The sequence below is a fragment of the Bifidobacterium sp. KRGSERBCFTRI genome, assembly GCF_025908335.1.
In genome coordinates, this window is record NZ_CP109653.1 from 1,291,043 (window position 1) to 1,957,851 (window position 666,809).

The window sequence follows — 666,809 nt, forward strand, 5'->3', positions numbered from 1 at the left end:
CGGTGTTCGCCGCCGCCTTCGGCTTCGAGGCCGCCGGATTGTACGGGGCGGCGCTCACCAGCGCGAGCCTCGCGTTCCTTGGCGGTGGTTCCCTCATAGCCGGTGGCGCGGGAATGGCCGGCGGGACGATGCTCATCGTCGGCGGCGGGGCCGTGTTGGGCGCGGCCGGCGGCGCGGGAATGTCCGCGGCGGCGTCGATGGCGATGGCCACGAATGGCGACTACGTGTTGGAGGAATGCGCGAAACTGACCGCGTTCTGCAAGGACGTGCTCGTCAAACGGTATGGCGACCTCGCGTCCGCGTATGGGATCAACGTCGCGCTCAACAGGCGGATAATCGAACTCGAGGCAAGAACCGAAGCGGTCAGACGCGGCATACGCGACGGTGGGGCGGACGGGGACGGCGACGGGAAGGCCAGTCCCAAAAAGATGCTCAAGATACTCAATCGCAGCCTTAAATACATGAAACGCGCCAACAAGGAGCTGGTGAAGGTCCTGAAGGACGCGGGAAGGAAAAGCCGGCAGCCACTACTCGATCCAAGCCCCAATGAAAGCAAGCAGGGGAGCGTGGACATCGAAAGCGAAGGGGAATCCGCATGCGGGACGGCATCCGACCTATGAGCAATCCCAGCCTTAAACGGACGGGGCATGACATGGAGATACGCGAAGAACGCGTGACGGTCATGCCTGACTTGCCATGCACCACTTCACCCGTCGGCCCGAGCGATAATGGGGGTATGACGGAGGAAATGGTAAGAGCCGGCGTCGGATTTGAGCCAATATGCGCGAGGGGCTATGGGTACACGGTCACGCTGTGTGATGGTGTGGTCACCATCGAACGCGGCGGAATCGTCGCGTCCATGTACGGGTTCGCGCGGACCGAGATACCGGTCGGCAGCATCGTGGACGTGGCACCCGGCAAGGCGACGGTCTTCGCGAACGGCCTGTTCTGCCTGTCCGTGCGCACGTTGGACGGAGATACGCCGATGCTGGGCAGCGCGTCCGAGTCCCGCAAGTCGCCGTACTGCGCGATCTACACGAAAAAGCAGGAGAAGGATTTCCGACGGCTGTGTGACGCGGTGGAATCGATGCTGTCCGTCGATCCTCTGCCGGTCGCGTACGACCAGACGCCGGAAAGCCTTTACATGCGACAGCTCGCGTCGATAGCGGAATCGAAACAGCATAGGAAGGAAATGGGGTCGAAATGAAATACGGTATGAGGAAGCCAAGTTGAAAAAAGAGCCTGTCGGCACGTACGAAAGGTCGCGCGACGCGTGCTGTCAAAAAGGCGCTGATTCCAGGATACGGCAAAAAGGGCATGGGCTGGCTGCATCCCAAGCGCAAGCTGTACAACACCGTCTACCGGAAGACCACTTTCAGCCTGTTTGACCTGTTCAAATAAGAAAACCGTGATGGATTTATTAGATTTGGCCGTGCATAGAGGCGCGTCTACTGGCACGCCGGGATGATTTCGCCATCTCTGTTGATGAAACGCGCCGGTGACAGAGGCTCGTCCGACTCCAAGCGGTCCAGATACGCGAAGATGCGTTCCGGCGGTTGCTCCATTCTTGAAGGGACGAATTGGAACGTGGCGGGACGAATCCGCATGTCAACTCCCTGTTTTGCGAGCGCTCCTGTCAGTCGTTCGATGGGGTTGGTTCTTATGCCTTGTTTGATGGTTTGTGTGAGTGAGTTTTTGCATTGTGCGACGTTTTGTTTCCAGTCGCGCATCTTATATCCGGTGATGTTTTCGTGCCATTCGTAGTTGTCGCCTTTTGAATGTAGCGTCCATCCGGGCCATAGTGCGTTGAATGGGTTGATGGCCCAGTCGTCTTCGTAGATGGACCACCATTTTATTGTTTTGTTTATGTAGTCGATGTGGATGCCTTTTTCGGGTTGTTTGTTGTGTGTTTGGAGGTTCCATTGCCAGGGTTTGCCTTCGTTGCAGCCTTGGATGACTTTGTTGACGAGCGTATGCATTTTGTTGGGGCCGAGTAGGGCTATGTTTTCGAGGTCGATGTAGTTTCCCCAAGTGATTGTTTTGTTGTTTTCTGTTGTGCAGGAGAATGCGTCGGTTTCGTTGGATATGGTCCATGGGGCCATATCCGATGCGGCGTCGAAGTCGCCGAGGTCTTTGAACGAATGATCGGTGTAGATGATGTCTGTGTCGGCTCCGGTGGCGCGTAATGTGCCGCGTGTGTCTTCGGGGGACCAGATTGCGGTCCATCCTGGCCATGTCAGTTCGATCAGGGCGTTGATGAGCCGGGGAAGGTAGCAGCCTTCGCTTTCTTCGGCCCAGACGATTCGTTTGGTGGTCATATCGATGAACAGGGTGCCTTCGAGCCATGGCGCGCTTTTCATCTCTTGGGGGGTATCCACGCCGTATGGGGCCTCGTGGTCAACACCGCCGCGAACTGGCTGACCTGGCAGGGCTACCTCCTCTTCCTGATCGGCGGCAAGGACGGCAGCTGGGCATCCGCCAACCTCGGCGTGATCGTGGCGCTGCTTGTCGGCCTGTTCGGCGCGTTGGCGTTCCAGCGTGGAGACATCGCCAAGCAGGAGGCCGACCTGCCGGCATCCGAAACGGCGGATGCCATCGAAGCCAAGTGACGAACGGCGCGATCGCACAGGAAGGAACATACGATGATCGCTGAAGATGAGTGGCTGGTCGTCATCGACCGTCAGAAAGTATTCGCCGAAAGCGAATGGTCCGCTTGGGCCTGCGCCGACGGAACCTACTACGACACCAACGAAGCGTTCGCAAAACTGGCCAAGGCGTTCGGCGACCGCGTGGTCTACACGCGCTACGTCGCGCCGATTCCGCCAAAGGACGCCTGGGTCGACTACTTCAAGGACTGGCCGCAGTTCCTGGTACCGCCGGACGACCCGATGTACGACCTGACCGACGAGACCGCCGCCCTCGCCGAAGGCCATCAGGTGGTGGACCGCACCACATTCGGCAAATGGGGACAACAGCTGATCGACGCGATCGGCGGAGCCAAGAAAATCACGGTCTGCGGCGTGGCCACCGACTGCTGCGTGCTCACCACCGTGCTCGCCGCGGCCGATAACGGCGTGGCCGTGCGCGTTCCGGCCGACGCCTGCGCCGGCAGCACCCCGGAGAACCAGGAACTGGCGCTCAACACGATGCGCTTGTTCGAACCGCTGATCACGGTAACCGACACGGCGTCGATCCTGGCATAGCCGACAGCGGCTTTCCCGCATATCGATGGGTTCCGTGTTTTTCCGAAGGCCCAGGACTTTCGGGAAAACACGGAACCCATTTTTCCATTTCACGAGACTTTTGGCCGACATGTGGAATACCAGCCTGGAAACGCGCCGAACCATGTAATATCGCTTGCGGACACGGGGGCCATTATGGCTGAGAGGAAGCGACCGCTTCAACCGTATGAACGTATACCGGATAATGCCGGCGCACGGACGTCTCTCTACTTCCCGTGCCTTTGCATAAGAGAAAGGCACATACCTTTATGACTGAAGAAAACCAGTCTTCCGCAGTTCGCAAACCCAACGTCAAATGGCGTGTGGTCGACATCGTCGTGGCCGCGATTGTTGCCGTCGCATCCGGCGTGATCTTCTGGGCCTGGGACTTCATCTACGCCGTCCCGACCGCCCTGTTCGACAGCCTCACCCCGGGACTGGGCGGACTCTTCCATTTCATGTGGCTGTTCGCCGGCCCGCTCGTGGCCATCATCATCCGCAAGCCCGGCGCGGCCTTCTTCGGCGAAACCATCGCCGCGGTCATCGAAACGCTGCTGGGCAATCCATTCGGCGTGACGCACGCACTGCTGATCGGCATGGCCCAAGGACTCGGCGCCGAAATCGGCTTCGCGGTCTTCGCATACCGCAAGTGGAACCTGCTCACCGTGACCCTGGCCGGCGCGTTGACCGGCCTATCCAATGGCCTGTACGAGTGGGTCGTCACCGCCGGCTGGTCGACACTGCAAGGCGTTGTGTTCACCGTCTGCTGCGTCATCTCCGGAGCCGTATTCGGCGGAGCGCTCATGTGGTTCGTACAGAAGGCGCTCGCCAAAACCGGTGTGCTCGACCGCTTCGAATCAGGCAAGGCCGACGTCGTGGCCTGAACCACGCAACTCACAATCCAACAACAAACACAGAAAACATGCCGGCCGTCCGCCGGCGTATCCAAGAAAAGAGAAAATCATGACCAACCACGTTCCAGAAGCAACGAAACCCGCCAGTGGAGACTACGCCTGGCTGGGCGCGGAAGCCGGCTCCGTCGCCGACCTCATGTACATGCTCAACACCGAGGACTGGTACGACGCCATCAACTCGCGTTTCGTCAGCGAGCTGCTTGACGACACCTTGCCGGAATCCATCCTCAAGGCGTACCTGATCCAGGATTTCAAGTTCTATAACAACGGCATGATGGCGCGTCTCATCAAACTCGCCCCACGTCAGGAGACCAAGGACATGCTCGCGGCGCAATCGCAGTGGTTCGCCGACAACGAGGCCACCTACTTCGAGCACTTCCTCGAGGCCTATCACGTCAGCCAGGAGGAATACGACGCGACCGAACCGACCCCGGCCAACAAGGAGTACGGCGCATACCTCGACAGCCTGTCCGACAAGAGCTGGCCGGAACTGATCACCGCGATCTGCTGCATGGAATGGCTGTACCTCGCATGGGCCAAGCGCACCGTCGACGCCGACGTCATCCAGCAGGTGCCGGCGCACAAGGGCTGGGTCGACCTGCATGAAGGCGCGCACTTCCGCAAGTGGGTCGGCGACCTCATCTCCCTGGTCAACGAATACTGCTCCATCGATGGTCCGGAAGCCGAAGTGTTCCGCACCATCGTGCATCTGGAGCGCCGCTTCTTCGACGACTCCTACCCGCAGGAGTGAGCCTGCGATCCACGACCGCATAAGCCATGAGCCGGGCGCGTACGATCGATGTCGTACGCGCCCGGCTCATTTGTTGCGGTTCCGTCCGGAGCCCGGCTTCCTCGTGCGCGGCTGCCGCGCGGGGGCGGCCCGGCTACAGTGAAATCTTGTCGATACGCCGGAGCTCCTCGTCGCTGAACGAAGTGTTTCTAAGCGCACCGATGTTGTCGATCAGCTGCTGTGGACGGGACGCTCCGACCAGCACCGAAGCCACCATGCCGTCGTGCAGCAGCCAAGCCAGCGACATTTCGGCGAGCGTCTGTCCACGCTCGGCGGCCAGATCGTTCAGGTCGCGAATCTGCTGAAGCCGTTCCGGCGTCAACGCGCTCTGCTGCAGGAATCGTCCGTCATGTGCGATTCTGCTGTCCGCCGGAACGCCGTTCAGATACCGGTTGGTCAACAGTCCCTGGGCGAGCGGGGAGAAAGTGATGAGTCCCTTGCCAAGACGGTGCGCGGTCTCCTTGAGCCCATTGCGTTCCACGGTGCGGTCGAAGATGTTGTAACGGTTCTGGTTGATGATGAACGGCACATGCATCTCATCCAAAATGGCGGTGGCCTTCTCGAGTGTGGGGCCATCATAATTGGACAGGCCCACATACAGCGCCTTGCCGCTGTTCACGGCCGTGGCGAGCGCGCCCATGGTCTCTTCGAGTGGTGTGGATGGATCCATGTGGTGGTGGTAGAAGATGTCCACGTAGTCGAGGTTGAGGCGTTTGAGGCTTTGGTCGAGTGAGGCGAGCAGGTATTTGCGGCTGCCGAGGTCGCCGTAGGGGCCGGTCCACATTTCGTAGCCGGCTTTGGTGCTGATGATGAGTTCGTCGCGGTGGTGGTGGAAGTATTCGTGCAGGAGTCGTCCGCAGTTTTTTTCGGCCGATCCGGGTTCGGGGCCGTAGTTGTTGGCCAGGTCGAAGTGGGTGATGCCGTTGTCGAATGCGGTGAACACGATGCGGCGCATGGTGTCGTATGGGGTGGTGTCGCCGAAGTTGTGCCAGAAGCCGAGGGATATGGCCGGCAGTTTGAGGCCGCTTTCGCCGGCATGGTTGTAGGTCATGCTGTCGTATCGGTTTGGCGATGGCGTATAGACGGTGGTCGGTTCGAGCATGTTTTCTCCTTTGAATATGCTGCTCATGTCGTATCCGCAATCAACATACACGTCCGTTTGTCGTGCCGCAACATTGCGCAATACAATAAGGCGCATCGCGGTATTCGATGCGGTGGTAGGAGAGTGGCCCATGCGTGTGGAACATGGATTCGGTCCGGTTTGGGATGCCGGATCGCGCGTGTTGGTGTTGGGTTCCGTGCCAAGTCCGAAGTCGCGTGAGATGCGGTTTTATTATGGTCATCCGCGCAATCGTTTCTGGCCGGTCATGGCGGCTGTTTTCCATGATGACGGTTGTCTGCGCGAGTGCCGGGACCCGGACCAGATTGTGGGGTTGCGTAGGGATTTCGCTTTGCGTCACCATATGGCGTTATGGGATGTGATTGAGTCGTGCGACATCGATGGAGCGAGCGATGCCAGTATCCGTAATGCGGTGCCCAATGATCTTTCCCCGATAATCATGCGATCGAAAATCGCCCATGTCTTCACCACTGGCGCGAAAGCCGCGCAACTGTACCGTAAGCTCTGCGTTCCGCTGCTTCGGGCGCATGGATTGGACGGCATGCCGATGACGCAGCTGCCATCCACCAGTCCGGCGAACGCCAAAGCCGACCTGCCCGGACTCGTCGAAGCGTACGGATGCGTCGCACGCTCCGTTTCGCAGGCGTCGTAAGGCGTTTCCGACGGCTGCGGCATTGTCCGAACCCTATTTATACAATCACGGTTGCGTTGAAATCCGAAGCGTCCTCCACTAATCCGTCTGGAATGGACGTTTCCCGCGAAAACCAGCAAAACGGAAGGCGAAAGATGGCACTGAGCGCCGCAATCATCCTTGCCGCGGGCGAAGGCACCCGCATGCGTTCCAACAAACCGAAGGTGCTGCACACCTTGGCCGGCAAAACGTTCCTGAACCGTGTCATGGACTCCGTGGCGGCCCTTGACCCCGATACGCTCGCCGTGGTGGTCCACTACCAGGCCGAACGCGTCGCCGAAGCCGCACGCTCCTACAACGAGCACGTCACCATCGTCGAACAGGACGACATCCCCGGAACCGGCCGCGCCGTGCAATGCGCGATGGCGCAGCTCACGCAGAAGGACGATCTGGACGGCGCCGTGCTGATCGCCGCATCCGACATGCCGCTGCTCGACACCGACACGCTCGACCAGCTGCTCGCCTTCCACGAGAAAAGCGGCAACGGCGCGACCGTGCTCACCACCATCCTCGACGATCCGACCGGCTACGGCCGCATCATCCGCGACAGCGAAGGCAACGTGCTGCGCATCGTCGAACAAAAGGACGCCAACAGCAGCGAACTCGCCGTACGCGAAGTGAACACCTCCGTATACGTGTTCGACGCCAAACTGCTCGCCGAAGCCATCGCCAACCTCAAATCCAACAACGCGCAGGGCGAATTCTACCTGACCGACGCGCTCGAAGCCGCCAAAGCCAATGGAGCCGTCGGCGCTTTCGCCGCCCCCGACCCGCTAAGCGTGGAAGGCGTCAACGACCGCGTGCAGCTCGCCGCGCTCGCCAAGGCGCACAACAAGCGCGTGTGCGAGCATTGGATGCGCGAAGGCGTCACCATCCTCGACCCGGACACCACGTGGATCGAGGACGACGTGCAGATCGCACGCGACGCGGTGATCCTGCCCGGCTGCTTCCTCCAAGGCCATACGGTGATCGGCGAAGCCGCCGAAGTCGGCCCGTACACCACGCTGATCGGCGCCACCATCGACGCCGAAGCGCATGTGGAACGCTCCCGCGTGCAGGAGACGCACATCGGCCGCGCGGCCAACATCGGCCCGTGGACGTATCTGCGTCCGGGCAACGAGCTCGGCGAGGGAAGCAAGGCCGGCGCGTTCGTGGAAATGAAGAAGGCGCACATCGGCAACGGCACGAAGGTGCCGCACCTGAGCTATGTCGGCGACGCCGACCTGGGCGAGCACACCAACATCGGCGGCGGCACCATCACCGCCAACTATGACGGCGTGCACAAGCACCACACCACCATCGGATCGAACGTGCACGTCGGCGCGGGCAACCTGTTCGTCGCCCCCGTCACCGTCGGCGACGGCGTCACCACCGGAGCCGGCTCCGTGGTCCGCCACGACGTCCCGTCCGACTCCATGGTCTATTCCGAAAACACGCAACACGTAGTAGAGGGCTGGAAGCCCGAATGGGAGCGCTGAACATGCCTGCATTGCAAGATTCCATCGACGCCATCCGCATCGCCGCAGCCGCGGCCGACCGCATGAAGGCCACCGACATCGTGGCGTTCGACGTTACCGAACCATTGGCCATCACCGACGCGATGCTCATCGCCAGCGCCTCGAACGAACGCCAGGTGCTCGCCGTCGCCGAGGAAATCGAGAAGGACCTGTACCTCAAGGCCGGCAAACGCCAGCCGCGCTCCCGCGAAGGCCTGACCGAAGGCCAGTGGGTGCTGCTCGACTACGGTGATTTCGTCATCCACGTCATGCACCAGGAATCCCGCGAATACTACCGTCTCGAACGGTTGTGGAAGGACTGCCCGAGCATCGATCTGCAGCTCGAACACGCCGAGGGCGAGCAGGAGCCGACGGCTTCCAGCGAAGCGTGATTTTTCATCCATCATCGAAACGTGCCTTCCCGAAAATCCTGCGGAAGGCACGTTTTGGTATGCGCCGTCCCAGCAATCCGAATACGACGGCAGACAGGCAATAAATCGGAAAGACAACCGGCAGATAGGGGAGAGGCATGCCCAGAAACGTCGAACTCGACCATGATGAGACCATGACGCCACACGTGCGTTCCATCACACTGGTGCGCCACGGACGCACCGCATACAACGCGCAGCACAGGCTGCAGGGACAGATCGACATTCCGCTCGACGAAGTGGGTATGTGGCAGGTTCGCCAGACCGCGTCCGCATTGCGTGAACTGTACGTGGACCGTCATCCCGAAGCGGCATGCCAGCTGGTCGTCTGCTCCGATCTCAAACGCGCGGCCGCCACCGCCCACGCGTTCGCCGACCCGCTCGGACTCGACGTGCATCCCGACGTCCGTGTGCGAGAACGCAGCTTCGGCGATTGGGAAGGCATCGCCGTCGAAGAGCTCGCCAAACGGTTCCCCGAGGATTATCTGTCATGGGCCCAGTTCCGCGGCGGCGAGCTCAAGTATGGCGCAGAACCGAAGCAGAACGTCGGCAGGCGTGGCGTCGAGGCGTTGAACGATTGGGCGTCGAAGGCCGGCTCCGATACCGACCTGTACGTGTTCTCGCATGGTGCCTGGATCTCGCAGACGTTGCAGACGCTGCTGGGATTGAGCGAAGTGCATGGCGATTTCGCCGACATTCTGTCGATGCGCAACGCGCATTGGGTGCGGCTGGCGCCGTTGGAACTACAGGGCGCGCTGCGGTGGCGTCTGGTCGACTACAACCATGGTCCGGCGATCGCCGACACCGAGCAGTGGGAGCATCCGCAGCTATAGCCGCCGACGAAAACGGGGGATGACGCGCGTCCCGTTCCCAAGTTTTTTCCAAGCTTTTCACAGAATCGCAAGTTTTTTCAAAGCGTAATCGGCTACCGTCATGCTCTGTGAAGAATTTTTTCAAGGGCATATCGTTTTCATCGATTTTCGCGGGCGCGCTTGCCGCGGTGACCTCGTTCCTGCTGTCCGCAAAAATCGGCATCGCGGGATCGGTGATTGGCGTCGCCGCCGGTTCCATCGTCTCGGCCGTTGCGACGCAGGTGTACAAGAACGTGCTCAAGGCGTCGGGGGAGAAGCTGCAAAACGCCGTACCGTTCGTGACCAACGACAAGGACGGTACGGACGGTGCCGGCAAGAGCGGCGATGACGCCACCACGGTGATCGCTCCCGCCGAATCCGAGGGCGAGCAGACCAAGACGCTGTCCGCGGAGGAATCCGATGAGACCACGGTCATGACGTCCGTGGACGGGGATACGACCGCGGCGATGCCCGCAACGTCAGGCCGTGTCATTTCCTCCACGCAGGCCGGAGGACGCGAATCGAACATGCTTCCGGACAATGCCGGCGGAAGTATCCAGCATGCTGGACGCCGGGCGTCGTTTGACGCTTGGCTGCATGGCAAGCGTGCGCCGATCGTCATCGCGATCGTCAGCGCGCTTATCGGCGTGGCCGTGAGCGCCGGACTGATCCTCGCGTTCACGGGCGGACATGGAACCGATACCGTGGTGCGTGACATGGTCAACAGCAAGCAGACGCCGTCGGATGACAATGCCGGCGATTCCACCTACGGCAGCGGAAACAACGGCACGCAGGACAATATGCAGAACCAGTCCGGCACGACGGACACCGATAAGGATTCCACCACGAACTCCGACAGGAACAACGGCAAGGACACCGGGAAGAAGACGGATTCCACAACCGGCGGCACCGGAACGTCCACCGACGGCTCGGACTCGTCCACCGACACCGGAGACGATTCGAACAAGACGGATTCGTCCACGGACTCCACTACGCCATCCGACGGATCGACGTCAGGCACCAACAATTCGGGACAGTCGGGTACGGGGACGACCACCACGCCGAATGGTTCGGCATCCACGAACCAGAATCCGACGCCGAACGGTTCGAATCCCAATGGCACGTCATCCGGCACGTCAGGCAATGGGACGGACACTTCGAAATAGCCTATGAGGCATGTGTCCGGGGCTTTCCTCGACCACGTGCCCGACACGCCGCGAATTGCATGATTCTGCTCTGTGTTGTATCTTATACAAGGTTTGCAGAGCAGATATTGGGGCTATGGCGCAGCTGGTAGCGCATCTCCATGGCATGGAGAGGGTCAGGGGTTCGAATCCCCTTAGCTCCACGATTGGAAGGCTTCCGGAGAGATTCGGAAGCCTTTTTCTTTACCGTTTCCCGTCGGCTTCCGGGCAATCCGCTGATCGGATGCGAAAACCAAGAAAGCGAGAACCATGATCGACGAAGTACTGTTCCTGCGCCACGGACGCACCGCATACAATCTCGCCAGACGGCTGCAAGGACAAATCGACATTCCCCTCGACATCGTCGGACGGTGGCAGGCGGACCAAAGCGCGTACGAACTCGCCAAAACCTACTATTGGGCGAAAGTCGCGCATCTCGCCGAACATAACGACCAGCTCGCGCAACCCACGTATGAAGGCGCGCATCTCGCAGACATCAGCGAAATCAACAACGCGCCCGCCACGGCCCGCCGCATGCTCGTCGTCTCATCGGATCTGTTCCGCGCGCAGCAGACCGCGCACGCCTTCGCCGACCTCATGGGGCTGGACGTGGAACTCGACCCGCGTCTGCGCGAACGCAGCTTCGGCGAATGGGAGGGCATGACCCGCGAGGAGATCTGCGAGCATTACGCCGACGACTACCATTCCTGGCGCGCCCACACGGGAGGCGAAACCAAGCATGGCGTGGAAAGCCGCATCCATACGGGCCGACGCGGCGCGGAAGCCGTGCGCGACATCGTCGCCAAACACCATGACGAGACAATGCCTACCACATTGCTTCTCGTCGGCCACGGCTCATGGATCGTGGCCACCGTGGCGGTGCTGCTCGACATGGACCCCGACGATCTCAACAACGTCGGCGCGATGCGCAACGCCTTCTGGACGCGCATGACCCCGCACACCGACCCCAGGAACGCGGACCGTCCCACTTGGAAGCTTGAGGAATTCAACCAAGGCCCCGCCATCGCATCATTCGCCGACTGGGAGAACGGTCCCGAATCGTTGCGCGCGCCCGGCATGCCGCTGTGGAAGCCGATCATCCAATAAGCATCCAATACACGGCGCCGAAAACATCATCCAAAGTGAACTCTTGATGGAATCACCGCCGTCCGTACGGCAAATTCTCACGGTGGGACTATCCTTAATGAGGTTGTTTGCCCGACCATGCGGCGAGCCGGGAATCCGGCGATCGTTCCGCATGCGGATCGGGCTTCCGTACAGCGATAGAACGTTGGAAAGCGCGAAAGGCGGGTGAGAGACATGTTGAGAATGTTCAGAACGATTAACGGCCAGGTGGAGCAAATCCAAAAACCGGAGAACGGCTCCTGGTTATGTCTCTCGGCGCCCACCGACGTGGAGCTCGCCAACGTGTCCATGGAAACCGGCATCGACCTGGCCGACCTGCGCGCCCCTCTGGATGACGAGGAACGCTCGCGCGTCGACGTCGAGGACGACTACACGATGATCATCGTGGACATTCCTACCGTGGAGGAACGCGGCGGCCGCGACTGGTACGAGACCATCCCGTTGTCGATCATCATCACCCAGTCCGCCATCATCACCGTCTGCATGCAGGACACGCCCGTGCTGCACCCGTTCATGGAAGGCACCATCCGCGGCTTCAACACATACATGAAGACCCGGTTCATCCTGCAGATCCTGTACCGCAACGCCACCATGTACCTGCGTTACCTGCGCATCATCGACCGCGAAAGCGACAAGCTCGAACTGAAGCTGCGCCACTCCATGCAGAACCGAGAGATCCTCATGCTGCTGGAACTGAGCAAGACATTGGTCTACTTCACCACATCCCTCAAATCGAACGAAATCGTCATGGAGAAGCTGACCACGCTGCCGAGGCTCAAGCAGTATCCGGAGGATGAGGACCTGCTCGACGACGTCATCACGGAAAACAAGCAGGCAATCGAGATGGCCAACATCTACAGCGGCGTTCTCGCCAACATGACCGACGCGTTCGCATCGATCGTGTCGAACAACCTGAACAACGTGATGCGCATCTTCACCATCATCTCCATCACCCTGTCGATTCCGACCCTGATCTTCTCCATGTACGGCATGAACTTCCAGGAAGGCATGCTCGGCATGCCCCTCACGGACAAGCCATGGGGCTTCGCGGTGATCATCGGCATCTCACTGGTCCTTTCGGCGATCGTCACCTGGTTCCTCACCCGGTCGCGCATGTTCAAGTGACGTCCATGATGGGAAAAGCGCGATACGTGGCCGCGGCGGCATGCGCGGCATTACTTGCGGCCGGCGCCGGCGCGTGCGGCACATCGGTTTCCGTGGTGACCGAAGGCGCGGCGCAGGGGCCGACAATCGCGATAGGAGTGGCCGCCGACCAGCCGGGGCTTGGATACCTGCATGGAGGCGAATACTCCGGTTTCGACATCGACGTGGCCAAATACGTGGCGAAAACCCTCGGATACGCGGAAAAGCAGATCGTGTTCAAACAGCTGTCCCCGGCCATGCGAGCCTCCGCGCTCACCGACGGCACGGTGGACATGGTCGTGGATTCCTTCTCCATGGACGGGACCCACGATGGTGAGGCCGACGTCGCCGGACCATATCTGACGGTCCGGGAGGCGCTGCTCGTCCGCTCCGACAGCGCATCCGAAATCACCGGGACCGACAGCCTGTCCGATAAAACCGTATGCGCGGTCGCTGGAAGCGCGGCGGACGACAACATCCGCAACCGCACGAAAAACACCCGCACGACGGTGGCGGAACGCGACACGTATCCGCAATGCATGACGGCGCTGATGATCGGCGAGGCCGACGCCGTCGCCGCCGACGACGCGATCTCGGCCGGACTGGCGTCGAACAACACAGGCGACCATCTGAAGATCGTCGACGTTCCCGACACCACCTGGTCCTACGGCATCGCCGTCAAATCAGGACAGGACGAGCTGGTCGGGCAAATCGACGCCGCATTGCGCGCCATGGTCAAGGACGGCTCGTGGCAGAAGGCCGCGGCCGACATGGGCAAGTCGATCGGATACACGCCCGACGCGTCCATGAATCCGCCGAAGGCAACGGCCAAGGCCCCGTCCTCCGGCGCGTCCGCGGCATCGGAAAAATAACGGCGGCGCACGTGCCTGAATAGTGGTTGATTCCTTGCGAAGTGTCCAGTTGCGCGGCTAATTTCATGCACTATGAGTGACACTGAGAAAAGCGCGCAGGCGCAACCGAACGAATCCGCCGAACCGTCGTTCCGCTACAACGCGAAGCTGGCGCAGGGCATCGAAGAGAAATGGCAGAAGATCTGGGATGACGAAGGCACCTTCTGGGCCGCCAACGTCAACGGCGACCTGAAGGACGGCAAGGGCCATAACGCAGAAGGCCGCCCGTCCTACTTCGCGATGGACATGTTCCCGTACCCGTCCGGCAAGGGCCTGCACGTCGGCCACCCGCTGGGCTACCTCGCCACCGACGTGGTCAGCCGCTACCACCGCATGAAGGGTGAGAACGTGCTGCACGCCATGGGCTACGACGCCTTCGGCCTGCCGGCCGAGCAGTATGCCGTGCAGACCGGCCAGCATCCGCGCATCACCACCGAACAGAACATCGCCAACATGCGCCGCCAGCTGCACCGCATGGGCCTGAGCTTCGACAACCGTCGTTCCTTCGCCACCATCGACCCCGGCTACGTGCGTTGGACCCAGTGGATCTTCTCCCGCATCTACGACGCCTGGTACGACGAGGACGCCACCAACCCGTCCGGCTCCAGGGGCTGCGCCCGCCCGATCAGCACGCTCGTCGAACAGTTCGAATCCGGCAAGCGCGCCATCCCGGGCTTCGAAGGCAAGGCCTGGGCCGACCTGAGCGAAGCCGAGCAGGCCGACGTGCTCAACGACTTCCGTCTGGCCTACATTTCCAAGTCCCCGGTCAACTGGTGCCCAGGCCTGGGCACCGTGCTCGCCAACGAGGAGGTCACCGCCGAAGGCAAGTCCGAACGCGGCAACTTCCCGGTGTTCCAGCGCGAACTGCGTCAGTGGTCCATGCGCATCACCGCATACGGCCACCGTCTGATCGAAGACCTCGACACCATCGACTGGCCTGAGAAGGTCAAGCTCATGCAGCGCAACTGGATCGGCGAATCCCACGGCGCTTCCGTGCATTTCGACGTCGAGACCCCGAACGGCGTCAAGGACATGGAGATCTACACCACCCGTCCCGACACCCTCTTCGGCACCACCTTCGCAGTCGTCTCCCCGGAACACCACCTGCTTGAGGACGTGCCTGCCGAATGGCCGGCGGAAACCCCCGAGGATTGGAAGGGCGGCTACGCCACCCCGGTCGAGGCCGTGAAGGCGTACCGTCTGGCCGCCGAAGCCAAGACCGCCAAGGACCGCGTGGACGAGGCGGGCGAGAAGACCGGCCTGTTCACCGGCCTGTACGCCATCAACCCGATCACCGGCGCTAAGCTGCCGCTGTTCACCGCCGACTATGTGCTCATGGACTACGGCACCGGCGCGATCATGGCAGTGCCGGGCGGCGATCAGCGCGATTACGATTTCGCCGTCAAGTTCGGCCTGCCGGTCATCTACACCGTCAAGCCGCTGCCGGAATCCGGCGACGACCTCGCCAACTATGAGGGCAAGGCGCCGTTCGTCTCCCATGACGGCATCGTCATCAACTCCTCCATCGACGCGACCAAGGCCAAGGGCGATTCCCTAAGCCTCGACGGCCTGCGCGTGGACGAGGCCATCGACAAGGTCAACGCCTGGCTCGAATCCGCCGGCGTCGGCAAGGGCACCGTCAGCTACCGTCTACGCGACTGGCTGTTCAGCCGCCAGCGCTACTGGGGCGAGCCGTTCCCGATCGTCTACGGCGAGGACGGCACTCCGCACCTGCTTCCCGACGAGCAGCTGCCGATCAACCTGCCGGACGTGCCGGACTACAGTCCGAAGACCTTCGACCCGGAGGACGCCGAATCCGACCCGGAGGCTCCGCTGAGCCGCAACGAGGACTGGGTCAAGGTCGAGCTCGACCTGGGCGACGGCAAGAAGACCTACTACCGCGACACCAACACCATGCCGAACTGGGCCGGCTCCTGCTGGTACTACATGCGTTACCTCGACCCGACCGACACCAAGCACATGGTGGAGAAGGACGAGTTCGACTACTGGATGGGTCCGGACCACAACAAGACCGCCGGCAAGTCCGGCGGCGTGGACTTGTACATCGGCGGCGTCGAACACGCCGTGCTGCACCTGCTGTACTCCCGCTTCTGGCACAAGGTGCTGTTCGACCTCGGCTACGTCGACTCCATGGAACCGTTCCACAAGCTGTTCAACCAGGGCATGATCCAGGCATACGCCTACACCGACGACCGCGGCCAGTACGTGCCGGCCGCCGAAGTGGTGGAAGGTCCCGCCGACGCCAACGGCGAGCCGACGTTCACATGGAACGGCCAGCATGCCAACCGCGAGTTCGGCAAGATGGGCAAGAGCCTGAAGAACATCATCACGCCTGACGACATGTATGAGAACTACGGCGCGGACACCTTCCGCCTGTACGAGATGGGCATGGGCCCGCTGGCCGAATCCCGTCCATGGAACACCCGCAACGTGGTCGGCTCCATGCGTTTCCTGCAGCGCCTGTGGCGTAACGTCATCGACGAGACCACCGGCGAGGTGCGCGTCACCGACGGCGAGCTTGACACGAAGACGCTGAAGCTGCTTAACAACACGATCGCCGACGTGACCGTCGAGATGGAGGCCATGCGTCCGAACACGGCCATCGCCAAGCTCATCGTGCTCAACAACCATCTGACCAGCCTCGACGCCGTGCCGCGCGCCGCCGTCGAACCGCTGATCCTGATGCTCTCTCCGATCGCCCCGCACATCTGCGAGGAACTGTGGAGCAAGCTCGGCCACACCGAATCCCTGGCGCACGCCGACTGGCCGAAGGCCGACGAACGTTACGTCGGACAGGATTCCGTCACCGCGGTCGTGCAGATCAAGGGCAAGGTGCGCGCCAAGCTCGAGGTCTCCCCGGACATCGATCCGAAGGAGCTGGAGAAGATGGCGCTCGAAGCCGTCGCCGACCGACTGGGCGGCAAGGAGCCACGCAAGGTCATCGTCAAGGCTCCGAAGATCGTCTCCATCGTTCCCGCGGAATGATCTTCTGACGAGACGGCCCGCATAAGAGGACGCGGGTTCTTCCGCACCATGGCGACACGCCAGGAATGTGGATAACCCGCGTTCTCCGACCACAGGAGCCGTTTCGGCTGGACAGTATGCCCATGCATCCTCCAATGTTGGATGCATGGGCATATTTGCATTTTGCGGCACTCACCCCATCTGTGCCATCCACACGGCGGACGGCGGCACTGGCATGCCGGCCGCCACGAAGCGGCTGCGGGGATTGGGCATGCCCGAAAAACCGTCCCGACCCAACAGCCTTACGGCCATGGAGGCGCAATCGGACGAACCGTCCGCATCACACGAACCCGCACGACCGATGCCGCAGCGGAAGACGCATGACGCGAAACCGACATTGGCGGAGCTCGCCGGCGTCCGGCCGACGGACAAACCCGACGAGGGGGAGCGGCCGAAACGCGACAGGCCACGATTGGCGTTCCGCCCGTTCCACGCGCTCATGGCGATCCTCACTTTGTCGTGCGCGCTGTGCGCGAGCCTGACCATGCTCGTCCAACAGACGATCCACTACAGCGAACTGCAGCATTCACGGTCGCAGATACGCTCACAGGCCCAACAGCAGCCGCAACAGGCCCCGCAAACGGAACAAACGCCGGCACCGCAAGAAAACGGGCCGACGCAGGACGCGTCCACACCGGACAGCCATGACGGGCAAGACGGAGCGCAGCAATCGAACCAGCTTGACCTCAACACCGCAGACCTAGGCGAATTGCAGACCCTCAAAGGCGTCGGACCGGTCACCGCGCAGCGCATCCTCGACTATCGAACGCAGATAGGACGGTTCGACAACGTCGACCAGCTTCTGGAAGTCAAGGGCATCGGTTCGAAGACTCTGGCGAAGTTCCGTGACCAAGTGTGCGTGAGATGACGGGCACACGCGATTGGCTGACCAGGGAGCGCGGGAGCCGAGACTGGAGACTGCTGCCGGCCGCAATATGCGGTTGGGCGGCCAGTCTGGCCGCGCACGCCGGCTTCGCATATTGCATGTCGCATGACGGCATGCTCGGCGCTTTGCCGGCCGTTCTCACCTGCATGATACCGCTGGCGGTCCTGGCGGGACTGCCCTTCCCACGATTGCCGGCGTCCGTTCGACGACGGATAACGCTCTGGCATGCGAGCGTCACGGTCTGCGCGATCGCTGCGATGGTTTGCGCGGCAAGCGCGTTGACCTATGATTTGCTGCAATGGCGCGACCCGGCTTCTCGGGCGGCCGCGGAAGGCGACGCTTCCGTCGTCGTCACGGCGCGCGCCACCTCGCCGACCGTCATCTCCGACAGACGGTCGAACGACTGCCGTGCCGACGCGCGCATCACATCGGTCACCATCGACGGCGTACGGCAAACCAGTTCGGCACGAGCGCGTATATACGCGGACCGGCCTGAATGCGGCAAACTCAAACAGGACGGCACCTACAAGATCGCGGGCCGCATCTCCAAAGCGCGATACGGTGCCATGCCGTTGTGGCTGACCGACGTCACGACAGTCGAACACGTCAGGCCGCCAAACCTGCCGATGCGCGCCATCGGCATGATGCAGGAGGCGTTCTTCGTCCAAACCGCACGTCTTTCCGACCAAGGGAAAGTGCTCGTCCCCGGACTGACATTGGGTGTTCTCGGACAGGACTATGTGCCGGCCGAAGGCGATGGCACCGACATCGATTCCACATACGCCGCACAGGTGGAGGACGCGTTCCAAAGGTCCGGAATCGTGCATCTCATGGCGGTCAGCGGCGGCCATCTGGCCGTGACCGCCGCATTGGTGCGTTCCGTCTGCTCGTTCTTCCTTCTGCCGCGACGATTCACCGCACTGCTGGTCGCCATGTCGTACATCATGCTGTCGGCATGCGTGTTTCCGTCGGATTCGGTATCCCGCGCGCTTTTGATGGGATTGTCCGGCGCGGCATGCCTGTTCATCGGCAGACGAGGCCAGGCGATGGCGTCGTTGAGCTGGACCACATTGGCTATGCTGATGGCATGCCCGCACATGTCGCAAAGCTTCGGATTCGCCCTGTCCTGCGCCGCGGTGCTCGGCATCGTGCTGTTCGCCGACACCCTCAACGCATGGATGGAACCGGTCCTGCCACGGTTCGTGGCCGAGGCTCTGTCCATGACCATAGCGGCGCAAGTGTTCACCCTGCCGATCCAGGTGCTCATCGAACCGGAACTGCCGGTGTTCTCCATACCGGCGAATCTGATGGTGGCGCCGTTCGTGGGTTTCGCCACATTGGCCGGCCTGGCCAGTCTTGCCGTCTCATGGCTGATTCCGTGGCTCGGCCTGCAACTGGCCCGTGCGGCCTCCTGGGGCACCGCGGTCATGGAACTGACCGCCCTTGAACTGGGTTCCGGCAACCAGGCCACGATACCGTGGGCCGGAGGCGTCGGGGGAGCGGTCCTCGTCTGCGTGGTGGAAGCCGCCTGCGCGGCCGCCGCGATCATGACGCACCGGCTGTTTGGACAAATGATGGTCCAGGAACCCGATCTGCCCGGAAAACGTCTGATAGCCAACCCTGTGGAACGGCTGCGCATGTGGATGGAACGTACTCGGAAGGCATTGCGCGAACTGCAATGGGAGGAATAGGCCATGCCGGTTTTGTCCACCGATACAGCGAGATTGAATGGTATGCCGAAACCATCCGCAGCCACCACGCCCTTCCACCTCGTGTACGGAGGCGACTCGTACCTGAACGACCAGACGGTGCGCGACCTCAAACACGAGGCGCAACGCCGGTATCCCGACGCGGAAACCATCGAACTCGACGCGGCAAACGCCGACCATTACACCTTCGACGAAGCGGTAAGCCCATCATTGCTTGCGGATCGCGCCATCGTCATCGTCACCAACCTGCAGAACGCGGACGAAAAACTGGGCGACGCCATGGTCTCTTACTGCAGACAGGCGTGCAAGGAGCCGGCGGACGCGTGCATCGTCATCTGCCAGCATGAGGGCGGTGTGAAGGGCAAACGTCTGGTGGAGCAGCTCACCAAGGCCGGAGCGTACAAGGACGCTGTCGCCGACCTGAAGAAGCCCGAGGCCAAACTCAACTTCGTCATGCAATGCTTCGAACGGCGCAAACGCCGCGTCGAGCCGATGGCCGCGCAGCAACTCGTGGCCGTGTTGGGGGATAGGACCGGCGAGCTTGCGGCCATGGTCGGCCAGTTATGCTTCGATTTCGACGACAATCCCATGACGCTCGACCGCGTCAACCAATATCTCACCTCCAATCCGCAGGTGGATGGCTTCCGTGTCGCCGACCTCGCGTTGTCGGGACGTACGGCGGACGCGATCATCGCCATGCGATCGTCCGTGGAACAGGGCACCGCTCCGATCGCGCTTATCGGCGCGCTGGCCATGAAGCTGCGGACGATGGCGAAGGCGTCGGCGGTGCGTGCGGGCACCATTTCCACGGCCGAGGCGAAAACGAACCCCTGGGTGTTGAAGAACGCGACCCGGCAACTATCCGGATGGACGTCAAGCGGCATGAGCGCATGCATCCAGATGCTCGCATGGGCCGACGAGCAAAGCAAAACCAATGGCTCGGACCCGGTCTATGCTTTGGAACGGTCCATCGAACTGATCAGCCGCAAAGGACGTGCCGCATGAGCAACACCATTACCATCACAGCCGCCACCGGCGAGGACATGCAGGCGTTGGGGGAGCGTTTGGCGAAGCTTGCCCGTGGAGGCGACGTGCTGTTGCTGTCCGGTCCGCTTGGCGCCGGCAAGACCACGTTCGCGCAAGGGTTCGGCGCGGGACTTGGCATCGGAGAGCCCATCGTCTCGCCGACCTTCACCATCGCACGCGAGCTTGAGGGACGGTTCGCGGACGGTTCGCCGGCGCATCTGGTGCACGTCGACGCCTACAGGCTCGGCGGCAACGCCTACGCGCCCGGACAGGACACGGTCGGACGGCTATTGGACGAATTGGAATCGCTCGGCTTGGACGAGGAATTGGAGGATCCGGGCGAGCATACCGTCATCCTGATGGAATGGGGCGAGCAGATGGCCGCCGCATTGGCTCCGGAACGGCTTGAAATCCACATCGACCGTCCGCTTGACGCGCCCGCCGTGACCGCGGACGGCGAGCTGACCAGCGCGGGCGCACGCACGGTGACGTTGGTGCCGGTGGGCGCTGCCTGGGATTCGTTCGATTTCACCGCGGGAAAACGCTGACCCTGTCTAAGACGCATCCGACGTGGCCGACCGCACCGCATGCCGTGGCTTCCAGCGCCGGTTGTACAGTGGTTGGCAGTTTGGCACAAGGAGTTTTCAAGCATATGCAGACACTGGTGATTGACACCTCATATGGTTCGACCGTAGGCGTGGTCGGACATGAACCCATCGTCGAAACGGATTCGCGCACCCATGTCGAGAAACTGCAGGTGAACATCGCGCAAGCCGTCGAACAGGCTGGACTGCAGGCGTCGGACATCACCCGCATCGTCGTCGGCGTCGGACCGGCGCCATTCACCGGCCTGCGCGCCGGCATCGTCGCGGCCAAGGCATTGGCCTTCGCCACAGGCGCGCAACTGGTCGGACAGGACGTGCTCGCGCCGCAATGCCTGGCACATACTCAAGCTACGGACGATCGCCGCCATCTGACGCTTGCCGTCAACGACGCGCGTCGCCGGCAACTGTATTTCGCGCTGTATGACGGCGGCACCGTTGCGGACGGCGTCGGACAATCGCCCATAACGTTGATCGACATGGACATCGACTATCCGGATTCCATCACGATGCGCGTCAATGACGTTCTTACGAAGCTCGCCGACACGGGCAAGCCGTACGTCGTCGACGTCATCGGCCATGGTGCGGTCAAATACGCGCAGTCGTGGAATGCGATTGCCTCCCTCGGCGAAGTCGACGACCATGCTCTGCTCGACGAAGGCGCGGAAGGATTGGCGCGATTCGCGGCCTTCACCACCAGCGAACAGGCGTTGGCAGAACCGACCCCCGTCGAACCGTTATATCTGCGTCGTCCGGACGTGTCAGTGCCCAACCCGCTCAAGCATGTGCTCAACCATGCCGGCGCCGAACGAACGGAGTGACGGCACGCCCATGATTGTCGACCATTCCCAGATTCCGGAAGACACCGCCGTCGGACAGATCGCCGCATTGGAAAAGGACCTGTTCGGCCGCGGCGCGTGGAGCGAACAGTCCGTACGGCAGGAATTCCACGCTCCGGCACGCACGTATCTGCTCGACATTGAAGGCGATGCCGTACAGACGGCGGATCCCGTCGTCCGAGGCTACGCAGGCTACTGGTACGACGGCGACGACGCGGAAATCATGACGATCGGCGTCGGCAGACCATACCAACGGCAGGGGATAGCGGCGGCGCTTCTCGAAACACTGATCGTCTCGGCGCGTCGGCAGGGCGCCAAACGCATGCTTCTGGAAGTCCGCGTCGACAACGTGCCGGCATTGGCGTTGTACGAAAGGTTCGGCTTCACGCGGATGGGATTGCGCAAACGCTACTACCAGCCAGAAGGCATCGACGCGTACACCATGAGCCTCGACTTGGAGCCGCGCGTCGTCGGCTTCAGCGCAACAGCGGATACAGAGCACACTTCAGCAACACACACAACGGAGCAGCAATGAGCGAACCAATCGTACTCGGCATCGAATCGACCTGTGACGAAACGGCGGCGGCCGTGGTACAGGGACGCACCCTCATTTCCAACGTGGTCGCGTCCTCCATGGACGAGCACGCCCGCTACGGCGGCGTGATTCCCGAAATCGCCTCTCGCGCGCACGCCGAAGCGTTCGTGCCATGCGTCTCCAAAGCTCTGGCCGACGCGAACATGACGCTGTCCGACGTCGACGCGATCGCCGTATCCGCGGGACCCGGCCTCGCCGGCTGTCTCGCGGTCGGCGTGTCCGGCGCGAAATCGTTGGCATGGGCCGCGAACAAGCCGATCTACGGCATCAACCACGTCATCGGACATATCGCGGTGACGCAGCTGCAGTTCGGACCGTTCCCCAAGGACACGCTTGCGTTGATTGTGTCGGGCGGGCACACTTCGCTGCTGCATGTCGAAGACGTGGCGCGGCATATCGACGTGGTCGGCACCACGCTCGACGACGCTGCCGGCGAATGCTTCGACAAGGTGGCGCGTCTGCTTGGTTTCCCGTATCCCGGCGGCCCGCACATCGACCGTCACGCGCAGCTGGGCAACCCACATGCCATCAAAGTGCCTCAGGGCCTTACACAAGGCAAGGCGGGGCAGCAGCATCCGTACGATTTCAGTTTCTCCGGCGTGAAGACGGCCGTGGCGCGTTGGATCGAACAGCAGCAGGCGGAAGGCAATGAGATTCCCATCGACGACGTGTGCGCGTCGCTGGCCGATTCCGTCGCGACGGTGCTCGCCAGGAAGGCGATGCGCGGTTGCGAGCAGTACGGTTCGAAGACCCTGATCGTTGGCGGCGGCTTCTCCGCGAACTCCCAACTGCGCGCCAAACTGTTGGAGGTCGGAGCCAAGCATGGCGTCGAAGTGCGTATCCCGCAAATCAAACTGTGCACCGATAATGGCGCTATGGTGGCCATGCTGGGCGTGAACCTGGTGGAGAGCGGCGTGAAACCGTCCGAACCGGATTTCGCAATCGATTCCGCCATGCCGTTGACGAAGATCAGCATGTGACGGTAGTCCCGCCGCAGCAGGGGAGACACGCGCGGGATTTGCATTTTGCGTTTTACCGCGTATGATTCATGTCTTGTGCACAGCGCATTCCTGCGTAGCTCAGTTGGCAGAGCATCCGACTGTTAATCGGACGGTCACTGGTTCAAGCCCAGTCGCAGGAGCCATTCAAAAAATCCCCTTGGAAACAAGGGGATTTTTTCATTTTCAACGACTCTTGGCATTTTTGGCCACCCTTCATGTTTATCCGTCGGCGGAAGCCGTGGTTCGTCCAGCCGTCCATGCGTATGATGAACGCATCGGGTCAATCAAACAAAGGAAGGAAGTCCATCATGTGCACTGGCGTTCGTTTCTCCGACGAAGAGGGAAACATGTATTTCGGCCGCAACCTCGACTGGAGCTTCTCATACGGCGAAAGCATCCTGGCCACTCCACGCGGCTACCACTACGACAACGTGTTCGGCGCGAGCGGCAAAGCCACGCCGAACGCGGTGATCGGCGTGGGCGTGGTCATGGCCGACCGTCCGATGTATTTCGACTGCGCCAACGAGCATGGTCTGGCCATCGCGGGATTGAATTTCCCCGGCTACGCGGAGTTCGTGCATGAGCCGGTCGAAGGCACCGACAACGTCGCGACCTTCGAATTCCCGCTGTGGGTGGCACGCAATTTCGATTCCGTCGACGAAGTCGAGGAGGCGTTGAAGAACGTGACCCTCGTCTCCCAGATCGTGCCCGGCCAGCAGGAGTCGCTGCTGCATTGGATCATCGGCGACAGCGAGCGCAGCATCGTCGTCGAACAGATGGCGGACGGCATGCATGTGCACCATGACGACGTAGACGTGCTGACCAACCAGCCGACGTTTGGCTTCCATATGGAGAATCTGCGCAACTACATGTGCGTCGGCAACGAGATGGCCGAGCCGGCCACGTGGGGCAAGGCGTCCCTGTCCGCTTGGGGCGCGGGTGTGAGCATGCATGGCATTCCGGGCGATGTGAGCTCCCCGTCGCGTTTCGTGCGTGTGGCTTATGCCAACACGCATTATCCGCAGCAGGAAGGCGAGGCGGCCAACGTGTCTCGCCTGTTCCACACCCTTGGTTCCGTGCAGATGGTTGACGGCATGGCGAAGATGAGCAACGGCCAGTTCGAACGCACGCTGTTCACCAGCGGATATTCGTCCAAGACCAACACGTACTACATGAACACGTATGATGATCCCGCCATCCGCTCCTACGCGATGGCCGATTTCGACATGGATTCCTCGGAGCTGATCACCGCCGCCTGAGCATGCGTGGGCTTTTTCGTCCGTCGGTTCCCATACAGACGGACGAAAAAGCCGCACGATTGCCGAAACGGACATAAAAATGGAGTCGTGCGACAGATCCACTTTTCGGATACCGGCTCTTCCATTGCCCGCTCAATGCCGTTTGACGTCGGACCAATACGACACGCCGGAATATGGACTTCGAGCACTTTAAGTTTTTAGAGTGCGGGGTATGAGCAATACGACGACCACCTGGCACTCGATCCGTGAGGCGTCCATGATTTCCGGACTGCCCGAATCGACGTTGCGTTATTACGAGCAGATCGGCATCATCGATCCGATCGCCCGCGATCCGAGTTCAGGCCACCGAGTCTATTCGGACAAGGACATCGAATCGCTGACCACCATCGCATGCCTGGCGGCGACGGGCATGCCGCTTGAATCGATGCGCGAATACCTGAAGAACCGTTTCGACGGTCCGGAAGGCGCCCGACGGCAGATCGAACTGCTCGACGCGCAATCGCTGCGTCTGGCCGCGAACGCCGAGGCCCTGCGCATCCAGCAGGCGTACGTGTCGCTCAAATCGCTCTATTGGCGCGCCATCGCCGAAGGACACGAGGATGAGGCCAACCGAATTCTCGAGGAAAACAAAGACGTCATCGAAAACGTCAAGAAACAGCCCGGCAAGGGCGCGATCGCACGCTGAACATTCAGACGACGATGGCCGCTATCCGCACGCAACATTTCCGACGATAGAATGAACGCGGCATGCGGCGCGAAGACATCGAATGGAAAGGAAGCCATGTTCGAGGAACTGCATAGGAAGATGAACGCGTTCTGGAACAACGACAGGACGCTGTCGCAGACCGATCCGGAATATGTCAAGCTGTTTTCCGACTTCGCTTACGGGGAAGTGGTGAACGAGCCGGGCGCGAACCATCCCGATCTGGACGACCAGACCCGCTCCCTGGCGATCCTCGCGGCTCTGGTCGGCTGCCAGGGTCTCGACGCGTTCGAAATGATGCTGCCGGTCGCCTACGAGACAGGACTGACGTCCGTGGCCATCAAGGAGATGATCTACCAAGCCACCGCATACTGCGGATTCGGGAGAACCCTGCCGTTCCTGAAGAAGCTCAACGTTTTCCTTGGAGCCGCGAACGTGCATCTGCCGCTGGAGCCGCAGGGCACGACCACGTCGGAGACCCGCGCGCAGGCCGGAGAGGACAAGCAGGTCGAGATCTTCGGCGAGAACATGCGCGGATTCGCGCAATCCGGACCGGAGGAGACCCGGCACATCAACAAGTGGCTGGCCGACAACTGCTTCGGCGACTACTACACTCGCGGCGGACTCGACACCCGCGAGCGCGAAATGGTCACGTTGTGTTTCCTGGCCGCGCAGGGTGGTTGCGAACCGCAGCTTACGGCGCATGCCAAGGCGAATATGGTCGTTGGCAATGAGAAGGCGTTTCTAATCGCGGTGGTCTCGCAGTGCATGCCGTATATCGGCTATCCGCGTACGTTGAACGCGATTCGTTGCATCGATGAGGCTGTGAAGGGCTGACCTGCCCGTTAAAAACGCCGGCAAACAAACAAAGGGCTATCCGCCGAACAAGACGGATAGCCCTTCCTTATAGCTGATTGTGGATGGCGTGCTGTGTTTACTCGCCCCACACGTCCTTGGCGATGGATTGGACGAGTGCGATCTTGGCCCACTGCTGGTCTTCGGTGAGCTTGTTGCCTTCCTGGGTGGAGGCGAAGCCGCACTGGGTGGACAGGCACAGGCGGTCGAGCGGAATGTACTGGGCGGCTTCCTGGATGCGGGCCTTGATGGTGTCCGGATCCTCAAGGTCGGGCTTCTTGGAGGTGATCAGGCCGAGCACGACCTTCTTGTCGCCGGAGACTTCGGCGAGCGGCGCGAAATCGCCGGAACGGTCGTCGTCGAACTCGAGGTAGTAGGCGTCCACGTTCTCCTCGCCGAACAGTTTGGCCGCGACCGGCGCGTAACCTCCGGAGGAAAGCCAGGTGGAGTGGAAGTTGCCGCGGCACACGTGGGTGTTGATGACCAGGTCGTCCGGCTGGTCGGAGATCACGGCGTTGATGACGTCGAGGTTCTCCTGCTGCAGGCGTAGCGCGTCCTCGTCGCTCCAGCCGAGACGTTCGCGTACGCTCGCATCGCACAGGCGGGTCCAGGTGCAGTCGTCGAACTGCACGTTGCGGCAGCCGGCGGCATACAGGTCGGCGATGACTTGGCGGTAGGCGGCGACGATGTCGGCGGTCAGCTCGTCGTCGTTCTTGTAGAACTCGTCATACGGGTAGGCGGCCGCGTTGCCGGTGAGCACGAAGCGGGTCTGCGCGGGGGAGGGCATGGTCTGGCGGGCCACGGTGTTCTCGTCCTCGAACTGCTTGACGAACTTGAAATGTTCGACGAACGGATGGTTCTCGCCGGAGATTCTTCCGGTCACGGTGGCGGTGTCGGCCGGGGTCACCTCGTCGTGGAAGGCGACGCGGTGGGCTGCGGCGGCATGGTCCACGCCGTTGAAGCCCCACATGAAGTCGAAATGCCACCAGCCGCGGCGGAATTCGCCGTCGGTGATCACATGCAGGCCGGCGGCCTTCTGCTTGGCGACGAGTTCGGTGATGGCCTTGTCCTCGACCGCCTTGAGCGCTGCGGCATCGATTTTGCCGGCGGCGAAATCCTCACGCGCGGCCTTGAGCTCGGCCGGGCGGAGATAGGAGCCGACCACGTCGGCGCGGAACGGCGCGTTATGCGAGTATACCATTGAATACCCCTTTTTTTGGGAAAGCGACAAATACCTAGTGAAGGTTACACGCACGTCCCGAAACACGGGCGCACACGGCTTCTCGGCCAGTATTCGTGCTTGAATGGATGATGTTATCCGTTACACATTCGAGAATGGAAGGCAATGAGCGAATCGCGCGATCCCGCAGGCGACAGTACGACCACGAACAACATGGGGGAGGTGCGGGAAGCCGAACATCAGGGCGCGGCCGTCAAGGCGGCGTTGGGTGCGAACATTGGTGTCGCCATCGCGAAGCTGCTCGCGGCGTTCTTCACCGGATCGTCCGCCATGCTTTCCGAGTCGGTACATTCCATCGCGGATTGCTCCAACGAAATCGTATTGATGGTGGGTGGACGTTTCTCCAAGCGCAAGACGGACGGCGACCATCCGTTCGGCCTGTACCGTGCGAAGTATCTCGCCTCGTTCGTCGTGGCCACGCTGCTGTTCTTCGTCGGCGGTTTCTTCTCGACGTCCGAAGCGGTGAAGAAGCTTGTCGCGATCAGCGCCGATCCGGCATTGCGTGACGTGAACAGGATGGAACTGCTTGTCGCGTTCATCGTGGTCGTCATCAGCGCATGCCTGGAAGGATTCGGCCTGCACCAGAGCATCAAGGAGGCCAACGAGCGTATGGAACGCACGAACACGCCGCGTATGGGCGTGTTCCGTTTCTGGAGGCGCACCAAGTCCGCCGAATTGGCTTCGGTGATCATGGAGGACACGCTCGCTTTGATCGGCCTGGCGTTCGCAGGCCTCGGCATCGGTCTTGCTATCGCGCTCGACGACGAGGTGTTCGACGCGTTGGGCGGTCTTATGGTCGGTCTGGTCCTGATCGTCGGTTCGCTTCTACTGGCGTTCAAATCCGGTTCGCTGCTGATCGGCGAAGCCGTGGATTCCGATACGCGCGGGAAGATCGTCGAGGCGGTTACCACCACGCCGGGCGTCGAACGATTGCTGAACATGCAGACCGTGCACATGTCGGAGGACGACATCCTCCTGTGCGTCAAAGTGCAGACCAGCAAGCTCGACCGCGACTATGACGTGGAAACCGTCGACAAGATCGAGAAGGCCGTGCGCACCGCGTTGCCCTGGTACAATTTCGAGATCTACGTCGAGCCGGACATCTACAGCGCCAAACACGTGCACGCGTAACCGGTTCCCGCGTAACAGGAACCGTTCAATATGGGAAAGCCCGGACGATCTGATTCGTCCGGGCTTTCCCATATGCGTGTCGGAAATGGTGGAAGTGGGATTATTCCTCGGCCACCAGATCCAGGTAGGAGTCGTTCCACAGGTCCTCGTCGCCGTCGGGCATGAGCAGCACGCGTTCCGGATTCAACGCCTCGACCGCGCCCTCGTCGTGGGTGACCAGCACAATCGCGCCCTCGTATTTGGCGATGGCCTTCAGAATCTCGTCGCGGGACGCCGGATCCAGATTGTTGGTCGGTTCATCAAGCAGTAGCACGTTCGCGCGGCTCGTCACCAGCGTGGCCAACGCCAGACGGGTCTTCTCGCCGCCGGAAAGCACTCGTGCCGGTTTCAGCGCGTCATCGCCGGAGAACAGGAACGACCCAAGGATGGAACGTGCCTGTGTGTCGTCAAGTTCCGGTGCCACGTGAATCAGATTCTGCAACACGGTGGCGTCAAGGTCCAATGTGTCGTGTTCCTGTGCGAAATAGCCGATTTTGCAGCCATGTCCATATTCCACGGATCCGGTGTCGGGATCCTCCAGATGGGCGAGCAGACGCAGCGTGGTGGTCTTGCCCGCGCCGTTATAGCCCAGAATCACCACACGTGAACCTTTGTCGATCGCCAGATTCACGCCTGCGAACACGATGTTCGAACCATACGCTTTGGAGATGTCCTTCGCCATGATCGGCGTACGTCCGCAAGGTGCCGGCTCGGGGAAGCGGATGTCCGCCACCTTCTCCTTCTTCTGTGCTTCGGACGTGTTCTCCAGCAGTTTCTCCGCGCGGCGCATCATGTTCTGCGCGGCCACGGCCTTGGTGGCTTTCGCGTGCAGGCGGATGCCCTGCTGCATCAGACGTTCGGCCTTCTTCTCTGCGACTTCACGTTCGCGGCGGCGACGTTCCTCGTCGACCACGCGTTGGTGCAGGTAGGCCTTCCAGCCGAGCGAGTACATGTCGATCTGGCCGAGCTGTGCGTCCAGATGCCACACCTTGTTCACCACTTCGTCAAGCAGTTCGGTGGAGTGGGAGATGACCAGGAAACCGCCCTCGTATTTTTTCAGATAGCCGCGCAGCCATTCGATGGAATCCGCGTCCAAATGGTTGGTCGGCTCGTCAAGGATCAGCGTATCCGCATCGGAGAACAGGATGCGCGCCAGTTCGATACGGCGGCGTTGACCGCCGGAAAGCGTACCCAACTGCTGGCCCATCACGTCCTGCGGCAGGCCGAGACTGGCCGCCATCGCGGTCGCTTCGGACTGTGCGGCATAGCCTCCGGCCTTTTCGAAATCCTGCATGGCCTTGTCGTAGCGGTTCATCGCCTTGGTCATGACATCCGGATCCGGATCGGTCATGTCCTTTTCGGCCTTGCGTATGCGTTTGATGATGCTGGCGATGTCTCGCGCGCTCATCATGCGGTCCAGTGCGGTCTGCTCCGGGTCGGCGGCATGCGTGTCCTGTGGCAAATAGCCGAGTTTGCCGGAGACACGTACCTTGCCGGCGGTCGGCAGCATATCGCCGGTGATCACACGGGTCAGCGTGGTCTTGCCTGCTCCATTGCGTCCGACCAGACCGATCTTGTCCCCCTTGGCAACGTGGAAGTTGGTGGGATGCAGCAACGTGCGCGCACCGATCTGAATCTCAAGTCCCTGCGCCTCAATCGCCATGCCGTGATACCTCTAGTCTTTCGTGTTCCTTCAAACGCCAATCGAACATCATAGCGAACACCCGCAACCGTTTCACCTCATCTCACGTTTCATTTCCAAGCAGATGCCGGAGCAGTGATTCGCGGTGGTTGATGAAGACCCTGGTGATTTGATAGCTGTCCGTATCCTCATAATCGCAGGGATGGACGCCGTTTTCGTCGAATGACAGGATTTCCGCATCCGGCAGACCGAGCAGAATCGGCGAATGGGTTGCGATGATGAATTGCGATCCGTCGTTTGCCATTCGGTACATGTGCTCCAGCAGAGTCAATTGCCGCTGTGTCGAGAGCGCGGATTCGGGTTCGTCCATAAGATAGAGACCCTTTCCCGTGTGGGACAGGAGAATCTCCAGAAAACCTTCGCCATGCGACATCTCGTGCAAACGGGAGTGGAAAATCGACCGCAAAGATCACAGCGCCCTCGATCACCACAAATGGATCGAAAAACAGACCGATACCGCTTCGGGCGCCGCATACCGACAAATGAACAAGCGTCTTGAACGAGCACAGCGCACACTAGATTCACTAACCGTAGCGGCCAAACGCTACGACGGCGACATCTGGATCGACATACGGCCAAGCAACAGAAAGGAGCTCCTGCATCTCACGGAAGGTATTATCATATTCGGCAGCGGCAGGATGACCAGCTCGAACGATGCCGCGAGAACGCCAACACAATCCATACTGCATGCCGACGGACATCAATGGAAGGTCGCGCATAATCCAGGGATGAGTGGTGAAAAACCACGGATGCCAGGCGTCGCCATACCAAAACTCAGCATCGGACAGCAAGACCATATCGGACTGACCGGTGCCAACGGACTCGGCAAAACAACCGTGATGAACGCATTGCTGGACAGCATGCCGGAAGACTTGCCGCATCTGATCGTCCAGCAGCAAACGGGAGAAGCCGCGCTTTCTCAAACCATGAGACGACTCGCCGCATTGCAGGGTAAGGAACGCTCGCAGGTGCTGGCCGCCTTCGCCCAGCTCAACGCCGATCCGGATAAGCTGCTTTCTAACGAAGCGCCGTCTCCGGGCGAACTGCGCAAGCTCATGTTGTGCTTGGGCATTCTTGACCGGCCTCAGTTGATTGTCATGGACGAGCCGGCGAACTATCTTGACTTAGAGTCCAAGGTGGCTCTGGCAAGATGTCTTGCCGACTATCCGGGAGCATTGGTGGTGGCCAGTCATGATGAGTGGCCACCACCAAGTAGTCAGATAAGCCAAGCGATGACTATGCCATCGAAAGCGGGTTTGCGTTCCGCGTGATCAGGACGCGTAGGCCCGCTTTTTATCAATGCTGTACTAAAGCCAATCGTCATCGTATGGTTTCGACATCATGGCATGGTGCACGGTATTCCGTTGAACTTTAATATCCCTCGTCGATGAAGATCCATCCGTGTTCCGCCCGCGCGGAACCGGGATTCCACGCGTACCAGCTTCCCCAGCCATCTTGGGACGAGTTCTGCGAGCCCGCACGGCAAGAGATGTCATTGGACAGGTAAATCACATTGTCCATCCCGTATTCGTCAATGGCCGTGGAAATCGAAGAACTGCCACCGGAAGCCGTGACGTCGTGTTCGGCTGCAAGCAGCGTGGCCGAACGCTTTGCGTCATATCGGACGGCATCCACGCGGCAACCGTTCCAGGATTTCAGCCTGGCAAGATCCGCCTTCACCGCGCCGTCGATCTGGGATTCGTCGAACTTGCCCGTCGCGTTGATGCTGATCCGAGCATGACTGACATCGGCAGGCCGGAGTGGCAGGTAGACGAACCGGTACGCGCCGACAGCGCATGCCACGGCGGCGACGCATACCGATACGACGGTGATGGGTTTCTTGCTTTTCGTGGTCCGCATGATCCTCCCACATAACAGCTTTCCCTAAAGCATACAGCGGAAACGTGATAAGAGGAATGGATACCAAGACCAACAAGAACGCCCTTCAACGGATACTACGATGGAACGCGTCAAACAGGCGGAATGATTCCCCCGCTCCGCAAACGAGATCGGCAAACGACTCATGGTATTTGAATATGGACGGTGACGTTTTGACGCGTATAAAGCGTATAAAGCCGAATCCGACGAATCAGTACTGGAATGCTGCAAGGAGGGTCAGATGATATTGGCCGATGCCATCAATCTCGTTCTCGCCGAATATCCTGGAATGAAGGCGATTGGTGCCGCGGAGAGTGCCGATGCGTGAATCATCGGACTCGATTTCGCGTCTTCAACAGATGACCATCCGGTGCCGGGCACACCGAGCGTAGCGGTCGAAAAAACATCAGGCGTTCTGCATGACCTTATTCCGGGGACGGAAGATTTCTGGCATTACATGACCGGTGCCAAAAAGGTGACTATTCCTCGGATTTAAAATCCGCCTTAGTCTTCCCATAAGAGCTCCCGCCTTTCCCGCCTTCCGCGTGGAAGGCGGGAGCTTCCGTTATTCGCTGAGCAGTTTCGGCGTGAACGCCATGAACAGGATTCCCGCGGTGACGGCGAAGACGATGTCCGAAATCGGTTCCGCGCGGATCAGACGCCAAGCAATCCAACGGAAAAAGCAAGAGGAAAAAGACACGAAGAAACACGCCGGGCCATCTCATACCAGAGGATGAGTCACCCCAACATTTACGCCAAGGAATGAATACGACGGACGATGCCACGGACACGACCAGCCGTACTACCGTTGAAACCAACAACGGAAACGAAACCCACGCACACACACCACGCGTATCCCACACGCCCAGCAAAGGAAACCGGCCATGTCATACGTCCTCTACTTCAGCAAGCCATTCGCGCTCGCCATCGCAATCTGGCCATTCCTCTCACTCCTACTCACCCTGCCCGTGCTCGCACTGCTCTACCACCGCGACAACCGGCTACGCTTCACCTCCGCACTGACCGCATATCTCGTGGTGCTCTACCTCATCGCGCTCGCATGCTTCACCATGTACCCAATGCCAGAAAACCCGGCCACCTACTGCGCCGCCCACCATCTCAGGCCACAACTCAACCCATTCGAATTCATCCACGACATCCGAACCGACGGCATCACAGGCGTCATGCAACTGGCCATGAACGTCGTGTTCTTCCTACCGCTCGGCTACTTCATGAAACGCGTCTTCCGCTGGAAATTCGCCACGGCGTTGCCGGCCATGTTCCTCACCTCGCTGCTCATCGAAACCACCCAGCTGACCGGCATCTGGGGCATCTATCCATGCGCCTACCGCCTATTCGACGTCGACGACCTCATCACCAACACCCTCGGCGGCATACTCGGCTACGCCATGGGAAGCATTGTCACCCACTTCCTACCCCAACAGCGCATCGACGAAGACGCCATCACCACCGAGCCAGGCTTCGTGCGCCGCTGCGTGGCGCTCGCGATCGACCTGTTCCTTGTCGAAACGGCGTCGCTGTCCGTCACGGCGCTTATCTATCTGGTTGGCGTGCTGTTCGATGTGAACCGCGCGAACAACGTCAATGCGGCCGTCTCCGCCGTGGCCACCATCGTCATGTTCGTCCTGTTCGAAGGGATCATTCCGTGGAGGCGCGCCGGCCGCACGTTGGGCGGCGGTTTCACGCGCATGACGGTGGAGACCAGGGAACGTTCCGGCATGCGCAGGATCGTGTTCTATACGTTACGCGCGTTGGTGTTGTATTGCGCGGTCTACGGATTGTGGACGGACCGTGGCTTCTACGCGCTGCTCTTCGACATCGCGCTTATCGTGTTCTGGCGCGTTAAAAAGCGCATGCCGTACGACTATGTCTGACCGTCGTGCGGAGCTGCCGCGAGTCCGGCGCCGCAAAAACGCGACACGCCGGGCTTGCGCGATGGCGGACGCTCCTGTATATTTTCAACTCGTTGCCCACCAAGGTGGAAAACATGCGGACATAGCTTAGTTGGTAAAGCGCAACCTTGCCAAGGTTGAGACCGCGGGTCCGAGTCCCGTTGTCCGCTCCACAAAACGAAAGCTCCTGGGAGGGAGCTTTTCTTGTATTTCCGGCAGTCGCCGGCACCGGCGAATCCAATGGAATCCGATGCCGGCGGTCTTGTTTTTTCAGTCGCCGATGTTGTCGCGTGCCGGCGTGACCATCGTCAGCATCATGACGGACGGCTCCTCGGCGTATATCGCGTGCGGGATGCGGGTGGGAAAGTAGGCCAGGCCTCCCGGAACAAGCTCCACGGTCCTGCCGTTGCCCGTCACCTTAAGCCGTCCCTTCAGCGTCTGCACGAACACCGGCATCGCGGCCGTATGCTCGCTGAGCTCCTCGCCCGTGTCGAAGGAGAACAGCACCACGTTGCCTCCGGCCTTCTGCATGACGGTGCGGGACACGGTGGACCCCTCCTGAACGGAAATCATGTCCCCGAGGTCCTCGATGTATCCCAGTTCGATCGGTTCGGCCTCATTGCGTTCGTCGCTCATCATCGTCCTTCTTTGGTTGGTGGCAGGGATGCCTCCATCGTATCGTCTTCACGCCGGAGACACGGCATGTACGCGTGGAGGAAAAACGTTTGATCACGATGTGAACACACTCTTGCATCGAACGCGTTTATGGTCCAGACTTTTGCCTGTTCCATGAAAGTCGGCAATGTCGCCGGGGGCAAGTGGGACGAACGGAGGTATTAAGGAAATGAACGAGAACATCGACATCGACACCACTTTCGTGCCGGACGATTCCGCCAGCCATTCCTGGACGGAGCGCGACAGCGAGCTTGTGGAGGAGTATGCGGCCCAGCTCATGGCGATGAGCATCTGAGCGGACACGATCCGAAAACGTGGGGGACGCCTCTTCCGGAAACTCCGGAAGGGGCGTCCTTCCGTTTTTTCATTCCGCCGGGCCGAAACGCCTCCGGCGCGTCCGTAGCCACATGTGTGACTATGCTTTCCAGCCGTAGCGTTTGAGACGACCGGGAGGAGACCGCATGCCGACGGACGGAAAACCGAAAAACGGCATCGTCAGACAATTGTTCAGCTATGGCGGCGTTTCGGCCATGCAGACCTTCGTGGAATTCGGCGTGTTCGCCGTGCTTCAGCTGGCCGGCCTGCCGTTCCGTCTGGCGAATGCCGTGGCCGTCTTCTGCTCCGGCTCATTCAACTACGTCATGAACCGCAACGTCACATTCAAATCCTCGTCGAACTACGCGCGTTCGATAGCCATGTTCGTGGCCATGTACTGCTGGAACCTGCTGTTCTCCAACCTGATGATGGCCTGGATCCCCGGACTGCTCGGCTGGCCCACCATGGCGGTCAAGATCGTCACCATGGGCATGCAGGCGGTCTGGGGCTTCCTGCTGTGCCGCTACGTCATCTTCAAATGACGTTCGCGCCGGACGGTTTTCCCGCCGCGATCACGGGAAAACGGACATGCTATCTTACAATGGATGCGCATCGGGAAACTTGTGGCTAAGGGAAGGACGGGACGCCGTTGGCGGATGTAAGACGGGAAATGGAACGGCTCCGGCCCGTGTATGAGACCGGGGTGCTGCGATTGCTGCTGCGCGGCAATTCCATGCTGTACGTCGCGCTGCTGCGCTCCACGTTCGACCCGCTCACCGGCGAGCTGCCACGCGAGATCGTCGAGGAACGGTTCTCCCGCAGTCTGACCCGACTTGCGGAAACGGGCGATTACACGCCCAAGGAAGGGCAGACGTCCGCGGAAGCCGCGCACACGATCCTGCAGCAGCTGACGAAGGAAGGCGAAGGCGACTACGCCTGGCTCGCCAATTCGCTCGACGTCGCAGCCCACCGCTACCCGTACCGTCTCACGGCGCGCGCCCACCGTGCGATCGAGGCGCTCGACCGGCTCGAGGACACCACGAAAGCGCTGTCCGGAGCGCAGGCCAACAGCATCATCATGGAGATCGAGCATGCGCGCATGCAGCTGACCGTCGATCCCCGCGAACGCATCCGCCTGCTTGAACGCGACATCGAGGAGCGGCAAAAGCAGATCGACGAATTGAAGCACAGCGACACGTTGGACAGGCTCACCTCCCAGCAGGTGGGCGACATCATCGGCGTCATCCACAACACGCTGCGCGGCGTGCCGATCGACCTGCGCGAACTGGCGCTCGAGGAACGCGACAACGGCGACAATCTGCGCCGAAGCATGCAGTCGGGCTCCATCAGCGTGGAGCAGGCGCTCGGCACCTACCATGACGAATACCACAGGTCGTTCCACGAATCCGACAGCGGCCGGCGTTTCGAGGACGCGTTCCAGGTGATCGTCACCGACGAGGGACGCCGCGAAATCGACGAGGCGGTGCGAGACATCGCCCAGAACCCGTATCTCGAGGGCGAGCCTGGCATCCTGCTCGCCCAGGTACGCGCCGAACTCAAACGCATCTACGAGGGCATCGAGGACGTGCGCCGGCAGATCCGCATATCCGACGAGGCGGTGAGCCGTCTGGTGCGCCAGCAGACCGACACGCATTACCGCACCATGCTCGACAAGCTCCACAGACTGTTCGTGCGGGCCAGCGACGATGCGAAGACGCACCCCGGCTCGGACGAACGCCCATACCGTACGGACACCGGTACGGCGCAGTTCCAGGCATTGCCGTCCAGGCCGGCGAAATCGATGGCGCGCGCGGCCACGGCCGGATTGGACGACGCGCCTTCGACGAACGTCGACGCGCCGGACCTGAAGGCCATGGTCGAGATGTGCGGCCCGCGGCTGACGCACATGATCGGACTCATCAGGCGCGATCCGGTCAAAACGGCGGACGGCAGGTTCGTGGATTTCGCGGCGAGCTTCAACCGGCTGCCCCGGGAGGAACGGCGCGAAAGCGAGCTGATCGGCTTCCTAAGCGCCCTACGCACGCAGGACGGACCGGCAACCGTGGCATGGCATTGCGTATCCATCGACGGAGGCGAGCGCGTGTGGCGCACCAGGCCGATCCTCACCACCGAGGCGGCGCTTGACGAGATCATCGAGGAGGGATGAGCATGACGGACAACACCGACGGATTCGACACTGGCATCGGCATCGAAGAGGAGACAGGCCCGGAATCCGGCATGCCGTCCGAAGGGCCGGATATGACGAGGGACAGGCCGGCATTGTTCGACGGGGATACGGGAGACATGCCTCTTGAGGCGCGTATGGCCGCGATCGCGCTGAAACGCGAACGCTACATCGACGGCAGCCTGTACGACAGGGCGTGCCAGTACCGTGAGGCCGTGGAACGGTCGTTGAACAACGACATGCTCAGACTGGTCGACAACACGAAATACCGGATCATGTACGCGTCGCCGGTCACGGACGCGGAGACGAACATCCGCTCGTTGAAGACGCGTGTGAGCCTCACCCGCGAGGAGGCCGCCACGCTCGCGGCCCTGCGCATCAAGGTGCTGGAGTACGAGAACCAGAAGACGAAGCCGGGCGACTGGCTCATCAGCTTCGACGACATCCGCGCGCTGCTCGCCACGGGAGCGGGCTTCCTCACGGCCAGCAACGACGAGGAGGGCACGGCGAAGAAGATCACGTCCGTCATCTCGCGCATGCGCACCTACGGGTATCTCGCGGAAACGGGGGACGAGAACATGTACGTGCTCACGCCATTGGTGCCGATGGTGCTCGACCAGAAGCTCGCCGACCGGTGGCTCGGCTCCGATGATACGGACGGCGATGGTATGAAAGACGCGGATGGCGATGGTTATGACGATTCGTCCATCGGCGCGGATGGTGGCGATACTTCCGATTCGACCGGGACGGTTTCGTCCGGCGTCGAGCAGGACGCGTTCGATTTCGATTCGGCCGATGACGCTTTTGATGGGGGGAAACACTGATGGAAGACGGCATGAAAATCGTTTCCGACCGTTGGATGCTGCAAAGCCGGCAGATCGTCAACTGGGGCTCCTACGGCGGCTACCACGTGTTCCGCCCGTCCATGGACGATGCGATGCCGGTGACCCTGCTCGCCGGCGCGAGCGAATCGGGCAAATCCACGCTCGTCGACGCGCAGATCTCGCTGCTCTACCCATCCGGCACCCCCTACAATAAGGCGTCGAATTCGGGACGTTCGGAACGCAACGACTACACGTACCTGCGCGGCATGATCGGCATCAGCGACGGCGAAAACGGTGAGACCCCGATCTTCCTGCGCGGCAGGGACGCGGACGGCACCCCGCAGAACATCTGGGGCGCGATCGTCGACACATACGCGAACCGCAGCGACGGAGGACTGTTGTCCTGCGCAAAATTCCTCTACCTGACCGCAGGCGACGGGCCGGACGGACTGCGCCGCCAATACGTCACCTGGAACCAGACCATCGACCCGCGCCTCATGGACCGGCACCGCGACACGTCATTCACGCGAGGACTGATGGAACAGACCTACCCAGGATGCACGACGCACGTCAACGCGCAGGCGTTCCACGCCTCCATCTGGCAGGACATGGGCCTAAGCGCCGAAGCATGCAGGCTCCTGCACAAGATCCAATCCGCCGACGCGCCCTCCAAACTCGACGACATCTTCAAACAGGGTGTGCTCGACGTGCCCGAATCCATCCGGCTCGCCCGCGAAACCGTCGACGACTACAACCGGTTCAGTGAGAACTTCCACAGCATGGAAGACAAAATGGAACGCGTCGCCATCCTGCAGGACATACAAGCCCGCTACGGCGAATACGCCAAACAAGCCAGCGAACGCCGCGAATACACGCCCATCGACCCCGACCGCGAGCAAGGCGAGACGACGCTCGCCGCATGGACATGGTCGCGCATGGCCAGCGAAGTACGCGCCGGACTGCCATCGGCGCAACGCAAAGCCAAGGAATCCCAGGACGCCATCGACCGGTCTCAGCAGCGCATCGACGAACTCGACACGCAAATCGAAGCCGTCAAAGAACGCATGAACGGCATCGACGGCGGCAGCCTGCAGCAACTCGGCAAGGACTTCGAACGCGCACGCCAGGACGCCGACGAGGCGCGCAGACAACGGCACGCCATCGCCGAACGGTTCGAACGCGTCGAAGGCAGACTCCCCGCCGACGAGCAGACATGGAACGCCAAACGCGCCGCGCTCGCCTTGTCGCTCGACACGTACGACAAGCGTTTGGAAGACGCGCGATCCGAATACCAGCGGATGGTGGTGGAACGTCACGCCCGGCAGGGCGAACGCGACCTGTTGAGGCAGGATTACCGGCGCAAGATCGAACACAGGACGCGCATCAGCGACGACATGGACCATGCGCGCACGCTCATCGCACGGGCGACGGGCTTGGACGAGACGGAACTGCCGTACGTGGCCGAACTGATGGACGTGGACGAGGGGGACGAGCAATGGCGTCTGGCGATGGACGTCACGTACGCGCCCATCGCGCAGACCATTCTCGTGGACAAGCGGCATGAGCAGGGGTTCGCCGCGAAGGTCAGCGCGATCGATCCGACGCGTATGACGCGGCGTGCCTGGCGTTTCGTCGATACCGACGCGCAATACGATTCGGCCTGCAACGAGGGGTGGATGTCGTCGAAGCTGCGGTACAAGGAGGATTCGCCGTTCGTCGGATGGTTGAAGGAGCAGACCGCGTCGCAACGGTTCGACGCGCGTTGCGTGGAGGCGATCGACGACATGGACCGGGCCGAACGGCAGGTGCAGGTCGACGGGCAGATCAAATCCGGCGACCATGGATTCCATGGCGTCAAAGGCCTGCGTCAGGTCATCGGCTTCGTGAACGAACGGTATCTGGCCGAATTGGAACGCCAGCTTGACGGGGCGGAACGGGCGTTGGAGGACGCCGACCGCCGCGGCAGGCAGATGGCCAACGCCATGACTCTGCTGCAGGACGAGCATGAGCTCGCATTGACCGTCGCGGATCTGCCATGGGGCAAGATCGACGTGGACGGGCTCGAGACGAAGGCGGAACGGATCCGTCTGCAGATCGAACGGATCGAAAGCGATCCGGAACTGGCACAATTGCAGGACGAGTTGAAACAGCTGCTACGGCAGAAGGACGACGAGGGCAAGACCAGGTACCGTGCCGAAGCGGAATTGGAAAACGCGCAGCATGCCGTCCAGGCCGAACAGGCATGGCTCGACATGCATGGCGACTCCGATTTCGACGATGCCGCATTGTCCGACATGGTGTCGAATCTGCTGGCCGACACGTATGAGACCTGTTTCGACACGTCGCGTCCGCAGGAACGGCCGCAGCGCATCGCCGGCGGTTTCGACCGTGAGGGGACGGCGCCGTTCGACGTGCGCGTGCTGCGCAGAATCGGCAACACCGTGCGTGCGAGACTCCAGCAGATCGACGAGCGTGCCGTCCAATTGCGCGCCGACACGGAACGCGCCATGGGCGACTATCTGAAGCACCATTCCACGGAGGGCGACACCGTCATGGCGAGCGTGGAGGACTATCCGTATTTCCTTGACGAGCTCAAGAACCTCAACATGCTCGTCACCCGCGCCGCGACCGACGAGGAGTATGCGAACAGCGTCGAAAAGCTGTATATGAGCTTCCAACAGCTCAACCGCGCGTTCAACACCGACGAGGAGAACGTCAGGGAGCAGCTCGACCGCATCAACGGCATGCTCAAAGGCCAACAGTTCGGCCCCCGCGGCGGCAGGCTCTCGCTCCACGTGGACTTCCACCCGATCGACCGGCAGTTCAAATCCTCGTTGGGCCGCATCATGTCGAAGCTCGACGATTGGACACGCAACGCGCGCAGCAATCCCATGGAGACGCGCAAGGCGTTCGCAGGCTGCGAAACGTTCATCGGCAGGCTCCAGGCGGAACTCGGCCAGATCCGCGACACGAACGGCATCAAGGAATACGGTGCGCGCAACCTCGATCCACGCGTGCGCAGCTCGTTCTACGCGATCGTGCACCATAACGATCTGCCCGACGAACGCATCAGCTCCACCGGCGGCAAGTCCGGCGGCGCGTTGCAGGAACTCACCTCGTTCGTCTACGGCGCGGCCCTGATCTACCTGCTCGGCGGCGACCTGACCGGCAAGCCCACCTACACCACACTGTTCCTGGACGAAGCCCTCATCAAAGCCGACGGACGCTACACGAAACGCGCGCTGACCGTGCTGCCGCGCCTCGGCTTCCAGATCATCGTATCCGCGCCGGAAAGCAAAACCGCCGAAATCCTCAGCATCGCAGACAAAGCGTACGTGGCATACAAGGATCCCGCAACCGGCAACTCGTACCTGCAGGAGCTCGACCGCGAGCCGGCAACGCAAGCCGAAACACAAGACGCCACCGTCGAACAGACGCAACCCGCGACGGAGGCATAATATGGCAGCGGCCAGAAACACCACAAGCGAAACGGACATCCGCCGGAAACTCGACGAATACGTCGACGCCCACCTCACCAGGCACATGTACGACACCGACGAATCTTGGCCGCTGCGCAAAACCATCCGACTGCCCAAACAAGCCGAACTAGAGCAGCACTACAACCAAATCCGCGCCCAAAACGAAACCATCCGCGACTGGGCGCGGCAACACCACTGCGAAACCAGCGAAAAAACCAAAATCGTCTCCAGCGGACTCATCCAACAAAAAGCCCGCTCATCGACTCCGTGACCATACCCGACCTCGACACCGCCCTCCGCATCGCCACCAAACAAACCCGCGAACGCTACCTACGCGAACACGACCGCATGAGCGCGCTCGCCAAAGAATTCGGCCTCGAACCGGAGAACGCCATGAACGTCGCCAAAACCCTCAAAGACCACGACGACACCGACTTCCACCTCGTCATCCAAGCCGCCCACTACTTCGCAAACCACGACTGCCACACCATGACCCCACGCATGGCGCCCATCCCAGGATTCAGCGCCAAATGGCTCGGCACACCCAACTCCCAACGCCGCAAAGCGATATGCCAGCTCACCGGACAAGACAACCTCACCTTCCAGGAACGCCCGAACGAACTCCGACTACGCCTCATGGACGCCGAACACCACGACCAACCCGACCTCATCGTCACCCAACCATGGGTCCGCAGCCAGCCAACCGACATCGAACACGCCATCATCATCGAAAACAAAGACACCTACCAGGCCATGCCCACCGTCGAACACGCCATCTGCATCCTCGGCAACGGATACGCCGCAACATCACACATCACAACACTCCTGCCATGGCTCACCACCATCCCCAACATCATCTACTGGGGCGACATGGACGCCAACGGACTCGACATCCTCTCCAAACTACGCGCCACCGGCATCCCATGCACATCCATACTGATGGACACCACCGCATACCGGACATACGAACAATACGGCACCCAACTCGACGCCAAAAACAAACCCCTCACCACACAAACCCCACAACCCACACCCGGACTCACCACCGAAGAACGCAAACTCTACGAAACACTCTGCACAGGAACAGACATCCAATACCTACGCATCGAACAGGAACGCATCCCCATACGCGACGCCACAACCATCCTGCACGACCAACACCACTGGCCAATCGACATACCCGGCAACGACATACCAAACAACAACACCAAATAGAACACCTGTTCGAAACCACAACAAAAATACGCTATCCTATACAACAGAACAGGCAACACCAAGCGGAAGAACACCATGACAACCAAACGCAACAACACGACACACAACGAAGTCGTGGTCGAACACGTACTCACCAGCGACGCATTCCTCACACGCGAAATCAAAAAAGCCCCCATGAAAACAACAGGCGACTCACTCATAGCAGACCTCACACACCTACCCAACGACCTCAAAATCACCATCCAAGGCGCTCGCGAGCACAATCTCAAGAACGTGGACTTGGAGTTTCCTCGCAACCGCATGGTGGTGTTCACCGGCCTGTCGGGTTCGGGCAAATCCTCGTTGGCGTTCGATACGCTGTTCGCCGAGGGCCAGCGCAGGTATGTCGAATCGCTGTCGGCGTACGCGCGCCAGTTTCTGGGGCAGATGGACAAGCCGGACGTCGACTTCATCGAGGGGCTGAGCCCCGCGGTTTCGATCGACCAGAAGACCACGAACCGCAATCCGCGTTCGACGGTCGGCACAATCACCGAGATCTATGATTATCTGCGACTGCTGTTCGCCCGCACCGGCATTCCGCATTGTCCGGAATGCGGCGCCCTGGTAAGCGCGCAAACACCGCAGCAGATGGTGGACACGTTGCTGAAGTATCCGGAACGCACGCGTTTCCAGATTCTCGCGCCGGTCGTGCGCGGCCGCAAGGGCGAATTCGAGGATCTGCTCGAACTGCTGCGTGGCGATGGTTACGCGCGTGCGCTGATCGACGGTGAGATGCGGCAATTGTCCGATGACATCAAGCTCGCCAAGCAGAAGAAGCACACCATCGAAGTGGTGGTGGATCGTCTGGTGGTCAAGGACGGTATCCGCCAGCGTCTGACCGATTCCATCGAAACGGCGTTGAAGCTTTCCAAAGGCGTGGTCGTCGCCGATTTCGTCGATTTGGACGAGAAGGATCCGGACCGTCGCAAGCCGTTCTCCGAGAAACGCGCCTGCCCGAACGGCCATCAGCTGGAACTCGACGAGATCGAACCGCGCACCTTCTCCTTCAACGCGCCGTATGGCGCCTGCCCTGAATGCACGGGTATCGGATACAAGCTGGAAATCGACCCCGAACTGGTCATTCCCGATCCGGACAAGACGCTGAACGAGAACGCCATCGAACCGTGGGGCATGACCAAAGGCACCGGCGAATACTACCGCCATGTGCTTGAGGGACTCGGCGATGAGATGGGCTTCGACCTGGACACGCCTTGGAAGGATCTGCCCAAGGACGCGCGCGACGCCATCATGTATGGCCGCGATTTCAAGGTGCAGGTCTCGTACCGCAACCGTTGGGGTCGCATGCGCGAGTATTCCACCGGTTTCGAAGGCGTGGTGCGCACGTTGATGCGCCGGCATGACGAAACCGATTCCGACCAGATGAAGCAGTATTACGAGTCGTACATGCGCGAGGTGCCATGCCAGGCGTGCCATGGGCGGCGTCTGCGTCCGGAAGTGCTTGCCGTCACCGTGGACGACGAGTCCATCGCGGACGTGTGCGACATGTCCGCCGAACGGAGCCTCGCATGGATCAACGGCCTAGAACTCGAAGGCTCGGCCGCGCAGATAGCCGGCGAAGTCGTCAAGGAGATCCGCGCACGCCTCGGCTTCCTCAACGATGTCGGCCTGAACTATCTGACGTTGTCGCGTGCGGCGAAGACCCTGTCGGGCGGCGAGGCGCAGCGCATCCGACTGGCCACCCAGATCGGCTCCGGCCTGGTGGGCGTCATGTATGTGCTGGACGAACCATCCATCGGCCTGCATCAGCGTGACAACGAACGGCTGATCGGTACATTGCATCATTTGCGCGACCTCGGCAACACGCTGATCGTCGTCGAACATGACGAGGACACCATCAGAAACGCGGACTGGGTCATCGACATCGGTCCGGGCGCCGGCGAACATGGCGGCGAGGTCGTGTATTCCGGCCCCGCCAGAAAAATCACCGAAGCGCCACGCTCCATCACCGGCGACTACATCGCCGGCCGACGGAAGATCGAAGTGCCCGCCGCACGCCGCAAGACGCATAAGACCAAGCAGCTGCGCGTGGTCGGAGCCCGCGAGAACAACCTCAAGAACCTGAACGTCAATTTCCCGCTGGGCGTGTTCACCTGCGTGACGGGCGTGTCCGGTTCCGGCAAATCCACGCTGGTCAACCAGATCCTTTATCCGGTGCTTGCGGACAAGCTGAACGGCGCGCGCATCGTGCCCGGCAAGCACACGCGCGTGGAAGGCGTGGACCAGTGCGACAAGGTGATCCACGTCGACCAGAATCCGATCGGCCGCACTCCGCGTTCCAATCCCGCCACCTATACGGGAGTATGGGACAAAATCCGCACGCTGTTCGCCAAGACGCCCGAAGCGCAGGTGCGCGGCTATGGTCCCGGACGGTTCTCGTTCAACGTCAAGGGAGGCCGCTGCGAGGCATGCCACGGCGACGGCACGTTGAAAATCGAAATGAACTTCCTGCCGGACGTGTACGTGGACTGCGAGGAATGCCACGGCCAGCGCTACAACCGCGAGACTCTCGAAGTGAAGTACAACGGCAAATCGGTCGCCGACGTGCTGAACATGCCCATCGAGGAGGCCGCGCAGTTCTTCAAGGCGTACCCGTCCATCTCGCGTTACCTGGACACCCTGGTGCAGGTCGGTCTCGGCTATATCCGGCTCGGCCAGCCGGCGCCGACGCTGTCCGGCGGCGAATCGCAGCGCGTGAAACTCGCGACGGAACTCCAACGGCGTTCCACCGGCAAAACCGTGTACATCCTCGACGAGCCGACCACCGGCCTGCATTTCGAGGACGTACGCAAACTGCTGCTCGTATTGCAGGGATTGGTGGACAAGGGCAACACCGTCATCGTCATCGAGCACAATCTCGACGTGGTCAAATCCGCGGATTGGATCATCGATCTGGGGCCGGAAGGCGGTGACGGCGGCGGCACCATCGTCACCGAAGGCACGCCGGAGCAGGTCGCGCAATGCGAACAGTCGTGGACGGGCAAGTTCCTTAGGGATATGCTGTGACTGATTTCGAACGACACAGTCCGGACGTGTGGCGCAAAACGGCGGATGCGTTACGGGAAACCGCAGTATCGGACGCCGGCACCCAATCCGACGGCAGGGGAGTGAACAAGAACGGCGCGCCCCTGTTGGGGGATACTCGCGACCTGTTCCGTCCGAAAACCTCCGACATTCCCGCGCAGCCGGGCGTATACAAGTGGCGTGACGGCGAGGGGCGCGTCATCTACGTTGGCAAGGCCAAGAACCTGCGCAACCGGCTGACGAACTACTTCCAGCCGCTCTACCAGCTGCATCCACGCACCCAGACCATGGTGTTGACGGCTCGCAGCCTCGAATGGACGGTAGTGGGTACGGAACTGGAGTCGCTCACACTCGAATACACGTGGATCAAGGAGTTCGACCCACGATTCAACGTGGTGTTCCGCGATGACAAGACCTACCCGTATCTGGCCATCTCATCAGGCGAACGCATCCCACGCGTATGGGTGACTCGCAGCCGCAAACGTCGCGATACCAGATATTTCGGCCCGTACGCCAAGGTATGGGATCTTCGGCACAGCCTCGACGCGTTGCTGAAGACGTTTCCCGTGCGCACATGCTCGAAGAACGTGTTCCACAAGGCGCAGTTGACGGGCCGTCCATGCCTGTTGGCATCGATCGGCAAATGCTCCGCTCCATGCGTGAACCGTATCGGCGCTGACGAGCATCGCAGGATGTGCGAGCAGCTTGTCGGCGTGATGACCGGCCGAATCGGCAAATCGTATATCGCCCAACTGACCCGCGACATGAAGCAGGCGAGCGCCGAACTGGAATTCGAGAAGGCGGCCCGGCTGCGCGATCAGATCCAAATGCTCGGGACCGTGGTCCAGCAGAACGCCGTCGTGTTCGATTCGGATGTCGACGCCGACGTGTTCGGCATCGCGTCCGACGAGCTTGAAGCCAGCGTGCACGCGTTCTTCGTGCGGTCCGGATTAATTCGCGGCGAACGTAACTGGAGTGTGGAGCGAGTCGAAGATGTGAGCGACGCGGAGTTGATCGCCGATCTGATCACTCAGGTATATTCGGAAACCACGGGGGAGAGCGCGGCCGTCTCCGATTCGACCGTCGTGACCGAGCAGCGCAATGCGATCGGTTCGACACAGACCGTGACCGCAACGGATGCTATCGCCCGTGCGCAGGCCACGAAGGAACGCAACGAACGTCAGGAGCAGACGGGACGTGCCGACCTGCTGGCTCCAATCGCGCCTGTTCCCCGTGAGGTGATCGTTCCAATCGAACCGTCGCGCAGCGCAGGGCTTGAGCAATGGCTAAGCGGATTGCGTGGAGCGGCCGTCACCATCCGTGTAGCCAGCAGAGGCGACAAGAAACAGCTTATGGACCGTGCCAACGACAATGCCAAGCAGGCGTTGGCACGCAGCAAGATGAGCCGTATCAGCGATATGGGCGCACGTTCCGATGCGATGAACGATGTGACGAAGGCTCTTGGGCTTGAACAGGCGCCGTTGCGCATTGAATGCTACGACATTTCCAACACAGTCGGCGGCGCATTCCAGGTAGCGTCCATGGTGGTGTTCGAAGACGCGATCGCGAAAAAGTCGGAGTACCGCCGTTTCGCCATCCGAGGTGCGGACGGGCAGGGCGCGTTGGATGATTTGAGCGCATTGTATGAGACGTTGACCCGTCGTTTCCGCCATGGCAACATCGCCGGCGATTCCGGGGAAAGCATGGACAACGAGCGTCGGATGGCCACGCAAAATGATAGGTCGGATGGCACGAATGGTCCTGAAACGGATGCCGTGCAGCAGAACACCAACCGTCGCCATTTCGCCTATAAGCCGAATCTGGTCGTGGTCGATGGCGGCAAACCGCAGGTGATGGCGGCGGCCAAGGCGCTTGCCGACTGCGGCGTGGACGATGTGGCCGTCTGCGGATTGGCGAAGCGTCTTGAGGAGGTTTGGGTGCCGGATGACGACTATCCGATCATCCTCAAACGTCAGTCCGAAGGCATGTATCTGCTGCAGCGGGTGCGTGACGAATCGCATCGTTTCGCCATCACCTACCATCGTCAGACCAGACGCAAAGGAGCTTTGCGTTCCGCTTTGGACGACATTCCCGGCATCGGCGAAGCCTATCAGAAACGGCTTCTCAACCATTTCGGCTCCGTACGCGCCATGCGTGAGGCGAGCGTGGAGGATTTCGAACAGGTCAAAGGCATCGGCCATGCCAAGGCCGAGAACATTTACCAGGCATTGCATTCGTCCGTTGACATTGCTTCGAAGGCGGAGGATGCCCTCCGAACAGTGAAATCGGATGGAAACAGTCCGAAAGATGAAAAGAAATAGAATCTGTAACGAGCAATCGCTTCTGCGTTGCTAGCATGATGAATGGTGAGAGTAAGGGAGGGAACATGACCGAGGTGGACCATCGGTGCGCGGTCCTTGGCAAACCCATCGCGCATTCGCTTTCCCCTGTATTGCATAATGCGGCCTATCGAGCTCTAGGACTTGACAGCTGGTCGTATGGCAGGCACGAGGTCGGCGAGACGGAGCTTGAGGATTTTTTGGAGTCGCTTGATTCCATCTGGGCGGGACTGAGCCTGACCATGCCGTTGAAGAAGACCATCCAGCCATATGGCGTGCCATGCAACGCGTGGGCGAAAGAGCTGAAGGTGGCCAACACCGCCGTCTTCGACTGGTCTGGCGCGAACGATAAGAACGCCGCCATCCCTGCGATCAGGCTCTACAACACGGATGTGAAGGGAATTGAGCTCGCCTTCGAGCACTCGTATCGGGCACGTGGCATGCGGATGGATTCTGGACAAGACGGCGAGGCGGTGATCATCGGCAATGGCAACACCGCCACCTCGGCTTTGGCGGCCTGCACCGAGATGCCCCACATTGGACATGTCACCGTCGTGGCACGCCATCCCGATAAGAACGAGGCGCTTGAACCATTGGCGGAAAGCCATATGGGCGTCGGCTCCATAAGCATCGTCGCCATGGACCATGCGGTGAATCTGCTGTCCCATGCGGACGTCGTCATCAACACCATCCCCGGCCTTGCCGCCGATCCGATCGCCGAGGCGTTTGCCTCAGCCGGCATAGTCACGAACGGCACGCTACTCGACGTGGTCTATGATCCCCGCCCGACCAAGCTCATGCAGGCCTGGAGGTCATGCGGCGGCACCGCCATCGGCGGCGAGGAGATGCTGCTGTACCAAGCCATGATTCAAGTCTGGCTGATGACCGGCATATGGGACAACGATCCGCCGACCGAGCCCACCAGCCATCAGAAAGTCGAAGCATTGGAGCATGCCATGCGCTCCGCGCTTAAGGAGGCCCTGTGATGAACGAAAAGAACAACGCCGTCAACCAGGCAGGCAGGCATACGAGCGCGCCTTCTCCGGCCGCAGGCTTCGAAGTGCTGCTCATCACCGGCATGAGCGGCGCGGGCCGGTCCCACGCGGCCAACAGCATCGAGGACATGGGCTGGTATGTGGTCGACAACATGCCGCCGAAACTGCTTGTCCCGCTGGTGGACATGATGACCAGCTCCGGTTCGAACATCCACAAACTCGCCGCGGTCATCGACGTGAGGTCACGTGACTATTTCGACGACCTGTCCGCCGTGCTGAGCCATCTGGACGATCTTGGGGTGAAGACCCGCATCCTGTTCCTCGACGCCAGCAACGAGGTGCTCATCAAGCGCTACGAATCCGTGCGCAGGCCCCATCCGCTGCAGCAGGGCAATCGTCTGATCGACGGCATCCTTGAGGAACGCGACCTGCTGAAGAACCTCAAAGAGCACGCCGACATCGTCATCGACACCTCGGCATTGAGCATCCATCAGCTGTCCACGAAACTGTACGAGGGTCTGCTTGGTTCCGGACCGACCACGGTTTCCGTGCATATCTTCAGTTTCGGATTCAAATACGGCATTCCGATAGACGCCGATTTCGTGGCGGACGTCCGGTTCCTTCCCAACCCGTTCTGGGTGCCGGAGCTTCGTTCGCTGACGGGCAAGGACAAACCGGTCAGCGACTACGTGCTCTCCAGCGAGGGCGCGGAGGAGTTCCTTGACGCCTACGAGAAAGCCATCGCCATCGCCATCGAAGGTTATGCGCAGGAAGACAAGCACTATGTGACCATCGCGTTCGGATGCACCGGCGGCCAGCACCGTTCCGTGGCCATGAGCGAGGCCTTGGCCAAGCGCCTGCGTGCGCGTGGTCTCACGGTCTCCGTATCGGCCCGCGAGCTGGACAAGCGTTCGGCCGATTGATGACCGCATTGTGAGAAGACAGTATCCAAATACAAAGAAAAGCTGCCGGCTTTGTCCAAGTTATTCGGTATCACAGTAAGCCGGTAGCAGTGCGGGTCGAGTCCGCGACTCGCCTGAAATTATAGGGAAGAACAGGAAAGTAGGAGGTTGGCTCTTGGCTCTTCTGGATGACGTCAAAAGCGAGCTGGCCGCAATCGACAACGAGTTGCCCATCGCCAAAAAGGCACAGGCGACTGCGATGATTCGATTCGGCAATGGTTTGCACTCGGTGGATCACCACATTCTCGTGCAGGCGCAGCTTGATTCCCAAGACGCGGCCATATGGCTGCAGGACACCATCAGAAATCTGTACGGCCACGAAGCCACGCTTACCCCCGTTTCCAGGCAGACGCCGACCGGCGTGGTGCAGCGCTTCATAGTCCGCGTCCCCAAGGGCAGCGCGGCTCTGGTGCTGCAGACCGGCCTGTACAGCCGTTACACCAAAAACATGGTGCTGGGTCTGCCGGGCGACATCATCAACGGCAAGATCGCCCAGATCAAGGCCGCCTGGCGTGGCGCGTTCCTCGCAGGCGGACACCTGTCCGACCCGGGCAAGGCCAGCTATCTCGAAATCGTATGTCCGAATCATGAGGCCGCGCTGGCGCTGGTCTCCACCGCGCGTCGTCTCGGCATCACCGCCAAGCCGCGTAAGCTGCGCAGCTCCGAACGTGTGACGTTGCGCGACCCCGATGCCATCGAACGCATGCTCATCCTCATGGGCGCCCCTCATTCCGCCCGCGAATGGACCGGAAAGCGTTCCGACGGAGAGGCCCGAGGCAAGGCGAACCGTCTGGCGAACTTCGATGACGCCAACATGCGCCGTAGCGCCAAGGCCGCCGCGGAAGCCTGCGATAAGGTCCGCCAGGCCTTTGAAATCCTCGGCGATGACGTTCCGGACAATCTTAAATCCGCCGGCCAGCTCCGACTCGACCATGCCGACGCGTCCCTTGAGCAGCTGGGCCGTCTCGCCGACCCGCCAATCACCAAGGACGCGATCGCCGGACGTATCCGTCGACTGCTGCAATTGGCTGAGAAAACGGAGAAGGCACGCCGTCAAGCGGCCTGATTTTCGTTTCCGGAAACAAAACACCATGCGACTTTTCCGTCGTATGGTGTTTTTTGTTCGTTTGGGCTTGTATTATGCGTAAGTGGCAATATGGCCATTCCACGCTTACAAGCGGCTAGGAAAGGATATACATGAAGACACTCAAGGATCTTGGAGATCTCAAGGGCAAGCGCGTTCTGGTTCGCGCCGATTTCAACGTTCCGCTGGACGGCACCACGATCACCGATGATGGTCGCATCAAGGCCGCCCTGCCTACCATCAAGGCTCTGCGCGAACAGGGTGCGAAGGTCATTCTGATGGCTCATCTCGGCCGTCCGAAGGGCAAGGTCGTTCCGGAACTGTCCCTGGCTCCGGTCGCCGCCCGTCTCGGCGAGCTGCTCGGCATCACCGTTCCGCTGGCCGCAGATACCTACGGTGAGGACGCGCAGGCCAAGGTCGCCGCGATGAGCGATGGTGATGTCGTGCTGCTGCAGAACGTCCGTTTCAATCCGGAAGAGACCAGCAAGGATCCGGAGGAGCGTGCCGCATACGCCAAGAAGATCGCCGCCCTCGGCGAAGTCTTCGTGTCCGACGGCTTCGGTGTCGTGCACCGCGCACAGGGCTCCAACTACGACGTCGCCGCCGATCTGCCGGCCGCCGCTGGCCTGCTGGTCGAGAAGGAAGTCAAGGCACTGTCCCGCGCCACCGTGAACCCGGAGCGTCCGCTGACCGTCGTGCTCGGCGGCTCCAAGGTCTCCGACAAGCTCGGCGTGATCGACAACCTGCTGGACAAGGCCAACCGTCTGGTCATCGGCGGTGGCATGGCGTACACCTTCCTCAAGGCCAAGGGCTACGAGGTCGGCACCTCCCTGCTGGAAGAGGACCAGATCGAAACCGTCAAGGGCTACATGGAGCGCGCCGAGAAGAACGGCGTCGAACTCGTGCTGCCGACCGATGTCGTCATCAACCCGGTCTTCCCGAAATCCGATGAGGACATCGCTCCGGAAGTCGTGGCCGCCGACGCCATTCCGGCCGACAAGATGGGTCTGGACATCGGTCCGGAATCCCAGAAGCTCTTCCACGACAAGATCGTCGATTCCAAGACCGTCGTGTGGAACGGCCCGATGGGCGTGTTCGAGGTCCCGACCTTCGCTGAAGGCACCAAGGCCGTGGCCCAGGCTCTCGTCGATGCCACTGCTGCCGGCGCATTCACCATCGTCGGTGGTGGCGATTCCGCTTCCGCAGTGCGCAACCTCGGCTTCCCGGAGGATGGCTTCTCGCACATCTCCACCGGTGGCGGCGCCTCCCTCGAGTTCCTCGAGGGCAAGGAACTGCCGGGCCTGAAGGTGCTCGACTGATCTCAGAATCATGAAGGGGTGCTTCCTCATCAGTGGGTGGGGGAGCACCTTTTGCGTATTTCGCATACAATGTCACAAGAACGACCTTTCGCTTTGACGAGCACGGACGGGAGACGACGAATATTATGGGGCCGAAACGGATTCCTTTGGTGGCCGGAAACTGGAAGATGAATTTCGATCATCTTGAAGCGACGTATTTCGTACAGCAGCTTGCATGGAATCTTCGGGCCATCCATTTCGACTACAAACGTTGCGAAATCGCATTGATGCCGTCATTCACCTCACTCCGCAGCGTGCAGGTCGCCGTCGAATCGGACAATCTGAAAATCCGCTACGGGGCCCAAGCCGTCTCAGTCACCTCGCAGGGAGCGTTCACCGGCGACGTCTCCGCCGATATGATCGCCCATCTCGGCTGCTCGTACGTGATCGTCGGCCATTCGGAACGACGCAAATACCATCCCGAAGACGACGCGAACATCGTCGACCAGGTGAGGGCCGTGCTTGCTGCCGGCATGCAGCCGATACTTTGCGTCGGAGAAAGCTACGAGGAACGGCGCAAAGGCATAGAGCTCGATTTCGCGGTCGGCCAGGTGCACGACGTGACGCGGGACCTGTCCGATGAGGAGGCCGCGAAGCTGATTGTGGCGTACGAGCCGGTATGGGCGATCGGCACCGGCATGGTGGCTACGCCTCAGTCGGCACAGGACGCGGCCAGGGCGATCCGAAACGACCTGTCCGATACGTTCGGAACACGGGTCGGCGAAACGGTGCGAATCCTGTACGGCGGTTCGGTGTCCTCGAAAAACGCGGTGGAACTGATCAACGAGCCGGATGTGGACGGCTTCCTGATCGGCGGCTCCGCGTTGAAGGTCGATGAACTCACACGCATCTGCAAGCTGACATTGGAAACAACCGCCTGAAAACTTTTAAAAAGCATGGTTGGACGCTCGATTTTTTCAACACCATGCGCTATTATCAGAAACAGTGTTTACGAACTGGAGGTTCACCCGTGTCCGCTATGGCTACTGTCAAGCTTGTGCTGCAGATTCTTCTTGTCATCCTCAGCCTCTTGCTCACCTTGCTTATCCTTATGCACAAGGGTAAGGGCGGCGGTTTGTCCGACATGTTCGGCGGCGGACTCACCCAGAATGCGGGTTCCTCCGGTGTCGCGGAAAAGAACCTGAACCGTTGGACCGTCATCATCGCATTGCTGTGGGTGGCCATCATCATCGCCCTCGGTCTGATGACGAAATTCAACCTCATCTGATTGACGTAATTTGGTTTGGCCCATGACCGGCTTCACGGTCATGGGCCAAACTTGTCTCCGGCTAGATTGCTCCCGCAAAGGATTCAAATGACTTCGACAAACAACACCTATGATGACGTGACCATGGTCGTCGCCGATCTGGACGGCACACTGCTGCACGACGGAGAGACTTTCGAGGACCGTTTCCTGACGCAACGATCCATTGACAGCATCAACCGCATGCACGACGCCGGCATCAAATTCGTGGTGGAGACCGCGCGACCGGTCAGCACCGGCTACTCGTTCGTGCAGAAGCTTCCGGTTGACGCCGTCGCCTATCTCAACGGGGCGCTGTTGGATTTCAACCCCGTCTCGTCCGATTACGATATGCTCACCTCACCGACACTGCCGAAGGACGGACATCTGCAGAAGATCGGATTCTCTTCGAAAAGGGCCTGCGAGGTCTGCAAGTACCTGCTGGAGGAACTGCCTGACATGGAAGTGGGCATCGTCATGGATGATGTCAGGTACACGAATTTCGACGTCACGAAATACTGGAAGACGCAGACCTGGCGATACACGGATTTCGATGACGTTCCGGACGGCACCGCGGACAAGCTGATCCTGTTCCCGAACGAGGAGCAGTGGAAGCGTGTGGGACGGCTCATCCCCGACGATTTCGACGTGCATATCTCCGAAGGCTCGCTGTGGATGCTGATGAATCCGCAGGCCAATAAGGAGCATGCATTGAGCATCCTCGCCGATCGCATGTCGACGCCGTTGTCACGGACCGTCTCATTCGGCGACGATTTGGTGGACATCGCCATGCTTCGTGAATCCGGCAGGGGAGTGGCCGTGGCCAACGCGAATCCTGACGTGTTGAAAATCGCCGATGAGATCTGCCCTTCGAACAACGATGACGGCGTGGCCCAATGGGTTGAGAACAATCTGCTTTGACCGCCCCCCCACATGGAGTCTTTTCACGGAATTGAACTCATTCATGCAGCGGCATGAAACACATCCACCAAAATTGAACTCTTTGTCTTTCTTGGTGCCCTGTCGTGCTATTCTTTGAACTAGCTTTTGTTTAAATTGAACTGGAAGGATAGGCATGACGGAATCATTCTCGACCAGATTGAATGATGCCATGGCATTACGCGAGCTTAAACAGATTGATTTCGTTCATGCTGCGGAAAAGTTCAATATCAAGCTCGGCAAAAGCCATATGAGCCAATACGTCAGTGGCAAAACCGTTCCCCGTGCCGATATCGCGCATTTCCTTGCCGCGTATCTGCGGGTCAACGAGGATTGGCTGATGGGCAAGGATGTTCCCATGGAAGAGCATGCCGCGATTTTGCCGGATTTTGCCGGTGAACAGCCCGACCATGTTGACGATGCATCCGAGCAACCGACAGAAGGAAGAACCATGCGCACTTTTACGAAATCCCACAAGCTCGACAATGTGCTGTACGACGTCCGTGGACCGGTCGCCGACGAGGCCGCGCGCATGGAGGCCGCCGGCACGCACATCCTGAAACTCAATATCGGCAATCCGGCACCGTTCGGCTTCCGCACGCCGGATGAAGTGGTCTACGACATGTCGCAGCAGCTGCCCGACACGGAAGGCTATTCGCCGTCGAAGGGCCTGTTCTCCGCGCGCAAAGCCATCATGCAGTATGCGCAGCTGAAGAACATCCCCAACGTGTCCATCGACGACATCTACACCGGCAACGGCGTCAGCGAACTTATCAACCTGTCCTTATCCGCGTTGCTGGACAACGGCGACGAGGTACTCGTGCCGTCGCCGGATTATCCGCTGTGGACAGCTTGCGTGAATCTGGCCGGCGGAACCGCGGTGCATTACGTCTGCGATGAGGATTCCGAATGGTATCCGGACATCGACGACATGCGTTCCAAGATTACCGACAAGACCAAGGCGATCGTCATCATCAATCCGAACAATCCGACCGGCGCGCTGTATCCGAAGGAAGTGCTTCAGCAGATTGTCGATCTTGCGCGAGAGCACCAGCTCATGATCTTCTCGGATGAGATCTACGACCGTCTGGTCATGGATGGGTTGGAGCACATCTCCATCGCGTCCCTTGCGCCTGACCTGTTCTGCGTGACGTTCTCCGGATTGTCGAAGTCCCATATGATCGCCGGCTGGCGTGTCGGCTGGATGGTGCTGAGCGGCAACAAGCGTCTCGCCAAGGATTACATCGAGGGTCTGAACATGCTGGCCAACATGCGTATGTGCTCGAACGTGCCTGCGCAGTCGGTGGTGCAGACCGCATTGGGCGGCCATCAAAGCGTCAAGGATTATCTGGTGCCCGGCGGCCGCATCTACGATCAGCGCGAGTTGGTGTACAACATGCTCAACGATATTCCAGGCATCACCGCGGTCAAACCGAAAGCGGCGTTCTACATCTTCCCGAAGATCGATGTGAAGAAGTTCAACATCCATTCCGATGAGCAGTTCGCGCTTGACCTGCTGCATGACAAGCATATCCTCATCAGCCACGGCGGTGCGTTCAACTGGCAGGAGCCGGACCACTTCCGTGTGGTCTATCTGCCTCGTATCAGCATGTTGAAGGAGACCATCGGCGAGATCGGCGACTTCTTCAGCACGTATTGGCAGGCTTGATTTCCGGTTCGCTTTTCTTTCGATTATGGCCGCGATTTGATATCGCGGCCTTTTTGTCTTTCCGTATGTCTTCTGCGCGTATTATTCCGGCATACGTAAAAGAGGTCTCCATCAAAAGATGGAGACCTCTCGGCTTTTATCCGTTTAACGGTGCTGTATCAGCGAATGATTCAGCCGTTGACGCGGTCGATGCCAGCCTGGACGTCGGCGAGGACGGTGTCCCAGGACTTGATGAAGGCTGCGACGCCGTCAGCTTCCAGCTTGTCGGTGACATCCTTGATGTTGATGCCCAGATCGGCGAGCTTGTTCATGATGGCGTGGGACTCTTCGTAGGTGCCCTTGATGGACGGAGCGCCATTGCCGTGATCGGCGAGAGCGTTCAGGGTCTTCTCCGGCATGGTGTTGACGACGAACGGAGCAACGAGCTCGTCGACGTACTTGCAGTCGGAGTATGCGGCGTTCTTGGTGCCGGTGGAGGCCCACAGCGGACGCTGCTTCTTGGCGCCCTTGGCTTCGAGAGCAGCCCAACGCGGATCGTTGGCGAACTTGTTCTCGAACAGCTCGTAAGCCAGGCGAGCGTTGGCCACAGCGGCCTTGCCCTCGAGAGCCTTGGCTTCGTCGGAGCCGTTGGCTTCCAGCAGCTTGTCCACAGCGGTGTCCACGCGGGAGACGAAGAAGGAAGCGACGGAGCCGATGTGCTTCAGGTCGTGGCCGTTGGCGTCAGCCTGGGCGATGCCCTCGATGTAGGCGTCGATGACCTGCTCGTAACGCTCCAGGGAGAAGATCAGGGTGACGTTCACGGAGATGCCCTTGGCCAGGGTGGCGGTGATTGCCGGCAGGCCTTCGAGGGTGGCCGGAATCTTGATCATGGCGTTCGGACGGTTCACCTTGGCCCAGAGTTCCTCGGCCTGCTTCTCGGTGGCCTCGGTCTCGTGAGCCAGACGCGGATCCACTTCGATGGAGACGCGGCCGTCAACGAAATCGGACTTCTCGGCAACCTCACGGAAGATGTCGGTGGCGTTGCGCACGTCGGTGGTGGTGAGCTCGCGCACGGCGGTCTCAACGTCGACCTTGCCCAGTTCCTTCAGCTGCGGATCGTACGGGCCGACCTCGTGCAGAGCCTTCTGGAAGATGGACGGGTTGGTGGTCACGCCGACAACGTTCTTGTTGGCGATGAGATCCTGCAGAGAGCCGGACTCGATGCGGGAGCGGGACAGGTCGTCCAGCCAGATCGAGACACCGGAGTCAGAGGTGCGCTGAGTTGCTTCAGTCATTGTTTTTTCTCCTTGATACCTTTTTGGATCAAATCTTGTTTATCGGTGAAAGGGGAGGGGCACATGCTGTCGTGTCCCTCCCCGTATCATCACTTGGCGGCTTCGACTTCCGCGATGGAGGCCTTGGCGGCTTCCACAACGTGCTCGGCGGTGATGCCCAGATCGATCATGTTCTGAGCGCCATCACCCTGCAGGCCGAACTGCTCGATGGACACCGGCTTGCCGTAGGAGCCGAGGTACTTGTACCACGGCATGGCAACGCCGGCCTCGACGGAGACGCGGGCCTTGACGGCGGCCGGAAGCACGGCCTCCTTGTATTCGGCGTCCTGCTCCTCGAACCATTCCACGCACGGCACGGACACGACGCGGGCCTTGATGCCCTCGCCGGCCAGGGTCTTGGCAGCGGACACAGCCCACTGGACCTCGGAACCGGTGGCCATGATGATGACGTCCGGGGTGCCCTCGGTGTCGACGAGCACGTAAGCGCCCTTCTTCACGCCGTCCTTGGCCTTCTCAGCGGTCTCGGCGAGAACCGGGACGCCCTGACGGGTCAGAACCATAGCGGTCGGCAGGGTGTTCTTCTTCTCGAAGAAGTAACGGTAGGCTTCAGCGGTCTCGTAAGCGTCGGCCGGACGAGCGACCTCGAGCTGCGGGATGGCGCGGAAGGAAGCCAGATGCTCCACCGGCTGGTGGGTCGGGCCATCTTCGCCGACTGCGACGGAGTCGTGGGACCACACGTACAGGTTCGGAATCTGCATGAGGGCGGCCAGACGCACGGCGGAACGCTCGTAATCGGAGAACATGAAGAAGGTGCCGCCGTACGGACGGGTGTGGGAGCCCAGCAGGATGCCGTTGGTGATGGTGCCCATGGTGAACTCGCGCACGCCGAAGTGGAGCTGACGGCCGTACTTGCTGCAGTTCGGCCACTGCTTGGTGGCGCACTCAGCCGGGGCGAAGGTCTCAGCGCCCTTGAGGTCGGTCTTGTTGGAGCCGCCGAGGTCGGCGGAGCCGCCCCAGAGTTCCGGCATGACGGCTGCGATGGCGTTCAGAGTGGAGCCGGAAGCGCCACGGGTGGCGACGTTCTTGCCGACTTCGAAGGTGGCCTCGAGGTCGTCGATGGCCTTGTCGAAGCCTTCCGGAAGCTCGCCGGCCTTGATGCGGTCGTACAGGGCAGCCTTGTCCGGGTTGGCCTTGCGCCATGCGTTGTACTTCTCGTCCCATTCCTTGTGGGCTTCGAGACCGCGCTCGGCGACCTTGCGGGCGTGGGCGAGGGCCTCTTCGTCAACGTGGAAGGACTCCTCCGGGTCGTAGCCGAGGAGCTTCTTGAGGCCGGCGACGGCCTCGGCGCCCAGCTTGGAGCCATGGGAGGACGGGTCGTTGGTCTTGCCCGGGGTCGGCCATGCGATCAGGGTGTCGACCTTGATGAGCTTCGGCTGGTTCGGGGCGGCGGCGCGGGCCTTGGCGATGGTGTCGGCTAGGCCTTCGACGTCCTCCTTGTAGGAGCCGTCAGGCTGGATGAAGCTGAACTCGTCGGTGTACCAGCCGTATGCCTGGAAGCGCTTGAGCACGTCCTCGGCCAGCACCAGGTTGGTGTCGCCTTCGATCTGGATGCGGTTGGCATCAAAGATCACGGTCAGGTTGCCGAGCTGCTGGTTGGCGGCGAGGGAGGCGGCTTCGCCGGAGATGCCCTCTTCGATATCGCCTTCACCGCAGATGACCCAGATGTTGTGGTCGAACGGGGACTCGCCTTCCGGAGCTTCCGGATCGAGCAGGCCACGCTGGAAACGCTGGCCATAGGCGAAGCCGATGGCGGAGGCGAAGCCCTGGCCCAGCGGACCGGTGGTCATTTCGATGCCCGGGGTCAGGCCGTATTCCGGATGACCCGGGGTACGGGTGTCAGCGCCGCCACGGAAGTTCTTCAGATCGTCCAGGGTCAGGCCGTAGCCGGAGAAGTACAGCTGGACGTACTGGGTGAGGGAGGCGTGGCCACCGGAAAGAATGAAGCGATCGCGGCCTTCCCAGTTGGGGTCGTTCGGATCATGCTTGATGAAGTGCTGGTACAGGGTGTAGGCGATAGGCGCCAGGGAGACGGGGGAACCCGGGTGGCCGTGTCCCGCACGCTCAACCGCGTCGGCCGACAGGACCTTGGCCATCTTGATGGCGCGTTCGTCCAGCTCGGTCTCCTTGAATTCGGTCATGGATTACTTTCCTTCCAATTGGTCGGGCCGCGTATCCGGCTTGTGCCGAGCGCTCGACGCCCTCACATTGCGTTTCCCATAGTAGCGATGTGAGGTGACGTTGTGGTGAAATTTTGGCGTGTTTTGGTAGTTTGTGTGCTGTTAGCGCTCACAATTAACATTCGCGTGAACTTCAGATGTTCGTTTGTCGATATATCTCCCAATGCCAGTCGCCGCAAGGCTTTGCCGCATGAAGGAAACTACTCTGGAAGCGAACCGATTAGCACTCCGGGCGCCGGAGTGCTAAAACATTAAAAGAAGTTTTCCGGGTACGTCTCATCAGCGCCGTCAAACATAAGGCGTACCGGCACACACCTATGCATAAGGAGGCGCGCATGGCGCAATCAAGACGCATGCTGGTGTTGCGTGCCGTGGTCGAGGACTACATCCGTTCTCAGGAACCGGTGGGTTCCACCACACTGACCCGGGATCATGACCTCGGCGTCAGCTCCGCCACCGTGCGCAACGACATGGCGGCCTTGGAAGATGAAGGCTATCTTATTCAGCCGCACACTTCGGCCGGCAGGGTGCCGACCGAAAAAGGGTACCGTTACTTCGTCGACCGTTTGGCGACGGTCGTTCCGCTATCGGAGGCCCAGCGCCGCGGCATCAACAGCTTTCTGTCCGGATCGGTCAATCTGCAGGACACGCTGCAGCGGGCCGCCCGGCTGCTGGCGCAGATCACCGGACAGGTCGCCGTCGTGGCCGCGCCGTCACTGTCGAAGTCGACATTGCGGCATATCGAAATCGTGCCAGTGTCCATTAATACGCTGCTTGCCGTAGTGATCACCGATACCGGCCGTGTCGCGCAGCATATCCTCAACGTCACGAAATTGCCGGACGTGACGACGCTCACTCATCTGACCAACGAGATCAATACGCAATGCTCCGGCGTTTCGCTGACCCGCACGGCCGATTGCGTACGACAGATGGGAGCGCGCAAGGAATACCATGCGATCAGCACGCTTGCGGAAACGCTTGCGCAGGCCTTTGATGGCATGGCGGATGACGAACGCGCGAGCGAATTGTACATGGCGGGCACTTCACGGCTTGCGCATCAACGCACGGTGGCCGACCTGGCCCCGCTGTTCGACGCGTTGGAGGAGCAGGTGGTGCTCATGAAGTTGATGAGCTCGCTGAGCGAAACCACGCAATCCGACGGCGTCGGAGTGGCGATCGGTTCCGAAACGCACACGCCCGGTTTGCTGCACGCCTCAGTGGTAACCAGTGGCTACGGGCGTACCTCCGCGGCCGCCACGGACGGCGCGACGCATGCGGCCGCATCATCACAGACGGAAAATCAAAGCGGTGATGATACGCGGCAGGCGGGCGAACCGGTCGCATTCGTCGGATCGATCGGGCCGACTCATATGGACTACGCGGCGACCATGGCCGCCGTGAGGGCGGTCGCCAGATATCTGACGGCGTTCCTCGCCCACGATGAAGGTCAGCCGGCCGACTGACCCCGCCTTATGGCACAATGACACGCAGAACCAACAGGGAGAAAGAATAATCGTGACGGACTATTACGAAGTGCTGGGCGTCGACCGTTCGGCAAGCGACGACGAGATCAAAAAGGCGTATCGAAAGATGAGCCGCAAATACCATCCCGACATCGCAGGTCCGGAATTCGAAGACAAGTTCAAGGAAGTCAACAACGCGTACGATGTGCTGTCGGATCCTAAGAAACGGCAGATGTACGATGCCGGCGTCGATCCGAACGATCCGAATGCGGGCGGCATGCACGGCGGCGGATTCGGTGGCGGATTCGGCGATATGGGGGACATCTTCAGCATGTTCACCGGTGGCGGATTCGGTGGCACCGGCGGTGGACCGACTCCGCGCACCCAGCCGGGGCGTGACGCGCTTGTTTCCGCGACCATCGATTTGAAGACGGCGGTGTTCGGCGACACCACGCACGTCAAGGTCAACACGTTCGGCCTGTGCCAGGAATGCGGCGGCACCGGCTGCCAGAACGGCACACAGCCCACACAATGTCCCGACTGCCACGGTCAGGGATATGCGCAGCGCGTGGTACGCACCATGCTCGGCCAGATGATGACCACCGCGCCATGCGAACGCTGCGAAGGCCATGGAACGGTCATCGAGAAGCCGTGCCCGTCCTGCCTCGGCCATGGCCGCGTGCGCGTCACCCGCAATGTCGGCGTCGCGGTGCCGGCCGGCGTGGCGAACAACACCCGTCTGCGTCTCGCCAATCAGGGTGAGGTCGGCGAAAATGGCGGCGTCGCGGGCGATTTGTATGTGGATATCCGCATCAAGCCGGATGACATGTTCACTCGTGATGACGACGATTTGCATTGTTGGATCAAGGTGCCGATGAGTTGGGCCGTATTGGGGCACGAAGTCGAAATCGACACCTTCGACGGCAGGCAGACGCTGGATATCCCAGCCGGCAGCCAGCCGGACGATACCGTGACGTTGAAGAACCTCGGCGTCACGCATCTCGACGACAAGAACGAGCGCGGCGATTTGGTGGCGCACGTAGTGGTGGAGATTCCTAAGAAGCTGTCCGATGACGAGCGGGAGCTGATTGAGCGGTTCGGCGAGATGCACGACACGGACGCCCAGCATGTTGCCGTGAAGTCCCGTCCGTCGTCCGGCGCGAAGAAGGGGTTCTTCTCCAAGCTGAAGGACGCGCTGCGCTAGTTTTCGCAATCCAATCGAATACGGGACATATGAAAAGAAGTCCGTATCCCAACTCATAACCTTGGGATACGGACTTCTTTCACATCTGGCGTGACGGGTGATTCCCGCCTATTTGAGCAGCGACCTGCACATGGCGCGATACCGGCTCACATATCCTCCACCGAAGAACACGCAATGTCCTGCAATGGGGTAGAGCTGCCACAATGTGATGCGGTCCTGCCATCCGGCCTTAAGCGGATGCGCCGACTGATAGCCTTCGAGGATGTCCGTAAGATATGACATGCCGAACAGGTCGAGCATGGCAAGGTCTTCCTCACGGTGCCCACCGTGAGCCGCAGGATCGATAAGCACGGCTTCGACGTCACCGGAATCAGCAGTCCACATGACGTTGCCGCTCCACAGGTCGCCATGCACGCGTGCGGGCTTGTCGTTGGCGGCCTTGCCTAGGATGTCGGGCAAGGCGTCGATAACGGCTTCAGTCAGTTCCATGTCATAGTCGGTCAGTTCGCGACGTTTCATGCCGAGTCGTACCATCGGACGCAATCTGCCGTCCGCCAGATAGGTGGCCACATCATCCCAGGCACCGGCATTCATCGGGACGGGATCCTGCAACGGCCCGAAATAGCAGGTGCCGTCGTATCCAGTTGGAGCGGAGCCAAAATGTTCGGCACCGGCATCATGCATATGAGCTAGCGCAACACCGAAATCGCGCGCGGCTTGGATGGTCGGACCGCAGGCGTTCACGCGTTCAATGTCGAGATAATCCTTGCCCCAGTCGTATACGTCGACCACGCGTGGGCCGCCCTGCGATTGCGCCTCGCCGAGCCATTTGAGGCCACGTCCCTCGCATTCAAAGAAACCTTCGGGGCTGAATGCCCTGCTTTTGCGGTATTTGCCCATGCCGATGAGCCTTTCTCCCATGCCGGACATGCCGGCGTACTTTTGGCTCCATTGTGTGCATGGTTTGAGACAACTATGCCGGGATGCCTTGAAAACTAGACCCCTCTCGCTACTCTTGGTCACGGAAAAGCAGACGAAACCATATTTCTACGAACATAAAGAGGGTTCATGAATTTCTTCCAAGCGATTTTCCTTGGCCTGGTGCAGGCGTTGACCGAATACTTGCCGGTCTCTTCCAGCGCCCATATCCGTATCATCGGCGATTTGATGCTGGGCTCCGATCCGGGTGCCGCGTTCACCGCCATCATCCAGATCGGCACCGAGCTTGCCGTGATCCTGTATTTCCGTCATGACATCATCCGCATTCTCGGCGCGTGGTTCGGCTCCTTGTTCGGCAAGGAGGGCAAGGACTTCAAGAGCCGTATGGGCGCGCATAACCGCGACACGCAGATGGGTTGGTTCATCATCATCGGCACGCTGCCGATTCTGATTGCCGGTCTGTTGTTCAAGGACGCCATCGAAAGCACGCTGCGTAATCTGTGGATCACCGTTACCGTGCTGATTATCTTCGGTATTCTGCTGTGGGTGGTCGACGCCCGCGCCAAGCAGGTCAAGACCATGGATGAGATGACCTGGAAGGATGCGCTGATCTTCGGCATCGGTCAGATGCTGGCTCTGATTCCTGGCGTTTCCCGTTCCGGCGGCACCATCACCTTCGGCCGTGCGATGGGTTATACCCGTGAGGCTGCAGTGCGCGTGAGCTTCCTGATGGCCATTCCGGCCGTGTTCGGCGCGGGCATCCTCGAAGCCGTTTCCGCGGTCAAGGATGTGGCCGCAGGCAATGCGGGAATGTTCCCGGGCTGGGGTGCGACCATCGCGGCCACCATCGTGGCGTTCGTGGTCGGCTATGTGGTGATCATCGGCTTCCTGAAGTTCGTGTCCACTTTCTCGTACAAGGCGTTCGCCATCTACCGCATCGCGCTGGCCGTTGTCGTGGCTCTGCTGCTGATCTGCGGCGTGCTGCACCCGACGGAAGTCGTTGCCGCCGCGTAAGCGTGATTCGGCGTAAATAAAGCGAATCCCGGCCATCCGTAAGGCGGCCGGGATTTTTTTCGTCTGAGACCTCCTCCTGGAGGGGGAACGACTCAGACGCCGTTGCGTAGAAGTGATTCGGCCTCACGAAGCAGTTCCTCGCAGGCAGGCATGCCGTTCGAGGCGATTCGCTTCGCTCTCGCGTCCAAATCGTAATCATGTTCCAGACGAGCCAAATAGTCGCCGGCATGCATGTCTGACACCAATCCATCGGCGTCAGAACGCCATTGCATGGCCTTTCTGGTCAAATCTCCTTCAATAAGCGGATACTCGATTATTAAAGACAAGGCGCGCAGCAGCTCCAAAGTGCCTTGCATGCATTCGGTATTGGCATAGTAATGCGGTACGGATACCCATATGGATGTTGTCGGAAAGCCCGCTTCGGCGGCGAAGGCGTCAAGGATGTTGGGGATGCCCACCGGACCGTTGTATTCCCTGTCGGATTCGCATTCGCAGCCGCTTTTGGAGATGTCAAGCGGCAATGGCCGTGTGTGCGGGCATTCATCGAACATGGAGCCAAGCGTGATGACATCACTTACGTCATAGTCTTCTGCGACACGTAGCGTCTGCCTGCAGTATTCCTCCCACCGGTAATTGGGTTCGGGTGCGATCTGCGCAAGCAGGTGCAGCATGGGGGAGACGGCAATGTCATAGAAAGTCGTTTGCGGCCAGATGATGCGCTTACGCCCCTGCACGGAGCAGATCATGGGCCGGGCCACCTGATAGTCGTAGAAACCTTCGTTGTCAATATGGCGCACTTCCTGCGACTCATACCGGGACACCAAATGACGGACGACGTTCGTGGCCGCTTGGCTTGCATCGTTCCATCCTTCGAATGCGGCGATAAGTATCGTCTTGGGCATTGCGCTCTCCTCACACATGCTTTTAATGTATACCGAAAACGGGTGGTGTGACACGCGCTTCAGCCATCGGTGAATACGAATAAACCAAACCGCGACACGCTGACTTGCAAATTACACGAATGTGGTTATAGTAGATACTCGTGCTCACGCAGTGAATCTGCTGGAGACATGCGGACATAGCTTAGTTGGTAAAGCGCAACCTTGCCAAGGTTGAGACCGCGGGTTCGAGTCCCGTTGTCCGCTCTAAGGTTCCGATTGATTATCGACCTTTATGGTGGGTTAGCCAAGCGGTTAGGCAGCGGCCTGCAAAGCCGTATAGACGAGTTCGACTCTCGTACCCACCTCGCATCATGTGAGATTAGTTTTCGCATGTTGGCATGACCCGGGCGGTTGGCGCAGAGGTAGCGCACTTCCCTGACACGGAAGGGGTCACAAGTTCGAATCTTGTATCGCCCACTGGAGCATTGCTCCGTACAAATTAAGACTGGGTGATTGGCGCAGCGGCTAGCGCACTTCCTTCACACGGAAGGGGTCATAGGTTCGATTCCTATATCACCCACCGTTATCACAGCTCGGTTTTGCCGGTTTTTTGTTTCCATTCCTTTTCACGCTACTTCGTCAGATAAGAATGCAAGCATCGACGCGCCGGCAAAAACAGCGATCGACGAAAAACGATTCACCACATTACACAAGAATTGCCGATGAAAATACAAAGAATCAAACGAGAGAAGCATGACTTTTGCCAAACGCATTTCTAAAATGAGTATCGTAAACAGAAAAGAAAACAAACAAGACGCAAGGTGCGTCACAGCACGCCAGCAAGAAAAGGAAACATCATGAACAAGAACAAGATCTTCTCCGCAATCATGCGTGGCTTCGAAGTCAGCGGCATCAACGCTCTGTCTTCGGCTGCCGGCTCCTCTTCCGTCAACGGCGCTCTGCAGGAGATCATCGACACCCGCCGCTGATTTGGACACCACACACTGAATCCTTCTTGAAAAAGCCTGGAACGCGATTAAAAGCGTTCCAGGCTTTTTGTTCCCCGGCAAGCGGCTACAATTGCCTATTGTGAACGAGAGACAATTGAACCTCAACCAACCGGTTAAGGATATGGGCCCCAACGAATTGAAAGCGTACGCCGAGCTGGGGCAGAAACAACACGATGAGGCGAACCGCGAACTGGAACGACGCTGGCGCAGCTACGATGACATGCTGCCGAAGGACGAATTCGTATCCATCATCGACAAGAACGAACGGTAAATACCGTTCACAGTGTATGATTCGTGACCATGCCGGCCACAATACCGGCCAATTGCAAGGGGAGAGGGTAGAATGACAGCTATGACTGATCCGATTCCAAGCGCAGGCGAAACGACCATCATTGGTCTTCCTGCTATCACTGTACCGGTTACTTCCACCGGAGACCGTCCTCTGACGAAGGAGGACCTCAATACGATCATGCGTCTGGCCGACGGCACGGCGCTCCTGATTTCCACCAGGGGAGCGGTGTCCGGCTCGCGTTATCTCCTCGACGAGGACGAGATCACCGTGGGACGCGACCCGAGTTCCGACATCCTGCTGGACGATTCCACCGTCTCCCGCACGCACGCGGTGTTCCGCAGGATTAACGGAAATTATTCGGTGATTGACGCCGGCAGCCTGAACGGCACATACGTGAACCGTCAACGAGTGGATAGCCAGGAACTGAAGAACGGCGACGAAATCATTCTGGGCAAGTTCCGTCTCGTATATTTCACCAACAAGGCCGTCATTGCCTAATGAAACGCCCGATGCGGGATAAACTGTGAGTAACGGTTTTCCTTCAATCGCCTATGGGCTCCGAATGGAAGCTCATAGGCGATTGTTTTATGGCGTGTAGGAGAAGACAATGGACGGCGAGGCAGAACCAACAATGCGGTTGCATCTGCACGTGTCGCACGCGGTGCAGGGGGAGTTGTTCCCCTCCGCGGACGCGCAGTCCGTCACACGGGGCTATCGTGGTACGGTCGCGTCAAAAGTGGCGGGTATCACGTACCGCCAGCTTGACTATTGGGCGCGTAAACAGATAGTGGAACCATCCATCACCCCGTCGCACGGATCCGGCTCACGCAGATTGTATTCGTTCAAAGATGTGGTGATTCTTGCCGTTTCCAAAAGATTGCTGGATGCCGGAATCAATCTGCAGAACGTGACCACCGCCATCGGCTTCCTCGCGCAGCGCACGCCCGAACAGTTGGCCGGCATCACCATCATGTGCGATGGGCAGAATGTGCATGAGTGCACGGACAGCGAACAGATGGTGGCTCTGCTACAAAGCGGCAGAGCTGTGTTCGGGGTGTCCGTCGGATCGCTATGGCATCAGATCAAAGAGGCTCTAGAACATGAGGAATATGTCGATTTGACGAAGACGCCGGCATCGACAGACACCAATAAGGCCAATCGACGACATTGCCGCGATACGTATGAGAAAGAAGCTGGAATCGCGGCGCAAATCCCGCGCAGCAGCCTGATCGCATACAATTGGTACGATTCAGCCCGGAACATTCGAACGATATAACCCGCAGGGGAGTAGCGCATGCTTGATATTCTGCCGGCACTGTTGTGGATCATAGCCGCCGTCATCGCAGTGAACATTTGTTCGATTACTGCGATTCGAGGCAATCTGTTTTCCCAAAAACACCGCGATGTGCATCCGGTGCGTTGGTCGATCATCGCGCTGCATTTCACCTCATTGGTCATTGGCGCGTTGCCATATCCGGTATATGCGATGTTCAGGTCGGATTTCTCGGCGAAGTTCCGGCGTTTCTACGAACATGTCGGATGGCCGTCGGCTGCGGTGATGGCCATGCTGATCGCAGCGGAACTTGTTTTCATGTATCTTCAGGCCCGAAACGGCATGCACAGCGAGATGGAGCGGAAGCTCAATCAGGCCGTCAAATAGAAATCTGACATAACGTACATTATCGGCTTTTCAGGAATGACGTTTTCCAGGCTTGAGGAAGCGTCAAACACGCGGTTCTGACATAACGGCCTCCGTCACTCAATAAATAAAAACGTGGTTGCTGCCACGATATTGCGACAGCAACCACGTAACTGGCCTACAGCGTTTCCGTTTACGGACTCAGGCGAAATACTCCTCGACGGCCTGCGCGAGTTCATCTACCGAATCCAGAATACGGTATGCGCCATGGGCTTTGAGCTCTCCGGGCTCCGCATAGCCCCAGCCGCAGCCGAGGCAGTCCAAACCGCACGCCTTGGCGCCGTCGGCATCGGTCCAACGGTCACCGACCATCAGTGCCTTGTCTCCTGCGTTCTCGTCGAAATCGATGTGCTGGAAAGCCCAACGGATCACTTGGTCCTTGTCAAGACGGGAATTGTCCTCGCTGGCACCGTAGATGCCGTCGACCATGGTGTCCAAGTGGAAATGCTCGCAAATCGGAATGCATTGGTATTGCGGCTTGCAGCTGGCAATCGCCAGATAGTATCCGTCGGCACGCAGTTTGGCGAGCTGCTCCGGAATACCTTGGTAAATCGTGTTGTTCAGGCGGCCGGGGACTTTCTGTCCGGGATTGTTCGGGTCGTCGAACACGGCCTCGTCGGCGTAATACTTGCGGTAAATCCTCACGCCTTCGTCAAGCTTGTCATCCGGAATGCCGTTGCGTTGCATCGATTCGCTGATGGCCGGTCCAATGAAACGATGCAATTCGGCATCGTCCGGCACCGGATATCCCATCTCTTCGAACGCCTTGACAACGCAGCCAATGATTCCTGGATCGGATTTCGTCAGTGTGCCATCGAGGTCAAGCAGAACGACTTTCTTCGGATGTTCGGACATGGATCTGATTCTCCCCTTGGTTGTGTGCTATAAGAATTGATGACAGAAACAATTATGCCCGGTCTCAATGACCGGGCATTCGTTCAAGTGTCGTTCAACTGCAGGTCACTCGTAGTCCGGGAACCATCCGTCACGATGCATTTGCAGACGCTTCTCCAGCAAAGCCTTCAGTTCGTCTTCGGTACGACGTTCCATGAGCATGTCCCAGTGCGTGCGTGTCGGCTTGGCGATTTCATCAGCCTCGTCGTCATTGTCTCCTTCACGGTGCGCGACGGCGCCGCAGCGGCACTCCCACTCATCTGGGAATTCTGCGCCCTCAGCGAACGGCAGAATCGTACGATGGCCTTTCGGACACACGTATGCGACGTCGGTTCGCGCCGCAAAATCCACATTGTCATCGGATTCAAGCGACTTCGCACCGATGCTCATGCCTCGCAGGCTACGTTCCGCCATATTGCTTTTGCCTCCTTGATTATCTGCTTACTCTAAGCTACAAAACACTTCGGACGTGTCACTTATTCCCGGCGTCCGCGAAAACCGATCTCCCGATTGCGCACATGCTCAGTCGACACCTGAATAGGCGACGATGCCACGGTTGACGTTCTCGTACGCCTGTTTCGCAATCGGAGCGAGCGTTTCGGCGCGTTTACCCAGGTATGGTCCGGCCACGGCGATCTGCTGCAACACGTCGGCGAGACGTTTGCATCCGCGTACGAAATCGCCGCCGGTCAAATCGGTGCCGTACAGCACACGCGACAGGCTTTCGCCCTGAGCCCATTCGTAGACGACATCGGTGATGCCGAAATCAAGTTGGCGCGGCTCGTCGAGGGCATAGTCCTCACACAGCATGGCAATCGACGCGTGCACGCCTTTGAGCTGCGCCGCACAGACGGCGACGTTCCCCTGCATTCCTCCGGGATAATGGCGCGGCTCTCCCCCGCTGCCTCTGCGTGGCTCGTAAATCAACGACATGACGGCGCTGGCCAGCTCCGTCGCATCGAGTCCGTCGAACGCGCCATCATCGATCGCCTGGGCAAGCACCAAATCAAGCTCGCTGTACAAGTGCCGCAACAGCTGTCCACGTTCGGTAAGCCGGTAATCGATATGTTCTTTTGCGCCTTCATCAAGCCGATCGAGGTATCCGAGCTCGTTCAGCACATTGCAGATGCGGTCGAATTGACGTGCCACGGAGCCGGTGCGTGAATCGTAGCGGTGCTGCACACGTTCCAATTCACGCATTTCACGCGCCCACCGATGCCCCCATTTGAGATGCTTCTGAATATCGGGGCATTTGCGGCAGGGATGGTCCCTGTCTTTTTCGCGAAGCTCCGCGATACTCCTGTCAAGGTCTTTGAACGCTTCGCTTCGCGCCTTCTGCGTGCGGAACACCTCGTGCTTGAGTTTGCGTCGTTCGTTCTTTTCCAAGTCGCTCAAGCGCATGCGCAGCCGCATGAACTCCTTGAAGTCGCCGAACTCACAATCGAACGCCCGTTCGTATCCGTCCAACGCTTTGCGCAACGTATCCATCTGCGCTTCAAGCTGCCAGGCGGATTCGTTGGCCTCCCATTGCGCGAAGGAATGGTCAAGCGTGATGCGAGCGGTCTCGTAATCGCTGGAATTAAGCAGGTTGACGGCCATGTTGAACGTCGGTTTGAAACTGGAGTGCAGCGGGTACACGCGCTTGCTGGACAGCGCGGCGGCAGTGGCGGGAATGAAGCCATGATGGTCCACAACCACCGCATGGCCGATGGTGTCGATGCCACGTCGGCCAGCGCGTCCGGTAAGCTGGGTGAACTCCCCTGGCGTCAATCCGACATGCCCGGTCCCATCGAATTTCTCAAGTTTTTCCACCACCACGCACCGTGCCGGCATGTTGATGCCCAAGGCAAGTGTTTCCGTGGCGAAGACGACCTTCACCAGCCCCTCTTCGAACAGTCGTTCGACAATTTGGCGGAAGAGCGCCACCATGCCAGCATGATGCGGCGCGAATCCTTCCTCCAAGGCGAAGCGGAACTGCGAGAAATGCAAAGCCTTCAAATCCTCTTGACTGAGTTGGCCTTCGACCATCTCATCGACGATACGGCGGATGCGACGCACCTCGTCATCGGTGGTGAGTTCGAGTCCGGCGTTGATGCATTGTTCGACGGCCTGATCGCATCCGTTGCGGGAGAAGATGAAATAGATGCCCGGCAGGATGCCGAGGAAATTCAATTCATCAATCACGGCCCAACGACGTGGCGTATGGCGTTCGGGTCTGCGGGAATGGTCGTTCCATTTGCCGCCCTTGCCGCCCTTTCGTCTGTCGGGGCGCTGCTCTCCCCTACGTTTCGCGGCCTTGCGGTCGAGCTGATCGAGCCTGCTCACCAGCTGGGCGTTGAGCTTGTCTGTCTGATTGCCGTCTTTATCACGTCGATACAGGTCGATGAGTTCCGGTTCGGTGTGGTCGTCCGCCTGAACAAGCACATGCTGTTCCAACGGCACGGGCCGTTTTTCGGACACCACCAGCGTGGTGTCGCCACGGACCGATTCAATCCATTTGGAGAAGTCCTCGACATTCGACACGGTTGCGGACAGGCCGATGATTCTCACGCTTTGGGGCAGGTGGATGATCACTTCCTCCCACACCGGCCCGCGGAAACGGTCGGCGAGATAGTGCACCTCGTCAAGAATCACGTAACGCAAGGCGTCAAGCGTCATGGAATGCTCGTAGAGCATGTTGCGCAGGACCTCGGTGGTCATGACCACGATGTCGGCTTCGGAGTTGATGGACGTGTCGCCGGTAAGCAGGCCGACTCTGTCCGGCCCGTACGTTTCGACCAGATCATGGTATTTCTGATTGCTCAACGCTTTGATTGGCGTGGTGTAGAACGCTTTGACGTTACGCTCTTGGGCCAGATAGATCGCGAAATCAGCCACGACCGTCTTGCCGGCTCCGGTGGGCGCGGCGACGAGCACATTGTCGCCGGCTTCCAACGCATCATTGGCTTTGACTTGGAAATCGTCCAATTCGAATGGCATGGACCGTGCGAAACGAGACGAGACCGATTGGCGTTTGGCCTGCGTCTGTTTGAACGCCGCATAGCGTTGCGCGGGAGATAGGGCTGTGGTCATCTCGGCATCGTATGTGCCGGTGTCGTTATTGCCATGTCGACGATGATGAGTCATGGTTCCTTTTCGAATCAGTCGTTGGAATGTTTCCACTGCGCCCACTGCCGGGCATGACGGACGCGCTTTTCCTCACGGCGGCTGATGACTTCGGCATGAGCGTCGATATAACGATTGGCCGCGTCCTCAAGTGGACGTGTGAAGAACGGGGACGTGTTCTCCTTTGGTTGCGGCAACGGCTCGGACATGGCCTCGAAACGTTTGGACATGCGTCCGCCTACTTTGATGGCATCTTTGAACGCATGATATCCGCGGATGCATGCGTATGCGCCGCCGCCGACCAGCATCGTCAGCATGAACAGGACGAGTACCAGCCAAATCCACCAAGGCATAGCGCCTCCCCCGTCAGTCTTCGTTCTCTCGGTCGCCGACGCTCAGCTCATGCTGTGCTCGGGCGATGATCATCGTACGCAACGTCTCCGGCGCGACGGCAGTAATATGACGGGCGTGCGCGATGCAGAACGCGACATACCAGGAATCGGAAGACACAATCAGATGCACCTTCTCGCCTTCGCCGCATTTCTCGACGGTGGCTCCCGACAGGCTGTCGATGAACGACAGGTCGTCCTGATTGGTTATGAACACGGCAGGTGTGCCATTGTCGAAACTCCACTTGCGCAGTTCGGATGCGGGCACGTCCGGAAGGTCCACTTTTTCAGTGGGTTCGACCAGCTCCGCATGCTCGATGCGGGAGATGCGAAGCACCTGCCAGATACGAGGCTTGCCAGTAGCCTTGTTGATGGTCGTATCCGTCTTGACGAACTTCATCTTGTCCGCGGGCGCCGCGTTGGACACGTCGGTCCATACCGCCACGTAGTAAACGCCTTCGTCGACAAAAATCTTGTCTGGCGCCACTAGCTTGCGCTGTATACGGCCCGCACCGTCCGTATATTCCATGTCGAGCAGCATGCCTTTGGAGATGGCGCTCTTGACGATGGAGAAGTTCCTTGGTTCCATCTCGTATCCGGTCAGGCTCAGCCACGGCATGTCGCCAGGCTTGACGTGCTGGCGCAGTCGGCTGTACAGCGATTCCGCCTGCTCACGCAGCTTGTCCGGAAGCAAAGAGGAGTGGGCGAGATAGCTCACCGATGCTGTCAGCATGCTCAGGTACTGCTGGGAAATGCCGGCAAGGCGTTCAAGCCCCAGCGAATTCGTGGCGGAGACGATGCCTTCCGCGTCAAGCAAGGACCAATCGATATCGAAGAACTGGCTTCCGGCCATCTCGCCATCATCGGACACCGTGGTCAACGTGTTGATGTCCTTATGAATGATGTTGACGAACTTCTTCAATTCGTCATCGGACTTCGGCCTGCCGATGAATCGTTCCGCAAGTTCTTCAAGAGAGTATTCCTCACCCATGTGGGCGGACAGGAACAGCATCAGGCGAAGACGCCGATCGACCTCACTACCGGTCTGGAACGCGGAGTTCTTCTTCGGACGGCCCTTGCCTTCCTCGGTATCATCCTCATCAGTGCTGTTGCGGTTGATTTCCGGAGACACCACGGTGGAGCTGTCGGTGCCGGTGGATTCATCGGCCGGCACGAACTGCGTGGCCGCATGCAGCCGGCGGTTGAACGCGTCGACAGCCTCCTGAGGGCTCACTATGGACGCACCCGGATGAGACAGCACGAACATGGCCAGATCATCGGAGTCGGCGTAGGCGACATTGAGATGCTCGCCATCAACATCCACAGTGGCGGCGAAACGTCGCTGATCGACCACTTTGACCAGCTCGTCGGGAATGGATTGCGTGCCAAGACCCGGCGCGATGGAATCCAAGCCAAGTCCTGGAATCGGCGTCTGCGGCACGCGCGGCGCGGTACGGGAAGCGTGCTGGGGTTCGTGCGCAGGAGCCGAGGAAATCGACATGGAGCGCGCAAGGTAATTCGCAGCGGCAAGAATCGGCAGATCCTCGTCGCCGAACAGCAGACGCACGCGCGGCTCATCGCCAAGCTGCAGACGGTAGGAAGCGAAATCCTGCCCTTCTGACTTGGAGGAATATTCCGGCTGCCTTGATTCGATGGCGATGCCCATGGCGGCGAGCTTGGCGCGGTCACGCTGAAATTGCTTGGCGAAGGCGGCCTTCGCCGCTTGATCGGCGAGCTCTCCGTACGAATCGGCATACGCCTTCACACGTTGCGCGATCTGACGTGAGGTAAGCCATTGCGGAAAGGCTGAGGAGAGCACAGCCAACACATCAAGCTCATGCTTGCCCCATTTGTCGGAAAAACGTCGCCTACCGTTACTTCCCTCAGCCATTAGTCCTCACGTCTCGTTAACGTTTCTTTTTAAGTGCTTGGCCTCGTAAGCCGCACACAACATTCTATGATAGAGGTTTTTTAAGCGATTTGTGCCTATTTCACGAAAAAACATCGTTTTCGTGTTGCATGGCCGTCCAAAGTCAGACCCAATCGTCCGGTTCCACGCCCTGCGGGCCGACATATTCGCCATTCGGCACATAGCTTGGTTCGCCTTGATCCTCCAGTCGCGCGTCGCTAAACAGCATCACATCCCTGCCGAAGGTCCAATCGCCATCGATATCAACGGATTTCGCCGCGGCGAGCGAAGGCACACCGTATGGGAAACGGGCATCGAAATCGTGGATGTTCTTGTAATAGCGCGCGTCCAAATGGACGTCGGGGAAGATGTAGTTGCCGTCTTCCATCTCGTACTGGTCCGTCAGATGGAATCGGTCGGACCGCATGATGAACAAATCGTCAGTGGTCTTCACCGGCAGGAAACGCATACGGTCGACGCATACGCAGGTCGCGCCATCGAAAAGCGACACCGCGGCTCCCATGGCGGTCTCCAGCTGAATGACCGGCTCGCTGGTCGGATCGGTCGGGTCGACCGTCTTCTTATTGCGGATTACCGGAAGGGGAAGCACGCCGTCATAGGATGCGAGTTTCGCTTTCAGCGCATCGATACGCACCCAAATGCTGTTCGTGTTGAAGTACGGATGCTTGTCGATGTTCTGCGCGTCGTCCTTGTCGTCTGGATGGACCTGGCTCATCTCACGCAGCATCAGACGGCCCGTGGCCTTGTCTCGCACGATGTGGCCGCCCTTACGATCGGCTGGGGTGCGTTTGGCGACCTCGATCATGAACGGTGCGCCCGTATTCTCGAAATGCTGCGCAAGCGTACGGGAGGGACGCGCGCCCAGGTTGTCGGAATTGGAGATGAAAAGGTATTTGAACCCCTGCGCCTCAAGCGCGTCAAGCAGACCGGATTCCCAAATGGTGGAGAACAGGTCGCCGTGGCCCGGCGGGCACCATTCGAGTTCCGGATTGGCCGGGAAGCTGACGGGCATTCCCGTTTCCGCGCTGATCTTCGGCTCCTGATGCTGGATGATTTCCATCGGGATGTCTTCCTGATGGAATTTCTTATTGGTCTGCAGCACCTTCATGGTGTCTTTGGAGGTACGGAAGGAGTTCATCAGAGTCAATGGCAGATCGACGCCAAGTCTGGTCCGCGCGGTCAACACCTGTCCGATGATGATGTCGATGAAACGCATCTGCCGTGCCTTGTGGCGACGTACCGGCAGCAGCGACTTGGCGCAATCGAGTCCCATCGAAGTGCCAAGACCGCCGTTAAGCTTCAGGAACGCCGTTTTGGCGAACGCGTCAACGGCCTTGTCGTGATTGATGGTCTCATACACGTCATGGAAGCTGGGAACGCTGACGAGCGGTTCGACCTCGTCCTCACGAATCCAACTGCTGGCCTCCTCATTGCGCCAGACCTCGTACAGACGACGGAACTGGGCGATGGCCATGTCGGTCATTCCGTGCTTCCGCATCTTCGCGGCAGAGTATTCGAATACGTCCTCAGTCAATGTCTCTCCCTTTCGAACGGGCGTTGTTATTCGATGCGCTTATGCCATAATACGACATTCCGCCAAAATCGGGGGCATTTAGACACAGAACCAACATGAACTTCCGGTGGAGCAATTGCCGGAAAACCCTCAAATATCCGAAGCCAAACTCTCCGGAATGGATGCGACTCGCTTTCCGACACGATGTGTTTGAAAAACCGTAGAGATTATGCTATACTTCATATTCGGTGCTTTTCGCACCGTTCGGACCATAGCGCAGTTTGGTAGCGCACTTGACTGGGGGTCAAGGGGTCGCGGGTTCAAATCCCGCTGGTCCGACCAAGAAAGCCCGTCGCCCCGCCGTTTCCACAGTATTGAAACGGCGGGTTTTTCGTTATGTTTGGGCAGTGAACTGCGGCATACAGCCCCTCAGAATGGCATCTATCGGAGCCGGAAGCTGGACGTCAGGACGGTCTTGAGCGCATGCAAATATGTAGCCTGCGATATTTTTCATGTTTCTTGCCGTTTAATGCGATTAACGCATGGGTTCAGAGAGGTGATTCGGTTTGCAGCAGAACGACACGCAGCCACAGTTCGACGACGTCGACGAATTCGCCCATGTGTTCGATTCAACGCTTCCCGAAGATGAATGGAAGATTCGATTGCCCCGCGAGCTTGGCTTGGAAGCCCGCGAACGCGCTCGGCATGATGGCATCACGCTTACCGAATTGACCCGCAGGGCACTCTTGTCCGACGATTCCGATGGCTGTTCAGACGCGGTCGGCATCGGGCGCATGCCAAAGAACAGCGACGGGCGCAAACAGCTTGGCGACGAATGGAAGATCAAACTCCCCTACGCCGTAGGCCATAAGGCGCGGGCCAAGGCCAAGCAGGACGGCATTTCATTAAGCTCGCTCGCGCGCAGAGCCATAACGGGGTATCTCAGAACACGCAACCAGGATGAACATCCTCTGTTCTGACGCTGTCGGCCTAAGCTGTGCGTAAAGGAAAGCAAAAGCCGGCAACGACCCAGATTCAATAAGGCAGAGGGGCGTGCGCCATGGTCTGAACCAGGCGCACGCCCCTCTTCTAACAGTTCCGGTGGTTACTTGCGTTTCTTCTTCTCACGGACATTCACCGAAATCTGAATCGGCGATCCTTCGAAGCCGAATTCCTCGCGCAGACACCGTTCGATGTAGCGGCGATAGCCATGCTCCAAGAAGCCGGTGGCGAAGATCACGAAGCGCGGCGGTCTGGTGGACGCCTGCGTCGCGAACAGGATTCGCGGCTGCTTGCCGCCACGCAGCGGATGCGGGTGGGCAGCTTGGATCTTGCCAAGGAACGCGTTGAGTTTGCCGGTGGGGATGCGCTTGTCCCATGATGCCAAGGCGCCACGCATGGCATTGGCCAAACGATTGGTGTGCCATCCGGTCTTTGCCGACAGATTGACGCGCTGAGCCCAAGTGACGCGATTGAACTCGGTCTTCCACAGGCGTTCCATACGCTGACGGTCGAACTCGTCCATCAGGTCCCACTTGTTGAACACAAGCACGATGCAACGGCCCGCGTCCACGGCCTGGCTCATGACCTTCAGGTCTTGGTCGGAAATCGGCTGGGAGGCATCGAACAGCACCAAGGCAAGCTCGGAACGTTCGATCGCGGCCTGCGTACGCAACGAGGAGAAGTATTCCGCGCCGGACAGCTTGTGCAGACGACGTTTGATACCTGCGGTATCGATGAACAGCCAATCCTCGCCATCGACGGTGACGACCTCATCGACCGGATCTCGCGTGGTGCCCGCAAGATCGTTGACGACGGTGCGTTCCTCGTGGGCCAGCTGATTGAGCAGGGAGGATTTGCCGACGTTCGGGCGTCCGACCAGAGCCACGCGGCGCAGATGCGACGGCGTAAGGAAGCCGGATGTCCTTTCCGCTTTCTTCAACGAGTCGAGTGCGGCGTCAAGCAGTTCGCCGATGCCACGACCGTGCATGGCGGAAATGCCATACGGCTCCCCCAGACCCATCTTCCAGAATTCGGCGGTCAGGTATTCGCTTTCGCGATCATCGACCTTGTTCACCGCAAGCGTCACCGGCTTGCCGGCGGCACGGAGCATTTTGACGATGCGTTCGTCCGTGTCGGTGAGACCGACCAGACCGTCCACCACGAGAATCACGGCATCGGCAAGCTGCACGGCGATTTGCGCTTGGGATGCGATGGCGGATTCGATGCCTTCCACGTCGGTTTCCCAGCCGCCCGTGTCGACCAGTTTGAAATCGGTGCCGCACCATTCGGCGTCGTAGCTCACACGGTCGCGAGTCACGCCGGGGGTGTCCTCCACCACGGCTGCGCGACGGCCGAGAATACGGTTCACCAGAGTGGATTTGCCGACGTTCGGACGTCCGACCACGGCAAGTACGCCGACCGGTTTCGGACCATTCTTGCTTTCGCCACCAGAGAACGCCGTTCCATCGATCAGCTCCTCATCGCCTTCATCCAGCTCATAGCCTTCGAGGTTGGAAACGTACTGGCGGTATTCCTGTTCCTCGATGGCGTCGTCAACGATACGGACGAGCACGTCAAGGGTCTCGCCGAAGTTGAGATCGGAGTTGTCGACGGTCAACACGCCTTCCGCGGCGGATGTGAAGTTGGTGACTTTCGAATCGGCCTTGTCGCGTGCCGCGACATTTTCCGCACCCACACCCGAGACGGCCTGTCCGCTACGTCGGGCCTGACGGACCTCTTCACGCGCGGTAAGCAGGATGCGCACTTCGGCGTCGGGAGCGACGACGGTGGTGATATCACGGCCCTCAGCAACAATACCGGCGCCTTCGGAGAAGGAATCGACCGAAGCCTCTCGTGCGATGTAGGCACGTTGCGCGGCGATCAACACGTGACGCACAGGGATGATGTTGGACACCTTGGACACGTGCGAAGAGACCTCGGAAGAACGGATGGCCTCGCTGATGTCCTCGTCATCGGCGTACACCTTCGGATCGTCCGGATCGACGCTGATGTCGAAATGGCCGTCGGTGAAGAATTCGCCGACGGTTTCGGTGACGAGCTGCTCATCGATGGTTTCGGCATCCAAATCGATGCCTTTGTGCATGCACCACCAGGCGCAGGCACGGTACATCGCGCCTGTGTCGAGGTATGCGAAACCATAATATTTGGCCAGTGCCTTGGACGTGGATGATTTGCCGACGCCCGCAGGCCCATCAATAGCTACACGGATCACAGTCCCACCGCCTTGGATAGAGAACGGACCTCAGCCTGCGACAACACGCGATACGTGCCGCTTTTCAGGTCGCCGAGTTTGATCGGACCGATCTGCGTGCGTACCAGACGCTTGACGGGAAAACCGATCGAGCCGAAAATACGGCGCACGATGCGGTTCTTGCCCGAATGCAGCACGACCTTGACCAACGTGCTTTCGCGGCTGGAGTCGAGAATAGCGCAGCGGTCGAGTTTGATCCACCCATCGTCGAGCTTCACGCCCGTGGTGACGAGCCTGCGGCACACCTGACCGCTGATGCGTCCTTCCAGCGTGGCGATGTAGGTCTTTTCGACCTCATATTTGGGGTGCATGACGTGCTGGCTCAGTTCGCCGTCGTTCGTCATGAGGATTAGGCCTTCCGAATCATAATCCAGACGGCCCATGTGGAAAATACGCTCGTACTTGTCTCCGACGATGTCGCGCAAAGTGTAGCGTCCCTTGGGATCCTCCATGGCGCTCAGCACGCGTTTCGGCTTGTTCAACGCAAGCGTGACATGGTTAGGGTTCACACGCACGCGAGAACCGTCGACACGGACCTCCTGACGTTTCGGATCGACTCGGGTGCCAAGTTCGGTAATCAGCTCGCCATCGATCTCAACGCGACCATCGGTGATGATTTCCTCGCATTTACGGCGCGAGCCGAAGCCCGCCTGAGCGAGAAGTTTCTGCAGGCGAATGCCTTCATTGTCATGATTGTGCGCCTTGGCGGCGCGAGAATATGCGTTTGGCATCGTTCTCCCAACGTGGCCGGATAATACTTACAGGGACTGCTGGTAGTATGGCAGTCGTTTGGCGGCTTTCATAAAAACCGCAACTTGTCCACTATATGACAGAGGAAAGACTATGACTGCTGTTGAAGCAACGTCCGTAACAGAGGAAGAACAGAGCAAGCCACTGGCCCTTCGCGCAGGCGCGGAGCTGGTGGGAAGCTTCATCATCTGCTTCGCCATCTACTCGATTTGCACGCTTGGTTCCGCGATCTACGGCGTGAATATGGCGTTCATCGCCTTGCTGACAGGTTTGGTGTACGCCGCCGCCACCCTGATATTCGGCACGATTTCCGGCGCCCAGTTCAATCCGGCGGTCTCCGTTGCGGCGATGCTGTCCGGCAAAACCCATGTGCTTGACGGAGTGCTCTATATTATCGCTCAGGTGCTGGGTGGTATCGGCGCAGGCGCCGCCATCCGCTTCCTGCTGCCGACATCCGAGCAGGTAACGCTGAAAATCTGGCTGACGCCGGTCATTAACGGTTTTGACAAGAATTCCGTCTCCTATGCCACGCTCGGCAATTACGGCGTGTCCTTCAGCATCACTCTGGCCATCGCCGTTGAACTCGTCGCGGGCATCATCATCGTCGCCACCGCGCTCAACACCACCAGTGAATCCGGAAAGACCAATACCAGCCATGCCATCGCCATGGGTCTCGCCTACGGTGTCGGCGCCGCAATCTCCTATCCGGTAACAGGCGCCGCTCTGAATCCGGCTCGTGCCACTGGCATCGCCATCTTCGCCCAGAATCAGGGCCTTTCCCAAGAGCCTCTGCAGCAGCTGTGGGTGTTCTGGATCTGCCCGATTCTCGCAGCCGCCATCGTCTCGCTTGTGGCCATAGTCGCGTCCATGATCGGCACCAAGAAAAACGTTTCGGAAGCCGAGCAGGATTCCGAAACGCTGGAGACCATAGCCGACGACGCGTCAGACGATGCCGACGGGCACGAGGGCGAGCAGGATGAACAGTCCGACGCCCAGACCGATGCCGATGAAAGCGTCGAAGCCAACTGAACGGACTTTCCAAGGACTACGCTCGCGCATTACGAGTCTGATTAGTCCTGTTATGATGGCCGTCACCGCGATTACCGTGGTGGCGGCTTTTACATGGCCTAAGACCGCAAGCACTGTGGCTATAACCACCATTGCCGCAACGATCCATTCAAACCACGGCTTGCCTTCATGGTCTTCGGAAACGTAGGGATGACTCATATCGCAGGCCTTTCGTTATATGTCAACGCGCGTCCGCGCACGGAACGCAATCATAATAATAAAACGTGGCGTCCGAAACCAGCGAATGGTTTCGGACGCCACGTCATTTATCGCGCCGCGACGCTCCCAGCTTGCCGGTCGACGCTTCCACTGAACTCAGTGGAAGAAGTGTCGGGTACCGGTCACATACATGGTGACGCCGGCCTTGCGGGCCGCCTCGAACACTTCCTCATCACGAATGGACCCACCAGGCTGGACGATGGCCTTGACACCGGCGTTGATCAGAATCTCGGCACCGTCGGCGAACGGGAAGAACGCGTCGGACGCGGCCACCGCTCCCTTGGTGCGGTTGGCTCCGTCAGCCAGCGTGTTGGCACGCTCGACGGACAGATTGGCGGAATCCACACGATTGACCTGGCCCATGCCGATGCCTACGGTTGCCTGATCGTGAGCGATAAGTATGGCGTTGGATTTGACGCACCGGATGGCACGCCATGCGAACACCAGATCCCTGACGGTTTCAGCGTCGGCCGGCTCGCCGGAAACCAGCTTCCACGCGTTCGGATCGTCGCCTGGAGCGTCAATCAGATCGGTGGACTGCACGAGCAGACCGCCGTCAATCTGACGGAACTGGGTCTTGGTCTTCGGAGGCTCAGACACCTTCAGGATACGCAGGTTCTTCTTCTTGGTCTGGAGCAGTTCAAGCGCATCGGCGTCGTAATCGGGCGCGACGATGACTTCGGTGAAGATTGGACGAACACTTTCGGCCATTTCCATGGTGACCTTGCTGTTCGCAGCAATCACACCGCCATAGGCGCTCATCGGATCGCATGCGTGCGCCTTCTTGTGCGCCTCTGCCACGGTAGCGCCGATGGCCAGACCGCATGGATTGTTGTGCTTGACCACTGCGACGGCGATCTGAGGCGCGAAATCCCACACGGCACGCCATGCGGCGTCGGCATCGACGTAATTGTTGTAGCTCATCGGCTTGCCGCCAAGCTGTTCAGCGTGTGCGAAGCCGTTCTGGTTGAGCGGATCCAGATACAGCGAAGCCTGCTGGTGAGGGTTCTCGCCGTAACGCAGCACGTGCGCGCGGTCCCACGTACGGGTGAACGTGGCCGGGAACTTGGCCTCATTCACTTCGGTCTCGCCTTCGGAAACCGGCTGTTCGATGGACGCCGGCTTCGGCCAATGCTTCGCGGTCCACTCGTTGATGGTGGCGTCGTAGGCGGCCGTATGGGCGAACGCCTTTCCTGCGAGCCAGCGACGCTCATCAAGGGAGAAGCCCTCGCCGTTCTCGATGCGGGAGGCGACGAGTGCATAATCGTTCGGATCGGTGATGATGGCGACGGTGGCGCTGTTCTTGGCTGCGCCACGCACCATGGACGGACCGCCGATATCGATCTTTTCGATGGTGGCGGCTTCGTCAGCTCCGGAGCGGACCGTGTCGGCGAACGGATACAGATTGACGACCACCAGATCGAACGGCTTGATGCCAAACTTCTCGAGCTGGGAGGCATGGTCGGGGTTGGTCATGTCGGCGAGGATACCGGCATGGATATGCGGGTCAAGGGTCTTGACGCGGCCATCAAGGCATTCCGGGAAACCAGTGACTTCGGAGACCTCGGTCACTTTGACACCCAGCTCAGCCAGACGCTTCGCGGTGGAACCGGTGGAAACCACCTCGGTGCCCGCCTTGATGAACGCTTCGGCAAGTACCTCGATGCCTTCCTTATGGAAGACTGATACCAGAGCCCGTCGTATCGGTCGATTCGTTGTTGTCACCCTGATCCTCCTTGTTATTGTTGTTCGAGGCGACCGTGCGAAGCGCACGTGTTTCCTCACGGCTGTTTTCCGTGGATTCGGGGGCGGTCTCCCTCTTTCCACGTTCGCGTATACGCTTCATCATCCAGCGTATGGCGAAAAATATGCTCACGGCCACCAAAGTCAGCAGCCATGCGGAGAACAAACCCATGGCGGTGGGTTGTCCCACCTTACGGGTTGATGCGATCACGTCTACGCCGACGTGCGCAAGATGTTTCGATCCCAAGCCTCCGTTTCCCAAGGCGAACAGCAAGCTGGAAGCCACGGACACGACGGCGCTGGTAATCGAAAAAGCAGCAATCGGATAGGCAAAACTCAGCACAACGCGTTTGACGTCGATGTTCCGTCCTGATTCACCTACTCTGATATGGAATCCCTTATTAAACAACATGACGACCATGCCGGTAGCAAAAGCGGATGCCAATGGTATGCACATCAGCGCGATTCTCACCCAATCCGTCTCAACCGCCTGTGGCATCATACCGAAAAGAGGCAAGGCGGGGAGCCCGTCACCCTGTCCGGTCCATAATGTGAATTCGGCTAAATCGCCGATTGAGAAGCCGGCGCCGAAAGTCCATGAGACAGCCCAAATCATCAGATTCGGAAGCCATGCGAGCATACTGATCGTGGTAAGAATACGAGACCCGTTCTGCATGCCCGAAAGTTCATATAGCTTCGCTATCGATGATTGATTGCTTATTGCCCAAAAAACAACGACGATCAGACCGACCAGCAGATACGCCGCCTCCAGCAGCAGCCCTAGGACGGAACCGATGACCATGGTCTTTCGCACCGGCGATGACACATGAGATCGAATCCATTCGGTACAGGCTTGGGGCCATGACGCATTCGGAATCGCCGCGACCGCATATCCGAGGATGAAAACAAGCGCCGTTTTGATGGCGATCATCGTCATCGAATCAACGATTTCGATATTTATGCTTCTGGCGAAGAAGATGTTTACGGCTTCCCAAAAGACCAGACCGGCCGCGAATCCACGCAGACTCGTGCCGAATCTTCTGGCGAGCTGCGCGATAAGGGCGATAAGCAGTACCGTCAAGAGCAACGGCACAATCGTCAACGTGATGGCATCAGTCTTGAACCCGATACCTTGGCTGAGCAGCACCAACGCCTCGGTAAGAGGCACCGAGAAGGCGGAGAGATTGTCCCCGCCTTCTTCCATGGATATGACCAGAAGCATTAGGGCCATATAGCAGCCCAAGGCAACGGCGTAAATAATCATGGACACTGCCGCGACGGCAAGCCCTTTCAGCCAATACTTCAGGTTCGTCATCATAGCGATTGGGAAGCGAGCACCTCTCGCATGATTTCAGCGGTCTGTCCGGGAGTACGACCGACACGGATGCCAACGGCCTCAAGGGCTTCTTTCTTATCCTGCGCGGTGCCCTTGCCGCCGGAAACGATGGCGCCGGCATGGCCCATCTGCTTGCCTTCCGGCGCGGTGAATCCCGCGATGTAGGCCACGACGGGCTTGGTCATATGTTCGGAAGCCCACTTGGCAGCGTCCTGTTCGGCGCTGCCACCGATTTCGCCGATCATGACAACGGCTTTGGTGGCTTCATCGTTCTCAAAGGCTTCCAAAGCCTCCTGCAAGGTCGTGCCGACGATCGGATCGCCGCCCGCGCCAAGGCATGCGGTGAAACCGATGTCAGACAGCTCCCCCATCAGCTGATAGGTCAACGTTCCGGACTTGGACACCAAACCCAACGGGCCGCGGGACACGATGCCATCTGGAATAATGCCGAGGTTGCAGCCCTTGGCGTCCTTAGAAGATGGCAGCGTCAACAGACCAGGACAATTCGGCCCAACGATGCGCACGCCCTTACGCAAGGCCAACTCGACGAAATACGCGCTGTCCGCCACCGGAATGCCTTCGGTGATGACGACAATCAGTTCGATGCCGGCTTCAATGGCCTCAACGACGGCGTCCTTGGCGAAGCGCGGCGGCACGAACACGACGCTTGCTTTGGCTCCAGTGGCTTCGATGGCTTCAGAGCAGTTGGCGAACACGTGAATGGTGGCGTCCTCGCCATTTTTGGCTTCAGGGAAGGTGACGTCCAGCCCAGCCTTGCGGGCGTTCACGCCACCGACGATGTTGGTGCCGGCCTTGAGCATGCGGGCCGTGTGGGTCATGCCCTGATGCCCGGTCATGCCCTGGACGATGACCGGAGCGCCATCTTCAATGAAAAGCGTCATTTCAGCGAACCTCCTTGGCCGCGAAACGTGCGGCCTGCTGTGCGGCTTCCTCCATGGTCTGAGCGACGTGCAGGTTGGCGCGGCCGGCTTGGGCCAAAATGTTCAGACCTTCCGCCGCCGCATTGCCATCGAATCGCACGACGATAGGCTTGCTGCTGCCAAGTTCGTCAAGCGCCTCGAGAATGCCCTTCGCGACCTGTTCACACGAGGTGATGCCACCGTACACATTGATGAGCACGGATTCGACCTGCGGGTCGGACAGCACGATTCCAAGACTATTCGACATCACTTCGGCGGAAGCGCCTCCGCCGATGTCGAGGAAGTTTGCGGGCTTGACATTCGTGCCCTGATCCTCGCCTGCGCCTGACACCGCGTCAAGAGAGCTCATGACGAGTCCCGCACCATTGCCGATCACACCGACGGAACCCTTGAGATGCACATAATGCAGTCCATGTTCGCGGGCTTTTTGCTCATATGGATCGACATAAATCGGATCGGTGAAACGTTTCCAACCATCATGGCGGAACGATGCATTGTCATCAAGGGAGATCTTGGCGTCCAGCGCGCACAACGACTTGGAAGATTCGTCATCCGGATCGCCGATTTTTGCAAGCGGGTTGATTTCCACAAGCGTGGCGTCGTTCTCCTTGAAGCAACGCCACATTTTCAGCAGAATCTGCGCGGCCTGATCAACATCGGCATGATAGAAGCCGATGCTTTCAGCCATCTTGGTGGCCGCTTCCAAATCGAAATCGTCAAGAGCATCGATATGCAGACGCTTCACGGATTCCGGATGCTCTTTGGCGATTTCCTCAACCTCAGTACCGCCATTCGCAGTGGCGAGCACGTCGAAATCACGAGAGGATCGGTCCACTGAGATGGAGACGTAATACTCGTGAAGGATGTTCTTCGCCTCGGCCACCAGCACGCCGCTAACCTTGTGCTTGTGAATGGTCATCGGCAGAATGTCTTCCGACGCGAGAATGGACTCGTCACGGGTCTTGGCGAGCTTGACTCCGCCGGCCTGGCCACGGTGTCCAATCTTCACCTGCGCCTTAATCACATTGGGATATCCAATCTGGTCGGCCGCTTCGGCGACTTCATGGGAGTTCTGGGCGAATATTGCCTTAGGAGTCGGGATACCCTGTTCTTCGAGCAATTCCCTGGCTTGATACTCATAGAGATCCATGGATCATTCCCTTTGGTTGTTTGTTCTGAATGGTTGACGAAAACGGAGTTATCAGGCAGGCATGCACACCAGCGAGCTTGTCGGATAATCGCCTAGCGATTTCATGCCGTCAATACCGGTAAGTTCCATGACGAAGCTGAATCCAGCAACGACGCCTCCGCACTTCTCGATGAGGCTACGCGCCGCATTGGCGGTTCCACCGGTGGCGATCAGATCGTCGACGATCAATACGCGCACTCCCTCATGGACAACGTTGGTTTCGATTTCCATTGACGCCTGACCATATTCGAGGTCATAGCTTTGCGACATGGTTTCTGGAGGCAATTTGCCGGCTTTACGGACCGCGATAAACCCCTTTCCGAGACGGGCGGCCAACGCTGGACCGAACAGGAATCCACGGGCTTCAAGGCCGACGACCATGTCGAAATCATCGACGTCTACTGGCAATGCCGCTTCAAGGGCCCCCATCAAAATACCGAACGCGCGCGCATCAGCCAACACCGGCATGAAATCGCGGAATAGGATGCCCTCCTTCGGAAAGCCCGGAATAGTACGTATTTTCGATACAAGATATGCTGCGTCTTCGGCTCCAACTTTGTTCAAGCCCGAAACGGTGATATCCGATGCTGCCATGACAGTGGTTTCCTTCTACCTTGGTTTACGGCACTTTGAATTATAGGTTTCCCGTGCGAAAAAGAACGGCGAAAACCTCAAAAATGAGATTTTCGCCGTCTAAAAATCAAAGAAATCAATCGTTCTTCTGCTCGTCAATGGGCTGCTGAATAACATCGGCATCCTGTGCGGGCTCTTCAGTCGCGTCGACGACAGGCTTCTGGTCGGGCTCGTCTTCCTTGGATAGCGGATTGCCGTTCTCATCGACCTCATCATCATGCACGTATGCCGGACGGACATATTCACGGCTGATGGCGTTGAAGCCGAAACGCAGTTGCGATCCTTCGGAATCAACGACGATCTCCTCGTATTCCGTATCGACGGAAACGACCTTGCCGATGATGCCACCGATGGTGATCACTTCAGTGCCGGGCTGCAGACTAGAACGGAAATTCTGACGTTCAGCTTGCTGCTGCTTGGCTTTCTTGGACTGCCAGAACATCATGCCGAACATTACAACGATAAGAACAACGAGAAAAAGGATATCCAAAATAAACTCCTCGGAGTCAGGGTCTCAACCGGAACACATTACTCAGGATGTGAAGTCTATGACATCTCATTGACATCATATGCGGATTCGTCGGGAGTGATACCAAGATGCTCCCATGCCTTGCGCGTGGCCACGCGGCCTTTCGGCGTGCGGATGAGGAAGCCCTCACGTACCAGATACGGTTCGCATACCGTTTCCACCGTTTCCGACTCCTCGCCCACCATGGCCGCCAGATTGTTCAAGCCGACGGGGCCTCCGTTGAAATTGGTGACGATGGCCTTAAGCACTGCTATATCCAGACGGTCAAGACCTTCGGTATCGATCTGATAAAGCGCCAACGCCTCCTTGACATCATCGGGACGCACCGATTCGAGATCGTGCACGATGGCCCAATCCCTAACACGACGAAGCAGGCGGTTGGCAATTCTCGGCGTGCCGCGGGAACGCATGGCCAGTTGGCGAGCGGCCCCGTCCTCCAACTGGATTCCCAACACTGCGGAGGAACGCTCAATCAGCTTTTCAAGCTCCTCATGCGGGTAGAAATCCAGATGCGCCGTGAAACCGAACCGCGCACGCAGCGGCGAGGGAAGCATGCCCTCTCGCGTGGTAGCACCGATAACCGTAAACCGAGGCAATGTCAGCGGAATGGATGAAGCTCCAGGGCCTTTGCCGACCATCACATCAACACGGAAATCCTCCATGGCGATGTACAGCAGTTCCTCGGCGGCACGGGGCAGACGGTGGATCTCATCGATAAAGAGCACCTCGCCGGCGTCCAGCGAACTCAGAATCGAAGCCAAATCACCAGCATGTTGGATGGCGGGACCGGAAGTGACGCGGATTGGAACTTCCAATTCATTGGCCACAATCATGGCCAAAGTGGTTTTGCCAAGTCCCGGAGGCCCCGCAAGCAGGATATGGTCCGGAGGAACGTCACGTTTTCGAGCAGCATCGAGGAAAAGCTGCAACTGCGCTTTGAGCCTTGGCTGTCCGATGAATCCCTCGAGGATATGAGGACGAAGCTCCTCGTCGCTGACCGGTTCGTTGCCGACGGGTGCGGCGGAAACCATACGGAGGGATTCCTCGTTCGCCCCGGTGTTCGGCTGTTCGAATGTATCAGTGTTCGTCATAATGGTCCGTTTCATCTACCTCTATCCAACGATGTCAGCGCGAGCTTCAGCACGCGTGGAACATCCTTGGCGTTCAACGGCGTCTCGATTTGATTATCGGCGCAGACCGTCTGCACCGCATGGGCAGCGTCCTGCTGGTGCCATCCCAAAGACATCAGACCTTCGACGACCTGTTCGGCCCCAGTGTCTTCAGGAGTCGAAGCGGTTGCGGAAGAACCCTCAATCTGGCTCAGATCAATGGAACCTTTCAGTTCGAGGATGATTTTCTGCGCGCCTTTCTTGCCTAATCCCGGAGCCTTGGCCAACGCAGTGGCATCACCATCCGCCACAGCCCTCGCAAGTCGATCGGGAGGCAAAGTGGACAGCAACGATAGCGCGACTTTCGGTCCGATGCCACTGACCTTCTGCAATTGCAGGAACATGCGTTTCGAGGCCAGCGTGCCGAAGCCGAATAAAGTGATGGCGTCCTGGGACACATTCAACGAAGTGTAGACCTTGATTTCCTGGCCGGCGTGCATGGAAGCCAAGTCGGCGGATGGCATCCTGACCTCATAGCCGACTCCCCCGACCTCGATAATGGCCGATACGGCGTCTACCGACTCCACATGGCCACGTAGCATGCCAATCATTATGGACGTCTCCTTCGCACAGGTCTAGAACATCTGTTCGATACAGCTTACATGCCTCTGCGGACGCCTTGTCTGCGCGCTGCTTTTTGCGAAGCCTGCGCCCACTGTCGTTGCGCCGCCGTGAGATGCTGTTCGCGTTCGCCGCCTTGCAGCGCACCAGCCGGACGCAACGCGTGACAGATCGCAATAGCCAGCGCGTCAGCCGCATCAGCCGGCTTTGGCAGCGTGTTCAATCCCAATATCCGCGCCACCATACGTTCCATCTGGATTTTCTCTGCTTTGCCGTTGCCGGTGATTGCAAGCTTTGATTCCGTCGGCGTATGCAACGCCACAGGAATGCCGCGTTGCGCCGCAGCGAGCATCGCCAACCCTGCCGCCTGTGCGGTTCCCAGCACCGTGTTACGGTTTTCTTGCGCGAACACTCGTTCGATGGACACCGCATCGGGAGCAAATCGTTCGATTTTTTCCACCAAGCCGTTGTAGATGGCCAGCAGACGCAGATCCTGGGAGGTTTTTGGATCGGAACGCACCACATCCACGTGGATAAAAGAAAGCCGGCGGTATGCGCCGGCTTCAATCACGCCGACCCCGCAGCGAGTCAGCCCGGGGTCGACGCCAAGAATAATCACGCTGGATTACTCCTCGTCAAGCTGGGCCATGACCTCGTCGGAGGCGGTCCAGTTGGAGTAGATGTTCTGGACATCGTCCAGATCATCGAGGTTGTCGATGAGCTTGGAGACCTTCTGGGCATCCTCAAGGCTCAGCTCGACCTCGTTCTTCGGCATCATGACCAGATCAGCGGAATCGTAATCGAAACCGGCGTCCTGGAGAGCCTTGCGCACGTCGATCATGTCGGACGGATCGGTGATGACGGTGAATACCTCACCATCGTCGGTCACGTCTTCGGCACCGGCTTCGGCGGCCTTCTCGAACAGGTTGTCGAAGTCAACGCCTTCGGCCGGAACAACGATCTGTCCCTTGCGTTCGAAGTTGAAGCTCACGGAACCAGTGGTGGCCAGGGAGCCATTGCCCTTGGTCAGGGTGGAACGCACGTCGGCGGCCGCACGGTTGCGGTTGTCGGTGAGGCATTCGATGATCAGGCCAACACCTGCCGGGGCGTAACCCTCGTACACGATGTCTTCATAGTTGGCGCCGCCGGCTTCCTCACCGGAACCACGCTTGACGGCGCGCTTGATGTTGTCGGCCGGCATGGAGGCCTTCTTGGCCTTGTAGATGGCGTCATACAGGGACGGGTTGCCGTCGGGATCGCCGCCACCCATACGTGCTGCGATCTCGATGTTCTTGATCAGCTTGGCGAACAGCTTGCCGCGCTTCGCGTCGATGGCGGCCTTCTTGTGCTTGGTGGTCGCCCACTTGGAATGACCTGACATAATGCTCCTAGGCAGGTTGCGGATGTTTCAAACGAAATGATTCTAAAGCGGTTCGCCGACAAAATGCCGAATACGAACCTGTGGCATTTCGCTTTTCGAACTTTTGGATGGGGTCTGCCCCCGGCTGTGACTACCGCCGATATGTTTTCTCCCCTATGACCATTTGGCGCTTGGCTTCGAAGATGCGTTGGAATACGGTGACTAATCCCAATCCGGCCAACAGTATCATGGCGATGGCGAGCCACAATCCCTGACGCGTCAATCCGGTGATGGCCATGCCCACCAGAATGATGGTCAAGCGATCGGCACGAGTGGCGATGCCGTTTTTCACCTCATAGCCGACTGATTCGGCACGAGCACGGGCATATGAAGTGACGAACGATGTCATCACGGCCACCGCGGCGGCGGCGATACCGATCATGCTCGTATAGTCAGGCGTGTTGTCGATGGCCGTATGCCACCAGTCACGATGCATAAGAAAGAAGATGATCACGCCTACGAGCATCGCCCAATCAGCGATGCGATCGAGCGTGGAGTCGAGAAAAGCCCCGAATTCGGTCCCACCCGTGGTAAGCGCGGCGATCGAGCCATCCAACGAATCGGCAAGCACAAGCAGAGTCAGAACAACCGCTCCCCCAAATAGCCATCCGGTCACACCGGTGGCGATGGCCACGACGATGGTGCCGACAGCACCAATCACCGTCACCGCATTGGCGGTCAGTCCTATGGCGATCAACGCTTTGGCTATTGGCTCGATGAGTTTTTTGAACGGCGCACGAAGATGCTCAAGCATGTGTTACTTCCTTCTCGATGAGAAAATGAGAAACGGCGCACAAACCTCTTGTCGAGATTCGTGCGCCGTTTCACGGTTCATGGTCGCGTGCGACTTGTTGCCACCGGTCTCGCTCAGTCGGCGAGGGCGGCCTTGAAGTCGTCTGCGGTGTTGACCTGGACGCGCTTCTTGATTACGGTCAGAATGTTCGCCTTCGCCTCATCGACCGGCACGCCGTTCAACTGGCTGCCGTCGCGGAAGCGGAAGCTGACCGCGTTGTTGTTCATATCCTCTTCGCCGACGATGAGGATGAACGGCGCCTTGGACTTGGATGCGTTGCGGATCTTCTTGCCGAAGCGATCGTCGGACAGGTCGATCTCGCAACGGACGGTCTCCTCTTCCAAGCTGGCGATGAACTTCTGCAGGTGCGGGGCGAACTCGTCCGCGACCGGCACGCCAAGCACCTGGACCGGGGCGAGCCACGCCGGGAAGGCGCCCGCGTAATGCTCAAGCAGCACCGCGAAGAAGCGTTCGATGGAGCCGAACAGCGCGCGGTGGATCATCACCGGACGCTGGTGCGTGCCATCGGCGGCGATGTATTCGAGCTTGAAACGTTCCGGAAGGTTGAAGTCGAGCTGGATGGTGGACACCTGCCAGGTACGTCCGATGGCGTCACGGGCCTGCACGGAGATCTTCGGACCGTAGAAGGCTGCGCCGCACGGATCGTCGACCAAGTCCAAACCGGATTCCTTGGCGACCTCGGCCAGCGTGTTGGTGGCTTCCTCCCAAATCTCGTCGGAACCGACGTACTTGTGCGGATCCTTGGTGGACAGCTCCAGATAGAAGTCATCCAGACCGAAGTCCTTCAACAGGCCGAGCACGAAGGTAAGCAGGCTCTTAAGCTCGTCCTTCATCTGCTCGCGGGTGCAGTAGATGTGGGAATCATCCTGAGTCAAGCCGCGCACGCGGGTCAGGCCATGCACTTCACCGGACTTCTCATAACGGTACACGGTGCCGAATTCGAACAGGCGCAGCGGCAGCTCACGGTAGGAACGCTGGCGGGACTTGAAGATCAGGTTGTGCATCGGGCAGTTCATCGGTTTCAGGTAGTAATCGAAGCCTTGCTTGATGACGTTGCCGTTCTCGTCCTTCTCCTCGTCCAGACGCATCGGCGGATACATGCTGTCCTTGTACCACTGCAGGTGGCCGGAGGTCTCATACAGGCCGCCCTTGGTGATGTGCGGGGTCTGCACGAAGCTGTAGTGGTGCTTGCGGTGCATCTCACGGGAATAGTCCTCCATGGCGTTGATGACGGCCGCGCCCTTCGGATGGAAGACGGCAAGGCCCGGACCGATCTCATCCGGGAAGGAGAACAGGTCCATTTCCGCGCCGAGCTTGCGGTGGTCGCGCTTGGCGGCCTCCTCCAGACGGGTCTGGTATGCCTTCAGGTCCTCCTTGGTGGCGAAGGCGGCGCCGTAAATGCGCTGCAGCATCGGATTGGCCTCGCTGCCGCGCCAGTATGCGGCGGCGGAACGCTCGATCTTGAACGCCTTGATGTAACGGGTGTTCGGCAGGTGCGGACCACGGCACAGGTCCTTCCAAACCACATTGCCTTCACGGTCGACGTTATCGTAGAAGCTCAGTTCCTTGCCGCTGATTTCGGTGGCGGCTTCCGGGTCAAGATGCGCTTCCTTATCCTTGATAAGTTCAAGCTTGTAGGGCTGGTCGGCTTCCTCGGCAAGAGCCTCTTCCTCGGTCACCACGCGGCGGCGGAAGGACTGGGAGAACTTGATAATGCGCTGCATGCGCTTTTCGATTTCCTTGAGGTCCTCCGGAGTGAAAGGAGTCTCGACATCGAAATCGTAGTAGAAGCCGTCTTTGATGACCGGTCCAACACCAAGCTTGGCGTCAGGGCGAATCTCCTGCACGGCCTGGGCCATGACATGGGTTGCGGAATGGCGCATGATGGCCACACCGTCCTCGCTATCGAGCGCGATGGGTTCCACAACGTCGCCGTCGTGCAGCTCGGTATAGAGATCGCGGGGTTCGCCGTTCAAACGCACCGCGATGATGTTCTTGTCGTCGGAGAAGAGCTGGACGCCGGTCTGGTCTGCCGCCACCTCCTTCTTTTCGCCGTTGAGTGTGATGGAGATGGTCTGTTCAGCCATGAGTTGTCCTTTGCTATCGGGGTCCGCGTTACCAATGTGCAGGCCTGGACTATATATCAACGATGAACAAGATAGGGTCAAGCGCAGACAACGGCACGCCATTTCGGTGAACGGAAGAACAACGCTGATTGAATGTCGCGAAAGGAAAGGTCCTTTACTGTTTACTGTCCGATGACGTGCGCATATGTATACTGCGGAGCCTGACGTGTGGACTTGATCATCACTTTGTCAGAGGGGCTGACCGATACCGTAGCGCCATACTTCACTTTGAGCCGCGACCCGACGCCACCGGCCAGATTGACCGCGTTCTGCAGATTGTCGCTGTCGCCGATCGCGCGAATGGTGAATGGGGATTTCAGTTTGGTGCCATCGCAGACGAGACTGCCGGCCGTGCCACTGATGTAAGTGCTGGTTACCACGCGGACATTGTTGATCTCAATGACCTCGGCACCACTGTTGCGCAATTCCTCAAGCAACGTGAACAATATCGCGGAGTCAATCTTCTGTTTGGAACCCTGCGATATGCGGATGACCACGCCTTCTCCCGTAGCCGCGAGACGGCCGGATAGGATGCCGTTGGTCTGCGCGTTCTGCTTGGCGATTTCCGCGGCTTTCTCATTTTTGTCCGCGGTGTCTTTCAAAGCGTTCAGCTGGCTGGAGAGTTCGTTCTTACGCTGTTCGAGCTTTTGGACCTGAGCATTGGTCTCGCTGATGAGCTTGGTTAATTCATCTTCGCTCATCGTCTCATAGGTGGATGTCGTGTTGTTTATCTGGATCACATAGCCGAAGCCAAGCAAGGCGCACAATATCGTGACCAGAATGCTGGAATACAGTCGGGTTCGTGTGACCTTCGCATCAAGTGAGATTCGCTTCTTGGCCTTGACCATGGGGAACGCACCGGTTTGGGTGCTGTCATTGTTCTGGTCCTTGACCCTCTGCTCATGGATTCTGGACAGCATGTCCTTGCTGTTCGCGTCTTGTCCGCTCATACCGCATCAACCTTTAAAGATGAAGCGTCGAATGGAGGACACATTGGTAAAGATTCGTATGCCGAGCACTACGATCACTGCGGTCTGCAGCTGGGAGCCGACTCCCAACTGGTTGCCGAGGAACACCAGCAGCGTCGCGGTGATGACATTCGAGAAGAAGGAGATCACGAACACTTTATCGGAAAAGCTGCGTTGGAAATACGCGCGTGCGGCGCCTAGCAACGCATCCAACGCGGCCAATACCATAATCGGCAGATACGGTTGGAGCTCGATGGGGATGTCCGGACGAACGAATACACCGATTACCACGCCGATGATAAGTCCCAAGACAGCTGCCATTACTTGTCCTTCCTCACATGCGTCGTGTCGCCAGCCACTGCAGCATCAAGTGTAATCGATTTGCTTTTGCTTATCTGCGGATAGATGCCGGCCTTTTTGAAATCGTCATACAGTTGTTTCTGCGTTGTCTTGCTTACCGATTTCGCCAAGGTCGCCTGATTGCCTATCGCCTCGATTCGATATGGGCTTTGCACCGAATTGACTCCGATGAGAATCGTCGATCCGGCAGTTCGAATCGAGGTTTGCACGCCAAGGCGGTTGCCGTTGATCGCGATCGCCTCCGCTCCGGATTGCCATAGCAAGGAGACAAGCAGCTGCAAATCGGAATCGGTGACGACTCGAACCTGGCTGCCATTTTCTCTTGGCAGTGAGGAGTCGGCATTGTCGCCGCTGACGGAAAGCGGGTTGGCTACGGTCAGGACAATGCCTTCCCCTTGCACCGGAAGCGTTCCATTGACCATTTCATCATCCTGCATCGTCTGGTTTAGGGACCAGCTTGCCAAGGATTCCGATTCAGATTCGATTTGCGACCGCAAGTCGTTGACGTCCTTGGTGAGGTCGCCGACCCGCTTCGTTTGTTCGGTCAGCTGGCTTGCCAACTGCTTGCGTACTTCTTTGCGTGGGTCAGTGCTCAGCTGGCGCACGAAAACGCTTCCCGCGGCACCCACAGCGATGCAGATGAGGAACACCAGAATCCTGGTGGCCCAAATCGAAACCGCCGAACGTTTTTTAGTGGCCAGGCGGGAGTCCGAATACAGGACGTCCATCGGACGATTGGTCAAATCGTCAATAAGCCGAAGCGAATCGTCATCGACATGTCTATGGCGTTGCGGCATGGCGGGCATGGAGGCCGGTTGCACATGATGGGATGACAGGCCGGCGAAGGATGACGAAAAAATGGCACGATGCTTTGTGGGTACGTTCTCCGGGGAAACGGGGAACGACGCGAAACGTGGAGCATCGGACTTCATATATGCGTCAATCCTTGCTGTTTGTATCGTTCTTCAACAGTTGGATGCCTTGGCGCATGTAGATGTACCCTGCAAGCCAATACAGTCCAACGCCCCAGATTCCGGTGGCAAGACCGCATAGATGCAGTGTATCCGCAGCGGAGTTGGACCAGATGTCGGCGAAGATCAACGCGACGATGGCGATAAGCAGCATCGCGGTACCGGCCTTGCCTACGAAATGAACAGGCAATGGGCCATAATCGTGCTGCGCCAAAACCAGTATCAGAACAGCCATGATCAAATCTCGCAGGCCGACGACGATCAGCATCCACCATGGAATGATGTTCGCCACACCCAAAGCAAGAATGCTGCAGAAGATCAGCAGACGATCGGCAATCGGATCGAGAATTTGCCCGATTTTGCTCACCTGATTGAATGATCTGGCGATCAGTCCGTCCAAACCATCGGATATCGCCGATAGCGCAAGCACGACCAAGGCGGTCACCATCCTGTGATGAGAGACCAGCATCGCGATAAAAGGAATCGAAATGATTCTCAACAGGCTGATGAAGTTCGGAACCGTGAAATAGATGTCTCGCGGTTCCGGACTGTATTGCTTCTTAATAATCAGTTTGCTCATATTACGAGCAACACTACATTCTCGAAGCCTGCAACGCGGTGACTATTATGCCACGGGCACCAACTTCATACAACTGGTCCATAAGCTGGTTCACCTTCGCCTTCGGAACCACCACACGCACGGCCGCCCACTGCTTATCATGCAGAGGCGAAATCGTCGGGCTTTCGAAACCCGGAGTGATATCCACTGCGGCGGACACCTTCTCGACCGGAATGTCGTAGTCCATAAGCACATTACGCTGGGCAGTGAGCACGCCTTGCAGACGCCTGCTCAGAATCGTCAGACGCTCGTCATCCGCCTCAAGACGAGGGGAACGAATCAATACGGCTTCAGAGTGCATCAGCGGTTCAGCGAAAATGCGCAGTCCCGCATTACGCAGAGTGGTCCCTGTGGAAACCACATCGGCGATCAGATCGGCGACGCCAAGCTGGACGGACGATTCGACGGCGCCGTCAAGGTGCACGGTTTCCGCGTTGATGCCATGCTCGACCAGATAGTCGTGTACGAGCTTGTCGAATGTGGTGGCGACTCGCTTGCCTTCAATATCCTCAAGCTTGGTAATCGGCGAATCGTTCGGGGCTGCGAAACGGAACGTGGAGGCTCCGAAGCCAAGCTGCATATGCTCCTCCGCATCGGTGCCGGAGTTCACGAGCAAATCATGCCCGGTGATTCCAACGTCGATGGTGCCGCGACCGACATAGACCGCAATGTCGAGGGGACGCAGGTAGAACAACTCAACATCATTGTCGGGATCCTCCACGACCAACTGGCGAGGGTTGCTCCTCAAACGGTAGCCGGCTTCCGCCAGCATGTTCCAGGCGGGTTCGGACAGCATGCCCTTATTAGGCACAGCGATTCTTAGCATGTTTCTCCTCTAAAAAAGGCCACACCTTCAACTGGCATGGCCCCGGGTTTCTCACAGGTTCTTGTAGATGTCCTCGAGTGTGATGCCACGATCGATCATCATGACCTGCAGATGGTAGATGAGCTGGCTCATTTCTTCGGCCGTGCGATCAGCACCCTCATATTCGGCGGCGATCCAAGTCTCTCCAGCCTCTTCGACGATCTTCTTGCCGATGAAGTGCGTGCCTTTGGCAAGCTCGTCGACGGTCAGGGAACCGGCCTGCTTGGTGGCGGCTTTCTCGCTCAATTCCGCGAACAGCGATTCAAAAGTCTTCATATTCGTATGCTTCCTTGTATGGTGGGCGTTCACGCCTTGAAGGCTGCTTCGGCCTTCTCGCGGATGGAGTCGATAGCCTCGGCCGGATTCTCGGCACCGTACACGGCGGAACCGGCGACCAGCACATCGGCACCGGCTTCGGCAACGATATGGGCGGTCTTGGGGCTCACGCCACCATCGACCTGGATCTTCGTCTTCAGGCCACGGCGGGTGATTTCGTCACGCAGACGACGAACCTTGGTCATCTGGTTGTCAAGGAACTTCTGACCGCCGAAGCCCGGTTCGACCGTCATGATAAGCACCATGTCGAATTCGTCAAGGATGTCGAAGATCGGCTCGACCGGTTCGGCCGGACGGACCGCGAAGCAAGCCTTGCAGCCCATGTCGCGCAGCTGACGCGCAAGACGAACCGGAGCATGCGTCGCTCCCATATGGAAGCTGACGGAAGCCGCACCAAGCTTGGCGTATTCCGGAGCCCAACGGTCCGGATCCTCGATCATCAGATGCACGTCGACCGGAAGGTCAGTGACTTGGCAGATGCGAGCTACAATCGGCTCACCCAACGTCAGATTCGGAACGAAATGATGGTCCATCACGTCCACGTGAACGAGATCGGCGTTGGAAATGGCCTTAAGGTCACGTTCCAGATTGCAGAAGTCAGCGGACAGGATGCTAGGTGCGATTTGAATAGTCATGGTTCTCATTCTATGGAAGGTAATCGACTTGATGTTACTTGTTGTCGGACTGGTCATCGGCATATGAGACGGATGAGCCATCGTTTGCCGTGATTTCATCCTTGGTTTTCGTAAGGTTGGCCTTCGCGGTCGGGAGACCGGTTTCTCCATCCTCGACGAGGCTTAGCTCAATCTCGGTGACGGTGCGCAACTTCTCGGCAAGCAGCTCGGTGGACTTTCCCATCTGCTGAATAACGATGAAAGCCACCACGCCAAGCACGAACACCGCCATGGACACCCATACGTTGATGCGCACGCCAAGGAACTCGTGCGCGAAATCAATGCGCAGAGCCTCGATCCAAGTGCGTCCCACCGTGTACCACATGATGTATATGGCGAACAAGGACCCGGCCTTGAGTTTTTTCATGATTTTGGAACCAAGGAAAACGATGAGCGCAGCACCGATGAGATTCCAAATCATCTCATACAGGAAGGTGGGGTGGAACAGCGTGCCTGTCGGGCAGGTCGCTCCGTCATAGCATTGTTCGCTGTGACCGATGGCGCTTCCCTCCATATTCAACTTCAAACCCCAAGGCAAGGTCGTCGGCGCGCCGTAGAGCTCTTGGTTGAACCAGTTGCCCAGACGTCCCACGGCCTGCGCCACGAGCAATCCTGGCGCGACGGCGTCACCGAGCAGAGCCATTGGATAATGCTTGTGACGACACCATGCCCAAGCGGCAAGCGCTCCAAGCAGGACGCCGCCCCAGATGCCCAGTCCGCCATTCCAGATGCGGAACATCTCCACCCAATCGCCGGTCGGTCCGAAGAAACGTTCCGGAGTGGTGATGATGTGGTATATACGCGCACCGATGATGCCGCTCGGCACCGCGACAAGCGTGATGTCGAGAATCTGATCGAAATTACCGCCATATCGTTTCCAATGAACGGTTGTCATCCATACCGCCAGCACGATGCCGAGCAGAATGCACAGCGCGTAGAAATGGATGGTCACCGGCCCGATGGAAAACTGCGAAATGGTGGGTGACGGAATGTAAGCAAGTGTCATGGTTTCCTGATGGTAGTCCACGTATACGATATGGTACGTGGACTACCAGTATGTTGTCTTTGGACTGGTTCAGTTGCGGGCGTTGTGGATGCCTTCGGCAAGCTCCTCAGTCTTCGCCGCCAAGGCCTTGAGACCGGTGGCTTCGTCGACTGCATGCTTGCCGGATTCGTCAATCATGGTATGCACCAGAGCCGAGCCTACGATGACACCGTCCGCATACGATCCGACACGAGCCCCCTGTTCCGCGGTGGACACGCCGATGCCTACGCACACGTTTTTCGCACCGGCCTTGCGGGTACGGGCGACCAGTTCCTTCGGGGATGCATCGATGGTGGAGCGTTCTCCGGTGACGCCCATGCGGGCGGCAGCATAGACGAAACCCCGCGCATTGTCCGCAACGACTTTCAGACGGTCTTCGGTGGAATCCGGAGATACCAGGAAGATGCGGTCGAGTCCGTGACGGTCGGAGGCTTCGATCCACTCGCCGGCCTCGTCCGGAATGAGATCCGGGGTGATGAGACCGGCTCCACCGGCGTTTTCGAAATCACGTGCGAATCGTTCGACGCCGTAATGGAAGATGAGGTTCCAATAGCTCATGACCAATGGCACTCCCCCGGCGTTCGCCACTGTTTCCACCGCTTTGAATACGTTGGCGATTTTTTCACCATTGTCGATGGCGATTTGCGATGCCGCCTGGATGACGGGACCGTCCATGACGGGGTCGGAATACGGCAGCCCGATTTCGACCGCGTTCACGCCGTGTTCGACCATGGTGCGGAAAGCTTTGAGCGAATAATCCGGATCAGGGAATCCGTATGGCAGATATCCGATGAATGCCGGCTTGTCGGCGGCTTTGAATTCATCGAACATGGTTTCCGTCGGGCTTGGCTTGTGGCTGATGCCGAGTGGCTGGCCGGACGGCGTGGATGATGTTGCGTTCGTCATGATGGTTGCTCCTTTTCTCACTCGCCGTCCGCGTTGTTGCCTTGCGCGCCGTTGGATTCCAAGGCTTTGGCCTGCTCGTCGGTCAGGTATCCGAACCATTTGCCGGCGGTGTTCATGTCCTTGTCTCCACGGCCAGAGATGTTGATGATCATGACCGGATGCTCATACCCTTTGGCCTTGAGGTCTGCAGCTGCCTTGTACGCGCCGGCCACTGCGTGGGAGCTTTCGATGGCAGGGATGATGCCTTCGGTTTCGCACAGATCCTTGAACGCGCTCATGGCTTCCTGATCAGTGGCCCAGGAATAGTTGACGCGGCCGATATCCTTGAGCCATGCATGTTCGGGGCCGACGGAGGCGTAATCCAAGCCTGCGGAGATGGAGTACGTGTCAAGGGTCTGGCCTTCGGGGTTTTCCAACAGATAGCTCTTGGCTCCTTGGAACATGCCCAGTTCACCGGTACCTGGCGCGAATCGAATGGCATGGCGACCGGATTCGGGCCCGTTACCGCCGGCCTCGTAACCGTACAGGTTCACTCGTTCGTCATCGAGGAAGGCGTTCATGATGCCGATGGCATTGGAGCCGCCGCCGACGCATGCGCAGATAGCATCGGGATGGTCGATGCCATACCAATCCTGCAGCTGCTGTTTCGCTTCCTCTCCGATGATCTTTTGGAAGTCGCGCACCATGGATGGGAACGGATGAGGTCCTGCGACCGTGCCGAGCAGATAATGGGTGTCTTTGACGTTGGTGACCCAGTCGCGCAGCGCCTCGTTGATGGCGTCCTTGAGGATGCGATCACCCAAGGTGACTTCGACGACCTCCGCGCCAAGCATGCGCATGCGGGCAACGTTCAGCGCCTGACGGCGGGCATCGATCTGTCCCATGTAGATGCGGCACTTGAGTCCCAGCATGGCACAGACCGTGGCAGTGGCCACACCATGCTGGCCTGCACCGGTTTCGGCGATCACACGGGTTTTGCCCATGCGCTTGACCAGTAGGGCCTGTCCAAGCGCGTTGTTGATCTTGTGGGCGCCGGTGTGGTTCAGGTCTTCACGCTTGAGGAACACACGGGCATCAAGACCGGTTTTCTCCTTGAGCCTCTGCGCGAAACGAGGCGCTTCAGTCAATGGGGACGGACGTCCAACATACTGCTGGTTCAACCGCGCCAATTCCTTATGGAATTCCGGATCGGCCTTGGCTTCCGTATACACGCGTTCAAGCTCGTCGAGCGCCGTGATCAGCGCTTCCGGAACATAGCGTCCGCCAAACTGTCCGAAATATGGTCCTTCATGGCTTGCCAACGGGGTCTGTTCGGATGCCTTCACTCTTGCTCCTGCCTTTACTAATCGTTCCACTGCCTGCTCATGGTTGGCCGCGGTGGCCACGCCTTCTCCCACCAGCACCGCATCCGCGCCGGCACGGGCGTAATCCTCAAGCTCAACCGAACCGAACACACCGGATTCCGCCACGCGAATCACATCGTCCGGCAAATCCGCGGCCAGTTCGTTGTACTTGTTCACATCCACCTTGAGGTCTTTAAGATTGCGGGCGTTGATGCCAATGACCTTGGCCCCGGCATTGATGGCCCGTTGAATCTCCTCACGGGTGTGTGTTTCCACCAGCACCGTCATATTGAGGCTATGCGCGAGATCGAGCAGCGACTTGAGCTTGACGTCGTCCAATGCGGCGACGATGAGCAGCACCAGATCGGCACCATGCGCACGTGCTTCCCAAATCTGATATTCGGTAACGATGAAATCCTTGCGCAGCACGGGAATCCTCACTGCGGCGCGCACCTTGTCGAAATCTTCAAGAGAGCCAAGGAACCGACGGCCTTCAGTCAGCACGGAAATCGCGCTTGCACCTCCCTGCTCGTATTCGCGGGCCAAAGCGGCCGGATCCGGAATATCGCTCAAATGGCCTTTGGATGGGGAGGCACGCTTGATCTCGGCGATGACCGGAATGCCATCCGCCTTTTTCAGCCACTGGCGCGCATCGATTGGCGCTGAAGCCTCGAACGCCATCCGCTTGACCTCAGCGAGCGGCACGTTGTTTTCTCTTGATCGCTGATCCTCGACGGCTCCCGCCACCAATTCATCGAGCACAGACATTACTGCTTCCTTTCACAACACAATTGAACGGTCAGAATGTGACTCACAACTGGCGAAGCTGCGCGGCGATCTGTACCGCTTCAACGCTGGCTTCGGCCTTGTTGCGAGTCTCCTGCCACTCACTGGCCGGCACGGAATCGAGGACGATTCCAGCTCCGGCCTGCACGCTCGCTTCATGGTCGCGAATGAATGCAGTTCGAATGGCGATGGCCATATCGAGGTTGCCTGAAAAATCAAAATAACCGACGGTGCCGCCGTAAATACCACGGTCGGCCGGCTCAAGTTCATCGATAATCTCGATGGCGCGCGGCTTCGGCGCTCCGGACAGCGTCCCCGCGGGGAAGGCGGAAGTGAACACGTCGAACGCCGTCATATGCGGATCGACCTGCCCGGTAACAGTTGAGCAGATGTGCATGATATGGCTGAACCGTTTGATGTCCATCAAGGAAACGACTTCGACGCTTTCCGGACGGCACACGCGGCTCAGATCGTTGCGGGCCAGATCGACCAGCATGATATGCTCGCTGCGTTCCTTCGGGTCTGCCAATAGTTCCTTGGCGAGACGTTCATCTTCCTCAGGAGTGGCGCCTCGTGGTCTGGAACCGGCGATTGGGAAAGACATGGCATGGCCGTTGTCCACCTTGATCAGTGTTTCCGGGCTGGAACCGATGACGTTGAAATCACGTCCTTGAGCATCGGTGAGTGCCATGAAATACATGTACGGGCTCGGATTGAGGGTACGCAGCACACGATACACATCAAACGGATCGGCGGGAGAATCAATATCCAGTCGCTGCGAAATGACCACTTGGAACACATCGCCATCGATGATATGGCGTTTGGCCTCTTCAACGGAACGTTCGTAATCGCTTTTCTCCGTGCGGAATCGCAGTTGGGGCTGGCCGACCGACTCGTCGAGCACATTGACCCGGGCTTCGTTTTCGACGGGTGCGGCAGCCTTGCGCTGCATATCATCCAGACGTGCCAGCGCTTCATCGTAGGCGGCATCGGCACGAGTCGGACGGTCATCGACATTCACAGCATTGGCAATCAGCCATACCGAGCCAGACACGTGGTCGACTACTGCGATGTCCGTGGCGAGAGCCAGAACGGTTTCCGGCTGTCCGGTCTCATTCGGGGCTTCGGCACGGAGCGTCGGTTCCCAATGTCGGATGGAATCCCATCCGACAGTACCAACGAGGCCACTGGTCAGATTCGGCAATCCCTCGACGTGCGGAGCCTTCAATGTCTTCAGCGCGGCATGTGCCACTTCGACAACATCACCGTCGGTGGGCACTCCGACAGGCACCTGTCCCAGCCAATCGGCTTTGCCGTTGTTCGAACGCAGCTGCGCTATGGAATGCACGCCGATGAAGCTGTATCGACTCCACGCTCCGCCAAATTCAGCCGATTCGAGGATGAACGTACCGGAACGGCCTCCTGCGAGACGCTCGTAGAAGCCGACTGGGGTCAATGAATCAGCCAGCAAACGACGTACGATGGGGATGACACGGTAGCCTTGGTCGGCCAATTCATGGAACTGCTCACGGCTTGGCCATGTAGCACCCCACTTGAGGGTCTGTACGCTGCATTCGCTCACCGCTGACCCTCCTGTTCTTTGGTTCGATGGCCCACGACCACAGGCAGCTGTCCGCCTTCTTCAAAACAGGAACGTTTGCCGGTATGGCAAGCCGCTCCCACTTGGTCAACTTCTACCAGAATGGCATCTCCATCGCAATCCAGCGCGAAGGACTTCACATACTGGGCATGTCCCGACGTATCGCCCTTACGCCAATACTCCTGCCTGGACCTCGACCAGAATGTGACGCGTCCGGTGGTGAGGGTACGTCTGATGGCTTCGTCGTTCATATAGCCGACCATCAGTACCTCTTTGGTATCGAACTGCTGGATGACGGCCGCGACCAAGCCTTTGTCATCGTGCTTGAGACGCTGTGCGATGCGCGGGTCGAGAGTGGTGGTGTTGTCGTATGCTTCGTTGGTCATGATGGTATTGCGATTCGTTGTTCAGTACTACAGGGTTGGTTTGCGTAGTTTCCGTGGTTCTATTCAGCGTACGGTGTATCCGGCTGCCTTGATGGCGTCTTTGACTTCACCAATGGTGACTTTGCCGTAATGGAAAATCGAGGCAGCGAGCACGGCATCGGCGCCCGCCTCGATTGCCGGCGGAAAATCCGAGGCTTTGCCGGCGCCGCCAGAAGCGATAATCGGGATTTTGACTTCCTTGCGGACAGCTTTGATCATCTCCAGATCGAAGCCTTGTTGGGTGCCATCGGCATCCATTGAATTAAGGAGAATCTCCCCCGCACCAAGTTCTTGGGCGCGCTTGACCCACCAAATGGCGTCAATGCCAGTGGATTTGCGCCCGCCCATGGTGGTGACTTCGAAACCTGACTGCGTATGTCGTTCTCCCTGTTCGCGACGTGCATCGACGGACAGCACAAGCACCTGATTGCCGAATCGTTCGGCGACACGACTGATGAGGGTAGGGTCATTGATGGCCGCGGTGTTGACGCCGACCTTATCCGCACCGCAACGAAGCAGGGAATCGACGTCTTCAGGGGTACGTACGCCGCCGCCGACAGTCAGTGGAATAAAAATCTGTTCGGCGGTGCGGCTCACCACATCGACCATGGTCTGCCTATGGGAGCTTGACGCCGTCACATCAAGGAACGTCAGTTCGTCCGCGCCCTGGCGGTAGTATTCCGCGGCGAGTTCGACCGGGTCTCCTGCATCGCGAAGATTCTCGAAATGCACGCCTTTGACCACTCGTCCCGCATCGACATCAAGACATGGAATGACTCGGACCGCCAGTGACATGCTGCTCTACTCCTTCACGCATAACGGTTGCAATGATTGCAAGAGTAACCGCAATACGTTACGTCGGTTCATGCGGATTCCGAGTAGCGGACAGAACCGGGCCTTTCGGAGGAATCAGTCACGTTCTTTGGCTGCAAGCTGTCCGCATGCGCCATCAATGTCCTGTCCTCTGGTATCACGCAGTGTGGCTGTGATGCCAGCGTTATGGAGAATCTCAAGGAATCTACGCTCGTCTTCTGGTTTGGACGCGGTCCACTTCGATCCCTCGATCGGATTGAGCGGAATCGGATTGACATGCGCCCAATCATCTCCATAGTGGTTCAGACGCTTCGCCAGCAATTTGGCATGTTCCGCCTGGTCGTTGATGCCGCGCATCAAGGCGTATTCGATGCTGACTCGCCGTTTGGAAGCCAGATAATAATCATGCGCAGCGTCGAGCACCTGTTTGGTGTTGAAACGCTTGTTCATGGGCACAAGTTCATCGCGCAATTCATCGCTCGGCGCGTGCAGGGATACTGCGAGACGTACTGGGATGCCTTCTTCGGCCAGTTTCCTGATGCCAGGCACCACGCCAACGGTGGAAACCGTGATGTTACGTGCGGAGATGCCGAAGCCTTCGGGAGGCATGGAACTAATTTGGCGGACTGCGCTCAAGACGGATTTATAGTTGCCCATTGGTTCGCCCATGCCCATGAACACGATGTTGCTCAGTCGTCCGGAGCCTCCGGCCACTTCACCGTCACGCATGGCCTTCGCGGCCACACGAACCTGCTCAACGATTTCACCTGCGGACATGTTCCTGGTCAGTCCCAGTTGTCCAGTGGCGCAGAATGGGCAACCCATGCCGCAGCCGACCTGGCTGGAAATGCAAAGCGTGGTTCTGGTGGGATAACGCATCAATACGGATTCGATCAGCGACCCATCAAACAGGCGCCACAACGTTTTGATGGTGGTGCCTCCATCGGCGACTTGGCGTGTCACCTCATGGATGAGTTCCGGGAAGAAAGCTTCAGCCGCGTCGGAGCGTCTTGCCGCCGGAAAATCGGAAAATTCTTCCGCATTGACATCGAAATGGCCATAGTAATGATTAGCCAGCTGTTTGACCCTGAATTTCGGCAATCCAAGTTCCTTGGCCTTACCGATACGTTCCTCTTCGGACATATCGGCGAAATGCAGTGGCGGCTTGCCACGGCGGGCATGGTCTTTCGACAGCACATCCCGGAAGGCGCCCGAAGTGCCTCCAGGAGTGATGCCTGTTTCCGGCTGATCATTCATGGAATTCACGGTTATTGGCCCTTTCTCACATTCCGGTGGCCCACAGGAGCACGCACACGAAAGGAGCGCACAGGAGGATGGAGTCGACACGATCCATCACTCCGCCATGACCTTTAAGCAGATGGCCCATATCCTTAATACCAATGTCACGCTTCAGCATGGAAGCGCATAGGTCGCCGAAGGTTCCGGCTATACCGATCATGAAACCAGCGACAATAGGCACCCACCATCGAACCGTCCAAACGGATGGCTCGTAAGTGCAAAACATCACCACAAAAGAACCGGCCATGGCAAACAAGATGGATCCTGCCAGGCCCTCCCATGATTTCTTCGGTGAGATACGGGGACTGAGTTTATGTTTGCCAAGCCATGCACCTGCAAACAGACCACCGGTGTCACTCAGCGCGGGCATGAAGACAAGCATGATGGCATGTGCCACCGGATGACCGTTGAACGTCAACGGCATGATCAGGCAGGAGGCAAGCAGCGGAATGTACAGAACGGTGAACATGGAGACTGCCACATGGCTCAGTCGGCTGTGGCGCACTTCACCCTGTTCATGATTGAACGACGATTCGAGACGAGCACCTGCATCGGTGTGCGACAGTTTGTCCGCCACGGCCAGGGAAAGCCGACTGCCGAACGTCACCTTGGCACTTGCGGCGATCGCTACAAGCAGCAAGGAGGCCAGTACACAGACCGTCATAGCCACAATATGATGCTTACTGTAGTAGGTGGCCAGCAAAGTCACCGCGGAACATGCCCACAGCGCCACCACGGGAATATGCAATCCCGCGGTGGCGAAATCGACGCGCAGCTCCCACAATGCGAGCACCATGAACAGCACGACAAGATAGACGAACAAATCAACGCTGATCAACAGGCATGCCAAGATGATGGCGATCAGGACGACCGCCGTGGCGATGGCCTGCGGCATGTTGCGTCCGGTTTTCTTGTTGATGGCGTTAATGGCCTCTTCGGCTTCTTTTTCGCGTTGCTCCTGTTTTTCCATCGTGGTCTCTCCTGTGGTACCGTGCGTCGATTGATGATTATGGAGATTCGAAGGAATCAGACCTCCATGATCTCCTTCTGCTTGGTTTCCAGCAGAGCGTCAAGCTCGTCGGTGGTCTGCTTGGTGACCTTGTCGAGTTCCTTGAGCAGACGATCGCCTTCGTCCTCGCCCATGTCGCCGTCTTTGATGGCCTTGTCAAGGGATTCCTTGGCCTTGCGACGAATGTTGCGCACCGCGACCTTGCCGTCTTCAGCCTTGCCCTTGGCAATCTTGACATATTCCTTGCGACGCTCTTCGGTCAGCTCCGGCATGGTCAGGCGAATGACGTTGCCGTCGCGACGGGGGCTGGCTCCGAGATCGGAATCACGAAGCGCCTTCTCCACGGCGTTGGCCTGGGACGCATCGAAAGGAGTGACCGCCAAGGTGCGCGGCTCCGGAACACCGATGGTGGCAACGGCCTTCAGCGGGGTCGGTGCGCCGTAATAGTCAACGGTGATGCCGTTAAGCAGCGCCGGATTCGCACGACCGGTGCGAATACCGGAGAAGTTCTCCTTGGTGGATTCCACGGACTTGGCCATCTGCGCCTTGGCCTGATCGACGATAGTTGCCATTGTTTGCTCCTTTAATATTGTTGGTTTAATCGATATTCGGCTTTGAATGTCGTCACTCGGCGAGGGTGGATTCCGCGGTGGAAACCATGGTGCCGATCTCCTCGCCCAGCAAAGCCTGGGTCACATTGCCGGCGCCCTCGAGTCCGAAGACACGGATACGCTGCTTGTTGTCCCGCGCCATGGAAAGCGCCGCAGCATCCATGACCGCAAGATTGTCGACCAATGCACGGTTATAGCTCAACGTGGCGAAGCGCTTGGCGTTCTCGTCTTTGCGCGGATCGGCAGTGTATACGCCGTCCACGCCGTTCTTGCCCATCAGCACCTCATCGCAGTGGATTTCCAGAGAACGCTGGATGGACACGGTGTCAGTGGAGAAATACGGCATGCCTGCTCCGGCGCCGAAAATCACCACGCGTCCCTTTTCCAGATGACGAATGGCCTTAAGCGGAATGTACGGCTCGGCGACCTGTCCCATGGTGATGGCGGTTTGCACGCGCGTGGCCTGTCCCTCCTGCTCGAGGAAATCCTGCAGAGCGAGGCAGTTCATCACCGTTCCCAGCATGCCCATATAGTCGCCGCGGGAACGATCGATGCCGGCCTGCTGCAGTTCGGCGCCACGGAAGAAGTTGCCGCCACCAACAACGATGGCGACCTGCACACCTTGCTTGACCGCGGGAACGATTTCCTCCGCAATACGACGAACGACGGTGGTGTCGATGCCGACTTTGCCTCCGCCGAATGCCTCTCCGGACAGCTTGAGCAGTACCCTGCGGGGATTGTCGCCAGTGTTTTCGCCAGTCATGAAATGCCTTTCTTACCCGAAAACCCATGAAATTTACCGTTTTCAAGACTATCGGCAAACACAGACACCAAAACACGATGGGGTTTAGTGCAAAAAAATGTCCGCAATCCTGTTGGATTGCGGACATTGGAGATATGCCAAGCCCACGTTCGAAAGCGTGAGCTCAATTCACATCAGATTCACTCGGCGTCGCCCTTGCCGACCTCCACACGAGCGAAGGAAAGCGCGGTTCCCCCGACTTCCTTGAACAGGTCGCCGACGGTCTTGGACGGATCCTTGACGTACGCCTGCTCAAGCAGCACGGTCTCCTTGTAGAATGCGCCGAGACGGCCTTCCACGATCTTCGGAGCGATCTTCTCGATCACGGCCTCCGGCTTGCCCTTGCTCTTGAGCTCCTCCGTGGTCTTCTCGGTGGCCACGCGACGCTCGGATTCCAGCACATCAGCCGGAACATCCTCGCGGGTCAGCCACTGGGCGCCCATCGCGGAAATCTGCAGAGCGGCCTCATGAGCCACAGCAGCGCCGGCTTCATCGGTGGCAATCATGGCCACGATGCTCGGCGGCATCTCAGCGGACTTCTTGTGGGCGTAGACCTCGACATGCGGACCCTCGACCTTGGCGAACTGGCCTACCTTGACGTGCTCACCGAACAGAGCAGCGGCTTCCTCGACGGCTTCCTTCACGGTGGTGTCACCGGAGGCTGCTGCCAGAACCTCATCCACGGAGGATGCTTCGGCCTTGACGGCGTCATCGAGCACGCTGCCGGCGAATTCCACGAACTTCGGGGTCTTGGCCACGAAGTCGGTCTCGGAGTTCAGCTCGACCGCATAGCCGGTCTGGCCGTTGGCGGATTCGACAACGGTGGAGGCGATGGTGCCTTCCTGAGCCTTGCGGCCTTCACGCTTGCCAGCGGCCTGGATGCCCTTGGCGCGGATGATTTCCTTGGCGCGAGCCACATCGCCTTCGGCTTCGGTCAGGGCCTTCTTGACGTCCATCATGCCGGCGCCGGTTTCCTCGCGCACCTGCTTGATCAGAGCTGCAGTGATTGCTGCCATTGATTTGTCTCCTCTGAAAATTTGGTGATGCCCCGATGATGGGAGGCATAGCACCTCCCATCATAGAGCATGGTCTCACTCGGCCTTGGTTTCGCCTTCAGCCTCAGCCGGGGCTTCAGCTGCCGGAGCGCCCTCGGTGAGGAGCTCCTTTTCCCAAGCAGCCATCGGCTGCTCGGCTTCGCCTTCGGCCTTGGCGGCCTTGCCGGAACGCTCCAGCAGACCTTCGGCCACTGCGTCAGCCATGAGGCTGGTCAGCAGTTCGATGCCGCGGATGGCGTCATCGTTGGCGGCGATCGGATACTCAACGGATTCCGGATCGGCGTTGGTGTCGACGATGGCGACAACCGGAATGCCCAGCTTGTGGGCTTCCTCGACGGCCAGAGCTTCCTTGTTCACATCGACCACGAACATGGCGGACGGGGTGCGGTTCATGTTGCGGATACCGCCCAGCTGCTTAGCCAGCTTGTCCTTCTCACGCTCGAGGAGCAGCAGCTCCTTCTTGGTCAGACCGGAGCCGTGCACGTCGGTGAAGTCCATTTCCTCAAGTTCCTTGAGGCGGGAGACGCGCTTGGACACGGTCTGGAAGTTGGTCAGCATGCCGCCGAGCCAACGCTCGGAGACATACGGCATGTTCACGCGGGTGGCCTGAGCGGAAACAGCTTCCTGAGCCTGCTTCTTGGTGCCGACGAACAGCACGGTGCCGTTGTGGGCAACAGTGGCCTTGATGAAGTCGTAGGCCTTGTCGATCATGTCGAGCGACTTGAACAGGTTGATGATGTGGATGCCGTTGCGCTGGGTGAGGATGAACTGCTTCATCTTCGGGTTCCAACGACGGGTCTGGTGGCCGAAGTGCAGGCCTGCCTTCAGCATGTCGCTCATAGTGATCTGAGCCATGGTATTGCTACCTCTTTCTTTGTCGGTTCTTGCCTGGTCATGCGTTCCTGCGTGCAGCCAATGCCTTGCAGGCATCAGCCGACCGACACAGGTCGTCGCGAGCATGACGCGAATTGGTTGCGCACCGGTTGACAATAATTGGGCGGTTTGAAGCACTCGCGGCAGCGCTTCTCACCAAATTGGCGCACAAATACTAAAAATACCATGGGGCCACGTCTTTCTGACGTGGCCCCATGGTTGAATCGTCGTTCGCTGTTTCGATCACTTGCGATGGGTGCGCATGTAACGCATCGCCTCGCGGCGTTCTTCCTTTTCCAGACGATCAAGATAGACGTGACCGTCCAAATGATCAGTCTCGTGCTGCAGCATGCGGCCCATGATGCCATGGCCTTCCAACACTACCGGCTTGCCGTCCAGATCAATGCCCCGCACGCGAGCATAATCGGCGCGACGAGTCTTGTACCACAATCCTGGAACGGAAAGGCAGCCTTCATCGCCATATTGCTCTCCGCTGGCCTCCTCCAACACCGGGTTAAGCACATAGCCGATTTTGCCGTCGATATTGTAGGAAAACGCACGCAGACTCACGCCGATTTGGTTGGCGGACAATCCGGCGCGTCCCGGGTCATCAACGGTATCCAACAAATCCTGCACCAGATGGCGCACCGCGGGCGTGATCTCCTTGATGGGATCGCATGGGGTGCGCAGCACTGGATCAGGTACGACTCGAATCTCACGGATTGCCAAAATTAACGCTCCTCGTTGTTCTTGGTTGCGGAAGGCTCGACGGACGGTGCCGTCTCGTCATCCGGTTCATCGGACTGCTTCTTGATTCTCTCCTGCATGGTATCAAATGCCTGCCGAACCTTCGGGCTGACGGATTCAGAAGCCTGCCGCATGCTTTCCGACGCCTGCTTGACGGTTTCGGTGGTGCGGTCGAGAATCTGGACGGTCTTCGGCAACGGCCTGTTGGAGGGTTTTGGCGCGTAAATCACGTTTTCGATGACGTCTGCGTAGCGCTGCAGCACCTTGGGACGAACAACTTTCAGGCTTGCCGTCAAGGTGCCGTCCTGTTGGTTGAATTCCTCATCGAGAATCTCGAATTTTCGTACGGATTCCGCACGGGAAACGTTCGCGTTGGCCTTTTCGACATACTGCTGCACGAAAGCGCGCACGGCATCGTTTTCCGCTACCTGCTTCATGGACATATCGGCATCAAGACCCTGCTGGGAAAGCCAAGAACGAGTCATATCAGGATCCAGTTCAATCAAAGCGCTGATGAACGGCTTGCCATCGCCAATGACCACAGCATGGGACACGATAGGACAGGTGTCGATGATGTCCTCCATCGGGGCGGGGCTGACGTTCTTGCCTCCGGCTGTGATGATGATGTCCTTCTTGCGGCCGGTGATATACACGAATCCATCATCGTCGATGGCCCCCAGATCGCCGGTCCTCAGCCAACCATCAGGCATTTTGACTTCAGCGGTCTTCTCAGGATTCTTGTAGTAGCCAAGAAAAACATTGGGGCCCATGACCTGCAGCTCGCCATCATCATCGGTGCGCACACCCATACCCGGCCCGGGCTTACCAACGGAACCGACGCGATTCGCATTTTGCCAGTTGACGATCATCGGAGCCGCGGTTTCCGTCATACCGTACCCCTGAATGAACGTGATGCCATCCATGCCATTGAAGAAGTGGGCAAGGTCGACGTTCAGCGGGGCGCCGCCGCATGCCAGATATTTCAGGTTCGGACCAAGCGCGGAACGAATGGACTTGCCGACGACGGACATGAAGAAGGAATGCTCGGCTCGGGCCACCATCGAATGATGTCCCCCGTCCTGCTCGTCCTTGGACCATTGCACGAAATGATCGAACGCCTTGGCGAAGACCCTGCCGCGAATACCCGCACCGGCCTTCTGCGAGGCAGCGTTGTACACTTTTTCGAACACACGTGGCACGCCAAGCAAATACGTCGGTTTGAAACTGCGCAGATCGGCGAGCAGATGCTTGGCTCCAGGCAGATAGCCGACCACGCCTTGTCCGCCAATCGCCACGTATTGGATATAGCGGGCGAAGCAGTGCGCCAACGGCAGGAACAGCATCAACCTGTTGGGCTGGTACAGCATCTCGTCAAGAATGATGTAGCCATTGAGCACGATATGCGTGAAGTTGCGATGGGACAGCATCGCACCCTTCGGACGTCCCGTGGAGCCCGATGTGTAAACGATGGTGAGCATGTCGTCCGCCTTGATCCGGGCAATGACCTGATCAAGGGTATCGTCATCGACGCCCTCTCCGAAATCGGCAACCGCGTCAAGACCGTCCGCTTTGAAATTGAACACGTAACGCAGCCCTTCATGCATGTCACGAATCTGTTCGAGCGTCTGCGTGTGGGCGGAATCTCCAGCGAAGGCAATAACCGGCTCCACCTCTTCCACGATGGAAGCGGCCTGCTTGGCCGAATCGGTTTCATAAATCGGAACGCTTACCGCGCCGATGGCCGCGCATGCGAAATCGACCACACCCCACTCGTAACAGGTGGGAGAGTAAATGACCACCATGCTTCCGGCTTTGACTCCAAGACCGATAAGGCCCTTCGCCACGGCGCGCACACGAGCGAGCATCTGGCCTGCCGTCACATCATGCCATTGCCGAGTCTCATCATCCTGCCATTGTGCGATAAGATCATCCGGATTCTTCTGCGCACGACGCGACAGCAACGCATATACCGTGTCATCATCCGTGGTGCTGTAGGCCGGCTCTGGTACAAATTCTCTCAACATGGTTCTCTATAGTAGTTCCCGTATGCTTAAGGCACGCTGAAAGCCCTTGGCATCGACTGCGAACATCGACGCCAAGGGCTTTTTGCAGATTCCTACCGTATCATCGCATCAATGCGATCACCCGAAATCAGCCAAGACGCACTTCCACGTGGAGCCTTTGAGCCTGAATGCGGTGTTGCATCTCAACCGCGTTTCGCCGATGTTGAGCAAAGCCGCACATTCGAATTTCGTGGTCGAAGTCAACCAGCCGTTAATGGCGGACACGTTGATGGGAAGCAGACCAATCTTGGCATATAGATTTGCGTCTTCCTTCATATAATGGCCTATTATGGAAGCTGCGATTTTAAGCCTACGCATACAGTCCTCCGTTAGAATACGCTCTACATGCGCCGGCTTTTGCCGACCACGGAAGATGTCGATGGCATCGCACGACATGCGCGCGCCCAATAACGCCAAGGAATAGGCTTGCTTCGCGTCCCACGGTGTGGAATCGGACCGGATAACATGGAAGGGCACCCGCATACCGGATAATTGTGTTTCCAAAAACCCATCATATGAAGGAAGCTTCTCGACGGATTTTCCTATGCACTGCAGCCATTGGCCATTGTTTTCCGCTTCTTTAAGACCGACATACGAATCAGGGTCTGACGGTGGGATTTCGTCAGGCTCATTGCCTTCTATCTCCTTGTCGTCTTCCGGCTCCCGCTCAGAGCCGGACTGCCATTCCGGAGGTGAAACGCCATCGTCAGATAAGTCGTCCATTGCCATGGATCCCTCATTTCTTTACCTATTTAATGTCATCCAACTCTCTTCACTGAGAAGGACCAAAAACATTAATACATAAAGACAATCCCCCCGTCAAGTCGACGGAGGGATTGTGGATAACTTTTTTATCCACAGGACGAAGCTATCTGATCAGTGGCTCGAAGCGACCGTAACCGGACAACGTTGGAAGCTCTTCAAATCGACATAACCGGTCGTGGCCATGGCTCTGCGAAGCGCCCCAACAAAATTGGTGGTTCCGTCGGCGTTATGGCTCGGGCCGAACATGACCTCCTGCAAGGAACCTACGGTGCCCACGTTAGTGCGGAATCCGCGCGGCAACGTCTGGTGGCGGGCCTCGGCGCCCCAATGCATGCCTTTGCCAGGAGCCTCGGAGGCGCGTGCCAGAGGCGAGCCCAGCATCACCGCATCGGCGCCCAGCGCGAATGCCTTGACGAAGCTGCCGGAATCACCCATACCGCCGTCGGCAATCACCTGCACATAGCGTCCGCCCGATTCGTCCATGTAATCGCGGCGGGCCTCGGCGACATCGGCGATGGCTGTGGCCATCGGCGCGTGCACTCCAATCGTGTTGCGGTTGGCGGATACCGCACCGCCACCGAAGCCGACAAGCACGCCAGCGGCTCCCGTGCGCATCAAATGCAACGCAGCCGTGTAGTTGGCCGCGCCGCCAACAATGACGGGGACATCCAGGTCATAGATGAATTTCTTAAGGTTCAGGGGCTCATGGTCCTTGGAGACATGCTCCGCCGACACCACGGTGCCACGAATGACAAACAGATCGACACCGGCCTCAAGCACGGTGGAATAATAATCCTGCGTACGCTGCGGAGACAGCGCGCCGGCTACGGTGACGCCGGCATCACGAATCTCATGCAGACGTTCGACGATGAGTTCCGGCTTGATCGGCTCAGCGTAAATCTGCTGGATGCGTTCGGTGGCCTTGTCCGCAGACAGCTGCGCGATTTCGTCCAGCAGCGGCTGGGGATCGTCATAGCGGGTCCACAATCCTTCTAGGTCAAGCACGCCAAGCGCGCCCATCTTGCCCATGGCGATGGCCGTGGCCGGGCTGGTCACGGAATCCATCGGGGCGCCGATGACCGGCACGTCGAATTCATAGGCGTCGACCTGCCAAGAGGTGGACACATCCTGAGGATCACGGGTACGACGGGAGGGAACGATGGAGACATCGTCCAGCGAATAGGCCAGACGGCCCTTCTTGCCCAAACCGATTTCAATTTCCTGAGACATGGTTTCAAGGCTAATGCTCAGCTATGACAGTGCCTTCGCGCGTGTCCCCACGGTTTTGGACATTTCCATACGGAATTAACACACATGTAATAAGACGGAACCCATCACCTTCAATTCCGACAGGGAGGACAAACCATGGCCAAAATCAAGGTCGAAGGCAAAGTCGTCGAACTCGACGGCGACGAGATGACCCGTGTCATCTGGAAAGACATCAAGAACCGTCTGATCCTGCCGTACCTCGACGTGGATTTGGATTATTACGATCTGGGCATCGAAAACCGCGACGCCACCGACGATCAGGTGACCGTCGACGCGGCGAAGGCCATCCAGCGCGAACATGTCGGCGTCAAATGCGCCACCATCACCCCGGACGAGGCGCGCGTCAAGGAGTTCGGCCTCAAGAAGATGTGGAAGTCCCCCAATGGTACCATCCGCAACATTCTCGGCGGCACCATCTTCCGCGAGCCAATCGTCATGAGCAATGTGCCTCGCCTGGTCCCGGGATGGACCAAGCCGATCGTCGTGGCACGTCACGCCTTCGGAGACCAGTACAAAGCCACTGATTTCAAGGTTCCGGGAGCCGGCACCCTCACCGTAACCTTCACTCCGGAAGACGGCTCCGAGCCGATTGAGCACGTCGTTTACAATTATGGCCCTGACGGCGGAGTTGCCCAGGTGCAATACAACGTGAACGATTCCATCCGAGGTTTCGCACGCGCCTGCTTCAACTATGGTCTGATGCGCGGCTATCCGGTGTACCTGTCCACCAAGAACACGATTCTCAAGGCGTACGACGGCCAGTTCAAGGATACGTTCGCCGAGGTGTTCGAAAACGAATACAAGGACAAGTACGAGGCGGCTGGCCTGACCTACGAGCACCGACTCATTGATGACATGGTGGCAAGCTCCCTCAAGTGGCATGGCGGCTATATCTGGGCTTGCAAGAACTACGATGGCGACGTGCAGTCGGATTCCGTCGCACAGGGATTCGGCTCCCTTGGCCTAATGACCTCCGTGCTGATGACTCCCGACGGGCAGACCGTCGAAGCCGAAGCCGCGCACGGCACCGTGACCCGCCATTATCGCCGTTGGCAGAAGGGTGAAAAGACCTCGACCAATCCGATCGCCTCCATCTTCGCATGGACCGGCGGTCTGAAGCATCGCGCCGACCTTGACAACACTCCGGAAGTCAAGCATTTCGCCGAAACTTTGGAGAAAGTCATCATCTCCACCGTCGAAGGCGGACAGATGACCAAGGATCTGGCCATGCTCATCGGACCGGACCAGCCTTGGCTCGATACCGAGGGTTTCATGAACGCCCTCGACGAGAATCTGGCAAAGGCTCTGGCAGAGTAATCTATCTGAGCTGTCGAAAGCCCGTATGCGCAATCACACACGCGTACGGGCTTTTTGACGTCCGGATATTACAATCGATGGTCAGTATAAGGAACGTCTATTCTTCCGCAAAGGACATGGCATGATTCTGCATCGCACAATCCCGGCGAAACGTCTGCTCGCTCTGCTGGCATCGGTCTGCATGGCAACAGCCATGGGGGCCTGCTCGCCCAACGGTGATTCGCAATCGCAGCAACAGCCGTCATCACAATCCAGCGCAACAGCCGATGCCGGCAATGTGGCGATTTTCGCTCCGACAGACAGCATCACCATCTCTCAACAGACGCCATTGAGCAAATGGGAAAAACTCGTTCCCGAAATCGTGTCCTCGTTGAAACGGACCGGTGTCAAAAGCGGCGACATCACCGTGAAAACCGCTTCGAACCTCGACAAACAAAGTCAAAGCGTCCAAGACTATGTGGTGAATCACATCAACGGGACCGAGCATTCGTCCACGAAAGCCAAAACCACCTTGGTGGTGGCGCCTGTCGCCGAGATGCCGGAATCCGACAGGCAATACGGCGACTATGCACGGCATGATATCACGTGGAACTCCGACGCGTCGGATGAGGACGAACAGGATTATGCGCAATCAGCGCAACGGCTGGTTTCGGCGTTGCAGCTTGCGCAGAATGAAGGAATGAAGGTCGTTCTGATCTCCAATACGCTTCAAGGGTATGCGCCGGACGTGTACGTGCCGATGACCACGGCCGAGCAGATTGGAGAACTGCAAGCCAAAGAGCTCGTCAACAAGCTCGAGCTCGACAAGGCATCGTCCGATGCCCCCAAGCAAATCGAGGTACTACTCCCCTACGACGCGGCCGACGGACATGATGCCAAAACGGACACGTCCTTCGCCCAGAACATGTTCAAAGGCATCTGGAAAGTGCTCGAACCGTATTTCAAGGACGGCAAAGCGGCATCTCCTTCCGAGACGCTCACCGCTTCGACCACCAAGGATGACTGGCGGTCCGTGGCATTCGATTCGTCAAAAGCCGAACAAATCAAATCGGTGCTTGCCGAACGTCTCGACGCGGACAAGGACGATTCGCACCCTGTCCACCTTGATGGCGTCATCTCCTGCAACGACTATGTGGCGAAGAACATCGCCGACGAGTTGGACAAACTCGGCTACACAGGTTCCTCAGCCGATATCAACCCTTCCATCTCAATCTCCGGCATCGTGGACAGCATCACGGGCAAAAAAGACCTGAAACGGCAGGCAGTGCCTGACCCTGCGAAGACGTCGTCATCGGATGACGACAGCGATTCCGATAACAAGGAAAACGCAAAATGGCCGATCATCACCGGCTATGGGGCCTATATCAGTTCCATGCCGAACATCGTCAACGGCAAGCAATGGATGACCGCCATGGAGAACCGCAAGGCGTTGGCCGATGACATCGCGCAGACATGCGTGCGACTGAACACTTCGGGCAAACTTTCCAAACTCGGTTTCATCCGTTCCGCAACGGTCGAGGGGAAGAAAATTACGACCATCCATGAGGAGACATTGGCGATCAGCGCCGACAATCTCAAGAAAACGCTGATTGAACCCGGCTACATTTCGCTGGCGGATGCGGGCCTATGATTCTTCCGGGATTCTTCCGGGATTCTTCCGGATATGGTGGGGGCCGATGGCATCACTCGGATGTCACCGGCCCCCACCATATTTCGAACATCATTCGGCGTGAGCCGCCGGCTTCCTCGGCACGTAGATGACCTTGTCGATCAACGTCCGGTAATGTTCAACCACTGCCTGCCTGCGGGCCTTCATGCTCGGCGTGACCAAACCGTTCTCCTCAGTGAACTCGTCGGGAACGATTTCGAACTTGCGGATTGATTCGGCACGTGAGGCGAGCTCATTGGCTTTGTTGACGGCACGCTCCACTTCCGCACGCACAATGGGATTCTTCGAGGCTTCATCCAAATCAGCGACCTGTTCCGCTCCCTTGGATTCCAGCCATAGGTTCGTCTCCGCCAAATCAAGGGAGATGATTGCGGCGATGAATGGCTTGCGATCGCCGATCATGACGCATTGGCTCACCACCGGCGAAGTCATGATGGATGCTTCCATCTCGCATGGGGAGACGTTCTTGCCGCCTGCGGTGATGATGAGATCCTTCTTACGCCCGACGATGGAAACGAAGCCGTCATCATCAATGGAGCCGAGATCACCGGTATGCAGCCATCCATCGACAATTTGCTGCTTGGTAACGTCAGGATTGTTGTGGTATCCGGCGCATACGGCAGGGCTCTTTATGCACAGCTCCCCTTCTTCGTCGACCCCCATGGTCACGCCTTGCAGAGGCAAGCCGATGGTGCCGATCTTGTAGCCTTCGGTCGGATTGACACTCGAGGGGGCGCACGTTTCGGTCATGCCGTAGCCTTCCAATAGCGACAGACCGACACCGTTGAAGAAATGCGCGATAGAGGAATCAAGCGGCGCTCCGCCGGAGACCGCATACTCGACGTGGCCGCCGAACACTTCCATGATTGACGAATACACCAGCTTGTTGTACAGGGCATGTTTTGCGTTCAGCGCGAGTGGAATGCTCCCACCGGACTGCTGAGCATGCGACCAATCGCATGCCGTCTGGGTGGCGTCAGCGAAAACACGTCCCTTGAAACCGGCTCCGGCCTTCTGCGAGGCCGCATTGTAGATCTTTTCGAAAATCCGCGGCACGGCGAGGATGAACGTCGGTTTGAACGCCTTGAAATCGGCGAGAATGGTCTTCAGATTGCTGGACAGACCGAGTGAAACGTTTCCGGCAAAGCAGAAGAACTGCATGTATCGGGCGAATACATGGGCGAGCGGCAGGAACAGCAGCAGTCGACGATTCGGTTTCATGGCGATGTCCGGCATGGAGTTGACGCCGGAATAGGTGATGAACACGAAATTGGCATGCGTCAGTTCAACGCCCTTCGGGGTGCCAGTGGATCCCGACGTATATACGATGGTGGCTAGATCGGAGCCTTTGACCGCTTGTTCACGTTCAAGGAATTCGGCGTCGGAGACCGCGCGGCCGTATTCGATGATCGTGTCAATTGCACCAAGTCCGATGACGTACACGTCGCCAAGATCCGGGCACTGATCACGGACGGATTCGATTTTGTCGCGCTGGAAATCATCCTCAGCGAACGCCATCTTGACATTGGCATCATTGAAAATCATCTTCACCTGCGCCGGCGAATTCGTTTCATAGACCGGAACGGTAAGGGCGCCGATGGACATGATGGCCACATCAAGCGCGGTCCACTGCCAGCAGGTATGCGCGATAATGGATACCGAATCTCCAGGCATTACGCCACGAGCGATAAGTCCTTTGGCGAGGGCGACGACCTTGTTTTTGAACTCCGCAGCGGTGAACGCCGCCCATTCGCCCTGAGCGTTCTTGTATTCGACAAGATTGTCGTCAGGAGTGCGTTCCACACGCTCCTCAAGTACTGAGAAGATGTTTTTGTCCGAGTCAATTCCCTGTTCCAAAGGGCGCGTGTATTCCTTGATCATAAGCTTCTCGCTCCTCGAAATCTAATGTACAGACAGCATCATAGCCGGAATACCGCACTTTTTCTTTAAGGCCACGACCCCAGGAACAACGACAACACCCGTGGATATGGCCGTTACAACGGTTTCAGTTCAACCCGCATCGACCTCACTCTGCCCGACGGATCCGCATAATCACGTCCTCCGCTCTTGAGGCCCCAATGCAGGCATCCATCGGCGCAATGTTCCGAGCCACCTTCAACACGAGCGAAACGCTCCCCCTTGGCGATGACGGCCCCGACCGGTCGCGTAGTGACCGCGGGTTCAAACGTCGACGTCAGGCTTCCTGTTTCCGCACCGTGGCGAAGCGTTACCACGGATTTGCCCGCCACTTTGCCACTGAAGGCGACCACACCATCCGCGGGCGCGATGATGGCGTCTTGCGGCCGTGCACGCAAATCCAAACCGCGATGCCCAGGCAACCATTGTTTAGCCGGCGCATCATATTCGCCGATTACTTGCGCGTGCTCCAAAGGCCACTGCATTGATGTGCGGCATGCCGCTTGTGCGACTTCATGCGCCACGTCATCAGCCGATTGCGCGTATGCCGACGCCGTAGGTTGCGCGCAGCATATCGTGAACGCGATATTCGCCAATACGCATACGGCCATCGCCGCGGCGCACCGGTGCCGGTTGCGCTTGTCAATGTCATCGGACATCTTATTGTGTCGAACACGACGACGGTATTCCCATTTGTTCATGAGGCCTCCTGTGGTCCGCGTCTCTATCGGGAATCGATATCATGGCACGTTCGAAGACCGCCCGTCGACTTGGAACGACCTTGTGGTCGGAGAACAACACTTATCCACAGATGCCGGGCGTGTCGCGCCATGACATGCCAAAACGCCACCGAACGTGGCATACGATGGGACGCATGAGTGACAACACTACGCAACGCAAGGCATTGCAGCAGTTGGAGAGCGAGCCGTCCGAGGAACGCATCGCCTACTACCGCAAGCCATTCATGGTGCTATGGGCCGCCATTCAGGAGGCTTCAAGCGAGCTGCAGGACGATTACACGCTTTCACCCGAATTGTCCCAGTTATGGGTTGGCGAGCAAATACGGCAGGTTTCGGATTCGCTAGTGGATCGGCTCGCGGAAATCGCCGTGGCGCATGGCGAGTCAAAATCGAATGTGGCACGTGCGGCCAACGCAAGTCCCGACAACGTCATACGTCGCTTCCCTCGACTCAAGGCTGATGCGGCACACGACCGCACACTCATTGACGACGTGCTCGATTCGTTGGAATAGCAGCGAAAAGTTCTTACGGAAACAAAAAAGCCCTTGGAAAACCAAGGGCTAAAAAGCTCCTGCGACTGGGCTTGAACCAGTGACCGTTCGATTAACAGTCGAATGCTCTGCCAACTGAGCTACGCAGGAATATGTTCCGGAGTACCCGAAACTGCGCTCCTGCGACTGGGCTTGAACCAGTGACCGTCCGATTAACAGTCGGATGCTCTGCCAACTGAGCTACGCAGGAATGTTCCCACCGGAAGACTTAGCTTCCGTGCACAAGTCACATATATTACACGAATCAGCCATTTACGCAAATCATACGTATCACAGCGTGTCGCAACGTCACCATTCAAGCTCTTCGATATCCATCGGATGCTCGTTGACCTCAATCGATGACACACGTCCATCATGCATGCGAATTACACGGTCCGCAATCGGCGCAATCGCAGAATTATGCGTCACGATCACCACTGTCGCGCCCTTCTTGCGGCTCATGTCCTGCAGAATGCGGAGCACTTGCTTGCCGGTGTTGTAGTCAAGCGCGCCGGTCGGTTCGTCACACAGCAGAATCTTCGGATTCTTCGCCACCGCTCGAGCGATCGCCACACGCTGCTGCTCGCCGCCCGACAACTGCGCGGGAAAATTGTCGACGCGGTCCGCAAGCCCTACGTCGGCGAGCGCCTGTCGGGCGTCTTGTGCGTCGGGAACGATTTGTGAGGCGAGTTCCACGTTTTCGCGTGCGGTGAGGTTGGCGACGAGGTTGTAGAACTGGAATACGAAGCCGATGTCGGTGCGGCGGTATGCGGTGAGTTGTTTGGGTGTGTAGTTGGAGATGTCTTTGCCGTCGATGATTACTTGTCCTGAGGTGTTGGTGTCCATGCCTCCTAGGATGTTGAGCACTGTTGATTTGCCTGCGCCGGATGCGCCGAGGATGATGGCGAGTTCGTCTTGTTCGATGGTGAAGGAGACGTTGTCGTTGGCGGTGATGGTGGTGGATCCCATGTGGTAGAGCTTGGTGCTGTTTTTCATTTCGATGTATGCCATGTTCCGCTCCGTTTTCTTGTTTGGCGTCCATGCCGTTTTTGTTTGTTGTTTTTAATATACGACTAAAGTGGTGTTTGTGGTTCCACGCCGAGGGGAAGGATTTTCCATGGATGTCTCCGATGATGCCGACCGTTTGCAGACGTTGTTGTATAGTTCCTATTCCGCCGATGTTGTCCGGCAGTTGGAGCGTCCTTTGTTGGATGATGGTGTGCCGTTGATGCGTATGGCTGCTTCTGCGGTGGCTCGTGTGACGTTGTCGTTGCTTGATGATGAGGATTTGGATGTTGAGGATGCGCGGGTCACGGTGTTGGCTGGCGCTGGGGACAATGGTGGCGATGGCTTGTATGCGGGGGCTGAGTTGGCGCGTGAGGGTGCGCAGGTTACCGCGGTTGCTGTTGGCCGTTCGTTGCATGAGGATGCGTTTAGGGAGTTTGTTCGTGCGGGTGGGCGTGTGTTGGTGTTGGATCCGGCGGCTGATATTCCTGGGTGCACGTCTGGTTTTTCCGCGGGTGAGGCTGGTGAGCGGCTGCAGGCTGCGGTCGAGTGTGCGCGGGGTGCGCATGTGGTGCTTGATGCTATGACGGGGATTGGCGTGGCCGGCGCGTTGCGTGGTGTCGCTGGCACGTTGGCTTCGTCTTTGGGTATGGATGGCGTGTTGCCGGACAAGCCTGCGTTGCCGAACAATGACCCTTCCGCTGATTTGCCGTTGGTGGTGGCCGTCGATGCGCCGTCGGGTGTGGGTGTTGATGATGGTTCGTTGCCGGGGCCGTATATTCCTGCGGATGTGACGGTGACGTTCGGTGCGATGAAGCCGTGTGCGATGGTGCCGCCGGCTTCGTATGCTTGCGGACGGATCACGTTGGTCGATTTCGGTTTCGATGTCGATGATGCTGTTCCGTTTGCCGAGATGACGGATGGCGATTTTGTGGCGGATTCGGTTCGTCTTCCGTCTCTTGCGGATGGCAAGTATTCGCGTGGGGTGGTTGGTTTGGTGACTGGTTCGGCGCGGTATCCGGGTGCTGCCGTGTTGTCGGCGAGGGCCGCGGCGTGCGCGAATGTGGGCATGGTGCGTTATCTGGGGCCGCAGCGTGCGCAGGATATGATATTGGCCGTGTTGCCGGAGGCTGTGTTGGGCAAGGGCCGGGTGCAGTCGTGGGTGGTTGGATCCGGCGTGCCCGCCGAGGGTGACGTTGCTTCCGGTGATGACATGCAGCGTGCGACCATTGCCGCGCTGCTGGATCATTACGCGTTGGAGGATGGCGATGGCTCGCGGAACGAGCGGGCGGAGGGCATGCCTCCCATTGTGGTTGATGCCGGCGCGTTGGATTTGCTGCCGTGCCATGTTGTGCCGCAGGTCGTTATCACTCCGCATGCCGGCGAATTGGCCGCATTGCTGAATCGGTTGGATGCCGATATGGCTGATGTTGTTTCCAGGCAGTGGGTGGAGGCCCGGCCATTGCGGGCGGCGTTGCGCGCGCATGAGCTTACGGGGGCCACGGTGCTGCTTAAGGGCGCGGTCACCATTGTGGTTGGAGCTGATGGAGATGGGAACACGCGGATCATCCTGTCCGGGCGCGCGCCTGCCTGGATGGCCACCGCCGGTTCGGGCGATGTGCTGGCCGGCGTGTTGGGCGCGTTGCTGGCGCAGCAGGACGACATGCTGTCCGACGATCCGGCTTTGGTTCCGGAGGTCGCCGCGGCCGCCGCGTATATGCATGGGCTTGCCGGCGCGATGGCCAGCGGGTCGGAGCAGCGCGGATGGCATCGTCCGCATCTGTATGGGCATGCGGGCAAGACTCCGGCGAGCGCGATCGGGCATCCGATTGTTGCCGGTGATGTCGTCGCGGCTGTTCCCCGGGCTTTTGGCGAGCTGCTCCGCTGACCGTTTCGTGGAGGGTCATTCCACTGATTTCAGTGCTTCGAGCATGTCCACCGTTTCGAGCTGGCGGTATACGATCCAGCCGAGCACGGCTAGTACCACGGCCACGACGATGGCCGGGGCCGCCAATGCGATCCAGCTGATGGCGAGGTCGAACATGACTTCGTCGGGTGGCACTTCGGTGATGATGTATCGGTGCAGCCATTCTCCGAAGCCGTATCCGGCGAGTATGCCCAGCAGTGACAGCAGGATCGTTTCGCGGTAGATGTACATCGTGGTCTCGCTGGTGTGGAAGCCGAGCACTTTGATCGTGGATAGCTCGCGTATGCGTTCCGACACGTTGAGGTTGGTCAGGTCGTAGAGGATCACCACGGCCAGCAGCACGGCCACGAGAATCAGCACTTCCATGATCTGGTTGAGCGATCCCACGATTGTGGACACCATGTTCTTCTGCGTCGTGTTCTGCACGACGCCGCGCACGGCGGCCAGTTTCATGAATTTGGCGCCTTGGCGTTCCGTGTTGGCGTTGCTGTGGTCTTTCAGTCCGACCATGTATGCGTTTGTGCTGTACTGGTCGCCGAACACGTGTTCGTAGCATTGCGCGTTCATGAATATGAAATGGCCGATGTACATTTCGCTGATGCCGGCGACTTTGATGGTGCGTTGCGCGCCGTTTTCGTCGTTTACCGTGAAGGTGTCGCCGACCGAGACGTTGAGCATTTCGGCGAGCCGTTCGGAGATTACCGCGCCATTGTTGACCAGTATCTGTGGTTGGTGTGTTTTGCGGTCGCGTAATGTCAGGTATTCGTTGAAGTTGTATGCGTCGTCGATGGCCAGCAGGGTGATCGACTGCTTATCGTTCTCCTTGCCTGCGGTTTTCGACAGTTCCTCGTAGCGCACCGCTGTCGAGGATTGGACGGTTTTGCCCTTCAGCGTCGTGGCGATTTCCTCGCGTTGCGCGCTGTTGGTGTCGGATTCCTCGGCGACGATCAGGTCGTAGTGGATGAGTTCCTCGAACTGTCGGTTTCCTATCTGTCCGATCGAGGATTGGACGGCGAGGCCGGCCGTCAGCAGGAATACCGCTCCGCATACGCCGAAGATCGTCATGAACATGCGTGTTTTGTATCGGAAGATGTTACGGGCGGTCACTTTGTGTGTGAAATTCAGACGGTTCCATAGTGGTGGGAAATGTTCCAAAAGAATTTTCGAGCCTTTGGCCGGCGGCTTGGGCAGCAGTAGGCTCGCCGGTTTTTCGCGCAGTTCCTTGGACGCGGCCAGCCATGACGGCACGACGGCGCTTATCCATGCAAGTGCGAATGCGGCCATGGTGATCCAGGGGTGGAATTTGAGCATGATGTCCGGCATGGTGAATCCCGCGCTGTATGCGTGGGCGACGATAAGCGGCAGCAGCGTGTGGCCGGCGAGCACGCCGATGCATGTGCCCAGGGTGGATGCGGCGAATCCGTATACGGTGAATTTGAGCATCACATCCGCGTTGCCGTAGCCGAGCGCCTTCAACGTTCCGGAATTGGTGCGTTCCTCGTCCACCATGCGTCCCATGGTGCTGAAGGTGACGAGCGCCGCGACGAAGTAGAGGAAGATCGGGAAGATGTCCGCCAGTTTCGCCACGATGCCTTCGATGACCATGTACACGCGGTAGCCTTGCGAGGTCGGGCCTTCGCGGCGGCCGCTGACGGAATAGGCCGGGACTGTGAGATTGTCGATCTTCTCCTCGGCGAGGGTTATCTGCCGTTCGGCTTCGGATATCTTGCGTTCGGCTTCGGGCTTCTGCGCGTTGAATTCGGCGAGTTTGCTCTGGTATTCCGTTTCGGCCTTGTCGATGTCCCTCTGGCCTTGGATAAGCTGCGTGACGCCGTCTGCGACTTGCTTGCCGGCCTGCGACACCGCTTTGCCGAGCTCGTTTTGTTTTTCGGCCATCTGTTTGGATGCCTGTGCGAGATTGTCCGCATTGCTCCGATACGCCTGCGAGCCTTGGTCGAGCCGCGCTACGGCGTTCTGGTATTGTTGCAGTCCCGCATTGTAGGCGTTCAGCTGTCTGTTGTATTCGGCGCAGGCTTCGTTGTACTGGTTGATCGCCATGTCGTATTTGCCGCGTATTTGTTCGTAGAGTTTGCCGGTGATGCCGGTCTGTTCCCATTTGCCGAGCGTCGCGCCGACTTTGTCGAGCACGGTTTTGCTTGTTTCGAGTTGTTCTCGCGCCGCGTCCAGCTGCGTTTTGCCGTTCGCCAGCTGGTTCCATGAATCGGAGAGCTGGTTCTGTCCTTGAGCCAGTTGCGTCTGTGCCGCCTGCAGTTGCGTCTGTCCGGAGGCGACCGACGCGTTGGCCGAGGCCAGTTGCGCTTGCGCCGTGGCCAGCTGGGCCGCGGCCGCCGACCCTTCCTCCACTGCCTCGGCGCTGCCTTCGCTCAACTGGTCCTTGGCGTTGTCGATCTGCTGTTTGGCATCGTCCAGCTGCCGTTGCGCGTCGGCAAGCTGCTGTTTGGATGTTTTGACTTTGTCCTTGGCCTCGTCGATTTTCTTGCGCTGTTGGCTGCGTATCGTCGCTTCGCGGGCTTTTGGCTGGTTCGCGAGCAACGTCACGAGCTGATCCTTATGCTTCTGCACGGCATCGCGGTATTCGGCGCTCCAGTAGTCCAATCCCTCGGTGTCTTCGTAGGTCGCCCGGGCGATCATCTTCACGTCGGAATCGAACTCTCCCGGAACGGCCACGGCATAGCCTTTGAGCTCGCCGCCGCCGGCCGTGGATTGTCCCATGTTGAGGCAGGACAGAGTCTCGCTGGCCCGGACGAAACCGACGACGGTGAATTTGTGGTGGCGTAGCACGGTGCCGCCTGCGATGTCCGTTTTCTCGGTAACGTTCAAGGTGCTGCCGACGGCGAATCTGTCGCGTTCTTTCATGTCCAACGCGATTTCGCCGGTCCGCTTCGGCAGTCGTCCTTCCGTCACGTCATAGGTGGAGACGGCATCGGGTTTGGAATAGATGCGCATGCTCCTGTCGGTGCCGGAGATGACCACGTCCTTGAAGTACCCGTATTCGACTTCCTTGATGCCGTCGGCCTTGCCGATGATCCTCTCGTCGTCTTTGGAGATGCCGTAGTTGGAGACCACGGTGATGTCGGCGAGGTTGTTACGCCCGTAGAAGTCGGCGGCGGTCGCCTGCATGTCCGGCCCGGTGACCTTCAGTCCCACCAGCGCGAATGAGCCAAGCGCCATGAGGCATACGATGGACACGACCCGGCCTTTCGACTTGGACAGTGTTTGCCGGATGTCCTTCCACAGCATGCGTTTCACCATTCCAGCTCCTCGATGTCCATCGGATGCTCGTTGGTTTCGATTGATTTGACGCGGGCGTCGTGCATGCGGATCACCCTGTCCGCGATGGGGGCGATCGCGGAGTTGTGCGTCACGATCACCACCGTCGCCCCGCGTTTGCGGCTCATGTCCTGCAGGATGCGGAGCACCTGCTTGCCGGTATGGTAGTCGAGCGCGCCGGTCGGTTCGTCGCATAGCAGGATCTTCGGGTTCTTCGCCACGGCTCTCGCGATGGCCACGCGCTGCTGCTCGCCGCCGGAAAGCTGCGCGGGGAAATTGTCGATGCGGTCGCCAAGTCCCACATCGACCAGCGTCTGCACTGGATCGGCCACGTTCTTGACGAGTTCGGAGGCGAGTTCCACGTTCTCCTTGGCGGTGAGGTTGGCCACCAGATTGTAGAACTGGAATACGAATCCGATGTTGTTGCGCCGGTAATCGGTCAGTTGCTTCGCGTCGAAGTCCGAGATGTCGACGCCGTCGATGATGACCTTGCCTTCGGAATTCGTGTCCATGCCGCCCAGGATGTTGAGCACCGTCGATTTGCCGGCTCCGGATGATCCCAGAATGATCGCAAGCTCGCCGCGTTCGATGCCGAAACTCACATCGTTGTTGGCGGTGATTGTGATGTCGCCCATATGGTAGCGCTTGAAGCTGTGCACCATTTCGATATATGCCATCGTCGGCCCCTTCCTAATGCTTTCCACTAGGACACCCGTCTATTCAGACAACATGTTGATTTAATTTCGGATTGATTGTATGTTCGAAATGGTCGGCATGACAATCATCACAATCGCCGAAAACGTCTAGATTAGCCTTTTTCAAAACCCAAGCGAGCCTTTCCGCCCCAATGACTTTCAGGAAACGCCGCATGCGAAGACGAAAACGTCCTTCACGAACATGGGTACGGTACACTGGCGGAAGACAGACGCACGCTACAAGAAGGGTTTCCCGATGACCGTTGCAGTTCCGACCATCACCGACGTCGTTTTCGATTTCTGCGGAGTGTTGCTGGATTGGCGGACACGGGCATGTCTTGAAGGCAGATTCGACGACGCGACCGTCGACCGCATCTGCGCCGACGACGACCCCTGCGGCTTCTTCGGATACGAGGACCGTATGGACGCCGGGGAGGACTTCGATTCGATATGGCCCGATGTGGTGGCCGAGCAGGGAGAACGCGTCGCCGGGATCTTCCGTTATTACATCGCGCATTACGACGACGCGCTGCCACGCATGCTGCCCGGCATGGAGCGGCTGCTGCGCGATCTGAAGGCGGCCGGCTATGGCGTGTGGGGATTGACGAATTGGTCCCATGAGACGTTCCATTTCGCATTCGAGAAGTTCCCGCAGCTTGCCGAACTGCTGCAGGGCACCGTCGTCTCCGGCGTGGAGAAGATGCACAAGCCGAACGCCGACATCTACGAACTGGCGATGAGCCGTTTCGGCCTAAGCCCCGAGAGCAGCGTGTTCCTCGACGACACCGCGAAGAACGTCGCCGGGGCGCGGTCGGCCGGCATGCACGCCTTCCGTTTCGTCGACGCCGACCAGGCGCGCAGGGACCTGGAATCCTTGGGCGTGCGCGTGTGAGCGCGGCGGACGTGCGCCTGCGTCCCGCGGAACGGGCCTCGGCCATGCGCCCATATCATCGTCCGCTGTAGGCCGCACATCCACCGACCGCGTGTCCACTATGCAAAACGAAGCGCTATAAATCGTCGTTTCGTAAAGCGACGCTGGTATAAATGGGCGTTATGACCCTCCTTCAGCTGAAATACATCGTCAAAATAGTGGAATGCGGCTCCATGAACGAGGCCTCGCACGAGCTGTACGTATCCCAGCCCGCGTTGAGCTCCTCGGTGAAGGAGCTTGAGAACGAGCTCGGCATCGAGATCTTCACCCGTTCCTCCCAAGGCATCGCGTTGACCGTGGACGGCGCGGAATTCCTCACCTACGCGCGTCAGGTCCTCGATCAGGCGTCGCTGCTGGAGGAACGGTACAAGAACGCGAAACCCCGCAAACAGCTGTGCTCCGTGTCCACGCAGCATTACATGTTCGCCGTGGAGGCGTTCGTGGAGATGATCGAGTCCACCAAGTCCGACGAATACGAGTCCACCATCCGCGAGACCCGCACGAAGGACATCATCAACCAGGTGGCGAACATGCTTTCGGAGATCGGCATCATCTACCTGTCCGACTTCAACAAGGACGTGATCGGCAAGCTGCTGCGCGAGAAGCATCTCGAGTTCCATCCGCTGTTCCGCGCGCCGTTGCACGTGTTCATCTCGCGCGACAATCCGCTGGCCGGCAAGAAGAAGGTCACCATGGACGATCTGAAGCCGTTCCCGTTCATCCAATACGAGCAGGGCGAGGAAGGCAGCTTCTTCTTCGCGGAGGAGGCCGTCTGGCCGGAGTACTCCCCCAAGCAGATCAACGTGACCGACCGCGCCACGATTCTGAACTTCATCATCGGCCTGAACGGCTACACGGTATGCACCGGCATCGACAACGGCGATCTCAACAACGAGAAGATCGTCACCGTGCCGCTCGACACCGATGAGACGATGCTTGTCGGATGGATCACCAATGAGCGCGCGAAGCTGTCCAAGGCCGCCGAAACGTACTTGGAGAAGCTCAAGTCGGTGGTCGCCAGCCACGGCTACACGCTCATCGACTGACCCCGGAACAGAGGAACCACAACGAAAAGGCACTGTACTGCCCGAAAGCAGCACAGTGCCTTTCTGTCATATCCGAGATTATAACAGCCGATGAGCGCGGTTCAGCGCGAACGCCGCAGTCAGGCGCCGTACTGTTCCAGGTACGCGTCGGCGGCGGCCTTGATCTCCGGTGTGACGTACGGGGTGCCGTCGGCGTTCTGGATGCGCTGGCCGGCTTCGAAGATCTCCTTCACGTTGGCGATGGCGAACACCGGGAAGCCGAATTCGGCTTCGACGGCCTTCACCGCGGACGTGTCGGAATCCTTGGTCTTCTCCATGCGGTCCACGCTCAGTACCAGGCCGATGACCTCGACGTTCGCCTCGGCCTTGAGCTTCGGGATGACCTCGCGCACAGCGGTGCCGGCGGTCATCACGTCGTCGACGAGCAGGACCTTCATGCCGTCCGCAAGCTGCGTGCCGACCATCATGCCGCCGTCGCCATGGTCCTTCTTCTCCTTGCGGTCGAAGGTGTAGCCGACCTCCATGCCATGGGCGGACGTCAGCGCGATGGCGGTGGACACGCCCAGCGGGATGCCCTTGTAGGCAGGGCCGAACACGGTGTCGACATCCTTGGGCAGGTTGCCCGCCTCGATCTCCTCGACAATCTTCTCGGCGTAGAACGCGCCGAGACGGGCGATCTTGCGTCCGTCGTTGAATGCGCCGGCGTTGATGAAGTACGGCGACTTGCGGCCGGACTTCAATGTGAACTCGCCGAATTTCAACGCCTGCGATTCCAGCAGGAACTCGGTGAAACGATGGTCGAGCGATGCGGTCATTTGCTTGTTCTCCTTACATTGATCGATTACGAAATTTCAGCGCCAGGTCTCGCCTTTGGCGAGCTTGTCGGCGAGTTCGGGACGTTCGTCGAGCAGATCGTCGAGTTCGCGGGCCACGCGCAGCGGCGCGGTCGGCTCGAACAATGCGGCCGCGCCGACTTCGACGGCGTTGGCGCCGGCATACAGGTATTCGAGCGCGGTCTCGCCGGAGTCGATGCCTCCGATGCCGATGATCGGTATTTCTGGCAATGCGGCGCGCACGCGCCATACCGCGGCCAGTCCGACCGGCAGGACGGCCGGGCCGGACACGCCGCCGGTGACGTGCGTGATGACCGGCTCGCCGGTGCGGATGTTGATGCGCATGCCGAGCAGCGTGTTGATCAGGCTCAATGCGTCGGCTCCGCTTTCCACCGCGGCTCGTGCCGGCACGGTGATGTCGGTGACGTTCGGGGTGAGTTTGACGATCATCTTCTTGTCGGTGAGCTTGCGCAGTCTGGTGATGAGGCGGCTCAAAGCCACCGGGTCGGTGCCGACGCTCATGCCGCCTGCGGACACGTTCGGACAGCTCACGTTGATTTCCAGCATGTCGGCCGGGGAATCGTCGAGCTTGGACACGACTTCCGCGTAGTCGTCGTCGCAGTGTCCGGCGACGTTGGCGATGACGGTGGCGTTGATGGCCTTGAGTTTCGGCAGATCGTCCTCAAGGTAATGGTCCACGCCGGGATTCTGCAGGCCGACGGCGTTGATGTTGCTGGAGGGGCCTTCCGCAGTACGGATGCCAGGATTGCCTTCCCATGGCACCGGAGACACGCCTTTAGTGGTGACGGCGCCCAGCTGGCTCACGTCATAGAACCAGCGCACGGCAGCATATTGGAACGTGCCGGAAGCGGTCGCCACCGGATTCTTCCACGGGATACCAGCCACCTGGGTGGGATGCTTCCATTCGTGCTGTTCGTACAGGTTCGCATGTTGTTCTGCGGTCATGCTCACTCCCCCCATCCCAATTGTTCGCGGGTGAACACAGGTCCGTCCGAGCAGACCTTCAATCGTCCTTCGGCGGTGTCGACGGTGCACAGCACGCATGTGCCGTATCCGCAGCCCATGCGCTGTTCCAAGCTCAGCTGTGCCTCGATGCCGCGTTTCGCCGCCCATGCGGCGACGGCCTTCATCATCGGCAACGGCCCGCATGAGAGGATGACCGGCTTCAGCTCGCCGTTCACCAGTTCATTTTCAATACGGTCAAGGAGCGTTACGACATTGCCTTCGGATTCGTCGATGCTGTATGTCTTGTCCGCGTACCGGCCGACGTATCCGTCTCCGAAACGCACGTTGCGGTATCCGAACACCGCGGTGCTCGTCGACCCCTCCGATTCGGCGATGGCCTGCGCGGCGCGCACCAGCGGCGGCACGCCGAGACCGCCGGCCACCAGCACGTAGTTCGCGTTCTCCTTGGTGTTGAAGGAGTTGCCGAGAGGACCCATCACCCGAATGGTGTCGCCCGCACGCAATTCGGAGAATTCGGCGGTGCCTTTGCCGACGACGGCGAAGATAAGGCTCACCTCATCGCCATCCACTTCTGCCACGCCGAACGGGCGGGGCATCAGTCTGCTCGGATTGTTGGAATACACGTCGACGAACTGCGCCGGCTTGGCATGTCCCGCGATGAATTCGTCGCGGAATGTCAATCGGTACACGCCATCGGCCAGCATGCGGTTGTCGACGATTTCGACCGTGTGCCTGCTGGGGAAGAATCCCGCTTCCCTCGCCTGGCCGACGGTCGGCATGAACGTTGCTGCGGCGGTCATGACTCCCTTTCCTGTGTTTCGTTCGATTGTTCTGGTAGCTTACGGCAGTACCGCGCGCAGATTGTCGCGCATGTCCTTCGCGGCCTCGCGCGCCGATTCGGCGACCAAGTCAAGCGCATCGTCTGCGCTCATGGATTCGCTGTATTTGCTGGACTTCTTCCAGGCTCCGATGATGCCACGCGACGAATTGACGAGCGCGCCCATGCCGTCTTTGTCGAACATGCCGGCCACGCCTTGGGCGGTACCGCCCTGCGCGCCGTAACCGGGGACCAGGAAGAACGTGTGCGGCATGCGCGCCCGCAACGCCTTGCCTTCCTCGGGATGGGTGGCTCCGACCACCGCGCCGACACGGGAATACCCGTTCGCGCCGATGGTTTCGGCTCCCCAGCCTTCCACGAGGTCGGCGACATGCTCGTACACGCGCTCGCCTGAGGCGAGTTCGAGTTCCTGCAGTTCGCTGCTGGATGGATTGGAGGTGCGTACCAGTACGAAGATGTCCTTGTCGGCACCAGTGGCGGCTTCGACGAACGGGGTGATGCCGTCGGTGCCGAGGTAGGGGTTCACGGTGACCGCGTCCTCATGCCACGGGTCGAAAGCGTGCTCCCCCGCGTTCACACCGCTCAGATGGTGGGCGTAGGCGGCTGCGGTGGAGCCGATGTCGCCGCGCTTGACGTCGCCGAGGACGTACAGTCCCTGCTGTTTGGCGTATTCGCAGGTCATGCTGTAGGCGTCGATGCCGGCTGGTCCGAGCGCCTCATACATGGCGATCTGCGGTTTGACGGCCGGGACGATGTCGGCTACTGCGTCGATGATGGCGCGGTTGAATTCGAAGAAGGCGACGGACAGTTGGGCTGCCGGCGCTTCCGTCGGATCCTCCACCTGTTCGGCGATTTCCTCGGCGAAGCTGGCCACGACCTGATTCGGCACCAGCGCTTCGGTGGGGTCGAGTCCCACGACGCTTGGATTCTGCTTGTCTTCGATGGCTTCGATCAGACGGTCCATCAGTCCTCCTTGTCGATGCGGCTGAAGGCCAGCTTCGAGCCGATGATGGTGGCGAGCGGCCGGCCGGTGACCTGCCATCCGCCGAATGGGGTGTTACGTGCCGAGGAGTGGAACTTCTCCGGGTCGACGGTCCATTCCTCTCCGGTGTTCAGCACCACGAGATCCACCTGGTCGCTTTCGGGCACGCGGCCCAGATCAAGCACGCGCTTGGTGTCGTCGTCTCCCGGCACGGCGTCGGCGTAGTCGTCGAGTACCGCCGTGATGTCCGTTTTGTCGTGGCCCATGAGTTCGGCCGGACCGGTGGACATGAGTTCGATGAGACGTTCGTCGGAAATGAATCCGCCGTCGACAAGTATCTTGTGGCAGACGCCGTATGCGCATTCCAGCCCGATGATGCCGTTGGGCGCGTCGAGGAAGCCGAGTTCCTTCTCTTCCATGGTGTGGGGCGCATGGTCGGTGGCCAACAAATCGACCGTGCCGTCGGCGACGGCTGCGATGGTGGCCTGGCGGTCCGCTTCGGAGCGCAGCGGCGGGTTCATTTTGGCCAAAGTGCCGTACTTAAGCAGCGCCTCGTCGTTCAATGCGATGTAATGCGGCGCGGTCTCGCAGGTGATCGGAAGTCCTTCGGCCTTGGCTTTGCGGATGGCGTCGAAGGAGATCGCGGTGCTGACGTGCTGGAAGTGCACGTGCACGCCGGTTTTGCGGGACATGTCAATGTCGCGTTCGACGATTTTGAGTTCCGTGTCCTCCGGAATGCCTGGAACGCCAAGCTTGCGGGACACCGGACCGTCATTGACCGCGCCGGTGTCGTGGTGTTCGCAATGCTCGATGAGGTACAGTCCCGACTCCTTGACGTTTTCGAACACCTGTTCGAGAATGCTGGGGGTCACCGCGGAACCGTCATCGCTGATGGCGGTCACCGGATGCGCCAGCTGGTAGGCGTCCTTATGCTCGTCGCCATGTTCGGGCAGGTAGCCGATCCAGTCGGCCACTTCGGTGGCCTCATGGCCGGCACGCCCCTTTGAGGCGCATACGCATAGGTCGTAGCGCACCGGCAGTTTCACGCCATGAGCGGCCTCGTAATGCTGCAGGTAATCGATGACCGTGTCGTATTCGGCGTCGAGCACTTCGGAGGCGCCCGGCTGGCCGGCCTCCACCTTCACGCCATCCATGGCCGGCACGGTGTTTGGCATGATGAGCACGTTCGTGTATCCGCCGGATGCCGCCGCCGCGCAGCCGGAGATCATGGACTCCTTGTAGGTCTGTCCGGGATCGCGGAAATGCACGTGCGGGTCTTCGAATCCGGGGGCGATGGTCATCGCCGAGGCGTCCACGGACGCGTCCGTGTCGGAGGGGACGACGAGGTCAATGACTTCGCCGGTGTTCCAGACCTTGATGTCGTGAAGGGTGAGGGTCATGATTTCAGAACTTCGCTTCCTCGTCGCAGTAGTCGCAACGGTATTCCTGACGGTCGGAATGCACCAGATGGAACATCTGCACCGCAGGCTCGGTGGTGGTGACGCAGCGCGGGTTCACGCATTTGATGATGTTGACGACATGTTCCGGCAGGGTCGGCTTCTTCTTTTCGACGATTTTGCCGCCGCGGACGATGCCGACGGTCGCGGTGCGCGCCACGAGGCCGAGCACGTCGAGGTCGATGGATTCGGTCTCATCCTCGATTTTGATGATGTCCTTCGTGCCGTACATGTGGCTGTCGGCGTTCATGATCAACGCGAGTTTGGTTTTGGACGGGTCGATCTTCAGATACTCAAGTACCTTGAGCGCGGTTCCGGCGGGCACGTGATCGATGATGATGCCGTTCTGAATGCTGGTGACTTCCATCAGGCTTCAACCTCCTTGGCTGCGAGCGGTTCGTATCCCGGCAGTTCGTCACCGACCACCGAGCTTTCCAATGCCATGCGCATGAGCATACCGTTCTTGACCTGTTCGAAGTAGGCTGCACGCGGATCGTCGTCAACTTCCACGGCGATTTCGTTGACGCGCGGCAGCGGGTGCAGCACGGCCATGTCCTTCTTGGCGTACGCCATCTTGGCTTCGTCGAGGATGTAGGTGTCGCGCAGACGCAGATAATCGTCCTCGTTGAAGAAACGTTCTTTCTGCACGCGGGTCATGTACAGCACGTCAAGATCGCCGATGACGGAGACCAGATCCTTGACTTCGGTGTAGGAGCAGGATTCGGTGGCGTTGATGCGGTCAAGCACGTACTGCGGGGTCTTGAGCTCGTCGGGGCTGATGAGCACGAAGTTGACGTTGCCGAAGCGGCACAGTGTTTCGATCAGGGAGTGCACGGTGCGGCCGAAGGTCAGATCGCCGCACAGGCCGACGGTCAGGTTGGTGACACGGCCGAAGCGCGATTGAAGCGTGGCCAGGTCGGCGAGCGTCTGCGTCGGATGCATGTGTCCGCCGTCGCCCGCGTTGATGACCGGCACGGAGGCGGCGCGGGATGCGACCAGCGCGGCGCCTTCCTTCGGATGGCGGATGGCCACCACGTCGACGTAGTTGGACACCGTCTTCAACGTGTCGGCGATCGTCTCGCCCTTGGTGACGGAGGCGAGCTGGGCGCCGGCGAAACCGATCACCTTGCCGCCGAGGCGCAGCATGGCGGTTTCGAAACTCAGACGCGTGCGCGTGCTCGGCTCATAAAACAAAGTGGCAAGCACCCTGCCTTCGCAGGTGTGTGCCACTTCTTTACGATGGGAATCGATGTACTGCGCTTTGTGCAGCATTTCCTGAATCTGACGAATGGAAAGATCATCGAGAGTGATGACGCTTTTTCCGACCATCGGCGTTTCGACCGCCGGTTCGAGTACTGAGGACAACGGCTCACCTTTCATGCAACTTGTGGTTGAAGGTGGCCACTGAAAGTGACCTAGCCAACTATAGCCCGAAACACTGACCCGGAGCGTTCACCGCGTGTTCACCGAGCGCCCGCTCGAATCGTTTCATGAAAGGCCGTAGAACAGACGTTCCGTCACGTCGCGCGCCTTGCGCATTACGGCAAGCAGATCGTTTTCGAAATGCTGTCCGCGATTCGCGTCGTATCCGAGATAGACGGCGAGTCCTCCCAGCGAATACGTGTCATCCGGCAGGATATCCGCCTGGTTGACGCGCCCGCTCCACAGGTAGCTGCCGTTGCGCGCGGCCGTGCACATCCACCATGCGCGTCGCAATACGACGGCGTCGCCGGCGGAAACCAGCTTGCGCCGCTCCAACTCGTCCAACGCCTGCATCGTGCCGTTGACTCGCAGGTTCGCGTTGTCGCCGGCATGCTGCAACTGCAGCAGCTGAATCGTCCATTCCACGTCGGACAGACCACCTTTGCCCAGCTTCAGGTGACGGTCCCTACGCACGCCGCGCGGCAATCGCTCGGCTTCCATACGCGCCTTGAGCTTGCGTATTTCGGCGACCTGCGCCTCCGTCAAATCGATCTTCGGATAGCGCAGCGGGTCGGCGACGTTCATCAGGAAATCCTCGGCGAGCGCCGCGTCGCCTGCCGCGTATCGCGCACGCAGGAGCGCCTGTTGCTCCCATGTGCTCGCCCAGGAACGGTAGTATTCCTCGCAGGACGCGTAGGAGCGCACGAGGGGTCCGTTTTTGCCTTCGGGCCGCAGGTCCATGTCGAGTTCGATTTTGGGTTCGAGCGTGGTCGGTCCTTGCAGGATGGCGCGGAGGTCTTCCTGCACTTTGCGTGCGAAGAGGTTGGCTTGGTTGTCGTCGGCGTTATCGGACGGCCGGTAGATGATGATGACGTCGGCGTCGGAGCTGAAGTTCACTTCCCTGCCGCCGTAGCGTCCCATGCCGATGACGGCGATTGCCGCCGGCGCTTCGTCGAATCCCATTTCCTGCGTTTGGTGGCGGATGGCCCAGGTGAGCGATGCGTCGATGGCCGTGTCGTATACGTCGGTCATACCTGCGAGCGACGCCTTGTCGTCGATGACGCCGCTCATCCACCCTAGTCCGATGCGTTCGATTTCGTGGCGTCGCATGGCGCGGATGGAGTTGGCGAAGTCGTTGATGCTGCCTACGTTGCGTTCGAGGGAGGCGTGTGTCTGCACGTCGAGGCTTTCGCGCGAACGTGGCTGCAGGTCGTTGTCGCTGCCGAGCCAGGTGACGGATTCGACGGATTTGTTGAGCGCGTCGCCCAGGAACCGTGAATTGGACAGGACGTGGCACAGGCGTTGCGCGGCGGACGGCGAGTCGCGCAGGAAGCCGAGGTATTCGCTGTCCGTGCCAAAGTGTTCTTCGAGTTTGCGCCAGTTGAGCAGCCCCATGTCGGGGTTCTGCCCTTCGCCGAGCCATTGGAGGACGGCGGGCAGGAGGATGCGGTTGATTTTCGCGGCACGGGAGATGCCGGCGGTCAGTGCGGTGACGTGGCGCATGGCGGCGTCGGGGTCGGCGAATCCGATGGAGGCGAAGCGTTCCTGCATGGCGTTGGCGGACAGTTCCACTTGTTCGTCGTCGAGGCCGGCGTTGATGGGCAGCATGGGCCGGTAGTAGATGTCCATGTGCAGGTGGCGCACTTCACGTCGGGTTTCGTCGTATTTGTCGACGAGTTCCTCAGGGTGCATGTGGAAGGCCCGGGCGAGTCTGCGCAGTTCGAGGTTGTGGTTGAGTTCGTCGTCGTTGGCGTCGCGTTTGCGTTCGATGCCGCCGAGACTGGCTTTGCCGAGGTCCGGGAACAGGTGGGTGCGTTTGAGCGCCCACATTTGCTGGCGGTGTTCCATGACGCGTTCGAAGCGGTAGTCCCAGGAGAGCTTCTTGGCTTGTCTGCGTGAGACGTACCCGCCTTCGGCGAGGCGTTGCAGCGATTCGAGGGTGGAGCTGGTGCGCAGGGTCTCGTCGGCGCGGCCGTGGACGAGTTGGAGCATCTGCACGGTGAATTCCACGTCTCGTAGGCCTCCGCGGCCGAGTTTGATTTCACGGTCCTTCAGGGGCGCGGGGATGAGGTCTTCGACTCGTTTGCGCATCTGCTGGCAGTCGTAGACGAAGTTGTCGCGTTTGGAGGCGGTCCATACGAACGGTCGGGTCATGTCCATGTACGCTTGGCCGAGGTCGGGGTCACCGGCCACGGGGCGGGCCTTGAGCAGGGCTTGGAATTCCCAGTTTTCCGCCCACTGTTCGTAGTAGGCTTCGTGCGATTCGAGTTTGCGTACGAGCGGGCCGTCCTTGCCTTCGGGGCGCAGTCCGCCATCGATCTGCCACAATGTAGGTTCGGCGACGCCCATGATGACGGATTGGCATACGCGCTGCAGGGTGGTGGCCATTTTGGTGCCGACACGGTTGAGGGTCATGCCGTTGGTGTCCGCGTCCGCCGGTTCCACCACGTAGATGAGGTCCACGTCGGATACGTAGTTGAGTTCGCGTGCGCCGAGCTTGCCCATGCCGATGATGGCGAAGCGCACGTGTTCGCTGCTGTCCACTTCGTTGCGGGCGATGGCGAGCGCGCCTTCCAGGGCCGCGTCGGCAAGATCGGACAGTTCCTGGCTGATTCTCGGTTGTATTTCGATTGGGTCGTCCGCGGTGGCGTCCTGCGCCATGATGGCGGCGAGCTGTTTTCTGTAGGTCTGCCGTAGCGCGGTCGCCGCTTCGGCGAGTGGTTTCGTGGCTTTTGGCATGCGATTGTCGGCCGGGTCGGCACCGACCGCTTCGAGGACATGCGCGCGGCGTTGCGCGTGGTTGTACAGATGGCTTTCGCATGAGTCGCTGGCTGCGGCCATGACGAGTTCGGGGCGGAAGCGCATGAGCTTGCCCATTCCGTCGGACACGCCGAGCACGGTGACGAGTCGTACGAGTCCGGCGTCGTCGGTGATGACCTGGTGGAAGTCGCGGCCTTGGCTTTGCAACGCTTTGATGATGTCGACGAGGTTGCGTAGCGCGATGTCGGGCTCGCAGGTCTGTTCCAATGTTTTCATCAGCAGGCATAGCCGGTCGTCGTCGATGCCGTCGGCGCGCAACTCGTCAAGCAACGTGCGTGCCGTGTCCAGATCCTGCAATCCCGCCCGAATCAGATCGAGCACCTCAAACTGATGCGTAGAAGAAGCCATGGTTCCCATAGTAATCGTTCATATCCGTAAGTATGGCGAAAGGGACGGTTTCCGACAGTTGCCGGAAATCATCCCTTTCGTGTTTGTTGCATCGTCTGAATCAGACGAAGAATGGTTTGACGTTGGACCAGATGCGCCGGCTGACGCATGGATGGTTCATCGTGTACAGGTGCACGCCGTCGACGCCGCGTGCCGCCAAGTCGCAGATCTGTTCGGACGCGTAAGCGATACCCGCCTCTTTAAGCAGCGCGGTGTCGCTCCCCCACTTGTCAAGCAGGACGGCAAGTTTTTCAGGAACACGCGATTCGCACATCTTCGACATGCGCAGCACCGACTTCGCGTTCATCACCGGCATGATGCCGGCTTCGATCGGAACGTCGATGCCGGCGGCACGAGCCTTGTCCACGAATCGAAGGAAATCCTCGTTGTCGTAGAACAGCTGGGAGATGAGGTGGCTTACGCCCGCGTCGACCTTCTTCTTGAGATTGTCGATATCCTCCTCAAGCGTGGCCGCCTGCGGGTGCTTTTCCGGATAGCAGGCGCCGTAGATCTTGAGATCCGGACGCTTCTCGCGGATGTAGGCCGCCAGATCGCTCGCATGGTCGAACACTCCCGCCGGTTCGGCTCCTTCCACACGGTCGCCTCGCAAAGCGAGCACGCCGGAGACTTTGGCCTGGTCGAACAGGTCGAGCGCCTCATCCACGTCGTCTTTGTCAAGGTATTGCGCGGTCAGGTGCGCCACGGCCGGAATGCCGTATTCGTTCACCGTATGCGCGATGCGTGCGGTCAACGTGCGGTCGGACGATTTGCCGGTGCCGTAGGTGACGGAGATGAAGTCGGGGTCCAGCCCCTGCAGGCCATCCAACGTATCGTAGATGGTACCCACAGGGCTGGTGCGCTTGGGAGGGAACACCTCCAGCGAGAAGATTGGCGAATGCATGTGATTCCTTGGAAATCTTGCCTGTTTATGCCTATGCCGGCCTTACTTGGCGAGTTTGGCGCGCACGGCCTTGGCCGCTGCGACGAGGTTCTCCAGGCTCGGCCAGGTTTCGGCGTTGCCACGGGTCTTCAGGCCGCAGTCCGGGTTGATCCACACCTTTTCGACGTCCATCTTCTTCAGGATCTCGTAGATGCGGTCCTCGATCTCCTGTTCGGACGGAATGCGCGGAGAGTGGATGTCGTACACGCCCGGGCCGGCTTCGGTTTCGAAGTTGGCGTCGTGGATGGCGTCGAGCACCACAAGGTCGCCACGGGAGGCTTCGAAGGAGATCACGTCGGCGTCCATCGCGTCGATGTCCTTGATGATGTCGTTGAACTCCGAATAGCACATGTGCGTGTGGATCTGCGTGGTCGGCTTGACGGCGGAATGCACCAGACGGAACGCCGGAATGGCCCAGTCGAGGTACTTCTTGTGCCAGTCGGTCTTCCTCAGCGGCAGCTTCTCGCGCAGTGCGGCCTCGTCGATCTGGATGACCTTGATGCCGGCCTTCTCCAAATCGAGCACTTCGTCGCGGATGGCGAGCGCGAGCTGCTGGGTCTGCTGCTCGTGGGTGATGTCCTCGCGCGGCCAGGACCAATTGAGGATGGTGACCGGACCGGTGAGCATGCCCTTCATCACATGATCGGTGCGGGACTGCGCGTAGGCGCTCCATTCCACGGTGATCGGGTTGGCGCGGGATACGTCGCCCCACACGATCGGAGGCTTGACGCAACGTGTGCCGTAGGACTGCACCCACGCGTTCTTGGTGAACAGGAAGCCGTTGAGGTTCTGGCCGAAGTATTCGACCATGTCGTTGCGTTCGAATTCGCCGTGGACGAGCACGTCGAGGCCGATTTCCTCCTGATGCTTGATGCAGGCGTCGATCTGGTTCTTCATGAATTCGTCGTATTCGGCCTTGGTGATCTCGCCCTTGCGCAGCTTGGCGCGTTCGGCGCGCACTTCCTTGGTTTGCGGGAAGGAGCCGATGGTGGTGGTGGGCAGCAGCGGCAGGTTCAGCGCCTCACGCTGCTCCTTCTGGCGTTCGGCGCGTGCCGGCTGACGTACGAAGTCGGCGTCGGTAAGGCTTGCGATTCGCTTGGCGACCGCAGGATCGGCGGCGACGCGGGTGCCGTCGAACAGCGCCTGGTTGGCTGCGAGTTCGGCGGATGCCTTCTTCTCGTCGTCGGAAGCGTCGGCGAGCACGGCGACTTCGTGCAGTTCGTCGAGCTTCTGGACGGCGAAGGCGAAGTGCTTGCGCACGTCGTCGGCGAGACCGTCCTCGCCTTCGGTGCTGAACGGCACGTGCAGCAGGGAGCTGGCGGTGGAGACGGCCACGTTGGCGGTGACCTGCTTCAGCGCGTCGACCAGGCCGAGGCTCACGGCGTAGTTGTTGCGCCAGATGTTGCGGCCGTTGATCACGCCGGCGAAGATGGTGGTTTTTTCTGCCACGCCGTACTTTTCGACGGCGGCGAGGTTTTCGTCCTTGCCTTCGTTCAGGTCCAGGCCGATGCCGTCGAAGCCGAGCAGGTTGACGGTTTCGTACACGTCGGCGATGTGTCCGAAGTAGGTGTTGAGCAGCACCTTGACCTTGCCTTCGCGGGCGGGCAGGATCTTGGCGTACAGGCTCTTGAACAGTTCGACGTCGCCCGGCTCCTTGTCGAGCACGAGGTACGGTTCGTCGATCTGGATCCACTGCACGCCCAGTTCGGCGAACTTGGCGACGACTTCGGCGTACACCGCGGCGACCGCGTTGACGAGGCCCTTGTCGTAGTCGAGCTCCTCGGCCTGCGGATTGCGGGCGAGCTTGAGGAAGGTGTACGGGCCGATGAGCACCGGCTTGGTGGTGATGCCGAGCGCCTTCGCCTCGTTGAATTCGTCGAACGGCTTGGTGCTGTTGAGCTTGATGTCGGTGGCGGAGTCGATTTCCGGCACGAGGTAGTGGTAGTTGGTGGTGAACCACTTCTTCATCGGCAGGGCGGTCACGTCGCCCTTCTCGCCCTGATAGCCGCGACCCATTGCGAAGAGGGTCTCTTCCGGGTTCTCGAAGGCGAGACGCTGGTAGCGCTGCGGAATGACGTTGAGCAGGATGGCAGTGTCGAGCATCTGGTCGTAATAGCTGAAGTCGTTGCTCGGAATCAGGTCGATGCCGGCGGCCTGCTGCAGCTTCCAATGCTTGGCGCGCAGTTCCTTGGCTGTGGCACGCACCTCATCGAGGGTGGTGTTGCCCTTCCAATACGCTTCGATGATTTTCTTCAGCTCACGGTTCTGGCCGATGCGCGGGAAACCGGAGACGGAAGTAAGAGCGGACATGAATCCTCCATCTGATATGAACAATGCAACCCGCTCAAGCTATCACAAAACCGCCAGCTATAAGACATCAAGAAAATTTGAATGTCGTTATAAACTGTCCTTATAACGCAGTCCGTATGCCGTCTATATTCACACATTTATGTTTATGGATCAATAATGCAGAACAGCCCGGCAAGCGGATTTAACGCAATGTCTCGTATGCGTCGGGGTCTACGGGTTCCAGCCATTCATTCGTCACGTCGCCCGTGCCATCCGCAATCATGAACGCCAAATGGCTGAAAGCTTCGCGAGGGGCGGCACCGTGCCAATGCTTAACGTCCGGCGGAATACGGACGGCCTGTCCCGGTTCAAGCTCCTTCGGCTCTTCGCCCTCAAGCTGGTAGTAGCCACGCCCTCCAACCGCAATGAGAATCTGGGCCGCGTGATGGTGGATATGCCAGTGGTTCCGGCATCCAGGTTCGAACGTCACATTGTGGATTGACACTTCAGGCGCGTCAAGTACCGGCGCAAGCCAGCTCTGTCCGTCGAAATACTGGGCGAAACCGTCATTTGGTTCCCCAAGAGGGAACGCACTGGGATTGTTCATATGGGCTCTCCTATCCATCATTCTGAACATCGGTTCAGAAAGCACCATACAACCTTGAAGCCGCTTGAAGTCAAATCACAGCACTCTGCGGAATGCTCATCGTTCCGAATCAGCCCGGAACACGCAAGCCCTACTCGAAGTCTTTGGCGGTAAGCAGCGCGATGAGTTCGCCGCTGTGCAGCTGCCACTGGTTGAATGGCTCGTTCGAGCCGAATACGGCGATCGAGGCCGGGGACATGCCGAGATTCAGCAGGTCAAGCAACGTCGGATCGGATTCGGTGCTGGCCAGCCATTGGCAGGCGATCGAAATGGTCGGTTCGTGGCCAAGCACGAGCAGCGTGCGATGCTTTTCCTTGGTTTGCGCGAGCTCGTCGAACACGGATTGCACGCCGCCTTCGTACAGGCTTTGCCGGTAGTCGACTTTCGGATCGTCGCCGAACACCTTGAGCATGCGATCGCAGGTCTGACGGGCGCGGGTGGCGCTGGAGCATGCGATGCGAGTGGGCACCATTTTGAACGCCGCCAATCCTTTGGCCACGGCTTTGGCCTGCTTACGTCCTTTGTCGGTGAGCTCACGTCCCACGTCGCTGCCGTTGCCGCCGAACGGCTCGGTTTTGGCGTGGCGCATCGCCAGCAGCACATACTTGTATTCCTTGGCCTTTTTAGCGACCTTCTTCAGGCTCGTTCCCATAATCGCACGCTCCGATCCGGTTCCAGCGCCGCATTTCAAATGTCTAATGTCCATTGTCTCAGATTTTCCGCTGGGACATGGCATGAAACGCTCTAAATCTACTCCTTTATGGCTTCGACCTGCGCGTCGAGGTCACGCAGCACCTTGCGCAGCTTGCGATCGGAAATGTCACGCAATTCCAGATCCTCAAGCTGTTCGGCACGCTCCTCGGGCGTCAACGAATCGATGTCGGTCGTCGTGTCCTTCGTGGCACGGTCGCGTTTACGCAACGCCTGGAAGCCCGGAGCCATCGCGCGAGAAACCATGAGGAAACCGGTGTGTCCAATCATCTGGTGATCGGGACGGATGGCCAGTCCTTGCGCCTTCCAATTACGTTCCAAAGTCTCCTGCATGTCCGGCTCGGTCCAGCAGCCGACCTCGCGCAACGCTTCGGCAAGACGGCTCAACTGCGTGGTGGTGGTGACGTACGCGACGAGCACGCCGCCAGGCGCGATCACGCGATACGCCTGTTCAAGACGGTTCCACGGGTCAAGCATGTCAAGCATGATGCGGTCGAAGGAGTGTTCCGGCAAACCAGCCGCGACCGAATCGAAATCGCCGGTCCTCAAATCCCACCATGCGGGACGTTTGCCAAAGTAAACCGTCGCGTTGGCTTCGGCGACGCGCGCGAATTCCGAACGCATCTCGATGGTGGTGAGGCTTCCGCCCTCCCCCACGGCATCCAGCAGATTGATGCTCATCGCGCCCGAACCGGCTCCGGATTCCAGCACGTTCATACCGGAACGAATATCACCGAGCTGGATGACCTGCGCGATGTCCTTCGGATACATGATCTGCGCGCCACGCGGCATGGACAGCACATAGTCAGCCAAGCGCGGACGCATGACGGCGAACTCCCAACCACCGATGGCACGCGTTCCCTTCCACGGCTTGTTCGCGTCGCGTTCCGGATGCGTCTGGTTGACCTGAGCCTCACGTTTCGCACTCACCGTCACGACAACGGATCCTTCCGTCTGGCCAATCACATCATCATGCAGGATGATGCCATGCGAGGTCTGCGTCACACCACCCGGCACCAGCTGATCGGTGATTTTATTCGACCTGCGGTCCGTGAACTGCACTTTTTCACCGGCGGCAAGCGGCCCTCGACGCATGGTTTACGCTCCTTCGTACGTTCGTTCAGTATGCGATTTCACGACTATGGCTTACGATTGCAGACCGCATTCCACGGACAGCAACGAACCTATGCTACCGTATCCGCCGTCATACCGGCAGACGGCACGAAGCGACGGCAATGTGACGGCGACGTCGACATCACACCGCGTACGCGTTCCAACGACCATTCGCATGCGTGACCTTCAAATCCAATCCAAACACCTGGCTCAACCGTTCAGAAGTAAAACCATGCTCCAAATCACCCGTATATACGATAGTGCCCGGCGCCGGATCGTTGCCGGCGACGTTATCGGCATACGCATCCGCCTCGTTGCCGGTGATACGTCCCATGATCGCCACGTGGTCGAAGCCTTGCGGAATCTCCTCAAGACGGTGCGTCACCAGAATCACGGCGCGGTCAGACTGCTCCGCACCAACACGACTCAACGCACGCAAAGCAATCTCACGCCCACCCAAATCAAGACCCGTGGTCGGCTCGTCAAGAATCAGCAAATCGGGATCCGCCATCAACGCACGGCAGATAAGCACGCGAGTGCGTTCGCCTTCGGAAAGCTTGAACATCATCTTGCCTTCCAGGTATTCGATGCCGAATTCACGCATCAATGAGCGGGCTTTGGCGTAATCCTCGTCAGTATAGGTGTCGCGCCAACGGCCGGTGGTTGCGGTCAGCGCCGTCACGATGGCGTCAAGAGGATCTTCCTGCGGCGGGAACGCGCGTCCGAGTTCGGCCGAGCTCAAACCGATGCGGTTGCGGTAGGAGAACACGTTCACTTTGCCCAGACGTTTTCCCAGAATGTCGACTGTGCCTTCGGATGGGAATCCACGGGTGCTCATCATCTGCACCAACGTGGATTTGCCGATGCCGTTGGGACCGAACAGCACCCATTTCTCGCCTTTTTTGACTTCCAGATTGACTTTGGTGAGAATTACGCGCCTGCGGCGACGGAATTCCACATCGTCCAGTTTCAACGCGATGTTCTGTTCGTTCATGGTCCCCTCCATTTTCACAAACCACTTGGATACGATGATGCCTCCTGCCAGCATAGTGCGTCGGCAGGAGGCATTTCAGGATTATTCTGGCTGTCGATCAGCCGGATCGGTTATCCGCGATCAGACAGGTTCGGTTCTACTTCCGTTCGGCAAGCACGTCCTCGTAGACTTTGACGGTCTTGTCTGCGATGGACTCCCAGCTGAAGTGGTCGCGGGCGCGCTCGTAACCGGCCTGTCCCATCCGCTTCGCCTTTTCAGGGTCAGCCATGATGCGGTTGATGGCGTCGGCCATATCGTGCACGAATTTGTCAGGGTTGGTGGGGGTGCCAGTGCCGTCATGCAGTTGGTCGACCGGCACCAGATATCCGGTCTCGCCGTCGACGACGACTTCCGGAATGCCACCGGTCGCAGAGGCGACCACCGGCAGACCGCATGCCATGGCTTCCAGATTCACGATGCCGAGCGGCTCGTAGATGGATGGGCAGATGAATGCGTCGCAGCCATGTTCGAGTGCGTTGAGCTCCGGCTTCGGCAGCATCTCCTCAATCCAGATGATGTTGCCGCGTTCCTCGTCGAGCTTGGCGAAGGCGGTCTTGACCTCTTCCATGATTTCCGGCGTGTCGGGAGCGCCGGCGCACAGAACGACCTGGATGTTCGGGTCCACGAAGTGCAGTGCCTGAAGCAGGTACGGCAGACCCTTTTGACGAGTGATGCGTCCGACGAACAGCAAGGTCGGTTTGCTGCGGTCGATGTTGTAACGTTCGAACACCTTCCAGCCCGGATCGTCATCCGCCGGGGTTTCAAACTGGCTCATGGTGATGCCGTTGTGCACTACGACCACCTTGTCCGGGTCAAGGTTCGGATAGGCGGTGAGGATGTCCTCACGCATGCCCGCGGATACGGCGATCACGCGGTCGGCATGCTCGTAGGCGTCTTTCTCAGCCCAGGAGCTCAGATTGTAGCCGCCGCCCAACTGTTCACGTTTCCATGGACGGAACGGTTCAAGCGAGTGCGCGGTGATGACCAATGGGGTGTCATGCAGCATTTTGGCGAGATAGCCAGCAAGGCATGCGTACCATGTATGCGCATGGATGATGTCGGCATCAACGTCGTTGGCGATTTGCAAATCGACGCCAAACGTTTTCAGCGCACCGTTCGCATCCTCAAGCTCCTTCGGCACGTCGTAGCCGACGACAGTGAGCGACCCTTTCGGGTCTGTTCCGGGAATCGCGGGAATGTCGGCGGCCGTGCGCGGCCCGTCGAATGCGCGGACCGTCACATCGACACGTTCCGCCAGCACCTTGGAAAGCTCTTCGGCATGCACCCCCGCGCCGCCATACACCTTGGGCGGGTATTCACGCGATAGAATGTCAACCTTCATGTCTGTAATCTCCTCCTCGAGTCTTCCAGCGTTTCCTGTTCTACTGTAAAACATCAGACACGAAAAACACTCATTGTTTTCATCGTTTTTCAGAAAGTTCCATTCTTTTTCTGAAAAACGATGAAACAGCATTCTCGCATACCCTTTACGGTTAGTCGAAGTCAAGTAGCGCATACCTAAAATCCGATAGAAAAAGCGGTGAGACAAATGCTTCTGGTTGTCTCACCGCTTTCCATCGTTTTTGTGATCAGACGGCTGTTCCGTTTTGGTCGAGATTCGGATTGTGCTTCGGGTTGCCGGCCGTGAAGAACAGGCTCAGCACACCGACTGCGAAGACGATGGCGACTGTGGAGATGAGCCACATCGGATGCGACGGCAGCCACATGACCACGAGGAAGGCGATGGCCGACAGCGCAATCAGCACCCAGCTGGCCACACGGAACCATTGACGGACGGAATGGGGTGCCTTGAACATCTTCGGATTCTTGTAATCAGGATTGGTGTTCAGCGCGTTTTCCGTTTCCGTGACCGTACTGGCACTCGGCTTCCATGGCCCATCGGTGCCGTCCTGCAGACGACGTGACTTTTCCTGCAGCTGATACTCGTCCAACATGCCGGAACGTGCGCGGCCTTGGGTTTGGTCGTATTGCTGTGGCACTCCCCTGCGATTGCGCTTGGCTTGGGCACGTCGTTCTGCGCGATTTGGCATTAGTCACTCCTTTGTTGCATGGTGCTGGGATTACTTTACCGCATTTCGGGTGAAAAACAGGTGGCCCGGCTCACTATTCGCGAGCCGGGCCACCTCGTTCATACCCTTACAACAGTGTTGTCTATCGCGGCAGCATCATTGGACGCTTGGAAGCGACGATCGGTGCCGGCAGTTCGGTGGAGCCGGTAAGGTACTCGTCGACCGCGGCCGCGCAGGAGCGACCTTCGGAGATGGCCCACACGACGAGGCTCTGGCCACGTCCGGCATCGCCGCAGGCGAAGACGCCGTCCTGGGAGGTGGCGAACTTGTCGTTACGCGCCACATTGCCTCGACCGTCAAGGTCGACCGGCAGCTGATCCACCAGCGTGGTGGTGTCAGGGTGCAGGAAGCCCACGGAGATGAGCACCAGATCGGCGGGAATCACTCGTTCGGTGCCTGGCTGGCGGGTGAACGGCCCGTTCTCTCCTGGAGCGACGTTGACGACCTTCAGACCGGTGACATGTCCGTTCTCGTCGGCGACGAAGCCTTCGGTGGCGGTGGAGTTCTCCACCTTCACCTTGGCCTTGTCCTCGTCGGAGCCCTCGAAGTTGACCGAGTCGGTGTTGTACACGTATTCGGCGCGCTGCGTTTCGAAACCTTCCTTCATGGAGGAGGTTTCCTTGTACAGGCGGGCGAAGGTCGGCCATGGCTGGTTGGCCGGACGCTCCTTCGGTTCCTGCGGCATGATCTGCAGCACGGTGACGTCCTTAGCGCCTTGGCGCAGGGATGTGCCGAGGCAGTCGGAACCGGTGTCGCCGCCGCCGATGATCACCACATGCTTGCCTTCGGCGGTGATGTCGTTGACCGGCTTGACACCGTACACGCGACGTGTGGCGTCCGGCAGGAACTCCATGGCGAAATGGATACCCTTGAGCTCGCGGCCTGGAATCTTCATGTCACGCGGCACGGTGGAGCCGATGGCAACCACCACTGCGTCGTAGCGGGAACGCAGGTCATCCCAGGAGATGTCCTTGCCGATTTCCACGCCGGTGCGGAACACGGTGCCTTCGGCTCCCATCTGCTCGACTCGGCGGTCGATGAGGCGCTTGTCGAGTTTGAAGTTCGGAATGCCGTAACGCATCAGACCACCGATGGCGTCATCACGCTCGTATACGACCACGGTGTGGCCGGCACGGGTGAGCTGCTGGGCGCAGGCGAGACCGGATGGGCCGGAACCGACCACGGCAACGGTCTGGTCGGTCAGACGCTGCGGCGGCAGAGGCTTGACGTAGTCAAGGCTCCATGCCTGATCGATGATGGTGCGTTCGTCGTTCTGAATCATCGTGGCCGGCTGATGGATGCCAAGCACGCAGGCGGCTTCGCACAATGCCGGGCAGATGCGACCGGTCACTTCGGGGAAGTTGTTGGTTTCGGACAGACGGTTGTACGCGTCCTCCCACTTCTCCTGACGGACCAGATCGTTGAATTCCGGAATGATGTTGCCGAGCGGGCATCCGCTCATGCAGAACGGAGTGCCGCAATCCATGCAGCGGGCCGCCTGCTCGGTGGTCCAGGACTGCAGGCCGGATTCGGTGTGAACGTCGAACCAGTCCTTGATTCGCTCTTCAACGGGGCGTTCGGCCAGTTCGCGACGGGTACGGACCTTCAGGAATCCACGAGGATCTCCCATGTCAGCGCGCTCCTTCCATAACCTGCTCGTACACCTGTTCCCAGACGCCGGGCGTATTGAAATCGATGTTCTTCTCCTCGGCTTCCTTCATCGCCTTCTGCATGGCGAGGAAGTGCTTCGGAACGATGTGGGTGAATCGCTTGGCGCTGTTTTCCCAGTCGTCAAGCAGGGCCTTCGCGAAGGCGGAGCCGGTCTCTTCGGCATGCTGCTTGACGAGACCGTGCACCAGCTTGTCGGCATCGGCGTCAAGCGGCTCGAACAGCAGCGCGCCGTTGGTGGCGGCCGCCGGGTTGACCTGCTTCATGTCGAGGTCGAGCACGTACACGTTGCCGCCGGAGAAGCCCGCGCCGAGGTTACGGCCGGTGGAGCCGAGAATCACGACCGTACCGCCGGTCATGTATTCGCAGCCGTGGTCGCCCACGCCTTCCACCACGAAGGTGGCGCCGCCGTTACGTACGGCGAAACGTTCGCCTGCGCGGCCGGCCACGAACATTTGGCCGGAAGTCGCGCCGAAGCCGGTGACATTGCCTGCGATCACGTTCTCGTGCGGATCGAAGGTGATGCCGTCCTCTGGACGGACCACCATGCGGCCGCCGGACAGGCCCTTACCCGCGTAGTCGTTGACTTCGCCGTAGACGCGGATGGTTTCGCCACGCGGAATGAACGCGCCAATGGACTGGCCGCCGGCACCATGGAACGTCATGCCGATGGTGTCGTCCGGCAGACCTTCCTCGCCGTAACGCTTGGTGATCTCATAGCCGAGCATGGTGCCGAGCGTACGGTACACGTTGCGGATCGGCATTTCGATACGCACGGGCTCCTTCTTGTCAAGGGCTGGCTGGGCAAGCTCGATGAGCTTGTTGTCGAGCGCCTTGTCGAGCTCATGGTTCTGATCGATCGTCTTGTGCAGGATGGTTCCCGGAACCGGACCCGGCTGCATGAGCACGTTGCTCAGGTCGATGCCGTCGGACTTCCAACGCTTGATGGCTTCGTCCTGGTCGAGGCATTCGACATGGCCGACGGCCTCTTCCAGCGTGCGGAAGCCGAGCTGCGCGAGCAGTTCGCGGACTTCCTCGGCGATGAACATGAAGAAGTTGACGACATGTTCCGGCTTGCCCTTGAAGCGTGCTCGGAGCTCCGGATCCTGGGTGGCGATACCCTGCGGGCAGGTGTTCTTCTGGCAGGCGCGCATCATGACGCAGCCTTCGACGATCAGCGCGGCGGTGGCGAAGCCGAATTCCTCGGCGCCAAGCAGCGCGGCGATCACCACGTCGCGACCGGTCTTGAGCTCGCCGTCGCACTGCACGGTGATGCGGGAACGCAGGCCGTTCAGAACCAGCGTCTGCTGGGTTTCGGACAGGCCGATCTCCCACGGGGTGCCGGCATGCTTGATGGCGTTGAGCGGAGCCGCGCCGGTGCCGCCGTCATAGCCGGAAATCAGCACCACATCGGCATGGCACTTGGCCACGCCGGCAGCGATGGTGCCGACGCCGAATTCGGAGACGAGCTTGACGTGGATGCGGGCCTTCGGATTGGCCATCTTCGCATCGTTGATCAGCTGCTTCAGATCCTCAATGGAGTAGATGTCGTGGTGCGGCGGTGGGGAGATGAGCTCCACGCCCGGGGTGGCGTGACGTACCTTGGCGATCCACGGCGGAACCTTGGCTCCCGGCAGGTGGCCACCTTCGCCAGGCTTCGCGCCCTGGGCGAGCTTGATCTGCAGGTCGGTGGCATGCACCAGATAGTCGCTGGTCACACCGAAGCGGGCCGAAGCAATCTGCTTGATCTTGCTGTAGCGCAGCGGATCGTTGATACGATCCTCGGATTCGCCGCCTTCACCGGAGTTGGAGCGTGCGCCAATCGTGTTCATGGCAATGGCGAGCGTCTCATGCGCCTCCTGGGAGATGGAGCCGTAGCTCATGGCGCCGGTGGAGAAACGCTTGACGATTTCGCTGGCCGGCTCGACTTCGGAAATGTCGATCGGCTTGCGAGTGGACTTGAACTTCATCAGGCCACGCAGCGTCATCAGACGGTTGGAGGTGTCGTTGATGTGGTTCGAGTACTTCTTGAACAGGTTGTAGTCGCCGCGCTGGGTGGACTGCTGCAGCAGGAAGATGGCTTCCGGATCGTTCAGATGGTCCTCGCCGGTACGACGCCACTTGTAGTCGCCGCCGGTACGCAGGTTGCGGTGCGGGCGGGCGGTCCATTGGGTCGGATACGCCACGCGATGGCGGCTGGCGACTTCCTCGGCGAGCTCGTCGAGGCCGACGCCGCCCACACGGGACGTGGTGCCGGTGAAGTACTCGTCGATGACGTCCTTGTTGAGGCCGACCGCTTCGAACAGCTGCGCGCCACGGTAGCTCATGATGGTGGAGACACCCATCTTGGCCATGATCTTGAGCACGCCGGTGGACAGCGCGCGGGTCAGGTTCTTCACGGCGGTTTCCGCGTCGACCTTGAGGTAGCCCTTGCGGGAGAGGTCTTCGACGGATTCGAATGCCAGATACGGGTTCACCGCGGCAGCGCCATAGGCGATCAGCAGTGCCACATGGTGGATTTCGCGTACATCGCCGGCTTCGACCACCATGGAGATCTGCGTACGCGTGTGGCGGCGCAGCAGATGGTGCTGCACTGCGGAAGTGAGCAGCAACGATGGAATCGGACCCCACGCATAGTTGGAATCGCGGTCGGACAGCACCAGGAAGTTGGCACCGTTCTCAATCGCCTCGTCGATCTCCTGGAAGATCTCGTCAAGACGGTCCTTCAGTGCCTGTCCGCCGCCGGCCACCTGGTAAAGGCCCTTGACGATGAACGGCTTGTAATAGCCACCGAGAATCTTGGCGCGGTCGAGGCGCTTGAGCTGTGCCATCTCGTCGGAGTTGAGCACCGGCAGCGGGATGAGGATCTTCTTGGCGTGCAGTTCGGAATCGGCCAGCAGGTTCGGCTCGGGACCGATGGCGGATTCGAGGCTGGTCACGATCTTCTCACGTTCCCAGTCGAGCGGCGGGTTGGTGACTTGCGCGAACTTCTGGGTGAAGTAATCGAACAGCATGCGGCTGTGCTTGGACAGCGCGGCGAGCGGCGTATCGTTGCCCATGGAGCCGAGCGGCTCCTTGCCGGTGTTGGCCATTGGGGCGAGCAGCAGCTTCAGATCTTCCTCGGTGTAGCCGAAGGCGCGCTGACGACGCTGCACGGACTGACCGGAGTGGTTGACGTGCTCGCGCTTGGGCAGCTGACTCAATTCCACGGAGTTGCCTTCCACCCACTTGCGGTAGGGGTGCTGGCTGGCAAGAGTCTTCTTGATTTCCTCGTCGGGGATGATGCGACCCTCGTCGGTGTCGACGAGGAACATCTTGCCCGGTTCCAGACGGCCCTTGGTGACGATATGCTCCTCGGCGACTTCCGGCAGCACACCGGTTTCGGACGCGAGCACGACGTAGCCGTCATCGGTGACCTGCCAACGTCCCGGGCGGAAGCCGTTGCGGTCGAGCAGTGCGCCGACCTGGGTGCCGTCGGTGAAGATGATGTGCGCCGGGCCATCCCATGGTTCGATCAGCGTGTTGTTGTATTCGTAGAAAGCCTTGACGTCCGGATCGAGCTGGTCGTTGTTCTCCCATGCCGGCGGCAGCATCATGGAGATGGCGTGCGGCATGGAACGGCCGGCGAGGTGCAGCAGTTCGAGGCATTCGTCGAAAGTGCCGGAATCGGAATAGCCGGAGGTGGCGATCGGCAGCAGCGGCTTGAATTCACCGAGCAGTTCGGAACTCAGTCGGCCTTCACGTGCGGACAGCCAGTTGCGGTTGCCTTGGATGGTGTTGATCTCGCCGTTGTGCGCCAGCTGGCGGAACGGCTGTGCCAGCGGCCAGCTTGGGAACGTGTTGGTGGAGAAGCGGGAATGCACGATGGCGATTTTCGCCTTCATGCGCTCGTCGGACAGGTCCAGGAAGAAGGGCTTGAGCTGCATGGTGGTGAGCATGCCCTTGTAGGTGATGGTGCGTGCGGACAGGGACGCGAAGTAGATGCCCACCTCATGTTCCACACGCTTGCGGATGCGGAAGGTCTTGCGATCGAGCTCGATGCCACCGAGTTCGCCTTCCGGATCGGCCACGACCAGCGTCTTGAACGCCGGCATGCTGGCCAACGACTGCAGGCCGAGTCCGTCCGGATTGGTGGGTACGACGCGCCATGCGAGCACTTCGAGGCCCTCTTCGCGCACGATCTTGGAAATGGCCTGCTCCTGCTGGCCGGAAGTGGCGATGTCGCGATCCAAGAAGGCGATGCCCGCGGCGTAATGGCCTTCTTCAGGAAGCTCCACACCGGCGGTGGCACGCATGAATTCGTCAGGCATACTCATGAGAATGCCTGCGCCGTCGCCCGTGTTCTCCTCGGCGCCCACGGCACCACGATGGTTCAGATTGACCAGCACCTCGATGGCGTCATCGACGATCTTGCGTTCCGGACGCTTGTTGAGGGTGGTGACCATACCCACGCCGCAAGCGTCATGCTCGGCTCCAGGATCGTACATACCTTGGGAATCATGGATCGTCAGATCTAACGGGGCGTGGAAAGTCACCGAAACCACCTTCAATGTTTTTGGGCAAGAAAAGTCTTGCGGTTCTTTAATGCGTGGTTTAGAATACCGCGCCATTATGTCGGCAACGTTGCACGTGTCCATATAACGAATGGCTATTTTTGTCAATGCCTCGCAGAGGATTTAGCCCATGAACGCATACTTCGCATGTCATGCTCATGCGCACGCACTTCACTTATGCTCATTAACCCGGTCAGTCCAGTGTTTCCAACAGCTCCGTGATGATGGTGTCGTTGAGCAGTCGGCCTCGCAAAGTGGGTATGGCGCGGCCATCAAGCATTGTGATCAGCCCGTCGTGCTCAAGCTCAATCCATTTTTGCTCAGGAATCAAGTGGCTGAATTGTCTGGTGTCGAGTCCTTCACGAATGCGCAGGCCCAACATGATGGTCTCTTCGATGTCCTCGTCGGCAGTGATGCGTTCACTGCCGGCCCATGGCACATTGCCCTCATTGATGGCGGTGCCCCACAATCGCGGATGCGCGATATCCCAGGAGCGCAATCCTTTGCCGTCTTCGCAATCGCCATAATGCGAATGCGCACCGGGACCGAGACCGGCCCAATCGACGTTCCTCCAATAGCCAAGGTTGTGTTGCGACTCGTATCCAGGACGAGCCCAATTGCTAATCTCATACCATTCGAGGCCGGCTTCGGTGAACATCGTGTCGGCGATTTCGTATTTGTTCGCTTCGTCGTCATCGTCCGGTCTCGACAACGTGCCCGCCGCGATCCGTCGTCCCATTTTCGTATTCGGCGCGATGGTGAGCGCATATGCGGAAATATGGTTGACGCCCAAATCGATGGCGGTGCGGACGGATGTGCGCCAATCGTCAAGGCTCTCCCCCGGCGCGCCGTAGATCAGATCGACGCTGGAACGCATGCCTGCTGCATTGGCCGCTGCGATTCCGGCAGCGACGTTTTCCGGCGTATGCGTACGGTCGAGCGTTGCAAGCACATGCGGTACCGCGGATTGCATGCCGAAGGAAATACGATTGAAACCGCCGTCTGCGAGTTCTTTCACATAGTCGGCATTCACCGTGTCGGGATTCGCTTCGGTGGTGATTTCCGCGTCATCGGCGATGCCCCATGTGGCGCGTACCGCATCCAGCATGGCGACCAAATCGCTTGCCTTGAGTGTGGTCGGCGTACCGCCGCCGAAGAAGACGGTTGCCACCTTCGGCTCGTTGATACCGTGCGTTGTCTGCCAATCGCGGACAATCGCCATTTCGCGGATAACCATGTTCGCGTAGTTGCCGCGTGACGCGCCCGCGCCCATGTCCACGGCCGTGTAGGTGTTGAAGTCGCAATAGCCGCAGCGACGTAAGCAAAACGGAACATGAATGTAGATTTCGAACGTCACGAAAGGCTCAGCCTTCGGACTTCTGCGCGGCGCGAATCTTGTCCTTGGTGTCGCGGTCGTTGCCCGCTTCGCCGGTGGACAGGGCTGCGATGAACGCCTCCTGCGGCACTTCCACATGGCCGAGCATCTTCATACGCTTCTTGCCGGCCTTCTGCTTTTCGAGCAGCTTACGCTTACGGGAGATGTCGCCGCCGTAACACTTGGCGAGCACGTCCTTGCGCAGGGCGCGGATGGTTTCGCGTGCGATGATTCGAGAACCGATGGCAGCCTGGATGGGAATCTCGAACTGCTGACGCGGAATGAGCTCACGCAGCTTCTTGGTCATCATCACGCCATAGCTGTACGCCTTGTCACGGTGCACGATGGCGCTGAACGCATCGACTTTCTCGCCTTGAATAAGGATGTCGACCTTCACCAGATCGGCGGACTGTTCGCCATCCTCGTGGTAGTCGAGCGACGCATACCCCTTGGTACGGCTCTTCAGTTGGTCGAAGAAGTCGAAGACGATTTCGGCGAGTGGAATACGGTAATGCATTTCCACACGGTCGGCGGAAATGTATTCCATGGTGCCCATCTGGCCACGGTGGTCTTGGCACAGGTCCATCACCGCACCGATGAAATCCTTCGGCGTGATGATGTCGGCGGCAACCATCGGTTCGACGATCTTCTTGATCTTGCCTTCGGGGAATTCGCTCGGATTGGTGACGCGATGCACGGAATTGTCTTCCGCGGTGACCTCGTACGGCACGTTCGGCGCGGTGGAGATCAGGTCAAGGTCGAATTCGCGGCTCAAACGTTCGGTGACGATCTCCATGTGCAGCAAGCCCAGGAAGCCGCAACGAAAGCCGAAGCCCAACGCCACGGAGGTTTCCGGTTCGTAGATGAGGGCCGCGTCGTTGAGCTTGAGCTTGTCAAGCGCCTCGCGCAGTTCCGGATATTGCGCGTTGTCGATTGGGAACAGGCCGGCGTAGACCATTGGTTGCGGATCACGGTAGCCTTCGAGCGGCTCGGTAGCCGGATTTATGGCGGAGGTGATGGTGTCGCCCACCTTGGACTGGCTGACGTCTTTCGCTCCGGTGATCACATAGCCGACCTCTCCTGCGCCAAGCGCCTTGGTGGGCATCATGTCGGGGCTGATCACGCCGATTTCGATGGGGTCATGCGTCATGCCGATACCCATCATGTGCAGCTTCTCGCGCGATTTCAGTTCACCGTCGACCATACGAATGTAAGTGACGATGCCACGATAGGAGTCGTATACGGAGTCGAAAATGAGCGCGCGGGCAGGCGCGTCCGGATTGCCCGTCGGCGCGGGCACTTCGGCGACGATACGGTCGAGCAGTTCGGCGACGCCTTCTCCGGTTTTGCCGGAGACGCGCAACACGTCGGACGGGTCACAACCAATCAGGCCGGCGATTTCCTCGGCATGCTTGTCGGGTTCGGCGCTGGGCAGGTCGATTTTGTTGAGCACGGGGATGATGGCCAGATCATGGTCGATGGCCATATACAGGTTGGACAGCGTCTGCGCTTCAATGCCCTGCGTGGCGTCGACAAGCAGCACCGCACCCTCGCATGCGGCCAACGCTCGGGACACCTCGTATGTGAAGTCCACATGGCCGGGGGTATCAATCATGCCGAGTGTGTATTCGGTGCCGTCAACCGTCCACGGCACGCGCACGGCCTGCGATTTGATGGTGATGCCGCGTTCCTGCTCGATATCCATGCGGTCGAGGAAGCGATCGCGCATCTCGCGCTCCGGCACGATGCCACTCAACTGCAGAATACGGTCCGCCACCGTTGATTTGCCGTGATCGATATGCGCGATGATGCAAAAGTTGCGGATCAACGACTGATCGGTGTACCCGGGCTGATTATGCTGCTGCCCCACGCCATCCTCCTCTGGAAATATTCGACGCAAACGATTCTAACTGGTAGTGTCGGCATGTCCTTCCGCGACACTCTTATACGCATTGGCGATTTATCCGCGTGCCATGTTATCATCATCGTTTGTATGTCCTTATAGCAAACGTCGTTTGGAGAAATAGTGGCAAACATCAAGTCGCAGAAGAAGCGCGTTCTCACCAACGAGAAGGCGCACAAGCGTAACGTGGCCGTGAAGTCCAGCCTGAAGACTGCCGTTCGCGCCACCCGCGAAGCCATCGCCGCTGGCGATAAGGCCGCCGCCGAAGCCGCCTACAAGGTCGCAGCCCAGAAGCTCGACAAGGCCGCCGGCGCTGGCGTGATCCACAAGAACCAGGCTGCCAACCGCAAGTCCGGTCTCGCTGTGGCCATCAACGCTCTCTGAGTTTTCGTAACTCACAGCTTGTAAGAAGCCCCGCAGGAAAACCTGCGGGGCTTCTTCTTTTTTACATTTCGTGCTCTGTTGAAAATGCTCACTTACGCTTGATATCGTCATCATTCCGATCGGGATGGATGACCGGACGTTTGAGATATTTGGCTTCGCTCGGCAGGTAGGTGTTATGCCTGGCCAAAGCCCCCGGCAATTGAATGTCGAAAAACACGGAGATAAGCCGCATGGCCACCACCAGCACTACAATCAGCACATCAAGCACGACTTCGGCGGGAAAACTGACGATTCCCTCGTTCACTCCTTTACATACGAGTACCGTCAATACGCATCCAACGGCTGAAGGCACCGCGTACCAATGCTTGTCGCGGATCACCATGGGCACCTCGTTGATGAGCATGTCACGGATGAGTCCGCCGCCAAGTGCCGTGAACATGCCCAGGAACACTGCCGTGGTGCCGGACATGTGGTACATCATGGCTTTGGATGTGCCGTTGACGGCGTAAAGGCCCAATGCCAGCGCGTCCAATGACAGCATGGACCATTTGAGCTTGTCGACTTCGGGATAAATGATGGCTACGGCCACAGCTGCGAGCAGTGCGGTGATCACCAGCCCTTTGTCGGAGACGCCTGCGGGAGGAAGCGCTCCGAGCAGCACATCACGAATGATGCCGCCACCCAATGCGGTGAGCCATGTGGTGACAAGAATCGCAAAAATATCATAGCCTTTGCGTACGGCGGCGAGCCCGCCGACCATGCCGCAGCAGAAGGTCGCCAGATATTCGATACCTATGAAGAAGCCGTTGCTTTCCAGCGCCACTTCCATGGCCACTCCCCTTCCCTCACATATTTCTTTTCCAACCAGCTGTTAAAAATAGCACAATATGGGGCAAGAGCTGCAATAAAAGAGCCGGAGGGCGGCACGTACATTGTCAGACCATGTGAACTTGGCCTGAAGCACGCGCCACCCTCCGGCGGCCATTACAGCTATATGTCAGCTAATAATCGCTAACGGGAAAATCAGCAGACCTTCCACATCCAGTTGTGTGGGTCTTCGATCTCGCCAAGCTGGATGCCGAGCAGCTGGTTGCGCAGTGCGAGGGTGAACTCGCCGGAACCGCCGTCGGCGACGGTCACATCGAACTTCTCGGACTTGAAGCGACCGATCGGGGTGATGATGGCGGCGGTACCGCAGGCGAACACCTCGGTGACTTCGCCGGACTTGATGTCCTCAAGCAGCTGATCCAGGGCGATCATGGTCTCGACCACATCGTGGCCGTTGTCCTGGATGAGCTGGATCAGGGAGCGGCGGGTCACGCCCGGCAGGATGTTGCCGGTCAGGGACGGGGTTTCCACGTGGCCGTCCTTGTGCACGACCATCATGTTCATGCCGCCAAGCTCCTCCAGGTAGGTCTTGGTGGCGGCGTCGACGAAGCACACCTGCTGGCAGCCATGGTCGATGCCGGTGTATTCACCGAGCAGAGAGGCTGCGTAGTTGCCGCCGCACTTGGCGAAGCCAGTGCCGCCAGGGCCGGTGCGGAACCACTTGTCCTCGACCCAGATGCTGACCGGCTTCACGCCGCCCGGGAAGTACGGGCCGGACGGGGAGGCGATCACGCAATAATCCACTTCCTGCGGAGCGCGCACACCAAGGAACGGCTCGGAAGCGAACATGAACGGACGCATGTACAGCGTGTATTCGCGACGGGACGGAACCCAGTTCACATCACGCTTGACCAGTGCCGCGACAGAGCCGATGAAGTCGTCGATCGGCAGTTCCGGCAGGTACAGGCGCTTGGCGGAGTTCTGGAAACGCTCGGCGTTCGCGTCCGGGCGGAACAGCCAGGTGGAGCCGTCGGCGTGACGGTAGGCCTTCAGACCTTCGAAGCATTCCTGGGCGTAATGCAGAACAGATGCGCCCGGATCCATCTTCAGCGGCGCGTACGGCTCGATGCGACGGTCGGACCAGCCTTCACCCTTGGTCCAGGTCATGTGGGCCATATTGTCGGAGAAGACCTGACCGAAGGCCGGCTTGTCGATGAGTTCGGCGCGCTTGGCGTCGGATGCCGGATTGTCGTTCGGGAGCACGGTGAACTTCTCAGCGAGCTTGTCAAGCTCCGCCGGATCGTGATGATTCTGTTCAGTCATTCTTTACTTCTTCTAGTTGCATCAGCCACCCAAAGGCGGCCAGCGGTTATTGGTCTCCGGCGCTTGTGGCGCCGGGTTCTGGTATGTACTTTCTCACACCATAAACGCTTTCGATAACCGGCGTTCGCGATATGAGATAGCAAGAAACATAAGGAAACGCAAAGGTCCCCACGTGTTTTCACACACAGGGACCTTGTACTACCGATATGGCAGGCATATCGGAATCAAATCAGCTTGAGCAACGATCTCACTCAGCGTCAGCAGCCGGAGCGGCAGCGGCGTCAGCAGCCGGAGCGGCCTCAACCGGTGCGGCATCTTCCGGCACCTCGACGGTGACGACGGATTCTTCCGGATCCTCGACATCGAGTACGACGCCTTCCGGCAGCACAACGTCCTTGGCGAAGACCTTGGAACCATCGGTCAGGCCATCAACGTTGACCACGATCTTCTCCGGCAGGTTGGCCACATCGGCGCGGACCTTGAGCTCCTGGATGTCGACGAACGCGACGGCAGCGCCCTTCGGAGTACCCTCAACGAACACCGGCACCTCGACGTCGATCTTCTCGCCGGCCTTGACCTCGTAGAAATCGACATGCTCGACGATGCGCTTCACCGGGTTGCGCTGGACGTCCTTGACAACGGCCATCTTGGTCTCGTCACCATACTTGATGGTGAACAGGGCGTTGGTGTGACGCAGAGCCAGAGTGGTCTCCTTCATCGGCAGCTGCACGAAGGTCGGATCCTCGCCACCCGCGTAAACGGTGGCCGGGATGAGGTTCGCGACGCGCATGCGGCGGGCAGCGCCCTTGCCGAACTCGGTACGAGCAGCACCTTCAAGAGTGATGGTGGTAGCCATAATCAATATCTCCTTGATACATCGTTCTTATGTTTCGGCGCACCGACGAGCCGCATAGAAAACCCAAGGAGTTTCATATCATACGCCAAGTCGATAACGGAGGCGGAACCTCCCTCGCCAAGACAACAGTTATCTAGTATACATGGTGCCGCTGACATTTCCCTGCAATCAGAGGAGCAAGGTGCATAAAACGCGGACTATGCGCAAACCCACGTACAATCGTAGTCAGACAAGCACCAACCAGTGGTAAGGAATCAGAAAATGGCAACGACGCATGACCATTCCGCGCTCATCCGCAACATTCAGCTCGCGACTGGCGTCACGACCGTCGCAGCGACGGGATTGCTCGCGGCGTCAGCACATATGCTGTTCCGCTTTGCCATCGACACGCAGTGGAAGCATTCCATTTTCCATCAGGCGCTGATCGCTCCGGATCGCGAGGGAAAGATGAACCAAGGCGAGGCCAAAGAGGCCGGGCAATGGTTTTCCGAAACGAAACAGCCGGTATCCATCACCAGCCGCGATGGGCTTAAGCTGCATGGCTGGCTCTTCGATCCGGATTGCATCGACCCGACGCCGCATATATATGCCATCTGCGTGCATGGCTATACCGGAGCCCCTGAAGAACAAGCCAAATGGGCACACCGCTATGCCCGCATGGGCTTCACCGTCCTCACACCATCCCAACGGGCCCAGGATCTGAGCGAAGGACGATATGTAGGCATGGGATGGTTGGAGCGCAATGATCTGCTTGATTGGATACGGCTGATTGTGGATAGCGACGATCAAGCACGCATTCTCCTATTCGGAGGATCCATGGGAGCCACGACGGTGATGATGACGACCGGCACGCCGGAACTGCCACGCAATGTCATCGCGGCAATCGCTGAAAGCGGATACACTTCCGCCCGCATGGAATTCATAGACAGCGCGCGAGGCATGTTCCACATGCCAAAGCTTCTCGCCTCGGCATGTGTGGACGCGGCGGGTCTGATCTGCAAGCGCCGTGCCGGCTATGATTTCACCGAAGCGTCCTGCATACCGTCATTGCGGCATACGGTCATTCCGATGCTGTTCATCCATGGAGGAAAGGACCGCATGGTCAGCCCACGTTTCCTCGACATGAACTACAACGCCTGCTCCAGCATCGACCGCGAACGTCTGCTGGTTCCGGACGCCGATCATATGGAAAGCTCCGCCGTGGATCCGAAACGCTACTGGGACACCGTATACGGATTCATCCGTCGTTCATTCAAGATCTGACAGCCGAACCCCAAAAAATATAAGCGGTAATGGAAACGCCTCCGGCGAAAGATGGCGCCCCTCACCGCCCGAAGTTCTCAAGACATGCCCGATGCCCGTTCCGTCAGTGCCGTTCTCCCGGATTGCATATCTGCATGGCGACGCCATCCTCCATAATATGGAATCCATGCTTCTCATAGAACGTGGCATTCTTGCTTTCCTCAGGCATAACCTCGATATACAGGTAATCGTGGTACCGCTGCTTGACCATGCCGACAAGATGTCCGGCAATGCCGCGCCCTTGGTATTCAGGATCGACCAGCACATAGTGCATGTATGCCACCATCTCCGTGTCATCAAGCACTCGCACCAGACCCACCAGACGTTCGCCATCCCATGCGCTGAATACGGTGGATGACCCCATCAACGCCTTATGCAACCGTTCAGGATATTGACCGGACACCCAGCCGACTGAAAGAAACAGTCGCTGGGTCTGTTCCTTGGTGAATTTCTTTTCATCCGTATATGTGATAACCATATGGCAAGCATAGAATTGCCGGTATGAAACCGTCTCCTTCTATCTTTGCATACGAAACACAAGTGTCTCGGCCACTCCCCTCATGTATCGAAGTGCGCGGAGCCCACGTACATAATCTGAAAGACGTCGACATCGACATCCCGCTCAACAGCATGGTCGGCATAGCCGGAATCTCAGGCTCAGGAAAAAGCTCCCTCGCGCTTGGCGTGCTGTACGCGGAGGGATCACGACGCTATCTGGAAGCGCTATCGACCTATACAAGAAGACGTATGACCCAGGCAAGCCGCGCAACCGTCGACGAGGTGCGTCATATTCCGGCGGCATTGGCACTGCATCAGCGTCCATCAGTGCCTGGAGTCCGTTCCACGTTCGGCACAATGAGCGAACTGCTCAACAGTCTGCGCCTCCTGTTCTCCCGGATCGGATCGCACGTGTGCGAACACTGCGGAGCACGCAACCAACCCACGATGAACGTTGCCGCCGAGCTTCCGATGCATTGCACGTTCTGCGGCGGACTCATGCATCCGCCATCAGCGGAGGATCTCGCATTCAACGCCGCGGGCGCGTGTCCGACATGCTCAGGCACCGGAATCATGAGGGAAGTCGACCGTTCCGCCTTGGTACCGGATGAGTCGAAAAGCATTGACGAGGGAGCCGTGCTGCCGTGGGGATCGTTGATGTGGGATTTGATGAAGCAAGTATGCGGGGCCATGGGAGTACGTACCAACGTACCGTTCAACCAACTCACCGAACAAGAACGAGATATCGTGTTCGCCGGCCCAGCCATCAAGAAGCACATCCTATACAAGCCGAAAAAAGGCGACGATTTCGCCGAACTCGACTTCACGTACTACAACGCCGTATACACCGTGGAGAACGCCCTCACCAAAGCCAAGGACGAAAAAGGGCTTAAACGTGTTGCGAGGTTCCTCAAAGAGCGTCCCTGCAGCGATTGCGGAGGGACCAGACTTTCCGAACGCGCCCGCCAGCCACGTATCAGAGACATCAATCTGGCTCAGGCAACCGCGATGTCTCTGGACGCACTCGTTTCCTGGGTAGGGTCCGTGCCGGAATCGCTGGAACCACATATGCGCACCATGGCGAGCGCCATCTGTGAATCGTTCCTCAATACGTCACGGCGTTTATTGGAACTCGGTCTCGGGTATCTGTCCTTGGACCGCGCCGGAGCCACACTGTCCACCGGCGAGCGCCAACGCGTGCAGCTTGCCCGCGCCGTGCGCAATCGCACCACAGGCGTGTTATATGTGCTGGATGAGCCGTCGATTGGGTTGCATCCCGCGAATGTCGACGGACTGCTCGGTGTCATGCGTGACCTGGTGGCTGATGGCAATTCCGTGGTAGTGGTCGATCATGACACTCGGGTGCTGGCCGAAACCGATTATCTCATCGAGATGGGGCCAGGTGCCGGCGCAAAGGGCGGTCAGGTGATTGCGCAGGGAACGGTGCCGCAGGTGATTGATACCCGCGAATCGCGCATCGCGCCGTTCCTTGCCCAGGGTGGCAACGTTCATGACCGTGTGCGTGACAACATTGACGCCCATGAAATCTTCTCCGCAGGACGAATTCATATGGAAACCGACCGTCTGCATACCGTCGGCCCGTTATCGGTAGATATTCCCCGTGGACGGCTGACCGCCGTAACAGGGGTATCCGGTTCCGGCAAGACGACGATGGTACTGGAGATGTTGATGCCCGCTTTGCAGTCGCGGATCGACAGGTCGCCGCAGCCGACGCAGGTGCGGCTCCTCGAGGCGGACGGTGTGTCCAAGGCGCATCTTATCGATGCCACGCCTATCGGCGCGAACATACGTTCCACCGTCGCTACATATTGCGGCGTCCATGACGATCTTCGACGCGCGTTCGCAAAAACAGATGCTGCGCGGACCATCGGTCTGAAAGCGGGGGCATTCTCCTATAACACTGGCAAGCTGCGTTGCGCGACGTGCGACGGCACGGGATCGATTTCGCTCGACGTGCAGTTCCTGCCTGACGTCGATATCGAATGCCCGGCATGCCATGGCTCGCGGTATTCCGATGCAATCGCCGAGCTGAAGCTCCCCTGCACCGACGGAGTGGCGTATTCGATGCCGCAGTTAATGACAATGACCGTCGACGATGCCATGCCTGTCTTACGAGATGTCAAACCGATCCAAACGAAGCTTGCCACGTTGCATGAATTGGGTTTGGGCTATCTTGCGTTGGGCGAGCCAACTCCCGCGCTGTCGGGCGGTGAGGCCCAGCGTTTGAAATTGGCCAGCGAGATGGGGCGGAAACAGCATGATGCGGTATTCGTGTTCGATGAGCCGACAATCGGCTTGCATCCGCTTGATGTTCGCGTGCTGCTGCACGTATTTGATGAACTTGTAGCGAATGGCGCGACGGTGGTCGTCATCGAACATGATTTGGACGTGATTGCCAATGCGGACTATGTGGTGGATATGGGACCGGGCGGCGGTGAAGCAGGCGGACGCGTAGTATGCGAGGGAGCGCCTTCTCGGATCGCCGCATGTCCGGAAAGCGTCACTGGACGATACCTACAATCGTCGCAATGCTGATATTGTCCCATCTTCGGGCATCTGCAGTCAGTCTGATGATGGGACAGGCAGTTCCCGCCATGCTTGAAGATGATGCAGCGCACGTACGATGTTGCATTGATCAAGTAACGTCCCTTCAGCGGCGCACATGGTGGGATACCACATGCGATGGCGGAGCGTGGCTTGTTTGCCAGTACCTTTGATGAGTTCGCCTTCATCAGAGGCATATTGAAAATGCAGATGACTGAGCAGTCCCCCGTGTCTGAGCGCGGAGCGTTCAGGCATGGGCTCCATCGCGATGAGTACGGCGAAGGGATCGGAGGCACCGGCATCGCTAGCGTGGAACACATAGCAGGGTTTGCCTTCCAGCCCCTTGTCGTGCACATGATCGAGCCGATATTCATGTGTTGTGATGGGGGTGCGTTTTTCGTCCAGCCAAGTCAGGTTAAAGCCTGCGACAGCATCATCGTCGCCAACTGCGGACGGCTGCTCGATATGCCATCCACCAATGCGGAATCGCCACTCCTTGCCCGAGGTTTTGCAGGCTTTTGCCCAGAAGCGTCGCGCATCGCCGAGCATCATGATCGCGAACAGCGGCTTGGATCGCATGGCTTTCGTCGAATCCTTCCAAGCCCGGTCAAGGTTCGGGTCATGATTGTTGATCAAATGTTCGAAGCTAATCCAGTCTCCCAGCCAATCGTTCACATTGAAGTCCATGCCAGACGATCCTCTTCTTCTCCCTGTTCGTTATGCAGTTCGTCTTCCAGCGCTATGATGCGGTCGCACCATAGCGCTGCAAGCTCATAATCATGTGTTACGACCAACACCGCTTTGCCACGGTCCGCGAGCTTTCGCAGAAGTCCGCCGACTTGGGTCATATGCAACCGGTCCAGTCCGCTGGTCGGTTCGTCCAAAACAATGAATCGCTTATCGCTCATCAAAGCGCAGGCTATAGCCAGCCTCTGCTTTTGACCGCCGGATAAACTCATCGGGTGGCGCTGCACGGAATCCAATAGGTCGAGGTCTCGTAGCACAGCATCGCATCGGTCACGCACAGCGTCATCCATCCCATCAAGTCCCAGTAATGCCTCTTCCCGAACACTATCGGAGAAGAGCTGGTAATTGACGTCCTGCATGACGAGAAATCCGGCACGAGTCAAAGCGCCGCGGCTCGCTTTCGTCCCATTCAATAGCACCATGCCGTTCAACGGAGCGGCAAGACCGCATAGCGTACGTGCCAAAGTGCTTTTGCCAACCCCGTTCGACCCCATAAGGCCAAGAATCTCACCCTCGTGAATGTCGAAATCGGGAATATCACGTGCGAATACGGGTGTCTTGCGGCCTAGAAGTCCCCGCTTTGTATGGCCTACACTCAGGCCGCGCACACCAATGACGACCTGTCGCTTGTCCTCGTCGGGCGCAATGCCTCCATGTTGGAGTTTACGATGCACGGCAAGCCTGTATGGTCTGTCATCGAGGGCGCGCAATCCTAATGCCGCGACGCGCTGTTCGGACATCGCCAGAAAATCGGACGCCTCATATTCACCGAGAATCGTACCGTGATCGAACACTATGAAACGGTCCGCTAAATCCGCGCACCATGCAAGACGGTGTTCGGCAATGACGATGGTCATTCCATCAGCTCTCAATCGGGAGACCATGTCATGCAGCCTGCGAATCGCCACCATATCTAAATTACTTGTCGGCTCATCCATAACGATGAGTCCAGGAGCCAGCATGGTCGATGCCGCGACAGCAAGCTGTTGCTTCTGGCCACCTGAAAGCGTCATGATCCTACGACCTAATAGATGCCTGATGTGAAACTGCTCCGCGACATCATGCACGCGTTGCCGAATCCGCGCGGGAGACATGCCCGTATTCTCGCAGGGGAATGCCAGCTCATCGGTGGAATCGGCATTGAAATACTGCGTCTTCGGATTCTGGAATACGCTGCCCACCTGTCCCACATAGCTTTCCACAGGAGCCAATCCGGCGCGGATTCCGCACGTCATATGGATGCCCTGCAAATCGCCGGAATAGAAACCAGGTATCAGACCATTGAGCAAACGTGTGTACGTGGTTTTGCCACAGCCGCTTTGTCCACATAAGATGGCAATCTCGCCTTGCGGTATGGCACAGCTGATGTCATTCAGCGCATCGACCTCAGCAGCTTCATCAGCATGATATGCGAATGAGCACCGTTGCGTCCATGCGACTATCCGATTGATATCACTTCCGATACTCACCATGCTCCTCCAATGCCCAATGCCAGAGGAACCGTGCAGATGACCATCCATGCCCAATCAATGCCATGCATGCGGATTTCGGTATGACATGTATGAGGCCCGCGAATGCCGATTCCTTTGGTCAGTGCGGCTACGGACAAATCCTGGGCGACCCCCGTAGCGTTCATCAACAACGGCATCAGGATGTATTCCAAAGACTGAGCCGGATGACGGAGCAGGGCGAATGTCCCCTGGGCGATGCCACGTAATGCCATCGCGTCACGAATCTGATGGTAATCGTCATGGATTGTCGGGAAGAACCGGATGCACACCACACATGGAATCACAATCGTCTCCGGAATGCGCATGCGCCGCAGGGCACACACGAATTGACTGGCCGTAGTCGTGGTGAATGCGTATATGCCGGCAATCAGACAAGGCATCATCATCCGGATGCCGACACAAAGCAAACCAAGCATATGCAACCAGCTGCCGCCATCGTCAAGCGTCGATGCCCAAGTCCCCACCAGTAGCAATACATAGATGCAACCGAAGCGTACCGCAGCCGCCCATCGTCCCGCGCCGAGCAGTGGCAGAAGAAGCAGCAATACTGTAAGCGACTCCACAACCACGTCGACATGGAAGAACAGCAACAGGTTGGCCAATGCCACTAGGTACAGTTTGGTTCTTGGGTCCAGGGCCATCAGATGATGCCGGTCTTCGCAAAATGCTTCTTCAGCATACGCTGCCCAAACCAGCCTCCGAGCAACGCACATACCAGTACCGCTATCATGGCAATGAAAAACGTGCCGGTATTGACATGTGCGAACACACCATCGATATAGGACGAGTCCTTGCCACGGGCCTGCAGACTGGCCACATAGGCATCCTTCATGAACCACAACGGCAGAATCGGACCGGTCAGCCCATAGCAGAACACGACATAACTCGCCAGGATACCTGTCTTGCTCCGATAGTCCCCGGCGCGAGCGATGGCATCAGCGATGACCGGAAACACGATGCTCGCAGCAAGGGAAAGGATGAAATGTCCGGATACGAACAAGAACAATCCGACGACGATGCCCATCACGCTAATCGCGCCGAATTTTCCGACCTTGGCAACCAGGAGCATATATACGCAACCACAGATCAATGCGGCGACCGCAGGCAGAAGAATCATGCCGAATCCCATCAAAGCCACGGAACTGAACAGCGTGGCCACGGCGACCAGCACGAAATACAAGGCAGTGAACACACCTATCGTGATGAGATCGGGAATGGTCAGATGCCTCGACTTGGTCGACATGCCCTGCTGCGTCATGGTCAGTCCTTTCGATTGTCATGGGCGGCCAGCCACCAATGTATCGAGGAAACACGGAAAAGACAATAGTTTTTCCTCGTTTTCATGGAAAACTATCCAATCCGCGTCGCGGTAATCCATAAACCATCCATACCCAGAGACAATGAAACGACGCCCCGAGTCAACGTCCTCGCTCCAGTCTCAGACGACAAGGCAATATCCCAATGCCGCGGCCATCACAGGAACCACCACCGACGTCAGCACATATCCCACGAACACGGTGATCCGCCCACCGCGCAACAACGTCACGGATTCGTTCATCATGGTGGAGAATGTGGAGAATCCACCAAGGAAGCCGGTCGCCAACATCACATGCGCGGGATCCGACAGAAACCGGCGTGAGTACAGACCTGCAATCACGCCTGCCAGGAATCCGGCAATACTGTTGATCACAAAGGTCGACAAAGGAAATGCCTTATGCCAAGAAGCTTTGATAACGGAATCACAAACATACCTTGCGGCGGCGCCGAGACCACCACACAGGCACACCGATACGGCGATGACCGCATTATTCATCAGTCCGCCTCCTTGCCCATGGCATGGCGATCACCATCGTTATGCTCAGTACCGGCAAACCGCAGCCCGACATGCGCGCCAACGTATGCCAGCAGACAGCCCACGATGAAGGTCGTGCAACAATACGCCGCACAATCCATGGCTTTGCCGTCATGCAGCATAGTGAATTCCTCGAGGGCGAGAGTGGACATGGTGGACAATCCTCCACACATGCCCATGCCACATCCACGGTTCACATATTCCTTCGCGCGTCCCACGATTCTGCGGGTTCCTCCCAGCCATGCCGAAAGCGCCGCGTATACGAAGCAGGCGGCCATATTCGCCGCGAATGTGCCGATATGGAATGCGCCGCAGTCGGGAATGACCGAACAAGCGTAGCGTAATGCGGTTCCGATGCATCCCCCAAGGAACACCACGCATATGAGATCGACTCGAATGATATGTTGTCGTGCCATGTATCTTCTTTCCAGCGAGGTGCCGAACCAATATGACAGACATGGAAGAATGGCGATGCCACAACCGCTGAAAGCCATAAGGTACAGCACACCCTATGTCGTAGGAACCATCAGCGGGTTTGCGGTTCGAAGCCTGTAACGGCTTCAGGCGAGTCCCATCACCGCAGTCCAGTATATCCGGCACGCGAGGCCATCCGTACCATCATTCACGATGCGGACAACTTCCCCGGACTACCGCAACGTACGATCCATAACCGTTGCCAATAGCGCGGCGACCCCCAAAACCGCAACTGTGATGCCAATGCCGTGGAGCCCTCCATCAGTGACCGTCTCACCGAAGAACACGCCACTCAATGAGGACGCACCGATAGACCCGATATAGATGGACGTGCGCAGCAGACCAGACGACGTGCCAATATGCTCGGATGCCGCTCGGCGATATAGCACGGTCTGACTGGTCGACATGCTGAGTCCCAACACCAGTCCCGCGACAGCGGAGGCGGTCAACGGCAATACGACCATGCCAGCGGATGACGTGCAAGTCAACAACATGCCCACCGTCACCATCGCCGAACAGCACACCATCAACGGCAGGCGCACTATCGGCTTCTTCGCGATGGATAACGAAGCCACTGTCGCCACCACCCCCATCGGAATGATGAACATGCCGGAAACACCGGCGTTCATATGGCAGGCATCCTCCAGCCACTGGGGCAAGGCGTACATGACCACATAAGCGCCAAGCATGGTGAGCATCGCACGCAGAAAATTCAACGTCATCACACTATCCGCCGCGAGTGAACGCACATCGACGAAAGGCGTTGCCGCATGCAACTCCCACGCGACAAAAGCCAACAAAGCGATGACAGTGACGCAACCGGACACCTTGTCGAAAGTAGGCAAACTCATAAGAACAATCAGCAGCGCGCTGATTGTGATGGAGAATAGCAACAGACCCATGACATCGAGATGCGCGATGAAGAAGGATACGGTCATGCGATGTTCATGCTTCGCATCGGGCTCGATGCTTGCCAATCCCAGCACAATCGTGATGATGCCGACCAACACGTTGACGAAGAAGGTGGAGCGCCATCCCAAAAAGGTGACCAACAGGCCGCCCAACGGTGGACCGACAGCGATGAGCACCAGTCCCACCATAGCGAGAATGGAAAGGACCAACGAAGGCGGTTCCGCCAATCCCATGCGATCGGCCCGTCTGCGAACCAGCAGCATGGCAGCAGGATAGCCACAGGATGTGCCCGCACCAATAAGCACACGCGACGTCAGCAGCACGCCGAGATTCGGAGCGAAACCACCCAGTAGTCCTCCAATCATGACCAATGCCGCACCGGCCATGAACACCGAGCGAGGACCAATGATCTCAGAAAGCTTGCCCGCCGTCGGCTGCGCGATGGCACATGTCAGGTACAGCGCAGATATCAGCAGGGTCGCCCTTCCGGCATCAATCCGCAAATCATGTGAAATCGGTGCGAGCGCCGTCGAGATAAGCGTGCTGTTGACAGGGTTGAGACCGACCCCAAATATCATCGCCATGATGAAGGTCTTGGGAAACGCGGGAGTTTCTCTTGTCTTATCAGCCGTCTTCATCGCGTGTCGCCTCCCGTCGGCAGCGATTCCGTGGCGGCGATGCGTTCGATCAATGTGGTCGCAGCGGCGAGGTCCCCGCGCTCGCCGTCATCCAATGCATATTCGATGGCATGCGCCAGCCAAGTTGTTTGGCTAGCGGTTACGTGGGCGAGGAACGCATGTCCTTCATCGGTCAAGCCGACCAGTCGACGACGACGATCTTTCGAATCGGCATGCTGTGTGACATACCCTGTGGACCTCAGTAGTTCAAGACGCTGGGTGATGGCCTGTTGCGATACGTGTTCGTACGCGGCCAAAGTCGATACCGACAGTTCTCCCTCGGTATCCAGCCGCTTCAACATGGCAAGCTGCGAAGCGGTGATGCCCCGTTCCGCGATGCCGGCCTCATGCTTCATCCGAGCTTGCAGCCTGCTGACCGCAATCGCCAATTCCATGGCGACATCCGATGTCGAATATTCGTCTTTCGTATCCATTTCGATTGCCTCCAGCTGGCCGCCATAGCACTTACACAAGCTACTTGTACAATCTGCTTGCGGATTTCCTCGCATGACGCCACTCGCCGCAAGGCTTCAAACCGTTATCGCCCTGAACAACAAAAAGGGCCATCCCACTTTTGCAGGATGGCCCTCCATATAAGAACAACAGACCTCAGGCAAGTTTGCCGTAGGCTTCGGCATCCACCGGCTCGAGCCATTCGTTGCTCATGGATGCCGGATCGCCCGCAGGGACCATGAAGGCTAGATGCGAGCATGATTCGCCGGGGGCGGCGCCATGCCAGTGCTTCGTATCCGCGGGGATGCAGACGGCCTGCCCGGCCTTGAGCTCCTTTGGCTCCTGTCCCTCGATCTGGTAGTAACCGCGACCGCCGACCGCGATGAGTACCTGCGCCGCGTTGTGATGGATGTGCCAGTTGTTGCGGCAACCCGGCTCGAAGGTCACGTTATGGATGGCAATCTGCGGAGTCTCGAGCACCGGAGCAAGGTAGCTCTGTCCCACGAAGTACTGCGCGAAGCCGTCGTTCGGTTCTCCCATCGGGAATGCGCTCGGATTTTCCATTGTCGACCCGTCCTTTCATTTATGCTCTGTACCGTTCCCTATTCAACGCCCGGCGAAAAAGAATGTCCAATGTGAGTATGGTATATCGTTCCATGCGTCGATTGCATATCAAACCATTCATGCGAGGTATTGGTTCTGCCAATCGAAACGGGATATGCTGACCTTCCGAACATCAACGGCAGAAGAGCTTCAGTATGACTGACATGAGCTACGCCCCACTGGGATGGTCCGGCATCCAAGTTTCCAAGGTCTGCCTTGGCGGTATGAGTTTCGGCAAGACCTCCCCGTAGTTCCATCAGTGGACCATCGATGCCGACGCCACCGAACAGCCGTCAGTACAACATGGCGCTCACCCCATACTCCCCATGGCGTCCGGCCATCTGACCCATCCGTCCTGGGATTCCGATTCCAAACGCGGCACCACCGACGGCACCATGCGCAACAAGTACGATCAGGCACGTGCGCAGGATATGCCGATCATCGAACGCGTGCACGGGCTCGCGGAACGGCTCGGCGTGCCGATGGCGCGGATCGCCCTCGCCTGGCATTGGGCCAAGGACGTCACGGCACCGATCGTCGGCTGCTCGAAGACGGAGCGCGTGGATGATGTCATCGAAGCACTTGGAGTAAAACTCAGCGAATCCGACATCGCCTATCTTGAGGAGCCGTACACGGCGCATGAACTGGTCGGCCCATTGGCCAGGCCGGGCGAGCGCGCGCTGGCCGGCACCCTTGCGCCGACCCTGAAGGAGAAAGCCAAGTAGCGCCACACGTCGCCGGAAAGTGGCTAGCGCACCGGGATGCAGATCTCGGTCACGAACTGGGCGGGATCCGATGTCAACCCTTCATCGATCAACGCGATCTCACGTGAGAACCCGGTGATGTCGAGACCCTGCTCTGCGGTGTACCATATCAGCTCGCGATACCGGTCGGGGGCATCGCCATGACTCCCCCGGAACCGGATGCGCACGCAATCGGTCTCCGGCAATGCCACGGTGTCGCCCTCATATTCGTCCTCGTCGTCAAGCAATAGGAACACCAACCCGTAATCGGCATATCCGCCCTGTTCCAACGATTCCTTGTCAATGCCGACGCCGACCTTGCCGAGGAAGACCAGCGAATCCTTCTGATGCTGCTCCAGCTTGCGGATCGAATATTCCAGGCCGAGATACGAGTCGACCTTCGGTGAATCCCTGATCCAGACGATCCTGCAGGCGGGTTGCCGCACAACACGTATCACGTCGAATTCGGACTGCTCAGCGTCCCGCAGCCGCTCCAAGCGATGGTCGATCTTCCGCTGGACCATTTCCAGCTCATGCTGTTTGCGCTCGATCAGGGCTTTCTGTGCAACAAGCTTGTCCTCGATGACATGCACGTCGCGATTGTGCAGGAACTCGGCTATCTGCGTCAACGGCATATCCAGCACACGCAGGTACCGGATGGTGTTCAGCACCTCGAACTGCTTGGCACCGTAATACCGGTACCCGGTGCGCGGGTCGATATATTCGGGTTCCAGCAAGCCGCAACGCTCATAATGCCGAAGCGTGCCCAGCGACACATTGAACATATCTGCAACCTTGCCTATACGGAACAGTCTGCCGTCACCCGGCAAAGCGTCGCGCCCTCCACTTCGCTCACTCGCCGTCATGCACGCGCCTTCTCCGAAATTACGCCGTGACGCTTGAGCCACGCGTAGAAGCCAAGACAGATCAGCACGGAAAGCAGCGATCCGGCGGGTGCGGCGACGCCCATGGGGAACAAGGTGTTCGGGAACAGCTTGGATGCCAGATACGCCCCGGGCACACGGACCAGGGTGATGGCCACGATATTGTGGATGAATCCGATATAGGAGCGCCCGCATGCGGCGAAGAAGCCGCTGAAGCAGAAGTGGATGCCCGCGAAGATGCTGTCGACGATGTAGCTGCGGATGTACTGTGTTCCCAGCAGGATTACCGTCGCATCGGTGGTGAACAGGCCGACGATGGAGCCCGCCGTCAGTTCCACCACAATCGATATGACGATGCCGTAGACGACGGTGATCGCGGTGGCGTATCGCAGTGTCTTCGTCGCTCGCTCCATCCTGCCGGCACCGATGTTCTGCGCCGAGACGGCGGATACCGTGGCCAGCATGGACGACGGTACCAGGAACAACGCGCTGATCACCTTTTCGACGACGCCGACAGCTGCCGCATCGTTCAGGCCACGGTAGTTGGCGATGACCGTGATGATGATGAAGGCGATCTGGATGCAGCCGTCCTGAACCGCCGTCGGCACTCCGATGCCGAGAATGCCGCGGAGCATGGCCCTATCGGGGCGAAGATCGCCGAACTTCAGTCTGATGCCCGTACGCCGGCGGCGAATCGCCACCAATGTCACGGTCACACTGATGGCCTGCGCCAGTGTGGTGCCCAATGCCGCGCCCGAGGGACCAAGACGCAGCCAGCCCATAAACAGGTAGTCGAACACGATGTTGCAGAAGCATGCAACCGCAATGAAATACATGGGGCTTTTCGAATCGCCCATCCCACGGAACACCGAGCTGATAATGTTGTACGCGACGATGAACGGGATGCCGATATAGCAGATGGTCAGATACTGCGCGGTTCCCTCGACGGCTTCGACTGGCACGCCGATCAGCGAGATGATGTTGTGCACGTTCAACAGCAGAACGACCGTCAGCGCCAACGCGATTCCTGCGAACAGCGTGATGACGTTGCCGATGGCCTTGGCCGCACGGTCGAGCCTGTTCGCGCCGACCGCACGGCCGATGGTGACGGTCGCGCCCATGGCAAGACCCACGATGACCACGGTGAGCATGTACAGCACCTGGCTGCCGTTCGCCACCGCGGTGATGCCGTCGATGCCGATGAACTGTCCGGCGATGAACAGATCGGCCATGCCGTACAGCGTCTGCAGGAAATACGACAGCAGATATGGCAACGCGAAGGTGACGATCGTTCTGAACACGCTTCCCGTTGTCAGGTTCTTTCCCATGGGTTGTCTCTTATCCTCCCGTTTCGGCCTATGTCTTCCAGCAGGAAGGCTAAACCTTACAATGGTTGTAGAGTCAATCCCAAAGCATTGTCATGTCCAATATGCGGAAAACCGTCTTTCACCCCATGACCGGAGCGGTGGCTTCGTCTTCCCCGTCCGGCTCGTCGGCGAGACCCATGAGCTCTCCCATCTTGTCCGCGTACACGCCCGTCTCATGCATGAGCAGGGCCCGCACTGCCCGAAGCGATTCGCGATCCCGAGGAAGACGGTACAAGGCGATGGTCGCGGCCATTTCGCCAAGCTTTTCATAGTTGTCCAACATGCGTTTGCGATCCTTGTGCGAAGCGAGCATCGCATCCATGCGATCCTCCGGTTCGGCGAAAAAGATATATCCGGCAAGGGTAAGCAGCAGACCAGCCTTCCTCACATTGCGTGCCTGGCTGTCAAGTTCTTTGACACCATTCTCGAACATGGTTCGATCACGCAGTCTGAAGCCTTCCTGGAGAAGACCCGAAGCCGACGGCCCCATAAGGGAGATGGCAAGGTCATGCAGATAGAGCGGGTCTTTCCATATATCCTCCACTTCATATACGCCATTGTCCTCGATCTCGGCCAGTAGTTGGGCGACGGGCTTAGTGTTCTCATCCCACAGATTCCGATATGCCTCCACAATGTGTTCGGCGTCATACAGATATCTGGCATCGAGGCAAGCCGGATATTCCAATGAGCTGGTGACGCTCAGATCCACAGAACAGGCATATTCCAGATCCGCCTTGATCCGCATATCCTGCAACTGGGCGCATACATGCCTGTATCGGAAATCGGGATCACATCCCAATTCGACCACTTTCGGATCATCGCGGAGCATACACATACCCAATCCCCCATAAGCGAGAACCATCAGCGCCGCATCAGCGGCCCTAGGCTCGCCCCCTCCCCATCGCAACAGAGTGTATGCGGCCAGACGGTAGGTCTGTCGCAGGTATTCCATCATGCATTCGAGCCGTTTCCTCCTTCCGCCTCCGCTCTTCTTCCCCTTGGTCTTTTTCCTTCGGAACACCTCACGTGTATCGAACAGACCAAGCTGGAACGGCATCCTGTTGCTCGGCCGATGCGTCGCCACCGCGACGGAAGCATCATTAATCATTTCATACAGCCATGCGCTCATGCCGTATTTACGAACCACATTGCGGCATCCGGTCAGGAATTCGGCATCATAGCCTATTTGGAACCGATCCAATATGATCATATCCATGTCGAGGTTCACCGGCCATGACGTGCCGCCGAACAAGTCATCCGCAAGCTCGTGCACCACGTCATCGAACAGGGAAAGCGGACCTTCCATATCGTGTTCGAGACGTATCCGATCAAGGTCCGCGAAACAACGCCCCGAGCTGTACCGGTCGAAGCGCTCGATCAGCCGATCCATCGTTTGCAGGAAAGCCTGTTCGTCCATATTGAATGGCGTGGCCACGGCAACTGTCATATGCAACTCCTTCGTCGTAGAGATGCACCTACTGTCGCATATCCGTCCACCTCTCCGTCACAATCCTTTGAAAAAAGTGAATAAGTGGACAATTTCCACCTATCCACACCCCCATACCTGTCTGTGGACAACTTGCGCAATAACAAAAGGCCCTTCCTCCAAAAAGAGGAAGGGCCTGATCTTCGCGTAGGCGACGAGCCGGTCCGTCAGTTGATGAGTTCCTTGACCGCTGCGATGACGGCCTGCAGACTCGCCTTGGCGTCACCAAACAGCATCTGCGTGTTGTCTTCGAAGTACAGCTCGTTCTGGATGCCGGCATAACCGGTGCCACGGCCACGCTTCATGACCACCACGTTCTGCGCCTTGTCGACGTCGAGAATCGGCATGCCGGAAACCGGGGTGCCCGGCTTGCGGGCGGCCGGATTGGTCACGTCGTTGGCGCCGACCACCAGAGCCACGTTGGCCTGCGGGAACTGCGGATTGATGTCATCCAGGTCGACGAGCTCCTCATACGGGACGTTGGCCTCGGCGAGCAGCACGTTCATATGGCCAGGCATACGGCCTGCCACCGGATGGATGGCGTAGGAGACTTCGACGCCGTGGTCCTTGAGCAGGGTGCCAAGGTCAGCGAGCTCACGCTGGGCCTGGGCCTGGGCCAGACCGAAGCCCGGCACGAAGATGACCTTCTCTGCGTAGACGAGCTGGACGGCCAGATCGTCGGCGGAGGTTTCCTTCATGGTGCCTTCAGGACCTTCACCAGCGCCGGCAGCGGCGTTGGATCCGCCAAAGCCGCCGGCAAGGACGGACAGCAGCGGACGGTTCATGGCCTTGGACATGGCGATGGACAGGGTCACGCCCGCCGCACCGACGAGCGCGCCGGCCACGATCAGGGCGATGTTGTTGATGGCCAGACCGGACATGGCCACTGCGGTGCCGGTGCAGGCGTTCAACACGGAGATGACGACCGGCATATCAGCGCCGCCGATCGGGATGACGAACACGAGGCCGTAGCACAGGGCGAACACGGTGGTCAGGATCGACCAGAGCAGACGCTGGTTCGGCTGCACGCACAGCATCACGAAGGACACGATGGTGAGCACGACGAACAGGATGTTCCAGAAGCCCTTGCCCGGCAGGCTCAGCTTCTTGACCCACTTGATGCCCTGCAGCTTGCCGGCTGCGATCAGCGAGCCGGAGAAGGTGACGGAGCCGATCATAATGCCCAGTCCAGCAGTGATGAGCACCACAATGGACGGAGTTTCGGCGGAGGTCAGAATGTCGTTCAGAGCAACAAGCGCAGCCGCGCCACCGCCTACGGTGTTGAACACGGAGACAAGCTGCGGCATGTCGGTCATCTTGACCTTCTTGGCGGAGACCACGCCCGCCACGGCGCCGATGACGATGCCGACGATCAGCACCACGACGGCGACGGAGTGTTTGAAACCGTTGGAGATCTCACCGGCGAACAGCACGATGAAGGCCATGGCCACGGCGAACACCATGCCGATGGCGGAGACCATGTTGCCCTTGCGGGCGGTCTTCGGGGAGTTCATCAGGTGCAGGCCGATGACGAACATCACTGCGGCCAGCAGGTAGACGAACCATTCGATGACGCCGAGCGGCGTGCTCAGCATTTCGGCCAGGGTACCCATTTACTTGGCCTCCTCTTCCTTCTTCTTGCCCTTGTCGGACTTGAACATCTCCAGCATGCGGTCGGTGACGACGTAGCCGCCGACGACGTTCATCGTGCCCAGCACGGCGGCCAGGAAGATGAACACCCAGGCGAGCGGACTGGTGGCGTGCGCGGCGACGATGACGACGCCCGCGATGACGATGCCGTGGATGGAGTTGGCGCCCGACATCAGCGGGGTGTGCAGGGTGGCGGGCACCTTGCCGATGACCTCGACGCCGATGAGCAGCGCGAGGACGAACAGTGTGATCGCAACGACGATATCCATTGCTTTACTCCTCTTCCTTCTTGGCTTCCTCGCCGCGGCCGGCCACGACCATGGCGTTGTCGAGCTCTTCGTTCAGGTCGATGGCGAGCTTGCCGTCACGCACGAAATGCGCCAGCACGTCGGCCACGTTGCGGCTCAGCAGGTTGGATGCGGTGGTGGACACGCCGCTGGCCAGATACGGGGCGCCGATGATGGTCACGCCGTTGTCGGTGACCTGGGTGCCGACGGAGGAGCCTTCGACATTGCCGCCAAGGTCGCTTGCCGCGCAATCGACGATGACGGCGCCACGATGCAGACCGGCCACACCGGCCTTGGTCAGAAGGACCGGAGGCTTGCGTCCCGGCACTTTGGCGGTGGTGATGACGATGTCGAAGCCGGCGGCCTTCTGATCGACCGCGGCCTGCTGCTGGGCCTGCTCTTCGGCGCTCAGCGCGCGTGCGTAGCCGCCTTCGCCCTGGCCCTTGGAGAAGTCAAGACCAAGGTCGAGGAACTTGGCGCCCAAGGATTCGACTTCGCCCTTGGATGCCGGACGCACGTCGTACGCGGTGACGACGGCGCCGAGACGCTTGGCGGTGCCGATGGCCTGCAGGCCGGCGATACCGGCGCCCAGAATAAGCACCTTGGCCGGGCGGATGGTGCCAGCGGCGGTGGTCATCATCGGCAGGAAGGAACCGTACGCGTTGGCTGCCACGATGGCGGCCTTGTAGCCCATCACGGAGTTCTGCGACGTCATTTCGTCCATGGACTGCGCGGAGCTCAGCTGACGCGGCAGCTTTTCCATGGCGACGCCGACCAGACCGGCCTTCTCGATCGCGGCGACGTAATCGGCATCGGTGAACGATCCCAACATGCCAATGATCCATGTGCCCTGCTTGACGCGGGCGAGCAGCTCATTGCTTGGACGGTCCACAAAACCCAGCGCGTCGGCGCGTGCTATCACATCGTCGGCGGAGACGACCTGCGCGCCCGCCTTCGTATAATCTTCATCAACGTAGTGCGATGCGACGCCCGCACCGGACTCAATCAGACATGTAACACCTGATTTACGCAACCTCGTTACGATATCCGGTGTCAGAGCAACACGGGACTCGTGTTCGGAAGTCTCATTGAGAACTCCGAAGACCACGGTGGCTTCAGCTTTTTCAGCCATAGGTGCCCTTTCTTCCTCGTTAAAGAAATCTAATGAACAGATACAGCGCCCAAGTGTAACGTACACGGCAACATCGCGGCCGCAATCGTTCATCTTTCGAATCACGGGCTGTATCCGGCATGCGCCGCCCGTTTCCCTGATGGCCTGTCACCTTACGCTACCGTAAGGTGACGTGTCGCGCGCGACGGGCTATCATTCCTTCTTTAGATACCGTTTATATACGTAGGAGAGTCACGTGTCCATCATCACCTCGTTGAACAAGCAGGCCACTAATCTCGCAAGAAAGGCGTTGCGCCTGGGCAACGATTTCGTGCACCCGGTCAGCGACGATTCCGGCAATACACCGGATTACAACGACCCGAACAGCATCCTCTCCCCCGATGGCCATATCGAGCTGCCGCACACCGCTGAATGGGGACCGGGATACCCGTCCACCACGTTCCTTGACCCCGAAACCGGACTGTTGACCACGAAGACAGAGGGCAATCCGCCGCTAGACGAAGGCACCTCCATCTACGATATCTACGCCGACCGCGCCGCTCGTATGGGCGACGAACCATTGTACACGTTCAAGCAAGATGGCGATTGGCACACCAAGACCGCAAATGAGACGCTCGCCGACATCCGCGCCGTCGCGAAGGGCTTGCTGCATTATGGTTTGAAGAAGGGCGATGGCGTGGCTTTCATGTGCCGCACCTCCTACGATTGGGATGTGTTCGACGCGGCCGTCATGGCCTGCGGCGGCGTGCTCGCCACGATTTACGATACCGATTCCGCCGAGCAGATCCGCAATATCGTCAACAATTCCGATGCGCGTCTGCTGGTCGTGGAAACCACTGATATGAAGGCGAAGGCGGACGGGGCCGAAACCGAATGCCCGACTTTGGAGCACATCGTCTGCTTCGAGACCGGTGGTCTTGACGAGATCAAGGCGTATGGCTCCGGTGTGAGCGATGAGGCGCTCGATGCGCGAATCGATTCCGTGCAGAAGACCGATCTGTGCTCCATTGTGTACACGTCCGGTTCGACCGCCGCGCCGAAGGGCGTGGAGATGACGCATGAGCATTATTGCGCCACCGCGTTCAATCTGCCCGATTATATGCCGGAACTGCTGCATGACAAGAAGAACACCGTCCTGCTGTTCCTGCCTCAGGCGCATTCCTTCGCCCGTGCCATCAACTACATCTGCGTAGCAAGCAATCTGCATATTTATATCGCGCAGGGCATCAAGACGTTGACCGCCGATTTGCAGGTGGCCAAGCCGACCATCATGATCGTTGTTCCGCGTGTGCTGGAGAAGGTGTACAACGCTGCTTCCCAGAAGGCCGGTCATGGCGCCAAGGGCGTTGCTTTCGCCGCAGCCGTGGTCGCCGCGCAGAATTATATGAAGGAAGTCAGCACCAAGGGGAAGACCGGAACGCTTACCAAGGCACGTCGCGCGGCGTTCGATCCGGTGGTCTATGCCTCGCTGCGTGAGGTGCTCGGCGGACGCGCCAAGTGGATCGTCGCGGGCGGTGCGCCGCTTGATCCGGAGTTGTTGGCGTTCTTCCGTGGTGCCGGCGTGCCGGTCTACGAAGGCTACGGATTGACCGAAACCACCGCGCCGTGCGCGTTCAACGTGCTTGGCGTGCCGTATCATCAGGGTTCCGTCGGCATCGCGTTCCCTGGTTTCGAGCTGCGTATCGCCGAGGATGGGGAGATTCAGGTCAAGGGCGCTTCGGTGTTCCCGAAGTACCATAAGAACGGCGAGGCCACCGAGGATTCCTTTACCGAGGATGGCTGGTACAAGACCGGCGACTTGGGCCGCATTGACGACGATGGCTTCCTGTACATCATCGGACGCAAGAAGGATCTCATCATCACCGCCGGCGGCAAGAACGTCTCCCCTGGCCCGATCGAGGATGTCATCAAGCGTTGCGAATTCGTCTCTCAGGCGTTGGTGCTTGGCGACAAGCGTCCGTTCATCTCCGCGCTGATCACGCTTGACGAGGAAGCGTTGCGTCCATGGCTGGAAAGCAAGGGTCTCAACCGAGATATGTCGATGGAGGAGGCCTCCAGCAACGCGGCCGTCCGCGCCGAAGTCCAGAAGTGGGTCGATCAGGCCAATGAGGGCGTGTCCCGTGCCGAATCCGTGCGTAAGTTCATCATCCTGCCGGAGGAGTTCACACAGGAGAACGGTTTGATGACCGCTTCCATGAAGGTCATCCGTCCGAAGGTGATCAAGCGTTACGCCACCCTGCTGAACACGCAAATGTACACCAAGAAGAAGTGACCATCCAGCACCAACAAGCTTAGAGCATAAGAAAGCCTGCCGCATAAACAGCGGCAGGCTTTATTGTTCCCACCCGGAAAAAAATCAGAAGCCCAGCTTCTCAAGCTGCTTGGCTGAGCCGTCAAACGGGCAGCCCAGTGGGCTGACCGTAGGCGAAGTGAGCGGCTTCGCCGCGAAGCGGATCCTAAGCGGCTTAGAAGCCCAGCTTCTCAAGCTGCTTAGGATCCGACTGCCATCCCTTGGCCACCTTGACATGCAGGTCGAGCTTGGCCTTCTGCCCGACGATGCGGTTGACCGCGGTGCGCAGCTTCTTCTTGACGCGTACCAGATGCTCCGCGTTATGTCCGATGATGATCGGCTTCTGCGAATCACGTTCCACGTAGATCGACACAATCACCTGCGCCTTGCCCGCGTAGGATTCGCCGCTGTCGTTGTCTTCCGGATATTCGATGGAATCCACCACCACGGCGAGCGAATGCGGCAGCTCGTCATCCAATTCCTCCAGGAACGCGCCTCGAATCAGTTCGGCGATGGTGTCTTCCGGACGTTCTTCGGTGATTTGCTCGGCCGGATACATCTGCGGTCCTTCGGGCATGTTCTCCACCAGCACGTTGCGTACTTCGGCGAGATTGTCGTGCTCGAGGGCGCTCACCGGCACAATGTCGGTGAAGTCGGCGAACTCGTTGATTTCGATGAGCTTGTCGATCAAAGCGCTTCGGTCCAATTCGTCGATTTTGGTGACGATGGCGATCAGCGGCACCTTCCATTTGAATGTGCCGTCGTCGCGTTTGACGGCGAAATCAGAACGCAGCCTGCTCAGAATGCGTTTGTCGCCGGGGCCGATTTCCTGGTCGGCGGGTAGCAGGAAGGCGATCGCGTCGACATCGGATAGCGATTCGTCGACGACATCGTTCAGCCGCTGTCCGAGCAGCGTACGCGGACGGTGGATACCGGGGGTATCGACCAGCACGATCTGCGCGTTGTCTGTGGTCAGAATGCCGCGGATGGCCTTACGTGTAGTCTCCGGACGGGATGAGGCGATGGCGATCTGCGTGCCGATAAGCGCGTTGATCAGCGTCGATTTGCCGACGTTCGGACGTCCGACCACCGCGACGAAGCCGGAACGATATGGAACGGGGGCTTCGGCGTCGGAATGCTGGGAAGCCGGTTCGGTCACATCTGCGTCAGTCATGCTTGTCCTTGGAATCCTTGTCGTCATGGGATGCCTCTTCGGCACCGTTCGTATGGTCTTCGTGTTGTTCAGTTTCGTCCACGCCCTCGACGTGGGCCGGTTCCACCACGATGGTGGACACTTTCTTGCGGCGTCCCGCGGAGTCGACCGCGGTCAGGCGCAGGCCCCTGGTGACGGCCGTCGAACCGACGATCGGCACGCGGCCAAGCAGCTTGGTGAGCAGACCGTATACCGTGTCGACGTCGTCCTCGTCGATGTCGATTTCGAAGATCTCCTCCAAGTCGGCGATGGGCGTGCGTGCCGGCATGCTCCATTTGTTCTCGCCGATTTGTTCCGGATCGGCATGCTGGGTACGGTCGTGCTCGTCCTCCAGTTCGCCGACGATCTGTTCGATGGTGTCTTCGATGGTGACCAGGCCGGCGATGCCGCCGTATTCATCCACGACGATAGCCACATGCTGGCGGGTGCGCTGCATCTGGTGGAACAGGTCGTCGACCGGCTTGGATTCGGGCACCAGCATCGGGTCACGGACGATGGATTCGACATCGCGGGATATCGCCGCGGGATTGAACGCCGTGGCGCGCACGGCATCCTTCAGGTATGCCACGCCGACCAGATCATCCACATCATCGCCGATGACCGGTATACGGGAGAATCCGGAACGGGAGCACAATTTCAGCATGTTCTCCAGCGTCTCCCCGCGTTCGATGCAAATCATATCAGTGCGCGGCACCATGATCTCACGCGTCAACGTTTCGGACAACGTCAATACGTTGCGCAGCATTTCGGAAACCTCAGGGTCGAAATCATTCGCCTCGACCAGACGATCTATGGTGGCGCGCCCTTGTTCGAGTTGGATTTTTTCAAGCTCCTCATCGTCCGACAGATCATTCGAATGACGTTTCGCATCCTTCTGTCCGCCGATTTTAGCGAACGGCGTCAAAGCCACCGCGACCGACGCCGCATCGGCATGCTTCAGCATCAGATCGACCGGTTTGGAGGCGCCCGCGCTACGTGGACGGACCAGCAGCGAAATCACCGCGACCACCAGCGCGAACACGAAGCCGACAAGCAGTCCCGCCCATAACGGTGCATCGCACAACGACGCGATCGCGGCGACCAACACACCGTCAAGCACATTGCAGGTGATGCGGAAGAACGCGCATGAACCGGCGGTCGCGTAGCGGTCGGCGATCAGCCGCTGCACCTTGTGGATGCGTTTGATCTTCTTGTCGCGTATGAATTGCGACGCCTCCGTATCCGTCTGAATCTCAAGAATGAGGTTGTTCAGACTTGCCCTCGTGACACGTCCCACCGCGCCTTCCGTCGCGGCCATCGACAGCGACAGCCAGACCAGCAGCAATGCGATGACGACGAGAATCGCAATCATCGTGATAGTCGTTGTTTCCATGGTTCGTCAACCCCCACTTTCGAAACCGTCGGATGATGCATCATGCCGTCATTTGGCCGTTTTGCCGCCGGCCGCGTGTTCGCGGTCCCATTCGGCGAGCGCATCCGGCGTGCCGGCGGGAAGCGTCGCCCGCGCGCCGGCTCCCTGTCGAAGCGCGAAGAACGTCAATAGCAGCTGGCGTTGCAAGCCGAACATCTGCCGTTCCTGTTCGGGTGTGACATGGTCGTATCCGAGCAGGTGGAGGATGCCGTGGATGGTCAGCAGCATCATTTCCTCCATGGTGCTGTGGCCGGCCGCGAGCGCCTGCTGGGCGGCCACCCACGGGCATAGCACGATGTCGCCCAGCACGCCTTCCATTTCGGTTCCGCCGTCTCCGGGGCGCAGTTCGTCCATTGGGAAGCTCATGACGTCGGTGGGGCCTTCGAGGTTCATCCAACGCATGTGCAGTTGGGCGATGGGATCCGGGTCCACGAACATGATGGTCAGGTCGGATTGTGTGCTGACCCTCATCTGGCTCATGACCCATACGCCGAGGTCGGAAAAGATTTTGCCGTCGATCTGCCAGGCGGTTTCGTTCGTCACTTCAACGCTCATTTATGCGTTTTCCTTGTTCTTGTCGTCGAATGGTTGCGATGATGCGGCACGCGCGCTTCTGCTGTGGTCTCCCGCTATGGCCGTGTGCCTGTCGTAAGCGGCGACGATTTTGCCCACGAGCGCGTGGCGGACCACGTCTTCGGGCTTCAGGTGGGCGAAGGCGATGTCGTCGATGCCGTCGAGGATGCGTTCGATGGTGGCCAGACCTGATTTCGGCACGGTCAGATCCACTTGGGTCACGTCGCCGGTGATGACCATTTTGGTGTTGAATCCCAGTCGGGTCAGGAACATCTTCATCTGCTGTTCGGTGGTGTTCTGGGCCTCGTCGAGGATCACGAACGCGTCGTTGAGCGTGCGGCCGCGCATGTAGGCGAGCGGCGCCACTTCGATGGTGCCGTCGTCCATGTATCGCTTGAGCTGGTCCGCTCCGAGCATGTCGGACAGCGCGTCGTACAGCGGTCGCAGGTACGGGTCGACCTTTTCGTTGAGCGTGCCCGGCAGGAAACCGAGGTTCTCCCCTGCTTCGACGGCGGGACGGGTCAGTATGATGCGCCGGACCTGCCTGTCTTGGAAAGCACGTACCGCTTTGGCTACGGCAAGATAGGTTTTGCCGGTGCCTGCCGGTCCGATGGCGAAGGTGATGGTGTGCGATTCGATGGCGTTGACGTAGGCTATCTGTCCGGCGGTTTTGGCACGGACCGGTTTGCCGAGCGCGAAGGTGATGACGCCCGGCACGTGAGGACGCCGCCTGTCGGCGGTTTCCTCACGATGGGACGCGTGCGACTGTTGCCTGCCGGCCATGCGCAATTCCTCCACCACGCGGCCGTGGCCGGGATGTGTGGCGCGGACCGGATTTTTAAGCACGTTCTGGTCGAGCATGCGACGGACGGTATCGGCGTCCATCGGCGCGGTATAGGCGGCTTGGATGATATCGGCAACCACCTGTTCGGCTTGGGCGGCTTGGGATTCGGATTTGCTGGAATGCGACATGATGGCGATGCGGTTGCCCCGTACGATGATGGTCAGGTCGGGGAACGCACGTTCGACTTCCCGAAGTACCTCGTCCACAGGGCCGAGCACGGTCACCGGATCAAGCTGTTGGGGTATCGCGATGGTGCGTGTAGTGGTGGGCACAGAACCTCTTCCGATGTCGGTATTGGCGGTAGGCAGTATGTGGACTATTCGTCGAGCTTTTCGCCGGTAAGCACGTGGGCGTGCACGTGGAACACGGTCTGTCCGGCGTCGATTCCGGTGTTGAAGATCAGACGGAAGGCGCCATGGAACTCCTGGTCGGCGATTTTCTGCGCCACTTCGGCCATGTGGGCGAGCTGTGCCGGATCCTCTTTGGCGAGTTCGGCGACGTTCGCGTAGTGCTTGCGCGGCACGATCAGTACGTGCACCTTGGCTTTCGGATTGATGTCCTTGAAGGCGTAGGTGGCATCGTCCTCGTACACCTTCTCGCTGGGAATCTCACCTGCGATGATCTTGCAGAACAGGCAATCCTTGTCGCTCATAACGCTCCTTATCGGTATTGGAAAAACCTTCGCTACCATGCTACACCAGCAGGAAACGGGGCGATTCCGGCAATTTCACGCAATGGAGCCGGGATCAGACGAAACGTCCCAATGCTCGCGCGAGCAATGACAGCGCGACCGGACCGGCGGTGGACGCACGTAGGATGTTGCTTCCCAGCACGCACACTTCGGCGCCGGCTTTCGTGAACGCCTCGACTTCGGCGTCGCTGATGCCGCCTTCCGGACCGACGAGCACATATATGGTGCGCGGACGTCCGTCCTTCAGACACGTATCGGACAGTTTGGCGATACCGGTTTCCAGTTGTTCCCAGGTCTTCGTGGCATCTTGATGCAGCACGATCACCATGTCGCCATGCACGCATGCGCGCTTGCAGATGGCGACCACCTGCTTGCTGGTCACGCAATCGTCCAGCTGGGGCGTCCACGATCTGCGCGACTGTTCGGTGGCGGATTCCAGCACCTGCCTCCACTTTTTGTCAGTACGTCCTGCCTTCCATTTGGCGATGGAACGGTCGGCCTGCCAGGGAATCACCTGATCGACGCCGATCTGCGTGGCCATATCGATCGCCTGCTCGTCATGGCCGGTTTTGGCGAGAGCCTGCACCAGCGCGAGCCTGGTGACCGGCTGCGGCTCCTTGCCGAATCGCAGCACTTCCGCGATTCCCTGCTGCACGTCGCGCAGTACGGCGTGGATGCGCAATCCCCTGCCGTCGGAAAGCTGCAGTTCGTCGCCGTCCTTCAATCGCATGGCCTGGATGGCGTGCCTGCGTACGGATGAGGGAAGCGTCAGCCTCCATCCGGCGTTGAGCTCGTCGCTGTTCACCGGTACGTCGTCATGGTCCGTATCAAGCAGAAAAAGGGCATCAGTCATAGCTTCCGAGCCTATCAGGAACCCCACATAACCCATATCGGACCTATCGCGACACGCCGGGATTTGCATCATGGATTTCAACTGCTATAGTTTTCATTCGTTGCCGCTGAGCAACACACCTGTCCGGGTGGCGGAATGGTAGACGCGCTAGCTTGAGGTGCTAGTGCCTATTTTATACAGGCGTGCGGGTTCAAGTCCCGCTCCGGACACCGGAATAAACCCCTTGGAGACAAGGGGTTTTCTTGTATCTGACGAAAGATTGGCGGAATACGGGCAATGCGGTTCATTCATCTTGACTCCATCGACGACGAGCGTGTGGCGGCTTATGTGAATCTCACGGAAATCCAGCTGCGCAACAGGCTGGAGCCCAGCAAGGGATTGTTCATCGCCGAATCGCCCAAAGTGATAGACCGTGCCCTGGCCGCTGGACGCGAGCCGATTTCCCTGCTGGTCGAGGAGTCGTGGATCGACGGCATGAGCGGCATGTTCGATGTCATCGAGAAACGTTGGGGCGATGGCATTCCCGTGTATGTCGCTTCGCCTGAGCAGCTCAAACGTCTAACCGGCTACCGGCTGCATCGCGGAGCCCTTGCCGCGATGAAACGCTGGTCCCTGCCCAGCGTCGAAGAGGTCTGCCGTGGCGCTCGACGGGTCGCGGTCATGGAGAATATCGTCGACCACACGAATGTGGGCGCTCTCATGCGTTCGGCTGCGGCGCTCGACGTGGATGCGGTGCTCGTCACTCCGTCCTGTGGCGACCCGTTGTACCGGCGCGCGGCACGCGTGTCCATGGGCACGGTGTTCCAAGTGCCGTGGACGCGCATCGGAGGGGACGACAAGCATTATTGGCCGTTCACCGGCATGCGGGAACTGCATGATCTGGGGTTCACCACCGTAGCGATGGCGCTTGAGGATGATTCCATTTCTTTGGCCGAATTGGTCCGCCGTCTCAACAACGCCGAGACTGAAAGCGACCATATTGACAAGCTCGCGTTGATTTTCGGTACCGAAGGAGATGGACTGTCGCACCACACCATCTCCCGCGCCGACCTTACGGTGAAGATTCCCATGAGCCACGGCGTGGACAGTCTCAATGTCGCCGCATCAAGCGCGGTCGCCTTCTATGCGACGCGTCGAGTGGACCATCATGCGTGAGACGCGCATGAACGCATGGTGAAACGTTGCTGAAACGAACTGGAAATTTTCAAGACTCGCGCTGCAAACTCCTTGCGATTTGCTGAATTTATGCAATCATAGTGTGCGTAAGCGGTTTCGTGATGAAGCGGACCGACCGTGCGTACGGTGTCGCAAGACGCTCTCAGAGAGGAGTTCCCATGGCGAAGAACCCAAAGATTCTTTCCATCGTGCTGGCAGGCGGTGAGGGCACCCGTCTGATGCCATTGACCAGGGACAGGGCCAAGCCTGCCGTCCCATTCGGCGGCGTGTTCCGTCTGATTGATTTTCCGCTGAGCAATCTGGTGAATTCCGGCTACATGCAGACGGTCGTGCTTACCCAGTACAAGTCCCATTCGCTTGACCGCCATATCTCCACTGTATGGCGTTTCTCGCCGCTGTTGGGCAACTACGTCTCCCCTGTGCCGGCGCAGCAGCGTCTCGGCAAGCATTGGTATCTCGGCTCGGCCGACGCCATCTACCAGACCATCAACATCATTGAGGACGTGCAGCCCGACATCGTGGTGATTGTCGGCGCCGACCATGTCTATCGCATGGATTTCCAGCAGATGGTGCAGCAGCACATCGAATCCGGCGCGGAATTCACCGTTGCCGGCATCCGTCAGCCCATCAGCCAGTCCAACCAGTTCGGTGTGATCGAGGTCGATCCCGATCATCCGAATATGATCAAGAGCTTCCAGGAGAAGCCGCAGACCACCACGGGACTGCCGGACGACCCGAATTCCATCCTGGCCTCCATGGGCAACTATGTGGCCAACACCGATGCCTTGTTCGCGGCGCTTTCGTTGGATGAGAAGGCCGAGGATACGAAGCATGATATGGGCGGCGACATCGCGCCGTATTTCGCGGCACGCAACGAGGCCGGCGTCTACGATTTCAATTCCAACGAGATTCCGGGAGCCACACCGACCGACCACGCCTACTGGCGTGACGTGGGCACGCTGAAGCAGTTCTACGATGCGCATATGGATCTGATCTCCTATGTGCCGGAGTTCAACCTGTACAACACCGAATGGCCTATCTACACGCTGTCCGGCAACCTGCCGCCGGCGAAGTTCGTGCATGCCGGCCGCGACCGCCTGGGCCATGCCACCGATTCGATCGTCTCCCCCGGCGTCATCGTTTCCGGCGGCGAGGTGCACCATTCCGTCCTGTCGCCGAACGTGCGCATCCATTCGTGGTCTCAGGTCGTCGATTCGATTCTGTTCGACGGTGTGGTCGTCAACCGTCGCGCGCGGGTCTACAAGGCGATTCTCGACAAGAACGTCGTGTTGACGGAGAATTCGACCGTTGGCATCGATACCGAGCATGATTTGGCGCGTGGCTTCACCGTCACGCCGGAAGGCATCACCGTGGTGCCGAAGGGTACCGTGGTCGACGACTGACATACGTCGTAATACGAAAGGCGCGCTTCCCCGTTCGGGAGGCGCGCCTTTCGTATGTTGTTCCGTTTTTCTTACGTTTGGCGGCTGCGGTTCACTGCACGGCAACCGCAGCAAACGTCAGTATTTCGGCAGATTGTCGAAATTGAAGCCGAGCGCGGCGAGCTGGTCACGGCCTTCCGGCGTGATCTTGTCCATCGTCCAACGAGGTTGCCAGGTCCAGTCGATGCGGAATTCTTCGACGAGACCGGCGAGGGTGCTGGCGCATTCGTCTTCGATCAGGTCGGTCAGCGGGCAGGCCGGCGTGGTGAGCGTCATCGTGATGATGGCTCGGCCCAGTTCGTCGATTTCGATGCCGTAAACCAGACCAAGGTCGATGACGTCGATGCCGAGTTCCGGGTCGATGACCTGGTGCAGGGCTTCTTTCACGTCAGCTGCCGTGGCACGTCCGATATCGTCGACGGCTTTCAGCGGAATGTCGTCATCCTGCGGTTGGGAGCATCCGCACGCGTCGGCATGATTGCCACAGCCGCAAGTGTCCTGCCCGTCTTTTTTGGATTCCTTGTTCACCGGTTTGCCGTCCTTGAACCCTTTGGCCAGGTTCGGATTGAGCATGACGCGACGGGCCGCGTCCTCATCGTTGCCCAAGGCCTTGGTCACGGAATCGAAGATCGACGCCTGCGGTTCGGGTACCAGGGTGTCGCTCATTGTCTCTCCAAACTGTTGATGGACGTTGCTTGTATCTGTTGAGCAAGAATAGCGCGTCGCTTGGGGTTTGTCACTAGTGTTTTTCCAAACGCCGAGTTGAAGGCTCAGGCTTTCGCGGCCAGAGCCTTGGCCACGGCGTCCTTCATGCCCTCCCAGCCGAGCAGCGCGCATTTGATGCGCATCGGATACTGGGAGACCCCTTGGAAGACGATGCCGTCCTCCAAGGATTCCTCGGCCTGTTCGTCATTCAGTCCTTTGCCGCGTGACTCCATAAGCTTATGGAAGGTTTCGGCGAGTTTCATGGCCTCGTCCACGGTTTTGCCTTCGACGAGATCGACCATGACGGACAGGCTGGCTTGGGAGATGGAGCATCCGTGGCCATCCCATACGAGCCGTTCGATGGTGTATGGCTCGGCATCGGAGACTTCGGCATGGATGGTGGCCTCGTCACCACAGGTCGGGTTGAATTGGTGCGATTCTCCCGGCGTGCAGTATTCGTGGCTGGCCTGCACCGTGGTTTCGGCGGCATGCGAGGCGTTTTCCGAAGCGAGGTCAGGTGCGAAATGCTCCTTGCCGTGCGGGTTCTTCGCGGCTTCGAGGATGACTTCCTGGTACATCTGCTCAAGGTCGCTTCCGGACATCTCAAAATCACTCATATTTCGTTACTCAACTCCAAAGAACGGACGAACTTTGCCGAGCGCCTCGATGAGGGCCTGCGCGTCTTCGACCGAATTGTAGATGCCGCTGGACGCGCGGTTGGAGGCATACACGCCGAAGTGGCGGTGCACCGGCTGCGCGCAGTGGTGTCCGACGCGGATGGCGATGCCCTGCGCGTCGATGAACTGGCCGACGTCGTGCGGGTGCACGCCTTCGACTTCGAACGCGACGGTACCGATGCGCTCCTTGTTGGAGCGGGGTCCGAGGATTCGGATGCCGTCGATATCGCCCATTTTGAGCAGTTCGTCGGTGATGGTGCGTTCGTGCGCCTCGAGGTTTTCCATGCCGATGTTCATCAGCCATTCGGCGGCGACACCGGCGGCGACGACCTGTGCCACCGGCTGCGTGCCCGCTTCGAATCGTGCGGGAGGCTCCATGTACTGGGCTTCCTGGTCCATCCAGGCAAGCTCCACCATGGATCCGCCGAAATTGGCCGGAGGCAATGCCTCAAGCATTTCACGCTTGCCATAGAGGAATCCGACGCCGGTCGGGCCATACATTTTGTGGGCGCTCCATGCGGCGAAGTCGACGTCCAAAGCGTGGAAATCCACTTTGAGGTGCGGCACGGACTGGCATGCGTCGAGCACGAACACGGCACCCACCTCGTGGGCGCGGCGGATAATCGGCGCGATGTCGGTAATCGCTCCTGTGGTATTGCCCACATGCGTGACGGCAACGATCTTCGTGCGGTCGGTGATTACTTCGTTCGCGGTGTCGGAACGCACACGGCCTTCCTCGTCCAAGTCGAACCATTTGAGCGTGGCGCCGGTGCGCAGCGCAAGTTCCTGGAACGGCAGCAGCACGGAATGGTGTTCCGCCTTGGTGACGACGATCTCATCGCCCGGTTTCAACGCGAAACGCTTGGCGGCCTCTCCCCCGCGTCCAAGCGACGCGTTGCCGAATGCGGTGGCCAACAGGTTCAGTCCTGCGGTGGCGCCGGCGGTGACGACGATCTCCTCTTCGCCTTCCGCCGAATCGGCGCCAACCAGCTTGGCCACTTTGGCGCGCGCATCCTCGAACGCCATGGTGCTACGCGCGGCAAGCTCATGCGCGCCTCGGTGCACTCCGGCGTTGATGGTGCGGTAGAAGTCCGATTCCGCGTCGATCACGCACTGCGGCTTCTGCGATGTCGCGGCGGAATCGAGGTATACCAGCGGATGGCCGTGGATTTCCTGGTCGAGAATCGGAAATTGGCTGCGGATCGCTGCGAAATCGGTCATGCCAATGCGCTTTCCGAATCGGAGCCTTCCGGCAGGTATGCGTCGTAGCCGGTCTCCTCAAGCTCGTCGGCGAGTTCCGGACCGCCGGTCTTGATGAAGTGGCCGTCGGCGAACACGTGCACGATGTCCGGCTTGATGTAACGCAGGATGCGGGTGTAGTGGGTGACCATGAGGATACCGAACTGGTTGGCTTCTTTGGCACGGTTCACACCTTCGGAAACGATGCGCAGCGCGTCGACGTCGAGGCCGGAGTCGGTTTCGTCGAGGATGGCGAACTTCGGCTTGAGCAGTTCGAGCTGCAGCACTTCCGCGCGCTTCTTCTCACCGCCGGAGAAGCCTTCGTTCACGGAACGGGTGGCGAACTTCGGGTCCATCTTGAGCCGCTTCATGGCTTCGGACAGTTCCTTCGTCCACGTACGGATGGCCGGCGCCTTGCCGTCCACTTCGGTTTTGGCGGTGCGCAGGAAATTGGTCATGGACACGCCCGGCACTTCGACCGGGTACTGCATGGCCAGGAAGATGCCCGCCTTGGCTCGCTCGTCCGGGGTCATCTTGAGGATGTCCTCGCCGTCGAGCAGCACCTGGCCGGAGTCGACGATGTACTTCGGGTGGCCGGCCAGCGTGTATGCCAGGGTGGATTTGCCGGAACCGTTGGGGCCCATGATGGCATGGGTTTCACCGGAGTTGACGGTCAGGTTCACGCCTTTGAGGATCGGCTTGATGCCGTCCTTGGTTTCGACGTGCGCGTACAGATCTTTGATTTCAAGGGTTGACATGGTTTCTCCTGACGATTATTTCTCTTCCAATACCTGTGCGATCGCGTCGCTTTCGCCGCGGGCCAGGCGCTTGTCGATGACGTTCATAAGATGCTCGGAAATCGCCGGAATGCCGATTTCCTCGACGAGCTCGCCGAAGAAGCCACGCACCACGAGCTTGCGGGCCTCGTTTTCCGAGATGCCGCGCGATTCGAGGTAGAACAGCTCTTCGTCGTCGAATCGTCCGACGGATGAGGCGTGGCCGGCACCGATGATGTTGCCGTTTTCGATTTCCAGATTCGGCTCGGAATCGGCGATGGCACCTGGGGTGAGCACCAGATTGCGGTTGAGCTCGTAGGAGTCGGTGCCTGGCGCGGTAGGCTCGATCAGCGCGTTGCCGACCCATGTGGAGTGCGCGCCCTTGCCGTCGAGCGCGCCCTTGTAGACCACGCGGCTCTTGCATTCGGGATGGTTGTGCACCACCATCGTGCGGTGTTCGATATGCTCGTCCGGGTCCACGAAGTAGATGCCGAGCATGTTGAGGTCGCCCTGTTCGCCGCCGAAGTCCTGGTCCATGCGAATGCGCACGACATCACCACCGAGGGTGACCACGGAATGGCGCAGGGACGCCTCCTCGCCCACGTGGATGCGCTGGTTGCCGACGTGTTTGGAGTCCTTGTTCCATTCCTGGATGAAGGTGGTGGAAATGTGGGAGTCCTTGCCTGTGGTGATTTCCACGCCTTCGGCGAGACGTGCGTCGCCGTCATGTTCGACGACCACGTCGGCATGGGCGCGGTCGGCTGCGATGATCGACAGGTGGAACGCGTCGAGGTCCTTGCCGGTGCCATGCATTTTGACGAGCACCGGCTGGTCGATCTCACCGTCGATGGTCAGTATTCCAGCGCGTTTGCCGGAATTCCATTCGACTGCGGACACGCGGTCGTTCGGCTTGGAGACGATGCCTGTGCCGGTGTCCCCCACCGTGCCTTCGGCATACGTGACGCCTTCGGCAAGCGGCGACCCGTCGATCATGGAAACGGTGACCTGCGTTTCATTGGATGGTTCGAACACATCGAAGAACTCCTCGATGCGCTCTATCGGCGTGTAGCGCCAGTCCTCCTGTTTGCGGTCCGGCTTGGCGAACGCTTCGATGTCGAATGAGCGTGGAGCGCGGTCCGCGGATGACGGCATGGCCGCCGGATTCGCGTACGGATCGGACGGATCCGCGACGGGGATGTTGATTTCCTGAGTTTGTGCCATGGTGATCAGCCCACCGATCCTTCCATCTGCAATTCCACCAAACGGTTCAATTCGAGCGCGTATTCCATCGGCAGCTCGCGACTGATCGGTTCGACGAAGCCGCGCACGATCATGCCCATGGCCTCGTCTTCGGACAGGCCGCGGCTCATCAGATAGAACAGCTGGTCTTCGGAGACCTTGGAAACGGTGGCCTCATGCGCCATGGAGACGTTGTCCTCACGCACATCCACATGCGGGTACGTGTCGGAACGGCTGAATTCGTCGACGAGCAAAGCGTCGCAGACCGTCGAATTGGAGGACCCTTCCGCGCCCTTGACGATTTTGACGAGGCCACGGTATGCGGAACGTCCGCCGCCACGGGAAATCGACTTCGCCACGATGGTGGAGCTGGTATGCGGGGCGAGGTGAATCATCTTCGCGCCCGTGTCCTGGTACTGTCCCTTACCGGCGAAGCCCAACGACATGGTGCTGGCCTTCGCATACGGCTCGGCGAGGATGCATGCCGGATACTTCATGGTGGCTTTCGAGCCGATGTTGCCGTCCACCCATTCCATGGTGCCGCCCTCACGCACGTAGGCGCGCTGCGTCACCAGGTTGTACACGTTGTTCGACCAGTTCTGCACGGTGGTGTAACGCACACGGGCGTGCGGCTCGACGAAGATCTCCACCACGCCGGAATGCAGCGAGTCGGTGGAGTAGATCGGCGCGGTGCAGCCTTCCACGTAATGCACGTAGGAGCCTTCATCAGCGATGATCAGCGTGCGTTCGAACTGTCCCATGTTCGGCGTGTTGATGCGGAAGTATGCCTGCAGCGGGATGTCCACGTGCACGCCCTTCGGCACGTATACGAACGAGCCGCCCGACCATGCGGCGGTGTTCAATGCCGAGAATTTGTTGTCGTTGCTCGGAATGCATTTGCCGAAATACTTCTTGACGAGTTCCGGGTACTTTTGCACGGCGGTGTCGGTGTCGACGAAGATGACGCCCTGCTCTTCGAGATCCTTCTGGATTGAATTGTAGATGACCTCGGACTCGTACTGCGCGGCGACGCCGGAGACGAGTCTGCTTTTCTCCGCTTCCGGAATGCCGAGCTTGTCGTACGTGGAGCGGATTTCGTCGGGCAGTTCCTCCCAAGTGGTGGCCTGCTTGTCGATCGGCTTGACGTAGTACTTGAAATCGTCGGCGTCGAAGTCCTTCAAATCGACGCCCCACTGCGGCATTGGACGGTTGATGAAATCGCGATACCCTTCCAATCGCTTTTCCAGCATCCATTCCGGCTCGTGTTTGTCGGCGGAGATGGCACGCACGACGTTCTCGTCGATGCCTTTCTTCGCCGCCTCGCCGGCGAAGTCCGTATCGTGCCAACCGTAGTTGTAGTCACCGAATTGCTCGATGATCTCGTCATCCTGCTTGATCTTGTCTTCGTTCACGCGCGTGCGATCAGCCACATACTGGCTCATCTCCACGTCGGCCGCGGCGTTGGACGCTTGGTTCTCTGCCACCGTACGCTGCCTCCATTCACTCATTGATACCTATGACAACCTAACAGAACACACAGCGAAACACTAGACCTTATTCGAAATTCGACAGTATTCGCCCGTGATTTGCCTTACAAAAAAGCGGAAGACCATGCAGATTCGGTCTTCCGCTTTGCGATGAATCGAGCTTATGCGCTCAAATCGTCTCAGCGCGCCTGCTGGTGGTCCAGAGCGGCCTTGACCAGACCCGCGAACAGCGGATGCGGCTTGGTCGGACGGGACTTGAATTCCGGATGGGCCTGGGTGGCCACGTAGAACGGATGCACCTCGCGCGGCAGTTCGACGAATTCGGTGAGTTCGCCGTCAGGGCTCTGGCCGGAGATGACCAGACCGCCTTCGCGCAGACGATCCTTGTATGCCACGTTCACCTCGTAACGGTGGCGGTGGCGTTCGGTGACATGCGTGGTGCCGTACAGTTCGGCGACAATGGAGCCTTCCTCCAGTTCCGCCGGGTAGGAGCCCAGACGCATGGTGTGACCCATGTCGCCCTTGCCGGCGACGATGTCCTTCTGCTCTTCCATGGTGGCGATGACCGGGTTGGCGCAATCCGGATCGAATTCGGAGGAGTTCGCGTCGGTGATGCCGAGGACATCGCGTGCGTATTCGATGACCATGGACTGCAGACCGAGGCACAGGCCGAGGGCCGGCAGCTTGTGCTCGCGGGCGTAACGCAGGGCGCCGATCTTGCCGTCGATGCCACGGATGCCGAAGCCGCCCGGAATCACGATGCCGTCGACCTGGTCGAGGGCCGCCGCGGCGCCTTCTTCGGTGGCGCACTTGTCGGCGGCCACCCACTTGACGTTGACCTTGGCCCAGTTGGCGAAGCCGCCGGCCTTGATGGCCTCGGTGACGGACAGGTAGGCGTCCGGCAGGTCAATGTACTTGCCGACGATGGCCACGTTGACCTCGTGCTTCGGATGGTGCACGCGTTCGAGCAGGTCCTCCCACTCGTCCCAGTCGACGTCATGGAACGGCAGGCCGAGTTCACGCACCACGTAGGCGTCGAGGCCTTCGTCGAACAGGGTCTTCGGCACGTCGTAGATGCTCGGAGCGTCCACGCAGTTGACGACGCCTTCGGAGTCCACGTCGCACATCAGGGAGATCTTGTCCTTGATGGACTGGTTGAGCGGCCGGTCGGAACGCAGCACGAGCGCGTCCGGGGAGATGCCGAGCTGGCGCAGCATCATGACGGAATGCTGGGTCGGCTTGGTCTTGAGCTCATGCGCGGCGGCGATGTACGGCACCAGGGAGACGTGCACGAACATGCAGTTTTCGGCGCCCAGGTCGCGGCGTACTTCACGAGCGGCCTCCAGGAACGGCTGGGATTCAATGTCGCCGACGGTGCCGCCGATTTCGGTGATGATCACGTCGACGTCATCGGACGCCTGCGCGCGCATACGGGACTTGATTTCGTTGGTGATGTGAGGGATGACCTGCACGCACTGGCCGAGGTATTCGCCGGCGCGTTCCTTGCGCAGCACCTCCTGATAGATCTGGCCGGTGGTGACGTTGGCCTTCTGGCTCAGGTACACGTCGAGGAAACGCTCGTAGTGGCCGATGTCGAGATCGGTTTCCGCGCCATCTTCGGTGACATAGACCTCACCGTGCTGGAAAGGATTCATCGTGCCCGGATCCACGTTGATGTACGGATCGAGCTTCTGCTGCAAAACCTTGATGCCGCGGCTACGGAGCAGGCGGCCAAGGGAGGAGGCGGTCAGGCCTTTGCCAAGGGAGGAGACTACGCCGCCGGTAACGAAAATATGCTTGGTGACGTGCTCTTGAGAATTGCCATGTTGTCTTCTAACCATGGAACTTCAGTTTATCAGCGGTGTGAGACGTGGCGTGTTTCGGACTATATGAAAAGATGGGGCCGCGCTTCATGCGCGGCCCCATCTTCCAGGAATAGGAGATGCAGTCAGACGATTATGGTCTTATCGGTTGCTGACCTCCTTCCTGTGGGAGACGATCAGCGCGCCCGCTGCGATGACGAGCGCCGCGATCGCCAGGGCGAGGCCCATGACGTTGGAGCCGGTTGCCGGACTCTGCGCCCGTGATGCGTTCTCGTTCTTTTTACCGCTGGCTGCATTCGCCTCGGCCGTAGGGACGACAACCTTCTTCTGGACATGGACCGTTCGGGTAAACGTTGTGGTCTTGCCGCGGGAATTGCTCACGGAATAGACCAGCTTGTAGTCGCCCACCTTGCCGGCGTCCACAGTGCCTTCGACCTTGATGCCGTCGGTCAGATCACCATCAATGGAGTCATCGGCAGTGACGCCGGCCATCGAATCGAACTTGGATCCCACGGTGATGGTCGTCGATTCGGTCATTCCGCTGATAACGGGAACGACATCGTCGGCAGAGGCGACCTTGAGCACGGTGGCGGACAGCGCGCCTGCAGTGTACGTGGAGCCCTTGCGGACGAAGGCATCCTTGGCGTTCTCGTCGTACACGGTGCCGTCGCCGGCGAGCACGTTGTACTTGCCGGCGCCTATGCCTTCAACGGCGGCGGGCTCGTTGTTGGCGTTGAAGATCACCATGTAGGTGCCGCTGGAATCCTTTGCCTGATAGGCTACGACGCCTTCATCGGACTTGAGCATCGTCACACTGTCGTTGATGTCGTCGTAGTTGGTCAGGCGCAGCGCCTTGATCTGCTTACGCAGCTTGATCAGACCCTTGACGTAGTCGACGGAATCGGCGTATTGCGCGGCGCGGTTCCAGTCGATGGCGTTCGCCGCGTCACCTGCGTTGTAGCTGTTGCCGTTGCCGCCCTTGGTGCGCAGGAACTCCTGGCCGAGCTGGATGGCCGGAATGCCTTCGGACAGGTAGACCACGGAATCGGCGAGCTTGGCGCGGGCCACGGTGGTGGCCTCGTCATCCGTCGGAACGGATGCCTTGAGCTTGTCGTACAGGGTCAGGTTGTCGTGGATTTCGGCGTAGTTGACCACCTGGCCGGCATCCGCGTAATGATCCTGCGCATTGCCGTTCCAGCAGGTCGTTTCCGCTTCGGCGTCATACTGGCAGCCCAACGCATTGTGCGCGATGAGCTTCTCCTGACCGGCCTTGCCGGACACGAAGCCAGTGTCGGCGCTGTCGAACACGGAGCCCTTCAGACCATCACGGATGGAATCGTTGAAGAAGGCAATGCCGTTGTTCTTGCCGTCCGATGCGACCTGGTAGGCGTTCGGCTGGATGGTCATCTTGCTCTTGTCCATCGTGGTGTTCATATCCCAGCCTTCGCCGAGGATGATGATGGACGGATCGATCTTGTCGAGCGCGGCGCGGACTTCCTTCATGGTTTCGGTGTCGATCAGGCCCATAAGGTCGAATCGGAAGCCATCCACGTTGTAGTTCTTCGCCCAATAGGTCACCGAATCGACGATATATTTGCGCATCATCTTGCGTTCGGAGGCCGTATCGTTGCCGCAGCCGGAGTTGTTGACCAGCGAACCGTTGGCGTCATAGCGGAAATAGTAGCCCGGAACCGTCTTGTTGAACGAGTGGTTCGCCGCATTGTAGACGTGGTTGTACACCACATCCATGATGACGCGGATGTCGTTCTTATGCAGTTCCTTGACCATCTGCTTCATTTCGGCGACACGGGAGCTCGGGTTGGACGGATTGGAGGAATACGAGCCTTCCGGCACGTTGTAGTTCTCCGGATCGTAGCCCCAGTTCTGCGCGCCATTCGCGTTGTAGCTCAGGTCGCCGGTCTCATCGACGGAACCATAATCGTACATCGGCATGATCTGCACATGGCTGATGCCCAGCTGCTTCAGGTAGTCAAGGCCGGAGGTGGCGCCTTCCTTCGTCTTCGTGCCGGATTCCACGACACCCAGGTACTTGCCCTGCTTGTCTGCGGAAATGCCGGAATTCGGGTTGATGGAGAAGTCGCGAATGTTCATTTCCGCGATGGTGGCGTCAGTGGTCTTGCCGAAGGCCGGCATGCGCTTGCCGGCGGATCCCATATCCTCCTTGGACAGCACCACGGAACGCTCGCCATTGGCGACCGCGGCGGTGGCGTACGGATCGGAGGAGGTGTTGACCGTGCCATCGGCGAAAGTGAGCTTGTAGGAGTATGCGGTGCCGGAAGCGAGCTTCTTCACCGTGGCGCTCCACACGCCCTTGTCTTCGCCGGTCATATCGATGGTCTTGTCGACTTCGGCGTTCGGATCGGTGGACTTGTAGATGACGAGCTCTACCTTGGTGGCGGTCGGAGCCCACACCTTGAAACCGGTCCGAGCCTCCTTGAAGGTAGCGCCCAAATCGTCGCCATCATAGGCGTATGCCTTGTCGAAGGCGTCGGTACGCACCAGAGCGCCGGCGATGGCCGTCTGAGAGCCCATGCCCTCGATCTCAATGGTGTACTTGCCGGTGACGGCGAGCTTCTTGGCGGTCTTGATCTTCACCGTGCTCTTATTGACGGTGACGTCCTCAACATCGACCTTGTTGCCATCGGCGTCCTTGACGGCCACCATGGCCTTCGTGATGGCGCCATCGGCCGGCTTCTTCGACAGACGCGCGGTCAGTTCCTTGAAATCGGAGATCTCAGCGGACTTAAGTGCGATCTTCAGAGACGGACGGGAGGAATACACCGTGGGATCGCCGCCGACCAGCCACACTTCGGCGGAAGCGTTGCCGTCTGCGTCGAATACGAGCGCGTCGGACGGGATCATATGGTTGGCGTCATCCGGGTCTTTGGAAGCCCATGCGTCAGAACCATACCTGCGCAGCATGCCGATGTCGGAATTGCCATCCGCGTTGCTATAGGTGTAATTCGGCACGGAATACTTCGCGACCTCGCCCCAATCGTCATGGGAATCGAAGGTGGCGTTGCCGCCGTTCCAATTGCTCGACCAGGTCCAGATATCCCACTGCGGCACGGTCACCTTGGTGTCCTTGGCATTGTAGTAGAGGCCGTCATCGCGGTAGTAATGCACGGTGACGTTCACGGTATCGGCCTTGCAATTGTAGTCGGCGGGAGCGGAGTCGAGGGTTTCCACTGTGGTGGATTCGCCCTTGTCCTCGTTCTTGGTGCCGTCGATCCACACTTCTGCGGTGCCGGTCTTATTGACCGTGGCCTTACGGTCACCACCGTACTTGTTCCAGTCCTCGGTGGTGATGATGAAGCCGAAATCGGTGAATTCGCCATCGAAGTCGAGCGTCGCCACCTTGCCCCAGCAATCGGTTCCGGTGAACGGATGGTTCGTGGCCGTGATATCGGTTCCGTCAGTGGAGGTGCCCCACACGTATACGCCTCGCTGGCCATCAGCCTTTGCGGGCTTGTAGTGCACTACGAGACGGGTCTTCTGCCCGACGGACTCGGGATTGCCGATGGACAGCTCCTGGCCGGCCACACCGACCTGGATGATACCGGCGTTGGCATGGTAGTTGCCTCCACCGTCCGGGTTCTCCCACTGATCCGTGTCGGCGTCATGGAACACGAAGTCGATCTTCTTGCCCTTCGTATCGATGGTGGCACGGTAATAGCCCTGCTCATCGAGCGTCATGTCGGCTTCCGGCTGGTTCCAGTCGTCGCCAAGACCATAGTGCACCTTCGGGGTTTTCCATGTGGAATCCGCGGGCTTGTAATAGATGGTGATGGTCTTGTCGGTGGCCGTCACCTCGTCGTCGATTTTGCTTACGTCCGGATCGGACGGATCGGTCGCAGTGGAGGCGGCGGGATGCGAGGCCTTGGTGGCACCTGCATACAGCGCGATCGCGGAACGTGCCGGAACCTTCGTCTCGACCTTGCCGCCCTTGACGGTCACCGTCTTGGAGCAGTCCATTGTGGCATACACGTCGCAGTATTCGCCGTCGGCGAGGGACGTCGTATAGGTGACGTCCTTCTCTTTCTTGCCGTTGTTGATGGCGATGAAACCACGGTCGTCGCGGGAGAAGGCGATGTTGTCGCCGCCGTCATCCTGCCAATCGGTCATTTCGGCGTCACCTACGTAATTATGGAAGGCGATCATGCCGCGGGTGGAGGTCCAACGCTGCTCGCAGTTCCATGCGGAGTTGTTCGTGGAGCATTCCTTGTTCATATCCACGTCCGGCACGGAAGCCGCGGTGGCGCCAGGCGCACCGTCATCATTGTGGCCGTCATCCCACTTGTAGTCGGAGAGCAGTCGCGGCGTGCCGTAATCGTAGGCGAGCATAAACGCGTTGGCCAGCTGATATTTCGCACCGTCCTTGTAGGTGAGCGCGCCCTGGTTGCGGGCGGTGTCCCAGTTGGTGACGAACACGTTGGCGTCCTTGGAGGCCAGATCCTTGCTCAGTCTTTCGTTCAGTCCTTTGAGCTTGGCGACCTTGTCCTTGAAGTATTGGTTCATTTCGGACTTGAAGCCGAACTCGGTCACGGTGCCGTTCTGCACATAGTTGCCCGGCTGGATGCCTGCGGCTTCGGAGGAATTGCCGATGACCTCCTGAATCCAGTAGATGTCATTGGCGTTCTGGCCAATCTTCTTGGCGAACTTCTCCTTGATGGCCTTCATGCTGTCCGTGTGGATGTGCTTGACGGCGTCCATACGGAAGCCACGTACGCCAAGATTCCACAGCTTGACGAGATAGTCGGACTGGATGTCCTGCACCTTCTCGTTTTCGGAGTTGAAGTCCCACATGGAGCTCAGGCGGCATTCCTGCACTTCCTGCTGATTGGTGTAGTTGGAGATGTTCTTGTCGCAGCTGTGGAAGTCTGCTGCGGTGATGCCGTCCGGATACTGCTTGGTGGCGAATCCCGGGTAGTCGCCGGTGGAACCGTTGTATTTGCTTCCAGCAACGCCGGCCTGTTCGCCTTTGGCCACATCGGATCCGGTGGTTTGGTTCAGAACCACATCGGCGATGACGTTAACGCCGGCGGCGCTGCACTGCTTGATCATGCTTGCGAATTCCGCTTCGGCGCCGAGTTTGGAGTCAAGCTTGTAGCTCACCGGCTGGTAGCTCGTCCACCATTGGGTGCCTTGGATGGATTCCTGCGGCGGCGATACTTCGACGTAGCCCACGCCTTCGGGACCATATGTTTCGGTGCATTCCTTGGCGATCGTGTTCCATGTCTGTTGGAACGCGATGACCTGCACATCCTTTTTGGCGCTGACCTGCGCGTTGGATTGCGCTTGGGCCATAATCGGCGCCGCGACCAGCGAGGCGCACGCCATGGCTGCGGTGGCTCCTATTGCCACCACACGGCCAAACGGCCGGTTCGTCTGAACGACCATTGTTCTCCGTTCTCATCTGTGAGGCCGGTTCAAGCGCCCATGGCAGGCTCCGCAACCGGCAACGTATGCGCCATGGACATCCGCATCCACGCGGATGATTCAGAATCCACTCGACGATGAATATGCATACGTTTACACTCTGAATCAGAGTTAACTGTATGCCAATGGCTGCGCGTGGCAATGAAACAGCGTGACCCTCTGCTGCACATGCACTTCATATATGCCGAAGTGCAACCTGTTGCTGCAAGCAAAATTTTTTTCTGCAAGTCAAGCAGAAAACATTCAGAAATAGCTGCAAAAACAGCAAACGATTGCAATCATTGTCTCACGGTATACGGTGTCGCGGCGATATGGAAGGCCACTGCACTACCGGCAGGAACCGTCAGTGTGGCATCCCCGTCGAAACGCACATGCACGCTGCCGGAACAGTCGGCGGAAGCATAGACATCGCAATACTCCCCTGCCGGCAAAGCCGTGTGGTACGTCACAGTACGTGTGCGCACGGAATTGTTGATGGCGATGAAGGCACGTCCCCCTCGACCGAAGGCGATCATGTTGTCGCCGTCATCCTGCCAATCGGAGAGCGGCGCGTCGCCTGCGACATTATGCCAGCCGACCATACCGTGCACGTCAGGCCAGCGTTCGGTGCAGCTTCAGCCGGAGTCTTTGGAGCAGTCAATATCGGGCACGCTGGTTGCAGTGGCGCCTGGAGCTCCCGAGTCGGTGTCATGGAATTCGTATCCGGAGAACACGTTGGGGTGCCATACGGGTAGGCCAGCATGAACGCGTTCGCTAGCTGGTAGGCGTCGCCGTCCTTGTAGGTGAGCGTCATGTTGTTGCGTTCGGTATCCCAATTCGTCACGAATACGCTGGCCTTGCCACTGTCGGTGATGTTCTGCGGAATGTCTTTGATCGACAGGCTTCCGCCTGCCAGCGAGTTGGAGAACAGGGACTTAAGCCGATATGCGTACTGGAATTCGTTCACCTGGCCGGTTTTGAGATAGTTCCTCGGTTGGATTTCGGCGGCTTCCGCATTGTCGCCAATCACTTCCTGCGTCCACCAGATGTCGTTCATGGAACGTCCGGATTTCTTCGCAACGAGTTTCTTGATGGCCAGTACGTCTTCCGGAGGCATGTGTTTGACGGCATCCACGCGGAATCCGGCGACGCCGTAGTCGAGAAGCTTCACAAAATAGTCAGACAGCACGTCGCGCACGTGCGGGCTTGATGTATCAAGGTCCTGCAAACCCGATACCTGGCAGTTCCACACGCTTTCGGCGTCGCGGTACGTCCAGATAGAACAGGGGGCATGGAAGTCCGATGGCGTGTATCCGGCTTCAGGGAAATCGCCTTTATTGTCGTAGGGGCTTCCGGCGGTGCCGGTCCCTTGTGTTTTGTCGACGCCGGTGGTGTGGTTGATGACCGTATCCGCGATCACGCCGACGCCCGCGGCCTTGCATTGCCGGACCATGTTCTTAAATTCAGCTTCGGTGCCTTCTTTGGAGTCAAGTTTGTAGCTTACCGGCTGATAGCTCGTCCACCACTGCGCGCCTTGGATGCTTTCCTGCGGCGGCGAGACCTGTACGTAGCCGACGCCTTCGGGTCCCAACACTTCGCCGCATTCGCGGGCGACGGATTTCCAATTGGCTTGGAACATGGTCACGATCACGTCGCTGCGGTATCGCGCGGGATTGAAACGTTCCCCGCCGCCTTCACGTGTCGGCACGTGAAGCGTGGCGACTGAGACACCGACCGATACCGCGACGCATACGACCGCCGTAATGACACGTGTGATTCTTCTTGCGATTGCGCCCATAGTCATCGACCTCTTCGTCACTTCGCCATGCTCCCGGTTTGCATACGTTTGCAATATCACTGTATACCAATCCGGGGAGACCGGGATATGCGTCGTCCTCATTGGCACGAAAAAGCCGGATGCCTTAAAGACAGGCATCCGGCTGAATCCATGACGGAATGTCGATGTCAGCGTTCTTCCAACAAGTGCGCAACCGCTTCGATTGCCAGCTTGTAGCCATAGAATCCCATGCCGGTGATGGTGCCGGTGGCCACCGGAGAGATCACGGAACGCTTGCGGAACTCGTCGCGTGCGGACGGGTTGGAGATATGCACCTCCATAAGCGGCAGACCTTCATCGATGACCATATACGCCGCGTCGGCGAGTCCATAGGAATAATGGGTGAAGGCGGCAGGGTTCATGACGATCGGCGTTTTTTCGTCCGCGGCCTGATGCATCCAATGAATCATCTCGGCCTCGTCGTCGCTTTGACGCACTTCCACGTCAAGCCCCAGTTCATGACCCCATTCGGTGCACAGTTTGCGCAGGGTCTCAAGATCCTGCTTGCCGTATACGTCAGGCTGGCGCACTCCGAGACGGCCGAGGTTCGGTCCGTTGACAACCACTACTTTGGTCATATTGCTTCCTTTTGTGTTCGTTCTTGCGATTGCGTCCTACCGCTGGATGCGTCGGAACGCCTCCTCGACGGCGTCCGCCGGCGGATCCTCGAGGTGGATGGGATGGCCGAGCGAGCCGAGTATGACGAAACGCAGTTTGTTGCCGCGGGCCTTCTTGTCTCGGTGCATGAGCGCCAGCACATCATCCCAGCTGCCATTGTTCCATGATGTCGGCAGGCCGAGCGAGCCGAGCAGCGAACGATGGTAGTCGACCAGATCCTGGTCGATGTAGCCGAGCAGATGGGACAGTTCGGCCGCATAGACGCAACCGACGGCGACGGCGTTGCCGTGCCTCCAGCGGAAGTGTTCGAGTTTTTCGATGGCATGGCCAAGCGTATGTCCGTAGTTGAGGAATTCACGCAATCCGGCTTCTTTGAGGTCGGCGGACACATGGTACGCCTTCACCGTCACGGTACGTTCGATGAGTTCGGCGACCACATCCTTCAGATCGGAGTCAAGGAACGTCGAACCGTCGAACGAGCGCAGCTCGTCGGCATGGTCTTCAAGCATGCGCAGAATCTCCGGATCCATGATGAAACCGGATTTCGCCACTTCGCCCAGACCTTCGATGAAGATGTCGTTCGGCAACGAGGCGAGTGCTCCCATGTCGGCGAGCACGCCGGCCGGCGTATAGAACGAGCCGACGAGGTTCTTGCCTTGTGGAGTGTTGATGCCGGTTTTGCCGCCGGTGGAGGCGTCGACCATGGCCAGCAGCGAGGTCGGGCAGTTGACGTAGCGGATGCCACGCATCCATGTGGCGGCCACGAAACCGGCCAGATCGGTGGCTGCGCCACCGCCGAGACCGACAATCGCATCAGAACGGGTGAAGCCTTCCTCCCCCAGACGCTGCCAGATGCCGTTGGCCACTTCGATGGTCTTGCCGGCTTCAGCATCGGGAATGACGATGTCGTGCACGTCATAACCGGACTGGCGCAACAGCGTGCGCGCGCGGTCGGAATGCCGTTGCACCGGCTGGGTGTGAATCAATGCCACTTTGGCGGGCTCGTCTCCCAACACCTGCGCAAGCTGGCTCATCACACCTTCGCCTATGCACACATCGTATGGTTCGATGGTGAATCCGGTGACGTGGACGATACGTTGATCGATCATTTCCATCAGCTTTCTCGCGGCCACTTGCGGGGTTTGTCCGTGGGTGCGCACCTGCACATTGGCCACGCGTCTGAACACCGGGTCGCGTTCCTTGTACAACTTCTTCCAACGCTCGTTGGCGTCGCCGTTGAGCATCGGACGGCCGCCGCCGCGGTTGGCGCGTTCCATGGCTTCCTTCGGATCGGCCATCAAATACACGACCTTGCCGCCGTCGGCGATGTATTCGGCGAGCCCCTGCTGGATGGACGGGGTCATTGGAGCGCCCCCGCCCAAGGAGAAGATGCCGTCGAAATCCTCCAGCATGTCAAGCACAACGTCGCTTTCCAGCTTACGGAACTCCGGTTCGCCGTACCTTTCGAAATATTCGGGAATCTTCATTCCCGCGTCATGTTCGATCTCGTTGTCGGCGTCGGCGAACGGCAGTTGCATCATCTGCGCCACTTCCTTGCCGACGCGGGTCTTGCCCGCGCCCATCATGCCGATGATGACGGCGACGGGTCTACGCATTCCAGCCATCGAATCGGTCACCTCATGTGCTCCGGCCAGGACGCCACATAGGATTCGGCGTTGCGCTTGGTTTCGGCCACACTGTCGCCGCCGAACTTCTCCAGCACGTATTGCGCGATGGTGAGGCGCACCATCGCCTCGGCCACGACGGCCGCCGCGGGAACGGCGGTGTTGTCGGAACGCTGGTTGATGGCCTGGGCCGCCTCGCCGGTGGTGACGTCGACGGTGCGAAGCGCCTTTGGAATGGATGGAATCGGCTTCATCGCGGCACGCACCACAATCGGCTGGCCGTTGGACATGCCGCCTTCGATTCCGCCCGCACGATTGCTCAGACGTGTGATGCGGCCATCGTCGCCAACCGCCATTTCGTCGTGCGCCTGGGAGCCAGGACGCATCGCCTCAAGGAAACCGTCCCCGATCTCCACGCCCTTGATGGCCTGGACGCCCATGACGGCACTGGCCAATGCCGCGTCCAGCCTGCGGTCCGATTCAACGTACGTGCCGATTCCAGCCGGAACGCCGTATACCACGACCTCGATCACGCCGCCTAAGGTATCGGCGTTCTCCTTGGCCTCGTCGATGCGTGCGATCATCTGCTGTTCGGCCGTCTTATCCAATGTGCGCACCGGCGAAGCGTCCAATGCTTCGAGGTCCTCAGGCTTCGGCAGCACCGCATTCTGCGGGTCGGTGATGCCAGCACCACCGATTGACAGCACATGGGAGACGGTACGTATGCCCAACGTCTGCTCAAGGAACTGCTTGGCGACCTCGCCTAAGGCCACACGCGACGCGGTCTCACGTGCGCTGGAACGTTCCAGCACTGGACGGGCGTCGTCGAAACCGTACTTGCGCATGCCAGTCAGATCGGCATGCCCCGGACGGGGACGGGATAGCGGCGCGTTGCGGCCTTCGCGCGGAATGTCATGGTCAAGCGGATCGGCGCTCATCACCTCGGTCCATTTCGGCCATTCGGTATTGGCGATCTCGATGGCGACGGGAGAGCCGATGGTCTCGCCGAAACGCACACCGGTGAGCATGCGGACCTTGTCCTGTTCGAATTTCATGCGCGCACCACGGCCATATCCGAGACGTCGGCGTGCCAATGCGCCGACGATATCCTCAGTAGTGACGTGGATGCCCGCAGGCAGCCCCTCGATCATGGCGACAAGCGCTTCGCCGTGCGATTCACCTGCTGTCTGCCAGCGCAACATGCCAACACTCCTTTTCTGCCAAATACGATTCGTGGACTATCTTAACGGTATGTGGTACATGATTTGCCTGCCGAGTCTGCTCTGTGGAATGGCCGTCAGCGTTGAGGATATCCGGGCACGACGCATTCCACGCATGTGGATCGCCGTAGGGTGTTTGGCGCAGGTCATTGTGGACATCACGTATGCGTTGTCCGTTAATTCACTGTTTCTGGCATTGCAGGCTCTGTTGTTCGCCGCGTTATCCGCCGTGCTGCAATGTGCGCTTGCGCTCATCAAGCCAGGGGCTTTGGGATTCGGCGACGTCACCACGACGTTGCTTATCGGCTTGGCCGTAGGCATGTTCGGCCTGTTTCCAGTGATGTTCTGGTGGTTTGCGATTAGTGTGCTGGGGCTGCTGTGGCTTGCGATTTGGACACGGTTCGACCCGCAGAAGCATACGCGATTCGCCGGTAAGACGCCGTTCGCCCCGACCATTGTCGTGGCCGGGGCGATAAGCATCGCGATGCACGCGTTGTGTTAATGCGTGATACCGTCAGTTGGCATTCGCGTTGTTGCTTTTGTATTCGTCGCGAATCTTCCAGAATTCGTCTTCGGTTTCCACGAACTTCGTCTCGCCGGTCTTGAGGTTGGTGGTGACGAAGTACAGCCATTTGCCTTCCGGAGGATTCATCGCGGCTTGGATAGCGGAATCGCCGGGATTGCTGATCGGCGTCGGAGGAAGTCCTTTGTTCACGCGAGTGTTGTACGGGTTGCTTCCATCCTCAAGCTGCTCGTCTGTCAGCTTGCTGCCTGTGGTGTTGAACCCGTAGGCAACGGTGCTGTCCATGCCCAACGGCATGTCCTGGTCGATTCTGTTCAGGATGACCCTCGCCACCTTACCGTAATCGTCAGGATTGCATGCCTCGGATTCGGCGATGGACGCGATGTTCATGATACGTTCGCGTTCGCTTCCATCTGGCACGCCCAATGTGTCCAGTTTGCTGACGCGTGCCGTGACCATTTCCTTGAGGATGTCCTTGGCGGACTTGTCCTGGACGCTGTAGGATCCGGGCTCAAGCCATCCTTCGAATTTGCCACCCGCTTCATCTGGCAGAATGCCCGCGCCGCCACCGTCGATGACCGCTTGGAATTCGGACACGTCCTTGCCTGACATCTTGGCCGCGTTGGCGATGACATCGGACACCCGTTCGCCGGCCTTGACTTCGGCGAAACCGCCGGCCTTGCTTTGGTCGGACAGGATCTTGACGACATCGGCCGCCTTCATATGCGTCTTCAACGCGTACGAACCCGGGTAAAGCGTCGCGCCGGCGGCCGCGACTGCGGAGGTGAACGCCGATTCGGATTTGACGATGTCCGCCTTGACCAGATTTCGTGCGATTTCGGCTGCGCCTTGTCCGGTTTCCACGGTGAACGTCGTGTCTTTGTCTCCCGAACCGGTGTAATCCTCAATCTGGATTTGCGAGCCGTTGGCGTTCATCTGCCTGAGATGTTTAACCATGCGCACGCCGAAAAAGCCGCCGACGACGACAAGAATGACAACGACGGCAGCCGCGATGATTGTGACATAGCGACGACGACGTTGTTGCTCACGTCGTTTACGCATGTCGCGTCGCGATTTCGGCGGTTGCGGCGGCAACGCGGCATCGAATGACGAGCCCGCTGACGTATCATCGACCCACTGCGCGTTATCGGAGAAAAAATCGTTCAGATTATCGGTCAAAGGTCTCTCTCCCCTTACTCTCTGCTTCGGTCGAGCGCCGTCTGCAAAATCACCACCGCAGATTGCTGGTCGACCATCGGACGGTGCTTGCGTCCGCCGATGCGCGCATCGAACAACTGATGATGTGCGGTCACTGTCGTCAGACGCTCATCCACCAATTCAATGGTGGGAACCCGCGTCACCGAATATGATTCATCCTCCACGGCCGCATGCAGTCGTTTTTCAAGATTGACGGACCAGCGTCTCGCTTTTTTGGCGCTTTTCCCCTCTTCGCCGTTCAGCAGCAACGGCAGGCCAATCACCACATGGTCCACCGACTCGTCCCCAATGACGTCGATGACTTCATCCAACGCGCGGAAAGAATCCCCATACACTTGAATATTGCCTATGGGATGTGCGAGGGTGAGCTCGGGATCGGACAACGCAAGTCCGACCCGAGCATCACCCAGATCGATACCAAGCCAAACCATGCTTGGAGAATCAGCCCTTCAGAGCCTGGCCGGCCAATGCCTCAAGTGCCTCGTCGATCTTGGTGGCGTCCGCGCCGCCACCCTGTGCGAAGTCCGGCTTGCCGCCGCCACCACCGCCAAGAACCTTGGAAGCGCCACGGACCAGATCACCAGCCTTGATGCCTTGCTTGCGTGCCGCTTCGTTGGTTGCCACGGCGACCATGGGCTTGCCGTCCTCGTTCATGCCGGCAAGAGCCACCACGACCGGAGCATCTTCGCCGAGCTGGCCGCGCACGTCGAGCACGGTCTTGCGCAGCGCGTCGAAGGAGCCGAAATGTCCAACGTTCTTCTTGGCGACCTTGACCGGAGCCGAGGAAGCTTTGGCCTCAGCCACCAGCGTCGGCACAGAGGCCGCAAGCTGGGACTCGTACATTGCGGCAAGACGACGGTCGGATTCCTTGAGCTTGGCAAGCAGCATGTTCACACGCTCGGCGAGTTCGTCGGGACGGGCGTTGACCATGTCGGAAAGCTGGGAAACCAGCGCGTGCTCGCGGGCGTTGAACTCATACGCGCCCTGGCCGACGACCGCGTCCACGCGGCGCACGCCGGAACCGATAGACGCCTCGGACATGATGTTGATGGCGCCGATCTTGCCGACGTGGTCGATATGGGTGCCACCGCAGAGCTCGCGGCTCCAGCCGTCCTCGCCGATGGACACCACACGCACGATGTCGCCGTACTTCTCGCCGAACAGATGCATGGCGCCAAGAGCGATGGCGTCATCGAACTTCATTTCCTGAGTGGTGACGGCAAGGTTCTCACGAAGCTTCTCGTTGACGCGGGCTTCGACGGCGTTCATGGCGTCCTTGCTGGGGGCGCTGGACCATTGGAAATCGAAGCGCAGACGGTTCGGAGCGTCTTCGGAGCCACGCTGGGTGGCCTGCGGACCAAGTTCCTCACGCAGCGCCTTGTGCACCATGTGGGTGGCGGTGTGGGAACGTGCAATGGCTCCACGGCGCTCGAGATCGATGTTCGCGTTGACTTCGGCGCCCACAACCAGCGTGCCTTCGGTCAGACGGCACTGGTGGACGATAAGGTCCTTGATCGGCTTCTGCACGTCGTCGACCTCAAGCACCGCGCCATCGTCGGACAGAATCTCGCCCTGATCGGCGAGCTGGCCTCCGGCCTGCGCGTAGAACGGCGTGCGGTCGAGGATGACCTCGATGTTGGCCGGGCCGGTGACGGCGGGAACGGAACCCTTGCCCTCCTGCATGATGCCCAGAACCTTGGCACGTGCGGACATGTCGGTGTAGCCAAGGAAGTCGATCGGCTGGAGCAGGGTCTTCTTGAAGTCGTCATAGACGGACAAATCCACGTTGTGGCGCTTCTTCAGCGCGTCCGCACGGGCACGGCTCTTCTGTTCGGCCATCAGCTCGCGGAACTTGGCTTCATCCACCTTCACGCCCTGGTCGGCGGCCATTTCGAGCGTGATTTCAATCGGGAAGCCGTAAGTGTCGTGCAGCTTGAAGGCATCCTCGCCGGACACGAGGTCCGAGCCGCCCTGCTTGGCCTTCGTCACGGCCATGTCGAAGATCTCGGTGCCGGATTCGAGCGTGCGGCGGAACGCGTCCTCCTCACCGTAGGCGGCTTCGGACACGTCGTGGAAGGTGTCGTTAAGCTCCGGATAGCTCGGTTCCATCGCGGCCTTGGAGGTCGGCAGCAAGGTCGGCATGACCGGCTCTGTCACGCCGAGCTCGCGCATGGCCTTGACGGTTCGACGCAGCAGGCGGCGCAGCACATAGCCACGGCCGTTGTTGGACGGACGGACGCCGTCGGACATGATCATCAGCGCGGAACGCACGTGGTCGGCCACGATACGGAAACGCACGTCCATGGCCTCGTCATCGCCGTAGGTGCGGCCGGAAAGCTTCTGCGCGGCTTCGATGACCGGGAAGACCTCGTCGGTCTCATAGATGTTCTGCTTGCCTTGCATCAGATAGGCGAGACGTTCCAGACCGGCGCCGGTATCGATGTTCTTGTTCTCAAGCTCGCCGACGATATGCAGGTCGGTCTTGGACTTGACGTTGTCGACCTCGTAGTTTTCGAACACGAGATCCCAAATCTCAATGTAACGGTTCTCGTCGGCGATCGGGCCGCCTTCGACACCGTACTTTGGACCACGGTCTACATAGATTTCGGAGCACGGACCGCCAGGGCCAGGGCCACCGGTGGTCCAGAAGTTATCTTCCATACCCATGATCTGGATATGTTCAGGATCGACGCCTTCGTTCTTCCACATCGAGCGGGCTTCCTCGTCGTCGGTGAAAGTGGTCATCCACAGTTTCTCCGGATCGAAGCCGTAGCCGCCCTTGTCCTGCGGGGTGGTCAGCAGCTCATACGCATAGTGGATGGCCTCCTCCTTGAAGTAATCACCGAAGGAGAAGTTGCCAAGCATCTGGAAGAACGTGCCGTGACGGGTGGTCTTGCCGACCTCGTCGATGTCCAGAGTACGCACGCACTTCTGGTTGGAAGCCATGCGGTGCTTCGGCGGGGTCTGCTCACCCATGAGGTACGGGATGAACGGGACCATGCCAGCGATGGTGAACAGAGTGGTCGGGTTCGGAGAAATCAACGATGCCGAAGGAACGACAAGATGATCGTGCTGTTCGAAATAGTCAAGAAAGCGCTTCGCGATTTCAGAAGTGCGCATGTGGATTTGAGCTCCTTTGTTGTTGGAGGCCTGATGCCTTCCAAACGTGTGATTGGTTGCTTGAGCGTATCTGTCGGGCGGAAAACGACTACTCGTTCCGCGCCGCATATTTGCTGTTAAGTTCAGCCTCGCGGGCTCGACGCGTGGCATTGAACTCATTGACCAGACCTTCAAGCGTGCGCATGGTCACATGGTCCTGGTCGGGACCAAGCAGGAATTGGCGGGCGGTGTCCGGTGTGTTGGCTTTAACGTATGCCTGCGCTTTTGTGACAGCGACGACACCGATGCCCACGCCGATGGAGACCCAGAAAAGACGCTTGAACATCACTCCCCCTTATTGCCTGCCGCGTGATTGACGTCTCTCTTAGCCAAGAAAGACTGCACAGTGGACTTCAACGCATAGGTGGCGGACGCAACCTTGATGACGGGCTTGCCCAAGAACGATCCATATAGATCAGTCAGCGCGCCGACATTATTGGCCGTGGTGGACGCCGCGGCGGAGATCTTGTTGACATCCTCCAGGGACTTGTTCACCTGCTGCACCGTGGTCACGCCCTCGTCAAGCGCCGGAATCGCATGGTCTCCGGTGTCTTTGACGGTCTGCGCGATCTGGTCGAACAATTTGCCGAGACGGATCAGCGGGTAGATCATGAAACCGGCAAGCACCGCGAATGCAATTGCCGCAATCAGACCGGCGATCTCTCCAACACCCATCTTGTACCTCTTTTCAGCTCCACGGTTGCCCGCGAACACAATACCCGCATAAGACTAGTAAAAAGCCACGACTGTGGCAAATACGTTCACTGGTTGTACGAGACCACACTCACCGCGCGGTCCATGGGTTCGTTCGTGTCAAAATCAAGGCAGGTCACCGAACCGTTGGCCGGACGTTCGCTCAAATCGTATCCTTCCGGGGCGAATCGGTGCATAAGGCTCAACAATGTATTGCCGTGGGAGATCTGCAGCACGTGGTCGCCGTTCTTAAGCCGAGGGTTGTCCGCAATCAAAGCGAAGCCGTCCTCCACACGATGCCAATACTCGTTATCGGATTCGGCGTCATGGAACGGATCGGCTTCTTTGAGAAAGTCGCGGGTGGCGGCAAGCCCGTATTTGCGGACGATGTCGTTGTAGTTCTTCGCACCATGGGGACCACCGGCAGCGGTCCATGCGACGGACATGTCCTGTCCCTCGAAATAACCGTAGAACTGCTCACGGAAATGCATGTCGCTGACCAGTGACGGACGAACGTGTCCTGCGGCTTCGTTCGCATCGAGGATCCGTTGTGCCGTCACCTGGGCGCGTGTGGTGTCGGAGCAGTATGCCGCGGCGAACTCAATGTCCCGGAGTTTGGCAGCGGCCTTGTCCGCATCGGCAAGTCCCGCATCGGTCAACGGGGAATTCGACCATCCCTGGAGTCTGTTATATCGGTTGAAAAACGTCTGTCCGTGACGGACCAGATGAAGATGAAGCAACATGGTTTCCATGGTACCTGTGGAATCAGCCAAACGACATGCCGCCGGAAACGCCATAAAAAACGAGAAGCCTCGCAACCGTAACGGCTGCGAGGCTTTCGCTGTATGTCCTTAAACTGTATGTTCTTACAGTATGGTAATCCAGATCAGCGGGCGTAGAATTCGACCACGTACTGGATGTTGACCTGCACCGGGATCTCCTCGGCTTCAGGCTTGCGGGTCAGGGTGGCCTTCAGGGAAGGCAGGTTGACGTCCAGGTAGCCCGGAACCGCCGGCAGCACATCGCGGTGCACACCTTCGGCAGCGGCCTGGAACGGAACCATGGTCTGGCTCTTGGCCTTGACCTGGATGGTCTGGCCCGGCTTGACGCGGTAGGACGGACGATCGACGATGTTGCCATCGACGAGGATGTGGCGATGGACCACGAACTGGCGAGCCTGGGCGGTGGTGCGGGCGAAGCCTGCACGCAGGACCAGAGCGTCGAGACGGGTCTCAAGATCGGTCAGCATGGCGTTGCCGGTCTGGCCGGCGGTGTGGGTGCCCTTCTCGTAAGCGGCGCGGAGCTGCTTCTCGGAGATGCCGTACTGGGCGCGAAGACGCTGCTTCTCGCGCAGACGCACTGCGTAATCGGATTCAGTGCGGCGACGGGTGCGGCCGTGCTCGCCAGGAGCATACGGACGCTTTTCGAAGATGCGCTGAGCCTTAGGGGTCAGAGCGATGCCGAGGGCGCGGGAAAGACGCACCTGACGGCGGGAACGCTGAACGTTCGTCATTGGTTTAATCCTTTGTTTGTTCTGTCGTTGTCTGAACGGAACGTATGCCGAAGTCCGGCATACGCTGAGCCAGCCTCTCCAGTGCTTCTTCGCGCAATGCGCGAACGGCTTGACCCGCAATGCAGAACACCACGGATGGCCGCCGACCCACTGATGGGCTAAGACTCCAGACGGCATACGTCCTTCCGGGCGCACACCAATCGCTAATCATACACATGGGGGACGGACGAGATGCTCCGATTCACCTACATCGGCATGTCTTAAAAACGTCAGGCCCGAGTAAGCACTCCCCTATCCATACGATAGGTATGGTCCACATAAGCAAGCGTGTCCGGATCATGGGTAACCATAAGCACCGAGGTACCGTCATCCGCTACTTGCCGCAGCAGCCGCATGACGATTGCGGCGCTTTCGGCATCCAGATCTCCTGTCGGTTCATCGGCGATCAGCAGTTTCGGCTTGTTCATCAACGCTCGGGCGATGGAGACGCGGCGCATCTCGCCGCCAGAGAGCTCCTTCGGATAGCATGTCGCAAGCTCGCCTACAAGCAGTTGATCCAACAGATGTTGCGCGCGTTGCGTCAAATGGTCGGGCTGAGATGAAGAAGCCATCTGCGTCGAAGCTGGTTGGATGACGTCGGGAAGGCCATCGACCACGACGGAAGACGCCGTCTGTTCCTGTGATTGTGCGTCATTCGTCCGTTCATCGATTTCGGTTTCATACCGAGACGGGTTGCGATGCAGCACTGCGGGAAGGACCACATTGTCGATTGCGGTGAGGTTCGGCAATAGTGTCTGGATCTGCGTGACGAAGCCGATGGTGCGGTTGCGCAAAATCGACATCTGTTTGTCGTTTAACGTGGTCACCTCGTTACCGGCCAGCAGAATCGAACCGGATGTAGGTTTCAGCAATCCCGTGACGAGATTGAGCAAAGTGCTTTTGCCGTTTCCGGATCGGCCGACGATCGCCATGAATTCGCCTGGATCGAGCGTGAGATTCACATCATCCACCGCGGGGAAAGGTTTGCCTCGGCGTACGAATTCACGGGTAAGGCCACGAACCTCCAATATGGACTGTTCCGGCATCACTCCCCCTCCCTCAGCGTCAGGTATGCCTGTGGGGCGGAAAGACGCACCGTTGTGGCGAGGGATGCGACCAGGCCCGTAAGCACGGCGAACAGGAGAGCGACGACTATCAGTACCGCCACTTTACCGACGCCAATCTGCAGATACGGCAATTGAAGTTCCTTAGCGATCAGACCACTGAACGGAAACACGACCAACGAGGTACAGGTCACACCGATCACACCTCCAATAGCTCCGATGGTTGCCGATTCCTTGACGATAATGCCCACCAGGGTCGCACGATCGGCGCCGAGAATACGGTACGCGGCGAATTCACGCTTGCGTTCGTTCATAGCCGACGAAAACACCGCCAACATCACGACCAATCCCATAGTCCAGAACACCGTGATGAACACCGCCACATAGCGGATGATCACCTTGAGATTCGTTTTCGTCGTAGCCGTGATGCCGCCCGGATACACATATCCCAAACTTTCGATCCCCGTGGCTTTTGCGATATTCGAGGCGACCTGTTGTGCGGAATATCCGTCCTTGACTTTGACGAGCACGGCGGATACCGCTTTGCCGGCGTATTCTTCAGGAATCGCGGCATGTCCGACCTGCGCGGAATAGGAAACGACATCCGGCACCGTGTCCATGTTCACGAATACGGAATTGTCCAGTGACGTTCCGGTATCGGCCAGTTGCGCGGCCACGGGGAATTCATGACCGTACAGTTTGACCGTATTGTTGTCCGACACGTTGATGCTGGCGCCTGCTATGATTTGGCCGCGACGGAGTGTGCCGTCGAATTGCGAAGCCACCCAAGGAGTGATGACGAAGTCGGTGTCGGGGTTGAAGCCGATGATCTGCACCTTTTCGTCGCAGCAGGCTGCCGCAAGCGAGGAGATGTACGTCTGCACCGTGCTTTCGCCCACACCGTCCGCTTTGGCGATTTGGCCTCCAATGTCATTGGTGAAGTAGAACGTGCTCGAAGAGTTTCCCGTGAGCAACGCCTCAGCCTGGTTTTTCGTGTTCTGCGGCGTGACCATCAGATCGGCGCCCATACGTTCCCGCATGCTGTTCAACCCGTTGTTCAGGTTCATGGAAAGCAGCGCGCCTCCATAGAACGCCACAGTGAGCATGACGACCACAATGACAAGCGCCGAAGTGCGGAATGGTTTGCGACGCAGATTGGCCAGCGGTAGTTTCGCAAGGGTGATATGCGGCACGTCAGCCACGCTTTGCCGGCTTGAGATCGAGATATGCGGCGACTGCTGCGAGCGCCGCCAGCAGCACGCCCAATACGATAAGCGTCGGCATCGTCACCATATGGCAATGCATCATGGAGCCTCTGCATACGCCTACCAGCATGGTCGGCACCAGAACGACAAGCACGCCCAGCACGGCATTGGCGATATCCAATCCGGCCCTGACCCGGCTTGGCGCGAAAAATCCGATTATTGCCAGCAATGCGATGACGACGCCCAGTCCCAGAGCGACCCGAGCGGTGTAGTGGCATGCCATGGGCATGTCTTTGACGGCACACACATGCGCGAAGGTCTGTGGGGCGATGGCAATCAGCGCGCCCAGAACAATCTGCGATATCGCGGCGAACAGTTTTCTTGGCATGGTTCTTCCTCTCGAAAAGCAAACATCGCCGATTATCGCAACAAATGCTCCGAAAGAAAAGACTTGTTTTTTCACTCAATCCGTGTTATGAGCCCACAACGGCGCCGCCACGAGGGGCGCCTATTGGAAAAAGACGTCAGAGCTTTTCAATAGGCGCCACACGAAGCAGCAATCGTTTGACGCCATCCGTGCCGAAATCGACGGTGATCACCGAATTCGCGCCCTTGTCCTGCGTTTCGATGACCTTTCCCAAACCGTAATGGTCATGGGTGATTCTGTCGCCTATCTGGAAATCCGAAATGCTCAATCCGTTGTTGCCGTCCAACGAACTTGCCGGAGCCGATTTCGTCAGATCCTTTGGCTTGGCGCGGCGCGTGGTGACCTTACCGGATTTGCCGGAGGGCTTGCCGGAGCCGTATGACGACCGGGATGAGCCATACGAACCGTATGAGGACGAGCCAGAGTGCGATCCGCCAGAGAAACGGCGGCTTCCCGAGCCGTAGGAGGACCGTCCGGAACCATACGAGCTGTGCGATCCATGAGACGACCCATAAGTGGGATGCGATCCGCGAGAACCAGAACCATACGATGAGGAACCGTATGTCGACGATCCGTACATCGATCCGCCGAAGGAAGTGGATCCGAAATCGTCATCATCGTCCCACCCGCCGAACTCGTCGTCATCTCCCCAGCTGGCGCGCATGCGCTCCACACCGGCCTCACGACGTTTCCAATCGATGAGTTCATCCGGAATCTCATCCAGGAACTGGCTGGGCATCATGTCATTGGCCTGCCCCCATTGGGCACGCACCGCCGCACGGGTCACATACAGCCGACGCTTCGCACGGGTGATGCCCACGTATGCCAGACGACGCTCCTCGGACAGCTCGCTGGTGTCCTCCATGGCACGCTGGTGCGGGAACGTGCCCTGTTCCATACCCGTAAGAAACACATACGGATATTCCAAACCTTTTGCCGTATGCAAGGTCATCATCGTGACCTTGCCGGAATCCTCGCCCTCTCCCGGCAACTGATCCGAGTCGGCGACCAATGCCGTAGTCTCCAGGAAACCGGCCAACGTGGCATCCGGCGTGTTCTGCTCGAATTCGGCGGCCACGGACTGCAACTGGGAAAGATTGTCCACACGCGAAGCATCCTGCGGATCCTCGGAACGTTGCAATTCCTCCAGAAGACCGCTTTTGTCCAGTACTTCGGCCACCACTTCGGATGGTTTCGAATCATGTTCCTTGGCGAAATCGGCCAGCTCGTGCATCAGATCACGGAATGCGCCCAACGGTTTGGTGGTACGGCCTGTCATGCCTTCAATCTGGTCCATATGTTCAATGGATTCGAAGAACGTGAGGCCATGCGCGTCCGCGTAGCCGGCCACCAATCCCTCCGCGCGTGCGCCGAGTCCTCGTTTAGGCACATTGAGGATACGCCGCACGTTCACATTATCCGCGGGATTCACGATGGCCTGCAAATACGCGATGGCGTCCTTGACTTCCCTACGTTCATAGAATTTGGTGCCGCCGACCAGCTGATACGGCAGATTGGCGTTGATCATGGCCTCTTCCAGCGAACGTGACTGCGCGTTGGCTCGGTACATGATGGCGATGTCACGGTAAGCGACGTCTTCCTCGGTGTGGATTCGTGCGATTTCGTTCGCTATCCATCCGGCTTCCTGCTGTGCGTTGTCGGCGGCATAGCCGACGATTTTGTCGCCTTGACCAAGCGCCGTCCACAGTTTCTTCGGCTTGCGGTTTTCGTTTTTCGCGATCACCGCGTTCGCCGCGTCGAGGATGGTCTGCGTCGAACGGTAGTTCTGTTCGAGCATGATGGTTTTGGCGTTCGGGAAATCCTGTTCGAAATCTTGGATGTTACGGATGTCCGCACCTCGGAACGCGTAGATGGATTGGTCGGAATCACCCACCACGGTAATCCAGCTCGGTCCCACACGGCCCGCTCCCCTCGCCTGCGGGTCGGGCTGTTCGTCCGAATCGATGCCGGACAATTCACGTACGAGCACATATTGGGCATGGTTGGTGTCTTGATACTCGTCCACGAAGATGTAACGGAACCTGTGCCGATAGTATTCGCTCACCTGCGGGCAGGTTTGGAGCAATTCCACGGTGCGCATGATCAAATCGTCGAAGTCGACTGCGTTGGCGAGCGCCAGACGATGCTGGTATTCGGCGTAGACGACGGCGACCAGTTCGTCGACGTCGCCGGCGCTCACCTGGTATCCACGCTGTCCCGGGGTGTAATCGCAGTTCGCTTTTTTCAGCTGGTCTTTCCAGGAAACCAACGCGTTCTTGCAGTCGGATATCTTGCCCAGCAGCATGCGTGGCGTATACCGCTTCGTATCGATGTTCAGGTCGGCTGCGATCAGTTTGACCAGTCGCTCGCTGTCCGCGGTGTCGTAAATCGAGAAGCCCGATTTAAGGCCGATTTCCTTGCCGTCGCGGCGTAGGATGCGTACGCAGGCGGAGTGGAAGGTGGAGATCCACATATGTTCGGCTTCCGGCCCGACCAAAGTCACGAGACGTTCACGCATTTCCGCGGCCGCCTTGTTGGTGAAGGTGATGGCGAGGATGCTGCTTGCCCAGAAGCCATGCGCCAGCAGCCATGCGATGCGACGTGTCAGCACACGGGTCTTGCCTGAGCCTGCGCCGGCGCCGATGAGCAATGCCTGGCCGTAGTATTTCACCGCTTCTTCCTGTTGGGGGTTGAGTCCCTCTATCAGGCTCCGCGGATCGCACATCACAGGTCCCATGCTCTGTTCCACCGATTCCTCTTTTCTTCGCGCACGCTCATATTCAAACATTTGTTCGCAGCATTCATGTTTATCACATGAGCAGGTCAGGGGTCCGACTCGCACGGTCAATTGGGGCGCGTATGCTGAACTCCTATATACGGCTCGCCGTATGCCATCATCTGATGCCGCTTTCGCGGCCGACAAGATTAAGGGGTTTCATGAAGGAGCTTGAAGAGCGCATTGTGCAGCAGGGTACCGTCAAACCCGGCAATGTGCTGAAAGTGGACGCGTTCCTCAACCATCAGTGCGATGTCGAGCTGTTCGACCATATGGGCGCCGCTTGGGCCGAGCATTTCAAGGGCAAGACCATCGATAAGATTCTGACCATTGAGGCTTCCGGCATTGGCATCGCCTGTGTCGTGGCCCGTCATTTCGGCAATGTCCCGGTGGTGTTCGCCAAGAAGGCGCAGTCCATCAATCTTGACGGCGACCAGTACACGACCACCGTGTATTCCTTCACCAAGCAGAAGGAGTTCCCTGTCATCGTGTCCAAGCGCTATCTCAATGAAGGTGACCACGTGCTGCTGATCGACGATTTCCTTGCCAACGGCAAGGCGTTAAAAGGCCTGATCGAGCTATGCCATGAGGCCGGAGCCACTGTGGAAGGCATCGGCATCGCAGTGGAAAAGGGCTTCCAAGGCGGTGGCGACCAGCTGCGTGAGGAAGGGTACGACGTCGATTCCCTGGCAATCGTCGAATCGATGGATCCGGAAAACGGCACCATCGAATTCCGCTCCTGATTTTTTTCAGCACGCTCAAACGATTATAAGAGAGGATGTAACAGTTGAGCGAAGAGAAGAACACAGAGAAAACCGAAAAAAAGACGAAGGCAAAAGACACTAAAAAAGGCGTGTCTTTTGAGGCGTTGAGCAGTCTTGACGCACCGGTGTCGTTCTGGAAGGGCATTCCGTTCGGCCTGCAGCACGTCATGGCCATGTTCGTGGCGAATCTCGCGCCTATCTTCCTGGTGGCCACGGCCGCCAAGATGGATGCCGCGCAGTCCGCCGCCATCATTCAGGCCGGCCTGCTGGTCGCAGGTCTCGGCACCTGCCTGCAGCTGTACGGTGTGTGGCTGATTGGTTCCCGTCTGCCGATGGTCACCGGCATTTCCTTCACCTACGTCGCGGCCGCCATGTCGATCGCGCAGCATCAGGGTTATGGCGCAGTCGCCGGCGCCGTGGTGCTTGGCGGCCTGTTGGAGGTCGTGCTTGGTTTGACGGCCAAGTATTGGCGTCGTTTCGTCCCGCCGATCGTTTCCGCGATTGTCGTCACCTCGATTGGTTTTTCGCTCCTGTCCGTCGGCGCCACGAGCTTCGGCGGCGGTTCCGGCGCGAAGGATTTCGGCAGCTGGCAGAATCTGACGCTTGGCCTGATTTCGCTGGTGGCTTGCCTTGCGTTCCAGCTGCTCATGAAGGGCACCGCCAAGCAGCTTTCCGTGCTGTTCGGCCTTGTCGTGGGCTATGTGGTCGCGATTTTCATGGGAAAGGTCGATTTCTCCGGTTTCGCCAATCTGCAGGTCGTGTCGGTGCCGCATTTCATGCCGTTCAAGCTTGAGTTTGATCCGGGTGCGATTATCTCCTTCGCTCTGCTGTATGTCGTTTCCTCGGTTGAGGTGTTGGGCGACACAGCGGCGCTTACCAAGGTCGGTCTCGACCGTCAACCCACCGACAAGGAAACCGCCGGAGCTATTGCCGGCGACGGCTTAATCTCCTCCGTGTCCGGTTTGTTCGGCTGCCTGCCATTGACTTCGTTCGCGCAGAACATCGGTCTGGTGGCGATGACCAAGGTGGTCAACCGCAAGGTGATTCTTTCCGGCGGTCTGATTTTGGTGCTCGCCAGCTTCGTTCCGGCCGTTGCAGAGGTCTTCAACTCCCTGCCGCAGGCTGTGCTTGGCGGCTGCACCATCATGATGTTCGGCAATATCATCCTGTCCGGATTCCAGATGATTTCCGAGGCCGGTTACACGCAGCGCAACATCACCATCGCCGCGTTGAGCCTGACCATTGGCATCGGTTTCACCCAGGTCGGCGACATTTTCGCCAACTTCCCGGCGCTGTTCCAGTCCATCTTCGCTTCCAACTGCATCGCGGTGTCGTTCGTGGTGGCTGTGATTCTCAACGCCGTTCTGCCTAGCGAGGAGCACTTCCTGTCCGCTCCTCAGCATCAGGAGGCCTGATTTCCCTAATATCGGCATCGTCCGCATATGAATGATCCCCATTCCGATTTCCACGGAATGGGGATCATTCATATGCGACGGCATGTGGCGGACCTCGTATGGAAGTCGTCAACGCATCAATCAGTGCCCTTGCTTGATCCAAGCGGCAATTGAATCCTTGACCGCCTGCGCGTAGATCGTATTGGACATTCCCGGATGGATGCCATCTCCGGCAAGTTCGTCAGCATGCTGGGAAATGGTCCCGTCCCAATCGACCAGTACGACGTTGTTGGAATGCGCCGCGGCGAATTGCTTCAACACGGCATTGGTGCCAGGAACCCATGAAACGGGAGCGTGCGCGTTAATGAGCACCAGCACATGATCGGGGCCGACATCATTCAGCAGATCGTCAAGCTGATCATTGGTCACCACGGAGTTGGTGGCAAGTCCCACCAAGACCCAGGGGCGCAGATTCCCTTGCGCTTTCAATTGATCGACAAGACCCTGTCCCTTCGCCATCGACCGTGAGACTTCGGCATCCACAATGATGTTGGGGAACGTGTCCCGCAATCCTTTGCTGGACGCCAGCATCACCGAATCTCCGATGGCGGCCATTTGCGAACCATCCGGCATCTTATGCCGTGGCTTCCTTGGCATCGGTGTTCTGCGTCGTTCCAAAGCGGCATGATTGCGTTGCTGCAACAGCCTGGCGCTGATACCCAAGGATTGCGCCACACTGGTTTGTTCCGGTGCCGTCGCCACAGCGTATCCGCAGAAGCTCCATGAGCATGCCAGCACCACGACCGTGGATATCAGACGGCCGCAATGCTCGGCTTCGTCTCCACTGATCGGACGAATCAACGCGATGAATCCCGCACGAGCGACTGGCTTCTCGAACAGCCGCCAAGATGCGAACGCGAACAGCACGGTGAGGATGAAGGTGAAGGCCAGCAGCCTGTCGGCATGCCATGCGCCCCACTGGGGCAGCAGGGACCTCAGCAGCAGCCATAATGGCCAATGCCACAGATAAATGCCATACGAATAATGACCCAAAGCGGCAAGCGGCTTGAACACAAGCAGATCCTGCATCCAGGATCCGAATGGTATGGTTCCTGCGATCAGCACCACAGCAAGCACGGAGGCGACGAAGATACCGCCATGGAACGCCGCTGGGCCTTGAGTGATATGCCGCATCATCCACAGCAATGCCAGCAATGAGCCAAAGGCAACTATCGGGCCGAATTGAATCCATATCTTATGGAATCGTTCCATTATCCGCGATTCATTGGCTCGCCCATGCTCATGTCTGAGAATCGGCAGTATCCAAGCCAGCGCGGCACCGAGCCATAGGCCCATGGCGTGCGTGTCGGTGCCGAAATACACACGTGTGGGGTCAGCGCCAGAGTGGTATAGCAGTCCCATGGATACCGCGCTTGCTCCGGCAAGGGCTGTCAGTATGCATACCGGAGCCCATCTGATGATGATTTTTCGCAGCAGCAAAACCACGAATGGAGCGATCAGATAAAACTGCATGAGCAACGACATGAACCATAGGTGACGGAATATGTCAGGGTTCATCTGGGAGAAATAGCTGGCTCCGCTGCTGATGGCATACCAGTTGTAGCATCCCAGAAGCACGGTCATGATCTGGTTCCGGATGCCGACAAGCATGTCGCGGTTCACCAGCCATGCCAACGTCACCGAAATCGGGATAAGAGCAAACAGCGCGGGATAAATCCGGCGGAACCGTTTGAGGAAGTACTCCCCCAGTTCCAAGCCTTTACCTGAATCGATACGATTGAGCAGCGATGAGAAAATCAGGAAACCGGAGATGGTGAAGAACACATCCACACCGAAAAACCCGCCTTGAAGCGAAAGCTCATCGCAGTGATACAGCACAATCGCAATAAGGGCTATGCCTTTAAGCCCGTCCAAACCGACGAAACGTCGTTTAGCAGCCACGAATAACCAACCGTTCTCTCTTACATCATTGCACGGTACAGTGCAACCTGTCGTATCGTACTACCAAGCAATCCCTTGCGAATCGCGGAAAGGGGGGCCCAACGCACTGCGCCGCCGTGCCTGATTGACCGATGATATCGATTATCAGGCACGGCGGCGCAGATTCATACCGTTTGCCGTCACGTTCCTCTACCAGCCGAAACGTGACACGTCACTCACTTGGAGAAGACGTTGCCGTAGGAGTCCTTGCCTTCTTCTGCGATGGCGGCGGACTTGCGGGCGATGGCCAGCTCCTCGTTGGTCGGGATGACGCAGATGGTGACTGCGGAATCCGGGGTGGAGATGATGCGCGGTTCCTTGGAACGGGTCGCGTTCTTCTCCTCATCCAACTTGACGCCGAACGGAGCGAGCTTGTCGCAGACCATCTTGCGCACGACGTCATCGTTCTCGCCAACGCCTGCGGTGAAGGTGATCACGTCGACGCCACCCATCTGAGCGGTGTAGTTGCCGATGTAGCCGACGATGCGGTGCACGTAGATGTCGAGAGCCAGCTTGGCGTCCTCGTTGCCCTCTTCGACCAGACGATGCACTTCACGCAGGTCGCCGAAGCCGGTCAGACCCATCATGCCGGAACGCTTGTTGAACAGGGTGTCCAGTTCGTCCACGCTCATGTGGGCGTTGCGAATCAGGTGGAAGACGACGGCCGGATCGATGTCGCCGGTACGGCCACCCATCACGAGGCCTTCCAGCGGGGTCAGACCCATGGAGGTCTCAACCGGCTTGCCGGAGATTTCGGCGGAGGCGGAAGCACCGTTGCCGATGTGCAGCACGATCTGCTTGAGGCCTTCGGCCGGCTTGCCGATGACGGACGGCACGACGGAGGAGATGAACTCGTGGGAGGTGCCATGGGCGCCGTAACGGCGGATATGGTACTGCTGGGCGACTTCCTTGTTCAGCGCGTAGGTGCTGGAAGCCTTCGGCAGCTGGAAGAAGAAGGAGGAATCGAACACGAAGATCTGCGGAACATCCGGCAGCAGGGAGCGCATGACCTCAGCGCCCTTGGCCTCCGGACCGTTGTGCAGCGGGGCGAGCACGGCGAGGTCCTTGACCTGGCCGATGGTCTTGTCGTTGACCAGAGCCGGCTTCGGGAAGATGGAACCACCCTGCACCACGCGATGGCCGACGGCCACGATGCCTGCGTCGGCGAGCTTCGGGCCGAACTCGTCGAAGAAGCCGAGCACGCGCTTCAGACCCTGCTCATGGTCGTGAATCGGCTCTTCGAGCTCATGCTTCTCGCCGTTGTACTCGTGCTTGTAATGACCGTCAACCGGCTCGCCGATCTTCTCGACCAGACCGGAAGCGATACCTTCGCCGGTTTCAAGATCAACCAGCTGATACTTGATAGAGCTGGAACCGGAATTGATGACAAGGACGGTTTTCGCCATTGTGGGCATCCTCCATGTGTTAATCGATGTGCCGCTTACGCGACTTTCCAAAACCTTAGATTACTCGTTGCTTGCTACAAAATGCCCGATTACTGGGCCTCGATGGCGGTCAGGGCGATGGTGTTGATGATGTCCTGGACCGTGGCGCCACGGCTCAGATCGTTCACCGGGCGGTTGAGACCCTGCAGCACCGGCCCGACGGCGGCCGCTCCCGAGGAACGCTGTACCGCCTTGTATGCGATGTTGCCCGCGCACAGATCCGGGAATACGAACACATTGACATGGCCCGCCACCGGATCGCCCTTGGCTTTGGTCGCGGCCACGGTCGGAGACCATGCCGCGTCGAACTGGATCGATCCGACCACCGCAAGGTCGGGAGCCTTGTCTTTGACGATGGTGGTGGCTTCCTCGACGAGGTCGACGTCGGGTCCTTTTCCGGAGCCCAGCGTGGAATAGGACAGCATGCCCACCTTCGGTTCAAGGCCGAACGCCTTGGCCGTTTCGGCGGATTGGATTGCTATTTCGGCGAGCTGCTCGGCATTGGGGTTAAGGTTGATGGCACAGTCGGCGAACACGGCGGCATGGTCCTTGAAACACATCAGGAACGCTCCGGAGACCAGCGACGTTCCTGGCTTGGTCTTGATGACCTGCAGGGCCGGACGCACGGTATTGGCCGTGGAGTTGACGGAACCGGACACGAGACCGTCCGCCATGCCCATCACCACAAGCATGGTGCCGAAATAGCTGTCATCGGCCAGCTGTTTGCGCGCCTGCTCTTCGGTCATGCCTTTCTTGGCGCGCAGCTCGCACAGCTTCGCCACCATGGGTTCCAGCACCGTTTCATCATCCTTGGCTTGGAATTTCGCCTTGCCAAGCGATTTCAATCCCAATTCCTGGCCGCGGGCGAGAATGGCGTTTTCGTCTCCGACGATGATCAGATCGACGATGTCGCGCTCCAGCAGATAATCGGCGGCTTTGATGATGCGATCCTCGTTGCCCTCCGGCAGCACGATGGTCTTCTTGTCCGCCTTCGCCTTGCCCAGCAGACCGTATTGGAAAGCATAGGGTGTGGTCGGGGCGTCGAATGGCGATTCGAGTGCCACGGTCAGTTCCACGGCGTCGACGTTCGTCGCGAACGCTTCGTCTGCCTTGCTGATGGCGTCATCGTCGTTGAAATCGACGGCAGGTAGCGTCCACACCGGCACCGGGTAGTCGACGAAGCATGCTTTGAGTGGATTCGGCTGCGTGTCGTCACACCCAGTAATGAACACGCCGACGACTTTGCTCCCGGCGTCTTCGATGACCTTGGTGGATGCCTCAACCGTGCTTTTGACTTGTTCCGGTGTGCGTTCGATAGTGCATACGGCCAGCAGGACCGGCGATTGGAGGTCTGCCGCGACGTCAGCGTTGAAAGAGAACATCGCGGGATCATTGACTGCTGACCTGTCGGTGCCGACAATCACCATGGCATCCGGTCGGGCTGTTTCTACGGCTTGGGTGTAGGCCGCAACGATATCCGCCCGCGAACCTTCCTTATCGTTACGAGCGCGCTTGGGGCACACGCCGACGGACTGTTCCCGGCTCAAACCGGCATTGGAAGCTTCGATCAGCACGTCCGTGAAGGTGTCTTTTCTGCAGACCGCCGGACGGAACACTCCGGTCTTGCCGGCTGCGGCAAGTGTCTTGGTGACTCCAAGGGCGACAACATTACGGCCGTTAGCCGCTTCGGGACTGATGATGGTGACGCTGGTAAAACTCACGGTGTCTCCTATGTACTTCGCATTATTCGGGTGCGATACCGCATCGTTCGCACAATGAGCAATTGTAATGTGCAAACGGTAACTGACACGCGCTAGCGGTTTTGCTGTTTTAAGCCAAGCATATCGCACCGTAATACGAAAAAGCCCCAAGGGAACAATCCCTTGGGGCTTTTATCAAGCAATCAGGCCAAATAGCCTAGGCTCACTCGTTATCGCCAGCGGTTGCGGCGGTAGCGGAGATAGCACCCTGCTTGTTGGTGTTGACACCGGAGTAGACCCAGTCGGTGTAATCCGGGTGATCGTAGCCGTTGTCGACAGCGAACTGGAAGGCTTCCTGACGGAAGGCCTCGAGCTCGTTGATCTTGTCGGCGTACTTGTCAGCGTCAATCATGCGCAGAGCTTCAGCCTGGAGCTCGTAGCGATCGATGTTGTTCACGCGAACCATGTCGTACGGGGTGGTGGTGGAGCCCTGCTCCTCGTAGCCGTGAACGTTGAAGTTGTCGTGGTTCGGGCGATCGTAGATCAGACCACGCACATCGCGGGCATAGGAGTGGTAAGCGAACAGGACCGGCTTGTCCTCGGTGAACAGCTCAGCGAACTCCTCATCGGAGAGGGCCTCGTTGTTCTCCTTGGCGGACTGCAGCTTGACCAGGTCAACCACGTTGACGACCTTGAACTTGATGCCCATGGCGTCCAGCTTGTCGGCAGCGGCCATGATTTCCTGAGTCGGAACATCACCGGTGGCGGCGAGCACGATCTGAGCCTCATCGTTGGACTTCACGTTGGAAGCCCACTTCCACTCGGCAGCACCCTTCTCGAGCTCGGCGCGAGCTTCGTCCAGGGTCAGCCAGGTGGCGGCCGGCTGCTTGCCGGCGATGATGGCGTTGATCTTGTTGGTGGACTTGTAGCACTTCTCAGCCACAGCGAGCAGCATGTTGGAATCCACCGGGAAGTAGATGCCGATCACGTGATCGTTGTTGAAGCACTTGTTCAGCAGGACGGAGGTGACACCCGGATCCTGGTGGGAGAAGCCGTTGTGATCCTGACGCCACACGTGGGAGGAGACGAGCAGGTTCATGGAGGAGATCGGCTTGCGCCACGGAATCTCGCGGACGGTAGCCTCGAGCCACTTGGCGTGCTGGTTCAGCATGGAGTCGATCACGTGCACGAAGGACTCATAGGAGCTCCAGATGCCGTGACGGCCGGTCAGCAGGTAGCCCTCGAGGAAGCCTTCCATCTGGTGCTCGGAAAGCTGCTCGGTGACCTGGCCGGTGACAGCCATGTGCTCGTCGACCTGAGCGGACAGGTAGCCGGCGTCCCACTGCTTGTTGGTGACGTCGTAAGCGGCCTGCAGACGGTTGGAAGCGGTCTCATCCGGTCCGAAGATACGGAAGGAGTCCGGGTTGTTCTTGATGATGTCGCGGGTGTAGACGCCCAGACGACGGGTGGCCTCGAGCTGGCCCCAGCCGTGGCCGTACTCGGCGACTTCCTTGACCTCGTAGTCTTCCAGCTTCGGCAGCTTCAGCTCTTCGCGGATGCGGCCACCGTTGGCGTTCGGGTTCTCACCGATGCGCAGTTCGCCGGTCGGCATGAAGGCGGTGACTTCCGGCTTCACGGCGCCGTTCTCGTCGAACAGCTCTTCCGGCTTGTAGGACTCGAGCCAGTTCTTGAGGACCTCGAAGTGGGCCTCGGTATCGCGGGCGGAAGCCAGCGGCACCTGGTGGGAACGCCAGGAGCCCTCGGTCTTCTTGCCGTCGATGAACTTCGGGCAGGTCCAGCCCTTCGGGGTACGGAAGATGATCATCGGGTAGAACGGACGAGTCATGTCGTCGGTCTGAGCGGCGGCCTTGATGTCGCAGATCTCGTCGAAGACGGTCTCGAACAGCTCGGCGAAACGACGGTGGATCGACAGGTGATCCTCGTTGTCGAAGCCAGCGACGAACTCGTACGGCTCATAGCCCATGCCGTGGAAGAACTCGTGGAGCTCTTCGTCGGAGATGCGGGACAGGATGGTCGGGTTGGCGATCTTGTAGCCGTTGAGGTGCAGGATCGGCAGCACGATACCGTCGGTGCGCGGGTTGATGAGCTTGTTGGACTGCCAGCCGGTGGCCAGCGGGCCGGTCTCAGCTTCACCGTCGCCGACGATGGCCGGGACGAACAGGCTCGGGTTGTTCATCACAGCGCCGTAGGCGTGGGACAGGGCGTAACCCAGCTCGCCGCCTTCGTGGATGGAGCCCGGGGTCTCCGGAGCGTAGTGGGACGGGATGCCACCCGGGTAGGAGAACTGGCGGAAGAACTTCTGCAGGCCAGCCTCATCCTTGGTGATGTTCGGGAAGTACTCGGTGTAGGTGCCGTCCAGGTAGGACTGAGCGGTACCAGCCGGGCCGCCGTGGCCCGGGCCCATGATGATCACAGTGTTCTGCTGGTGATCAGCAATGAGACGGTTGATGTGGCCGATGAGGAAGTTCAGGCCCGGGGTGGTGCCCCAGTGACCGACCAGACGGTGCTTGACGTCTTCGCGGGTGAAAGGCTCCTTCATCAGCGGGTTGCTACGCAGATAGATCTGGCCGATGGAGAGGTAGTTGGCTGCGCGCCAGTACTTATCCACGCCTTCGATAGCTTCCTCGGAAACCGGAGCGTTCAGCTTCTTCCAAGGGGTGCCAATAACAGGACTCGTCATGTGTACTCCTGTACTCCTGCACTGTGATGTGCGATTGTTTATTTCCTTAGGTCATGAGCCATGCCTAAAACCTTGCGGTTACGCGGTATGCCTCATTTCCAGTCACTTGCACATATTACGAGCGCGGTTCGACTTTTTGCTGTTTTTTTGCGACTGTGTGTTCAATTGTTATTTTTCTGTACGCAAATGTGTGCTTTTATCGAGATTTTTGTGCGTACTTCACACTCTATCAAAAAGATTGAAAAACGGCTCAAAATCAACGTTTTTAGTCGGTTAACACATGTTTCCCACGTTCGTTTCCCTAGATACACACGCGGCGTGTTGAGTAGGTGGGAGTAAGCAATTGTGAGATTCGTTCATTCTCCGTTCACGTGTTTCCAATGTCTCCTTGCAACGTCACAATAGAGCAGTTAGTATTGTTCGTTTCTTGATACCTCATATTAAAGGGAGAGTGTTATGGCTGCAGGTCCTGTGCTCGTTGTCGATTTCGGAGCCCAGTACGCCCAGCTGATCGCACGTCGCGTGCGTGAGGCCAATGTTTATTCGGAGCTCGTGCCGCATTCCATGCCGGTCGATGAGATGCTGGCCAAGGATCCGCAGGCCATCATCCTGTCCGGTGGCCCCGCTTCCGTGTTCGAACCGGGCGCTCCGCGCGTCGACAAGAAGCTGTTCGACGCGGGCGTTCCGGTGCTCGGCATCTGCTACGGCTTCCAAGCCATGGCATACGCGTTGGGCGCGGATGTCGACAAGGCCGCCCTGGGCGAATACGGCAAAACGGAAACCACCATCGACAAGGCGGAGGGTCTGCTCGACGGCTCTCCCGCAGAGCAAAGCACGTGGATGAGCCATGGCGTGGCCGTCAAGACCGCGCCGGAAGGCTTCGAAGTGCTCGCCCACACCGAAGGCGCACCGGTCGCCGCCATGCAGGACGAGTCCCGCAAACTGTACGGCGTGCAGTGGCATCCGGAAGTCAAGCACACTCCGATGGGCCAGAAGCTCATCGAGAACTTCCTGCACAAGTGCGCCGGCCTCGGCGATAACTGGAACGCGTCCAACATCATCGAGGACCAGGTCAAGAAAATCCGCGAGAAGGTCGGCGACGCCCAGGTGATTTGCGGCCTGTCCGGCGGCGTCGACTCCGCCGTCGCGGCGGCTCTGGTGCATAAGGCCATCGGCGAGCAGCTCACCTGCGTGTTCGTGGACCACGGTCTGCTGCGCAAGGGCGAGGCCGAGCAGGTCAAACATGATTTCGTCGAGGCCACCGGCATCAAGCTCATCGCCGTGGACGCCTCCGAAGACTTCCTCACCGCCCTGAAGGGTGTGAGCGAGCCGGAGAAGAAGCGCAAGATCATCGGAGAGAAGTTCATCCGCACGTTCGAGAAGGCCCAGCGTCAGGTCATCGAAGAGGCCGGTGCCTCCGGCAAGGAAGTCAAATTCCTCGTGCAGGGCACGCTGTATCCGGACGTCGTAGAGTCCGGCGGCGGCGATGGCGCGGCCAACATCAAATCGCACCACAATGTGGGCGGCCTGCCGAAGGACATCAAATTCCAGCTCATCGAGCCACTGCGCACCCTGTTCAAGGATGAGGTGCGCGCCATTGGCACCGAACTCGGTCTGCCGGATGAGATTGTCTGGCGTCAGCCATTCCCGGGTCCGGGTCTCGGCATCCGCATCATCGGCGAAATCACCAAGGAACGTCTTGACTTGCTGCGCGAAGCTGATGCCATCGCACGTGAGGAGCTTTCCAAGGCCGGCCTCGACCGCGACATCTGGCAGTGCCCGGTCGTGCTGCTTGCCGACGTGCATTCCGTGGGCGTGCAGGGTGACGAACGCACCTACGGCTCGCCAATCGTGTTGCGTCCGGTGTCGTCCGAAGACGCCATGACCGCCGACTGGTCGCGTATCCCGTACGACGTGCTCGCCACCATCTCGACGCGTATTACCAACGAATGCCGTCAGATCAACCGCGTGGTGCTTGACTGCACTTCCAAGCCGCCGGCAACCATCGAATGGGAGTGAGCCCGCAGGCTTAGACACGTAATGGGAGGGGCTTCCCGCGGAACTACTCGCGGAAAGCCCCTCCCATTATGCGGCGAAAAGAGTCCACTCTCGTTAGAATCGAACAATCTCCTTCACAACATCTCTTTCATACATCCGTCAGGAAAGCATGTCGTTCCACATATTCACGAAATTCGGCAAGGTTTTTGCCGTGGCGGCGATGTTCTCCACTTGGATGCCTTTGATGCGCAAACCAAGCATCGCAGCGAACGTGGCCATGCGATGATCGGCATAAGTCTCCATCACGGCCGGTCGAAGGCAGCCCGCGGATACGGGCGTTATCTTCAATCCATCCGGCAATTCACGAGCTTCTCCCCCAATACGCGTGATTTCATTGACCAACGCCTCAAGACGGTTCGTCTCGTGTCCGCGTAAATGGCCGATGCCGATCATATTGGTCGGTTTGTCGGCGAAAGCCAGAATCGCAGCAAGCGATGGCGCGATTTCACCGGCAGCGGTCAGATCGAAATCACCCAAACCGTTGATGGCATGTCCACCTGTGACTTCGCAATAACGGATGCCGTTCTTTTCCGGGAAAGACACTTGCGCTCCCATGCGTTCAAGATACCCCGGCAGCAAACCACCAGGTTGCGTGGTGGTTTCCGGCCAATGCGGCACACGCACGGTTCCGCCGGCGATCAACGCGGCGCCCAGGAACGGAGCGGCATTCGACAAATCCGGTTCGACCGTCACCTGTCCGGGTAGTTGAACCGTTCCCGGAGCGACTCCCCAGACATGAACGTCTTCATCTGCAATCGCATCCACACCAGCACTTTTAAGATCGGCCACCGTCATTCGGATATGCGGCAGGCTTGGAGTCTTTTTCCCCGTATGGTGCAGCTCAAGGCCGCCTGGCACACGCGAGCCGATCAGCAACAGGCCGGAAATGAACTGCGAAGAGCCGGACGAATCGATGGAGACCACATTCGGCGTTTCGCGCACGGCCGAATCAAATGCGGGCGGAGTGATTGTGAACGGCAGACGGCCTTCTTCACCGTGGTATTCAATGGTCGCACCCAACTGCCGCAAGCCATCCAACACCGGTTTCATCGGGCGGGCATATGCCTGCTCATCGCCATCGAAATCGACGGGACCATCGGCGAACATCGCAAGTCCCGGCACGAAACGCATCACCGTGCCGGCAAGTCCGCAGTAAATTTTCGCATTGCCATGGAAGTGGCCATCCGCTGGCGGCGTCACCGTTACCGTCGTATCAGTTTCGACATCAACCTCACAGCGGACGCCAAGCGCACGTAACGCCTCCATCATCAGCTCGGTGTCACGCGAGCGCAGCAGCCCTACCAAACGCACCGGCTCCGATCCGAGAGCCGCGAGAATGAGATACCGGTTCGACAGGGATTTGCTACCCGGCACCACCACAGTGGCGTTGAGCGGTTTGCCGGCATACGGTGCCGGCCATAGGTTCTCTTGAAGTGCTTCCATGCGACCCATGGTAACCAAAACCTGCGGAAAAAGACGTGTCCATCTCGTCAGCGACATGCTGGTATCCATATGGGATGCAAACTATACAACTCCTTCCCCATCTGCCCATCATTGCGTGTAGGCGTCCTTTGACGACGTCCGTTCTTTTTCACCTCAATGTGGAGAAGAGCGAGCGCATAGAAGAAACGAGCGCATAGAAGAAAGAAGAGAATATGACATCGCCACAGCAACCACAGCCATATGTGCCTGTGCCGCAACCCCAACAACCGAATGCGGCCGTGCCGCAGCCGCAGCTCTACGCGTCCGCATCACAGCAATATTATCCGCCTGCCGCTCAACAGCCTCAGCCAATGGCTCCGGTTCCCGTTCCGGCGGGAACGGCGTTGCGTACCAAACGCGGCCTGCTCAAATTCGTGCTGCTTGGTCTCATCACTTTCGGCATCTACGACATTTGGCAGATGAGTGAGGTTGGGGAAACCTTGAACCTGATCGCCACGCGTCGCGACGGCAAGCGCACCATGCACTATTGCCTCATGTTCTTCATTGTCGGCTGGCTGACTTTCGGCATCGGCTGGCTTGTCTGGAACCATCGTCTCAGCGCTCGAATCGGCACCGAACAGGCCGCCCGGCATTTGCCGGTGACCGTGACGGCCGCGACATACTGGCTATGGAGCGTTCTCGGCACGTTGATCATCGTCGGGCCGTTGGTCTACACATACAAGATCCTGCATGCCATGAATGATCTGAGCGCCGACTACAACATGTGTGGCATCTGAGTTTCTTTTGTGCGCACAATCATTGAAGCCCGGAATTCCAAGTGGCAAAACCATTGGAACTCCGGGCTTTTTGTCGGGCTGACAGGATTTGAACCTGCGACATTCTGCTCCCAAAGCAGACGCGCTACCAAACTGCGCTACAGCCCGTTCATGCACTCCCGCACGTGGCAGGTGAACACGAGTTTCTATTGTAGCGTATGGTAGGACAACGACAGGCTAGAATGGCAAATACTGGAGGGAACGCGCATGGGACGTCATCAGCAAGCCGAGGCTTCAGGCATCATTTCCTTCATGGCATGCGCCACTCTTGCATGGATCGCCATGGACCTATATCTGCAATTCGCTCCCGCCATCTGGCGTGTCACCCAACGCCTGTTCACCGTGTGTGCCGGAATCACCGCGGGATGTGGAGTCATCTCGTTCACCTTGGGGTATGCGCGCAACTCCAGGTCGATGACGTTGAAACATGGCTGGACCATTCCTATTCGCCGTATCTTCGAGATACTCGCTTTGTCCGTGGTCTACGCGTCGACCATTTTCGTCACGGCGTTCATGCTGCTTTCCATTGCCAGCAACATGATGGGGTTGCGCACGTTAAAAGGCTATCTGACTGCACTCTGCGCCGCGATCTCGGGGGTCGTAGGCTATGTCACGTTCGTACAGGCGGAACTCATGAATGCCAAGACCATCGCATCCTTGTTGCCGTTCTTCGTGGTTTCCGGTGTCAGCATCGCAGGATTGACGTCCGATGATCCATACTGGTACAACAACAATTTCTCCCAATTGGGCGATCGAACCACTTTTGCTGCTCGTATGTTCAATTCGACATTGATGTTGGCCGGCGTCTGCATCGTCATCATCAGCTATTTCGCGATTTCGGAGCTCATCACCACGCACCGTCTGCAGATGCAGTATCTGTCTGCAAGCGATGAAAAAGAAGCTCCCAAACACTTCAAGGCGCGGATTCTTCTGCTATCGACCATGCTGACGCTCGCAGGCATCGCCTTCATCGGCATCGGCATGTTCCGTTACACGCCGCATCCGATTCTGCACAACGTATTCGCCCGCGGTCTTCCCTGCCTGATGAGCGTGCTGATGATCGCGCTGCCTTGGCTGGCCCCGCAGCTTTCAAAAGTAGTATATGTGATTTCAGACCTAGCTATCGTGATCGGGGCTCTTGCCGGGTTCCAGTGGCTGGCGGGGCGTAACACGTTGACGAACGTCGAGGCTCTTGCCGGCATGATGTTTCTGGGCTGGTTCATCATCTTTTCACGGCAGATTGCGGCCATCGAATCCGATCGTGTGCAGACGCAGCTTATTCTGGCGCAAACCAAGCGGCCAGAATCCGTCGAGGATCTTGCGGAGGTCAGCGAAACCGTTTCTGGAACCGTTTCCCGACTCTCGTCGGAAGTCTAATTCTCGTAACGGTTCACGAGCACAGTCCACAAACAATACGGCGAGGTGTGTCACCCGTACGGATGGTACCTCGCCTGTTCTCATGGCTATCAGAAATCGTAGTTCTTTGTGGTGGGCTTTCTATCGCTCATCAGCAACAGGAAGCTTCTCGACTGCGCCGTGATCGCGAAGCCGGCCTCATAGTTGAGTTCCGGACCCTTCGGATTATGCGTGTCAACGACCAGACGCCATTTCTTGCCATACCGCTCGTCCGGCAAGGTGAACATAATCGGCTCGTAATGCGCGTTGAAAATCAGGATGAAGTTATTGTCCACCATCTGGTTGCCATACCAGTCGGCTTCCGGAATATCGGAACCGTTCAGATAGATCATCACCGAGAACGCGTGGGTATTGGACCAATCTTCCATGTCCATGATGGAACCGGTGTGGTCCATCCATTCGACCTGCGGAATCTTATCGTCCGGGTCTCCTGGCTCGCGGCCGGTGAAGAAACGACGACGGTGGAGCACCGGGTGCTCGAGTCGCAGATGAATCAGCTTCGAAACGAACTCAAGCAAATCCTTCTGACTATCGTCAAGATCCCAATTGGTCCATGAAATGGCGTTGTCCTGGCAATAGGCATTGTTGTTGCCCTGTTGCGTGCGTGCCACCTCATCGCCGCCGCAGATCATCGGAATGCCCTGACTGCACAGCAACGTCGCGAACATGTTGCGCATCTGCTGTTGCCGCAGGTCGTTGACGTCCTTGATGGTGGTCGGGCCTTCGACACCGCAGTTCCAGGAACGGTTGTTGCTTTCGCCATCCCTATTGCCTTCGCCGTTGGCGTCGTTATGCTTCTCGTTGTAGCTCACCAAATCGTTCATGGTGAAGCCATCATGTGCGGTGATGAAGTTCACGGAAGCCACCGGACGGCGGCCGTTCATCTGATACAGGTCGGAGCTGCCCATCAGACGGCTGGCGAATTCCGGTAGCGTCGATGGTTGCGAACGCCAGAAGTCACGCACGCAATCACGGTAGCGGCCGTTCCATTCGGACCAGCTGGACGGGAAGCCGCCCACCTGATAGCCGCCGGAACCCAAATCCCAAGGTTCGGCGATGAGCTTGACACGGGAGATGACCGGATCCTGTTCGACGATGTCGAAGAAGGCGGACAGCTTGTCGACTTCCTGGAATTGGCGGGCCAGCGTGGCCGCAAGATCGAATCGGAAACCATCGACATGCATTTCGGTGACCCAGTAGCGCAGGCTGTCCGTGATGAGCTGCAGCGCGTGCGGCGAGCGCATCAGCAGGGAGTTGCCGGTGCCGGTCGTGTCGAAGTAGTGGCGTCGGTCGTTGTCGACCAGACGGTAGTAGGCACCGTTGTCGATGCCTTTGAAGCTTAGGGTCGGGCCGAGGTTGTTGCCTTCGGCGGTGTGGTTGTACACCACGTCGAGGATCACTTCCATGCCGGCGCGATGGTAGGCCTTGACCATGGATTTGAATTCGTTGACCTGCTCGCCGCGTTGTCCGGAGCTTGAGTACGCGTTATGAGGCGCGAAGAAGCCGATGGTGTTGTAGCCCCAGTAGTTGCTCAGGCCTTTTTCCTGCAGGAAGCTGTCGTTGACGAACTGGTGGATCGGCATAAGTTCGATGGCGGTGACGCCGAGCTTCCTCAGATATTCGATGACCGATGGATATGCGAGGCCCGCGTAGGTTCCACGGATGTCCGGCGGCACGTCCAGGTTGAGATTGGTCATGCCACGCACATGGGCTTCGTAGATTACCGAATCATGGTAGGAGATGTTCGGATGTTGGTCGTTGCCCCAGTCGAAATACGGATTGACCACGGCCGATTTCATGGTATGCGGCGCGGAATCCAGCGTATTCATGCTGGTGACGTCCTCAGGGCTTTTGAACCAATACGAATAGAGGCTTTCGTCACCGTCGATGTTTCCCTCGATGGCTTTGGCGTACGGGTCGAGCAGCAACTTGTTCGGGTTGCACCGCAGGCCCTTTGCTGGATCATACGGACCGTACACACGATAGCCGTACCGTTGCCCGGGTTGTATTCCCGGCAGATAGTTATGCCATACGTAGGAGTTCTGCTCCGTCATTTCCACTCGGGTCTCACGATCTTCCTCATCGAAAAGACAAAGCTCGACTTTCTGGGCCACTTGAGAGAAGAGGGCGAAATTCACGCCGGCGCCGTCGTAGCTCGCACCGAGTGGATACATCGATCCAGGTCTGATTTGCATAATTCAAGTATCGCACGTTTTGCGAGTTGAATTCGTTATTTCGTTTATTCCGGCGATTGTTTTTACAATTCGAAACCTGCAGGCCGCTATTGTTGCCGCATTCTGCGAATTTGCTCATGCAAAATGGCGATCTCCGAATTGGAGGCCGTGATGTGCGTGTCTCGTAGCTGCTTCCACGGGATCCAAGCAGATTCGACATGCTCGTCGGCGTCGAAATGCCGTTCGACGGCCTGCCAGTGGCGCAGGTGCATCACCATGATGTTGGCCAGTTCGTCGGTCATGCCCTCGGATGAATAGAATTGCCCGACATGGTCGATATCGCAACTGTTTTCGTCGATTGGCTCGACGCCGGTCTCTTCGCGCAGCTCACGCAATGCGGCCGCATCGACGTCTTCCCCGTCATCGATGAGTCCTGCCGGCAGACCGTAGGCGAAGGCGTCGCAGCCGACACGGTATTCTCGTTCGACCAAGTACAAATCCTGCGCGCAGTCATGCACCAGCATGACCACACAGGGCGCGTGCCGCATCACCTGTCTGCGGATCACGGTTTGTCCGCCGTCTCGTGTCTGCAACGCGATACGCATGTCCTCCACGCCGAAAATCGCGCCTTGATACACGTGCTCTCTGCTGAGTACTGTGGCCGGTCTGGTCATGTCCACGCCATCGCTGGATTCGTTCAGCGACATATCCATGCTGGTCGTATCGGACATCGTCGTTCAGCGTTCCTGCCCGCAGGACGGCAGTACCAGATTCCAGGGATCGGTGTTCATGGAAATCCAGCGGACGGTGGGGATGTCTCCGGTCGCCTCAGATACGGCACGAGGCACATCGCCCATGGCGTATTGGAACCATATGGATTCGATGGCGCTGTGTGGCGTGTTGATGAACATCGGACGAACAGTGGCGTCGCCTCGGCCGAGTTCGATGTCCGCGGCACGCATGGACGCCTCATAGCGCGCCTGCTCGATGGCATCGGTCACCGGATGATGGCGCAGATCGCTGGTCACATACACATCGACGCCTGCGGCACGCACTTCATCGAACAGGGAATCGCCCGAGCCCGGCAATATCGCCACCGTGCCGATCGTCGCGTCAAGGTCGCCGCACACCTGCACGCCAAGTTCGGTGTATGGCAGCGCGTCGGCCACACGACGGGCGAAATCACGCAATGCGATCGGCTCCTGCAACCGGCCGACACGGCCCAATCCGACCGGATGTTCGGCTTTCGGATCTTCGATGGGTACCAGCGGACGCTGTTCGATTAGGCCGAACGCGTCGGCGGCGGCCATGCCGACTCCTCGGTAGGAGGCATCGGCATTGGTGTGCCCAACCCACAGCGCGCAACCGGCGAGGTTGAGCTTCCGGACGATCTCACCACGGAATCCTAGTCCGGAGACCGCATGCACGGAACGGAAGAACAGCGGATGGTGGCAGATCAGCAGGTCGATGCCTCCGGCGATAGCCTGGTCGATCACCGCCATGGATGGGTCCGCCGCGAACGCGATGTTGCGCACGTCGTGGCGAAGGTCTCCCACGATGAGTCCCGGCTCATCCCATTGTTCCGCGTAACGCAGCGGATACAGCGTTTCAAGCACATCCACGACCTGCTTCAGCGTTGCCACAATCTTCCTTCTTTCTTTTTTAATCAGCCTTCGATTATCCGACGGGAACGGATCAGTGGGCCGCCAATTGCCAATCGGAACCGATGCCCGTCGATACGTCCAACGGAACGGCCATGGTAACGGCATGCTCCATGGCATCCTTCACCAGCGCGGTGGCCTGCTTCTCCTCACCGGGCGCGATCTCCACTACAAGTTCATCATGAATCTGCAGTATGAGGCGACTTCCAAGGTTCGCTTCCTGCAGTGCGTCATACGCACGAATCATGGCGATTTTCATGATGTCCGCCGCCGAGCCTTGGATAGGCGCGTTCAACGCGGCGCGTTCGGCCGCGTCCCTCACGGCACGGTTCGGCGATTTGAGACCGGGGAAATACCTGCGCCTTCCGAAAATGGTTTCGGTATATCCTTTTTCGCGTGCGGACGAGACAAGCGATTCAAGGTATTCATGGACTTTGCCAAAAGTGGCGAAATACTGGTTTTTCAGCGATTCGGCTTCTTTGGGCTTGATCTTGAGCTGCTGGGCAAGTCCATACGTGCTCAGACCGTAGGCAAGTCCATAGCTCATCGCCTTGACGTGGCTACGCTGATCGGACGTGATGTCGTCAACGGGAATGCCGTAGACCAAGCTGGCCACATACTTATGGAAGTCCTTGCCGGAGCGGAAGGCCTCTATCAACGCCTCATCACCGGAAAGGTCGGCCATGATGCGCAGTTCGACCTGCGAGTAGTCGGAGCTCAGCAACGATTCGAAGCCCTCTCCCGGCACGAACGCGGATCGAATCTCACGACCTGCGGGATCCCGGTTCGGAATGTTCTGCAGGTTTGGATCGACGGAGCTCAATCGTCCGGTGGCTGCCACCGTCTGTTCGAAAGTGGTGTGGATGCGACCGTCATGACGGTTTGTGGCGTCGATCAACGTCTGCACGATCTGCTTGAGCTTGTTCTTTTCACGATGCATCAGCAACGCGTCAAGGAACTGGCATGCGCGGTCGTTATCGTACGAGCGGTCACGCAAGGTCTGCAATGCCGCGGCATTGGTGGTGTATGAACCGGACTTGGTTTTTTTCGTCGGTTTCAATCCCATGTCTTCGAACAGGATCTTCTGCAGCTGTTTGGGGCTTTGCAGGTTCACCTGCTCCCCCGCGAACTGCCACGCCGTTTCCTGTGCCTGGGCAGCGTCGGCGGCAAGTTGGTCGCGCATCTGCACCAGACGTGCCATATCCACTTGGGCGCCGACCTGTTCCATGCCATGCAGGACCTGAGAGACCGGAAGCTCAATGGATTTGAGGAGACCGAATTGTTCGCGCTTATCCAGCACACCGGCCAAATATTCGGCCAAAAGCCCCACGATTGCGGTGCGGGTGAGTATCAGCTCGTCGTTCTTGGAATCGTTTTCCTCAGGCTCGTCGAAGTCCAAGGTCCCCTGTGTCGCGGCTTCGGCTTGTGCTTCGATGTGCAGATCCAGGAAATGGGCCGCAACCTGTTCCAGCGTGTCCGCGTGGAAATCCGGGTGGGCAAGATATCCGGCGAGCTTGGTGTCAAACAATGGTTCCGGAAGTTCCACGCCGATGCTGCCCAGCAGATGCGCATGTTCTTTGTAACCGTGCACGACCATGGAATGGTGATAGCGGTCGAACAGCCTTTGCAGGCATTGCACCATATCCGGACTGAATACGTCGATGCGAATGGCTTCGCCGTGCACGGCGATCATCAATGCCGAAAGAGAGGCTTCTCCGGGTTTGCTCGTACCTTCGGCGTAAAGCGTCCAGGACTGTTTCACCTTGTCCGTGCAACGGGTCGAAGAATCGATTTCGAAGCCGAATTCCGGAATGTCGTTGGAGGAGCGTTCATGGCGTTCGTGCAGATGTTCCTGCACCACGGGGAAATGGTTTTGGACCCATGTCTCCACCACATGCGGATCGTTGACGTCTTCGACATGTGGCAGCTCGAGCTTGCTGGATTCGTGCACGTCCCCGGATGGTTTGTCCGCATTGAACGTTTTGAGCACGCGATTCTTGGTCCGAACACCGAATTCGAGCTTGGTGAATAGATCGTCGAGTTGACCAGCGTCGACTTGTCCAAATGTCAGGTCGGATACCGACACGCCAAGATCAAGGTCACGAACCAAAGCGTTCACGGAACGGTTCAGTTTGACCTGTTCGATGTTTTCGCGCAGGGCTTCGCCTTTTTTGCCGCTGATCTCGTCGGCGTGTTCGATGATCTGCTCAAGTCCGCCGTACTGGTTGATCCATTTGGCCGCGAATCCGTCGCCGACTCCGGGAACGCCGGGGATGTTGTCAGCGGTTTCTCCGCGCAAGGCGGCCAGATCTGGGTATTGCGCGGGAGAGACATGATATTTCTCCTGCACGGCATCCGGGGTCATATGTTTGAGGTCTTTGAAATGGTGGCCGGGATACAGCACGGTGATGTCGTCGTTGATCAGCTGGAAAGCATCACGGTCGCCGGACAGCACCAATGTGCGGTAGCCTGCCTGGTCGCCCATGCTGGCGAGCGTGCCGATCACATCGTCACCTTCGTAACCGGGTTTTTCGATGTATGTGACGCCCAAGGCCGTCAGCATCTGCTGGATTAATGGCAGCTGGCTGAGCAGTTCCTCGGGGGCCGCGTCGCGAGTTCCTTTGTACTGCGGCAGCATCTGGTTGCGGAACGTGCCGCCCTTCACATCGAATGCGACGGCAAGATGGTCTGGATGTTCGGCATCGATCACCTGCGAAAGCATGGTGGCGAATCCCCAGACCGCGTTGGTGGCCTGACCTGATGATGTACTGAAATTCTCTACGGGTAAGGCAAAAAAAGCGCGGAACGCCAAAGAATGGCCGTCAACGACCAATAGCGTTCCGCGTGAAGTGCCTTCCACAGTTGGTGTGTTAGCGCGCATCCTCTGCTTCCGACTTCTGTTCGCCATACTTGGCGATGATGGCCATGGCCAGACGCTTCTTCGGAATGCGCTGGTCCATGGAGGTCTTCTGAATCCAACGGAAAGCGCCCTGTTCGGAGAAGTCCGCCTTGTCCATCAGCAGGCCCTTGGCGCGGTCGACGAGCTTGCGCTCCTCCAGCGTTTCTTCGGCCTTCTTCAGCTGCTCTTCGGCCTTCTTCAGCTGTTCCTCGGTTTCCTGCAGTTTGGACTCGCTACGTTCGACATTGTCAAGCAAATCGTTGATTTCGGCGAAACGGCCCATGGCGACTTCCAAAGCCGGCAACAGCTTGGATTCCTCATACGGCTTGGTGACATACGCCATGGCGCCAGCGCCCGTGGCCTTTTTGACCAAATCAGACTGGGAGAATGCCGTCAGCATGACGACCGGAGCGATGTTCTCATCACAGATGATGCCAGCGGCCTCGATGCCATCCATGCGAGGCATCTTGACATCCATGCACACCACGCTCGGGCGGAACTTACGGGTCAGTTCAACGGCTTCCTCACCGTTGGCGGCCTCTCCGACGACCTCATAGCCGTTATCCTCAAGCATGGCGACCAAATCCATGCGGTTCACGGATTCGTCTTCGGCAACGACGACGGTGCGCTTGTGCGCCTCGTTATTATTGGCAGAATCCGGCTCGGGAGCCGCAGCAGCTTGGAGCTCCTCATCAGTGAGTACTTCGTCCGGTTCCGTGGTCTTCTCTGCAGCCATGTCGGTCTCTTTCCACTGTCACACCCAAAGCCGGCCTAACATGCCCCAACCCGGGCCTGGATTGATATTGATTTCTTACGTGCCCTCGGTGGGACTCGAACCCACACTGCGCAGATTTTGAGGCTGCTTCCTCTACCAATTGGGATACGAGGGCTTGCACGCAACTCTGGAAGAATACCACATGATTGCGATTTGCGCCAAATCTCGGCGTTGTCATCATTCGGAGACATCGCGTAAAAACAATAATCCTCCCATCGGGAACCAATGGGAGGATTATGGAATCAGCGTTTAACGCGACGATTCAAATCTCAGTCGCAGGCACCAACGGTGTGGACGTAGATGGAATCGGTGCGACCCGGCTGGTGTTCGCCCTGGGCGGAGCTCAGCACGACGATCTTGTCGCCATCGGAGACCTTGCCGGCGTCCTTGAGGACCTTGTCGGTGAAAACCATGAGGTCCTTGCGGGACTTGTCATGGTAATCCTCGTCGACCAGGAAGGACTCGGTGCCCCAAGACAGGGCCAGCCAGTGGAAGGTGTGCTCATTGTTGGTGATGCCGTAGATCGGGGTGGCCGGACGTTCACGGGACACGCGGTGCACGGTAGAACCGGTCTGGGTGTAGGCGACGATGGCCTTGGCGTTGAGCTTGTCGGCCAGGTCGACGGCGGCGGAAGAGACGGCACCGGTGGAGGACATATCCAGGTTCTTCAGCTCCGGGATGCGGTCGAAACCATGCTCGGTGGCGAAGGTGGAGATGCGGCTCATGGTGTTCACGGTGACTGCCGGGTACTTGCCGACGGCGGTCTCGTTGGAGGTCATGGTGGCGTCGGCACCGTCGAGGACGGCGTTGGCGCAGTCGGATGCCTCTGCACGGGTCGGGACCGGGGAGCTGACCATGGAGCCGAGGACTTCGGTGGCCACGATGACCGGCTTGGCGTACTGACGAGCCAGCTCGATGCAGCGCTTGGTGGCCAGCGGGACCTCTTCCAGCGGGCACTCGACGGCCATATCGCCACGTGCGACCATGATGCCGTCGAACGCCTTGACGATCTCCTCGAGGTTCTCGAGGGCCTGCGGCTTCTCGATCTTGGCGACGACCGGGATACGGCGGCCTTCCTCGTCCATGATCTCATGGGCGCGATCGATGTCGGTGGCGAAGCGCACGAAGGACATGGCAATGATGTCGGCGCCGGTGCGGATGGCCCAGCGCAGATCCTCTTCGTCCTTCTCGGTCAGAGCCGGCAGAGACACGGCGACGCCCGGAAGGTTGATGCCCTTGTGGCTGGAGACCGGTCCGGCAACGACAACCTTGGTGTACACGTTGTTGCCTTCGACCTTGGTGACCTCGAGGCGGACCTTGCCGTCGTCGATGAGGATCGGATCGCCTGCATGGCAGTCGCCCGGGAGACCCTTGAAGGTGGTGGAGGTGATGTGCTCGTCGCCTTCGATGTCATCAGTGGTGATGACGAACTCCTGGCCTTCGGTCAGCTGGACCTTATCCTCGCCGTCGGCGTTCTTCTTGAACCAACCGCAGCGGATCTTCGGACCCTGCAGGTCAACCAGGGCTGCGACGTTGCGGCCAGTGGCCTTGGCGGCGGCACGGAGGTTGTTGTAGACCTTGAGGTGGTCTTCCGGAGTGCCGTGGGAGCGGTTCAGACGAGCGACGTCCATACCTGCTTCGACAAGGCTGGTGATGCCTTCCAGGGACTCGGTAGCGGGACCGATGGTATCTACGATCTTGGCTTTACGCATGAATGCCTGCCTATTCTTGTTGATATTGATTTTGGATCTGACGACCCTGTTTCCAATGGCATAGCTTACTAGCAAAAAGCGCCCACTTCCACCTCAGAACTAGGTGTGTTGTGAGCGCTCACAATTTCGTAGGAGAATAGAAAAGCTCTATTCTCCCAACGTTTGCCGGACTGTCACTTTTCGTTCGCTTTCATGGTGCGCATCTTAATAACACTTGCCAAAGCCGCACCACCAATCGCAAGAACGATCACGACAAGCGACAGCCATGTGGGCACTTCCGGAACCCAGGAAATCGGCTGGCCGCCATTGAGGAACGGCAGCGAATTGCCATGCAGGGCCTCCATGATGAGTTTGACGCCGATGAAGCCCAGTACCACGGACAGGCCCAGCGGAAGATAGACGAGCTTGTCAAGCAGCTCTCCGAGCAGGAAGTACAGCTGCTGCAGACCGAGCAATGCGAACACGTTGGACGTGAACACGATGAACGGATCTTTGGTCAGACCGAAAATGGCGGGGATCGAATCGAAAGCGAACATCACGTCGGTGGTGCCGATGGTCAGGAACACGATGAGCATCGGGGTCCAATGCTTCACACCGTTCTTGATAGTACGCAGCTTTTCGCCGTCGTATTCATCGGTGATCTTGATGACCTTGCGCAGCGCGTGAATCAACGCGTTCTCATGGTATTCCTCGTCCTCGTCTCCCCCGGTGACGAGTTTGATGGCCGTGACGATGAGGAACGCGCCGAATAGGAAGAACACCCAAGTGAAGCGCGAGATGATGGCAGCGCCCACCAAAATGAACATGCCTCGCAGTACGAGCGCGACGGTGATGCCGACTGACAGCACGAATTTCTGTAGTTCCTTCGGCACCGCGAAATTCGACATGATAATGACAAACACGAACAGGTTGTCTATGCTCAGCGAATATTCGGTCAGCCAACCTGAGTAGAACTCGATGGCAGGCTTCGAGCCGGCGAAGAACCACATGAGTCCGCCGAAGATCAACGCCATGACCACGAAGAACGCGATATGCTGCACGCATTCCTTGGTGGACGGCACATGCGGTTTGCGCCCGATGATGAACAGGTCCACCACGAAGAAGACGGCAAGCACCGCAAACGTGGCGATTTCAAAAACAAGTGGTGTTTCAGCCATAATCCACTATGGTACGGATGCCGTATGACCGGTCGAGAACTATTTGCTCGCCTCCGTCATCTGCCGAAGTTCCTTTTTCAGGTCACGGATCTCGTCACGCAGACGAGCCGCAAGCTCGAATTGCAGTTGTTCTGCGGCGGTATGCATCTGCTCGGACAGTTGTCGAATAAGATCAGCTAGATCCTGCGCGGGCAATCCGGCCTTGAGAATCTCCTCGTGCCGCCTGCCGGATTCCTCCTTGCTGGTATGTGGCACGCCGAGATGCGAATTGCCGGCTTTGTCCGCGTTTCGGTATCCGGTACCGAGCAATGTCTGGGTGTCGACGTCCTCCTTGGCGAGCATGTCGTTGACATCGGAGATCTTCTTGATGAGCGGCTTCGGATCGATGCCATGTTCCTTATTGTAGGCGATCTGGATGTCACGGCGGCGGTTGGTCTCGTCGATGGCCTTGCGCATGGCTTCGGTGATGTCGTCCGCATACATGACGACGGTGCCGGACACGTTTCGCGCCGCACGGCCGATGGTCTGGATGAGCGAACGGTAGGAACGCAGGAAGCCTTCCTTATCCGCGTCGAGGATTGCGACCAATGACACTTCCGGCAGATCGAGGCCCTCTCGTAGCAGGTTGATGCCGACGATGACGTCGATCTTGCCTTCACGCAGTTCACGCAGCAGTTCGACACGACGCAAGGTGTCCACATCGGAATGCAGATATTCGACTTTGATGCCGCGTTCCAGCAGATAGTCGGTCAGATCCTCGGCCATTTTCTTAGTGAGCGTGGTGACCAGCGCACGTTCGTTCCTTGCCACGCGGTCTTTGATTTCGGCGAGCAGGTCATCGATCTGCCCTTCCACCGGCCGCACGTCGATCTGCGGATCGACTAGTCCGGTCGGACGTATGATCTGTTCGACCACGCCGTCGCTCAAACCGAGTTCGTAATCGCCGGGCGTTGCCGACAGGTACACCGTCTGACCGACGCGTTCCTGGAACTCCGGCCATTTGAGCGGTCGATTGTCCATTGCCGACGGCAGGCGGAAACCGTGTTCGACCAGCGTGCGTTTGCGGCTCGCGTCGCCTTCGTACATGGCACCGATCTGCGGCACGGTGACATGTGATTCGTCGATGACGAGCAGGAAATCATCGGGGAAAAAGTCAAGCAGCGTGTGCGGAGGCGTGCCCGGCGCGCGTCCGTCGAAATGCCGCGAATAGTTCTCCACGCCGGAGCATGTGCCGACCTGCGAGAGCATTTCCAGATCGTATGTGGTGCGCATGGTGAGACGCTGCGCTTCAAGTTCCTTGCCTTGCTTATGCAATTCGGCGGTACGCTCGTCAAGTTCCTGTTGGATGGTTTTGAGCGCCCGTTCCATACGTTCCGCTCCGGCAACGTAATGCGAGGCCGGGAAGATGTGCACCTGCGATTCGTGCGCGATCACGTCGCCGGTCAGCGGATGCAGAGTGGAGATGCGGTCGATTTCGTCGCCGAAGAATTCGATGCGGATGGCCAGTTCCTCGTATACGGGGATGATCTCAACGGTGTCGCCGCGCACGCGGAATGTGCCTCGCGTGAAGGCGATGTCGTTGCGCTTGTATTGCATGTCCACGAATTTGCGCAGTAAATCGTCACGGTCGATCTGCTGGCCTTCCTGGAGGAACAGCATACGGCCAGCGTATTCTTCCGGCGTTCCCAAACCGTAGATGCAGGAGACGGTGGCCACGACCACGCAATCGCGACGGGTCAGAAGGTTCGCGGTGGCGGCGTGGCGCAATCGCTCCACATCGTCGTTGATGTTGGAATCCTTCTCGATGTAGGTGTCGGTCTGGGGAATGTACGCTTCCGGCTGGTAGTAGTCGTAGTAGGAAACGAAGTAGCTCACCGCATTGTCCGGCATGAGTTCGCGGAATTCGGCGCACAACTGCGCGGCGAGCGTCTTGTTCGGCTCGATGATAAGCGTCGGTCGCTGCAGACGTTCAATCAGCCACGCTGTAGTGGCGGTTTTGCCGGTGCCGGTGGCGCCCATGAGCACCACGTCGTTCTCGCCATTCTCGATGCGCGTGGCCAGCTCCTCGATGGCCTTCGGCTGGTCGCCTGAAGGCTTATATGGAGATTTGACCACAAACGGCTTGTTCACTCGTTCAATGTTGAATCCCATGGTTCCGTCTCGCTTCCTTACGCCACTGTTCCATCAGCCTATCAACACAGTCGAACATGTGTTCTACATCCTGGGATGAGTCAATCACCGCATCGGCTATGGATTCTCGTGCCGCACGCGTGGGCTGATGCGCGATACGTGCCTTCGCCTGTGCCTCACTCATGCCACGGGTGCGCATCATACGTTCCACACGCGTCTGTTCCGGTGCTTCGACTGTTACGATATGGTCGAAACGCATGGGTATGTCATCGATTACTTCCGCCAAAAGCGGAATATCATGTACGACCACGGCATCCGGATTCTTTTCGACCGCCTGCCGTTCCTCCGACAATGCAAGATCGTAGATCAACGGATGTTCGATATCGTCAAGGATTCTACGTTCGGATTCGGCATTCGGATCGGAGAAGACGTGTTCGGACATCCATCGCCGATTAAGACCACCTTGCGCGTTCATCGCATCCGGCCCGAAATGTTCCACGATTCGTTGCAGGCCCACGCTTCCGGGTTCCACGACTTTTCGGGCGAGCACATCATAATCGACAAGCGTCGCGCCCAGTTCACGCAGATGCGTAGCGACGGTGCTTTTGCCGGCGGCGATGCCTCCGGTCAACCCAATTCGAATCATCACAACCGCCATTGTAATGTTTGACGGACTCGCAACATACGCAAATGGCCCCACACCATCAGGTGCGGGGCCATTTATCAGCGGTTTACGCGAATCAGTTTATTTTGATTCGTCGAAACTCACTTGCCGAGCAGCTGGTCGCGCAGAGCGGCGAGCTGGTCGGAATCGGCGAGGGTGCCGTTGGAGGTGTTGTCGGAGGAGTAGTTGGACACCTCTTCGACCTTCTCTTCCTTCGGAGCCTGGCCGTCTTCGGCTGCGGAAGCCTCGGCGTTCTCGAGTTCCTTGGCAACGAATTCCTTGTGCTGCTCCCACAGATCGTGAGCGGTGGCGTACTGGGACTCCCACTCCTCACGCTGCTTCTCGTAACCAGCGATCCACTCGTTGGTTGCCGGGTCGAAGCCTTCCGGATACTTGTAGTTGCCCTGCTCGTCGTACTCTGCCGGCATGCCGTACAGAGCCGGATCGAAGTCCTCGGAAGCCGGATCAACGGAGTCGTTGGCCTGCTTGAGGGACAGGGAGATGCGGCGACGGTCGAGATCGACGTCAATCACCTTGACGAAGACTTCCTCGCCCGGCTTGACGACGGTCTCCGGGTTCTCCACGTGGCGGTTGGCCAGCTCGGAGATATGCACGAGGCCTTCGATGCCGTCTTCGACGGAGATGAAGACACCGAACTGAACGATCTTGGTGACCTTGCCCTTGACGATCTGGCCAGGAACGTGGGTGCGGGCGAAGCGCTGCCACGGATCTTCCTGGGTGGCCTTGAGGGACAGGGAGATGCGCTCACGATCGAGATCAACGTCAAGCACCTCGACGGTGACCTTGTCTCCGACCTTGACGACCTCGGACGGGTGATCGATGTGCTTCCAAGACAGCTCGGAAACGTGGATCAGGCCGTCAACACCGCCCAGATCGACGAATGCGCCGAAGTTGACGATGGAGGACACGACGCCTTCACGGATCTGGCCCTTCTTAAGCTGGGACAGGAAGGTCTCGCGCACTTCGGACTGGGTCTCCTCGAGGTACTGGCGACGGGAGAGGACCACGTTGTTGCGGTTCTTGTCGAGCTCGAGGATCTTGGCCTTGATCTTCTGGCCGATGTACGGGGACAGATCGCGGACACGACGCATCTCGACGAGAGATGCCGGCAGGAAGCCACGCAGACCGATGTCGACGATGAGGCCACCCTTGACAGCTTCGATGACAGTGCCTTCGACAACGCCATCGGCTTCCTTGATCTTCTCGATGTCGCCCCAAGCGCGCTCGTACTGCGCACGCTTCTTGGACAGAATCAGACGGCCTTCCTTGTCTTCCTTGGTGACGACAAGGGCCTCAATGGTGTCGCCGACCTCGACGACTTCGTCAGGATCAACGTCCTTCTTGATGGAAAGCTCGCGGGAGGGGATGACGCCCTCGGTCTTGTAGCCGATGTCGAGCAGGACCTCGTCATGATCGACCTTGACGACGGTACCTTCGACCAGATCACCATCATCGAAGTTCTTGATGGTGGAATCGACTGCCTTGATGAAGTCCTCTTCGGTGCCGATGTCGTTGATGGCGACCTTGGCGACTTCGTTATTGTTCTCTGCCATTAATGTGGTTTCTTACAAAATAGTGGATGGATAAAATCGTTCTTCAGTTATACGTGTGCGCAAATACACACAAGGCGAAAGTCTACAAGAAGCCATGCACAAAAATCGGGCGTGTCGCATGTCACGACACGCCCGAAAGCACTATCGCGAAACTCACAACTGACGTTCGGCCATCTCCACAACATTCTGCAGCAGCATGGCACGCGTCATCGGCCCTACGCCTCCAGGATTCGGCGTGTATGCAAAAGCCTTCTCGTAACAGGCTTTATCGACATCACCCTTGACCTTGTATCGGCCGGATTCCTCGTCGAACACGCGGGATACTCCGACGTCGACGAGAATCGACCCTTCCTTGATGTCTTCCGGCTTGACGAAACCAGCCACTCCCATGGCTGCGACGATCACATCGGCCCGTCGCATGTGGTCACGCACATCCTTGGTTCCCGTATGGCACAGCGTGACGGTGGCGTTGACCGCCTTACGAGTCAACAACAGACCGATGGTGCGGCCGATGGTGATGCCACGGCCCAGCACGCACACCTCCTTGCCGTCCAAATCGATGTCGTAGGCGCGCAACAGCTCGATCACGCCGCGAGGCGTGCATGGCAACGGCGTGGTGATGTCTCCTCGGGCATGCAGCACAAGTTCGCCGAGATTATACGGATGCATCCCGTCGGCGTCCTTCTTGGGATCGATCAGATCGATGATGGCGTTCTCGTCGATTCCCCTTGGCAAGGGCAGCTGCACGATATATCCGGTACAGGCGGGATCCGCATTGAGCTGGCGGACCGCATCGGCGACCTGATCGAACGTCGCATTCTCAGGCAGCTCGCGCTTGATGGAATTCACGCCGATTTCGGCGCAATCGGCATGTTTGCCGGCGACATATTTCACGGAGCCGGGGTCTGATCCGACCAAAATGGTACCCAATCCAGGTTGGATTCCCCTCGCCTTCAGCAGTTCCACGCGTTTGGCGAGGTCCGCCTTGGTCCGTGCCGCCACCTTTTTGCCATCAATCCTTGTTCCCATGTGGTCCACTTCCTCGCTAAGTCGCTTGTCGTATTGGCATTTGCAAGTATCGTAGGCTATCTTGGTTTCAGTCGTAAGTCGCGCATGTGCTATATGAGATGGACACGACCGAAACGACGGACGACCCAAGAGGAAGGCAATCGACATGCGCTCTCACCAGCGTCCATTTTTCCGCATCCTTGCCGCGGGAATCACATTGTGCACTGTGCTGGGCACCGCTTCCTGCTTTGGCGCTTCTTCGGAGCCCAATCAACCAACGGCACCCGACGCACCAAAGGAGCAGACCACCCCGATCAACGTGGTGGCGTCGGTCAACCAGTGGGGGGCTCTGGCGGAGCAGATCGGCGGCGCGCACGTCAAAGTCACCTCGATTCTGTCCTCCACAACAGAGGACGCCCACACGTTCGAACCGAAGACCACTGCTGTCGACACCCTGCAGAAGGCACAGGTCGTCGTGTCCAACGGAGCGGGATACGACTCCTGGGCCACAAAAAACCTGGAAAGAGACACCGTTTCCGTTTCGGCCGCGCAAATGGTCGGAGCCGTTGAGGGAGACAATCCCCATCTCTGGTTCTCCAGCGACGCACGCAACGCCATGGCGAAGGAGCTTGCCGACACCTACAGCCGCATCATGCCCAAGCAAAGGAAATATTTCACAAACAAACTCAAGGCGTGGAACAGACGCGAGACGGTAATCGAGAGAAGCATGAAAGAGTTCTCCGATACGCATAAGAACGTCTCCTACGCAGCCACCGAGCCGGTCGCATATTATCTGCTCAGCGACATGGGCCTATCCGATAAGACTCCCGAAAGCTACACGCAGTCCATCTCGGAAGGCTCTCAGCCCTCGTCCAAGGAACTCCAGGACTTCCAGAAGATTCTGGAGGGTCATCAAGTGGATATGCTGATCAACAATGTTCAGAAGGCGGAGGATGCCACAAATATTCTGACCGGCACCGCACACAAATCCGATGTGCCGGTCATCGACGTCACGGAACAGATGCCGGCCGACAGCAAAAGCCTGATCTCATGGATCGCGCAGCTCATCAAGCAAATGAATGAGGCGGTTTCCTCCAAAGATGATGCGACATCATCAGATTCGGACGTCTCTCCCTCTGAATCGAATGGCGAGCAGCCGTCGAGCGACAATCCCGACTCCGATTCCGACGCCGCAACGCCGGACAACACAGGGCAGACGGATCCTGGTAAATAAAGCCACGGCCATCCTCCCTCCCCCCGATTCGCCGATGTCGAGCAATTCCCCGACATCGGCGAATTCTTTTTCCCAGCAACAGTTACGATCCAGGCGGATTCATCATGAGACTTTTCATCGTCCATGCATGCTTCTTATTGAGAATGATTGTCAACACCGTTTGTGAGAATACTATCGTTGACTTATCAAGGGAGCGAGCCATGCACGACAAGGCATCATTCTGTATCGAATTCGACGACGCAGGGGTCTCACGCGGCGGACACATCATCTGGCAGCATGGCACCTTCCGTATCCCGCAAGGCTCGGTGACAGCCATCGTCGGCACCAACGGAACCGGGAAAACCACCATGATGAAAGCCGAACTCGGATTGATTCCCATCGCCCACGGCGGCATAACCGTACTCGGCAAGCCGGCCGGCGCCATGAATCACCGTATAGGGTATGTGCCGCAGAGCTACGCATCCGACATCGAATCGAACATCACCGCCGAACAGTCGGTGCTGCTTGGCCTGACCGGGGCAAGGTTCGGCATTCATCCCATCACCCGCCTGCAAAAAGACAAAGTACGCAATGCGCTGGAATTCGTCGACATGCAGGACAAGGCGAGATACCGGCTGTCGGAGCTCTCGGGAGGCCTGCGGCAACGCGTCGCCATCGCGCAGGCGCTGGTGTCGGACCCCCAACTGCTCATGTTGGATGAACCGCTCGCCAATCTTGATCTGGCCAGCCAACGTGCCACGGTGCACGTGCTCGCCAAACTCAACCGAGAACTCGGCATGTCCATTCAAGTAGTGGCGCACGATTTGAACATGCTTCTGCCGATTCTCACCGGTGCCGTATATCTGCTCGACGGGCATCCGCATTATGCGAAGATGAACGAGGTGCTGGATTCGAAGCTGCTCACCCATCTATATGGCACCACGGTGCAGGTGGTCACCACTCCCCAAGGAGATATGTTCGTCACTCCAAGCGAGGATGAGCCTGATGACATTGACGTCGACGCCCACGCGCCGGAGGAAATCGCAAGATTCCACCGACACAACCGCATTTCGCAGGAGGCATGATCATGAACGAAACCGCTTTCTCCTTCGATCCGGATTGGATGGGCACGCTGACCGCGCCATTCATGACAAACGCTTTCCTCGCCGGCCTGTGCATCGCCTTGGCCGCTGGAGTGATGGGTTACTTCACCATCGCCCGTCATTCCACGTTCGCCGCGCATGCGCTGGCGCACATCGGGCTGCCAGGAGCGACCGGAGCCGTGCTGTTGAGTCTGCCGGTCAGTGCCGGTCTCGGCGTGTTCGCTCTCGGCGGAGCATTGGTGATCGGCGCATTGGGCAAAAAGGCATCGCAACGCGAAATCGCCACAGGAACCGTATTGGCGTTCGCCACAGGCATGGGTCTGTTTTTCGCACGCTTGTCCAGTTCCGCCTCGCAGCAGATGCAATCGATTCTTTTCGGCTCCATCCTGACAATCACGGACGGGCAGATCGTCGGGTTTGCGGTTTTCGACGTGTTGTTGCTGGCCGTTTTGGCCGTTATCTATCGACCGCTGCTGTTCAGCTCGCTTGATGAACAGGTGGCGCAGGCAAAAGGCGTGCCGGTGAATCTCATGAACATCTGCTTCATGGCCATTATGGCCGGTGTGATCACCATCGCGGTGCCCGCCGTGGGCACGTTGCTGATATTCGCTCTTGTGGTCACGCCCGCCGCGACTGCGAACATCATCTCACGGTCCCCATTCGCCGCGATGGTCGTCTCCACCGTGATCTGTTTGATCTCCATTTGGGGTGGACTGTTGGTTTCCGCCATGTTCCCCGCTCCCCCGAGCTTCATCATCGTGACGATTTCCACACTGTTCTGGATTGTCGCCAAAATAATCGAATCGGCACGCCGCAGGTAGCGAAAGTATCAGCCGATCGGTTCCACCAAGGCGCTGGCGATGGCCGCGATGCCCTCGCCCGAACCGGTGAATCCCATGCCGTCGGTAGTGGTGGCCGTCAGCGACACTTCACAGCCGATGGCATGGCTCAACGCCTGTTGCGCCTCGTCACGGCGCTTGCCGATTTTCGGACGATTGGCCACGACGACCACGCTTGCGCTCACCGGCCTCATGCCATGCGCACGCAAATACGCAACCGTCGCGCGGAGCATCTCGTCGCCGTGTTTGCCGGCACCGGCGGAATCGGAACCGACTCCGAAAAGCATGCCTATATCACCCAATCCGGCTGCGGAAAGCAACGCGTCAATCAACGCATGGGCTGCGACATCACCGTCCGAATCGCCTTCGATGCCGTCACCATCCCAACGCAAACAGGCAAGCCATAACGGCTTGCCTGCATCATGGGACGCGAATCGATGGGCGTCAAATCCCTGACCGATACGCATGGAAATTCCCTTACTTCTTCTTGGACTTCTTGTTCTCCGCCTCGACGCGCGCCAAAGTGTCCATGGCCGCCTCTTCAGGAGCTTCGGTGTGATGATCCTCGTCGCCAGGGCGCGGCGGTTCATAACCAAGGTTCACGTCAAGCAGACGCTGGGCCTCATTCTCATCAAGATGCTCCGACAACGCGATCTCGGAAGTCAGGATGCTGCGAGCCTTGGTGAGCATGCGCTTCTCACCGGCGGACAGCCCATGCTCGTCGACATCACGCTGGGCGAGGTCTCGCACGACTTCGGCGATTTTATTCACATCGCCGGTGGCGATCTTCTCGACGTTCAGCTTGTACCGGCGGGACCAGTTCATTTCCTTTTCGATGATCGGAGTACGCAGAATCTCGAAGACCTTCGCGACCTCCTTGGCGCCGACGATGTCTCGGACACCCACTTTCTTGGCGTTCTCCACCGGAACATTGATGACCAGCCCGTCGGACGACAGCACCGACAGCTGCAGATATTCTCGGGTCACACCCTTGACCGTTCGCTCGGTGATGGCCTCCACCTTCGCTGCGCCGTGACGCGGATAGACGACCATGTCGCCGACCTTGTAACCCATGAATCCTCCGTGAAAAGCTTACACAAAACCCGAATTATTGTGCCATCAGGGTTGGACTTGCCTAAAAATCCGCCAAAAAACCAAAAAAAGACGCGACACGGGCCAATTTTCAAGCATTTCATGCTTACACTTTTCCCATGGCTACAGAATCCAAGATCAAAGAAGATAGCGTTGCCGTTCCTGTTGCACAGGGCGACCTGGATGCAGTAAGCAACGGTACGTTCTACAATCCACACGAGGTGCTCGGCGGGCATCTCGGTCCCGACGAGCATGAGGATGTCGTCACGATCCGCGTGCTTCGTCCGTTGGCGAAATCCGTGACGATCATCACCGAAAATGCCCGAACCCAGGCGGTGCATGAACACAATGGCGTTTTCATGGCACTCATTCCGGCCATCAAGACCGATGACGGCTTCGGCGTGCCCGATTATCGCATCAGCACCGAATATGAAGACGGTTCCACCGTGGTGTCCGACGACCCGTACCGTTATCTGCCCACCATCGGCGATTTGGACATGTACCTGTTTGGCGAGGGACGCCATGAGCGCCTTTGGGAGGCTTTGGGAGCGCGCGTGCTGCGCTATGACGATCCGTTGGGCTCCAATGACGGCGTCAAGGGCGAACAGCTGGCGGGCACCGCATTCACCGTGTGGGCTCCGAATGCCCATGCGGTACGTGTGGTGGGAGATTTCAACGGCTGGAACGGACGCACCCACGCCATGCGTGAACTGGGCTCCTCTGGAGTCTGGGAGCTGTTCATTCCTGGTGTCGGAACGGGAACGATTTACAAGTACGAGATCCTCAACGCCAACAACGAATGGGTCATGAAGGCCGATCCGATGGAGCGTTCGCATGAGATTCCGCCGCGCACCGGTTCCATCGTCGTCGACTCCGTCCATGCGTGGCATGACGAGAACTGGATGGACCAGCGAGCCAAGACCGACCCGCACAACGGTCCGGTCAGCATCTACGAGGTCCATGCCTCTAGCTGGCGCAAGGATGTGAAGAACTATCGCGAACTGGCCGACAAGCTGGTCCCCTACGTCCAGAAGGAAGGTTTCACCCATGTGGAATTCATGCCGCTGGCCGAGCATCCCTTCTCCGGCTCGTGGGGTTATCAGGTAACCGGCTATTACGCGATTGATTCGCGCCTTGGCGGCCCTGACGACTTCAAGTATCTCGTCGAGAAGATGCACGAGGCCGGCATCGGCGTGATCATGGACTGGGTTCCGGCGCATTTCCCGAAGGACGCGTTCGCCCTTGGCAGATTCGATGGCACGCCTCTGTACGAGGATCCGGACCCGACCCGTGGCGAGCATCCGGATTGGGGCACCTACGTGTTCAATTTCGGACGCCGCGAAGTGCGCAACTTCCTGGTGGCCAACGCCTGCTTCTGGCTGGACGAGTACCATATCGACGCGCTGCGCGTGGACGCGGTCTCCTCGATGCTGTACTTGGATTACAGCCGCAAGCCGGGCCAGTGGCATCCGAACATCTACGGTGGACGAGAAAACCTCGAGGCCATCGACTTCCTCAAGGAAGCCACGGCGACCGCGTACAAGAACAATCCGGGCATCATGATGATCGCCGAGGAATCCACCGCGTATCCCGGCATCACCGCACCGACCGATGCCGGCGGTTTGGGCTTCGGCCTCAAGTGGAACATGGGTTGGATGCACGACACCCTGCAGTATCTGCACGAGGAGCCGATCAACCGTAAGTGGCACCACAACGAGATCACCTTCTCCATGGTGTACGCATACTCGGAGCATTATGTGCTGCCGATCAGCCACGACGAGGTCGTGTACGGCAAGGGCTCGCTGTTCGGCAAGATGCCGGGCGATGACTGGCAGCGCTATGCCGGCGTGCGCGCGCTGTTCGCCTATCAGTGGGCCCATCCGGGCAAGAAGCTCTCCTTCATGGGCAATGAGGTGGCGCAGTACGGCGAATGGGATCATGACGGTTCGGTGGATTGGGATGTGCTCAATTGGCCTGACCACCGTGGCGTGCAGAAGCTCGTCGCCGACCTGAACACCCTGTACAAGGCGTCTCCCGCATTGTGGAGCCAGGACTTCGATCCTGCCGGATTCCAATGGCTGACCAGCGATGACGCCGACCATAACACGCTCAGCTTCGTGCGTATCGGCAAGGATGGCGAGCAGATGGTCGTTGTCGTGAACTTCTCGGGCGAGGCATGGGAGGATTACCAGGTTCCGCTCACCAAGGGTGGCAAGTGGACCGAAGTGCTGACCACGGACGATAAGAAGTACGGCGGTTCCGATATTCACAACGGCACCTTCAAGGCGGTCAAGGGTGAGTATCATTCCCGTGATTGGTCCGCGAAAATCACCGTTCCGGCACTGGGAGCAGTATTCTTGAAGCCGGAACTCTGAGAAAGGCGGAACGCTATGCTCAATTCATCAGCACAATCCACAGTAATTCCACGTACCGTTCTGGTGGTCGAGGATGAACCGACCTTGGCCACCGCCATCGCGCAGCGCATCACTGCGGAGGGTTGGACCGCGCGCGTGGCTTCCGACGGCGCCAGCGCCGTCCAGGCCGCTTCCACGCTCCGTCCGGATCTGGTCATCATGGATATCATGCTGCCCGTGATGGATGGTCTTGAGGCCACCAAGCGCATCGTGGCTGAACGTCCTGTGCCTGTGCTGATTCTGACGGCGCGAGACGACGAGGCCGACAAGGTCATCGGTCTTGGTGCCGGAGCCGACGATTACATGACCAAGCCGTTCTCCATGCGCGAGCTCATCGCCCGGTGCAAGGCGCTGCTTCGTCGTGTGGACAGGGCGAAGGTCATCGCCAAGAACTCCGAAAACGAGAAACTGCTTGATTTCGGCTCTCTGGTCATCGATCCGGCCCAGCGTATCGTCACCGTCAATGGGGAGCAGGTGCATTTGACCCCAACGGAATTTGATTTGCTGGCCACTTTGGCCCGCAAACCGAAGTCCGTGCTCACTCGCGAGAAGCTGCTCGAGGAAGTGTGGGATTGGGTGGATGCGTCCGGCACCCGTACTGTGGATTCGCATGTCAAGGCGCTACGTCACAAGCTGGGTTCGAAGACCATTCGAACCGTGCATGGCGTAGGCTACGCGTTCGAACCGCCGGAAGAATAGTATGATGCGCTAAGATCCGGAAGAATAGTATGATGCGCTAAGATTTGGTGGTATGCGTACCACTGATTCAAAACCAGGGCGTTCGGTCAATCCGTTGGATACCGAACGCCCTATTGGTTTGTTCTCTTCGCTCAAAATGGAATTGAGCGTGCTGATCACCATTTCCACCATCATCGCGTTCATCATGGCTTGGTTCCTGCTCAAAGTCGGATTGAGCCTGTGGATAGCCATGCCGATCACCCTTGCCGTGGCTTTGGGCATCACCTATTTCTTCTCTAGGGGACTCACCTCTCCCCTGCGCGAGATGCGGGATGCCGCGGAGGCTATGGCGGACGGCGACTACACCGTCCGGGTGCATGTCGATGCCAACAGCCGCGACGAGGTCGGACAGCTGGCTTTGTCTTTCAATGAGATGGCGGAGGAACTGCAGCATGCCGACCAGATGAGACGGGACATGGTGGCCAATGTGAGCCACGAGCTACGTACGCCTGTATCCGCGTTGCAGGCCATGGTCGAGAACATGGCCGACGGCGTTGTGGAACCGACCCCATCGAATCTGGAAAGCATTCTCAACCAAACGCACCGTTTGTCGGATCTGATCGCGTTTCTGCTTGATTTGTCCCGCATGGAAGCCGGTGCGGCGAGCCTGCAGATCGATAAATTCAATTTCGCGGATTTCATCGACGAAACCGTGGAACCGTTGGAAATCGCCGATGCCGGGCATGCCCACAATATCGAAATCCACGTGCCCGACGACATCGAAATGGAAGGCGATCAGGATCGTCTGCGCCAGTTGTTCACCAATATCATCGCCAATGCGCTCAAACACTCCGCAGACAATACCGCGGTGCTCATCGAAGCGCATGAAAACAAGGATTTCGGCACGATTGTGACGAATGTCGTCAACTTCGGCTCGCAGATTCCCCAAGAAGCGCGGTCCGATATCTTCCGTCGATTCGTCAAAGGCAAGACGGGACCGGGTACCGAATCGGGAGGAACCGGTCTTGGACTGTCAATCGCCCGATGGGCGGCGCAATTGCATGGCGGCACGGTACGAGTGGTGGATGATCCGCGCGGCGCCGATTTCGAAATCACTTTGCCGAAATATCACATTTCCGATGACGAGTGACGATTTACGCCGCCAAAGGTCTGCCGGCCGGAGTGTGTGCCAACGCCAGCACGGTAATGACCAAAGCTCCCTGTGAAGTTAGAGCGTCAACACAACGACGCATGGTGGCTCCAGAGGTGACGATGTCATCCACCAGAATCACCGCCTTGTTTTGAAGGGTGACGCCCGGACGAACCATGACATGCCCCTTAAGGCGTTGCGCCCTCTGTTCCGTGCCCTTGGTCTCGACGGATTTGCCTTTGATTCCTTTGTTCGTCAACGCATCGCATACCTGTACGCGGAAACCTGTCCGGCACCGTAGAAACGCCGACAACCGTTTTGCCAGCGGCATCATGTGCCGTCGTCCGCGCTGACGCATGGAAGCAATCGACGACGGCGCGGGAACGACCAGTATGGTATCGCAGATCTCACGAACGCCATCCATGGCATCAATCACACCGGCGCGTTCCGCAAGCCTGCACAACGCATCCGAGAACGGACGGTCGCATTCCTCGTCTCCGTGGTCTTTCCATGCCAGAATCGACTGTCTGGCGGCACCCCGATACCATCCGCACGCGAACCATCGACCCATCTCAGCCGTTTCCAATGGCTGGGACAGTTCGCAGTCGAATGACGCAAGACAGGCATCGCACAACACGTCATCAGGCTTGTCGCATCCCGCACAGCCTCGTGGGAACAACAGATTCGCCATATGCGCGAATGAGCCCGCCATCAGATTCACACCGGCTCCGTCATCGGGACAATCTGGCGATAATCTCGCCGCATAATTTCACGGTATCCGCGGGACCGTTCACTTTGACAGCCCTTGTGCCGGCCTTCGCCGCGGGATAATCATTGCCGTTGGGTTCCATCCGGTCTCCGATGAACACGATCTGACCGACCTCGATATCGAGAATATCCGCGAGTTCACGGACGGCGAACGACTTATCGACGCCACGCTGTGAGATATCAACACTGCTGGAGCCTCCAGGTCTTACTTCAAGATTCGGTAGTTCGGCAGCAACCGCACAGGCCAATCGGTTCTTCTTCTCGTTGGTGGGGTCCCATGCCTCCTTGGCCTCGACGGGGGCAAGCTGCCCCAATGCGGAAAAGGTGATCTGACTGCCTCTGTCCTCGATGCGCTCGCCCCAGACATGAGTGGCCCAAATGCCCTGCTCACGAGCATTCCGTTCCAGCGATTCCTTCGCCTTGGCACGGTCCTCGTCGCTTAGATCGTGGGAGAACACTTTCCCCCACCGTTGCCCGTCCCACCGGTAGTAGCGGGTTCCGCTGGTCGGCATGAGGTGAAGTTTCGACTTGTCGGCATGGTCGGACAGCCTGTCCACCACCTGACTTTGCAGCAACGAGTATTTGCCGCCGGTGATCACCGCGACGTCAATCAATGATGTCAATGCAGAGAAGCATTCGGCCATGTCCGCTTTCATAGGTTTCTTGGACCGCGCCAACGTGTTGTCGAGGTCAAACCCAATCAGCCGCGCGCCTTCGCACAACATGTTGACATCAACGATGTTCCAATAAGGTACGGAAATATCCGCCATGATCATTTCTCCCCTTGTCGAGCAGCCCATACCATGGTATCGCATGTTTCGAATAAGCCCTGATAAGGTAGAAACCATGCAACAGATGCCTTGGGAGACCCCGATATACCGCAACCGCCATGGACGTGGCACGCGTACGCCCATGTTTGGTACCAGACTGCCCCGGTACCGTACCAGAAGCGGTATGTTCGACGATATGCTGGTGGCGCAAATCCGCAGACTCAACGGGGCATGGCCTGAACTCATAGCTCCGGTCCAATTCGCTGTGGAGGATGTTCCGCCATCCGATCCCGCGCCTTGGGAGGACGTTCCGCATCTTGGATCGCAGTCATTCCCCGCCGGACACGGCATTCCACCCCGTATCGTGCTGTACCGCATGCCGCTGCAATCGCATGCCCGTAACCGTATGGACCTGCAATTCGCAATCAGGGACGAGGTGGTCTCACGTCTGGCGGAAATCTACGGACGCCGTCCGGAAGAAATAGATCCTGATTGGGGCATGTGACTTTCAACGGACAACAGTCATATCCTGATTCGCCCAGATCTGCTCTCTGGCCTCCTTCAAATCGACGGCGCCGATGATGGCAAGTCCGGCGAGTTTCGCACCGGACACATCTTTCTGTCCGACACGAAGATTCCAGACCACGGCTTGGGCGGGATCCTTCAAACGGATGGCGGCGACATCGCCATCATTAATATCGGCGATGCGCACCGACGTCGAAGCCGAGGGACGGATGGCGATTTCACGCCTGTCCACTTGTTTGCCGTCCGTGTCGTAAGCCGTCATGATCGCTGTCCGATCCTCATCCGCGGTGTTGACGAAGCCTACCGTCGCGGTGGATTGGTCAGGAACCGCGATGGCGGAGATCTTCGCCGGAGCGGACGCATTGACTAGGGCGAAATCGGATTGTCCATCGGGGCCATCGTCTGAAATCTTCGCCGTGGCAGACACCGGTTCGGAAGCGGCTATGGCGATGCCGGTAGCGGATTTTGGAACGTCTCCAAGATCGATGGCGGACGCGCGGTTCGCCTTCAGCTCCTGCTGATTGGTCTGCTGCGCCCCCTTGGAGTCAATCCAGGATACGGTGACATCCGTTTTGCGGGACGTATACAGGTACAGTGTCGCATGGTCTCCGCCATTCAAGCCGTAGAGGGCCAGAGATTTCGCGAAAGCGTTATTCGGAAGCGCATAATCCGATCCCTTTGGGGTCAATCCGTCCATGGAGACGGTGCGGACGATTGCGGCCACAGGAGTGTCAGTTCCAGTCACCGTGGCATACAGCGCGTCTTGGCCGGAAGCAGCTGCGGAAAGATTCAGTACCGTTTCCTTGCCTGAGGCCACGGTCAGCGTCGATCCGGTGGAGAGCGCCAGCGCGCCGGATTTGTCGGAGCCCCAGATTCTGATGGTCACCGATGTGTCCTTGGCGGAGGGATTGGCCACAACAAGCTGTTGCGTCAAGCCGGTCTTCGTACCGGAAAGCAGGAACGCCTGTTTCAGCGCCGGCACGACGCAGGAGGCTGCTGATACGCCCTTCAAATCACCGTCCGTGGCCCATGACATCACTGAGGAAACCGCGCCGGTACCGTTCGAAGCCGTCAGCAGACGCGTGTCTTGCAATCGAGAGCCGTCATCGACATTGCCGGAAGCCACAAAGATGTCATCGGACGAGTCGTCTTTTTTGTCCAGCATCGACACGGATGCCGTCATGTCGGCTCCCATCGAGGCGACGGATGAATGGAACACCGAACCGAAGGCGGCGTATCTCGCGGAAGACGCGATATTGCCGTTGGATGCCTGGTATTCGCTATCTCCATAGGCATCGGTATCGGCAATGGTCATGCGAGACGGGCAGTACGTCTGCCGCTGCCGGGGGCTGACGGTACGACCCACCGAGGAGCGTTCCACCGTGGGCGTGTCCGCATGCAGCCATGATGGCCGGTATATGAGCGTCACGGCCATCAGGACCACGATGAGCAACACTGAGATTACGGCAAGCGCAATACGCAAAGGCGTATTGGGACGAGAATGTCTGCTCATGCTTCCTCCAGACCCTGACGACGAATGCGCGGAAGCGCCACCAGGCAATACGCTACAAGAACGACGCCCATGCACCACAGCCATGAACGACGCCACACACTTGAGCCGGCCTTATCAAGCCCGCTTCGATCGATATGCTGCTTGGATAGATCCTGAACCGTCAAACGATAATACGTGCCATTATCCAGACTGACGACATTCTGTGTCCCGTCGGAGGCTCCAATGTTCGAATTGAGCTGGTTCGAGGCCTCTCGCTGCGCTTTGTCGCCGTTCTGCTTGATAACGTAAATGCCGCCGAAACCCAACTTGCCAAGCTCGTTGATGGCATCGGAATCGGCATTGGCCAGCAACTGGGCGCAATCCTGCGCAATGGTTCTGCTGGACCCGTCGGAACGTCCCGAAACCACTTCGACGCGTTGCGCGGGAGAGCTGTCAATCAAGTCGCCACGACCGGTACGCATCACACTGTAGCTGACCGACTCGGCGCTATCGGCACGCAAGGCAAGCACGCGACGTGCATCATCCTGCCCAAGGAAATCGGTCGCCACCATCGGCAGTCCAGCATCGCTGGTCTTTACCTGGCTGTGATCGCATTCGACATAGTTGAATCCCGCACAGGCCACGACGGAGACGGCCAGCAGGCAAACCAATACGGCACGACCCACATGCGAGGCAATCGACACTGCCTTCGAGCCGCGTCCTTCGATTTCGACGGCGCCGGTCTTCTCATGCTGTCTCAGCATGACGAAACGTCGAACCGCGCCGCCCGACATCATGCAGATGCAGGCGAGCAAGCCCATCATCGCATATGTGGTTCCCGGAAGCATGGAACCGGAGACCGGACCATCCACATCGACGGCCACCGCAATCGCCGCGGACAGCAAGGCCGTCGCCAATCCCGCGAACACGGCGACCCACATCATACGGGACACGCGCAGCACGAAAGGCAACACCAATGACACCGCGGCCAGCAATACGATCAACGCCAGTATGGAAACCGCCACATACCGCCATGCACCACCGTCGGCGCCGATGCCGAACACCCGCAGCAACAGATCGGACAGATTCGCGACGACCGGTTTGCCATCATACGCGGAGGAGGGCAGCATGACGCTGCCGAACAGCTGACGCCATGTACCGTCGGAAGTGAAACGAACGGCATTGACCAACGTCGGCGCGCATACGAACGCCGCCGGAAGCGGAATCAGAAGCAACGCGGGCTTATGGGAGCGGACGAACAGCAGGAATCCCAGGAAGGTGAGCATCAGCGGCAGCAACAACTGCGGCTGCGCGGCGACGACCGGAATGAAACACAGCGCCGCAACCGCCGCCGCCTGGACCGACGCGTGGGGATTGACCAGATCCTCCGTCCGATACATGCCGACCGCACGGAACGAGAAGGCGAAAGCGGCCGGAAGAAACACCATGACCGTCAGCATCGTGACATCCGCGTCATCATAAAGTCCCATGGACAACGCCAACGCGAACCACGCCAACGCGACCACGCAGCGCACCGCATCCGAGCGGGTGAAGATGCCGGCCAGCGCCCAGAAGGAAAACACCATGAGCGGGGCTGCAAGGAAGAACATCAGTCCGACAGCTCCGGCAACATGTCCACCAGTGAGCACCGACGCCAGCGCAAGCACCAACAGCCATGGCGCGTTAGGCGCACTGATGCCCGTGCCTGAGGCATACGACCATGACGTGGTCGCGGTATGAAGCAACTGGGTGAAGCTCGCGCCCGTGGGCAACAGCTGTGCGGAATACATCGACGCACCCGAACATACGGAACGAAGCACGTCCCAATACAGCACGACTATCCATATGCCGGCAATCAGCGCCGCGCCGAAGGCCAATCCCCATCTACGCAGCAACCGTTTACGCAGATGGTCCTTCTCAAGAGGACTGAGCAGCACGACATCCCTCTGGTCGCGCAACGCACGGCGACGGTCGAGCCATTCCCTGACCTGCCGATGATTCGCAGACAGCGTGGATAGCGATTTAAGCGTGACCTTGCTTTGCCTGCGTAACCGCGCACGGGCGCGCCAAGCACCCCGCAGACGCAGCAGCGCACGCCACGGCATCGCCAGCTCGCAGCATGCATGATACGGCTGTTTGCGCGCCAAGCAAAGCACGGCCAATCCCAACGACTGGATGATGGACCACAGCCAAAGCAACGGCCACCATGAACGGTGCATGTCAGTGTACGCGTATTTGGCATTCGCCTCGCGTACGGCAAGATACGGATCGATGCGACCGTCCTCGTCTTCCACAGGGCGCCCGTTCTTGGAACGGATTCCTTCGAATCGGGCTCTTCTGTGGGCGATGCGAGCCTGGGGAACCACTACGACACGCCCACCGCCAAGACATATGCGGCGGCACAGGTCCGTGGATTCCGCGAAGGTGCCGAACCAGGGGTCAGCCCCTTCGAACGCACGCAACGTAGCCAACGGCACCAACGCGCCCGATAGGGAGACCGACAGCACATCCTGACGCCCGTCATATTGCTCCTGGTCAGGCTCGCCGTCGACCACCAAGGAAACGACATCATGGTGCCCGGCATACAAACCCACATTGTGCAGGTTCTTCGCCTGCCAATCCAACTGCTTGGCACCGAGCAGCGCGGCTGTCGGCGTGTTTCTCCACGCATCCAGCAACGTCTCGAAGCACCGGTCATCCGCCGGCCGCGAATCGTCATGCAAGGTCCACAACGCGCGGATGCCGGCATCAATGCCGATCTGATCCATCGCACGCGTTACAGCGTCCATGAAGGACGCCGCCTGCTTCACTCCCACCAGAATGACCCTCACCGTTTTGGCTTCCGGCACTTCCGTAAGCACATCCTGTGATGAGTGAATGACATCGAAGGTCATCTGCATGGGCTGCTCGATCTGCCCCGTGCAATCGGCGATAACGATCATTCCTGGAAGCATGCGCTGCGCAAGCACCGCTCCAACGGTAGAAGCGAGGAATCGAAGGTCATGCTGCGCGGTGATCACCGCAGCCACGGACATATCGACGTCCTGCCGATGCGTATACGGTCTGCTGTTCAGCACATCGGTCACGATTGTCTGGATATCGCTGCTGGCGTTAGAATTCATAATTTAAGTGTACGCACGGGACGCACCATGCCTTCAAGCCCGTTCCTTGTGCTCTTTTTTGTAGCGACGACGCTCACGCTCGCTCATACCGCCCCAGATACCGAAACGCTCATCATGGTCGATGGCCCATTCCAGGCACTGTTCACGGACTTCACACTGGGCGCAAACCCTCTTCGCATCCCTGGTGGAACCGCCTTTTTCCGGGAAGAATGCTTCGGGATCGGTCTGCGAGCACAGCGCTTTGTGCTGCCAAGACACGTCATCATCCCGCTTGAACAAACCCCACAGTTCAGCAAGCGGATTCTCAGAAGACTCATCAGTCACGCCCCACATGAGTCCTCCCATAATTGTGTGCGCACCTTTTATGCGCATACTTTCACACCGCTTCAAATTACACACACGCAATGTAATTTTGTCAAGTTTCCCCGTGTCAATGCCTATATTTCAGAAAATCCATGCTAAAGTTCAGCCCAATCTGGGGTCTACAGTCGCAGAATCGGTGAAAATCGGCCATTAACCCTATAATTGCCCATTTGGATAGTGGTAGGTTCTAAAAGCATTGCGTCAAACGCGCATCTCAATCAGGAAGGCAACACCGTGGCAACGTCATCAACCGGCAATAAGCTTCCTAACATCAATGGTCTTCAGGATGCGAAACCACGTCACAGCCTGGGATATCGCGTGCAGCATCACGTCAGGACCGCAGTCGCCGCGGCAATCGCCGCGACTCTGGTGTTCGTCGGCACTGCAGCTGCCGCTACTTGGATGGACGTCAATGGCATCATCAAGAACAATTCGGTCGGCGTGATCGGCCAGGGTTCCCTGAATACGGACGCATCCATCATCGATCCGAACTCCGGCAAGCCGATCGAGTTCGTGCTGATCGGACAGGATTCCCGTGACGGCGCGGAGAACCAAGCCATCGGAGGCAGTTTCGATGACGTCATCGGCAACCATCAGGCCGACACCGCCATGATTGTGCAGATCTCCGCCGACCGCAAGGAAATCAACCTGGTCTCCATTCCACGAGATTCCCTGGTGGACGTGCCTCAGTGCGAAACGTCGAAGGGCACGATTCCCGCACAGTATAACGTCATGTTCAATTCCATCTTCGCAGGTGCCTACAAAACCGGCGGAGATCTCTCCTCGGCGGCCAGCTGCACGCTGAACGCCGTGAACAGTCTCACCGGGTTGAATATTCAGAACTTCATCGTCGTGGACTTCGCCGGCCTGGTCAAGATGATTGATTCAGTCGGCGGCGTGGACCTGTGCATTCCGCAGAACGTCAACGACCCGTACACCGGACTCAATCTCGACAAGGGCATGCACCATCTTGACGGCGTTGCGGCGACGCAGTACGCCCGGATCCGTCACGGCATAGGAGACGGATCCGACACCTCGCGTACCACACGTCAGCAGTATCTCATCAAGCAGCTGATGAGCGAGGCGCTCAGCAAGAATCTGTTCACTGATACCGCGCAGCTGTACCAGCTGGCGAAATCCGCGCTGAAATCGCTCAACATATCCCAAGGCATGGCTGATACCGCGGCTTTGGCGGGACTTGCCATGAGCCTGAAGAATTTCACCATGACCAACCTGCAGACCCAGACCGTCCCCGTGGTCCCAGCACCGTCCGACCCCAACCGTTCCGTCTGGACCGACGAAGCCGACAATCTCTGGGAGAAGATGCGAGCGGGCAAGCCGATTTTCGATACCGCCGATTCAAACTCGGGCGGCTCCTCCGACACCAGTTCAGATAATTCAGCCAGCTCCGACGATTCCGGCACGACCGACAGCAACCAGTCGGACACCACTGCCGAGACTCCCGATCCCGTCACGGGACTGATCACCAAATCCGACGGCACGTTGGTCGATCCGAGCACTGGCGGCACCGTCGACCCGGATGACGGCTCCATTCATGACGCGACCACGGGCCAGTACATCGGGCTTGCGGATCGATACCTTAATGCGACCGTATGTGCCGTTCCGGCAAAGAACTGACGTAGACCACGCAATCACGTCCCCTTTCAACGTATGACACAGGGACGAATCTTTTTGGAGGAACCATGAGTGAAGGCAAAGGAGCAAAAGAGCCTACGAGCGTGCCACCAAGTTTCATTCCGTCATCAGGACGCAAAAAAACCATGCCGTCCACGGATTCCTCCCGCTCGCAAAGCGCACCGAGCCAGCCAGCGAGTTTCGCACCGGCGAAACGTTCCGACCATGCATCATCCGTAAAACCGGCCAAACGCACGGCGCGTCCTTCTTCCTCGGTTCCGCAAAGCTTCCAGCCTGCGGCACGGGCAACGAGCGAGACAAGAAGAAACCCTTCATCATCTCCGGTGTCCTTCGCTCCAGAACATACCCGCACGGCCAATCCAACGCAGCAGTTCCGGGGGTCATCCTCCGTCTCCACGGCGCTCCGATCTGTTCCATCCTCTCCAGCGACGGCTTCCGTGCCAAAAAGAAGACCTCGCGTCGGACGTATCGTCCTTTCCATTTTCCTTGTACTGATTCTCGCACTGGGAATAGGGGTATTCTCCGCTTGGAACTGGGTCGATGACCAGCTCAACAAACAGACCTGGCTGACATCCAAAGCGGACACCGCCGGCGAAAGCTGGCTTATTCTTGGCTCCGACGAACGTGAGGGCACCATCGGAGATGCCGGTGACGTCGAAGGTTTCAGAACCGACACCATTCTTGTACTCACCAAGCCGAAAACAGGATCGTCCTCGCTGATTTCCATTCCTCGCGATTCCCTGGTGGAAATCGATGGGAGCTATATGAAGATCAACGCCGTGGCGCAGCTGTACAGCCGCAAACAGTTGGTCAATGAGGTGGAGGACATCACCGGCCAGAAAATCAACCATGTGGCAATGGTCCGCTTCGGCGGACTCGTCAAAGTGGTCGATGCCTTGGGAGGCGTGGACCTATGCTACGACCAGAATGTGAATGACCCTTATTCGGGTATGAACTGGACCGCCGGATGCCACACCGTGGACGGCAACACCGCTTTGGCGTTCTCCCGTATGCGATATGCCGATGTGCAAGGCGATTTCGGCCGTGCCGCACGTCAGCGCCAGGTGATCAACGCCATCGTCAAGAAGGGCGCTTCCAAACAGACGCTCACGAATTTCAACAAGACCAAAAAGGTCGCCGCAGCGGCGTTGAGCTCCGTAACCGTGGATGAGAAAGCATCGACTTCCTCTCTGCTTCGGATGGCGTTGGCTTTCAAAAGCGCCTCAGGCAAGGATGGCATTTCGGGAAGCGTGTATTGGACCGATCCGGACTATTACGTCGATGGGGTCGGATCGTGCGTTCTGCTGGATGACGCGAAGAACATCCAGCTTTTCTCCGAACTCTCACACGGCACGCATTCCGCAGGAACCGTGGGCACGCTGGCCGAACAGCAAAACTGACGACACGCCGGAGGATGTGGATAACCCACATTCTCCGACCACAACCCTCATATTGGCTTGCGGCATGCCGCCGCTCTTGCCCATGCTGGCCGTATGAACAAAAAGGCCCCTCACCGTATAAGCGAACAACATCTCACTGTATTGAGTTGGAGCGCGCCTTTGCTGGCGCAGCTCATCATGCTGATTGTCATGTGCATGCAACGTCATTGGCTCTATGCGGCGATGCTCGCTCCGAGTCTGCTCGGCAGCGCATTGATGCTCATCACCATGATCATGCGCGTCAGGCATGAAGAAACGAACAGCAACACCATTACTGGAAGCGATTCGCCGGTTCCAACGCATCATAACGGAAACGAAATCGACCATGCTCAGCTTTTCGCCGACATGCCGTCCATAAGTTTTGAGCATCTGCATGGCCTGGACAACGACCCGCTCATATGGCGCACCATCGTGCGTAATTGGCTTGTCCGTTCCCCAACGAACGGCATCGGCATGTCAGAACATGGCATATTCCATATAGATCTGGCATCATCCGGACCACATGCCATGGTCGCGGGGACCACAGGCTCGGGGAAATCCGAACTGCTGATCAGTTGGTGCATGGCATTGGCGATTCGGCATAGTCCTCAAACCCTCCATTTCGTCTTTCTGGATTTCAAAGGAGGATCGACCTTCAACGCTTTGGAGCGTCTGCCGCATACCGTGGGCAACGTCTGCGATCTTGACCTCGCCCATGCCGTCCGTGCGCTGAACGCCATAGAACAAGAATTGGCACGCAGGGAGGCCTTGGTAAGTGCCGAACGCGTTTCCAGATTCGACCAGCTTTCCCATCCCCCTGCACGGCTCGTGGTGGTCATTGACGAATTCCATGCATTGCGCGACCGTCTACCCGACTATATGCAGCGACTCAATCGATTGGCGTCGCTCGGACGCTCTTTGGGTATGCATCTCATCGTATGCACGCAAAATCCCATGGGTCAGGTCCATGCCGATATGAAGGCCAACATATCGCTGAGCATCTGCCTACGCGTCACCGACCAAATGCAATCGAATGAACTGATCGGCACCAAGGATGCAGCTTTGATTCCACCGGCCTTCCCCGGTGCCGCTTACTGTCATGACGGTCAACGCACTGTTCCTTTCCGCTGCAGCGCGGTCCATGACATTGATTCCTTGGTGCATGCCATCAACACCGCATCGGCATTCAGCGGCACCACCAATCCCTCCCCTTTGTTCTCCGCGCCGCTCGCACCACATGCAGGCAAAGACGATTTGACGGCGCCACAGCGAGAGGCATGGCACCATGTGCCTTTTGCTTTGAGCGACGACGGTGTACTCATCTCCACCGCATTCCTTGACGTAGGACACGGCAACATCGCCGTGATTGGCGCATGCGGAAGCGGCAAAACCAATCTGCTGCTCTGCTGCGCCAGCCGTCTCTATGAATCCGGTCGCTGCACCATCCGGTTCACACGCAAGACGAACAGCGAATGGACCACCGACGACGGCAGAACATCGCCGCAGCACGAACGCACCATATGGTTCGTGGATGACGCCGACGAATTGCTCTCCCCTTTCGCAGCCATGCCCGAAGCCGATAAGCTCAAGACCGCACTCGCCGATCCGTCCGTCACGGTAATCGCAGCTGTGGAAAAGCCGCAAAGCACCCTACTTGAACGTTGCCTCACACGTGTTGCGTTTCCTTGCGGAGAGAGAGCCACCGATGTGATGATGGGGATTCCCAGCGCGGTTCTCGACGGTTTCGGCGTCGATGACTATGCCATTGCCGGGCGTGGGGTCTTCATCCAACAAGCACGGGCATGTCCCGTGCAATGCGCGGAATTCCAAGGATTCTAAAAAAACTTGGTTTCTTTTGCGAAAAAGTCTTGAAAAATCATCCGATTCGTGGTTATCTAAATAACGGATAGAACGCCACTTATGGCAAGAGGAAGGCGATTACATGAGCAGTGCTTTCGATTGGCGAGCCAAGGCCGCGTGCCGGGATAAGGATCCGGAACTGTTTTTCCCGGTCGGCAACACCGGTGCCGCCTATCAGCAAATCGAAGAAGCCAAGGCCGTTTGCCGTACCTGCAAGGTGATTGACGCGTGCCTGAAATGCGCGCTCGACACCAATCAGGACTACGGCGTTTGGGGCGGTCTGAGCGAAGACGAGCGGCGCGCGCTCAAGCGGCGCGCGATGCGTGCACGTCGCTCGCAGGCCATGCAGATGCAGGTCTGATTCTTTTCAGGGCATATGGAAGGGCCGGTCGGATTCGATGGAATCCGACCGGCCCTTCCATATGCCATTCCAGTTCTAGAGGTCAGTTATCTTGCGCGGCACGCAGTTTCATGTCGAGCACCACACGGGTACCACCACCGCGACGTGGCTCCCAATGCACCGTTCCGCCAAAATCATTGGTGACGAACGTGTTGATGATCTGTGTTCCAAGCCCTGATCCGGAAGAGCGAGCCATGCCATCATGCTCCTCATCCGCCAAGCCGGTGCCATCATCCTCCACCACCACGTTGAGGTTATTGCCACCGCGGCCCACGGAAATCGTGATATGTCCTTCCTTACGTCCTTCGAAACCGTGTTCCACCGAATTGGTGATCAGTTCGGTAAGCACCAACGATAGCGGCGTGGCATCCTGTGCCGGCATCATGCCGAATTTGCCTACGAAATCGACATCGATGTGCTGGTCGCGCATCGTAGCCAAATCGACGGCCATCTTAAGCAGGTTGGAAATGACCTTGTCATAGTCGACGATCTCATCGGCGGTCTGGCTCAATCCCTCATGCACCATGGCGATGGTCTGCACGCGGCGCTGTGCTTCCTTGAGCTCCTTTTTGACCTCTTCGGACTTGGTCTTGCGCGCCTGCAAGCGCAGCAACGCGGATACCGCCTGAAGATTGTTCTTCACACGATGGTGAATCTCGGAAATGGTGGCGTCCTTGGTCTGCAATTCCTTCTCGCGGCGGCGCAATTCGCTGACGTCACGGCACAGCACGATACCACCCACGCGACCATTGGCGTCCATCAACGGCAGAGAGCGCATGGACACCGCGGCTTTGTTGGCGTCCAATTCGGAATCTACCGCGGCTTTGCCGCTCAGTACCAATGGCAGCGTTTCCAGCACCGGATCGTTCTCATGCAGCAGTTTGGTGCCGATCTCGCTCAGATACTCCCCCTGCATGGTGCTGACCGATCCCAAACGACGGAAACAGCTGATGGCGTTCGGAGACGCGTATCGGACGATGCCGTCGACGGTGAGCACGATGAAGCCATCCGCCACACGTGCGTTATGGCGCTGGTTCATAACCGGGTTACGGTACGGGAACTGGCCGCGCGGAATCATCTCATACAGCTGTTTGCCGGCGCTGATGCTTTCGGACTCATAACGGCCGTTCGATTCGCGTGTGGCCATGTTGGTCTCGCGGACCACCAAGCCAAGCGTCTTGCCATTATGACGCACCGGGGCGTACACGTTGCAGACCTTGGCCTTGCCGACCGTACGCAGTTTCGAGGAGCGGAACACCGATTCGGAGTCCATGGCCGCGTCAAGCTCGGCGCACAGGGATTCCGGGACGACGTTGCCGACCACATCCTCGGCTCTCAGACTCATCACCGTGGACGGACGGCATTGCTCGGCAATGATGTACTTGCCCTCGCCGTTCTGCAGGATTAGCAGCAAGTCGGCGAAACTCAAATCGGCAATCACCTGCCAATCGGCCACCAACTGGTGCAACCATTCACGATCGTCGTCACCGAAATCCGGACGGGTCATCAGGATATGTGAGAAATCAGCCATGCAACCATAATACGCATCAATGGCGAGGTTGCATACCATATGCCCACGTATAATGCGGAAACGCCGATTGACATATCCGACGGTTACGCTAACGTAGGTTACGGTTCCGTAACTTATAGTGGAGGCATCCGATGGCGAAACCTACAAACGCAGAAATCGAGGCGAAACGCGCGGTCATCGCCGAAGCACGCGAGCAGGCCCTGCAGGCGAAAGCTGAGACCATTCGCGTGAAGGCGCACAATAAGGCCGAGAACATTCGACGCAAGGCGGATGCAAAAGCCAAACGTGCCATCGCCAAAGGCGAAGCCCATGCCGCAAAAATCGAAGGCATCGTCCCCGCCGAAATCGAACGCAAAATCAGACTCGACGTGCATGGCAGGCCAAAGCCGCTCCTGCGTGGCTGGATCCACGCCATCGCCACTCCCCTGGCTCTTGCCGCGGGCATCGTGCTGATCTGCCTCGCTCATGGCACCGGGCTCAAATGGGCGTGCGCCGTGTTCATGACCTGCTCGCTGGTACTGTTCGGCAATTCCGCCTGTTATCATCTGGGAGATTGGTCACCACGGGTTACCGATGTGCTCCGTCGCATCGACCATATGAACATCTTTTTGCTGATCGCCGGCACTTATACGCCCGTTTCCTTCGCGCTCACGCCATTCTGGCGTGATTCCATCATCGCGGGCATGTGGATCTGCACCACGGTGGCGCTCATCATCCATGTCATCTGGATCAGCGCGCCTCGCTGGCTTTATGTTCTTGTCTATATTATTTTCGGTGTGTCCGGCGTCGCGTTCATGGGATTGTTCTGGATGTCCCCCTATGCCGGACCTACCGTGGTGATACTGCTGTGTGCCGGCGGCGCCTGCTATATCGCCGGAGCCATCGTGTATGCGCTGCGCAAGCCCGACCCCTGGCCGAAGGTGTTCGGCTTCCATGAGATCTTCCATACCGGAACCGTGGCGGGATACGCCTGCCACATGGTGGCCATCTACATGGTGATCGTGCAATTGTGGCCCTAAGGCGTAATCAACCCCACATGGACAAAACAAAATAAGCCCGTCCCCTCATCGTACGAATGCGATGGAGGAACGGGCTGTTGTTTTCGTCACACGTATGTCAGGCGAGCGGCTTGGCTTCCTTGATGGTCACGGAAATCTCACGGCCGTTCGGAGCGGTATAGGTCACCGTATCTCCGGCATGAGCGCCATTGATGGCGGCGCCAATCGGCGATTCAGGACTGATGATGCTGTAATCCGTGGCGATGGACAGGTCTCGCGTGCCAAGCACGTACACCATTTCACGTCCGTTGACTTCAAGGGTCACTAAGGATCCGTCACCGACCTCACCGGCCTTGGGCGCAGTCAGAATCTTCGCATTGCGCAGTTTGACGGTCAGTTCGTCGATACGTCCCTGATTCACGCGCTGCGCCTCACGGGCAGCCTGATAGCCGCCGTTCTCGCTCAAATCGCCTTCGGCACGCGCCGCGGAGACCTTGGACAGAATCTCGTCACGGTACTCGCCCTCACGCCAGGCGAGTTCTTCTTTCATCTTGTCGTACGCCTCCTGCGTCAGCAGGATCGTCTTTTCTTCGGCCATGTTATCCTCCTTGACCTTGGAAGAATGATACCCGTCAATCAGCGGGTGGAGATGATGTCGATCACGAACACCAGCGTGTCCTCGCCGCCGATGCCGGCCTGCGGAACGCCACGGGAGCCATAACCGTACTCCGGCGGAATGGACACCACCAGGCGGGAACCGACGTTGTGTCCCGGAACGGTCTGATCCCAGCCCTTGATGACCTGTCCCACACCGATGCCGAACGTGGCCGGCTGGTGACGGTCGAAGCTGGAGTCGAACGGGGTGTCCTTGCCCCAGACCACACCATGGTAGTTGACGGTGACGGTGTCTCCACGGCGGACCATCGGGCCATTGCCTTCAAAGAGCTCCACGACCTTCAGGCCGGCGGGAGCGATCTCAGTCGGGAATTCGATGGTCGGGCGATCGCCGAATTCGGCATTGACAACAGGCATTTCAGATGCCATGGTGAACCTCCTTGAAAAAACACAGTGTCACCAAGATTAGCACCATCCATCGCTAGCATTCAACAACATTGACCGCAAGACCGCCTTTCGACGTCTCCTTGTACTTGGCCATCATGTCCTCGCCGGTGTCCTTCATGGTTTTGATGGCTTGGTCAAGACTCACGATATGCGTGCCGTCGCCCAGCATGGCCATACGGACCGCGTTGATGGCGGTATTGGCCGCCATGGCGTTGCGTTCGATGCAGGGAATCTGCACCAGACCACCGACCGGATCGCAGGTCAGTCCCAGATTGTGCTCGATACCGATTTCCGCGGCATTCTCCACTTGGTGAGGCGTGCCGCCCATCACGGCGCACAGCCCCGCCGCGGCCATGGAACAGGCTGTGCCGACCTCGCCTTGACATCCGACTTCGGCACCGGAAATGGACGCGTTGCGTTTGAACAAGTATCCAATCGCCCCTGCGGTCAGCAGGAACGTCACCACACCATCCTCATCCGCATGATCCACGAAATGCCAATAATAGTGGAGCACCGCCGGAATGACGCCAGCCGCACCGTTGGTAGGCGCGGTGACGATGCGTCCGCCTGCCGCGTTCTCCTCGGAAACCGCCAATGCGAACAGGTCGACCCATGCGGCGTCCGATGATTCGAGTACAGCGTCGGAGCGCCTGCCGTCCCGTTTGAGCACGTCGCTGTTGGATGCGAGCCTTGCATACATTTTTGGCGCCCTGCGGGGCACGTCAAGGCCGCCAGGCAGAACGGTTTGGTTGGTATTGCAACCGTGCTGCACGCAGCGGCGCATCACATGCCATACAGTGTCCAAATCGCTGCGCACCTGCACGGCGGACCGCATGGCCGTCTCATTGGCCCACACCACATCGGCCACACTCATGTGATGTTCATCGCACAGCGAGATCAGTTCGTCGCATGTGGTGAACGGATAGGGCATATCCATATCGATATCGGTTGAGGAATCGTCGGTCTGATCGGCGAAGGCCGTTCCCGCAGGGGGTTTCTCATGGATGCCGATCATCAGGTCGTCGGCGTCGCCTTGTCTGACGAATCCACCGCCAATGGAATACCAGACCTGTTCGTCGATGAGATTGTTCTGCCGGTCGAAGGCTTGGAATCGCATGCCGTTGGGATGGGCCGCCATGCGGTGCCATACATCCATCACCACATCGCGTCCGTAATCGAAATCGATGCGATGCGTGCCGTTGAGCATCAGCTCGCCGCCTGCCTCGCATTCCATACGGATATTGCTCATGTGATCGGTATCGACGGTTTTCGGTACGTTGCCTTCCAAGCCCGCCACCGTGGCGCGATCGGTACCGTGCCCAAGACCGGTCAGGGCGAGCGAACCATACAGTACCGTTCGCACGCGGCCGACCCGGTTCAGTATGCCGTCACGTTCAAGGGAGGCAGCGAATCTGCTGGCCGCGACCATCGGTCCTACGGTGTGCGACGAGCTGGGGCCGACGCCGATGGTGAACATCTCCAGAATGCTGAACATGTATATTGCGCTCTCTTTTCCGCGTCTTCGCCGTCACGCCGCGTAAAGCACGCTGAACATGCGAATCATGATGAGTAGGCCGATGATGGCAATGACGATTTCCGCGATAAGCAGAATTATCGCAACGGTTTTGCGATTGCCGAGTTTGACGTCGAGCAGTTTTGCGAAAAGGAAAGCGACGAAGCCCAAGGCTGCTCCGTTCAGCGCGATCGCGCCGATCTGGCCGTTGGTAAGAACGCTTTCCCCGACTTTGGCGAGTATCGAATTGATGGTGGCGGTGAACACCAGCAGGCTCCATACGCCGTATCCAATCAATCCTACCGCCGCATAGCCGAACGGGCGGAATCGTTCCTTGAGTTTGAAAGTGAACGATTCGGCGCACCACAACAATGCGAAGCCCACGACGAAGGTGAACGCCACGGCAAGGAATGCGGCTTCCAATGCCCACGGAACGAGTGCCAACGAATGGTCCATCAAGGTAAAGTACAGCGGAGAACATGCGATTTCGCCGATAGCGAGCACGCCGGCAACGATAATCGCCTGCGCAAGCATCAGGGGGATTTCAGTGGCGGGCTGTTCGATTACAGGCTTGATGTCTTTCGAAGTCATGCGTCATCCGTTTCAGTCGGTGTCATACGGTTTGTAATGTCCGACAGTGTACCTACGGAATGTTTCGGGAACGATATGCCACATTTTGCCTACACATTGCCCACATTTTTCCATAACCCACCGTGGAAAAGGGTTGAATCGCAGTGAATCGCGATGATGCCAAAACCGTTGGAGAATAAAGGAAAACCGCCATCTCTGGCGGTTTCCAAAAGTGCCTCCAGCGGGACTCGAACCCACAATCCGAAGAGGTCGATTTTAAGTCGACTGCGTATACCGATTTCGCCATGGAGGCTTTGCGCCGGCCAGAAGAAAAAGCCGACGCCAAGCTATTATGCCACGTCAGCGCGCAGCAAGCAATCTCTTGCCGTAATCCAGCACGATGCCGTCCAACAGACCATGCTCGCTGGCCATGAAGGAGTCGATGCGCTGGCCATGATCCTCATATGCGGCTTCAGACACCTTGGCAAGCACACGGTTCCACACCAATGCGCCGCCGCCGACCACATCGACGCGTCCGGGATGAATGGTCTTGTAGGTCAGACGCTCCTCACGAGGCATGTGCAGGAACCGGTTGTCAACGGCATAGGCATCTTCCAGCGTGCAGCGTGCGCCGTCCACGGCGGTGTGGTCGTATTCCGTCAATCCCATAGCCAATGCGGTCATGGTGGTGACCGTTCCGGACACGCCGATGATGGTGTGGGTCTTGCCGGCGGGAACGGTCTTGAACGCCTCGTCGATATGCGCGTCGATATCCGCGACCGCCTCGGCGATCTGCCCCTCGGTCGGCGGGTCGTTTTTCAGATGACGCTCCGTCATACGGACAGACCCGATATTCATGGAGAACGCGGCCTGCACCTGCGTGCTCGGATGGGTGACGCCGTCGCCTCCCAGCACCAGTTCGGTGGAACCTCCGCCCAAATCGACCACCAGATAGGGGGCCTCGACCTCGCGATGGACGATGCTGGTGGCACCAAGGAAGCTTAAATCCGCTTCCTCCGTGCCTGGAATGACTTCGGGACGCACGCCCAAGATCTTCTCGATGTTGTCTTCGAATTCCTCACGGTTCTCGGCATCACGGGTGGCCGATGTGGCCACGAAGCGGATGCCGTCCACGGGATGTTCGGCAAGCACGCCGGCGAATTCTCGGGCGGCCTCATAGGCGCGCGCCAACGCCTCGTCGGCGAAGCGATGGGTTTTGTCCACATCCTGACCGAGACGAATCACCCGCAGGATGCGCGGAACGATGTCTTCCACACCGTCCTCGCTCACACGCGAGACTTTCAGACGAATCGAATTCGTGCCGCAATCAATACCGGCAACGGTTACCGACTTCATTACTCCCACCTTCTACTCTTCGTTTTCCACTGCGCAACGGCATACGGCCGGATCGAACTCATGTTTGATGGCGGACAGGGCCATATCACCGATGGGGTTGGCGCCCTCACCCATCACCAGCGTCTGGGCCAACAACGCATGCAGGCATTTGACACGCACCGGCATGCCGCCGGCACTGGTGCCTTCGATGTGTTCCTCGCTGTCTTCCAAGGCCAAAGCGATTTCATGGCGGAACGCGAGGTACAGTTCGTGGGCACGTTCGTATCCGGCACGCAGATCCTCGTTTTCGGCCAGCATATCGTTGTATTCCTTCATCTTGCCTTCGGCTTCGATGTGGGAGATGGCCTTCACCGCTTCGGGCCCGGTCAGATAGCAGGTCGTCGGGAACGGGACACCGCCTGGAAGCAACGGCCGGGTGACCACAGCCAAAGGCCGGCCGCATACGCAACGGGCTCCGACGGCGACCATGCCGCGCGGGTAACGTCCAAGCTGACGCTCCACCACGGCGATATCATGTTCGGTGGCGGGTTGGGCAAGCACTTTGTCCGCCAAACCCTTGGCCTGTTCGATAATCGTCATGTCCATGTCACTCCTGTCCGTCTTCTGACGGCTGCTGACCGTCCTGTTGCGATTGGCCAGTCTGTTGTTGACTGTCCTGTTTGTCTTCTTCGCCGGCATGCTGCGACTGTTTCGTCGAGTCGGCCTTCACGGGATCCGACCGATCCGCCTGCTTGAAGGAATATGCAAGCTCCTTATACCACGGCAGGGCGGTTTTCGGTGATTCGTCGTATGTCATCCCTTTTTTCGGCTCGCTCTTGCCGGTCACCGCTTCGGGATGCTCGACACGAATCGCCTGTTCGCCGGGGAAGACGAATCCCAAACGATCCCTGGCCTGGGCGGTGACATACGCCTTGTCATCCCATCTTGCGATATCGTTCTCCAGCTCGCGTTTCTGCGCGACCAACGCCGCTTCCTGTTTTTTCAGTCCGTTAAGCTCTGCCAGATTCAACGCATAGGTATGGAATGTCGATGCCAACTGGATGGTTCCCAAAGCCACGATGAACAATGCCACGAAGAACGCGACCGGGCCGGCGCCGCCGCGTTGTGATGGTTTTTTTCGTGCCTTCGAACTCATAGCAACGAAAATACCCGTCGCGTTCGACTTGGAACACGACGGGTATTTCTATGTCAACGCATTCATGATGCGCTGGCTACGCTCACTCGGCGATGTACTTCTTGCAGGCCTTGAAAGCGCTGTAGCCGGCGTACTGAGCGGTGGAGCCGAGCTCCTCCTCAATCTCGAGCAGGCGGTTGTACTTGGCGATACGCTCGCCACGAGCCGGGGCACCGGTCTTGATCTGGCCGGTGTTCTTTGCCACAGCCAGGTCGGAGATGGTGGTGTCCGGGGTCTCGCCGGAACGGTGGGAAACCATGGAGGTGAAGCCGTTCTTGGTGGCCAGCTCGATGGCGTCGAGGGTCTCGGTGACGGTGCCGATCTGGTTGAGCTTGACCAGCAGGGAGTTGGCGGCGCCGAGCTTGATGCCCTTGGCCAGACGTGCCGGGTTGGTGACCAGCAGGTCGTCGCCGACGAACTGCAGGCGATCGCCGAGCTTGGCGGTGATGGCCGCCCAGTCGTCCCAGCCTTCTTCCTGGAACGGATCCTCGATGGAGACGATCGGGTACTCGTTGATGAGGTTCTCGTAGAAGTCGAGCATGTAGCCGGCCTCACGGTCGTCGCCTTCGAAGTGGTACTTGCCGGTCTCCTTGTTGTAGAACTCGGAGGAAGCCACATCGAGGGAGATGCCGATCTGCTTGCCCGGCTCGTAGCCGGCGGCGGAGATGGCGTCCATGATGTAGTTCAGGGAGTCCTTGTTGGACTTCATCTTCGGAGCGAAGCCGCCCTCGTCGCCGAGGCCGGTGTTCAGGCCCTGCTTCTTCAGGACGTTCTTCAGGGTGTGGTAGACCTCGACGCCAGCCTGCAGAGCCTCGCTGTAGGTGTTGAAGCCGTACGGGGAGATCATGTACTCCTGGATGTCGGTGGCGAAGTCAGCGTGGGCGCCACCGTTCATGATGTTCATGTTCGGGACCGGCAGGATGTGGCCGTTGGTGCCGCCGATGTAGCGGTACAGCGGCTGATCCGCGGACTCGGCGGAAGCGTACAGAGCGGCCAGGGACACGCCGAGGATGGCGTTGGCGCCCAGACGGCCCTTGTTCGGGGTGCCGTCGAGCTCGATCATGGTCTCATCGAGAGCGCGCTGATCGGAAGCGTCCATGCCGATGACCTTCGGAGCGATCTCCTCGTTCACGGCCTTGACGGCGTTGAGCACACCCTTGCCCTGGTAAACAGACTTGTCGCCATCGCGACGCTCCCAAGCCTCGGCTTCGCCGGTGGAAGCACCGGACGGAACGAGGCCCAGGCCCTGAGCACCGTCATCGGTGTCAAGAACGACCTCGACGGTCGGGTTGCCGCGGGAATCGAGAATCTGACGCGCGTAAACGCTTTCAATTACTGCCACAACTACTCCTTATAAACGTTAGGTTGTGATGACAATGCCAAGAATAGTGCGATTTATGGACGTATGCCAAACTTTGCCCGCATGTTCCATGTGAACGCTCACACTCTTTTTTGCATCCCACTGTCATTGACGCGGTGTCGGTTTCCAGTCCAAATCGTCAAGCAATTGACTGGTCCATCCGACCACTTCGTCCGAGCTCATCGGCTTGGAACCAAGCGAGCCTGCGAATGGAGCCGGTACCAGATACGTCTTGGTCAACGGCCGGTACTGGATGCCTTTGTAGATTCTGGCCATGCGCATCTGCACGGATTCACGCGGCTCGAACTTCGACACGCGCACGTTGCGTCCTTGCGCGATGATCTCGGAAATGCCGAGCTTGCGAGCCTTGAACCGCAACCGCGCCACGTCGAACAGCGCCTCGAAATCGACGGGCGGCTTGCCGTAACGGTCGGTGAGTTCGTCGCGCAGCTCGTCGAGATCGTCTTCGGTGCGTGCGGAGGCGAGTTTCTGGTACGCTTCCAATCGCAGTTTGTCCGAATCGATGTAGTCGACGGGAATGGACGCCTCGATCGGCAGGTCGATGGTGACGGCAACCGATTCCTTGCGTTCCGGCTCCTTGTACTGTTCGACCGCTTCGGACACCATACGCACGTACAGGTCGAAGCCGACGCCTTCGATATGGCCGCTCTGCTCATCGCCCAGCAAATTGCCGGTGCCGCGCAATTCGAGATCCTTCATGGCTACGTCGAAGCCAGAGCCGAGCGCGGTGTTCTGCGCGATGGTGGCGAGCCTGTCATGCGATTGCTGGGTCATCGGCTTGGTCGGATCGTACAGGAAGTACGCATACGCGCGCTCACGTCCACGACCGACGCGGCCACGCAGCTGATGCAATTGGCTCAAGCCGAAGCGGTCGGCATGGTCGACGATCAGCGTGTTGGCGTTGGAGATATCAAGGCCGGTTTCGATGATGGTGGTGCATACCAGCACGTCGATGTCGCGATGCCAGAAGTCGCGGATCACACCGTCAAGCTGTTTCTCCCCCATCTTGCCGTGGGCTATGCCGACATGCGATTCGGGCACGAGCTCGTGGATTTTCGCCGCGACGGAGGAGATGTCCTGCACACGATTGTGCACGTAGAACACCTGCCCACCACGCAACAGCTCGCGCCGGATGGCGGCGGTGACCTGCGCGTCCTCGTAAGCGCCGACGTAGGTGAGCACCGGCAGGCGATCCTCCGGCGGCGTGGCCAGCGTGGACATTTCGCGGATACCGGTGACAGCCATTTCCAACGTGCGCGGGATAGGCGTTGCCGACAGGCTCAGCACGTCCACATTGGTGCGCAACGCCTTGAGCGTCTCCTTGTGCTCGACGCCGAAACGCTGTTCCTCGTCGATGATGACGAGTCCCAGATCCTTGAACTTGATCTTCGGATTGAGCAGCTTGTGCGTGCCGATGACCACATCCACGGAACCGTCTTCAAGCCCCTTGATGGTCTCGTTGATCTCCTTGGCGGTCTGGAATCGGCTCATGGCAGCCACGTTCACGGGGAAGCCTTCGAAACGTTCGGTGAAAGTCTCGAAATGCTGTTGCACGAGCAGTGTGGTCGGCACGAGCACGGCCACCTGCTTGGAATCCTGCACCGCCTTGAACGCGGCGCGCACCGCGATTTCGGTTTTGCCAAAGCCCACATCGCCGCAGATCAGACGGTCCATCGGAATGGGTTTCTCCATATCCGACTTGACCTCGTCGATGGTGGTGAGCTGGTCGGCCGTCTCCTGATAGGGGAAAGCGTCCTCCAGCTCCTTCTGCCACGGCGTGTCCTTGCTGAAGGCATAGCCTTTCGTACGCTGGCGTGCCGAGTAGAGCTTGACCAGATCCTCGGCGATCTCATGCACATGCTTGCGCGCCTTGGCTTTGGTGGCGGCCCAGTCGGAACCGCCCAGCTTGTTGAGTTTCGGCGTTTCGGCGCCGATGTATTTGCTGACCTGGTCGAGCTGGTCGGTGGGGATGAACAGTTTGTCCGCCGGCGCGCCTCGTTTGCTGGGAGCGTATTCGATGACCAGGTATTCTCGGGTGGTCTGGTTCTCGCCTTTGCCGATGGTACGTTGGCGCATCTCGACGAACCGGCCGATGCCATGCTGTTCGTGCACGACGTAATCGCCCGTTTTGAGTTCCATCAGGTCGATGGCCTTGCGTCGGCGTTTCGGCGTTTTCGCCTGTCCTGCGGCGGATGTGCGGCCGGTCAGGTCGCGTTCGGTGAGCAGGGCGATTTTCGCGGCGTCGTCCACGAAACCGTCGATGGCGTGCGATCGGACGCAATCGAAATTCGCGATGCCGGTTTCGTTGATCGCACGCTTCAGTCGGGTGAGTGTGCCTTGGGCCGCGGCCGTGATCGTCACCGCATAGCCGGCGTCGAGCAGTCCTTCGATGCCGGAGGCCGCTTTGTTTTCGTCACCGCGGTATTCACCGGGTTTGGTGGCATCAAGTTGGATGTGGCCTTCCCGGGTGGCGTCGACGCCGAAGCTGGTGAGTTTCCACACGTCATGTTTGGAGAAGACGAGTGCGGAGATGGTTTCCTCGAAATCGTAGAAATTCGCCTGGTCGAAGGTGATCGGCGCTCCGGCGCCATGTCCGGATGCGGCGACGTGCCAGCTTGCGGCAAGGAATTCGTTGGCGGTTTTCGCCAGATCGTCGGCGGCGCGACGAAGTTTTTCCGGGTCGGACAGCATGACCAGCGCATGCTTGGGCAGCATGCCCTGCACCGGTTCCATATCGTCGACCAGCGCGGGCAGCAGCGATTCCATGCCTTCCACCGGGATGGCGTTGGCGATGGATCCGAGCATGTCCTCGGCGTTGGGAATGGAGCCGATCAGCGATTTCGCACGTTGGCGAATCTGGTCGGTCAACTGCAGTTCACGGCATGGCGTGGCCCATACGGTGGAAATATCCTTACCGTAGGTGCGCTGGTCGGATGCGTGGAATTCACGTATGGTGTCGATCTCGTCGCCGAAGAATTCGATACGCACCGGATGCGGCAGAGTGGGCGGAAAAACGTCGATGATGCCACCGCGGACGGCGAATTCGCCACGGTCCATCACCAAGTCGACGCGCGTGTACGCGTTTTCCACCAGTTTGCGGGATGCTTCGTCAAGAAGCAGTTCCTCGCCTTGGGAGAACACGAGTGGTTCGACGTCCCCCAAGCCTGCGACCACCGGTTGGATGAGGGAGCGCACCGGCATGACCAGAATGCGGATGGGGCCGAACAGCGTGCTGCCCTCTTCGGGATGCTTCAGCCTGCGGAACACCGCCATGCGGCTTGCCACAGTGTCCGCGCGTGGTGAAAGCCGTTCATGGGGAAGGGTCTCCCATGCTTCAAGCTGCGCCACATCGTTTGGGTCTCCGTCATACCAGGAACGGATGGACTCCACGGTTTCCTCAGCTTCGCGGCTGGAGGCGACGACGAGCACGACCGGCTGTTTGCCCGCAGCGCCGGCTGCGAGCGCCGGGCGTAGGCCGTCCGGCACACCGACGGTGATGCTGGGGTCGATGTCTGATTCCGGTTCTTCGATTTCCCCGGCGATGAGCGCGCGGAAATCGTCATCGGTTTCCAGCACGTCGAGGATGCCGGCAAGCGAGCCTGCGGTCGGCAGTTGCGGTGGTTGCGCCGGAGACGTCGGTTCAGCGGCCATTGAATCGCTCCTGGGCTTTGGCGAGACCGTCGAAGATGATGGTTTCGGCCGCGTCGGCACCGTCGGCGAGGAATTCGGGGAGCTGCTTGCGTTGGTCCGGTCCGAAGCCGCCCAGCACCCAGTTCACGGTGTTGTCGTGCGCGTGGGCTCCGCGTTGGGCGTGGCCGACGCCCATGCGCACGCGCGCGTATTTCGGGGTGCCGAGCGAACGGTCGATGGATTTGATGCCGTTGTGCCCGCCTGCGGAGCCGCCGGCTTTGACTTTGATTCTGCCGAAGTCGAGGTCCATGTCGTCGTGGATAACCACGATATGGTCCGGTTCGATCTGGTAGTAGGCGCTGATGGAGGCGACCGCGTTGCCGGATTCGTTCATGTAGGTGAGTGGCTTGGCGAGGAAGAATTTGACGTTGCGGCCGGATAGGTTCATCACGCCTTTGCCGAGCATGGCGAGTCCCTTGTGGTCGGAGAAGTTGACGGACCAGCGTTCGGCCAGCACGTCGGCGGTCATGAAGCCCATGTTGTGGCGGGTGCCCTCATATTTGGAGCCGGGGTTGCCCAGTCCTGCGATCAGCCAGAAATCAGATGCCATAATAATCGTCCATTCCTCTGTGTTCTTGCGTGCTCTCGTCTTGTTTAACCGCACAGATTCTACTGTCAGGTGCTTACAGGTCGAGATGCCAGTAGCTCATGTCGCGCATGGTTCCGGTGGAGTCGGTGGCGGCTTGGGGCATGAGTCCGAATTGGGTGAATCCGAAATGTTTCATCAGTGCGATGGATCCGCGGTTGTCGGCGAAGATGATGCCGCAGGCTTTGCGCATGTGGCGGTTTCGGCATTCGTCAAGCAGTCTGGCCAGTGTGAAGGTGCCCGCTCCCCTGCCCTGCCATTCGGGGGCGATGTAGTAGGCGAGGTCGGTGACGCCGTCGTAGCCGGCGCGGTCGTAGAACACGGACAGCGCGGAGAAGCCGATGATCCGTTCGCCGCCTTCCGTGGCTGCATCCGTGGCAGGCACGGTGGTGACGAACACCGCATATGGATCGTGGTGCGATTCCACCCATGCCTTGCGTTGCGCGTAGGTACGTGGCGTGGTGTCGGCGGACGAGCCGCCGCGGATGACTGCCGCGTTGTAGATGTCGGTGATCGCTTGGATATCGTCTTGCGTCGCGATGCGGAAAGAATAGTCGGCCATGCGCCCAGCATACCCGGCGGCGAACGACAACAGGGGCCGGTTCCTTTGGAAGGAGCCGGCCCCTGCGTATTTCATGAAGGGAATCGGACGGGAATCACTGTTCGAGTTCGATGGCCTTGTTCAGTGCTTCCTGAAGCTGCTTCTGAGCGTCGCCGTAGGCGGACCAATCGCCCTTCTTCATGGCGGCATCGGAATCCTTCATGGCCTGTGCGGCATCGTCGAGTGCCTTCTTCAGGTCGGCGCTCATCGTGCCGGACGAATCGCCATTATTGCCGCCGGTCTTACCGTCGGTATTGGATGGCGTGTCCTGCTTGCCGTCAGTGTTGGTCTTGCCATCGGCGGAATCGTCGTTCTTAGCATCCTGCTTGTCATCGGTGGTGTCGCCCACGTTTTCGGCGTCGCCTGCGGACGCGCCGGAATCGCCGCCGAACACCTGGTCGAGAGCCTCGTCCAGCGTGTCGGCGAAGCCGACCTGGTCGCCGAATGCGACGAGCACCTTCTTCAGCAGCGGGAAGCTGGTGGAGCCGGACGATTTGACGTACACCGGCTGCACGTAGACCAGGCCTCCGCCGAGAGGCAGGGTGAGCAGGTTGCCGCGCTGCACATTGGTCGAGCCGGATTCGAGCAGGTTGAGTTCCTTCGACACGTCGGCGGACGCGTTGAAGTTGTTCTGCGCCTGGCCGGGGCCCGGCACGTTGGAATCCTTCGGCAGTTCCTGCAATCGTATGGTGCCGTAGCTCGAGCCGATTTTGCCTTTCTCGTGGCCCGCGTCGGAATCGACCGACAGGAAGCCGGTCAGGATTTCCCTGGTGGACGAGCCTGCGGGAATGTACGACGAGGTCAGCGAGAACACCGGTTCGCTGGAGCCGCCGGTCTGCAGCGTCAGATAGTACGGCGGCTGCAGGATGTCTCGCTGTTGCGCCTGCTGCGATTCGGTCGGGTCGACGGGGGTCTGCCAGAAATCCTCTCCGGAGAAGAACTGGTTGGCGCTGGACACGTGGTATTTGGCCAGCAGTTCGCGCTGCACCTTGAACAGGCTTTCCGGATAACGCATGTGGCTCATCAGGTCGCCGGAGATTTCCGACAGCTGGTGGTACTGGCCGGGGAAGATCTTCTCCCAGGCTTTGACGACCGGGTCGGACTGGTCCCATACATACAGGTCCACGGAACCGTCGTATGCGTCCACGGTGGCTTTCACGGAATTGCGGATGTAGTTGGCGTTCTTCGAGTTCAGGCTGCTTACCGTGTCGGAGGATTCCGTGGTGGAGTCCTTGGTGGCCTCGCCCAAGTCGGTCATCTGAGAGTATGGGTAGGCGTCCGAAGTGGTGTAGCCGTCCACGATCCACTTGACCCGTCCGTCCACCACGGCCGGGTATACGCGGCCGTCAAGCGTCAGATACGGCGCGACTTTGGCCACACGTTCCTTCGGGGAACGGTCGTAGAGAATCTGCGAATTGGAGTTCACACGGTTGGAGAACAGGATCTGGTCGGAGCCGAAGCGGATGGCGTACAGCAGTCTGGAGAAGATGTTGCCGATCTTCGGACCGCCATCGCCCTTGAAGGTGTTGGTGGCGCCTTCCGAACCGGTCGGATAGTCGAATTCCCAGGATTTGGTGCCTTCCGGAGCGCCTACGATCGAATATTCGGTGGCGTTCGGAGAGAAGTAGATGCGCGGCTCGTACTTTTCGGAATCGGTGAGCTTGCCTTGGGTGGGGATGCCCGCTTCGAAGAACTTCGGCTGGCCGTCGGCGGTCACCTTGTTGCCGTAGGCGGCCACAACGCCATAGCCGTGCGTGTACACGGTGTGGTCGTTGACCCAGTTGCGGTTGTCGAGACCGTCCAGATCGAGTTCGCGCGCGGCGATCACCGTGTCCTGGCTGACGCCGTCGACGTCGTATTTGTCGACCGCGACGGTGTCGGCGAACGTGTAGTACTGCTTGGACTGCTGCAGCTGTTTGAACGTCGGGGAGATAATCTGCGGGTCGAGCAGGCGGATCTGAGCGGTGGATTCCGCGGAATCAGCCAATGCGCCTTCCTCGCCTTCGGTGGTGGCCTTGTACTGTTCGGCCTTCACCTTGTCCAAGCCGTACGCGGCGCGGGTGGCGTCGATGTTGCGCTGGATATAGGTGGATTCCATTTCCTGCGCGTTCGGATTGACGCGGAAGCGCTGCAGCAGCACCGGCCAGGCCACGGTAAGCACCAGGCTCACCACGATGGCGGAGGCGATGGCCACGGTCGGCACCTTCCACGCCTTGAGCGCTTCGGAAGCACGTGCCGCGATGGGTGCGGAACCTTCCAACGTATGGGATTTCATAATCCACAGGCCCAGTATCACGCCAAGGATGGCGGTGATGGCGGCCATGATGAACGTGACGGGGATGGTGGCGTTCACCGTGGTGTAGGTGGCACCGGTGATTCTGCTGCCTTCCTCGGTCAGGTGCGAGAACACTCCCAGAACCTGATTGGCGGCCCAGGCGAACATGTTGAGCATCAGCCAGATGCCGATCTGGCGGCGGGCGCGTTTGGTGATGCGGAACAGGCCATGGCCGTTCACCGGCATGGTGATGCGGATGCCGCCCATAAGCACGTGGGTGACGATGGAGAAGATGATGCCAGCGAGCAGCAACAGCGAGACAGCGGACATGATGAGTTTCAGTCCGGGCAGCACGAACACGTAGAAGCCGTTGTCGATGCCGAACTGCGGATCCTTGGTGCCGAAGCTTTGCGAGTTGAACATGAGCAGGATTTCGGACCAGTTCGCGTTGAACTGGGAGCCGAACACCAGTCCGACAATCAGGGAGATGACCACGGCGATGCGTCGAGCGCTCTTGGAGCTCACGCTCTTGCCGATTTCGATGGTGTCGCCGTTCACGCGGATGGTGGAGCCGTCCGCAGCGTCGGGACGCGCCCATATCGCCAGCGTGGCGGAGATGAAGCCGACTGCGGCGATAAGCACCGCGTACGCCAGCCAGAGGCCGACCCTGGTGCCCAGCTGCGTCCAAATCACGCTTTGGAAGCCGAGCTGGCTGTACCACATGACATCGGTGACGAACTGCGCGAGCGCGAAGAACAGTCCGATGACGATGGCGAGCGCCAGCACCACGCCGATGAAGATCTTGCTGCCGTTCGACGGTTTGCGCGGACGGTTCGGCTTGCTGGTGATGCGGGGGCCCGAAGGTCGTTTCGGGGGAACGTTCGACGATGGTTGCGGACCGTCCCCTCCGTCGGTTTCGACGTTGAGGATGATCGGATCGTCGTTGCTGGGTTTGCGCGGATTCTGCCTGCCGGCACGGTTCGAGCCGCCTTCGGGATCGAACATGGGACCAAACATATCAAAGAAAGACATGCTAATAGCCTAGCGACAGGCGAGGAACGCCGTTAAGCCGCCAGCCGAACGGATCTGGCCGTGGGCTGAATCGGCTGTTCCGTGGCATGTTCGTATGAAGGGAACATATGGGGAATGCCGGCATGCCATAATGGCGGTATGAAGAAGGCTCATGGGTTTTTCACACGATTGGTGGCTGCCTGCTGCGTGGCGATGCTGCCGGTCACGTTGGCCGCATGTTCCGGCGACGCTTCCCCATCGGACGCCGCCACCGCAGCTTTTTCCACTCGCCGGCCGACGGTCACGCATGATTCCCTCGACAAGGCGCAAGTGCCGTCCGTCCGCGACGATTCGCCGCATGCCAAGGCGGTGCGGGCCGTGGAGTCCATGAGTGTCGAGGAACGGGTCGGGCAGCTGGTTATGGCACCATTGTTCGCTGGTTCCGATCCGTCATCGTTGTATGACCTCATTGCGAACAGGCATGTTGGTTCGGTTTTGATCATCGGCAACTGGACTTCGGGGATCGCCGGGGTCGCGGCCGCCACATCCACGCTGCAATCGTATGCTCCGGGCGACAACCAGCTGTTGATGTCCACCGATCAGGAGGGTGGTCTGGTCCAGCATCTCAAGGGGGCCGGGTTTGATACCATGCCTTCGGCCACCCAGCAGGGCGCAATGGATGTCAGCCAGTTGAGGCAATCGGCATCCGCATGGGGCACGCAGCTCAAGGCTGCGGGCATCAATGTCGATCTGGCGCCCGTCGTCGGCACGGTGACCGTGGACCGTTCGTCGAACGCCCCGATTGGCGCGCTGTACCGTGATTTCGGTCTTGATCCGGCCGGCAATGCGGACCATGCGAAGGCGTTCATACAGGGCATGTCCGATTCGGGGGTAGGCAGCGCCATCAAACATTATCCGGGTTTGGGATCGGTGACCGGCAATACCGATTTCACCGCGAACGGCATCCTCGACACCACCACCACGTTGGATGGTCCGGAAATCAGCGCGTTCAACGGCACGTTGGAGGCAAGCCCTTCGATGGTGATGATGTCTTTGGCCACATATCAGGCGATCGATCCGAATAATCCGGCCGTGTTCTCATCAACGCTGGTCACCGGCTATCTGCGCGGGAAAATCGGCTTCCAAGGCGTCGTCACTTCCGATTCCCTGTCCGCAACGGCTTTGAGTGGCGTGCAGCCGAGTGATTTGGGTGTGCGGCTGGTCGAAGCCGGCGGCGATTTGGCATGTATCGGCGCCTCTTCCTACGTGCAGCCGGTGTTGGACGGATTGAACGCCAAAGCGGCCGGCGATGCGACGTTCGCGCGGAAGGTGCAGCAATCCGCCATTCGTGTGATGACGCTCAAATACGAGATGGGGCTCGCCAGGTAATCGCAATGCCAAGCACAGGCGGAAGCCGTCTTACGAGAAAACCAGCTGTACCAGCAGCATATAGACGGCGGTGCCGCCGGCGATCGACAGCAGCATGTTCCTTTTCCATATGTGCAGCAGGGCGATTGCGATAATCGCCAACAATTCGGGAATGCCGTGGCTGCCTGACGTCAGGTGCACTCCTTTGAGCGAGTACACGACGAGCAGGCCTGTCATGGCATACGGCAGGACGGTGCCCAGGTAGGTGATGAAACGCGGCGGTTCCTTCGATTCGGGGAACAGCAGGAACGGCAGGAAACGTGTCAGCATGGTGCCGAGCATCGCCATGATGATGGTGATGACGCCTTGCCACGTGGTCATGATCATCATGCGTTCGTCTCCTTGTCCGCGTTGTTCGTTTCGTTCTCCCCGTCCGTCTTGTCGATCTTCAGGTCGTCCAGGTATGGCCGCAGCAGAATGAACATGACGAGCATGGCGACCAGGGATGGGATCATGAAATTGTCGGCGCCGAACACCCCCAGACAGATCGCGGGCACCGCTATGCCGGTAAGCGCGGCCATGTGGCTTTTGCGTTTCGTGGTCAGCCATTGATCCACGAAAATGACGGCGAACATGGCGGTCATGATGAAGTCGAGACCGGAGGTGTTGAAGGTGATGCGTTCTCCGAGAAGGCCGCCAAGCGTGGCGCCGGCCACCCATGATGACTGGTTGAGCAGGCCGACGAAGAAGTAGAACCATCCGCGATCGACGTCGGCCGCAATGATGGTGCCGTTGTCGATGGCGAAGGTCTCGTCGCACAACGAGAAAATGAGATACGGCTTCTTGGCGCCCATGTTCTTGAACCGGCCGAGCATGGAGATGCCGTAGAACAGATGACGGGTGCCGAGCATGACGGCCAGCATGAACGTGACGAACGGGTTGAACGCGGACACCAGCAGATTCACGGTGACGAATTCCATGGAACCGGTGAAGATGAACGCGCTCATGCACATGGGCCACAGGAACGAAAAGCCGCGCGTGCCCATCAGCACGCCGTACGACAACGCCAGAAGGAAGAAGCTGATGCAGACCGGCGACGTCCGCGGCAACGCCGTTCTGAACGCCTTGCCCATGACAGCATTCCTGTTCTGCGTCCGCACCATTAAATATCAGCCCTTCTTCCGTCCGTTCCCATGCTTCTCTTCTCATGCCTTCTCTTGCCGCGCCCTGATATACCCCGACGCGCCACAACGACGGCCAACATACTATCGCCGACCCCGACAAAACATGCGCAACCGTATCGGCGCGTGGACATCGACGGATTACGTACAAAGCAAGCGCGGCGAGATTATCATGCTGCATACTGGAACGTAACAAAAAACCTTTGGACAAGGAGCATGAATGAAGACACTGGTTCTGGTGTTCCACCCGCATCTGGAGAAGTCGCAGGTCAACCGCAAGCTCATGGACGCGGCCAACGAGACCGGCGACGTGACCGTGATGGACGAGTACGCCGCATATCCCGACTTCAAAATCAACGTCGAACATGAGCAGGAGCTCATCGAAACGCATGACCGCATCGTGCTGCAGTTCCCGTTCTACTGGTACAGCTCCCCCGCGCTGCTCAAGCAGTGGGAGGATGACGTGATCAAGGCCGGCTGGGCCTACGGCGGCGGGCGGGCGCTCGAAGGCAAGGAGTTCATGTTGGCCGTGTCCACCGGCTCTCCGGCGGACTCCTACACGCGTGAAGGCAGCCATGTGCGCACCATGGAGGAGCTGCTTTCCCCGTTCGAGACCACGTTCCGTCATACGCATGCCACATATCTGAAGCCGTTCCTCATCCAAGGCGTCGCCACGTCCACCGATGAGCAGATCGACGCCGCCGCGGCGAAGTATCCGGCAGCGCTGATCGGCTGATTCCTCTGCCTGTTTCGGCGCGCATTTCCCGATTTTCCGCAGGGAGCCGTGTTCGCTCCAGACGAACGTGGCTCCCTGTTTGACTTCAAGTACTTGAAGTTCCTATTCTCTTCCAACAGAGCATGAAGGAGCATACGGTGAATAACACTCCAGATACATTTACATCCGCTGCGGAGCAGGACATGTCCGAAACCCGCCAGGCGTTCCTCACCGGCGAGCGCGCGGAGTTCTTCGCGCATGACCGCCGGTACGTCGATACGATTTTCGACGATGGCGAATCGCCGTTGAAGCATGCCCATGACATCGAACTGAGGTCGAGCTCGTTCAAATGGAAGTATCCGCTGTGGTATTGCTCGGATATCGATGCGAAGGACTGCACGTGGTTTGAGATGGCACGTGCGGGCGTATGGTACACGGACCATATCACGGTGGAGGATTCAACGATCGAGGCGCCGAAGAATTTCCGCCGCTGCCATGACGTGACGTTACGCAACGTGGATTTTGTCAACGCCGAGGAGACATTGTGGGCCTGTTCCGGCGTGACGTTGGACAATGTGAGCGCGCATGGCGACTATCTGGCGATGAATTGCGCGGATGTGAAAGCCGACAACCTACGTTTGGTGGGCAATTATCCGTTCGATGGCGCAAGGAACGTGGAGATTTCCAATTCCCGTCTGATTTCGAAGGATTGTTTCTGGAACTGTGAGAACGTGACGGTGCGCGATTCGTTCATTTCCGGCGAGTATCTGGCGTGGAACTCGCGTAACGTGACGTTCGAGCATTGCACGATCGAAAGCCTGCAGGGCCTGTGCTACGTGGACCATCTGGTGTTGCGTGACTGCCGGCTCGTCAATACGACGCTCGCGTTCGAATATTCCTCCGTCGATGCCGACGTGCGCGGCACGATCGACAGCGTGTTCAATCCTTCGTCCGGCACGATTCGCGCCGACCATATCAACGAGCTGACGCTCGATCCGGCGAAAATCGATCCGACGGCCACGACGATCGTGACAGCCGACGCCGCATAACAGTAGGTAGGATTGGCGGTATGACTTACGATTTCGATACTCCGATCGACCGTTCCGGCACGTACTCGCTCAAATGGGAGGAGGCTGGCGACGCGCTGCCCATGTGGGTGGCGGATATGGATTTCCAGACCGCGCCCGTAATCCGCGAGGCGTTGCGTCGGCGCGTCGAGCATGGCGTTTTCGGCTATTCGATCGTGCCGCCAGAATGGAATCAGGCGTACGTGGATTGGTGGGGACGCCGTCATGGGCTTGCCATCGACCCGGACTCGCTGGTGTTCTGCACCGGTGTGGTGCCGGCGATCTCCAGCATGGTCAGGAAACTCACCACGCCGAACGAGAACGTCGTGATCATGACGCCGGTCTACAACATCTTCTTCAATTCGATTCTCAACAATGGCTGCCGTGTGCTTGAATCGCCGCTCGCCTATGACGGCGAAGGACATTACGAGATCGATTGGGCTGATTTCGAAACGAAACTCGCCGACCCGCAGACCACGCTGATGATTCTGTGCAACCCGCATAATCCGATCGACCGTATTTGGGATTGTGAGACTTTGGAACGTATCGGCGAACTGTGCTGGAAGCATCATGTGACGGTGGTCAGCGATGAGATCCACTGCGATCTGACCGATCCGGGTTTCGATTACGTGCCGTTCGCCTCGGTGGGCGAGCATTGCGCGATGAATTCGGTGACCTGCATGGCTCCGACCAAAACGTTCAACATCGCAGGACTGAATTCCGCGGCCGTGATGATTCCGAATCCGGTGCTGCGTCATAAGGTGTGGCGAGCTTTGAACACCGATGAGGTGGCGGAGCCGAACGCCTTCGCCATGGACGCCACCCTGGCCGCGTTCAACGAGGGCGAACCGTGGCTGAACGAACTGCGCGCTTATCTGGCCGGCAACAAGGCGACCGCGCGTGCGATGTTCGACAAATACAACGCTTCGGTGCCGGCCGACCGGCGCATCATCATGGTCGAAGGACATGCCACCTACCTGTTGTGGGTCGACTGTTCGGCCATCACGCATGACACGGATGCGTTGTGCGATTATCTCAAACGCGAGCATAAGGTGATGTTCTCCGAGGGTTCCGAATATGGTGGCAACGGTCATGATTTCGTGCGTATCAACGTGGCCTGTCCGCGTGCACGCATGATCGAGGGTCTTGCACGGTTCATCGACGGTCTGCTCGCGTATCGAGCACAATCGTTTCCAAAGATGGACTGATAAACCCTTGGACTGACGCATGACGGATGCGGCAACGGCCTCTTCAAGGACCATGAAAGGACGCAACATGGTGGTGGTGTTTTTCTCCCGCGCCGGCGAAAACTACGAAGTGGGCGAGGTGACGGTCGGCAATACCGCGAAGCTTGCCCAAGAGGTGGCCCGGCGGACCGATTCGCCGATGATTGAAATCGCACGTACCGAGCCTTATCCGGAACGGTACGCCGCGACCTCAGAAATGGTGCAGGAGGAGCAGCGTGTCAACGTGCGTCTGCCGTTCACGCTCAGCGGCGATACCGATGCGCTCGACTCGTCCGATACCGTGTTCCTCGGCTATCCGATTTGGTGCGGCGATATGCCGATGCTCGTGTACGCTTTTCTGGAAAGCCGCGACTGGTCCGGAAAGACCATTTATCCGTTCTGCACGCACGGCGGCAGCGGGCTTGGACGGACTCCGGAACGTATCGCCGCAATCACCAAGACGACGGTGAAGCCGGGGCTTGCGGTCATGGGGACCGACGCACAGAACAACGCAAGTAAAACCGCCGAAGCCGTCAGCGGGTGGATCGCCAAATCCGGTCTATAGATTCGCAATCCACATCCATCCGTTCCGTCTGCTTCAGCACGCCTTCGAGTTGGAGCAGACGGATTTTGGTTTCAATGCCTCCCGCATAACCGGTGAGACTGCCGTCAGCGCCGACGACCCGATGGCAGGGCACGATAAGCGCGATCGGATTGCGGTGCACCGCTCCTCCGATGGCGCGTGCGGATACCCTACGCCCGTCCGCACGTTTCAACTCCAATCGACGTGCGAGTCCGCCGTATGAAACCGTTTCGCCGTATGGCACTTTCCGCAGCAATGCCCATGCTTCCTTGCGGAATGGCGTGCCTTCCAGCAGCAACGGCACTTCGGTCCGAGGTATGCAACCTGCAAAGTATTCGTCCAGCCATCGTTTCGCGGCGCCAATCGTCGGCGAATCACCCAAAACCGCGGAATCATCGTCCGCATAGCCTGGCTGCCAATCGAACCACAGGCCGAGCAATGCCGTTTCGTCGGCGATCAGCGTGATGCCGCCAAGCGGCGAATCGTAATGCGACTTTGTTTTCACCACTGTCCTCCACCCCTCCACAAAACACCTATCTCGCCTATGGATGGCGGATTTCGTCTTTCGACACATGTTATCTCGCTTATAGATGGCGGACGGCAAAGTGAAAAGCCGCGCTTTTTACCCCCATACACTATCTCAGGGGGTATAAGTCGAAAAACATCCGCCATCTATAGTGGAGATAGCATCAGGCAGACCCGCGAATCCGCCATTCATAGGCGAGATAGGACCAAAACGAAGGAGTTGGCATGGGATACGCACTCATCACGGGAGCGTCCGGCGGCATCGGACGCGAACTGGCGGCGCTGTTCGCAGCGGACGGACATGACCTGGTGATCACCGCCCGCAGCCAGGAACGGCTTGACATGGTAAAAACCAAGCTCGAGCAGCGTTTTGGCGTGCATGTGGTGACGTTCGCCATAGATCTGAGCGAAGCAAATGCGCCGAAGAAACTCCATGATTTCACCACATCACAAGGTATTGCGGTCGACCATCTCGTTAATAACGCAGGCTTCGCTGACTGGACGGATTTTCTCGACGCCGACTGGAACCGGCAAAATGAGATGATGCAGCTCAACATGCATGCGCTCGCTGAGTTGACGTATCGGTATGGCCGAGACATGCGCGCCAACGGGCATGGCAGGATTTTGAATATTTCGTCCGTCGCCTCGATGATGGCAGGCCCATACATGGCGATGTATTTCGCGTCGAAGGCATTCGTGCGTTCGCTATCCGAGGCAGTGGCCCACGAATTGCGCGGCACGGGCGTGACGGTGACCTGCGTATGTCCCGGTCCGACCACGACCGGCTTTCAGAAGGCTGCGAATATGAGTGGCCGCAACTTCTTCACCATGACCAAACCGGCCACCGCACGTCAGCTTGCCACGTACGCCTACCGCAGGATGATGCGCGGCTCAACCCTCGCCTACCATGGTCCGCTCACCAAGGCGGGCGCGCTCGCGGAACGGGTTCTTCCCCGCGCTTTGACCCGGCGAATCGCCGCGTTCATGGACGGCGGCAAGCCGCACACGCTCAAGGTTTAACGGCGAATCGCTTGGACGGACGGTAGCAGAGCAGAGCAATGCCGATGAGTACGGCGGTTGCGGCGAGGCTAATCGGGTAGACGATCATAATGGCCTCGAACGTGCGATGCGCGGGGAACGCGAACGCGATCCAAGTGATGCGCACGCCGACCACGCCGATTACGGTGAGCAGCGCCGGCACCAGTGAGATGCCGAAGCCGCGCAGATATCCGGACATGACCTCGTATAGCATGCTGAACGTGTAGGCGGAGAACACCATGACGAGTCTGGTGTAGCCGACGGAAATGACCTCCGGTGTCGCATCGAACAACGCCAGCAGACTATGGCCGAAGAACAGCACGACGGCGATGGTGGCCGCGGTGACGATGAAATCCTCCAGAATGCAGATGCCAAGCACGCGCTTGCAGCGTCCAATCCGTTTGGCTCCATAGTTTTGCCCGGTGAAGGTGGCGCAGGCCTGGCTAAACGAGTTGAGCACGTAGTAGGCGATGATTTCGATGTTGAACGCGGCGCTGGAGGCGGCCATGACAACGGTGCCGAGACTGTTGATGGCGGCTTGGATGATGATGTTGGCCACGGCGAACACCGCGCTTTGCACGCCGGCGGGCAGTCCGATGCGCAGAATCTGACGCAGGGTGAACCAGTCGATGCCGAACTCGCGCAAATCAACATGGATGGCTGCGTCAGTATGAACCAGTCGATACAGCAGAATCATGGAGCTGACGACGTTCGCGATGACGGTGGCCGTCGCGACGCCCGAAACACCCCAATGGAACAATACGACGAAAATCAGTCCCATGGTCACGTTGAGCACGCCGGAAATGGCGAGTACGGCGAGCGGAGCCTGGGTGTCGCCGATGCTGCGGAAGATGGCTGTTTCGAAATTGTATAGCAGGATGACGGGCATGCCGATGAGGTAGATGCGCAGGTATGCGAGCGCCAGGGGGAACACGTCGGCGGTCACGTTGAGCATGCCGAGAAGCGGGCCGGCGAGCAATTCTCCGATGATGGCGACGATCACGCCGCCGATCAGGGCGGTGACGATGGACGTGTGCACGGCGTTGCGCACCGCTTCGCGGCTGCCTCGTCCGATGGCGTTGGCGATGACGACGTTCGCGCCGAGAGCGATGCCGATGAACAGGTTGAGGATGAGTCCGGTGACGGGCGCGTTGGAGCCGACGGCCGCGACCGCGGCGGTGCCGTCGGATTGGGAGAAGTTGCCGACGATCATGATGCCGGATGCGTTGAAGAGTTGTTCCAGAATGCCGGTCGCCGCCACGGGGAGCGCGAATCGCAGGACTTTCGTCCATATGCGCCCGTGCAGCATGTCTATGCCCTGCTTGTTGTGCACCATGTTTTTGTCTCCGCCAGCCGCAGCCGGCTCGTCGTTCTCTTCCGGAGGCATTGTAGTGGCGGCACCAAACGAGGGAATCGCCATGCCGTTTTGTAGGATGCTCTAAAAAAGGGCCATGACGTTTTCGAATTCCCTTTGGTGGCGAGTGGAGCCCGCGCGTTAGTATGAAAGGCATGAGTGAAACCGTTTCAACCGCATCCAACGCGGCCGACGCATGGACGAATCCGCTGCGCGACCCGCGCGATCTGAGACTTCCCCGCATCGCAGGCCCATGCAGCATCGTGATTTTCGGCGTGACCGGCGATCTGTCCCGTAAGAAGCTGCTCCCCGCCATCTACGATCTGGCCAACCGTGGCTTGTTGCCGCCAAGCTTCGGTCTGACAGGCTTCGCACGCCGCGACTGGACCGAGGACCATTTCAAGGACTTCGTCAAGGAGAACGTGCAGGCGCATTGCCGTACGCCGTTCAAGGAATCGACTTGGAAGCAGCTTGCGGCCGGTATCCGTTTCGTACAAGGCACGTTCGATGATCCGAAAGCGTTCGAGCGTCTGTCCGACACGGTCGCCGAGCTTGACCGCGACCGTGGCACGCGCGGCAATCACGCGTTCTACATGTCGGTGCCGCCGCGCGCGTTCCCGCAGGTGTCCCGTCAGCTGGCCGACTGTGGTCTGGCGAAAAGCGACAAGGGCGCTTGGCGTCGTGTGATCATCGAAAAGCCGTTCGGTCATGATCTGGCCAGCGCCAAGGAGCTCGATCGCGTGGTCTCCGAAGTGTTCGACCCGTCGAGCGTGTTCCGCATCGACCATTATCTTGGCAAGGAGACCGTGCAGAACATGCTGGCGTTGCGTTTCGCGAACGCCATGTACGAGCCGATCTGGAACAACAATTACGTCGACCATGTGCAGATCACCATGGCCGAGGACATCGGCGTGGCTGGTCGTGCCGGCTATTACGACGGTATCGGCGCCGCACGCGACATCATCCAGAACCATCTTCTGCAGCTTATGGCATTGACCGCCATGGAAGAGCCGGTCTCCTTCTCCGCCGCCGATCTGACCGCCGAGAAGACCAAGGTGCTCTCCGCCGTGCGCCTGCCCAAGGATCTGGCCGCGCACACCGCGCGAGGCCAGTACGCCGCCGGATGGCAGGGATCGCACGAGGTGGTCGGCTACTTGGACGAGAAGGGCATCGATCCCGAATCCACCACCGAGACCTATGCCGCGATCCGCCTGGACGTCGACACCCGCCGTTGGGCCGGCGTGCCGTTCTATCTGCGTACCGGCAAGCGCCTGGGCAAGCGTGTCACGGAGATCGCCGTGGTGTTCAAACGCGCCCCGCATCTGCCGTTCGAATCGACCGCCACCAAGGAGCTCGGCAAGAACGCCGTCGTGATCCGCGTGCAGCCCGACGAGGGCGTGACCATGCGCTTCGGCGCGAAGGTGCCGGGCGGCACGTCGATGGAGGTGCGCGACGTGTCGATGGACTTCGGCTACGGTCGCTCGTTCACCGAATCCTCCCCTGAGGCATACGAACGCCTGATCCTCGACGTGCTGCTGGGCGACCCGCCGCTGTTCCCCACCACCGAGGAGGTCAACCTTTCGTGGAAGATCCTCGACCCGATCGAGGAGTTCTGGTCGACGCTCGGCCAGCCGCAGCCGTATCGTTCCGGCACGTGGGGGCCGGAGGAGGCCGTTGAAATGCTCGCCCGCGATGGACACCGTTGGAGGATGCCGTGATCATTACCCTGCAAGACACCGAGACCCGCGAGATCTCGGCGAAAATCGACGAACTGCACGAGGAGCGCGGCGAGGCGGCCCTGGGCCGTGTGCTCACCCTGCTCATCTCCACCAACGAGGCCGAGCTCGAGCATGATCTCGAAGTCGCCAACAATGCGAGCCGCGAGCATCCCTGCCGTGTGATCGCGGTCGCCCCGAGCAGCCGCAAGATCAGCCCGGAAGAGGAGCATCCCACCTTCCTTGACGCCGAGATCCGCTTCGGCTCCGACGCCGGTGCGGGCGAGATCATCGTGCTTCGTCCGCGCGGCGGTCTGGTCCGTCACGCCGACACCCTGGTGATCCCGCTGCTCGTGCCCGACGCCCCCGTGGTGGCATGGTGGCCGAACGAGGCGCCCGCGAATCTGTCGAAGGACCTGCTCGGCTCCATGGCCAGCAGCCGCATCACCGACGCGATGCACTCCTCGAACCCGCGGCGCACGATGGACGATCTGCGCCGCAACCGCTCCGCCAAGGACGTGGACATGTCGTGGACACGCCTGACCGTATGGCGTGCGATGATCGCCTCGATGCTCGACCAGCCGCCGCACCTGCCGGTGAGCAATGTGCGCGTGACCGGGCAGAAGGATTATCTGCCGTTGGATCTGCTGGCCGCATGGCTGCGACTGCGCCTGAACGTGCCGGTGATGATCGAGGAGGATCCGAACGCCACGGCCGTCACCGGCGTGTACCTGACGCGCGGCGACGGCGTGCTGAGCCTGGAGCGCCCCTCCACCGACGACGGGTTCGCCGTGATCAGTGTGCCCGGCCAGTCGCCGCAGACCATCAGCGTGCCCGCGCGCACGCTTGAGGAATGCCTGAGCGAGGAGCTTGGCCGCCTCTACCCCGATGAGATCTACAGCGAGGTCGTCTCGCAAGGACTGGATCTCGTCAAGCCCAGGCAGTAGCCACCAAGCGTCGAACCATAATACAAGGAGTGAACGTGACAGAACGTAAAACCGTCGTATACCCCAATCCGCAGGTACTGGCGGAGGCTGTGGCCGCGCGCACGCTGCTGACCATCATCGATCTGCTGGCCGAGCCGAATCGTAAACGTGTGGATATCGCCGTGACCGGCGGCACCGACGGCAACCGTGTGTTCGCCGCGATGAACGCCAGCCCGCTGAACGATGCCGTGGACTGGAGCCGTGTGCACATGTGGTGGGGCGACGAGCGCTTCGTGGCGGCCGATGACGACGACCGCAACGCGAAGCAGGCTCGCGAGGCCTGGTACGGTGCGCTTGTGGAAAGCGGGCGCATGCCGGCGGCGAATATCCATGCGATGCCGGCCGATACCCGCGGCGCCGAGGAGATCGCCGCCGCCTCCCCCGAACAGACCGATGCGGTGCTGGCCGAGGCCGCCGCGGAGTACCAGCGCGAGCTCATCGAGCAGTTGGGCGAGAATCCGGCATTGGATATCGCGATGTTCGGCATGGGGCCGGACGCGCATTTCGCGTCCCTGTTCCCCGACCACGGCGAGGCCGAGATCGACGACCCGCACGTGCTGGTCGCAGGCGTGCGCGATTCGCCGAAACCGCCGCCGCTGCGCCTGACATTGACCGTGCCGATGATCGCCCGGTCGAAGCATACGTGGGTGTTCACCTCCGAAGAGCGTAAGGCCAGCGCGGTCAAGGCCGCCTTCGCCCAGCGCAACAACCCGCATGCCCCAAGCTCCTACGCCGATGGCGAGGAACTGCTCTGGCTCATTGACGAGGGTGCCGCTTCCAAGTTGTGAGGTTCATCCGAAACAGGTAACAGGGGTGTCCCGCGACTCATGCCGTGAGACACCCCTTTTTTTTGAGTGTTGATTGATTGTTGAGTGTCGTTTTGACGCAGGTTCCCGCTGGACTGCAGCTTCGTAGGCGGTTTCGCGTTTCCGTAGGCGGTTGCCCCAAGTATCGGGGTCATGGAAAAGGCCGGTTTCCGGCCTTTTCCGCAGCAGGCTCCCAAGACCAACCACCTATGGAACGCAAAAACCACCTACGGAATCCCAATCCGCCGCCTATTTCGCCCCATAGCTTCCGAAAACCTCTCGAAAGGAGGTTAGACGATGGCATTAGACTCCCCTAGAAACGCAAATGGGATGCATCACAACCACAAGTACCATTCGTTCTGCTTACGGAGCGACACTATGCTCCGTCAATGCAACGGTACGGCAATATCGCAGCTCAGTAATATGCATATGCCAGAGGTCTTGCAATGGAACACATCGCAAGACCTCTGGCATATCCGCCCTGACACGGAGGCAAGGAAAAGATCAGGCTTCGATCTCTTCGCGGCCCGGCTCGGCCCACAGGGTGTGGAACGCGCCCGGCTGGTCCACGCGCTGGTAGGTGTGGGCGCCGAAGTAGTCGCGCTGGCCCTGGATGAGGGCGGCCGGCAGACGCTTGGAACGCAGGCCGTCGAAGTAGGACAGCGACGAGGCGAACGCCGGGGTCGGCAGACCGTTGATGGCGGCCTGGGCGACCACGTTGCGCCAGGACTTCTCGGCGTTTTCGATGGCGTTCTTGAAGTACGGGGCGAACAGCAGTGACACGTTGGCCTCGCCGGATTCGAACGCTTCGGAAATGCGGTTGAGGAACTTCGCGCGGATGATGCAGCCGCCACGCCAGATGCGTGCCACGGCGGCGAGGTCGATGTCCCAGCCGTATTCCTTGGCGGCGGTGGTGATCTCGTTGAAGCCCTGTGCGTAGGCGACGATCTTGGAAGCGTAGAGGGCCTGGCGGATGTCTTCGATGAAGGCCTTCTTCTCGTCGTCGTTCAGGTTGAGCTTGCCGTCGGGGCCGGCGAAGCCCTGCTTCTGGGCTTCCTCACGCAGGTCGGCTTCGGAGGACAGGCCGCGGGCGAACACGGCTTCGGCGATGCCGGTGACCGGCACGGCGAGGGACAGTGCGGTCTGCACGGTCCAGGTGCCGGTGCCCTTCATGCCGGCGTGGTCGACGATGAGGTCGACGAGCGGCTTGCCGGTCTTCTTGTCGACCTGGTGCAGCACTTCGGCGGTGATTTCAATGAGGTAGGAGTCGAGTTCGGTCTTGTTCCACTCCTCGAACACGTCGCCGATCTCGGCCGGGGTCATGCCCAGGCCGCGGCGCATGAGGTCGTAGCTTTCGGCGATGAGCTGCATGTCGGAGTATTCGATGCCGTTGTGCACCATCTTGACGAAGTGGCCGGCACCGTTGAGTCCGATGTGGGTGACGCACGGTTCGCCTTCGGCCTTGGCCGCGATGGATTCGAAAATCGGCTTCAGGGTCTTCCAGGATTCCTCGGAACCACCCGGCATCATGGACGGACCAAGCAGGGCGCCTTCCTCGCCACCGGACACGCCGCAGCCGACGAAGTGCAGGCCGCGGGCGCTGATTTCCTTCTCGCGGCGGATGATGTCCGGGAAGTAGGCGTTGCCGGCGTCGACGATGATGTCACCCGGCTCCATCAGGTCGGCGAGCGCGTTGATCATGGCGTCGGTCGGCTCACCGGCCTTGACCATGATGATGGCGGTGCGCGGCTTGACGAGGCTGTCCACGAATTCCTCAAGCGTCTTCGCCGGATAGAACTCGCCTTCGCCGCCATGCTCGTTCATGAGCTTTTCGGTACGGGCGTAGGTGCGGTTGAACACGGCCACCTTGTTGCCGTGGTGAGCGAGATTGCGTGCGAGGCTGCCGCCCATGGCAGCCAGACCGACGACGCCGACGTTTGCTTCAGCTGACATACTGTTCCCTTTCATGGAGAAACGTAGTACTTTTTATGAACCTTCCCCAGTGTAGCCCCGAGCGCACCCAAAGCGACGGCCCATCTCAGGGATGACGGGCCGTCAACCAATCACATGGTTTCAGTTCGTTTTCGTAGGCACGATGGTGCGTACGAATCGCATGGCTTCGGCTGGGGTGAGCGACGGCACGTAGGCCTGCGCGACGGCAAGCGAGATCTGCGGCAGTTTCGCCGGATCCGGATAGCAGATGTACACTTTGGCTTCATCCGGATGGAACTTGAGTTTGAAGCGGAACAGGGAGTGGAATCCGTAAGCCGGTTCCATGATGTCGGCCACCATCTGCAGCACGTGGTCGAGTACGGCGCTCTCCCCCTGTTCGTGGCCTTCGCCGCTCATGCCGGCAAGTGGCGCCGCGGACAGGCTCATGAATCGCACTTCGCCTTCGTCGCGCAGCCGTTCGGCCATGCGGGCGATGAGGAATTCCATGATGCCGTTGACGCTGTCGGTACGGTGACGCATGAAGTCGAGCGTCCATCCGACCACTTTGCCGTTCTCATAGGTCGGCAGCCAGCTGGTGACGCCCAGCACCTTACCGTCCGTGTCCACCGCGTACAGCAGTTTGACGCGTGGATCGACCAGCTCGTCCACGCCACCCAGGGTGAAGCCCATTTCAGGCAGGGCCTTCTCACCGGCCCATTGCGTGGAGATCTCACGGATCTGCGTCTGCACGGAGAACGGCGATTCCTTGAATGTGGCGAGCACGTCGGTGATGCCGTCGCGCTTGGCTTTGTTGATGGCGGTGCGCACGTCCTGCCATTTCTTGCCGCGCGTCTGCCATGCGGCCGGGTCGATCACCATTTCGGTGCCGACGTCGAGCGCGTTCCAACCGGCGGAGACCAACTCGTCACGTTGTTCGGCGTGCACGCTGTAGAACACCGGCGTCAGGGAACGTTGGGTACAGAAGCCGGCGAACGCACGCAGATCGTCCTCATATTCGTCGGGGTCGCCGAAAGGTCCGGTGACGGTCAATGCGATGCCATACGACACGCGGTAGGCGATGGCGGAACGGCCGGTGGCGGAGAACCAGTAATCGTTGCCTTTCCAAGTGGCCATGAACGACATGGATTCGCCGCCGAGTCCGATGATCTCGTCCACGCGGTGGCGGTACGCGTCGTTGATCATGGAACGGTCACGCAGGCCATCCCATGTGCAGCACAGCGCGACCAGCCAAAACATCGGTCCGACGCACTGGTAGACGATTTCGGAAAGCAGTCCGACCGGCACGAACGCCGGTTCCACGCCACTTAGCAGGCCAATCGGCAGCAAACGCTGCACGTAGTCTGCGATCAGATCGACCAGCAGCGGCGTTTCGTTGAAGCCGGACGGCATGGACAGGCCGTAGCCGACGTACAGCAATCCCAGTAATACGAATGCGGCGAACGTGATGGCGATACCGCGCAGCACGGTCTCGCTTTTCGTGCGAATGGTGAAACATGCGCGGAACAGGATGATGATGACGATGCACAGCAGCGGCAACGCCATCGTGGCCAGCATCGCGTGGAATGCGCCGTGCCGTTGCAATGCGGATATCGCATCCATGTATGCACCGGCGTCGGAGCCGTCCACGTAGGACAGCGGAATAGCCACATAGAACACCGTCGATAGGGCAATGGTGCATGCGTTGAACACGATGCTGAGCGTGGCTGCGAGATGACGGCCTCGATACAGACCCCAGGCGATGAGCAGCAGCATCAGCGTCGGCGTGATGGATACCAGCCAGTTGCCGGGCATGGTGAAACGCATCATGCGGTATTGCGTGAAGCAGTCCGTATGCGAGGCGCCGCTGAGGCAGTCGACCACACGTCCGGTGTCGAAGTCGGTGGAGCCGGTCAACAGTCCGAACATGGACAGCAGGCCGAACGATTGGCGTGACGAGACGGCGACGAGCGAGCCGATGGCCTGCACGCCCGCGACGATGCCGATAAGCCGACGCGTTTCGTAGATGGCGCCATGCCGGTATTCGTCGCCATGTGTGCGGGAGGCCATCAGATAGCCGAGCACGTGGCCAATCACCGAAGCGGCAAGCAGGCAGTAGTCGCTCACCTCGCCTCGGTAGAGGAACATGATGAGCACGACCGCATAGCCGATCACGCGGATACGGCGGCGCCACAGCATGGTTGTGAACGCGCTGGCGCACATAAGGGTGCCGGCGACGAGAATCAGCGGACCAAGGATGGCGCCATCATGCGAGATCGCATGCCATTGGGGGCTGCGCCCGTCGGATAGGGAGCACAGTCCCATGCCCAAGGCCACGCCACCCAGTGTGGTGATGACGGACACCCATGCGGTTTTGATTTTGCCGATCACCGATTCGGCCAGGCCGAACGCAACCAGCATGAGCGGAACGTCGATGAGCAGACGGCCCAGATTCGGCACGTACAGCATGGATATCGGCGCGGTGTACCAGCGGCCGCGTGCGAGCGCTTCGAAACTTACTTTGGCCAGGCTCGGCGGGAACGGCTGACGTATGAGCGCGCACACGATCTGCGTGCCCACGTTGATGAGGATGACGAACAGCACGAGGCAGACGGTGAGCAGGTGTCGTCTGATCCATCCGGCCAGATCGGCGAGCAGCGCGCGGAAGCCGAACAGTGGTTTCGCGGGTGATGCCTCGGCTGGTTTAGCAGGTGCGGTTTGCGTTTGAGTCATTTCTTTCCTTTTCTGGGATTCTCAGGCTTGCGGGTTTGTGTTCAGAATCGTCATATCGTGATGCGTTTGAGATTCGGATAGTCGGATAGGTTCGGGTTCGCACCATCCAGTCCGGTGTCGTGGCCGAATACGGCGAGCCCGTAACGCAGCACGTCCTGCACGGCGTGCCAGTCGTGTGCGTTGCCGGACGATTCGACGGCGGCGACGCGCATGCCGGCTTTCGCCGCGACCGGCGCGATTGTTTTGACGTTGCGTATTGAGGTGGTGTCCTTCTCCCCCGCGCCTATGATGAGCATCTGATGGGTGGGCGCGTGGTTGCGGATGGCGTTGACCGGCACTTGGTTCTCATAGGCTGTGGTGTCGCCGTCGAAGAACCGGTCGATCATTTCCTGTCGGCTGCCGTTGGTCGGTTTGATTTCGCTGTCGGTGGGAATCATGGTGCCAAACAGGTCGGGATGGTTCACGCCGATCTGCAGCGAACATGTGGCGCCTTGCGAGAATCCGGCGATGGCCCAATCCTTGGCATCCTGTGCGGCGGGCAGGTTGGTTTTCACCCAGTCGACCACGTCCTGCGTCAGGTAGGTCAGCGCATTGCCGTACACCTTCGAATCCACGCATAGCGTGTTGTGCGAATCGGCGCCAAGCTGATCGGCTGCGATGACGATTGGGGCGAGTCCGTCGTGGGTTTTCGCATATCCGTCCATCATGGTTTGGATGCCGCCGGCTTGGAAGACGCGTCCCGGACTGCCCGGCTGCCCGCTCAGCATGAGGACGACCGGCAGGGCCGGCTTGCGTTTCGAGTCGGCCAATGCCGCCGGAGGCAGGTAGACGAGGGCTTTGCGTGCTTCAAACTGCGATTTCGTGGCCGGAATGTCGATTTTGTTGACGGTTCCGTTCGCCGGAATATTGCGGATTGTGCCGTTGGCGGCCTGTTTGCGCCACTGTGCGACGGTGATGAGGTCCTTGCGTTTGGCCAGTCCGGTCAGATCGGCTTGGCTGTAGGAATCCTCGCCGAACAGCGAGCCGATGGTGGCGTATTCGCCGTACGATTGGTCGATACCGATCGCCGCGGCCAGTATCGCGAATACGGTCAAGATGGCCGCGGCCACGCGCATCATGCCCCTGCTCAACACGATATGCGCGATGGCGAAACCAGCGATGGCGAAACCAGCCGCCACCCAAGCCATCACACGGGATCCCAATCCGACGCCGAACACCACGAACACGTCGGACAGCAGCCAAGCTACCACATAGCCGATCATTCCGGACACGGCCGCAACGCCGATCGGCAGCACGGTAGCCAGTATGCGTCCGTCCCGTTTCGAAACGGCCGCGCTAACCAGCAGGGTTACGGACAGCACTGCGACGACGGCGAACGCCGCCGCCGGAAACCAGCCTCCGACCAGGCTTATGTTCATAAGCCACTGACGCATCTTTCCCATCCCCAACATATAGGTTTTCCTTCAACTTGACAGTTGTAGTACGCAAAATAACGGGCACGCGTCATCCTTATGGCTGATTTCGCCTCAAAACTCAGGGAAAACCCTGAAACCGCCGTGAACCGTTCGCTATTGGCGTATGGTTTTGGCTATGACATACGTATTCGAAGCATCGAACGTGCGCTGTTCGATTATGGTCGACGGCGAACGCCGCACCATATTCTCCGGATTGTCCTTCGCCATCGAGCCTGGCGAAATCGTGGACTTGGTCGGACCGTCCGGCGCAGGCAAGAGCTCGCTGCTGACCGCTTTCGCACGGCTCAATCCGCGCGCGTCAGGCGATTTACGGTTGGATGGCCGTTCCGCCGACGATTTCACCCCGCAGCAGTGGCGCGCGCAGGTCGCGTACCTGCCGCAGAAGCCGGTGCTGTTGGGCGAGACGGTGGCGCAGGCGATTCGTCTGCCGTTCACGCTTGCCATACGCCAGTCGGCGAGAACGAAGCAGGGGCCGCGCAGAATCTCCCCCACCGATGCGTTGCCGGACGGCAGAATCCGTGAAACCTTGGACAATATGGGCTGTGCCGACATCGATCTGAACCGTCCGCCGCACGACTTGTCCGGCGGTCAGGCGGCGCGCGTGAGCCTTGCGCGTACGTTGCTGACCTGTCCGAAGGTGCTGCTCGCCGACGAAGTGGACGCCGGATTGGATGACGACAACGCCGAGAAAGTGGCGCGCATCCTCGCCAAAGCGGCGGCGGACGGCATGGCGATCGTTCGTATCCGGCACCGGCCGCCGGATGGCCGTGCCACACGTGTCATGCGTCTTGCCGATGGCACGCTCACGCAGTCCGGCAACGCCGAAGCGGACGGTACTGCGACGGGTAGTACTTCGACGGGTAACACGGTAGAAGGGAGCGTCGCATGAACGGCAACTACTATGCGATCGACATCTGGGGTCTCATCGCCGCGCTGGTGATGGTGGCCATCGCCGCCGGCATCTCCGAAACCATGCGTATGGGCGTGGGGCGCACGCTTCTGTGGTCGGCTTGCCGTGCGCTGCTGCAATTGTGCGCGATGGGCTTCATCATGGAGTACGTCATCCGTTCGAACAATCCGTGGCTGGTGCTGCTGCTTGTGGCGTTCATGCTCATCGCGGCCGTGCAGATCACTCTTTCGCGTGCGAAAGGTGTGCCGAAGGGCTTGGCTGGACCGGTGTTCCTGAGTCTGGTCGTGACCATGCTCATCATGATCTCGTTGGTCACCGAACTCATCATCCGTCCGCAACCGTGGTATGCGCCGCAATTGGTGGTGCCGTTGACCGGCATGCTGCTGGGCAACACCGTTTCGGCGTTGGCGGTGGGGTTGAGCCGGTTCTTTGAAAGCATGAAGGAACGTCGTGACGAAGTGGACACGCTGCTGGCGTTGGGTGCCACCACGTGGGAGGCGGCACGTCCAAGTATCGTCTCGTCGATCCGTCTGGGATTGCTGCCCACCACCGCGTCGCTCGCCTCCGCCGGCATTGTGGCGGTGCCGGGCATGATGGCCGGTCAGATCATCGCCGGCGGCAACCCCATCGACGCGGCGAAATACCAGTTCATGATTCTCGCCACCATCGCGGCGCTTACGCTGCTGGCGGACAGCATCATCATGCTGATGGTCTATAAACGTTGCTTCACCGCGCTCGACCAGTATCAGCCGGTCAACGGCTGATACTGCGATATCCCGTATAGAAAAAGCCGTTCATTCCTTGCGATTGCTGGAATGAACGGCTTTTTGCTTGACCGTTGACGTACGTCAGCGGGAGCGGAACGGCGCCTTGCGGATCTTCGCATGCTTGCGGTACGGCTTGCCCTGCCTTTCGCCCGCATGCTTGTCGTGGCGTTCTCCGTGACCGCCACGACGACCGGAATCGCCATACTTGGCTTCCATGCGACGGTCATAACGCTTCGCGTCCTCGCCACGCTCGTCATGAATCACGCGGATTTCCTTGCGATGGATGCGTTTGCCGCCCTGACGGCGGTCGTCGCGTTCGTCGCGGTTCCTGCGGTATTGGCGATCGTCCTCGTAACGGCGTTCGGCACGGGCTTCGGCCTTGCGCTGCTTCTTGGTCGGCGCGCCCTGCTTTTTCGCATACTGCTTTTTGCCGGGCTTCCTATCGGATTGGCCACGCTGATCGGAACGCTCGACGGAGCGCCGCTTGCGATTGTCGGTTCCACGCTGTTCGCCGGCTTCGGCACGCTGCTGCTCATGCAGCCGCGCGTACTTTTCGCGACGCTTGTTGTTGCGCTTCTCCTCGTGCTTCTCGCGCTTCTCCTCTTGGATTTCAGGATGTTCCCAACGATGCTCGCGTGCCTCGTATTCGCGGTTGTCGCGGCCTTCGAACTTGGCGGCGCGACGTTCGGCGCGATTCTGTTTCGGTTCGAAACGCTGCTCGCGTTCGGCGACTTCGGCGCGCTCTTCACGTCCCTTGCGATTCGCGCGGTCCTTGCGTTCGGACTTGAACGGCTTGCCGCCCTTGTCCTTGCCCCGGTCCTTGTTGCGTCCACCGGAACGGTTGCGTCCGGAGCGTCCACCGTTTTCCGCGAAACCGTCGCCGCCCTTGCCATGCCTGCGACGCGGATTGCCCGCCGGCTGGGACTGCTCAAGCGTCCAACCGAAACGCGGTTCGGCCGACTCGCCCACCAATTCCAACACTTCCGGGGAATCGTGGGTCACTTCGATCGGCTTGACCTTCAGTCCGGCCTCATGCAGCATGCGGCGGGTGCGGCGGCGCTGGTTCGGCAGAACGATGGTCACCACATCACCGGAATGGCCGGCTCGCGCGGTACGTCCGGAGCGGTGAAGGAACGATTTCGGGTCCTCCGGAGGCTCCACCTGCACCACGAGCTCCACGCCGGACACGTCGATGCCGCGGGCGGCCACATCGGTGGCGACCATGACGTTCACGTCGCCGGATTCGAAGGCTGCGAGATTGCGGTCACGCTGGTTCTGGCTCAGGTTGCCGTGCAGCTCGGCCGCCGGAATGCCGTTCTTCGTCAGGTCCTTGGCGAGCTTCTGGGTCTGGAATTTGGTGCGGGTGAACAGGATGCGGCGTCCCTTGCCGGAAGCGAGGGTGCGGACCAGCTCATGACGGTCGCCCTGCGTGGTTTCGAACACGTGGTGTGTCATTTCGTCGACGGCCGCGGTGGCGGAGTCGACGCTGTGGATCTTCGGATCGGTGAGGAACGTGTTCACCACCTCGTCGACGCCATGGTCGAGGGTGGCGGAGAACAGCATGACCTGCGCGTCGAACGACACTTGGCCGAGCAGGCGCTTGACCGGCGGCAGGAAGCCCATGTCGGCCATTTCGTCGGCTTCGTCGATCACGGCCACTTCGACCTTCTCCAAGGTCAGCGCATGCTGTTCGAGCAGGTCCTCAAGACGGCCCGGGCATGCGACGACGATATCGGCGCCAGCCCTTAGATCGCGAATCTGGCGGGCGTAGCGCACACCGCCATACACGGTGGTGGTGGTCATGCCGTACATCTGCGCGAGCGGCATCAGCACGTCGTTGATCTGGTTGGCCAGCTCACGGGTCGGAGCGAGCACCAGGCCGCGCGGGTGCGGCAGGAAATCGTCGGCGCGCCGCTCCTCGGCATGCCCCTTGCGCACCTGTTCCACCTCATGGCGGAACTGGCTCATGTTCTCGTACTCGTCGGCGTCGACCTCACCCAGTCGCGCGACCAGCGGAATCGAGAACGCCAGGGTCTTGCCGGAGCCGGTACGGCCTCGGCCGAGAATGTCACGACCGGCCAGGGAATCGGGAAGGGTGTCGGCCTGGATCGGGAAAGCGGTTTTCTTGCCATCGGCCGCGAGCACGCGTACCAACGGGCCGGGAACGCCGAGTTCGGCGAACGTCTGGGGGCGTTCCTCCTCCTCGCCCGCCTCATCGAAATCGGCGGCGAGGGCATCTTCATTTTCAATCACAGCGGTATCGGGCACAATGGCCTTTCATGTCAAACATTGCGCACGTTGCGCAAACCTGTTAACAGTAGCCCATGCCCGATACTTTTGCCTTGGCTGTGACTGGTGGCCGACGCTACCGGTAGTTGCGTTCGATGAGGATGTCGGAAACCGTCAGATTCGCGTCGTTGACGAGGTTGAATAGCACTACTTCGGCCAGTTCCGCGGCGCTCATGAAGGAATGCTGCTTGTCCAACGACACGTAATCGTGGCTGTCATGGTAGAAGTCGGTGTCGATGCCTCCCGGATACACGCCCACAACCTTCACACTGGTTCCCTTGTAGGCCGCCTTGAGGCTTGTCGTATACCCCTTCTCACCCCACTTGGTGGCGCAGTAGACGGATTCGTTGGCGTTGCCGCGTGTGGCGGCGGTGGACATGACATTGGCGATTTTGAGGTCCTGCTCGCCGTCGGCCTTCAATGTTTCGACGCTCCACAGAATCATGCCTTTGAGCCCCTTAAGGCACTTGTCCACGTCGGCGGCCTCGTAGTCGACCGGCTTTTTGAACGACGGCTGTCCCGCGTTGTTGATGAGCAGGTCGATGTGGCCGATCTCCTTGATGGCCGCGACGGAGTCCTTCACGAACGCCTCGTCGCTGATGTCGCCGACGAAGGCGCGGTATTCGTCCGCGCCGAACGTGCGGGACAGTTCCTCCTGACGGGCCGTGTTGAAATCGATGCCGGCCACGAACCAGCCTTTGCCGATCAGCTGACGTGCCAGCTCATATCCCAAGCCAAGCGCGGAACCGGTCACAATCGCGATTTTCTTTCCTGCCGCAGTGCTCATGTTGCCTCCTTTGCCACATTGCGCAATCGCTTACAGATACCATCATAAAACGTATGCGACGCAACACGTCAATCGATTGACGAAAACGGCAATGAAAAACGCCCGCCGACCTTTTTGGCCGACGGGCGTTGAACTAGCCAGCGTGAGATGCGATCCGTTACAGGATGTCCGGATCGTCCTTGGCGATGGTGCCGGTCGCCTTGCCGATGGCCTTCAGGCCGTGGTAGGCGACGAGGATGACGACGGTGCCGATGGCGATGCCGTTGAAGGAGATGCCGTTGAAGGCGAACTCGAACTGGCCGACGGCGATGATCATGGTGATGGCGGCCACCATGACGTTGACCGGCTTGTCGAAGTTGACCTTGTTCTCAACCCAGATGCGGATGCCGACCATGCCGATCATGCCGTACAGCAGGGTGGTCACGCCGCCGAGCACGCCGGCGGGGATGGTGTTGATGATGGCGCCGAACTTCGGGCACAGGCTCAGGATCAGCGCGAACGCGGCGGCGCACCAGTATGCGGCGGTCGAGTAGACCTTGGTGGCGGCCATCACGCCGATGTTCTCGCCGTAGGTGGTGGTGCCGGAGCCGCCGCCGAAACCGGCGATGGTGGTGCCGAGACCGTCGGCGAACAGCGCGGTGCCGATCTGGTCGTCATAGTCGCGGCCGGTCATCTGGGAGACGGACTTGACGTGGCCGACGTTTTCGGCAACGAGTACGAGCACGACCGGGATGAACATCGGCAGGATGGTGAAGTCGACCTGCGGCAGACGGAATTCCGGCAGACCGACCCATGCGGCCTTGCCGATGGCTGAGAAGTCGACCTGGCCACGGAAGCAGGCGTACGCGTAGCCGATGATCACGCCGATGAGGATGTTGAGTCGGCCGAGCAGACCCTTGAACAGCACTGCGACGAGCAGCACCGCGACGAGGGTGACGATGGCGGTGTCGGGAGCGACTTTGAAGTTGTTCCACACGCTCGGAGCCAGGTTGAAGCCGATGATGGCCACGATGGCGCCGTTGACGACCGGCGGCATGATGATGTCGATCCACTTGGCGCCCGCGTAATGGACGAGCACACCGATCAGGGCCAGCAGGATGCCGGTGACCATGATGCCGAAGGATGCGACGGCGAGGCCCTTGTGGGCGCTGGCGACGGCCGCGATCGGGGCGATGAAGCCGAAGGACGAGCCCAGGTAGCTCGGCAGCATGTTCTTGTTGATCAGCAGGAACAGCGCGGTCGACATGGCCGTGAAGAACAGGGTGGTGGATGGGTCGAAACCGGTCAGAATCGGCACCAGGAACGTGGCGCCGAACATGGCGATGACGTGCTGCGCGCCGATTTCCGCGGTGCGCGGCCAGGTCAGCCTCTCGTCAGGTTCGACGACCTCGCCGGGCTTCAGCGTTTTGCCGTCGCCGTGGAGCTTCCACGTGAACAGATTGGACATACGATTGTCTCCTTAACTCTCTTGCGCGGCAAGCAAAAACGCGCCGCGTGTCACAGCCATTGTAGTGGGGCGTGGACACGGGCGCGTTGCGCACGCGAGATGGGGGCATCAATCGTCGATATCAGCCAATCCGATCATGCAATCAACAGACCAACACACATCACAAGTGACGGTCAACCGCATGAACAACGTCCACCAAATCGCCATTCGACAGCACTGGACGCTTGAATTCACGCCAATCGTCCACTTTCACCGCCCAACGACCTTCCGCATCGTCGAACACCGGGCGGGCGGTCTGCTCCCAACAGAACCGCTTATGCGTACGCCCGGTCGCCGGATCACGGCGCGAATAATGGAAGCACGTACAATTAGTGATCTTCCATTCGTCGGACGCCGCACGGTGCATGAATTCCTCGTCGGACAAGTCCTCCAAAGTGAGCATAAGCGCCAGCATGAGGTCGCCGTGACTGACCATCACCACGGATTCTGCGTCCGACTTGCGGTTCAGGGATGTGAGCAGATTATGCACGCGGTTTTCGGCCACATCGGCGATCGATTCGCCCGCCGGCGGACGCCAATACAGTGGATCAGTGTTCTTGAACATCCAGTTGCGCGCGTAATTGGTTTTGAAATCGTCTTTCGTGATGGTATTGATCTCACCCCAGGAGCGTTCGCGCAGCACGCGTGTCTCCTCCCATTTCGCCTTAGGCAGGGCCATCGTGGCAGCCGTCTCACGCGTGCGCACGTACGGCGAAACGAGGTAGCGGTCGAACAACGGCTGCTGTGAGACCAGCCAGCGGCCGATGCAGTCCGCCTGCTTGCGGCCGGTGGCCGTAAGCCTCCACGAACGGTCGGGCACGGTGACGTTGTCCTGCGTATACAGCGAGTTGTCACCCTGTTCACCGGCACTGATAATCACGTTCGCTTCGGATTCGCCATGTCGAATCACATACAAATCAAGGGGCATTCCCATATCCGTTTATTCCTTCGCTTTCATCCACATCCTGCGCGCACGTTCCTTGTTCCGCCGTTCATTCGGCCGGTGGCGCGCATCATCATTGAATGCTTCCACCGTAGCTGATTCGCGCGTGTTTCGCACGCGCGGACACGTCGATTTCACGATTGGCACACCCGAATTTCGCGGTGCCGTCACCGGCGGTTCACCGCAACCGGCGTGGTAGACGCCGTGATCGCAATCACTCCGGCCAGATGCCGTTCTGCGCGTACTTGGTGCGGTACTCCCCCGGCGTCATGCCGGAATGTTTTTTGAACACCTTCGAGAAGTGGCTTTGCGACCGGTATGCGAGGATCTGGGCGATCTCGTCGAAGCTGTATTCCGAGTATTTGAGCATGTTCTCGGCCGCTTCCATACGCTTGTCGGTGATGTATTGCGATATGGCCGTGCCCGTTTCGCGTTTGAACAGCTCCGACAGATACGTGGGATTCAGATGCACATGCTCGGCGAGGATGGGCACGGTGATTTTCTCATGCAGATGGTAGTGGATGTAGTCCAGGCATTCGTTGACGGCTTTGGAATGTGTTTCCGCCTTCTGCATGTCGGCCATGGCCCATGTGAAGAATGTCATCATGTCGGTGTGCAGGCGGCGCACGTCGTCGGGCGTTTTGCAGTTTTCCAGGTTCTGGATGTACAGGTCGGAGGCGTTGTAGGCGTCCTCCTCGTCCATACCGCCTTCGATGGCGAAACGTGTGGCGAGCGTGATGGTGGTGACGAACCGGTATTTCGCGTTTTTGAGCGGATCGTCCGACAGGTAGCCGTACAGTCCGGAGTTCCACAGACGTGTGCTTTCGGCGATGGCGTTGATGTCGCCGGAACGCATCATGTCGTATTGCTTCATTTCCTCGACGTACCGGTGGTGGCGTACTCGGTCCTCACGCGAAAGAAAGTCGAGATACCGCAGTTTCGCCTCGTCAACAACCGCCATGTTTCTCCCCCTGTCGCTTAGATTCCGGCAATCCGCACATCTTATTTTAGAAAATTTAGAAGTAGGTGCTCCAGCCGAGTTTCGCGGCGAGGATGATGCCGGTCAGCACGGCGGCGGCACGCATGATGTTCTCCGGAATATGCCGGGTGACGGGCGGTGCGATCGCGCTGCCGATGGTGCAGCCGAGGCACATCATGATGGCGAACGGCCAATCGACGGAACCGCGGATGATGAACATGATCGCGGCGGAGATGTTCGCGCCGAAACCGACCACGGTTTTCAACGCGTTGATCTGGTGGAACGGGCCGATTTTGCCCAAGTCGAGGATGGCCAGGGCGAGCGTGCCGGCGGCGGCGCCGAAATAGCCGGAATACACGCCGACGAAACTCACGCCCGCCCACAGCCACCATGGATCGTTGCGCAATGTGCCGTCCGCCGTTTTGCTGGCGATTCGTGCGGCCCGCTCACCTTGATGCGATTGCGGCAGCGCCTGCGCCACGGCGTCGCGCGCGGCGGCTTTCTTACGTGGGTTGAGCGCGATGATAAGCGCGCTGAACAGGATGAGCGGCGGCACGGCGAATTCGAAGACCTTCGCCGGCAGTTCGAGCAGCAGCAGGCCGCCGATGATGCCGCCGACCAGGCCGATGCAGGCGTAGACGGCCACGCGTCTGCCTTGGCCTTTGAGCTCCTTGCGGGCGGAGAGCAGGCCGCCAATGCCGGTGCCACATACGCCCACCGTGTTCGTGGTGTTGGACAGCACGGGCGGAATGCCGAACGCCAGCAGCGCAGGATAGGAGATCAGCGAGGACGCGCCTACCGCGTATCCGACGAATCCCGCCCCGATGCCGGCTGCGAGCACCAGCAGCAAAGTGGTGATGGACACTCCTGCGATCATGACTGCTTCCCCTTCGTAAAACTCCTACGTAGTCCTCCTATAAGTAACGGGAGCCAAGCTTAACGGCTCGGCTCCCGCATATCACGCGTTTGCCCAGAACGTGGCCGGGCAAACGTCATATCAGTGGTTGCGCTTGGCGATCAGCGACTCGGTCCAGTAGGCGGCGAGCGGAATCAGGGCCCACTGCAGCGCGAGACCGGGCAGGCCGGCGGCCAGGTCGCTCGTCCATGTGGCGGCGATGGCCTTGCTGGAACCGAACGCGAACACGGCGATCGCGGTGGCTGCGGTCAGCACCACACGTCCGGCGAGCTGTGCGATGACCACCTTCGCCAGGCTCGGCAGCTTGATGCCGCGCAGCAGACCGGCCACCAGGCCGTATGCGCACAGTTCGACCATCATGAGCGGCAGCATCGCCAGCATCGGCATGCCGGACAGCAGGAAGCTCACGAGCGGAGCGGCGGCGCCGGCGATCGCGCCGACGGCGGGGCCCGCGATCAGGCCGACGAAGATGATCGGCAGATGCATCGGCAGGAACGCGACGCCCAACATGGTTCCCTGTCCGGAGACGGCGCCGATGACGTGGAACAGTTGCGGCAGCACGACCGCTGCGACGATGGCGAGCAGGGTGGCTGCTGTCTTGGTGCCGAGACTCAGTTTCGGCAGGTCGGTGCGGCGCAGGGCGGCCGCGGGCATGGTTGCGGAATCAGACATTTTGTATTCTCCTTGATTTTTGTTCTTTTCTTCCGGATATGCGGATATGTCACGTATTGGCCGGCTCGACGACCGACCCACCGTCCGACAGCGCGGTGTCGACCAGCAAATCGGCGACGGCTTGGATATTGGTCGCTTCGAAATAGCGGTTTTCCAACGGAATCCACTCGTCGACGAATCGTTGCAACATGCGTGGATTGCGTCGTTCGAGCCGACGCAACTGTTCGGCAGGATCGACCGCAAGACAGATCATGCAATCGTAATACCCCCGCAAGGCGGGGTGCATGCTGTAGCTGCCTTCCACAATGGTCAGCTGGGCCGGTTCGACGGCGTACGCGACGGCGAAATCGCCTGTATGGCAATCCCATGGCCGGTATTGCGCGGCTTGTCCGGCGGCGAGCGGTGCCAACACTTCCGTTTCGAACCGTTCACGGTCCACGTTGCCGCCGGGTTCGGCGAAACGTTCCGGCGTGCGCTGTTCGGGACGGAGGAAGAAATCGTCCATGTGCAGCACGTTGCCGCCGAAACGCCTGTTGAGCATCGCGGCAAACGTGGTTTTGCCGGATGCGCATGGCCCGTCGATTGCGACGAACACACAATCGCGTTCGGCAAGCAACGTTTCGATACGTGCGATTGCGATGCTGGCTTCCGTAGGCTTCGCGGGTTTCGTGACCATTGCGTTCGCCGTCAGTCGAGTACGGTCAGACGGTACGCGCGCGAACCGATGCCAAGTTCCTCGGCGTATTCGAGGATGTGTTCGCCGTGGAGCGAGGCGATGCGTTCGGTGACGGACGCTCCGTCGGGGTCGGTGTGGATGAGGTCGACGCATACCTGGTCGAGTGCCACCGGGTCGAGCGAGGACAGCACGCCGATGTCATGCATGTCCGGTTCCGTCGGGGAGGGCAGGCAGTCGCAATCCACCGACAGGCGGTTCATGACGTTCAGATACATCATCTTGCCATGCATGTGGCTGATCACGGCCTCATCGGCTTCGGCCATCGATTCGAGGAATGCATCCTGAGGAGTTTCCACCCACTTGTCCTTGGTGACGCCGGCGGAATGGATCCAGCGTTTGCCGTTCGACGAGGCTATGCCGATGGACACGTTTTTGAGCGCGCCGCCGAAGCCTCCCATCGGATGGCCTTTGAAATGCGACAGCACGAAAATGGAATCGTAGTCGTCGATATGCTTGCCGACGATGTCGTAGGCGATGTGGCGGTGCTTGGCCACCGGGATCTCGATTTCACCGCCCATGTCCATGATCTGGATTGGCGCAAGATCGGCGTATCCGTGCTTTTTGAACGTGGCAAGGCTTTTTTCGGGGGTTTCACGATTGCCGTCGTATGCGGTAGAGCATTCCACGAGCGTGCCGCCGATCTCCTGCACGAGGTCCTTGACGAGCGAAGGATTGAGATTATTGGATTTTTCCGATTCGCCGGAATGGACTTTGATGGCCGTTTTGCCTTCCGGCTTGCGTCCGAGCGCATGGTAGGCGGCGACGAGGCTTTCCGGTGTGATGATCGGCGTGAAGAACACTTCCGGTGCGGACTGCGCGTCGGTGCGGTGTTCCAGTCCTTCCAGTCGCGAGGCTTCGAATTGCATCTTGACCCTCCTTGATTCTGCCTGTGTTTTTGGCTTGCATCTCCAGCGTACCAACTTAAACCCGACTTGAAGCAAACAGACCTCAAACCCGTTCGAGATATGTTGCAAAATATGGATTCCCGCGCGCGTCTCCCCATCCGGCCGGCTTGTCCGCATGAACCGGAACACTTGACGCTCGTGATTGATTTTTGCAAGAAATGGTGGACTCGCATAGCCACCAAGGAAATGGCGTTCATTGGCATCGTCACGTTGGCGGCCTCTCTGGTGGCTTCGTGGCTCAAGCAGTTTCCGGGATTCAGCCTGTTCGGCGCGTTGATCATCGCTCTGCTCATCGGCATGGTCGCGCAGTTCCCGATCCGCAAATGGTATTCGAGCCGTTCCGCCGAACATAAGGCCGGTGTGAAGGATGCGGCCGGGCTCATTTCGAACAAGCTGCTTCGCCTGGGCATCATCCTGCTTGGCTTCAAGCTCAATCTGACGGTGCTGTTCACGCAGGGTATCAAGTGTCTGCCGATCGCGGCAGTGGTGGTGACGCTCACCATCGTGGTGTGCTACAACATCGCACGCAAGCTTGGCGTCGATCCGCAGCTCGCCATTCTCGTGGCGGGCGGTACCGGCATCTGTGGCGCGGCAGCCGTCATGGGATTGTCCGGCTCCATCAAGGTGCCGCCGGAAAAAGAGGATGAGAAGGCCAACAATGAGGTGATGGCCGTGGCCATCATCGCCATCATGGGCACCATCTTCGCATTGCTGGAAATCGCCCTTGGGCCGTTGACGGGCCTGAGCAAGACGCAGTTGGGCATCACCGCTGGCGCGTCCCTGCACGAAATCGCCCATGCCGTGGCCGCCGGCGACGCGTTCGGCGCGGTGGGCATCGCCACCATCATGAAGCTTTCCCGCGTGCTGATGCTGGTGTTCGCGGCCATCATCATCGCCATCTGGTGGGACAGAAACCATTCCGAAATGCCGGCCGACGGCAAACGCAAAGTGTCGTTCCCGTGGTTCATGCTCGGTTTCATCGGCGCTTCCATCATCGGCACGTTCGTGCCGTTCATCGACGCCATCGCACCGAATCTGGTGGACTTCGCCTACATCGTGCTCGGCATGGCCATGGCGGCGCTCGGCATCAATGTGAATTTCAGCGCCATCGCGAAGAAGGGACAGAAGGCGTTCCTGGCGAGCTTCCTCACGTCCGTGCTGCTCATGTGCTTCGCGGCGGGAATCGCGGCGCTGTTCTTCTAATCGCCTTCCGTTGTGCCACGCTGTCGTTTTGCGGAGGGCAGTTGGATTTCGGACAGCAGAATCGCACCGAAAATCAGCGCGAAACCGCATAACGACGGCACGGTCAGCGTTTCGCCGGTGAAAATCACGGATACCAGCATGGCGAAGATGCATTCCGTGCTTAAGATCACGGACGCCTCGGAAGTGGGCAGATTCTGTATGGCGATGGTTTGAAACACTTGGGCGATCACCGTGGAGCCGACCACCAGGTAGGCGATGCACAGCACGATGTCCCACCGCGCCCAAGCCATGGACGGTCCGCCTTCGGTAAGCACCGCGCCAGCGCCGAACAGCAGGGCGCACCACACGAATTCGGCAAGCATCAGCGCGATCGCGTCGAAATCCTTGCCGATGAAACCAACCAAAACCAGATTCAACGCGAAGAAAAACGCGCCGATGATAGTCATGGCGTCACCGAAGCTCATATGCATGAGTTCCGCGCCACCGCCGCCGCTCAGCGACACCAGACCAATGCCGAACGCGCAGACGAACGCGGCCACCAGATGCTGCCAGCTGGGGCGTTTGCGCGTGAACGCCCACACCACGAACGGCACCATCACGCAATAGGTGTCGGTGAAGAAGCTGTTGCGTCCGGGAGACGTGGTTTCAAGTCCTTTGAGCTGGAAGATGAATCCCAGCCAGTAAGTCAACGCGAGTATCAGACCGGGAACGATATAGCGGCGCAGGCGAATCCTGCGAAGACGTGGGAAAAACACGATGGCCATAAGCAGTACCGCCGAAGCCATGCGGAAGAACATCATCCACTGTGTCGGCATGTTCTCCTGCACATGCTTGAGCATGGTGTAGCCGGATCCCCATACCGCCGCGTTGACCAGCATCATCACGCGGGCGACCGGCTTCGATACGCTAATGCCTTCCGATGATTCCTGCCCCGCGTCTGCCATCCGCCCCCCCCCTTACACGCTTCCACACATCCGACGTCGTATTCACGTCATGCTTTCCGAAGGAAACTTTAGACGTGGCTGCGGAAGCAACACGCGGGAGCATGCCACTGCGCTTTGGCCGCCTGGCTGTTCACCCAGTTGTCAGCCATGTCAATGGCTTCGTCAAGCGTGACCTTGGCCGCCTTGTAATACTTGGAATCCTTGATGTTGCCGCTTTCGACGAGCTTCTGTCCGGAGTCCGCGGCCTTGGACAGCGCGGACAGCAGTTTGCGTCCGGTCAGGGTCAGGGAATCGTCCTTGCTGAGTTTGTCGACCAGTTTGTCTGCCTTGTCGATCGACTGTTGCAGTTCCTTTTTGGATTCATCCGACGATTTCGTGTCGGAGGTGCCGTTCGAAGAAGTGCTGTTCGAAGAGGCTCCGTTCGATTGCCCGGATGGGTTATTGGACGATTGTCCGGCTGCCGCGCCATCCGAATCGGCCTTCGGATCCTGCAACGCGGTTTCGGCGTTTTTCTCTTGGATGCTTTTCAGACTGGCGTTCAGGGAATCGGTGGCGCCGTCCAACGTTTTGGCTACGAGATTGAGCTGCGTGATGGTGGCTTCCGCCTTGCAGCCTTCCGTATCGACTGTGTTCTCGGCGCTGGTGGCCGCGTCCGCGAACGCGTCGATGATGTCGTTCACGCCGAGCGCGCCTCGAATCAGCTTCTGCAGTTCGCTGCCGTTTTCGGAAGTGTCGAGCACGGCTTTGCGGGCCGAGCTGAATTCCGCGAGCGATTGCCGGCATGTGGCCAATGCTTCCTGCTGCTTGTTGCGGTAAACGCACACGCCGGCACCGCATGCCACGATGAGGGCCACGACCACGGCAAGGACGATCGGCCATGCCTTGCGGGGGCTGGAAGGCTGTTCAGTGGTCTGGTACTGATAATCCATACGTGTCACCCCTTGCGAACCGATAACTGTCATCGTTCTTCGTCTTGTTAACCTTGCCTATTGTACGGGCTTGAAGATGGGAATATCCTGAATGGGCATCCTGCGCACACCAATGACGCAGGATCGGGCTGGCATATCGTCTCTCCGCAGGCGTGCCGCATGTCCATCACGGCCAGCAGCCCCCGTTTGTCCGCGCGTTCGACAGCCATGTCCACGAAATCGACCGGCAGATGCCGTTTGTCGGCGATTTGCCGCACCGTCAATCCTGCGGCGATGTCGCCGGCGATGCGTGCGACGATACCGTTCCGGCCGTCGCCGTATGTATCAGCCGTACGTGGCGTGCGCCGCCATCCGTGCGCGGAAGCGCCGGACCGTTCCATACCGCTCACCATATCAACCGCAATGTTTGGAAGGCGATGATGGCGATGACGTATGCCACGGCCAAGCTCAGCAGGACGGATCGCGCCGCGACTTTCGTGCCGAACTGCCGTCGCATTTCGGCGACCGTCGCAAGACATGGCGTGTAGGCGAGCGTGAACAGCAGGAAGGCGATGGCCGCCGCCTTGCCGTGGCCGTGCGATGACTGGTCGAACGAGGCGCGCAGCTTCTGTCCCAGCGTTCCCTCCCCGGCTTGTTGGGAAGCCGCATCATCCGGTTCGTCCGCATGGTAGGACTGCGACATCGAACCGACCACGACCTCTTTGGCCACGAATCCCGTGATCAGCGCGGCCGAGGCATGCCAGTCGTCGAAACCGGCCGGCGCGAACACGGGAGCGACCGCGTCGGCGAGCACGCCATACGCGGAATCATGCACGTCGTCGACATGAGCGAAACCGCCTGCGTTGGCGGTTACCGGAATGCCCTGCAGCAGCCACAGCGCCGTGATCATTGAAATGATGATCACGCTGGCTCCACGGATGAAGCCCCATAGACGCAGCAGTACCGAACGCGCCAGCTGCAACGCGCGCGGGCATTGGTATGCGGGAAGCGCCAGCATCAACGGTTCGGGTTCGAGGCCGCGGAACATGGTGTGGCGCAGCAGCACGCCGACCAGCAGGATGACCATGACCGAAGCCACGTACATGAGGAAGACCACGAGACCGGCGTATTTCGGGAAGAACGCGTGGGCGAGCACCAAAAACACCGATAGTCGTGCGGAACATGCCGCGAACGGCACCAGCATGCCGGTAAGCACCCGTTGCCGGGAATCGGATAGGGTTCGTGTGGCGGCCAAAGCCGGCAGATTGCAGCCGAAGCCGACGATGATCGGCAGGAACGCGCGACCGTCCAATCCCAAGGCGCGCATGGCACGGTCCATCACGAACGCGGCGCGGGCCATGTAGCCGGAATCCTCCAAGATTGACAGCAGCAGGAACATGATGCCCATCACCGGAATGAACGTCAGCACGGTGACCACGCCGTCAAGCAGTCCGTCCACCAGCAGCGAACGCAGCCAGCCGCCGCTCACGGATGGTCCGAACAGGCCGAGCAGCAGGTCGAGTCCATCTGTGCACCATCCGCGGAAGGTCACGTCGATCCAATCCTGCATGGGGCTGGCGAGCGTGGTGGTGGCCTGGAACACGACGAACAGCACCGCAAGGAAGACGAGGACGCCAATCACGGGGTGCAGCAGCACGCGGTCGATGCGGTCGGACAAGGTGACGTGGTCGACCGCATGCATGTCGAGACCGCGCAATATGCCGGCGGTCCAATCGAGTCGTGCGTCGGCCCGCAATTCGGCCCAGACGCTCAGGCCGTCGGCGGTTTTCATGTCGGCGTCGGCTGTCACGGTTGGCAGTGCGGTCAGCCCGTGCGGAACGGGCGTTCCCTCGAAACTTGCGGCGATCGCGTCGGCCAAAGCCTTGCCGCCGTCTCCGGTACGTCCGTCAATCGCGACGACCGGCATGCCGTCCAGCAAATGGGACAGTCGTTCCGCATCGACGCCGCAGCCGTTGCGGACGGCGAGGTCGTTCATGGTGAGTGCCACGACGGTGGGCAGCCCGAGCTCCACCACCATCGACAGCAGGTACAGCGATCGGGACAGCGCGGTGGCGTCCAGCACCACGACGGCAAGGTCGGGAACGGGCATGCCTGACATGCCGGTCAGCGCGTTGACGGCGACCTGCTCATCGGGACTCATCGGCGCCAGAGAATATGTGCCGGGGGTGTCCACAAACTGCCAGTTTTGCGCGTTTCCCGCTGTTTTCGGTTTTTCGTAATGGTATTGCCCGCAGGTGATGGACACCGTGGTGCCGGGCGCGTTCATCGTGCGGGTTCTCGCGCCGAGCAGTGCGTTGAACATGGAGGATTTGCCGACGTTCGGATTGCCGACGAATACGACGCGTCTGGTCATTTCGTCGTTGCCGATTCCATCATTGCGGGCGTTGCCGTGCGTGCCGTCATTCGCGGACATTCCCATACGGCAATCGCAATGCCGGCAACAATCGTCCTGTGGACGGCAGCAATCACCACCTCTTAGGCTTCGTAGACTCAGCATTCGTGCGTGTTTCCGTTCTCTTCATGCCGTGCGGTCTTGTCTTGCGCGGCACTATCCTGTACTGCCCAGTCCTGCGCAAACCGTACGCGGACGGCGCGCGCGGTACCACCATCCACCGCTACGCGTTCGTTGCCGAAGGCGATGACCCTTCCGCCGAACGCGCCCCGCTGCACGACCCGCAGACCGGTGCCCGGCGCCAGTCCGATCTCGCACAGGCGGAACCGATGCCGATCGTCCAAATCGATGCCGTCCACGACAACGCGCGCGTTCAGCGGACAGTCATGCAATGTCATAGTCGGGTTGGCCGCGTCACGAACCGCGCGTGAAGTACTCATGGTTCCACCCTTAGCAGGAAAAACGGCGATATACAAGTCTTTTACGCGAAAAGCGCCCGAACCGACCGGTCCGAGCGCCTGACGCACTATACGACAAGTACGAAAACCTTACTTGCCCTTGGATACATTGAACTTGAATTCGACGATGTCGCCGTCCTGCATGACGTAGTCGCGGCCTTCCTGACGGAGCTTGCCTTCCTCCTTGATCTTCGTCATGGAGCCTTCGGCGGCAACGAAATCGTCATAGGAGACGATATCGGCCTTGATGAAGCCCTTTTCGAAGTCGGTGTGGATCACGCCGGCGGCCTGCGGGGCGGTGTAGCCCTTGTGGATCTGCCATGCGCGCACTTCCTTCTCGCCTGCGGTGAGGAAGGTGGACAGGCCGAGCGTGTCGTAGCCGACGCGTGCCAGCTGGTCGAGGCCGGATTCCTCAAGGCCGGCGTCGGCGAGCATTTCGCGCGCGTCGTCCTCGTCGAGTTCGGTCAGGTCGGCTTCGAATTGCGCGTTGAGGAAGATGGCCGGAGCCGGAGCCACGGAGGCGGCGAGCTTGGTCTTGAGATCCTGGTTCTGCAGTTCGGAATCGTCCACGTTGAACACGTAGATGAACGGCTTGGCGCTCATCAGGTGCAGGTCGTAGACGGAGTCCTTGTCGAAGCGGCCTTCGCGGGCGGCCTTGTCGATGGTCTCACCGGCTTCGAGGATCTCCTTGGCCTGCTTGACGGCGTCCATGTAGGCCGGCTCGATCTTCTTGCCGCGCAGATCCTTCTCCAGCTTCGGCAGCGCGTTCTCGATGGTCTGCAGATCGGCGAGGATCAGCTCGGTGTTGATGGTTTCAATGTCGTCGGACGGATCGACCTTGCCGTTGACGTGCACGATATCATCGTCTTCGAAGGCACGCACAACCTCGCAGATCGCGTCGGCTTCGCGAATGTTGGCGAGGAACTTGTTGCCCAAGCCTTCGCCTTCCGAAGCGCCCTTGACGATGCCTGCGATGTCGACGAAGGTGACGGTGGCCGGCACGATCTTCTCCGTGTGCACGAGCTTGGCAAGCACCGGCAGACGGTCATCCGGCAATGGCACGATGCCGGTGTTCGGTTCGATGGTGGCGAACGGATAGTTTTCCGCCAGTACGTTGTTACGGGTCAATGCGTTGAACATGGTGGACTTGCCGACGTTCGGCAGTCCGACGATTCCGATAGTAAGAGACATGGTTCCTTAGTTTAGTATTAGGCTTCGATGGCGTCGACGGCTTTGATCACGGCACCACGGAACGCGCTTTCCTCCAACGAGGCCACGCCCTTGATGGTGGTGCCTCCCGGCGAGCAGACGGCGTCCTTCATGGCACCCGGATGCGTTTCGTTGGCCAGGTACAGTGCGCCGACGCCTTCCACCATCTTTGCGGCCAGACGGTAGGCGGTGGCGCGTTGCAGACCGTATTTCACGCCCGCGTCGCCGAGCGCCTCGATGTACATGTCGGTGAATGCGGGCGCGCAGCCGGCGATGCACATGCCGATGCCCATATGCGCGGAGTCGACGCGTTCGATGAGGCTGATCGATGAGAACAGCTTTTCGAACGTCTCGTTTTGCGCGTCGGTCAGCGTGTTGTCGGTTTCCGTGACGAGCACGCCTTTGCCGACGGCCATCGGCGTGTTCGGAATGGTGCACTGGATGTGCATCGCGCCGAAATCGGCGCCGAACAGTTCACGGTATTTGGCGAGATCCCAGCCTGCCGCAATGGATACGACGAATGTGCTTTCGTTGGCGAGCGCGCCGGCGATTGGTTTGATGACGCTTTCGATCTGGTACGGTTTGATGGCGATGATGACAACGTCGGCCGCGTCTGCGACTTCGGCAGCGGTGCGCAGCGGTGTGGCACCAACCTTCGCCGTGGTTTTCTCCAGTTTGTCGTAATGCGCGGCGCACGCCACGATGTCAGTACCGTCGATTGCACCTGCCGCGACAAGTCCTTCGGCAATGGCCTGTGCCATGTTGCCGTATCCGATGAATCCGATGGTTGGGTTGGACATGGTTTCTCCTTGTTGTTCCCGGTTCCTATTTGATATCGATATATGGATGGATTGTCTGTGTCAGAACAGTTCTTCCAGATCTCCCCTGTTCAGTGCTTCGTTGAACAGGCGTTTGAAGACCACGGAACCATGCACGCCGTCATGCTCGAATTCGTTGGTGGTCCAATAATGTGAACGACCGACGCGGGACAGCGTGTCGAGCTGCAATCCAGAATCTACGTACATGTCGTCGAAATAGACGGCAGCCTGCAGCGGAACCTCATTGCGCGCCAACTGGTCGGCATCGTAGATCGTGCCGAAATGCGTGTCTTCCATAAGCACGTCCATGGCTGGTTTGAACGGACGCAACGCACGTTCCTGCTCGAACATCCACGGGAACATGGCCTCGCCGGTGAAATTAAGCGGACGAATGTCACCCGCGAATTCCGGATGCTCGCAGCGCACGCGCTGGGCGGCCCAGCAAATCGGCGTTTCCAGCTCACCGTTGGCGTAGATGAACTCCTGCAACGGCCAATACAGCGGGCGAGACGAGGTCGCATTCATCACGGAAGACAGGAATTCGTCAGACAGTTCCGCCGAGGTTGAGGCCGAACCGTCGCCGTCGAGGAATGCCTGGTCAAGAATCCAATGCACGCGTTCGAAACTTGGCTTCATGCCGAAATCGGATCCCAAGCATTGGAAGCGTTCCACCGTGAGCGGATCGCCGTTCGGCAATGCGACCTTGCGCGACTGCAGAATGTCGGCGACGGCCGCGGCGCGTTCGATATCGATCGGGTAACGCTCGTAGAACTGCTTCGTCTTTGCCGCCATGCGCGGGAACGTATGACGGTACACGTCGGTCGCATCGGCGGGAACATGCGGAATGCCGCCCGTGGTGAAACTGGCGATGACTCCTTGCGGGAACAGCGAAAGATACGTCAGCGTCAGGAATCCGCCATAGCTTTGACCAAGCGTGACCCAACGTGCGCTCCCGAATTCGGTACGACGCAGATGCTCGAAGTCACGAACGATCGAATCGGCGAGGAAGCGCTTCAAAAACGCGGCACCGGCCTTGCCGTCGCCGTCCATGCCCTCAATCACATGCGTATCGACGCGGGACGAACGCCCCGTACCACGTTGATCCGGCAACACCACGCGGAAATGCTTGATGGCCTCCTCAATCCAACCATCGGAACTTGGACCGAGCGGACGCGGACCGGAACCACCGGGACCACCCTGCAGGAACACGAGCAGCGGAAGATCATCATGCACATGTTCGGGAGCGGTGACCACACGGTAGAACAGGCTGATCGATTCGCCATCGAACCCATGACCAGGCTCGTGGCCCGTCCAATCCAACGGCACCTTGATGGAACGATCCTCAATATGCAATCCGGGCACGTAGTATTCGCTCAGCAACGTCATGCATTCACCTTCCCTTTGGCATCATCGGCATGTTCAATTCGGGTAGTGACTTTTTGATGGCTTCCATCTCACCCACATGCGGAGACAACCTTACCTCACAAAAGCGGCTTTATCTTACCGCTATTTCATTCCTGCGCATGATGGCGTCACAGCATATCTGGCGCTAGGGTGGAACGTATGTCGAATTTCAAACAGCGTCTCTTGTCATGGATGCATGGCCATGTTTTCGCCGGCGATCTCATCATCACGCTTGTTATAGGTGTTCTGCTGTTCGGCGTGACCGGCGGCATCACCTATAATCCGGGATTGCTGTTTGACCTTAAGCCTTCCACGCAGATGGCATGGGAAGCGGCAATGCTTATTCCACTGCTGATCCGTCGATGGCGGCCGCAGACCGGAGCGTTGCTCTGCGTGGCATTGACCTTGGCGCATCTCATATTCGGCCCTTGCCTGTTGGGCGCCGATATTCTGGCATTGTTCATGCTGTATTCGGTGATCATCTACGGCAATCCCAAAAACACGAAAGCCTTCATTATTCTGGCGTTGATCATCGGTCTTCTGGCTTCGGCGCTGGTGGCATGGACCATGACCAATGGACCATTGCTCACCGGAGGCAAAGTGCATACATGGAGCAGCTGGAATGACCCAAATCCAAATGGCGTTATGGTCACGAAAGACACTCTCGGTTCCATCTACACAGGAACATCCATGTCGGAAGTCGCCGACATGATGGCGCAATACATGCTGGTACTGACGCCGATTTTCGAAGTATGCATTATTTCCACCGTCATTGTAGCGTTCTGGCAGCGTGCCCGTCTGGCAACCGTTTGCATGATGCGGGAACGCAATGAGGCAATCGCCGCGCGAGACCAGAATGAACGCGATATCGCCGCGTTAGCGGAACGCGCACGCATCGCACGTGACATGCACGATGTGGTGGCGCACACCCTGTCAATCATCATCGTGCAGTCTGATGGCGGTCGCTATGCAGGCACGCATGATCCCGCGGTGGCCAGAAACACCATGGAGACGATTCGACACGAATCGGAACGCGCACTGCATGACATGCAACGTCTTCTGGGAGTATTCGGGGGTTCACCGCACGCCGATTATAACGATATCGGCAATCTTGTGGAACAAGCGCAAAACGTCTCCCCCGACATTCGAATCCGACGGAATATCACCGGCACCGCCAGCCCAGAACAACTCGGCGAACAAGCCTCGATAGCTTCCTACCATGTAGTGCAGGAGGCGCTGACGAATATCCGCAAGTATGCGGGGCCGCACGTCGATGTACATATTAAAGAGTCATGGAACAACGGTTTGCTCACTTTGACCATCACCGACAATGGTCATGGCGCGGCGGCCAATATCGACGGGCATACGCCAGGTTACGGCCTGCTGGGCATGAAAGAACGCATCGAATCGGCCGGAGGCTCGTTGCAGGCTGGCCCTCAACTCGGCGGAGGCTTCGAAGTCATGGCCACCCTGCCTTACGGCGGTAAAGAACAGGTGACAGAAGAAACCGGCGAACAGTATGCCTCGGAACAGTCCGAATCTTGCAACACAACTGCCATATCCAGCAAAGCGAAACTATCCGACGAAGCAATCGCACCTCACACAGTCGTCAACATATCGGCGCGAATCCCAGATCAGCCATCGGAGCAGACGCAGGAAACCAACCAACCGACCGGTCGCGATCATCGTTCGAATGCCCTGCAACATTTGCGCATCACCGCACCCAATCTGCATGATTTGCTCAAATCGTTGAAACTGAAATCCGTAGAACTTGCAAATACATCCAATTCGCGAGGGCTGAATTGGGTGGAACGCGTTTCCGCGTGGACGCAGCACCATTATGCGCTCATGGATTCCGTTGGTGCCGTGGCATTGGTCATGCTGCTGAATCGCATGTCGGTTACGTTCTTTTTTGATAGTTCACCTCATGCGCAGCTCTCAAATGCGATCGCCGCATGCTGCTTGCTGGCGCTGGCTCTTCGACGCAGGTTCCCCGAGACTTGCGCGCTTATTGTGTTCGTATTGTCGGTTGTGCAATTGGTGTTTTTGGGATCGATTGAGGTCGGGCACATCGTAGCGTCGCTGTGCGCACTGTATTCAGCCGTATTGTATGGGCGTGAACACGCATGGCGTTGGACCGGTCTTGCCGCTGTCACCTGTTCAGCTCTGATGGGCTTGAAAATCGCAGCCGACCAACATGGATATGCTACCTTGTTCGACGCTATCGCCGCTTCCGTGGGCTTGACAAAACCGGTTTCAGCCACGTCAAGCAGTACTGCGGCGTTTTTTACCGGCGTTATGTATACGGTTGCGGTGTTGATACTGTGCGCCGGCATTATGGCATGGGCGCGTTGGACTCGCTCCAGTGATTCAAACGCACTGGTGTTGCAGGCGCGAGAGGAAGCGCTGGTGGCCGAGCAGGAGAAGCAGCGTATTCTCGCGGCGAATATGGAACGCGACCGTATCAGTGCCAGCATTCAGGCTGAAGTCACCGCCACGCTGAACAGCGTGATTAGTCAAGCCGTCGATGGTATCCGCATGTTGGACGCTGCCGAAGCACAAGGCAAAGAGCCTACTGCCGACGAGATTTCCGCAGCGTTCAAAGCCATCGGAGAACAGGGGCGCGCCGCGCTTAAGCGTATGCGCGAACTGCTCGGAGTGCTTCGTGAGACTGGTTTCAGCGATGACGCTCATGCCGGTAGCGCGAGCGAACTGCAGTTGAGGCCCGCAGCACCGCTGGAGGAGCAGCTGCAGCGCGCGTCTCGATAGCCGGTTCAAGTTTTTCAGGGAGATTTAAGGGGTTGTTTCGCGCTGTGAGCGGAACGATGCCGATAAGGTGGAGAGTATGAGTGAAGAACAGAAGATTCGTGTGGTCATCGCCGATGATCAGGAATTGGTACGTGCCGGTTTCGCGATGGTGATCGGCTCGCAACCGGATATGGCGGTTGTCGGCCAGGCGCGCGATGGCGCGGAAGCGGTGGCTTTGGCGGAGACGCTGCATCCCGACGTGGTGCTGATGGATGTGCGTATGCCCGGTATGGACGGCATTGAGGCGACACGTCGGATCAGCGCGTTGCAGCATCGTTTCGCACCCGATGGCAGCGCGCTTGACGATGCGCATACCCGTGTGATCATTCTGACGACATTCGATTTGGACGAATACGTGATGGCCGCGATCAACGCCGGCGCGTCCGGCTTCCTGCTGAAGGACACGGAACCGGAGACGCTGCTCAATTCGATTCGCACCGTGTACCAAGGCAACGCGATCATCGCGCCATCCGCCACGAAACGGCTTATAGAGAAGATGATGGATGGCGATTTCGCAGGAACGGCCGCCGCAGCGCCCGTTTCCGCAACGTCCGCTTCCGCTTCGACGGCAACTATGTACACCGATCCGGAATTGGACGAACTGACCGACCGCGAGCGCGAGGTGCTCATCGAAATCGCGCATGGCCTGTCGAATCAGGAGATCGCGGACAAGCTGTTCATCAGCCTGCCTACCGTGAAAACGCATGTCGCGCATATCCTGTCGAAAATCAATGCGCGCGACCGCGTCCAAGCCGTCGTGTTCGCCTACGAAAACCATCTCGTATAAAATCTTCATAAAACGTATTCGGCAACAAAAATGCTCCTTCTTTCGAAGGAGCATTCCGTTTATCGCCTAAGCTTCTGCGAGCGCCTCAACAGGCGGTACTTTGACCGCTCTGCGGGCAGGTGCGATGCTGGCGAGCAACGCAGCCACGGCGGCCACGGCGAGCACGATGCCGTTGACGCCCCATTCGAAGGGGAACACCACGGTGCCGTACAGGCTGAACACCACGTATGCGCCCAGCCAGCCGAACAATGTGCCGAGCAGGATGCCGGCGATGCCGGAGACGAGCGAGATGAGCAGCGCTTCGATGGCGAGCGATGCCCTGAGCTGGCCGCGGGTCATGCCGATGGCGCGCAGGGTGGCCGATTCGCGGGTGCGTTCGATCACCGACAGGGACAGCGTGTTCGCCACGCCGATCAAGGCGACCAGCACCGCCACGGCGATCAGCCCCACCATGAGCATCATCATGGAGTCGATCATCTGCGCCCAGGTGACACGTTCGGCGATCGGACCGGACACCGCCGCGTCCGCGCTCTTCGACAATGCCGACTGGATGCCGTCGTACAGGTCGTTCACGGACGTTCCGGATTGGTCGGTGTCGGCTTTCACCAGCAGCATGTGCGTTGTGGTGTCGAGGTCGCCGTTGGCGAAGTGCCGTTCGTCGACGAATCCGACGGCGCCGTAACTGTCGAAAATGCGCCGATAGTCGCGTTGCGTGACATGCAAGGTCAGCGGACGCGTCATGTCGCCGTTCTTATTCCTGGTGGTGTCGAACTCGGCTTTGCCGTTGGCGAAGGCGAGTTTCTTGCCGGTCTGCGCATTGTATGAGGGCATGAGCACGTCGTCCGCGCTGAGGCTGGTGTCGCCGAGGTCGACGCGCATCACATGCTTGACCTGGTCGATGTTCTTCACACCGATGAGCAGCACGGTGGTCGGTTTGGCAGCGTCCGTACCATTCAATGTCACGGATGCGGCCGGCGCGTACACAGTGTCGGTCACACCTTTGATGCCGGCGACCTTGTCCGCCATTCCTTGGGTCAGGTCTTCGCCGGAGGCGACGACGTCGACGCTGTAGCGGGTGGCGAGCGTGTTGTTCATGGTTTGTTTGACGCTGGCCGCTCCGGTGGCGATGGTGGAGACCAAGGTCACGCCGATGAGCAGGGCCGCGCCTGTAGCTGCGATGCGTCGCGGATTCTTCTGTATGTTGCCGTGCGCGATTTTCGCGGACGGCCCGGCAAGCGACACCAACGTTCCGGCGCCTTTCATCAGTGCGGGCAGCCAGAAGACGGCGGTGAGCACCATGCCGAGGAATATGAGCGCGGCGCCGGCAATGGCGATCAGCACCGCCATTGTGAATTCGTTGGCTTGAGCCGTCTGTCCGCCGTTGGTGGATTGAATGCGCCAGACTGAGAACACCGCCATCGCAATGCCTGCGACGACCATCAGAATGCCGAGAACGGCGCGTACGATGCCGGCGCGCTTGGTGTCAGTCAGTTCGATCGGGCGCAGGGCCTCCAGCGGGGTCACCGAGGTGGCGGAACGTGCGGAGCCGAGGGCTGCGAGCATGGTCATGATGATGCCGAAGATGATCGGCACGACGAACACCTGCCAGGAGAAGATGAGCCGCATGCCCTGCCGTATGACGTTGCCGGCGCACATGCCCCACATGATGAGGCTGCCGAACGCCACGCCAAGCACGGACGAGATCAGGCCGAGCGCACAGGCTTCGAACAGGACGGAACGGTACAGTTGTCCCTTCTTCGCGCCGATGGTGCGCAGCAGGGCGAGCGTGCGTCGGCGTTGCGCGACAAGCACCTGGAAGGTGTTGGCGATCACGAGCGCGGCGACGAACATGGCGAGGATGCCGAAGCACATAAGAAATATGGTGACGACGTTGGTGCCGTTGCCGCCCAACGATTTGACGGCCTCGTCGCTGACATTCTGGCGCGAGCTCAATTCGTAGTGCGCGGGCAGCAGTTTCTGTGCGTCGTTGAGGGTTTTCGCGGCGACGGTGTTGCCGTCCATGGCGAAATCGAAGTAGACGGCGGTGGCGTTGACCGCGTTGAAATCGTCCGCGCCTTGCATCAGTGCGATGAGATTGTCCGAGCCGACGATCGCGCCGCCGTAGAACGAGTACGCGCCTTCCGGATCGGCGGTCAGGCCCACCACGCGCACGTCGTTCGCTTTGGTTTTACCGCCGGTTTCGGTCGTGGCGTATCGGGACGTCAGCGTCACCGTGTCGCCGACGTTCACGCCCAACGTTTTCGCCGTCTGCTCAGGCAACGCGATTTCGTTGGCATCCTTGGGCTGGCTGCCTTGCGATATGCGCACCGGCAGCATCGACGCGTCGGATGCGCCGGTGATCAGTTCGCCGCTGACGTTGTCGTCGTCGCTGGAGACGGTGACGGCGCTTTCCGACGCGACGCGCACGGCTTTCACACCTTCCACGGCTTTCAGCTGGTCGACGTGGAAATCGCCGACGGTGACGGAATACGCTTTGTCGATTTCCTTATCGCTGAGGCCATCGACGTTCGCGGTGGCGGCATAGTTGGCGCCACCGAACATGGCGGTCATCTGTCGGGCGAGCGAATCGCCCATGGCGTTGCCGAACAGGAAGGTGCTGGCGATGAACGCCGTGCCGATCAGGATGGCGATGCCGGCGGGGATGAGCATGCGCTTGGTTTTACGCATGAGTTTCAAAGTGATGGACCACATGGGAGTTCGGTTTCCTTCTTCAAGTACATTTTGCGAAAGCGGGTTTTACGAAATGCGTCAGCCGGCGTGGCGGGCGGGGTATATGGTCTGCGTGGCCGATTCGCGCTCCTTCATCAGCAGATCGTTCATCTGCTCGGCGCTTGGCTGGTCGACGTCGGCCACAATCTGCCCGTCGGCGAACACGATGGCGCGGTCCGCGTAGGAGGCTGCGACGGCATCGTGGGTGACCATGATGATGGTCTGGCCGAGTTCGTTCACGGAGCGTTTGAGGAAGCTCAATACTTCCGCGCTGGACACGGAGTCGAGGTTGCCGGTCGGTTCGTCGGCGAACACGAGCTGCGGCTTGGTGATGAGCGCGCGTGCGATGGCGACGCGCTGCTGCTGGCCACCGGACAGTTCGTTCGGACGATGGTTCAGACGCTCCTTCAGTCCAAGCGTTTCGACCAGCAGGTTGAGCCACTGGCGGTCCGGCTTCTCGCCGGCAAGGGTAAGCGGCATGACGATGTTCTGTTCGGCGGTGAACATCGGCAGCAGGTTGAAGCTTTGGAAGATGAAGCCGATCTGGTGACGGCGCAGCAATGTCAGCTGGTCATCGTTCATACGGGTCAGGTCCTTGCCATCGAACATGATGTGGCCGCTGGTGGCCGAGTCAAGGCCGGCCAGAGTGTGCATCAGCGTGGATTTGCCAGAACCGGACGGTCCCATAATCGCCGTGAATTTTCCTTTTTCGAAAGCGACGTTGACGCCACGCAACGCATGCACCGTGTTATTTCCGGAACCGTAGTCCTTCACAAGATCCACTGCTGCAATGGCCGTATTGGTAGCTTTGATGGTGTCCCTGATATCCATGCTGTCATTCCTTTCTTTGGATTACCTCCAAAATTACGGAAAAACAGCTGATTCGAATATCATGCGTTGGTCTGAATTATCATCTCATCCTTGAGAATGAGCAAAAATGAGACGCCCCATGCCATTGATTCATCAATCGTCGAGGAGCACACCATCCTGCGGAGGTTCGAGCCAGTACGACTCTTTTTCCACGCTGACGGTGGAAGCCCACCAGGCCTGCTCCACGCCTGGCAATGGTCGAATAGACTCGTCCACCACGCGCCATAGGTCCTCGTCGGTGTCGGCGATGACCTCGATCAGGTAATCGGCGCCGTTCAATCCGACGCCGCTCATCGCATACGTCACCTCATCGATCGCCAGCAGCTGTTCGGTGTCGAGCCGATAAGGCGGTTTCACACCGAGGCCGAGGAACGCTTGACGGAATCCACCCAAACGCATGGGGCTGACGGTGGCCATGATGCGCATCACGCCGGATTCCTCCAGCTTCTTGATGCGCCCACGAATCGCGGTATGCGTCACGCCAAGCCGCTCCCCCAACGTCGCATAGCTGGCTCTGCCGTCATGCTGCAACTCGTTGAACGTACGCACGAAGCGCATATCCAGACGGTGTGCGGGAATGCCAGTGCCAACGCTCGCCTCACGTTTGGTCAGGAAACCGGTCTCGCCATGCGCGGCCAGGAGCCGGTTGACCACGCTGACGTTGTGGTCGTCAAGTACCAGCCGTCCGCAGGAGAACACCTGCAGACGTGTCAATCCCGGCAATGCGCGCAGATCATGCTTAAGGAAATGGTCCATGCCTTCGGCGGAATACACGACGGCTTCGGCGATGATGTCGGCATCGCCCAACGCGCAGACCACATACGTGACCTGCGGCATGGATTTGAGCATGGCAAGCGCCTTGTCGAGGTTGCCGTTGATGCGCAGGCCCACCAGCACCTGGCTGTAGTTGCCTAGGTTCAACGGATTGCATACCGGCACGATGCTCATGATGTTGGATTCCGTAAGCCTGCGGTAGCTTTCCGTAGCCGCGTATACGGAAATGCCGACCTTGTCGGCAAGCGCCTGCATGGTCATGCGGCCGTCGCATTGCAGGGCCGAGACCACTTTCAGGTCGCGTGCGGTGATGGTGATGCGTTGTTCGTTCTGGAACATTGGCCTACCTCAGAACTGCCACAGCATCAGCCAGATGCTGCCTGTCGTCGCGGCGGCAGTGACCGCAAGGATGATCCAATCGGAGAGTCTCATCTTCAGCTGTATGCGGTAGGTGCGTCTCACGCCTTGGAGGTTGAGCCCGCGCGATTCCATAGCCCAGCCGACGCTTTGGCTCATTTTGTAGGCGCGGATCAGCACCGCGATGATGATGGGCAGATACGATTTGAACCGGTCCACCAAGCGTACGAATACGTTGCGTTTCTTGCCGGTGGCGTCTTTCTTGCCGTTCAAGTCGAGTCCGCGGGCCCGTTGCGCGGCCGATACGGATTGGAAGATGGAGAAGAACACCGGAATGTAGCGCAGCGCGGTGGCGAGCGTGAGTCCGGCCTTGTACGGCATGCCCAGGGAGGTGAGCCCTCGGATCAGCTTGGTCTGGCTGGTGGTGAACAACGTGAGGAAGCACGCGAATCCGAGCGCCGGAATGCGCAATCCCATCACCGCGGCCATGACGAGGTTCTCTCGCGTGAGTTTCAGCCATCCCCACTGCCACAGCACGTGCGTGCCGGATGGGTCGAAAATCGGCCAGAGCACCACGATGAACACGATGATCACGGCGAGGATCTTCCACACCCAGCCGATGCGTTTCAGCGGCACGCCGTCGGTGATGAGCATGAGATGTTCGATGATCAGAACGTCAAGTATGAACGCCCAGTTGCGCCATACCAGGCACAACACCAACATGACCACGGTGATGAGGAATTTCACACGGGGGTCGGCGCGATGCAGCCAGCCGTCGCCCGGTACATACAAATCGGCGTCCATCAGTGTCGTCCTTCCTCATGCTTGGTGACTTTCAGCAGCACATGCGTCGCCGAAACGGGCCCATTGGATTTACGCGGTTTGCGGATGGTCCGAGATTGCTTCTGCGCCGCTTCGGACCTGTCGATCGGCCCATACTGCACGACTTTTCCGTCCTCCAATTCCAGCACATGCGTGCAGTACCGGTATACCGCGCGCATGTCGTGGCTGATCATGACGATGGTGACGCCGCGCTGGTTGAGTTTCTCGATGGTGCCGAGGAAGCGTGCTGCGAGACGGTGGTCGAGACCGGCCGTAGGCTCGTCGAGCACGAGGATCGGCGTGCGCATTGCAAGCACGGATGACAGCGCCACCGCACGGCGTTCGCCGTAGCCGAGCGTGGCCGGCGAGACGTCTTCATAACGGTGCAGGTCGAACAGCGTCAGCATCTCGTCGACGCGTTTGAACACGGTGGCTCCGTCCAGTCCAAGCGCGGTAGGACCGAATGCGATTTCCTCCTTGGTGGTGGAGCAGAAGATCTGATGGTCGGGATTCTGGAAGACGAATCCGACGTGGGCCGCCATTTCGCCGACGCTGTGTTTGGAGGCGTCGAGCCCATCCACCGTCACCGTGCCCTGCGTGGGTCGGATCAGTCCGTTCAGATGTTTGGCGAGTGTGGTCTTGCCGGAGCCGTTACGTCCGATGAGTCCGATGAATGAGCCACGTTCGATGTCGAACGTCACGTCGTCCAGAGCTTTCGATGCATTGCCGCCGCGCTCATATTGGTAGGAGACATGGTCCAGGCTGATGACCACGTCCTTGGACCGTTCCGGCTGATTCTTTTTGTCCTTCTTATGCTTTTTGCCCTGCTGTACGGCCTTGACCTGCGGCAGCGGATCGTCCGCGACCTGCACGCCGGAGGATTCCAGCAGTCCTTTTTCACGGACGAACAGGCTGGCGTCGCCGTTGCGCACCAATTCCCCATTGACCATGAACAATACTTGGTCGGCCCAATAGGCGATATGCTCCGTGTCCTGTTCCGCCATGATCACCGTCATGGAACGGGTCTGCCGGATGCGTTCAAGCACATCGAAGACTTCCTGCTTGCCTTCCGGATCGAGCGCCGCAGTCGGTTCGTCAAGGATGAGCACGTCGGGTTCCGCCGCCAATGCCGCCGCGATGGCCACACGCTGCATCTGCCCGCCCGACAGGCTGGCCGGCACGCGCTTGCGGTAGCCGGTCATGCCGACCAGATCGAGCATGACGTCGATCTGCTTGTCGATGATGTCCGGTGCGATGCCGCGGTTTTCCAAAGGAAAGGCGATCTCATCCTCAACGCTCGCGCAGAACAGCTGCGCTTCGGGATCCTGCTGCACGTAGCCGATACGTTCGGACAACGCCGATACGGAATGACGGCTGGTGTTCATGCCGTTGACTTCCACCAGTCCGGTCATGGTGCCGTCCGCCAGATTCGGGATGATTCCGGCCAAAGCCATGCACAGGGTGGATTTGCCGGCGCCGGTCGGTCCGATGACGCCCACGAACGAGCCTGATTTGATATCGAAGCTGACATGCTTGAGGCTATCCACCGGCTTGCCGCCATCCACCAATGGCTCATACTGCCAACTCAAATCACGTACCGTGATCATGCGCTCTTCTCCATATCTTTCAGCACATCAGCCCATTGCACCGGCCGCGAACACAGCCACTACGGATACTATATGAACGAATATGTATAAATAAAGCCCGTGGAATCGCCGTTCATCGGTGAACCCACGGGCTTTATTTATGCAAGACAATAATGTATCACTCGCCGGCCTTGACGCTGAGGTTGCCGAGTCGCACCAGCGGCGGATAAGCCTTGCGCACTGCGGAGAACAGTGCGAAGCCAACGATCAGGCCGACAACCATCTGGAATGAGTTGCCGATGATTTCGCCTAGGGCCGGACCGAAGCCGGACAGGATGCCGCCGGCGATGAAGTAGCCGAACACCTTCCACACGCCGGCCACCAGAGAGCCGATGACGACGTTGGCCGGTTTGAATTCACGGACCAGCAGACCCACGAGCACCGCCTGCAGACCGTCGATGATGAAGGTGAAGATTGCCCACTGCGGGTATCCCGAGATGAGGTCGGACAACGCCGGTCCAAGACCGCCGACGATGCCGCCGACCCACGGGCCGAACGCATAGGAGCTGAAGAAAATCATCGTGTCGGACAGGTTGAGGTATCCACGGGTCGGGGTCGGAATCTTCACGAACATGGTCAGCACGGTGGTGACCGCGGTCATGATGGCGATCAACGGGATGGTGTTGACCTGAATAGCTTTCTTGATATCGTTCTTGACGTCCTGCGCCATAATACAGTCTTCTTCTCTCTTTTTTACCAAAATAGCAAAATCATCTTGCTTTTCCTACGATTTGTAAAGAAATCGCAAGGAATTTCTTTCGATGTATCAAATTGCGACATACCATATCGCAACAAGCGAAAATTTTATCCCATCCGCGTTACAAGCGCAGTGCAAAGCGGGCGGCCCGCAACACCCCCTTCTCATGGTGCAGCGGACCGCCCGACAGTTGTTTCAGACCAAAGTCACTTGGCCAGACCGGATTCGCGCAAGGCCTTGAAGCCGCTTTCGAGGTCCTCGATGATGTCGTCGATGTTCTCCAGTCCGATGGACAGGCGGATGGTGCCCTGGTGGATGCCCTGGTCCTCGAGCTCCTCCAACGTCTCCTGGGAGTGCGTGGTGGAGGCCGGGTGGATCACGAGGCTCTTGGCGTCGGCCACATTGGCCAGCAGGCTGAACAGGTGCAGGTTGTCGATGAACACGCGTGCCGCGTCCTTGCCGCCCTTGATGTCGAAGGTGAAGATGGAACCGCCGCCGTTCGGGAAGTACTTCTTGTACAGGTCGTTGTCCTTGCGGCCTTCGATGGACGGGTGGGAGATGGACTCGACCTCCGGCACGGTCTTCAGGTAGTCGATGACCTTCAGCGCGTTCTGGACGTGGCGTTCGACGCGCAGGGACAGGGTTTCGGTGCCCTGCAGCAGCAGGAAGGCCGCGAACGGGGACAGGGTGGCGCCGGTGTCGCGCAGCAGGATGGCGCGCACGCGGGTCACGAAGGCGGCGCCGCCGAGGGCCTCATAGAAGTTCAGGCCATGGTAGGACGGATCCGGCTCGGTCAGGGTCGGGAACTTGCCCGGCACTTCGGCCCAGTTGAACTTGCCGCCTTCCACGATCACGCCGCCGAGGGTGGTGCCGTGGCCGCCGATGAACTTGGTGGCGGATTCCACAACGACGTCGGCGCCGTGCTCCAGCGGGCGGAACAGGTACGGGGAGGCGAAGGTGTTGTCCACGATCACCGGCAGGTGGTGCTTGTGGGCGATGGCGGTGATGGCCTCGAAGTCGGGCAGGTCGGCGTTCGGGTTGCCGAAGGTCTCGAAGTAGACGAGCTTGGTGTTCTCCTGGATGGCGTCCTCGAACTCCTGCGGGTTCTCGGCGGAGACGAAGGTGGTGGTGATGCCGTCGCGCGGCAGGGTGTGGCGCAGCAGGTTGAAGGTGCCGCCGTACACGTTCTTGGCTGCGACGATGTGGTCGCCGGACTGGGTGATGTTGCGCACCGCGTATTCCACGGCGGCCGCGCCGGACGCGACGGCCAGGCCCGCGGTGCCGCCTTCGAGGGCCGCGATGCGGTCTTCGAACACGCCCTGGGTGGAGTTGGTCAGACGTCCGTAGATGTTGCCCGGGTCCGCCAGTCCGAAGCGGGCCTCGGCGTGGTCGAAGTTGTGGAAGACGTAGCTGGTGGTCTGGTAGATCGGCACCGCGCGGGAGTCGGTGGCCGGGTCGGCCTGCTCCTGGCCGACGTGCAGCTGCAGGGTTTCGAAACGATAGTTCTTGTTTGCCATGATGCGCTCTCCTTGGATAAGGGTTCGTTGTTCTCGTCTTGGTTGGCCACCCGCCCTGCCGTGTAGGGCGCTTGGCCAGGTGTTGGTAGCGACAATAAACCGGCCGGCGAGCGCAACGCAAGCCGAACGTTATCGCACTTGCCTATATCCCCTTATAAACCGTTGGAATCATTGGCTTTCCCCACTCCCCCAACCGTTGAAAAAACCATTCGGAACCATTCGACACGCCGAAGTCCCGCATGCCGGTGACCCACCGTGAGGAACGGATGCGCGTCAGGTCAGGGGAACGGCTAAAGTCATGGGCAGGCAAATCGCAAGAGAGGTTCCGATATGAGCGATGAGATTCTGTACGACCGTGATCCGCGGTATATTCCGCGCGTCGCCGCGGTGCATGACATGTGCGGTTATGGCAAGTGTTCGCTGACGGCGGCCATTCCGATTCTGTCGGCGGCCGGCTGCGACGTTTGTCCGGTGCCGACGGCGCTGTTTTCCGCGCACACGCGCTACGAGGTATTCACGTTCCACGATACGACCGAGATTCTGGACGGCTATCTGGACGCATGGCGTCAGGAGAACGTCGATTTGGATGGCGTCTATTCCGGTTTTCTTGGTTCCGCGGACCAGGTCGCAATCATCAAACGCCTATACGCGGAGTATCCGCATGCCTTGCGGTTGGTGGATCCGGTGATGGGCGACGGCGGAGAAATCTACGCCACGTACACTCCTGAGCTGTGTCGGGCGATGGGCACGCTGGTGGATGGCGCGGATGCGCTGATGCCGAATCTTACCGAGGCATCCATTTTGACGGGCCGTGACTATCCAGGCCAGGATATCGACGACGCGCAGGTGGATGAGATTCTTGGGGCGTTGCTTGCCGCCGGCGCGAAGAACGTGGTGCTTAAGGGCATCGATCGAGGGGATGGCATGATTCGCAACTATGTGGCGTCAGCTTCGACGGGCGTCGCCGGAAAACAGGAGCTGGCGCATGCCAAGCTGCCGTTCATGACCCACGGCACCGGCGACGCGTTCGCGTCGGCGCTGTGCGGCGCGGTGATGGCTGGCCGTCCTCTGGCCGAGGCCGCGAACATCGCCGGCGAGTTCGTCCGCCATGCGATGGAAAGCACCCAGTATCAGCCGAATCATGAGGAACGAGGCGTGAGCTTCGAACTCAATCTCGACGAATTGACCGCTTTGACCCGTCGTTGACGGTTCATCGGTCACTCTTTTCGCACAGAGGCCTTGGATCGTGTTGTGGATAGGTGTGGATAGCGTCGACTCATCCACCGACTATCCACGACACGCCCGAGATACGTAAGTTATCCACATTAGCCTATCGGCCTTGTCATGCGTGGCTTCTGTCTGTTGGACTAGGGACATGAACCATTCATCATCACATGATGTTCCGGCCCCAACGCAGCCGCCGGAGCAGATTCTCGATTCCCTAGCGCGGCGTCTGCATGACGGCACGCTGCGTTCCCGACAGATTGGCGAGCTGGGAGAACAGTACGCCGCCGCATGGTTGGAAAGCCAAGGGTGGCGGACGCTCGACCGCAACTGGCATTGCCGATACGGCGAACTCGACGTCGTGTCGCGCAATCCGATGGGCCAGATCGTTTTCGTCGAGGTCAAAACCAGACGTACGATGCGCTACGGCACCCCTCAGGAGGCGGTGACCGCTTCCAAGCAAATCAATCTGCGCCATGCCGCCGTGCAATGGCTGACGGCGCCGGAGCACCGCATGCCGAACAGTGGCGTGCGTTTTGACGTCGTCACCGTCGTGGTGCAGGGAGACAGACCTTTGCTGCATCATATCGAGGGAGCGTTCTGATGGCCATCGGCAGCGCCCTTTCCGTAGGACTGATCGGTTTGAAAGCCTTCATCGTCCAGATTCAAGCGTTCGTATCCCCTGGACTTCCCTATTTCTCCATCATCGGCCTGCCCGACACCTCATTGTCCGAGGCGCGCGAACGGGTCAAGTCGGCATGCCAGGCAAGTGGTTTCAAATGGCCGGAAACCCGTGTCACGGTCAATCTCTCCCCAGCGTCCATGCCGAAGAAAGGCTCTTCGCATGATCTGGCCATCGCGGCCAGCGTGCTCAGCGCGGCCGGCGCAATCGCCCATGACTGTCTGGCCGGCACCATCGTGCTTGGCGAGGTGAATCTTGACGGCACCGTATTGCCCATCAACGGACTGCTGCCCATCATGCTGCATGCGCGGGAGCAGGGAATCGCAACAATCATCGTGCCTTACGCCAACCTTGATGAGGCCCGTCTCGTTCCGGATGTCAAGGCGATCGGCGTGAGGCATGTCGGAGAGCTCATCGAACTGATGGGAGGCGATGCGGACTACCGGATTCCCGAAGCCACGCATGCCGTGAACGCCGATGTCGGCGCCACGGGCATGTGCCCTCCGCCCGGCGACATGAGCGAAGTGATGGGCCAGCAAGCGGCCAAATGGGCGTTGGAGGTGGCTGCCGCCGGAGGCCATCATCTGATGATGACCGGTCCGCCCGGCACAGGCAAGACCATGCTCGCTTCGCGCATTCCCGGCATCATGAGTCCTTTGAACGAGACGGAACAGCTTGAAGTGGCCTCGATTCGTTCGTTATGCGGCACGCTTCCCGGATACGGAATCAGCGACGTTCCACCGTTCGAGGCGCCCCACCATACCGCGTCGACCGCCGCGCTGGTGGGTGGAGGCGCAGGATTGGCCCAGCCCGGAGCCATCACCCGCGCGCATCGCGGCATCCTGTTCATGGACGAGGCTCCGGAATTCTCGGCGCGTACGCTGCAGACGCTGCGCGAACCTTTGGAATCCGGATATGTCGCGATTTCCAGAGCGAAAGGCACCACATACTATCCGGCTCGCTTCCAACTGATTATGGCGGCGAATCCCTGCCCGTGCGGCTACGCGTACGGCAACGGCGAGCGCTGCACCTGCCGAGAAAAGGACCGCGTCAAGTATTTCAGCCGGCTTTCCGGACCGATCCTCGACCGTATCGACATCCAGATCGAGGTGCCTCCGGTGGAGCGGATAAGTCCGGGGAACGCTCCCTCCGGCGATTCGAGCCATGCCATACGTCTGCGTGTCATCGTTGCCCGGCAGATGGCGCAGGAACGGTTCCGCGAATTCGGCTGGTGCTGCAACGCGCAGGCTACCAGCACCTGGCTGAGAGCCAACACCTCCCCCAAGGCCATCGAATTGGTCAACCGCGCCTTGGCGAGCGAGCGGCTGAGCCTGCGTGGCGCCGACCGTGCCATGCGGCTTGCGTGGACATTATCCGATCTGGCGGGAAAGACTTCCCCAGGACCTGAGGAAATGATGCAGGGAATATCCATGAGAACGAGGCTGGCATGATGGTGACGATCGACGACGAGACCCTGGCCCGCGCGGTGCTCACCTTCTGCCTGGACAGCGCCGACGCGATGATGTACGCGCTGGTCAAAGGCACCGGCTCCGCGGCAAGCGCGCTACAGCTGATCGCTGACAGCGGCCCTGGCAATCACGAAAATGTGACGGCCGCGGCCTGCACGTCATTGGATGCGGCGTTCATCAACGGCGTCACTCGTTGGGGACGCACCATCAACGCCCGCGGGATGGCTTCGTTCCATGGCTCGCTGGTGTCATGGCAGCAACGTCTGGCATCGTTGCCCAGCAAGGATCCGGACGCATTGCGAGACTGGTTCACAGCAGACGGCACGCAGTGGATCATCGCCCCGCATCACCCCTGTTGGCCCAGCCAACTGAACGACCTTTCACTGCGCACCGACTGGGCCTCCCCGCTCTGCCTATGGGGCAAAGGCGATCCGAAGGCGCTGGTGTCATGCCCCGAGCCGGTGGGTATCGTCGGCTCACGGGGCGTAAGCGACTACGGTAGGCAAAGCGCCCACGAGTTGGCCCTTCGGATGGCGCGTGCCGGACATCTGGTGGTATCCGGCGGCGCGCTGGGCACCGACGCCGCGGCACATTGGGGCGCGGTCAAAGCCATGGACGAAATGAGCGCCGCGCTGGCAGGACGCACCGTCGCCGTATTCGCTGGCGGACTGAACCATATCGGTCCGAAAAGCAACCAGAACCTGTTCGAGCAGATCGAAAGCCATTCGGGCGCTTTGATTTCCGAACTGTGCCCCGGAACCGTGCCGGAGGCAAGACGGTTCCTGCTGCGCAACCGTCTGATCGCGGCATTGTCATCCACTCTGATCGTGGCGCAGGCACGTGCGCGTTCCGGCGCGCTCAACACCGCAGGCTGGGCGAACGAACTCAACCGCAATCTGTTCGCCGTGCCGGGAGACATCACCATGCCGCATAACACCGGCTGCAATCGCCTTATCCAAGACGGCAGAGCCACCATCGTCTGCTCACTGGCGGAGATCGACGAACTATGCCATAGCGCGCATCGCCCGCAACATGTCGACCTGCCGGATGACACCGAACATCCGCAGGAATCGACAGATGAATCCGACGATGCCATACTCGCCGCCATTAAAACTTGCGCCGAAGCAAACGGCCACGTCTCCGCCGACAATCTGCTCGATCTAATGGACAAGACGCATCCGGGAGAATATCCCGTCTCGCGAATCATGCGCGAACTGGGCTCCTTGGAGCTTGAAGGCCGCATCAGCATGCGGTCCGGATGGATCATCGCCGAGCAGCGATAGCAGGCCCGGCACCTCCACCTCAGCCGCGTCGAACGTGCGAGGTCACACCTTGTGCGAGAATCGGTGGTATGAGTCCGAAGCATGTTGAAGATATGTATGATGCAGTGATCGTCGGCGCAGGCGCGGCCGGCCTGTCCGCAGCGTTGGGAATGCTCCGTAGCGAGCGGATGCGCCAGATGAGGGCGGACGGCATCGAACCGAACGTCCTGGTGATATCCAAACTGCAGCCGCTGCGTTCGCACACCGGCTCCGCGGAAGGCGGCATTGCGGCCAGCCTTGGCAACGTGGAGAAAGACGATTGGCATTGGCATTACTATGACACAGTCAAAGGCGGCGACTGGCTTGTCGACCAGGATGCGGCGAAGCTGCTTGCCGAACAGGCTCCTGCCACTGTGATCGCGCTGGAGCATGCCGGCGTCGCGTTCTCGCGTACCGATGACGGCCATATCGCGCAGCGCCGTTTCGGAGGCCATACCAAGGATTTCGGCAAGGAACCGGTCCGCCGCGCCGCTTATGCGGCCGACCGCATCGGGCATCAGATTCTGTTCTCGCTGTGGCAGCAGTGCGTGGCCGAGGGCGTTGAGTTCGCCGAGGAATGGTATGTGACCGATCTGGTGGTTTCCGAAGACCACGGCAAGGTCGAGGGCGTGGTGGCGTTCGACACGCACAAGGGCGAGACGCATGCCATCCACGCACGCAATGTGCTGATGGCCACTGGCGGTGCCGGCCGTCTGTTCCATACCACGTCGAATTCGTGGGATCTGACCGGTGACGGCATGGCGTTGACATTGTCCGCCGGCCTTCAGCTTGAGGATAGCGAGTTCGTGCAGTTCCATCCGACCGGTCTCGCCCATACCGGCATTCTGCTGTCTGAGGCGGCACGTGCGGAAGGCGGCATGCTGCGCAACTCCGATGGCGAGGCGTTCATGGAACATTACGCGCCGGGTCATGCCGACCTTGCCGCGCGTGATGTGGTGAGCCGTTCCATCATGGCTGAAATCGACGCCGGACGAGGAATCGCCGATCCGAAGGATCCGGATGGGCCGAAGGATTGTGTCTGGCTGGATATGACCGGCATCGATGCGGATCATATGCATGAGGTGCTGCCGCAGGTGGTGGAGACCATCGAACAGTATGCCGATCTCGATCCGACCCGCGACTATGTGCCGGTCAAACCCACCGCGCATTACACCATGGGCGGCATCCCCATCACCACCGACGGCGAAGTCTACCGTTGGGTCGATGGCGAACGCGCCGTCGTGGACGGTCTGTTCGCCGCTGGCGAATGCTCCTGCGTGTCGGTGCATGGCGCGAATCGTCTGGGCGGCAACTCGCTGTTGGACGCCTGTCTCTTCGGCACCCGTTCGGGCAAGGCGATGGCTGAACGTGTCGTCGATAATCCAGTGAACGATCCGATGGCCGAGCCTGCCGACGAAGCATCTATCGACGCGGTGTCGCAGGCTGCCGACAAGCGTTCCGCGCAGGTCAAGGAACTGTTGACGCGGCCGTCCGATGACGACGATGCGTCGTCGGACAATCCGTACCAGCTGATGGCCGATTTGGGATCCGTCATGGAGCAGGCGGTCGCGGTGCGTTGCGACCGGAACAGCATCGAACAGGCGTTGGCTACGCTGGACGATACGCTCACGCCGCGTGCCGAGGCGCTGCATGCGCATTCCGACTCCCCCACGTTCAATCAGGAAATCACCGCCATCTGGGAGGTGCGCCATCTGTTGGAGCTCGGCAAGGCCGTGCTCGCCGCCTCCGATGCGCGTCACGAATCCCGTGGATCGTTGAAGCGTCTTGATTTCCCGGAGCGTGACGACGAGCATTTCCTGGCCCATTCCATGACGGATGTTTCCTGCCAGGTCTCCTGGCAGCCGGTGCACATCGTGGACATGCCGCCAAAGGCCCGTGAATACTGACACCCTGGGCACGGCGTATGGCAGACTGGTTGACGGTTTTTTATCGAAAGGCAGGTATATGAGCGGCATGGAGAACGGCATGGAAACGGTGACGTTGCGGGTGAACAGGTTCACGCCGCGTCCCGAACGCGGCCGTGAACGAGGCGGCTCGCCGTTCGCTAGGAAGAGCTCTCCCTTCGGCGATTCCGGATCCGCGCGCAGGCGTCCGCGAGGCAAGCAGTGGGTGCAGGATTACGTGGTGCCGGCGCGTCCGGAGGACACCGTGCTTGACTGCCTGCTCAAAGTCAAGCGCACCATCGATCCGACGCTTGCCTTCCGTTATTCGTGCGGTCATGGCATGTGCGGTTCCGATGCCGTGTCCATCAACGGCACGCCTACGCTTCTGTGCACCGCCACGGTGAAGGCTTGGGCAAAGCAGCCATCCGACGCACAGGTGGATGAGGACGGCTTCCGTCATACGGGAGAAGACGTTCAACCCGCGCAAACGCAGGATGCCGACGATTTGGGTGTCATCGAGCTCGCACCGCTGCCCGGTTTCCCCGTGCAGCGTGATTTGATCGCCGATATCGACCAGATGCTTGGCCAAATCAGGAAGCTCAAGCCGTATCTGCAGGCCAGTGGCGAACTCGCCACCACCGCGGACGGCAAGATCAACGCATTCGAATATCTGCAGAATCCCCAGCAGCTCTCCAAGTATGAGCTGCTGAGCAACTGCATAGCCTGCGGCACCTGTGAGGGAAGCTGTCCGGTATATGCAGGCGGCGAGGCGTTCATCGGCCCTGCGGCTCTTATCGCCGCCTCCCGTTTCATCAATGATTCACGCGACGGTCAGACGGATGCACGTATGGATGCCATCGATTCCGCCGATGGCATCGCCGCGTGCCAGTCGGTGCGCGCCTGCACGCGTGAATGCCCGCGTGGCATCGATGTCGGTGAGGAGATCTGGCAGCTGATCGCCCAAATCAAGGAGCGCTGAAATGGATAGGACGTCATATACCAATCTCGCGAAATCGTGGGAATACGTCGAGGATCATGCGTTCTCACGCCAGTCTGCCGAACTCAATGCGATCAGAACCGCGGCCGAGGAAGCCGGCATTCCCCAAGGATCCGCGGCGCAGGCCGAATTGCTGCGCATGCTGGTGCGGATGTTGGACGCCTCGTCGGTGATCGCCATCGGCACCGGTTCCGTGGTGGAGACGATGCAGCTGATCAACGGTCTTGACAATGCAGGCCAGCTTACGGCCGTCGATTCGTCCACGCAGGGCATCGCGCTGATTCGCAAACTGTTCAATCGTCTGTCCGATGACACCGAAACCACATTGCGTGCCGTGAACGCGTCCGCAGGTGTGTTTCTGCCCCGCCTGAACGCCGAGAATTACGATTTGATCGTCGTGGCCGGCGATTCGGAGAATTATGCTGCGGCTTTCGCTCAGGCTCCACGCCTGCTGAAACCGCATGCCGCGATTGTCTTCACCGATGTGCTTGCCTTTGATTCGGCCACATCGGCCGGCGGCGTGCTGAATCCCGCCAATCGTGATGCCAAATCCATCGCGATGCGCGAATTGCTGGAAACGGTGGAGTCGGATGAACGGTTCGTCACTGCGTTGACGCCGACCGGCACTGGTCTGCTGGTTGCCGTCAAGAAATAGACCAATCAGATTAATCAGCCGTGCCGCAATGGCACGCATATGTTGAAAGGGCCATGCATGGGGATGCGTGGCCCTTTCAACATATGGAGATTCCTTTTACTGTTCCTGGTGGGTGCCGATTATCTGGCTGACCACCACGGTACCGTCTTCCAGCACCGTCTCAACTTCGTTCATGGCGTCTTCGTCGCCGGTATGATGCTTATGCTTCGTACCGTCCTCCAGTTCGAATCGTTTGGATTGACGGCTCAGCAGAATACCTGAGATCACGGCTGCGACCATGGACCCCACCAGGACGCCGAAACGGGCTTCAGCCGATAGTTCGGCATCCTGATACGCCAGCGACGCGATGAGAAACGACACCGTGAAACCAATGCCGCAGGCGCAGGCAGCGGGGAACATGTCGCGCACGCGCAGTCCCTTGGCCATCTTCAGACCGCCCACGTGCGTGGACAGCCATGCGGTGGTCATGATGCCCAGAGGTTTGCCGACCACGAGCGCCACCATCACGGCAACGACCACCGGCGAGACGAACAGCGCCAAGGTCAACGACTCGAAGTGCACACCAGTGGCGAACAGTGCGAAGATCGGCAACGCCAGCAGTGCGGAGAACGGCTGCAGCTTGTCGGCGTAACGTTCCGCACGCGGCGTCTTCTCACCGAAACGCTCATGCGCCGGCGTGAGCAGTCCCACGAGCACGCCGGCCAAAGTGGGGTGCACGCCGGCTTCGAACATCATGACCCATGCCAGCACGCCCACGATGGCCACGGCCAGCCACGGTACCTTGCGCATGCGGACAAGGAAGTACCAGACGACCGCGCATACGGCTATGCCAAGGAACCAGTACCATGCGTTCACCGATGAGAAGAACACCGCGATCAGGATGATGGCCAGCAGGTCGTCCACTGTGGCCAATGTCATCAGAAAAGCGCGGATGGATCCCGGCAACGCTTTGGCGAACAGGGCCAATACGGCCAATGAGAACGCGATATCCGTGGCTGTGGGCACCGCCCAGCCATTGGACATCTGTGCGAAGGAGAACGACGTTCCTGAAGCGATGACGAGTTGCCCTGATCCTGCCGCCGCGAACAATGAGATCACGCCGATGAACAGTACCGGCGGCGCAAGCATACCGCCAACCGCGCACAGCATCGGCACGGCCGCGGCTTTGGGATTGGACAGTGATCCCGTGGTGAGTTCCTGCTTCAATTCCAGCCCTACGGTCAGGAAGAACACCGTCAGCAGGCCATCCTGCACCCAATGGCCCAATCCCATGTCGATATTGGTGTGTGGAATGGCTATATGGAAGTTCTCAAGCTGTTCGAACGCATGCGCGGTGAACGGCAGATTGGCGAGCAATAGGCCGGCAAGAGCGAAACCGAGCATAATCAGACCGGATATGCGGTCGGACGCGGCTATGCGTCGGATTGTTGCCCAGGTTCCCCTCTTCGATGTGGCCATCATGCTCCTTGTCTTGCGGTCCCCGTTCGACCGCAGTATCCGTAAAACGTAGTATTAAGTGTATCGGAGGGTCTTGGCGTTCGTCCATGCCGCATATTGCGCTCCGCTGTGCGCGCAATCAATTGCAGGCTTCACAAAAATCCATGGAAAATAAAGAAAGCCTCCTCCGCATTCGCGAAGGAGGTTCATGTGCGCGAGACAGGATTCGAACCTGCGACCTGCTGATCCGTAGTCAGCTGCTCTAATCCGCTGGGCTACTCGCGCAACGTCATCTTATTTCTTTGCGCCACCTGATGACTGGTGGCTGGTGCGCGAGACAGGATTCGAACCTGCGACCTGCTGATCCGTAGTCAGCTGCTCTAATCCGCTGGGCTACTCGCGCAACGTTGTCTTGTTTTCGGCAACTCGAATAAGATACACCCAAATGAACTCCAGGCAAAATCTCGGCGTGTCGCAGGAGTTTTCGGCCTTACGCCTCACGTAGACGAGGAATTTTCTGCGTCGACACCTTGAGTAGTTTCGGAGTGCCCGATCCGGTGACTGCGGCTTCGTCTACGACCACCTCTTCGACGCCTTCCATGCTGGGAAGACGGAACATGGTGTCCTCCAGCGTCTTCTCAATAATCGAACGCAATCCACGTGCGCCCGTACCCCGCCGAATCGACGTCGCCGCAATCTGCCGTATCGCCCCTTCGGTAAAGGTCAATGTCACCCCATCGACGGCGAATAGCTTCTGGTACTGCTTGACCAGCGCGTTTTCCGGTTCGACGAGGATTCGGGCCAAATCGTCTTCGGTAAGTTCCTCAAGCACGCTGACTACCGGCAGACGTCCGATGAACTCCGGCAATAATCCGAAATCAGCCAGATCATCGGCGGAGACCTGCGCAAGCAGCTCACGCTTGGGAACCTCATGGTCATGCCAGACCGCACCGAAACCGCTTTCCCTGGCGCCCAACCGTTGCGCCACGATGTCGGCGAGTCCCACGAACGCGCCACCGCAGATGAACAGTATGTCGCGGGTGTCGATCTGCACGGTTTCCATTTCACGATGCTTGCGGGTCCCTTCCACCGGCACGGAGGCGACGGTGCCTTCAAGGATCTTGAGCAGCGCCTGCTGCACGCCCTCGCCGGACACGTCACGCGTGATGGAGGTGTTTTCGCCGCTTTTACGGGCGATCTTGTCGATTTCGTCGATATATACGATGCCCTGCTGCGCACGCGCCACATCCCCGTCAGCAGCCTGGATGAGGCGCTGCAGCACGGTTTCGACGTCATCGCCCACATATCCTGCCTCGGTGAGCGTGGTGGCGTCCGCTATGACGAACGGCACGTTCATCACATGGGCCAGCGTCTGCGCGAGATATGTTTTACCCACGCCGGTCGGCCCGAGTAGCAGGATGTTCGATTTCGCCACTTGCACGCCCTCGAACGAATCGTCATGTCCATGCATCCGTTCCTTGCCGATTCGCGACGACTCGCGCATTTCCATGTTGACGCGCTTGTAATGGTTGTACACCGCCACTGAAAGTGTCTTTTTGGCGGACTCCTGGCCTATGACGTGATTGTCGAGGTAGGCGCTGATCTGTGCCGGCTTGGGCAGTTGCAGGATATTGAGCTGGGCGTCCTTGTCCCGTTCCTCGGAAATGATGTCCACGCACAATTCGATGCATTCGTCGCAGATGGCCGCGCCCGAACCGGTGACCAGTTTGCGCACCTGGCTCTCGGACTTGCCGCAGAACGTGCATCTCGGCACCGCATCGTTGTAGCTGACCACGCGTCCCATTCGCAACCTCTTCGTTTCACATATCTGCCGTTTAGAAAACACAATACCCCTGCCGCGACCCGGCAGGGGTATTGCATTTGTGAAGATATCATTCCACCGCAGGCTCAGCTGCGATGTTCCAGCACCTCGTCAACGATGCCGTATTCCTTGGCCTCCTGGGCCGTCAGGAACGTGTCCACTTCGATGTCCTTGCGGATCTTCTCGATGTCACGACCGGTATGCTTGGCCAGCGTGTTCTCCAGCCATTCACGCATACGCAGCATCTCCTTGGCCTGGATTTCAATCTCCGTGGCCTTGCCGAAGCCCTGGTCGATGGCCGGCTGGTGGATGAGCACGCGGGCGTTCGGCAGCATCAGACGTTTGCCTTTGGCGCCGGCGGCCAGCAGGATGGCCGCGGCCGAGGCGGCCTGGCCGAGGCATACGGTCTGCACGTCCGGCTTGATGTACTGCATGGTGTCGTAGATGGCGGTCATGGCCGTCATGGAACCGCCCGGCGAATTGATGTACATCATCACGTCACGGTTCGGATCCTGACTTTCCAAAACCAGCAGCTGGGCCATGATGTCATCGGCGGAGGTGTCGTCCACCTGCACGCCCATGAAGATGATGCGATCCTCGAACAGGCGGGTGTACGGATCCTGCCTCTTGTATCCGTACGGGGTCTTTTCCTCGAACTGCGGCAGAACGTAACGGTTCTGCGGTGCGAACGCGGCCTCACGCGCCGCAGCCCCCTGGAAGCCGACCACACCGGTCGGTCCGGCCAGACGTTCGGCGCGGGCTACAAACTGTGCTTCTTCGCTTGCCATGGTCACTCTCCCTTGGTGGCGCTCATCGTGTCGTGGGTGGAAACGAGCTTGTCCACAAAGCCGTACTCCAACGCTTCTTGGGCGGTGAACCAGTGGTCGTACTCGTTGTCGCGGTAGATTTCCTCGACGGTGTGCCCAGTCTGCTCGGCGGTCAACTCGCTCATGGTCTTTTTCATGTCCATGATCAGCTCGGCGTTGATGCGCACGTCAGTGGCGGTGCCGCCGATGCCGCCGGACGGCTGATGCATCAGCACACGCGCATGCGAGGTCAGGAAGCGCTTGCCCTTGGTACCGGAGCTCAGCAGGAACTGGCCCATGGATGCGCACATGCCCAAGCCCACGGTGGCCACGTCCGGCTCGATGAGCTGCATGGTATCGTAAATGGCCATGCCCGCGGTGATGGAGCCGCCCGGGGAATTGATGTACAGCCAGATATCCTTTTTCGGATCCTCGGCGGCCAGCATCAGCATCTGCGCGCAAATGCGGTTGGCCATCTCGTCCTTGACTTCCTCACCCATCCAGATGATGCGGTCCTTGAGCAGGCGGTTGAAAATCGGATCGGTGGGTCCTGCCGGCATGTCTTCGCCAGCCATGACGGGCAGGGGTGCACTAAGGTTGCTCACCTTGTCTCCTTTTCCAGTGTTCTCTATAGTTTCACAGCCTACCGCTTCGAAGCGACGGGGAACAAAATTGCGCCCACAGTGGAGAAGTCGACGGCGAAAACACGGTTATTCGCGTTTCGCGCCGATGCGGAAGGCGGTAATCAGGCAGCAGATTGCAACGGCGACAATCACGATCATGACGGTGAACGTCCAACTGCCGCCAACCGCCGTGGCATGGCTGAATGCCTCGGTTCCTTCCTTGCCAGCGCCGGCCTGGGCCACGGACAGCACCGTGGAGAACAGCGCGGTTCCGGCTGCGCCACCGAACTGCAGGCAGGTGTTGAACACGGCGTTGCCATCCGGCATGAATTGCGGCGCAATGCTGCGCAACGCATTGGTCATGATGTTGGAGAAGCCAAGCGCATAGCCAAGTCCGAAGATGAAGTAGAAACCGGCAAGCGTGGCCGGCGTCAGCCGCATGGAGAAGACCAGCAGCAGGATCGGGCCGCAGATCGCCAGGAAGAACGCGCCCAGAATCGGGCGGACAGGGCCGAAACGGTCGTACAGCGTGCCGCCGATCGGTGCGAAGAAAGCGCCGATCAACGCGCCCGGCAGCACCAGCGCGCCTGCCAGGAACGCGTTCGTTCCCAGGGAAAGCTGGGCAAGATTGGTGATCACATAGCCGAAGCCGATGCCGACGATTGGCAGCAGCATGTAGGCGATCAGATGCAGCAGCACCATCGGATCACGCAGCCATCCCAAGCGAATCAGCGGCGAGAAGGAACGACGGGACGACCATCCGAAGAAGAAAAGCGATCCCAAGCCGACGATCAGGCTGATCACTGCGAAAATCGCCGGCGCTGTAGCCACACCACCCGAAACGGCGGCGGCAACAGCCACGCCCGCCTGGTTCAGGAACATCACTAGACCGCACAACGCCAGCACAATCGCCGCGAACTGCAGCGGATTCAGATGCGCCTCTTCCGTCGGACGGTGCTGTTCGATGCATTTGAGGCCGACAGGCAGCGAAATCAGCAGAATCACGGGAATGACGATGACGAAAATCGCACGCCATGGCAGAATGCTCGACACCGCGCCACCCACGGTCGGGCCGATGGCGGGCGCCACGGTGATGACGAGCGAACCGACGCCCATCAGTCGTCCGACCTTGCTGCGTGGGGACTGTTCGAGAATGATGTTCATCATCAGCGGTGTGGCCACGCCGGAGCCGATGCCCTGGATGATGCGGGCTACTAGAATCACCGGGAACGCATGGCCGAAGATCATGGTCAGCGAGCCAAGCATCGCAAGCGCCACCGCGGCGAGGAACAGGACGCGATGCTTGAATTTGCGGTTAAGATACGACGACAGCGGCATGGTGGCTGCGACCGTCAGCAGGTAGATGGTGGTGATCCACTGCACAGTAGCAGTGTTCACGTTGAATTCCCGCATGAGCTGTGGGAACAGCACCGTCATCACGGTTTCGGTGAGGATGCCGATGAAGGCGAGCGAGCCGACCGCCACGATGGCGCCGATGAGTTTGCCGGGAATGCGTTCGTCCGGCGTTTCCTTGATGTTTTCGCTATTGTTCCGATTGTTATGGTCGGTGGTTTCGAGCGTTGTATTCCGTTCTTTCATAATCACTTTCCGCGCACTTTTTCCTGCGGCCATGTGCGACGCCGCGATTGACGCATGGGCCTTGCAAAGCAAGCAGGCGTCAACCCCAGCGAAGAATTTTAGCGGAACCCCTGACCCAATGCCTGCAGGAAACGAACATCAGGCATTGCGCTGGCCGGAACGGCCGTCACCGTTATCGTCCTCTTCGTGCAGAATCTTCCGAATCCGCTCCAATCTCGGCTTGACCTCATGCTCGTAACCGCGGTCGTTCGGATGGTAATACTCGCGCCCCTGCAATTCGTCAGGCATGTACTGCTGCGGCGCCACCGCGCCCGGCCAATCGTGCGCGTACCGGTAGCCTTCGTGGTTGCCCCAGCTTTTCATCAGCGCGGTCGGCGCATTGCGCAGATGCAGCGGCACTTGGCCGATAAGCCCCGCGTCCACGTCGGCGAGCGCCGCGTTGATGGCGTTGTAGCTGGCGTTGGATTTGGGCGCGGTGGCGACGGCGAGCGCCGCTTCGGCAAGAATGATGCGCGCTTCGGGCATGCCGATCATGGCCACTGCCTGCGCCGCGGCTACGGTGACTTGCAGGACCTGCGGGGCGGCCATGCCGACTTCCTCGGATGCGGCGATCATGATGCGTCGTGCGATGAAGCGCGGGTCTTCCCCCGCGCGCAGCATGCGGGCCAGATAATGCATGGTGGCGTCCGGATCGGAGCCTCGCATGGATTTGATGAACGCCGAGATGACGTCGTAGTGGTCGTCTCCGTCCTTGTCGTAACGCACGGTGGCCACGTCCATGACCTTCGACACCACATCAGGCGTGATGATGGGCCGTTTCGCGCCTTTTTTGCGCTCTTTGTCACCAGTGAGCGCGCCGGCCGCGGCTTCGAGGATGGTCAGTGTCTTACGTGCGTCGCCGCCGGCCATGCGGATGATCTCATCCACAGCCTCGTCGGTGATTCTGATTTCGTTGTCAAGGCCGTGTTCGCTTGCGATGGCGCGATTGATCAGCGTTTTCAGATCGTCCGGTTCCAGCGATTCGAGTTTGACGACCACGGATCGGCTGAGCAGCGGCTTGATGACGGAGAAGCTTGGGTTTTCCGTGGTGGCCGCGATGAAGGTGACGTCGCGGTTTTCCACACTGGGCAGCAACGCATCCTGCTGCGATTTGGAGAAGCGGTGCACCTCGTCGATGAACAACACCGTTTCCTTGCCTTCGGAGACGAGACGTTCGTGCGCGCGTTTGAGCACGTCACGCACGTCCTTGACGCCGGAGGTGACCGCGGACAGTTCCTCGAAGACACGGCCGGACTGTTTGGCGACGATATAGGCGAGGGTGGTTTTGCCGACTCCGGGAGGTCCGAACAGGATGATGGAGCTCGGTGCGGTGAGCGAGCCTTTCGAAGCGGGGTTGGCGAGTCTGCGCAATGGCGACCCCTCCCCCAATACCCGTGATTGCCCCACCACATCGTCGATGCTCGCTGGGCGCATGCGTACGGCAAGCGGGCGCGTCACATCATCCGGCGCGTCCATCGCGGCAAACAAATCGTCAGTCATGCTTTCCACTGTACCGCAACACACCCAACAATTCGAACACACGTTCGATGCATGCGTTCGCCCCAACCGGTAGACTGGCAAGCATGGCAGACGATACGAATTATGGCTCGCTGGGCGCGTTGGCGCCGAATTGGGACGAGGGCGAGCGCAACATCGACACGGATGAGATCTATGAGCGTTTCTTCACCTGGGTGGAGGACGTCAAAGGCGTGGAACCGTGGCCACATCAGGAGGAGGCCATCATGGATCTGCTGGCCGGCGACCATGTCATTTTGAACACTCCGACCGGTTCGGGCAAGTCGCTGGTGGCACTCGGCATGCATTTCGCCGCGTTGTGCACGGGCCGCCGTTCCTATTACACGGCTCCGATCAAGGCTCTGGTGTCTGAGAAGTTCTTCGACTTGGTTGAAGTTTTCGGCCGCGAGAACGTCGGCATGATCACCGGCGACACGCATATCAACGCGGATGCGCCGATCATCTGCTGCACCGCGGAGATCCTCGCCAATCAGGCGTTGCGCGAGGGCCGCCACGCCGATGTCGGCTGCGTGGCGATGGACGAGTTCCACTATTACGGCGATCCCGAGCGCGGCTGGGCTTGGCAGGTGCCGCTGCTTACGCTGCCGGATACGCAGTTCCTATTGATGAGCGCGACGCTGGGCAATGTCGACGCAATCGCCGACAAGCTTGAGGACATGACGGACACCGACGTGGATATCATCGCCGATGCGCCACGTCCCGTACCGTTGACGTACGAATACACACTCGACCCGTTGGAGAAGACGGTGGAATTGGCGTTCGGCAAGGGCGAGACGCCGATTTACGTGGTGCATTTCTCTCAGGATGCCGCGTTGGAGACCGCCAACGCGCTGGCCAGCACGGGCGTGTCCAGCAAGGAGCAGCGCGCCGCGATCGCGGAAGCCATCAAGGGCACGAAGTTCACCACCGCGTTCGGCAAGATCCTGCAGCGTCTGTTGCGTACCGGCATCGGCATCCACCATGCCGGCATGCTCCCCCGCTATCGTCGTCTGGTGGAGCAGCTCGCCCAGCAGGGACTGCTGCCAGTGATCTGCGGCACCGACACGCTTGGTGTCGGTATCAATGTGCCGATTCATTCCGTGGTATTGACCGCGTTGACCAAGTTCGACGGCACGAAGATGCGCAAGCTGCGCGCCCGCGAGTTCCATCAGATCGCAGGACGCGCCGGACGCATGGGCTTCGACACGGAGGGTCTGGTCATAGCCGAAGCCCCCGAATTCGAAATCGAGAACGCCAAGGCTCTGGCCAAGGCAGGCAACGATCCGAAGAAACTGAAGAAGATCAAGCGCAAGAAGGCTCCTGAAGGTTTCGTAACGTGGAACGAGAACACGTTCGACAAGCTTATCGACGCGGCTCCGGAAACACTGGTGCCGCATATGAAGATCACCCATTCCATGGTGTTGAACGAGGTGGAGCAGGGCGGCGACGCCCGCTACCGCATCGACCGGCTTATCGACGATTCGGCGCAGACTCCGGAGCAGAAGGAGCGCCTGCACGCCCGCGCGGACGAGATCTTCCAGACCTTGTTCGACACGAACGTCATCGAGACCGAAGACCGTGACGATGGCGGCAAGGATTATTTCATGACCGTGGACATGCCGGACGATTTCGCCCTCGACCAGCCGCTAAGCCCGTTCCTGCTGGCCGCGTTGGAACTGCTCGACCCGGAGTCGGACACGTATGCGTTGGATGTGATATCCATGGTTGAGGCCACGTTGGAGGACCCGAAGCAGGTGCTGCGCGCGCAGGAACGTCAGGCGCGCGACGAGGCGATGATCCGCATGAAAGAGGATGGCCTCGACTATGACGAGCGTATGGACAGGCTTCAGGAGATCACCTATCCGAAGCCGTTGGAGGATATGCTGCAGGCCGCGTTCGATGAATACCGCCATGATGTTCCGTGGGCGAACGACTATTGGCTGAGCCCGAAATCCGTGGTGCGCGACATGGTGGAGACCGCTTCCGATTTCACCGGCTACATCGCCCGCTACAACATCGCCCGTTCCGAAGGCACGCTGCTGCGGTACCTGTCCGACGCCTACCGTGCGTTGGCGCGTACCGTTCCGCAGGAAAAGCGCGACGAGCAGCTTGACGACATCATCTCCTGGCTGCGCGTGGTGGTCCGTTCCATCGACTCCTCGCTGGTGGACGAATGGGAGCATGCCGGAACCGATACCGACGCGTCCGAAGCGGCCGCCAATCTTGCCGCGCCCGGCGCAAAACAGGCCGTGGTGGAGGATCGCCGTGGACTCACCGTATTGGTGCGCAATGCCATGTTCCGCCGTGTGCAGCTCATGGACCTCGACAAGCCGGACGAGCTCGGCGCGCTCGATAAGGACTGGGGCTACGGCGTGCACGAGTGGGAGGACACGCTCGACGATTACTACGACGAGCACGAATACGTCAACATCGACGCGAAGGCACGCAGCGGCGAACTGTTCATCCTCGACGAAAGCAAAGAGAACAGCGAGCACGCCTGGAAGGTGCGGCAGATCATCGACGATTCCGATGGCGACCACGATTGGGCCATCACCGGAACCGTCGACCTGGACGCCACGCAATCCAGCGGCGAGGTTGTCTTCTTCGACTACAGCGTGTCCAACTGACGGCGCATTTCGTCGGCGTCGACTTCGAGCGGCGGCCAGATCATGTTCATGTTCTTGAGCGTGTTGCGCAGCAGCTCGGAGACGACGGCCCTCGAATACCAGCGGTTGTCGGCAGGCACCAGATACCACGGCGCCTGCTCGGTGCTGGTGCGCAGGAACACATCCTGCCATGCGGCCATGTAGTCGTCCCAGCGGGCGCGCGCCTCAAGGTCGCTCGGATCGAACTTCCAGTATTTGGTCGGATCATCGAGACGGCTCAGGAAGTGGCGTTTCTGCTCGTCTTTGCTGACCACGAGGAAGATTTTGATGATGGCGCATCCGTCGGCCGTCAATTGCGATTCGAATCGGTTGATTTCGTCGTACCGTGCCTGCCACATTTCTTCCGGCTGCGTTTTGTAGATGCGCGGCATGACGATGTCCTCGTAATGGGACCTGTCGAAGATGGAGATCCATCCGTTGTTCGGCAGCTCGCGTTTGATGCGCCACAGATAGTCATGGTCCAGTTCTTCGCCTTTCGGCGCGCCGAACCCGTGATAGTGCATGCCCATCGGGTCGCCTTGGCTGAACACATGTCGTACGATGCCGCCTTTGCCTGACGCGTCCATGCCTTGCAGCACGATCAGCAGTCGCCGATGCGAGCCTTTCACGCCATTGGCGTACATAAGCCGCTGGTAACGGGCGATCTCCGACGAGCTGATGGATATGAATCGTTCGGCATCATCCTTGTTGCCGTCAAAACCAGGAGTGGAATCGCCATCTATGTCCGATACCTTCGTGTCGTGATGGAATCGCAATAGCTGGGTCGGCGGCAACGTCCATACCGAGCTCAGTAGTTCGCTCGCTTTGGCGGCGTTCGCCAATCCTTCGGCGACGGAATCGCAATTCTCGCTTTTTTCCAGCCGATCTTCCACTTTGTTCAGCGTTTTCGCGATCGACGACATTCTGGCGTCGTCTTTTTTCGCATCCTTGGTTTTATCCGCCATGTCAAGCCTCCCTGCTTGGTACGGACCACATGCGTGCAGTCCATCGTAGACACGAAAGGGGCCGCTTCCCCGTATTTCGCGGAAAAACGACCCCTACGCGTGTTATGCGATACCGGTGCTATTCGTCGGCTTCGGACTTGTTCTTGTCCTTGCCATCGCCCTTCGTCTTGAACGGATTGTCCTTGATCGGATGTCCATTCTTGTCGAATTTGACCTGGCTTTCCGGATGCGTCTCATCGAAGCCTTGGGCGTACCTGGTCTGACGCCACTGGTGGATGGACGCGTTGGTGCCGCGATGGTGCACATGGTAGACACGCTGCGCGCCACCCAGCGGCACGCCTTCCTTGGCCACGGCGATCTGGTTCACGTTCGACGGATCCATGATGGCGATCGGCGCGACCGGTTCCGGTTCGGCCGGTGCAGCCGTATGCTGCTGCATGCGCGACGGCAGCCATTCGGCCAGTCTGCTTAGCAGCCAGCAGACGATGAAATAGACGACCGCGGCCACCACCAGCGTCTGTAGGATGTTGAAATACATGGAGCCGAGTCGACGTGATTCCTGCAGCAGGTCAGTGTACATGATGATCGAGCCGAGCGCGGTGTCCTTCAACACGACGACCAGCTGGGTCACGGCCGCCGGCAGCATGGCGTAGATGGCCTGCGGCACTTCGATCTGCAACAGCGACTGCGTGCGGGTCAATCCCAAGGCGAGCGAGGCCTCACGCTGGCCGTTCGGCAGGTTGCCCACGCCGGAACGCACCAGCTCGGCCACCACGGATCCGTTGTAGATCACAAGCGCGAGCACCACCGCCCGATACGCGGGGCTGGGCAGACCTGCGAAGGCGAACCAGCGCCAGAAGAAGATCATGAGCAGCAGAACGGGGACGGCTCGTGCGAATTCCACGATCGCGCCGGAAATGGTACGGATCAGCAGGCTCGGCAGCAGTCGGCCCACACCAAAGACCAGGCCGAACACCACGGCTCCGACCACGGCCAGTACGGACGCGCGGATCGTGGCCCACAGTCCCGGCAGATAGAAGTCGGTCCATGCTTCGGCGTCAAGCGCCGGTTTCCACAGTTCCCAGCTCAGCTGGTTCTCGCCGTCCGGCGGATTGTGCAGACGCATGAGGATCAGCACGACCACCACCGCGAAGATGATGCCTGCGATCCAATTGACGATACGGATGGTTTTGCGGCCCTTCGGACCAGGCTGGTCGAACAGCACCGCGCTTTCATTGCTTGCCATGTCGCGTCACCTCCTCACCGCGAGCTTGTTGGACAGATACGTGGTCAGCATGCCGATCGGAATGATCAGAACCACATAGCCGAAGGCGAAGATCAGGAAGATCGGTACGATTTGGTCGGCGTGGTATTCGATCATTTCGCTCATCATCGTCGAGGTTTCGGTGGCCACGGATGCCGCCGCCGCGACGGTGGAGTTTTTCAGCAATGCGATCAGCGTGTTGCCCAACGGTGCCACGGAACCGCGGAACGCCTGCGGCAGGATGATCTGAGTGGCGGCCTGCATGAAGTTCAGGCCCAACGCGCGGGCGGCCTCGGCTTGACCAAGCGGCACGGTGTTGATGCCGGAGCGCAGCGATTCACATACGAAAGCCGCGGTGTACAGGCTCAGGCCCGTCACGGCCAGCCAGAAGAAGTTGGTGGCGAACGTGTCGGAGAAGCTGAACTTCAGCTGCGCGTACGCACCCAGCACCATGAACACCATGATGATGGTCAGCGGCAGGTTCTTGAACAGTTCGACGTAGGCACCGGAAACGGTACGGAGCGAGGCGATCGGAGAAATGCGCATCATCACGAGGATGACGCCCAGAATCGTGGAGAACAACGCCGACCACAGGGTCAGCTCGATGTTCACCAGAAACGCGCCGGGAATGTTGTATTGGCTGAACAACGCGAGGAATCCGTCCATCACTTATTCCCCTTTCCATTCGGCACCGGCGGATTGTACTTGGCGTTCGGCGTGTAGGCCACTCCCCTGGTGTTGTCGGAAATGGCCCTTTGCCAAGAACCGTCCTGAATCATATCGGTGATGGCGTTGTTGATTTTGTTCTTCAGCTCGGTGTTGCCCTTCTTGACACCGATGCCGTAATACTCCTGGGTGAACGGCTTGCCCACCACGCGCAGGCGTCCACGTGAGGCGGATGCGAGGCCGGCGAGAATGATGTCGTCGGTGGTGGCGGCGTCCACAATGCCGGAAAGCAACGCGGTGGCGCATTCCGCCATGCCGGGCTGTTCCATCAGCTGGGTCTGCTTGGCGAACTTCTCCTTGACGTTGACGGCGGATGTGGTGCCGGTCATGGAGCACAGCCGCTTGCCGTTCAGATCCTTAGGTCCGTCAATGCCGGTTTCGTCCTTGCGTACCAGCAGATCCTGTCCGGCCACGAAATACGGGCCGGCGAAATCGACGACCTTCTTGCGTTCGTCGGTGATGGAATAGGATGCGACGATGTAATCGACATCGCCGTTCTGCAGCATAGCCTCACGCTGCTTGGACGGCGATTCCTTCCATACGATCTCGTCTTCGGAATAGCCGAGTTTCTTGGCCACGTACTTGGCCACGTCCACGTCGAAGCCGACGTAGGTGCCGTTCTTCTTGAAGCCCAGGCCAGGCTGGTCGAATTTGATGCCGATGCGGATCTTGCCGGTTTCGTCCGCGCCGCATGCGGATACCGCGAACACGCACGCGCACGCGCAGAATGCCGCGACGGCTCTGCGCAACATGCGTTTCGCCGTGATCGAAAGTGGTTTCATATCAGGTTCCTTCTTCTGTCGTTATGTTCCGTCACTTCAGTGGGTGAGGATCTTCGACAGGAAGTCCTTGGCGCGATCGGTCTTCGGATGTTCGAAGAAGTCGTCCGGCGTGCTCTGTTCGAGAATCTGTCCGTCGGCCATGAACACGACCTTGTCGGCCACCTTGCGCGCGAAACCCATCTCGTGGGTCACGCACAGCATGGTCATGCCTTCGTGGGCGAGTTCGACCATGACGTCAAGCACTTCGTTGACCATTTCCGGGTCGAGCGCGGACGTTGGCTCGTCGAACAGCATGACCTTCGGCTGCATGGCGAGGGCGCGGGCGATGGCGACACGCTGCTGCTGGCCGCCGGAAAGCTGAGACGGCATTTTGGAAGCCTGCGAGGCCACGCCGACGCGGCCCAGCAGATCCATGGCAAGATCTTCGGCGGCCTTCTTGTCCATATGACGAACCTTGATCGGAGCCAGCGTCACATTCTCCAGAATGGTTTTGTTGGCGAACAGGTTGAACGATTGGAACACCATGCCCACTTCCGCACGCAGTTTGGCGAGTTCCTTGCCTTCCTGCGGCAGCGGTTTGCCGTCGATGCGGATATCGCCGGAATCGATGGTTTCCAGACGGTTGATGGTGCGGCACATCGTGGATTTGCCGGAGCCGGACGGTCCGACGATGACGAGCACCTCGCCTTTGCGCACGGTGAGGTTGATGTCCTTGAGCACATGCAGATCGCCATAATGCTTCTCGACATGGGTCAGTTCGACGAGCGGCCTGTTATCCGCTCCCGCGTCCGGCATGATGGGACGCTTCGCTTCGGTTTCTTTCATTTCAGACATAAAGGGTAGTATAAGAAAGCAATGCGAAATTCATGTTTCCTATACTGCCCGTTCACATCATTTCGTCCGGAATATGAGACATTTCATACCGTTTGACGAACATATTCATCAAACGGATCGCCGCCGGAGCAATGTCACAGCACCTTGGAGAGGAAGGTCTTCAATCGTTCGCTCTTCGGATGGTTGAAGATCTCGTCAGGGGTTCCCTCTTCCTCGATCACGCCGGCATCGGTGAAGATGACCCTCGTGGCCACTTCGCGTGCGAAGCCCATCTCATGGGTCACCAGCACCATGGTCATGCCTTTGGCGGCAAGGTCGCGAATCACTTCGAGCACATCGCCCACCATTTCCGGGTCGAGCGCGGATGTCGCCTCGTCGAACAGCATCACCTTCGGATTCATCGCCAGCGAGCGCGCGATCGCCACACGCTGCTTCTGCCCGCCGGACAGCGATTTCGGCATGGCGTCGGCTTTTTCGGCCAATCCTACGGTTTTCAGCAGTTCCATGGCGTGCGCGCGGGCCTGCTCATCCGTTTCATGATGCACCAGTTTCGGTGCGAGGGTGATGTTGTCGATCACGCTCATGTTGTTGAACAGGTTGAAATGCTGGAACACCATGCCCACCTGCTCGCGCACCTGGTCGATGTTCACATGGCTGTCCGTCAAATCGTGTCCGTTGACCACGATCTTGCCGCCGGTGGCCTGTTCGAGTCCGTTCAGGCAACGCAATATGGTGGATTTGCCGGCGCCGGACGGTCCGATGATGCAGATCACCTCGCCTTTGCGCACGGTCATGTCGACGCCTTTGATGACCTCGGTCTGCCCGTAGCTTTTGTGCAGATCCTTGACGTCGATGATCACGTCGTTCTCGTTCATCGGTTCACCTTCCTGTCCACGATGTTGGCCAGCCACGTCAGGATGGTGATGGCCACGAAGTACATGACGCCGACGATCAGCAGCGTTTCGGTTACGCGGAAGTTCGCCGCGTACAGCTGCTGCGCCTGGTACAGCAGCTCACCGAAGCCGATGGCGAGCAGCAGAGAGGAGTCCTTGATCATGATGACCAGCTGGTTGATGATCGAAGGCATGGCGATTTTGCTGGCCTGCGGCAGAATCACTCGGCGCATGGCCTGCCTGTGGTTGAGTCCCAGCGAACGCGCGCCCTCCATCTGTCCGGAATCGACCGATTGGACTGCGCCACGCACGATTTCCGCCAGGTACGCGCCGGAGTTGAGCGACAAGGTCAATGCGCCGGCGACCCAGATGTTCACGCTATGTCCGATGAGCTGGGGCACGCCGAAGTAGAAGAAGAACGCCCACACCAGGATCGGGGTGCCGCGGAACACCGCGATGTACACATTGGCCAATCCTGCGGCGATTTTGCTTTCCGAAACCTTCATCAGGCCGAACGCGACGCCGAGCACCAATGCGATCGCGAAGGAAAGCAGCGTGATCAGCAGCGTGTTCCTCAAGCCCGTCAGCAATGCCGGCATCGACTGTTTGACCAGTCCGAGGAAACCGACCTTCTGTTGTTCAGCGCTGTTGTCGCCATTGTCGGTGATCATGCCGGAAATCGATTTGGCCTGCTCTTTCGCGCCTTGCTTGCCAAGATATTGTGCGACGATTCGCTCGTATTCTCCCGAAGCGATCATCTTGTTCAATCCATCGTTGATGGCGGCCAGCAAATCTGCGTTCATGCCTTTGTTCACGGCCATGCCGTATTCGCCGTGCGGCACCTTCGGAGTCACGATTTTCAGACCGTTGTTCTGCGATACGCCATATGCCAGTACCGGATAATCGTCGAACACCGCGACGGCATTGCCGGATTTGACCATCTCGTACATGGTTGAGGATTGGTCGACGGAAGTCACCTTGTAACCGTACTTGTCGGCATGCTGTTTGGCGTACGATTCGCCCTCCGAGCCGGTTTTCGCCACAACCGTCCGGCCTTTGAGGTCCTTATAGCCGGTGACGTCGTCGTTGTTGGCCGCGACGGCCATCTGGATGCCGGATTGGAAATACGGATTCGAGAAATCATAGGAGGCTTTACGCTCGTCAGTGATGGACATGCCGGCTATGACGACGTCCACCTGGTTGGAGCTTAGGGCCTGCAACGCGGCGTTGAATCCCAGCGACTGTATCTCGACCTTAAAGCCCTCTTCCTTGGCGATGCCTCGGATTAGCTCCATGTCGATGCCGGTCATCTTGCCGTTCTCACGGTATTCGAACGGTGCGAACGTGGTGTCGGTGCCGATTTTATATGTCTTGCCCTTGACCGAGGCCGGATTGCCAGTTTCGGAGGCGAGCGCATGCGGAACGGTCGTCATGAATGCCGCAAAGACCACGGCGAGCACGGCGAACAGCGCGCATATGCGCATGCCGACCGTGTTCAGTCGCTTCTTGTCCTGTGTTTTCGATTTCATACCGCGCTTCAACCCTTTCTGGTTGCCGGATAATCAAACACGCTCCACTGTAATGACAGCGACGGAAAATAGACAACGCGAATAATAAAAAATGTCCGAGCATCATTGATGTTCGGACATTTTTCATTCATCTATGGGCGAAACCGTATCAGTCCTCGTCCTCATCCGGATCGTAATCGACACCGGTCTCGGCGCGCTGCTCAGCGGAGATCGGAGCCGGAGCGCCGGTCAGCGGATCGCGGCCGCCGCCAGCCTTCGGGAAGGCGATGACGTCGCGGATGGAGTCGGCGCCAGCCAGAATTGCGGCGGTACGATCCCAGCCGAGAGCGATGCCGGCGTGAGGCGGAGCGCCGTACTTGAATGCCTCAAGCAGGAAGCCGAACTTGTCTGCGGCCTCTTCCGGCGTGATGCCAAGCACGTCAAGCACACGGTCCTGAATGTCGTCGCGGTGGATACGCACGGAGCCGCCGCCCATTTCGTTGCCGTTGCATACGATGTCGTAGGAATCGGACATGGCGTGTTCCGGATCCTTGTCGAACTTGTCGATCCAATCCTTGGACGGCATGGTGAACGGGTGATGCATGGAGGTCCACTTGGAGTGGCCGACTGCCACATCGTCGTCGTCCGGGTCATCGGTCGGCTTGAACAGCGGGAAGTCCACAACCCAAGTGAAGGCGAAATCGTCGGGCTTGAGCAGGCCCGCGCGGCGGGCAAGCTCGACACGCACGGCGCCCAGCAGTTCCTGGGAGGAGGTGCGGCGACCGGCTGCGAAGAACACGGCGTCGCCGTCTTCGGCGCCGACGGCTTCCTTCAGACCGTTGCGTTCCTCTTCGGACAGGTTCTTGGCGACGGGGCCCTTGAGTTCGCCGTTCTCGGCGAACACCACATAGGCGAGGCCCTTGGCGCCACGCTGCTTGGCCCAATCCTGCCATGCGTCGAACTGACGGCGAGGCGTGGCCGCGCCACCCTTGAAGAGCACCGCGCCGACGTATGGGGCCTGGAACACGCGGAACGGCGTGTTCTTGAAGTAATCGGTCAGTTCGATCAGCGGATTGCCGAAACGCAGATCCGGCTTGTCGGAACCGTACTTGTCCATGGCGTCCTGCCAGGTGATGCGCTGGATCGGCAGCTTGATGTCGTAGCCGGCGGACTTCCAGATGGCGGCGATGACCTTTTCGGCCATGGCCATCACGTCCTCCTGGTCCACGAAGGCCATCTCCATGTCGAGCTGGGTGAATTCCGGCTGGCGGTCGGCGCGGAAGTCCTCGTCACGATAGCAGCGGGCCAGCTGGTAGTAACGCTCGACGCCGGAGACCATGAGCAGCTGCTTGAGCAGCTGCGGGGACTGCGGCAGAGCGTACCAGGAACCCGGCACCAGACGGGCCGGCACGACGAAGTCACGGGCGCCTTCCGGCGTGGACTTGATCATGGTCGGGGTTTCGATCTCCTCGAAGCCCATTTCCTCCAGCGCATGGCGGGCGGCCTTCGACATCTGGGCGCGTAGCTTCAGATTGCGCTGCATGGACGGACGACGCAGGTCGAGGTAACGGTACTTCAAACGCACGTCCTCGCCCGGCAGCTTGTTCTCGGACTCGTTCTCAAGAGCGGTGGAGACCTGGAACGGCAGAGCATCGGACTTGGCCAGCACTTCGATGCTTTCGGCCACGACTTCGATCTTGCCGGTGGCCAGATGCTCGTTCTCGTTGCCGTCCGGACGCAGACGAACCTCGCCGACGACCTGGATCACGAATTCGGAGCGCAGCGGACGGGCCATCTCCTCGTCATAGATGACGACCTGCACCAGACCGGTGTTGTCGCGAAGATCGATGAAGGCCACGCCACCGTGGTCGCGGCGACGATCGACCCAACCGGCGAGCGTCACCTTCTGACCGACGAGCTGTTCGGTCACTTCGGTTGCATGATGTGTTCTGTAAGCCGTCTGGCTCATGCTTCCCCTATTCCTTATCCTCTTGTATGTTGCGAAGTCTTGCGATTTCAGGCTTCAACGGTAACGGTTTGCTGGGCATACACAGTATCCGGCTCCCACGACTGTGCGTCAGCCGGCCGCTGGTCTCCTGTGATGATGTTCTTGACTTCGTCCTGGGCGCCCTCTTCGGAAGCGTCGGCCGGGAACCAGACGTACGGGATGCCGAGCTTGTCTGCATATTTGATCTGCTTGCCGAGCTTGGCCGCGGTCGGCGCCACGTCCGCCGCGATGCCACGGGAGCGCAGCTGGTTGGCGATCAGGTTGGACGCGGAGCGGTCGGCTTCATTCCATACCGCCACGAGCACGGATGCCGGAGACACACGGTTGGCGTGCGCGCCCGCGGTGTGCAGCATGTAGGAGACCAGGCGGGACAGGCCGATGGACAGGCCCACGCCCGGGTACTTCTTGTTGCCCTGCGATGCGAGGTTGTCGTAACGGCCGCCGGAGCAGATGGAGCCCAAAGCGGCGGCGCCGTCGAGGAACGTCTCATACACGGAACCGGTGTAGTAATCAAGACCACGGGCGATTTTCAGATCGGCGATCACGGAGCCCGGACGGATGCGCGCGGCCTCGTCGACGATCATCGCCAGCGTGTCGAGTCCCTGGCGTGCCAACACGTAGGCGTCGGAATCAGACGCGATGTCATGCTTGGCGCACAATGCGTCGAACTTGTCGGACAGTTCCTTGCCGTCGGCGGCGGTCAGCTCGGCCAGTTCGAGGCAGGCACGGGCCTGGGCTTCGTCGGCGCCGCAGCCTTCGACGAGCAGCTTGGCCACCTCATCGGCGCCGATCTTGTCGAGCTTGTCGATCTCACGCAGCACGCCTTCGATATCCGTAAGGCCCAAACCACGGTAGAAGCCTTCGGAAAGTTTGCGGTTGTTCGCATGCACGGTGGCCTTCGGCAGACCGAACTCGCGCAGACGTTCCAATGCGGACACCATGACCAACGGCAATTCGACCTCGTAATGGTCGGGCAGATCGCCATTGCCGATCACGTCGATGTCGGCCTGCACGAACTCGCGGAAACGTCCTTCCTGCGGGCGTTCGCCACGCCAGACCTTCTGAATCTGCCAACGTTTGAACGGGAACGCCAGATCGCCGGAATGTTCGACGACATAACGGCTCAGCGGAACGGTCAGATCGAAGTGCAGACCAAGACGATCCTCAATCGGAGTGTCGGACTCGTGTCCGACTTCCTGAAGACGGCTCAGCAGGTAAATCTCCTTGCTGGTCTCGCCTTTCTTGAGCAGGCTGGAACCCTGCTCAACAGCACGGGTTTCAATGCCTATGAAGCCATTGAGCTCGAATACATTACGGAGCGTGTCGATGACACGCTGCTCCACAACACGTTCAGAGGGGAGCCACTCTGGAAATCCTGAAATAGATGCACCTTTAGCCACGGTTCTCTATAATAAATGAGGTTACGGAAAATGCCGCGCGTTTTTCAAGGTGTGGAAGCGCACGTCACGGACCGTCACCTCTGCACTACATGAAGCTTACGTAAGGAGCTGGCCATGGCCGACGAGAATGTCACCGCGTCCGAGAACACCACTGAAACCAACGAGCAGGCAGCGACGCCCGCAACCCAGGCCAGCAAACCGGCCGTCCCGAGCCCAGCGGCCATGAAGCCGCATGCGCCGAGCCCCGCGGCCTTCGCCAAGAAGGCTCCGCAGCGTCCTGCAACCTCCACCGGATTCTCCGAAGCCGATATCAAGGCCACCGAAGCGTTCGGCCGTGTCGCCGATGACGGCACCGTGTTCGTGAAGGAAGGCGAGGGAGAACGCGAGGTCGGACAGTTTCCGGACGCTTCCAAGGAAGAGGCCCTGGCACTGTATGCCCGTCGCTATCTCGATCTGAAGGCAAAGCTCGACCTGTTCGCCAACAGGCTCAAGTCCAGCAATGTGAAGAACCGTGAGATCGACGAGTCCATCAAGACGCTTTCCGCCGAAATCGAGCAGCCGGCCGTCGTCGGAGATATTGAGGCGCTCAAGTCCCAGTTCGAAGCACTGAAGGAGGCCGGAGCGGCCAAGAAGGCCGAGCTGAGCGAGGCTCACAAGGCCGCCGTCGCCAAGGCGCTGGCCGAACGTACCGCGATTGTGGAGAAGGCCGAGGCTCTGGCCAATTCCCTGGGCGACAACACCAACTGGCGTTCCACCGCGGACAAGTTCCGTTCGCTGTTCCAGCAGTGGCAGGATCACCAGCACAATAGCGTCCGTCTCGACAAGGCCGACGCCGACGCCCTGTGGTCCCGTTTCTCCTCCGCCCGCACTACGTTCAACAGCGCCCGCCGCAAGTGGGCCCAGGGCCGCGATGAGGAGCGCAGCAACGCCAAGGCCGCGAAGGAGGCCATCATCGCCGAAGCCGAGGAGATCAAGGATTCCACCGCTTGGGTGGAAACCTCCCGCAAGTTCAACGAGCTGATGGATCGTTGGAAGAAGGCCGGTCGTGCGGGCCGTCGTGATGATGACGCGCTGTGGGCACGTTTCCGTGCTGCGGCGGACACGTTCTTCAACGCCCGTCAGACCGATCGCGAGCAGATTAGCTCGTCCGAAAAGGAAAATCTCGCCAAGAAGGAAGAACTGCTGACCAAGGCTGAGGCTTTGGTGCCGGTCAAGGATGAGAAGGCCGCCAAGCAGGCTCGCCAGGCATTGGCCGCCATTCAGGAGGAATGGGACCAGATCGGCTACGTTCCGCGCGATGACATGCACCGCATCGAAAGCCGTCTTGATGCTGTCGACAAGCAGATCAAGGCTGTTGAGGATGCCGCCTGGAAGCAGTCTGATCCGGAAGCCGACGCCCGTAAGTCCTCCTTCGAGGAGCAGCTCAACGCACAGCTCGCCGAACTTAACGCCCAGATCGCCGCTGAGTCCGATCCGAAGAAGAAGGCCAAGCTTGAGGCGGAGAAGGCCACCAAGGAACAGTGGCTGAACGCCATCAAGTAATGACGCTCCCATAGAGCGATACGGTTGTGGTTCCGCTTGGAAGCGGGCGGAACCACAACCGTCCAGCTGAACGAATAGCTGGACGAATAGGCATATGTAAAAAAGACCGGTGGGTTTCATGACATTCCATCATGAAACCCACCGGTCTTTTTGCATACGCGTTGCCGGGGTTCTTACCCCGGCAACGTTGGAAATCAGTTCTGTGACTGCGCGGAATCAGCCGGTTCCGTCGATGCCGTCGGTTCAGTGGCGGCATCGGTTTCAGTGGCCGTTTCGGTCGCCTCCGCCGGATTATCCTTCTGGTTCGGCTCTTCGAAGGCCTCGCCGGTGAACGTGAACTCACCCAGAATGCCTTCGCCTTCGGCGTCCACCCTCACGCGCTGGCCATCTTCGAGGTCGCCCATCAGGATCTTCTCCGAAATGGCGTCCTCGATGTCGCGCTGAATCACGCGACGCAGCGGACGGGCGCCCAGCAGCGGGTCGAAGCCCTTCTGTGCGAGCAGATCCTTGGCCGCGTCGGTCAGTTCGAGCGACATGTGACGGTCGAACAGACGGTCGTTGAGCTGCTTGACATCCAAGTCGACGATCTGACGCACCTGCGGTTCGGTGAGCTGCTTGAACACGATGATGTCATCCAGACGGTTCAGGAACTCCGGACGGAACTGCTGCTTGAGTTCGGCGGAGACCTGTTCCTTCATGCGCTGGTAGCTCGATTCGGTGTTCGTGCCCAGGTTGAAACCGGTGTTGGCGGCCTTGGCGATGTCACGAGTGCCGAGGTTGGTGGTCAGGATGATGATGGTGTTCTTGAAGTCCACCTTGCGTCCCTGGCCATCGGTCAGATGGCCATCGTCCAGCACCTGCAACAGCGTGTTGAAAATGTCCGGATGGGCTTTTTCGATTTCGTCGAACAACACCACGGAGAACGGCTTGCGACGCACCTTTTCGGTAAGTTCGCCGCCTTCTTCGTAGCCGACGTATCCCGGAGGCGCACCGAACAGGCGCGACGCGGCGTACTTTTCGGAGAATTCCGACATGTCCACGCGGATCAGCGCATCCTCATCGTCGAACAGGAATTCGGCGAGAGCCTTGGCCAGCTCGGTCTTACCAACGCCGGTCGGGCCAGCGAAGATGAACGAGCCAGCCGGACGCTTCGGATCCTTCAATCCGACGCGTGCGCGACGGATGGAACGGCTCAATGCGGACACAGCCTCATCCTGACCGATGATGCGCTTGTGCAGTTCACTCTCCATGCCCATGAGCTTCTTGGACTCGGCCTGGGTGAGCTTGAACACCGGAATGCCGGTGGTCTGGGAAATCACCTCAGCGATGACGTCCTCATCCACCACCATCTTCACATCGGACTCGCCCTCACGCCAAGCGGATTCCTTCTCCTTGCGCTCGGACTCGATCTTCTCCTGCTTGTCACGCAGCTCGGCGGCCTTCTCAAAGTCCTGGTCCTTGATGGCCTGGTCCTTCTCCTCGGCCAGCTTGGCAGCCTTGGCGTCCAATTCCTTGAGCTCCGGCGGAGCGGTGAGCCTGCGGATACGCAGTCGGGCGCCGGCCTCATCGATCAGATCGATGGCCTTGTCGGGCAGGTGGCGGTCCTGAATGTAGCGGCTGGAAAGTTCCGCCGCGGCCTGCAGCGCGCCATCGGTGATCGTCACATGATGGTGGTTCTCGTAACGCTCACGCAAGCCCTTCAGAATCTCAATGGTCTCGGCGATGGTCGGCTCGTGCACCTGGATCGGCTGGAAACGACGTTCCAGCGCGGCATCCTTCTCGATGTACTTGCGGTACTCGTCGGTGGTGGTCGCGCCGATGGTCTGCAGTTCGCCACGGGCCAGCATCGGCTTCAACATATCGGAAGCGCCCAAGGCGCCATCCGCGGAGCCTGCGCCCACGATGGTGTGAATCTCATCGATGAACAGCACGATGTCGCCGCGGGTTTTGATCTCCTTCAAAACCTTCTTCAGGCGTTCCTCGAAATCGCCACGGTAGCGGGAACCAGCAACCATGGAACCGAGGTCCAAGGAGTAGACCTGCTTGCCTTTCAGCGTTTCCGGCACATCACCGGCGTTGATCTTCTGCGCGAGTCCTTCGACCACCGCGGTCTTGCCTACGCCAGGCTCGCCGATCAGCACCGGGTTGTTCTTGGTGCGGCGGCTCAACACCACCATCACACGCTCGATCTCGTTGGATCGTCCGATTACCGGATCGAGCTTCCCAGCGGCAGCCTCAGCCGTAAGGTTGCGGCCGAACTGGTCGAGAATCGCGGAACCGGTCTGATTGCGACGGTCCTGCACGCCACCGGCATTGGCGAGTTCGCCCTTGCTATCGTTCTTGCCGTCGCTGGAATTGCCTCGGATCAGATCGATGGTGGCGCTACGCAGTTCGCCAAGGTTGACATCCATCTTGATCAGCACCTGTGTGCCGACGCCTTCGCCCTCATGAATCAGACCGAGCAGGATATGCTCGGTGCCGATATAGCTGTGCCCCAGCTGCAACGCCTCACGTAGCGACAGCTCCAACACCTGCCTGGCATGCGGGGTGAAGGGAATGTGGCCGTTCGGCGACGCATTTCCCTTGCCGATCATCTCTTCGACCTGCTTGCGGGTGTCGTCCAAGGTCACGCCCTTCGAGGCCAATGCCTTGGCGGCAACGCCTTCACCCTCACGAATCAGGCCCAGCAGCAGATGCTCGGTGCCGATGTAGTTGTGCTGGAGGGTCCGAGCTTCTTCCTGCGCCAACACAATCACGCGTCGCGCACGGTCGGTAAACCGTTCGAACATGCTTGTCCTTCCACTCTTGTTAGTCCTTCAACACTCTACCGATTCGCGGTGACGTTTATTCCGCCGGCGCGTAAATTGCGCTATGGACGCAAAGAAACGGATATGCTTGACTTATGGCAACGACCAAGGAGGTCACCAAATGAGCGACACCATCCTGCAATCAAATGATGTGATGGATTCCCGCCGAGGCGACATCGTCGTCGGCGTCGACGGGTCCGATGAATCCTTCGCAGCCCTGCGTTGGGCTCTTGGCGAAGCATCGCTGACCGGACAGCAGGTGAATGCGGTCTACGCATGGACCCATTCATGGGATATGGGATCCCAGCCGGAAGATGAGGAGCAATGGGCGCAGATGCGTCATGATATCGCCCGTCGGCTGCGCGAATGGGTGGCCCAGGCCTCGCAAGGCATGACGATTGACGAGAACCGCGTCAAACTCACCTCCGTCAAAGCCACCGGAACGGCAGCGCTTCTGGAAATCGGCAAGGACGCCCAACAGATCGTCGTCGGACGTCGTTCGCTTGGACGCGTGGCACGATGGTTTCTGGGATCGCTTTCCGCTTCTCTTGCAGAGGAGGCGAAGGTGCCCGTCACCGTGGTGCGTATCCTCGATGATGAAGAGGCATCCGTGCAGGACGCCATCGCCAATGCGCTTACGCCGACCGAGGAAACGGTCTCCTACACGATGCCGGGTTCTCCCCTGCCTCGGAACCAGCGTCCGGTGGTTGTAGGCGTTGATGGTTCGGAGACCTCCAAACACGCTTTGCGTTTCGCCATCGATTTCGCGGCCCTGCATCACGCTCCCCTGCAGGTCATGTTCTGCTGGCAGCTGAAAGATTTGGGCGTGGTCAAAGGGTATGAGAACGCCGTCGCCCCCATCTCCGTCGGCCAGGCGCAGGCGGAACGCATGCTTGATGAATTGCTCGATTCGGTTCAGGTTTCATCAGCGAACATTCCCGACGATTTCCAAATCGAATCGCACGCTTTCCATATTCCCGCCTCGAAGGGGCTTATCGCGGCTTCCCGCTACGCACGTCATCTAGTGGTCGGTTCGCGCGGCTTGTCCGGTCTGGACGCGCATTTCCTTGGATCGGTTTCCAAGCAAATCATCAACTTCGCAGACTGCACCGTCACCGTCGTGCACTGACCGCATAAAAAAGAAAACAAGATATGAGAGGGCCACGTACACATTCAGGTACGTGGCCCTCTCATATACGATGACGATTATTCGTCGGATTCGGCTTGGGCCGACGAATCAGCTTCCGTCATTTCGCTTTCCGTTGTTTCAGCCGCCGCCGATTCGGCTTCTGTTGACTCAGCTTCCGCCGATTCGTCTTCCATCGATTTGTTTTCCGTTTGCCCGGTGGTTTCAGCAGTCGGCTCAACTACCGTCTCATCCATCTGTTCAACCGGCTCGAACGACTCGGCGGAATTGACGGAATCGGCGGAATCAACCTGTTCAGCCTGTTCGACTGGCTCGTCCGATTCAGTCGGCTCAGCCGTATCAGTCGATTCGGTATCGTCCGACGTTTCCGGCTTATTCTCGTCGACCACGGTGACGGTGGTCTCTACTTCAGGCGCATCGTCGGAAGCCACATGCTCAAGCACATCCTCTTGGCTGGCGTCGTCGTCGATGGTGTTGGCTTCGATGTCCGCGTCCGAACCTTCCTCATCCTCATTCGGATTATGGTCGTCATCGGACGAAAGCTGTTCGATCAGCTCCACGGAGCCCCGCTCGTCACGCGGCGCCTGGGCGATGATATCGATATGCATGTCGTCGAACGCCGGCTTCGACTGCACCCACAGATGCGACGGCTCCGGTGGATCGATTTCGGAATGCTCTCCGCAGCCATGATCGATGGACACGACCCTGCCGTCATCCGGGCTCCACTTGTTGGCGCACACGCCGAACAGCAGGTTCAACTCACCCTTCAGCGGAATGAAGAATCCGCACGTGGAGCAAGGATTGCCGTCGGCCGTCTTGGTGGATAGCGATTTTGGCCCATGTGGGCCTTCGTACCAACGTTTCGCGGTCTGCGACCGGCCAAGCGGAGTCAACACGTGCCTGCGGGACAGGTCGAATTCCTCGACCGCCTCTTCGACATCCTCTTCGGACGTCACAGGCTGTTCGGAATCCTCCGAAACGTCCGTCTTCTCAGACTCATCCGAAGCGTTTCCATCCATCGCCGGTTCCTGTACGGTTTCATCCGCGACTGACGGTTTGTCGTCCGTATCGTCCGATGTCTCGGCATCCTGCGTCTTGCGGAAGCCCTCTTCCATGCGGGGGTCATCGGGATCGGTGCCGATTGAATCGGTCACCGCCAAATCGCCCGGCTCGAGACGGTCCTTCCAAGGAATCCATTTTGGCGGACGCAGGGCCTTGTCGGTCGGGACCAGGGATGATTCGTTGACCGTCCAATGGTCCAGTTCGACATCATGGTATAACGTGACCGACCATTGCCAGCCTTCGTAGCCGCGTACTCGGGATTCGAAGCGGAAATCGGTGACGTTGTCTCCCAGGTCGATGGCTTCCACGAAGTCGCCGACCTGACCGTCCTCGTCGGACACTGTGACAGCGACCGCTTGGGCGATTGCCTTGGGATCCATTGTGGTATCGGACATGAAACTCTATTCCTGTACGTCGAAATTGTCGGCGACCGCGCGCAGAAGCGTGGCGAGCTTCTTGCTTTCAGCCGGTGAAGGATAGCGATGTCGACGAAGCTGATTGCCCGCGGAGTCAAGCAGCTTGATCAGATCCTCCACGATGGCGGCCATATCGTCCGGCTTCGGACGGGTGGCTTTAACCAGCGACGGGGCCGAGGCAACCAGCGTCACTCCCATCGCCTGCGGCCCACGACGACCATCAATGACGGAATACTCGACCTTGGCGCCCTTACGCAGCGTCTTCACGCCCTCGGGAAGGGCGGCAGCGGGCAGGAACACATCATCCGTGCTCTCACCCGTCTGAATGAAACCATAGCCTTTGTTCGCATCAAACCAACGAACACGTCCGCTCGGCATTGTCACCTCACATTTTGCTGATCAGATACCTTCACGCGAATAGGTAAAACCATTCGCCCATTTTCAAACCAAAGATACAGTTTAGCGCAAGAGGTGGGCCGCACCCATCCTTCCGCGCCGATAGCGTCTGCTTTCCCGACGGAAAAGAGCGTTATTTCTTTGATTTGCGATTCTTTTTTTCGTTTTTTCGATTCTCGCTCGCCGTAATCGGCTGCGGCTTGGGTTCGACCGGGGCGATCGGCAGCACCACCGTCAGGATCAGTCCCGTTCCTTCGCTGCCGGATGCGCAGATGAATCCATGATGCGCCTTGACCACGGATTGCGCGATTGCCATGCCGAGTCCCGTACCGCCCTTCTGACGCGCACGCGACGGGTCGGCGGTGTAGAAACGTTCGAAGATCTTCGACCGTGCCTCCGGCGGCACGCCGGGACCGTGGTCGCTGAATCGCACAATCGCGTAGTTCATACCCACTTGCATGGACTGCCCCACTTCGATGGCTTCGACCAGATGGCGAAGCGACTGCTCATTGGACGGCATACGGGATAGGGATTCGGGACTGATCGACGCGGGGAGCACACCCATAGAGATCTCCACAGGCGAGTCCGCCGGCGTATACCGGTGGATATTGCCCACGATGTTGGTGACCACTTGACGCAGTCTCGAAGCATCACCCTTCAACTCAATCTGGGGCATCTGGCCATTTTGGAAGGCGAATTGGGCGGGATGGTCCATATCGGTACCTGGTTGGAGCACGACCTGTCCGCAGGAAATGCCGCGGTCGGGGTCGAGCGCATGCAGGTCATCGGCTGCGTCGCGCACCACGGAGGTCAGCTTCACCTGCTGCGTGATGTCGATGCCACGTCCTTCGTCCAAACGAGCCAAAGACAGCAGGTCCTCCACCAGAACCGTCATACGCGCGCTGGATGCCTCGATATGTTCGATGGATTCGTCAGCCCTCTCCAAAGCCCCAGGCATGTCGCGCTGCATTTTGTACAGCTCGGCGTACCCGTGAATGGCGGCGAGCGGCGTACGCAATTCGTGACTGGCGTCCGAGACGAACCGCTTCATTTTTTCGGTGGTCTCTTCCTGCGCGTGGAAGCTCTCCTCGATGCGTGTCAGCATGGTGTTCAGCGACATGGACAGAGAGCCGACCTCCGTGCTTTCCGGCAGGTCTGGCACACGTTGGCTGAGATCTCCCGCGGCGATTTTCGCGGCGGTTTTTTCAATCCGCTTCAAGGGCGCGAGCGTGCTTTGCACCAGAATGGTGCCGAGTATCGCGCCGATCAGCACCACCGCGATGCCCACCATCGCGCAGAATCGCGTCAATGTGTTGGCCGTGTCGATCTGATCGCTCAGCGACAGGCCGATGAACACGACGCCACTGTCCTTGACTTGCCCGGTCCGTGTCTTCTCGTTCCAAGGCAACGCGACAACACGCCATGGCGACTGCGCAGCCTGCATGATGGAATGATCCGGGGTGCGGCTTGTGGTGATGTGCACCACCGCACGTGTCGTGAATGGCTGTCCAAGAGTGACGCCGTCGATGCTGCCGTCGGCCGGCAGGCTTGGTTCCGAAACCACTCCGTCACGGAGCATGGGCACCGATCCGGCACCCGTGCTTTTGTATTCGCTGTCGCGCACCTCCACGTAATACGTGTTCATGAGGCTGCGCCCGTCATCGCCGGTGTCGCTGCTGAGCGAGTCCATGCTGTTGAAAATCAGCTGGGCTTGGTTGATCAGCTGCGTATCGGTCTTCTGCAGCAGATAATTGCCCACCAACGTACGTATGGAAAAGGAGATGCCGATGGTGCCGATGGTCAGCAGCACGATGATGCAGGTGACCAGTTTCGTGCTCAGCGGAATCGCTTGAATCCTGCGGGTGAAACGGCTCCATACCTTGTTCTGCTTCGGCAGCGACCGGGGAGGCTGCATGGGGGCCGGAATGGCCGAAGGATTGGAGGCGTGGCCCGTGGACGGCGAATTGGGATTCTTGCTCATGGCTGAATCTAGTTCTTGGGAGCGCGAATCATATAGCCAATGCCGCGCTTGGTTTCGATCAGCGGCGTTACCTTGTGCTTGTCGCCGTTCTCATCCTCGATGACGATGCCATCGACCTTCTTGCGAAGATAGGAGATGTACGATTCGACGATGGCCGCGTCCCCGCCCCAATCGTATTGCCACACGTGATCGAGAATCTGCGCCTTGGACAGCACGCGGCCTTCATTGTCCATGAGGTAGCGAAGAAGCTTGTATTCGGTGGGGCTCAGGTCGATTGGCTGTCCGGCTCGGGACACGTCGTGCGAGTCCTCGTTGATTTCGAGATCGCCCACACGGATGATCGGATCGTCCTCCACCTGCTGCTGGGTGCGACGCAGGATGGCGCGGATTCGGGCCACGACCTCTTCGAGGCTGAACGGCTTGGTCACATAGTCGTCGCCTCCCACGGTAAGCCCCATGACCTTGTCTTGGGTGTCATCGCGAGCGGTCAGGTACAGCACCGGCGTGGTGATGCCTTCCTGCCTGATGCGTCGGGTCACCGTGAACCCATCGATGTCCGGAAGCATCACATCAAGCACGATCAGATCCGGCTGCAGCCTTTCGATGACCTCGATGGCTTCGGATCCCGAAGCGGCCGTGTTCACTTCGAAACCGGCGAAATGCAGGGATGCCACCAGCAGCTCTCGGATGGACGGCTCGTCATCGACAACGACAATGGATGCTTCAATAGGCTTGCTCATGGCTTAAGCATCGCTCCCTTCACTGGATGTTTCCTGAACGGATTCTGAATCTTGCGTTGAAGCGGTATCCGGATTGACATAATCCTCGTTTTCCGATTCGGCGCCCCACTCTTTGACCGGTTGGATACGTTCGGCGACCGCACCATGACGGCCGCTATGGCGGCCCTTACGCCGATGCCCGATCACGTCCTTCTTGCGCAGGATATGGAACACCACCAGAATCACCACCAGAAGCAGCAGCGCGCCGGCGAATCCTCCCACGCCAATCCATATGGTCCGCGACGAAGTCGAGGTCTTTTTCTGCACCGAAATCTGATTCATCATGTCGGTCGCGGACTTCGCCCAGTCCGGATCGCTTTCCATCAACGGTTTTTGCGCGGCATCGGACAGCGCGTCGACGGTCGACTTCTTCTTCAGCCATTCCTCCGAGTTCGAAGACACGGCCACCACCAGATTGCCGTCATTCGAGGCAACCGCCAACATCACGGTATTCGGTTTCGGGTTCAACGATTCCAGCAGCGCGCTCACCCATTTATCTGGCTTGCCTTTGGCGTTGAAACTGTCCAGATACACCAAACGGACGGTGACGCCGGTCTCCTTTTTCGTCTGGTTGATGGCGTCCGTGATCTCCGAGACATTCGAACCGAGCAGATTCTGCGTGTCGGTGATGTCGTCCGTGGCTGTAATGCCCAATCCGGCACTGTCATCCGCATGGACCGGCGGAGTTATCCACAGCATCAAACACAAACCCAGCACGCTCGCCAGCAACATGCAAATCGCGATATTCCAACCTTTTGCCGTTCTGCCGCCGTTTCGCGACACGCCGACGGAACCCAAATGCATATGTTCTCCGACCACAGCTCCGTTTTTTTCGTTGCACACGCTCACTGATGACATAGCATCCACTGTACCGTCCGGTTGCGCCAACCGCGATCGCATGGAGAAACACACCAATCATCATTGAAAGGACCGGCACATGCCACAGTATCAAGTCGACAGCGAGCAGATTCAGTCCTCGAGCGCCGCCGTCAACGCCTCCATCCAATCCATCCGACAGGCCGTGCAGGGCATGTACGGCAATCTCAACAATCTGCAGAGCGTTTGGCGCGGCGGGGCTGCGACGCAGTTCACAGCGGTCGCCGAACAGTGGCGTGCCGCGCAGCAGCAGATGGAGCAGTCGCTTGAATCAATCCAGCGCGCATTGATGCAGGCCTCCACGTTGTATTCGGAGACCGAAATGCAGGCGTCGCGTTTGTTCGCGCAGTAGAAAGCGCGCGTAAGGCGCCTTCCAGATAAGCAAAGGCCCGCTCCCCATCGGGAAGCGGGCCTCATATCAGCTATTTGAGCCTATGGAAGCTTCCGGTCTTTCAATCAGTAGCCCATGTCGGCGCCAGCTGCCGGAGCGGCTGCCGGCGGTTCCGGCTTGTTGGCCACCACGGCTTCGGTGGTCAGGAACAGTCCAGCGATGGAAGCTGCGTTCTGCAGAGCGGAACGAGTCACCTTGACCGGGTCGGTGACGCCTGCGGCCAGCAGGTCCTCGTACTCGTTGGTGGCCGCGTTCAGGCCCTGGCCGTCAGGCAGGGAGCGGACCTTGTCGATCACCACGTCGCCGGACAGGCCAGCGTTTTCGGCGATCTGCTTGATCGGGGCTTCGACGGCACGGAACACGATCGCGGCACCGGTGGCCTCGTCGCCTTCGAGCTTGACGTCGTCCTTGGCCTTGGCGGCAGCCTGGATCAGGGCGACACCGCCGCCCGGCAGCAGACCTTCCTCGATAGCGGCCTTGGCGTTGCGCACGGCATCCTCGATGCGGTGCTTGCGTTCCTTGGCCTCAACCTCGGTGGCAGCGCCGACCTTGATGACGGCGACACCGCCGGCCAGCTTGGCCAGGCGCTCCTGCAGCTTCTCGCGATCGTAATCGGAATCGGTGTTGGCGATCTCGCCACGGATCTGAGCGACGCGAGCGGCCACGTCCTCCTTGGAGCCGCCACCGGACACGATGGTGGTCTCATCCTTGGAGACGATGACCTTCTTGGCGGTGCCAAGCACGGACATGTCGACGGAGTCGAGCTTCAGGCCCAGCTCATCGGACACCACCTGGGCACCGGTCAGGATGGCCATATCCTGCAGCATGGCCTTACGGCGGTCGCCGAAGCCCGGAGCCTTGACGGCGCAGGACTTGAAGGTGCCGCGGATGTTGTTCAGAATCAGGGTCGGCAGAGCCTCGCCGTCAACGTCCTCAGCGATGATCAGCAGCGGCTTGCCGGTCTTCATAACCAACTCGGCGATGTGGACGACATCCTGCTGGGAGCTCAGCTTGCCGGAGGTCAGGAGGATGTACGGATCCTCGAGAACGGCGGTCTGGTCCTCGGCGTTGGTCACGAAGTACGGAGCGATGTAGCCCTTGTCGAAGCGCATGCCCTCGGTGAAGTCAAGGTCAAGACCGAAGCGGTTGTTGTCCTCGACGGTCACGACGCCATCCTGGCCGACCTTGTCCAGAGCTTCGGCGATCTTCTCGCCGACTTCCGGATCAGCGGCGGAGATCGTTGCGGTGGCAGCGATCTGATCCTTGGTCTCAACGTCCTTGGCCGCTGCGACGAGTTCCTTGACGATGGCGTCGGCGGCCTTCTCGATGCCACGACGCAGCGCGATCGGGTTGGAACCGGCGGTGACGTTCTTCAGACCCTCGTGCACCAGGGACTGGGCCAGCACGGTTGCGGTGGTGGTGCCGTCGCCTGCGACGTCATCGGTCTTCTTGGCGACTTCCTTGACCAGTTCGGCGCCGATACGCTCATACGGATCGTCCAGATCGATTTCCTTTGCGATGGAAACGCCATCGTTGGTGATGGTCGGAGCGCCGTAGGTCTTGTCAAGCACCACATTGCGGCCCTTCGGACCAAGGGTGACCTTGACGGTGTCAGCGAGCTTGTCGAGACCCGCGAGCATTCCCTGACGAGCTTCGTCGTCATATGCAATCATCTTTGCCATTGTTCCTCCACATATGGCTACACGGTATTATTTCCACCTTCGGAGCGACAATCAGAACCAGCCGTCAGCCGCCAGTTATCACTCTCACTCGTCGAGTGCTAATTCGCAGATTAGCACTCTCACGTCGAGAGTGCCAAACCCGATGACGTTCTTTGCGCTGTGAGCAAGATGCCAGTCGCATCGAATCAACTTGAAAAACGCCGGATTTCCAAGAAAATAAAAGAACCTCGCCTATGTTCGGGCGAGGTTCCAAACCGGTTCGGACGGCGTTTTTTCAGTTCAACAGCACCACAACGATCGGCGTGACCAATCCGCTGCTCTGCTGGACATTGGAGATTCCCAGCGTCTGCGCGACATTCTCCGCCGTCGCCTTGTCGGCCTCATTCTGATACCAGACAACCGTCTGGCTGGGAACGTTGCCGGTCGGATTGCTGGGCGTCACGCTGGTGTATCCGGCCTGGGTCAGGGCATCGGCCTTGCTCTTGGCGTAACCGGTGATGCTGGTGGCGTTCACCACGCGGATCTCGGTGGCCAGATTCACGCTCTGCTCAGAAGCCGCATCCTGGCCATTGTTCTGATCGTTATTCTGTTCCGCGTTCTGGTTGGCGTCCGAAGCGTCCTTCGACTGGCCATCCGAAGTACTGGTCTTCTTGCCGTCCTCGGACTTCTTGTTCTCCGTCTTGGCGTCTTTGGACGTGTCGTCCGTCTTCTTATCCGCCTTATCCGCCGTGGAGACGGACGATGAAGAGTCCTCCTTGGCCGACCAAGGCATTCTCAGGTTGCTGATCTCACCAGAATAGACTCCCCAGAACAGCAGGCCGGCGAGCAGAGCCACAATCACGACAATCACATACGGCAGAGCCCTGGACGCCATGGAACGTGCGCCACGGTGCACGCCCATCGGTCCCGCCGGAGGATTGTCGAACATATCCTTGGCGTAGGATTCGTAGGTCTCCTTGTCCTGCTTAGCCATTTTCTGCAACCTCATTTCTCACACTTACCGCCCCAGTGTACCGGCCCGTGCAGTCAGCCCACAATCAGCATCGTCGATTTTGCGCGTATTCGACACGTTTCCGCATGGAATCGGCATGGACATCCACAGGGCACGTCGTACAGTGGGAAAGTATGACTCATATCAAACCATTGAAGGATCTTGTGGAGCCCGGATGGGCCCAGGCCCTCGCCGATGTCGAACCCCAGATACATCTCATGGGAGACTTTCTGAGGTCGGAAATCGCGGCGGGACGTAAGTACCTTCCGGCCAGCAGGAACATTCTGCGCGCGTTTACCATTCCATTCGACGACATCAAAGTGCTTATCGTCGGCCAGGATCCCTACCCCACGCCGGGCCATCCGGTGGGACTGAGCTTCTGCGTGGCACCGGACGTCAAGCCCATTCCGCGCAGTCTGGCGAACATCTACACCGAGCTGACCGACGATCTGGGCGTGCCCATGCCGGCCAACGGCGACCTGACACCCTGGACCAAACAGGGCGTCATGCTGCTCAACAGATGTCTGACCGTCGAACCGGGAAAGCCGGGAAGCCATCAGGGGCGAGGCTGGGAAGTGGTCACCGACGCGGCCATCAGCGCATTGAACAATCGCCGTCGGCCTGACGGCAGCGTCAAGCCTCTGGTCGCGATTCTGTGGGGACGAAAGGCGCAGACGTTGGAGCCCCTGCTCACCAACGCTTTCATCATCAAATCCCCCCATCCAAGTCCGATGTCCGCCCGCTACGGATTTTTCGGCTCGAAACCGTTCTCCCGCGCCAATCAGGCGCTAATCGAAGCAGGAGAACAGCCGGTGGATTGGACCCTCCCGTCAGCTTGACCCGTTAGAGTAGCAACCATGGCTTTATTCCCTCCAAAGAATCCGGCGCCAGCACCGGCACCCATCCCCATGCCCGCAGCCGCAAGACCAACCACGCTGTCGGCCGAAGACATCGCACGCGCCAGGAACATCGGTTCGCAGATTCGCGGACGTTTCGCGCAGACCCTGGTCGGACAGGACAATCTTCGTGAATCGCTGATCACCACTTTGGTGGCCGGCGGTCATATCCTCATCGAATCCGTCCCGGGTCTGGCAAAAACCACTGCCGCGCAGACCTTGGCCACTTCGGTGTCCGGCTCGTTCAAACGTGTGCAATGCACTCCCGATCTGATGCCTTCGGACCTGGTCGGCACTCAGGTCTTCGATTTCGCCACGCAGAAATTCTCCACGCAGATCGGCCCGATCCACGCCAATTTCGTGCTGCTCGACGAAATCAATCGTTCCAACGCGAAAACCCAGTCCGCCATGCTTGAAGCCATGGCGGAGGGCGCGACCACCATCGGAGGCCAACGCATCGCGCTGCCGAAACCATTCATGGTCATCGCAACGCAGAATCCAATCGAGGAAGAGGGCACCTTCAATCTTCCCGAGGCGCAGATGGACCGTTTCATGATGAAGGCCGTACTGACCTATCCGACAGAGCAGGAAGAGCAACGCATGCTCGCCATGCTGACCCGCCGCGGCTCCGATACCGTAGACCAGCACGCGCTCACCGGTGACACCGTTTCCATCAGCGACGTCGAATTCCTGCGTTCCGCGGCACGTCGTGTGCACGTGTCCGATGCGATCATGCAGTATGCGGTCGATATCGCGGCCACCTCCCGTGGCGCTGGAACCAAGCCCGTCCAAGGACTTTCCTCGCTCGTCAGGCTGGGCGCCTCGCCGCGCGCGTCCATCGCGCTGGTGCGCATAGGACAGGCCAACGCGCTCCTGCAGGGACGAGATTACGTCATTCCTGAGGATGTGAAGGCGTTCGCCCACGAAGTGTTGCGTCATCGTATTCTGATGACGTTCGAAGCACTTGCCGATGGCGTCACCAGCGACCAGGTGGTGGATTCGATCGTGCAGGCGGTCCCCGTTCCATGATCGACCAGATCCGTTCCGACGATCCGATCCGCAGAAAAATCGAGACGCTTGGAACCACGCTGAGTCTGCCGACGGTACGCAAGGCGCTCGGCATACTCGAAGGCGCGCACGCATCGAACAAACGCTTCGGCGCCGACGATGTCGTGGATATCCACGCCTATGAGCCGGGAGACGAGGCGAAACGCATCGATTGGAAGACCAGTGCCCGAGCGGGACGTCCAATGGTGGTGCAGCGTGAGCGTCCCTCCACTTCGAAGGCATGGTTGCTGCTTGACGTCGGACAGGAAATGACCGCCGCATGCCCTTCCTCGGAACAGGCGTACCAGGTGGCGGCAAACGCCTTATGCATGTTCGCCGCGCTCAGCCTGCGCCGAGGCGACGAAGTGTCCATGGTGTTCGGCGACAGCGCTTCCATCACCCGGGTGCCGTTCAACGGTGGCCTGGCGCAGTTCGAACGAACCTTGGATACGGCATTGCAGCGCGAGTGGACCAGGCCCCGCAATATCGACGCGTTGCTGGAATACGCGCGCCGCATTCGGGACAAAGAGGCGCTGGTCGTCATCGCCACCGAGGAGCATGCGTTGGAGGAACGTCATTTGAGCGCCATCCGCATGATTGCAAGGACACATCCGATGGTGCTCATCGATGTGGCCACCATCAATCCGTTTGATGTCAGCCATGCGCGCGTGGTGCTTGACGGGGCTGGAAAACGACGCGTGCCTGCGTTCCTGCGTAGGGGAAACACAGCTGGGCAAGTGCGAACGCATCGTGAATACCTGGCTGCGTCCATTCGCCATGAGCTGAATCGCTGTGGCTCGACGGTAATTCGATCCGATTCCAGCGAACGCATGTTCCATGAGTTCGTGCGCATGGTTTCCACGGCTTTGGCCCAGTCCACACGTAACCAATTGAGAGCCCCGTCCGTATTGTCGTTGGGAGACAAGGCATGATGCTCTTCCTTGCCGAGGATGACCTCGTCATCAAGGACCAGATTCATCTTGAGAACGGTTTGGCCGTCGTCATCGCGGTCTGTCTGTTGCTTGCCGTCGTTTTGGTGGCTCTTGTGGTCTGGCTTGCCCGGCCGAGCCGGAAGCCCGCAAAAATAGTCAATCGCGGCCGACATGACGCGCTTGCCGGCAAAACCGTCTGGCATCAGCGTATCGATGATGTTGTGTCCCGCCATGCCCGGGGGGAGCTGGAGCGCGAGGAGGCTTTCGCACAGCTGGCCGCAATCGCCAGGGATTTTGCTTCCACTGCCACCGGAACGGACGTGCGCAACCAGACGCTCACCGACATCGAAGAGACGCCTCGGACCACGGGGAACCAGCAGGGTCTCACCTTGCTCAGGCAAACCATCGAGGCATTGTATCCGCCGGAATTCGCGGATGCCGAGCGCAATCACATCGCCAGGCAGGCCACGGTCGAGCAGGCTGGCGAATGGGTGGCCAATCTTGTGGAAAGGTGGCGATAGATGCAACTGTCATGGCATTGGCCTTGGGCCTTTCTGGCAGGCGTCATCGTGGTGCTGGCCGTTGCCGGCGTCACGTTGCTGGTGGCCGCGCGCCACAAAACCGATGGCATCGAGAGTGCCCGCACCTTCAGCCTGGATGATGACCTCAACACGGAATCCGCATCGAGATTATTCCGCCAGTGGAGGGTTCTTTCACGTTTGGCGGTGATTCTTCTAGTGGTCGCGTTGGCACTCGCCACGGCTCTGGTGGCACGTCCCAGCACCGTGGATGAAGGCGAGGAGAAGGCCAGCAGCCGAGACATCGTGCTGTGCTTGGATGTTTCCGGCTCGGCGCTCCCCTACGACCGCGAGGTCATCGACACCTACCGTCAACTCGTCGACAGCTTCAAGGGCGAGAGAATCGGCCTGAGCATCTTCAATTCGACGTCACGTACCGTTTTTCCGTTGACCGACGACTACGAACTGGTGTCCAAACAGCTTGGCAAAGCCAGCAGCATCCTCGCAGGCGTCGAGTCCCAAGACGATATCGACAAGATGAAGGACAGCGATTATCAGGCGATTTCCGACTGGCTGGAAGGCACGCAGAACCGTAAGGAGTCCACTTCGCTGATTGGCGATGGCGTGGTGAGCTGCGCGGCCATGCTTCCCGGATTCGCCTATGGGAACGCAAGCGCCGACAATGCCGAGCGTCAACGCGCCGCATCCATCGTGCTTGCCACGGACAACGTCGTTTCCGGAAAACCAACCTATACGCTTGACGAGGCGCTGAACCTGACCAAGCAGGCCCAAATCACCGTGGATGGATTGTTCTCCGGACCGAAGCAAAGCGAGGCCGACGAGACCACCCAGAAATTCAAATCCGCCATCGAAGCTCATCATGGGGTGTTTCTCACCCAATCGAATGGAGCATCCGTCTCTTCGCTGGTCGAGGAAATCGAATCTCGGCGGAACCATGAAAACGAGTCGAGCAACAAGGCCGCCATGGTGGATGCTCCCGGATGGTGGACACTGGCCTTGGCCATCGTTTTGATGGTCTGGCTGGCATTGGCTTGGAGGTTGAGGAGATGAACCATCTGACGCTTTCCCCTGCTTTGGGTTGGCCTGTCGGCGGAGCCGTCGCCGTGGTTCTGCTGGCCTGCGCCATTGCGCAGATCGTATTGCATGTCCGTCGCCGCGCTGACAGCGACGAAACCGTTTGGGCATGCGTTCGGCGCGTATTGCTTTGTCTGACGGTGTCGGTCATGGCATTGACGCCCAGTATCGTGGCGCCGACCAATAGCCGTGCGGTGAACGCCACCGACGTGGTGGTGGCCGTTGACGTGACCGGTTCCATGGCCGTCAAAGACGCGCAATATGGTTCAGCCGAACAGTCAAGCCGTCTCGACGTGGCAAAACAAGCCGTGAAGGACGTCACCGCGCTATATCCCAATTCCAGTTTCGCCGCTTTGCGATTCGGAGCTTCCGGCACGTTGGACGTGCCGTTGACCCCGGATTCGAACGCGATCGACAATTGGGCGGATACACTCGCGCCCGAGGCGACTTCCGTTTCGGCCGGTTCGACGTTGGATGCCCCTATCGACCAGCTGCTGCTGACCTGCAAGTCCATTCATGATCAGCATCCCGATGATGCGATCGTGCTGTACCTGTTTTCCGATGGAGAACAGACCTCATCAAAGGCACGGCGCACGTTCTCATCATTGCGACGATACCTATCCGATGCCTTCACCGTAGCCATCGGCAGCGAGCAGGGAGGCAACATTCCCGTAATCGCCGACGGCGTCGATGGAAATGCGGACCAGTGGGTCACCGACCCTGATACCGGCAAACCCGGAGTGTCACGCATGAACAAGGATGAGATGGCGTCCATCGCCGACGAGTTGAGCGGTACCGCGCTGGTGTTGAACGCCTCCAACACCATGCGTGACGGCGTGTCCAAGGAAGCGTCCGATAAGTGGCGAGTCACCCAAACCACCAAGAAGCGCACCAGGACGATGCCCGTCGTATGGCCACTGGCCATCGTCACGCTGCTGCTGCTCGCATGCGAATTGGGGGCTTGGATAATTCAGTCGAGGAGTTTGCTATGACCAGAACAACCATGAAACCGCGTGCCTCGCTGACGGTTCGCATCGTTTTGGCCGTCATGGCGGCGTTGCTGGTCATGGCCGCCCTATGGGCCATAGTGAATCTCGCAGCCGTCAATAGCTACAACCAGGCCACGCAAAGCCTGCAGGAGAACATCTCGACCAGCAGAAAAGACGATGCCGATTGGGACAAGCTGCACACCAGGCAACAGCAGACGGACGCCCAATTCAACGAGGCATCAGCCATGAAGCCGCTGCTGCTGCCCCAAGTGCGCGAATCAATCGAGCATAACAGTCATGTTTCCAGCCAGCTTACGGATCACGCGTCCAAGAAGATCAAAGCCGAGCAGAGCGATCAGTCCGCCTCCACGGATTCAAACACCGCCGACGCTCAGGAATCGGATAAATCAAGTCACAAGAACGACGAAAACCTATCCGACGAACAACGTCGGAAAATAGAGGAGCTATTGGCTCAGAACGCCCAATCCACGCAATCGGATCCCAATGACGATTCAGGTTCGGCTGCGAAAAAGAACCCAAGCACGTCATCCTCGCAGACCAAACCCTGGTAGGGGGCTTTTTCGAATATAGTTATCCACATGCCGTCGACGTGGTTTTCGTTGTTTTCCCAATAACGACACGCCGACGGTTTTTCATAGACTCGTTCTTTGACCACAAGCTCTGTTTTCCGATTGGCGTCAACACCGAATGTGGTCAAATGGCTGCCATGAACGTTTCAAATGCTTTTCTTGGTGCCGCCCCAGGCGTCGCAGCCTTCAATTCGTTGGCATCCCTGTCGGGAATGTCCTGTCGTTGCCGAATTGGCGTGCGGACCACCCAAACATTGATCAATGCGAAACTTGTTGCCGCGTCACGGCTTCTCGATGAACTTGATGCGGCAATAGCCTCCAACAGACTGGCCGACTGGACCGGCACCGCGGCCGAGGAATACCGCACCCGTCTCAATCGCATCGCACGGCAATCCGCTCTGCTACGTGACGATATGATCGCCACGTCACGTCTTCTCTGGTCGGCAGGTGCGGCATGAACCAACGAGTGACGGCCCGCATCGTTGGCGGAAAGAGATTCACCACCGCCGAATACCGGGAATACTTCAATGCTTCAAGAATCCTCAGAGATCAAGCGAATCGTCTTGGCACTTCCCGTAGATCCTTCATTGCCGCAGGCTATGAACTCAAAATCCACCCTCGCGCCACACCGCTCCTGTCCGCTTTGACCGGGGCAAGTCCACGGTGTACGGCGCAGGACCATATCGAATTGCCGTACCGGCAGCTGCTCGGACGTTGCGAAGCACATGCCGAGGCCCTGCAATCCATGGCATCCCAGCTTAATGAGCTATCATCATTGATCGCACAAGCCCAATCCTTATACGCCCAAGCTGAGGAAGCCAGTAGGAAAGGGCTGAATATCATGTTGCGAGGGCTTTTCATGTCATCACGGGAATCCGCGATTCTCGCCTTGACCGCCAGCGCACTGATGGGGGTAAGACGCAGTTACGCCAAAGAGGGGAAATTCAACAAATTCTATCTTGTGGAATCCACCGCATGGATGCAGGAAAGCTTCGTGAGCGTCCTCGGAGAGCATGCGAGCCGATTGAACATACAGGAACGACCTTCAAAAGACACGTCCATCCTGGAATACATCACGAAAACCTTATTCATGGTCACCAAACCGGGAGCGGTTATAGCAGAGGGGCTTTCCGGCAAAGGCTCGGTCAATCGCGGTCTTAAGAAAATCGACAGACTGCTCATACCGTACTTCGACAAAGACCATGGAGACAATCTCTCCGTAACCCGTGTGTATCCGAAAACCAAAGTGGTCAGAGGCGGTACAAGCACGAAGGACGCCATCGCCGACCAACGGCGGCTGTCCGAAGGACCTCTCAACGGCGAACGTGAAAGCGGTCTGGAATACGGAACCATCGCATGCTGCAAGTACCGCAAAGCCGATGGCACATATGCTTGGAGGATCATCATTCCCGGGACCGACGGCAATCACGATTCGCCTATGGACTGGTACACCAATTTCGAGCTGATGAGTGCCGATGAGCGGCAGCGCGGAACCGCGGAAAGCCTCCGTTTCCTGGATGAGACCATGAAACAGGCTGGCATCCAGCCGGATGATCCCGTGGAAATCGTCGGCCATTCGCAGGGCGGCATCATCGCGGCAGCGGCGGCGACGGATTTCCAAGACAAATACGACATACAACATATCGCCACGCTTGGCTCCCCGATAGCGAATTTCGAGATTCCCGAGAAAACACGGGTCACCGCCATCGAGATGGATGATGAAGGCATCGCGGCACTTGACGGGGAGGCCAACCCCCATACGGAGAACTGGCTCACCATACGATGCTCCGTCCATGAGGAAGATGCGCCGAAGAGGGCTTTTCCAGGAGCCGAAGTCAGTGATTCGTCCGGGGAGAAGAACTCCACGCACTACCCGAAATACCATGAGGCGGGATACCGGTACGCCTACGACACCGGAAGCAAATCCGTGCTGGACCATGACCGTCATTTCCAAGAGGTCGTGGAAGGCGAGCTGGAGGAGGTCCAGTATTATGAGGGACGCATCAGCAAATGACGGGACCAATGGTTCACGGCTGAACGTATGCTGTTGTCTATGAAGCTTACTGACATCTCCCCCGCAATCGCACTGACCCCTCTTGACGGCCGCTACCACAAGCAGACCGCTCCCCTTGTCGAATACATGAGCGAACCGGCGTTGAACCGCGAGCGCATGCGCGTCGAAGTCGAGTGGATGATTCTGCTTGCCAACGGTTTCGAGGGCAACGGCAATCAGACCATCGTTCCGGGTGTCAAGCCGCTCACCGATGATGAGCAGGCGTATCTGCGTTCCATTCCGGAGAATTTCGGAGCCGAAGGCATTGCCCAGCATGCCGCTTATGAGGCTAAGACCCACCATGATGTGAAGGCCGTGGAGTATTACATCGACGACCAGCTGGAGAAGGCCGCCGATGTGTTGGGTCATGACACCCAGCTGACCGGATTGAAGACTCTCGTGCATTTTGCCTGCACGTCCGAGGATATCAACAACCTATCCATCGCCCGTTGCGTGAAGAACGGTGTGGAGCAGGTGTGGCTGCCCGCAGCACAGGCCATTGTCGACCATCTGGCACAGAAGGCCGACGCCTACCGCGACAAGGCCATGCTGTCGCTGACCCATGGCCAGCCTGCCACGCCGACCACGCTGGGCAAGGAACTGGCTGTTTATGTGTATCGTCTGAACCGTCAGCTCAACAAGGTCAAGGCCCAGGAATATCTCGGTAAGATCAATGGCGCGACCGGCACGTTCGGTGCGCATCTGGCCGCCTGCCCTGATGTTGACTGGGTGGCCGTCTCCCGCGAGTTCGTCACCAACCGTATGGGTCTGACGTGGAATCCGTTGACCACGCAGATCGAATCGCATGATTGGCAGGCCGAACTGTACGGTACCATCAGCCACACCAACCGTATCCTGCACAACCTGTGTGTGGACGTGTGGATGTACATCTCCCGTGGCGTGTTCGCGCAGGTACCGGTCAAGGGCGCGACCGGTTCCTCCACCATGCCGCACAAGGTCAATCCGATTCGTTTCGAGAACGCCGAAGCCAATCTGGAGATCTCCTGCTCGCTGTTGGACACTTTGTCGGCGACGCTGGTCGAATCACGTTGGCAGCGCGATCTGACCGACTCCACCACGCAGCGCAACATCGGCTCCGCGCTGGGTTATTCGCTGCTGGCGTTGAACAATCTGATGGGTGGTCTGAACTCCATCCATCCGAACGATGTTGTCATCCAGGCCGAGCTCGATTCCAATTGGGAGGTGCTCGGCGAGCCGATTCAGACCGCCATGCGCGCCTGCGAGCTTGCCGGACTGCCGGGTATGGATAAGCCGTACGAGAAGGTCAAGGAGCTCATGCGCGGTCACGAGATCTCCAAGGATGACGTCGAACGGTTCATCGACCAGCAGGCCTTCGACGAAGCCACTGCGGCGCGTCTCAAGGCGTTGGCTCCGGCGACATACACCGGAGTTGCCAGCAAGCTGGTTGACTTCGACCGCTGATAACGCATCGCCACACTCATCTTGCGGATGATACGCCTTGGGGCGGCTGTGTTTTCACACAGCCGCCCCAAGGCGTATCATCGGAGACGATAATAGGTGCATGTCACCCGGACGTATTCACCCACGTACCTATAAAGCAGGTCAATAGTGTCTCACGACTTCCCAACCAGCAAACACGAAACGCGCATTGAGGATGTTCCGCCGAAACGGAACCGCGATTTCGCGGATCTGCTCCATGCGCTGTTCGCCGTGCTTGTCGGCGCGGCCGTCATCCTGTTCTCCATCTACTTGCATGGCACCACCTCCGGAGTGGAGTCCGACGTGCGTTCCGCGGGCCACGTGGTCAGTTGGCTCATGGATGTGCCGACATCGCTGTTGCAGCAGATCGCCATAGTTTTCATTACCGTCAGCGTGCTTATCCAGCTGCTCATCGCCAAGGAATGGCTGCAAAGTGTGGTTTCCGCCATCGCCCTTATTCTCGGTTTCGCTGCGATATGGGGTATTTCCGCTCTTATCAGCGGCTCGGGCAATGGCACCCTCATCATGTCCATGATGTCCAACGGCACTTCCGTGGGAACCGGACTGCTTCCCGATTTTTATGCGGCGATGGCCTCATTCCTTACCGTCGCCGGACCGCGTCGCACCCGTTCCGGTACCAAATGGGGCTGGAACATCCTCTACACGGTCGCAGTGCTGTTCGTGGTGCTGTCATGGAATTCGCTTTCCGGCGTGCTGGTCTCCTTTGCCGCGGGACGTGCCTTGGGTATGCTGATTCGTTTCATGCTCGGCACACAGACCAACGGGGCTTGGGGCAACCAGGTGGCGCAGGCGCTCCGTTCCATCGGCATCGACGTGGCGTCGCTCTCCCGCAGGCTCGCGACCTACACCGATTCCGGCATGCTGAAGACCACATTGGACGATGATCTGACCGAGAACTCACGCATCTACGACGCCATCGACGTCGACGGCCACCAATACACGGTATCCGTTCTCGATAACCAAGTGCATATGGCAGGCTATCTCAACCAGCTATGGCAATGGGTCAGGCTGACCGGGGTCTCCATGCGCCGTGACCGTTCCTCCTTCGACGCCATCCACCACCATTACGCGATGATTCTCGGCCTGCAGAACGCCGGATTGACAGTGCCGGGAGTCTACGGAGTCGCAGACAGCAGCGAATCGTCCATTCTGGTGTTTCACCGCGACCACATGCCCTTGGAATGCAATCCGAACACCATGTCCGACCATGACATGGAATTGTTCATGACCTATCTGTCCGAAGCGCACCGGCACGGCTTCACCCATCGTCGAATCACTCCCGAAACGTTGTCGCGCATGGAAAACGGACAGCCGGTGATCGCAGGATGGCAGAATGGCGACTATGGCAGCGCGCCGCCAAACTATGCGCTGGACAAAGTACAGCTGCTGGTTCTGCTCGGAGCGTTGAACGGCATCGACCGTGCGATCGCATGCGCCCGCAGGACGTGGGGCGACGAGCAACTGATCGATCTGGCGCCATTCATCCAGAAGACGGCGGTTCCGGCGGCGACACGCGCCCTGTCCACCTGCGACAAGCACATGCTCAACACGCTGCGTTCCCGTATCGCGGCTTTGGCTCCGCAGGAGGTCGCGGATTCCATGGAAACGGTCACGCTGTCGCGGTTCAGTTTCCGTTCCTTCATCGCGATCGCGCTGCTGGTCGTCGCCGTGTATGTGGTGTTCACCCAGATTCAACCGGCCGAAATGATCAAGGCGGTCAAAGAGGCCAACATCGCCATGGCTCTGGTATGCGTGCTGTTCGGACTGCTGGCTTGGTTCGGATCGGCCATGACCCTTGGCTGTTTCATGGATGCCGATAAACGCAATCCGATCGGCTTGTACTGTTCCCAAATGGCTTCGGGCTTCACCGCGGTCTCCATGCCCGCCGGCGTCGGCCCGGCCTTTGTCAACCTGCAGTTCCTGCGCAAGAGCGGCTACCGCAATACCGCGGCCACCGCCATCATGAGCGCCGTATGGGCAGTGCAGGGCGGCACCACCATCATTCTGCTGCTGCTGATCGGCATCTTCACCGGACGCAACACACTGTCCGGCATGATTCCCACCAACACGCTGATTTTGGTGATCACCATCGTCGCATTGGTGATTTCCGCGGCCATGGCCATTCCCCCGGTGCGGCACATCGTCACGGAGAAGTACCTGCCCATCGTCAAGTCCTACGCACGTAGTCTCATCAACGTGCTGTCCCATCCGAAAGAACTGGCCTTCGGCATTCTCGGTGCGCTGATACTCAACATCTCGACCGGATTGGGATTCTGGATTGCATTGATGGCTTTCGGATGCCACACCAATCCGGTGGAGACCACATTCATCTTCCTGCTGGCGAATACGCTCGGTTCCGCAGTGCCGACGCCAGGCGGCCTTGGCGCGGTCGAAGCCGCGTTGTCCGTGGCCTTCACCGCCGTGGGCATCCCCTCCACCATCGCCGTCTCCGCTACTCTCGTCTACCGAATCGCCTTCTATTGGCTGAGAATTCCAATGGGAGCCGTGGCTATGAAATGGCTGGACAGGCATAATTTGATCTAGCCCAACCCCCCTTTAGGGTTTTTCTCCCCCCTATGCTGAATCAAAAGGGCCAAAACCCTTGGAAAATGGCATTTTTGGCACATGCGTGCGCTATTATTGCAATGAACGTGGATGTTCATAAGCGGAATATCCCCTGACTCAAGAAGGATGCTTTATGGCATACAACAAGTCTGATCTCGTCTCGAAGATCGCCCAGAAGTCCAACCTGACCAAGGCTCAGGCTGAGGCTGCGGTGAACGCTTTCCAGGACGTGTTCGTCGAGGCAATGCAGTCCGGCGAAGGCCTGAAGCTGACCGGCCTGTTCTCCGCCGAGCGCGTCAAGCGCGCAGCCCGCACCGGCCGCAACCCGCGCACCGGCGAAACCATCGAGATTCCGGCAACCTACGGCGTTCGCATCTCTGCCGGCTCCCTGCTGAAGAAGGCCGTCACCAAGTAAGTCGACCACGCAGACCTATATGAGAGGTTTCAACCACGGATGGTTGGAACCTCTCTTTTTTTCTTTTTATAACAGGCAAAGGCAATGTCATCCCACACTATGCGCTATGATATTAGACAATATGACTAGATAAAGGGGGATGTCATGGTCGACCAACGCAGACAGATCATCGACGAAATCCACAAACTCAACATCCTGCTCATCCACACCAAGCTCAAAACGACACGTGCCCAGACCATGGCACGCGCCACCACACACGTGCGGAACGTCGACGCGGCAAGACGGGGAATGGTTCCACGGCCCAAGCCGTCCAAACCCATCGAAGCCGACGTTCATATGCTCGACTGCCTGAACGACGAGGAACTTTCCACTCTCGGCGAACTGCTGCAGCGTATCATCGACAACACCGATACCAAACTTCTGGATGAGGAGATTTCCGAACGCCGCAAGGCGATCCACGAATTCCTCATGCTGAACCATACGGATGAGGAGGTGCGGGAATGAGCGTCGGGCAGGAACATGATTCCGGTGCGGACGATCCGGATCTCATCCGTCTCAACAAGCGTTCGCTATTCACCCCCAGCGCGTCAGTGGCTGTGGAGCAGCATTCAGCCGTGCCGCACGTGTCGCGAAGCACCTACGGTACGGCGAAGGTCGAAGGCAGACTCACCTCCCCCAATGCCAGGGTTCCGGAAATCATCACGCAGCGTTGCGGCGGCATCACCGTCAAAGGTCATACGCTCAAATCGTTCGCCTATACCACCGATGCGGTGATTATCCGCAACACGAACGCGAACGCCATCCTCGCGGTGTACCCTTTCACCGGCGAACCGGTGATCACGCAGGCGCTGCTCACCGTGGCGCAGATGCCGCTGTTCGTCGGCGTGGGTGGAGGCACCACCACCGGTCCGCGTGTGGCAGAGCTGGCCATGGTGGCGGAGATGCAGGGCGCGGCCGGCGTGGTCATCAACGCTCCGGCACCGGCGGAAACCATCGAAACGACCATGTCGATGGTGGACATCCCTGTCATCGCCACGGTCACGGAGGATGATGAAATCACCGAATGCAAGATTCTTGCCGGTGCGGCCATCATCAATGTGGCAGCCGGTGCAAGAACCGCGCAAGTCGTGGCAAGCATCCGCGCGCATCATCCGGAAATCCCGATTCTGGCTTCGGGCGGAGGTCGTGAAGACCGTATTCTCGCCACCATTGATGCGGGCGCCGACGCGATCACATGGACGCCGCCAAGCGCGCAACAACTGCAGTCGCAGATGATGGCCAAATACCGTGGAGAAGTCTGAGCGGCAGTTACAATCCGACCAACCAATATCAAAAGCCTGCGGTGGAGACGAGTCTTCCATCGCAGGCTTTTGGCTACTGCAAAGCCTCTAGTATCGTGAGGAACCGGTCGGACGGTTGTGCGTCGAACGGATCAAGCAACGTCACGTCCATCCTGTTCGGCGAGGTCAGCGATAGTCGCGTCCAATCACAGGAATATTGCGCGTTGTGCGATCGTGCCGACTGGATGAACCGTCCACGCAGTGCGGCGCGGGTATCGTGGGGAGGAACATCGATGGCCTCATGTGCTTGTGACTCGTTGACCAACGTGCGCATGGCTCCGCGACGGCACAGCGAGGCGTACAGCGCGCCGTTGGCCACGTCATGGTAGTCCATGTCCAACTGTTCCAACTTGCTGACGGAGAGTCGTCCCCCCGCACGGTTGCGGAGCATGTCGAACAGCCGTCGTTTGGCAAGCCAATCGACCTTGTCGGCGAACGTTTCGCTAACCCCCGAGCGGAACGCCTCTATGACACGCCTCCATCGGCGAATCACCTCATGCACGTCCGTGCGCGGCAACGAGGAGCACACTTCGGGATGTTGTCCAACGAATCGTTCGACGATTTCAAGATAACGTTCCTGAATCGCTACGGCACCGCCTTCCATGACAGTGCCGTCTGCCATGTCGAAGGACGCTTCGACGCCCGTCAGGTCACGGCTTACCTTATGGTTGGCCGCACTGGCGTCAGCGAAGGAGAATCGGGCGAACCCGGAATCCTTGCCTTCGCGCCCGGCCTGTTCGATGACGCACAACACCAGATGCGTGGTGGCGAGCTTCATCATCGTGGCCCACTGGGACCGGTTCGAATCGCCGATGATCACATGCAGCCGTCTGAACGCGTCAGGATCGGCATGCGGTTCGTCGCGCGTGTTGACCATCGGACGCGAGCGCGTGGTGGCCGATGAGACCGCCTCATCGAGGAAGTCGGCACGCTGCGTGATCTGGAAGCCCTGCTCCCCCATACGTCCTGCGCCGGTGAACAGCTGCCGGGTGATCAGGAACGGCAGCAGCTCCTGTTCGATCGTCTTCAACGGCACGAACCGTCGCACCAGGTAATTCTCATGGCAGCCGAAGGAATGCCCGGCGGAATCCACATTGTTTTTGAACACATGGACCGTGGAGCCGGCTCCCTGGATGGAGCGCAGACGACGTTGGGCGTCCAGGGCAAGATCCCTCATCACCAATTCGCCGGCCGCATCCAATGCCAGCGCGTCCATCGGATCCCGGGCTTCCGCCGTGGCGTACTCGGGGTGCGAGCCGACATCAAGGTAGAGTCTTGAACCGTTTTCAATATATGTGTTGGTGGATCTCGCTTCGGCCACAATCGGCTGGAACATCATCATCGCCGTCTGTCCGGCGTCGCATGGGCGGTCCGAACCGGTCACGCTCACACCGTATTCGGTTTCGATGCCGAAAATACGGGCGAAGGATTGGATTTCGTCCTTGGTATGGGCGTCAAGCGGCGCTGTGGAATGGTTGCCGCTGTCACGCAGCTGCGGCATCACTCGCCGCCTTTTTGGACGAAGCTGCCCACATATTCCTCAGCGTTGGATTCGAGGACCGATTCGATGTCGTCCAGCACCGCGTCAAGCGCATCGACCGTGTCATCGATCTGGGTGCCAGCCTGCGCAATGGTCTCATCCTCGTCATGTTTTTGTTCGGCGGATTGCATCTGCTCAAATTTCTGGGGCATGGCCCTTCCTTTCTCCGAAAGCGTCCTTGCGGGTTCTCCTGCGAATAGCATACTGCCCCACACCTTACCCAGGTGTGGGGCAGTCAATCAGTCTTATGCCAAATACTGGCGCAGATCATCGGCAATCAGACCGTTGGTGGCGAGTACGTCGTTTTCCTGACGCCAGTGGACAAGATCGCCGTTCCACCGGCTCAGATGCCCCTGCGCTTCCCAGACCACGACGGCTCCGGCGGAAACCGCGGGAACGTCCCACTTGTGCAGATGCGCTTCGAAATACGCGTCATATGTACCGTCCGCCACCTTGCACAAATCCAAGGAGGCGGGGCCGACGCGCTTGATGTCGGCCGGACGGCCGGCGATACGCGACACCACTTCAAGCGCACGCTTGGATTCCTCCGGCACATGGGACATGCCGAAGCTCACCACCGCATAGTCAAGGGACGGGGTGGTGGACGGCATAATCTTCTCGCGTTTGTCTCCAAGCGGCGTCTTGCGGATGCGGATGGCTCCGGATCCGCGCACCGCCAGGTAGGTCAGACCAAGCGCCGGAGCATGCACCACCGAAAGGATCGGCTGCGCGGAACATTGGTCGTTAAACTCGAACAGTGAGACGGTGATGGTCCATTCCGGCATGCTGCGCACGAAATTGATCGCGCCGTCGATGCCGCCAACGCACCAATACCGTTCCCCCGGATGGCATTCTTCCGGACGGAACTGCCAGAAACCATCGAACACATCCACATACGTGATGCGGTTGCTGATGAATTGCGCCAACCGCTTATCGATGTCGGAGGTGAAGCTCAGATGATTGTCCGTCATTTCAAAACTTTTCAGATCACGCGGATTCATTTGATCGTTCAACGCGTGCTTGCCTGCATCTTGCAGGATACGGGCCACTTCGAGGGCCACTTGCCTCAATTCCATGTAGTATGCCTTTTCGTTTCCTCATAACCGGCCTGGACGCACCCTCTCCCTCAAGCGTCCTGCCGTGTGGTTCATCGAATATGGGTATGGCCTCTGCCATCACCTACGGCAATGGTACCCGCACAACATGAGATTCAACGCAGGGATTCCACGATTCCGCTCGCAGTGTGGACACGCTCGAACGCTTCGGAACACAAGGATTCCGTGAATTTCAACGGATTGGACATGTCCAACGAGACCATCGAATTCTCCACGTTTTCATCACCGGACGACTCGCCGCGCACCGTAAGGTGGGACCACGACGCCGCAATGACCTGTTCGGGGAAACGTCGTACGATCTCCGCGCGCAGCCATGCGCGTGTGTCGGCCGGCGCTTGGCCGACCGCCTCGGCAAGCTGCTTATCCGTCACCAGTCGTTCGGTCTGTCCGGCAAGCCGGGTGAAAATCGAATCGGCCGGATCGAGCGCGGCCCATTTCAGATCGACCGCGGCCAGGCGCCGATCGGTCCAATCCGAACCGGTCTTGCGGCGTAGCTTCTCCAGCAACTGCCATTTGAGCAGCCATTCGAGACGTGACGCCTGTTCCCGCATCGTCAGTCGTCCGTCATCGTCGGCATGGCGTACTGTGGCGACGTCGGCGAGAGCCTGCCCCCACATCGCCATGATGTTGCGGGTGGAGCGGTCGGGCCATGCCGGCTCTCCGGATGTGTCGGTGCCGTATACCGTTGCCGCGGCCGCATATACCAGTCCACGCAAAGTGACCTGCATCTGCCATGCGGTGGTGGTTCCACCTGTTTCCAATGGTAGTGGGGCGGCCAGGGTCAGGTCGTGCGATACCGTGTGCATGGCTTCCACCGGGTCGGCGAGCGTAAGCGGTCCCAGCGCCTCGTTCAAGTCGATTTCGGCCATGTCGGCGTGTTCGAGCAGCCACAGCAGCATGCTGGTGGTGCCGAGTTTCAAGGCCTGTGGCACGTCCATGCGGTTGGCGTCGCCGACGATCACGTGCAGTCTGCGGTATTCGTCGGTGCTGTGCGATTCGTCTCTGGTGTTGATGATCGGCCGGTCGAATGTGGTCTGCAAACCGACTTTCATATGGAAGTAGTCGGCACGTTGGCTTAGCTGGTAGCCGGCGTTTTCGCTATGTTCGCCGATGCCGACGCGGCCGGAGCCGATGAAGATCTGTCGGGAGACGAAGTGCGTGGTCATGAGGCGTGTCACCAGGTCGAACGGTACCGACCGCAGCATCATGTAGTTTTCGTGCGTGCCCCAGCTGGCTCCTTTGCCGTCGACGTTGTTGCGGTGCAGCACGATTTTCCGTCCCGTCGTCTCGCTTGCCTTGGCTGCGGCGGCGCGCATGATGAGATCGCCGGCACGGTCGTATCGCACCGCTTCGAAGGGGTCGGTTGTTTCCGGCGCGGAGTATTCGGGATGCGCGTGGTCGACGTAGATACGACCCCCGTTAGGGGCGATCACGTTGGTGATGTTGAGCTGTGGGGCGTCGGTGAGCAGGTCCGGGTGGGCCGCCGCACGTTCCAGTCTGGTGCCGCGCGCGTCGTTGACGGGGTCTTCCTGCCGGTAGTCCCAGCGGATATGGCTGCGTGACGCATCCGAGGCGGCGCCGACCACGTCGAATGAGAGCTGCACCGGATTGTAGCGGCCTTGTCCTGGCGCGGAGACCGCGTATTCCGTTTCCGTGCCCATGACCCTGCGAACGCTCATCGCGCCGTTCCTTTCCGTATTTAGATTGCGTTCCATACCATACCGTCCAGCATTCATACGCCGGCCGGCATTCATGCCACCGGTCTGATGCCGGTCACCCGTCCGGGTTCAAGCCCGTTGATGCGGCTCCACTGTTCCGGATCCGCATCCAGCAGCGCGTCCCGGGTCTCACCGTATTCTTCGTCCACGGCTTTGGCCAGCAGATTGATGCCGATCGCCGCAGCCTGTCCGGTGGTGATGGACAGTTTCACCGCATAGGTTTTGGCACGGTCCACGATGTTCTTGAGCACCGCGCCGGACACCACGTCGGCGAGGTACACCGGACGCCACTGGCCATGGTCGTCGCAGATGTCGCAAAGGTGCCGATGCTCGTCCTGCGCGTAGATGTCGTTGACCAGCACGCCGATCAACGCCTTCGCATCCACGTTCGGAGACAACGGCAGCTTGTCTGTCAGATAGTGGCGGACGATCTGGGTCGCCTGCTGGATGCCCGGACGGTCCACGCGGATCTTCACGTCGAGGCGTCCGGGACGCAACACCGCCGGATCGATCATGTCGATGCGGTTGGAGGCTCCGATCACCATGACGTTGTCCAGCGATTCCACACCGTCCAGCTCGGTCAGGAACTGCGGCACGATGGTGGTCTCCACGTCGGACGAAACGCCCGTGCCGCGGGTGCGCAGCAGCGAATCCATCTCGTCGATGAACACGATGACCGGTTTGCCGTCGGCCGCTCGTTCGCGGGCGCGTTTGAAGATCATGCGAATCAGACGTTCCGATTCGCCCACGAATTTGTTAAGCAGCTCCGGTCCTTTGACCGACAGGAACACGCCACTTCCCGCGTCGGTGCCTTCGGCGAGCGCGTTCGCCACGGCTTTGGCGATCAGTGTCTTGCCGTTGCCTGGAGGACCGTACAGCAGCACGCCTTTCGGCGGTTTCAGGTCGTAGCGTTCGAACAGTTCGCGATGCTGGAACGGCATCTGCACGGCGTCACGGATACGTTCTATCTGCTCGTCCAGTCCGCCGATGTCGGCGAAGGTGACGTCCGGCACTTCTTCCAGAACCAAATCGTCGTCGTTTTCGGGGGGAACCAACGAAAGCGCGAACCGCAGAGATGCGTCGACGTTCACGCGATCGCCCGCGCTGATGGCCTGTTTGGCAAGCGTTCCCGAGCATCGGACCAACGTCACGTTGCCGCCGCCATCCGCGACCAGCAGGCGGCCGTCATCGCACACCTGCCGTACCGAGCGCACCGCGCCCAGCGTGTCGGTGTCGAGCTGTGAGACCACCACCATGTTCTCGTTGAGCAGCACGGTACGTCCCGGTTCGAGCCTGGAAGCTTGCAGATTCGCCGCGATCGGCACGATCATGCGTCTCGCGCCGGCAGCCACTTCGGCGCTGGCATGCTGCACGCCCTGCCCGTCCGTTTTGGCTGAATGCACGCGGACCATGGTGGCGAAAGTCATGGGAGGCCCCGCCAGCTGGTTCAATTGGGCCTTGGTTTTCGTCATTTCCTGCGTGGCGCGGCTCAACGCCTTGACCAGCGCATGGTTCTTGGCCATGAGCTGGTCGTTGGCCTGCTGCAGCGACGCGAGCGTCTCTTCGTCATGATCGTTCATGTCGACCTCGCTTTCCAACACGTTCAACCCTCAAGAATACCCATTGTCCTAATGATTTCCGACAATCGGAACCATGCTTGAACAAGAAACGCCGAACATCGCATCCATGGCATCCCTGCCCACGCTGTCCACTCCCGGACTGCTGGTGATGGATGTGGATTCCACGTTGATCGACGAAGAGGTCATCGACGAGCTTGGCGTGGCCGCGGGAGTCGGCGAGCAGATAGCGTCCGTCACCGCTCGAGCCATGAACGGCGAGCTTGATTTCCGCGAGGCGCTGCGCGCACGCGTGGCGTTATTGAAGGGTCTGCCGACCACGATTTTCGATGAGGTCTACCATCGAGTGCATTTCACGCATGGCGCGCTTGAACTGATTGACACGCTTCACGCGCATGATTGGAAGGTCGGCGTGGTCTCCGGTGGTTTTCACGAGGTTGTGGACCGTCTCGCGGCCGATGCGCATCTCGATTATTGGATTGCGAACCGTTTGGAGGCTGCCGATGGCAGGCTGACGGGACACGTGCTGGGCGATATCGTCACGAAGGATACGAAGCTGGAATCGTTGCGCGCGTGGGCCGCGCGGATGGGCATCGATATGGCGCAGACCGTTGCGGTTGGCGACGGCGCGAACGATCTGCCGATGATTCATGCGGCCGGTCTTGGCGTGGCGTTCTGCGCCAAACCGAAAGTGCAGGAGGATGCTCCGCACCGGCTCAATGAACGTGATCTGGCGAAAATCCTCGATTATCTCAAATAACTTTTCCGCACCTACGAGCGACCGGTGGGCGGCATGCGTTGTAAGACCGTAAAGACTTGGCCTGAGCGGCCCGGAGCGTGTCGTCAATGCATGCCGCCCGCCGGTCGCGGACGCCGCAGCCACTCACATACTTACAGTAGAAACAAAAATCTTACTCACAGAAGGCGTTATCGAGGTGGGCGCCACGGGCCCAGTCGGCGGCGCGCATGGCTTTCTTGCCTTGCGCTTTAACTTCCAGCAGCTCGAGCGGCTCGGTGGAGGTGCCGACCCACACGTTCTTCTTGCCGGCCACGATATGGCCGGGTTCAAGCGATGCCGGTGCGTTCGGATTGGACATGTCGGCCGGCTGCGCGCGCAATACGTGCAGGGTCGCCGGTTCGGCGTCCGCATGGGCATGCAGTTCGCACCAGGCTCCCGGATTCGGCGTGCATGCGCGAATCTGGCGGTCGGCGGCGAATACCGGCACGTCGAAGCGGATATGCGCGTCCTCCACGGTGATCTTCTGCGCGACCTCATACGCTCCGGCAGGCTGTTCCACCGGTGCGATCTGATCATCGGCCAGCGCCTGCAACGAGGCTGCGAGCAGATGCGAGCCGTCTTCGGCCAAACGTCCCAGCAATTCTCCGGCGGTCTCGTGCGCGCCGATTTCCACGGTGGATTGCGCCAGAATCGGGCCGGCGTCCATGGCACGGACGATACGGAACACGGTGGCGCCCGTCACCTTCTCCCCCGCCCAGATGGAACGTTGCACCGGAGCGGCGCCACGCCATTGGGGCAGCAGGGAGAAATGCAGGTTGTACCAGCCCATCGGCAGCGCGTCGAGCACGTCCTGCTTCAGGATCTTGCCGTACGCCACCACAGCGGCGGCCTGTGCGCCGGTGGCCGCAAGCTCGGACACGAACGTTTCCTCGCTCGGATCGGATTCGATGACCGGCAGACCGAGTTCGAGCGCGGCCTGCTTGACTGGATTCGCCACCAGTTTGCGACCTCGTCCGGTTGGCGCGTCCGGCCTGGTGAGCACGGCCACCACTTCGAAATGCTCGGTATCCTGGGCCAATAGTTTCAACGACGGCACCGCCACATCCGGCGTACCTGCGAACAGCACTTTCAACATGAGACGAATCTCCTCACCTTTCATATCCATCAATGCATGCGACCGTATGCGTCGATCCCGCATAGCGACCGCAAGCACAACCGTCTGTCTAATCTGCGTATGTCGTTATTTTTCATGTACCGCGGGAATCGCCACGCCCGCGTCGATCAGCAGGGTGCGCAACGCGCGGGCATCCTTGAACCGTACGCCGCGAATGCCGGCTTCGTTCGCGCCGACGATGTTCATCGCCTTGTCATCCACGAACAGCGCGCCGGAAGCGTCGATGCCGAACTGTTTTAGAGCGTAATCGTAAATATCGCGGTGCGGTTTGCGCAGTCCCACGTAACCGGACACCACGCGGTCCTCAAGACTGCACAGAATGTCGTAATGGTCGAGCGCCACCGGGAACAGGTCCTTCTGCCAGTTGCTCAAGCCCCATACGTGGACGCCGGCTGCTTTCAGATCGTTGATGAGCACGCGCGCGCCTGGCACCACGCCGGTCAGCGAATCGACGAAATTGTCCAGATAGTACCGCATCATATCGGCCCACTGGTCTCCGTGGCGTTCACGCATCAGAGCCACGCCATCGTCATTGGACATGCCGGCGTCCAGTTCGTTGTTGATGTCGTAGAAGCCGGAGACGTCATTGTCGAGGAACTGTTCCACCAGTCCGTCCGAGTACCGTGGGGTCATCACCGCCGCCGGATCCCAATAGATAAGCACGTTGCCGAAATCGAAGATCACGTCGGTGATCTGCCGGCCGGCGTTCGCAGCGGCGTTGCCGTCGGCCATAAGCACGTCATATTCCATTTGCGGCTCTCCCGGCCAGCCTTTCATGCGTTTCTCCATTCCTAACGTCAACGTCATCAGTCGTTCCAGTGTTTCACGTTGAGGGGACGTCCGTCAGATGCGTTCCTTCGGATCCATCTGGAATCGCAGTTCCCCAGGTTCGCGTGAAGCCACGTGGCGGGCGCTTGCCGAACGCAGCCGCAACGCCAATTCGGCACGTCTGCCCTGTGGGACGCGCACGACTGCTTTGACCCTGTCCGCGGTGCCTTCCAATTCACGTGAATCGATGGTGCGTGGCTGCGGAATCGGCACCGGACCCAAGACGGACGGCATCGTACCGGCGATCGTGTCGATGGTGGCCATGTCGCCACCGGCCAACGCGCCGATTCGTTTCAACATCGTCCCAACCGCATCTCGTCGGCCCCACACGCAGGCCGCGGCGAATACCGGCGGCAGCGCGGTCTGGGCGCGGTCCTCCACTTCGACTTGGGCAAGCATCGGCGAATTCCACAGCATCAACGATCGTGCGAGCACGGGATCTGTTTCCCCGATCAGCAGCGCCTGTCCTCCACGGGTCCGCGGCGCGCACAGCGACACCGCGCGCATCCATCCGGTCAACGTGTCCACATCGGCGTCGATGCCGGACGCATACAAACTGGTCCACGCGTCGAGGATGGCCACGGCACGGTATTCGCATTGTGCCGGACTCTCCCCGCGCACACGCGGCTCCGCGCCGGGCGTGGCGATGACCAGTTGCGGAGCGAATCCGATATCGGACACGACGCCTCTTGGCTGGCTTGGCGTGGACAGCACCATCGGCACGCCACGGAACAGTCTGGCCAGTTCCATCGCGGTTCCGGCGGCGCCGACCCTGACCACGCGCATGCGCTCGTTATGGCATGTCGGGCATGACCATTGCACGGTGGCGGCGCCGCACCAGCGGCATCGAATCGTTCCGTCCGCCAACCGTTCCAATGGTCCCGTGCAACGCGCGCATCGCACTTGGCGGTGGCATTTCGAGCAGCTTAACGCTTCGGTGATGCCGTCCTGCGGTATGGACAGCAGCACCGGACCGGTTTCCAAAGCTTTGGACAGTATCCGGACCGCGGTGTGTGGCACGCGTGCGCCGATGGTCGGATCGGCGAGTCGTGCCAGCTCGTCGCGATTGAGCCAGCGAATCCATGGAGACGCTTCCTTGGTCACGGCCGGCAACGCGTGTATGGGCGTGCTGAAGCCGCTCACCTGCGTATCTCCGACGTGCGCCGCGTCGGTTTCCCATTGGCTTTGCGCGCTGCGCGCATTGGCCATCGCGACGAACACGCCGTTATGCGATTTCGCGCGGAGCCGAAGCACACCGCGCGCGTTGGCGTACGGCATCATGCCGTCGGCGTCCTGGTAGCACACGTCATCAAGGATGAGGAACAGCGCGTTGCCTTCCACCGGCGCGTACATGGCGGCGCGCGTGCCCAGCACGCAACGCACTTGTCCGCAGCTGATCGCGAGATATGCCCGGTAACGGTCGGCTGGCGCCATCTGCGCGTTGAGCACCGCGAAATCGCCGTCATAGACGCCGTTCGCGGCTCCGGTCGGAGCGAACGGTTTCAAGCCGACCGACCGTAGGGTCTCAGTCATGTCGGCGATCTCCCGCATGGTCGGCAGCACCAGCACCGCCGGCTTGTTCTGAGCGAGCGCCGCGGCCACCATCCATGCCGCGCAGCGCCGCCAATGGTCGGCACCGGGTAGCAGGTCGAAGACGAACGATTGGAAACGTCTGCCTTGCAGCGCGTCATGCAGCAGATTGATGTTGCCGTATTGACGTTGCAACTGGCCGTATATCTCCTGGTCGACGGCGGTGAGCCGTTGTTTGCCCGCCGCGGTTCCTGCGGCATCGCGATTGCCGACGCGCAGCTGGCTTTCGACTTTTGCCACGCGCGGCGGCACTGCCAGGCGGAGGATATTGGCGCGCGTGCCGCCGAACGCGTCCGCGATGCGCGTCATATCGTCGCGCATGGATTCGGGAACGAGCACACGGTCGGTGACCACACGTTCGATGTAACGTATCGATGATTCGGGTGTGGCGCTGGTATCGGCGCGTTTCCATATGATGCCGTTGACCCGCTGCCCGCCGAAGCGGACGCGCACCATCACGCCGGGTTGGGCGGCCGCAGAGTATTTTTCCTCGACGAAATAGTCGAAGGTCTGTCCCAGATGCGTGGCCTGGATGTCCAGCACCACTTGGGCTATGGGATGTTCGGCGGCTGGCGTTTTGACGGCGGGCGCGCGTTTGCGCCGCTTGCGCGGGGCAAGCCCGTCAAGCGCCAGCTGCTCGGCATCCTCATTGGTCATAATGCAAGGGTAACGCATGCGCCGACGCCTGTTTCATCGTAGGACGTCGGCCGCGTTTTCAAGCCTTGATGGCCTCCTTGAGTTCGTCGACCTTGTTGGTGGCTTCCCAAGTGAAGTCGGCATCCTCGCGACCGAAATGGCCGTAGGCCGCGGTCTTGGAGTAGATCGGACGCTTCAGGTCAAGCTCGTCGATGATGGCGGCGGGACGCAGGTCGAACACCTTGCGCACCGCCTGCTGGATCTGCTCGCGGGTCACACCGATCTCGGTGCCGTAGGTCTCCACGTTGATGGACACCGGATCGGCCACGCCGATGGCGTAGGCGACCTGCACCTCGACCTTGTGGGCAAGGCCGGCGGCCACGATGTTCTTGGCCACCCAGCGTGCCGCATAGGCCGCGGAACGATCCACCTTGCTCGGATCCTTGCCGGAGAACGCGCCGCCGCCATGGTGGGCAGCGCCGCCGTAGGTGTCGACGATGATCTTGCGGCCGGTCAGACCGGCGTCGGCTGCCGGACCGCCAAGGATGAACGAGCCGGTCGGATTCACCAGCACGCGGTATTCGTCGTGGGCCACACGGTCGGCGAGCACGTCATCCAGCACCGGACGGATCACATGTTCGGTGAGCTGTTCCTTAAGCCATGCCTGGTCCACTTCCGGGTCGTGCTGGGTGGAGACCAGCACGGTGTCGAGACGCACGGGATGGTCATCGTCGTCGTATTCGATGGTCACCTGCGTCTTGCCATCCGGACGAAGATGCGGCACCTCACCGCTCTTGCGCACTTCGGCGAGACGATACGCCAGACGGTGCGCCAGATGAATCGGCAACGGCATAAGCACGTCGGTCTCGTCGCACGCATAGCCGAACATCACGCCTTGGTCGCCCGCGCCTTGCGCCTCATACCGCTGTTCACGGGACGCCTTCGACTCCTCCTCGCCACTCAACCGGGCAACGCCCTGGTTGATTTCCGGACTTTGCTCGGTAAGCGACACCGTCACACCGCAGGAATCGGCGTCAAGTCCCACGCGGGAGCTGGTGTAGCCGATATTGCGCACCACGGAGCGCACGATGTTCTGGATGTCGGAATAGCCTTCGCTGGTCACCTCACCGAACACGAAGAACTGTCCGACCGTGGCGCAGGTCTCCACGGCGACATGGGAATGCGGATCCTGCGCGAGCATATCGTCGAGAATCGCATCGGAAATCTGGTCGCAGACCTTATCCGGATGGCCCTCCGTCACCGACTCGGCGGAAATCAACTTCAATTCAGCCATACGGCTGCTCCTTTCGCGAACACCCAACCGTTCGCATCCTGTGATCGCCCACGAAAAACGCCCCGTCCTTCACAGACGCAATCAATAGTTAATTGTTGACTATTCAAAGCGCACCGCTCAGGTATCGGGGCGAATGAAAAATGATGCCAGTCCCTCTATGGGAACCGTGTAGATCAGTTGCCTTCGGTCAGATCGTCCTCACCAAGGGTTTCCTCAAGCAGACCACTGTTGATCTCGCGGAACGCGATGGACAGCGGCTTCTCCTGATTCTGGTATTCCACCAGCGGGCCGACGTTCTGCAGCAGACCCTCATTGAGCTGGGTGAAATAGGAATTGATCTGGCGGGCACGCTTGGCCGCGAAAATGGCCAGAGCGTACTTGGAGTCCGCATGCTCCATCAAATCGTCGATCGGCGGATCCGCAAGACCGGTCGGGGTTGGCTCAGTGCCGAATGCCATAGTGATTATCTCCAAATCATCAGATAAGCCAAAAGCTTCTTTTCCAAAATCATTAGTATAGGCAATCCACTGGACCTCAACCTTGCCTCTCCCACAGGCCTTCTCCACCAGCGTAGTTATCCAACCTGTAAGGGAATCACACGGTTTTCCGAAAATTTCCACATAGTGACTCTTGACAAAACACGTGTCCCGTTTAGCCAGCACAATAGGAGGCATGGAAATGCGATCTGCAAAACTAATGAATGGACGAGTATTCGCGGGCGCTCGCGCCCTCTACCGCGCCGCCGGTGTGGATGGCAAGGATTTCGGCAAGCCGATCATCGCCATCGCCAATTCCTTCGACGAGTTCCTGCCGGGACATGTGCACCTGAACAAAGTGGGCCGTCTGATTTCCGATGCCATCAAGGAAGCCGGCGGCATTCCGCGCGAGTTCAACACGATGGCCGTTGATGACGGCATCGCCATGGGCCACACCGGCATGCTGTACTCCCTGCCGAGCCGCGACATCATCGCCGATACCGTGGAATATCAGGTGAACGCGCACTGCGCCGACGCGCTGATCTGCATCCCGAACTGCGACAAGGTCGTGCCGGGCATGCTGATGGCCGCGCTGCGACTCAACATTCCGACCGTGTTCGTTTCCGGCGGTCCGATGGAGGCCGGCACCACCGTGCTGCCCGACGGCACCGTGAAGAAGAACACCGATCTGATCGACGTGATGTACGCCTCCGCCGATGACAATCTGAACGAAGAGGATCTGCTCGCCTACGAGAAGACCGTCTGCCCGACCTGCGGTTCCTGCGCCGGCATGTTCACCGCCAACTCCATGAACTGCCTGACCGAGGCCATCGGTCTGGCTCTGCCGGGCAACGGCACCATTCTGGCCTCCCATTCCTACCGCAAGGACCTGTTCAAGCGCGCCGCCGAGCAGGTGGTGAAGATCGCCAAGCAGTATTACGACGATGACGACGATTCCGTGCTGCCGCGTTCCATTGCCACCAAGAAGGCTTTCGAGAACGCCATGACCATGGATGTGGCCATGGGCGGTTCCACCAACACCGTGCTGCATATCCTCGCCATGGCGCAGTCCGCCGACGTGGACTTCACACTGGATGACATCGAGCGTATCTCCCACACCGTGCCGTGCATCTGCAAGGCGTCGCCGTCCGGCGAATGGGAGATTTCCGACGTGCACCGCGCCGGCGGCATCACCGGCATCCTCGGCGAGCTTGACCGTGCCGGCAAGCTGCACCGCGACGTGCATTCCATTGATTACAAGTCGTTGGAAGACAAGCTTAACGACTGGGACATCATGCGCGACACCTGCACCGAGGAAGCCAAGCAGATGTATCTGGCCGCTCCGGGCCACATCGTCTCCCCTGAACCGTGGACGCACACCACGCTGTTCGATTCGCTCGATCGTGACCGTGTCAACGGCGCCATCCACGATATCGACCATCCGGCGGTCACCGAAGGCGGTCTGGCCGTGCTGCGCGGCAACCTCGCGCCTGACGGCTGCGTGGTGAAGACCGCAGGCGTGCCGAAGGAGATCTGGACGTTCCGCGGACCGGCGCTGGTCGTCGAATCCCAGGAGCAGGCCATCGAGGTCATCCTCAACGACACGTTGAAGCCGGGCATGGCTCTGGTCATCCGTTACGAAGGCCCGAAGGGCGGTCCGGGCATGCAGGAGATGCTGTACCCGACCTCCTTCGTGAAGGGCAAGGGCATCGGCAAGCAGGTGGCCATGCTCACCGACGGCCGCTATTCCGGAGGTTCTTCCGGTCTGGCGATCGGACACATCGCGCCTGAGGCCGCGAACAAGGGCCCGATCGCTCTGATCAAGAACGGCGACATCATCAACATCGACATTCCGAACCGTACGGTGAACGTCGAGCTTTCCGACGAGGAGCTGGCTCAGCGCCGCGCCGAGCTGGAGGCCGGCGATGGCTATGTCGCCCATCGTGATCGCAAGGTTTCTCAGGCTCTGAAGGCTTACGCCGCCTTCGCCCGCTCCGCTGACAAGGGAGCGACCCGTGATCCGGAGCTGATTGACAAGCTGTCCGGTCTCGCCTGATTCAAACATACGAAAAGGGCCTGCGCGAAATCGTGCAGGCCCTTTTCGTATGCCGGTTTTTATTGGCTGGATAGTCGGATTGACGGATTACAGGCCGAACTCTTCGGCGATGATATGCCAAAGCTCGTCTGCGGCCTCGTCGACCACGTTATTGACGATGCGTTTGTCGAATTCCGGCGCAGCGGCCAACTCGACCTTGGCGGTCTCAAGCCTTTTGGCCTGCTGCTGAGGGGTTTCGGTGCCACGGCCGATCAGACGACGTTTCAGTTCTTCGAAGGACGGCGGCTCAATGAACACGGTAAGCACTTCGAGGCCGAGTTCCTTCGCGCGCCGTTTGACCGTCCGGGCTCCCTGTAGGTCGATTTCCAAGACCACGGGGATATTGCGTTCCAGATGTTCCACGACTGGTTTCACGGGTGTGCCGTAGTGGGCGAGGCCGAACACGTCGGCGGTTTCGAGAAACTCCCCCGCCTTTTCTTTGGCCAGGAATTCAGGTTCGGTCATGAAGAAATAGTTCACGCCGTTCACTTCGCCCGGACGAGGCTGGCGTGTCGTGGCGGACACCGACAGCCAGATTTCGGGGTGCTGTTCGCGTACGCGCCCCAGAACAGTGCCTTTGCCCACTCCGGCGGGTCCGCAGAGCACAATCAAACGTCCATGTTGAGAATCAGCCATTCCATCCCCACTCTTGGTTATGTCTTGTTTTCCAAAAAGGAAGCTATTCAGAAAAAGAATTTATTCGACGTCTCCATCAGCCGCATCATCGGCGCTTTCGTTTTGAGCCTCGGTCAATGCCTGCCGAATATCCCTGGCGACCGACGCGGTGGCTTCGGTCAATTTTGCGATGTCGGGACCGTGCGTGGCGATGGAACGAGATACCGTGACCAGCACATTGCCCTTGGTGCCTTTGAACACGGTCTTCAGATCGCGTGTCTCCGCTCCCTGCCATCCGTAGCCTGGGGAAAGAATCGGTCCGGTGAACTTGGCCGGGTCGACGCCCGAATCGTTGATCCACTGCCCGATGGTGGCGCCGATGATAAGGCCGACGGAACCCATTCCATCATTGCCCTTATTGAATTTCTGAGCAGTGCTGGCGATGCCGTACGCCACTGTTTTGCCCTTGTATTCGCCTGCCTGACGAATCGCCGTCTGCAGGCTGGCGCCTTCCTGGTTGGACGTCAACGATGCGATGAACACGCCCCTGCCGTTGTTGAGCGCGTCATTGATGACGCCTCCCAATGACCGTGCGCCGTAATACGGCAGCAGGGTGATGGCGTCTGCCAGCAATGGCGCGCCCGGCTTGAAATAGGCGTCCGCGAACGCGGAAATCGTGGTCGGCAGGCCGCCATGCAGGCAGTCGACGATGGTGATGACACCCATCTGCCGTGCCGCATAGAGCACGCGTTCAAGCGCGGCGATGCCTTTGGAACCGTACCGCTCGAACATGGAGGACTGGAATTTGACAGCTGCGGCACGGCCATTGGCCGCCTGCAGCATGCGCATGGAATACAGCTCCGCCCCCAACGCGTCGACGTTATAGCCCCAGTCAGTGAGGAGCTGCCGATGCGGGTCGATGCCGACGCACAACGGGCCGTATTTGGCCATTGAATTGCTCAGTCGCAGACCGAAATCCGAACGCTGGGCATTCACTTCCTCACTGCTGGGGCTACTCATCATTAGTCACGGCTTTCCAATTCGAACAGCTGCGTGGAATGATCCTGAATACTCATGATCTGATAATCATTATTGCGCACCGCCTCGATAGCCATCAACACGGCGGAGAATTCCGTCATGGTGGTGAACTGCGGCAGGTCGGCTGCGATAGCCGCCGAACGGATGGCGTAGCCGTCGGAACGGGAACCGCGGGAGTTCGGCGTGTTGAGAATCAGGTCGATCGCGCCTTCCTCGATCAGCTGGACGACGTTCTTGCCGACGCTGCCCTCCGCATGGTAGGTGGTGATCGGGTCGTCTGGATCGGAGTCCATACGCACGCTGATCTTGTCGACGATCTTGGAATCGATGCCGTAGCGGCGCAGCACGGATGCCGTGCCTTCGGTGGCCCAGATGTTGAAGCCGAGCTCGACCAGTCGCGCGGCGAACAGCGGCAGCTGGCGCTTGTCGGTGTCGTTCACGGAGATGAACACGTTGCCGCTGGTCGGCAGGCCGCCTTCGTATGCGGCGAGCTGGCTCTTGGCGAACGCGTGCGGGAAGTCGCGGTCGAAGCCCATGACCTCGCCGGTGGAACGCATTTCCGGTCCGAGCAGCACGTCGACGGTCTTGCCGAGCGGAGTGCGGAATCGCTTGAACGGAAGCACGGATTCCTTGACGGCCACCTGCTGGCCGCGATGGATGTCGCCACCGTCGCCGTGGGGCAGGAGCAGGCCGTTGTCACGCTGCTGCTGGATGGTTTCGCCGACCATGATGCGGGCGGCGGCCTTGGCCAGTGCCACACCGGTGGCCTTGGAAGCGAACGGCACGGTACGGGAGGCACGCGGATTGGCCTCGATGACGTACAGAGTGTTGGCCATGAAGGCATACTGCACGTTGATCAGGCCCTGCACGCCACAGCCCTTGGCAATGGCGTAGGTGCCTTCACGCAGACGACGGATCTGGTCATCGGACAGCGTGCTCGGAGGCAGGGTGCAGGCGGCGTCACCGGAATGGACGCCAGCTTCCTCGACGTGCTCCATGATGCCGCCGATATACAGCTCCTCGCCGTCGAACAGCGCGTCGACGTCGATTTCCACGGCATCCTGCAGGAACTTGTCGATGAGCAGCGGCGAAGGCAGACGGCCGGACACGACGGTGTCGGCCTGGGCTTCCTTCAATGCGCGATCGACGTACTTGCGCAATTGGGCGTCGTCGTAGACGATTTCCATGCCACGGCCGCCGAGCACGTAGCTCGGACGGACCAGCACCGGGTATCCGATGGCGTGCGCGGCCTCGCGGGCCTCGTCCAGGCTCAGCGCGGTGCCGTAGCGCGGCGCGTTCATGTCGGCCTTCTTCAGCACCTCGCCGAAGAGCTCACGGTTTTCGGCCAGATCAATGGATTCAGGCGTGGTGCCGAGAATCGGAACGCCTGCGGCCTTCAGTCGGGCGGCCAGGGACAGCGGGGTCTGGCCGCCGAGCTGGACGATGACGCCCTTGATCGGACCCATCTTCTTTTCGGCCTCGTAGATCTCGAGCACGTCTTCGAAGGTGAGCGGCTCGAAATACAGGCGGTCGGACATGTCGTAATCGGTCGACACGGTCTCCGGGTTGCAGTTAACCATGATCGTGTCATAGTTCTTGCCCAGTTCCTGCACGGCGTGCACACAGGTGTAGTCGAACTCGATGCCCTGGCCGATGCGGTTCGGACCGGAGCCGAGGATGATCACGGCCTCGCGGTCGCGAGGACGCAGCTCGGTCTCATCCGCGTAGCAGGAGTAGTAGTACGGGGTTGCCGCGTCGAATTCGGCGGCGCAAGTGTCGACGGTCTTGAACACCGGGCGGAGGTCGTACGACCAACGCAGCTCACGGATGGTGTTCTCGCCCTCGTCTCCCAGACGGCGTAGGTGCGCGATCTGCAGGTCGGACAGGCCGGCGAGCTTCGCCTTCTTCAGCAGCTTCCTGGTGAGCTTCTCCGCGTTCTTGACTTCCAGCGCAGTCTCGTTGATGAGCGCGAACTGGCGGATGAACCACGGGTCGATCTTGGTGGCCGCGAAGATCTGCTCTTCGGTGGCGCCTCCCCACAGGGCACGCTGAATCTGCAGATAACGGTGCTCGGTCGGCACCTTGATGGCGTCGAGCAGCTGGGAAACCTCGTCCTCGGACGGCTTGTCACCATCCCAGTTGAAGCCCATGTGACGCTTGTCGATGGAGCGCATAGCCTTACCAAGCGACTCCTGGAAGTTGCCCGCGAGAGCCATGGCCTCGCCGACGGACTTCATGGAGGTGGTCAGCGTCGGATCGGCGCCCGGGAACTTCTCGAACGCGAAACGCGGCACCTTGGTGACCACGTAGTCGATGGTCGGCTCGAAGCTGGCCGGCGTGGACTGGGTGATGTCGTTCTGGATCTCGTCCAGCGTGTAGCCGAGGGCCAGCTTGGTGGCGATCTTGGCGATCGGGAAGCCGGTGGCCTTGGAAGCCAACGCGGAGGAACGGGACACGCGCGGGTTCATCTCGATGACGATGATACGGCCGGTGTCCGGGTTGACGGCGAACTGGATGTTGCAGCCGCCGGTGTCGACGCCCACGCCACGGATGATGGCAATGCCAATGTCACGCAGCTTCTGGTATTCGCGGTCGGTCAGGGTGAAGACCGGTGCCACGGTGATGGAGTCGCCGGTGTGCACGCCGACCGGGTCGACGTTTTCGATCGGGCAGACGACCACGACATTGTCCTTCTTGTCGCGCATCAGCTCGAGTTCGTATTCCTTCCAGCCTTCGATGCCTTCTTCGATCAGCACCTCGTCGGTCGGGGAATAGTGGATGCCGGCGCCGGCGATGCGGTGCAGCTCGTCTTCGTCGTGCGCGATGCCGGAGCCGAGACCACCCATGGTGAAGCTCGGACGGACCACCAGCGGGTAGCCGAACTTCTCGGCGATCTTGTCGACTTCCTCAAGGGAATGCGCGATGTCGGAGCGGGCGGATTCGGCGCCAGCCTCCTCCACGACCTTCTTGAAGAGTTCGCGGTCCTCGCCACGATCGATGGCGTCAAGGGACGCGCCGATCAGCTCGACGTTGTACTTCTTGAGCACGCCCGCCTCGCCCAGCGCCATGGCCGCGTTCAGCGCGGTCTGTCCGCCCAGCGTCGGCAGCAACGCGTCAGGACGTTCCTTGGCGATGATCTGCTCGAGGATCGGGGTGGAGATCGGCTCGATGTAGGTGGCGTCGGCCATTTCCGGATCGGTCATGATGGTGGCCGGGTTGGAATTGACCAGAATGACCCTAATGCCCTCTTCGCGCAGCACGCGGCAGGCCTGGGTGCCCGAATAATCGAATTCCGCGGCCTGGCCGATCACGATCGGACCGGAGCCGATGACCATCACGGACTTGATGTCTGTGCGCTTAGGCATTGCGGGTTCCCTCCTTGACGGAACGCATGAGATCAACGAAACGATCGAACAGGTATGCGGCATCGTGCGGGCCGGCGGCGGCTTCCGGGTGATATTGCACGGAGAACGCCGGGATATCGACGCACTGCAGGCCTTCGACCACGTTATCGTTCAAATCGATATGGCTGACGAACACCTTGCCGTATTTGCCGTTCTCGAATGGCGCGTCGACGGTTTCGCCGATTGGCGCATCCACGGCGAAGCCATGGTTGTGCGCGGTGATTTCGATTTTGCCGGTGGTCATATCCTTGACCGGCTGGTTGATGCCGCGGTGGCCGAATTTGAGCTTGTACGTGCCGAAGCCGAGCGCGCGGCCCAGCAGCTGGTTGCCGAAGCAGATGCCGAAGAACGGATATCCGGCGTCGAGCACCTGACGCAGCAGATTCACTTCAGAATCGGCCTGTTCCGGGTCGCCCGGACCGTTGGAGAAAAAGACGCCGTCGGGATTAAGGGACTGGAGCTCGTCGAAGGTGATGGTGGACGGCACCACATGCACGCGGCAGCCGCGTTCGGCCATGCGATGCGGGGTCATGGACTTGATGCCCAGATCGACGGCCGCCACGGTAAACAGCGGTTCCTTGCCTTCGAATTCGCCGCAGGGTTCGATGGTATAGGCTTCCTTGGTGCTGACCTCGTCGTAGAGGCTCATGCCCTTCATCTGCGGAGTGGCCTTGACCTCGTCGAGCATGGAGTCGATGGTGCGCAGTTTGCCGTCACCGTCGAGCAGCGCGTCGCCTGAGAAGATGGCCGCGCGCATCACACCGGCGGAACGCAGGTGGCGTACCAGCTTGCGCGTGTCGATATGGCTGATGCCGACGATGTGGTTGGATTCGAGATCGTCGTCAAGGCTGCCGGTGGCGCGCCAGTTGCTCACATTCGGGCTGGGATCGCGCACCACATAGCCTGCGACCCAGATTCTGGAGGATTCCGGATCCTCCCCGTTGATTCCCGTGTCCCCGATGTGCGGGAACGTCTGTACCACGATCTGACGGTCGTAGCTGGGATCGGTAAGCGTTTCCTGGTAGCCGGTCATGCCGGTCGCGAAAACGATCTCCCCGCTGGTCGTGCCGATCGCGCCGTATGGCTCGCCCACATACACCTGTCCGTCTTCGAGAACAAGAACGGCATCCTGAGGGTCAAACATCACGGCTTCGGAATCATACTGGTTCACCAAAACCCCCTTATAGTCAAGGTATTCGTACCAAGGATAGCGGCCGGTTAGGACTCGCGACCCGGCCGAATCGCTTAACTTTCGGCTTTATTCAGCCGAAGGTTCGGTCGGTTGTTCGGCCACTTCAGTGGCTTCCGCATCGGCGCTCACCGCGCTGAGCAGACCATGGATGAACGCCGGCGAATCGTCGTCGCACAGCGTTTTGGCAAGGCTCAACGCCTCATCGATGGCCACCATGTTGGGAACATCATCGTTGAACATGATCTCCCATGCGGCGATGCGCAGGATATTGCGGTCGACGACGCCCATGCGCTTGACCTTCCAACCGGTGGAATGTTCGTCAAGCATGGCGTCGATGGCGGCGATATGCTCCGCCACGCCACGGACGATTTCGATGGCGTAGTCGGGCAGCGGGGTCTGAGCGCCGGGCTGCTCGATGCGCTCAGCAAGAAGGGACAGGATGTCCTGTCCCTTCTCATCCGCTTCATACAACGTGTTCAGAGCCCTCTTGCGAGCGGTGGAACGTGCCATGAAACTTCGCTGTCCTTACTCTCAGTTCTCGCGGCCGAGGTAGGAGCCGTCGGTGGTGTTCACCTTGACCTTCTCGCCTTCGCCGATGAACAGCGGCACCTGGATCTCGGCGCCGGTTTCGACGGTGGCCGGCTTGGTGCCGGCGTTGGAACGGTTGCCCTGCAGGCCCGGCTCGGTGTGGGTGACGGTCAGGACGACGGAAGCCGGCAGCTCGACGGACAGCGGGGTGCCGTCGTGGAAGGACACGACGCAGTCGGTGCCTTCGAGCAGGAACTTGGCCTGGTCGCCGACCAGGGTCTTCGGAATGAAGATCTGGTCGTAGGTGGTCATGTCCATGAAGACGAAGTTGTCGCCGTCTTCATAGGAGTACTGGAGGTTGCGGTTGTCGACGGTTTCGAATTCCATCTTCATGCCCGCGTTGAAGGTCTTGTCGACGATCTTGCCGGAAAGCACGTTCTTGATGGTGGTGCGCACGAAGGCGGGGCCCTTGCCCGGCTTGACGTGCTGGAACTTGATGACGGTCCACAGCTGGCCATCGAGGTTCAGAACAGAACCGTTCTTGATGTCATTGGTAGTCTGTGCCAAATTAACTCACCTATTTCTTCATCTGACGGAAAAGCTTACAAAAAGCCTTGCTCATTATGCCACGGCGTGCATACTTTGGAGCATTGCCCTTCCATATATAAAGAAACCTCCCTCGGATTCGCATCCTTGGGAGGTTTCTTTAAAACGCTAATTCAAGCGTGTCTTGATGTCGGGTAGAAACTACTCGATGATCTTGGTGACACGGCCCGAGCCGACGGTGTGGCCGCCTTCACGCACTGCGAAGGTCAGGCCCTCTTCCATAGCGATCGGCTGGATCAGCTCAACGCCGAAGGTAGCGTGATCGCCCGGCTGCACCATCTCAACGCCTTCCGGCAGGGTGATGACGCCGGTGACGTCGGTGGTACGGAAGTAGAACTGCGGACGGTAGTTGGAGAAGAACGGCGAGTGACGGCCGCCTTCGTCCTTGGTCAGCACGTAGACTTCGCCCTCGAACTTGGTGTGCGGGGTCACGGAGCCCGGAGCAGCCAGAACCTGGCCACGCTCGACCTGGTCACGGTTGATGCCGCGGAGCAGCAGACCGGTGTTGTCGCCAGCCTCGCACTCGTCCATCTGCTTGTGGAAGGTCTCGATGGAGGTGACGGTGGTGGTCTGGGTCGGACGGATGCCGACGATCTCGACGTTGGAGTTGACCGGGAGCTTACCACGCTCGACACGGCCGGTCACCACGGTGCCACGGCCGGAGATGGTGAAGACATCTTCGATCGGCATCAGGAACGGCTTGTCCAGATCGTGGACCGGGGTCGGGATGTAGTCATCGACGGCGTCCATGAGCTTCTTGATCTGCTCAACCCACTTCTCGTGGTCCGGAGCGTCATCGTGCAGTGCGCCGTAAGCGGACACGTGGATGACCGGGCAATCGCGATCGAAGCCATTTTCGTCGAGGAGGTCACGGACCTCTTCCTCAACGAGCTCGATGAGCTCGTCGTCGTCGACCATATCGCACTTGTTCAGAGCGACGAGGATCTTCGGGACGCCCACCTGACGAGCGAGCAGCACGTGCTCGCGGGTCTGAGCCATCGGGCCGTCGGTGGCGGCCACAACAAGGATGGCGCCATCCATCTGAGCGGCGCCGGTGATCATGTTCTTCACGAAGTCGGCGTGGCCCGGGCAGTCGACGTGAGCGTAGTGACGCTTCTCGGTCTGGTACTCGATGTGGGCGATGTTGATGGTGATACCGCGGGCGGCCTCTTCCGGAGCGGAATCGATCTGGTTGAAGTCGTACTCCGGGTTGACATCCGGGTACTCCTCGTGCAGCACCTTGGAGATGGCTGCAGTCAGGGTGGTCTTGCCGTGATCGACGTGGCCGATGGTACCAATGTTAACGTGCGGCTTAGTACGCTCGTACTTTTCCTTTGCCATGTGTTTGTCCTCCTGGACGTCTCGTAGTAAGCCTTGAACTCACTTCAAGGCACTCGCTACATTTTACTGGGTTTGACGGGTTTGTGCCACTTTGGAGCCCGAACCCAGTCAGCGCTACAAAATACTAGCGCTGACTGGAGACAGTTTCCACTTCAGTGGCAGCGCGTGTCACTCGCCGCGCTGGGCCTTGATGATCTCCTCGGAGACGTTCTTCGGAACCTCAGCGTAGGAGTCCATCTGCATGGTGAACATTGCGCGGCCCTGGGTCTTGGAGCGAAGATCGCCGATGTAGCCGAACATCTCGGACAGCGGGACCTTGGCATCGATGACCTTGACACCGGTGGAGTCGGTCATGGACTGGATGGAACCACGACGTGCGTTGATGTCGCCCATCACATCGCCCATGTACTCTTCCGGAGTACGCACTTCCACGGCCATGATCGGCTCGAGGATGACCGGCTTGGCCTTCGGGGCAGCTTCCTTGAAGCACATGGAACCTGCGATCTTGAAGGCCATTTCGGAGGAATCGACGTCGTGGACCTGGCCGTCGGTGACGGTAGCCTTGACGCCAACCACCGGGAAGCCGGCGAGGATGCCGGATTCCATGGCTTCCTGCACGCCAGCATCGATGGAAGGAATGAATTCCTTGGTGATGTGGCCGCCGGTGACTTCGTTGACGAACTCGTAGGTCTCGCCGTTCTCGGTGTCGAGCGGCTCGAAGTTCATCAGGACCTTTGCGAACTGGCCGGAACCACCGGTCTGCTTCTTGTGCGTGTATTCCTGGTTCATGACGGCCTTGCGGATCGTCTCGCGGTATGCAACCTGCGGGTTACCGACGTTGCACTCCACCTTGAATTCACGACGCATACGGTCGACGATGATGTCGAGCTGCAGCTCGCCCATGCCGGAGATCAGGGTCTGGCCGGACTCTTCGTCGGTCTTCACCTGGAAGGTCGGATCCTCGTCGGACAGCTTCGCCAGAGCGATGCTCATCTTCTCCTGGTCGGCCTTGGTCTTCGGCTCCACGGCCACCTCGATCACAGGATCCGGGAAGGTCATGGATTCGAGGGAAATCGGGGACTTCTCGTCGCACAGGGTATCACCGGTGGTGACGTTCTTCAGACCCACGAAGGTGTAGATGTTGCCGGCTTCGGCGGCATCCACCGGGTTCTCCTTGTCGGCGTGCATCTGGAAGATCTTGCCGACGCGTTCCTTCTTCTCCTTGGTGGAGTCGAGGACGGTGTCGCCCGGCTTGACGGAACCGGAGTACACGCGCACGAACACGAGCTTGCCGTAGAACGGGTGGGTGGAGATCTTGAAGACCAGTGCGGAGAACGGATCATCGGTGGTCGGCTTGCGGTCGATCTCGATGGACTCGTCCTGCGGGTCGAAGCCGACGATGGACGGAACGTCCTCCGGGCTCGGCAGGTAGTCGACGACGGCGTCCAGCATCGGCTGCACACCCTTGTCCTTGAAGGCGGAGCCGCAGAGCACCGGGTAGGCCTCACGGTTGATGGTGAGCTTGCGGATGCCGGCGCGGATCTCGTCCTCGGTCAGTTCGCCGGACTCGAGGTACTTCTCGAGCAGCTCCTCGTCGGACTCGGCGACCTGGTCGAGCAGCTCGGAACGATACTGCTCAGCCTTGTCCTGCAGGTCGGCCGGGATGTCGGTGGTGTCGTAGTGGGCACCCAGATCGCCGGAAACGTCGTTCCAGACGTAGGCCTTCATGCGGATCAGGTCGACGACGCCGGCGAAGTCGTTCTCAGCGCCGATCGGCAGCTGGACGACCAGCGGGGTCGCGCCCAGCTTGGTCTTGATGGTGTCGACGGAGTAGTAGAAGTCAGCGCCGAGCTTATCCATCTTGTTGATGAAGCAGATACGCGGAACGCCGTACTTGTCAGCCTGACGCCACACGGTCTCGGACTGCGGCTCCACGCCTTCCTTGCCATCGAACACGGCGACAGCACCATCGAGCACACGCAGGGAGCGCTCCACCTCGGCCGTGAAGTCCACGTGGCCAGGGGTATCGATGATGTTGATCTGGAACTTCTGCTTCTCGTCATGGGTCTGACGGTTCCAGAAGCAGGTGGTAGCAGCGGACTGAATGGTGATGCCGCGCTCCTGCTCCTGAGCCATGAAGTCCATCGTCGAGGCGCCATCGTGGGTCTCGCCGATCTTGTAGTTCTTACCGGTGTAGAACAGAATACGCTCGGTGGTAGTGGTCTTACCGGCATCGATGTGAGCCATGATGCCGATGTTACGGATCTGGTTGAGATCATTGAGCACGTCTAGTGCCATGATTGTTCCTTAACTCTCGTTCTCGACTAATTACCAGCGGTAATGAGCGAAGGCCTTGTTGGCCTCTGCCATCTTATGAGTATCCTCGCGGCGCTTGACAGAAGCACCGAGGCCGTTGGAGGCATCGAGGATTTCGTTGGCCAGACGCTCAGCCATGGTCTTCTCGCGACGGGCGCGGGAGAAGTCGGTGAGCCAGCGCAGGGACAGCGTGTTGGCGCGGCCCGGCTTCACTTCGACCGGGACCTGGTAGGTAGCGCCACCGACACGGCGGGAGCGAACCTCGAGGGACGGACGGATGTTGTCCAGAGCGCGCTTGAGAACGGCGACCGGCTCCTGGTCGGTCTTCTCCTTGACCATGTCGAGAGCGCTGTAGACGATGTCCTCGGCGATCGACTTCTTGCCGTCAAGCAGAATCTTGTTGATGAGCTGTGCCACAACGGTGGAACCGTAGATCGGATCCGGCAGCAGCTGATGCTTCTTGGAAGGTCCTTTACGTGACATATCTCTTACTTCGCCTTCTTTGCTCCGTACAGGGAACGACCCTGCTTGCGATCCTTCACACCCTGGGTATCGAGGGCGCCACGAACGATGTGGTAACGAACACCCGGCAGATCCTTGACACGGCCGCCGCGAACGAGCACGATGGAGTGCTCCTGCAGGTTGTGGCCTTCGCCCGGGATGTATGCGGTGACTTCCACACCGGAGCTCAGGCGCACACGGGCGACCTTACGCAGTGCCGAGTTCGGCTTCTTCGGGGTGGTGGTGTAAACACGGGTGCACACGCCACGACGCAGCGGGCTTCCCTTCAGTGCCAAAGTCTTGGACTTCTTCGGCTTTGCCTGACGTCCCTTACGGACGAGCTGTTCAATAGTAGGCAACTTGAATTCTCCGATTCAGTGGTTTCTCTTGGTTTCGCGTGACCGCCGCACTGCACCCACACTCCACGACACTGAATCGTAAAGATAGCCACAGTCCACCGGCCCGATGGCCCGTCCCTCTCTCACCGCCGCATTGCTGCGCGTGATGCAATCGAGTTCCGGGATATCCCAACCCGCACGCCTGTTACATAAGGCATGCCGTTGGCACACACGAATTACCAGTATACAGGTCTGCCGGACAATGCTGGATAATCGTGTCGCGACAGCAACGGCCGTTATACGAAGAGTGGCTCCGACGCCATCCTGGCATCGGAGCCACTCTCCCACGCGCCACCTTGCGCGCATCGCTTCAAACCTCTGAGTCTTTTCATAACCCCATGCGGCCCGGCGTCCTCGCCGTACTGCCTATGCCGCCATCTCGAATCGCTATATTCGGTTGTTCTTCAGTTATATCTTGAAGGCGTTGCGCATGGGCCTCACGGCCATCGGCGCTTCATTGCGACCTGACGAATTCTCGACCGATCCGCAACTCCGGCCTTCACCTTTAGTATACCGCAAACGAACATATGACACGGGGCAAAACACCCCTAAATCCCAATATTTTCAATACTTAACCGAACTTCAGCGCAAAGCAACACAATCTAACATCGCCATGGAAAAACAGGTCAAAACAGAACAGCCTCTGAACCGTTCTGTACGGTTCAGAGGCTGCCTGGCCGATGCCACGAATCACATTCAGGCGTTGACCGTTTCCTCGGACTCATCCTTGACGGCGTCCCCGGCTTCCGAAGCCTTGGCCGCGGAACCCTTCTCGCCATTGTCGGAATCCGGGTGGATCTGATGCTTGTCATCGTGCTCGCGCCACCAGCTGGACAGCACCGAACCGGAGATGTTGTGCCATACGCTGAAGAAGGTGGACGGCACGGCGGCAAGCGGGTTGGACGCGAAGGAGCTCAAGGCCAACGTGGCGCCCAAAGCGGAATCCTGCATTCCGACCTCGAAGGTGATGGCCTTCTGCTGCGCGTAGCGGAAGCCCTTCGGATACACCTTGTACATGAGCTTGGAGAAACCGAAGCCCAGCGCGTAACCGCACAGGTTGTGCAGGATGACCACCGGGATGGCAAGCAGCGAGGATGCCACGAACAGCTTCGGACCATTGGCTGCGACCACGACGCCGATGATGAGCAGGATGGCGACCTGGGACACGATCGGCAGCGCCACCGTGACCTTCTCGATCTTCTCCTTGAAGATGGCGTGGCAGATCACACCGAGCGCGATCGGGAACAGCACCACCTTGACCGCGTTGAGGAACAGGGACTCGACCGGCACGGTCACATACTGGGAGGCGAGCCACTGCATCAGCAGAGGAATCATGAACGGCGCGCACAGCGTGGACAGGATGCCGATGGACACGTCGAGCGCCACGTCGCCACGGCTCAGATAGCTCATCACGTTGGATGAGGTGCCGGACGGGCAGCAGCCGACCAGAATCACACCCACGGCAAGCGGGCCGTCGAGACGGAAGATCCAGCACAGCAGCACGGCCACCAACGGCATGATCACGAAGTGGGCCACCGTGCCGACGACGACCATCAGCGGCTGGGTGAGGATACGTTTGAAATCGTCGAGCGTCAGCGTCAGGCCCATGCCGAACAGCACGATGCCCAGGAAGTATCCGGTGTAGGACTTGCCCCACAGGCTGGTTTGCGGCACGAAGTAGTTGAACACGGCCCATACGATCACGATCACGGTGAACCATTTGGTGAGCCAATCACCAAACGCCTTGATCTTCTGCATTATCGTTTCCTCTTTTCTCAATCACGTTTCCATGGAAGTCATTTCCGAGGAAAACAAAACGGGACCGGCTTTCTGCCGACCCCGTCGTGACATCTTCCGTTGGAATTGCCTACAAATTAGGCACCCATCCATCAAGTGCGTAACATTCCGTTCACATAATGCACATCACATGGCAGCCGAAAGCGCAACACGCCGACGCGCGCGCATCCAAAAAATCGTGTATAGTATCCATTCGTTGCGCTTCCGCATGGAAGTGAGAACATGGTGGCTATAGCTCAGTTGGTAGAGCATCTGATTGTGGTTCAGAAGGTCGCGCGTTCGAGCCGCGTTAGCCACCCCGGTGAAACCTCGGAAGAAATTCCGAGGTTTTTTGCTATCCGCGGAGGCCGAACGCGCGGAACCAGACTTTCCCGATCGCAAGCAACCCACAACAAAAGGAACGACCATGCTGTCTTTCGAAAACGACTACTCCTGCGCCGCGACGCCGGAAATCATCGCCCGTCTCGCCGAAACCGCGCCCAACCAGTATCCCGGCTACGGCACCGACGACGTCTGCGAAAGCGCCAAAGCCAAAATCCGCGAGGCCTGCGCATGCCCGGACGCCGAAATCTTCTTCCTCGTCGGCGGCACTCAGACCAACCAGGTCGTCATCGACGCCATCACCCCGCCGTATGCGGGCGTGGTGGCGGCCACCACCGGACATGTGAACGTGCATGAGGCGGGCGCTATCGAATTCACCGGCCACAAGGTGCTCACGCTCCCCCACCATGACGGCAAAATCAACGCGGATGAACTCGACGAATACTGCGCCACGTTCTACGCGGACGGCAACTACACGCATATGGTGTTCCCCGGCTGCGTGTACATTTCGCAGGCCACCGAATACGGCACGCTGTACACGCTGGCCGAACTCGAGGCGATCCGCAAGGTCTGCACGAAGTACGACATGCCGTTGTTCATCGACGGCGCGCGTCTCGGCTACGCGCTGACCGCCACCGGCAACGACGTGACGATCGAGGACATCGCGCGTCTCGCCGACGTGTTCTATATCGGCGGCACCAAGGTGGGCGCGATGTTCGGCGAGGCCGTGGTGTTCACGCACGGCAACATGCCAAAGCATTTCGTGACGATCGTCAAGCAGCATGGCGCGCTACTGGCCAAGGGATGGCTGCTGGGACTGCAGTTCGACACGTTGTTCACCGACGGCCTGTACCTGCGCATCGCCCGCCACGCCAACGATGCCGCGGACCGTATCCGCAAGGTGCTGGTGGAACGTGGCTACACGCTGACTTTCGATGCGCCGACCAACCAGATCTTCGTCACGCTCGACAACGAGACCTCCGAACGTCTGCAACGCGACGTCCGTCTCGGCTTCACGGAAAAGGCGGACGACGCGCATACCGTGATGCGCATCTGCACCAGCTGGGCCACGACCGACGAGCAGGTGGACGAGCTGGTCGCACTGCTGTAAAAGACAGTCCGCAAAACAAGGAAAGCCGGGAAATCGCTCCCGGCTTTCCGCTTATGTATAACGATTGTATTGCGATTGCGGCAGGCGCCATTCAGCGACGGTTATCGGCGATCGCCTCACGTTCCATCGCGACGAACTTACGTACGGACGATTCCACCGAATAATTGGTTTTCGTATGTTCGGCGTAGGTGCCGCCCCACTTGGCGAGCTGCGCCGGATGGTCGATCCACCAGTCGATACGACGGGCCAGCGCGTCCACATCGTCCACGGGGAACAACGATTCGTCCAGCAGCGCGAACTGGCCGGCCGCGCTCAGCGACGACGAGGCGATCACCGGCACCAGACCGGCGGCCATGCCTTCGATGACACTCACCGATTCGAGATCGGCGATCGACGGATGCACCAGCAGATCGCCGGAACGCAGCAACGCCGGCATGTCGGCATTCCGGTGGAATCCGATCGAAGCCGGACGAGACAACAGCCGTCCGGCCATACGCTGCAACCTCTTCTTAAGCGGCCCGGTGCCGGCGATCACCAATTCGATGTCCTGCGCGTGACGGCAGCGGGCGATCGCCCGGATCAACGCGACATGGTTCTTCTCATTGGTCAGTCGTCCCGACGCGACGATACGGAACGGCACCGGCGACGGCTCGTCCGCCTTGCGCTGCCGCTTCGGCGTGAACCGCGATTCGTAGCCGTTGGAGATGACATGCAGCTTCGACTTGTATCCATGCGAGCGCAGCAGGCTCGCACCCAATTCGGTCGGCACATGCACATGGTCGATCTTGCGGTACAGCCATATGTCGAACAGCCAGTAGATGAACGAGTCGATGCCGGGCACATATTTCAAAGGCCCCGCGGAATACGTGACGTTCTCCGGCTGCACGTGGTAGCCGGCCGTAACGGCGATGCCCATCTGTTTGGCGACCTTGCAGGCATGCTGGCCGAAACGGAACGGCGTGTAGATATGCACCACGTCCACACCATCGAACGCCTTGCGAAACAGCGTGTCGCTCGGCTCGGCGAACTGCATCTGCTGCTTCTTCGCCACCCAGCTGACCAACGGCACATGATTGACGCGCGCGGGATATTCGGGCGCGCCGATGCCCACCAAACGGACATGATGCCCCTGGCGCTCCAGCTCCTGCGCCCACTGCAACGCCGAATTCGAGGTGCCATTGCCCCGATTCCCCGACGTGTCGACCACCATGGCAATGGTCAGGGGGCGCTGCGTTTCATTCTTTTCATTCTCGGACATGCGTTCCATCCTACGCCGATGGCACAATAGAAGTCATGACTGAAGAGAATCGTGCCCTCGGCACTCCGCTTGGCAAGCATCCGACCCGTGTTCTGTTCCTTGGCTCCGGCGAGCTGGGCAAGGAAGTCACCATCGAACTGATGAGACTCGGCGCATGGGTGTGCGCGGCCGATTCCTACGCCGGCGCGCCGGCACAACAGGTGGCGCACGAATACCGCGTGCTCGACATGGCCAACGCGGACCAGCTGCGCGCGCTGTTCGACGAAATCCAGCCGGACATCATCGTGCCGGAAGTCGAGGCGATCGCCACCTCCGAACTCGCGGCCGCCGCAGCACGTGGCGCGCAGGTGGTGCCAAGCGCCGAAATCGCGGCGATCTGCATGGATCGCGAGCGCCTGCGCGTGCTCGCACACGAGGAACTGGGACTGCCGACCACCCCGTACCGTTTCGCCGGCTCTCTGGAAGAACTACGTGAGGGCGCGCAAATCGTCGGCTATCCATGCGTGGTCAAGCCGATCATGAGCTCCTCCGGCCACGGACAGTCCGTGGTACGTTCCGCGGATGCGATCGACGCCGCATGGACGGAAGCGCAGGAAGGCCGCCGCGCACACGACGAAGGCGACGTGTCACGCGTGATCGTGGAGGCGCTCGCCCCGCTCGACTACGAGCTGACCGTACTGACCGTCAGCTCCAGCGCCGGCATCGTGACCTGCGCTCCGATCGGACAGCGTCAGGAAAGCGGCGACTACCGCGAATCCTGGCAGCCGGCCACCTTCACGCCGGACGTGCTCGAACAGGCGCAGCACATCGCACGAACCGCCGTGGAAGGTCTGGTGGCGAAGGCCCAGGCTTCCGGCGAAAAAGGCTGGGGCGTGTTCGGCGTCGAACTGTTCGTGCTGACCGACGGAAACGTGCTGTTCAACGAGGTCTCCCCTCGTCCGCACGATACCGGCATGGTCACCATGGCTTCCCAGCGGTTGAGCGAATTCGCATTGCACGCGCGCGCGATCCTCGGCCTGCCGATCACACAGGAACATGTCGCCCTGTCGATTCCGGAAGGCACCGTCGCGGCAAGCCATGCGATCGTCGTCCAAGGCGATGGCGAAGCGGAATTCCGCAACGTCGCCGCCGCGCTCGCCGAACCGGGTACCGACCTGCGTGTCTTCGCGAAGCCGGAAGTGCATGGGCACCGACGCATGGCGGTCGCGCTGGCCGTCGGCGGCGACGAGGCGGACGCGCGCGCCAAAGCCGGGAACGTGGCCGAATCGCTCGACATCGCAATCGTTTGACGGCTATCGCCGGATGCTGAGACGAGGCTGCCGGAACGCGCCCAAAAGTCGCGCGATTGTAGCCTCCCGTTGGTATCTTGTTAACTGTCAAGTTCACCAAACTATCTACCTCCCAAACACCAGGAAAGGCGAGTAATGGAGAAGTTGGAAAAGCTCTACGAGGGCAAGGCCAAGCAACTGTACGCAACTGACGATCCGGAGGTCCTCTGGGTCGAATACAAGAACTCCGCTACCGCAGGTGACGGCGAAAAGAAGGAAGACTTCGCCGGCAAGGGCAGGCTGAACAACCTCATCACCACGCTGATCTTCGATCTGCTCAAGAAGCGCGGCATCGACAGCCACCTGGTGGCACGCGTGGGCGAGACCTCCCAGCTGGTCAAGAAGGTCACGATGTTCCCGCTCGAGATCGTGCTGCGTAACACCGCGGCCGGCCACTTCTGCTCCCGCCTGGGCGTCGAAGAGGGCATCGAGCTCAAGGAACCGGTGCTGGAGTACTTCCTGAAGAACGACGAACTGCACGACCCGTTCGTGAACGACGACGATCTGGTGGCGCTCGATGTGTGCACCCGCGAGGATCTGGCCGAAATCGCGCCGCTCGCCCGTCGCATCAACGAAGCCCTGATCGAAATCTTCGCCAAGATCGACGTCAAGCTGGTCGATTTCAAGATCGAGATGGGCCGCACCTCCGACGGCACGCTGCTGCTCGCCGACGAGATCACCCCGGATTCCTGCCGCCTGTGGGATCAGCGCGACCACTCCGGCAAGGTGGAGCATCTTGATAAGGACCTGTTCCGCCGCGACCTGGGCGACATCATCCCGGCATACGAGGAGATCGAAAGCCGCTTGGCCGAGCTCGCCAAGTCCGAGGGCATCGAAGTCGCAGAGTAATGCGTTTGCAAGCCCGCATCTGAAGCGAAAGCCGGATGCGGGCTTCCTTGTTATATCGCAATCCTTCATTCTTTTGTCAATCCAAATCCAATAACCCCTCTTTTTCAAGGAGTTGACCATGGTTTTTCGCGTGTACGTGGAAAAGAAGCCGGGCTTTGACGTCGCGGCCCAGCAGCTCGCCAACGAGTTGCACACCATTCTCGGCATCGGAGCTTTGAAGAACGTCCGTCTCGTCAACCGGTACGACGTGGAAGGCATCAGCGAGGAGCTGTTCGCCCAGGCCACGCCGACCGTGTTCAGCGAGCCGCAGGTGGACAACGTCTACGCCGACCTGCCTGATTTCGGTTCCGACACCGTGTTCGCGGTGGAGTATCTGCCCGGCCAGTTCGACCAGCGCGCGGATTCCGCCAGCGAGTGCATCCAGCTGATCTCCCAAGGCGAGCGTCCGACGGTTCGTTCCGCCAAGGTGTATGCGCTGGAAGGCGAGCTTTCCGAAGCCGACGTCGAGGCCATCAAGCATTACGTGATCAATCCGGTGGAAGCCCGTGAAGCCTCTCTGGATGTCAAGACCACGCTGAAGGCCCAGGTGCCGGTGCCAGGCAAGGTGGAGGTCATCAACGGCTTCCGTTCTATGAGCGACGCCGAGCTTGAGCAGTTCATCGAAGACCGTGGTCTCGCCATGGATCTGGCCGACCTGCAGTTCTGCCGCGAGCATTTCACCGAGGAGCAGCGCGACCCGACGATCACCGAGATCAAGGTGATCGACACGTATTGGTCCGACCATTGCCGTCACACCACGTTCGGCACGCAGCTCGACGAGGTTTCGATCGACGATGCCACCGTCAAGGCCGCGTTCGACAAGTATCTTGAGATGCGTCACGAGCTGGGCCGCGACGCCAAGCCGGTATGCCTGATGGATATGGGCACGATCGGCGCGAAGTGGCTCAAGAAGAACGGCATTCTGAAGAACCTCGACGAATCCGAGGAAATCAACGCCTGCACCGTCAAGGTGAAGGTGGATGTGAACGGCCACGACGAGGATTGGCTGTTCCTGTTCAAGAACGAGACGCACAACCACCCGACCGAGATCGAACCGTTCGGTGGCGCGGCCACCTGCATCGGTGGCTGCATCCGCGACCCCCTGTCGGGCCGTTCCTACGTGTATCAGGCGATGCGTGTGACCGGTGCCGCCGATCCGACCGTGCCGGTTTCCGAAACGCTTGAGGGCAAGCTCCCCCAGCGTAAGCTCGTCACCACCGCCGCGGCTGGCTACTCCTCCTACGGCAACCAGATCGGTCTGGCCACCGGCCAGGTGGATGAGATCTACCATCCGGGCTATGTGGCCAAGCGCATGGAGGTCGGCGCGGTCGTGGCCGCGACTCCGGCCGATCATGTGCGCCGCGAGACCCCGGCTCCGGGAGACAAGGTCATCCTGCTCGGCGGCCGTACCGGTCGTGACGGCATCGGTGGCGCCACCGGCGCTTCCAAGGCGCATAACGTCGAATCGCTGGAGCTTGACGGTGCCGAAGTGCAGAAAGGCAACGCGCCGGTCGAGCGCAAGCTGCAGCGTCTGTTCCGCCGTGGTGACGCGTGCCGTCTGATCAAGCGTTGCAACGATTTCGGCGCGGGCGGCGTGTCCGTGGCGGTCGGCGAGCTTGCCGACGGCCTGTATGTGGACCTCAACAAGGTGTCCAAGAAGTACGAGGGTCTTGACGGCACCGAACTGGCGATCTCCGAATCGCAGGAACGCATGGCCGTGGACGTGGCCGCCGAAGATGTGGACGAGTTCCTGGGCTACGCCAAGGAGGAGAACCTCGAGGCCGAGGTCATCGCGACCGTGACCGAAGAGCCGCGCATGACGATGGTGTGGAACGGCGACACGATCGTGGATCTGTCCCGCGAGTTCCTCGCCTCCAATGGCGCTCCGAAGCATCAGGTGGTGCATGTCGAGGCGCAGCACGGCTACGCCACCCCGTGGAAGACCGGCACGCTCGCCGAACGCATGCACACCATGCTCACCGATCTGAACGTGGCCTCCAACAAGGGACTTTCCGAACGCTTCGACTCCACCATCGGCGCAGGCACCGTGCTCATGCCGTTCGGCGGGCGTAAGCAGCTGACCCCGAACATGGCCATGGTGGCCAAGCTGCCGGTGTTTGGCGAGACCACCACCGCCTCCGCGATGGCTTGGGGCTTCAACCCGTACATCATGGAGCAGAACCAGTTCACGGGCGCCTACCTGTCCGTGGTCGAGTCGCTCTCGAAGCTGGTCGCTGCCGGTTTTGAGCATGAGAAGGCATACCTGAGCTTCCAGGAGTACTTCGAGAAGCTGCGCGACGAGCCGGAACGCTGGGGCAAGCCGATGGCCGCCGTGCTGGGTGCTTTGATGGCCCAGGTGGATCTGGGCGCTGGCGCAATCGGCGGCAAGGATTCCATGTCCGGCACCTTCGAACAGCTTGACGTTCCGCCGACCCTGATCTCCTTCGCTGTAGCCGTGGGCAATATGAAGCGCGCCACATCCCCGGAGTTCAAGGGTGCCGGTCACCGTGTGGTCCGCATCGCCCCGCGCTATAACGCCGATGGTCTCACGCCGGATAAGGACGCGCTGCTGGAGGTGTTCTCCGCGGTCGAGGAGCTCACCGATTTCGGCGATGCGCTGGCCGTGTCCACGCCTGGCTACGGTGCCACCGCCGAGGCTATCTTCAAGATGACGGTCGGCAACCAGATCGGCGTGAAGCTGGCCGATGGCATCAGCGTGGACGACCTGTTCGCCCCGGCCTATGGTTCCTTCATCATCGAACTTGCCGACAACGCGAAGGTTCCGGCCGTATCCAACCTGGTTGAGGTCAGTGAGGTCGGCGAGACCACCGAGGCCTACCAGTTCGCGGCAGCCGGTGAGACGCTGGATCTGGCCGAACTGCAGGACGCGTGGGAGGGCGGCATCGAATCCGTGTTCCCGTACCGTTCCAATGGCGACGAGAAGGGCAAGACCGTTGAAACCGTGTCCTTCGACGCTCCGAAGAAGACCGTGTACACCGGCACCGGTGTGGCCAAGCCGCACGTGATCATCCCTGTGTTCCCAGGCAACAATTGTGAATACGATTCCGCAGCCGCCTTCGAACGCGCGGGCGCCGACGTGAGCACGCTTATCGTGAACAACCTCACTCCGGCTGCCGTGGCCGAGTCCACCGCCGCTTTGGTCGAGGAGATCAAGAAGAGCCAGATCATCATGATTCCTGGCGGCTTCTCCGGCGGCGACGAACCGGACGGCTCCGCCAAGTTCATCACCGCGTTCTTCCGCGCTCCGGCCGTGACCGAGGCCGTGCGCGACCTGCTGAACAACCGTGATGGCCTGATGCTCGGCATCTGCAACGGTTTCCAGGCGCTTATCAAGCTTGGCCTGGTGCCGTACGGCGACATCGTGCCGATGACCGCCGAATGCCCGACGCTGACGTTCAACACCATCGGCCGCCACCAGAGCCGTCTGGTGCGCACCCGCGTGGCATCGAACCTCTCCCCGTGGCTTGCGAAGACCGAGGTGGGCGACATGCACACCATCGCCATCTCCCATGGCGAAGGCCGTTTCGTGGCTTCCGACGACGTGCTCGCCCAGCTCAAGGCCAATGGCCAGATCGCCACGCAGTACGTGGACGAGAACGGTGTGCCGGGCATGGATCTGGACGTGAACCCGAACGGTTCGCTGCTGGCCATCGAAGGCATCACCAGCCCGGACGGCCGCGTGTTCGGCAAGATGGGCCACTCCGAGCGCTACAGCAACGGCACGTTCGTGAACGTGCCCGGCGAGAAGGATCAGCCGCTGTTCGCAGCCGGCGTGGAGTACTTCACCGCCTGAGCATCAAGACTCTTTTCACGCTCACATAATCAAGGGTGGGTTCGAAATCTCATGATTCCGAACCCACCCTTTCATATACAGCAATCCGCGACATTCGTCATAGCAGCCGCTTCAGGCGGAAAGGTAACCCTCGGCGAGATCGACGGGCCTGTTGGCGCGTTCCACCGCATCATCGCTGGATTGCGCGGTTTGTCTGATGATGTCGTCGTAACCGGTCAGGGCGGCGAAAGGCATGAATTGGGCGGCACGGTTATGCATGCTCATATGGGCATGCGTCTGCGATTGGTGATGCGGCAGATCGATGATGTCGTCGTAGCGATGGGTTTCCGTAAGGCTCATGCCGCATGACCTCCTATCTGCTTGTTGCGCTGCTGGCCTGTGGCGTCATCGAACATATCCATGGCCTTGATGATGGAATTTCTGCCGAATTTGCGTTTGATGTCCAGAAGCGTTTGCTGCATATGCAGTTCGGCGTCCCCTTGCGGCGAATCCTTGGAACCACCATCGGCGGCGGAACGCATAGCCTCGCATTCGGCCGCATCAGCGGAAGCGGAATCCACCGGCGCTTCCATCGTGGCGAACAAATCAGGCTGCGTATATTCGGACGCGGCCGCCTGCCGCCGTTCCTCAAGTTGCTCGTCGGTCAGTACATCGGCGGCGACCACATTCACCCGACGGACCAGCAAACGCCTGTCGACAATCGAAAGGAAAAGCTTATCGACCGCGTCGCAAATACGCGACGTAGCCGACGTCGGCTCCGGCAATGCGATCGACCCGGTGGCCGGCTTGGGTACGCGGCGGCCATACCTGTCGATCGAAACAGGGCCGTCGTATGTTGCCGCGGCATGTTCGGCAATCGCCTTCAAATCAGCGGAAACATCCTTGCCAAGCCGTTTCGGATCAAGACTTGCCGTGTCGTAGCCGACCATCAATCCCACTCTGCCGGCTTTCACGCCCTTCGCCACCAAATCCAGAGACAGCGTATCCGCCATTTCACGCACGATAAGCCGGGCGGCATCAAAACCCACCGGTCCCGTCAGCACTTGTCCGGAACTCAAGCTGTGCCCCGCCGGCTTGTACGCTTTGATGTCCGCGATGGTGCACGGTTCCCAACCCCACGCATGGTCGATGAGCAGTTCGGCGTTCACACCGAACATCTTGTACAGTAGATCTTCGTTGTAGTATTCGTCGGCACGCCCGATGGAGCAGCGCGCGATATCCCCCATGGTCGCCAGTCCGTGCGCTTCGAGCTTCCTTGCATACCCACGCCCCACACGCCAGAAATCGGTAAGCGGCCGGTGATTCCACAACAATTTCCGGTACGACATCTCGTCAAGCCGGGCGATGCGAATGCCGTCCTCCCCCGCCTGGATGTGTTTGGCCACGATATCCATAGCCACTTTGGCCAGATACATGTTCGTGCCGATGCCCGCGGTGGCGGTGATGCCGGTCTGGGTGTGGATATCACGGATGATGTCACGGGTCATCTCCTCCACCCCTTTGCCATAGGCGCGCAGATAGCCGGTGACGTCCATGAACACCTCGTCCACCGAATAGACGTGGATATCCTCAGCCGAAACGTATTTCAGATAAATACCGTAGATTTTCGCACTCATCGCCAAGTAATGAGACATGCGCGGTTTGGCGATGAACACGTCAGCGGCCAGATTCGGATTGGCCGCGAGCGCCTTCGCATCATACGATTTCCCCGTCAGCACACCGCCTGGAGCCGCGGCGCGACGGACCGCGTTGATTTCCTTCAGTTTCGCTTTGACTTCGAATAGGCGGGCGCGTCCGGGCAGACCGTATGCCTTCAACGACGGCGAGATCGCAAGGCAGATGGTTTTGTCGGTCCTCTCCTGGTCCGCCACCACCAAGTGTGTGGATAGCGGAGGGAATCCATGTTCCACGCATTCCGAGGACGCATAGAAGGATTTGAGGTCGATTGCCACGTATATCCGTCCGGCCATGATGCTCCTTCCATGCAATGGCTCATACGGGGGACTTCCCGCACCCCGACGACCGTGATTCGCGTTTTCAACGTCTTCCATCATAACAGCTTTTTCGAACGGCTGTTCGATTGCATGTCCGGTTCCATATACCGTCTGAGAACTGGACAAAACCCGACTCTTGTAGCCGCCCATTGATACTGTTGGACGGTAGCGAACCCCTTGTCTCCATGGTTTTGGAAGGAGCTTTGGCTTGTCAGCTGAACTCGAAGACATCCACGAGGAATGCGGTATTTTCGGCGTTTGGGGCCACTCGGACGCCGCCCGACTCACTTACTTCGGTCTGCACGCGCTGCAGCATCGTGGTCAGGAGGGTGCCGGCATTGTCTCCAACGATAACGGTCATCTCATCGGTCATCGCGGAACGGGTCTGCTGACCCAGGTATTCAGCGACGAGCGTGAAATCAAACGACTCAAAGGCGACAGGGCGATCGGCCATGTGCGCTATGCCACTGCCGGCTCCGGCGGCACCGACAACATCCAGCCGTTCATCTTCCGTTTCCATGACGGCGATATGGCGCTGTGTCATAACGGCAATCTCACGAATTGCCTGTCCCTGCGCCGCAAGCTGGAAGATGAGGGTGCGATCTTCCATTCCAATTCCGACACTGAAGTGCTGATGCACCTCATCCGCCGCTCCACGCAACGCACGTTTATGGACAAGCTCAAGGAAGCGCTGAACATCGTGCATGGCGGTTTCGCCTATCTGATTATGACCGAGAACGCCATGATCGGCGCACTCGATCCGAACGGTTTCCGTCCGCTCTCCCTTGGCAAGATGAAGAACGGCGCGTATGTGCTCGCTTCCGAAACCTGCGCGCTCGACGTCGTCGGCGCTGAATTGGTACGTAACATCCGTCCGGGTGAGATCGTGGTGGTGGACGACCACGGCTATAAGATCGTGCAGTACACGAATCAGACGCAGCTGGCCATCTGCTCGATGGAATTCATCTACTTCGCCCGCCCGGATTCCGATATCTACGGCGTGAACGTGCATTCCGCCCGCAAGCGTATGGGCGCACGTCTGGCGCAGGAGTCGCCGGTCGACGCCGATATGGTGATCGGCGTGCCGAATTCCTCATTGTCCGCAGCCTCCGGCTATGCGGAAGAGGCCGGCCTGCCCAACGAAATGGGTCTGATCAAGAACCAGTATGTGGCGCGAACCTTCATCCAGCCGACGCAGGAACTGCGCGAGCAGGGCGTGCGCATGAAGCTGTCCGCCGTTCGTGGCGTGGTCAAGGGCAAGCGTGTGATCGTCATCGACGATTCCATCGTGCGTGGCACCACGTCCAAGCGCATCGTGCAGCTGCTCAAGGAGGCCGGCGCGGCCGAAGTGCATATGCGTATCAGCTCGCCGCCGCTGAAATACCCGTGCTTCTACGGCATCGATATCTCCACCACCAAAGAGCTCATCGCCGCGAAGAAGTCCGTTGAGGAGATCCGCGAATACATCGGCGCCGATTCCCTGGCGTTCCTTTCCCTCGACGGTTTGGTCGAATCCATCGGTCTGGGTGCGGACGCACCGTATGGCGGCCTGTGCGTGGCCTACTTCAATGGCGATTACCCGACCGCGTTGGACGATTACGAAGCCGACTTCCTGAAGTCGCTCACTCCGGAGGATCGTGTCCGACTACCCGAATTCGCCCTGTACAAGAGCAAGTACGAAGGCAACGAGTACACCACCACTTCACCCCAAGAAGAACACTGAGACCCAAGAAAGGTTTGATATGCCAAAAGCATATGAAGAAGCCGGCGTAAGCGTCGAAGCCGGTTACGAAGTCGTCAAGCGCATCAAGTCGCATGTGGCGCGCACCAATCGTCCGGGCGTGGTCGGCGGCATCGGCGGATTCGGCGGCCTGTTCGATCTCGCCTCCCTGGGTTACAAGGAGCCGGTGCTGATTTCCGGCACCGACGGCGTGGGCACCAAGCTGGTCGTCGCCAAGATGGCGGGCAAACACAGCACCATCGGCATCGACTGCGTGGCCATGTGCGTCAACGATATCGCGGCCCAGGGCGCGGAACCGCTGTTCTTCCTGGATTACATCGCCTGCGGCAAGAACGATCCTGCCCTGCTTGAGCAGGTCGTATCCGGTGTGGCCGACGGCTGCGTGCAGGCCGATTGCGGCCTGATCGGCGGCGAGACCGCCGAGATGCCGGGCATGTACGACGAGGACGAGTACGATTTGGCCGGTTTCGCCGTGGGCGTGGCCGAGAAGTCCGCCATAGTCGATGGTTCCTCGATTGTCGAAGGCGACGTGCTGATCGGCCTTCCCTCCACCGGCGTGCATTCCAATGGCTTCTCCCTGGTGCGCAAGGCCCTGTTCGAACAGGCCGGATACACCGTCGACACCCAGCTGGATGAGCTCGGCGGTGAGAAGCTCGGCGACGTGCTGCTCACCCCCACCAAGATCTATGTCAAGACGCTGTCCCCGCTGTTCAAGGCCGGCGTGGTCAAGGGCGTCGCGCACATCACCGGCGGTGGCTTCATCGAGAACATCCCGCGTATGATCCCCGATGGTCTCGCGGCGCATATCAACCTCGGCTCTTGGCCGGTTCTGCCGATCTTCGACGTGCTGGAGAAGGCCGGCGAAATCGACCATATGGAAATGTTCAACATCTTCAACATGGGTATCGGCATGGTGCTGGCGGTCAGCGCCGAAGATGCCGATAAGACCATGGAACTGCTGAAGTCCAATGGCGAGGCCGGCTATGTGCTGGGCAATATCGTCAAGAAGACCGGCGAGGACGTCGAACTGCAGTAAACGAACATACGGGGGTAGCCGAACAGGCACCCCCGATATTATTTCTTGAGATTGGCACTCTTCCCCATAAGGGATACAACAGGAGGAAATATGAAGGTTCTGGTCATTGGTTCCGGTGCGCGTGAACACGCCATCGCCCACGCGCTCATGCGTGGCGACAGCGTCAGCGAGGTCACTGTGGCTCCAGGCAATCCGGGCATGGAACTTGACGGCATCCGCACCACGCAGCTCAACCCGTCCAATCATGCGGCGCTCATCGATTTCGTGAAGAACAATGGTTACGATTGGGTGTTCGTCGGACCGGAAGTGCCGCTTATCGAAGGCATCGTCGACGATTTCGCGGCCGCCGGCATCAAGGCGTTCGGCCCGAACAAGGCCGCCGCGCAGATCGAGGGTTCCAAGGACTTCGCCAAGCAGCTTATGGAACGTCACGACATTCCGACCGCGAAGTACCAGACGTTCGACGATTTGGAGCGTTCCACCGCTTATGTGCGCGAGCATGGCGCGCCGATCGTCATCAAGGCCGATGGCCTGGCCGCAGGCAAGGGCGTGACCGTGGCGATGGATGAGGAGACCGCCATCGCCGCTTTGGAGGACATTTTCGTGGACCACCGCTTCGGCAACGCCGGCGCGAAGGTGGTTATCGAGGATTTCCTTGAGGGTCAGGAATTCTCTCTGATGAGCTTTGTGAACGGCACCGATTTCTGGCCGATGCCGATTTCGCAGGATCATAAGCGTGCCTACGATGGCGACAAGGGGCCGAACACCGGCGGCATGGGCGCTTACAGCCCGGTTCCGCAGATCGGTCAGGATGTGATCGACACCGCCATCGAAACCATCGTCAAGCCGACCGTTCAGGCCATGGCCGACGAGGGCACGCCGTTCACCGGCATTCTGTACGCCGGCCTCATCGCCACCGCCGACGGACCGAAGGTCATTGAATTCAACGCGCGTTTCGGCGATCCAGAGACCGAAGTGGTGCTGCCGAAGCTCACGTCCGATCTCGGTGCCGGCATCAACGCCATTCTGAACGATGAGACCCCGGAATTCACTTGGGATGAGGACAATGCCACTCTCGGCGTGGTGCTCGCTTCCGACGGCTATCCGACCAATGTGGTCAAGGGTGCCGCGATTCCTGAGATCAAGGTCGACGACGATTCCCACGTCTACTATGCCGGCGTGACGCGTGGCGAGCATGGCCTGGTGGCGAATTCCGGCCGCGTGCTTTTCGTGGAGACCTCCGCGGCCGATATCAAAACCGCGCAGGACAAGGTCTACGGCATCATCGACAAGCTTGACACGACGGGAATGTTCTACCGTCACGACATCGGTTTCAAGGCGTTGAACGCATGATGTGACGTCATGCTGACGCCGTGAAACGTTTTAAGGGGCTTGTTCCATAATTGGAACAAGCCCCTTAGCGTATTCTCAGACGCGCGCGAATTCCACGCGGCACGACACGAAGGCGTACAAAGGTACGTCGAGTGTAGTGCCGTGCGGAAGGCGCGCCGTCCTCGTTACGGCAGGGTCATGAACGAGGTGTTTTTCAGATAATTCTTCCCCGTGGTGATGTCGTATTGGATGAGCCGGTAATCGGCCAGCAGCTGTCTGGTTTCGGCGTCGAAATCGTCTTCGGCCATGGGCTCGCCCTTGGAGTCCAGATAGATGTTCTGTCCTTCGGGGATGCGGTCCCAGCCTTGGATGTTGTTCACGACCGGCGGTTCCATGGCGGAGATCTTGGAATGCATTTCGGTGAGGAACGCCAGGTATGGGGAAACTTTGGCATCCATGTGCTCGGCCGCCTGGGCCACGAAGAAGTTCGGCGACGAGTATTCGGCGTTGTCGATCTTGTTGCCTTGCGTGCCGGAGGCTTTGTTGGACCAGATGAAGTAGTCCGTCTGATGTAACGCCAGCGAGTTGCCGTCATCAGCGGAAGCCGACGAGTAGATGCCCGGCAGATGGTCGCCGTAGAAGACCACGGTGACCGGCTTGTCGAGCTTGTCGAGTTCGCTGAGGAATCCGGCGGTCGCCCCATCCGTCAGGGACGCGCCCTTTTGGTAGGTTTCGATGGATTCCTTCTCGTCGTCCTTCAACGGCTTTCCCGTGGTGGAGGAGGCTTTGAAGTCGTTGTGCTTGTACCAGTCATGGTAGGGCATGTGGTTCTGCATGGTGATGACCTGCAGGAACTGGTTCGACTTGGTTTTCCTGACTTCCTCCAGCGTGCTTTGGTAGGTGGCCTCGTCGGAGACGTACGGCGAATCGTCGATCTTGTCCTGATGCGAGATGACGTCCGGCCCGGTCAGCGTGTAGAAATGCGAGAAGCCGAACTTCTTGTAGTTGGTGGCGCGCGAATACATGGACGACTCGTACGGGTGCAGTCCGATGGAGTTCTTGGACGCGCCCCACATCTGGTTGATGGTCGGCGTCCAATGCTCGCTCGGCACCAGCTGCTGGTATGGGCTGGTCAGGGAGGAATCGAAATTCGCCATGCTCAGGCCGGACAGTCCCATGTATTCCAGATTGGCGGTGCCGCCGCCGTATCCGGAGGACAGCATCAGGCCGGACGTGGTATTCTGCTTAATCTTGCGGATGTTCGGTATGGAATCCTTGTTGACTTTGAGTCCCGGCACGCGGGACGGGTCGGAGAAGGATTCGGACAGCACGTAGATGACGGTGCTGTCGGTCATGTTCGCGGAACGTTTCGCGTTGATCTTCTTCGCGGCCTTCTCATAGCGGGCCGCGACCTGCTTCATGGTCTCTTCGGAATAGTCGTCCGGCTTGACCATGACTTTCGGGTTGAGCTGACGGGTGAACGCCACCAGCGGCCCGTTGCGCTGGGCGTCGTATACGGAGTCCCACATGGAGGGCTTGTCCCCCATGACGGTGGCGAAGCCTTTGGCCCACGAGCCGACGGTGCTCACCTGCATCGAATACAGCGTGAAGAACAGGCCTGGAAGCAGGATCAGCAGCAGTCTTGCGATCGCGTTCACGGAGCGGGATCGCTTATCGGAGCCGCGAAACAGTCTGCCGTGACGCGCGTCGAGGCGGTTCAGGAAGACGAACAGCGCCACGAACGCGGCAAACGCCGCCACCGCGATCAGAATGGTCCATTGCGCGCCGGACGGCATGAAACTCATCAGATTGCCGGCGTCGGCCTTCAGAAAGTTCAAATCACTTGGCAGAATCGCCTCGTATCGTATTGAAACCTTGAAATGCTCAATCACGGCGATGATGAACGTGACTGCCAGAAAAACCGGCGTGGCCACCCAGAAACGATTGGTGAGCATCAGCAGAATGACATACAGGACGCCCCATAGGATGAGGTTCAGCACCGCCACGAAATTGGCGCTGGTGAACATCTTGCCGACGAATCCCCAACCGGTGAGCCACATGTTGTTCGATAGTTGGACTCGAGTGGCGGATTCGCTGACACCGATCTGCAGGGCGGCAACGCCCACCGCATCGAACAGCACGAATAGCACGCCGTAGAGCCAGCCGGGGAACTCCTTGCCCGCTTTCTTGGCCATCGGGTCCACGGTAGCGATGTCGAGCTCCTCAATCGGCTCGTTTTTCGATGTTGCTTTGGTCACGCATAACCCCACTTAGTTCGTTTGCAATGCCCTATTGTCATATATGCGTCTGAAAAAGACAACGTCCAACGTTTTTTCTTTACGATTTTTACGATTGGATTGCGCCGATGGCGATACGATTCCAACGGAAATACGGCAGACAGCCGCTACTTGTCCGCCTTCCGGCAGTCCTCGCACAGGCCGAACACCTCCAGCGTGTGCCGTTCGATGGTGAAGCCGTACTTGTCGGAGATGCCTTTCAGCCAGCTTTCGGAAGGCGATTCAATTTCCACGGTTTTGCCGCAGTTCGTACAGACGAGGTGATGATGGTGCCCGTCATCGCCGCACAGGCGGAACAGCTGCTGCCCGTCGAGACGGACCGTGTCGGCGCGGCCGGCTTCAGCCAGGGCGTTGAGCTGCCGGTAGACCGTGGCGAGTCCGATATGTTCGCCACGGTCTTCCAGCTTGCGGTGCAGCTCCTGCGCGGAGATGAATTCGTCGCAGCCGTTCAGCGCGTCGCGGATGGCGTCTTTCTGGCGGGTCTGCCGCACGATATGTTCACTCATTACCTATGATGTCAGGCTTTCTTCAAGTCGTCCCAGCAGCCGGTGGCCTCAAGGTCGGCCACGGTTTTGGCGGTGTCGTCGGTCAGCACGGTGATGTGCCCCATCTTACGGTCGTGGCGCACTTCCGCCTTGCAGTAGTCGTGCACGTTCCATTCGGGATGGTCGGCGATGAGCGCACGGGTCGGCGCCACATGCTGGCCGAGCACGTTGACCATGACGGCGGGCTTGAGCAGCTGCGGCTGTTCGAGCGGCCAGCCGGCGATGCCGCGAATGTGCGCGTCGAACTGATCGAACGAGCAGGCCTCGATGGTGTAGTGGCCGGAATTGTGCGGACGTGGGGCCAGTTCGTTGACGATGACCTTGTTGTCTTTGGTGATGAACAGTTCGATGGCCAGAATACCGGCGAGTTCGAAGCCTTTGGCCAGTCGCAACGCCAGCTCGTGCGCCTCCTTGGCCACGGTTTCGTCCACTTCGGCCGGCGCGATGGTCATGTGCAGGATGTTGTTGCGATGCTCGTTGCGCACGATCGGGAAGGTCACGTAATTCTTGCCGTTGCCGGCGACGAGGATGCTCGCTTCGAACGCGAAATCGACGAAGCCTTCCAGAATGCTTGGCGGGAAGCTGCCGTCATGGTCGGCGCGGGCGCGCACCTGCTCCAAGTCGGCTTCGGACTTGAGCACGGTCTGGCCGTGGCCGTCGTAACCGCCGGAACGGGTTTTGAGCACAGCCGGATAGTGGATCTCATCAAGTGCCGCTTCAAGTTCCTCGACGCTGTTGACGGCCTTCCACGGCGCGGTGGGCGTGCCATGGTCGTTGATGAACCGCTTCTCGTTGACACGGTCCTGCGTGACGCGCAGCAGATCGGTGCCTTGCGGGGCCGCCGCGAGGGAACGCACTTGGTCGATGGCGTCGGCGTCCACGTTCTCAAACTCGTAGGTGAGCACGTCGGACTTTTCAGCCAGTTCGCGGATGGCGGCGATGTCGTCGTATTCGGCGGTCACTTGGAAATCCGCGACCTGAGCGGCCGGACAGTCGGATGTCGGGTCGAGCACGCCGATGCGGAAGCCCATGTAGCGTGCGGACAGCGCCATCATGCGGCCGAGCTGGCCGCCACCGATGATGCCGATGGTCGCGCCGGGCATCAGTCGTTCGATACGGCCGTTGGTTTCCTCAGACAAGCTGGGCATTGGATTCAGCCACCTTTTCCTTCAGGGAGTCACGATAGTCCTGCAGCGCCTTGGCCAGTCGCTCGTCGGTGGCGCTCAGAATGCTCACCGCGAGCAGGCCGGCGTTGGTTGCGCCGGAGTTGCCGACGGCGGTGGTGGCCACCGGAATGCCGCCCGGCATCTGCACGATGGACAGCAGCGAATCCCAGCCGGACAGCGCGTGGGAGCGTACCGGTACGCCGATGACCGGCAGTGTGGTCTGCGCCGCGACCATGCCCGGCAGGTGGGCCGCGCCGCCCGCGCCGGCGATGATGACCTTCAGCCCGTTGGCACGGGCGTTGTGCGCGAACTCACCCATCAGTTCCGGGGTGCGGTGCGCGGAAATCACCTGCTTCATGTACGGCACCTCGAACTGGTCGAGCATCTCGCATGCGTGCTTCATGGTCTCCCAATCGCTTGCCGATCCCATGATCACCGCGACTTCAGGCTTGTTGTCTGCCATCAAAACCTCCGAAGGATTTACGTAGACTTATGTGTTCCAGAACACCGCCTACTTTACTTACTCGGCTCGATGTGCAGCACGACCTTTCCGAAAACGTCGCCGTCGACCACTTTGCGGAACGCCGCGGGCGCGTCGGCAAGCGCGTAGGTGGAGTCGATGACGGGGTGCAGGTCGGCGTGTTCCACGAATTTGAGCAGTCGTGCGAAGTCGTCACGCGAACCCATGGTGTTGCCTTGCACGCGAATGTCCTGGAAGAAGATGCGGGTCAGTTCGGCTCCAGGCTGGTCTCCTGTGGTGGCTCCGCAGATGGCGATGGTGCCGCCGGGGCGTACGGATTTGACGGAATGGCTCCAGGTGGCCGCGCCGACCGATTCGATGACGGCGTCGACCTTATGCGGCAGTCGCGCGCCGGTTTCGAAGGCGGCGTCGGCTCCGATGGCGATCGCGCGGTCTCGTTTCTCTTCGCTGCGTGACGTGACGAACACTTCCAGTCCTGCCGCATGGGCGAGTTGGATGGCCGCTGTGGACACGCCGCCGCCCGCGCCTTGGACGAGCACGGTGTCTCCCGGTTTCACGTTGGCCGATGTGAACAGCAGTGAGTAGGCGGTCAGCCAGCTGGTGCCGAGCGCAGCAGCCTCATCGAGGGTCAGGTTGGCGGGTTTGGCGAACACGTTGGCGCTGGGCACTTGGGTGGTTTCGGCCATGGTGCCCGCGTATTTTTCGGATAGGATGGTGCGCCGCTCCCCCGGCATGACGCCGGCGCCGTCGGTGCCGACGAAGGTGTAGAGCACCACTTCGGCTCCGGCTTTCAGCCCTTTGCGAACAGGAATGTCCTCGTCGAGCACGCCTGACGCGTCGGTGCCGAGAATCATCGGCGTCTGTTCGGCGGAGAGTCCCACGCCCTGCAGGCTCCAGATGTCGTGGTGGTTCACGCTGGCTGCGGCCACGTGGATGGTACTCCAGAACGGCTTGGTTTCGGGCGTGTCCAGCTCCCCCACCTTGAGTTGCGACAGCGGATTGTCATAATCGGTTCCTGCTACGTATACGGCTTTCATGGTCAGCGCTCCTTCGCGGTTTTTCGGTGGTTCGATTCATTTCATCGTTTCCATTGTGCCGCAGTTGAGAAGACTTTGCAGGTATTTCACAACCGACACCCCGGCAGAGGCATACAGTGGGATAGGATTTTCCGCGGTAAAGAAGACAGGTTCAGGGAAGGACAGTTGCGCATAATGACCGCTGGCATACTGGGTTCGATTCATTCTCCGGCGGATGTGCATGCCCTTTCTTCGCAACAGTTGCGTGATCTGTGTCTGGAGATTCGTTCCACGCTGTTGGATTACGGCCGGAAGCATGGTGGCCACATCGGTTCGAATCTTGGCGTGGTGGAGCTTACCGTGGCGTTGCACCGCGTGTTCGGTTCTCCACGTGACCGTTTCGTTTTCGATGTCTCCCACCAGAGCTACGTGCACAAGATGCTTACCGGGCGCGCCGAGGCGTATCTGGACGAGTCGCGGTTCGGCGAGGTGACGGGTTTCACCAATCCGTTGGAAAGCGAGCATGATTCCTTCGTGCTGGGCCATACCGGCACGTCCATCTCCCTTGCCTGCGGTCTTGCCAAAACACGTGATATGCAACATACCGCTGCGGGAGCAAGCGAAATCGGCAACGTCATCGCCATCATCGGCGACGGTTCGTTGAGCTCGGCGATCGCTTTCGAAGGACTGAACAACGCTGCCGAACAGGGCGGTAATCTCATCATCGTCGTCAACGACAATGAGATGTCGATCGCCGAGGATTTCGGTGGCATGTACGGCAATCTTGCCCGTCTGCGCGCGTCGAACGGAACCGCGGAGCTGAATCTGTTCAAGGCGTTCGGACTTGACTACCGTTATGTGGAGCAGGGCAACGATGTGGACACGCTGGTCGCGGCGCTTGAAGACTTGAAGGATATCGACCATCCCGTCGTGCTGCATATCCACACCACCAAGGGCTTGGGTTTCAGCGATGAGACCGAGGCGCAGGATGGTTCCGACGGATGCAACCAGACCAATCCGCAGCCGCATGCCGGCCAATGCGAGGCGAATCATTGGCAGGATCCGGACAGCGCGCTCGGCAAGCCGCTTGACGCGCGCAAATACTACGGTCAGATGGCCATGGCTTCGTTGGAGTCCCGTTTCGAAAACGAGCCGGGACTGGTGGTCATCTCCCCCGCCACCCCTGGTTCGAATGGCATCACCCGTGATTTCCGTGAACGTGCCGGATCGCATTATGTGGACACCGGCATTACCGAGGAGCATGCGGCCGCGTTCGCCGCAGGCATCGCGAAGGCTGGAGGCCGGCCGGTTCTGGCGACTTCCGCCACGTTCTTCCAGCGTATTTACGACCAGTTGCAGCAGGAGCTGGCGTTGAATCATGTTCCGGCGACGCTGCTGATTTTCGGAGCGGGCATTTCCGGCGCGGACAATACACATTCCGGCACGTTCGATATGACGATGTTCGCCAACACGCCTGATGTGACCTGTCTGGCACCGACCAGCGGAGAGCAGATGCTGGACATGCTTGCATGGGCCACGGGGCCGTCTGATCATGGTGTGACGGCTATCCGCATGCCCGGCGAGCAGATTCTTGCCATGGAGCGTTCCGCCGATATGGCGTTCGACCCGGCCGAACGTGCCGACACGCACGAGACGACGATCGATATTACCGGCGATTGCCCTTTCACGCGGTACCAGATTGTGCGTCCGGGACGTGAAGTGGCGATTCTCGGCTTGGGCAATACACTGCCGTTGGCGGCCGAGGTGGCGGCAACGCTCGAAAACGACGACGATATCAATGCGACGCTTATCGACGCGCAGCAGTATTCCGCGATGGATGGCGAGCTGCTGGACGTGCTTGCCGACGGCCATCGTGTGGTCGTCACCTTGGAGGATGGCCAGCTGGAAGGCGGCTGGGGTGAGAAAGTGACCGCGTTCTACGCGAATTCCACTAATCCGAAAGCAGCCACTGTGCATGCGCTCAATTTCGGCGCATCGAAAGAATTCACCGATCGTGTGCCCCTTGCCGAGCTTGACGAACGTTACGGGCTGACTGTGGAAGCGGTGGCTGATCGCATTCGCCGCGTCTTGGCCCGTTAATCACGCAACTAGCCGGCACCGTCAAAAATCGACAGGGAACGTTGAACAATCGCGAAATGCCGGCCCACGCTGAACAGCACATGGCCGACCATAAGCATTATTGTCAATCGCAATCGCTATTGCTCGTTCTTGATGGCGTCCAACGCAGGAATCTTCACAGCCTTATTAGCTGGCCCAAAACCGGCGAGTATGCCCACCAGAATCGAAAACAACACGGCCACGACAAACAGCCACCATGGAATCACGGAGATTCGGTTCACGTCGTCACCGCCCATAATCGCTTTGCCTACGTTTTCCATACTGAATCCACCAAACGACAGCAGATTGATGCTCAGCGACCCCAAGGCGGAAATCAGACAGGCGATAAGTCCACCGACCAGACCGATGGCACCTGCTTCACATAGGAACATCGTGCGAATATCATTCACATAGCAGCCGAGCGCCTTCATAATGCCGATTTCCCGAGTGCGTTCCGACACGGACATAATCATGGTGTTGGCGATGCCGATGGCCGCCACCAGGAATGACACCGCGCCAATGCCTCCCAATGCGAGCTGGATGCCACGACTCTGCTTTTCAATCTCCTTGCGGGTCTGTTCGAAGGACGTGGTTTGGTAGCCAGACATTTTGATCTGCGCTTCGATACCCGGCACATCCTTGATATTTTGAGCGTGCACCACCACTTGGTCGTAGTTTGTTTTGGTCCGGCTGGTGGTATTGGTTTTGCCGTCGATTTTGGCCTGCAATGTGTCCATATCCTCCAGCGACATGACTACACCGGAGCTGAATGCATCGTAATTATTGGTTGCAGCGTCCAACACACCGACCACGGTGAGAGGCATGGAAACCACAGGATTCTGCGAACTGGCAATACCATCGCCGTCGCCTGAATCGGTGGAACTCATCGAAGTGCTGCCTATTTTGCGGTAATCGTCAGGGCTTTGATAATCGGCTCCGGTAATCAAATTGAGTTTCGTGGTCAGTACGTCGAAGAACGGCTTCTCCCCCTCGCTCTCCTTGCAACCGTTCTCATCGCACTCATAATCACCGGGAGCGATACGCCTGGAGTCATCATCGGAACGATACTTATCCATAAACTGGTATGCCGCGTATTTGCCGAGCAATACTTCTCCGGCACGCCTCGGCATACGCCCTTGAACGAGCTTGTATCCCGATGCTTCAAGCTGGGTCATATCCGTACCCATCACAGAAGCATATTGAGCCACGTATCGGGATCCGGCTCCCGCAGTGAGATCCACGGTGCTCTGCGCCGACCGCTGTGGCATCACGGCTGCGACGCCTGAAATGCCACGGAACGTCTGTACCGCAGCATCGTCAAGCTTGGCCTGCTGATCCGATGATGTCATGTCCGACGAAGACAAACTCGACATACCGACGCCAGAGCTGTCGTACGCGCCCGAGCCGCCGGCAGCTGTGACGGTAATGTCGTTGAGATTGCCCATGCTCTTGAGCATCTGCTCATTCTGCTCGCTGATGCCTTGTCCAATCGAAATCATCAGGACGATGGAGCAGCAGCCGACGATCACGCCGAGCACCGTCAAAATCGTACGCGATTTGCGCCGCAGCAAATTCTGCGCGCAAGTATGTGCGATATCCGAAAATCGCATGCCTACTCCTTGACGGATGGAGTGGAAGATGACGTTGCGGATACGGAGGCGGCCGATGTGCCACCTGCCGTGGCGATTACCTGCGTCGGCGCATCGGCAGCCATGGCAGTAGATTTACCCTGCTTATCGGCTCCAAGATCGGCAGTCTCCCAATCCCAATCGTCATCATCGGCCACCTGCTTTGCCTTCTTACGGCGGCGACGGACCACCAATACGACCGTCAATACAATCACGACGAGTGCAACGGCCGCCGCCACTATCCACACCCAGACCGGCATGCTCTGATCCTGGACGTCAACATCCGTATCGGAATCATCCGGAACAGGAGCTTCAACGGCATTGATTTTCACCGGAAATTCCTTGGTCTGCGGCTGTCCATCGGAATTCTCATACGTCACCGTCAGTTTCGCCTCGGTTTCGCCGGGCTTGTCCGCAGTGAATGCGAATCCAATGGAGCCGGACGCGCCGGACGCCACATTGCCGACGTACTGCTTGGCCTGCGTGGCGGTGATACCGTCGCCTTCAACGCTCGCCTCGACATTGGAAACGTCGCCCTTGCCCTTGTTCACGTAATCCATGGTGATAGTAGTTTCCTCACCTGCGTTGACGATATTGGGCACCACTGGATCGTTCAATTCAAAACGATCAGGCTGCGAAACGGGTACGGAAATTTTGATGTCGGAAGTGTTGGAGCTGCGTGCGGCACCGTCCACGTACTCGTATTTGAAGCTGATGTCGATGCCCTGCGCGCCGTTTTTCGCACTGGCCAGTGTCTGCATCGGCACGGTCTGCGTCAACGCAGCTCCCGCATTCAGCGCATCGTAGTAGAACGTGTTCGTACCGCCGGAGATGGCAAAATTCTCACCGCCGTCCACGGTGACCACCATGTTGCTCACCGCCACTTTGCCCATGTTTTGGAAGGTGAAACCGAGGTTGAAGGTGCTGCCGACCGCCACCGACCCGTCGCCATAGGTGAAATTGGTGATAATGATGTTCGGCACCGGCCCAGCAATCTGCTCAACACTGTTGTCCGCTCCCGCACCCGGAGCATCGGAAGTATTGGCGCCATCTTCGGCGAACGCCGTCGGCACGATGCATACCAACGTGATGGCGACCACCGCCAATAGTGAGATTGCCCCGTTGAGCAGTGTTGCGATTCTTGTGTTGTTGCCCATGGAAGGCCCTTCTGTTGTCGTCATAGTTGTCGATATGCGTTGTCGTGAATGTTACGTAAGCCGGTCGCCGATGATGCGGCCGTCAAGAAGTGTGACGATGCGATCGGCGTATTGCGCCATATTGTCGTCATGTGTGACGAGCACGATGGTCTGGTTGAAATCGCGTGCGAACGAGCAAATCATATCCATCACTTCGGTTTTGGTTTTGGAATCGAGATTGCCGGTCGGCTCGTCGGCGAATACCACTTGCGGACGTGCCGCGAAAGCGCGGGCGATGCCGACGCGCTGCTGCTGACCGCCAGACATCTGGGCCGGATAATGGTTCATGCGTTTGCCAAGGCCGACCCGCTTGAGCATGGCACGCGCGATCATCTCGCGTTTACGCTTCGGCACGCCTCGGAACATCAGTGGCATGGCCACATTCTCGATGGCATTGAGATTGGGCAGCAGATTGTACGACTGGAACACGAAGCCAAGGTGCTTCTGCCTGAATTCGGCCAGCTGCCGTTCGTCAAGCCTGCTGATGGGCACACCTGCAATACGTACACCACCTTTAGTTGGTTTTTCCATGCCGGCAAGCTGATTGAGCAGGGTGGATTTACCGGATCCGGACTCACCATAGATACAGCAAATCTGCCCTTGCGGAATGGCGAGATTGACACGTTCCAGCGCTACGACGGTCTCATCGAGCACTGGATATTCCTTGCGTAGGTTTTTAACCTCGATAATGGGACCGCGACCGGTTTTCCCAACGTTGGATGTGATACCTACCGGCACATTCACCTCCTCGTTTTCTGGGAATATGTTGATAATTGCTCCTAAGTCTAAAGTGTTTCACCGCGCTTCGCCACCCTTAAGGGAACACCCTGAAGCCACGGTCCGCGCGTGCCTGAAACTCGAAAACCGTTCAAGAAACCCCGCCTGAACGATATGGAACATGTTGTTTCGTGCCAGAAACCCTTGTTTCGTGCCAAATGACCTTTTCGACCAAAATGTCAAAAATAAAATGAAACCATCAGCAATAATCTTCAGATTGTGGAATGTCAAACGGTTTCACACCAAAGGGGAACAATATGAAACGTCATTTCACCCAGGCGGAAGTCTACTATCTCAACACCTTGCCCGCGGTAGAAAGGGCATCAATGGACCGTATCACCTATTCAAGGGAATTCCAAGTGCGTTGCATGGCGCAATACTTACGGGGCAACGGGCCGACCAGCATCTTCGCCAGCGCAGGTCTTAACCCGAAAATCGTTGGCAGTAAACGTATCGAACGCGCCATCGCACGGTGGAAAGCAGATCCGCAAATCATGACCGAAGCACAATCGTTTGCCAACGAAGCCGCAGCTGACCAGCGCGACCTGCTCGTCATCTCCCAATCCATGACCATCGCATGGTTGGAAAAGAAAGTCATGGATCTGCAAGACCAGCTCCGTTCCATGGAAGCGCATGCTGCTGAATGTCTCAACGCACCTTCTCCCGGGAAGCTTGTCACTCTGGCCTGACGTCCGAGCGAAGCCTTCCGTATAACAGACGTGTGTCGTGGTACGACGGCGCACTTGCAACACGAATCCCTTCTTTCATCGTTTCCGCACTCTCCGTCACATCTACGTGGCTCCCCGACGAAAGAAGGGATTCTTTTTTTCGTTTTCGCTTTCCTGCGATTCACATGCCTGCGGCCAATCAACGTATGCCCGACGACTGCAGGCATCACCAAACATGTGTCAGATACGCGGCGTCGTCGGAGCGACGTGCGGCGGTGTCGGCACAGTCGAGTGCTGGCCGACGGTTTCGTTGGCTGTCACCATGGCCTGCGTGATCTGGCTGTACATGTCCTGGTAGCCGCCAGGGGTGGATGCGGGCAGCACGACGGTCTTGGCGTTGTTGGATTCGCTCAAGGAGCGCAGCACGTCGAGGTACTGGTTAAACAGCACCACATTGTTCACATCGCCGATGTTCATGCCGACAGCCTGCAAGCTCTTGATCTGGTCGACGATACCGTTGGCGATCTCGCGACGGTAGTTGGCCTGGCCCTCGCCTTGAAGACGGGTCTTCTCCGCCTCGGCAGCGGCCTGGGTCTCGATCTGGATGCGCTGGGCTTCGGCGCGGTTGCGGGTGGCTTCCTTCTCACGCTGGGCGGCGTTGATGGAGTCCATGGCGTTCTTGACCTGCGGGCTCGGGTCGATGGCGGTGATCAGCGTTTTGACAACGGTGAAACCGAAACGGGACATTTCGTTGCCGACGGTCTTCTGCACGTCGAAGGCCACGTCGTCCTTGCGGGCGAAGGCGTCATCGAGGCTCAACGCCGGAATGGCGGAACGCAGGGCATCCTCCATGTAGGAGCGCAGCTGCCCGGCCGGGTCGCGCAGCTCGTAGTAGGCGGTGGCCACGTTTTCCGGGTTCACACGGAACTGGGTGGAGGCGACGACCGTGACGAACACGTTGTCGAGGGTTTTGGTTTCCAGCTGCACGTTGAGCTGGTTGACGCGCATGTTGGTTTTCATGGCGATACGGTCCACGAACGGGATACGGATGTGGATGCCCGCGAACTGGACCTTGTTGAACTTGCCGAAACGTTCGATGATGTATGCCTGCTGCTGCGGCACGATGAACAACGTGGACAGGAACAGGAACGCGATGATCAGCGCAATGACAAGGAGCGCTACAAGGAACGGCATGGCATTACTCCCTTCTTTGGTTTCTCTTTAAAGGTCTTGTCGCATGACCTTTCGTAGGTTCTGCAACCATTGCCGAACCCGAGTAAAAATTTACCAAAGAATGCAATCGTATGCAGACAATGTCCGCGAGCTGGGCAAGGGCCGTCCACGAACCAACCATCGCCTGTCCAGGAGCTGACCCACATACGCCCACGAGCCGGACAGAGGGGCGCTTTCCCCTGTCCGGTTCGTGAGATAGCGTGCCAGTTAATATTCAAATCCCTACCGATAGCAAAACTTTCAGGCATATACGTGTTGCGCGAAGGTGAACAGACTCTCGCCGGCGTGACGCTTGAGATAGTTCTCGTACGCGATGTCGAAGGCTTGGCCGAGATCCTCAATGAGGTCCTGCTTGTCTTCGATGCCGACTGCGAGACGCACCAGTTCGTCGGTGATGCCGACCTTCAGACGCTCCTCGCGCGGCAGTTCGAAATGCGTCATGCGGCACGGCAGTTCGGCAAGCGATTCCACCGCGCCGAGCGAAACCGCCAGACGGAAGATATGCAGGTTGTCGAGCACGTCCGCAGGGTCGACGCCCGGCACCACTTCGAAGCTCAGTACGGCACCACCGCCCTTGAGACCGTTGGAGGCCAGCTCGTATTCGTGACCGGGCAGTCCCGGATAATGCACGGACTTGACCAACGGGTGCAGCAGCAGATAGCTGGAAATCGCACGCGCGTTCTCCTGCTGACGGTCCATGCGCAAGGCAAGCGTCTGGATGCCGCGACGCACCGAATCGCATTCGTTCGGCGCGAGCACGCCACCCAAACGGTTCTGCGCGAAGTAGACGCGCTTGCCCAGCTCATCGTCCTTGACCACCACGAGGCCGGCGTTGACTTCGGAATGGCCGGCCAGATACTTGGTGGCGGAATGGATGACGATGTCGGCGCCTTGGTCGAGCGGCTGCTGCAGATACGGGGTGACGAATGTGTTGTCGACGATGGCGATCGCGCCATGACGGTGGGCGATTCCGGCAATGGCCGTCACGTTGTTGACTTGCAGAAGCGGGTTGGTGAGCACTTCGAAGTACACGGCCTTGGCCGGACATCCATGCGCATTGCCCTTGGCGGATTCGCCGGACACCGCCGCATCGAGCGCCTTGTAATCGGTGGTGCCCACTTCCTCTACGATGACGCCCCAGCGTTCGAAATACTCGTGGAACAGCGAGTAGGTGCCGCCGTAGATGTTCTTGCCGACGATGATACGGTCGCCGGGTTGGAAGATCGACAGCACCGCGTGGATGGCGGCCAGGCCGGAACCGAACGCGAAACCGCGCGTGCCATGCTCCAGCTGCGCGATCTGCTTCTCCAGGAACTCGCGCGTCGGATTGCCACTGCGGGCATAATCCCAGCGGGGCATGGTCCCGACCGATTCGAAAGCATAGGTGGACGAGTTGTAGATCGGCGGGTTCACGGCTCCGGTGTTGTTGTCGTTGACCGGCAGTCCGTGGACGAGCTGAGTGTTGAATCTGGTCATGGTGCGCACCCCCTCGGTGTGGTTTCCCTGCCGCGTGCCGTTCACGCGATCGCTGGTTCCTACTTAACCGTGTCTTGGAAAGCGCCACGCGCCGGAGATTATCGACGTTGCTTATACAACGTGCGAATCGCCATAGCGTTTATTTATGAGGGGTTATCGGATGGTACGAAACCTCCGGAAACATACACCCGCGTGGACTGTAAACGGTTTCGAAGGATGTGACATAACCGGCCCGGAATCGGCATGAAAAAACCTTCCGCGGCGTGTGCCACGGAAGGCTTGGAAACAGGATTGACGGACGGCAGGCCGCCGTCAGGTCAGGTAAGAATCAAAGCTGGCCGCCTTCGACCACAATGTCATCCGGGTTGACGTCGGAGCCGTACACCGGCTTCAAAGTCTCCTCGTAATCCTTGTGGAAGAAGTTCTCCTTGCCGAGCTTCACGATCTCGTCGTTGATCCAGTTGAGCAGCTCCTTGTTGCCCTTCTGCACGGCCGGCGCGATGGTGTCTTCGTCACCGAGCTTGGTGATGCCCACCTTGAAGCCCTTGTTGGTCTTGGCCCAGGCCAGCACCTCGGTGTTGTCGGTGGAGAAGGCGTCGCCACGGCCGTCGAGCAGCGCGTTGTAGGCGTCGGCGTACTGGTCGTACTTCTGCAGCTTGACGTCGGGTTCGTTCTTCTCGAAATAGCTTTCGGCGGTGGTGCCCTTGGCGATGATCAGCGTCTTGCCCTTGAGCTGGCTCACGTCGGTGATTTCGGCGTTCTCCGGGGAGACCACGCCGAGCGCGACCTTCATGTACGGCTTGGCGAAGTCGACCTTCTCCTTGCGCTCGTCGGTGACGGTGAAGTTGGCCAGCGTGATGTCCACCTTGTTGGACGTGAGCACATCCACACGGGCGGCCGGATCGACGGACGTGTACTTGACCTTCACGCCCAGATCTTTGGCGAGACGCTCGGCGAAGACGATGTCGTAGCCGGCGTTCTTGCCGTCCTTGTCGATGTAGCCGAACGGGGCCTTGTCGGAGAAGACGGCCACTTTGAGCACGCCGGACTTCTTGATCTCGTCCAGGGAGCGGGCGGTCACCTTGGACGTGGTGACGCCGCCGTTGGAGGCGTTGTTCTCCTCGCTCGGGGTGGCGGCGTTGGGACCGCAGGCAGCCACGGAGGCGGCCATGATCAACGCGGCCGATGCGGCCACGATGCTCTTGATTGTCTTGTTGATGATTGATGCGGTCATGGTTACTCCTCTCTTGTACGGATGACTGCTATCAAAACTTGCGATTACTCGGCGGAAGTTCCCGTCGGTTCCGTCGGCGTTTCCGCCGGCCTGCGATGCCTGTCGAATTCGAACGTGTGCAAGAAACGCTTGGCACGCTCGGTTTTCGGATTGGTGAAGAACGCTTCGGCGTCGTCGGATTGTTCAACGATGCCGCCGTCCTCCAGCATGATCACCTGGTCGGCGATGGCTCGTGCGAATTGCATCTCGTGCGTCACGATGAGCATGGTCTGGCCGGAATCGGCGAGTTCCAGCATCACGTCAAGCACCTCGCGCACCATTTCCGGATCAAGCGCGGCGGTGACCTCGTCGAACAGCAGCACTTCCGGATGCAGGATCAGCGCACGGCAGATGGCCACGCGCTGGCGTTGGCCTCCGGACAGCTCATGCGGCCAGGCATCCTTGCGGTCGGCGAGTCCGACGCGTTCCAGCAGAGCGATGGCTTCCTTCTCGACCTCCGCCTTGTCGCGCTTCTGCACGAGCGTCGGAGCGAGCGTGATGTTGCCGAGCACAGTTTTGTTGGGGAACAGGTCGTAGCTTTGGAACACCATGCCGACACGCGTGCGCAGCTCGCTGCCGCGCTTGCTGCGGCCGGCCGATTCGGTGCCCGGCTTGCCGGTTTCGATAATCTCGCCGTTCAGCGCGATGGTGCCGCCCTGAATCGGCTCAAGACCTGCGATGGTGCGCAGCAACGTCGACTTGCCCGATCCGGACGGGCCGACGATGACGAACACCTTGCCATGGGGCACGTCGAAGGAGATGTCGTCCAGCACTGGCTTGTCGGCATTGGCGTACCGCTTGACCAGATGCCTGATTTCAAGGCTTGTCTGCGATTTCCCGCTGTTTTGCGCGGTCTGCGTAACCTGTTCAGCCTGCTCAGTCATGCTTCCACCTCTTTTCCAACCTGCGGGCCACGATGGACAGCGGCCAGCACACGATGAAGTACATGAAGAAAATCGTTCCGTAAATCCACAAAGTGCCCGTCGGATACTGGAAACGGTTCGCGTCGATGATCTGCTGGCCCACCTTGATGACTTCCACCACGCCGAGCAGCACGGCCAATGACGTGGTCTTCACGATGCGCGTGGCAAGGTTCACGGAAGCCGGCAGCAGCCGGCGCAACGCCTGCGGCAGAATCACTTTCGTGAACGTCTGCCAGCCGCTCAATCCCAAAACGTACGACGACTCGTACTGCGCCTTCGGAATCGATTCGAGCGCACCACGCACCAGATCGCCCAGTTCAGCGCCGCCCCACAAAACGAAGACGAACACGCATGCGCCGGTCGCATCCAAATTCCAATTCCATGCCTGCGCGAAACCGTAGAAGGCGATGAACAGCAGCGCCAGCTGTGGCATGATGCGGATGAAATCCAGATAAATCCTGGTCAGCACTCGCACAACGGGATTTTTCATCGTCATCAGCCAGCCGACAATCAGGCCGACGGGCACGGACAACGCCACGGACACACCGGCGATCCACACCGTGACCCACAGGCCCTGTAGCAGGCGCGGAATCACGCCCGGCTCGAGCAGAATCTCAGCGCCGCTCATAGTCGAACCTCCGTTCCAGCCAAGTGCCGAACAGCGAGATCGGCAGCAGAATCACCAGATACGCCACAATCAGCAGGAACAGCGACTCATAGGTGTCGTAGTACATGCCGATCAGGTCCTTGGCCATGTACATCACGTCGGCGAGCGCGATGGCGGACACCACGGACGATTCCTTGATGAGGAAGATCACATTGGCCACGACGCCTGGAATGGAGGTGCTGATGGCCTGTGGAATGACCACGCGGCTTAATGTCTGCCATTTGCTCAAGCCCAGCACGTATGCGGATTCGCGCTGCACTTCCGGAATGGTCTCCAGGCCGCCGCGCATCGCTTCGGCCATATAGGAGCCGCCGAGGAAGCCGAGTCCGACGATGGCGCACAGTTCCGCGGACCAGACGAGTCCGAGTTTCGGCAGGCCAAAATACAGGAAGTATAGCTGCACCAGCAACGGCGTGTTACGGCTCAGCTCGATGTAGACGCGCACGACCTGCCGCAGGACGGGGATGCGCGCGATCTCGATGCCGGCGCAGACCAAGCCGACCACGATCGCCAGGATGATGCCGAAGACGGAAATGAACAGCGTCATTTCGGCACCGCTGACGAAGAACGGCGCGTAGTGCGAGATGAACGTCCAGTCGAACACGCGCGCCTCCTTCTCTTCTCAACGGATTTTTCGTATTTGTTCCGGCGAACGCGGCTCATACTATCGCTTTATTCGCCACTACGAGCCAGTTTCGTTATCGGTTTTTCGTATAAGGACTTATCAGGTATCGCGAAACAGTCGTCCTGCGATCCCTCCAAGGTTCTTCTACAGTATGGCATGTTGGCGGATTGCGCCGTCGGCGCATATCGAAATGTGAAGATTGGGTATGCCTTGCGAGAGAGTATGCACATGCTCATTCGACATGCAACGATGGAGGATCTGGACGCGATCGAGGCTGTGGAGGCCGCCTGCTTCCCACCTGCGGAGGCCGCAAGCAACGAAAGCCTTACCGCACGCGTGGCCGCTTATCCGGACCATTTCTGGCTGTTGGTCAACACCGATGACGACGATACCCCGTTCCCCTCGCGTGTAGAGGACGGCACGTTGGTTGGTTTCGTCGATGGCATGGCCACAAACGAGCCGAATCTTGCCGATGCCATGTATGACGACGCCGATATGCATGACGAGCATGGCGATTGGCAGATGATTTTCGGCGTGGATGTGGCACCCGTCTACCAGCATCGCGGCTGCGCCAGCTATCTGCTGCGCCAGGTGATTCTCGACACGGCACAGGCCGGACGCAAGGGCCTCGTGCTCACCTGCAAGGAACGGCTGGTCGATTTTTACGCACGGCTGGGATTCGTGGACGAAGGACTGTCCGAGTCGACGCATGGCAACGTGGTCTGGCATCAGATGAGGCTCGCGCTGACGCACGCCGTCGGCACGGGAAACCCTACTGCGAACGGCTCCGCCAAGACCGCGGAGCGAACCAATGATGCGGATACGACCGCCATGAGCGGCGTGGACCACGACACGGAAACCTTGGAGTTTCCGCAGGTTGAACCCACCGCGTGAAGAACGGCCGGCGAACTTCACGTGAACATCGCGACACGCCGACGATTTGCATTCCGCCGAGAATCCACGTAAGTTAGCACTCGCTTCGGGCGGTTGGCGCAGAGGTAGCGCACTTCCCTGACACGGAAGGGGTCACAAGTTCGAATCTTGTATCGCCCACGCGAAGCGGATGACGAAGCCGGGAAACCGGTGGAGACATCCCACGGGTGATTGGCGCAGCGGCTAGCGCACTTCCTTCACACGGAAGGGGTCATAGGTTCGATTCCTATATCACCCACTGGATGCCTGCTTCTCACGGCAGGAATCCTTTGCGGACATAGCTTAGTTGGTAAAGCGCAACCTTGCCAAGGTTGAGACCGCGGGTCCGAGTCCCGTTGTCCGCTCCAGCATGAAGCCTCACCGATTCGGTGGGGCTTTTCGTTTATCCGTTTGTCGGTATCCGACAAGAGGCCTCGGGTGGGAAGCAATCGGCGCTTCCCACCCGTCTGTCTTTCGGTTCTATTCGCGCATGCCATCCCACGCGTAGTCGAGATGCATGAATTCGGGCACCTTGTACCATTTGACCGGATAGCCGGCGCCATGCGCGCAGAACACCGAATCCGGCGTGTTCTCCAGGTCGGATTCCGGATCGTAAGCCATGTTCTCGATCACCTCGTCGGCATTGTGGCACGGCTGGTAGCCGGCGAACACGCAGCTTAAATGGCCACGGCCGTGCGTGTACGCGTTCACGTCCATCGCATAGTCACGCATTTCGGATACCGGCGCCGTGCCGTTCAACACCATATATTCGCCGTCGCCGGTAGGCGTGTCGAACGTGCCCGACATGCGCTGGATGTCGGCCATCGCATGTCCGACCATGTCCTGCGGCACTTCCAGACGGAAGCCGTACCAAGGTTCAAGCAGACGGCAATCGCCCTTCTTCTTCGCTTCCATCAGGCCCTGGCGTATCGCACGGTAGGTGGCTTGGCGGAAATCGCCGCCTTCCGTGTGCTTCAGATGCGCACGGCCCGTCAGCAGCGTGATTCTCATATCGGTGATCGGCGAGCCGGTGAGCACGCCCAGATGCTCGCGTTCCTGGAAATGCTGCATGATGAGGCGCTGCCAGTTGCGGTCGAGCACGTCCTCGCTGCACACGGTGGCGTATGCCATGCCCGAGCCCTGCGGCAGCGGTTCGAGCAGCACATGCGTTTCGGCGTAGTGTCGCAACGGCTCGAAATGGCCGATGCCTTCGATCGGAGCGGCGATCGTCTCCTTGTACAGGATGCTGCCCGGTCCGAACGTGACGTCCAGGCCGAAACGGTCGTGCATGATCTGCTGGATGATCTCCAGCTGCACCGCGCCCATCAACTGCAGGTGCACTTCCTCTAGGCGAGACTGCCAGACGACGTGCAGCAGCGGATCCTCGTCCTCCAGTTCGCGTAGGGCGACGAGACATTTGTGAATGTCGCACTCCCCCGGTTCCAGCGTGTACGTGAGCACCGGCTGGAGGACCGGACTGCCGGCGTCCCGCTCCATGCCGAGGCCTTCGCCGGGGAATGTCTGCGTCAGACCCGTGACGGCGCAGATGGTGCCTGCGGGGACCGTGTCGACGGTGGTGGATTTCGCGCCGGAATAGACGCGCACCTGGTCGGCTTTCTCATGCCATTGGCCGTCTTCGGCAACCGCATCCGCGTCGCCGGCGTGCGCGGTGCCGCTTAGCATCATCTTGGCCTTCAGTTCGCCGCCGGTCACCTTGAGCCAGGTCAGACGGTTGCCTTGCGCGTCATGAGACACCTTATATATGCGTGCGCCGAATTCGCCATTGTATTGCGGCTCTTGCGCGAACCGTTCGAAACCTGCGACGAACTGTTCTATACCGTCCATTTTCAGCGCTGATCCGAAATAGCAGGGGAACAGCTCACGGCGGGCGATCATGGCGCGAATGGTTTCGTCCGGCACGGTTTCGGTGTCGAGATACGCGTCCATGGCCGTTTCGTTTTGCATGGCGATCTCCTCCATGCGTTCGCCGTCAATCGGCTCGGTGAAGTCGACGCAGCCGTCCGAGAAGCGTTTCTTGAGTTGGGCGAGCAGTTGCGTTTTGTCGGCGCCAGGCGCGTCCATTTTGTTGACGAAGACGAATGTGGGCACCTGATAGCGATTGAGCAGTCGCCACAACGTTTCGGTATGGCCTTGGATGCCGTCCGCGCCGGAGATGACGAGGATGGCGTAGTCGAGCACGGCGAGCGTACGTTCCGTTTCGGCGGAGAAGTCGACGTGGCCAGGAGTATCGAGCAGGGTGATGGTGAGGTCGGGCGTGGCGATGACGGCCGGCTCGGTGAAGATGGTGATGCCGCGCTGCCGTTCCATGGCGTCCGTGTCGAGGAAGGCGTCGCCGTGGTCGACGCGGCCGAGTTTGCGTACTTGGCCGGTAGCGTACAGCAGCGCCTCCGACAACGTGGTCTTGCCCGCGTCCACATGCGCCAGAATGCCCGCGACGATTCGCTTCATGGTCTCCCCTATCTTCGCAAGCCAATGGCTTGCCGTTCAATGGACAGGAAAGCCCCCGCACCGCATGAAACGACGCGAGGGCTTGATGGTGACCCCGGCCGGGCTCGAACCGGCGACCTTGAGATTAGAAGTCACATGCTCTATCCAGCTGAGCTACAGGGCCAAACTAAACACAGTATAGTCAGTTCGCACACGGTTGCCAACTCGACACGGCAATCACATCGCCTTGAGCACAATGCCGACAATGGCTACGAGCACGCCGACGTATTGGATGCCGGCCACGGGCTTGCGTGGCACGCCAAGCAGGCCGAAACGGTCGACCAGCAATCCTCCGCCGACCTGACCGAGCAATACCAGCATCACCGTCATGCCGGTGCCGATATGCGCGGACAGGTACGCGTTGCACATCACCAGCGTCGCACCCAGCAATCCGCCTACCCACATCCACCACGGATTGCCTTTCTTCAGCGCGTCGCCGAGGCTGTAGGTGCGGTCGACGAATGCGACGACGATCGCAAGCGAGATCAGACCGACCACGAACGAGGCGAGTGATGCCTTCACCGGCGATCCCAACGCGACGCCCAGCTTGCCCAACAACGCCGTCTGCACGGCCGAACACATGCCGAACGCGATGCCTGCGCAACTCCACAGCACGGTCGCGGAACCTGGCACATGTACGGCTTTTCCGTCAGTTTCGGATTTTTCGGAATCGCCGGAATTTTCCGAACCGCCAGCCGGACGATCGATGGCAGGCCTCAATCGCAGATTCGGTCCGGCGACGGCAAGCAGGAAGCCGACCAGCGTGATCGCCGCGCCTGCGATGCGCAGCGGGGAAATCGGCTGCGCGGTGGTGCCGAACCAGCCGAAAGTGTCGATCAGCAGGCCCATGACGATCTGCCCGGTGACTGGCATGATCACGGTTTTGAGACTGCCCAGTTTCGGCAGCAGCAGCACATTGCCGGTCAGGAAAGTGACACCGAACACGCCCGCGAACCACATCCACCATGGGCCGTTCGCCGCGGTGGCGGGAATCAGCGGATACGGGCCAAGCAGCAGCGTCAAAGTCAGCATCGCAATGAGGCCGATGCTGAACGACACCAGCGAGGCGCGCAACGGCGAGCCGATGGAACGGCCGAGCCGCGTGTTCACCGCGGTCTGCACCGGCGTGATCAGTCCGGAGAAAATTCCCAGCAATCCTTGCAGCATGTTCAGCCTTCCTACGTTTCTCGGCACACGCTTCCCGGCACAGATTATCACAGCACCAGACCATCAGCCGACGTAACAATAAACCCTTGAAATCCAATGATTCCAAGGGTTTTCATGCAATCCCAGCAAAAGGTGCGAACCGGCGACCTTGAGATTAGCGGTCAGGGAAACCGGTCGACGGCCAAACGCTACTCGATAATCCAGCTCAGGCCGACGAGCACGATGACGAACAGCACGTTCACCGCGGTGTAGACGGCCAGATAACGGCCTTTCTTGTCCGGGTAGGCGCGCGTCACGTTCTTGTAGCCGATCAGCGACGCCATGGACGCGATCAGCGTGCCCAAGCCGCCCAGGTTGGTGCCGATGATCAGTTCACGCCACTGGTCGCAGAAGCCGGACAGCAGCAGCGTGGTCGGCACGTTGGAGATGAACTGGCTGGACACCACGGCCACTTCCAGCGGATGCGCGCCCACCAGCGAGGCGGCCAGCTCGTAGAATTCCGGCACGCGTTTCATGTTGCCGATGAAGATGAAGAACATGCAGAACGTGAGCGGCAGTCCCCAATCGACGTTGCGGAACACGCGGCGGTCGCATAGCAGGAACGCCACGAACACGATGACGCACATCAACCACAGCGGAATGAAATCGCTCACCGCCAGCAAGCAGACCACGAACAGCACCGAATACACAATCGTACGCCAGCCGCCATAACCGGCACCGTAGCCGGTCACGCGAATCTCGTCAGGCTGCGGCCGGTCGGAATGCGGGGCGAGTACGTTCTGTTCGATGCCGGAACTATCGATCGCGGAAAATTCGGAAACCGGTTTGCTGCCGAAAATCACGCAGGTGATGATTATCAGCAGAACGGCTGCGGTAGCGGAATACGGGGCCATGATGCCGATCATCTCGGACGTCGGCATGCCCGTCAACGCTTTCAGATACAGGTTGTGCGCGTTGCCGATCGGGGTGAGCATGCTGCCCACGTTCGCGCCGATGGTCATCAGCGTGCCGACAAGCACCGCATGCTCTTCCATGTGCGCCATCGTCAACACCGCGATTGCGAACGGCACGAAGGTGACCAACGCCACATCATTGGTGATGAGCATGCCGGAGAAAAACGGCAATGCGATCAACGTGAGCACCAGGCCACGCGCGGTTTTGACGTGATGCAGCAGGCGCGAGCCGATGATGCGGAACACGCCGATGCGCTGGAAGCCGCACACCACAAGCATCAGACAGATCAGCTGCGAGATGGTGCTGGCGTGGATGTAGCCGGCGTATTCCTTGTCTGGCGGCACGATGAAGCACGATATGAGTGCGAGTATGGAAGCGACTACGAGAATGGTCTCGTTCTTCAGGACCTTGACGACCAATCGCCGCATGCATTCCTCCGTCAATCCCGTTTGCAACCGCCTTGCACACCTTGCAAAACCCAAGCGATTTTCATGCAAACGCCTAGACCACTTTACCCAAAAATGCGACTAGCACGAACCCTCGGCGTGCTGCTTTTCCGACCATTCCAACGATTTTCATCCACTATTGCTTACTGCCGCATGCTTTTGCAAACCGGCGAAACCGAAAACAAGGCCCGCAAATCTTCACAAATTAACCCCGCGTGCGCCAAGATTTTGTCTAAAAATCATCTTCCGTTCGCCTTCGATTCACCATATGGGCGTGTCACGCAACGTTGTTGCCGAAAACACGCGACTGCAGGTCCTTGCGCAGCGTTTCCAGTTTGGTGATCTGTCCGAGCAGTTCGATTTTCTCTGCACCGTCCGGCAGTTGCGCCATGCGGCGCTGGGCCGCGCCGATTTTGCGCATGATGCCGGTATCAAGCAGTCTGACAATCAGTTCGGACGCGTACCGCCGCTCCTCCTGCGTCGGCTTGCGCAATTGCGCCGATTGTTCCTGCGACTCGCCTGTATTGCGGTTCGCGTCCGCTTCGCTCGGCGGCAATGGCAGCGGCATGACGGCCAGCTCGTTGATGACCGATTCAAGCATCGGACCGCCCGCCTTCGTCAGATTGTGCATCCACAGTCCCTGCGGCACGTCTTCCCCTGGAAGCCCGCCCGCCGCGGCGACCGCTTGGAACAGCGTGCGGAACACCGGCGTCATGAAACTCGACAAGGTCAGGCTGGCGAACATCGTCGGATCGACGGCCAACGGCACCTGGATCAGCGTGGCCATGAACTGCTGTTCGCAGATGAACACGGCGTCGTCGATGCGATAGTAGCTTTGCTCGGCCGCGTCGCGATGCTCCAACGCCTTGCGTGCGGCGGGATTCGCATACGGATTCGCGCCACGTTCCGCATATGCTGGTTCAGCCGACGGCCCCGCATTGTTTTGGAATCGACGTTTCGGCGCGTACGCGTCCTCGTCACGCATGTTCAGTTTGCGACGCTGGTACGCCACTTCGCGTTGCATGATGTCCAGATCGACGCCGATGCGACGTACCGCCTTGCGTGAGTACAGGTCGAGCAGCGAACGGTCTCGGATTTGCGCGATCAGCGGGGCGACCGCCTTGACCGCGCCCATCTGACCTGTCGCGTACGTGGTGTCGAAACGGTCGATTGCCGAATCGATCACGAAATCGTACAGCGGCCGCGCATTGGCGATCAGCGCGCGCACCGCCTCGTTGCCGCGTTTGATGCGCAGATCGCACGGGTCGAGGTTGTCTTCGGCGACCGCGACGAACGCCTGCGTCGAGAACGCGGCGTCCAAACCGAACGCGTGGATCGCGGCCTTCTGCCCAGCCGCATCGCCGTCGAATGTGAACACGACACGCGAGCTCAACGCCTGCCCCTCCACCTTCAGGGGGCCAACCAGCTGCACGGCGCCCAACGAATCGTCCGCGATCAATCGGCGGATGATCTTCGCATGCTCGGCGCCGAATGCGGTGCCGCACGTGGCGACCGCCGTGTCGATGCCGGCCAGATGCATGGCCATCACATCGGTATAGCCTTCGACGATCACCGCCTGGCGTTTCTTCACAATCGCCGATTTGGCAAGGTCGATGCCGTACAGCACCTGTGTTTTGCGGTACAGCTGCGTGTCGGGCGTGTTGATGTATTTCGCATTGATCGTGTCATCCTCGTACAGCTTGCGCGCGCCGAAGCCAAGCGTACGACCGGTCGAATCACGAATCGGCCATGTCACGCGGCCACGGAAATAGTCGTATACGCCACGCTGGCCCTGACGGGCGAGTCCCGCGTCGAGCATCTCCTGCTGGGTGAAGCCTTTGCCGGCAAGGTGCCGCACCAGGTTATCCCATCCTTGGGGGGCATATCCGCAGCCGAACCGCTGGCAGTCGGCCTGGCTGAAGTTGCGACCGTCCAACAGCTTGCGCGCGGCGAGCGCCTCCTTGGTCATCAGCTGGGAGACGAAGTATTCCTGCGCCGCCTCGTTGGCTTCGAGTAGGCGTGCGCGTTTCGAACCGGTGTGCGCGGGCACGTTGTCGGCCTTGTCGTAATGCAGTTCGATATGGTATTTGTCGGCGAGCAGCTCCACCGCGTCGCGGAAATCGATGTTCTCCTGATGTTCGACGTAGCCGAACACGTCACCGCCGAGACCGCAGCCGAAGCAATGCCACACGCCAAGCGCGGGACGTACGGAAAAACTTGGCGTTTTCTCGTCATGGAAGGGGCACAGGCCTACGTATGTGCCGGTTCCCGAGGGTTTGAGCGTGACGGTCGCGGATACGATGTCATACAGGTCGGCGGTGGCGCGGACCTTTTCTATGTCTTCCTTCTTGATCATTCCCGGCATACGGTCCAGCCTACCAGCCCCGTTCAGCAGAGAAGGGAGTGGAGGGTCAGGGCGGACGTGTCGGTCAGGCTCGCCACCTGGTCTATGGCCACGCGCAGGCGTTCGCCGTCGCTGCCGGCCTCGCGCCAATCGTCGAGGAACACGTTCTCCAACGCGCTGGACGGTTTGGGATTGTCCGCCATGAACACGTCCACCAGATCGCCGACGATCCGCTGTTCCTCGCCGTGCATCGGCTCGCGTTCGCCGGGCGCCATGACGAAATGCACGGCGATGCCTTTCAGCACCACGATTTCGTAACTGGTTTCCTCGGGAATCACCAGATCGCCGTTGTATCGGGTCAGCGGCTCGTTGCCGTACGTGTCCCGCGTGGCTTGTTCCACGGAACCGGCGAATCGGCCGATCAGATTGCTGGTCATGTTCTTCAATGCGGCGAGCGCGCGTCGCGAACCGTCGAAATAGCCGGGGGAACGTGTCGCGCCGGTGCATGCGTGCGAACGCGGCCACCAGCTTGTCTGTGTCCCATTGCGGTCCGTACCAGGCGCGCGCGTCCTCGACGACCGCGTCGATCACGCCGCTTTCATGCAGCACGCCCGGATTGAACGCGCCGGTGGCGATGGCGTCCTCCACATCATGCACGCTGTAGGCGATGTCATCGGACAGGTCCATCACCTGGCATTCGACGGGACGGCGGGTGGTGTCGGGCGCGTGTTGTTTGAGCCAGGCGAACACGTCCGTATCATCCGGATAGACGCAGAATTTCGCGCTGCGCTCCCCTTTCGGATGCGCGGCGGCTTCGGCAAGCGTCCACGGGTATTTGACGGCCGCATCGAGCGCGGCACGCGTCAGATTCACGCCTGCGGAACGTCCGTCGGGAAACAGTATTTTCGGTTCGAGGCGCGTCAATAATCGCAAGGTTTGCGCATTGCCTTCGAAACCACCGATATTGCCGGCGATTTCGGCAAGCGCACGTTCCCCATTATGGCCGAACGGCGGGTGGCCGAGGTCGTGCGCAAGGCAGGCGCAGTCGACCACGTCGGGATCGCAACCGAGCGAAGTGCCGATCTGTCGACCGATTTGCGCGACCTCCAACGTGTGTGTAAGCCGTGTACGTGCGAAATCGTCCGTGCCGGCTACCAGAATCTGCGTTTTCGCGCCGAGCCTGCGCAATGCGGACGAGTGGATGAGTCGGGCGCGGTCGCGTTGGAAGGCGGTGCGGGAGCTGGATTTGGGTGGTTCCGGAGCCCAACGCTCCTCGTCGAACGCGCTGTATCCTTCGCTCGTCATGATGCACCGCCTTCCTATGGGTGCGGCGGCTGCCGCCGCTTTTTACGGGATTACAGGATGCTTGCCGGGTCGAGCTTGGCGAGGTCCTCGGCGGACAATACGTCCGTGGCATGCTCGTACAGGCGCGGAATGCGGTTGCGCAGGCAGGTGAAGATCTCGTAGCTGATGGTGTCGGCGGCATGACCCCAATCGTCCGCGGTCGGTTCGGCGTAATCCTCGCCGCGGCCTGGACCGAACAGTTCCACATTGTCGCCTTCGTGGATGCCGAGTTCGGCGGCGGAACCGTGCAGGTCGAGGATGAACTGGTCCATGCACACGCGGCCGGACACACGGTACAGGCGCGGGCCTTCCGAGGTCATCACGCGCACCGGGCCGCCGGGCTTGGTCACATGCTTGGCGCCTTCCATGTCGAATCCGGAGGCGGAGCGGTGGATGCCGTCCGCATAGCCGAGCGGCACGATCGCGGTGGAGGTGTCGGACGGGGTCAGATACGTGCGGCCGTAGGAAATGCCATGTCCGGCCTCCACATCCTTGACGGTGCCGAGCTGCGCCTGCAGGGTCATGGCGGGCTTCAGGCTATACGTGGACGGCGTGCCCATGGCCGGATCGGCTTCGTAACCGTACAGGCCGATGCCCGGACGGGTCAGTTCGAAGTGGATTTCCGGACGGGACAGCGTCGCCGCGGTGTTGGCGAGGTGGCGGATTTCCGGCGGAATGCCGGCCGCCTCCATACGACGGGTGAAGTCCTTGAACGTTTCGACCTGCATGTCGGTGGATGCCACGAATTCCGGGACGTCCGGCGCGTCGGCGACCGCCAGATGGCTCCACTGGCCGACGATGTGCAGCACGCCTTCCTTGGCGAGCGGCACCAGTTTGGCGAGCGCCGCGTCGAAACCGGCGGGCGTGAAGCCGTTACGGCCGAAGCCGGAATCGACCTTCACATGCACGCGCGCCGTCTTGCCGAGCCTGCGTGCGGCCGCGGCGACGCCGTCGATGCCGGCGAGCGAGCCGACGGAAATGTCGATGTCGTTGTCGACCAGCTCGTCGAACGGCACTTCGGCGCCGCTGTAGACCCACGTCAGAATATGGCAGCGATCGGGGCCGATGCCGGCTTTGCGCAGCAGCAGCGCCTCATGCGATTGCGCGGTGCCGAGCCATGTGGCGCCTCCCGCGAGCGCGGCGAGCGCGGCCGGAACCAGACCGTGGCCGTACGCGTCGGCTTTGACGATGCCCATGACGGCGGTGCCGGAATGCGGACCGCCGACGACACTCACCAGATGGCGCATGTTGTCGCGCAGTGCGGCGAGGTCGACGATGGCCTGCGCCGGATACCGCCGCTGGGCGGCCTTGTAGTTCGCTTTGCCTTGTTCGGAGGAGAAATCCCATTCACGTGTTGCGCTCAAAGTCATGGCTCCCATTGTCGCGCCGCTATGTGACAGGTATGGAACATCAGGGACATATGGTGAGACGATTCACGATGTTTTCACGATTTTGTCCGGCAGTGTTTTTTACACTTTCCATACACAAGGCTGTTGCGCATATCGCCGCGGCCTTTCTGATTTCTGGCGTTAAGGCGTGCCAGAGTCCCGGAAATCCGTCCGGTCCAGCCCATTTTTGAAACAATCACAGGGAATCTGACGACCATGGATCTATTTCGCAAGAAGTCGGTGGACCAACTTGTCTCCGAATCGACTCCGCTGAAGCGAACACTGAAAACCTTCGACCTGACCATGCTGGGCATCGGCGCCATCATCGGCACCGGCATCTTCGTGCTCACCGGCAAGGGCGCGCTCACCGCGGGACCGGCATTGTGCGTGTCCTTCCTGCTCGCCGCCGTCTGCTGCGGTTTTGCGGGCCTGTGCTATGCGGAGTTCGCCGCGATGGCACCGGTTTCCGGCTCCGCCTATTCGTACGCGTATCTGGCGTTCGGCGAGTTGATCGCCTTCGTGATCGGTTGGGATTTGATTTTGGAATACGCGTTGCAGGCGGCGACCGTGTCCGCCGGCTGGTCGGGCTATTTCAACAAGCTGTTGGAAGGCTTCGGCCTGCATCTGCCGGTCGAACTGACCGCCGCGTACGGCACCACGCCGGGAGTCACCACGTATTTCAATCTGCCGGGCTTCGTGATCGTGCTTATCATCACGTGGGTGCTGTCCATCGGCATCAACCAGACGAAGAAGACCAACGACATCATGGTGATGATCAAGCTGGCCATCATCGTGCTGTTCATCGTGTGCACCGTCTGGTACATCAATCCCGCCAACTGGAAACCGTTCTCCCCGTATGGCATCTACACGTTCCAGCCGGGTTCGACGCAGCCGTACGGCATCGTGCCGGCCGCGTCGATTGTGTTCTTCAGCTTCATCGGCTTCGACGCCGTCTCCTCCTCCGCCGAGGAGACCATCAATCCGAACAAGACGCTGCCGCGCGGCATCCTGATCTCGCTGGCCGTGTCCACCGTGCTGTACATCATCATGACGCTCATCATGACCGGCGTGGTGCCGTACAAGGAGTTCGCGAAGTTCATCGACGCTCCGGTGGCGGGCGTGATTCTCGAGACCGGCCTCAACTGGCTGGCGTTCATCGTGAACCTCGGCGCGTTGATCGGCATGACCACCGTCATGCTGGTGCAGCTGTACGGCCAGTCCCGCATCTGCTATGCGATGAGCCGCGACGGACTGTTCCCGAAGTTCTTCGGCGAAGTGCATCCGAAGTACCGCACACCGTTCAAGGGCACGTGGTTCTTCGGCATTCTGACGGCCATCGCCGGCGGTTTCATCAACATCAACGTGCTGTTCGAGCTGGTGAACATCGGTACGCTGTCCGCGTTCATCATCGTGTCGGCCGGCATCCTGTGGATGCGCAAGACCCAGCCGGACGCGCATCGTGGCTTCCGTGCGCCGGGCGTGCCGTTCACGCCAATCTGCGCCATCATCTTCTGCCTGATTCTGATCTTCGGTTTGAATTGGGAGACGTGGGTGCGTTTCGCCGTGTGGTTCGCGCTTGGACTGGTCGTGTATTTCACGTACAGCCGCAAGCATTCTCAGCTTAACGAGCCGGGACTGTTCTAATCATCCCTTCATATGGAAAAGGACGTCTCCCGCAGTTTTACGGGAGACGTCCTTTTTTCTACGTTTCTATGTATGCGCAATCACCATTCGTGACGCTGGTAGGCGATACGCGTGGTATCGGTGGGGCGGTCAAGCAGTTGGATCAGGCCGCAGCGGGCGAATCCGTTCGATTCGAGCACGTGCTGCATGGCCTTGTTGTTCGGATGCGTGTCGGCGCGCACGTTGCCGTAATGTTCGATGCACCAGTTGATGCAGTCCTTGGCCGCGCCTTTGACGATTCCCGACGAGGCGATGCGGTGGATGGTCACATACGAGTCGTCGTCCAGCCAGGCGCCGTCGATATGCGCGTAGGTGGGATCCTCGCCCGTGCACAGGGCGAACTGGGCGAGCACACGCTCCTTGCCGTCAGCCTCGTCCACCAGCAGCATGGTGCGCTGCTGGCGAATGTCGTCAAGGATCACTTCCTCACGTGGGAACGTGTTTCCCCATTGCGTGGGATTCCCGTTGGCCGCCATAAGCTCACGCGCATGCTGGTAGATTTTCAGCATGACAGGCAGATCATCCATGGTGGCACGACGGAACCGACGTTCGGAAGTGGTTTCGCTCAACCCTTTCACCTCAATTCGACTGTGTACCTCTCTCAAGCATTCCAGCCGTCCAAACTACCACGCCCACCGCACAGGCATGGTAACGCTCACACAAGGCGGCGTTCGAACGGGTCGGAGCTGATGCCCTTGGCGAGGATGTCCTTGCACCATTCCTTGGCGGTGAACAGGCTGTGGTCGCGGTAGTTGCCGCAACTTTCGATGGTGGTTGCCGGCACGTCGTCCCATGTGGCCTCGTAGGCGATGAATTCCAACGATTCCTTCAATGCGCGAGCCACATCCTCGGTGGAATGCTCGCCCCACGTCAGCAGGTGGAAGCCTGTGCGGCACCCGAACGGCGAGCAGTCGATGTAACCGGGGATGCGTTCGCGCAGCAGCACCGCGATGGTGTGTTCGATGGTGTGCAGCCCGCCGGTCGGAATGGCGTTCTCGTTCGGCTGCACCAATCGCAGGTCGTAGTTCGAGATCACGTCGCCGTGGAGGCCGGTTTCCGTATCGATGTAGCGCACATACGGCGCCTTTACTTTGGTGTGGTCCAATTGGAAGCTTTCCACCACCGGCTTGTCTTCCGCCATGTTCTGTCCTTTCGTTGTTGTGTTCACATTCCACTATTCACGGTTCGCGGGCTCAACGTCAACCGTCGTGCCATGCGTGTCGGTTATGGCCGGTTCAAGCCTCGTCGCCGGAATCCTCCCGAATCGCGGCCAGGAACCGTTCGCCGTACTGTTTGAGCTTGCTTTCCCCCACACCGTTGACGGCAAGGAACTGGTCGTCAGTAATCGGCTTGACCCGTACCATGTCACGCAACGTCTTGTCGGAGAACACGATGTACGGCGGTTTGCCAAGTTCGCGCGCGATGTCCAGTCGCAGCGCACGCAGCTTCTGGAATAGCGCCTCGTCGCCGTCATCCGGCACGTACGATCCGACAGCGGGAGTGGACACGTCGGGCGTTCGACGCGCACGGGCGTCAGCACGTTTGATCTTCTTGATGTCGTAATGGAATTCGGGTGCGACCGTTTCCGCCGCACGGGGTCCGAAGCCGACGATCGGCAGGCGTCCTTCCGCGATCGTCAGGAAGCCGTCGGTGGCCATCTGGCTCAGCACGTCGCGGATGCGCGCTTCCGGCACTTCGTCGAGCATGCCGAACGACGGCAGGCTTTCGGGGTTGAGATAGCTTAGATCCTGTGCCTTCGAGCCGCGCAGCACCTTGACGATTTTGCCGCTGCCGACATGCTGGTTCACATCGTGCACGCAACGGCTGATGGCTCGGGCGATGTCGGTGACGTCGATGGTTTCGAATGTGTGCTCGCAGTTGGCGCAACCGCCCACGCATTTGCCGTCCGTTTTCGCCGCCGCGCCCGCGGTTTCGCCGAAATACCGGGTCATGTACGCGTGCAGGCAGTCCGTGGTACGGCAGTAGCCGACCATCGCGTCGAGCAGCCGGCGTTTCGACGCGCGTACGGCCTCCTGCTCTTCGGGAGTCAATCGTTCGTTTTCGTAATCCGAATCGAGCAGCCGGCGGCGGGTGACGATGTCCGATTCGTTCCACAACAGCGTGCAGCGGCTTGGTTCGCCGTCTCGTCCGGCGCGACCCGCCTCCTGGTAGTACGCTTCGATGGATTCGGGCATGTTGTGGTGGATGACGAACCGCACGTTGGATTTGTCGATGCCCATGCCGAACGCGTTGGTGGCCACGACCACGGGCACACGGTCGGTGACGAAATCGCGTTGCGCCTTCTCTCGTGCGTCGGCGCTCATACCGCCATGGTAGGCGACGGCGATGGTGCCGATATCCGACACATCCGCACCCCCTGCGGCACGCAATTCGGCGACGGCGCTGTTAAGCGATTCGGCGAGCGCTTCCGTTTCCTTGCGCGTGGCGCAGTAGACGATGCCGGATTCGTCCGGATGGCTGGCGATGTAGGACGCCACCCAGGATGCTTTGTCTTTGCGTGGCATGCTGATGACGTCGAAATACAGGTTCGGCCGGTCGAAACCGGTGACGGTGATGGACGGTGTGTGCAGGCCCAGAATCGAAACGATGTCGCGGCGCACGCGTTCGGTGGCGGTGGCGGTGAACGCGGCGACCGTTGGACGTGTGGGCAGTCCGGCGATGAATTCGCCGATGCCAAGATATGAGGAACGGAAGTCCTGCCCCCATTGGGAGACGCAGTGCGCTTCGTCGACGGCGACGAGCGAGATCGGCACACGGACGGCGAAGTTGCGGAATCGTTCGGTTTCCAAACGTTCCGGCGCCACGTACAGCAGTTTGATCTGGCCGGAGAGCGCCTGCGCGAAGACGAGATCCTGTTCGTCCGGCGTCTGAGTGGTGTTGATGAACGCGGCCGGAAGGCCCACGTCGTTCAGGGCGTCGACCTGGTCGCGCATGAGTGAGATCAGCGGCGAGATGACGATGGCGACGCCCGGCAGGATCGCTGCGGGAATCTGATAGCAGATGGATTTGCCGGCGCCGGTGGGCATGACGCCAAGCACGTCGTGTCCGGTGAGGATGGCCGAGACGATGCCGGATTGTCCAGGACGGAACGAATCGTAGCCGAAATAGCGGTTCAGCGCCTCCAATGCGCGGGGGTCTACGGAATCGGCGGAATCAACAGCTTGCGTCATGGTTTCCAAGTGTAGCAATGCCGTGCGTTGACCGCGGAGAGCGAAACGGCCGGCGCGGGTCTTGCCCATGCCGGCCGTTTCATGCTTCTATCGGAAATAGGGAATTCAGATCTGGCGGAACGCCTGCTCCAGGTCAGCGATCAGATCGTCCGCGTCCTCAAGGCCGACGGACAGGCGGATCAGGTTGGCGGGCACTTCGAGCGTGGTGCCGGCCACGGAGGCGTGGGTCATGGCGCCCGGATGCTCGATCAGGGATTCCACGCCGCCCAGGGATTCGGCCAGGGTGAACACTTCGGTGGCTCCGGCGAACTTCTTGGCCGCTTCGAAACCGGCGGCGATCTGGATGGAGATCATGCCGCCGAAACCGCCGTGCATCTGGCGTGCCGCGATGTCGTGGCCCGGGTGGGATTCGAGCCCCGGATACCATACGCGTTCCACTTCGGGGCGGGTTTCGAGCCACTGGGCCACTTTCATGGCGTTGCGGCTGTGCTGCTTGACGCGCAGGTCGAGGGTTTTGAGGCCTCGGATGTCAAGCCAGGAGTCGAACGGGGAGGGCACCGCGCCGGCCGCGTTCTGCAGGAAGGCCACCGCGTCGCGTGTTTCCTTGTCGTTCAGGACCACCGCGCCGCCGACCACGTCAGAGTGGCCGCCGATGTACTTGGTGGTGGAGTAGACGACCACGTCGGCGCCGTCTGCGAGCGGATGCTGCAATACCGGGGATGCGAAGGTGTTGTCCACGACCACTTTGGTGCCGTGCGCGTGCGCCACGGCCGCGGTGGCGGCGATGTCGGTGATGTTGAGCAGCGGGTTGGACGGGGTTTCCACCCAGATGTACGCGTACTGCTTCTTGGCGAGCGCGGCTGAGACGGCGGCCGTGTCGGTGATGTCCACCACGTCGAGGCCGATGCCCCACGGCACGAACACCTTGGACAGCAGACGGTAGGTGCCGCCGTACACGTCGTTGCCGAGCAGGATGTTGTCGCCGGGCTTCAGGGTGGAGCGCAGCAGCACGTCGATGGCGGCAAGTCCGGAGGAGAAGCTTAACGCGTATTTCGCGCCTTCCACGGCGGCGAGCTGCTCGTCGAAGCTGTTGCGGGTCGGGTTGATGGAACGGCTGTAGTCGTAGCCGTTGCGCAGGCCGCCGACGCCGTCCTGCTTGAAGGTGGAGGTCATGTAGATGGGGGTGACCACGGCTCCGGTGGTCGGGTCGGGTTCCTGGCCTGCGTGGATGGCGCGGGTGGCGAGAGCGGTGGCGTTGAGGGCTTCGGTGTTGGTCGAGATGGTCATGATGGGAACTCCTTGGAAGTAGCGGATGGTTTGGGTCGTTCGGATGATGGGCATTGGTTTCAAAGGTGCGATCGGGCTGCCGGACAGTCGTTTGACGGTCTTTTACAGGTACTGTTCGGCGAGGCTGGGCTTGGTGGTGCGTTCCACGACGTCGGCGAATCCGTTGGCTCGCATCCAGTCGTCGTTGAAGATCTTCTCCATATAGCTGCGGCCGGAATCGGGCATCAGCACCACGACGAGCTGGTTTTCGTCGAGGTCGTGCTCGCGGGCGTATTTCAGCGCGGAGAACACGGCCATGCCGGATGAGCCGCCGACGAGCAGTCCTTCCTCGTTGGCGAGGCGTCGGGTCATTTCGAAGGCTTCCGCGTCGGTGACCTGCACTATCTCGTCGGGAAGGCTCCGGTCGAAGGCCTTCGGGTAGAAGTCCTCGCCGACGCCTTCGATCTGGTATTGGTGCACGTCGTTCGGGTCGGAGTAGATGGAGCCTTCCGGATCGGCGCCGATGACCTGCACCGCGCCGTTGGACACGTCCTTCAGATAGTGTCCGGTGCCGGAGATGGTGCCGCCGGTGCCGATGCCCGCCACGAAATGCGTGACCTTGTGGTCGGTGGCCTCCCAGATTTCCGGACCAGTGGTGTGATAGTGGCTTTCGGGACCGTTCGGATTGTCGTACTGGTTGGGACGGTAGCCGCCGGGAATCGCCTTGGCGAGGCGGTCTGCCACCTGGTAGTAGGAGCGCGGATCGTCCGGACCGGCGTCGGTGGGGGTTACGACCACTTCGGCGCCGTATGCGCGCAGCACCGCACGCTTGGCTTCGGAAACCTTGTCCGGCAGGGTGAAGATCGCACGGTATCCGCGCTGCAAAGCCACGAGCGCGAGTCCGACACCGGTGTTGCCGGAGGTCGGTTCCACGATCACGCCGCCGGGCTTCAGTTCGCCGCTGCGTTCGGCCGCGTCGATGATGCGTTCGGCGATGCGGTCCTTGGACGAGCCACCCGGGTTCAGGTATTCGACCTTCACCGCGATGGTGGCTTTGATGCCGTCAGTCACGTGGTTGAGTTTGACGAGCGGGGTGTTGCCGATGAGTTCGGACAGGGAATTGTGGATGGTCATGACGTTTCCTTTGCACGGTGCGGTTCGTGGGCTTTTCGAATGGTTTTGGTTTCGTATGTTCGAGAAGCTCGCGTCCGTCGCGTGCAGTTGTTGAAACGGGACCTGTTGCGATGCTGCCTTGCTCATTCGCGTGCGTCGCGTGCGCCAACCTCGGCTGATGCGCTATTTCGAATGATCGTTTGGCGATTCGCATACGGCCTGCGATATGCGCGACCGCTTGTTGGAATGTCCTATCTCAAGTTATGCGTCGATGAACCACGCGCCCCTCGGGCGGTTGGTCAGCGACAGCAACAACATGAGAAATTGAACATGGCTCATACGATAGCACGGACGTGGACATCGGCGTGTTGCCCATGCCGAGCATCGTCACCACCATACCGGCAGCAACTGCGGAACACGCACCTCACGACGCCGGATCAACAGCCAGCACAACAAGTTGCCGAAGATCATCACACCTACGAAAAGCACCATCATCGGCCAGAACGTGTAGGCCTGATCGTATACGAGACGCTCGTTGGACGTTCCGTACATCGCCGCGGACGCCGCTTGCCCCTCACGCCACATCAGACACCAGCGTCCCCGCAGTGCCTCGAGCAGTTTCCATATCATCGGATTGACATCGGTGGCGGTTCTGTTCAACAGCCATGGACGCGCGACCCATGCTATGCATGCCGACACCGCCAGGGCGATTGCCCCGTACCGATTGACCTGCGCCAGCAGTTCCCCGACGCATTGACCCAGAATCGCCACCGAGGCGGTCAACAGGAACAGCGCCAGGAACAGCAGCATCGGATTGGCCGTATCGCCTCGCACGCCTGTTCTCATGGCCGCGTATGAACCGCCCAGATCACGGTTCAGGAATCGCAATCGTCCGAATGAATCGGATGGTGGCACACAAGCCAGCCACTGCAGGTCACTGCCGACACGGAACGTGATGAGGATATCGGCATCATGGTTCGGCGTCAGCACGAACCCCAACGTCATGACCACCGAGCAGGCAAGGGAGAAGCAAAGATTGGCGAACATCTCGGTCCAGAAATACACGGCCCGGCCCACGCCCATGGATATCAGGGAACGAAAGCCACTGACAGCCGGAACCGCCGTCAGAACCGCGCACATCACCAACGTCGGGCCAAGCACATGGTATTCCACCACATAATGACCTCCGGATACCAAGGCCAAAATCAGACCCCACAGCCACGGCACGCAATAACCGGCCAACACGTACGCCATCAACACGACGCAACGCGCGGCAAGCTGCCTTGTCAGCGCGAACCGCATCCCGGCCGACAAGCCTTTCACTTCATCCATCATGACGCATACCCCTTGTCCATGCCGGTAATCTGGATGACATACTCATTGAGATCGAAAGACCTCATGACAACGTCCTCCGGCATCGGTGCAGATGGCACGCCACGCACGCCGACAGTCAGCAGACCACCGAGAACGGTTTCCGACAGCGTACGCAAACCATTGTCGGCCAAGTACCGCCGCACCGATCCGACCGGCCCCGACAGCATCCGCCCACGTTGTGCCAACTCGTTCATGTCGAAGGATTCCAGCACCCGCCCATGGTCGAGGACCACGGCATGTTCGACCAGTCCCTCCACCTCCGTTATGAGATGGGTGGATATGATCATGGTGCGAGGTCTGTCGCCATACGACTCAATCACGAAGCGGTAACACAGGTCACGGGCCGCAGCGTCAAGACCATCAGTCGCTTCATCAAGCAACACGATATCGGTCGGCGCGCAAAGCGCGGCAACCAGCTTCGCCGCGCCACGCTGACCGGTGGACAGTCTCATGAAACGAGCATCAGGCCGCAGCCCGAAAGCCTGCATCATACGCCCCGCCAACACATCATCGAATCCGCCGTATCGCCGCGAGATCAGACGGAACACCGATCGCAGACGCCATTCGACAGGATATGGCCAAGTCTCGTCCATCAGCATGAGACGTTCCCACATGCCGCCGCCATCCGTCATACGGTTGCCGTCGAACGACACACTGCCGGCATCGGCCACGAGTCGGTTCGCGATGATGTTCAGCAATGTGCTTTTGCCGGCACCATTGCGCCCGAACAGACCATGTATCGCACCGCTCCGTAATTCCAGATTCACTCCGTTGAGCAGGGACGTTCCATGACGGCTCTTGCTCAGATCGCTGATGACCAGACTCATCGATAGGTCCTTCCGATGATGCGCTGTAGTTGTTCGCAGCTGATGCCAAGCGCCTTTGCCTGCGCGACGAGTTCGACGACCCGCGTGGTGAGCAGTTCCTCGCGTTTGGCGTCACGAGCCTTCTCCCGTGCTCCCGTGGTGACGAACATGCCAAGGCCGCGTCTTTTCTCCAGCAGACCCTGATCGACCAGGAGATTCATGCCTTTGAGCACCGTGGCGGGATTAATCGCATACGTGGACGAGATCTCGGTGGTGCTGGGCACCTGTTCGCCTTCCGCGAAGGCACCGGAGACGATAGCTTCGCTGATTTGTTCGGCCACCTGCCGGAACAATGGCGTCGTTCCCGAAAAATCGAATCGCATCCGACGCCTCCAGCCGCCTAGTCGGTTCAATATCAACGTCATCCACTCTAACCGTTGGTCTGCCGCGATGCGGCAACGAACAGCCGGCGAAGCATCTCTCAAGGACACGGCACACGTCATGCGCGTGCCTTGAAATAGGCGAACAACTGCCGTTCACGGATCGTCATACCCCCAACCGCAGTCCCGGCAAGCATCCCGACCGACATGGCGCCCGGAACACGGCATAGCATCGCGACAACCGGCATCGCGTCACCGGATCCGGTCAATATGAGCGGCACAATCGCGACAACCGGCAGACATGCCACGCAAGACGCCGCCACCGTGGCCAGCGTCTCCAAAGACAGCTGCAGCAGCATCGCGGTTTTCGGATACCCCGCATGCAACGCGCTCGCTATCTCGATTCTGCGCATGCAAACCGATGCGAACCCCAACGCCATTGCGATGACGAACATCAACAGTGGCGCATACCGGGTGATGCGGGCATCGAAATCCGCCGGGCCAGGCATATGCGACCCCAGCATGGTATTGATCCGGCTGATTTTCGCATGCGGCGTTTCGTTGCTTCCACTCGTCCCGGCAGAGGTGGAGCTCGCAGCGGCGCCGACACCGGATTCGGCATCGGCGCGAATGGAGACACGCAGCAGGCTTTCGATACCGTCGGGAACCGGCCACGCACGGACCAGACAGGTGTCATAGGCCTTGGTATCGTTGCCGGGCGAGATAATCGCATAGCCGTATGTTGGTTGCCTTCCGTCGCTTGGCCAATCGAACGTCGCGGAAACACGCATGCGTGCGCCACCGACGAGCGGCAGCACCGTGCCGGCATGCGCGCCATACGTGCGCGCCACAGCCGTCGACATGATCACACCGGAATTGTCCTTCCGTATCCCTGTCGCCGCGAATACCTGCGCGACATGTGCGCTTGCCTCGTATGTCGGAATCTCGGTCGCGGGCAATGACGCGATGCGCACGCGGTCGGACGACTGCCGGAGGGCGGCGGCGCCCAACACTCCGTTCGCGGAACGCAGCCCTTCGCAGGCCGCGCCGTCGATTCCTCCCTGCAAAGTGATCGCATAGGTGGAGGCACCTGATTCCTTCCATTTCCAGGCGTCGCCGATCAACCCCGTCATCTGCGTCAGGTCTGCGCACATGCATGCGACCGCGCATATCGACAGCAGCAGCGAGATAAGCGCGCATCGGCTCGTACCAGTGGCGACGTTGCGCCAAGTCTCACGCAGCACCGCTTTCAACCGCATCGATTTCATTGGTAATCCTCCAAATCGATGACATCGGTGGCGGCGTCGCGCGTGCGATGATCATGCGTGGCGACCACCACGATCATGCCCTGTCTTGACAACGCGCCCAGTCGCGCATTCACCGTATCCGCCGTATGTACATCGAGTTGCGCGGTCGGCTCATCGACCAGCAGCAGATCGGCGCCCGACGCCACGCCACGCGCCAGCATGAGCCGTTGAGCCTCTCCTCCGGACAGCTCCCGGTATTCGCTGGACGCGCGCTCCGCCAGACCGAACTGGGCAAGCAGCTCGCGCGCGCATGCCTCCGCCTGCGGCACATCCAACCCCCGCGCAAGATAAGGCAGAGTCACATGGTCGATCACGTTTCGGCGCGCCACTCCGATGGGATTTTGGAACACCCAGCTGGTTTTCCCGATGTTCAGCCGCTGAATGGATCCTTCCGACGGCTTCACCCATCCCGCCAATATGGACAACAATGTGCTTTTGCCCGAACCGGAAGGCCCCACCAGCGCGTACACGCGATCGGGCCGCAGGTCAGCATTTAACGAACGGAACAGCCAAGTGTCTCCAGTGAATGTGTGACCGACATCGCGCAACGTCACCAGTTTTCCCGGCGTCCGCTCATCATCCCCCTTCATCAGAGGACCCGTGGAATCAACGGGATCACTCATCGGCATGGTTTGCCTCCTTGCGGATTCGTGCGCACTTTGCCCAATGCCGCGCCGGAATCGACCGTGGCCATTGAGCGCCCCAAACGGGAGCCGATCACGGTGACCGCGACGGGCTTGCCATCGGACACCACGCAGGCCTGTTCATCATGTTGCGCGTAGAAAGCGGTGGGTGGCAGCGACCATACATCGATTGGAGTTTTTAGACGCCATTGCAGGGTGAAGGTCACATCCGACGCGCCATCCGACGCGCTCTCGGAGGACTCAGCTGTGCCGGACGCCTGCCGATAGGCGTCGCTGCCCAGCAATGCAGCCAGCGTCGACGAGTCGGTGATTGCCGTCGTTTGTTGCGGCATGTCGACCATTCGACCGTCCACGTCAAGCACCCGATCTCCTGCGACCACCTCGTCCTGCGGCATGGTCACGGATACCGATTGCGATTGCGAATCGGTGGTCAACAGTTCGGATTTCACGTCGATTGATGCGCCGATGCCGGCAACGCAGGAACGGATCGTCACGGATTGCCCATCCAACCACACGTAAGCGTCTTTGGCTAGCGTCCACCCGTTGTCCTTGACCAGCCGTGCCGCGCCGACGGTATCGGCGAGCGCATTGTATGCGAGAATCGTGTCCCAGGTCATCGCATCGCCGTCGGGGGCCGCATATCCAAGCCGTCGCAGCTCGGCGTTCAGCGCCGCCACGTCGCGGCCTCGCATACCGGACTGCAGGTCGCGGAACGGCGGAACGGCGGTATGCAACGACAGCAGCGGCACTTCATCCACTGCGATGAAGCTTGTTCCGGAATCGATGGTTTGTCCGGGCGCGCAACCATAGGCGGTGATGGTGCCCGATTTGGGCGAGGCCACGGTGCGCCCCGTTCCGGTATGGACCGTGACGGTGACGTCTCGGGCATCATCGAACCGGCTTTTCGCCGCAGTGATCGAGCCGGAGGCCGTTGAGGATCGCAACGATTGGGGTATGGCCGGTCGGACCAGCAGGAATCCGCATCCGACGCCTGCCGCCAATGCGATGACCACCAACAGCGCGACGACCGACATGGCCAATGGCTGACGTCGTCGCGTCGCCGGCCACCGCTTTCCATCCGCATCCGTCCGTCGGTTCCGAACATGCGACCATGCTCTGACGGGTGTTTTGCCGCCCGCCATCACAATGCCCCACATTGTTCGATGATGGCCGCTTTGCGTTTGTCGTAGGCGGGATTGTCCTTGAGGGCGTATTTGCCGATCAGGTCATCGAAGCTCGTTCCGCCGGATTCGCCCATCGTCGCCAGCTCGTCGTAGGCGTCGGCGGTCACGGAGTCGTCCACGATGCCGTGTTTTTTCAGGCAGGCCAGTGTCTTGTCGTTCTGCTGGCGCGCGAGTTGGTCGTTATCGACGTTCTCGGGATTCTCCTTGAGGCTCAGATACAGGTCGACGATGTTCTTGTATTGGGTCTCATTCTGGCAGGCTTCGTCAGCGGCATTGGTGGCGGCAATCTCATCTTCGCTCAAGTTGCGCTTGTCAAGCGCGTCGTCTCCGTAGGACGGGCCGATCGACCCACCGGGGTATCGCGCCTCGCCGGCGTCCACTGTGATGCCTTTCGAGGTCAGGCATTGCGCGTAGCTGGAACCGAGCTGGACCAACTCCTCTTCCGTGATTTTGCCGTCCTCGAGAATCTGGGCGGCTTCAGTGCTACCGGAGTTCTTGATTTTTGCGATTTCGTCCCGATACGACGCGTCCGCGGCGTTGGCGTCCGCATCGCCGCTGATGGCGGACGCCTGGCCCCGTGACGACTGCTCTTGCTTCCGATCTCCTGCCGTGCCGCACGCGCCCAACGATATGCTCAAAGCAAGAACCGTCAGTATTGTCACGATTCGCCGTGGCCGTTGCATCCCGTGGCTTTGATATGTTCCATGCGTCATCGCAGTCCCCCGATCATGAACATCCGGTCATGCCGGACCATCCATCCTGTTGGTTACATGGTTAGTTACATAACTAACTAACCATGTAACCAACAATATCGACCGACACGCAATCGGTCAAATCGTTATAGAAAAGAGACGCACCACGAATATGCGAGACGGTATGGCGCGCACGAATGAGGCATGCGGAGCGACACCTACAGCGAGGCGGCCTGCACCAATCGCTTGGTGTACTCGTCCTGCGGATGGCCCAGCACCTGGTCCGTCGGGCCGACTTCGACCGCGCGCCCGTCGTGCAGGACCAGAATGCGGTCCGCGATGTGCTGCACCACGCCCAGATCGTGGGACACCATGATGATCGCCATATCGGGCTGCGATTCGCGAATCGCGACGAACGCGTCGAGGATCCGGACCCTTGCAGCCACGTCGATGGCGCTCATCGGCTCGTCGGCGAGCAACATCTTCGGCTTGTCCACGATGGCGCGGGCGATCGCGGCGCGCTGCGCCTGCCCTCCGGACAGGTCGACAGGGAAACGGTTGACGAACGTTCCCGGATCGAGGCTCACCATTTCCAGCACTTCGGTCACACGTTCCGCGACGCGTTCCCGTGGCCAATCCGGATGATGCATTCGCAATGGCTCGCCTATGGATCGGCCGATGCGCCATCGCGGATCCAACGAATCGAACGGGCTTTGGAACACCAATCCGGACTGCAGGCGCAGACTGTGCGCCACGTCGCCACGGACCGGCTCGCCGCAGTATTCGACGCTGCCGCCGTCCGCGGATTCGAGCCCCAGCAGCACGCGGGTCAGCGTGGTCTTGCCCGACCCGGAGCCGCCGATCACGGCGAGGCACTCCCCCGCCCGTACATCCGCATCCACACCGAACAGCACCTGACGGCGGTCATGTTTCGCGCCATACCATTTGTCGAGGCCGCGGCCGCGCAGCACCATTCCTTCGTTCACGTCAGTCATGGTCCACCTCCTTTTGCGCGGGATTCCGCACGGATTCCCGCCCGGCATCCTGCCCTGCGTGCAACGACAACGCGCGGGCCGACCGGACCAGCCTGTGTCCCGCGTCGGTGCGCGGTTGGTCCAGAAGCGCGTCCGTATCGCCGGATTCCGCGATCCGCCCGCATTCAAGCACATAACAGCGTGTGGTGGCCCTGTTCAGCACCGCGAAATCGTGCGTGATGAACAGCATCGACGCGCCCGACTCGTCCACCAGCGACGTGAGCAGGTCCACGATCTGCCGTTGCGTGATCGAATCCAACGCGGTGGTCGGCTCGTCGGCGATGATCAGCCGCGGCGAAGTGACAAGCGCCGTGGCGATGCCGACACGCTGCCGTTGGCCGCCCGACAGTTCATGCGGGTATTTCACCAGCACGTCCTCGCCGAGGCCGACCTTGGCAAGCACCGCTGTGACGCGTTCCGACCGTTCGGCGAGCGACAGATCGTAATGCAGGTACAGCGGAAGACCGACCTGCTGCGCCACGGTCATCACCGGATTCAACGCGGCGGACGGATTCTGGAACACCATGCCCACGTACCGTCCGCGCAGGTCGGCGACCGCTGCGTCCGACGCGCCGACAATCTGCGTACCACCCAATTCGACGCTGCCCGTCACCTGTGCGGTAGCCGGCAGCAGGCCCATCATGGCGCGGGCGATCATCGATTTGCCGGAACCGGACGAGCCGACCAAGCCGACACGTTCGCCGTCGGCGATGTCCAAATCGACATCATCGACGATCGGCTTGCCGTTGATGGCGATGTTCAGATGACGTATGACGGCGCTCATGCGGCCTCCCTCAACGCGGGATTGGTTAGCGGATCGAGCGCGTCGCGCAACGCGTCGCCGAACAGGTTCAACGCGACCACCACCATCGTGACGACCAAGCCGGGCCATAGGACGGCCATGGGATAGATGCTGATGAATTTCACGGACGTGGACAGCGAATGCCCCCAACTGGGCACGCCGGCTCCGACGCCGACGCCCAGATACGTGAGTCCCGCCTCCGCCAGCAGCGAGGTGCCGGCGCTCATGGACAACTGCACGCACAATACCGGCAGCGTGTTCGGCACGATATGCGTGAAGAACACGCGGACGGAGCTTGCCCCCGACCATAATGCCGATTCGACGTATGCCGAACGTGCGGCGAGCAGTGCGGAGGGCCGTAGGATGCGTGCCAGGTTCAGCCCGTACGCGCAACCGCAGGCGGCGATGACCACCGCGGCGGACGCGCCGAACGGCACGGAAAGAATCAATGCGATAAGCACCGTCGGAATGGAGATCAGCGCGTCGGCCACCACCACCGATGTGGACGCGAGCGCACCGGAACGCGATACCATGGCTGCCACCAACAGCAGTCCGATCGCGGCCGCGACGACGACGGTGAGCACGGCGATCATGAGATTCGTGCGGGAGCCGGCCATCAGCCAGCTCAGCACATCCGCTCCGGTACCATCGGTGCCCAACGGATGCGCGGCGGATGGCGAGGCCCACGCGTTGAAACCGTCGGTGTCGAGCAGCGAATACGGCGTCCAGACCAAGGACACCGCAGCGGTCAGCAGCCATAGTCCGATGACGATCGTCGCGTATCTGCCGCTCGCCTTGGCCCAGATGGACGAGACGACCGCACCCGTCGTGCTCATAGTAGCTTCCGCTGGCGTTGTGGACGCTGATTCTTCACCATCCGTAGCGTTCGGAGTTTGCGTAGGATTCGATCTGCTCATGCGTTCACCTTCCCCGAAACGACGCCGGAGGCCTTCAGCCGTGGATCCAGCGCGCGATGCGTCATATCGACCACGAGTCCCAACAGCAGGAAGAATGCGGCCAATAGAAACAGTTCGCTTTGCACCGCGACCAAGTCGCGGTTGCCGACGTCGGTGACCAGCATGGCGCCAAGACCCGGCAGGGCGAACAGGTTTTCCACCACCATCACGCCGGTGATCATTTGCGCGAAGGTCAGGCCGACCACCGACACCAGTTGCGCAGTGGCCAGACGCAACGCCACGCGCAATACCGCCTGTTTGCGGGTCATGCCGCAGGCCATGGCCATGTCCACCGCCTGCGATGAGGCCATATCCCCCACTGCGGCACGCGTGTAGCGCATGATGGACGCGCCGGCTGTGATGCCGGTGGTGAGCGCCGGCAGCAGCAGACAGGACAGGGCCTTTCCCGGCGTGGCCCAGCCGGTGTCGGGGAAGCCTTGCGCGGGCAGCAATCCCAACAGTCCCCTGCCACGGGAGAACAGCAGGATCAGCAGTAGGCCGCCCCACAATGCGGGCACCGCGCCGCCCACGATCGCAATGCCGTGGAACAGGCCGCGCAGCCGCGGATTGCGTGTCAGGACGGCCTCGCAGCCAAGCGGCAGGCCGATCGCCAGCGCGATCAGCAGGCTCAGCACAATCAGAGGGAACGTTACGGCGGCGCGCATGGCGACCTGCCGCGCGACCGGCCGTCCGCCGACTGCGGACACGCCGAGGTCGCCATGCAGCATGCCCGCCATCCAATCGCCATATTGTGCGACGAGCGGCTTGTCCAAGCCGAATTCGGCGCGCAGCGACGCAATGCGTTCGGGGGTGGCGTTCGTGCCGGCGATGACCGCGGCGACGTCTCCCGGCAATACGCGCAGCATCACGAACACCAGCGCGGACAGGCCCACCAAAGCCGCTACGAACAGCGCCAGCCGCTTTCCCACGAATCGCATGGAAATACCGTTCCCTTACTTATTCCTGGAGATCCGCCACAATGGCAGCACCGTCTGACTGAGCTTGCTGGGGAAGCCCTGCACGTGCTTGTTGACGGCCACCGTCACGCGGTAGCCGAACAGCCAGTCCGCCGGCGCGTCCTCGCTTACGGCCTTCGCCGCCTGCTTCAGGTATTTCGCGCTGTCGGCCTCGTCGGTGGCTTCCAAAGCCTTGGCGTACAGTTTCTGCGCCTGCTTGCCGTCGTAATGGTAGTAGTAGTCCGGCGTGGTCCACTTGTAGAAGTCGTGGCTTTCGGCGTGGTCCACCAATGACAGCTCGTAGTCGCCGTTGGCGTGCACGTTCTGCAGCCATGTGGAGAATTCCACATAGTCGATCTTCAAATCGATGCCGATTTTGGCGAGCTGGCTCTTGAGCTGGTCGCCCAGTTCGGTGCCGTACGTGTTGGCGTAGGTGAGGGTGAGCCGCAACGGCTTGTCGGTGGTATAACCGGCTTCCTTCATAAGTTCCTTGGCCTTGTCCACGTTGTACGGGTACAGGCCGGTCAGGTCCTCGTAACCGGGGTCGACGGACGGGATCGGACCGCCGAGCGCGTAGTCGACGTTGCCTCGGGAGGCGATGATCTCCTTGTGGTTGATGGCGTAGCGGATGGCCTGGCGGACGCGCTTGTCCTTGAGTTTGGCGTTCGTGCAGTTGAAGGCGAGGACGAACTTGTCGCTGCCGTCGGCCGCGGACACCGTGTATGTGCTGGCATCCAATGATTTGGCGAGCGTGGCGTTCACCGGGGAAAGCACGTCGACGTCACCGCTTTTCAGCGCGTTGACCGCTGCGTTGTCGTCGGTGAGGAAGCGGATCACCACGTTCTGGGTGGCGGGCTTGTGCGCGGTTCCCCAATATTTCGCATTGGCTTTGAGCACCATTTTGCTGGCCGAGTCGAAAGATTCGACGGTATACGGGCCGGAGCCGACCGCTTCGGTTTTCGCGTTGTATTTGGCGTTTTTGTCGAACACGAGGCCAGGACGTCCGGTCAGATACCACAGCAGGTTGGAGTCGGGGGTGGAAAGGGTGAGCTTGACCGTGTTGGCGTCCACCGCTTCGGCCTTGTCGAGGCTGGCCACCTGGTTGGCGTTGTAGTACTGCTTCTCCTTGAGCTGGTTGATGGACCAGGCCACGTCGTCAGCGTCGAGCTTGTCGCCGTTGGAGAAGGTCATGTTCTGGTTGAGATGGAAGGTGTAGGTCTTGCCGTCCTTGGAAATGTCCCAGGATTTCGCGAGGCCCGGCTGCACTTTGTTGTCGGAGTCGCGCGACAGCAGCGCTTCGTAGACGTTGCCGATCAGCACCTGTTCGATGGCCGATCCGGACTGGTGGCGGATGTCGAGGCTGACCGGGGCGAGTTTGAGCCCGATGGTGACGGTGTCGGCTTTAGTTACGCCGGAAGTGTTCGCGTCATCGTTTTTGCCGCGCGTCACTGCAATGGCGACGATCACCGCGACGGCGGCGATGACGGCGATCAACGCGATAAGCCACTTCTTCGGGCCTTGCGATTTCGCGCCGTTCGACGATTTCGCACGCGCGTTCAGCGTGGCGTCGGTGCTTGCCGTGGACTGCGGCTGCTGTTCGTTCTCCTGTTTGGTTGCGTCGGCTTCGCCGTGCGCACCGGTAGGTGACGACATGGGATTTCTCCTCTTCGTATTTTCGATTATGTGTTGTGATTGCGGTTGACCGCCTGCGTGAGGTCGATCACCACGGCCTGATTCTACCGTCCGCCATACCCGCGGCCCGTTCGGATTCGCCCGCAAAGCGCGCGGAGGCTTCGGCCCGGTTATATACTTGACGCAGTCGCGGCAGGTCACAACGAGAAGGACGGTTGATCCATGGCGCATATTCTTTTGGGGGTCACCGGCAGCATCGCCGCGTTCAAGGCCTGCCATCTCGCCTCCGATTGGAGCAAGCAGGGGCATGAGGTGCGTGTGGTGATGACCGCCGCCGCACAGGAGTTCGTCACTCCCCTGACGTTCAGTTCCCTCACCCACACGCCGACACGCATGTCCATGTTCGCCGCCGGACATCGTCCCGGCGCTACGGCCGACGTGGCACCCGGACCGGACGGTCCGCTGCAGATCAGCCACGTGGCCGACGCGAAGTGGGCGGATCTGCTGGCAGTCGCTCCGGCGAGCGCCGATATCATCGCGAAAATCGCCTGCGGCATCGCCGATGACCAGCTGACCAGCACCATACTCGCGTACGACAAGGGACCGAAGATCCTGTGCCCCGCCATGAACGTGCATATGTATGAAAACGCCGTGACGCAACGCAATCTCAATACCTGCCGTGAGCTCGGTTGGACGATTGTGGAGCCGGAAAGCGGCATGCTGGCCTGCGGCGACGCCGGCAAGGGACGTATGGAGGAGCCGGCACGCATCGAAACGGCGGTGAAAGCGCTGCTGCTTGCGAATCGTCCGGACGGCGAGCTGCCGCTTAAGGGACTTGCCGTGCTCGTCACCGCCGGCCCGACGCAGGAGCCGCTTGATCCGGTGCGGTTCCTCACCAACCATTCCACCGGCAAGATGGGGTATGCCTTGGCCGAACAGGCACGCAATCTGGGCGCGCAGGTGACGCTTGTGTCCGGTCCGGTGGCGTTGGACGCCCCGTATGGCGTGGATGTGGTCGATGTCACGACCGCACGGGATATGTTCGATGTGGTGACGAGCCGTTTCTCGGACACGGACATCACCGTCATGGCCGCGGCCGTCGGCGATTTCCGTCCGGTCGAGCAGGCCCGGGACAAGATCAAGAAGAACGGGCGCAGCGGCATCGAGCTCGAGCTCACGTCGAATCCGGATATTCTGGCTTGGGCCGGCGAGCATAAGCGGCCGGACCAGACATTGTGCGGATTCGCCATGGAGACGCGCGACCTTGAGGCCAACGCGGCGAAGAAGCTTAACGGCAAGCATTGCGACATGCTGGTGGCCAACAATCTGCGCACCCCCGGCGCCGGTTTCGCAGCGGACACGAACGTGGTGACGGTGCTGACGCCGGGCGAAACCGCAGACAGGCCAAGCATCGAACGATGGAGCAAGATGGGCAAGGACGCACTTGCGAAACGTATTCTTGTCAAGCTCGCAGCCATGCGTGCGGACGGCGAACGGCGCTAACCGCAGCATTTTCGAATCGCAATAACCGTATCAATCGCAATAATCGCAATATTTCAACGGAACTTCCGCAAAACGCGAAGGAGAACGCAACATGCTTCTGATGGCTGTGGATATCGGCAACACGAACGTCGTGATCGGTTTCATCGACGATGGGCGCATCGCGGGCACGTACCGCATCACCACGAAGGCGAACCACACGTCCGACGAATACGGGCTGATGATCACGCAGTTCCTGGCTTTGAGCGGCTACAAGCCGGCGGATGTCGATGATGTGATCATTTCGTCCGTGGTGCCGAAGGTCATGCATTCGTTCCGTGCGAGCATCGTGAAGTTCCTCGACATCGATCCGATGATCGTGGGACCGGGCATCAAAACGGGACTCAACATCCGCATGGACAATCCGCAGAACATGGGCGCGGACTGCATCGCCGACTGCGCGGGCGCGTATTACGAGTATGGCGGGCCGATTCTGGTGGCTGATTTCGGCACGGCCACCACGTTCAACTACGTCACCGCGGACGCGTCGGTGATTTCCGGACTGATCACCACCGGTATCCGCACCGCCGCGGCCGCACTGTGGGAAGGGACGGCGCAGCTGCCGGAAGTGGAGATCACCCGTCCGAAGTCGATTCTGGCGAAGTCCACGAAACCGGCCATGCAGGCGGGCCTGTACTACAACTTCCTCGGCGGCATCGAACGCACGATCGCGCAGTTCCATAAGGAGATCGACGAGGATTTCCGTGTGGTGGCGACGGGAGGATTGAGCCGCGTGTTCGCCGACGGCACGAACATGATCGACATTTACGATCCGGACCTGATTTTCAAGGGCATGTGGCACATCTACGACCGCAACGTCCGCTGATTCAAGAGCCAGCGACGGGAACCGGCGATCATAGCCCGGCAATCTGAAAACCGACGGCCTGCGGATAATGCGCTATCCGCAGGCCGCAATCGATTAAACCAATTACACAGACGCTATTGGATGGTGAAGCCCTGGTTGGCTCCGTATTCTTTCAGGTCCTTCTGCCATAGGGCTATGCCGCCCTTAAGTTTGATGCGGTCGGACGATTCGGTGTTCTTCAACGCATCGCCGATGTTGGAGGTGTCGGAGACCTGACCGCCTGCGGCGATGATGTTGAGCCTGTTCTGCTCTTTGCGCAGCAGGCTCGACCATTTGTAGGCCTTGCCCACCGTGGACCGGAAGTCGCTGCGCGCATACACTTCGAACGGCAGATACTGGTATCCGGTCGACACGTTCTCCGCGGCCTGGGACAGCACGCGGTTGTATTCCTGCCCGCCGAAATAGGGCACTTCGATGCCACGGTCGTCGGTCACCGTGGTCTTGCTGAGGAATTTCGAGTCGGATAGGGTGTTTTTGTCGGCTGGGAACGCGCCGCCATCCACGCGGGTTGTGATGCCTTTGGCATTGTGGCAGGCGTATTCGATGAAACGGTATGAGGCTTCGGGTTTGCGGGAACGTTGCAGCACGGCAAGGGCCGAACCGCCGTTTTCCGATGTGGTGGCCTTGCCGTCGGGCGTCGGCATCTGGGCCACGCGCCACAGGCCGGCCGCGCCGGGAATGTCGGACATGAGCAGCGAAGGCAGCCATGCGCCGGAGAACAGCGAGGCGACTTTGCCTTGTCCCACGGCCGATTTCCATCGATCCGACCATGACGTGAGGTTTGTTGCCACCAAACCCTCATCGATCATCTTCTGCCAGAATTCGGTGAATTCGCGGGTGCCTTTATCTTCGGTGAGTCTGATGGTCACGTTCTTGCCATCGTTGGACGTGGAGAACGGGCGTCCGCCGGCGAGCCAGATCATCGTGTCGTAGAAGCTGGCGTCGCCGGAATCGGCGGTGATGTACACGCCGATTTTCTTGAGTTTTTTGGCGGCCTCGTAGTAGTCGTCCCATGTGCGGATCTTGGACGCGTCCACGCCAACCTGTTCGAACACGCTGTTGTTATAGAAGAAGGCCATCGGGCCGGAGTCCATGGGAAGCCCGTACACCCGTCCGTTGAGCTGCACCGACGCCCAGGTGCCGGGCGTGTAGAAATCGGCATAGCCTTCGGTTCTGCCGGTGATGGGCACGAGCTGGCTGCTGACCGCGTACTGGCGCAATGCGTAATATTCCAGCTGCACCACGTCGGGAATGCCGTAACCGTCTTGGATGGCGTTGTTGAGTTTGTCGTAACCGCTGGTGTTCTTCCAAACCACGCGGATGTCGGGATTGTCTTTTTCGAAGCCGGCGATGACCTGTTTCATGCTCGGCTCCCACGACCATACGGTGATCTGTGTGCGTGTGTCCGTATTGGCCCCGCATGCGGCGGCGCTGGACGCCATGACGCCCGCGCAGCAGATGGCGATGAGCTGCTTCACCAGTTTCGCCGATTTCAGCACCACGCCCACGGACCTCCGTTTTGTATTTCGCCTGCGATTACCACCATAAGATTATACGGGTCATGCGGAAGCCACGCACAAGCCTGGAAAGGCTCCCCATATCCACCCAAATACGCCGAATGCGGAAGAACCGCTCCGGAAGCGAACTTCCAAAGCGGTTCCCTGCGATATCGCATCGGCGGCTAAGCCGGTACGCAATCAAGCTTCGATGCCGAGCTTGGCGCGTTCCTTCTTGGAATACATGAAGGCCGGCAGCTGACGGCCCTGCTTGAGCCAGGCATGGTATTCGGCGGTGGCCGCGAACTCCACATCGGACGCGGAGTTCAGGCAGGTTTCCACGGAATCCTGGATGACGCCGATGATGAAGCCGACGCCCACCACCTGCATGGCGATGTCGTTGCTGATGCCGAACAGCGAGCAGGCCATCGGGATGAGCAGCAGCGAGCCGCCTGCCACGCCGGACGCGCCGCATGCGCCGAGCGCTGAGACCACGGACAGCAGGATGGCCGCCGGCAGGGAGATCTGGATGCCGAGCGTGTTGGCGGCAGCCATGGCCATGATGGTGATGGTGATGGCCGCGCCGTTCATGTTGATGGTGGCGCCCAGCGGAATGGACACGGAGTACATGTCCTTGTCAAGCCCGAGCTTCTCGCACAGCTGCATGTTGACGGGGATGTTCGCAGCGGAGGAGCGGGTGAAGAACGCGGTCAGGCCGGATTCCTTGAAGCAGCGGTAGACCAGCGGGTACGGGTTGCGGCGCAGGAAGATGAAGATGACGAGCGGGCCGAACACGAGCACCATGAGCAGCATGGTGCCGACGAGCAGGAGCAGCAGGCTGCCGTACTTGGTGAATGCGGACAGGCCGTTGTCGGCCACGTTGGTGAACACGAGGCCCATGATGCCGAACGGGGCGAGGTTGATGACCCAGCGGATCACCTGGGACACGGCGTCGGCCACGTTGGCCATGAACGCTTTGGAGCTTTCGTTGGCGATGGACTTCATGGCGAGTCCGAACAGGCAGGCCCACATCAGGATGCAGATGTAGTTGCCATCGATGATGGCCTGGATCGGATTGGCCACGATGTTGGTCAGCAGCGTCTGGATGACTTCGGAAAGGCCTTGCGGCACCACGTCGGCTTTGGCGGCCTTGCCCAAGGACAGGGTCTGCGGGAATAGACGGGAGGTCAGCACGGCCACGACCGCTGCCAGGAACGTGGTGAACAGGTACAGGAACAGCACGGTGCCGAAACGGCGGTCGAGTTTCGACGTGCCCTGCGCAAGGGCGCTGGCCACCAGTACGAACACCAGAATCGGTGCCGCGGCCTTCAACGCGGCCACGAACAGGGTGCCGAATTCGCCGATCCAGGTCACGTGGGGCATGGTCAATGCCAGCACGGTGCCGATGATCAGGCCGACGATGATACGGACGATCAGCGATGCGCCGTTGTAGATGTCGGCGACGCCGCGGACGGCTTTCGAGATTTTACCCATGGTTCTCTCTTACTCTCGTGATGCCGGAAACGCTCCGGCAAGTCAACAGAACGCCATGATAATCGGGCGTGTCGGGCGAGATAGGGGAATGTCCAAAATCGTGGGTTTCTATAAGCCCGCGCCCAACGGCACGTGCGATACGAATCGACGTGGCTCGCCGTTGAGCGGGTCATCGAATCGCAGTTCGCGCGCCACCAATTCCAAGGGTTGCGAGAAGTCGTCGTACGCGCGCTGCACGATGTCCGGGTAGAAATCGTCGCCCAATATCGCCAGTCCGAGCGAATTCATATGCACGCGCAACTGGTGCGTCTTGCCGGTTTTCGGATGCAGCGTGTAATTCACGTACGGTCTGCCGGCAACGAAGCGGATGCCGCTTCCCCGTTCGATCAGCGTTTCCGCGTTGGGCACGTCGGCGCTTTCGTACGCCTGCAATCGTCCGCGATCCTTGTTGATATGCGACCTGCGTACCAGCGGAAACGGCAGGTGCCGGTCGATGCGCACCGCCGTTCCATATCGCGGCCGCTGCGTCGGGGCGAGCGGTGCCAGGCATTCGTAGGTTTTGACGGTTTTGCGATTTTGGAACAGCATCTGGTACGCGCCTCGCGCAGACGGATTACGTACGAACACGACGACGCCTGCGGTCAGTCGGTCCAAACGGTGCGCCGGCGTGATGTTCGGCTCGTCGTACCGCTCGCACAACCGGACCAGCGCGGTTTCGCGATACCACATGCCGCGTGGCGTGGTGGCGAGGAAATGCGGCTTGTCGATGACGATGATGTTCTCGTCCTCGTACAGAACCTCATATTCGAAGGGAATATGAGGTTCCTCGAGCACGTACCGGTGCCTGCGTTCGTTACTCAACGGTGACGGACTTGGCGAGATTGCGCGGCTTGTCGACGTCGTAGTTCTTGAGCTTGGCCATGTCCATGGCGAACAGCTGCAGCGGCACCACGTCCACCAGCGGGCTCATCAGCGTCGGGCATGCGGGACGCCAGAAGACCACGTCGGCGTAACGTTCCACGTCCGGATCGTGTTCCTCGGCCACGGCGATGATGTAGGCGCCACGGGCCTTGACCTCTTCGATGCCGGAGATGACTTTGGAGTGCAGCACGTTGCGGCCGCGCGCCGGCGGCACGATGAATACGACCGGTTCGCCTTCGTCCACCAAAGCGATCGGACCATGTTTCAGTTCGCCCGCGGCGAAGCCTTCGGTGAACGTGTAGGCGATTTCCTTGAGCTTCAACGCGCCTTCCATGGCCACCGGATAGCCCACATGGCGGCCGAGGAACAGGAACGATTTCGCATCCACCATCTGTTCGGCGGCTTCCTGCACGGTCTTGGTCTGGGTGTCGAGAATCCACTGGATCTTGCGGGGCATGTCCTTCAGAGATTCCAAAGTCTGGGCGATTTCGTCTCGATACATGGCACCCTTGACTTGGGCCAGATACAGGCCGAGCACGTATGCGGCGGTGATCTGCGCCACGAACGCCTTGGTGGAGGCGACCGCCACTTCCGGACCGGCGTGGGTGTAGAGCACCGCGTCGGATTCGCGTGGGATGGACGCGCCCTGCGTGTTGCAGATGGCCAATACCTTGGAGCCCTGTTCACGCGCGTGGCGCAACGCCATCAGCGTGTCCATGGTCTCGCCGGACTGCGAAATGGCCACCACCAACGTTCGGGGGGTGAGGATCGGGTCACGGTAGCGGAATTCGTGGGCGAGTTCCACTTCTACCGGAATGCGCACCCAATGCTCGATGGCGTATTTGGCCACCATGCCCGCATACGCGGCCGTGCCGCAGGCGATGACGATGATCTTGTCGATGGCTTTGAAATCATGCTCGTCGATGCGCACCTCATCGAGGTTGATGTTGCCGTTCTCGTCGAGACGCCCCAGCAGAGTGCGCTGCACGGCGGCCGGATCCTCATGGATCTCCTTGTCCATGAAGGAGTCCCAACCGCCCTTTTCGGCGGCGGACGCATCCCAGTCCACGGTGTAGGTCTTCGGATCGGGCACGATGTTGCCCATGAAGTCGGAGACGACGACCTTGTCTGCGGACACCATCACGGCCTGGTCCTGGTCGATTTCCATGGCGCGCTTGGTGTAGGCCACGAACGCGGCCACGTCGGAGCCGAGGAAGTTCTCGCCTTCGCCAAGACCGACCACCAGCGGCGAATCGTGACGGGCGCCGACCACGATGTCCGGCTGGCGCACATCGGTGGCGAGGATGGTGAACGCGCCTTCCAGCATGCGTGCGAGACGGCGGACGGCCTTGAACAGGTCAGGCTTGCCGGTCTCTTCGATGATCTTGTCGCTGATCTTACCCAGCAGCTTCGCCGCGACCTCCGTATCGGTTTCGGAAACGAAATGGTAGCCTTCCGTCTGCAGGTCAAGACGCAGCTGGGACGCGTTTTCGATGATGCCGTTGTGGATGATGGCCACTTTGCCGTCACGCGAGGTGTGCGGATGCGCGTTGGTGTCGTTCGGCACGCCGTTGGTGGCCCAACGGGTGTGGCCGATGCCCACGGTGGCTTCCGGCATCGGATCGCGTTCGATGTCCTGCACCAGGTTGGCGAGACGGCCGGCCTTCTTACGCACCGCCACATGGTCCATGCCGGGCGCGGTCAACGCCACGCCGGCCGAATCATATCCACGGTATTCCAATCGCTGAAGACCCTGGAGGCAGACCTCCAAGGGTTTGCCGCACGCGGTCCGAACATTTCCTGCATATCCTACGATTCCACACATAGCTCCTTAGCCTATCGGGTAAGGATGTCAATCATGAAACCAAGCCGCGCGTCCTTACAAATCTTTGCCATATATGCGAAATCCCACTCCCCCAGGGAAATCGTGCGAACCAGTGACGCACGCAACGCGCCCATCGTCGGCGGCAAAAAGAAAACCCAACCCACCGGACGTCTGCGGACGCTTGACGTCAGTGGATTGGGAATTTACGGCAGTACGACAGCCTTACTTGCTACAGGACGTGCTGCAAGAAGTCCTTAAACCTCGACTCCTTCGGATGGTCGATGATCTCCGGTCCGCCCTGTTCGACGACCACGCCACCGTCCATGAAGACGATCTGGTCGGCGACCTCGCGCGCGAAGCCGATCTCATGGGTGACGACCACCATGGTCATGCCTTCCTTGGCGAGGTCGAGCATGACGTTGAGCACTTCGCCGACGAGTTCCGGATCGAGCGCGGATGTCGGTTCGTCGAACAGCATGATCTCCGGCTTCATGGCAAGCGCGCGGGCGATGGCCACGCGCTGCTGCTGGCCGCCGGACAGCTGTGCCGGATAGTAGTCGAGACGCTCCCCCATGCCGACGCGGTTCAGCTCCTGAATGGCGAGTTCGCGGGCTTCCTTCTTGTCCATGTGCTTGACGTGGACCGGAGCCTCCATGACGTTTTCAAGAGCCGTCATGTGCGGGAACAGGTTGAAGCGCTGGAACACCATGCCGAGTTTGGAACGCTGTTCGGCCACTTCCTTGTCGTTCAGGGTCTGCAGCACACGTTCGCCGCCTTTGTCGACGTACTTGTAGCCGATCATTTCGCCGTCGACGTCGATTTCGCCGCCGGTCAGGGTTTCCAGCTGGTTGATCAGACGCAGGAACGTGGATTTGCCGGAACCGGACGGTCCGAGAATCACGGTGACGGTGCCGGGCATGACGGTCATGTCGATGCCTTTGAGCACGTGCAGGTTGCCGAAGGCCTTGTGCACCTGGGTCGCCTTGACGGCGGGAACGATTTCGTTGGTTGTGATTTCGCTCATGGTCATTCCCCTCACGCGGTCATTCCCGCGAACGTGGCTTCGTTCTGCTTGTCGACGTCATCCTTGGGTTCGCCGAAGGTCTTGCCCGGTAGCGGCGTGCGCTTGCCGCGGGCTCCGGCGGGACGGGCGTCGAAGCCCTTGCCGAAGTGCTTTTCGAGTCGCGACTGGATGACCATCAGGATGGAGGTGATGACCAGATACCAGATGCACGCCACGATCAGCAGCGGAATCGGCTTGTACAGACGGGTCGCGATCGCCGTGGTGGCGAACTGCAGTTCCAGCGTGAACGGCACGGCGTTGACAAGCGACGTGGTCTTCAGCATGCCGATGAACTCGTTGCCGGTCGGCGGGATGATGATGCGCATGGCCTGCGGCAGCACGATGCGACGCATGATGAGCGTGCGCTTCATGCCGAGGGCCTTTGCGGCTTCCGTCTGCCCCGGATCGACGGCCTCGAGGCCGGCGCGCACGATTTCGGCCAGGTAGGCGGCTTCGTTCAGGGCCAAGCCCAGCCATGCGGCGTTGAACGCGGTGATGACAGACTGGGAGTCAATGCTCCAGAATTCGATTGAGGTGAACGGGATGCCCACGCCGATACGTGGCACCAGCACCGCGAACAGACCCCAGAAGACCAGCTGCGTGTACACAGGGGTTCCACGGAAGAACCAGATGTAGAACCAGCTCACGCCGCGCAGCACCGGGTTGATGGATTTGCGCATGACCGCCAGAATGACCGCCAGAATGATGGCGATGACCATCGAGATGACGGTCAGCAGCAGCGTGTACTTGATGCCTTCCAGTACGTTCTCGTTGAACAGGTATTTCCAGACCACATTCCATTCGAAACGCGGATTGGTGACCAAAGCCTGCACCAGCATCGCGGCGAAGAGCGCGACGATGATGGCCGCCACGATCGGACCCGTACGCTTGACGGGCAAGGCTTTAATGCGATTGGGAATATCGAGGCCGTCGCCGTCGACTTGTTTCTTCGCCATGATGCTGTTTCCTTTTTCTATCTATCTGATGAGATCAGTTGAGGTCGGTCGGATTGATCTCAGCCTTGTCGAGAGCGCCGGACTCGACGCCCCAATGCTTGAGGATCTTCATGTACGTGCCGTCATCCATCAGCTTCTGCACGGCCTTCTGCACGGCCTCGTCGAGCTGCTGGTCGCCCTTCTTGATGGCGATGCCCTGCTTGGCCACGCCTTCAACGTCGCCGAGGGCCTCAAGCTGGCCGTCGGTCTGGGAGATCGCGTAGCCGGCGACCGGCGAATCGGCGTAGAACACGTCGGCCTTACCGGTGGCCACTGCGGTGGCGGCTTCGGCCTGACGCTTGTAGGACATCACTTCGGCCTTCTTGTCGGCCTTGCAGCCCTTGGCGATCTTGTTGGCCTCGTCCTCCTGGACGGTGCCGGTCTGCACTGCGATCTTCGCGCCGCACATGTCGGAGGTGTCGAGCTTCTTCGGGTTGCCCTTCTGCACGGCCCACGTGGAGCCGGCGCGGTAGTAGCTCACGAAGTCGACGGACTGCAGACGCTCTTCGGTGATGGTCATGGCGGTGATGCCCAGATCGTACTTGGAGCCGATGGACGGGACGATGGTGTCGAACATGGAGGAGACGATCTTCGGCTTCAGGCCCAGCGTCTGGGCGATGGCCTTGGACATGTCCACATCGTAGCCGACCGGCGTCTTGCCGTCTTCGGCGTAGAATTCGGCCGGAGCATAGGACAGTTCCATGCCGACGGACAGCTCGCCGTCCTTGACGGTCTTCGCGGAGGCGGCCAGCTTGGCCAGCTCGTCATCCTTCTTGATGGTGCTCACATCGTAACCAACGGTGGTGTTCTTCGCCTTCGAGTCGCTTTTGGCGTCACCGGAATCCGTGGTGCCGCATGCGGCGACGGAGAACATCATGGCCGCGCTCAGCGCGAGAGCGGCAAACGATTTGAATTTCAACGACATAGTGGGTTCTCCTTCTATTCTCTTCCCATCCACTGAACGGTAATCGTCCATTTGCCAATCAGACGTCCAGTATTCCAAAGGCACACGATAAAACCGCAATGCTACGCCGACGTTAATCGGCAAAAAGCGTAGGGGCATCGATCTATATACGTCCGATGCCCCTACGCCCGCAGCGTCAGTGCGCCGATCAGCCCAAATCGGTCGGGTTGATCTCGGCCTTGTCGACGGCGCCGGATTCGACGCCCCAATGCTTGAGGATCTTCATGTACGTGCCGTCATCCATCAGCTTCTGCATGGCCGCCTGCACCGCCTTGGCCGTGTCGGAATCACCCTTCTTGATGGCCACGGCCTCCTTGGTCACGCCGACGTCCTCACCGAGGGCCTCAAGCTGGTCGTCGGTCTGGGAGATCGCATAACCCGCGACCGGCGAATCGGCGTAGAACACGTCGGCCTTGCCGGTGACGACGTTGGTGGTCACATCGGTCTGCAGCTTGTTGGACAGGATCTGGATGTCAAGCTTGTTGTCCGCCTTGCACTGTTCGGCGCCCTTGTTGACTTCCTCCTCCTGTGTGGTGCCGGTCTGCACCGCGATCTTCAATCCGCACAGGTCGGACGTGTCGATCTTGCCTGGGTTGCCCTTCTTGACCACCCACGTGGAACCGGCCTTGAACATGCTGACGAAGTCGACGGCCTTCATGCGTTCCGGGGTAATGGTGAACGACGAGACGCCGATATCGTACTTCGAACCGATTGATGGAATGATCGAATCGAAATTCGACGTCTGCGGATCCGCCTCGAGGCCGAACGTTTTCGCTAACGCCTTGACGATGTCCACGTCGAAGCCGACCGGCGTCTTGCCGTCCGCGGCCAGGAACTCGGCCGGCGCGTACGACGTATCCATGCCGACGGTCAGCTTGCCGTCCTTGGTGACGGAGGACGGCAGCATCTTGGCGATCTTCTCGTCCTTCTTCACGCCGGACACGTCGTAACCGGTGGTCGACGACGAATTCGAATCGACGGAAGCTTGGGAATCCGTTTTGTCGGAGGTTCCGCAGGCTCCCATCGAGACGACCATCGCCGCGCTCAACGCGAGCGCCGCCCAACCTTTCAGGTTCCTCATCATGGCAAGTCCTCTCTTCAACCCAGCCAAATCAACCAGCCAAACGTGGCTATGGCATAACCTAAGAGCGGATTGCTACGAGCGTATTAACGGACGCAAAAGTTCCGAAACAGTCACTCGTTGGTGCCGGGGGTGTTGATCTCCGGCTTGCTGATGGCACCGTCCTGAACACCCCAGTACTTGAGGATCTTCATGTAGGTGCCGTCGTCGATGAGCTTCTGCAGGGCCTTCTGCAGGGCCTCGTCCATCTGCTGGTCGCCCTTCTTGACGACGATGCCTTCCGGGGCGATGCCTTCGGTCTTGCCAAGCGTTTCGAGTTCGCCGTCGGTCTGCGCGATCGCGTAGCCGGCGACCGGCGAATCGGCGTAGAACACGTCGGCCTTGCCGGTGACGACGTTGGTGGTCACATCGGTCTGCAACTTGCTGGAGATAACGTCCATCTCCGCCTTGCCATCGGCCTTGCATTGCTTGGCCATCTTGTTGGCGGCGGTCTCCTGCATGGTGGCGGTCTGCACGGCCACCTTCTTGCCGCACAGATCGGACGTGTCGACCTTGTTCGGGTTGCCCTTCTTCACGGCCCATGCGGAGCCGGCGTTGAAGTGGCTGACGAAGTCGACCGCCTCGAGGCGTTCCTTGGTGACGGTGAACGACGAGATGCCGATGTCGTACTTGGCGCCGACGGCCGGAATAATCGAATCGAAGTTCGCGGTTTCCGGATCGGCCTCAAGACCGAACACTCCGGCCAGCGCCTTGGCGATGTCCACGTCGAAGCCGACCGGCGTCTTGCCGTCCGCGGCCAGGAATTCGGCCGGCGCGTACGACGTATCCATGCCGATGGTGAGCTTGCCGTCCTTGTTCACATAATCCGGCAGCATTTTGGCGATCGCGTCGTCCTTCTTCACGCCGGAAACATCGTAACCGGTCAGTTCGCTGGACTTCGAACTGGATTTCGACGCCGAGGCGTCGCTGTCGTCGCTGGTGCCGCATGCCGCGCCGGTGGCGAGCATGGCCACGCTCAACATGAACGCGGCGGCGGTTTTCAGGGCTTTTCCTGCTTGCATGTTCCCTCTCCTATGGATTCATATCGGCCTGTTCAGCCGAACCGTATCCTAGCGTAAAGAGGGTGTGTTACAAAAATTTTCCTGAATCGGCGTTCTTTCACTATGTGAAACCGGAATTTTTCCGATTTATCGCACCTGCTTGTTGGCGTATCGCATGGCTCGCAGCGCCTCACGCTTGTCCTGCTCCTCGCGAAGCGACTGGCGCTTGTCGAATTCCTTCTTGCCTCGGGCGAGCGCGATCTCGACCTTGACGCGGCCGTCTTTGAAATACAGGCTCAGCGGAATGATGGTGAATCCCTTGGCCTGGGTTTGGCGGGCCAGCTTGTCGATCTGCGCCGCATGCAGCAGCAGCTTGCGCTTGCGCTTGGGTGCGTGGTTGTTCCACGTGCCGTTGAGATATTCGGGAATGTTGGCTCCCTCAAGCCACATCTCCCCACGACGGTCGATGGTGATGAACGATTCGGCCAGCGACGCCCGTCCTTCACGAAGCGACTTCACTTCGGTGCCGGTCAACACGAGACCGGCCTCATACTTGTCTTCGATGGCGTAGTCGTGACGCGCCTTCTTGTTCTGCGCGATCGGTTTGGTTCCCTGTTCCTTGGCCATGTCGGACCTCCTTCCCGGTTCTTTCGATCAGTGTATGCAACGCGACTCCGTCGACCATATCACGAAAGCGCGTCGCCCGACGATGCGGACGGCGCGCTTGCCGTGGTTTCATGTCTGGAACGGAACCGTCAGTAGTGGACGTACTGGTAGGCTCCGGCGTTGGAGATCGTTTCCCAAGCCGGGAACGTCGCGAAGCCAGTGCCGCCTTCGGAGATCAGAACCGAACCGTCGGCGTTCACGCGTTCCACGACGGCCACGTGGCCGTACTGCCAGTCGGCGGTCCAATGTCCGCCTACGCTTTGGCCGCGCGCGAACACCATCGCCGCGCCGACATGCGGGGTGTTGTTCACCAGGTATCCGAGTCCACGAGCGGTATTGGCCCAATCGGCGCCGTTGCCCATGTAGGAGCCGACCGGAAGGCTCAGCTGGGAACGCCTCAGGTATGCCCACAGCGTGCACTGGCGGGACGGATACGCGGCACCGCCGACCGTGTTGCCGGTGTTGTGTCCGTAGCAGTATCCGGAACCGGCCGGGCAATTGCCGGGCACCGCATAGTTCATGCCGCCGGCGCCGCCGGAATTGTTGTTATTGGGCGTCGGAGCCGGCGCAGGTGCAGGCGCGGGAGCGGGATTGTAGTTCGTGTTGTTGTTCGGACGCGACTGCTGCTGGTTGTTATTGGGGTTGACAGCGGCGTTGTTGGAATTGTTGTACTGGTTGTTCCATGAATCGATCTGCGATTTCATGGCGACGATGTCCGCCGCTTCCTTGGCGCTCTGCGTTGTCAGCTGGCTCTTCTGCGATTCGAGCTTCTCACGTTTCACCGTGCCCTCGTCACGCAGCTTCTGCAGGGCGGTCTGCTTGGCGCTGGCCTCGCTTGCCGCCTGCTGGGCGCTTGCCGCCTGCTGGTCGGCCTGCTCCTTGAGCTGAGTGATCTTCTGTTCGATGGCGCCCAGACGGTCCTTACGGTTCATCGACGTGTTCAGCTCGTTCGCCGCGTCGGTTGCCGCGTTGGATTCGCTTCGCGTGACCGCGGCCTGCGACTGCATCTTGTTGACGAAATCGTCGGCGGTCGTCGAATCGGTGACAAAATCCAGCACATCCGACGTACTGGAGCCGTGGAAGCTTTCGCGGGCGAGCTGCGCGACGGCGGCCTTGGCGTCATCATAGTCGGAGCCGGTCTGTTTGATCTGCTCCTCAAGGTTCGCCTTGTCCTGCTGGGCCGCTTGCAACCGCTGCGTGGTCGCTTCCGCCAGGCTCTGCGCCTGTTCTGCCGCCTGCTGGGCAGATTCCGCGGCCTCGACCGCCGCAGGAATCTGGTTGTCGTTCAAATCGGCCAACTGCAGAATCGTGTCGGCGAGATCGCTGCTCACGCCGACAAGCTGCGACTTCAGCTTGGCGTGGTTCGACACCTTCGCCTGGTATTCCGACATGCTCACGGCATGCGCCTGCGGAGCCGGCGCGACGACGACCGCGACGCCGCCGGCGCAGAACATAGCCGAAGCAAGCATCAGTCCAACGATGGGCCGCACCTGTCTCGTCATTTTCCTAGACATGTATTCCCTTCCCGAAATCCACCTATTTCGACATTGTATCCAGCAAACTTCAAATATGCTGAACATCTCGTTCAGCACTCCGCCGGTTTATGCCTTCAGGTACTTCCTCAGCGAGATGCTGGACGCGACGATCGACAGCACGACGGCTCCCACCACAAGGGCCGGTGCAAGCAGCCATACCGTCTTCTGGTTGATCAGAGGCATCCACTGCACGCTCTTCGACAGCCAATCCGTGATGAACAGCTTCACCATGGCGCTCAACGTTCCGCAGGCGAGCAGCGAACCAATCAGCGACGCAAACACGCCTTCCAACACGAACGGCAGGCGGATGGTCCAGTTCGAGGCTCCCACCAGTCGCATGATCTCGGTCTCGTTCTTACGCGAGGCGGCACTCATGCGAATCGTCGTGCCGGTCAGCATGATGGCCACCAGGATCATCACGCCGGCGAGCGCCACGGTGACCGCCGTCGCACGGTTCAGCACCGAGAAGACCGGGTCGAAGATCTTGCGTTGATCCTGCACTTCCTCGACACCGGTGCGGCCGCTCAACACTTCGGATACCACTTGGTATTTGGTCGGGTCCTTCAGTTTCAGACGCAGCGACCCCTGCATGTCGGCGGCGGTGAGCACGCGTCCTTGGTATTCGCCGTTCGGATACTGCTTGAGGAAGGTGTTCTTGTAGAAGTCCTCACGGCTCACATATGTGATTTTGGAGACGATGTTGCCGGCTTCCTCGTTGATCACGTTCTCCAGATCGACGATCTCCTGGTTGGAAGGCGCCTTGCCCGACGAGCAGGACGCCGCCTGGCTGGCACCGTCCGGGCACAGCCATACGACCACTTCGACCTTGTCGTACCATTCGCCCTTCGCGGCGGTGATCTGTGCCTGCATCAGGCCGGATACGCCGATGAACAGGAAGGAGATGAATGTGACCAGCATGACGGAGATGATCATTGAAACATTGCGCTTGAGGCTGTTCCATGTTTCGGAAAGGATGAAACGAAAACGCATCAGTCGTGCTCCTTGGTGTCCTCAGGGTTTTCATCGGACGGTGCCGGCGGGACGGGCGGTTCGGGCGGTGTCGGAGGCTCGGTTTGGGTCGGTGGAACGGGCGGTGCAGGCGGAGCGGACAGCGCCGATGCTTCGTCGGCACCAGTCTCGGAGGCATCATTTTCAGCGGAGGTCTTGGCCTGTTCGTTCCGTTCGGTTTGCTCGGCCTGTTCCTGGTCGGCCATCTGTTCGAGGCTCAGTCCCTTGCCCCAGGTCAAGGTGGTCTCCACTGACGCGAAGGCCTCGCCGTAACGGCCGGTGCGTCCGGAATGCACGGATTTGGCAAGACGGGCGATGCCGTCGTTCCCCTGTCCGTCATGGACGGCAGCGGCGACCACATCCACGGCGTTCACCACGGTTTCGGCGCGCGTCGCGCCTTCCACGTCGACGGTGTCGTCAGGAGCGTTCGTTGAATCGATGGCGTTCTGTCGACGGTATTTCGCGTTCGGGTCGGAAGTGCCCAATGCCTGGTGCGATTTCGACTCGACTTCGGCATCCGGGAAATACAGCGCGGAATCGTAGGATCCCTGCTGCTCGTCGCGCACAATCTTGCCGGTGTGCAATTCGACCACGCGTTTGCGCATGGAGTTGACGATCTCTTCGTTGTGTGTGGCCATGACGATGGTGGTGCCGGTACGGTTGATGGCGTCCAACACTTCCATGATGCCCAGCGATGTGGTCGGGTCGAGGTTGCCCGTAGGCTCGTCGGCGAGCAGGATCTGAGGATGGTTCACATACGCCCTTGCGATGGCGACGCGTTGCGCTTCGCCGCCGGACAGCTCATGGGGGTAGTTGTTTTCCTTGCCCGTGAGCCCCACCGTCTGCAGTACTTTGGGCACCAGCGATTTGATGGTGGAACGGCTTGTGCCGATCACTTCAAGTGCGAAGGCGACGTTCTCCCATACCGTCTTGTTGTTGAGCAGCTTGTAATCCTGGAAGATAAAGCCGATCTGCCGGCGATAATGCGGCACCTGCCGTGCGGACAGGCGTCGCAGATCGTTGCCGGCGACGCGGATCTCGCCATCCGTGGCTTCCTCCTCGCGAAGCAGCAGGCTCAGCAAGGTGGTCTTGCCGGAACCGGACGCGCCCACAAGAAAGACGAAATCACCTCGATCGATGTCAAGACTGATGTCATCCAATGCGGGACGCGTGCCCTTTGGATAGACTTTGCTCACATGTTCAAGCGAGATCAGCGCCATCGTGTTTTCCCTCCGCCTATCGCTTAGGCTTCTTGTTCCTCGGCTGCCGCGCGACGCTGTTCGTGACGCCAGCGGATGCCGGCTTCGATGAACTCGTCGATGTCGCCGTCGAAGACAGCCTGGGTCTGCGAGGTCTCATACCCCGTGCGCAGGTCCTTGACCATCTGGTACGGATGCAGCACATACGAGCGCATCTGGTCGCCCCAGCTGGCCTTGATGTCTCCGGCGAGCTCCTTCTTCTTCTTGGCTTCCTCCTCGTGGCGCAGCACCAGCAGTCGGGACTGCAGCACGGCCATGGCGGCGGCGCGGTTCTGAATCTGAGAGCGTTCGTCCTGCATGGTCACCACGATGCCGGTCGGGATGTGGGTGATGCGCACCGCGGAATACGTGGTGTTCACGCCCTGTCCGCCAGGACCGGACGAGCAGTAGGTGTCGACGCGGATTTCGGAATCCGGCACGTCGATGTGATCGGTCGCTTCGACCAGCGGAACCACTTCCACGGCGGCGAAGCTGGTCTGACGGCGGCCCTGGTTGTCGAACGGGGAGATACGCACCAGACGGTGGGTGCCACCCTCCACGCTCAGTCGCCCGTATGCATACGGGGCGTCCACCTGGAACGTGGCCGACTTGATGCCGGCTTCTTCCGCGTAGGAGGTGTCCATGACCTTGGCCTTGTATCCGTTGCGTTCCGCCCAACGCAGGTACATGCGCAGCAGCATCTGCGCGAAATCGGCCGCATCCACGCCGCCGGCGCCGGAACGGATCGTCACCACGGCGGAACGTTCGTCGTATTCGCCGTCAAGCAGCGTCTGGATCTCCATATCGTCGAGATCCTTTTGGATGCTTTCGACTTCGGCCTTCGCCTCGGCCAACGTGTCGGCGTCCTCTTCCTCCTGGCCAAGCTCGACCAGGGTCTCCACGTCCTCGATGCGCTGGTCGGCGGATGCCAGACGCTTGAGCTGCGACTGCACCGCGGACAGCTTGCTGGTCACTTTCTGTGCGTTTTCCGGATCGTCCCACAATCCGGGTTCGGCCGCTTTCACTTCAAGGTCCTTGGCCTCGGCGGTCAGTCGATCGACGTCGAGGGCCTTGGAAATGGACTCGTATTTGGCGCGCGCTTCGCTGATCGCCTCGGAGTAATCAAATTCTGCCATCGTTTACACCATACATTTCTATTACGTTCCTGACTATTCTGACATGGAGCCGTCCACGGCTCCCGCACAATCCATAAGGTTTTTCCACGTGCCCACATCCATTTCCCACATGGACGGACCGCGAACCTGTCCGCACGCATACGGGAAACCGGGGCCCGTTTCGGATCATACGGGCCCGAAGGCGTCAAAGCCCCGCGTAGATCGCAGGAATGACCAGACTCAGCAGCATCGCCGCGGCGATGACGATGCACACCGTGCGCACCATGGTGCGGCGACGGCGTTCTCGCTGCTCGCGTTCGTCCCTGTAGTCACTCATACGCGCCACTATACCGGCTCGCCCCTACTTAGCGTTTCTTGCGAAACGCCTCGAAAATCACTTGTGGTAAGGTTCTCCGGCGTTGATTTTGTATGCGCGATAGATCTGCTCCAGCAGAATCACCCGCATCAGCTGGTGCGGGAACGTCATTTTGGAAAAGCTCAGCAGGTAGTCGGCTCGTTTGAGGATCGCGGGGTCGAGTCCCAATGAGCCGCCGATGATGAGCTGGATATGGCTGGTGCCGTGGAGTCCGAGGTCGTTGATTTTCGCGGCGAGCTGTTCGCTGGTGAGCTGCTTGCCTTCGATGGCGAGGGCGATGACGAACGCATCGTCACGAATATGTTTGGCGATGCGTTCGCCCTCTTTGGCCTTGATCTGCCGTTCGAGTCCGTCGCTGGCATGCTCCGGTGTCTTCTCGTCGGCCACTTCGACGATGCCGAGCTTGCAATACCGGCCCAGTCGTTTCGAATATTCCGCGATGGCGTCGCGCAGATACTTCTCTTTGACCTTGCCGACGGTGATCAGTGTGATTTTCACGAGTTTCCTCTTGCGGAGAGCGCGGATGACGCTCTCCGCCATTCCGTTTTCAGTTCTTGTGGAGTTTCTCGTTGAGCTCGATGCCGGTCTTGCGGTAGCGCGCCTCGATGCGGCCGGACACGGAGTTGCGGATGAACAGGATGTTGTCCTTGCCGGACAGTTCGGCGCCCTTGACGGTTTCGAGCGGTTCGCCGGCGGCGACCTTGGCCTTGTCGTAGATGGTGACCTTGGTGCCGGCGGTGACGTACAGGCCCGCTTCGACCACGCAGTTGTCTCCCAGGGAGATGCCGATGCCGGCGTTCGCGCCGAGCAGGGAGTGCTCGCCGATGGAGTTCTTGAGCTTGCCGCCGCCGGACAGGGTGCCCATGATGGACGCGCCGCCGCCGATGTCGGAGCCGTTGCCGACCACGACGCCTTGCGAGACGCGGCCTTCGACCATGGAGACGCCGAGGGTGCCCGCATTGAAGTTCACGAAGCCGGCGTGCATGACGGTGGTGCCTTCGGACAGGTGCGCGCCCAGTCGCACGCGGTCGGCGTCGCCGATGCGCACGCCGGTCGGCACGACGTAGTCGACCATGCGGGGGAACTTGTCAATCGACAGCACGTTCACATCGACGTGCGGCGCCAACACGGCTCCGGACTGTCGGGTGGCGGCCATCACGTCAAGCTTGCGCAAAGCGAAATCATCGACGGCGAACGGACCGTAGTTGGTCCACACCACGTTGTTGAGCTTGGCGAAAATGCCGTCGAGATTCAACGTGTTCGGCTTGGCCAGACGCATGCTCAGCAGGTGCAGACGCAGATAGGCGTCGGCGGCGTCCTCGATCGGCTCGTCCAGCTTGGACACGGTGAACACGGGCATGCGGCGCACGCCACGCGCGTCGGCCTCGTCATGCGCGATGGCGCCGAAGTTGTGATTCGGACGCGAGGTTTCAGCCGGAGCCTCGCCCAACGTGAGTTCCGGATACCACACGTCAAGGGTGTTGCCGGCCGCATCGATGCTTGCCTGACCCCAACCCCATGCGGTGCGCTGTTCAGTCATGTGTACGCTCCTTTGACCATGCCGGAGCCGTAGACCGGTTCCAGCGATTCGTTAGGTTCTTTCGTTCCTTGAAACACTGTAGCGGCAAGCCATGGCAGGCGCATGCGCACGTCCGAAACCGGAGCCGCGTGTCAATATCGTTCAGTGGCGCTGGTCCATCGGCACGTAATCGCGTTCCGTGTAGCCGGTGTACACCTGGCGCGGACGGCCGATCTTCGTGTTCGGGTCGGCGAGCATCTCACGGTACTGCGCGATCCAGCCGGGGATGCGGCCCAACGCGAACAGCGTGGTGAACATGGACGGATCGAAGCCGATCGCACGGTAGATCAGTCCCGTGTAGAAGTCGACGTTCGGATACAGATGACGAGACACGAAGTAATCGTCGCTCAATGCGATCTGCTCCAGTTCGGTGGCCACGTCGAACAGCGCGCGCTCGTCCGCCGGCAGCTTCAGCGTGTCGGTGCGTTCCATGATCTTCTGCAGATAGGTCTTGGCGATCGCCGCGCGCGGATCGTACGACTTGTACACGCGGTGGCCGAGGCCGGAGATGCGACGCCCGTTGGCCTTCGCGTCCTCCACGAATTCCTTGACGGTTTTGCCGGAGTCGCGGATGGCCTTGAGCTGGCGGAGCACCGCCTCGTTGGCGCCGCCGTGCAGCGGGCCGGACAGCGCGTTGATGCCGGCCGCGACCGCGGAATACAGGTTGGCGTGCGCCGAACCGGCGATGCGCACCACGGACGTGGAGCAGTTCTGCTCGTGGTCGGCATGGATGATGAGCAGACGGCCAAGCGCGTGCACATACAGAGGATCGGATTCGAACGGCTCATACGGCACGGCGAAGCACATGCGCAGGAAATCGTCGACATAGCCACGCGAGTAGTCCGGGTACAGCATCGGCTCATCGCGACGGCGGCGGAAGATGTAGCTGACGATGGTGCGCGCCTTGGCCATGATGATGGTCGCCGCTTCGTCCAGCTGGTCGGAATCGTTGATGTCCGTGGTGTCCGGGTAGAACGTGGCGAGCGCGTTGACCGCGGACGCCATCACACTCATCGGATGCGCGGTGCGCGGGAAGGAGCCCATGAACGTACGGAAGTCCTCCCCCACCATCGTGCGGTGGTTGATGTCGGAGATGAAACGGTCGTACTGGTCCTTGTTCGGCAGTTCGCCGTGACGCAGCAGCCAAGCGACTTCAAGGAAGTCGGACTGCTCGCACAGCTGCTCGATCGGATAGCCGCGATAGCGCAGAATCGAGTTCTTGCCGTCGATGTACGTGATTTTCGATTCGCATTGCGCGGTGGTGAGGAAACCGGGGTCGAGTGTGACCCAGCCATCATTGCGCAGCGTGGACACCACGATGCCGTCCGCGCCCGCCGTGGCTTCGACCACCGGCAGGGTGAAGTCCTTGGATTCCACACTCAGATTGGCTGTGGCCATACTCGTTCGCTCCTTACCAGTTCAAAAAGTACCGCCCACTATATGGCATGCGCGTTTCGATATGTGGGTTCCGTCTCAAAACGGGCATGAAAAAACGGGCTGTGCGTAATCGCACAAGCCCGTTTTCATAAGGTTTTGGACTAGTCGCGGACGGTGAGGATCACCGGACCGTTTTCGGTGATGGCGATGGTGTGCTCGCTGTGTGCGCCACGGGAGCCGTCCTCGCTCTTCAGCGTCCAGCCGTCCTTCGGATCCTGGTAGATCTCGTCGGTGGTCTTGAGGAACCACGGTTCGATGGCGATGACCAGGCCCGGACGCAGCTTGTAGCCGTGATGCGCCTTGCCGTCGTTCGGCACGTGCGGATCGCCGTGCATGATATGGCCGACGCCGTGTCCGCCGAACTCCAGGTTGATCGGGTAGCCGTATTCGCGTGCCACGTCGCCGACGGCGCAGGAGACGTCGCCCAGACGATTGCCCGGCTGAGCGGCTTCGATGCCGGCCGCCAAAGCCTCTTCGGTGCACTTGATCAGGCACAGGTCGTCGGGATGCTGCGTGCCGACGCAGAAGCTGATGGCGGAATCCGCGACCCATCCGTCGACGTTGATCGCCAGATCGAGGCTGACCAGATCGCCGTCCTTCAGGTTGTAGTCGTACGGAACGCCGTGCAGCACGGCGTCGTTCACGGACGTGCAGATGTAGTGCGCGAACGGACCGGTGCCGAAATCAGGCGCATAGTCGACGTAGCAGGACGAGGCGCCCTTGCGGTCCACGATGCGCTTGTGGACGAATTCGTCGATTTCCAACAGATTGGTGCCGACCTTGGTGAATTCCTTCAGGTCGCGCAGGATGCCGCCGACGAAGCGGCCTGCGGGCTTCATCGCTTCAATCTCTTTAGGGGTTTTCAGTTCGATCATGCCTTCAACCCTACTTCGCGGGCCATACACCGGCGAACGATGTTCTCCTTTCTGTATTCCACCTTGCGTTCCACCCGAATATTCGATTCGAATACACGATGTTGTCACCAAAGATGGATAGTGTGAAGCCATGAACAACACTTCGAATTCTTTGGTTTCGGGTATCGATCCGGCATCGTTCTCCGCCGTGACCGGCCCGTCTCAGGACTTGTTCCGCTTCGTCAACGGCCCGTGGGTCGACATGTACCGTCTTCCCGACGACCGTTCCCGGTATGGTTCCTTCGACAAGCTCGCCGAGGATGCGGAAAACCAGATCCGCGACATCCTTGAAGAGGATGATTGCCCAGCCGTCAAGTCGCGCGCTTTGTACCATAGTTTCCTTGACGTCGATGCCATCGACGCGGCCGGACTCGCCGCCATCGAAGACCAGTTGGCTTCCATCGACGAGGCCGAAGACAAGGCCGCGCTCACCCGCGCGCTTGGCGCCATGAACCCGACCGGCGGTCCAGACCTGATCGGCATCGCCGTTTACGGAGATCCGGGAGCGCCGGAGACCAATGTCGTGCACATCGAACAGGACGGTTTGGATCTGCCGGACGAGGCCTACTACAGGGAAGACCATTACGCGCCAATCCGTGAGGCGTATGTCGAGATGGTCGCCAAGCAGCTGAAGAACGCGCATCTTGCGGCCGATGACGAGGATGCCCATGCGCAGGCCAAGCGTTTCCTTGACGTGGAGACGCGCATCGCGGCGAACCATTGGGACAACGTGTCCACGCGCGATTCGGTGAAGACCTATAACCCGACGGATTACGCCGACCTGTGCGCCATGCTCGCCGATGTTGACCTGGACGCTTGGATCGACGCCTGGCAGAACGCTTACGACGCGACCACCGCGGCTGCCGTGCAGCCGTTGGATTTCCGCGGCTGTTTCAGCCACACGATCGTGCATGAGCCAAGCTTCCTCACCGGACTCAACGCGTTCTGGAAGGAAGCGTCGCTGGATGATCTCAAGCTGTGGGCCCGCGTGCATGTGGTGATCGGCTCCACATTGGAGCTTCCCCACGAATTCGACGAAACGAATTTCGACTTCTACGGCAAGACGCTGTCCGGGCAGAAGGAGCAGCGTGTGCGTTGGAAGCGTGGCGTCTCGCTGGTCAACGGCATCTGCGGCGAGGATGTCGGCCGCGAATACGTGAAGCGTCACTTCCCCGAAACCTCCAAGCAGCGTATGGAGCAGCTGGTCGGCAATCTCATCGACGCCTACCGTGTGTCCATCTCCAATTCCACTTGGCTTGGCGACGAGACCAAGGCCAAGGCATTGGAGAAGCTGTCCAAGTTCGTGCCGAAGATCGGCTACACGAACCATTGGCGTGACTATTCCGCGCTGGATGTGCGCGAGGACGCCGGCTTCGCCCAGAACATGCGTGCCGCGAACCTGTATGAGACCGGCTACCAGCTGGCCAAGGTGGGCAAGGCCGTCGACAAGGACGAATGGCTGATGAATCCGCAGACGGTGAACGCCTACTATGAGCCGTCCATGAACGTGATCGTGTTCCCGGCCGCCATTTTGCAGCCGCCGTTCTTCAACCCGGATGCCGAGGATGCCGCGAACTACGGCGGCATCGGCGCGGTGATCGGCCATGAGATCGGCCACGGTTTCGACGACCAGGGCTCGCAATACGACGGCGACGGCAAACTCAACGACTGGTGGACCGAAGAGGACAAGGCCAATTTCAAGGCGCTCACCCAGAAGCTCATCGACCAGTACAACGAGTTCGTGCCGACGCAGCTCGCCGAAAAGTATTCGGATGACCCGTCGAAGGCCCCTCATGTGAACGGCGCGTTGACCATCGGCGAGAACATCGGCGATTTGAGCGGTGTGAACATCGCTCTCAAGGCCTATGCGTTCGCTCTCGATGAAGCGGCCGGCCGCGGCAAGGATGGTTCCACGGAAGCCATCGAAGCCGCGCTTGCCGATGCTCCTGAAATCGACGGCTTCACCGGCCTGCAGCGTTTCTTCCTGAGCTACGCTTCGATTTGGCGCACTAAGAATCGCGACGAGTTGGCGGAGCAGTATCTGCAGATCGACCCGCACTCCCCCGCCGAATGCCGTACGAACGGCATCGCCCGTAATGTGGACCTGTTCCACAAGGCGTTTGGCGTGCAGCCCGGCGACGGCATGTGGCTCGCACCGGAGCAACGCGTGCGCATCTGGTAACAGGCCATGCCAGCGATCGCATAAGCGTCAGGCAATCGTCAGAAGCCATCGCCGCCGAATTCCTCACGTAGGGGTTCGGCGGCGTTGCTATCCGTACCGGCCTGCGAGCCGCCTTGCTCGTCAACGCCGGAACTCTGCCCGTCCATCGCATTGACTGAAGTTTCGCCCCGCTGTTGGGCGGCTTGCACATATGGATCACGTCCTAAAGCCTGTCCAGGCTGCGCGTCTTGCTGGCCGGAATCGTTTTTCTTGGCGAGTTTGCGGAAGGTGGAGACACCGTAGCTCAAATCATGCCCCGCCGCATTCGCTTCCATGACGAGTTTCGACTGTTGCTTGCCGTTCTGGTCCACCCAGCTTTCCGCCGCCAGCACGCCGGTCACGATGACCGGTTCGCCTTTTTTGAACGATTGGCAGATGCTTTCGGAAAGGCCTCGATATGCCTTCACCGTGATCCATGTGGTGGGCAGGTCCTTCCACTGTTGCGTTCGGCCATCGAAATAATGTCTGGTGCTGGCCAGCCGGAATGAGCTGGCATGCGGCATGCCTTCCCGATTGAATTGCGTGGGCTGGCCGCCCACATATCCCGTGATGGTGAGGAGACCCTGCTGCTGCGCCATGTTCGGCCCTTTCTGTTTGACGAATGATGGACCGCGGAAAGCGCCGTTGACGGCACGGAAGCGACAGGCAGTGAGGTGGATTTATGGTGAGAGAGGGTAAACTGCATGCCCTTCCCGCATCTTCACGTTTCCGCGGTAAGACCACTATCGCCGAACGTTCCATCCGTCTGCAAGCCCAACCGGAGAATGTGGATAACTTGAGATCGTCGGGCGAGTCGTGGATTGTCGGTGGATAATTTCGACTTATCCACCGACATCCACAATCCTCATGTGCGTGAGATGCGCACGGTATTCCCCATGAAAAACAAAAAACGGAAGACCACCTGCTTGATGGTCTTCCGTTGCCGTATGTCGTTCGTCGGATCAAACCGACGCGCTACGGATTGCCGTATGTCACTTGAGCAGTGCAGCGACGCGGTCCGCGATCGCCTGCGCGGCGTCCGCGACCGGCACCGCTTCGGCGTTCTCACCGTTGCGGTCGCGCACTTCGATGGTGCCGTTGTTGACGGTGTCGCGGCCGGCGACGGCGATGATCGGCACGCCGATGAGTTCGGCGTCCTTGAACTTGACGCCCGGAGACACCTTCTTGCGGTCGTCGAAGATGACTTCGATGCCCTTGGCCTCAAGCTCACCGATCAGCTGTTCTGCGGCTTCGAACGCGGCCGCATCCTTGCCGGTGGCCACGACGTGCACCTGTGCCGGCGCGATGACTGCCGGCCACGCCAGACCCTTCTCGTCGTGATGGGTTTCGGCGATGCAGGCCATCACACGGGAGACGCCGATGCCGTAGGAGCCCATCCACACCGGAACGGTCTTGCCGTTCTGGTCGAGCACCTTCAGGCCGAGCGCGTTGGAATACTTGAGGCCCAGCTGGAACACCTGGCCGATTTCCACGCCGCGCTCGAAGCTCAGCGGGCCGGAACCGTCCGGGCTCATGTCGCCATGACGTACCTGCACGGCTTCGACGGTGCCGTCAGCCTCGAAATCGCGGCCGTACACCAAATCGTAGTAATCCACGTCCTGCTCGTCGGCGCCGGTGAACCATGCGGAACCGCGTGCCACGTGCGCGTCGATCAGGTAGCGCAGCGCGTCACCGGTCTCGGACGCGTTCTCGGCCTTCTTTCCGTCGCGCGCCTGCGGGCCAAGCGCCATCGGTCCGATGTAGCCCTTGACGAGTTCCGGATGCTTCTTCAGATCCTCGTCGGTGGCTTCCTCGATCTCGGCCGGGGTGAACTGCGCCTCAAGACGCTTCATGTCGACGGTACGGTCGCCCGGAACGCCTACGACCACGAGCTCGCGCCACGGCTCGTCGTGGTCTTCGTCCTGCGGATGCATGACGGCGATGACGACGTTCTTCAGAATGTCGGAGGCCTGCCAATCGCGGCCGTCGGAACGAGGATGGTTGGCGTTGGCGAATTCGACCATCTTGTCGATGGTGGCCGCGTCCGGGGTCGGGCGCTTTTCGGCTGCCGGCGTTGCGGTAAAGTCGATGGCTTCCGGTTCCGGAGTGGTCAGCGCCTCGACGTTCCAGGCCTTGCCGGACGGCGACTGGGCGAAGGTGTCCTCGCCGATCTCCATCGGAGCCAGGAACTCCTCGGATTCGAAGCCGCCCATCGGGCCGGCCATGGCGTGCACCGGCACGTACTTCAGGTCGAGACGGTTGAAGATGCGCTCGTATGCGCCGCGCTCGTCCATGTATGCCTTGACGAGGCCTTCCTTGTCGAGGGTGAAGGAGTAGGCGTCCTTCATGATGAACTCGCGGCCGCGGATCAGGCCGGCGCGCGGACGGAACTCGTCGCGGTACTTGGTCTGGATCTGGTAGAGGGTCACCGGCAGGTCCTTGTAGGAGGAGTACAGGTCCTTGACCAGCAGGGTGAACATTTCCTCATGGGTCGGGGCCAGCAGGTAGTCGGCCTCGTGGCGGTCCTTCAGACGGAAGATGTTGTCGCCGTATTCCTCCCAGCGGTGGGTGGCCTCATACGGCTCGCGCGGCAGCAGTCCGGAGAAGTGGACTTCCTGGGCGTCGATGGACGCCATCTCCTCGCGGATGATGTTCTCGATCTTGTTCAGGACATTGAGGCCCAGCGGCAGCCAGGTCCAGATGCCCGGAGCGGCCTTGCGCAGGTAGCAGGCGCGCTGCAGCAGCTTGTCCGACACGACGTCGGCATCGGCGGGGTCCTCGCGCAGGGTGCGCAGGAACATGGTAGACATACGAAGTGCTTTGGTCATACGTTCCAAATTACTCAGGTAAGCCGACTTGGATGCGCCACACGTCCTCGAATCGCACACCAATACGCGAAAAACGTTATTTATAGAGTTATAAATAAGTCTAAAGCCGTTTCTATGATACTGGAATCAGCACCATATCGCTTCATAAGGAAAGGACGCAGCATGCGTCACGTCACCGCGCACATTTCGATTTGGAACAAACTCGGCCGGATCGGCATCATCTGCTATTTCGTCTTCGCGGCGGCAGCGCCGGAAGTGCTGACCGAAGGCAACCAATGGATCGGCCTGTGCCTGGCCGTATTGTGCGTCACGTTGATTTCCCTGCCATGGAAGAAGCCGTTCAATGCGATTGCGCTGGCCGGCATGGTGATATGGATCATCGTCACGCGGGCGATTCCAGGTCTTGAGTTCCTGCAGCGCAACCCGCTTTGGTTGCTCGTCGGACTGGCCTGCGTGATCGCCAGCTGTTGGGACCCCGATTCGGAAAGCGTCGAGGACGAAGTTGAGCTCGACCCGGATCTTGCGCGTTCCCTGCAGGCGATGGGCTGATATTTAGCAGCGGGTCAGAACAGCACGTCCTGCGCGAATTCGTCATCCTCACCGGCCGGTTGCGGCATGCGGGCGCGGAATGCTCCGACACCGTCGGAGGCAAGCGTATCGACGGCCTGCGCCGACTCCAATCGCAATTGTCCATCAAGACGGACCGCGTCCGGTGAGACCAGGAACATGCGCTCGTTGACGCCTTGCAGATACAGGCCGTCGAGCCCTTCCACTCGCGACAGCGCCACGTATCCCATGCCCGGCGCGAATGTGCGCCGCAAATCCATGACGGCACGATCGAGCGTCATGCCTTGCGATTTGTGGATGGTGATCGCCCACGCGCAGCGCAACGGCACCTGTTTGACCGTGGCGAGCACGGTATCGCCGTCCTGCATCTGCCAGGAATTCGGCTTCATGGTGACGATGTTGCCGTTTTCGAATTCGACGATCGGCCAGCCGCCCTGCGATTGCGTGGTGAATCCACGCACGGTGCCGAGCGACCCGTTGACGTACTGGTGGTCGGTGTCGTTGCGCACCGCCATCACGGCCGCGCCCGTTTTGAGGTACAAGCGTTCGGGAGCGAGCATGTTCTTTTTGAGCCGTTCCACCAGATTCGCCGCGCCCTCGGATTCGGCGAGGTATTCGTGCGGCTCCTCCTTGATTTCGAACAGGCGCAGGTCATTAAGCGCGTCGGCCTGCCTGTTGACGGGGAACAGGTTCACCGCCTGCTGCCCGGGTTCCGGAATGGCCCCCAACCGGGTCAGCAGCACATTGCGGTCGCCATCGTCCACCGCGCCTTCGCGAATGTCGGTCAGCACGTTCAACAGCTGGCCGTCATCCTGACGATGCTGTTCGGTCAGATAGCAGACAACGGGGTTCAATTCGCGCCATACCAACGATTCGGTGACGAAACCTTCGGGATTGAGTCCGGCGCGCATGTACCGTTCGCGACTGGCCAGATATTCGGCGGACGGCGCGATCAGGTCGTTGTTGCGTCCCGATACCGAAACCGGCGGCAGCTGGAAAAAATCGCCGGACAACACCACCTGCAGCCCGCCGAACGGACGTTCGTCGCGGCGGATGATGCGGCAGATCCGGTCAACCATGTCGAACAGCCACGCGTGCAGCATGGAGACCTCGTCGATGATGAGGATGTCGGCTTCCTGCAGCTTGCGTTTGCGGCGTGTGCGAACGGTTTTGACCAGATTGTCGGTCAATGCCGTGGCCAAGCCGATGCCGCTCCAGGAATGGATGGTGGTGCCGTTGATATGCGTGGCAGCGATGCCCGTGGATGCGGTGACGGCCACGGATGCGCCGTCGGCACGCGCCTGCCGTATGAATTCGTTGAGCACGTAGGTTTTGCCGGCACCGGGCGCGCCCGTCAGGAACACGCTTGCGCCGGAACCCAGAATCGCAAGCGCCTCGGATTGCCTCATTACGCCACCTTCTTTACGTCACCGCGCCCCATGCAACGAAATCGTCAGGCAACCAGCCTGTCCACAACCTTGAGCACACCGTGCTCGACGTTCGACGGTGCGATGTAGCGCGCGGCGGCCTTCAAATCGGGGTGTGCGTTGCCCATGGCGAACGACCAGTCGCCCGCCTCAAGCATGAGCAGATCGTTGAGGTAGTCGCCGAACACCGCCGTCTGCGCGGGTGTGACGCCGAGCACGCGCTGCAACGCCTCGACGCCCTGCTTTTTGTCGGTTTCGATGTTCATGATGTCCACCCACAGTTTGCCGGAGACGACCACCTGGTAGTCCGCGCGCAGATGTGTGAGCTTTTCGTTGGTGAATCGTTCGGAGCCGTCAAGGTCGAGGATCGCGAGTTTCAGAACGATTTCGGCGTCGCCGTCAGGGGTGTAGGCGGACGGTTCCTGCGCGAAGTCGAGCACTTCGTGCAGATCGTCCACGATGCTCAGCGCCGCGTAGTATTTGCCGACTTCATCGAGGAACGGCTTGTCGGAACGCTGCACGTATGCCGATTTAAGGCCACACACCACCAGTCCCACGTTATGCTCGCCGGAGGCAGCGGCGTCGTCGACCAGGTCGATGACGTGACTCGTGACGTCCAAATCGACGCCATGCACTTCCACGACTTTGCCGTCGAGCGCCACCACATTGCCGTTTTCCGCGATATAGGACAGTTCTCCCCCGTCGAGAATCTCCGCGGCTTTGTCGGCGAACATGTTGCGCAGCGTGGCGTATTGGCGTCCGGACGCGGGCACGAATTCGACGCCACGGCGTTTGAGCCGGGCGAGCATGGGCCAGAATCCGTCGGGGATTCGGCTTCGTTCGTCAAGTAACGTGCCGTCCATGTCGGCGACCACAAGGCGGATATCCTGCGGTTGGCCGATGGTGGTCCAATCAGCTGCGGTCATGCGGTTCCTCTCGCTGGAGTCGTGCTGTCAGTCCTTGTTGAGCAGGCTGGTTTCCTGGATTTCAGAGGCGATGGCCTTCGCCTCCGCTTCGCTCGGACCGGGCACCGGGGCCATGAACGCCTTGCGGTAGTAACGCAGTTCGTCGAGCGATTCGATGATGTCGGCGAGCGCGCGGTGGCCGCCGTTCTTCGGCGGACGGTTGAGGTAGACGGCCGGATACCAGCGGCGGGCGAGTTCCTTGAAGGTGCTCACGTCGATGGTGCGGTAGTGCAGGTTCTCCATGAGTTCCGGCATGTAGTGGTCAAGGAACTTCTTGTCGGAGCCGATGGTGTTGCCGGCGAGCAGCGGCTTGACGCCGGCCGGAGTGAATTTCCTGACGTATTCGATGACCTTGGCTTGCGCTTCGTCGAGGCTCAGACCGTGTTCCCATTCGTTGATCAGGCCGGAACGGGTGTGCATGGCGCGCACGAAGTCATTCATGTGGTCGACAGCCTTCTGACTGGGCTTGATCACATAGTCGACACCTTCGTCGAGCACGTTCAGGTCGAAGTCGGTCGGCACCACGGAAACCTCGACGAGCTCGTCGCCGCCGAAGATATCTAGGCCGGTCATCTCGCAGTCGATCCAGATCAGACGTGAGCCTTCGGACGTGTATGTTTCGCCATCGTGTGCATCTACCATCGTTGCCTCTTTCGATTGGTCCGCGGTCGCGCCCTCTGCGCAGGCCGAACATATGAAGATACCGCAGGGTAGGTACGTCGGACCGTCATCGTTGGAAAACGGTCGTTGGAAACAGGAAAGCCGTCCGCGCCCAAATGGAGGGACGCGGACGGCTGGAGCGCGCTGCCGGTTCGATGGTTCAGCGCACGAGTGCGGTATCCGGCACGGACACCCTCAGATCGGGGCATCCTGCGTGCGGTCAATCGGCCAGTTTGAGCCAAGCGCTGGTATCTTGCGGCAGCTTGCCGTCGTCGGTAAGCGGTCCTGATGTCAGCAGCACTTCGCCTTGCGGCAACGTGATCGGTTCTTCGCCGAAGTTGGTGATCGAGGCCCAGCCGTTGGCACGGCGGTACGCGATGGTGCCACCCGGGAAACCGTTGGCGCCGTCATGCGCCTTGCCGGGCTGGTCTTCCGGAAGCCATTCGAGACTCAGGTCGGTGGTCTGCAACTCATGTCGCAATGCCAGCACGCGGCGGTACAGGTTCAGCATGGAATCCGGGTCGGCCGATTCGACATCGACCGCGAAATCCTTGTACCACTTGGGTTGCGGCAGATGCGGCTCGGCCTTCGCGTCTGCCGGCGAGAATCCGAAGGAGCCGCCATGGCCGAACTCATCGTTCGGATCGTCCAGCTGCGGAGCGTCGGCCGCAACCCACGGCAGCGGCACACGGCAGCCGTCACGGCCTTTGGTGCTGGCGGAACGGGAGGTGCGCCATGCGGACGGATCCTCCAGCTCATCCCACGGAATGTCGGCCACTTCGAACAGGCCGAGTTCCTCGCCTTGATACACGTAGGCGGAGCCGGGCAGCGCCATCTCCATCATGATCGCGGCGCGGGCGCGCTTGGTGCCGAGCGCGCGGTCCTCCCGGTATGTGGTGCCGTCGCGCAGCAGCCAGTCGAGCGGCAGTCGATGGTATTCGCCGGTCGGCACCTGGGGCAGCGCGTAGCGGGTGGCATGGCGGACCACGTCATGGTTGCTCATCACCCAAGTGGCGGTGGAACCGGACCGTTCGGCGCTTTCCAGACCTTCCTCGATGGCGAGGTGCATGTCGTCGCGGATCCAATCCTTCTTGGCGAACTCGAAGTTGAAGATCTGGCCGAGATCGTCCGGGGAGGCGTACAGATGCTGGCGGCTTGGTCGGACCCACGCCTCAGCCACGGCGAACGCCGGCGGATCGTACTCGTTGAACACCTTGCGCCACTCGTGGTAGATGTCGTGCACTTCGTCGCGGTCGATCACCGGATGGGAGCCGTCTTCGGGCTGATCGTTGGTGCACCAGACCACATAATCGTCCAGATCATCGCGGTCGAGATCCTTGGCCAGGCCGTGCGCCACGTCCACGCGGAAGCCGTCGGCACCGTGGTCAAGCCAGAAACGCAGGGTTTTGATGAAATCGGCGCGCACGTCCTCGTTTTTCCAGTTCCAGTCCGGCTGTTCCTTGGTGAACATGTGCAGATACCATTGGCCGTCGGGCACGCGCGTCCATGCAGGGCCGCCGAAGTGGTTCTGCCAGTTGGTCGGCGGCTCGTCGCCGTTCGGTCCCTTGCCATCGCGGAAGATGTAGCGGTCGCGTTCCGGCGAGCCGGGTTTCGCGGCCAACGCGGCCTTGAACCATTCGTGCAGGTTGGAGCTGTGGTTCGGCACGATGTCCACGACGATTTTGATGCCGTCGGCATGCGCGGCTTTGGCGAGCGCGTCGAAATCGTCCATGGTGCCGAGTTTCGGATCGACGTTGCGGTAGTCGTCCACGTCATAGCCGCCGTCGGCCAGCTGGGACGGGTAGAACGGGCTCAGCCAGATGGCGTCGACGCCCAGTTCCTTCAGATATCCGATTTTCTCGGTGACGCCGGCAATCTGGCCGAGGCCCTCGCCGCGGGAATCCTTGAAGGAACGTGGATACACCTGGTAGACCACGGCCTGCTTCCACCACAGCGACGGATCGTTGACTTCGGTCATGTTGTCCCCTTTCATACAAACGCTTGTGCACCGTGCGCACGTATCACAACTCCGTACGTAGAACGATTTTCGTTGATTTTCCTACGATGGTTATGTTGTGTTGTGTAGCTTCGTTGCTGTTATCGCATTGCTTGACATAATCAATAATAACGCTTGTGCAAAAAAGCGCAAACCACAGGAGGCAGAACAAGGTGGCAGCACTTCAAAAAGCAAGCAATAACAACACCTGAAGCCATGCAAGCGTTTTTACAAAAGCAGCGTGTCGTGATAGAGTGAAGCAGTCGCGGGCAACCGACCGCCCGCATAGTCCACCCTAAGGAGCCATCCGACCATGCCACGAACCACCATCGCAGACGTAGCCCAGGCAGCCGGAGTGTCCGTCTCCACCGTGTCCCGCGCGCTTCGCGGGCTCGACAGGGTCAGTCCCGAAACCAGGGAACGCATCGAGCAGGAGGCGAAGCGCCTGCATTTCTCCTTTTCGAAAAGCGCGTCGTCCCTGGCGTCCGGCAAAACCATGCGAGTCGCCGTGCTGCTGCCGAACGAAATCAGCAGCTGGTTCAACGCCCACGCCTTCGAAGGCATTTACGAGGTGATGTCGAAGGCCGGATACGACATCGTTCCTTACATCGTGTGGACGCAGGACGATTTGGATGCGTTTTTCCAAAATCTTCCGGGCAACCGCAACGTCGACGCGGTCATCGAGGCGTCATTTGACTTCGACGAGGCGAAGAAGCAGGTGCTTGGCAATCTGACCATTCCGGTGGTCGGCATGAACGCGCCGAGCACGCACGGTCTCGACGCCGGCGTCGCCATCGACGACGAGGCTTCCATGGCGACGATTGTACGGTTCCTCAAATCGTTAGGGCATAAGACGCTCGCCTACATCGAACAGCCCATCAACACCACGCCGTTCGTCTGCTCCGACAGGCTGCGCAAGAAGGGATTCAGCGAAGCCTCACAAGCTTGCGGTTACGCGGATGAAGACATCATCGTCATGCCGTCACTATCCCATATCGATGCTCGCAGCGAGCAGGACATCTATTCCGGCATCGTCGCGCAGCTGCTCAGCGCTCCAAAGCAGCCGACCGCCATCTGCGTCTCCGTCGACGCCGTGGCCGCTCCCCTGCTGAAGGAGCTGCGGCGCATGGGATGGCGCGTGCCACAGGACGTGTCGCTGGTCGGATTCGATGATGACGACACCGCCACCGCATTGGATCTGACCACCATGCATCAGGATCCGGCGGAAATCGGCCGTATCGCTGCACGTAAGACGCTTGCGCTGCTCAATGGCGAGACGCTTGACGAGCCGTTCACCGTCATGCCGACGTCGCTGGTGCTGCGTGGCACCACGGAACGCGTAAGTTGACGTTCATACGGTGCCATCGACATGGCTCAATTAACTAAACGTCACTAGACCAATAGCTGCCGAAAACGCACGAAACCCGTCCAGCGGCATTCCTGCCACCGGACGGGTTTCGTATTATCTAGCGTTTAGTCGCGTCGTATGCGTTTCGCGCGGTATTCGCCAATCACTGACGGCCGGAGTAGTTCGGCGCCTCGGCGGTCATGACGATGTCGTGCGGATGGGATTCGCGCAGGCCAGCGTCGGTGATGCGGATGAAGCGGCCACGTTCCGGCATTTCGGAGATGTTGTGCGCGCCAATGTAGAACATGGACTGGTGCAGGCCGCCGATCATCTGGTACAGCACGGCGTTGAGCGGTCCGCGGTACGGCACTTCGCCTTCGACACCTTCCGGAACGACCTTGTCGTTGGAGGTGACGTCGGCCTGGAAGTAACGGTCCTTGGAGTAGGACTTCTTGCCACGCGGAGCCATGGCGCCCAGGGAGCCCATGCCACGGTACAGTTTGTACTGCTTGCCGTGCAGGAGCACCTTCTCGCCCGGAGCTTCCTCGCAGCCCGCGAGGGTGCCGCCGAGCATCACGGAGGATGCGCCGGCCACGAGGGCCTTGGCGATGTCGCCGGAGTAGTGGATGCCACCGTCGGCGATGCACGGCACGCCAGCGGCGCGGCAGGCCTGGGCGGCCTCGTACACGGCGGTGAGCTGCGGGACGCCGACACCGGCGACCACGCGGGTGGTGCAGATGGAGCCCGGGCCGACGCCGACCTTGACGGCGTCGACGCCGGCGTCGATCATGGCCTGCGCACCCTGGCGGGTGGCGACGTTGCCGCCGATGATGTCCACGCCATTGAACGCGGAATCGGACTTCAGGCGGCGAATCATGTCGAGAGCCAGCTTGGCCTCACCGTTGGCGGTGTCGACCACGAGCACGTCCACGCCGGCTTCCATCAGAGCGGAAGCACGGTTGTAGGCGTCGCCCAGGAAGCCGATGCCGGCGGCGACGCGCAGACGGCCCTGCTCATCCTTGGTGGCGTCCGGATACTGTTCGGTCTTGACGAAGTCCTTGACGGTGATCAGACCGGTCAGGTGACCTTCGGAATCGACCAGAGGCAGCTTCTCGACCTTGTGCTTGGCCAGCAGGTCGTGCGCGTCTTCCTTGGAGATGTCGGACGGACCGGTGATGAGGTTCTCGCGGGTCATGACCTCGGAGACCTTCAAACGGTCGTAATCCTCGGAAGCGATGAAACGCATGTCACGGTTGGTGATGATACCGACGAGCTTGCTGTCCTTGTCCACGACCGGCAGGCCGGAGATGTGGAAACGGCCGCACAGCTTGTCGAGGTCGGCGAGGGTCACGTCCGGGCTCACGGTGAGCGGATCGTTGATCATGCCGGATTCGGAACGCTTGACGATGTCGACCTGGGCGGCCTGGTCGTCGATGGAAAGGTTGCGGTGCAGCACGCCGATGCCGCCGTTGCGAGCCATGGCGATGGCCATGTCGGATTCGGTGACGGTGTCCATCGCGGCGGAGATCGCCGGGACCTTCATCGTGATGTTGCGTGTGAGATGGGTGGTGGTGTCCACTTCGGACGGAATGACGTCCGTCTCGTTCGGCAGCAGCAGCACATCGTCATAGGCGAGGCCAAGCTGGGCGAAAATCGGAGGAAGTGGGGCGAACGTGGAATCTGCATTCATATCAGGAATTGTAGCCATAGACCCACTATATGAACGTGGGCTGACTTACTGCGACACGGCGCGAAAAGCCGAAATTATCAATCGTAATAAAAGCTGCTTATATCGTTTGGCAAAGCGTTTCATCAGTTTTTCTTGCGATTGCGCCGGACGGACGATCAGCGTCCACCGCGCGTTTTGTCGCCGCGCGCGCGTCCGACCGACGCGTGTTGCGCATCGGTTCCGGAGATTGCGTTTTCCTCACGGATTTCGGGAATGCGGTGTTTCAGATACGGGTACATCGTGGCGACCGTCAGCAGCGCCGACGCAATGAGGAAGCCAATCAGCACATACTGCGCTTTGAAGAACAGAATCATGATCGAGCCGAATGCGATCAGCGACGCCCACCCCCAGAGAATCAGCACCGCGCCCTGCACGGTGTGTCCGATGCGCAGCATGCGGTGGTGCAGGTGCATGCGATCGGGATGCATCGGCGACTGGCCTTTGCTCAACCGCCGCACAATCGCAAGACACATGTCGAGGATCGGCAGGAACAGCACCAGCATCGGCAGCAGAATCGGCATGAACACCGGCAGATAGATGCTGGTATGGATGGACGCCGGATCGAGACGGCCCGTCATGACGATCGACGCGCAGGTGATCAGATAGCCGAGCAGCATGGAGCCGGAATCTCCCATGAACAGTTTCGCAGGATGCCAGTTATGCAGGATGAAGCCGACGCACATGCCGACCATGGCGATGTCGATCAGCGTCGCCATGGATGCGTACGACGGCGAGCTTCTTGCGATGATGTACGAATAGATGGCGAAGGCGATGCCGCCGATCGCGACGATGCCCGAAGCGAGGCCGTCAAGACCGTCCACGAAGTTGACCGCGTTGATGGACGCGACGATAAGGAACGCGGTGATGGCCATCGACAGGCTCGGCGACGCGGTGACGAGCGAGCCGAGAGGCAACGAGATGATCTGCAGGCCGCCCCAGGCCACAAACACAGAGATGAGCAGCTGACCGGCGAGTTTGAGCATCCAGTCAAGGTCCCACAAATCGTCGGCCATGCCCAGCAGGCTGATCATAATGGCGCCGGCTAGAATCACCCATGCCTGATGCGATTGGGCGAACAGGCCTTCGATGAAAGGGATGCGCGAGGCGAACAGCATGGCCACGGTGAAGCCGATAAGCATGCCCAGTCCACCCATGCGTGGCGTCGGCACGGTATGCACGTCGCGTGCACGCACTTCGCCGACTGCGCCGATTTCGATGGCGATGTGCCGGATCAGCGGCGTGAGCAGATAGGTGACGCCACCTGCGACCGCGGCAATGAACAGGTAGATTCTCATGCGCCCAAAGCACCGCCATTCAGTGTTAAAGCCTTACGGATGACCAGCTCGCGAATCACTCCCTCCCGAAGAATCGCGATGCCGTCGCGCTCGTGCGGGTCGGCTGCAACCACCGTGGACGACACATGTCCCGGAGTCGCCCCCCCGTCCAAATACAGATCCACCGCATCTCCCAGCGCGTCCGCGGCTTCCTGCACCGTTTGTGCGCTTTCCTCGCCGGAACGGTTGGCGCTGGTGGCGGCCAACGGCCCGGTGGCTCGCAGAATACGCAGCGCGACCGCGGAATTGGGGATGCGCACGCCCTGTGTGGCTTTGCCGGTTGTCGGATCATGACGCAACGTGGCAAGCGAACAGTCGTCTTCCGCTTCCGCTATCGGCGAAAAAGCGCCCGGCATGAACATGGCGGCCAGACGGTTGAGCGGCACCGGCAAGGTCAGATGCAGCTTCTCCATGCTTTCGATTGACGGCAGCAACACCTGCAACGACTTGTATTTCGGTCGTTGTTTGGCTGCGAACACCTTGCGGATCGCCTCGATGTTACGCGGATCGCAGGCGACGCCGTACACCGTGTCAGTGGGGATGACCACCAATCCGCCATCATGGATGATTTCAACGGCCCGGGCAAGGGATTCGTCGTTTACTGTGCAAATTTCGCTCATGACACCTCCCTTTCAGCCAGTCAACTTACCTATTGTAAGGCATGGCTCGATGGCGCGCCCGAATGGAGGGAACACGACCGGCGAATATTCCATCGGATATAGAAAAAGCCCTGTCGGTTTGGATGCGTCCAAGCCGACAAGGCGGATACGGCATGAATCAGGCGCCCAGATACGCCTTGCGCACCTGCTCGTTGTTGAGCAGTTCCTTGGCGTCGCCTTCCATCGTGATACGGCCGGTTTCCAGCACGTATGCGCGGTCGGCGATCGACAGCGCCATCTTGGCGTTCTGCTCGACCAGCAGAATCGTGATGCCCTGCTCGTGCAGCTTGCGGATGATGGAGAAGATCTCCTTGACGAGCTTCGGGGACAGGCCCATGGACGGCTCGTCCATGAGGATCGTCTTCGGATGGCTCATCAGCGCGCGGCCCATCGCCAGCATCTGCTGCTCGCCGCCGGACAACGTGCCGGCCTTCTGGTTACGGCGTTCCTTCAGACGGGGGAACAGGCCGTAGACCATGTCGAGGTCCTTCTTGAGGTCCGACTGGTCCTTCAGGCTGAACGCGCCCATCTCCAGGTTCTCTTCGACGCTCATGCGTGTGAAGACGTGGCGCCCTTCCGGAATGTGCGCCATACCGAGGGTCACGATCTTGTTGTTGTGGGTTTTCAGCAGATCCACTCCGTTGTACATCACGGAACCGGATTTCGCCGGTACCAGACCGGTGATGGTGTGCAGCGTGGTGGTCTTGCCTGCGCCGTTCGCGCCGATCAGAGACACGATCTCGCCGTCGTTGACAGTGAAGCTGATGTCCTTGACGGCTTCGATGGCACCGTACGAAACGGAAAGGTTCTTGACTTCCAGCATCAGGCTTCCTCGCTTTCGTGCTTGGCATCGTCGCTGTCGGTATCGTCGTCGGAACCCAGGTATGCGGAGATGACCTGCGGGTTGTTGGCGATCTCGTCCGGCGTGCCGGCGGCGATGGTGCGTCCGTAGTCGAGCACCTGGATGCGCTGGCAGACGTTCATCACCAGGCTCATGTCATGCTCGATCAGCAGGATGGCGATGCCGAAGCGGTCGCGGATGGTGTTGATGCAGTTGAGCAGGTCCTCGGTCTCCGTCGGGTTCATGCCTGCCGCCGGCTCGTCGAGCAACAGCAGTTTCATGCCGGTGGCGAGGGCGCGGGCGATTTCCAGCTTGCGCTGGGCGCCGTACGGCAGGTTCGCCGCTTCGGTTTCGGCCAGGCCCTCTAGTCCGAAGATCTTGAGCAGGTCGATGGCTTTGGCGTGCATCTCGCGTTCCTGCTTCCAGAATTTCGGCGTGCGGAAAATCGCGCCGCCCATGTGGTAGCTGAACGATTCGTTGAATGCGACCAGCACGTTCTCCTCCACGGTCATCTGGCCGAACAGGCGGATGTTCTGGAAGGTTCTGGCGATGCCGGCGCGCACCACCTGGTACGTCTTCTTGCCGTTCATGCGTTCGCCGTCCAGGAAGAACTCGCCTTCCGTGGGCTGGTACACGCCGGTCAGCAGGTTGAACACGGTGGTTTTGCCGGCGCCGTTCGGGCCGATCAGACCGACGAGCTCGCCGGAGTTGATGGTCATGTTGAAGTCGGATACGGCTTTGAGGCCTCCGAAGGTGATGCCGAGATGTTCGGCTTTCAGGATGGGCTCGCTCATGCCTGCGCCTCCTTGGTGTCGGCGGCCGTCTCGACGGTTTCGTCCGTCTTGGCGGTGTCCTTGGCTGCCTTGGCGGTGGATTCAGCCTGCTTCGACTTGCCGTGCGCCTTGACCTTCATCGGGTAGAACAGCTTGTTGATGGTCTTGGTCAGGGAGAATTCCCAGTTGCCGAAGATGCCCTGCGGGCGGAAGATCATGATGAGCACCAGCGCCACCGAGTACACGAGCATGCGGTAGGTGGAGAAGGCGCGCAACAGCTCCGGCAGGATCGTCAGCGCGATGGCGGAGACGATGGAACCTGTCAGCGAGCCCATGCCGCCGAACACGACCATGATCACGTAGTTGATCGATTGCAGCCATCCGGCCATCGCGGGGTTCAGCGAGCCGATGTACTGGGCGAAGATGCCGCCGGCGATGCCCGCGAAGAACGCGGAGATAGCGAACACGAGCACCTTCATGTAGGTGATGTTGATGCCGGACGCGCTTGCCGCGATCTCGTCGTCGCGGATGGCCTTGACGGCACGGCCGTAACGGGAGCGGGCGAACATGAACAGCAGCACGACGGTGACGACGGTGATCCAGAACACGACGTACAGGTTGGCGAGTCGGTCGATGCCGATCAGCGCCTGGCCGGCCGCGCCCTTGTCAAGGCCCATGCCGCCGGCGACCTTCAGGTTCTGGATGATCACGCGGATGATTTCGCCGAAGCCCAGCGTGATGATGGCGAGGTAATCGCCATGCAGACGCAGTGCCGGAATGCCGACCAGGATGCCGAAGATGCAGGCGACCACGCCGCCGGCGAGCGTCGTCAGCAGGAATCGCAGCGTCGGATCCATCGCAACGCCGTTGGCGACGAGCAGCTTGCTCAGCAGGGCCGCGCTGTACGCGCCGATCGCTTCGAAGCCGCAGCAGCCCAGCGTCAGCTGGCCGAGCACGCCGATGGTGAGGTTCAGCGACGTGGTCATGATGATGGCGATGCAGCTTGTCATCATGATGCCCTTGATGTAGGTGCTGGCCATGCCGGATTCGCATACACCCATCAGAATGCCGAACAGCACGACGATGCCGACCGCGCACATCAGATAGGACTGTTTGGTGGAAAGCATTGATTTCTTCATGAGGTCACACCTTCTCGGTTTCCGGTTCGCCCATCAGGCCGGACGGCTTGACCAGGAGCACGATGATGAGGATGCCGAACACAATGGCGTCGGAGAACGCGGACGTGATCACGCCGCTGGTGATGGTGCCGATGTACGCCTTGGTCAGGCTTTCGACCACGCCGATCACCAGACCGCCGACCATGGCACCCGGGATGGAGCCGATGCCGCCGAGCACGGCCGCGACGAAGGCCTTCAGGCCCAGCATCGCACCCATCATCGGGGACACCTGCGGATAGGAAACGCAGTACATCAGCGATGCGACGGCGGCGAGGCCCGAACCGATGGCGAACGTGAGCGTGATGGTGGAGTTCACGTTGATGCCCATCAGGATCGAGGCCTCCTTGTCTTCGGAGACCGCGCGCATGGCCTTGCCCTGCTTGGTGTAGGTGACGAACAGCTGCAGCGCGACCATGATGATCACGCCGAGCACGATGGTGATGATGGTCGCGCCGTCGATCTTCAGTTTGCCGATCGCCAGCGTCGGAATCTGGATGATGGTGGGCACGGTCTGGTAGTCGGCGCCGAAGATGGCCTGGGAGCCGTTCTCCAGCAGAAGGCTCATTGCGATTGCGGTGATGAGGGCCGTCATGCTGTTGCCCTTTTCACGAACCGGCTTGTATGCGGCCCTCTCCACGATGACGCCCACCGCCACGCACATGAGGATCGCGGGGATGACGGCCACCCATGCGGGCAGGCCGAATGCGACGATCGCCGGAATGGTAAGCATCAGCACGTAGGAGCCGACCATGATGAAATCGCCGTGTGCGAAGTTGATCAAACGAATGATGCCGTACACCATGGTGTAGCCGAGTGCCACGAGCGAGTACACGCTGCCGATCTTCAGACCGTTGAAGATCTGACTGATGAACATGATGATCTGATCGCCCATCATTCCTCCTTTCAAAAGTTGATGATGCCGGACTTTTGACATAACCGTCCGGCTTGGCCGCTGAAGAAGCCCAGCGGCTGAATATGGTTATTTTCGTCTTGATACGCGAAAGGGAGAGAACCGGTTTCCCGGCCCCCTCCTCTTCACAGATTCAGGCCTTCAGGCAAGCGACGCTCACTTGGCAGGCTGAATGGTGGTCTTGTACTGCGGCTTGCCGTCCTTGAGCTCAAGCACGACGACGGACTTCTTCGGGGAGCCCTTCTTGTCGAGCGTGAAGTTGCCGGTCACGCCTTCGAAGCTCATGCCGGCGATGGCGTTGCGCACGCCTTCGCGGGTGGCGTTCTTGCCGGCTTTCTCGATGGCCTGCTTCATCATGTACACGGAGTCGTAGCCCAGTGCGGTGAAGGTGTTCGGATCGGCGTTCTTGTTGGCCTTCTTGTAGGACTTGATGAAGTCCTGCACCTTGGCGTTGGAGGTGTCGTCCGGAGAGTAGTGGGTGGTGTAGAGCACCTTGTTGTACAGCGACTTGTCGTCGGTCATCTTCAGGCCGTCGTAGCCGTCAGGACCCATCACATAGCCCTTGTAGCCGACGGAGCGGGCCTGCGGGATGATGTACGGGCCAGCGACGGAGTAGTAGTACGGAGCGTACAGGAACTCGGCGCCAGCGGCCTGGATCTTCTGCAGCTGGGAGGAGTACTCGGTGTCGTCGGCGCTGGAGGAGTTCTCTTCGGCCACGACGTCAAGGCCGGCCTTCTTGGCGGCAGCGGCGAAGGCCTTGCCCACGCCGGAGGAGTACGGATCGCCGGTGCCGTACAGCACGGCGACCTTCTTGACCTTCAGGGTCTCGGCTGCGAACTTGGCAGCGATCTCACCCTGGTAGGAGTCCTTGAAGCAGGTGCGGAACATGTAGCCACCGGTCTCGATGGAGTCGGAGGTGGCGGCCGGTGCGATGGCCGGCAGCTTGGACTGGTCGGCCAGCGGAGCCACTGCCGCGGTGGTGGAGGAGATGGTCGGGCCGACCACGCCGAGCACGCTGTTGTCGCCGGCGAGCTTGTTGAAGGCGTTGGAGGCTTCGGTGGCGTCGCCCTTGTCGTCCATGGACTCGAGCTTGACCTTCTTGCCGTTGATGCCGCCCTTGGCGTTGATCTCATCCACAGCCAGCTTGAAGCCGGCGACCTCGGCCTCGCCATATGCGGCGGCGGTGCCGGAGTTGGTGGTGACGGAGCCCAGCGTGATGGTATCGCTGTTGGCCGCGCTACCGTTGGAGCTGCTGGAATCGTCCATGCTGCCGCCGGAGCAGGCAGCGAGGGACATCGACATTGCGCCTGCCGCGATCAGGGCGACGCACTTGGCGGAGAACTTCGCGTTCATTCCGTTCTTCCTCTTTTCTTGAAAACGCTGCACATTCCTTTCAACGCGCACCTTGGAAAAAATCATGTTCATCTCAACCCCCGTGCGCGGAACCACGGCGACCACTCATGACGGACGCCCGTTCTCTCTCTGTGCATTCCGATTGTTCTTTATAGCCTGACGGACGGCGGCCTGCATAAAATGTTCTTATAGTGAGACTCAACTTCTGGTTATATCCCCGTCAGCATGGCGCAAAAGAATATAAGTTACTGTGCCGGCTGTTTTTCCGCCGTCAGATAACGTGGCCGTCCGGTGTAGTCGTTATGCACGGTAACGTCGACGAAGCCGCAGGTTCGTGCGAAGGCGGCAAGCCGCTCCCCCTGCGTGATGTCGTGCTCCATCACCATAAGTCCACCCGCACGAAGCAGTTTCGCCGCGCGTGCGATGATGCGTTCCGGAATGAGCGTGCCATCCGCCGAACCGCCGTATAGCGCCAGATCGGGATCATAATCGCGCACTTCCGACTGTTCGGGAATGTCGGCAAGCGGCACGTACGGCGGATTGGTGAGCACGATGTCGATGGTGCCGTCAAGTTGGCTTAGCGTCGGCATTTGCGTGGCGTCGGCGATGTCCAGATGATAATTGCCGGCGATTGCGGGATACCGTTTCGCGGTCTCGTCGAGGTTGCGCCACGTCCACTCGGCGGTCGTAGCGCTTTTCTCGACGGCCCACACCTCGCTGCCCGGCACTTCCGAAGCGAAGGCGAGGCCGATCGCACCGCTGCCGGCGCACAGATCGACCACTTTGGCGCGGTACATGCCGTTTCTGGTGGCCCAGTCGACGCCTTCCTGCACGACCAGTTCGGTTTCCGGACGTGGAATGAACACGCCTGGACCGACTTTCAAATCAAGGTAGCGAAACGGCGCATGGCCGGTGATGTGCTGCAACGGCTCGCGTTTGACACGACGGGCCAGCATGGTCTGGAAACGTTCCATCGCCGGTTCCGCGTCTTCTTTTTCGGCCAGACGTTCGACGCCATCGCCCATGAGCATGGCTTTGTCCACGTGCTGCAGGTCCGTATGGAACGCTTCGGCGAGCAGCAGTTTGGCGTCGTGCTGCGGAGTGTCGACTCCCGCCGCACGTAGTTCGTCCGCGGCGGAACGCACCGTTTCGAATACCGTCGCCACCCAATCGCCTTACTTCTGGTTGGCGAGACGATCGGCTTCGTCCGCCTGGATGTCGCTGTCGATCACGGCCTGCAGATCGCCGTCAAGCACGGCGTCGAGGTTGTACGCCTTGTAGTTCGTGCGATGGTCGACGATGCGGTTTTCCGGGAAGTTGTACGTGCGGATACGTTCCGAACGGTCCAGCGAGCGCACCTGGGAATGGCGCATATCGGCGGCCTCGGCGGCCTCCTGCTCGTGTTTCATGGCCAGCAGGCGGCTCTTCAGAACGCGCAGTGCCGCCGCGCGGTTCTGGATCTGGCTCTTCTCGTCCTGCATGTTCACGGTGATGCCGGTGGGGATGTGCGTCATGCGGACCGCGGAATACGTGGTGTTCACGGACTGTCCGCCGGGGCCGGAGCTCATGAAGATGTCGATTTTGAGGTCTTTCGGATCGATTTCGATTTCATCGTCGTCCTCGTCGGCTTCCGGGAAGACGATCACGCCGGCGGCGGAAGTCTGGATACGTCCCTGCGATTCGGTGACGGGGATGCGCTGCACGCGGTGCACGCCGCCTTCGTACTTGAGGGAAGCCCACACGCCGTCCTCCGGCGCCGGAGTGCCTTTGGCGCGGATGGCCAGCTGCACGTCCTTGACGCCACCCAGCTCGGTGGTGTTCTCGCTTTGCACGGTGACCGACCAGCCGCGCTTTTCCGCGTATCGCATGTACATACGCAGCAGGTCGCCGGCGAACAGCGCCGCTTCCTCACCACCGGTGCCGGCCTTGATCTCCATGATCGTGTCACGCGCGTCATCGGGGTCACGCGGAATCAGCGCGGTGCGCAGCTTCTCTTCGGCTGCGGGCAGCTCGCCTTCCAACCGCTTGGCCTCTTCGGCGAAATCGGGATCTTCGGACGCCATCTCGCGGGCCGCCTCCAGATCGTCCTTCACCTGCTTGTATGCGGTGTAGGCGGAGACGATGGCACCCAGTTCGGCGTGGCGCCGACCCAGCTTGCGCATCTTGTCGGGATTGGATGCGACCTCCGGCTCGGCCATCTGCTGTTCGATATTGTGGTATTCCTCAAGCGCGGTGACGGCCGCGGGGAATTGTTCGTCTGCCAATGTACGCCTTTTCTTCGTATCTGCGCTTCAGCGGAATCACTCGTCGCTGAACCTTACTCAACCTGTCCATCATATAAGGTGGCGCGGAAGTGCGGTCGTCGGAGGTGAGCGACGGCACGTCGGTAACGAAAAACGCCAGCCCACGAATGGACTGGCGTTTTCATTGCCTAAGCAATAAGACTCACTTGGCCTTCTTGCCGTAACGCTTCTCGAAGCGAGCCACGCGGCCACCGGTGTCGAGGATCTTCTGCTTGCCGGTGTAGAACGGGTGGCAGTTGGAGCACACGTCGACGGTCATGTGATCGCCGTTGTAGGTGGAACGGGTGACGAAGGTGTTGCCGCAAGAGCAGGTGACCTGCACTGCGTGGTAATCAGGATGGATACCCTGCTTCATAGTTTGTCTCCTAGAGATTCGGGGGACCCGGGTCGCATTGCCCCGATGGCAAGGCGTGAACCGGATAACCTTATGGAGTGTAGGCGATGGCCGGGACACGGTATGCGCCGTCACACGCAGGGCGTACGGACTGCAATCCGCGGATATGCAAAGGACCCGCCGCTTCCGGCAGGTCCGCATGTGCCCTCGCTGGGACTTGAACCCAGGACAAACACCTTATAAGGGTGCTGCTCTAACCAACTGAGCTACGAGGGCAACGGGAGGAAGTATACCCCAACCTCTGCCCGATTGCGGCAGCGTCGACAGATGACCATTGGAAGACCGACGGCAACACGCCAGCAAATCGTTATTTATAAGTTTATAAACAACGTGCTAACCTATTAATTAAATCAATGGACGATATACCCATACAGTACACCTCGTCACAGCCATTTCACCGACGAAAGGGCACCCATGCGCTACGGTCATTTCGATGATGCCGCAAAGGAATACGTGATTGAAACCCCGGCGACTCCCCTGCCGTGGATCAACTACCTTGGCAACGAGGACTTCTTCTCGCTGATTTCCAACACCGGCGGCGGCTACAGCTTCTACAAGGACGCCAAACTACGCCGCATCACCCGCTACCGGTATAACAACGTGCCGGCAGACAACGGCTCCCGCTGCTATTACCTGAGCCTGATGGACTCCGATTCCGCCGATGCCAAGCCGGTCGAAACCTGGTCGCCGACCTTCCTTCCGTGCAAGACCCCGCTTGATTCCTGCAAGTGCCGTCAAGGCATCGGCTACACCGTGTTCGAAGCTTCCAAGCGAGGCATCGAATCCAAGCTCACCGCCTTCGTGCCGCTGCACACCAATGCGGAAATCAATCGGCTCGACGTGACGAACACCACCGACGAGCCGGCCGTCATCGACGTGACCGGCTCCGTGGAATGGTGCCTGTGGAATGCCGTGGACGACTCGTCCAACTTCCAGCGCAACCTGTCCACCGGCGAGGTGGAGATTGGATTGGCGACGGTGTGTTGGACGGTTTCTTAGAGGACGAGTCCCCAACCCCGGGCGAGGGCAAGAACTCCTGGCTCACCGGCACCGCCGCGTGGACCTTCGTGGACGCGTCCCAATACCTGCTCGGCGTGCGCCCCACCCTCGACGGCGACACCGTCCCGATCCCGACCGATACCACCAAACCAGTCGAAGTCACCGTCACCTTCTGACGGATTGACTATCCGAGTATTGGAAACGGGCGGCCGTGGAAGCATTTTCGCGGCCGCCCGTTTCCAATACCCCCCAAGAGCGGGGAAACACGCAAACCGTGTACGGTAACACGGCATAACCACACGAACTTCATACGAATAGGATGGATGCCATGCAATATTTCATATTTCGAACACAAGATTCCCGGCATCGATGACAGCACGGCCACATTCGTCGGCTATTGCCTTGACAACAGCAAGGAGATCGACCCGGACCGCAGACGTCCATCCGTGCTGGTGATACCCGGCGGCGGCTATGAAATGACGTCTGATCGTGAGGCCGAGCCAATCGCCATGCAGTTCCTTGCAGCCGGTTTCAACGCCTTCGTGCTACGGTATTCCGTCAAACCGTCCGTATTCCCCGTCGCGTTGCTGGAAGCCGCAGAAGCGGTGCGACGCATGCGTGCGCACGCCGCCGAATGGCATGTCGACGGCGATCGAATCGCCGTCATCGGCTTTTCCGCCGGTGGCCACCTCGCCGCCAATCTTGCGACTTCCGCCAGTGACGACGTGCTCGCGGCACACGGCTATGATCCGGACGCGGTACGTCCGAACGCACTGATGCTCGCCTACCCGGTAATCACATCCGGACCGCTTGCGCACCGCGGCAGCTTCGACGCGCTGCTCGGCGACCGCAAGGCTGATGCCGAAGCGCTCGAACCCGTATCCATCGAGAAGCATATCGACGCCAAGACCCCACCGGTGTTCGTATGGCACACCGTTCCGGACGACTGCGTGCCCTACGAGAACACACTTATGCTCATCGATGCCTGCAAGAAAGCCGGCGTGAGCATCGAGGCGCACCTGTTCCCCAGCGGCGGGCACGGTCTGGCGCTGGGCACCGCGGAGACGGCGTGGCAAGGCGTCAACGGCATCGAGGAATGCGTGCAAGCTTGGCCGAAGCTGGCCGTCGCATGGATGCGCCGCACGCTTGCTCAGTGAATCCATCACGTGGCGGCCACCATCAAGTGGCCACCATCAAGTACAGTTGCACAACGGTGCAACAACCACCATTAACCAAGACCATAGGAGATTGACATGAGCGTTGCGGCATGGGACCGTTTTCTGCAGGAACAGGACAGCTGGCCCGCCGCGTCACGCGCCAACACTTCAACCCCCTATGGCACTCAGGCGCGCAACGCATTGGCGGGCAAGACCTTCGAGAAGAAAAAGCGCATGAGTCAGGAGGAGAGGCACCTGCAGATCCTCCAGGCGGCCGTCAAAATCATCGCCACCAAAGGATTCTGGGGCATGAGCCTGCAGGACATAGCCGACGAGATCGGCATCACCGAGGCGGCGCTCTACCATTACATTTCGTCGAAGGATGACCTGCTCAACATGGTGCTGTCGGAATGCTACGACACCCCCGACGCCGACGAGTACAATGCGGTGACCGCCGCCGTGACCGACAACGACGGTCATCGCGTGTATTTCTACCCCCGTTACTGTCTGAACATCGCACTGTACAATCTGCAGCGTCCGGAATTGGTGCAGTTGTATTCGGTGCTCAACGGCGAAGCGCTCAGTCCGACGCATCCGGCGCATAATTTCTTCATCGGCCGCCATATGCGCAATTGGGAGATGATCTGTTCGATGAACTGGATCCTGCCGACCGGCGTGGACGAGGAACGTTTCTACGACCTGTATACGCTGGCGATGAGCGCGATGGACGGTCTGCAATACCGTTGGCTGGGCGACGATTCGATGAATCTGCTTGAGGAATGGATGTCGATTTCCGACATCATCTTCCCGCCAAGCGAATGGGCCGGCTTCACCGATCCAAGCGAATACGACCCCGCCCCAGACCGCTGCCTGCTGCCGTTCACCTTATCGGCACGTCAGTAAGGCCGCCGACTTCCGTTTCGAAGGCGTAGTATGCGCCGATAAGGCCCGCGTTGTTCGTGTGGCGGCAACGTTTGACGGATGTGCGGAAATCGCCCCACTGCGGAATCCTGTCGAGCGCCGCGTTCACCATCGGCAAGAGCTGCTGTTCACGGCAGATACCGCCGCCGAGCAGTATGCATTCCGGATCGGTGGCTGCGGCGGTGTTGAAAATGGCGATCGCCAGGTAATCAATCCATTTGTCAACGATCTTGCGCACGCGCGGCTCGTCAAGCCTGCGGAACAGGGTGGCGGGCACGATGGAACCGGTCGGCACGTCGAATTCCTTGGCGTAGTCCTCGGCCAGCACGATGGTGGACAAATAGTTCTGCATGGTGTTGAACCCGCCGGTTTCATAGTTCGGAATCATCATGCCGAGCTCGCCCGCACGCCAATCCTTGCCACGGCGAATCCCGCCACCCAAAAACAGCGCGCCGCCGATGCCGGTGTCGATGGTGATCAGCGCGAAATCGTCGAGTTTGACGGCGTTGCCGGAGAGTTTTTCCGCCATGGCCGCGCAGTTCGCGTCGTTCTCCATCCAGGTCGGCACCGGCTTGTCAAGATATTCCTGCAGTTCCTTGCCGATCTCATGCTTGTACAGCATGCCCAACGCGCCGGCGGTGACGGCAACCTGTTTGCTGACGTCGATGAATCCCGGCACGCTCATGGCGATGCCGTCAAGCGGCGCGCGTTGGCCGTTGACGATGTGCGCGAGCGCCTGGTAGAAAGATTCCACGCTGTCGACCGGCGTGGCGACGGTGCCGGGGATGCCCATCCGGCCATCCTCGAACACCACGTAACGCGTGAAGAATGTGCCGATCTCGAACGCAAGAATGCGCCTCTTCGCAGTCATATCGCTATCTAACCTGTCTTCAATAGAGTTCAAAACCTGTGACCAGTATAGCGTCCGGCGACTTGCGCGGGCGTATTCGGTCGCGTCTGACGCATCCTGCCACGTGACGACGCCGATGCCGATTATCCGAGTTCGATCACGTTCACGCCGTACGGTTTGAGCCCGACCGGCCCGTCGACCACATGGCCGGTGAGCAGTTCCACACCGCCGTCGAGCTCGTCCAGGCACAGCCTCTTGTCGGATTCGCTGTTGTTGATGAGGAATGCGTAGCGGACGCCGTCATCGCCATAGCGTACGGACAGACTCACATCCTCCGGGGTGTCGAGCGGTTTCAGCCCCAGCTCCTTGATGATCGGGGCCATGAAGGCGCTCATACCGGTCTCGTCCAACAGCGTGCCCACGAAGTACGCCTTGCCTTTGCCGTACGTGTTGACGGTGAGCGCGGAATGGCCCGCGTAGAATTCGCCGCCACCATAGGCGGCGAGCCGTCTGGCGCCTTCGCGGTGGATGATGCTGGCCACGATCTCGCCCTTGGCATCAACCGCGTCGCCATGCACTTCGATGGTCTCGTCCGGCGCGAGCGCGTCGATTTCCTCCACCCATACGCCCATCAGGTCGCGCAATTTGCCGGGATAGCCGCCCGGCACCACGAGGTCGTGTTCGTCGTGGATGCCGGCCATGTAGCCGGTTATGAAGCTGCCGCCTTCGGATACGTAGGATTCCAGCGTTTCGGCGACGCCCGGCAGCACGGTGATGAGGGCGGGCGCGACCACCAGATCGTATTGTTTGAGCTTGTCGAGAGGCGTGGTGCTTTCGATGATGTCGACAGGCACGTTGCGTCGCCAGAACGCGCGATAGAAGCGGTGCACTTCGTTCGGATAGGAGAATCCGGCGGTTGGTCCGACGCAGCCTTCGAGAGACCAGTAGCTTTGCCAGTCGAACATGATGGCGACTTTCGCACGGATTTCCGATCCCATGATCCGCTTGCCGATGCGGTCCAGTTCCCCGCCGAGCGCCGCGGTCTCCTTGAAGACACGTGACTGTTCGGTGCCATCGTGCGCGATGACCGCGCCATGGAATCGTTCGCAGCCGCCGATCGACTGCTTCATCTAGAAGAACTGCACGGTGTCCGCGCCATGCGCCACGGCCTGCCAGCTCAGCTTGCGCACTTCGCCGGGACGCTTGACTTTGCAGAACGGGAACCAGTTCTGCTGGTTCGGGGTCTGTTCCATCAGCATGAACGGCTTGTTGCCGCCGATGCCGCGCATCAGGTCGTGGCACATGGCGGTGAAGCTCGGCGGAGTGTCCATGTCCGGATAGTTGTCCCAGCTGACCACGTCCATTTCCTTGGCCCATTCGAAATAGTCGAGGTCTTTGAACGTGCCCATGAGGTTGGTGGTGATCGGCGTGGCCGCGTCGTAAGCACGGATCGCGTCGCGCTCGTTCGTATAGCAGGCCAGCTGCGCCTGGTTTTGGAAACGACGGTAGTCCATCTGCAGGCCGGAGACCACGCATTTGGCGTCGCTGATGCCGTCGCCGTAGCTGACGGGCGGCACCACGTCGCCCCAATCGTAGATGGTGTGGCTCCAGAAATTGGCGCAACACGGAGCACTGGACAAATATCATCTCTATTTATATACTTATAAATAGCTGTTCAAGGAGGATCATGAAATTCAACACCAACGCCCCGTTCTGGCAGTTCATGAACACGTTGGCGCGCTTCACCGCGCTGAATCTCGTCTACCTGGTCACCCTGATTCCGAGCATCACCATCGGCCCGGCCCGCGCCGCCCTGTACAGCACGATGTTCGCCTATGACGAGCATGACGACGTCAATCTGGTACGCGAGTATCTCAAACGGTTCAAACGCGAGTTCAAACAGGGACTTGCGGCCTGGGTGCTCGTCGCCATCCTCGCCACCGCCATCCTCTTCGGCCTGTCGTTCTGGAAGGCGTGGGATACCAACGCCTCCTACATACCGCTGATCCTTCTGGTCATCGCCGCCGTGGTCGTGGCGCTGTTCGCCGAATACGTCGCACCGTTGCAGGCACGCTTCGCCAACACCACCGGCAGGCTCTTCTCGCTATCGGCGATGTTCCCCTGGCGAGCCTTCCCCTGCTCGCTCGTCCTCGTCGTCATCGACGTACTCGCGGCCGGCCTGTCATATTTCGTACCGTTCATACGCGTTCTCGCCATCCTCTTCGGCATCGCCTGGGTGGCGTATGCGAAATCCCTCATTCTGCTGTGGGGCTTCAAACGGTATGGCGGAACGGGCAAAGTGGAGAATCCGCAATATGTCAATGCGCACGAGTGACGTTGCGGCGGCGCTCAGGAATCATGCTTTGTCGGTGATGAACGTCAGCGGATTGTCGATGAATTTGCGCAAGCCGACTTCCGCGGCACCGTACAACGCCGGATGGTCGGCCACCAACGGGATGGACACGCTCACCTGCATGTCCGACGCCCCCAAGACCTGCGATTCCAAACGGTTTTCGAGCGTTTCGTAGAAGAACGGCCCGAAATCGGTCCACCAACCGCCCAGCAGCACGGTATCGACATCGACCAGATTCAGTGCGGAGCCGATGGCCGAGGCCAGCGCGTCGATGGCCCGTCCGACGGCTTCCACGGTCCGCACATCATGGGAATGCCATGCGTCCAACAGACGCTCCAGTGCCTCACCGCTCGAAGCCGCATTCTTTTCGGCCACTCCGGAAGCCTCGACCAGCGCGCGACGGCCAGCATACGTTTCCAAACATCCGCGTCGTCCGCATCCGCACAGCGGACCGTCCAAAGACACCGACACGTGACCGATCTCACCGGCGAAACCGTGGCTTCCCGACACGATCTCACCGTCACGGACGATCGCGCCGCCGATGCCGATATCGCACGACAGATACAGGAAGGAGTCGGCGCAATCCACGCCATCGAACACGTCCGCACGCGCACAGGCATATCCCGGAATCTGCGCGATGGCGGCCAGCTTCGCCTCATTGCACGGGGTAACGTCATACCCTCGCATAACGTCGAACGTGGTCAGATCGACATTCTCCCAACCGAGATTGCGGGCCATGAGCAGCCTCTTGTCGGAGGTGACCAAGCCCGGCAGCGCACACGAGACGCCCGCGATGATGCATCGTTTCGATTCCAGATCCTCAGCCATCGCCTTGGCCATGGCGTCAAGCTTGCCGAATACGACGTCCGGCTCGACGCCGCTCATGTCGGCATCCACCCATTCGTGCCTGAGTATGTCGTGGTTGATGTCCAAAGCCATGCATCCATAGCCGTCGGTGTTGACCTGCATGCCGATGCCGCACACCTTGCCGCCTCCCAGCATCAACGGCGTGGACGGGCGCCCATAGCTGGCCGAGTTCTGCGGCTCACCCTCCTTGACGACGCCCGCATCGATCAGCAGCGACACCAGCAACGACATCGTCGCCTTGGTCAGCCCGGTCTCCTTGGCAAGATCCGCTCGGCTCATCGGCCCGGAGGCACGCAGTAGCGTGTCAATCACCACCGAAAGATTGTGATTGCGCAGATCGTCCTGATTGATCCTGCGAAGAGATACCATAGCCGTTCCCGTCCCTGCCCTGTTTGCCGTGTTGCCGCATCAGCATGAATTTCCCGAACCGATGTTCCGGAGCCTTTCCTGATGCTACACTACTATAGTATAGTTTATTCATCTAACTATTAACCGTGCGCCACCGGCGAACGGCACATGCAAGGAGGCAACACAAACTATGGCAAGGACTCTGGTTGCAGGCGTCGACACATCGACGCAGTCCTGCAAGGTACGCGTGACGGACGCCGAAACCGGCGAGCTTGTACGATTCGGGCAGGCCAAACACCCGAACGGCACATCCGTCGACCCCTCATACTGGTGGAGCGCATTCCAAGAGGCCGCCGAGCAGGCCGGCGGCCTGGACGACGTATCCGCGCTGGCCGTCGGCGGCCAGCAGCACGGCATGGTGATCCTCGACAACCAAGGCAATGTGATCCGCGATGCGATGCTGTGGAACGACACCAGTTCGGCGCCCCAGGCTGCGGCTCTGATCGAAAAGCTCGGCGCAGCGCCCGCACAAGACGGCGAGCCGGAAGACCCAATCGCCCGAGGCAAGCAGCGTTGGGTCAAGGCCGTAGGCTCCTCCCCCGTCGCATCCTACACGCTGACCAAGGTGGCATGGGTGGCCGAGAACGAGCCCGAAAACGTCAAGAAAATCGCCGCCATCTGCCTACCTCATGACTGGCTGAGCTGGCGCATCGCCGGTTACGGCCCGGTCGCCGAAGGCGAGGACGCCCATCTTGAAGCCCTGTTCACCGACCGCTCCGACGCCTCCGGCACCATCTACTACGATGCCGCGTCGAACGAATACCGCCGCGACCTGATCGCCATGGTGCTCGAGGCCGCGGAAGGCGCCAAAGCCGCGCAATCGCACGCCGAGGCCATCGTGCTGCCCACCGTGCTGGGGCCGCGCGACGCCGCCCCCGTCAAGGCCGATCCGGCCATCGCCGGCAAGAACGTCGAAGGCGGCTGCCTGCTCGCCCCCGGCGGCGGCGACAACGCCATGGCATCGCTGGGACTGGGCATGGCCGTCGGCGACGTGTCCATTTCCCTGGGCACCTCCGGCGTGGCCGCAGCCATCTCCGAGAACCCAACCTACGACCTGACCGGCGCCGTATCCGGCTTCGCCGACTGCACCGGGCACTACCTGCCGCTGGCCTGCACCATCAACGGTTCGCGCATCCTCGACGCCGGCCGCGCCGCCCTCGGCGTGGATTACGACGAACTGGCCAAGCTGGCCTTCGCCTCCAAGCCCGGCGCCAACGGCATCACCCTGGTGCCGTACTTCGACGGCGAACGCACGCCGAACCGCCCGAATGCCACCGCCACCTTCTCCGGCATGACTCTGGCCAACACCACACGCGAGAACCTGGCCCGCGCCTTCGTCGAAGGACTGCTGTGCTCCCAGCGCGACTGCCTGGAGCTCATCCGATCCCTGGGCGCAAGCATCACGCGCATTCTGCTCATCGGCGGCGGCGCGAAGTCCGAAGCTATCCGCACGCTGGCACCAAGCATTCTGGGCATGGACGTGACCCGACCCGCCACCGACGAATACGTGGCCATCGGCGCGGCCCGCCAGGCCGCCTGGGTGCTGTCCGGCGAAACCGAGCCTCCGGCATGGCAACTCACCATCGACGGCGTGGAGACCGGCGAACCGACCGAAGCCGTATACGAAGCCTACGCCAAGGCCCGCGGCTGATCCATCACCGCAGGAATTCAGGCATAGGGCCGGGAAGCTTCCCAACAATGGGGCTTCCCGGCCCTATGCTGATTCATGAACCATACTCATAGAAACGACAATATGAACGACAGCTTCCGTATAAGGCTTTACGCGCTCACCTGCATCGCATGGCTGGAGAAATCGATTTGCCGTCAACACCCCCTATGAAACGTTTGCAAAACTACAGCAAACCTTCCACATCGGCGAAGGCAGGGTCATGTTCGGGAATCTCACGAATCACATGCGCTGGATTGCCCACGGCTATGACATTCTCCGGAATGTCACGTGTCACCACGGACCCGGCGCCGATGATGGAATTCGACCCGATGGTCACCCCCGGCGTGACCGTCACATTGGCGCCGAACCACACGTTATCACCGATGGTCACGGCACTGGCATGCTCCCAGCCCGCCAGGCGGGTGGCAGCGTCCTTGGCATGGTTGGGTGTGGCGATGGTGCAGCGCGGACCGATCAGACAATCCTCACCGAGCGTCACATATCCGCCGCCGCACACCATGAAATCCTTGTTGAGGAACGTGCCGCGGCCAATGGTCAATCCGATACCATAATCGACATTGAACGGCGGCGTGAACTGCACGCCCTCCCCCGCGTCCGGGACCAGCTCGTGAAACAAACGGTACGCCTCGTCCGGATCATCGAAGAAGATGCGGTTGATCTTCGCGCAGGCGCGCATGGCCTCGCCTGTGAATTTCGGCAGCGACTTCGATTTGCGATATTGCGTCGGCTTGCCGGCGAACAGTTTGGTCAGATCCTCGTCGGACGCGATCAGCGCTTCCGTCTCCTGCGTCATATCCGTCTCCTTCATCACATTCCACCGCACTATAGTGAACGCTCACACCATACTATATTCACTTACTTGACCATGACGCATGAAACGTTACCCGGCGTATCGTGGCATCCACCGAACAGCATATATCGTTGACCATCAGGTCCGCATGCCGTCCACTCAGGCAATCCGGAACCGTTCGGATCACCTGTCGCCGCGAAATTCACCCAATATCGATTCATCGCATGGGACAAATCGTAATGCCAGCCTCGAAACGGCCGCCAGCTCGCAGGGAGCGTTCCGAACGAAAACCATAAATCGGACGAATGAAACGCACCGGCATCATCCCCCGGCATATCCACATCGAATCGATACCTGTATGGTTCCGAGCCGCCGCCTGACACCCATGCATCGATCATATCCAGATTGCCGCACTCACCCTCCGGATACGGAGTGCCATCAGGGCCCGGAACCATGAACTCGCCGGTCGTGTTCCCCACCAACAAATCACACGGAACGCGATGTCCCGCAATAAGCGCATCACGGTATTGCTCGACAAGGAATGTCCCATCGACGCAGGGAATCCAATTAGTCATCGGAGCCCATACGACATCATCACCCTGCCCAGACCAATCGCAAGCAGGAAAAGTCACCGCCGCCTCCAGCAGATCAGTCGCAGGAACAGAACGCGCCTCGGCAATCGATTCAACTTCCAGATACTTCAAAAAACGCGCTCCATTTCGCTGCGCATCCTCAAGAGACCACAGATGGCGATTGAACAGACCAGTTCCACCTCCAGACTGCATGATGACGCGTTGGAACAGACCATCGTTCATCGGCGAGACACTTTGCGCCAACGCGCTTGCGGCCCCTGCGGACTGGCCGAACACGGTAATGTTCGCAGGATCACCACCAAACAAGGCAATATTGTCCTTTACCCACTGAATGCCCATCCGCTGGTCAAGAAATCCGAAATTCGCACAAGGCCGTCCATCAACCGCTTCCTTTTCCAACATGGCATGCGCGAAAAAACCAAACACATTCAACCGATAAGCAATGGAGACCACCACCACGCCCTGACGGGCCAGCTGCTCTCCATTGAACTCCTTCTCACAGGTAGATCCAGTCTGAAACGCTCCACCGTAAAGCCATACCATCACAGGCAGCCCATGACCATCGCAACGGGAATCCGTACGAATCTCGGAACCACTGCCGCATCCACGCAAGGCCGGCGTCCAGATATTCAGATACAGACAATCCTCAGCCATCGGAGTGTCAGCGTCAATCTGCCATTCCCTGCCGTAGAACTCATCCGAGCCGGGCAGCGGCTGCATCGGCATCGGCGCGAAATCACCGGCTTCGAGCACGCCATCCCACGCTTCAGCAGGTTGTGGCTCACGCCAGCGTAACTCATCAACAGGCGGCTTGGCATATGGAATGCCCCGAAACACGGTGATCACAGGATCCGCGTCGGAGAATCCGGACACATCCTTGACGAATCATGACTTGTCTGCGCATGACTGCTCCTAATCAACCATGGGCAACGGCAGATGAAACGGCGGAAGCAGAACACCGTCCCCGTCGCAGATGAGACCGGATTCCGGGCTGTTGCTCCACGCATACCGCACCTCGTCCGGCATGCGCGACGGTATGCGCGCCACAATATCGCAACCATCCAGCCATGCCTCAGCCCGCACCGAAGTGGCGCAGTCGTGCCACAGGAAATCAATTTCTCGCGGAACGTCACCATCCAACGTCATCAGATGGCGATTCTGCGATTGCATCTGTTCGCCCATGGAATTCCGCCACACGCAGTGCATCCTCAACAATCCATCGTCCGCCTCTGCGGTTTCAACAACCGGCTGAGGCTGAGCCTGCTGGCCATACACAAAATCCATCGCGACATTGAATGCACGATCCGCGATGGTTTTCTTATCATGAGGATGCAAATCATTGCTTTCACCGGCATCAAGCGTCACCACCGCAGCCACGTGTTCAAGTTCGTCCGCCACTCTCCATTCCTGTTCTCGAATAAGCGGCCAACCACCATCCTCGATGGCGTCGATGTCGAATTTTGGAAGCTGGACGATCAGAAACGGCATATCCGGCTGATGCCATTTGACGCGCCACAATTGAATCATGGCCTTCAGCTCGTCACCATATTGCATGGCGCGATCGCCGGTATTCGATTCGCCCTGATACCACAGCACGGCCCGCACCGCATATGGAAAACACGGGGCGAGCATGGCGTTGTACAGGCCGGTCGGCTTCCATCTGACGAAATCCTCGAATGGGCAATCGCGGTCAGCTTCGGCGGTCACGGCATACTGCCAAATGCCGGACAGGTCGAAGATATCGTCTCCGATGGTCAGTGTCATCCGTTTGCCGGGCGTCACACGGCCGCCGGGCCGTTCAACGACCAGACGCATGCGGATTTCGTTCGCGCCGGCGCGCAACACGCCGGCTGCGACCGGATAGTCCCGCGGCTCATACACATTGCTTCGCCCACCGACCAACACACCATTGACCCACGTATGGTCGGCATCATTCATGGTGCCCAGACGCAGTAGGGCGGGCTTCCCCGCATCCGACGGAGGCAGGAACACGGTTTTTCTCATGGTAATCTCGCCGCGGAAACCGGCAAGTCCGCGATCCTTGTACCATCCAGGCAGGCGTATGTCATGCCATGCCACGTCGCGCGGCTCGATGTTCTTGGATTCCGGACAGTCCCACGCGATCAATGGCAGCCATTCATGGTGGGCATCGGCCACAGCCTCGTATCCAAGCGCCTGATACCACCGGTCCCGTTCGGCAACGGAATCGCGGCTTTTCTTCGACGCCACGCCATCGCCAAGATACGGCTCAAGGTCAGCGAGCGCTTCGGGGAACGCCCGCAATGCGTCGGCATCCATCCAGGATTCAATCGGCGATCCGCCCAATGAAACGTTCAACAGGCCGACGGGCACATTCAGCCACCGACGGATCCTGCGTCCGAAGAAATAGGCGAGCGCGGAGAAATCCCCAAGGGTTTCCGCATCGCACCCCTGCCAGAATGCATGGTCATGATCGCTGCGGGGACCGTTGAAGTCGCAATCGGGAATCGCTTTGTATTGCCGCAGCAATGGGTCAGGCTCACGATCCCACTCCAACGGATAGTCCGCACGCACCCAAGCCATGGGCAGTTCCATGTTCGACTGTCCCGAACACAGGAACACTTCTCCCGCATAGCATTGGCGCGAGATGCATTCGGTTCCGTCCTCATAACGCACCGTCAAATCGTACGGTCCGCCTGCTGTGATCGGACCGTACGACACGCTCCATGAGCCGTCGTCCCCCACCCGTGTAGTCCGGTCCTTGCCATCGAGGCGTACCAGCACGCCGCGTCCAGGGTCGCCGGTGCCCCAGATATGTATGGTCGCACCGGCCTGCAGCACGCAACCGTCGTCAAGCAGTTTCGGCAATCGCAAGACCATGCTCGTCCGCTCCTCATTGCCCATAGATTTCAATGCCGTCGAGTATGCCGGCTGACGACGGACGCTCTGTCGCCAGCCGGCACTGTCTACTGGTTATCGGAAAGCTCCCGATAGTCGAAGTAGTCGAATTCGGCCTGCGCGCCGTAGCCGGACAGATCGACGCAGGCAAGTCCCACGAACGCGCCTGTGAAGAAGCCGCCGTAACGTTGGTTCACGTAATCGTCGGACAGGATCTTCGCATCGAGCTTGACCGGAATCTCGGTGAAATGTTCTCCGTCGAAGGAATATTCGTAGGAATAGTATTCCGTGCGGACCTTGGTGCGCAGCCATACCGCTTCGGCGTCTTCGGGCACTACGATGGCGTCATCCTTGAGGAACGACGTATATTGGTTGAAATCGTTCTGAGCCACTTCGATGACCCTTGCATGTCGTTTCTCATCCCAAGTGACAAACGCCCATGACCAGCACAGGTCATCGTAATAGTTGGTCAGGCCTGCCATCTGCATGTAATTCTTCGGATCGAAACGCACCTTGGTTTCGGCGTCGAAATCAAATGCCTGCCAGCGACGAGCCACAAGAGACAAGTCAAACAGGTTGCACAGCGAGCCCTGACCACGCAATGCCAGTTTGCCACCGCCCACCGTGCCCATGGCGTCGGTGAACGGGACGCGTAGAGTGTTCCAATTCGGACCGAGCTCGCCGGAATCGAACTCATCATGTTCGTCACGCGTTGTTGGGGCCAAAGTCTCGATGGCATCTTTCGGAGCATCAACGTAACGCTGTCCGCCGTGACCTCCGACCACGCGCGGCCAACCGTCCTCATCCCATTCGACTTTCTGGATGGAGGTCTCGCGTCCGAGTGTGCACCATCCGCGGGTGCCATGGGCCGGTTCGGTATCATGACGCCACGGACGACCGCATAGGGAGGCGTAATACCACTCGCCGGACGGGGTGTCCACCAACGCTCCATGGCCCTGCTTCTGCAAATAGGTGTCAGGAGTGTCGAAGTTACCGATGAACGGGCCATTCGGCATAACTTCGAAGGAGTATTCGTCAAGGGTACGGGAACGCGCCACAGATTCCTGATGTTCATACACCGTGCCGCCTTCTGCGGCAAACAGGTAGTACCAACCATCCTTCTTGTATAGGTGGGGACCTTCGGTGATCTTCACCGAAGTGCCATCCCAGATGGTGCGGGCCGTTTCTGGCTTGAGCTTCATGGTGTCGACGTCGAATTCCGTCAACGTGATGCCGTCGAACTGGTGGTGGTATTCACGGAAATCCCATGTCTGCTGCACCAAGTATTTGCGGCCGTCGTCGTCATGGAACAGGCTGGCGTCAAAACCGACCCCGTTGATGCGAACCGGCTCGCTCCATGGCCCGTGGATGTCCTCGGCGGTGACCAAATAATTAGTGCAATCCTTGAATGCACCATTGACCACCTTGACATCAGTGTAGATCAACCAGAATTTGTTATCCGCATAGCTTAGGTCAGGAGCCCAGATGCCTCCCGAAGAGGGGTTTCCTCTCATATCAAGCTGGCTGGACCGGCTCAACGGGCTTGGAAGAATGTTCCAATGCACCAGGTCCTTGGACTCATGCAGGCGAACGCCTGGGAACCATTCGAAAGTGGAATTGGCAATGTAATAAGTGTCACCGACGCGAATCATTGAAGGATCGGCATGAAAACCGGTGAGCACCGGGTTGGAAATCTTCATAATGTACCTCTTGCATAAGAGATGAAGCCCGGAAGACGGAAAGGAACATCTTCCGGGCGTGGATTGTCACATTTCGTCAGCCCTTGACCGCACCTGTCAGGCCGCCGACGATCTTCTTCTGGAAGATGGTGAAACAGATCAGGGCCGGAATCATAGCCAGAGAGGTGAAGGCCAACACCTGTGCGGTGTCAACGGAGTGTTCGGAGCTGAACATCTGTACGCCAAGTGGCAATGTGTACTTGTTGGCATCACTGAGCACGAACAGCGGCAGCATGTAGGCATTCCAGCTTCCCACGAAGGTGAGGATTCCAGTGGTGGCCACGCCAGGCATGGACAGCGGAATGACCATGCGCCAGAAGAAGCCAAGGCGGGAGCATCCATCGAGAAGACAGGCCTCCTCAAGCTCATTAGGAATCGACTGTAGGAACGGCACCAAGATGATGATGGTCTGAGGAAGTCCGAAGGCAATTTGCGGAAGGATCAGACCCCACAGGGAGTTGGCCAGACCCAGATTGCGAATCAGCAGATACAAAGGTGTAATGCCAACGGTCATCGGGAACATGAGACCAGCAGAGAACAACGCGTACATAAGCGGCGCATAGCGGAATTTGTATCGGGCGATGACAAAGCTCACCATGATGCTAAGCACCACGACACCTACCATGGTGGCGATACCCACGATGGTAGAATTCTTCAGTTCCGTCCAGAAAATATCACTTTCGAAGACCGTCTTGTAGTTGTCGGGGACCCATGGGTTCGGCATCCCGGACGGATGGTTGGTGATCTGCGAATTGGTACGGAAACCGCCGAAGATAATGTACAACACCGGAGTGATGCAGATGGCCACAAGCACCAGGGAGAAGAAGTAGACGATTGGGTTGCCCCATGGCGTCTTGGATGACTTACGGTAACCATTCTTCTTGCTGTACTCGCTTTTGTTGGAATGTCCTGCGATTGTTGCGGCAGTCATCACTTCACCTCACTTGCCAGGGCAGCAACCTCACGATGCTGCACTTCTTTTGCGCGCTTCCTGGCACGCTTCTCGGCTTCTTTCTGTTCAGTAACAGCACCGTCCAAGTCACGGTTCAGCACGAACTTCTGATAGACGAGTGCGATGATCAAAGAGATCACGAAGATGATCAGAGCAACGGCGGAACCATAGCCATAGTTGCCGGCTCCACGACCTTCACGCACCATGTAGGTGGCCATGGTGGACACACCAGCGGTGGTCGACACATACTTGCCCCACACGATATAGACCAGATCGAAAAGCTGCAGAGAGCCAATCATGGAAAGGAACACCCAGATCCGCAACGTCGGAGCAAGCAACGGCAACGTGATGCTTTTCTGCATCTGCCAGAAACTCGCCCCATCCACCTTGGCTGCTTCATACAGTTCCTCGGGAATGGATTGCATGCCGGCGAGCATCAGAATTACGGCGAAACCGACGTATTTCCAGCTGATCAGCAACAGCAGCGTCCAAATAGCGATCTTCGGGTCGGCCAGCCAATCGGGACCATTGATGCCGAAGTTGGCCAGAATCTCATTGATGGCGCCCTTCTTCTGCAGCAACAGGCTCCATCCTGTGCCGACGATGACCTCGGAAACGACATACGGCACGAAGATGAGGGTGCGGATGAGACCACGCCCCTTGAACTTCTGGTTCAGCAGCAATGCGAACAGGATGGCGAGCGGAGCCTGGATGACCAACGAGCCGATCACGACCTCGAAGGTATGCAGAATTGCCGCCTGGAACGCGGGATCCTTAAGCGCTGTGATGTAGTTCTGGAGACCAACGAATTTACCTGTCTTGGAGGGAAGTCCGTAACCCTTCCACTGATAGAAGCCGTAATAAGCACCCAAGACGATAGGCAGAATCACAAAGCAGACGAACAGAAGAATCGCAGGTGCGGACAGTACGAAAATCTCAACATTACGACGCATTTTGCCATCGGACGGTTTCTTGGACCGCTTAGCGCGCAGCGTCACCGCGTCTTTGCTTGTACTTGACATGGTTTTCTCCACTACCAGATACGTTTCTCGAATAGGAAGGAGGGCAGATGAAAATCTGTCTATCCACCCTCCTTTGGCCTTCAACCAGCCATGTTCACTGTCAGCCCTTGGCCGCTGCGTCCTTCATCGCCTTGACGATGTCAGCCGAAGTCCCCTGTCCGGAAAGCAGATTCACCACTCCGGAATTAAGAGCGTTGCCAATATTTCCGCCGAGAGCGGTATCCATCCACAGCTGCATGCCATCGGACTTTTTCATAGCTTCGATGATGGCTTTAAGATTTTCATCGGTAACCGCATCGTAAGCTTCGGCGGAAGCCGGAATGGTGCTGAACGCAGTGGCGTATTTCTCCTGATTTGATTTCTCAGCCATGAAATTGACGAAATCAACAGCAGCGTCCGGAGCCTCGGGATTGACAGCGAAACCGGTCACAGCGCCCATCAAAGCACCTTCCTCGCCTTTTCCTCCGTCCACGGTCGGGAAGGCGAAGAAGCCAAGGTCAGCCATTGGCTTCTTGTCCGGAGTCAGGTCCTTGAGAACTCCAGGCTCCCATGTGCCCATGAGCTCCATCGCAGCCTTATGATTGGCCAGCAGACCTGCGGACGAGCTGGCGCCCTGCTGGGCCGTCGTGGTGAGGAATCCTTCGTTAAAAGCATTCGCATCCAACAAATCCTTCAGATCATCTCCGGCCTTGGTCCAGCAGGAGTCGGAGAAGTCCTTGTCATTGACGCCCTTGGCGTAGGCCTTCGGAGAGCATTCGCGCATGGACAACCAGTAGTACCAGTGACCGACCGGCCAAGCATCCTTGCCGCCGAGTGCGATCGGATCGATGCCAGCGCTGCGAAGCTTCTGCACATCGGTCTTCAGCTCGCTGAAGGTGGTCGGCGCGGCATCGATGCCAGCCTGCTTGAACAGATCCTTGGAATACCAGATGCCACCAGGCTGCACAGTGACTGGAACACCATAGACCTTGCCGTCATAGGACATGGACTCCAGCGCAGAAGACATCTGCTTCTTGACGGTGTCACTGATCTTATCAGTGAGGTCCATGGTCTGTCCGGCGTCAATCATGTCCTTGGTCTTGGCTCCACCAAGGGTCATGTACACATCCGGGCCGGAGGCGGGATCCTGCATAGCGGTGGTCAGCTTGCCTTCGAAATCCTCGTTTTGGATGGCCTGAATCTGAACCTTGACACCAGTCTTCTTCTCGAACGCTTTGGCCATATCCTCCCAATACTGCTTGCCGTCACCAGCTGTTGCGTTATGCCAGAACGTAATGGTCTTATCGTCTTTAGCACCAGTGCTGGAGCCGCAGGCACCCATGCCCAACATGGTCGCCACCGCAAGAGTGGCAGCTGCAATGGTTCTGAACTTCATTGTCTTCTCCTTATTGACCAAATCATCATCGACAAAATGATGGCAACGACAGGAATTTCTCTCGAATGGGTCGAATCGGGAAGCATGACCGCAACGAATGCTGCTGCAGCTCCCCTGGCAGACAGAGAATCAGCCTTTGACTCCCTTCGAAAATTTCCATTTCGTTTTCGTTGTACCTATAGACTACCGAAACAAATCACACAAAGTCAAGTTTTTTGTAAAATCAGAAAACTAATTATTTTTCGTTGATTTTACAACGTTTTTAAGTATTGCCAACATATCGAAAGTTTCGAAAAACGCAAACCGAAACTTTCGTTCGCGTTTTCGGATATGATGAGCATGAAGAAGGAGTGACTCATGCGCAATACGACAAAGAAAGCTACGGTACGACTCTCTGACATAGCTAAAGAGACCGGTTATTCCCTTTCCACCGTATCCAAGGCGCTCAACGGCAGAGCCGACGTTTCCGAAGAGACGCGGCAAACCATCAACGCGGTGTTGAAACGGTATGGGTATTCCCGTAAAGCGACAGGCGCGAAAAGCCAACGAATTATCGAAATCGTGTTCCAAGATTTCGATAATGTTTGGGCCCTTGAAGTACTCCGTGGCGCCATTCGCGAAGCCAAGTTGCATGATTTGAACGTCATCACCACCGAAGGCGGCAATCGCCAGCACCCGGACTCATCCTGGATTGACAACATGCTGCGTCGGCAGACAGATGGCGCCATTCTTGTCTTCTCCAGTCTGACACGTATCGAACGGAACAAACTGCATTCCAGAGGTATTCCCTTCGTCTTGTTCGATCCATTCGGTAATCCAGATCCAGACACGCTGTCGGTGCAAGCGGACAACTGGACCGGAGGCGTAATCGCCACCAGGCATCTGCTCGCACTCGGACATACCCGCATAGGCATCATCACCGGACCGGAGGAAATGATGTGTTCCAAAGCACGTCTGGACGGATATACATCAGCGCTTGCGGAACATGGAATCGAAACCGATCCCGAACTTATCACCGAAGGCGATTTCACCACTTCCGGCGGTTACGCACAGTCCATCTCCCTGTTGAAACGACCAAATCGTCCGACCGCAATCTTCGCCGGCAGCGATCTGCAGGCCATGGGCGTCTACGAGGCGGCAAGACAGCTGGGATTACGTATTCCGGAGGATTTATCCGTGGTCGGATTCGACGATGTGCAGACTGCCGCATTCCTTGGCCCGGCGCTGACCACCGTACGGCAGCCGCTCCAAGACATGGCAAGGGCCGCCGTACGCATGCTGGTCGAGGCGCTGTCCACCGACGACGTGATCCAACCGCACATCATCATGCCGACATCGCTAGTGGTACGCAACAGCACACAGCAACTCGAGGGTTAATCAGCGGGGCAAACCTCACAGGCACAACCGTAAGGGAGAACACAGCGCTCCTAGCCTTTCGACCCGTTTTCACCTCGTTCTAAGACGGCCCGTCGGAACACCAGCAGTGAACCATCCTGAAATTCCGTAGAATCTATGCCATGAAGCCGGCCATGCAACCGACGAACCCACCAGCCCATTCGGTGCTGAGGAAACGGGCATCGACACTCAGCAGGACCTGCCCCTGACGCACGAACGTCGCAGAATCAACCGGACCATGCATGCCAGTTACGATGACCGACAAGCGGTTGTCGTCGAAAAGTACCGCCGGACGCACTCCGTCAGCCTGTACGGCAACAGACCCAGCTTGCGAATCGTCTCCATTCACCATCTCGTAGCGCACATCCGTGCCATGCATCGAAAACACCGCGTAATGCGTGGAATTCTGCCGAATCACTAAAGAACCGGACATGGGAATCGGCATGAGCGTCGGCAGTTTCGCTATTCTGCGGTAGCTGACATCACGCTCGTCGCGCACCACCACATCGTTCGTCGAGCCATCAGCCACATCCACCAGCGCAGGTTCCACGTCACCGGCGAGCGAGGATTTCACCCTAGGCTCGATGGTGATGCCATCGTCTTCAGTAGTAACCGTGATCTCGTCGGCCAAGCGGCCAAGACCAGCGCACGTCACTGGCCATCCGGGGTCACCCTCATGCGTATCTAATGCACCGTTGCCGTCCAGCTTCCAATCGGCCGGATTATGTTCCCAGGATACCGGAGCGACAAAGCTCTCCCTTCCCAAGTAGCTCAATAATTCGCCGTCATGCTTTCCCCGCGTCTCCCTCACGCCGAGACACACCAGCCACCATCCCAGTTCCGGATGAAGCAACAGGTCCGCATGTCCCACGCATTGCAGCGGTTCCGACAAACCCAGATGTCGGTGGGTGAGAATCGGATTCTTCTTATCCGCGTGGAAGGCACGGATTGCGGTGCCAAGATAGCAGCGTTCCCCGTCACGAACCTGCGGAATGCACTCACCCGATTCGGATGCTTCCCGTTCGTAAGCTTCGAACGCCCGAAGCAGTCCATGCGGTGCATAGATGCGCATGGCCATTTCGCTATGTTCGAAACTGGTGCCCCCCTCAGCGGTCATCAGATACACATAATCACCCACGCGATAGAGATGCGGCGCCTCAGCCCACACCGATTCCATACCGTATCCGCGCCATATTACCGTCTTGCCCGATCCCGCAGGAAGACCGTCATCGACAAAAGTCCAAGTCTCCGGATTAATGCGTTGGGTCCAGACCTCGGTCTGGCCTTCCCATTGCGGATTGACCGCAGGACGGGTCTGGGTCCAGTACACATTGCCGTCCCCGTCCTCGAATATGTCTGGATCGATGCCTTCGGCGCCCTCGATCCAGAACGGCCCACGCCAAGGTCCGTCGATCGAGTCCGACTCAAGAACGAAGTTGCCTTCCGCCGCCTGGGCCGCATCCAATTCGGCCTGGGAGCATCCTTCCGCGATGGCTTTGCGTCCATTGATGCGAGCGATGGTGCAGGCAATCACGTATTTGCCACGAATCCTACGCAGCGTCGGCGCATAGACGCCACCCGAGTCATCCACGAAAGGAATGAGCAAACGTCTTGCCAACTCCTCATCTATGGCATCCGACACGTGTTTCCAGTGGGCCATATCCCTGGAAACGTAAATAGGCAAGCCTGGAACCAGTTCGAAGGTGGAGGTCACAAGCACGATTTGCCGAAGATCATCATCCCAAATCCAACTCGGATCAGGATGCATTCCGTGAAGAATGGGATTGGCGATGGTAATCGTTGTGGTCATAAGTACGCCTCATTCGGGAACGTTTGGATACATCACATCATTGCGAATAATCGAAATTTTCGCTTGGTCTAACAACGCACGCAAGCCGCTCACCGGCGATCTAGCCGGCAAACGACTTGCGTGCGAAGGAAATTTGAGGAAGGAGGAAGGAAAGAAAAGTGAGTGGTGTGCCGGAACACCGACGCTTCGGCACACCACATCCGGCTCTGTCACAGTCGAGCCCCACTGTTTGATCCAGCGATGAATCAGGAGTCCTAACGGAAACTCCTTACTGCGCCCATGCCTCGGTCCTGCAATTCCGGAACGCTACGCGCGCCCAGTCATTGCTCGCCCTCGACTACCGTCTCGGACTTCGCCCGAGGCTACCTAAAACCCTAGTGAGTTTTCGGCTCACGCCTCGGCCAGGGCGTCGATCATGTAGTTGTTGATCGTGGCCTTGACGGACTCGAGGTGATCGGACTTGGTGGCTTCGATGAGCTTGGACTGCGGGATATCCAGAGCGTACTCCTCGAGGGAAGCCAGGGAGGCGGTGCCGTTCTCGACGGTTGCGCCGATGCCGGAATCGAAGGAGCTGTAGCGCTCGGCCTGCAGGTTCTCGATGACCTTGTCCTCGTGCATCTTGGCGGCGACCAGGAGGCCTGCTGCGAAGGAATCCATGCCTGCGATGTGGGAACGGAACAGATCCTCGGCGGTGAAGGAGGTACGACGCGGCTTGGCGTCGAAGTTCAGACCACCGTGAGGGCCGATCTGGCCTTCGGCGAGGACTTCCCACATAACGGTGGAGGTCTCGTACAGGTCGGTCGGGAACTCATCCATATCCCAGCCGATGAGCTTGTCGCCCTGGTTGGCGTCCAAGGAGCCGAGCACGCCGGCCTCGCGGGCGGTGCGGATCTCGTGCTGGTAGGTGTGGCCGGCCAGGTTGGCGTGGTTGCCTTCCAGGTTCAGCTTGAAGACGTCCATCAGATCATAGGTGCGCAGGAAGTTGATGGCGGTGGCGGCATCGAAGTCGTACTGGAACATCGTCGGTTCCTTGGCCTTCGGCTCGATCAGGAACTGGGCGTCCAGGCCGATTTCCTTCGCGTAGTCATGGCACATGTGGAAGAACTTGGCCATGTGCTCCTGCTCGCGCTTCATCTGGGTGTTCCACAGGTTCTCGTAGCCTTCACGGCCGCCCCAGAACACGTAGTTCTCGGCACCAAGGCGCTTGGCGATCTCCAGGGAGTGCTTCAGCTGGCCGCCGGCGTACGCGTAGATGTCGGCGAACGGGGAGGTGGAGGCGCCGGAGACGAAGCGCGGGTTGGTGAACAGGGAGGAGGTGTTCCACAGCAGCTTGATGCCGGTGGACTTCATGTTCTCTTCGATCTTGTCGACGACCTTGTCCAGGTTCTTGTCGGTCTCGCGCAGGGTGTCGCCTTCCGGAGCGATGTCGCGATCATGGAAGCAGAAGTACTCGACGCCGAGCTTCTGGAAGAACTCGAAGGCGTAGTCGACCTTGGCCAGGGCCTCGTCCTCCGGATCGGAATACTTGCCGTACCACGGACGCTGGGCGGTGCCGGTGCCGAACGGATCGACGAGCTGCTGGTCGAAGGTGTGCCACCATGCGACGCCGAAACGCAGCCAGTCCTTCATCTTCTTGCCGGCAACGACCTTGTCGGCATCGTAGTAATGGAAAGCAAGACCCTCCTGCGGCCCCTTTTCGCGACCGACGTACGGAATCTTATCGATATCCCACAGACCCATGGAATGCTCCTTTGCTTGGTTTACTTACGTAAAGCTTTATTTCGCAGCGGGCTTTCCGCCCGTCTTGGTCTACATAATAAATTGAATTACCTAAGTTTGTCAATTCGTTAAACTATACGGCGTTTCCATTGGAATCAAGCCATTTATCAATGCAGTGATACAGTGTGTTTGTTTGTTCGCATCGCGGCGCAACACCTGCGCGGCACACGGAAGCGCGGAATCGAAAGAAGGAACATATGAGCGAAAACGTCGACACCATCTGCGTGCAGGGAGGCTATCAGCCGGGCAATGGAGAATCCCGCACTCCCCCAATCATCCAGGCCACGACCTTCAAATACCAGTCGAGCGAACAGATGAGCCGACTGTTCGACCTGTCCGAATCCGGCTACTTCTACACCCGCCTGCAGAATCCGACCAACGACACCGTCGCCGCGAAGATCTGCGAGCTGGAAGGCGGCGCGGCCGCGATGCTCACCTCGTCCGGCCAGGCGGCGAACTTCTTCGCGCTGTTCAACATCTGCAACAACGGCGACCACATCGTCGCCTCCTCCGCCATCTACGGCGGCACGTTCAACCTCATCAACGTGACCATGCGCAAGATGGGCGTCGAATGTACCTTCGTCAGCCCGGACTGCACCGAAGAGGAACTTGAGGCCGCGTTCCAGCCGAACACCAAGGCCGTGTTCGGCGAGTCCATCTCCAATCCGGCGCTTATCGTGCTCGACTTCGAGAAGTTCGCGAACGCAGCGCATCGTCACGGCGTGCCACTGATCGTCGACAACACCTTCCCGACGCCGATCAACTGCCGTCCGTTCCAGTACGGCGTGGACATCGTCACGCACGCCACCACCAAGTACATGGACGGCCACGGATCCTGCGTGGGCGGCGCGATCGTCGATTCCGGCAATTTCGACTGGATGGCCCATGCGGAGAAATTCCCGGGCCTCACCACTCCGGACGACTCCTACCATGGCGTCACCTACGCGAAGGAATTCGGCAAGGCCGCATACATCACCAAGGCCACCGCGCAGCTCATGCGCGACTTCGGCTCCACTCCGGCGCCAATCAATTCGTGGATCATGGGCATGCATCTGGAATCCCTCGGCGTGCGCATGGAGCGCCACTGCGCGAACGCACTGGCCGTGGCCAAGTGGCTCGACGCCGATCCGCGCGTCAGCTGGGTGAGCTTCCCGGGCCTCGAAACGGACAAGTACCATGCGCTGGCGGAGAAGTACATGCCGAACGGCACCTGCGGTGTGATCTCCTTCGGCGTGCCGGGCGGCCGCGAGAAGGTCTCCGCGTTCCTCGACCATCTGAAGATGGTGTCCATCGCCACGCATGTGGCCGATGCGCGCAGCTGCACGCTGTATCCGGCCGGCACCACGCATCGCCAGCTCACCGAGGAGCAGCTTGAGGAAGCCGGCGTCGGCATCGACCTGGTGCGCCTGAGCTGCGGCATCGAAAACACGGCCGACATCATCGCCGACCTCGACCAAGCCCTCGCCGCCGTGCAGTGAGCCGCAGAAATCCGCCATCTCGCTTATGGATGGCGGATTTCTTCACCCGACCGATGCTATTTCGCTTATAGATGGCAGTCTTCTTGAATCGCTAAGGCCCTAGGGGGTAATATTCATACCTCTTAAGGCCTTTTTGTGGATTTCATCCGCCATCTATAAGCGAAATAGCATCATGCCGCAGCCCGATTCCGCCATTCATAAGCGAGATATGGGCTTGCCCAAGCCTTACAGACGGTTGCCCTTCCTCCGACCATCGGCTATCTGAGCAATCGTCATTCGCCCACATAGCCGCACAGGCTCCCCCAAACGCAATGACATCCTCTGCGCCACACGTTCCGCCAATTCCCTTTGAGAATCCTCATCCCTGAGATTTTCCGCCGTCACCTGGATATACAGCCATCCTTCATCCTCCAACGCTTCCCGACGTTTACTGTCAGCCAACCATCGCGAGGCATGATGCCTGCCGTCGTATTCAATGATGATTTTCAAATCCGGATAAGCCATGTCCGCGAAAAATACATGAGAATAGCCTTTGAGCCGAATGGCATAGTTCACTTCCGGACAAGGCAAACCATAACACAACAGAACAATTCGACTTCTCGTTTCCTGGGAAGAATCTGTATTCTCCCGCATCAGCCTGAGAGCCCTACGCATTTTCGACACTCCTCTCACCGCACGTAATCTGTCGGAGCCTGAATAGTTGGACAAATCGGACAAGCTATCGACATATATCCGAAACTCCTCCAGTGTGGCCTTTTTCATATGTCCATCACGCCGCATCATCGAATCACCCAAAACCACCAATTCTTCATCTTCAAGCCGATTGGCATGCATGGCCCATGTGGTCACGGAATCCGTGCATCGCAATCGACCATGATGAATCGGCATATGCGTCTGAGGTCCAGACCAAAGCACAAAACAAATTCCCTGCAGTATCGTTCGCACGCCGTTACTTTCAATCACCGCGTGCAGCGTATCAGCCAAAAGCCCTCCGCGCCGGTAGCGAGGCAGTTCGATGCCTTGTAAACTCAGTGCGGTATCAAGCGCGAACACCAGCCGCCTTCCGGTGCGCCTCTGCGCTTCGAGACATTGTTCGATGGTTCTTGTCCTCAGCCGTGCGAGGCTTTCCGAATATTGTGCTCCATTGTCCATAGCGCCAAAGTAGAGGAAATGTCGCCGCGCTGCCTACCGGCTTCCGGCAAACAGTGGATAAGTGGATAACTGCGCCCTTCCTTTTCTGATGCGGATAACCGTATCCCAGCGGAGGAATTCAAAGTGCGCATAGCCGATTGAGACGAGCGCGGCAATCGCAAGCATTGCAAAGATACTATGGCTGGCAATGAGGTCATTTTGTTGAATCGAGGATGTATGGGCGAACCGTATGTGATTGAGAATGTGTGTTTCGTGGGGTCCGATGAGTCTGTCGACATCACGATTGAGCAAGGGCGGATCGCGGATGTACGGTCTTCGGAAAAGTCGGTAGCCAAGGCTTCAAAAACGTGGATCATTCCCGGCTTGTGGGATTGTCACACGCACTTCACGCAGTGGTCGTACACGCTGGGGCGGCTTGATCTGATTGATGCCCGCAGCGCCGATGAGGCAATGAGTCTGCTACGCGAGCACTTGGAGGAACGCCGCGAATCCGGCACGCTCGACCCGGACCAGTACGTGGTCGGCATGCGGTTCAGACACTCCCTGTGGGCCGATGATGCCCAACCGACATTGGCTGCGATCGACGCGGTGTCGGGCGACCAGCCCGTGGCGCTGTCAAGCGCAGACATGCATTGCGGCTGGGTGAATTCAGCCGCGGCTCGTAAGCTCGGCGTGCATGTAGGCGAGTCGGGACTCGTCGGCGAGCTTGAATGGTTCGACGCTTACTGCAAGCTGGACAAAGGCCCCGGTGCGGCTGACGAGCTGATGCGATTGCTGCGCAACGCGGAACAGGACGCCGCCGGCAAAGGCGTGGTCGGCGTGCGCGACTATGAGATGGCCGAGAACATCGACACGTGGATTGACCGCTTCAAGCAGGGGCTTGACGGATTGCGCATCGAAGCCGGCGTTTACCCCGAACGACTTCAGCAAGCCATCGACGACGGCTGGCATACCGGCGACGAACTTCCCGGAAGCCATGGCTTGGGCCATGTCGGTGCGATGAAGATGATTTCCGACGGCTCGCTCAACACCCGATCCGCCTACTGCTCCACACCGTATTCGGGCATTACGCCGGAAACCTACGGCACGCTGAGCTACACCCCCGAGCAAATCGAATCGTATATGCGGCTCGCCACCGAACATGGCTTCGACATCGCCTGTCATGCCATCGGCGACGAAGCGAACACCATCGTGCTCGACTGCGCGGAACGTACCCACGCGCACGGCTCCATCGAGCATGCCCAAATGCTCAAGGAACGCGACATTCCACGTCTTGCGCAATTGGGACTTGCCGCGAGCATCCAGCCACAGCACGCCATGGACGACCGTGACGTCATCACACGATTCTGGGGCAATCCCGCCGGAATTCCCTACGCGTTCAACAGTTTGCACAAGTCTGGAACCAAACTGCTTATGGGCTCGGACGCGCCGGTCGCGCCGTTGGATCCGTGGCTGGCCATTTCCGCAGCGGTGTTCGGCACGGAGAGTTCCGATCGAGAGCCTTTCCAGTCTGAGCAATGTCTGGATTTCGAAACCGCTCTCGCTTCGTCCACCGCCCTGGGGCGTACGACGTTGCAAGCTGGAGATGCGGCAGACCTAGTGCTGCTGGATTGCGATCCGAGTGAGCTTGAGTCCCCTGAGGCCATGCGCGCCATGCCCGACCATGTGCTCGCCACTATGCTTGCTGGGTGCTGGACATATCAGTCTCACGTATCTCGCTTATAGATGGCGGAATCGGAAAGCCGCCCGATGCTATTTCGCTTATAGATGGCGGCGCCTCTACGTCATTAAGGTCTTAGAGGGTATGATTTACACCCTTTAAGACCTCTTCGCAAAATTCATCCGCCACCTATAAGCGAGATAGCACTGGACAAGCAGACGAATCCGCCATCTATAAGCGAGATACACGGCCAACAACGCACGAATGGCGCTTCAGTCTTTTTGGCAAAGCCATGGACAACCGCTCGAATGCTTCGTCGCTTTCCACGATGAGGCTGTCGATTTTGCGCTTGCCCAGCTCACTCAGCCATTCGTCTGGATCCGTGCAGGCGAGCGCGCCGGCCTCCAGGAGTAACGGCCTGTGGCCGCCAATCACCACTTCGTCTGCGCCGACGGCTTGGACCGGTCCGTTGAAATGCGCGAAAGACTCGTCAGGAACGTCCGATTCAGTTCCGGCAAGCACCGCCGCATATGTGGCATATAGTTCGCGCCGACGGACCGCATACTCAGAGTCCGATTCACCCGCACGCCTTCTGCCGTCCACAATGTACGGCTTTCCCGTGGTGATGTAGTGGAAGAAATGGCGATTGATGGCGTCGCATTCCTCCCGCATCACGTCGCGAACCACTTCGACGCCCGCTTCCTCAAGGATGCGAAGGCCTTTGCCCGCTACAATCGGGTTCGGGTCAACCGATCCGACCACCACGCGTGCGATGCCGTGCGCCAGAATCAAGGCAGTGCACGCCGGCTGCGATCCGACATGGCAGCAGGGTTCAAGCGTGTCGATGACCGTGGCGCCAGTCAGATCGATGCCGTGCGCGTCGGCATAGTCGAACGCCATACGCTCCGCATGCGGGCCACGATACCGGTCATGGTATCCGGTGGCGAGAACCTCGCCATCACGTACCACCACCGCGCCTACCAGCGGATTCGGGTCCACCCATCCCGCACCCTTGCGGGCCAGTTCAAGAGCCTGCGCCATAGATTCGCGGTATTGCAACATGTCTTCCATGACCCCAAGCATATTGCACCAGTCCAAGCCGCACACGTTGCACCTCACATCCCGAAGCCGACGCGAACGGTCAGGGAATGGACAGGTTCGCCCAGCCGTCCGTCTCGCAGCCATGCGACGCTACAATATTGGCAGACCGGCAACATCCAACGAGAGGAATCACATGCAACGTGAGATTATGACGTCCATCCCATTTTTGAGCCAGCCGTCCGCCGCAGCCGAGAACACCGAAGAGGATCTGGCCGTGGCACAGGACCTGAAAGACACGTTGGACGCGCATCGCAATGGTTGCGTGGGCATGGCGGCCAATATGATCGGCGTTCCCAAGCGCATCATCGCTTTTGTGGATGAGGATTTCGGCGGCCGCATTTTCGTGATGTTCAATCCACACATCACCGCCGAAGACGGCGCGTTCGATACGGCGGAAGGTTGCCTCTCGCTCCAGGGCGAGCGCCGCACCGTCCGATACCAGCGCATCGAAGTGGATTATATGGATCGGAAATTCCGCGAGCGCCACGCAGCGTTCACCGGTTTCACCGCGCAGATCATCCAACACGAGATCGACCACTGCGATGGCGTGATCATTTGATCGCCGGCCTGCCGCCCACCAATCAATAGCCGCCCGCCGAAAACAGCCAACCCACCACCCCGTACTCGAAAAGCACGGGAAAACAGGAAGAATCATCAACAAAGTCACGTACGGAGGTACGATTTCGCCCTCAAACGGTCGAAACATACCCCGTACGCGAAAACCCGATTTCACCGCGCAAAATCACCGCCACCGCACCTACGGGGACAACACCGGGACTCCCCTCTCTCCGGCGACATCTCAACTCGGTGCCATCGCGCGCACAGAGGCACACGGAGACACCCAGGCTCGGAGACCGCCGCAGCAGGCCACCATCACCACCAACCACGTACGGAGGCACGCTTCCATTCCCACACAACCGACCCACGACCGCTGTGTAGACGGGATATGGGATAATCGGCGATGGTACTTTGCGTATGGACACGGTCCGAAAACACTTGGCTTCGATGAGTTCGCAGCAGACTTGCGATTCGTCCGCAACCAGTCGCGCCGGCAACGCGCCACAGCACGGCGAACAAGTGCGATTTTCCGTCGACCGACATACGCAAAACGCTGGAATTCCAACGTTTCTTAAGGATGGAACACAACATTGGCTGAGTTTATTTACCAGATGATCAAGGCCCGCAAGGCTTACGGCGACCGAGTGATTCTTGACGATGTGACCCTGAGCTTCCTGCCGGGCGCGAAGATCGGCGTCGTCGGCCCGAACGGCATGGGTAAGTCCACGCTGCTGAAGATTATGGCCGGCCTCGACACCGTTTCCAACGGCGAAGCCTACCTGACCCCTGGTTTCACCGTCGGCATTCTACAGCAGGAACCGCCGCTGGATGACACCAAGACCGTCGGCGAGAACATCAAGATGGCATTCGGCCCGATCGCCGAAAAAGTGACGCGTTTCAACCAGATTGGCGAGGAAATGGCCAATCCGGACGCCGATTTCGACGCGCTGATGGAAGAAATGGGCAAACTGCAGAACGATATCGACGCGGCCAACGGTTGGGATCTCGACTCCCAGCTCGAGCAGGCCATGGACGCTCTGCAGTGCCCGGATCCGGATACGCCGGTGAGCGTGTGCTCCGGTGGCGAGCGCCGTCGTGTGGCACTGTGCAAGCTGCTGCTTGAGGCTCCGGACCTGCTGCTGCTCGACGAGCCCACCAACCATTTGGACGCCGAATCGATCCTGTGGCTGGAGCAGTTCCTGCACCAGTACAAAGGCGCCGTCATCGCCGTCACCCACGATCGTTACTTCATGGACAATGTGGCCGAATGGATCTGCGAAGTGGATCGCGGCCACCTGTATCCATACAAGGGCAACTACTCCACCTACCTGGAGACCAAGGCCAAGCGTATGGAGATCCAGGGCGCCAAGGACGCCAAGCTCGCCAAGCGCCTGAAGAGCGAGCTCGACTGGGTGCGTTCCTCGCCGAAGGCCCGTCAGGCCAAGAACAAGGCCCGTCTGGAACGTTACGACCAGATGGAGCAGGAGGCACGCAACAACAAGAAGCTCGACTTCTCCGAAATCCAGATTCCGGCCGGCCCGCGTCTGGGTTCCACCGTGCTGGAAGCCGAGCATATCCACAAGGCGTTCGGCGACCGCGTGCTCATCGACGACTTGAGCTTCACCCTGCCGCGTAACGGCATCGTCGGCGTGATCGGCCCGAACGGCGTAGGCAAGTCCACCCTGTTCAAGACCATCGTCGGCTTGGAGCCGTTGACCTCCGGTTCGCTCAAGATCGGCGACACCGTGAAGATCAGCTACGTCGACCAGAACCGTGCCGGCCTTGACCCGAACAAGAACCTGTGGGAGGCCGTGTCCGACGGACTCGACTTCATCGAGGTGGCCGGAGTGGAAGTGCCGACCCGCGCCTACGTGGCGTCCTTCGGCTTCAAGGGTTCCGACCAGCAGAAGCTGGTGGGCGTGCTGTCCGGCGGCGAACGCAACCGTCTGAACCTGGCACTGACCCTGAAGCAGGGCGGCAACCTGCTGCTGCTCGACGAACCGACCAACGACCTTGACGTCGAAACCCTGGAATCCCTCGAAAACGCGCTGCTCGCCTTCCCGGGCTGCGCCGTGGTGATCTCCCACGACCGTTGGTTCCTCGACCGTGTGGCCACGCACATCCTCGCATGGGAGGGCACCGACGAGAATCCGGCCAACTGGTACTGGTTCGAAGGCAACTTCCAGGCCTATCAGGAGAACCGCATCGCCCGTCTCGGCGAGGATGCGGCCCGCCCGCACCGCCTGCACCGCAAGCTGACCCGCTAAAGGCAGACAGATCCAATCGAGTCGCGTTAAGCGCAGATTTCAGCAAAGCGCCACCCTTCATTACGAGCGGTGGCGCTTTGCCATACGTCAACCGTTTGCCGCTAACCAACCGTTCATTCTTCTCACGTACTCGTTACAAAACAATCCGACGAAATTTACTACGTATGGATAGACTCGATGCCAGCATAAAGAGCTATCCACACGCGGAAGGAATCGAGGCCATCATGACGCAGACAGACATGACGCCGCTGCAGCGACTGGCAAAGGTGCTCCAGCTGGGCACGCCCTCAAACTATCGCAACCATACGTATATCAACGGCGAAAGCCTGTACTTCCCCACTGGCCGAGTCTACGGCGGACAGGTCATCGCGCAGTCGCTGATGGCCGCGTCGAGAACCGTCGCTCCATCCCGTCTGCCGAATTCCATCCACGGCTATTTCATTTCGGCCGGCGATATCCGTCAGGATCTGCTGTTCGACGTGGAAAATCTGCGTGACGGACGTTCCTTCTCCGCCCGTCGCGTGAATGTCACGCAGGCGCAGGGCTCGATTTTGACGGCAATCGCCAGCTTCCAGGAACATGACCAGGAAGGCATCGAATTCGCCGACCCGATGCCTGAGAACATTCCCGATCCCGACAGCCTGACCAGTGCGAAGCAACTGATGGAGCCGTATGCGGAACAGTCGCCGTTCGCCAAGTATTATGCGGAGAAGTCGCCGTTCGATATTCGCCATGTGACGCGCACCATCATGCTTGGCGCCGACAAGAAGAGCGCCAGCGAGGATTCCGGCAAGCAGATGGTGTGGATGAAGGCCGACGGCAAGGTGGACGTGCCGCAGGTCATGCATCGTGCGATGCTGGCGATGGGCTGCGACCAGATCATGCTGGAGCCGATTCTGCGCCGTGCTGGCTTAAGCATCGCCACGCCGGGCATTTCGTATGCGTCCATCGACCATTCGATGTGGTGGTACCGCGACATCGACATCAACCAGTGGCATCTGTACGTGCAAGACACGCCGACCGCGGCGCACGGACGCGGCTTGGGCCAAGCGAAGGTCTACACACAGGATGGCGAGCTGGTGGCCTGCATGGCGCAGGAAGCGATGTTCCGCGTGCCGAAGAAGGACTGAGACGGAGTTAAAGAAGGTCTGACGTTCAGACTTTCGATTTCGTGGCAGGATTCGTAGCCGATTTTGTAGACGCCTTCGTGGCGGCGGCCGCATAGCGATTGCGCTGTGCGGCCTTTTTCACGGCCGGACTTTCCGGCCCGTCGATAGGCGGGATGCGGCACAGCCACTCCCCCACGATGCCGACGATCATGTCGGCGACGCATACCACGCAGGCCACCACGCATTCGATGATGGCTTGGCTATAGAATTCCGCCTCACCATGCGGCAGACTCATGATGATCTGCCCACCGTACCAGCCGGCCAACGCCGCGCCCGCAAGTCCGAGCGCTTTGCAGGCCACCAGCGTGCCGAACGCCTTCTGCGGGTCCAATGGCTTGAGCTGCGCGCGTTTGACGGGATCTTTGGTCGTGTATTTATGAATCTGCAGAGCCATGTACAGCACCACACCACCCAACACGGCCAGCACCACCGGCACGATCCAGGGTGCGCCAACCAACGGCAGGCCTGAAATCTCGCCGTATTTCGCCAATCCCATGCCGGCCAGCACGCCAAGTGCGGCCGCAAGGACGAATGACCACCAAGGGGTTCTGCGTGCCCTCATAGCGTGTCTCCGATAATCCAATTGTCGGTCAGCATGCCCACTTGCGCGGCGTCCGGAGCCATCGCCAGCAGGAACGCGACCGGATCCCTGCCGAGTTTCGCGTCCGGATCCATGTCGAACCATGGGGCGAGCACGGCCGCATGCTCACGTGCGGACGGCCACGGCACCATGCAATCAGGTTCGTTGCGGACCACGCCTTCCATGTCCACAAGGTCGAGGTCGAGGTCATCCGAAATGGAGGATGACACCGATTCCAACGCACCGATAAGCTCACGCGCGTCCATGCGCGTGGAAATCTGCATGACGGCGGCCATTTTGTCCGGATAGTCGTCGACCTGGCTGACATGGTACAGCGGCGAAATACCTTCCACCTGGTTGCCGGGAAGCGCGTCGATGGCCACGATTGCCTGACGGAACTGGTGTTCCGCATCAGTTGAAACGCTATCCAGGGAAATGACCGCTCGACGGGATGCCGGTCCCGGTTTCGCCGCGGCCGCAGCGGCTGCTTTGGAGGCCGCCGTACCTTCCGGAAGTTCAATGGAATCAATGGATTCAACAGAATCGGCATCGTCAATCGCATCAACGTCATCTGCAGACGTCCCAATGTCGGAATCGCGAACTATGGGATCCTGAGCTCCGGCAACCATCCAATCGTCCGCGATCTCATCGATATGGTCGCGGTCGGACGTTTCGTGCAGCAGTTGCGCCACGGAACCGGCGTGCGCTCCCCCGAGTTCTGCGTCCGGTTCAAGCGCAAGCCACGGCCCCAATACGAAAGCCCGCTGCCATGCGCGCGGATGCGGCAACGTCAGGTCGGGGTCGGCGCTTTCCTGCCCGTCAAAGTCGATGATGTCCAAATCGAGCGTGCGCGACGTCCAATGGTCGGTGCGCACGCGACCATGTGAGGCTTCGATGCGCTGCAAACCGGCCAGCAGTTCGGCGGCCGAAAGCCTGGTATCCACGGACACGACCGCATTGCGGAATTCCGCAGTACCTTCCGGCATGCCCCATGCGTCGGTCCGATAGAGCGGCGACACCCCCGTCACCTGCGTGGAGGGAAGCCCATCAATGCACCGAACGGCGTCACGCAAGGTGGCGGTCACATCGCCCTGATTGCCTCCCATGGCGATGATGGCATGATGCACCTGCCCATGTTCCGACGACCGCTCACGCGATGGACTGTCAACTGTTTCACGGGAACGTTCCACGGTCACGCTGACATCGTCGAACGGCACGGTGATCGGCGCATTCGGCTTATGCACGGTGACCTGCGTGCGGCACACGGCCGGAAAGCCGAGAATCATGCCGACGATACGATTGGCCAGCTTTTCAATCAAATCGACGTGTTCGCCTTCGATGATGGCCACGATGCCTTTGGCGATCGCACCATAGTCGACGGTGTCGTTCAGATCGTCGGAACGGCCGGCGGCAGCGAGGTCGAGGAACAGCGTGGCGTCCACCACGAAGGTCTGGGCCCGCTCATGCTCGAAGTCGAGCACGCCATGTTTGCCCGTCGCGCGGATTCCCGTCAGTCGAATCTGATCCATACCAGCCTTCCTTTGCCGTTCCTACGTTCCGTATTCCTATTATTTCCGCGATTGCGATGTTGTGACTATCTGCGATTCGCACGGTCACGCGTTCGCATACTCGCGCCATGCGTTGCCGACGGCGACCGCGTCGCGGCTTTTCGCCACGTCATGCACGCGCACGGCCCACACGCCATGTTCCGCGCACAGGGCGCTGATGGCCGCGGTGGCGTTGTCTTTTGAGGCCATGTCCGGCTCGGTCACACCGGCGCCGGCAAGCAGCGAGCCGACGAAACGTTTGCGGGACGCGCCGATCAGCACCGGATAGCCAGTCGCGTTGAACCGGTCAAGCGCCGCCAGAATCGGCAGGTTATGCTCCACGCCCGGCTTGGAGAAGCCCAGGCCCGGGTCGATGATGACCTGTTCGGCCTGCACCCCGGCTTCAAGCACCGCATCCACCTGACGCATCAGCTCGTCATACACGTCATTCACCACGCCATGCTCGTAGCGGGAGGTGTCGGCGTCCGGCACATTGCCTGCGGCGCCGGCAAGCCAGCCACGCCAATGCTGCACGATGTACAGGCAGTCGGAATGGTCGGCCACCACATGCGGCAGTTCGCGGTCCAACTGGCCGCCGGACACGTCGTTGATGATCTGCGCGCCATGTTCGAGCGCGGCCAACGCCACCGAAGCGCGCGTGGTGTCGATGGACAGCACCGCCCCTTCGGGAATCAGCGCGTCCACAGCGCCCAGCACACGGGCCTTCTCGTCGGCTTCGCTGACGCGTTTGGCTCCCGGACGGGTGGATTCCGCTCCGATGTCGATGATGTCGGCACCGGCTTTCATCATCGCCTCGCCATGGGCTTTGGCCGCCTCCGGAGCAAGCCAGAGGCCGCCGTCGGAGAAGGAATCCTCCGTGATGTTGAGCACGCCCATCACCAACGTGCGCTGGCTATCATGAATCGCCTTCATATCAATCGCCATCGGTTTTCTTCCTTCATTCATTCCGTTCTTCCGTTCGGTTCTGTCCGATTCCGCCCGGTAAAGCGCACTTACGAATGGTTCGACAGAATCAGGCTCATCGCCTCGGTCCGCGTGGCCGCGTCGCGCATGCATCCTCGCACCGCCGAGGTGACGGTACGGGACTGCGCCTTCTTGACGCCACGCATGGCCATGCACATGTGGTCGCATTCGGTGACCACGATCACGCCACGCGCGTCGATGCCTTCCATCAACGCGTCGGCCACCTGCTGGGTAAGCCGCTCCTGCACCTGCGGACGGCGTGCGTACAGTTCCACCAACCGTGCCAGTTTGCTTAAGCCCGCCACTTGGCCGTTCTGCGGGATGTAGCCGACGTGGGCCACGCCATGGAACGGCAGCAGATGATGCTCGCAGACGGAGAACAGCTCAATGTCGCGCACCAGCACCATTTCGTCGGTGTCCACCTTGAAACGGGTTTTCAGCACTTCCTCCGGCCCGTGTCCGAGGCCGGCGAACAGCTCCTTGCACGCGCGCCCGATACGGTCCGGCGTGTCCAGCAGACCTTCACGGTCCGGATCCTCGCCGATGGACTTCAAGAACAGGCGCACGGCCTGGCGCACGCCTTCCTCGTCATAGCCGACAGGCCCGGCCGCATGAGCGGCACGGGCCTTGTCGTCGAGGAGGGTATCGAAATCGGTATCGCTCATCAGTTGGTCAATCCTGCGCTTTTCTTCAGCTTGTCGGGAATCGGGACCGGCGGAATGTCGGAATCGGGACGCTTCTCGTCGCTCAACCAGACCTCGCGCTTCGGCGCCTTCTTGATGTTGGCGAAGATGGCGGCAAGCTCCTTCTCGTTGAGCGTTTCCTTGACGAGCAGCTGACGTACCAGCTCGTCGAGGATGTCGCGGTTCTCGTTAATGACGTTCCATGCTTCGGTATGCGCGGTCTCCACAAGCTTGAGCACTTCCTCGTCGATGATTTCGGCGGTGTGCGCGGAGTACTTGTGGGTGAGCGCGCCGAGATCGCTTTGCTCGTCGTCGGACCACTTGATGGCGCCCAGCTTCTCGGAGAAGCCGTAGTCGAGCACCATCTGACGCGCGATGTTCGTGGCCTTCTCGATATCGTTGGACGCGCCGGTGGTCGGGTCGTGGAACACGACCTCTTCGGCGGTACGGCCGCCCATGGCGTACGCCATCTGATCGAGCAGCTGGTTGCGGGACATGGAGTAACGGTCCTCGGTTGGCATGACCGCGGTGTAGCCCAGTGCACGGCCGCGCGGCAGAATCGTCACCTTGGTCACCGGATCGGTGTCGTTCATGGCGGCCGCGACCAGCGCATGGCCACCCTCGTGATATGCGGTGTTGCGTAGCTCGTCGAGAGCCATGCCCTTGGAACGACGCTTCGGACCGGCCTGAACACGGTCGATGGCCTCGTCGATGGCGCGGTTGTCGATGAGCTGGGCGCCGGCACGGGCGCACAGCAACGCGGCTTCGTTCAACACGTTGGCAAGGTCGGCGCCGGTGAAGCCCGGCGTGCGCACGGCGATCATATGCAGGTCGACGTCCGGCACGAACGGCTTGCCCTTGGCGTGTACCTTCAGAATCGCCTCGCGGCCTTCCAAATCAGGTGCTTCGACGGCCACCTGACGGTCGAAACGACCCGGGCGCAGCAATGCCGGATCGAGCACATCCGGACGGTTGGTCGCAGCGATGATGATGAGGTTCGTATCGTTGCCGAAGCCGTCCATCTCGACGAGCAGCTGGTTCAGCGTCTGCTCGCGTTCGTCGTGGCCACCGCTCATGCCGGAACCGCCACGCTTGCGGCCGACAGCGTCAATCTCATCGATGAAGATGATGGCCGGAGCGTTCTTCTTGGCCTCATCGAACAGGTCACGCACACGGGAGGCGCCAAGGCCCACGAACATCTCCACGAAGTCGGAGCCGGCCATGGAGTAGAACGGCACGCCGGCCTCGCCTGCGATGGCGCGCGCCAGCAGCGTCTTACCGGTGCCTGGAGGGCCGTACAGCAGCACGCCGCGCGGAATGCGGGCGCCCAAAGCCTTGTAACGGGACGGGTCCTTGAGGAAGTCCTTGATTTCCTCGACCTCCTGCACGGCAGCGTCTTCGCCGGCCACGTCGGAGAACTTGGTGGTCGGGGTCTGGCCGTCGAGCAGTTTGCCGCTGTTCTTCTTGCCGCCCATGCCGAACATGCCGCCGGCGGCACCGCCCATACGGCTCATCAGGAACCAGAACAGGCCGAAGATGATCAGGAACGGCAACAGCGAGGTGAGCAGGTAGGTCCAAATGCTGGTCTGCTGCATGGACGCGGTCCAGCCCTTGGCCGGATCGGCCTTCTGCACGGCCTTGACCACGGCCGCGGACTGCGCATACGTGTAGTAGAACTGCACGTTCTTGCCGTAGTTCTTCGTACGTCCGGTGTCCGGGTCGGTGGCGGAGTAATCGCTCGACAGCTTGAGCTTGACCTGCTGGGTGTTGTCCACGATCGTCGCATACTCGACGGTGTTGCCGTTGAGGATCTGCATGCCATCCTTGGTGTCGATGGTCTGCGAGCCCGCACCGGCGAAAAGCTGGAACATGGTCACGGCAAGCAATGCCACGACCACAACCCACAGCCACGGCGACTGCCAGAACGGACGGGGGCCGTTGGACTTGTTGCCGTTCGCCCCGCTGCCACCGTTCTTGCCGTCATCGTTGCGGCTAAACGGATTGGTGAACGGGTTACTACCCCCGTTGGGCTTGTTGCCGCCGCCATTGCTTGGCGGCTGGTTCGGACCAGGGAAACTCATGCCTGACCTCCTTCATAGACTGACGGCTTCAGCACCGCGATCGAATCGAGGTTGCGGTAGTACTCGTCGTAATCCAAGCCGAAACCGACCACGAATTCATCGGGAATCTCACGTCCCTTGTATTTCACATCAACATTGACCTTGCGACGTGCCGGCTTCTCCAGAAGCGCAAAAATTTCCACGGAAGCCGCTCTACGGCGCTTGAGCTCGTCGACCAGCCAAGCCAGGGTGATGCCCGAATCGATGATGTCCTCAACGATCAGCACATGGCGTCCTCGCACATCCGTGGACAGATCCTGACGAACCGTGATCTTGCCGCTCGACTCCGTGCCGGAACCGTAGCTCGACAGGCTCATGAAATCCATTTGGACCGGAATGCTCATGGCCTGGGAGAACGCCGCAAGCGTGTTCACGGCTCCCTTGAGCACGCAGACCAGCAGCGGGTTCTTGCCACGATAGTCTTCACTGGCTTGTGCCGCGGCACGGTTGATGATGTCGGAGATCTCTTCTTTGCTGATCAGCTCGTGATCAATGTCTTCTTGTACGTCAGCGATTCGCATGCCCACCATCTTGGCACATGCGAATGACGTGTTTCTGGCTATATGCTGAATATCCGCTGGGAAGATTCACACGTGGCCGTTCACAGCTTCGGCAGACCGGCCACGAATGTGTCGATGGCCGCCTTCGCCGCCGCGAAATCGGTGGGATTGTTGACGATCACCGCGAAGGTCAACGCTCCGCCGTTCAACCGCGACACATTGCCGGTCATGGAGGTCACGTCGCCCAGACTGCCGGTTTTCACACGGATCAGCCCCGCTTCGTCAGCATCGTTCAGACGGCTCTCAGCGGTGCCGACGAAGCCCATGACGGACATTCCTTCGGCTGCGGCCGCCCCCGATCCCGCAGCCAGATTGCGCAGTTGCACTTCGAGCAGGGTGCGCGCCGTCAGTTTCGAATCCTCCGTAAGTCCCGAACAATTGCGCATGTCGAGCCCGGTCGTAGTGATGCCTTTGCGCTCCAGCACGCTTTTTACAGCCTGCACCGCGCCAGCCGGCGAATTGTCCGCGCCGACCTGCAACGCCAGCAGCCTGCCGAATTCCTCGGCGAGCGAATTGTCGGAATGCCGCATGGTGAACGCCATAATCTCGTTCAACGACGCCGAACGCACGGAGGCAAGCGGATGGGATGCCCCCGCAACCGTGCCTTGCGATACAAATCCCTGAACCGTGATGCCCTGTTCGGCCAGCCGCTGCTGGAACACCAGCGCCGCGTCACGCGCCGGCTGCATGCTCAATGCCGGATACGCCGAGAACACATCAGGATTGGCCGGACCTGTCCCGTTCCAATTCCTGCCGCCGTCCACGGCCATGGAAGCTGTCGGGGCGTAGTACAGGTGGTCCGTGTCGAGTTCGGCGATGCCTTGCGGCCAGCGGTCGTTGCCGAACAGTGTGTCGTCATAAGCCAATGTCACGGAGGTGATGCCACGCTGCCGCAACGCCTGTGCGGTCCGCCCGGCAAGCGTGCCCAATCCGGCACGTCCGTTGATGTGGTTCGCGTCGGACGCTCCGGCTCCCAACAGCATGTCGCCGTTGCCTTTGAGCGCCAGCCGCGCGGTGCCGTCCTGGGACTGTTCCAGATAGGTCTGCGTGTCCAGGGTCTTGCCCATGTCGAGTTCGACGGCGGCCGCATACGCCGTCAACGTTTTCATGGTGGATGCTGGCGTGCGGGGCACGTCGATGTTGTTTTCCGCGACCACGTTGCCCGACGCGTCGGCGATGGCGATGGAGAATTCGCCGCCGAAGCCGGCGGCTGAGGCTCGGAACGCGTCGGTCAGCGCGCGCGCAGCGGCCGGATCGATGGTCTTGGAAGCGTCGATGTCGGCGATCACGTCGGCCGCCTCGATCGAACGGCCGGCAGCGGCGGCCGTCGAATGTTCGACATGGCGCAATGTGAGGACGCCCGGTACGACATCGCACATGTCGGCCACTGCATAGCCGACGCACAGTGCGACGGTGGCCACGACGGAAACCGCCACCGTGATTGCTCGGCGTCGTCGCGTATAGCGGTAATCGCCAGCGTCATCCATAGCCAAACCACACCCTCTCTTCGTCATCTTTTCACCATCCGCACCGTATGGATCGCCACGAAACATCTCATGACCGTTCACACCGCCGCGGGCAAGCCTCAGCCCTTATGCTCGATCGGCTTCCATTCGGACTTGGCGAACACCGCCTGGAACGAAATCGGCACATAGCTCAGCATGTAGATCGGGAAGGCCAGCACGTAGGCGAGCAGCTCCTTGTTGGTGGCGCCCACGTGATCGCGTTCCGCCACGATGGTCAATGCGGCGAGTCCCATCATGCCGATCACCGATATCACAATGCCGGATGTCCAGCCGGTCAGCGAATTCAGCTGGCTTTGCCATGTCACGAAACCGCAGGCGGCGAACAGCATGCCCAACAGCACGCGTGCGATGCCGAGCACGGTGAACGGGCACAGCAGCAGCGTGAAATCGACGGCGGAGAAATCACGTTCCCTGACCGCGCGCTTGATCAACGCCGGTCCGTAATAGCGGAACACCTGCAGGAAGCCCTTGCTCCAACGCAGGCGTTGACGCCAGCTTTGCGCGAAGGTGACCGGCTGCTCGTCGTACAGGATGGCGGTGCCGCAGTAGCCGATGCGGTCGCCGTGCAGCACGCTGTCCATGGTGAATTCCAGATCCTCGGTGAGTAGGTGGAATTTCCAGCCGTTGTTGCGACGCATGATCTCCTGGGAGAACATGAAGCCGGTGCCGCCCACGTGGCAGCTGTTGCCGAGCCACATGCGGGAGGCGGAAACGAAGCGCGATTCGCGGATGAACCACAACGCGGAACCGGACGACACCCAATTGTCGGACAGGTTCACGGAATTGCGGTAGCTGGTGAGGATTTTGAAACCGGCTTGGAAGCCCTTGTTCATTTCCTCGATGTAGTGCTTGTCGAGTTTGTTGTCGGCATCGAACACGAAAAAGGCGTCATACGGGTCGGATGCGCCCGACTCGTTCATCTGGTCGAGCAGATAGGTCAGCGCGTAGCCTTTGCCGACCTGCTCCTTGTTGAATCGTTCGATGACGTGGCATCCCATGTTTCGGGCCACTTCGGCGGTGTTGTCGGTGCAGTTGTCGGCCACCAGCCAGATGTCGATGAGCTCGCTCGGATAGGTTTGCGAATGCAGACAGTCGATGAGGTTGCCGATGACGTTCGCTTCGTTTCGCGCGGAAATCAGCACCGCGTACCGTTTGTTCATCGGCGCTTCGGGGAACTTGATCGGCTTGGCGAACAGCGAGATGACGATGCAGACCGCTTGGTAGAGCATGCCGGCGCCGCCCAAAACCACCAGCACGACATCAAGTACGCTCAGCAATACCATTAACGCCACCTACTTCTCGGATTGTCATCCGTTCCCTGCGATTGCGACCCGTCCGCTACCTGCGGTCCGGCTTCCGTCTGCGCTCCGTCCGCTTCCGCGGTTCCCCGCAGCGGCTTGCGATCGACCCCGTCCAACACGCGCTTCGGAATGGCGACGGTCTGCGATTCGTCGGCATCCCCGGTCTCGTCGGACCGAGTGATATTGTACGCCTGCTCCTGCAGGAAGCGCACGTCGTCGGGAATCGGCACATGCGCGCTCGACCCCTGCACGGCGCGCGGCACGGCGTGCAGGTGCTCGCTGATGACTTCGGCGCCTTCCACCAGCTTCGACTTCTTGTCCGGAACCGGATCGTCCATCAGCGGCGAATCGACCAGATCGTACCGCTTGGTGTAGGTGCGGGCGATCGTCTGGATCGAGGCGACGATAGGCAGCGCCAGGAACGCGCCGATCGCGCCGAACAGCGAGCCGAAGGCCAGGACGGCAAGGAAGGCGACCGCATCGTTGACGTCCATGGTGCGGCGGGAGATCTTCGGCGCGAAGATCAGGTTTTCGATCTGCTGGTAGACGCAGATGAACGCCACCACGGCGATCGCCTGCCACAAACCACAGCTGCCCCAGGCGAACAGCACCGGCAACGCGCCGCCGATGTACGTGCCGAGCATCGGGATGAACTGCGATACGACGCCGCAGAACAACGCCAACGGCATCCAATACGGCACGTGCAACGCCATCAGGCAGATCGAGGTGAAGAACGCGTTGAGCACGGCGAGGATGGCACGTGAGAACAGGAACGATGAGATCTGCGTCTGGCTGACGGTCCAGACGAACAGGAACCGGCGCTGCGCGGAGGGAGCCATCCACTGGCAGGCCGCGCGGCGCAGCTTCGGGCCGGCCGCCGAAATGTAGAACGTGGTCATGATCACCGTCATGAGGTTCAGCAGGAAGCTGAAGAATCCGGACACCGTGCTGATGGCGGTGCCCGCGAAATCCGTGACCCACGAGGTCTGGATGTTCTTCAGAATCTCACCGCCGAGACTGTTGATCTCAGGAAGCTTGAAATCCGTGTATTGCGCCACGAAATCGCAGATCTGCTGGTAGAGGGCCGGCAGACCGTTGCACAAAGCGATGACCTGCTGCACGAACAGATTGCCGAACAGACCGAACATCACGCAAAGCAGGACACCCAACATCAGCAACGCGAAAATCGAAGCGAACGAACGCTTCCAGCCATGCTTGACCAGCGGAATCACCACCGGCTCCACGGCGAGCGCCAGGAACAGCGAGATGACGACGTCGATGATGAGGTATTCGATTTTGCCCCAACTGCGCCAGCAGAAGGAGAGCAGCACGATGGCGATGGCGATGTACAGCAGCGCGCGACCCAGCCATTCCGGAGGTCTGCGTGGATCGCCTTTCGCAGGGAACAGCGTGCCGAGATCCCAACGCATTTCGTCGGTATTGCCGCACTGTCCGGACGTTCCCGTCCTCTTGTCCGTATCCATATGCTGTTCGCGTTCGCTCATGGCTCCTTATTGTAGACAGGCACCGTGTACGGGCTGGAACCTATTCTTGAAACCATGCTGAACGTTTCAATTGTCATCCCCGCCTGGAATGAACAGGAGCGTATCAACGATTGCCTGCTCAACGCCACCCGGCAGACCGTGATGCCTCATGAGGTGATTGTCGTCGATAACCGTTCCACTGATTCGACCGTTGCCGTGGTGGAGCAGTTCATGAAGGACCATCCGGAAGCGCCGGTGAAGCTGCTGCATCAGGATGATGAGCAGGGTCTGATTCCAACGCGTGATTATGGTTTGAATCATGCCACCGGCGATATTCTTGGCCGTTTCGATGCCGACTGCATGATCCGCCCGGACTGGGTGGAGGTGGTGTCCGGCATTTTCACCGAGGATCCGGATGCGATGGGCGCCACCGGTCCGGTGATGTATTACGATTTGCCGAGCCGTCATTTCGGGCTTCGCGGGGACAATTCCACCCGCAAACGTATTTATAGGGCCGATGATGGGCAACCTCTGCTGTTCGGTTCCAACATGGCCCTGCGCGCCACCGCCTGGCGCGAAATCGCCGACGAGGTCTGCCAAGACAAGGCGGATGTGATGCATGAGGACATCGACATCTCGCTGCATCTGTTGGGCAAGGATCTCAAGACCGTGTATTGTCCGCGGATGATCGCGGGCATCAGCGCACGTCGTATGGACACGTCTCCGGCATCGTTCCTCAACTATATGCGCCGTTTCAAGAACACGTTCAACGCGCATCCGCAGCATTACCGCAAGCACAAGCCGGAAATCCTCATCACCGCGTTATATCCTGTGATGCATCTGCTGTATCCGGTGTGGCAGAAGGTGTTGAACACCGCTGATATCAATCCGGCCGAGGCCGCGTGGATCAACGAGCAGATGGAATTGGCCGAACAGGAAGGCCATGAGCTGTATGACGACACTCCCACTGATGAGGAGTGGAGCGAGAAGCACGAGGAATAGCGATTAGGTATAGCGATTATTCGCGGCGTATTTTCCGCGGATAGCGAACGGACGGCACCGACCATGCGATCGATGCCGTCCGTTTTGTTTTTACGATTGCGGTTTTGCGATTGCGCCTACCGCAGTCGGACCTACATCAGGCTCTTGTAGATGGCGAGGATGTCTTCCTGGGTGGCCTGGCGCGGGTTGCCCGGCGTGCACACGTCGTGGAAGGCGTCATGGGCCAGCGGCTCCAGGTCGGCTTCGGTGGCGCCAACTTCGGAGATCTTGGTCGGGTTCTTCAGATCCACGGTGAGCTTGTGCACCGCCTGGACGGCCTCTTCACGCACGGTTTCGATGTCGCCGGTGTAGGCGTCGGCGATACCGAAGGCGTCGGCGATGTCACGGTACTTCTCGCCGGTGTAGTCCTTGTTGTATTCCATGACCGGGGCCAGCAGGATGCCGTTGGCCACACCGTGCGCCACGCCGAGGCGGCCGCCCAGCGGGTGGGCCATGCCGTGCACCAGACCGAGGCCGACGTTGGAGTAGGCCATGCCGGTGATGTAGGAGGCGTAGGCCATCTGTTCGCCGGCCGGAATGTCTCCATCGGCGCTCTTGGCGAGGTTCTTGGCGATCATGCGGATGGTCTGCATGGACAGGCAGTCGGACAGGCTCCACGCGCCCGGTGTGATATAGCCTTCGATGGCGTGGGTCAGGGCGTCGAGTCCGGTGGCCACCTTGAGGCCGCGCGGCATGGAGTCGGTCAGGTCCGGATCCACGAAGGCGACGATTGGGATGTCGTGCGGGTCGACGGCCACGAACTTACGCTTGTTGGCCGTGTCGGTGATCACATAGTTGATGGTCGTTTCGGATGCGGTGCCAGCGGTGGTCGGCACACCGAAAATCGGCACGGACGGGTTCTTGGTGTCGGCCACGCCTTCAAGGGACAGCACGTCGGCGAATTCCGGATTGGCAGTCACGATGCCGATGCCCTTGCAGGTGTCCTGCGGGGAACCACCTCCCAGGCCGATCAGGAAGTCGGCTCCGGAGGCTGCGAACTTGGCGACGCCATCCTGGATGCATTCGACCGGCGGATTCGGCTTGACGTTGTCGAACACCTCATACGGCATGCCCGCCTCGTCAAGAACGTCGGTGACCTTCTTGACGGTGCCGGTCTCCAGCAGCACCGGATCGGTGACGATGAACGCCTTGGTGAAGCCATGGGACCTGGCGACGCCCGGAATCTCCTTGATGGCTCCGCGGCCGAAATACGCGGTCTGGTTGAAAATCATGCGATAGACCATAGTGCTCTCCTTTAAGCGACTGTGTGTTCAAGCGAAGACCACGGCATCCATTGCCGCGGCCAACGGTTTCATCATAAGCCCTTTTCCATGCGAGGAAGCACCCACGACACACAATTTTTTCGTCAATATCCCACAACACCGGCAAAACCGGACAGCATGCCGTCCGATGCCCGAAATCCTATTCTTCGGACGACGTGTCTTCTTTGGCGAACACCCACATGACCTCGTCCACGGAATGGGTGTCGGGGAAAATCGTAATCAGGAACCGTTCGCCGTCGTTTCTGACATAGGCGTACCGTATAGCGCCTTCCCTGCATATCCGGTCGCGGACGTAATCATAGTCGAACAGCATGCGGAAGCCGTCCCGGTAGGCCGGCGCCACCAATTTGTCGCAATAGTCGAGCAGCATCTCGTGGAAGGAACCGCCATGTTTGTCAAGCATTTTTTGCACATAGCCGGGAACCACGACCGGCCGTTGCGTATCGGCACGCAGATTGACCACATAAGCGATCGAATACCGTGTATTCAAATGCTGCAGCAACGATTCCATGTCTTTGTTGCGTACCAGGATGTCCTCAAGCTGCTTGTTCAACGTGCGCAACTGCCTTTTGCCGCTGCCGCTGGCGTAGTAGCGCTTCTTGTCTTTGCGCATCTCGTTTTCCGCCTGGTTGACCAGATCCGGAATATCCTCGCCGTCATCGGATTCGGCCATGCCCACGGACAGCTCGCAACCGTGATCAAGCAGCTCCTGACGCATATATTCCATCTGTCGGGCGCTCTGCGCCATCGAATGGGCGAAACTGATGATCACGAACTCGTCGCCGCCGATGCGGTAGATATTATCGTCGCCGAAATAGGCGCGCGCCGCATCCGCAAGCTCGCACAGCACCACGTCGCCTCTGGCATGACCCAAATGATTATTGATCTCATGCAGGCCAATCAGATCTATGTACATCACCGTCAACGGCTTGTCATGGGTGGCTTGGATGAATTCCACATCATCGTCGAAAGCGTTGCGGTTGAGCAGCCCCGTCAATGAATCCCGTCGGTACTCCTCGCCGTTCAACCGGACAAAGGACTCTATCGGCAGGTTCCGGCCAACCATCACCACGGCCCATGGATCGCTTTCGGAGCATTCACGTGAGGGAATCACCGCGAAGGAGATTATGCCGGTTCTGGCCAGCACCTCACTGCGGTACACTCCGAACGCGGATTTCTGCGAGAACAGCAGCGAACGGAGCGAAGCCAGATCCATATCAGCACGGAACCTGTCGGCATCGTCCGGATGCACCACGCGTTCGGCGATCAGCGTCTGCACGTAGGTTTCGAAATCATCGGTTTCCGGCGTCGGCAGTATGCCATCGCGTTTGACCGCGCGGTACTCGCCCGTCTTCACATTCAGTCGGGAGAGTTCCGCCACGCCATTGGCCAGAATCTCGAAGGTGCTGGCGGCGAGCGCGGACGTCTCAAGCATGGTACGGCCGTTGACGGGCACATAGCTGCCATGCATGAAATCGTTTGACATATCCCAGAAATGCCGGTCGTCGGGACGTTCGGCCAACAGCTTCTCCATCCGTCCCACCGGAAGCGGTTCGTGGAAGTAATACCCTTGGATGTACCGGCATCCCACGGACAGCAGCTGGTCGACCTGCTGTTTGGTCTGTGCGCCTTCGGCGATGACCAGCAGTCGCAGCTTTCTGGCCATGTTGACCACCGATTCGACGATTTTCAGCCCTTTGCTGGCATTGTCCTCATCGAGGTCGATGAATTTCATGTCAAGTTTGATCACATCGACGTTGATGTCCTTGAGCATGTTCAGCGACGAATACGCCGATCCGAAATCATCCATCAGCACCGCGATGTTGTCCGCATGCAGCTTGCGGATGGTGCTTTCCACTTTGGACAGGTTCCTGGCCACGGCGCTTTCGGTGATTTCCGCTTGGAGCAGCCGAGCGTCGACATCGTATTCGTTCAGCAGTCCGGTGAGCGTGTCCGCCACATCCATCTGGTCGATGTCCACCATGGAGACGTTCACGGAAATCGGCACCAGATTGCGGCCCTCACGTTCCCAACGTGCCAGCATCCGGACCACGGAACGCCATACGAACACGTCCAGTCGGGAGATTTGTCCGGCCTGTTCCAGCATGGGAACGAACCTGCCCGGAGATACCACACCATATTTGGGGTGGTTCCAACGCACCAGCGCCTCGGCACCGACGATGGCACCCGTAGCCGCATTGCATTTGGGCTGCAGGTAGAAGCAGAACTCGTTGTTGTCGAACGCACGGTCGATCTCGTCGAACGTCAGCTCCGGCACAAGCTCGTCGGTGGACGGCGTCCTGCCCATTTCCGGTGTGTCAGCCAAACAGATTCCTTCCTGTCACCACGTCCTATCCGTGATATTCACCGTTGTACTGTATCAGGGTGACGTCCTCAACACCCTCGATGGCACGAATCCGCTCGGCGAACGTCATGTCCTTGTCGTCGCAGAACACTTCCACGGCCATCTCCACATGGTCGCCACGCATGGTTTTGGATTTGACGAAGAACTTCGTGCGGCCGAACGCGCGCGTGATGTCGTCCCCGACCGCGTCGGAAGCGTAATGGATCACCGCGATGTACACGCGGCCCTTGTCCTGATGCGAATAGAACAGGGCGAGCATGCCGATCATCACCGCGCCGGCGACCACCACCAGCAGATACATGCCCGCGCCGGCCGCGATGCCGGACGTGATGGCCCAGAACAGGTACAGCAGGTCCATCGGATCCTTCACGGCGGTACGGTAACGCACGATGGACAACGCGCCCACCATACCAAGCGAGATCACGATGTTCGTGCTGATGGCCAATGTGACCATGCAGGTGAGCACGCACATGCCCACCAGCGTCACCGCGAAGCTGCGCGAATACACGACGCCCGTGTAGAACCGCCGGTATACGCAGTAGATGACGATGCCCACCAGCAGCGCCACCAGCAGGGCCAGCGCCATTTTGGGCACGTTGTATTGGCTGAAGGAGTTCAGCACCGATTTCTTGATCATGTCGTTTACGCTCATGGTTTCGTTTTCTCTTTTGCGATTGTTCGGTTATTACGTTTTCTACGATTGCCGATGTTTTCGGCTGCGCGTTTTCGTCCGTCTGTTTTCGGTCTTCCGCGATACGTCCGACCGGTGCGCTCAAGTCACACGCTCGGCACGTTCCAGCCTTCCTGCCAGTAGTCGAAACCCCGCAGATACGAGGCTTTGTCATAGCACAGCACGTATTTCGAGGCGGCCGTTATCTCCTGCGCCTTGCCTGGCAGAATGTCACGCACGATCTGCGGCAGGAATTCGGTGAATTTGACCTCCATCACCAGCTTGCCCGGCTCAAGCACGGGCAGGGTGGGCAGGGTGCGGTCGAAGATGTCGAATCCGTCGACCGCGGCGCGCACGTCCATGTCGAACGTGACGCGCACCGTGCCGGCGTCGAGGATCCATGGTTCGCGTTCGTAGTCGACGATCACCCGAGGCCGCAGCACATTGCTCACGTATTCCACGTAGAATTCCCGGCACAGCTGATGTTCGCTGTGTTCCATGAATCCGACGTCGCCGGCCAGTATCCGGTCGAACTGCTCGTGCGTGAGCGGCGCGTCCTCCTTGTAAATCCAACTGTCGCTTTTGCGCTTGCGTTCCAGCTTGATCACCCGGTCGCTGTAGTCGTAGATGCGGATGCGGTATTTTTTACGTGTCAGCACGCCGTCCACTTTTTCTTGGTAGGCGGTGTTCCAGTAATCGTCGAAATACAGGCTGCGGATTGTATAGCTGCCGTCACGGGCATGGCTGTCATGGTCGAGCAATGGTGCCATGCGCACGTTCAGGTCGGCCTTCTGACCGTACGAAATCAGATATTTGAGCTCGTGACGGTAACGTTCCTCGCAGCGGCGTGGCGGCATGGCAAGCTCCTCGCCGATACGCCGCCCGACGCGCCGCCCGATTCGCCGCAGCAGCGACGTCGAGGTCTCATCACTGCCCATTGTCGTCCTCCACGACCTGGCCGGACTTGATGTAGAAGCATTTCGTGCCGTACGTCTTGCCATGTTCCGTGACGTAATAGTTGAAGGCGTCCTGCATCTTGCCGGAGGTGTTGCGCGCACGCACCCGAACGAAATACTGTCCATCGGACGGCAGGTCCATCACGATTTGGGGCAATGCCAGATTGGTCTTGCTAAAGACGACGTCCTTGCATAGATAGTCCTTGGCCACGGTGATGTCGTAGCTCAGATCCTCGCCTCGGAAGTCGAACGAGGTGTCCCAGTTGATTTTGAGCTTGCCATTGTCGGCTTGCGGCGCGCCGATGAAGAACGGCATGGGCTTGTCGTAGCTTTCCCGGTAGGTTTTGTAGTTCTGCTCGATCTCATCGTGCAGTTGCCCGGCCACCACGTCATACTGCGCGCGGGTCAACGGCTCGTATGTGGAATCCGGCGTTTTCCACAGGTACTGGTTGGTGATGGATTCGTAGTGGCTCACCATGCCGTTGATTCGATTGGCGTTCATGTAGTTGTATTCCCGTTTCACCGCCGTGTCGAGTTCGTCGCGGAACGACTTGGTTTGCAGGCAGCGGCGGAACAGCACGTTGCCCCAGTAGTTGCTGACGCCCTGTTCCCAGCTGGAACCTTCGGACGTGTTACGCAGCTGGTTCTCCTTGCGCATGAGCATGCCGTCATTGTCCCAGTCCAGCACATAGAAGGTGTCGGAATTCGTAGGGCTGTACAGGTACATGTTGCGGCTCTGCGTGTCGGTGTTGCCGGTCAGCAGCTGGAACGCCATCCAGTATGCGAGATTTTCCGTATCGAAATATTTGCCGAGGATGCTGCTCATCGGCACCGAATAATCGTTGAGCTGGTTGAGCATGGCGATGAGTTTGGTATGGTCGCTGTTGCCTTTGACCTCCAGCTTCTCCTCGAATTTCGACAGATTGTATTTGGGATCGTCGGCGAGTCTGATCACGTCCGCGTCGCGTTGGAATTCGAAGTAGTTGACCTTGTACAGCTGGCCGTTCTTGTCGAGGCCGTGCGCTTGGAGCGCGCTTTTGTTGAGCTGCTCCACCTGCGTGTACAGGCCATAGTCGTCGAAGGAGTTGGAACCGGAGGTTTCGTCCTTGACGTACAGGTGCACGAATTGCGTGCGCAGTCCCATCATCTGGTCGATGCCGCGGATCAGGTCGTATGCCATCTTGTTGCGGAATCGCAGCCCTTCGCCCATATGCTTGTTCAATGCGATGGTGCGCTGCCCGCGCCATTTGCCTTTGCCGCTTTTCAGCTCGATTTTGTAGTTCTTCTGCTTATTGAGACTGGACGACTGGCCGCGCACCTGCACGGTGGCGTTCGGCGCTTTTTCACCGTAGCCGAGTTCGCCGGATACAGGCCCCTGTTCGTCGCCGACCTGCAGCAGACCGTTGACTTGGTACCGGTTGGTGCGCATGGCCGCGTAATCATCCACGGAATACTGGTTGATTTCGCTCCAACTGTGGTCGGTGCCTTCCGACTTGTTGCCGCGCGAGACCGTCAGATACATGGTTTCCACACCGCTGTCGTCATACACCTTGTACAGCGAGTCGTTGTCACGCAGATGCGCGCCGTCAAGCCCCTGCGTGGCGCTTTTCTTGACTTTCTCATGCTTTCCTTGCGATTGCGCCGCCGATTTGTCTGCCGTGGAACCACTGTCCGCAGCGTTTCCGCAGGCGACGCAGGAGAACGTCGTCACGACCGTGGCGATGATCGCCACGCATTTGAATATGGCATTGCGGCCGCACGGCCGATTACCCATCGTCATTCGTCCGTTCCTTTCCATGCTTTCCACGCTTTCCCTCATGATTCCTTCCGTCCGAAAGTTCCATGCAGCCGTTCGCCGAATTCGTCCAACGCTTCGCCCAGTTTCGTAAACCATCCGCGCTTTTCGGTCGCCACAATCGGCTGCGCGCCGAGCACACGATACGGCAGATTGTCGGTGAACACCGCCAATCGCACGACCGCGGCCAGCAGGAACGCCGACGCGCCCAGCAGGAAGCCGAATCCCATCAGCGTGACCGGAACGAACTGCGAAATAACAGTCAAGACCGTGGCCGACCCGGCGAATATCGCGGCGCAGCACACCGCGCCGAAGTAATCAGTGAAATACAGCAGAATCATCAGCATGGTGTTGCCGACCGCGTACAGGGCGTATCCGACGCACAGCACACGGAAATAACCATGCATGCCATCGTTGAAACCGAGCGGCAGCACGCCCAACACCATCTTTTCCAACGAGATGACCGCCGCGGTGACGAACAGCTGCTTCAACGCGGTGTAGTACAGCTCACGGTTGAGCACGGCGAGCATCTCGCGTTCGGCCACCACGATGTCCTTCACGGTGCCGCCGTCGTTGAGCAGCGCGTAGTAGGCACGGTATTTCGGATAGAAATTGACTTCCACCGACACCACGAAATTCACGGTGGTGATCAGAATCGTCAGGAACGCCAGTAACGCGGGCACATCATAGTAGGGGGCACCGTAGAACAGTCCCTTCACATGCACGCCAAGCGGACCACACCAGGTGATCACCAAGTGGGAGAACAAGCCGAGGGTGGTCAGCAGTCCCGTCAGGGCGAGCGGCAGGAACCGGTCCAGCCATGCGAGGAACGTCCACGGGCTTTCCGAGCTTTGCGGGAAATACCGGTGCAGCAGCACCACGTCCCAGACCATCATCACGCCGTAGCCGAACGCCACTGCGGCCAGCAGGCTTTCCACCTGCGGCAGGCCCAGCGCCATCATCGCGCATGCGGACAGGAACGCCACGACCACCGCCGCGACGAACGACCACATGATGCCTTGGTAATCCTTGATGGCCGTCAGATAGCTCATCGCATTCCAATTGACGATCATTTCCAGGAACAGCCATAGGCAGAGTAACCCCTGCATGAGGGTCGCGCCGGAAAACAGCAGGAACACCGCGTACAGCACCGCACCCACCGCCAGCATGAGGGTCGTGGATCCCCAGAACGATGGAAGAATGGTCTCCTCATGATGTTCGAACAGCATGTCCGCAAGGAAACGCGTCACCGGCATGGACAGGAAGCTGGTCAACACCAATGAGGCGAGCAGCGTGTACGTGATCATGCAGACCAGCAGATTCTGGTCCGCGCGGGGCACGTGCCACCAACCGCTGACCGCCAGCACGCCGAACTGCAGCAGGATGCCCAGCAGCATCGGTCCGGTGCAGATCACACCGGCATAACCGTAGGCGCGCACCATGGCGACCAGGCCCTTGCGGTGGAACAGTTTCTTGAGTTCGAATCCGATTCCCGCCATATCAGTGCTCCAACCCGTAATGGTCGGCGGTATCGAGATACAGCGCACGGTATTCGTCAAGCATGCGCTCATGCCGATAGTAGGTTTTCACGCGTTCGCGTCCCACTTGGCCCATGGCTTCGCGCAGCTTGCGGCTCGCGCACATGCGTTCCATGGCGCGGGCAAGGCCCTCGCGGTACATCGGAGGCACATAGAAGCCGGCCACGCCGAGGTCGTCGCCTTCCTCGCCTTCCAGCAGTTCACGGCAGCAGCCCACGTCGGTGGTCACGCAAGGGCGGGCCGCCGCGAACGATTCCAACACCGACAGAGGCTGGCCTTCGGAGATGCTGGTCAGCACCGTGAAATCCAGTTTGCGCATGTATTCGACCACATTCACGCGTCCGGTGAATTCAAGGTTCTTCACTTCAAGCTGTTTCACCAGCTCATAGCATTCGTCGGCATAGTCCTGGTCGTCCACACCACCGAGGATGTGCAGCCTGACATTGTCCACGCGGTTCGACAGTTCGCTGAACGCGTGGATGAGGGTTTTCACGTCCTTGATGGGAGCCAGACGTACCACGGCGCCGATATCCACCCAACCGTCCTCAGGCTTGAGTGGAATGTCGCAGAACCGTTCGTATTGGATGCCGTTGGGAATGACCAGGCATTTGCTTGCCGGAGCGCCCATGTCGATCTGGGTCTGGCGAGCGCGGCCGAACAGGCTGGTCACACGCCATGCCCTACGGTAGATCTCCTGCGACAGCATGGCGAAGAAACGGATCCACCGTTGCCGGAACGCGGGCGCAACCCATTCGGCGGAAAGAATCTCCTCCTCGCGTTCGCGCGTGTAGATGCCATGTTCGGTTAGTAATACGGGTGCGTGGTTGATACTGCCGCCCAAGCATGCCAGCAGGCCGCCGTAACCGGTGGAGATGGCATGGTAGATCTGCGCTTTCGGCACTTCTCCCGTCATCAGGTACAGCACCGGCAGCAGCATGGATCGCACGGTGTGGAACGCATCCGCGTAGGCAACGTACGGGTATTCCTCCATGCAGATCTTCGTAAACAGGTCGATGAATTCGTTGCTTTGCAGGAACGACAGCGGATGCACGCCTTTGTTGTGGAACAGGTTGAACAGTACGTCCCAGTCGGGATCGCTCAGATTCACCAGCTCACGCAGTGCCTTGACTTCCTCGTCGGTGAAGATCACTTTCGCATGTTCACCGCTCAGACGCAACGCGTCGTCGAGGAACACCTCATGCACTTCCACCACGTTGGATGGAAGGTCGTACACGAATTTGCCACGGTCCTTGGCTTTCGCGCCGATCACCCACAGCACGAACTCGTGTTCCTTCATGGCGGTGATGTAGCTGTGCATCCATGTGGACACGCCTCCATGCACGTACGGGTAGCAACCTTCCAATACCAGGCAGATTCTCATGCCGCGCCTCCAGCCTTGCGTTCGACGTGCACTGTGGAGTCCGTGGCCTTGATGAGGTACAGATTCCCCGTCATCCGGATCATGCTTCCGCCTTGGATTCTGCCGGGCGTGCCATGGTTCGCGCGGAGCAGCAGCCAAGCCTGGTCCTTGAAATTGCCCAAGTCGAATTCCCACTCATTGGCGGATTCCCTCATCTTGACAGTCAGTCCAGAAAAGCGTTGCACCGCGGACGCGCATTCCGTGCCTGTCTGCATGCGGATGGACGGTGCGGACACTTCAAGCCAGTCGAGATAGTTCTCAAGGCCTTTTCTGTAGACCGCCCAGCCTTCTTTCGCGCCACGGTCAGGGTCGAGCATGTCGTCCGGATGCATGAAGTGGGTGCTGACGAAATGCATGTTCAGTTCGGATTCTGCGGCGAGCCGCATGTAATCGTTTCCCACCATGCCGCCGGAGACGATGCGCGGCGCCTCGACGATGCCGTCATCGGCCACACCGAATTCCTGCACGTAAGGAAGTTTGCTGTCGCTTGGCAGGTAGGTGCTGGCGATGGTGCGGATTTCGGGCACGTCTCGTCCGATTGTCTGCCGTCCTTCCTTGGACAGGATGTTGGACGGCGGCACATATACCGACGCTGTGGCCGCCGGCAGCACGGACTTTTGGAATGCGATCAGCTCGCGCAGCGAGGCGACGACAGCTTTGCGATTCGGCCACTGATGGTACGCGTATTCGTCGCCATAATCGGTGTTCGGCAGTACGAGCGGCTGATGGTTGTAGCCATGGTAGCCGATTTCGCCGTTCTGTTTGAGCAGCAGTCCGCCGAAATAGATGAAATGCGATTCGTCCTTCTGCCGTACGGGAGCGTCTTTCGTATCGTCCCCGTAATTCTCGATCATCACGCCGGTGAACCGAATACCGTAGCGTTCCGCAAGTTTGGTCAGGTCCGGCCACCAGACCTTCGAATAGAAGTTGGTGATGCTCATGCCGTAGTCGCGTTTGATGTAGGTGGCGTCTCCGCTGGGGACCGGGGATGGAAAATCGTCCAGATAGAACGCGGCGCTGTTGATGACCGGGTATGCCGTGGCGGAACCCAGCAGGCTGAACGCGGAGGCATAGAAGCCGCGCACCACCTTGCCATAGATGCCGATATTGCAGGTCACGGTTCGTCCGGAACGCACATCGGCACTCCAGATCAGTGGCGTATGGCCGTTGGCACTGACCGCTTCGACGGCGGCCTTCTCATTGAGGTTCAGACTCAACGACGATTTGAACGGGCCACTGAACATGTAGGTGTGCCCGCCACCCAGCATAAAGTCCCTGGCAGGCTTGATGCCTTTGGTCATCACGTAGTCGTATGCGGAGGATTCGATGCCGATTTGAGGCCCGATCGCGTCCAGATAGCCTGTTTTTTCAGGCGTCATGGCAAGCATCATGTTGCCGCCGCCTTCAACCCATCTCATGATGGACACCAGCTCATCCCCCAGCGAATCAAGTTCCGGCATGACGATCAGCACGGTGCGGTACCGATTCAATGAGGGGATGTCGTCGGGATCGGTTTTGGCCAGATCCACGGTGGCGGTCGGCACTTTCATGTCGAGCAGCACCTGTTTCATCATGGTTTCGGCCTCGTCCACACCATCCTGGGAACTATCCACGAGCATCAGGTTCGTGGCGCGCTGCCCCATGATGGCGTTCTGGGCCGGAATGGCCTCGTTACGAGCCATGTATTTCAAAGTGAATTTCGTCGCGCCGTAGTGGATGCCCAAGGTTTGCGCCAACAGCACCAAGGCGATGGCCATGAATACGGCCCACACGCGGACCAGGTTTTTCCAACGGAAGCGCTTCCATATGCGCCATGCGGAACGTATCATGCGCGCCCAGCCTCCTTGTCGCCGAGCCAGAATCGCAGGATGTCGTGGCCTCGGCCGCCAAGGTAGATGTGGTCGTCCTTGATGTGCCGGACGGTGCGTTGCACCGCCTCGCCATCGTGACGTGCGGCTTCCAATCGCAGTTTCATCAGCCAGACGTCACCTTGACGCGGCCATGCGGACAGCGCCGCTTCGATGGTGCGAGACGCGGCATCGAACGAACCGAGATCCATCTGCGTCTTCGCCAACGAGCATACGGTGCGGTAGTCGTTATGCCGTTTGAGCCGTTCGGCGAGCAGGTCGGTGTATCGGCGCATCTGCAACGTTCTGGCATACCCCTGTTCCATGGAGGATTCCAAGTAGTGTTCGAGCGCCTCACGGTACCGGTCGAGCGCCTCGTCCGAATCGCGGTTCCGCTCGTATTCCTCCATGCGTTGCTGCAACGCGATGTCTTCCTTCGCGCTGATCTGCGCCATGGCCGTGGCCGCGTAATGCACGACTTCCACGTCCTCGTTCAGACGGGCTTGGGAGAGCAGATTGGCGTATTGGCCGGGATTCTCGTTAAGAATGGACAGCATCAGATTACGACGCTGCCGTGGATTGTCCACGATCAGCGCCTCTTCCAACGGCACGGTGTTGGCGTAATCCGTACGGTCGTCCACAAGAATGTTGCGTTGTTCCTGATCCTCGACCTTCAGTTCCTGCAGACCGGCGGGAATCCGTCGTCCCCCACGAAGCACGGCACGCGAATGCATGAGCGCCACGCTCAACGGCCCCCATAGGGGAATCAACGCCATGAACGGGAGCAGCAGTCCATCGACTTTCAGCACTCCGACGTGGTGCAGCAGACACAGCGTCATGCAGACCAGCAGATGCACGGCGATGATGATCAACGCGGCGATAGTCGTCGACCCCATCAGCTTTCACCCCCATCGTCGGCTTGCGCGATATGCGATCGGGCTTCGGAAAGCAGGGCATCCTCTTGGGTCTGCGGAACGTAGGAGCAGTGCAAGCCGGAACGGGTCAGACGTTTGAGGATGATCGGCAGTTCCTTCTCCCCCGCCTGGTTCATCAGCAGATACACGCCGTCATCCGTCAGCATGCCGGCCTCATCGGTCTGGCGGATGCTTTGCATCAGCAGGGAGTCCACGTCCTCAAGGTTTCCCTCGCATTCGACTTTGAGCAGCAGATGGTCGCCCATATGGTCGTGTTTGAGGTCGTTGGCAGCCAGCACCTTCGGCAGGAACGCTTCTGGCTTCAGCAGGTTCGTTCCCGGCACCAGCATGGACCGGCGCGCCACGTCCTCGTATTCGAAGGCCCTGATCATGGCCGATTCGACCAGACCGCACATGATGCTGAACAGATTCTGGAAGTACAGGTTCATCTGGTCCGGTTTGGCCTCTCCCATGGTGATGATCACGGCCAGTTCGCCACGGTCACGCACGCCGACGGCGTACATCGGGAATTTGTCCTTTAACGTTCGGTTCACCCATATGCCGTTGTGTTCCAGCGCGGTGATGATTTCACCGTAATCCGAGACGCGTACGGAGCGGAAGCTGCCGACGTCGAACCGTGGGCTCGCCGCCACAAGACGGGCGAACTGTCCGCCGTTGTCCACTCGGAAGATGGCGAGGCTGTCGCTATCGAGGCTTTCCTGCATGATGCGGATCGCCGTATGGTACAGCTTCTGCGGTTGCACTTCGTCCAATTCTCGGGTCACGGCGTACAGTTTGCCGAAACTGTCGCGTCTGCCGATGATCTGGTCGCGCAACTGTCTGCGGTCGTCGAGCATATCCTGATACAGCCCGCGCAGGAAGTCCAGACGATTGCGCAACAACCCGTTCTCGTCGCGCACGAACCTCACGCTCTCCTGGTTGCGCGACTGCACATAGCCGCATACCGATCCGGCCACGAAATAAATGACGAAGGCAAGCCAGTTCGATGTGTCGTAGAACAACGGGGCGAAGGACGCGCCCTGCGACGCGTAGGACATGGCCACGCCGGCGCAGGCCAGTACGGCTGCGAACACGCCGGCATGCAGCCCGTAGATGGTGCCGACGATCACCACGAACAGCAATCGCAGGTCCACGGTTTCCAGCTGGCTGTTGCCTTGTGTAAAAGTGCGGAGCCATTCCGTCAGCAGGAACGCGCCGATGATTTCCAGCACGGTCCACCATTTGTTGTGGCTGCGTAGGAAATCCCATACCGGATGCTTGTCGGTTTTGTTCTCGCGGAGCTTCAACCAGCCTTCGATGACGTGCGGAAAATCCTCGCGAAGCGAGTATCGTGGCGAAAAGCCGTACCGCAATCGCAATTCGTGGTCGTCGGCGGGGTATGCCTGCGGACGGTCCTCGCCGTATACGACCTTCGTTCCCGGAAAATATCCCGCGATCAGCGTTCCCAAATCGCCGTAAGTGAAGTCGAACACGTTCGGAACGTGGAACAGCTCGCTGTCGGCGGTCCAGTCGTCGAATATGCGGTAGATAAGTTCGGCCAGATCGTCGGCGCATAGGAAGCAGGTGCGTTGTTCGGCGCGTTCATGGAAGCGCAGTTCTCCCGCTTGTGCCTGTTCGAACAAGCCGTTGAAATATGCGGTGACGCCATTGCGTTGCGGCGCGTACAGATAGGGGCAGCGCACGATCTTCACTTCCAGATCGTAGGTGCGCGCATAGTACAGGCCGAGCTCTTCGCCGGCACGCGACATCAGGCTTTTGCTGGTCTCGTGCACGTCCGTTTCCTGCGGATAGGTGAATTCCGATTCCGGCCCGCTCACCATCAGCATCTGGACCTTGCGATTGCGGACGGTGTGCAGCAGTCGGCGCAGGTAGCCCAGGTCGCCGTCACGTTCGCTGCGAGGCGTCAGATCTTCGGAGAAGTAGACGATTCGATCGAATTCGTAGTTGGAGAACACTTCCGACATGGCGTCACGGTCGGGCATGTCGATGATTTTGAGATCCTCGCCGCTGGATTCGGTCCCTTTGCGGAGGGCCACCACCACCTTGTCGTGGGGGAACGCGTGCTCGATCCACTGCTTCGTCACGAAGTCGGTGTTGCCGATTAACAGTATCTCCACTCGCCTCACCCCAGGGATACACCCGTTTAGAGGTCAACATCATGGAACAGTACAGCCGTCAACCCCTTGTCTACCTGCACCATAGTTTAGCGACAGAGGGGACAGAACATCCCTCTTCGTTGGGGGTAATGGGCGTATGTCTTTCGCCGATATGGTTCGGATGGCGCTTGTGCTGGGAAACGAGCGGAAATCGCGCAGGTAAATCGGAAAAGATATGCGAGAAAAACAAAACCCCAGATTGCTCCGGGGTGTATCTGGTGGCTCCGAGCGGCATCGATCCGCTGACCTAACGATTTTCAGTCGTTCGCTCTACCAACTGAGCTACAGAGCCATGAACAACTTGCGCTGTTCCAGCGACCACGGCCGGACTTGAACCGGTGACCTCCGCCGTGACAGGGCGGCGCTCTAACCAACTGAGCTACGCGGCCATTGCCACCTTGTTTCCAAGGTACGTACCCCCTGAGAGAGTCGAACTCTCGTTGTCAGATTGAAAGTCTGGTGTCCTAACCGTTAGACGAAGGGGGCGCTTTCAGCGTTTCCGCTTGACAACTTGCCCTACTATACGCGAATCTGGCCGACATGCAAACCTCGGCGTGTCGCGCCGGTGTCACACACCGCCACAATAAGACAGGAATCCTCGTAAAACACTGAAATTCCAAGCCTTATCGCATTACACGCGACGATAGGTGAAATCGTGAATCACGCGCCCGGCGGCAAGTCCCTTCTTCTCGAAATTGGTCAAAACACGGCCATCGAATCGCTCGGATTCAGCGAAATCGGCGTGTCGCAATGCGGCCGCCTCATCCGCGTTGCCTTTGCCGACGTGCTCGACGGGCAGGCTCACGGTCAATGCGCCGTCGTTATGGAAGCCGTCCAGCTCGTCCATCACCTCGTGAACGTGCAGCGCGTAATCCTCGATGTCGGTGGCGATGCGCCACACGCCTTCGTCCGTCAACGCGCGGTGGATGTCCGCAGCGAGCTCGGGCTGTACGATGCGGCGCTTGTGATGGCGCATCTTCGGCCACGGGTCGGGGAAGAACGTCCACACTTCGGCGATCGAGCCGTCGACGGCCGCCTTGAACAGTTCTGGCGCGTTGATCTGGGCGATCCGCAGGTTCTTCAGGTTCTGCTTGCCGGCGAGCAGCAGCGTGTGCGCCACGCCCGGATCGTAGACTTCCAACGCAAGGAAGTTGACGTCCGGCCGGGCGGCTGCGGCGGCAACGACGTTCTCGCCTTGTCCGGAGCCGATTTCCACGATCAGAGGATTGGTATTGCCCCACGTTTCGCGGATATAGGCTTGGTCGAACACGAAACCCTCACGCACGCCGAGGGACCCTTCGCCCGCGTTGATGTTCAGCAGATACGTATCGGCGTAGGTGTCCCAGGCCCGCTGCAGTCGCGCGTCGAGCCGGGCGGACCGCCGCACGAAGGACAGCACCTTGCGACCGTAGAGGGCCGGCCTGCCGTCAGCAGCGGCCGACTGCACATGTTGTATATTCTGTGCGTTTTCTTCTGTTTTGCGACCATCGGTCGGCGTGTTTTCGTCATGTTGCATACCCTAATTTATAGAGGAAACGCAGGAACGAGCCGTTAGTGTGCGTTCGTGTTCACGTGTTATACTCAAATTGTTCAAAAGGTAACAAACCTGAGCAAAAGTGAACAATGGTTGACATTTTCACCAACTGTTGCATTTCACTGCTCATTCGAAGGAAAGGCCAGAACATGACAGTTCTCGTCACTGGTGGGTGCGGATACATCGGCGCCCACGTCGTTCACGCACTTCATCAGGCCGGCGAAAAGGTTGTCGTCGTCGACGATCTGAGCTACGGCAAGCCCACCCGCATCGAAGGCTCCCGCCTGTACGGCATGGACATCGCCGCTCCGGGCGCCGGCGAGCGCCTCGCGGAGATCATGAAGGCCGAAGGCGTCGATTCCGTGATTCATTTCGCGGCCCGCAAGCAGGTCGGCGAATCCGTCGAGAAGCCGCTGTGGTACTACCAGCAGAACCTCAACGGCATGCTCAACGTGCTGATCGGCATGCGCGATTCCGGCGCCAAGAAGCTCGTCTTCTCCTCCTCCGCCGCCACCTACGGCGTGCCGCCGGTCGATGTGGTGCCGGAAGACGTCGTGCCGATGCTGCCGATCAACCCGTACGGCCAGACCAAGCTGTTCGGCGAGTGGATGGCCCGCGCCTGCGAGGAACCGTATGGCATCCGCTTCTGCGGCCTGCGTTACTTCAACGTGGCCGGCTGCGGCCCGGTGGAACTTGAGGATCCGGCTATCCTGAACCTCATCCCGATGCTGTTCGACCGTCTGAAGAAGGGCAAGGCCCCGGCGATCTTCGGCGACGACTACCCGACTCCGGACGGCACCTGCGTGCGCGACTACATCCACGTGTCCGATCTGGCCGACGCGCATATCGCCGCGCTGAAGTATCTGGACCGCGACGAGCGAAAGTATGACGCGTTCAACGTCGGCACCGGCGAGGGCACCTCCGTGCGCCAGATCGTCGATGAGGTCAAGAAGGTCACCGGTCTGCCGTTCAAGGAGACCGTCATGGGCCGCCGCGCCGGTGATCCGCCGCACCTGATCGGCTCCCCGAAGCGCATCAACGAGGAGATGGGCTGGCACGCCAAGTACAATGTCGAGGACATTGTGAAGTCCGCTTGGGACGCATGGCAGGCCAACCCGGAGCACCACATCGACGTCGACACCTGGAAGCAGACCGACTGAGATTCGTCTCCTTTCCCGCGAAACCGCGGCGCGCCACGCCCAACACACCGTGACACGCCGCAGTTTTGCATAATTGCGATTTTGTCGTAGTATTTCTATCTGTTGTCAGTCGCAAGACTGAAACAACGGCCGCGTAGCTCAGTTGGTTAGAGCGCCGCCCTGTCACGGCGGAGGTCACCGGTTCAAGTCCGGCCGTGGTCGCCACCAAACCCCAGCCCAATCCGCCGGGGTTTTTCTTTTACCCTCACTCTCCCCTCCCACGCCAATCCACGCTTCCCAACCGTCAAGACATAACTTGCCCACAAAAACGAGGCGCCCCACAAAAATCAAAAAACGCAACTTACCCACAGAACGAAGCAACATCGCAACCTGCCAATAAAAACGAGGTGGAGGCCGGCATATGCGTTGCAAGGCCGTAAGCTCGGCCGAACGGCCTTGAGTGTGCCTTGCAACGCATATGCCGGCCTCCACCGGACACCCCGCAATCGCAACATCGCAAAAACGCCGTATATTCAATCCCACCAAACACCGCAACATCAGAAAAATCGCAACTTCACAACACAGCCAGCCCCCCCCCAAAAAAAAATCGCAATAAATCGCAAAAAACAAAAGCGGCACGCTTGAAACCATCAAGCATGCCGCAATCGCAATAAAAAATCAGTTCTGCAACTGCTGTTCGACCCAATCGACGATATATGGCGCCACCTCTTCGATTTGGTCGATCGCCACTTCGAATTCGCGCGGACCACCGTACCACGGATCCACCAGATCGATGCTGTCCTCACGTCCCGCGGCCGGCTTCGGCAGATTCGGGTCGAAGCTGCGGTACATGTGCACTTCGCTGCGCTTGGCTTGCGGCAGCTGACGGAGCAGCGCGCGCATGTGCGAGGCGGTCATCGGCAGGAACAGGTCGGTGCGTTCGATTTCGTCGCGCGTGATGCGATGCGCGAAATGGTGCGATGGCAGCTCGTAGCCGCGTTCCTTAAGTACCTTGACGGCACGGCGGTCGATCGGATTGCCGTATTCCTCGTCGCTGACGCCGCTGGATTCGACGTTGACCTTGTCAGCCAAGCCGCGGCGCTCGAATTCGGCGCGCAGAATGATTTCAGCCATGGGTGAACGGCAGATGTTGCCCGTGCACACGGTCATCACGGTATACATGAAAAGTTACTCCTCGTGGTTTCTTTCGTACGTCACGAAACGGAAGCCTTCGACTTGGTCGTTTCCTTTCCGCGCCTTCTGCCACGTGCCTTCCTCGGCCACGCGCCATGCTCCGGATTCCACCAATGCGTGGATATCGGGCGCGTAGGTGTCGGCGTTCACGTGCATGCTGATCTGCGTCACATACGCCTTGTCGGCGAATGGCATCGCTTCCTCGAATACTTTGGCTCCGCCGATGACCCAGATTTCACTGCGGTCCAAGCCGTCATCCGGAATGGCCTCCTGACGGGCCAGATCCAACGCGTCATCCAGCGAATCCACCACGGTGGCGCCCGGCGCGAAATAGGACGGGTCATGCGAGATGACGATGTTGTCGCGGTTGGGCAGCGGACGGAACTTCGGGCTTAGCGACTCCCACGTCTTGCGGCCCATGATGACCGGATGGGAGACGGTCAGCTCCGTGAAATGCCTCATATCCTCAGGCAGATGCCATGGCATGCCGCCTTCGAATCCAATGGCACCGTCGTGACCTTCCTTGTCACAGGCCTGCGCCCAAATCAGATTCACAGAGAAGGTTTTGGGGAAATCGTCGCCCCAATCCTCCTCGTCTTCACGCCCGGCAAGTCCGGGCTCGGGTTCGTGATAGCCACTGCGGCTACTATCGTGCTCCATTTCACTCACTCCTTGAAGTCGGAACTAGGGTCAGTAGTCTACCGTCTGGCGCAGACGCGCCAGACGGCGGCAACAACCTCAGACCGCCACCGGTGCCTTGATGGTCGGATGATGCTGGTAATTCACGATTTCGAAATCGCTGTAATCGTAGTCGAACAGCGAATCGGCCTTCCTGATGCGGATCTGCGGATACGGGTACGGCGTACGGCTCAGCTGTTCCAACACCTGGTCGATGTGGTTGTCGTAGACGTGGCAGTCGCCGCCGGTCCAAACGAATTCGCCGGGCTCGAGTCCCGTCTGCTGGGCCATCATGAGGGTGAGCAGCGAATAGGAGGCGATGTTGAACGGCACGCCGAGGAATATGTCGCAGGAACGCTGGTACAGCTGGCAGCTCAGGCGGCCGTCGGCCACGTAGAACTGGAATAGGGCGTGGCATGGCGGCAATGCCATATTCTCCACTTCCGCCGGATTCCATGCGGAAACCACCATGCGGCGCGAATCGGGGTGGTTACGGATCAGGTCGAGCACATTGGAGATCTGGTCGATCGTGCGGTTCGGATCGTCCGGCGTCGGCGCCGGCCAGCTACGCCACTGCGCGCCGTAGACCGGCCCCAAATCGCCGTTCTCGTCGGCCCATTCGTCCCAAATGTGCACGTTGTGCTCCTGCAGCCAACGTACGTTCGTGGAGCCTTTGAGGAACCACAGCAGCTCGTAGGCCAGGCCTTTGAAGAACACCGTCTTCGTGGTGAGCAGTGGGAAGCTGTCTTTGAGATTGAAACGCATCTGCTGGCCGAACAGGGAAATAGTGCCCGTGCCCGTGCGGTCGGATTTCAGTGTGCCTTCCGTAAGGATTTTGCGTACCAGATCCTCGTAAGGCATGGGAATGTCCGTTTCCGGACGTGCGGGAATATGAGTACGAATGTCTGCGAGTTGTTCGGAAGTCAAAGCCATAATAGGCAAGTTTAGCCGGTGGCGTGGAGGCGGACGGCCGGGATGCGCGTTGTAAGGCCGTAAGCTTGGCCGAACGGCCTTGAGTGTGCCGCCAACGCGCATCCCGGCCGTCCGCCGGCCTCCAGCGCAATCGCAACGAATCACAAAACCGTATCGCTTCATCTTGCGGAACGCACTCCCCCACGTCCGTTTCGATGCGCTAGATTGGTATCACGGATTGGCGCGAACGGCGCGCCACAGGACATGAGGAGTTTCCATGGGCAAGAGGCTGTGGGTAGAGCGCAACAAGGACGGTTCCTGGGACGCGTTCAGCGAGGATGGCGCGCACATCAAGTTCGGCAAGGGCCGTGGCCAGTTCACGCCGGGCGATCTGATGAAGGTCGCGCTGGCCGGTTGCGCCGCGCTGTCCAGCCAGTTCGCCGTCGAGCATACGCTGGGCGATGGCAAGGGCGCGAAGATCGTGGTGGACGGTACGTATGATGCCGATACCGACGCCTACATCGGTTTCGACGAGCAGGTGGTCATCGACGCCACCGACGCCGGTTTGAGCGACGAGGACGCCGAAAAGCTCGCCGATCGCGTCAGCCGTCATATCGAGAAGGGCTGCACGGTCAAGCATACGTACGTCGAGCCGACGCCGGTGCGTATGAACGTCACCGTCAAGCACTGAGGCACGTACCGCACATAGTTAGAGGGTGGCTGCGATTCGTTGGAATCGCAGCCACCCTCTTCTATGCGGTTTTTATATCGATTTCAGTCGATTTGCCGTACCGTCACTGACGGTCCGGATCGATCTTCGTTTCGATGGCTTCGACCACTTCCGGCTTGGCCTTGTCGACCGGCACTTCCTCGACGCCCTTGATGTCGTCGATCGCCTTCGGCGTGACGTCGGCAGGCGAGCTCGGCACGGTGTCGAGACGGGTCTCCGCGGCTTCCACATACTTGCGCGGCACCACGTAGACCGGTCCGACCGCATGCTGCAGCAGCCCCTGGCTGGTGGAGCCGAGCAGCAGGCCGGTGAAACCGCCACGTCCGCGGGAGCCGACCACGACGACGTCATGGTCGTAGCTGGCCTTGGTCAGCGCGCCGGCTGCGGGGCCGGGCACGATCTGCTTGTTGATCTTGAGGCTCGGGTATGCCGCTTCAAGCGGCTTGATGCGCACATCCAGATCCTCCTGGAAGGACGCCATGACGCCTTCGTCCTCAGAGCCCTTCATGTTCGGCACGGCGGAGATGACGTCCAGTTCGGCGCCCCACGAATCGGCGAACGCGGCCGCGATCTCCAACGCCTTCAGACCCCACTTGGATTCGTCGGAGCCGACTGCCACCTTGGTGATGGTGTTGTTCAAGTGCATCAGGTTGCCTTCGTCGTCGGTGTACGGCACCACGACGATCGGGCAGTACGCGTATGCCGGCAGGCTGGAGCTGGTGGTGCCGAGCAGTCGTTCGGCCAGACCACCCTTGCCGCGGTTGCCAATGACGATGAGGTTGTAGTTGCGCGACAGTTCGACGAACACGGATGCGGGATCTCCGGTGACGATCAACGTCGATGCCTCGACGCCCTGCTCGTCGGCGATGGCCTTGGCCTTCGACAGAATCTCCTGCGCATCGTTGTGCGCGGCATTGTCATCGCCCATGGCCGTATACGTGGCATCGAACGACACTGCCGCATAGCTTGGCAGCGAATATGCGCAGACGATCTGCAGGGTCAGTCCCGCATGCTTCGCGTAATTCGCTGCCCACCATGTCGCCTTGTAGCTGGCGTGGGATCCATCGACACCTACGAGGATTGCCTTGTCATTGATCATGAGCGACCTCCCTTGAATCAGGTTGCGGCAACGCGACTATGCGTTGCACCTGACTTCCACCATACCGCGCGACATGCGGTTTTCAAGTAACGACGCGGAAAATAACAAAGCAAAAGGGCGTATTCCTCACGGAAATACGCCCTTAGCTCAATGTCAAAGCTTCAGAAGATTCGACGAATGCTGTAGCTGCTGGGGAACACCCATGCGATGGGATCGTAGCGGGTGCCGTTCAGCTGGGAGTTGATGACCATGCCGTTGCCGACATAGATCGCGGCATGCTGCGCATTGGCGATGATGTCTCCCGGCTGCGCGTCGGCGAGGCTGCCAACCGCGCGACCCACAGTCGCCTGAGCACCGGAGTAATGCGGCAGGGAAACGCCCATCTGGCCGTAGACATACTGCACGAAACCGGAGCAATCCCAACCGGACGGGGTATTGCCGCCGGACACATACGGAACCTTGCCGACGAACTGGTTCGCGAACGTCAGCAGGCTGGACACGCTGGCCCCATCAGGCGGCGTCACGGTGAAGGAACCGCTGCTGCTGAGGTCGCTTCGAGCGGCGGAACGAGAAGCGGCTTGGGCCTGTGCTTGAGCCTGGGCCTGCTGCTGACGCTGCTGTTCCGCTGCCGCTGCGGCGGCTTCGGCGTCTTTTTCGGCTTGAGATTTGGTTTGGGGAACGTTCAGGCTTTCCACACCGCCCCAGTCGGAATCGGATTCGACCTGGGTGGACGATGCCTCCGCGAGGATGTTCTTCTTCACGGCGTTGGTCTTCGGGAACGAACGGGTAGCAACGACAGCATCTTGCGTGGCGCCATCATTGGCTGCCAGCGCGGCAGGTGCCACCCCGGCGAAAGTAAGAGCGGCCGCGGCGAGCGCAGCAATCACGGAACAATGCTTAATATGCTTCATCGAATCCTTAGCTTACAGCATCCCTCTTACAAGAAAAGGGGCACGGTCGTCGGTAGGGAAACTCAGTAGTGAATATACTGGAAATCGCCCACGTTCGTGAGCGTGCGGGAATACGTGCCGCCATTGAGGGAGGCGCCGGATTCAGAGGTCACGATCGAGCCGTCGTCGTTGATTTTCTCAACGATGGCGACGTGGCCGTAATACGAGTCGGAACCTTCCTGGCCTGCGGCGAACACGATGATGTCGCCGACATGGCGCGGCGTGTTATCAACCCAATAGCCCAAGGCGCGGGCCGAATCGGCCCACTGGCAGCCGTTGCCCATGTGGGAGCCTGCAGGCAGACCGAGCTGATGGCGGCGCACATACACCCACCACGTGCACTGGCTGAACTCGTAGGCGTTGCCGACGTCTCCGGTGGCATGGTTCGGATTGAAGTTAGCCGGTAAGGCGCTGCTGTCTTGGTCCATCAGGACGGCGACGTTCGGATTGTCGGCGATGGACTTGGACATCAGGCTGGCGTCCATGGAGGCGCTGGTGTCTCCCAGCTGCCAACCGCCGTTGTTGCTGGTGGAAGCCAGTTCCTTAAGGGCGGTACGTCCTTCGGAACGGGATGCCGCTCCATCGGACACACGTTTGATCTGGGACGTTTCGGTACCGTCGTCCGCAAGCACCAGTCGGGATGCGTTCTGCTGGCTGAACGCCAACGCGGTCGCCGCGGTGCCGACAAGCGCCGCCAACGAAGCGGAGGTCACCAACGCGGATTTGCGGGAAGCGGCTTTGGCGGCCTCACGCATGGTACGGCGGCTCATTGGAGCCACTTCATTCAGCTTATCCACGACTTCCGGAGCGAGTCCGACTACGGCGCCGCCTTCCGCCAGCTGTGCCATTCGCACGGCCTTAGCGGTATGGGAGCCCCGGTTCGCCGTGAACAACGCCTTGGATAGGCTGAATTGCGCGTGCGAAACCTTGGCAGCTTTATGCGCCGCATGCCTCATATATTAATCACTCCTTGCGGATTGCGAAACCGTCGCAGCTTATGACCGCGCACGGTTACAGAACCGTCACAAGGGTAAGGGTACACCGACATAGGGATTATCATCAAGACCCCGTCCTTGCGCAAATAATTCGCCACGGGTGGAGGAACGTCCGGAAAACGGCCATATCAACGCGCAATCCGACCTTCTGACTACCCTTGGATGACATGACGAACACTGTGAACATTCCTACCAACATGCTTCCGGAGGATGGACGTTTCGGCTCGGGGCCGAGCAAAATCCGTCCGGAGCAAGTCCAGGCGCTCGACGCGGGCGCGCGCAATCTTCTGGGCACCTCGCACCGCCAGACCCCGGTCAAGCAGGTGGTCGGCTCCATCCGCGAAGGCCTGTCGAATTTCTTCCAGATTCCCGACGGCTATGAGGTCGTGCTGGGCAACGGCGGCGCCAGCGCGTTCTGGGACATCGCCTGCGCGTCACTTATCACCCGCAAGGCGGCGTTCGGCACGTACGGCTCCTTCAGCGCGAAATTCGCCAAGTCCGCGCAATCCGCGCCGTTCCTTGAGGATCCGGAGATCTTCGCGGGCAAACCGGGCACGTATCGCCTGCCGGAGCTCACCGAATATGTGGACGCTTACTGCTGGGCGCACAACGAAACGTCCACTGGCGTGGCGGCCCCGGTCAAGCGTGTCGAAGGTTCCAAGGAGCAGGGCGCGCTGACTCTGATCGATGCCACGAGCGGCGCCGGCGCGCTGAACGTGGATATCAGCCAGACCGACGCCTACTACTTCTCCCCGCAGAAGGCGTTCGGCTCTGACGGCGGCCTGTGGATCGCCGTGCTTTCCCCGGCTGCGATCGACCGCGCCTACGGCATCGCTAAAAGCGTCAGCCTGCCGGGCGCGCGACGCTGGATTCCTCCGTTCCTGTCCCTGACCTCCGCCATCGAGAACTCCCGTAAGGACCAGACGCTGAACACGCCCGCCGTGGCCACGCTGGTCATGCTGGAGAACCAGGTGCGCTGGCTTAACGACAATGGCGGCCTCGCCTGGGCCACGGCGCGTTGCGCACGTTCCGCGTCGCTGCTGTACCAGTGGGCGGAGAAGTCCGATTACGCGCAGCCGTTCGTTTCCGACGAAAACGCACGTTCCAACGCCGTGGTCACCATCGACCTTGACGAGAGCATCAACGCTTCCCAAGTGGTCGCCGCGTTGCGCGAGAACGGCATTGTGGACACCAACGGCTACCGCAAGCTCGGCCGCAACCAGCTGCGCATCGGCGTGTTTCCGTCCGTGGAGCCGAGCGACGTCGAGGCGCTTACGAAGTGCGTCGATTACGTGGCCGAGCACCTGTGACGCGCGCACCGAGGTAAGGTAACGGTATGAAATTTGCTCCGATTATCGACCCAAGCGTGCGCAAACCCTCCCCCAAACCGGTGCGCGTCGACCTGCGGAAGGTGTTCACGTTCGGCACCGCATTATGGGCCATCGCCTTGGTGATCTGCATGATTCTGCTGGCCTTCGGCATCAATGTCGAACGATTGCAGACCATGTGCGCCGCCGGCACGGTGATCGGCGTGCTCATGCTGGTTTGGGAGCATTTCGACCGGTGGGACTACCGCCGTCTTGGCGAATAACCCGACCGGCGGTTCAGCCAATCGCGAAATAACCGGTAACAACATTGGGTCGCTTCCGCACCAACCTGCGGAAGCGGCCCTTTGCCGTATATGGCGTGTCCCAACGCTCTGCAATCGCCGCTAATTTCTGGCGACCGGCAGCCCCAACGTAAACGTGCTGCCCTGTCCCGGAGCGCTCCACACCGAAGCGGAGCCATGGTGGGTCAACGCCACATGCTTGACGATGGCAAGACCCAAACCGATGCCTTCCTCGGAATGCCCATTCTGGTTGCCGCCACGGTAGAACCGTTCGAAAATACGGCTTTGCTCCTTCTGCGCAATGCCGCAACCACGGTCAAGCACGCTGAGCAGCACTTTGGTGCCGTCCTCGTTCGGCTTGACGGATACGGTTATGCCCTTGCCGTCCGGTGAATAGGCGATGGCGTTTTCGAGCAGCTTTGCGACCGCGGCCTGAATCTGCTCGCCTTCCCCGTTGATGTCCAGTGATTCGTCGCCATCGATTTCAATGTCGATGCCGCGCCGTTGCGCCATGTCGCGATGCGCGTCGACGACGGTTTTCACCTGTTCCATGACGTTGATACGGTTGCTCGCCGTCGGCAGAATCGGTTCCTGCGCCTTGATAAGCAGCAGCAGGTCGGACACCATATGTTCCATGCGAGCGCAGGATTGGCGCAGTTTTACGGTGTTCCCCTCAATCGCGGCCTTATTGTCCGAGTCATGTTCCAACGCGTCCGCAAGCTCCTCCAGCGACTGCGTCGGCTTGAGGAGCTGCTCCGAAACGTTGGTGATGAAGGAATCACGGATCTGGGAGAAACGGACGGTTTCGCTCACGTCGGAAACCAGCACCACCACAAAGCGTTCGTTGAGCCTGCCTACGATCACCTTCAGCCAGTTCGGGCGGGACACCGTGGTCACCGGCTTGTCCGGCGATTGGCCGATCAACGCCTGTTTGGCAACCTCCCGCATGGTTGGCTTCCCTGCTTTCGGAGCCTTCTTCGGCTCATGCAACGTGGTCGTGGTCAGGCTGAACTGCTTCTTGCCGCCGTGGGCACGGACCTCGTGCACCGCGCTTGCCACGGTGTCATCGGCGATGGCGTCGTCCCGCACCACGCCAAGGGCGTAGGCGTCCGGATGCGCGCGTATCACCTCGTCATGCTCGTCGACCACGATGGAGGCCAGCGGCAGTATGGACAGCAACGTGTTCGTCGCGTCGTCCAAAGTATCATCATTGTTGCGATCGTCACCATGGCGATGTGTCAGATTGCGCCACCACGTGCCTACGGATTCAAACATGTCTTCATTCTCGCACACCCTGACGTTCCCCGATGAATGGTCGTGGCGCGATTTTCGTGAACGCAGGGTGAACGTGCCGGTGAACATTGGCGGAACAACACGTCCGTCACGTGCGAATCCGCCACTTCCCTAATACACTTGAGAGAGGTTATATCCGAACCCGATATTGACATACGTGAAGCATTTGAAAGGCAAGCATATGCGCGTTATCTTCAATGAAGAGCTCAAGGCAGTCGCCGATGACCTCGACCGCATGGCGCAAGACGTTCGCAAGGCAATCAATGGTGCCGGCGACGCGTTGCTGAACCAGAATCTTGAAGCCGCCCAGGCCGTCATCGACGGCGACATCGAAATCGATGCCCTCGAATCCAGCGTCATCGACCAGTGCGTGAAGCTGCTGGCCAAGCAGAACCCGGTGGCCACCGATCTGCGCGTGGTCGTCTCCACCCTGCGTCTGGCCGCAACGTTCGAGCGCATGGGCGATCTGGCCCGTCACATCGCCGAAGCGGCCCGCCGCACCTATCCTGCTTCCCCGCTGCCGGCCGATGCCCAGCCGCTGTTCGCCGAAATGCAGGCGTTCCTTGACAATGTGGCCGACCAGGTGGTTTCCATGCTTACCGACCGCGACACCAAGACCGCCGAGCAGATCATTCTCAACGACGACAAGCTCGACGCTCTGCACAAGAAGACCTTCGAACTGGCCCAGTCCGAGGATTGGAAGGGCACCAACCAGCAGCTCATCGACGTGGTCCTGATCGGCCGCTTCATGGAGCGTCTCGGCGATCACGCCGTTTCCGCGGCCCGCCGCGTGATGTTCATCGTCTCCGGTTTCGACCCGTCCAAGGAGCCGACCCGCGACGAAGGCACCGACATCGACTGAGGGTTCCTCACCTCTTCTTGCATTTTCCTTGACGAGATGGGTGGTTTCCGTTTGGAAGCCACCCATCTCGCTTATATGTGGCAGATGACCTCGGCCAAAAACATCATAAGGGGGTAAAAATCCCGCCACCGAACATCCTTTTCCAAAAGAAATCTGCCACATATAGGCAAAATCACTTTCGCATGCAGGCGCAATCCGCCACCTATAAGCGAAATTCCTCCGATAGTCGTAAAAACTAGACATCGCGTCCAGTTCATGCCCGTATACTTGTGTCCCACGACGCGGCACAATAGTGCCCAGCGGCATCCAAAGGAGGAAGTCATGTACTATTCCAACGGCAATTACGAAGCGTTCGCCCGGCCAAGGAAGCCCGAGGGAATCGACGATAAGAACGCCTACATCATCGGCACGGGTCTTGCAGCGCTGTCCGCCGCCTGCTATCTGGTGCGTGACGCGCAGATGCCCGGCGACCACATCCACGTATTCGAGAAGGACCCGGTTCCGGGCGGTGCCTGCGATGGCGCGAACATTCCTGGCGTCGGCTATGTGATGCGTGGCGGCCGCGAGATGGACAACCATTTCGAGGTGATGTGGGACCTGTTCCGTTCCATCCCGTCCATCGAAACGGATGGCGTGTCCGTGTTGGACGAATACTACTGGCTCAACAAGGACGATCCGAACTATTCGCTGTGCCGTTCCACCAAGGCGCGCGGCGTGGACGGCGGCACGAACGGCAAGTTCGCGCTGTCCGACAAGGCGTCGATGGAGATCATGGAGCTGTTCTTCACACCGAACGAGGAACTATACGGCAAGAAGATCTCCGACTTCTTCGACGATGAGGTGTTCGATACGAACTTCTGGATGTACTGGCGCACCATGTTCGCCTTCGAGAACTGGCATAGCGCGTTGGAGATGAAGCTGTACATCCGCCGCTACATCCACCATATCGGCGGACTGCCGGACTTCAGCGCGTTGCGGTTCACCCGCTACAACCAGTACGAGTCGATGATTCTGCCGATGATCAAGTATCTGGAAGGCTTCGGCGTGCAGTTCCACTACAACGTGAAGGTGGAGAACGTCGATTTCGCGATTGGCGGCGGCATGGGTCCCGTACGCCAGCGCACCGGCACCGGGCAGGACACGATTTTGAGGAAGCAGGCCGAATACGGCGCGTATCCGCGCAATCCGTTCAGCTCGCCGACCAAGAAGATGGCCACGCGCATCGACCTGACCAAGGCGGATGGCACGACCCGCAGCATCGATTTGGGCGAGAACGATCTGGTGTTCATCACCAATGGCGGCTGCGTGGAGAACTCCTCGATGGGTTCGCAGACCGAGCCGGCCGCGTGGGCTCCGGAGATCAAGCCCGGCGGCGGTTGGGATATGTGGCGTCGCATCGCGGCGCAGGATCCGAGCTTCGGACATCCGGACGTGTTCTGCTCCGACCCGGAGCATTCGAAGTGGATGAGCGCCACCGTCACCACGTTGGACGGCGAGATTCCGCCATACATCCAGAAGATCTGCAAGCGCGATCCGTTCTCCGGACGTGTGGTGACCGGCGGCATCGTCACCGTTGAGGATTCCAATTGGCTGATGAGCTGGACGCTGAATCGCCAGCAGCAGTTCCGAGACCAGCCGAAGGACCAGCTGTGCGTATGGGTGTATGGTCTGTTCCCCGACAAGCCCGGCAACTATGTGAAGAAGCCGATGCAGGATTGCACCGGCGAGGAGATCTGCGAGGAATGGCTGTACCACATGGGCGTGCCGACCGACAAAATCGCCGACTTGGCGAAGAACCACGCCAACACGGTTCCGGTGATGATGCCGTACATCGATGCCTTCTTCATGCCGCGTTCCGCCGGCGACCGCCCCGATGTGGTGCCGGATGGCGCGGTGAATTTCGCATTCCTCGGCCAATTCGCGGAGACGCCGCGCGACACGATCTTCACCACCGAATATTCGATGCGCACCGGCATGGAGGCCGTGTACACGCTGTGCGACGTGGACCGCGGCGTGCCGGAGGTGTGGGGTTCGGTCTACGACGTGCGCAACCTGCTCAACGCCACGGTGATGCTGCGAGACGGCAAACCGATCACCGATATGAAGCTCAACCCCATCGAAAGGGGCGTGTTGAAACAGATCGTGAAGAAGCTGGATTCCACTGATATTCCGACATTGCTCAAGGAATACGGCGTGATCTGACGTTCTTGCGATTCCGTTTTGTCCGCCTTGCCTGCGCCGCACGGCACCCGCCGAGCCGCGCAGGCAAGGCGACATCAGCAAAACGCAGATACAACGTGAAAAAGACTTACCGACAAAGGCGCCGGCAATAACGAAAGATGGGAACCTACGGTATACAGGTTCCCACCTTTTCGTATGTGTTTCATGCGATCAGCCGCGACTATTCACGCGCCCAATCGCAACAAACTCACTTCTGGCCCTGAGCGGCGACGGCGGCAGCACCGGCAGCGGCGGCTTCCGGATCCAGGTACTCGCCACGCGGCTTGATCGGCTTGAAGTTCTCGTCCAGCTCGTACAGCAGCGGCATTGCGGTCGGGATGTTGACCTTGGCGATCTCCTCTTCGGAGAGGTTGTCCAGCATCTTCACGATGGCGCGCAGGGAGTTGCCGTGAGCGGCGATCAGAACGGTCTTGCCAGCCTTCAGCTCCGGCTCGATGTCGGACTTGAAGTACGGCTCAACGCGCTTGACCACGTCGGCCAGGCACTCGGCTTCCGGAACCGGATCGCCGGTGTAGCGCGGATCGTTGTTCTGCGCGTACTCGTCGTTCGGATCGATCTCCGGCGGCGGTGTGGCGTAGGAACGACGCCACAGCATGAACTTCTCGTCACCGTACTCCTGACGGATCTCGGTCTTGTTCTTGCCCTGCAGGGCGCCGTAGTGACGCTCGTTCAGACGCCAGCTGCGCTTGACCGGAATCCACAGGCGATCGGCCTCGTCCAGCGCGACGTTGGCGGTGTTGATGGCGCGACGCAGCATCGAGGTGAAGACGATGTCAGGCAGGACGTTCTTCTCCTTGAGCAGGCGGCCGCCGTTCTTGGCTTCCTCGACACCCTGCTCGGTCAGCGGGACGTCGACCCAGCCGGTGAACTGATTGGTTTTATTCCATGCGCTCTGTCCGTGACGGAGCAGTACTAGTTTGTAAGTCATGCTTGCAAGTCTACCGCTTGGCACACCCAAAACAAGCCGTTTCCGACGATTGACGCCCCACGTTTTGCAACAATTTTCATTTCGTTGCACTGTCGTTGCAGCGCTAGGCAAACACCACGCAACACACGTACGTTACGGCGAGCGCCAGTGAGGAGAACGTGCACAGCGGCAGCGCCTCGCCGTATTTTTTTCTTGCGATCGCGACGGCGGCGGCAGCGCACATCGCGCACGTGACCGCCAGTATTGCGATTGTCGGCATCGCAGGCGTCGACAGCAGCAGTATATAAGCGGCGAGCAACAGCACGGCGACGGACAGCAGCGCAATCGCAAAAACCGTGCCGTTGCGCCGGCCCAAAGCGGTCATCCATGTGTGCTTGCCGTGCGTGCGGTCGGTTTCGACGTCGCGTAGGTTGTTGACGCACAGGACCGCGACGGCGATGAGGCCGACGTTGGCGCCGCCGAGCATGCCTTCGGTCGAGATTGTGCCGGCCAGGGCGAACATCGTGCCGCAGGCGGCGACGAGCCCGAAAAAGATGAAAACGAATATCTCACCCAAATAGTGGTAGCCATAGGGGTGTTTGCCGCCGACGTAGCACCAGCCGGCCACGAGACAGGCGATACCGACCAGGATGAACCACCAGTAGCCGGTCAATGTAACGACAGCCAGACCGCACAGGCAGGCGATCAGCGCGTTGATTCCGGCCACGGCAAGTACTTTCTTTGGACTCACGCCGGACGCGACGAGACGGGCGGGGCCATGCTGGGGCTGCGATGCCGGAAGCATTTCCGGAGTCGAAGTCGATTCCGCGGATGGTGTTTTTGCAAATGACCGTGCGGAATCGACGGCACGCCCCTCGTCAGTGCCACGTATGCCGTCGGAATAGTCGTTCGCGAAATTCGCGGCGACCTGCAGGAACAACGCCACGCAACCGCACAGTACCGCCACCAAGATGAACCAGCCTGCGGAACGCTGGCATTCGCCGACCAGCGAGCCGAATTTCAATTCGCTCAAGTCATGCTGCCCGCCGAAGAACGGACACGGCTCATGCCATATATCGCCACCCTGCGAGTAAAGAAACACGCCCCGCCACGACAGCGTGGCCCCGATAACCACTGGGGCGATCGCCAGCGGCAGGGTTTTCAGGCGAGCGCCGCGAATCCAAGTCGATATTTCCATGAATCTCATGTTAGATGTTGGGTGTGCGAGGGTATGCAAAAGGGCGCTCCCGTATTGGGAACGCCCTTTAGTAATTGCTCTTTTATTTTTTAAGGATGGCTCCGGCGGCACGGAAGCCCACAGGGCTTCCTCTTCGACCGCCTCGCGTGAAGCCGAATATTGAACTGAGGCTCCGCCTCAGTTCAGCGGCTTCACAAGCGGGAAGGTGATGGTCTCGCGGATGGTGGCGCCGGTCAGTGCGATGAGCAGTCGGTCGATGCCCATACCCATGCCGCCTGCCGGAGGCATGCCCACGCCGAGGGCCTCCAGGAAGTCCTCGTCGATGTCGCAGGCTTCCTCATCGCCGGCGAGCGCATCCTTGGCCTGGGCCACGAAACGTTCACGCTGCACGACCGGGTCGTTGAGCTCGGAGTAGCCGGTGGCCAGCTCGAAGCCGCGCACGTACAGATCCCACTTCTCGACCACGCCGGCCTTGGAGCGGTGGCCCTTGACCAGCGGGGAGGTCTCGACTGGGAAGTCGCGCACGAAGGTCGGCTCGTACAGCTTGTCCTCGTAGAAGTGCTCCCACAGGTGTTCGACGAGCTTGCCGTGGTTCTCCACGTCGTCGCGTTCCACGCCGAGTTTGTCGGCGATCTCGCCCAGGTGCTCCACGGAGGTGCCGGGGTTGTCCGGGCCGCCGTTCGGCACGATTTCCTCGCCCAGGGCCTCGGAGAGGGAGTCGTACATGCTGATGGTCTTCCATTCGCCGCCGAAGTCGTATTCGGTGCCGTCCAGCAGGGTCACCTTGTGGCTGCCGAACACGTCCATGGCGGTGTCCTGCACGAGCTGCTTGACGAGCGCGCCGATGGTGTCGTAGTTGCCGTAGGCCTGGTAGGCCTCGACCATGGTGAATTCCGGCGCGTGGGTGGCGTCGACGCCCTCGTTGCGGAAGTCGCGGTTGATTTCGAACACGCGGTCGATGCCGCCGACGAGGCAACGCTTGAGGAACAGTTCCGGCGCGATGCGCAGGTAGAGGTCAAGGTCGAAGGCGTTCATGTGCGTGGTGAACGGACGAGCCGCGGCACCGCCGTGCACGGTCTGCAGCATCGGGGTTTCGACCTCGAGGAAGTCATGGTCGGCGAAGGTCTTGCGCAGGGAGGCGACGGCCTTGGAACGGTTGCGCACCATGTTGCGGATCTTCTCGTCCGCGATCATGCCGATGTACGGCTTGCGGGTGCGGGTGTCCTCGTTGAGCTCCTTGTGCAGGGCCGGCAGCGGCTGCAATGCCTTGGCGGCGATGGCCCATTCGGTGGCGAATACGGACAGTTCGCCGGTCTTGGAGGCGATCACGCGGCCCTTGATGAACAGGTGGTCGCCCAAATCGACCAGCTGCTTGAACTGCTTCAGGGAGTCGGCACCGATCTCCTTCTTGGAGATCATGCCCTGGATTTTGGTGCCATCGCCGGCGGACAGCTGCACGAAGCATAGGCCGCCCGCGTTGCGCAGGAACAGCACACGGCCGGCGATGCCGACCACGTCCCCGGTCTCGTCGCCCGCTTCGAGCTTGCCGTCATACTTGGCGCGGACCTCTTCGATGGTGGCGGTGACGTCAAGGGTCACCGGGTACGGCTGGATGCCTTCCTTAAGCATCATGGCGCGCTTGGCCACACGCATCTGCACCTGTTCCGGGTGGGCCAGCGGGCCGAATTCCTTATTGGACGGGTCCACGGCCTCGTCCAGCGCGGCGCCGCCGTTGATCTTGGCGCGAATCGCAGCATCCTGCTGCAGCAGCATTTCGGCGCGTTCCACCGTGGTCATGGTGGGAACTGCGGCCTCTTCTTCGTTCTGATTCTCTTGGGATTCGTTGGTCTCAGTCATAAGCCCCAAGTGTACCGAGAAGCCACTACACAACACGCGACACGCCGACCTTGCATACAGCGCCCAATCGTGTAATATATCCAACTGTTGCCAAACGGGCTGTAGCGCAGCTTGGTAGCGCGCTTCGTTCGGGACGAAGAGGCCGCGGGTTCAAATCCCGCCAGCCCGACAACTAAGGCGGAACTTCGGTTCCGCCTTTTTCTTTGCCTTTCCATCAAACCGACGCTTGGCACCGTCTCACCGTCGGTTTCGCGGGAATCGCAATATCGAACCGACGCTTGGCACCATCCAAGTGCTGGTTCGGCGGACAATCCAAAATAAGGAATCCCCATGAAGAGAAGCATTCTGGCGCTGGCCTCCGGCGCCTTCATCCTCGGCGCCGCCGAATTCGTGATGATGGGCATCCTGCCCCAGACGGCCACCGCCATGCATGTCAGCATTCCCGCGGCCGGCCATTACATCTCCGCATACGCCATCGGCGTGTGTGTCGGCACACTGATCCTGGTGTTCGGCCGCAAGGTGCCGCCGAAGCATCTCATCATCCTGTTCATGGCCATCGCGTTGGTCGGCAACACGCTCAGCGCCGTCTCCTTCTGCTCGCCGATGCTGCTGGTGGCGCGTTTCATTTCCGGCCTGCCGCATGGCGCGTTCTTCGGCACGGCCACGCTGATCGCCAAAACGCTTGCCGACAAGGGCAAGGAGGCGCAATCCGTGTCCATGATGGTGATGGGCCAGACGGTGGCCAACATGCTGGGCGTGCCCGCGGGAACGTTGCTCGCCGAGGCGATGTCCTGGCGGCTGGCGTTTGCGATTCTGGCCGCCTGGGCGCTTATGACGATCGTCGTGGTGATTTCGTGGGTGCCGTCCATCGATCCGATCAAGGACGCCGGCATCAAGGGGCAGTTCCGCTTCCTCACCCATCCCGGCCCGTGGCTGATTCTGCTGGCCGTGTTCTTCGGCAATTCGGGCATCTTCTGCTGGTGGAGCTACGTGTCGCCGTGGTTGCAGAAAACCGGCGGATGGTCGGCGACGATGGTGCCGATGCTGATGGTGCTCGCCGGCCTCGGCATGGTGGTCGGCGGCATCGTGGGCGGCAGGCTGACCGACCTGTGGAAGGCGGGCGCGACCGCGGCGCTATCGCACGGCATCGCCTTGTGCGGACTGTTGCTGGTCTTCCTGTTGCCTGGTAATCATGCGACCACCGCGTTGCTGACGTTCATCATCGGTTTCGCGCTGTTCTTCAATTCATCGCCACAGCAACTGCTGATGGTGCAGGCGGGCGAAGGCGGCGGCGAGCTGATTGCCGGTGCCGCCGTACAAATCGCCTTCAATTTCGGCAATGCGATCGGTTCCATCGTCGGCGGAGCGGCACTGACCGCGACGGCGATGAATTACCATTTCACCGGCATCGCAGGCGCGCCGATCAGCCTGCTCGCCGTCATCCTGCTGGTGCTCTACACCCGTCGCTACGAAGCCCGCGCCTAGCCCCATCCCAACCTTCCCATCCTTCTCCCCCAAATCCCATCTCAGCGTCGATCCCATCGCCCCCAATCCGCGAGACCGACGCTGAGGAGGGCCTAAGCGTCGGTTTGGCGGAAATCGCAATATCAAACCGACGGCTGGAGGACGCTCAGCGTCGGTTTGGCGGAAAGGTGCGGCGAAACCGACGGGTTTCCACATATCCACAGGTGGATTGTGGAGGGGATTATTGCGATTTTCCCCTGATTTCGTATTGTTTTACGGCACGGGAGCATTGACTCGCGGCGCAGGAATTGCGATCGTTCCGCGGATTCCCCATGATTCCGTGTTTTCCGCGCCACGTACGCCGAATACGACTAGAGTGGCGTACCGTGCGAAGCATTGTGAAACGAATTCTCGTCACCTGCGCGGCGACTACCGCGCTGGCGCTTCTTCTGACCATGGTCCTATGCGCGCTCGGCAATGCGATGGCGCCGAAATGGCAGGTCGAGCCGTTCACGGACCATATCACGCTCACCACGACCAATACCGCTATCCAAGCCGTTGACCAGGCCACAGGTGCCGTGCTCAAAACCCCGCAGGAGGGCGCGTACCGCACCAAGGAAACGCATATCACGGTCGCGTTGGACGGCAGCAAAACCGTGAATGCCATCGTTCGCGAGCCGCTCGACGCGCCGGCAGATCATCCCGCATGCCTGTTCCTGCACGGTTCGGGCACCGGCAAATCGTCGGAGGCGTTCGGCGACGTGGCGAACGCGATGGCGTCGGCCGGCATCACCACTCTCGTGCCGGACAAGCGGCTCGACAACTACACCATGCTGCACCGCGACTACGTGTCCAGCGCGCACGACTATGCGAAATCGCTGGAAATCCTGAGAAAATGGCCGGGCGTGAGCAGATCGGAAACCGGCATCTACGCCGAATCGGAAGGCACATGGATCGCCACCGTGCTGACGCAACAGCATCCGGATCTTGCCTTCGCCATCCTCACCTCTCCCCCGGTCGTTTCGGGCCGTCAGCAGATGACGCTCGCAGCCACCAATTATCTGACCGCCGCGGGCGCACCCGATGCCGTCAAGCAGCTTATTCCGCGCATCACCAGCCTTGGCACACAACGCATGGGACTCGCCTATGCGGATTTCGACGCGGCCAAATACCGCACATCGCTTACCATGCCGCTGCTTATCAACTATGGCGTCAAGGACACAGCCATGCCGGTCGAACAGGGCGCGCGGCTGCTGATCAAAGCCGCAAACCAGGCTGGCAATACGAATGTGACGCTGCGGTATTATGACGCGAACCATCAGCTTCGAACCGGTTCGAATCAGACGGTTCCGGGACTGCCGTTGGAACCGCATTACACGCACGATCTGGAGGATTGGATCAACGCGGTGACGAGCGGCACGGGTGCGAACGGCTGGGCAACGCCGATGATCGCCGGAACGCAGCCGAATCAGACGGTCGCGGCACCGCTGAAGACCCCGCCCGCGCTGGTGAAGTCGATGGGTGTGATTGTCGGCGCAATCGCGGTTTGCCTGCTCTGCGCGCTGCTGGCGATGTGCGGCGCGCCAATTCTGCTCATCGCCGGCTGGGTGCGCGAGCGCCGTGCGTCACGGCGGGTATCGCACGATTCGGCTTCGACGGAACCGGCGGAGCCAACGGATTCGACTTCAATGTTTTCAACGGATGCGACCACACCGACAGGTCCATCCACACAACCGAATGCGGCACGTCCAATCGCAATAACCGACCATCGATTCCCGGTCGGCATGCGCGTCGCACTGGCGCTCAACACCCTCCTTGCCGTCGGCACGACCGGCGTGTTCCTGGCGTATCTGGTCACCGTCATCATTGATGCGATCTCGTTGACCGACAATTCGGCGGCGCTTGCCAAGAACTGGCATGCCATCGTCATGCTCACATGGCTGAGCCTTGTCGCGTTCGCCTGGCTGTTGGCGGAAATCATCGTGGACGCGTGCCGTCGTCATGCTAGGAATCGCGCGATTGCAAGCATAGATGACGATGCGGATATGAATAATGGCCACGATGCCGCAGCCGGAAGCCGATGCGATATAGGAAAAGATGGAAAAGCATGCATCGGATCCGGCCATGTCATCGTGGCCACGTGTGTGGTGGTGTCGGCGGCGCTATCGTTGGCGCTGCTGGCTTTCTGGGGACTGTTCTGCTGACTGGCGTTCCCGTCGGCGCAGACGCACCGCGGCGACGACGGCCCAGACCACGGAAATGATGAGCAGCAGCGCGCCGAGACCGCCGACCACGTAGAAGAACAGCGTCGAGGGATTCGGCATCCACCGCCATGCGCCGATGGGCAGCAGGCACAGCATGGACATCAGGCCGATCAGGCAGAAGAACACGCCCAGCACGATGGTTCCGGTGCTTGGTCCGGACGGGCGGATTACCAGCTCGCCGTCCGTTTTGCCGATGCGCACTTGCTTGGAGGGGTCGACCGGCTCGGCTGATTTGGCTGGATCAGCCGATTTGACGGAACCGGTCGGACGTGCCGAACGGCCCGCAAAGCTTCCGCGCATGTCTTGTCCGGAGGTTTCCAGCGATTCGGCCTCGTCCTGCGATTCGAACTTCCTCTGCGCTTCCGGACCGCCGTCGAACGGCTTCTGGAACGATTCGGTCTTCGCCTCGCCCGGATCGTCGACGGCCGGCAGGGTTTCCGTGGGCTCGTCCGAGACCTCCGCGATTCCCATGACGTCGGTCAACGGCACTTCACGGGTTTTCTCGTCACTCATTTCGTTTCCTTTCCGCTGGCGCTTTTCCCGACGTTCTTTCCATCGACGCTGCCATGCGATTGGCCGCCCGTCGTTCCCACTGGCAGCTTGCTGTCGGACGTGTACTGCATGGTGACACTGCCGCCGACCGTTCCATCGACGTTGACATACAGATCCGGTTCCTCCGGAGCCTTGTCCGAATCGATCGACGGCCAATACCACTTGTTCTCGTAGATCGTTTTGAATGCCTTGTCGAGATCCGTGCCGGCGTATACCGAATCCTGCGAATCGTTCTCCGTATCCGAACCGGCATCGCCCGCATCATCATCGCCGGAATCGTCGAAATCGGTGGTGCCGTTGAGCGCCGGAACGCCCTTGTTCACGCCATGATGGCCGAGTCCCGAATCATCGTTCTCGTCGAGGGACAGGCCCATGAAGCCCGTGCCGTTGAAGAACGTAATCCCGTCCGGCCCTCCTATGTAATCCGTGACGTTGGTGTAGCCGTCGTCCGGATCGCTGACCGACCACTGGCATCCGTCCGGCAGCGTGACCACCACCTGGGCGTTCACCACCACCAGATTCAGCTTCCCTGTCGGACATGAGCTTTCGCCGTACGTGCCGTCGTTGAGCTTGACCTTGTGCTTGCCATGCGCTGCCGGATATCCGCTCAAATCGATGTCGAGCACATCGTTGGCGTAGTTCTTGCCGACCACCACCAGTCCCTGTTCGTATCGTTTCATCTGGGCGTCGCTGGTGTCGCTCCATGTCACGATGCCGGAGACCGTCGTGCGGTGGTAGTCATTCGACATCATCCAATCGCGGCTTTCCCATGCCACCGCACTCGTGCAGAACGTCATCACCACGGCCATGAACGCCGCGCACCATGCCAGCGGATGCAGGCCGCCGGTGCGACGGCCCATGCAACCAAGCACGACGATCACCACGCCGATTCCCAGGCAGATGCCGCCGCAGCACAGTGTGGCGAGACGCAGCACGCGCAAGGCGTAATCCCAATCAACCGGCATCGTAATGGCGTACCAGCCAGATCCGGCGATCGCCAGCAATGCCAAGCCAAGCGTCACCAGTACCAGCAGCGGTCCGGCTGGCTTGCGGCGGGCGCGTTTCGACTGCGGCGCCGCCACCGTCGGCGGAACGGTGAAGGTCGGCGGCACATTGGCCGTGGCAAACGCTGCAGGCGGGTTCACCGGCTGCTGAAACGTCTGGTATAGCGATTGGACGGGACGCGCGTACTGCTGGTAGCCGGAAGGCGCGGGACACGTCGGCTGCGGCATCGGCTGGCCTGGCGTGCCGGGCATGTTTGCAGTGGTGGCCGTGTTCGTGGACATCGGCTGCGGCATATATTGCGATTGCGCAGGCCGCACCGGCCGTCCCGGCTGAACGGGCTGAGCAGGCTGCCCAGGCCACGATCCGCCCTGCTGCGGCGGCTGCCAGCTCGCCGCATACGACTGGCGGTTCACCAGCAGCCAGAACACCAGCACGGCCACGCCGAACGCCAGCCATCCGGCGCCGGGCAGGCACAGCGCCACCGCGGCGCATACCAGCGCGCCCGCGCAGTTCCAATCCCAATGGCCGTTGACCAGCTCCTCGCACAGGATCCGGCCATCCGTCTCGTCCGGTAGCAGGAACCAAGCCAATGCGTAGAACGCCGCTCCGGCGCCGAACAGTAGCGAGGTGAGAATCACCAGCGCGCGGACCAGGGTGGCGTTCCATCCCAAGCGGCGCGCCACGCCGTCGCACACGCCTGCGATCCACCGGTTGCGGCCGCGCGTGATCCGGCTGGAGCGGATCCATGCGAAGAATCGATTGCCGCGATTCGGCTGCGGCTGATACATCGGCGGCCGTGGCTGCGATTGCGGTTCGGCAGAACCAGCGGCACTGCCGCCTTGCGGATTGTTGTTTGCGTTGCTCATATCTCCATTACAGCAATCCGCAGCCGTCATACGTATCGGGGAACACCCTGAATCTGCCCTGAACACCAGCTGAAAGCCCTGAATCGGCATCCCCGACAGGGCACAATGGAAGCATGAAGTCCTTAGCCAAACCGCGGTACACGCAGGAACAGTACGACCAGGCCAGCGCGGTCTACATGCGCTGGTGCTACGAACAGGCCCTGCGCGAAGGCCGTCCCGTGCCGTCCAAGCCGGCGCGACTGCCATTGCTGCGCCCGACGTACGGCCGCGAGGTCGCTGGCGTGGCCAAGGCCATCAGCATACATCTGGGCGTGTCCGTTCATCTCATCCGTTTCATTTTCGTGGTCACCACGTTTTTCTTCGGTGCGGGCGCGATCGCCTATATTTTTCTGTGGATCACCGTACCCGTCGGAGACCCGGTCCAGCAGGCGTACGTCATCGCCGGCAGCCAGCCCGTCGAGAACGCGCCGCTGTCCCACGGCAACGTGAGGAACGTAAGAAACCTAAGGAACGTCGGAAACGGCGGCGCGCAATCGCAAGACAGCGACGGCAACGCGGACGGCATGCAATCCGGCAGCGGAGCACAATCGTCCGAAAGCCTGGAACAGATGTTCGCCAACGCGCCGAGACCCGCGCTGCTGGCCATGGCGGGACTGCTTATGCTGGGCCTATGCGTGGCGATGGCGGCGAAAGGCATTGAAGGCACGCTGATTGTGCCGTTGCTGCTCGGCGTGGTCGGCGTCGGCGTCTCCTGGCTGCGGTTCAACGCGAAGGACGGCCAATTATGGACGATGCTCGGCGGCATCGCGGTCATTTTCGTCGCGTACGCGATCTACATCGCCACCCACGTGCGCATTATGCAGTCCGCACGGCACGCCACGTTCACCATGCTCGTCGCCGGTTTGGCGCTGCTTGTCGGCGTGTTGCTGGCGATTGTGCCGTGGATTATGACGCTGGTGCGTGATTTGGGCACGGAGCGCGCGCTGAAGGAGCGCGAGGAGGAGCGCGCCGACATGACCGCCCACCTGCACGACGGCGTGCTGCAGACGCTGGCGCTGATCCAGTTGCATGCCGATGACCAGCAGACCGTGTTTTCACTGGCGAGGCAGCAGGAACGCGAGTTGCGCGAATGGCTATATCAGGAGCGCACCACGTCGGATCGTTCCGTCAACGCCGGTTTGAAGCAGATCGCGGCGCATGTGGAGGACACGCATGGCAAGCCGATCGAGGTGGTGACGGTGGGCGACGCGCGGCCGAGCGCGCAGACCGACGCGTTGTTGGATGCCACGCAGCAGGCGCTCGTCAACGCCGTGACGCATGGCGGCGAACCGGTGTCCGTCTACTGCGAGGCCGGCGACAAGCTGGTGGAGGTGTTCGTACGCGACCATGGCGACGGCTTCGACGTCGACGCCATTCCAGCGAATCGCCTGGGCATCCGCGAGTCCATCATCGGACGTATCAAGCGCCGCGGCGGTACAGTGGAGATTGTGTCGAGGCCCGGCTGGGGCACGGAGGTGCGCATGCACATGCCGATTTCAGGAGCGGCGGAGGATGCGGACAGCGCTACGACCACCACAGCGGACGGCGATACGGGCGTGCAATCGGCGCAATGAACACGGCACATGCAGCAGGTGCGGCAATGAATCAATCGAACCAAGGAGCAGGAATGAGCGAGTGGGAACAGCGCATCAGAATCGCCGTCGTGGACGACCACGAAATGTTCCGTGCGGGCGTGATCGCCACGTTGCAGCCGCATTTCGACGTGGTCGGACAGGCCGCGGATGTGGAAGGATCGGTGGCGATGATCGCGCAGACCAAACCGGACGTGGTGCTGCTGGACGTGCATGTGCCGGGCGGCGAGGGCGGCGGCGGCACCGAAATCCTTACGAAATCACGGCCTTACTCCCCCAATACCGTGTTTCTTGCGCTGTCTGTTTCCGATTCGCCGCAGGACGTCGGTTCGGTGATTCGCGCCGGTGCGCAGGGATATGTGACGAAGACTATTTCCGGCGACGACCTGGTGTCCTCCATCAAGCAGGTGCATGAGGGCTACGCCGTGTTCTCGCCGAAATTGGCGGGATTCGTGCTGTCCGCCTTCCAGAACGGCCCGAGCGCGAACGGCGCGTTCGGCGGCCCGATCCACGATGACGAGCTGGACCGGCTGTCCAACCGCGAGCAGGAGGTCATGCGGCTGATCGCGCGCGGCTACACGTACAAGGAGGTGGCTTCGGAACTGTTCATCTCCATCAAGACCGTGGAGACCCATATGAGCTCGGTGCTGCGCAAACTGCAGCTGTCGAACCGTTCCGAGCTCACCCGTTGGGCCGCGGATCGACGGATTGTGTGACGTTGCCGCCACGACAACGACAATCGCCATAAACGGCATGGAAAAGGGCTTACCGAAAAATCCTTCGGTAAGCCCTTGATTGGTGCGGGCAGAGCGAGATTCGAACTCGCGGAGGCTTGCACCTCAACGGTTTTCAAGACCGTCTCTTTAGACCGCTCAGACATCTACCCTTTGCGCCTAACATCGCTGCTACGCACGAAACGCCAATATACCACAGTGCGCGGAAGTGCGACACCTGGCACAGCCTCCATCCCCGTCGCTTCCAACAGAAAACCGCACACGCATCTGCCCAGAACGACACAAACGGCACTGGGACCGTCCAACATACGAAAAGCGGCGCCGGCACAAATGCCAACGCCGCTTTCACGGATTCATATCAGACGCGAACGTCTTGGAAAATCAGGCTTCCCACTTGGTCGGCTCGATGACTTCCTTGCCGCCCATGTACGGACGCATGGCCTTCGGAATTTCGATGGAGCCGTCCTTCTGCTGGTGGTTCTCGAGAATGGCGACCAGCCAACGGGTGGTGGCCAGCGTGCCGTTCAGCGTGGAGACGGCGCGGGTGTTGCCATCCTCCATACGTTCGCGGATGTTCAGACGACGGGCCTGATACTCGGTGCAGTTGGAGGTGGAGGTCAGCTCACGGTAACGGCCCTGGGTCGGCACCCAAGCCTCGCAGTCGAACTTACGTGCCGCGGAGGAGCCCAGATCGCCGGCGGCGGTATCGATGATGCGGTACGGCACCTCGACCTTGCCGAGCATTTCCTGCTCCATGGCCAACAGGTGCTCATGCTCCTTGTAGGAGTCCTCCTGCTTGGCGTAGACGAACATCTCCACCTTGTCGAACTGGTGCACGCGGATGATGCCGGAGGTGTCCTTGCCTGCTGCGCCGGCTTCACGGCGGTAGCAGGAGCTCCAGCCGCAGTAGCGCAGCGGGCCGTTCTCAAGGTTCAGGATCTCGTTCTCGTGCATGCCGGCGAGCGCCACTTCGGAGGTGCCGACCAAATACTGGTCGTCCGGCTCGCGCAGGCGGTAGATTTCGTCGGCGTGGGAGTTGAGGAAGCCGGTGCCGCGCATTACTTCCGGACGCACCAGCGTCGGGGTGATGGCCAGGGTGAAGCCGTGTTCCTCGGCCTGGTCGACGGCCATGGTGAGCATGGCGATCTGCATGCGGGCCACCTGGCCGCGCAGGAAGTAGAAGCGGGAGCCGCCGACCTTCACGCCGCGCTCCATATCGATACCGGCCACGCCGCGGCCGAGCGTCAGGTGGTCCTTCGGCTCGAAGCCTTCGGCTGCGAAATCACGGATCTGGCCGACCTTCTTGACCACGACGTAGTCGTCCTCGCCACCTTCCGGAGCTTCCGGCTCGACGATGTTGGACAGCTTCCACATGGCGGTGGTGTATTCCTCGGCTGCGGCGTCGGCTGCGGCCTTGTATTCGGAGACCTTCTGGGAGAGTTCCTTGGTTGCGGCGATCAGCTTGGCCTTTTCGTCGGCGGGGGCGGCGGCGACCTTCTTGCCGATCTCCTTCTGCTGCGCGCGGGCAGCTTCGAATTCCTTCAGAGAGGAACGGCGAACCTCGTCGGAGCGCAGCACCTCGTCGACCAGTTCGACCGATTCGCCACGCTTACGCTGGGATTCCTTGACAACGTCAGCATGTTCACGAATGAATTGAATATCAAGCATGCTTCCCAGCCTAGTGCCGAAAGCAGACACTGACGCCATCGTTCTCATTTTTGGATATAACGTGAGGGAACGCCGAATTTTTCATGTCGAATTCGTCTTTTTGCGCAATCGCATAGACAATAGAGGCATGCCTATGCCAGTTATCGTCCTGCTCGTCATCATCGCCGTGGTCGCCGTATGCGCGGCCGCCTTCTTCGGATACCGCGCGTACAAGCACCGTACGCTCGCGGAGAAGCTTGACAAGCGTGACGATGACCAAGTGCATTACGCGTTCATAGTCAATCCTTCAAAGCCCCAGGCGGAACAGCGCAAGCAGCATATCAAGGAGTTCTGCGAGGCGAAGCATCTCACCCAGATCGAATTCATCGAAACGCAGCTCGACAAGGACGGTCGCGCCTGCGCGTTCGAAGCGTTGGACCATGGTGCCGATGTGGTGGTGGCTGTCGGCGGCGATGGCACGGTGCGTACCGTCGCGAGCGCGCTGTCGGGTACCGGGCATGCGCTGGGCATCGTGCCGATCGGCACCGGCAATCTGTTCGCCCGCAATATGGGCATTCCCGTGGACGATATCGATGCGGCGCTCACCGTGGCCACGTCGCACGGCTCCCGTCTGGTGGATGTGGGCCGTCTGACCCTTCTGGATGATGAGACCACCGACCACGGGCATGCGTTCCTCATCATCGCCGGCATCGGTTTCGACGCACTGATGATCGACGACACCGATCCGGAATTGAAGAAGAACATCAGCTGGCTGGCTTATTTCGTGTCGGGCGTGAAGAATCTGTTCGCCCCGAAGTACAAGGGCAATGTGACCATCACCAGCGCCGACGGCAGCACGCATTCCACGCGTGGTCTCACGTTCCGCACGTTCATGGCGGGCAATTGCGGCCAGATCCCCATGTTTTCGCTGATGCCCGAAGCTTCCTATGACGATGGCATCCTCGACTACGAGATCATCGACACGTCCGGCGGCCTGATCGGTTGGGCGAATCTGTTCGGCGACGTGCTGCACCAGACCATCACCGGCAAAGCTCAGCAGAGTCCGCTGTCCACGAACTCCACCGTCGACCAGGTACAGGGCGTCAGCGCGGAAATCACTTTGGAGAGGCCTGTTTTGGCGCAGGTGGATGGCGATATGCTGCCTGAAACGAAGCACATCCGTTTCAGCGTGGAACGTCAGGCCCTATGCGTGCGCGTGCCGGAGGCCGCTTCCGAAGATACCGGCATACTGGCGTTGAACGCGAATATGTCGGCTACGCCAACGAAACCGCAGCCGACCGAACAGGCAAGCGGGCAGCCGGCCGAACAGTCGAACGATTAGGAACCGTCAGGAATGCGCGGAACGGGCTGCTGAATATCGGAAGATACCGGAAACTCAGTCGACCTGCCGATTCACTCCGTTGGTCACGCGCGCCACATGCAGGGCAAGATAGGCGATTTCGGCTTCCGTAAGGTCGGAACCAAGACGCATCTTCACCACCACGGCAAGCTGCCTTGCGCACTGGCAAGCCTTCGGATATGAGGTTTTGATTGATTCGATGATTGGTTGCGGCTCATCGTCGAGCTGCTCATGCTGGTGGATGCGTACGAACAGGTAACGCAGATGCGTGATGAATCGCGCCACATTGACGCTGTCCTGCGCAAGCGTGATGCCGTACGCGCCTTCGATGACGGCGATCATCTGCTGGATGATGCCGGTCATGGTGTAGGTGGCGGACAGGTCGCCGCCGGAGAATCCGGCATTCACCAAATGCAAGGCGAGCGCCACCGCCTCACTGCGGGGCAACGCGCCACCCAAATACGTGTTCATCGCGTCGACCATCGCCACGCCTTTGGCGTATTCGTCGGCGTATAGGGAACGTACTTCCGCTTCGAGCGGATATTCGATGTTCTGTTTTCTTTGCGCGCGTTGTATCGCGCCGCAGATGTGGTCGGCGAGCGCCATGACCAGGGTTGGCTGCTTGTCTGCCTGTTCTTTCAGCCCCGTACGGTTCATGGCGTCCGTGACGAGTCTGATGATTTCGGGCGGGATCCCGGCCACTTGTTGCGCCATGTGGTCGGGATCCTTGCCATCGACGGGGATGAACCGACGGACGATCTTCGCGTCATCCACATGTTGTCCCGGCTTGGCTTGGAAGCCTATTCCACGGCCTGTGAGAATCACCTCACGATCACCGTCTCTAGCCAATACGACATTGTTGTTGAATACGCGAAGAACGTCCACGTCGACCCCTTTTTCGCCTCTGTGTGACAGGTTAGCGCTGGATGTCGATCACCTCGTCCCCTGCCTTGACGTCGATGCCGGTCTTCGGCGTGACGGAGGTGAGGGCGGCGGTGTTGAGCACCGTCATCAGCGTGGTGGTGCTGTATCCAGCGTCCTTCACTTTAGCAAAGTCGACGGAAACCAGCGGATCGCCGGCATTCACGCGCTCATCGGCCTTGACCTTGACGACAAAGCCCTCGCCGTTCATCTTCACGGTGTCGATGCCGACGTGCACGAGCACTTCCACACCGTCATCGGTTTTGATGCCGAAGGCGTGGCCGGTTTCGGCGACGGTCTGCAGCACGCCGGAGACCGGGGCCACGACCTCGCTGTCGGTCGGCTGGATGCCGACGCCTTCGCCGAGCGCGCGGGAGGCGAACACCGGATCGCCGGTTTCGTCCAGGGCGATCACGTGGCCGGCGACCGGAGCGTTCACCACGGTGGTCGCGGCGGCGGCAGCGGCCGGAGCTTCGGTCTTGGTGGCGGTAGCAGTCGCGGTGGCGGTGGTGGCAGCCGGAGCGGCTTCCTTGGCTTCGACCGCCGGAGCGGCGGCCTTCTGATCGGCGGCGGCGCGGGCCAGCACTTCAGCCTTCTGTTCCGGGGTGCGGTAGTCGAAGGTGATGATCAGGAAGAAGGAGGTCAGGAAGGAGACCGCGATGGACACCGCGTACACCCACATCTGGTCGAAGACCGGAATGGTCAGCAGCGAGGTGAAGGCGAAGGCGGTGGTGGTCACACCATGCACGGTCTGGCCGGCGGCGGTGACGGACGGGAAGAGCCAGCCGAGGACGGCAATGACGACGCCACCAAGGCCGCAGCCCACGAGCATGCGCTTGTAGACCAGCTTGTACCGCAGGTGGATGCCGTACAGGGACGGTTCGGAAACACCACCAAGCAGGCCGGCTGCGAGCGCGCCGAGAGCGGTCTGGCGCATGTCCTTGTCCTTGTCACGCACGGCGATGAAGAGCACGCCGGCGGTGGCACCGAAGCAGGCGAAGTTCCACACGCCCATCGGGCCCTGGATGAAGTCGTAGCCGAGCGTCTGGATGTTCGTGAGCATCAGGGCGTTGAGCGGCCAGTGCAGGCCGAGCGGCACGAGGAACGGGTACAGCAGCGGGATGATGATGGCGAAGATGAACGGTGCATGGGTGTTCATCCAAGCCAGGCCGACGCCGAGGCCGTTGCCGACCCACACGCCGATCGGGCCGATGATGAAGGCGGTCAGCGCGCCGACGATGATCATGCAGAAGAACGGCACGAACACCAGCTGGACGCTTTCGGGAATGATCTTCTTCAATCCGTGGTAGACGAGGGCGAGCACGGCAGCCATGAGCAGCGGCACGAACACGTTGCCGCTGTAGTCGCTCAACGCCATCGGAATGCCGAAGATGTTGGCGGTGCAGGACTTGGTGCCCAGAGCCGCGTTCTCCACGCACGTGGTGGTCTTGGCGTCTATCAGGCTGGTGAACTGCGGGGTCATGAGGATGGCCATGATGGCGCCGCCCAGCCACGGATCGACCTTGAGCTTCTTGGAGGCGTTGTAGGCGACCATGATCGGCAGGAAGTAGAACACGCCCTTCCAGATGGCCTTGACGAACACCCAGCCGGCGGAGGCCTCGTCATTCGGAATGACGTTCAGTGAGATGAGCAGGTTGACCAGGGCGATGATGATGGAGGCGCCGAGCAGCACGCCCAGGATCGGGCGGAAGGAGTCGGCGAGATACTCGAAGAAGGAGTCCAGCCATGCCACCTTGCCGCGTGCCTTGGAACGGGCCTCGGCCTTGACGTCGGCGTTGCTCTTCTGGCCTTCGCCGGATGCGGAGGCGGCACCGGCGTTCGCCATTTCGGGCAGATGCATGATGTTTTCGTATACGGTGGCCACGCCGCCGCCGATGACGACCTGGAAACGGTCACCGCTTTGCGGGACCGCGCCAAGCACGCCCTTCATATGTTCGAGGGCGTTCTGGTCCACCTTGGACGCGTCCGCCAGCTCGAAGCGCAGTCGGGTGGCGCAATGCGTCAGACTGCGAACGTTTTCAGGTCCGCCGATCGCAGTGATGATCTGCGATGCGAGAGAGTCAGCCATCCTGATTCCTTTCTATTTCCTTCCGATGGGATTCGATGACGCAGCGCGGCTTTTTTGCAACAAAAAAAGACCCGGAACATGGCAAACCAATGCCACATTCCAGGTCTTGCGTCTAAAAATGTTGACTTGCAACCCTGCATGAGTCGAATTCGTTAGAAACGATACACTATCGGCGTGCGATGCGCAAATCGTCGGGCATCGGGACACTGAAACCCCAATTCCATACTGGAGACACGCCGAGACGTCAAAAAGAAAACGTATTCATCGCACATTGTGGGATGGCTTTCCGCGTTCCGCGCAAACTCGTGGCACAATGAAGGTATGGTTGCAAAAAATGCGGGAATGCCCGCCACCCCAGCAGATCTGATCAATGTCGACGAGGTCATTGGAAAGTACTATGACGTCGTCCCCGACCCGAACGTTCCGGAGCAGCGCGTCTCCTTCGGCACTTCCGGACACCGTGGTTCGTCCCTGAAGACCTCATTCAACGAGGCCCACATCGTGGCCATCACGCAGGCCATCGCCGAATACCGCAAGAAGGCCGGCGTCACCGGCCCGCTGTACATCGGCCGCGACACCCACGCCCTGTCCGAACCGGCTTGGAAGACCGCCATCGAAGTGCTCGTCGCCAACGGCGTGACCGTGCGCATCGACTCCCGTGACGACTTCACCCCGACCCCGGTCGTATCCCAGGCCATCCTGACCCACAACCGCGCCGCCGACGGCACCCAGCGCTTCACCGGCGAAGGCCTGGCCGACGGCATCGTCGTGACCCCGTCCCACAACCCGCCGACCGATGGCGGCTTCAAGTACGATCCGGTCACCGGCGGCCCGGCTCCGGCGGACGTCACCAACGCCATCGCCGACCGCGCCAACGAGCTGCTCGGCGATTTCAGGAACGTCAAGCGCGTGCCGTTCGAGCAGGCCGTCAAGTCCGATCTGGTCGAGCGTTTCGACTTCCGTGAGCACTATGTGGCCGATCTGGAGAACGTCATCGACTTCGACGTGATCCGCTCCTCCGGCGTACGCCTGGGCATCGACCCGCTCGGCGGCGCTTCGGTCAACTACTGGCCGCTGATGAACGAGAAGTTCAACCTGACCATCGACGTGGTGCGTCCGCAGGTCGACCCGACCTGGAGCTTCATGACCATCGACCATGATGGCAAGATCCGCATGGATCCGAGCTCCCCGTACGCGATGAAGGGTCTGGTCGATTCCCTCAACAACGGCGCTTGGGACAAGTACGATCTGGTCGGCGGCACCGATCCGGATGCCGACCGCCATGGCATCGTCTGCCCGAACTGGGGCGTCATGAACCCGAACCACTACATCGCCGTGTGCGTGGAGTATCTGTTCGGCGGCAATCGTCCGGGCTGGCCGGAAGGCGCCGGCATCGGCAAGACGCTGGTCTCCTCCTCCCTGATCGACCGCGTGGCCGCTTCCATCGACGCCAAGCTCGTTGAGGTTCCGGTCGGCTTCAAGTGGTTCGTGGACCCGCTGTTCAAGGGCGAGGTCGCGTTCGGCGGCGAGGAAAGCTCCGGCATGTCCTTCCTGCGTAAGGACGGCCGCGTGTGGACCACCGACAAGGACGGCCTGATTCCGGACCTGCTGGCCGCTGAGATCACCGCGAAGACCGGCAAGAACCCGGCCCAGCTGCACCAGGAGCAGGTGGAGCGTTTCGGCGAAAGCTGGTACAAGCGCGTCGATACCCCGACCACCCTCGAGCAGAAGCAGAAGTTCGCCAAGCTCACCGGCGACGACGTCGAGGCCACCCAGCTGGCCGGCGAGGACATCACCGCCAAGCTCACCGAGGCTCCGGGCAACCACGCCAAGATCGGCGGTCTGAAGGTCACCACCAAGGACAACTGGTTCGCCGCCCGTCCGTCCGGCACCGAGAACATCTACAAGGTGTACGCCGAGAGCTTCGAATCCCCTGAGGCTCTGGACAAGGTGCTCGCCGAGGCCACCGAGGTCGTGGACAAGGCTCTGGCCGAGTGATACGGCGTTCCGCCAAGTAATCAAGGCGTAGCGCGAAAAGACCCGTTCCGTATGGAGCGGGTCTTTTTCGTTGTCGATATCCGCCGTATGGCACGAAACGTGCTTTTCTGGCATGAAACGCAAGCTCCGCGGCACCCCGTATTTCCCTCTCCCGGTACGCTTGGAAGCAGAGCCGGAACGTCATCCGCGCAATCACGGCACAGCAAGGAGGGAACGTGCGCATCGCCATCGTCGAGGATCACCCTGCCGAACGCGAACTGATCGCCACCATGTGCGCGGAATACTTCAACGGCCGGAACGTCGGCGCAACCGCCGGCAGGAATGCCATGCAAACGGTCTGTGACGTTTTCCCCGACGCGAAATCGTTCATCGAAAGCTGGAAGAACAGCCGTTACGACCTGCTGCTGCTCGACTGTTATCTCAGCGACGAGAATCTGCCGCATGCCACCACCGGATTGGACATAGCGCGGCTGCTGCGCAATCAGAACGACGACTGCGCGATCGTCTTCATCACGTCCAGCACCGATTTCGCGGTGCTCGGCTACGAGGTGCAGGCGAGCGGTTATCTGCTCAAGCCCGTCAATCGCAAAACCTTCGAAGCCACCATGGAACGCGTCGAGGAGCAGCTGAAGGCAAAACCGCCGGTCACCCATCTGGCAAAGGCGCAGTCGCCCGGCACGGTGGATTCCAGCTGGCATGTGGCGTTCGGCAATCCGGCCGTGACCATGGACCGGCGGCTCATCGCATACGCCCTGTCCAACGCGCACTACGTGGAATTTACGTTCGCGGACGGCACCCAGACCAAAATCCGCACCAATTTCTCCGATGTGGACCGACGGCTCACCGTGTTCGACAACTTCTACCGCACCGCGCGAGGCGTGCTCGTCAACTTCGACTACGTGTCCGGCATCACCAACGCGCAGTTCGTCATGAAAGGCGGCAAACGCATTCCCATCACGAAAACGGCGGTGACCACCACCTGCCGCGCATACGCGGAATACACGTTCACCCGCATGCGTACGGAGGACTGACATGTTCGCACCACTCGGCGAAATCATCCGGAACGGCATCGCCCAAACCACCCCGTCAGGTCTGTTCTTCGCCATCGGAGAGCAGCTCAACGCGTTGTCCGGCCTGGCATTGTGCCTCATCATGGCATGGAGTCACATGGACAATCCACGCCGTAACGGCACACTGTTCATGTCCATCGGACTGGTCTGGTTCCTGCTATGCGGCGTGCTGTGCGGCACTCTGGGCATCCCATCACTGTGGACGGTCATTCCGACCGCGCCGCTTGTGCTGCTGGTCCTGCGATGGCTGACCGAACTGCCATGGCGGCAACTGTTGCTGATTGTGGCCACGGCTTCCTACATGGTGGCGATCGTCTACTATCTGTCGCTCGTCATCGATGTGGCCGTTCTTGGCGCGGATTCAACCAATCTCCGCGTCGGCTGGCCGGGACTGGTCAATCTGCTGCTGCTTGACGTCATCGCACTGGTCTCGCTTTGGCATCCGCTGCATGATTCGATTCCAGCCACATTCGATTCCCCATCCATCAGCAAAGGCTTCTGGCAGCTTATCTGGCTGTTTCCGTTCGTTTCGTCCGCGATTGTGGTGTGGTGCATGCCGGCGGACAATTCCACGCTGCTGGACTCGCATATGCTGGAAATCGCGTTCACCGTGGCGGTGGTCTATTCCTGTTTCATGGTGTTGGCGTATTTCCTCATCTGGTACATGATTCAGCAGTCGGACCGTCTGCTCGCGGCCCGCAGGCGACAGCATTATGAGGCTTTGCAGACGTTGCAGCTGCAACACATGAACGAGCGGATCCGTGAGGCGCGTCAGATCAAGCACAACGTGCGTCACCACATCCACTCACTGCAGGCGTTGGCCGCGGCTGAAGACATGGATGGCATCCGCTCATATCTGGATGAGATGTCCAAACACCGGCTGCTGCAACCGGCACCAATGCAGTATTGCGAGCATGCGTCGCTGAACGCGGTGCTTGTCTACTATTGCGATTGGGTCCGGCATTTGGGTGCGGATGTGGACGTCAAAGCGGCGGTGCCGCAATACATCAACATCAACAACGCGGAATTATGCTCCATGGTCGGCAATCTGCTGGAGAACGCCACGGAGGCCATCACCCAGCAAACGCAGGGCGAGAGGCGGCTCAAAGTGCGCATCCGGTATCGTTCCGGCCCTCCGGCGGCCCTGTTCATCACGGTGGACAACACGTACGGCGAAGCCGATACCAGCATCGAACAGATCGACGGCGATCTCGTCTCGACCAAACATGGTGGCACGGGGCTGGGCACCGCCACCGTACGAGAGACGGCCGAACGGCACCATGGCACGGCCTCCTTCGAGCACAGCGACGGCATGTTCCGCGCCTCCGTCATGCTGTGTCTCGGCGACTAATCGCATATGCCGTTGCCATGCGGTATCGATAGGCGATACCGCATGGCGGACGATGCGGTATGACGGGCAAACGGCGAGTCGCGCGGCTTTCGTAGGGTAGAAGCATGACGATTACGGTTTCAACAGACGGTTCCGCGCTTGGCAATCCGAATGGTCCGATGGGTTGGGCCTGGGCCGACCACGAGCCCGCGGCAGGCGGCAAGCCGGGGCACGAGCATGCCGGCGATTGCGATGCCGGCGGCGCGACGAACGGCACCAACCAGATCGGCGAATTATGCGCCGTGCTGGAGGCGTTGCGAGCGCATCCCGGTTCCGAAGACCTGGTGATCGAGACCGACTCGCAGTATGCGATCAACTGCTCCACCAAGTGGGTGCAGGGTTGGAAGCGCAACGGCTGGAAGAATTCGCAGAAGAAACCGGTGAAGAACGCCGATTTGATCCGCGCCATCGACAATGAGATCGCGCATAGGGCGGGGTCGGTGCGATTCGTGTGGGTCAAGGGTCATGCCGGCAACGCGGGCAACGAGAAAGTGGACGAGCTGGCACGCACGTATGCGGGCGATTGCCGTTCGCATGTGCGCGAAGGCTATCTGCCGTTGGAAGGATGGCAGTCGCTGCTGGCTTCCGAGTATTCGCGTGGCACCGATGTTCCCGAGGATGCGAGGATGCTGATGGATGGTGCGATCAGCGCCGCCGAATACCACATGGGACGCGGACAAGGCGATTCCGCCACGACCGGCACCGGCGATTCCGGTGCCGATACCGCCAATTCCAGCAACAGCACGAAGCCGCGTTCGATCGCCAGCATGCTGGCGGAGCCGGAAGGCGTTTCCCACGACCTTGCGGATTTCGGACAGACAACCGATGACGACGCAGATGATGCGGTGGAAACGACCGTGCTCGAGACCGAACCGGCGGAAACCACCACAATGCTTGAGACCGAAGCGACGAAGGTCATACCCGAATCCAGCTTCCCGGACGCGGGCGGTCCAGCCGAACCGGACGAATCCGGGAAAACGGACGAATCCGGTGAACCGCATCAATCCTATGCGCAGATGCTGGTCAAACCCGACTATTTTCCCCGTGAAGGCGACGAGAACGACAAGCCGGTGACTGGCAACGCGGACGGCACGGACACGGACAGCACGGCCGTACCGCAGAATGCGAACGAATCGCGCAGCGAATCGCAAGACGACGAAGAATCGGCACCGGAACAGGCAGCTTCATCGCAATCGCAGGATCTGCCGAAACTGCCGCATCGTCCAAGCCCATCGGGCCTGTCGGTGTCGGGTACGGTGCGGTTCACTCCCCCACCGGAATCCAGCCCGACCTTCGACGGCAATCCACGTCTCATCCGTGGGTATATCGCCGTGGAAGGCTATGTGATGGGTGACGGCACGCTGGTATTGGACGAGGCGCCGTTCGCGGTCAAACATAGCTGAGCGAGACATGTGGGGAGCCGCTTTACGCAAGCCGCTCCCCACATGTCATTTCATGCGCGTCTTTTTTTGCACGCCACCTCACGCAGGACCGTGAAACATTCCGTGAAAACTTTTCCGCAGTCCAAAACAGACACCTGCTCCCGCAACCAACCATTCGCGCCTTGAAAATCAACGCATCCGATAGTATGGAGACGGTCTTAACCCCATATCGAAGGAGGATCATGGACAAGGCACAGCAGGACGCGCTGAAGAAGGCGGCCGGCATCGAGGCTGCAAAGCTGATTCAGAACGGCATGATCGCAGGTCTGGGCACCGGCTCGACCGTGCGTTTCCTGGTCGACGAGCTCGGTCGTCGCGTCAAGGAGGAAGGCCTCGAGTTCACGGGCGTCACCACCTCCCGCCGCACCCAGGAGCAGGCCGAAGGCTACGGCATCAAGATCGTCAACATCGATGACGTCGACCATATCGACGTGACCATCGACGGCGCCGACGAGGTGGACAAGAACTTCAACGGCATCAAGGGCGGCGGTGCGGCTCTCCTGTGGGAGAAGATCGTGGCCACCAACTCCAACAAGATCGTGTGGATCGTGGACGAGTCCAAGGTCGTGGACACCATCGGCAAGTTCCCGCTGCCGGTCGAGGTGATTCCGTTCGGCGCAGGCCAGGTCGTCAAGAAGTTCGAGGCCAAGGGCTACAAGCCGGTGCTGCGTCTCGACGCGAACGGCGAGCCGGTGCGCACCGATGAGAACAACTATGTGGTGGATCTGCACCTCGAGCGCATCGACCACCCGCAGGAGCTCGCGCAGGACCTCATCACCACGGTCGGCGTGGTCGAGCACGGCCTGTTCCTGAACATGGTGGACCAGGTCATCGTCGGCGATCCGAACGGCCCGCGCGTGATGGACAACCCCAACAAGTGAGATCCTGACAGGCAGGCGTGTCGGCTGGTGTGGAATATACCGGCCGACACCGCCGCGCAGATAGCAAAAATCCCGCGACTCCGAAAGGAATCGCGGGATTTTGTTTGAGCGGACGCTTCACACGCGCCTGAAGACTACTTGCGCTGGTGGCGAGTCTTACGAAGCAGTTTACGATGCTTCTTCTTGCTCATGCGCTTGCGGCGCTTCTTGATGACCGAGCCCATCTCAGCCTCCGTTCCTTAAACTCAAAGGGTAAAAGTTTGCAACTTGCCCAATACTACACTGCTTCGGGGACGAATACGCGCGCAGACATTCATATGGTGGAAAATCACGTTTCGTTTTCCGCGTGATATTCCATCAGCCGGCCGCGATTCGCCATCGAGACGATTCCGTCGACGTTACAGGGGGAACTGCTGGTAGAAACGCTGGATGTCGTTCTTCGCGCCGGTGGCATAGAAAACCACCGTATCGTTGCGCCACACGGCAACGGCCTTGGTATCGTCGTCCGGATCGGCTTTGGCGCTGTAGGCGCCGGTCGTCTTGCCGGAAACCTTCACGTTGCCGCTTCCCAGCTCCTTGCCGGTCATGGCTTCAGCCAGCGTGTCGTACTGGGATTTCGCCTTGTCGCCGTCGTTCCACTGGCCCACTTCCAGCGTGACGTCCTGTCCTTTCTTGCCGGTGGAATACGTCAACGCGTATTCCTCGACGGGAGAGGTGCTGGACCACGTCGTGCTGGCGTCAGCCTTGGTACGCGCGTAATTCAATACGGAATCCGGCATGGCCTTGAGCAGCTCGCTGGCCCCGTCGGGCAATGCCACGGCATCGATCGACGGTTTGGCGGGCTCCGTCTTGTCGCCGTCCGTACCGTTCGAAGTGGAAGCCTGCTGGCTCGTCTGACCGGCCTGACCGGCCTGTCCGTTCTTGTTCAAGGCCCAACCAGGCCACACAAATGCGGAAATCAAAGCAAGCACAACCACAAGCGCGGCTGCTACGACGGCGGCAATCAATTTGCCATGCGAAGAGGAATTCTGCGTATCAGACATGCTTGTCATTCTTTCACAGCCATAAGACGCGCAACCATCCCCTCGAAGTCATGGAATCCAGTTCCCGAAACGGTTTTCAGCGCAATGTCTGTGCAACGAGTACGCCACCCGCGAACGTCTTGTCCCAAAACCTCCGTATTGTCGGCGATATGGCAAAGACGTCCTCGCAATTCCTCTGTTCCGAATGCGGCTGGAGCGGCCCGAAGTGGCTCGGCCGCTGCCCCGAATGCGGTCAATGGGGCACCATTGAGGAATTCCATGAAGCCCGTCCCGCGGCAGGCTCGCGTACCGCGGCTCCGGGACGGACCTCGCGCACGCAATCGCATCCGGTCGCATCGTCCGCGGCGAGGCCGATCACCGACATAGGCACGGAGAACATCTCCAGAATCGCCACAGGATTTTCGGAATTCGACCGCGTGCTCGGCGGTGGCATCGTGCCGGGATCGGTCACGCTGATCGCAGGAGAGCCGGGCATCGGCAAATCGACATTGCTGCTGGAAACCGCCGGCAATGTGGCGAGGCTGACGGCGTTCGCCACCGAGCGCAATACCGTACTGTATATTTCCGGCGAGGAATCGCAGGCGCAGGTCCGCATGCGCGCGTCGCGCATCGGCGCCATGGAGCCGAATCTACTGCTCGCCTCCACCACGGATCTGTCCACGGTGTTGGGGCTTATCGAACAGTTCAAGCCGGCGTTGGCCATCGTCGATTCGGCGCAGACCATCGTCTCGCAGGACGTCGATGGCATCTCCGGCGGATCCACGCAGGTGCGCGAAGTGGCGAGCGCGCTGATTGACACCGCCAAAACCCTTGATATTCCAGTGCTTTTGGTGGGTCATGTCACCAAGGATGGTTCGATCGCAGGTCCACGTACGTTGGAGCATCTGGTGGATGTGGTCTGTCAGTTCGAAGGCGATGCCGAAACCGCGTTGCGTATGCTGCGTGCAGTGAAGAACCGTTTCGGACCGACCGATGAGGTCGGCTGTTTCGATATGAGCGGCGAGGGCATTGAGGAGGTGACCGATCCGTCCGGCCTGTTCCTATCAACCGGCAATGGTTCTGCGGCGACGCAGGTGGATGGCACGTGCGTGACGTTCACGTTGGATGGGCATCGCAGTCTGCCGATTGAAGTGCAGGCGCTGGTCACCAAGTCGGTGCTGCCGACGCCACGTCGTGCGGCGAACGGTGTGGACTCCAACCGTATCGCCATGCTGGTGGCGGTGTTATATCGTCACGGTGGCATCAATCTGCTGGCCAACGACCTGTACATTTCCACAATCGCCGGCGGTCAGGCGCGTGAGCCGGGTTGCGATCTGGCGATTGTGGCCGCGTTGGCGAGCGCTGCGAAATCGAAACCGATTCCCCGCACGACGTGCGCGATCGGCGAGATTTCGTTGACCGGGCAGGTGCGCCCGGTGCCGAGACTGGAATATCGGCTTCGTGAGGCGGCGCGTCTTGGTTTCACCACCGCCGTTGTGCCGACGCTGCGCAAGAACGTCGCCGTGCCGGGAATGGGCGTGGTGCAGGCGGATACGTTGCAGGACGCGTTGGCCGCGATTCTGCGATAGGTCGCCGATGCCCAAACGGCATCGCCATCCGCTTTTTGCAACCCGGGAAAGCCCGTTTGGGTAACAAAACACGGATGGCGTCAATGATTCGCGTCAATCGAACCAATCAAATCAATCGAACCGATCCGTCTCAAGCGGTGAGGCGCTTCGTCTCCTCGACGTTGCGTTTCAGCTCGACCACCAGATCGTCGGCCGAATCGAATTTGATCTGCGGGCGCAGGAATCCAGCGAATTCCACGCGCGCCTGATGGCCGTACAGGTCCAACCAGTCATCGGTGATGGCGTAGGCTTCCACCACGCGTTCGGCGTCACCGTCCTCGTTGAACGTCGGCTTGGTGCCGATGGAGATGGCCGCCGGCCAGCGGTGTGGCGACTGCATGTCCACGCGCGCGTTGACGGACGAAGCATCATACTGCTGCGATACGCCGTCGGCCGGCTTCTCCCCGGCTTCTTCGCCACCGTCAGCGGACTTCTCCCCCAAATCGACCAGCCAGCCGGCGTACACGCCGTCCACCGGCAGGTATCCGGCGACGTTCTCGCTCAGATTGGCGGTCGGGAATCCGATGGTGCGGCCGCGTTCCTCGCCATGCACCACGGTGCCTTCCACGGCATGCGCGTGGCCGAGTATCGCGTCTGCGTCCTTGATACGGCCTTGGCTCAGCAGATAGCGCACATTGGTGGAGCTCCACGTGCGCACCTCCTTGGCCTGATGCTTCTTGCTCCATGCGCGTCGTTCGGCCTTGGAAGCCCCCTCCAGAGGGTCGGAAGGCTCGCCGGGTTCGGACGGCATCACCGGCTTCGCATTGACCGGCACTCGGGTCAGCCCCGGACCGAAATCGTCCACGACCTCCAGCTGGAACACGCCGGTGGCGAGCGCCAGATTCTCAATGGCCTTCACGTTTCCGGCGCGGTTCGCGCCCATGGCGGCGTCGGAGCCGAGCACCAGCGTGCGCATGCCGAGTTTGCCGACCATCTGGCCAAGGAAGAAGCGATATGATTTCGCGGCGAATGCCATGGTGTAGCGCACGATGAGCGTGTAGTCCACGCCGATGGCGTCGATGGCGCGCAGCCGTTCGTTCACACTGGTCAGCGCCTGCGTGTCAGGCGTGCCTGCGGGCGGTTCCTGACCGTCATGTTTGGCGGCGTAAGCGTGCACCAGCGCGGGACGCGGGTCGAACAGCACCACCACGGAGAACGCCTGCTCCTGTTCGGCGAGTTCGGCCACACGGCGGATGACCGCCTGATGTCCCTGATGCATGCCGTCGAATGAGCCGATGGTCACCACGGACTTCTTGTCGTTGCTCAGGGTCGGCCAATCCACCATGCCGCTGGCATCGGGGGTAAGCGTGATCGTCTTCATGTGTCCTTCTTTGCGTATTGTCCGTGTGTTTGTCGTGTTCGTATTGCGTGCCGGCCGGTCTTGATTGTTTCAGTTGAAGACCGCGACCGGCTTGGTCTCGCCACGTTTGGCGCGTTCCACGATCGCCACCAGATCGTTGGTTTCGGGAACGTACGCGGCCATGGTCGTATGGATGTCGTGGGCGATTCTACGGCCGAACCGCAGGTCCGTCGCCTCCTGTTCGGTGACGGGAAGCATGTCCATGGAAGCGGCCGCGCTGGCGACCAGGTCGAGTGCGTGGTCAACGGCATGCTCGGCATCGTCAAGCACCGCACGGTTGCGTGTCACTTCGATGCCTTCGCGGTTGGTGAAGGTTTTGGCTTCCGTATGGGCGGTCATGACGTTTGGCATGTTCACCGAGAAACGCCCGACGCGGATGCGGCGCAGCATGGTCAGATGGCCGCCGAGGCCGAGTTCGGCGCCCAGATCGCGGCCGAGTGCGCGGATGTAGGTGCCGGCCGAGCAGGTCACGGTCACGTCGAGTTCCATGACTGGCTGCATGTTCGGTTCGTTTTGCCCGTCGGTTTCGGCATGCCAGGATTCCTCCGGGGCGATTTCGATGGCATCGGCAAGCGGTGATCCCGCGCATGTGGTCGAAGCATAGCCGTATCGCACTGCCGAAACGCTGAATTCCGAGATGGTCACCGGACGAGCCTTGAGGTCCACATCCTTGCCTTCTCGGGCCAGATCATAGGCGCGCTGGCCGTTGATTTTGATGGCTGAATAGGAGTTCGGCACCTGCTCGATGCGCCCGGTGAAATGATGGGCGATGACGTCTTCAACGGTCTGTCGTGAAGGGAATTCGGCGATAGTTCCCTCCCCCGGCAGCAGTTCGCCGTCGGCGTCGTCCGTGGTGGTGCGCTGGCCGAGTCTGATGGTGGCCAGGTAGGTTTTGTCGTGGTCGACGATGTAGTTGAGCAGACGTGTGGCGTTGCCGAAGCCGACCACCAGCACGCCGGTGGCCATCGGGTCGAGCGTGCCGGCATGGCCGACGCGTTTCATGTGCAGGGCGCCACGCACCGCCGCGACCACATCGTGGCTGGTGACGCCCTGCGGCTTGTCGATGACCAGCAGACCGGAGTTGTCAGGCTTCGTCGTCATCGTCCCAATCCTCGACCTCGACATCGTCATCATCGTCGAAGTCGTCATCATCGGGCTCGTCGTGCTTGTACGGATCGGCGTCGCCGGCGTATTGCGCGTTGGCGCGGGACTTGGCGAGTTCTTCGTCGCGCTTGTGTGCGAGCGCGAGGATGTCCTCGATCTCATGGGCCTCGCCCGGCACTTCGTCGAAGATGAATTCCAGTTGCGGGGTGAGTCGCAGTCCGGCCTTGGTGCCTACCAGGGAACGCAGGCGTCCTTTGGCCTGGTTCAGGGCCTGCTGCGCGCGGCGGCGTTCGCCCTGCTCGTGTCCTTCGTGGCCGAGCTGGGTCCAGTAGACTTTCGCGATCTGCAGATCGTTGGTGACGCGCACTTCGGTGATGGTCACGTTGGCCAGTCGCTTGTCGTGCAGCTGCGCCTCCATGGACGATGCGATCACACGCTGAATCAACGCCGCGATGCGCGCGGCGCGGGGATTGGTTCCTGCCATTGCTGTCCTTTTGGTGAAAAGTTCTTGTTGTATCACGGAACGCCCGCAGTCGTGAACCGGCTGTGGGCGTTCCTTACCTAGTTATCGATGCGAAGCTCGAAGCACTCGGCTACTTACGCTCGATTTCCTGCATTTCGAAGGTCTCGATGATATCGCCGATCTCGATGTCGTTGAAGGTGCCGAGGTTGATGCCAGCCTCGTAGCCTTCCTTGACGGAGGTGACGTCGTCCTTGAAACGACGCAGCGAGGAGATCTCGAGGTCGTTGACGGTGGCGATGCCGTTGCGCAGGATACGGCACTTCGTACCACGCTTGACCTCGCCGTCCTGAACCATGACGCCGGCGATGTTGCCGAACTTGGAGGAGCGGAAGATCTCGCGGATCTCGGAGTGGGAGGTGACGACCTCTTCGTATTCCGGCTTGAGCATGCCCTTGAGGGATGCTTCGATGTCCTCGATGGCCTTGTAGATGATCGAGTAGTACTTGATCTCCACACCTTCGCGTTCGGCCAGATCCGCCACCTGGCGGTTCGGACGGACGTTGAAGCCGATGATGACGGCCTTGTCGACGGTGGCCAGGTTGACGTCGTTCTGGGTGATGGCGCCGACGCCGCGGTGGATCACCTGGATGCCGACCTCGTCGGACACCTCGATCTTCATCAAGGAATCTTCCAGAGCCTCGACGGAACCGGAGGAATCGCCCTTGATGACGATGTTGAGCATATCCACCTCGGACTTGGCGAACTGCTCCTTGAGGCTTTCGAGGGAAACGACCTTGCGGCGCTTGGCCAGCTGGGCCGCACGCTCGGTGGCCTGACGCTTCTCGGCGATCTGACGTGCGGTACGGTCGTCGGAGGCCACCAGGAACAGGTCGCCTGCGGTCGGCACGGAGGTCAGACCCAGCACCTGCACCGGGGTGGACGGACCGGCTTCCTGCATGTGGTTGCCGTTCTCGTCGAGCATGGCGCGGACACGACCGTAGGAGGTGCCGGCAACGATGGCATCGCCGATGTGGAGGGTACCGGACTGCACCAGCACGGTAGCCACGGCGCCACGGCCCTTGTCAAGTCGGGCTTCGACGGTGGCGCCACGGGCGTCCATATCCGGGTTGGCGCGCAGGTCGAGCTCGGCGTCGGCGGTGAGCAGCACCGCTTCGAGCAGCTTGTCGACGTTGGTGCCCTGCTTCGCGGAGATGTCGACGAACATGGTGTTGCCGCCGTATTCTTCCGGAACCAGACCGTATTCGGTGAGCTGGCCGCGGACCTTGTCCGGGTTGGCGCCCGGCTTATCGATCTTGTTGACGGCCACCACGATCGGCACATGCGCGGCCTGGGCGTGGTTGATGGCTTCCACGGTCTGCGGCATGACGCCGTCGTCGGCGGCGACCACGAGGATCGCGACGTCGGTGAGTTCGGCGCCACGGGCACGCATTGCGGTGAAGGCTTCGTGGCCCGGGGTATCGAGGAACGTGATCTTGCGCGGCTCGCCCTCAAGGTTGACGGTCACCTGGTATGCGCCGATGCGCTGGGTGATGCCGCCGGCTTCGCCTTCGATGACGTTGGTGCGGCGGATGGTGTCGAGCAGTCGGGTCTTACCGTGGTCGACATGGCCCATGACGGTGACGACCGGCGGACGCGGCTTCAGATCCCCGTCCTCCTGCAGTTCCTCTTCGTCCAGGTTGATGTCGAACTGCTGCAGCAGCTCCTTGTCTTCCTCTTCGGCGGACACGATCTTGATGTTCCAGCCGATTTCCTCGCCGAGGATCTGGAACGTGGCCTCATCCAGGGACTGGGTGGCCGTGGCCATTTCACCAAGGTGGAACAGCACGGTGACCAGCGCCGCCGGATTGACGTTGATCTTCTCGGCCAGATCGGCGAGGGACGCGCCCTGACGCAGACGGACTTCCTGCCCGTTGCCGGTCGGAATGCGCACGCCGCCGATGACCGGAGCCTTCATCTCCTGGAATTCCTGACGCTTCGCCAGACGGTTCTTACGCGCCTTCGAGGACTTGCCTCCCTGACGTCCGAACGCGCCTGCAGCGCCGCCGCGGCCGCGGCCACCACGTGCCGGACCATTGCTCGGAGCGCTGTTGCCGCCCTGGAAACCGCCGCCATTGCCGCCGAAACGATTGCCGCCGCCGGCGGGACGCTGGCCGCCGCCCTGACCCGGACGATGCTGGCCCCACTGGCCCGGCTTCGCGCCGCCCTGACCCGGACGACCACGGAAGCCGCCACGCTGGCCGCCGCCCTGACCCGGACGGCCGCCACGACGTCCTTCGCCATTGTTGACGCTCGGACGGTTCATCGGATGCGGACGCGGAATATCACCCGGAGTCGGGGTGTGCATGCCCTGCTTGCGGCTGAACGGATTGTTGCCCGGGCGCGGTCCCGGGGTGTGCGGCTTCGCGCCGTTGGCGTTGTTGCCGCCCTGCGGGGCGTTGCCATGCTGGGGGCGAGCTCCCGGAACGGCCGTCGGGCGACCGGACTGGCGGCGGTCTCCACCCTGCGGACGCGGGGCGTTGCCGTTAGGACGATTGCCATGCTGGCGGGATTCGCCTGGACGCGGCGCGCGATGACCCGGCTTCGGGGCATCGGACTTGGAAGCGGCATGACGCGGCTTCGGCGCTGCGGGGGCAGCCGGCTTCGGTGCTGACGGAGCGGCCGGCTTTGGCATGGAATGAGATGCCGGTTCGGCAGGCTTCTTGGCCGTATGGCCCGGCTTCTTGGAATCAGATGCGTTGCCCTGTCCGCTGGACGCGAATGCGTTCCTCAGCTTGCGTGCAACGGGAGGTTCAACGGTAGACGATGCGGACTTCACGAATTCGCCCATCGCCTCAAGTTTGCTTAAAACGGTTTTGCTGTCAACGCCAAGTTCCTTGGCAAGTTCATATACGCGTGCTTTCGGCACTCAATTCTCCTATCTTGGGCCGCGCGCATACGGGCGCGACCGCTACTGATTCACGGCGAGCTTGTTCCTTCTCATCGTGCAACCATGTTCGTGATACCTCGTCTTTTCCCTGGGCATGACAGCATGGCCGTCACGCTTTGGATTGTCGAGTCCAGCATACTCAAGCCCGTGGATTGTACGTCCACGGGCTTGTTGTCTACCGGAAGTGTTGTTTATTCCTCGGTTTCCCCATCGGAATGGTCCGCCGATTCGGCCATCTTCTTGGCATGCGCCTCAGCGGATTCGATGCCGATCTTCCAGCCGGTCAGCTTGGCCGCAAGACGTGCGTTCTGGCCTTCCTTGCCGATAGCCAGGGACAGCTGGTCATCGTGGATGAAGGCGATGGCCGTCTTGTTCTTCTCGCTGATCACCTGCACACCGGTGGCGACGGCCGGAGACAGCGCCGCGGCGACGAATTTCGCCGGATCCGCGGACCAGTCGACGATATCGATTTTCTCAGGACCGAGGTTCTCCATGACGGCGCGCACTCGGGCTCCGCCGGGGCCGATCAGCGCGCCCTTCGGGTTGACGCCTTCGGTGTTGGCACGGACGGCGATCTTGGTGCGGGCGCCCGCCTCGCGGGCGATGGCCATAATCGACACGGCTCCCGAAACCAGTTCCGGAACCTCACGTTCGAACAGGCGGCGGACCAGCTCCGGATGGGAACGGGACACCACGATTTCCGGGCCCTTCAGACCACGGGCCACGTTCACCACGTACACGCGGATACGTTCGCCGTGACGGTAGCGTTCGCCGGGCACCTGCTCGCGGCGCGGCAGCAGGGCTTCGACGTCGCCGACGGCCACGTGCACGTTGGATGTGTCCTTGACGTCCTGCTGCACGATGCCGGTGATGAGCTTGCCCTTCTGACCGGAGAACGCGCCGAACACCTTGTCATCCTCGGCCTTGCGGAACAGCTGGCTGATCACCTGACGAGCGGTCGCAGCGGCCAGTCGGCCGAAATCGTGCGGAGTGTCGTCGTATTCCTCGCCCAGAGTCGGCGCGGGATGGGGATCGTCTTCAGTCGGCTCGCCAGGAATCTCGTCCTGGGCCCATACGGTGAAGCTTCCCGCACGCGGATCAAGCTCGACGCGAGCGTGCTTCGCAGCGTGAGGGGTTTTCAGATATGCCAGTCGCAATGCTTCCGAGAGTGCGGCATCCAGCGTCTCGGGATCAATTCCCTGCCCAGCGGCGAGCTGGTGCATTCCTGCCAGGTCCAGTTCCATATTTCCAAGACCTCCTATATGAAGTTATTCCGAGCGCATGGCCCAATGGTCACAGTCAGATATTAGTCTAATGATTCATGCAGACACGTACCCCTTCTTTCCGCTCGGTTTCTTTTATCGCGAAACGCGTCTGCGCATTGCTTTGCACCGCTATCCTCATGCCGGCGCTGACGGCATGCTCCATGCCCAGGATCGCAGGCAGGGCTGAAGCCGAACAACGGCAAAGCCCGTGCGAGAAGGCCTATTTCGATGCCACCGCCGATAACAAGATCGCACACGACCAGCATCAGCACATCATCCGCCGCTATTTCTCGGCGCAGCAGGCGGTCTCCGCATGGACGAACACCGCGGCGCAATGTCCGGCGCGTTTTGCCGAAGGCACGTTGCGCAGCGCGCAGGCACGTCATATGGCTCGCGCACTGGGCGATCAACTGTCGGTGGCCGTCGCGCCGATCACGCTGTCGCGTTTTGACGATGTCGAATCGCTTGACGTCGATTCCAAGTCCCTTGCCACCGCCGCGCAGGACGAAGACCGTGCCGGATTCGCCATGGAAGTGCTGGCGGCCCGCAACAGCGGCCATGCGACGCTGGATATCAGCGATCGTCATAAGACCACATCGCAACGGTTCGCATCCTTCTCGGGCGCCATTGACGATCGTAGGAAAACGTACGAGGCCACCGCCTTGCTCGCCCACCCCGACACGATGCTCGATTCCGCCACCGGCCTTACGGCACCGACCGACGCCACCATCGAAATGAACTGCGCGCGAAGCGAGATAACGGCAATCGCCGGAAGCTCCAATGCCGCGAACGATCATTCCCAGTCACGCGTCACCAATGCAAAACAGTCGACGGATTCGCGAGCGCAATCCCTGGGCGTGCTTGCCGGTCTGATTGCGGACCGTGTCGAATTGGCGCTTGATTGGGGCTATCCTTCCTTCGACGAAGCGCTGTTCGCCTAAGGACGCACAGTCGGGCGCAAATCAAGACACGCCGGAAATCACACCGTTGCAGCCAGTCCGATTTGACAATCGCCACCACTGTGGCACAATTATCAAGTTGCTTGTTTTCAGGTGACGAATGGATAAGTGTCCGAGCGGTCTAAGGAGCACGCCTCGAAAGCGTGTGAGGGCGAACCCCTCCGCGAGTTCGAATCTCGCCTTATCCGCATGCAATGAAGGTTGAAACAATGGCGTTTCGGCCTTTTTGTTTATCTGCTTTGCATCTGCCGAAATACGGAATCCGGCATCGAGAAAACGTCGGGGAATCAGTATCCCTGCTCGTGCACGGAAGCGTTGACCCACTGGTCCTGCTTGACGTCGCAGCCGGAGAAGATGCCGATGTCGAGCATGCAGTCGCGGTAATCGCGGCCATGGGCGATGGTGATGTAGTTGTCGTCGACCATACGGTTGTGTGTGGGGTCCAAACCGACCCAACGTCCATCATGGTAGATTTCGACCCATGCGTGCGTGGCGCCCTCGCCGCCGAGCAATCCCGCGATGTATCGGGCAGTGAGTCCGACGTGCCGGCACACGGACAGCATGACGTGCGCGTAATCCTGGCATACGCCCTTGCGTTGAGCGAACGCTTCCTCGGCGGTGGTGCGGATGGTGGTGGAGGCCGGCGTGTAGACGAACGTTTTGAACACCTCGTCCATCACCTCACGGGCTTGGTCGATCGGCGTGCAGTCGGCAGGCAGGGACACGATGCGTTCATGGCAGATGCCGATCAACGCTTCGATGGCCGGCCCCGGCACTGTCAACGCCGAATTGAAGCGGTACAGCGGCTTGTAGATTTCGGATTTGATATGCGCGTTGTCCACGAAGGCGATGCCGGTCACCGAGTAGTTGAACATGGTGTGCGGTTCGGGAATGAATCCGGTCATCACCACGGAATCGAAGGAATCGATGGCGGTTTCGAGTTCCACATCCGGTTCGATTTTGACTGCCACGTCGATCACCTGCTGGCGTGGGCCGGTGGCTGGAATGCAGCGCAGTTGGAAGCGATGGTCGGTCACGGGCGAGCTGAATGAGAGCTTCATCTCATAGTCAAACACCAGTTTCTTCACATCGTCTCCTCAGCGATTATTGTCGTTCCTTCGGCGTTTTCCACGCCGTGGGCCTTGTTCTAGCCGTTATACACGCACCGTGCGATGGCTGTGGCACGTATTCTTCACAGTCGCGCGGCGTCCATGTCCATCGTGTTGAGCATGCCCAGATCCTTCAGATCCTTCGTGGAGATGCGCCCATCGAAATCTTTCAGCAGCATCCCCAGTTTTTCCGCAAGCTCCGCATATCCCCGCTGCGGCAGCTGGCCGACCAGCCAGCGCAATCCTTCGGCGAAGCATTGCGGTACCGGCAGACCGTTCAACGGCAGGATGTAGCTGCCCAGTTTGGCGAGCGGCGCCTTGAGCTCTTCCACGGAATATCCGAATCGTGTGTACAGATCCAGACGTTCCAGATATTTGCCCACGAAAATGAACGATTTCAGAGTCGGTTCGACGGGGGAATTCTCCACACCTCCCCAGAAGGCGAGCATGTTGTCCGCGATGTCGCGGTGTTTGAAGATATCCGCGTCCGTGCCGCCGTATTCGGATGCCTCCACTATGGAGCTCATGGCCAACTCCACCTGCTGCAACGAGCGAGAACCAAGTTCGGGGCGCAGAATCACCGCGTTGTTGAACGCGTAGACGATGGCGCTGCGTACGGAATCCGGATTCTTCTCGTCGTACAGGAAGCTGTGGATGAACGCGTCGAAATCCTCGAAATCCTCCGGCAGGTCGAGCGCGCGGGCGAACGGTCGGAACGCGTCCACATCCGTGTCCATCACACGGTCGTAGAAGGGGAAGAATTGGCTCAGCGTGGTGAATACGCGTTCCGTGTAGCGGCCGAGCCAGAACAGGTTGTCGGCCTTCGACGCGGTGACGAGTGCCAGCGAGTGCTTGCGGGACTGTTCCAGCACGCGCACGACCTCCGAGCCGGGTGCGTAATCATGCTCCACGCCGGTCTCTTTGGCCAGTACCCAGGTGTCCTTGAAACCGCCGCCCTGTGATGAGTTGACGATCATCTGGCCCGGTATGGACGAGTAGCGTGTCAGTCCCGAATACCATGCGTGCGTGTTCTTGCCGGTCACCACGAAGGCGCGCAGGTCGCATTTACGTGAGCTCATCTGTCCGGTTTCGGGGTCCACCACGTCGATGTCCTTGAATTGGATGACCTCCTGCGCGATGAACCGGCGCGGTTCGGCCTTGATGCGTTCGGCCAGTTCCTCTCGTTGCGACCGGTCGAGCGATGAGCCGAACACGACGCCGTAGCCGCCCGCTTCCGCCACATCCTTGATGACCAGTTCGCCGAGCCGGTCGAGTACCTCCTTGCGGTCCTTGTCGAACATCGGCATGTAGGTCGGCGCATTGTGCAGAATCGGCTCTTCGCCGAGATAATAGCGGATCATGTTCGGCACGAAATAGTAGATGGCCTTGTCGTCGGCCGCGCCGTTGCCCGGAGCGTTGACGATCGCCACATTGCCCGACCTGTAGGCGGACAGGATTCCCGGCACGCCGATCACGGAATCCGGGTTGAACGCGAACGGGTCGAGATATTCGTCGGACAGACGGCGGTAGACCACGCCGACGCGGTGTTTCCTGCCGGCATAGTCGAGGAAGTACACTTTGTTGTCCACGACTTCGAGGTCTTCGGGGAACGCGAGCGCCGCGCCGGTTTTCTCGGCCAGGTATGCATGTTCGAAGAACGCGGAATTGTACCTGCCGGGGGTGAGCACCACTGCTATGCCGTCGGTGGAGACGAAATCCATGGATTGGCGCAGCAGTCGTGGATAATCGCGATTGTCGCGCACACGTACGTTGCGGAACAGGCTGGGCGTGATTCTGCGTTCGATATCGCGGGCGAACAGCAGATAGCTGGCACCGGATGGAATGCGCAGATTGTCTTCCAGCACCCACCATTGCCCGTCCTGCCCCTGCACCAGGTCCTCGCCGGCGATGTGCGCGAACACGCCGCCCGGAGGTGTCACGCCGTTGACTTGCGGAAAGTATCCCGCGGACGTGTACACGTATTCTTCCGGCACGATGCCGTCTTTGATGGCCTGCTTGTCGGAGTAGATGTCGCGCAGGTAGGCGTTCAACGCGTTGACGCGCTGTTTCAGTCCGGCTTCCATTCTGTCGAATTCGTCCGATTCGATGATGCGCGGAATCGGATCGTACGGAAACAGCCGGTCATGGTACTCGCCGTTCTTGTAGATGCCGAACCGTACGCCATTACGGCTCAGCTCCCGGTTGATCGACTCCCGACGATCGACCAGTTCCGAAGCCAACCTTCGTGCGGCGGATTCAATCATCGTTCCGCGCTCCCTTCCACCCCATGCGAACGCATGCCAATCTGAGGCATCGTGCCTTGATGGAAGAAAAACCTAACGAACCAGCGTTTCCGGAAAACGAAACGGTCTGTTACGACAATGTCTCGGCAATGGACATGACAAGCGCCCGTAACCTGGCTGTGACAATCGCAATAAAGCTACAGTGTGCGCTTGGCGCGAATGGCTTCGGCGCGGACCGCCAGCTGGTCGTCGGCCGGATATTCGATATGCTCCAGCGTCAGTCCTTGCGGCGCGATCGGTCCTGTGGAGCCTTCGCGCAGCGGAGCCGCCATTTTTCCTGCAAACCAGTCGAGGGAACGTTTGCCGATACCGACCTGCACGCAGCCGTTGACGAGGGAGCGCACCATATTGCGTGCAAACGCGTCGGCGACGATCACGAAGCAGACGAGGCCCGATTCCACGGTCGGCGTACGGTACCGCTCCCCCATCGTCATGCCGTCGTCGATAAGCGTCCGCTGCGGCACGCGACGCCAATACGCGGTCTTCACCTCGCGTATGGTGGTGCCGCCCGGATTTGGGGTGGCGAACGAGCCGAAATCGTGCAGGCCGATCGTCATCGCAGCGGCTTCGTTCATGGATTTGAGGTCAAGTTCATCGTCGATATGCAATACGAAGTTTCTGGTACGGGGGTCCACCTCGCTTGACCTATCGGCGATTCGGTACACGTAGGTACGTTCCAACGCGGAGAAACGCGCGTCGAAACCGTCCGGAGCGGGTGCGATGCCGCGGATTGCGATATCGGCCGGCAGCATGCGCTGAAGTCTGCGGGTAAGCGCGATGACGGGCGGCACGTCCATGTGGCCGACGCAGCGTTTGAGCACGTCCTCGTTGACGTCCAGATGGCATACCTGATGCGAGGCGTGCACGCCGGTGTCGGTTCGTCCGGCCACGGTAAGGCGCAGCGGTTCGGTCGGGTCTCCTTCCGGTACGCGAAGAATGGTATGCAGCACGCGTTCGATTTCGCCCTGTACCGTACGTATTTCGGGCTGTTTCGCCCATCCGTAGAAGCCGGTACCGTCATATGCCAAATCGATGCGTAGTCTCACGGCATTGAGCATAGCAAATGGCTGGCATAGTGAGGCATGTGGCGCGACAGTCTTGGCAGCAGATATGGCAAAGGCCGGGAACCTTGCGATTCCCGGCCTTCAATCAGCTAAGAGCGATTCACTCGGCGTTCTCAGCAGTAGCCTCTTCAGCGGCGGCTTCCGGAGCCTCGGCAGCGGCAACCTTGGTTGCGGCTTCGGCTTCCTTCACCACGGCCTGCTTCGGGCTCACCGGCTCGGTGACGAGCTCGATGATGGCTGCCGGAGCGGCATCGCCGCGACGCGGAGCAATCTTGACGATGCGGGTGTAGCCGCCTTCGCGCTGCTCCATCTGCTCGGCGATCTCGGTGAACAGCTTGTGTACGACGGACTTGTTGCGGATGACGCGCATCACGCGACGACGGTTGTGCAGATCACCACGCTTGGCGAGCGTGATCAGGCGCTCGGCCAGCGGACGAAGACGCTTGGCCTTCGGCAGGGTGGTGGTGATGCGGCCGTTCTGGAACAGGCTGGTGGCCATGTTCGCGAGCATAAGACGCTCATGAGCCGGGCTGGAGGCCAGACGCGGACCCTTCTTTGGTGTAGGCATTGTTTCTCCTTGAAAGCCCCGTTGGATTCAGGTGGGCAGTTGCCCGAACGTCCGAATCCAACGAAGCGGTTAGGTCAAAAGTGGCGGATCACTCGTCTTCCGGCGAGAAGAAGGTGCCACCTTCGAGATTATTGGCATCGAAGTTACCCAGCGGGGAAGCCTTGAGGGCGAGTCCCAGAGACTGGAGCTTCTCCTTGACTTCATCGATGGACTTCATACCGAAATTGCGGATATCGAGCAGATCCTGCTCGGTGTGGGCGACCAGCTCGCCGATCGTGTGGATGCCCTCGCGCTTCAGGCAGTTGTAGCTGCGCTGGGTGAGGTTCAGGTCCTCGATCGGGATGTTCATCTCCGGGTTGGTTTCCTCTGCCACAGGAGCAGGGCCAACCTCGACGCCCTCAGCCTGGGTGTTGAGCTCACGGCACAGACCGAAGAGTTCCACCAGGGTGGAGCCTGCGGATGCGACTGCATCGCGCGGGGAGATAGCCGGCTTGGTCTCCACGTCCAGGATGAGCTTGTCGAAGTCAGTGCGCTGTTCAACGCGGGTGGCTTCCACACGATAGCTCACCTTGAGCACCGGGGAGTAGATCGAGTCGACCGGAATGCGGCCGATCTCGGCGTTATCCTGCTTGTTCATCTGGGCGGGCACATAGCCGCGGCCACGCTCGACGGTGAACTCGATCTCGAGTTCGCCATCCTCGGCGAGGGTAGCGATATGCATGTCCGGGTTGGCGATGGTGACGCCGGCCGGCGGGGTGATGTCGCCCGCGGTGGCCTCGCCCTTGCCGCTCTTGCGCAGATACATGACAACCGGCTCATCGTATTCGCTGGTGAGCACGATGCCCTTGATGTTCAGCAGGATTTCGGTAACGTCCTCTTCAACACCCGGCAGAGTGGTGAACTCGTGCGGGACGCCGGAGATACGCACCGAAGTCACAGCCGCTCCCGGAATGGAGCTCAGGAGGGTACGGCGCAGCGAGTTGCCAAGCGTGTAGCCGAAACCAGGCTCAAGAGGCTCGATGGTGAAGCGGGAACGCTGAGGGTTGAGAGATTCCTCGGTAAGTGTCGGACGCTGTGCGATAAGCACTGTGGTTATCCTTTCAGCTTCAGGCCGGTGGTGCACTCACCGGCCATAAGCGGCGTTGGATTGATGATTTCTTCTAGTGCTCAGACGCGACGGCGCTTCGGAGGACGAACGCCGTTGTGTGCCTGCGGGGTGACGTCGGTGATGGAACCGACTTCGAGTCCGGCGGACTGCAGGGAACGGATGGCGGTTTCACGACCGGAACCCGGGCCCTTCACGAACACGTCGACCTTCTTGAGACCGTGCTCCATAGCCTTGCGGGCTGCGGATTCGGCGGCCATGCCAGCGGCGTACGGCGTGGACTTACGGGAGCCCTTGAAGCCGACATCGCCACCGGACGCCCAGGACACAACTGCGCCGGACGGGTCGGTGATCGAAATGATGGTGTTGTTGAAAGTGGACTTGATGTGCGCCTGCCCAACCGGGACCGACTTGCGGTCGCGGCGACGCGGCTTGCGCGCGGCTTGCTTTTGAGCTGCCATTGACCCTCGTTTCCTAATAACGAATTTGCTTTGATGTTCAAACGATGAGGCTTACGCCTCGTGGCTTGAACTGTCAGCCACCGATTACTTGGTGGCCTTCTTCTTTCCGGCGACCGTGCGCTTCGGGCCCTTGCGGGTACGAGCATTGGTCTTGGTGCGCTGACCGCGCACAGGAAGTCCCTTACGGTGACGCTGGCCTTGGTAGCAGTTGATCTGGATCTTACGGCGGATGTCCGCATCGATTTCACGACGCAGATCACCCTCGATCTTGTAGTTACCCTCAAGGTAATCACGCAGCGTAATCAGCTGCTCATCCGTCAGATCCTTGACGCGAATGTCCGGATTGATACCGGTCGCGGCAAGCGTTTCCTTGGCACGAGTACGACCAACACCAAAGATGTAGGTGAGGGCGATCTCGATGCGCTTCTCATTGGGGATGTCGACTCCGGCAAGACGTGCCATTGCGATTCCTTCTGTTTTCCGCAGGTCTTGCACCGAGTCGTCCGGTTTCCCGGCCCGGGCCTGCGTACCCGGGGTTCATCCCGCTTTCACGGGCTGTGACTCAGCGCCTGTACTGTTTATGCCGCTGGATCTGCTCTCAGCCCTGACGCTGCTTATGGCGCGGGTTGACGCAGATCACCATGACGCGGCCGTGACGACGGATCACGCGGCAGTTCTCGCAGATCCTCTTCACACTAGGGCTGACCTTCATGGTTTTCCTTTGCTTGTGTACCTTTACTTGTAACGGTACGTAATACGGCCGCGGTTCAGGTCGTAGGGGCTCATCTCCAGCACAACACGATCCTGCGGCAGGATGCGGATGTAGTTCTTCCTCATCTTGCCCGAAATGGTTGCGAGCACGATATGCTTGTTTTCGAGTTCAACACGAAACATCGCGTTCGGCAGTGCTTCCACTACCTGTCCTTCGACTTCAATCACACCGTCTTTAGCCATGAGCCTCGTTCCGTTCCTTGGCGATTACTATGCGTGCCCGAAGACACACCAACTTGCAAGAATACACGAAAGCGGGAATCAAGACACGTTCGGCGTGTCGCGATTCCCGCTTTCGTTGGAAATATGTTATTCTGCTTGGTTTTTCCTTCAGCCAAGCTCCGCCACGATGGTGGCCTGGATCTCGTCGACGGCGCCGACGCCATTGAACGTCTTGAGCAGGCCGCGCTTCTGGTAGATGTCCAGCAGCGGCGCGGTCTCCTTGGCGTACACGTCAAGACGCTTGGCGATGGCTTCAGGGGTGTCGTCGGAGCGGCCTTCGATTTCGGCGCGCTTCTTCATACGCTCCATGAGCACGTCGTGATCTGCATCCAGTGCGACGACCGCGTCAAGCGGGGTGTCCAGTTCGCCCAGGATGGCGTCGAGAGCCTCGACCTGGGAGGCGTTGCGCGGATAGCCATCGAGAATCCAGCCGTTCTTGGCGTCGTCCATGGCCAGACGGTCCTTGACGATCTTGTTGGTCAGCTCGTCCGGCACAAGCTCGCCCTTGTCGATGTACTTGAGCGCTTCGACGCCAAGCTCGGTCTTGTTCTTGATGTTGTAGCGGAAGATATCGCCGGTGGAGATCGCCGGGATTCCGTAGTGCTCGCTCAGCAGAGCGGCCTGGGTGCCCTTGCCTACGCCCTGCGGGCCCATGATCAGCAGTCGCATGTGTTGTTCTCCGTTTCGTTCATTCCCCTCAACGGGGATTTTCGGATGATGGATTACTTAACATAAAAATCGTGATACCGCTCCCGATCAACGGAAACGACATCACGATTCAAGTGGTTACTTACCTTCCTTGTGGTCGGTGTCCTCGAACAGGAAGCCAGCGTACTGGAACTGTTCGGTCTGGGCCTTGGCCTGGCGCAGGGTGTCGAGGCCGACGCCTGCGATGATCAGGATGGTGGTTCCGCCGAACGGCAGCTTGGTGTTCAGGTTCAGCGCCATGATGAGCACCGTCGGGATAAGCGCCACGAACAGCAGGTAGACGGCGCCGACCGTGTTCAGACGGTTCATCACGTAGCTCAGGTAGTTGCTGGTGGCGCTTCCCGCGCGGATGCCCGGAATGAAGCCGCCGTACTGCTTCATGTTGTCGGCGGTCTCGTCCGGGTTGAAGGTGATCTCCGTGTAGAAGAAGCAGAAGAACACGATCATCAGCGCGTACAGTGCGATGTACCACACGGATGTGGTGTTGGCCAGGTTGGAGTTGATCCACTTGACCCAGGACTGGTCGGAATTGCCGAACTGCGCGATCAGCGTCGGCACGGCCAGGATGGAGGATGCGAAGATCGGCGGGATGACGCCGCTCATGTTGATCTTCAGCGGCAGGTAGGTGGAGGAGCCACCGTACATCTTGCGGCCGATCATACGGCGGGTGTACTGCACCGGAATACGACGCTGGGCAAGCTCGACGTAGATGACAAGGATCATGATGACCAGCAGGGTGCCGACGACCGCGGCGAACTTGCCCCAATTGCCATCGGTGCCGTTGGTGCCCCAGCCGATCTCCCACAGCTGCGGCAGGAAGCCGGAGCAGATGGACATGAAGATAAGGATGGACATACCCTGGCCGAGGCCCTTATCGGTAACCAATTCGGCCATCCACATGATGAGGCCGGTGCCGCCGGTCATGATGAGCACCATGACCACAAGGTTCCACACGGAACCGTCCGGAACAACCTGAGAGCACTGGTAGTTGAACAGCGCGCCGGAACGTGCGGTCACCAGAATGGTGGTGGACTGCAGCACGGCAAGGCCGATGGTCAGATAACGGGTGTACTGGGTCAGCTTGGCTTCGCCGGACTGGCCTTCCTTGTGCAGTGCCTCGAAACGAGGGATGACCACACGCAGCAGCTGGATGACGATCGATGCGGTGATGTACGGCATGACGCCCAATGCGAAAATCGACAGCTGCAGCATGGCGCCGCCGGAGAAGAGGTTCACCAGACCGATAAAGTTCTCAGAAGCGTTGTTCATCTTGCCGACGCACTGCTGGACGACGGTGTAATCGACGCCAGGGGTCGGGATGAATGAACCGATACGATAAATGATGATGATACCAAGGGTGAAGAGGATTTTATTCCTCAATTCCTTGGTCTTCAAGGCCTGGATTAACGTCCTCACCTGGGGTTCCTTCCATCGTCGTGCGCACCTGCGCACACGTGCAAAAACAGACTCTAACGCTCGAGTCTAGCGTACGGCGTCTACCGATATGGCGTTTTCGTCATTATTCGTCTGTTTTTTGTTTTTCCATGCATGATTGCATTTTGACTGCAAACGAATGAGGCTTCCCCCGCTCTAAAGCGGGGGAAGCCTCATGTCTGAGCTTCAGTCAGCTACATTCCGTTGGAATCAATCCTCGGAAATGGAGCCGCCAGCAGCCTCGATCTTGGACTTGGCGGAAGCGGAAGCCTTGACACCCTTGAGAGTGTAGGCAGCCGAAACCTCGCCGTCGCCCAGGACCTTGACCGGGAAGCCGTTGCGGACGGCACCCTTGGCAACCAAATCAGCCACGGTGATCTCGCCGCCCTGCGGGAACAGTTCCGCAAGAACAGCCACGTTGACGACCTGGTATTCCTTCTTGAACGGGTTCTTGAAGCCACGCAGCTTCGGAAGGCGCATGTACAGCGGCAGCTGGCCACCTTCGAAGCCCGGACGAACCTGATAGCGCTTCTTGGTGCCCTTGTCGCCACGGCCCGAGGTCTTACCCTTGGAGCCTTCACCACGGCCAACGCGGATACGATCCTTGTTGGCACCCGGAGCCGGCTTCAGGTCATGCATCTGCAGAATGTCTGCCATAATCAGTCAGCCTCCTCGACGGTGATCAGGTGACGGAGGACCTGCAGCTGGCCACGAAGGGCCGGAGTATCCTCACGAGTCACGGTCTTGCCGATCTTGTTCAGGCCCAGAGTCTGAGCCGCAGCACGCTGCTTCGGAGTGGAGTTCACCAGACCGTGGTGCAGCTTGATGTTCAGGTTAGTCATCACTCACCGTCCTTCTGAGCAGCCTTGGCCTGAGCCTCTTCACGAGCCTTGCGGGCCTCGGCGATGCCTTCGGCGCGAGCACGCAGCAGCGCGTCCGGAGCCACCTCTTCGAGAGACATGCCACGACGTGCGGCAATCTCTTCCGGCTCTTCGAGCTTCTTGAGGGCGTCGACGGTTGCGCGCACCACGTTGACGGCGGTGGCGGAGCCCATCGACTTGGTCAGGACGTCGGTGATGCCAGCGCATTCCATGACGGCGCGGACTGCACCGCCGGCGATAACGCCGGTACCCGGAGCAGCCGGGCGCAGCAGCACGGTGCCAGCGGCATCGTGGCCGATCACCGGGTGGGTGACGGTGCCCTTGATGCGCGGCACGGTGAACATGTGCTTCTTGGCATCCAGCTGGCCCTTGGCGATTGCAGCCGGGACCTCACGGGACTTGCCGTAGCCAACACCAACGGTGCCCTTGCCGTCGCCAACCACCACGAGGGCGGCGAAGCTGAACGTACGACCACCCTTGTGGGTCTTGGACACACGGTTGATGGTCACCACGCGATCGAGCATCTCGTTCTCGTGAGATTCCTCACGACGGTTGCGACGCTCGCCACGACGACCCTCACCGCGCTGGCCACGACGGGACTTGCGGTCCTCGTTGTTGGACTCAGCGGCAGCCTGAGTGTTCTGAGTTTCTTCAGCCACTTGGGTTTCCTTTTCGTTGTCGCTCACAGTGCCAGACCTCCCTCGCGGGCGCCTTCAGCGACAGCTGCGACGCGGCCATGATACTTGTTGCCGCCACGATCGAACACGACCGCGGTAATGCCAGCGTCCTGAGCCTTCTTGGCGATCAGTTCGCCGACCTTCTTGGCGGCTTCGGTCTTGGTGCCCTCGAAACCGGCGAAATCGCTGGTCAGAGTGGATTCGCTCACCAGGGTGACACCCTTGGTGTCATCGATGATCTGGGCAACCATGTGACGGTTGGAACGGGTAACCACCAGACGCGGAAGCTCCGGGGTACCGCTGATGTGCTTGCGCAGACGAGCGTGACGGCGCTTAAGCGCGACCTTCTTGCCCTTACCGAGAATCTGGACGCTCATTACTTACCAGCCTTTCCAGCCTTGCGCAGAATGTGCTCATCCGCGTACTTGATGCCCTTGCCCTTGTAGGGTTCCGGAGCACGAAGCTTACGAATGTTAGCGGCGCACTGGCCAACAGCCTGCTTGTCGATGCCCTTGACGATCACCTGGTTCGGGTTCGGCAGTTCGAATTCGATACCTGCCGGCGGCTCGACGGTGATGGTGTGGGAATAGCCGAGGGAGAACTCAATGCCCTTACCCTTCATCTGGGCGCGGTAACCGGTACCGACGATCTCCAGAGTCTTGGCATAACCCTCGTGCACGCCCTTGACCATGCCCGCCACGATGGAGCGAGCCAGGCCGTGCTTTGCACGGGTCGGACGCAGGTCATCAGCCGGGGTGAGGACAACTTCGTTGCCTTCGACCACTGCGGTGATGCCTTCAGGAATCTCGTAGGAGTCAGTGCCCTTAGCGCCCTTGGCGGTAAAGGACTGACCGTCGATCTTGACTTCCACGCCAGCCGGAATGGTGACGGGGAGCTTACCAATATGCGATGCCATGTTTCAGCTCTCCTTTCTCACCAAACGAAAGCGACGATCTCGCCGCCGATGCCTCGGTCGAGGCATTCCTTCTGGGTCAGCAGTCCCGAGCTAGTCGAGATGATTGCGATGCCAAGGCCACCGAGCGGCATCGGCAGAGCATCGGACTTTGCGTAACGACGCAGGCCCGGCTTGGAGATGCGCTTGATGCCCTGGATGGAACGCTCGCCGTTCGGACCGTACTTGAGGGTGACCTCAAGAGTCTGGCCAACCTTGGCTTCCTTGGCGGTGAAGTCCTTGATGTAGCCTTCACGCTTCAGAATCTCAGCGATGTTCGCCTTGAACTTGGAGTACGGCATATCCACGGTCTCGTGCTTTGCCGCGCTCGCATTACGCAGACGCGTAAGCATGTCTGCGATCGGATCTGTCATTGTCATTTGGGCTAACGCCCTTTCTCGCCATGGTTTCCGCCGCCCTCACGCCTTAGAGGCGATCGGGCCGCGGACCTTCAGCGTCGATATTTACCAACTGGACTTCGTAACGCCGGGCAGCTCGCCGCGGTGGGCCTTCTCACGAAGGCAGATGCGGCAGAGGCCGAACTTGCGGTAGACGGAGTGAGGACGACCGCAGACCTGGCAACGCGTATAGGCGCGCACCTTGAACTTCGGCTTAGCGGCCGCCTTGTTCTTAAGAGCGGTTTTTGCCATATCAGTTCTCCTTGAAGGGGAAGCCGAGGTGCTTCAGGAGCACGCGAGCTTCCTTGTCGTCCTTGGTGCTGGTCACCACGGTGATGTCCATACCACGCTGGTGATCGATCGAATCCGGATCGATCTCGTGGAACATGGACTGCTCGGTGAGGCCAAAGTTGTAGTTGCCCTGACCATCGAACTGGTCGCCGTTGATGCCGCGGAAATCGCGGATACGCGGCAGAGCCATGGTCAGAAGGCGATCCAGGAACTCCCACATGCGCTCGCCACGCAGGGTGACGTAGGCGCCGATGGCCTGGCCCTCACGCAGGTGGAACTGCGCGACAGACTTCTTAGCCTTGGTGATCTTCGGCTTCTGGCCGGTGATCAGAGTGAGGTCCTTGACAGCGCCTTCGATGAGCTTGGAGTCGCGAGCCGCGGCACCAACGCCCATGGAGACGACGACCTTCTGGACGCGAGCGACCTGCATCGGGTTGGAGTAGTGGAATTCCTTCTCCAGCTCCGGCACGATCTGCTCGTTGTACTTCTGCTTCAAGCGCGGAGTTGCCGGCGCTTCGACAGTGGTATCGGTCATGCCAGCTCCTTTCCGGACTTCTTGGCGACACGTACGCGCACGGTCTTCACCTTGCCGTCACGAGCCTCTTCCTTTTCGACGATGCGCACGCGGGTGGGCTGCTTGGTCTCCGGATCGATGACCATCACGTTGGAGCGATGAATCGGAGCCTCGACAGCCACGATGCCAGCCTGCTGGCCCTGCTGCGTGGCGCGGACGTGCTTCTTGACGATCTGCACGCCCTCGACGATCAGACGATCGTCCTTGAGCACCTGCTTGACGGTGCCTTCCTTGCCGCGATCCTTGCCGCGGATGACCTTGACCAGGTCGCCGCTCTTAATCTTGGCTGCCATGTCAGATCACCTCCGGGGCGAGGGACACGATCTTCATGAAGCGCTTGTCGCGCAGTTCACGACCGACCGGTCCGAAGATACGAGTGCCCTTCGGTTCACGGCCAGAGCCGAGAATGACGGCGGCGTTCTCGTCGAACTTGATGTAGGAGCCGTCGACACGACGGTGTTCCTTGACAGTGCGGACGACGACAGCCTTGACGACGTCGCCCTTCTTGACCGACCCGCCAGGGATGGCGTCCTTGACGGAGGCGACGATCACGTCA

At 59.6% G+C, this 666,809-nt stretch carries 564 protein-coding genes, 29 tRNA genes, 5 pseudogenes and 2 riboswitches; of the genes and pseudogenes, 190 read left to right on the plus strand and 408 right to left on the minus strand.

The window, feature by feature from the left end:
* Together OGI63_RS05435 and OGI63_RS05440 are read left to right on the plus strand one after the other, a co-directional pair.
* Positions 1-620 (plus strand): annotated as a pseudogene (locus OGI63_RS05435) (hypothetical protein); the annotation flags it as partial.
* A 116-nt stretch (positions 621-736) separates the two neighbouring features.
* Positions 737-1,207 carry a hypothetical protein gene (locus tag OGI63_RS05440; RefSeq protein ID WP_143245772.1) on the plus strand — a complete coding sequence of 157 codons (471 nt, stop codon included), beginning with the start codon at positions 737-739 and terminating at the stop codon, positions 1,205-1,207.
* 241 nt (positions 1,208-1,448) lie between these two features.
* On the opposite strand, the gene OGI63_RS05445 is transcribed toward OGI63_RS05440, so the two are convergent.
* On the minus strand, positions 1,449-2,378 hold the full coding sequence (locus OGI63_RS05445; protein WP_143245377.1) for a hypothetical protein: 930 nt from the start codon (positions 2,376-2,378) through the stop codon (positions 1,449-1,451).
* 15 nt (positions 2,379-2,393) lie between these two features.
* Between OGI63_RS05445 and OGI63_RS05450 the strand changes: the two genes are divergently transcribed.
* From OGI63_RS05450 to OGI63_RS05465, 4 genes are all read left to right on the plus strand, one after another.
* Positions 2,394-2,609, plus strand: a complete 216-nt coding sequence (locus tag OGI63_RS05450; protein WP_050731452.1) for a hypothetical protein — start codon at positions 2,394-2,396, stop codon at positions 2,607-2,609.
* A 33-nt stretch (positions 2,610-2,642) separates the two neighbouring features.
* Positions 2,643-3,203 carry a cysteine hydrolase gene (locus OGI63_RS05455; protein ID WP_041777314.1) on the plus strand — a complete coding sequence of 187 codons (561 nt, stop codon included), beginning with the start codon at positions 2,643-2,645 and terminating at the stop codon, positions 3,201-3,203.
* A 152-nt stretch (positions 3,204-3,355) separates the two neighbouring features.
* Positions 3,356-3,459: riboswitch (TPP riboswitch) on the plus strand.
* A 31-nt stretch (positions 3,460-3,490) separates the two neighbouring features.
* Positions 3,491-4,105, plus strand: a complete 615-nt coding sequence (locus tag OGI63_RS05460; protein ID WP_041777313.1) for an ECF transporter S component — start codon at positions 3,491-3,493, stop codon at positions 4,103-4,105.
* A gap of 79 nt (positions 4,106-4,184) precedes the next feature.
* Entirely contained in the window at positions 4,185-4,886 is a 702-nt protein-coding gene (locus OGI63_RS05465; RefSeq protein WP_021913372.1) for a TenA family protein, read from the plus strand.
* Between the two features lie 133 nt (positions 4,887-5,019).
* Here the strand turns inward: OGI63_RS05465 and OGI63_RS05470 are convergent, their stop codons facing one another.
* Positions 5,020-6,027: an aldo/keto reductase gene (locus OGI63_RS05470; protein ID WP_011743237.1), complete on the minus strand. Its 1,008-nt coding sequence runs from the start codon at positions 6,025-6,027 to the stop codon at positions 5,020-5,022.
* Between the two features lie 130 nt (positions 6,028-6,157).
* Between OGI63_RS05470 and OGI63_RS05475 the strand changes: the two genes are divergently transcribed.
* From OGI63_RS05475 to OGI63_RS05575, 21 genes are all read left to right on the plus strand, one after another.
* A complete protein-coding gene (locus tag OGI63_RS05475) occupies positions 6,158-6,697 on the plus strand; it encodes a DNA-deoxyinosine glycosylase (RefSeq protein ID WP_011743236.1) in 540 nt (179 codons plus the stop codon).
* 134 nt (positions 6,698-6,831) lie between these two features.
* Complete coding sequence (gene glmU, locus OGI63_RS05480; protein ID WP_011743235.1) at positions 6,832-8,214, plus strand: bifunctional UDP-N-acetylglucosamine diphosphorylase/glucosamine-1-phosphate N-acetyltransferase GlmU; 1,383 nt, start codon at positions 6,832-6,834, stop codon at positions 8,212-8,214.
* A gap of 2 nt (positions 8,215-8,216) precedes the next feature.
* The gene (gene rsfS / locus OGI63_RS05485; protein WP_011743234.1) at positions 8,217-8,624 is read left to right on the plus strand and encodes a ribosome silencing factor; all 408 of its coding nucleotides are present in this window, start codon (positions 8,217-8,219) and stop codon (positions 8,622-8,624) included.
* Positions 8,625-8,761: 137 nt separating this feature from the next.
* Positions 8,762-9,493 (plus strand): histidine phosphatase family protein, encoded by a 732-nt coding sequence (locus tag OGI63_RS05490; RefSeq protein WP_003807037.1) that lies wholly within the window; start codon positions 8,762-8,764, stop codon positions 9,491-9,493.
* 107 nt (positions 9,494-9,600) lie between these two features.
* Positions 9,601-10,677 carry a hypothetical protein gene (locus tag OGI63_RS05495; RefSeq protein ID WP_011743232.1) on the plus strand — a complete coding sequence of 359 codons (1,077 nt, stop codon included), beginning with the start codon at positions 9,601-9,603 and terminating at the stop codon, positions 10,675-10,677.
* A gap of 109 nt (positions 10,678-10,786) precedes the next feature.
* A tRNA-Ala gene (locus OGI63_RS05500) sits at positions 10,787-10,859 on the plus strand.
* Between the two features lie 106 nt (positions 10,860-10,965).
* Positions 10,966-11,802: a histidine phosphatase family protein gene (locus OGI63_RS05505; protein ID WP_041777312.1), complete on the plus strand. Its 837-nt coding sequence runs from the start codon at positions 10,966-10,968 to the stop codon at positions 11,800-11,802.
* A gap of 213 nt (positions 11,803-12,015) precedes the next feature.
* Positions 12,016-12,966: a magnesium transporter CorA family protein gene (locus tag OGI63_RS05510; protein WP_003807032.1), complete on the plus strand. Its 951-nt coding sequence runs from the start codon at positions 12,016-12,018 to the stop codon at positions 12,964-12,966.
* A gap of 5 nt (positions 12,967-12,971) precedes the next feature.
* Complete coding sequence (locus tag OGI63_RS05515; protein WP_011743230.1) at positions 12,972-13,856, plus strand: transporter substrate-binding domain-containing protein; 885 nt, start codon at positions 12,972-12,974, stop codon at positions 13,854-13,856.
* Positions 13,857-13,928: 72 nt separating this feature from the next.
* Positions 13,929-16,901 carry a leucine--tRNA ligase gene (leuS, locus tag OGI63_RS05520; RefSeq protein ID WP_011743229.1) on the plus strand — a complete coding sequence of 991 codons (2,973 nt, stop codon included), beginning with the start codon at positions 13,929-13,931 and terminating at the stop codon, positions 16,899-16,901.
* A gap of 145 nt (positions 16,902-17,046) precedes the next feature.
* Positions 17,047-17,808: a ComEA family DNA-binding protein gene (locus OGI63_RS05525; RefSeq protein WP_011743228.1), complete on the plus strand. Its 762-nt coding sequence runs from the start codon at positions 17,047-17,049 to the stop codon at positions 17,806-17,808.
* A 275-nt stretch (positions 17,809-18,083) separates the two neighbouring features.
* Positions 18,084-19,517: a ComEC/Rec2 family competence protein gene (locus tag OGI63_RS05530; protein WP_264309062.1), complete on the plus strand. Its 1,434-nt coding sequence runs from the start codon at positions 18,084-18,086 to the stop codon at positions 19,515-19,517.
* A 42-nt stretch (positions 19,518-19,559) separates the two neighbouring features.
* Positions 19,560-20,540: a DNA polymerase III subunit delta gene (gene holA, locus OGI63_RS05535; protein ID WP_172458554.1), complete on the plus strand. Its 981-nt coding sequence runs from the start codon at positions 19,560-19,562 to the stop codon at positions 20,538-20,540.
* Positions 20,537-21,109 (plus strand): tRNA (adenosine(37)-N6)-threonylcarbamoyltransferase complex ATPase subunit type 1 TsaE, encoded by a 573-nt coding sequence (gene tsaE, locus OGI63_RS05540; RefSeq protein WP_011743225.1) that lies wholly within the window; start codon positions 20,537-20,539, stop codon positions 21,107-21,109. The genes holA and tsaE overlap by 4 nt, the downstream gene beginning before the upstream one ends.
* A gap of 104 nt (positions 21,110-21,213) precedes the next feature.
* On the plus strand, positions 21,214-21,984 hold the full coding sequence (gene tsaB, locus OGI63_RS05545) for a tRNA (adenosine(37)-N6)-threonylcarbamoyltransferase complex dimerization subunit type 1 TsaB (RefSeq protein WP_011743224.1): 771 nt from the start codon (positions 21,214-21,216) through the stop codon (positions 21,982-21,984).
* A 10-nt stretch (positions 21,985-21,994) separates the two neighbouring features.
* Entirely contained in the window at positions 21,995-22,537 is a 543-nt protein-coding gene (rimI, locus tag OGI63_RS05550) for a ribosomal protein S18-alanine N-acetyltransferase (protein WP_011743223.1), read from the plus strand.
* Positions 22,534-23,577 carry a tRNA (adenosine(37)-N6)-threonylcarbamoyltransferase complex transferase subunit TsaD gene (gene tsaD, locus OGI63_RS05555; RefSeq protein WP_011743222.1) on the plus strand — a complete coding sequence of 348 codons (1,044 nt, stop codon included), beginning with the start codon at positions 22,534-22,536 and terminating at the stop codon, positions 23,575-23,577. Before rimI ends, tsaD begins: the two co-directional genes overlap by 4 nt.
* Before the next feature lie 88 nt (positions 23,578-23,665).
* Positions 23,666-23,741: transfer RNA gene (locus OGI63_RS05560), tRNA-Asn, on the plus strand.
* A gap of 165 nt (positions 23,742-23,906) precedes the next feature.
* Positions 23,907-24,857, plus strand: coding sequence for a choloylglycine hydrolase (gene bsh, locus OGI63_RS05565; RefSeq protein ID WP_011743221.1), 951 nt, complete (start codon positions 23,907-23,909; stop codon positions 24,855-24,857).
* Between the two features lie 211 nt (positions 24,858-25,068).
* Entirely contained in the window at positions 25,069-25,542 is a 474-nt protein-coding gene (locus tag OGI63_RS05570; RefSeq protein ID WP_080505087.1) for a MerR family transcriptional regulator, read from the plus strand.
* 96 nt (positions 25,543-25,638) lie between these two features.
* The gene (locus OGI63_RS05575) at positions 25,639-26,397 is read left to right on the plus strand and encodes a carboxymuconolactone decarboxylase family protein (protein ID WP_035010956.1); all 759 of its coding nucleotides are present in this window, start codon (positions 25,639-25,641) and stop codon (positions 26,395-26,397) included.
* 97 nt (positions 26,398-26,494) lie between these two features.
* Here OGI63_RS05575 and OGI63_RS05580 read toward each other — a convergent pair whose 3' ends face one another.
* Positions 26,495-27,616 (minus strand): 5-methyltetrahydropteroyltriglutamate--homocysteine S-methyltransferase, encoded by a 1,122-nt coding sequence (locus OGI63_RS05580; RefSeq protein WP_041777311.1) that lies wholly within the window; start codon positions 27,614-27,616, stop codon positions 26,495-26,497.
* A gap of 144 nt (positions 27,617-27,760) precedes the next feature.
* On the opposite strand from OGI63_RS05580, the gene OGI63_RS05585 reads away from it, so the two are divergent.
* Positions 27,761-28,786: a cation diffusion facilitator family transporter gene (locus tag OGI63_RS05585; RefSeq protein ID WP_011743217.1), complete on the plus strand. Its 1,026-nt coding sequence runs from the start codon at positions 27,761-27,763 to the stop codon at positions 28,784-28,786.
* Positions 28,787-28,886: 100 nt separating this feature from the next.
* Here OGI63_RS05585 and OGI63_RS05590 read toward each other — a convergent pair whose 3' ends face one another.
* The gene (locus tag OGI63_RS05590) at positions 28,887-30,488 is read right to left on the minus strand and encodes an ABC-F family ATP-binding cassette domain-containing protein (RefSeq protein WP_011743216.1); all 1,602 of its coding nucleotides are present in this window, start codon (positions 30,486-30,488) and stop codon (positions 28,887-28,889) included.
* Between the two features lie 82 nt (positions 30,489-30,570).
* Positions 30,571-30,915: pseudogene (locus OGI63_RS05595) on the minus strand (AAA family ATPase); the annotation flags it as partial.
* Between OGI63_RS05595 and OGI63_RS05600 the strand changes: the two are divergent.
* Complete coding sequence (locus OGI63_RS05600) at positions 30,857-31,798, plus strand: ATP-binding cassette domain-containing protein (RefSeq protein WP_231836932.1); 942 nt, start codon at positions 30,857-30,859, stop codon at positions 31,796-31,798. The pseudogene OGI63_RS05595 and the gene OGI63_RS05600 overlap by 59 nt on opposite strands.
* A gap of 100 nt (positions 31,799-31,898) precedes the next feature.
* On the opposite strand, the gene OGI63_RS05605 is transcribed toward OGI63_RS05600, so the two are convergent.
* Positions 31,899-32,387, minus strand: a complete 489-nt coding sequence (locus OGI63_RS05605) for a hypothetical protein (RefSeq protein WP_035010966.1) — start codon at positions 32,385-32,387, stop codon at positions 31,899-31,901.
* A gap of 902 nt (positions 32,388-33,289) precedes the next feature.
* On the opposite strand from OGI63_RS05605, the gene OGI63_RS05610 reads away from it, so the two are divergent.
* Positions 33,290-34,300 carry a VanZ family protein gene (locus OGI63_RS05610; protein ID WP_011743213.1) on the plus strand — a complete coding sequence of 337 codons (1,011 nt, stop codon included), beginning with the start codon at positions 33,290-33,292 and terminating at the stop codon, positions 34,298-34,300.
* 115 nt (positions 34,301-34,415) lie between these two features.
* Positions 34,416-34,491 (plus strand) — tRNA-Gly (locus tag OGI63_RS05615).
* 97 nt (positions 34,492-34,588) lie between these two features.
* On the opposite strand, the gene OGI63_RS05620 is transcribed toward OGI63_RS05615, so the two are convergent.
* Entirely contained in the window at positions 34,589-34,957 is a 369-nt protein-coding gene (locus tag OGI63_RS05620) for a cupin domain-containing protein (RefSeq protein ID WP_003809174.1), read from the minus strand.
* A gap of 205 nt (positions 34,958-35,162) precedes the next feature.
* Here OGI63_RS05620 and OGI63_RS05625 point away from each other — a divergent pair, with 205 nt between their 5' ends.
* The 17 genes from OGI63_RS05625 to OGI63_RS05710 all read left to right on the plus strand — a co-directional run bounded on the left by OGI63_RS05625 (position 35,163) and on the right by OGI63_RS05710 (position 56,681).
* Positions 35,163-35,288 (plus strand): hypothetical protein, encoded by a 126-nt coding sequence (locus OGI63_RS05625; RefSeq protein ID WP_256134382.1) that lies wholly within the window; start codon positions 35,163-35,165, stop codon positions 35,286-35,288.
* Positions 35,289-35,454: 166 nt separating this feature from the next.
* Positions 35,455-35,850 (plus strand): GtrA family protein, encoded by a 396-nt coding sequence (locus OGI63_RS05630; RefSeq protein ID WP_003834828.1) that lies wholly within the window; start codon positions 35,455-35,457, stop codon positions 35,848-35,850.
* A 128-nt stretch (positions 35,851-35,978) separates the two neighbouring features.
* Complete coding sequence (locus OGI63_RS05635; protein WP_264309063.1) at positions 35,979-37,475, plus strand: DUF3375 domain-containing protein; 1,497 nt, start codon at positions 35,979-35,981, stop codon at positions 37,473-37,475.
* On the plus strand, positions 37,472-38,317 hold the full coding sequence (locus OGI63_RS05640; RefSeq protein ID WP_033499481.1) for a DUF4194 domain-containing protein: 846 nt from the start codon (positions 37,472-37,474) through the stop codon (positions 38,315-38,317). Before OGI63_RS05635 ends, OGI63_RS05640 begins: the two co-directional genes overlap by 4 nt.
* Positions 38,317-41,775: an ATP-binding protein gene (locus tag OGI63_RS05645; RefSeq protein WP_041777310.1), complete on the plus strand. Its 3,459-nt coding sequence runs from the start codon at positions 38,317-38,319 to the stop codon at positions 41,773-41,775. Before OGI63_RS05640 ends, OGI63_RS05645 begins: the two co-directional genes overlap by 1 nt.
* A 1-nt stretch (position 41,776) precedes the next feature.
* Positions 41,777-42,067 carry a DUF3322 domain-containing protein gene (locus tag OGI63_RS05650; protein WP_254303699.1) on the plus strand — a complete coding sequence of 97 codons (291 nt, stop codon included), beginning with the start codon at positions 41,777-41,779 and terminating at the stop codon, positions 42,065-42,067.
* A complete protein-coding gene (locus tag OGI63_RS05655; RefSeq protein WP_256584571.1) occupies positions 42,064-43,011 on the plus strand; it encodes a DUF3322 and DUF2220 domain-containing protein in 948 nt (315 codons plus the stop codon). The genes OGI63_RS05650 and OGI63_RS05655 overlap by 4 nt, the downstream gene beginning before the upstream one ends.
* 75 nt (positions 43,012-43,086) lie before the next feature.
* Positions 43,087-46,074, plus strand: a complete 2,988-nt coding sequence (gene uvrA, locus OGI63_RS05660) for an excinuclease ABC subunit UvrA (RefSeq protein WP_011743206.1) — start codon at positions 43,087-43,089, stop codon at positions 46,072-46,074.
* A complete protein-coding gene (gene uvrC, locus OGI63_RS05665) occupies positions 46,071-48,413 on the plus strand; it encodes an excinuclease ABC subunit UvrC (protein WP_041777309.1) in 2,343 nt (780 codons plus the stop codon). Before uvrA ends, uvrC begins: the two co-directional genes overlap by 4 nt.
* Positions 48,414-48,478: 65 nt before the next feature.
* Positions 48,479-49,417, plus strand: a complete 939-nt coding sequence (locus OGI63_RS05670) for a shikimate dehydrogenase family protein (RefSeq protein WP_011743204.1) — start codon at positions 48,479-48,481, stop codon at positions 49,415-49,417.
* Complete coding sequence (gene rapZ / locus OGI63_RS05675) at positions 49,417-50,349, plus strand: RNase adapter RapZ (RefSeq protein ID WP_003809197.1); 933 nt, start codon at positions 49,417-49,419, stop codon at positions 50,347-50,349. Before OGI63_RS05670 ends, rapZ begins: the two co-directional genes overlap by 1 nt.
* Positions 50,350-50,503: 154 nt before the next feature.
* Positions 50,504-51,454, plus strand: a complete 951-nt coding sequence (gene whiA, locus OGI63_RS05680) for a DNA-binding protein WhiA (protein ID WP_003809200.1) — start codon at positions 50,504-50,506, stop codon at positions 51,452-51,454.
* Between the two features lie 131 nt (positions 51,455-51,585).
* Entirely contained in the window at positions 51,586-52,791 is a 1,206-nt protein-coding gene (locus tag OGI63_RS05685; RefSeq protein ID WP_003809203.1) for a phosphoglycerate kinase, read from the plus strand.
* A gap of 125 nt (positions 52,792-52,916) precedes the next feature.
* Complete coding sequence (tpiA, locus tag OGI63_RS05690; RefSeq protein WP_011743203.1) at positions 52,917-53,711, plus strand: triose-phosphate isomerase; 795 nt, start codon at positions 52,917-52,919, stop codon at positions 53,709-53,711.
* A gap of 98 nt (positions 53,712-53,809) precedes the next feature.
* Positions 53,810-54,058, plus strand: coding sequence for a preprotein translocase subunit SecG (gene secG, locus OGI63_RS05695; protein WP_003809205.1), 249 nt, complete (start codon positions 53,810-53,812; stop codon positions 54,056-54,058).
* Positions 54,059-54,145: 87 nt separating this feature from the next.
* Entirely contained in the window at positions 54,146-54,994 is an 849-nt protein-coding gene (locus OGI63_RS05700) for an HAD family hydrolase (protein WP_011743201.1), read from the plus strand.
* A 154-nt stretch (positions 54,995-55,148) separates the two neighbouring features.
* Positions 55,149-56,681: an aminotransferase class I/II-fold pyridoxal phosphate-dependent enzyme gene (locus OGI63_RS05710; RefSeq protein WP_003809207.1), complete on the plus strand. Its 1,533-nt coding sequence runs from the start codon at positions 55,149-55,151 to the stop codon at positions 56,679-56,681.
* A gap of 170 nt (positions 56,682-56,851) precedes the next feature.
* Here the strand turns inward: OGI63_RS05710 and tal are convergent, their stop codons facing one another.
* Positions 56,852-57,955 (minus strand): transaldolase, encoded by a 1,104-nt coding sequence (gene tal / locus OGI63_RS05715; RefSeq protein ID WP_011743200.1) that lies wholly within the window; start codon positions 57,953-57,955, stop codon positions 56,852-56,854.
* 89 nt (positions 57,956-58,044) lie between these two features.
* Complete coding sequence (gene tkt / locus OGI63_RS05720) at positions 58,045-60,153, minus strand: transketolase (protein ID WP_003809218.1); 2,109 nt, start codon at positions 60,151-60,153, stop codon at positions 58,045-58,047.
* Between the two features lie 374 nt (positions 60,154-60,527).
* On the opposite strand from tkt, the gene hrcA reads away from it, so the two are divergent.
* Entirely contained in the window at positions 60,528-61,655 is a 1,128-nt protein-coding gene (gene hrcA / locus OGI63_RS05725) for a heat-inducible transcriptional repressor HrcA (RefSeq protein ID WP_011743199.1), read from the plus strand.
* Positions 61,656-61,707: 52 nt separating this feature from the next.
* Positions 61,708-62,859: a molecular chaperone DnaJ gene (gene dnaJ, locus OGI63_RS05730; RefSeq protein WP_011743198.1), complete on the plus strand. Its 1,152-nt coding sequence runs from the start codon at positions 61,708-61,710 to the stop codon at positions 62,857-62,859.
* 108 nt (positions 62,860-62,967) lie between these two features.
* On the opposite strand, the gene OGI63_RS05735 is transcribed toward dnaJ, so the two are convergent.
* Positions 62,968-63,759, minus strand: coding sequence for a fructosamine kinase family protein (locus tag OGI63_RS05735; protein WP_011743197.1), 792 nt, complete (start codon positions 63,757-63,759; stop codon positions 62,968-62,970).
* A gap of 168 nt (positions 63,760-63,927) precedes the next feature.
* Between OGI63_RS05735 and OGI63_RS05740 the strand changes: the two genes are divergently transcribed.
* Positions 63,928-64,812: an undecaprenyl-diphosphate phosphatase gene (locus OGI63_RS05740; RefSeq protein WP_003809231.1), complete on the plus strand. Its 885-nt coding sequence runs from the start codon at positions 63,928-63,930 to the stop codon at positions 64,810-64,812.
* Positions 64,813-64,904: 92 nt separating this feature from the next.
* Here OGI63_RS05740 and OGI63_RS05745 read toward each other — a convergent pair whose 3' ends face one another.
* A complete protein-coding gene (locus tag OGI63_RS05745; protein ID WP_011743196.1) occupies positions 64,905-65,732 on the minus strand; it encodes a PAC2 family protein in 828 nt (275 codons plus the stop codon).
* Between the two features lie 152 nt (positions 65,733-65,884).
* On the opposite strand from OGI63_RS05745, the gene OGI63_RS05750 reads away from it, so the two are divergent.
* The 9 genes and pseudogenes from OGI63_RS05750 to OGI63_RS05790 all read left to right on the plus strand — a co-directional run bounded on the left by OGI63_RS05750 (position 65,885) and on the right by OGI63_RS05790 (position 68,655).
* Positions 65,885-65,957, plus strand: a tRNA-Gly gene (locus OGI63_RS05750).
* A 30-nt stretch (positions 65,958-65,987) separates the two neighbouring features.
* Positions 65,988-66,058 (plus strand) — tRNA-Cys (locus OGI63_RS05755).
* A gap of 40 nt (positions 66,059-66,098) precedes the next feature.
* A tRNA-Val gene (locus tag OGI63_RS05760) sits at positions 66,099-66,170 on the plus strand.
* A 30-nt stretch (positions 66,171-66,200) separates the two neighbouring features.
* A tRNA-Val gene (locus OGI63_RS05765) sits at positions 66,201-66,273 on the plus strand.
* Positions 66,274-66,550: 277 nt separating this feature from the next.
* Positions 66,551-66,682, plus strand: coding sequence for a hypothetical protein (locus tag OGI63_RS05770; protein WP_003809244.1), 132 nt, complete (start codon positions 66,551-66,553; stop codon positions 66,680-66,682).
* 100 nt (positions 66,683-66,782) lie between these two features.
* Positions 66,783-66,974 (plus strand): hypothetical protein, encoded by a 192-nt coding sequence (locus tag OGI63_RS05775; protein WP_034984388.1) that lies wholly within the window; start codon positions 66,783-66,785, stop codon positions 66,972-66,974.
* A gap of 81 nt (positions 66,975-67,055) precedes the next feature.
* On the plus strand, positions 67,056-67,493 hold the full coding sequence (locus OGI63_RS05780; protein WP_003809247.1) for an FHA domain-containing protein: 438 nt from the start codon (positions 67,056-67,058) through the stop codon (positions 67,491-67,493).
* A gap of 109 nt (positions 67,494-67,602) precedes the next feature.
* Positions 67,603-68,224: pseudogene (locus OGI63_RS05785) on the plus strand (MerR family transcriptional regulator).
* A 65-nt stretch (positions 68,225-68,289) separates the two neighbouring features.
* Entirely contained in the window at positions 68,290-68,655 is a 366-nt protein-coding gene (locus tag OGI63_RS05790; RefSeq protein ID WP_041777308.1) for a hypothetical protein, read from the plus strand.
* Between the two features lie 180 nt (positions 68,656-68,835).
* On the opposite strand, the gene OGI63_RS05795 is transcribed toward OGI63_RS05790, so the two are convergent.
* The 6 genes from OGI63_RS05795 to OGI63_RS05820 all read right to left on the minus strand — a co-directional run bounded on the left by OGI63_RS05795 (position 68,836) and on the right by OGI63_RS05820 (position 76,510).
* Positions 68,836-69,549, minus strand: coding sequence for an HAD hydrolase-like protein (locus tag OGI63_RS05795; RefSeq protein ID WP_003809254.1), 714 nt, complete (start codon positions 69,547-69,549; stop codon positions 68,836-68,838).
* A gap of 105 nt (positions 69,550-69,654) precedes the next feature.
* On the minus strand, positions 69,655-70,002 hold the full coding sequence (locus OGI63_RS05800) for an RNA polymerase-binding protein RbpA (protein ID WP_003809256.1): 348 nt from the start codon (positions 70,000-70,002) through the stop codon (positions 69,655-69,657).
* A gap of 108 nt (positions 70,003-70,110) precedes the next feature.
* Entirely contained in the window at positions 70,111-72,714 is a 2,604-nt protein-coding gene (locus OGI63_RS05805; protein WP_041777307.1) for a DEAD/DEAH box helicase, read from the minus strand.
* Positions 72,715-72,728: 14 nt separating this feature from the next.
* Positions 72,729-73,046 (minus strand): hypothetical protein, encoded by a 318-nt coding sequence (locus OGI63_RS05810; RefSeq protein ID WP_003809260.1) that lies wholly within the window; start codon positions 73,044-73,046, stop codon positions 72,729-72,731.
* A 13-nt stretch (positions 73,047-73,059) separates the two neighbouring features.
* Positions 73,060-74,973 (minus strand): helix-turn-helix transcriptional regulator, encoded by a 1,914-nt coding sequence (locus OGI63_RS05815; RefSeq protein WP_011743192.1) that lies wholly within the window; start codon positions 74,971-74,973, stop codon positions 73,060-73,062.
* A gap of 142 nt (positions 74,974-75,115) precedes the next feature.
* Complete coding sequence (locus OGI63_RS05820) at positions 75,116-76,510, minus strand: UTP--glucose-1-phosphate uridylyltransferase (protein WP_050731478.1); 1,395 nt, start codon at positions 76,508-76,510, stop codon at positions 75,116-75,118.
* A 280-nt stretch (positions 76,511-76,790) separates the two neighbouring features.
* Here OGI63_RS05820 and OGI63_RS05825 point away from each other — a divergent pair.
* Both OGI63_RS05825 and OGI63_RS05830 read left to right on the plus strand, forming a co-directional pair.
* A tRNA-Pro gene (locus tag OGI63_RS05825) sits at positions 76,791-76,867 on the plus strand.
* Between the two features lie 224 nt (positions 76,868-77,091).
* Positions 77,092-77,505, plus strand: coding sequence for a hypothetical protein (locus tag OGI63_RS05830; protein WP_003809266.1), 414 nt, complete (start codon positions 77,092-77,094; stop codon positions 77,503-77,505).
* Positions 77,506-77,630: 125 nt separating this feature from the next.
* Here the strand turns inward: OGI63_RS05830 and der are convergent, their stop codons facing one another.
* Together der and OGI63_RS05840 are read right to left on the minus strand one after the other, a co-directional pair.
* Positions 77,631-79,760 (minus strand): bifunctional cytidylate kinase/GTPase Der, encoded by a 2,130-nt coding sequence (gene der / locus OGI63_RS05835; protein WP_041777306.1) that lies wholly within the window; start codon positions 79,758-79,760, stop codon positions 77,631-77,633.
* On the minus strand, positions 79,757-80,530 hold the full coding sequence (locus tag OGI63_RS05840) for a pseudouridine synthase (RefSeq protein ID WP_021913311.1): 774 nt from the start codon (positions 80,528-80,530) through the stop codon (positions 79,757-79,759). The genes der and OGI63_RS05840 overlap by 4 nt, the downstream gene beginning before the upstream one ends.
* A gap of 112 nt (positions 80,531-80,642) precedes the next feature.
* Between OGI63_RS05840 and OGI63_RS05845 the strand changes: the two genes are divergently transcribed.
* Positions 80,643-81,578 carry an MIP/aquaporin family protein gene (locus tag OGI63_RS05845; protein ID WP_011743187.1) on the plus strand — a complete coding sequence of 312 codons (936 nt, stop codon included), beginning with the start codon at positions 80,643-80,645 and terminating at the stop codon, positions 81,576-81,578.
* Here the strand turns inward: OGI63_RS05845 and OGI63_RS05850 are convergent.
* The 36 genes from OGI63_RS05850 to OGI63_RS06025 form a co-directional block, all read right to left on the minus strand.
* Positions 81,492-81,776: a DUF3017 domain-containing protein gene (locus OGI63_RS05850; protein WP_080505085.1), complete on the minus strand. Its 285-nt coding sequence runs from the start codon at positions 81,774-81,776 to the stop codon at positions 81,492-81,494. The genes OGI63_RS05845 and OGI63_RS05850 overlap by 87 nt on opposite strands.
* A 156-nt stretch (positions 81,777-81,932) precedes the next feature.
* Positions 81,933-83,561, minus strand: coding sequence for a bifunctional phosphoribosylaminoimidazolecarboxamide formyltransferase/IMP cyclohydrolase (gene purH, locus OGI63_RS05855; protein WP_011743186.1), 1,629 nt, complete (start codon positions 83,559-83,561; stop codon positions 81,933-81,935).
* The gene (locus tag OGI63_RS05860; protein ID WP_011743185.1) at positions 83,509-84,894 is read right to left on the minus strand and encodes a DUF6350 family protein; all 1,386 of its coding nucleotides are present in this window, start codon (positions 84,892-84,894) and stop codon (positions 83,509-83,511) included. The genes purH and OGI63_RS05860 overlap by 53 nt, the downstream gene beginning before the upstream one ends.
* Positions 84,894-85,817 carry a succinate--CoA ligase subunit alpha gene (gene sucD / locus OGI63_RS05865; protein WP_011743184.1) on the minus strand — a complete coding sequence of 308 codons (924 nt, stop codon included), beginning with the start codon at positions 85,815-85,817 and terminating at the stop codon, positions 84,894-84,896. Before sucD ends, OGI63_RS05860 begins: the two co-directional genes overlap by 1 nt.
* Position 85,818: 1 nt before the next feature.
* Positions 85,819-87,006 carry an ADP-forming succinate--CoA ligase subunit beta gene (gene sucC, locus OGI63_RS05870; protein ID WP_011743183.1) on the minus strand — a complete coding sequence of 396 codons (1,188 nt, stop codon included), beginning with the start codon at positions 87,004-87,006 and terminating at the stop codon, positions 85,819-85,821.
* 51 nt (positions 87,007-87,057) lie between these two features.
* Positions 87,058-87,639 (minus strand): adenine phosphoribosyltransferase, encoded by a 582-nt coding sequence (locus OGI63_RS05875; protein ID WP_011743182.1) that lies wholly within the window; start codon positions 87,637-87,639, stop codon positions 87,058-87,060.
* Positions 87,640-87,754: 115 nt separating this feature from the next.
* The gene (locus OGI63_RS05880) at positions 87,755-88,132 is read right to left on the minus strand and encodes a preprotein translocase subunit YajC (protein ID WP_229043300.1); all 378 of its coding nucleotides are present in this window, start codon (positions 88,130-88,132) and stop codon (positions 87,755-87,757) included.
* A 92-nt stretch (positions 88,133-88,224) separates the two neighbouring features.
* Entirely contained in the window at positions 88,225-89,313 is a 1,089-nt protein-coding gene (ruvB, locus tag OGI63_RS05885) for a Holliday junction branch migration DNA helicase RuvB (protein WP_011743180.1), read from the minus strand.
* The gene (gene ruvA / locus OGI63_RS05890; RefSeq protein ID WP_011743179.1) at positions 89,310-89,927 is read right to left on the minus strand and encodes a Holliday junction branch migration protein RuvA; all 618 of its coding nucleotides are present in this window, start codon (positions 89,925-89,927) and stop codon (positions 89,310-89,312) included. The genes ruvB and ruvA overlap by 4 nt, the downstream gene beginning before the upstream one ends.
* Positions 89,928-89,974: 47 nt before the next feature.
* Positions 89,975-90,556 (minus strand): crossover junction endodeoxyribonuclease RuvC, encoded by a 582-nt coding sequence (gene ruvC / locus OGI63_RS05895; protein WP_003809282.1) that lies wholly within the window; start codon positions 90,554-90,556, stop codon positions 89,975-89,977.
* Positions 90,557-90,562: 6 nt separating this feature from the next.
* A complete protein-coding gene (locus OGI63_RS05900; RefSeq protein ID WP_003809285.1) occupies positions 90,563-91,318 on the minus strand; it encodes a YebC/PmpR family DNA-binding transcriptional regulator in 756 nt (251 codons plus the stop codon).
* Positions 91,319-91,448: 130 nt separating this feature from the next.
* The gene (gene pgsA / locus OGI63_RS05905) at positions 91,449-92,111 is read right to left on the minus strand and encodes a phosphatidylinositol phosphate synthase (protein ID WP_003809290.1); all 663 of its coding nucleotides are present in this window, start codon (positions 92,109-92,111) and stop codon (positions 91,449-91,451) included.
* 113 nt (positions 92,112-92,224) lie between these two features.
* Positions 92,225-94,258 carry a threonine--tRNA ligase gene (gene thrS, locus OGI63_RS05910; RefSeq protein ID WP_264309064.1) on the minus strand — a complete coding sequence of 678 codons (2,034 nt, stop codon included), beginning with the start codon at positions 94,256-94,258 and terminating at the stop codon, positions 92,225-92,227.
* A gap of 161 nt (positions 94,259-94,419) precedes the next feature.
* Positions 94,420-95,247, minus strand: coding sequence for a DUF881 domain-containing protein (locus tag OGI63_RS05915; protein WP_003809294.1), 828 nt, complete (start codon positions 95,245-95,247; stop codon positions 94,420-94,422).
* Positions 95,248-95,253: 6 nt separating this feature from the next.
* Positions 95,254-95,586, minus strand: a complete 333-nt coding sequence (locus OGI63_RS05920; RefSeq protein WP_003809295.1) for a small basic family protein — start codon at positions 95,584-95,586, stop codon at positions 95,254-95,256.
* The gene (locus OGI63_RS05925; RefSeq protein WP_011743176.1) at positions 95,586-96,557 is read right to left on the minus strand and encodes a DUF881 domain-containing protein; all 972 of its coding nucleotides are present in this window, start codon (positions 96,555-96,557) and stop codon (positions 95,586-95,588) included. The genes OGI63_RS05920 and OGI63_RS05925 overlap by 1 nt, the downstream gene beginning before the upstream one ends.
* 7 nt (positions 96,558-96,564) lie before the next feature.
* The gene (locus OGI63_RS05930) at positions 96,565-97,176 is read right to left on the minus strand and encodes a CDP-alcohol phosphatidyltransferase family protein (protein ID WP_003809300.1); all 612 of its coding nucleotides are present in this window, start codon (positions 97,174-97,176) and stop codon (positions 96,565-96,567) included.
* 13 nt (positions 97,177-97,189) lie between these two features.
* On the minus strand, positions 97,190-98,041 hold the full coding sequence (hisG, locus tag OGI63_RS05935) for an ATP phosphoribosyltransferase (RefSeq protein WP_003809302.1): 852 nt from the start codon (positions 98,039-98,041) through the stop codon (positions 97,190-97,192).
* Between the two features lie 51 nt (positions 98,042-98,092).
* Positions 98,093-98,356, minus strand: a complete 264-nt coding sequence (locus OGI63_RS05940) for a phosphoribosyl-ATP diphosphatase (protein WP_003809305.1) — start codon at positions 98,354-98,356, stop codon at positions 98,093-98,095.
* Between the two features lie 29 nt (positions 98,357-98,385).
* Positions 98,386-99,051, minus strand: coding sequence for a ribulose-phosphate 3-epimerase (gene rpe / locus OGI63_RS05945; protein ID WP_041777302.1), 666 nt, complete (start codon positions 99,049-99,051; stop codon positions 98,386-98,388).
* A gap of 34 nt (positions 99,052-99,085) precedes the next feature.
* Entirely contained in the window at positions 99,086-100,096 is a 1,011-nt protein-coding gene (gene lgt, locus OGI63_RS05950) for a prolipoprotein diacylglyceryl transferase (protein ID WP_011743173.1), read from the minus strand.
* A 69-nt stretch (positions 100,097-100,165) separates the two neighbouring features.
* Entirely contained in the window at positions 100,166-101,041 is an 876-nt protein-coding gene (trpA, locus tag OGI63_RS05955) for a tryptophan synthase subunit alpha (RefSeq protein WP_011743172.1), read from the minus strand.
* 17 nt (positions 101,042-101,058) lie between these two features.
* A complete protein-coding gene (locus tag OGI63_RS05960) occupies positions 101,059-103,152 on the minus strand; it encodes a bifunctional indole-3-glycerol phosphate synthase/tryptophan synthase subunit beta (RefSeq protein ID WP_011743171.1) in 2,094 nt (697 codons plus the stop codon).
* A 43-nt stretch (positions 103,153-103,195) separates the two neighbouring features.
* Entirely contained in the window at positions 103,196-104,752 is a 1,557-nt protein-coding gene (gene trpE / locus OGI63_RS05965) for an anthranilate synthase component I (protein WP_011743170.1), read from the minus strand.
* Positions 104,749-105,156: a phosphoribosyl-AMP cyclohydrolase gene (gene hisI, locus OGI63_RS05970; RefSeq protein WP_003809316.1), complete on the minus strand. Its 408-nt coding sequence runs from the start codon at positions 105,154-105,156 to the stop codon at positions 104,749-104,751. Before hisI ends, trpE begins: the two co-directional genes overlap by 4 nt.
* 63 nt (positions 105,157-105,219) lie before the next feature.
* A complete protein-coding gene (gene hisF / locus OGI63_RS05975) occupies positions 105,220-105,990 on the minus strand; it encodes an imidazole glycerol phosphate synthase subunit HisF (protein ID WP_003809320.1) in 771 nt (256 codons plus the stop codon).
* Between the two features lie 114 nt (positions 105,991-106,104).
* A complete protein-coding gene (rlmN, locus tag OGI63_RS05980; RefSeq protein WP_003809321.1) occupies positions 106,105-107,265 on the minus strand; it encodes a 23S rRNA (adenine(2503)-C(2))-methyltransferase RlmN in 1,161 nt (386 codons plus the stop codon).
* A 25-nt stretch (positions 107,266-107,290) separates the two neighbouring features.
* A complete protein-coding gene (locus tag OGI63_RS05985) occupies positions 107,291-108,277 on the minus strand; it encodes a phosphatidate cytidylyltransferase (RefSeq protein ID WP_033499459.1) in 987 nt (328 codons plus the stop codon).
* A 56-nt stretch (positions 108,278-108,333) separates the two neighbouring features.
* Entirely contained in the window at positions 108,334-108,888 is a 555-nt protein-coding gene (gene frr / locus OGI63_RS05990) for a ribosome recycling factor (RefSeq protein WP_003809323.1), read from the minus strand.
* Between the two features lie 52 nt (positions 108,889-108,940).
* Complete coding sequence (gene pyrH, locus OGI63_RS05995; RefSeq protein ID WP_003809324.1) at positions 108,941-109,690, minus strand: UMP kinase; 750 nt, start codon at positions 109,688-109,690, stop codon at positions 108,941-108,943.
* Between the two features lie 179 nt (positions 109,691-109,869).
* Positions 109,870-110,745, minus strand: a complete 876-nt coding sequence (gene tsf / locus OGI63_RS06000) for a translation elongation factor Ts (RefSeq protein ID WP_003809325.1) — start codon at positions 110,743-110,745, stop codon at positions 109,870-109,872.
* Positions 110,746-110,820: 75 nt separating this feature from the next.
* Positions 110,821-111,639, minus strand: coding sequence for a 30S ribosomal protein S2 (rpsB, locus tag OGI63_RS06005; RefSeq protein WP_003809326.1), 819 nt, complete (start codon positions 111,637-111,639; stop codon positions 110,821-110,823).
* A gap of 261 nt (positions 111,640-111,900) precedes the next feature.
* Positions 111,901-112,386 (minus strand): peptide deformylase, encoded by a 486-nt coding sequence (locus OGI63_RS06010; protein WP_041777301.1) that lies wholly within the window; start codon positions 112,384-112,386, stop codon positions 111,901-111,903.
* A gap of 2 nt (positions 112,387-112,388) precedes the next feature.
* On the minus strand, positions 112,389-114,428 hold the full coding sequence (locus tag OGI63_RS06015) for an AMP-dependent synthetase/ligase (RefSeq protein ID WP_011743166.1): 2,040 nt from the start codon (positions 114,426-114,428) through the stop codon (positions 112,389-112,391).
* 117 nt (positions 114,429-114,545) lie between these two features.
* Entirely contained in the window at positions 114,546-115,196 is a 651-nt protein-coding gene (locus OGI63_RS06020) for a hypothetical protein (protein ID WP_003809333.1), read from the minus strand.
* A gap of 147 nt (positions 115,197-115,343) precedes the next feature.
* Positions 115,344-116,462 carry a GuaB3 family IMP dehydrogenase-related protein gene (locus OGI63_RS06025; protein WP_021913294.1) on the minus strand — a complete coding sequence of 373 codons (1,119 nt, stop codon included), beginning with the start codon at positions 116,460-116,462 and terminating at the stop codon, positions 115,344-115,346.
* A gap of 135 nt (positions 116,463-116,597) precedes the next feature.
* Here OGI63_RS06025 and OGI63_RS06030 point away from each other — a divergent pair, with 135 nt between their 5' ends.
* Positions 116,598-117,818, plus strand: coding sequence for an NADP-dependent isocitrate dehydrogenase (locus tag OGI63_RS06030; protein ID WP_003809335.1), 1,221 nt, complete (start codon positions 116,598-116,600; stop codon positions 117,816-117,818).
* A 121-nt stretch (positions 117,819-117,939) separates the two neighbouring features.
* Positions 117,940-119,448 carry a substrate-binding domain-containing protein gene (locus OGI63_RS06035; protein WP_011743164.1) on the plus strand — a complete coding sequence of 503 codons (1,509 nt, stop codon included), beginning with the start codon at positions 117,940-117,942 and terminating at the stop codon, positions 119,446-119,448.
* 90 nt (positions 119,449-119,538) lie between these two features.
* Here the strand turns inward: OGI63_RS06035 and OGI63_RS06040 are convergent, their stop codons facing one another.
* Positions 119,539-121,368, minus strand: coding sequence for an AMP-dependent synthetase/ligase (locus tag OGI63_RS06040; protein ID WP_011743163.1), 1,830 nt, complete (start codon positions 121,366-121,368; stop codon positions 119,539-119,541).
* A gap of 113 nt (positions 121,369-121,481) precedes the next feature.
* The gene (locus OGI63_RS06045) at positions 121,482-122,105 is read right to left on the minus strand and encodes a M23 family metallopeptidase (protein ID WP_011743162.1); all 624 of its coding nucleotides are present in this window, start codon (positions 122,103-122,105) and stop codon (positions 121,482-121,484) included.
* 173 nt (positions 122,106-122,278) lie between these two features.
* On the opposite strand from OGI63_RS06045, the gene OGI63_RS06050 reads away from it, so the two are divergent.
* Positions 122,279-122,656, plus strand: a complete 378-nt coding sequence (locus OGI63_RS06050; RefSeq protein ID WP_003809340.1) for a hypothetical protein — start codon at positions 122,279-122,281, stop codon at positions 122,654-122,656.
* A gap of 56 nt (positions 122,657-122,712) precedes the next feature.
* Here OGI63_RS06050 and OGI63_RS06055 read toward each other — a convergent pair.
* The 3 genes from OGI63_RS06055 to OGI63_RS06065 all read right to left on the minus strand — a co-directional run bounded on the left by OGI63_RS06055 (position 122,713) and on the right by OGI63_RS06065 (position 123,685).
* Positions 122,713-122,785, minus strand: a tRNA-Asn gene (locus OGI63_RS06055).
* A 27-nt stretch (positions 122,786-122,812) separates the two neighbouring features.
* A tRNA-Asn gene (locus OGI63_RS06060) sits at positions 122,813-122,885 on the minus strand.
* A 98-nt stretch (positions 122,886-122,983) separates the two neighbouring features.
* Entirely contained in the window at positions 122,984-123,685 is a 702-nt protein-coding gene (locus OGI63_RS06065; protein ID WP_011743161.1) for an ABC transporter ATP-binding protein, read from the minus strand.
* 106 nt (positions 123,686-123,791) lie between these two features.
* Between OGI63_RS06065 and OGI63_RS06070 the strand changes: the two genes are divergently transcribed.
* The gene (locus tag OGI63_RS06070; protein ID WP_011743160.1) at positions 123,792-125,567 is read left to right on the plus strand and encodes a bifunctional ADP-dependent NAD(P)H-hydrate dehydratase/NAD(P)H-hydrate epimerase; all 1,776 of its coding nucleotides are present in this window, start codon (positions 123,792-123,794) and stop codon (positions 125,565-125,567) included.
* Positions 125,568-125,582: 15 nt separating this feature from the next.
* On the opposite strand, the gene OGI63_RS06075 is transcribed toward OGI63_RS06070, so the two are convergent.
* Both OGI63_RS06075 and OGI63_RS06080 read right to left on the minus strand, forming a co-directional pair.
* Positions 125,583-128,879 (minus strand): ABC transporter permease, encoded by a 3,297-nt coding sequence (locus tag OGI63_RS06075; RefSeq protein WP_041777300.1) that lies wholly within the window; start codon positions 128,877-128,879, stop codon positions 125,583-125,585.
* Positions 128,873-129,574: an ABC transporter ATP-binding protein gene (locus tag OGI63_RS06080; RefSeq protein ID WP_041777299.1), complete on the minus strand. Its 702-nt coding sequence runs from the start codon at positions 129,572-129,574 to the stop codon at positions 128,873-128,875. The genes OGI63_RS06075 and OGI63_RS06080 overlap by 7 nt, the downstream gene beginning before the upstream one ends.
* Positions 129,575-129,848: 274 nt before the next feature.
* Between OGI63_RS06080 and OGI63_RS06085 the strand changes: the two genes are divergently transcribed.
* Together OGI63_RS06085 and OGI63_RS06090 are read left to right on the plus strand one after the other, a co-directional pair.
* Positions 129,849-130,484, plus strand: coding sequence for an HAD family hydrolase (locus tag OGI63_RS06085; protein ID WP_021913284.1), 636 nt, complete (start codon positions 129,849-129,851; stop codon positions 130,482-130,484).
* A 161-nt stretch (positions 130,485-130,645) separates the two neighbouring features.
* On the plus strand, positions 130,646-131,569 hold the full coding sequence (locus OGI63_RS06090; protein WP_264309065.1) for a LysR family transcriptional regulator: 924 nt from the start codon (positions 130,646-130,648) through the stop codon (positions 131,567-131,569).
* Between the two features lie 119 nt (positions 131,570-131,688).
* Here the strand turns inward: OGI63_RS06090 and pyrE are convergent, their stop codons facing one another.
* The 20 genes from pyrE to lepA all read right to left on the minus strand — a co-directional run bounded on the left by pyrE (position 131,689) and on the right by lepA (position 159,583).
* Positions 131,689-132,384: an orotate phosphoribosyltransferase gene (gene pyrE / locus OGI63_RS06095; protein ID WP_011743305.1), complete on the minus strand. Its 696-nt coding sequence runs from the start codon at positions 132,382-132,384 to the stop codon at positions 131,689-131,691.
* A gap of 36 nt (positions 132,385-132,420) precedes the next feature.
* On the minus strand, positions 132,421-133,383 hold the full coding sequence (locus OGI63_RS06100) for a dihydroorotate dehydrogenase (protein WP_003809360.1): 963 nt from the start codon (positions 133,381-133,383) through the stop codon (positions 132,421-132,423).
* On the minus strand, positions 133,371-134,189 hold the full coding sequence (locus tag OGI63_RS06105; protein WP_011743303.1) for a dihydroorotate dehydrogenase electron transfer subunit: 819 nt from the start codon (positions 134,187-134,189) through the stop codon (positions 133,371-133,373). Before OGI63_RS06105 ends, OGI63_RS06100 begins: the two co-directional genes overlap by 13 nt.
* A 39-nt stretch (positions 134,190-134,228) precedes the next feature.
* Positions 134,229-135,191, minus strand: a complete 963-nt coding sequence (gene pyrF / locus OGI63_RS06110; protein WP_011743302.1) for an orotidine-5'-phosphate decarboxylase — start codon at positions 135,189-135,191, stop codon at positions 134,229-134,231.
* On the minus strand, positions 135,191-136,609 hold the full coding sequence (locus OGI63_RS06115) for a dihydroorotase (RefSeq protein WP_011743301.1): 1,419 nt from the start codon (positions 136,607-136,609) through the stop codon (positions 135,191-135,193). The genes pyrF (OGI63_RS06110) and OGI63_RS06115 overlap by 1 nt, the downstream gene beginning before the upstream one ends.
* 4 nt (positions 136,610-136,613) lie before the next feature.
* Positions 136,614-137,033 (minus strand): aspartate carbamoyltransferase regulatory subunit, encoded by a 420-nt coding sequence (locus OGI63_RS06120; RefSeq protein WP_033499450.1) that lies wholly within the window; start codon positions 137,031-137,033, stop codon positions 136,614-136,616.
* Positions 137,033-137,995 carry an aspartate carbamoyltransferase gene (gene pyrB / locus OGI63_RS06125; protein ID WP_171024943.1) on the minus strand — a complete coding sequence of 321 codons (963 nt, stop codon included), beginning with the start codon at positions 137,993-137,995 and terminating at the stop codon, positions 137,033-137,035. The genes OGI63_RS06120 and pyrB overlap by 1 nt, the downstream gene beginning before the upstream one ends.
* A gap of 159 nt (positions 137,996-138,154) precedes the next feature.
* Entirely contained in the window at positions 138,155-141,256 is a 3,102-nt protein-coding gene (locus OGI63_RS06130) for a bifunctional [glutamine synthetase] adenylyltransferase/[glutamine synthetase]-adenylyl-L-tyrosine phosphorylase (RefSeq protein ID WP_264309066.1), read from the minus strand.
* A gap of 100 nt (positions 141,257-141,356) precedes the next feature.
* Complete coding sequence (metF, locus tag OGI63_RS06135) at positions 141,357-142,196, minus strand: methylenetetrahydrofolate reductase [NAD(P)H] (protein ID WP_011743158.1); 840 nt, start codon at positions 142,194-142,196, stop codon at positions 141,357-141,359.
* Between the two features lie 42 nt (positions 142,197-142,238).
* Positions 142,239-144,545: a 5-methyltetrahydropteroyltriglutamate--homocysteine S-methyltransferase gene (gene metE, locus OGI63_RS06140; RefSeq protein ID WP_011743157.1), complete on the minus strand. Its 2,307-nt coding sequence runs from the start codon at positions 144,543-144,545 to the stop codon at positions 142,239-142,241.
* Between the two features lie 181 nt (positions 144,546-144,726).
* Positions 144,727-145,131, minus strand: coding sequence for a cupin domain-containing protein (locus tag OGI63_RS06145; protein WP_041777297.1), 405 nt, complete (start codon positions 145,129-145,131; stop codon positions 144,727-144,729).
* A gap of 130 nt (positions 145,132-145,261) precedes the next feature.
* A complete protein-coding gene (locus OGI63_RS06150) occupies positions 145,262-145,822 on the minus strand; it encodes a SixA phosphatase family protein (protein WP_034984404.1) in 561 nt (186 codons plus the stop codon).
* 98 nt (positions 145,823-145,920) lie between these two features.
* Positions 145,921-146,976, minus strand: a complete 1,056-nt coding sequence (locus OGI63_RS06155; RefSeq protein ID WP_011743154.1) for a tRNA (adenine-N1)-methyltransferase — start codon at positions 146,974-146,976, stop codon at positions 145,921-145,923.
* A gap of 160 nt (positions 146,977-147,136) precedes the next feature.
* Positions 147,137-147,988: an ABC transporter ATP-binding protein gene (locus OGI63_RS06160; protein WP_172458534.1), complete on the minus strand. Its 852-nt coding sequence runs from the start codon at positions 147,986-147,988 to the stop codon at positions 147,137-147,139.
* Positions 147,989-148,124: 136 nt separating this feature from the next.
* Positions 148,125-149,369: a glycogen synthase gene (glgA, locus tag OGI63_RS06165; RefSeq protein WP_041777296.1), complete on the minus strand. Its 1,245-nt coding sequence runs from the start codon at positions 149,367-149,369 to the stop codon at positions 148,125-148,127.
* Between the two features lie 247 nt (positions 149,370-149,616).
* Entirely contained in the window at positions 149,617-150,078 is a 462-nt protein-coding gene (locus tag OGI63_RS06170; protein WP_011743151.1) for a Yip1 family protein, read from the minus strand.
* Positions 150,079-150,199: 121 nt separating this feature from the next.
* Positions 150,200-151,747, minus strand: a complete 1,548-nt coding sequence (locus OGI63_RS06175) for a glutamate synthase subunit beta (RefSeq protein WP_011743150.1) — start codon at positions 151,745-151,747, stop codon at positions 150,200-150,202.
* A 1-nt stretch (position 151,748) separates the two neighbouring features.
* Complete coding sequence (gene gltB, locus OGI63_RS06180; protein ID WP_041777295.1) at positions 151,749-156,320, minus strand: glutamate synthase large subunit; 4,572 nt, start codon at positions 156,318-156,320, stop codon at positions 151,749-151,751.
* Between the two features lie 211 nt (positions 156,321-156,531).
* Positions 156,532-157,695: a radical SAM family heme chaperone HemW gene (hemW, locus tag OGI63_RS06185; RefSeq protein WP_011743148.1), complete on the minus strand. Its 1,164-nt coding sequence runs from the start codon at positions 157,693-157,695 to the stop codon at positions 156,532-156,534.
* Between the two features lie 7 nt (positions 157,696-157,702).
* Entirely contained in the window at positions 157,703-159,583 is a 1,881-nt protein-coding gene (gene lepA / locus OGI63_RS06190) for a translation elongation factor 4 (RefSeq protein ID WP_041777294.1), read from the minus strand.
* A gap of 156 nt (positions 159,584-159,739) precedes the next feature.
* On the opposite strand from lepA, the gene rpsT reads away from it, so the two are divergent.
* Complete coding sequence (gene rpsT, locus OGI63_RS06195; RefSeq protein ID WP_003809394.1) at positions 159,740-160,000, plus strand: 30S ribosomal protein S20; 261 nt, start codon at positions 159,740-159,742, stop codon at positions 159,998-160,000.
* 88 nt (positions 160,001-160,088) lie between these two features.
* Here the strand turns inward: rpsT and OGI63_RS06200 are convergent, their stop codons facing one another.
* The 3 genes from OGI63_RS06200 to OGI63_RS06210 form a co-directional block, all read right to left on the minus strand.
* Positions 160,089-160,829 carry a trimeric intracellular cation channel family protein gene (locus OGI63_RS06200; RefSeq protein ID WP_041777293.1) on the minus strand — a complete coding sequence of 247 codons (741 nt, stop codon included), beginning with the start codon at positions 160,827-160,829 and terminating at the stop codon, positions 160,089-160,091.
* A 194-nt stretch (positions 160,830-161,023) separates the two neighbouring features.
* Positions 161,024-162,151, minus strand: coding sequence for a branched-chain amino acid aminotransferase (locus OGI63_RS06205; protein ID WP_003809399.1), 1,128 nt, complete (start codon positions 162,149-162,151; stop codon positions 161,024-161,026).
* A 247-nt stretch (positions 162,152-162,398) separates the two neighbouring features.
* Positions 162,399-163,007, minus strand: coding sequence for a 50S ribosomal protein L25/general stress protein Ctc (locus OGI63_RS06210; protein WP_033499439.1), 609 nt, complete (start codon positions 163,005-163,007; stop codon positions 162,399-162,401).
* 261 nt (positions 163,008-163,268) lie between these two features.
* Between OGI63_RS06210 and OGI63_RS06215 the strand changes: the two genes are divergently transcribed.
* Positions 163,269-164,270 (plus strand): alpha/beta hydrolase, encoded by a 1,002-nt coding sequence (locus OGI63_RS06215; protein ID WP_011743144.1) that lies wholly within the window; start codon positions 163,269-163,271, stop codon positions 164,268-164,270.
* 103 nt (positions 164,271-164,373) lie between these two features.
* Here OGI63_RS06215 and OGI63_RS06220 read toward each other — a convergent pair whose 3' ends face one another.
* Positions 164,374-164,787: a GNAT family N-acetyltransferase gene (locus OGI63_RS06220; protein ID WP_003809404.1), complete on the minus strand. Its 414-nt coding sequence runs from the start codon at positions 164,785-164,787 to the stop codon at positions 164,374-164,376.
* Positions 164,788-164,810: 23 nt separating this feature from the next.
* Here OGI63_RS06220 and OGI63_RS06225 point away from each other — a divergent pair, with 23 nt between their 5' ends.
* Positions 164,811-167,363 carry an excinuclease ABC subunit A gene (locus tag OGI63_RS06225; protein ID WP_011743143.1) on the plus strand — a complete coding sequence of 851 codons (2,553 nt, stop codon included), beginning with the start codon at positions 164,811-164,813 and terminating at the stop codon, positions 167,361-167,363.
* A 27-nt stretch (positions 167,364-167,390) separates the two neighbouring features.
* On the opposite strand, the gene OGI63_RS06230 is transcribed toward OGI63_RS06225, so the two are convergent.
* From OGI63_RS06230 to OGI63_RS06270, 9 genes are all read right to left on the minus strand, one after another.
* Positions 167,391-168,059, minus strand: coding sequence for a hypothetical protein (locus tag OGI63_RS06230; protein ID WP_011743142.1), 669 nt, complete (start codon positions 168,057-168,059; stop codon positions 167,391-167,393).
* On the minus strand, positions 168,044-169,591 hold the full coding sequence (locus OGI63_RS06235; RefSeq protein ID WP_011743141.1) for an ABC transporter ATP-binding protein: 1,548 nt from the start codon (positions 169,589-169,591) through the stop codon (positions 168,044-168,046). Before OGI63_RS06235 ends, OGI63_RS06230 begins: the two co-directional genes overlap by 16 nt.
* Positions 169,585-170,238, minus strand: coding sequence for an energy-coupling factor transporter transmembrane component T (locus tag OGI63_RS06240; protein ID WP_230456865.1), 654 nt, complete (start codon positions 170,236-170,238; stop codon positions 169,585-169,587). Before OGI63_RS06240 ends, OGI63_RS06235 begins: the two co-directional genes overlap by 7 nt.
* 32 nt (positions 170,239-170,270) lie before the next feature.
* Positions 170,271-170,888, minus strand: coding sequence for an MptD family putative ECF transporter S component (locus tag OGI63_RS06245; protein ID WP_041777291.1), 618 nt, complete (start codon positions 170,886-170,888; stop codon positions 170,271-170,273).
* A 180-nt stretch (positions 170,889-171,068) separates the two neighbouring features.
* Positions 171,069-171,443 (minus strand): fluoride efflux transporter FluC, encoded by a 375-nt coding sequence (locus OGI63_RS06250; protein ID WP_003809412.1) that lies wholly within the window; start codon positions 171,441-171,443, stop codon positions 171,069-171,071.
* Positions 171,443-171,898 carry a FluC/FEX family fluoride channel gene (locus tag OGI63_RS06255; protein WP_041777290.1) on the minus strand — a complete coding sequence of 152 codons (456 nt, stop codon included), beginning with the start codon at positions 171,896-171,898 and terminating at the stop codon, positions 171,443-171,445. The genes OGI63_RS06250 and OGI63_RS06255 overlap by 1 nt, the downstream gene beginning before the upstream one ends.
* A gap of 94 nt (positions 171,899-171,992) precedes the next feature.
* Positions 171,993-172,070, minus strand: a riboswitch (Fluoride riboswitch).
* Between the two features lie 59 nt (positions 172,071-172,129).
* Positions 172,130-173,506, minus strand: a complete 1,377-nt coding sequence (locus OGI63_RS06260) for an MFS transporter (protein WP_011743138.1) — start codon at positions 173,504-173,506, stop codon at positions 172,130-172,132.
* Positions 173,503-173,979, minus strand: coding sequence for a MarR family winged helix-turn-helix transcriptional regulator (locus OGI63_RS06265; RefSeq protein ID WP_003809417.1), 477 nt, complete (start codon positions 173,977-173,979; stop codon positions 173,503-173,505). Before OGI63_RS06265 ends, OGI63_RS06260 begins: the two co-directional genes overlap by 4 nt.
* Positions 173,980-174,154: 175 nt before the next feature.
* Entirely contained in the window at positions 174,155-174,562 is a 408-nt protein-coding gene (locus OGI63_RS06270; RefSeq protein WP_011743136.1) for a cupin domain-containing protein, read from the minus strand.
* A gap of 365 nt (positions 174,563-174,927) precedes the next feature.
* On the opposite strand from OGI63_RS06270, the gene OGI63_RS06275 reads away from it, so the two are divergent.
* On the plus strand, positions 174,928-175,326 hold the full coding sequence (locus OGI63_RS06275; protein ID WP_003809420.1) for an aldo/keto reductase: 399 nt from the start codon (positions 174,928-174,930) through the stop codon (positions 175,324-175,326).
* A 23-nt stretch (positions 175,327-175,349) separates the two neighbouring features.
* On the opposite strand, the gene OGI63_RS06280 is transcribed toward OGI63_RS06275, so the two are convergent.
* The 6 genes from OGI63_RS06280 to OGI63_RS06305 form a co-directional block, all read right to left on the minus strand.
* On the minus strand, positions 175,350-176,210 hold the full coding sequence (locus tag OGI63_RS06280) for a MerR family transcriptional regulator (RefSeq protein ID WP_011743135.1): 861 nt from the start codon (positions 176,208-176,210) through the stop codon (positions 175,350-175,352).
* Positions 176,207-177,529 carry an MATE family efflux transporter gene (locus OGI63_RS06285; RefSeq protein ID WP_231837109.1) on the minus strand — a complete coding sequence of 441 codons (1,323 nt, stop codon included), beginning with the start codon at positions 177,527-177,529 and terminating at the stop codon, positions 176,207-176,209. The genes OGI63_RS06280 and OGI63_RS06285 overlap by 4 nt, the downstream gene beginning before the upstream one ends.
* A 145-nt stretch (positions 177,530-177,674) precedes the next feature.
* The gene (locus OGI63_RS06290; RefSeq protein WP_003809428.1) at positions 177,675-179,042 is read right to left on the minus strand and encodes a hypothetical protein; all 1,368 of its coding nucleotides are present in this window, start codon (positions 179,040-179,042) and stop codon (positions 177,675-177,677) included.
* A 206-nt stretch (positions 179,043-179,248) separates the two neighbouring features.
* Positions 179,249-180,694, minus strand: coding sequence for an NAD(P)(+) transhydrogenase (Re/Si-specific) subunit beta (locus OGI63_RS06295; RefSeq protein WP_011743133.1), 1,446 nt, complete (start codon positions 180,692-180,694; stop codon positions 179,249-179,251).
* A complete protein-coding gene (locus OGI63_RS06300) occupies positions 180,695-181,000 on the minus strand; it encodes an NAD(P) transhydrogenase subunit alpha (protein WP_003809446.1) in 306 nt (101 codons plus the stop codon).
* Positions 181,001-181,004: 4 nt separating this feature from the next.
* Positions 181,005-182,150: an NAD(P) transhydrogenase subunit alpha gene (locus tag OGI63_RS06305; protein ID WP_003809448.1), complete on the minus strand. Its 1,146-nt coding sequence runs from the start codon at positions 182,148-182,150 to the stop codon at positions 181,005-181,007.
* Between the two features lie 235 nt (positions 182,151-182,385).
* Between OGI63_RS06305 and OGI63_RS06310 the strand changes: the two genes are divergently transcribed.
* The gene (locus OGI63_RS06310) at positions 182,386-184,422 is read left to right on the plus strand and encodes an AMP-dependent synthetase/ligase (RefSeq protein WP_003809451.1); all 2,037 of its coding nucleotides are present in this window, start codon (positions 182,386-182,388) and stop codon (positions 184,420-184,422) included.
* Between the two features lie 193 nt (positions 184,423-184,615).
* Here the strand turns inward: OGI63_RS06310 and era are convergent, their stop codons facing one another.
* The 6 genes and pseudogenes from era to OGI63_RS06340 form a co-directional block, all read right to left on the minus strand.
* Positions 184,616-185,614 (minus strand): GTPase Era, encoded by a 999-nt coding sequence (gene era, locus OGI63_RS06315; protein ID WP_003809452.1) that lies wholly within the window; start codon positions 185,612-185,614, stop codon positions 184,616-184,618.
* Positions 185,607-187,025, minus strand: a complete 1,419-nt coding sequence (locus OGI63_RS06320) for a hemolysin family protein (RefSeq protein WP_003809453.1) — start codon at positions 187,023-187,025, stop codon at positions 185,607-185,609. The genes era and OGI63_RS06320 overlap by 8 nt, the downstream gene beginning before the upstream one ends.
* Positions 187,026-187,073: 48 nt before the next feature.
* Complete coding sequence (gene ybeY, locus OGI63_RS06325) at positions 187,074-187,619, minus strand: rRNA maturation RNase YbeY (protein WP_011743132.1); 546 nt, start codon at positions 187,617-187,619, stop codon at positions 187,074-187,076.
* Between the two features lie 63 nt (positions 187,620-187,682).
* Positions 187,683-188,753 (minus strand): annotated as a pseudogene (locus OGI63_RS06330) (PhoH family protein); the annotation flags it as partial.
* A 44-nt stretch (positions 188,754-188,797) separates the two neighbouring features.
* Positions 188,798-189,133 carry a histidine triad nucleotide-binding protein gene (locus OGI63_RS06335; RefSeq protein ID WP_011743131.1) on the minus strand — a complete coding sequence of 112 codons (336 nt, stop codon included), beginning with the start codon at positions 189,131-189,133 and terminating at the stop codon, positions 188,798-188,800.
* 94 nt (positions 189,134-189,227) lie between these two features.
* Positions 189,228-190,025, minus strand: a complete 798-nt coding sequence (locus tag OGI63_RS06340; protein ID WP_011743130.1) for a 16S rRNA (uracil(1498)-N(3))-methyltransferase — start codon at positions 190,023-190,025, stop codon at positions 189,228-189,230.
* Positions 190,026-190,146: 121 nt separating this feature from the next.
* Here OGI63_RS06340 and OGI63_RS06345 point away from each other — a divergent pair.
* The 3 genes from OGI63_RS06345 (at position 190,147) to glgC (ending at position 192,604) form a co-directional block, all read left to right on the plus strand.
* Positions 190,147-190,234, plus strand: a tRNA-Leu gene (locus tag OGI63_RS06345).
* Between the two features lie 67 nt (positions 190,235-190,301).
* The gene (locus tag OGI63_RS06350) at positions 190,302-191,180 is read left to right on the plus strand and encodes a TrmH family RNA methyltransferase (RefSeq protein WP_003809463.1); all 879 of its coding nucleotides are present in this window, start codon (positions 190,302-190,304) and stop codon (positions 191,178-191,180) included.
* 179 nt (positions 191,181-191,359) lie between these two features.
* Positions 191,360-192,604, plus strand: coding sequence for a glucose-1-phosphate adenylyltransferase (gene glgC / locus OGI63_RS06355; RefSeq protein ID WP_003809465.1), 1,245 nt, complete (start codon positions 191,360-191,362; stop codon positions 192,602-192,604).
* 117 nt (positions 192,605-192,721) lie between these two features.
* Here glgC and OGI63_RS06360 read toward each other — a convergent pair whose 3' ends face one another.
* The 13 genes from OGI63_RS06360 to aroC form a co-directional block, all read right to left on the minus strand.
* Positions 192,722-193,309: a metal-sulfur cluster assembly factor gene (locus OGI63_RS06360; RefSeq protein ID WP_011743129.1), complete on the minus strand. Its 588-nt coding sequence runs from the start codon at positions 193,307-193,309 to the stop codon at positions 192,722-192,724.
* Positions 193,310-193,413: 104 nt separating this feature from the next.
* Entirely contained in the window at positions 193,414-193,965 is a 552-nt protein-coding gene (gene sufU, locus OGI63_RS06365) for a Fe-S cluster assembly sulfur transfer protein SufU (RefSeq protein WP_011743128.1), read from the minus strand.
* Positions 193,966-193,971: 6 nt separating this feature from the next.
* Positions 193,972-195,246 carry a cysteine desulfurase gene (locus OGI63_RS06370; protein WP_011743127.1) on the minus strand — a complete coding sequence of 425 codons (1,275 nt, stop codon included), beginning with the start codon at positions 195,244-195,246 and terminating at the stop codon, positions 193,972-193,974.
* Positions 195,243-196,022 (minus strand): Fe-S cluster assembly ATPase SufC, encoded by a 780-nt coding sequence (sufC, locus tag OGI63_RS06375; RefSeq protein ID WP_011743126.1) that lies wholly within the window; start codon positions 196,020-196,022, stop codon positions 195,243-195,245. The genes OGI63_RS06370 and sufC overlap by 4 nt, the downstream gene beginning before the upstream one ends.
* A gap of 15 nt (positions 196,023-196,037) precedes the next feature.
* Positions 196,038-197,261 (minus strand): Fe-S cluster assembly protein SufD, encoded by a 1,224-nt coding sequence (gene sufD, locus OGI63_RS06380; RefSeq protein WP_003809475.1) that lies wholly within the window; start codon positions 197,259-197,261, stop codon positions 196,038-196,040.
* A gap of 5 nt (positions 197,262-197,266) precedes the next feature.
* Positions 197,267-198,787, minus strand: a complete 1,521-nt coding sequence (gene sufB, locus OGI63_RS06385; protein WP_011743124.1) for a Fe-S cluster assembly protein SufB — start codon at positions 198,785-198,787, stop codon at positions 197,267-197,269.
* A gap of 158 nt (positions 198,788-198,945) precedes the next feature.
* Positions 198,946-200,607, minus strand: a complete 1,662-nt coding sequence (locus OGI63_RS06390) for a CTP synthase (RefSeq protein ID WP_003809478.1) — start codon at positions 200,605-200,607, stop codon at positions 198,946-198,948.
* A gap of 123 nt (positions 200,608-200,730) precedes the next feature.
* On the minus strand, positions 200,731-206,010 hold the full coding sequence (gene pulA, locus OGI63_RS06395) for a type I pullulanase (RefSeq protein ID WP_011743123.1): 5,280 nt from the start codon (positions 206,008-206,010) through the stop codon (positions 200,731-200,733).
* Between the two features lie 317 nt (positions 206,011-206,327).
* The gene (locus tag OGI63_RS06400; RefSeq protein WP_231837108.1) at positions 206,328-206,630 is read right to left on the minus strand and encodes an alpha amylase C-terminal domain-containing protein; all 303 of its coding nucleotides are present in this window, start codon (positions 206,628-206,630) and stop codon (positions 206,328-206,330) included.
* Complete coding sequence (locus OGI63_RS06405) at positions 206,561-207,832, minus strand: alpha-amylase family glycosyl hydrolase (RefSeq protein ID WP_011743122.1); 1,272 nt, start codon at positions 207,830-207,832, stop codon at positions 206,561-206,563. Before OGI63_RS06405 ends, OGI63_RS06400 begins: the two co-directional genes overlap by 70 nt.
* 161 nt (positions 207,833-207,993) lie before the next feature.
* Complete coding sequence (locus OGI63_RS06410) at positions 207,994-208,443, minus strand: type II 3-dehydroquinate dehydratase (protein WP_011743121.1); 450 nt, start codon at positions 208,441-208,443, stop codon at positions 207,994-207,996.
* 36 nt (positions 208,444-208,479) lie between these two features.
* Complete coding sequence (locus OGI63_RS06415) at positions 208,480-210,099, minus strand: bifunctional shikimate kinase/3-dehydroquinate synthase (RefSeq protein ID WP_041777289.1); 1,620 nt, start codon at positions 210,097-210,099, stop codon at positions 208,480-208,482.
* Positions 210,100-210,116: 17 nt separating this feature from the next.
* The gene (aroC, locus tag OGI63_RS06420) at positions 210,117-211,310 is read right to left on the minus strand and encodes a chorismate synthase (RefSeq protein WP_011743119.1); all 1,194 of its coding nucleotides are present in this window, start codon (positions 211,308-211,310) and stop codon (positions 210,117-210,119) included.
* A gap of 49 nt (positions 211,311-211,359) precedes the next feature.
* On the opposite strand from aroC, the gene OGI63_RS06425 reads away from it, so the two are divergent.
* A complete protein-coding gene (locus tag OGI63_RS06425; protein WP_041777499.1) occupies positions 211,360-211,830 on the plus strand; it encodes a prepilin peptidase in 471 nt (156 codons plus the stop codon).
* A gap of 12 nt (positions 211,831-211,842) precedes the next feature.
* Here the strand turns inward: OGI63_RS06425 and mltG are convergent, their stop codons facing one another.
* From mltG to OGI63_RS06480, 11 genes are all read right to left on the minus strand, one after another.
* Positions 211,843-213,030, minus strand: a complete 1,188-nt coding sequence (gene mltG, locus OGI63_RS06430) for an endolytic transglycosylase MltG (RefSeq protein WP_011743117.1) — start codon at positions 213,028-213,030, stop codon at positions 211,843-211,845.
* 14 nt (positions 213,031-213,044) lie between these two features.
* Entirely contained in the window at positions 213,045-213,500 is a 456-nt protein-coding gene (gene ruvX, locus OGI63_RS06435) for a Holliday junction resolvase RuvX (RefSeq protein ID WP_003809494.1), read from the minus strand.
* A gap of 10 nt (positions 213,501-213,510) precedes the next feature.
* Positions 213,511-216,189: an alanine--tRNA ligase gene (alaS, locus tag OGI63_RS06440; protein WP_003809495.1), complete on the minus strand. Its 2,679-nt coding sequence runs from the start codon at positions 216,187-216,189 to the stop codon at positions 213,511-213,513.
* Positions 216,190-216,277: 88 nt separating this feature from the next.
* The gene (locus OGI63_RS06445; protein WP_003809496.1) at positions 216,278-216,514 is read right to left on the minus strand and encodes a hypothetical protein; all 237 of its coding nucleotides are present in this window, start codon (positions 216,512-216,514) and stop codon (positions 216,278-216,280) included.
* On the minus strand, positions 216,514-216,903 hold the full coding sequence (locus OGI63_RS06450) for a DUF948 domain-containing protein (protein ID WP_011743116.1): 390 nt from the start codon (positions 216,901-216,903) through the stop codon (positions 216,514-216,516). The genes OGI63_RS06445 and OGI63_RS06450 overlap by 1 nt, the downstream gene beginning before the upstream one ends.
* Before the next feature lie 86 nt (positions 216,904-216,989).
* Positions 216,990-217,664, minus strand: a complete 675-nt coding sequence (locus tag OGI63_RS06455; RefSeq protein WP_041777288.1) for a histidine phosphatase family protein — start codon at positions 217,662-217,664, stop codon at positions 216,990-216,992.
* A gap of 143 nt (positions 217,665-217,807) precedes the next feature.
* Positions 217,808-218,434 (minus strand): 30S ribosomal protein S4, encoded by a 627-nt coding sequence (gene rpsD / locus OGI63_RS06460; protein WP_003809500.1) that lies wholly within the window; start codon positions 218,432-218,434, stop codon positions 217,808-217,810.
* A gap of 269 nt (positions 218,435-218,703) precedes the next feature.
* Complete coding sequence (locus OGI63_RS06465) at positions 218,704-219,519, minus strand: ABC transporter ATP-binding protein (protein WP_011743114.1); 816 nt, start codon at positions 219,517-219,519, stop codon at positions 218,704-218,706.
* The gene (locus OGI63_RS06470) at positions 219,519-220,730 is read right to left on the minus strand and encodes an ABC transporter permease (RefSeq protein ID WP_041777498.1); all 1,212 of its coding nucleotides are present in this window, start codon (positions 220,728-220,730) and stop codon (positions 219,519-219,521) included. Before OGI63_RS06470 ends, OGI63_RS06465 begins: the two co-directional genes overlap by 1 nt.
* A 1-nt stretch (position 220,731) precedes the next feature.
* Positions 220,732-221,130, minus strand: a complete 399-nt coding sequence (locus tag OGI63_RS06475) for a DUF4418 family protein (RefSeq protein WP_011743112.1) — start codon at positions 221,128-221,130, stop codon at positions 220,732-220,734.
* A gap of 136 nt (positions 221,131-221,266) precedes the next feature.
* Entirely contained in the window at positions 221,267-223,906 is a 2,640-nt protein-coding gene (locus tag OGI63_RS06480) for an ATP-dependent helicase (RefSeq protein WP_011743111.1), read from the minus strand.
* Positions 223,907-224,106: 200 nt separating this feature from the next.
* Between OGI63_RS06480 and OGI63_RS06485 the strand changes: the two genes are divergently transcribed.
* Positions 224,107-224,688 carry a xanthine phosphoribosyltransferase gene (locus tag OGI63_RS06485; protein WP_041777287.1) on the plus strand — a complete coding sequence of 194 codons (582 nt, stop codon included), beginning with the start codon at positions 224,107-224,109 and terminating at the stop codon, positions 224,686-224,688.
* A 44-nt stretch (positions 224,689-224,732) separates the two neighbouring features.
* Positions 224,733-226,124: a nucleobase:cation symporter-2 family protein gene (locus tag OGI63_RS06490; RefSeq protein ID WP_011743109.1), complete on the plus strand. Its 1,392-nt coding sequence runs from the start codon at positions 224,733-224,735 to the stop codon at positions 226,122-226,124.
* 120 nt (positions 226,125-226,244) lie between these two features.
* Here the strand turns inward: OGI63_RS06490 and OGI63_RS06495 are convergent, their stop codons facing one another.
* The 4 genes from OGI63_RS06495 to OGI63_RS06510 all read right to left on the minus strand — a co-directional run bounded on the left by OGI63_RS06495 (position 226,245) and on the right by OGI63_RS06510 (position 233,950).
* Positions 226,245-228,065 (minus strand): acyltransferase family protein, encoded by a 1,821-nt coding sequence (locus OGI63_RS06495; RefSeq protein WP_011743108.1) that lies wholly within the window; start codon positions 228,063-228,065, stop codon positions 226,245-226,247.
* 215 nt (positions 228,066-228,280) lie between these two features.
* Positions 228,281-229,510: an acetate/propionate family kinase gene (locus tag OGI63_RS06500; protein ID WP_011743107.1), complete on the minus strand. Its 1,230-nt coding sequence runs from the start codon at positions 229,508-229,510 to the stop codon at positions 228,281-228,283.
* Between the two features lie 89 nt (positions 229,511-229,599).
* On the minus strand, positions 229,600-231,270 hold the full coding sequence (gene pta / locus OGI63_RS06505; protein ID WP_011743106.1) for a phosphate acetyltransferase: 1,671 nt from the start codon (positions 231,268-231,270) through the stop codon (positions 229,600-229,602).
* Positions 231,271-231,472: 202 nt separating this feature from the next.
* Entirely contained in the window at positions 231,473-233,950 is a 2,478-nt protein-coding gene (locus OGI63_RS06510) for a phosphoketolase (protein ID WP_011743105.1), read from the minus strand.
* A 456-nt stretch (positions 233,951-234,406) separates the two neighbouring features.
* Here OGI63_RS06510 and guaA point away from each other — a divergent pair, with 456 nt between their 5' ends.
* Entirely contained in the window at positions 234,407-235,969 is a 1,563-nt protein-coding gene (guaA, locus tag OGI63_RS06515; RefSeq protein WP_003809522.1) for a glutamine-hydrolyzing GMP synthase, read from the plus strand.
* Positions 235,970-236,107: 138 nt separating this feature from the next.
* Here guaA and aroA read toward each other — a convergent pair whose 3' ends face one another.
* Positions 236,108-237,460, minus strand: a complete 1,353-nt coding sequence (gene aroA / locus OGI63_RS06520) for a 3-phosphoshikimate 1-carboxyvinyltransferase (RefSeq protein WP_011743104.1) — start codon at positions 237,458-237,460, stop codon at positions 236,108-236,110.
* Positions 237,461-237,663: 203 nt separating this feature from the next.
* On the opposite strand from aroA, the gene OGI63_RS06525 reads away from it, so the two are divergent.
* On the plus strand, positions 237,664-238,227 hold the full coding sequence (locus tag OGI63_RS06525) for a DUF4234 domain-containing protein (protein WP_080505082.1): 564 nt from the start codon (positions 237,664-237,666) through the stop codon (positions 238,225-238,227).
* Positions 238,228-238,300: 73 nt separating this feature from the next.
* Here the strand turns inward: OGI63_RS06525 and OGI63_RS06530 are convergent.
* Positions 238,301-238,374, minus strand: a tRNA-Pro gene (locus tag OGI63_RS06530).
* A gap of 99 nt (positions 238,375-238,473) precedes the next feature.
* On the opposite strand from OGI63_RS06530, the gene OGI63_RS06535 reads away from it, so the two are divergent.
* Positions 238,474-239,643 carry a hypothetical protein gene (locus OGI63_RS06535; RefSeq protein WP_011743103.1) on the plus strand — a complete coding sequence of 390 codons (1,170 nt, stop codon included), beginning with the start codon at positions 238,474-238,476 and terminating at the stop codon, positions 239,641-239,643.
* An 89-nt stretch (positions 239,644-239,732) separates the two neighbouring features.
* Here OGI63_RS06535 and glgX read toward each other — a convergent pair whose 3' ends face one another.
* The 12 genes from glgX to OGI63_RS06595 form a co-directional block, all read right to left on the minus strand.
* The gene (gene glgX, locus OGI63_RS06540) at positions 239,733-241,877 is read right to left on the minus strand and encodes a glycogen debranching protein GlgX (protein ID WP_011743102.1); all 2,145 of its coding nucleotides are present in this window, start codon (positions 241,875-241,877) and stop codon (positions 239,733-239,735) included.
* An 86-nt stretch (positions 241,878-241,963) separates the two neighbouring features.
* Entirely contained in the window at positions 241,964-242,587 is a 624-nt protein-coding gene (locus OGI63_RS06545) for an NUDIX hydrolase (RefSeq protein ID WP_011743101.1), read from the minus strand.
* A gap of 6 nt (positions 242,588-242,593) precedes the next feature.
* Complete coding sequence (locus OGI63_RS06550; protein ID WP_011743100.1) at positions 242,594-243,499, minus strand: Nif3-like dinuclear metal center hexameric protein; 906 nt, start codon at positions 243,497-243,499, stop codon at positions 242,594-242,596.
* A gap of 52 nt (positions 243,500-243,551) precedes the next feature.
* A complete protein-coding gene (gene polA / locus OGI63_RS06555) occupies positions 243,552-246,425 on the minus strand; it encodes a DNA polymerase I (protein ID WP_413464219.1) in 2,874 nt (957 codons plus the stop codon).
* Positions 246,388-247,152: an ANTAR domain-containing response regulator gene (locus OGI63_RS06560; RefSeq protein WP_011743098.1), complete on the minus strand. Its 765-nt coding sequence runs from the start codon at positions 247,150-247,152 to the stop codon at positions 246,388-246,390. The genes polA and OGI63_RS06560 overlap by 38 nt, the downstream gene beginning before the upstream one ends.
* An 80-nt stretch (positions 247,153-247,232) precedes the next feature.
* A tRNA-Leu gene (locus tag OGI63_RS06565) sits at positions 247,233-247,306 on the minus strand.
* A gap of 154 nt (positions 247,307-247,460) precedes the next feature.
* Positions 247,461-248,903, minus strand: a complete 1,443-nt coding sequence (gene pyk, locus OGI63_RS06570) for a pyruvate kinase (RefSeq protein WP_021913704.1) — start codon at positions 248,901-248,903, stop codon at positions 247,461-247,463.
* Positions 248,904-249,076: 173 nt separating this feature from the next.
* Complete coding sequence (locus OGI63_RS06575) at positions 249,077-250,060, minus strand: TerC family protein (protein ID WP_011743097.1); 984 nt, start codon at positions 250,058-250,060, stop codon at positions 249,077-249,079.
* Positions 250,061-250,099: 39 nt separating this feature from the next.
* Positions 250,100-252,211 (minus strand): excinuclease ABC subunit UvrB, encoded by a 2,112-nt coding sequence (gene uvrB / locus OGI63_RS06580; protein ID WP_041777286.1) that lies wholly within the window; start codon positions 252,209-252,211, stop codon positions 250,100-250,102.
* Positions 252,195-252,848 carry a dephospho-CoA kinase gene (coaE, locus tag OGI63_RS06585; RefSeq protein ID WP_011743095.1) on the minus strand — a complete coding sequence of 218 codons (654 nt, stop codon included), beginning with the start codon at positions 252,846-252,848 and terminating at the stop codon, positions 252,195-252,197. Before coaE ends, uvrB begins: the two co-directional genes overlap by 17 nt.
* 107 nt (positions 252,849-252,955) lie before the next feature.
* On the minus strand, positions 252,956-254,428 hold the full coding sequence (gene rpsA / locus OGI63_RS06590; protein ID WP_003809549.1) for a 30S ribosomal protein S1: 1,473 nt from the start codon (positions 254,426-254,428) through the stop codon (positions 252,956-252,958).
* A gap of 153 nt (positions 254,429-254,581) precedes the next feature.
* The gene (locus OGI63_RS06595; RefSeq protein WP_011743094.1) at positions 254,582-255,457 is read right to left on the minus strand and encodes a bifunctional methylenetetrahydrofolate dehydrogenase/methenyltetrahydrofolate cyclohydrolase; all 876 of its coding nucleotides are present in this window, start codon (positions 255,455-255,457) and stop codon (positions 254,582-254,584) included.
* Between the two features lie 145 nt (positions 255,458-255,602).
* Between OGI63_RS06595 and OGI63_RS06600 the strand changes: the two genes are divergently transcribed.
* The 3 genes from OGI63_RS06600 (at position 255,603) to OGI63_RS06610 (ending at position 258,573) form a co-directional block, all read left to right on the plus strand.
* Positions 255,603-256,670: a metal ABC transporter solute-binding protein, Zn/Mn family gene (locus OGI63_RS06600; protein ID WP_011743093.1), complete on the plus strand. Its 1,068-nt coding sequence runs from the start codon at positions 255,603-255,605 to the stop codon at positions 256,668-256,670.
* 200 nt (positions 256,671-256,870) lie between these two features.
* On the plus strand, positions 256,871-257,734 hold the full coding sequence (locus tag OGI63_RS06605) for an ABC transporter ATP-binding protein (RefSeq protein ID WP_011743092.1): 864 nt from the start codon (positions 256,871-256,873) through the stop codon (positions 257,732-257,734).
* 2 nt (positions 257,735-257,736) lie between these two features.
* Entirely contained in the window at positions 257,737-258,573 is an 837-nt protein-coding gene (locus tag OGI63_RS06610) for a metal ABC transporter permease (RefSeq protein ID WP_011743091.1), read from the plus strand.
* Between the two features lie 8 nt (positions 258,574-258,581).
* Here the strand turns inward: OGI63_RS06610 and ispF are convergent, their stop codons facing one another.
* Both ispF and OGI63_RS06620 read right to left on the minus strand, forming a co-directional pair.
* Positions 258,582-259,058, minus strand: a complete 477-nt coding sequence (gene ispF / locus OGI63_RS06615) for a 2-C-methyl-D-erythritol 2,4-cyclodiphosphate synthase (RefSeq protein ID WP_003809559.1) — start codon at positions 259,056-259,058, stop codon at positions 258,582-258,584.
* A 10-nt stretch (positions 259,059-259,068) separates the two neighbouring features.
* Complete coding sequence (locus OGI63_RS06620) at positions 259,069-259,665, minus strand: CarD family transcriptional regulator (protein ID WP_011743090.1); 597 nt, start codon at positions 259,663-259,665, stop codon at positions 259,069-259,071.
* A gap of 137 nt (positions 259,666-259,802) precedes the next feature.
* Between OGI63_RS06620 and glgB the strand changes: the two genes are divergently transcribed.
* Genes glgB through OGI63_RS06635 form a run of 3 tightly spaced genes read left to right on the plus strand, consistent with a single transcriptional unit; the run spans position 259,803 to position 263,925 of the window.
* The gene (glgB, locus tag OGI63_RS06625) at positions 259,803-262,058 is read left to right on the plus strand and encodes a 1,4-alpha-glucan branching protein GlgB (RefSeq protein ID WP_011743089.1); all 2,256 of its coding nucleotides are present in this window, start codon (positions 259,803-259,805) and stop codon (positions 262,056-262,058) included.
* Between the two features lie 15 nt (positions 262,059-262,073).
* The gene (locus OGI63_RS06630) at positions 262,074-262,796 is read left to right on the plus strand and encodes a response regulator transcription factor (RefSeq protein ID WP_011743088.1); all 723 of its coding nucleotides are present in this window, start codon (positions 262,074-262,076) and stop codon (positions 262,794-262,796) included.
* A gap of 52 nt (positions 262,797-262,848) precedes the next feature.
* Entirely contained in the window at positions 262,849-263,925 is a 1,077-nt protein-coding gene (locus tag OGI63_RS06635; RefSeq protein ID WP_011743087.1) for a sensor histidine kinase, read from the plus strand.
* A gap of 4 nt (positions 263,926-263,929) precedes the next feature.
* Here OGI63_RS06635 and OGI63_RS06640 read toward each other — a convergent pair whose 3' ends face one another.
* Entirely contained in the window at positions 263,930-264,637 is a 708-nt protein-coding gene (locus tag OGI63_RS06640) for a ComF family protein (protein ID WP_041777496.1), read from the minus strand.
* 19 nt (positions 264,638-264,656) lie between these two features.
* Positions 264,657-265,463 (minus strand): HAD-IIB family hydrolase, encoded by an 807-nt coding sequence (locus tag OGI63_RS06645; protein ID WP_011743085.1) that lies wholly within the window; start codon positions 265,461-265,463, stop codon positions 264,657-264,659.
* A gap of 43 nt (positions 265,464-265,506) precedes the next feature.
* Between OGI63_RS06645 and OGI63_RS06650 the strand changes: the two genes are divergently transcribed.
* Positions 265,507-265,968, plus strand: a complete 462-nt coding sequence (locus OGI63_RS06650; RefSeq protein ID WP_011743084.1) for a metallopeptidase family protein — start codon at positions 265,507-265,509, stop codon at positions 265,966-265,968.
* Positions 265,969-265,971: 3 nt separating this feature from the next.
* On the opposite strand, the gene OGI63_RS06655 is transcribed toward OGI63_RS06650, so the two are convergent.
* From OGI63_RS06655 to OGI63_RS06665, 3 genes are read right to left on the minus strand one after another with little or no spacing between them, the layout of a single operon-like run.
* Positions 265,972-267,501: a DUF5719 family protein gene (locus OGI63_RS06655; protein WP_011743083.1), complete on the minus strand. Its 1,530-nt coding sequence runs from the start codon at positions 267,499-267,501 to the stop codon at positions 265,972-265,974.
* Complete coding sequence (locus tag OGI63_RS06660; protein WP_011743082.1) at positions 267,498-270,602, minus strand: glycosyltransferase family 2 protein; 3,105 nt, start codon at positions 270,600-270,602, stop codon at positions 267,498-267,500. The genes OGI63_RS06655 and OGI63_RS06660 overlap by 4 nt, the downstream gene beginning before the upstream one ends.
* 33 nt (positions 270,603-270,635) lie before the next feature.
* The gene (locus OGI63_RS06665) at positions 270,636-270,935 is read right to left on the minus strand and encodes a WhiB family transcriptional regulator (RefSeq protein WP_011743081.1); all 300 of its coding nucleotides are present in this window, start codon (positions 270,933-270,935) and stop codon (positions 270,636-270,638) included.
* A gap of 348 nt (positions 270,936-271,283) precedes the next feature.
* Between OGI63_RS06665 and OGI63_RS06670 the strand changes: the two genes are divergently transcribed.
* The 4 genes from OGI63_RS06670 to OGI63_RS06685 all read left to right on the plus strand — a co-directional run bounded on the left by OGI63_RS06670 (position 271,284) and on the right by OGI63_RS06685 (position 276,260).
* Complete coding sequence (locus OGI63_RS06670) at positions 271,284-272,603, plus strand: LCP family protein (protein ID WP_231837112.1); 1,320 nt, start codon at positions 271,284-271,286, stop codon at positions 272,601-272,603.
* Positions 272,604-272,668: 65 nt separating this feature from the next.
* A complete protein-coding gene (locus OGI63_RS06675) occupies positions 272,669-274,021 on the plus strand; it encodes an LCP family protein (RefSeq protein ID WP_011743079.1) in 1,353 nt (450 codons plus the stop codon).
* A 93-nt stretch (positions 274,022-274,114) separates the two neighbouring features.
* Positions 274,115-275,878: an FtsK/SpoIIIE domain-containing protein gene (locus tag OGI63_RS06680; RefSeq protein WP_011743078.1), complete on the plus strand. Its 1,764-nt coding sequence runs from the start codon at positions 274,115-274,117 to the stop codon at positions 275,876-275,878.
* A gap of 103 nt (positions 275,879-275,981) precedes the next feature.
* Positions 275,982-276,260 (plus strand): WhiB family transcriptional regulator, encoded by a 279-nt coding sequence (locus OGI63_RS06685; protein WP_003809589.1) that lies wholly within the window; start codon positions 275,982-275,984, stop codon positions 276,258-276,260.
* A gap of 82 nt (positions 276,261-276,342) precedes the next feature.
* Here the strand turns inward: OGI63_RS06685 and OGI63_RS06690 are convergent, their stop codons facing one another.
* Entirely contained in the window at positions 276,343-277,830 is a 1,488-nt protein-coding gene (locus tag OGI63_RS06690; protein WP_033500243.1) for a sensor histidine kinase, read from the minus strand.
* A gap of 131 nt (positions 277,831-277,961) precedes the next feature.
* Between OGI63_RS06690 and trhA the strand changes: the two genes are divergently transcribed.
* Complete coding sequence (gene trhA / locus OGI63_RS06695) at positions 277,962-278,849, plus strand: PAQR family membrane homeostasis protein TrhA (RefSeq protein ID WP_003809592.1); 888 nt, start codon at positions 277,962-277,964, stop codon at positions 278,847-278,849.
* Between the two features lie 97 nt (positions 278,850-278,946).
* Here the strand turns inward: trhA and OGI63_RS06700 are convergent, their stop codons facing one another.
* The 13 genes from OGI63_RS06700 to OGI63_RS06760 all read right to left on the minus strand — a co-directional run bounded on the left by OGI63_RS06700 (position 278,947) and on the right by OGI63_RS06760 (position 294,068).
* Positions 278,947-279,426 (minus strand): GreA/GreB family elongation factor, encoded by a 480-nt coding sequence (locus OGI63_RS06700; RefSeq protein ID WP_003809594.1) that lies wholly within the window; start codon positions 279,424-279,426, stop codon positions 278,947-278,949.
* Positions 279,427-279,464: 38 nt separating this feature from the next.
* Complete coding sequence (locus OGI63_RS06705) at positions 279,465-279,872, minus strand: FKBP-type peptidyl-prolyl cis-trans isomerase (RefSeq protein ID WP_003809595.1); 408 nt, start codon at positions 279,870-279,872, stop codon at positions 279,465-279,467.
* A gap of 52 nt (positions 279,873-279,924) precedes the next feature.
* The gene (locus OGI63_RS06710) at positions 279,925-281,385 is read right to left on the minus strand and encodes an L-serine ammonia-lyase (protein ID WP_011743077.1); all 1,461 of its coding nucleotides are present in this window, start codon (positions 281,383-281,385) and stop codon (positions 279,925-279,927) included.
* Positions 281,386-281,418: 33 nt separating this feature from the next.
* The gene (locus OGI63_RS06715) at positions 281,419-281,994 is read right to left on the minus strand and encodes a hypothetical protein (RefSeq protein ID WP_011743076.1); all 576 of its coding nucleotides are present in this window, start codon (positions 281,992-281,994) and stop codon (positions 281,419-281,421) included.
* A 212-nt stretch (positions 281,995-282,206) separates the two neighbouring features.
* Positions 282,207-282,286: transfer RNA gene (locus tag OGI63_RS06720), tRNA-Leu, on the minus strand.
* A gap of 47 nt (positions 282,287-282,333) precedes the next feature.
* Complete coding sequence (locus tag OGI63_RS06725) at positions 282,334-283,329, minus strand: Ppx/GppA phosphatase family protein (RefSeq protein WP_011743075.1); 996 nt, start codon at positions 283,327-283,329, stop codon at positions 282,334-282,336.
* Between the two features lie 12 nt (positions 283,330-283,341).
* Entirely contained in the window at positions 283,342-283,908 is a 567-nt protein-coding gene (locus OGI63_RS06730) for a DUF501 domain-containing protein (RefSeq protein WP_162836573.1), read from the minus strand.
* Between the two features lie 7 nt (positions 283,909-283,915).
* The gene (locus OGI63_RS06735; protein ID WP_264309067.1) at positions 283,916-284,464 is read right to left on the minus strand and encodes an FtsB family cell division protein; all 549 of its coding nucleotides are present in this window, start codon (positions 284,462-284,464) and stop codon (positions 283,916-283,918) included.
* An 82-nt stretch (positions 284,465-284,546) separates the two neighbouring features.
* Complete coding sequence (eno, locus tag OGI63_RS06740; RefSeq protein WP_003808948.1) at positions 284,547-285,845, minus strand: phosphopyruvate hydratase; 1,299 nt, start codon at positions 285,843-285,845, stop codon at positions 284,547-284,549.
* Between the two features lie 123 nt (positions 285,846-285,968).
* Entirely contained in the window at positions 285,969-289,535 is a 3,567-nt protein-coding gene (gene mfd, locus OGI63_RS06745; protein WP_011743074.1) for a transcription-repair coupling factor, read from the minus strand.
* A complete protein-coding gene (pth, locus tag OGI63_RS06750) occupies positions 289,525-290,124 on the minus strand; it encodes an aminoacyl-tRNA hydrolase (protein ID WP_011743073.1) in 600 nt (199 codons plus the stop codon). The genes mfd and pth overlap by 11 nt, the downstream gene beginning before the upstream one ends.
* A 73-nt stretch (positions 290,125-290,197) precedes the next feature.
* The gene (locus OGI63_RS06755) at positions 290,198-290,722 is read right to left on the minus strand and encodes a GNAT family N-acetyltransferase (protein WP_011743072.1); all 525 of its coding nucleotides are present in this window, start codon (positions 290,720-290,722) and stop codon (positions 290,198-290,200) included.
* 94 nt (positions 290,723-290,816) lie between these two features.
* Positions 290,817-294,068 (minus strand): UPF0182 family protein, encoded by a 3,252-nt coding sequence (locus OGI63_RS06760; RefSeq protein ID WP_011743071.1) that lies wholly within the window; start codon positions 294,066-294,068, stop codon positions 290,817-290,819.
* Positions 294,069-294,206: 138 nt separating this feature from the next.
* Between OGI63_RS06760 and OGI63_RS06765 the strand changes: the two genes are divergently transcribed.
* Positions 294,207-295,436, plus strand: coding sequence for a glycoside hydrolase family 3 N-terminal domain-containing protein (locus OGI63_RS06765; RefSeq protein ID WP_035011272.1), 1,230 nt, complete (start codon positions 294,207-294,209; stop codon positions 295,434-295,436).
* A gap of 30 nt (positions 295,437-295,466) precedes the next feature.
* Here OGI63_RS06765 and OGI63_RS06770 read toward each other — a convergent pair whose 3' ends face one another.
* Both OGI63_RS06770 and OGI63_RS06775 read right to left on the minus strand, forming a co-directional pair.
* Positions 295,467-295,802: a branched-chain amino acid transporter permease gene (locus tag OGI63_RS06770; protein WP_026645783.1), complete on the minus strand. Its 336-nt coding sequence runs from the start codon at positions 295,800-295,802 to the stop codon at positions 295,467-295,469.
* Positions 295,802-296,578 carry an AzlC family ABC transporter permease gene (locus tag OGI63_RS06775; protein WP_003808935.1) on the minus strand — a complete coding sequence of 259 codons (777 nt, stop codon included), beginning with the start codon at positions 296,576-296,578 and terminating at the stop codon, positions 295,802-295,804. The genes OGI63_RS06770 and OGI63_RS06775 overlap by 1 nt, the downstream gene beginning before the upstream one ends.
* 238 nt (positions 296,579-296,816) lie before the next feature.
* Here OGI63_RS06775 and OGI63_RS06780 point away from each other — a divergent pair, with 238 nt between their 5' ends.
* From OGI63_RS06780 to OGI63_RS06795, 4 genes are all read left to right on the plus strand, one after another.
* A complete protein-coding gene (locus OGI63_RS06780; RefSeq protein WP_011743068.1) occupies positions 296,817-297,332 on the plus strand; it encodes an NAD(P)H-dependent oxidoreductase in 516 nt (171 codons plus the stop codon).
* Between the two features lie 182 nt (positions 297,333-297,514).
* Positions 297,515-298,360, plus strand: coding sequence for a DUF3737 family protein (locus OGI63_RS06785; RefSeq protein ID WP_021913604.1), 846 nt, complete (start codon positions 297,515-297,517; stop codon positions 298,358-298,360).
* A gap of 20 nt (positions 298,361-298,380) precedes the next feature.
* Positions 298,381-299,586 (plus strand): MalY/PatB family protein, encoded by a 1,206-nt coding sequence (locus OGI63_RS06790; RefSeq protein WP_003808927.1) that lies wholly within the window; start codon positions 298,381-298,383, stop codon positions 299,584-299,586.
* Between the two features lie 52 nt (positions 299,587-299,638).
* Entirely contained in the window at positions 299,639-300,169 is a 531-nt protein-coding gene (locus OGI63_RS06795) for a flavodoxin (protein ID WP_231837107.1), read from the plus strand.
* Here the strand turns inward: OGI63_RS06795 and OGI63_RS06800 are convergent.
* Positions 300,138-300,695, minus strand: coding sequence for a methylated-DNA--[protein]-cysteine S-methyltransferase (locus tag OGI63_RS06800; protein ID WP_041777283.1), 558 nt, complete (start codon positions 300,693-300,695; stop codon positions 300,138-300,140). The two genes, OGI63_RS06795 and OGI63_RS06800, sit on opposite strands and share 32 nt — an antisense overlap.
* 242 nt (positions 300,696-300,937) lie before the next feature.
* Between OGI63_RS06800 and OGI63_RS06805 the strand changes: the two genes are divergently transcribed.
* On the plus strand, positions 300,938-301,732 hold the full coding sequence (locus OGI63_RS06805; protein ID WP_041777282.1) for an SDR family NAD(P)-dependent oxidoreductase: 795 nt from the start codon (positions 300,938-300,940) through the stop codon (positions 301,730-301,732).
* Here the strand turns inward: OGI63_RS06805 and OGI63_RS06810 are convergent.
* Positions 301,722-303,170: an MATE family efflux transporter gene (locus tag OGI63_RS06810; RefSeq protein ID WP_113736391.1), complete on the minus strand. Its 1,449-nt coding sequence runs from the start codon at positions 303,168-303,170 to the stop codon at positions 301,722-301,724. The two genes, OGI63_RS06805 and OGI63_RS06810, sit on opposite strands and share 11 nt — an antisense overlap.
* Positions 303,171-303,259: 89 nt before the next feature.
* Here OGI63_RS06810 and zwf point away from each other — a divergent pair, with 89 nt between their 5' ends.
* From zwf to pgl, 3 genes are read left to right on the plus strand one after another with little or no spacing between them, the layout of a single operon-like run.
* Positions 303,260-304,822 carry a glucose-6-phosphate dehydrogenase gene (gene zwf / locus OGI63_RS06815; protein WP_011743063.1) on the plus strand — a complete coding sequence of 521 codons (1,563 nt, stop codon included), beginning with the start codon at positions 303,260-303,262 and terminating at the stop codon, positions 304,820-304,822.
* Positions 304,819-305,766 (plus strand): glucose-6-phosphate dehydrogenase assembly protein OpcA, encoded by a 948-nt coding sequence (locus OGI63_RS06820; RefSeq protein WP_011743062.1) that lies wholly within the window; start codon positions 304,819-304,821, stop codon positions 305,764-305,766. Before zwf ends, OGI63_RS06820 begins: the two co-directional genes overlap by 4 nt.
* Positions 305,767-305,801: 35 nt before the next feature.
* The gene (gene pgl / locus OGI63_RS06825; RefSeq protein ID WP_041777281.1) at positions 305,802-306,593 is read left to right on the plus strand and encodes a 6-phosphogluconolactonase; all 792 of its coding nucleotides are present in this window, start codon (positions 305,802-305,804) and stop codon (positions 306,591-306,593) included.
* Positions 306,594-307,115: 522 nt separating this feature from the next.
* Here pgl and gndA read toward each other — a convergent pair.
* The 3 genes from gndA to OGI63_RS06840 all read right to left on the minus strand — a co-directional run bounded on the left by gndA (position 307,116) and on the right by OGI63_RS06840 (position 312,724).
* A complete protein-coding gene (gndA, locus tag OGI63_RS06830) occupies positions 307,116-308,564 on the minus strand; it encodes an NADP-dependent phosphogluconate dehydrogenase (RefSeq protein WP_041777280.1) in 1,449 nt (482 codons plus the stop codon).
* A 120-nt stretch (positions 308,565-308,684) separates the two neighbouring features.
* Entirely contained in the window at positions 308,685-311,273 is a 2,589-nt protein-coding gene (locus OGI63_RS06835; RefSeq protein ID WP_011743059.1) for a bifunctional lysylphosphatidylglycerol flippase/synthetase MprF, read from the minus strand.
* Between the two features lie 50 nt (positions 311,274-311,323).
* The gene (locus tag OGI63_RS06840; RefSeq protein ID WP_011743058.1) at positions 311,324-312,724 is read right to left on the minus strand and encodes an alpha/beta hydrolase; all 1,401 of its coding nucleotides are present in this window, start codon (positions 312,722-312,724) and stop codon (positions 311,324-311,326) included.
* A 139-nt stretch (positions 312,725-312,863) separates the two neighbouring features.
* On the opposite strand from OGI63_RS06840, the gene OGI63_RS06845 reads away from it, so the two are divergent.
* Positions 312,864-313,637, plus strand: coding sequence for an ATP-binding cassette domain-containing protein (locus OGI63_RS06845; RefSeq protein ID WP_011743057.1), 774 nt, complete (start codon positions 312,864-312,866; stop codon positions 313,635-313,637).
* Entirely contained in the window at positions 313,634-314,422 is a 789-nt protein-coding gene (locus OGI63_RS06850; protein WP_011743056.1) for an ABC transporter permease, read from the plus strand. Before OGI63_RS06845 ends, OGI63_RS06850 begins: the two co-directional genes overlap by 4 nt.
* A gap of 84 nt (positions 314,423-314,506) precedes the next feature.
* Here the strand turns inward: OGI63_RS06850 and OGI63_RS06855 are convergent, their stop codons facing one another.
* The 9 genes from OGI63_RS06855 to OGI63_RS06895 form a co-directional block, all read right to left on the minus strand.
* On the minus strand, positions 314,507-316,693 hold the full coding sequence (locus OGI63_RS06855; protein WP_011743055.1) for a DEAD/DEAH box helicase: 2,187 nt from the start codon (positions 316,691-316,693) through the stop codon (positions 314,507-314,509).
* Positions 316,694-316,790: 97 nt separating this feature from the next.
* Positions 316,791-317,501 carry an SDR family NAD(P)-dependent oxidoreductase gene (locus tag OGI63_RS06860; RefSeq protein WP_003808901.1) on the minus strand — a complete coding sequence of 237 codons (711 nt, stop codon included), beginning with the start codon at positions 317,499-317,501 and terminating at the stop codon, positions 316,791-316,793.
* Positions 317,502-317,658: 157 nt separating this feature from the next.
* Entirely contained in the window at positions 317,659-318,948 is a 1,290-nt protein-coding gene (locus OGI63_RS06865; RefSeq protein ID WP_011743054.1) for a uracil-xanthine permease family protein, read from the minus strand.
* 160 nt (positions 318,949-319,108) lie between these two features.
* Positions 319,109-319,921, minus strand: coding sequence for a histidine phosphatase family protein (locus OGI63_RS06870; protein WP_003835331.1), 813 nt, complete (start codon positions 319,919-319,921; stop codon positions 319,109-319,111).
* Between the two features lie 223 nt (positions 319,922-320,144).
* Entirely contained in the window at positions 320,145-320,891 is a 747-nt protein-coding gene (locus OGI63_RS06875) for a helix-turn-helix domain-containing protein (protein WP_011743053.1), read from the minus strand.
* 55 nt (positions 320,892-320,946) lie between these two features.
* Positions 320,947-321,786 (minus strand): sulfite exporter TauE/SafE family protein, encoded by an 840-nt coding sequence (locus OGI63_RS06880; RefSeq protein ID WP_011743052.1) that lies wholly within the window; start codon positions 321,784-321,786, stop codon positions 320,947-320,949.
* 120 nt (positions 321,787-321,906) lie between these two features.
* The gene (locus tag OGI63_RS06885) at positions 321,907-322,497 is read right to left on the minus strand and encodes a hypothetical protein (RefSeq protein WP_003808861.1); all 591 of its coding nucleotides are present in this window, start codon (positions 322,495-322,497) and stop codon (positions 321,907-321,909) included.
* A 49-nt stretch (positions 322,498-322,546) separates the two neighbouring features.
* The gene (locus OGI63_RS06890; protein WP_041777279.1) at positions 322,547-323,173 is read right to left on the minus strand and encodes a uridine kinase; all 627 of its coding nucleotides are present in this window, start codon (positions 323,171-323,173) and stop codon (positions 322,547-322,549) included.
* 11 nt (positions 323,174-323,184) lie between these two features.
* The gene (locus OGI63_RS06895) at positions 323,185-324,099 is read right to left on the minus strand and encodes a DUF362 domain-containing protein (RefSeq protein WP_041777278.1); all 915 of its coding nucleotides are present in this window, start codon (positions 324,097-324,099) and stop codon (positions 323,185-323,187) included.
* 177 nt (positions 324,100-324,276) lie between these two features.
* On the opposite strand from OGI63_RS06895, the gene OGI63_RS06900 reads away from it, so the two are divergent.
* A complete protein-coding gene (locus tag OGI63_RS06900; RefSeq protein ID WP_041777492.1) occupies positions 324,277-325,341 on the plus strand; it encodes a YeiH family protein in 1,065 nt (354 codons plus the stop codon).
* Here the strand turns inward: OGI63_RS06900 and OGI63_RS06905 are convergent.
* The 8 genes from OGI63_RS06905 to OGI63_RS06940 all read right to left on the minus strand — a co-directional run bounded on the left by OGI63_RS06905 (position 325,338) and on the right by OGI63_RS06940 (position 333,477).
* On the minus strand, positions 325,338-326,285 hold the full coding sequence (locus OGI63_RS06905) for a DMT family transporter (protein WP_011743048.1): 948 nt from the start codon (positions 326,283-326,285) through the stop codon (positions 325,338-325,340). The two genes, OGI63_RS06900 and OGI63_RS06905, sit on opposite strands and share 4 nt — an antisense overlap.
* Positions 326,286-326,353: 68 nt before the next feature.
* Positions 326,354-327,214, minus strand: a complete 861-nt coding sequence (locus OGI63_RS06910) for a hypothetical protein (protein ID WP_050731450.1) — start codon at positions 327,212-327,214, stop codon at positions 326,354-326,356.
* Between the two features lie 47 nt (positions 327,215-327,261).
* Positions 327,262-327,594 (minus strand): hypothetical protein, encoded by a 333-nt coding sequence (locus OGI63_RS06915; protein ID WP_011743046.1) that lies wholly within the window; start codon positions 327,592-327,594, stop codon positions 327,262-327,264.
* A 5-nt stretch (positions 327,595-327,599) separates the two neighbouring features.
* Positions 327,600-329,567: a ferrous iron transport protein B gene (gene feoB, locus OGI63_RS06920; RefSeq protein WP_011743045.1), complete on the minus strand. Its 1,968-nt coding sequence runs from the start codon at positions 329,565-329,567 to the stop codon at positions 327,600-327,602.
* 137 nt (positions 329,568-329,704) lie between these two features.
* Complete coding sequence (locus tag OGI63_RS06925; protein WP_050731449.1) at positions 329,705-330,046, minus strand: FeoA family protein; 342 nt, start codon at positions 330,044-330,046, stop codon at positions 329,705-329,707.
* A gap of 108 nt (positions 330,047-330,154) precedes the next feature.
* Positions 330,155-331,255: a redox-regulated ATPase YchF gene (gene ychF, locus OGI63_RS06930; RefSeq protein ID WP_011743043.1), complete on the minus strand. Its 1,101-nt coding sequence runs from the start codon at positions 331,253-331,255 to the stop codon at positions 330,155-330,157.
* A gap of 17 nt (positions 331,256-331,272) precedes the next feature.
* Positions 331,273-332,073, minus strand: a complete 801-nt coding sequence (gene proC, locus OGI63_RS06935) for a pyrroline-5-carboxylate reductase (RefSeq protein WP_011743042.1) — start codon at positions 332,071-332,073, stop codon at positions 331,273-331,275.
* A 60-nt stretch (positions 332,074-332,133) separates the two neighbouring features.
* Positions 332,134-333,477, minus strand: a complete 1,344-nt coding sequence (locus OGI63_RS06940; RefSeq protein ID WP_011743041.1) for an alpha/beta fold hydrolase — start codon at positions 333,475-333,477, stop codon at positions 332,134-332,136.
* 177 nt (positions 333,478-333,654) lie between these two features.
* Between OGI63_RS06940 and OGI63_RS06945 the strand changes: the two genes are divergently transcribed.
* Entirely contained in the window at positions 333,655-336,264 is a 2,610-nt protein-coding gene (locus tag OGI63_RS06945) for a histidine kinase (protein WP_011743040.1), read from the plus strand.
* 76 nt (positions 336,265-336,340) lie between these two features.
* Positions 336,341-337,090, plus strand: coding sequence for a response regulator (locus OGI63_RS06950; RefSeq protein ID WP_011743039.1), 750 nt, complete (start codon positions 336,341-336,343; stop codon positions 337,088-337,090).
* A 66-nt stretch (positions 337,091-337,156) separates the two neighbouring features.
* On the opposite strand, the gene OGI63_RS06955 is transcribed toward OGI63_RS06950, so the two are convergent.
* The 7 genes from OGI63_RS06955 to OGI63_RS06985 all read right to left on the minus strand — a co-directional run bounded on the left by OGI63_RS06955 (position 337,157) and on the right by OGI63_RS06985 (position 346,503).
* Positions 337,157-339,802, minus strand: a complete 2,646-nt coding sequence (locus OGI63_RS06955) for an ABC transporter permease (RefSeq protein ID WP_011743038.1) — start codon at positions 339,800-339,802, stop codon at positions 337,157-337,159.
* 57 nt (positions 339,803-339,859) lie between these two features.
* Positions 339,860-340,651, minus strand: coding sequence for an ABC transporter ATP-binding protein (locus OGI63_RS06960; protein ID WP_011743037.1), 792 nt, complete (start codon positions 340,649-340,651; stop codon positions 339,860-339,862).
* A 132-nt stretch (positions 340,652-340,783) separates the two neighbouring features.
* A complete protein-coding gene (locus tag OGI63_RS06965) occupies positions 340,784-341,803 on the minus strand; it encodes an Lrp/AsnC family transcriptional regulator (protein WP_011743036.1) in 1,020 nt (339 codons plus the stop codon).
* 9 nt (positions 341,804-341,812) lie between these two features.
* On the minus strand, positions 341,813-342,625 hold the full coding sequence (locus tag OGI63_RS06970; protein WP_011743035.1) for an energy-coupling factor transporter transmembrane component T family protein: 813 nt from the start codon (positions 342,623-342,625) through the stop codon (positions 341,813-341,815).
* The gene (locus tag OGI63_RS06975; RefSeq protein ID WP_011743034.1) at positions 342,625-344,250 is read right to left on the minus strand and encodes an ABC transporter ATP-binding protein; all 1,626 of its coding nucleotides are present in this window, start codon (positions 344,248-344,250) and stop codon (positions 342,625-342,627) included. The genes OGI63_RS06970 and OGI63_RS06975 overlap by 1 nt, the downstream gene beginning before the upstream one ends.
* Positions 344,251-344,407: 157 nt before the next feature.
* On the minus strand, positions 344,408-344,959 hold the full coding sequence (locus tag OGI63_RS06980) for an ECF transporter S component (RefSeq protein ID WP_041777277.1): 552 nt from the start codon (positions 344,957-344,959) through the stop codon (positions 344,408-344,410).
* Positions 344,960-345,192: 233 nt separating this feature from the next.
* Positions 345,193-346,503, minus strand: coding sequence for an O-acetylhomoserine aminocarboxypropyltransferase/cysteine synthase family protein (locus OGI63_RS06985; protein WP_003808765.1), 1,311 nt, complete (start codon positions 346,501-346,503; stop codon positions 345,193-345,195).
* A 330-nt stretch (positions 346,504-346,833) separates the two neighbouring features.
* Between OGI63_RS06985 and OGI63_RS06990 the strand changes: the two genes are divergently transcribed.
* The 7 genes from OGI63_RS06990 (at position 346,834) to OGI63_RS07020 (ending at position 354,735) form a co-directional block, all read left to right on the plus strand.
* Complete coding sequence (locus tag OGI63_RS06990; protein WP_003808760.1) at positions 346,834-347,709, plus strand: PfkB family carbohydrate kinase; 876 nt, start codon at positions 346,834-346,836, stop codon at positions 347,707-347,709.
* A 169-nt stretch (positions 347,710-347,878) separates the two neighbouring features.
* Entirely contained in the window at positions 347,879-348,331 is a 453-nt protein-coding gene (locus OGI63_RS06995; RefSeq protein WP_003808759.1) for a YraN family protein, read from the plus strand.
* Positions 348,331-349,860, plus strand: a complete 1,530-nt coding sequence (locus tag OGI63_RS07000) for a YifB family Mg chelatase-like AAA ATPase (protein ID WP_011743032.1) — start codon at positions 348,331-348,333, stop codon at positions 349,858-349,860. Before OGI63_RS06995 ends, OGI63_RS07000 begins: the two co-directional genes overlap by 1 nt.
* Entirely contained in the window at positions 349,857-351,161 is a 1,305-nt protein-coding gene (locus OGI63_RS07005) for a DNA-processing protein DprA (protein WP_011743031.1), read from the plus strand. Before OGI63_RS07000 ends, OGI63_RS07005 begins: the two co-directional genes overlap by 4 nt.
* Positions 351,162-351,229: 68 nt before the next feature.
* Entirely contained in the window at positions 351,230-353,086 is a 1,857-nt protein-coding gene (locus OGI63_RS07010; RefSeq protein ID WP_011743030.1) for an FAD-binding protein, read from the plus strand.
* Positions 353,087-353,144: 58 nt separating this feature from the next.
* Positions 353,145-354,062 carry a succinate dehydrogenase/fumarate reductase iron-sulfur subunit gene (locus tag OGI63_RS07015; protein ID WP_011743029.1) on the plus strand — a complete coding sequence of 306 codons (918 nt, stop codon included), beginning with the start codon at positions 353,145-353,147 and terminating at the stop codon, positions 354,060-354,062.
* 1 nt (position 354,063) lies between these two features.
* Complete coding sequence (locus tag OGI63_RS07020) at positions 354,064-354,735, plus strand: O-methyltransferase (protein WP_011743028.1); 672 nt, start codon at positions 354,064-354,066, stop codon at positions 354,733-354,735.
* Positions 354,736-354,831: 96 nt separating this feature from the next.
* On the opposite strand, the gene nhaA is transcribed toward OGI63_RS07020, so the two are convergent.
* The 8 genes from nhaA to OGI63_RS07060 all read right to left on the minus strand — a co-directional run bounded on the left by nhaA (position 354,832) and on the right by OGI63_RS07060 (position 362,561).
* Positions 354,832-356,193: a Na+/H+ antiporter NhaA gene (gene nhaA, locus OGI63_RS07025; RefSeq protein WP_041777276.1), complete on the minus strand. Its 1,362-nt coding sequence runs from the start codon at positions 356,191-356,193 to the stop codon at positions 354,832-354,834.
* A gap of 190 nt (positions 356,194-356,383) precedes the next feature.
* Positions 356,384-356,457 (minus strand) — tRNA-Arg (locus tag OGI63_RS07030).
* Between the two features lie 41 nt (positions 356,458-356,498).
* Positions 356,499-356,575: transfer RNA gene (locus OGI63_RS07035), tRNA-Arg, on the minus strand.
* Positions 356,576-356,662: 87 nt separating this feature from the next.
* Positions 356,663-357,976, minus strand: a complete 1,314-nt coding sequence (clpX, locus tag OGI63_RS07040) for an ATP-dependent Clp protease ATP-binding subunit ClpX (protein ID WP_041777275.1) — start codon at positions 357,974-357,976, stop codon at positions 356,663-356,665.
* 104 nt (positions 357,977-358,080) lie between these two features.
* Positions 358,081-358,782 (minus strand): ATP-dependent Clp protease proteolytic subunit, encoded by a 702-nt coding sequence (locus OGI63_RS07045; protein WP_011743025.1) that lies wholly within the window; start codon positions 358,780-358,782, stop codon positions 358,081-358,083.
* A gap of 2 nt (positions 358,783-358,784) precedes the next feature.
* Positions 358,785-359,405, minus strand: a complete 621-nt coding sequence (locus OGI63_RS07050; RefSeq protein ID WP_011743024.1) for an ATP-dependent Clp protease proteolytic subunit — start codon at positions 359,403-359,405, stop codon at positions 358,785-358,787.
* A gap of 105 nt (positions 359,406-359,510) precedes the next feature.
* Positions 359,511-361,022 (minus strand): MDR family MFS transporter, encoded by a 1,512-nt coding sequence (locus OGI63_RS07055; protein ID WP_011743023.1) that lies wholly within the window; start codon positions 361,020-361,022, stop codon positions 359,511-359,513.
* Between the two features lie 138 nt (positions 361,023-361,160).
* Entirely contained in the window at positions 361,161-362,561 is a 1,401-nt protein-coding gene (locus tag OGI63_RS07060; protein ID WP_003808733.1) for a replication-associated recombination protein A, read from the minus strand.
* A gap of 83 nt (positions 362,562-362,644) precedes the next feature.
* Here OGI63_RS07060 and OGI63_RS07065 point away from each other — a divergent pair, with 83 nt between their 5' ends.
* The gene (locus tag OGI63_RS07065; protein WP_011743022.1) at positions 362,645-365,203 is read left to right on the plus strand and encodes a DEAD/DEAH box helicase; all 2,559 of its coding nucleotides are present in this window, start codon (positions 362,645-362,647) and stop codon (positions 365,201-365,203) included.
* Here OGI63_RS07065 and OGI63_RS07070 read toward each other — a convergent pair.
* The 9 genes from OGI63_RS07070 to hisS form a co-directional block, all read right to left on the minus strand.
* On the minus strand, positions 365,185-366,186 hold the full coding sequence (locus OGI63_RS07070) for a PPK2 family polyphosphate kinase (protein WP_050731448.1): 1,002 nt from the start codon (positions 366,184-366,186) through the stop codon (positions 365,185-365,187). The genes OGI63_RS07065 and OGI63_RS07070 overlap by 19 nt on opposite strands.
* Before the next feature lie 118 nt (positions 366,187-366,304).
* Positions 366,305-367,432: an amino acid ABC transporter permease gene (locus OGI63_RS07075; RefSeq protein WP_264309068.1), complete on the minus strand. Its 1,128-nt coding sequence runs from the start codon at positions 367,430-367,432 to the stop codon at positions 366,305-366,307.
* 6 nt (positions 367,433-367,438) lie between these two features.
* Positions 367,439-368,116, minus strand: a complete 678-nt coding sequence (locus OGI63_RS07080; RefSeq protein ID WP_011743020.1) for an amino acid ABC transporter permease — start codon at positions 368,114-368,116, stop codon at positions 367,439-367,441.
* Positions 368,116-368,928 carry a glutamate ABC transporter substrate-binding protein gene (locus tag OGI63_RS07085; protein ID WP_011743019.1) on the minus strand — a complete coding sequence of 271 codons (813 nt, stop codon included), beginning with the start codon at positions 368,926-368,928 and terminating at the stop codon, positions 368,116-368,118. The genes OGI63_RS07080 and OGI63_RS07085 overlap by 1 nt, the downstream gene beginning before the upstream one ends.
* Positions 368,929-368,994: 66 nt before the next feature.
* The gene (locus OGI63_RS07090) at positions 368,995-369,753 is read right to left on the minus strand and encodes an amino acid ABC transporter ATP-binding protein (protein ID WP_172458549.1); all 759 of its coding nucleotides are present in this window, start codon (positions 369,751-369,753) and stop codon (positions 368,995-368,997) included.
* Positions 369,754-369,926: 173 nt separating this feature from the next.
* Entirely contained in the window at positions 369,927-370,667 is a 741-nt protein-coding gene (locus OGI63_RS07095; protein ID WP_003808719.1) for an amino acid ABC transporter ATP-binding protein, read from the minus strand.
* Positions 370,664-372,214 (minus strand): ABC transporter substrate-binding protein/permease, encoded by a 1,551-nt coding sequence (locus OGI63_RS07100; protein ID WP_041777273.1) that lies wholly within the window; start codon positions 372,212-372,214, stop codon positions 370,664-370,666. The genes OGI63_RS07095 and OGI63_RS07100 overlap by 4 nt, the downstream gene beginning before the upstream one ends.
* Before the next feature lie 148 nt (positions 372,215-372,362).
* Positions 372,363-374,162, minus strand: a complete 1,800-nt coding sequence (gene aspS / locus OGI63_RS07105) for an aspartate--tRNA ligase (protein WP_003808714.1) — start codon at positions 374,160-374,162, stop codon at positions 372,363-372,365.
* A 47-nt stretch (positions 374,163-374,209) separates the two neighbouring features.
* On the minus strand, positions 374,210-375,601 hold the full coding sequence (gene hisS / locus OGI63_RS07110) for a histidine--tRNA ligase (protein WP_011743016.1): 1,392 nt from the start codon (positions 375,599-375,601) through the stop codon (positions 374,210-374,212).
* 114 nt (positions 375,602-375,715) lie between these two features.
* On the opposite strand from hisS, the gene OGI63_RS07115 reads away from it, so the two are divergent.
* Positions 375,716-377,143 (plus strand): DUF349 domain-containing protein, encoded by a 1,428-nt coding sequence (locus OGI63_RS07115; protein ID WP_011743015.1) that lies wholly within the window; start codon positions 375,716-375,718, stop codon positions 377,141-377,143.
* 194 nt (positions 377,144-377,337) lie between these two features.
* Here the strand turns inward: OGI63_RS07115 and OGI63_RS07120 are convergent, their stop codons facing one another.
* Entirely contained in the window at positions 377,338-379,932 is a 2,595-nt protein-coding gene (locus OGI63_RS07120; protein ID WP_011743014.1) for an ATP-dependent Clp protease ATP-binding subunit, read from the minus strand.
* Between the two features lie 139 nt (positions 379,933-380,071).
* Here OGI63_RS07120 and OGI63_RS07125 point away from each other — a divergent pair, with 139 nt between their 5' ends.
* Positions 380,072-381,079, plus strand: coding sequence for a universal stress protein (locus tag OGI63_RS07125; protein WP_021913929.1), 1,008 nt, complete (start codon positions 380,072-380,074; stop codon positions 381,077-381,079).
* A 77-nt stretch (positions 381,080-381,156) separates the two neighbouring features.
* Here OGI63_RS07125 and OGI63_RS07130 read toward each other — a convergent pair whose 3' ends face one another.
* From OGI63_RS07130 to OGI63_RS07150, 5 genes are all read right to left on the minus strand, one after another.
* The gene (locus tag OGI63_RS07130) at positions 381,157-382,554 is read right to left on the minus strand and encodes a DUF3027 domain-containing protein (protein ID WP_011743006.1); all 1,398 of its coding nucleotides are present in this window, start codon (positions 382,552-382,554) and stop codon (positions 381,157-381,159) included.
* Between the two features lie 6 nt (positions 382,555-382,560).
* Positions 382,561-382,953 (minus strand): cold-shock protein, encoded by a 393-nt coding sequence (locus tag OGI63_RS07135; RefSeq protein WP_003808704.1) that lies wholly within the window; start codon positions 382,951-382,953, stop codon positions 382,561-382,563.
* Between the two features lie 151 nt (positions 382,954-383,104).
* Entirely contained in the window at positions 383,105-384,886 is a 1,782-nt protein-coding gene (locus OGI63_RS07140) for a sensor histidine kinase (RefSeq protein ID WP_011743005.1), read from the minus strand.
* 74 nt (positions 384,887-384,960) lie between these two features.
* On the minus strand, positions 384,961-385,692 hold the full coding sequence (locus tag OGI63_RS07145; protein ID WP_003808701.1) for a response regulator transcription factor: 732 nt from the start codon (positions 385,690-385,692) through the stop codon (positions 384,961-384,963).
* Positions 385,693-385,695: 3 nt separating this feature from the next.
* Positions 385,696-386,589 carry a TPM domain-containing protein gene (locus OGI63_RS07150; RefSeq protein WP_041777272.1) on the minus strand — a complete coding sequence of 298 codons (894 nt, stop codon included), beginning with the start codon at positions 386,587-386,589 and terminating at the stop codon, positions 385,696-385,698.
* A gap of 79 nt (positions 386,590-386,668) precedes the next feature.
* Here OGI63_RS07150 and OGI63_RS07155 point away from each other — a divergent pair, with 79 nt between their 5' ends.
* Positions 386,669-386,959, plus strand: a complete 291-nt coding sequence (locus OGI63_RS07155; RefSeq protein WP_003808696.1) for a WXG100 family type VII secretion target — start codon at positions 386,669-386,671, stop codon at positions 386,957-386,959.
* A 104-nt stretch (positions 386,960-387,063) separates the two neighbouring features.
* Here the strand turns inward: OGI63_RS07155 and groL are convergent, their stop codons facing one another.
* Together groL and OGI63_RS07165 are read right to left on the minus strand one after the other, a co-directional pair.
* The gene (gene groL / locus OGI63_RS07160) at positions 387,064-388,680 is read right to left on the minus strand and encodes a chaperonin GroEL (protein WP_011743003.1); all 1,617 of its coding nucleotides are present in this window, start codon (positions 388,678-388,680) and stop codon (positions 387,064-387,066) included.
* A gap of 274 nt (positions 388,681-388,954) precedes the next feature.
* Positions 388,955-389,653 carry a LytR C-terminal domain-containing protein gene (locus OGI63_RS07165; protein ID WP_021913933.1) on the minus strand — a complete coding sequence of 233 codons (699 nt, stop codon included), beginning with the start codon at positions 389,651-389,653 and terminating at the stop codon, positions 388,955-388,957.
* A gap of 152 nt (positions 389,654-389,805) precedes the next feature.
* Here OGI63_RS07165 and OGI63_RS07170 point away from each other — a divergent pair, with 152 nt between their 5' ends.
* From OGI63_RS07170 to OGI63_RS07235, 14 genes are all read left to right on the plus strand, one after another.
* A complete protein-coding gene (locus OGI63_RS07170) occupies positions 389,806-390,510 on the plus strand; it encodes a uracil-DNA glycosylase (RefSeq protein ID WP_011743002.1) in 705 nt (234 codons plus the stop codon).
* 18 nt (positions 390,511-390,528) lie between these two features.
* A complete protein-coding gene (locus OGI63_RS07175; protein ID WP_011743001.1) occupies positions 390,529-391,596 on the plus strand; it encodes an AAA family ATPase in 1,068 nt (355 codons plus the stop codon).
* A complete protein-coding gene (locus OGI63_RS07180) occupies positions 391,593-392,546 on the plus strand; it encodes a DUF58 domain-containing protein (protein ID WP_011743000.1) in 954 nt (317 codons plus the stop codon). Before OGI63_RS07175 ends, OGI63_RS07180 begins: the two co-directional genes overlap by 4 nt.
* A complete protein-coding gene (locus tag OGI63_RS07185) occupies positions 392,543-393,067 on the plus strand; it encodes a hypothetical protein (protein ID WP_003808681.1) in 525 nt (174 codons plus the stop codon). The genes OGI63_RS07180 and OGI63_RS07185 overlap by 4 nt, the downstream gene beginning before the upstream one ends.
* A complete protein-coding gene (locus tag OGI63_RS07190) occupies positions 393,068-394,135 on the plus strand; it encodes a VWA domain-containing protein (protein ID WP_011742998.1) in 1,068 nt (355 codons plus the stop codon).
* Positions 394,132-395,151 carry a VWA domain-containing protein gene (locus OGI63_RS07195; RefSeq protein ID WP_003808678.1) on the plus strand — a complete coding sequence of 340 codons (1,020 nt, stop codon included), beginning with the start codon at positions 394,132-394,134 and terminating at the stop codon, positions 395,149-395,151. The genes OGI63_RS07190 and OGI63_RS07195 overlap by 4 nt, the downstream gene beginning before the upstream one ends.
* Entirely contained in the window at positions 395,148-395,720 is a 573-nt protein-coding gene (locus OGI63_RS07200; RefSeq protein ID WP_011742997.1) for a DUF6466 family protein, read from the plus strand. Before OGI63_RS07195 ends, OGI63_RS07200 begins: the two co-directional genes overlap by 4 nt.
* 146 nt (positions 395,721-395,866) lie before the next feature.
* Positions 395,867-396,196 carry a hypothetical protein gene (locus OGI63_RS07205; protein WP_011742996.1) on the plus strand — a complete coding sequence of 110 codons (330 nt, stop codon included), beginning with the start codon at positions 395,867-395,869 and terminating at the stop codon, positions 396,194-396,196.
* A 401-nt stretch (positions 396,197-396,597) separates the two neighbouring features.
* Positions 396,598-397,752 carry an alpha/beta hydrolase gene (locus OGI63_RS07210; RefSeq protein WP_229084238.1) on the plus strand — a complete coding sequence of 385 codons (1,155 nt, stop codon included), beginning with the start codon at positions 396,598-396,600 and terminating at the stop codon, positions 397,750-397,752.
* Positions 397,753-397,791: 39 nt separating this feature from the next.
* Complete coding sequence (purB, locus tag OGI63_RS07215) at positions 397,792-399,234, plus strand: adenylosuccinate lyase (protein ID WP_011742994.1); 1,443 nt, start codon at positions 397,792-397,794, stop codon at positions 399,232-399,234.
* A gap of 147 nt (positions 399,235-399,381) precedes the next feature.
* Entirely contained in the window at positions 399,382-401,817 is a 2,436-nt protein-coding gene (locus OGI63_RS07220) for a lysylphosphatidylglycerol synthase transmembrane domain-containing protein (protein WP_011742993.1), read from the plus strand.
* Between the two features lie 154 nt (positions 401,818-401,971).
* Positions 401,972-402,253: an HU family DNA-binding protein gene (locus OGI63_RS07225; protein WP_003808664.1), complete on the plus strand. Its 282-nt coding sequence runs from the start codon at positions 401,972-401,974 to the stop codon at positions 402,251-402,253.
* A gap of 144 nt (positions 402,254-402,397) precedes the next feature.
* Positions 402,398-402,757 carry a hypothetical protein gene (locus OGI63_RS07230; protein ID WP_011742992.1) on the plus strand — a complete coding sequence of 120 codons (360 nt, stop codon included), beginning with the start codon at positions 402,398-402,400 and terminating at the stop codon, positions 402,755-402,757.
* Entirely contained in the window at positions 402,754-403,554 is an 801-nt protein-coding gene (locus OGI63_RS07235; protein WP_003808645.1) for a dioxygenase, read from the plus strand. The genes OGI63_RS07230 and OGI63_RS07235 overlap by 4 nt, the downstream gene beginning before the upstream one ends.
* A gap of 73 nt (positions 403,555-403,627) precedes the next feature.
* Here the strand turns inward: OGI63_RS07235 and pafA are convergent, their stop codons facing one another.
* From pafA to arc, 5 genes are all read right to left on the minus strand, one after another.
* Positions 403,628-405,094, minus strand: coding sequence for a Pup--protein ligase (gene pafA / locus OGI63_RS07240; RefSeq protein ID WP_011742991.1), 1,467 nt, complete (start codon positions 405,092-405,094; stop codon positions 403,628-403,630).
* Positions 405,094-405,285 carry a ubiquitin-like protein Pup gene (locus tag OGI63_RS07245; RefSeq protein WP_021913941.1) on the minus strand — a complete coding sequence of 64 codons (192 nt, stop codon included), beginning with the start codon at positions 405,283-405,285 and terminating at the stop codon, positions 405,094-405,096. The genes pafA and OGI63_RS07245 overlap by 1 nt, the downstream gene beginning before the upstream one ends.
* 93 nt (positions 405,286-405,378) lie before the next feature.
* Positions 405,379-406,209, minus strand: a complete 831-nt coding sequence (locus OGI63_RS07250) for an inositol monophosphatase family protein (RefSeq protein WP_011742990.1) — start codon at positions 406,207-406,209, stop codon at positions 405,379-405,381.
* A gap of 134 nt (positions 406,210-406,343) precedes the next feature.
* A complete protein-coding gene (gene dop, locus OGI63_RS07255; protein WP_011742989.1) occupies positions 406,344-407,927 on the minus strand; it encodes a depupylase/deamidase Dop in 1,584 nt (527 codons plus the stop codon).
* Between the two features lie 71 nt (positions 407,928-407,998).
* Positions 407,999-409,546, minus strand: coding sequence for a proteasome ATPase (gene arc / locus OGI63_RS07260; protein ID WP_011742988.1), 1,548 nt, complete (start codon positions 409,544-409,546; stop codon positions 407,999-408,001).
* A 73-nt stretch (positions 409,547-409,619) separates the two neighbouring features.
* Between arc and serB the strand changes: the two genes are divergently transcribed.
* Entirely contained in the window at positions 409,620-410,303 is a 684-nt protein-coding gene (serB, locus tag OGI63_RS07265; RefSeq protein ID WP_011742987.1) for a phosphoserine phosphatase SerB, read from the plus strand.
* A gap of 151 nt (positions 410,304-410,454) precedes the next feature.
* On the opposite strand, the gene fmt is transcribed toward serB, so the two are convergent.
* From fmt to rpoZ, 5 genes are all read right to left on the minus strand, one after another.
* Positions 410,455-411,417, minus strand: a complete 963-nt coding sequence (fmt, locus tag OGI63_RS07270) for a methionyl-tRNA formyltransferase (protein WP_011742986.1) — start codon at positions 411,415-411,417, stop codon at positions 410,455-410,457.
* 105 nt (positions 411,418-411,522) lie between these two features.
* On the minus strand, positions 411,523-412,233 hold the full coding sequence (locus OGI63_RS07275; protein WP_011742985.1) for an HAD family hydrolase: 711 nt from the start codon (positions 412,231-412,233) through the stop codon (positions 411,523-411,525).
* A gap of 66 nt (positions 412,234-412,299) precedes the next feature.
* Entirely contained in the window at positions 412,300-414,531 is a 2,232-nt protein-coding gene (locus tag OGI63_RS07280; protein ID WP_011742984.1) for a primosomal protein N', read from the minus strand.
* A gap of 58 nt (positions 414,532-414,589) precedes the next feature.
* The gene (metK, locus tag OGI63_RS07285; RefSeq protein ID WP_011742983.1) at positions 414,590-415,804 is read right to left on the minus strand and encodes a methionine adenosyltransferase; all 1,215 of its coding nucleotides are present in this window, start codon (positions 415,802-415,804) and stop codon (positions 414,590-414,592) included.
* 173 nt (positions 415,805-415,977) lie between these two features.
* Positions 415,978-416,262, minus strand: coding sequence for a DNA-directed RNA polymerase subunit omega (rpoZ, locus tag OGI63_RS07290; RefSeq protein ID WP_011742982.1), 285 nt, complete (start codon positions 416,260-416,262; stop codon positions 415,978-415,980).
* Between the two features lie 214 nt (positions 416,263-416,476).
* Between rpoZ and ilvD the strand changes: the two genes are divergently transcribed.
* Positions 416,477-418,336, plus strand: a complete 1,860-nt coding sequence (ilvD, locus tag OGI63_RS07295) for a dihydroxy-acid dehydratase (RefSeq protein WP_003808620.1) — start codon at positions 416,477-416,479, stop codon at positions 418,334-418,336.
* Positions 418,337-418,423: 87 nt separating this feature from the next.
* On the opposite strand, the gene gmk is transcribed toward ilvD, so the two are convergent.
* The 11 genes from gmk to OGI63_RS07350 all read right to left on the minus strand — a co-directional run bounded on the left by gmk (position 418,424) and on the right by OGI63_RS07350 (position 432,072).
* Complete coding sequence (gmk, locus tag OGI63_RS07300; protein WP_011742981.1) at positions 418,424-419,011, minus strand: guanylate kinase; 588 nt, start codon at positions 419,009-419,011, stop codon at positions 418,424-418,426.
* A 60-nt stretch (positions 419,012-419,071) separates the two neighbouring features.
* On the minus strand, positions 419,072-420,010 hold the full coding sequence (gene pyrF / locus OGI63_RS07305; protein WP_113736325.1) for an orotidine-5'-phosphate decarboxylase: 939 nt from the start codon (positions 420,008-420,010) through the stop codon (positions 419,072-419,074).
* Positions 420,011-420,012: 2 nt separating this feature from the next.
* Positions 420,013-423,393 carry a carbamoyl-phosphate synthase large subunit gene (carB, locus tag OGI63_RS07310; protein WP_038444281.1) on the minus strand — a complete coding sequence of 1,127 codons (3,381 nt, stop codon included), beginning with the start codon at positions 423,391-423,393 and terminating at the stop codon, positions 420,013-420,015.
* Positions 423,386-424,576, minus strand: a complete 1,191-nt coding sequence (gene carA / locus OGI63_RS07315; RefSeq protein WP_011742979.1) for a glutamine-hydrolyzing carbamoyl-phosphate synthase small subunit — start codon at positions 424,574-424,576, stop codon at positions 423,386-423,388. The genes carB and carA overlap by 8 nt, the downstream gene beginning before the upstream one ends.
* A 114-nt stretch (positions 424,577-424,690) precedes the next feature.
* Positions 424,691-425,134, minus strand: a complete 444-nt coding sequence (nusB, locus tag OGI63_RS07320; protein WP_003808612.1) for a transcription antitermination factor NusB — start codon at positions 425,132-425,134, stop codon at positions 424,691-424,693.
* A 21-nt stretch (positions 425,135-425,155) separates the two neighbouring features.
* On the minus strand, positions 425,156-425,719 hold the full coding sequence (gene efp, locus OGI63_RS07325; RefSeq protein WP_003808611.1) for an elongation factor P: 564 nt from the start codon (positions 425,717-425,719) through the stop codon (positions 425,156-425,158).
* A 180-nt stretch (positions 425,720-425,899) separates the two neighbouring features.
* Positions 425,900-427,099, minus strand: a complete 1,200-nt coding sequence (gene tuf / locus OGI63_RS07330; RefSeq protein WP_003808607.1) for an elongation factor Tu — start codon at positions 427,097-427,099, stop codon at positions 425,900-425,902.
* Between the two features lie 168 nt (positions 427,100-427,267).
* Positions 427,268-429,397 carry an elongation factor G gene (gene fusA / locus OGI63_RS07335; RefSeq protein ID WP_003808605.1) on the minus strand — a complete coding sequence of 710 codons (2,130 nt, stop codon included), beginning with the start codon at positions 429,395-429,397 and terminating at the stop codon, positions 427,268-427,270.
* A gap of 30 nt (positions 429,398-429,427) precedes the next feature.
* Positions 429,428-429,898, minus strand: coding sequence for a 30S ribosomal protein S7 (gene rpsG / locus OGI63_RS07340; protein WP_003808603.1), 471 nt, complete (start codon positions 429,896-429,898; stop codon positions 429,428-429,430).
* Positions 429,899-429,903: 5 nt separating this feature from the next.
* Positions 429,904-430,275: a 30S ribosomal protein S12 gene (gene rpsL / locus OGI63_RS07345; protein ID WP_003808601.1), complete on the minus strand. Its 372-nt coding sequence runs from the start codon at positions 430,273-430,275 to the stop codon at positions 429,904-429,906.
* Positions 430,276-431,010: 735 nt separating this feature from the next.
* Entirely contained in the window at positions 431,011-432,072 is a 1,062-nt protein-coding gene (locus tag OGI63_RS07350; protein WP_011742976.1) for a bile acid:sodium symporter family protein, read from the minus strand.
* Positions 432,073-432,336: 264 nt separating this feature from the next.
* Between OGI63_RS07350 and OGI63_RS07355 the strand changes: the two genes are divergently transcribed.
* Both OGI63_RS07355 and OGI63_RS07360 read left to right on the plus strand, forming a co-directional pair.
* A tRNA-His gene (locus OGI63_RS07355) sits at positions 432,337-432,409 on the plus strand.
* Between the two features lie 108 nt (positions 432,410-432,517).
* Positions 432,518-433,543 (plus strand): threonine aldolase family protein, encoded by a 1,026-nt coding sequence (locus OGI63_RS07360; protein ID WP_011742975.1) that lies wholly within the window; start codon positions 432,518-432,520, stop codon positions 433,541-433,543.
* Between the two features lie 91 nt (positions 433,544-433,634).
* Here the strand turns inward: OGI63_RS07360 and OGI63_RS07365 are convergent, their stop codons facing one another.
* Positions 433,635-434,810, minus strand: coding sequence for a glycosyltransferase (locus OGI63_RS07365; RefSeq protein ID WP_041777271.1), 1,176 nt, complete (start codon positions 434,808-434,810; stop codon positions 433,635-433,637).
* A gap of 26 nt (positions 434,811-434,836) precedes the next feature.
* On the opposite strand from OGI63_RS07365, the gene purT reads away from it, so the two are divergent.
* The 3 genes from purT to OGI63_RS07380 all read left to right on the plus strand — a co-directional run bounded on the left by purT (position 434,837) and on the right by OGI63_RS07380 (position 440,831).
* Positions 434,837-436,090 (plus strand): formate-dependent phosphoribosylglycinamide formyltransferase, encoded by a 1,254-nt coding sequence (purT, locus tag OGI63_RS07370; protein WP_011742973.1) that lies wholly within the window; start codon positions 434,837-434,839, stop codon positions 436,088-436,090.
* 135 nt (positions 436,091-436,225) lie between these two features.
* The gene (gene purC / locus OGI63_RS07375; protein WP_011742972.1) at positions 436,226-436,978 is read left to right on the plus strand and encodes a phosphoribosylaminoimidazolesuccinocarboxamide synthase; all 753 of its coding nucleotides are present in this window, start codon (positions 436,226-436,228) and stop codon (positions 436,976-436,978) included.
* A gap of 118 nt (positions 436,979-437,096) precedes the next feature.
* Positions 437,097-440,831 (plus strand): phosphoribosylformylglycinamidine synthase, encoded by a 3,735-nt coding sequence (locus tag OGI63_RS07380; RefSeq protein ID WP_011742971.1) that lies wholly within the window; start codon positions 437,097-437,099, stop codon positions 440,829-440,831.
* 111 nt (positions 440,832-440,942) lie between these two features.
* On the opposite strand, the gene OGI63_RS07385 is transcribed toward OGI63_RS07380, so the two are convergent.
* The gene (locus OGI63_RS07385) at positions 440,943-441,170 is read right to left on the minus strand and encodes a hypothetical protein (RefSeq protein WP_003808583.1); all 228 of its coding nucleotides are present in this window, start codon (positions 441,168-441,170) and stop codon (positions 440,943-440,945) included.
* Positions 441,167-442,801: a DNA methylase gene (locus OGI63_RS07390; protein WP_011742970.1), complete on the minus strand. Its 1,635-nt coding sequence runs from the start codon at positions 442,799-442,801 to the stop codon at positions 441,167-441,169. The genes OGI63_RS07385 and OGI63_RS07390 overlap by 4 nt, the downstream gene beginning before the upstream one ends.
* A 232-nt stretch (positions 442,802-443,033) precedes the next feature.
* Between OGI63_RS07390 and purF the strand changes: the two genes are divergently transcribed.
* The 3 genes from purF (at position 443,034) to purD (ending at position 446,955) form a co-directional block, all read left to right on the plus strand.
* On the plus strand, positions 443,034-444,548 hold the full coding sequence (gene purF / locus OGI63_RS07395; RefSeq protein WP_011742969.1) for an amidophosphoribosyltransferase: 1,515 nt from the start codon (positions 443,034-443,036) through the stop codon (positions 444,546-444,548).
* Between the two features lie 19 nt (positions 444,549-444,567).
* Positions 444,568-445,602 (plus strand): phosphoribosylformylglycinamidine cyclo-ligase, encoded by a 1,035-nt coding sequence (purM, locus tag OGI63_RS07400; protein ID WP_011742968.1) that lies wholly within the window; start codon positions 444,568-444,570, stop codon positions 445,600-445,602.
* A 90-nt stretch (positions 445,603-445,692) separates the two neighbouring features.
* Positions 445,693-446,955 carry a phosphoribosylamine--glycine ligase gene (purD, locus tag OGI63_RS07405; RefSeq protein ID WP_003808576.1) on the plus strand — a complete coding sequence of 421 codons (1,263 nt, stop codon included), beginning with the start codon at positions 445,693-445,695 and terminating at the stop codon, positions 446,953-446,955.
* Positions 446,956-447,119: 164 nt separating this feature from the next.
* Here purD and OGI63_RS07410 read toward each other — a convergent pair whose 3' ends face one another.
* The 5 genes from OGI63_RS07410 to OGI63_RS07430 all read right to left on the minus strand — a co-directional run bounded on the left by OGI63_RS07410 (position 447,120) and on the right by OGI63_RS07430 (position 452,460).
* Positions 447,120-449,129 carry an LTA synthase family protein gene (locus OGI63_RS07410; RefSeq protein WP_011742967.1) on the minus strand — a complete coding sequence of 670 codons (2,010 nt, stop codon included), beginning with the start codon at positions 449,127-449,129 and terminating at the stop codon, positions 447,120-447,122.
* Between the two features lie 209 nt (positions 449,130-449,338).
* A complete protein-coding gene (locus OGI63_RS07415; protein ID WP_011742966.1) occupies positions 449,339-449,737 on the minus strand; it encodes a Fur family transcriptional regulator in 399 nt (132 codons plus the stop codon).
* Positions 449,738-449,748: 11 nt separating this feature from the next.
* Positions 449,749-450,924, minus strand: a complete 1,176-nt coding sequence (purK, locus tag OGI63_RS07420) for a 5-(carboxyamino)imidazole ribonucleotide synthase (protein WP_041777269.1) — start codon at positions 450,922-450,924, stop codon at positions 449,749-449,751.
* Positions 450,908-451,405, minus strand: a complete 498-nt coding sequence (gene purE / locus OGI63_RS07425) for a 5-(carboxyamino)imidazole ribonucleotide mutase (protein ID WP_011742964.1) — start codon at positions 451,403-451,405, stop codon at positions 450,908-450,910. Before purE ends, purK begins: the two co-directional genes overlap by 17 nt.
* Positions 451,406-451,458: 53 nt before the next feature.
* A complete protein-coding gene (locus tag OGI63_RS07430) occupies positions 451,459-452,460 on the minus strand; it encodes a zinc-binding dehydrogenase (protein WP_011742963.1) in 1,002 nt (333 codons plus the stop codon).
* 174 nt (positions 452,461-452,634) lie between these two features.
* Between OGI63_RS07430 and OGI63_RS07435 the strand changes: the two genes are divergently transcribed.
* Positions 452,635-454,539: a 1-deoxy-D-xylulose-5-phosphate synthase gene (locus tag OGI63_RS07435; protein WP_011742962.1), complete on the plus strand. Its 1,905-nt coding sequence runs from the start codon at positions 452,635-452,637 to the stop codon at positions 454,537-454,539.
* Positions 454,540-454,655: 116 nt separating this feature from the next.
* On the opposite strand, the gene OGI63_RS07440 is transcribed toward OGI63_RS07435, so the two are convergent.
* Genes OGI63_RS07440 through OGI63_RS07450 form a run of 3 tightly spaced genes read right to left on the minus strand, consistent with a single transcriptional unit; the run spans position 454,656 to position 458,071 of the window.
* On the minus strand, positions 454,656-456,167 hold the full coding sequence (locus OGI63_RS07440; protein ID WP_011742961.1) for an ABC transporter permease: 1,512 nt from the start codon (positions 456,165-456,167) through the stop codon (positions 454,656-454,658).
* A gap of 2 nt (positions 456,168-456,169) precedes the next feature.
* Entirely contained in the window at positions 456,170-457,342 is a 1,173-nt protein-coding gene (locus OGI63_RS07445; RefSeq protein WP_035009902.1) for a COG1361 S-layer family protein, read from the minus strand.
* Positions 457,343-457,393: 51 nt separating this feature from the next.
* On the minus strand, positions 457,394-458,071 hold the full coding sequence (locus tag OGI63_RS07450; protein ID WP_034984323.1) for an ABC transporter ATP-binding protein: 678 nt from the start codon (positions 458,069-458,071) through the stop codon (positions 457,394-457,396).
* 344 nt (positions 458,072-458,415) lie between these two features.
* On the opposite strand from OGI63_RS07450, the gene OGI63_RS07455 reads away from it, so the two are divergent.
* Positions 458,416-458,847, plus strand: a complete 432-nt coding sequence (locus OGI63_RS07455; RefSeq protein WP_035009905.1) for a hypothetical protein — start codon at positions 458,416-458,418, stop codon at positions 458,845-458,847.
* 219 nt (positions 458,848-459,066) lie between these two features.
* Here the strand turns inward: OGI63_RS07455 and OGI63_RS07460 are convergent, their stop codons facing one another.
* The 6 genes from OGI63_RS07460 to OGI63_RS07485 form a co-directional block, all read right to left on the minus strand.
* A complete protein-coding gene (locus tag OGI63_RS07460; protein ID WP_011742957.1) occupies positions 459,067-460,020 on the minus strand; it encodes an SPFH domain-containing protein in 954 nt (317 codons plus the stop codon).
* 279 nt (positions 460,021-460,299) lie between these two features.
* The gene (locus OGI63_RS07465; RefSeq protein WP_011742956.1) at positions 460,300-461,535 is read right to left on the minus strand and encodes a trans-sulfuration enzyme family protein; all 1,236 of its coding nucleotides are present in this window, start codon (positions 461,533-461,535) and stop codon (positions 460,300-460,302) included.
* 328 nt (positions 461,536-461,863) lie between these two features.
* Positions 461,864-462,769, minus strand: a complete 906-nt coding sequence (locus OGI63_RS07470) for a cysteine ABC transporter substrate-binding protein (RefSeq protein ID WP_011742955.1) — start codon at positions 462,767-462,769, stop codon at positions 461,864-461,866.
* Between the two features lie 44 nt (positions 462,770-462,813).
* Entirely contained in the window at positions 462,814-463,692 is an 879-nt protein-coding gene (locus tag OGI63_RS07475; RefSeq protein WP_003808517.1) for an amino acid ABC transporter ATP-binding protein, read from the minus strand.
* Positions 463,685-464,359: an amino acid ABC transporter permease gene (locus tag OGI63_RS07480; RefSeq protein WP_003808515.1), complete on the minus strand. Its 675-nt coding sequence runs from the start codon at positions 464,357-464,359 to the stop codon at positions 463,685-463,687. The genes OGI63_RS07475 and OGI63_RS07480 overlap by 8 nt, the downstream gene beginning before the upstream one ends.
* Positions 464,346-465,002: an amino acid ABC transporter permease gene (locus OGI63_RS07485; protein ID WP_003808512.1), complete on the minus strand. Its 657-nt coding sequence runs from the start codon at positions 465,000-465,002 to the stop codon at positions 464,346-464,348. The genes OGI63_RS07480 and OGI63_RS07485 overlap by 14 nt, the downstream gene beginning before the upstream one ends.
* Positions 465,003-465,245: 243 nt before the next feature.
* On the opposite strand from OGI63_RS07485, the gene OGI63_RS07490 reads away from it, so the two are divergent.
* The 4 genes from OGI63_RS07490 (at position 465,246) to OGI63_RS07505 (ending at position 466,303) form a co-directional block, all read left to right on the plus strand.
* The gene (locus OGI63_RS07490; RefSeq protein WP_319026320.1) at positions 465,246-465,917 is read left to right on the plus strand and encodes a GNAT family N-acetyltransferase; all 672 of its coding nucleotides are present in this window, start codon (positions 465,246-465,248) and stop codon (positions 465,915-465,917) included.
* An 87-nt stretch (positions 465,918-466,004) separates the two neighbouring features.
* Positions 466,005-466,076 (plus strand) — tRNA-Val (locus tag OGI63_RS07495).
* A gap of 45 nt (positions 466,077-466,121) precedes the next feature.
* Positions 466,122-466,194, plus strand: a tRNA-Val gene (locus OGI63_RS07500).
* A 33-nt stretch (positions 466,195-466,227) separates the two neighbouring features.
* Positions 466,228-466,303: transfer RNA gene (locus OGI63_RS07505), tRNA-Gly, on the plus strand.
* Positions 466,304-466,415: 112 nt separating this feature from the next.
* Here the strand turns inward: OGI63_RS07505 and OGI63_RS07510 are convergent.
* From OGI63_RS07510 to alr, 8 genes and pseudogenes are all read right to left on the minus strand, one after another.
* Positions 466,416-468,404, minus strand: coding sequence for an elongation factor G (locus OGI63_RS07510; protein ID WP_011742953.1), 1,989 nt, complete (start codon positions 468,402-468,404; stop codon positions 466,416-466,418).
* A gap of 86 nt (positions 468,405-468,490) precedes the next feature.
* Positions 468,491-468,567, minus strand: a tRNA-Arg gene (locus OGI63_RS07515).
* A gap of 53 nt (positions 468,568-468,620) precedes the next feature.
* Positions 468,621-469,610, minus strand: a complete 990-nt coding sequence (locus OGI63_RS07520) for a DMT family transporter (RefSeq protein WP_041777268.1) — start codon at positions 469,608-469,610, stop codon at positions 468,621-468,623.
* Between the two features lie 188 nt (positions 469,611-469,798).
* Positions 469,799-470,992, minus strand: a complete 1,194-nt coding sequence (locus tag OGI63_RS07525; RefSeq protein ID WP_011742951.1) for an SLC13 family permease — start codon at positions 470,990-470,992, stop codon at positions 469,799-469,801.
* A 295-nt stretch (positions 470,993-471,287) separates the two neighbouring features.
* The gene (gene dnaG, locus OGI63_RS07530; protein ID WP_011742950.1) at positions 471,288-473,375 is read right to left on the minus strand and encodes a DNA primase; all 2,088 of its coding nucleotides are present in this window, start codon (positions 473,373-473,375) and stop codon (positions 471,288-471,290) included.
* Positions 473,376-473,398: 23 nt separating this feature from the next.
* The gene (locus tag OGI63_RS14270; RefSeq protein WP_367302668.1) at positions 473,399-473,791 is read right to left on the minus strand and encodes a hypothetical protein; all 393 of its coding nucleotides are present in this window, start codon (positions 473,789-473,791) and stop codon (positions 473,399-473,401) included.
* A gap of 7 nt (positions 473,792-473,798) precedes the next feature.
* Positions 473,799-474,659, minus strand: a pseudogene (locus OGI63_RS07535) (deoxyguanosinetriphosphate triphosphohydrolase); the annotation flags it as partial.
* A gap of 50 nt (positions 474,660-474,709) precedes the next feature.
* Positions 474,710-476,068, minus strand: coding sequence for an alanine racemase (gene alr / locus OGI63_RS07540; protein WP_011742948.1), 1,359 nt, complete (start codon positions 476,066-476,068; stop codon positions 474,710-474,712).
* A gap of 234 nt (positions 476,069-476,302) precedes the next feature.
* On the opposite strand from alr, the gene OGI63_RS07545 reads away from it, so the two are divergent.
* Entirely contained in the window at positions 476,303-477,730 is a 1,428-nt protein-coding gene (locus OGI63_RS07545; protein ID WP_003808495.1) for an amino acid permease, read from the plus strand.
* Between the two features lie 80 nt (positions 477,731-477,810).
* On the opposite strand, the gene OGI63_RS07550 is transcribed toward OGI63_RS07545, so the two are convergent.
* The 17 genes from OGI63_RS07550 to OGI63_RS07630 all read right to left on the minus strand — a co-directional run bounded on the left by OGI63_RS07550 (position 477,811) and on the right by OGI63_RS07630 (position 495,127).
* Positions 477,811-478,296, minus strand: coding sequence for a GNAT family N-acetyltransferase (locus tag OGI63_RS07550; RefSeq protein WP_003808493.1), 486 nt, complete (start codon positions 478,294-478,296; stop codon positions 477,811-477,813).
* 128 nt (positions 478,297-478,424) lie between these two features.
* The gene (locus OGI63_RS07555; protein ID WP_011742946.1) at positions 478,425-478,910 is read right to left on the minus strand and encodes an S-ribosylhomocysteine lyase; all 486 of its coding nucleotides are present in this window, start codon (positions 478,908-478,910) and stop codon (positions 478,425-478,427) included.
* A gap of 94 nt (positions 478,911-479,004) precedes the next feature.
* Positions 479,005-480,960 carry a DNA helicase RecQ gene (gene recQ, locus OGI63_RS07560; RefSeq protein WP_041777487.1) on the minus strand — a complete coding sequence of 652 codons (1,956 nt, stop codon included), beginning with the start codon at positions 480,958-480,960 and terminating at the stop codon, positions 479,005-479,007.
* Positions 480,961-481,065: 105 nt separating this feature from the next.
* Positions 481,066-482,247 carry a cystathionine gamma-synthase gene (locus OGI63_RS07565; RefSeq protein ID WP_113736368.1) on the minus strand — a complete coding sequence of 394 codons (1,182 nt, stop codon included), beginning with the start codon at positions 482,245-482,247 and terminating at the stop codon, positions 481,066-481,068.
* Positions 482,248-482,349: 102 nt separating this feature from the next.
* A complete protein-coding gene (locus tag OGI63_RS07570; protein WP_021913663.1) occupies positions 482,350-483,360 on the minus strand; it encodes a pyridoxal-phosphate dependent enzyme in 1,011 nt (336 codons plus the stop codon).
* 366 nt (positions 483,361-483,726) lie between these two features.
* Positions 483,727-484,674 carry a hypothetical protein gene (locus tag OGI63_RS07575; protein WP_011742942.1) on the minus strand — a complete coding sequence of 316 codons (948 nt, stop codon included), beginning with the start codon at positions 484,672-484,674 and terminating at the stop codon, positions 483,727-483,729.
* Positions 484,671-485,540: an ABC transporter ATP-binding protein gene (locus OGI63_RS07580; RefSeq protein WP_021913662.1), complete on the minus strand. Its 870-nt coding sequence runs from the start codon at positions 485,538-485,540 to the stop codon at positions 484,671-484,673. Before OGI63_RS07580 ends, OGI63_RS07575 begins: the two co-directional genes overlap by 4 nt.
* On the minus strand, positions 485,537-485,902 hold the full coding sequence (locus OGI63_RS07585) for a GntR family transcriptional regulator (protein WP_021913661.1): 366 nt from the start codon (positions 485,900-485,902) through the stop codon (positions 485,537-485,539). The genes OGI63_RS07580 and OGI63_RS07585 overlap by 4 nt, the downstream gene beginning before the upstream one ends.
* 116 nt (positions 485,903-486,018) lie before the next feature.
* A complete protein-coding gene (locus tag OGI63_RS07590) occupies positions 486,019-487,167 on the minus strand; it encodes a hypothetical protein (RefSeq protein WP_011742940.1) in 1,149 nt (382 codons plus the stop codon).
* The gene (locus tag OGI63_RS07595) at positions 487,164-487,829 is read right to left on the minus strand and encodes an ABC transporter ATP-binding protein (RefSeq protein ID WP_011742939.1); all 666 of its coding nucleotides are present in this window, start codon (positions 487,827-487,829) and stop codon (positions 487,164-487,166) included. Before OGI63_RS07595 ends, OGI63_RS07590 begins: the two co-directional genes overlap by 4 nt.
* Positions 487,826-488,884 carry a hypothetical protein gene (locus tag OGI63_RS07600; RefSeq protein ID WP_070105419.1) on the minus strand — a complete coding sequence of 353 codons (1,059 nt, stop codon included), beginning with the start codon at positions 488,882-488,884 and terminating at the stop codon, positions 487,826-487,828. The genes OGI63_RS07595 and OGI63_RS07600 overlap by 4 nt, the downstream gene beginning before the upstream one ends.
* Positions 488,885-488,991: 107 nt before the next feature.
* Positions 488,992-489,672 (minus strand): hypothetical protein, encoded by a 681-nt coding sequence (locus OGI63_RS07605; RefSeq protein ID WP_143245376.1) that lies wholly within the window; start codon positions 489,670-489,672, stop codon positions 488,992-488,994.
* 272 nt (positions 489,673-489,944) lie between these two features.
* The gene (locus OGI63_RS07610) at positions 489,945-490,721 is read right to left on the minus strand and encodes an ATP-binding cassette domain-containing protein (protein ID WP_041777266.1); all 777 of its coding nucleotides are present in this window, start codon (positions 490,719-490,721) and stop codon (positions 489,945-489,947) included.
* A complete protein-coding gene (locus tag OGI63_RS07615) occupies positions 490,714-491,544 on the minus strand; it encodes an ABC transporter ATP-binding protein (protein WP_011742935.1) in 831 nt (276 codons plus the stop codon). The genes OGI63_RS07610 and OGI63_RS07615 overlap by 8 nt, the downstream gene beginning before the upstream one ends.
* Positions 491,541-492,398 (minus strand): ABC transporter permease, encoded by an 858-nt coding sequence (locus OGI63_RS07620; RefSeq protein ID WP_011742934.1) that lies wholly within the window; start codon positions 492,396-492,398, stop codon positions 491,541-491,543. Before OGI63_RS07620 ends, OGI63_RS07615 begins: the two co-directional genes overlap by 4 nt.
* A 77-nt stretch (positions 492,399-492,475) precedes the next feature.
* Positions 492,476-493,456: an ABC transporter permease gene (locus OGI63_RS07625; RefSeq protein WP_011742933.1), complete on the minus strand. Its 981-nt coding sequence runs from the start codon at positions 493,454-493,456 to the stop codon at positions 492,476-492,478.
* A gap of 15 nt (positions 493,457-493,471) precedes the next feature.
* The gene (locus OGI63_RS07630; RefSeq protein ID WP_011742932.1) at positions 493,472-495,127 is read right to left on the minus strand and encodes an ABC transporter substrate-binding protein; all 1,656 of its coding nucleotides are present in this window, start codon (positions 495,125-495,127) and stop codon (positions 493,472-493,474) included.
* A 201-nt stretch (positions 495,128-495,328) separates the two neighbouring features.
* Here OGI63_RS07630 and coaBC point away from each other — a divergent pair, with 201 nt between their 5' ends.
* Positions 495,329-496,609, plus strand: coding sequence for a bifunctional phosphopantothenoylcysteine decarboxylase/phosphopantothenate--cysteine ligase CoaBC (gene coaBC / locus OGI63_RS07635; protein ID WP_041777265.1), 1,281 nt, complete (start codon positions 495,329-495,331; stop codon positions 496,607-496,609).
* Positions 496,610-496,700: 91 nt separating this feature from the next.
* Positions 496,701-497,471 carry a type III pantothenate kinase gene (locus tag OGI63_RS07640; protein WP_011742930.1) on the plus strand — a complete coding sequence of 257 codons (771 nt, stop codon included), beginning with the start codon at positions 496,701-496,703 and terminating at the stop codon, positions 497,469-497,471.
* A 113-nt stretch (positions 497,472-497,584) separates the two neighbouring features.
* Here the strand turns inward: OGI63_RS07640 and OGI63_RS07645 are convergent, their stop codons facing one another.
* The 19 genes from OGI63_RS07645 to map form a co-directional block, all read right to left on the minus strand.
* Positions 497,585-498,952 carry an ABC transporter substrate-binding protein gene (locus tag OGI63_RS07645; RefSeq protein ID WP_217268736.1) on the minus strand — a complete coding sequence of 456 codons (1,368 nt, stop codon included), beginning with the start codon at positions 498,950-498,952 and terminating at the stop codon, positions 497,585-497,587.
* A gap of 255 nt (positions 498,953-499,207) precedes the next feature.
* Entirely contained in the window at positions 499,208-500,500 is a 1,293-nt protein-coding gene (sstT, locus tag OGI63_RS07650) for a serine/threonine transporter SstT (RefSeq protein WP_011742928.1), read from the minus strand.
* Between the two features lie 108 nt (positions 500,501-500,608).
* Positions 500,609-501,334, minus strand: coding sequence for a pseudouridine synthase (locus OGI63_RS07655; RefSeq protein WP_080505079.1), 726 nt, complete (start codon positions 501,332-501,334; stop codon positions 500,609-500,611).
* Positions 501,335-501,353: 19 nt separating this feature from the next.
* A complete protein-coding gene (gene glmS, locus OGI63_RS07660; RefSeq protein ID WP_011742926.1) occupies positions 501,354-503,246 on the minus strand; it encodes a glutamine--fructose-6-phosphate transaminase (isomerizing) in 1,893 nt (630 codons plus the stop codon).
* 229 nt (positions 503,247-503,475) lie between these two features.
* Complete coding sequence (locus OGI63_RS07665) at positions 503,476-504,270, minus strand: amino acid ABC transporter ATP-binding protein (RefSeq protein WP_021913646.1); 795 nt, start codon at positions 504,268-504,270, stop codon at positions 503,476-503,478.
* Between the two features lie 11 nt (positions 504,271-504,281).
* Positions 504,282-505,265 (minus strand): amino acid ABC transporter permease, encoded by a 984-nt coding sequence (locus tag OGI63_RS07670; RefSeq protein ID WP_003808439.1) that lies wholly within the window; start codon positions 505,263-505,265, stop codon positions 504,282-504,284.
* 34 nt (positions 505,266-505,299) lie between these two features.
* The gene (locus OGI63_RS07675) at positions 505,300-506,229 is read right to left on the minus strand and encodes an ABC transporter substrate-binding protein (RefSeq protein WP_033499228.1); all 930 of its coding nucleotides are present in this window, start codon (positions 506,227-506,229) and stop codon (positions 505,300-505,302) included.
* A gap of 187 nt (positions 506,230-506,416) precedes the next feature.
* Entirely contained in the window at positions 506,417-507,352 is a 936-nt protein-coding gene (locus OGI63_RS07680; protein WP_011742923.1) for an ABC transporter substrate-binding protein, read from the minus strand.
* A gap of 110 nt (positions 507,353-507,462) precedes the next feature.
* On the minus strand, positions 507,463-508,410 hold the full coding sequence (locus OGI63_RS07685; RefSeq protein ID WP_011742922.1) for an ABC transporter substrate-binding protein: 948 nt from the start codon (positions 508,408-508,410) through the stop codon (positions 507,463-507,465).
* Between the two features lie 126 nt (positions 508,411-508,536).
* The gene (smpB, locus tag OGI63_RS07690; protein WP_003808431.1) at positions 508,537-509,016 is read right to left on the minus strand and encodes an SsrA-binding protein SmpB; all 480 of its coding nucleotides are present in this window, start codon (positions 509,014-509,016) and stop codon (positions 508,537-508,539) included.
* A 128-nt stretch (positions 509,017-509,144) separates the two neighbouring features.
* Positions 509,145-510,569 carry a CHAP domain-containing protein gene (locus OGI63_RS07695; protein WP_172458545.1) on the minus strand — a complete coding sequence of 475 codons (1,425 nt, stop codon included), beginning with the start codon at positions 510,567-510,569 and terminating at the stop codon, positions 509,145-509,147.
* A gap of 87 nt (positions 510,570-510,656) precedes the next feature.
* Positions 510,657-511,580 carry a permease-like cell division protein FtsX gene (gene ftsX, locus OGI63_RS07700; protein WP_003808425.1) on the minus strand — a complete coding sequence of 308 codons (924 nt, stop codon included), beginning with the start codon at positions 511,578-511,580 and terminating at the stop codon, positions 510,657-510,659.
* Positions 511,580-512,818, minus strand: coding sequence for a cell division ATP-binding protein FtsE (gene ftsE, locus OGI63_RS07705; protein WP_003808422.1), 1,239 nt, complete (start codon positions 512,816-512,818; stop codon positions 511,580-511,582). The genes ftsX and ftsE overlap by 1 nt, the downstream gene beginning before the upstream one ends.
* A 23-nt stretch (positions 512,819-512,841) precedes the next feature.
* Positions 512,842-513,972 (minus strand): peptide chain release factor 2, encoded by a 1,131-nt coding sequence (prfB, locus tag OGI63_RS07710; protein ID WP_003808420.1) that lies wholly within the window; start codon positions 513,970-513,972, stop codon positions 512,842-512,844.
* Between the two features lie 184 nt (positions 513,973-514,156).
* A complete protein-coding gene (locus OGI63_RS07715; protein WP_003808418.1) occupies positions 514,157-514,288 on the minus strand; it encodes a hypothetical protein in 132 nt (43 codons plus the stop codon).
* A gap of 57 nt (positions 514,289-514,345) precedes the next feature.
* Entirely contained in the window at positions 514,346-514,825 is a 480-nt protein-coding gene (gene rlmH / locus OGI63_RS07720; protein WP_033499393.1) for a 23S rRNA (pseudouridine(1915)-N(3))-methyltransferase RlmH, read from the minus strand.
* Positions 514,826-514,874: 49 nt separating this feature from the next.
* Positions 514,875-515,867, minus strand: a complete 993-nt coding sequence (gene dapD / locus OGI63_RS07725) for a 2,3,4,5-tetrahydropyridine-2,6-dicarboxylate N-succinyltransferase (protein ID WP_264308986.1) — start codon at positions 515,865-515,867, stop codon at positions 514,875-514,877.
* Positions 515,868-516,008: 141 nt separating this feature from the next.
* Positions 516,009-517,304, minus strand: a complete 1,296-nt coding sequence (locus OGI63_RS07730; protein ID WP_011742919.1) for a citrate synthase — start codon at positions 517,302-517,304, stop codon at positions 516,009-516,011.
* A gap of 140 nt (positions 517,305-517,444) precedes the next feature.
* Positions 517,445-518,218, minus strand: coding sequence for a type I methionyl aminopeptidase (gene map / locus OGI63_RS07735; protein ID WP_011742918.1), 774 nt, complete (start codon positions 518,216-518,218; stop codon positions 517,445-517,447).
* 130 nt (positions 518,219-518,348) lie between these two features.
* On the opposite strand from map, the gene OGI63_RS07740 reads away from it, so the two are divergent.
* On the plus strand, positions 518,349-520,439 hold the full coding sequence (locus OGI63_RS07740; protein ID WP_021913637.1) for a M13 family metallopeptidase: 2,091 nt from the start codon (positions 518,349-518,351) through the stop codon (positions 520,437-520,439).
* Positions 520,440-520,477: 38 nt separating this feature from the next.
* On the opposite strand, the gene OGI63_RS07745 is transcribed toward OGI63_RS07740, so the two are convergent.
* Positions 520,478-521,056: a single-stranded DNA-binding protein gene (locus tag OGI63_RS07745; RefSeq protein WP_011742916.1), complete on the minus strand. Its 579-nt coding sequence runs from the start codon at positions 521,054-521,056 to the stop codon at positions 520,478-520,480.
* Positions 521,057-521,449: 393 nt separating this feature from the next.
* Positions 521,450-523,285 (minus strand): proline--tRNA ligase, encoded by a 1,836-nt coding sequence (locus OGI63_RS07750; RefSeq protein ID WP_003808405.1) that lies wholly within the window; start codon positions 523,283-523,285, stop codon positions 521,450-521,452.
* A 162-nt stretch (positions 523,286-523,447) separates the two neighbouring features.
* Between OGI63_RS07750 and OGI63_RS07755 the strand changes: the two genes are divergently transcribed.
* Positions 523,448-523,834: a hypothetical protein gene (locus tag OGI63_RS07755; RefSeq protein ID WP_041777263.1), complete on the plus strand. Its 387-nt coding sequence runs from the start codon at positions 523,448-523,450 to the stop codon at positions 523,832-523,834.
* 14 nt (positions 523,835-523,848) lie between these two features.
* On the opposite strand, the gene OGI63_RS07760 is transcribed toward OGI63_RS07755, so the two are convergent.
* The 4 genes from OGI63_RS07760 to OGI63_RS07775 all read right to left on the minus strand — a co-directional run bounded on the left by OGI63_RS07760 (position 523,849) and on the right by OGI63_RS07775 (position 528,882).
* Positions 523,849-525,261 carry a PIF1 family DEAD/DEAH box helicase gene (locus OGI63_RS07760; RefSeq protein ID WP_011742914.1) on the minus strand — a complete coding sequence of 471 codons (1,413 nt, stop codon included), beginning with the start codon at positions 525,259-525,261 and terminating at the stop codon, positions 523,849-523,851.
* A gap of 44 nt (positions 525,262-525,305) precedes the next feature.
* Positions 525,306-526,205 (minus strand): Cof-type HAD-IIB family hydrolase, encoded by a 900-nt coding sequence (locus OGI63_RS07765; RefSeq protein ID WP_011742913.1) that lies wholly within the window; start codon positions 526,203-526,205, stop codon positions 525,306-525,308.
* Positions 526,206-526,232: 27 nt separating this feature from the next.
* Positions 526,233-526,886 carry an oligoribonuclease gene (gene orn / locus OGI63_RS07770; RefSeq protein WP_003808399.1) on the minus strand — a complete coding sequence of 218 codons (654 nt, stop codon included), beginning with the start codon at positions 526,884-526,886 and terminating at the stop codon, positions 526,233-526,235.
* 238 nt (positions 526,887-527,124) lie between these two features.
* Positions 527,125-528,882 carry a glycoside hydrolase family 13 protein gene (locus tag OGI63_RS07775; protein WP_050731445.1) on the minus strand — a complete coding sequence of 586 codons (1,758 nt, stop codon included), beginning with the start codon at positions 528,880-528,882 and terminating at the stop codon, positions 527,125-527,127.
* 331 nt (positions 528,883-529,213) lie between these two features.
* Here OGI63_RS07775 and OGI63_RS07780 point away from each other — a divergent pair, with 331 nt between their 5' ends.
* Positions 529,214-530,248, plus strand: coding sequence for a LacI family DNA-binding transcriptional regulator (locus tag OGI63_RS07780; RefSeq protein WP_011742911.1), 1,035 nt, complete (start codon positions 529,214-529,216; stop codon positions 530,246-530,248).
* Between the two features lie 163 nt (positions 530,249-530,411).
* On the opposite strand, the gene guaB is transcribed toward OGI63_RS07780, so the two are convergent.
* The 12 genes from guaB to OGI63_RS07840 all read right to left on the minus strand — a co-directional run bounded on the left by guaB (position 530,412) and on the right by OGI63_RS07840 (position 541,938).
* Entirely contained in the window at positions 530,412-531,956 is a 1,545-nt protein-coding gene (gene guaB / locus OGI63_RS07785) for an IMP dehydrogenase (protein WP_011742910.1), read from the minus strand.
* Between the two features lie 137 nt (positions 531,957-532,093).
* Complete coding sequence (locus tag OGI63_RS07790; RefSeq protein ID WP_011742909.1) at positions 532,094-533,272, minus strand: MraY family glycosyltransferase; 1,179 nt, start codon at positions 533,270-533,272, stop codon at positions 532,094-532,096.
* A complete protein-coding gene (locus tag OGI63_RS07795) occupies positions 533,269-533,931 on the minus strand; it encodes an L-threonylcarbamoyladenylate synthase (protein WP_003808388.1) in 663 nt (220 codons plus the stop codon). The genes OGI63_RS07790 and OGI63_RS07795 overlap by 4 nt, the downstream gene beginning before the upstream one ends.
* A gap of 157 nt (positions 533,932-534,088) precedes the next feature.
* Positions 534,089-534,793 carry an ABC transporter ATP-binding protein gene (locus OGI63_RS07800; RefSeq protein WP_003808386.1) on the minus strand — a complete coding sequence of 235 codons (705 nt, stop codon included), beginning with the start codon at positions 534,791-534,793 and terminating at the stop codon, positions 534,089-534,091.
* Positions 534,793-535,605, minus strand: coding sequence for an ABC transporter ATP-binding protein (locus OGI63_RS07805; RefSeq protein ID WP_011742908.1), 813 nt, complete (start codon positions 535,603-535,605; stop codon positions 534,793-534,795). The genes OGI63_RS07800 and OGI63_RS07805 overlap by 1 nt, the downstream gene beginning before the upstream one ends.
* Positions 535,602-536,723: a branched-chain amino acid ABC transporter permease gene (locus OGI63_RS07810; RefSeq protein ID WP_011742907.1), complete on the minus strand. Its 1,122-nt coding sequence runs from the start codon at positions 536,721-536,723 to the stop codon at positions 535,602-535,604. The genes OGI63_RS07805 and OGI63_RS07810 overlap by 4 nt, the downstream gene beginning before the upstream one ends.
* Before the next feature lie 4 nt (positions 536,724-536,727).
* Complete coding sequence (locus OGI63_RS07815; protein ID WP_113736367.1) at positions 536,728-537,654, minus strand: branched-chain amino acid ABC transporter permease; 927 nt, start codon at positions 537,652-537,654, stop codon at positions 536,728-536,730.
* Positions 537,655-537,828: 174 nt separating this feature from the next.
* A complete protein-coding gene (locus tag OGI63_RS07820) occupies positions 537,829-539,025 on the minus strand; it encodes an ABC transporter substrate-binding protein (protein ID WP_038444194.1) in 1,197 nt (398 codons plus the stop codon).
* A gap of 245 nt (positions 539,026-539,270) precedes the next feature.
* Entirely contained in the window at positions 539,271-540,191 is a 921-nt protein-coding gene (gene prmC, locus OGI63_RS07825) for a peptide chain release factor N(5)-glutamine methyltransferase (RefSeq protein ID WP_011742904.1), read from the minus strand.
* Positions 540,192-540,200: 9 nt separating this feature from the next.
* Positions 540,201-541,289: a peptide chain release factor 1 gene (gene prfA, locus OGI63_RS07830; protein ID WP_003808375.1), complete on the minus strand. Its 1,089-nt coding sequence runs from the start codon at positions 541,287-541,289 to the stop codon at positions 540,201-540,203.
* Positions 541,290-541,470: 181 nt separating this feature from the next.
* On the minus strand, positions 541,471-541,683 hold the full coding sequence (gene rpmE, locus OGI63_RS07835; protein WP_003808371.1) for a 50S ribosomal protein L31: 213 nt from the start codon (positions 541,681-541,683) through the stop codon (positions 541,471-541,473).
* Between the two features lie 181 nt (positions 541,684-541,864).
* A tRNA-Ile gene (locus OGI63_RS07840) sits at positions 541,865-541,938 on the minus strand.
* A 198-nt stretch (positions 541,939-542,136) separates the two neighbouring features.
* On the opposite strand from OGI63_RS07840, the gene OGI63_RS07845 reads away from it, so the two are divergent.
* From OGI63_RS07845 to OGI63_RS07860, 4 genes are all read left to right on the plus strand, one after another.
* Positions 542,137-542,721, plus strand: coding sequence for a cellobiose phosphorylase (locus OGI63_RS07845; protein ID WP_011742903.1), 585 nt, complete (start codon positions 542,137-542,139; stop codon positions 542,719-542,721).
* Complete coding sequence (locus OGI63_RS07850; protein WP_041777261.1) at positions 542,703-542,897, plus strand: hypothetical protein; 195 nt, start codon at positions 542,703-542,705, stop codon at positions 542,895-542,897. Before OGI63_RS07845 ends, OGI63_RS07850 begins: the two co-directional genes overlap by 19 nt.
* Positions 542,898-543,044: 147 nt before the next feature.
* The gene (locus OGI63_RS07855) at positions 543,045-543,878 is read left to right on the plus strand and encodes an alpha/beta hydrolase (protein WP_011742902.1); all 834 of its coding nucleotides are present in this window, start codon (positions 543,045-543,047) and stop codon (positions 543,876-543,878) included.
* Positions 543,879-543,974: 96 nt separating this feature from the next.
* Complete coding sequence (locus tag OGI63_RS07860) at positions 543,975-544,781, plus strand: TetR/AcrR family transcriptional regulator (protein WP_011742901.1); 807 nt, start codon at positions 543,975-543,977, stop codon at positions 544,779-544,781.
* Here OGI63_RS07860 and OGI63_RS07865 read toward each other — a convergent pair.
* From OGI63_RS07865 to OGI63_RS07875, 3 genes are all read right to left on the minus strand, one after another.
* Positions 544,759-545,670, minus strand: coding sequence for an ROK family protein (locus OGI63_RS07865; protein WP_011742900.1), 912 nt, complete (start codon positions 545,668-545,670; stop codon positions 544,759-544,761). The two genes, OGI63_RS07860 and OGI63_RS07865, sit on opposite strands and share 23 nt — an antisense overlap.
* Positions 545,671-545,792: 122 nt before the next feature.
* Positions 545,793-546,779 carry a beta-galactosidase gene (locus OGI63_RS07870; RefSeq protein ID WP_011742899.1) on the minus strand — a complete coding sequence of 329 codons (987 nt, stop codon included), beginning with the start codon at positions 546,777-546,779 and terminating at the stop codon, positions 545,793-545,795.
* Complete coding sequence (locus tag OGI63_RS07875) at positions 546,780-547,289, minus strand: beta-galactosidase (protein WP_231837105.1); 510 nt, start codon at positions 547,287-547,289, stop codon at positions 546,780-546,782.
* A gap of 47 nt (positions 547,290-547,336) precedes the next feature.
* Here OGI63_RS07875 and OGI63_RS07880 point away from each other — a divergent pair, with 47 nt between their 5' ends.
* Positions 547,337-547,984 (plus strand): YesL family protein, encoded by a 648-nt coding sequence (locus OGI63_RS07880; RefSeq protein WP_050731444.1) that lies wholly within the window; start codon positions 547,337-547,339, stop codon positions 547,982-547,984.
* 21 nt (positions 547,985-548,005) lie between these two features.
* Here the strand turns inward: OGI63_RS07880 and OGI63_RS07885 are convergent, their stop codons facing one another.
* Positions 548,006-549,238 carry an ROK family transcriptional regulator gene (locus tag OGI63_RS07885; RefSeq protein WP_011742897.1) on the minus strand — a complete coding sequence of 411 codons (1,233 nt, stop codon included), beginning with the start codon at positions 549,236-549,238 and terminating at the stop codon, positions 548,006-548,008.
* 169 nt (positions 549,239-549,407) lie between these two features.
* Between OGI63_RS07885 and OGI63_RS07890 the strand changes: the two genes are divergently transcribed.
* Positions 549,408-550,928, plus strand: a complete 1,521-nt coding sequence (locus tag OGI63_RS07890; RefSeq protein ID WP_011742896.1) for a xylulokinase — start codon at positions 549,408-549,410, stop codon at positions 550,926-550,928.
* Positions 550,929-551,130: 202 nt separating this feature from the next.
* Here OGI63_RS07890 and OGI63_RS07895 read toward each other — a convergent pair whose 3' ends face one another.
* The 7 genes from OGI63_RS07895 to OGI63_RS07925 all read right to left on the minus strand — a co-directional run bounded on the left by OGI63_RS07895 (position 551,131) and on the right by OGI63_RS07925 (position 560,315).
* The gene (locus OGI63_RS07895; RefSeq protein ID WP_021913013.1) at positions 551,131-551,760 is read right to left on the minus strand and encodes a sugar O-acetyltransferase; all 630 of its coding nucleotides are present in this window, start codon (positions 551,758-551,760) and stop codon (positions 551,131-551,133) included.
* Between the two features lie 62 nt (positions 551,761-551,822).
* Complete coding sequence (locus tag OGI63_RS07900; protein ID WP_011742894.1) at positions 551,823-553,223, minus strand: carboxylesterase/lipase family protein; 1,401 nt, start codon at positions 553,221-553,223, stop codon at positions 551,823-551,825.
* A gap of 39 nt (positions 553,224-553,262) precedes the next feature.
* Positions 553,263-555,209, minus strand: a complete 1,947-nt coding sequence (locus tag OGI63_RS07905; protein ID WP_231837104.1) for a sialate O-acetylesterase — start codon at positions 555,207-555,209, stop codon at positions 553,263-553,265.
* A gap of 86 nt (positions 555,210-555,295) precedes the next feature.
* Positions 555,296-556,927: a glycoside hydrolase family 43 protein gene (locus OGI63_RS07910; protein WP_011742892.1), complete on the minus strand. Its 1,632-nt coding sequence runs from the start codon at positions 556,925-556,927 to the stop codon at positions 555,296-555,298.
* A gap of 76 nt (positions 556,928-557,003) precedes the next feature.
* A complete protein-coding gene (locus OGI63_RS07915; RefSeq protein WP_003808319.1) occupies positions 557,004-557,897 on the minus strand; it encodes a carbohydrate ABC transporter permease in 894 nt (297 codons plus the stop codon).
* Entirely contained in the window at positions 557,897-558,940 is a 1,044-nt protein-coding gene (locus OGI63_RS07920; RefSeq protein WP_003808317.1) for a carbohydrate ABC transporter permease, read from the minus strand. Before OGI63_RS07920 ends, OGI63_RS07915 begins: the two co-directional genes overlap by 1 nt.
* A gap of 100 nt (positions 558,941-559,040) precedes the next feature.
* The gene (locus tag OGI63_RS07925; RefSeq protein ID WP_050731443.1) at positions 559,041-560,315 is read right to left on the minus strand and encodes an ABC transporter substrate-binding protein; all 1,275 of its coding nucleotides are present in this window, start codon (positions 560,313-560,315) and stop codon (positions 559,041-559,043) included.
* 357 nt (positions 560,316-560,672) lie between these two features.
* Here OGI63_RS07925 and OGI63_RS07930 point away from each other — a divergent pair, with 357 nt between their 5' ends.
* On the plus strand, positions 560,673-561,692 hold the full coding sequence (locus OGI63_RS07930) for a LacI family DNA-binding transcriptional regulator (protein WP_011742889.1): 1,020 nt from the start codon (positions 560,673-560,675) through the stop codon (positions 561,690-561,692).
* 133 nt (positions 561,693-561,825) lie between these two features.
* Here OGI63_RS07930 and OGI63_RS07935 read toward each other — a convergent pair whose 3' ends face one another.
* Complete coding sequence (locus OGI63_RS07935) at positions 561,826-563,520, minus strand: glycoside hydrolase family 43 protein (protein WP_011742888.1); 1,695 nt, start codon at positions 563,518-563,520, stop codon at positions 561,826-561,828.
* 390 nt (positions 563,521-563,910) lie between these two features.
* On the minus strand, positions 563,911-565,260 hold the full coding sequence (xylA, locus tag OGI63_RS07940) for a xylose isomerase (RefSeq protein ID WP_011742887.1): 1,350 nt from the start codon (positions 565,258-565,260) through the stop codon (positions 563,911-563,913).
* Between the two features lie 236 nt (positions 565,261-565,496).
* Here xylA and OGI63_RS07945 point away from each other — a divergent pair, with 236 nt between their 5' ends.
* The gene (locus OGI63_RS07945) at positions 565,497-566,777 is read left to right on the plus strand and encodes an O-acetylhomoserine aminocarboxypropyltransferase/cysteine synthase family protein (protein ID WP_003808298.1); all 1,281 of its coding nucleotides are present in this window, start codon (positions 565,497-565,499) and stop codon (positions 566,775-566,777) included.
* A gap of 225 nt (positions 566,778-567,002) precedes the next feature.
* Here the strand turns inward: OGI63_RS07945 and OGI63_RS07950 are convergent, their stop codons facing one another.
* Positions 567,003-567,929: a DUF559 domain-containing protein gene (locus OGI63_RS07950; RefSeq protein ID WP_011742886.1), complete on the minus strand. Its 927-nt coding sequence runs from the start codon at positions 567,927-567,929 to the stop codon at positions 567,003-567,005.
* 216 nt (positions 567,930-568,145) lie between these two features.
* Between OGI63_RS07950 and OGI63_RS07955 the strand changes: the two genes are divergently transcribed.
* Positions 568,146-569,654 (plus strand): amidohydrolase, encoded by a 1,509-nt coding sequence (locus OGI63_RS07955; RefSeq protein ID WP_041777259.1) that lies wholly within the window; start codon positions 568,146-568,148, stop codon positions 569,652-569,654.
* A 166-nt stretch (positions 569,655-569,820) separates the two neighbouring features.
* On the opposite strand, the gene OGI63_RS07960 is transcribed toward OGI63_RS07955, so the two are convergent.
* Complete coding sequence (locus OGI63_RS07960; protein WP_231837103.1) at positions 569,821-570,660, minus strand: bifunctional diaminohydroxyphosphoribosylaminopyrimidine deaminase/5-amino-6-(5-phosphoribosylamino)uracil reductase RibD; 840 nt, start codon at positions 570,658-570,660, stop codon at positions 569,821-569,823.
* Between the two features lie 163 nt (positions 570,661-570,823).
* Between OGI63_RS07960 and OGI63_RS07965 the strand changes: the two genes are divergently transcribed.
* The 3 genes from OGI63_RS07965 to OGI63_RS07975 all read left to right on the plus strand — a co-directional run bounded on the left by OGI63_RS07965 (position 570,824) and on the right by OGI63_RS07975 (position 574,645).
* Positions 570,824-571,249, plus strand: coding sequence for a peptide deformylase (locus OGI63_RS07965; protein ID WP_003808289.1), 426 nt, complete (start codon positions 570,824-570,826; stop codon positions 571,247-571,249).
* 589 nt (positions 571,250-571,838) lie between these two features.
* Entirely contained in the window at positions 571,839-573,515 is a 1,677-nt protein-coding gene (ettA, locus tag OGI63_RS07970; RefSeq protein WP_041777258.1) for an energy-dependent translational throttle protein EttA, read from the plus strand.
* 224 nt (positions 573,516-573,739) lie between these two features.
* A complete protein-coding gene (locus OGI63_RS07975; protein WP_011742880.1) occupies positions 573,740-574,645 on the plus strand; it encodes an acyl-CoA thioesterase in 906 nt (301 codons plus the stop codon).
* Positions 574,646-574,670: 25 nt separating this feature from the next.
* Here the strand turns inward: OGI63_RS07975 and OGI63_RS07980 are convergent, their stop codons facing one another.
* From OGI63_RS07980 to OGI63_RS08020, 9 genes are all read right to left on the minus strand, one after another.
* Positions 574,671-575,246, minus strand: a complete 576-nt coding sequence (locus OGI63_RS07980; RefSeq protein ID WP_003808275.1) for a DUF3180 domain-containing protein — start codon at positions 575,244-575,246, stop codon at positions 574,671-574,673.
* Positions 575,243-576,793, minus strand: a complete 1,551-nt coding sequence (gene folK, locus OGI63_RS07985) for a 2-amino-4-hydroxy-6-hydroxymethyldihydropteridine diphosphokinase (RefSeq protein WP_011742878.1) — start codon at positions 576,791-576,793, stop codon at positions 575,243-575,245. The genes OGI63_RS07980 and folK overlap by 4 nt, the downstream gene beginning before the upstream one ends.
* Before the next feature lie 84 nt (positions 576,794-576,877).
* A complete protein-coding gene (folP, locus tag OGI63_RS07990; RefSeq protein ID WP_041777256.1) occupies positions 576,878-577,756 on the minus strand; it encodes a dihydropteroate synthase in 879 nt (292 codons plus the stop codon).
* A 68-nt stretch (positions 577,757-577,824) separates the two neighbouring features.
* A complete protein-coding gene (gene folE / locus OGI63_RS07995; RefSeq protein WP_011742876.1) occupies positions 577,825-578,460 on the minus strand; it encodes a GTP cyclohydrolase I FolE in 636 nt (211 codons plus the stop codon).
* Positions 578,460-580,559 carry an ATP-dependent zinc metalloprotease FtsH gene (gene ftsH, locus OGI63_RS08000; RefSeq protein WP_011742875.1) on the minus strand — a complete coding sequence of 700 codons (2,100 nt, stop codon included), beginning with the start codon at positions 580,557-580,559 and terminating at the stop codon, positions 578,460-578,462. Before ftsH ends, folE begins: the two co-directional genes overlap by 1 nt.
* Positions 580,556-581,119, minus strand: coding sequence for a hypoxanthine phosphoribosyltransferase (gene hpt, locus OGI63_RS08005; protein WP_172458544.1), 564 nt, complete (start codon positions 581,117-581,119; stop codon positions 580,556-580,558). Before hpt ends, ftsH begins: the two co-directional genes overlap by 4 nt.
* Positions 581,120-581,199: 80 nt before the next feature.
* Positions 581,200-582,645, minus strand: coding sequence for a D-alanyl-D-alanine carboxypeptidase/D-alanyl-D-alanine-endopeptidase (locus tag OGI63_RS08010; RefSeq protein ID WP_041777255.1), 1,446 nt, complete (start codon positions 582,643-582,645; stop codon positions 581,200-581,202).
* Positions 582,646-582,743: 98 nt separating this feature from the next.
* Entirely contained in the window at positions 582,744-583,967 is a 1,224-nt protein-coding gene (locus OGI63_RS08015) for a glycosyltransferase family 2 protein (RefSeq protein ID WP_003808260.1), read from the minus strand.
* Positions 583,967-585,490 carry an AI-2E family transporter gene (locus OGI63_RS08020; RefSeq protein ID WP_085347230.1) on the minus strand — a complete coding sequence of 508 codons (1,524 nt, stop codon included), beginning with the start codon at positions 585,488-585,490 and terminating at the stop codon, positions 583,967-583,969. Before OGI63_RS08020 ends, OGI63_RS08015 begins: the two co-directional genes overlap by 1 nt.
* Positions 585,491-585,544: 54 nt before the next feature.
* Between OGI63_RS08020 and OGI63_RS08025 the strand changes: the two genes are divergently transcribed.
* Positions 585,545-586,471 carry a glycosyltransferase gene (locus OGI63_RS08025; RefSeq protein ID WP_003808256.1) on the plus strand — a complete coding sequence of 309 codons (927 nt, stop codon included), beginning with the start codon at positions 585,545-585,547 and terminating at the stop codon, positions 586,469-586,471.
* Between the two features lie 131 nt (positions 586,472-586,602).
* Here OGI63_RS08025 and fucO read toward each other — a convergent pair whose 3' ends face one another.
* The 14 genes from fucO to trmB all read right to left on the minus strand — a co-directional run bounded on the left by fucO (position 586,603) and on the right by trmB (position 602,991).
* Entirely contained in the window at positions 586,603-587,754 is a 1,152-nt protein-coding gene (gene fucO / locus OGI63_RS08030) for a lactaldehyde reductase (protein ID WP_003808254.1), read from the minus strand.
* Positions 587,755-587,932: 178 nt separating this feature from the next.
* Complete coding sequence (locus OGI63_RS08035) at positions 587,933-590,119, minus strand: sensor domain-containing diguanylate cyclase (protein ID WP_041777254.1); 2,187 nt, start codon at positions 590,117-590,119, stop codon at positions 587,933-587,935.
* A 25-nt stretch (positions 590,120-590,144) separates the two neighbouring features.
* Positions 590,145-590,810 carry a DUF4956 domain-containing protein gene (locus OGI63_RS08040; protein WP_034524510.1) on the minus strand — a complete coding sequence of 222 codons (666 nt, stop codon included), beginning with the start codon at positions 590,808-590,810 and terminating at the stop codon, positions 590,145-590,147.
* A 125-nt stretch (positions 590,811-590,935) separates the two neighbouring features.
* Positions 590,936-591,766: a polyphosphate polymerase domain-containing protein gene (locus OGI63_RS08045; RefSeq protein WP_011742869.1), complete on the minus strand. Its 831-nt coding sequence runs from the start codon at positions 591,764-591,766 to the stop codon at positions 590,936-590,938.
* Positions 591,756-593,564: a CotH kinase family protein gene (locus OGI63_RS08050; RefSeq protein WP_041777480.1), complete on the minus strand. Its 1,809-nt coding sequence runs from the start codon at positions 593,562-593,564 to the stop codon at positions 591,756-591,758. Before OGI63_RS08050 ends, OGI63_RS08045 begins: the two co-directional genes overlap by 11 nt.
* 35 nt (positions 593,565-593,599) lie before the next feature.
* Complete coding sequence (pelG, locus tag OGI63_RS08055) at positions 593,600-595,078, minus strand: exopolysaccharide Pel transporter PelG (RefSeq protein ID WP_011742867.1); 1,479 nt, start codon at positions 595,076-595,078, stop codon at positions 593,600-593,602.
* Position 595,079: 1 nt separating this feature from the next.
* The gene (pelF, locus tag OGI63_RS08060) at positions 595,080-596,498 is read right to left on the minus strand and encodes a GT4 family glycosyltransferase PelF (protein ID WP_011742866.1); all 1,419 of its coding nucleotides are present in this window, start codon (positions 596,496-596,498) and stop codon (positions 595,080-595,082) included.
* On the minus strand, positions 596,495-598,366 hold the full coding sequence (locus OGI63_RS08065; RefSeq protein WP_050731442.1) for a DUF2194 domain-containing protein: 1,872 nt from the start codon (positions 598,364-598,366) through the stop codon (positions 596,495-596,497). The genes pelF and OGI63_RS08065 overlap by 4 nt, the downstream gene beginning before the upstream one ends.
* The gene (locus tag OGI63_RS08070) at positions 598,363-599,280 is read right to left on the minus strand and encodes a hypothetical protein (protein WP_011742864.1); all 918 of its coding nucleotides are present in this window, start codon (positions 599,278-599,280) and stop codon (positions 598,363-598,365) included. Before OGI63_RS08070 ends, OGI63_RS08065 begins: the two co-directional genes overlap by 4 nt.
* Positions 599,280-601,436 (minus strand): NAD-dependent epimerase/dehydratase family protein, encoded by a 2,157-nt coding sequence (locus tag OGI63_RS08075; protein WP_041777253.1) that lies wholly within the window; start codon positions 601,434-601,436, stop codon positions 599,280-599,282. Before OGI63_RS08075 ends, OGI63_RS08070 begins: the two co-directional genes overlap by 1 nt.
* Before the next feature lie 255 nt (positions 601,437-601,691).
* Positions 601,692-601,767 (minus strand) — tRNA-Phe (locus OGI63_RS08080).
* Positions 601,768-601,790: 23 nt separating this feature from the next.
* Positions 601,791-601,864: transfer RNA gene (locus tag OGI63_RS08085), tRNA-Asp, on the minus strand.
* A 25-nt stretch (positions 601,865-601,889) separates the two neighbouring features.
* A tRNA-Glu gene (locus tag OGI63_RS08090) sits at positions 601,890-601,961 on the minus strand.
* Between the two features lie 145 nt (positions 601,962-602,106).
* The gene (gene trmB, locus OGI63_RS08095) at positions 602,107-602,991 is read right to left on the minus strand and encodes a tRNA (guanosine(46)-N7)-methyltransferase TrmB (protein ID WP_011742862.1); all 885 of its coding nucleotides are present in this window, start codon (positions 602,989-602,991) and stop codon (positions 602,107-602,109) included.
* Between the two features lie 167 nt (positions 602,992-603,158).
* On the opposite strand from trmB, the gene galE reads away from it, so the two are divergent.
* Complete coding sequence (gene galE / locus OGI63_RS08100) at positions 603,159-604,169, plus strand: UDP-glucose 4-epimerase GalE (RefSeq protein ID WP_033499272.1); 1,011 nt, start codon at positions 603,159-603,161, stop codon at positions 604,167-604,169.
* 127 nt (positions 604,170-604,296) lie between these two features.
* Positions 604,297-604,373, plus strand: a tRNA-Asp gene (locus tag OGI63_RS08105).
* Positions 604,374-604,826: 453 nt separating this feature from the next.
* On the opposite strand, the gene OGI63_RS08110 is transcribed toward OGI63_RS08105, so the two are convergent.
* The 3 genes from OGI63_RS08110 to OGI63_RS08120 form a co-directional block, all read right to left on the minus strand.
* Positions 604,827-605,330 carry a low molecular weight protein-tyrosine-phosphatase gene (locus tag OGI63_RS08110; protein ID WP_011743012.1) on the minus strand — a complete coding sequence of 168 codons (504 nt, stop codon included), beginning with the start codon at positions 605,328-605,330 and terminating at the stop codon, positions 604,827-604,829.
* Between the two features lie 6 nt (positions 605,331-605,336).
* Positions 605,337-606,002 carry a dihydrofolate reductase gene (locus OGI63_RS08115; protein WP_003808238.1) on the minus strand — a complete coding sequence of 222 codons (666 nt, stop codon included), beginning with the start codon at positions 606,000-606,002 and terminating at the stop codon, positions 605,337-605,339.
* A 78-nt stretch (positions 606,003-606,080) separates the two neighbouring features.
* A complete protein-coding gene (locus tag OGI63_RS08120) occupies positions 606,081-606,953 on the minus strand; it encodes a thymidylate synthase (protein WP_041777252.1) in 873 nt (290 codons plus the stop codon).
* A 256-nt stretch (positions 606,954-607,209) separates the two neighbouring features.
* Between OGI63_RS08120 and OGI63_RS08125 the strand changes: the two genes are divergently transcribed.
* Positions 607,210-607,623 (plus strand): OsmC family protein, encoded by a 414-nt coding sequence (locus OGI63_RS08125; RefSeq protein WP_003808235.1) that lies wholly within the window; start codon positions 607,210-607,212, stop codon positions 607,621-607,623.
* A 103-nt stretch (positions 607,624-607,726) separates the two neighbouring features.
* On the opposite strand, the gene OGI63_RS08130 is transcribed toward OGI63_RS08125, so the two are convergent.
* From OGI63_RS08130 to OGI63_RS08140, 3 genes are all read right to left on the minus strand, one after another.
* Positions 607,727-608,761: a universal stress protein gene (locus OGI63_RS08130; protein WP_041777251.1), complete on the minus strand. Its 1,035-nt coding sequence runs from the start codon at positions 608,759-608,761 to the stop codon at positions 607,727-607,729.
* Between the two features lie 161 nt (positions 608,762-608,922).
* Positions 608,923-609,672 (minus strand): C40 family peptidase, encoded by a 750-nt coding sequence (locus tag OGI63_RS08135; RefSeq protein WP_003808229.1) that lies wholly within the window; start codon positions 609,670-609,672, stop codon positions 608,923-608,925.
* 62 nt (positions 609,673-609,734) lie between these two features.
* The gene (locus OGI63_RS08140) at positions 609,735-610,667 is read right to left on the minus strand and encodes a CHAP domain-containing protein (RefSeq protein WP_011743008.1); all 933 of its coding nucleotides are present in this window, start codon (positions 610,665-610,667) and stop codon (positions 609,735-609,737) included.
* 206 nt (positions 610,668-610,873) lie between these two features.
* On the opposite strand from OGI63_RS08140, the gene serC reads away from it, so the two are divergent.
* Positions 610,874-612,016, plus strand: coding sequence for a phosphoserine transaminase (serC, locus tag OGI63_RS08145; protein WP_011743007.1), 1,143 nt, complete (start codon positions 610,874-610,876; stop codon positions 612,014-612,016).
* A gap of 26 nt (positions 612,017-612,042) precedes the next feature.
* Positions 612,043-612,297, plus strand: coding sequence for a DUF2530 domain-containing protein (locus OGI63_RS08150; RefSeq protein WP_003808222.1), 255 nt, complete (start codon positions 612,043-612,045; stop codon positions 612,295-612,297).
* 120 nt (positions 612,298-612,417) lie between these two features.
* Here the strand turns inward: OGI63_RS08150 and OGI63_RS08155 are convergent, their stop codons facing one another.
* Positions 612,418-613,677, minus strand: a complete 1,260-nt coding sequence (locus tag OGI63_RS08155) for a sensor histidine kinase (RefSeq protein WP_011742860.1) — start codon at positions 613,675-613,677, stop codon at positions 612,418-612,420.
* A gap of 112 nt (positions 613,678-613,789) precedes the next feature.
* On the opposite strand from OGI63_RS08155, the gene phoU reads away from it, so the two are divergent.
* Together phoU and OGI63_RS08165 are read left to right on the plus strand one after the other, a co-directional pair.
* Entirely contained in the window at positions 613,790-614,470 is a 681-nt protein-coding gene (gene phoU, locus OGI63_RS08160; RefSeq protein WP_041777250.1) for a phosphate signaling complex protein PhoU, read from the plus strand.
* Between the two features lie 321 nt (positions 614,471-614,791).
* The gene (locus OGI63_RS08165; RefSeq protein WP_041777249.1) at positions 614,792-616,672 is read left to right on the plus strand and encodes an oleate hydratase; all 1,881 of its coding nucleotides are present in this window, start codon (positions 614,792-614,794) and stop codon (positions 616,670-616,672) included.
* A 226-nt stretch (positions 616,673-616,898) separates the two neighbouring features.
* On the opposite strand, the gene OGI63_RS08170 is transcribed toward OGI63_RS08165, so the two are convergent.
* The 3 genes from OGI63_RS08170 to lysS all read right to left on the minus strand — a co-directional run bounded on the left by OGI63_RS08170 (position 616,899) and on the right by lysS (position 620,673).
* Positions 616,899-617,639 carry a phosphoglyceromutase gene (locus OGI63_RS08170; RefSeq protein ID WP_003808215.1) on the minus strand — a complete coding sequence of 247 codons (741 nt, stop codon included), beginning with the start codon at positions 617,637-617,639 and terminating at the stop codon, positions 616,899-616,901.
* 103 nt (positions 617,640-617,742) lie between these two features.
* Complete coding sequence (menA, locus tag OGI63_RS08175) at positions 617,743-618,825, minus strand: 1,4-dihydroxy-2-naphthoate octaprenyltransferase (protein WP_041777248.1); 1,083 nt, start codon at positions 618,823-618,825, stop codon at positions 617,743-617,745.
* A gap of 168 nt (positions 618,826-618,993) precedes the next feature.
* The gene (lysS, locus tag OGI63_RS08180) at positions 618,994-620,673 is read right to left on the minus strand and encodes a lysine--tRNA ligase (RefSeq protein WP_041777247.1); all 1,680 of its coding nucleotides are present in this window, start codon (positions 620,671-620,673) and stop codon (positions 618,994-618,996) included.
* Positions 620,674-620,768: 95 nt separating this feature from the next.
* On the opposite strand from lysS, the gene OGI63_RS08185 reads away from it, so the two are divergent.
* The 3 genes from OGI63_RS08185 (at position 620,769) to OGI63_RS08195 (ending at position 624,341) form a co-directional block, all read left to right on the plus strand.
* Positions 620,769-620,842 (plus strand) — tRNA-Pro (locus OGI63_RS08185).
* Between the two features lie 161 nt (positions 620,843-621,003).
* Complete coding sequence (locus OGI63_RS08190; protein ID WP_011742854.1) at positions 621,004-622,158, plus strand: MFS transporter; 1,155 nt, start codon at positions 621,004-621,006, stop codon at positions 622,156-622,158.
* A 434-nt stretch (positions 622,159-622,592) separates the two neighbouring features.
* Positions 622,593-624,341, plus strand: a complete 1,749-nt coding sequence (locus OGI63_RS08195) for an alpha/beta hydrolase family protein (RefSeq protein WP_070105418.1) — start codon at positions 622,593-622,595, stop codon at positions 624,339-624,341.
* Here the strand turns inward: OGI63_RS08195 and OGI63_RS08200 are convergent.
* Positions 624,300-624,914: a hypothetical protein gene (locus tag OGI63_RS08200; RefSeq protein WP_003808200.1), complete on the minus strand. Its 615-nt coding sequence runs from the start codon at positions 624,912-624,914 to the stop codon at positions 624,300-624,302. The two genes, OGI63_RS08195 and OGI63_RS08200, sit on opposite strands and share 42 nt — an antisense overlap.
* A complete protein-coding gene (locus tag OGI63_RS08205) occupies positions 624,911-626,824 on the minus strand; it encodes a PspC domain-containing protein (RefSeq protein WP_231837102.1) in 1,914 nt (637 codons plus the stop codon). Before OGI63_RS08205 ends, OGI63_RS08200 begins: the two co-directional genes overlap by 4 nt.
* A gap of 113 nt (positions 626,825-626,937) precedes the next feature.
* Between OGI63_RS08205 and OGI63_RS08210 the strand changes: the two genes are divergently transcribed.
* Together OGI63_RS08210 and OGI63_RS08215 are read left to right on the plus strand one after the other, a co-directional pair.
* A complete protein-coding gene (locus OGI63_RS08210; protein WP_003808196.1) occupies positions 626,938-628,437 on the plus strand; it encodes an ATP-binding protein in 1,500 nt (499 codons plus the stop codon).
* A 53-nt stretch (positions 628,438-628,490) separates the two neighbouring features.
* Positions 628,491-629,171 (plus strand): LuxR C-terminal-related transcriptional regulator, encoded by a 681-nt coding sequence (locus tag OGI63_RS08215; RefSeq protein ID WP_011742850.1) that lies wholly within the window; start codon positions 628,491-628,493, stop codon positions 629,169-629,171.
* A gap of 85 nt (positions 629,172-629,256) precedes the next feature.
* Here OGI63_RS08215 and OGI63_RS08220 read toward each other — a convergent pair.
* Positions 629,257-629,341, minus strand: a tRNA-Ser gene (locus OGI63_RS08220).
* A 229-nt stretch (positions 629,342-629,570) separates the two neighbouring features.
* Complete coding sequence (gene serS, locus OGI63_RS08225; RefSeq protein ID WP_011742849.1) at positions 629,571-630,857, minus strand: serine--tRNA ligase; 1,287 nt, start codon at positions 630,855-630,857, stop codon at positions 629,571-629,573.
* 127 nt (positions 630,858-630,984) lie between these two features.
* On the opposite strand from serS, the gene OGI63_RS08230 reads away from it, so the two are divergent.
* Positions 630,985-632,178, plus strand: coding sequence for a diacylglycerol/lipid kinase family protein (locus OGI63_RS08230; protein ID WP_011742848.1), 1,194 nt, complete (start codon positions 630,985-630,987; stop codon positions 632,176-632,178).
* A gap of 54 nt (positions 632,179-632,232) precedes the next feature.
* Here OGI63_RS08230 and OGI63_RS08235 read toward each other — a convergent pair whose 3' ends face one another.
* A complete protein-coding gene (locus OGI63_RS08235; RefSeq protein ID WP_021912806.1) occupies positions 632,233-633,081 on the minus strand; it encodes a PRD domain-containing protein in 849 nt (282 codons plus the stop codon).
* A 31-nt stretch (positions 633,082-633,112) separates the two neighbouring features.
* Complete coding sequence (locus OGI63_RS08240; protein ID WP_264308991.1) at positions 633,113-635,206, minus strand: glucose PTS transporter subunit IIA; 2,094 nt, start codon at positions 635,204-635,206, stop codon at positions 633,113-633,115.
* A gap of 321 nt (positions 635,207-635,527) precedes the next feature.
* Here OGI63_RS08240 and pgm point away from each other — a divergent pair, with 321 nt between their 5' ends.
* The 5 genes from pgm (at position 635,528) to rpiA (ending at position 641,987) form a co-directional block, all read left to right on the plus strand.
* A complete protein-coding gene (gene pgm, locus OGI63_RS08245) occupies positions 635,528-637,204 on the plus strand; it encodes a phosphoglucomutase (alpha-D-glucose-1,6-bisphosphate-dependent) (RefSeq protein WP_041777476.1) in 1,677 nt (558 codons plus the stop codon).
* Between the two features lie 215 nt (positions 637,205-637,419).
* Positions 637,420-638,235, plus strand: a complete 816-nt coding sequence (locus OGI63_RS08250; protein WP_041777246.1) for a LytR/AlgR family response regulator transcription factor — start codon at positions 637,420-637,422, stop codon at positions 638,233-638,235.
* A gap of 1 nt (position 638,236) precedes the next feature.
* Entirely contained in the window at positions 638,237-639,625 is a 1,389-nt protein-coding gene (locus tag OGI63_RS08255; RefSeq protein WP_011742843.1) for a sensor histidine kinase, read from the plus strand.
* Between the two features lie 104 nt (positions 639,626-639,729).
* Complete coding sequence (locus OGI63_RS08260) at positions 639,730-641,067, plus strand: ribonuclease H family protein (RefSeq protein ID WP_011742842.1); 1,338 nt, start codon at positions 639,730-639,732, stop codon at positions 641,065-641,067.
* A gap of 221 nt (positions 641,068-641,288) precedes the next feature.
* Positions 641,289-641,987, plus strand: coding sequence for a ribose-5-phosphate isomerase RpiA (rpiA, locus tag OGI63_RS08265; RefSeq protein WP_011742841.1), 699 nt, complete (start codon positions 641,289-641,291; stop codon positions 641,985-641,987).
* A 134-nt stretch (positions 641,988-642,121) separates the two neighbouring features.
* Here the strand turns inward: rpiA and OGI63_RS08270 are convergent, their stop codons facing one another.
* Both OGI63_RS08270 and OGI63_RS08275 read right to left on the minus strand, forming a co-directional pair.
* The gene (locus tag OGI63_RS08270; RefSeq protein WP_004268639.1) at positions 642,122-642,211 is read right to left on the minus strand and encodes a 30S ribosomal protein bS22; all 90 of its coding nucleotides are present in this window, start codon (positions 642,209-642,211) and stop codon (positions 642,122-642,124) included.
* Between the two features lie 174 nt (positions 642,212-642,385).
* Positions 642,386-643,039 (minus strand): hypothetical protein, encoded by a 654-nt coding sequence (locus tag OGI63_RS08275; RefSeq protein WP_011742839.1) that lies wholly within the window; start codon positions 643,037-643,039, stop codon positions 642,386-642,388.
* Between the two features lie 140 nt (positions 643,040-643,179).
* Here OGI63_RS08275 and radA point away from each other — a divergent pair, with 140 nt between their 5' ends.
* Positions 643,180-644,598 (plus strand): DNA repair protein RadA, encoded by a 1,419-nt coding sequence (gene radA / locus OGI63_RS08280; RefSeq protein ID WP_011742838.1) that lies wholly within the window; start codon positions 643,180-643,182, stop codon positions 644,596-644,598.
* A 130-nt stretch (positions 644,599-644,728) separates the two neighbouring features.
* Here radA and ribF read toward each other — a convergent pair whose 3' ends face one another.
* From ribF to nusA, 5 genes are all read right to left on the minus strand, one after another.
* Complete coding sequence (gene ribF / locus OGI63_RS08285) at positions 644,729-645,958, minus strand: bifunctional riboflavin kinase/FMN adenylyltransferase (RefSeq protein ID WP_085347228.1); 1,230 nt, start codon at positions 645,956-645,958, stop codon at positions 644,729-644,731.
* 69 nt (positions 645,959-646,027) lie between these two features.
* Positions 646,028-647,098, minus strand: a complete 1,071-nt coding sequence (gene truB, locus OGI63_RS08290; protein ID WP_011742836.1) for a tRNA pseudouridine(55) synthase TruB — start codon at positions 647,096-647,098, stop codon at positions 646,028-646,030.
* Positions 647,082-647,585, minus strand: a complete 504-nt coding sequence (gene rbfA, locus OGI63_RS08295; RefSeq protein ID WP_003808161.1) for a 30S ribosome-binding factor RbfA — start codon at positions 647,583-647,585, stop codon at positions 647,082-647,084. Before rbfA ends, truB begins: the two co-directional genes overlap by 17 nt.
* Positions 647,586-647,694: 109 nt before the next feature.
* Positions 647,695-650,490, minus strand: a complete 2,796-nt coding sequence (gene infB, locus OGI63_RS08300; RefSeq protein ID WP_011742835.1) for a translation initiation factor IF-2 — start codon at positions 650,488-650,490, stop codon at positions 647,695-647,697.
* A 212-nt stretch (positions 650,491-650,702) separates the two neighbouring features.
* The gene (gene nusA, locus OGI63_RS08305) at positions 650,703-651,755 is read right to left on the minus strand and encodes a transcription termination factor NusA (protein ID WP_003808157.1); all 1,053 of its coding nucleotides are present in this window, start codon (positions 651,753-651,755) and stop codon (positions 650,703-650,705) included.
* Positions 651,756-651,937: 182 nt separating this feature from the next.
* Between nusA and OGI63_RS08310 the strand changes: the two genes are divergently transcribed.
* On the plus strand, positions 651,938-652,717 hold the full coding sequence (locus tag OGI63_RS08310; RefSeq protein ID WP_113736370.1) for a hypothetical protein: 780 nt from the start codon (positions 651,938-651,940) through the stop codon (positions 652,715-652,717).
* Positions 652,718-652,837: 120 nt separating this feature from the next.
* A tRNA-Ser gene (locus OGI63_RS08315) sits at positions 652,838-652,923 on the plus strand.
* Positions 652,924-653,022: 99 nt separating this feature from the next.
* Here OGI63_RS08315 and OGI63_RS08320 read toward each other — a convergent pair.
* The 21 genes from OGI63_RS08320 to rplN form a co-directional block, all read right to left on the minus strand.
* Positions 653,023-653,823 carry a transglutaminase family protein gene (locus OGI63_RS08320; protein ID WP_085347227.1) on the minus strand — a complete coding sequence of 267 codons (801 nt, stop codon included), beginning with the start codon at positions 653,821-653,823 and terminating at the stop codon, positions 653,023-653,025.
* Positions 653,824-653,927: 104 nt separating this feature from the next.
* Positions 653,928-656,108 carry a circularly permuted type 2 ATP-grasp protein gene (locus OGI63_RS08325; RefSeq protein WP_011742832.1) on the minus strand — a complete coding sequence of 727 codons (2,181 nt, stop codon included), beginning with the start codon at positions 656,106-656,108 and terminating at the stop codon, positions 653,928-653,930.
* A gap of 176 nt (positions 656,109-656,284) precedes the next feature.
* Positions 656,285-657,205: a tRNA pseudouridine(38-40) synthase TruA gene (gene truA / locus OGI63_RS08330; RefSeq protein ID WP_011742831.1), complete on the minus strand. Its 921-nt coding sequence runs from the start codon at positions 657,203-657,205 to the stop codon at positions 656,285-656,287.
* Positions 657,206-657,311: 106 nt separating this feature from the next.
* Positions 657,312-657,779, minus strand: coding sequence for a 50S ribosomal protein L17 (gene rplQ, locus OGI63_RS08335; protein ID WP_011742830.1), 468 nt, complete (start codon positions 657,777-657,779; stop codon positions 657,312-657,314).
* 88 nt (positions 657,780-657,867) lie between these two features.
* Entirely contained in the window at positions 657,868-658,866 is a 999-nt protein-coding gene (locus OGI63_RS08340) for a DNA-directed RNA polymerase subunit alpha (protein ID WP_021913098.1), read from the minus strand.
* An 80-nt stretch (positions 658,867-658,946) separates the two neighbouring features.
* Complete coding sequence (gene rpsK, locus OGI63_RS08345) at positions 658,947-659,345, minus strand: 30S ribosomal protein S11 (RefSeq protein WP_003808141.1); 399 nt, start codon at positions 659,343-659,345, stop codon at positions 658,947-658,949.
* Between the two features lie 84 nt (positions 659,346-659,429).
* Positions 659,430-659,807: a 30S ribosomal protein S13 gene (gene rpsM, locus OGI63_RS08350; protein ID WP_003808138.1), complete on the minus strand. Its 378-nt coding sequence runs from the start codon at positions 659,805-659,807 to the stop codon at positions 659,430-659,432.
* A 136-nt stretch (positions 659,808-659,943) separates the two neighbouring features.
* Positions 659,944-660,057 (minus strand): 50S ribosomal protein L36, encoded by a 114-nt coding sequence (gene rpmJ, locus OGI63_RS08355; RefSeq protein ID WP_003808136.1) that lies wholly within the window; start codon positions 660,055-660,057, stop codon positions 659,944-659,946.
* A gap of 23 nt (positions 660,058-660,080) precedes the next feature.
* Positions 660,081-660,299: a translation initiation factor IF-1 gene (gene infA / locus OGI63_RS08360; protein WP_003808114.1), complete on the minus strand. Its 219-nt coding sequence runs from the start codon at positions 660,297-660,299 to the stop codon at positions 660,081-660,083.
* A 147-nt stretch (positions 660,300-660,446) separates the two neighbouring features.
* The gene (locus OGI63_RS08365) at positions 660,447-661,007 is read right to left on the minus strand and encodes an adenylate kinase (RefSeq protein ID WP_003808063.1); all 561 of its coding nucleotides are present in this window, start codon (positions 661,005-661,007) and stop codon (positions 660,447-660,449) included.
* 117 nt (positions 661,008-661,124) lie between these two features.
* Positions 661,125-662,462, minus strand: coding sequence for a preprotein translocase subunit SecY (secY, locus tag OGI63_RS08370; protein WP_003808061.1), 1,338 nt, complete (start codon positions 662,460-662,462; stop codon positions 661,125-661,127).
* 228 nt (positions 662,463-662,690) lie between these two features.
* The gene (gene rplO / locus OGI63_RS08375) at positions 662,691-663,137 is read right to left on the minus strand and encodes a 50S ribosomal protein L15 (RefSeq protein ID WP_003808057.1); all 447 of its coding nucleotides are present in this window, start codon (positions 663,135-663,137) and stop codon (positions 662,691-662,693) included.
* Between the two features lie 2 nt (positions 663,138-663,139).
* On the minus strand, positions 663,140-663,325 hold the full coding sequence (gene rpmD / locus OGI63_RS08380) for a 50S ribosomal protein L30 (RefSeq protein WP_011742827.1): 186 nt from the start codon (positions 663,323-663,325) through the stop codon (positions 663,140-663,142).
* Positions 663,322-664,047 (minus strand): 30S ribosomal protein S5, encoded by a 726-nt coding sequence (gene rpsE, locus OGI63_RS08385; protein ID WP_003808052.1) that lies wholly within the window; start codon positions 664,045-664,047, stop codon positions 663,322-663,324. Before rpsE ends, rpmD begins: the two co-directional genes overlap by 4 nt.
* Positions 664,044-664,415 (minus strand): 50S ribosomal protein L18, encoded by a 372-nt coding sequence (rplR, locus tag OGI63_RS08390; RefSeq protein WP_003808051.1) that lies wholly within the window; start codon positions 664,413-664,415, stop codon positions 664,044-664,046. Before rplR ends, rpsE begins: the two co-directional genes overlap by 4 nt.
* On the minus strand, positions 664,415-664,954 hold the full coding sequence (gene rplF, locus OGI63_RS08395) for a 50S ribosomal protein L6 (RefSeq protein WP_003808049.1): 540 nt from the start codon (positions 664,952-664,954) through the stop codon (positions 664,415-664,417). Before rplF ends, rplR begins: the two co-directional genes overlap by 1 nt.
* Before the next feature lie 17 nt (positions 664,955-664,971).
* The gene (gene rpsH / locus OGI63_RS08400) at positions 664,972-665,370 is read right to left on the minus strand and encodes a 30S ribosomal protein S8 (RefSeq protein WP_003808048.1); all 399 of its coding nucleotides are present in this window, start codon (positions 665,368-665,370) and stop codon (positions 664,972-664,974) included.
* A gap of 84 nt (positions 665,371-665,454) precedes the next feature.
* Positions 665,455-665,640 (minus strand): type Z 30S ribosomal protein S14, encoded by a 186-nt coding sequence (locus OGI63_RS08405; RefSeq protein ID WP_003808046.1) that lies wholly within the window; start codon positions 665,638-665,640, stop codon positions 665,455-665,457.
* A 1-nt stretch (position 665,641) separates the two neighbouring features.
* Positions 665,642-666,214 (minus strand): 50S ribosomal protein L5, encoded by a 573-nt coding sequence (rplE, locus tag OGI63_RS08410; protein WP_003808042.1) that lies wholly within the window; start codon positions 666,212-666,214, stop codon positions 665,642-665,644.
* The gene (rplX, locus tag OGI63_RS08415; RefSeq protein WP_003808040.1) at positions 666,211-666,546 is read right to left on the minus strand and encodes a 50S ribosomal protein L24; all 336 of its coding nucleotides are present in this window, start codon (positions 666,544-666,546) and stop codon (positions 666,211-666,213) included. The genes rplE and rplX overlap by 4 nt, the downstream gene beginning before the upstream one ends.
* A 1-nt stretch (position 666,547) precedes the next feature.
* A partial coding sequence (gene rplN, locus OGI63_RS08420) for a 50S ribosomal protein L14 (RefSeq protein ID WP_264309043.1) occupies positions 666,548-666,809 on the minus strand: 262 nt, incomplete at its 5' end.

Coding starts and splice junctions, on each gene's coding strand:
- OGI63_RS05440 (WP_143245772.1), top strand. CDS start 737: ATGACGGAGGAAATGGTAAGAGCCGGCGTCGGATTTGAGCCAATATGC.
- OGI63_RS05455 (WP_041777314.1), top strand. CDS start 2,643: ATGATCGCTGAAGATGAGTGGCTGGTCGTCATCGACCGTCAGAAAGTA.
- OGI63_RS05460 (WP_041777313.1), top strand. CDS start 3,491: ATGACTGAAGAAAACCAGTCTTCCGCAGTTCGCAAACCCAACGTCAAA.
- OGI63_RS05465 (WP_021913372.1), top strand. CDS start 4,185: ATGACCAACCACGTTCCAGAAGCAACGAAACCCGCCAGTGGAGACTAC.
- OGI63_RS05470 (WP_011743237.1), bottom strand. CDS start 6,027: ATGCTCGAACCGACCACCGTCTATACGCCATCGCCAAACCGATACGAC.
- OGI63_RS05475 (WP_011743236.1), top strand. CDS start 6,158: ATGCGTGTGGAACATGGATTCGGTCCGGTTTGGGATGCCGGATCGCGC.
- glmU (WP_011743235.1), top strand. CDS start 6,832: ATGGCACTGAGCGCCGCAATCATCCTTGCCGCGGGCGAAGGCACCCGC.
- rsfS (WP_011743234.1), top strand. CDS start 8,217: ATGCCTGCATTGCAAGATTCCATCGACGCCATCCGCATCGCCGCAGCC.
- OGI63_RS05490 (WP_003807037.1), top strand. CDS start 8,762: ATGCCCAGAAACGTCGAACTCGACCATGATGAGACCATGACGCCACAC.
- OGI63_RS05505 (WP_041777312.1), top strand. CDS start 10,966: ATGATCGACGAAGTACTGTTCCTGCGCCACGGACGCACCGCATACAAT.
- OGI63_RS05510 (WP_003807032.1), top strand. CDS start 12,016: ATGTTGAGAATGTTCAGAACGATTAACGGCCAGGTGGAGCAAATCCAA.
- OGI63_RS05515 (WP_011743230.1), top strand. CDS start 12,972: ATGATGGGAAAAGCGCGATACGTGGCCGCGGCGGCATGCGCGGCATTA.
- leuS (WP_011743229.1), top strand. CDS start 13,929: ATGAGTGACACTGAGAAAAGCGCGCAGGCGCAACCGAACGAATCCGCC.
- OGI63_RS05525 (WP_011743228.1), top strand. CDS start 17,047: ATGGGCATATTTGCATTTTGCGGCACTCACCCCATCTGTGCCATCCAC.
- OGI63_RS05530 (WP_264309062.1), top strand. CDS start 18,084: ATGGTTTGCGCGGCAAGCGCGTTGACCTATGATTTGCTGCAATGGCGC.
- holA (WP_172458554.1), top strand. CDS start 19,560: ATGCCGAAACCATCCGCAGCCACCACGCCCTTCCACCTCGTGTACGGA.
- tsaE (WP_011743225.1), top strand. CDS start 20,537: ATGAGCAACACCATTACCATCACAGCCGCCACCGGCGAGGACATGCAG.
- tsaB (WP_011743224.1), top strand. CDS start 21,214: ATGCAGACACTGGTGATTGACACCTCATATGGTTCGACCGTAGGCGTG.
- rimI (WP_011743223.1), top strand. CDS start 21,995: ATGATTGTCGACCATTCCCAGATTCCGGAAGACACCGCCGTCGGACAG.
- tsaD (WP_011743222.1), top strand. CDS start 22,534: ATGAGCGAACCAATCGTACTCGGCATCGAATCGACCTGTGACGAAACG.
- bsh (WP_011743221.1), top strand. CDS start 23,907: ATGTGCACTGGCGTTCGTTTCTCCGACGAAGAGGGAAACATGTATTTC.
- OGI63_RS05570 (WP_080505087.1), top strand. CDS start 25,069: ATGAGCAATACGACGACCACCTGGCACTCGATCCGTGAGGCGTCCATG.
- OGI63_RS05575 (WP_035010956.1), top strand. CDS start 25,639: ATGTTCGAGGAACTGCATAGGAAGATGAACGCGTTCTGGAACAACGAC.
- OGI63_RS05580 (WP_041777311.1), bottom strand. CDS start 27,616: ATGGTATACTCGCATAACGCGCCGTTCCGCGCCGACGTGGTCGGCTCC.
- OGI63_RS05585 (WP_011743217.1), top strand. CDS start 27,761: ATGAGCGAATCGCGCGATCCCGCAGGCGACAGTACGACCACGAACAAC.
- OGI63_RS05590 (WP_011743216.1), bottom strand. CDS start 30,488: ATGGCGATTGAGGCGCAGGGACTTGAGATTCAGATCGGTGCGCGCACG.
- OGI63_RS05605 (WP_035010966.1), bottom strand. CDS start 32,387: ATGCGGACCACGAAAAGCAAGAAACCCATCACCGTCGTATCGGTATGC.
- OGI63_RS05610 (WP_011743213.1), top strand. CDS start 33,290: ATGTCATACGTCCTCTACTTCAGCAAGCCATTCGCGCTCGCCATCGCA.
- OGI63_RS05620 (WP_003809174.1), bottom strand. CDS start 34,957: ATGATGAGCGACGAACGCAATGAGGCCGAACCGATCGAACTGGGATAC.
- OGI63_RS05625 (WP_256134382.1), top strand. CDS start 35,163: ATGAACGAGAACATCGACATCGACACCACTTTCGTGCCGGACGATTCC.
- OGI63_RS05630 (WP_003834828.1), top strand. CDS start 35,455: ATGCCGACGGACGGAAAACCGAAAAACGGCATCGTCAGACAATTGTTC.
- OGI63_RS05635 (WP_264309063.1), top strand. CDS start 35,979: ATGGAACGGCTCCGGCCCGTGTATGAGACCGGGGTGCTGCGATTGCTG.
- OGI63_RS05640 (WP_033499481.1), top strand. CDS start 37,472: ATGAGCATGACGGACAACACCGACGGATTCGACACTGGCATCGGCATC.
- OGI63_RS05645 (WP_041777310.1), top strand. CDS start 38,317: ATGGAAGACGGCATGAAAATCGTTTCCGACCGTTGGATGCTGCAAAGC.
- OGI63_RS05650 (WP_254303699.1), top strand. CDS start 41,777: ATGGCAGCGGCCAGAAACACCACAAGCGAAACGGACATCCGCCGGAAA.
- uvrA (WP_011743206.1), top strand. CDS start 43,087: ATGACAACCAAACGCAACAACACGACACACAACGAAGTCGTGGTCGAA.
- OGI63_RS05670 (WP_011743204.1), top strand. CDS start 48,479: ATGACCGAGGTGGACCATCGGTGCGCGGTCCTTGGCAAACCCATCGCG.
- rapZ (WP_003809197.1), top strand. CDS start 49,417: ATGAACGAAAAGAACAACGCCGTCAACCAGGCAGGCAGGCATACGAGC.
- OGI63_RS05685 (WP_003809203.1), top strand. CDS start 51,586: ATGAAGACACTCAAGGATCTTGGAGATCTCAAGGGCAAGCGCGTTCTG.
- tpiA (WP_011743203.1), top strand. CDS start 52,917: ATGGGGCCGAAACGGATTCCTTTGGTGGCCGGAAACTGGAAGATGAAT.
- secG (WP_003809205.1), top strand. CDS start 53,810: ATGGCTACTGTCAAGCTTGTGCTGCAGATTCTTCTTGTCATCCTCAGC.
- OGI63_RS05700 (WP_011743201.1), top strand. CDS start 54,146: ATGACTTCGACAAACAACACCTATGATGACGTGACCATGGTCGTCGCC.
- OGI63_RS05710 (WP_003809207.1), top strand. CDS start 55,149: ATGACGGAATCATTCTCGACCAGATTGAATGATGCCATGGCATTACGC.
- tal (WP_011743200.1), bottom strand. CDS start 57,955: ATGACTGAAGCAACTCAGCGCACCTCTGACTCCGGTGTCTCGATCTGG.
- tkt (WP_003809218.1), bottom strand. CDS start 60,153: ATGACCGAATTCAAGGAGACCGAGCTGGACGAACGCGCCATCAAGATG.
- hrcA (WP_011743199.1), top strand. CDS start 60,528: ATGGCGCAATCAAGACGCATGCTGGTGTTGCGTGCCGTGGTCGAGGAC.
- OGI63_RS05735 (WP_011743197.1), bottom strand. CDS start 63,759: ATGGGCAAATACCGCAAAAGCAGGGCATTCAGCCCCGAAGGTTTCTTT.
- OGI63_RS05740 (WP_003809231.1), top strand. CDS start 63,928: ATGAATTTCTTCCAAGCGATTTTCCTTGGCCTGGTGCAGGCGTTGACC.
- OGI63_RS05745 (WP_011743196.1), bottom strand. CDS start 65,732: ATGTGTGAGGAGAGCGCAATGCCCAAGACGATACTTATCGCCGCATTC.
- OGI63_RS05770 (WP_003809244.1), top strand. CDS start 66,551: ATGAACAAGAACAAGATCTTCTCCGCAATCATGCGTGGCTTCGAAGTC.
- OGI63_RS05780 (WP_003809247.1), top strand. CDS start 67,056: ATGACTGATCCGATTCCAAGCGCAGGCGAAACGACCATCATTGGTCTT.
- OGI63_RS05790 (WP_041777308.1), top strand. CDS start 68,290: ATGCTTGATATTCTGCCGGCACTGTTGTGGATCATAGCCGCCGTCATC.
- OGI63_RS05795 (WP_003809254.1), bottom strand. CDS start 69,549: ATGTCCGAACATCCGAAGAAAGTCGTTCTGCTTGACCTCGATGGCACA.
- OGI63_RS05800 (WP_003809256.1), bottom strand. CDS start 70,002: ATGGCGGAACGTAGCCTGCGAGGCATGAGCATCGGTGCGAAGTCGCTT.
- OGI63_RS05805 (WP_041777307.1), bottom strand. CDS start 72,714: ATGACTCATCATCGTCGACATGGCAATAACGACACCGGCACATACGAT.
- OGI63_RS05810 (WP_003809260.1), bottom strand. CDS start 73,046: ATGCCTTGGTGGATTTGGCTGGTACTCGTCCTGTTCATGCTGACGATG.
- OGI63_RS05815 (WP_011743192.1), bottom strand. CDS start 74,973: ATGGCTGAGGGAAGTAACGGTAGGCGACGTTTTTCCGACAAATGGGGC.
- OGI63_RS05820 (WP_050731478.1), bottom strand. CDS start 76,510: ATGCGGAAGCACGGAATGACCGACATGGCCATCGCCCAGTTCCGTCGT.
- OGI63_RS05840 (WP_021913311.1), bottom strand. CDS start 80,530: ATGCCAAACGCATATTCTCGCGCCGCCAAGGCGCACAATCATGACAAT.
- OGI63_RS05845 (WP_011743187.1), top strand. CDS start 80,643: ATGACTGCTGTTGAAGCAACGTCCGTAACAGAGGAAGAACAGAGCAAG.
- OGI63_RS05850 (WP_080505085.1), bottom strand. CDS start 81,776: ATGAGTCATCCCTACGTTTCCGAAGACCATGAAGGCAAGCCGTGGTTT.
- OGI63_RS05860 (WP_011743185.1), bottom strand. CDS start 84,894: ATGACGAACCTGAAGTATTGGCTGAAAGGGCTTGCCGTCGCGGCAGTG.
- sucD (WP_011743184.1), bottom strand. CDS start 85,817: ATGACGCTTTTCATTGAAGATGGCGCTCCGGTCATCGTCCAGGGCATG.
- sucC (WP_011743183.1), bottom strand. CDS start 87,006: ATGGATCTCTATGAGTATCAAGCCAGGGAATTGCTCGAAGAACAGGGT.
- OGI63_RS05875 (WP_011743182.1), bottom strand. CDS start 87,639: ATGGCAGCATCGGATATCACCGTTTCGGGCTTGAACAAAGTTGGAGCC.
- OGI63_RS05880 (WP_229043300.1), bottom strand. CDS start 88,132: ATGTTCGGCATGATGTTCTGGCAGTCCAAGAAAGCCAAGCAGCAGCAA.
- ruvB (WP_011743180.1), bottom strand. CDS start 89,313: ATGAAACGGACCATTATGACGAACACTGATACATTCGAACAGCCGAAC.
- ruvA (WP_011743179.1), bottom strand. CDS start 89,927: ATGATTGGCATGCTACGTGGCCATGTGGAGTCGGTAGACGCCGTATCG.
- OGI63_RS05900 (WP_003809285.1), bottom strand. CDS start 91,318: ATGTCAGGTCATTCCAAGTGGGCGACCACCAAGCACAAGAAGGCCGCC.
- pgsA (WP_003809290.1), bottom strand. CDS start 92,111: ATGCTTGAGCATCTTCGTGCGCCGTTCAAAAAACTCATCGAGCCAATA.
- thrS (WP_264309064.1), bottom strand. CDS start 94,258: ATGGCTGAACAGACCATCTCCATCACACTCAACGGCGAAAAGAAGGAG.
- OGI63_RS05915 (WP_003809294.1), bottom strand. CDS start 95,247: ATGAGCGGACAAGACGCGAACAGCAAGGACATGCTGTCCAGAATCCAT.
- OGI63_RS05920 (WP_003809295.1), bottom strand. CDS start 95,586: ATGGCAGCTGTCTTGGGACTTATCATCGGCGTGGTAATCGGTGTATTC.
- OGI63_RS05925 (WP_011743176.1), bottom strand. CDS start 96,557: ATGAAGTCCGATGCTCCACGTTTCGCGTCGTTCCCCGTTTCCCCGGAG.
- OGI63_RS05930 (WP_003809300.1), bottom strand. CDS start 97,176: ATGAGCAAACTGATTATTAAGAAGCAATACAGTCCGGAACCGCGAGAC.
- hisG (WP_003809302.1), bottom strand. CDS start 98,041: ATGCTAAGAATCGCTGTGCCTAATAAGGGCATGCTGTCCGAACCCGCC.
- OGI63_RS05940 (WP_003809305.1), bottom strand. CDS start 98,356: ATGAAGACTTTTGAATCGCTGTTCGCGGAATTGAGCGAGAAAGCCGCC.
- rpe (WP_041777302.1), bottom strand. CDS start 99,051: ATGACTATTCAAATCGCACCTAGCATCCTGTCCGCTGACTTCTGCAAT.
- lgt (WP_011743173.1), bottom strand. CDS start 100,096: ATGACACTTGCTTACATTCCGTCACCCACCATTTCGCAGTTTTCCATC.
- trpA (WP_011743172.1), bottom strand. CDS start 101,041: ATGACGAACGCAACATCATCCACGCCGTCCGGCCAGCCACTCGGCATC.
- OGI63_RS05960 (WP_011743171.1), bottom strand. CDS start 103,152: ATGTCTGTGCTCGATGAATTGGTGGCGGGAGCCGTCGAGGATCAGCGA.
- hisI (WP_003809316.1), bottom strand. CDS start 105,156: ATGACCAACGAAGCATACGACAACACCACCACTCTCGACCCGCGCATC.
- hisF (WP_003809320.1), bottom strand. CDS start 105,990: ATGTCACTGGCGGTCCGAGTCATTCCATGTCTTGATGTCGATGCGGGA.
- rlmN (WP_003809321.1), bottom strand. CDS start 107,265: ATGAATGATCAGCCGGAAACAGGCATCACTCCTGGAGGCACTTCGGGC.
- OGI63_RS05985 (WP_033499459.1), bottom strand. CDS start 108,277: ATGGAAAAACAGGAGCAACGCGAAAAAGAAGCCGAAGAGGCCATTAAC.
- frr (WP_003809323.1), bottom strand. CDS start 108,888: ATGGCAACTATCGTCGATCAGGCCAAGGCGCAGATGGCCAAGTCCGTG.
- pyrH (WP_003809324.1), bottom strand. CDS start 109,690: ATGACTGGCGAAAACACTGGCGACAATCCCCGCAGGGTACTGCTCAAG.
- tsf (WP_003809325.1), bottom strand. CDS start 110,745: ATGGCAGCAATCACTGCAGCTCTGATCAAGCAGGTGCGCGAGGAAACC.
- rpsB (WP_003809326.1), bottom strand. CDS start 111,639: ATGGCTCAGATCACTATGAGCGACATGCTGAAGGCAGGCCTGCACTTC.
- OGI63_RS06015 (WP_011743166.1), bottom strand. CDS start 114,428: ATGTTGAGAGAATTTGTACCAGAGCCGGCCTACAGCACCACGGATGAT.
- OGI63_RS06020 (WP_003809333.1), bottom strand. CDS start 115,196: ATGGCAATGGACGACTTATCTGACGATGGCGTTTCACCTCCGGAATGG.
- OGI63_RS06025 (WP_021913294.1), bottom strand. CDS start 116,462: ATGTCTCAGGAAATTGAAATCGGTTTGGGCAAGAAGGGCCGTCTGGCC.
- OGI63_RS06030 (WP_003809335.1), top strand. CDS start 116,598: ATGGCCAAAATCAAGGTCGAAGGCAAAGTCGTCGAACTCGACGGCGAC.
- OGI63_RS06035 (WP_011743164.1), top strand. CDS start 117,940: ATGATTCTGCATCGCACAATCCCGGCGAAACGTCTGCTCGCTCTGCTG.
- OGI63_RS06040 (WP_011743163.1), bottom strand. CDS start 121,368: ATGATCAAGGAATACACGCGCCCTTTGGAACAGGGAATTGACTCGGAC.
- OGI63_RS06045 (WP_011743162.1), bottom strand. CDS start 122,105: ATGAACAAATGGGAATACCGTCGTCGTGTTCGACACAATAAGATGTCC.
- OGI63_RS06050 (WP_003809340.1), top strand. CDS start 122,279: ATGAGTGACAACACTACGCAACGCAAGGCATTGCAGCAGTTGGAGAGC.
- OGI63_RS06065 (WP_011743161.1), bottom strand. CDS start 123,685: ATGGCATACATCGAAATGAAAAACAGCACCAAGCTCTACCACATGGGA.
- OGI63_RS06070 (WP_011743160.1), top strand. CDS start 123,792: ATGGATGTCTCCGATGATGCCGACCGTTTGCAGACGTTGTTGTATAGT.
- OGI63_RS06075 (WP_041777300.1), bottom strand. CDS start 128,879: ATGGTGAAACGCATGCTGTGGAAGGACATCCGGCAAACACTGTCCAAG.
- OGI63_RS06080 (WP_041777299.1), bottom strand. CDS start 129,574: ATGGCATATATCGAAATGGTGCACAGCTTCAAGCGCTACCATATGGGC.
- OGI63_RS06085 (WP_021913284.1), top strand. CDS start 129,849: ATGACCGTTGCAGTTCCGACCATCACCGACGTCGTTTTCGATTTCTGC.
- OGI63_RS06090 (WP_264309065.1), top strand. CDS start 130,646: ATGACCCTCCTTCAGCTGAAATACATCGTCAAAATAGTGGAATGCGGC.
- pyrE (WP_011743305.1), bottom strand. CDS start 132,384: ATGACCGCATCGCTCGACCATCGTTTCACCGAGTTCCTGCTGGAATCG.
- OGI63_RS06100 (WP_003809360.1), bottom strand. CDS start 133,383: ATGGGGGGAGTGAGCATGACCGCAGAACAACATGCGAACCTGTACGAA.
- OGI63_RS06105 (WP_011743303.1), bottom strand. CDS start 134,189: ATGACCGCCGCAGCAACGTTCATGCCGACCGTCGGCCAGGCGAGGGAA.
- pyrF (WP_011743302.1), bottom strand. CDS start 135,191: ATGGACCGTCTGATCGAAGCCATCGAAGACAAGCAGAATCCAAGCGTC.
- OGI63_RS06115 (WP_011743301.1), bottom strand. CDS start 136,609: ATGACCCTCACCCTTCACGACATCAAGGTCTGGAACACCGGCGAAGTC.
- OGI63_RS06120 (WP_033499450.1), bottom strand. CDS start 137,033: ATGGAAGTCACCAGCATTCAGAACGGCATCATCATCGATCACGTGCCC.
- pyrB (WP_171024943.1), bottom strand. CDS start 137,995: ATGGTCGGAAAAAGCGTCATCACTCTCGATGATCTTTCCATTCGTCAG.
- OGI63_RS06130 (WP_264309066.1), bottom strand. CDS start 141,256: ATGGCTTCTTCTACGCATCAGTTTGAGGTGCTCGATCTGATTCGGGCG.
- metF (WP_011743158.1), bottom strand. CDS start 142,196: ATGCATTCGCCAATCTTCTCGCTGGAGGTGTTCCCTCCCAAGCGCACC.
- metE (WP_011743157.1), bottom strand. CDS start 144,545: ATGTCCGCTCTTACTTCCGTCTCCGGTTTCCCGCGCATCGGCCAGAAC.
- OGI63_RS06145 (WP_041777297.1), bottom strand. CDS start 145,131: ATGAACAATCCCAGTGCGTTCCCTCTTGGGGAACCAAATGACGGTTTC.
- OGI63_RS06150 (WP_034984404.1), bottom strand. CDS start 145,822: ATGGGAACGAGCCTGAAGAAGGTCGCTAAAAAGGCCAAGGAATACAAG.
- OGI63_RS06155 (WP_011743154.1), bottom strand. CDS start 146,976: ATGCGTCGAGGGCCGCTTGCCGCCGGTGAAAAAGTGCAGTTCACGGAC.
- OGI63_RS06160 (WP_172458534.1), bottom strand. CDS start 147,988: ATGAACGAACAGAACATCGCGTTGAAACTGGACGATGTGGAATTCCGT.
- glgA (WP_041777296.1), bottom strand. CDS start 149,369: ATGAAGGTTGACATTCTATCGCGTGAATACCCGCCCAAGGTGTATGGC.
- OGI63_RS06170 (WP_011743151.1), bottom strand. CDS start 150,078: ATGCCAAATCGCGCAGAACGACGTGCCCAAGCCAAGCGCAATCGCAGG.
- OGI63_RS06175 (WP_011743150.1), bottom strand. CDS start 151,747: ATGGGAGATCCTCGTGGATTCCTGAAGGTCCGTACCCGTCGCGAACTG.
- OGI63_RS06200 (WP_041777293.1), bottom strand. CDS start 160,829: ATGGAAGTGGCGCTGGAAAGCAACGGCTTCTTCATAGGTATCGAATAT.
- OGI63_RS06205 (WP_003809399.1), bottom strand. CDS start 162,151: ATGACTGAACAGAATCATCACGATCCGGCGGAGCTTGACAAGCTCGCT.
- OGI63_RS06210 (WP_033499439.1), bottom strand. CDS start 163,007: ATGGCTACCACCATCACTCTTGAAGGTGCTGCTCGTACCGAGTTCGGC.
- OGI63_RS06215 (WP_011743144.1), top strand. CDS start 163,269: ATGGCAACGACGCATGACCATTCCGCGCTCATCCGCAACATTCAGCTC.
- OGI63_RS06220 (WP_003809404.1), bottom strand. CDS start 164,787: ATGGTTATCACATATACGGATGAAAAGAAATTCACCAAGGAACAGACC.
- OGI63_RS06225 (WP_011743143.1), top strand. CDS start 164,811: ATGAAACCGTCTCCTTCTATCTTTGCATACGAAACACAAGTGTCTCGG.
- OGI63_RS06230 (WP_011743142.1), bottom strand. CDS start 168,059: ATGGACTTCAATGTGAACGATTGGCTGGGAGACTGGATTAGCTTCGAA.
- OGI63_RS06235 (WP_011743141.1), bottom strand. CDS start 169,591: ATGGTGAGTATCGGAAGTGATATCAATCGGATAGTCGCATGGACGCAA.
- OGI63_RS06245 (WP_041777291.1), bottom strand. CDS start 170,888: ATGACGCAGCAGGGCATGTCGACCAAGTCGAGGCATCTGACCATTCCC.
- OGI63_RS06250 (WP_003809412.1), bottom strand. CDS start 171,443: ATGAATAATGCGGTCATCGCCGTATCGGTGTGCCTGTGTGGTGGTCTC.
- OGI63_RS06255 (WP_041777290.1), bottom strand. CDS start 171,898: ATGGCACGACAACATATCATTCGAGTCGATCTCATATGCGTGGTGTTC.
- OGI63_RS06260 (WP_011743138.1), bottom strand. CDS start 173,506: ATGAAGACGGCTGATAAGACAAGAGAAACTCCCGCGTTTCCCAAGACC.
- OGI63_RS06265 (WP_003809417.1), bottom strand. CDS start 173,979: ATGGATACGAAAGACGAATATTCGACATCGGATGTCGCCATGGAATTG.
- OGI63_RS06270 (WP_011743136.1), bottom strand. CDS start 174,562: ATGGAAAATCCGAGCGCATTCCCGATGGGAGAACCGAACGACGGCTTC.
- OGI63_RS06275 (WP_003809420.1), top strand. CDS start 174,928: ATGGCGTCCGGCCATCTGACCCATCCGTCCTGGGATTCCGATTCCAAA.
- OGI63_RS06280 (WP_011743135.1), bottom strand. CDS start 176,210: ATGACGGCGAGTGAGCGAAGTGGAGGGCGCGACGCTTTGCCGGGTGAC.
- OGI63_RS06290 (WP_003809428.1), bottom strand. CDS start 179,042: ATGACAGTTGCCGTGGCCACGCCATTCAATATGGACGAACAGGCTTTC.
- OGI63_RS06295 (WP_011743133.1), bottom strand. CDS start 180,694: ATGGGTACCCTGGCCGAAATGCTGAGCACGCCGCTCGGCGTCATCGAA.
- OGI63_RS06300 (WP_003809446.1), bottom strand. CDS start 181,000: ATGGATATCGTCGTTGCGATCACACTGTTCGTCCTCGCGCTGCTCATC.
- OGI63_RS06305 (WP_003809448.1), bottom strand. CDS start 182,150: ATGGCTGAAAAAGCTGAAGCCACCGTGGTCTTCGGAGTTCTCAATGAG.
- era (WP_003809452.1), bottom strand. CDS start 185,614: ATGACTGACGCAGATGTGACCGAACCGGCTTCCCAGCATTCCGACGCC.
- OGI63_RS06320 (WP_003809453.1), bottom strand. CDS start 187,025: ATGGAAACAACGACTATCACGATGATTGCGATTCTCGTCGTCATCGCA.
- ybeY (WP_011743132.1), bottom strand. CDS start 187,619: ATGAGCGTTGAAGTGACGAACGAAACCGCCTGGCAGATCGACGGCAAA.
- OGI63_RS06335 (WP_011743131.1), bottom strand. CDS start 189,133: ATGAGCGACAAGGATTGCCTGTTCTGCAAGATCATCGCAGGTGAGATT.
- OGI63_RS06340 (WP_011743130.1), bottom strand. CDS start 190,025: ATGACTGATGCCCTTTTTCTGCTTGATACGGACCATGACGACGTACCG.
- OGI63_RS06350 (WP_003809463.1), top strand. CDS start 190,302: ATGCGGTTCATTCATCTTGACTCCATCGACGACGAGCGTGTGGCGGCT.
- glgC (WP_003809465.1), top strand. CDS start 191,360: ATGGCGAAGAACCCAAAGATTCTTTCCATCGTGCTGGCAGGCGGTGAG.
- OGI63_RS06360 (WP_011743129.1), bottom strand. CDS start 193,309: ATGAGCGACACCCTGGTACCCGAACCGCAGGCGTCGATCTTCGATTCC.
- sufU (WP_011743128.1), bottom strand. CDS start 193,965: ATGAGTGATTTTGAGATGTCCGGAAGCGACCTTGAGCAGATGTACCAG.
- OGI63_RS06370 (WP_011743127.1), bottom strand. CDS start 195,246: ATGACCGATTTCGCAGCGATCCGCAGCCAATTTCCGATTCTCGACCAG.
- sufC (WP_011743126.1), bottom strand. CDS start 196,022: ATGTCAACCCTTGAAATCAAAGATCTGTACGCGCACGTCGAAACCAAG.
- sufD (WP_003809475.1), bottom strand. CDS start 197,261: ATGGCACAAACTCAGGAAATCAACATCCCCGTCGCGGATCCGTCCGAT.
- sufB (WP_011743124.1), bottom strand. CDS start 198,787: ATGAGTGAATGGAGGCAGCGTACGGTGGCAGAGAACCAAGCGTCCAAC.
- OGI63_RS06390 (WP_003809478.1), bottom strand. CDS start 200,607: ATGGTTAGAAGACAACATGGCAATTCTCAAGAGCACGTCACCAAGCAT.
- pulA (WP_011743123.1), bottom strand. CDS start 206,010: ATGGTCGTTCAGACGAACCGGCCGTTTGGCCGTGTGGTGGCAATAGGA.
- OGI63_RS06400 (WP_231837108.1), bottom strand. CDS start 206,630: ATGGTCGGCTGGCATAATGTCGCAGGCGACGCGCCGCTCTCCGATTGG.
- OGI63_RS06405 (WP_011743122.1), bottom strand. CDS start 207,832: ATGACTATGGGCGCAATCGCAAGAAGAATCACACGTGTCATTACGGCG.
- OGI63_RS06410 (WP_011743121.1), bottom strand. CDS start 208,443: ATGACCAAAGTAGTGGTTGTCAACGGACCGAACCTCGGCCGTCTCGGA.
- OGI63_RS06415 (WP_041777289.1), bottom strand. CDS start 210,099: ATGCGTAGACCCGTCGCCGTCATCATCGGCATGATGGGCGCGGGCAAG.
- aroC (WP_011743119.1), bottom strand. CDS start 211,310: ATGTTGCGCTGGCAGACAGCAGGTGAATCGCACGGCGAAGCGCTTGTC.
- OGI63_RS06425 (WP_041777499.1), top strand. CDS start 211,360: ATGTGGTACATGATTTGCCTGCCGAGTCTGCTCTGTGGAATGGCCGTC.
- ruvX (WP_003809494.1), bottom strand. CDS start 213,500: ATGGTTTGGCTTGGTATCGATCTGGGTGATGCTCGGGTCGGACTTGCG.
- alaS (WP_003809495.1), bottom strand. CDS start 216,189: ATGCGCACTTCTGAAATCGCGAAGCGCTTTCTTGACTATTTCGAACAG.
- OGI63_RS06445 (WP_003809496.1), bottom strand. CDS start 216,514: ATGTTCAAGCGTCTTTTCTGGGTCTCCATCGGCGTGGGCATCGGTGTC.
- OGI63_RS06450 (WP_011743116.1), bottom strand. CDS start 216,903: ATGGGTGTTGGAGAGATCGCCGGTCTGATTGCGGCAATTGCATTCGCG.
- OGI63_RS06455 (WP_041777288.1), bottom strand. CDS start 217,664: ATGTTGCTTCATCTTCATCTGGTCCGTCACGGACAGACGTTTTTCAAC.
- rpsD (WP_003809500.1), bottom strand. CDS start 218,434: ATGACGAACGTTCAGCGTTCCCGCCGTCAGGTGCGTCTTTCCCGCGCC.
- OGI63_RS06465 (WP_011743114.1), bottom strand. CDS start 219,519: ATGCCGGAACAGTCCATATTGGAGGTTCGTGGCCTTACCCGTGAATTC.
- OGI63_RS06475 (WP_011743112.1), bottom strand. CDS start 221,130: ATGCCAAGAAAACTGTTCGCCGCGATATCGCAGATTGTTCTGGGCGCG.
- OGI63_RS06480 (WP_011743111.1), bottom strand. CDS start 223,906: ATGGGACCTGTGATGTGCGATCCGCGGAGCCTGATAGAGGGACTCAAC.
- OGI63_RS06485 (WP_041777287.1), top strand. CDS start 224,107: ATGAAGGAGCTTGAAGAGCGCATTGTGCAGCAGGGTACCGTCAAACCC.
- OGI63_RS06500 (WP_011743107.1), bottom strand. CDS start 229,510: ATGGCGAAAACCGTCCTTGTCATCAATTCCGGTTCCAGCTCTATCAAG.
- OGI63_RS06510 (WP_011743105.1), bottom strand. CDS start 233,950: ATGACGAGTCCTGTTATTGGCACCCCTTGGAAGAAGCTGAACGCTCCG.
- guaA (WP_003809522.1), top strand. CDS start 234,407: ATGGCTGCAGGTCCTGTGCTCGTTGTCGATTTCGGAGCCCAGTACGCC.
- aroA (WP_011743104.1), bottom strand. CDS start 237,460: ATGGGTCGCATGGAAGCACTTCAAGAGAACCTATGGCCGGCACCGTAT.
- OGI63_RS06525 (WP_080505082.1), top strand. CDS start 237,664: ATGACATCGCCACAGCAACCACAGCCATATGTGCCTGTGCCGCAACCC.
- OGI63_RS06535 (WP_011743103.1), top strand. CDS start 238,474: ATGGGACGTCATCAGCAAGCCGAGGCTTCAGGCATCATTTCCTTCATG.
- glgX (WP_011743102.1), bottom strand. CDS start 241,877: ATGCAAATCAGACCTGGATCGATGTATCCACTCGGTGCGAGCTACGAC.
- OGI63_RS06545 (WP_011743101.1), bottom strand. CDS start 242,587: ATGTCCGATACGACCAGCATGGATATGTCGCTGAACGAATCCAGCGAT.
- polA (WP_413464219.1), bottom strand. CDS start 246,425: ATGGCGAACAGAAGTCGGAAGCAGAGGATGCGCGCTAACACACCAACT.
- OGI63_RS06560 (WP_011743098.1), bottom strand. CDS start 247,152: ATGGCTGCAGAGAAGACCACGGAACCGGACGAAGTACTCACTGATGAG.
- pyk (WP_021913704.1), bottom strand. CDS start 248,903: ATGCGTAAAGCCAAGATCGTAGATACCATCGGTCCCGCTACCGAGTCC.
- OGI63_RS06575 (WP_011743097.1), bottom strand. CDS start 250,060: ATGGCTGAAACACCACTTGTTTTTGAAATCGCCACGTTTGCGGTGCTT.
- uvrB (WP_041777286.1), bottom strand. CDS start 252,211: ATGGGATTCAACATTGAACGAGTGAACAAGCCGTTTGTGGTCAAATCT.
- coaE (WP_011743095.1), bottom strand. CDS start 252,848: ATGGCGGTTGTGATGATTCGAATTGGGTTGACCGGAGGCATCGCCGCC.
- rpsA (WP_003809549.1), bottom strand. CDS start 254,428: ATGGCAGAGAACAATAACGAAGTCGCCAAGGTCGCCATCAACGACATC.
- OGI63_RS06595 (WP_011743094.1), bottom strand. CDS start 255,457: ATGGGAACAAGGATTGATGGCAAAAAGGTGGCGGCACGGACCAAGGCG.
- OGI63_RS06600 (WP_011743093.1), top strand. CDS start 255,603: ATGCGCTCTCACCAGCGTCCATTTTTCCGCATCCTTGCCGCGGGAATC.
- OGI63_RS06605 (WP_011743092.1), top strand. CDS start 256,871: ATGCACGACAAGGCATCATTCTGTATCGAATTCGACGACGCAGGGGTC.
- OGI63_RS06610 (WP_011743091.1), top strand. CDS start 257,737: ATGAACGAAACCGCTTTCTCCTTCGATCCGGATTGGATGGGCACGCTG.
- ispF (WP_003809559.1), bottom strand. CDS start 259,058: ATGCGTATCGGTCAGGGATTTGACGCCCATCGATTCGCGTCCCATGAT.
- OGI63_RS06620 (WP_011743090.1), bottom strand. CDS start 259,665: ATGGGTTACAAGGTCGGCGACATGGTCGTCTATCCGCGTCACGGCGCA.
- glgB (WP_011743089.1), top strand. CDS start 259,803: ATGGCTACAGAATCCAAGATCAAAGAAGATAGCGTTGCCGTTCCTGTT.
- OGI63_RS06630 (WP_011743088.1), top strand. CDS start 262,074: ATGCTCAATTCATCAGCACAATCCACAGTAATTCCACGTACCGTTCTG.
- OGI63_RS06635 (WP_011743087.1), top strand. CDS start 262,849: ATGCGTACCACTGATTCAAAACCAGGGCGTTCGGTCAATCCGTTGGAT.
- OGI63_RS06640 (WP_041777496.1), bottom strand. CDS start 264,637: ATGGCGGGCTCATTCGCGCATATGGCGAATCTGTTGTTCCCACGAGGC.
- OGI63_RS06645 (WP_011743085.1), bottom strand. CDS start 265,463: ATGGCGGATATTTCCGTACCTTATTGGAACATCGTTGATGTCAACATG.
- OGI63_RS06650 (WP_011743084.1), top strand. CDS start 265,507: ATGTTTCGAATAAGCCCTGATAAGGTAGAAACCATGCAACAGATGCCT.
- OGI63_RS06655 (WP_011743083.1), bottom strand. CDS start 267,501: ATGAGCAGACATTCTCGTCCCAATACGCCTTTGCGTATTGCGCTTGCC.
- OGI63_RS06660 (WP_011743082.1), bottom strand. CDS start 270,602: ATGAATTCTAACGCCAGCAGCGATATCCAGACAATCGTGACCGATGTG.
- OGI63_RS06665 (WP_011743081.1), bottom strand. CDS start 270,935: ATGTGGGGCGTGACTGATGAGTCTTCTGAGAATCCGCTTGCTGAACTG.
- OGI63_RS06675 (WP_011743079.1), top strand. CDS start 272,669: ATGAGTGAAGGCAAAGGAGCAAAAGAGCCTACGAGCGTGCCACCAAGT.
- OGI63_RS06680 (WP_011743078.1), top strand. CDS start 274,115: ATGAACAAAAAGGCCCCTCACCGTATAAGCGAACAACATCTCACTGTA.
- OGI63_RS06685 (WP_003809589.1), top strand. CDS start 275,982: ATGAGCAGTGCTTTCGATTGGCGAGCCAAGGCCGCGTGCCGGGATAAG.
- OGI63_RS06690 (WP_033500243.1), bottom strand. CDS start 277,830: ATGGCTGATTTCTCACATATCCTGATGACCCGTCCGGATTTCGGTGAC.
- trhA (WP_003809592.1), top strand. CDS start 277,962: ATGGCGAAACCTACAAACGCAGAAATCGAGGCGAAACGCGCGGTCATC.
- OGI63_RS06700 (WP_003809594.1), bottom strand. CDS start 279,426: ATGGCCGAAGAAAAGACGATCCTGCTGACGCAGGAGGCGTACGACAAG.
- OGI63_RS06705 (WP_003809595.1), bottom strand. CDS start 279,872: ATGGCATCTGAAATGCCTGTTGTCAATGCCGAATTCGGCGATCGCCCG.
- OGI63_RS06710 (WP_011743077.1), bottom strand. CDS start 281,385: ATGTTCAGCATTCTGGAGATGTTCACCATCGGCGTCGGCCCCAGCTCG.
- OGI63_RS06715 (WP_011743076.1), bottom strand. CDS start 281,994: ATGACTTCGAAAGACATCAAGCCTGTAATCGAACAGCCCGCCACTGAA.
- OGI63_RS06725 (WP_011743075.1), bottom strand. CDS start 283,329: ATGAAGTCGGTAACCGTTGCCGGTATTGATTGCGGCACGAATTCGATT.
- OGI63_RS06730 (WP_162836573.1), bottom strand. CDS start 283,908: ATGACGATTATCGAACAGGCCAAGGGTTTGGCGGACAAAGTGCTTGCC.
- OGI63_RS06735 (WP_264309067.1), bottom strand. CDS start 284,464: ATGAGTTCGAAGGCACGAAAAAAACCATCACAACGCGGCGGCGCCGGC.
- mfd (WP_011743074.1), bottom strand. CDS start 289,535: ATGGCCGCTGAACCGACGTCTCCGGCGCAACCACCGCAACTGCCGACC.
- pth (WP_011743073.1), bottom strand. CDS start 290,124: ATGGCATCTGATTTCTGGCTGATCGCAGGACTGGGCAACCCCGGCTCC.
- OGI63_RS06755 (WP_011743072.1), bottom strand. CDS start 290,722: ATGGCCGACTATTCTTTCCGCATCGCGACGCAAGACGATATCCAAGCG.
- OGI63_RS06760 (WP_011743071.1), bottom strand. CDS start 294,068: ATGTCTTTCTTTGATATGTTTGGTCCCATGTTCGATCCCGAAGGCGGC.
- OGI63_RS06765 (WP_035011272.1), top strand. CDS start 294,207: ATGAAGAAGGCTCATGGGTTTTTCACACGATTGGTGGCTGCCTGCTGC.
- OGI63_RS06770 (WP_026645783.1), bottom strand. CDS start 295,802: ATGATCATGACCACGTGGCAAGGCGTCATCACCATCATCATGGCGATG.
- OGI63_RS06775 (WP_003808935.1), bottom strand. CDS start 296,578: ATGGTGCGGACGCAGAACAGGAATGCTGTCATGGGCAAGGCGTTCAGA.
- OGI63_RS06780 (WP_011743068.1), top strand. CDS start 296,817: ATGAAGACACTGGTTCTGGTGTTCCACCCGCATCTGGAGAAGTCGCAG.
- OGI63_RS06785 (WP_021913604.1), top strand. CDS start 297,515: ATGTCCGAAACCCGCCAGGCGTTCCTCACCGGCGAGCGCGCGGAGTTC.
- OGI63_RS06790 (WP_003808927.1), top strand. CDS start 298,381: ATGACTTACGATTTCGATACTCCGATCGACCGTTCCGGCACGTACTCG.
- OGI63_RS06795 (WP_231837107.1), top strand. CDS start 299,639: ATGAAAGGACGCAACATGGTGGTGGTGTTTTTCTCCCGCGCCGGCGAA.
- OGI63_RS06805 (WP_041777282.1), top strand. CDS start 300,938: ATGGGATACGCACTCATCACGGGAGCGTCCGGCGGCATCGGACGCGAA.
- OGI63_RS06810 (WP_113736391.1), bottom strand. CDS start 303,170: ATGGCGATTCCCTCGTTTGGTGCCGCCACTACAATGCCTCCGGAAGAG.
- zwf (WP_011743063.1), top strand. CDS start 303,260: ATGAGTGAAACCGTTTCAACCGCATCCAACGCGGCCGACGCATGGACG.
- gndA (WP_041777280.1), bottom strand. CDS start 308,564: ATGTCAGCTGAAGCAAACGTCGGCGTCGTCGGTCTGGCTGCCATGGGC.
- OGI63_RS06835 (WP_011743059.1), bottom strand. CDS start 311,273: ATGACTCAAACGCAAACCGCACCTGCTAAACCAGCCGAGGCATCACCC.
- OGI63_RS06840 (WP_011743058.1), bottom strand. CDS start 312,724: ATGTTGGGGATGGGAAAGATGCGTCAGTGGCTTATGAACATAAGCCTG.
- OGI63_RS06845 (WP_011743057.1), top strand. CDS start 312,864: ATGACATACGTATTCGAAGCATCGAACGTGCGCTGTTCGATTATGGTC.
- OGI63_RS06850 (WP_011743056.1), top strand. CDS start 313,634: ATGAACGGCAACTACTATGCGATCGACATCTGGGGTCTCATCGCCGCG.
- OGI63_RS06860 (WP_003808901.1), bottom strand. CDS start 317,501: ATGAGCACTGCGGCAGGAAAGAAAATCGCGATTGTGACCGGTTCCGCG.
- OGI63_RS06865 (WP_011743054.1), bottom strand. CDS start 318,948: ATGTCCAATCTGTTCACGTGGAAGCTCCACGGCGACGGCAAAACGCTG.
- OGI63_RS06870 (WP_003835331.1), bottom strand. CDS start 319,921: ATGGGAATGCCCCTTGATTTGTATGTGATTCGACATGGCGAATCCGAA.
- OGI63_RS06875 (WP_011743053.1), bottom strand. CDS start 320,891: ATGGCGGTTGTTGACGAGGCGAAACTGCGGTATCTCGACTTTCTTTCG.
- OGI63_RS06880 (WP_011743052.1), bottom strand. CDS start 321,786: ATGATCGCAGGAGTGTCCATCACCACTTTGCTGCTGGTGCTCGCAGCC.
- OGI63_RS06885 (WP_003808861.1), bottom strand. CDS start 322,497: ATGTCTGATTCCGCAACCATGCCCGCGGCCGCCCTGCGCCGCACCGAC.
- OGI63_RS06890 (WP_041777279.1), bottom strand. CDS start 323,173: ATGGTCACGAAACCCGCGAAGCCTACGGAAGCCAGCATCGCAATCGCA.
- OGI63_RS06895 (WP_041777278.1), bottom strand. CDS start 324,099: ATGCAATTCGAAGCCTCGCGACTGGAAGGACTGGAACACCGCACCGAC.
- OGI63_RS06905 (WP_011743048.1), bottom strand. CDS start 326,285: ATGGCAGACGCGGGGCAGGAATCATCGGAAGGCATTAGCGTATCGAAG.
- OGI63_RS06910 (WP_050731450.1), bottom strand. CDS start 327,214: ATGGATTATCAGTACCAGACCACTGAACAGCCTTCCAGCCCCCGCAAG.
- OGI63_RS06915 (WP_011743046.1), bottom strand. CDS start 327,594: ATGGAACGGTCCGGCGCTTCCGCGCACGGATGGCGGCGCACGCCACGT.
- feoB (WP_011743045.1), bottom strand. CDS start 329,567: ATGACCAGACGCGTCGTATTCGTCGGCAATCCGAACGTCGGCAAATCC.
- OGI63_RS06925 (WP_050731449.1), bottom strand. CDS start 330,046: ATGAGTACTTCACGCGCGGTTCGTGACGCGGCCAACCCGACTATGACA.
- ychF (WP_011743043.1), bottom strand. CDS start 331,255: ATGTCTCTTACTATCGGAATCGTCGGACTGCCGAACGTCGGCAAGTCC.
- proC (WP_011743042.1), bottom strand. CDS start 332,073: ATGTCCAACCCAACCATCGGATTCATCGGATACGGCAACATGGCACAG.
- OGI63_RS06940 (WP_011743041.1), bottom strand. CDS start 333,477: ATGACGTTGCTGAGCGAATACTACGTGCCCGGATTGCATATTGAGGAT.
- OGI63_RS06945 (WP_011743040.1), top strand. CDS start 333,655: ATGTCGAATTTCAAACAGCGTCTCTTGTCATGGATGCATGGCCATGTT.
- OGI63_RS06950 (WP_011743039.1), top strand. CDS start 336,341: ATGAGTGAAGAACAGAAGATTCGTGTGGTCATCGCCGATGATCAGGAA.
- OGI63_RS06955 (WP_011743038.1), bottom strand. CDS start 339,802: ATGTGGTCCATCACTTTGAAACTCATGCGTAAAACCAAGCGCATGCTC.
- OGI63_RS06960 (WP_011743037.1), bottom strand. CDS start 340,651: ATGGATATCAGGGACACCATCAAAGCTACCAATACGGCCATTGCAGCA.
- OGI63_RS06965 (WP_011743036.1), bottom strand. CDS start 341,803: ATGTTCCAGAACGAACAACGCATCACCATCACCGCACGCGACCTGAAA.
- OGI63_RS06970 (WP_011743035.1), bottom strand. CDS start 342,625: ATGGACGCCGATTTGTATGTACCGGGCGACGGCTGGCTGCATCGCGCC.
- OGI63_RS06975 (WP_011743034.1), bottom strand. CDS start 344,250: ATGATCACGGTACGTGATTTGAGTTGGCAGTATGAGCCATTGGTGGAT.
- OGI63_RS06980 (WP_041777277.1), bottom strand. CDS start 344,959: ATGGCGCAGGACGTCAAGAACGATATCAAGAAAGCTATTCAGGTCAAC.
- OGI63_RS06985 (WP_003808765.1), bottom strand. CDS start 346,503: ATGGCAAACAAGAACTATCGTTTCGAAACCCTGCAGCTGCACGTCGGC.
- OGI63_RS06990 (WP_003808760.1), top strand. CDS start 346,834: ATGAGCGATGAGATTCTGTACGACCGTGATCCGCGGTATATTCCGCGC.
- OGI63_RS06995 (WP_003808759.1), top strand. CDS start 347,879: ATGAACCATTCATCATCACATGATGTTCCGGCCCCAACGCAGCCGCCG.
- OGI63_RS07000 (WP_011743032.1), top strand. CDS start 348,331: ATGGCCATCGGCAGCGCCCTTTCCGTAGGACTGATCGGTTTGAAAGCC.
- OGI63_RS07005 (WP_011743031.1), top strand. CDS start 349,857: ATGATGGTGACGATCGACGACGAGACCCTGGCCCGCGCGGTGCTCACC.
- OGI63_RS07010 (WP_011743030.1), top strand. CDS start 351,230: ATGAGTCCGAAGCATGTTGAAGATATGTATGATGCAGTGATCGTCGGC.
- OGI63_RS07015 (WP_011743029.1), top strand. CDS start 353,145: ATGAGCGGCATGGAGAACGGCATGGAAACGGTGACGTTGCGGGTGAAC.
- OGI63_RS07020 (WP_011743028.1), top strand. CDS start 354,064: ATGGATAGGACGTCATATACCAATCTCGCGAAATCGTGGGAATACGTC.
- nhaA (WP_041777276.1), bottom strand. CDS start 356,193: ATGGCCACATCGAAGAGGGGAACCTGGGCAACAATCCGACGCATAGCC.
- clpX (WP_041777275.1), bottom strand. CDS start 357,976: ATGGGACGCGTGGTCAGCTACAACGATGCGGTGCCGAGATGCACGTTC.
- OGI63_RS07045 (WP_011743025.1), bottom strand. CDS start 358,782: ATGGCAAGCGAAGAAGCACAGTTTGTAGCCCGCGCCGAACGTCTGGCC.
- OGI63_RS07055 (WP_011743023.1), bottom strand. CDS start 361,022: ATGAAAGAACGGAATACAACGCTCGAAACCACCGACCATAACAATCGG.
- OGI63_RS07060 (WP_003808733.1), bottom strand. CDS start 362,561: ATGACTGACGATTTGTTTGCCGCGATGGACGCGCCGGATGATGTGACG.
- OGI63_RS07065 (WP_011743022.1), top strand. CDS start 362,645: ATGGCAGACGATACGAATTATGGCTCGCTGGGCGCGTTGGCGCCGAAT.
- OGI63_RS07070 (WP_050731448.1), bottom strand. CDS start 366,186: ATGGCGGATAAAACCAAGGATGCGAAAAAAGACGACGCCAGAATGTCG.
- OGI63_RS07075 (WP_264309068.1), bottom strand. CDS start 367,432: ATGGCAAGCAATGAAAGCGCGGTGCTGTTCGACCAGCCTGGTCCGAAG.
- OGI63_RS07080 (WP_011743020.1), bottom strand. CDS start 368,116: ATGGACGGATTCCTCGCGTTGTTCAGCCAATACAACATTCCCGGCGCG.
- OGI63_RS07085 (WP_011743019.1), bottom strand. CDS start 368,928: ATGTTGCGCAGAGCCGTCGCGGCATTCTGCGCGTGCGCGTGCGTGTTC.
- OGI63_RS07090 (WP_172458549.1), bottom strand. CDS start 369,753: ATGCCGGACGCGGGAGCGGATAACAGGCCGCTCGTCGAACTGACCCAT.
- OGI63_RS07095 (WP_003808719.1), bottom strand. CDS start 370,667: ATGAACGAGAACGACGTGATCATCGACGTCAAGGATCTGCACAAAAGC.
- OGI63_RS07100 (WP_041777273.1), bottom strand. CDS start 372,214: ATGAAATCGAAAACACAGGACAAGAAGCGACTGAACACGGTCGGCATG.
- aspS (WP_003808714.1), bottom strand. CDS start 374,162: ATGAGCCAGACGGCTTACAGAACACATCATGCAACCGAAGTGACCGAA.
- OGI63_RS07115 (WP_011743015.1), top strand. CDS start 375,716: ATGGCCGACGAGAATGTCACCGCGTCCGAGAACACCACTGAAACCAAC.
- OGI63_RS07120 (WP_011743014.1), bottom strand. CDS start 379,932: ATGTTCGAACGGTTTACCGACCGTGCGCGACGCGTGATTGTGTTGGCG.
- OGI63_RS07125 (WP_021913929.1), top strand. CDS start 380,072: ATGAGCGACACCATCCTGCAATCAAATGATGTGATGGATTCCCGCCGA.
- OGI63_RS07130 (WP_011743006.1), bottom strand. CDS start 382,554: ATGTCCGATACCACAATGGATCCCAAGGCAATCGCCCAAGCGGTCGCT.
- OGI63_RS07135 (WP_003808704.1), bottom strand. CDS start 382,953: ATGCCGAGCGGACGTGTTCGTTGGTTTGATGCGAACAAAGGCTATGGT.
- OGI63_RS07140 (WP_011743005.1), bottom strand. CDS start 384,886: ATGCAGCCTCCCCGGTCGCTGCCGAAGCAGAACAAGGTATGGAGCCGT.
- OGI63_RS07145 (WP_003808701.1), bottom strand. CDS start 385,692: ATGAGCAAGCCTATTGAAGCATCCATTGTCGTTGTCGATGACGAGCCG.
- OGI63_RS07150 (WP_041777272.1), bottom strand. CDS start 386,589: ATGTCATCAGTGAGCGTGTGCAACGAAAAAAACGGAGCTGTGGTCGGA.
- OGI63_RS07155 (WP_003808696.1), top strand. CDS start 386,669: ATGCCACAGTATCAAGTCGACAGCGAGCAGATTCAGTCCTCGAGCGCC.
- groL (WP_011743003.1), bottom strand. CDS start 388,680: ATGGCAAAGATGATTGCATATGACGACGAAGCTCGTCAGGGAATGCTC.
- OGI63_RS07165 (WP_021913933.1), bottom strand. CDS start 389,653: ATGGCTAAGCAGGACAAGGAGACCTACGAATCCTACGCCAAGGATATG.
- OGI63_RS07170 (WP_011743002.1), top strand. CDS start 389,806: ATGACTCATATCAAACCATTGAAGGATCTTGTGGAGCCCGGATGGGCC.
- OGI63_RS07175 (WP_011743001.1), top strand. CDS start 390,529: ATGGCTTTATTCCCTCCAAAGAATCCGGCGCCAGCACCGGCACCCATC.
- OGI63_RS07180 (WP_011743000.1), top strand. CDS start 391,593: ATGATCGACCAGATCCGTTCCGACGATCCGATCCGCAGAAAAATCGAG.
- OGI63_RS07185 (WP_003808681.1), top strand. CDS start 392,543: ATGATGCTCTTCCTTGCCGAGGATGACCTCGTCATCAAGGACCAGATT.
- OGI63_RS07190 (WP_011742998.1), top strand. CDS start 393,068: ATGCAACTGTCATGGCATTGGCCTTGGGCCTTTCTGGCAGGCGTCATC.
- OGI63_RS07195 (WP_003808678.1), top strand. CDS start 394,132: ATGAACCATCTGACGCTTTCCCCTGCTTTGGGTTGGCCTGTCGGCGGA.
- OGI63_RS07200 (WP_011742997.1), top strand. CDS start 395,148: ATGACCAGAACAACCATGAAACCGCGTGCCTCGCTGACGGTTCGCATC.
- OGI63_RS07205 (WP_011742996.1), top strand. CDS start 395,867: ATGGCTGCCATGAACGTTTCAAATGCTTTTCTTGGTGCCGCCCCAGGC.
- OGI63_RS07210 (WP_229084238.1), top strand. CDS start 396,598: ATGTCATCACGGGAATCCGCGATTCTCGCCTTGACCGCCAGCGCACTG.
- purB (WP_011742994.1), top strand. CDS start 397,792: ATGAAGCTTACTGACATCTCCCCCGCAATCGCACTGACCCCTCTTGAC.
- OGI63_RS07225 (WP_003808664.1), top strand. CDS start 401,972: ATGGCATACAACAAGTCTGATCTCGTCTCGAAGATCGCCCAGAAGTCC.
- OGI63_RS07230 (WP_011742992.1), top strand. CDS start 402,398: ATGGTCGACCAACGCAGACAGATCATCGACGAAATCCACAAACTCAAC.
- OGI63_RS07235 (WP_003808645.1), top strand. CDS start 402,754: ATGAGCGTCGGGCAGGAACATGATTCCGGTGCGGACGATCCGGATCTC.
- pafA (WP_011742991.1), bottom strand. CDS start 405,094: ATGCCGCAGCTGCGTGACAGCGGCAACCATTCCACAGCGCCGCTTGAC.
- OGI63_RS07245 (WP_021913941.1), bottom strand. CDS start 405,285: ATGCCCCAGAAATTTGAGCAGATGCAATCCGCCGAACAAAAACATGAC.
- OGI63_RS07250 (WP_011742990.1), bottom strand. CDS start 406,209: ATGGAATTGAGGCAAGTGGCCCTCGAAGTGGCCCGTATCCTGCAAGAT.
- dop (WP_011742989.1), bottom strand. CDS start 407,927: ATGAGCGTTCGCAGGGTCATGGGCACGGAAACGGAATACGCGGTCTCC.
- arc (WP_011742988.1), bottom strand. CDS start 409,546: ATGAACGATCATGACGAAGAGACGCTCGCGTCGCTGCAGCAGGCCAAC.
- serB (WP_011742987.1), top strand. CDS start 409,620: ATGCTTGAACAAGAAACGCCGAACATCGCATCCATGGCATCCCTGCCC.
- fmt (WP_011742986.1), bottom strand. CDS start 411,417: ATGTTGAAAGTGCTGTTCGCAGGTACGCCGGATGTGGCGGTGCCGTCG.
- OGI63_RS07275 (WP_011742985.1), bottom strand. CDS start 412,233: ATGAAAGGCTGGCCGGGAGAGCCGCAAATGGAATATGACGTGCTTATG.
- OGI63_RS07280 (WP_011742984.1), bottom strand. CDS start 414,531: ATGACCAATGAGGATGCCGAGCAGCTGGCGCTTGACGGGCTTGCCCCG.
- metK (WP_011742983.1), bottom strand. CDS start 415,804: ATGGCTGAATTGAAGTTGATTTCCGCCGAGTCGGTGACGGAGGGCCAT.
- rpoZ (WP_011742982.1), bottom strand. CDS start 416,262: ATGGCATTCGGCACTGAGCCAACCCCGACCGGTCTTGCGGATCCGCCG.
- ilvD (WP_003808620.1), top strand. CDS start 416,477: ATGGAAATGCGATCTGCAAAACTAATGAATGGACGAGTATTCGCGGGC.
- gmk (WP_011742981.1), bottom strand. CDS start 419,011: ATGGCTGATTCTCAACATGGACGTTTGATTGTGCTCTGCGGACCCGCC.
- pyrF (WP_113736325.1), bottom strand. CDS start 420,010: ATGAGTAGCCCCAGCAGTGAGGAAGTGAATGCCCAGCGTTCGGATTTC.
- carB (WP_038444281.1), bottom strand. CDS start 423,393: ATGCCTAAGCGCACAGACATCAAGTCCGTGATGGTCATCGGCTCCGGT.
- carA (WP_011742979.1), bottom strand. CDS start 424,576: ATGTTTGACCCTCAGGATGCCGTTCTTGTTCTCGAAGACGGACAGGTG.
- nusB (WP_003808612.1), bottom strand. CDS start 425,134: ATGGCACGTTCCACCGCTCGCAAGAGGGCTCTGAACACGTTGTATGAA.
- tuf (WP_003808607.1), bottom strand. CDS start 427,099: ATGGCAAAGGAAAAGTACGAGCGTACTAAGCCGCACGTTAACATTGGT.
- fusA (WP_003808605.1), bottom strand. CDS start 429,397: ATGGCACTAGACGTGCTCAATGATCTCAACCAGATCCGTAACATCGGC.
- rpsG (WP_003808603.1), bottom strand. CDS start 429,898: ATGTCACGTAAAGGACCTTCCAAGAAGCATCAGCTGCTGCCGGATCCG.
- OGI63_RS07350 (WP_011742976.1), bottom strand. CDS start 432,072: ATGCAGAAGATCAAGGCGTTTGGTGATTGGCTCACCAAATGGTTCACC.
- OGI63_RS07360 (WP_011742975.1), top strand. CDS start 432,518: ATGCTGTCTTTCGAAAACGACTACTCCTGCGCCGCGACGCCGGAAATC.
- OGI63_RS07365 (WP_041777271.1), bottom strand. CDS start 434,810: ATGGAACGCATGTCCGAGAATGAAAAGAATGAAACGCAGCGCCCCCTG.
- purT (WP_011742973.1), top strand. CDS start 434,837: ATGACTGAAGAGAATCGTGCCCTCGGCACTCCGCTTGGCAAGCATCCG.
- purC (WP_011742972.1), top strand. CDS start 436,226: ATGGAGAAGTTGGAAAAGCTCTACGAGGGCAAGGCCAAGCAACTGTAC.
- OGI63_RS07380 (WP_011742971.1), top strand. CDS start 437,097: ATGGTTTTTCGCGTGTACGTGGAAAAGAAGCCGGGCTTTGACGTCGCG.
- OGI63_RS07385 (WP_003808583.1), bottom strand. CDS start 441,170: ATGAGCCTTACGGAAACCCATCGCTACGACGACATCATCGATCTGCCG.
- OGI63_RS07390 (WP_011742970.1), bottom strand. CDS start 442,801: ATGGCCGGACGGATATACGTGGCAATCGACCTCAAATCCTTCTATGCG.
- purM (WP_011742968.1), top strand. CDS start 444,568: ATGCCAAAAGCATATGAAGAAGCCGGCGTAAGCGTCGAAGCCGGTTAC.
- purD (WP_003808576.1), top strand. CDS start 445,693: ATGAAGGTTCTGGTCATTGGTTCCGGTGCGCGTGAACACGCCATCGCC.
- OGI63_RS07410 (WP_011742967.1), bottom strand. CDS start 449,129: ATGGCCAAGAAAGCGGGCAAGGAGTTCCCCGGCTGGCTCTACGGCGTG.
- OGI63_RS07415 (WP_011742966.1), bottom strand. CDS start 449,737: ATGAGTGAACATATCGTGCGGCAGACCCGCCAGAAAGACGCCATCCGC.
- purK (WP_041777269.1), bottom strand. CDS start 450,924: ATGCCCAGCTTGTCTGAGGAAACCAACGGCCGTATCGAACGACTGATG.
- purE (WP_011742964.1), bottom strand. CDS start 451,405: ATGGCAGACAACAAGCCTGAAGTCGCGGTGATCATGGGATCGGCAAGC.
- OGI63_RS07430 (WP_011742963.1), bottom strand. CDS start 452,460: ATGAAAGCCGTATACGTAGCAGGAACCGATTATGACAATCCGCTGTCG.
- OGI63_RS07435 (WP_011742962.1), top strand. CDS start 452,635: ATGACCGCTGGCATACTGGGTTCGATTCATTCTCCGGCGGATGTGCAT.
- OGI63_RS07440 (WP_011742961.1), bottom strand. CDS start 456,167: ATGCGATTTTCGGATATCGCACATACTTGCGCGCAGAATTTGCTGCGG.
- OGI63_RS07445 (WP_035009902.1), bottom strand. CDS start 457,342: ATGGGCAACAACACAAGAATCGCAACACTGCTCAACGGGGCAATCTCA.
- OGI63_RS07455 (WP_035009905.1), top strand. CDS start 458,416: ATGAAACGTCATTTCACCCAGGCGGAAGTCTACTATCTCAACACCTTG.
- OGI63_RS07460 (WP_011742957.1), bottom strand. CDS start 460,020: ATGCCGTTCCTTGTAGCGCTCCTTGTCATTGCGCTGATCATCGCGTTC.
- OGI63_RS07465 (WP_011742956.1), bottom strand. CDS start 461,535: ATGACCAGATTCAACACTCAGCTCGTCCACGGACTGCCGGTCAACGAC.
- OGI63_RS07470 (WP_011742955.1), bottom strand. CDS start 462,769: ATGACCGCATCAATCATCAACAAGACAATCAAGAGCATCGTGGCCGCA.
- OGI63_RS07475 (WP_003808517.1), bottom strand. CDS start 463,692: ATGACTGAGCAGGCTGAACAGGTTACGCAGACCGCGCAAAACAGCGGG.
- OGI63_RS07480 (WP_003808515.1), bottom strand. CDS start 464,359: ATGAGCGGCGCTGAGATTCTGCTCGAGCCGGGCGTGATTCCGCGCCTG.
- OGI63_RS07490 (WP_319026320.1), top strand. CDS start 465,246: ATGCACATGCTCATTCGACATGCAACGATGGAGGATCTGGACGCGATC.
- OGI63_RS07510 (WP_011742953.1), bottom strand. CDS start 468,404: ATGAAGCGAATCGTCGCGGGCATTCTGGCGCATGTGGACGCGGGCAAG.
- OGI63_RS07520 (WP_041777268.1), bottom strand. CDS start 469,610: ATGCTGCAAGGATTGCTGGGAATTTTCTCCGGACTGATCACGCCGGTG.
- OGI63_RS07525 (WP_011742951.1), bottom strand. CDS start 470,992: ATGCGGCGATTGGTCGTCAAGGTCCTGAAGAACGAGACCATTCTCGTA.
- dnaG (WP_011742950.1), bottom strand. CDS start 473,375: ATGCCGGGAATGATCAAGAAGGAAGACATAGAAAAGGTCCGCGCCACC.
- OGI63_RS14270 (WP_367302668.1), bottom strand. CDS start 473,791: ATGACCAGCAATCTGATCGGCCGATTCGCCGGTTCCGTGGAACAAGCC.
- alr (WP_011742948.1), bottom strand. CDS start 476,068: ATGACTTTGAGCGCAACACGTGAATGGGATTTCTCCTCCGAACAAGGC.
- OGI63_RS07545 (WP_003808495.1), top strand. CDS start 476,303: ATGGATCTATTTCGCAAGAAGTCGGTGGACCAACTTGTCTCCGAATCG.
- OGI63_RS07550 (WP_003808493.1), bottom strand. CDS start 478,296: ATGGATGATCTGCCTGTCATGCTGAAAATCTACCAGCATGCGCGTGAG.
- OGI63_RS07555 (WP_011742946.1), bottom strand. CDS start 478,910: ATGGCGGAAGACAAGCCGGTGGTGGAAAGCTTCCAATTGGACCACACC.
- recQ (WP_041777487.1), bottom strand. CDS start 480,960: ATGACGCAAGCTGTTGATTCCGCCGATTCCGTAGACCCCCGCGCATTG.
- OGI63_RS07565 (WP_113736368.1), bottom strand. CDS start 482,247: ATGACCATCTCGACCAACACCGAAGCCCTCAACGCCACCGCTCTCGCC.
- OGI63_RS07570 (WP_021913663.1), bottom strand. CDS start 483,360: ATGACCATCCACAATTCCCTGTCCGAACTCATCGGCAACACCCCGCTC.
- OGI63_RS07575 (WP_011742942.1), bottom strand. CDS start 484,674: ATGATGGATGAAGTGAAAGGCTTGTCGGCCGGGATGCGGTTCGCGCTG.
- OGI63_RS07580 (WP_021913662.1), bottom strand. CDS start 485,540: ATGAGTCTGGTCATCAGCGATCTGAGCAAGAGCCGTCATGGAACGTCC.
- OGI63_RS07585 (WP_021913661.1), bottom strand. CDS start 485,902: ATGCGATTCGATTTTTCGGGAACGACGCCATTGTTCCGGCAGGTGGCC.
- OGI63_RS07590 (WP_011742940.1), bottom strand. CDS start 487,167: ATGAAATCGATGCGGTTGAAAGCGGTGCTGCGTGAGACTTGGCGCAAC.
- OGI63_RS07595 (WP_011742939.1), bottom strand. CDS start 487,829: ATGAGTGATCCCGTTGATTCCACGGGTCCTCTGATGAAGGGGGATGAT.
- OGI63_RS07600 (WP_070105419.1), bottom strand. CDS start 488,884: ATGTCGGTCGTCGCGCTGTTGGTGGTCATCGCATTGGCGGCAGGCGTC.
- OGI63_RS07610 (WP_041777266.1), bottom strand. CDS start 490,721: ATGACTGACGTGAACGAAGGAATGGTGCTGCGCGGCCGCGGCCTCGAC.
- OGI63_RS07615 (WP_011742935.1), bottom strand. CDS start 491,544: ATGAGCGCCGTCATACGTCATCTGAACATCGCCATCAACGGCAAGCCG.
- OGI63_RS07620 (WP_011742934.1), bottom strand. CDS start 492,398: ATGAGCACGACGGGTGCGGTCGTCTCGTCCATCTGGGCCAAGGCGAGC.
- OGI63_RS07625 (WP_011742933.1), bottom strand. CDS start 493,456: ATGCGATTCGTGGGAAAGCGGCTGGCGCTGTTCGTAGCGGCTTTGGTG.
- OGI63_RS07630 (WP_011742932.1), bottom strand. CDS start 495,127: ATGTCGTCACCTACCGGTGCGCACGGCGAAGCCGACGCAACCAAACAG.
- coaBC (WP_041777265.1), top strand. CDS start 495,329: ATGGCGCATATTCTTTTGGGGGTCACCGGCAGCATCGCCGCGTTCAAG.
- OGI63_RS07640 (WP_011742930.1), top strand. CDS start 496,701: ATGCTTCTGATGGCTGTGGATATCGGCAACACGAACGTCGTGATCGGT.
- OGI63_RS07645 (WP_217268736.1), bottom strand. CDS start 498,952: ATGGCGTCCAGCGCCGCCGCATGCGGGGCCAATACGGACACACGCACA.
- sstT (WP_011742928.1), bottom strand. CDS start 500,500: ATGGGTAAAATCTCGAAAGCCGTCCGCGGCGTCGCCGACATCTACAAC.
- glmS (WP_011742926.1), bottom strand. CDS start 503,246: ATGTGTGGAATCGTAGGATATGCAGGAAATGTTCGGACCGCGTGCGGC.
- OGI63_RS07665 (WP_021913646.1), bottom strand. CDS start 504,270: ATGAGCGAAATCACAACCAACGAAATCGTTCCCGCCGTCAAGGCGACC.
- OGI63_RS07670 (WP_003808439.1), bottom strand. CDS start 505,265: ATGGCGAAGAAACAAGTCGACGGCGACGGCCTCGATATTCCCAATCGC.
- OGI63_RS07675 (WP_033499228.1), bottom strand. CDS start 506,229: ATGTCGTTGAAATTCAAATCGTTTGCCGCTCTCGCGCTGAGCGCGGCC.
- OGI63_RS07680 (WP_011742923.1), bottom strand. CDS start 507,352: ATGATGAGGAACCTGAAAGGTTGGGCGGCGCTCGCGTTGAGCGCGGCG.
- OGI63_RS07685 (WP_011742922.1), bottom strand. CDS start 508,410: ATGCAAGCAGGAAAAGCCCTGAAAACCGCCGCCGCGTTCATGTTGAGC.
- smpB (WP_003808431.1), bottom strand. CDS start 509,016: ATGGCCAAGGAACAGGGAACCAAACCGATCGCGCAGAACAAGAAGGCG.
- OGI63_RS07695 (WP_172458545.1), bottom strand. CDS start 510,569: ATGTCTAGGAAAATGACGAGACAGGTGCGGCCCATCGTTGGACTGATG.
- ftsX (WP_003808425.1), bottom strand. CDS start 511,580: ATGCGTTTTCGTTTCATCCTTTCCGAAACATGGAACAGCCTCAAGCGC.
- ftsE (WP_003808422.1), bottom strand. CDS start 512,818: ATGGCGCTGATCTCGCTTGAACATGTGAGCAAAGTCTATCCAAAGGGC.
- prfB (WP_003808420.1), bottom strand. CDS start 513,972: ATGGCAGAATTTGATTACTCCGAGGCGATCAGCGAAGCGCGCGCCAAA.
- OGI63_RS07715 (WP_003808418.1), bottom strand. CDS start 514,288: ATGAGTGACTACAGGGACGAACGCGAGCAGCGAGAACGCCGTCGCCGC.
- dapD (WP_264308986.1), bottom strand. CDS start 515,867: ATGACTGAACAGCGCACCGCATGGGGTTGGGGTCAGGCAAGCATCGAT.
- OGI63_RS07730 (WP_011742919.1), bottom strand. CDS start 517,304: ATGGCCACAGCCAATCTGAGTGTGGAATCCAAGGACTTCACCCTGCCG.
- map (WP_011742918.1), bottom strand. CDS start 518,218: ATGATCGAACTGAAAACCCCTAAAGAGATTGAAGCGATGAAGCCCGCA.
- OGI63_RS07740 (WP_021913637.1), top strand. CDS start 518,349: ATGAACAACACTTCGAATTCTTTGGTTTCGGGTATCGATCCGGCATCG.
- OGI63_RS07745 (WP_011742916.1), bottom strand. CDS start 521,056: ATGGCGCAGCAGCAGGGTCTCCTCACCATCACGGGATATGTGGGCGGC.
- OGI63_RS07750 (WP_003808405.1), bottom strand. CDS start 523,285: ATGACCAAAGCACTTCGTATGTCTACCATGTTCCTGCGCACCCTGCGC.
- OGI63_RS07755 (WP_041777263.1), top strand. CDS start 523,448: ATGCGTCACGTCACCGCGCACATTTCGATTTGGAACAAACTCGGCCGG.
- OGI63_RS07760 (WP_011742914.1), bottom strand. CDS start 525,261: ATGAGGCAATCCGAGGCGCTTGCGATTCTGGGTTCCGGCGCAAGCGTG.
- OGI63_RS07765 (WP_011742913.1), bottom strand. CDS start 526,205: ATGACCGCAGCTGATTGGACCACCATCGGCCAACCGCAGGATATCCGC.
- orn (WP_003808399.1), bottom strand. CDS start 526,886: ATGGTAGATGCACACGATGGCGAAACATACACGTCCGAAGGCTCACGT.
- OGI63_RS07775 (WP_050731445.1), bottom strand. CDS start 528,882: ATGACCGAAGTCAACGATCCGTCGCTGTGGTGGAAGCAGGCCGTGGTC.
- OGI63_RS07780 (WP_011742911.1), top strand. CDS start 529,214: ATGCCACGAACCACCATCGCAGACGTAGCCCAGGCAGCCGGAGTGTCC.
- guaB (WP_011742910.1), bottom strand. CDS start 531,956: ATGGCTACAATTCCTGATATGAATGCAGATTCCACGTTCGCCCCACTT.
- OGI63_RS07790 (WP_011742909.1), bottom strand. CDS start 533,272: ATGAGAATCTACCTGTTCATTGCCGCGGTCGCAGGTGGCGTCACCTAT.
- OGI63_RS07795 (WP_003808388.1), bottom strand. CDS start 533,931: ATGAGCGAAATTTGCACAGTAAACGACGAATCCCTTGCCCGGGCCGTT.
- OGI63_RS07800 (WP_003808386.1), bottom strand. CDS start 534,793: ATGCTGGAAGTCAAGAACCTTTCCGTTTCGTACGGTGCCATCGAAGCC.
- OGI63_RS07805 (WP_011742908.1), bottom strand. CDS start 535,605: ATGAGCGAGCCCATCCTGAAAGCCGAACATCTCGGCATCACCTTCGGA.
- OGI63_RS07810 (WP_011742907.1), bottom strand. CDS start 536,723: ATGAAGAAATCAATGCTTTCCACCAAACAGTCCTATCTGATGTGCGCG.
- OGI63_RS07815 (WP_113736367.1), bottom strand. CDS start 537,654: ATGGGCGATCAGATCATCATGTTCATCAGTCAGATCTTCAACGGTCTG.
- OGI63_RS07820 (WP_038444194.1), bottom strand. CDS start 539,025: ATGAACGCGAAGTTCTCCGCCAAGTGCGTCGCCCTGATCGCGGCAGGC.
- rpmE (WP_003808371.1), bottom strand. CDS start 541,683: ATGAAGCAGGGTATCCATCCTGATTACCACGCAGTGCAGGTCACCTGC.
- OGI63_RS07845 (WP_011742903.1), top strand. CDS start 542,137: ATGCGCTACGGTCATTTCGATGATGCCGCAAAGGAATACGTGATTGAA.
- OGI63_RS07855 (WP_011742902.1), top strand. CDS start 543,045: ATGCCATGCAATATTTCATATTTCGAACACAAGATTCCCGGCATCGAT.
- OGI63_RS07860 (WP_011742901.1), top strand. CDS start 543,975: ATGAGCGTTGCGGCATGGGACCGTTTTCTGCAGGAACAGGACAGCTGG.
- OGI63_RS07865 (WP_011742900.1), bottom strand. CDS start 545,670: ATGACTGCGAAGAGGCGCATTCTTGCGTTCGAGATCGGCACATTCTTC.
- OGI63_RS07870 (WP_011742899.1), bottom strand. CDS start 546,779: ATGAAGCAGTCGATCGGCGGCTGCGAACGATTCCATGGCGCGGTCATC.
- OGI63_RS07880 (WP_050731444.1), top strand. CDS start 547,337: ATGAAATTCAACACCAACGCCCCGTTCTGGCAGTTCATGAACACGTTG.
- OGI63_RS07885 (WP_011742897.1), bottom strand. CDS start 549,238: ATGGTATCTCTTCGCAGGATCAATCAGGACGATCTGCGCAATCACAAT.
- OGI63_RS07890 (WP_011742896.1), top strand. CDS start 549,408: ATGGCAAGGACTCTGGTTGCAGGCGTCGACACATCGACGCAGTCCTGC.
- OGI63_RS07895 (WP_021913013.1), bottom strand. CDS start 551,760: ATGACGCAGGAGACGGAAGCGCTGATCGCGTCCGACGAGGATCTGACC.
- OGI63_RS07905 (WP_231837104.1), bottom strand. CDS start 555,209: ATGGTCTTGCGATTGCCGAAACTGCTTGACGACGGTTGCGTGCTGCAG.
- OGI63_RS07910 (WP_011742892.1), bottom strand. CDS start 556,927: ATGAAGATTTCCAACCCGGTGCTCACCGGTTTTCATGCCGATCCTTCA.
- OGI63_RS07915 (WP_003808319.1), bottom strand. CDS start 557,897: ATGACTGCCGCAACAATCGCAGGACATTCCAACAAAAGCGAGTACAGC.
- OGI63_RS07920 (WP_003808317.1), bottom strand. CDS start 558,940: ATGTCAAGTACAAGCAAAGACGCGGTGACGCTGCGCGCTAAGCGGTCC.
- OGI63_RS07925 (WP_050731443.1), bottom strand. CDS start 560,315: ATGAAGTTCAGAACCATTGCAGCTGCCACTCTTGCGGTGGCGACCATG.
- OGI63_RS07930 (WP_011742889.1), top strand. CDS start 560,673: ATGCGCAATACGACAAAGAAAGCTACGGTACGACTCTCTGACATAGCT.
- OGI63_RS07935 (WP_011742888.1), bottom strand. CDS start 563,520: ATGACCACAACGATTACCATCGCCAATCCCATTCTTCACGGAATGCAT.
- xylA (WP_011742887.1), bottom strand. CDS start 565,260: ATGGGTCTGTGGGATATCGATAAGATTCCGTACGTCGGTCGCGAAAAG.
- OGI63_RS07945 (WP_003808298.1), top strand. CDS start 565,497: ATGAGCGAAAACGTCGACACCATCTGCGTGCAGGGAGGCTATCAGCCG.
- OGI63_RS07950 (WP_011742886.1), bottom strand. CDS start 567,929: ATGGACAATGGAGCACAATATTCGGAAAGCCTCGCACGGCTGAGGACA.
- OGI63_RS07955 (WP_041777259.1), top strand. CDS start 568,146: ATGGGCGAACCGTATGTGATTGAGAATGTGTGTTTCGTGGGGTCCGAT.
- OGI63_RS07960 (WP_231837103.1), bottom strand. CDS start 570,660: ATGGAAGACATGTTGCAATACCGCGAATCTATGGCGCAGGCTCTTGAA.
- OGI63_RS07965 (WP_003808289.1), top strand. CDS start 570,824: ATGCAACGTGAGATTATGACGTCCATCCCATTTTTGAGCCAGCCGTCC.
- OGI63_RS07975 (WP_011742880.1), top strand. CDS start 573,740: ATGACGCAGACAGACATGACGCCGCTGCAGCGACTGGCAAAGGTGCTC.
- OGI63_RS07980 (WP_003808275.1), bottom strand. CDS start 575,246: ATGAGGGCACGCAGAACCCCTTGGTGGTCATTCGTCCTTGCGGCCGCA.
- folK (WP_011742878.1), bottom strand. CDS start 576,793: ATGGATCAGATTCGACTGACGGGAATCCGCGCGACGGGCAAACATGGC.
- folP (WP_041777256.1), bottom strand. CDS start 577,756: ATGGCGATTGATATGAAGGCGATTCATGATAGCCAGCGCACGTTGGTG.
- folE (WP_011742876.1), bottom strand. CDS start 578,460: ATGAGCGATACCGATTTCGATACCCTCCTCGACGACAAGGCCCGTGCC.
- ftsH (WP_011742875.1), bottom strand. CDS start 580,559: ATGAGTTTCCCTGGTCCGAACCAGCCGCCAAGCAATGGCGGCGGCAAC.
- hpt (WP_172458544.1), bottom strand. CDS start 581,119: ATGCGAATCGCTGACGTACAAGAAGACATTGATCACGAGCTGATCAGC.
- OGI63_RS08010 (WP_041777255.1), bottom strand. CDS start 582,645: ATGGATGACGCTGGCGATTACCGCTATACGCGACGACGCCGAGCAATC.
- OGI63_RS08015 (WP_003808260.1), bottom strand. CDS start 583,967: ATGGTATTGCTGAGCGTACTTGATGTCGTGCTGGTGGTTTTGGGCGGC.
- OGI63_RS08020 (WP_085347230.1), bottom strand. CDS start 585,490: ATGAGCGAACGCGAACAGCATATGGATACGGACAAGAGGACGGGAACG.
- OGI63_RS08025 (WP_003808256.1), top strand. CDS start 585,545: ATGCTGAACGTTTCAATTGTCATCCCCGCCTGGAATGAACAGGAGCGT.
- fucO (WP_003808254.1), bottom strand. CDS start 587,754: ATGGTCTATCGCATGATTTTCAACCAGACCGCGTATTTCGGCCGCGGA.
- OGI63_RS08040 (WP_034524510.1), bottom strand. CDS start 590,810: ATGAGCGTAAACGACATGATCAAGAAATCGGTGCTGAACTCCTTCAGC.
- OGI63_RS08045 (WP_011742869.1), bottom strand. CDS start 591,766: ATGGGCAGTGATGAGACCTCGACGTCGCTGCTGCGGCGAATCGGGCGG.
- OGI63_RS08050 (WP_041777480.1), bottom strand. CDS start 593,564: ATGACGATGGGTAATCGGCCGTGCGGCCGCAATGCCATATTCAAATGC.
- pelG (WP_011742867.1), bottom strand. CDS start 595,078: ATGGCGGGAATCGGATTCGAACTCAAGAAACTGTTCCACCGCAAGGGC.
- pelF (WP_011742866.1), bottom strand. CDS start 596,498: ATGAGAATCTGCCTGGTATTGGAAGGTTGCTACCCGTACGTGCATGGA.
- OGI63_RS08065 (WP_050731442.1), bottom strand. CDS start 598,366: ATGATACGTTCCGCATGGCGCATATGGAAGCGCTTCCGTTGGAAAAAC.
- OGI63_RS08070 (WP_011742864.1), bottom strand. CDS start 599,280: ATGGGGTCGACGACTATCGCCGCGTTGATCATCATCGCCGTGCATCTG.
- trmB (WP_011742862.1), bottom strand. CDS start 602,991: ATGCAACATGACGAAAACACGCCGACCGATGGTCGCAAAACAGAAGAA.
- galE (WP_033499272.1), top strand. CDS start 603,159: ATGACAGTTCTCGTCACTGGTGGGTGCGGATACATCGGCGCCCACGTC.
- OGI63_RS08110 (WP_011743012.1), bottom strand. CDS start 605,330: ATGTATACCGTGATGACCGTGTGCACGGGCAACATCTGCCGTTCACCC.
- OGI63_RS08115 (WP_003808238.1), bottom strand. CDS start 606,002: ATGGAGCACGATAGTAGCCGCAGTGGCTATCACGAACCCGAGCCCGGA.
- OGI63_RS08120 (WP_041777252.1), bottom strand. CDS start 606,953: ATGGCTTTGACTTCCGAACAACTCGCAGACATTCGTACTCATATTCCC.
- OGI63_RS08125 (WP_003808235.1), top strand. CDS start 607,210: ATGGGCAAGAGGCTGTGGGTAGAGCGCAACAAGGACGGTTCCTGGGAC.
- OGI63_RS08130 (WP_041777251.1), bottom strand. CDS start 608,761: ATGATCAATGACAAGGCAATCCTCGTAGGTGTCGATGGATCCCACGCC.
- OGI63_RS08135 (WP_003808229.1), bottom strand. CDS start 609,672: ATGAAGCATATTAAGCATTGTTCCGTGATTGCTGCGCTCGCCGCGGCC.
- OGI63_RS08140 (WP_011743008.1), bottom strand. CDS start 610,667: ATGAGGCATGCGGCGCATAAAGCTGCCAAGGTTTCGCACGCGCAATTC.
- serC (WP_011743007.1), top strand. CDS start 610,874: ATGACGAACACTGTGAACATTCCTACCAACATGCTTCCGGAGGATGGA.
- OGI63_RS08150 (WP_003808222.1), top strand. CDS start 612,043: ATGAAATTTGCTCCGATTATCGACCCAAGCGTGCGCAAACCCTCCCCC.
- OGI63_RS08155 (WP_011742860.1), bottom strand. CDS start 613,677: ATGTTCACCGGCACGTTCACCCTGCGTTCACGAAAATCGCGCCACGAC.
- phoU (WP_041777250.1), top strand. CDS start 613,790: ATGCGCGTTATCTTCAATGAAGAGCTCAAGGCAGTCGCCGATGACCTC.
- OGI63_RS08165 (WP_041777249.1), top strand. CDS start 614,792: ATGTACTATTCCAACGGCAATTACGAAGCGTTCGCCCGGCCAAGGAAG.
- OGI63_RS08170 (WP_003808215.1), bottom strand. CDS start 617,639: ATGACTTACAAACTAGTACTGCTCCGTCACGGACAGAGCGCATGGAAT.
- menA (WP_041777248.1), bottom strand. CDS start 618,825: ATGAGATTCATGGAAATATCGACTTGGATTCGCGGCGCTCGCCTGAAA.
- lysS (WP_041777247.1), bottom strand. CDS start 620,673: ATGACTGAGACCAACGAATCCCAAGAGAATCAGAACGAAGAAGAGGCC.
- OGI63_RS08190 (WP_011742854.1), top strand. CDS start 621,004: ATGAAGAGAAGCATTCTGGCGCTGGCCTCCGGCGCCTTCATCCTCGGC.
- OGI63_RS08195 (WP_070105418.1), top strand. CDS start 622,593: ATGGTCCTATGCGCGCTCGGCAATGCGATGGCGCCGAAATGGCAGGTC.
- OGI63_RS08200 (WP_003808200.1), bottom strand. CDS start 624,914: ATGAGTGACGAGAAAACCCGTGAAGTGCCGTTGACCGACGTCATGGGA.
- OGI63_RS08205 (WP_231837102.1), bottom strand. CDS start 626,824: ATGAGCAACGCAAACAACAATCCGCAAGGCGGCAGTGCCGCTGGTTCT.
- OGI63_RS08210 (WP_003808196.1), top strand. CDS start 626,938: ATGAAGTCCTTAGCCAAACCGCGGTACACGCAGGAACAGTACGACCAG.
- OGI63_RS08215 (WP_011742850.1), top strand. CDS start 628,491: ATGAGCGAGTGGGAACAGCGCATCAGAATCGCCGTCGTGGACGACCAC.
- serS (WP_011742849.1), bottom strand. CDS start 630,857: ATGCTTGATATTCAATTCATTCGTGAACATGCTGACGTTGTCAAGGAA.
- OGI63_RS08230 (WP_011742848.1), top strand. CDS start 630,985: ATGCCTATGCCAGTTATCGTCCTGCTCGTCATCATCGCCGTGGTCGCC.
- OGI63_RS08240 (WP_264308991.1), bottom strand. CDS start 635,206: ATGGCTGACTCTCTCGCATCGCAGATCATCACTGCGATCGGCGGACCT.
- pgm (WP_041777476.1), top strand. CDS start 635,528: ATGGTTGCAAAAAATGCGGGAATGCCCGCCACCCCAGCAGATCTGATC.
- OGI63_RS08255 (WP_011742843.1), top strand. CDS start 638,237: ATGTTCGCACCACTCGGCGAAATCATCCGGAACGGCATCGCCCAAACC.
- OGI63_RS08260 (WP_011742842.1), top strand. CDS start 639,730: ATGACGATTACGGTTTCAACAGACGGTTCCGCGCTTGGCAATCCGAAT.
- rpiA (WP_011742841.1), top strand. CDS start 641,289: ATGGACAAGGCACAGCAGGACGCGCTGAAGAAGGCGGCCGGCATCGAG.
- OGI63_RS08270 (WP_004268639.1), bottom strand. CDS start 642,211: ATGGGCTCGGTCATCAAGAAGCGCCGCAAGCGCATGAGCAAGAAGAAG.
- OGI63_RS08275 (WP_011742839.1), bottom strand. CDS start 643,039: ATGACAAGCATGTCTGATACGCAGAATTCCTCTTCGCATGGCAAATTG.
- radA (WP_011742838.1), top strand. CDS start 643,180: ATGGCAAAGACGTCCTCGCAATTCCTCTGTTCCGAATGCGGCTGGAGC.
- ribF (WP_085347228.1), bottom strand. CDS start 645,958: ATGAAGACGATCACGCTTACCCCCGATGCCAGCGGCATGGTGGATTGG.
- truB (WP_011742836.1), bottom strand. CDS start 647,098: ATGACGACGAAGCCTGACAACTCCGGTCTGCTGGTCATCGACAAGCCG.
- rbfA (WP_003808161.1), bottom strand. CDS start 647,585: ATGGCAGGAACCAATCCCCGCGCCGCGCGCATCGCGGCGTTGATTCAG.
- nusA (WP_003808157.1), bottom strand. CDS start 651,755: ATGGAACTGGACCTGGCAGGAATGCACCAGCTCGCCGCTGGGCAGGGA.
- OGI63_RS08310 (WP_113736370.1), top strand. CDS start 651,938: ATGCCCAGGATCGCAGGCAGGGCTGAAGCCGAACAACGGCAAAGCCCG.
- OGI63_RS08325 (WP_011742832.1), bottom strand. CDS start 656,108: ATGATTGAATCCGCCGCACGAAGGTTGGCTTCGGAACTGGTCGATCGT.
- truA (WP_011742831.1), bottom strand. CDS start 657,205: ATGCTCAATGCCGTGAGACTACGCATCGATTTGGCATATGACGGTACC.
- rplQ (WP_011742830.1), bottom strand. CDS start 657,779: ATGCCTACACCAAAGAAGGGTCCGCGTCTGGCCTCCAGCCCGGCTCAT.
- rpsK (WP_003808141.1), bottom strand. CDS start 659,345: ATGGCAGCTCAAAAGCAAGCCGCGCGCAAGCCGCGTCGCCGCGACCGC.
- rpsM (WP_003808138.1), bottom strand. CDS start 659,807: ATGGCACGTCTTGCCGGAGTCGACATCCCCAATGAGAAGCGCATCGAG.
- rpmJ (WP_003808136.1), bottom strand. CDS start 660,057: ATGAAGGTCAGCCCTAGTGTGAAGAGGATCTGCGAGAACTGCCGCGTG.
- infA (WP_003808114.1), bottom strand. CDS start 660,299: ATGGCTAAAGACGGTGTGATTGAAGTCGAAGGACAGGTAGTGGAAGCA.
- OGI63_RS08365 (WP_003808063.1), bottom strand. CDS start 661,007: ATGCGACTGCTGATCATGGGCCCGCAGGGCGTAGGCAAGGGCACCCAG.
- rplO (WP_003808057.1), bottom strand. CDS start 663,137: ATGGCAGACATTCTGCAGATGCATGACCTGAAGCCGGCTCCGGGTGCC.
- rplR (WP_003808051.1), bottom strand. CDS start 664,415: ATGAGCGTCCAGATTCTCGGTAAGGGCAAGAAGGTCGCGCTTAAGCGC.
- rplF (WP_003808049.1), bottom strand. CDS start 664,954: ATGGCATCGCATATTGGTAAGCTCCCCGTCACCATTCCGGCTGGCGTG.
- rpsH (WP_003808048.1), bottom strand. CDS start 665,370: ATGACAATGACAGATCCGATCGCAGACATGCTTACGCGTCTGCGTAAT.
- OGI63_RS08405 (WP_003808046.1), bottom strand. CDS start 665,640: ATGGCAAAAACCGCTCTTAAGAACAAGGCGGCCGCTAAGCCGAAGTTC.
- rplE (WP_003808042.1), bottom strand. CDS start 666,214: ATGACCGATACCACTGTCGAAGCGCCGGCAACTCCGCGCTTGAAGCAG.
- rplX (WP_003808040.1), bottom strand. CDS start 666,546: ATGGCAGCCAAGATTAAGAGCGGCGACCTGGTCAAGGTCATCCGCGGC.